866 protein-coding genes, 2 tRNA genes, 3 pseudogenes and 3 riboswitches (2 of these 874 only partly in view) are annotated in these 898,838 nt (G+C 63.7%); of the genes and pseudogenes, 456 read left to right on the top strand and 415 right to left on the bottom strand.

Annotated elements, in window-relative coordinates:
• Nucleotides 1-180 carry the final stretch of a hypothetical protein gene (locus tag ACEN42_RS20785; RefSeq protein WP_371881282.1) on the top strand. Its footprint begins 1,125 nt before the window's first position, so the window shows 180 of its 1,305 coding nt (coding positions 1,126-1,305); its start codon lies beyond the left edge, outside the window; it ends in the stop codon at nt 178-180.
• A 318-nt stretch (nt 181-498) separates the two neighbouring features.
• Here ACEN42_RS20785 and ACEN42_RS20780 read toward each other — a convergent pair whose 3' ends face one another.
• The 3 genes from ACEN42_RS20780 to gabT all read right to left on the bottom strand — a co-directional run bounded on the left by ACEN42_RS20780 (nt 499) and on the right by gabT (nt 5,378).
• Nucleotides 499-1,662, bottom strand: coding sequence for a metallophosphoesterase (locus ACEN42_RS20780; RefSeq protein ID WP_371881281.1), 1,164 nt, complete (start codon nt 1,660-1,662; stop codon nt 499-501).
• Between the two features lie 190 nt (nt 1,663-1,852).
• The gene (locus ACEN42_RS20775) at nt 1,853-3,313 is read right to left on the bottom strand and encodes an NAD-dependent succinate-semialdehyde dehydrogenase (protein WP_371881280.1); all 1,461 of its coding nucleotides are present in this window, start codon (nt 3,311-3,313) and stop codon (nt 1,853-1,855) included.
• A gap of 724 nt (nt 3,314-4,037) precedes the next feature.
• Nucleotides 4,038-5,378: a 4-aminobutyrate--2-oxoglutarate transaminase gene (gene gabT / locus ACEN42_RS20770; protein WP_371881279.1), complete on the bottom strand. Its 1,341-nt coding sequence runs from the start codon at nt 5,376-5,378 to the stop codon at nt 4,038-4,040.
• A gap of 85 nt (nt 5,379-5,463) precedes the next feature.
• Between gabT and ACEN42_RS20765 the strand changes: the two genes are divergently transcribed.
• Complete coding sequence (locus ACEN42_RS20765; protein WP_371881278.1) at nt 5,464-6,951, top strand: PLP-dependent aminotransferase family protein; 1,488 nt, start codon at nt 5,464-5,466, stop codon at nt 6,949-6,951.
• 170 nt (nt 6,952-7,121) lie between these two features.
• Here the strand turns inward: ACEN42_RS20765 and ACEN42_RS20760 are convergent, their stop codons facing one another.
• Nucleotides 7,122-7,574, bottom strand: a complete 453-nt coding sequence (locus ACEN42_RS20760; RefSeq protein WP_238214635.1) for a TIGR02594 family protein — start codon at nt 7,572-7,574, stop codon at nt 7,122-7,124.
• A gap of 426 nt (nt 7,575-8,000) precedes the next feature.
• Between ACEN42_RS20760 and ACEN42_RS20755 the strand changes: the two genes are divergently transcribed.
• A complete protein-coding gene (locus tag ACEN42_RS20755; RefSeq protein WP_371881277.1) occupies nt 8,001-8,543 on the top strand; it encodes a cysteine hydrolase family protein in 543 nt (180 codons plus the stop codon).
• A gap of 239 nt (nt 8,544-8,782) precedes the next feature.
• Nucleotides 8,783-9,976: a M20 aminoacylase family protein gene (locus ACEN42_RS20750; protein WP_371881276.1), complete on the top strand. Its 1,194-nt coding sequence runs from the start codon at nt 8,783-8,785 to the stop codon at nt 9,974-9,976.
• A 9-nt stretch (nt 9,977-9,985) separates the two neighbouring features.
• On the opposite strand, the gene ACEN42_RS20745 is transcribed toward ACEN42_RS20750, so the two are convergent.
• From ACEN42_RS20745 to ACEN42_RS20725, 5 genes are all read right to left on the bottom strand, one after another.
• On the bottom strand, nt 9,986-11,527 hold the full coding sequence (locus ACEN42_RS20745; protein ID WP_371882266.1) for a methyl-accepting chemotaxis protein: 1,542 nt from the start codon (nt 11,525-11,527) through the stop codon (nt 9,986-9,988).
• Nucleotides 11,528-11,645: 118 nt separating this feature from the next.
• Nucleotides 11,646-11,807, bottom strand: coding sequence for a hypothetical protein (locus ACEN42_RS20740; protein ID WP_187605169.1), 162 nt, complete (start codon nt 11,805-11,807; stop codon nt 11,646-11,648).
• Nucleotides 11,808-11,833: 26 nt separating this feature from the next.
• On the bottom strand, nt 11,834-12,442 hold the full coding sequence (locus ACEN42_RS20735; RefSeq protein ID WP_371881275.1) for a glycosyltransferase family 9 protein: 609 nt from the start codon (nt 12,440-12,442) through the stop codon (nt 11,834-11,836).
• A gap of 325 nt (nt 12,443-12,767) precedes the next feature.
• Nucleotides 12,768-13,262: a hypothetical protein gene (locus tag ACEN42_RS20730; RefSeq protein WP_187605167.1), complete on the bottom strand. Its 495-nt coding sequence runs from the start codon at nt 13,260-13,262 to the stop codon at nt 12,768-12,770.
• 118 nt (nt 13,263-13,380) lie between these two features.
• The gene (locus ACEN42_RS20725) at nt 13,381-14,880 is read right to left on the bottom strand and encodes a UdgX family uracil-DNA binding protein (protein WP_371881274.1); all 1,500 of its coding nucleotides are present in this window, start codon (nt 14,878-14,880) and stop codon (nt 13,381-13,383) included.
• A 199-nt stretch (nt 14,881-15,079) separates the two neighbouring features.
• On the opposite strand from ACEN42_RS20725, the gene ACEN42_RS20720 reads away from it, so the two are divergent.
• Nucleotides 15,080-15,790 (top strand): glycosyltransferase family 2 protein, encoded by a 711-nt coding sequence (locus ACEN42_RS20720; protein ID WP_371881273.1) that lies wholly within the window; start codon nt 15,080-15,082, stop codon nt 15,788-15,790.
• Between the two features lie 13 nt (nt 15,791-15,803).
• Here ACEN42_RS20720 and ACEN42_RS20715 read toward each other — a convergent pair whose 3' ends face one another.
• From ACEN42_RS20715 to ACEN42_RS20700, 4 genes are all read right to left on the bottom strand, one after another.
• Nucleotides 15,804-16,391, bottom strand: a complete 588-nt coding sequence (locus ACEN42_RS20715; protein WP_371881272.1) for an NTP transferase domain-containing protein — start codon at nt 16,389-16,391, stop codon at nt 15,804-15,806.
• 116 nt (nt 16,392-16,507) lie between these two features.
• Nucleotides 16,508-18,730, bottom strand: a complete 2,223-nt coding sequence (locus ACEN42_RS20710; protein ID WP_371881271.1) for a xanthine dehydrogenase family protein molybdopterin-binding subunit — start codon at nt 18,728-18,730, stop codon at nt 16,508-16,510.
• Entirely contained in the window at nt 18,727-19,716 is a 990-nt protein-coding gene (locus ACEN42_RS20705; RefSeq protein WP_371881270.1) for a xanthine dehydrogenase family protein subunit M, read from the bottom strand. Before ACEN42_RS20705 ends, ACEN42_RS20710 begins: the two co-directional genes overlap by 4 nt.
• 11 nt (nt 19,717-19,727) lie before the next feature.
• Complete coding sequence (locus ACEN42_RS20700; RefSeq protein WP_371881269.1) at nt 19,728-20,420, bottom strand: (2Fe-2S)-binding protein; 693 nt, start codon at nt 20,418-20,420, stop codon at nt 19,728-19,730.
• 423 nt (nt 20,421-20,843) lie between these two features.
• Between ACEN42_RS20700 and ACEN42_RS20695 the strand changes: the two genes are divergently transcribed.
• Nucleotides 20,844-22,736: a tetratricopeptide repeat protein gene (locus ACEN42_RS20695; protein ID WP_371881268.1), complete on the top strand. Its 1,893-nt coding sequence runs from the start codon at nt 20,844-20,846 to the stop codon at nt 22,734-22,736.
• Between the two features lie 25 nt (nt 22,737-22,761).
• Here the strand turns inward: ACEN42_RS20695 and ACEN42_RS20690 are convergent, their stop codons facing one another.
• Nucleotides 22,762-23,277, bottom strand: a complete 516-nt coding sequence (locus tag ACEN42_RS20690) for an isochorismatase family protein (protein WP_371881267.1) — start codon at nt 23,275-23,277, stop codon at nt 22,762-22,764.
• A gap of 4 nt (nt 23,278-23,281) precedes the next feature.
• Nucleotides 23,282-24,604 (bottom strand): inositol monophosphatase, encoded by a 1,323-nt coding sequence (locus ACEN42_RS20685; RefSeq protein WP_250484437.1) that lies wholly within the window; start codon nt 24,602-24,604, stop codon nt 23,282-23,284.
• 62 nt (nt 24,605-24,666) lie between these two features.
• Here ACEN42_RS20685 and ACEN42_RS20680 point away from each other — a divergent pair, with 62 nt between their 5' ends.
• The 7 genes from ACEN42_RS20680 to ACEN42_RS20650 all read left to right on the top strand — a co-directional run bounded on the left by ACEN42_RS20680 (nt 24,667) and on the right by ACEN42_RS20650 (nt 34,239).
• Nucleotides 24,667-25,089, top strand: coding sequence for a GFA family protein (locus tag ACEN42_RS20680; protein ID WP_187605156.1), 423 nt, complete (start codon nt 24,667-24,669; stop codon nt 25,087-25,089).
• A gap of 259 nt (nt 25,090-25,348) precedes the next feature.
• Nucleotides 25,349-26,923: a protease pro-enzyme activation domain-containing protein gene (locus ACEN42_RS20675; RefSeq protein WP_371881266.1), complete on the top strand. Its 1,575-nt coding sequence runs from the start codon at nt 25,349-25,351 to the stop codon at nt 26,921-26,923.
• A gap of 119 nt (nt 26,924-27,042) precedes the next feature.
• A complete protein-coding gene (locus ACEN42_RS20670; protein ID WP_371882265.1) occupies nt 27,043-28,683 on the top strand; it encodes a S10 family peptidase in 1,641 nt (546 codons plus the stop codon).
• 780 nt (nt 28,684-29,463) lie between these two features.
• Entirely contained in the window at nt 29,464-31,590 is a 2,127-nt protein-coding gene (gene katE, locus ACEN42_RS20665) for a catalase HPII (RefSeq protein ID WP_371881265.1), read from the top strand.
• Nucleotides 31,591-31,817: 227 nt separating this feature from the next.
• Entirely contained in the window at nt 31,818-32,351 is a 534-nt protein-coding gene (locus ACEN42_RS20660; RefSeq protein ID WP_371881264.1) for a hypothetical protein, read from the top strand.
• A 240-nt stretch (nt 32,352-32,591) separates the two neighbouring features.
• The gene (locus tag ACEN42_RS20655; RefSeq protein WP_035501600.1) at nt 32,592-32,858 is read left to right on the top strand and encodes a hypothetical protein; all 267 of its coding nucleotides are present in this window, start codon (nt 32,592-32,594) and stop codon (nt 32,856-32,858) included.
• 184 nt (nt 32,859-33,042) lie between these two features.
• A complete protein-coding gene (locus ACEN42_RS20650) occupies nt 33,043-34,239 on the top strand; it encodes a hypothetical protein (RefSeq protein ID WP_371882264.1) in 1,197 nt (398 codons plus the stop codon).
• Nucleotides 34,240-34,254: 15 nt separating this feature from the next.
• Here ACEN42_RS20650 and ACEN42_RS20645 read toward each other — a convergent pair whose 3' ends face one another.
• Both ACEN42_RS20645 and ACEN42_RS20640 read right to left on the bottom strand, forming a co-directional pair.
• Complete coding sequence (locus tag ACEN42_RS20645; protein WP_371881263.1) at nt 34,255-35,139, bottom strand: DMT family transporter; 885 nt, start codon at nt 35,137-35,139, stop codon at nt 34,255-34,257.
• A 94-nt stretch (nt 35,140-35,233) separates the two neighbouring features.
• Complete coding sequence (locus tag ACEN42_RS20640) at nt 35,234-35,419, bottom strand: hypothetical protein (RefSeq protein WP_187605150.1); 186 nt, start codon at nt 35,417-35,419, stop codon at nt 35,234-35,236.
• An 857-nt stretch (nt 35,420-36,276) separates the two neighbouring features.
• Between ACEN42_RS20640 and phnS the strand changes: the two genes are divergently transcribed.
• From phnS to ACEN42_RS20615, 5 genes are all read left to right on the top strand, one after another.
• Nucleotides 36,277-37,350, top strand: a complete 1,074-nt coding sequence (gene phnS, locus ACEN42_RS20635; protein ID WP_371881262.1) for a 2-aminoethylphosphonate ABC transporter substrate-binding protein — start codon at nt 36,277-36,279, stop codon at nt 37,348-37,350.
• A 22-nt stretch (nt 37,351-37,372) separates the two neighbouring features.
• The gene (gene phnT, locus ACEN42_RS20630) at nt 37,373-38,413 is read left to right on the top strand and encodes a 2-aminoethylphosphonate ABC transport system ATP-binding subunit PhnT (protein ID WP_371882263.1); all 1,041 of its coding nucleotides are present in this window, start codon (nt 37,373-37,375) and stop codon (nt 38,411-38,413) included.
• Nucleotides 38,391-39,320 (top strand): 2-aminoethylphosphonate ABC transporter permease subunit, encoded by a 930-nt coding sequence (locus ACEN42_RS20625; RefSeq protein WP_371881261.1) that lies wholly within the window; start codon nt 38,391-38,393, stop codon nt 39,318-39,320. Before phnT ends, ACEN42_RS20625 begins: the two co-directional genes overlap by 23 nt.
• Nucleotide 39,321: 1 nt before the next feature.
• Complete coding sequence (gene phnV / locus ACEN42_RS20620) at nt 39,322-40,134, top strand: 2-aminoethylphosphonate ABC transport system, membrane component PhnV (RefSeq protein WP_371881260.1); 813 nt, start codon at nt 39,322-39,324, stop codon at nt 40,132-40,134.
• 253 nt (nt 40,135-40,387) lie between these two features.
• Nucleotides 40,388-42,841 carry a glycogen/starch/alpha-glucan phosphorylase gene (locus ACEN42_RS20615; RefSeq protein ID WP_035501602.1) on the top strand — a complete coding sequence of 818 codons (2,454 nt, stop codon included), beginning with the start codon at nt 40,388-40,390 and terminating at the stop codon, nt 42,839-42,841.
• An 8-nt stretch (nt 42,842-42,849) separates the two neighbouring features.
• Here the strand turns inward: ACEN42_RS20615 and ACEN42_RS20610 are convergent, their stop codons facing one another.
• Nucleotides 42,850-43,170 (bottom strand): hypothetical protein, encoded by a 321-nt coding sequence (locus ACEN42_RS20610; protein ID WP_238292703.1) that lies wholly within the window; start codon nt 43,168-43,170, stop codon nt 42,850-42,852.
• A gap of 110 nt (nt 43,171-43,280) precedes the next feature.
• Nucleotides 43,281-43,685 carry a DUF6232 family protein gene (locus ACEN42_RS20605; RefSeq protein ID WP_187605145.1) on the bottom strand — a complete coding sequence of 135 codons (405 nt, stop codon included), beginning with the start codon at nt 43,683-43,685 and terminating at the stop codon, nt 43,281-43,283.
• A gap of 217 nt (nt 43,686-43,902) precedes the next feature.
• Here ACEN42_RS20605 and ACEN42_RS20600 point away from each other — a divergent pair, with 217 nt between their 5' ends.
• On the top strand, nt 43,903-44,196 hold the full coding sequence (locus ACEN42_RS20600; RefSeq protein ID WP_035501416.1) for a helix-turn-helix transcriptional regulator: 294 nt from the start codon (nt 43,903-43,905) through the stop codon (nt 44,194-44,196).
• 54 nt (nt 44,197-44,250) lie between these two features.
• On the top strand, nt 44,251-45,312 hold the full coding sequence (locus tag ACEN42_RS20595; protein WP_371881259.1) for an alkene reductase: 1,062 nt from the start codon (nt 44,251-44,253) through the stop codon (nt 45,310-45,312).
• An 81-nt stretch (nt 45,313-45,393) separates the two neighbouring features.
• On the opposite strand, the gene ACEN42_RS20590 is transcribed toward ACEN42_RS20595, so the two are convergent.
• Entirely contained in the window at nt 45,394-46,590 is a 1,197-nt protein-coding gene (locus ACEN42_RS20590; protein WP_187605143.1) for a porin, read from the bottom strand.
• 212 nt (nt 46,591-46,802) lie between these two features.
• On the opposite strand from ACEN42_RS20590, the gene ACEN42_RS20585 reads away from it, so the two are divergent.
• Nucleotides 46,803-47,171: a nuclear transport factor 2 family protein gene (locus ACEN42_RS20585; protein ID WP_371881258.1), complete on the top strand. Its 369-nt coding sequence runs from the start codon at nt 46,803-46,805 to the stop codon at nt 47,169-47,171.
• A gap of 9 nt (nt 47,172-47,180) precedes the next feature.
• Here the strand turns inward: ACEN42_RS20585 and ACEN42_RS20580 are convergent, their stop codons facing one another.
• From ACEN42_RS20580 to ACEN42_RS20570, 3 genes are all read right to left on the bottom strand, one after another.
• Complete coding sequence (locus ACEN42_RS20580; RefSeq protein WP_371881257.1) at nt 47,181-48,296, bottom strand: succinylglutamate desuccinylase/aspartoacylase family protein; 1,116 nt, start codon at nt 48,294-48,296, stop codon at nt 47,181-47,183.
• 195 nt (nt 48,297-48,491) lie between these two features.
• Complete coding sequence (locus ACEN42_RS20575; RefSeq protein WP_238217365.1) at nt 48,492-49,286, bottom strand: ABC transporter substrate-binding protein; 795 nt, start codon at nt 49,284-49,286, stop codon at nt 48,492-48,494.
• A 193-nt stretch (nt 49,287-49,479) separates the two neighbouring features.
• Nucleotides 49,480-51,006, bottom strand: a complete 1,527-nt coding sequence (locus ACEN42_RS20570) for an MDR family MFS transporter (protein ID WP_371881256.1) — start codon at nt 51,004-51,006, stop codon at nt 49,480-49,482.
• Between the two features lie 124 nt (nt 51,007-51,130).
• Between ACEN42_RS20570 and ACEN42_RS20565 the strand changes: the two genes are divergently transcribed.
• Nucleotides 51,131-51,796: a TetR/AcrR family transcriptional regulator gene (locus tag ACEN42_RS20565; RefSeq protein WP_250484453.1), complete on the top strand. Its 666-nt coding sequence runs from the start codon at nt 51,131-51,133 to the stop codon at nt 51,794-51,796.
• Nucleotides 51,797-51,917: 121 nt separating this feature from the next.
• Nucleotides 51,918-52,814, top strand: a complete 897-nt coding sequence (locus ACEN42_RS20560; RefSeq protein ID WP_187605137.1) for a ferritin-like domain-containing protein — start codon at nt 51,918-51,920, stop codon at nt 52,812-52,814.
• Here the strand turns inward: ACEN42_RS20560 and ACEN42_RS20555 are convergent.
• Entirely contained in the window at nt 52,804-53,535 is a 732-nt protein-coding gene (locus tag ACEN42_RS20555; RefSeq protein WP_371881255.1) for a TetR/AcrR family transcriptional regulator, read from the bottom strand. The genes ACEN42_RS20560 and ACEN42_RS20555 overlap by 11 nt on opposite strands.
• A gap of 160 nt (nt 53,536-53,695) precedes the next feature.
• Here ACEN42_RS20555 and ACEN42_RS20550 point away from each other — a divergent pair, with 160 nt between their 5' ends.
• The 3 genes from ACEN42_RS20550 to ACEN42_RS20540 are packed head-to-tail and all read left to right on the top strand — an operon-like array spanning nt 53,696 to nt 58,503.
• Complete coding sequence (locus ACEN42_RS20550; protein ID WP_035501604.1) at nt 53,696-54,877, top strand: isovaleryl-CoA dehydrogenase; 1,182 nt, start codon at nt 53,696-53,698, stop codon at nt 54,875-54,877.
• Between the two features lie 10 nt (nt 54,878-54,887).
• Nucleotides 54,888-56,495, top strand: a complete 1,608-nt coding sequence (locus ACEN42_RS20545) for a carboxyl transferase domain-containing protein (RefSeq protein ID WP_371881254.1) — start codon at nt 54,888-54,890, stop codon at nt 56,493-56,495.
• A 4-nt stretch (nt 56,496-56,499) separates the two neighbouring features.
• A complete protein-coding gene (locus tag ACEN42_RS20540; protein WP_371881253.1) occupies nt 56,500-58,503 on the top strand; it encodes an acetyl/propionyl/methylcrotonyl-CoA carboxylase subunit alpha in 2,004 nt (667 codons plus the stop codon).
• Here the strand turns inward: ACEN42_RS20540 and ACEN42_RS20535 are convergent.
• Entirely contained in the window at nt 58,493-59,020 is a 528-nt protein-coding gene (locus ACEN42_RS20535) for an OmpA family protein (protein WP_371881252.1), read from the bottom strand. The two genes, ACEN42_RS20540 and ACEN42_RS20535, sit on opposite strands and share 11 nt — an antisense overlap.
• Nucleotides 59,021-59,198: 178 nt before the next feature.
• Here ACEN42_RS20535 and ACEN42_RS20530 point away from each other — a divergent pair, with 178 nt between their 5' ends.
• Nucleotides 59,199-60,287: an AI-2E family transporter gene (locus tag ACEN42_RS20530; RefSeq protein WP_371881251.1), complete on the top strand. Its 1,089-nt coding sequence runs from the start codon at nt 59,199-59,201 to the stop codon at nt 60,285-60,287.
• Nucleotides 60,288-60,306: 19 nt separating this feature from the next.
• Here ACEN42_RS20530 and ACEN42_RS20525 read toward each other — a convergent pair whose 3' ends face one another.
• From ACEN42_RS20525 to pcaH, 3 genes are all read right to left on the bottom strand, one after another.
• The gene (locus ACEN42_RS20525; protein ID WP_371881250.1) at nt 60,307-60,612 is read right to left on the bottom strand and encodes a DUF2288 domain-containing protein; all 306 of its coding nucleotides are present in this window, start codon (nt 60,610-60,612) and stop codon (nt 60,307-60,309) included.
• A gap of 89 nt (nt 60,613-60,701) precedes the next feature.
• Complete coding sequence (gene pcaG / locus ACEN42_RS20520; protein ID WP_238217381.1) at nt 60,702-61,310, bottom strand: protocatechuate 3,4-dioxygenase subunit alpha; 609 nt, start codon at nt 61,308-61,310, stop codon at nt 60,702-60,704.
• 6 nt (nt 61,311-61,316) lie between these two features.
• The gene (pcaH, locus tag ACEN42_RS20515; RefSeq protein ID WP_187605129.1) at nt 61,317-62,018 is read right to left on the bottom strand and encodes a protocatechuate 3,4-dioxygenase subunit beta; all 702 of its coding nucleotides are present in this window, start codon (nt 62,016-62,018) and stop codon (nt 61,317-61,319) included.
• Between the two features lie 113 nt (nt 62,019-62,131).
• On the opposite strand from pcaH, the gene pcaQ reads away from it, so the two are divergent.
• On the top strand, nt 62,132-63,070 hold the full coding sequence (pcaQ, locus tag ACEN42_RS20510; protein WP_238292666.1) for a pca operon transcription factor PcaQ: 939 nt from the start codon (nt 62,132-62,134) through the stop codon (nt 63,068-63,070).
• A gap of 210 nt (nt 63,071-63,280) precedes the next feature.
• Nucleotides 63,281-63,649, top strand: coding sequence for a response regulator (locus ACEN42_RS20505; RefSeq protein ID WP_238217385.1), 369 nt, complete (start codon nt 63,281-63,283; stop codon nt 63,647-63,649).
• Nucleotides 63,650-63,656: 7 nt separating this feature from the next.
• Here ACEN42_RS20505 and ACEN42_RS20500 read toward each other — a convergent pair whose 3' ends face one another.
• Nucleotides 63,657-64,370 (bottom strand): 1-acyl-sn-glycerol-3-phosphate acyltransferase, encoded by a 714-nt coding sequence (locus ACEN42_RS20500; RefSeq protein ID WP_371881249.1) that lies wholly within the window; start codon nt 64,368-64,370, stop codon nt 63,657-63,659.
• Nucleotides 64,371-64,529: 159 nt separating this feature from the next.
• Between ACEN42_RS20500 and pip the strand changes: the two genes are divergently transcribed.
• Complete coding sequence (gene pip / locus ACEN42_RS20495) at nt 64,530-65,519, top strand: prolyl aminopeptidase (RefSeq protein WP_371881248.1); 990 nt, start codon at nt 64,530-64,532, stop codon at nt 65,517-65,519.
• A 3-nt stretch (nt 65,520-65,522) separates the two neighbouring features.
• Here pip and ACEN42_RS20490 read toward each other — a convergent pair whose 3' ends face one another.
• On the bottom strand, nt 65,523-66,743 hold the full coding sequence (locus ACEN42_RS20490) for an EAL domain-containing protein (protein WP_371881247.1): 1,221 nt from the start codon (nt 66,741-66,743) through the stop codon (nt 65,523-65,525).
• A gap of 299 nt (nt 66,744-67,042) precedes the next feature.
• Here ACEN42_RS20490 and ACEN42_RS20485 point away from each other — a divergent pair, with 299 nt between their 5' ends.
• The 3 genes from ACEN42_RS20485 to ACEN42_RS20475 all read left to right on the top strand — a co-directional run bounded on the left by ACEN42_RS20485 (nt 67,043) and on the right by ACEN42_RS20475 (nt 71,919).
• On the top strand, nt 67,043-67,465 hold the full coding sequence (locus ACEN42_RS20485) for a hypothetical protein (protein ID WP_035501438.1): 423 nt from the start codon (nt 67,043-67,045) through the stop codon (nt 67,463-67,465).
• Between the two features lie 551 nt (nt 67,466-68,016).
• Nucleotides 68,017-68,793 carry a hypothetical protein gene (locus ACEN42_RS20480; protein ID WP_035501440.1) on the top strand — a complete coding sequence of 259 codons (777 nt, stop codon included), beginning with the start codon at nt 68,017-68,019 and terminating at the stop codon, nt 68,791-68,793.
• A 156-nt stretch (nt 68,794-68,949) separates the two neighbouring features.
• Nucleotides 68,950-71,919 (top strand): putative bifunctional diguanylate cyclase/phosphodiesterase, encoded by a 2,970-nt coding sequence (locus tag ACEN42_RS20475; protein ID WP_371881246.1) that lies wholly within the window; start codon nt 68,950-68,952, stop codon nt 71,917-71,919.
• A 12-nt stretch (nt 71,920-71,931) separates the two neighbouring features.
• Here ACEN42_RS20475 and ACEN42_RS20470 read toward each other — a convergent pair whose 3' ends face one another.
• Nucleotides 71,932-72,141, bottom strand: a complete 210-nt coding sequence (locus ACEN42_RS20470) for a hypothetical protein (RefSeq protein WP_035501443.1) — start codon at nt 72,139-72,141, stop codon at nt 71,932-71,934.
• A gap of 211 nt (nt 72,142-72,352) precedes the next feature.
• Here ACEN42_RS20470 and ACEN42_RS20465 point away from each other — a divergent pair, with 211 nt between their 5' ends.
• The gene (locus ACEN42_RS20465; RefSeq protein WP_371881245.1) at nt 72,353-73,576 is read left to right on the top strand and encodes an ROK family transcriptional regulator; all 1,224 of its coding nucleotides are present in this window, start codon (nt 72,353-72,355) and stop codon (nt 73,574-73,576) included.
• A gap of 2 nt (nt 73,577-73,578) precedes the next feature.
• On the opposite strand, the gene ACEN42_RS20460 is transcribed toward ACEN42_RS20465, so the two are convergent.
• Nucleotides 73,579-74,205, bottom strand: a complete 627-nt coding sequence (locus tag ACEN42_RS20460) for a LysE family translocator (RefSeq protein WP_187605121.1) — start codon at nt 74,203-74,205, stop codon at nt 73,579-73,581.
• 129 nt (nt 74,206-74,334) lie between these two features.
• Here ACEN42_RS20460 and ACEN42_RS20455 point away from each other — a divergent pair, with 129 nt between their 5' ends.
• From ACEN42_RS20455 to hutI, 3 genes are all read left to right on the top strand, one after another.
• Complete coding sequence (locus ACEN42_RS20455) at nt 74,335-74,799, top strand: Lrp/AsnC family transcriptional regulator (RefSeq protein ID WP_371881244.1); 465 nt, start codon at nt 74,335-74,337, stop codon at nt 74,797-74,799.
• Between the two features lie 156 nt (nt 74,800-74,955).
• Nucleotides 74,956-76,629, top strand: a complete 1,674-nt coding sequence (hutU, locus tag ACEN42_RS20450; RefSeq protein WP_371881243.1) for a urocanate hydratase — start codon at nt 74,956-74,958, stop codon at nt 76,627-76,629.
• Nucleotides 76,629-77,849: an imidazolonepropionase gene (gene hutI, locus ACEN42_RS20445; protein ID WP_371881242.1), complete on the top strand. Its 1,221-nt coding sequence runs from the start codon at nt 76,629-76,631 to the stop codon at nt 77,847-77,849. Before hutU ends, hutI begins: the two co-directional genes overlap by 1 nt.
• Nucleotides 77,850-77,914: 65 nt before the next feature.
• Here hutI and ACEN42_RS20440 read toward each other — a convergent pair whose 3' ends face one another.
• Nucleotides 77,915-78,166, bottom strand: coding sequence for a GlsB/YeaQ/YmgE family stress response membrane protein (locus tag ACEN42_RS20440; RefSeq protein WP_035501449.1), 252 nt, complete (start codon nt 78,164-78,166; stop codon nt 77,915-77,917).
• A 205-nt stretch (nt 78,167-78,371) separates the two neighbouring features.
• Here ACEN42_RS20440 and ACEN42_RS20435 point away from each other — a divergent pair, with 205 nt between their 5' ends.
• Complete coding sequence (locus ACEN42_RS20435; RefSeq protein WP_187605117.1) at nt 78,372-78,860, top strand: hypothetical protein; 489 nt, start codon at nt 78,372-78,374, stop codon at nt 78,858-78,860.
• A gap of 99 nt (nt 78,861-78,959) precedes the next feature.
• Here ACEN42_RS20435 and ACEN42_RS20430 read toward each other — a convergent pair whose 3' ends face one another.
• Together ACEN42_RS20430 and ACEN42_RS20425 are read right to left on the bottom strand one after the other, a co-directional pair.
• A complete protein-coding gene (locus ACEN42_RS20430) occupies nt 78,960-80,777 on the bottom strand; it encodes an OmpA family protein (protein WP_371881241.1) in 1,818 nt (605 codons plus the stop codon).
• 139 nt (nt 80,778-80,916) lie between these two features.
• Nucleotides 80,917-81,153, bottom strand: coding sequence for a hypothetical protein (locus ACEN42_RS20425; protein WP_187605115.1), 237 nt, complete (start codon nt 81,151-81,153; stop codon nt 80,917-80,919).
• A gap of 147 nt (nt 81,154-81,300) precedes the next feature.
• On the opposite strand from ACEN42_RS20425, the gene ACEN42_RS20420 reads away from it, so the two are divergent.
• Nucleotides 81,301-81,597: a YciI-like protein gene (locus ACEN42_RS20420; RefSeq protein ID WP_035501610.1), complete on the top strand. Its 297-nt coding sequence runs from the start codon at nt 81,301-81,303 to the stop codon at nt 81,595-81,597.
• Nucleotides 81,598-81,610: 13 nt separating this feature from the next.
• Here ACEN42_RS20420 and ACEN42_RS20415 read toward each other — a convergent pair whose 3' ends face one another.
• Nucleotides 81,611-82,603: a LysR family transcriptional regulator gene (locus ACEN42_RS20415; protein WP_187605113.1), complete on the bottom strand. Its 993-nt coding sequence runs from the start codon at nt 82,601-82,603 to the stop codon at nt 81,611-81,613.
• Between the two features lie 186 nt (nt 82,604-82,789).
• Nucleotides 82,790-84,055, bottom strand: a complete 1,266-nt coding sequence (locus ACEN42_RS20410; RefSeq protein WP_035501458.1) for a mechanosensitive ion channel family protein — start codon at nt 84,053-84,055, stop codon at nt 82,790-82,792.
• A gap of 219 nt (nt 84,056-84,274) precedes the next feature.
• Between ACEN42_RS20410 and ACEN42_RS20405 the strand changes: the two genes are divergently transcribed.
• From ACEN42_RS20405 to ACEN42_RS20325, 17 genes are all read left to right on the top strand, one after another.
• Nucleotides 84,275-85,249 carry a MurR/RpiR family transcriptional regulator gene (locus tag ACEN42_RS20405; protein WP_371881240.1) on the top strand — a complete coding sequence of 325 codons (975 nt, stop codon included), beginning with the start codon at nt 84,275-84,277 and terminating at the stop codon, nt 85,247-85,249.
• Nucleotides 85,246-86,211 (top strand): isoaspartyl peptidase/L-asparaginase family protein, encoded by a 966-nt coding sequence (locus tag ACEN42_RS20400; protein ID WP_371881239.1) that lies wholly within the window; start codon nt 85,246-85,248, stop codon nt 86,209-86,211. Before ACEN42_RS20405 ends, ACEN42_RS20400 begins: the two co-directional genes overlap by 4 nt.
• Nucleotides 86,208-88,112: a dipeptide ABC transporter ATP-binding protein gene (locus tag ACEN42_RS20395; protein ID WP_371881238.1), complete on the top strand. Its 1,905-nt coding sequence runs from the start codon at nt 86,208-86,210 to the stop codon at nt 88,110-88,112. Before ACEN42_RS20400 ends, ACEN42_RS20395 begins: the two co-directional genes overlap by 4 nt.
• 25 nt (nt 88,113-88,137) lie before the next feature.
• The gene (gene gsiB, locus ACEN42_RS20390) at nt 88,138-89,685 is read left to right on the top strand and encodes a glutathione ABC transporter substrate-binding protein GsiB (protein ID WP_187605108.1); all 1,548 of its coding nucleotides are present in this window, start codon (nt 88,138-88,140) and stop codon (nt 89,683-89,685) included.
• Nucleotides 89,686-89,732: 47 nt separating this feature from the next.
• Nucleotides 89,733-90,653, top strand: coding sequence for a glutathione ABC transporter permease GsiC (gene gsiC / locus ACEN42_RS20385; RefSeq protein WP_371881237.1), 921 nt, complete (start codon nt 89,733-89,735; stop codon nt 90,651-90,653).
• A gap of 7 nt (nt 90,654-90,660) precedes the next feature.
• Complete coding sequence (gene gsiD, locus ACEN42_RS20380) at nt 90,661-91,548, top strand: glutathione ABC transporter permease GsiD (RefSeq protein WP_187605106.1); 888 nt, start codon at nt 90,661-90,663, stop codon at nt 91,546-91,548.
• Complete coding sequence (locus tag ACEN42_RS20375; protein ID WP_371881236.1) at nt 91,545-92,564, top strand: P1 family peptidase; 1,020 nt, start codon at nt 91,545-91,547, stop codon at nt 92,562-92,564. The genes gsiD and ACEN42_RS20375 overlap by 4 nt, the downstream gene beginning before the upstream one ends.
• Nucleotides 92,561-93,385, top strand: coding sequence for a M55 family metallopeptidase (locus ACEN42_RS20370; RefSeq protein WP_371881235.1), 825 nt, complete (start codon nt 92,561-92,563; stop codon nt 93,383-93,385). Before ACEN42_RS20375 ends, ACEN42_RS20370 begins: the two co-directional genes overlap by 4 nt.
• 89 nt (nt 93,386-93,474) lie before the next feature.
• Nucleotides 93,475-93,693: a hypothetical protein gene (locus ACEN42_RS20365; RefSeq protein ID WP_250484475.1), complete on the top strand. Its 219-nt coding sequence runs from the start codon at nt 93,475-93,477 to the stop codon at nt 93,691-93,693.
• 32 nt (nt 93,694-93,725) lie between these two features.
• Nucleotides 93,726-94,103: a fluoride efflux transporter CrcB gene (gene crcB / locus ACEN42_RS20360; RefSeq protein WP_035501472.1), complete on the top strand. Its 378-nt coding sequence runs from the start codon at nt 93,726-93,728 to the stop codon at nt 94,101-94,103.
• A 167-nt stretch (nt 94,104-94,270) separates the two neighbouring features.
• The gene (locus tag ACEN42_RS20355) at nt 94,271-94,750 is read left to right on the top strand and encodes a GNAT family N-acetyltransferase (RefSeq protein WP_187605102.1); all 480 of its coding nucleotides are present in this window, start codon (nt 94,271-94,273) and stop codon (nt 94,748-94,750) included.
• A gap of 122 nt (nt 94,751-94,872) precedes the next feature.
• Entirely contained in the window at nt 94,873-96,402 is a 1,530-nt protein-coding gene (hutH, locus tag ACEN42_RS20350; RefSeq protein WP_371881234.1) for a histidine ammonia-lyase, read from the top strand.
• Nucleotides 96,399-97,094, top strand: coding sequence for a histidine utilization repressor (gene hutC / locus ACEN42_RS20345; protein WP_035501480.1), 696 nt, complete (start codon nt 96,399-96,401; stop codon nt 97,092-97,094). Before hutH ends, hutC begins: the two co-directional genes overlap by 4 nt.
• A gap of 5 nt (nt 97,095-97,099) precedes the next feature.
• Nucleotides 97,100-97,669, top strand: a complete 570-nt coding sequence (locus tag ACEN42_RS20340) for a HutD family protein (RefSeq protein ID WP_371881233.1) — start codon at nt 97,100-97,102, stop codon at nt 97,667-97,669.
• Between the two features lie 36 nt (nt 97,670-97,705).
• Nucleotides 97,706-99,085, top strand: a complete 1,380-nt coding sequence (locus ACEN42_RS20335) for a formimidoylglutamate deiminase (protein WP_371881232.1) — start codon at nt 97,706-97,708, stop codon at nt 99,083-99,085.
• A gap of 8 nt (nt 99,086-99,093) precedes the next feature.
• Nucleotides 99,094-99,897 (top strand): N-formylglutamate deformylase, encoded by an 804-nt coding sequence (hutG, locus tag ACEN42_RS20330; RefSeq protein ID WP_371881231.1) that lies wholly within the window; start codon nt 99,094-99,096, stop codon nt 99,895-99,897.
• 325 nt (nt 99,898-100,222) lie between these two features.
• Complete coding sequence (locus ACEN42_RS20325; RefSeq protein WP_371882262.1) at nt 100,223-100,531, top strand: DUF4148 domain-containing protein; 309 nt, start codon at nt 100,223-100,225, stop codon at nt 100,529-100,531.
• A gap of 192 nt (nt 100,532-100,723) precedes the next feature.
• On the opposite strand, the gene ACEN42_RS20320 is transcribed toward ACEN42_RS20325, so the two are convergent.
• Entirely contained in the window at nt 100,724-101,431 is a 708-nt protein-coding gene (locus ACEN42_RS20320; protein WP_238217435.1) for a TetR/AcrR family transcriptional regulator, read from the bottom strand.
• 376 nt (nt 101,432-101,807) lie between these two features.
• On the opposite strand from ACEN42_RS20320, the gene ACEN42_RS20315 reads away from it, so the two are divergent.
• The 8 genes from ACEN42_RS20315 to ACEN42_RS20280 all read left to right on the top strand — a co-directional run bounded on the left by ACEN42_RS20315 (nt 101,808) and on the right by ACEN42_RS20280 (nt 110,973).
• On the top strand, nt 101,808-103,088 hold the full coding sequence (locus tag ACEN42_RS20315; RefSeq protein WP_371881230.1) for a Zn-dependent hydrolase: 1,281 nt from the start codon (nt 101,808-101,810) through the stop codon (nt 103,086-103,088).
• An 88-nt stretch (nt 103,089-103,176) separates the two neighbouring features.
• Nucleotides 103,177-104,511, top strand: a complete 1,335-nt coding sequence (locus tag ACEN42_RS20310; protein ID WP_371881229.1) for an NAD(P)-dependent oxidoreductase — start codon at nt 103,177-103,179, stop codon at nt 104,509-104,511.
• Nucleotides 104,512-104,534: 23 nt separating this feature from the next.
• Complete coding sequence (gene preA / locus ACEN42_RS20305) at nt 104,535-105,821, top strand: NAD-dependent dihydropyrimidine dehydrogenase subunit PreA (RefSeq protein ID WP_371881228.1); 1,287 nt, start codon at nt 104,535-104,537, stop codon at nt 105,819-105,821.
• Between the two features lie 66 nt (nt 105,822-105,887).
• Nucleotides 105,888-107,375 (top strand): NCS1 family nucleobase:cation symporter-1, encoded by a 1,488-nt coding sequence (locus ACEN42_RS20300; protein WP_371881227.1) that lies wholly within the window; start codon nt 105,888-105,890, stop codon nt 107,373-107,375.
• Between the two features lie 687 nt (nt 107,376-108,062).
• Nucleotides 108,063-109,526, top strand: a complete 1,464-nt coding sequence (gene hydA, locus ACEN42_RS20295; protein WP_371881226.1) for a dihydropyrimidinase — start codon at nt 108,063-108,065, stop codon at nt 109,524-109,526.
• 126 nt (nt 109,527-109,652) lie between these two features.
• Nucleotides 109,653-110,417 (top strand): CDP-diacylglycerol diphosphatase, encoded by a 765-nt coding sequence (locus ACEN42_RS20290; protein WP_371881225.1) that lies wholly within the window; start codon nt 109,653-109,655, stop codon nt 110,415-110,417.
• 111 nt (nt 110,418-110,528) lie between these two features.
• Nucleotides 110,529-110,807, top strand: coding sequence for a BrnT family toxin (locus tag ACEN42_RS20285; RefSeq protein ID WP_371881224.1), 279 nt, complete (start codon nt 110,529-110,531; stop codon nt 110,805-110,807).
• The gene (locus tag ACEN42_RS20280; RefSeq protein ID WP_371881223.1) at nt 110,791-110,973 is read left to right on the top strand and encodes a hypothetical protein; all 183 of its coding nucleotides are present in this window, start codon (nt 110,791-110,793) and stop codon (nt 110,971-110,973) included. The genes ACEN42_RS20285 and ACEN42_RS20280 overlap by 17 nt, the downstream gene beginning before the upstream one ends.
• Before the next feature lie 4 nt (nt 110,974-110,977).
• Here the strand turns inward: ACEN42_RS20280 and ACEN42_RS20275 are convergent, their stop codons facing one another.
• The 3 genes from ACEN42_RS20275 to ACEN42_RS20265 all read right to left on the bottom strand — a co-directional run bounded on the left by ACEN42_RS20275 (nt 110,978) and on the right by ACEN42_RS20265 (nt 113,147).
• Nucleotides 110,978-111,310: a hypothetical protein gene (locus ACEN42_RS20275; RefSeq protein WP_371881222.1), complete on the bottom strand. Its 333-nt coding sequence runs from the start codon at nt 111,308-111,310 to the stop codon at nt 110,978-110,980.
• Nucleotides 111,311-111,404: 94 nt separating this feature from the next.
• On the bottom strand, nt 111,405-112,688 hold the full coding sequence (locus ACEN42_RS20270; protein ID WP_187605088.1) for an aspartate carbamoyltransferase: 1,284 nt from the start codon (nt 112,686-112,688) through the stop codon (nt 111,405-111,407).
• Between the two features lie 39 nt (nt 112,689-112,727).
• A complete protein-coding gene (locus ACEN42_RS20265) occupies nt 112,728-113,147 on the bottom strand; it encodes a secondary thiamine-phosphate synthase enzyme YjbQ (RefSeq protein WP_187605087.1) in 420 nt (139 codons plus the stop codon).
• Here ACEN42_RS20265 and ACEN42_RS20260 point away from each other — a divergent pair.
• The 3 genes from ACEN42_RS20260 to ACEN42_RS20250 all read left to right on the top strand — a co-directional run bounded on the left by ACEN42_RS20260 (nt 113,146) and on the right by ACEN42_RS20250 (nt 116,030).
• A complete protein-coding gene (locus tag ACEN42_RS20260; protein WP_371881221.1) occupies nt 113,146-113,757 on the top strand; it encodes a BON domain-containing protein in 612 nt (203 codons plus the stop codon). The genes ACEN42_RS20265 and ACEN42_RS20260 overlap by 2 nt on opposite strands.
• Nucleotides 113,758-113,833: 76 nt before the next feature.
• The gene (locus ACEN42_RS20255) at nt 113,834-115,240 is read left to right on the top strand and encodes a nodulation protein NfeD (RefSeq protein WP_371881220.1); all 1,407 of its coding nucleotides are present in this window, start codon (nt 113,834-113,836) and stop codon (nt 115,238-115,240) included.
• A gap of 25 nt (nt 115,241-115,265) precedes the next feature.
• Nucleotides 115,266-116,030, top strand: coding sequence for a slipin family protein (locus ACEN42_RS20250; RefSeq protein WP_371881219.1), 765 nt, complete (start codon nt 115,266-115,268; stop codon nt 116,028-116,030).
• 688 nt (nt 116,031-116,718) lie between these two features.
• Here the strand turns inward: ACEN42_RS20250 and ACEN42_RS20245 are convergent.
• Entirely contained in the window at nt 116,719-117,255 is a 537-nt protein-coding gene (locus ACEN42_RS20245; protein WP_238217165.1) for a carboxymuconolactone decarboxylase family protein, read from the bottom strand.
• Nucleotides 117,256-117,431: 176 nt separating this feature from the next.
• Here ACEN42_RS20245 and ACEN42_RS20240 point away from each other — a divergent pair, with 176 nt between their 5' ends.
• The 5 genes from ACEN42_RS20240 (at nt 117,432) to ACEN42_RS20220 (ending at nt 123,131) form a co-directional block, all read left to right on the top strand.
• Entirely contained in the window at nt 117,432-118,370 is a 939-nt protein-coding gene (locus ACEN42_RS20240) for a LysR substrate-binding domain-containing protein (protein ID WP_371881218.1), read from the top strand.
• 157 nt (nt 118,371-118,527) lie between these two features.
• Nucleotides 118,528-119,619 (top strand): HlyD family secretion protein, encoded by a 1,092-nt coding sequence (locus ACEN42_RS20235; RefSeq protein WP_187606527.1) that lies wholly within the window; start codon nt 118,528-118,530, stop codon nt 119,617-119,619.
• An 11-nt stretch (nt 119,620-119,630) separates the two neighbouring features.
• On the top strand, nt 119,631-121,205 hold the full coding sequence (locus ACEN42_RS20230) for a DHA2 family efflux MFS transporter permease subunit (protein WP_238217159.1): 1,575 nt from the start codon (nt 119,631-119,633) through the stop codon (nt 121,203-121,205).
• Nucleotides 121,206-121,221: 16 nt separating this feature from the next.
• Nucleotides 121,222-122,685, top strand: a complete 1,464-nt coding sequence (locus ACEN42_RS20225; RefSeq protein WP_371881217.1) for an efflux transporter outer membrane subunit — start codon at nt 121,222-121,224, stop codon at nt 122,683-122,685.
• Nucleotides 122,682-123,131, top strand: a complete 450-nt coding sequence (locus tag ACEN42_RS20220; RefSeq protein WP_187606524.1) for a PaaI family thioesterase — start codon at nt 122,682-122,684, stop codon at nt 123,129-123,131. Before ACEN42_RS20225 ends, ACEN42_RS20220 begins: the two co-directional genes overlap by 4 nt.
• 58 nt (nt 123,132-123,189) lie before the next feature.
• Here ACEN42_RS20220 and ACEN42_RS20215 read toward each other — a convergent pair whose 3' ends face one another.
• The gene (locus ACEN42_RS20215; protein WP_371881216.1) at nt 123,190-124,518 is read right to left on the bottom strand and encodes an aspartate aminotransferase family protein; all 1,329 of its coding nucleotides are present in this window, start codon (nt 124,516-124,518) and stop codon (nt 123,190-123,192) included.
• Between the two features lie 155 nt (nt 124,519-124,673).
• On the opposite strand from ACEN42_RS20215, the gene ACEN42_RS20210 reads away from it, so the two are divergent.
• On the top strand, nt 124,674-126,089 hold the full coding sequence (locus tag ACEN42_RS20210) for a PLP-dependent aminotransferase family protein (RefSeq protein WP_371881215.1): 1,416 nt from the start codon (nt 124,674-124,676) through the stop codon (nt 126,087-126,089).
• Nucleotides 126,090-126,134: 45 nt separating this feature from the next.
• Here ACEN42_RS20210 and ACEN42_RS20205 read toward each other — a convergent pair whose 3' ends face one another.
• The 9 genes from ACEN42_RS20205 to ACEN42_RS20165 form a co-directional block, all read right to left on the bottom strand.
• Nucleotides 126,135-126,395: a hypothetical protein gene (locus ACEN42_RS20205; RefSeq protein ID WP_035501512.1), complete on the bottom strand. Its 261-nt coding sequence runs from the start codon at nt 126,393-126,395 to the stop codon at nt 126,135-126,137.
• A 179-nt stretch (nt 126,396-126,574) separates the two neighbouring features.
• On the bottom strand, nt 126,575-126,850 hold the full coding sequence (locus ACEN42_RS20200) for a hypothetical protein (RefSeq protein WP_371881214.1): 276 nt from the start codon (nt 126,848-126,850) through the stop codon (nt 126,575-126,577).
• 132 nt (nt 126,851-126,982) lie between these two features.
• Nucleotides 126,983-127,606 (bottom strand): H-NS histone family protein, encoded by a 624-nt coding sequence (locus ACEN42_RS20195; protein WP_371881213.1) that lies wholly within the window; start codon nt 127,604-127,606, stop codon nt 126,983-126,985.
• A 75-nt stretch (nt 127,607-127,681) separates the two neighbouring features.
• Nucleotides 127,682-128,470: a class I SAM-dependent methyltransferase gene (locus ACEN42_RS20190; RefSeq protein ID WP_371881212.1), complete on the bottom strand. Its 789-nt coding sequence runs from the start codon at nt 128,468-128,470 to the stop codon at nt 127,682-127,684.
• Nucleotides 128,471-128,475: 5 nt separating this feature from the next.
• Nucleotides 128,476-129,255 (bottom strand): ABC transporter substrate-binding protein, encoded by a 780-nt coding sequence (locus ACEN42_RS20185; protein ID WP_035501518.1) that lies wholly within the window; start codon nt 129,253-129,255, stop codon nt 128,476-128,478.
• Nucleotides 129,256-129,403: 148 nt separating this feature from the next.
• Entirely contained in the window at nt 129,404-129,808 is a 405-nt protein-coding gene (locus ACEN42_RS20180) for an Hsp20/alpha crystallin family protein (RefSeq protein WP_238217144.1), read from the bottom strand.
• A 13-nt stretch (nt 129,809-129,821) separates the two neighbouring features.
• The gene (locus ACEN42_RS20175; RefSeq protein WP_238217142.1) at nt 129,822-130,256 is read right to left on the bottom strand and encodes an Hsp20/alpha crystallin family protein; all 435 of its coding nucleotides are present in this window, start codon (nt 130,254-130,256) and stop codon (nt 129,822-129,824) included.
• A gap of 204 nt (nt 130,257-130,460) precedes the next feature.
• A complete protein-coding gene (locus ACEN42_RS20170) occupies nt 130,461-130,838 on the bottom strand; it encodes a DUF934 domain-containing protein (RefSeq protein ID WP_371881211.1) in 378 nt (125 codons plus the stop codon).
• Nucleotides 130,835-132,592: a nitrite/sulfite reductase gene (locus tag ACEN42_RS20165; RefSeq protein WP_371881210.1), complete on the bottom strand. Its 1,758-nt coding sequence runs from the start codon at nt 132,590-132,592 to the stop codon at nt 130,835-130,837. Before ACEN42_RS20165 ends, ACEN42_RS20170 begins: the two co-directional genes overlap by 4 nt.
• A 213-nt stretch (nt 132,593-132,805) precedes the next feature.
• Between ACEN42_RS20165 and ACEN42_RS20160 the strand changes: the two genes are divergently transcribed.
• Nucleotides 132,806-132,994, top strand: a complete 189-nt coding sequence (locus ACEN42_RS20160; protein ID WP_061116125.1) for a DUF2970 domain-containing protein — start codon at nt 132,806-132,808, stop codon at nt 132,992-132,994.
• A 70-nt stretch (nt 132,995-133,064) separates the two neighbouring features.
• Nucleotides 133,065-134,048, top strand: coding sequence for a 2-dehydropantoate 2-reductase (locus ACEN42_RS20155; RefSeq protein WP_371881209.1), 984 nt, complete (start codon nt 133,065-133,067; stop codon nt 134,046-134,048).
• Nucleotides 134,049-134,068: 20 nt separating this feature from the next.
• Here the strand turns inward: ACEN42_RS20155 and ACEN42_RS20150 are convergent, their stop codons facing one another.
• Nucleotides 134,069-135,274, bottom strand: a complete 1,206-nt coding sequence (locus tag ACEN42_RS20150) for an NAD(P)/FAD-dependent oxidoreductase (RefSeq protein WP_371881208.1) — start codon at nt 135,272-135,274, stop codon at nt 134,069-134,071.
• A 289-nt stretch (nt 135,275-135,563) separates the two neighbouring features.
• Between ACEN42_RS20150 and ACEN42_RS20145 the strand changes: the two genes are divergently transcribed.
• Nucleotides 135,564-135,944: a nucleotide pyrophosphohydrolase gene (locus ACEN42_RS20145; protein WP_238217131.1), complete on the top strand. Its 381-nt coding sequence runs from the start codon at nt 135,564-135,566 to the stop codon at nt 135,942-135,944.
• A gap of 82 nt (nt 135,945-136,026) precedes the next feature.
• Entirely contained in the window at nt 136,027-137,208 is a 1,182-nt protein-coding gene (locus ACEN42_RS20140) for an acyl-CoA dehydrogenase family protein (RefSeq protein ID WP_371881207.1), read from the top strand.
• 11 nt (nt 137,209-137,219) lie between these two features.
• Here ACEN42_RS20140 and ACEN42_RS20135 read toward each other — a convergent pair whose 3' ends face one another.
• Nucleotides 137,220-137,471, bottom strand: a complete 252-nt coding sequence (locus ACEN42_RS20135; RefSeq protein ID WP_187606511.1) for a DUF4148 domain-containing protein — start codon at nt 137,469-137,471, stop codon at nt 137,220-137,222.
• Between the two features lie 238 nt (nt 137,472-137,709).
• Between ACEN42_RS20135 and ACEN42_RS20130 the strand changes: the two genes are divergently transcribed.
• From ACEN42_RS20130 to ACEN42_RS20110, 5 genes are all read left to right on the top strand, one after another.
• Nucleotides 137,710-138,747 (top strand): M14 family zinc carboxypeptidase, encoded by a 1,038-nt coding sequence (locus ACEN42_RS20130; protein ID WP_371881206.1) that lies wholly within the window; start codon nt 137,710-137,712, stop codon nt 138,745-138,747.
• Complete coding sequence (locus tag ACEN42_RS20125) at nt 138,744-139,559, top strand: alpha/beta fold hydrolase (RefSeq protein WP_371881205.1); 816 nt, start codon at nt 138,744-138,746, stop codon at nt 139,557-139,559. Before ACEN42_RS20130 ends, ACEN42_RS20125 begins: the two co-directional genes overlap by 4 nt.
• Entirely contained in the window at nt 139,556-140,062 is a 507-nt protein-coding gene (locus ACEN42_RS20120) for a cupin domain-containing protein (protein ID WP_371881204.1), read from the top strand. The genes ACEN42_RS20125 and ACEN42_RS20120 overlap by 4 nt, the downstream gene beginning before the upstream one ends.
• 290 nt (nt 140,063-140,352) lie before the next feature.
• A complete protein-coding gene (locus tag ACEN42_RS20115; protein ID WP_035501540.1) occupies nt 140,353-140,592 on the top strand; it encodes a hypothetical protein in 240 nt (79 codons plus the stop codon).
• Nucleotides 140,593-140,791: 199 nt separating this feature from the next.
• Nucleotides 140,792-141,622 (top strand): GNAT family N-acetyltransferase, encoded by an 831-nt coding sequence (locus tag ACEN42_RS20110; RefSeq protein ID WP_371882261.1) that lies wholly within the window; start codon nt 140,792-140,794, stop codon nt 141,620-141,622.
• A gap of 17 nt (nt 141,623-141,639) precedes the next feature.
• Here the strand turns inward: ACEN42_RS20110 and ACEN42_RS20105 are convergent, their stop codons facing one another.
• The gene (locus ACEN42_RS20105) at nt 141,640-141,834 is read right to left on the bottom strand and encodes a DUF1059 domain-containing protein (protein ID WP_062253853.1); all 195 of its coding nucleotides are present in this window, start codon (nt 141,832-141,834) and stop codon (nt 141,640-141,642) included.
• A 123-nt stretch (nt 141,835-141,957) separates the two neighbouring features.
• Here ACEN42_RS20105 and nthA point away from each other — a divergent pair, with 123 nt between their 5' ends.
• From nthA to ACEN42_RS20080, 5 genes are read left to right on the top strand one after another with little or no spacing between them, the layout of a single operon-like run.
• Nucleotides 141,958-142,611 (top strand): nitrile hydratase subunit alpha, encoded by a 654-nt coding sequence (gene nthA / locus ACEN42_RS20100; RefSeq protein WP_371881203.1) that lies wholly within the window; start codon nt 141,958-141,960, stop codon nt 142,609-142,611.
• Complete coding sequence (gene nthB / locus ACEN42_RS20095; protein WP_371881202.1) at nt 142,608-143,282, top strand: nitrile hydratase subunit beta; 675 nt, start codon at nt 142,608-142,610, stop codon at nt 143,280-143,282. Before nthA ends, nthB begins: the two co-directional genes overlap by 4 nt.
• A gap of 1 nt (nt 143,283) precedes the next feature.
• A complete protein-coding gene (locus tag ACEN42_RS20090; RefSeq protein ID WP_371881201.1) occupies nt 143,284-144,081 on the top strand; it encodes a nitrile hydratase accessory protein in 798 nt (265 codons plus the stop codon).
• 22 nt (nt 144,082-144,103) lie between these two features.
• Nucleotides 144,104-144,490 (top strand): tautomerase family protein, encoded by a 387-nt coding sequence (locus ACEN42_RS20085; RefSeq protein WP_035501547.1) that lies wholly within the window; start codon nt 144,104-144,106, stop codon nt 144,488-144,490.
• Nucleotides 144,487-145,188, top strand: coding sequence for a 4'-phosphopantetheinyl transferase superfamily protein (locus ACEN42_RS20080; protein WP_371881200.1), 702 nt, complete (start codon nt 144,487-144,489; stop codon nt 145,186-145,188). Before ACEN42_RS20085 ends, ACEN42_RS20080 begins: the two co-directional genes overlap by 4 nt.
• A 16-nt stretch (nt 145,189-145,204) precedes the next feature.
• On the opposite strand, the gene ACEN42_RS20075 is transcribed toward ACEN42_RS20080, so the two are convergent.
• Nucleotides 145,205-145,711 carry a M48 family metallopeptidase gene (locus ACEN42_RS20075; protein WP_187606504.1) on the bottom strand — a complete coding sequence of 169 codons (507 nt, stop codon included), beginning with the start codon at nt 145,709-145,711 and terminating at the stop codon, nt 145,205-145,207.
• Between the two features lie 258 nt (nt 145,712-145,969).
• Here ACEN42_RS20075 and ACEN42_RS20070 point away from each other — a divergent pair, with 258 nt between their 5' ends.
• Both ACEN42_RS20070 and ACEN42_RS20065 read left to right on the top strand, forming a co-directional pair.
• Nucleotides 145,970-146,485, top strand: coding sequence for a metal-dependent hydrolase (locus ACEN42_RS20070; protein ID WP_371881199.1), 516 nt, complete (start codon nt 145,970-145,972; stop codon nt 146,483-146,485).
• Between the two features lie 27 nt (nt 146,486-146,512).
• A complete protein-coding gene (locus ACEN42_RS20065) occupies nt 146,513-147,007 on the top strand; it encodes an LEA type 2 family protein (RefSeq protein WP_035501552.1) in 495 nt (164 codons plus the stop codon).
• On the opposite strand, the gene ACEN42_RS20060 is transcribed toward ACEN42_RS20065, so the two are convergent.
• On the bottom strand, nt 147,004-147,429 hold the full coding sequence (locus ACEN42_RS20060; RefSeq protein ID WP_035501554.1) for a cupin domain-containing protein: 426 nt from the start codon (nt 147,427-147,429) through the stop codon (nt 147,004-147,006). The genes ACEN42_RS20065 and ACEN42_RS20060 overlap by 4 nt on opposite strands.
• Nucleotides 147,430-147,654: 225 nt before the next feature.
• Between ACEN42_RS20060 and ACEN42_RS20055 the strand changes: the two genes are divergently transcribed.
• Nucleotides 147,655-152,520, top strand: a complete 4,866-nt coding sequence (locus tag ACEN42_RS20055; protein WP_371881198.1) for an NAD-glutamate dehydrogenase — start codon at nt 147,655-147,657, stop codon at nt 152,518-152,520.
• Between the two features lie 96 nt (nt 152,521-152,616).
• On the opposite strand, the gene ACEN42_RS20050 is transcribed toward ACEN42_RS20055, so the two are convergent.
• On the bottom strand, nt 152,617-152,934 hold the full coding sequence (locus ACEN42_RS20050) for a hypothetical protein (protein WP_371881197.1): 318 nt from the start codon (nt 152,932-152,934) through the stop codon (nt 152,617-152,619).
• 387 nt (nt 152,935-153,321) lie between these two features.
• Between ACEN42_RS20050 and ACEN42_RS20045 the strand changes: the two genes are divergently transcribed.
• Nucleotides 153,322-154,710 carry an FAD-binding oxidoreductase gene (locus ACEN42_RS20045; protein WP_187606500.1) on the top strand — a complete coding sequence of 463 codons (1,389 nt, stop codon included), beginning with the start codon at nt 153,322-153,324 and terminating at the stop codon, nt 154,708-154,710.
• A 51-nt stretch (nt 154,711-154,761) separates the two neighbouring features.
• On the opposite strand, the gene ACEN42_RS20040 is transcribed toward ACEN42_RS20045, so the two are convergent.
• The 3 genes from ACEN42_RS20040 to ACEN42_RS20030 all read right to left on the bottom strand — a co-directional run bounded on the left by ACEN42_RS20040 (nt 154,762) and on the right by ACEN42_RS20030 (nt 159,100).
• Nucleotides 154,762-155,118, bottom strand: coding sequence for a host attachment protein (locus ACEN42_RS20040; protein WP_187606499.1), 357 nt, complete (start codon nt 155,116-155,118; stop codon nt 154,762-154,764).
• A 123-nt stretch (nt 155,119-155,241) separates the two neighbouring features.
• On the bottom strand, nt 155,242-156,738 hold the full coding sequence (locus ACEN42_RS20035) for an acetyl-CoA hydrolase/transferase family protein (RefSeq protein ID WP_371881196.1): 1,497 nt from the start codon (nt 156,736-156,738) through the stop codon (nt 155,242-155,244).
• A 220-nt stretch (nt 156,739-156,958) separates the two neighbouring features.
• Nucleotides 156,959-159,100, bottom strand: a complete 2,142-nt coding sequence (locus ACEN42_RS20030) for an FUSC family protein (RefSeq protein WP_371881195.1) — start codon at nt 159,098-159,100, stop codon at nt 156,959-156,961.
• A 133-nt stretch (nt 159,101-159,233) separates the two neighbouring features.
• On the opposite strand from ACEN42_RS20030, the gene ACEN42_RS20025 reads away from it, so the two are divergent.
• On the top strand, nt 159,234-160,193 hold the full coding sequence (locus ACEN42_RS20025; protein WP_371881194.1) for a LysR family transcriptional regulator: 960 nt from the start codon (nt 159,234-159,236) through the stop codon (nt 160,191-160,193).
• Between the two features lies 1 nt (nt 160,194).
• Here the strand turns inward: ACEN42_RS20025 and ACEN42_RS20020 are convergent, their stop codons facing one another.
• Nucleotides 160,195-160,878 carry a Fe2+-dependent dioxygenase gene (locus tag ACEN42_RS20020; RefSeq protein WP_187606495.1) on the bottom strand — a complete coding sequence of 228 codons (684 nt, stop codon included), beginning with the start codon at nt 160,876-160,878 and terminating at the stop codon, nt 160,195-160,197.
• Between the two features lie 55 nt (nt 160,879-160,933).
• Entirely contained in the window at nt 160,934-163,186 is a 2,253-nt protein-coding gene (locus ACEN42_RS20015; protein ID WP_371881193.1) for a TonB-dependent siderophore receptor, read from the bottom strand.
• Nucleotides 163,187-163,378: 192 nt separating this feature from the next.
• On the opposite strand from ACEN42_RS20015, the gene ACEN42_RS20010 reads away from it, so the two are divergent.
• Nucleotides 163,379-163,681: a hypothetical protein gene (locus tag ACEN42_RS20010; protein WP_371881192.1), complete on the top strand. Its 303-nt coding sequence runs from the start codon at nt 163,379-163,381 to the stop codon at nt 163,679-163,681.
• Here ACEN42_RS20010 and ACEN42_RS20005 read toward each other — a convergent pair.
• The 9 genes from ACEN42_RS20005 to ACEN42_RS19965 form a co-directional block, all read right to left on the bottom strand.
• Nucleotides 163,645-164,601 carry a LysR family transcriptional regulator gene (locus tag ACEN42_RS20005; RefSeq protein ID WP_371881191.1) on the bottom strand — a complete coding sequence of 319 codons (957 nt, stop codon included), beginning with the start codon at nt 164,599-164,601 and terminating at the stop codon, nt 163,645-163,647. The genes ACEN42_RS20010 and ACEN42_RS20005 overlap by 37 nt on opposite strands.
• Nucleotides 164,602-164,679: 78 nt before the next feature.
• Nucleotides 164,680-169,308 (bottom strand): cellulose synthase subunit BcsC-related outer membrane protein, encoded by a 4,629-nt coding sequence (locus ACEN42_RS20000; RefSeq protein ID WP_371881190.1) that lies wholly within the window; start codon nt 169,306-169,308, stop codon nt 164,680-164,682.
• Nucleotides 169,302-170,444: a cellulose synthase complex periplasmic endoglucanase BcsZ gene (gene bcsZ, locus ACEN42_RS19995; protein WP_371881189.1), complete on the bottom strand. Its 1,143-nt coding sequence runs from the start codon at nt 170,442-170,444 to the stop codon at nt 169,302-169,304. Before bcsZ ends, ACEN42_RS20000 begins: the two co-directional genes overlap by 7 nt.
• A gap of 1 nt (nt 170,445) precedes the next feature.
• Nucleotides 170,446-172,941, bottom strand: coding sequence for a cellulose biosynthesis cyclic di-GMP-binding regulatory protein BcsB (gene bcsB, locus ACEN42_RS19990; protein ID WP_371881188.1), 2,496 nt, complete (start codon nt 172,939-172,941; stop codon nt 170,446-170,448).
• On the bottom strand, nt 172,941-175,157 hold the full coding sequence (bcsA, locus tag ACEN42_RS19985) for a UDP-forming cellulose synthase catalytic subunit (RefSeq protein ID WP_371881187.1): 2,217 nt from the start codon (nt 175,155-175,157) through the stop codon (nt 172,941-172,943). The genes bcsB and bcsA overlap by 1 nt, the downstream gene beginning before the upstream one ends.
• A complete protein-coding gene (gene bcsQ / locus ACEN42_RS19980; RefSeq protein WP_035501571.1) occupies nt 175,154-175,942 on the bottom strand; it encodes a cellulose biosynthesis protein BcsQ in 789 nt (262 codons plus the stop codon). Before bcsQ ends, bcsA begins: the two co-directional genes overlap by 4 nt.
• Nucleotides 175,939-176,694 (bottom strand): cellulose biosynthesis protein BcsP, encoded by a 756-nt coding sequence (gene bcsP / locus ACEN42_RS19975; protein ID WP_371881186.1) that lies wholly within the window; start codon nt 176,692-176,694, stop codon nt 175,939-175,941. Before bcsP ends, bcsQ begins: the two co-directional genes overlap by 4 nt.
• A gap of 122 nt (nt 176,695-176,816) precedes the next feature.
• Nucleotides 176,817-177,272 carry a cellulose biosynthesis protein BcsD gene (bcsD, locus tag ACEN42_RS19970; protein ID WP_187606487.1) on the bottom strand — a complete coding sequence of 152 codons (456 nt, stop codon included), beginning with the start codon at nt 177,270-177,272 and terminating at the stop codon, nt 176,817-176,819.
• 540 nt (nt 177,273-177,812) lie between these two features.
• On the bottom strand, nt 177,813-178,010 hold the full coding sequence (locus ACEN42_RS19965) for a hypothetical protein (protein ID WP_035501573.1): 198 nt from the start codon (nt 178,008-178,010) through the stop codon (nt 177,813-177,815).
• 440 nt (nt 178,011-178,450) lie between these two features.
• Between ACEN42_RS19965 and ACEN42_RS19960 the strand changes: the two genes are divergently transcribed.
• Nucleotides 178,451-179,065: an NAD(P)-dependent oxidoreductase gene (locus ACEN42_RS19960; protein ID WP_371881185.1), complete on the top strand. Its 615-nt coding sequence runs from the start codon at nt 178,451-178,453 to the stop codon at nt 179,063-179,065.
• 59 nt (nt 179,066-179,124) lie between these two features.
• On the opposite strand, the gene ACEN42_RS19955 is transcribed toward ACEN42_RS19960, so the two are convergent.
• The 5 genes from ACEN42_RS19955 to ACEN42_RS19935 all read right to left on the bottom strand — a co-directional run bounded on the left by ACEN42_RS19955 (nt 179,125) and on the right by ACEN42_RS19935 (nt 184,325).
• Nucleotides 179,125-179,592 carry a DUF3331 domain-containing protein gene (locus tag ACEN42_RS19955; RefSeq protein ID WP_238217078.1) on the bottom strand — a complete coding sequence of 156 codons (468 nt, stop codon included), beginning with the start codon at nt 179,590-179,592 and terminating at the stop codon, nt 179,125-179,127.
• 347 nt (nt 179,593-179,939) lie between these two features.
• On the bottom strand, nt 179,940-180,776 hold the full coding sequence (locus ACEN42_RS19950; RefSeq protein WP_035501577.1) for an ABC transporter permease: 837 nt from the start codon (nt 180,774-180,776) through the stop codon (nt 179,940-179,942).
• A 6-nt stretch (nt 180,777-180,782) separates the two neighbouring features.
• Nucleotides 180,783-182,054 (bottom strand): ABC transporter permease, encoded by a 1,272-nt coding sequence (locus ACEN42_RS19945; protein ID WP_371881184.1) that lies wholly within the window; start codon nt 182,052-182,054, stop codon nt 180,783-180,785.
• Between the two features lie 66 nt (nt 182,055-182,120).
• The gene (locus tag ACEN42_RS19940) at nt 182,121-183,155 is read right to left on the bottom strand and encodes an ABC transporter substrate-binding protein (protein WP_035501580.1); all 1,035 of its coding nucleotides are present in this window, start codon (nt 183,153-183,155) and stop codon (nt 182,121-182,123) included.
• Nucleotides 183,156-183,227: 72 nt separating this feature from the next.
• Nucleotides 183,228-184,325 (bottom strand): ABC transporter ATP-binding protein, encoded by a 1,098-nt coding sequence (locus ACEN42_RS19935; RefSeq protein WP_371881183.1) that lies wholly within the window; start codon nt 184,323-184,325, stop codon nt 183,228-183,230.
• Between the two features lie 181 nt (nt 184,326-184,506).
• Between ACEN42_RS19935 and ACEN42_RS19930 the strand changes: the two genes are divergently transcribed.
• On the top strand, nt 184,507-186,033 hold the full coding sequence (locus ACEN42_RS19930) for a PLP-dependent aminotransferase family protein (RefSeq protein ID WP_371881182.1): 1,527 nt from the start codon (nt 184,507-184,509) through the stop codon (nt 186,031-186,033).
• Nucleotides 186,034-186,041: 8 nt separating this feature from the next.
• Here the strand turns inward: ACEN42_RS19930 and ACEN42_RS19925 are convergent, their stop codons facing one another.
• On the bottom strand, nt 186,042-186,626 hold the full coding sequence (locus ACEN42_RS19925) for a TetR/AcrR family transcriptional regulator (RefSeq protein ID WP_371881181.1): 585 nt from the start codon (nt 186,624-186,626) through the stop codon (nt 186,042-186,044).
• 97 nt (nt 186,627-186,723) lie between these two features.
• On the opposite strand from ACEN42_RS19925, the gene ACEN42_RS19920 reads away from it, so the two are divergent.
• Nucleotides 186,724-187,191, top strand: a complete 468-nt coding sequence (locus ACEN42_RS19920; RefSeq protein ID WP_238292494.1) for a nuclear transport factor 2 family protein — start codon at nt 186,724-186,726, stop codon at nt 187,189-187,191.
• Between the two features lie 24 nt (nt 187,192-187,215).
• Here ACEN42_RS19920 and ACEN42_RS19915 read toward each other — a convergent pair whose 3' ends face one another.
• Both ACEN42_RS19915 and ACEN42_RS19910 read right to left on the bottom strand, forming a co-directional pair.
• On the bottom strand, nt 187,216-187,395 hold the full coding sequence (locus ACEN42_RS19915; protein ID WP_035501622.1) for a CsbD family protein: 180 nt from the start codon (nt 187,393-187,395) through the stop codon (nt 187,216-187,218).
• A gap of 72 nt (nt 187,396-187,467) precedes the next feature.
• On the bottom strand, nt 187,468-188,490 hold the full coding sequence (locus tag ACEN42_RS19910; RefSeq protein WP_250484519.1) for a transporter: 1,023 nt from the start codon (nt 188,488-188,490) through the stop codon (nt 187,468-187,470).
• 291 nt (nt 188,491-188,781) lie between these two features.
• Between ACEN42_RS19910 and ACEN42_RS19905 the strand changes: the two genes are divergently transcribed.
• The 3 genes from ACEN42_RS19905 (at nt 188,782) to ACEN42_RS19895 (ending at nt 190,198) form a co-directional block, all read left to right on the top strand.
• Entirely contained in the window at nt 188,782-189,129 is a 348-nt protein-coding gene (locus tag ACEN42_RS19905; protein ID WP_238217063.1) for a hypothetical protein, read from the top strand.
• 62 nt (nt 189,130-189,191) lie between these two features.
• Nucleotides 189,192-189,623 (top strand): response regulator, encoded by a 432-nt coding sequence (locus ACEN42_RS19900; RefSeq protein WP_238217062.1) that lies wholly within the window; start codon nt 189,192-189,194, stop codon nt 189,621-189,623.
• 296 nt (nt 189,624-189,919) lie between these two features.
• A complete protein-coding gene (locus tag ACEN42_RS19895; RefSeq protein ID WP_371881180.1) occupies nt 189,920-190,198 on the top strand; it encodes a hypothetical protein in 279 nt (92 codons plus the stop codon).
• A gap of 109 nt (nt 190,199-190,307) precedes the next feature.
• On the opposite strand, the gene ACEN42_RS19890 is transcribed toward ACEN42_RS19895, so the two are convergent.
• Entirely contained in the window at nt 190,308-191,267 is a 960-nt protein-coding gene (locus tag ACEN42_RS19890; protein ID WP_187606476.1) for a chemotaxis protein, read from the bottom strand.
• Between the two features lie 269 nt (nt 191,268-191,536).
• On the opposite strand from ACEN42_RS19890, the gene ACEN42_RS19885 reads away from it, so the two are divergent.
• The 3 genes from ACEN42_RS19885 (at nt 191,537) to ACEN42_RS19875 (ending at nt 193,923) form a co-directional block, all read left to right on the top strand.
• Entirely contained in the window at nt 191,537-191,977 is a 441-nt protein-coding gene (locus ACEN42_RS19885; protein ID WP_035501590.1) for a CBS domain-containing protein, read from the top strand.
• A 111-nt stretch (nt 191,978-192,088) separates the two neighbouring features.
• Nucleotides 192,089-193,075 (top strand): diacylglycerol kinase family protein, encoded by a 987-nt coding sequence (locus ACEN42_RS19880; protein WP_371881179.1) that lies wholly within the window; start codon nt 192,089-192,091, stop codon nt 193,073-193,075.
• The gene (locus ACEN42_RS19875; RefSeq protein ID WP_371881178.1) at nt 193,072-193,923 is read left to right on the top strand and encodes a metallophosphoesterase; all 852 of its coding nucleotides are present in this window, start codon (nt 193,072-193,074) and stop codon (nt 193,921-193,923) included. The genes ACEN42_RS19880 and ACEN42_RS19875 overlap by 4 nt, the downstream gene beginning before the upstream one ends.
• On the opposite strand, the gene ACEN42_RS19870 is transcribed toward ACEN42_RS19875, so the two are convergent.
• On the bottom strand, nt 193,907-194,302 hold the full coding sequence (locus ACEN42_RS19870; protein WP_238217056.1) for a PPC domain-containing DNA-binding protein: 396 nt from the start codon (nt 194,300-194,302) through the stop codon (nt 193,907-193,909). The two genes, ACEN42_RS19875 and ACEN42_RS19870, sit on opposite strands and share 17 nt — an antisense overlap.
• Before the next feature lie 104 nt (nt 194,303-194,406).
• Here ACEN42_RS19870 and ACEN42_RS19865 point away from each other — a divergent pair, with 104 nt between their 5' ends.
• Together ACEN42_RS19865 and ACEN42_RS19860 are read left to right on the top strand one after the other, a co-directional pair.
• Nucleotides 194,407-194,796: an MAPEG family protein gene (locus ACEN42_RS19865; protein WP_035501595.1), complete on the top strand. Its 390-nt coding sequence runs from the start codon at nt 194,407-194,409 to the stop codon at nt 194,794-194,796.
• 18 nt (nt 194,797-194,814) lie between these two features.
• Entirely contained in the window at nt 194,815-195,489 is a 675-nt protein-coding gene (locus tag ACEN42_RS19860; RefSeq protein WP_371881177.1) for an alpha/beta hydrolase, read from the top strand.
• 629 nt (nt 195,490-196,118) lie between these two features.
• Here ACEN42_RS19860 and ACEN42_RS19855 read toward each other — a convergent pair.
• On the bottom strand, nt 196,119-198,140 hold the full coding sequence (locus ACEN42_RS19855; RefSeq protein WP_371881176.1) for an ATP-binding protein: 2,022 nt from the start codon (nt 198,138-198,140) through the stop codon (nt 196,119-196,121).
• Between the two features lie 259 nt (nt 198,141-198,399).
• Here ACEN42_RS19855 and ACEN42_RS19850 point away from each other — a divergent pair, with 259 nt between their 5' ends.
• The gene (locus ACEN42_RS19850) at nt 198,400-198,546 is read left to right on the top strand and encodes a hypothetical protein (protein WP_187606469.1); all 147 of its coding nucleotides are present in this window, start codon (nt 198,400-198,402) and stop codon (nt 198,544-198,546) included.
• A gap of 177 nt (nt 198,547-198,723) precedes the next feature.
• Here the strand turns inward: ACEN42_RS19850 and ACEN42_RS19845 are convergent, their stop codons facing one another.
• From ACEN42_RS19845 to cobA, 8 genes are all read right to left on the bottom strand, one after another.
• Nucleotides 198,724-201,510, bottom strand: coding sequence for an Hsp70 family protein (locus tag ACEN42_RS19845; RefSeq protein WP_371881175.1), 2,787 nt, complete (start codon nt 201,508-201,510; stop codon nt 198,724-198,726).
• Entirely contained in the window at nt 201,511-203,397 is a 1,887-nt protein-coding gene (locus tag ACEN42_RS19840; RefSeq protein WP_371881174.1) for an Hsp70 family protein, read from the bottom strand.
• On the bottom strand, nt 203,394-203,969 hold the full coding sequence (locus tag ACEN42_RS19835; RefSeq protein WP_371881173.1) for a DUF2760 domain-containing protein: 576 nt from the start codon (nt 203,967-203,969) through the stop codon (nt 203,394-203,396). The genes ACEN42_RS19840 and ACEN42_RS19835 overlap by 4 nt, the downstream gene beginning before the upstream one ends.
• A gap of 304 nt (nt 203,970-204,273) precedes the next feature.
• Nucleotides 204,274-204,759 (bottom strand): adenosine-specific kinase, encoded by a 486-nt coding sequence (locus tag ACEN42_RS19830; protein WP_371881172.1) that lies wholly within the window; start codon nt 204,757-204,759, stop codon nt 204,274-204,276.
• A gap of 701 nt (nt 204,760-205,460) precedes the next feature.
• Entirely contained in the window at nt 205,461-206,606 is a 1,146-nt protein-coding gene (locus ACEN42_RS19825; RefSeq protein WP_371879830.1) for an IS481 family transposase, read from the bottom strand.
• Nucleotides 206,607-206,785: 179 nt separating this feature from the next.
• Nucleotides 206,786-207,916: a CmpA/NrtA family ABC transporter substrate-binding protein gene (locus tag ACEN42_RS19820; RefSeq protein ID WP_371881171.1), complete on the bottom strand. Its 1,131-nt coding sequence runs from the start codon at nt 207,914-207,916 to the stop codon at nt 206,786-206,788.
• A gap of 13 nt (nt 207,917-207,929) precedes the next feature.
• A complete protein-coding gene (locus ACEN42_RS19815; RefSeq protein ID WP_035509819.1) occupies nt 207,930-208,502 on the bottom strand; it encodes an ANTAR domain-containing response regulator in 573 nt (190 codons plus the stop codon).
• Nucleotides 208,503-208,595: 93 nt separating this feature from the next.
• Nucleotides 208,596-209,363, bottom strand: coding sequence for a uroporphyrinogen-III C-methyltransferase (gene cobA, locus ACEN42_RS19810; protein ID WP_371881170.1), 768 nt, complete (start codon nt 209,361-209,363; stop codon nt 208,596-208,598).
• A gap of 602 nt (nt 209,364-209,965) precedes the next feature.
• Between cobA and ACEN42_RS19805 the strand changes: the two genes are divergently transcribed.
• The 10 genes from ACEN42_RS19805 (at nt 209,966) to ACEN42_RS19760 (ending at nt 222,207) form a co-directional block, all read left to right on the top strand.
• On the top strand, nt 209,966-211,291 hold the full coding sequence (locus tag ACEN42_RS19805; RefSeq protein ID WP_187606462.1) for an MFS transporter: 1,326 nt from the start codon (nt 209,966-209,968) through the stop codon (nt 211,289-211,291).
• Between the two features lie 12 nt (nt 211,292-211,303).
• Nucleotides 211,304-213,844: a nitrite reductase large subunit NirB gene (nirB, locus tag ACEN42_RS19800; RefSeq protein WP_371881169.1), complete on the top strand. Its 2,541-nt coding sequence runs from the start codon at nt 211,304-211,306 to the stop codon at nt 213,842-213,844.
• A gap of 17 nt (nt 213,845-213,861) precedes the next feature.
• Entirely contained in the window at nt 213,862-214,206 is a 345-nt protein-coding gene (nirD, locus tag ACEN42_RS19795) for a nitrite reductase small subunit NirD (protein ID WP_035509869.1), read from the top strand.
• Nucleotides 214,203-215,465 (top strand): NAD(P)/FAD-dependent oxidoreductase, encoded by a 1,263-nt coding sequence (locus ACEN42_RS19790; protein ID WP_371881168.1) that lies wholly within the window; start codon nt 214,203-214,205, stop codon nt 215,463-215,465. Before nirD ends, ACEN42_RS19790 begins: the two co-directional genes overlap by 4 nt.
• 661 nt (nt 215,466-216,126) lie before the next feature.
• The gene (locus ACEN42_RS19785) at nt 216,127-218,856 is read left to right on the top strand and encodes a molybdopterin-dependent oxidoreductase (protein ID WP_371881167.1); all 2,730 of its coding nucleotides are present in this window, start codon (nt 216,127-216,129) and stop codon (nt 218,854-218,856) included.
• Nucleotides 218,857-219,148: 292 nt separating this feature from the next.
• The gene (locus tag ACEN42_RS19780) at nt 219,149-219,310 is read left to right on the top strand and encodes a hypothetical protein (protein WP_371881166.1); all 162 of its coding nucleotides are present in this window, start codon (nt 219,149-219,151) and stop codon (nt 219,308-219,310) included.
• A gap of 190 nt (nt 219,311-219,500) precedes the next feature.
• Nucleotides 219,501-219,851: a hypothetical protein gene (locus tag ACEN42_RS19775; protein WP_035509828.1), complete on the top strand. Its 351-nt coding sequence runs from the start codon at nt 219,501-219,503 to the stop codon at nt 219,849-219,851.
• Nucleotides 219,852-219,974: 123 nt separating this feature from the next.
• Entirely contained in the window at nt 219,975-220,322 is a 348-nt protein-coding gene (locus ACEN42_RS19770; RefSeq protein ID WP_035509871.1) for a hypothetical protein, read from the top strand.
• Between the two features lie 143 nt (nt 220,323-220,465).
• Nucleotides 220,466-221,437, top strand: a complete 972-nt coding sequence (locus tag ACEN42_RS19765; RefSeq protein WP_187606457.1) for a hypothetical protein — start codon at nt 220,466-220,468, stop codon at nt 221,435-221,437.
• A 143-nt stretch (nt 221,438-221,580) separates the two neighbouring features.
• A complete protein-coding gene (locus ACEN42_RS19760; RefSeq protein ID WP_371881165.1) occupies nt 221,581-222,207 on the top strand; it encodes a hypothetical protein in 627 nt (208 codons plus the stop codon).
• 10 nt (nt 222,208-222,217) lie between these two features.
• On the opposite strand, the gene ACEN42_RS19755 is transcribed toward ACEN42_RS19760, so the two are convergent.
• The 6 genes from ACEN42_RS19755 to ACEN42_RS19730 all read right to left on the bottom strand — a co-directional run bounded on the left by ACEN42_RS19755 (nt 222,218) and on the right by ACEN42_RS19730 (nt 231,054).
• The gene (locus ACEN42_RS19755; RefSeq protein ID WP_238291984.1) at nt 222,218-223,693 is read right to left on the bottom strand and encodes a heavy metal sensor histidine kinase; all 1,476 of its coding nucleotides are present in this window, start codon (nt 223,691-223,693) and stop codon (nt 222,218-222,220) included.
• Nucleotides 223,690-224,403 carry a heavy metal response regulator transcription factor gene (locus tag ACEN42_RS19750; protein ID WP_035509834.1) on the bottom strand — a complete coding sequence of 238 codons (714 nt, stop codon included), beginning with the start codon at nt 224,401-224,403 and terminating at the stop codon, nt 223,690-223,692. Before ACEN42_RS19750 ends, ACEN42_RS19755 begins: the two co-directional genes overlap by 4 nt.
• Before the next feature lie 96 nt (nt 224,404-224,499).
• The gene (locus tag ACEN42_RS19745; RefSeq protein ID WP_371881164.1) at nt 224,500-225,966 is read right to left on the bottom strand and encodes an efflux transporter outer membrane subunit; all 1,467 of its coding nucleotides are present in this window, start codon (nt 225,964-225,966) and stop codon (nt 224,500-224,502) included.
• A complete protein-coding gene (locus ACEN42_RS19740; protein WP_187606453.1) occupies nt 225,963-227,204 on the bottom strand; it encodes an efflux RND transporter periplasmic adaptor subunit in 1,242 nt (413 codons plus the stop codon). Before ACEN42_RS19740 ends, ACEN42_RS19745 begins: the two co-directional genes overlap by 4 nt.
• A gap of 21 nt (nt 227,205-227,225) precedes the next feature.
• Nucleotides 227,226-230,411 (bottom strand): efflux RND transporter permease subunit, encoded by a 3,186-nt coding sequence (locus tag ACEN42_RS19735; RefSeq protein WP_371881163.1) that lies wholly within the window; start codon nt 230,409-230,411, stop codon nt 227,226-227,228.
• 358 nt (nt 230,412-230,769) lie between these two features.
• Nucleotides 230,770-231,054: a DUF4148 domain-containing protein gene (locus ACEN42_RS19730; RefSeq protein ID WP_187606451.1), complete on the bottom strand. Its 285-nt coding sequence runs from the start codon at nt 231,052-231,054 to the stop codon at nt 230,770-230,772.
• Nucleotides 231,055-231,318: 264 nt separating this feature from the next.
• Here ACEN42_RS19730 and ACEN42_RS19725 point away from each other — a divergent pair, with 264 nt between their 5' ends.
• Complete coding sequence (locus ACEN42_RS19725) at nt 231,319-232,650, top strand: Nramp family divalent metal transporter (protein ID WP_238216784.1); 1,332 nt, start codon at nt 231,319-231,321, stop codon at nt 232,648-232,650.
• Nucleotides 232,651-232,700: 50 nt separating this feature from the next.
• On the opposite strand, the gene ACEN42_RS19720 is transcribed toward ACEN42_RS19725, so the two are convergent.
• The 3 genes from ACEN42_RS19720 to motA form a co-directional block, all read right to left on the bottom strand.
• Nucleotides 232,701-233,468 carry a hypothetical protein gene (locus ACEN42_RS19720; RefSeq protein WP_371881162.1) on the bottom strand — a complete coding sequence of 256 codons (768 nt, stop codon included), beginning with the start codon at nt 233,466-233,468 and terminating at the stop codon, nt 232,701-232,703.
• Nucleotides 233,469-233,648: 180 nt separating this feature from the next.
• Entirely contained in the window at nt 233,649-234,629 is a 981-nt protein-coding gene (gene motB, locus ACEN42_RS19715; RefSeq protein WP_187606449.1) for a flagellar motor protein MotB, read from the bottom strand.
• 18 nt (nt 234,630-234,647) lie between these two features.
• Entirely contained in the window at nt 234,648-235,520 is an 873-nt protein-coding gene (motA, locus tag ACEN42_RS19710) for a flagellar motor stator protein MotA (protein WP_187606448.1), read from the bottom strand.
• Between the two features lie 262 nt (nt 235,521-235,782).
• Here motA and ACEN42_RS19705 point away from each other — a divergent pair, with 262 nt between their 5' ends.
• Both ACEN42_RS19705 and ACEN42_RS19700 read left to right on the top strand, forming a co-directional pair.
• On the top strand, nt 235,783-236,601 hold the full coding sequence (locus tag ACEN42_RS19705; protein ID WP_371881161.1) for a helix-turn-helix domain-containing protein: 819 nt from the start codon (nt 235,783-235,785) through the stop codon (nt 236,599-236,601).
• A 130-nt stretch (nt 236,602-236,731) separates the two neighbouring features.
• Nucleotides 236,732-237,004, top strand: coding sequence for a hypothetical protein (locus ACEN42_RS19700; RefSeq protein ID WP_035509859.1), 273 nt, complete (start codon nt 236,732-236,734; stop codon nt 237,002-237,004).
• A gap of 93 nt (nt 237,005-237,097) precedes the next feature.
• On the opposite strand, the gene ACEN42_RS19695 is transcribed toward ACEN42_RS19700, so the two are convergent.
• The 3 genes from ACEN42_RS19695 to ACEN42_RS19685 all read right to left on the bottom strand — a co-directional run bounded on the left by ACEN42_RS19695 (nt 237,098) and on the right by ACEN42_RS19685 (nt 240,233).
• Nucleotides 237,098-237,265, bottom strand: a complete 168-nt coding sequence (locus tag ACEN42_RS19695) for a hypothetical protein (protein WP_156903131.1) — start codon at nt 237,263-237,265, stop codon at nt 237,098-237,100.
• 89 nt (nt 237,266-237,354) lie between these two features.
• Complete coding sequence (locus ACEN42_RS19690) at nt 237,355-238,818, bottom strand: MFS transporter (protein ID WP_371881160.1); 1,464 nt, start codon at nt 238,816-238,818, stop codon at nt 237,355-237,357.
• 122 nt (nt 238,819-238,940) lie between these two features.
• Entirely contained in the window at nt 238,941-240,233 is a 1,293-nt protein-coding gene (locus ACEN42_RS19685; protein WP_187606445.1) for an MFS transporter, read from the bottom strand.
• Between the two features lie 491 nt (nt 240,234-240,724).
• On the opposite strand from ACEN42_RS19685, the gene ACEN42_RS19680 reads away from it, so the two are divergent.
• Nucleotides 240,725-241,468, top strand: a complete 744-nt coding sequence (locus ACEN42_RS19680; RefSeq protein ID WP_187606444.1) for a response regulator transcription factor — start codon at nt 240,725-240,727, stop codon at nt 241,466-241,468.
• Nucleotides 241,469-241,530: 62 nt separating this feature from the next.
• On the opposite strand, the gene ACEN42_RS19675 is transcribed toward ACEN42_RS19680, so the two are convergent.
• Entirely contained in the window at nt 241,531-242,436 is a 906-nt protein-coding gene (locus tag ACEN42_RS19675) for a dihydrodipicolinate synthase family protein (protein ID WP_371881159.1), read from the bottom strand.
• A 215-nt stretch (nt 242,437-242,651) separates the two neighbouring features.
• Here ACEN42_RS19675 and ACEN42_RS19670 point away from each other — a divergent pair, with 215 nt between their 5' ends.
• The 5 genes from ACEN42_RS19670 to ACEN42_RS19650 all read left to right on the top strand — a co-directional run bounded on the left by ACEN42_RS19670 (nt 242,652) and on the right by ACEN42_RS19650 (nt 247,154).
• A complete protein-coding gene (locus tag ACEN42_RS19670; RefSeq protein WP_371882260.1) occupies nt 242,652-243,596 on the top strand; it encodes a 4-hydroxyproline epimerase in 945 nt (314 codons plus the stop codon).
• Entirely contained in the window at nt 243,593-244,732 is a 1,140-nt protein-coding gene (locus tag ACEN42_RS19665; protein WP_371881158.1) for an NAD(P)/FAD-dependent oxidoreductase, read from the top strand. The genes ACEN42_RS19670 and ACEN42_RS19665 overlap by 4 nt, the downstream gene beginning before the upstream one ends.
• On the top strand, nt 244,725-244,973 hold the full coding sequence (locus ACEN42_RS19660; RefSeq protein WP_371881157.1) for a (2Fe-2S)-binding protein: 249 nt from the start codon (nt 244,725-244,727) through the stop codon (nt 244,971-244,973). The genes ACEN42_RS19665 and ACEN42_RS19660 overlap by 8 nt, the downstream gene beginning before the upstream one ends.
• Complete coding sequence (locus ACEN42_RS19655; RefSeq protein WP_371881156.1) at nt 244,970-246,241, top strand: FAD-dependent oxidoreductase; 1,272 nt, start codon at nt 244,970-244,972, stop codon at nt 246,239-246,241. The genes ACEN42_RS19660 and ACEN42_RS19655 overlap by 4 nt, the downstream gene beginning before the upstream one ends.
• A gap of 109 nt (nt 246,242-246,350) precedes the next feature.
• On the top strand, nt 246,351-247,154 hold the full coding sequence (locus ACEN42_RS19650; protein WP_250484639.1) for an AraC family transcriptional regulator: 804 nt from the start codon (nt 246,351-246,353) through the stop codon (nt 247,152-247,154).
• A 72-nt stretch (nt 247,155-247,226) separates the two neighbouring features.
• On the opposite strand, the gene ACEN42_RS19645 is transcribed toward ACEN42_RS19650, so the two are convergent.
• Nucleotides 247,227-247,538, bottom strand: a complete 312-nt coding sequence (locus ACEN42_RS19645; protein ID WP_374191187.1) for a hypothetical protein — start codon at nt 247,536-247,538, stop codon at nt 247,227-247,229.
• A 34-nt stretch (nt 247,539-247,572) separates the two neighbouring features.
• Here ACEN42_RS19645 and ACEN42_RS19640 point away from each other — a divergent pair, with 34 nt between their 5' ends.
• The gene (locus tag ACEN42_RS19640; protein WP_374191186.1) at nt 247,573-247,905 is read left to right on the top strand and encodes a response regulator; all 333 of its coding nucleotides are present in this window, start codon (nt 247,573-247,575) and stop codon (nt 247,903-247,905) included.
• Between the two features lie 38 nt (nt 247,906-247,943).
• Here the strand turns inward: ACEN42_RS19640 and ACEN42_RS19635 are convergent, their stop codons facing one another.
• Nucleotides 247,944-248,114 (bottom strand): hypothetical protein, encoded by a 171-nt coding sequence (locus ACEN42_RS19635; RefSeq protein WP_187606439.1) that lies wholly within the window; start codon nt 248,112-248,114, stop codon nt 247,944-247,946.
• Nucleotides 248,115-248,263: 149 nt separating this feature from the next.
• Between ACEN42_RS19635 and ACEN42_RS19630 the strand changes: the two genes are divergently transcribed.
• The 3 genes from ACEN42_RS19630 (at nt 248,264) to ACEN42_RS19620 (ending at nt 252,493) form a co-directional block, all read left to right on the top strand.
• The gene (locus tag ACEN42_RS19630) at nt 248,264-248,935 is read left to right on the top strand and encodes a glutathione S-transferase family protein (RefSeq protein WP_187606438.1); all 672 of its coding nucleotides are present in this window, start codon (nt 248,264-248,266) and stop codon (nt 248,933-248,935) included.
• A gap of 78 nt (nt 248,936-249,013) precedes the next feature.
• On the top strand, nt 249,014-250,651 hold the full coding sequence (locus ACEN42_RS19625) for an ATP-binding domain-containing protein (protein WP_238216804.1): 1,638 nt from the start codon (nt 249,014-249,016) through the stop codon (nt 250,649-250,651).
• Between the two features lie 3 nt (nt 250,652-250,654).
• Nucleotides 250,655-252,493, top strand: coding sequence for a hybrid sensor histidine kinase/response regulator (locus ACEN42_RS19620; protein WP_371881155.1), 1,839 nt, complete (start codon nt 250,655-250,657; stop codon nt 252,491-252,493).
• A gap of 17 nt (nt 252,494-252,510) precedes the next feature.
• On the opposite strand, the gene ACEN42_RS19615 is transcribed toward ACEN42_RS19620, so the two are convergent.
• Both ACEN42_RS19615 and ACEN42_RS19610 read right to left on the bottom strand, forming a co-directional pair.
• Nucleotides 252,511-253,365, bottom strand: coding sequence for a helix-turn-helix domain-containing protein (locus ACEN42_RS19615; RefSeq protein ID WP_371881154.1), 855 nt, complete (start codon nt 253,363-253,365; stop codon nt 252,511-252,513).
• Between the two features lie 190 nt (nt 253,366-253,555).
• Nucleotides 253,556-253,825, bottom strand: coding sequence for a hypothetical protein (locus ACEN42_RS19610; protein ID WP_187606435.1), 270 nt, complete (start codon nt 253,823-253,825; stop codon nt 253,556-253,558).
• Nucleotides 253,826-254,330: 505 nt separating this feature from the next.
• On the opposite strand from ACEN42_RS19610, the gene ACEN42_RS19605 reads away from it, so the two are divergent.
• From ACEN42_RS19605 to ACEN42_RS19590, 4 genes are read left to right on the top strand one after another with little or no spacing between them, the layout of a single operon-like run.
• Complete coding sequence (locus tag ACEN42_RS19605; protein ID WP_238216810.1) at nt 254,331-255,092, top strand: SDR family NAD(P)-dependent oxidoreductase; 762 nt, start codon at nt 254,331-254,333, stop codon at nt 255,090-255,092.
• Nucleotides 255,093-255,114: 22 nt separating this feature from the next.
• Nucleotides 255,115-256,437, top strand: coding sequence for an MFS transporter (locus ACEN42_RS19600; RefSeq protein WP_250484549.1), 1,323 nt, complete (start codon nt 255,115-255,117; stop codon nt 256,435-256,437).
• Between the two features lie 30 nt (nt 256,438-256,467).
• A complete protein-coding gene (rhmD, locus tag ACEN42_RS19595) occupies nt 256,468-257,646 on the top strand; it encodes an L-rhamnonate dehydratase (protein WP_371881153.1) in 1,179 nt (392 codons plus the stop codon).
• Nucleotides 257,647-257,658: 12 nt separating this feature from the next.
• Nucleotides 257,659-258,441, top strand: a complete 783-nt coding sequence (locus ACEN42_RS19590) for an SDR family NAD(P)-dependent oxidoreductase (protein WP_250484550.1) — start codon at nt 257,659-257,661, stop codon at nt 258,439-258,441.
• Here ACEN42_RS19590 and ACEN42_RS19585 read toward each other — a convergent pair.
• Nucleotides 258,435-259,391: a LysR family transcriptional regulator gene (locus ACEN42_RS19585; protein WP_222946567.1), complete on the bottom strand. Its 957-nt coding sequence runs from the start codon at nt 259,389-259,391 to the stop codon at nt 258,435-258,437. The genes ACEN42_RS19590 and ACEN42_RS19585 overlap by 7 nt on opposite strands.
• Before the next feature lie 162 nt (nt 259,392-259,553).
• On the opposite strand from ACEN42_RS19585, the gene rhaM reads away from it, so the two are divergent.
• The 6 genes from rhaM to rhaS all read left to right on the top strand — a co-directional run bounded on the left by rhaM (nt 259,554) and on the right by rhaS (nt 265,436).
• Nucleotides 259,554-259,868, top strand: a complete 315-nt coding sequence (gene rhaM, locus ACEN42_RS19580) for an L-rhamnose mutarotase (protein ID WP_371881152.1) — start codon at nt 259,554-259,556, stop codon at nt 259,866-259,868.
• A 31-nt stretch (nt 259,869-259,899) separates the two neighbouring features.
• Nucleotides 259,900-260,784 carry an amidohydrolase gene (locus ACEN42_RS19575; RefSeq protein WP_371881151.1) on the top strand — a complete coding sequence of 295 codons (885 nt, stop codon included), beginning with the start codon at nt 259,900-259,902 and terminating at the stop codon, nt 260,782-260,784.
• 17 nt (nt 260,785-260,801) lie between these two features.
• A complete protein-coding gene (locus ACEN42_RS19570) occupies nt 260,802-262,310 on the top strand; it encodes a sugar ABC transporter ATP-binding protein (protein WP_371882259.1) in 1,509 nt (502 codons plus the stop codon).
• Nucleotides 262,310-263,350: an ABC transporter permease gene (locus ACEN42_RS19565; RefSeq protein ID WP_371882258.1), complete on the top strand. Its 1,041-nt coding sequence runs from the start codon at nt 262,310-262,312 to the stop codon at nt 263,348-263,350. Before ACEN42_RS19570 ends, ACEN42_RS19565 begins: the two co-directional genes overlap by 1 nt.
• Nucleotides 263,343-264,347 carry an ABC transporter permease gene (locus ACEN42_RS19560; RefSeq protein ID WP_371881150.1) on the top strand — a complete coding sequence of 335 codons (1,005 nt, stop codon included), beginning with the start codon at nt 263,343-263,345 and terminating at the stop codon, nt 264,345-264,347. Before ACEN42_RS19565 ends, ACEN42_RS19560 begins: the two co-directional genes overlap by 8 nt.
• 75 nt (nt 264,348-264,422) lie before the next feature.
• Nucleotides 264,423-265,436, top strand: a complete 1,014-nt coding sequence (gene rhaS / locus ACEN42_RS19555) for a rhamnose ABC transporter substrate-binding protein (RefSeq protein WP_250484554.1) — start codon at nt 264,423-264,425, stop codon at nt 265,434-265,436.
• Between the two features lie 707 nt (nt 265,437-266,143).
• Here rhaS and ACEN42_RS19550 read toward each other — a convergent pair.
• Both ACEN42_RS19550 and ACEN42_RS19545 read right to left on the bottom strand, forming a co-directional pair.
• Complete coding sequence (locus tag ACEN42_RS19550; protein WP_238216823.1) at nt 266,144-266,749, bottom strand: copper-binding protein; 606 nt, start codon at nt 266,747-266,749, stop codon at nt 266,144-266,146.
• Nucleotides 266,750-266,801: 52 nt separating this feature from the next.
• Entirely contained in the window at nt 266,802-267,206 is a 405-nt protein-coding gene (locus ACEN42_RS19545; protein WP_222946566.1) for a helix-turn-helix domain-containing protein, read from the bottom strand.
• Between the two features lie 239 nt (nt 267,207-267,445).
• Here ACEN42_RS19545 and ACEN42_RS19540 point away from each other — a divergent pair, with 239 nt between their 5' ends.
• Complete coding sequence (locus tag ACEN42_RS19540) at nt 267,446-267,637, top strand: hypothetical protein (RefSeq protein WP_371881149.1); 192 nt, start codon at nt 267,446-267,448, stop codon at nt 267,635-267,637.
• Between the two features lie 78 nt (nt 267,638-267,715).
• On the opposite strand, the gene ACEN42_RS19535 is transcribed toward ACEN42_RS19540, so the two are convergent.
• The 5 genes from ACEN42_RS19535 to ACEN42_RS19515 all read right to left on the bottom strand — a co-directional run bounded on the left by ACEN42_RS19535 (nt 267,716) and on the right by ACEN42_RS19515 (nt 271,882).
• Nucleotides 267,716-268,045 (bottom strand): H-NS family nucleoid-associated regulatory protein, encoded by a 330-nt coding sequence (locus ACEN42_RS19535; protein WP_035507515.1) that lies wholly within the window; start codon nt 268,043-268,045, stop codon nt 267,716-267,718.
• Between the two features lie 365 nt (nt 268,046-268,410).
• Nucleotides 268,411-268,656 (bottom strand): hypothetical protein, encoded by a 246-nt coding sequence (locus ACEN42_RS19530; protein WP_008353523.1) that lies wholly within the window; start codon nt 268,654-268,656, stop codon nt 268,411-268,413.
• Nucleotides 268,657-268,897: 241 nt separating this feature from the next.
• Complete coding sequence (locus ACEN42_RS19525; RefSeq protein ID WP_371881148.1) at nt 268,898-269,893, bottom strand: LLM class flavin-dependent oxidoreductase; 996 nt, start codon at nt 269,891-269,893, stop codon at nt 268,898-268,900.
• Nucleotides 269,894-270,014: 121 nt separating this feature from the next.
• Nucleotides 270,015-270,827 carry a phosphate/phosphite/phosphonate ABC transporter substrate-binding protein gene (locus ACEN42_RS19520; protein ID WP_371881147.1) on the bottom strand — a complete coding sequence of 271 codons (813 nt, stop codon included), beginning with the start codon at nt 270,825-270,827 and terminating at the stop codon, nt 270,015-270,017.
• Nucleotides 270,828-270,874: 47 nt separating this feature from the next.
• The gene (locus tag ACEN42_RS19515) at nt 270,875-271,882 is read right to left on the bottom strand and encodes a fatty acid desaturase (RefSeq protein ID WP_371881146.1); all 1,008 of its coding nucleotides are present in this window, start codon (nt 271,880-271,882) and stop codon (nt 270,875-270,877) included.
• A gap of 165 nt (nt 271,883-272,047) precedes the next feature.
• Between ACEN42_RS19515 and ACEN42_RS19510 the strand changes: the two genes are divergently transcribed.
• Nucleotides 272,048-273,115, top strand: a complete 1,068-nt coding sequence (locus tag ACEN42_RS19510; protein ID WP_371882257.1) for a HoxN/HupN/NixA family nickel/cobalt transporter — start codon at nt 272,048-272,050, stop codon at nt 273,113-273,115.
• Between the two features lie 83 nt (nt 273,116-273,198).
• Nucleotides 273,199-274,056: a formate/nitrite transporter family protein gene (locus tag ACEN42_RS19505; protein WP_371881145.1), complete on the top strand. Its 858-nt coding sequence runs from the start codon at nt 273,199-273,201 to the stop codon at nt 274,054-274,056.
• 16 nt (nt 274,057-274,072) lie between these two features.
• Here ACEN42_RS19505 and ACEN42_RS19500 read toward each other — a convergent pair whose 3' ends face one another.
• The 6 genes from ACEN42_RS19500 to ACEN42_RS19475 form a co-directional block, all read right to left on the bottom strand.
• Nucleotides 274,073-274,405, bottom strand: coding sequence for a beta-xylosidase (locus ACEN42_RS19500; RefSeq protein WP_371881144.1), 333 nt, complete (start codon nt 274,403-274,405; stop codon nt 274,073-274,075).
• 192 nt (nt 274,406-274,597) lie between these two features.
• Complete coding sequence (locus ACEN42_RS19495; RefSeq protein ID WP_035507493.1) at nt 274,598-274,903, bottom strand: hypothetical protein; 306 nt, start codon at nt 274,901-274,903, stop codon at nt 274,598-274,600.
• Nucleotides 274,904-275,198: 295 nt separating this feature from the next.
• Complete coding sequence (locus ACEN42_RS19490) at nt 275,199-275,489, bottom strand: hypothetical protein (protein WP_371881143.1); 291 nt, start codon at nt 275,487-275,489, stop codon at nt 275,199-275,201.
• Nucleotides 275,490-275,500: 11 nt separating this feature from the next.
• On the bottom strand, nt 275,501-275,866 hold the full coding sequence (locus ACEN42_RS19485) for a hypothetical protein (RefSeq protein WP_187606415.1): 366 nt from the start codon (nt 275,864-275,866) through the stop codon (nt 275,501-275,503).
• Between the two features lie 135 nt (nt 275,867-276,001).
• On the bottom strand, nt 276,002-277,705 hold the full coding sequence (locus ACEN42_RS19480; RefSeq protein ID WP_371882235.1) for a peptidoglycan D,D-transpeptidase FtsI family protein: 1,704 nt from the start codon (nt 277,703-277,705) through the stop codon (nt 276,002-276,004).
• Between the two features lie 48 nt (nt 277,706-277,753).
• Complete coding sequence (locus tag ACEN42_RS19475) at nt 277,754-278,590, bottom strand: arylamine N-acetyltransferase (protein WP_371882234.1); 837 nt, start codon at nt 278,588-278,590, stop codon at nt 277,754-277,756.
• A gap of 207 nt (nt 278,591-278,797) precedes the next feature.
• On the opposite strand from ACEN42_RS19475, the gene zwf reads away from it, so the two are divergent.
• Genes zwf through ACEN42_RS19460 form a run of 3 tightly spaced genes read left to right on the top strand, consistent with a single transcriptional unit; the run spans nt 278,798 to nt 282,098 of the window.
• Nucleotides 278,798-280,363: a glucose-6-phosphate dehydrogenase gene (zwf, locus tag ACEN42_RS19470; RefSeq protein WP_371882233.1), complete on the top strand. Its 1,566-nt coding sequence runs from the start codon at nt 278,798-278,800 to the stop codon at nt 280,361-280,363.
• A gap of 29 nt (nt 280,364-280,392) precedes the next feature.
• Nucleotides 280,393-281,214: an ROK family protein gene (locus ACEN42_RS19465; protein ID WP_371882232.1), complete on the top strand. Its 822-nt coding sequence runs from the start codon at nt 280,393-280,395 to the stop codon at nt 281,212-281,214.
• Nucleotides 281,214-282,098, top strand: coding sequence for an HAD family hydrolase (locus tag ACEN42_RS19460; protein ID WP_371882231.1), 885 nt, complete (start codon nt 281,214-281,216; stop codon nt 282,096-282,098). Before ACEN42_RS19465 ends, ACEN42_RS19460 begins: the two co-directional genes overlap by 1 nt.
• 169 nt (nt 282,099-282,267) lie before the next feature.
• Here ACEN42_RS19460 and infA read toward each other — a convergent pair whose 3' ends face one another.
• The 6 genes from infA to ACEN42_RS19430 all read right to left on the bottom strand — a co-directional run bounded on the left by infA (nt 282,268) and on the right by ACEN42_RS19430 (nt 287,182).
• The gene (gene infA, locus ACEN42_RS19455; protein ID WP_035507474.1) at nt 282,268-282,534 is read right to left on the bottom strand and encodes a translation initiation factor IF-1; all 267 of its coding nucleotides are present in this window, start codon (nt 282,532-282,534) and stop codon (nt 282,268-282,270) included.
• 440 nt (nt 282,535-282,974) lie between these two features.
• Nucleotides 282,975-283,952, bottom strand: a complete 978-nt coding sequence (gene corA, locus ACEN42_RS19450; protein WP_035507469.1) for a magnesium/cobalt transporter CorA — start codon at nt 283,950-283,952, stop codon at nt 282,975-282,977.
• A 171-nt stretch (nt 283,953-284,123) separates the two neighbouring features.
• Nucleotides 284,124-284,558, bottom strand: coding sequence for a polymer-forming cytoskeletal protein (locus tag ACEN42_RS19445; RefSeq protein WP_187606410.1), 435 nt, complete (start codon nt 284,556-284,558; stop codon nt 284,124-284,126).
• A 59-nt stretch (nt 284,559-284,617) separates the two neighbouring features.
• Nucleotides 284,618-284,983, bottom strand: coding sequence for a hypothetical protein (locus ACEN42_RS19440; RefSeq protein WP_187606409.1), 366 nt, complete (start codon nt 284,981-284,983; stop codon nt 284,618-284,620).
• Entirely contained in the window at nt 284,970-285,920 is a 951-nt protein-coding gene (locus ACEN42_RS19435) for a M23 family metallopeptidase (protein ID WP_371882230.1), read from the bottom strand. The genes ACEN42_RS19440 and ACEN42_RS19435 overlap by 14 nt, the downstream gene beginning before the upstream one ends.
• A 287-nt stretch (nt 285,921-286,207) precedes the next feature.
• A complete protein-coding gene (locus ACEN42_RS19430) occupies nt 286,208-287,182 on the bottom strand; it encodes a LysR family transcriptional regulator (RefSeq protein ID WP_187606407.1) in 975 nt (324 codons plus the stop codon).
• A 202-nt stretch (nt 287,183-287,384) separates the two neighbouring features.
• Here ACEN42_RS19430 and ACEN42_RS19425 point away from each other — a divergent pair, with 202 nt between their 5' ends.
• From ACEN42_RS19425 to ACEN42_RS19415, 3 genes are all read left to right on the top strand, one after another.
• Nucleotides 287,385-288,917 carry a CoA-acylating methylmalonate-semialdehyde dehydrogenase gene (locus ACEN42_RS19425; RefSeq protein WP_371882229.1) on the top strand — a complete coding sequence of 511 codons (1,533 nt, stop codon included), beginning with the start codon at nt 287,385-287,387 and terminating at the stop codon, nt 288,915-288,917.
• Nucleotides 288,918-288,932: 15 nt separating this feature from the next.
• On the top strand, nt 288,933-289,829 hold the full coding sequence (gene mmsB / locus ACEN42_RS19420; protein ID WP_371882228.1) for a 3-hydroxyisobutyrate dehydrogenase: 897 nt from the start codon (nt 288,933-288,935) through the stop codon (nt 289,827-289,829).
• Between the two features lie 264 nt (nt 289,830-290,093).
• Nucleotides 290,094-290,450 carry a hypothetical protein gene (locus tag ACEN42_RS19415; protein ID WP_035507454.1) on the top strand — a complete coding sequence of 119 codons (357 nt, stop codon included), beginning with the start codon at nt 290,094-290,096 and terminating at the stop codon, nt 290,448-290,450.
• 76 nt (nt 290,451-290,526) lie between these two features.
• Here the strand turns inward: ACEN42_RS19415 and ACEN42_RS19410 are convergent, their stop codons facing one another.
• The 4 genes from ACEN42_RS19410 to glgC all read right to left on the bottom strand — a co-directional run bounded on the left by ACEN42_RS19410 (nt 290,527) and on the right by glgC (nt 295,649).
• The gene (locus ACEN42_RS19410; RefSeq protein WP_371882227.1) at nt 290,527-291,963 is read right to left on the bottom strand and encodes a dihydrolipoyl dehydrogenase; all 1,437 of its coding nucleotides are present in this window, start codon (nt 291,961-291,963) and stop codon (nt 290,527-290,529) included.
• 29 nt (nt 291,964-291,992) lie between these two features.
• A complete protein-coding gene (locus ACEN42_RS19405) occupies nt 291,993-292,793 on the bottom strand; it encodes an SDR family oxidoreductase (protein ID WP_238291915.1) in 801 nt (266 codons plus the stop codon).
• Nucleotides 292,794-292,856: 63 nt separating this feature from the next.
• On the bottom strand, nt 292,857-294,320 hold the full coding sequence (glgA, locus tag ACEN42_RS19400; protein WP_371882226.1) for a glycogen synthase GlgA: 1,464 nt from the start codon (nt 294,318-294,320) through the stop codon (nt 292,857-292,859).
• A gap of 54 nt (nt 294,321-294,374) precedes the next feature.
• Nucleotides 294,375-295,649 (bottom strand): glucose-1-phosphate adenylyltransferase, encoded by a 1,275-nt coding sequence (glgC, locus tag ACEN42_RS19395; RefSeq protein ID WP_035507443.1) that lies wholly within the window; start codon nt 295,647-295,649, stop codon nt 294,375-294,377.
• 483 nt (nt 295,650-296,132) lie between these two features.
• On the opposite strand from glgC, the gene pdxY reads away from it, so the two are divergent.
• Entirely contained in the window at nt 296,133-297,014 is an 882-nt protein-coding gene (pdxY, locus tag ACEN42_RS19390; RefSeq protein WP_187606401.1) for a pyridoxal kinase PdxY, read from the top strand.
• Here the strand turns inward: pdxY and ACEN42_RS19385 are convergent.
• Nucleotides 297,011-297,817 (bottom strand): IclR family transcriptional regulator, encoded by an 807-nt coding sequence (locus ACEN42_RS19385; RefSeq protein WP_371882225.1) that lies wholly within the window; start codon nt 297,815-297,817, stop codon nt 297,011-297,013. The two genes, pdxY and ACEN42_RS19385, sit on opposite strands and share 4 nt — an antisense overlap.
• Nucleotides 297,814-298,593, bottom strand: a complete 780-nt coding sequence (locus tag ACEN42_RS19380) for an IclR family transcriptional regulator (RefSeq protein ID WP_371882224.1) — start codon at nt 298,591-298,593, stop codon at nt 297,814-297,816. Before ACEN42_RS19380 ends, ACEN42_RS19385 begins: the two co-directional genes overlap by 4 nt.
• 181 nt (nt 298,594-298,774) lie before the next feature.
• On the opposite strand from ACEN42_RS19380, the gene ACEN42_RS19375 reads away from it, so the two are divergent.
• Together ACEN42_RS19375 and ACEN42_RS19370 are read left to right on the top strand one after the other, a co-directional pair.
• Entirely contained in the window at nt 298,775-299,734 is a 960-nt protein-coding gene (locus ACEN42_RS19375; protein ID WP_238216860.1) for an MBL fold metallo-hydrolase, read from the top strand.
• A gap of 106 nt (nt 299,735-299,840) precedes the next feature.
• Complete coding sequence (locus ACEN42_RS19370; protein WP_371882223.1) at nt 299,841-301,190, top strand: MFS transporter; 1,350 nt, start codon at nt 299,841-299,843, stop codon at nt 301,188-301,190.
• Here ACEN42_RS19370 and ACEN42_RS19365 read toward each other — a convergent pair.
• From ACEN42_RS19365 to ACEN42_RS19290, 16 genes are all read right to left on the bottom strand, one after another.
• Nucleotides 301,184-301,666, bottom strand: a complete 483-nt coding sequence (locus ACEN42_RS19365; protein WP_371882222.1) for a hypothetical protein — start codon at nt 301,664-301,666, stop codon at nt 301,184-301,186. The two genes, ACEN42_RS19370 and ACEN42_RS19365, sit on opposite strands and share 7 nt — an antisense overlap.
• 227 nt (nt 301,667-301,893) lie before the next feature.
• Nucleotides 301,894-302,763 carry an alpha/beta fold hydrolase gene (locus tag ACEN42_RS19360; protein WP_371882221.1) on the bottom strand — a complete coding sequence of 290 codons (870 nt, stop codon included), beginning with the start codon at nt 302,761-302,763 and terminating at the stop codon, nt 301,894-301,896.
• A gap of 150 nt (nt 302,764-302,913) precedes the next feature.
• Nucleotides 302,914-304,038: a tyrosine-type recombinase/integrase gene (locus tag ACEN42_RS19355; RefSeq protein WP_371882220.1), complete on the bottom strand. Its 1,125-nt coding sequence runs from the start codon at nt 304,036-304,038 to the stop codon at nt 302,914-302,916.
• Entirely contained in the window at nt 304,019-304,234 is a 216-nt protein-coding gene (locus ACEN42_RS19350) for an excisionase (protein WP_371882219.1), read from the bottom strand. The genes ACEN42_RS19355 and ACEN42_RS19350 overlap by 20 nt, the downstream gene beginning before the upstream one ends.
• Nucleotides 304,235-304,376: 142 nt before the next feature.
• Entirely contained in the window at nt 304,377-304,652 is a 276-nt protein-coding gene (locus tag ACEN42_RS19345; protein ID WP_371882218.1) for a hypothetical protein, read from the bottom strand.
• A complete protein-coding gene (locus ACEN42_RS19340; RefSeq protein ID WP_371882217.1) occupies nt 304,649-305,275 on the bottom strand; it encodes a hypothetical protein in 627 nt (208 codons plus the stop codon). Before ACEN42_RS19340 ends, ACEN42_RS19345 begins: the two co-directional genes overlap by 4 nt.
• Before the next feature lie 129 nt (nt 305,276-305,404).
• Nucleotides 305,405-305,887, bottom strand: coding sequence for a hypothetical protein (locus ACEN42_RS19335; RefSeq protein ID WP_371882216.1), 483 nt, complete (start codon nt 305,885-305,887; stop codon nt 305,405-305,407).
• Nucleotides 305,884-306,897: a DUF3850 domain-containing protein gene (locus ACEN42_RS19330; protein WP_371882215.1), complete on the bottom strand. Its 1,014-nt coding sequence runs from the start codon at nt 306,895-306,897 to the stop codon at nt 305,884-305,886. Before ACEN42_RS19330 ends, ACEN42_RS19335 begins: the two co-directional genes overlap by 4 nt.
• Nucleotides 306,894-307,478, bottom strand: coding sequence for a hypothetical protein (locus ACEN42_RS19325; RefSeq protein WP_371882214.1), 585 nt, complete (start codon nt 307,476-307,478; stop codon nt 306,894-306,896). Before ACEN42_RS19325 ends, ACEN42_RS19330 begins: the two co-directional genes overlap by 4 nt.
• A 132-nt stretch (nt 307,479-307,610) precedes the next feature.
• Nucleotides 307,611-307,841, bottom strand: a complete 231-nt coding sequence (locus ACEN42_RS19320) for a hypothetical protein (protein ID WP_213228120.1) — start codon at nt 307,839-307,841, stop codon at nt 307,611-307,613.
• 10 nt (nt 307,842-307,851) lie between these two features.
• Nucleotides 307,852-308,520, bottom strand: a complete 669-nt coding sequence (locus ACEN42_RS19315) for a hypothetical protein (RefSeq protein ID WP_371882213.1) — start codon at nt 308,518-308,520, stop codon at nt 307,852-307,854.
• A gap of 140 nt (nt 308,521-308,660) precedes the next feature.
• The gene (locus tag ACEN42_RS19310; protein WP_371882212.1) at nt 308,661-308,810 is read right to left on the bottom strand and encodes a hypothetical protein; all 150 of its coding nucleotides are present in this window, start codon (nt 308,808-308,810) and stop codon (nt 308,661-308,663) included.
• 143 nt (nt 308,811-308,953) lie between these two features.
• Nucleotides 308,954-309,118 (bottom strand): hypothetical protein, encoded by a 165-nt coding sequence (locus ACEN42_RS19305; protein WP_371882211.1) that lies wholly within the window; start codon nt 309,116-309,118, stop codon nt 308,954-308,956.
• Entirely contained in the window at nt 309,115-309,282 is a 168-nt protein-coding gene (locus ACEN42_RS19300) for a hypothetical protein (RefSeq protein ID WP_371882210.1), read from the bottom strand. Before ACEN42_RS19300 ends, ACEN42_RS19305 begins: the two co-directional genes overlap by 4 nt.
• A 119-nt stretch (nt 309,283-309,401) precedes the next feature.
• Complete coding sequence (locus ACEN42_RS19295; protein ID WP_371882209.1) at nt 309,402-310,124, bottom strand: exonuclease domain-containing protein; 723 nt, start codon at nt 310,122-310,124, stop codon at nt 309,402-309,404.
• Nucleotides 310,125-310,129: 5 nt separating this feature from the next.
• Nucleotides 310,130-310,900 carry a S24 family peptidase gene (locus ACEN42_RS19290; protein ID WP_371882208.1) on the bottom strand — a complete coding sequence of 257 codons (771 nt, stop codon included), beginning with the start codon at nt 310,898-310,900 and terminating at the stop codon, nt 310,130-310,132.
• 83 nt (nt 310,901-310,983) lie between these two features.
• On the opposite strand from ACEN42_RS19290, the gene ACEN42_RS19285 reads away from it, so the two are divergent.
• The 42 genes and pseudogenes from ACEN42_RS19285 to ACEN42_RS19080 all read left to right on the top strand — a co-directional run bounded on the left by ACEN42_RS19285 (nt 310,984) and on the right by ACEN42_RS19080 (nt 339,498).
• Complete coding sequence (locus tag ACEN42_RS19285; RefSeq protein ID WP_371882207.1) at nt 310,984-311,217, top strand: transcriptional regulator; 234 nt, start codon at nt 310,984-310,986, stop codon at nt 311,215-311,217.
• Nucleotides 311,217-311,432, top strand: a complete 216-nt coding sequence (locus ACEN42_RS19280; protein WP_371882206.1) for a hypothetical protein — start codon at nt 311,217-311,219, stop codon at nt 311,430-311,432. Before ACEN42_RS19285 ends, ACEN42_RS19280 begins: the two co-directional genes overlap by 1 nt.
• 154 nt (nt 311,433-311,586) lie before the next feature.
• Nucleotides 311,587-311,853, top strand: coding sequence for a hypothetical protein (locus tag ACEN42_RS19275; protein WP_106856077.1), 267 nt, complete (start codon nt 311,587-311,589; stop codon nt 311,851-311,853).
• Nucleotides 311,850-312,380: a phage regulatory CII family protein gene (locus tag ACEN42_RS19270; RefSeq protein WP_371882205.1), complete on the top strand. Its 531-nt coding sequence runs from the start codon at nt 311,850-311,852 to the stop codon at nt 312,378-312,380. The genes ACEN42_RS19275 and ACEN42_RS19270 overlap by 4 nt, the downstream gene beginning before the upstream one ends.
• Before the next feature lie 2 nt (nt 312,381-312,382).
• On the top strand, nt 312,383-312,559 hold the full coding sequence (locus tag ACEN42_RS19265) for a hypothetical protein (RefSeq protein WP_371882204.1): 177 nt from the start codon (nt 312,383-312,385) through the stop codon (nt 312,557-312,559).
• An 8-nt stretch (nt 312,560-312,567) separates the two neighbouring features.
• Nucleotides 312,568-313,266 (top strand): phage antirepressor KilAC domain-containing protein, encoded by a 699-nt coding sequence (locus tag ACEN42_RS19260; RefSeq protein WP_371882203.1) that lies wholly within the window; start codon nt 312,568-312,570, stop codon nt 313,264-313,266.
• Nucleotides 313,267-313,273: 7 nt separating this feature from the next.
• Complete coding sequence (locus tag ACEN42_RS19255; RefSeq protein WP_371882202.1) at nt 313,274-314,449, top strand: replication protein; 1,176 nt, start codon at nt 313,274-313,276, stop codon at nt 314,447-314,449.
• 233 nt (nt 314,450-314,682) lie between these two features.
• Nucleotides 314,683-315,021: a DUF1064 domain-containing protein gene (locus ACEN42_RS19250; protein WP_374191197.1), complete on the top strand. Its 339-nt coding sequence runs from the start codon at nt 314,683-314,685 to the stop codon at nt 315,019-315,021.
• A complete protein-coding gene (locus tag ACEN42_RS19245; RefSeq protein WP_371882200.1) occupies nt 315,021-315,428 on the top strand; it encodes a hypothetical protein in 408 nt (135 codons plus the stop codon). Before ACEN42_RS19250 ends, ACEN42_RS19245 begins: the two co-directional genes overlap by 1 nt.
• The gene (locus tag ACEN42_RS19240; protein WP_371882199.1) at nt 315,425-315,796 is read left to right on the top strand and encodes a DUF4406 domain-containing protein; all 372 of its coding nucleotides are present in this window, start codon (nt 315,425-315,427) and stop codon (nt 315,794-315,796) included. Before ACEN42_RS19245 ends, ACEN42_RS19240 begins: the two co-directional genes overlap by 4 nt.
• Nucleotides 315,793-316,056 carry a hypothetical protein gene (locus tag ACEN42_RS19235; protein WP_371882198.1) on the top strand — a complete coding sequence of 88 codons (264 nt, stop codon included), beginning with the start codon at nt 315,793-315,795 and terminating at the stop codon, nt 316,054-316,056. Before ACEN42_RS19240 ends, ACEN42_RS19235 begins: the two co-directional genes overlap by 4 nt.
• A gap of 32 nt (nt 316,057-316,088) precedes the next feature.
• Nucleotides 316,089-316,454 (top strand): annotated as a pseudogene (locus ACEN42_RS19230) (hypothetical protein); the annotation flags it as partial.
• A 547-nt stretch (nt 316,455-317,001) separates the two neighbouring features.
• The gene (locus tag ACEN42_RS19225; RefSeq protein ID WP_371882197.1) at nt 317,002-317,358 is read left to right on the top strand and encodes a phage protein NinX family protein; all 357 of its coding nucleotides are present in this window, start codon (nt 317,002-317,004) and stop codon (nt 317,356-317,358) included.
• 86 nt (nt 317,359-317,444) lie between these two features.
• On the top strand, nt 317,445-317,897 hold the full coding sequence (locus tag ACEN42_RS19220; protein ID WP_371882196.1) for a hypothetical protein: 453 nt from the start codon (nt 317,445-317,447) through the stop codon (nt 317,895-317,897).
• A gap of 217 nt (nt 317,898-318,114) precedes the next feature.
• Nucleotides 318,115-318,240 (top strand): hypothetical protein, encoded by a 126-nt coding sequence (locus ACEN42_RS19215; protein ID WP_371882195.1) that lies wholly within the window; start codon nt 318,115-318,117, stop codon nt 318,238-318,240.
• Nucleotides 318,240-318,605 (top strand): HNH endonuclease, encoded by a 366-nt coding sequence (locus ACEN42_RS19210; RefSeq protein WP_371882194.1) that lies wholly within the window; start codon nt 318,240-318,242, stop codon nt 318,603-318,605. The genes ACEN42_RS19215 and ACEN42_RS19210 overlap by 1 nt, the downstream gene beginning before the upstream one ends.
• Nucleotides 318,606-318,670: 65 nt before the next feature.
• Nucleotides 318,671-319,306, top strand: a complete 636-nt coding sequence (locus tag ACEN42_RS19205) for an HNH endonuclease (RefSeq protein ID WP_371882193.1) — start codon at nt 318,671-318,673, stop codon at nt 319,304-319,306.
• A gap of 152 nt (nt 319,307-319,458) precedes the next feature.
• Nucleotides 319,459-319,938 carry a phage terminase small subunit P27 family gene (locus tag ACEN42_RS19200; RefSeq protein ID WP_371882192.1) on the top strand — a complete coding sequence of 160 codons (480 nt, stop codon included), beginning with the start codon at nt 319,459-319,461 and terminating at the stop codon, nt 319,936-319,938.
• Between the two features lie 6 nt (nt 319,939-319,944).
• On the top strand, nt 319,945-321,645 hold the full coding sequence (locus tag ACEN42_RS19195) for a terminase large subunit (protein ID WP_371882191.1): 1,701 nt from the start codon (nt 319,945-319,947) through the stop codon (nt 321,643-321,645).
• The gene (locus tag ACEN42_RS19190) at nt 321,642-322,934 is read left to right on the top strand and encodes a phage portal protein (RefSeq protein ID WP_371882190.1); all 1,293 of its coding nucleotides are present in this window, start codon (nt 321,642-321,644) and stop codon (nt 322,932-322,934) included. Before ACEN42_RS19195 ends, ACEN42_RS19190 begins: the two co-directional genes overlap by 4 nt.
• The gene (locus ACEN42_RS19185; protein ID WP_371882189.1) at nt 322,900-323,682 is read left to right on the top strand and encodes a head maturation protease, ClpP-related; all 783 of its coding nucleotides are present in this window, start codon (nt 322,900-322,902) and stop codon (nt 323,680-323,682) included. Before ACEN42_RS19190 ends, ACEN42_RS19185 begins: the two co-directional genes overlap by 35 nt.
• Nucleotides 323,683-323,747: 65 nt before the next feature.
• A complete protein-coding gene (locus ACEN42_RS19180; RefSeq protein WP_371882188.1) occupies nt 323,748-324,995 on the top strand; it encodes a phage major capsid protein in 1,248 nt (415 codons plus the stop codon).
• A 66-nt stretch (nt 324,996-325,061) separates the two neighbouring features.
• Complete coding sequence (locus ACEN42_RS19175; RefSeq protein ID WP_371882187.1) at nt 325,062-325,226, top strand: hypothetical protein; 165 nt, start codon at nt 325,062-325,064, stop codon at nt 325,224-325,226.
• Nucleotides 325,227-325,235: 9 nt separating this feature from the next.
• Complete coding sequence (locus ACEN42_RS19170; protein ID WP_371882186.1) at nt 325,236-325,778, top strand: head-tail connector protein; 543 nt, start codon at nt 325,236-325,238, stop codon at nt 325,776-325,778.
• A complete protein-coding gene (locus ACEN42_RS19165; RefSeq protein ID WP_371882185.1) occupies nt 325,778-326,122 on the top strand; it encodes a phage head closure protein in 345 nt (114 codons plus the stop codon). Before ACEN42_RS19170 ends, ACEN42_RS19165 begins: the two co-directional genes overlap by 1 nt.
• Entirely contained in the window at nt 326,119-326,559 is a 441-nt protein-coding gene (locus ACEN42_RS19160; protein ID WP_371882184.1) for a hypothetical protein, read from the top strand. The genes ACEN42_RS19165 and ACEN42_RS19160 overlap by 4 nt, the downstream gene beginning before the upstream one ends.
• Nucleotides 326,556-327,176: a hypothetical protein gene (locus tag ACEN42_RS19155; RefSeq protein ID WP_371882183.1), complete on the top strand. Its 621-nt coding sequence runs from the start codon at nt 326,556-326,558 to the stop codon at nt 327,174-327,176. Before ACEN42_RS19160 ends, ACEN42_RS19155 begins: the two co-directional genes overlap by 4 nt.
• A gap of 9 nt (nt 327,177-327,185) precedes the next feature.
• Nucleotides 327,186-327,371, top strand: a complete 186-nt coding sequence (locus ACEN42_RS19150) for a DUF2635 domain-containing protein (RefSeq protein WP_371882182.1) — start codon at nt 327,186-327,188, stop codon at nt 327,369-327,371.
• Nucleotides 327,368-328,852: a phage tail sheath subtilisin-like domain-containing protein gene (locus ACEN42_RS19145; protein ID WP_371882181.1), complete on the top strand. Its 1,485-nt coding sequence runs from the start codon at nt 327,368-327,370 to the stop codon at nt 328,850-328,852. Before ACEN42_RS19150 ends, ACEN42_RS19145 begins: the two co-directional genes overlap by 4 nt.
• Before the next feature lie 10 nt (nt 328,853-328,862).
• Nucleotides 328,863-329,222: a phage tail tube protein gene (locus ACEN42_RS19140; RefSeq protein WP_053567931.1), complete on the top strand. Its 360-nt coding sequence runs from the start codon at nt 328,863-328,865 to the stop codon at nt 329,220-329,222.
• The gene (locus ACEN42_RS19135; protein ID WP_371882180.1) at nt 329,219-329,512 is read left to right on the top strand and encodes a phage tail assembly protein; all 294 of its coding nucleotides are present in this window, start codon (nt 329,219-329,221) and stop codon (nt 329,510-329,512) included. Before ACEN42_RS19140 ends, ACEN42_RS19135 begins: the two co-directional genes overlap by 4 nt.
• Nucleotides 329,513-329,522: 10 nt before the next feature.
• Nucleotides 329,523-329,717 carry a hypothetical protein gene (locus tag ACEN42_RS19130; RefSeq protein WP_371882179.1) on the top strand — a complete coding sequence of 65 codons (195 nt, stop codon included), beginning with the start codon at nt 329,523-329,525 and terminating at the stop codon, nt 329,715-329,717.
• Nucleotides 329,710-331,425, top strand: coding sequence for a phage tail tape measure protein (locus ACEN42_RS19125; RefSeq protein ID WP_371882178.1), 1,716 nt, complete (start codon nt 329,710-329,712; stop codon nt 331,423-331,425). The genes ACEN42_RS19130 and ACEN42_RS19125 overlap by 8 nt, the downstream gene beginning before the upstream one ends.
• Before the next feature lie 3 nt (nt 331,426-331,428).
• Nucleotides 331,429-332,670: a DNA circularization protein gene (locus ACEN42_RS19120; RefSeq protein ID WP_371882177.1), complete on the top strand. Its 1,242-nt coding sequence runs from the start codon at nt 331,429-331,431 to the stop codon at nt 332,668-332,670.
• The gene (locus tag ACEN42_RS19115) at nt 332,667-333,833 is read left to right on the top strand and encodes a phage baseplate assembly protein (RefSeq protein ID WP_371882176.1); all 1,167 of its coding nucleotides are present in this window, start codon (nt 332,667-332,669) and stop codon (nt 333,831-333,833) included. The genes ACEN42_RS19120 and ACEN42_RS19115 overlap by 4 nt, the downstream gene beginning before the upstream one ends.
• Nucleotides 333,833-334,351 carry a phage baseplate assembly protein V gene (locus ACEN42_RS19110; RefSeq protein ID WP_371882175.1) on the top strand — a complete coding sequence of 173 codons (519 nt, stop codon included), beginning with the start codon at nt 333,833-333,835 and terminating at the stop codon, nt 334,349-334,351. Before ACEN42_RS19115 ends, ACEN42_RS19110 begins: the two co-directional genes overlap by 1 nt.
• A 55-nt stretch (nt 334,352-334,406) precedes the next feature.
• Nucleotides 334,407-334,847 (top strand): phage GP46 family protein, encoded by a 441-nt coding sequence (locus tag ACEN42_RS19105; RefSeq protein WP_371882174.1) that lies wholly within the window; start codon nt 334,407-334,409, stop codon nt 334,845-334,847.
• Nucleotides 334,840-335,892: a baseplate J/gp47 family protein gene (locus ACEN42_RS19100; RefSeq protein ID WP_371882173.1), complete on the top strand. Its 1,053-nt coding sequence runs from the start codon at nt 334,840-334,842 to the stop codon at nt 335,890-335,892. The genes ACEN42_RS19105 and ACEN42_RS19100 overlap by 8 nt, the downstream gene beginning before the upstream one ends.
• Nucleotides 335,883-336,476, top strand: a complete 594-nt coding sequence (locus ACEN42_RS19095; protein ID WP_371882172.1) for a YmfQ family protein — start codon at nt 335,883-335,885, stop codon at nt 336,474-336,476. Before ACEN42_RS19100 ends, ACEN42_RS19095 begins: the two co-directional genes overlap by 10 nt.
• Nucleotides 336,476-337,420, top strand: coding sequence for a hypothetical protein (locus tag ACEN42_RS19090; RefSeq protein WP_371882171.1), 945 nt, complete (start codon nt 336,476-336,478; stop codon nt 337,418-337,420). Before ACEN42_RS19095 ends, ACEN42_RS19090 begins: the two co-directional genes overlap by 1 nt.
• A gap of 3 nt (nt 337,421-337,423) precedes the next feature.
• Nucleotides 337,424-337,804 carry a tail fiber assembly protein gene (locus ACEN42_RS19085; RefSeq protein WP_371882170.1) on the top strand — a complete coding sequence of 127 codons (381 nt, stop codon included), beginning with the start codon at nt 337,424-337,426 and terminating at the stop codon, nt 337,802-337,804.
• 83 nt (nt 337,805-337,887) lie between these two features.
• Nucleotides 337,888-339,498, top strand: coding sequence for a hypothetical protein (locus ACEN42_RS19080; RefSeq protein WP_371882169.1), 1,611 nt, complete (start codon nt 337,888-337,890; stop codon nt 339,496-339,498).
• Nucleotides 339,499-339,576: 78 nt separating this feature from the next.
• Here ACEN42_RS19080 and ACEN42_RS19075 read toward each other — a convergent pair whose 3' ends face one another.
• Nucleotides 339,577-340,407: a class I SAM-dependent methyltransferase gene (locus tag ACEN42_RS19075; protein WP_371882168.1), complete on the bottom strand. Its 831-nt coding sequence runs from the start codon at nt 340,405-340,407 to the stop codon at nt 339,577-339,579.
• 125 nt (nt 340,408-340,532) lie between these two features.
• Here ACEN42_RS19075 and ACEN42_RS19070 point away from each other — a divergent pair, with 125 nt between their 5' ends.
• The 9 genes from ACEN42_RS19070 to ACEN42_RS19030 all read left to right on the top strand — a co-directional run bounded on the left by ACEN42_RS19070 (nt 340,533) and on the right by ACEN42_RS19030 (nt 345,529).
• Nucleotides 340,533-340,952 carry a hypothetical protein gene (locus tag ACEN42_RS19070; protein ID WP_371882167.1) on the top strand — a complete coding sequence of 140 codons (420 nt, stop codon included), beginning with the start codon at nt 340,533-340,535 and terminating at the stop codon, nt 340,950-340,952.
• Nucleotides 340,936-341,499, top strand: a complete 564-nt coding sequence (locus tag ACEN42_RS19065; protein WP_371882166.1) for a hypothetical protein — start codon at nt 340,936-340,938, stop codon at nt 341,497-341,499. Before ACEN42_RS19070 ends, ACEN42_RS19065 begins: the two co-directional genes overlap by 17 nt.
• A gap of 84 nt (nt 341,500-341,583) precedes the next feature.
• Complete coding sequence (locus ACEN42_RS19060; protein WP_371882165.1) at nt 341,584-341,871, top strand: hypothetical protein; 288 nt, start codon at nt 341,584-341,586, stop codon at nt 341,869-341,871.
• Entirely contained in the window at nt 341,843-342,364 is a 522-nt protein-coding gene (locus tag ACEN42_RS19055) for a glycoside hydrolase family protein (protein WP_371882164.1), read from the top strand. The genes ACEN42_RS19060 and ACEN42_RS19055 overlap by 29 nt, the downstream gene beginning before the upstream one ends.
• A gap of 1 nt (nt 342,365) precedes the next feature.
• Nucleotides 342,366-342,662 (top strand): DUF6527 family protein, encoded by a 297-nt coding sequence (locus tag ACEN42_RS19050; RefSeq protein ID WP_371882163.1) that lies wholly within the window; start codon nt 342,366-342,368, stop codon nt 342,660-342,662.
• A complete protein-coding gene (locus ACEN42_RS19045; RefSeq protein ID WP_371882162.1) occupies nt 342,659-343,237 on the top strand; it encodes a lysis system i-spanin subunit Rz in 579 nt (192 codons plus the stop codon). The genes ACEN42_RS19050 and ACEN42_RS19045 overlap by 4 nt, the downstream gene beginning before the upstream one ends.
• 4 nt (nt 343,238-343,241) lie before the next feature.
• Entirely contained in the window at nt 343,242-343,655 is a 414-nt protein-coding gene (locus ACEN42_RS19040; protein WP_371882161.1) for a hypothetical protein, read from the top strand.
• A gap of 21 nt (nt 343,656-343,676) precedes the next feature.
• Nucleotides 343,677-345,227, top strand: coding sequence for a beta strand repeat-containing protein (locus ACEN42_RS19035; protein WP_371882160.1), 1,551 nt, complete (start codon nt 343,677-343,679; stop codon nt 345,225-345,227).
• Nucleotides 345,228-345,244: 17 nt separating this feature from the next.
• Nucleotides 345,245-345,529 carry a hypothetical protein gene (locus ACEN42_RS19030; protein WP_371882159.1) on the top strand — a complete coding sequence of 95 codons (285 nt, stop codon included), beginning with the start codon at nt 345,245-345,247 and terminating at the stop codon, nt 345,527-345,529.
• On the opposite strand, the gene ACEN42_RS19025 is transcribed toward ACEN42_RS19030, so the two are convergent.
• The 5 genes from ACEN42_RS19025 to ACEN42_RS19005 all read right to left on the bottom strand — a co-directional run bounded on the left by ACEN42_RS19025 (nt 345,526) and on the right by ACEN42_RS19005 (nt 350,729).
• Nucleotides 345,526-345,678, bottom strand: a complete 153-nt coding sequence (locus ACEN42_RS19025; RefSeq protein WP_371882158.1) for a hypothetical protein — start codon at nt 345,676-345,678, stop codon at nt 345,526-345,528. The two genes, ACEN42_RS19030 and ACEN42_RS19025, sit on opposite strands and share 4 nt — an antisense overlap.
• Nucleotides 345,679-346,266: 588 nt before the next feature.
• Complete coding sequence (locus tag ACEN42_RS19020) at nt 346,267-346,731, bottom strand: hypothetical protein (RefSeq protein WP_371882157.1); 465 nt, start codon at nt 346,729-346,731, stop codon at nt 346,267-346,269.
• Nucleotides 346,732-347,002: 271 nt separating this feature from the next.
• Nucleotides 347,003-347,830: a shikimate dehydrogenase gene (locus ACEN42_RS19015; protein WP_371882156.1), complete on the bottom strand. Its 828-nt coding sequence runs from the start codon at nt 347,828-347,830 to the stop codon at nt 347,003-347,005.
• A gap of 223 nt (nt 347,831-348,053) precedes the next feature.
• The gene (locus ACEN42_RS19010; RefSeq protein WP_371882155.1) at nt 348,054-349,772 is read right to left on the bottom strand and encodes a SulP family inorganic anion transporter; all 1,719 of its coding nucleotides are present in this window, start codon (nt 349,770-349,772) and stop codon (nt 348,054-348,056) included.
• 69 nt (nt 349,773-349,841) lie between these two features.
• On the bottom strand, nt 349,842-350,729 hold the full coding sequence (locus tag ACEN42_RS19005; protein WP_371882154.1) for an NAD-dependent epimerase/dehydratase family protein: 888 nt from the start codon (nt 350,727-350,729) through the stop codon (nt 349,842-349,844).
• 145 nt (nt 350,730-350,874) lie between these two features.
• Here ACEN42_RS19005 and ACEN42_RS19000 point away from each other — a divergent pair, with 145 nt between their 5' ends.
• From ACEN42_RS19000 to ACEN42_RS18965, 8 genes are all read left to right on the top strand, one after another.
• Entirely contained in the window at nt 350,875-352,671 is a 1,797-nt protein-coding gene (locus ACEN42_RS19000) for an FAD-dependent oxidoreductase (RefSeq protein WP_371882153.1), read from the top strand.
• The gene (locus ACEN42_RS18995; RefSeq protein WP_371882152.1) at nt 352,668-354,404 is read left to right on the top strand and encodes an FAD-dependent oxidoreductase; all 1,737 of its coding nucleotides are present in this window, start codon (nt 352,668-352,670) and stop codon (nt 354,402-354,404) included. The genes ACEN42_RS19000 and ACEN42_RS18995 overlap by 4 nt, the downstream gene beginning before the upstream one ends.
• On the top strand, nt 354,401-355,012 hold the full coding sequence (locus ACEN42_RS18990; RefSeq protein WP_371882151.1) for an NIPSNAP family protein: 612 nt from the start codon (nt 354,401-354,403) through the stop codon (nt 355,010-355,012). The genes ACEN42_RS18995 and ACEN42_RS18990 overlap by 4 nt, the downstream gene beginning before the upstream one ends.
• Nucleotides 355,013-355,024: 12 nt before the next feature.
• Complete coding sequence (locus ACEN42_RS18985; RefSeq protein WP_371882150.1) at nt 355,025-355,849, top strand: sugar phosphate isomerase/epimerase family protein; 825 nt, start codon at nt 355,025-355,027, stop codon at nt 355,847-355,849.
• 72 nt (nt 355,850-355,921) lie between these two features.
• Nucleotides 355,922-356,770 (top strand): IclR family transcriptional regulator, encoded by an 849-nt coding sequence (locus ACEN42_RS18980; RefSeq protein WP_371882149.1) that lies wholly within the window; start codon nt 355,922-355,924, stop codon nt 356,768-356,770.
• Between the two features lie 87 nt (nt 356,771-356,857).
• Entirely contained in the window at nt 356,858-357,055 is a 198-nt protein-coding gene (locus ACEN42_RS18975) for a stability determinant (protein ID WP_371882148.1), read from the top strand.
• Nucleotides 357,055-357,333: a type II toxin-antitoxin system RelE/ParE family toxin gene (locus tag ACEN42_RS18970; protein ID WP_371882147.1), complete on the top strand. Its 279-nt coding sequence runs from the start codon at nt 357,055-357,057 to the stop codon at nt 357,331-357,333. The genes ACEN42_RS18975 and ACEN42_RS18970 overlap by 1 nt, the downstream gene beginning before the upstream one ends.
• Before the next feature lie 115 nt (nt 357,334-357,448).
• Nucleotides 357,449-358,915, top strand: coding sequence for a cytochrome P450 (locus ACEN42_RS18965; protein WP_371882146.1), 1,467 nt, complete (start codon nt 357,449-357,451; stop codon nt 358,913-358,915).
• Between the two features lie 5 nt (nt 358,916-358,920).
• On the opposite strand, the gene ACEN42_RS18960 is transcribed toward ACEN42_RS18965, so the two are convergent.
• Nucleotides 358,921-359,562: a helix-turn-helix domain-containing protein gene (locus tag ACEN42_RS18960; RefSeq protein WP_371882145.1), complete on the bottom strand. Its 642-nt coding sequence runs from the start codon at nt 359,560-359,562 to the stop codon at nt 358,921-358,923.
• Nucleotides 359,563-359,796: 234 nt separating this feature from the next.
• On the opposite strand from ACEN42_RS18960, the gene ACEN42_RS18955 reads away from it, so the two are divergent.
• From ACEN42_RS18955 to ACEN42_RS18935, 5 genes are all read left to right on the top strand, one after another.
• On the top strand, nt 359,797-361,296 hold the full coding sequence (locus ACEN42_RS18955) for an aldehyde dehydrogenase family protein (protein ID WP_371882144.1): 1,500 nt from the start codon (nt 359,797-359,799) through the stop codon (nt 361,294-361,296).
• Nucleotides 361,297-361,303: 7 nt separating this feature from the next.
• Nucleotides 361,304-362,476, top strand: a complete 1,173-nt coding sequence (locus tag ACEN42_RS18950; RefSeq protein WP_250484586.1) for an FAD-binding oxidoreductase — start codon at nt 361,304-361,306, stop codon at nt 362,474-362,476.
• Nucleotides 362,477-362,744: 268 nt separating this feature from the next.
• On the top strand, nt 362,745-362,936 hold the full coding sequence (locus tag ACEN42_RS18945) for a hypothetical protein (RefSeq protein ID WP_035507395.1): 192 nt from the start codon (nt 362,745-362,747) through the stop codon (nt 362,934-362,936).
• A gap of 302 nt (nt 362,937-363,238) precedes the next feature.
• A complete protein-coding gene (locus ACEN42_RS18940; protein WP_371882143.1) occupies nt 363,239-363,625 on the top strand; it encodes a PaaI family thioesterase in 387 nt (128 codons plus the stop codon).
• A gap of 17 nt (nt 363,626-363,642) precedes the next feature.
• Nucleotides 363,643-364,560 (top strand): LysR family transcriptional regulator, encoded by a 918-nt coding sequence (locus ACEN42_RS18935; protein ID WP_238291876.1) that lies wholly within the window; start codon nt 363,643-363,645, stop codon nt 364,558-364,560.
• Between the two features lie 139 nt (nt 364,561-364,699).
• On the opposite strand, the gene ACEN42_RS18930 is transcribed toward ACEN42_RS18935, so the two are convergent.
• Complete coding sequence (locus ACEN42_RS18930; RefSeq protein WP_371882256.1) at nt 364,700-365,866, bottom strand: IS30 family transposase; 1,167 nt, start codon at nt 365,864-365,866, stop codon at nt 364,700-364,702.
• Nucleotides 365,867-366,605: 739 nt separating this feature from the next.
• Between ACEN42_RS18930 and ACEN42_RS18925 the strand changes: the two genes are divergently transcribed.
• From ACEN42_RS18925 to ACEN42_RS18915, 3 genes are read left to right on the top strand one after another with little or no spacing between them, the layout of a single operon-like run.
• Nucleotides 366,606-367,799 carry a CaiB/BaiF CoA transferase family protein gene (locus ACEN42_RS18925; RefSeq protein ID WP_371882142.1) on the top strand — a complete coding sequence of 398 codons (1,194 nt, stop codon included), beginning with the start codon at nt 366,606-366,608 and terminating at the stop codon, nt 367,797-367,799.
• Nucleotides 367,796-368,743: a hydroxymethylglutaryl-CoA lyase gene (locus ACEN42_RS18920; protein WP_371882141.1), complete on the top strand. Its 948-nt coding sequence runs from the start codon at nt 367,796-367,798 to the stop codon at nt 368,741-368,743. The genes ACEN42_RS18925 and ACEN42_RS18920 overlap by 4 nt, the downstream gene beginning before the upstream one ends.
• 32 nt (nt 368,744-368,775) lie before the next feature.
• A complete protein-coding gene (locus tag ACEN42_RS18915; RefSeq protein WP_371882140.1) occupies nt 368,776-370,113 on the top strand; it encodes an MFS transporter in 1,338 nt (445 codons plus the stop codon).
• A gap of 63 nt (nt 370,114-370,176) precedes the next feature.
• On the opposite strand, the gene ACEN42_RS18910 is transcribed toward ACEN42_RS18915, so the two are convergent.
• A complete protein-coding gene (locus ACEN42_RS18910) occupies nt 370,177-371,469 on the bottom strand; it encodes a hypothetical protein (RefSeq protein ID WP_371882139.1) in 1,293 nt (430 codons plus the stop codon).
• Nucleotides 371,470-371,642: 173 nt separating this feature from the next.
• Here ACEN42_RS18910 and ACEN42_RS18905 point away from each other — a divergent pair, with 173 nt between their 5' ends.
• Nucleotides 371,643-376,010: a DEAD/DEAH box helicase gene (locus ACEN42_RS18905; protein WP_371882138.1), complete on the top strand. Its 4,368-nt coding sequence runs from the start codon at nt 371,643-371,645 to the stop codon at nt 376,008-376,010.
• Between the two features lie 36 nt (nt 376,011-376,046).
• Here ACEN42_RS18905 and ACEN42_RS18900 read toward each other — a convergent pair whose 3' ends face one another.
• A complete protein-coding gene (locus ACEN42_RS18900) occupies nt 376,047-376,268 on the bottom strand; it encodes a hypothetical protein (protein ID WP_035501985.1) in 222 nt (73 codons plus the stop codon).
• A gap of 454 nt (nt 376,269-376,722) precedes the next feature.
• Here ACEN42_RS18900 and ACEN42_RS18895 point away from each other — a divergent pair, with 454 nt between their 5' ends.
• Complete coding sequence (locus tag ACEN42_RS18895) at nt 376,723-378,867, top strand: protein kinase domain-containing protein (RefSeq protein WP_371882137.1); 2,145 nt, start codon at nt 376,723-376,725, stop codon at nt 378,865-378,867.
• A 49-nt stretch (nt 378,868-378,916) separates the two neighbouring features.
• Here ACEN42_RS18895 and phaP read toward each other — a convergent pair whose 3' ends face one another.
• Nucleotides 378,917-379,339 (bottom strand): TIGR01841 family phasin, encoded by a 423-nt coding sequence (gene phaP, locus ACEN42_RS18890; protein WP_371882136.1) that lies wholly within the window; start codon nt 379,337-379,339, stop codon nt 378,917-378,919.
• Nucleotides 379,340-379,682: 343 nt separating this feature from the next.
• On the opposite strand from phaP, the gene ACEN42_RS18885 reads away from it, so the two are divergent.
• The gene (locus tag ACEN42_RS18885) at nt 379,683-379,874 is read left to right on the top strand and encodes a DUF2964 family protein (protein ID WP_187606371.1); all 192 of its coding nucleotides are present in this window, start codon (nt 379,683-379,685) and stop codon (nt 379,872-379,874) included.
• 16 nt (nt 379,875-379,890) lie between these two features.
• Here ACEN42_RS18885 and ACEN42_RS18880 read toward each other — a convergent pair whose 3' ends face one another.
• Entirely contained in the window at nt 379,891-380,265 is a 375-nt protein-coding gene (locus ACEN42_RS18880; protein ID WP_238213998.1) for a DUF3564 family protein, read from the bottom strand.
• Between the two features lie 23 nt (nt 380,266-380,288).
• On the opposite strand from ACEN42_RS18880, the gene ACEN42_RS18875 reads away from it, so the two are divergent.
• Nucleotides 380,289-380,435 carry a hypothetical protein gene (locus ACEN42_RS18875; RefSeq protein ID WP_187606369.1) on the top strand — a complete coding sequence of 49 codons (147 nt, stop codon included), beginning with the start codon at nt 380,289-380,291 and terminating at the stop codon, nt 380,433-380,435.
• 383 nt (nt 380,436-380,818) lie between these two features.
• Entirely contained in the window at nt 380,819-381,808 is a 990-nt protein-coding gene (locus ACEN42_RS18870; protein WP_371882135.1) for a zinc-dependent alcohol dehydrogenase family protein, read from the top strand.
• A 24-nt stretch (nt 381,809-381,832) separates the two neighbouring features.
• Here ACEN42_RS18870 and ACEN42_RS18865 read toward each other — a convergent pair whose 3' ends face one another.
• Both ACEN42_RS18865 and ACEN42_RS18860 read right to left on the bottom strand, forming a co-directional pair.
• The gene (locus ACEN42_RS18865) at nt 381,833-382,540 is read right to left on the bottom strand and encodes a helix-turn-helix domain-containing protein (protein WP_371882134.1); all 708 of its coding nucleotides are present in this window, start codon (nt 382,538-382,540) and stop codon (nt 381,833-381,835) included.
• Nucleotides 382,541-382,617: 77 nt separating this feature from the next.
• Nucleotides 382,618-383,271: a glutathione S-transferase family protein gene (locus ACEN42_RS18860; protein ID WP_371882133.1), complete on the bottom strand. Its 654-nt coding sequence runs from the start codon at nt 383,269-383,271 to the stop codon at nt 382,618-382,620.
• A gap of 209 nt (nt 383,272-383,480) precedes the next feature.
• On the opposite strand from ACEN42_RS18860, the gene ACEN42_RS18855 reads away from it, so the two are divergent.
• The gene (locus ACEN42_RS18855; RefSeq protein ID WP_371882132.1) at nt 383,481-384,872 is read left to right on the top strand and encodes a polyhydroxyalkanoate depolymerase; all 1,392 of its coding nucleotides are present in this window, start codon (nt 383,481-383,483) and stop codon (nt 384,870-384,872) included.
• Between the two features lie 3 nt (nt 384,873-384,875).
• Here ACEN42_RS18855 and ACEN42_RS18850 read toward each other — a convergent pair whose 3' ends face one another.
• Genes ACEN42_RS18850 through ACEN42_RS18840 form a run of 3 tightly spaced genes read right to left on the bottom strand, consistent with a single transcriptional unit; the run spans nt 384,876 to nt 387,274 of the window.
• The gene (locus ACEN42_RS18850) at nt 384,876-386,222 is read right to left on the bottom strand and encodes an ATP-binding protein (RefSeq protein WP_238292022.1); all 1,347 of its coding nucleotides are present in this window, start codon (nt 386,220-386,222) and stop codon (nt 384,876-384,878) included.
• Nucleotides 386,223-386,245: 23 nt separating this feature from the next.
• Nucleotides 386,246-386,959 carry a response regulator gene (locus ACEN42_RS18845; protein ID WP_035501976.1) on the bottom strand — a complete coding sequence of 238 codons (714 nt, stop codon included), beginning with the start codon at nt 386,957-386,959 and terminating at the stop codon, nt 386,246-386,248.
• A gap of 12 nt (nt 386,960-386,971) precedes the next feature.
• A complete protein-coding gene (locus ACEN42_RS18840) occupies nt 386,972-387,274 on the bottom strand; it encodes an EF-hand domain-containing protein (RefSeq protein ID WP_187606364.1) in 303 nt (100 codons plus the stop codon).
• Between the two features lie 249 nt (nt 387,275-387,523).
• On the opposite strand from ACEN42_RS18840, the gene ACEN42_RS18835 reads away from it, so the two are divergent.
• From ACEN42_RS18835 to ACEN42_RS18820, 4 genes and pseudogenes are all read left to right on the top strand, one after another.
• Entirely contained in the window at nt 387,524-387,856 is a 333-nt protein-coding gene (locus ACEN42_RS18835; protein ID WP_371882131.1) for a hypothetical protein, read from the top strand.
• A gap of 159 nt (nt 387,857-388,015) precedes the next feature.
• Nucleotides 388,016-388,297: a DUF3303 domain-containing protein gene (locus ACEN42_RS18830; RefSeq protein ID WP_187606629.1), complete on the top strand. Its 282-nt coding sequence runs from the start codon at nt 388,016-388,018 to the stop codon at nt 388,295-388,297.
• Nucleotides 388,298-388,483: 186 nt separating this feature from the next.
• Nucleotides 388,484-389,320, top strand: coding sequence for a 3-keto-5-aminohexanoate cleavage protein (locus ACEN42_RS18825; RefSeq protein WP_187606362.1), 837 nt, complete (start codon nt 388,484-388,486; stop codon nt 389,318-389,320).
• Nucleotides 389,321-390,101: 781 nt separating this feature from the next.
• Nucleotides 390,102-390,602 (top strand): annotated as a pseudogene (locus ACEN42_RS18820) (ESPR domain-containing protein); the annotation flags it as partial.
• Here the strand turns inward: ACEN42_RS18820 and ACEN42_RS18815 are convergent.
• Nucleotides 390,503-391,600: a hypothetical protein gene (locus ACEN42_RS18815; RefSeq protein WP_371882295.1), complete on the bottom strand. Its 1,098-nt coding sequence runs from the start codon at nt 391,598-391,600 to the stop codon at nt 390,503-390,505. The pseudogene ACEN42_RS18820 and the gene ACEN42_RS18815 sit on opposite strands and share 100 nt — an antisense overlap.
• On the opposite strand from ACEN42_RS18815, the gene ACEN42_RS18810 reads away from it, so the two are divergent.
• The 7 genes from ACEN42_RS18810 (at nt 391,575) to ACEN42_RS18780 (ending at nt 400,123) form a co-directional block, all read left to right on the top strand.
• Nucleotides 391,575-393,602 (top strand): YadA family autotransporter adhesin, encoded by a 2,028-nt coding sequence (locus ACEN42_RS18810; RefSeq protein WP_371882255.1) that lies wholly within the window; start codon nt 391,575-391,577, stop codon nt 393,600-393,602. The genes ACEN42_RS18815 and ACEN42_RS18810 overlap by 26 nt on opposite strands.
• Before the next feature lie 157 nt (nt 393,603-393,759).
• On the top strand, nt 393,760-394,452 hold the full coding sequence (locus ACEN42_RS18805; RefSeq protein ID WP_371882130.1) for a FadR/GntR family transcriptional regulator: 693 nt from the start codon (nt 393,760-393,762) through the stop codon (nt 394,450-394,452).
• Between the two features lie 642 nt (nt 394,453-395,094).
• Complete coding sequence (locus tag ACEN42_RS18800) at nt 395,095-396,198, top strand: ABC transporter substrate-binding protein (protein WP_371882254.1); 1,104 nt, start codon at nt 395,095-395,097, stop codon at nt 396,196-396,198.
• 81 nt (nt 396,199-396,279) lie between these two features.
• The gene (locus tag ACEN42_RS18795) at nt 396,280-397,356 is read left to right on the top strand and encodes an ABC transporter ATP-binding protein (protein ID WP_238291844.1); all 1,077 of its coding nucleotides are present in this window, start codon (nt 396,280-396,282) and stop codon (nt 397,354-397,356) included.
• On the top strand, nt 397,353-398,219 hold the full coding sequence (locus tag ACEN42_RS18790; protein WP_035501965.1) for an ABC transporter permease: 867 nt from the start codon (nt 397,353-397,355) through the stop codon (nt 398,217-398,219). Before ACEN42_RS18795 ends, ACEN42_RS18790 begins: the two co-directional genes overlap by 4 nt.
• On the top strand, nt 398,219-399,136 hold the full coding sequence (locus tag ACEN42_RS18785) for an ABC transporter permease (protein WP_187606358.1): 918 nt from the start codon (nt 398,219-398,221) through the stop codon (nt 399,134-399,136). Before ACEN42_RS18790 ends, ACEN42_RS18785 begins: the two co-directional genes overlap by 1 nt.
• Nucleotides 399,137-399,187: 51 nt before the next feature.
• A complete protein-coding gene (locus ACEN42_RS18780) occupies nt 399,188-400,123 on the top strand; it encodes an aldose epimerase (protein ID WP_371882129.1) in 936 nt (311 codons plus the stop codon).
• 120 nt (nt 400,124-400,243) lie between these two features.
• Here ACEN42_RS18780 and ACEN42_RS18775 read toward each other — a convergent pair whose 3' ends face one another.
• Nucleotides 400,244-400,696 (bottom strand): response regulator transcription factor, encoded by a 453-nt coding sequence (locus tag ACEN42_RS18775; RefSeq protein WP_035502017.1) that lies wholly within the window; start codon nt 400,694-400,696, stop codon nt 400,244-400,246.
• Nucleotides 400,697-400,892: 196 nt separating this feature from the next.
• Between ACEN42_RS18775 and ACEN42_RS18770 the strand changes: the two genes are divergently transcribed.
• Nucleotides 400,893-401,588, top strand: a complete 696-nt coding sequence (locus ACEN42_RS18770; RefSeq protein WP_035501961.1) for a response regulator transcription factor — start codon at nt 400,893-400,895, stop codon at nt 401,586-401,588.
• A 160-nt stretch (nt 401,589-401,748) separates the two neighbouring features.
• Entirely contained in the window at nt 401,749-402,267 is a 519-nt protein-coding gene (locus ACEN42_RS18765; RefSeq protein WP_371882128.1) for a hypothetical protein, read from the top strand.
• A 16-nt stretch (nt 402,268-402,283) separates the two neighbouring features.
• Here ACEN42_RS18765 and ACEN42_RS18760 read toward each other — a convergent pair whose 3' ends face one another.
• Complete coding sequence (locus ACEN42_RS18760) at nt 402,284-402,595, bottom strand: hypothetical protein (protein ID WP_238291840.1); 312 nt, start codon at nt 402,593-402,595, stop codon at nt 402,284-402,286.
• 447 nt (nt 402,596-403,042) lie between these two features.
• Between ACEN42_RS18760 and mprF the strand changes: the two genes are divergently transcribed.
• Complete coding sequence (mprF, locus tag ACEN42_RS18755) at nt 403,043-405,637, top strand: bifunctional lysylphosphatidylglycerol flippase/synthetase MprF (RefSeq protein WP_371882127.1); 2,595 nt, start codon at nt 403,043-403,045, stop codon at nt 405,635-405,637.
• Entirely contained in the window at nt 405,634-406,926 is a 1,293-nt protein-coding gene (locus ACEN42_RS18750) for a virulence factor family protein (protein ID WP_371882126.1), read from the top strand. The genes mprF and ACEN42_RS18750 overlap by 4 nt, the downstream gene beginning before the upstream one ends.
• Nucleotides 406,927-407,021: 95 nt before the next feature.
• On the opposite strand, the gene ACEN42_RS18745 is transcribed toward ACEN42_RS18750, so the two are convergent.
• Together ACEN42_RS18745 and ACEN42_RS18740 are read right to left on the bottom strand one after the other, a co-directional pair.
• Nucleotides 407,022-407,531, bottom strand: coding sequence for a DUF1993 family protein (locus ACEN42_RS18745; RefSeq protein ID WP_371882125.1), 510 nt, complete (start codon nt 407,529-407,531; stop codon nt 407,022-407,024).
• A 93-nt stretch (nt 407,532-407,624) separates the two neighbouring features.
• Nucleotides 407,625-407,801, bottom strand: coding sequence for an oxidoreductase-like domain-containing protein (locus tag ACEN42_RS18740; RefSeq protein WP_371882124.1), 177 nt, complete (start codon nt 407,799-407,801; stop codon nt 407,625-407,627).
• A 140-nt stretch (nt 407,802-407,941) separates the two neighbouring features.
• Here ACEN42_RS18740 and ACEN42_RS18735 point away from each other — a divergent pair, with 140 nt between their 5' ends.
• From ACEN42_RS18735 to ACEN42_RS18725, 3 genes are all read left to right on the top strand, one after another.
• Complete coding sequence (locus ACEN42_RS18735; RefSeq protein ID WP_371882123.1) at nt 407,942-410,419, top strand: penicillin acylase family protein; 2,478 nt, start codon at nt 407,942-407,944, stop codon at nt 410,417-410,419.
• A 96-nt stretch (nt 410,420-410,515) separates the two neighbouring features.
• Nucleotides 410,516-411,985 carry a M20 family metallopeptidase gene (locus tag ACEN42_RS18730; protein ID WP_371882122.1) on the top strand — a complete coding sequence of 490 codons (1,470 nt, stop codon included), beginning with the start codon at nt 410,516-410,518 and terminating at the stop codon, nt 411,983-411,985.
• Between the two features lie 179 nt (nt 411,986-412,164).
• Complete coding sequence (locus tag ACEN42_RS18725) at nt 412,165-413,274, top strand: malate/lactate/ureidoglycolate dehydrogenase (protein WP_371882121.1); 1,110 nt, start codon at nt 412,165-412,167, stop codon at nt 413,272-413,274.
• Nucleotides 413,275-413,338: 64 nt separating this feature from the next.
• Here the strand turns inward: ACEN42_RS18725 and ACEN42_RS18720 are convergent, their stop codons facing one another.
• A complete protein-coding gene (locus tag ACEN42_RS18720; RefSeq protein ID WP_371882120.1) occupies nt 413,339-414,235 on the bottom strand; it encodes an NAD-dependent epimerase/dehydratase family protein in 897 nt (298 codons plus the stop codon).
• A 141-nt stretch (nt 414,236-414,376) separates the two neighbouring features.
• On the opposite strand from ACEN42_RS18720, the gene ACEN42_RS18715 reads away from it, so the two are divergent.
• The gene (locus tag ACEN42_RS18715) at nt 414,377-414,769 is read left to right on the top strand and encodes a RidA family protein (protein ID WP_238213967.1); all 393 of its coding nucleotides are present in this window, start codon (nt 414,377-414,379) and stop codon (nt 414,767-414,769) included.
• Between the two features lie 3 nt (nt 414,770-414,772).
• Here ACEN42_RS18715 and ACEN42_RS18710 read toward each other — a convergent pair whose 3' ends face one another.
• Both ACEN42_RS18710 and ACEN42_RS18705 read right to left on the bottom strand, forming a co-directional pair.
• A complete protein-coding gene (locus ACEN42_RS18710) occupies nt 414,773-416,470 on the bottom strand; it encodes an acid phosphatase (RefSeq protein ID WP_371882119.1) in 1,698 nt (565 codons plus the stop codon).
• A gap of 256 nt (nt 416,471-416,726) precedes the next feature.
• A complete protein-coding gene (locus ACEN42_RS18705) occupies nt 416,727-417,521 on the bottom strand; it encodes a sulfite exporter TauE/SafE family protein (RefSeq protein ID WP_371882118.1) in 795 nt (264 codons plus the stop codon).
• A 179-nt stretch (nt 417,522-417,700) separates the two neighbouring features.
• Between ACEN42_RS18705 and ACEN42_RS18700 the strand changes: the two genes are divergently transcribed.
• Nucleotides 417,701-419,956, top strand: coding sequence for an amylo-alpha-1,6-glucosidase (locus ACEN42_RS18700; protein WP_371882117.1), 2,256 nt, complete (start codon nt 417,701-417,703; stop codon nt 419,954-419,956).
• A 48-nt stretch (nt 419,957-420,004) separates the two neighbouring features.
• Here the strand turns inward: ACEN42_RS18700 and ACEN42_RS18695 are convergent, their stop codons facing one another.
• Together ACEN42_RS18695 and ACEN42_RS18690 are read right to left on the bottom strand one after the other, a co-directional pair.
• A complete protein-coding gene (locus ACEN42_RS18695) occupies nt 420,005-421,186 on the bottom strand; it encodes a 4-hydroxybenzoate 3-monooxygenase (protein WP_371882116.1) in 1,182 nt (393 codons plus the stop codon).
• A 194-nt stretch (nt 421,187-421,380) separates the two neighbouring features.
• Complete coding sequence (locus tag ACEN42_RS18690; protein ID WP_371882115.1) at nt 421,381-422,433, bottom strand: aldo/keto reductase; 1,053 nt, start codon at nt 422,431-422,433, stop codon at nt 421,381-421,383.
• 217 nt (nt 422,434-422,650) lie between these two features.
• Here ACEN42_RS18690 and ACEN42_RS18685 point away from each other — a divergent pair, with 217 nt between their 5' ends.
• The 5 genes from ACEN42_RS18685 to ACEN42_RS18665 all read left to right on the top strand — a co-directional run bounded on the left by ACEN42_RS18685 (nt 422,651) and on the right by ACEN42_RS18665 (nt 425,815).
• Entirely contained in the window at nt 422,651-423,649 is a 999-nt protein-coding gene (locus ACEN42_RS18685; RefSeq protein ID WP_187606340.1) for an AraC family transcriptional regulator, read from the top strand.
• A gap of 187 nt (nt 423,650-423,836) precedes the next feature.
• A complete protein-coding gene (locus ACEN42_RS18680; protein ID WP_187606339.1) occupies nt 423,837-424,217 on the top strand; it encodes a hypothetical protein in 381 nt (126 codons plus the stop codon).
• A gap of 98 nt (nt 424,218-424,315) precedes the next feature.
• A complete protein-coding gene (locus tag ACEN42_RS18675; protein WP_187606338.1) occupies nt 424,316-424,456 on the top strand; it encodes a hypothetical protein in 141 nt (46 codons plus the stop codon).
• Between the two features lie 46 nt (nt 424,457-424,502).
• Entirely contained in the window at nt 424,503-425,027 is a 525-nt protein-coding gene (locus ACEN42_RS18670) for an RNA polymerase sigma factor (protein ID WP_187606337.1), read from the top strand.
• On the top strand, nt 425,024-425,815 hold the full coding sequence (locus ACEN42_RS18665; RefSeq protein ID WP_371882114.1) for an anti-sigma factor: 792 nt from the start codon (nt 425,024-425,026) through the stop codon (nt 425,813-425,815). Before ACEN42_RS18670 ends, ACEN42_RS18665 begins: the two co-directional genes overlap by 4 nt.
• Before the next feature lie 67 nt (nt 425,816-425,882).
• Here ACEN42_RS18665 and ACEN42_RS18660 read toward each other — a convergent pair whose 3' ends face one another.
• A complete protein-coding gene (locus ACEN42_RS18660; protein ID WP_187606628.1) occupies nt 425,883-426,101 on the bottom strand; it encodes a hypothetical protein in 219 nt (72 codons plus the stop codon).
• 408 nt (nt 426,102-426,509) lie between these two features.
• Between ACEN42_RS18660 and ACEN42_RS18655 the strand changes: the two genes are divergently transcribed.
• Nucleotides 426,510-427,034 (top strand): Rrf2 family transcriptional regulator, encoded by a 525-nt coding sequence (locus tag ACEN42_RS18655; protein ID WP_187606335.1) that lies wholly within the window; start codon nt 426,510-426,512, stop codon nt 427,032-427,034.
• A gap of 12 nt (nt 427,035-427,046) precedes the next feature.
• On the opposite strand, the gene ACEN42_RS18650 is transcribed toward ACEN42_RS18655, so the two are convergent.
• A complete protein-coding gene (locus ACEN42_RS18650) occupies nt 427,047-427,469 on the bottom strand; it encodes a BspC domain-containing protein (protein WP_187606334.1) in 423 nt (140 codons plus the stop codon).
• Nucleotides 427,470-427,686: 217 nt separating this feature from the next.
• Here ACEN42_RS18650 and ACEN42_RS18645 point away from each other — a divergent pair, with 217 nt between their 5' ends.
• The 8 genes from ACEN42_RS18645 (at nt 427,687) to ACEN42_RS18610 (ending at nt 438,255) form a co-directional block, all read left to right on the top strand.
• Nucleotides 427,687-428,247 carry a putative glycolipid-binding domain-containing protein gene (locus ACEN42_RS18645; protein WP_371882113.1) on the top strand — a complete coding sequence of 187 codons (561 nt, stop codon included), beginning with the start codon at nt 427,687-427,689 and terminating at the stop codon, nt 428,245-428,247.
• A 40-nt stretch (nt 428,248-428,287) separates the two neighbouring features.
• Nucleotides 428,288-429,334 (top strand): selenide, water dikinase SelD, encoded by a 1,047-nt coding sequence (selD, locus tag ACEN42_RS18640; protein WP_371882112.1) that lies wholly within the window; start codon nt 428,288-428,290, stop codon nt 429,332-429,334.
• An 18-nt stretch (nt 429,335-429,352) separates the two neighbouring features.
• Nucleotides 429,353-430,279, top strand: a complete 927-nt coding sequence (locus tag ACEN42_RS18635) for a cation diffusion facilitator family transporter (RefSeq protein ID WP_371882111.1) — start codon at nt 429,353-429,355, stop codon at nt 430,277-430,279.
• Between the two features lie 163 nt (nt 430,280-430,442).
• On the top strand, nt 430,443-433,004 hold the full coding sequence (locus ACEN42_RS18630; protein ID WP_371882110.1) for a mechanosensitive ion channel domain-containing protein: 2,562 nt from the start codon (nt 430,443-430,445) through the stop codon (nt 433,002-433,004).
• A gap of 149 nt (nt 433,005-433,153) precedes the next feature.
• Nucleotides 433,154-434,179, top strand: coding sequence for a purine nucleoside permease (locus tag ACEN42_RS18625; RefSeq protein WP_371882253.1), 1,026 nt, complete (start codon nt 433,154-433,156; stop codon nt 434,177-434,179).
• Nucleotides 434,180-434,707: 528 nt separating this feature from the next.
• Complete coding sequence (gene flhD, locus ACEN42_RS18620; protein ID WP_014250878.1) at nt 434,708-435,025, top strand: flagellar transcriptional regulator FlhD; 318 nt, start codon at nt 434,708-434,710, stop codon at nt 435,023-435,025.
• Nucleotides 435,026-435,043: 18 nt separating this feature from the next.
• Nucleotides 435,044-435,706, top strand: coding sequence for a flagellar transcriptional regulator FlhC (gene flhC, locus ACEN42_RS18615; RefSeq protein ID WP_035501929.1), 663 nt, complete (start codon nt 435,044-435,046; stop codon nt 435,704-435,706).
• 161 nt (nt 435,707-435,867) lie between these two features.
• Nucleotides 435,868-438,255 carry a DNA polymerase II gene (locus tag ACEN42_RS18610; RefSeq protein WP_371882109.1) on the top strand — a complete coding sequence of 796 codons (2,388 nt, stop codon included), beginning with the start codon at nt 435,868-435,870 and terminating at the stop codon, nt 438,253-438,255.
• 1 nt (nt 438,256) lies between these two features.
• Here the strand turns inward: ACEN42_RS18610 and ACEN42_RS18605 are convergent, their stop codons facing one another.
• On the bottom strand, nt 438,257-439,216 hold the full coding sequence (locus ACEN42_RS18605) for a hypothetical protein (protein ID WP_371882108.1): 960 nt from the start codon (nt 439,214-439,216) through the stop codon (nt 438,257-438,259).
• Nucleotides 439,217-439,514: 298 nt separating this feature from the next.
• On the opposite strand from ACEN42_RS18605, the gene ACEN42_RS18600 reads away from it, so the two are divergent.
• The 3 genes from ACEN42_RS18600 to ACEN42_RS18590 all read left to right on the top strand — a co-directional run bounded on the left by ACEN42_RS18600 (nt 439,515) and on the right by ACEN42_RS18590 (nt 441,780).
• Nucleotides 439,515-439,754, top strand: coding sequence for a hypothetical protein (locus ACEN42_RS18600; protein ID WP_371882107.1), 240 nt, complete (start codon nt 439,515-439,517; stop codon nt 439,752-439,754).
• Nucleotides 439,751-440,173 carry a DUF3574 domain-containing protein gene (locus ACEN42_RS18595; protein WP_238213946.1) on the top strand — a complete coding sequence of 141 codons (423 nt, stop codon included), beginning with the start codon at nt 439,751-439,753 and terminating at the stop codon, nt 440,171-440,173. The genes ACEN42_RS18600 and ACEN42_RS18595 overlap by 4 nt, the downstream gene beginning before the upstream one ends.
• 302 nt (nt 440,174-440,475) lie before the next feature.
• Nucleotides 440,476-441,780 (top strand): hypothetical protein, encoded by a 1,305-nt coding sequence (locus ACEN42_RS18590; RefSeq protein WP_371882106.1) that lies wholly within the window; start codon nt 440,476-440,478, stop codon nt 441,778-441,780.
• An 8-nt stretch (nt 441,781-441,788) separates the two neighbouring features.
• On the opposite strand, the gene ACEN42_RS18585 is transcribed toward ACEN42_RS18590, so the two are convergent.
• Both ACEN42_RS18585 and ACEN42_RS18580 read right to left on the bottom strand, forming a co-directional pair.
• Entirely contained in the window at nt 441,789-442,199 is a 411-nt protein-coding gene (locus ACEN42_RS18585; RefSeq protein WP_238291804.1) for an HPF/RaiA family ribosome-associated protein, read from the bottom strand.
• 94 nt (nt 442,200-442,293) lie between these two features.
• Complete coding sequence (locus ACEN42_RS18580; protein ID WP_371882105.1) at nt 442,294-443,175, bottom strand: LysR substrate-binding domain-containing protein; 882 nt, start codon at nt 443,173-443,175, stop codon at nt 442,294-442,296.
• A gap of 143 nt (nt 443,176-443,318) precedes the next feature.
• On the opposite strand from ACEN42_RS18580, the gene ACEN42_RS18575 reads away from it, so the two are divergent.
• Together ACEN42_RS18575 and ACEN42_RS18570 are read left to right on the top strand one after the other, a co-directional pair.
• A complete protein-coding gene (locus ACEN42_RS18575; protein ID WP_035501920.1) occupies nt 443,319-444,107 on the top strand; it encodes a TerC family protein in 789 nt (262 codons plus the stop codon).
• A 389-nt stretch (nt 444,108-444,496) separates the two neighbouring features.
• Nucleotides 444,497-446,026, top strand: a complete 1,530-nt coding sequence (locus tag ACEN42_RS18570) for a hypothetical protein (protein WP_371882104.1) — start codon at nt 444,497-444,499, stop codon at nt 446,024-446,026.
• Nucleotides 446,027-446,029: 3 nt separating this feature from the next.
• On the opposite strand, the gene ACEN42_RS18565 is transcribed toward ACEN42_RS18570, so the two are convergent.
• Nucleotides 446,030-447,640 carry a Na+/H+ antiporter gene (locus ACEN42_RS18565; protein WP_371882103.1) on the bottom strand — a complete coding sequence of 537 codons (1,611 nt, stop codon included), beginning with the start codon at nt 447,638-447,640 and terminating at the stop codon, nt 446,030-446,032.
• A gap of 137 nt (nt 447,641-447,777) precedes the next feature.
• On the opposite strand from ACEN42_RS18565, the gene ACEN42_RS18560 reads away from it, so the two are divergent.
• The 7 genes from ACEN42_RS18560 (at nt 447,778) to ACEN42_RS18530 (ending at nt 452,831) form a co-directional block, all read left to right on the top strand.
• Nucleotides 447,778-448,002, top strand: a complete 225-nt coding sequence (locus ACEN42_RS18560) for a hypothetical protein (protein WP_371882102.1) — start codon at nt 447,778-447,780, stop codon at nt 448,000-448,002.
• A 111-nt stretch (nt 448,003-448,113) separates the two neighbouring features.
• The gene (locus tag ACEN42_RS18555; protein ID WP_371882101.1) at nt 448,114-449,964 is read left to right on the top strand and encodes a glycoside hydrolase family 15 protein; all 1,851 of its coding nucleotides are present in this window, start codon (nt 448,114-448,116) and stop codon (nt 449,962-449,964) included.
• A gap of 54 nt (nt 449,965-450,018) precedes the next feature.
• Nucleotides 450,019-450,648, top strand: coding sequence for a dihydroxyacetone kinase subunit DhaL (gene dhaL / locus ACEN42_RS18550; protein WP_371882100.1), 630 nt, complete (start codon nt 450,019-450,021; stop codon nt 450,646-450,648).
• 21 nt (nt 450,649-450,669) lie between these two features.
• Nucleotides 450,670-451,659 (top strand): dihydroxyacetone kinase subunit DhaK, encoded by a 990-nt coding sequence (gene dhaK, locus ACEN42_RS18545; protein ID WP_371882099.1) that lies wholly within the window; start codon nt 450,670-450,672, stop codon nt 451,657-451,659.
• A gap of 315 nt (nt 451,660-451,974) precedes the next feature.
• Nucleotides 451,975-452,223 carry a DUF1488 domain-containing protein gene (locus tag ACEN42_RS18540; RefSeq protein ID WP_187606315.1) on the top strand — a complete coding sequence of 83 codons (249 nt, stop codon included), beginning with the start codon at nt 451,975-451,977 and terminating at the stop codon, nt 452,221-452,223.
• A gap of 61 nt (nt 452,224-452,284) precedes the next feature.
• Nucleotides 452,285-452,521, top strand: a complete 237-nt coding sequence (locus tag ACEN42_RS18535) for a hypothetical protein (RefSeq protein WP_187606314.1) — start codon at nt 452,285-452,287, stop codon at nt 452,519-452,521.
• Nucleotides 452,522-452,754: 233 nt separating this feature from the next.
• Nucleotides 452,755-452,831 (top strand) — tRNA-Val (locus ACEN42_RS18530).
• 77 nt (nt 452,832-452,908) lie between these two features.
• Here ACEN42_RS18530 and ACEN42_RS18525 read toward each other — a convergent pair.
• The 4 genes from ACEN42_RS18525 to ACEN42_RS18510 form a co-directional block, all read right to left on the bottom strand.
• The gene (locus tag ACEN42_RS18525; RefSeq protein ID WP_187606313.1) at nt 452,909-453,127 is read right to left on the bottom strand and encodes a hypothetical protein; all 219 of its coding nucleotides are present in this window, start codon (nt 453,125-453,127) and stop codon (nt 452,909-452,911) included.
• 94 nt (nt 453,128-453,221) lie between these two features.
• Entirely contained in the window at nt 453,222-454,562 is a 1,341-nt protein-coding gene (locus ACEN42_RS18520; RefSeq protein WP_371882098.1) for a DUF3100 domain-containing protein, read from the bottom strand.
• Nucleotides 454,563-454,620: 58 nt separating this feature from the next.
• A complete protein-coding gene (locus tag ACEN42_RS18515; RefSeq protein WP_371882097.1) occupies nt 454,621-456,132 on the bottom strand; it encodes an aldehyde dehydrogenase in 1,512 nt (503 codons plus the stop codon).
• A 14-nt stretch (nt 456,133-456,146) separates the two neighbouring features.
• Entirely contained in the window at nt 456,147-457,076 is a 930-nt protein-coding gene (locus ACEN42_RS18510) for an NAD(P)-dependent oxidoreductase (protein WP_371882096.1), read from the bottom strand.
• A 75-nt stretch (nt 457,077-457,151) separates the two neighbouring features.
• Here ACEN42_RS18510 and ACEN42_RS18505 point away from each other — a divergent pair, with 75 nt between their 5' ends.
• A complete protein-coding gene (locus tag ACEN42_RS18505; RefSeq protein ID WP_187606309.1) occupies nt 457,152-458,060 on the top strand; it encodes a LysR family transcriptional regulator in 909 nt (302 codons plus the stop codon).
• 141 nt (nt 458,061-458,201) lie between these two features.
• Nucleotides 458,202-458,600: a deaminase gene (locus ACEN42_RS18500; protein WP_371882095.1), complete on the top strand. Its 399-nt coding sequence runs from the start codon at nt 458,202-458,204 to the stop codon at nt 458,598-458,600.
• On the opposite strand, the gene ACEN42_RS18495 is transcribed toward ACEN42_RS18500, so the two are convergent.
• From ACEN42_RS18495 to ACEN42_RS18445, 11 genes are all read right to left on the bottom strand, one after another.
• Nucleotides 458,594-459,334, bottom strand: coding sequence for a DUF429 domain-containing protein (locus ACEN42_RS18495; protein WP_371882094.1), 741 nt, complete (start codon nt 459,332-459,334; stop codon nt 458,594-458,596). The two genes, ACEN42_RS18500 and ACEN42_RS18495, sit on opposite strands and share 7 nt — an antisense overlap.
• Nucleotides 459,335-459,363: 29 nt before the next feature.
• Nucleotides 459,364-460,269 carry a catechol 1,2-dioxygenase gene (gene catA, locus ACEN42_RS18490; RefSeq protein ID WP_371882093.1) on the bottom strand — a complete coding sequence of 302 codons (906 nt, stop codon included), beginning with the start codon at nt 460,267-460,269 and terminating at the stop codon, nt 459,364-459,366.
• 219 nt (nt 460,270-460,488) lie between these two features.
• On the bottom strand, nt 460,489-461,703 hold the full coding sequence (locus ACEN42_RS18485) for a porin (RefSeq protein ID WP_371882092.1): 1,215 nt from the start codon (nt 461,701-461,703) through the stop codon (nt 460,489-460,491).
• Nucleotides 461,704-461,713: 10 nt separating this feature from the next.
• On the bottom strand, nt 461,714-463,219 hold the full coding sequence (locus ACEN42_RS18480) for an aldehyde dehydrogenase family protein (protein ID WP_187606304.1): 1,506 nt from the start codon (nt 463,217-463,219) through the stop codon (nt 461,714-461,716).
• A gap of 11 nt (nt 463,220-463,230) precedes the next feature.
• Entirely contained in the window at nt 463,231-463,695 is a 465-nt protein-coding gene (locus ACEN42_RS18475; RefSeq protein WP_238213929.1) for a cytochrome c, read from the bottom strand.
• A complete protein-coding gene (locus tag ACEN42_RS18470; RefSeq protein WP_035501899.1) occupies nt 463,692-464,177 on the bottom strand; it encodes a cytochrome c in 486 nt (161 codons plus the stop codon). The genes ACEN42_RS18475 and ACEN42_RS18470 overlap by 4 nt, the downstream gene beginning before the upstream one ends.
• A complete protein-coding gene (locus ACEN42_RS18465; protein ID WP_035501898.1) occupies nt 464,174-464,695 on the bottom strand; it encodes a methylamine dehydrogenase light chain in 522 nt (173 codons plus the stop codon). Before ACEN42_RS18465 ends, ACEN42_RS18470 begins: the two co-directional genes overlap by 4 nt.
• A gap of 39 nt (nt 464,696-464,734) precedes the next feature.
• Nucleotides 464,735-465,379, bottom strand: a complete 645-nt coding sequence (gene mauD / locus ACEN42_RS18460; RefSeq protein WP_035501896.1) for a methylamine dehydrogenase accessory protein MauD — start codon at nt 465,377-465,379, stop codon at nt 464,735-464,737.
• On the bottom strand, nt 465,376-465,933 hold the full coding sequence (locus ACEN42_RS18455) for a MauE/DoxX family redox-associated membrane protein (RefSeq protein WP_371882091.1): 558 nt from the start codon (nt 465,931-465,933) through the stop codon (nt 465,376-465,378). Before ACEN42_RS18455 ends, mauD begins: the two co-directional genes overlap by 4 nt.
• Before the next feature lie 9 nt (nt 465,934-465,942).
• Nucleotides 465,943-467,073: an amine dehydrogenase large subunit gene (locus ACEN42_RS18450; protein ID WP_371882090.1), complete on the bottom strand. Its 1,131-nt coding sequence runs from the start codon at nt 467,071-467,073 to the stop codon at nt 465,943-465,945.
• Nucleotides 467,074-467,336: 263 nt separating this feature from the next.
• Entirely contained in the window at nt 467,337-468,278 is a 942-nt protein-coding gene (locus ACEN42_RS18445; RefSeq protein WP_371882089.1) for a helix-turn-helix domain-containing protein, read from the bottom strand.
• Between the two features lie 437 nt (nt 468,279-468,715).
• Between ACEN42_RS18445 and ACEN42_RS18440 the strand changes: the two genes are divergently transcribed.
• From ACEN42_RS18440 to ACEN42_RS18430, 3 genes are all read left to right on the top strand, one after another.
• Complete coding sequence (locus ACEN42_RS18440) at nt 468,716-470,023, top strand: MFS transporter (protein WP_371882088.1); 1,308 nt, start codon at nt 468,716-468,718, stop codon at nt 470,021-470,023.
• A gap of 102 nt (nt 470,024-470,125) precedes the next feature.
• On the top strand, nt 470,126-471,535 hold the full coding sequence (locus tag ACEN42_RS18435; RefSeq protein WP_371882087.1) for a spinster family MFS transporter: 1,410 nt from the start codon (nt 470,126-470,128) through the stop codon (nt 471,533-471,535).
• Between the two features lie 110 nt (nt 471,536-471,645).
• Entirely contained in the window at nt 471,646-472,614 is a 969-nt protein-coding gene (locus ACEN42_RS18430; RefSeq protein WP_371882086.1) for a 2Fe-2S iron-sulfur cluster-binding protein, read from the top strand.
• A gap of 2 nt (nt 472,615-472,616) precedes the next feature.
• On the opposite strand, the gene ACEN42_RS18425 is transcribed toward ACEN42_RS18430, so the two are convergent.
• The gene (locus tag ACEN42_RS18425; RefSeq protein WP_187606295.1) at nt 472,617-473,537 is read right to left on the bottom strand and encodes a LysR family transcriptional regulator; all 921 of its coding nucleotides are present in this window, start codon (nt 473,535-473,537) and stop codon (nt 472,617-472,619) included.
• A gap of 157 nt (nt 473,538-473,694) precedes the next feature.
• Between ACEN42_RS18425 and ACEN42_RS18420 the strand changes: the two genes are divergently transcribed.
• Both ACEN42_RS18420 and ACEN42_RS18415 read left to right on the top strand, forming a co-directional pair.
• Entirely contained in the window at nt 473,695-474,978 is a 1,284-nt protein-coding gene (locus tag ACEN42_RS18420) for a Rieske 2Fe-2S domain-containing protein (protein ID WP_371882085.1), read from the top strand.
• A complete protein-coding gene (locus tag ACEN42_RS18415) occupies nt 474,975-475,475 on the top strand; it encodes an aromatic-ring-hydroxylating dioxygenase subunit beta (RefSeq protein WP_187606294.1) in 501 nt (166 codons plus the stop codon). The genes ACEN42_RS18420 and ACEN42_RS18415 overlap by 4 nt, the downstream gene beginning before the upstream one ends.
• 50 nt (nt 475,476-475,525) lie before the next feature.
• Here ACEN42_RS18415 and ACEN42_RS18410 read toward each other — a convergent pair whose 3' ends face one another.
• Complete coding sequence (locus ACEN42_RS18410) at nt 475,526-476,992, bottom strand: ATP-binding protein (protein WP_371882084.1); 1,467 nt, start codon at nt 476,990-476,992, stop codon at nt 475,526-475,528.
• Nucleotides 476,993-477,179: 187 nt separating this feature from the next.
• Between ACEN42_RS18410 and ACEN42_RS18405 the strand changes: the two genes are divergently transcribed.
• From ACEN42_RS18405 to ACEN42_RS18385, 5 genes are read left to right on the top strand one after another with little or no spacing between them, the layout of a single operon-like run.
• The gene (locus ACEN42_RS18405; RefSeq protein WP_371882083.1) at nt 477,180-478,355 is read left to right on the top strand and encodes an acyl-CoA dehydrogenase family protein; all 1,176 of its coding nucleotides are present in this window, start codon (nt 477,180-477,182) and stop codon (nt 478,353-478,355) included.
• 36 nt (nt 478,356-478,391) lie between these two features.
• Nucleotides 478,392-478,769 carry a hypothetical protein gene (locus ACEN42_RS18400; RefSeq protein ID WP_238213915.1) on the top strand — a complete coding sequence of 126 codons (378 nt, stop codon included), beginning with the start codon at nt 478,392-478,394 and terminating at the stop codon, nt 478,767-478,769.
• 4 nt (nt 478,770-478,773) lie between these two features.
• The gene (locus ACEN42_RS18395; RefSeq protein ID WP_371882082.1) at nt 478,774-479,292 is read left to right on the top strand and encodes a nuclear transport factor 2 family protein; all 519 of its coding nucleotides are present in this window, start codon (nt 478,774-478,776) and stop codon (nt 479,290-479,292) included.
• Complete coding sequence (locus ACEN42_RS18390; RefSeq protein ID WP_371882081.1) at nt 479,289-480,425, top strand: amidase; 1,137 nt, start codon at nt 479,289-479,291, stop codon at nt 480,423-480,425. Before ACEN42_RS18395 ends, ACEN42_RS18390 begins: the two co-directional genes overlap by 4 nt.
• Before the next feature lie 12 nt (nt 480,426-480,437).
• A complete protein-coding gene (locus tag ACEN42_RS18385; RefSeq protein ID WP_371882080.1) occupies nt 480,438-481,181 on the top strand; it encodes an SDR family NAD(P)-dependent oxidoreductase in 744 nt (247 codons plus the stop codon).
• A gap of 8 nt (nt 481,182-481,189) precedes the next feature.
• Here the strand turns inward: ACEN42_RS18385 and ACEN42_RS18380 are convergent, their stop codons facing one another.
• Entirely contained in the window at nt 481,190-481,822 is a 633-nt protein-coding gene (locus tag ACEN42_RS18380; protein WP_371882079.1) for a response regulator transcription factor, read from the bottom strand.
• Between the two features lie 292 nt (nt 481,823-482,114).
• Here ACEN42_RS18380 and hpaC point away from each other — a divergent pair, with 292 nt between their 5' ends.
• A complete protein-coding gene (hpaC, locus tag ACEN42_RS18375) occupies nt 482,115-482,651 on the top strand; it encodes a 4-hydroxyphenylacetate 3-monooxygenase, reductase component (protein ID WP_035501867.1) in 537 nt (178 codons plus the stop codon).
• Between the two features lie 21 nt (nt 482,652-482,672).
• Here the strand turns inward: hpaC and uraD are convergent, their stop codons facing one another.
• Both uraD and ACEN42_RS18365 read right to left on the bottom strand, forming a co-directional pair.
• Nucleotides 482,673-483,206 carry a 2-oxo-4-hydroxy-4-carboxy-5-ureidoimidazoline decarboxylase gene (gene uraD / locus ACEN42_RS18370; RefSeq protein ID WP_371882078.1) on the bottom strand — a complete coding sequence of 178 codons (534 nt, stop codon included), beginning with the start codon at nt 483,204-483,206 and terminating at the stop codon, nt 482,673-482,675.
• 110 nt (nt 483,207-483,316) lie between these two features.
• Nucleotides 483,317-484,264, bottom strand: coding sequence for a LysR family transcriptional regulator (locus tag ACEN42_RS18365; RefSeq protein WP_187606285.1), 948 nt, complete (start codon nt 484,262-484,264; stop codon nt 483,317-483,319).
• A gap of 288 nt (nt 484,265-484,552) precedes the next feature.
• On the opposite strand from ACEN42_RS18365, the gene ACEN42_RS18360 reads away from it, so the two are divergent.
• The 4 genes from ACEN42_RS18360 (at nt 484,553) to ACEN42_RS18345 (ending at nt 487,828) form a co-directional block, all read left to right on the top strand.
• Entirely contained in the window at nt 484,553-485,893 is a 1,341-nt protein-coding gene (locus ACEN42_RS18360; protein ID WP_187606284.1) for an MFS transporter, read from the top strand.
• 1 nt (nt 485,894) lies between these two features.
• A complete protein-coding gene (locus ACEN42_RS18355; protein ID WP_371882077.1) occupies nt 485,895-486,419 on the top strand; it encodes a hydroxyisourate hydrolase in 525 nt (174 codons plus the stop codon).
• Between the two features lie 42 nt (nt 486,420-486,461).
• Nucleotides 486,462-486,800 (top strand): hydroxyisourate hydrolase, encoded by a 339-nt coding sequence (uraH, locus tag ACEN42_RS18350; protein WP_035501861.1) that lies wholly within the window; start codon nt 486,462-486,464, stop codon nt 486,798-486,800.
• Between the two features lie 95 nt (nt 486,801-486,895).
• Nucleotides 486,896-487,828 (top strand): LysR substrate-binding domain-containing protein, encoded by a 933-nt coding sequence (locus ACEN42_RS18345; RefSeq protein ID WP_374191195.1) that lies wholly within the window; start codon nt 486,896-486,898, stop codon nt 487,826-487,828.
• Between the two features lie 48 nt (nt 487,829-487,876).
• Here ACEN42_RS18345 and ACEN42_RS18340 read toward each other — a convergent pair whose 3' ends face one another.
• From ACEN42_RS18340 to ACEN42_RS18325, 4 genes are read right to left on the bottom strand one after another with little or no spacing between them, the layout of a single operon-like run.
• A complete protein-coding gene (locus ACEN42_RS18340; RefSeq protein ID WP_371882075.1) occupies nt 487,877-488,842 on the bottom strand; it encodes an NAD(P)H-dependent flavin oxidoreductase in 966 nt (321 codons plus the stop codon).
• Between the two features lie 3 nt (nt 488,843-488,845).
• A complete protein-coding gene (locus ACEN42_RS18335; protein WP_371882074.1) occupies nt 488,846-489,433 on the bottom strand; it encodes a cytochrome b in 588 nt (195 codons plus the stop codon).
• 18 nt (nt 489,434-489,451) lie between these two features.
• Nucleotides 489,452-491,125: a cation acetate symporter gene (locus tag ACEN42_RS18330; protein ID WP_371882073.1), complete on the bottom strand. Its 1,674-nt coding sequence runs from the start codon at nt 491,123-491,125 to the stop codon at nt 489,452-489,454.
• Nucleotides 491,122-491,433, bottom strand: a complete 312-nt coding sequence (locus ACEN42_RS18325) for a DUF485 domain-containing protein (RefSeq protein WP_187606278.1) — start codon at nt 491,431-491,433, stop codon at nt 491,122-491,124. Before ACEN42_RS18325 ends, ACEN42_RS18330 begins: the two co-directional genes overlap by 4 nt.
• Before the next feature lie 115 nt (nt 491,434-491,548).
• Here ACEN42_RS18325 and ACEN42_RS18320 point away from each other — a divergent pair, with 115 nt between their 5' ends.
• Together ACEN42_RS18320 and ACEN42_RS18315 are read left to right on the top strand one after the other, a co-directional pair.
• Nucleotides 491,549-491,686 carry a hypothetical protein gene (locus tag ACEN42_RS18320; RefSeq protein WP_371882072.1) on the top strand — a complete coding sequence of 46 codons (138 nt, stop codon included), beginning with the start codon at nt 491,549-491,551 and terminating at the stop codon, nt 491,684-491,686.
• A 189-nt stretch (nt 491,687-491,875) separates the two neighbouring features.
• Complete coding sequence (locus ACEN42_RS18315; RefSeq protein WP_371882071.1) at nt 491,876-492,373, top strand: H-NS family nucleoid-associated regulatory protein; 498 nt, start codon at nt 491,876-491,878, stop codon at nt 492,371-492,373.
• Between the two features lie 64 nt (nt 492,374-492,437).
• On the opposite strand, the gene ACEN42_RS18310 is transcribed toward ACEN42_RS18315, so the two are convergent.
• Nucleotides 492,438-492,839 (bottom strand): VOC family protein, encoded by a 402-nt coding sequence (locus ACEN42_RS18310; protein ID WP_250484674.1) that lies wholly within the window; start codon nt 492,837-492,839, stop codon nt 492,438-492,440.
• 160 nt (nt 492,840-492,999) lie between these two features.
• On the opposite strand from ACEN42_RS18310, the gene ACEN42_RS18305 reads away from it, so the two are divergent.
• Entirely contained in the window at nt 493,000-494,436 is a 1,437-nt protein-coding gene (locus ACEN42_RS18305) for an aldehyde dehydrogenase family protein (RefSeq protein WP_371882070.1), read from the top strand.
• 48 nt (nt 494,437-494,484) lie between these two features.
• On the opposite strand, the gene ACEN42_RS18300 is transcribed toward ACEN42_RS18305, so the two are convergent.
• The 4 genes from ACEN42_RS18300 to ACEN42_RS18285 all read right to left on the bottom strand — a co-directional run bounded on the left by ACEN42_RS18300 (nt 494,485) and on the right by ACEN42_RS18285 (nt 499,693).
• Nucleotides 494,485-494,910: an organic hydroperoxide resistance protein gene (locus ACEN42_RS18300; RefSeq protein WP_035501996.1), complete on the bottom strand. Its 426-nt coding sequence runs from the start codon at nt 494,908-494,910 to the stop codon at nt 494,485-494,487.
• Between the two features lie 164 nt (nt 494,911-495,074).
• The gene (locus tag ACEN42_RS18295) at nt 495,075-496,880 is read right to left on the bottom strand and encodes an alpha/beta fold hydrolase (protein ID WP_371882069.1); all 1,806 of its coding nucleotides are present in this window, start codon (nt 496,878-496,880) and stop codon (nt 495,075-495,077) included.
• A gap of 203 nt (nt 496,881-497,083) precedes the next feature.
• A complete protein-coding gene (locus ACEN42_RS18290) occupies nt 497,084-498,082 on the bottom strand; it encodes a 2Fe-2S iron-sulfur cluster-binding protein (RefSeq protein WP_371882068.1) in 999 nt (332 codons plus the stop codon).
• A gap of 66 nt (nt 498,083-498,148) precedes the next feature.
• Complete coding sequence (locus ACEN42_RS18285; protein WP_238213893.1) at nt 498,149-499,693, bottom strand: Rieske 2Fe-2S domain-containing protein; 1,545 nt, start codon at nt 499,691-499,693, stop codon at nt 498,149-498,151.
• A 222-nt stretch (nt 499,694-499,915) separates the two neighbouring features.
• Between ACEN42_RS18285 and ACEN42_RS18280 the strand changes: the two genes are divergently transcribed.
• The gene (locus ACEN42_RS18280) at nt 499,916-500,608 is read left to right on the top strand and encodes a GntR family transcriptional regulator (RefSeq protein ID WP_371882067.1); all 693 of its coding nucleotides are present in this window, start codon (nt 499,916-499,918) and stop codon (nt 500,606-500,608) included.
• 53 nt (nt 500,609-500,661) lie between these two features.
• Here the strand turns inward: ACEN42_RS18280 and ACEN42_RS18275 are convergent, their stop codons facing one another.
• Nucleotides 500,662-501,975 carry an MFS transporter gene (locus ACEN42_RS18275; RefSeq protein ID WP_187606269.1) on the bottom strand — a complete coding sequence of 438 codons (1,314 nt, stop codon included), beginning with the start codon at nt 501,973-501,975 and terminating at the stop codon, nt 500,662-500,664.
• A 120-nt stretch (nt 501,976-502,095) separates the two neighbouring features.
• On the opposite strand from ACEN42_RS18275, the gene ACEN42_RS18270 reads away from it, so the two are divergent.
• Complete coding sequence (locus tag ACEN42_RS18270; RefSeq protein WP_371882066.1) at nt 502,096-503,007, top strand: LysR substrate-binding domain-containing protein; 912 nt, start codon at nt 502,096-502,098, stop codon at nt 503,005-503,007.
• A gap of 6 nt (nt 503,008-503,013) precedes the next feature.
• On the opposite strand, the gene ACEN42_RS18265 is transcribed toward ACEN42_RS18270, so the two are convergent.
• The 3 genes from ACEN42_RS18265 to ACEN42_RS18255 all read right to left on the bottom strand — a co-directional run bounded on the left by ACEN42_RS18265 (nt 503,014) and on the right by ACEN42_RS18255 (nt 506,646).
• Entirely contained in the window at nt 503,014-503,409 is a 396-nt protein-coding gene (locus ACEN42_RS18265) for a hypothetical protein (RefSeq protein WP_238291648.1), read from the bottom strand.
• A gap of 973 nt (nt 503,410-504,382) precedes the next feature.
• Entirely contained in the window at nt 504,383-505,918 is a 1,536-nt protein-coding gene (locus ACEN42_RS18260) for an ATP-binding protein (protein WP_371882065.1), read from the bottom strand.
• A complete protein-coding gene (locus ACEN42_RS18255; protein WP_371882064.1) occupies nt 505,915-506,646 on the bottom strand; it encodes a response regulator transcription factor in 732 nt (243 codons plus the stop codon). Before ACEN42_RS18255 ends, ACEN42_RS18260 begins: the two co-directional genes overlap by 4 nt.
• Before the next feature lie 174 nt (nt 506,647-506,820).
• On the opposite strand from ACEN42_RS18255, the gene msrB reads away from it, so the two are divergent.
• From msrB to msrA, 3 genes are read left to right on the top strand one after another with little or no spacing between them, the layout of a single operon-like run.
• Nucleotides 506,821-507,336 (top strand): peptide-methionine (R)-S-oxide reductase MsrB, encoded by a 516-nt coding sequence (gene msrB / locus ACEN42_RS18250; protein WP_371882063.1) that lies wholly within the window; start codon nt 506,821-506,823, stop codon nt 507,334-507,336.
• Nucleotides 507,337-507,376: 40 nt separating this feature from the next.
• Nucleotides 507,377-509,185, top strand: a complete 1,809-nt coding sequence (locus tag ACEN42_RS18245) for a cytochrome c biogenesis protein DipZ (protein WP_371882062.1) — start codon at nt 507,377-507,379, stop codon at nt 509,183-509,185.
• A 23-nt stretch (nt 509,186-509,208) separates the two neighbouring features.
• Nucleotides 509,209-509,922 carry a peptide-methionine (S)-S-oxide reductase MsrA gene (gene msrA / locus ACEN42_RS18240; protein ID WP_371882061.1) on the top strand — a complete coding sequence of 238 codons (714 nt, stop codon included), beginning with the start codon at nt 509,209-509,211 and terminating at the stop codon, nt 509,920-509,922.
• On the opposite strand, the gene ACEN42_RS18235 is transcribed toward msrA, so the two are convergent.
• A complete protein-coding gene (locus ACEN42_RS18235; protein ID WP_371882060.1) occupies nt 509,886-511,013 on the bottom strand; it encodes an aminotransferase class I/II-fold pyridoxal phosphate-dependent enzyme in 1,128 nt (375 codons plus the stop codon). The two genes, msrA and ACEN42_RS18235, sit on opposite strands and share 37 nt — an antisense overlap.
• Nucleotides 511,014-511,107: 94 nt before the next feature.
• On the opposite strand from ACEN42_RS18235, the gene ACEN42_RS18230 reads away from it, so the two are divergent.
• Nucleotides 511,108-512,001 carry a LysR family transcriptional regulator ArgP gene (locus ACEN42_RS18230; RefSeq protein ID WP_371882059.1) on the top strand — a complete coding sequence of 298 codons (894 nt, stop codon included), beginning with the start codon at nt 511,108-511,110 and terminating at the stop codon, nt 511,999-512,001.
• Between the two features lie 3 nt (nt 512,002-512,004).
• Here ACEN42_RS18230 and ACEN42_RS18225 read toward each other — a convergent pair whose 3' ends face one another.
• From ACEN42_RS18225 to ACEN42_RS18215, 3 genes are all read right to left on the bottom strand, one after another.
• On the bottom strand, nt 512,005-512,382 hold the full coding sequence (locus ACEN42_RS18225; RefSeq protein WP_371882058.1) for a DUF427 domain-containing protein: 378 nt from the start codon (nt 512,380-512,382) through the stop codon (nt 512,005-512,007).
• 93 nt (nt 512,383-512,475) lie between these two features.
• Nucleotides 512,476-512,790: a DUF4148 domain-containing protein gene (locus ACEN42_RS18220; RefSeq protein WP_371882057.1), complete on the bottom strand. Its 315-nt coding sequence runs from the start codon at nt 512,788-512,790 to the stop codon at nt 512,476-512,478.
• Nucleotides 512,791-512,896: 106 nt separating this feature from the next.
• Nucleotides 512,897-513,790, bottom strand: a complete 894-nt coding sequence (locus tag ACEN42_RS18215; protein WP_371882056.1) for a ketopantoate reductase family protein — start codon at nt 513,788-513,790, stop codon at nt 512,897-512,899.
• Nucleotides 513,791-514,266: 476 nt separating this feature from the next.
• Here ACEN42_RS18215 and ACEN42_RS18210 point away from each other — a divergent pair, with 476 nt between their 5' ends.
• Nucleotides 514,267-514,977 (top strand): FadR/GntR family transcriptional regulator, encoded by a 711-nt coding sequence (locus ACEN42_RS18210; protein WP_035501832.1) that lies wholly within the window; start codon nt 514,267-514,269, stop codon nt 514,975-514,977.
• A 211-nt stretch (nt 514,978-515,188) separates the two neighbouring features.
• Nucleotides 515,189-515,662 (top strand): bacterioferritin, encoded by a 474-nt coding sequence (locus ACEN42_RS18205; RefSeq protein WP_371882055.1) that lies wholly within the window; start codon nt 515,189-515,191, stop codon nt 515,660-515,662.
• Between the two features lie 60 nt (nt 515,663-515,722).
• Here ACEN42_RS18205 and ACEN42_RS18200 read toward each other — a convergent pair whose 3' ends face one another.
• Nucleotides 515,723-516,379, bottom strand: a complete 657-nt coding sequence (locus ACEN42_RS18200) for a peroxiredoxin (protein ID WP_035501829.1) — start codon at nt 516,377-516,379, stop codon at nt 515,723-515,725.
• Nucleotides 516,380-516,822: 443 nt separating this feature from the next.
• Here ACEN42_RS18200 and ACEN42_RS18195 point away from each other — a divergent pair, with 443 nt between their 5' ends.
• Nucleotides 516,823-518,331 carry an amino acid permease gene (locus tag ACEN42_RS18195; protein WP_238214014.1) on the top strand — a complete coding sequence of 503 codons (1,509 nt, stop codon included), beginning with the start codon at nt 516,823-516,825 and terminating at the stop codon, nt 518,329-518,331.
• Nucleotides 518,332-518,367: 36 nt separating this feature from the next.
• On the opposite strand, the gene ACEN42_RS18190 is transcribed toward ACEN42_RS18195, so the two are convergent.
• From ACEN42_RS18190 to ACEN42_RS18150, 9 genes are all read right to left on the bottom strand, one after another.
• Complete coding sequence (locus ACEN42_RS18190; RefSeq protein WP_371882054.1) at nt 518,368-520,368, bottom strand: acyl CoA:acetate/3-ketoacid CoA transferase; 2,001 nt, start codon at nt 520,366-520,368, stop codon at nt 518,368-518,370.
• A 96-nt stretch (nt 520,369-520,464) separates the two neighbouring features.
• Nucleotides 520,465-522,390 (bottom strand): potassium transporter Kup, encoded by a 1,926-nt coding sequence (locus tag ACEN42_RS18185; protein ID WP_238213869.1) that lies wholly within the window; start codon nt 522,388-522,390, stop codon nt 520,465-520,467.
• A gap of 138 nt (nt 522,391-522,528) precedes the next feature.
• Nucleotides 522,529-523,365 carry a shikimate dehydrogenase gene (locus ACEN42_RS18180; protein ID WP_371882053.1) on the bottom strand — a complete coding sequence of 279 codons (837 nt, stop codon included), beginning with the start codon at nt 523,363-523,365 and terminating at the stop codon, nt 522,529-522,531.
• Between the two features lie 99 nt (nt 523,366-523,464).
• The gene (locus ACEN42_RS18175; RefSeq protein WP_187606253.1) at nt 523,465-524,199 is read right to left on the bottom strand and encodes an ABC transporter ATP-binding protein; all 735 of its coding nucleotides are present in this window, start codon (nt 524,197-524,199) and stop codon (nt 523,465-523,467) included.
• Between the two features lie 691 nt (nt 524,200-524,890).
• Nucleotides 524,891-526,834 (bottom strand): ABC transporter permease subunit, encoded by a 1,944-nt coding sequence (locus ACEN42_RS18170; protein ID WP_035501821.1) that lies wholly within the window; start codon nt 526,832-526,834, stop codon nt 524,891-524,893.
• 10 nt (nt 526,835-526,844) lie between these two features.
• Nucleotides 526,845-527,717: a branched-chain amino acid ABC transporter permease gene (locus tag ACEN42_RS18165; RefSeq protein WP_035501820.1), complete on the bottom strand. Its 873-nt coding sequence runs from the start codon at nt 527,715-527,717 to the stop codon at nt 526,845-526,847.
• Nucleotides 527,718-528,394: 677 nt separating this feature from the next.
• Complete coding sequence (locus ACEN42_RS18160) at nt 528,395-529,606, bottom strand: ABC transporter substrate-binding protein (RefSeq protein ID WP_371882252.1); 1,212 nt, start codon at nt 529,604-529,606, stop codon at nt 528,395-528,397.
• A 397-nt stretch (nt 529,607-530,003) separates the two neighbouring features.
• On the bottom strand, nt 530,004-530,744 hold the full coding sequence (locus ACEN42_RS18155) for an anti-sigma factor (RefSeq protein ID WP_371882052.1): 741 nt from the start codon (nt 530,742-530,744) through the stop codon (nt 530,004-530,006).
• Entirely contained in the window at nt 530,734-531,405 is a 672-nt protein-coding gene (locus ACEN42_RS18150; protein WP_187606250.1) for an RNA polymerase sigma factor, read from the bottom strand. Before ACEN42_RS18150 ends, ACEN42_RS18155 begins: the two co-directional genes overlap by 11 nt.
• A gap of 308 nt (nt 531,406-531,713) precedes the next feature.
• On the opposite strand from ACEN42_RS18150, the gene ACEN42_RS18145 reads away from it, so the two are divergent.
• On the top strand, nt 531,714-532,703 hold the full coding sequence (locus ACEN42_RS18145; RefSeq protein WP_371882051.1) for a metallophosphoesterase: 990 nt from the start codon (nt 531,714-531,716) through the stop codon (nt 532,701-532,703).
• The gene (locus tag ACEN42_RS18140; protein ID WP_238213863.1) at nt 532,700-533,113 is read left to right on the top strand and encodes a cupredoxin family copper-binding protein; all 414 of its coding nucleotides are present in this window, start codon (nt 532,700-532,702) and stop codon (nt 533,111-533,113) included. Before ACEN42_RS18145 ends, ACEN42_RS18140 begins: the two co-directional genes overlap by 4 nt.
• A gap of 33 nt (nt 533,114-533,146) precedes the next feature.
• Here ACEN42_RS18140 and ACEN42_RS18135 read toward each other — a convergent pair whose 3' ends face one another.
• The 3 genes from ACEN42_RS18135 to ACEN42_RS18125 all read right to left on the bottom strand — a co-directional run bounded on the left by ACEN42_RS18135 (nt 533,147) and on the right by ACEN42_RS18125 (nt 535,217).
• On the bottom strand, nt 533,147-534,241 hold the full coding sequence (locus tag ACEN42_RS18135) for a 4-hydroxyphenylpyruvate dioxygenase family protein (protein ID WP_371882050.1): 1,095 nt from the start codon (nt 534,239-534,241) through the stop codon (nt 533,147-533,149).
• Nucleotides 534,242-534,430: 189 nt separating this feature from the next.
• Nucleotides 534,431-534,679, bottom strand: a complete 249-nt coding sequence (locus tag ACEN42_RS18130) for a hypothetical protein (RefSeq protein ID WP_035511103.1) — start codon at nt 534,677-534,679, stop codon at nt 534,431-534,433.
• Between the two features lie 37 nt (nt 534,680-534,716).
• Nucleotides 534,717-535,217, bottom strand: coding sequence for a lecithin retinol acyltransferase family protein (locus ACEN42_RS18125; protein ID WP_187606246.1), 501 nt, complete (start codon nt 535,215-535,217; stop codon nt 534,717-534,719).
• Between the two features lie 445 nt (nt 535,218-535,662).
• On the opposite strand from ACEN42_RS18125, the gene ACEN42_RS18120 reads away from it, so the two are divergent.
• Together ACEN42_RS18120 and ACEN42_RS18115 are read left to right on the top strand one after the other, a co-directional pair.
• Complete coding sequence (locus ACEN42_RS18120) at nt 535,663-535,992, top strand: hypothetical protein (RefSeq protein ID WP_187606245.1); 330 nt, start codon at nt 535,663-535,665, stop codon at nt 535,990-535,992.
• A gap of 105 nt (nt 535,993-536,097) precedes the next feature.
• Nucleotides 536,098-536,868: a PP2C family serine/threonine-protein phosphatase gene (locus ACEN42_RS18115; protein ID WP_371882049.1), complete on the top strand. Its 771-nt coding sequence runs from the start codon at nt 536,098-536,100 to the stop codon at nt 536,866-536,868.
• 16 nt (nt 536,869-536,884) lie between these two features.
• Here the strand turns inward: ACEN42_RS18115 and ACEN42_RS18110 are convergent, their stop codons facing one another.
• From ACEN42_RS18110 to ACEN42_RS18070, 9 genes are all read right to left on the bottom strand, one after another.
• Nucleotides 536,885-538,198, bottom strand: a complete 1,314-nt coding sequence (locus ACEN42_RS18110; RefSeq protein WP_238213860.1) for a sigma-54-dependent Fis family transcriptional regulator — start codon at nt 538,196-538,198, stop codon at nt 536,885-536,887.
• Nucleotides 538,195-541,254, bottom strand: coding sequence for a peptidase domain-containing ABC transporter (locus ACEN42_RS18105; protein ID WP_035511112.1), 3,060 nt, complete (start codon nt 541,252-541,254; stop codon nt 538,195-538,197). Before ACEN42_RS18105 ends, ACEN42_RS18110 begins: the two co-directional genes overlap by 4 nt.
• Nucleotides 541,255-541,276: 22 nt before the next feature.
• Nucleotides 541,277-542,029, bottom strand: coding sequence for a peptidylprolyl isomerase (locus tag ACEN42_RS18100; protein WP_238213859.1), 753 nt, complete (start codon nt 542,027-542,029; stop codon nt 541,277-541,279).
• A gap of 73 nt (nt 542,030-542,102) precedes the next feature.
• Nucleotides 542,103-543,476, bottom strand: a complete 1,374-nt coding sequence (locus tag ACEN42_RS18095; RefSeq protein ID WP_035511116.1) for an HlyD family efflux transporter periplasmic adaptor subunit — start codon at nt 543,474-543,476, stop codon at nt 542,103-542,105.
• The gene (locus ACEN42_RS18090) at nt 543,454-545,979 is read right to left on the bottom strand and encodes an FHA domain-containing protein (protein WP_371882048.1); all 2,526 of its coding nucleotides are present in this window, start codon (nt 545,977-545,979) and stop codon (nt 543,454-543,456) included. Before ACEN42_RS18090 ends, ACEN42_RS18095 begins: the two co-directional genes overlap by 23 nt.
• Nucleotides 545,980-546,228: 249 nt before the next feature.
• The gene (locus ACEN42_RS18085) at nt 546,229-547,650 is read right to left on the bottom strand and encodes an efflux transporter outer membrane subunit (RefSeq protein ID WP_371882251.1); all 1,422 of its coding nucleotides are present in this window, start codon (nt 547,648-547,650) and stop codon (nt 546,229-546,231) included.
• A gap of 338 nt (nt 547,651-547,988) precedes the next feature.
• Nucleotides 547,989-548,288, bottom strand: coding sequence for a hypothetical protein (locus ACEN42_RS18080; protein WP_035511118.1), 300 nt, complete (start codon nt 548,286-548,288; stop codon nt 547,989-547,991).
• 338 nt (nt 548,289-548,626) lie between these two features.
• Nucleotides 548,627-549,085 (bottom strand): DUF4399 domain-containing protein, encoded by a 459-nt coding sequence (locus ACEN42_RS18075; RefSeq protein ID WP_187606237.1) that lies wholly within the window; start codon nt 549,083-549,085, stop codon nt 548,627-548,629.
• A gap of 39 nt (nt 549,086-549,124) precedes the next feature.
• Complete coding sequence (locus ACEN42_RS18070) at nt 549,125-549,565, bottom strand: DUF4399 domain-containing protein (protein WP_035511122.1); 441 nt, start codon at nt 549,563-549,565, stop codon at nt 549,125-549,127.
• A 340-nt stretch (nt 549,566-549,905) separates the two neighbouring features.
• Here ACEN42_RS18070 and ACEN42_RS18065 point away from each other — a divergent pair, with 340 nt between their 5' ends.
• Nucleotides 549,906-551,858, top strand: coding sequence for an SUMF1/EgtB/PvdO family nonheme iron enzyme (locus tag ACEN42_RS18065; RefSeq protein WP_371882047.1), 1,953 nt, complete (start codon nt 549,906-549,908; stop codon nt 551,856-551,858).
• Between the two features lie 3 nt (nt 551,859-551,861).
• Here the strand turns inward: ACEN42_RS18065 and ACEN42_RS18060 are convergent, their stop codons facing one another.
• Entirely contained in the window at nt 551,862-553,733 is a 1,872-nt protein-coding gene (locus ACEN42_RS18060) for a DUF3857 domain-containing transglutaminase family protein (protein ID WP_371882046.1), read from the bottom strand.
• Nucleotides 553,734-553,928: 195 nt separating this feature from the next.
• Between ACEN42_RS18060 and ACEN42_RS18055 the strand changes: the two genes are divergently transcribed.
• The 4 genes from ACEN42_RS18055 to ACEN42_RS18040 all read left to right on the top strand — a co-directional run bounded on the left by ACEN42_RS18055 (nt 553,929) and on the right by ACEN42_RS18040 (nt 558,548).
• Complete coding sequence (locus ACEN42_RS18055) at nt 553,929-555,083, top strand: HPP family protein (protein ID WP_371882045.1); 1,155 nt, start codon at nt 553,929-553,931, stop codon at nt 555,081-555,083.
• A 25-nt stretch (nt 555,084-555,108) separates the two neighbouring features.
• Nucleotides 555,109-555,519, top strand: coding sequence for a MarR family winged helix-turn-helix transcriptional regulator (locus ACEN42_RS18050; protein WP_035503580.1), 411 nt, complete (start codon nt 555,109-555,111; stop codon nt 555,517-555,519).
• 19 nt (nt 555,520-555,538) lie between these two features.
• Nucleotides 555,539-557,308 (top strand): chloride channel protein, encoded by a 1,770-nt coding sequence (locus ACEN42_RS18045; protein WP_371882044.1) that lies wholly within the window; start codon nt 555,539-555,541, stop codon nt 557,306-557,308.
• Nucleotides 557,309-557,579: 271 nt separating this feature from the next.
• Nucleotides 557,580-558,548, top strand: coding sequence for a glycosyltransferase family 2 protein (locus tag ACEN42_RS18040; protein WP_371882043.1), 969 nt, complete (start codon nt 557,580-557,582; stop codon nt 558,546-558,548).
• A 20-nt stretch (nt 558,549-558,568) separates the two neighbouring features.
• Here the strand turns inward: ACEN42_RS18040 and ACEN42_RS18035 are convergent, their stop codons facing one another.
• A complete protein-coding gene (locus tag ACEN42_RS18035; RefSeq protein WP_371882042.1) occupies nt 558,569-559,825 on the bottom strand; it encodes a glycosyltransferase family 9 protein in 1,257 nt (418 codons plus the stop codon).
• A gap of 226 nt (nt 559,826-560,051) precedes the next feature.
• Here ACEN42_RS18035 and ACEN42_RS18030 point away from each other — a divergent pair, with 226 nt between their 5' ends.
• From ACEN42_RS18030 to ACEN42_RS18010, 5 genes are all read left to right on the top strand, one after another.
• Nucleotides 560,052-560,966, top strand: a complete 915-nt coding sequence (locus ACEN42_RS18030) for an aldo/keto reductase (protein WP_371882041.1) — start codon at nt 560,052-560,054, stop codon at nt 560,964-560,966.
• A gap of 10 nt (nt 560,967-560,976) precedes the next feature.
• Nucleotides 560,977-561,399 (top strand): DUF1810 domain-containing protein, encoded by a 423-nt coding sequence (locus ACEN42_RS18025; RefSeq protein ID WP_371882040.1) that lies wholly within the window; start codon nt 560,977-560,979, stop codon nt 561,397-561,399.
• A 55-nt stretch (nt 561,400-561,454) separates the two neighbouring features.
• Nucleotides 561,455-561,670, top strand: coding sequence for a DUF2945 domain-containing protein (locus ACEN42_RS18020; RefSeq protein WP_035503587.1), 216 nt, complete (start codon nt 561,455-561,457; stop codon nt 561,668-561,670).
• Between the two features lie 169 nt (nt 561,671-561,839).
• Entirely contained in the window at nt 561,840-562,277 is a 438-nt protein-coding gene (locus tag ACEN42_RS18015) for a PRC-barrel domain-containing protein (protein ID WP_035503589.1), read from the top strand.
• A gap of 59 nt (nt 562,278-562,336) precedes the next feature.
• On the top strand, nt 562,337-563,332 hold the full coding sequence (locus tag ACEN42_RS18010; protein ID WP_371882039.1) for an MDR family oxidoreductase: 996 nt from the start codon (nt 562,337-562,339) through the stop codon (nt 563,330-563,332).
• A gap of 7 nt (nt 563,333-563,339) precedes the next feature.
• Here the strand turns inward: ACEN42_RS18010 and ACEN42_RS18005 are convergent, their stop codons facing one another.
• Entirely contained in the window at nt 563,340-565,028 is a 1,689-nt protein-coding gene (locus ACEN42_RS18005) for a methyl-accepting chemotaxis protein (RefSeq protein ID WP_371882038.1), read from the bottom strand.
• 206 nt (nt 565,029-565,234) lie between these two features.
• On the opposite strand from ACEN42_RS18005, the gene ACEN42_RS18000 reads away from it, so the two are divergent.
• Nucleotides 565,235-566,491, top strand: a complete 1,257-nt coding sequence (locus tag ACEN42_RS18000; RefSeq protein ID WP_371882037.1) for an aminotransferase class V-fold PLP-dependent enzyme — start codon at nt 565,235-565,237, stop codon at nt 566,489-566,491.
• A 3-nt stretch (nt 566,492-566,494) separates the two neighbouring features.
• Here ACEN42_RS18000 and ACEN42_RS17995 read toward each other — a convergent pair whose 3' ends face one another.
• Nucleotides 566,495-567,373, bottom strand: coding sequence for an NAD-dependent protein deacetylase (locus ACEN42_RS17995; RefSeq protein ID WP_371882250.1), 879 nt, complete (start codon nt 567,371-567,373; stop codon nt 566,495-566,497).
• Nucleotides 567,374-567,507: 134 nt separating this feature from the next.
• Between ACEN42_RS17995 and ACEN42_RS17990 the strand changes: the two genes are divergently transcribed.
• On the top strand, nt 567,508-568,518 hold the full coding sequence (locus ACEN42_RS17990; RefSeq protein WP_371882036.1) for a zinc-binding alcohol dehydrogenase family protein: 1,011 nt from the start codon (nt 567,508-567,510) through the stop codon (nt 568,516-568,518).
• A gap of 8 nt (nt 568,519-568,526) precedes the next feature.
• On the opposite strand, the gene ACEN42_RS17985 is transcribed toward ACEN42_RS17990, so the two are convergent.
• From ACEN42_RS17985 to ACEN42_RS17975, 3 genes are all read right to left on the bottom strand, one after another.
• Nucleotides 568,527-568,925 (bottom strand): GFA family protein, encoded by a 399-nt coding sequence (locus ACEN42_RS17985; protein WP_371882035.1) that lies wholly within the window; start codon nt 568,923-568,925, stop codon nt 568,527-568,529.
• 16 nt (nt 568,926-568,941) lie between these two features.
• The gene (locus ACEN42_RS17980; protein WP_035503603.1) at nt 568,942-569,502 is read right to left on the bottom strand and encodes a hypothetical protein; all 561 of its coding nucleotides are present in this window, start codon (nt 569,500-569,502) and stop codon (nt 568,942-568,944) included.
• Between the two features lie 203 nt (nt 569,503-569,705).
• Nucleotides 569,706-570,323, bottom strand: a complete 618-nt coding sequence (locus ACEN42_RS17975) for an OmpW family protein (RefSeq protein ID WP_371882249.1) — start codon at nt 570,321-570,323, stop codon at nt 569,706-569,708.
• A 229-nt stretch (nt 570,324-570,552) separates the two neighbouring features.
• On the opposite strand from ACEN42_RS17975, the gene ACEN42_RS17970 reads away from it, so the two are divergent.
• Nucleotides 570,553-570,846 (top strand): hypothetical protein, encoded by a 294-nt coding sequence (locus ACEN42_RS17970; protein WP_371882034.1) that lies wholly within the window; start codon nt 570,553-570,555, stop codon nt 570,844-570,846.
• 2 nt (nt 570,847-570,848) lie between these two features.
• Here ACEN42_RS17970 and ACEN42_RS17965 read toward each other — a convergent pair whose 3' ends face one another.
• The gene (locus ACEN42_RS17965) at nt 570,849-571,373 is read right to left on the bottom strand and encodes a hypothetical protein (protein WP_238291411.1); all 525 of its coding nucleotides are present in this window, start codon (nt 571,371-571,373) and stop codon (nt 570,849-570,851) included.
• Nucleotides 571,374-571,511: 138 nt separating this feature from the next.
• Nucleotides 571,512-572,480 (bottom strand): GlxA family transcriptional regulator, encoded by a 969-nt coding sequence (locus ACEN42_RS17960; protein WP_371882033.1) that lies wholly within the window; start codon nt 572,478-572,480, stop codon nt 571,512-571,514.
• Between the two features lie 186 nt (nt 572,481-572,666).
• On the opposite strand from ACEN42_RS17960, the gene ACEN42_RS17955 reads away from it, so the two are divergent.
• Entirely contained in the window at nt 572,667-573,356 is a 690-nt protein-coding gene (locus ACEN42_RS17955; protein ID WP_187606222.1) for an HD domain-containing protein, read from the top strand.
• A gap of 1 nt (nt 573,357) precedes the next feature.
• On the opposite strand, the gene ACEN42_RS17950 is transcribed toward ACEN42_RS17955, so the two are convergent.
• The 9 genes from ACEN42_RS17950 to norR all read right to left on the bottom strand — a co-directional run bounded on the left by ACEN42_RS17950 (nt 573,358) and on the right by norR (nt 582,989).
• Nucleotides 573,358-574,062, bottom strand: coding sequence for an extensin family protein (locus ACEN42_RS17950; RefSeq protein ID WP_374191196.1), 705 nt, complete (start codon nt 574,060-574,062; stop codon nt 573,358-573,360).
• Nucleotides 574,063-574,064: 2 nt separating this feature from the next.
• Entirely contained in the window at nt 574,065-575,120 is a 1,056-nt protein-coding gene (locus tag ACEN42_RS17945) for an NAD(P)/FAD-dependent oxidoreductase (RefSeq protein ID WP_371882031.1), read from the bottom strand.
• A 751-nt stretch (nt 575,121-575,871) separates the two neighbouring features.
• Nucleotides 575,872-576,675, bottom strand: a complete 804-nt coding sequence (locus tag ACEN42_RS17940) for a cytochrome c (protein ID WP_371882030.1) — start codon at nt 576,673-576,675, stop codon at nt 575,872-575,874.
• Entirely contained in the window at nt 576,672-578,297 is a 1,626-nt protein-coding gene (locus ACEN42_RS17935) for a cbb3-type cytochrome c oxidase subunit I (RefSeq protein WP_250484724.1), read from the bottom strand. The genes ACEN42_RS17940 and ACEN42_RS17935 overlap by 4 nt, the downstream gene beginning before the upstream one ends.
• The gene (locus ACEN42_RS17930; protein ID WP_061161765.1) at nt 578,287-578,853 is read right to left on the bottom strand and encodes a cupredoxin domain-containing protein; all 567 of its coding nucleotides are present in this window, start codon (nt 578,851-578,853) and stop codon (nt 578,287-578,289) included. The genes ACEN42_RS17935 and ACEN42_RS17930 overlap by 11 nt, the downstream gene beginning before the upstream one ends.
• A 27-nt stretch (nt 578,854-578,880) precedes the next feature.
• On the bottom strand, nt 578,881-579,051 hold the full coding sequence (locus tag ACEN42_RS17925) for a hypothetical protein (RefSeq protein WP_187606217.1): 171 nt from the start codon (nt 579,049-579,051) through the stop codon (nt 578,881-578,883).
• A 14-nt stretch (nt 579,052-579,065) separates the two neighbouring features.
• Nucleotides 579,066-580,328: a cytochrome c gene (locus ACEN42_RS17920; RefSeq protein ID WP_371882029.1), complete on the bottom strand. Its 1,263-nt coding sequence runs from the start codon at nt 580,326-580,328 to the stop codon at nt 579,066-579,068.
• A 12-nt stretch (nt 580,329-580,340) separates the two neighbouring features.
• The gene (locus ACEN42_RS17915; protein WP_371882248.1) at nt 580,341-580,952 is read right to left on the bottom strand and encodes a cytochrome c; all 612 of its coding nucleotides are present in this window, start codon (nt 580,950-580,952) and stop codon (nt 580,341-580,343) included.
• A 435-nt stretch (nt 580,953-581,387) separates the two neighbouring features.
• Nucleotides 581,388-582,989, bottom strand: a complete 1,602-nt coding sequence (gene norR / locus ACEN42_RS17910; protein WP_371882028.1) for a nitric oxide reductase transcriptional regulator NorR — start codon at nt 582,987-582,989, stop codon at nt 581,388-581,390.
• Between the two features lie 126 nt (nt 582,990-583,115).
• Between norR and hmpA the strand changes: the two genes are divergently transcribed.
• From hmpA to ACEN42_RS17875, 7 genes are all read left to right on the top strand, one after another.
• Nucleotides 583,116-584,297, top strand: a complete 1,182-nt coding sequence (gene hmpA, locus ACEN42_RS17905; protein ID WP_371882027.1) for an NO-inducible flavohemoprotein — start codon at nt 583,116-583,118, stop codon at nt 584,295-584,297.
• A gap of 205 nt (nt 584,298-584,502) precedes the next feature.
• A complete protein-coding gene (locus ACEN42_RS17900) occupies nt 584,503-584,940 on the top strand; it encodes a carboxymuconolactone decarboxylase family protein (RefSeq protein WP_187606213.1) in 438 nt (145 codons plus the stop codon).
• Between the two features lie 10 nt (nt 584,941-584,950).
• On the top strand, nt 584,951-585,361 hold the full coding sequence (locus ACEN42_RS17895) for a cupin domain-containing protein (protein WP_035503615.1): 411 nt from the start codon (nt 584,951-584,953) through the stop codon (nt 585,359-585,361).
• A gap of 16 nt (nt 585,362-585,377) precedes the next feature.
• Entirely contained in the window at nt 585,378-586,322 is a 945-nt protein-coding gene (tehA, locus tag ACEN42_RS17890) for a dicarboxylate transporter/tellurite-resistance protein TehA (protein WP_371882026.1), read from the top strand.
• Between the two features lie 7 nt (nt 586,323-586,329).
• A complete protein-coding gene (locus ACEN42_RS17885) occupies nt 586,330-587,559 on the top strand; it encodes an NnrS family protein (protein ID WP_371882025.1) in 1,230 nt (409 codons plus the stop codon).
• A gap of 75 nt (nt 587,560-587,634) precedes the next feature.
• Nucleotides 587,635-587,778, top strand: a complete 144-nt coding sequence (locus tag ACEN42_RS17880; RefSeq protein ID WP_371882024.1) for a hypothetical protein — start codon at nt 587,635-587,637, stop codon at nt 587,776-587,778.
• A gap of 158 nt (nt 587,779-587,936) precedes the next feature.
• Nucleotides 587,937-588,113, top strand: coding sequence for a hypothetical protein (locus tag ACEN42_RS17875; protein ID WP_371882023.1), 177 nt, complete (start codon nt 587,937-587,939; stop codon nt 588,111-588,113).
• A 221-nt stretch (nt 588,114-588,334) separates the two neighbouring features.
• Here ACEN42_RS17875 and oxlT read toward each other — a convergent pair whose 3' ends face one another.
• The 7 genes from oxlT to ACEN42_RS17840 form a co-directional block, all read right to left on the bottom strand.
• Nucleotides 588,335-589,648, bottom strand: coding sequence for an oxalate/formate MFS antiporter (oxlT, locus tag ACEN42_RS17870; RefSeq protein ID WP_238213820.1), 1,314 nt, complete (start codon nt 589,646-589,648; stop codon nt 588,335-588,337).
• Between the two features lie 343 nt (nt 589,649-589,991).
• Nucleotides 589,992-591,353 (bottom strand): OprD family outer membrane porin, encoded by a 1,362-nt coding sequence (locus tag ACEN42_RS17865; protein WP_371882247.1) that lies wholly within the window; start codon nt 591,351-591,353, stop codon nt 589,992-589,994.
• Between the two features lie 277 nt (nt 591,354-591,630).
• Nucleotides 591,631-592,614, bottom strand: coding sequence for a murein tripeptide/oligopeptide ABC transporter ATP binding protein OppF (oppF, locus tag ACEN42_RS17860; RefSeq protein ID WP_371882022.1), 984 nt, complete (start codon nt 592,612-592,614; stop codon nt 591,631-591,633).
• A complete protein-coding gene (locus ACEN42_RS17855) occupies nt 592,607-593,593 on the bottom strand; it encodes an ABC transporter ATP-binding protein (protein WP_371882021.1) in 987 nt (328 codons plus the stop codon). The genes oppF and ACEN42_RS17855 overlap by 8 nt, the downstream gene beginning before the upstream one ends.
• A gap of 3 nt (nt 593,594-593,596) precedes the next feature.
• Nucleotides 593,597-594,487: an ABC transporter permease subunit gene (locus ACEN42_RS17850; protein WP_051626933.1), complete on the bottom strand. Its 891-nt coding sequence runs from the start codon at nt 594,485-594,487 to the stop codon at nt 593,597-593,599.
• A 10-nt stretch (nt 594,488-594,497) separates the two neighbouring features.
• Nucleotides 594,498-595,418: an oligopeptide ABC transporter permease OppB gene (oppB, locus tag ACEN42_RS17845; protein WP_371882020.1), complete on the bottom strand. Its 921-nt coding sequence runs from the start codon at nt 595,416-595,418 to the stop codon at nt 594,498-594,500.
• Nucleotides 595,419-595,437: 19 nt separating this feature from the next.
• The gene (locus ACEN42_RS17840) at nt 595,438-597,075 is read right to left on the bottom strand and encodes a peptide ABC transporter substrate-binding protein (protein WP_371882019.1); all 1,638 of its coding nucleotides are present in this window, start codon (nt 597,073-597,075) and stop codon (nt 595,438-595,440) included.
• Between the two features lie 433 nt (nt 597,076-597,508).
• Here ACEN42_RS17840 and ACEN42_RS17835 point away from each other — a divergent pair, with 433 nt between their 5' ends.
• Nucleotides 597,509-598,450 carry a LysR substrate-binding domain-containing protein gene (locus ACEN42_RS17835; RefSeq protein WP_187606202.1) on the top strand — a complete coding sequence of 314 codons (942 nt, stop codon included), beginning with the start codon at nt 597,509-597,511 and terminating at the stop codon, nt 598,448-598,450.
• Nucleotides 598,451-598,465: 15 nt separating this feature from the next.
• Here the strand turns inward: ACEN42_RS17835 and ACEN42_RS17830 are convergent, their stop codons facing one another.
• Nucleotides 598,466-598,933: a VOC family protein gene (locus ACEN42_RS17830; protein WP_238213809.1), complete on the bottom strand. Its 468-nt coding sequence runs from the start codon at nt 598,931-598,933 to the stop codon at nt 598,466-598,468.
• Nucleotides 598,934-599,139: 206 nt separating this feature from the next.
• Here ACEN42_RS17830 and ACEN42_RS17825 point away from each other — a divergent pair, with 206 nt between their 5' ends.
• The 3 genes from ACEN42_RS17825 (at nt 599,140) to ACEN42_RS17815 (ending at nt 603,447) form a co-directional block, all read left to right on the top strand.
• Nucleotides 599,140-599,901: an SDR family NAD(P)-dependent oxidoreductase gene (locus ACEN42_RS17825; RefSeq protein ID WP_371882018.1), complete on the top strand. Its 762-nt coding sequence runs from the start codon at nt 599,140-599,142 to the stop codon at nt 599,899-599,901.
• Between the two features lie 139 nt (nt 599,902-600,040).
• The gene (gene ggt / locus ACEN42_RS17820; RefSeq protein ID WP_371882246.1) at nt 600,041-601,708 is read left to right on the top strand and encodes a gamma-glutamyltransferase; all 1,668 of its coding nucleotides are present in this window, start codon (nt 600,041-600,043) and stop codon (nt 601,706-601,708) included.
• A gap of 332 nt (nt 601,709-602,040) precedes the next feature.
• Entirely contained in the window at nt 602,041-603,447 is a 1,407-nt protein-coding gene (locus ACEN42_RS17815; RefSeq protein WP_371882017.1) for an NCS2 family permease, read from the top strand.
• A 74-nt stretch (nt 603,448-603,521) separates the two neighbouring features.
• Here ACEN42_RS17815 and ACEN42_RS17810 read toward each other — a convergent pair whose 3' ends face one another.
• From ACEN42_RS17810 to ACEN42_RS17765, 10 genes are all read right to left on the bottom strand, one after another.
• Nucleotides 603,522-603,959: an SRPBCC family protein gene (locus tag ACEN42_RS17810; protein ID WP_238291249.1), complete on the bottom strand. Its 438-nt coding sequence runs from the start codon at nt 603,957-603,959 to the stop codon at nt 603,522-603,524.
• Nucleotides 603,952-604,275, bottom strand: a complete 324-nt coding sequence (locus tag ACEN42_RS17805; protein WP_187606197.1) for a helix-turn-helix transcriptional regulator — start codon at nt 604,273-604,275, stop codon at nt 603,952-603,954. Before ACEN42_RS17805 ends, ACEN42_RS17810 begins: the two co-directional genes overlap by 8 nt.
• 141 nt (nt 604,276-604,416) lie before the next feature.
• Nucleotides 604,417-604,566, bottom strand: coding sequence for a hypothetical protein (locus tag ACEN42_RS17800; RefSeq protein ID WP_371882016.1), 150 nt, complete (start codon nt 604,564-604,566; stop codon nt 604,417-604,419).
• 108 nt (nt 604,567-604,674) lie between these two features.
• Nucleotides 604,675-605,142 carry an RbsD/FucU family protein gene (locus ACEN42_RS17795; RefSeq protein ID WP_035503632.1) on the bottom strand — a complete coding sequence of 156 codons (468 nt, stop codon included), beginning with the start codon at nt 605,140-605,142 and terminating at the stop codon, nt 604,675-604,677.
• A gap of 60 nt (nt 605,143-605,202) precedes the next feature.
• Complete coding sequence (locus tag ACEN42_RS17790) at nt 605,203-606,324, bottom strand: succinylglutamate desuccinylase/aspartoacylase family protein (RefSeq protein ID WP_371882245.1); 1,122 nt, start codon at nt 606,322-606,324, stop codon at nt 605,203-605,205.
• Nucleotides 606,325-606,397: 73 nt separating this feature from the next.
• Nucleotides 606,398-607,186 carry an ABC transporter substrate-binding protein gene (locus ACEN42_RS17785; RefSeq protein WP_371882015.1) on the bottom strand — a complete coding sequence of 263 codons (789 nt, stop codon included), beginning with the start codon at nt 607,184-607,186 and terminating at the stop codon, nt 606,398-606,400.
• Nucleotides 607,187-607,288: 102 nt separating this feature from the next.
• The gene (locus tag ACEN42_RS17780; RefSeq protein WP_187606193.1) at nt 607,289-608,383 is read right to left on the bottom strand and encodes a calcium:proton antiporter; all 1,095 of its coding nucleotides are present in this window, start codon (nt 608,381-608,383) and stop codon (nt 607,289-607,291) included.
• Between the two features lie 282 nt (nt 608,384-608,665).
• The gene (locus ACEN42_RS17775; RefSeq protein ID WP_187606192.1) at nt 608,666-609,982 is read right to left on the bottom strand and encodes an MFS transporter; all 1,317 of its coding nucleotides are present in this window, start codon (nt 609,980-609,982) and stop codon (nt 608,666-608,668) included.
• A 34-nt stretch (nt 609,983-610,016) separates the two neighbouring features.
• Nucleotides 610,017-610,760 (bottom strand): SDR family oxidoreductase, encoded by a 744-nt coding sequence (locus tag ACEN42_RS17770; RefSeq protein ID WP_371882014.1) that lies wholly within the window; start codon nt 610,758-610,760, stop codon nt 610,017-610,019.
• On the bottom strand, nt 610,757-611,602 hold the full coding sequence (locus ACEN42_RS17765; RefSeq protein ID WP_309884829.1) for a fumarylacetoacetate hydrolase family protein: 846 nt from the start codon (nt 611,600-611,602) through the stop codon (nt 610,757-610,759). Before ACEN42_RS17765 ends, ACEN42_RS17770 begins: the two co-directional genes overlap by 4 nt.
• Nucleotides 611,603-611,734: 132 nt before the next feature.
• Between ACEN42_RS17765 and ACEN42_RS17760 the strand changes: the two genes are divergently transcribed.
• On the top strand, nt 611,735-612,673 hold the full coding sequence (locus ACEN42_RS17760; RefSeq protein ID WP_371882013.1) for a LysR family transcriptional regulator: 939 nt from the start codon (nt 611,735-611,737) through the stop codon (nt 612,671-612,673).
• Between the two features lie 39 nt (nt 612,674-612,712).
• Here ACEN42_RS17760 and ACEN42_RS17755 read toward each other — a convergent pair whose 3' ends face one another.
• Nucleotides 612,713-613,144 carry an OsmC family protein gene (locus tag ACEN42_RS17755; RefSeq protein ID WP_035503645.1) on the bottom strand — a complete coding sequence of 144 codons (432 nt, stop codon included), beginning with the start codon at nt 613,142-613,144 and terminating at the stop codon, nt 612,713-612,715.
• 289 nt (nt 613,145-613,433) lie between these two features.
• Here ACEN42_RS17755 and ACEN42_RS17750 point away from each other — a divergent pair, with 289 nt between their 5' ends.
• Together ACEN42_RS17750 and ACEN42_RS17745 are read left to right on the top strand one after the other, a co-directional pair.
• Entirely contained in the window at nt 613,434-614,774 is a 1,341-nt protein-coding gene (locus tag ACEN42_RS17750; RefSeq protein WP_371882012.1) for an NAD(P)/FAD-dependent oxidoreductase, read from the top strand.
• A 65-nt stretch (nt 614,775-614,839) separates the two neighbouring features.
• Nucleotides 614,840-615,493, top strand: coding sequence for a DsbA family protein (locus ACEN42_RS17745; RefSeq protein WP_187606187.1), 654 nt, complete (start codon nt 614,840-614,842; stop codon nt 615,491-615,493).
• 29 nt (nt 615,494-615,522) lie between these two features.
• On the opposite strand, the gene ACEN42_RS17740 is transcribed toward ACEN42_RS17745, so the two are convergent.
• The gene (locus ACEN42_RS17740) at nt 615,523-616,425 is read right to left on the bottom strand and encodes a flagellar brake protein (RefSeq protein ID WP_371882011.1); all 903 of its coding nucleotides are present in this window, start codon (nt 616,423-616,425) and stop codon (nt 615,523-615,525) included.
• 197 nt (nt 616,426-616,622) lie between these two features.
• Entirely contained in the window at nt 616,623-617,495 is an 873-nt protein-coding gene (locus tag ACEN42_RS17735; RefSeq protein WP_371882010.1) for a neutral zinc metallopeptidase, read from the bottom strand.
• A gap of 350 nt (nt 617,496-617,845) precedes the next feature.
• On the opposite strand from ACEN42_RS17735, the gene ACEN42_RS17730 reads away from it, so the two are divergent.
• From ACEN42_RS17730 to ACEN42_RS17720, 3 genes are read left to right on the top strand one after another with little or no spacing between them, the layout of a single operon-like run.
• Nucleotides 617,846-619,243, top strand: coding sequence for a cytochrome ubiquinol oxidase subunit I (locus ACEN42_RS17730; RefSeq protein WP_371882009.1), 1,398 nt, complete (start codon nt 617,846-617,848; stop codon nt 619,241-619,243).
• A gap of 4 nt (nt 619,244-619,247) precedes the next feature.
• Nucleotides 619,248-620,249, top strand: coding sequence for a cytochrome d ubiquinol oxidase subunit II (cydB, locus tag ACEN42_RS17725; RefSeq protein WP_371882008.1), 1,002 nt, complete (start codon nt 619,248-619,250; stop codon nt 620,247-620,249).
• Complete coding sequence (locus ACEN42_RS17720) at nt 620,227-620,364, top strand: hypothetical protein (RefSeq protein WP_371882007.1); 138 nt, start codon at nt 620,227-620,229, stop codon at nt 620,362-620,364. The genes cydB and ACEN42_RS17720 overlap by 23 nt, the downstream gene beginning before the upstream one ends.
• An 18-nt stretch (nt 620,365-620,382) precedes the next feature.
• Here the strand turns inward: ACEN42_RS17720 and ACEN42_RS17715 are convergent, their stop codons facing one another.
• Both ACEN42_RS17715 and mnmH read right to left on the bottom strand, forming a co-directional pair.
• Nucleotides 620,383-621,432: a permease gene (locus ACEN42_RS17715; RefSeq protein WP_371882006.1), complete on the bottom strand. Its 1,050-nt coding sequence runs from the start codon at nt 621,430-621,432 to the stop codon at nt 620,383-620,385.
• 30 nt (nt 621,433-621,462) lie between these two features.
• Complete coding sequence (gene mnmH, locus ACEN42_RS17710) at nt 621,463-622,530, bottom strand: tRNA 2-selenouridine(34) synthase MnmH (protein WP_371882005.1); 1,068 nt, start codon at nt 622,528-622,530, stop codon at nt 621,463-621,465.
• A gap of 140 nt (nt 622,531-622,670) precedes the next feature.
• Here mnmH and ACEN42_RS17705 point away from each other — a divergent pair, with 140 nt between their 5' ends.
• Nucleotides 622,671-624,047, top strand: a complete 1,377-nt coding sequence (locus ACEN42_RS17705; protein WP_371882244.1) for an ethanolamine ammonia-lyase subunit EutB — start codon at nt 622,671-622,673, stop codon at nt 624,045-624,047.
• Nucleotides 624,044-624,814, top strand: coding sequence for an ethanolamine ammonia-lyase subunit EutC (gene eutC / locus ACEN42_RS17700; protein WP_371882004.1), 771 nt, complete (start codon nt 624,044-624,046; stop codon nt 624,812-624,814). Before ACEN42_RS17705 ends, eutC begins: the two co-directional genes overlap by 4 nt.
• A gap of 660 nt (nt 624,815-625,474) precedes the next feature.
• On the opposite strand, the gene ACEN42_RS17695 is transcribed toward eutC, so the two are convergent.
• From ACEN42_RS17695 to ACEN42_RS17685, 3 genes are all read right to left on the bottom strand, one after another.
• Nucleotides 625,475-627,337: a sigma-54-dependent Fis family transcriptional regulator gene (locus tag ACEN42_RS17695; RefSeq protein WP_371882003.1), complete on the bottom strand. Its 1,863-nt coding sequence runs from the start codon at nt 627,335-627,337 to the stop codon at nt 625,475-625,477.
• A gap of 118 nt (nt 627,338-627,455) precedes the next feature.
• Entirely contained in the window at nt 627,456-627,629 is a 174-nt protein-coding gene (locus tag ACEN42_RS17690; protein WP_035503665.1) for a DUF1328 domain-containing protein, read from the bottom strand.
• Between the two features lie 142 nt (nt 627,630-627,771).
• On the bottom strand, nt 627,772-628,926 hold the full coding sequence (locus ACEN42_RS17685; protein ID WP_371882002.1) for an OpgC domain-containing protein: 1,155 nt from the start codon (nt 628,924-628,926) through the stop codon (nt 627,772-627,774).
• Nucleotides 628,927-629,212: 286 nt separating this feature from the next.
• On the opposite strand from ACEN42_RS17685, the gene ACEN42_RS17680 reads away from it, so the two are divergent.
• Nucleotides 629,213-629,977 (top strand): TerC family protein, encoded by a 765-nt coding sequence (locus ACEN42_RS17680; RefSeq protein WP_187606176.1) that lies wholly within the window; start codon nt 629,213-629,215, stop codon nt 629,975-629,977.
• Nucleotides 629,978-630,082: 105 nt separating this feature from the next.
• Here ACEN42_RS17680 and ACEN42_RS17675 read toward each other — a convergent pair whose 3' ends face one another.
• From ACEN42_RS17675 to cbiE, 5 genes are all read right to left on the bottom strand, one after another.
• Nucleotides 630,083-632,050: an alkyl/aryl-sulfatase gene (locus ACEN42_RS17675; RefSeq protein WP_374191194.1), complete on the bottom strand. Its 1,968-nt coding sequence runs from the start codon at nt 632,048-632,050 to the stop codon at nt 630,083-630,085.
• Nucleotides 632,051-632,372: 322 nt separating this feature from the next.
• Nucleotides 632,373-632,777, bottom strand: coding sequence for a DUF4186 domain-containing protein (locus ACEN42_RS17670; RefSeq protein ID WP_238295257.1), 405 nt, complete (start codon nt 632,775-632,777; stop codon nt 632,373-632,375).
• Nucleotides 632,778-632,784: 7 nt separating this feature from the next.
• Entirely contained in the window at nt 632,785-633,510 is a 726-nt protein-coding gene (gene cobM / locus ACEN42_RS17665; protein ID WP_371882001.1) for a precorrin-4 C(11)-methyltransferase, read from the bottom strand.
• Entirely contained in the window at nt 633,507-634,277 is a 771-nt protein-coding gene (locus tag ACEN42_RS17660) for a cobalt-precorrin-6A reductase (RefSeq protein WP_371882000.1), read from the bottom strand. The genes cobM and ACEN42_RS17660 overlap by 4 nt, the downstream gene beginning before the upstream one ends.
• 6 nt (nt 634,278-634,283) lie before the next feature.
• On the bottom strand, nt 634,284-635,495 hold the full coding sequence (gene cbiE, locus ACEN42_RS17655; RefSeq protein WP_371881999.1) for a precorrin-6y C5,15-methyltransferase (decarboxylating) subunit CbiE: 1,212 nt from the start codon (nt 635,493-635,495) through the stop codon (nt 634,284-634,286).
• A gap of 76 nt (nt 635,496-635,571) precedes the next feature.
• Nucleotides 635,572-635,761, top strand: a riboswitch (cobalamin riboswitch).
• A 63-nt stretch (nt 635,762-635,824) separates the two neighbouring features.
• On the opposite strand from cbiE, the gene cobG reads away from it, so the two are divergent.
• Genes cobG through cobJ form a run of 4 tightly spaced genes read left to right on the top strand, consistent with a single transcriptional unit; the run spans nt 635,825 to nt 640,077 of the window.
• Nucleotides 635,825-637,093: a precorrin-3B synthase gene (gene cobG, locus ACEN42_RS17650; RefSeq protein ID WP_371881998.1), complete on the top strand. Its 1,269-nt coding sequence runs from the start codon at nt 635,825-635,827 to the stop codon at nt 637,091-637,093.
• Nucleotides 637,086-637,712: a precorrin-8X methylmutase gene (locus ACEN42_RS17645; protein ID WP_371881997.1), complete on the top strand. Its 627-nt coding sequence runs from the start codon at nt 637,086-637,088 to the stop codon at nt 637,710-637,712. Before cobG ends, ACEN42_RS17645 begins: the two co-directional genes overlap by 8 nt.
• Nucleotides 637,709-638,437, top strand: a complete 729-nt coding sequence (locus tag ACEN42_RS17640) for a precorrin-2 C(20)-methyltransferase (RefSeq protein WP_238295252.1) — start codon at nt 637,709-637,711, stop codon at nt 638,435-638,437. The genes ACEN42_RS17645 and ACEN42_RS17640 overlap by 4 nt, the downstream gene beginning before the upstream one ends.
• A gap of 8 nt (nt 638,438-638,445) precedes the next feature.
• Nucleotides 638,446-640,077, top strand: a complete 1,632-nt coding sequence (gene cobJ / locus ACEN42_RS17635; RefSeq protein WP_374191193.1) for a precorrin-3B C(17)-methyltransferase — start codon at nt 638,446-638,448, stop codon at nt 640,075-640,077.
• On the opposite strand, the gene ACEN42_RS17630 is transcribed toward cobJ, so the two are convergent.
• The 4 genes from ACEN42_RS17630 to cobW all read right to left on the bottom strand — a co-directional run bounded on the left by ACEN42_RS17630 (nt 640,053) and on the right by cobW (nt 646,620).
• Nucleotides 640,053-640,613: a VWA domain-containing protein gene (locus ACEN42_RS17630; protein ID WP_371882242.1), complete on the bottom strand. Its 561-nt coding sequence runs from the start codon at nt 640,611-640,613 to the stop codon at nt 640,053-640,055. The two genes, cobJ and ACEN42_RS17630, sit on opposite strands and share 25 nt — an antisense overlap.
• A 146-nt stretch (nt 640,614-640,759) precedes the next feature.
• A complete protein-coding gene (locus tag ACEN42_RS17625; RefSeq protein ID WP_371881995.1) occupies nt 640,760-641,755 on the bottom strand; it encodes an ATP-binding protein in 996 nt (331 codons plus the stop codon).
• Nucleotides 641,752-645,528 carry a cobaltochelatase subunit CobN gene (gene cobN, locus ACEN42_RS17620; protein WP_371881994.1) on the bottom strand — a complete coding sequence of 1,259 codons (3,777 nt, stop codon included), beginning with the start codon at nt 645,526-645,528 and terminating at the stop codon, nt 641,752-641,754. The genes ACEN42_RS17625 and cobN overlap by 4 nt, the downstream gene beginning before the upstream one ends.
• 6 nt (nt 645,529-645,534) lie before the next feature.
• The gene (gene cobW / locus ACEN42_RS17615) at nt 645,535-646,620 is read right to left on the bottom strand and encodes a cobalamin biosynthesis protein CobW (RefSeq protein ID WP_250484844.1); all 1,086 of its coding nucleotides are present in this window, start codon (nt 646,618-646,620) and stop codon (nt 645,535-645,537) included.
• A 119-nt stretch (nt 646,621-646,739) separates the two neighbouring features.
• Nucleotides 646,740-646,996, bottom strand: a riboswitch (cobalamin riboswitch).
• An 89-nt stretch (nt 646,997-647,085) separates the two neighbouring features.
• On the opposite strand from cobW, the gene ACEN42_RS17610 reads away from it, so the two are divergent.
• The 5 genes from ACEN42_RS17610 (at nt 647,086) to ACEN42_RS17590 (ending at nt 649,949) form a co-directional block, all read left to right on the top strand.
• The gene (locus ACEN42_RS17610) at nt 647,086-647,511 is read left to right on the top strand and encodes a cobalamin biosynthesis protein (RefSeq protein WP_371881993.1); all 426 of its coding nucleotides are present in this window, start codon (nt 647,086-647,088) and stop codon (nt 647,509-647,511) included.
• A complete protein-coding gene (locus ACEN42_RS17605) occupies nt 647,486-647,686 on the top strand; it encodes a hypothetical protein (protein ID WP_309884852.1) in 201 nt (66 codons plus the stop codon). The genes ACEN42_RS17610 and ACEN42_RS17605 overlap by 26 nt, the downstream gene beginning before the upstream one ends.
• A 117-nt stretch (nt 647,687-647,803) precedes the next feature.
• The gene (gene cobO / locus ACEN42_RS17600) at nt 647,804-648,406 is read left to right on the top strand and encodes a cob(I)yrinic acid a,c-diamide adenosyltransferase (RefSeq protein WP_187606162.1); all 603 of its coding nucleotides are present in this window, start codon (nt 647,804-647,806) and stop codon (nt 648,404-648,406) included.
• A 5-nt stretch (nt 648,407-648,411) separates the two neighbouring features.
• Nucleotides 648,412-649,710, top strand: a complete 1,299-nt coding sequence (locus ACEN42_RS17595) for a cobyrinate a,c-diamide synthase (RefSeq protein ID WP_371881992.1) — start codon at nt 648,412-648,414, stop codon at nt 649,708-649,710.
• Nucleotides 649,707-649,949 carry a DUF1289 domain-containing protein gene (locus tag ACEN42_RS17590; RefSeq protein WP_371881991.1) on the top strand — a complete coding sequence of 81 codons (243 nt, stop codon included), beginning with the start codon at nt 649,707-649,709 and terminating at the stop codon, nt 649,947-649,949. The genes ACEN42_RS17595 and ACEN42_RS17590 overlap by 4 nt, the downstream gene beginning before the upstream one ends.
• A 27-nt stretch (nt 649,950-649,976) precedes the next feature.
• Here ACEN42_RS17590 and ACEN42_RS17585 read toward each other — a convergent pair whose 3' ends face one another.
• Both ACEN42_RS17585 and ACEN42_RS17580 read right to left on the bottom strand, forming a co-directional pair.
• Nucleotides 649,977-650,768 (bottom strand): CbtA family protein, encoded by a 792-nt coding sequence (locus tag ACEN42_RS17585; RefSeq protein ID WP_371881990.1) that lies wholly within the window; start codon nt 650,766-650,768, stop codon nt 649,977-649,979.
• A 9-nt stretch (nt 650,769-650,777) separates the two neighbouring features.
• Nucleotides 650,778-651,011, bottom strand: coding sequence for a CbtB-domain containing protein (locus tag ACEN42_RS17580; RefSeq protein ID WP_035503688.1), 234 nt, complete (start codon nt 651,009-651,011; stop codon nt 650,778-650,780).
• A gap of 28 nt (nt 651,012-651,039) precedes the next feature.
• A riboswitch (cobalamin riboswitch) is annotated at nt 651,040-651,166 on the bottom strand.
• Between the two features lie 47 nt (nt 651,167-651,213).
• Here ACEN42_RS17580 and ACEN42_RS17575 point away from each other — a divergent pair.
• The 3 genes from ACEN42_RS17575 to ACEN42_RS17565 all read left to right on the top strand — a co-directional run bounded on the left by ACEN42_RS17575 (nt 651,214) and on the right by ACEN42_RS17565 (nt 652,597).
• Entirely contained in the window at nt 651,214-651,789 is a 576-nt protein-coding gene (locus ACEN42_RS17575) for a histidine phosphatase family protein (RefSeq protein WP_371881989.1), read from the top strand.
• 79 nt (nt 651,790-651,868) lie between these two features.
• On the top strand, nt 651,869-652,240 hold the full coding sequence (locus ACEN42_RS17570; RefSeq protein WP_371881988.1) for a DUF1428 domain-containing protein: 372 nt from the start codon (nt 651,869-651,871) through the stop codon (nt 652,238-652,240).
• Nucleotides 652,241-652,282: 42 nt separating this feature from the next.
• Nucleotides 652,283-652,597 carry an antibiotic biosynthesis monooxygenase gene (locus tag ACEN42_RS17565; RefSeq protein WP_035503695.1) on the top strand — a complete coding sequence of 105 codons (315 nt, stop codon included), beginning with the start codon at nt 652,283-652,285 and terminating at the stop codon, nt 652,595-652,597.
• Between the two features lie 109 nt (nt 652,598-652,706).
• Here ACEN42_RS17565 and ACEN42_RS17560 read toward each other — a convergent pair whose 3' ends face one another.
• Both ACEN42_RS17560 and lhpI read right to left on the bottom strand, forming a co-directional pair.
• A complete protein-coding gene (locus tag ACEN42_RS17560; protein WP_035503697.1) occupies nt 652,707-653,018 on the bottom strand; it encodes a hypothetical protein in 312 nt (103 codons plus the stop codon).
• 115 nt (nt 653,019-653,133) lie between these two features.
• The gene (gene lhpI / locus ACEN42_RS17555) at nt 653,134-654,063 is read right to left on the bottom strand and encodes a bifunctional Delta(1)-pyrroline-2-carboxylate/Delta(1)-piperideine-2-carboxylate reductase (RefSeq protein ID WP_371881987.1); all 930 of its coding nucleotides are present in this window, start codon (nt 654,061-654,063) and stop codon (nt 653,134-653,136) included.
• Between the two features lie 255 nt (nt 654,064-654,318).
• On the opposite strand from lhpI, the gene ppk2 reads away from it, so the two are divergent.
• The gene (gene ppk2, locus ACEN42_RS17550; RefSeq protein ID WP_035503701.1) at nt 654,319-655,215 is read left to right on the top strand and encodes a polyphosphate kinase 2; all 897 of its coding nucleotides are present in this window, start codon (nt 654,319-654,321) and stop codon (nt 655,213-655,215) included.
• A 21-nt stretch (nt 655,216-655,236) separates the two neighbouring features.
• Here ppk2 and ACEN42_RS17545 read toward each other — a convergent pair whose 3' ends face one another.
• The 5 genes from ACEN42_RS17545 to ACEN42_RS17525 all read right to left on the bottom strand — a co-directional run bounded on the left by ACEN42_RS17545 (nt 655,237) and on the right by ACEN42_RS17525 (nt 662,475).
• Nucleotides 655,237-655,461, bottom strand: a complete 225-nt coding sequence (locus ACEN42_RS17545; RefSeq protein WP_371881986.1) for a hypothetical protein — start codon at nt 655,459-655,461, stop codon at nt 655,237-655,239.
• Between the two features lie 174 nt (nt 655,462-655,635).
• Nucleotides 655,636-657,135: an efflux transporter outer membrane subunit gene (locus ACEN42_RS17540; RefSeq protein ID WP_374191192.1), complete on the bottom strand. Its 1,500-nt coding sequence runs from the start codon at nt 657,133-657,135 to the stop codon at nt 655,636-655,638.
• 5 nt (nt 657,136-657,140) lie between these two features.
• Nucleotides 657,141-660,341, bottom strand: a complete 3,201-nt coding sequence (locus ACEN42_RS17535) for an efflux RND transporter permease subunit (protein ID WP_371881984.1) — start codon at nt 660,339-660,341, stop codon at nt 657,141-657,143.
• Nucleotides 660,342-660,372: 31 nt separating this feature from the next.
• Entirely contained in the window at nt 660,373-661,575 is a 1,203-nt protein-coding gene (locus ACEN42_RS17530) for an efflux RND transporter periplasmic adaptor subunit (RefSeq protein ID WP_187606152.1), read from the bottom strand.
• A gap of 81 nt (nt 661,576-661,656) precedes the next feature.
• Entirely contained in the window at nt 661,657-662,475 is an 819-nt protein-coding gene (locus ACEN42_RS17525) for an alpha/beta hydrolase (protein ID WP_035503710.1), read from the bottom strand.
• A 219-nt stretch (nt 662,476-662,694) separates the two neighbouring features.
• Between ACEN42_RS17525 and ACEN42_RS17520 the strand changes: the two genes are divergently transcribed.
• The 4 genes from ACEN42_RS17520 to ACEN42_RS17505 all read left to right on the top strand — a co-directional run bounded on the left by ACEN42_RS17520 (nt 662,695) and on the right by ACEN42_RS17505 (nt 665,000).
• Nucleotides 662,695-663,705, top strand: a complete 1,011-nt coding sequence (locus ACEN42_RS17520; protein WP_371881983.1) for a LysR family transcriptional regulator — start codon at nt 662,695-662,697, stop codon at nt 663,703-663,705.
• Between the two features lie 21 nt (nt 663,706-663,726).
• On the top strand, nt 663,727-664,257 hold the full coding sequence (locus ACEN42_RS17515) for a GNAT family N-acetyltransferase (RefSeq protein WP_371881982.1): 531 nt from the start codon (nt 663,727-663,729) through the stop codon (nt 664,255-664,257).
• 188 nt (nt 664,258-664,445) lie between these two features.
• Entirely contained in the window at nt 664,446-664,817 is a 372-nt protein-coding gene (locus ACEN42_RS17510) for a DUF4148 domain-containing protein (protein WP_035503716.1), read from the top strand.
• Nucleotides 664,818-664,850: 33 nt separating this feature from the next.
• Entirely contained in the window at nt 664,851-665,000 is a 150-nt protein-coding gene (locus ACEN42_RS17505) for a hypothetical protein (protein WP_371881981.1), read from the top strand.
• A 49-nt stretch (nt 665,001-665,049) separates the two neighbouring features.
• Here ACEN42_RS17505 and ACEN42_RS17500 read toward each other — a convergent pair whose 3' ends face one another.
• The gene (locus tag ACEN42_RS17500; protein ID WP_371881980.1) at nt 665,050-667,572 is read right to left on the bottom strand and encodes an adenosylcobalamin-dependent ribonucleoside-diphosphate reductase; all 2,523 of its coding nucleotides are present in this window, start codon (nt 667,570-667,572) and stop codon (nt 665,050-665,052) included.
• A 172-nt stretch (nt 667,573-667,744) separates the two neighbouring features.
• Between ACEN42_RS17500 and mobB the strand changes: the two genes are divergently transcribed.
• Complete coding sequence (mobB, locus tag ACEN42_RS17495) at nt 667,745-668,287, top strand: molybdopterin-guanine dinucleotide biosynthesis protein B (RefSeq protein WP_371881979.1); 543 nt, start codon at nt 667,745-667,747, stop codon at nt 668,285-668,287.
• Here the strand turns inward: mobB and ACEN42_RS17490 are convergent.
• The 4 genes from ACEN42_RS17490 to ACEN42_RS17475 form a co-directional block, all read right to left on the bottom strand.
• Nucleotides 668,266-668,475: a DUF2783 domain-containing protein gene (locus ACEN42_RS17490; protein WP_035503765.1), complete on the bottom strand. Its 210-nt coding sequence runs from the start codon at nt 668,473-668,475 to the stop codon at nt 668,266-668,268. The two genes, mobB and ACEN42_RS17490, sit on opposite strands and share 22 nt — an antisense overlap.
• Entirely contained in the window at nt 668,475-670,154 is a 1,680-nt protein-coding gene (locus tag ACEN42_RS17485; protein ID WP_371881978.1) for an FAD-dependent oxidoreductase, read from the bottom strand. The genes ACEN42_RS17490 and ACEN42_RS17485 overlap by 1 nt, the downstream gene beginning before the upstream one ends.
• 858 nt (nt 670,155-671,012) lie before the next feature.
• Nucleotides 671,013-671,795 (bottom strand): IclR family transcriptional regulator, encoded by a 783-nt coding sequence (locus tag ACEN42_RS17480; RefSeq protein WP_371881977.1) that lies wholly within the window; start codon nt 671,793-671,795, stop codon nt 671,013-671,015.
• Nucleotides 671,796-671,850: 55 nt separating this feature from the next.
• Nucleotides 671,851-672,360 carry a cupin domain-containing protein gene (locus tag ACEN42_RS17475; RefSeq protein WP_371881976.1) on the bottom strand — a complete coding sequence of 170 codons (510 nt, stop codon included), beginning with the start codon at nt 672,358-672,360 and terminating at the stop codon, nt 671,851-671,853.
• A gap of 89 nt (nt 672,361-672,449) precedes the next feature.
• On the opposite strand from ACEN42_RS17475, the gene ACEN42_RS17470 reads away from it, so the two are divergent.
• Together ACEN42_RS17470 and ACEN42_RS17465 are read left to right on the top strand one after the other, a co-directional pair.
• A complete protein-coding gene (locus ACEN42_RS17470; protein ID WP_371881975.1) occupies nt 672,450-673,187 on the top strand; it encodes an ABC transporter substrate-binding protein in 738 nt (245 codons plus the stop codon).
• A gap of 10 nt (nt 673,188-673,197) precedes the next feature.
• Complete coding sequence (locus tag ACEN42_RS17465; protein ID WP_371881974.1) at nt 673,198-673,620, top strand: GNAT family N-acetyltransferase; 423 nt, start codon at nt 673,198-673,200, stop codon at nt 673,618-673,620.
• A 57-nt stretch (nt 673,621-673,677) separates the two neighbouring features.
• On the opposite strand, the gene ACEN42_RS17460 is transcribed toward ACEN42_RS17465, so the two are convergent.
• The gene (locus tag ACEN42_RS17460) at nt 673,678-674,367 is read right to left on the bottom strand and encodes a DJ-1/PfpI family protein (protein WP_371881973.1); all 690 of its coding nucleotides are present in this window, start codon (nt 674,365-674,367) and stop codon (nt 673,678-673,680) included.
• A 57-nt stretch (nt 674,368-674,424) separates the two neighbouring features.
• Between ACEN42_RS17460 and ACEN42_RS17455 the strand changes: the two are divergent.
• The 4 genes and pseudogenes from ACEN42_RS17455 (at nt 674,425) to pqqA (ending at nt 679,241) form a co-directional block, all read left to right on the top strand.
• Nucleotides 674,425-675,481, top strand: a pseudogene (locus ACEN42_RS17455) (GlxA family transcriptional regulator).
• Between the two features lie 175 nt (nt 675,482-675,656).
• Nucleotides 675,657-678,578 carry an EAL domain-containing protein gene (locus ACEN42_RS17450; RefSeq protein WP_371881972.1) on the top strand — a complete coding sequence of 974 codons (2,922 nt, stop codon included), beginning with the start codon at nt 675,657-675,659 and terminating at the stop codon, nt 678,576-678,578.
• A gap of 81 nt (nt 678,579-678,659) precedes the next feature.
• Complete coding sequence (locus ACEN42_RS17445) at nt 678,660-678,893, top strand: DUF2795 domain-containing protein (RefSeq protein ID WP_371881971.1); 234 nt, start codon at nt 678,660-678,662, stop codon at nt 678,891-678,893.
• Between the two features lie 273 nt (nt 678,894-679,166).
• On the top strand, nt 679,167-679,241 hold the full coding sequence (gene pqqA, locus ACEN42_RS17440; protein WP_008353049.1) for a pyrroloquinoline quinone precursor peptide PqqA: 75 nt from the start codon (nt 679,167-679,169) through the stop codon (nt 679,239-679,241).
• Between the two features lie 62 nt (nt 679,242-679,303).
• Here the strand turns inward: pqqA and ACEN42_RS17435 are convergent, their stop codons facing one another.
• From ACEN42_RS17435 to ACEN42_RS17395, 9 genes are all read right to left on the bottom strand, one after another.
• Nucleotides 679,304-679,537 carry a hypothetical protein gene (locus tag ACEN42_RS17435; protein ID WP_371881970.1) on the bottom strand — a complete coding sequence of 78 codons (234 nt, stop codon included), beginning with the start codon at nt 679,535-679,537 and terminating at the stop codon, nt 679,304-679,306.
• Between the two features lie 117 nt (nt 679,538-679,654).
• Complete coding sequence (locus ACEN42_RS17430) at nt 679,655-681,073, bottom strand: aspartate aminotransferase family protein (protein ID WP_371881969.1); 1,419 nt, start codon at nt 681,071-681,073, stop codon at nt 679,655-679,657.
• Nucleotides 681,074-681,119: 46 nt separating this feature from the next.
• The gene (locus ACEN42_RS17425) at nt 681,120-682,598 is read right to left on the bottom strand and encodes an NAD-dependent succinate-semialdehyde dehydrogenase (protein ID WP_371881968.1); all 1,479 of its coding nucleotides are present in this window, start codon (nt 682,596-682,598) and stop codon (nt 681,120-681,122) included.
• Nucleotides 682,599-683,399: 801 nt separating this feature from the next.
• Nucleotides 683,400-683,882, bottom strand: a complete 483-nt coding sequence (locus ACEN42_RS17420; RefSeq protein ID WP_187607897.1) for an Lrp/AsnC family transcriptional regulator — start codon at nt 683,880-683,882, stop codon at nt 683,400-683,402.
• Between the two features lies 1 nt (nt 683,883).
• Nucleotides 683,884-684,906, bottom strand: coding sequence for a N(2)-acetyl-L-2,4-diaminobutanoate deacetylase DoeB (gene doeB, locus ACEN42_RS17415; RefSeq protein WP_371881967.1), 1,023 nt, complete (start codon nt 684,904-684,906; stop codon nt 683,884-683,886).
• Between the two features lie 4 nt (nt 684,907-684,910).
• Nucleotides 684,911-686,137: an ectoine hydrolase DoeA gene (gene doeA / locus ACEN42_RS17410; RefSeq protein ID WP_371881966.1), complete on the bottom strand. Its 1,227-nt coding sequence runs from the start codon at nt 686,135-686,137 to the stop codon at nt 684,911-684,913.
• An 11-nt stretch (nt 686,138-686,148) separates the two neighbouring features.
• A complete protein-coding gene (locus tag ACEN42_RS17405) occupies nt 686,149-687,153 on the bottom strand; it encodes a cyclodeaminase (RefSeq protein WP_371881965.1) in 1,005 nt (334 codons plus the stop codon).
• Between the two features lie 4 nt (nt 687,154-687,157).
• Nucleotides 687,158-688,123 (bottom strand): hydroxyectoine utilization dehydratase EutB, encoded by a 966-nt coding sequence (gene eutB, locus ACEN42_RS17400; protein WP_035505986.1) that lies wholly within the window; start codon nt 688,121-688,123, stop codon nt 687,158-687,160.
• A gap of 81 nt (nt 688,124-688,204) precedes the next feature.
• A complete protein-coding gene (locus ACEN42_RS17395) occupies nt 688,205-689,602 on the bottom strand; it encodes a PLP-dependent aminotransferase family protein (RefSeq protein ID WP_187607901.1) in 1,398 nt (465 codons plus the stop codon).
• A 233-nt stretch (nt 689,603-689,835) separates the two neighbouring features.
• Here ACEN42_RS17395 and ehuB point away from each other — a divergent pair, with 233 nt between their 5' ends.
• The 7 genes from ehuB (at nt 689,836) to ACEN42_RS17360 (ending at nt 695,641) form a co-directional block, all read left to right on the top strand.
• Entirely contained in the window at nt 689,836-690,690 is an 855-nt protein-coding gene (gene ehuB / locus ACEN42_RS17390) for an ectoine/hydroxyectoine ABC transporter substrate-binding protein EhuB (protein WP_371881964.1), read from the top strand.
• 50 nt (nt 690,691-690,740) lie between these two features.
• Nucleotides 690,741-691,424: an ectoine/hydroxyectoine ABC transporter permease subunit EhuC gene (gene ehuC, locus ACEN42_RS17385; protein ID WP_187607903.1), complete on the top strand. Its 684-nt coding sequence runs from the start codon at nt 690,741-690,743 to the stop codon at nt 691,422-691,424.
• Nucleotides 691,421-692,089 (top strand): ectoine/hydroxyectoine ABC transporter permease subunit EhuD, encoded by a 669-nt coding sequence (ehuD, locus tag ACEN42_RS17380; RefSeq protein ID WP_371881963.1) that lies wholly within the window; start codon nt 691,421-691,423, stop codon nt 692,087-692,089. Before ehuC ends, ehuD begins: the two co-directional genes overlap by 4 nt.
• Nucleotides 692,090-692,162: 73 nt before the next feature.
• Complete coding sequence (ehuA, locus tag ACEN42_RS17375) at nt 692,163-692,987, top strand: ectoine/hydroxyectoine ABC transporter ATP-binding protein EhuA (protein WP_284509054.1); 825 nt, start codon at nt 692,163-692,165, stop codon at nt 692,985-692,987.
• Nucleotides 692,988-693,063: 76 nt separating this feature from the next.
• Nucleotides 693,064-694,623, top strand: coding sequence for an FAD-dependent oxidoreductase (locus ACEN42_RS17370; protein ID WP_371881962.1), 1,560 nt, complete (start codon nt 693,064-693,066; stop codon nt 694,621-694,623).
• A 10-nt stretch (nt 694,624-694,633) separates the two neighbouring features.
• Nucleotides 694,634-695,257: a UdgX family uracil-DNA binding protein gene (locus tag ACEN42_RS17365; protein WP_371881961.1), complete on the top strand. Its 624-nt coding sequence runs from the start codon at nt 694,634-694,636 to the stop codon at nt 695,255-695,257.
• A 9-nt stretch (nt 695,258-695,266) separates the two neighbouring features.
• Nucleotides 695,267-695,641, top strand: coding sequence for a DUF3175 domain-containing protein (locus ACEN42_RS17360; protein WP_187607906.1), 375 nt, complete (start codon nt 695,267-695,269; stop codon nt 695,639-695,641).
• A 67-nt stretch (nt 695,642-695,708) separates the two neighbouring features.
• On the opposite strand, the gene ACEN42_RS17355 is transcribed toward ACEN42_RS17360, so the two are convergent.
• Entirely contained in the window at nt 695,709-695,891 is a 183-nt protein-coding gene (locus ACEN42_RS17355) for a hypothetical protein (RefSeq protein ID WP_238213377.1), read from the bottom strand.
• 244 nt (nt 695,892-696,135) lie between these two features.
• Here ACEN42_RS17355 and ACEN42_RS17350 point away from each other — a divergent pair, with 244 nt between their 5' ends.
• From ACEN42_RS17350 to ACEN42_RS17340, 3 genes are read left to right on the top strand one after another with little or no spacing between them, the layout of a single operon-like run.
• On the top strand, nt 696,136-696,303 hold the full coding sequence (locus ACEN42_RS17350) for a hypothetical protein (protein WP_238213376.1): 168 nt from the start codon (nt 696,136-696,138) through the stop codon (nt 696,301-696,303).
• A 51-nt stretch (nt 696,304-696,354) separates the two neighbouring features.
• Nucleotides 696,355-697,641, top strand: a complete 1,287-nt coding sequence (locus ACEN42_RS17345; protein ID WP_371882241.1) for a sorbosone dehydrogenase family protein — start codon at nt 696,355-696,357, stop codon at nt 697,639-697,641.
• Entirely contained in the window at nt 697,642-698,103 is a 462-nt protein-coding gene (locus ACEN42_RS17340) for a hypothetical protein (RefSeq protein WP_371881960.1), read from the top strand.
• 6 nt (nt 698,104-698,109) lie between these two features.
• Here the strand turns inward: ACEN42_RS17340 and ACEN42_RS17335 are convergent, their stop codons facing one another.
• The 3 genes from ACEN42_RS17335 to ACEN42_RS17325 form a co-directional block, all read right to left on the bottom strand.
• A complete protein-coding gene (locus tag ACEN42_RS17335) occupies nt 698,110-700,305 on the bottom strand; it encodes a hybrid sensor histidine kinase/response regulator (protein WP_238295218.1) in 2,196 nt (731 codons plus the stop codon).
• A gap of 86 nt (nt 700,306-700,391) precedes the next feature.
• Nucleotides 700,392-701,249 carry an ammonia-dependent NAD(+) synthetase gene (gene nadE, locus ACEN42_RS17330; protein ID WP_371881959.1) on the bottom strand — a complete coding sequence of 286 codons (858 nt, stop codon included), beginning with the start codon at nt 701,247-701,249 and terminating at the stop codon, nt 700,392-700,394.
• 59 nt (nt 701,250-701,308) lie between these two features.
• Nucleotides 701,309-702,511, bottom strand: a complete 1,203-nt coding sequence (locus ACEN42_RS17325; RefSeq protein WP_371881958.1) for an ammonium transporter — start codon at nt 702,509-702,511, stop codon at nt 701,309-701,311.
• A 292-nt stretch (nt 702,512-702,803) separates the two neighbouring features.
• Here ACEN42_RS17325 and ACEN42_RS17320 point away from each other — a divergent pair, with 292 nt between their 5' ends.
• Both ACEN42_RS17320 and ACEN42_RS17315 read left to right on the top strand, forming a co-directional pair.
• Complete coding sequence (locus ACEN42_RS17320; RefSeq protein ID WP_371881957.1) at nt 702,804-703,610, top strand: crotonase/enoyl-CoA hydratase family protein; 807 nt, start codon at nt 702,804-702,806, stop codon at nt 703,608-703,610.
• On the top strand, nt 703,607-704,257 hold the full coding sequence (locus ACEN42_RS17315) for a phosphoribosyltransferase (RefSeq protein ID WP_238213368.1): 651 nt from the start codon (nt 703,607-703,609) through the stop codon (nt 704,255-704,257). The genes ACEN42_RS17320 and ACEN42_RS17315 overlap by 4 nt, the downstream gene beginning before the upstream one ends.
• Here the strand turns inward: ACEN42_RS17315 and mdeB are convergent.
• On the bottom strand, nt 704,254-706,965 hold the full coding sequence (gene mdeB, locus ACEN42_RS17310; RefSeq protein WP_371881956.1) for an alpha-ketoglutarate dehydrogenase: 2,712 nt from the start codon (nt 706,963-706,965) through the stop codon (nt 704,254-704,256). The genes ACEN42_RS17315 and mdeB overlap by 4 nt on opposite strands.
• A 138-nt stretch (nt 706,966-707,103) precedes the next feature.
• Between mdeB and ACEN42_RS17305 the strand changes: the two genes are divergently transcribed.
• From ACEN42_RS17305 to ACEN42_RS17295, 3 genes are all read left to right on the top strand, one after another.
• Nucleotides 707,104-707,634: an Lrp/AsnC family transcriptional regulator gene (locus ACEN42_RS17305; protein WP_371881955.1), complete on the top strand. Its 531-nt coding sequence runs from the start codon at nt 707,104-707,106 to the stop codon at nt 707,632-707,634.
• Between the two features lie 159 nt (nt 707,635-707,793).
• The gene (locus ACEN42_RS17300) at nt 707,794-708,606 is read left to right on the top strand and encodes a mechanosensitive ion channel family protein (protein WP_187607915.1); all 813 of its coding nucleotides are present in this window, start codon (nt 707,794-707,796) and stop codon (nt 708,604-708,606) included.
• An 81-nt stretch (nt 708,607-708,687) separates the two neighbouring features.
• A complete protein-coding gene (locus ACEN42_RS17295; protein ID WP_187607916.1) occupies nt 708,688-708,852 on the top strand; it encodes an FmdB family zinc ribbon protein in 165 nt (54 codons plus the stop codon).
• A 9-nt stretch (nt 708,853-708,861) separates the two neighbouring features.
• Here ACEN42_RS17295 and ACEN42_RS17290 read toward each other — a convergent pair whose 3' ends face one another.
• The 3 genes from ACEN42_RS17290 to ACEN42_RS17280 all read right to left on the bottom strand — a co-directional run bounded on the left by ACEN42_RS17290 (nt 708,862) and on the right by ACEN42_RS17280 (nt 711,435).
• Complete coding sequence (locus tag ACEN42_RS17290) at nt 708,862-709,764, bottom strand: LysR family transcriptional regulator (protein ID WP_238295213.1); 903 nt, start codon at nt 709,762-709,764, stop codon at nt 708,862-708,864.
• 191 nt (nt 709,765-709,955) lie between these two features.
• A complete protein-coding gene (locus ACEN42_RS17285) occupies nt 709,956-710,639 on the bottom strand; it encodes an isoprenylcysteine carboxylmethyltransferase family protein (protein WP_371881954.1) in 684 nt (227 codons plus the stop codon).
• Between the two features lie 31 nt (nt 710,640-710,670).
• Nucleotides 710,671-711,435 carry a ParA family protein gene (locus ACEN42_RS17280; RefSeq protein WP_187608054.1) on the bottom strand — a complete coding sequence of 255 codons (765 nt, stop codon included), beginning with the start codon at nt 711,433-711,435 and terminating at the stop codon, nt 710,671-710,673.
• Nucleotides 711,436-712,016: 581 nt separating this feature from the next.
• On the opposite strand from ACEN42_RS17280, the gene ACEN42_RS17275 reads away from it, so the two are divergent.
• The gene (locus ACEN42_RS17275; protein WP_371881953.1) at nt 712,017-712,187 is read left to right on the top strand and encodes a hypothetical protein; all 171 of its coding nucleotides are present in this window, start codon (nt 712,017-712,019) and stop codon (nt 712,185-712,187) included.
• On the opposite strand, the gene ACEN42_RS17270 is transcribed toward ACEN42_RS17275, so the two are convergent.
• From ACEN42_RS17270 to ACEN42_RS17245, 6 genes are all read right to left on the bottom strand, one after another.
• Nucleotides 712,165-712,674 carry a hypothetical protein gene (locus ACEN42_RS17270; protein WP_035506030.1) on the bottom strand — a complete coding sequence of 170 codons (510 nt, stop codon included), beginning with the start codon at nt 712,672-712,674 and terminating at the stop codon, nt 712,165-712,167. The genes ACEN42_RS17275 and ACEN42_RS17270 overlap by 23 nt on opposite strands.
• An 87-nt stretch (nt 712,675-712,761) precedes the next feature.
• Nucleotides 712,762-713,889 (bottom strand): ABC transporter ATP-binding protein, encoded by a 1,128-nt coding sequence (locus ACEN42_RS17265; protein ID WP_374191191.1) that lies wholly within the window; start codon nt 713,887-713,889, stop codon nt 712,762-712,764.
• Nucleotides 713,886-714,923 (bottom strand): carbohydrate ABC transporter permease, encoded by a 1,038-nt coding sequence (locus ACEN42_RS17260; protein ID WP_371881951.1) that lies wholly within the window; start codon nt 714,921-714,923, stop codon nt 713,886-713,888. The genes ACEN42_RS17265 and ACEN42_RS17260 overlap by 4 nt, the downstream gene beginning before the upstream one ends.
• Nucleotides 714,923-716,071: a carbohydrate ABC transporter permease gene (locus ACEN42_RS17255; RefSeq protein WP_371881950.1), complete on the bottom strand. Its 1,149-nt coding sequence runs from the start codon at nt 716,069-716,071 to the stop codon at nt 714,923-714,925. Before ACEN42_RS17255 ends, ACEN42_RS17260 begins: the two co-directional genes overlap by 1 nt.
• 54 nt (nt 716,072-716,125) lie before the next feature.
• A complete protein-coding gene (locus tag ACEN42_RS17250; RefSeq protein ID WP_238213359.1) occupies nt 716,126-717,604 on the bottom strand; it encodes an extracellular solute-binding protein in 1,479 nt (492 codons plus the stop codon).
• A 52-nt stretch (nt 717,605-717,656) separates the two neighbouring features.
• Nucleotides 717,657-718,385, bottom strand: coding sequence for a GntR family transcriptional regulator (locus ACEN42_RS17245; RefSeq protein ID WP_371881949.1), 729 nt, complete (start codon nt 718,383-718,385; stop codon nt 717,657-717,659).
• 160 nt (nt 718,386-718,545) lie between these two features.
• Here ACEN42_RS17245 and ACEN42_RS17240 point away from each other — a divergent pair, with 160 nt between their 5' ends.
• The 3 genes from ACEN42_RS17240 to ACEN42_RS17230 are packed head-to-tail and all read left to right on the top strand — an operon-like array spanning nt 718,546 to nt 721,799.
• Nucleotides 718,546-719,844 (top strand): L-fuconate dehydratase, encoded by a 1,299-nt coding sequence (locus tag ACEN42_RS17240; protein ID WP_371881948.1) that lies wholly within the window; start codon nt 718,546-718,548, stop codon nt 719,842-719,844.
• On the top strand, nt 719,832-720,707 hold the full coding sequence (locus ACEN42_RS17235) for a phosphorylase (RefSeq protein WP_371881947.1): 876 nt from the start codon (nt 719,832-719,834) through the stop codon (nt 720,705-720,707). The genes ACEN42_RS17240 and ACEN42_RS17235 overlap by 13 nt, the downstream gene beginning before the upstream one ends.
• A 54-nt stretch (nt 720,708-720,761) precedes the next feature.
• Complete coding sequence (locus ACEN42_RS17230; protein ID WP_371881946.1) at nt 720,762-721,799, top strand: S1C family serine protease; 1,038 nt, start codon at nt 720,762-720,764, stop codon at nt 721,797-721,799.
• Nucleotides 721,800-721,862: 63 nt separating this feature from the next.
• On the opposite strand, the gene ACEN42_RS17225 is transcribed toward ACEN42_RS17230, so the two are convergent.
• Nucleotides 721,863-722,153, bottom strand: coding sequence for a hypothetical protein (locus tag ACEN42_RS17225; protein ID WP_035506045.1), 291 nt, complete (start codon nt 722,151-722,153; stop codon nt 721,863-721,865).
• 285 nt (nt 722,154-722,438) lie between these two features.
• Here ACEN42_RS17225 and ACEN42_RS17220 point away from each other — a divergent pair, with 285 nt between their 5' ends.
• A complete protein-coding gene (locus tag ACEN42_RS17220; protein ID WP_187607923.1) occupies nt 722,439-722,612 on the top strand; it encodes a hypothetical protein in 174 nt (57 codons plus the stop codon).
• A gap of 52 nt (nt 722,613-722,664) precedes the next feature.
• Here ACEN42_RS17220 and ACEN42_RS17215 read toward each other — a convergent pair whose 3' ends face one another.
• Complete coding sequence (locus ACEN42_RS17215) at nt 722,665-723,003, bottom strand: hypothetical protein (RefSeq protein WP_238213349.1); 339 nt, start codon at nt 723,001-723,003, stop codon at nt 722,665-722,667.
• A 293-nt stretch (nt 723,004-723,296) separates the two neighbouring features.
• On the opposite strand from ACEN42_RS17215, the gene ACEN42_RS17210 reads away from it, so the two are divergent.
• Nucleotides 723,297-723,728, top strand: a complete 432-nt coding sequence (locus ACEN42_RS17210) for a hypothetical protein (RefSeq protein ID WP_371881945.1) — start codon at nt 723,297-723,299, stop codon at nt 723,726-723,728.
• An 11-nt stretch (nt 723,729-723,739) separates the two neighbouring features.
• Here ACEN42_RS17210 and ACEN42_RS17205 read toward each other — a convergent pair whose 3' ends face one another.
• The 5 genes from ACEN42_RS17205 to ACEN42_RS17185 all read right to left on the bottom strand — a co-directional run bounded on the left by ACEN42_RS17205 (nt 723,740) and on the right by ACEN42_RS17185 (nt 729,330).
• A complete protein-coding gene (locus tag ACEN42_RS17205; protein WP_187607926.1) occupies nt 723,740-723,946 on the bottom strand; it encodes a hypothetical protein in 207 nt (68 codons plus the stop codon).
• Between the two features lie 120 nt (nt 723,947-724,066).
• Entirely contained in the window at nt 724,067-725,089 is a 1,023-nt protein-coding gene (locus ACEN42_RS17200) for a fimbrial protein (protein ID WP_371881944.1), read from the bottom strand.
• 23 nt (nt 725,090-725,112) lie between these two features.
• Complete coding sequence (locus ACEN42_RS17195) at nt 725,113-727,719, bottom strand: fimbria/pilus outer membrane usher protein (RefSeq protein WP_371881943.1); 2,607 nt, start codon at nt 727,717-727,719, stop codon at nt 725,113-725,115.
• A 218-nt stretch (nt 727,720-727,937) separates the two neighbouring features.
• Nucleotides 727,938-728,684, bottom strand: a complete 747-nt coding sequence (locus tag ACEN42_RS17190) for a fimbria/pilus periplasmic chaperone (RefSeq protein ID WP_371881942.1) — start codon at nt 728,682-728,684, stop codon at nt 727,938-727,940.
• 76 nt (nt 728,685-728,760) lie between these two features.
• A complete protein-coding gene (locus ACEN42_RS17185; RefSeq protein WP_187607930.1) occupies nt 728,761-729,330 on the bottom strand; it encodes a fimbrial protein in 570 nt (189 codons plus the stop codon).
• 503 nt (nt 729,331-729,833) lie between these two features.
• Here ACEN42_RS17185 and ACEN42_RS17180 point away from each other — a divergent pair.
• On the top strand, nt 729,834-730,772 hold the full coding sequence (locus ACEN42_RS17180) for a DMT family transporter (protein ID WP_187607931.1): 939 nt from the start codon (nt 729,834-729,836) through the stop codon (nt 730,770-730,772).
• Between the two features lie 36 nt (nt 730,773-730,808).
• Here ACEN42_RS17180 and ACEN42_RS17175 read toward each other — a convergent pair whose 3' ends face one another.
• Complete coding sequence (locus ACEN42_RS17175) at nt 730,809-731,024, bottom strand: XRE family transcriptional regulator (protein WP_371881941.1); 216 nt, start codon at nt 731,022-731,024, stop codon at nt 730,809-730,811.
• Between the two features lie 626 nt (nt 731,025-731,650).
• Between ACEN42_RS17175 and ACEN42_RS17170 the strand changes: the two genes are divergently transcribed.
• Nucleotides 731,651-732,217 carry a phasin family protein gene (locus ACEN42_RS17170; RefSeq protein WP_371881940.1) on the top strand — a complete coding sequence of 189 codons (567 nt, stop codon included), beginning with the start codon at nt 731,651-731,653 and terminating at the stop codon, nt 732,215-732,217.
• A 56-nt stretch (nt 732,218-732,273) separates the two neighbouring features.
• Here ACEN42_RS17170 and ACEN42_RS17165 read toward each other — a convergent pair whose 3' ends face one another.
• Genes ACEN42_RS17165 through ACEN42_RS17150 form a run of 4 tightly spaced genes read right to left on the bottom strand, consistent with a single transcriptional unit; the run spans nt 732,274 to nt 734,770 of the window.
• The gene (locus ACEN42_RS17165; RefSeq protein ID WP_371881939.1) at nt 732,274-732,642 is read right to left on the bottom strand and encodes a DOPA 4,5-dioxygenase family protein; all 369 of its coding nucleotides are present in this window, start codon (nt 732,640-732,642) and stop codon (nt 732,274-732,276) included.
• 54 nt (nt 732,643-732,696) lie between these two features.
• Entirely contained in the window at nt 732,697-733,068 is a 372-nt protein-coding gene (locus ACEN42_RS17160; RefSeq protein ID WP_371881938.1) for a hypothetical protein, read from the bottom strand.
• Nucleotides 733,065-734,645, bottom strand: coding sequence for an FAD-binding oxidoreductase (locus tag ACEN42_RS17155; RefSeq protein ID WP_371881937.1), 1,581 nt, complete (start codon nt 734,643-734,645; stop codon nt 733,065-733,067). The genes ACEN42_RS17160 and ACEN42_RS17155 overlap by 4 nt, the downstream gene beginning before the upstream one ends.
• The gene (locus ACEN42_RS17150; protein WP_255504025.1) at nt 734,642-734,770 is read right to left on the bottom strand and encodes a hypothetical protein; all 129 of its coding nucleotides are present in this window, start codon (nt 734,768-734,770) and stop codon (nt 734,642-734,644) included. The genes ACEN42_RS17155 and ACEN42_RS17150 overlap by 4 nt, the downstream gene beginning before the upstream one ends.
• A 134-nt stretch (nt 734,771-734,904) precedes the next feature.
• Here ACEN42_RS17150 and ACEN42_RS17145 point away from each other — a divergent pair, with 134 nt between their 5' ends.
• The 4 genes from ACEN42_RS17145 (at nt 734,905) to ACEN42_RS17130 (ending at nt 740,121) form a co-directional block, all read left to right on the top strand.
• Nucleotides 734,905-736,314 carry a PLP-dependent aminotransferase family protein gene (locus tag ACEN42_RS17145; RefSeq protein ID WP_371881936.1) on the top strand — a complete coding sequence of 470 codons (1,410 nt, stop codon included), beginning with the start codon at nt 734,905-734,907 and terminating at the stop codon, nt 736,312-736,314.
• A 42-nt stretch (nt 736,315-736,356) separates the two neighbouring features.
• The gene (locus ACEN42_RS17140; protein ID WP_371881935.1) at nt 736,357-738,678 is read left to right on the top strand and encodes an ATP-dependent DNA helicase; all 2,322 of its coding nucleotides are present in this window, start codon (nt 736,357-736,359) and stop codon (nt 738,676-738,678) included.
• Nucleotides 738,679-738,798: 120 nt separating this feature from the next.
• Nucleotides 738,799-739,293 carry a hemerythrin domain-containing protein gene (locus tag ACEN42_RS17135; protein WP_371881934.1) on the top strand — a complete coding sequence of 165 codons (495 nt, stop codon included), beginning with the start codon at nt 738,799-738,801 and terminating at the stop codon, nt 739,291-739,293.
• Between the two features lie 93 nt (nt 739,294-739,386).
• Entirely contained in the window at nt 739,387-740,121 is a 735-nt protein-coding gene (locus ACEN42_RS17130) for a 2OG-Fe(II) oxygenase (RefSeq protein ID WP_371881933.1), read from the top strand.
• A 9-nt stretch (nt 740,122-740,130) separates the two neighbouring features.
• Here the strand turns inward: ACEN42_RS17130 and ribA are convergent, their stop codons facing one another.
• Nucleotides 740,131-740,799: a GTP cyclohydrolase II gene (gene ribA, locus ACEN42_RS17125; protein WP_238213335.1), complete on the bottom strand. Its 669-nt coding sequence runs from the start codon at nt 740,797-740,799 to the stop codon at nt 740,131-740,133.
• Between the two features lie 171 nt (nt 740,800-740,970).
• Nucleotides 740,971-741,666: an NADPH-dependent F420 reductase gene (locus ACEN42_RS17120; protein ID WP_371881932.1), complete on the bottom strand. Its 696-nt coding sequence runs from the start codon at nt 741,664-741,666 to the stop codon at nt 740,971-740,973.
• 217 nt (nt 741,667-741,883) lie between these two features.
• Between ACEN42_RS17120 and ahpC the strand changes: the two genes are divergently transcribed.
• Together ahpC and ahpF are read left to right on the top strand one after the other, a co-directional pair.
• Entirely contained in the window at nt 741,884-742,447 is a 564-nt protein-coding gene (ahpC, locus tag ACEN42_RS17115) for an alkyl hydroperoxide reductase subunit C (RefSeq protein WP_371881931.1), read from the top strand.
• A 145-nt stretch (nt 742,448-742,592) separates the two neighbouring features.
• On the top strand, nt 742,593-744,179 hold the full coding sequence (gene ahpF / locus ACEN42_RS17110; protein ID WP_371881930.1) for an alkyl hydroperoxide reductase subunit F: 1,587 nt from the start codon (nt 742,593-742,595) through the stop codon (nt 744,177-744,179).
• Between the two features lie 62 nt (nt 744,180-744,241).
• Here ahpF and ACEN42_RS17105 read toward each other — a convergent pair whose 3' ends face one another.
• Together ACEN42_RS17105 and ACEN42_RS17100 are read right to left on the bottom strand one after the other, a co-directional pair.
• Nucleotides 744,242-745,471 carry a sensor histidine kinase gene (locus ACEN42_RS17105; protein WP_371881929.1) on the bottom strand — a complete coding sequence of 410 codons (1,230 nt, stop codon included), beginning with the start codon at nt 745,469-745,471 and terminating at the stop codon, nt 744,242-744,244.
• A 191-nt stretch (nt 745,472-745,662) separates the two neighbouring features.
• Complete coding sequence (locus tag ACEN42_RS17100) at nt 745,663-746,556, bottom strand: LysR family transcriptional regulator (protein WP_187607942.1); 894 nt, start codon at nt 746,554-746,556, stop codon at nt 745,663-745,665.
• Between the two features lie 103 nt (nt 746,557-746,659).
• Here ACEN42_RS17100 and tam point away from each other — a divergent pair, with 103 nt between their 5' ends.
• The gene (gene tam / locus ACEN42_RS17095; RefSeq protein ID WP_371881928.1) at nt 746,660-747,439 is read left to right on the top strand and encodes a trans-aconitate 2-methyltransferase; all 780 of its coding nucleotides are present in this window, start codon (nt 746,660-746,662) and stop codon (nt 747,437-747,439) included.
• Between the two features lie 3 nt (nt 747,440-747,442).
• On the opposite strand, the gene ACEN42_RS17090 is transcribed toward tam, so the two are convergent.
• Entirely contained in the window at nt 747,443-748,378 is a 936-nt protein-coding gene (locus ACEN42_RS17090) for a LysR family transcriptional regulator (protein WP_238293217.1), read from the bottom strand.
• A 158-nt stretch (nt 748,379-748,536) separates the two neighbouring features.
• Here ACEN42_RS17090 and ACEN42_RS17085 point away from each other — a divergent pair, with 158 nt between their 5' ends.
• From ACEN42_RS17085 to ACEN42_RS17075, 3 genes are all read left to right on the top strand, one after another.
• Nucleotides 748,537-750,120: an aldehyde dehydrogenase (NADP(+)) gene (locus tag ACEN42_RS17085; RefSeq protein WP_371881927.1), complete on the top strand. Its 1,584-nt coding sequence runs from the start codon at nt 748,537-748,539 to the stop codon at nt 750,118-750,120.
• Nucleotides 750,121-750,804: 684 nt separating this feature from the next.
• Complete coding sequence (locus ACEN42_RS17080; RefSeq protein ID WP_371881926.1) at nt 750,805-752,757, top strand: zinc ribbon domain-containing protein; 1,953 nt, start codon at nt 750,805-750,807, stop codon at nt 752,755-752,757.
• A gap of 184 nt (nt 752,758-752,941) precedes the next feature.
• The gene (locus ACEN42_RS17075; RefSeq protein WP_081818274.1) at nt 752,942-754,081 is read left to right on the top strand and encodes a TAXI family TRAP transporter solute-binding subunit; all 1,140 of its coding nucleotides are present in this window, start codon (nt 752,942-752,944) and stop codon (nt 754,079-754,081) included.
• 10 nt (nt 754,082-754,091) lie between these two features.
• On the opposite strand, the gene ACEN42_RS17070 is transcribed toward ACEN42_RS17075, so the two are convergent.
• Genes ACEN42_RS17070 through ACEN42_RS17050 form a run of 5 tightly spaced genes read right to left on the bottom strand, consistent with a single transcriptional unit; the run spans nt 754,092 to nt 757,907 of the window.
• Complete coding sequence (locus ACEN42_RS17070; protein WP_371881925.1) at nt 754,092-755,543, bottom strand: PLP-dependent aminotransferase family protein; 1,452 nt, start codon at nt 755,541-755,543, stop codon at nt 754,092-754,094.
• A 21-nt stretch (nt 755,544-755,564) separates the two neighbouring features.
• Nucleotides 755,565-755,930 (bottom strand): type II toxin-antitoxin system VapC family toxin, encoded by a 366-nt coding sequence (locus ACEN42_RS17065; protein WP_371881924.1) that lies wholly within the window; start codon nt 755,928-755,930, stop codon nt 755,565-755,567.
• Entirely contained in the window at nt 755,924-756,142 is a 219-nt protein-coding gene (locus ACEN42_RS17060; RefSeq protein WP_187607949.1) for a ribbon-helix-helix protein, CopG family, read from the bottom strand. The genes ACEN42_RS17065 and ACEN42_RS17060 overlap by 7 nt, the downstream gene beginning before the upstream one ends.
• A 50-nt stretch (nt 756,143-756,192) precedes the next feature.
• On the bottom strand, nt 756,193-756,459 hold the full coding sequence (locus tag ACEN42_RS17055; protein WP_035506134.1) for a helix-turn-helix domain-containing protein: 267 nt from the start codon (nt 756,457-756,459) through the stop codon (nt 756,193-756,195).
• A complete protein-coding gene (locus ACEN42_RS17050) occupies nt 756,456-757,907 on the bottom strand; it encodes a PLP-dependent aminotransferase family protein (RefSeq protein WP_371881923.1) in 1,452 nt (483 codons plus the stop codon). The genes ACEN42_RS17055 and ACEN42_RS17050 overlap by 4 nt, the downstream gene beginning before the upstream one ends.
• Nucleotides 757,908-758,056: 149 nt before the next feature.
• On the opposite strand from ACEN42_RS17050, the gene ACEN42_RS17045 reads away from it, so the two are divergent.
• Nucleotides 758,057-760,369: an FdhF/YdeP family oxidoreductase gene (locus tag ACEN42_RS17045; protein WP_371881922.1), complete on the top strand. Its 2,313-nt coding sequence runs from the start codon at nt 758,057-758,059 to the stop codon at nt 760,367-760,369.
• Nucleotides 760,359-760,649, top strand: a complete 291-nt coding sequence (locus tag ACEN42_RS17040) for a hypothetical protein (RefSeq protein WP_371881921.1) — start codon at nt 760,359-760,361, stop codon at nt 760,647-760,649. Before ACEN42_RS17045 ends, ACEN42_RS17040 begins: the two co-directional genes overlap by 11 nt.
• Before the next feature lie 188 nt (nt 760,650-760,837).
• Here ACEN42_RS17040 and ACEN42_RS17035 read toward each other — a convergent pair whose 3' ends face one another.
• The 7 genes from ACEN42_RS17035 to ACEN42_RS17005 all read right to left on the bottom strand — a co-directional run bounded on the left by ACEN42_RS17035 (nt 760,838) and on the right by ACEN42_RS17005 (nt 775,364).
• On the bottom strand, nt 760,838-763,576 hold the full coding sequence (locus tag ACEN42_RS17035; RefSeq protein ID WP_371881920.1) for an MGH1-like glycoside hydrolase domain-containing protein: 2,739 nt from the start codon (nt 763,574-763,576) through the stop codon (nt 760,838-760,840).
• A gap of 85 nt (nt 763,577-763,661) precedes the next feature.
• Nucleotides 763,662-765,584, bottom strand: a complete 1,923-nt coding sequence (locus ACEN42_RS17030) for an amylo-alpha-1,6-glucosidase (RefSeq protein WP_371881919.1) — start codon at nt 765,582-765,584, stop codon at nt 763,662-763,664.
• Entirely contained in the window at nt 765,581-766,060 is a 480-nt protein-coding gene (locus ACEN42_RS17025) for a nuclear transport factor 2 family protein (RefSeq protein WP_371881918.1), read from the bottom strand. The genes ACEN42_RS17030 and ACEN42_RS17025 overlap by 4 nt, the downstream gene beginning before the upstream one ends.
• 721 nt (nt 766,061-766,781) lie before the next feature.
• A complete protein-coding gene (locus tag ACEN42_RS17020) occupies nt 766,782-768,062 on the bottom strand; it encodes a DUF445 domain-containing protein (protein ID WP_371881917.1) in 1,281 nt (426 codons plus the stop codon).
• 11 nt (nt 768,063-768,073) lie between these two features.
• Entirely contained in the window at nt 768,074-768,493 is a 420-nt protein-coding gene (locus tag ACEN42_RS17015; RefSeq protein ID WP_371881916.1) for an ACT domain-containing protein, read from the bottom strand.
• The gene (gene uvrA / locus ACEN42_RS17010; protein ID WP_371881915.1) at nt 768,483-774,296 is read right to left on the bottom strand and encodes an excinuclease ABC subunit UvrA; all 5,814 of its coding nucleotides are present in this window, start codon (nt 774,294-774,296) and stop codon (nt 768,483-768,485) included. Before uvrA ends, ACEN42_RS17015 begins: the two co-directional genes overlap by 11 nt.
• Nucleotides 774,297-774,473: 177 nt before the next feature.
• Nucleotides 774,474-775,364 carry an alpha/beta fold hydrolase gene (locus tag ACEN42_RS17005; protein ID WP_371881914.1) on the bottom strand — a complete coding sequence of 297 codons (891 nt, stop codon included), beginning with the start codon at nt 775,362-775,364 and terminating at the stop codon, nt 774,474-774,476.
• A 147-nt stretch (nt 775,365-775,511) separates the two neighbouring features.
• Between ACEN42_RS17005 and ACEN42_RS17000 the strand changes: the two genes are divergently transcribed.
• The gene (locus ACEN42_RS17000; protein WP_371881913.1) at nt 775,512-776,336 is read left to right on the top strand and encodes a class I SAM-dependent methyltransferase; all 825 of its coding nucleotides are present in this window, start codon (nt 775,512-775,514) and stop codon (nt 776,334-776,336) included.
• A 7-nt stretch (nt 776,337-776,343) separates the two neighbouring features.
• Here the strand turns inward: ACEN42_RS17000 and ACEN42_RS16995 are convergent, their stop codons facing one another.
• The gene (locus ACEN42_RS16995) at nt 776,344-777,471 is read right to left on the bottom strand and encodes a succinylglutamate desuccinylase/aspartoacylase family protein (protein ID WP_371881912.1); all 1,128 of its coding nucleotides are present in this window, start codon (nt 777,469-777,471) and stop codon (nt 776,344-776,346) included.
• A gap of 10 nt (nt 777,472-777,481) precedes the next feature.
• Nucleotides 777,482-778,252 (bottom strand): transporter substrate-binding domain-containing protein, encoded by a 771-nt coding sequence (locus tag ACEN42_RS16990; RefSeq protein ID WP_238213311.1) that lies wholly within the window; start codon nt 778,250-778,252, stop codon nt 777,482-777,484.
• A gap of 115 nt (nt 778,253-778,367) precedes the next feature.
• Here ACEN42_RS16990 and ACEN42_RS16985 point away from each other — a divergent pair, with 115 nt between their 5' ends.
• A complete protein-coding gene (locus tag ACEN42_RS16985; protein WP_371881911.1) occupies nt 778,368-779,291 on the top strand; it encodes a LysR family transcriptional regulator in 924 nt (307 codons plus the stop codon).
• On the opposite strand, the gene ACEN42_RS16980 is transcribed toward ACEN42_RS16985, so the two are convergent.
• Nucleotides 779,276-779,770, bottom strand: a complete 495-nt coding sequence (locus tag ACEN42_RS16980; RefSeq protein ID WP_371881910.1) for a DUF6496 domain-containing protein — start codon at nt 779,768-779,770, stop codon at nt 779,276-779,278. The two genes, ACEN42_RS16985 and ACEN42_RS16980, sit on opposite strands and share 16 nt — an antisense overlap.
• Before the next feature lie 355 nt (nt 779,771-780,125).
• On the opposite strand from ACEN42_RS16980, the gene ACEN42_RS16975 reads away from it, so the two are divergent.
• The 14 genes from ACEN42_RS16975 to ACEN42_RS16910 all read left to right on the top strand — a co-directional run bounded on the left by ACEN42_RS16975 (nt 780,126) and on the right by ACEN42_RS16910 (nt 793,547).
• Nucleotides 780,126-780,305, top strand: coding sequence for a Flp family type IVb pilin (locus ACEN42_RS16975; RefSeq protein ID WP_250484932.1), 180 nt, complete (start codon nt 780,126-780,128; stop codon nt 780,303-780,305).
• Nucleotides 780,306-780,376: 71 nt separating this feature from the next.
• Entirely contained in the window at nt 780,377-780,886 is a 510-nt protein-coding gene (locus tag ACEN42_RS16970; protein WP_051627256.1) for a prepilin peptidase, read from the top strand.
• Between the two features lie 10 nt (nt 780,887-780,896).
• Nucleotides 780,897-781,847: a Flp pilus assembly protein CpaB gene (cpaB, locus tag ACEN42_RS16965; protein ID WP_250484933.1), complete on the top strand. Its 951-nt coding sequence runs from the start codon at nt 780,897-780,899 to the stop codon at nt 781,845-781,847.
• Between the two features lie 169 nt (nt 781,848-782,016).
• Nucleotides 782,017-783,417: a type II and III secretion system protein family protein gene (locus ACEN42_RS16960; RefSeq protein ID WP_371882240.1), complete on the top strand. Its 1,401-nt coding sequence runs from the start codon at nt 782,017-782,019 to the stop codon at nt 783,415-783,417.
• 7 nt (nt 783,418-783,424) lie between these two features.
• On the top strand, nt 783,425-783,799 hold the full coding sequence (locus tag ACEN42_RS16955) for a CpaD family pilus assembly lipoprotein (protein WP_081818351.1): 375 nt from the start codon (nt 783,425-783,427) through the stop codon (nt 783,797-783,799).
• 37 nt (nt 783,800-783,836) lie between these two features.
• Nucleotides 783,837-785,054, top strand: a complete 1,218-nt coding sequence (locus ACEN42_RS16950) for an AAA family ATPase (protein ID WP_187607968.1) — start codon at nt 783,837-783,839, stop codon at nt 785,052-785,054.
• Nucleotides 785,054-786,451 carry a CpaF family protein gene (locus tag ACEN42_RS16945; RefSeq protein ID WP_238293256.1) on the top strand — a complete coding sequence of 466 codons (1,398 nt, stop codon included), beginning with the start codon at nt 785,054-785,056 and terminating at the stop codon, nt 786,449-786,451. Before ACEN42_RS16950 ends, ACEN42_RS16945 begins: the two co-directional genes overlap by 1 nt.
• Complete coding sequence (locus tag ACEN42_RS16940) at nt 786,448-787,422, top strand: type II secretion system F family protein (protein WP_238293258.1); 975 nt, start codon at nt 786,448-786,450, stop codon at nt 787,420-787,422. Before ACEN42_RS16945 ends, ACEN42_RS16940 begins: the two co-directional genes overlap by 4 nt.
• Complete coding sequence (locus ACEN42_RS16935) at nt 787,419-788,378, top strand: type II secretion system F family protein (protein WP_371881909.1); 960 nt, start codon at nt 787,419-787,421, stop codon at nt 788,376-788,378. The genes ACEN42_RS16940 and ACEN42_RS16935 overlap by 4 nt, the downstream gene beginning before the upstream one ends.
• Nucleotides 788,375-789,274, top strand: coding sequence for a lipopolysaccharide assembly protein LapB (locus ACEN42_RS16930; RefSeq protein WP_238213301.1), 900 nt, complete (start codon nt 788,375-788,377; stop codon nt 789,272-789,274). Before ACEN42_RS16935 ends, ACEN42_RS16930 begins: the two co-directional genes overlap by 4 nt.
• The gene (locus tag ACEN42_RS16925) at nt 789,271-789,777 is read left to right on the top strand and encodes a TadE/TadG family type IV pilus assembly protein (protein ID WP_187607973.1); all 507 of its coding nucleotides are present in this window, start codon (nt 789,271-789,273) and stop codon (nt 789,775-789,777) included. Before ACEN42_RS16930 ends, ACEN42_RS16925 begins: the two co-directional genes overlap by 4 nt.
• Nucleotides 789,774-790,433 carry a TadE/TadG family type IV pilus assembly protein gene (locus tag ACEN42_RS16920; RefSeq protein WP_250484938.1) on the top strand — a complete coding sequence of 220 codons (660 nt, stop codon included), beginning with the start codon at nt 789,774-789,776 and terminating at the stop codon, nt 790,431-790,433. The genes ACEN42_RS16925 and ACEN42_RS16920 overlap by 4 nt, the downstream gene beginning before the upstream one ends.
• 55 nt (nt 790,434-790,488) lie before the next feature.
• On the top strand, nt 790,489-792,297 hold the full coding sequence (locus ACEN42_RS16915) for a VWA domain-containing protein (protein ID WP_371881908.1): 1,809 nt from the start codon (nt 790,489-790,491) through the stop codon (nt 792,295-792,297).
• Nucleotides 792,298-792,974: 677 nt separating this feature from the next.
• On the top strand, nt 792,975-793,547 hold the full coding sequence (locus ACEN42_RS16910) for a DNA-3-methyladenine glycosylase (RefSeq protein ID WP_250484940.1): 573 nt from the start codon (nt 792,975-792,977) through the stop codon (nt 793,545-793,547).
• Between the two features lie 4 nt (nt 793,548-793,551).
• Here the strand turns inward: ACEN42_RS16910 and ACEN42_RS16905 are convergent, their stop codons facing one another.
• From ACEN42_RS16905 to ACEN42_RS16890, 4 genes are read right to left on the bottom strand one after another with little or no spacing between them, the layout of a single operon-like run.
• Nucleotides 793,552-794,742, bottom strand: coding sequence for an ABC transporter substrate-binding protein (locus ACEN42_RS16905; protein WP_371881907.1), 1,191 nt, complete (start codon nt 794,740-794,742; stop codon nt 793,552-793,554).
• Between the two features lie 34 nt (nt 794,743-794,776).
• Complete coding sequence (locus tag ACEN42_RS16900; RefSeq protein WP_371882239.1) at nt 794,777-795,490, bottom strand: ABC transporter ATP-binding protein; 714 nt, start codon at nt 795,488-795,490, stop codon at nt 794,777-794,779.
• The gene (locus ACEN42_RS16895) at nt 795,481-796,254 is read right to left on the bottom strand and encodes an ABC transporter ATP-binding protein (RefSeq protein ID WP_371881906.1); all 774 of its coding nucleotides are present in this window, start codon (nt 796,252-796,254) and stop codon (nt 795,481-795,483) included. Before ACEN42_RS16895 ends, ACEN42_RS16900 begins: the two co-directional genes overlap by 10 nt.
• Nucleotides 796,251-798,131 carry an ABC transporter permease gene (locus ACEN42_RS16890; RefSeq protein WP_371881905.1) on the bottom strand — a complete coding sequence of 627 codons (1,881 nt, stop codon included), beginning with the start codon at nt 798,129-798,131 and terminating at the stop codon, nt 796,251-796,253. Before ACEN42_RS16890 ends, ACEN42_RS16895 begins: the two co-directional genes overlap by 4 nt.
• A gap of 538 nt (nt 798,132-798,669) precedes the next feature.
• Here ACEN42_RS16890 and ACEN42_RS16885 point away from each other — a divergent pair.
• Entirely contained in the window at nt 798,670-800,004 is a 1,335-nt protein-coding gene (locus ACEN42_RS16885; protein ID WP_035507325.1) for a glutamine synthetase family protein, read from the top strand.
• 14 nt (nt 800,005-800,018) lie between these two features.
• Nucleotides 800,019-801,395 carry an aspartate aminotransferase family protein gene (locus tag ACEN42_RS16880; RefSeq protein ID WP_371881904.1) on the top strand — a complete coding sequence of 459 codons (1,377 nt, stop codon included), beginning with the start codon at nt 800,019-800,021 and terminating at the stop codon, nt 801,393-801,395.
• Here the strand turns inward: ACEN42_RS16880 and ACEN42_RS16875 are convergent.
• A complete protein-coding gene (locus tag ACEN42_RS16875) occupies nt 801,379-802,275 on the bottom strand; it encodes a LysR substrate-binding domain-containing protein (protein WP_371881903.1) in 897 nt (298 codons plus the stop codon). The genes ACEN42_RS16880 and ACEN42_RS16875 overlap by 17 nt on opposite strands.
• A 68-nt stretch (nt 802,276-802,343) precedes the next feature.
• Nucleotides 802,344-803,297 (bottom strand): 2-hydroxyacid dehydrogenase, encoded by a 954-nt coding sequence (locus ACEN42_RS16870; RefSeq protein ID WP_371881902.1) that lies wholly within the window; start codon nt 803,295-803,297, stop codon nt 802,344-802,346.
• A gap of 307 nt (nt 803,298-803,604) precedes the next feature.
• Here ACEN42_RS16870 and ACEN42_RS16865 point away from each other — a divergent pair, with 307 nt between their 5' ends.
• Nucleotides 803,605-804,993 carry an MFS transporter gene (locus tag ACEN42_RS16865; RefSeq protein ID WP_371881901.1) on the top strand — a complete coding sequence of 463 codons (1,389 nt, stop codon included), beginning with the start codon at nt 803,605-803,607 and terminating at the stop codon, nt 804,991-804,993.
• A gap of 134 nt (nt 804,994-805,127) precedes the next feature.
• Nucleotides 805,128-805,550: a nuclear transport factor 2 family protein gene (locus tag ACEN42_RS16860; protein ID WP_371881900.1), complete on the top strand. Its 423-nt coding sequence runs from the start codon at nt 805,128-805,130 to the stop codon at nt 805,548-805,550.
• Between the two features lie 25 nt (nt 805,551-805,575).
• Here ACEN42_RS16860 and ACEN42_RS16855 read toward each other — a convergent pair whose 3' ends face one another.
• A complete protein-coding gene (locus ACEN42_RS16855; RefSeq protein ID WP_371881899.1) occupies nt 805,576-806,211 on the bottom strand; it encodes a TetR/AcrR family transcriptional regulator in 636 nt (211 codons plus the stop codon).
• 167 nt (nt 806,212-806,378) lie between these two features.
• On the opposite strand from ACEN42_RS16855, the gene ACEN42_RS16850 reads away from it, so the two are divergent.
• The 4 genes from ACEN42_RS16850 to folE all read left to right on the top strand — a co-directional run bounded on the left by ACEN42_RS16850 (nt 806,379) and on the right by folE (nt 808,283).
• A complete protein-coding gene (locus ACEN42_RS16850; protein ID WP_371881898.1) occupies nt 806,379-806,810 on the top strand; it encodes an SgcJ/EcaC family oxidoreductase in 432 nt (143 codons plus the stop codon).
• Nucleotides 806,811-806,825: 15 nt separating this feature from the next.
• Nucleotides 806,826-807,269: a VOC family protein gene (locus tag ACEN42_RS16845; protein WP_035507307.1), complete on the top strand. Its 444-nt coding sequence runs from the start codon at nt 806,826-806,828 to the stop codon at nt 807,267-807,269.
• Between the two features lie 77 nt (nt 807,270-807,346).
• Nucleotides 807,347-807,550: a hypothetical protein gene (locus tag ACEN42_RS16840; RefSeq protein WP_035507304.1), complete on the top strand. Its 204-nt coding sequence runs from the start codon at nt 807,347-807,349 to the stop codon at nt 807,548-807,550.
• An 82-nt stretch (nt 807,551-807,632) separates the two neighbouring features.
• Nucleotides 807,633-808,283, top strand: a complete 651-nt coding sequence (folE, locus tag ACEN42_RS16835; protein ID WP_371881897.1) for a GTP cyclohydrolase I FolE — start codon at nt 807,633-807,635, stop codon at nt 808,281-808,283.
• Between the two features lie 57 nt (nt 808,284-808,340).
• Here the strand turns inward: folE and epsC are convergent, their stop codons facing one another.
• Both epsC and ACEN42_RS16825 read right to left on the bottom strand, forming a co-directional pair.
• On the bottom strand, nt 808,341-809,342 hold the full coding sequence (gene epsC, locus ACEN42_RS16830) for a serine O-acetyltransferase EpsC (protein WP_371881896.1): 1,002 nt from the start codon (nt 809,340-809,342) through the stop codon (nt 808,341-808,343).
• A 126-nt stretch (nt 809,343-809,468) separates the two neighbouring features.
• Nucleotides 809,469-809,702, bottom strand: a complete 234-nt coding sequence (locus tag ACEN42_RS16825; RefSeq protein WP_371881895.1) for a hypothetical protein — start codon at nt 809,700-809,702, stop codon at nt 809,469-809,471.
• 283 nt (nt 809,703-809,985) lie between these two features.
• On the opposite strand from ACEN42_RS16825, the gene ACEN42_RS16820 reads away from it, so the two are divergent.
• Nucleotides 809,986-810,609: a DUF3005 domain-containing protein gene (locus ACEN42_RS16820; protein WP_371881894.1), complete on the top strand. Its 624-nt coding sequence runs from the start codon at nt 809,986-809,988 to the stop codon at nt 810,607-810,609.
• Nucleotides 810,610-810,675: 66 nt separating this feature from the next.
• Here the strand turns inward: ACEN42_RS16820 and ACEN42_RS16815 are convergent, their stop codons facing one another.
• Nucleotides 810,676-810,837: a hypothetical protein gene (locus ACEN42_RS16815; protein WP_187607986.1), complete on the bottom strand. Its 162-nt coding sequence runs from the start codon at nt 810,835-810,837 to the stop codon at nt 810,676-810,678.
• A gap of 169 nt (nt 810,838-811,006) precedes the next feature.
• Between ACEN42_RS16815 and ACEN42_RS16810 the strand changes: the two genes are divergently transcribed.
• The 3 genes from ACEN42_RS16810 to ACEN42_RS16800 all read left to right on the top strand — a co-directional run bounded on the left by ACEN42_RS16810 (nt 811,007) and on the right by ACEN42_RS16800 (nt 812,674).
• Nucleotides 811,007-811,462, top strand: a complete 456-nt coding sequence (locus tag ACEN42_RS16810; protein WP_187607987.1) for a hypothetical protein — start codon at nt 811,007-811,009, stop codon at nt 811,460-811,462.
• 100 nt (nt 811,463-811,562) lie between these two features.
• On the top strand, nt 811,563-812,165 hold the full coding sequence (locus ACEN42_RS16805) for a short chain dehydrogenase (protein ID WP_371882238.1): 603 nt from the start codon (nt 811,563-811,565) through the stop codon (nt 812,163-812,165).
• Nucleotides 812,166-812,248: 83 nt separating this feature from the next.
• The gene (locus ACEN42_RS16800) at nt 812,249-812,674 is read left to right on the top strand and encodes a GNAT family N-acetyltransferase (RefSeq protein WP_238213283.1); all 426 of its coding nucleotides are present in this window, start codon (nt 812,249-812,251) and stop codon (nt 812,672-812,674) included.
• On the opposite strand, the gene ACEN42_RS16795 is transcribed toward ACEN42_RS16800, so the two are convergent.
• The 3 genes from ACEN42_RS16795 to ACEN42_RS16785 form a co-directional block, all read right to left on the bottom strand.
• On the bottom strand, nt 812,671-813,609 hold the full coding sequence (locus ACEN42_RS16795) for an SMP-30/gluconolactonase/LRE family protein (RefSeq protein ID WP_250484957.1): 939 nt from the start codon (nt 813,607-813,609) through the stop codon (nt 812,671-812,673). The two genes, ACEN42_RS16800 and ACEN42_RS16795, sit on opposite strands and share 4 nt — an antisense overlap.
• Before the next feature lie 56 nt (nt 813,610-813,665).
• Nucleotides 813,666-815,240, bottom strand: a complete 1,575-nt coding sequence (locus ACEN42_RS16790; protein WP_371881893.1) for an aldehyde dehydrogenase (NADP(+)) — start codon at nt 815,238-815,240, stop codon at nt 813,666-813,668.
• A 169-nt stretch (nt 815,241-815,409) separates the two neighbouring features.
• Nucleotides 815,410-816,939, bottom strand: coding sequence for an MFS transporter (locus ACEN42_RS16785; RefSeq protein ID WP_238213279.1), 1,530 nt, complete (start codon nt 816,937-816,939; stop codon nt 815,410-815,412).
• A 269-nt stretch (nt 816,940-817,208) separates the two neighbouring features.
• Between ACEN42_RS16785 and ACEN42_RS16780 the strand changes: the two genes are divergently transcribed.
• The 3 genes from ACEN42_RS16780 (at nt 817,209) to ACEN42_RS16770 (ending at nt 819,978) form a co-directional block, all read left to right on the top strand.
• Nucleotides 817,209-817,682, top strand: coding sequence for a universal stress protein (locus ACEN42_RS16780; RefSeq protein WP_238213278.1), 474 nt, complete (start codon nt 817,209-817,211; stop codon nt 817,680-817,682).
• A 106-nt stretch (nt 817,683-817,788) separates the two neighbouring features.
• Nucleotides 817,789-818,508 carry a helix-turn-helix domain-containing protein gene (locus ACEN42_RS16775; RefSeq protein ID WP_187607993.1) on the top strand — a complete coding sequence of 240 codons (720 nt, stop codon included), beginning with the start codon at nt 817,789-817,791 and terminating at the stop codon, nt 818,506-818,508.
• A 168-nt stretch (nt 818,509-818,676) separates the two neighbouring features.
• Entirely contained in the window at nt 818,677-819,978 is a 1,302-nt protein-coding gene (locus tag ACEN42_RS16770; protein WP_371881892.1) for an SUMF1/EgtB/PvdO family nonheme iron enzyme, read from the top strand.
• A 77-nt stretch (nt 819,979-820,055) separates the two neighbouring features.
• On the opposite strand, the gene ACEN42_RS16765 is transcribed toward ACEN42_RS16770, so the two are convergent.
• Together ACEN42_RS16765 and ACEN42_RS16760 are read right to left on the bottom strand one after the other, a co-directional pair.
• Complete coding sequence (locus ACEN42_RS16765) at nt 820,056-822,266, bottom strand: TonB-dependent receptor (RefSeq protein ID WP_371881891.1); 2,211 nt, start codon at nt 822,264-822,266, stop codon at nt 820,056-820,058.
• 255 nt (nt 822,267-822,521) lie between these two features.
• Nucleotides 822,522-823,745, bottom strand: coding sequence for a PepSY-associated TM helix domain-containing protein (locus tag ACEN42_RS16760; RefSeq protein WP_371881890.1), 1,224 nt, complete (start codon nt 823,743-823,745; stop codon nt 822,522-822,524).
• Nucleotides 823,746-824,106: 361 nt separating this feature from the next.
• On the opposite strand from ACEN42_RS16760, the gene ACEN42_RS16755 reads away from it, so the two are divergent.
• Nucleotides 824,107-825,030, top strand: coding sequence for a sterol desaturase family protein (locus ACEN42_RS16755; protein WP_371881889.1), 924 nt, complete (start codon nt 824,107-824,109; stop codon nt 825,028-825,030).
• Between the two features lie 64 nt (nt 825,031-825,094).
• Here ACEN42_RS16755 and ACEN42_RS16750 read toward each other — a convergent pair whose 3' ends face one another.
• Nucleotides 825,095-826,672 carry an MFS transporter gene (locus ACEN42_RS16750; protein WP_371881888.1) on the bottom strand — a complete coding sequence of 526 codons (1,578 nt, stop codon included), beginning with the start codon at nt 826,670-826,672 and terminating at the stop codon, nt 825,095-825,097.
• 691 nt (nt 826,673-827,363) lie between these two features.
• Between ACEN42_RS16750 and ACEN42_RS16745 the strand changes: the two genes are divergently transcribed.
• Entirely contained in the window at nt 827,364-827,990 is a 627-nt protein-coding gene (locus ACEN42_RS16745) for a superoxide dismutase (protein ID WP_371882237.1), read from the top strand.
• An 89-nt stretch (nt 827,991-828,079) separates the two neighbouring features.
• Complete coding sequence (locus ACEN42_RS16740) at nt 828,080-828,823, top strand: hypothetical protein (protein WP_371881887.1); 744 nt, start codon at nt 828,080-828,082, stop codon at nt 828,821-828,823.
• 36 nt (nt 828,824-828,859) lie between these two features.
• Here the strand turns inward: ACEN42_RS16740 and ACEN42_RS16735 are convergent, their stop codons facing one another.
• Together ACEN42_RS16735 and ACEN42_RS16730 are read right to left on the bottom strand one after the other, a co-directional pair.
• The gene (locus tag ACEN42_RS16735) at nt 828,860-830,038 is read right to left on the bottom strand and encodes a porin (protein ID WP_187608002.1); all 1,179 of its coding nucleotides are present in this window, start codon (nt 830,036-830,038) and stop codon (nt 828,860-828,862) included.
• Nucleotides 830,039-830,156: 118 nt separating this feature from the next.
• A complete protein-coding gene (locus ACEN42_RS16730; RefSeq protein ID WP_250484972.1) occupies nt 830,157-830,603 on the bottom strand; it encodes a hypothetical protein in 447 nt (148 codons plus the stop codon).
• 325 nt (nt 830,604-830,928) lie between these two features.
• Between ACEN42_RS16730 and ACEN42_RS16725 the strand changes: the two genes are divergently transcribed.
• On the top strand, nt 830,929-833,325 hold the full coding sequence (locus tag ACEN42_RS16725; RefSeq protein ID WP_371881886.1) for a phosphoketolase: 2,397 nt from the start codon (nt 830,929-830,931) through the stop codon (nt 833,323-833,325).
• Here the strand turns inward: ACEN42_RS16725 and ACEN42_RS16720 are convergent, their stop codons facing one another.
• Both ACEN42_RS16720 and ACEN42_RS16715 read right to left on the bottom strand, forming a co-directional pair.
• Nucleotides 833,326-835,677, bottom strand: coding sequence for a mechanosensitive ion channel family protein (locus ACEN42_RS16720; protein WP_371881885.1), 2,352 nt, complete (start codon nt 835,675-835,677; stop codon nt 833,326-833,328).
• 153 nt (nt 835,678-835,830) lie between these two features.
• Complete coding sequence (locus tag ACEN42_RS16715; RefSeq protein ID WP_035507271.1) at nt 835,831-836,451, bottom strand: TetR/AcrR family transcriptional regulator; 621 nt, start codon at nt 836,449-836,451, stop codon at nt 835,831-835,833.
• 283 nt (nt 836,452-836,734) lie between these two features.
• On the opposite strand from ACEN42_RS16715, the gene ACEN42_RS16710 reads away from it, so the two are divergent.
• From ACEN42_RS16710 to arsH, 6 genes are all read left to right on the top strand, one after another.
• Complete coding sequence (locus ACEN42_RS16710) at nt 836,735-837,835, top strand: efflux RND transporter periplasmic adaptor subunit (protein WP_371882236.1); 1,101 nt, start codon at nt 836,735-836,737, stop codon at nt 837,833-837,835.
• Nucleotides 837,832-840,954 (top strand): efflux RND transporter permease subunit, encoded by a 3,123-nt coding sequence (locus ACEN42_RS16705; protein WP_371881884.1) that lies wholly within the window; start codon nt 837,832-837,834, stop codon nt 840,952-840,954. The genes ACEN42_RS16710 and ACEN42_RS16705 overlap by 4 nt, the downstream gene beginning before the upstream one ends.
• Nucleotides 840,951-842,417, top strand: a complete 1,467-nt coding sequence (locus ACEN42_RS16700) for an efflux transporter outer membrane subunit (protein WP_371881883.1) — start codon at nt 840,951-840,953, stop codon at nt 842,415-842,417. Before ACEN42_RS16705 ends, ACEN42_RS16700 begins: the two co-directional genes overlap by 4 nt.
• Before the next feature lie 76 nt (nt 842,418-842,493).
• Nucleotides 842,494-842,814, top strand: coding sequence for a helix-turn-helix transcriptional regulator (locus tag ACEN42_RS16695; protein ID WP_238293325.1), 321 nt, complete (start codon nt 842,494-842,496; stop codon nt 842,812-842,814).
• Nucleotides 842,811-843,872, top strand: a complete 1,062-nt coding sequence (gene arsB, locus ACEN42_RS16690; protein ID WP_371881882.1) for an ACR3 family arsenite efflux transporter — start codon at nt 842,811-842,813, stop codon at nt 843,870-843,872. The genes ACEN42_RS16695 and arsB overlap by 4 nt, the downstream gene beginning before the upstream one ends.
• A gap of 15 nt (nt 843,873-843,887) precedes the next feature.
• Complete coding sequence (gene arsH / locus ACEN42_RS16685) at nt 843,888-844,649, top strand: arsenical resistance protein ArsH (protein ID WP_371881881.1); 762 nt, start codon at nt 843,888-843,890, stop codon at nt 844,647-844,649.
• Between the two features lie 38 nt (nt 844,650-844,687).
• Here the strand turns inward: arsH and ACEN42_RS16680 are convergent, their stop codons facing one another.
• The 3 genes from ACEN42_RS16680 to ACEN42_RS16670 form a co-directional block, all read right to left on the bottom strand.
• Nucleotides 844,688-845,983, bottom strand: coding sequence for a chloride channel protein (locus tag ACEN42_RS16680; RefSeq protein WP_371881880.1), 1,296 nt, complete (start codon nt 845,981-845,983; stop codon nt 844,688-844,690).
• 131 nt (nt 845,984-846,114) lie between these two features.
• Nucleotides 846,115-847,116, bottom strand: coding sequence for a sulfate ABC transporter substrate-binding protein (locus ACEN42_RS16675; protein WP_371881879.1), 1,002 nt, complete (start codon nt 847,114-847,116; stop codon nt 846,115-846,117).
• A 92-nt stretch (nt 847,117-847,208) separates the two neighbouring features.
• Nucleotides 847,209-847,823, bottom strand: coding sequence for an alpha/beta hydrolase (locus ACEN42_RS16670; protein ID WP_187608012.1), 615 nt, complete (start codon nt 847,821-847,823; stop codon nt 847,209-847,211).
• A 156-nt stretch (nt 847,824-847,979) separates the two neighbouring features.
• Here ACEN42_RS16670 and ACEN42_RS16665 point away from each other — a divergent pair, with 156 nt between their 5' ends.
• The 6 genes from ACEN42_RS16665 to ACEN42_RS16640 all read left to right on the top strand — a co-directional run bounded on the left by ACEN42_RS16665 (nt 847,980) and on the right by ACEN42_RS16640 (nt 854,312).
• The gene (locus ACEN42_RS16665; protein WP_371881878.1) at nt 847,980-848,786 is read left to right on the top strand and encodes a GntR family transcriptional regulator; all 807 of its coding nucleotides are present in this window, start codon (nt 847,980-847,982) and stop codon (nt 848,784-848,786) included.
• 68 nt (nt 848,787-848,854) lie between these two features.
• A complete protein-coding gene (locus ACEN42_RS16660) occupies nt 848,855-850,591 on the top strand; it encodes a fumarate reductase/succinate dehydrogenase flavoprotein subunit (protein ID WP_371881877.1) in 1,737 nt (578 codons plus the stop codon).
• Nucleotides 850,592-850,602: 11 nt separating this feature from the next.
• Nucleotides 850,603-850,848 (top strand): ferredoxin family protein, encoded by a 246-nt coding sequence (locus tag ACEN42_RS16655; protein WP_035507254.1) that lies wholly within the window; start codon nt 850,603-850,605, stop codon nt 850,846-850,848.
• A 13-nt stretch (nt 850,849-850,861) separates the two neighbouring features.
• On the top strand, nt 850,862-851,833 hold the full coding sequence (locus tag ACEN42_RS16650) for a HEAT repeat domain-containing protein (RefSeq protein WP_371881876.1): 972 nt from the start codon (nt 850,862-850,864) through the stop codon (nt 851,831-851,833).
• A gap of 122 nt (nt 851,834-851,955) precedes the next feature.
• Nucleotides 851,956-853,851, top strand: a complete 1,896-nt coding sequence (locus ACEN42_RS16645; protein WP_371881875.1) for an FAD-binding monooxygenase — start codon at nt 851,956-851,958, stop codon at nt 853,849-853,851.
• A gap of 20 nt (nt 853,852-853,871) precedes the next feature.
• Nucleotides 853,872-854,312, top strand: a complete 441-nt coding sequence (locus tag ACEN42_RS16640) for a MarR family transcriptional regulator (protein ID WP_309884993.1) — start codon at nt 853,872-853,874, stop codon at nt 854,310-854,312.
• A 9-nt stretch (nt 854,313-854,321) separates the two neighbouring features.
• On the opposite strand, the gene hfq is transcribed toward ACEN42_RS16640, so the two are convergent.
• Together hfq and ACEN42_RS16630 are read right to left on the bottom strand one after the other, a co-directional pair.
• A complete protein-coding gene (gene hfq, locus ACEN42_RS16635; RefSeq protein WP_051627102.1) occupies nt 854,322-854,630 on the bottom strand; it encodes an RNA chaperone Hfq in 309 nt (102 codons plus the stop codon).
• Between the two features lie 260 nt (nt 854,631-854,890).
• Nucleotides 854,891-855,775, bottom strand: coding sequence for a LysR family transcriptional regulator (locus tag ACEN42_RS16630; protein ID WP_238213248.1), 885 nt, complete (start codon nt 855,773-855,775; stop codon nt 854,891-854,893).
• Between the two features lie 204 nt (nt 855,776-855,979).
• On the opposite strand from ACEN42_RS16630, the gene ACEN42_RS16625 reads away from it, so the two are divergent.
• The 3 genes from ACEN42_RS16625 to ACEN42_RS16615 are packed head-to-tail and all read left to right on the top strand — an operon-like array spanning nt 855,980 to nt 857,916.
• A complete protein-coding gene (locus tag ACEN42_RS16625; protein ID WP_371881874.1) occupies nt 855,980-856,726 on the top strand; it encodes an SDR family NAD(P)-dependent oxidoreductase in 747 nt (248 codons plus the stop codon).
• A gap of 38 nt (nt 856,727-856,764) precedes the next feature.
• Nucleotides 856,765-857,163, top strand: a complete 399-nt coding sequence (locus tag ACEN42_RS16620) for a DUF427 domain-containing protein (RefSeq protein ID WP_371881873.1) — start codon at nt 856,765-856,767, stop codon at nt 857,161-857,163.
• 9 nt (nt 857,164-857,172) lie between these two features.
• On the top strand, nt 857,173-857,916 hold the full coding sequence (locus ACEN42_RS16615) for an SDR family NAD(P)-dependent oxidoreductase (RefSeq protein WP_371881872.1): 744 nt from the start codon (nt 857,173-857,175) through the stop codon (nt 857,914-857,916).
• A 23-nt stretch (nt 857,917-857,939) separates the two neighbouring features.
• Here ACEN42_RS16615 and ACEN42_RS16610 read toward each other — a convergent pair.
• From ACEN42_RS16610 to fdhE, 6 genes are all read right to left on the bottom strand, one after another.
• Nucleotides 857,940-858,035 (bottom strand) — tRNA-Sec (locus tag ACEN42_RS16610).
• A 50-nt stretch (nt 858,036-858,085) separates the two neighbouring features.
• The gene (locus tag ACEN42_RS16605) at nt 858,086-858,715 is read right to left on the bottom strand and encodes a DedA family protein (RefSeq protein ID WP_371881871.1); all 630 of its coding nucleotides are present in this window, start codon (nt 858,713-858,715) and stop codon (nt 858,086-858,088) included.
• Between the two features lie 40 nt (nt 858,716-858,755).
• Complete coding sequence (locus ACEN42_RS16600) at nt 858,756-860,759, bottom strand: VTT domain-containing protein (protein ID WP_371881870.1); 2,004 nt, start codon at nt 860,757-860,759, stop codon at nt 858,756-858,758.
• A 35-nt stretch (nt 860,760-860,794) separates the two neighbouring features.
• A complete protein-coding gene (gene selB / locus ACEN42_RS16595) occupies nt 860,795-862,702 on the bottom strand; it encodes a selenocysteine-specific translation elongation factor (RefSeq protein ID WP_371881869.1) in 1,908 nt (635 codons plus the stop codon).
• Nucleotides 862,699-864,135 (bottom strand): L-seryl-tRNA(Sec) selenium transferase, encoded by a 1,437-nt coding sequence (gene selA, locus ACEN42_RS16590; protein ID WP_371881868.1) that lies wholly within the window; start codon nt 864,133-864,135, stop codon nt 862,699-862,701. Before selA ends, selB begins: the two co-directional genes overlap by 4 nt.
• Nucleotides 864,132-865,106, bottom strand: a complete 975-nt coding sequence (gene fdhE, locus ACEN42_RS16585) for a formate dehydrogenase accessory protein FdhE (protein ID WP_371881867.1) — start codon at nt 865,104-865,106, stop codon at nt 864,132-864,134. Before fdhE ends, selA begins: the two co-directional genes overlap by 4 nt.
• A 188-nt stretch (nt 865,107-865,294) precedes the next feature.
• On the opposite strand from fdhE, the gene ACEN42_RS16580 reads away from it, so the two are divergent.
• Together ACEN42_RS16580 and ACEN42_RS16575 are read left to right on the top strand one after the other, a co-directional pair.
• Nucleotides 865,295-865,546 carry an AbrB/MazE/SpoVT family DNA-binding domain-containing protein gene (locus ACEN42_RS16580; RefSeq protein ID WP_371881866.1) on the top strand — a complete coding sequence of 84 codons (252 nt, stop codon included), beginning with the start codon at nt 865,295-865,297 and terminating at the stop codon, nt 865,544-865,546.
• The gene (locus ACEN42_RS16575) at nt 865,540-865,890 is read left to right on the top strand and encodes a type II toxin-antitoxin system ChpB family toxin (protein ID WP_035509273.1); all 351 of its coding nucleotides are present in this window, start codon (nt 865,540-865,542) and stop codon (nt 865,888-865,890) included. Before ACEN42_RS16580 ends, ACEN42_RS16575 begins: the two co-directional genes overlap by 7 nt.
• A 10-nt stretch (nt 865,891-865,900) precedes the next feature.
• Here the strand turns inward: ACEN42_RS16575 and ACEN42_RS16570 are convergent, their stop codons facing one another.
• From ACEN42_RS16570 to fdnG, 3 genes are read right to left on the bottom strand one after another with little or no spacing between them, the layout of a single operon-like run.
• Nucleotides 865,901-866,551, bottom strand: a complete 651-nt coding sequence (locus ACEN42_RS16570; RefSeq protein WP_035509275.1) for a formate dehydrogenase subunit gamma — start codon at nt 866,549-866,551, stop codon at nt 865,901-865,903.
• Nucleotides 866,538-867,482 (bottom strand): formate dehydrogenase subunit beta, encoded by a 945-nt coding sequence (gene fdxH / locus ACEN42_RS16565; RefSeq protein WP_238293365.1) that lies wholly within the window; start codon nt 867,480-867,482, stop codon nt 866,538-866,540. Before fdxH ends, ACEN42_RS16570 begins: the two co-directional genes overlap by 14 nt.
• 11 nt (nt 867,483-867,493) lie before the next feature.
• Nucleotides 867,494-870,562 (bottom strand): formate dehydrogenase-N subunit alpha, encoded by a 3,069-nt coding sequence (fdnG, locus tag ACEN42_RS16560; protein WP_238213238.1) that lies wholly within the window; start codon nt 870,560-870,562, stop codon nt 867,494-867,496.
• Nucleotides 870,563-870,788: 226 nt separating this feature from the next.
• Between fdnG and ACEN42_RS16555 the strand changes: the two genes are divergently transcribed.
• Nucleotides 870,789-872,132 (top strand): YhjD/YihY/BrkB family envelope integrity protein, encoded by a 1,344-nt coding sequence (locus ACEN42_RS16555; RefSeq protein WP_371881865.1) that lies wholly within the window; start codon nt 870,789-870,791, stop codon nt 872,130-872,132.
• A 323-nt stretch (nt 872,133-872,455) separates the two neighbouring features.
• Nucleotides 872,456-873,610, top strand: a complete 1,155-nt coding sequence (locus ACEN42_RS16550; protein WP_371881864.1) for a porin — start codon at nt 872,456-872,458, stop codon at nt 873,608-873,610.
• A gap of 110 nt (nt 873,611-873,720) precedes the next feature.
• Here the strand turns inward: ACEN42_RS16550 and ACEN42_RS16545 are convergent, their stop codons facing one another.
• The 4 genes from ACEN42_RS16545 to ACEN42_RS16530 all read right to left on the bottom strand — a co-directional run bounded on the left by ACEN42_RS16545 (nt 873,721) and on the right by ACEN42_RS16530 (nt 877,835).
• Entirely contained in the window at nt 873,721-874,584 is an 864-nt protein-coding gene (locus ACEN42_RS16545) for a peptidase (RefSeq protein WP_371881863.1), read from the bottom strand.
• A gap of 67 nt (nt 874,585-874,651) precedes the next feature.
• Nucleotides 874,652-875,449: a transglutaminase N-terminal domain-containing protein gene (locus ACEN42_RS16540; protein WP_371881862.1), complete on the bottom strand. Its 798-nt coding sequence runs from the start codon at nt 875,447-875,449 to the stop codon at nt 874,652-874,654.
• A 3-nt stretch (nt 875,450-875,452) separates the two neighbouring features.
• The gene (locus ACEN42_RS16535) at nt 875,453-876,406 is read right to left on the bottom strand and encodes an alpha-E domain-containing protein (protein ID WP_187608030.1); all 954 of its coding nucleotides are present in this window, start codon (nt 876,404-876,406) and stop codon (nt 875,453-875,455) included.
• 22 nt (nt 876,407-876,428) lie between these two features.
• Nucleotides 876,429-877,835, bottom strand: a complete 1,407-nt coding sequence (locus ACEN42_RS16530; RefSeq protein ID WP_035509358.1) for a circularly permuted type 2 ATP-grasp protein — start codon at nt 877,833-877,835, stop codon at nt 876,429-876,431.
• Nucleotides 877,836-877,974: 139 nt separating this feature from the next.
• On the opposite strand from ACEN42_RS16530, the gene ACEN42_RS16525 reads away from it, so the two are divergent.
• Complete coding sequence (locus ACEN42_RS16525) at nt 877,975-879,555, top strand: exonuclease domain-containing protein (protein WP_371881861.1); 1,581 nt, start codon at nt 877,975-877,977, stop codon at nt 879,553-879,555.
• 7 nt (nt 879,556-879,562) lie between these two features.
• On the opposite strand, the gene ACEN42_RS16520 is transcribed toward ACEN42_RS16525, so the two are convergent.
• A complete protein-coding gene (locus tag ACEN42_RS16520) occupies nt 879,563-880,306 on the bottom strand; it encodes an SDR family oxidoreductase (RefSeq protein WP_371881860.1) in 744 nt (247 codons plus the stop codon).
• Nucleotides 880,307-880,421: 115 nt separating this feature from the next.
• Here ACEN42_RS16520 and ACEN42_RS16515 point away from each other — a divergent pair, with 115 nt between their 5' ends.
• The gene (locus ACEN42_RS16515; protein ID WP_371881859.1) at nt 880,422-881,321 is read left to right on the top strand and encodes a LysR family transcriptional regulator; all 900 of its coding nucleotides are present in this window, start codon (nt 880,422-880,424) and stop codon (nt 881,319-881,321) included.
• A gap of 113 nt (nt 881,322-881,434) precedes the next feature.
• Here the strand turns inward: ACEN42_RS16515 and ACEN42_RS16510 are convergent, their stop codons facing one another.
• From ACEN42_RS16510 to ACEN42_RS16500, 3 genes are all read right to left on the bottom strand, one after another.
• On the bottom strand, nt 881,435-881,893 hold the full coding sequence (locus ACEN42_RS16510) for an HU family DNA-binding protein (protein ID WP_187608034.1): 459 nt from the start codon (nt 881,891-881,893) through the stop codon (nt 881,435-881,437).
• Between the two features lie 221 nt (nt 881,894-882,114).
• Nucleotides 882,115-882,840, bottom strand: a complete 726-nt coding sequence (locus tag ACEN42_RS16505; RefSeq protein ID WP_371881858.1) for an endonuclease/exonuclease/phosphatase family protein — start codon at nt 882,838-882,840, stop codon at nt 882,115-882,117.
• Nucleotides 882,837-885,137, bottom strand: a complete 2,301-nt coding sequence (locus tag ACEN42_RS16500) for a VTT domain-containing protein (protein WP_371881857.1) — start codon at nt 885,135-885,137, stop codon at nt 882,837-882,839. The genes ACEN42_RS16505 and ACEN42_RS16500 overlap by 4 nt, the downstream gene beginning before the upstream one ends.
• Before the next feature lie 114 nt (nt 885,138-885,251).
• Here ACEN42_RS16500 and clcA point away from each other — a divergent pair, with 114 nt between their 5' ends.
• The 5 genes from clcA (at nt 885,252) to ACEN42_RS16475 (ending at nt 889,298) form a co-directional block, all read left to right on the top strand.
• Nucleotides 885,252-886,577, top strand: a complete 1,326-nt coding sequence (clcA, locus tag ACEN42_RS16495; RefSeq protein ID WP_371881856.1) for a H(+)/Cl(-) exchange transporter ClcA — start codon at nt 885,252-885,254, stop codon at nt 886,575-886,577.
• 115 nt (nt 886,578-886,692) lie between these two features.
• Nucleotides 886,693-887,721, top strand: a complete 1,029-nt coding sequence (locus tag ACEN42_RS16490) for an aldo/keto reductase (protein ID WP_238213226.1) — start codon at nt 886,693-886,695, stop codon at nt 887,719-887,721.
• 137 nt (nt 887,722-887,858) lie between these two features.
• Nucleotides 887,859-888,473, top strand: coding sequence for a LysE family translocator (locus ACEN42_RS16485; protein ID WP_035509314.1), 615 nt, complete (start codon nt 887,859-887,861; stop codon nt 888,471-888,473).
• A gap of 289 nt (nt 888,474-888,762) precedes the next feature.
• Nucleotides 888,763-888,933, top strand: a complete 171-nt coding sequence (locus tag ACEN42_RS16480) for a hypothetical protein (protein WP_187608039.1) — start codon at nt 888,763-888,765, stop codon at nt 888,931-888,933.
• Between the two features lie 203 nt (nt 888,934-889,136).
• Nucleotides 889,137-889,298 (top strand): DUF1328 family protein, encoded by a 162-nt coding sequence (locus ACEN42_RS16475; protein ID WP_035509367.1) that lies wholly within the window; start codon nt 889,137-889,139, stop codon nt 889,296-889,298.
• 90 nt (nt 889,299-889,388) lie between these two features.
• Here ACEN42_RS16475 and ACEN42_RS16470 read toward each other — a convergent pair whose 3' ends face one another.
• The 8 genes from ACEN42_RS16470 to ACEN42_RS16435 all read right to left on the bottom strand — a co-directional run.
• On the bottom strand, nt 889,389-890,507 hold the full coding sequence (locus tag ACEN42_RS16470) for a diguanylate cyclase (RefSeq protein WP_187608040.1): 1,119 nt from the start codon (nt 890,505-890,507) through the stop codon (nt 889,389-889,391).
• Between the two features lie 45 nt (nt 890,508-890,552).
• The gene (locus ACEN42_RS16465; protein ID WP_371881855.1) at nt 890,553-891,551 is read right to left on the bottom strand and encodes a chemotaxis response regulator protein-glutamate methylesterase; all 999 of its coding nucleotides are present in this window, start codon (nt 891,549-891,551) and stop codon (nt 890,553-890,555) included.
• Nucleotides 891,548-893,812, bottom strand: a complete 2,265-nt coding sequence (locus ACEN42_RS16460) for a hybrid sensor histidine kinase/response regulator (RefSeq protein WP_371881854.1) — start codon at nt 893,810-893,812, stop codon at nt 891,548-891,550. Before ACEN42_RS16460 ends, ACEN42_RS16465 begins: the two co-directional genes overlap by 4 nt.
• Nucleotides 893,809-894,543: a chemotaxis protein CheW gene (locus ACEN42_RS16455; protein WP_371881853.1), complete on the bottom strand. Its 735-nt coding sequence runs from the start codon at nt 894,541-894,543 to the stop codon at nt 893,809-893,811. Before ACEN42_RS16455 ends, ACEN42_RS16460 begins: the two co-directional genes overlap by 4 nt.
• Nucleotides 894,540-895,868, bottom strand: coding sequence for a CheR family methyltransferase (locus ACEN42_RS16450; RefSeq protein ID WP_371881852.1), 1,329 nt, complete (start codon nt 895,866-895,868; stop codon nt 894,540-894,542). Before ACEN42_RS16450 ends, ACEN42_RS16455 begins: the two co-directional genes overlap by 4 nt.
• Complete coding sequence (locus tag ACEN42_RS16445; RefSeq protein WP_371881851.1) at nt 895,865-896,335, bottom strand: chemotaxis protein CheW; 471 nt, start codon at nt 896,333-896,335, stop codon at nt 895,865-895,867. Before ACEN42_RS16445 ends, ACEN42_RS16450 begins: the two co-directional genes overlap by 4 nt.
• 22 nt (nt 896,336-896,357) lie before the next feature.
• On the bottom strand, nt 896,358-897,983 hold the full coding sequence (locus ACEN42_RS16440) for a methyl-accepting chemotaxis protein (protein ID WP_035509330.1): 1,626 nt from the start codon (nt 897,981-897,983) through the stop codon (nt 896,358-896,360).
• Between the two features lie 126 nt (nt 897,984-898,109).
• Nucleotides 898,110-898,838 carry the 3' portion of an MBL fold metallo-hydrolase gene (locus tag ACEN42_RS16435; RefSeq protein WP_371881850.1) on the bottom strand. Its footprint extends 396 nt past the window's final position, so 729 of the gene's 1,125 nt are visible here — the last part of the coding sequence; its start codon lies beyond the right edge, outside the window — the gene reads right to left on this strand; its stop codon occupies nt 898,110-898,112.

The raw sequence follows: 898,838 nt of genomic DNA, 5'->3' as shown, positions 1-898,838 counted from the left end.
ATTCATCGTCTCGTAAATGAATGGGTGGTGGAGGCAAAACTTCAGACATCGAACTTTGTCGGGCTCATGCAGGAACTGGATCAAAGCACACGGCAGCTCACGCACGGCGACGGTGAAGTGAGCCTAGCATTGATGTATGACAACGATGGTGTGGTTCGGGATGCTGCATTCGTCCAGTGAAGAGGTCGAAGCCGCACATCGGCGGCGGATTCAACCGGTCGATGCGATAGCAGTGAACTAGACTAAATCTGACAATGGTGGCTTCTCATGCTGGCGCGCAGTGCCGCAGTGCCGCGGAGGGCGTAGCTCATGGCGGCAATGCGCGGCGCGAACAGCAAGGAGGCTGCCATAACTCAGGAACAAAGGGTCATCCGTGGCAAGATTAGTCCGAATGGCTAGGCTGCTGAGGAGTGCAGGAAACTTTTGGTTGACCGGCCGCAACGGTCAACAAGCGCCGTTCCCGAAAATCCGCGAAGAAGCTTTTTTATCCCGCCGCTGTTATGCAGCAGTCCCCGCCACCAGCCGCACGAGCGTAATCTCCGACGGCGCCCCCAGCCGCTTCGGCGGCCCCCAATACCCCGTACCCCGACTCGTATAAACCCATAGCCCGTTGAACTTCACAAGTCCGGAAACAAACGGCTGCTGCAATCGCACAAAGAAATTCCACGGCAAGAACTGCCCCCCATGCGTGTGTCCCGAAAGCTGTAGCGTAAAACCCGCTTCGGCCGCCGCCGTGGCACTGCGCGGCTGGTGTGCGAGCAGCACGCGCACAGTTGCATCGTCAGGTGCGCCGCTGATCGCCTTCGCGGGATCGCTGCGATGCGCGGGATCGAAACTGCCCGCGCCGTAATCCGTGACGCCCGCGACCACGGCCTGCGCGCCGTCGTGATTCAGCACGACATGCTGATTGAGCAGCACCGTCAGACCCAGACGCCGGAATTCCGCAATCCACTTGTCCGCGCCCGAGTAGTACTCGTGATTCCCGGTCACGAGAAACGTCCCGTGCCGCGCGCTTAGGCCCGCGAGCGGGCGCGTGTGATCGGCGAGATTCGGCACGGTGCCGTCGACGACATCGCCCGTCACGGCGATCAGATCCGGTTCGAGTCCGTTCACAGCCGCGACGATGCGTTCCACATAGTGACGCTTGATCGTCGGTCCGACGTGGATGTCGCTGATCTGCGCGATCGTGAAACCGTCGAGCGCGGCCGGCAGATTGTCGATGGGCACGTCCACACTCACGACCGGCGCGCGCCGCCGCGCATTGTAAAAGCCGATCGCCGAGAAGAGCACGGCCAGGAGCGGCACGACGAGCGCGCTATAGGCGACGAACACCGGCGAGCCGACGGGCACGCCGCGCAGCCAGTCGACGAGATGCACGAAGAACAGAATCACGTCGCGGGCAAAGGTCAATAAAAGCAGCGACGAGAAGAGGCCCAGCGCGGTCAGCCCGAGCCATGCGAGGCGATCCGCGAGCGACTGCGGCTCGATCTGCCGCGCCGCCATGCCGAGCGGAATGACGATGACCGAAACCGCGAGCAGGATCGCCGCCAGCACCTTGAGCGGCAGACCGACGGGCGCGTCCGGGATGAGCCGCACGCCGACATAGATATGAAACAGAACGCCGATGCCGATGAAGCGGAGAAAGAATGCCGAGCGTCGCATAGCGCTCCTGGAGGGATCGAAGAAGCGGCGGGAAGACGGGCGCTGCACGCCCGTGCGGGATATGGAGCCGATTCTAACGGTTCGACGCCGCGCATGCCTTTGACGATTCGGTCTTTCGGCGGACCGCAAACAAAAAAGCCCCGGCACACGAGTGCCGAGGCTTTCCGGATTTCACAGGCGCGACGCGCGGTCAAACCGCCATGCAGAGGTACTTGATGACGACGTAATCGTCGATGCCGTAGTGGGAGCCTTCGCGCCCGAGTCCCGACTGCTTGACGCCGCCGAACGGCGCCACTTCGTTCGAGATCAGGCCGGTGTTGATGCCTACCATGCCGTATTCGAGTGCTTCGGCCACGTGCCAGATGCGGCCGATATCGCGGCTGTAGAAGTACGCCGCGAGACCGAACTCGGTGTCGTTGGCGAGGCGCACTACTTCATCGTCGGACGAGAATTTGAAGATCGGCGCGAGCGGGCCGAAGGTTTCCTCTTTCGCGACTTTCATGTCGGTCGTGACGCCGGTCAGCACGGTCGGCTCGAAGAAACCGTGACCGAGCGCGTGACGCTTGCCGCCCGTGGCGAGCGCGGCGCCTTTCGCGAGCGCATCGTCGATATGCGACTCCACTTTCTGCACGGCCGCTTCGTTGATGAGCGGACCGAGCGCCACGCCGCTCTCAGTGCCGAGCCCGACCTTGAGGCCGCCGACCGCCGCCGCCAGCTTTTGCGCGAAGGCATCGTAGACGCGCTCGTGCACGTAGAAGCGGTTCGTACACACGCAGGTCTGCCCGCTGTTGCGATATTTCGATGCAATCGCGCCTTCCACGGCGGCGTCGAGATCGGCGTCGTCGAACACGATGAACGGTGCGTTGCCGCCGAGTTCCAGCGTCACTTTCTTGACCGTCGGCGCGCTTTGCGCCATCAGCAAGCGGCCCACGCCGGTCGAGCCGGTGAACGAGAGCTTGCGCACGATCGGGTTGCTGGTCATTTCACCGCCGATCGCCTTCGGATCGCCGGTGAGGATGTTGAGCACGCCCTTCGGCAGGCCTGCGCGCTCGGCGAGCACGGCCATCGCGAAGGCGGAGAAGGGCGTCGCTTCGGCGGGCTTCACGACGATCGGACAACCGGCCGCGAGCGCCGGGCCGACCTTGCGGGTGATCATTGCGGCCGGGAAGTTCCACGGCGTGATGGCGGCGCAAACGCCGATCGGTTCCTTCGTCACGACGATGCGTTTGTCGGCGGCGGGCGTCGCGAGCGTATCGCCGGCGACGCGCTTGCCTTCCTCCGCGAACCATTCGATGAACGAGGCAGCGTACGTGATTTCGCCTTTTGCCTCGGCGAGCGGCTTGCCTTGCTCGGTCGTGAGGATGAGCGCGAGATCGTCGGCGTTCGCCATCATCAGGTCGAACCAGCGGCGCAGGATGACGGCGCGTTCTTTTGCGGTCTTCTTGCGCCATGCGGGCCACGCGGCGTTGGCAGCATCGATGGCGCGGCGCGTTTCGTTCGTGCCCATCTTTGGTACTGCGCCGAGGGATGCGCCGTTGGCGGGGTTCGTGACTTCGAAGGTTTCGCCGTTGTCGGATTGTTGCCATTCACCGTCGATGTAGGCGGTGTGACGCAGCAGCGTCGGGTCTTTCAGTTGGTCTTTCAGGCTCATGTCTTTGCTGTTCCTTTTTGGGCTTCGTTGTTGTTGCCGGATCCCGGATTCGCGTCGGTCTATTTGTGTTGCCCCTGTGCGGGGCGGCAGTCACTTTCTTTGCTGCTGCAAAGAAAGTAACCAAAGAAAGCAGCTTCTCATCGCCCGCGGTCACACGCACGTTGGCTATGCTTGCCAGCCGCAGGCGGCACTCGCCTAAGTGTCGCCCTCGAAGGATATACCGGGCTTGGCTCGCGCACGGTCTGACACCTCGCGCCGCTCGCGTCATTGGTTCAGCACCAAATAGCTCCGGCCCGCTACGCGGCCGATGGGTCAATCGGGTTTGCGTGCGCTTCTTCTCGACGGTTTCCCTCGCAAACCCAACGGCAGCGCGTAGCGCTGTGCCGAAGCTATTTCGTGCTGAACCAGCGCGCTGAAACCTCTCGGGCGGCAGACCGTGCGCGAGCCAAGCCCGACTGGGCCTTCGAGGGCGACACTTAGGCGAGTGCCATTTGCGGCTGGCAAGCGTGGCCAAACTGCGTGTGACTGCGGGCGATGAGAAGCTGCTTTCTTTGGTTACTTTCTTTGCAGCAGCAAAGAAAGTGACCCCCGCCCCGGGGAGGGGCAGTGCCAATAGACCACCGCGAAATCAGGATTCCACAAAATCCGAAGCAACAAACAAACGAAAAAATATACACCGCGAGGCACCGGAAGAACCCGCGCCTCGCGCATAAAAAACCAAACCTTAGACCGCAGCGCCGACAGTCTCCGTTAGCACCTCTTCAAGAATCCCGATAGCCTCATCGAAAACCTCTTCCTGAATGGTGAGCGGAAACAGGAACCGAACAACGTTCGAATAAACCCCGCAAACAAGCAGCAACAACCCGCGCTCCAGCGCGCGCGTCTGCACGAGTTTGGCGAAAGCCGCATCCGCATCATGCGAACCGGGCTTGCAGAACTCGACGGCGATCATCGCGCCGGGCCCGCGCACATCGGCGATTTGCGGCACATCGGCCTTGATCGCTTCGAGCTTCGCTTTGAGCTTGTCGCCGAGCACGGTCGCGCGCTCGCAGAGCTTTTCATCGTCGATGATATCGAGCACCGCGTGCGCCGCCGCCACCGCGAGCGGATTGCCCGCATACGTGCCGCCGAGCCCGCCGGGCGCGGCCGCATCCATGATCTCCGCGCGCCCGACGACGCCCGACAGCGGCATGCCGCCCGCGAGCGACTTCGCGATCGTCATCAGATCCGGCACGACGCCATGATGCTCCATCGCGAAGAGCTTGCCGGTACGCGCGAAGCCGGTCTGCACTTCATCGGCGATGAGCAGAATGCCGTGCTCGTCGCAGATCTTGCGCAGGCCGCGCACGAAATCCGCCGGCGCCGCATTGAAACCGCCTTCGCCCTGCACCGGCTCGAAGATGATCGCGGCGACGCGCGTCGCCTCGATATCCGCCTTGAACAGATGCTCGATCGCGCGCAGCGAATCCGCGACCGACACGCCATGCAGCGCATTCGGGAACGGCGCGTGATAGACGTCCGACGGGAACGGCCCGAAGCCGATCTTGTACGGCGCGACCTTGCCGGTGAGCGCCATGCCCATCAGCGTGCGGCCGTGGAAGCCGCCCGTGAAGGCGATCACGCCGGGACGGCCCGTCGCCGCGCGCGCGATCTTCACCGCGTTCTCGACGGCTTCCGCGCCGGTCGTGAAAAACGCCGTCTTCTTCGCGTGCGAACCCGGCGCGCGGGCGCTGATCTTCTCGGCGAGCGACACATACGACTCGTACGGCACGATCTGATACGCGGTGTGCGTGAAGCAGTCGAGCTGCGCGCGGATCGCCTCGACGATCTTCGGATGACGATGCCCCGTGTTGCACACCGCGATGCCCGCCGCGAAATCGATGAAACGACGGCCCTCGACATCCCACAGTTCCGCATTCTCGGCGCGCGCCGCGTAGAAATCGCACATCACGCCCACGCCGCGCGGGGTCGCGGCATTCTTGCGGGCGTGCAGGTCGGCGTTCTTGAGGTTGGTGCTCACAGGGAAATCTCCTTCGCGCGAGGGCGCATGTCGTGGTGGCCGCATCGGCCGACTGAATTTAAAGACGACTATAGTAAGATTTGGCCCTTAAGTTCAGAGCCATTTCAATAAATCTATAGGAGCCAATCTGATGTCCACCCGCGCGAGCGTGCTTTCCGACTGGCTGGCGCAGCGCATCGATCGCTCGAACGGCCAGCCGATCTACCGGCAACTGCATCGGCTCCTGCAGCAGGCGATCTTGACGCGCGAGCTCGCCGCGGGCGCGAAAGTGCCGTCGTCGAGGCTGCTCGCGACCGAACTGGGCGTCGGGCGCAATACCGTGACGCAGGTCTACGAGCAGCTCGCGCTCGAGGGCTACGTTTCGTCGGCGACGGGGCGCGGCACGTTCGTCGCGGACAGCGCGCCCGATGAAATCGTCTTCGACGATGCCCCGCCCGCGGCCATCGTTCCCGCCGATACGCAATCGACGCTTTCCACGCGCGGCGCGCGGCTGATTTCGGGCGCGGGCGTGTCGAAGCGCCAGGGCGGGGCGTTCATGCCGGGCGTGCCGGACGTGTCGCGCTTTCCGTCGCGCGTGTGGAACCGGCTGCACGCGAAATACTGGCGCAAGCCGCTGCCCGATCTGCTCACTTACGCGCCCGGCGGCGGTCACACGGGCTTGCGCCACGCGCTCGCGCACTATCTGCGCACGTCGCGCTCGGTGCGCTGCACGCCGGAGCAGATCGTCGTGACGACGGGCATTCATCAGTCGATCGACCTCGCCGCGCGCCTGCTCGCCGATTCGGGCGATACGATCTGGACCGAAGATCCGTGCTATTGGGGCGTGCGCAGCGTGTTGCAGGTGTCGGGGCTCGATCTGAAGGCGATTCCCGTCGATGCCGAGGGCATCGCGCCGACGCCCGACGACCTCGCGTCGCCGCCGAGGCTGATGCTCGTCACGCCGTCGCACCAGTATCCGCTCGGCATGGTGATGAGCCTCGCGCGCCGCCGCATGCTGCTCGAATACGCGCGCCAGCACCGCTGCTGGATCATCGAGGACGATTACGACAGCGAGTTCCGCTACGGCAGCCGGCCGCTCGCGTCGCTGCAGGGCATGGACCCGGCGGGGCAGGTGATCTATGTCGGGAGCTTTGGCAAGACGCTGTTTCCGGGGCTGCGCATCGGCTATGTCGTCGTGCCGGAAGCGCTCGCGGACAGTTTCGCGACGGCGAGCGCCGAGCTTTATCGCGAAGGACAGCTATTGCAGCAGGCGGTGCTCGCGGAGTTCATCGAACAGGGCCATTTCACTTCGCATATTCGACGGATGCGCGCGCTCTACGGCCAGCGCCGCGATGTGATGCTCGCGACGATTGCCGGGCGCTACGGTAACGCGCTGGCGATCGCCGGCGGCGATGCGGGGCTGCATCTCGTATTGAAGCTGCCTCAGGATGTCGATGATCGCGCGGTTGCTGCTGCGGCGCTCGCGGAGGATATTGTTGTGCGGCCGCTGTCGGGGTACTACGCGCGTCGGCCGGATGCGGAATCGGGATTGCTGATTGGTTATGCGTGCGTGCCGGATGAGGAGATCGGGCCGGCGTTCGGGAAACTTGCGGGGGTGATCGACCGGTTTTTGCGTTGAGAACCGGATGAAACTTGATGAATTGGCTTTTGATTCAACCCATAAATGTTTTCTCGCTGAGTCCCGGGGTACGGCGCTTATCGACCGAGTCGCGGTCAGACGCGCTTGCCTAAACGAGCGCAAAGGACTCTCCCAGTCAGCGCTTTGCTTTTCAATGAATACCGGTGACGTCAGAACGACTGCGGCCATCGATAGCCGAGCACCGTGGCGACTGGGTAGGCTAACTCGCGAACCTCTTCCAATTGGTTTCCGCCAAAGAGATAAATAAACTCATCGTCGCACCGAAGATAGAAACCGACATGTCCCCTCCAGCTTGTGGGATCGTCGCGCGTCAGAACCACAATACAGCCGTAGATCGGGCGTTCAAGCGCGATGCCCCAATCGAGCCATGACCGCGCCAATGCCAATCTCGTACCGCGAACTCCTGCACTTGCCAGGCACCAGTTAATAAATGAGGAACACCAAGCGATTTTGTCGTCGTAACCAGCAAGGTTTGTTTCGTTGTTGTATTCCACTATCCGTGGATTCGTCTCGCCAATCGGGAAACGTCTGACGCCGCGTTCAGCGATCGCCACAGGCATCCAGGCAGGTTCGGCGGCGCCATTTTGGGTATGCGTGATCATTCTTGATGGAGGGTTTCTCGTCTGCGTCCGCGATTGTCGCCAATTCGAGCCACGTTGTCGACCGGCCGTTCCGGGCCGGACAGCGCCCGTCCGCTCGCTCGCCTAGTGCGGTCAGCAGCGGTGATATCCATGATGATTCTCCTTCGAAAGGAAGGAGAACTAGTCTTTGCTCATCGACACGGTCGATGAGCAACCCGAAAGGGGCAGTGCGCTTTCTCGCAAACAGACGTTGACGATCACTGCCCCGTGATGCAAGATCAATGCATGAACTTGAATGCACTTCACACCGCGACCACATCTACGACCACCACCACTGGTGGGTCGTAGGTCATTACGCGCAACAGAACGTATTAGCCGAGGCCCCGCCAGCGATGGACGGGGCCTTTTTGTTTCTCCGTCGTCACTGGCATAACGAGGAGAAACTTCATGCAGCAACCCACTCTTAGGCGCGCCGCCTTATTGATTATCGATATGCAGATCGGCCTTTTTAACGGTCCAGACAGGCCATACGAGGGCGGCCGTGTGCTAGCGAATATCATCCAACTTATCGGGCGAGAACGCAGCGCCAGTGCTCCGATATTCGCCATGCGGCACACAGGACCGAGAGGTACCCCCATCGAACCGGGCAGCCCACATTTTCAGTTGATTCCTCAACTGGAGGTCGATGCGGAGTGTGACGTGATATTCGATAAAACCCGACCCAATTGCTTTCTCGGAACATCGCTTGGAGAACAACTCGCCGATGCAAACGTCAGCGAGTTAATCATAGTCGGGATGAAGACTCAGTATTGCATCGACGCGACCTGTCGAGCCGCGTCCGACATGGGTCTCAGGCCAGTCCTGATCGCGGATGCTCACACCTGCATGGACACGCGTGAATTGCCGGCACGAGCGATCATCGAACATCACAACGCAACCCTGAACGGTGCTTTCGCGAGCTTGGTGAATACCGACGACTTCGCGTTTTGAGTCTGACTTATCGCGAGTCGGAAAATTCGGCTCGCGTACGATTTGTCGGCGATTAACGCATCCACGTCGAACGGCCACAACGGGCCGATTTTCCCCATCCAACAAACGCTCTTCCCGAAAATCCGCGAAGAACCCCAAAAAAACTGGAAACTGCGCCTCATGTGGAGGATCATGTGCGCCATTTTCCCTGTATCCGCATCAAGCGGCGCCGCACGACTTACCTCAGCAAGGGCCTTTCCATGACGACTCCCTCCAACCCCCACTTCACCGTCATCGCCGATCTCTCCGACGACGCGCCCTCGCTGCGCGACATTCGCCACGACATCCACCGTCATCCGGAGCTGTCCTACGAGGAGACGCGCACCGCGGCGCTCGTCGCGGACCGGCTGGAAGAGTGGGGCTGGCAGGTGACGCGCGGTATCGGCGGCACGGGCGTCGTCGGTACGTTGAAAGCGGGCGACGGCGCGAAGAGCATCGGCCTGCGCGCCGACATGGACGCGCTGCCGATCATCGAACAGACCGGCAAGCCCTACGCAAGCGAAACGCACGGCAAGATGCACGCGTGCGGCCACGACGGCCACACGACGATGCTGCTCGGCGCCGCACGTCATCTCGCGCGCACGCGGCGCTTCAACGGCACGGTGCATCTGTATTTTCAGCCGGCGGAAGAGCACGGCGTGCCGAGCGGCGCGCAGAAGATGATCGCGGAAGACCTGTTCGAGCGCTTTCATTGCGACGCCGTGTTCGGCGTGCACAACCATCCCGGCGCGCAGCCCGGCACGTTCCTGTTCCGCAAGGGGCCGTTCATGGCGGCGGGCGATCAGGTGTCGATCGTGATCGAAGGCGTCGGCGGCCACGCGGCGCGGCCGCATCTCTCCGTCGATCCGGTCGTCGTGACGGCGAGCATCGTGATGGCGTTGCAGACGATCGTCGCGCGCAATGTCGATCCGGCGCAGCCCGCTGTCGTCACTGTCGGTTCGATGCACGCCGGCACGGTGAACAACGTCATCCCCAGCCGCGCGACGCTCGAACTCTCGGTGCGCTCGTTCGATCCGAAAGTGCGCGAACTGCTGAAGCGGCGCATCAAGGAACTGATCGAGTCGCAGGCCGCGAGCTACGGCGCGACGGCGACGGTGAAGTATCTGGAAGGTTATCCGGTCGTCGTCAATTCGGACGCGGAAACGGAGTTCGCGATTCAGGTCGCGCGCGAACTGGTCGGCGAACAAAACGTCGTCGCGCACGCTGATCTGCTGATGGGCAGCGAGGATTTCGCGTTCATGCTGCAGCAGCGGCCGGGCTCGTTCCTGCGTCTGGGCAACGGTGCGGGCGAGGACGGCTGCATGGTCCACAACCCGCATTACGATTTCAACGACAAGAATTTGCCGGTCGGCGCGGCGTACTGGGCGCGGCTCGTCGAACGATTCCTCGCGTGATCGAAAGCCTTACGCCGGCAGCCTGAAGCTCCCGATCGCCTCGCGCAGCACATCCACCTGATCCTTCAGCGAATGCGCGGCGGCGGCCGCCTCCTCGACGAGCGCGGCGTTCTGCTGCGTCACCTGATCCATCTCGACGACCGCGCGGTTCACCTGCTCGATGCCCGCGCTCTGCTCGTGCGACGCATGGCTGATCTCGTCGAGAATCTCGTTCACGCGGCGCACCGATTGCACGATCTCGGTCATCGTCGCGCCCGCGTTCGTCACGAGCGATGCGCCTTGCTGCACCGTCTGCGTCGATGTCTCGATGAGCGCCTTGATCTCCTTCGCCGCCGTCGCCGAACGCTGCGCGAGGCTGCGCACTTCGGCCGCCACGACCGCGAAGCCGCGTCCCTGTTCGCCCGCGCGCGCCGCTTCGACGGCCGCATTGAGCGCAAGAATATTCGTCTGGAACGCGATGCCGTCGATCACGCCGATGATGTCGCCTATCTGCTGCGAGCTCGCGGTGATGCGCGTCATCGTGTCGATCACGTCATCGACGACGCCGCTGCCGCGCGTCGCCACATCGGCCGCCTGCTCCGCGAGCCGGGCCGCCTGCGCCGCGCTTTCCGCGTTGTTCTTCACGTTGGCGGTCATCTGGTCCATGCTCGACGCGGTCTGCACGAGCGCCGCCGCCTGTTCCTCGGTGCGCTGCGACAGATCGGTATTGCCCGCCGCGATTTCCGACGCGCCCACGTTGATGTTCTCGGTGCCGTTGCGCACGCGTGAAACCGTCTCGACGAGACCGCGCTGCATCGTGTTGAGCGCGTGCAGGAGACTCGTCGTGTCGTTCGGGTGAATGTCGACGGTGCTCGTCAGGTCGCCACGCGCGATGCGGTGCGCCGCGCCGACCGCCAGTTCCAGCTCGCCGCCCAGATTGCGTTTGATGCTGCGCAGGACGATCAGCATCGCGGCCGTCGCGATGCCGCCGAGCACCGCCGTGATCGCGAGCCAGCGCAGCGCGCTCGCCCAGAATGCGCTCTGCACGTCGTCCATGTACATGCCGGTGACGAGATACCAGTCCCACTGCGCGAAGCGCTGCGCATAGGAGAGCTTGCCGACCGGCTTGTCGCTGCCGGGCTTCGGCCACAGATAGCTGATGAAGCCGCCGCCTTGCTGATCGCCCGCCTTCACGATATCGACGAACAGGCGATTGCCCGCCGGATCGGTATAGGTCGAGAGATCCTTGCCGTTCATGGCGGGCTTGATCGGATGCATCACCATCGTCGGGTGCGAATCGTTGATCGACAGATAGCCGTCCGTGCCGTAACGGATCGCGCCGACCACGTCGAGCGCGCGCTTCTTTGCTTCCTCTTCGGTGAGCGCCTTGTCGGCGGCAAGCGCGGCGTAGTGCGCCGTGACGGCGTACGCCTCGTTGACGAGGGTCTTCAACTGCTCCTTGCGGTCATCGATCATCGACGTCCGGTTTTGCCACGCCCCGATGATCCCGATCGCGATCAGGCCGATCCACAGCACGGCGATCAGCGAGCCGAGCTTCTTGTTCAACGTCATTCTGTTCATGTTGCCCCGTCGCCTCTTTGCGTTGTCTGGTGCGACGGCGCATGCCGCCGCATGCCCGCTTTACGGCAGGCAAAGGCGGCGGATGTAGGGCGGGGAATACCCGTAGCTTTTAGAAACGGCGGATCGGATCCTTGTCGGGCGGCGCGTCGGGATGCTGCGGCTCGTCCGGGCGATGACCCGGCGAAGGCGGCGTGAGCGGATCGGCTTCCGGATCGCGGTTCGGGTCCGCGATGGGATCCGGAACGGGACTGGTCTGCATATCGAATTTCATGATGTTCCCCGCAAGGTGGAGCGGCGCTACACGGACTCGTGCGGCGCCGGCATGTGCAGCGTGAACGGCTCGCCCGGATGCGCGTCGCCGGTGTTCGAGAGCGCGGCACGGGCGCGGGCGACGATCGCGTCGCTGCCGGTGTCGCGCGGGTGCTCGTCGAGCACGATATGCGGCGTGCCGAGCGCGCGCGCCGTGCCGACGGGCGATGACGCGGCGGCGTCGTCGGAGACGAGCAGGCGCGCGTTGGCGATCAGGCGCGGCAGCGCGGCCGGCGCGAGAGCGCCCGCGAGAAAGAGCGCGGCCGTCTGCATCGCGCCGAGGACGCCCGCGGTGCGCTCGGGATCGGGCGCGTCGCCGACGATCGCGATCTGCCAGCCATCGGCGGCAAGCTGGTCGGCGACATCGGCGTAACGTTGCGCGGGCCACACGGGCGCGGCGTGGTGGCTGCCCGGATGAATCAGCACCAGACGCTCGCGCTCGATGCCGTGGAATGCGGCGAGCTCGTCGTAAGCGCCGGCTTCGTCGCGATCGGCGGCGGGCGGCGCGGCGTGTGCGCATGGCGTCGCGCCCGGCTCGTCGGGGACGAGCGCGGTCGCGAGGTCGTCGCTCAACGTCGAAAGGGGATTGGCTCGCATCCTGGCTCCTGCAATTGGCGTGGGCCTCGTTCGATTTCCGCAAATCCGCGGGGGCGGGCGCTTGGCAAGCACCCGCCATGCCCGGGGCCTGTCCGCGCGTCCTGCCTGAGAAGATGCCTGAGAAGCGCGGGCGGCGGACACAGATTGCGTCCGCAACCGTGACAGTTTGATCGCCGGTTGCGGCATCTGTCACGTATTGAAGGAGGCGCAGCGGCGCTCGTCAAGGCGCGAGGTTGGCAGCGTCGATGTAAAAAAGCCGCCGCCTCGCGATGGCGAGGCGGCGGCTTTGTGCTGCTTTCGTGGACTAGCGCGGCGCGCGGGGCGCTCAGGTTTCCGCGTTGCCGTCGTCGGCGGGCAGGGTCTTCGGCGTGAACGCTTCGGCGCGGCGACGGATATGGTCGACTTCGCCGGTCACGAACGTGCGCTGGTCGGCGGCGAGCGCCTGCTGATACGACGTGCCTTCCGGCACGCGATGCAGCAGCGCGCGCAATTCGCCTTGCGTCGTCTGTTCGACGGGTTCGTAGTCGTACAGGCCGAGTTCGAGCTCGGCGCGCTCGTGCAGGATGAACAGGCACGACGCGAACACCGCGACGCCGAGCACTTCCTGCACGCCGAAGCGGAATTCGTGCGGCACCGGCGAGAACGGCAGCCACGCGATGAGCGCGACGCCCGCGAGCGCCACCGCGATGGTCACGTTCAGCAGGATTTGCAGACGCGCGATGATGCGCTCGCGTTCGGTCTTCAGTTGCCCGGCGGTTTTCGGCACGAGCGCGACGAGAGATTGTTGACGGCGGAGTTCTTCGAGCGGGAGAGCGGCCATGGAGTTGTCGTCGGTCCATCGGTGAGCGCCAAAGCGGCGCGACACCGGTATAACGCGCGGCTTACAGGAACGTTGACGGCACTTTCTTCTTGTTTCGCCCTGTTTCTTCCTGTTGCATTTAGCGCGTCCGGCTGGCGACCGGCGTGCGGATGGTCGCGGTGCCGTCCGCGATCTGCCGCGCGAAGACGAGCGCTTCGACGATCGTCCCGAAAACTTCCGCGCGCACCTTGTCGTCGGTAAGGCGCATCAGATACGACGGGTGATACGTCGGCACGATGATGTGCCCCTTGTGCTCGATGGTCTTGCCGAGATATTCGGACAGCGCCGTGCGATGTCCCGTCAGCGCCTTGAGCGCCGTCGCCCCGAGCGCGACGACGACCTTCGGCGCGATGCGTTTCAGCTCTTCCTCCAGCCAGTAGCGGCAGGCCTCGCGTTCGCGCTGCGCGGGCGCGAGATGCGCGCGCTCCTCGCCGTGCGCCTCCCATTTGAAGTGCTTCACCGCGTTCGTCAGATAGAGCGATTCGCGGGCGAGCGCGGCCTCGGCGAGCACTTCGTCGAGCAGCTTGCCCGCCGGACCGACGAACGGCGTGCCTTCACGATCTTCCTGATCGCCCGGCTGCTCGCCGACCAGCATCACGCGCGCATCGGCGGGGCCGACGCCCGGCACGGGTTGCGTCGCGTTGCGCCAGAGCGCACAGCGCCTGCACGCTTCGAGCGACGGCGGTTCCGTCAGCAGCGTGCCCTTGATCGGCTCCAGATCCGTGTTGATGGTCACGTCCATCTCGGGCGGCACGTTGCGCGGATGGCGGTCGCGCCGCGAGTAAGGATCGGCGCGGGAGATCAGCGCGGGATCGGTGCGCGCGTTCGCCGGGCTTTTCCAGTAGCGCACCGGCATATGCGACGCCATTTCGGCGGCGTTTGCCTGCGCGGGCGCGAAAGTGCTCTCGTAGTACGCGAGCCAGAGCGCCTCGATGGCGTCGCCGCTCACCGCCTCGCCGCTCATCGCGGTGTCGCCGAAGTCCATCGGTTTTTCCTCAGGCTCGCTCGTGCGGTCCACGCGCAGCAGCGCGCCGTCCCAGAAGGCGGCGCCGTGCGGCGTGGCGATCATCCACGTGGCGTTGCCCATGCGGGTTGCGAAATGCATCGCGGCATGCTCCAGCAGGTCGTGCTCCGGCTCGAACCAGCTGATGAACTCGGGCGGCCCGAGTGAGGAATCGCGATGCCGGAAGCGCAGCTTGTTGCGCATCTCGCGCTCCTCGGCCTCGACCGATTCGATCATCCGCCGCAGCCGAAGACCGTCCGCGTCATCCGCCGATGCGATCGCGCGATCGCCCTGCGTCCAGCGCCACAGCGCCTTGTAGAGAAACGGCCAGCGATCCGGCGCGCGGTAGCACGCCGCCGTTTCGAGCATGGCGAGGAATTCGCGCGCGACCCTGACCGGCTTCTTCGCGTTGGGATCCACCGAGCCGGGCGCGGGCAGAACGATGGAGCCGAACACCGTGGCCGAGGCATCGGTTTCGCGCCATTGCACGTCCGCGGGCTGCGCGCCCTCCATGAGGAGCGTGCGCGCTTCGGTACGCCAGGAAGCGAACGACGGATCGATGGTGACGCATTTCATCGGCGGGCGGAATCAGAAAAGTACTGTATATCCATACAGTGATTCTAACGACGCCGACTGGCTTCCGGCAACTATTTGGCGACGATCGTGCCCTTTCACGCCCGGTGTGGCGGGCGCTGAATCATGGGAACGGTCATTGCTGAAATTCATCCATCGCGGCGTTCGATTGCCTGCGGACACATACACACACGGAGCCGACATGCTTGCCATCGTCATTCCCGCTCACAACGAAGCCGCGCATATCGGCGCGTGCGTGGCGGCTGCGCGTCGCGCGGCGGATCATCATCAATTGCTCGGCGAGGCGGCGCGCGTAATCGTCGTCGCCGACAGTTGCGCCGACGAAACCGCCGGCATCGCGCGGGCGATGGGCGCGGAGGTGTCGTGCATCGACGCGCGCAACGTCGGCATGGCGCGCGCGCATGGCGCGGAGCGGGCGCTGGCGCTGGGCGCGCGCTGGCTCGCATTCACCGACGCCGACACGACCGTCGCCGAAGACTGGCTCGTGCGCCAGCTCGACTGCTGTGCGGACGCGGTGTGCGGCGTGATCGGCGTGCACGACTGGTCGCCGCATCTCGGCGCGGTGCGCGAACATTTCGGGCGCACCTACACCGACGCGGACGGGCATCGGCATATTCACGGCGCAAATCTGGGCGTGTCGGCGAGGGCGTATGTGCAGGCGGGCGGGTTCGCGCCGCTGGAATCGAGCGAGGACGTGGCGCTCGTCGAGGCGTTGACGGCGATCGGCGCGCACATCGAATGGAGCGCGTCGCCGCGCGTGGTGACGAGCGCGAGGACGGATTTTCGGGCGAAGAAAGGATTCGGCGCGACGCTGCTCGAAGTCGGCAAGCGTTATCTGCCGATTGGCAGCGACGACGCGGATTCGGCGGATTCCGTGGCGATTGCGGCGTGACGGCGGCCGAGCTTCAAACCTGTCCGAGATCGCTCGGCAAATCGACATCGAGCAGCACGTGCTGGTCATCGACCTCGACGACGAACGGCGTGTGCGTCGAAAAGATGCCGCGCGCGCCCGCATCGCCGTCGAGCGCGGCGAGCGCCTCGCGATGCGCCATGCCGAATCCCACCGGATGCCCGCGCTTGCCGCGATAAAACGGCGCGACGAGTTCGGAGCCTTGATCGAGCTGCCGCGCGACGGCTTCATACGTCGAGGCTTCGATCCACGGCATGTCGCCCAGCGCGACGAGCCAGCCATCGGCTTCGGACGTCGCCCGCACGGCCGCAGCGAGCGCCGCGCCCATGCCGCGTTCGGCGTCGGTGCTGAAGATGACGCTGCAACCCGCTTCGTTCAGGACATCGGCAAGCTTTTCGGCGCCCGGCCGGATCACCGCGATCACTTCGGCTGAAACCGCGAGCAGCTTGCGCGCCGACTGGAACACGACGGGCGTGCCGCCGGGCAGCGTGGCGAGCAGCTTGTTGTGGCGTCCGGAGGGATCGAAGCGGGTGCCGAGACCCGCCGCCAGCAGGATGCCGGTCGCGTTCGACGAATAGGTCATCGCAGCTGCTCGCGTGGGAGTTGAATGGGGATTGTGCGGCGCATCGAAGATCGTCGCAAGCATAAAAAAAGCACGCGGCGGTCGTTCAAACGGCCAGCCGCGTGCTTCGTTTCAAGTCACGCCATCGTCGGCGGCAAAACCTTGTCGAGCGTGATCGGCAAATCGCGCACGCGCACACCCGTCGCGTGATACACCGCGTTGCCGAGCGCGCCCGCCACGCCCGTTATCCCGATCTCGCCGATACCCCGCGCGCCGTGCGGATTGATATGCGGATCGGGCTGACCGACGAACGAAATATCCAGCATGCCGATATCCGCGTTCACCGGCACGTGATACTCCGCGAGATTCGCGTTCGTGTAGCGCCCGTAACGCGCATCCATCTCGCTTTTCTCGAAGAGCGCCGAACCGACGCCCCACACGATGCCGCCCATCAACTGGCTGTGCGCGGTTTTCTCGTTGAAGAGCGTGCCGACGTCGTACACCCCGACGATGCGCGGCACGCGAATGATCCCCAGATCGGCATCGACATGCACTTCCGCGAACACCGCGCCGAACGAGTGGAACGCGTACTGCTTTTTCTCGTCGCCGGGGCGCGTCGTCGCGACGGCTTCGATCGCACGGCCGCCGTTGCGCGCGATCACGGCGGCCGCCGGATCGCGCTTGTCCGGATTCGACACGCTCACGACCCAGCCATTGGACACCGTCACGTCCTCGCGCGCGAGACCGGCGACGGGCGATCCGCGATCCGCGAGCGCCATCGCGATGAGCTGATCGCGCGCCTGCATCGACGCCGCGCGCACCGCCGGCGACACGCTCGCCGCCGATTGCGAGCCGCCGGACACCGGCGCTTTCGGCAGCGACGAATCGCCGAGCGCGAAGCGCACGTAATCGAGCGGAAAGCCGAGCGCGTCGGCGGCGACCTGCGTCATGATCGTGTAGGTGCCGGTCCCGAGATCCTGCGTGCCGGAGGCGACCATCGCGGTGCCGTCGGGCAGGATGCGCGCCACCGCCGACGCCTCGCTGCGGTTCGCCGGATACGTCGCCGTGCCGACGCCCCAGCCGACGAGCGTATTGCCCTCGCGCATCGAGCGCGGCGCAGCGTTGCGCCGCGACCAGCCGAACTTCTCCGCGCCGCGCGTGTAGCACTCCATCAGCGCCTTGCTCGACCACGGCTTCTTCTCCTGCGGCTCCATGTTCGCGTAGTTCTTGAGGCGGAACGCGAGCGGGTCCATCTTCAACTGATACGCCATCTCGTCCATCGCCGATTCGAGCGCGAACGAGCCGCTCGTCTCGCCGGGCGCGCGCATGAAAGTCGGCGTGCCGATGTCGAGCTTCACGAGCCTGTGCGACGTCGACTGATGCGGCACCGCGTAGAGCATGCGCGTGACGATCGCCGAGGTTTCGGTCCAGTCCTCGAATGTCGATGTCGTCGATATGACGTCGTGACGCATCCCGGTCATGATGCCGTCGTCGCGGGCGCTGACCTGGATGCGCTGCTCGGTGTACGGGCGGTTGCCGATCATGCCGAACATCTGCGGACGTTCGAGCACGAGCTTGACGGGCCGGCCGGTCTGCTTCGACGCCATCGCCGCCAGCACGACATGCGACCACACCGAGCCCTTGCAGCCGAAGCCGCCGCCGACGAACGGGCAGATCACGCGCACGTTGTCATCGGAGATGCCGAAGAACTTCGCCACCGCGCTGCGCGCGCCGGACACGCCTTGCGTCGCGTCGTAGAGCGTGAGCTTCGGACCGTCCCAGCGGGCGACCGTCGCGTGCGGCTCCATCGGATTGTGATGCTCGTAGGGCGTCGTGTAGACGGCGTCGAGGCGCGTCGGGCCTTGCCGCAAGCCCGCGTCGACGTCGCCGCGCTTCGTCGTGACCGCGCGGCCCATCATCTTCTCCGGCTGATACGCGGATGCCTTCGCGCGTTCGAAATCGGCAGTGGGCATTGCGGCTTCATAGCGCACGTCGACGTAACGCGCGGCGCCCTGCGCGTGCTCCAGCGAATCAGCGACGACGACCGCCACCGGCTCGTTGCTGTAACGCACCTGGTTGGTTTGCAGGAGCGTGAGCTTGCGCACGGCGGGCGGCTGCGCGTCGGGGACGCCGCCGTTGGGCAGACGCATCGCGTTCTGATACGTCATCACGAGCAGCACGCCGGGCATCGATTGCGCGCGGCTCGTGTCGATCGACGCGATGCGGCCGCTCGCGACCGTGCTCGTGACGAGCACCGCGTGCGCGAGCTTGGCGTCGGTGTTGTCGGCCGAATAGCGCGCCTGGCCCGTGACCTTCAGCACGCCGTCGGTGCGATCGAGCGGTTTTCCGATAACAGTCATGCGACACCTCCGGCCTGTTGAAGCGCGCGCACGATCGCACGCTGCGCGAGCGCGACCTTGAACGCGTTGTCGCGCTGCGGCGTCGCGCCCTGCACGGCGAGCGCGGCGGCGGTTTGCAGCGTCGCCTTGTCGAGCGATTTGCCGACGAGCGCCTGTTCGGTCGCTTGCGCGCGCCACGGCTTGTGCGCGACGCCGCCCAACGCGATGCGCGCGCTTTTCACGGTGCCGCCGTCCATCTGCAACGCCGCCGCGACCGACACGAGCGCGAACGCATAGCTCGCGCGGTCGCGCACCTTCAGATATTTCGAGTGATCCGCGAAGAGCGGCGGCGGCAGATCGACCGATGTGATCAGCTCGCCCGCCTGCAAGGTGGTGTCGAGGTCGGGCCTGTCGCCCGGCAGACGATGAAACTCCGCGAACGGAATCGCCCGCTCGCCGTTCGGGCCGGTGACGCGCACGACGGCATCGAGCGCGGCGAGCGCGACGCTCATGTCGGATGGATTCGTCGCGATGCATTGACGGCTCGCGCCGAGGATCGCGTGCATGCGATTGTTCCCGTCGATGGCCGCGCAGCCGCTGCCTGGCGCGCGCTTGTTGCACTGGGGAAAGCCGGTGTCGTAGAAGTACGCGCAGCGCGTGCGCTGCATCAGATTGCCACCGACCGTCGCCATGTTGCGCAATTGCTCCGACGCCCCCGCGAGCAGCGCCTGCGACAAGAGCGGATAGCGCTCGCGCACCCACGCGTGATTCGCGCAATCGCTGTTGCGCACGAGCGCGCCGAGCCGCAGGCCGCCGTCGGGCAGGGCGGTGATGCCGTTGAGCGCATCGATGTGCGTGATATCGACGAGCTTCATCGGCCGCATCACGCCGCCTTTCATGAGATCGAGCAGATTCGTGCCGCCGCCGATGAACATCGCGCCCGGCTGGCTCGCCGCCGAGAGCGCGGCGCCGATGTCGGCGGCGCGCTGATAGGAGATCGCGTCCATGTGCGCCTCCTTTAGGCGTTGCCCGACGCGACGGCTTTCACTGCCGCGACGATGTTCGGATATGCGCCGCAGCGGCAGATGTTGCCGCTCATGCGCTCGCGGATTTCGTCGTCGGAGAGTTGCGCCGGGCGAAAGCGCACGTCGGCGGTGACGGCGCTCGCATCGCCTTTGCGATATTCGTCGATGAGCGCCGTCGCCGAGCACAATTGCCCGGGCGTACAGTAGCCGCACTGAAACGCGTCCTTCTCGATGAACGCGCGCTGGATGGGCGCGAGCGTGTCGCCGTCGGGCGCGAGACCTTCGACGGTCGTGACGGATTCGCCGTCATGCATCACCGCGAGCGTGAGACACGAATTGATGCGCCGTCCCGCCACGATCACCGTGCACGCGCCGCACTGTCCGCGGTCGCAACCTTTCTTCGTGCCGGTGAGATTCGCGTATTCGCGCAGCGCGTCGAGCAGCGTCGTGCGCGCCTCGACCTGCAATTCATACGGATGGCCGTTGATGGTGAGCTTCACGGGCATCATCGGCACGCCGGCGGGCGGCGGCGCTACGGCGGGCGTCGCAGCGCTCTGCTGTTGCGCGTGCGCGAGCGGCGCGGCGCTCACGGCCGCTGCCGCCGCGGCCGACTGGAGGAAACGCCGGCGCGACGGCTTTTGCGCCGCATCGCTGACGTCGTAGGGATGGGTATCGGCTGGGGACATGGGGATCGGTTCTCCTCGCTCGTTCGGAAGGGCGCTGGTCGGGCTCGAATCTTCGTGGGCTTTTGCTCGCGACCGATTGCGACGGATCGGGCGGAGCGCCGATGCTCGAGTTCACGGGCGGCGCGTGAGGCGCGAGCTCGTGAGCGTCCGTCAACTGTAAGGGAACCGAACGTTCGTCGACCCGCAACCGGTGATGTTTAGCAAATCGGATGCCATGCGGCTGCGTTTCGCATCGAATTCCTGCGCTCGTGCATGTCCACGCTGCAACGCGGAGGAGATCGTTTCGCTGACCGATCCGGCGTAGGTCACGCTTTGTGACGTCGGCGCGAGCGCGCGCGGTTCAAAATTGCATGATTTCGCTGTCGCTATCGTCGAAAGCCGATATCGCGGCCCGAAAGCATTCTTTCAATTTTGAAGTCAGTCATGTTTGTCGATACGTATCAACGCGCGGCCCGGCTCTACTCGCTGAATCAGCACGCCGACGCACTGGCCGTCCTGTCGCCGCTGCTCGATCGCCCAAACGCCGATGCCGAGGCGCTCAATCTCGCGGCAGCATGCGCTTACGCGATGAATCGCGCGGATCTGGCGCAGGCGTACTGGCAGCGCGCGGTCGACGGGCATCCGGCGCACGCGGGGGTTCACAACAACCTCGGTAACCTGTACGAGCAACTCAAACGGTTTCCTGAAGCGGAAGCGATGTATCGGCGCGCGATCGATCTGAACGCCGATTCCGCCGAAGCGCACTACAACCTCGGCAATGTGCTGGCGTTGCAAGACCGCATCGTGGACGCGGAGCAGGCGTTGCGCAGGGCGCTCGAACTACGGCCCGATCTCGCTTCGGCACATTACAGCCTGGGCAAGCTGCTGATGAAGCAGGCGCGCGCCGACGAAGCGCAAACGCATTTTCGCCTCGCAATCGAAGCCCGCCCTGACTGGGCCGACGCGCATTTCAATCTGGGCAACGCACTCGCCGCCTTGCAGCGCCGGGACGAAGCCGAGCGCGCCTATCGCGCGGCCATCGAACTGAATCCCCGCCTGACGAGCGCGTATCAGGCACTGGCGGAACTGCTCGAAACGGATGGACGCGAAGCGGACCTCGAGCGCGTGTATCGCCGTCTGGCCGAACAGTTGCCCGAGTTGAGCGCCGCGCATTACAACCTGGGGCAGGTGATCTATCGGATGACGGCCGTCGCCGGGCTCGAACGCATCGACGAGGCCGAAGCGGCGTATCGTCGCGCGATCGAGATTCAGCCGGATTACACGCAGGCATACATCGCGCTCGGCAACCTGCTCAAGGAGCACCCTGGGCGCGCGCACGAGATGCTGACGACGTTTCGGCGCGCCGTGGAAGTCGATCCGAATTCCGCGGAAGCCAGGATCAATCTGGCCGCAGGGCTCTTGCGCGTCGGAGCGTATGCCGAAGCGTGGCCGTTGATGGAATACCGCTACGGCGACGATTCGTCGGGGCGGCGCATCCGCGTGCCTGACTTGCCGTTTGCGCAGTGGCGAGGCGAGCCGCTCGCCGGAAAATCGATGCTCGTTATCCACGAACAGGGATTCGGCGACTCGTTTCAGTTCTGCCGCTATCTGCCGCTGCTGAAGTCGCAAGGGCTCTCGACGCTGTCGGTAGCATGGCCGCAAAAGGACAAACTGCTCGCCTCTGTCGATGGCGTCGACGCCTGTATCAGCGACGATGCATTGCACACTTCGCCGCGGCACGACTACTGGTGTTTCATGATGAGTCTGCCCGCGCTCCTCGAAACCAGGACCATTCCGGACGTCACGCCCTATCTCGCCGCGGATGAAGCGCGCATCGAATACTGGCGCGGCCGGCTGCCCGCGCAGTTGCCGAAGGTGGGGATCGTGGCAATGGCGGAACCGCGTGAGTCATCGTTCGAGGCCCGCCGCTGGGTCGGTGCGCAAGCCTGCATGCCGTTGCTCGGCTTGCCCGGCGTGCGCTTCGTCAATCTGCAAAAGGCGCCTTTCGCGCGCGCGCAAATCGAGACCCTGCCGCCGCATCTGCGGCCCCTCGACCTGATGGACGATGTCGAGGACTTCGCCGATACGGCTGCGATCATCGCTTCGCTCGATCTCGTCATCTCCGTGGATACATCGGTTGCGCATCTCGCGGGCGCGCTCGGCAAGCCGGTGTGGATCCTGCTGCCCTCGAACCCGTGCTGGCGCTGGTTGACCGACGGCGAAGATTGCGCCTGGTATCCGAAAGCGCGCCTGTTCCGGCAGACCAGACCCAACCAATGGGACGATGTGATCGCGCGCGTCGCGGACGCACTCGCCGAGTGGCGCGATCGCAACTAACCGCCTGTCCACGCAAGCGCCGTGATCATTTGATGAGCGCGAGCACGTCCCTGAAGCGTGGATGCGTGAAGCTGCCGAGCCAGCCGAAAATCGCCGTTTCGACGGTCGTCATCCGCGCGCCATCCTGCCGCGCCCGTTCGAGCGCGACGGCGCGATCTTCCACGCGGCGCGATGCGACCGCGTCCGCGACAAACTCCACGCGATAACCGAGCCGCAGCAGCCCGAGCACGGTCAGCAACACGCACACATGCGCCTCCGCGCCGGCGACCCACAACGTCGCGGGCGAGGGCGGCAGTGCGTCGACGAAAGCGGGCGCGAGCGTCGCATCGAACGTGTCCTTCTCGATCACCTTCGCAAGCCGGACATCGCCCAGCAGGGCTTGCGCAGTTCCGCCGAGCCCTTGCGGATTCTGCTCCGTGACGACCACCGGCACCTCCAGCAGATTCGCCGCGCGCAGCAGCGTGCCGACGCGCGCCGTCAGCCGCTCGGCGCCATCCAGATGCGGCAGTAGCCTCGCCTGCATGTCGATGACGACGAGCATGCCGCTACGCCTCGCTCTCCATGATCTGATCGATGAGCCGCGCGTTCTCGCCCGCCGACCCGATGCCCGCGTGCCTGGCCATCGGCACGAAGAAATGTGTGGCGATCGGCAGCTTCGAGCGTTCGAGCCAGTTGGTCAGATGCGCGGCCAGGCGTTTTGCGGGCGTTCTCAGCTCCTCGCGCAGCACGCCGGGCAGTTTCTCGAAGTGACGCATCTCGGTCTGATACGGCTCGGGCGCGACGCACAGCGCGTTGGGCCGGCCATCGACATCGACGGGAAGCCGCTCCAGCGCCTGATGCAGCAGCGCGACGCCCAGTCCCTCGCCGCGCCACGGCTTGCGCACTTCCCACAGGCTGATGTAGATCACGCGATGCGCATTGAACACCTCGATCAGCTTTTCGGGGCCGAGCGCCTCGGTGGCGGCGAGCGCGAGCGAGAGCATCTCGCCCGAGTAGGTATCGAGCGTATAGACGAGATCGGCGCTGCTCGTGAGCGGGGGCACCTTGACGAGTTGCAGCCGCACCGCCGCCGCGACGATGTCGCTGCCCGCTTCGTGGAACACGGCGAACGCGGTGCCGAGACGCTCGTCGTCGACCTGCGGATACTCGTGGCGATAAGTCATCGTGAAGAGAAACGGCCCGATCTTCTCGCGATACGCGAGCGGCCGGTCGACATCGTAATCGTCGACGCCGTCGAGGCCGTAGGGATCGTAGTCGCGTTTCTCGCGCCGCTCGCCGTTTGGCGCGGCCGCGGCGAGCGCCGCGAGCGGGCGGCGCGACTCGGGCACGAGATCTTCCGGCAAACCTTCCCATGTGAGACGCAGGAATTCCCGTCCGCCGCGATAGTGCGTCTCGAAGAGCGAGAGCACCTGCTCGCTCGCGGCCGGATCGAGGATGCGCTGCGCGCAATCGTAGGCGCGGTCGAGGAGTTGATCCGCTTCCGCGGGATCGGGCGCGAGGTGCGGCTCGCTGCCTTGCGGCACGGCGGGCAAGCCTTTTGCGAGACGTTCCCTGTGCGCGAGTTCGAGCCACTCGTCGGCGACGCGTTCGGCGATGAAACCGGCCGCGATGCGATAGCCCGTCAACACGATCGACTGGCCGGTGCGCCCGAGCGGAAACACGTACTCGTCGTTCATGGCGTCCTCGACGGTGACGCCGCGAAAGGTTTCGCGCGGCGCACTTACGTTCGCCGCCGCATCGAAGCGGTCATGCGACAGCACGTGGGCGAGGAGGTCCGACGCGGCGGGACCGAATTCCGATCCGGCGCCGGGAAGCAGCTTCAGCAGGGACAAGGTACGCGTGGTGCCGGTCGTGCTCGATGTGCTCATGAATGCCATCTCCGATCGTGAAGGGTTATCGTAACAAACCGTCGTACTTACGGGAGAGATCGATGAACGTTCAAAACGATGATGAGCGGGCGGCTACGGTTCATGAAGGAGGATGCGCATGCGGCGCGTTCCGTTTTCGCGCGGCGGGCAAGCCGAAGCGCGTCGGGATGTGCCATTGCATGACGTGCCGTCAAGTGCACGGCTCCGCATTCGGAGCTTATGCGATTTACGCGCGCGGCGACGTGATGATGAGCGGCAGCCTTTCGACGTGGCGCAGTTCCGAGCACGGCCGCCGGCATTTTTGCCCGGTGTGCGGCTCCGTCGCCTACATGGAATACACGACGCACGATGAAGTCGATCTGCCGATCGGCGCCTTCGACGAAACTGGCCTCTTCGAGCCGGACTACGAGCTGTGGTGCAAGCATCGCGAGCCGTGGCTGCCGCAGGGCGCGCGTCCGGAGTACGACGAAGAGCGCGCGCACTAGGCGTCATCGATCAAGGAGCTCGCGCAGGCGCGCGAGCCTGAATCCGATAGAGACACCCCTTTGAAGACCGGACAGGTTTTGTCCCGCCGGAACTGCATGCTCTCGTCAACGGTCCGAGCAATTGCATTCGCGCCCAGAAAATAAGACGATAAGTAACGTGCGCTGTGGAAGTTGCCAGCGAGCGCCGAAAGCGTCGAAGCGCGGCAGCGGCAGGATCGAGAACCTTTGAACCTCATGGCCAGCGAGGAGCATCGATACCATGACGAAGCAACCGGTCAGCGGCAGCGACAAGATTCATCCCGAAGGCGCGACATGTGTCGGCGATTGCGATCCCTCCGAGCAGATCGAGGTGATCGTGATGCTGCGGCGCAAGGACGAAGCCGGATTCAAGCAGATGATGTCGCGCATCGACGCCGGCGAGGCGCCCGCGCAAGCCGTTTCGCGCGAAGAATTCGACAAACGTTTCACCGCATCGGCGGAAGACGTCGGGAAGGTGAAGGCCTTCGCCGCGCAATACGGCCTGACGGTCGTGCGCGCCGAAACCGAGACGCGCAGCGTGGTGCTGAAAGGCACCATCGAACAGTTCCAGAAAGCTTTCGACGTCAAGCTCGAACGCTTTCAACATCACAACATCGGCGAATATCGGGGCCGTTCGGGGCCGGTCAAGGTGCCCGACGACATGCACGACATGGTCACCGCCGTGCTCGGCCTCGACAGCAAGCCGCAGGCGCGTCCGCATTTCCGTTTTCGTCCGCCGTTCAAGCCGGCGCGCGGCGCGGCGCCCGCGTCGTTCACGCCGGTCGATCTCGCGCGTCTTTACGATTTCCCCGATGGCGACGGCGCCGGTCAGTGCATCGCGATCATCGAGCTGGGCGGCGGTTATCGCGACACCGATCTCTCCGCGTATTTTTCGAAGCTCGGCGTGAAGGCGCCGAAGGTCGTGGCGATCGGCGTCGACAACGCGAAGAACGCGCCGACGGGCAACCCCAACGGACCCGACGGCGAAGTGACGCTCGACATCGAGATCGCGGGCGCCATCGCGCCGGGCGCGAGCATCGCCGTGTACTTCGCGCTGAACAGCGACGCCGGTTTCGTCGATGCCGTCAATCGCGCGCTGCACGATTCCACCAACAAGCCGTCCGTGATATCGATCAGCTGGGGCGGGCCCGAGTCGAACTGGTCCTCGCAGTCGATCGGCGCGTTCAACGACGTGCTGCAAAGCGCGGCGGCGCTCGGCGTGACGGTCTGCGCGGCATCGGGCGACAGCGGTTCGTCGGACGGCGCCGGCGACGGTTCGGATCATGTCGACTTTCCGGCATCGAGCCCGTATGTGCTCGGCTGCGGCGGCACGAGCCTCGTGGCATCCGGCTCGGGCATCGCGAAGGAAGTCGTGTGGAACGATGGCGACCAGGGCGGGGCGGGCGGCGGCGGCGTCTCGGGCGTGTTCGCGTTGCCGGCGTGGCAGGCGGGTTTGTCGGTCACGCGCAATGGCCAGGCGACGAAGCTCGCGAAGCGCGGCGTGCCGGATGTGTCGGGCGACGCATCGCCGCAAACCGGCTACGAGGTGCTGATCGACGGCGAGGATACGGTCGTCGGCGGCACGAGCGCGGTCGCGCCGCTGTGGGCTGCGCTGATCGCGCGGATCAACGCGATCAACGCGTCGCCGTCGGGCTTCGTCAATCCGAAGCTCTACAAGACGAAGGCGGCGTTCCGCGACATCACGGAAGGCAACAACGGCAGCTTCTCGGCGGCGGCGGGCTGGGACGCATGCACCGGCATGGGCAGCCCCGACGGCGCGAAGATCGCGGCCGCGCTCGTGCCCGCGAAGAGTTGAGGCAAGTGCAAAGGCGTAAGACAGTGAACAACAACCACGACGACGATTCTGGAGCGACGACGATGAACTCCGATCCACTGGCAGCGAGCGACAAACCTACCGGCGCGGAAGAACCGGCCATGACGGCCGCCGCGAAGAAAGCGCCGAAGAAGACCACGACGGCGAAAAAGGACCAGCCGTATTTCGATCCGGTCGCTTACGGCAACGGCCCCGACGACGCGGTCGCGGCCACCGAAGCCGACGAGAACGCGGCCATCACCCATCACAGCGTGACGATCGGCGGCGCGAAGATCGCTTATACGGCGACGGTCGGCCATCTCGTGACGGTCGATCCGAGCAGTTCGAAGCCGAGCGCGAAGATGTTCTATGTCGCGTTCACCAAGGACGGCGCGAAGGAGGAAGCGCGTCCGCTCACGTTCTTCTACAACGGCGGGCCGGGCTCGTCGTCGGTGTTCGTGCTGCTCGGCTCGTTCGCGCCGCGCCGCATCAAGACGGCGATGCCGAGCTTCACGCCGCCCGCGCCGTATCAGATGGAGGACAACCCGGACAGCCTGCTCGATCGCAGCGACCTTATCTTCATCAATCCGGTCGGCACGGGCTATTCGGCCGCCATCGCCCCGAACAAGAACCGCGATTTCTGGGGCGTCGATGAGGACGCGGCTTCGATCGCGCAGTTCATCAAACGCTATCTGACGAAGAACAACCGCTGGAATTCGCCGAAATTTTTATTCGGTGAGTCGTATGGTACGGCGCGCAGTTGCGTGCTCGCGTACCGGCTGCACGAGGACGGCATCGACCTGAACGGCGTCACGCTGCAATCGTCGATTCTCGATTACCGGCAGGCGGGCAATCCGGTCGGCGCGCTGCCGACGGCGGCGGCGGACGCGTGGTATCACAAGAAACTCGGTGTGCATCCGACGCCGACGAATCTTCTGAACTTTGCCGAGGAAGTAGCGGAATTCGCGCGCACGGACTATCTGAACGCGCTGCGCAAGTTTCCGCAAACCGACGACGAGGTGGTCGAGAAGCTGTCCGAATACACGGGCATCGACAAGGCGACGCTGCTCGCGTGGAGCCTCGATATCGCCGCGTACGACAGCCGTGGCAACTCGCTTTTCCTGACCACTTTGCTGAAGTCCAAAGGCGAATCGCTCGGCTCGTACGACGGCCGCGTGACGGCGATCTCGACGGGCATCGCTGGCAAGATCGACCCGAATTCGGGCGGCAACGACCCGACGATGACGGCGGTGAGCGGCGTCTACACGACGATGTGGAACAGCTATCTGAACGAGCAGCTCAAGTTCACGTCGACGTCATCGTTCACTGATCTGAACGACCAGGCGTTCCTCAATTGGGACTTCAAGCATACCGATCCGACGGGCGCGCAGAAGGGCGTGGATTCGAAGGGCAACATCATCCTCTACACGGCGGGCGATCTCGCCGCGGTGATGGCTTTGAATGTCGACTTGAAAGTGCTTTCCGCGAACGGGATGTATGACTTTGTGACGCCCTTTTACCAGACGATCATCGATCTTCAACAGATGCCGCTGATCGATAAGACCGTGCGGCAGAATCTGTCGGCGACGTTTTATCCGTCGGGGCATATGGTTTATCTCGACGGCGGGTCGAGGACGCAGCTCAAGGCCGATCTGGCGAAGATGTATGACGAAGCCACGGCGAATCATGCGGCTCTCGGGCGGATCATTGCTTTGCAGAAGGTTACTGCGGATAAGTTGGGGGCGTTGTCGCCGGTGGGTTGAAGGTTTTTTTTGCCGCGGGCGGGCTTTGGTGGTTGGTCCGCCTGTGGTTTCGCCGGATCCCGTATTCGCGGTGGTCTATTAGCACTGCCCCTGTGCGGGGCGGCAGTCACTTTCTTTGCTGCTGCAAAGAAAGTAACCAAAGAAAGCAGCTCGTTTAAGCCCGCGGTCACACGCAGTTTGGCCATGCTTGCCAGCCGCCGATGGCACTCGCCTAAGTGTCGTCCTCGAAGGCCCAATCGGGCTTGGCTCGCGCACGGTCTGACACATCGCGCCACACAACGAACGGGTTCAGCACAAGATAGCTCCGGCCCGCTTCGCGGCCGATGGGTCAATCGGGTTTGCGTGCGCACGCGTACTTGCAACGCTTCTATCTCACTGCATCCGTGGCTCGTTGGTTTCCCTTGCAGACCCATCGGCAGCGCGCAGCGCTGTGCCGAAGCTATTTGGTGCTGAACCAGTCAGTGAAGCGGCGCGATGTGTCAGACCGTGCGCGAGCCAAGCCCGATGGGGCCTATGAGGACGACACTTAGGCGAGGGCCACGTGCGGCTGGCAAGCATGGCCAACGTGCGTGTGACCGCGGGCGGTGAGAAGCTGTTTCTTTGGTTACTTTCTTTGCAGCAGCAAAGAAAGTGACTGCCGCCCCGCACAGGGGCAGAGCCAATAGACCGACACGAATACGGGACCAACCAACAAAAACCGAAAAAAACCCGAGTAGGAACACCACTTGCGAGCGAGTGAGAGCAAAACCTCACCCAAGATCCCCCGGAGGAGTCCCCACAATGGCAACAAAGAAACAGCCGCCCGCGAGCGGCGTCGCCCGCACGCCGTCGCAAAGCAACACCAACAACAAAGTCGAATCCCTCGAAACCTTCCGCAGCGACGCCACCAACCAGGCCCTGACGACGAACCAGGGCGTCAAGGTCGCCGATAACCAGAACACCTTGCGCGCCGGCGAGCGCGGCCCCTCGCTCCTCGAAGACTTCATCATGCGTGAAAAAATCACGCACTTCGACCACGAGCGCATTCCGGAGCGCATCGTCCATGCCCGCGGATCGGCGGCGCACGGCGTCTTCAAGGTGTACGAATCGCAGGCCGGACTCACCAAGGCCGCGTTTCTGCAAGACCCGTCGAAGGAAACGCCTGTCTATGTGCGCTTCTCGACCGTGCAAGGCTCGCGCGGCTCCGCCGATACCGTGCGCGACGTGCGCGGCTTCGCCGTCAAGTTCTACACGGAAGAAGGCAACTTCGATCTCGTCGGCAACAACATGCCGGTGTTCTTCATCCAGGACGCGATCAAGTTTCCCGATTTCGTCCACGCCGTCAAACCCGAGCCGCATAACGAAATGCCGCAAGGCGGGTCCGCGCACGACACCTTCTGGGATTTCGTCTCGCTTGTGCCCGAGTCCGCGCACATGGTCCTCTGGACGATGTCCGATCGCGCAATCCCACGCAGTCTGCGCACGATGGAAGGCTTCGGCATCCATACCTTCCGCTTCATCGACGCCCAGGGAAAAGGCCGGTTCGTGAAGTTCCACTGGCGCCCGACGATCGGCTCGGCGTCGCTGCTGTGGGATGAAGCGCAGAAGCTCGCAGGCAAGGACGCGGACTTCCATCGCCGGGATTTGTGGGAAGCGATCGACAACGGCGACTATCCCGAGTGGGAGCTCGGCGTGCAGATCGTCGAGGAAGAGGACGAGCACAAGTTCGACTTCGATCTGCTCGATCCCACCAAGATCATCCCCGAAGAACTCGTGCCGCTGAAGATGATCGGCAAGCTCACGCTGAATCGCAATCCGGACAACTTCTTCGCCGAGACCGAGCAGGTCGCGTTCTGTCCGGGGCATATCGTGCCGGGCATCGACTTCACGAACGATCCGCTGCTGCAAGGCCGTCTTTTCTCCTACACCGATACGCAGATCAGCCGGCTCGGCGGTCCGAACTTCCACGAGATTCCGATCAACCGGCCGCTCGCGCCGTTGCATAACGGTCAACGCGACGCGATGCATCGCCAGACGATCGACAAGGGTCAGGCATCCTACGAGCCGAATTCGATCGACGGCGGATGGCCGAAGGAAACCGCCCCGGCCGCGGCGGGCGGCGGCTTCGAGAGTTACACGGAGCGCGTCGAAGGGTCGAAGATCCGCGTGCGCAGCCCGTCGTTCAGGGATCACTATTCGCAGGCGACGCTCTTCTGGAACAGCATGACCGATCCCGAAAAGGATCACATCGTCGGCGCTTATTCGTTCGAACTCTCGAAGGTCGAGCGCAAGCCCATCCGCGAGCGGCAGCTCGGCATACTCGCGAATATCGACGACACGCTCACCGCGCGCGTCGCCGCCAATCTCGGCCTGCCCGCGCCCAAGAAAAACGCGGACGCCGACGAACTCGGCAAGTCGTCGGTGACGGAGTCGCCTGCGCTGTCGATCGTCGCGAAGGCGAAGCCTTCCGTCAAGACGCGCAAGGTCGCGATTCTCGCCGCGCCGGGCGCCGATGCCGCGAGCATCAAGGCCGTGCAGGACGCGCTCAAGGCCGAAGGTGCGCACGCGAAGGTCATCTCGCCGACGCTCGGCTCGCCGGCACAAGGCATCGAAGCGGACGCCACCATTCTCGGCATGCCGTCGATCATGTTCGATGGCGTGATCGTCGCGGGCGGCAAGGACAGCGCGAAGACGCTATCGCAGTCCGGCGACGCGCGTCATTTCGTGCTGGAAGCGTTCAAGCATCTGAAGGCGATCGGTGCGATCGGCGACGGAGAGGACTTGCTCGCGGCCGCGCATTTGCCGAACGGCGAAGAAGGCGTGGCGGTCGGGAGCGATGCAAAGCAGGTGCTGAAGAGCTTCATCGAAGCGATGAGCAAGCATCGCGTATGGTCGCGCGCCCAGAAGGCGGAGTCGGTTCCGGCCTGATACGCGCGCTAATCGCGTTTCGCCGCCTGCGACGGCATGGGCCACCATGCCGTCGCAGGCGCGCTTTCCTGTGTTTCTCCCACATCCGACTCATCGGCATGACGCGCGTTTCGGGGCCGCGATCAACTCCTCGCGTGCAGCGTGCGTTTCGTGTGTTTTAATTGAACCTCCGATCATCTCAAAAAATGCGCGGCGAACCTTGGCCGCGACGGATGGCGCACAGAGGCATGAGTCGAAGGGATACCCGGTTCACCGAGAAAACGAAGCCAGGCGCGGGCCGCACGAGCCGGAGCGCGCGCGTGGCGCTGGCGTGGTGCTGCGCGATGCTCGGGTTGATGCCCGGCACGCCGCACGCCCAGCGCGCCGACTGGCTCGATACGCGCGTCACGCAGGCGACCATCGTCGATACGATCTGCGTGCCCGGTTATGTGGACCGCGTGCTGCCGTCGTTCGAGCTTCAGATGCGCCAGAAGGAGCGGCTCCTGAAGCAACGCAGCATCGATGCGTCGTTCGCGTCGGAATATGCGCTCGATCACCGTATGCCGGTGCTGCTCGGTGGCTCGCCGAATTCGCCCGCGAATCTCGATCTGCGCCGCTGGGAAGGGCGTGCGGGTCAGCGGCGAAAGGAACGGCTCGCCGTCTATCTGAAGCGCTGCGTCTGCACTGGCGACATCACGCTGAAAGATGCGCAGACCGCGATGGTGGGCGACTGGCCCAATCGCTATCCGAATCTTTCCAGCATGACGTGCAGCGGCTTCTGACAACCGATTCCGCCAATTGATTCCAGCCATCCGTCCGATTTAGAACATCTATTGAAAAAGGCGGAATGTCGCAGCACGCGGGTGGCTTACGGTATTAGTATGGAGCTATCTCGAAATTCGCCGTGGAGCTGCCATGATGTTCGCGTATGTGTCCCTTTTCGTCGTCGGCACGCTTGCGGCGCGCGTGATCCTGAAGCAGCGCCCGCAGCCCGTGCGTGTGCGCGCAAGAAGGTGACGCCGATGAACCTGATCGTCTGGAACCTTCCGCAACGCTGCGCCGCGCGCGACGTGCGGCGCTTTCTCGAGCACGAGCTCGGCGGCTATGCGAGCGATATCGAAGTCCACGGCGCGGGCACCGCTCAAGCCTACGCGGTCGCGAGGCTCGCCACCGATGTGCCTTACATCGGCGAGGCGATCGCGCAAAAGCTGTGTCACCAGCGCTTTCTCGACGAACCCTTGCGCGCCCGGGCATCTCCATCGGGTGACGCGTCCATCCGTCTGCATTGATTCCCGTGCGCGCCGCGCGCTGATGGCGCGCCCGGCGCGCCGGAATGAACTTTGCTGAATCTCCTCTGACGAACGTCATGTAGCGGCGAAGCCGGTGCTCGTGCGCACCGGCTTTTTTGTCGATGCGCGCAGACTCGCGCACGCGCCGCTCGTTGTCAGAACGCAAAGCGGATCATTCATATCGATGCAGCAGGCAGGAAAGAACAAGACGCCGTTCGGCGCAAGGATTTTCGTGGGCGCGGCGGCGGGCGCGCTCGTTTCGATGGCGACAGCGGTTCATGCGCAGCCTCAGGCTGCATCGGGCGCATCGGGGACGGTCGCGCAGGGTCGCGTGACGGCGATGCCCGTCGCGCCCACGCCGCCGATGCCCCAAGGCGCGAGCATCCCGCACGTTGCGAGCGCGCCCGAGCGCGCGCTTCCGGCGATGCCGGTGCCGATGCCCGCGCAAGCGTCCTCGGAAGCGTCGGCGGCTGCCGAGGCTTCGGCCGCATCGGCGGCGAGTGCGGCGTCGGCGGCCAGCGCCGCGAGCGCGGCATCCGAAGCGCAGGCGCCTGAAGTGCCCTTGCCCGCGGAGCCGCCCGAACCCAACCTCGCGCAGCGCACCGACATGCCGCCAACGGGCGCCTATGCGATGCGGCAGGACTTCGCGCAGCAGGTCGATCGGCGGCTCACCGTGCCCGTCGCGGATCAGCAAGCCTACAGCCGTCTGCTGCAACATACGCTCGACGAAGACGGCCACGGCGATCTCGCCAACGAGTTCGTCGTGCTGGTCGATCGCAGTGCGAACGTGCAGGCGATCTTCGTCTACTTCCGCGGCAAGGCGGGCGATGCATGGTCGATTATCGGCGCGTCGCCGGTATCGACGGGCCGGCCTGGCACCTACGATCACTTCGTCACGCCGCTCGGGGTCTTCCAGCACGTGCCGGGCAACATGGACTTTCGCGCCGAGGGCACGCTGAACGAGTTCAAGATCCGCGGCTACGGCGCGCGCGACATGCGCATCTACGATCTCGGCTGGGCCGACGGCGAGCGCGGCTGGGGCCGTGGCGGCAAGTCGCCGATGCGCTTCCAGATGCACGCCACCGATCCCGAGAAGCTGGAGCCGCTGCTCGGCATGCGCCACTCGAAGGGCTGTGTGCGCATTCCGTCGACGCTCAACACCTTCTTCGATCATCACGGCATTCTCGATGCGCAATACGAGGCGCGCGCATCCGAAGGCGAGTCGATGTGGGTCCTGAAGGCTACGCGCAAGACGACGCCGTGGGCGGGACACTACCTCGTCGTCGTCGATACGGGCCGGAAGACGCGGCCGGCGTGGTCGCCGGGTCCGGGCAAGGCGGTGCGCGCGCACATCCCGGCGGGCGCGGATACCGTCGACTGAACCGCGCCCGAAGCGCTATTTCGCGCGCGCGAGTAACACGCCCGCGAGCGCGACGCCGAAGCCCGCGAGTTGCACGGCATTGAGCGTCTCGCCGAACGCGAGAAAGCTTTCGAGCGCGGCGAGCGGCGGCGCGAGAAAGAGCAGGGCGGTCGCGCGCGATGCGTCGCCGCGTCGGACCATCCACACGAGCAGTGTCGTCGCGACGCCCGAGAGCATCACGATGCCCCATGCGAGCGAGAGCCACGTCGTCATCGACGCAATGAAGCGATGCTCCCCGAGTGCCATCGCGAGCACGAGCGCGACGATCGCCGCGCCCGCGTTCTGCAGCGCGCTGGCGCTGCGGATATCGGCGCGTGCGAGCGAGGTCTTCTGATACAGCGTGCCCGCGGTGATCGCGACGATGGACAGCAGCGCGATCATCACGACGATCGATTGCGACGGGTGCCCGCCTGCTGCATGTCCGACGTGCGCGCCGCTCGCCGCGATTTTCGGCGCGAGCACGAGCGCGACACCGGCGAGTCCGAGCGCGAGCCCGCTCCATGCGCGCGGCGAGAGCCGTTCGCCGAAGAGCCGCGCGGCGATGGCGGCCGTCAGAAGCGGCTGCAGCGCGCCGAGCAGCGCCATGATGCCCGCGCCGAGTCCTTGCGCGACGGCCCAGTAGCCCGCGCCGAGATAGACCCCTTGCAGCAGCGCGCCGGCGAACAGGTGCCGGCCGATGTCGCGGCCTTTCGGCCAGGGCGCACGCGTGATGGTGGCGATCGCGAGAAACAGGAGCGTCGTGCCGGCGAAGCGCGCGAGCAGATACAGATTCGGATCGACGTAAGGCGTGATCGCCCGTGCGACGATGAAGCCCGTCGACCAGAGAAACACGAAGACGGGAGCGGCGAGAATCGAAACCATGTGAGGCATGCGGCAAGACGAGATGCCGCAGTATGCGATCGATGGCTTGCGGGCGTCTTGTCTAACCGTGCACTCGTCGGTGCGGGCTCGTTACTCATTCGATCGTGAAGGTGTCGAGCGGCTGGTTGGCGCGCGCATCGCCCTCGAAGCGTCGCGATAGTTGCGCGTGCAAGCGCTTGGCTTCGTCGAGCGTGAGATCGATCCAGTAGGGATCGCCGGCTGCGTCGTTCAAGCGCCCAGGAGGGAACTGGATTTCGATTACCACGCCTTTTTTGTACATCTTGATGCCTCGTTTGGAGCTTCTTGCGAAGCGAAACAGTCTAGCGGATGAATGTTCGGGGATTGCTTTCCCTGCGGAAAGAATGCATTGCTTTCGGCATGGTTGGGTTTTTCGCTGGATCCCGGTTTCGTGTCGGTTTATTAGCACTGCCCCTGTGCGGGGCGGCAGTCACTTTCTTTGCTGCTGCAAAGAAAGTAACCAAAGAAAGCAGCTTCTCACCGCCCGCGGTCACACGCAGTTTGGCCATGCTTGCCAGCCCACGGTGGCCCTCGCCTAAGTGTCGCCCCCAAAGGCCCAATCGGGCTTGGCTCGCGCACGGTCTGCCACGTCGTACCGCTTGCCTCACTGGTTCAGCACCAAATGGCTCCAGCCTGCTTCGCGGCCGACGGGTCAATCGGGTCTGCGCGTGCTTTCTTGCTTACAACACCATCTCACTGCATTCGTGGTTTGTTGGTTTCCTTTGCATACCCAACGGCAGCGCGTAGCGCTGTGCCGAAGCCATTTCGCGCTGAACCAGCGCGCTTAGGGTTATGGCTTGTCAGACCGTGCGCGAGCCAAGCCCGAAAGGGCCTGTGAGGGCGACACTTAGGCGAGGGCCACCGCCGGCTGGCAAGCATGGCCCAACTGCGTGTGACCGCGGGCTTAAACGAGCTGCTTTCTTTGGTTACTTTCTTTGCAGCAGCAAAGAAAGTGACCCCCGCCCCGGGGAGGGGCAGTGCCAATAGACCACCACGAAAACAGGATTCCCCGAAAGCCCAGCAAAAAAACCCCTTCACATCGATGTCACAGACCTCTGCAATGCTTGGGGGTTGAAGGTCACCCCGCCCATCCATCACCTCTACAAGAGACACCCAAAAATGACCCGCGATTTCCGCTTCGCGCGCACCGTGCTGCCGGCGTTCGCCGCCGCCTTCACCCTGCTTGCCGCGATGCCCGTCCACGCCGCCGACGCCGTTGTCCTGTACACCGCCGATGGCCTCGAGAATCTCTACAAGGACGTGCTTCCCGCATTCGAAAAGAAGGAAGGCGTGAAGGTCAACATCGTCACGGCGGGCAGCGGTGAAGTGGTGAATCGCGCGACCGTCGAGAAGGATTCGCCCAAGGCCGACGTGCTCGTCACGCTGCCGCCGTTCATCCAGCAGGCGCAGCAAGGCGGCCTCCTGCAACCCTATCAGAGCGTGAACTACAAGAACGTGCCCGCCATCGCCAAGGCGCAGGACGGCGCATGGGCCACGTTCGTCAACAACTACTTCTCGTTCGCGATCAATCCGGAAGTCACGAAGACCGCGCCGAAAACCTTCGCCGATCTGCTGCATCCGAACTACTCCGGCAAGATCGCGTATTCGAATCCGGCGACGGCAGGCGACGGCATGGCCGTCATCATCCTGACCTCGGCGCTGATGGGCGAGGACAAGGCGTTCGACTACCTCAAGTCGCTCGAGCAAAGCGCGAAGTTCCATACGAAGGGCACGGGCTATCTCGACGTGCTGCTCTCGCGTAACGAGATCGCGTTCGCCAACGGCGATCTGCAAATGGACCTCGACGATGCCGCGAACGGCGGTCTCTCGATCAAGCCGCTCTTCCTGTCGCACAAGGCAGGCGAAGCGCCGACCACGTTCCAGTTGCCGTATGCGATCGGCCTCATCAAGAGCGGTCCGAATCAGGCGGCCGGCAAGAAGCTGATCGACTATCTGATGTCGTCGGAGGTGCAGTCGAAAGTGCCCGATATCTACGGCATTCCGGGCCGCACCGACGTGCCGCTCGCCGGCAAGAACGGCGAAGCCGTCAAGCAGGCGATCTCGGGCGTGAAGCTGATTCCCGTCGACTGGAACGAAGTCATGCAGAAGAAGGCGGGCTGGACCGAGCGCTGGAAGACCGAAGTCATCGGCAACACGGGCAAGCAGACCGACGTCGTCAAGCCGAAGTCGTAACGTGAGCGCTCTTCCCAAAGAAATGTCCGGCGTCCACTCGACGCCGGGCGTGCATATCGATCGTCTGACGGTGCGATTCGGTACGCGCACCGTGCTCGACGATCTCTCGCTTCGCATCGGTCGCGGCGAATTTCTCACCGTGCTCGGCCGAAGCGGCTGCGGCAAGACCACGTTGCTGCGCTTCATCGCGGGCTTCGTGAAGGCCGATGCGCTCGCGGGCACGCTCACCGTAGCGGGCCGCGATCTCACGCACGTGCTGCCGCATCAGCGCAATCTCGGGCTGCTGTTCCAGAGCTATGCGCTCTTTCCGCATCTGTCCGTGTTCGACAACGTCGCGTTCGGGCTGCGCGCGCGCAAGCTGAAGGCGGGCGAGGTCGCGAGGCGCGTCGCCGATGCGCTCAAGCTCGTGCAGCTTTCCGATGCCGGTCATGTGATGCCCGCGCAGCTTTCCGGCGGCATGCAGCAGCGCGTCGCGCTGGCGCGTGCGCTCGTCATCGAACCAGATGTGCTGCTGCTCGACGAACCGCTCTCCGCGCTCGATGCCAACCTGCGCGCGTCGGTGCGCAGCGAGTTGAAGGCGTTGCATGAGCGCTTGCCGAATCTGACGATCGTATGCGTGACGCACGATCAGGACGATGCGCTCGTGCTCTCCGATCGCACGCTCCTGATGCGCGATGGCCGCATCGCGCAACTCGGCGCGCCGCGCGAGTTGTACGACGCGCCCAACGATGCCTTCGTCGCGCGCTATCTCGGCGCGGCGAATCTGTTGCCGCCGCGCGTGGTGTATCCCGTCGGCGATGCACGGCACGAGGAGCGCGAACGTCTCGCGTGCATCCGTCCCGAGCGCTTCACGATCGTGCCGCTGGGCGAAGGTCCGTTGCACGGCACCATCGCGTCCGTCGAATGGTATGGCGCGGCGCTTTCCATTACCGTCGCGCTCGATGCGTCGCCCGACGAGCCCGTGCTCGTGACGACGCAACGCGGCCATTCGCGCATGCCCGATAAAGGCACGCGTGTGTCCCTTCGCTTCGAGGCTGACGATGTCGTCCTTGTTCGTTCCTGATAGCGTCGCGCGCAACGAAGGCGGCATCAGCGACGCGGATCTCTCCGCGCAATTCGCCGCGCATGCCGAAGAAGCGAAGCGCCGCGAGCGCAAAGGGCAATGGCATCTGCTCTTCATACTCGTGTTCGTGCTCGGGCCGCTCGTCGTCTATCCGCTCGCGCGGCTCGTGATGCTCAGCGTGACCGGCGCGAACGGTTTCACGCTGCATGCGTACACCGCGTTCTTCGGCAACCCGGAAACGCGCGGCATGATCGGCACGACGCTCGGCATTCTCGCCGCGAGCGCGAGCATCGCTTCGTTGCTCGGCGTCGCGATCGCGTCGATGTTGTTCTTCAGGCCGTTCGCGGGCGCGCGTCTGCTCACGCGCTTCCTCGAATTGTTCGTCGCGTTTCCGTCGTTTCTGGTCGCGTTCACGCTGATCTTTCTCTACGGCTCGCAAGGGTCCGTCAGCATCGGCTTGCAGCGGATCTTTTCGCTCGATGCGACGCCGCTCGATTTCCTCTTCGGCATCGGCGGCGTGATTCTCGCGGAAGTCGTGTTCTATGCGCCGTTCGTCGTCCGGCCGACGCTTGCATCGTATGCGACGCTCGACATGCGGCTCGTCGAAGCGGCGAAAAGTCTCGGCGCCGATGGCTGGATGGTCGCGACGAAGGTCGTGCTGCCGCTCGCATGGCCGGGCATCGCCGCGGGCACGATTCTCTGCTTCCTGCTCACGCTGAACGAGTTCGGCATTCTGCTCGTGCTCGGCAGCGCGCATCTGATCACCTTGCCGATCGCGATCTATAGCGCGGCGACCGTCGATCTCGATCTTCCCACCGCGGCCGCCGGCTCGGTCGTGATGCTGCTGATGTCGCTGTCGCTCTATGCGCTATACAGGCGCGTCAATCGTCGCGCGGGAGGCCGCTGACATGCAGCTTTCGGTTTCGTCGCGATTCACGCCCGGCGCGTTCCTGCGCTTCGCGTTCACGGGCTTCGTCGCGCTCTTGTGCTTCTGGCTGTTTGTGCTGCCCGTGGTCGTCGTCGCCTTGTCGAGCGTCGCGTCGCACTGGTCGGGAACGATCCTGCCGGATGGCTTCAGCACACGCTGGTTCGCGCGGCTTTCATCGAGCGATCTCGATGCGGTGACCACGAGCCTCGAAGTCGGTCTCGGCGTCGCGTTCATCGGCACGGCGCTCGGCTTGTGGCTCGCGCTCGCGCTGGAAGGGCGCGACCGGCGCGGTCTCGGCGCGCTCGTCGATGCCGTCGCGATGATGGGCAGCGGCGTGCCGAGCGTCGTGCTCGGGCTCGCGGTGTTGATCGCGTATCACAAGCGTCCGCTCGATCTGTCCGGATCGGCCGCGATCGTCATATTGGTGCAGCTCGCGCTCGTGCTGCCGTTCTGCTATCGCTGCGCGGCCGCCGCGCTGCGTCCCGAGCTCACAATCCTGCGCGAGGCCGCCGCGAGTCTCGGCGCGCCGCCGCGGATGGTGCTCGCGCGCGTGGTATTGCCGCAACTCGTGCCCGCGATCCGCGCGAGCCTTGCGCTCGGCTTCGCGCTTTCGCTCGGCGAACTGGGCGCGACGCTGACCGTCTATCCGCCCGGTTTCGCGACGGTGCCGATCGTCGTCGTGGGGCAGGTCAATCGCGGCTACTATCTGCCGGCATCGGCGCTCTCGCTGATCCTGCTGGCGGTCTCGCTCGCGGCGCTTCTGCTGATCGCCGCTCGCGCGCCGCGTCGCTGACCGCATCGAAAACATACGGATTCCGAATCAAATTTCGTCCTCTCGACGGGCCCGTGCGGTTGCCGGAAGCAATCCGCGGGCCTCGTCGCGGTTTCGGCGTGTCATACCAAAATAAATAAAACTGGCGTAACCTGCACGTTCAGGCACGTCCGCACCCGCTTGACCGGATCAGCGCGCCAATATGGGGCAACCGGTGTGAACTCCCGTCATGCTTTCGCGGTCGTTGCATATGTCGCAAAAACCGGAGGTTCCGATGACATCCGTCGACCTGGAATTCGACCAGCTCAACAGCACTGTCGATGCGCTCAGGCGCTCCATCTCGAACCGCCTGATGTACGGCGTCGGCAAAGATGCAGTCACCGCGCAGCCGCGCGACTGGCTCCATGCCGCCGAACTGGCGGTGCGCGATCGTCTCGTCGCACGCTGGATGCGCACCACGCGGCTGCAGTACGAGCAGGACGTGAAACGCGTCTACTACCTGTCGATGGAGTTTCTCATCGGCAGAACTTTCAGCAATGCGCTGCTCGCGCTCGGCATCTATGACGAGGTGCGCGACGCGCTGGCCGGTCTCGGCGTCGATCTCGCGACGCTCGAAGACCTGGAGCCGGACGCCGCGCTCGGCAATGGCGGCCTCGGTCGCCTCGCGGCCTGCTTCCTCGATTCGATGGCGACCGTCGGCGTGCCCGGCTTCGGCTACGGCATCCGTTACGAATACGGGATGTTCCGGCAGACGATCGTCGACGGCAATCAGGTCGAGATGCCCGATTACTGGCTGCGCGCGGGCAATCCGTGGGAGTTTCCGCGGCCCGAGGTCGTGTACACCGTGCACTTTGGCGGGCGTACCGTGCAGCACGAAGATCGCACCGACTGGATCGACACCGAGCACGTCAACGCGATGGCCTACGACACGGTCATCCCCGGCTTCGCCACGACGGCGACGAATACGCTGCGCCTGTGGTCCGCGCGCGCGACCGACGAGTTCGACCTGTCCGCGTTCAATCAGGGCGACTATCGCCGCGCGGTGGAGGCGAAGAACACGTCCGAGCATGTGTCGCGGCTGCTGTATCCGGACGACTCGACGCAGGCCGGCCGCGAACTGCGTCTGCGTCAGGAATACTTCTTCGTCTCCGCGACGATGCAGGATCTGATTCGCCGCTATCAGCGCACGCACACGCATTTCGGGCGGCTCGCGGAAAAGGTCGCGGTGCATCTGAACGACACGCACCCGGTCCTCGCGATTCCGGAACTGATGCGTCTCCTCGTCGACAGGCATCATCTGCCGTGGGACAAGGCGTGGAAGCTCATCCAGCAGATGTTCTCCTACACGAACCACACGCTGATGCCCGAAGCGCTCGAAACGTGGGACGTCGAGATGCTCGCGCGTCTGTTGCCGCGGCATCTGGAGATCATCTTCGAGATCAACGCGCAGTTCCTCAAGCAGGTCACCGAAAAGTTCGGGCGCGATGTCGAACTGATCCGCCGTATCTCGCTCGTCGACGAATACGGTCAGCGGCGCGTGCGCATGGCGCATCTCGCGATCGTCGCGAGCCACAAGGTGAACGGCGTATCGAAGCTGCACTCACAACTGATGGTGCAGAACATCTTCTCCGATTTCGCGCGCATGTATCCCGAGCGCTTCACCAACGTGACGAACGGCGTCACGCCGCGACGCTGGCTCGCGCAGGCGAGTCCGTCGCTGTCAGCGCTCATCGACAAGCGGCTCGGGCCGCGCTGGCGCACCGATCTCTTCGAGCTCGGCCGTCTGCGCGAATGGCGCGACGATCCCGAGTTCTGCAAGGCCTTTCACGATGCGAAGTTCGCGAGCAAGCTGCGTCTGGTGGAACGCGCCAAACGCGACGCCAACGCGATCATCAATCCGGAAGCGTTGTTCGACCTGCAGGTGAAGCGCATCCACGAGTACAAGCGGCAACTGCTCAATATCCTGTATGTGATCGTGCGCTACAACCGCATCCGCGAGAATCCGGAGCAGGACTGGACGCCGCGCGTCGTGATGTTCGCGGGCAAGGCGGCGTCCGCGTACAAGATGGCGAAGAACATCATCAAGCTCATCAACGATGTCGCGAAGCGGATCAACGCGGACCCGCTCATCGGCGACCGGCTGAAGGTCGGCTTCATTCCGAACTACGGCGTGAGCGTGGCCGAGCTCATCATTCCGGCGGCCGATCTGTCCGAGCAGATTTCGATGGCCGGCACCGAGGCTTCAGGTACCGGTAACATGAAGCTCGCGCTGAACGGCGCGCTGACCATCGGCACGCTCGATGGCGCGAACATCGAAATCTGCGATGCGGTCGGGCGCGAGAACATCTTCATCTTCGGCAACACCACCGATGAGATCGAGTCGCTGCGCGCTGCGGGTTATCGGCCGCGGCAAATTTACGAGGAGAACGCGGAACTGAAACTCGCGCTCGACCAGATTCGCCTCGGGCATTTCTCGCCGGAAGAGCCGCATCGTTTCTACGACATCTTCCACACGCTCGTGGACTGGGGCGATCACTACATGGTGCTCGCCGACTTCGACAGCTTCGACAAGACGCAGACCGAAGTCGATCTCAAGTTCCGCGACAAGGACGCCTGGACGAAGAGCGCGATCGAGAATGTCGCGGGCATGGGCATCTTCTCGTCGGATCGCACGATCGCGGAGTATGCGCGCGATATCTGGCACGTAGAGCCGCTGCAGGTGACCTGACGACGCGTTCAGTGCCGCGTGACACGGATCACGCGGCCGAGCGTCGCGTTGGGGAAATGCGCGGTGAGCGTGCCGATGACGTCGTTGATGTCTTCGCTGTCGGTCTCGACATAGAGCGTCGTGCAGTCGTGGAGACGGCTCGTCTCGACGACGTACGCCTGCGCGAGCGCACCGAACGCATACGCGAGCACTTCGCGCGCGGGTGACGAGTCCAGCCCGGGAACGGTCAGATCGAACGCGACGCAATGACGCGTTTCGCGGCGGCGCGGCGAGCCGCCGCCGAGCGTATGGGCAAGAATGGTTGAATCGGAGGAGGTGCGGAGGTCCATCGATGTAAGCCGTCCAGCGACGGCTCGTAGTGGCAACGCTTGAACTCTAGCGCCGCGTGCCTAAAGGCCGGGCTAAAGAAACGCGCCGCCGTATAAACGCCGCATCAAATTCACGCTTGCGGTTTGGCGGCCGCGCTCGCCGCATGTTTCGCGACAGCTTCGCCGACGAGCGTCGCCACTTTGTCCGCGAATTCCTGATCCTTCGTGATGAGCACTTCGCGCTCGCCATCGGGCGTCGCGACCATCAGCTGAAAGATCACGTCCTGCGTGATCCACGTGAGATAACCCACCACGATGGTCATCACGCCGAGCACGAGCGCCGGGCCGGAGCCCGTGACGATACCCGCGACGAGCGCGACGAGCCCGATCACCGCGATGATGACGGGCAGCGGCTTCTGACGCGGGATCTTCACGACGCGCGCGGTGCGCAAATCGCGCAGCGGAATCATCTGCCCCGACGCCGACAGGCCGGCGCGCGAGAGCGTGACGCCGCGTTCGTTGAAAGGAGTGTCCATAAGTATTTCGTGTTTTTTGCAGCCGATGGAACCGGGGAGCGTACCAGACCGGGTGTATCGGCGGCAGATTCCTGAAAGCGCGACGGGCGACTTTGGACAATCTTTGGTACTGGCAGATGCCAAGCGATTTGCATATCGGAAAATTACGATATATACTTCGCAACAAGACGATTCGGACAGACTGTACTTGCCATTCGTCAGACGCACGAGCAACGAAATGGACATCGACGCAATTCACAAGGCCCTCGCCAACCCCCTTCGCCGTGAGATTCTCGAATGGCTGAAGGAGCCGGAGCGGCATTTTCCTGCACAGGAACTGCCGCTGTCGCATGGCGTCTGCGCGGGCCAGATCGATGGGCGCTGCGGCATGTCGCAGTCCACCGTTTCGGCGCATCTCGCGACTTTGCACAAAGCCGGACTCGTCACCACGAAGCGCGTTGGACAGTGGGTGTTTTTCAAGCGCGACGAAGCGGTCATTCAGGCGTTCCGCGATTCCATCGGGAATCTCTGAGTCTGCTTGCCGTACGGTGAACGTCTGCTTTCAATTTCATTAGGACACCAATTCATGTCGACACTCTTCGATCCGCTCAAGCTTGGCGCACTCACGCTCAAGAACCGCATCATCATGGCGCCGCTTACGCGTCAGCGCGCAGGCGTCGAGCGCGTGCCTAACGCGCTGATGGCGCAGTACTACGCCGACCGCGCCTCCGCCGGTCTGATTCTGAGCGAGGCGACTTCGGTTACGCCGCAAGGCGTCGGCTATGCGGATACGCCCGGCATCTGGTCCGACGAACAGGTCGAAGGCTGGAAGCTCGTGACGAAGGCCGTGCACGACGCGGGCGGCAAGATCTTCCTGCAACTGTGGCACGTTGGCCGCGTCTCCGACCCTGTGTTCCTGAATGGCGAACTGCCGGTCGCGCCCAGCGCGATCGCGGCGGGCGGCCATGTGAGCCTCGTGCGTCCGCAGCGTCCGTTCGTGACGCCGCGCGCGCTCGAACTCGATGAAATCCCGGGTGTCGTCGCGGCGTTCCGCAAGGGCGCGGAAAATGCGAAGCGCGCGGGCTGCGACGGCGTCGAAGTGCACGGCGCGAACGGCTATCTGCTCGACCAGTTCCTGCAGGACAGCACCAACCAGCGCACCGATGCTTACGGCGGTTCGATCGAGAATCGCGCTCGTCTGCTGCTCGAAATCGTCGATCAATGTATCGATGTCTGGGGCGCGGATCGTGTCGGCGTGCATCTCGCGCCGCGCGCCGATTCGCACACGATGGGCGACAGCGATCGCGCGGCCACGTTCGGTCATGTCGCGCGTGAACTCGGCCGCCGCAAGATCGCGTTTATCGCGGCGCGCGAGCATGAAGCGGCGGACAGCCTCGGGCCGCAACTGAAGAAGGCGTTCGGCGGCGTGTATATCGCCAACGAAGGCTTCTCGAAGGCAAGCGCCGAAGCGATCATCGCGCGCGGCGATGCGGACGCGGTCGCGTGGGGCAAGCCGTTCATCGCGAATGCGGATCTCGTGCGCCGCTTCGAACTCGACGCAAGTCTCAACGAGTGGAATTCGTCGACGTTCTACGCACCCGGCGCGGAAGGCTATACCGATTATCCGTTGCTCGAAACGACGGAATAAGACGCTGCGCAGTGTGCGTCTCGATGTGAAAACAGCGGCCTCGGCCGCTGTTTTGTTTCCTCGACTCGAATAGTCCAGAGCTTAGAACTTGTGGCGGATGCCGACGCGGAACGCGAGCTGGTTGTTCTCGCCCAGACCCGACGTGCCGAAGTAGCTCGACGACGAAGAGCCGATCGACGCCTGATTCTCCACGCCGTTGTTCGAGCCCGACGCCTTCTGATAGACCGCGAGCGCGTACACGTCGGTGCGCTTGCTCAACGCGTAGTCGAAGCTCGCGTCGATCTGGTGCCAGTGGCCCTTGAAGTTGTCGTACAGGTCCATGTAGGTATAGCCGAGACCTGCCGTCATCGCGGACGTGAAGGCGTACTTGCCGCCGATGTCGAACGCATTCAGACGCGAGCTCGAACCGACGATCGGCTCGAAGCGCGTGTTCGTCCACAGGCCGAAGACCGTCGCCGCCCCGAACGCGTAGTTGGCGCCGATGCCGAACGTGCGCAGGTCCTTCGCGTTGTTGGTCGTGCCGGTCGTGTTGATGTTGGCGATCGTCGAGCTGAATGCCGGCGTCGAAGCCGTCGGATAGCGGATGTCCGTGTACGCCGCGCCGATGCCGAACGGGCCGGCCTTGTAGTTCAGGCCGAAGCTGTAGGCGCGCGACGAACCCTGGGTCGTCGTGGTGCCGACCGTCGTGTTGGGCGTGCCCGCGAACGCGCCGGCCGTGTTCGAGAAGCCGTACATCGCGCCGAACGTGAAGCCATAGAAGTTCGCGCTCGAGAACTTGACCGCGTTGTTGATACGGCTCGACGTCAGCTGGTCGAAGTCGTTCATGTGGTACGCGTAGTTGCCCGCGACGGTCTGGCCGCCGATCGAATAGTTCGAGCCGAGGTAGTCGGTGCTGAAGCTGTACTGACGGCCCAAGGTCAGCGAGCCGACGTTGTTCTGCGCGAGACCGACGTAGGCCTGACGGCCGAATTCCGCGCCGCCCTGACCGAGCACGCCCGTGCCGCTGTTGAAGCCATTCTCCAACGTGAAGATCGCCTTCAGGCCGCCGCCGAGATCTTCGGCGCCTCTCAGGCCCCAACGGCTGCCTTGCGCGACGCCGTCGTCATACTTCACGAGGGAATCACCGGCGCGCGTCGGGCTGGTGGAGCTGTTGTTCACATAGCTGATGCCGGCGTCGATGATGCCGTACAAGGTGACGCTGCTTTGCGCGTGGGCGGACGTGGCGGCGAGGGCGGCAAATGCGGCGAGCGCGGCGGTCGCCAAAAGATTCTTCTTCAAAACAAGCTCCGAGAGATGGTTCGCGGTGTGGTTGCTGACAGTGTCTGCGGTGCGTCGCGCTCTGATGGCGCGTGGCTGCGACGGGCGCAAATGTAGCGATCGCCGAAGAAAGAAATGTGACAGTGCTTTCAAACGGCTTGCCGTGTGTCGCGCGTACAACACCGCTGAACGAGCACGGTATGCTTGCGGTTCGATGACACGCGAGCGAAATCATGGACGAGCAAGGAATCCGCGAACTGGAGGAGCGCCTGAAGAAGGCGATGTTGACGTCGGACGTGGACGCGCTCGATGCGCTATTGGCCGACGACCTGAGCTTCGTCGATGCGACCGGCAAGGTGTGGACCAAGGCCGACGATCTGAACGGTCATCGCTACGGCATGCAGCGCATCGAGAAGCTGGATGTGGAAGAGCAGAGCGTGCGCGTGTACGGCGGCTTCGCCGTCACGGTGACGCGGGTGGCGCTGTCCGGAACGTTCGCGGGCGCCCCGTTCGCGGGCAGCTTGCGCTACACGCGAACCTGGGGAGACATTGGCGGCGTGTGGAAGATCGTCGCCGCGCAATGCTGTCTCGCGCCGTTCTGACGCGATCGCTTACGCCGAGAGCAGCGACCCCGTGCGATAAGCCTTCGCGCCCGCGATGCGCGCCACTTCGAGGCCGGCCGTCGCGAAGCGCGTGATATGCCGTGCGTACATCACGCCCGAGGTCGTGCATTTGAGCGTGGTGACGGTGTCGGTGAGCGGATCGACGATATCGGCGATCGGCTGGCCCGCTTCGATGAACGCGCCCACTTCCGCGCGGAACACGAGCACGCCCGACGCGGGCGCCACGATCGGCTCCGCGCCCGCGAGCGGCGTCGCGGGATGCTCGAGCGGCGGCAGTTCCGGCACGGGCGCATCGATCACGCCGCGATGGATCAGGTAGTTGACGATCGCCTGCGCGTCCTTGTCGGCGAACGCGTATGAGACATCGTGCCCGCTGCGCAACTCGACCGTCACCGAGATGCCGCCGTTCGTGATCGGGAAACGCTCGCCGTAACGCTGGCGCAGATCCGACCAGCAAAAGCTGTGGATCTCGTCGAACGGATTGCCGACCGAATTCAGCGCGAGCAGCGAGGCCTTCGCATCGAGATAGCGCGCGAGCGGCTCCACTTCGTCCCAGATTTCGGGGTTGGTGTAGAGGTGCATTGCGGCGTCGAGATCGCAGTGCAGATCGAGCACGACATCGGCGTCGAAGGACAGCTTCTGCAGCGCGAGGCGTTGCGATTCGAGCTCCGTGTGCGGCGTCTGCTCGTCGAGTGCTTCCTTCATCGCGGCGCGCACCGCGAGCGTGTTGGCGCCGGCGTCCTTGCCGAGGCGCGCTTCGATGCGCGGCGCGATCAGCGCGGCGAGATCGTAGAAATTCCGATTGAAATTGTGGCCGCTGTTGGACTCGAAGCGGCCCATCAGCGTGCCGTGCAGATGCTGCGAGAGGCCGATCGGATTCGGCACCGGCACGATCACCACTTCGCCACGCAGCTTGCCCGCCGCCTCGAATTCCGCGAGCTGGCGGCGCAGACGCCACGCGACCAGCATGCCGGGCAGTTCGTCCGCGTGCAGCGAGGACTGGATATAGATCTTCTGGCCGCCGCCGGGGCCGTAATGAAAACTCGTGATGTTGCGGGAAGTGCCGAGCGTCGGCGAGATCAGGGGGTGAGTTCTGGTTTGCATGTTGGTCGCGCGCACGCGAATGCGCAGGTCTTGCCTCTGGGAATTGCCGGGCGCCGCAGTGTCTCCGTCCGTCGGCGTCCTACAGGACGTTCGATCTTAGCCGAAATCGGCGCGCCGGGCGCCCAAAAGGAAAACGGGCTCCGCGCCCTTGAGCGCGAAGCCCGTTCGTCAGCCGGTCGGGCTTGAATGTGAGGCTTAGCCGCCGTACACGTCGAAGTCGAAGTACTTCTTCTCGATCTTCTTGTACGTGCCGTCCTTGATGATGTCGGCGATTGCCTTGTCGATCTTCGCCTTCAGGTCGGTGTCTTCCTTGCGCAGACCGATGCCCGCGCCGTTGCCGAGCGTCTTCGGATCGTCGATGTTCTTGCCGGCGAAGTCGAAGCCCGCGCCGCGCGGCGTCTTCAGAAAGCCGATTTCCGCCTGCACGGCGTCTTGCAGCGCTGCGTCGAGGCGGCCCGAGGTCAGGTCGGCATAGACCTGGTCCTGGTTCTGGTACGGCGTGACCGTCACGCCCTTCGGCGCCCAGTAGGTCTTGGCGTAGGTTTCCTGAATCGTGCCTTGCTCGACGCCGACGTTCTTGCCCTTCAGGCTTTCAGCCGTCGGCAGAATGTTGCTGCCTTTCTTCGCGACGAGGCGAGTCGGCGTGTTGAAGAGCTTGCTCGAGAAAGCGATCTGCTCGGCGCGTTGCGGCGTCATCGACATCGACGAGAGCACGCCGTCGAACTTCTTCGCCTTGAGCGCGGGGATCATGCCGTCGAAATCGTTTTCGACCCACACGCATTTCGCTTTCAGACGCGAGCAGATTTCGTTGCCGAGATCGATGTCGAAACCGACCAGCTTGCCGTCGGAACCCTTCGATTCGAACGGAGGATAGCTTGCGTCGACGCCGAAACGGATCGTCGAATAGTCCTTCGCAAGCGCAGGCGTGACGGCCGTGAGCGACGTGGCGGCGAGGAGGGACATCGTCAGTGCCGCGAGCAGTTTCTTCACTGTTTTAACTCCAAAGGGTGGTCAGTTCAGCCCGGAAGGTCTCGTATCCGGGCGTCCGGCGTGTCGATGAACGCCGGAGCATGGTTATTCCGCGGACCGCGTCCGCTCAGAATCGGCAGAAGATTACCAAGCCAAAATAGTTCGGGGGCTAGTAAAAGCCCCGATAGCCGCGGCTTTAGAGATTTCCCTCGTGTCAGCGCTTCCTGAGTGGATGGTCTTTCAGGAACCACGAGAGCGCGAACGCGACGAGCGCCACGCACGCGGCGACGAGGTAGACCGTGTGCATCGAGCCCGCGAACGCGTGCAGGTAATCGTCGTGCAACGCCGGCGGCAGATGCGCGACCGCCTGCGGTCCGAGCGATTGCGGCAACTCGGTGCCGGGCGGCATCAGCGTTTCGAGACGCGAGCGCAGGCTATTTGAAAAGATCGCGCCGAACGCCGCCACGCCGACCGAGCCGCCGATCGAGCGAAAGAGCGTCGCGCTGGAGGTCGCCACGCCCATCAGCCGGAATTCGACGACGTTCTGCACCGCGAGCACGAGCACCTGCATCACCATGCCGAGCCCGAGGCCGAGCAGCGCCATATAGACGTTCATGAGCGCGAGCGGCGTGTCCAGGTTGAGCGTCGAGAGCAGCAGCATCGCGGCGGAGACGAGCGCCGTGCCCATGATCGGGAAGAATCGATACTTGCCGATCTTGCTGATGATGCGCCCGCTCACGATCGACGACAGCAGCACGCCGCCCATCATCGGCGTGATTTGCAGTCCGGCCTGCGATGGCGTCGAGCCCTTCACGACCTGCAGATAGAGCGGCAGGAACGTGACGGCGCCGAACAGCGCGCAACCGACGATAAAGCCGATCAGCCCCGCCAGCACGAAGGTGCGCTCCTTGAAGAGCGAGAGCGGCATGATCGGCTCGGCGGCGAGGCGTTCCTCGTAGATGAAGCCGCCGATGCACACGAGCCCGAGCAACAGCGTGCCCCAGAGTTGCGGCGAGGTCCACGGCAAGAGCGTGCCGCCTTCGCTCGTGAACAGGATGATGCAGGTCAGCGCCGCGGCGAGAAAACCCGCGCCCATATAGTCGACGCGATGATTTACATGCGCGGTGTGCGGCTTGAACACGAGCTGGATCACGGCGAGCGCGATCAGGCCGAGCGGCAGATTGATGTAGAAGATCCAGCGCCACGAAAGATGCTCGACGAGAAAGCCGCCGAGCAGCGGGCCGACGACGGTCGCGACGCCGTACACGCCACCGAACAGGCCCTGGAAGCGGCCGCGCTCGGCGGGCGGGATGACGTCGGCGATGGCGGCCATCGTGATGACCATGAGCCCGCCGCCGCCGAGTCCTTGCAGCGCACGCAGCGCGATCAACTGCGTCATGTTCTGCGCGATGCCGCAAAGAATGGAGCCGGCGAGAAAGATCAGGATCGATGCCTGAAGCACAATCTTGCGGCCGAACTGATCGCCGAACTTGCCGTAGAGCGGCACAACGATCGTCGAGCTGAGCAAATAGGACGTGACGACCCACGAGAGGTTTTCGAGCCCGCCGAGATCGCCGACGATGGTCGGCAGCGCGGTCGATACGATGGTCTGGTCGAGCGCGCCGAGCAGCATCACGAGCATGAGCGCCGTGAACAGCAGCCCGACAGGCGGTTTCGATGCGATGCCGGTTTCGTCGGACGCTTTCGCGCCCCCGACGGCGGTTTGGTGCAAAGATGTCATGTCGACTGAGCGAATCCGCCGCCGGACGTGTCGCCCGGCGGATCGGATCGATTGCAATTAATTAACGTGAAAGTTAATATAGAGGACGGAAGGAATCTCGTCAAATTCTTATATGGCAAACGATGTGTTGAACACTGGCGCGGGCGCGTCCGCGAGCCCGTCGCCGCGCAAAAAACCCGGGCGCCCGAGCGGCGCGCACGGGGAGCAGGCCCGCGAGCAGTTGCTGGATATCGCGCTTGCGCTGTTCGCGCGGCAGGGCATCGGTGAAACGACGCTCGGTGCGATCGCGCGCGAGGCGGGCGTCACGCCGGCGATGGTTCACTACTACTTCAAGACTCGCGACCAGTTGCTCGACATGCTGATCGACGAGCGTTTCGTGCCGTTGCGCGTCGAACTCGCGCGCGTGTTCAACGATCCGGATTCGGAGCCCGTCGATACCTTGCGCGCTTTCGTGGAAACGCTTGTCGCGACCGTCGACAAATATCCGTGGTTCGCGGCGCTTTGGGTGCGCGAGATGATCAGCGACGGCGGACTTCTGCGTCAGCGCATGGCCGAGCGCTTCGGCGACACGCACAAGGATCGCGGGATCGAGCGCATCGCCGGCTGGCAGAAGGAAGGGAAGCTCAATCCGTCGCTGGAACCGTCGCTCGTGTTCGCGTCGCTGTTTGGACTGACCGTGTTTCCGCTCGCGACGTCGCGCTGGCGCGGGGAAGGAAATCGGACTGTCAGCGCGGAACAGCTCGCGCGGCACGTCGTCGCGCTGTTGATGAACGGGATTCAGCCGTATTGAGCGTGCCGTTCATCGTGCTGGGCGCCACGCACCCGACGAAAAAAGGCGTGTAACGCTGCAAGTTGACATCCTGTATGCCAAAATCCGCAGGACGTACCCAATCGGCGGCCAATATTCGAATATGTCCGATACGCTCAACACAGTCGAAGCAGATCATGCGATGCGCAACTGGACGTACCGGTCGACGGGGCAAATTCCGATCGGTTCGGACCTGCACAAGCGGATGTTCTGCGAGATGCTGCTGACGACGCACAATCCGTACAAGCCCGCCGTCATCGACTGGCCGAAGCTCGACCCTGCGGCGCTGAAGCGCGTGACCTCGCTGCCTATCTGGGATATCGCCGTGCAGACCGAAGGGCGCGCGTCGATTCGCGTCGCGACCTACGCGGGCACCGTCGCGGATCCGCAATTGCGGGAAGCCTTGCGCATGAACGGCGGCGAGGAGGCGCGGCACAAGCTCGTGCTGTCGAAGCTGGTCGAGGCGTACGGCATCACGCTCGCGCCGGAGCCGCCGTATCCCGCGCCCGCCGATCCGCTGCGCGCCTGGATGCTCACCGGCTACAGCGAGTGCATCGACAGTTTCTTCGCGTTCGGGCTGTTCGAGGCGGCGCGCCAATCGGGCTATTTCCCCGAAGAACTCGTCGAGACCTTCGAGCCGGTCATTCAGGAAGAGGCGCGGCACATTCTGTTCTTCGCGAACTGGGTCGCGTGGTATCGGCGCAGCCTGCCGTGGTATCGAAAGCCGTGGTTTCTGGCGAAGATCGCGGGCGTGTGGTTCTCGCTGATCCGCGACCGCATCTCGCTCGCGCGCGGTTTCGACAAGAGCGGTGCCGCGCAGGACATGAATTTTCCGGCGAATGTCGGCGATTCGGTGGCGGGTGATGTATCCGCTCGCTCGTTGATCGAACTGTGTCTCACCGAAAACGATCGCCGCATGGGCGGCTACGACGCGCGGCTCTTGCGTCCGGTCACCGTGCCGAAACTCGCGCGCTTCGCGCTGCGCTTCATCAGGAAATAGGCTTCTCGCGCGCGGCGCTCGTTTCGAAGCGCCGCGACGCTTCCTCCACGTCCTGCCGGAACTGCGCGAGCGCGGCCAGTTGCGCATCCGGCGGCTGCAGCGCCGTCCACAATACTTCCACCAGTTCGTTCGCCGTCGTTTCGATCTGAGTCTGACTCAGACGGCGCTTCGCAAGGGTCGCGTCCCACAGCACGTGTTCCATCGGGCCGAACACGAGCGAGCGCAACAGTCGCAAAGGCATGTCGTTGCGCACATGGCCGAGCGTCTGGCCGCGCGCGAGCACGTCCATCAGTGGCGCGGTGTAACGGCGTTGCAATTCCGTCAACGTATCCGACAGATCGTGCTGTTTACTGCGGCCTTCCGACAGCACCAGCGCGCACAGTCCCGTGCCGTTCATCAGCATCAGCCGCATATGCGTTCTGACGATGAACGCGAACTGCTGGCGCACCGAGCCGTCGCGCGGCAGGCCGGTCTCGAAGGCATCGATGATTTCGTCGTACCAATCGGCGATCACGCGCGCGCACAGTTCGCGCTTGCCGCTGAAATAGCTGAACACGGTCGCTTCCGAAATGCCCGCGCGTTGCGCGATCTCGGCGCTCGTCGCCGCGTCGTAACCTTTCTCGGCGAAGACGTCGCGGCCCGCTTGCAGGATGTCTTTCACGCGCTGCTGCGATTTGACGCCCGTGGGCGTGCGGCGGCTGGTAGTGGTATGCGTGGACATGATGGCAAGCGTGCGAAATAAATGTGAGCGTAGCTCAAAAATCTATTGACGGCTAGGCGATTTGAGCGTGAAATTGCCCCATCCCGTGGATTGTTGCCCTGTGTGAGTGAAACTCAAATTTCAGGGCGCACCGAAAACATCGCATCTGGAGGAGACATTCATGAGCAACGTACCCGGACTGAATTTCGCGCTGGGCGAAGACATCGACATGCTGCGCGATTCGCTCGCCAATTTCGCTGCGAAGGAAATCGCACCGCGCGCGGGCGAAATCGACCATAGCGACCAGTTTCCTATGGATCTCTGGAAAAAATTCGGCGATCTCGGCGTGCTCGGCATGACCGTCTCCGAGGAATACGGCGGCGCGAACATGGGCTACACCGCGCACATGGTCGCGATGGAGGAAATTTCGCGCGCGTCGGCGTCGGTCGGGCTGTCCTATGGCGCGCATTCGAATCTGTGCGTGAACCAGATTCATCGCAATGGCACGGAAGCGCAAAAGCAGAAGTATCTGCCGAAGCTGGTGTCGGGCGAGCATATCGGCGCGCTCGCGATGAGCGAGCCGAACGCAGGCTCGGACGTCGTCAGCATGAAGCTGCGCGCCGAAGAAAAGGGCGATCACTACGTGCTCAACGGCACGAAGATGTGGATCACCAACGGCCCGGACTGCGACACGCTCGTCGTGTACGCGAAGACGGACATCGAAGCCGGTCCGCGCGGCATCACGGCGTTTATCGTCGAGAAGGGCATGAAGGGTTTTTCCGTCGCCCAGAAGCTCGACAAGCTCGGCATGCGCGGCTCGCATACCGGCGAGCTCGTGTTCGAGAACGTCGAAGTGCCGAAAGAGAACATCCTCGGTCAGCTGAATGGCGGCACGAAGGTGCTGATGAGCGGCCTCGACTACGAGCGCGCCGTGCTCGCGGGCGGCCCGACCGGCATCATGCTCGCGTGCATGGACGCGGTCGTGCCGTATATCCACGATCGCAAGCAGTTCGGCCAGGCGATCGGCGAATTCCAGCTCATCCAGGGCAAGGTCGCGGACATGTACTCGACGCTGCAAGCCTGCCGCGCGTATCTCTACGCGGTCGGCCGCCAGCTCGACACGCTCGGCTCGGGCCACGTGCGCCAGGTGCGCAAGGACTGCGCGGGCGTCATCCTCTACACCGCCGAAAAAGCCACGTGGATGGCCGGCGAAGCGATTCAGGTTCTCGGCGGCAACGGCTATATCAATGAGTATCCGGTCGGTAGGCTGTGGCGCGACGCGAAGCTCTATGAAATCGGCGCGGGCACGAGCGAGATCCGCCGCATGCTGATCGGCCGCGAACTGTTCGCCGAGACGATGTGAGGCGCGCGACATGACGATCATCGAATCGAAACTGAATCCGCGCGGCGAGGAATTCCGCACGAACGCGGCTGCGCTCGAAGCGCTCGTCGCGGACCTCAAGGAGAAGGTCGCGAAGATCGCGGAGGGCGGCGGACAGGCCTCGCGCGACCGGCATGTGTCGCGCAACAAGCTGCTGCCGCGCGATCGCATCGCGCAACTGCTCGATCCGGGCACGCCGTTTCTGGAACTGTCGCAACTTGCGGCGTACGGCATGTATGACGACGACGCGCCGGGCGCGGGCATCATCACGGGCATCGGGCGCATCGCGGGACAGGAATGCGTCGTCGTGTGCAATGACGCGACCGTGAAAGGCGGCACGTACTATCCCGTGACCGTGAAGAAGCATCTGCGCGCGCAGGAAATCGCAGAGCAGAACCGTCTGCCGTGCGTGTATCTCGTCGATTCGGGCGGCGCGAACCTGCCGAATCAGGACGACGTGTTCCCCGACCGCGATCACTTCGGCCGCATCTTCTACAACCAGGCGAACATGTCGGCGCAGGGCATCTCGCAGATCGCCGTGGTGATGGGTTCGTGCACGGCGGGCGGCGCGTATGTGCCCGCGATGAGCGACGAATCGATCATCGTCAAGAATCAAGGCACGATCTTTCTGGGCGGCCCGCCGCTCGTGAAGGCCGCGACGGGCGAAGAAGTCAGCGCCGAAGATCTCGGCGGCGGCGATGTGCATACACGTCTGTCGGGCGTCGTCGATCATCTCGCGCAGAACGATGCGCATGCGCTCGGCATCGCGCGCAGCATCGTCGGCAATCTGAATCGCGTGAAGACGCCGACGCTCGCATTGAAAGAGCCGCTGCCGCCGCGTTTCGATCCGCAGAGCGTCTACGGCGTGATTCCCGTCGATACGCGCAAGCCCTTCGACGTGCGCGAAGTGATCGCGCGCATCGTCGACGACTCCGCTTTCGACGAGTTCAAGGCGCGCTACGGCACGACACTCGTGTGCGGCTTCGCGCATATCTGGGGGCATCCGGTCGGCATCGTCGCGAACAACGGCATTCTCTTCAGCGAATCCGCGTTGAAGGGCGCACATTTCATCGAGTTGTGCGCGCAACGCAAGATTCCGCTCGTGTTCCTGCAGAACATCACGGGCTTCATGGTTGGCCGGAAGTACGAGAACGAAGGCATCGCGCGCAACGGCGCGAAGATGGTGACGGCGGTGGCCACGGCGAAGGTGCCGAAGTTCACGGTGATCATCGGCGGCTCGTTCGGCGCGGGCAACTACGGCATGTGCGGCCGCGCGTATTCGCCGCGCTTTCTGTGGATGTGGCCGAACGCGCGCATCTCGGTGATGGGCGGCGAACAGGCCGCGTCGGTGCTCGCGACCGTGCGGCGCGACGGCATCGAGAAGAAGGGCGGCGCGTGGTCGAAGGAAGAAGAAGAGGCGTTCAAGGCGCCGATCCGCGATCAGTACGAGGCGCAGGGGCATCCGTACTACGCGAGCGCGCGTCTGTGGGACGACGGCGTGATCGATCCCGCGCAAACGCGCGACGTGCTGGGCCTCGGCCTGGCGGCGACGATGAACGCTCCCATCGAAGACACGCGCTTCGGCGTATTCCGGATGTAATGCCATGTTCAACAAAATACTGATTGCGAACCGCGGCGAGATCGCCTGCCGTGTCGCGGCGACGGCGAAGCGCCTGAACGTCGGCAGCGTCGCCGTCTATTCCGACGCGGACGCGAAAGCCAAGCACGTCGATGTCTGCGACGAAGCGGTGCATGTCGGCGGCTCGGCTGCATCGGAGAGTTATCTGCGTATCGAGCGTATCGTCGATGCCGCGAAGAAGACCGGCGCGCAGGCGATTCATCCGGGCTACGGCTTTTTGTCGGAGAACGAGGACTTCGCCAATGCGTGCGAGAAGGCGGGGCTCGTCTTCATCGGACCGCCCGTCGATGCGATTCGCGCGATGGGTTCCAAGGCGGCCGCAAAGGCGCTGATGCAATCCGCGTCCGTGCCGCTCGTGCCGGGCTATCACGGCGACGATCAGGACCCTTCGCTGCTTCAGCGCGAAGCGGACCGCATCGGCTATCCGGTGCTGCTGAAAGCGAGCGCGGGCGGCGGCGGCAAGGGCATGCGTGTCGTCGAGAAGAGCGAGGACTTTGCGGCGGCGCTCGCATCGTGCAAGCGCGAGGCGGCGTCGAGCTTCGGCAACGATCGCGTGCTGATCGAAAAGTATCTGCTGCGTCCGCGTCACGTCGAAGTGCAGGTGTTCGCCGACAAGCACGGCAACGCGGTCTATCTGTTCGATCGCGACTGTTCGGTGCAGCGTCGCCATCAAAAGGTGCTGGAGGAAGCGCCCGCGCCGGGTCTGAACGATGAAACCCGCCGCGCGATGGGCGAAGCCGCGGTTGCGGCGGCGCGCGCGGTGGACTACGTCGGCGCGGGCACGGTCGAATTCATCATGACGCAGGACGGCCAGTTCTACTTCATGGAGATGAACACGCGTCTCCAGGTCGAGCATCCGGTGACGGAGATGGTGACCGGGCTCGATCTCGTCGAATGGCAACTGCGCGTGGCGGCGGGCGAGCCTTTGCCGCTGAAGCAGAACGAGCTGAAGGTGCACGGCCACGCGATCGAGGCGCGCATCTACGCAGAAAATCCGTCGCGCGGCTTCCTGCCGTCGACGGGCACGCTCAAGCACGTGCGCATGCCGCACGCGGTGGAGTTTTCGATCGACGGCGACGTGCGCGTGGACAGCGGCGTGCGTCAGGGCGATTCGATCACGCCGTTCTACGATCCGATGATCGCAAAGCTGATCGTGCATGGCCGCGATCGCCGCGATGCATTGGCGCGCATGGCGCGCGCGCTGGCGGAATGCGAGATCGTCGGGTTGTCGACGAACGTCGAGTTCCTGCAACGTATCGTGAAGAGCGAGCCGTTCAGCGCGGGCGATCTCGACACCGGCCTGATCGAGCGTCATCACGATGCGCTCTTCGCGCCCACTCACGTCTCACGCAACAAGGGGCTTGCGCTCGCGTGCGCGGCGCTGCTCACGCGCGAGGGCGGCGAGGCGCATGGCCAGTCGCCGTGGGATGCGCTGTCGCACTGGCGCATGGCGGGCGGCTATAGCCAGGATTTGAACTGGCGCGCGCTCGACACCGACGAAACGCTGAAGGTCGTCTTCACGAAGAACGGCGAAAAGCGTCTCACGCTGAACGATAAAAGCGCGCGCTTCGACTGGTCGCACAGCGGCGCGACGTCATTCGCGGTCCAGCTCGACGATGCGCTGATCAAAGGTCACGTCTTCACCGATGGCGACATCTTCCACGTCTTCCATGAAGGCGCTGCGTTCCAGTTCGAGTGGCAGAACCTTATGGCCCACGCGGGCGACGCCGAGCACGAAGGCCGTCTGACCGCGCCGATGCCGGGCAAGGTGATCGCGGTGCTCGTGGAGACGGGCGCGACGGTCGAGAAGGGCGCGCCGCTGATGGTGATGGAAGCGATGAAGATGGAGCACACGATCGTGGCGCCTTCGTCGGGCAAGATCGGCGAGATTCTGTTCGAAGTCGGCGATCAGGTCGCCGACGGCTCGCAGTTGCTCGTGCTGGAGGTCGAGCAGGCGGCTAGCGCTTGACCTTGGCGGGCGTGCCGAGCAGCGTCTCTTCGCTCTCGGTGCGCACCAGAATCTCCACGCGGCGGTTCAATGCGCGGCCTTGCGCCGTGTCGTTGCTGGCGATCGGCCGCAGCCACGCCATGCCTTTCGTCGCGATACGCTCGGCGGGCACGCCGCGCGCGATCAGCGCTCGCCCGACCGCCTGGGCGCGCGCATCGGAAAGCGTGTGGTTATAAGCGAGCGTGCCCTGGTTGTCGGTGTGGCCTTCGATCAGAATCGGCCGCATGCTGCGCTTCAATACTTGAGCGGCGCGATCGAGCATGGGCGAATAGCCCGCGCGGATGCTCGATTCGTCGGTATCGAAAAGCGGCGCCTCGGGCAGCCGCATCTCCACGCCCCCTTTGACGGGCAGCATCGTGATGCCGGTTTGCGCGTTCAACCGATCTTCATTCGACCGGTTGAGGCCAGTCGAACATCCGGCGAGCCATATCAGCGACAGGCATGCACCAGCCATTGCGCGCCAGGTTTTTTCCTTCATTTGCAAGATCCATCCTTCGATGCCGAGTCTCGATTATAGGGAGCGCGAAACGTGCCTTTTGTAAATAAAGTTGCATGACTGCGCGCATCGAGTGGAATGATTCGTGCGTGATTACAATTCTGGCGAACGATTCATGTTTCGCCACCAATCGAACATCACGAAGAAGGACCATTCACTCATGCCGATCCAACCGCGCAACGACTCGACACCGGACTCATCCGAGCGCACCCGCAAGATGCAGCGCACGGCGTCCGCGGTGCTTTACGCGGTGCTCGTGCTGGTCGCGCTCTATACGGCGCGCACATTCATTCCGGCCGTCGTGTGGGCGAGCGTGATCGCGATCGCGCTATGGCCCGCGTTTGGCTGGCTCGAACGTCGGCCGATGTTCAAGCGGCATCACAATCTGCTCGCGGTCCTGCTGACGGCGGCGATCGGCCTGCTGTTCGTCGTGCCGTTCTTCATCGTCGCGGCGCAGACGGTGAACGAGGCGCGCGACATGATCCACTGGTTCCACGAGGTGTTGCGCACCGGCATTCCGGTGCCCGCGTTCATCGAGCATCTGCCGATGGGCTCGCAACAGGTCGGGCGCTGGTGGCAGGAGAATCTGGCGACACCGCTCGAAGCGTCGCCGGCGGTGAAGAATCTGCACAGTGCGACCGTCGTCGCGATGACGCGGCACTTCGGCGGGCGCGTGGTCCACGGCGTCGTCATCTTCGGCTTCATGCTGATGACGCTCTTCTTCGTGTTCCTGGCGGGCTCGAAGCTCGGCGAACAACTGCTCGCGGGCTCGCGCCGCGCGTTCGGTCCGGATGGCGCCGCGCTCGTGCGGCGCATGGCCGAATCGGTGCGCAGCACGGTGGTGGGGCTCGTCGTCGTGGGGCTGGGCGAGGGCGCGCTGCTCGGAATCGCCTATGCGGTCACGGGCGTGCCGCACGCCACCTTGCTCGGCATGCTGACGGCCGTCGCGGCGATGCTGCCGTTTTGCGCGCCGATCGTGTTTCTCGGTTCGGCGCTGTGGCTGCTCGCGCAGGGCTCGATGGTCGCGGCGATATGCGTCGCCGTGTTCGGGATGATCGTCGTGTTTGTCGCCGAGCACTTCGTGCGGCCGGTGCTGATCGGCGGATCGGCGCGGCTGCCGTTTCTGCTCGTGCTGTTCGGCATTCTCGGCGGCGCGGAAACCTTCGGGCTGATCGGTCTGTTCATCGGCCCGGCGCTGATGACGATTCTCGTCGTACTGTGGACGGACTATGTCCTCGACCGGCGCTAGTACGACTCAGACTCGTGAATCAGCCGCGTTCCTGCACGCATACCCAGGGCGAGGTGACAACCGTCCACAATTCCGGATCGCGCGCGGCGAGATCGGCCGCCGTTTCGGCCTGCATGCGCTCGACCAGCCCGCCTGCGAGCCATCGCGTGACCTGTTGCGTATCGTCGGTGGCGACGGCTTCCGCGACGCTCACGAGATCGAGATCGCGTTTCACCCAGATGAGCTTGCCTTGCGCGAAGAAGCGCTCCAGTTCGGACCAGCCGATCTGGGCGGTTTCACCGAGGAGCTTGACGTAGAGCGGGCTGGGCGTGGGAGCGTCGGACATGGGAGAAAGCGCAGAAAAGACAAAAGGCGACCGACACTATAACGCAGTGCCGGACGCCTTTCGTTTCAAACAACTGCCGCGAGAAAGCTTTACAGGTCGAAGAACACCGTCTCGTTCGGGCCGCGCAGATGAATGTCGAAGCGATAGATCGTGCCCGACGAACCCGGCTTGGCCGATGCGCCCGCCTCGCGCTTCGCGATCAGCGTATGACGGCGCTCGGCCGGCACGCTCTGCAGCACGGCGTCCTTCGCATTGGCTTCGGTTTCGTCCTCGAAGTAGATGCGCGTGTACGTGTGCAGCAGCATGCCTCGCATCAGCACGATGACATCGAGGTGCGGCGCGGAATCGTCGGCGGTTGCGCCCGGCTTCACCGTATCGACGATGAAGCGCAGCTTCGGATCCGTGCCCGTGCCCACGCGGGCGAAGCCGCGGAAGCCCGATTCGCGCGCTTCCTGCGCGCTTTGCACGTAGCGGCCATTTGCATCGGCCTGCGCGACTTCGATCAGCGCGTCGTTGACGGGCTTGCCTTCGGCGTCGAACACGTTGCCGACGACGGCGATATGCTCGCCCGGCACTTCACGATCCGCCGCCGATGCGGTGAAGAGGCTCTTCAGATCGAAGTTGTATTGCTCGGGAACCAGGCCGTAAGCGAAGTACGGTCCGACGGTCTGCGATGGGGTCTGTTTCAGCGTGGTCATGTTCGATTACTCCGTCGGCGTTTGGTCCGGGCCGCGCAGCACGATATCGAATTCGTAGCCGAGCGCGTAGTTTTCCTGCGTCGTGTCGATCGAGAAGGACGACACGAGACGCTTGCGTGCCTGCTCGGGAATGCCCTGATAGATCGGATCGAGGTCGAGCAGCGGATCGCCGGGGAAGTACATCTGCGTGACGAGACGCGAGCCGAAGTATTCGCCGAAGAGCGAGAAATGGATGTGCTGCGGACGCCACGCGTTCGGGTGATTGCCCCACGGGTACGCGCCCGGCTTGATCGTCATGAAGCGATAGCGGCCTTCGTCGTCGGTCAGGCAGCGGCCCGCGCCGAGGAAGTTCGGGTCGAGCGGCGCGTCGTGCTGGTCCGCCTTGTGGACATAGCGGCCCGCGGCGTTCGCCTGCCACACTTCCACGAGCGTGTTGCGCACCGGACGGCCGCCTTCGTCGAGCACGCGTCCCGTCACGATGATGCGCTCGCCGAGCGGTTCGCCGTTTTTCGCGGCGTTGCGGGTGAGGTCGTTGTCGAGCACGCCCAGATCGTCAGCACCGTAGACAGGCACGCGTCGGTTGCGCAGATTTTCCTTCAGCGGAATGAGCGGCAAGCCCGGGCTGCGCAGGATCGACGACTTGTAACCCGGCGACAGATACGCGGGATGGGATTCCCAATCGCGCGGTGTGAGGATGGGGGAGGTCATGTCGACTGTCTCCTGTATTTGGAAGTTGAATAGGATGTTTCTGACGGCTACTTTATAGAACGGCGCAAGTTATGGAAAATGATGTTTCGTGCCATCTTGCATAACGGATCGTCATGGATACCGACTTCACCAACACCCGCGTCAAGTTCAGGCATCTGCAGTGTTTTCTTGCCGTCACGCAGCTCGGGAGCGTGCAGCGCGCCGCCGATAGCCTGTCGATCACGCAGCCCGCGGTTTCCAAAACCATCGGCGAGCTCGAATCCATTCTAGGCGTGCGGCTGTTCGAGCGTGGGCGGCGCGGCGCGGTGCCCACGCGCGAGGGACGGCTTTTCGCGCCGCACGCGAGCGCATGCGTCGCGTCCTTGCGCGAGGGCGTCGACATGCTTCTGCGCGAACGCGGCGACATGCCCGGGACCATCGCGATCGGCATATTGCCGACGGTCGCGCCGGTGCTGCTCTCTCCCGCGCTGATGTCGTTCCGGCAGCAATGGCCGGCGGTGTCGCTGTCCGTCTGGACCGATTCCAACGCGCTTCTGCTGGAGAAGCTGAAGGCGGGCGACGTCGATCTCGTGGTCGGGCGGCTGTCGGAGCCGGAGGCGATGCACGGGCTGTCCTTCGAGCAGATCTATCGCGAGCCGCTCGCGGTGGTCGTGCGCCGCGAACACCCGTTGACGCTCGAAACGCCGCTCACGCCCGCCTTGCTCGCGCGCTTCGTGATCGTCGTGCCGCCGTTCGGCACGTTGATCCGGCAATCGGCTGAAAGCGTGCTGACGGCATTCGGCGCGCATGCGTTGACGGCGCTCGTCGAAACCTTGTCGGTGTCGCTCGGGCGCTCGCTCGCGATGAACAACGACGCCGTGTGGTTCGTGCCCGCCGGCGCGGTCGAGCAGGACATCGCGCTCGGGCTGCTCGCCGCGCTGCCGATGCCCTTCGCCGGCACCGACGAGCCTATCGGCCTGATTCGCCGCAACGATGCCGCGCGCACGCCGGTGGAAGAGACGCTCGTCGATGCGCTGCGTGAAGCCGGCCGCTCACGCGCCGGGAGCAAATGACCGCAGACAACGGGCGGCGCGCAAGTTGCTGAAGCAGCATTTACCGCGCAGGTTTTGCGCGAAAGAAATACTATGACAAAAGCGGCGGGTACGAAGTGACTGCAACAAACGGCGTCGGCGGCGGTCACATCCGAGGTTGTCCGCCGCGTCCGCCGCGTCCGTCGTGACGTCCCGCCCCACACACGCGCCGCACTCGAACATGTTCGCAAGATGAAGACCGTACTGCTCGTCGACGACGACCCCGCCACCATCGAAGCCTGGACCCTCTGCATGCAGGGCGAGGACTGCACTGTCTTGTGCGCGTTCGACGGCAACGGAGCGTTATCGATACTCGGGGAACAGCGGGTGGATATCGTGGTGTCCGACTGGATGATGCCAGGCCTCGGCGGCGCGCTGCTCTGCCAGACGATGAAGAACGACACGGCGCTCGCGCACATTCCTTTCCTGATGATTTCAGGGCATCCGAATCCGCCGGCTTTCGTCAGCTACGACGGATATTTGCGCAAGCCCGTCGACATGGAGACGCTGATTTCCGCGGTCAATCGTTTGTGCGCCGCGAAGAAGCGGCCATTGTATTGAGCGGCAACTAGCGCAGTTCCGCCAGCGCGTCGTCCATCTGCGACTGCGCGAGGCGGTTCAACTCCTGCGGAATCTGGCAATCGAGCGGCAGGCATGGCGTGACGATCACGCGGATATGCCCGCCGCGGTCAGGCCAGCCCTTCGCGGGCCAGACCTTGCCCGCGTCATGCACGACGGGCACGACCGGCACCTTCGTCGCGCACGCGAGCCGCACGCCGCCCGACGCGAGCTTGAGCGGCGCATCGTGCGCGACGCGCGTGCCTTCCGGAAAGATCACCACCGAATCGCCTTTCTCGAGCCGCGCCGCGCACTCGCGTGTCACGGCGGCGTGCGCCTGACGGATCGAGCCGCGGTCGAGACTCACCATGTCGAGGCCGCGCAGCACCCAGCCGAAGAACGGAATGTTCATGAGTTCGTGCTTGAACACGAAACTGATGCGCCGGGGAAAGAGCGCCATGAACGAGAGCGTTTCCCAGGTCGATTCGTGTCGCGACAGAATGATGCACGGCCCGTCGGGCAGATGCTCCAGCCCTTCGATCGAGCACGTGACGCCGGTGATGACGCGCATCATCACGACCACTGCGCGGCACCAGAGCTTCGCGAGCCGGTAACGCCCGTTGCGGCCGACGAACGGAAAGAGCGGCAGGATCAGGATCGACCAGACGATGCCGCTGCCGAGCAGATAGGTTGCAAAGAGCCACTTGACGAAGGTGCGTCGCATCGAATTTCGTGAGATGACAGGTGGATGACGAACATCCGGAATCCGCAAGCATAGCGTATCGAGCGAAACGCGCCGGACGATCATTTCGCGCCATGCGATGTCATCGAAGCGATGCAACAATGGAGCCCGACGAAGCCTATTCAGCAAGGAACAGACGCAATGGACAATCAATCGCCGGTGCAGTTCGACGAAGGCATGCTCGATGTGGGCGACGGTCACGCGATCTACTGGCGCGCGCAGGGCCCGCGCGAGGCGCCCGTGATGCTCGTCGTGCACGGCGGCCCCGGCGGCGCGATGAACGTGAAATGGGCCGAGGTGCTCGAACAGGACAAATGGCGCGTCGTGTTCTTCGATCAGCGCGGCTGCGGCAAGTCCACGCCGTTCGGCAAGCTGGAGGCGAACGGCATCGACGCGCTCGTCGGCGACATGGAAACGCTGCGCGTCGCGTTGAAGATCGAGCAATGGGCGATCTTCGGCGGCTCGTGGGGCACGACGCTCGGTCTCGCATACGGCGTCGCGCATCCGGAGCGCTGCACGGGTTTCCTGCTGCGCGGCATTTTTCTCGCGCGGCGCGAGGATATCGACTGGTTCCTGTGGGACGTTCGACGCGTGTTTCCCGAGGCGCATCGCGCGTTTCTCGATGCGATCGAGGCGGCGTGCGGCAAGCGTCCCACGAATGCGCAGGATATCCTGCGGATGACCGAAGCGCCGCTCGCGCGTTTCGACGAGGCGGGTACGCGGCTCGCGCGCGCGTGGACGCACTACGAGACGACGCTGTCCGTGGTCAACAAGCCGGAAAAGGAACCGGCCGAGGAAGAGAAGCGCCCGAGTGCGGAAGCGAACTCGGCCGCAATCTCGATGGCGCTTCTCGAGCGGCATTACATGGCGAACGAACTGCCGCCGGTGCCGCTATTGCCGCTCGTCGCGCGTATCGCGCATCTGCCTTGCCGGATCGTGCATGGACGCTTCGACATGGTGTGTCCCGCCGATCAGGCATTGGACCTCGCCGCGCGCTGGCCCGGCGCGGAACTGGCCGTCGTGAATGCGGCGGGGCACTGGACCTTCGAGCCGGGCAATCTCGCAGCGCTGCGCGCGGGCGCGGCGGCGCTTGCCGGTGCGATCGCGCAGGCGAAAAGCGCTACCGCCTGACGCTCAGAAGATTGCGGGCGCGGCTTCGGTCAGCTTGCGCCAGTCGAGGTCCGCGCCGATCACGACCGGCTTTGCAGCGTGCTGCGTCGCGATCGTGAGCGTCACGCAAAGCGACGTGCCCGTCACGGAGAGATAAGGCGCGCTCGTGACCACCTGCTGCGGTTTCGCGTGCGCATCGACGAAATACGGGCGATTGTCCCAGCGCCCGGTCGATGGATCCGCGATCGGCGCGAAGCGCTCGCTCGGCGCAATCGCCGCGGCGCCGGCGAGGCCGGGCATGAACTCGCGGCCGCCCCGATCGAGGAAGAAGCAACTGAGCGTGCACGGCAGCGCCAGCAGATCGGCACAGGCGGATTCGGTCGTCGCGCCCGACGCGAAGCGCCGCGCGGCCTGCGTGAGCGCCGCGCGATAGGGCAGCAGAAGCAAGTCGCCCGCGAGGCGCTCGGTGCGCCGCGTCTGGGCGAGCGCGTCGAACACGTCTTCGAAAAGCGGCGTCGCCACGCCGCGTTCGGCGAGTTCCGCCGATGGCATGCCGAACAGATAACCCTGCACGAAATCGACGTTCGAGCGCGCGGCGAGCATCAGATCCTCGCTCGTCTCGATGCCTTCCGCGACCACGAACATGCCCGACTCGTGCAGCAGATCGACGAGCTTCGGCATCAGCGCGTCGCGCATGTGGGGGCTCTTGGTTCGCACGAGACTGCGATCGAGCTTGACGATGTCCGGTCGCAGGGTGATCAGCCGGTCGATGTTGGAATGCCCCGCGCCGAAGTCATCGACGGCGACGAGAAAGCCCTGTGCCCGAAACGCGTGCGTGGCGCGCGAGATGTCCTCGACATCCGTGCCGCCCGACTCCAGCACTTCGATTACCAGCCGCTCGGGCGCGAGTCCCGCTTCGCGCGTTGCGGAGGCGAGCCGCGCGGCATAGCCCGGATCGGTGAAGGTCGCCGGATTGATGTTGAGGAAGAGCCACTGCGCGGCAGGCAGCAGGGGCGCCGCGTTGCGCAGATGCGTGAGGTGACTCATGCGATCGAGCTCGGTCAGCGTGCCCGCGACGATCGCTCGCCCGAAAAGATCGAACGGTCCGACGAGCGCGCCGCCGCCCGCATCGCCGCGCAACAGCGCCTCGTAGCCCACCTCGCGTTGATGCGGCAGGCTGTAGATCGGTTGCAGATGCGTGCGCAGCGCGATGCCGTCGACGACCTCCGTGTGTCGGGTCAGCACGTTCAGGCGCGGGTGGACGGCGTGCGGGAAGCGAGCGCCGGCGGACGAATGCGCAAGGGAGCAGTCAGGTCGATTAACGGCACGGCAGTCACGCGTTTCGGTGGGGATGTGCGCAATATCGGCCGGTCGTGCGCAAACTTGAGCATCGAAGACGTTCGCAGGTCAGGAACGCTTCGGCCGTCTACGGTTTGCTGCAAAGGCCCGCGCGACCTATCTTTGTTGGTGCGATGCTACGATCCGCCTGCAACTTAAGCCGGGCCGCGCCCGTCGAAAGCTGCAACGAACCCCTAGAGAGAGATATGGCGCAACAGAAAACCAATCCCAAACTCGAGCAGGCGCTGACGCGTGGCGATCTCGCGATCCGCCAGGCCAACTCGGGCCGCGCCACCGCCGTGCTGCGCGCGCTCGGCAAGATGATCGTGGAGGCGTCGGCGACGATCGGCGTCGAGGCGCACGTCGTCATTCACGACGGCGACAAGATTTACGATCCGGCCGACGGCGTGTGGCCGCAGCAATTGCTCGTGTCGCTCGATGGTCCGGTCGAAGACAACGATCCGGACGAGATTCGCACGATCACGCTGCTCGCCGATACCCCCGCGACGATTTTCCGCTGCGAATGGCAACGCGCCGACGGGAATATCGGACGACAAGAAGGCCGTCCGCTCGCGATGGTCGCTTTCATTACCGACGTGGATATTCCCTGGCTCGACGAGGACGACTGATTTTTTAATCCGTTTTGGCGGATTCCACACAGTCGACATGATTATGTTGTGATAGCGCGGGCGTTTTTTCGAAAGAGCGCCCGCCTTTTTGTTTCGGCTTTTTCAGCGGCATTAAATCCCCATCCCCGGGTGTTCGGCGTTTCGCACTTTCTGCGAAGAAAAAGTGTAAGCAAACGTTACCAGTTACTCTTTCTAACGTATTTTCCAGCGTTTACGCGATGCTCCACGAGCGTTCTGCGAACGCTATTCTCCTGATTGTCTCTCGCGTCGCCTGGTGGCTGCTCGCCCTCGTTCTTTCACTTTTGATCGGGCTCGCATATTCCTGTACGGCATATGGATATGTGGTTTTCGGCGGCTGCCGGCGACTGCTTTTCGCCGTTTAGAAGCTTTCTTCCACTCCTTTAGCCTGAAATTTGCTGAGAAACAGTGGCAAGCGCGCACCCCGTTATTTGACTTCGTGAGAGGCTCGTTTCGCCCGTGTAAGGAACCACTACAAAACCTCCTCGACACGCGGCACCTTTCCAATCGCCAAGAAAAAATGGGGTTTACAAATGGAACGTCTGAACCTTGCCACCAATGCCGCCGCTAACCAAACCGAATCGGCGGTTCGCCCAACTCTCACGGTCGTACCCGCACTTCAGAAAAGCGAGCGTATGCCGTTTACTATCCGTATCGTCAAAGACGATGCTGGATTGCAGAAAGCCGTGAGCATCAGACGTTCGGCCTATGGGCGGCATCTGCCCGAATTCGCCGACAAGATGACGATCGAGCCTTCGGACTGGGATCGCGGGACGGCTGTCCTACTGGCGGAATCGAAGCTGGACGGCGCGCCGCTCGGCACCATGCGCATTCAGACCAATGCGTACGGTCCGCTCGCCGTCGAGCAGTCGGTGCGTCTGCCCGACCATCTGGCGACGAGCCGCCTCGCGGAAGCGACGCGTCTTGGCGTCGCGGGCGGGATGGTGGGCCGCGTAGTCAAGGTGGCGTTGTGCAAGGCACTGTGGATGTTCTGCGAATTGCACGGGATTGATTACATGGTGATTACGGCGCGTACGCCGCTGGATCGGGAGTATGAGGCGATGCTCTTCAAGGATGTTTTCGGCGTTAATGAATTTCTGCCGATGTCGCATGTGGGCGGCTTGCCGCATCGCGTGCTCGCGAAAGATGTCGCCGCGGCACGTCAGCGCTGGGAAGAAGCCCGTCATCCGCTTTTCAATTACATGGTGCACACGCATCATCCGGATATCGATTTGCATTCTGTAGATTTATCTTTTGACTGGGAACCGGTACGATGCCCGGAAGCCCCGTTGATGGCTTACGGCAGGTGAAAAAGGCACGATCGTATTCAGGAAGGTAAAAGCGAATAACCGGATCGCAAAGCGATCCGGTAGGCCAAAAAGCGGCGGCGCACGGGGTTCTTCGGGCTCCGCCGCTGTCTGCGCCGGCGTATTTCGCGCTGGGCGCAAACGGGGGTTTTTCCAGGTATGGCGTCGGTTATTCCAGCTTCCTTATCGAGATTCAGACGCACGGGCTCGTGGATCGACGACGCGCTGTATGCAGTCGCCGTTTACGCCGTGCCGATTCTGATTTTGCTCGGTACGATCGCGACGCTCTATTTCCTGCCGCGCCAATATGAAACGCGCGGCGCGGTTCCGCTCGCACTTCACGTAGTCGCCGATAAAAGCGGCAACATGACGCCCGCCGATGCGCTTGAAGCGCTTCAAGGCGCGGCGCCCGTTTCCCGTTACAGCACACGTCTCTCCGAAAAGCCGGTCTGGTTCAGTTTTACGACGCCGAGCATGAGCGCGGATTCGTCGACGGTCGTCGAATTGCCGTCCCGTCATGCGCAAACGCTTGCCTGCTGGAACGCGAAAACGCTCGCGCCGCTCGGCCAGGCGGATCGCGAAGGCGTGACTGGCGAAATGCGCGTGGTGAAGGCGGGCTTCTCCATTCAGGTCGGCCGAATCAAGCAGGCCGAAAACGTTCTGTGCCGCGGCACCTTTTCCGGTCCCGCGCAAATCAATGCCTACGCGTGGGAATGGCAGGGACTGCGCAATTCGGCGCTCGACTTTCAGGAAAGTTCGGGGCTGATCGCCGGCGGTTTGCTGACGCTCGCGGTGTTCGTCTTCGTCACGGCGCTCATCAATCACGAATGGACCTACGTGATTTTCGCCGTGTGGCTCGTCGGCAATTTGCGCCTGTGCGCGAACGCGATGGGCTGGGACATGCAATGGCTCGGCCGCGTGCTGCCGGCCGACTTCATGCAGCCGTTGCGGCAATTCACCTTTGCCGCCTATTACCTGCTGACAGCCGCGCTCTTCCAGCAGCTTTTCCGGCGCGAGTTGCGCGTGGTCGGTTATCGCTGGCTGCTGCGCGTGATCCAGTATGTCGGCATCGTGCTGCTCGCGGCCGCGTTCGCGCTGCCATATGCGCTGTTCATTCCGACACTGTGGATCATCGCGGGCTTCGGCATCTGCGTGCTGCTGTTTTTCCTCGCGCGGCTCGTGTGGATGGCGCGCTCGCGTACGGTGCTCTGGTATGTCGCATCGCTCGGCGTGGTGCTGTTCTCGACATTCTCCGAAGTACTCGGCGCGGCCTTCGGGCTGAAGGTGCTCGTCGGCGGCGTGAATACGGTGATGGCCGCGCTGTCGTCGAGCATGATGGCGGCTTTCGCGATCGCCGAGCAGATGCGCGCCGAACGCGATTTCCGCCGCCAGGCGCAGATGGAATTGCGCAATACCTACGAAGTCACGCCGATCGGCCTCTTCACGCTCGATGCCGACGGCCACTTCGTGCGCGCCAATCCCGCGTTGCGCGCGATGCTCGATCTGCAAAAGACCGACTACAAGGTGCGGCACTGGAACGATTACTTCGAGGCGGGCGCGTGGGGCGCGTTGCAGGCGCTGGCGTCGAAGGGCAGCGACGGCGAACTCGAAATGGGCGGCTCGCCCGAGCGCGGCACCGGCGAGCGGCGCTATCTGCTGAAGGCGATCCGCTCGAACGGATGGATCGAAGGCTCGCTGCAGGACACGACGGAGCGCTCGAAGGCCGTCGAGCGGTTGCGCTTTCTCGCGGAGCACGATTCGCTGACCGGCTCGCTGAATCGCCGCGGCGTCGAGAAGGCGATCTCCGCGCAGAGCGAAGAGACGCTGCCGTGGGCGCTGGCCTATGTCGATCTCGACCGCTTCAAGCTCGTCAACGATCTCTTCGGCCATCGCAGCGGCGACGAAGTGCTGCGCCAGGTCGCGGCGCGCACGCGGGCGCACTTCGCGCGCAGCTATCCGGTCGGGCGTATCGGCGGCGACGAGTTCGTCTGCGTGATGCACGACACGTCGATCGAAGACGCCATCGCGCAATGCCGCGAACTCATTTCCATTCTGTCCGACGCGCCGTATCAGGTCGGCAATCGCGCGTTCCAGGTGAAGGCGTCGATCGGTCTCGTCGAATGCTCGCAGGGCGTGCGCGTGCAGGACGCGCTATCCCACGCGGATCGCGCGTGCCGCGAAGCGAAGAAGGTCGCGCATACGCATCTCGTCACGTATCGCAAGGGCGCGGCGGCGTTCGAGGAGCGCGCGGAGGAACTGAAGCTCGTCGAAACGCTCGGGCGCAATCGCCTGCCGCCGGGTCTTTTCCTCGTGATGCAGCCGATCATGTCGCTGTCCGCGCCGACCGAATCGCTCAACTTCGAAGTCCTGCTGCGTATGCGCGCACCCGACGGCGCGACGCTGCCCGCGGGCAAGGTGATCGTCGCGGCGGAGGAATCGGGCAATATCGCGGCGATCGATCGCTGGGTCATTTCGACGCTGCTCGACTGGATCGAGGTGCATCAGCAGCAACTCGGCAACACGCAGTTCATCTGCGTGAATCTCTCGGGCGGCTCGCTGAACGACGAGCAGTTCATGGAGGACATCTTCGCGCTCTTCGCGGCTCATCAGTCGATCGTGCATTACCTGTGTCTGGAGATCACGGAGAGCGTCGCGCTGCACGATCTGGAGAACACGCAGCGCTTCATCGCCCGCGTGCACGACATGGGCGGCAAGATCGCGCTCGACGACTTCGGCGCGGGCTACACGTCGTTCAAATATCTGAAGGCGCTATCCGCCGATGCGCTGAAGATCGACGGCGAGTTCGTGCGCTCGATGTGCGCGCATCCGGCGGATATCGCGATCGTCGAGGCGATCGTCGCGCTCGCGCGCAACCTCGGCATGCGCAGCGTCGCGGAATGGGTCGAGGACGTCGATACCTTGCGCGCGTTGCAGGAGATCGGCGTGGACTACGTGCAGGGCTTCCTGGTCGCGCGGCCGCAGGACAGCTCGGCGATTCTCGCGGCGAGTTCGGCCGCGAGCTTCGTGAAGGATCCGGAAGTGATCAGTTTCGTCGAAGGTCTTTCGGAGCCGGTTCAGGCGACCGTGTTCGACTACGAATGGCACGCGCGCGCCTCGGGCACGCACTGAGCACGGCGCGGCTCAGACCGTCTTCATCTCGCTCAACACCTTCGCCGCCGCAATCGGGATGCGCGTGTCGTCCCATTGCGCGAGCCACTGAATCTCCTTGCGCGTGAAATAGCCGGCGTGATTGCGCAGCGCGAACTGCAGCGAATCGACGATGTGATCGCGAATGATCTGCGGCGCGTTCTCGTCCTTGACGATCGCGTGGAGGGCTTCGAGTGTGCTCATGTGTGTTTGTCGGTGATGACGGTTCCCGTCGAACATAACCGACTAAAAATCGCGACAAAAATCGACCTGCATCGCCGCGCAGTGCAAGGAAAGGCGCTTGCTAAAATCGTCCCGAATGTCTTTACTAAATAAAAACACTGGATTTAATCGAACGGGGACGAACACATGAACGATGTACGGCGCGCCTGCCCGTCCCGAGAGGCCCGGGACGATGTCTGAGCGGCCCGCGCGCAAAGCCTCGGCGCATTCCGTCGGTTCGAATCAGCTCGGCATGCGCCAGTTCAACGAGCGCATCGTGCTGCAGGCGATCCGGCTTCACGGCGCGTTGCCCAAGGCCGATATCGCGCGCATGACGCGCCTGTCGATGCAGACGGTTTCGCTGATCGTCGATCATCTGATCGAAGACGGACTGCTCGCGAAGGAGCCGCGCTCGCGCGTGCGCGGACGCATCGGTCAGCCGTCGGTGCCGATCTCGCTGCGCGCGGACGGCGCGTTTTCCATCGGCGTGAAAGTGGGGCGGCGCAGTCTCGACGTGCTGTCGATGGATTTCGCCGGCAACGTGCGCACGCGCGAGACGCTCGAATATCCGTATCCCGATCCGCATACGCTCTTTCCCGCGCTGGAAGAGCGGCTCGCGCGCGTGGTCGGCGCGCTCGGCGACGGCGCGCGGAAGATTGCGGGAGTCGGCGTTGCGGCGCCGTTGTGGATCGGCGGCTGGCGCGACTTCTTCGACACGCCGCCCGATGCGCTTGCGGCGTGGGACGACATCGACATCCGCGAACGCATCGAAGCGATGACCGCGCTCCCGGTGGAATTCGCGAAGGACACGACGGCCGCGTGCGCCGCCGAGCTCGTGATGGGTCAGGGACGCGGGCTGCGCAACTTCCTGTATGTGTTCATCGGCACGTTCATCGGCGGCGGGCTCGTGATCGACGGCCGCCTGCACGCGGGGCCGGGCGGCAACGCGGGCGCCATCGGCTCATTGCCGCTGATGAAACGCGGCAAGGGGCAACGCGCGGGGCAATTGCTCGATACGGCGTCGGTATATGTGCTGGAGAAGGCGTTCGTCGCGGCGGGCGCGCCGGCCGCCGCCGCGCACGACGAGCGCGCTTGCTCGCCGGCATTGCGCGAGCTATCGGACGCGTGGATGCGTGAGAGCTGTCCCGCGATCGCGACGGGCATCGCAGCGTCGGCCGCGCTGCTCGATCTCGAAGCCGTGGTGATCGACGGCGAGATCGACCGGACCTTGCTGCGCGAGGTCATCGCCCGCACCGATGACGCGCTCGCCGCGTTCGACTGGCAAGGCATGACGCGCCCGCGTCTCGTCGAAGGGCAGATCGGCCCGGACGCCCGCGCGATGGGCGGCGCGATCCTGCCGCTTTATGCGCATTTCGCGCCGAAGCACGAGCTTTTCCTCAAGCCGCTCGAAACCTGAGTTCAGTCCAGCGAGAGCCGCGCGGCGAACGCGAGCAGCGCGGCGGAAAACGTCCAGCGCTGCACGGTCTGCGCTTTCGGATGACGGCGCAGCCAGCCGGAAATCCGCACCGCGCCCGCCGCCAGCGCGAGGTCGAACATGACGCCGACCGCGACCAGCACGACGCCCAGTTCCAGCACTTGCGACCAGACCGGACCGGACTCCGGCCGCACGAATTGCGGCAGCAGCACGGAGCAGAACAGCAGCGCCTTCGGATTGAGAATGCTGCTCAGAATGCCTTTGGCGTAAGCAGAACGTAGCGTGGATGCGGCGGCCTGACCAGGCGTCGCGTCGAGGCCGAATGCGGGCGAGCGGAAAATCTGGATCGCCACATAAGCGAGATACAGGCCGCCCGCGATGCGCACGCCGTCGTAGAGCCACGGCGCGCTGCGCAAGAGCGCGGCGACGCCGAGCGCCGACAGCGTCACGTGCGTCGCCCGCGCGGTGGCGAGCCCGGCGGCCACGGCGAGACCGTGTCGGAAACCGCGCGAGCCGCTCGTCTGAAGCACGAGCGCCATGTCCGGTCCCGGCAGCGCATAAACGACCGCCAGCGCGCCGATGAAAACCCAAAGTAAGTGTGCCGAGACCATGATCCGCTCCTGTTTCGATGGCTACATCGTGCCATTTCGGATGGGGCGTTTTCTGGCCTTTTTTATCAGTTTCTTCTTTTGGTATGTAGTTTTCCACTAAAATTATTTATAAATAAAGAGGAAAGCTTCATGACCGAAATCGACCGAATCGACCGCGCGATGCTTGCCGCGCTACAACAGGACGGACGCATGTCCATCGCGAAACTCGCCGAGCGCGTCGGCCTGAGCGAGACGCCGTGCGCACGCCGGCTCAAGCGCCTCGAAAGCGAGGGATATATCGACGGCTATCGTGCGGTGCTGTCGCGCAAGGCGCTGGAACTGGGCGTCGTCGCCTTCGCGCAGGTGCGCTTCAGCGTGCACGATCGCGCGCTGTCGGACCGCTTCGAACGCGAAATTCAGGGCATTCCACGCATCGTTTCGTGTCACAACATTTCGGGCACGGCGGATTATTTGCTTCAGATCGTCGCGCGCGATCTCGACGAATACGGCGTCTTCATGCGCGACGTCCTGCGCACCTTGCCGGGCGTGACCGCCGTCGAATCGATGCTCTCGTTGCGGGAACTCAAACGCGACGGCGGTTTGCCCGTACCTTGACGATTGTCTATACAAGATTGACACAAGGACGACGCGACGGCTCCGGGATTCCCCTAATACACCCTAAGTTGTATATACAAGAACATGAGAACCATTCGATGCGAGCCGTCGCTCGTGTCCTTCGACTCTCTCTTTTCTTGATGCGCAGGAGCATTCGTGACTTCATCTTCCCGTTTTCGCGACACCGAGATCCGCGCGCCGCGCGGCACGCAACTCAACGCCAAGAGCTGGCTGACCGAAGCGCCGCTGCGCATGCTGATGAACAATCTCGACCCCGAAGTGGCCGAGAATCCGAAGGAACTGGTCGTGTACGGCGGCATCGGACGGGCGGCGCGCGACTGGGCGTGCTACGACAAGATCGTCGAGACGCTGAAACGCCTCGAAGCCGACGAGACGCTGCTCGTCCAGTCGGGCAAGCCGGTCGGCGTGTTCAAGACGCATGAAAACGCGCCGCGTGTCCTCATCGCGAATTCGAATCTCGTGCCGCACTGGGCGAACTGGGAGCACTTCAACGAGCTCGACGCGAAGGGCCTCGCGATGTACGGGCAGATGACCGCCGGCAGCTGGATCTACATTGGCAGCCAGGGAATCGTGCAGGGCACGTATGAGACCTTCGTCGAAGCCGGACGCCAGCATTACGGCGGCGAGCTCAAGGGCCGCTGGGTGCTCACCGCCGGTCTCGGCGGCATGGGCGGCGCGCAACCGCTCGCGGCGACGCTCGCGGGCGCGTGCTCGCTGAATATCGAATGTCAGCAGAGCCGTATCGATTTCCGGCTGAAGACGCGTTACGTCGACGAACAGGCGACCGATCTCGACGACGCCCTCGCGCGCATCCAGCGCTACACGTCGGAAGGCCGCGCGATTTCCATCGCGTTGTGTGCGAACGCGGCGGACGTGCTGCCGGAGCTCGTGCGCCGCGGCGTGCGTCCCGACATGGTCACCGATCAGACGAGCGCGCACGATCCGCTCAACGGCTATCTGCCGAAAGGCTGGACCTGGGCGCAATATCGCGACCGCGCGCAAAGCGATCCGGCGGGCACGGTGAAGGCCGCGAAACAATCGATGGCCGAGCACGTCCGCGCGATGCTCGCGTTTCGCGAACAGGGCGTGCCGACGTTCGACTACGGCAACAATATCCGCCAGATGGCCAAGGAAGAGGGCGTCGAAAACGCGTTCGACTTTCCGGGCTTCGTGCCGGCCTACATTCGTCCGCTCTTTTGCCGCGGCGTCGGGCCGTTCCGCTGGGCCGCGCTCTCGGGCGATCCGGAAGATATCTACAAGACCGACGCAAAAGTGAAGGAGCTCATCGCCGACGACGAGCATCTGCATCGGTGGCTCGACATGGCGCGCGAGCGCATCAGCTTTCAGGGCCTGCCGGCGCGCATCTGCTGGGTCGGGCTCGGCCTGCGCGCGAAGCTCGGCCTCGCGTTCAACGAGATGGTGCGCAACGGCGAGTTGTCGGCGCCGGTCGTGATCGGCCGCGACCATCTCGATTCCGGCTCGGTCGCGAGTCCGAACCGTGAAACCGAAGCGATGCAGGACGGCTCGGACGCGGTGTCCGACTGGCCGCTCCTGAACGCGCTCCTGAACACGGCGAGCGGCGCGACGTGGGTATCGATTCACCACGGCGGCGGCGTCGGCATGGGCTTCTCGCAGCATTCGGGCGTGGTGATCGTGTGCGATGGCAGCCACGAAGCCGATGCACGCATCGCACGCGTGCTGAACAACGATCCGGCGACGGGCGTCATGCGTCACGCCGACGCGGGTTACGACATCGCGATCGAATGCGCGCGCGAACAGGGCCTCGATTTGCCGATGATCACCAAGTGATGAAAAAGCTCTGGCAAAACTGCCACGCCGCAACGATGATCGGAGGCAAGTATTCGATCATCGAAGACGCGGCGATCCTGACCGACGGCGCGCGCATCGAATGGATCGGGCCGCGCGCGGCGGCGCCGGAGATCGGCGACGGCGAGCGTGTCGATCTCGAAGGCGCGTGGGTGACGCCGGGCCTGATCGACTGCCACACGCATCTCGTTTTCGGCGGCGATCGGAGCGGCGAGTTCGAGGAGCGGCTCGAAGGCGTGAGCTACGCGGAGATCGCGGCGCGCGGCGGCGGCATCGCGAGCACCGTGCGCGCGACGCGCGAAGCCGGCGAAGAGACGTTGTTCGAAGCCGCGAAAGGACGCGCGCTCGGCATGATGCGCGAGGGCGTAACGGCGCTCGAAGTGAAATCCGGCTACGGGCTCGATCTCGCCAACGAACGCAAGATGCTCGCCGTGGCGCGACGTCTCGGCGATGCGCTGCCGCTCACCGTGCGCGCGACCTGCCTCGCCGCGCATGCGTTGCCGCCCGAGTACGCGAATCGCGCGGATGACTACATCGCCTATGTCTGCGATGAGATGCTGCCGGCGCTTGTCGAAGAAGGTCTCGTCGATGCCGTCGATGCATTCTGCGAGCACATCGCGTTTTCGACGCAGCAAGTCGAGCGTGTGTTCCGGTGCGCACGCGATCTCGGCGTGCCCGTGAAGCTGCACGCCGAGCAGTTGTCGTCCTTGCATGGATCGTCGCTTGCGGCGCGCTATCGGGCGCTGTCGGCGGATCATCTCGAATACATGACCGAGGACGATGCCATCGCGATGGCGCAGTCCGGCACCGTCGCCGTGCTCTTGCCGGGCGCGTTCTACATGTTGCGCGAAACGCAGTTGCCGCCTATCGATGCGCTGCGGCGGCATCGCGTGCCGATCGCGCTCGCGAGCGATCTGAACCCCGGCACGTCGCCGGCGCTTTCGTTGCGCATGATGCTCAACATGGGATGCACGCTGTTTCGCATGACGCCGGAAGAGGCACTCGCCGGCGTGACGATCCATGCAGCGAGCGCGCTCGGACTGCAATCGACGCACGGATCGCTCGAAGCAGGAAAGGCTGCGGATTTTGTCGCCTGGCGAATCGGCAGGCCTGCCGAGCTTTCGTACTGGCTCGGCGGCTCGTTGCGGAATCGCGTCGTGCGTGGCGGAGCGGAGATCGATTTCGCGCGCATCGCACGATAAACAAAACGCCTCGTCCGGGTTCGGACGAGGCGTTGCGCCAAAAAAAGTAATGGTGAAGCGTGACGTTACGTGCGCTTGCGGATCATTCCCCAGACGACGAGCAGGATGATCGCGCCGATCACCGAGGCGATCCATCCCGCTGGCTGTCCCGGCTGATACCAGCCGAGCGCACGGCCGACGTACCCCGCGATGAGCGAGCCGGCGATGCCAAGGACGATGGTCATGATCCAGCCCATATTATCGTCGCCCGGTTTGAGCGCGCGCGCGATGAGCCCGACGACGAGTCCGACGATCAACGTACCGATGAATGCAAACATGCGGTTGCTCCTTGACAGAGTTTTACGGCTTCTTAATTGCGTTGCCGATGGATTCCGGACGGTCCCGGTACATTCAAAGTAGCACGGCGCAATGCGTTTGGGTATGACACTGGCCGTCTGGCCAATCCTTTGAGCACGAACGATGCTCCGTGCATTGTCCAAGGTAAAATTCGTCGCATTGCCTCATTGCTTGCCTTGCTACGATATGACCGATTCCGAATTTCCCTCCGCCGACGACGCGATCCATGAAGATCGCCTCTGGCGCGACGACGGCTGGACCGCGCGCGTGATCAAGAACGAGGACGACGACGGCTGGGCCGTCGAAATGATTCAGACGGGCGAAGCGGAGCCCGCGCTCGTTGGTCCGTGGACGATGGGCCGTGACAAGAAAAATCCGAAACCTCTCGATGCAAACGCGTTTCGTACGTTGGTCAAGACGGCGTCGGAAGTCTTGCGCCGGCACGAACAGCAGCGTCACGCGATGCTGAACAAGAATGTCACCGTCGATGTGCAGGGCGAGGACATCACCGTCACGCTGGAGATCGTTCCCGATGAGGACGATCCCTACGCCAATCTCAAGGCCTTCGATGCATACGGCGCGCAACTCGCGCACGTGCGTGTGTCGCCGGCATTCAAGCTCAGCAAGGCGAGCGCCGAGCGCTGGGCCGAGAACGATTTCGCGAAGCCGAGCTGAATCGGCTGCATTGCGGCCGCAGCGCGCGCTCAAAGTAAAACGCCGTCACACTTTCGTGCGACGGCGTTGCGGAAAAGATTGCGCGAGTCGGGCCGGCGCTCAGCGTTTCCTGACGACGAACTCGATCCGGCGATTGGCGAAACGTCCGCTCTCGATATCGTTGTCGGCGATCGGATTGGCGTCGCCATAACCCGTGGCCGTGAGCGATTGCGGCGGCACGCCGTTTCGCACCAGGTAGCCACGAACAGCCTCGGCGCGTTCCTTCGATACTTCGAGCTTCGCCGATGCCGCACCTTGTGCATCCGAATAGCCTGCGACTTCGAGATTCACAATCGAACCCTTGGCGGCGCAACTCTTGAGCAATTGCGCCGTCTCGCCGAGCGTGCCGACCGCGCTTTCCGGCACCTGCGCACTCGAGCGAGCAAAGTTGACGACCTGGAGGTCGAGCACCCGCGTCAGCTTGTCGCCGGAGCAAGGCGTGTCAGTGGCGAGCAGGCTCTTCATCGCGCTGCGAAAGGATTGCGTCGCGGTGGCGACCGCGCCGTCGACGTCGAACGCCGCGACCTGGAACATGCCGCCGAGCGTGCCTTTCAGACGATCGGTCCAGCCGAGCTTCCCGTTCGCCGCGGTGCCGCTCAACTCCACTTTCGAGCCGCTGATCTTGGCTTCCGCGCCGGGCACGGCCATGAGCGGGAAGAAATCGTTCAGGCGAGAAAGCCAGGTTGCCGGGCGTGTTTCGGGAACGACGGAAACGTCCGCCGTGTAGGCCTTTCCAAAGCGGGCGGTCAACGTGTCGATCAGATGCTTCTTCTCTGCTTCCGTGCCCACTGTTGCCTCAATCGCCGGGGCGCCCGCTTCGTTGACGCTGAACAGCAACTGCGCGTCTTTCCAAGAAGCGGGCTCGACCGCCGGCGCGGAGGCCGTTTGCGGTGCCGACGCGGTTGTGACAGGCGTGTTCACGGACGTCGCCAGAGGGGCAGTATCGATGGCAGGCGTGGTCGTTAGCGTTGCGGACGAAGCCGGCGTCGACATTTCCGAGACTTGCTGCGTGGCCGGTGCCGCGCTCAGATCGACGCTGCTGCTTTGTGTGAAGCCGCGGTAATAGACCAACGCCAGAACGGCGGCCAAAACGGCGAAGAGCAGCCAGACCCACTTGTTCGAACGTTTCGGCGCGGGCTTGCGCACCGGCGCGCGCATCGGCGGCGGCGCGTGCGGCGTGGCCTTGGAAACCGGCGCGCTTTGCGCGGCGGGAGCGGGCGTCACGACAGGCGCCGGTGCGACTGCCGCTGCTACAGCGACATCGCTATCGGCACGCGATTCGAGGCTCGATGCGACCGTGTCGAGCCGCGGCGTGATGCAACTGGTGAAGCCTTCGGTGTTGCCGACGCCGATAGCCGTCGCGACTGCGTTCGACATCGACGTATTGATTTCGCCGACCTGATCGCGCAGCAGCTTGGGCACCTGTGGCAATCCCCATTGCGCGAGCAGGAAGTGGCGCTTCATGCTGCCGAACAGCACGGCGGCAACGATGCCCGCGAGCGCCGACGTAGCTTGCGTGGGAACGCCTGTTTCGGCCGAAACGGCGTCGCTCAGTGCATCGAGACGCCGGCCTGTCGCGAGCGCGGCGAGCGAATGACCGTTGGCTTCGAGCTGCTTGAGGCCGCCGGTGGTTGTGATCAGCTTGGAGAGTTGATCCGCGATGTGGGCGTTGGTCTCCGGCTGCATGATGACGGAGTACACCGACTGCGAGCCGGGCACGAGCGTCGCCCGGTCCATCAGCGATGCGACCAGGCCGGGCGCGATGCGTAGTGCGAGCTGCCGGACTATCTGACCGGGAATGCCGAATTGTTGCGACAACTGCTCCGCGATGTGTTCCGGGATCGCGGCATTGACCGCCTGGACCAGATTGATGCTCATCGACTGAAATTCCTTTCTACATGAACGCTTGACGCAAGCGCAAAAGTGCAGTGGATTCTATATGCACAGTTATCCTAAAAAAAATCGTGCAACCTTCTTTACGAAAACGGTGCTGCAATGCCACTCCGGTGGCGTTTTCTTAACGTGCGCGCAGGCTCAATTCTGAGAAGAACTTGAGAATGCGCTTGCAGGCGATGCCAAGCCACGACGGCTCGGCGAGTACACGTTCCGCATCCTTCACGGAAAGCGCAACGATCGACAGCATGGAATGGGAGTGGATGAGCGTGCGGTACGACGCATCGAGCGGCGACGTCCACTCGCAGTTGCGGCAATCGTGCTTCGGGCACGCGTTGCAAGGAGGCTGGTTGCGGTTCATTGGCGGAATCCTCTGGGTATCCGCATATGATCTGCGATACGCTATCGTTAAGCGATCAGACCCTTCCGATAGAACTCTTGGTTTCGATCTCGAAAATAGGACAAACTAGTTCGATGAACCCGGCACTGTCCCACTAAGGAGACGGCGATGCACTATTTGTTGATTTACGAACTCTGTTCAGACTATCTGGAGCGCCGCGCGCAATTTCGCGATGCGCATCTCGCCCTTGCGTGGGCGGCGGTCGAGCGGGGCGACATCGTGCTCGCCGGCGCGCTCGATGCACCCGCCGATCGCGCGATGCTGTTGTTTCACAGTAATTCGCCCGCCGCCGCGGAAGATTTCGCGAAAAACGATCCGTACGTGACGAACGGGCTGGTCGATCGCTGGGAAGTGCGCAAGTGGAACACGGTCGTGGGCGCGAACGCAGCCACGCCCGTGCGATAGCGCAACGCAGGAATCAGGCGTCGGCGGTTTCTTCCTCGGGACGATCCCGGCGCGTCGGGCCGCGACGTTGCGCCGAACGATAAAGGCTCGTCAGCGTGTCGTCGATCTGCTGCGTACGTTCGAAGAGCGCCGCGAGCCAGTCGACGAATACCGACACGCGCGGGCTCGCCTGACGGCTCTTGAGAAACGCCACCGACACCTTGAGCGGCGGCGATTTCCATTGCGGCAGCAACTCGCGCAACTGTCCCGAGCGCAGATAGGGCTGCGCCGCGATGCGCAACGGCTGGATCAGCCCGAGGCCTTCGATGCCGCATGCGATGTACGCGTGCTCGTCGGCGACCTGCACGAAGCCGCGCATCTTCATGGTGACCGGCTCGCCGTCGACATCGAAATCGAAATCGGCGGGGCGGCCGCTTTTCTCCGAGATGCAATTGACCGCGACGTGCTGCGCGAGATCATCGAGCGTTTCCGGCATGCCGTGCTTGTCCAGATACGCCGGACTTGCGCACGTCACCTGTTCGAGCATGCCGAGCCGGCGCGCGATCAGACCGGAATCGGGCAGTTCGCCGAGCTGCACGCTGCAATCGACGCCTTCACCGACGAGATCCACATTGCGGTTGCCGATGCCGATCGATAGCTCGATCTGCGGAAAGCGCGCGTGAAACTCCGGCAGCGCGGGCACGACGATCGACGTCGCGACCGTATCCGGCATCTCGACGCGCAGCCGTCCGCGCAGACGTTCCTCGCCCGCGCCGAAACCGGATTCGAGCTCGTCGATATCGGCGAGGATTTGCGCGCAACGCTCGTAATAAGCGGCGCCATCGACGGTGAGATTCAGGCGCCGCGTCGTGCGTGCGAGCAATTGCACGCCGACTAGCGCTTCGAGTTGTTGCACGGTCGTCGAAACACTCGCGCGGGGCATGCCGAGCGACTCGGCTGCACGCGTGAAACTGTTCGTATCGACGACACGCGTGAAGACACGCATGGCATGGACGCGATCGATCACGTTGAGTTTTCCTTTTATGACGATTGAATGGCGATGCGCGGAAAAAACGATCCCGCCGCGGCTATGAAGCTGCGGAAAAAAGGCGCATCGGCGATGGTTAGATCGTAATGACCGGAAGCGTCAACGTGAATACACAAAAGTGGAGGATTCTTGCCTGATCCTTTTTGACGGCGCGAATGCCGCGAATCAGAGAGCCGGCATTTCGCCGCGCAGACGGCCCGTGAAACCCGTCATGTCCGCGCCGGATGGCGCCTGATAGAGGCGCAGGCCCATCTCCGGAAGGATCGACAGCAGATGATCGAATACGTCGCCCTGAATGCGCTCGTATTGCGTCCACGCGGTCGTCGCGGTGAAACAGTAGACCTCGACCGGGATGCCCTGCGATTGCGGTTCCATCATGCGGACCATGATCGCCATATCCTGACGGATTTCCGGATGGCGCTGCAAATAGGCGAGCCCATACGCGCGAAACGTGCCGATATTCGTGAGCCGCCGCCGGTTCGCGGGTTCGTTCGCGAGTTCGCCGAGATTGCGGTTCGCCTGCTCGACTTCCGTCTGCTTCTGCTCCAGATAATCGTGCAGCAGGCGAAAGCGCTTCAGGCGCGCGGTCTCTTCGTCGGTGAGAAAGCGCACGCATTGCGCGTCGATGCGCAAGGTTCGCTTGATGCGCCGCCCGCCCGATTCGAACATGTGCCGATAGTTGCGATAGCTCTCCGAAAAAAGCTTGTAGGTCGGCACGGTGGTCACGGTGTTGTCCCAGTTCTGCACCTTGACCGTATGCAGCGCGATGTCCTTCACGAAGCCATCGGCGGCGGCTTGCGGCATCTCGATCCAGTCGCCGATCCGCAGCATGTCGTTCGATGTGAGCTGCGTGCTCGCGACGAGCGACAGCAACGTGTCCTTGAACACGAGCAGCAGCACGGCGGACAGCGCACCGAGACCGGAGAGCATCCAGAGCGGCGAGCGGTCGATGAGAATCGACAACACGAGCACGCCGCACACCAGCGCGAGCCCCAGCTTGCCGATCTGGATATAGCCTTTGATCGAGCGCGTCTGTGCTTCCTTGCTTTCCGCATAGACGTCCTGCCACGCGGAAAGCGCGCTGCCCGCGGCGAAAAAGATGCAGACCCACGCGCCGGCGTGCGCAACGCGGCCGATGACCGTCGCCCAGTGTCCGATACGCGGCACGTCGTCGATACCGAGCGCGATCGTCGCGAACGGCACCGCGTACCAGAGGCGATGATAGGCGCGGTGCTTGATGAACGCGGCGTCCCACTTCTGATGGCCGGCGAGCACGAGCAGCCGATGCGCGACATACAGCACGATGCGCGCCACCACCCATTGCAGGAACAGCGCGATCAGCGCGAGTGCGACGAGACCCGCAAGCAGTTGCGCCCACGGATGAGCGGCGAGCAGGTGCGGCAGCGGATCGGGAAGGAAGTCGAAATTCATACCGTTCGGTCAGGACTGGAAACGCGTGCGCATGATGGGCCATGGCGACGCGGTGCGCCCCGTATTGTGCATGATGGTGCACGTTCGATGCATCGGAAGCGGCGCGCCTGACCTTCTTATCGAAAACCCGAGTTCGATGAAAATGAATTTTTTTTGCGCGGCTTTTCGAGTAAATATACTTTCATCGCGTTTCATCGCCATGAGAGCGCAGCGCATTCCATGTCCCGTTCACTATCGGTTCGTGCGCCGGCGAGCGCCGACGATCTGATCTCCGCGCGCATCGCCGCGGCCATGCCGACGCTCACGCCGATTCATCGGCGCATGGGGGCGTTCGTGCTGGCGAACCTGTTCCGTTCTGCGACGATGCGCATCGATGAACTGGCGGGCGCCGTCGGCGCATCGGTGGCGACGGCGAACCGGTTCGCGCGGGCGCTCGGCTTCTCGGGCTATCCGGCGTTTCGCGAGGCGCTCGTGCGCGGCTTCGAGGCGACCATCGCGCCCGTCGAGCGCCTGCGCACCGCGCTCGAATCGCCGGCGAGCGGCGCGGAAGTCTTCGATGCATCGCTCGCACAGGCGGCCGCGAATCTGCATCTTGCCCAAACATCCGTCGATGGCGCGAAGGCCGCAGCGATCGTCGACGTGATCCTCGCCGCGCCGCGCATCTTCGTGATCGGCTATGGCGCGAGCGCGTTTCTCGCGGGATTGATGGAGCACGGACTCACGCCGTATTGCGCGAACGTTCAGTCGCTCGTGCTGACGGGCGGACCGTCGCACGCGGCGCGCAAGCTTTTCACGGCGTCGCGCGGCGACGTGCTGATCGCGATCGCGTTCCCGCGCTATGTCGACGACACCATCACGCTGGCGCGGCTCGCGCGCGATCACGGCTTGCGCGTCGTCGCGCTCACGGACAGCGCCGCGTCGCCGCTCGCGCAGGTCGCCGACCTGCTGCTCGCGATTCACGCCGAGCGCAGGCTGGCGGCGAATTGCGACACGGCGGTGCTCGCCGTCATCGAAGCACTCTGCGATGCGGTCGCGCATCGGGCGAAACGCTCGGTCGAGGCGGCATCCGGATTGACCGAATTCGTTTTGCCGTGGCTCGTCGCGCCGTCGATCGCCAAGGGAGCGCAGGCGGTCCACGCAACGCGCCGCACGGCCGCGAAACGACACACTCACACGGAACCGCGCGAAACATGAACGCCACACCAGTCATTGCCATTCACGGCGGCGCGGGCACGCTCCTGCGCCACGCGATGAACGCCGAAACGGAAGGGGGCTATCACACGGCGCTTTCCGACATCCTGAGCGCGGGCGAGCGCATTCTCGCCGCTGGCGGCAGCGCGCTCGACGCCGTCACCGAAGCCGTCCGTCTTCTCGAAGACTGTCCGCTCTTCAACGCGGGCCACGGCGCGGTGTTCACGGCGGCCGGCACGCACGAACTCGACGCCTCCGTGATGGACGGCGCGACGCTCGAAGCCGGCGCGATCAGTTGCGTGACGCGCGTGACGAATCCCGTTCTCGCCGCGCGCCGCGTGCTCGACGTGAGCGACCACGTGATGTTCACGGCAGAGGGCGCGGAAGCGTTCGCGGCGGCACAAGGGCTCGACCTCGTCGATCCTTCGTATTTCTTCACGGAGGCGCGCCATCAGCAATGGCTCAAGGCGCGCGGCACTTCGGGCACGATGCTCGATCACGATGCGATGACGAAGTTCGCCTTCGACAACGATCCCATCGATCCCGACAAGAAGTTCGGCACGGTCGGCGCCGTTGCGCTCGATGCGCACGGTCATCTCGCGGCGGCGACATCGACGGGGGGCATCACCAACAAGCAGGCGGGGCGTGTCGGCGATGCGCCGCTGATCGGCGCGGGCTGCTATGCGAACGACGCGACCTGCGCCGTCTCGACCACCGGCACGGGCGAGATGTTCATCCGCATGCTCGCGGCGTATGACGTATCGGCGCAAATGGAGTATCGCGGCCTGTCGCTGGAAGACGCGGCAAGCGATGTCGTGATGACGAAGCTGCCGCGTATCGCAGGACGCGGCGGGCTCGTCGCCGTCGACGCGAAGGGCAACGTCGCGCTGCCGTTCAACACGGAAGGCATGTATCGCGGCTTTGCACGCGTCGGCGAAGCGCCCGTCACCGCGATCTATCGATGATGCACGCGACCTCGCCCTTGCCCGAAAATCGCGTGATCGACGTGCGCGATCTGTCGGTCTCGTTTCGCTCGCGCTCGCGCACCATCGAAGCCGTGCGCAATATCTCGTTCACCGTGGATCGCGGCGAGACGCTCGCGATCGTCGGCGAATCGGGCTCGGGCAAGTCGGTCACGTCGCTCGCGCTGATGCGTCTCGTCGAACATGGCGGCGGGCGGATCGTCTCGGGCAGCATCGCGTTCAGGCGGCGCAACGGGCAAGTGCTGGATCTCGCGAAAGCGTCGTCCGCGGCGGTGCGCAGCGTGCGCGGCGCGGACATCGCGATGATCTTCCAGGAACCGATGACATCGCTCAATCCGGTGTTCACGGTCGGCGACCAGATTGCGGAAGCCATCGCGCTGCATCAGGGCAAGAGCCATTCGGAGGCGCGCACCGAAGCGCTGCGTCTGCTCGATCTCGTTCGCATTCCCGAATCGAAGCGCGTGTTCGCGCGCTATCCGCAACAGTTGTCGGGCGGCATGCGCCAGCGCGTGATGATCGCGATGGCGCTCTCGTGCAAGCCCGCGCTCTTGATCGCCGACGAGCCGACCACCGCGCTCGACGTCACGATTCAGGCGCAGATCCTGCAACTCGTGCGCGGCTTGCAAGACGAAATGAACATGGGCGTGATCTTCATCACGCACGACATGGGCGTGGTCGCGGAAGTCGCCGATCGCGTGCTCGTGATGTATCGCGGCGAGAAGGTGGAGGAGGCGCATTCGGACACGCTGTTTCATGCGCCGAAACATCCGTACACGAAGGCGTTGCTTGCCGCCGTGCCGACCCTCGGCGCGATGCGCGGCACCGATCGTCCGGCGAAATTCCCGATCCTCGAAGTGGAGCCGGTGGATGTCGCGCCCGACGATGCGAGCGCGTTGCGGCCATCGGAAGCGGTCGAGAAGGAAAGGCAGCCTGCCGTCGATGAGACCATCAGGCCCATTCTGCGCGTGCGCGATCTGGTCACGCGCTTTCCTGTGAAGAGCGGCTTGTTCGGCCGCATGACGGCGTCGGTGCACGCGGTCGAGCGCGTGAGCTTCGATCTGCGTCCGGGCGAAACGCTCGCGCTTGTCGGCGAATCGGGCTGCGGCAAATCGACGACGGGACGTTCGCTGCTACGGCTCGTCGAAAGCCAGAGCGGTTCCATCGAGTTCGACGGACGCGACATCAGCAAGCTCGAAGGCCATGCGCTGCAAACACTGCGGCGCAATATCCAGTTCATCTTTCAGGACCCGTTCGCGTCGCTCAATCCGCGTCTGACGGTCGGCTTCTCCGTGATGGAACCGTTGCTCGTGCACGGCGTCGCGAGCGGCAAGGAAGCGCAGGCGCGGGTCGACTGGCTGCTCGAAAAGGTCGGCTTGCCGCCCGAAGCGGCACAGCGGTATCCGCATGAATTCTCGGGCGGTCAAAGACAGCGCATCGCGATTGCACGCGCGCTCGCGTTGAACCCCAAAGTCGTGATCGCCGATGAATCCGTCTCCGCGCTCGATGTCTCCGTGCGCGCGCAGATCGTCAATCTGATGCTCGATCTGCAGCGCGAACTGGGCGTCGCGTATCTCTTCATCTCGCACGACATGGCGGTGGTGGAACGCGTGAGCCATCGCGTCGCGGTGATGTACCTCGGGCAGATCGTCGAGATCGGACCGCGCGCCGCCGTGTTCGAAGCGCCGCGTCATCCATACACGCGCAAGCTGATGAGCGCGGTGCCGGTCGCCGACCCGTCGCGCAGACACGCGAAACGCATGCTCGCCGCCGACGAGATTCCAAGCCCGATCCGCAAGCTCGGCGATGAGCCGATCGTCGCAAAACTGGTTGCAGTCGGACCAGATCATTTTGTCGCCGAGCATCACGTTGGCGGCGCTTACTAGAAGCACTTCAAAAAGGAGTCCAACGATGCCGTCCTTTCAATTGCGCGCGATGCTCGCAGCAAGCGCGTTCGCCACGCTGACCGCACTCGCGCCCGTCGCGGCGCATGCGCAAAGCACCGCCGTGATGGCGGTCGCTTCGACCTTCACGACGATGGATCCGTACGACGCCAACGACACGCTCTCGCAGGCGGTGGCGAAGTCGTTCTACGAGGGCCTCTTCGGTTTCGACAAGGACATGAAGATTCGCAACGTGCTCGCGACGAGCTACGAGGCGAGCCCCGACGCGAAGGTCTACACGATTCATCTGCGTAAGGACGTGAAGTTCCAGGACGGCACCGATTTCAACGCGGACGCGGTGAAGGCCGTGTTCGACCGCGTGACGAATCCGGACAACAAGCTCAAGCGCTATAACCTCTTCAACAAGATCGACAAGACCGAAGTCGTCGATCCGTACACGGTGAAGATCACGCTGAAGATTCCTTTCTCGGCGTTCATCAACGTGCTCGCGCATCCGTCGGCGGTGATGATCTCGCCAACCGCGCTCAAGAAATACGGCAAGGACATCGCGTTTCATCCGGTCGGCACGGGTCCGTTCGAGTTCGTCGAATGGAAGCAGACCGACGACCTGAAGGTGAAGAAGTTCGCGGGCTACTGGCAGAAGGGCTTGCCGAAGATCGACATGATCGACTGGAAGCCCGTGGTCGATAACAACACGCGCGCCGCGCTCATGCAGACGGGCGAAGCGGACTTCGCGTTCTCGATTCCGTTCGAGCAGGCCGCGACGCTCAAGGCGAGCCCGAAGGTCGATCTGATCGCGGCGCCTTCGATCATTCAGCGCTATGTCAGCATGAACGTGCTGCAAAAGCCCTTCGATAATCCGAAGGTGCGCGAGGCGATGAACTACGCGATCAACAAGGAAGCGCTCGTCAAGGTCGCGTTCGCGGGTTATGCCGTGCCGGCCGAAGGCGTCGTGCCGCCGGGCGTCGACTACGCGGCGAAGCTCGGACCGTGGAAGTACGATCCCGCGAAGGCGCGCGAGCTGCTGAAGGAAGCGGGCTATCCGAACGGCTTCGAAACCGTGCTGTGGTCGGGCTATAACCACACGACGGCGCAGAAGATCATCCAGTTCGTGCAGCAGCAACTCGCGCAGGTCGGCGTGAAGACGACGGTCGAGGCGCTCGAAGCGGGGCAGCGCGTGCAGCGCATCGAGAGCGCGCCCGATCCGAAGACGGCGCCCGTGCGCATGCTCTACATCGGCTGGTCGTCGTCGACAGGCGAAGCGGACTGGGCGCTTTCTCCGCTGCTCGGCGGCACGTCGTTCCCGCCGAAGCTCTTCAACACCGCGTACTACAAGAACGATCAGGTCGATGACGATCTTTCGAAGGCGCTCGCCACGACGGATCGCGGCGAGAAGGCCAAGCTCTACGCCGATGCGCAAAAACGCATCTGGGCCGATGCGCCGTGGATTTTCCTCGTCACGGAAAAGGTCGTGTATGCGCGCAGCAAGCGTCTTTCCGGCGCGTATGTGATGCCCGACGGCTCGTTCAGCTTCGACGAGATCGCGATCAAGTAATCGCTTTCGGCCGGGCGTGATTGCCCGGCCGCATCCGACAAAAACCGATGCTCAACTTCATCGCCAAACGATTGTTAGGTTTGCTGCCGACGCTCTTTATCGTCGCGGTGCTGGTGTTCTTCTTCGTGCACATGCTGCCGGGCGATCCCGCGCGACTCGCGGCGGGCGCGGAAGCCGACGAAGCCACGGTCGCGCTCGTGCGCGCGGACCTCGGCCTCGACAAGCCGCTGCCGCAGCAACTCGTGGGCTTCTTCGGCAAGGTCGTGCATTTCGACTTCGGCATGTCGACGCGCAGCAAGCGGCCCGTGTCGACGGAAATTGCCGAGCGCTTCATGCCTACGCTGTGGCTCACGCTCGCGAGCATGGTCTGGGCGGTGATCTTCGGCATGACGATCGGCATCGTGTCGGCGGTGTGGCGCAATCGCTGGCCGGACCGGCTGGGCATGACGCTCGCGGTATCGGGCATCTCGTTTCCCGCCTTCGCGCTCGGCATGCTGCTGATGGAAATTTTCTCGGTGAAGCTCGGCTGGCTGCCTATCGTCGATGACGGCACATGGAAGGGCTACGTGCTTCCGTCGATCACGCTCGGCGCCGCCGTGGCCGCCGTGATGGCCCGCTTCACGCGCGCGTCGTTCGTCGAAGTGCTCGGCGAGGACTTCGTGCGCACGGCTCGCGCGAAAGGCGTGCACGAACCGATGGTCATCTTGAAGCACTGCCTGCGCAACGCGATGATCCCCGTCGTCACGATGATGGGCCTGCAGTTCGGCTTCCTGCTCGGCGGCTCGATCGTCGTGGAGAAGGTGTTCAACTGGCCGGGCCTCGGGCGCCTGCTCGTCGATGCGGTCGAGATGCGCGACTACCCGGTGATCCAGGCGGAAGTGCTGCTGTTCTCGCTGGAGTTCATCGTGATCAATCTGATCGTGGACGTGCTCTACGCGATCATCAATCCGACCATTCGTTTCAAGTGAGGACGCGATGAGCGTGACAGCCGAAAGCGCGGTGCATGCGCAGGAAATACGCACGCCGTGGACGGAGTTCTGGCGCAAGTTCAGGCAGCAGCACGTCGCGATGATCGCGGCCGTGTTCGTGTTGCTGCTGATCGTGATCGCGGTCATCGCGCCGTATATCGCGCCTTACGATCCCGAGAACTACTTCGACTACGACGCGCTCAACGCCGGTCCATCGGCCGCGCACTGGTTCGGTGTCGATTCCCTGGGGCGCGACATTCTCAGCCGCATCCTGGTGGGCAGTCGCATCTCGTTGTCTGCGGGTCTGCTTTCGGTCGTGCTCGGCGCGGTGATCGGCACGTTCTTCGGTTTGCTCGCGGGCTATTACGAAGGATGGTGGGACCGCATCGTGATGCGCATCGCGGACGTGCTGTTCGCGTTTCCCGGCATCTTGCTCGCGATCGGCGTCGTCGCGATTCTCGGCAACGGCATGGTGAACGTGGTGTGCGCGGTCGCGATCTTCAGCATTCCCGCATTCGCGCGGCTCGTGCGCGGCAATACGCTCGCGCTCAAGCATCTCACGTATATCGAAGCGGCGAAGAGCATCGGCGCGTCGGACTGGACGATACTCGCGCGGCATATCCTGCCGGGCACGATTTCGTCGGTGGTCGTGTACTTCACGATGCGCATCGGCACGTCGATCATCACGGCGGCGAGTCTGTCGTTTCTCGGACTCGGCGCGCAGCCGCCCACGCCCGAGTGGGGCGCGATGCTCAACGAAGCGCGCGCCGACATGGCGATGGCGCCGCACGTCGCGATCTTCCCGAGTCTCGCGATCTTCTTCACCGTGCTCGCGTTCAATCTGCTCGGCGACGGTCTGCGCGACGCGCTCGATCCGAAGCTCGACCGGCCATGACGCACTTCGGTTCGCTCGAAGCGGGGCCGCGCGGCACGATCGCCGATGTCGCGGGCGTGACGGTCGGTCATTGCACGCTCGCTCAGGGCGCGGTGCAAACGGGCGTCACGGTGATTCGTCCACACGATGGCGATGTCTATCGCGACAAGGTGCCGGCGGCCGCGTGCGTGATCAATGGCTTCGGCAAGAGCGTCGGGCTCGTGCAAGTGGACGAACTCGGTGTGCTCGAAACGCCGGTGGCGCTGACCAATACTTTCGGCGTCGGCACGATGGTAAATGCCCAGATTCGCGCTGCGATCGCCGCGAATCCACGTATCGGGCGCGAAGATCCGAGCGTGAATCCGCTCGTGTTCGAATGCAACGATGGCTATCTCAACGACATGCAGGCGCTCGCGATTCACGAAGCGCATTACATGAGCGCGCTCGATGCATGCAGCGTCGATTTCGAACGCGGCGCAGTCGGAGCGGGGCGCGGCATGTCGTGCTTCGAGCTGAAAGGCGGTATCGGCTCGGCATCGCGCGTCGTGCGGATCGACGAGCACGCGTACACGACAGGCGCGCTCGTGCTCGCGAATTTCGGCCGCCTGCCGCAACTCACGATTGCCGGCGATGCGGTCGGAAAGACGCTGCTGGCATCGACGAAAGAAGCGAACGTGACGCCCGAGCAAGGCTCGATCATCATGCTGATCGCAACCGATGCGCCGCTCGACGCGCGTCAGTTGCGCCGCCTCGCGATGCGTTCCGCCGCCGGCCTCGCGCGCACGGGCTCGGTGTACGGTCACGGCAGCGGCGACATCGCGCTGGCTTTCACGACCTCTTATACCGTGCCCTGCGATGCGGGCTTCATCACGATGCCGCCGCTCATCAGCGACGCGCGGCTCGATCCTCTTTTCCAGGCCGCCGCCGACAGCATCGAGCAAGCGATCCTCGATGCGCTCTTCAGCGCGGAGACGGTCGCCGGACGCGATGGCCATCGACGCATATCGCTCAGGGACGCATTGAGAACACGACCATGAAAGTGCTGATCTCGGTGGATATCGAAGGCATCGCGGGCGTGTTCCATCCGGAGCAGACACGCGCGGGCAACCCCGAATACGAGCAGGCGCGCCGCTGGATGACGCGCGAAGCGAATGCGGCTGCGCAAGGCGCGTTCGATGGCGGCGCATCGCAAGTGTGGATCAACGATTCGCACGGCGGCTTTCGCAACCTGATACCCGACCTGCTCGATCCGCGCGCGCGTCTCGTGCTCGGCAAGCCGCGCGCGCTCGGCATGATGGCGGGCCTGGAAGCATCGCCGGAAGTGGTCTTCATGGTCGGCTATCACGCGCGCGCGCAGAGCCGCGGCATCCTCGCGCATACGATCAACAGCGCCGCGTTCGCGCGCGTCACGCTCGACGGCGATGAAGTCGGCGAGGCCGGGCTATACGGCAGGCTCGCCGAGGAACACGGCGCACGCATCGCATTGCTCACAGGCGACGACGTCTTCGGCGCCGAGACGCTGCCCGCATTTCCCGGCGCGCGTTTTCTATGCGTGAAGACCGCGCACGGTTATTCGAGCGGCGTGACCGAAACGCCCGCAGCAGCATGCGACGCGATAAGGCTCGCCGCGCGCGAGACGATCGAAGCGGCCGCGTCGTCGGCCCATGCGAAGCGATCGCCGGTCACCGAACATCGCTGCGAACTGCGCGCACAGACGACCGCATTCGCCGATCTCTTCTGCCAGTGGCCGACGCTCGAACGCATCGATGCAGTGACACTCGCTTTCGATGCGCCCTCCGTCGAACATGTCGTGCGGATACTCAATTGCCTTTCGGCAATGTCCTTCATGATACGGTGAGCGTTTGGACCAACGGCTGCGAGTATCGTTAGAATGGAGCCGTTCGCGTAACTGGCTCTGGTTTTGACGTCTTTTTGCAGACGATGCTCATGCACACGGTGAAGCTCGAACACAATGACGACGAGGTGCTCGACCCCGCCGATCCGCAACTCGTGGTGCGAGGCTCGCTCTTCATCGACGGCCACGATGCCGGATGCTGGGAAGAACGGCGCGACGGCACGTGGGCGGCGCATGTCCGGCACAAGGACGGCTGGATCGTCGAGGCGAGTCGCGGCGCGCTGATCGACCGGCTCGCGCGCGAGGCATAACGCAGTTAATTTCAAATCGATTTCACAAATTCATGTATCTGTCGATCATCGCCGTGGGACTCGGCGGCGGCTTGGGGTCGCTGCTCAGATGGGTCCTCGGCCTGCGCCTGAATGCGATTTTTCCGAATCTTCCGCTCGGCACGTTCGCAGCGAACGTCATCGCGGGCTACATCATCGGCGTGGCTGTTGCCTTTTTCGCGCGCTTTCCGGATATCTCGGTGGAATGGCGGTTGTTCATCATCACCGGGCTGATGGGCGGGCTCTCCACGTTTTCTACCTTCTCGGCCGAAGTGGTCGCGCATTTGCAGCAAGGGCGGCTCGGCTGGGCGCTCGCTGAAATCGCGATCCACGTATGCGCATCGTTGCTGATGACCGCGCTCGGTATCGCGACGGTGGTCGTGGCTTCCTGAAGGACGTTCCTGTAGCGCAATCCGGCCAATCGATTTCCGCGATTTGAACGTTTGCGCCCGCCCGATCCGACTCATTCCTGTACAAGTTTTTTTCCCGCGTTTTCAACGCTTGACCCTCGCTGCCTCGGCAGCGGTTTTTTTATTTTGACAGTAACGAAGGTGATGAAATGCCACGGTTTCCGCTCATCGAAGTCAGACCGTATCATCCGAGCGATCTCGACGGTGTGATCGATTTGTTTCAACGCGCCGTTCGCGAAACGGCATCGGCCGACTACAACGAAGCACAGATCGCAGCGTGGGCGCAAGCCGACCGGGACGAGTGGGAACTCGCACGCCTGAACCGTCCGACGTGGGTCGGGCTCGTCGACGGCGAACTCGCGGGCTTCGCCGATCTCGAGAAAAACGGCCTCATCGACATGATGTTCGTCGATCCGCTGCATCAGCGCAAAAGCGTGGCGACGTCGCTGCTCGCGCGCATCGAAGCCGAAGCCGACGAAATGGGCCTGAACACACTGCACACTTATTCCAGCGTCACCGGGCGGCCGTTCTTCGAATATTGCGGTTTCACGATGCTCCTGGCGCGCGCAATCATCGTGCGCGAGCAACGTTTCGTCCAGTTCGTGATGGAAAAGGTGCTCGAACCGTGAAATCTGTATAGACAAGACGCATCTTTCTTCCGGGAAGATCCTAGTGATATCCCGGATATCCCCTTGTTTCGTCCTTCGAGCCCGTTTAGACTTGAGTCTAACTTGTATAGACAGGACGAACCATGATCACGCTTACGCCCGGAAAACTGACTCTCCCGCAACTGCGCCGCATCGCGCGTGGTTCGGACCCGCTGCAACTCGATCCCGCCAGCTTCGACGCCATCGACGCGAGCGCGCGCGCCGTCGCCGCGATTGCCGCGAAAGGCGATCCGGCCTACGGCATCAATACGGGCTTCGGGCGGCTCGCCAATACGCACATTCCGGCCGATCAGCTGGAACTGCTGCAAAAGAATCTCGTGCTGTCGCATGCGGTAGGCGTTGGCGAGCCGATGTCGCGGCCGGTCGTGCGCCTCCTGATGGCGCTCAAGCTGTCTAGCCTCGGGCGCGGTCATTCGGGCATCCGCCGCGAGGTCATCGACGCGCTTATCACGCTTTTCAACGCCGACGTGCTGCCGATCATCCCGATCAAGGGCTCGGTCGGCGCATCGGGCGATCTCGCGCCGCTCGCGCATATGTCGACGGTGCTGCTCGGCATCGGCGAAGTCATGATTCGCGGCGAGCGCGCGAGTGCGCTCGACGGTCTCGCGGTCGCGGGCTTGAAGCCGCTCACGCTGCAGGCGAAGGAAGGTCTCGCGTTGCTGAACGGCACGCAGGCGTCGGCGGCGCTCGCGCTCTACAACCTCTTCGCGATCGAGGACCTGTTCCGCACCGGACTCGTCGCGGGCGCGCTGTCCGTCGATGCGGCGGCGGGCTCGGTCGTGCCGTTCGATGCGCGCATCCACGAGCTGCGCGGCCATCGCGGGCAGATGGAAGCGGCGGCCGCTTACCGCACGCTGCTGAAGGGCTCGGGCATCAACCTGTCGCACGCCGATTGCGAGAAGGTGCAGGACCCGTACAGCCTGCGCTGCCAGCCGCAGGTGATGGGCGCGTGCCTCGACCAGATGCGCCACGCCGCCGACATCCTGCTGATCGAATCGAATGCCGTCTCCGATAACCCGCTGATCTTCCCCGACACGGGCGAAGTGCTGTCGGGCGGCAATTTCCACGCGGAGCCGGTGGCGTTCGCCGCCGACAACCTCGCGCTCGCCGCCGCCGAAATCGGCGCGCTCGCGGAACGCCGCATCGCGTTGCTGATCGACGCGACGCTCTCGGGCCTGCCGCCGTTCCTCGTTCGCGATGGCGGCGTCAACTCGGGCTTCATGATCGCGCACGTGACGGCCGCCGCGCTCGCATCCGAGAACAAGACGCTCGCGCATCCGGCATCGGTCGATTCGCTGCCGACTTCCGCGAATCAGGAAGACCACGTCTCGATGGCGACGTTCGCCGCGCGTAAGCTCGGCGACATCGCGAGCAACACGGCGAACATTCTCGCGATCGAACTGCTCGCGGCGGCGCAGGGCGTCGATCTGCGCGCGCCGTATCAGACGAGCGCGCCTTTGCTCGAAGTGATGAAGACGCTGCGCGCGCACGTGGCGCATTACGATCTCGATCACTACTTCGCGCCGGACATCGCCGCGATCGCGACGCTCGTGCAGGAAGGCGTCGTCGCGCAGCACAGCCCGCTCGCGTTCGCGTCGGAACAATCTGTATGAACACGCCTGCGTATCAGGAGATCAAGGACTACATTCTCCAGCGCATTCATATCGGCGAATGGAAGGAGGGCGATCAGGTGCCCTCCGAGAACGAGCTCGCACGCGAGTTCAAGGTCGCCCGCATGACGGTGAATCGCGCGGTGCGCGAGTTGACCGCCGAGCAGGTGCTCACGCGCGTGCAGGGCGCGGGCACCTTCGTCGCGCAGCCGAAATACGCGTCGACGCTCGTCGAGATTCGCAGCATCTCCGATGAAATCGTCGCGCGCGGCCACGTGTATAGCGCGCATGTGCTGCATCTGGGCGCATCGATCGTCGACGAGGCGCTCGCCGCCGAAATGCATCTCACGCTGGGCAGCCCGGTGTTTCATTCGCGCGTGCTGCACTTCGAGAACGACGAGCCGGTGCAGATGGAAGAGCGTTACGTGAATCCCAAGCTCGCGCCGGAATACGCGCGCCAGGATTTCACGACGATCACGCCGAACCAGTACCTGATGACGGCCGCGCCGCTGCAGCGCGTCGAATACCGGATCGAGGCGTCGGTGCCGTCGACCGAGATCCGACTCTCGCTCGCGATGGCGGAGCACGAGCCGTGTCTGTTGCTGCATCGGCGCACGTGGTCGCGCGACGCGGTCGCGTCGGTCGCGAATCTCTGGCATCCGGGCGACCGTTATCAATTCACGGGGCACTTCTGAACGCCATGATCATTCGTGCCGATTCGCTCACGCCCAAGCCCTGGAAGAACGGCGGCGGCGTGACGCGCGAGATAGCGGCGGGGCCGCGAGGCACGTCGCTCGATGCGTTCGCGTGGCGTCTGTCGCTGGCGGACGTGGCCTCCGATGGCGCGTTCTCGTGCTTCGCGGGCGTCGATCGCGTGCTCGTGCTGCTCGATGGCGCGGGCATGCGTCTGACTGAAGCGAACGGCGGCGTGCATACGCTCGATGCGCCGCTCGCGATCGCGCGCTTCGCCGGCGAAACGGCGATTCACGCGACGCTGATCGAAGGCCCGACGCGCGATTTCAACGTGATGGTGCGCCGCGATCGCGCCGGCGCGACGGTGGATGTCCGGCGCGGCTCGTATTCGCCCGACGCGCGCCACGATCTGACGTTCATCTTCTGCGTGCGCGGAAGCATCGATATCAAAGCCGATGGCGACACGCGCCATAAGCTCGAAACAGGCGACACGCTGCGTCTCGATCGTGCGGCCGCCTTGCGCTGCGAGGCGTCGGACGACACGACCTGGCTGCACATCGGCATCGACGATTTGTGAGCAGCCGCGCATCGACATAAAAAGGGAGACGGGAACATGAGCGCATTCTTCGCGGACCACGCGCGCCTCGCCGATGGCTGGCGGCGCAACGTGCTGCTCGAATGGAACGACGAAGGCACATTGGTGCGCGTAGCGCCCGACAGCGCGGCGCCCGCGGGCGTCGAGCGGGCGCAAGGGCCGGTCGTGCCCGGCATGCCGAACCTGCACTCGCACGCGTTCCAGCGCGCGATGGCGGGCCTCACCGAATATCGCGCGAGCGTCGCCGACACCTTCTGGAGCTGGCGCGACCTGATGTATCGCTTCGCCGCGCGGATCGGCCCGGAATCGCTCGCGGACATTGCGCACTGGCTCTACATCGAGATGCTGAAAGCGGGCTACACGTCGGTGTGCGAGTTTCATTACGTGCATCACGCGCCCGGCGGCGCGCCTTATGCGAATCGCGCGGAACTTGCCGAGCGCGTCGTCGATGCGGCCGGGCGCGCGGGCATCGGCATCACGATGTTGCCGGTGCTGTACGAGCACAGCGGTTTCAACAAGAGCGCACCGCGCGACGATCAGCGGCGCTTTCTCAACACGCCCGATACGCTGCTCGCGCTCATCGACGAACTTGCCCGCGCGCGGCCCGAAGACGGCATGCGCCGTTATGGCGTCGCGCCGCATTCGCTGCGCGCGGTGTCGGGCGAATCGCTCGCGGCGGTGATCGAAGGGCTCGATGCCCGCTTTCGCCGTGCGCCGGTGCATATCCATATTGCCGAGCAGACCGCCGAAGTGGAGGCGTGCCTCGCGGCGACGGGGCAGCGCCCGGTGCAATGGCTGCTCGAACGCTTCAACGTCGACGAGCGCTGGTGCCTCGTGCATGCGACGCATGTCGACGCGGACGAATGCGCGCGTCTCGCGCAAAGCGGCGCGGTCGCGGGCCTGTGTCTGACGACCGAGGCGAATCTCGGCGATGGCGTCTTTCCGTCGCGCGATTATCTCGATGCGGGCGGACGCATCGGCGTCGGCTCGGATAGTCATGTCGGCGTGGACTGGCGCTCCGAACTGCGTCTGCTCGAATACGGCCAGCGTTTGTGGCGTCAGCAGCGCAACGTGCTCGCGTCGCCGACGCAGAGCCGTCCCGCCGATCGTCTCTTCGATGCCGCGCTCGACGGCGGCGCGCACGCGACCGGACGACCCGTCGGCGCGCTCGCGCAGGGCTTGCGCGCCGACTGGCTCGTGCTCGACGAAACGCATCCGGGCATCGGCGAGCATGCGCCTGAGACCTGGCTTTCGAGTGCTGTCTTCTGCGAACATGGCGATACGCCGATCCGCGATGTGTTCGTCTCCGGCCGCAAGGTGATCGACGCGCGCCGACACGCGCAGGAAGACGAAGCGCTGTTGCGCTATCGCGCCGCGTTGCGCGGCTTGCTCGATTGAGGTCATCCATGAACGAGTCTTCGATTTTCACGCTGGAACGCGGCAGCGCGCCGCTGCTGATTTCGATTCCGCACCGGGGCACGAGCATTCCCTGCGCGCTCGCCGAGGAGATGACGCCCGTCGCGAAACTCACCGAGGATTGCGACTGGCATCTCGAACGGCTATACGCGTTTGCGCGCGAATTGGGTGCGTCGATCCTGACGCCGGAATACGCGCGATATGTCGTCGATCTGAACCGTCCGCCCGACGACGCGAATCTTTATCCCGGCCGCGACACGACGGGGCTGTGTCCGGTCGATACCTTCGACAAGGCGCCGCTCTACAAGCCAGGCCACGAGCCGTCGCGCGAGCAGATCGATGCGCGCCGCGCGATGTACTGGCAGCCTTATCACGATGCGCTCGCGAGCGAACTCGAAGCGCTGCGGAAGTCGCACGGAAGCGTGCTGCTATGGGAAGCACACTCGATTCGTTCGGTCGTGCCGCGTTTCTTCGACGGACGTCTGACCGATTTCAACTTCGGCACGGCGGACGGTGCGTCGGCGGCGCCCGGGCTAGCCGAGCATCTCGCGCGGATCGTCGAGCGCGACGGCCGCTTTTCGACGGTGGCCAACGGCCGCTTCAAGGGCGGCTACATCACGCGGCGCTACGGCCAGCCCGAGAAGGGCGTTCACGCGATTCAACTTGAGCTGACGCAGATCAGCTACATGGAAGAATCGTCGCCGTTCGCTTACGACGAGGCCAAGGCGGAAGATATCCAGCCATTGTTGCGCGAACTCCTCACGACCTCGATGACCTATGCAACGGGCGCGTAGAAGGTGGCACGTGCATGGCGATTGGCTGGCGATGTCGTAATGACGAGCGGTCTTGCAATCGATTACGCGCGGCTTCCAGAGTCAGGCAACGATGCGATTAAATTAATAAAAACAAAGACTTAATTATATTTTCTGAGGCCTCGATGCGCTTCGCCTAGCGAAACGCATTGTTGCGATCCCGACAATTATGTTTCGTGCAAATCGGGGTTTCCCCTAGGGCAACTGCCTCCTACACTTGTGTTCAAGCGAAACGAAATCAGAAACCACTTAAAAAGCTTCCGATTCAGTTTCGATTTCAAAACAAGACTATTGGAGGTTCATCATGATCAAGGCATTCGTTCCCGCACTCGTCATCGCCACCGCTCTGGCCGCTCCGACTTTCGCGTTCGCGCAAAGCAACGGCCCGGTGACCCGCGCTCAAGTGCGCGCGGAACTGGTCCAGCTTGAAAAGGCCGGTTACAACCCGTCGACCGATCGCGTGGACTATCCGCAAAACATTCAGGCCGCAGAAGCGCGTGTGCACGCTGAGAACGGTCGATCGGCTTATGGTCCTTCGGTCGCCGGCACGTCGAATTCCGGCGCCCGCGTGAGCGCACCGATGTCGGGCCGTAACTCGGTCTACTTCGGCAACTGATCGAAACGTAGTAGCAGTGGCAGCAGCAGTGAGTAGTTGTAGCGGTAGATGGTGCAGCAGCAAGCGTTGGCAGTAGGGCAGTATCTTGCGAGAAAAGCAGTAGCGTTACCGCAGTAAGGCAGCAACGCAGTGAAGCAGTAGAGAAGCAAGCAGCAAGTCGAACGCCGGCCGCTATCGAGCGACCGGCGTTTTTTATTGCGCGTTCCGGTTCGCTTCGACGCGCGGCGACACCGCGCCGCATGCGCGAAGCACGAGGCGCACGACTTCCTCCGTTTGCTCGTCGAAGGCCTTGCGCGTGAGCGCGCGCTTGCCCTTCAACGCGCGGATCTGCGCATCGAAATCGGCGTAGTGCTGCGTGATCGCCCAGATCATGAACATGAACGTGTCCGGCTCGACGGGCGCGAGCAGGCCACGCGCGATCCAGCTTTCGATCACGATGACGCGCGTATCGAGCCACGGCTTCACGCGCTCGTTGAGGATGTCCTGCATGTGATGCGCGCCGTGGATGATCTCGCTCGCCCACACCTTCGAGCCGAGCGGCCTGCGTCTCGACAACTCCATCTTCGCGCGCACATAGCCGCCGATCGCTTCGACCGGATCGTCGCTGCATTCGAAGGTGTCCGCCGCGCGATGCCAGTCCTCGAACAAATCTTCCAGCACGCGTCGATACAGCGCGAGCTTCGTCGGGAAGTAGTAATGCAAGTTGGCCTTCGGTAATCCGGCACGCTCGGCGATCATCGCCGTGCTCGCGCCTTCCAGTCCTTTCTCCGCGAAAACTTCTTCGGCGCACGCCAGGAGCTGCGCTTCGTTGCTTTCGCGAATCTGCGCCTTGCGTCGCCGCAAAGGTGGCGCAGCGTGCTCGCGTTCGGTGATGCCGTCAGCCGCGTCGTCGTGTCTCATCGTCGAATTTTTCTGCCGTGTGTGCCGCATCGTGCCTCATTCGCGCCGTTCATGCACGCGGCGCTGCATCGCGTCGAAAATGCCGTCGCGGCCAGTGCCTGTCGATGCTGCATTGCAATGGCACGCTTATCGCTTAGCTTTGCTCCGTGTTTGTCCGCACACGAAAGACGTTGATTTGCTTATTTTAATCGGCTACAACCTGTCCAAGTGGACAGGATTTGGAGAGCGCTCGAAGTACTGAAGAAGCGCGTGGTTTGCATCATTCATCGCATAACAGAAAGCGTGCACCGGGCGCGTGCAGCATCGCACCGCAAACGCCCGGCATGCACGAAACGAAGTCACTCACATACGAAGTCGATCGTAAGGAGCGAGGCGAATGAACGTCGTAACGGATGCAATCAGAGAGGCTGGTCTCGATACGTCCATCATGGTGAATGGTCAGCGTCTCTGGGATAGCCTGATGACGATGGCCAAAATCGGCGCGACACCCAAAGGCGGCGTCTGCCGTCTCGCGCTGACCGATCTCGACAGGGAAGGGCGCGATCTCATCGTCAGTTGGGCGAAGGAGGCGGGCTGCACGGTGAGCATCGATCAGATGGGCAACGTGTTCATGCGCCGCGCCGGGCGCAACCCCGATGCGCTGCCGGTCATGACCGGCTCGCATGCGGATTCGCAGCCCACGGGCGGCCGCTTCGACGGCATCTACGGCGTGCTCGGCGGACTCGAAGTGATCCGCTCGCTCAACGATCGCGGCATCGAGACCGAGCATCCGATCGAAGTCGTCATCTGGACCAACGAGGAAGGTTCGCGCTTCGCGCCCGCGATGGTCGCATCGGGCGTGTTCGCGGGCGTGTTCTCGCTCGATTATGGCCTCTCGCGCAAGGACGTCGACGGCAAGACGATCGGCGAGGAACTGAAGCGCATCGGTTACGCGGGCGATCTGCCGTGCGGCGGCCGCAAGCTGCATGCGGCGTTCGAATTGCATATCGAGCAAGGCCCGATCCTCGAAGCCGAGGACAAGACGATCGGCGTCGTCACCGATGCGCAAGGCCAGCGCTGGTACGAGATTACGCTGACGGGCCAGGAAGCGCACGCGGGCCCGACGCCGATGCCGCGCCGCAAGGATGCGCTGCTCGGCGCATCGCGCGTGGTGGATCTCGTGAACCGCATCGGCCTCGACAATGCGCCGCTCGCCTGCGCGACGGTCGGCATGATGCAGGTGCATCCGAACTCGCGCAACGTGATTCCGGGCCGCGTGTTCTTCACCGTCGATTTCCGTCATCCCGACGATGCCGTGCTCGCACGCATGGACGCCGCGCTGCGCGAAGGTGTCGCGCGAATAGCCGGCGAGATCGGCTTGCAGACCGAACTCGAACAGATCTTCTACTACGAGCCCGTCAGATTCGATGCCGCGTGCGTCGCGTCCGTGCGCGCGGCGGCGCAGCGCTTCGGCTATTCGCATCGCGACATGGTGTCGGGCGCGGGCCACGACGCGTGCTACCTCTCGCAGGTCGCGCCGACGTCGATGGTATTCGTGCCGTGCGTCGACGGCATCAGCCATAACGAAATCGAAGACGCGAGTCAGGAGTGGATCGAGGCGGGCGCGAACGTGCTCCTGCACGCGATGCTCGAGCGCGCTTCGGAACCCGCTTCGTAAAGCAGCGCTCTTTTCGTCTCACGTTCAACGTCGTCCGCGCCATTGCGCGCGGATGACGGGCACTCGTTCGTCCCCACAAGGAACGCGCATGACCATAAAAATGACCGGCGATATCGCGAGCCATCGCCTCACGCAGGAACAGCTCGCATGCGAATTTTCGGACGTCGCGCCGTTGCTCGACGCCACCACCGCGGCTGCCGCCGCGAGCCGCTGCCACTATTGCTACGACGCGCCGTGCGTGCAGGCGTGCCCGACGAGCATCGACATTCCGAGCTTCATCCGCAAGATCGGCAACGACAACCTGAAGGGCGCGGCCGTCGATATCCTCTCGGCCAATCCGCTCGGCGGCATGTGCGCGCGCGTGTGCCCGACCGAGATTCTTTGCGAAGGGAGTTGCGTGCGCAATCATCCGGGCGACGAGCCCGTGAAAATCGGCGCGCTGCAGCGTCACGCTACGGACTGGGCGATGGCCAAAGGCGAGCCGCTTTTCAAACGCGCGCCGGAGACGGGCCGGCGCGTGGCGATCGTCGGCGCGGGACCGGCGGGGCTTGCATGTGCATATCGGCTCGCGCTGGCCGGACATCATGCGGTGATTTTCGATGCGCGCGAGAAGCCGGGCGGCCTGAACGAATACGGCATCGCCGCGTACAAGACGGTCGAGGATTACGCGCAGCGCGAGATCGAATGGCTGTATTCGATCGGCGGTATCGAGATCAAGGCGGGTCATGCGCTCGGCCGTGACTTCACGCTCGACGAATTGCGCAAGCAGTACGACGCGGTGTTCATCGGCTTCGGTCTTGCGGGCGTGCGCGAACTGGCGCTCGAAGGCGAAGCATTGGACGGCGTGATGAACGCGGTGGATTTCATCGAGCAGGTGCGCCAGGCCGACGATCTCGCGACGGTGCCTGTCGGGCGGCGCGTCGTCGTGATCGGCGGCGGCAATACCGCGGTCGATGCCTGCGTGCAAAGCCGGAAGCTCGGCGCGACGAACGTGACGATGGTGTATCGGCGCGGCGTCGAAAACATGAGCGCCACGTGGGCCGAGCGCGAGTTCGCGCAGACCAACGGCGTGAGCATCGTCACGCACGCGAAGCCGGTGCGTCTGATCGGCGACGACGGGCGCGTGACCGGCGTCGAATTCGAACGCGACACGGAGCGCTTCGTCATCGATGCGGACATGGTGCTGAAGGCGATCGGTCAGACGCTCGTGCCCATCGGCATCGATCGCGCGTTGCTGACACTCGACGGCGGACGCATCGTTACCGACGAGAACCGTCAGACGACGCTCGCGAAAGTATGGGCTGGCGGCGACTGCGCGACCCATGAAGGACTCGATCTCACCGTGCAGGCCGTGCAGGACGGCAAGCTCGCGGCGGCGTCCATCGACGCGTCGTTCGAGCTGACTGCGATCAAAGCCGCCTGACCAACATAAGGAGCCGCATAAACATGGCCGATCTGACTTGCAACATCGCCGGCATCACGTCGCCGAATCCTTTCTGGCTCGCATCCGCGCCGCCGACCGACAAGGCTTATAACGTCAATCGCGCGTTCGAAGCGGGCTGGGGCGGCGTCGTGTGGAAGACGCTCGGGCTCGATCCGCACGTTGTCAACGTGAGCTCGCGTTATGGCGCGGTGCAATGGAACGGGCAGCGCATCGCGGGATTGAACAACATCGAGCTGATCACCGACCGTCCGCTCGACGTGAACCTGCGCGAGATCGAACAAGTGAAGCGCGACTGGCCGGACCGCGCGCTGATCGTCTCGCTGATGGTCCCGTGCAATGAGAAGGACTGGAAGTGGATCCTCACGCAGGTGGAGGACACGGGCGCGGATGCGGTCGAACTGAACTTCGGTTGCCCGCATGGCATGAGCGAGCGCGGCATGGGCGCGGCGGTGGGGCAGGTGCCCGAGTATGTCGAGATGGTCACGCGCTGGGTGAAGGAAGGCACGAAGCTCCCCTGTCTCGTGAAGCTCACGCCGAACATCAGCGATATCCGCATGGGCTCGCGCGCCGCGTTCAAGCGCGGCGCGGACGGTGTGTCGCTGATCAACACGATCAACTCGATCGTCGCCGTCGATCTCGACGAGATGGCGCCGATGCCGACCGTCGATGGCAAAGGCACGCACGGCGGCTACTGCGGTCCCGCCGTGAAGCCGATCGCGCTCAACATGGTCGCGGAAATCGCGCGCGATCCGGAGACGCCGAATCTGCCGATCTCGGGCATTGGCGGCATTTCGTCGTGGCGCGATGCGGCGGAATTCATGGTGCTCGGCGCGGGCAGCGTGCAGGTATGCACGGCGGCCATGCATTACGGCTTTCGCATCGTGTCCGATCTCGCCGATGGCCTGTCGAACTGGATGGACGAGAAAGGCTATGCGACGCTCGACGACATTCGCGGCCGCGCCGTGCCCAACGTCACGGACTGGAAGTACCTCAATCTCAAGTACGACATCAAGGCGCGCATCGATCAGGACAAGTGCATCCAGTGCGGGCTGTGCCATATCGCGTGCGAGGATACATCGCATCAGGCGATCCTGAAGGAGAAGGACGGCAAGCGGCATTTCGAGGTGGTCGATTCGGAATGCGTCGGCTGCAATCTGTGCATGCACGTGTGCCCGGTCGAGCAATGCATCACGATGGAACGCGTCGATGCGGGCGAGTACGCGAACTGGACCACGCATCCGAACAATCCCGCTCGCGTCGATGCGGAAGAGCCCGCGAAAGCGGCATGACATGACGTAGCGCTCGTCGCCGTTGAAACCCCATGATCAACCGCACACTCAAACGGAGTGCATCCGATGAATCAGACAGCGCATAACGTCGAGACGAGCAGCCTGTATAACGAGGATCTCGCGCCGACCGGCCCCGCGCAACGTACCTGGAAGTGGTATCACTTCGCGGCGCTGTGGGTCGGCATGGTGATGAATATCGCTTCATACATGCTGGCCGCGGGCCTCACCGATCAGGGCATGTCGCCGTGGCAGGCCGTGTTGACGGTACTGCTCGGCAACCTGATCGTGCTCGTGCCGATGTTGCTGATCGGACATGCGGGCGCGAAGCACGGCATTCCGTATGCGGTGCTCGTGCGTTCGTCGTTCGGCACGCAGGGTGCGAAGCTGCCTGCGTTGCTGCGCGCGATCGTCGCATGTGGATGGTACGGCATTCAGACGTGGCTGGGCGGCAGCGCGATCTATACGCTCGTGAACATTCTCACGGGCAATGCCTTGCATGGCGCGGCGCTTCCGCTCATCGACATCTCGGTGGGGCAGCTCGCGTGTTTTCTCGTGTTCTGGGCGTTGCAGCTCTACTTCATCTGGCATGGCACGGATTCGATCCGCTGGCTCGAAAGCTGGTCCGCGCCGATCAAGGTCGTGATGTGCATTGCGCTCGTCTGGTGGGCGACGAGCAAGGCGGGCGGACTCGGTTCGATGCTCTCGGCGCCGTCGCAGTTCGTCGCGGGCGGCAAGAAGGAAGGGCTTTTCTGGGCGACGTTCTGGCCGGGCCTCACCGCGATGGTCGGCTTCTGGGCGACGCTCGCGCTGAATATCCCCGACTTCACGCGCTTCGCGCGCACGCAGCGCGATCAGATGATCGGGCAGACGATCGGCCTGCCAGTACCGATGGCGCTGCTCTCGGTGATCTCGGTGGTCGTCACGTCAGCGACGGTCGTGATTTACGGCAAGGCGATCTGGGACCCGATCGATCTCACGAGCCGCATGACGGGCATCGGCGTGGGCATTGCGCTCATCATCCTCACGCTCGATACGATGTGCTGCAATCTTGCGGCCAATCTCGTCGGACCGGCGTACGACTTTTCGAGCCTGTGGCCGAAGGGCATTTCGTATCGCGCGGGCGGCATGATTACGGCGACGATCGCCATCGTCATGATGCCGTGGAAGATTCTCGCTACCACGCAGGGGTATATCTTCACGTGGCTCGTCGGGTATTCGGCGCTGCTCGGGCCGGTTGCGGGGATTCTGATGGTGGATTACTTCTTCATACGCGGCACGCGGCTCGATCAGCGCGAGCTCTTCGACGAGGACGGTGAGTATTCGTATAGCAACGGGTGGAACCTGGCGGCGGTGGTGGCGTTGCTTGTCGGCGTGTTGCCGAATCTGCCGGGGTTTTTGCATACGGCGTTCCCGGCTTCCTTTCCGGGAGTGCCAGCGTTCTTTAATACGCTCTATACCTATGCGTGGTTCGTGGGGCTCGTGCTTGCGGCTGTCGTCTATGGATCTTGGATGAAGTTGCGAGGGAGCCCTCGGGCGGGGGTTTTGAGTGCTTGATGTCTTTTTTTATTTCGCCGGATCCCGTTTTCGCGGTGGTCTATTAGCACTGCCCCTATGCGGGGCGGCAGTCACTTTCTTTGCTGCTGCAAAGAAAGTAACCAAAGAAAGCAGCTTCTCATCGCCCGCGGTCACACGCACGTTGGCCATGCTTGCCAGCCGCCGGCGGCACTCGCCTAAGTGTCGCCCCCAAAGGCCCATTCGGGCTTGGCTCGCGCACGGTCTGCCGCCCGAGACGATTCAGCGCGCTGGTTCAGCACGAAAGAGCTTCGGCACAGCGCTGCGCGCTGCCGTTGGGTATGCGAGGGAAACCGTCGAAGAAGAAGCGCGCGCACACCCGATTGACCCGTCGGCCGCGAAGCGGGCTGGAGCTATATGGTGCTGAACCAGTTTGTTGTGCGGTGCGATGAGTCAGACCGTGCGCGGTCCAAGCCGCGCGAGACCTACGAGGGCACTCGCTAAAGCCGGGCCATTAGGCCAATCGCCTGTGCCGCGGCCGGTGTGAAGTGCTTAGGCTGGGGATAGCTGTTTCTTTGGTTACTTTCTTTGCAGCAGCAAAGAAAGTGACCCCCGCCCCGGGGAGGGGCAGAGCCAATAGACCGACACGAACTCAGGATTCCACGAAAGCGAAGCAAGCAAAGCAATGCAAAGCGAAGCGAACGAAACAAAGCCAAGGAGGACACGACAATGCCAACATTAATTCGCGGCGGCACGATCATCGATGCAGACCGCACCTACCGCGCCGACGTGCTCTGCGCAGACCCCCAGTCTGGCGGAACGATCCTCGCCATCGGCACCGATCTCGACGTCCCCGCCGACGCACAAACCGTCGACGCCGGCGGCCAATACGTCATGCCCGGAGGCATCGATCCGCATACGCATATGGAACTGCCCTTCATGGGCACGACCGCAAGCGACGACTTCTACACAGGAACCGCCGCGGGACTCTCAGGCGGCACAACGAGCATCATCGACTTCGTGATTCCGAGCCCGAAGCAACCCCTCATGGACGCATTCAAGGAATGGCGCGGCTGGGCCGAGAAGGCGTCGGCGGATTACGGCTTTCACGTTGCGGTGACATGGTGGGACGAGTCCGTGCACCGCGACATGGGGCTCCTCGTGCACGAACACGGCGTGTCGAGCTTCAAGCACTTCATGGCGTACAAGAACGCGATCATGGCCGACGATGAAGTGCTCGTGAACAGCTTCACACGCTCGCTCGAACTTGGCGCCCTGCCTACCGTGCACGCGGAAAACGGCGAACTCGTGTTCCAGTTGCAGAAGCAACTGCTGGCCAAGGGTTTCAGGGGACCGGAGGCGCACCCGTTGTCGCGTCCGCCCGAAGTGGAGGGCGAGGCCGCGAATCGCGCGATCCGCATCGCGCAGGTGCTCGGCGTGCCGCTCTATATCGTCCACGTTTCGGCGAAGGATGCAGTCGATGTGATCGCCAAGGCGCGCAACGACGGGCTGCGTGTGTTCGGCGAAGTGCTGCCGGGCCATCTTGTGATCGACGAATCGGTGTATCGCGATCCCGACTGGACGCGCGCCGCCGCGCACGTGATGAGCCCGCCGTTTCGCACGAGCGAGCATCGCGAGGCATTGTGGCGCGGCCTACAGTCCGGGCAACTGCACACGACGGCAACCGACCATTGCGTGTTCTGCGCATCACAGAAGGCGATGGGCCGCGAAGACTTCACGCGCATCCCTAACGGCTGCGGCGGCGTGGAGGATCGCATGTCGGTGCTGTGGCATCACGGTGTGAACATGGGGCGTCTGACGCCGAACGAGTTCGTGCGCGTGACGTCCACCAATGCCGCGCAAATCTTCAATCTCTATCCGCGAAAAGGCGCGGTGCAGGTGGGCGCGGACGCGGATCTGGTCGTCTGGGATCCGCAGGCGACACGCACGATCTCGGTGAAGACGCATCATCAGAAGGTCGACTTCAATGTCTTCGAAGGCATGACGGTGCAAGGCGTCGCGACGCACACGCTCACGCGCGGTGCGCTCGCATGGGCGAACGGCGATCTGCGTGCCGAGCGCGGCGCGGGGCAATATCTGAAGCGTCCGCCGAACGCTTCGTACTTCGAGGCGGCGCGCGTCGCGAACAAGCTGAAGGAACCGCATCCGGTGAATCGCGCAGAAACCGCCTGACGCGCGCCCGACGACAAAGCCCCGCGCCCTCGCGACGCGGGGCTTTGTCGCATTCGCAGACGCTTTCACGCGCTTGCAAGCATAATCCGGCAGCCTGTCTATTTTTTGCGCCGCCGAATCATGCCGATGAAAACCACATTCAAACTTCGTCGTCTCGCCGCGCTGTGCGCACTCTGTCTGCCGCTCGCGTGCGCGGCAAATCCGAATGCGCTGTGGGAGATCGTCCACGACTATTGCGAGCCGGCGGCCGAGGGCGCGCACGTGCAGCAGAAATGCGCGGATGTGAATCTCACGGGCGGTTATGCGGTGCTGAAGGATCTCGTCGGCATCGCGCAGTATCTGCTGATTCCGACTGCACGCGTGAGCGGCATCGAAAGTCCCGAACTGCTCGAACCCGATGCGCCGAATTATTTTCGCGACGCGTGGAATGCGCGCGTTTATGTGGATCGCGCGTTGCGCAGAACCTTGCCACGCGATGAAGTTTCGCTTGCGATCAATTCCGCGAGCGGGCGCACGCAGAATCAGTTGCACATTCATATCGATTGCCTAGCATCCGATGTCGCGCAGACGCTGCGAGAAGTGGGGCCGGGCATCGGCACGGAGTGGAAACCGCGGCCGGTGAGACTGCGCGGTCATGTCTACAGCGCGATACGCATCGACGATGCCGATTTGACCCACATCGATCCCTTCAAGCTGCTCGCGCCCTATGCCGCCAGCCGCGGCCAGACGATGGGCGAACAGACACTGCTGCTCGCGGGCGCCGTGCGCAGCGATGGCGCACCGGTGTTCTTTTTGCTCAACGATCACGTTCAGCCGGGCGACTGGGCATCGTCGGAAGAGCTGCAGGATCACTCGTGCGCGCTGGCCAATCGGTCTATAGAAAAGCCTTGAGGTTTTGCGAAAGAATGAAGTGACGCGAATGCTTCGGAGTTCGGATTAAATGACGGTCCGCAAATCAGAACTTTCGTGCCTTGTCACTTCTACTTTTGGGAACCACAATGAATGCTCTTCGACGACATTACTTTTGACCCGTTGAAGGACGCGATCAATCGAATTCAGCACGGGGTGTCGCTCGGTCTTGCGAGAGAGATCGCCTGGGAGGATGTCGTGCTGGAAGTGGACGATCGTCGCGATTATGGAGAGGTTCGTGAGGTGGGCTATGCGCCTATTCGCGGACGTACGTTCTGCGTGGTACTCACGCGGAGAAACGAGACGCGGCGCATTATCAGCCTGCGCCGCGCAAACTATAGAGAGATTAAGCGATATGCAAAAGACGTATAAAGGATTCATTCTTCCCACGCCCGAGGAAGAAGAGGAGATCAACCGAGGTATAGCTTTGGACCCCGACACATGGGAGCTTTCCGACGAAGAATTCAAGCGGTTGAAACCCTACGCCGAATTTATGCGTGAGCATCATCCGGATCTGGTCGAGCGATCGAAAGCATGAGTTGTCAATTCGCGCCGCGCGTATTCACCCGATGCGCAAACACGCGCGGCGCGATTCCCTCGACACGCGCTTCCGGCAGCACGCGTTTCAGCGTGCGCAACGTAAAGGCGAGATCTTCGCTAGCCGTATCGAATTCGAGCCGCAACTCGCAGCCTTCGCGTTGCGCCTGACTCACATAGATGCCAAGCGGCGAATGAAACAGCGCGCGTATCCGTTCCCGCGACGCCTCGCTATCCGGGAAATGCGCCAGCGCCAGAATGCGCACACGCTGACATGCGCCGAACCCTTCATCGTGTAATGTTTTGCGGCTGGCAACCCACGCAAGCGACATATCCATGACCGTTGCTCCATCACGTTTTCCTTGTGTAGAAGCATAGGCCGGCTTTCGTCAACGTCGCGCTAAGAGATAGCGGCAGCGTATAAAAAACGTGTCAATCGAAGCCCTGGAACACGGCATCGTCCGGGCCGATGGAAGCAGGCGATTTCCACGCCGCATCGCGCATCGAATGGCGCACCTGATGCTCGACGCCCAGCAGCACCGCGAAGATCGCCATGCGCACCGCAATGCCGTTGTCGGTCTGGCGGAAAATCGCGAGGCGCGAATCGTGATTCAGATCGGTGGCGAGATCGTTCGCGCCGGGGCGACTGTCGCGCGGCAGCGGATGCATGATGAGCGTATCGCGTCCGCACACATCGTCGACGAGCGCCTGATTGATCTGGAAATCCGGCGTATAGCCTTCGATGGACTCGTCGGCGAAACGCTCTTTCTGAATGCGCGTCGCATACACGACGTCCGCGCCCGCGAGTCCCGCGCGCAGGTCGCTCGTTTGTTCGATCACATGTTCGCCACGCGCGAGCCGCTCGACGATATGCGCCGGCATCTCCAGCGAACGCGGCGACACGAGCGTGAACTTCAGCCCTTTGTAAAGCGAGAGCAGCTTGGCGAGCGAATGCACGGTGCGCCCGTACTTGAGGTCGCCGACCATCGCGATATGCGCGCCATCGACTATCTTCCCGAGTCGCGAAAACTCGCGCTGGATCGTATAGAGATCGAGCAGCGCCTGGCTCGGATGTTCGCCCGGACCGTCGCCGGCATTGATGACGGGGATGTTCGTCGCGCGTGCGAATTCCGCGACCGAGCCTTGCTCGGGATGCCGCACGACGATCGCATCCGCGTAGCCGCTGATGACACGGCTCGTGTCGTAGATCGACTCGCCCTTCGCCATCGACGAGAACGTGAAGCCGGTCGTGTCGCACACCGAGCCGCCGAGGCGCGCGAACGCCGCGCCGAAACTCACGCGGGTGCGCGTGCTGGCCTCGAAGAACAGATTGGCGAGCACCGCGCCTTCGAGCACCCGGGTGATTTTCTTGCGGCGCGCGATGGGCTGCATCATGTCGGCCGTGCGAAACAGCGCTTCGGCGGATTCGCGCGAGAACTGGTCGATCGACAGCAGTTGCGGACGGCCTTCGAATTCGATTGCCTGATATGCGCTTTGCGTATATGCACCCGCTTCCGGCATACCGCCCAGAATCTCGCCGACATAGCGTGCGGCGATTTCCGGCATCGCGCGCGATTCCGGCGATTCGTCCGGCAGCAGCCAGGTGTCGAGTGCGCGCCGGGTCACGCCGATGCGCGCAGCGAAGGCGTCGCGGGTCATGTTCAGGCGCCGCATGGCGTCGCGAAGAATCGTCTGCTGCTGAAGTTCCTGAGTCATCGTCACCGCTCCTGAAATATACGCGGTGCGTATACTAGGTCACTCGCCGATCAGATGCAAGACGAGTTCGCGCTGATGCTGGGCAGTTCGATGCTCGAAAACGTATATTCCCTGCCACGTGCCGAGCACCATGCGGCCCGCTTCGACGGGAATCGAAAGCTGCACGGTGGTGAGCGCGGTGCGCAGGTGCGCGGGCATGTCGTCGGGGCCTTCGGTGTCGTGGACGTAGCGGCCGGGCGCTTCCGGCGCGACCGCCTCGAAATATCGTTCGAGGTCCGCGCGCACGTCGGGATCGGCGTTCTCCTGAATCAGCAGCGATGCCGACGTATGCCGGCAAAACAGCGTCAACAAACCGGTGCGAATGTCCTGAAGATCGATCCAGCGATCGATTTCGCGGGTGACTTCGTGCAGGCCGCGCGAGCCTGTCGCGACCGTCAGATGATGGAGTGCCTGTTTCATGTCGGCCTCGATGCGAGGAATGGGCGGTGCGCCACATCTGGAGTTTACCGGCTTCCCGCGCGCCGGTTCGTTCCGATGCGATGAACTATGCTGTCTGGACGATGCTTCGATGCAGGCGCGCACGATGGTCAGAAGGCTTTCAAAAGGCAAGTTGCTCGCGTTCATCGCCGTGCTGGCGGTGTCATCGCTTACGCTCGGCGCCGACGACGAACGCGAGAATCGCGGCAACGATCCTTTCCTTCACGTATCGAGCGCCATCGCCGATTGCGCCGCGCCGCGCGGCCCGTCCGAAACCGCGCAGGAATGGCTCGACGAAGCGCATTACCGCATCGAACGCGGCAATAGCTGCTGGATTGCGGGCCGCTGCCGTCTGTCGAACAGCTATCTCTACGACAAGGAGATTGCCGAAAGCGTGACGCGCCGCCTGAATTCGCTGAACGCGTCGCTGCAATGGCGCGAGAAGACGAGCCTGTGGCTCACGCTGCAACGCCGCTTCATCTATCTCGACGGCTGCGTGTCGCGCGATTTCGACAAGGCGCGCTTCGTGTCGGCACTCGGCGAGACCGCCGATGTCGAAAAAGTCATCGACCGCACGACGCGGCGGCCGTGATTTCGCAATTGACCTAAGCTAAAAGAGAGACCAAACACGAGGAACCGTCGCGCACGCGCGCGTCAGGTTTTCGCCGATGAGAACGACCCTCGCCGACTGGCTGTGGATTTGCGCACGCTGCGCGCTATTGCTGATGGGGTTTGCACTCACGCCGATGAGCGCGGCCGCCGCCGCGACCGCGCCCGTCGTCGTGATCCCGCTGAAGGGCGCGATCGGTCCGGCGAGCGCGGATTTCGTCGTGCGCTCGCTTGCCCGGGCAGCGGACGAGCACGCGCAACTCGCCGTGCTGGAACTCGATACGCCCGGCGGACTCGATCTCTCGATGCGCTCGATCATCCAGGCGATACTCGCATCGCCGGTGCCGGTGGCCGCGTTCATCGCGCCGAGCGGTGCGCGTGCGGCGAGCGCGGGCACGTATATCACCTACGCGAGCCACATCGCGGCGATGGCGCCGGGCACGAACCTCGGCGCGGCATCGCCGGTGCAGCTCGGCATGGGCGGAGCTGAGCGCGAGCCGGCGGGCACGGGCAAGGCCGCATCGGGCGCGCGCACCGAAGCCTCGGAGCAATCGACCGAAACCCGTAAGCAGATGCAGGACGCCGCCGCCTACATACGCGGCCTCGCGCAACTGCGCGGACGCAACGTGCAGTGGGCGGAACGCGCGGTGCGCGAGGCGGTGGCGCTATCGGCGACGGAAGCGCTGGAGCAGAACGTGATCGACCTCACTGCCAGCGATGTTCCTGACCTGCTCGCGAAACTCGACGGCCGCCATGTCAAAACCGCGAGCGGCGATCGCGTTCTCACGACGAAGCACGCGCCGCTTGTCGTGCTCCAGCCCGACTGGCGCAGCCGTTTTCTCGCGACGATCACGGACCCGAGCGTCGCGCTGATCCTGATGATGATCGGCATGTACGGGCTCTTCTTCGAATTCGCGAATCCGGGCATGGTGCTGCCGGGCGTCGCGGGCGCGATCTGCCTGCTCGTCGGATTGTTTGCTTTGCAACTATTGCCGATCAGTTTCGTCGGACTGGGATTGATCGTGCTCGGTATGGGCTTTCTGGTCGCGGAAATGTTTCTGCCGACGTTCGGTTCGCTCGGCATCGGCGGGATCATCGCGTTCGCGATCGGCGCGCTTATGTTGATCGACACCGACGTGCCGGGCTTCGGCATTCCGATCGGCGTCGTCGTCGGGCTCGCGCTCTTCACGGCGCTATTCGTTTTCACGGTGTCGGGCGTCGCGTTGAAAGCGCGCAAGCGGCCCGTGGTGAGCGGCGCCGAAGCGATGCTCGGCACCATCGGCGTGATGCTGGCGCACGAGTCCGAAAGCGGCTGGGCGCGCGTGCAGGGCGAACGATGGCGCGTGCAGCCGGCCGCGTCGCGAGCGTTGCCGCACGAAGGCGCGCGCGTGCGCGTGATCTCGCGTCACGGCCTGACGTTGACCGTCGAGCCGATCGACGGCGAACGCGAGGCTGGTCATTCCTGAACACATCGACAACGAGGCTTGAAAAATGGGGCTTACTTTCGGTTTCAGCGGCATCCTGATTGCGTTCGTCATTTTCATCGTGGCATCGGCGGTGCGCATCTTCCGCGAGTACGAGCGCGGCGTCGTGTTCATGCTCGGGCGTTTTTGGAAAGTGAAGGGACCGGGGCTCGTGCTGATCATTCCGGTGGTGCAGCAGGTCGTGCGCATGGACTTGCGCACTGTCGTGTTCGACGTGCCGCCGCAGGATGTCATTACGCGCGACAACGTGTCGGTGAAGGTGAATGCGGTCGTGTACTTTCGTGTCGTCGATCCGGAGAAGGCGGTGATCCAGGTCGCGCGCTTTCTCGATGCGACGAGCCAGCTCGCCCAGACCACGCTGCGCGCGATCCTTGGCAAGCACGAGCTCGATGAATTGCTGTCCGAGCGCGAACGCCTCAACGCGGACATTCAGCGCGTGCTCGATTCGCAGACCGACGCGTGGGGCATCAAGGTATCGAACGTCGAGATCAAGGACGTCGATATCAACGAGACGATGATCCGCGCGATCGCCCGTCAGGCGGAGGCGGAGCGCGAGCGGCGCGCGAAGATCATTCATGCGGAAGGGGAGTTGCAGGCCTCTGAGAAGCTTTTGCAGGCGGCGCAGATGCTCGCGCAGGCGCCGCAGGCGATGCAATTGCGTTATCTGCAGACCCTGACGTCGATCGCCGGCGACAAGAATTCGACGATCGTTTTTCCGGTGCCGGTCGATCTTGTTAGTTCGATCATGGAGCGGCTTGGCAGGGGGAGTTAGGGGCGGCCTTTGACTTTGGATCCCGTATTCGCGGTGGTCTATTAGCACTGCCCCTGTGCGGGGCGGCAGTCACTTTCTTTGCTGCTGCAAAGAAAGTAACCAAAGAAAGCAGCTCGCTTAAGCCCGCGGTCACACGCAGTTTGGCCATGCTTGCCAGCCGCCGGTGGCACTCGCCTAAGTGTCGCCCTCGAAGGCCCAGTCGGGCTTGGATCGCGCACGGTCTGACACATCGCACCACAGAACAAACTGGTTCAGCACGAAATAGCTCCGGCCCGCTTCGCGGCCGATCGGTCAATCGGGGGTGCGTGCGCTTCGTTGCTAACGCCACCATCTCAATGCACTGCGTACACCGATGGTTTCCCTTGCAGACCCAGCGGCAGCGCGTAGCGCTGTGCCGAAGCTATTTGGTGCTGAACCAGCATGCCAAAACATTTGGTGCGGCAGACCGTGCGCGAGCCAAGCCCGATTGGGCCTGTGAGGGCGACACTTAGGCGAGGGCCACCGTCGGCTGGCAAGCATGGCCAACGTGCGTGTGACTGCGGGCCTTAAACGAGCTGCTTTCTTTGGTTACTTTCTTTGCAGCAGCAAAGAAAGTGACCCCCGCCCCGGGGAGGGGCAGTGCTAATAGACCGACACGAAAACGGGACCCAGCGAAAACAAGAGTCCCGACCGCCAAACCAGGCGACCCTTAGACGAGCGCCGGAAAATCAATCGTAGTGTCGTTCACGCGATTCACGAGATTCGTGAAGTTGATGACACTCATCGCGAACAGCGTATCGATGACCTGCGCTTCCGAGTAACCCGCTTCGCGCACTTCGCTCAGACGCGCCGCATCGACGGTCCCGCTGGACCCCGCGACATGCCGCACGAACCTCACGAGCGCGTCGCGCTTCACATTGCCGGTCGCTTCACCGGCGCGAATCTGCTGCGTTTCCTTCTGCGAGAGCCCGACCATCTTGCCGACGACGGTATGCGCGGCGGCACAGTAGTCACAACCCACGAGTTCGCTGACGGCGAGCTTGATCGCTTCGACGTCGGCCTTGTCGAGGCTGCTCTTCGCGAGAATCGCATCGCCGTCGAGCGTGGCGCGTAGCGCGGCGGGGCTGTGCGTGCCGATGGTCGCGTAGGCGTTCGGCACGCGGCCGACGGCCTTCTTGATGGCGGCGAACAGATCGGCGGCGGCGCCGGTGGCTTCATTGACGTTGACTTGGGAAAGACGTGACATGGTGTGCTCCTTCGTTCAGTGGTTGGCCATCGCGATGGCATGGGTAGAACTTTAGGCGCATGCGTCTTTCGCGTGAATGCTCGTCCGGCTCGTTAAACCGCGCGATCGTCTCATCGTGCGAGTGCGGCGGCTTCATGCCATGATCGAGGCTCTCTGTACGCGTCACGATCACGCACATGGACTATCTGACGAGCCTGAAGGTGTTTTGCACGGTGGTCGAAGCGAAGAGCTTCGCGCGTGCGGCCGACATACTCGGCCTGTCGCCACCCGTCGTGTCGCGTGCGATCGCGGGGCTCGAAGAACGGCTCGGCAGCCGGCTTTTCAATCGCACGACGCGGCAGATTTCGCTGACCGAGACCGCCGAACGCTTCTTCTCCGACTGCTCGCGCCTGCTCGACGAACTTCAGGCGATGGAAGAGCGCGCCTCCAACCGCGCGAGCGAAGCGACGGGCCTGTTGCGGCTCGTCGCGCACACGACGGTGATGATGAGCCGGTATGCGCCCGTCGTCGCGAGTTTCCGGCGCGCGCATCCGCATGTGCGCCTCGACGTGACGCTGACTGAGCGGCCCATCGATCTCGTCGGCGAAGGTTACGATCTCGCGATCGTGCTGCCCTTCATGCTCTCCACCGATACCGCCGTCACGCGCCTGCTCGAAACCATTCCGCTCGTGCTCGTCGCGAGTCCCGCGTATCTTGCGCAGCGTCCCGCGCCGCGCCATCCGTCCGAACTCGTCGATCACGTGTTCGTGCCAATGTCGCCATCGATCCGCAAGCCCGCGCTCACGTTTCGCATCGGCGGCGAGGAATTGCGCGTGCCGCTCGATCACGACATTTCATCGAACAGCGCGGTGTTCAATCGCGAGATGGTGTTGCAGGGCTTCGGCATCGGCGTATTGCCGACGGCGCTCGTCGCGCAGGAAGTGGCGGCGGGGCGGCTCGTCACGCTGCTCGACGCGTACGAGCGCGTCGATGCCCACATCGAAATCCGGATCGCCTACAGCACGCGCGCGCTCCTGCCGGCCAAGGTGCGCACCTTCGTCGAGCATGCGGTGCGCTTTTGCGCCGACGAAAGCATGCTGTCCCGGCACTCGAAAATCAGCCTTCAGGCCTTGTGACGCAAGGCTTTCCGCGATTCTTTCCGTCAGCGTTATTCACTCGTGCGCGCCGTGACGGTTGACTTGGTGCATATGCACATCTAGTCTTTCGGGCTATGACGGGCAGCGGATTCGCCCTTTCCTTACTTCAGATTGTGCATATGCACTATAACGACAAATGACGACACCTACGACAAATATTCCATCGGTCGCGGCGCCGGCTCTCGCGCGGCCGGCGCGCAAGATTCCCTGGATGCTGCTCGCGCTCGGACTGGTCGGGCTCGCGCTGATCGCCGCGGTGGCCTGGTGGGCGCTCGTGCTGCGCTTCGTGCAAACGACCGACGATGCCTACGTCGGCGGCGATGTGACGGTGCTCGCGCCGAAGGTCAACGGCTTCGTCACCGATGTGCTCGTGCAGGACAACCAGCGCGTGAAGGCGGGCCAGGTGCTGATCCGCCTCGATGCGCGCGACTACGACGCACGCCTCGCGCAAGCCGACGCCGAATTGTCGGGCGCGCGCGCGGCGGTGGTCGAACTACAGGCGAAGGACGCGTTGCAGGCCGCCGTCATCAATCAGCAGCAGGCGGAAGTGCGCGCTTCGTCGGCTGAGCTCACGCGCAGCGGGCAGGATCGGGTGCGCTATCGCGAGCTGGTGAAGGACGACGCCGTGTCGAACCAGATCGTCGAACGCGCGGATGCGGACTATACGAAGGCACAGGCATCGGTGGATCGAAGCGGCGCGTCGCTGGTGGCGGCGAAGCGCCAGTTGAGCGTGATCGAAGCGCAGATCGCGGATGCGCAGGCGCGCGTCGCCACGGCTGAAGCGGCGCGCCGCGTCGCGGAGCTGAATGTCGAGTACACGACGATCCGCTCGCCCGTCGATGGCTATGTCGGCAATCGCACGGCGCGCGTGGGTGTGCTCGCGAACGTCGGCACGTCGCTGCTGACGATCGTGCCGTCGACGGGCCTTTGGGTCGATGCGAACTTCAAGGAAGACCAGTTGAAGAAGATGCGCGCGGGCGATGAAGCGGATGTCGAGCTCGACGCATCCAGCGTGCCGCTGACCGGCCACGTCGAAAGTCTCGCGCCTGCGACCGGCGCAACTTTCAGCGTGCTGCCGGCGGAGAATGCAACCGGCAACTTCACGAAGATCGTGCAGCGCGTGCCGGTGCGCATCCGTCTCGATGTGCCGAAGGGCATGGAATCGGTGCTGCGTCCGGGTCTTTCGGCGACCGTGAAGGTTCATCTCGCCAAGCAGTCGAACGGCTGAGGAGCGCGGCGATGACCCACACCGTTCCCTTCGATCCCGCGAACCAGCCGATAAGACAGCGCGTGCTCGCGTTCGCGCTGATGTGCCTCGGCTTCTTCATGGCGACGCTCGATATCCAGATCGTCGCTTCGTCGCTGAAGGATATCGGCGGCGGATTGTCCGCGAGCCAGGATGAGTTGTCCTGGGTGCAGACGTCCTATCTGATCGCGGAGATTCTCGTCATTCCGATGTCGGGCTGGCTGTCGAAAGTGTTCTCCACGCGCTGGCTTTTCGTTGCATCGGCGGTCGGCTTCACGATCACGAGCATGCTGTGCGGCATGGCGTGGGACATCAACTCGATGATCATCTTTCGCGGCCTGCAAGGCGCGCTCGGCGCCGCGATGATCCCGACCGTGTTCACGACCGCCTTCGTGATCTTCCCCGGCAAGCAGCGCCTGATTGCATCGACGACCATCGGCGCGCTGGCGTCGCTTGCGCCCGCGATCGGTCCCGTGATCGGCGGATGGATCACCGATCAATGGTCGTGGCACTGGCTCTTCTATCTGAACGTCGTGCCGGGCCTCGTCGTCGCGCTGCTCGTGCCGAAATACGTGCATATCGACGAGCCCAATCTTTCGCTGCTGAAGAAGGGCGACTATCTCGGCATCGTGCTGATGTCGGGCTTTCTCGGCTGTCTGGAATATGTGCTCGAGGAAGGGCCGCGCAAGAACTGGTTCGGCGACGACGTGATCATCGTATGTACGTGGATTTCGGCGATCTGCGGTTTCCTGTTTCTCGTGCACGCGTTCACGGCGAAAGACCCCATCGTCGATCTGCGCGCGCTCGCCGTGCGCAACTTCGCGATAGGCAGTGTGCTGTCGTTCGTGACGGGCATCGGCATCTTCGTGTCGGTGTTCCTGACGCCGGTGTTTCTCGCTCGCGTGCGCGGTTTCGATTCGCTCGATACGGGCCTCGCGCTGCTGTCCGTCGGCTGCTTCCAGTTGCTTTCCATCGGCGTATACGGCTTCGCGTCGCGCTTCATCGACATGCGCGTGCTGCTCGCATTCGGGCTGATCTGCTTCGGCGCGGGCTGTTACTTCTATACGCCGCTGACGCACGACTGGGGCTGGCAACAGCTCCTCCTGCCGCAGGCGCTGCGCGGTATCGGCCAGCAATTCGCGGTTCCGCCGATCGTCACGATGGCGCTCGGTTCGCTGCCGCAGTCGCGGCTCAAATCGGCGAGCGGACTCTTCAATCTGATGCGCAATCTCGGCGGCGCGATCGGCATTGCGGTGAGCGCGACGATGCTCAACGATCGCCTCAATCTGCATTACCTGCGCCTGAGCGAAAACGTGACGATCGGCCGGCCCGTCATCGACGATCTGCTCTCGCGCAGCTCCGCGCATCTGTCGTCCGTTGCGGGCGATGCGCTGAATGCGTCGCAGGCGGGACTCGCATCGCTGCATGCGCTCGTGATGCGCGAAGCGCTCGTGCTGACCTTCGCCGATTGCTTCTACGTGCTCGCTCTGTGCTTTCTCTTCGGCTTGATGACGGTGATGTTCGCGAAGCCGATCACGAGCGCGCCGCCTTCCTCCGATGCGCACTGAACCGGATGCTTCGATCATGAAGAAACTATTCGTCGAAATACTTGCGGGCGTGACGGCTCTGACGCTCGCCGCGTGCGCGGTGCAGCCCGAAACGCACGCCGATCTCCCCGCGACCGTAAACGCGACCGCGCCCGCCGACTGGAACGTCGATGTGCCGAAACAGGCTGTCGATCCCACCGCATGGTGGAACCAGTTCAACGATCCGGTCATGCATGAGCTGGTCACGTCGGTGTTGAACGACAACCTCGACGTGCAGGCCGCGGTCGAGCGCGTGAAGCAGGCAGAGGCGATCACGACGCAGCGTCGCGCGGCCTTGCTGCCGCAACTGGACGCGGGCGCGGGCGGATCGTACTCGCGCCAGAACACGCCGCCGCCGCTCGGCTATGTAAAGCAGGCGGGCTTCGGTCTGACGTTGAGCTGGACGCCCGATGTATTCGGCGGCGAGCGCCTGGAACTGCTCGCGTCGCAGGCGCAGCTCGTCGGCCGTGAACATGCCGCGGATCAGGTCAGGCTCGCGCTCGCCGCCGATACTGCCGCCGCGTATGTCGATCTGCGCTGGGCGCAAGCCGAACTGAAGATCCTGCAAGACAACCTGGAGATTCGCGAACGCGCGTTGAAGCTCACGCAACGGCGCCTGCAATACGGTCTGTCGACGAAGCTCGATGTCGCGCGCGCGCAGAATCAGCTTAGCGATCTGCAATCGCGCGTGCCGCGCACGCAGGCGACGATTCAGCATCAGCTGAGCCTGATCGCGGTGTATTCGGGCCGCACGCCGGAATCCATCGACAAGCTGATGCTCGCGAATCCGGGCGCCGCGCCCGTCATTCCCGTGCCCGCGAGCGGCGCGCCGCAGATGCTGCCGTCCGAAGCATTGTTGCGCCGTCCCGATGTGCTCCTCGCGTACGCGAGCGTGCAGCAGCGCGCGGCGGAAGTCGGCGTCGCGCGTGCGGAGCGTTATCCGAAGTTTTCGCTGCGTTTGTCGGATGGCTTGCTCGCATCGTCATATCTCGGTTTGCCGACGCTGACCGACAACCTCTTCTCCGCCGCGCTCAACGCGACGAGCCCGATCTTCAACGCGGGACGCATCACGGCGGATATCGAGCAAAACCAGAGCAAGATGCGCGAATCGGAACTGCGTTTGCGTCAGACGATGCTGGAGGCGCTGAAGGATGTCGAGGACACGCGCAGCGATCTCGTCAGCACGACCGAATCGACCGCGCGCCTGACCGATGCGCTTTCCGCATCCGGCCAGTCGCTCACGCTGTCGACGCAGTTGTACAAGGGCGGCGCGGCCAGCTTTCTCGATGTGCTCGACGCCCAGCAATCGTATCTGCGCGACGCCGATGCGCTGAATCAATCGAAGCGCGAACATGCGCTCGCGGCGGTGGCGCTCTATCGTTCGCTGGGCGGCGGCTGGAGCGTGACCGGCGATGACGACGTGATCAAGACCGCCAGCGATAAAACGGAGACGACGAAATGAGCCTGATCGAAGAAACCGCCGCCGGCCTCGACGGTCTCGCGCAACTGCGCAAGCTGATCGCCAGCGGACGCAAGCCGGGCATTCTGGAGTCGCTGGATTTCGAATTCATCGAAGTGGAAGCGGGCAGGGCGGTGTTCGTGGGCGTACCCGGCGATCACGCGTATAACCCGATCGGCACCGTGCACGGCGGCTATGCGGCGACGCTGCTCGATTCCGCGTGCGGTTGCTCGGTGCATTCATGCCTGACCGCGACGCAGGCCTACACGACGCTCGAATTGAAAGTCGCGTACCACAAGGCGGTCACGCGCGATTCGGGTGTGCTGCGCGCCGAAGGACGCGTGCTGTCGATTGGACGCCGCGCCGCGTTCGCCGAAGCCACGCTCAAGGACGCGCGAGGCAGATTGTTCGCCTCGGCGACATCGACCTTGCTCGTCATGGAGCGGTGAAAGAAAAAGCCCGGTTCCTCATCGCGAGGAACCGGGCTGTCTGCCGCGAGAAAACCGCTTACTTCACGCTTTCCAGCGCCTTCCTCACGGTGCCGAAGATCTGATCGATCTGATCGTCTTCGATGATGAGCGGCGGCGAGAACGCGAGGATATCGCCGGTATAGCGCACGAGCACGCCCGCTTCGAAACACTTGACGAATACTTCATACGCACGCGCGCCCGGCGCGCCTTCGCGCGATTCGAGCTCGATGCCCGCGACGAGTCCGAGATTGCGGATGTCCTTCACGAACGGCGCATCGCGCAGCGCGTGGGCGGCGCTTTCGAACTTCTCGGCCTTCGACGCCGCGCGCTCGAACAGCTTGTCGCGCTGATACAGATCGATGGTCGCGATGGCCGCGGCGGTCGCGACCGGGTGCGCCGAATACGTATAGCCGTGGAACAGCTCGATGGCATTGGCGGCGCCCGCGTTGACGACCGTGTCGTGCACATTGCGATGCGCGGCGACGGCGCCCAGCGGAATGGTCGCGTTGTTGATCGCTTTCGCCATCGTGATGAGGTCGGGCGTCACGCCGAAGTACTCGCTCGCCGTCGCCTTGCCCAGACGCCCGAAACCGGTGATGACTTCATCGAAAATCAGGAGAATGCCGTACTTCGTGCAGATGTCGCGCAGCTTTTGCAGATAGCCTTGCGGCGGCACGAGCACGCCCGTGGAACCGGCGAGCGGCTCGACGATCACGGCGGCGATCGTCGACGGATCGTGCAGCGTGACGATGCGTTCCAGATCCTCCGCGAGATGATCGCCCCATGCGGGCTGGCCCTTCGTGAACGCGTTGCGCGCGAGATCGTGCGTATGCGGCAGATGATCGACCGACGGCAACAGCGCGCCCGAGAACGTCTTGCGATTCGGTGCGATGCCGCCGACCGAAATGCCGCCGAAGCCGACGCCGTGATAGCCGCGCTCGCGGCCGATCAGTCGCGTGCGCTGGCCTTCGCCGCGTGCGCGGTGATAGGCGAGCGCGATCTTCAGCGCCGTATCGACCGACTCCGAGCCCGAGTTCGTGAAGAAGATGCGGTCGAGTCCTTCGGGCATCAGGTTGGCGACCTTGGTCGCGGCTTCGAAGGCGAGCGGGTGGCCCATCTGGAAGGTCGGCGCGAAGTCGAGCGTCGACAGCGCCTTCTGCACCGCGTCCACGATCTCGTCCCGGCAATGGCCCGCGTTCACGCACCAGAGACCGGCGGTGCCGTCGAGCACTTCGCGGCCGTCGGTCGAGCGGTAGTACATGCCCTTCGCGCTTTCGAGCAGGCGCGGCGCGGCCTTGAACTGGCGATTGGCGGTGAACGGCATCCAGAACGACGAAAGGTCGTCGATGACGGGGCGAGCATTCATGGCGGGTCTCCTCCTTGGAAAGAACGGTCTGTGCACTGTATTCCTCGGCAAAATTGCACGGCATAGACAGTTCGATCACTGCGCTGCCAACTGTGCTGGCAAAATGCTGCAAACTGTATTGGCCGATGCGCGATGACCGCGCTATCCTCGAATCCATGATCGAACTCAAGCTGGAGCGCGGCACGCGTCAGGCGCCGACGCTCGTCGAACAACTGGTGCGGGCGTTTTCCTCGGCGATCGAGGAGCAGACCCTGCGCGCGGGCGCGCTCCTGCCGTCGGTGCGGCGTCTCGCCGAGGCGGAAAGTCTCAGCACGTTCACGGTGACGGAAGCCTATGGCAGGCTGGTTTCGATGGGACTCGTCACCGCGCGGCGCGGCTCGGGCTATCGCGTGGCCGCGCGCGGGCGCAGCGAACGCGTGCGGGCGGTCGAGTGGCAGCCGCCGAGCCTCACCGCCACATGGCTTCTGTCCGACGTATTTGCCGATCATTCCGTGCCGATCAAATCCGGCTGCGGCTGGCTGCCGAACGAATGGGTCAACGAGAGCGGCCTTCAGCATGCGTTGCGCGCGGTGAGTCGCGTGCCTTCGGCGCGCATCGCCGATTACGGGCATCCGTATGGCTTCGCGCCGCTGCGCGAGCGGATCGCGGAGCAACTGGACCGTCATGGTCTGCCGGTCGATGCCGCGTCGAACGTGCTCTTGACGGCGGGCGCGACGCAGGCGCTCGATCTCATCGTGCGCACGTTGCTGCGCCCGGGCGATGCGGTCGTCGTCGAAGATCCGGGCTACTGCAATCTGCTGCAGATTCTGCGGCTCTCCGGGCTTCAGGTGCATGGCGTGCCGCGCACCGCGGCGGGCATCGATACGGACGTGTTCGAGCGCATCGTCATCGAGCATGGGCCGAAAGCGGTCTTTCTCAATACGACGCTGCAGAATCCGACGGGCGCGACCTTCGGCATGGCGTCGGCGTTTCGTCTGATGCAGATCGCGGAGCGTCACGGCCTGTGGGTGGTCGAGGACGATGTGAACCGCGAACTCGCGCCGCCCGGCGCGCCCTTGCTCGCGGCGATGGAAGGGCTGAGCCGCGTGATGTACGTCGGCGGCTTTGCGAAGACGATTACGCCGGCACTGCGTTGCGGCTATGTCGTCGCTGAACGCGATGTATTGCGCGAACTGGCGCGCACGAAGATGGCGGTGGGACTGACGTCATCGGAGGCGACGGAGCGCATCGTCGAGAAAGTGCTGACGGAAGGGCGCTACGCGCGGCATGTGGAATTCGTTGTCGATAAGCTGAAAGACGCGCATGCGCTCGTGGAGGATCGCATGGATGCACTCGGCGTCGAGTTGTTTCGTCGTCCGCGTGCGGGCCTGTTCGTGTGGGGCGCGTTGCCGATCGATCCCGCAGAAGGAAGCGCCGTCGCGACACGCGCATTGCAGCACGGCATCTGGCTCGCGCCCGGCTCTTACTTTCGTCCCGACGATGCAGAAAGCGCGTGCTTCAGATTCAACGTCCCTTATTCCGTTGACGATGCGCTGTGGACGTTTCTGGAAAGAACGATCAAAGGCTTTTAAAGCGGACACGACGAATAGAATCGTCGTGTCCGCTTTAATCAAAGCTTATTGCGCCACTTGAGAAGAAGCGGATGCGGAAACCTGTCCGCGCTGAACCTGCGCGGTGCGTTCCGTATTGCCGAAATCACCGCGTCCTTGCGCGGCTTCTTCCGCGGCGAAGGTTTGCGCGCTCACGCCATGCTGCGAGGCAGGCGCACCGACATCAGGACGATAATGCGGCGCCGGCCCATAACCGCTTGCAAATGCCGAACCGGCGAAGAGAGAACTCAATGCAATAGCAAAGCCCACTACGAGTCGCTTGTTCACGAGATTGCTCCGACAAAAATATGAGGAGATGCAGTTATCTGGCAGTGACAACCGCAATCGGAGAAGCGAATCGTTCGCTACGAAACGCACCCGACATGCGAACGGAGTGTAGAAGGACTTGGCCGCGTTTTAATCGCACGAAAAGCCAATTGAGTTTTCGCCGATCTCAAACAATGGGATTACGCGACGGCTTCGCGATGCATTTGCCTGACTCGCGACGCAGCGAGTTGCGCCCGCAAGTGTTCGCAGACATCTTTTCGACGCACGGCATTGAGCGGATCGCACAGACGAATCGTGAGTGTCGATGTCTCTGCGTGCATTACGGGCGGAGCGTCCGCGTCGGATTCGGGCGCTTCCCACAGCACGACGGTGAAGGTGCCGTCGGAGACTTGTACGACGTGAAAGCGCGCAATATCGATCTTCGTCAGTTCGTGCGGTTCGATCGAATGATGCATGGCGTCCTCGACATTCTCTGCATGGGTATCTACGTTCACGCAAGCATCATGCCGAAGCCAAAGATCCTTGCGGGCGCGCGGCAATGGCCGCGCACCCATGTCGATTTTTTCCGTGCTTCCCTGGAAAAAAGGCTAATTCGATGCCGATGCGTCGCCGGTGGTCGTCGATGCCTGAGCGCCTGCATTGCTTTGCTCTGGCACGGTCGCGGCGGTTGGCGCCTCTTTCGCGGTGCGTTTGCGCGGCGCGCTGCGCTTCGCGGCAGGCTTGGCCGCAGTTGCTTTCTTCGCCGCAGTCTTTTTAACCGCAGTCTTTTTAGCCGCGGTCTTCTTGGCCGCAGCTTTCTTGGCGACGGCTTTCTTGGCGGCCGCCTTCGGCTTGACCGCTGTTTCCGCGCTGTCCGCATCGATCAGAAACTTACTGCGATCCTTCACGTTCGCGATCCACGCAGGCGGGCGCGCCCAGCCGCTCCAGGTTTCGCCCGTCTTCGGATTACGGTACTTCGCCGGCAGCTTGCCTTTTTTAGCGAGTTTCGTCATCGCTTGATGACGACCCGCCGGCGCGGGCAGCGCGACCTTCGGCTTCGCAGCGCGTTTGACCTTCTTTCCGTGCTTGTCGATATCCGCCGTCGTGAGGCCGTGCCTTTCCATCATCGCGCGAATATCGTCGAGAACGGCTTGCGCGCGCTTCGCGATCAGTTGCTCGGCCTGCGCCTGCAGTTTCTTCAGCTTCGCCTGCATCTGCTTGAGTGTCGCCATCGCTGTCTCCTCTTTTGTCTTGTCGATTGTCGGCTCGTGCGCGCTGCCCGACTGCGTGCCAACGCGCGCTGATTGCTACTGCCTGATCGCGACGAACGCCGCGGTTTCATAAGGCACGGTGACTTCACGCTTGCCGCTCAACTCGGGCTCACGCTCGATGAGCTTGCGCACCTCATCATCGATCTCGACTCGCGCCGCTTCCGGCAATGACGCGATGAAACTCGTCGAGCGCACGCGATGCACGATCACATCTTCGGGCGAACCCGTATGGCCGAGCGAGAAATGCGTTTCGACGAGCGCGCCGAAGCCTTCATGCGGAAATGCGTGACGCCACGCGCCAGTGTAATAGCGCGGCGCGTCGCCTTCGTATTTATTGACGATGGCGTCGAGCTTCGCGACCCACGGCACGCGCGCATCGCGCAGATTCCACACGAGGCCGAGGCGGCCGCCCGGCTTCAACACGCGATGAATCTCGTCGAGCGCGGCGCGGCTCGCAAACCAGTGAAACGACTGCGCGCACGCGACGGCATCGACCGAGGCATCCTCGAGCGGTATCGATTGCGCGGTGCCCGCGAGCGCCTCGACATCGGGCAGCGTGGCCGCGAGCCTTGCACGCATCGAATCGACCGGCTCGACCGCGATCACGCGCGCGCCCGTCTGCACGAGACGCGGCGTGAACTTGCCCGTGCCCGCGCCGAGATCGACGACGCTCGCGCCGCGTTTCAGCCCGAGCGTACCGGTGAGCCAGCCCGCGAGTTCCGGCGGATAGTCGGGCCGCCCGCGCACGTAGCTATCCGCGTTGGCCGTATAGCCTTGCACGGCTGCGCGATGCACACCGGGTTGATCGTTCGCGGGCTGCGTCATCGTGGTTACTCGCCGTAGATATCGAAGTCGAAGTACTTCTGCTCGATCCGCTTGTAGGTGCCGTCCTTGATCATCGCGGCGATGGCGCCGTCGAGCTTTTCCTTCAGGTCGGTGTCTTCCTTGCGCAAGCCGATTGCGGTGCCGGGCCCGAAGATCGCGCTGTCTTCCAGCGCGCCGCCTGCGAAGCCGTAGGGCTTGCCGCGCGGCGTATCGAGAAAGCCGCGTTCCGCCTGCACGGCATTTTGCAGCGATGCGTCCAGACGGCCGGCGAGCAGGTCCTGATACACCTGATCCTGATCCGCGTAAGAGACGACTTTCACGCCCTTCGCGCCCCAGTGCGCCTTCGCGTAGGTTTCCTGCATCGAGCCTTGCTCGACGCCGACCGTCTTGCCCGCGAGGGAATCGGCCGTCGGCTGGATGCTCGAATCGCGCTTGGCGACGAGGCGCGTGGGTACATGGAAGAGCTTGCTGGAGAACGCGATCTGCTTGACGCGCGCGGGTGTCATCGACATCGTGGAGAGCACGCCGTCGAACTTGCGCGACTTGAGGCCGGGAATCATGCCGTCGAATGCATTCTCGACCCACACGCATTTCGCATTGAGACGCCGGCAGAGTTCATTGCCGACATCGATGTCGAAGCCGACCAGCGTGCCGTCGGGTGCTTTCGATTCGAAAGGCGGATAACTTGCATCGACACCGAAGCGGATAGTCGACCATTCCTTTGCATGCACGCCGATCGATACGGTCAGCATCGAACCCAACAACACCGTCAACAGCCTCTTCACGATAGTCCCTTCTTTGCATGAGTTTATGAGTGTAGGCGACGCGAGCCGCCGCCGACGATTATAGAGGCGTGCATGCAGCGCAAAAAGAAAACGGCCGCGAAAAGATCGCGGCCGTTCGAATCAAAACTTAGGGCGTTGTTTTCGGCGCTCAGCCCGCGCGCACTTCGACGCGGCGCGGACGCGCTTCCTCGCGACGCGGAATCGTGAGCCTGAGCACGCCGTTGGTGAGATTCGCGTCGATCTTCGCGGTGTCGAAGTCGTCGCTCACCGTGAAGGCGCGCGCGAAACGCGGTGCGCGCAATTCGGCATGATGCACACGTACAGCGCCTTGCACGGGCAGTTCCGCTTCGGCTTCGATGGTGAGGCGGGCATCGTGCACCTTCACGTCGAGCTTCTCGCGCGACACGCCGGGCAGATCGGCCCACAGCGTGATGCCGTGGCTATCCTCGACGATATCGACCGCGGGCGTAACCGTTGCACGGCGCACCGTGTCTTCGTTCTTGCGCGCCACTTCGTTCGTGCCTTGCGGGGCGACTTGCGTATTCTCGGTCATGATGTTTTCCCTCTTACTGAATGGTGATCGCGCGCGGCTTCGACGCTTCGCGCTTGCCGATGGTGATGGACAGCGTGCCGTTCTCATAGCGCGCTTCGACCTTGTCGGCGTCGGCGTTCTGCGGCAACTCGATCACGCGGCGGAAGCTGCCGGCAAAGCGTTCTTTCGCATAGGTGCGGGCGCCTTCCACGGTTGCTTGCGCGCGGCGTTCGCCGCTGATGGTGAGCGTGCCCTTGTCGACGGTCACATCGAGCGATGCGGGCTCGACACCCGGCGCGAACGCGACGATATGAATCGCATCATCGGTGCTGCCGATATTCAGGCGAGGGAAAGCATCCGCGCGGCTCGAACGAATGCTGGAAGGAAGATTGCCGAAGAGCGAGGACACCTGCCGTTGCACGCGGTCCAGCTCCGAGAAAACGTCGCCGCCAAAATAAAAGTCACTCATGGTCCAGTCTCCGATAGTGCGGCCCGACGAGGCCGGCAGCAGGAAGTTGAAACGACAGCGCGCTGTGCCGCTGCCCTTGCATCCAAAGTAGGTGCGAAGGCTATCGTTTCAATACCGGAGCGCTATGTTTCCAGTGCTTTTTATTTTCGCGTGGCGGCTCTTGAAAGGCGTCGAAGCGCGCCTATATCCGTCCGAATGCGCGCTTCAGAGGGACGCCAGATCGCCCTGATAGTAGCCCGCGAAACGCGCGAACTGTCGTTCGGCATCCGCGATAGCCACGCCTTCCTTGAGCACCGCGCTCGAAAATCCCGTTCGTTCCATTTGTACGAGTTGATCGATCAACACGTCGCCCGTTGCACGCAAGTCTCCTTCGAAGCCCAGACGTTTGCGCAGCAGATAAGCCTGGCTATAGGCACGGCCATCGGTGAAATGCGGAAAGTGCAGATCGATGCGATCGATATCCTTCAGCCGATCTTTCAGCGATTGAGGATCGTCGTCGTTAGAGAGGATCGCGACGCGATCGCGTGTATCCGCGTCGTGATCTTCGAGCGCGAGAATGCGCATGCGTCGCGTGCCGTTCATGCCGTCACCTCATCGTTCGTCCGGGCTGCATGCGCCGCGGCCTTGAAGGGTTCTGGGCCCACGCGGCGCACCGTATCGATGAAGTGCTCATTGCGCTCGCGCGTGTCGCGATAGGTCGAAAGAATCGCCTCGATCACATCCGGCACTTCGGCCGCGCTGAACGAAGGTCCGATCACCTTGCCGGGTTGCGCCGCGCCGCTCGCCGCGCTGCCGTCCGATCCGCCGAGCGTGATCTGATACCACTCGCGTCCATCCTTGTCGACGCCCAGCACGCCGATATGCCCGCTGTGATGATGCCCGCACGAATTGATGCAGCCGCTGATATGCAGATCGATTTCCCCGATGTCGTCGAGTTCGTCGAGGTCCTGATAGCGCTCGGTGATGGCCTGCGCGATCGGCAGCGAACGGGCATTCGCGAGCGCGCAGAAGTCGCCGCCGGGACACGCGATCATGTCGGTGAGAAGCTGCACGTTCGCACTCGCGAAGCCCGCTTCGCGCGCGGCTTGCCATAACGCGAAGAGCTCGCTTGCACGCACCCACGGCAGCACGACATTCTGCGTATGCGTCACGCGCGCTTCGCCCGCCGAGAAGCGATCGGCGAGATTCGCAACGATGTCGAGCTGGTCCGCGCTCGCGTCGCCCGGCGATTGCAGCAGACGCTTGAACGACAGCGTCACGATGCGCAGCGCGGGGTCTTTATGCGGAGCCACGTTGCGTTGCAGCCAGCGCGCGAAGAGCGGATGGCCGTGCGGGTCGATGTCGTCGAAGGTCTCAGGCGGGACATTCAGCGCAGGCGGCACGAAGGACGCGCTCACGCGGTCGAGTTCCGCTTGCGAGATGAGATGCGGCGCGCCGTCATGCTCGACGATCTGCCGGAACTCTTCGTCGACGTCATCGATATAGCGCTGGCCTTCCGCCTTCATCAGGATCTTGATGCGCGCCTTGTACTTGTTGTCGCGACGGCCGTAACGGTTGTAAACACGCACGATCGCCTCGATGTAGTTCATGATGTGCTGCCACGGCAAAAACTCGCGCATCGGCGTGGCGATCACCGGCGTGCGCCCCATGCCACCGCCCGCGCTCACGCGAAAGCCGAGCTCTCCGCTTTCGTTACGCACGAGTTGCAGACCGACGTCATGCCACGCGGTCGCCGCGCGATCTTCGCTCGCGCCCGTGATCGCAATCTTGAACTTGCGCGGCAGGAACGCGAACTCGGGATGCAGCGTCGTCCATTGCCGCATGATCTCGGCGAAAGGACGCGGATCGGCTACTTCGTCGGGCGCGACGCCCGCGCGTTCATCGCAGGAAATGTTGCGGATGCAATTACCGCTCGTCTGGATACCGTGCATGTTCACGGTGGCGAGCAGATCCATCACGTCCGCGGATTTGTCGAGCGGAATCCAGTTGAATTGAACATTGGTGCGTGTCGTGAAGTGCGCGCAATGCGTCGGCAGACGTCCGGTGCCGAGCTTGCCCTGCGCTTCGCTCGCGACCCGATAGACCTCGGGATCTGGATCGTCGTATTCGCAGGCGATGCGCCCGAGCACCCGCAATTGCGCGCTCGACAGCTCGCCGTAGGGCACGGCCACACGCAACATCGGCGCATGGCGCTGCACATACCAGCCGTTTTGCAGGCGCAGCGGGCGGAACGCATCTTCGCTCAGGCGGCCGTCCTGCCAGCGCTCGAGCTGATCGCGGAACTGCGCGGCGCGGCTCTTTACGAAGGACTTGTCGAACTCGGTGTATTGGTACATGGATGCAGCGGGATGGCGGAAAGAGGGGCCAACGATAGAGCGCGCCGCGGCATTCCGAAAGCAGCAGTTGCGATCGATTCGACGGTAGCAGCCGATATCGCGCGTCATTCTGCTACCGCCGAATACAGCGCAACTGCTGCTGTTTTTCACATCACGCGGCGCGCAACATCGATGCATGAAAGATCGATTCGGACCCATGCAAAGGAGCCGCTCATGGAACTCTTGAAAATGATGCGCATCGTGTTTTGGAGTTTTTTCGGCGTGCGCAAGCGCGCGTCGCACAACGCCGATTTCGCGCATGTGAAGCTGCCGCTGTTGCCGGTCATCGCCGTGATGCTCGCGGGCGCGTTCGGATTGACGCTGCTGACGGTCGCGAAGCTCGCAACGGGCATCGCGCACTGATTGTGCGGCACGCGGGCCGTCCCGCTCTTACAATGGCGAACGGATGATTGCCACGAGCGAGGATCGGACCATGAAAGTTTGCGTATATGGCGCGGGCGCCATCGGCGGATGGATCGGCGTGAAGCTCGCGCAGGCGGGCTGCGATGTCAGCGTGGTCGCACGCGGCGCGACGCTCGAAGCGTTGAAGAAGGAAGGGCTGCGGCTCGTCGAGACCGACGCGGCGCATACCGTGAAGGTCGCGACCAGTGCCGAGCCCGCGGACCTCGGCGCACAGGATCTCGTCATCGTCGCGGTGAAGGCGCCCGCGATGGAATCCGTCGCCGCGCAGATCGCGCCGCTGCTTTCGAGCGACACCACCGTGCTCACCGCGATGAACGGCGTGCCCTGGTGGTTCTGCGACGGCCTTGGCGAGCCTTTCACGGGCAAGCGCCTGTCGTCGGTCGATCCGCACGGCGCGATCGCGGCCGCGATACCCGGCGCGCAGACGGTCGGCTGCGTCGTGCATGCGAGCTGCTTCGTCGAAGCGCCGGGCGTCATCCGGCATCGACAGGGCAAAGGGCTGATCCTCGGGGAAGCGACGGGCGCGCCGACAGCACGCACCGAATCGCTCGTGTCGCTCTTTTCGAAGGCCGGCTTCGACGCCACGCTCTCCCCGCAGATTCAGCGCGATGTCTGGTTCAAGCTGTGGGGCAACATGACGATGAACCCCATCAGCGCGATCACCGGCGCGACCACCGACCGCATCCTGAGCGACGATCTCGTGCGCGGCTTCGTGACGAACGTCATGCTCGAAGCGAAGGAGATCGGTGCGCGCTTCGGCATTCCCATCGAACAGGCCCCGGAAGACCGTCACGCCGTCACGCTCAAGCTCGGCGCGATGAAAACGTCGATGTTGCAGGACGTGGAGGCGGGCAAGGCGGTCGAGCTCGATGCGCTCGTCGCGTCGGTGCGCGAGCTGGGCGCGATGACCGGCGTGCCGACCCCGTTCACCGATGCCCTGCTCGGGCTCGCACGCCTGCACGCGCGCACGCTGGGGCTCTATCCGGCGGCGTGAGCCAGCCTTACGGCACAACCTTACGCCACGACAATTCGCAGCGGGTCCGCGGCCGCGAACGCCTCGGTCCGCTCCGCGCTCGGCGGATAAATCCACTCGGTGTTGATGCGCGTCTTCAGTTGCTTCGCCTGCGCGCCCGACATCTTCACCTCACGCTCCCAGCCTTCCGTATAGACCGCGCCCCACGGACCCAGATCGAGACACGTCACGTATTTCGGCTGGCTGTACGGAATCGGGGCATCGCCCAGCAAATCCGCTGCGACGTTGTGGTCCGCCGAGCGGCCGAGGTTCATCGCGTGCTGACAGGACATCATCGCGTGATTGCCTTCGTCGTCGGTGGCGGCGTAGGCGACATCGCCCGTGGCGTAGACCGTATCGACACCCAGCACGCGCAGATTGCGATCCACATGCAGGCGGCCGAGCGCGTCGCGTTCAGCGGGAATCTGCGCGGTCAGCGCGCTCGCGCGCACGCCGGCGGTCCAGATCACCGTGCTCGCTTCGATGCGCTCGCCGTCTGACGTGCTGAGGCCGTTCGCATCGACCGACGTCACCGCCGCGCCGAGCCGCCACTGCACGCCGAGCGATTCGAGCGCCTCGACGATGACCGGACGCGGACCCGCGCCGAGGTCCGGACCGATTTCCTTGTTGCGTTCGACGATGATGACCCGCACCTTCGCATCCGCGCCGAGCGCAGCGCGCAGCCGCGCCGGCATTTCCGCCGCCGTTTCGATGCCCGTGAAGCCGCCGCCGACGACGACCACCGTATTGCGCGCGGGCGTATCGGGCTGCGTCGCGAGAGCCTTGATGTGCGCTTCGAGCGTGGCGGCCTCATCGACCTGATCGACGCTGAACGCGTGCTGCGCGAGCCCCGGAATCTGCGGGCGGAACAGGCGGCTGCCGGTCGCCAGAACGAGACGGTCGTAGTTCATCGACGACGGCGTGCCGTCCGCGCCGAGCACGTCGACTTCATTGCGCTCGACGTGAATGCGCTCCACCGTACCCTGAATGAACCTGACGCCCGTGGACGCGAAGATGTCCAGCAGCGGCGCCTTCATGCCCGCGGCGTTCTCTTCATACAGACGCGGACGCACGTGCAGATGCGGCTCCGGCGCGATCAGCACGACTTCGATATCCGTCCGGCCGTGCTGATCGATGAGACGCGCGGCGGACAGGGCGCTCCACATGCCGGCGAAGCCGGCTCCGACTACCAGAATGCGCTTGGACATTTCGATGCTCCTTGGAATTCGATATTGGGTCGCTCGACGAACGGTCTTCGTCGTCATCGACTAACTACGATTCTATGAGTCGTAGTTAGTCGATGCAAGAAAATTGTCCTGCGTGTGTCAAATTGTCTCGAATTCGCGGATTTGAACCTGATGTGTGTGAGTTTCCGACACCGAGACACGTTTCTGGGACATATCGAGGCGTAGTTGGATCGACGGAAGCGGCGTAAGGGCCACGGCGTTCCGCTGTCGCGCTAAGCTAAGGCACGCAACGAAACGTCAGAGGAAGACCATGGAGCAGCAGAATCAGCAGGAAGGCGCAAGCGAGCTCGTCCAGATGCGCGACATGCTGCGCGAGTTCGTCCGCGAGCGGGACTGGAGCCGCTTTCATTCGCCGAAGAATCTCGCGGCGGCGCTGTCCGTCGAGGCGAGCGAGTTGCTCGAACCGTTCACATGGCTCGCCACCGGCGAAAAGGCCGAACTCGACGAAGCGAAACTACGCGCGATCCGTCACGAGATGGCCGACGTGCTCGCGTATCTCGTGATGCTCGCGGATTCGCTCGACGTCGATCTGCATCTCGCGCTGATCGAAAAAATGGCGCTGAACCGGTCGAAGTATCCGGCGCACAAAGTGAAAGGCGACGCGCGCAAATACACCGAGTACGACGAGTGAGCATGTACGGGCAAAGCCTCTGGCGCGCGGTGCGTCCGCGCGGTTAAGCTTCGGTTCAGCCTGTTCCCTTAGAGGATTGCCGATGGACTTTTCCCTCTCGCCCGAACTCACCGATCTGCAGGCGCGCGTGCGCGCTTTCATCGCCGAAGAAATCATTCCCTTCGAGCGCGATCCGCGTTGCACGCCGCACGGCCCGAACGAGGCGCTGCGCGCCGAACTGGTCGCGAAAGGGCGCAAGGCGGGGCTGTTGTCGAGTCACGTATCGCCCGAATTCGGTGGCCTCGGCCTGAATCACGTCGCGAAGGCCATCCTGTTCGAAGAAGCGGGCTATTCGCCGCTCGGTCCGGTCGCGCTGAATATCGCCGCGCCCGACGAAGGGAACATGCACCTGCTCGAAGCCATCGCCACGCCGCAGCAAAAGGAGCGCTGGCTGCGTCCGCTCGCGGCGGGCGACATCCGCTCGTGTTTCTGCATGACCGAGCCGTCGCCGGGCGCGGGCGCCGATCCCTCGATGTTGCAGACCATCGCGGCGCAGGACGGCGACGAATACGTGATCGACGGACGCAAATGGTTCATCACCGGCGCGGAGGGCGCGGCGGTCGCGATCATCATGGCGAAATTCGCCGACGGTCCCGCGACGATGTTTCTCGCCGACATGTCGAGCCCGGGCATCGTCATCGAGCGTGCGATGGATTCGCTCGACACGTGTTTTCCTGGCGGCCACGGCGTCGTGCGCTTCGAGGGATTGCGCGTGCCGAAGGAAAACGTATTGGGCGAGCCGGGCGAAGGCTTTCGATATGCGCAAGTGCGGCTCTCGCCCGCGCGTCTCACGCACTGCATGCGCTGGCTCGGCGCCGCGCGGCGCGCGCACGATGTCGCGACGGCATATGCGCGAGAACGTCAGGCGTTCGGCCGCGCATTGGGCGAGCACGAAGGCGTCGGCTTCATGCTCGCGGACAACGAAATGGATTTGCACGTGACGCGTCTCGCCATCTGGCACTGCGCGTGGGTGCTCGATCAGGGCGTGCTCGGCAAGCACGAGTCGAGCATCGCGAAGGTGGTGTCATCGGAGGCGCTGTGGCGCGTCGTCGACCGCTCGGTGCAGGTGCTCGGCGGTCAGGGCGTCACGCATGAAACCGTCGTCGCGCGGATCTTCGCGGACATGCGCGCCTTCCGGATCTACGACGGTCCGTCGGAAGTGCATCGCTGGAGCATCGCGCGGCGCATTCTGCGCGGGCAAAAGCCGCGCGTCGAATCAACCTGACGAATGCCGTCTCACTGCACCGAGGTTTCGCCGCGAGCCTGGCGTTGCGCGATGATGCGGCTCGCGCGCATTGCGTTCTCGGGATAGTTCAGCCAGTCATTCGGATCGTAGCCGACCGAGCGCCAGAGCAGAAATTCCTGCCGGACCTGCGCGCGGGTTTTCGGTGCGTTCGGATCACTGGTTTGCGCCTGCGGTTGCGCGAGCGCGGAGGCCGCGCAGCACAATGCCAGCGCGCCGACGATGAAACGGGGAATGGATGACATGACGAATCCCTCACACCGCATGACACGGCGATTTCATTCTAGGTGACAGAACGAAAACGTGCAGAACCGGTTTTGGTAGCGCACCGTACATTGATTGCGTTTCGCGTGCGCGCCGCGTGATATTCGATATGTCGTGTACCGGTGAAGCGCCCTATACTCGATTTTTTCGGGCGGGGAGTGCCGCGCAACACCGAGCCATAGCCTGAGCCAACGAATACACGACAAAAAGGCCGCCGTCATGAGTACCTCGAGCGTCGCCGTCACCAGCAGTTTCCCGGAGATGGACGAACTGAAGGCGATCCGCATCGCAGGGGGCGCGCGCTTCGCGTGGCGCACGATGGGCGAAGTGCGCGCACGCCATCAATCGTTTCCGATCCTGACCGCATCGATCGGTTCGGACGATCCGCAAGCGCCCGCGATCGGCTTTTTCGGCGGCGTGCATGGGCTCGAATGCATCGGCACGCAGCTCGTGCTCGAATACATGCGCGCGCTGTTGCGCCGTCTCGAATGGGACGACACGCTGCATCATCAATTGCGCGCGATCCGTCTCATCTTCATGCCGATCGTCAATCCCGGCGGGATGTTCGCGCGCACCCGCGCGAATCCGAACGGCGTCGATCTGATGCGCAACGCGCCGCAAAGCGCCGAGGGACGCGTGCCGTTTCTGGCGGGCGGCCAGCGCATCGGGCCGTGGCTGCCGTGGTATCGCGGGCCGGTGGATGGCCGCATGGAAGTGGAAAGCGCAGCGCTGCTTTCGGTCGTCGAGGAGCAACTGATGTCGCGGCCGCTCAGCTTCGCGCTCGATTGTCATTCGGGATTCGGCTGGGACGACAGTATCTGGTTTCCGTACGCGCGCACCGAGCGTCAAATGGCGCATCTGCCGGAAATGTTCCTGCTGAAGACGATGTTCGAGGAATCGTATCCGCATCACGGCTACGCATTCGAGCCGCAGAGCCATCAATATCTGCTGCACGGCGACCTGTGGGACTTCGCGTACGACCGCTCGCGCGCGCCTAACATCTTCCTGCCGATGACGCTCGAACTCGGCTCATGGCGCTGGATCCGCAAGAATCCGATGCAGATGTTCTCGCGTCTCGGCATCTTCAATCCGATCAAGGCGCATCGCACGCGACGCGTGTTGCGGCGTCATCCGAACTTCTTCGATTTCCTTACGCGCGCCGCGTTTTCGTCGCGGCGCTGGCTGCCGAGCGGCGACTTCCGCGAGGACGTGTTGCGGCGCGCGCGCGAGCACTGGCAGCGCACGGGCACGTCATGAGCGACTGGGTGCTCCTGCGCGGTCTCACACGCGAAGCGCGTCACTGGGGCGGGTTCGATGCGGCGCTCGTCGCGCATGGGCTCGTCGAAGAAGGTGAGCGTGTCGTGTGCATCGATTTGCCGGGCAATGGCGTGGAACACGCGCATGCGGCGCCGCATTCCGTCGTCGCGATGATGGACTTCGTGCGCGAGCGCGCCGCGTCGCTGAAGCTGCGCTTTCCATGCCGCGTGCTCGCGATGTCGCTCGGCGCGATGGTCGCGGCCGCGTGGGCCGAACGTCACGCGGGCGAGATCGAGCGGCTCGTGTTGATCAACACCAGCATGCGTCCGTTCGCGCGCCTGCCCGAACGCCTGCGTCCCTCGGCATGGCCGATGCTCGCCCGCATCGCAATGACATGGACACAACCCGAACAATGCGAGGCGATGATTTTCGACCTCACTTGCAACCGCCGCGACTCGCGCGATGCGGACATCGCGCACTGGGCGCAGCTTCGGCGCACGCATGGCGCGAGCGCGGCGAACGCGCTGCGGCAGCTCGCGGCGGCGGCACGTTTTCACGCGGCCCGCGATGCGCCGCGTTGTCCGGTGCTGCTGCTGTCGTCGGCGGCTGACCGGCTCGTCGATCCGGTATGCTCGGCGCGCATCGCGAAGCAATGGCGCGCGCCGCACAGGGTACATCCGTGGGCCGGCCACGATCTGCCGCACGACGATGCCGAGTGGACGTGCAACGCGATCGCCGCGTGGCTCGGCGAGCACGAAAGCACGGGTGACATTCGCGCGACAAGCGTGACTTCGATACTCAGGACACCATGAAAACGCCCATCGTCAATCTCGATACGCTCGATCCTCAACCGCTACCGCCAGAATTCGCGCCGACGGGCGCAGCCGCAGAACGTTACGCGCCGCGCATCGCGCGTATCGGCGGCATGGTCGGCGCGAAGAAGCTCGGCTACAGCCTCATCGTGCTCGAACCGGGCAAGCGCGCGTTCCCGTTTCATCATCATCGCGTGAACGAGGAGATGTTCTTCGTCATCGAAGGCGAGGGCGAAGTGCGGCTCGGCAAGGACACGCATCCGATTCGCGCGGGCGATGTCATCGCCTGTCCGCCGGGCGATGCCGAAACGGCGCATCAAATTGTCAATACGAGCGCGCAGACGCTGCGCTATCTCGCGATCAGCACGATGCAGTCGCCCGAAGTGGTCGAGTATCCGGATACGGGCCGCCAGGCCGTGCTGGTCGTCGATGAACCGGGCGTGAAAGGGCTGCGCGCCGTCTTTCGCGCAAGCGATTCGCTCGGCTACTGGGACGGCGAGTGAATCCTGTGCAGGCATGGCCTTTCGAACGCTTACTGCATGCAACGATCGCGACCTTCGTGCTTATTCTTGTTAATTCTTGTAAAGCGTGTGCGGTTATGGCCACGCATAGGGAAACCTCGTGTTGCAACGCAGCATCGCATTGCGTATGCTGTTCCTGGCGGGTGGCATGAGCCTCTCGCTTCACGCATCGAGAAGCATCGACACGAACAATCAAACGCCGGTACGCACAGAGCGTTTCATCGGGCAGGGCCGGTAAGCATTACGGGCGTCTGCTTGAAGGAGCCGCACATATGGAACAGACCACATCGTCGAAACCGACTCTGCATATCTTCCATCAGGAAGGCGGGTGGCATTGGGGCATCACCGTCGAGCGAGCGGCGGGAGGCGGAATGAAGGTCGTCGCGTATAGCGACGAAGGCTTCGATTCCGAAGAAGCAGCGCGCGAGGACGGCGAGCATGTCCTGCGCTCGGAAGACTGGCGCTCGCGCCAGAGTTTCAGCCGCGGCGAGCGGCGCCAGGGGTACTCCTGACCGGGGCGAACACGTTCGCCTCGTTATCCTTCCGCGGTTCCGCCACTCCCCGTTGTACCCATCCCTCGCTGCATCTTTCCCCTGCATCAGAAACGCGCGACACTGAACGCACCTGCATTTCGACAAGGCGTTTCACATGCCGTCCGTTCCCTGTCCATCCGACGCCGCACCCGACGATCCCCGCTTCGCCATACGCCGCATGACGCCGCGCGATGTCGAAGTCGCGCTCGACTGGGCCGCGACCGAAGGATGGAATCCGGGCCTCGACGACGCCCGCTCTTTCTTCGCCGCCGACTCGCACGGCTTCTTCGTGGGCACGTGGGACGGCGCGCCGGTCGGCTGCATTTCCGCGGTTGCCTACGGCGATGCATTTGGCTTCATCGGCCTGTATATCGTGTGCCCGGAATGGCGCGGCAAGGGCTTCGGCATGCGCCTGTGGAACGAAGGCATGCGCTATCTCGGCGCGCGCAACATCGGGCTCGACGGCGTGCTCGCGCAGCAGCCGAACTATCGGAAATCGGGCTTCGTGCTCGCGTATCGCAACGTGCGCTATGAAGGCGTCGCGTCGGTGGATGCAGATCCTGTCGATGGCGTGACGATCGCCGATGCCTCGGCCGTTCCCTTCGATCGCCTGCTCGGCTACGACACGCGCATGTTCGCCTGCGAGCGCGCCGCGTTCCTGCGCGCGTGGCTGTCGCAACCGCAAAAACACGCGCGCGCACTCGCCGCGCTCGATGGCGACGCGGTGCGCGGCCTCGCCGTGATCCGGCGCTGCGGCACGGGTCACAAGATCGGTCCGCTTTTCGCGGACGATCTCGCGACCGCGCGTGCGCTGTATCGCGCGCTCGTGTCCGTGCTGCCGGGCGAGACCGTGTTTCTCGACGTGCCCGAAAGCAATCCCGCCGCGCTCGCGCTCGCCGTCGAGCACGACATGAAGAGCGTCTTCGAAACGGCGCGCATGTACACGCAGGCGGCCCCGGACGTGCCGCTTGCGAACGTGTTCGGCGTGACGACTTTCGAGCTCGGCTGAAGACCGGCGAACCGCGATCACGCAGGCGGCGCGCCCTCGTGGAAGAAGGTCTTCAGCTGTGAGCGCAACTCGGGCGAATCGGTATGCTGATGCACCGCGACCGCATGCTGCACGGCCGCTTCCATCAGTTCGTCCTCGGTGTCGGCGCAAAGCGCGACGCTGCACTTCACGTCGCTCGGGCATTCGCGGCAATCGATGTACTTGCGTGTCATGGCATCCTCCTCGCATGAGACGCTGATCAAAGTATAGGCGGCGTGCAGGCGGCCGTGCCGACGTTTGCACGCGCGCGCGCACTCCGGTAACGTGTGACGTCTGTGCCACTCGCGAGTCCGCACATGAGCCACGATCATCCTCATCATCACGATAACGATCACGAACACGAAGGCAGCGCGCTGCCGGAGATGGATTTGCGCGTGCGCGCGCTCGAATCGCTGCTGGTCGAGAAGGGCTATATCGATCCGCAGGCGCTCGATGTCTTCGTCGAGACTTACGAACACAAGGTCGGGCCGCGCAACGGCGCGCGCGTGGTCGCGAAGGCGTGGCGCGATCCGGCGTTTCGCGCGTGGCTGCTGGACGACGCCAGCGCCGCCATTGCATCGCTCGGCTACACCGGGCGGCAAGGCGAGCACATGGTCGCGCTCGAGAACACGGAGGACGTACATAACATGGTGGTCTGCACGCTGTGCTCGTGCTATCCGTGGTCCGTGCTCGGGCTGCCGCCCGTGTGGTACAAGTCCGCGCCGTACCGCTCGCGCGCGGTGATCGATCCGCGTGGCGTGCTGAAGGACTTCGGCGTCGCATTGCCTGAACACGTCGAGTTGCGCGTGTGGGATTCGACCGCCGAAGTGCGCTATCTCGTCGTGCCGATGCGTCCCGCCGGCACGGATCATCTCGACGAAGACGCGCTGGCGGACCTCGTCACGCGCGATTCGATGATCGGCACGGGCCTCGCGCTCGCGCCATCGCAGGCAACGGGAGCATCGGCATGAACGCGGCGCACGACATGGGCGGCATGCAGGCGTTCGGGCCCGTCGAAATCGATGCCTGCGACATGCCGGGCGCAGCGCCGTTTCATGCGGAGTGGGAGCGGCGGGTTCTGGCCGTCACGCTCGCGATGGGCGCAACGGGCCAATGGAACATCGACACGTCGCGTGCCGCGCGCGAAAGCCTGCCGCCCGCGCAATATCTCGGCAGCAGCTACTACGAAATCTGGTTCGAGGGTTTGAAGAAGCTCTTGATGGCGAAAGGACTCGCGAGCGCGGATGAAATCGCGAGCGGCCGCTCGCAGACCGCCGCGAAGCCGAACGTGCGCGTGCTGAAGGCGGCGGACGTGAGCGCGGCGCTGTTGCGCGGCGCGCCGGTCGAACGTCCGGCGACATCGCCGGCGCGCTTCGCTGTCGGCGATGAAGTTCGCACGAAGCTGATGAATCCGCCGACGCATACGCGTCTGCCGCGCTATTGCCGGGGCAAGCCCGGTCGCATCGTCGCGGTTCGCGGCACGCATGTGTTCCCCGATGAAAACGCGCTCGGCAACGGCGAACATCCGCACTGGCTCTATACCGTGCGTTTCGATGCGCAAGCGTTGTGGGGAGCGGACACGACCGCGTCGTCCGTGTGCGTCGATTGCTGGGAACCTTATCTCGATGCCGCGCGCGCGTGACATGACCTCGAACGAACCGAAGCTGCATGAGTTGCGCGCCGTCTTGCCCGAACTGCCTTTCGACGAGGCCGGGCCCGTGTTTCGCGCGCCGTGGGAAGCGCAGGCTTTCGCGATGACGCTCGCGCTGTACGAGCGCGGCGTGTTCACGTGGAAGGAGTGGGCGCACGCGTTGAGCGTCGCGATCAGAGACGCGCAGGCGGCGGGCGATCCCGACCACGGCGATACCTACTACACGCACTGGCTGAGCGCGCTCGAACGCCTGACGGCCGAAAAGGGCTGCGTGAGCGAGGAGACGCTCGCGCGCCGGCGCGTCGAATGGGACGAGGCCGCACGCGCCACGCCGCACGGCCAGCCGATCGTTTTGAAGCGCACGCAAGGACTGCCGCCCGCGCCGCTCGCTGCGTATCACGCGGCGATTTATCGGATCGATGCGCAGCCGCGCATCGACATGAAAATCGGCGTCGCGAATGCCGAGGCGGCGTCGTTGCTCGCGCAACACGATGTCGCGAGCGCCGTGTTCGTCACCGCGTTCAATCCGTTCGGTCAGGAGCTCGCGCCCGACGAGAACGCGGCGCGTCAGCGCAAGCTGATCGAGCGCGTCGGGCAGTTAGGCCTGCGCGCGCTGCCGGGCGAGGGCATCGATCCGAAGAACATCTGGCTGGCCGAAGCGAGCCTTCTCGTGCTCGGCGCGACGCACGCCAGCGCCGATGCGCTGATGACCGAATTCGGGCAGAACGCGGTCGTGCATATCGATCGCGCGGGCCTGCCGCAACTGCTGCTGCATCCGGACTATCGCTGAAACCATTCACGAGGAGAGACTCATGCCGCTCGTTCGCATCGATCTGCAGAAAGGCAAGGACAGCGCATATCGCACGGCCATCGGCGACGTGGTGTACGACGCGATGCGCACGACGCTCGACGTGCCCGAGAACGATCGCTTTCAGATCGTCGCCGAGCATGGCGCGACGGATTTCATCGTCGATCGCACGTATCTCGGCATCAGCCGCACCGACGATTGCGTCGTGATCCAGGTCACGCTCAACGAAGGCCGCGACGTCGTGAAGAAAAGCGCGTTCTACAAGGCCGTCGCCGATGGCCTGCACGAACGCCTTAAACTGCGGCGCGAGGACGTGTTCATCAGTCTCGTCGAAGTGAAGAAGGAGAACTGGTCCTTCGGCAACGGCGAGGCACAGTACGCACCCAAATGACGGCAACGACGATTCCCTTCGACATTCAACCGATGCCCCTTCCCGCCGATGCGCCCGCAGACGTGCGCGTGTGGCAGATTCAAATCGATTTCTCCGCGCCGCTCGACAGCGCCGCCTACGCCGCGATGAACGCGAGCGAGCGCGCCCGCGCCGCGCGCTTCCTGCGTCATGCGGATGCCGCGCGTTTTGCCACGCTGCGTTGCGCGCTGCGGCATGTGCTCGCCGCCGATACGGATCGCGATGCCGCGAGTCTCATGCTCGACGCCGACGACCGCGGCAGGCCGTTCCTCGCGGATCCGGACGCGCCCGATTTCAACGTGTCGCATTCGGGTGCGTTCGGTCTGATCGCGGTATCGCGGGAAAGGCGCGTGGGCGTCGATATCGAAGAAGCGCGCGCGACGTTCAAATGGCGCGAACTGGCGCCCGCCGTGCTGGCCGACATGGATCGTCGCGAGATCGAAGGACTTTCCGACGAGCCCGCGCAGAACGCCAGGTTCTTCGACTGCTGGACCGCGAAAGAGGCGGTGCTGAAGGCGCACGGCGTCGGCATCGGCGGCGCGGCGATCACGATGACGAGCTTTTCAGTGCTGCCGCGCAAAGGCGATCGTTATGCGCTCACGCGCGAAGCAGGCGCGTTCGTCGCGGCTTCGCTGGAAGCGCCTTGCGGATACGCAGCCGCGCTCTCCTGGTCATATTGATGCAGCGCAGCGACGCTCACGCCGCCTTGGTACGCGCGAGATCGCGCTGCGTGAGGTAGAGCCGCAAGTCGAATTCGATCTGATGGTAGCCCGGCTGCATCAGCTCGCACAGCCGATAGAACGCCTTGTTGTGATCGCTTTCCTTCAGATGCGCGAGTTCATGCACGACGATCATCCGAAGAAATTCGGGCGCGGTGTCCCTGAAGAGCGACGCGATGCGAATTTCCTTCTTCGCCTTGAGCTTCGCACCCTGGACGCGCGAGATCGCGGTGTGCAGACCTAGCGCGTGACGCAGCACGTCGAGCTTGCTGTCGTAGAAGACCTTGTCGATGGCGGGCGCGACCCGCAGAAATTCCTGCTTCAGGTCCGAGCAATACTGATAGAGCGCGCGGTCGGACTGAACCGCGTGCTTGCTCGGATAGCGCGCGTCGAGATAAGCGCCCAGCTGTTGCTGGGCGATCAGTCGGCGCACCTTGTCCTGTAGCGTGTTCGGGTAGGCGCTCAGGTATTTCAACTGTTGCATGACGGCCGGATGGGTATGGATACGTTCAATGCCTGATGCGCAGGCGGGCGTGGGACGCATCGGCAGCGTCCGCAGCGTGAATTGCGCAGCAATCTAGCAACCATTTTAGTCAACGCCGCGCCGCCTCGCCGCCGTTGTGATCACAAGCGTGTTTCGACGCGCGCAATTCCGTAAGTTTATGTTTCAGCCCGGCTCCGGATGGGCCCGCCGTGCGAACATGCGCGCTCTTCAGGTACGGGCGACAAAGGCAGGTTTTTCATGGCATCGAGCAAGGCGCATCATGCAACCGGATGGGCGGCGGGCATCATCGCGGCGGCGGTCGTGATGCATCCGGCGCGGTTCGCAGACGCTGACATGATGTCGGGCGCGCTGGCGCTGGTGGCGGGCATCGTCGGCGCCACCGCGCCCGACTGGCTCGAAGTCGCCTGGTGGACGCGCGCGCGCAGACTCTGGATCACGCATCGCACGCTCACGCACTGGGGCATCGGCTGGGCCGCGCTCCTTGCGCTTTCGTATCACTTTCTCGGGCGGCATCCGGCGGCGCCCATCGCGTTCGGCTTCGCGTGCGGCGGCCTCATGCATCTCTTCGCGGACTGGCCGAATCCGCTCGGCGTGCCGTGGATCGTCGGGCGTCATTCGCTCAGACTGTGGACGAGCGGGCATTGCGATCTGATCATCGTCGCCGCTTCGTGGGCCGCGGCGCTGTTCGTCGTCGACGATGTCTGGTTTCAACATGCCTACGGGCGCATGCTGCTCAATGCGCTGCATATCTAGCACGACATCGCGAGGAGTCACGTTTCCATGCAACCGAACCCGATGCGCAATCGCTTCCTTCTCTTCTTCGCCGCGTTGCTCGCGATGCTCGCGCTCGACGGCTGCGCGGGCTTCTTCAACCGCGACGCGATGCGCGTGACGGTCGCGGGCATCGAGCCGCTCGAAGGCCAGGGGCTCGAAATGCGCTTCGCCGTGAAGTTGCGCGTGCAGAACCCGAACGATGCACCGATCGACTTCGACGGCGTCGCGCTCGATCTCGACCTCAACGGCCGCGCGTTCGCGAGCGGCGTGAGCGACCAGCGCGGGACCGTGCCGCGTTTCGGCGAGACGGTGGTGTCGGTGCCGGTGACCGTATCGGCGTTCTCGGTCGCGCGCCAGGCGTTCGGCTTCGCGAACGGCGGTACGGTCAGCAAGGTTTCGTATGCGGTGCGCGGCAAGCTCGCGGGCGGCGCATTCGGCGGCGCGCGCTTCGCCGACAGCGGTTATGTCGATCTTCCGGGAATGGGCGCGGCCGGCGACTAGGACGCCGACGCTTCCCGCGGATCGTACGGCACGACGCGATCCGCCTCGTTGGCATCGTTGCGCGCGATCACGGCGCGGGCAGGCTCGGTCGCGCTCAGATTGACCGGCTGATGCGGCACGCCGGGCGGAATGAACACGAAGTCGCCCGGCTCGTTGATGACGGATTCCGCCAGTCCCGGCCCATAGCGCGTCTCGATGCGTCCTTCCAGAATATAGATGCCCGTCTCGTAGCCCACGTGGACATGCGGCTCGCCACGCCCGCCCGGCGGAACGACGACGAGATGCATCGCGAGGCCGCGCGTGCCGGCCGTCGCCGCCGACAAGCCGATGAAATAGGGCAGATGCTGGACCGTGGCGAGCTTCTCCTGCGGCCGCACCGTGACGACCGTTTGCTGCGCTGTCTCTTGCGTGGTGACCTGCATGGCGGCTCCTCCGTCGGTTCGATGCGCCGCTCTCGACGATAGCCGAAAGCCGATGTCGCGCAAAGGTCACGCGGTGAGACTAAGGTACCGGAAATGCGCGCACCGTGTTTGTGCAACCGCACATGCCCGACCCGGGGCCAAAGGCGCGGGCCGGCGCATAATCTCGTTGATTGACTGAAGAGTGTGCCGCAACCGCATCGCAACCGAAAGACTCGGGAGGACACCATGCTGGTCAAGAACGAAGCGCGGGTCGAACAACTCATCAACGATCTTCTGGACTTCGCGCGGGGACGATTGCCGGAACCGACCTTCAAGGTCATCGAACCGCTGCTTCGCTATTACTACGAACAGGTCGATGTCGAGGATATCGCGAGCCGCGATGTCGCCGATCTCTACGGCGCCGCGATGGCGCACTGGCAGACGGCGCAGAAGTTCGTGCCGGGGCGCGAGGTGCTGCGGGTCTATAACCCGAATCTGGAGCAGCACGGCTGGCATTCGGATCACACGGTCGTCGAGATCGTCAACGACGACATGCCGTTTCTTGTCGATTCGGTGACGATGGAGCTCAACCGCCTCGGCCTCGCGCTGCATTCGGCGATTCATCCGGTGTTTCGCGTGTGGCGCGCCGGCAAGGGCGCGCATGCGGGCGAGATCGAGCGCATCGGTCAGGGGCACGCCGAAGCGGGCGACGGCAACTCGGAGCTCGAATCGTTCATCCATTTCGAAGTGGACCGCTGCGGCGACGGCGAGCGTCTCGAAGAAGTGCGCGACAACATCGCGCGCGTGCTGGGCGACGTGCGCGCGGCGGTGGAGGACTGGCCGAAGGTGGTCGAATCGGCGCGCGTCGCGATCGGCGAACTGAAGACGAGCGACACGACGCCCGACGGCATCGAGTCCCGCGCGTTCCTCGAATGGATGGTCGCGGATCATTTCACCTTCCTCGGCTGCCGCGATTACGAGCTCGTCGAGCACGAAGGCGGCCCCGCGCTGCGCGGCGTCGCGGGCTCGGGCCTCGGCATTCTGCGCGAGACGTTGCGCGCGCCGTCTGCGGGCGACGTGACGCCGCTGCCGCCGGGCGCGGCCGCGATCATCGAGGGCGCAGCGCCCATCTTTCTCACGAAGGCCAATTCGCGCGCGACGGTGCATCGGCCGGGCTATCTCGACTATGTCGGCGTGAAGCGCACGTCGCCCGATGGCAAGGTGACCGGCGAGCGGCGCTTTCTCGGCCTCTATACATCGACCGCGTATCTCGTGCCGACTTCCGAAATCCCGATCGTGCGCCGCAAATGCGCGAACATCGTGCGGCGCGCGGGTTTCCTCGAAAAAGGGCATCTGGCGAAGTCGCTCATCTCGGTGCTGGAGCAGTATCCGCGCGACGAGCTTTTTCAGGCCGACGAAGACGTGCTCTTCGATATCGCGATCGGCGTGCTGCGCTTGCAGGAACATCAGCGCACGCGCCTCTTCGTGCGGCGCGACCGCTTCGACCGTTTCGTGTCGTGCCTCGTCTTCGTGCCGCGCGACAAGTTCAACACCGACCTGCGCCGCCGCATCAGCAAGGTATTGATGGAGGCGTTCAACGGCAAGAGCATCGAGTTCACGCCGCTCCTGTCCGAATCGCCGCTCGCGCGGATTCATATCGTCGTGCGTGCCGACCGGGGCGCGATGCCCGAAGTCGATACGCGCGAACTCGAAGCGCGCATCGTGCAGGTGGCGCGCCGCTGGCAGGACGATCTCGCCGATGCGCTCATCGACAGTCACGGCGAGGAGGCGGGCAATCGTCTGCTGCAGCGTTACGCCGATTCGTTCCCCGCCGGTTATCGCGAAGACTATCCGGCGCGCACGGCGGTGCGCGACATCGAACTGATCGAGGCGACGCACACGAGCCCAGGCGGTTTGTCGATGAGCCTGTATCGTCCGATCGAAGCCGGGCGGCGCGCGTTCCGCTTCAAGGTGTATCGCGTCGGCGATCCGATCGCGCTGTCGCATAGCCTGCCGATGCTCGAACATCTCGGCGTGCGCGTCGATGAAGAGCGCCCGTATCTGATCGAGCCGACCGGCGCGCCCAACGCATGGGTCCACGATTTCGGCCTCGAATTGCAGGACGATGTCGAGTTCGATATCGATCGCGTGAAGCCGCTCTTCGAGAACGCGTTCGCGAGCGTGTGGTCGGGCGAGATCGAGAACGACGACTACAACCGCCTCGTGTTGCGTGCGCAGTTCGGCGCGCGCGACGTGACGCTCATGCGCGCGTATGCGAAGTATCTGCGGCAGGTCGGGTCCACGTTCAGCGATGCGTATATCGAGCGCGCGCTGATCGGCAATCCGCCGATCGCGAAGAAACTGCTGCAACTCTTCATGGTGCGCTTCGATCCGGCGCGCGGCGGTTCGGCCGAAGACCGCGAGAAAGCCGCCGAACGCGTGCTCGCCGATATCGAGGCGGCGCTCGATCAGGTGCCGAACCTCGACGAAGACCGCATCCTGCGCCAGTTCCTCGGCGTCATCACGGCGACGGTGCGCACCAACCATTTTCATCGCGATGCGAATGGCCAGGCGCGTCCGTACGTGTCGTTCAAGCTCGATCCGTCGAAGGTGCCGGGCCTGCCCGAGCCCAAGCCGATGTTCGAGATCTGGGTCTATGCGCCGCGTGTGGAAGGCGTGCATTTGCGCGGCGGACGCGTCGCGCGCGGCGGGCTGCGCTGGTCGGACAGACGCGAGGACTTCCGCACCGAAGTGCTCGGCCTCATGAAAGCGCAGATGGTGAAGAACACGGTGATCGTGCCGGTGGGATCGAAAGGCGGCTTCGTCGTGAAGAATCCGCCGCCAGCGACGGACCGCGAAGCGTTTCTCAACGAAGGCGTCGCGTGCTATCAGATGTTCCTGCGCGGCCTGCTCGATGTGACCGACAACCGCACGCCCGACGGCATCGTGCCGCCGCCGGATGTGGTGCGTCATGATCCGGACGATCCGTATCTCGTCGTCGCGGCGGACAAAGGCACGGCTACATTTTCCGACTACGCGAACGCGATCGCGCACGAATACGGCTTCTGGCTCGACGATGCGTTCGCGTCCGGCGGCTCGGTCGGTTACGACCACAAGAAGATGGGCATCACCGCGCGCGGCGCATGGGAATCGGTGAAGCGCCATTTCCGCGAGATGAACTTCGATACGCAGACGACGGATTTCACCGTGGTCGGCGTCGGCGACATGTCCGGCGACGTCTTCGGCAACGGCATGCTGCTGTCGCGCCATATCAGGCTGATCGCGGCGTTCGATCATCGGCATGTGTTTCTCGATCCCGTGCCGGATGCGGCGACGAGCTTCGAGGAACGCGCGCGTCTTTTCGCGCTGCCGCGTTCGAGTTGGGCCGACTACGATGCTTCGCTGATCTCGACGGGCGGCGGCGTCTATCCGCGCACGGCGAAGTCGATTCCGATCTCGCCGCAAGTGCAGGCGGCGCTCGGTATCAGCGCATCGGTGCTCGCGCCGAACGAACTCATTCGCGCGATCCTGCTTGCCGAAGCCGATCTGCTCTACAACGGCGGCGTGGGCACGTATGTGAAGTCGAGCGCGGAGACGCATCTGCAAGTCGGCGATCGGACCAATGACGCCGTGCGCGTGAACGGCGCGGAATTGCGCGTGAAGGTCGTCGCGGAGGGCGGTAATCTCGGCTTCACGCAACTGGGGCGCATCGAGTTCGCGCAGCATGGCGGGCGCATGAACACGGATGCGATCGACAATTCCGCGGGCGTCGATTGCTCGGATCACGAGGTCAACATCAAGATTCTGCTCGGGCTCGTCGTCGCGGATGGCGAGATGACCGAGAAACAACGCAACGCGCTGCTCGCCGAGATGACCGACGAAGTCGGCCTGCTCGTGCTGAAGGACAACTACGCGCAGACGCAGGCGCTGTCAATCGCGAAGCGTCACGAAGCCGAGACGCTCGACGCCGAGGCGCGCATGATGCGCTTTCTCGAACGCGCGGGGCGCTTGAAGCGCAGGATCGAGTTCCTGCCTTCGGACGACGAGATCGCCGAGCGCGCGGCCGCGAAGTCGGGACTGACATCGCCCGAACGCGCGGTGCTGCTCGCCTACGGCAAGATGTGGCTCTACGACGAACTGCTCGATTCGGACGTGCCCGAAGATGCGCTCGTGGCGGACATGCTGCCCGACTATTTCCCGAAGCCCTTGCAGCAGCGCTATAGCGAGACCATGCAGCGGCATCCGCTGAAGCGCGAAATCCTCGCGACGCATCTGACCAATGCGCTCGTCAATCGCGTGGGCTGCACTTTCGTGCATCGGCTGATGGAAGAGACCGATGCATGCCCGAGCGATATCGTGCGCGCGGTGCTGATGGTGCGCGACGTCTTCGATCTCGACGATCTGTGGGGCAGCATCGACCGGCTCGACAATATCGTCGCGGATGAAGTGCAGGCGCGCATGTTCGTCGATGTCGTGCGTCTGCTCGACGACACTTCGCTCTGGTTCCTGCGCCATCTGAAGCACAACGGGTTTGCCGCGCACGAAGCGCGCGGCGTGCTCGCGCGCTGCCGCGAGGCGGCGCACCGGCTCGCGCCGCAACTGCCCGCGCTGCTGCCCGCGCCGCAGCTCGACGCATGGTATGCGCGCCGGCGCGAACTGGAGGATGCGGGCGTCGAGAGCAGCCTCGCGGCGCGCGTCGCGAGCGGCGAAATTGCGACGGCCGTGCTCGACAGCGCGGAAGTGGCGGCGTGCTCGGAGCGCAGTCTCGAACTCGTCGCGAGCGTGTACTTCGGCATCGGCACGCTGCTCGATTATCGCGGTATCGCCGAACGGGCGATGGCGCTGCCGATCGTCACGCACTGGGACCTGCTCGCGCGCGCGGCGGCGCTGGAAGAACTCGCGCGATTGAAGCGCGCGCTGACCGTGAGCGCGCTGGAACAATCGCGCGGCATCGATGCGCCCGATGTGATCGTCGAAAGCTGGCGCGCGAAGCGGCAGGACGCGCTGGATCGTTATACGCGGCTCCTGGCGGAACTGCGGGCGAGCGGCGGGGCGAGTCTGTCGATGTTGCTGGTGGTGGTGCGGGAGATGGCGGTGCTGGAAAGGGCGTAGGCGGGCGCATTGCACGCCTGTCGGTCGCTGTCTCTACGCTGATCCCGCGTGCCGTACGCGACGGCATGCGGGATCATGCGGCATGCCGGATCAGATTCAGTACGGCCGGTTCTTGTCGATATCGCTGTGATACTGGTTGTATGCGTCACGGCCGTTATCGCGCACATGCTGGTCGGGACGAGTGCGCTCGTCCCGGCGCTCGTCGCGGTCCACGTGCCGCTGCTGTTGCTCGTGATTCCAATGACGCTCGTGATGCTCGTGATGATGGGACTTGGCGAAAGCGCCGGTCGACAGGCATGCGATGACCGCAGCGGCGAGAATTTTCTTGTTCATGTGGCCGTTTCCATGGATGAATGAACGGACGAATGTTCCGTTCAGCCGATACAACGTCGGCGTGTCGACGGCGTTGACCATTGAAGCTTCGTTGTAAGGACATTCAACATTTCTTCGCAAATCGCATCGGAGTACATTTCGTCGATAAGGAGTACGTGTTTAATGACGCCCGCGCAAAGTAAGCGCTGAATTCGAAGAGACGTCTCCGAATCCAGATTGTCCGATTCATGCTAGATGGCGTGCGCGAAATCACTGGCGCAGGCCTTTACATCCCGAAAGACAAGGCATTAAATCTACGAGCGGACCCAAGCGTCCGCTTTCGCAATTCATCCCCGTTCTCGTGGTCTCTCCGGTGTGCATCCGATCGACACGCCACGCACGATCCGATGGCGGGTTCCTTGCGCTTTCGCGTACCAACTGGCAGGGTCGGAAACGTCGCAGCGCTTCATTCAGCAGCGAGGTCTCACAATGGTCAATATCTCAGGCGAAGCGATCGACACCCTCAAGGCGTCGGTGAGAGGCAGGATCATCTCACCGGCAGAAACCGACTACGACGAAGCACGCAAGGTCTGGAACGCGACGATCGACAGGCGCCCCGCGCTCATCGTGCGTTGCGCGGGCACCGCCGACGTGATCGCCGCGCTCGCGTTCGCGCGCGACAACGGCCTTCTGGTTTCGATTCGCGGCGGATCGCACAACATCGCGGGCAGCGCAGTCAGCGACGACGCCTTGATGATCGATCTCTCCGCGCTGAAATCCGTGCGCATCGATCCGCAAGCGAAACGCGCGTATGTCGAACCCGGCGCGCTGCTCTCCGACTTCGACCACGAGGCACAGGCATTCGGCCTCGCGACGCCGCTCGGCATCAACTCGACGACGGGCGTCGCGGGTCTCACGCTCGGCGGCGGCTTCGGCTGGATCAGCCGCAAGTTCGGCGTGACGGTCGACAATCTCGTCGCGGCGGAGATCGTCACGGCGGACGGCACATGGCGGCGCGTGAGCGCGGACAGCGATCCCGATCTGTTTTGGGCATTGCGCGGCGGCGGCGGCAACTTCGGCGTCGTGACGCTGTTCGAATACCGGCTGCATGAAGTGGGTCCGCAGATCTACGGCGGGCTCGTCGTGTATCCGCTCGAACAGGCGGACCAAGTGCTGCCGAAGTATCGGGAGTTCGTCGCACAAAGCCCCGACGATTTGACCGTATGGGCCGTGCTGCGTCTTGCGCCGCCGTTGCCGTTCCTGCCCGAAAGCGTTCACGGCAAGCCGGTCGTCGTGATGGCGAGCTGCTATGTCGGGCCGGTCGAAAACGGCGAAAGGGCGCTTGCGCCCGTGCGCAGCTTCGGCACGCCCTACGGCGAGCATCTCGGGGCAATGCCTTTCGCCGCATGGCAGAAGGCGTTCGATCCGCTGCTCACGCCCGGCGAGCGCAACTACTGGAAGTCGCACAACTTCGCGAGTCTGAACGACGAAACGTTCGACATCCTGACGAATGCGGTGAAATCGCTGCCGTCGACGCAATGCGAGGTGTTCATCGGCGCGATGGGCGGACAGACGAACCGCGTTCCCGTCGATGCAACGGCTTACGCGAATCGCGATTCGATCTATACCATCAACATTCACGGCCGCTGGAGCGATGCCGCCGACGACGAGAAGTGCACGAAGTGGGCGCGCGACATGTTCGCCGCGATGACGCCGCACGCCATCGGCAGCGTGTACGTGAATTTCATGACCGGTGAAGAAGGCGAACGCGTGAAGGCGGCGTATGGTCCGAACTACGAGCGGCTCGCCGAAGTGAAGCGGCGCTACGATCCGGACAACGTGTTCCGCAGCAATCAGAACATCACGCCCGCGGCGTGATGCGTGGCGCGCCGTCTCTCCTCGCGGGAAACGGCGCGCTATAAGCGATGTTCAGGGCCGGTCGAGATGACGGCGCATATCGCGCGTGTCCGTGCTCGACACGTCGCTGTTGACTTCCTCGTAGACGAGCTTGAGCGTTTCGCCGCTCAGATGATTTCGTAACAGGCCGAGAAACCGCGGTTCGACCGCGAGGCGCAAGCGATCGAATCGTTGATGCATGCGGCTTTGTTCGAGATATTCGCCGACGGTCTTGGCGAATGTTTCCCGGTCTCTTTCTGCCGTTTCCGTCGCACGCGTAGCCGGGTTCCTGATGTCCTCAACTTGCCGCAAGTCCAGCTTCAATCCTTGCGTCTCGAAGATCCGGGCGCGGCTGGCATCGGCGGCAAGCACCCAGGTGATGGCGGTCATGATGCTCCTCCTGTTCGCCAGCCCAAGCAGGCTCCCGCCATTGTGCGCCTAATCTTCGTGCAGCGGCTTCGTTCTCGCGCGGCATTCGCTTTCGCGGCGCAGCATAACGCGCGCGATTTCGCTTCAAGGCAGCATCGAACCGCTCGCCGCGAAGCGCGTGTGAAACGAAAATGCCTGATCGAGACGATGAGGCGTGTGGCCGCCGAGCGCTGCTGCATCGCGGTAATAGTCGCGTAACAGATCGCGATAGAGCGGGTGCGCGCAGTTCTGAATCACGCTCATCGCGCGTTCGCGCGGCGCGAGACCCGTGAGATTGGCGAGCCCGCGTTCGGTCACGACGATATCGACATCGTGCTCGTTGTGATCGCAATGGGGCACCATCGGCACGATGCTCGAAATGCGTCCGTCCTTCGCGACGGATTTCGTCGCGAACACCGCGTAGGCCGCATTGCGCGCGAAATCGCCCGAGCCGCCGATGCCGTTCATCATGTGCGTGCCGCCGACGTGCGTCGAATTCACGTTGCCGTAGATGTCGGCTTCGAGCGCGGTGTTGATCGCGATGAGGCCGAGACGCCGGATGACTTCGGGATGGTTGCTCACTTCCTGCGGCCGCAGCACGAGCCTGTCGCGATAGCGTTCGATATCGCGGAACACTTTGTCCTGCCGCTCTGCCGACAGCGTGATCGACGCGCCCGATGCGAACGTGGCCTTGTCGGAGTCGAGCAGATCGAAGGTCGAATCCTGCAGCACTTCGGAATAGATCGTTAGCGCTTCGAACGGCGACGCGGCGAATCCCGACAGCACCGCGTTCGCAATCGTGCCGATGCCGGCCTGCAGCGGCGGCAATCGTTTCGGCAGACGGCCGCGCGAGACTTCATGCTGAAAGAACTCGATCAGATGGCCGGCGATCAGCGCGGTGTCTTCATCGGCGGGCAAGACGGTGGACGCGCTGTCCGGCGTGTTTGTGATGACGATGGCGGCGATCTTGTCGAGCGGAATCTCGATGGCCGCCACGCCGATCCTGTCATCCGTGCGCACGATCGGAAGCGGCTCGCGTTGCGGGCGGCGCTCGGGAATCCAGATATCGTGCAGGCCTTCGAGCGCAGTCGGCTGCGCCAGATTGATCTCGACGATCACGCGTTCGGCGAGTATCGCGAAGCTCGCGGAATTGCCGACCGAAGTCGTCGGCACGATGCCGCCCGTCTCCGTGATCGCCGCGGCTTCGATGATCGCGAGGTCGAGCTTGCCGAGACGATTCGCGCGCAGCAACTCGACGGTTTCGGACAGGTGCTGGTCGACGAACATCACGTCGCCACGATTGATCGCGCGTCGCAAGGTCGTATCGACCTGAAACGGCAGGCGGCGCGCGAGCACGCCGGCTTCGGTGAGGATGCGGTCCGTGTCATGTCCGAGCGACGCGCCCGTCATGAGCGTGATGCGCAACGGTTCGTTTTCCTCACGGGCGCGGCGCGCTATTTCGAGCGGCACGGCCTTCGCGTCGCCCGCACGCGTAAAGCCGCTTGCGCCGACGATCATGCCGTCGCGCACGAGTCGGGCCGCTTCGGCGGCCGAGGTGATCTTCCCGCGCAAGGCGGCACAGCGAATGCGGTCTTCGTACATCGACGTCTATCTTCCAGAGCTTCGTTTAACCGAAGGCGATTATAGGTAGCGCGCTTTGTCATCGAAATCGCAAGGTTGAAAGACATTGTTCCAATGCCGCATCACTTTGCGCTCGATCCAATCGGATGCACATACGAGCGTCTGAAACCGTCGTGGAAGTGCGGCAAATAAGCGCGCCGACGATGAATCGACTCCACTATAGGGCGCACGGCGCGGCGAATTAATCGCTTTGCCAGGAAGGCACCTTTTCATACGGAGGAACGAAAGGCGCGTCGGGATCGACGAGCGCGGTGCGAATGAAGTGCAGGCACGCGAGCACGCGTTGCATGTCGTGACGCGCATTGCGCTCGGCGCGCGCGAGTTCGAGCATGCTCTGCGCGATCAGGATCGACGCGACGACCGAACCGATCGCACGGCGCAGCGTCGCGCTGTCCGGCGTGCGAAACAGCACCGCGATATCGCGCAACACGCGCGCGAGCGACGTGCTCCACGCGATGCGCAATGCATCGGGATAGCGCTGTGCATGGAGCGCGCGTGATTCGTTGCGCAGATCGATCATCGCCTGTCCGACTTCGAGCGTGACGAGCATCCACGACAGCGCATGACGATGTTCGCGCGAGCGCCGCGTGAGCAGGCCGCGCAACTGCGACATCAGATCGTGCGTGCCCGAGTGAAAGCGCTCGCCGAGTCCCGCGAGTTTGCCTTCGCACGCGAGCGCGGCCTGCGCGCGCAGTTCGGCGAGCGTCCTGCCAACCAGCCACGGCGTGCGCGGCGGCACGATGACCGCGCACGCGATGGCCGCGGCGAGCATCGCGACGAGCACCGCGAGGCCGTTGTTCAGCAGCAGCGCCGGATCGTAGACGATGCGGTTGTCGGGCGCGGCAAGCAGGCAGAAGAACACGCAGAAGCCGATGCCGTATCCGGCGGTGTCGGCGCGCATCGCGAGGAATGCGCCGGCCGCGAGCGGCGGCGCGAGCATCGCGCACAGGAGCGCGATGCCATCGATCGCGGGGTACACGTGACACAGGTACGTGTATCCCATGAAGATCGCGAGCGCCGCGCCCGCGGCCATCTGCGCGATGAACTTCGACGGCCGCGCCGATGCCGACGACAACGCGCAGGCCAGCGTCGCGCCGATCACCGCGTAACCGCCGCTCGGCCACGCCGTGACGATCCAGAACCACGCGGTCGCGGCGATCACGATGCCGGTGCGCATGAACGTCGCGGCAAGCACGAAGCGGTTGGTCTTCGCTTCGTATCGCGAGGACGCGCGATCTTTCAGACGCTCGCCGTTTGCGATCGATGCATAGCGAATCGTATCGTCGATGAAGCGATACAGAAGCTCCGCCGATGTCGTGAAGTCGAGCTGCGTCGTTTCGTCGGTGTTTGCGAGCTTGCGTTGCGCATCGCGCAGGCGCTTCGGAAGCATCGCCTTGTAGCGTTCCAGATGCACGTTCAGCGATGCGTGTTCGAAGATGCGCGCGAGTTCTTCGAGGAAAGGCACGAGGGCATCGTGTGCGCATTGCGTGTGGTCGTTGGCGCGCAGTCGCTTCATCGACTGATCGAGCGCATGCAGGCGCGAGCACGCGTCCATGAACGCGCTGTTCAGTTGCGCGAGCTTGCCGTTGTGCTGGCGCATCGTCGGCGACTCGTAGGCGGCGAAGCCACGCGTCGCTTCGAAGCCGACGATCTCATCGACGAAATCGGCGAAACGGCGCTCACGAGCGAGGCGCGAGAGACGGCCGCGCAGCACGTCGGCGGCGAATGCGGCGAAGTGCGCCCGACGCGCATCGAGCGAGTGCATGAGCGTCGCGCTGGCATGGCGCGGAAAAACGAGCGCGCTCACCACGCTCGAACACACGATGCCCAGCATCACTTCCGCGCCGCGCGTGAGCGTCGCGATCAGGAGGCCGTTCGGATCGGTGACGGCGGGAATGCCGATCAGCGCGGCCGTATAGCCCGCGAGCACGAAGCCATACCAGCGGAACTGGCGATAACGCACGGCGAGCGCGGTGCACGCTGCGACCCATAGCGTCAGCGCGAGCGCATAGAGTTCGGCCTGCTGCACGAACACGGCGCCCAGCACGAGCGCGGCGAGCATGCCGAGCGCCGTGCCCGCGAAACGATAGACGCTTTTGGCGAGCACCATGCCGGCGAAGGGCTGCATCAGCACGAACGTGGTCGTCATCGCGACGCGCGGCTGCGGCAATTCCAGGCGCATCGCGATGCCCATCGCAATGAACGCGGCAAGCAGCGTCTTCGCGAGATGCAGCCAGACGTGACCGTCGGTGGCGAACCAGTCGCGCGTCGACAAGCGTGCTTCCAGGAACGACATGCGATCCGCCGATATGCCTCTGCTCAAGAAGGCGCCGATTGTAGGCAAGTCGTCTTGCCGGATTAATGCGGGAATCCGGGAACATTCTTTCCTGATTCAACAACAATCGATCGCGCGGAAAGGCGGACAATACCGTCTCCGATGTCATTGCTACGGTTTGATGGATACCCTACAGAACATGCGGGTCTTCGCCCGCGTGATCGAAGCCGGCACCTTCACGGCTGCCGCACAGTCGATGAACTCGACCACAGGCGCGATGTCGCGCGCCGTCTCCGAACTCGAAGCCCATTTGCGCACGCGCCTGATGAACCGCTCGACGCGGCGTCTCGCGCTCACGTCGGCGGGCGAGCGCTATCTGAAGCGCGTGCGGCAGATTCTCGCCGACATCGACGGCGCCGAAGAAGAAGCGAGCTGCGCGCATGAACATCCGTCGGGCACGCTGCGCATGTTCAGCTTCGCGAGCGTCGGGCAGCATTACATCCTGCCCGCCATCGCCCGGTATCGCGCGCTCTATCCCGATGTGAAAGTCGAGCTCACGCTGTCGCAACGCATGCCCGATCTATTCGAGGGCAGCAGTGATGTGGCTGTCGTGTCGGCGAGCGCGTTGTCGGATTCGGAAGTGATCTCGCACAAGCTGGGCGCGACCTTCAGCATTCTGTGCGCATCGCCGGAATATATCCGCGCGCGTGGCGCGCCCGAGGAACCGGCCGATCTCGCGCAGCACGATTGCCTCACCTTGCAGACGCCCGCGTTTCCCGCGCGCGAATGGACGCTCGAAGGGCCCGAGGGCCGCGAGACCTTGCAGATCAGCGGAACGGTGCAGGTGAATATCGCGGAATCGCTCGTGGTCGCGATCCGCGAAGGCATGGGCATCGGCATGTTGCCGCTCTATGCGGCGATCGAAGGCTTGCGCAATGGTTCGCTCGTGCGCGTGTTGCCGCGTCACACGTTGCAGCGCACGAATCTCTTTGCGCTCTATTCGTCGCGCAAGTTCGTCGATGCGAAGACGCGCACGTGGGTGGAGTTTCTGCGCGCGCATCTGCCCGACGTGATCGCGCGCGATGAAGCGTTGCTCGCGGAAGTCGGGCAGACGGCTGCGAACGTTTTGCGCGTCGCGTGACTCACGTCTCGCTCCACATGCGCAACAGGTTGTGATAGCAGCCGACGAGCGAACGCTTCGCAGCTTCGTCGCCGTTGGTCGCGTTCAGGCGCTGGATGGAGTTGTCGAGATCGAAGAGCAGCGCGCGCTGGCCGTCGTCGCGCACGAGGCTTTGCGCCCAGAAGAAGCTCGATACGCGCGCGCCGCGCGTAACGGGCCGCACCTGATGAAGACTCGTCGCGGGGTAGACGATCGCATGGCCCGCGGGCAGCTTCACTTCCTGCACGCCGTACGTGTCTTCGATGATGAGCTCGCCGCCGTCGTACTCCTCGGGCGGCGTGAGAAACAGCGTGACGGATACATCGGTGCGCACGCGTGCGCCATGACCGGGCACGATGCGGATAGCGCCATCGACATGACTGCCGAAATGCATCCCGCCTTCATAGCGATTGAAGAGCGGCGGATACACGCGATTGGGCAGCACCGCGCTGATGAAAAGCGGATGACGTTCGAGCAGGCCGACGATTGCATCGCCCATTTCGAGCGCGATCGGCGAGCCTTCCGCGATCTGCATGTTGCGCTTGACCGGCGCGCCCTGATAGCCCGCGGTCGCGCGGCCATCGACCCACGAGTCGCTGGCTTCGAGTCGCGCGCGCATCGCGGCGGCGTCTTCGGGGCTCAGCACGTTCGGTATCGAGAGGATCATTTTTCTTGCCTTCGCGAACGCGCGCCGCGTAGCACACGGCGCGCTCGCATTTACATCAACGGAAGCGGTAATTCAACGTCGCGATGAACGTGCGGCCAAGACCCGGCACCGCGCGTCCGCCGTCGGACGGAATCAGCGCGTCGTAGTACTTCTTGTCGAACATGTTCTGCACGTTGAACTGGATATCGTAGCGCTTCTGATGATACGCGGCCATCACGTCCCAGCGCACGTAGCCGCCCACCTGGACCAGATTGTTGTTCGCCGCATAGCGCGACGACACATACGACGGCCCGCCGCCGATCTGCCATACCGGCGTGAAGTCATACGTGGTCCACAGCGTGAGCATGTGATGCGGCGTGTTGGCGAGCTGGTTGCCCTGCGTGCCGTCGAAGGCCTGCAGGATCGTGCCGTCCATGTAGGTGTAGCCGCCGAACATCTGCAACTGCTTCGTGATGTGACCCGCCACGCCGAGCTGATAGCCGCGCACGCGGACGTTGCCGTCGAGCGAGTAGCTGCCGTCCGAGGCGAGCGTTCGCGCGTTGGTCTTCTCGATGTTGAAGAGCGATTGCGTGATCGACAGACCGCCGTTCAGCAGATCCCACTTCGAGCCGACTTCATAGGACTTGTTGTGCTCGGGCGGCAGGTTCTGCTGGCCGCTCGTGAGCGTGAGCGCTTCCAGCGACGGATCGAACGACGTGCCGTACGACACGTAGTACGACTGCCAGTCCGTCGGCTGCCACACGACGCCGGTGCGCACGCTCGTGAAGTAGTTCGTCTGCGTCGCGTAGCCCGGCGCGTTGATCGAGTTGTTGATGGCCGCCTCGTAGCGGTCCCAGCGTACGCCGCCGATCCACTTCCAGTGCTCGCCGATCGAGATCGTGTCGTTCAAATAGAGGCCGATGCCGTTCGCGCTCGATTCCGCGAGATTGGTCGCCACCTCGCGATAGTTCGCGGGACGCGGCACGTAGGGCGGATTGACGAGCGGCACGATCGCGAGCGTGTTCGACGGCAGGCCCGGCGTGGTCGCAGTGAAGCTCTGGTTGCTGTACGTTTCGTGGCTCAGATCGACGCCGGCGAGCATGTCGTGCTTCAGGAAGCCGGTCGCGAACTTGCCCTGGACGTCGGTCGAGTTGTAGACCGAGTGATCGTTGATGGTGCGATCCTTGCCTTGCAGACGCACGAACAGCGACGACAGCGGCAGCGTCGTGTAGTTGCCGTTCGAGAGCGCGGGCGATGAGCCGAGCGGTCCCGTCAGCACGGCCGCGGCGTTGGTCGCGCGCGCCTCGGTGCTGTAGTGGCTGAACTGCGTCTGGTTGCGCAGCGTGAACATGTCGTCGAAACGATGCTCCACGCGCGCGTTCACCGTCTGCACGTCCTGGATCGTGCGGTCGTCGGTGAAGCCGTAGAACGTCTTCGTGTCGACGGGCGCGGGGTGGCCGTTCAGCGGCGGAATGCCGTAGTCGGGCTGATCGCGGTTGTGCTGGATCAGCGCGGACAGCGTCACCTGCGTCGGCGTGCCGATACCGAACTTCACTTCGGGCGCGATGCCGAAGTCCTTGTTGATCATCTCGTCGCGCGTCGAGCCGAGCGACTGGCCGAACGCGTTGACGCGGAACGCCGAGGTGTCCGTCATCGGCTGGTTGATGTCGACCGTCGTGCGATAACGGTCATGCGTGCCCGCTTGCAGCGAGACATCGGCGCGCGGCTTCATGTTCGGCTGCTTGCTGACCTGGTTGATCACGCCGCCCGTCGAGCCGCGCCCGAAGTACAGCGACGACGGGCCGTACAGCACGTCGATCGATTCGAGATTGAAGGTGTCGCGATAGTACTGGCCGCGATCGCGGAAACCGTCGAGATAGATGTCCGTACGCGCCGAGAAGCCGCGCAGGTTGATGTTGTTGCCGATCTGGCCGCCTTCGGCCGCGCCGAGCGTGACGCCCGGCACGTTGCGCAGCGCGTCCGAGAACGAGCTCACCGCCTGCGAATTCAGCACCGCCTTCGGCACCACGACCACAGCCTGCGGAATGTCGCGCAGCGCGGTCGGCACCTTCGCCCCGACGCTTGACGTGTCCGGCTGGAAATCGGGCGCGTCGGCCTGGCCCGTTACCTTGACGGCGGGCAGGGCGGCGGTTTCGGGTGAGGTGGTGTCGTTTTGGGCGGGAGCCGCCTGCTGCGCGATTTGCGATGAAGGCGCGTTCTGCGATGCGGCCTGAGCGGACTGCGGTGCGGTCTGGGCGTAAAGCGGCGCTGCCATGGGCGCGACGGCAATAGTAACCAATGCCGCAGCGAGCGGCGTCTTTCTCAACATGTCGTTTCCCCGATGCTTGTTAGTGAAATCCCAATCGGCAGCGAAGCGGGTTTTCGCGTGCCGATGTTTGATCGAACCGAGATCAAAGCGGAGCGGGCGACGTCGTCGAGAAGAACCGGCGGCGGCGCCCTTTAAGCGCCCGTGGATCGCGACGGGCCTCATTGTTTCGGCCTGGCGTTGCGATTCGGTTAAATGCGAATCAGTATCATTACATTTCAAGAAACATTTGGAAAGAAAGACCTGTCGCGTGCAGGCTTTTTTTCCGATTACCGTGACGTCGGCGCAACGAAAAAAAGCGTGAAGATGCGGGGTCTAGGCTTTGCGCGATGGACCGTCGAGGCCCGTGGGACGGGGTTTGGAGCGAAGATGCGCGCCGGCGAGCGCGGCGGCGGATTCAATCCGCAAAGATTGCGGACAAAAAGTGGCGGATTACTTTTTTACCGCGCGCGGACGCAGCGTCAGAACCCGGCGACGCCGGATGTCACGAGCGCGTAAGGCCCGCTCGTCAACTGCTGCCTGAGGAAGTCGATGCACACGCGGATCTTCGCGGAATGCGACGAGCGCGCCGACGTGACTGCCCACACGTCCGCGCGCTGCCGATAAGCGGGCAAGACGGGAACGAGCCTGCCGTCCTGCAGGCTGGCGGCGACATCCCAGATCGAACCCATCACGATGCCGAAGCCTTCCTCGGCCCATTGCCGCACGATGTCGCTGTGGTTCGATGCGATCGGCCCCGTCACCTTCACGCTTTCTTCTTCGCCGTTGGGGCCCGAGAGCCGCCAGACGCCGAAGCGCTGATCGCGTCCGCGAAAAAGCAGGCAGTCGTGGTGCGCGAGTTCGGCGAGCGTCTTCGGCGCGCCGCGCCGTTCGAGATATGCAGGCGCGGCGGCCAGCACGCGAAAGCTTTCGACGATCTTGTGCGCGATCAGATGCGGCTCCAGCACCTCGCCGACGCGAATGTCGATATCGAAGTTGTCGCCGAGGAGATCGACGCGCCGGTCGAGCAGTTCGAGCCAGATTTCGAGGCCCGCATGACGCCGCCTGAGCAAGGTGAGGGCGGGCGACACATGTTCGCGCCCGAGCCGCAGACTCGTGCCGATGCGCAAGAGCCCGCGCGGATCGTCGAGTCCGGCGAAGGCATCGGCCATGCCTTGCACGTCGTCGAGAATCTTTTGCGCCCACTGAAAGGCCGCTTCGCCGTCGCTCGTGATCGACACGCGGCGCGTGGTGCGCATGAACAGCTTGACGCCGAGGCTCGTCTCCAGCATCGCAATGCGCTTGCTGACGTGCGCCGGCGAGATGCCGGTTTCGGTGGCCGCGGCGATGAAGCTCGAACGCCGCGCGACGATGCAGAACAACTGCAGGTCGCGCAGGAACTGGTCGTTGTTCGCGACGAGCGCGCTTTGGGTTTTCATTCGGCTGATCTTGCGGTTGCGCCCGCTTGCGGCAGTGGGCTCAAGCCTAGCCGCAAGCGGAGCGCGCGCGCAAGAACATCAGTTCGACAGCGACAGATACGGCGAGCTGAACGCCTGAGGCGGGAAGACCGGCACCGCGCCGCTCTGACGCGTGAAGCTGTAGCGCACGTACACGGCGGCGAGCCACTCGCGATACTGATACGCGTTGCCGAACGATGCCGTCGCGCCGAACGCGAGTTGCGGCGCGAGCTGGTACTCGCCCGTCGCGCTCAGCGAATACGACACGCCCGTCTTGCTCTGACTCGGATAGACCGCGCCCGCGTCCGGCGGGGTGGAGTTCGCGGCTATCGACTGATACGTCGAGTTCGTCGGGAAATAGTTCGACGCGTCCTGACGATAATGTTGCACGCCGATCGAGCCCTTCAGGTCGTAGGTGAAAAGCCCAGTACGTCCCGCGTATTCGACCGGGAAGTTCAGGATCACGTACTGCTGCGGGCTGAAGTAGCCGCCTTGCCCATACGTGAAGTACGACAGGTTCTTGTCGTAGTGCATGAGCGTGGTGTTCGCGCCGACGGTCAGCGTCTGGTCCGCGTCCTTGAACAGGCGCGTATAGATGCCGCCGCCGCCCTTCACCGCGTTGTTGGTCGCGACCTGCTTGCCGTCCAGGAACTGATACGCCGCGTTCAGGTAGACGCCGCTCGTGCCGTCGTCCCAGCCGAGGTCGGCGCGCGCGCCCGTCGATGTCACGCCGCCCCATTCGAGGTTCGCGCCCTGATCGCGCGTGCCGGCGTAGGAGAGCAGGCTGTCTGTCACCGCGCGGCGGGCGACGGCGAGCGAGTACGACACCTTGTCGCTGATCGCGTTCTGATACTGCAATCCGCCGACGACGTTGGTCTCGCGAAAGCCGAGCGGCGTCGTGCCGACATCGCCCTTGAAGTTGCGATTCTCGTAGCCGACCGAGAGGCCCACGCCCGTCGCCGTCTGCGAGCCGTAGTTGTTGGTCGGCGGATTGGCGCTCGCGCCCCGACCCGATCCGAAGCGCGCGAGGGTGTTCGGCTGGCTGCTCGCGGTGCCGGCATCGAGCGTGACGGGCGTCGCGCGCACGATCACGTGGCCGTTGCCCGCCTTGATGCGGCCTTCGATGGGCGCTTCGATATCGGTCAGGTTGGAAAGGCCGTCCTCGCCGTCGCGGCTGCGGAAGATGAGGCCGCCCGAGACCGTGCTCGCCTGCTCGCGGTTGATCTGCGCGAGTTCTTCCGCGACGCCCGCGGTCTGCGAATTCGCGACCGGAACGGGCGCGCCGCCCGCGCTCATCGTCGCGGCCGCGGCGGCGCGCTGAGCGGGCTGCGTCTGCGACGGATAGTAAGGCTGTGCGTAGCCCGCCGGCGGCTGCGGGATATACGGCTGCTGCGCGTACTGTTGCGGCGGCGCGTAATAAGGCTGCTGGCCGTAGGGCGCCTGCGGGTATTGCTGCTGCTGCGGCGGCGCGCCGTACGCGTAGGGATCGGCGGGACGCTGCGCCGTCGTCTTGCGCGATGACGCCTGCTTCTTCTTCGTCGCGCTGGCTGCCGGCGGCGGCGCGTAGGCGTTCGACTGCGCATCGCGCGCGCCGGGTGACATCGGCCAGGGCGCCGCGTACGGGTCCTGGGCGGCGTACGGCGCCTGCTGCGGATAGGGCTGTTGCTGCTGCGGATAACCTTGCTGCTGCGGATAACCTTGCTGCTGCGGATAACCTTGCTGCTGCGGATAACCTTGCTGCTGCGGATAACCCTGTTGCTGCGGATACGGTTGATACACCGGCGGTTGCTGCTGATACCCCTGCGCCGGATACACCCCCGACGCACCCGCATCCTGTCCCGGATAGGGCTGCAACGGCGCGCCCGATTGCCCCGAGCCGTACGTGTCCGGGCCATATCCACCGCTCTGAGCCGGACGCGGCACGGCGTTGGGCATCGTCGCCGGAGCGGAGGAAGGCGCCACATAAGGCGTCGTATAGGGCGCGGGCTGAGGAGGCGGCAGATAGTTCGGCACGGGCTGCGAATAACTCTGTGGAAGGACCTGACGATAAGACGCGCCCGATGCAAGCGCCGGGTTCGACGCCGTATCGACGGCCGTCTTGCCTTCGAACGGATTGGTGCCGGGCAGCGGATTCGAGCCGATGCGGCTCATCGCGCTTTCCCAGCCCGGCGGAACATTGTCGCGGCCCTGAGCGGACGCGACCTGCACCGGCGTATTGGCGGCGATGAGCGAGCGCTGCAGGAACTGCGCGGCGAGATCGAGCTTGCCTTGCGCGCGATACATCCGGCCGATCGCGGCGAGCACGCCGGGATCGTTCGGCGCGGCCTCATACGCCTGATTCGCGTAGGTCTCGGCCAGCTTGAAATCGCGCACGCCGCTCGCGGCGGACATCGCCGCCGTCTGCAGGCCGATATCCTCGGGACGGCGCGACAGCGCTTTCTGATAGCAGGTAAGCGCATTGCGGTCATCGCCCGCCGACGTGTACATGCGGCCGAGCGCCGCCTGGAGATCGGCGTTGTCGGGCATCGCGGCGAGCCACGGCGAGATCACGTCGTAGGCGGCGGCGAGATCGCCTTGCCTGCGCACGACATCAGCCCGCGCCACGACGATACCCACGTTCAGATTGTTGAAGTCCGCGCGCTGCTGCGTGGTGAGCGGCATCGACTGAAGCCGGCGCATCACGGAGCCGAGTTCGGCGTCCTGCTGCGTCGCCGACAGAATGCCCGCGTATTGCAGCAACAAGCCGGTGTCGTTCGGCGCATTGGCGATCGCGCCGCGCACGAGCGAGAGCGCCCGTGCCGGATCGCCCGCCTTGACATACGCCGACGCCACCGCGCCCATCAGTTCCGCATTGCCCGCCGCCACCGGCTCGGCGCGGCGCAGGATCGCGAAGGCCTGCTGACGCTGGCCCGCGGCGGCGGTGCGCGTCGCGAGTTCGGCTTGCTGCTGCACCCACAGACGATGCTGCAACGCGGTCATCGCCGGCGTGCGCTGCGCGGCGGGGATGCGGTCGAGTTGAGCAAGCCCCGCCGACCAGTCCTGCGTTTCGGCGGAGAGCAGCGCGCTCGCGTAGAGCGCGTCGGTCATGTCGGGATGCGTGGCGAGCAGGCCGTCCATCATGCTGCGCGCATTGCCGACCGCGCCCTGACGCACGTAGATGCGCGCGAGGTCGAGCCGCAGCCACGGATCGTCGGGATTGTTGAGCAGCGCGTCTTCGAAGAGGCTGCGCGCCGCGCCGAGATCGCCACGCGCTTCGGCGGCGCGCGCCTGGGCGGCCTGCGCTTCGCCGCGCAGCTTGTTGATGCCGCCCGCTTTCGCCTGCTGCTCCGTGTTCAGGCGATTGGCGAATTCGAGCGCCTCGTCGCCGCGACCTTGAGCCGCCAGTGCGCCGACGAGCCCGCGGATCGCATCGGGATTGTCGGCCTGACGGCGCAACGCCATGCGATACGCCTGTTCCGCGCCGCGCGGATCGCCGTTCGCGAGCAGCATTTCGCCGAGCAGCACCTGCGCGGTGACATCGGATGGATTGGTCGCGATCGCGCGCTCGAAGAGCGCCTTGGCCTGCGCGATCTGGCCGTTGCTGCGCGCGCCGATCGCATCGCTCGTATAGGTCCAGTATGTCGCGCTCGTGAGCGCGTCTTTCCAGCGCGCCGGATTGCCGGCCCGCGACGCGCGTTCGAGATACGTGCGCGCTTCCGCGAAACGTTCCTGCTTGAGCGCCGCGACGCCCATGCCGCCGAGCGCGTCGGCGTCGTTCGGGTCGCTCGCGAGCACCGACGAGAAACGTGCGCGCGCCGTCACGAGATCGCCGCGATCGAGCGCGGTGAAGCCTTCCGCGACGGTGCGCCCGCGCGCATCGACGGCGGCGCCGGCCTGTGCGCGTTCGCGGGCGGACTTGTCCTGCAGAACCATCGAATCGAAGCGCGCCTTCACGGCGGCGTCATCCGGCGAGACTTGCAGATACGCCTGATAGAGCGGCGCATCCGATGCGCGCGCGCCGAGCCACAGCAGCGCCTGCCGCCAGCTCTTTTTCGCGTCCGCGCCGACGGAGCTATCGCCCGACAGCTTCGCGAGCCGTGCGATGCCGTCGCGCCGCGTCGTATCGCGATACGTCAGATGCTGCGCATAGGCGAGCTGATAGCGTGGATCGTCGGGATTCTGGCGCGCCAGTTGTTCGAGGCCGCGACGCGCTTCGTCCCACCCTTGCGGCGTGGCGGCGAGCGCCTGGTAATACTCCAGTTGAAGCTCGGGCGTCGCGGGCTTGCCTTCGATCGCGCGCTTGTATTCCTGCACCGCCGACGCACTTTGTCCGCTCTGCGCGAGACGCCGCGCGTCGTTGACGGTCTGATCGCGCGAGCTGGTTTCGCCCAGACGCCGGCCGAGTTCGTCGATGTTCGGGTAGTTCGGCGCGACCTGACGCAACTGCGCGAGATACTGCTGCGCGCCGCTGCCGTCCTTGCGGTCGGCGAGCACCATGCCCATGCCGAAGAGCGCATCAGGCTGCTTCGGATTGATGCGCAGCACCTTTTGCCACGCCTGCTCCGCGAGGTCGCCGCGCCGGTGCGCCTGCCAGTACTTGCCCTGATCGATGAGCACGCTCAGCGGATCGGTCGCGGCCTGAGCGAAGGCCATTGCCGGCGCTGCACAGAGCAGCGCCGCGATGACGCGTTTGCGAGTCCGGATCAGCATGCGCTTCTCCAGTTCGGCGCCAGACGGCCGTTTTCATCGAAGCGATAGCGCCCGTCGACGAAACCGCCGCCGAACAGACCGAGCACGCGGTCGTAGTAGACCGGCTCGCGTCCCGCGCCCGGCGGCGCGACCAGCGCTTCGAGATGAGTGCGCGCGAGGCCAAGGCCGCGTTCGTCGTTCAGCGCCTTGAAGTACGGCGCCAGCGCGCCCCAGTACGACAGCGGACCTTCGCCGCTCGCCGCGCCGCTGATGGTCGAAACTTTCTCCGGCGGAAAACCCGTCTGCGCGACGCTTTGGCGCATGCCGCCGAGCGCATCGAGCCACGCACGCGCGAGCGGGTCGCTACTCGACGCCATGCCGGCCCACAGATACACGCGGATCGCGTCGTAGCTGCCGACATCGCCGTTCTTCGGATCGACGACGAACTGGCCATTTTGGTAAGCGGCCCAATCCGGCGCGTAGCCGCGCGGCGACGTGACCCTGATCATCTTCGCGGCGTTTTGCGCGAGCTTCGCCCACGGGCCGTCGGGCATCTCGTGCGCGAGGCCACGCAGGACCGGCAGCGGCAGATAGCTCGGATTCAGGCGCGTGATGTCACCCACGCGAAAGCCTTGCGGCCCCGGCAGGAGCATCGGACCCAGGCCCGGCAGATCGACGATTTCCTGCTTCACGATCTGCGTCGCGAGCGCGTAGGCGAGCTTCGTGTACATCGGCTCCTTCCACAGCCGGCCCGCCTGGAAGAGGTCGTAGGCGATCCACAGGTCCGAATCGGAGGCCGAGTTCGGGTCCATCACGCCGAACGAGCCATCCTGCCTTTTGCCCCATTGCCACGCGGGCAGACGCAGGTTGTTCGCATCGAACTGATTGGCCGACAAATTCGTGCGCGTCCAGCCGAGCAGCCGGTCGAACGTCGCGCGGTCGTTCGCGACGAGCGCGAAGAACATCGCATAGGACTGACCTTCGGACGTGGTCTGCTGCGCGTCGGTGGATCGGTCGACCACGCGGCCATCGGCCTGTACGACGCGCTCGACGAAGAGGCGATACGCGGGCCAGTCGCATTGCTGCGCGGCCTGCGTGCCTGCCGCGGACGCGGCGATGAATGCACCAGCGAAAAACTTGGCGGTGGATACCCGCATATCAGTCCCTCAGGCGCCGTGCGGCGATCGAGCGCAGCGCACGGTAGAACAGGGCGGCGATGATGAGCGCAGCGAGCACGCCGGCAAGCACCAGCAAAAGCGGATGCGACGACAGCGCCCAGCGCATGTAGTGCATCGGCGACAGATGGCCGACGTAATACGCCTCGCCGTTCGACGTGACCGTCACGGTGCGGCCGTGGATCACGGCCATCGCGCCCTGGATGGAAGGCAGCAGGTCGTTGTCGAGCAGGGCGGCGGACAGATCGGCGTCGGACTGGCCGGCCGCGCTGATGAGCGCCACCGCGCTGCGTCCGCTCTTCAGCGGCGATTCGAAGCCGGTCAGGAGCGCGTCGCCGTTGGAGCTCACGAGCGAAAGGTCCGCCCGCGCAGGCGAGCGTTCCGGGCCTTGTTCGCCATGCCACCAGTCGACGAGCTTGAACGCGACATCGGAGAGCTGGAAGGTGCGCGCGTCGCCGTCGCCGGAGAAGGGCATCTGCTTGGACCAGCGCTGCAGGAGCGGCTGACGGCCCGGCGAACCGAGGATCAGCAGATCCTTGTCGGCGAAACGGTCGACATCGTTCGCGCTCGTCACGGTGACGCCCGTCACCGGATAGCCGGTCGACGCGCCCATGCGGCCCATTTCCAGCAGATACAGGCTGTAGTCGGCCGAATTCGGCTCGGTCGGCAGCACGACCGCCGTCTGCGAAAGATCGGCCAGGCGCGTGAACGGAAAGCCGCCGTTCGCGAACGCGGCCAGATCGGGCAGCGCCATGTAGTGCGGGAAGCCGGAAAGATCGATGGTCGAATTCGGATCCACCGCGCCGACGACGTTATCCAGCACGCGCCCCTGGCATTCGCCGGTCTTCGGAATGTCGTAGTAGAAGTGCAGGCGCAACTGCGCGCGCGGCGTGATGAGCAGCGGCGGCAGATAGATTTCGCGGCGCGCGGCGACGGTCTTGTCCGGCAGCACGCGGCTGAAATACTGGCCGAGATCGAACGTCGATGTGGACACCGCCGGAATGCGCAGCGACTGCACGAAGCCGTTGTTCACGCTGATATTGAGCGACGAGCGGTCCGGCGCCGGCCGCACGGTATAGCGATAGCCGAGGTCGACCGGCACGCCCTTCGTTTGCCACATGAAGAGATCGGGCGGCACGCGCAGGTTCACGCGCACGGCGTCGGCATCGTAGCCGTGGGCGGTCAGATCGCGCGCTTCCGCGAGTTCGCCGAAACGCACGGGGCGATCGGTCGGCAGCCAGTTCGGCGCGTCGTACGGGCGGCGCGGCTGCAAGTCGGTGAACTGCGTGATCGTCGCGCTCGTGCCGGACAGCGTGTTCTGGCCGACGCCGAGCGCCTTCGCGGCGGTCTTCAGCTCGTTGTCGTCGCGGCCGAGCACGAGCAGGAGGCGGCCACGCGCGCTCGCATCGCGTTCGACGAGCGCGATGGTCGGACCGGAAACCGGCGGAATATCGACGCCCGCGATCTTCGTATCGCCGGTGGCGAACACCACGGCATTGCCCGACAGCGGCACATTATCGGTCTGCGCCGGAAAAATCGCGCCGCGATAACCCGCGAGCGAGCCGAAGTACGACGCGACCATGCCCGCCGATTCCAGCGCGGCGAGACTCGGCTTGCCCGCGAACACGAACGGCAGTTCGAGGCGGCGCACGTCGCGGCGGTCGAAGAACGGCTGCGGCAGCGCGGCGAGATCGGGCTTGTTCGCGATCGACGCATAGGTGAGATCGAGCGAGCTCGCGTTGCTGACGGTCGCCCAGAGCGTCGAGCTCGACGGGTCTTCACACTGCTGCGTGTAATGACCGATCAGCTGCACGTTGAGGTGATTGAACTCGGTGATGAAGCGCGGATCGATCGCCACGTCGCGCGCGACCAGCACGCCGGCCTGATCGCGCGGCACCGGCAGCGTCGCGGCCACTTCGCCGTTGATGAGCACCTTCAGTTGCGAGATCGAGGGAAGGAGCGACGGCGAATAGCTATAGATCAGATGCAGGATCGCGCCGGTCACGACTTCGTCGCCGCGCACCGAAAACGCGATGCCGTTCTGACCGTCGGTGCCGCGCAGTTGCAGCGGATCGAGCGCGCCGTAATCGGCGAAAGTCAGCGTCTGACGGCGTCCGCCGGGCACGAGCGTGCCGGGATCGGCGGTCGTCGGGATGCGCGAGGTGAGCGGCTTGTCGGGCTTGCCGGAGAACGCGGGAACGGGCATCGCGAGCACCGGCTGCTGGATCGCGGCGGGGTTGTACACCACGGCCGGACTCGGCGCGGGCACGGCGCCGACGCCGGTCGCCTGCTGCGCGGCCGGCGGGACGCTTCCCGATGCAGCGATCGCCGCGGCGGCCGCCGAAGCGATCGGCGCCGCGAATGCGGTTTGCAAGGCCATCAAAACGGCCAGCGCGCGGCCCAGCGGTCTTTCGCAAAAACGCGGCGCGCGCTCGCCCGTTTGTTTTTCAACGCGCAACTTCGACATACCCGTGCCCATTATTGGTCTTTGGTTTTCAGCTTCTTCACATCGACTGGGCGCTTGTTCATCCAGGTACGAAGGTCGCTGTACAAATGCTCGAACAATCCCGCAATGCCGCGCGTGCCCACCAGCAGCACGTGCGACAGTCCGCGCAGCGGCGTATCCGGGCGGCGTCCCTCGGACCAGCCGGTCCAGGCATCCGCGCGCGCGAAAGTGGTCTTGACGAAGTCGTATTCCTGCTCGCGCGTGAGTTGCGAGAAACGCAGGCCGACGCGGCCCGGCTCGGTATAGCCGACGGTCGCCGGGAACGCATATTCCTCGTCGCCGCGAAAAAGGGAGACGGTCACGCGCTCGTGCATCGGCACTTCGAGCTTGCTCGGCAGCGCGACGCCGACGCCGCCTTCCGAGTAGTCGATGGTCTCGCACGCGAGCGTGCGGCCGGTCGAGAACTTGAGCATCACGGGCATCTTCATCGTCACGCGATGCGTCGCGCGCACCTGCTTGCGCTCGCTCGCCGCCGCCACCGACGCGCCGAGAATCAGCATGTTGTAGACCGTCCAGCAGAGGTTGAGGATGGTCGTGTTCACCTCGCTGCGGATATGCCAGTACATGACGATATGCACGACGCCCGCGACGAAGCCGAGCAGGTTCAATAGCAGCAGGAACAGATACGGCCGCGAGATGTACCAGTCGAAGTAATCCTTCGCGATCTGCCCGCCCTTGGCCGTCACGTTGAACTTGCCGAGCTTCGGGTTGATGACCGCGAGCAGCGTCGGCGCCGTGATGTACGACGCGAGCACCGACTCGTACACTTCGGCCCAGAACGAGTGGCGGAAGCTGCGCTGCATGCGCGAATTGGTGATGCTCGCGTGCATCATGTGCGGCAGCGCGAAGGTCGCGATGGTGCTCGCCGCCGCTTCGATCACGTGCGCGCCGAAGAACAGATACGACAGCGGCGCGGTGAGGAAGACGAGGCGCGGCACGCCGTAGAAGAAGTGCAGCATGCCGTTCAGATAGCAAAGCCGCTGGCCGATCTTGAGGCCCTTGCCGGTGAGCGGATTATCGATCCGGAAAATCTGCGTCATGCCGCGCGCCCAGCGGATGCGCTGGCCGATATGCCCCGAGAGGCTCTCGGTCGCGAGACCCGCCGCCTGCGGAATCGCGAGATACGCGGTCGTATAGCCGAGCCGATGCAGCTTGAGCGCGGTATGCGCGTCTTCCGTCACGGTTTCGACCGCGATGCCGCCGATCTCTTCCACCATCGAACGGCGCAGCACCGCGCACGAGCCGCAGAAGAAGGTCGCGTTCCAGAGATCGTTGCCGTCCTGGACGAGGCCGTAGAAGAGCTCGCCTTCGTTCGGCACCTTGCGGAACGTGCCGAGATTGCGCTCGAACGGATCGGGCGAGAAGAAATGGTGCGGCGTCTGCAGCATCGACAGCAGCTTGTCGCGCAGGAACCAGCCGAGGCAGATCTGCAGGAAGGAGCGCGTCGGAATGTGGTCGCAGTCGAAGATCGCGAGGAATTCGCCCTTCGTGATCTTGAGCGCCTCGTTGATGTTGCCGGCCTTCGCGTGACGATTGTGCGTGCGGATCGTCCAGTTGACGCCGACTTCCTCGCAGAACGTCTTGAACTCGGGACGGCGGCCGTCGTCGAGGACGTGGATGGCGAGCTTGTCGGCCGGATAGTCGAGCGCGAGCGCGGCGTAGATCGTCGGCTTCACGACCGAGAGCGGCTCGTTGTAGGTCGGGATGAAGACATCGACGGTCGGCCACTGGCTGCGGTCGGCGGGCAGCGGCAGCGGCTTTCTCTTCAACGGCCACGCGGTCTGGAAGTAGCCGAGCAGAAGCACGAGCGACGCGTAGACTTCAGCCGCGACGAGCAACAGACCCCACGCGGCGTCGAGCGGACGCTCCCAATAAGTCGTCTCGGTGAGACGCCAGAACATGTAGCGGCCCGACGCGACGATCGACAGCATGATCATCACGAGCGTCGCGTACTGGCCTTGCAGCCGGCGAAAACCGAGCGCGCAGACGAAGCAGATCGTCGCGAAGGCGAGCTGCTGACCGAACGCGAGCGGCACCGTGACGACGAAATACAGTGCGAACGCGGCGAAGATCGTGAGGAGGATCACGAGGACGCGGCTACCCCAGATGCCCGCATCGACGAAACGTTCGAGGCGCGAGGTCGCGACGCTGACCTCGGTTTCGGGCGAGGGGATCTTGGTGGAACTCATGCGAGCTTCCTCGACGAAGCAGCCATCGCATCGACGGCCGAGAGGAGCCAGTCGCCGCACGCGCGCAGATCGGCGGCGGCTTGCGAAAGCGGGTCGTAATGAATGAGCGTCGTGTCGCACGCGAGCGACTCGGACACGCCCTCGTCCTGATGGATCACGCCCGGGAACAGCTTCGTGCCGAGCATGTTGCGCAGCACCTTCAGCACGTCCTTGCTCAACTGGCGCGACTGATCGACCTGATTCACGACGTAGCCCTGGCCGCCGAAATCCTGGCGCGGCGCGGCGTAGGCATCGACCATGCGCTCCATGCCGGGGATCGCGGCATAGGACGCGGCATCCGCCAGCACGACGTTCAGCGCGAAGTTCGCCGCCGTCAGCGCGGTGCGCGTGTAGACGGACGAGCCCGGCGGCGTGTCCACGATCACGATATCGCTGGCGTCGAGCGCGAGCGACTGGAGCGAATGGGCGAGCCACGCAGGATCGTTGTCGACGAGCGCCTCGAAGCGGCGGCGATCGTCCTCGATCACCGCGCCGTAGGGCAGCACGGTCACGCCATCGACGCCGTCGAACATCACCGTTTGCCACGGGTCGCCCGCGAGCGTCGCGCGCGAAATGCCGTCGATGCTGTCGAGCGGAATGCCGAAATGCAGGCGCAGCGCGTTCTGCGGATCGAGATCGAGCACGATCACGCGACGGCTGCGCGCGGCGAGCACCGAAGCGAGATTGGCGGCGAGCGTCGTCTTGCCGACGCCGCCCTTCGCGGAAACTACCGTGATGACTTTCATGAGCGTGAGAGGCGGCTTGCGTGACCGGCGTGGCCGGCGCCTGCGTGCTTGTTCGTGGATTCGTCGCCTTGCGGACAGGCGTGGCGCAGGCGCTCGAACACGGCGTCGAGCGAACCTGCCGGCGCGCTCGGGACGGTCTGGGCCGGTTGCCTGAAGAGCTTGCCGAGGATCGACTGCGGCGCGGCGGAGGTCGGTTCGGGCGCGCGCGGCGTCGGGGCGGCGGGCGTCACCGGCGCAACCTGAGCGGGCGCGCGACGCGCCAAAAAGTTCGAGCCGAAGGTGGCGGACGCAGCGGGGCTGGTTTCAGCCACCACGGGCTTCGATTCGACCGGCGGCACGCTTGCTGCGGCCGTGGAAGCCGAATCCGCAATCGTTCCGGTTTCGTTCGACGCCGATTCGCCGGGCGCCGAGAAACGCAACGCGCTCAGCGACTCCGCAGCCGGCGGATTGACGGGCGGAATAGTACGGCGATGCTGCCGCGTAAAGAGCGGCTGCTTGCCACGATGGATCGGCGTCGGCTTTTCGGCGGGCTCGCCGGACGCTGCATCCGGACGCGGCCGCGCGGCGTTCAGCTGCACGTCCCGGCGCGGCGCGATCTCGGGAATCGCCGGCTGTGCGAAGTCGAGCGTGGCGAGCAGCGGCCAGCGGGTGCGCGCCGTCGTGGCCTCGTTCTCTCGTCCGATTTCCTGATAATCGCCTGCATTGCCGCCGAAATGATCGAACAGCTTCTCGATGTCGCGCGAAGTATTCATGATGCCGCTTCCTCGTCGTGCCTATTCTTGCTGCCTGGCCGATGCTGCTTGTTTGGAGCCGCCCTTAGTGGGCGCTCGATGCCGCCGCATCGAGGCGGCGGTCGGATTGCGCTGAAGACGCTTCAGGCCGCGACGCGCGCGAGCCTGAATTCGATAGCCGCGTCGTCGCCGAACTCGCTCGCCTGCCGGATCGCGAGGCCTTGCGCGCCGAGCGCGGCGAGCCACTGCTGATACGCGCCTTCGAGAAACGCGGGCGTCCACGCGAGCGCGCTTTCGCCGAAGGCGGGCAGCGGCGCGCAGTAATGCACGATGCTCAGATAGTCGCGTTCATCGGCAAGCTCGACGAAGCCCCAGTCGGTGTCGCGCCACAACGCGTTGAGCGCGTCGGCGAGCGCCGCTGTCGAATCGCAGGGCGGCAGCGGCCGGGCTTCGGCGAAGCGGCTGCCGACGCGATGCATCAACTGACGCAGTTCGTTGCGCCCGATCTGCGCTTCGAATTCGTCCGCAAGGGCGGCCAGAAGGCCTCGCCATTGCCGGGAAATCTGACTGTCCAACAGGTAATTGAAAATAGCGGCCATGTTTGGGTTCGGCAGGGCGCGAGCCACAGCGCGTTGTTGATCAGTCTTGTTAACGTCTTCGCCGGCCATCCCTTTAACCCGCGAGCATTGATCCGGACGTTTGTCCAGGCGCTATTACACGTCTGAACTTACTTCAATGCGATTGTTTTCGCCAGTGGAAAGACTAGCAGCGGATTTCTTTGTCGGATCGGGCGAACAGGACGCGACAGACGACCCAATTCGGGCGTTCAACGCCGATGGGATGGACGAAATATAGACATCTATACGCCCGTCTCGAAATTTGGGCGCGGCCCGCCCGGCGCGGCGGAGGCGGCAGTGTACCATCTCGTTAATGCACTGGATCGGGGTGTCGGCTCTGATTCGCACCGATTGACTTATGGCGGAATCGCACGAGCGATAGGCTCAGCGAAATGGTTGATTGGTCGTACTAAAACAGCAGCGATTGTTGCTATCTGGCAAGGTCGCGGTTCGCGGCGAATGCCGCGCGAGGGCGAAAAAAAAGCGCCCCGAGTGGGGCGCTTCGCATGAAAACTTGAACGTTCAGGGATTCGCGCGAACCGCGTCTCTGACTGCGTCCATCACGATGCCGTAATTGAGCGGGATGTCCAGCGAATCGGAGTATCCGGGTTCATCACCGGACTCCTTTGAGACTGCGCGAATCGGAATCGGCTCGTAGGCGGTTTCGCCTGCCGGATTGTCGCGTCCTTCGATGGCACCCTGCAATTGCGGATTCTTCACGATTTACTCCTTCCGGTAATGGAGCGGCGAGGAACTGCAATATAAACCAATGTCATGACATTTTGGCGACTTCGATTTGGGAACTCGCTCCGAAACCGCTGTACGCGGCGCGCCGGTAATCGCCGCTATCTTGCGTTTCGAGAGAGTGCGGGGCCTCTAGTGTAACGGCGGCCTGCGTTTCCGAAAGCGCTATTTGAATATGACAACGGTGTGTCGATATTGCGCTGAAGGGCTGGAATCGGCCCGGAAATTGCATGACCGTATGTCCTTACGTATGCTTTTACAAATGACCGTGCGCTAATTGATTCCCCGATTTCGTCTGATGTGGAAACAAACGCTATCAAAAGCGCTTGCCAGGCCACGGTTTATTTTCCTGCAACATAAACCGGTTGATTCAACGGCGCCGGTGCGAACGCCGTAAAAGGAAAGGAGAATGTGGCATGAGCAAAATCGCGATCATCGGGGCGACGGGTAATGTCGGCAGCCGGCTGATGGAGGAGGCGTTGCGGCGCGGACACACGGTCAGCGCGATCGCGCGCGACACGTCCAGCCTTGAAAAGCGGGACCGCGTCAGCGCGCACGACGTCGATGTGCTGAATGCGGACGCAATGGCCGCCGTGCTCGCGGGGCACGACGCGGTGTTCAGCGCGACGCGCTTCGCCACGGTATCGGAAAGCGCGATAGTCGGACCGGTGAAGCGCGCCGGCGTGCAGCGCCTCCTGGTCGTCGGCGGCGCGGGGAGTTTGTACGCGGCGCCCGGTCAGCGCGTGCTCGATCTGCCGGACTTTCCCGAACCGTACAAGCCGGAAGCCACGGCCGGCGCGGCGTTTCTGGATGCGCTACGCCGCGAACGCGATGTGGACTGGACCTTCGTTTCGCCGTCGGCCGAGTTCGTGCCCGGACCGCGCACGCAAAAATTCCGGCTCGGCGTGGACGAATTGCTCGTCGATAACGGCGGGCGAAGCTGGATTTCGTTCGACGACTACGCGATCGCCTTCCTCGACGAATTCCAGAGCGGCGCGCATATCCGCCAACGCATCACGGTCGGATATTGAACGCGCGCGCCGATATAAGCGGCATCGACTGACGATGCCGCTCCATTTCCCGTCGCTCGTCAACCTTGCAGGTCGACTTCCATTTCCTCGGCGTTCTTCGGCATCGCGTCGGCGAGAATCATCGCGGCCGCGTTCTGCGGCTTCGGATCGCGCTGCGACGGCCGATAGACCTGATCGCCACGATGAATCGGCATCCCCGATAGCGAGCAGACGCCTTCCGCCGTCGCGGTCGTGGCGCGCCAGCCCTGATAACCGTAGTGGCACGTACCGGGATCGGACCAGTACACGAGCGCCGTCGCGCTGCTCGGACGCTCGATCACGCGCACGATCGCTTGCGGAAACGGCAGCCGATCGTCCACCTGATGCGGGTGCGTGCGATTCCAGTCGCGCGTCAGACGCTCCAGGAACGCGTTTTCGGCGCGCGCGGATTTCTGGGATGGGGCTGTGCGAGCGATGTCCATCGGCATCGCTTCGAGCAGGTGAACCGTCTGTGACCACGGGTCCGCTCTTTTCGAAAAAGCTGTCATGGCATTGTTCCAGGCTTTGACTCGACCTAGAACGTACGTCATTAAGCACATTCCGATAAATACTGCATCAGTGAATACACTATCCCGTTGCTGCGAATAATCGATCGAACGGAAACCAGGACCCACGCAGCGCCTTAACTGGCGGGCGTTCAAGCGGTTCGTAAGGTCACTCGCAGACCGACGCGGACGGCGTTCTCAGCCGCAATCACCCAGCGCCGCGATGGTTTTGTTCGAGATCCGCGTGAATGGTCAGGCAAGACGCCTGTAAGAGGGGCACGTGGTCCAGGTCAGAGGCTCGACCATAGAACTTCTCAGTCAGTCCGCGATGCTTCCCTGGGACCGCCGCGCTAAGCAATCGCACGCGCCGCCGCACGACCTCGCAACCATTCGAGCGCAAGCAACAGGCTCGTCGAAAACACGATGAGGATCGTCGCGAGCGCGGCGATCGTCGGGCTGATGTTTTCGCGAATGCCGGTGAACATCTGCCGCGGCAGCGTCGTCTGATCGGCGCCGGCGAGAAACAGCGTGACGACGACTTCATCGAACGAAGTGGCGAACGCGAACAGCGCGCCCGAGATCACGCCCGGCGCAATGACCGGCAGCGTCACGCGAAAGAAGGTTTTCAACGGGCTCGCGCCAAGCGACTGACTCGCCCGCACGAGGTTGTAGTTGAAATTCTGCAGCGTCGCGCCGACGGTCGTCACGACGAACGGCACGCCAAGCGCCGCGTGCGCCAGAATCAGCCCGAAATAGGTATTGGCGATGCCGAGCGGCGCGAAGAACAGATACATGCCGACGCCAACGACGATCACCGGCACGATCATCGGCGAAATGAGCACGGCCATGAGCACGCTCTTGCCGAGGAAATTCGCTTTCGTGAGCCCGACCGCCGCAAGCGTGCCGAGGATCGTCGCGACGAGCGTGGCAGACGGCGCAACGATGAAGCTGTTCTTTGCCGCCATGCGCCACTCGTCGGACATGACGAGGTTGTGATACCAGCGCATCGACCAGCCCGGAATCGGGTAGACCAGGAACGTGCTCGACGAAAACGACAGCGGCACGATCGCGAGCACGGGCAGAATCAGATACAGCAGCGTCAGCACGCAAATGATGCGCAACGCAAAATACCAGATGCGTTCGATCGCGGACGTGTGCGGCGCGAACATCGGTTTGGCGAGTTTCATCTTTCTTTACCCCAGGCTCACGTTGGAGCGCGTGAAGCGTCCATAGACCACGTAGAGCAGCAGTGTCGCGGCGAGCAGCAGCGCACCGAGCGCGCATGCCATGCCCCAGTTGATCGTCACGTTGGTGAAGTAGGCGATGTAATAGCTGACCATCTGATCGTTCGGCCCGCCGAGCAGCGCCGGCGTGATGTAGTAACCGATCGCGAGAATGAACACGAGCAGCACGCCCGCGCCGATGCCCGGATAAGTCTGCGGCACGTAGACGCGCCAGAACGCCGCGAACGGATGACTGCCGAGCGAAACGGCTGCGCGCTGATAGGTCGGCGGAACGGACTTCATCACGCTGTAGAGCGGCAGGATCATGAAGGGCAGCAGGATGTGCGTCATCGAGATATAGACGCCCACGCGATTGAAGAGCAGCGAGAGCGGCGAGCCGATCAGCCCGCTGCCGAGCAGCGCTGTGTTCACGAGCCCTTCGCTTTGCAGAAGCACGATCCACGCGGCGACGCGCACCAGCACCGACGTCCAGAACGGAATCAGCACGAGCACCATCACGAGGTTCGCGCGGCGTTCGGGGAGCGTCGAAATCCAGTAGGCGAGCGGATAGCCGAGCAGCAGCGCGAACAGCGTCACGCCCACGCCGATCACGAACGTGCGGCTGAAGACGTTGAGATAGATCGACTGATCCGGGTCCGCATGAACGATATTGCCGAAGCCGTCCTGCTTGTGATCCAGCGACGCGAGGATATAAAACGGCGAATAGCGGCCCGCGTTCTTCGCGATCGCCTGCCAATAGACGGGATCGTTCCAGCGGTCGTCGAGTTCGACGATCTTCGCCTTGATCTGCGCGGCGGGCAGCGGCTTGCCGTCGTCGCCGTTGAGCGGCATTGCGCGCGCGGTTTTCGCGACGAGCGAGCGATAGCCCGGAATTTCGGTGTTCAGACGCCGCGCCAGGGCGCCCATCGAATCGCCTTCCGAGATCGTCGTGAGATCCTGCGCGAGCGCGGCATACGCTTCATCCGATGGCGGCGCCTTGCGGTCCCATTTCGCGAGCGCCGCGCCGGTGTGCGGCAGCGCGTTCGCCACTTCGGGATTTTCGATCGCGCGTGTGAGCAGCGCACCGATCGGCACCACGAAAATCAAAAACAGAAAAATGGCGAGCGGCGCGATGAGCATGAGCGCCATGGCGCGCTTCTTCGCATCGGCGATCTTCAGTTCGCGCTTCAGACGCGCGCTCGATTCGCGCGATTCTTCCGCGGGGATCGTCATGGTGTTCACGCTTGAGTCTCCTTCTTTGCGGTCGCGCTTTCGAAAAGCGCGACCGTCTTTCTGCTTATGACGCGCTTACTTCGACGCCCACGCGGTGAAGCGCTGCTCGAGTTCGTCGCCGTGATCGGTCCAGAACGCCATGTCCTGCAGCACCGCGTTCTTCGCGTTATCCGGCGAGTTCGGCATGTCGGCCTTCGTCTTCGCGTCCAGCGCGGAGATCGCGGCCTTGTTCACCGGACCGTACGCGATATTCTTCGCGTAGACTTCCTGCGGCTTCTGCGACACCGAATACGCGATGAACTGCTGCGCGACGTCCTTGTTCGGCGAGCCCTTCGGAATCGCCCAGTAGTCGAGGTCGTAGATGCTGCCGTTCCACACGACCTTCAGGTTCTTGCCTTCCTTGCGCGCCGCGTCGATGCGGCCGTTATACGCAGTGGACATCACGACATCGCCCGCGACGAGGAACTGCGGCGGCTGTGCGCCGGCCTCCCACCACTGAATGTTCGGCTTGAGTTCGTCGAGCTTCTTGAACGCGCGGTCCGCGCCGGCCTTCGTGCCGAGCACCTTGTAGACGTCCTTCGGCGCGACGCCGTCGGCCATCAGGGCGAATTCGAGGTTGTAGCGCGCGCCCTTGCGCATGCCGCGCTTGCCGGGGAATTTCTTCGTGTCCCAGAAGTCCGCCCAGCCTGCCGGCGCGGACTTCAGCTTGTCGCCGTTGTAGGCGAGCGCCGTCGACCACACGAAGAAGCCGACGCCGCAGGTCTGCGGCGATTCGGGCACGAGGTCCGACTTCTTGCCGATCTTCGACCAGTCGAGCTTTTCATAGAGACCTTCGTCGCAGCCGCGGCCGAGATCGCCCGATTCGACTTCGACCACGTCCCAGTTCACGTGCTTCGCTTCGACCATCGCCTTGACCTTGGCCTGCTCGCCGTTGTATTCGACGGCCGTGACCTTGTTCTTGGACGATTGCTCGAACGGCTGATTGAACGCGACCTTCTGCGCGTCGCCGTTCGCGCCGCCGAAATTGACGACGGTGATTTCCGCCGCCCCCGACGCCGCCGACACGCACGCGAGCGCAGCCGCCATGGAACACAGTGCGAACTTCTTCATGATGGTTTCCTCTCTTCTTCGACTTGGTTTTGTCAGTGGACCTACGTGGGAAGCGCGACGCCCGATCGAGATTCAGGCGAACACACGCAAATGCTTGGGCGCGAATTCGAGCGCGATGGGCGCGCCGGGCGTGAAGCCGTCGAGCGCCGCGGTGCCGAGCGGCACCTTGACGAAGCATTCGTCCTGCTCGCGCACGCCGCAGCGCATGCGGACGTGATCGCCGAAATAGATGAGGCTCTTCGCTTCGCCCGCGAGCGCGTTGATGTTGCCGTTCGCATGGCCGTTGCCCTGCGTGAGTTTCATGCGCTCCGGACGGATACACGCGATGGCCGGCGCGCCCGGTTTCGCATTCGCGACGTTGAGACCGGACAGACGCGTGCCGTCGGCGAGACGGAGATCGCAGAAGTCGCCCTGAATCTCTTCGATGGTGCCGCGCAGCCGGTTGCTGTCGCCGATGAAGTTCGCGACGAACTCGTTGCAGGGCGCTTCATACAGATGATCGACGGTGTCGAGCTGCTGCACGATGCCCTTGTCGAACACCGCGACGCGGTCAGACATCGTGAGCGCTTCGCCCTGATCGTGCGTGACGTAGACGAAGGTGACGCCGAGCTTCTCGTGCAGCGCCTTCAGTTCGATTTGCATGTGCTCGCGCAACTGCTTGTCGAGTGCGCCGAGCGGCTCGTCCATCAGCACGAGCTTGGGCTCGAACACGAGCGCGCGCGCCAGCGCGATACGCTGCTGCTGGCCGCCGGAAAGCTGCGCCGGGTAACGCTTCGCAAAGCTTTCCATGCGCACCATCTTGAGCGCGTTGTTCACGCGATGCGCGCGCTCTTCGGCGGACATCTTGCGCACCGTCAGCGGATATTCGACGTTCTGCTGGACCGACAGATGCGGAAAGAGCGCGTAGTTCTGAAACACCATGCCGATGTCGCGCTTGTGCGGCGGCACCTTGTTGAGCAGCTTGCCGTCGAGCCAGATCTCGCCGCCGGTGGGGAACTCGAAGCCCGCGAGCATCATGAGGCAGGTGGTCTTGCCGGAGCCGGACGGCCCGAGCAGCGTGAGGAATTCGCCCTGATAGATATCGAGATCGAGCGACTTGACGACGAGCGTTTCACCGTCGTAGGTCTTTCGCACGCCGCGAAAGCTGACGATCACCTGATCGGATTTCATCTTCCGTGTCTCCTTCGGAAAACCCTGATACTTCCGACCGCCTCGTTGGACGCCCGGAAATTATTTCCACTACTTGCGATAACTATAGCCCGTTACGGTTCTACAATGGGGAGCCATTTCAATATTCAAAATAGAGCCACTTGAGCGTGTCGGGAAAGTGGTTCCAGGCGGTGACGAATTCATGGATACCATCATCCTGGCCGACTGGCTAAGCGCGCGGCTCGACCGGTCCGCCGCCGAGCCGATGTACCGGCAAGTGCTCGAACTCATGCAGCAGGCCATCCTGACGGGCCAGCTCGCGCCCGGCACGAAGCTGCCGAGTTCGCGCACGCTCGCGATCGATCTCGGCATCGCGCGCAATACCGTGCTGCATGTCTACGATCAGCTCACGGCCGAAGGCTATGTCACGTCGACGACCGGTAGCGGCACCTATGTCGCCGACACCGCGCCGCGCGATGGCGTCGCGGGCAAGGCGAGACAGGCGGAGGAAGCGAAGGCGCCATGCACGATTTCGCGTCGCGGCGAGCGCCTGATCGCGCAGGCAGGCGTGTCGCCGAAGCAGTGGGGCGCGTTCATGCCCGGCGTGCCCGACGTCGCGGAATTTCCGGCGCGCACATGGAGCCGCTTGCAGGCGCGTTTGTGGAAGCGCGCGAGTCCCGAACTGCTCACGTATGCGCCGGGCGGCGGCTATCGGCCGCTGCGGCGCGCGCTGTCGGATTATTTGCGCGTCGCGCGCTCGGTGAAGTGTCAGCCGGACCAGATCATCATCACGACGGGCATTCATCAGTCCATCGATCTCGCCGTGCGCCTGCTCACCGATTTCGGCGATCGCGCGTGGGTCGAGGAACCGTGCTACTGGGGCGTGCGCAGCGTGCTGCAGTCATCGGGACTGACGCTCGTGCCGATTCCCGTCGACGAGGAAGGGCTCAATCCCACCGCGCGCGACATGGCCGACCCGCCGCGCATCGCGCTCGTGACGCCGTCGCATCAATATCCGCTCGGCATGGTGATGAGTCTCGCGCGACGCCGCGCACTGCTGGAGTTCGCGCGTCAGCACAAGGTGTGGATCATCGAGGACGATTACGACAGCGAGTTCCGCTATGGCAGCCGCCCGCTGTCATCGCTGCAGGGGCTCGACGACGCGGGACAGGTGATCTATGTCGGCAGTCTCGGCAAGATGCTTTATCCCGGCTTGCGCATGGGCTATATGGTCGTGCCGGACAACCTCGTCGATTCCTTTCGCACCGGCGTGGCCGAACTCTATCGCGAGGGTCAGCTGATGCAGCAGGCCGTGCTTACCGAGTTCATTCTCGACGGCCATCTGACGTCACACGTGCGCCGTATGCGTGGCCTGTACGGCGAGCGACGCGAGTTGCTGATCAACGCGATCCGCGAGCGCTTCGGCGAAACGCTCTCCGTGCGGGGCGATGAAGCCGGCCTGCACTTCGTGCTCGACTTGCCCGATTCGGCGGATGACCGAATGATCGCCGCCAGCGCGCTGTCAGCCGGTGTGGTGACGCGTCCGCTCGACAACTATTATCTGAACCGGCTCGCGGCGCGAAAGGGCTTGATGCTCGGTTACGCGTGCGTGCCGAACGATCAGATCGCGCCTCATTTCGCGCGGCTCGCGGACGTGGTTGAACAGGCGATAACATCGGTCTCATCGAAGCGGGCTGTCACATCGATCGAAAGCGCGTCGATCAAGTAGCGCGCCGGTTATTGGGCGCTTCGTTGCGCCGCCGCGATCGCTCGCACCACGCGCGCCAGCGCCTTCAATGCATCCGCGGGCGATTCGGCGAATTGCGCGGCAACGATCGCGCCGTCCACCGCCAGGGCGAGCGCTTGCGCATCCGCTTTCGCCGTGCGCGAACCCGGCATCAGCGTGCGGATCGCCGCGGTCATGTCGCGCTTGTGACGCCGCGAGATATCGACCGCCTGCGGCAATGTCGCCCCGACTTCGACGACCGAATTGATGAACGCACAACCGCGATAAGCTTCGCTGCCGAACCATTCGGCCAGCGCGGGCACGAGCGCGCTGAGCGTGCCGCCGTGCCGCGCGAGCGCATCGCGGAACCATGTCATCCAGTTATCGTGGCGAAAATCCAGGAACGCGACGATCAGATCGTCCTTGCTCGGAAAGTAGCGATAGAACGTCTTTTTCGCGACGCCCGACTCGGCGATCACCCGATCGACGCCCGTCGCGCGAATGCCGTCGCGATAGAAGAGATCATGCGCGATATGCAGGATGCGCGCGTCGGGCGCGAGTTCGGAAACATCGATGGAGACAGCAGAAGTATTCATGCAATCGATTGTAGACAGGTTCGTCTACCTGCGCTAGAGTGCGTCGAGTAGACAGACCTGTCTACTCATCTCATCGCTTGATAAACGAGGACTCGCCATGGAATCCAAGCCGCCATTTCCGCCGTTCGATGAAGAATCCGCCAAGCTCAAGGTCCGTCTCGCCGAAGATGCGTGGAATACGCGCGAGCCCGAGCGCGTGTCGCTCGCGTATAGCGTGGATACGCGCTGGCGCAATCGCGCGGAGTTCGCGAACGGGCGCGAGGAAGTGGTCGCTTTCTTGCGCCGCAAATGGGCGCGCGAACTCGACTATCGGCTGATCAAGGAGCTATGGGCGTACAAGGACAATCGCATCGCGGTGCGCTTCGCCTACGAATGGCATGACGATGCGAATAACTGGTATCGCAGTTTCGGCAACGAGAACTGGGAATTCAACGAGGCGGGTCTGATGACGCACCGTCACGCGTCGATCAACGATCTGCCGATCAAGGAAGCGGATCGCAAATATCATTGGCCGCTAGGCCGCCGGCCCGACGATCATCCGAGCCTGAGCGACCTGGGCTTCTGACAGTTTCAGCAGGCAGCGCAGCGGTTATTTCTTGATGCGGCGCACGGCGTCAGCCGCTGCGCCGAGTTTGGCCTGCATCTTTCCCGCCATTTTTTCGGCCGTGCCGCGCATTTGCGTTCCGCGATTTCCTGTGGCCTTGCCGACGGCTTCGCGGACGATGCCTTTCATCTGGCGAGCCGTGCCTTCGATGCGGTTCTTGTCCATCATGTCCTCCAACGTTTCGCGAGGCATGAGCCTCATCGGAGACTTCGCATCGAACGTGCCCGGCCGGCTTCGCTACATGTCGCGGCGGCGGCGGAAGGCCCACCATCCGGCGAGCACGGTAAACGTCGCGACGATCACGACCAGCAGCCAGAAGCCGTGATGATTTTCCGCGAGCGGAATGCCGCCCACGTTCATGCCGAAAAACCCCGCGACGATGTTGATCGGCAGCGCGAGCACCGTGACGAGCGTCAGCGTGAAGAGCGTGCGGTTGCTTTGTTCGCCCATGCGCGTCGCGACTTCTTCCTGCAGAAGCTTGATCCTTTCGACGAGTCCGGCGAGATCGTTGAGCACGAGCGAGAACTCTTCGGTCGCGTCGCGCAGATCCTGAATGTCCTGAGAATGAAGCCAGCGCGGCGGCCGCGCGAGCAGACGGAACACGGAGCCGGGCTCGGGAGCGAGCAGACGCTGCAGCCTCACGAGCACGCGGCGCAGGCCGCCGAGATCGGTGCGGGTCGCGGCGCCGCGCATCGAAAGAAAGCGATCCTCGATGCCGTCGACCTCGACGCTCGTGCGCCGCACGATATGCACGAGCAGATCCGCCTGATCGCGCAGCATGTGGGCGAGCAGTTCGGCGGGCGAGCGGAAGATTTCGCCGCGCCTGACCGACTCGCGCAGCGAATCGACCGAACGCAGGGGCTTGAGGCGCGCCGTGACGAGCAGTTTCTGATGCGTGTAGACCCAGAGCGTCGCGATCTCGGAGGGCGTCAGCTCGAAGTTGAACATCACATCGTTGATGACGGCGAAGAGCGCGCCTTCCTGATGCTCGATGCGCGTCGAGTGCGAACCTTCGTTGAGCGTCTCGAAGAATGCGTCGGGCAGGCCGAGACGTCCGCGCATCCAGCGCTCGCAGGCGCTGTTCGCGAGATCGAAGTGCAGCCAGACGAATTCGCGGGTCGTGTCGTCGCGGGCGAGCCATTCGCTCGCGGCTTCGGCATCGATCGGCTCGCCGGGGTGATCGACATGAAATCGGAAGCCGCAGACGAGGCCGGAGAAGTCGGAACCGTAGGGCGGTCTTTGCAGGGTAGCGGGATTCATGCGGGCATTCGGTTGCATTCTGGGGATGTCGGCGTGTCCGCCGAGGATGCGGGCCTCGACGCTGCGGGCGATGCACGCCGCCACGCGCTAGTGTGCCATCGGTCGCGCCCCGAATCGCGATCGTAACGCGCAAACGCAAGTGAAACGATCGCCACCGGCGCGCTGGTATGTGCAAATATGACTGTCATATTGTCGGCGTATGATCGCGCCACGCAAGACGGGCGCACGCGCGGCGCCACGCATCGAGTCGGCCGCCCGCGCGGCGTCGCGTGCCAACCTGGGGAGAAGGCAGTGGAAGACCGTGACGATCTGGACGGGGCGACGACGCAAACCACGGCGGGCGGGCTCGTCCGTCTCGCGTCGTTGATCGCGGGGCTCGCGCGCGAGGGCGTGATCGATACCCGCTTCGGCGCGAAGCTCATGAAGCGGCTCGACAAGGAAGCGCGACGCGTAACGGGGCCTGGCGCAACGCCGCTGGACGAGGCGGAGCAGGCGGCGCTTTTCGGCGCCCTCGGCGAAGTCGATCTCGCGTTGCGCCAGTGCGACGCGGCATCGCTCGTCGAAGCGAACGCGCGGCTGCGCGAGGACGAAGGGACATCGGGAAAGCGTCGCAAGGGCAAGAAGGACGCCGACGCCTGAACTTCGCGGAGCGCGGGCGCAAGAAATGCTGCAAAGCCGGTATGTGCTTTAGGTAAGTGCCCATGCCCGTCTCCCTGCATTCCCCTCATTGCTCCCTCTGGACGGACCGCAGCGTCGATGTCGACCGCGATCCGTGGCGCATCCTCGTCGTCGATGACAACGCCTACAGCGCCGAAGCGCTGTCGGCTGCGCTCGAATCGGATGGTTTCGACACTCGTTTCGCCCTCTCAGGCGTCGATGCGCTGCATGCGGTCGACGGCTGGGTGCCGCACATCGTCATTCTCGATATCACGATGCCGGAGCACGACGGCTACGCGACCGCGCGCGTGCTTCGCCGGATCGCCCGCACGCGCGATGCGGTGATCATCGCGTTTACGGCGCTGGGCGAGGAAACCGTGCGCATCGAAGGCATGCACTCCGGATTCGATGGTTACTGTCAAAAGGGCAATCCGCCCGCCGCGCTCGTTCGACTGATCGGGCGACTCGTTCACTGAACGAGCGCGTATCGAACCGTCGTTTTCCAAATAATTGTTCCGTCCCTGCCAAACGACGCGCGACGTCCAGTTGCGCTTCAGCGCGCCCAATCCCTTGCCAGACGGTCTTCCACGGGAAATCCGTACGCTCGTGCAGCCAGCGATTGTTGGCGCACAGCGAAAACTGAATTGAAATTTATGGAGATAAAAAAGCGATAGTAGGGGTATACACTGCGCTTCATCGACGTAGCAGACAGTTTCTCGCAAGACCGCTGCGGCGCTTTCTGATTGAACGTCAACCGTCTTTGGAGCTCACCATGAAACGCAATCTCATCGCTACCCTTCTGATCGCCGCTACCGCAACGCTCGCCGCACCCGCTTTCGCAAGCGGCTACGGTCCGGCTCCGTTCTACCGTCCGGCAGTTGGCGCGCCGACGTCGCAACAAGGCCCGAGCGCACAAGCGATCGCCGCTGAAGAAAACGCCAACGGCACGAACACGACCGCTTTCGGCGGCTCGCGTGACACGCTGGCTCAATCGGGCAACCGTTCGGCGCAATCGGGCAACAACCCGCAATCGGTCTTCTTCGGTCACTAATCGAATCGGCTGGCCCGGCTCATCCGCCGGGCGTATCGGCTGAAGGACTGCTTCGGCGCCCGCTGACACAGACTCAAAAGGTTTGTGTTCAGCGGGCGCCGATCGTTTTTCAGGCCGCGTGCGCGAGCGCGCCGCGCATCACATTGGCCAGTTCCGACGCCTCGAACTTCGACACATACGCATTCGCGCCGACCTTGCGCACATGCTGCTCGTTCGCCGATCCCGACAGCGACGAGTGAATCACCACCGGAATGTGCATCAGCCCCGTTTCCGCCTTGATGCGGCGCGTGAGCGTGAAGCCGTCCATCTCCGGCATTTCCAGATCGGTAAGCACGAGCGCGATGTGATCGGCGACCTCGGTGCCTTCCTTCTGCGCTTTCCTGAGCGCGGATTCCAGCACGTCCCACGCTTCCTGGCCGGTCTTGGTCATGACGAAGGGCACGCCCATCGCGGTGAGGCTCTGTTCGATGAGCGCCCGCGCGACGCCTGAATCGTCCGCTGCGAGCACGCGCGCGCCCGGCTTGAGAATGAGCCGCCCGGTGTTCGCCTCGGTGATATCGGTTTCCTGTGACGGGAGCACGTCACGCACGATGCGCTCGACATCGAGCACCTGCGCGAGCCGCGAGCCATCGACGTTGCCGTCGAGCCGCGCGAAGCTCGTCACGGTCTTGCCGCCCGAGTGCGATTCCGCGGACAACACCTGATTCCATTCGAGCCGCACGATATCGTCGACTTCCTCGACCGCGAAACCTTGCGTCGTGCGCGCGAATTCGGTGACGAGCAGGATTTTCGGCCCGTTCTTCGGCCGGCAGCCGGTGATGCGCGCGAGATCGATCACGGGAATGATCTGTCCGCGAATATCCGCGACGCCGAGAATCTCCTCGCTCGATCCGGCGACGGCCGTGATCGTCGGCATCGCGAGAATCTCGCGCACCTTGAATACGTTTATGCCGTAAAGCTCCCGCTGTTCCGAGCCCGGCGCCTCGCCGAGCCTGAACAGAAGCAATTCGAACATGTTGCTGCCCGCGAGCCGCACGCGCTGCTCGATATCCTGTTGTGAACTGCTCACCTCGTTCTCCCTCTAAGCGGTGCATCGCGCCGCGTTGCCGTCGTGTATGTGCCTGTTAGCGGCATCCGACGACGAAACTGAAGCTGAAACAGAACGCGCGCAGAATGAATGGCGCGTCCGACGAGGCGCGAATCGCGGCTATACTTTTTGAATGGTCGGGTTAATGCCTATGAAGGCAATGGCGCGCGAGGCTTTACGCTCCACACAGGCGCATGACAAACCCGTCGCCCAGGCGCAACAACGTTCCCCGCTCATAACGGAGGCGCTCGATGGCAACAGTCGCACAGGTTCTGAATTCGAAACCCGAACAGACGGTCTATACGATTGCCGCAACGGCGTCGGTCTTCGATGCGATCAAGATGATGGCCGACAAGCATATCGGCGCGGTGATCGTGACGGAGGGCGATGAAATCGTCGGCATCATGACCGAGCGCGACTATGCGCGCAAAGTCGTCCTGATGGACCGCGCGTCGAAGCAGACGCCCGTGCGCGACATCATGACGTCGCACGTGCGCTACGTGCGCCCCGACCAGACCACCGACGACTGCATGGCGCTCATGACCGACAAGCGCATGCGCCATCTGCCGGTGATCGACAACGGCAAGCTCGTCGGCATGATCTCCATCGGCGATCTGGTGAAGAACATCATCTCCGAGCAGCAGTTCACCATTCAGCAACTCGAGTACTACATTCGCGGCGAGCACACGTAAGCGTGCGCGGTCCGGCTGTAAGCATTTCGTTATAATCGGCAGGCTCCGCGCGCGAGTGCGGAGTCAGGCTCGCCGTGCGCTTTTCGCGCGGATAACGAAGGAGCGCCGCCGATGACCCCGACAGCCGCATCCGCCGAAAGAGAGAAGACGCTCGCCGCCGACGCGCCGTTCTTCATCGTGATGAACGCGGGCTCGGGCCGCCGTCAGGCCGACGCGACGCGCACCGTGCTGGAGCGCGAACTCGGCGCGGCGGGGCGACGCTTCGAATTGCGCGTCGTCGACGATCCGCGTCGCCTCGCGAGCATCGCGCGCGAAACCGCGGCGGCGGCGTGCGCGCAGGAGGGCGTGCTCGTCGGCGCGGGCGGCGACGGCACGCTCTGCACGGTCGCGCATGCGGCGTACGACGCCGGTTGCCCGTTCGCGGTGCTACCGCGCGGCACGTTCAACTACTTCAGCCGCGACCACGGCATTCCCGCCGACCTCGAGCAATCCACCCAGCTCCTGCTCGATGCGCGCGCCTATCCGGTGCAGGTCGGCTTCGTCAACGGGCGCATGTTTCTCGTCAACGCGAGTCTCGGCCTCTATCCGCGGCTGCTCGAAGATCGCGAAATCTACAAGCGGCAATTCGGCCGCAGCCGGCTGGTCGCGCTGTGGTCGGCGCTTTTCACGATGCTCAAGCCGCATCGGCATCTGCGTTTGCATATCGATCACGAAGGCAGCACGACCGAAATCCGCTCATCGACGCTTTTCGTCGGCAACAACCGGCTGCAGATGGAGCAGATCGGCATGCCGAACGAAGCGCGCGCGCTGGAACAGGGCTTGCTCGTCGCGATTGCGCCGCGCCCGGTGGGGCGGCTCATGCATTTGTGGCTGTCGCTGCATGGCGCGGCGGGGCGTCTGTCGGATTCGGATCATGTCGTGAGCTTCACGTTCGAGCGCATCACGGTGACGCATCCTTCGAAGCGGCGCAGACCGATCAAGATCGCGACGGATGGCGAGATCACGAAACTGCGCATGCCGCTGGAATTCCACGTGTCCGACAAGCCGCTCTTTCTGCTCAAGCCCGAACCGGCGGTGGCCGAAGCGAATCGCTCATGACCTTGCTGTTGCAGATTTCCGATACGCATTTCGGCACCGAGCGGCCCCAGGTCGTCGCGGCGCTGCTGCGTCTCGCCGATGCGCTGTCGCCCGATCTGGTCGTGCTCTCGGGCGATATCACGCAGCGCGCACGCAGGCAGCAGTTCACCGCGGCGCGTGCGTTCGTCGATGCGCTCGGCGCGACGCCGGCGCTCGTCGTCCCCGGCAATCACGACATTCCGCTTTTCAATCCGCTCGCGCGGCTGTGTTACCCGTACGCGAATCATCAGCGCGTATTCGGCGCCGACCTCGAACCGGGCTTCGAATCGCCCGAACTGCTCGTGCTGGGCGTGAACACGACGCGCGCTTACCGTCACAAGAACGGCGAAGTGTCGATGCGGCAGGTCAGACGCGTCGCCGCGCGCCTGGAGGCGGCGAGCGCGGCGCAGTTGCGCGTCGTGGTCACGCATCAGCCGGTGGCCGTCACGCGCGCGCAGGACGAAAAGAACCTGCTGCACGGACGCGAACGCGCGGTGCAGCGCTGGGCGCGCGCGGGCGCGGACCTGATTCTCGGCGGGCATATCCATCTGCCTTACGTGCTGCCGCTGCACGATACTTTCGCGGGTCTGTCGCGGCGCGTGTGGGCGGTGCAGGCGGGCACGGCGCTGTCGCGGCGCACGCGCGGCACGATCGACAATTCGGTGAACGTGATTCGCCACGACGCGCAAGCGTGCGACGGCGGCGCGCGCCAGACCACGGTCGAGCGCTGGGATTACTCGGAGACGGGCGAAGCGTTCGAGATGATCGCGCGCCACGAACTCGCGCTCGACGGCGCGAAGTCCTCGGCCCCGCTCACGTTGCCCGGATGACGAGCTCCGCGAAGCCCGTCGCGGCGTCGTGCTCGCGCGTATAGCGTTCGCCCGGCAGGTTCGCGACGACGATTTCCGCCGTCGTGCGCACGATGCAGCCTGGCGTCACGTGGCCGCCGGACACGCGGCCGTCGGCGTCGGACACGCTCATGTGCAGGTGCGGACCTTGCGCGGACAACGTACCGGCGAGCGTGAGGATTTCGAGGTCGCCGCGCAACTCGGACGCTTCATCGCGGCCCGCGTGACGTAGCCGGGCGACGCTCAGGCTGCCGATTCCCTGCAGCACGAAGGCCGCCGAAAGCCCGTGCGTGCGGAATGCGTGATCGAGCGCGGCGCGCAGGTCATCGCCGGGTGACAGACGAAGGGTCATCGCATGCATGAATGAAAGGCTCCGGGCGGATCGCACTCAAGACTACACGCTCGCGGATCGTGATGGCATCATGAGCGCGACCCGAAGTGGCTATATCTTTCCATGGAGACGCCATGAGTTTCGAACTGACGATGCTGGCCTGGACGCTCGTGCTCGCGCTGGTGCAAGTGTTACTCCCGGCTGTGGTGCGCAATCGCGAAGTCGGCCTCAGATACCAGGCCGGCCCGCGCGATGCCGCCACGCCGCCGCCCGGCAGGCTGTCGGGCCGGCTGATGCGCGCGCAATCGAATTTGTTCGAGACGTTGCCGATTTTCGCCATCGCGGTGCTGATCGTGCACGTGACGGGGCGCGAGAATGCGCTCACCCATTACGGTGCGCTCGCGTATTTCGTCGCGCGCCTGGTTTATGTTCCGCTCTACGTGTCGGGCGTGCCGTTCGTGCGCTCGCTGGTGTGGCTGGTGTCGGTCGTCGGCATCGTGCAGATACTCGTTCCCATCATCTGACGAGAGGAGTGAAGGGCAATGACCGATCAACCTTCGACCATCGAGATCGAAACCGCGCCGAATCCCGAATTCGCCGTCATCCTGATGCATGGCCTGGGCGCCGATGCCAACGACTTCGTGCCGCTCGTGCCCGAATTGCGTCTCGCCGATGCACCCGCCATCCGCTTCGTGTTTCCGAACGCGCCGGAGATTGCCGTCACGGCCAACAATGGCTACGTGATGCGCGCGTGGTACGACATCCTGTCTTTCGAGGGCATCAATCGGCGCGTGGACGAGGCGGGCATCGTGAAATCGGTGGAGCGCGTTCGGGGGCTCGTCGCAGAGCAGAACGCGCGGGGCATTCCGAGCGAGCGCATTTTCATCGCGGGCTTTTCGCAAGGGGGCGCGATGACCTATCAGGCGGGCTTGACGCATCCCGAGAAGCTCGCGGGGCTGATCGTTTTGTCGGGCTACATTCCGTCGGAAGGGCTCATCGATGAATCGTTCAGCGACGCGAATCGCTCGATCTCGATCTTCGCCGCGCATGGGAGTTTCGATGACGTGCTTAATGTGAGTCTCGGCGAGCAGGCGTGTGAATTTGCTCGGGCGCAGGGGTGTCATGTGGATTGGCATGCGTATCCGATGCCGCATTCGGTTTGTATGGAGGAGGTTGAGGCGCTGCGGGGGTGGTTGGGGGCGAGGTTGGTGGGATAGGTTTTTTTTCTTTTCGCCGGATCCCGTATTCGTGTTGGTCTATTAGCGTTGCCCCTGTGCGGGGCGGCACCTACTTTCTTTGCTGCTGCAAAGAAAGTAGGCAAAGAAAGCAGCTTCTCACCGCCCGCAGTCACACGCACGTTGGCCATGCTTGCCAGCCGCCGATGGCCCTCGCCTAAGTGTCGCCCTCGAAGGCCCAATCGGGCTTGGATCGCGCACGGTCTGACGAGCCAGTAGTTTGAGCGCGCTGGTTCAGCATGAAAGAGCTTCGGCACAGCGCTACGCGCTGCCGTTGGGTATGCGAGGGAAACCGTCGAGAAGGAGCGCGCGCCGACCCGATTGACCGGTCGGCCGCGAAGCAGGCTGGAGCCATTTGGTGCTGAACCAGTGACGCAAGCGGTGCGATATGTCAGACCGTGCGCGAGCCAAGCCCGGTTGGTCCTTTGGGGGCGACACTTAGGCGAGTGCCATCGACGGCTGGCAAGCATGGCCAACGTGCGTGTGACCGCGGGCTTAAGCGAGCTGCTTTCTTTGGTTACTTTCTTTGCAGCAGCAAAGAAAGTGACTGCCGCCCCGCACAGGGGCAGTGCTAATAAACCAACGCGAATACGGGATCCGGCGAAAAAAAATCACGATCCCAATCCCACAGCCACAACACATTCCCCAGCAATCAACGCAAGCATCCCACGCCGCAGTTCCGCCGGACTAACCGGCTTAGAGAGCACATCCTGCTCACAGGCAAGCGGCACAATACTCGCCGCCGGCTCCCCAGTCACGACAAGACACGGACAAGGCCGCCCCAACCGCGCCGCCCCGAGCATCGCCACTTCGCGAGCGGTCTTGGCATCGCGCAGCCGAAAATCCGTGATGATGAGATCGGGAAAGCGCTCGATATCGCCCAAGATCGACTGAAACTCCTCGAAGCTCGCAGCGGAGTCATAAAGCACGCCCCATTGCGAAAGCAGCGCTTCGGTGGAGGCCCGCACGAGACCGTCGTCCTCGACGAGCAACACATAGCGCCCCTTGAGCTGCGCCATATCGGCCGCTTCGGAGCGCGCCGGCGCGCGCGCCGATGGCTTGTCGGGCGACGGTCCGCACAGCGGCATTTCGAGCGAGAAGCGCGAGCCGCGCCCTTCGGTCGACTTCAGTTCGATGCGATGCTGGTCGAGCATGGACATCACCGCATTCACGATCGACAGCCCGAGCCCCAGCCCCTTGTCGCGATCCTGCTCGGGATTGTCGACCTGAAAGAACGGCTGGAAGATCGCATCGAAGTAATCGGCCGGAATGCCGATGCCGTTGTCCAGCACGTCGATGCGCGCGCGCGTCGCGGAGCGCACCACGCCGACGATCACCGTCGGCTTCGACGATTTGTTCTGGTCCGCATACTTGATGCCGTTCGACACGAGATTCGCGACCGCCCGCCCGAGCCAGTGCGCGTCGCTGCGTACGCAAACCACGTCTTCCTTCGGCAGCCGCAAGCGCAATTCGACGCCCCGGCTCATCGCGAACGGACGCAACTGCTCGGCGGCTTCCTCGACGATCTGCCGCACATCGAACACGTGATAGCGCGGCACGACGCGGCCCGATTCCAGCCGCGACAGATCCAGCACAGCGTTCAACAGCCGCGCAAGGATCACGGACGAGCGCCCGCATTCGTTGATGAGCCGCTCGGCCTGATCGAATTCGCCGTTTCGAATGGCTTCGGCGGCGGCCTGCAGAAACAGGTTGAGCGCGTGCATCGGCTGGCGCAGGTCGTGGGTCGCGGCGGCGAGGAAGTTGGACTTCTCGCGGCTCGCCGTTTGCGCGGCGATCATCTGCTGCTCGCGCAGCGCGAGCAGCGCATTTGTCTTGTTCTCCTGATCCTTCTTCGAGACTTCGAGCTCGCGATTCTTGCGGCCGAGCGAGACATTGGCGGCGCGCAATTCGTCATTGAGCGACGCGAGCGCGCGCTCCGAGCTATAGCGCTCGCGCGATACGCGCTCGGCGTGCGTGCAGACGCCGTGCCCCACGACCACGACGTTGAACATATAGAACAGCCCGGCGAAGAAATCCTCGGGGTTGAGCAGATGAATGGTGATCTGCAGGACGACGATCGACGCCAGTGTGATGATCCCGGCTGTCAGCGCGACGCGCGAGCGCAGATAGAAAAAGCTGAACTGGAAGAACAGCGCGAGACACAGGCCGATGAAGTGCTGCGTGTAGTTGTAGGGCGCGGGCGTGATCGCCACCATCGCGAGGATCAGGCACAGGAGCCCGTAAACGCCCGTGAGAATGATGCGCTGCGAGCTCGCGTGCGAGCGGAACGCCGGCCGCAGCACCAGAACGCCGACGAAGAACAGCAGCGCGATGCCCGCGAAGCGCAGCGCGAGGATATCGGGCAGGCGCGAGGCGAGCGCCTGATTGCCGCGCGCGAAGCTGAAGTCCCACCAGAGAAAGCACGTCCAGATGGCGAGCGCGAGCAGCGTCGATGCGCGCCGGAACGCGCAGAAGCGCTGGCTGTGGTCTTCGAGAAACTGCGCCTCCAGCGCGGGATCGGAAAACGGCGCCGGTATCGACAGATTGCGCACCAGGCTCGCGCCGGCTTCACGGGCCGCCGCGAGAAGAATTCCTGGATTGCGCACGCCGGCGGCGCGTTGCGGTACGGCCATCTTCGTGCTCGCTTACGGAATCGGGATATCTACTTTAGGCCAATGCGGTCATACAAATACGCCTTTTTTTAGCAATCAGCCGTTATATCCGGAAATTATTGCGTCTTTATGAGGGCGATGGGAAGCAAGGCGGAGGGAGGAAGGAGATCGGCAGGGGTCGGCTTCGGGAGCCGACCGGCGAGCGTCTGATTTGCGCTCGCCGATTCGAAGGACAGCCACATCAAATGCCCCCCGCACGATGACGAGGGCGGAACTTCGGATGGCCGCTCAGCTTTTCGGCTTGGCCTTGGTGGTGCGCTTCGTGACCTGCATTTCCTTCGCGCCTGCTGCCTTCGCGGGCGATGCCTTGCTGCCGGCCGATTTTTTACGGCTCGACATTTCCGTTTCGGCGGGTTGGCTCGCTTGAGCCTTGCGTGGGGATGGCATGCTGACCTCCTTCAGTGCGTGTCCATATCGACACATTGATAACCATAGGATGCGGTCAGCCGGTATTCAAGAGCAGGCGGGCTTCTCGCGCAACACATCGGCGAAAAAACTTCTGAGGACGAAGTATTTCGACGCCGATGCGCCCCGCTTCCGATGCTCAGCGGATCAACTTCAGCCCCGCAGGCAGCGTTTCGCCGAAGACGCGGCCCTCGTCCGCGCGATCGAGTTCGACGGTCTCGCGGACCATCGCGATCCACGCCTGCGCCGCGCCCATCGCTTCGAGGCGTTGCACGACGGCCGCGCGCGCCTCGTCGGGCAGGTCGCGCGAGCGGTCGCCGGTCATGCGCGCGATCTGCACGGCGGCGAACGCGGCGGGATCGATCTTCTTCCAGTCGAGCGCGAGGATCGCATCGAGCCAGACGACGGCGACCTCCGGCGGCACGACGCCGTGCGCACTGCCGTAGAAGGGCGCACGCGCACCGATGCGGCCCAGCGCCCACCAGCTCTGCACGTTCTCCGAAGGCTTTTTCAGGCGCGTGAGCAGCCACTCGCCGGCCTCGATCTTGCGCTCGACCGGCACGCGCTCCAGCGACGCCGCAAGCCGCACCATGTCTTCATAGCCCGCGCGCGCCGCGCCAGCCGCACGGCGATAGCGGCTGGTCCCAGGCGGCTGAAGCACGAAGGCCATGTCGTCGAGCAGCCGCAACTGCGCCGCTTCGGGAAGTCCGCCGGCGGCGCGGCGCCAGAGCGTCCACCATTCGGACCAGATCTGGCTTTCGTTGCTGTACTGGATGCCCTGATCGAAGAGCGTCCACAACTGCTCGACGCGCCATTCGTCGAGCGGATGCCCGAAGCCCGGCCGCATGCAGTAGCCCGTGAGATTGAGCCACAGACGCTCGTGATCGGCGCTGCGGCGGCGCTTCTTCGCGCGCTCGAACAACGCGCCGAAGAGCTCGCGCAAGAGCGCGATGTCCCACGTGTCGCGCGCGCCGAGCGTCTGTTCGAGCTGCGCGCGCAGGCGTTTGACTTCCTTGGGGCCGATGTCGTGCGACTTCGCGCCGAAGGTGCGGTCGATCAGTTCGATGGCTTTGGGCAGCGCCGGATGCGATTCGCTCGCGGCGTCGTCGCTTTGGGGCGCTTCGCGGCGCAACTGGAATTCGAGGAGCCAGCGTTTCGAGGGATCATCGACGGCCGTGCAGTGCATCTCCAGCGTGCCGACCTCCGTGAGCGATGTCGTCAACTGGACCGGCGTCTCGCGCGCCCGGCCGTGGTCGGCGGCGCGCGGATCGATGACCGTCGCGACCGGCGGCAGGCGCACGAAATCGCCCGATGCGGCCGCGAGGTCCGCGAGTGCTCCCGCCTCGTAAGCCGTCTCAGCCACCGACGAAGCCAGGTGAAAGCGCACCGGCGCGCCGAGCGTGAGCGCGAAGGTCCGGTCGGCGAGATGGATCGGCTGGCCTTCCTCCGTGCCGCGCGGCAGGACGCAAACGCCGCGCTTCGCGTTGGCGTCGTCTTCGAGCAGCAGGAAGAAGCTGCGCGCCGAGCCGCCGCCGATCTTCGGCGCATGGCCCGCGCGTGCGAGCGCATAGGCGACCGCGCCTCGTGCGACCGCGACATCGGGATCGCCGTTCGCGAGCACGTTGACCGCTTCGCCCCGCCAGCCGGAAAGCGTATCGGCGATGCGGCGCGCGAGCGGCCCGGCGCGAAACACGCCGCCGTTCAGCAGCAAGGTGTCCGGGATGGCGATCGTGTCGGCGCTCGCGCCGAACGCCTTGCGCGCCTCGCCCGCGTGCTGGCCGAGAAAGGCCGCGATATGCCGCGTGATGGCCGGATCGCTCGCATACGGCAGCCCGAATTCCACGATGCCGCCGCGTGACCGACTGGGGCGATCGCTCGCGGACACTTTCGGAAAGAAGCCTTCGACGATGATCTGCTCGATCTCCTCGCGCGTGACATCCGCCGAACGCGCGCCGCCGACGAGCTTGGCGCCCGCGCCGAGCAGCGTGATCGACGTGGAATCGGGCGCGTTTTCGCCGAGCAACTGTTCTTTCGCGGCGCGGCAGCGCTCGACGAGTTGCGAGAGACGCGCGGCGGACAGGCGTGCATCGCCGCCCGCGAGACGCCGCTCGACGAGATGCGCGAGCGCGAGGTCCATGTTGTCGCCGCCGAGCATCAGATGGTTGCCCACGCCGATGCGCGTGAGCACGGGCTCGCCGTTTTCCATCGCGACCTGGATCAGTGTGAGGTCGGTCGTGCCGCCGCCGACATCGACGATCATCACGAGCCGCGTATCGGCGAGTTCGCCGGCGAGCGTTTCGCGATGATGAAACAGCCAGTCGTAGAACGCGGCCTGCGGCTCTTCCAGCAGCCGCAGCGTTTCGAGTCCCGCCATGCGCGCCGCTTCGAGCGTGAGGGCGCGCGCGCCTTCATCGAACGACGCGGGCACGGTCAGCACCACGTCTTGCGCGTCGAGCGGCGCGTCCGGAAAGCGCTCGTTCCACGCCGCGTGCACGTGCGCCAGATAGCTCGCGCTGGCGATCACCGGCGAGATTTTTTCGACGTCGTCGCCCGCGCCCCACGGGAGAATGGGCGCGAGGCGATCGACCGCCGCATGCGACAACCAGCTCTTCGCGCTCGACACGAGCCGTCCGGGCACCTGCGCGCCGAGCTTCCTCGCGAAAGCGCCGATGACGGCGGGCGCTTCCATCTCGCCCCACGGCAGTTGCAGATCGGCGGATTTGAGTTCGTCGGGCGCGAAGTGATAGCGCAGCGAAGGCAAGAGCGGCCGCGCCGCGACTTCGCCCGCACCAACGAGCTGCTCGATCTCGAACACGCGGATATCGTTCGATCCGGCCGGCGCATATGCGACCACCGTATTGCTCGTCCCCAGATCGATGCCGACGCTGTACCGCGCGCCCGAGACCTTTTTCTTGCGCGCGGACACTTACAGGCCCATGCCCTGATCCGCGCTGACGCCGCCACGCACGTCGAACTCGACTTTCCAGCGCTCGGACGAACCGCGCGGAATCGCTTCGAGTTCGAGCGTGCCCGCCTCGGTCACGCGCGCATGCAGCTTGACGGGCACGACTTCGCCGGGCGTGCGGCCTTCCGGCGGCAGCGATGCCTCGATCTCTTCGAGTTCCTGCAACTCGTCCGGCTGCCAGTATTCGAGCAGCGTGCCGACCTGATCCTGACGCCGCACCGACGAGCCGAAGAAGCGAAAATGCACCGGCTCCCCGACGACGAGCCCGAATTCCTGCGCGGGCAACTCGGCGTCGGTGCCTTCCTCCATGCCGAACGGCGCGACGCACAGCGCCTGCACGGGCGGCTCCAGTCCGGGCACGGCCGGCATCGCCGATTCGACCGCGACGTAGTACGCGCGCGCCGTGCCGCCACGGATGCGCACGCCACGCCCATGCCGCACGTAGCCGTAATAGGCCGCGCCGCGCGCGACCGCGAGATCGAGGTCCGCGCCTTCGAGCAGACGAGCGGCGGGCGCGTTTTCGGCGGCGAGCCATGAATTCAGCGTCGACATCACGCGCTCGACGAGCAGCGGCGACTTGAAGACGCCGCCGTTGAAGAGCACGACGGTCGGATGCAGCAGCGTCGCGCCTTGCGGCGTTTCATGCTGCAAGCCTTCGACTTCGGCGAGTGCGTTGACCTGACGGCCGAGGAAGGCGGCGAGATGGCGCGTGACGGCGGCGTCCTGCGCGTAGGGCAGACCCAGTTGCGTGAGACCGACGCGCGCGCGCGACACGGGCCGCGCCGATGCATCGACTTGCGGGAAGAAGCCTTCGAGCAGGATCTGCGTGAGTTCGGCGCGCGTGAGCTCGGTGCGCAGCGACCCGCCGATCAGCTTCGAGCCGCGGCTCGGCACGACGAGCGGCACGGCTTCGGCGGTCGGATCGGAGAGCAGCGTTTCCTTCGCCGCGCGGCACGCGTAGGTGAGGGCGCGCAACTGCCACGGATCGGGCTGCGTGCCTTGCGACGCGAGCTTGCGCGCGACCGTGTGCGCGAGCGCGAGGTCCATGTTGTCGCCGCCGAGCAGGATGTGCTCGCCGACCGCGACGCGATGCAGTTCGAGATTGCCTTCGCGCTCGACGACCGCGATCAGCGAGAGGTCGGTCGTGCCGCCGCCGACATCGACGACGAGAATCACATCGCCCACCTTGACCTGCTTGCGCCAGCCGCCGGTGGACTTCTGAATCCAGCTATAGAGCGCGGCCTGCGGCTCTTCGAGCAGCGTCATGCGCGAATAGCCGGCAGCGCTGGCGGCTTCGGCGGTGAGTTCGCGCGCGGCGGGATCGAACGACGCGGGAATCGTCACGGTGACGTCCTGCTGATCGAACGGCGCCTCGGGATGCGCGTGATTCCACGCTTCGCGCAAGTGCGTCAGATAGCGCACCGAGCTTTCCATCGGCGACACGCGCTCGACTTCCTCGGGCGCATCGGACGGCAGGATCGCCGCGCGCCGATCGACGCCGGGATGGCACAGCCAGCTTTTGGCGCTGGAGACGAGACGGATCGGCGTGCCCGCGCCGCGGCTTCGCGCCAGCTCGCCGACGATGAACTTGCGCTCCTGCGTCCACGGCAGCGTGAGATCGCCGGGTGCGAGCTCGTTCTCGTGCGGCAGATAGAGGAAAGAGGGCAGCAGATCGCGCTCTTCGGCGGCGCCGGGCGCGGTCAGTTGCGGGATCAAAAGCACGCCCTGCGCGGTCTTTTCGCCGTCGCTCGCGCTCATATCGACGTAGGAGAGCGCGCAATGCGTCGTGCCGAGATCGATGCCGATCGAATAGCGCGCCTTATTTTCGTTGCGGTCGATATCGCTCACAGTTCCACCTCCGCCGGCGCGACGATGCTTGCATCATGGGACGGCGCGAGCTTGGGCAGGCGCGTGTCTTCGACCTTCCAGCCGCGATGGCTCACCTGGCCGCTGAAGGGCGGCTTGCCGACGACATTGCCGGTCAGACGCACGGAGGCCGCATCGAAACCTTCCTGCAGCGTGACACGGCTGCCTTCGGCTTCGGTGCGCACGGGCTTGATCGTGAAGTGTTCGCGCAGCACCGCGCGGCAGCCGTCGTGCACGAGGCGGGCGGCCGCGCCGATATCGCCGTCGCTGTAATTGGCGATGTCCTCTTCGACGAAATCGATGAAGCGCGCATCGCGTTGCAGAAGGCCGAGCAGTTGCAACGCGGCGACGGGACTGGATTCCTTCAGCGCGGACGGCGCGGGTTGAACGGGTGCGGCGGCGGGCTTGGGCGCTTCTGCCGTGAAATCGGGCGCTTCGGGTGCTTCGCGCAGGCGCTGCACGCGGCCTGCGAATGCTGCGTTGCCCAGAACGCCGAAGAAGACGCCGAAGGCAATGCCTATCCTGCCGAAAAAGCCTGGATTCATGTCGGTCATGTGATGCTCCTGTTGGCCGCGCGAGGACGACCCTATCCTCGGGCGGCGCGGGTGGCCGGTGTTCGGTGCCGTGTAGGCGGGGGTGATGCCGGGATGCTGCCGGTGCGCGCGGCGATCTGGCCGCGTCGTTCGCGAAAGCGCGGAAAAGCATGAAAAGCGCTAACGGCGTTTATACCGTATCCCCGTATTTTCCATGATGTCGCGCCCCGGCCGGAAAAAAGCGCGGGCGAGGCGCGCGGCGGCGCGCCTCATTCTCGCGATTTGCGCTGTCAAGTCAAGGCGCGGCGCGGGCTTCGGGCGCGCTTCAGGCCTTGTAGCCGATCTTGCGCAAGAGGTCGTGGCGCCACTTCACGTCCTCGTCGGTTTCGACGCCGAGCGGCGGCAGGCCATCCACCACGCCGACGATCCCGCGTCCCTGATCCGTCTGCGCGACGAGCACCTGCGTCGGATTGGCGGTCGCGCAGAAAATGCGGCAGACCTCCGGCACGGTCTTGACGGTATTGAGCACGTTCACGGGAAAGAAGCCATCGCCGAGCACGATGATGAAGCTGTGCCCCGCGCCGATGTTCTGCGCGTTGCGCGCGGCCATCTCGACGAGATTGTTGTCCGTACCCGATGTGCGCACGAGCCGCTTGCCCGAGGCCTCGCAGAACGCGAGCCCGAAGCGGATGCCCGGCACCGCGCCGACGAGCGCCTCGTGCAGATCCTCGACCGTTTTGATGAAATGCGACTGGCCGAGGATGAAGTTGGTGTCCTCGGGCTTGTCGATGGCGATGGCGAGCAGTTCCATGGGGCGTCTCCGGTGCGCGCTGGAGATTCCATGGTAGGTGCTTTGGGGGCGTTCGATAAGGAACGCTGGTTTGTTGGGATGAGGTTGAAGGATGGCTTTCTCGCCGGATCCCGTATTCGTGTCGGTCTATTAGCACTGCCCCTCCCCGGGGCGGGGGTCACTTTCTTTGCTGCTGCAAAGAAAGTAACCAAAGAAAGCAGCTCTCTCAGGCCCGCGGTCACACGCAGTTTGGCCATGCTTGCCAGCCCGCGGTGGCCCTCGCCTAAGTGTCGCGCTCGAAGGACTTACCGGGCTTGGCTCGCGCACGGTCTGCCGCCCGAGACGATTCAACGCGCTGGTTCAGCACGAAAGAGCTTCGGCACAGCGCTACGCGCTGCCGTTGGGTATGCGAGGGAAACCGTCGAGAAGAAGCGCACGCGCTCCCGCGCCCGATTGACCCATCGGCCGCGAAGCGGGCCGGAGCTGTTTGGTGCTGAACCAGTGACGCGAGCGGCGCGAGGTGTCAGATCGTGCGCGGTCCAAGCCCCGTGAGACCTGCGAGGGCACTCGCTACTGCCGGGCCATCAGCCAATCGCCTGTGCCGCGGCCGGTGTGAAGTGCTTAGGCTGGGGATAGCTGTTTCTTTGGTTACTTTCTTTGCAGCAGTGTATAGACCGGGGACATGGTTGACACTTTCGTCGGGGACATAGTTGACACTTTGATCATCGGGTATCGGGCTGGTTCGGGTCAAACGTCATGAGTCGGTGATGGGCGAAATAGAGGTCGTAGGCATCGGCAATCGTGCTGCTCGGTCGCGCCACGATGTGCAGTCCGTGCAGTGCGCTGGATACGCGCAAACGGTGCTTTCCAAACGTCACCTTGCCGTTCCAGCCCACCAGCAGGACCTGATCATCCGGTCCGTATTCGAGCGGTGGCAGGCGGCTGGGCATCGCCCGCGCACTGGGCCGATAGCGCGAGATCGGCGTCGCCATGCCGATGCCCGCGTGCGGGCGCTCGAAGTTATAGCTTTGCCGCCAGCGGTCGAATTCAGCCTGCACCTGATCGGGCCCGGTGAAGCTGCGGTGATTCAGCACCTCGGCCTTGAGCGAGCGATGAAAGCGCTCGTCCTTGCCGTTGGTCTGCGGGTGATAGGGACGGCTATGGCTCATACGAATACCCAGCCGAATGCATCGGATGGCCAACTCGGTCAATTCGCCAGGCTTGCTCGGCGTGCCCCACGGCGCGCCGTTATCGGCGTTGATCTGTTGCGGCAGCCCGTAACAGGCGAAAGCGTTTCGCAGATGCGTGTACACCGTCTCGGTGTCCTGGCTGCAGCACGCCTGCAGCACGAGGTTGAAGCGCGAATGATCGTCGATCACGGTGAGCGGGTGGCAGCGCCTTTGATCGAGCATGCCGAAGTGGCCCTTGAAATCGATTTGCCATAGCTCGTTCGGCTCGGCGCGCTCGAAACGGGTCCAGGCGGTGGCCGCCTCCGAAGCCTTCTCGCCGATGCATCCATGGCGCTGCAAAATGGCATTGACCGTGCTGTGCGAAGGCACGCCTTGCAGGCCTTGATCCTTCAGGCGCCGGCTGATCTTGTGCGCGCTCCAGGCCGGATGCTGGCTTCGCACCTCGAGCACCCGCGCTTGGAGTTCGTCGCAGGTCCGATTCGGGCTGCTGTGCGGCCGTCGGGAGAGATCGCCCAGCGCCTCGCGGCCCCCGGCCTGATAGCGGTTGACCCACTTGTATCCGGTCTGCCGGCTGATGCCAAAGCGTTGGCACAGCTCGCTGAAAGCAATCTCTTGTTGCAGGGCCAGGGTCACGAATTCAAGGCGAAGTTGCATGGTGTCCTGCGGGTTCCAAGGCATGGTCGGGTCCAGGCATCGAGATGCCCAAAAGTGTCAACCATGTCCCCGCGGATCTGTCAGCTATGTCCCCGGTCTATACACAGCAGCAAAGAAAGTGACTGCCGCCCCGCATAGGGGCAGTGCTAATAAACCAACACGAACACGGGATCCGGCGAAAAAACCTAAATCGCGACCACCCCTTACGCACGCATTTCGAACCCCGCAAGATACCCCGCCGCATCGCGGCCATCCCACACGCGACCATCGCAAAAAGTGGCCGAGCGCCGCTCGTCAGGCAGCGCAATACCCGTCCCCCGCGCCGCGTCGCGATAAAGCGCGGTTTGATTGACGCTCGCCGCGACGCGCCCATCGTCGATATCGGCGTCGAGCAACCCCCAGCGCCGATACTGCGTGATGAACCACACACCATCCGACACACGCGGATAGTTCACCGCGCCGCCATCGAAGAAACGCACCGGCAGCGCGCGCGCATCGCCGCCGTTCGCTGCGGCAAGGCGCGGCTCGATCAGCGCGCGCGGCACGCCGAGCAATTCCGGCGACGCCAGCGCCTCTGCGATCTCGGAACGATGATCGCCCGCATCGAGCCACGCGCACGCGTCGAGCATCGTGCGCACGAGCGCGCGCGCCGTCGCCGGATAGAGCGCCGCAAAATCGCGCCGGCACGCGAGCACCTTCTCCGGATGATCCGGCCAGATCTCGCTCGTGTACGCGATCGTTTTGCCCGCGCCGCCGGCCTCGGCCACCGCATGCCACGGCTCGCCCGCGCAGAAGCCGTCGAGCGCGCCCTCGACGAGCGCATCGGCCATGCGCGGCGGCGGAATCACGACGCTCTGAACATCGCGCAAAGGATGCACGCCGTGCGCCGCGAGCCAGTAGTAGAGCCACATCGCGTGCGTGCCGGTCGGAAACGTCTGCGCGATGACAGGCGGCCGCCCGAGCGACCCCAGCGCTTCCTTCACGCTCGCGCCGCCGCCAATCGCCTCGGCGAGCGGGCGCGACAGCGTGATCGCCTGACCGTTGCGATTGAGGACCATCAGCACCGCCATGTCCGCCTGCGGCCCGCCGATGCCCAGTTGCACGCCATACACGAGCCCATAGAGCGCGTGCGCGGCGTCGATTTCGCCGGAAAGCAGCTTGTCGCGCACGGCGGCCCACGACGGCTGGCGGCACAGCTCGATCGTGATGCCGTGGCGTGCGCCGAGTTCGCGCAATGCCGCGACGGCGAGCGGCGCGGCATCGGAAAGGGCGACGAAGCCGAGCCGCAGATGCGTGCGCTCGGGCGCGGGAGAAGTCGTGTCGGGGGAGTTCATAGGTTCCGTGGCGCTAGAACAGATCGGACAGCGCAATCAGTTGACGCGCGATCTCCGCGACCTTCACGCCCTGATCCATCGCGCGCTTGCGGAGTGCCGCGTAGGCATCGTTTTCGGACATGCCGCGCTTGTCCATCAGGAGACGCTTCGCGCGGTCGATGACCTTGCGCTGCTCCAGTTCGTCCTCGACTTTCGCGAGACGCTGGCGCAACTGCGCTTCATGCGCGAAGCGCGCGAGCGCGACTTCGATGATCGGTGCGAGCCGCTCGGGCGCGAGTCCTTCGACGGAATACGCGGTGACGCCCGCGCCGACCGCCGCGCGAATGAATTGCTGATCCGCGTCGTTGCTGAACATCAGCACGGGACGCGGCGCTGCCTTGTTCATCACGGCGAGCTGTTCGAGCGTATCGCGCGAGGGCGATTCGGTATCGATGATGACGACATCAGGCTTCTGGCTCTCGACGGCCCGGTGCAACGCCGACGGCGCGGCGACTTCGGCGAGCATGTCATAGCCCATGCGTGCGAGTTGCTCGCGCAAATCGCCGATGGGCTTGTCGGTGTCGGTGACGAGAAGAACGCGCAGCATGCGGGCAGCGGAAGAGGTCATGCGAAGAACGGCAACAGCGGCTGATACGACTTTAACGACTTTAGCGCGCCGCCTGCCGTTTGAGAACCTGCTTCACGCGGCATGGGCGAAACCTTTGGCGCTTACTGCATGCGCCGTGAATTCAGCCGCTTCTCCAATCGCACCGCCGATGAGAATCACCGCCGGACTGCCGAGACCGGCGGCCGTGGCTTCGTCGGCGAGACGGTCGAGCGTCGTGACGAGCCGCTTCTCTTGCGACGATCCCGCGTTCTGCACGACAGCGGCGGGCGTGCTCGCGCTCAGCACGTCGAGCAACGATGCCGTGAGACTCGCGATGCGGCTCATGCCCATATAGATCGCGAGCGTGGTGCCGGTGGCAGCGAGCGCGGCCCAGTCGGGCTGACTGTGATCCTGCATGTGCGCGGTGATGAAGGTCACGCCCTGGCAATGATCGCGATGCGTGAGCGAGATGCCGAGTCCCGCCGCCGCCGCGAAACCCGATGACACGCCGTTGACGATATCGACCGGAATATGCGCTTCACGCAATGCGGCGATCTCTTCGCCGGCGCGGCCGAAGAGCAATGCATCGCCGCCCTTCACGCGCACCACATGCAGACCCTTCTTCGCATAACGCTGCATGAGGCGCTGAATGAACGCTTGCGGGGTCGATTTGCATCCGCCGCGCTTGCCGACACGAATCACGCGCGCATGCGGCGCGAGCGTGACGATATCGGCGTTGGCCAGATCGTCGACCAGCAGGATGTCGGCGGCGGCGAGCGCTTTCGCGGCGCGCAGGGTGAGAAGGTCGAGATCGCCGGGGCCTGCGCTTAACAGAGTGACTTTGCCTTTGATGGTGCTCATCGTTGCTTACCTGTTCGGCGAACGTGCGTATATGAGGCGCATCGGCGCGGCAAACGCCGATAGCGTCCGCTCGTGTCGCTGCACGAAGGGACGCCTTTGTCCTTGCTCTTCCGATTCGAGATGCCGCGAACGCCGTTGCCCGCAGTGCCTTTCTCAATGCAATAAGCGGGCCATTGCGTGAAACAGGCACCGGTCCGCGTGCGCCGCACTATGCTCGTGCGCGTTTCGCCAGACGCGGCACCGCTTCGGCGCGAACGTGCTTCGTTCGAACGAACCGGTTGGTACAAAGATTCGTGCACGACTTCGCACGTCACCGGTGCTGCGTCGCACCATCACTGTGCCCGTCTGCATCGAAACATGTCGTGCAGCGCGTGCGCCCCGGCAGTGCATGGGTCTTGCAAAGCCATACACAGCAAGGCTTTCAGGCCGATGCCGCGCGCATGGCATAGCCCTTGCCTTATGTTTCGCCATCGGATCAACGGCGATCCGTCCTGAATACAGCGCCCGGCAGGTGAATACGTGCGGGCTTCGGACAACGGCGTCCCCTGCATCGGCTTCCCGGTCGAATGCGCGGGACGCCTTTCTTTTTTTGCGGAAAGACGATGGACAAAGCCACCCGGATCGATCTCTTCAGCATGCGCAGCGCGCCGATGCGCGCCTTCCATCTCACATGGATGGCGTTCTTCGTGTGCTTCTTCGCCTGGTTCGCATGCGCGCCGTTGATGCCGCTCATCAAGCGCGAATATGGTCTCACGGCCGATCAGGTCGCCAATATCAATATCGCGGCCGTGGCCGTGACGATTCTGGTGCGCCTCGTCGTCGGTCCGATGTGCGATCGCTTCGGGCCGCGCAAGGTGTATAGCGCGCTGCTGCTCGCGGGTTCGGTGCCGGTGCTCGGCGCGGCGTTTTCCACGGGCTACGACAGCTTCCTGTGGTGCCGTCTTGCGATCGGCGCGATCGGCGCGAGCTTCGTCATCACGCAGTACCACACGTCGGTGATGTTCGCGCCGAACGTCGTCGGCACCGCGAACGCGACGACGGCAGGCTGGGGCAATGCAGGCGCGGGCGCGGCGCAGGCGATCATTCCGCTCTTCGTCGCGGCCGCGATCGCGCTCGGCACGGGCGAAGCATCGGCATGGCGCGTCGCGCTGATCGTGCCGGGCATCGCGATGCCGGTGATGGCCTTCTTCTACTGGCGCTATACGCAGGACTGCCCGCAAGGCGATTTCGCGACGCTGCGCCGTGCGGGCATCGCCATCGACGGCGGCAAGAAGGGCGGCTGGCAGAGCTTCGTCACCGCATGCTCGAACTATCGCGTGTGGATGTTGTTCGTGACCTATGGCGCGTGCTTCGGCGTCGAAGTGTTCATCCACAACATGGCGGCGATCTACTACGTCGATCATTTCGATCTCACGCTCGGCCAGGCGGGCATGGCGGCGGGCAGCTTCGGCCTGCTCGCGCTGTTCGCACGCGCGCTCGGCGGCTGGCTTTCCGACAAAGCCGCCGCGAAGAAGGGCCTCGATATCCGCGCGACGTTGCTGTTTGCACTGATCGCGGGCGAAGGCCTCGGTCTCTATGCATTCGCCCATGCGCCGAGCGTCGTGCTCGCGATCGTTTCGATGCTCGTCTTCGGTCTCTTCACGCACATGGCGTGCGGCGCGACTTACGCGCTCGTGCCGTTCATCGATCGCCGCGCGCTCGGTGGCGTGGCCGGCGTGATCGGCGCGGGCGGCAACGTCGGCGCGGTCGCGGCGGGCTTCCTGATGAAAGGACTCGGCAACGCCCAGGCGACGCTCTCGATGCTCGGTGTGGTCGTCGCGGGCACGGCGCTGTGCGCGCTCGCGGTGCGTTTCTCGCCCGAACACAAGGCACGCGAAGCGGCGTTGCGCGAAAGCGCGCTCGCAGCCAACAACGTCATTGCAAACTGAGGAAGGCCCGTCATGAAAATCGTCGTCATCGGCCACGGCATGGTCGGCCACAAGTTCCTCGAATGTCTCGCCGAGAGCGGCAATGAAGCGCTGCACGTGACGGTGCTGTGCGAAGAACCGCGCGCCGCATATGACCGCGTGCATCTGACCGAGTTTTTCACGGGCAAGAGCGCGGATGATCTTTCGCTCATCGAAGCAGGCTTCTTCGAGCGCTCGGGCTACGCGCTGAAGCTGAATGCGCGCGCGGTCGCCATCGATCGCACGGCGCGCACGGTGACGGCTTCGACCGGCGAAGTGCTGCCGTACGACAAGCTCGTGCTCGCGACGGGTTCATACCCGTTCGTGCCGCCGGTCGAGGGCCGGGACCGCGACGGCTGCTTCGTGTATCGCACGATCGAAGATCTCGAAGCGATGCAGTCGTTCGGCGCGCGCTCGAAGACGGGCACGGTGGTCGGCGGCGGTCTGCTCGGTCTCGAAGCGGCGAAGGCGCTGCGCGACATGGGGCTCGAAACGCATGTGATCGAATTCGCGCCGCGTTTGATGGCCGTGCAGGTCGATGACGGCGGCGGCCGCGTCTTGCGCGCGAAGATCGAAGAGCTCGGCGTCACGGTTCATACGGGCAAGAACACGCTCGCGATCGTCGAGGGCGAGGGCGCCGCGAATCGCATGAATTTCGCCGACGAAACGCATCTCGACACCGACATGATCGTGTTCTCCGCGGGCATTCGTCCGCGCGACGACATCGCACGCGCCGCGGGTCTCACGATCGGCGCGCGTGGCGGCATCGTGATCGACGACGCCTGCCGCACGAGCGACGCCGATATCTTCGCCATCGGCGAATGTGCGTTGTGGCAAGGCCAGTTGTTCGGCCTGGTCGCGCCCGGTTACGACATGGCGCGCATCGTCGCGAAGCAGATCATCGGCGAGGAAGCGGCGTTCGCGGGCGCTGACATGAGCACGAAGCTCAAGCTCATGGGTGTCGATGTCGCGAGCATCGGCGATGCGCATGGCAAGACGCCCGGCAGCCGCACGTATCAGTACAGCGACGAGCGCAAGCAGGTCTACAAGAAGATCGTCGTGTCCGACTGCGGCAAGTTTCTGCTTGGTAGCGTGATGGTCGGCGATGCAACCGAATACGGCACGCTCCTGCAGATGATGCTCAACAGGATCGAGCTGCCCGAAGCGCCCGAGTTTCTGATCCTGCCTTCGAGCGATGGCAAGGCGAAGCCCGCACTCGGCGTCGAGGCATTGCCCGATGGCGCGCAGATCTGTTCGTGCAACAACGTCAGCAAGGCGGAAATCTGCGCGGCCGTCTGCGCGGGCGCGACGAGCATCGGCGCGATCAAGTCGTCGTGCAAGGCAGGCGCGTCGTGCGGCGGCTGCGTGCCGCTCGTCACGCAGCTGATGAAGTCGGAGATGAAGCGGCAAGGTCTCGCCGTGAACAATCATCTTTGCGAGCACTTCCCGTACTCGCGTCAGGAGCTGTATCACATCGCGCGTGTGGAAGGGCATCGCACGTTCGGTTCGCTGCTCGCGAAACATGGCAAGGGGCGCGGCTGCGATATCTGCAAGCCGGCGGTCGCGAGCATTCTCGCCTCCTGCTGGAACGAGTTCGTGCTGAAGAAAGAGCACGCGAGCCTGCAGGATTCGAACGATTACTACCTCGCGAACATTCAGCGCGATGGCACGTATAGCGTCGTGCCTCGCATGGCGGGCGGCGAAGTGACGCCCGATGGTTTGATCGCGGTCGGGCAGGTCGCGAAGAAGTACGGTCTCTATACGAAGATCACGGGCGGCCAGCGTGTCGACATGTTCGGCGCGCGCGTCGAGCAATTGCCGTTCATCTGGGAAGAGCTGATCGCGGCGGGCTTCGAATCGGGCCATGCATACGGCAAGGCGCTGCGCACGGTGAAGTCGTGCGTCGGCTCGACGTGGTGTCGCTATGGCGTCGGCGATTCTGTCGGTCTCGCGATCGAACTTGAGAACCGCTACAAGGGCCTGCGCACGCCGCACAAGATCAAGTTCGGCGTATCGGGCTGCACGCGTGAATGCGCCGAGGCGCAAGGCAAGGACGTCGGCGTGATCGCGACGGAAAAGGGCTGGAACCTCTATGTCTGCGGCAACGGCGGCATGAAGCCGCGGCACGCCGAACTCATCGCGTCCGATCTCGATCACGACACGCTCGTGCGTTACATCGACCGCTTCCTGATGTTCTACGTGCGCACGGCGGATCGCCTGCAACGCACGAGCGTGTGGCGCGACAACCTCGAAGGCGGCCTCGATTATCTGATCGACGTGGTGATCAACGACAAGCTCGATATCGCCGACGAACTCGAAGCGGAGATGCAACTCGTCGTCGATACCTACGAGGACGAGTGGAAGAAGGCCGTCACGGACCCGAACACGCGCAAGCGCTTCCGTCACTTCGTCAACAGCGAACAAGGCGATGCGAACGTGACCTTCGTGGAAGAGCGCGGCCAGATCCGTCCCGCGACGGTCGAAGAGCGTAAGTCGAAGTTGAACGATATCCCCGTCGTAGTCGAAACCGTCTGAGCCCTGGAGAAATGATCATGAACGACCGCATCGAACAGGACTGGACCGCCGTTTGTGAACTCGACGATATCGTGCCCGATACGGGCGTCTGTGCGCTCGTGAAGGGCACGCAGGTCGCGGTGTTTCATCTCGCGGGCGAAGAATCGACGCTATACGCGATCGACAACTACGATCCGCATTCGCAGGCCGCGGTGCTCTCGCGCGGCATTGTCGGGAGTCTGGGCGAGCGCATCGTCGTCGCATCGCCGATCTACAAGCAGCACTTCGATCTGCGCACTGGCGAATGCCTCGAAACGCCTGAGCTATCGGTCAGCGCATATCGCGTGAAGGTCGCGGGCGGCAAGGTGTGGGTCGCGGCATGAAGACCGAATATGCGGTTGCGGGCATGGCGTCGTTGCGCGATACCGCGCCGCGCCAGCGGCTCGTCGTCATCGGCAACGGCATGGCGGGGATGCGTACGGTCGAGGAACTGCTGAAAATCGCGCCCGGACTGTACGACATCACCGTGTTCGGCGCCGAGCCTTACGGCAACTACAACCGCATTCTGTTGTCGCCGGTGCTCGCGGGCGAGAAGTCCGTCGACGACATCATTCTCAACACGCGCGAATGGTACGACGCGAACGGCATCACGCTGCATGCGGGCGATGCGGTCGTCGGGATCGATCGCGCGCGGCGCATCGTGCGTTCGCAGAAGGGCGTCGAAGTCCGTTACGACCGCCTGCTGATCGCGACCGGCTCGAAGCCTTTCATCATTCCGGTGCCCGGCTGCGATCTTCCCGGCGTGATCGCGTTTCGGGACATTCAGGATGTCGAAGCGATGCTCGAAGCGGCGCGCGATCATCGACATGCGGTGATTATCGGCGGTGGCCTGCTCGGGCTCGAAGCGGCCAACGGATTGCAGCGGCAGGGCATGTCGGTGACGGTCGTGCATGCGGGCGAGAGCCTGATGGATCGTCAGCTCGATGCAACCGCATCCGCGTTGCTCAGGCGTTCGCTCGAAGCGAAGGGCCTGCGTTTTGCGATGGCCGCGCAGACCACTGAAATCGTCGGCGAGGAACGCGTGCGTGCGGTGCGTTTCGCGGACGGCACGCAGATCGACGCGGACCTCGTCGTGATGACGGCGGGCGTGCGGCCCAACATCGCGCTTGCGAAAGAGGCCGGTTTGCATTGCGAGCGCGCGATCGTCGTCGATGACACATTGCAGACTTTCGATCCGCGCGTTTATGCGGTGGGCGAATGCGTGCAGCATCGCTCGGCGACCTTCGGTCTCGTCGCGCCGATCTGGGATCAGGCGCGCGTGGCGGGGGCGCATCTCGCGGGCGCGGGGCATCGCCGGTATGTGCAGCGCGCGACTGCGACCAAGCTGAAGGTGACGGGCGTCGATTTGTATTCGGCCGGCGATTTCATCGGCGGTGGCGATAGCGAGGATCTTGTGCTGCGTGATCCGCGCCGGGGCGTGTACAAGCGTCTCGTGTTGCAGGCGGGGCGTTTGATCGGTGCAGTGCTTTATGGCGATGTGAAGGACGGTGGGTGGTACTTCGATCTGATTCAGAACCGCGCAGATGTATCGCATCTGCGGGGCAAGCTTCTTTTTGGCAAGGTTCTTTGTGAAGCGGAGTAGAGCGATTCAGGTTTGTCGGCGGATCCCGTTTTGGTGTCGGTCTATTAGCACTGCCCCTGTGCGGGGCGGCAGTCACTTTCTTTGCTGCTGCAAAGAAAGTAACCAAAGAAAGCAGCTCGTTTAAGCCCGCGGTCACACGCACGTTGGCCATGCTTGCCAGCCCGCGTTGGCACTCGCCTAAGTGTCGCCCCCAAAGGACTTACCGGGCTTGGCTCGCGCACGGTCTGATGAGCTAGGACTTTTAGGGCGTTGGTTCAGCACGAATGAGCATCGGCACAGCGCTGCGCGCTGCCGTTGGGTGTGCGAGGGAAACCTTCGAAGAAGAAGCACACGCGCACCCGATTGACCGGTCGGCCGCGAAGCGGGCTGGAGCTATTTGGTGCTGAACCAGTGTGTTGTGTGGTGCGATGTGTCAGACCGTGCGCGGTCCAAGCCCCGCAAGATCTTCGAGGGCACTCGCTACTGCCGGGCCATTAGGCCAATCGCCTGTGCCGCGGCCGGCATGAAGTGCTTAGGCTGGGGATAGCTGTTTCTTTGGTTACTTTCTTTGCAGCAGCAAAGAAAGTGACTGCCGCCCCGCATAGGGGCAGAGCCAATAGACCGACACGAACACGGGATCCGGCGAAAAAAACCGGATAGCCAACCAAGCGAGACGTTGACCATGATCACCATCCCAATTGAACCTGCGTCTGTCAAAACGACGTGTCCATACTGTGGCGTAGGCTGCGGCGTGAAAGCGTCGCCGAAGAACGCGACGGAAGTGACGATTGCAGGCGATGAATCGCATCCGTCGAACTTCGGCCGTCTGTGCGTGAAGGGTTCGGCCCTCGGCGAGACGGTCGGACTAGAAGGGCGCCTGCTCGAACCGAAGCTGCGCGACAGGCACACGGGAACACTTTCCGACGTGTCATGGAACGATGCCCTCGCCACCGTCGCGAGCGGCTTCGCGCGCATCATCGCGGAACATGGTCCCGATGCGGTCGCGTTCTATGTCTCAGGTCAGTTGCTCACCGAGGACTACTACGTCGCCAACAAGCTGATGAAGGGCTACATCGGCAGCGCGAACATCGATACGAATTCGCGGCTGTGCATGTCGTCGTCGGTAGCGGGACACAAGCGCGCATTCGGCGAAGACCTCGTGCCCATGAACTACGAAGACCTCGAACTCGCCGATCTCGTCGTGCTGGTCGGCTCGAACACGGCATGGTGCCATCCGATTCTCTTTCAGCGCATCGTGAAGATGAAGGAGAAGCGACCGGAAATGAAGATCGTCGTGATCGATCCACGCTATACCGCGACCTGCGAAATGGCCGATCTGCATCTGCCTCTCAAGCCCGGCAGCGACGTGCGGCTCTTCAACGGTCTGCTCGCATTCCTCGCGGAACATGGCGCGACCGATGCCGCTTTCGTCGATGCGCATACCCACGGTTTCGATGCCGCGCTCTCCGCTGCAGGGCCCGCCGATCTCGCGCAAACCGCGAAGGACTGCAAGCTCGATCAGCACGACCTGATGGCGTTCTACCGCCTGTTCGCACGCACGGAACGCGTGGTGACCGTCTATTCGCAAGGCGTGAACCAGTCGAGCGCGGGCACCGACAAGGTCAACGGCATCATCAACTGTCATCTGGCGACGGGGCGTATCGGCAAGCCGGGCATGGGGCCGTTTTCCTTCACCGGCCAGCCCAACGCGATGGGCGGCCGCGAAGTCGGCGGCCTCGCGAATACGCTCGCCGCGCATCTCGAGTTCGGCGATCCGCTGCATGGCGAGATCGTGCAGACGTTCTGGAATTCGCCCGCGATTGCGGAGCGCGCGGGATTGAAGGCCGTCGAACTGTTCGATGCAATCGAATCCGGCCGCGTGAAAGCGGTGTGGGTGATGGGCACCAATCCGGTCGTGAGCCTGCCCGACGGCGATCGCGTGAAGCGAGCGCTCGAAAAGTGCGAGCTCGTGGTGAGCTCGGACATCATCGAAAAGACCGATACCAACGCATTCGCCGATGTGCTGCTGCCCGCGCTCGGCTGGGGCGAGAAGGATGGCACCGTGACGAACTCGGAGCGGCGCATCTCGCGCCAGCGCGCGTTCATTCCGGCGCCGGGCAATGCGCGCGCGGACTGGCGCATCATCTGCGACGTCGCAACGCGCATGGGCTTCGAAGGCTTCGGCTTCGCGGGTCCGCATGAGATCTTCGACGAGCACGCGAGGCTCTCGGCGTATCGCAACGATGCGTCGACGGGCGTGCACCGCGCGTTCGACATCGGCGGTCTCACTGGCCTCGATCGCGCGCAATACGATGCGTTGCAGCCTACGCAATGGCCGCTGCGTTCCGTGCAGGAAGGAAGCATTGCGAGGCTATTCGAAACGGGCCGCTTCAGTTACGCGGACGGCCGCGCGCGCTTCGTCCCGACAGCGCCGCGCGATCCCGTCAACGCGCCCGACGAAGACTATCCGCTCGTGCTCAACACCGGCCGCGTGCGCGATCAATGGCACACGATGACGCGCACCGGCCGCTCCGCGAAGCTCGCGGGACACATCAGCGAATCGTTCATCGACATGCATCCGCAAGACGCGCTCGCATGCGGCGTGCGCGAAGGCGAACTGGCGCGCGTGTCGAGCCGCTGGGGTTCCATGATCGCGCGCGTGCAACACGGCGGCGGCATGCCGCGCGGCAGCGTGTTCGTGCCGATTCACTGGAACGATCAGGTCGCCTCGGATGCGCGCGTCGGTGCGGTGGTCAATCCCGTCGTCGATCCCGTATCGGGCGAGCCGGAGTTCAAGCACACGCCGGTCGCGATCGAGAAGTTTCACGTCACGTGGCACGGCTTTTCGCTGTCGCGCGCCGCGCCCGATCTCGACATGGTCACGCACTGGACGCGCGTGCACGGCGCACATCACATGCGCTACGAGATGGCGGGACGCAATCGCTTCGATACGTCGCATGGCGATCATCACGACTGGGCGCGTGCGCTCTTTCATATCGACGATCGGCACGCGGACTGGATCGAATACGAGGACAAGAGCGCGGGCGTGTATCGCGCGGCGCATGTGGTGGATGAGCGCATCGAGAGTTGCGTGTTCATCTCCGAGCGGCCCGATCTGCCCGCTCGCGCATGGCTCGCAACGCTCTTCGAAAAGGACCGGCTCGACGACGAGGACCGCGCGAGTCTTCTGCTCGGCCAGCCGATCGGCAAAGGGGAGGACACCGGGCCGACCGTGTGCTCGTGCTTCGGCGTCGGACGCAATACGATCTGCAATGCGATCCGCGACAAGGGACTGAAAACCGCCGCGGAGATTACGTCGTGCGTGAAGGCGGGCGGCAACTGCGGGTCGTGCGTGCCGGAACTGAAGAAGCTCATCGTCGAGACGGAGATGGCGAGCCTGAGTACGGTCTGACCTTTGCGCGTCTACCTTACAAGCGCGGGCGCAATTCGCCCGTTTGTTTCGTTTTAAAGCCTTCCCAATATACGGGTGAACCCTTGAAAACCCCCGGAAACAGGGCGTTTGCGGGTGTCACCCGGCTCGAATGAGGGGTGGACCACCAAATTTCTCACGAATTGTTACGACGTGAAATGTAATGTTGGTTGCCCCACGCAGCGCCCGCTTCATCTTCCGTAAAGTCACATCAAACGCAGGCAATTGAAAGACCAAAGCCTGAGAAAACATAAGAAGTGATACGGGGATTGCGATGAAGAAGAACGCAAATCAAATCGACCAGGCGGAAGACCAACGCGCCACGATCCGCTCGACGGAAGCCAAAAGCCCGTCGCAAGCACACATCGACCTGTTGCACGAACGACGACTTCCGCTAATGGAAGTCCGCGACGTTCGCGCGTCGCACTGCTCCTGACCGGTTAGCCCGCGCCCCTGGCGCGTCCCATTTCAAACGCTCGCTGATTTTCACGCTGGTTCGCCGAAGTGAAATTCAGGCAGGCGTTTGAAATAGGAATACTAACTAAATGAATTACTCGCTGTGCCCGCTACATACCGGCGTCGATGTAGCTGGAATTGACCGTGCGCCTACACTTGGAGACTTCAACATGCAACGCAAACTGATCGCAGCAGCAGCCGTCCTCTCCCTCGTTTCCGCCGCTGCTTTCGCAACGGGCACGAACTCCAGCTCGAGCTCGACGTCGGGCGGCAACACCGCAGCAGCCGTGTTCGGCTACGGTTCGTTCACCGCAACGAACGCCGGCATCGCCAACGGCAATGCATCGGCACTCGCTGGTCAAGGCTTCGGCGTGACGGGCAACGCGACCAACGCGACGACCGGCCACATCAACACGTCGTCGGCTGGCGGCAAGGGCTTCGGTGGCTCGACGGCAACGGGCACCTCGGGCGCCGACGCTGCTGCGAACGCCTGGAGCAAGCTGGGCGGCGGCTGGCGTTAAGCACGCGGCGACGGAGGGCGGACTTCGCCGCAACGGGGTTCGCTGATCCGCAACCGACGTGCCAGTAGTTCAAACAACAAATAACGAAATCCAATCTTATTTATTCGATAAGGAATGCAAATCATGAAACGCACTCTGATCGCTGCTGCACTGCTCTCGTTCGTCTCCGTCGCCGCGATGGCCACGACCACGAACTCCAGCTCGTCCTCGACCTCGGGCGGCTCGACCTCCGCTTCGGTCTCGGGTTTCGGCCATTTCACCGCCAGCAACTACGGCACGGCCAACGGCAACGCGCAATCGATCGCCGGCAACGCTTTCGGCGTGACGGGCAACGCCACCAACGCCACGACGAGCCACACCAACACGTCGAACGCGGGCGGCTTCGGTCACGGCAACGCACAAGCGGGCGGCACCTCGGGCGCGGACGCAGCGGCCAATGCATGGAGCAAGCTGGGCGGCGGCTGGCGTTAAGCCGGCCTCAGAGCCCAAGGCAGAGGCGGCGTCATGACGAGCGCGTGCTCGCGGAACTCCGCCTTTGCCGAACCCTATAAAAAAACTCTAAGTCGTCCGGGACCGTCATGCGCTGTGAGGTCCCCTTTCTTCCGGAGCACCAAATGAACAAGACCACTTTGCAATTGGCATGCGCGGTTCTGTTTTGCGCCGCACAACTGGCCCACGCCGATACCACGGCCAATTCCTCGTCGGGCTCGGTGTCGGGTTCGACCTCCACGGGCATCGGCCAGGGCGGCGGTTCGAGCCTGAACAACATCGGCACGTCGGCGAACTCGACGGCCAACACCAGTTCCAATTCGTCGTCGGTGGGCGGCCTCGGCGTCGCGACGGCGAGCGGCGGGCGTTCGTCGGCGCAGGGCGGTTCGTCGAACGTGAACATCTCGCTGTCGATGCCGCAGCTCACGAACTCGGGCACGGATGCGAGCGGCACCGACGCGACTAACAAGGCAGCCACGGGCCCCGGTTCGAGCGCCTTCGACACGCGCACGACGGTCGACTACAACCAGAGCTCGTACTCGGTGCGCACGACGCCGTCGATCGCCGCCCCCGCGCTCACGACGACGCTCTCCGACACCTGCATGGGCTCGGCGAGCTTCGGCCTGTCGATCACGGGCTTCGGCGCGACCGGCGGCACGACGCTCGTCGATCAGGCTTGCGTACGCCGTCTCGATGCACGCGAATTCCGCGCAATGGGCCTGACCGATGTCGCGCTCGCACTCCTGTGCCAGAGCGACGCGAACCGCCGCGCAGTCGAAGCGACCGGCCATCTGTGCCCCGGCACGACCACGCCGCTCGCGAAGTCGGGCGCTGACGCAGTGCTGTCGGACGACGAAAAGTATCGCGATCCGCTGATCCGCGAGCGCCTCGGCCTGCCGGTGACCGCCGCGAACAATCCGGAAGTCAACCTCAAGTCGCAGGACGCCGCGAAGCAGGCTCAACCGGCGCCCGCGAAGCAGGTCGCGCAACCGACGCCGGTCGCAGCGCGCGTGTACGATCATTCCGATGGTGCGAACGGCGTCGAAGTCGCGAGCACGCCCATCGGCGAGAAGATCGAAGTCTCGCTGGTGAAGTGAGGAAGCAGCAGGTTCGATGGCAAAGTGGTGCCGTGGAACTGTAGAGACGTGCCTGGGTAGCCAGGCCGTCTCTCCCTTTGAAGGGTTGGCTCTGAAAGACTGGTCCCGGAGAGTCAACCCTCGTTTTCCCGCTGAGGCATGCGATGAAGAGTCACAAGAAAATGGCGGCCATCGCGCTCGCGGCGAGTGCGGCTGTGTCGATGATGCCGTCGAGCGCGCACGCCGATGCCAGCGCCGGCGTGATCTGGGCCGCGAACCCGGCAGGCGTGCAGCCGATGCCCGGTGCGCAGGCGCTCGCGCTCCTGCCTTTGAGCGGCTACGTGCCCTTGCAGAGTTCGGGCGGCAAGTGCCTGCTCGTCGCGCGGCGCGGCACGCAGATCGTCGCGGTTGAATTGTCGCCGCTCACGAACGGCGCGAAAATCGTCGGCTGGAAGCCAAAGGAAATCGACATGAGCACGCTCACGTCGAAGTGGGGTTATACGCCGCCGAAATCATCGGTCGATACGAAGAGCTTCGGCAATCCCGTCACGAACGCGATGTCGGAACAAGGCAAGACCGATACGTCGAAGGGCGGATCGTATGCGCGCGCGAGCAGCTGGGGCAACGGCAACGTCGAAGCCCATAGCAGTGCGATCGCGTCGGCTTCGGGCGAGACCGAAGCTGCCGGGTCCGTGACAGTGAACGGCAAGACGTATCGCAAGTACAGCCATTTCAAGCCGGCGACGGCCGAAGCGCCGGTCGCAGCATCGGACGAATACTTCTGTCAGTGACGCATACGCTTCATGTCGTCGCGGACTTCGTTTCGACGACGGGCGGCACGGGCAAGGCTACTTCCTCCGCGGTCCGGGGTTCATTGCCGAAACGCGCGACGGAGAACGAGAATGTGTTGATGCCGTGCTCGCTCGTCGCCGACACCGTGCCGCGATGCATCTCCGCCACCGCCTTCACGATGGCGAGCCCGAGGCCGTGATTCTCGCGGCTGTTCGTGCGTGAACTCTCCGCGCGATAGAAGCGGTCGAAGAGATGCTCCTTCACGTGCGGCTGGATCAGCTCGCCCGGATTGGCCACCGCGATACGGATGCGCCCATGCTCGCGCATGATCGACACGGAAATGGTCGCGCCCGGCGCGCAATGCTGGATCGCGTTCATCACGAGATTGGACAGCGCGCGTCCGAACAGCGACGTGTTGACGAACGCGCGTGCATCGCCGCTTGCGACCGCGCGAACCTGCGCTTCTTCCAGCGGAATTTCCAGAAACTCGAGCGTCCGGTTGATCTCCGCCGCGAGCGACACTTCGACGAGTCCTGTCGCGCGCTCCCCCTGATCGGCGCGGGCCAGAAACAGCATGTCGTTGATGATCGCGCGCACGCGCTCGAACTCTTCGAGATTCGATTGCAGCGTATGCCGCAATTCATCGATCGAGCGGTCGCGCGTCAACGCCACTTCGGTCTGACCGATGAGGATCGTGACCGGCGTGCGCAGCTCGTGCGCGACATCGGCGTTGAAGGATTCGAGCCGGCCGTATGCGTGATCGAGCCGTTCCAGCGCGCCGTTGAAGGACTTTGCGAGATCGTCCAGCTCCATCGGCAGCGCGCGCGTGTTCAGGCGCTGCGAGCGATTGTTCGGGCTCAGCTTGGATGCATCGCGTGTGAGACGCGCGAGCGGTGCGAGGCCGAGACGCGCGACCGAATAACTCAGCAGCAGCACCGCGACGGTCGATAGCGCCATGAACGCCGCCAGCGCGAGACCGAAGGCGCGCATCGTATGGACGTTCGGCGAGCAATCGATCGCGACGAAGAGTTGCAAGGGCGGACGGTCCGCGTTCGGCGGAATGGTCAGCGTGGTCATCAGCATGTCGTAGGCGCGGCCTTCGGGACGAAAGCGCACATAGCCGCCCATCACGCGTTTGGTGATGTGGCCCGCGGGCGGCGAGCCGTATTCGAAGCGCGGATCGTTGCTGGAGACGGCGAAGAGCGTGGAACCGTCGCGCGGCGTGATGTCGGCGAGCTTCTCCTTCGCGATCTTCCATTTGTCCGGGTTCGATACATGCGTGACGATGAGCCTCGCGACTTCCGCGCGGTTGTCGAGCGAGTCGCGCAGATGCTGCTCCAGTTGCACGCGCAGCACCAGAAAGAGCCCTGAGCCGACGAGCGAAAACACGAACAGCGCGACGAGCGCGAACATCACGGCGAGGCGCCGCGATATGGAGCGCTGCGTGCGCGGTTCGTCCGAAGAGGATGCCCACTGCATGTTCATGATGGTCTCGCGTCTTCCCTTGCATCGCGCGTGTCGCGGGCTTCGCGCACTTCGAGCACGTAGCCCATGCCGCGCACGGTATGCAGCAGTTTCGTGCGGAATGGTCCGTCGAGTTTCGCGCGCAGCCGCTTGATCGCCGTTTCGACGACGTTCGTGTGGCTTTCGAAATCGACTTCCCAGACGAGCTCGGTGATCGCGGTCTTCGAGAGAATGTCACCGTGACGGCGCGCGAGCACGGAGAGCAACTGGAACTCCTTCGCGGTGAGATCGAGCCGCACGCCATCGCGTGTCGCGCGGCGGCCGATCAGATCGACATACAGATCGCCGACGGAAATGAGCGTCGATTCCTGCGCGCGCGTGCGGCGCGCGAGCGCATGCAGACGCTCGACGAGTTCGAGAAACGAGAACGGCTTCGTGAGATAGTCGTCCGCGCCTTCGCGCAGCCCGCGCACACGATCGTTGATGTGATCGCGCGCGGTGAGCATGATGACCGGCGTGGATTTTTGCAGGCGCAGCGCCTTCAGTACCGAGAAGCCGTCGCGTCTTGGCAGCATCACGTCGAGCACGATCACGTCGTAGTCGTATTCGATGGCGAGATGCGTGCCTTCCTCGCCGTCCATCGCGATGTCGACGACCCAGCCTTGCTCGGTCAGCCCCGAGCGCAGGTAATCCACCACTTTGTGTTCGTCTTCGACTATCAGGACTTTCATGCCTGGCACCTGTGCGCGTTCAGTGTGTGTTTACCGTATTGTTCAAATGCCTACTATACGAGTCTCGCGGGCATCTTGCTTACGTTTCGATCGAGGTCAGCGCGCGGGCGGTTTGTCGGCTGCATTCGCCATTTCTTCGCCATCGTGCGCCGCGTCATTCACGTTCCATCCGCCGCCCAGCGCCTTCACGAGCGCCACCGATACGGTGCGCTGCTGCCCGTGAATCTGCACGTCCTGACGCTCGCTCGTGAGTAATTGCTGCTGCGCGGTGATCACATCGAGATAGGCGACGAGGCCGCCCGAATAGCGATCGTTCGCGAGCGAAAGCAAGCGTCGCGCATCTTCGACCGCCGCGTGCGACTGGTTCGCCGCGCCGTCGAGCACCGACAATCCGACGATGCCGTCCTGCACTTGCTGAAACGCGCCGAGCACGGTCTGCCGATAATTCGCGACGGCCGCGACATAGCCCTGATTCGCGAAGTCGACGGCGGCCGAGCGCCGTCCGCCATCGAAGACGACCTGGCTCGCCATCGTCCCGATGGTCCACAAAAGACTCGGCGCGGAGAAGAGGCTCGAGAACGCGGTGCTCTCCCAGCCGACCGTGCCGTTCAACGTGAGGCTCGGAAAGAACGCCGCCTTCGCGACACCGATCTGCGCATTGGCGGCGGCCATCGCGCGCTCGGCGGAGGCGACATCGGGCCTGCGCTGCAACACGTCGCTCGGCACGCCGAGTGGAATCGGCGGAAGCGGGCGCTCGTTCAGCGCGGGCGCAATCGAGAACTGCGGCGCGGGCGTGCCGACGAGCGCGGCGATCGCGTGCTCGAATTGCGCGCGCTGATTCAGAAGCAGTTGCGCCTGCACGCGCGTCTGGTCGAGCAGCGCCTGTTGCTGCAAGACATCGAGGCCGGATACCGCGCCCAGATCGTGTTGCGCCTTCACGTAGTCGAGCGCTTTGTTCTGAAGATCGACGGAGCGGTTCAGCACGTCGATTTCGGCGTCGAGCTCGCGCATCGAGAAGTAGTCGCTCGCGAGATCGGTGGTCAGCACGAGGCGCGCGTTCGCGAGATCGTCGCGCGACTGATCCGCCGACGCACGCGCGCCTTCCACCTCGCGTCGAATGCGGCCGAAGAGATCGACGTCGTAATCGACGGTCGGCGCGAGCTTCAGATCGTTCTGCACGGTCGAGCTGTTCGGCGTCGCGTAGTTGTTGACGGGCCGGTTGCGCGAAATGCGCGAGCGCGACGCGTTCGCGCCGAGATCGATTTCAGGCAACGCGAGCGAGGACGTCTGCGCAAGCGTCGCGCGCGCCTGAGCGTAGTGCGCGCTCGCGGCGGCGACCGTCTGGTTTTGCGCGAGCGCCTGCGTTTCGAGGCCGGTCAGCGTGTCGTCGTCGAATGTCTGCCACCAGCCGAGCGCAAGCGGCGCATGCGAAGGCTCGCCCACGCGCCAGTACGAATCGGTCTTCCATGTCGGCGGCGTTTCGGCCACGGGCCGGCGATAGTCAGGCCCGACCGTGCACGCGGCGAGCATCGAAACGAGCGTGATGCAAAGCGCGGCTTTCATGATGTGGCCTTGTTGCCCGAAGCAGGCTGCTGTTGCTTCTGCTGCGGCGCGATCACGACATGATCGCCATCCGCGACCGAATCGCTCGGGTTGATGATGACCTTGTCCGTCGCGTCGATGCCGCTCTCGATTTCGAGCGATTGCCCGAGATCCTGCGCGATCACGATCTTGTGCAGACGCACGTGCCCGTCGGCATCGACGACCGCGAGACGCGGGCCTTCCGAGCGGAACAGCAACGCATTGCCCGGCACCAGCAGTCGCGCATGCGCGGTTGCTGGCACCGCGACCTGCACATATGCGCCGGGACGCAGGCGGCCATCGGGATTCGGCAGCGTCACTTCGACCTGCAACGAGCGCGTGGGCACGTCGATCGCGCCGGAGATGTGCGTGATCTTGCCGTGAAACTGCTGGCCGGGCAGCTCCGCCTGCGAGACCGTCACGTCCTGTTCGAGCGAAACATTCTGCGCATACGCCTGCGGCAATTGCACGAACACGCGTAACGGATCGGACTGCGCGAGCGCGAAGAGCGCGCGGCTCGTGCCGCTGCCCGCATCGATGAGATCGCCCACATCGACGTTGCGCTGCGTGACGACGCCCGCGAACGGCGCGACGATGCGCTTGAACGATTCGAGCTGGCGCAGGCGCTTCACGTTGGCGTCCGCTGCGGCGAGGTTCGCGACGTCCTGGTTGTAGGTGCTTTGCCGTTCGTCGAGTTCCTGTTGCGACACCGCATCGCGCTGACGCAATTGCTGCCAGCGTTCGAGCGAGCTCTTGGCGAGACCGAGGCTCGATGCCGTCTGATCGCGTTGCGCGACCGCCTGCGCGAGTTCCTGATCGATCTCGGGCGTATCGAGATCGGCGAGCACCTGGCCTTGCTTCACGCGCGCGCCGATATCCACATACCAGTGCAGCAGATAACCCGTTGCGCGCGCATAGATCGGCGATTCGACGAAGCCGCGCAGCGTGCCCGGCAAGGTCGTTTCACCGCCGCCATCGGTTTGCGTCGGCAACACGACGTTCACATACTGCTGCGCGTTCTGTTGCGTGCGCGAGGCGATCGAGCGGCTATGCAGCACGTCGGTGACGACGGTGCGCGCCGCGCCGATCGCGAGCAACGCGAGCACGATGACGAGCGCGATCTTCGCGCGCTTCCATTCGACCTGGCGCGGCGGCAGCGCGGGCCCTTCGTTCGGGTCGCGAGCGGGAATCGCAAGCGATGCGTGGTTCTTTTCGGTCATGTTCGTCGGGATGCTGTGATGTCAGTGTTGGCCGCTGCCGTTTTCATGCTGCGCCGGGCCCTTGCGCGCGGCGCGGCGCGCGAGACGCGCATGGATGCCCGCAAAGACGAGCGGCACGAAAAAGAGCGTGGAAACCGTGGCGAAGAGCAGGCCGCCGATCACGGCGCGGCCGAGCGGCGCGTTTTGCTCCGCGCCCTCGCCGAGACCGAGCGCCATCGGAATCATGCCGATGATCATCGCGAACGCGGTCATCAAGACGGGGCGTATGCGGCTCGCGCCCGCTTCGAGCGCGGCGGTGAGCGGCGGCATGCCGGCGTTCAGACGCTGACGCGCGAACGACACCATCAGAATGCTGTTCGCGGTCGCGACGCCCATCGTCATGATGGCGCCGGTGAGTGCGGGCACGCTCAAATGCGTGCCGGTGAGAAAGAGCATCCAGATGATGCCCGCGAGCGCAGCGGGCAACGCACTCACGATGATGAGCGGATCGACCCACGACTGGAAGTTCACGACGATCAGCAGATACACGAGCACGATCGCCATCGCGACGCCGAGGCCGAGTCCGAAGAACGACGTGCGCATCGTTTCGACCTGGCCGCGCACGACGATCTGGCTGCCGCGCGGAAGCGTCTTGCGCGCTTCATCGACGAGATGATTCACCTGACGCGCGACGCCGCCGAGATCGCGCCCTTCGACGCTCACGAAGAGATCGATCACGGGCCGGATGTTGTAGTGCGTGACCACCGCGAACTGATTCTCGGGCGCGATGCGCACGAGATTGCCGAGCAGTTGCGTCGGGCCGTTGATCGATGCGGACACGGGCGTGCGCAACAGCTCGTCGATCGACGAGATCTGATACTGCGGCGTCTGCACCGCGAGGTTGTACTCGACGCCATTGCGCGAATTGAACCAGAAGCCCGGTGCGGTTTGCGAACTGCCCGACAGCGAAACGAGCACGTTCTGCGCGACGTTGCTCGCGGAGAGATTCAGTTGCTGCAGGCGCGTGCGATCCATCTGCAGGTTGATCGCGGGTTCATCGAGCTTCTGCTGGATGTGCGTATCGACATTGCCGGGAATCATGCGGACCTGCTTCATGAGCTTGCTCGCGACTTCGAAATTCGCCTGCGCGTTCTGCCCTTGAATCTGCACGTCGATGGCGGCTGGCAGACCGAAGTTCAGGATCTGCGTGACGATGTCCGCGGGCTGAAAGAAGAACTCGACGCCAGGAAAGCGGCGCGGCAGCAGCGCACGCAATTCGTCGATGTATTTTTGCGTCGGCGCATGGTCGGGATTGAGCGCGACCTGGATTTCGCCGTCGAGCGTGCCGATGGTTCCTGCGTTGCTGTACGACAGATTGATGCCGCTATAAGGCAGGCCGAGGTTATCGAGTATGGTGGCGAGCTCGTCCTGCGGCACGATCTGGCGCACGACCTTTTCGACTTCATCGGCGAGACGCGCGGTTTCCTCGATGCGCGTGCCGGTCGGCGCACGCATGTGCATGCGGATATCGCCCGCATCGACGCTCGGGAAGAAGTCCTCGCCGAGCACGAACACGAGCGCCGTCGAGAGCAGACAGAAGCCGAGAAAGAGCGTGGCGAACAGGCGCCTTTTCACGAGCAGCGTCGACAAAATGACGATATACGCGCCGCGCATGCGCTCGAAACCGCGATCGAAACGGCGATGCAAACGCATGAAGATATTCGGCTTCGCTTTCGCATCGGGCGCGTGGGCGTGTCCCATCAGAAGCATCGCGAGCGTCGGAACGAGCGTGCGCGACAGAATGTACGACGCGATCATCGCGAACACGACGGCTTCCGCGAGCGGCACGAACAGGAACTTGGCGACGCCGGTGAGAAAGAACATCGGCACGAACACGATGCAGATGCATAGTGTCGAAACGAGCGCGGGCACCGCGATTTCACCCGCGCCTTCGAGAATCGCGTCATGCAGATTCGTGCCCAGATGCAGATGCCGCTCGATGTTCTCGATCGTCACGGTCGCATCGTCGACGAGAATGCCGACTGCGAGCGCGAGGCCGCCCAGCGTCATGATGTTGATGGTCTGCCCGAGCGCATGCAGCACGATCAATGACGAGAGTATCGAGAGCGGAATCGAGATCGCGATGATGCACGTGCTGCGCCAGTTGCCGAGAAAGAGCAGGATCATCGCGGCGGTAAGCGCGGCGGCGATCAGCGCCTCGCGCACCACGCCCTGCACGGCGGCCTTCACGAACACGGACTGATCGAAGAGCGCGCTGATCTTCAGATCCGGCGGCAACGACGCACGCGCTTGCGGCAAGAGGTCCTGCAGCGTGTTGACGATGGAAAGCGTCGACGCGTTGCCGTTCTTCAGCACCGATATCAGCACGCCGCGATGCCCGTCCTGCCGCACGATATTGGTCTGCGGCGAGAAGCCGTCGCGCACGTGCGCGACTTCGCGCAGATAAGTCGTCGCGCCGTTGATGGTGCGCACGGGAATATCGTTCAGACCCGCGACGGTCGCGGGCGAACCGTTCATGTTGATCGTATATTCGCGCGGGCCGATCTTCGCGGTGCCGGTCGGCAGGATCAGGTTCTGCGCGTTGACGGCCTGCACGACATCGGTCGGCGTGAGCCCCTTGGCGAGCAGCGCGCGCGTATCGAGATCGACGGAGATGAGGCGCGTCTTGCCGCCATAGGGATAAGGCACGGCCGCGCCGGGAATCGTCACGAGTTGCGGACGCAGGAAGTTGAGCGCGGTGTCGTTCAGGTCCTGCTCGGACTGCTTCGGGCTGGACAGGCCGAGCTGGATCACCGGAATGCTCGACGCCGAATAGCTGATGACGAGCGGTGGCGTCGCGCCGGGCGGCATCTGCTTCAGTTGCGCCTGCTCGACGGCGACGGTCTGCGCGATCGCGGTCTGGATATTCGCCGTCGGCTGCAGAAAGAGCTTGATGATCGCGATGCCCGGCAGCGATTGCGACTCGATGTGCTCGATGTTGTTCACGGTCGTCGTGAGACTGCGTTCGTTGACCGACGTGATGCGATTGGCCATGTCCTGCGAGGACAGGCCCGTGTAGTTCCAGATGATGCTGACGACGGGAATATCGATTTCGGGAAGCACGTCCACCGGCGTCGTCAAAAGGACGAAGGGCGTCGCCAGCAGAATCATGATGGCCATCACGATGAACGTGTAGGGCCGCTTAAGCGCAACGTTGACTATCCACATTGAGTCGTTCGGAAGATGCTGGGGAAGGGCGCTGCGAAAGAGGCGAGTGCGGCGCGCGAGACGCAATGACGGAACGAGGCGTGCGGTTCGCCATCCGTGTCGCTATGGTAGTGGCCGGGTGCCAACGACAATATGACGTGAATATGGCGCGACTGTCAGATAAGGCGATTTGAAAGCAAGCTTGCGAAAGCGCGCGGTAGGAATGCGTGCTTTCTTTTGAATTGCTTGGGGAGAGCTTTGGGGAATAGCGCGGCTGATGCGCGGGTAACGCTCAGTGTTGAAGTGCAGCGAGACGGCGCGGGATCATTCGCGGTCGATGGGAGCCGCGCGTGTCTCTTCGATGAGAATGTCTGCGTGCTTATTGCGGCGTCTGGCCGAGCGGTGTCGTCGACATCGTGCGTCCGGAAGACGAACTGCCCTCCGTGGAAGCGCCATATGCGCTTTGCGTGCTGACCTTCGCTTCCGCTGCCTGGATGTCGGCGGGATAGAAGGCGTCGCGCTCGGACGGGTTATAGCCGGCTTGCTCGACGCGTTGCAGGTCCTGTCTGACCTGTGCGCGCGTCAGGCCGTCGGACTGTTGTGCGAGCGCGGTCAGCGGTGCGACGGCGAGCGCGATCATGGCGATGCGTGTGACCAGTTTCATGGCGTACTCCTCATGTGCGTGAAGGATGAACGCGGCGTGCGGGTGTGCGATTTGCAGCGTCGGCACGCTTACCGCAGCCACCACTGGATTCTATGTGTAGCACCGTGACGACATGCTGGCGATCAGATGGCGTTATCGTCAGATTGGAGCGCGCGCTGAACACGAGGAAGAAGCATCGAAGGGCTGTCTGAAATCGCATGCGGCCGATGATAGACTCGCCCGCGAGAGCGGTTTGTAAGCCACTTAAAATCAGGAACCGATAAATTGCCTTTCAATCTGCCGACCACAGCCACCGCGCCGTTTTGTCCATCGGAAGTCAAGGGCTCGGTGGCCGTTTCGCCGGGCGCACCGCTCTGGAAAAAGCTTTTGCAATTCGCGGGACCGGGCTTGCTCATTTCCATCGGGTATATGGACCCCGGCAACTGGGCGACGGACATCGAAGCCGGATCGCGTTATGGCTATAACCTGCTCTTCGTGGTCGTGCTGTCGAGTCTCGCGGCGATGGTCCTGCAATGCCTTTCCATGAGGCTCGGCATCGTCACGGGAAAGGATCTCGCGCAGCTATCGCGCGAGCGCTATGCAAAGCCCGTCGCGAATGTGCAATGGATGCTCGCGGAGTTATCGATCATCGCGTGCGATCTCGCGGAAGTGCTCGGCGGTGCGCTCGCGTTTCACTTGCTGTTCGGTGTTTCGCTGATATGGGGCGTGGTGCTCACCGCATTCGATACGCTCATCGTGCTCGGTTTGAAGGGCAAGAACTTTCGCGATCTCGAAGCGATCATGCTCGGGCTGATTGCGACGATCGGCGTGGGTTATGTCGTCGAGCTCGTGCTCGTCAAGCCGCATTGGCCTTCCATCGCCGCAGGGCTCGTGCCTTCGATTCACGCGTTGAGCGAGCGCGAGCCGCTCTATCTCGCGATAGGCATTCTCGGCGCGACCGTGATGCCGCATAACCTGTATCTGCATTCGTCGATCGTGCAGACGCGCGTCGTGAATCGCGATGCGAAGAGCCTTGCTTCGGCGATCCGTTTCTCGCGGCTCGACACCATCGTGTCGCTGGTTCTTGCGCTGCTCATCAATGCGGCGATTCTGATTCTCGCGGCATCGGCGTTCCATGCGACGGGGCATACGCAAGTCACCGAAATCGAGGATGCGTACAAGCTGCTTGCGCCGATTGTCGGAACGGGGCTTGCCGCAGTTCTGTTTGCGGTGACGCTATTCGCTTCGGGACAGAGCTCCACGTTCACCGGAACCATCGCGGGGCAGGTGATCATGGAAGGGTTCCTGAACCTGAAGATTCCCTGCTATCAGCGAAGGTTCATCACGCGGGCGCTGGCGCTCGTGCCGGCGTTGATCGGCGTGTATGTGATGGGGAACGGCGCGGTCGGGAAACTGCTGGTCGCGAGTCAGGTCGTGCTCAGCTTGCAGTTGCCGTTCGCGCTTTATCCATTGATTAGGATGACGAGCGATCGAAGCCTGATGGGGACGTTCGCGAACAAGCCACACATGAAGTTCTTCGCTTGGCTGCTGTTCGTGGTGATCAGCGCGGCGAACATATGGCTCGTCGTGCAGACGGCGACGGAGTGGATCGGTTGATCGGATACGAGCGCCATGCATCGGTCACGTACATGGCGCGCCACCCACCTTTACTGCGCCGACAGATAGAACGCCTGGTCTCGTTGCGGCGTCACGCCGACGATCGTGAGCTGCCCGTTCACGACAGTCGCTTCGACGGACACCGACACGTTGCTGAGAGCACATAACGAGCCCGTGAAATTCAGCGTGCCGTCGAGCAGATGCTTGCCGGTCGAGCGCGGTTTGAAGCTGCCGGTGAACGTGCAGGCGTTCTGTGTGCCCTTGGCCGTGCCATCGGCGGCGACCGTGATCGTCGAGACCGGCGTGACGCCCGTGCCGCTGGTCCACGCGCGCGCGACGTCGCTGATGGCGATCGGCGTGTCGTATGTCGCGTTGTAGTTGCCGTTGAAGCTCGTGGCGGTCGTATCCGGGCTGACGAAGAGGCTCGTCGTCGCCGTGAGCGCGCTCTTCGCGGTGAAGTTGCCGGACAGCGTGCCGGCGCGAATCGCGCCAAGCGTGTGAAAGCCGACAGTCGCCGGATCGGTGAATGCGCCATCCGTTGCCGTCATGATGCCTTCGATCAGCCAGACAAACGAACCGTTCTGCGTATAGATACTGAAGTACTGGCCGGTTTCGAGGACGATGGTCTGTGCCGCAACCGACTGCGACGAATTCACCGAGCCGTACCAGATGCCTTCCGGCAACGCATGGGACGGATTGGGGACGCAGGACTTCGTCAAAGTGCCGAGGTCGGTCTTGCAAGTCTGATCGTCGCCCCCGCCTCCGCAGGCGGCGAGTACGGGCAGGGCGAGCAGCATCAGCTTCGATAAGAGTTTCATAGCGTATTGTTGGTCTTTGTAGTAGGCACGGACTGCGGCTCTCTTTACGGCGCACCGACAAGGGGTTAACGGAACATCGGCGGAAAACTTTAGATGCGCGGACCACGCTGCTGAATGTCGAGTGCAAAGCAAAGCGCCATGCCTTTGCAGGCATGGCGCTTTGACCAGATCCGCGAATCCCTACTTCACCACCGCGACCGGCGCATTCGATTTGGCCGCCACTGCCGACGGAATCGCCGCATCGACAGGCCGCGTCTCATCGACCGTGGTCCGTCCGCCATCGCGGAAGAACGCCTGCTCGGCCGCCTTGTTCAGCACGAGAATACTGATCCGCCGATTCGTAGGCTCATCGACGACATCCTTGTTGAGCGGCAGCACGTCGGCCAGCCCGCGCACCTGCAACACCTTGCTTTCCTTCATGCCGCCCGCGACGAGCGCGCGTCTTGCCGCATTGGCACGCTCACTCGAGAGTTCCCAGTTCGAATAGCCCGCCTGACTGCCCGAATAGGCCACCGCATCCGTATGCCCCGCGATCGACACGCGGTTATCGACATCGTTCAGCGATGCGCCGATGTTGGTCAGGATCGTCGTTACATAACCTTCGATCTTCGAGCTGCCGGAGGCGAACATCGGCCGCTTGAGCGAATCGACGATCTCGATGCGCAGTCCTTCGCTCGTGATCGCGATGCGAATCTGATCCTTGAACGCACGCAACGCGGGCATCTGCTCGATGAGCGCCATCAGCTTCTGCTTGAGCTGCTGCAGCTTCTGCAAGTCTTCCATCGCGACGGCCGCGCGCGCGATCGATTGCGGCACGGGCTGCGCCTGGCTCTTCTTGCCTTCACCCGGACGCGTGCTCGACAAGTCCTTGCCGCCGCCCGTGATGACGCTCGTATGCGCCGACGCGCCGCCATCGTTGCCAAAGAGCGCGGAGAGCGGCGTATTGAAGTACTGCTCGATGCCTTCCTTGTCGTACTTCGAGGTCGAGCCGAGCAGCCACATCAGCAGAAAGAACGCCATCATCGCGGTGACGAAGTCGGCGTAGGCGATCTTCCACGCGCCGCCATGATGTCCGTGGCCGTGCGCCTTCTTCTTGCGCTTCACGACGACGGTAGGCGCGAGCACCGATTGCAGCGGATCGCGTGATGGTTTCTCAGCCATGATGTCTATGCCGTGAAGTTAGGAAGCCGACTTCGGCATCTTGGTTGCGCGCACCGCGTCATCGAGTTCCTTGAAGCTCGGACGGTCGGCGGTGAAGAGCACCTTGCGGCCGAACTCGACGGCGACCGTCGGCGCATAGCCGTTCATCGATGCGAGCAGCACGGACTTCACGCACTGGAACGGCTTCGCTTCGGCCGCGCCCTTGGCGTTGAGCAGATCCGCGAGCGGGCCGATGAAGCCATACGCCAGCAGAATGCCGAGGAAGGTGCCGACGAGCGCACCCGCGATCATCTCGCCGAGCACCGCGGGCGCTGCACCGACCGAACCCATCGTGTGCACGACGCCCATCACCGCCGCGACGATACCGAACGCGGGCAGGCCGTCCGCCATCTTCTGGATCGCATTGGCCGCGACCGCGCTTTCGGTGTGATGCGTCTCGAGTTCCTCGTCCATCAGATCCTGCATTTCGAGCGCGTTGACGTTGCCCGCCGACATCATGCGCAGATAGTCGACGATGAAATCGAGCAGATGATGATCGGCCATCACGTGCTCGTACTTCTGAAAGACCGGGCTGGACTCGGGCGCGTCGACATCGGCTTCGAGCGCCATCATCCCTTCCTTGCGGGCCTTTTGCAGCAGTTCGTAGAGCAGCGCGATCAGCGCGAGATATTTCTCTTTCGAGTAGCCGCCGCCCTTGAAGGCCTTCGGGATGGATTGCAGGGTTTTCTTGAGCGTGGCCGTCGGATTCGATACGACGAACGCGCCGATCGCCGCGCCGAAAATACACAGCAGCTCGAACGGTTGCACGAGGGCGGCGAGGTGGCCGCCGACGCCGATGAAGCTTCCGATCACCGAGCCGATAACCAGGACCCATCCGATGATGACAAACATGTTTTCTCCGCAAATGTCCGGGCGCCGCGAGCCGTGCGTGCTCGGGATTGAGGCGCGCACGGCTCGCGACGCATTGTTTCGCTTGTTGTGGGGCTTATCGGCTTTTAATCACCGGACATTTAGGGTGACGCGCGCAACTTTTTCTGCGCAAATGTTTGCGAAGTAAATCTTACGTTCGTTCGCGATACAGTCTCATGCCGTTCGAGGCGATTACGTCGCGGGTAATGGATCGTGCGCGCGGGCTTCGTCTAACATCGGTCGCATGAACTCGACCCTTGCACACTCCGTCATGCAATCGAGCGTCGGCACGCTGTTGCGCGAATGGCGTCAGCGGCGACGCCTGAGCCAGCTCGACCTCGCCGGCGTCGCGGATGTTTCCACGCGCCATCTGAGCTTCGTCGAATCGGGACGCTCGCTGCCGAGCCGCGAGATGCTCATGCGCCTCGCCGAGCAACTCGACGTGCCGCTGCGCGAGCGCAATACGCTGCTCGTCGCGGCTGGTTATGCGCCGCTGTATCGCGAGCGCGCGCTCGCCGATCCGCAACTCGCCGCCGCGCGCCGCGCTGTCGATCTCGTGTTGAAGGGGCACGAGCCTTATCCCGCGCTCGCCGTCGATCGTCACTGGACGATGGTCGCGGCCAACGCGGCGTTCGCGCCGCTCGTCGCATCGGCGGATCAAGAACTGCTCGCGCCGCCGGTGAACGTGCTGCGCCTTTCGATGCATCCGCAAGGTCTCGCCGATGTCATCGACAACTGGCACGAGTGGCGCGCCCATCTGCTCGCCCGTCTGCGCCGGCAAATCGACGTCTCGGGCGACGCGACGCTCGCCGCGCTCTTCGTGGAACTCGAAGCGTATCCCGCGCCCGAACATGCCGGGCACGCGACGCGAGCGGACACCGATCCGGTCGTCGTGCCGTTGCGCATGCGCACGCAATACGGCGTGCTGTCGTTCTTCAGCACGACGACGGTCTTCGGCACGCCGGTCGATATCACGTTGTCCGAACTCGCGATCGAGGCATTCTTTCCCGCCGACGACGCCACGGCCGCCGTCCTGCGCCAACTCGACGATGCAAGACGTTGAGCTTGCGTCGCCGCCCGCATGCTTACAGAATTGAACCTGGTGCGCATGTGCGAATCAATGAGAAGGCAGGCTGCGTGCCGACCGTGCGCAGCCTGTGTCAGCTTTTGTCCAACCAACGCGGAAGGCAGCGATGATTCAAACATTCGAGCAGGTAATCGGCGGGCAAAACATGCAGTTCTGCGCGAGCATCGCGGAAGGTGGCGGACCGGCGCGGGTCATCATCAGCCGCGCGGATTCGGCGGAGTCGCTCGTGATCGTCGAGGCCGACGGCATCATCGGTGCGATCAAGGCGGAAGTCGAAGCGCCCGATACGCTCGTCGCCGATGCCGTGCGCAAGGCGCAGCAGGAAGCGTTGATCGAGCGCGCGCTGGAAACCGGCACCGTGCAGACGACGAGCCTGTAGCAGCGTTTCAGGCGGGCTTATCAGGAAGAATGCCCGCGCGGCTCATGCGGCCGCGCGGGCATTGCTTTATCAACTCGCCGGTCGTTCAGCAGGTCACATGCGCGGCTCGCCGTTCTTCGGATCGGCGGGCACCATCGGCGTGGCGGAATCCGGGCCATCGGGCATGTCCGGATCGTCGGGGTTCGGCGGGGCGTCCGGATCGAGCAGCTTGTCCGGGTCCGGTTCGAGAGGCTCTTCGGGGGAGCGAGGCATCGTCGACATGGTGATCTCCTGAATCTTCCGTCAATGGATGGATCTTCCAGCGTGCTTTGCCCTGACACTGCAACGTGCGTTCCCGCTGCCGCCCGTCTTCATTCGGCTTCGTCGGAAAGCGCGCCGCACGCGCGTTTCGCGGCTTCCGTCTTCGCGCTCGCCGGATTGCGCACGTGGCGCGCGATCAGCGCGGCGGCCAGCAACAGCGCGACGGAAATCGCCGCCGACCAGCGCACCGCATCGACGATATGTTCCGCGTTCGGCGCGCCGTCGCCGTGCGCCGCGAGCGCGCCGAACGCCGCGACGCCGATCGCGCCCGCCGCCTGCCGCGCGGTATTGAGCACCGCCGATGCCGTGCCGGCGCGCTGCTGGCCGACGGTGCCGAGCAGCGCGGTCGTCATCGCCGGAACCGCGAGGCCCATGCCGGAGGGAATCAGCAGGAACGGCACGAGCAGCGCGGCCGTGGGCGTCGTCGCATTGACGAAGCCGAGCGCCGCGAAGCCCGCGGCATCGAGCAGCGCGCCGGCGATCATCGGGCCACGCGAGCCGAAGCGCGCCACGACGGGGCCGCTCGCGAGGTTCGAGATCAGGAAGCCGCCCGTCAGCGGCAGGAACGCGAGACCGGTCTGCAAAGGCGTATGGCCGAGCACACGCTGCAAATACAGGCTCAAAACAAAGACGATTCCATAATAGGTGAGATTCACGCCGATGCCGAAGACGACGGCCGCGCTGAACGTGCGCTCGGCGAAGAACGAGAGCGGCAGCATCGGCGCGCGGCTTTTTCGTTCGACCGCGATGAACGCGCCGCCCGCCGCCAGCGCGAGCAGAAGTCCGCCAATCACGAGCGGATGCGCCGGTCCGAGCGGACGCAGTTCGATCACCGCGCCGACCAGCGCAGCGAGCGCGACGATCGCGAGCGCCTGGCCGGGCAGGTCGATGCCGCCCGCATGTTCACGGTCTTTCGCGCGCGTTTTCTCGACCCAGACGAGCGTCGCCGCAATGCCTGCCGCGCAGATCGGCAGATTGACCCAGAAGATGCTGCGCCAGCCGAACGCCGCGATCAGCACGCCGCCGACGATCGGCCCCGCCGCGATCGACACCGCGCCCGCCGCGGTCCAAAGTCCGACCGCACGCGCGCGCAGGCGGCGGTCGTGGCCGCATGACGCGTTCAGGAGCGCGAGCGAATTCGGCAGCATCCCCGCGGCGCCGATGCCTTGCAGGGCACGCGCGGCGATCAGCTGGGTCACATCGCGCGAGAACGCGCACGCGAGCGACGCCAGCGCGAAGAGCGCGAGGCCGCCGAGGAACATGCGCCGCGCGCCGAAGCGATCGCCGAGCGAACCCGCCGAGAGCATGAGCGCGGCGAAGGCGAGCGCGTAACTGTCGACGGTCCATTGCAGGCTCGCGACACTCGCTTGCAGGTCGTGACCGATGCTCGCGAGCGCGACATTGACGATCGAGACATCGAGTTGAGAGACGACGAAGCCGACGCTGGTCGCCGTGACCACGAGCATCTGTCGCGCGGACAAATGCGTTTCGGATGAGGAAAGGTTCGAGTTCATGCCTTTAATCGTAAGCGCGTCGCACGTTCGATGTTTCGGCATGGGCTGAAACGTGGAAGTCGAATGAAAAATGGCGCGCCGGGTGAGCGGCGCGCCATTTTCCCAACGACGTCAACGCTGAATCAGCGTGCTTCCCTGATGAAGAACGTCGTCAGCGCGCCGACCGCGCACAGTGCGCCGACGTAGACCGCGGGCGCCATCGGGCTCGATTTCATCATCAGCGAGACGACGATCGGCGTGAGTCCGCCGAACACCGCGTACGCGACGTTGTACGAAAACGAGATGCCAGAGAAGCGGATGGCGGGCGGGAACGCCTTCACCATCACGAACGGAATCGCGCCGATCACGCCGACGAAAAAGCCCGCGAGCGCGTACCACGGCAGCAGCACGGAGGCATCGAGCGCGACCTGCTGGAACATCAGCCAGTACGACACGGCAAGCGCCACGCCGCCGATGAAGATGGTCTTGCCCGCGCCGATGCGACCCGCGATCGCGCCCGCGAGCACGCATCCGATCGTGAGGCACAGCGTCGCCGCACAGTTCGCGACCAGCACCGTCGCCGGCGCGATGTGGAACTGCTTCTGAAGCAAGGTCGGCGTCATCAGAATCACGACGACGATCGCCGCCGACAGCATCCACGTGAGCAGCATCGAAACGATCACCGCGCGGCCGTGGTCGCGCAGCACCGCCTTGAGCGGGATTTCCGCCGCGAGCGACTTGCGCTTCTGCAACTCGGCGAACACCGGCGTTTCGTGCAGCCAGCGGCGCAGGTAGACCGAGCACAGACCGAACAGACCGCCGAGCAGGAACGGCAGACGCCACGCGAAATCGGCGACTTCGGCGGGCGCGAACGACTTGTTGATCGCCGTGGCGATCAGCGAGCCGAGCAGGATGCCCGCCGTCAGACCGGCCGTGAGCGTGCCGCACGCATAGCCGACATGACGGCCCGGCACGTGCTCCGAGACGAACACCCATGCGCCCGGCACCTCGCCGCCGACCGCCGCGCCCTGCATCACGCGAAACAGAAGCAGCAGCACGGGCGCCATCAGGCCGATCGACGCGTAGGTGGGCAACAGGCCCATCAGGAGCGTCGGCACGGACATCAGCAGCACGGAGAGCGTGAACATGCGCTTGCGGCCGAGAAGATCGCCGAAGTGCGCCATGACGATTCCGCCGAGCGGACGCGCGAGGTAACCGGCCGCGAAGATGCCGAAAGTCTGCAATTGACGCAGCCAGTCAGGAATCGTCGGCGGAAAGAACAGTTGGCCGATGACCGGCGCGAAGAACACGAAGATGATGAAGTCGTAGAACTCGAGCGCGCCGCCGAGCGCGGCGAGCGTGAGCGTCTTGTAGTCGCCGCGCGTGAGCGCACGGCCGGCCGCGCGGGGGGCGTCGGACAGAGGTGTTGCCTGCATCGAAAAAAGAACCCGTGAGTGGAAAAGCCACGCGTGATGCGCGGTAGGACGAGGCCTTGCCCTGCGGGAGTGACGACACGCGCCGGGTCGACGCGAAGCGAAGGCGGGCGCGGATTCGAGAGCCGCCGCCCGTCATCCGCGCTGCGCGATGCGACGGAGAGTCGCGGCGCAACTTGCTACGCGACGTCTCGATAAAACGGCGGAAGCGGGAACTTTTGAGCCAGAAGCGGGATGTTACAGGATGAAAACCGGCGCAAAAGAGAAAAGTCGTTCTATTTTCGAGATGGTTGTGCGCATGAGACGCATTGCGGTCGGAGGGATGCGCAGTCACATGCGTTGACAATTCGGATGAGTCCGATGGGAAAGGGGCGTCTCGCTGGCCAGAATGCGCAGCGTGATCAGCCTCGTCTCATCCCGCGACGAGACGTCCGGCGGTGGCCCGCAGTCAGGCACCCGCCCCAATGTCCCTTGGACTCATCAGGTAAGACCTCATGCGCGTCGCCGTTTTGCAAACCGACCCAAGTTATCGAAATCTCATCAGCGATGTCGTCAAACGACTCGGTCACACTTGCGTGACGTTCGGCGACGGCCTCGTGCTATCGAAAGCGCTGTCCCGCTCGACCGTCGATCTGTTGATTCTCGACTGGAATTCCACGGGCCTGTGCGGCCTCGACCTGCTCAAATCCGTGCGCTCGAGCTTCGGCGAACGCGTGCCGGTCATGTTCGCGACGCCCGACGGCGCCGAGCACAACGTGGTCTGCGCACTGACCGCGGGCGCGGACGATTACATCGTGTATCCCATTCGCCCGGGCGAGTTCGGCGCGCGCGTCGAGGCGCTGCTGCGCCGCGCGTATCCCGCGACGTCGAGTGCGTGTCTTGAAGTCGACCCATACCGTTTCGACGCCCGTCAGCAAATCGTGACCGTGCGCGGCAAGCCGGTGCAACTGAGCGGCACGCAATTTCGTCTCGCGCAGCTATTTTTCTCGAACATCGGCCGCGTGCTGTCGCGCGATCATATTTTCGCGATGGTCTGGGGACGCGAATTCCGCGAAACCACGCGCACGATCGACAGCCACGTTTCGCGTCTGCGCCTCGCGCTCGAAATCGAGCCGGTGAACAACTTCCGCTTGCAGCCCGTGTACAAGAGCGGTTATCGCCTGCTGCATCTCTATGACGAAGGCGAAGATTCGGGCGATGACCTCGCCGATCCCGCGCCTGCGCAAATCGCGGCCTGAAGCCGCGATCCACAAAGAAAAATGCCGTCGCGATGACGGCATTTTTTTTCGTTTCGCCTTAATTAAACCGCCGGCAGCGCCGGGCGCGTCTCGATGCTGCGACGAATCAACGCCTCGACTTCCTTGCGCTCCTCGCCCGCGAGCGGCAAACGCGGCGGACGCACAGGCTCCGTGCCCAATCCGACGATCGCCTCGGCCAGTTTGATGTTCTGCACGAGCTTGTGCGACACATCGAGCGCGAGCAGCGGCGCAAACCAGCGATAGATCGCGCGCGCTTCCTCGACACGTCCGGCGCGAATGAGCTTGTAGATGGCCACGGTCTCGCGCGGGAACGCGCAGACGAGGCCCGCCACCCAGCCGTGCGCGCCCATCAGGATCGCTTCCATCGCCAGATTGTCGACGCCGCAGAAAAGCGCGTAGCGATCGCCCGTTTCGTTGATGAGATCGGTGATACGGCGCACGTCGCCGCTCGATTCCTTGATCGCCGCGAATTTCTTGTTTTCGGCGAGCTCGGCGAACATCTTCGGCGTGACATCGACGCCATACGCGAGCGGATTGTTGTAGACCATCAGCGGCAGCGGGCTCGCGTCGGCGACCATGCGGAAATGGTTGAGCGTCTCGCGCCGGTCCGACAGATAGCGCAAGCCCGGCAGCACCATGTAACCGGCCGCGCCGTGGCGCGCGGCGCGCTCGGCCTGGCGGCAGCCGTCGAGCGTGCTGTTCTCCGCGATCGTCAATAGCACCGGCACGCGGCCGCGCGAGGCATCCACGGCGATGTCGAGCACGTCGAGCTTTTCGTCGAGCGATAACGTCGATGCTTCGCCGAGCGATCCGCACACGATGATGCCATCCACGCCGGCTTCGATCTGCGCGTCGATATTCTTCGCGGTCCACGCGCGGTCTATGCTGAAATCGGCGTTGAACTTGGTGGTCACGGCGGGCATCACGCCTTCCCAGATATGCGTCACGGCAGCGCTCCGAAAGTGATTGAACGGTACGCAGTGTAAGCACCGAAAAATCGGGCGTCTTGCGTGTTTCGCGCGCGCCGCGTGCCGATTTCGGCATAGCCGTTTGGCCGCGAAAGCGCCGTACGGGGGGCTTGCCGAGCCGATCCCGTGTTATGCCGATATCGTCATCAAAACGATCCAGCCGCTTCAAGACGCCCATCGCGCGCGTTTCTAGGATAGGCGGCATGAAAACCATCGACATCATCGACTCGCATACGGGCGGCGAACCGACGCGCCTCGTAATCGCGGGCGGCCCGGATCTGGGCGACGGCACCCTCGCGCAACGGCTCGACACCTTCCGCACGCGCTTCGACGACTGGCGCCGCGCCATCGTCACCGAACCGCGCGGCTCGGATGTGATGGTCGGCGCGCTCCTGTGCGAGCCCGACGATCCGGCGGCCGCGGCGGGCGTCATCTTTTTCAACAACGTCGGCTATCTCGGCATGTGCGGGCACGGCACGATCGGACTCGTCGCGTCGCTCGCGCATGCGGGAAAAATCGCGGCGGGGCGGCACCGGATCGATACGCCCGTCGGTCCTGTCGATGCCACGCTCAACGCGAACGGCAGCGTCAGCGTGCGCAACGTGCCGGCGTACCGGCATCGGCGCGCGGTGACGGTCGACGTGCCCGGCCACGGCCCGCTCTCAGGCGACGTCGCGTGGGGCGGCAACTGGTTCTTTCTCGTCGCGGAGCACGGGCGCGAACTCGTGCCGGCGCACATCGCCGGGCTGACCGCGTTCACCGAGGCGATCCGCGATGCGTTGCATGCGCAGGGCATCACCGGCGCCGATGGCGCGTACATCGACCATATCGAGCTGTTCGCGGATTCGCCCGTCACGGGCGTGGACAGCCGCAATTTCGTGTTGTGTCCGGGCAGCGCCTACGATCGCTCGCCGTGCGGCACCGGCACCAGCGCCAAACTCGCGTGCCTCGCGGCGGACGACGCGCTCGCGCCAGGCGAAATCTGGCGTCAGGAGAGCATCATCGGCAGCGTGTTCGAAGGCAGCTATGCGATCGATGGCGACGCGCTCGTCCCCACGATCACCGGTTACGCGCACATCATGGGCGAAGGGCGTCTCGTCTTCGACGAGCGCGATCCGTTCATGCTCGGCATCGCATGAAAGCTGATGTGATCGTCGTCGGCGGCGGAATCGTCGGCGCGGCGTGCGCGGCGGAACTCGCGCTGCGCGGCCTCGCGGTCGAGGTGCTGGAAGCGCGCGGCATCGGCGGCGGGGCGACGGCGGCGGGGATGGGCCACATCGTCGTGATGAACGATTCGCCCGCCGAGTTCGCACTGGCACATGCTTCGCGCGAACTGTGGCTCGCGCTTGGTCCGCAACTGCGTGAGCGCGACGCGTTTTCGCGTTGCGGCACGCTCTGGATCGCCGAAGACGACGAAGAACTCGGCGCCGCCCGCACTATGCGCGATGCATTCGCGACGGCCGGCGTACGTGCTCACATGCTCGATCGAGCCGCGCTGCGCGAATCGGAGCCATCGATAAGCCACGCGATGCAAGGCGGACTCCTGATCGACGACGACGCCATCGTGTACGCGCCCGCGGCGGCGCAATGGCTTCTGATGCGCTCGACGCGCATCCGTGTATCGACCGGCTGCGCGGTTCGCGCCGTCGACGCCGACGATACGCACGCCAGCGTCACGCTCGCGAACGGCGATCGGCGCACGGCCGCTCATGTGGTCATCGCCAATGGGCTCGCAGCGCCGGACTTGATCGCCGACGTGCCGCTCGAAGCGAAGAAAGGGCACCTGCTCATCACCGATCGCTATCCCGGCACGATCCATCATCAGGTGCTGGAACTCGGCTACATCAAGAGCGCGCATCACGCGCGCGGCACGTCGGTCGCGTTCAATGCGCAGCCGCGTCCGACCGGGCAGGTGCTGATCGGCTCGTCGCGCCAGTTCGGCACGCTCGATCCGGCTGTCGAGATCGACGTGCTCGCCGCGATGCTCGCGCGCGCGACGCGCTATCTGCCGGGCATCGGCGCGCTGAACGCGATCCGCGCATGGACGGGCTTTCGCGCCGCTACGCCCGACGGCCTGCCGCTAATCGGCCCCGCGCGTTTTCCGGGCGACCGGCTGTGGCTCGCGGCGGGTCACGAAGGGCTCGGCGTGACGACGTCGCTCGGCACCGCGAAGCTCATCGCCGCGCAGATGCTCGGCGAGCCGGTTCCATTCGATATGCCCGACACGCACGCTTTCTCGCCGCAACGCTTCGCACGAGAGCACGCCGATGGCTGAGCGCGTGCGCGTGGTCATCGACGGCGAGCCGCTCGCCGTGCCCGCTTTCACGACCGTCGCGGCAGCCATCGCGATGCGCGGCGTCGGCGGCACGCGGCGCTCCGTCACCGGCGAGCCGCGCGCCGCGCTATGCGGAATGGGCGTGTGCCACGAATGCCGCGTGACGGTCGATGGCCGCGCGCATGTGCTCGGCTGTCAGACGCTGTGTCGCGACGGCCTTTCCATCGAGACGATGCGATGAACGTCGAGCATGTCGATATCGCGGTCGTCGGCGCGGGGCCGGCGGGTCTGAAGGCGGCGCAGATTGCGGCGCGGGCGGGCGCGCGTGTCGCGCTCATCGACGACAATCCGCGCCCCGGCGGTCAGATCTGGCGGCAAGGACCGACGCTCGCGCCCGCCGCGCAGCTTCGTCAGTGGCTCGATGAAACGCGCACGCATGCGAATCTCATCGTCATGAACGGGACGAAAGTTGCCGCCGCGCCGGAACACAAGCGGCTCCTGCTCGAACGCGACGGCGCGCCGCTCATGCTCGCGTATTCGAAGCTCATCCTCGCAACCGGCGCGCGCGAGCGGCTGCTGCCCTTCGAAGGCTGGACCTTGCCCGGCGTGACGGGCGCGGGCGGTTTGCAGGCGCTCGTCAAGGGCGGGATGCCGGTGCGCGGCGAGCGCATCGTCGTCGCGGGCAGCGGGCCGCTTCTGCTCGCCGCCGCCGATACGGCGCGCCGTCACGGTGCGCATGTCGTCGCGGTGGTCGAACAGGCGTCGTTGGCGCGCGTCGGGCGGTTCGTCGCGTCGCTGGCGCTGACGCCCGGGAAGCTGGCTCAGGCTGTCAGGCTCGGAATCGCGTGCTATCGGACGGGCAGCGTCGTCGCGAGAGCGCACGGAGACGCGCGCGTGGAGGCGGTCACGATCCGCGCGCGCGGGCGCGAAGAGACGCTCGAAGCGGATCGCATCGCGTGCGGATACGGCCTCGTGCCGAACGTGACGCTGGCGCTCGCACTCGGCTGCTCGACGGACGAACGCGACGGCGCGATTCTCGTCGACGATTCGCAGCGCACCTCGCAGGAACACGTCTTCGCGGCGGGCGAGTGCACGGGCATCGGCGGGATGGAACTGGCGAGCGTCGAAGGGGCGATCGCGGCGCATGCGGCGCTCGGCCTCGCCGCCGATGCGCGTCTCGTGCGCGAGCGCGATCGCTGGCGCGCCTTCGCTCGGCGCGTGGCGCACGCGTTCGAGCTCGGCGCCGACGCGCGCGCGCTGCCGTCGCCCGACACCGTGTTGTGTCGCTGCGAAGACGTGTCGATCGCCGACGTCGCCGCGCACGCGAACTGGCGCGACGCGAAATTGCAGACCCGTTGCGGCATGGGGCCGTGTCAGGGCCGCATCTGCGGCGAGGCGGCAGCGATCTATTTCGGATGGCCGCGCACGGCGGCGCGTCCGCCGTTCACGCCGGTGCGCATCGATACGCTGATCGCCGCGCGTGAGAGCACCGAAACCCCCGTTTCATAGTGGGGCCAGCGCGAATTTCGTCCGCGCGTGCGCGCTCCTATAATCGGTTGCCTGACCGATCCGCACGCAACCGACCTCCTCACGCATGACGAGCACGACAGGCCTTCCGATGAACGCAGCGCCCATCGCGCAACCTCCGGCGTCGACGCTCTCCGACATGCTTGCGCATTTCGCGCTGCTCGCGCCGGTGTTCGACGCGATGCCCGACATCGTGTTCTTCGTGAAAGATCGCGAGGCGCGCTACGCGATGGTCAACCGCACGCTCGCACGTCGCTGCGGCCACAAGGACGACAAATCGGCGCTGCTCGGCAAGACCGCGGAGGACGTGTTCCCGCGGCGTTTCGGGCGTATCTACACGGCGCAGGATCAGGCGATCATCGCGCAGGGGCATCAACTGATCGACCAGCTCGAACTGCACCTGTATCCGGGACGCGAGCCCGGCTGGTGCATGACCTGCAAGCAGCCGCTGCATGACACGCAGGGGACGATCGTCGGACTCGCGGGGATCTCGCGCGACTTGCAGGCCGCCGAAGGCACGCATCCCGCCTACAGCCGGCTTGCGGCGGTCGTGCAGCACATCCAGGAAAACTACGTGCAGCCGCTCAACATGCGGCAACTCGCGCAGATGGCGAACATGTCGATCGCGCAACTGGAGCGGTATTTTCACAAGGTCTTCCATCTGACGCCGCGTCAGGTCTTGCTGAAAACCCGTCTCGACGCGGCCACCGCGTTGCTCGTTTCGAACGAAAAGGTCACGGATGTCGCCGCGCTGTGCGGCTACACCGATCACAGCGCCTTTACGCGCCAGTTCAAGGCGACGGTCGGCATCACGCCGAGCGAGTATCGCGCGCTGTTGCAGGCGGGCCCGTCGAGCGCCTCGCGCCCCGATTCCGGCCGCGAGGCAAACGTCTGACGGGAAATCAGGGCACGCTTCGCGCCGAAATTACACGGTCGTGCGTTCGGGCGGCGGCGTGCATCGGCCGAATCAACCGCGTGATGCGGCTTTCGCGCCATCTAATGCAGGTCGGTCCGGAATTTGCTCGGATACGCTCGCGGCGACCGGGCAAATCTTCGCATCGGCGCAGCGCAAAACCGCGAGGCGTTCCGCACCGGCGCACACGCGACACAAATAACGGTGCGTTCGGAATTCCCGCCGCGTTTTCGTGTCAGTCAATGCGCGCAACAGCGCGCGCGGCGGCGAGGTGGAGACCCGTCGCGAGAATTCCGTTTTTTGGGCAGCAGAAAAGAACATCATGAACGAAGTGGCAAGACTGGGGCATATGCGGATCGTCCTCATCGAGGATGATCCAGAGAGCAGGGCATCACTGCAAATGTTGCTGGAAGAAGAAGGTGCGGATGTAATCGCGGTAGCCGACGCCGAAGACGGCGCGCAAGCCGCGATCGAGCATCTTCCCGATGCGGTGATCTGCGATCTCGATTTACCCGAGATGGACGGTTTTTATCTCATCCAGCGTTTGCGGGATCACGAAATACGCGGCAACCTGCCGCCTTCCGTGGCAATCGCGCTGACGGGACACGGCGGCGAAGAGTATCGATTACGCAGCATCGGCGAAGGCTTTCAGCATTTCATGACGAAGCCCGTGCATCCGGACGAACTCGTCGCGTTAATACAGGACGCGGTCGGGGCGCGCGTGGTGATGTGATGACGGATCAGGGCCGCCGCTGACGGCGGCCCCGATTTTTACGACCGGTCGCGGTTGCGCGCCCGCGTCGCACCGGTGATGACGGCGATGCCCAGCATGATGACGGCGACGATCATGATCGTATGCTGCGAGACGTGCATCGCGACGAGCGCCCACGATACGCCTCCGATCAGAATCAGCCAGCCTGCAAGATAGATGATCAGCGTCATCGACTTCTCCTTTTTCGTTGTGTGCTAGAAATCGTTGCGTGGCCTTCATGAAAGGGCCTTATCCTTTCGACGCCCGGGCGCGCATAAGTTCACTGGATGCAAGGGGCGTACCGCGGGCGGCATCGTCGAACATGAACAAGAGCGAGAGCATGCTGACCGTCCACCACCTCAATAATTCCCGCTCGCAGCGCGTGCTGTGGATGCTGGAAGAACTCGGCGTCGAATACGAACTGAAACGCTATCAGCGCGACCCGCGCACGATGCTCGCGCCGCCCGAATTGCGCGCGGTGCATCCGCTCGGCAAATCGCCGGTCGTGACGGACGACGGTCTGACGCTCGCCGAATCGGGCGCGATCATCGAATATCTCGTCGACCGTTATGGCGAAGGCCGTTTCTCGCCGCCGCCCGGAACGTCGCCGGAACGCCTGCGCTACAACTACTGGATGCATTACGCGGAGGGCTCCGCGATGCCGCCGCTCCTGCTCAAGCTCGTCGCGCGGCGGCTGGAGAGCGCGAAGATGCCGTTCTTCGCGAAGCCGATCGCGCGGCGCATCGCGCAGACGATGCAAAGCAGTTTCATCGATCCGCAACTGCGGCTGCACTTCGGCTATATCGACGCCGAGCTCGCGAAATCGCCGTGGTTCGTGGGCGAGACGTTCACCGCCGCCGACGTGCAGATGAGCTTCCCGCTCGAAACCGCGAGCGCGCGCGCCGGCGCGAAGTCGATGCCGCATATCCGCGCGTTTCTGGAGCGCATTCACGCGCGGCCGGCATACCAGCGCGCGCTGGAACGGGGCGGCCGATACGACTACGCCGGTTAGCCATTCGGCCGACTGCCGGCGCGGCGGACGCGTTGCGTACAATGAGTCGCACGCAACCACTCAGCCCAAAGGCGACGCATGGCCCGAATCGTTCCCGACGACTGGAAGAACCTCGAAGCGACCGGCGCGGCGGCGCGCGAACTCGAAACGCTCGCGCTGCTCGAAAAGCTGCCCGACGACTACACGGTCTATCACGGCGTGCACTGGACGCGCGTCAACGAAGGCTTTTCGGTGTTCGGCGAGGCGGATTTCGTCGTCGTCGCGCCGTCGGGGCGCGTGCTGATGATCGAGCAGAAAGCGGGTTTTCTGCGTGAGACCGGGCAAGGTCTCGTGAAGGTCTATCTGCAGAAGGAACGCAACGTCGCCATTCAGCTCGCGCGCACGCTGGAGAACCTGCACCGGCGCTTCACCGCGGCGTTCGGCGCGGGCACGTACCGGATCGAGGAACTGCTATTTTGCCCCGACTACACCGTGAAAAACGCGGCGATCGCGGGCGTCGCGCCCGCGCGGATCGTCGATGCGAGCCGCAAGTCGCAGCTCGCGCGCGTCGTGCTGGACATTCTGCCGCCCGACGAACCGCGCTTCGAATCGGCGGCGCGCATCCATCACTTTCTCGCCGATGAACTCTCGCTCACGCCCGACACCAACGCGCTCGTCGGCGCGGCGAACACGCTCGTCACGCGGCTGTCGGGCGGCCTCGCGACGTGGGCGCGCCGGCTCGAATTCGCGCCGTTCCGGCTGCGCGTGATCGCGACTGCCGGCGCGGGCAAGACGCAGCTCGCCGTGCGCGTGATGCGCGACGCGCTCGCGCAAGGCAAGAGCGTGCTCTACGTTTGCTTCAACCGGCCGCTCGCCGATCATATCCGCGCGATCGCGCCGAAAGAGGCGAAGATCGCGAACTACCATCAGTTGAGCGCGGCGGTCGCGCGCGATGCTGGCAGCCCGCCCGATTTCAGTCAGCCGAACGTCTTTGCGACGCTCGAAGAGCGCTTCGCCGCCGTGCCCGTGCCGGAGCAGTGGAAGACGGACGTGCTGATCGTCGATGAAGGTCAGGACTTTCAGGCGGCGTGGGTCGAGCCGCTCGAGCGCCTGCTCAATCCGGACGGCGCGTGGTGGTGGCTCGAAGATCCGATGCAGAACCTCTATCTGCGCGAGCCGGTGCCGCTGCCGGGCTGGACCATCCTGCGCGAGACCACGAACTATCGCAGCCCGCGCGATCTGCTCGGCTTCATCCGCAAGATCGTCGGGCCGGATGTGCGGCTCGATGCGGGCAGCCCCTTCGACGGCTCGGATGTGAGCGTCTCGACCTACGAGGACGGCCATCCCGAGGAAATCATCGAGGCGACCAAGCGCGCGATCACACATGCGCTCTCGCTCGGCTTTCGCAAGCAGGACATCGCGGTGCTGTCGTTTCGGGGCCGCGAGGGCTCGGCGCTCACCGCCGTCGATCAACTCGGGCCGCACCGGCTGCGCGCTTTCACCGGCACGTACGATCTGTTCGGCAACCCGGAGTATCGCGAGGGCGACGTGCTGCTCGAATCGATCTATCGCTTCAAGGGTCAATCCGCGCCGTGCGTGATCCTGACGGAAGTCGATTTCGAAGCGCTCGACGAGCAGGCCGCGCGCAAGATCTTCGTCGGCGCAACACGGGCGACGATGAAGCTGATCGTGGTCGCATCTGAACGCGCGGCCCGGGCCATCGACGCGTTGCAGTAGCGCATGGCCGTCATCGGTACCGAAACGTCCGTGCGCGCGCCCGCCGCGCGCCCGTGGTTCCGCCGTCTCTGGTATGCGGCGCTGATCGCGCTCGCGGTCGCGCCGCCGATCGGCGCGGTCGGCTACATGCTGTATTCCGGCTTGATCGCGCGCGAGACGCACAGGCTCGTCGTGCCCTACGACGTGTACTGGGACGCCGCGCAGTTCCAGCTCGCCTATGAGCGTTTCGAGAATCAGGTATTGCTCTTCCGCAACGGCATCGATGAAGACGCGGACGGCGTGCGCGCGAGCTATCGGCTGTTGCGCGCGCGGCTCAAACAAGTGTCGGAATCGACGGGACTGTCGGACGGACACGAAGCACTGTTGAACCGGCAGCGCGAAATCCAGCGGCAATTGCAGACCGCGCTCGATTCCATCCAGTCGGATGTCGAAGGGCTGCAGGCCGAGCACCAGCACACGCTGCGCGTGATCGGCGTGCTGCGTCAGAACGCGCCGGCCGTCGCGGAACTGGCGAGCGGACGACGGCTCATGGATGTGGCCGAGCGCGAGGCGATCGTGCGCGACTTCGACGCGAAGCGCCGCTATCTGATCTACGGCGGCATCCTGCTCGGTCTGCTGTCGGCGGCGGCGACGGTGTTGCTGCTGCTGAACGGCTATCGGCGCACGCGCCTCATCGAGCAGCAGCGCGCGGCGCTCACGGCGGAGCATCAGGCGACGCGCGCGGCACGCGAGGCGGGCGTCGCGAAAGACACCTTCCTCGGCATGATCAGCCATGAACTGCGCACGCCGCTGCACGCGATCGTCTCGTCGGTCGAGTTGCTGGGGCTCAATGCGCGCGGCGACGCCGACCGCAAGATCATGCAGCGCCTGGAATCGGGGGCGCGTCATCTCGAAGCGCAGATGCGCGATCTGACCGACTACGCGCGTCTCGGCGCGGGCAAGCTCGAACTGCGGATGTCGGTCTTCGATCCGGAGGAACTGCTCGATTCGATCGTCGATGCGAACACGCCCGCCGCGACCGCGAAGGGGCTGGAATTGCGCGGCGACTATGCCGGCGAGCGCGAACCGATCGAATCCGATCCGCATCGCGTGCGGCAGATCGTGACGAATCTCGTGACCAACGCGATCAAGTACACCGAATCCGGTTCCATCGACGTGCATTTCGCGCGCACCGAGGATCGCCTCGACATTTCCGTGATCGACACGGGCCCGGGCATATCCCGCGAGCAGTTGCCGCTCATTTTTCAGGAGTTCACGCAACTCGATTCATCGAGCACGCGGCGTTTCGACGGCGCGGGAATGGGGCTCGCGGTCGTGCGCGGGCTCGTCGGTTTGCTCGGCGGGAAGATCGAGGTGTCGAGTGAAGTCGGACAAGGCGCCGCGTTTCGCGTGAGCGTGCCGGCGGTCTCGGCGGAGCGGCTGCCCGGAGGCGAGCAGGAAGTCGACGCGCCCGAGTTGCGCAAATCGCGCGTGCTCGTGATCGACGACCACGAGTCGATCCGCGATTCGCTGATCGAGATGCTCACGCATCTTGGCTATTACGCGGTCGCCTTGCCCGACGTCGACAGCGCGCTCGCATGGCTGCGCGCCAACGACGCCGACGTGATCCTCGCGGACCTGCACATGCCCGGCAAGGACGGCTACTCGTTCGCGAACGAATATCGTGCGCGCAGTGCGCCGGGTGCAAGCGTGCCGATCATCGCGGTGAGTGCGTACGCGCCCGAATTGGTGGACCCGAGCGCGGCCGTGCTGTTCTTCGATTATCTGCTGAAGCCGGTGCGCTACGAGGTACTGAAGGGCGCTGTTCACCGCGCGGTGACGGTGCGCCGGCGCGTCGCGTGAGCCTGTGAGCCTGGCCGTCAGCTGCGCATGAGCCGCTTGGAAAGATCGGCGACGAGAATGCCGAGCCGCGCGGGCTTCTCGAAACACGTGACGTCGTAGTCGCGGATAACCTGACTGATCTCCGATTCGCTCGCCTTGCCGGTGGTCAGTTCGCCCGTAAGCACGAAGACCGGCGCGTCCGGGTTGTCCGACGCGCGCACCGCGCGAATCGCGTCCGCCGACGTATGCACGCCGAACAGCCAGTCCATCACGACGGCATCGAACACCTGTGTCTGCAGCGCTTCGAGGAATGGGTCGAGGCCGTAGAAGGCCATCGCCGTGAAACCGGTGGCCTCCAGATAGTCGTGCAGGTTGTCCGCGGAAGCGTGATCGTCGTCCACGACGGCGATGATCGGCTTGTCGGTATCGGGCCGGCGCGGCTGGATTTCGATCTTGTGGACGTCGCACGCTTCATGCAGCAGCACGCCTTCATGCTTCGTGACGACCCAGCGATTGTTGATCTTTTGCGCGATGAAATCCGGACGGCTGCCCGCGTCCAGCGCGTTGCCGACCCACGCCATGCAGGGAATTTCCACCGAACCGAGCTTGAACACGGCGTCGTGCGCGGTGCCTTCGGTTTCGTCGGGGCGCGTATTGATCGAATCGAAGAGCTTGAGCGCGGGCTCGTCGAAGGCATCGGCGACGCGGCGAATCTGCGCGAGCGTCCACGGACTGTTGCCACGCAGCTTGCGATGGCCCTGCGAAAAGCTCAGGTCGAGAATGCGGCACAACTCGGCGGTTTGCTGCCGCTTCCCGATGCCGTGACGGGCCATCAACTCGCGCACGCGCTCCGCGACGGCGAGGGATTCCGAAGAAGACGTTTCAGTGACCATACAGCCAGTCGGATGCGTGAAAGTGGGCCTGCGAGGGGTGGGGTTCGGCGTGGGCCTCATGGCCCGTTCGCAGTCGGTCCGACATTGTAAATGGCGCGGGTCCGCGCACTCAAAATACCTTGGCGGACCGCGTGCAACGTACTGATGTTATTGGATAAATGTCCGCCGTTGCCGTTCGCTGGCGCGCACTTCACGCCAGCGCCGACGCGCGGTCGCGTTTCGGCTTCGATGCCACGGGAATCGAGTCGAGCAGCGTCGAGAGCTGGTTGCGGGCGTCGCGTCCGCTGAATTCGCGCAATGTCGCGAGCAAGGTGCGCCACGGCGCGGGCCAGCGGGTTTCGCGCATGCAATGGCCGTTGGCGTCGGTGATACGAAGGAGGGTGGTGTCGGGAAAGAAAGTCAGGGTGACGGGGATGCCGTCGAGTACGCAGGTTGTAGTGCAGGCTTTCGATGTGAACATGCTTTTTTAGGTTGATTAAGCGTCGGAAATTGACGGTCCGGTTGCGATAGCAACGTGCGTTCCCGGAGTGCGTCCGGCATTGTCGATCGCCGGGATCCAGCAAGCAAGTTCACGAATGTTGAATGGAATATTTCAGATTTTGGCGACAATTGATGTCATTACCGACGATAAACTCGACGCCTCTTTAAATCGGAGGTTGTTGTGTTCGTTGCTGCTCTCTTGATCTTTCCAATAGGCGTCGCGGCGCTTTTTGTACTGGCTCTGATCGCGAAAAAGCGTGCCGAGGCCTCGCGCGCCGCTCAACGTGATCAACTTTTTCCGGTCGAGTCGGACGGAACAGATCGAGAACAGGCATCGGACGAGCCGCCGCGCTAGGCAAGCAGCGCGATCCGCTTTTGCTATCGAACGATCGCCCTTTCGAATTGTTGCGCTATTGGCGCGGGACTATAGTGCCTCTCACGGCATGACAACCCAAAGCGACCAACAACGAAAGGAGACAAAACCCATGAACCGTATCGACCTGGCCAGCCGCGTCGTGATCATCACCGGCGGGGCGCGAGGCATCGGCCTCGCGGTGGCGGAACGCGCGCTGGAATCGGGCGCCGATGTGTCGCTCTGGGATGTCGACGGCGAGCGCCTCGCGCGCACGAGCGCGGAACTCTCGGCGAAGTACAAGGAGCGCAAGGTCAGCGACGCGGTCGTCGAACTGACCGACGAATCGTCCGTCGATGCCGCCGCGAAAAAGACCTTCGCCGCCCACGGCAGGATCGACGTGCTCGTGAACAACGCGGGCATCACCGGTGGCAACGGCACGACCTGGGAACTCGCGCCCGACGTGTGGCGTCGCGTGATCGACGTCAATCTGATCGGCCCATATCTGACGTGCCGCGCCGTCGTGCCTTACATGCTGAAGGCGGGCTACGGACGCATCGTCAATATCGCGTCGATCGCGGGCAAGGAAGGCAACCCGAACGCCTCGCACTACAGCGCGTCGAAGGCCGGGTTGATCGGTCTCACGAAATCGCTCGGCAAGGAACTCGCGGGCAAGAACATCCTCGTGAACGCCGTGACGCCCGCCGCCGCCAAAACCGAAATCTTCGATTCGATGTCGCAGCAGCACATCGACTACATGCTCTCCAAAATCCCGATGAACCGCTTCCTGATGCCGGAGGAAGCCGCGTCGCTGATTCTGTGGCTCTCGTCCGAGGACTGCGCGTTCAGCACCGGCGCGGTGTTCGATCTGTCCGGCGGACGCGCGACGTACTGATTGCGTCTTCGGGAGAATCGCGATGAATCACTCCGCCATAGCGGAAGGCGCCGTCACGTCCCGCGTGATGAAGAGGCTGCTGCCGTTTCTGCTGCTCATGTACGTGCTCGCGTTTCTGGATCGCGCGAATATCGGCTTCGCGCAAAAGGCGCTGCAGCAGGACACCGGCTTGACGAATGCCGCGTTCGCGTTCGGCGCGGGCGTGTTCTTCATCGGCTATGCGATCTTCGAGGTGCCGAGCAATCTGCTCCTGCATCGCGTCGGCGCGAAGCTGTGGATGTGCCGCATCATGGTGACGTGGGGTCTCGTCTCGGCGGCGATGGCCTTCGCGCATAGCGCCACCGCGTTCTATACCTTGCGCTTTCTGCTCGGCGTGGCGGAGGCGGGCTTCTTTCCGGGCATCGTCTATTACCTGACGCGCTGGTTTCCGCAATCGTCGCGGGCGCGTGCGCTCGGCGTGTTCTACTTCGGCGCGCCGCTCGCGTTCATCTTCGGCGCGCCGCTTTCCGGCTTGCTGCTCGATCTGCACGGCGCGTTCGGTTTCAAGGGCTGGCAATGGCTCTTTCTGGTCGAAGGGCTGCTTGCGTCGATTGTCGGCGTATGGGCGTTCTGGTATCTCGACGACGATCCCGCGAAAGCCCGATGGCTCACGCCGGATCAACGCGCGCTGCTCGTCGGCCGCCTGGACGAAGATGCGCGCGCCGCGTCATCGCACGGTCCGCGAAGCGTGCTCGCGTCGCTCGTCGATCCGCGCGTGCTCGTGCTGTGTTGCGTCTATTTCCTGATTCAGGCCGCGGTCTATGGCGTCGTCTTTTATCTGCCGCAACAGGTGTCGGCGCTGCTCGGCACCAAAGTGGGCTTTCGCGTCGGGCTCGTGACGGCGCTTCCGTGGATCGCCGCGGTGATCGTCACGTGGATCGTGCCGCGTTACGCCGATCGCACCGGAAGGCATCGGCCGTGCGCGGTGGCGCTGCTCGCGATGTCGGGCATCGCGATCGCCGTGTCGGGTGTGGCGGCGTCGCCCGTCGTGTCGATCATCGCGCTGTGCTGCGCGGCGAGCGGCTTCATCGCTGCACAGCCGCTCTTCTGGACCTTTCCGACGCGCTATCTGACAGGCGCGGGCGCCGCAGCCGGCATCGCGCTCATCAATTCGCTCGGCGGACTCGGCGGCTTCTTCGCACCGATGGCCCGCACCGCCGCCGAAGCCGCGTTCCATTCGACGAGCGCCGGACTCATGGTGCTGGCGGGCGCGAGCGTGCTCGCGGCGCTCGTCATCGTCGCGCTGGTGCGCGTGCCCGGACGCAGCGAACACGCACCCATACCCGACGCCGCGAACGCGTCCTGAACAACGAAACCACACGTACGGAGCCACATCATGTCCATGCCCACGATCGCCCAGGTGCGCGCCTTCACCGTTCGCGGCGGCGGCGCCGATTATCACGACCAGGGCGCCGATCACTGGATCGACGATCACATCGCCACGCCGATGGCCCGCTATCCCGAGTACCGCAAGAGCCGCCAGTCGTTCGGGCTGAACGTGCTCGGCTCGCTCGTCGTCGAGATCGAGGCGAGCGACGGCACCGTCGGCTTCGCGGTGACGACAGGCGGCGAAATCGGCGCGTTTATCGTCGAGAAACATCTGGCGCGCTTTCTCGAAGGGCAGCGCGTGACCGACATCGAAAAGATGTGGGATCAGATGTACAACGCGACGCTCTACTACGGGCGCAAGGGCATCGTGCTCAACGCGATTTCGGGCGTCGATCTCGCGCTGTGGGATCTGCTCGCGAAGGTGCGCAAGGAGCCGGTGTTCCATCTGCTGGGCGGCCCGGTGCGCGACGAACTGCAGTTCTACGCGACGGGCGCGCGCCCCGATCTCGCGAAGGAGATGGGCTTCATCGGCGGCAAGATGCCCTTGCAGCACGGTCCGGCCGAAGGCGAGGAAGGACTGCACAAGAACATCGCGAAGCTCGCGGACATGCGCGCGAAAGTCGGCGACGATTTCTGGCTGATGTTCGATTGCTGGATGAGCCTCGACCTCAACTACGCGAAGCGCCTCGCGAACGCGGCGCGCGAGCATGGCCTGAAATGGATCGAGGAAGCGCTGCCGCCCGACGACTACTGGGGCTATGCCGAACTGCGCCGTTCGGTGCCGGCCGGCATGATGGTCACGACCGGCGAGCACGAAGCGACGCGCTGGGGCTTTCGCATGCTGTTCGAAATGGGCTGTGCGGATCTCGTGCAGCCGGATGTCGGCTGGTGCGGCGGCATCACCGAACTCATCAAGATTTCGGCGCTCGCGGATGCGCACAACGTGCTCGTCGTGCCGCACGGTTCGTCGGTGTACAGCTATCACTTCGTCGTGACGCGCCACAACTCGCCCTTCGCCGAGTTCCTGATGATGGCCCCCAAAGCCGATCAGGTCGTGCCGATGTTCACGCCCTTGCTGCTCGACGAGCCCGTGCCGGTGAATGGCCGCATGAAGGTGCCGGAGACGCCGGGCTTCGGCGTGCGACTGAATCCTGAATGCAAGCTCGAAAGACCCTATACACACTGAACGAGGCATCTCATGCTGCTGGAAAACAAGGTCGTCGTGGTGACGGGCGGTTCGCGCGGCATCGGCCGTGCGATCGCGCTCGCGAGCGCGCGCGAAGGCGCCGATGTCGCGATCAACTACTGGGGCGACAACGACAGGTCCTATGGCAAGGCATCGGCGGTGGAATCTATCGTCGGCGAGATCGAGGCGCTCGGACGGCGCGCGATCGCCGTCGAAGGCAATGTGGCCGAGCGCGACACGGGCATCGAACTGATCCGGCGCACGGTCGATGCGTTCGGCCACGTCGATGTGCTGTCGAGCAACGCGGGCATCTGCCCGTTTCACGCGTTTCTCGACATGCCTGCATCCGTCTACGAGACGACCGTCGCGGTGAACCTGAACGGCGCGTTCTACGTGACCCAGGCCGCCGCGAACCAGATGAAGACGCAGGGCACGGGCGGCGCGATCGTTGCGACGAGTTCGATCAGCGCGCTCGTCGGCGGCGGCATGCAAACGCACTACACGCCGACGAAAGCGGGCGTCCACTCGCTGATGCAATCCTGCGCGATCGCGCTGGGACCGTATGGCATCCGCTGCAACTCGGTGATGCCGGGCACCATCGCGACGGACCTGAACGCCGACGATCTCTCGGACAAGGACAAGCGCGCGTATATGGAAAAGCGCATTCCGCTAGGGCGACTGGGCGAACCCGATGATGTCGCGCAGTGCGTCGTCTTTCTCGCGTCGGACCGCGCGCGCTATGTGACGGGCGCATCTCTGCTCGTCGATGGCGGCCTCTTCGTCAATCTTCAGTGAGACGAACCCGCCGAGTACTTGCGCAACAACGCGATGAAGTATTCGGCGGGCTCGCTCAGCGTCTCGAACTTGCGGCGCAGCAGCCCGAAACCCGACAGGCTCTTGCCGATCTCGATCGGCAACTCGATCAGCAATTGCGCCCGCAGATAATCGCGCACGACGGACTCCGGCAGCATCGCGACCGCTTCGCTGTTCTGCAGCAACTGCAGCGTCGCGAAGATCGACGCGCATTCGACGATATCGGCGGGCGTCGTCAGCCCGGCGCGGGCGAGTTCGTCCTCGAAGAGGCCGCGTGCGGGACTCGTGATCGGCTGCAAAATCCACGGCCAGCCGACGAGCGTGGCGAGCGTGAGTTCGGTCTTTCCGGCCAGCGGATGCCCCGCGCGCACGACGAGCCGCATCGCCTCGCGTGCGAGCGGCTCGAAGTCGAAATCGTTGTGCTGCAGGGGCGTCGTCAAGCGGCCGAGCGCGAGATCCACTTCGCGGCGATGCAGCAATTGCACGACCTGATCGCTCGTCTCGCCGAGGATGCGCACGTTCAAAAGCGGCCGCTCGGATTTCAGTTCGGTGACGGCCATCGCGAGCACGTCGGGCGCGGCGCCCATGATCGCGCCGACCGTGAGTTGACCGTGGCCGCCGCGGCGTTTGGCGTCGAGATCGTCGGCGAAGCGCGTCAGGTCCGCGAGCGAGCGGCGTGCGTACGCGAGCGCGGCGGTGCCGAGCGACGTCGGCTGCATGCCGCGCGCATTACGCTCGAAGAGCAGAAATCCAAATGCTTCCTCGATATCCGCGAGCATGCGGCTCGCGCTCGGCTGCGCGACGTTGATGGCCTCGGCGGCCTGATGCAGGTTGCGCGCGTCGTCGAGCGCGACCAGAAGCGCGAGGTGCTTGAATTTCAGCCGATTGACCAGCGCATTCGGCGACACAGTTTGGGACACGTTCTGAATCATTCGACAGTCCGCTTTGAACCGCGCGATGATACGCGCAGCGATACGTTTTTGCGATCGGCCAATCCTGCAATCGGATTGTCGTGTTATCGGTCGGCGAATTATAGTCGCAGCACAACGAGTCCCGAACACAGGGATTCACCAATCAAAAGAAGGTGGGCCGCCATGGAGACAGTGGCATTTCGCATGACCCTGAAGCCGGGCATGCGCGAGGAATACGAGAAGCGCCATCGCGAGATCTGGCCGGAACTGGCCGATGCGTTGCGCGACGCGGGCATCCGCGAATACCGGATCTTTCTTGACGAATCGACCGGACATCTCTTCGCCATCCATCAGCGCACGGATACGCACACGACGAACGCGTTGCCGGCGCTCCCCATCATGCGCAAGTGGTGGGACTTCATGGCCGAGTTGATGGAAACACACGCGGATAACTCGCCTGTCGTGACGCCGCTCGTGCCGGTCTTTCATCTTCCCTGAAACGTTCGCCTCTTTCGCGAGGAACGCCATCATGCAGGTCGTCGATCCGCACATTCATTTGTGGGACCTCAAGACGCATCATTACCCCTGGCTCGCGAATCCGCAGACATCGTTCGTCGGCGATGCGCGCGACTTGAAGCATGACTATCTGCTCGCGGATCTGCTGCGCGATGCTGAAGACATCGACGTGCTGAAGCTCGTGCACGTCGATGCGAATCACGATCCCGCCGATCCCGTCGAGGAAACGCGCTGGCTGCAATCGATAGCGGATAAAGACGGCATGCCGGACGGCATCGTCGCGGGCGCGGACTTGTCGGCGGATGACGCTGAGCAAGTGCTCGAAGCACATGCGGCGTTCGCCAATACGCGCGGCATCCGCCAGATTCTCAACGTGCATGACAACAAGCTGTACGACTATGTCGGGCGTCATTACATGCGCGAGCCGCAATGGCGCAAGCATTTCGCGTTGCTCAAGCGCTTCGACATGTCGTTCGATCTGCAGCTTTATCCATCGCAGATGGAAGAGGCCGCGCAACTCGCTCGCGAGCATGCGGACACGCAATTCATCGTCAATCACGCGGGCATGTTCGTGGACCGCAATTCGACGCACGGCTATCGCGCGTGGCGCGAAGGCATGCGCATGCTGGCTGCGTGCCCGAACGTCGCGGTGAAGGTGAGCGGCTTCGCGATGTTCGATCATGACTGGACCATCGAGAGCCTGCGTCCTTACGTGCACGAAACCATCGACACGTTCGGCATCGACCGCGCGATGTTCGCATCGAACTTTCCGGTGGATCGGCTGTTCGGCACGTACACGGCGTTGTGGAACGCGTATGCGCACATTGTCGGCGATGCGAGCGAGAGCGAGAAACAAGCGCTTTTCGTGCGCAACGCAGAACGCATCTATCGCATCTGAGAGGTAACGACATGACGATGCCACGTCTCGAATTGAGACATGCAAGCAAATCGTTCGGCCGCGTGCGCGCGCTCGGCGATGGCAGCCTGCAACTCTTCCCCGGCGAAGTGCACGCGCTCCTCGGCGAAAACGGCGCGGGCAAATCGACGCTGGTGAAACTGCTCGCGGGCGTCTATCAGCCCGATGCGGGCGAACTGCTCGTCGAAGGCATCGCGCGCCGCTTCGCCAATCCCGCCGAAGCGCGCGATGCGGGCATCGCCGTGATCTATCAGGAGCCGACGCTTTTCGCGGACCTGTCGATCGCCGAGAACATTTACATGGGCCGGCAGCCGCGTGACCGTTTCGGCCGCATTCGCTACGACGAGATGCATCGCGAAGTCGATACGTTGCTGTCGTCGCTCGGCGTGAATCTGCGGGCGCAGCGGCTCGTGCGCGGGCTGTCGATCGCGGATCAGCAGGTCGTCGAGATCGCGAAGGCTTTGTCGCTCGATGCGAACGTGCTCATCATGGACGAGCCGACCGCCGCGCTCTCGCTGCCCGAAGTGGAGCGGCTCTTCGCGATCGTGCGTGCATTGCGCGAGCGCGACGTGGCGATTCTCTTCATCACGCATCGTCTCGATGAAGTCTTCGCGCTGACGCAACGCATGACGATCATGCGCGACGGCATGAAGGTCTACGACGCGCTCACGCAGGACATGAACATCGATGCGATCGTCAGCAGAATGGTCGGCCGCGATCTCGACACGTTCTATCCGAAAGCCGATGTCGCGCCCGGCGACGTGCGTCTTTCGGTGCGCAATCTCACGCGCGAAGGCGTGTTCAAGAACGTGTCCTTCGATGTGCGCGCGGGCGAGATCGTCGCGCTGGCGGGGCTCGTCGGCGCGGGACGCAGCGAAGTCGCGCGCGCGATCTTCGGCATCGATCCGGTCGATGGCGGCGAAGTGAAGATCGCGGGCAAAAAGCTCGCGCTGGGACATCCGGCGGCGGCCGTGCGCGCGGGACTCGCGCTCGTGCCGGAGGATCGTCGCGCGCAAGGGCTCGCGCTGGAACTGAGCATCGCGCGCAACGCGTCGTTGACCGTGCTCGGGCGCCTTGTGCGCCACGGACTCATCACCGCGAAAAGCGAATCGATGCTCGCGTCGGACTGGGGCAAGCGGCTTCGCCTCAAGGCGAGCGATCTCGAAGCGCCGGTCGGCACGCTATCGGGCGGCAATCAGCAGAAGGTCGTGCTCGGCAAATGGCTCGCGACCAATCCGAAGGTGCTCATCATCGACGAGCCGACGCGCGGCATCGACGTGGGCGCAAAGGCGGAGGTGTATCGCACGCTTGCGGAACTCGTGAAGGAGGGCATGGCCGTGCTGATGATATCGAGCGAGCTGCCCGAAGTGCTCGGCATGGCCGATCGCGTGCTCGTGATGCACGAAGGCCGCATCAGCGCGGATATCGCTCGCGCCGATGCGAACGAAGAACGCGTGATGAGCGCGGCTTTGGGCGCAACGCCGAACTCACTGGGACGCGCAGCATGATGACACGACACTCTCCCACGCTACCCGCGATGCCGCCATCCGAAACCAAACGCACGAGCCTCGCGGTCTCGATCGCGAAGAGCCGTGAATTGACGCTGTTCATCGTGCTGCTCGTGTTGATCGGCGCGACGGCCGCGGTCAAGCCCGACTTTCTCAATCTGCAGAATCTGCGCGACGTGCTGCTCAACGTGTCGATCATCGGCCTGCTGACGGCAGGCATGACGATCGTGATGCTGATGCGGCATATCGATCTGTCGGTGGCGTCGGTGGTCGGCGTATCGGCATATGCGGTGGGCAGTCTCTTCGTGATGTTCCCGCACATGCCGGTGATCGTCGCGATGTTCGCGGGCATCGGTATCGGGCTTGCGATCGGCGCGGTCAACGGCGCGCTCGTCACGTTCGGACGCGTGCCTTCGCTCGTCGCGACACTTTCCACGCTCTATATCGTGCGCGGCGCGGATTACGCATGGGTCCACGGCGGTCAGATCAACGCGACGAGCCTGCCCGATGCGTTCGCGACCATCGCGACAGGCGCACTTCTCGGCGTGCCGAATCTGGTGCTGATCGCGCTGGCCATGCTGATCGTGTTGTCGGTGTATCTGAAGCAGTATCGCGGCGGACGCGAGCACTATGCGATCGGCTCGAATCCCGAGGCCGCGCGGCTTGCGGGCATACGCGTGGACCGGCGCGTGATGATCGGTTTCCTGCTGTCGGGCGCGATCGCGGGGCTTGCGGGCGTCCTGTGGCTCGCGCGCTTCGGCACCGTCGATGCCAGCACGGCGAAGGGCATCGAACTGCAGGTGGTCGCGGCGGCCGTGGTGGGCAGCGTCGCGATCACGGGCGGTGTCGGGACGATCGCGGGCGCGACGCTCGGCGCGCTCGTGCTCGGCGTCATCAATATCGCGCTGGTGGTGTTGCGCGTGTCGCCGTTTTGGCAGCAGGCGATTCAAGGCGCGCTGATCGTTGCGGCGATCGCGCTCGATACGTTGCTCGCGCGCTCGGTCGCGCGCCGCATGATGAGGAAACGCGATCATGGCTAAACCCGATTCCGCTCTCTCCACGACCAGGCGCCGCCATCTGCAATGGGAAGCGATGCTCGCGATCGTGCTGGTCGTGTCGCTGGTCGGGGGGCGCGTGCTGTCGCCGCTCTTCTTGTCGGCGGCGAATGTCTCGAACATGCTCGCCGACTTCACCGAGATCGCGCTGATCGCGCTGCCGATGACGCTCATCATCGTTGCGGCGGAGATCGATCTGTCGGTGGCGTCCGTGCTCGGCGCATCCAGCGCGCTGATGGGCGTGCTGTGGCACATGGGCTTGCCGATGCCGCTCGTGATCGTCCTCGTGCTTCTGTTCGGCACGCTCGCGGGTCTGCTCAATGGCCTCGTGATCGTGCGCTTCGGTCTGCCATCGCTCGCCGTGACGATCGGCACGCTCGCATTGTTTCGCGGTCTCGCCTACGTGCTGCTCGGCGATCAGGCGATCGCGGATTTTCCCGCGTCGTACACGGCGTTTGGCATCGATACGGTCGGCGACACCTTCCTGCCGATGCCGTTCATTCTGGTGATTGCAGGCGCGATCGTCTTCACGGTCATGCTGCAGGCGACGCCCTTTGGCCGCAGCCTCTTTGCGATCGGCGCGAACCCGACGGCCGCGCAGTTCTCGGGCATCGACGTCGCGAAGACGAAGCTGAAACTCTTCATGATGTCGGGCGCGATCGCGGCGCTCGCGGGCATCGTCTATACGTTGCGCTTCACGAGCGCGCGCGGCGACAACGGCGAGGGCTTCGAGCTTTCCGTGATCGCGGCGGTGCTGTTCGGTGGCGTGAGCATCTTCGGCGGACGCGGCTCGATGATCGGCGTGCTGCTCTCGCTCGTGATCATCGGCGTGTTGCGCAATGCGCTGACGCTCGCGGATGTATCGAGCGAAACGCTCACGATCGTGACGGGCGCGCTGTTGCTCTCGTCGGTGTTGATACCGAATCTCGTCGCGCGCTGGCGGGCGGCGCGCGAAAAGCGTCTCATGGCGCAGACGCTTTGATTCGGTGATGTTGTCCGTTGCGGGTATCCGTTGCAAACCAGCGCAGTCATGCGCAATGACAGGAGACTTTACGACATGAAAAAGCTCATTCGATTCCCGCGCGGCCCGGCGCTCGCGGCGGCGTTGCTGGCCGCGAGCGTCGCGCTGACGGCGAGCGCCGCCGATATCAAGAGCGGTTTGAAGATCGCTTTCCTGCCCAAGCAGATCAACAATCCGTACGAGGTGATCGCCGATGACGGCGGCATGGCGGCGATCAAGGAGATGAAGGGCGACGGCAAGGTGGTGGGGCCGTCGGATGCGGGCGCGTCGTCGCAGGTGAGCTATATCAACACGCTCATTACGCAGCGGCAAAACGCGATCGTGATTGCGGCGAACGATGCGAACGCGGTCGTGCCGTATCTGAAGAAAGCGATGTCGCAGGGCATCAAGGTCGTGACCTTCGATTCCGACACGGCGCCGGATGGCCGGCAGATCTTCGTGAATCAGGCGGATTCGGAAGCGATCGGGCGCGGGCAGATTCAGTTGCTGTCGAAGCTGATCGGCGGCGAGGGCGAGTTCGCGATTCTATCGGCGACGCCCAATGCGACGAATCAGAACACCTGGATCAAATGGATGCAGGAGGAGCTCAAGAAGCCCGAGTATTCGAAGATGAAGCTCGTGAAGATCGCCTACGGTAACGACGACGATCAGAAGTCGTTCGTCGAGACGCAGGGCTTGTTGCAGGCGTATCCGAACCTGAAGGGCATCGTCGCGCCGACATCGGTGGGGATCGCGGCGGCGGCGCGTTATATATCGAGTTCGCCGGCGAAGGGCAAGGTTGTCGTGACGGGCCTGGGCACGCCCAATCAGATGCGCGCGTTCGTGAAGAACGGCACGGTGAAGGCGTTCCAGTTGTGGGACCCGGGTCAATTGGGTTATCTCGCGGCGTTCGCGGCGGCCAATCTCGCATCGGGGACGATTACCGGGAAGGAAGGCGATTCGTTCGAAGCGGGCAAGTTGGGTAAGCGGACGGTGGGCAAGAGCGGGGAAGTGATCCTCGGGCCGCCGACCACGTTCGATGCGGCGAATATCGATAACTTTAATTTTTGAGGATGTGGGTTTCGAGAGGTTGAGAGTGTGATGAAACGCCCTTCGGGGCGTTTCTTTTTTCAGCGGCTGCCGCGTTGTCGATGGGTGGCGGAAAAGCCTTTGTGATCAGCGAGTTGAGGCGATGCTGCAAGGGCCGAATCAGAACCGAGTCGGCTTGCGATGACGACGCGCTGATCGACATATGCCGCGGCCGGTGCCTTACCTGTACCAAAAGCCTAGAAGCGACGAAGCGAACGTTTCCGATGACACAGCGAACGGAGCAATGACCAGCGCTGCCATTACGACGGCACGAATCGGTTTCTTGATTTTTTGCATGTGTTTCTCCTTGACCGACGATTCGCTGAATTACGAACGTCGACGCGTAGACTAGCAAGGAGGTTGTTCGCGGATGGAGCCGAGAATTCCTAAATGTCCTCGAATGTTCTGACCGCCGGACATATAAGTCCAAGGTTTGCAGTCTCTCGCCTTTAATCTTGTTGAACTTATTTTCTAAGGCATCCAGACAAGATGGTTTATCCGGCTTTGCGAGAGGATCCGAACTGGACGTGGGGTGGTGCATCTCCACATTCACACACGAGTCCGCCAGGCGTGGCCGGGGCCGTCCTCCCGGCTTCGCGAACGAGCGCGCGCGAGGTGGCGCCGAGCGCTACGCCCCATGACTTGTCAGTCGACGGATTCGGCGTGAGCCACCCCCGCACCAATGGCCTTCACTTAATCCCCTGCCCACCCCTCAAAACCTGCACCGCCATCGCCGATTCGAACTGCGCGTGCACCGTATCGCCCTTCTTCAAGTCCGCAAGCGACACATCCGGCGCGACTTCAAGCGTCACCGTATGGCTCGGCCCGCGCAAGGTCACGCGTCGGTTCTTCGTATCGACGCGCTCGATCGTCCCGATCACCTCGACGACGCGCGCCTGCGCCATCACGCCGCCCGATGCCGGAATCGCCGCTTCGCTATCGATGCGCTGACGGATCCCGTCGGATTTCACCTTCGCCGCGCGAACGAGCAGCGCGCTGCGATATTCGATGTTCACGATATCGCCCAACTGCAGCTTCTTGACATCGCCGATTTCGGGATTGACCGACACGTCCACGACGCGGCCAGCCGGGCCTTGCAGCGACACGCTGTTGGTCACGGGATCGATGCCGACCACGCGTGCCTGCACGTGCGCGACCGCTGCCGCGCCGCGTGCCGTCGAAGCCGACGCCGCATCCTGAGCCGATGAGTTGCCGATCGCCGCGAAGGCGAGGGCGGCGCAAGTCGCCAGCCGCGTGACGGAGCGGCGCGGCCATTGGCTTGACGAACGAATCATGAGTTCTCTCCTGTGTTCAGTTAGCACTTCGTTGATTGTCGCAAGCAGCGCCTCAGCGGCGCGACTTCGACAACAAATGTCCCAGCCCAAGATTGGTTGCAATCTGCCAGATATAGACGCGCGAGTAACGCACGCCGTAACGCCGTTCGATCAACTCGCGCAGACGCGAATTGGTCCAGGTATCGCTCGCGAAACCATGTTCGCGTGCCGGTCCCTGCAGCGCCGCGGCGATCCAGTCGAGCGCCTCGCGATCGAGCACCGACGCGCGCCCGCCGACACCCATCTTCGCGAGCGCGTCGAGACCGCCTTCCGTGACGATGGCCTTGTAGCGGCGCACCGTCTGCACGGAAAGATGCAACTCCTCGGCCACCGCCTCGACCGACGCGCCATCGAGCAACAAACGCCCGGCCGTCATGCGTCGCACGACGCTCGGCAGTGTGTCGGGGCGAGAGAGCATGGCGCGCGCCGCTCGATCGTTCGGATTACGTGCGATTGCCCGCGACATCGGGCACGACCGTGCGCAGCGCAATCGGCTCTGATGCCCGTCCCTGTGTCCGTCGATGCGCGCGAGCACCAGGTGCATCGCTGCGGCGTCCGTATGCGTTCATGTTTGCCCCCTTGTCGAATGGAGACGGCGGGACTTGATTTGGGCGTGCTTGACGTCGGCCGATGCGCGACTCGTCTTTCTGAGCCGACTTGCAGAGAAGTACCAATAAACGTTTTCAGGCCCGACGGGCAACCATCGGCGAAAATTTTTTGGACTTGATTAATGTCGGCGAATTGCCTATGAAAGCTGCCGATGAGCAGCGAATGCGCGATCGACGACGCAAGACGCGCGGCGCGGCGTGCAATGCCGCGCGCGTGCGTTTCAACGCGTGTTCACTGTGACGTGCAGGCCTCGCCAGCGGGACGGAGGGCGCGCGCGTGCGTCAACCGCTTCTGTCCCGATGAATGACCGACGACTTCTCAAACGCGATAGAACTCGATGTCCTGACCGGCGTGAACCGCGCGCTTGAGCCACTCGGGCATATCGCCGAGGCCGTCCCACGTATCGCCATTCGCGTTTCGGAATATCGGTGCGGCGCCATCCCCGGAGTGCGGGAATAAAGGCAATTGCGGCATCGGCCGTCTTGCCTTGGGCGCGCCATGAGCCCCGTTGGTCTTGGTGAAGGAGGGCGGTGGAGTAACCACCGGCGCTTCGGCCAATGCTTCAGCCAACGCTCTTTCCGTTATGCCGAACTCAGCCATTCGGCTGCGCAAATACGCAATGATGCTGTCTCGCTTTCTTTCGTCCACGGCTTTCCTGATTCAGCTTTTGATTTTCAGAAGACGAACCGAAACCCCGCGCGGACCGGGGCGGTTCGAAGACTCGAATATAAGTGTTTTATGAAGCGTGACGCAGTGCTTGCTCCGCGTCAATTAGTGTATTTACCGCACGCCTATTAATTCGCCGGTGGCTTTGCCTTTAATGCGGGCATTGCCCCGAATGCGAACGTTCGCCCGCCCCGCGCATCGCCGTGACGGACGCGCGAAACGAATGCGCGCGGAAAGTCACGTCGGGGAGCCACGAACCGATGGCGAAGCCCGCGCCGCCATGCAACACGCGCGCGATACCACGCTTAACCCTATTGTATGCTGCTTGCGGCAAGTATTAAAACGTTTTAACGACTGTGTTGTTCCCCCGGTAATTCCGCACCATGCGCGCGAATGGCGGCAATCAGTTCCGCGGGCGTTATTTCATAACGCACTTCGCGGTGAATGCCGGGTTTGCGTTCGTCGATTTCAATCAGCAGTACGGCTTTGCCGTCCGCCGCGGGTTCGAGGCGCAGCGAACGCACTTCCTGTCCGCTGGCATCGTCGTATTCCGTCAGCAGCGTCATGGCGCCCGTTGCGGCGCTTCTCGGCATCGACATTCTTCCTCCCGTCTTGCGACGTCGTTGTTGTTGTTTCACCGCGCCATCGACCGGCGTGCACGAAATTCGGGCGCGCTACATTGGGATTCAGATTGACGAACGAGGCGGACGCGAAAGGCGGCGCGGCCAGCGCTACCCTCCGGTATCTCATTATTGCCTGTCAAAAGTGCGCGCGTCCAGCGGGAGGCGCATGGGAATATTGTGTCCCTTTATTTTATGCCGGCGGCGCGTCCGTTCACGCGCTTTTGCCGATCGCGTCGCGCGCCTGGCTCGCGAGCTCGAACGAACGCAGCCGCGCCTGATGATCGAAAATCTGCGCGGTGATGATCAGTTCGTCCGCCTGCGTCTGGTCGATCACCGAGCGCAGGCCGGCTTCGACATCGGCCGGAGCGCCGACGACCGAGCACGCGAGCGCCTGCTCGACGCCCGCGCGCTCGGCGTCGCTGCACGCCACCGATTCGACGGGCGGCGGCAACTGGCCCGGCGTGCCGCGACGCAGATTGATGAACTGCTGTTGAAGCGACGTGAAGTGAAAGCGTGCTTCGTCGGCGGTATCGGCGGCGAAGACGTTGACGCCGACCATCGCGTAAGGCTTTTGCAGCGTCGCGGACGGGCGGAATTGCTTGCGATAGACCTCGAGCGCGGTCAGCAGGTAGTCCGGCGCGAAATGCGATGCGAAGGCGAACGGCAGCCCCAGCGCGGCCGCCAGTTGCGCCGAGAAGAGGGACGAGCCGAGCAGCCAGATCGGCACATGCAGTCCGGCGCCGGGCACCGCGCGCACGCGCTGGCCTTCGACCGGATCGGCGAAATAGCGTTGCAATTCGACGACGTCGTCAGGGAACGATTCCGCGCTGCCGTGCATATCGCGGCGCAGCGCTCGCGCAGTGGTCTGGTCCGTGCCCGGCGCGCGTCCGAGCCCGAGGTCGATGCGCCCCGGAAACAGCGACGCGAGCGTGCCGAACTGCTCCGCGATCACGAGCGGCGCATGATTCGGCAGCATGATGCCGCCCGAACCGACGCGGATCGTCTTGGTGCCCGCCGCGATATGGCCGATCACGACAGCGGTCGCCGCGCTGGCGATCCCCGTCATGTTGTGATGCTCGGCGAGCCAGTAGCGCAGATAACCCAGGCGCTCGGCGTGGCGGGCGAGATCGAGGGAATGGGCGAAGGCATCGGCCGGTGTCGAGCCGAGCGGAACCGGAGAAAGGTCGAGTAGCGAGAAGGGGATCATTGCGGCTTTCCGAAAGCGTGGCGGATCGCGATGTATCCACACCGCGCCGCAGATCACGCACTAAAAAACCGATTGTGCCGAAACTCCGGAAAACCTGCCGGATCGGGCGGGCGCGTTTCGCTCAGGCGAGGCGCGGATAGCCGCGCGCGATGGCATCGCGTTCGTAGTCGAGAATCGGCGTGTAGTCCGCTTCGCTGCGCCGTACGATGCCTTTGAGCCGCAAGCGGCTGGCGAGCGCGGGATCGCGATCGAGCGCATCGGCGAGTGCTTGAAAAATTGTGTCGATGGAGTCAGGCGGCACGCGCATCGACGAGATGAACGGCAGCGCGCCCGCACTGCCCGTCATGCCGAGCACGCGCATGCCGGCCGTCAGTTCCGGCAGATGCGACTGCGCGAACGCGAACGTCACGCAGTCGATCGCGGCGACATCCGCGCGCTGCTCGACGAGCGTACGCAGCGAGGCCAGATGCGCGCCGGTTTTCGTCACGGAGGCGAAGAAGCGTCCGTCGTGCGCGAACGGGGCGACGGCGTGCCGGAAGAGGTTCATGCCGCTGTTGGAATCGTCGTCGTTATAGGCGGCGCGCAGGCCGCGGCAGCCTTCAATCGATTGCGCCGCGACATGCCCGCCCGCGACGATCACGCTGCGATACGAGCCGTTTTCGCAGCCGGGGACGTCGAAGTCGGGCGCGCCGACGAGCCGCACGCGATTCGCGAGCGCATGCACGAGCGGATAGCCGCAGGTCTGCGAGAGCAGCACATCGTCGCGCAGCCAGAAGGCAGTGAGATCCGGACCGGGATCGACGATATCGAGCGTATCGCCGTGTGCGCTCAGCCAGTCCGCGAGAGGGTCACGAACGTGGGCGAGCAGCGCGCGCCAGTCCGCGGCGAGCGCGGGCGTGACGTTGTACATCGGCAGAGCGGCGAGCCATTGCATCGCGAGCGGAGATCGAATGTCGATGACGGATCGTACAGCGCCGCGCGTCAGCTCGCGAGGCTGGCTGTATCGGCGCTGCGCGCGTCCTGGCGTCGGCCGGCCGGCGATTCCGCAGCGGCGAACGGATGCACCGGTTCCGCCGCCTGCGCGAGCGCATGGCAAATCGCCCATTCACCGTATCCGCGCACGACGAAACCGCCGTTGCTCGCGCGATACGCGTCGCGGCGGCGCGAATAGATCCGGCCGAGCGCGAACCACGGCACGCCGGGCAGATCGTGATGCACGGCGTGATAGTTGTTGTTGAGAAAGAGCAGACGCCACGGCCACGCGGCTTCGTTGACGACCGTACGTTCGCTTTCTTCCTCCGCCGCGCGATGCTCCTGAAACGAGCGCACTGAAGCGAGCGCGAGCGACGCATAACCGACGCCGAACACGAACGCGCGCCACGGAATGCCGCATCGCGTTTCGAGCCAGCTCGCGAGCAGCACGAGCGATGCGAGATGCGCCGCCCAGCTCGCGACGATGCGCCAGCGCCGCTCGACGACGGCCTGCACCGCCTCGCGCCACGATGCCGCGATCGAGAACCACGGCCCGACGAGCATGCGGCCCGCGAAGGTATTGCGCGCGGCGAGCGCGGCGCGCAGCACGGGGCCCGCGCTCGCCCACTGTTCCGGCGTCACGTAATAGCTTTCGGGATCGCGGCCCGGTTCGGTCAGATGCGCGTCGTCGTGATGACGCAGATGCGACTCCCGATAGACCTCGTAGGGAAACCACACCGCGAGCGGAGCGATGCCGAAGAGCATGTTGACGAGCGGCCAGCGCGTCGGATGCCCGTGCATCAGCTCGTGCTGCAGCGACATGTACCAGCACGACAGCACCGCGAGCAGCGCGACGGATGGCACGACGCCGATCGTGCGGGCGTTGAGCGCGACGCCGAACCAGCCGCCGTAGATCGCGACGATCACCGCCCATGTCGGCCATTCGCTGCGCCAGTGCAAGGTTTCGCGTTGGCGCTGGAGTTCCTGGCGTTGGGCGTCGTCGAGATAGCGGGGCATGGCGGACATCGATAAAGGCGAAGTGCCATGCTAGCGGCGCATCCTGTTCGTCCCAACGAAGGAATCCGGCTAAGGATTTCGCGATCGGCGCAATAAGCATTCGATTTTTGGCCATGCATTCGCTCACGGTATGCTTTATTCCTTCGATACCGCATGCGCGCGCATATGACCGAACCGTTCGAGCCCGCTTCCGCGTCCACTCCGGCGCCTCGGAAACTCCCGCGCAAATCCGCGCGTCTCGTCGCCGGCCTGATCGCGTTCAATGTGCTCGCGTGGCTCTGGGCGCTGGTCGCGTTCCGCCACTATCCGCTTCTGCTCGGCACGTCGCTACTCGCGTATTCGCTCGGGCTGCGCCACGCGGTCGATGCCGACCATATCGCCGCCATCGACAACGTCACGCGCAAGCTGATGCAGGAAGGCAAGCGGCCGCTCTTTGCCGGCTTCTTCTTTTCGCTCGGACACTCGACGATCGTCGTCGCGGCCACCGCGTTGATCGCCGCGACCGCGATGGCCGTGCAGGGCCGATTCGCCGAGTTTCGCGAGATCGGCGGGATCATTGGCACGTCGGTGTCGTCGCTGTTCCTGTTCGCGATCGCGGCGATGAACCTCTTCGTGCTGCGCGGCGTGTGGCGCGCGTTCAGGCGCGTGCGGCGCGGCGAATCCTGCCGCGACGAAGACATCGACATGCTCGCGGTCGGCGGCGGGCCGCTCGCGCGCATCGCGCGGCCGCTCTTCAGGCTGATCGGCAAAAGCTGGCACATGTATCCGCTCGGCTTCCTGTTCGGGCTCGGCTTCGACACGGCCACCGAAATCGGCCTGATGGGCATCGCGGCCGCCGAAGCCGCACGCGGCATGCCGGTCTGGTCGATTCTCGTGTTCCCGGTGCTCTTCACGGCCGGCATGTCGCTCATCGATACCGCGGACAGTCTGCTCATGACGGGCGCCTATGGCTGGGCGTTCATGAAGCCGATCCGCAAGCTCTACTACAACCTCACGGTCACGTTGGTGTCGGTGCTGATCGCGGTGCTAGTCGGCGGCATCGAGGCGCTGGGTCTGATCGCGGACCGGCTGCAACTGAAGGGCGGACTGTGGGATGCGAGTGCGACGCTCGCCGAGCACTTCGGGATGCTCGGCTATGGCATCGTCGCAATTTTCGCCGCGTGCTGGCTCGTTTCCGCGCTCATTTACAAGTGGCGCGGCTATGACGCCATCGACGGCACCATCGCCCGTTAGGTCGATGGGCATTCTTCCTGCTTCGTGGATGCGCCAGCCGCTCATCCACCTTCCGTATCGAGCGGCGTTCAGGGAGAACGATCATGAACGAGCCGCAAGCCGGGGCCGACTCGCCGCACCTCGATAGCGCCGAGCAGGAACAGGCCGCCGAACACTCCGCACCGCATCCGCTCGTCATTCATGAGATCGTGCGCGAAGAAGGCGAAGTCGCGATGGAGCGCACCTTCGCCGCGCTGATGTGGTCGGCGCTCGCCGCCGGCCTTTCGATGGGTTTCTCGTTTCTCGTCCAGTCGATTCTCGAAAGCGCGCTGCCGGAGACGGGATGGAGCGGCCTCGTATCGAGCTTCGGCTATACGATCGGCTTCGTCTTCGTCATTCTCGGACGTCAGCAGCTCTTCACGGTGAGCACGCTTACCGCAGTGCTGCCCGTGCTCACGCGACGCGATCTCGTGACCCTGTTCAAGGCGCTGCGTCTCTGGGCGATCGTGCTTTTCTTCAACCTCGTCGGCACGACGATCTTCGCGGCCATCCTGCAGATTCGCGGCGTATTTTCGCCGGAAGTGAGCGAGGCGCTCGCCAAGGTCGCGATGACGCCGCTGTCCGCCGAGTTCGGCGTGACCGTCGTGCGCGGCGTGTTCTCCGGCTGGCTCATCGCGCTGATGGTGTGGCTCCTGCCGAGCGCGCGCTCGGAGCGTCTCCTGACCGTCCTGCTCGTGACGTACACCGTCGCGGTGAGCAAGCTCACGCACGTGATCGCGGGATCGGTCGAAGCGGCCTACGCGGTGATGATCGGCGCGGCCAGCGTCCCGGACTACTTCCTCGTGTTCCTCGTGCCGACGTTCATCGGCAACGTGATCGGCGGCGTGTCGCTCGTCGCGATCGTCAATCATGCGGCGATCGCGCCGGAAATCATGGGCGTGCCGCACAAGCGCGACGACTGAACGCGGGCGCGCTCTCTTACTTGTTGTTGCCCGCGCCCGTACCGTACAGGCCGTTGTCGAAGCCGCCGCTGCCTTCGGTCTTGTGATCCTTGCCCGCGGTCGCGGAGCGGCCCTTCGCGGCATCCTTCGACTGCGGCTTCTGCGATTCATGCATCGCGGTGCCCGACGGAGCCGCGCTCGATGTCGAATCGGACTGCCGGTTGTCCTGGCTGCCGGCGCTGCCGCCGTTCGTGATCTGCGCGACGCCGTACGTGCTGAACGTCGCGATGAAGCTGGCGAGGATCGCGTTCGCGAGCATCGGCCAGGGCCGGCGTGCGCCGCGCGCGCGTTCGTGACGATGAATGGACATGGCAGCTCCCGGCATGATCGAAGGTCTTTCTTTCGAGCATGAACGGTGCCCGGCGTACCGGCGGGACGCGTCCGCGATGCACGCGTGCCGTGAAAAGTCGGGAATTCGCAAAGCCGTTACGCGCCCGGCTCGTCACGAGACGCGGGCGCGAACGAAGGATTCGCGCCGCGGCGCGAGCGGCGAAAGCGGTTGTCAGGCCGCTTTCGCCCAAAGCCTGTTGGTCGACTTCCTGCGGCTGCCGGAGCCGTCGCGCGGGCCGCTGTCGACCGTATCGAGCGCAATGCGCAGCGCCTCGATACGCTGCTTCTGCGCGGGCACGAGCGCATAGCCCTTCAGCACGGCGGTGAGACGCTCGCGCCAGTACTCGACGTTGAGCGTGCCGGATGATTGTTTGTGCATCGTGCGAAGTTGCGCGAGTGCGCGCTCGATGTGTTGAAGCTCGACGTCAGCCATCGCCGAGGGCAAAAGGCTGCCCTTGGTCTCATTCTTCTTCTTCATTTTTTGGTCTTCCTCTCGGCCATACGACGCGTGGTCCCGACATCGGACACGCGCGCCGTTGAGGCACCCCGTTCACCCGCGCATTTTTTTGTAGCGTTGCGGGTGGCCCTTGCTCTTTTCTTCGGTAGACCGATCGTTGCCCGTCTCAGCGGGTTCGATCGTTAACAAAAATGTACGCAACGCGAGCCTGCTGGCTCCGTCTGTCATCGCACATTCATGTGATGGGGATGTGGGGATTTCGATGTTGCGCCGCGCCAGGGCGGCGCGGATCGATCGCGACGGCGGGAAGATGCGCCTATTCGCCGCTCTCGGCGGGCGCTTTCGTCGTGCGCTTGCCGCTGCGGCCGATCTGTTCTTCCATCGCGAGATCGAGCTTGCTCACCCTGCGTGGCTTGCCGGGTTCGCGCGCGTTGACGAACGCGACGAACTCGTCCATCGGCATCGGATCGGAGAGTTTTTTCGAACCTTCGGCCGAGCGCTCGACGAGATAGAAGAGGCCGCCCGGCATCGAGATGGCCGCGTAGCTCGCGTTGCCGCTGCGCGTCTTGAGCCGTTCGACGGCGCTGATGGCTTTGGTCGAGCGCATGATGTGCCTGCTTATTTCTGGGGTTCGTCGTGGGCGGTCGCATCCGCCGGCGCGCATTTCTTGCCCGCGCCTTCGATCCACAGATTCGACGGATGACGCTGCCCCGGATAGAAGCGATACGTGGTCTCGCCGTTGTCGTAACGGACCTTGATCACGTTGGAATCGCCGAACTCCAGCATCACGCCTTGCGGGATGGCCGTCTTCTGATATTTGGCGTCGTGCTTCTTCGCTTCGTCGGCGATGCACTGGACGATGCCGTTCACCTTGTTGTCGGTCGATGATTTCTCGACTTCGGGTTGTCCCGCATCTTCGTTATGAAACTGGGCGCAAGCGGCGAAAAGCACAGGCAACGCGAGCGCCGCGGCGAGTTTTTTCATGGTCTTTCCCGTTTGATCTCTTGGTGCCGAACACGACATTAGAGCACAAGCCCTTTACAGTCCGGTCAGGTTCGCGGGCGCGCCTCGGGGTGCGCATGATCGATGCAGCAAGGCCCGCGCCCGCCTGCGCGCCGCTCAGGCGTCGGGCGGCACGTCGAGCAGCGGCAGCGTGCCGCCGACGATGCCCGAGAACACCGGCCCCGCCACCGTGCCGCCGTAGTAGGTGCCGCCCGTGGGCTCGTCGATCATCACCGCGACGATCACGCGCGGATCGCTCATCGGCGCGATGCCGACGAACGATGCCCGGTACTTGTTCGCCGCATACGAACGCCCGACCTGCTTGCGCGCCGTGCCGGTCTTGCCGCCGACGCGATAGCCTTCGACCGCCGCCGCGCGCCCGGTGCCGTGGTCGCCGGTCGCGTTTTCGAGCATGCTGCGCACGGCCTTCGCGGTGGCGGGCTTCGTCACCTGAAGGGCGTCGCGGCGCGCTTCGCCCTGAATCAGCGTGGCCGGATGGAAGCGTCCATCGCCGGCATAGGCGGTATAGATCTGCGCGATCTGCAGTAGCGAGAGCGACAGGCCGTAGCCATAGGCCATCGTGGCCTGCTCGATCGGCTTCCAGCGCTCGGGCGCGCGCAGGCGGCCGGTCGCCGCGCCAGGGAAGGTCAGTTCGGGCGCGCGGCCGATGCCGTATTCGCGGTACTTGTCCCAGATCGTCTGCGCGGGAATCTGCAGCGCGAGCTTCGTGAGCGCGACGTTGCTGGACATCTGCACTGCCTCGGCCACGGTGATGATGCCGTGATTCGACGTGTCGTGAATCACGTTCGGCCCGAGCTTGAACGTGCCCGGCGCCGTATCGATGCGCGTGTCCGGCCGCACGCGGCCCAGATCGATCGACAGCGCGGCGACGAGCGGCTTGATCGTCGAGCCGGGCTCGAAGGTGTCGGTGAGCGCGCGGTTGCGCAACTGCTCGCCGGTGAGGCGCGAGCGGTCATTCGGATCGAAGCTCGGATAATTGGCGAGCGCGAGCACCTCGCCGTTCCTCGCGTCCAGCACGACGACGCTGCCCGCGCGCGCCTTGTGCTTCGCGATCGCCGCTTTCAGTTGCGAGTGCGCGAGCTGCTGAATGCGCCGGTCGATGGTCAGTTGAATCGTCTCGCCGTTCTGCGGCATGGCCGGCTCGCCGATCTGCGAGACGACGCGGCCGAGGCGGTCGCGAATCACCTCGCGCTGGCCGGCTTCGCCCGTCAGACGCGTATCGGCGGCGAGCTCGACGCCTTCCTGCCCGTGATCCTCGTTATTGGTGAAGCCGACGACGTGCGCCGCCGATTCGCCTTCGGGATAGAAACGCTTCGTGTCCGGCACGAGCGTGATGCCCGCGCGCCCGATGGTCTGGATCCGCTCGGCGGCCTCGGCTTCCACCTGACGCTTGAGCAGCACGAACGCGCGGTTCCCATCGACGCGCCGCTGCAACTCCTTCGGCGGCATGTCGAGCAGGCGCGCGATCTCGTTGCCGTGGTCGCCGTCGAAGAGCTTCGGCGTCGCCCAGACTTCATAGGTGGCGAGGCTCACGGCGAGCATCGCGCCGTTGCGATCGACGATGCGCCCGCGCGTCGCCGAAAGCGCCAGCGTGCGCTGATAGCGCTTCTGGCCTTCGCCGATATAGAACTCGTGGTCGATGACCTGCACCCACAGCGCGCGCCCGGCAAGCGACAGGAACGCCGCCGTGACGCCCATCACGACGAGACGCGAGCGCCACGCGGGCAGCCGGTTCACGAGCATCGTGCTGCGGTGATGCGTCTGGAAATCGCTGCCGCCGCGCGTCTTCTTCTTGAACATCGTGGTCCTGTGATTAAGCTTGGTTGTGCCGGCCGGGGTGTCCGCGCATCAGGGCAGACGGGCGAGCGCGGCGTCGAGACCGGCGTCATCCGGCAGACGAATGCCGAGCTCGTTTTCGAGCACGCGGCGCAGATCGGCGACGCTTTCGAGTTCGCGATGATCGCTGCCTTCGCGTTCGTCGTGCGCCGAGAAGCGCCGGTTGAACAGGCCGAAACGTTTGCCCGGCGCGAGACGCGCGGCCAGCAGGTTGTGCAGGAAAATCGACTGCGGGTACGTGGACACGAAATAGTTGGCCATCTCGTAGTCGGCGTCATACTGCGGGTCGAGGTCGAAGCGATACACGCGCGTCCATGCGCCGTTCACGAGCGCCTGCAGGATATAGGCGGGCGGCTCGCCACCGGCATCGTCGAGGCGGAACGCGCCGTGGGGCGTGATCTGTTCGAGGCCCGTCTGGAGTGCGAGCGGCGCGGACAGCGTCATGCCGCCGAAACCGACGTCGGTGAGGAACGTGCCTTCGTCGAGATCGACGAGCAGAAGCATGTGCGTGCGCGCCGGCATCTCCGGCGCATCCCGGCCCCAGAGGACGCGGCCCGCGAAGCTGCGCACGCGAAAACCCAGCGTCTGCAGTACGCTGCGAAACAGCAGGTTATGCTCGTAGCAGTAACCGCCGCGCCGGCTTTCGACGAGTTTGCGCTGGACCGATTCCAGATCGAGCCGCACCGGACGGCCGATCAGCACGTCGAGGTTTTCGAACGGAATGGTCTGGGGATGGAGCAGATGCAGCGCGCGCAGCGTGTCGAGCGTCGGCGCGGGCCGCGCAGGTCCGGAAAAGCCGATGCGCTCGAAGTAAGCAGCAAGGTCGATGGAAGTGTCGTGTGCGTTCATGTAGTCCAGGCCTCGAGTCGGCTTCGATGTCGCAAGATCGGCGAGCGCAGGCGCCGAGCGCGCATATTTTACGACACGAAAGGTTAAAAATTACAAACTGCATACGTTTTTTGGCGCGCGGGTGCGTAGTGCGTTATCGAAATGAACTGTGCCGTATCGATGAAGGTCTTTCCAGGTTCACGCGCAACTGACAAGGGGCGATACGCCATGCCGAAAGAATCGAACGAAGCGAACCAATCGAACGAAGCGAATCCCGCGAGCCCGGCGAGCGCGACATGCGCCGGCAAGCATCCCGCGCCGCCATGCACGCTCGTAATTTTCGGAGCCGGCGGCGATCTCACCAAGCGGCTCCTGATGCCGTCGCTCTACAATCTGTCCGCCGACAAGCTCCTCGACGACGGCATGGAGATCATCGGGGTGAACCACGGCGAGCGCGAGACGTCCGATTGGCGCGACGAGCTTACGCAGTCGCTGCGCGGTTTCGCCGCCGACAAGGCCGCCACCTTTCACACGTCGCAACTGAACGAAGAGGCATGGAACTGGGTCGTCGGACGGCTCGAGTATTTCCCGGGCGAGTTCGAGGAAGACGAGACCTTCGCGCGGCTCAAGGCGCGGCTCGCGAAAGCGAAGTCCGGCAACATCATGTTCTACCTCGCGGTGGGCGCGCGCTTTTTCCAGCCGATCATCGAGCATCTCGGCGCGGCGGGCCTGCTCGAAGAGAAGGACGGCAACTTCAGGCGGCTCGTCATCGAAAAGCCGTTCGGGACCGATCTGGCGTCCGCAAAGGCGCTCAACGCCTGCATCCTCAAATTCGCGGACGAGTCGCAGGTGTATCGGATCGACCATTTTCTCGGCAAGGACACGGTGCAGAGCATTCTCGCCGTGCGCTTCGCCAACGCGATGTTCGAGCCGATCTGGCGGCGCGAATACATCGACAACGTGCAGATCACGGCGGCGGAGACGATCGGCGTGGAAGGGCGCGGCAAGTTCTACGAGCAGACCGGCGCGTTTCGCGACATGCTGCCGAACCATCTTTTCCAGTTGCTCGGGATGGTGGCAATGGAGCCGCCCAATTCCTTCGATGCCGAATCCGTGCGTGACCGCAAAGCCGAAATTTTCGATGCGATCCGCCCGCTCACGGCGAACGATGTCGTGCTCGGTCAATACGAAGCCGGACCGGCCGGGCCGGGCTACAAGGAAGAGCCGGGCGTCGCGAAGGACAGCAGCACCGAAACCTATGCGGCGGCGCGCGTGTATGTCGAGAACTGGCGCTGGGCGGGCGTGCCTTTCTATCTGCGCACCGGCAAGCGGCTGACCGAGCGGCGCACGGAGATTTCAGTGCAACTGAAAGCCGTGCCGTTCCTGCTGTTCCGCGATACGCCCGTCGATGCGCTCACGCCGAACGTGTTCACGCTGCGTATCGATCCGGCGCACGGCACGACGTTCGACTTCAACGTGAAGGTGCCGGGACCCGTGATGCAGATCGGCAAGGTGCGATCGGCCTTCAACTACGCGGACTTTTTCGCGGAGCGAGCGAACGTCGGCTACGAGACGCTGCTCTACGATTGCATGCTCGGCGATGCCACGCTCTTCCAGCGCGCGGACAGCATCGAGACGGCGTGGGCAGCGGTGGATCGCGTGCTGCATCCGGACAGCCCGCTCGCCGTGCACGGCTACGCGGCGGGCAGCGCGGGACCGGCGGAGTCGGATCAATTGCTGGCGCAGGACGGCCGCACATGGCGCGCGCTGACCGATACGCGCAAGAAGGACTGACCTCATCAACAATCATAAGGACAACGAGCGTGAGCACAGAATCAAGAGCCAAACAGAAAACGCATGTCTCGGCGGACAAACTCGCGATCAAGGCCGAACGGATTCTCGCGATCGATATCGGCGGGACCGGGTTGAAGGCGGCCATCATCTCCGAGGATGGCGAGATGAAGAGCGACCGCGTGCGCGTGGCGACGCCGCATCCGGCGAAGCCCGACGTGGTCGTGGAGACGCTCATCGAACTCATTAAACCGATCGTCGCGGAGCCGCCGACGCATATCTCCATCGGCTTTCCGGGCGTCGTGCGCGAGAACGTCGTGCTGACCGCGCCGAATCTCGGCACGCCGGCCTGGCGTGGCGTACCCCTCGCGCAACTGATTTCCGAGCGCCTGGGCGGCATGCCCGCGCGCATGATCAACGATGCCGAAATGCAGGGACTCGCGGCGATCGAAGGGCGCGGCATCGAGATGGTGTTGACGCTCGGCACCGGTGCGGGCACCGCGCTCTTTCGCGACGGCGAATTGATGCCGCATCTCGAACTCGCGCATCATCCGGTCGCGAAGGACAAGACCTACGACGAATACATCGGCAACGCGGCGCGCGAGAAGGCGGGCAAGAAACGCTGGAGCCGGCGTGTGGAGAAGATCATCGGCATTCTTGCGACGCTCGTGAACTACGACAAGCTCTGGATCGGCGGCGGCAACGCGGCGCACATCAAGTTCAAGCTGCCGGATAACGTGGCGATCGTGTCGAACGCGGCGGGCATCGAAGGCGGCGCGCGGCTGTGGCATCCGCGCTCGGTGCGCGAGACGCGGCAGTTGCCGCATTTCAACCAGCGCGAAGGGGCGCACTGATGAACGCTCAAGGCAAGTACGGCCTGCACAGCGCGACCGGCGACGGAGCCGCGGCCTTCGAGGCGCTCGCCCGCGCGGAACTCGTCGTCACCGATTGCGACGGCACGCTGCTCTACACCGACAAGGCGCTCGGCCAGCCCGCGAAGGACGCGGTGCGCCGTCTGCGCGAAGCTGGCGTGCGCTTCACGGTGGCCAGCAGCCGCCCGGGCAAGGGCATGCGGCATATCGTGGAGGCGCTTTCTGTCGATATGCCTTATGCGTCGTACAACGGCGGCAGTCTCGTCAGGCCAGGCACGTGGGAGGTGCTGTCGTCGCACAAATTGCCGCGCGATGTCGTGCAGACCACGCTCGAAGCGCTCGCCGCCGCGAACGTGGACGCGTGGGTGTTCATCGACGATGCGTGGTATCTGACCAATCCCGAAGGCACGTACGTGCCGCTCGAAACGCGCACGGTCGGCTATGAGGGCGTGCGCGTGACGCGCTTCGACGATATCGATCTCGACGCGGTCGACAAGATCGTCGGCTCGACTGCCGATACGGCGCTGCTCGCGCGCGTGGAAAGCGATTTGCAGCGGCAACTGGAAGGTCGCGGTCATGCGGCGCGCTCGCAGACCTACTATCTCGACGTCACGAGCCTCGCGGCGAACAAGGGCACCGCGGTGCGCGAACTTGCGCAAATCGCGGGCGTGCCGCTGGAACGCGTGGCCGTGCTCGGCGACATGGGCAACGACGTGGCGATGTTCGAAATTGCGGGTATATCGATCGCGATGGGGCAGGCATCCGACACCGTGCAGCGTCAGGCGAGCCTGGTGTCGAAGAGCAACGACGAGGATGGCTTCGCGATCGGCATCGACGCGCTGCTGGCGGCGCGCGGTGCGGCGTGAGGTATTGCGGGCGGGAAAGGGGGCATCGACGCGTCGCGCAGCCTTGAACGGCCAGGCGCGGGGCATGCGGCCGCGTCGAAGTACAGGTGATCCGCGGGTTGGTTCAGAAGCGTGCGCTGCGGATCAGGCTCACGCTGGCTGCGGATGAATCAGATGAGGCGGTCAGGCATCAACGACGGCGCATCGGCGCACGCGGGCCGCCGCCGCTGGCGCGCTCGTCCTTGTGACGGAAGTTGATGCGGCCCTTCGTCAGGTCGTACACCGACAGTTCCAGCGTCACGCGGTCGCCGGCTAGAATACGGATGTGATTCTTGCGCATGCGGCCCGAGGCGTACGCGCCCACGACGACGCCGTTGTCCAGCGTGACGCGATAGCGGCTGTCGGGAAGCACTTCGTCAACGATGCCGTCGAGTTCGATGAGTTCTTCTTTCGCCATATGGGGCTCCTGTGATGATTAGTAATGGGTGCATCTGCGAATCCTACGCCGATGAAGCGTCGAGCGCCGCTGCCCGCAGGCTGCGGCGCTACGAAACGTTAGATTCGATGCAAAGCGTGGCCTGGCACGTCCGGCACGATCAAACGTGCGATCGGATCGCGCCGCGTCTCTATTTCAGGCTCGTTGTGAGCTTGACGGCATAGGCCGGACGACAGGGCGAACCGCGGAGGCGGCGCGCCGTGGCCGGCATGACCGGGACGGCGACATCGGCGAACAGCAAGGCCGACGTGCGGTTGATACGAAAAGCGGTGAAAATGTGACGTGCGTTCACGTCATATGCGGTCGATGGGCCTGTTTGCAAGCCCACTCCACATTCTCGCGCAAATCGCTTGATTAGACAATGAATTTCGCCTGAAGGTTCCTTGAAAGACGCTTTCTCGCTACAGCCAGCCCGCCTTCTTGAAGCGCCAGTAAAGCACGAGATCGACGATCAGCATAACCGCGAGACAGGTCGGATAGCCGTAGATCCAGTCGAGCTCCGGAATCGATTTGAAGTTCATGCCGTAGATGCCGGCGATCATCGTCGGCACCGCGAAGAGGGCCGCGAAGGAGCCGAGGCGCTTGGTCACTTCGCTTTCCGCGAGCGCGATCAGGCCGAGATTCACCTGAATCGCCGTGACGATCATTTCACGACGCCCTTCGATCGTCTTCACGATGCGCAGCAGGTGGTCGTACACGTCGCGGAAATATTCCTGCATGCCCGAACACACGCCCGGCGATCGCCCGCCATACAGTTTGCTGACGGCTTCGAGCAGCGGCGCCGTGTGATGCTGAAGGATCGTCATGCGCCGCTTCAAAGAGTAAAGATCCTCGATGATCTCGCGCGATTCCACCGAGCCTTTCTGTTCGAAGATGCGCTCTTCCACTTCGTCGACTTCCGCGCCGAGCGTTTCCAGCACAGGAAAGTATCGATCGACGACGGCATCGAGCAGCGCGTACATCACGAAGGCCGGCCCGTGCTTGAGCAGATGCGGCTCGCGCTCGCAGCGCTTGCGCACTTCCTGAAAGCCTTGCGTCGTGCGATTGCGCACCGAGAGCACATAGTTCCTGCCGACGAACACGTTCATCTCGCCGACGAGCACCTCGCCTTCTTCATCGAACTCGACGGTATGGAAGACCGCGAACAGCGAGTCGCCGTATTCCTCGATCTTCGGCCGCTGATGACCATGCTGCGCATCTTCGACCGCCAGTTCATGCAGACCGAACTGGTGTGTCATATGCGCGAGTTCGCCGGGACCGGGCTCCTTCAATGCAACCCAAATGAAAGAGTCGGGCATATCGCGATAGGCGTTGATATCGTCGATATTGACGTCCGCGAGTTTCCGGCCGTTCTGATAAGCCGCGCAATTGACCAGCATGGGGCGCCCTTTATAGTTATTTCGATGTCACCGGCCACGCGTCGATGGGCGCTCGAAGTCGCGTGATGATTCGCGTGGGGCGCGAGCGCGTGGCCTCCATCCATCGAATCTTAGCTGGACATGCGCACTGTTGCCAACGAGCGTCGATCGTGCGGCGCTCGTTTCCCGCCATCAAGTCGTGCTGAAGTCGACGGCGTATTCGGTCGGCGACGGCAGCGTCGGAACATGCGCGGACTGCGAATCGAGCTTGGTCAGCTTGCCCTCGACGGTCGCGCCGATATCCATGCGCAACTGCTGATAGTAGATGTTGCCCAGCACGCGCGCGTTGGACTGAAGTTCGACGAAATGCGCGACGGTGACATCGCCCGTCACGCAGCCATTGATGATGACATCGTAGGCGCTCACATTGCCGCGAATCGCGCCCTGATCGCTCACGACGAGCAGCGTCTCTTCGCCTGGCCGGCCGCTCACGTTGCCTGTCACCTGACCGTCCATGCGCAGGCCCTCGCTGAACTCGAGATCGCCGGAGATGTGAACGTTATGCGCGACGAGCGTCGCGAGCTTGGCCATCTTGACGCCGGTGGAATCCTTCTTGGATGAAAACATGTCGAGTCCTTGCGATGCGGTAAGGGGTTACACGAAAGCGAGCGTGCGAGACGTGCGGCTCAATCGGGCTTGTGCTGTTTCTTGAGGAAAACGAGGTCGGTCTGCAGGCGCTGAATCTCGGCCGTGCCGTCCGCTACGCGCTGTTCCAGCGCCGCACGGGTCGCCGCTTCCTGCTCGAGCGCGAGTTGCGCATGCGCGAGCTGATCGCGCAACGTCTGCTCGGAGGCGGGCGGCGCGCAGAGCGCGTCGAGCTTGTGCGCGTCCTCGTTCGAACGCTTGAGCGCGAAGCCCGCGGCAGCGAGCGCGGCCATCGCGCAGATGGCCGCGATCAAGCCTAGCCAGATGCCCGCGCCGCGCTTGGGCGTGAGCGAATAGGACTGGCGAGTCAGTTGCAGCGACGGCCGCTTCGAATCAACTTTGCGCATTCGGCTTGCGCCTGAAGAGCGCGAGAAAGGGTGAGGGATTGATCTGCGCGCCGTCGACGATCACTTCGAAATGCAGATGCGGGCCCGTGGAGCGTCCGGTCGAGCCGACTTCCGCGATCTCCTGTCCGGGCATCACATAGTCGCCGGCTTTCACGAGGACGCGGGAGGCATGTCCATAGCGCGTCATCGTGCCGTCGCCGTGTCGGATATCGACCGCATTGCCGTAGCCGTTGCGCTCTCCGGCCTGCACGACGCGTCCGCCCGCGCTCGCCAGGATCGGCGTGCCGGTCGGCGCGACGAGATCGACGCCCGGATGAAAGCTCAGATGTCCGGTGAACGGATCCAGACGATTGCCGTAAGGCGAGCCGCTGCGCGCGCCGGGCGCCGGTTCGCGGCCGGGAAACGCCATGTACGCGGCATAGTGCGCGAGCGTCTGCGTCTGCAACTGCGAGACTTGGTCGTTCACGCAATCGATGATGCGTTGCGTGCTTTTCAGACGCTGCCGCGGCGCGCCCGTCGTCGCGTGGCCGGTATCGCAAAGGCGTGGGGGGAGCGCCGGGCCGCCGGCGCCGTCGAGCGACGATGCCGGTTCCTCGCTGTCCGGCAGCGGCGGCACGTCGTGCACGCCGGACGTGCCGCCCGTGCCGTGCGCGGCCTTCAGATGCGCGTCGAACTCGTGCAGCTCGTTCACTTCCGCGGACAGCCCTTCGACGCGCGGCGCGAGTTCGATCAGCGCGGCATTGATGCGGCCGAGCTCTTCGATTTCGTACGAGCGGCGCGACGTCAACGCCCGCTCTTCGCCGAGATGGCTGCGGCCGAACATCGTGCCGATGGCGATGCCGAGCGCGAGCGCGGCGATCAGAAGCGTGATCGCGCCGATGATGGCGATGGCGCGCGCCGTCCGTGCCTCGACGAAGCGGATGCGCTGGCGGGACATGGTTCGCCGCGACCAGATGACGAAAGCCATCAGCGCGCGGAGCGGCCAGTATGGCCGGCGGAAAAAGGACTAAGGAAAATCACGGGGATGGAGTGCGCCGCGCTCTCCACGGCAAAACGATAAGACTGGGCGCCGATTATGCACGACCCTGTGTGCACAGGCGATGTTTTAAACAGGATATCGAAGCAAAATTACACGAATTCATCGGGTCAAATTTTGTGACGCGCGATCGGGCATCGACGGATAACACGTTCGATCCGATCTCGCTGTCATAAAACGTGATTCGATCAGGATGACTTGACATCGACCCACGCCATCTGCGTGCCGTCGCCCATCAGGAATCCGCGGTTCGCTTCGGCCGCCGCGCGCAGATAGTCCCAGACGGCCGTGATGCGCTTCAGCTTGCGCAGGTCCTCGCGGCAGGACAGGAAGAAAGCGCGCGTCACGACGATCTCGTCCGGCAGCACCGGCACGAAGCGTGGATCGGCGGAGGTCATGAAGCACGGCAGGATCGCGAGCGCGCGGCCCTGCAGCGCCGCGAAGTATTGCGCGATCGCGCTCGTGCTGCGCCAGCGCGACACCGCGCCCGGCACCGCGCGTTCGAGATACAGCAGTTCGTAACTGAAGGCGAGATCGTCGATATAGCTCGCGAAGCGATGATGTCGCAAATCCTCGCTCGAGCGGATCGGCCCGTGCGCGTCCAGATACTCGGCGGTCGCGTAGAGCTTGAGCCGGTATTCGCAGAGCTTCGTATAGACGTACTGGCCCTGCTCGGGGCGCTCGAGCGTCACGGCGATATCCGCCTCGCGCTTGGACAGGCTCACGAAATGCGGCACCGGCAACAGGTCGATGGAAATGTTCGGATGCGCGTCCTGGAAGCGCGCGAGCTGCGGCGCGAGAAAAAAGCAGCCGAAACCTTCCGTCGAGCCGACGCGTACATGTCCCGACAGCGCGTGGCCCGTATTGGCGATCTGCTCGGTGGCGGACTGCACCGTCGTCTCGATCGAATCGACGAAGCCGAGCAGGCGCTGGCCCTCCGCGGTCAGAATGAATCCGCCGCTACGCGACTTGTCGAACAGGAGGGTGCCGAGCGCGTCTTCGAGCGCGCGCACGCGCCGCGCGACCGTCGTGTAATCGACGCCCAGGCGCTTTGCCGCGCCGCTCGCGCGCTGCGTGCGGGCGACTTCGAGGAAGAAGCGCAGATCGTCCCAGTTCAGGCGGGCGAGGTCGAACTTGGCGGTTTGCATGGCGTTTTTTTGCATATCGATCGGGTGTTTTTATGGTGCCATGATGGACTTTTGCATAACTATACTCAAGGAAACGACCGTGCAGCAGTGCAGGCCGATTTCTTATAAACGGAGACGACATGCCATTCCCTTCGGCGCCGCACCGGCGTCCTGTCCGCGCGTCTTCGCCGCTCATCCCAACCCCCGCGTTTGCAACTTTCCAGACAAGGAGTGACTCGTGAATATCGCTGCTGAACATCCGGCGCAGAATACGTCCGTCCGTACGGCCAAGCTGCTGATCGACGGCCAGTTCGTCGATTCGAAGACGACCGAGTGGCGCGACATCGTCAATCCCGCGACACAGGAGGTGGTCGGCCGCGTGCCCTTCGCGACGATGGACGAGGTGAACGCCGCCGTTGCCGCCGCGCACAAGGCGTTTCAGACGTGGCGCACGACGCCGCTCGGCGCGCGCATGCGTCTGATGCTGAAGTTCCAGGATCTCGTGCGCCAGAACCAGAAGCGCATCGCGCAGACGCTCACGGCCGAGCAGGGCAAGACGCTGGCCGATGCCGAGGGCGACATCTTCCGCGGTCTCGAAGTCGTCGAACATGCGTGCTCGATCAGCACGCTGCAGCAAGGCGAATTCTCCGAGAACGTCGCGGGCGGCGTCGATACCTACACGCTGCGCCAGCCGATCGGCGTCTGCGCGGGCATCACGCCGTTCAACTTTCCCGCGATGATCCCGCTGTGGATGTTCCCGATGGCGATCGTCTGCGGCAACACCTTCGTGCTGAAGCCGTCGGAACAGGACCCGCTTTCGACGATGGAGCTCGTCGAGCTCGCGATCGAAGCAGGCGTGCCGCCGGGCGTGCTCAACGTCGTGCATGGCGGCAAGGAAGTCGTGGACGCGATCTGCACGCATCCCGACATCAAGGCGATCTCGTTCGTCGGTTCGACGGCCGTCGGCACGCATGTCTACAACCTCGGGAGCCAGCACGGCAAGCGCGTGCAGTCGATGATGGGCGCGAAGAATCACGCCGTCGTGCTGCCCGACGCGAACAAGGAACAGACGCTCAACGCGCTCGCGGGCGCGGGCTTCGGCGCGGCGGGCCAGCGCTGCATGGCGACGTCGGTGGCGGTGTTCGTCGGGGCGTCGAAGGAGTGGGTGCCGGAGCTCGTCGAACGCGCGAGGACGCTCAAGGTCAATGCGGGCATCGAACCGAATACGGATGTCGGCCCGGTCGTCTCGAAAACGGCGAAGGAGCGCATTCTCGGCCTGATCGGCCGCGGCGTGGAAGAGGGCGCGACGCTCGCGCTCGATGGCCGCGGTATCGATGTGAAGGGCTACGAGAACGGCAATTTCATCGGCCCGACGATCTTCACGAACGTCGATACGGACATGTCGATCTACAAGACCGAGATCTTCGGCCCGGTGCTGTGCGTGGTCGAGGCCGACACGCTCGATGACGCGATCGCGCTCGTCAATCGCAATCCGATGGGCAACGGCGTGGGTCTCTTCACGCAGAGCGGAGCTGCGGCGCGCAAGTTCCAGAGCGAGATCGATATCGGCCAGGTGGGCATCAACATTCCGATTCCGGTGCCGGTGCCCGCGTTCAGCTTCACGGGCTCGCGCGGTTCGAAACTGGGCGATCTCGGGCCGTACGGCAAGCAGGTCGTGCAGTTCTACACCCAGACCAAGACGGTCACCTCGCGCTGGTTCGACGACGCCACGGTGAACGACGGCGTCAACACGACCATCTCGCTGAGATAAGAAAAGGAGACGGCGATGAAAATAGGCTTTATCGGCCTCGGGCACATGGGCGGCCCGATGGCCGCCAATCTCCTCAAAGCGGGTCACGCGGTAACGGCGTTCGATCTCGTGCCCGATGCGCTGGACGCGGCGAAAGCGGCGGGCGCGACGCTGGCCGCTTCGCCGCGCGCGGCCGCCGAAGGCGCGGAAGTCGTCATCACGATGCTTCCCGCAGCGCAGCATGTGAAGTCGGTCTATCTCGGCGATGACGGCGTGCTTGCGGGTGTTGCGAAGGGCGTGCCGCTCGTCGACAGCAGCACGATCGATCCGGCCACCGCGAAGCTCATCGGCCAAGCGGCGGCGAAGCAGGGCAATCCGTTCGCCGATGCACCGGTTTCCGGCGGCGTCGTCGGCGCACAGGCGGGTACGCTGACCTTCATGGTCGGCGCCGACGAAGCGCTCTTCGAAACGCTGCGCCCCATGCTCTCAGGCATGGGCAAGAACATGGTGCGCTGCGGCGAAACGGGCACCGGTCAGATCGCCAAGATATGCAATAACCTGCTGCTAGGGATTTCCATGATCGGCGTCGCGGAAGCGATGAAGCTGGGCGAAACCCTCGGCATCGATCCGACGAAACTGGCGAGCATCGTCAATACATCGACCGGGCGTTGCTGGAGTTCGGATACGTGTAATCCCTATCCGGGAATCGTCGAAACGGCACCCGCTTCGCGCGGATATTCGGGCGGCTTTGGCGCGGATCTGATGCTGAAGGATCTGGGCCTTGCCGTCGATGCGGCGCGTAGCGCAAGGCAGCCCGTTTTCATGGGCGCGCTGGCACAACAGTTGTATCAGTCGATGAGCCAGCAGGGACTCGGCGGACTCGATTTTTCAGGCATTATCAAGCTATACGCCAAGCAACAAAACGGCCAATAAGCGATCAAACGAGTTATGGGTTCGGTGCGCACGCGCGTGCCGAATTCAAGGGTCTAAATAACAACGTTGTTCAGTTGCACTGCACAATGCATCGTGTAATCCCTTACTGGGTGTGATCATCGGGAATACGATGATTCGCTTTCCCGAAAATTGTCCTATTCTGAAAGCACGACGCCCGTCTGCCGTTCGGTCAGAACGCTCCGGTTGCGCCACGGTGCAGGTAGAACGCCCGTCGTTTTCGGGCAATCAGATGAGGAGTACGCGATGCAAGTAACACGTCACTTAAATATGGAACTGCGGCACGCCACGGTGCCGACTTATGTAGCCAGCTATTTCTTTCCGTTGCTGCTATTGGCATACGAAGCCTGGCGAGTGGGTTCTTGGGTCGCGGTAAACGGCTTCAACTTCATGAACTTCAACTCGATGGGTTATGAGTTCGCGTTGATGATCGCCGTGTTCTGTATGCAGGTCATCGTGGAAATCGCGTTCCTCGCGGGCGCCGTTCTGACGAAGCACAAGGATGTCGGCCACCGGCTGGCGAATTTGTCGCTGGGTCTCTTCTGTTCGCTAGTGGTGCTGGGTTTCGATCTTGCACTGCAATATGGTTTGAGCGGAAGCTGATCGCTGACGGCTCTCTTGCATGATTCGAAAGAAGAAACGCCGGCTCTCCGCAGCCGGCGTTTGTTTTTTGGCGCGCCTAGCAACCTGCCGCGCTCGGTAAGGTCGGCGGTGCCTCCGAACGCTCTTCATAGCATTTTCTGTCCGCATCCTTCAGCGCGCTGCGCAGGCCTTCTTCCACCACCGGATGATAGAAAGGCAGCTTGAGCGCTTCATCGAGCGTCAACTCAAGTTGCAGCGCCCACGCGAGCAGATGCCCCAGATGCTCCATCGCCGGGCCGCAGCCTTGCGCGCCGCGAAGCTTGCCGGTTTTCGCGTCGGCGTAGACGTGCAGCAAGCCGCGATTTTGCCGCATCACGCGGCTTCTGCCCTGAGTCTCGAACGATACCTCGCCGGTCACCGTCATCTGCTTGTCGAGCTCGACGTACGATGCGCCGACGCTTACCGCCTGCGGCTCGCTGAACACGATCGAGAAGGGCACCTTGCGCTTGACCGCCTGCACGTCCGGGAAGCGCGCGGCGTTGTCGCCGGCGAGCTTGCCTTCGTCGGCGGCGTCGTGGAGCCAGGGACGCGTGCCGTCGCAATCGCCCGCGATGAAGACGGAACTCGTGCCGCATTGCATCGTGGTTTCGTCGAACAGCGGCACGCCTTTTTCGTTCAGTTCGATGCCCGCGTTTTCGAGCGCGAGCGGCGCGAGATTCGGTCTGCGGCCCGTCGCTGCGAGCACCAGATCGACGCGCTCGACGTGGCTCGCGCCATCCGGCGAGGTGAAGCGCAGCGTGGGCACGCCGTCTTCGACCGACATCTTTTCGAACTTCGCGTCGGGATCGAAATGGAACTCGTCGGCGAGCGCGGCGGCGAGCGCATCGCGCACGGGTTTGTCGGTGAGCCCTGCAACGCGGCCGCCCTTGCCGAACATGAGGATATCGACATCGAGACGCGCGAGCGTCTGTCCGAGCTCCAGCGCGATCGGTCCCGCGCCGAACACCGCGATGCGCTTCGGCAGCGTGCGCAGCTCGAAAAGATCGTCGCTCGTGATGAGCTTGTCGCCGAACACCCTCAGTTCCTCGGGCACGCTCGGCGTCGCGCCCGTCGCGATCACGACGCTCTTCGCCTCCACGCGCGTGCCGTCACCGACGACGAGCCGCGTCGGCGCTTCGAAGCGCGCCTCGCCGTGCAGCACGATGCCGCCGGGCAGCGCGTCGGTTTCTTCGAGCACGCTCTTGACGAAGTAATCGCGCTCGCGCCGCACGTAGTCGAGCACATGCGCGTAGTCCGCTTCGAGCGCATGCGTGCCTTCGATGCCGCGCGCGGCCAGCGAACGCGCATCGTGCAATCCATTCGCCGCCGCGAGCAGCAGCTTCGACGGCATGCAGCCGACGCGCGCGCAGGTCGTGCCGAACTCGCCGCCCTCGATCAGCACCGCGTTCGCGCCCGCGAGCCGCGCCGCGCGCAACGCGGCCATGCCCGCAGTGCCTGCGCCGATCACGGCGACGTCAACCTTGATTTCGTTCATTGCGTCCCCGTGTTTTTGTCGATGCGATATCAGCCGTTATCCGCGAATCCGGGATAGAGCGTCATGCCGCCATCGACGAAAAGCGTCGTGCCGACGACGTAATCGCTGTCATCGGACGCGAGCCAGACCGCCGCGCGGCCGATATCCTCCACTTCCCCGACTCGCCCGTACGGAATCAACGTCAGCAGCTTGTCGAGCTTCTCCTGCGTGTCCCATGCGTCCTTGTTGATCGGCGTGCGGATTGCGCCGGGCGCGATGCCGTTCACGCGAATACGCTGCGGCGCGACTTCCTGCGCGATGGTTTTCATCATCATCTGGATGCCGCCTTTGGACGCCGCGTAGTTCACGTGTCCGGCCCACGGAATGACCTCGTGAACCGAGCTCATGCAGATGATCTTTCCGAGCGCCTTCGACACGTCGCGCATGCCGCGCCGCTCGAATATGCGCACGGCGCGTTGCGCGGTCAGGAATTGTCCCGTGAGGTTCGTTTCGATGACCGTGTTCCAGTCGGCGAGCGTGAGCGCGGAAAACTTCGCGTCCTTCTGCAGCCCGGAATTCGCAACGACGATATCGATAGTCCCGAAGCGCTTCACGACGGCATCGAACATCGCGTCGATCTGGGTTTCGTCGGATACATCCGCGCCGACGGCGAACGCTTCGCCGCCTTTCGCCGTGATCGCGGCGGCGAGTTCTTCGGCCGGTTCCGCGTGCGAGTGATAGTTGATGGCGACGTGCGCGCCCGCGTCGGCGAGCGCGGTGGCGACGCCCGCGCCGATGCCCGAACTCGCGCCCGTCACGAGCGCTATCTGGCCTGCGAGGGGTTTGTGCATGTGCAGTTCCGTGATGGTCAGTCGTTCCTCGGCAGCAAGGCGTGCGCCCACGGAAGGAAGGCTTCAGCGACTCTTCAATTCCTCATACACGTCGGCGTATTTCAGCGCGGCCGCTTCCCAGCTGAAGCTCTGGCCCATCGCGCGCTTGACGACGGCCTTCCAGTCCGTGCGCCGCGCCTTCAGTGCGAACGCGCGCCGGATCGCGCCGACGATGCCCGCGCGATCGAAGGTATCGAAGACGAAGCCGGTCGCGAGGTCGTCGGCGAGATTTTCCAGCGAACTGTCGACGACGGTGTCGGCAAGCCCGCCCACACGATGCACGAGCGGCAGCGAGCCGTAGGCGAGCGCGTAGAGCTGCGTGAGGCCGCACGGCTCGAAGCGCGACGGCACCATCACCACATCGCTGCCCGCGATGATCGAATGCGAGAGCGTCTCGTCGAAACCCAGCTCGATCGCGACCGCGCCCGGATGCGCCGCCGCCGCGTTCTTCATGCCGGTTTCGAGCGCCGGATCGCCCGTGCCGAGCACCGCCAGCTGGCCGCCGCGCTGGACGATATCGGGCACGGCCGAGAGCAATAGATCGAGCCCTTTCTGCTCGGTGAGCCGGCTGACGACGCCGAAGAGCAGGGCGTCGTCATCGCGCGCGAGTCCCATGCGTTCCTGCAGCGCCGCCTTGCACTTCGATTTCGCCGATGGCTTCGACGCGGTGTACTTCGCCGCGATGGATTCATCGACCGACGGGCTCCAGATCGAATAATCGACGCCGTTCAGGATGCCGGTGATGTCGTAGGTGCGGGTCTGCAGCAAGCCGTGCAGCCCGGCGCCGTGCGCCTGCGTCTGTATTTCGCGCGCGTAGGTCGGGCTCACCGTCGTGATGCGGTCCGCGTAGTAGAGACCCGCCTTCAGGAACGAGACGTGGCCGTAGAACTCCACGCCGTCCACCGCGTAAAAGTCGGCGGGCAACTGGAGCGCCCCGAATTCCGACGCGGCGAACGTGCCCTGGTACGCGAGGTTGTGCACGGTCATCACGCTCGCGACCCTGGCCGCGCCGTCGCGCTCGAATGCGCGCAGATACGCGGGCGCGAGTCCCGCGTGCCAGTCGTGCGCGTGGACGATATGCGGCTTCCACGCCGGATCGGCGCCCGTCGCGATGCGCGCCGCCGCCCAGCCGAGCAGCGCGAAGCGGCGGTCATTGTCGGCATATGAGCGATGCGCGGCATCGAGATACGGATTGCCCGGGCGATCGTAGAACTGATCTGCGCGCACGACGTACACCGCGACGCCGTGCGGTTGCAGCACGCCACGTTCGAGCCGCACGTTGCCCGCGCCGAACGCGGCGCCCAGATCGGCGACCGGCTGAAGGTCCTCGAGGCCCGCGAGCACGGCGGGAAAGCCCGGCAGCACGACGCGCGCATCCGTGCCCAGTTGCGACTGCGCGGGCGGCAGCGCGCCGACTACATCGGCGAGGCCGCCGGTTTTCAACAGTGGAAACATTTCTGCTGCGGCATGCAGCACGCATACGGTCATCGGCGCTCCCGTCGAATGGATTCGTGTTGTCGTGGTCGTCCGGCGCGCCGGCGCCTAACTTTGCGGCAGCCGCGCCAGTGCGTCGCGCGTGATGAGCGTGACACCCGACTCCGTACGGAAGAAGCGCGCGGCGTCGTCGTCCGGGTCCTCGCCGACCACGAGACCTTCGGGCACCGTGCAACCGCGATCGATCACGACGCGCTGCAATCTGCAACTCGGCCCGATGGTCACCTGAGGCAACAAGACTGCCTCATTGATGTTACAGAACGAGTGCACCCGCACCGCCGACGAAAACACCGACTTCGACACCTGCGATCCCGAAATCACGCAGCCGCCGCATACGAGCAGATTCGTGATCGCGCCTTGCTGGCCGTTCAGGTCGCGCACGAACTTGCCGGGCGGCAACTGTTCCTGGTTGGTCCAGATCGGCCAGTTGCGGTCGTAGAGATCGAGTTCGGGGATGGTCGAGGCGAGATCGAGGTTCGCCGACCAGTAGGCGTCCACCGTGCCGACATCGCGCCAGTAGGCCGGCGCCTCGGGATCGGTGCTCGACGTGACGCACGACATGCCGAACGGATGCGCGATCGCCTTGCCGGTCGTGACGACGCGCGGAATGATGTCCTTGCCGAAGTCGTGATCCGTGTTCGACGTCTCGATGTTCTCCTGCAGCATGTCGTAGAGATATTTCGCGCTGAACACGTAGATGCCCATGCTCGCGAGCGCGATATCCGGCTTGCCCGGCATCGCGGGCGGATCGGCGGGCTTTTCTAGGAAGTCCGTGACGCGGCGGTTCTCGTCGACGTGCATCACGCCGAACGCGACGGCGTCCATGCGCGGCACCTCGATGCAGCCGACCGTGCAGTCCGCGCCGCTCTCCACATGGTCGAGCACCATGCGCGTGTAATCCATCTTGTAGATGTGATCGCCCGCCAGCACGATGACGAATTCCGGCCCGATCGAACGGACGATATCGAGGTTCTGATAGACGGCGTCGGCAGTGCCGCGATACCAGCTCGAATCGACGCGCTGCTGCGCCGGCCAGATATCGATGAACTCGTTGAACTCGCCGCGCAGGAAACCCCAGCCGCGCTGGAGGTGCCGGATGAGCGAATGGGCCTTGTATTGCGTGACGACGGCGATGCGGCGGATGCCGGAATTGAGGCAGTTGGACAACGCGAAATCGACGATGCGGTACTTGCCGCCGAAGTGGACGGCCGGCTTCACGCGCTTGTCGGTGAGCGGGCCGAGGCGGGTGCCGCGCCCGCCGGCGAGAACGATTGCGAGGGTCGACTTTTGCAAATCGGTGCGATTCTTAGACAGCGTCTCCATGCCAGCCTCCTGATTTGACCTGCGACTATTGATGTCTTGCCGTGTGTTCGTCCTCGTGTGCTTTCGCTGTTGCGTCGATGAGCATTATCCGGCGCGCATTCGACTCCGTGTGCTGAACTCGCTCGTTTTTTTCGCGTTGATGCACCGCCGATGCAATCGGATCGATCGAGCAAGCGGCGTGCCGAACGGCGCACGGGCGTGCTGCGCGGCCTCTTCGGGCGATGATGGTGTTGCAGCCGCGCGACCTTTTGGGCTTCTGATCGATCGGATCGCTTGATAAAACGCGTGTTGGCAATTTATATCGAACGGGCCATGCCGCAGTGCGTCGAGGCACGGCACAATACGAAGATCGAGTTGCCTGCGCACGCCCGCAGACGGCGTCCACGGGCGCTCTTCGTAAAGTCGCTGTTGCGCTGCGCCGCACGACCATCGGCGCGACAAACGTTTCACCAGTCCGGACACGATCAATCGGGAAAGCAGAACATGAACAACGTCCTGAGCATTCAATCGCATGTGGTGTTCGGCCATGCGGGCAACAGCGCCGCGGTTTTCCCGATGCGGCGTCTGGGCGTCAACGTCTGGCCGCTCAACACCGTGCAGTTCTCCAATCACACGCAGTATGGCCGCTGGACCGGCAGCGCGTTCGACGCCGACGAGCTTCAGAACGTGATCGAAGGCATCGGCGCGATCGGCGTGCTCGCGCGCTGCAACGCGGTGCTGTCCGGCTATCTCGGCGCGCCGGAGCAGGCTCGCGCAGTGGTCGAAATCGTGAAGATGGTGAAGGCCGTGAACCCGCGCGCGCTCTATTTTTGCGATCCGGTCATGGGTCAGACGGGCGGCTGCACGGTCGCGCCGGGCATCGAGGATTTCCTCGTCACGACCATGCCCGAAATCGCCGATGCGATCATCCCCAATCACGTCGAGCTGGAAAAGCTCGTCGGGCGCACCATCGAAACGGTGGAAGAAGCGGTCGACGCGTGCCGCGACGTGATCGCGCGCGGCCCGCGCATCGTGATGGTGAAGCATCTGCTCGATCGCAACAGCCGCGCCGACACCTTCAACATGCTCGCCGTGTCGCCGTCCGAAGCGTGGTTCGCGCAGCGCCCGCTCTATCCGTTCGCGCGGCAGCCGGTAGGCGTCGGCGATCTGACGAGCGCGGTGTTCGTCGCGCGCACCCTGCAGGGCGATTCGCTGCGCACGGCGCTGGAGCACACGCTTGCGGCGGTGAATGCCGTCGTCAAGGCGACTTACGATGCAGGGCGCTACGAGCTGGAAATCGTCGCGTCGCAGGATGAGATCGCGAAGCCGACCGATCGTTTTCCCGCGATCCGCGTCACCGGCACGGAGCGAGCCAGGGGCCGCTAGGTCGCCCGGCCGTTCGCTTCCATCAGGCCGAAACGCCACGACAGACGCCGCGTCGCGGCAAGAAGGGCGCGTGCCAGCGGGCCGTCCGCAGTGCTGTCGAAGCCGCCCGACGAGCCGATCAACGCAATCACGAGGCACACGCTGCCGGTGTGATCGAAAACCGGCGCGGCCAGCGCATGGATGCCGGGCACCGGCACACCGAGCGCCGTTTCGAGGCCGCGTTCCCTGATACCGTCCAGCCGCGCGCGATACGCGGTATCCAGTCCCGCATCCGGCGCCGAACCCGCCAAGCGGATGTGATCCTGTTCCATCAACGATGCAAGCATGTCCGCCGGCAGATGCGCGGCGTAGACGCGCCCGATCGCCGTGTTGACGAGCGACATCGCCGTGCCGACTCTCAAGCTGACATGCTGTGGCCGCGCCGATTCTTCCAGCCGGATCACGGTCGGGCCGAGCGGGCCGAGCGCGGCGGCGGCAACGGTCATCGACGTGCTCGCGGCGAGCGCGACGATTTCGCTTTCCGCGTCGCGGATCGGCGAAAGACGTTGCAGCGCGATGAGCCCGAGCTCGCGGCTCAACCGGCCCGCGTGGAACAGCCCGGCGTCGTCGCGCGCGAGCAGGCCGACCTTCACCAGACTCACCAGATGAGCGAACGCTTTCGCGGGCGGCATGCCGGCCGCGGCGGCCAGATCGCGCAGCGTGAGCGGCTGGCCTGCCGCAACCAATGCGCGCAACAGATCGCCGGTCGCGTCGAGTGCGTTGATGCCGCGCTGCGGCTTGATGTCTTCGTCGAACGTCGTCATGAAAGCAATCCGGTGATATCGCGAGCCGCGTCTTTCAATGCGTGTGCCAGCGGGCCGTCCCAATCGACATCGCACAGACCGGTCGGCCCGATCGCGGTCAGCGCAAGCTGCATCCGCTGCGCGCCGTCGAATACCGGCACGCTCATGCTGCTGACGCCCGGACTCGGCGCATCGACGCCGCGCTCGATGCCGCGCGCCCGTATCTCACCGATGCGCGCGCTCATCTCCGGCGCGTCGGCTTCGGCCTGATGCGCGAGCATCGCGGCGATGCGGGCATCTTCGTCGAAAGCGCGGAAGACGCGTCCGGTCGCCGTCGCGGAAAGCGACATCACCGTGCCGACGTGCAAATTGACATGCAACGGATAGCCGCCGCGCTCGTAACGCACGATGGTCGGCCCTTGCGGCCCGGCGACGCTGACCGCGACGCTCATGCCGGTTGCGAGCGCCAGTGCCGGAACGCGCGACGCGGCCGCGCGATACGCCGGCTGATGTTCCAGATTCAATAGACCGAGACGCAGCGAAAGCGGACCCGGCTCGTAGTTGCCGGTGAGCGCGTCGCGCTTGACGAGCCCGAGACGCGTGAGACTCACGAGATAGGTATGCGCCTGCGCGGTCGAGAGCCCGGCGGCTTCGGCCAGCGCGCTCAACGCGAGCGGCTCGCGTCGTGCGGCGAGCGCATCGAGCAGACGCGCGCCGACTTCGACGCTCTGAACGCCGCGCTGTTTTTTCTCTTCGCCGGCTTCGGCGTCAGGCGTGGCATGAGTGGGACGAACCAAGAGCACTCCGCGATCGATAAAAGTGAACGAATGGCAGATGTTAGCCGAGCAGGAATCATCCGATAACGCGATTCGGTATTTACCCTTGATTTGCAAATAACAAGAGTACTTGCTGTTGACAAAGATCATCGCCACGACGATCATCCATTCATCCCCACGAGAATGGAATCGAGACACGATCATGGCAAAAGCATTCGCATCGCAGGCCGATCTGGAAGAGAAGAAGGTCACTTTCACGCAGCTTTCCGAGAACGCCTACGCGTACACGGCTGAGGGCGATCCGAACTCGGGCGTGATCATCGGTGACGACGGCGTTCTGATCGTCGATACGACCGCCACGCCGGCGATGGCGCAGGACCTCATCGCGAAGATCCGCAGCGTCACCGACAAGCCGATCAAATACGTCGTGCTGTCGCATTACCACGCGGTGCGTGTGCTCGGCGCGTCGGCGTATTTCGCGGAAGGCGCAGAGCAGGTCATCGCGAGCCGCGGCACGTATGAAATGATCGTTGAGCGCGGCGAGCAGGACATGAAGTCGGAAATCGAGCGCTTTCCGCGTCTGTTCGCCGGCGTCGAGACGGTGCCCGGCCTCACGTGGCCGACGCTCGTCTTCGAGAAGGAAATCACGTTGTTCCTCGGCAAGCTCGAAGTGAAGATCGCCCATCTCGGCGCGGGCCATACGAAGGGCGACACGGTCGTCTGGCTGCCGTCGCAGAAGGTGCTGTTTTCGGGCGATCTGGTCGAGTACGACGCCGCCTGTTATTGCGGCGACGCGCAACTCGAAGAATGGCCCACGACGCTCGAAGCGTTGCGCGCGCTGAAGGCGGACAAGCTCGTGCCGGGCCGCGGTCCCGCGCTGCTGTCGCCGGCGGAAGTCGACAAGGGCCTCGACTACACGAAGGATTTCGTCACGACGCTGCTGCAGGCGGGCCGCGAAGCCGTCGCCGAGAAGCTCGATCTGAAGGGCTCGATGGCGCTCACCCGCCGCGCGATGGACCCCAAGTTCGGCCACGTCTTCATCTACGAACACTGCCTGCCGTTCGACGTGTCGCGCGCCTATGACGAGGCGAGCGGCATCAAGCATCCGCGCATCTGGACGGCTCAGCGCGACAAGGATATGTGGGCCGCGCTGCAGGACTGACGGTCATCCCTCGCGGCGCGTACTAAAAACGCGCCGCTCTTCTTTCTGTTCAGGCAAAAAGGCGCGCTCAAGACGCCGGCCTTCTCACGCCCATCTGGAGCGAGACATGTCGAAGTCGATCAGCACGGCGGCGCTCAGCCCGAGTTCCGTCGCGGAAATACACGCCCTGTCGGACGATGCGCTGTTTCGCAAAATCGCGTGGCGCATCATTCCGTTTTTGTTTCTGTGCTACGTGGTGTCGTTTCTGGACCGTATCAATATCGGCTTCGCGCAGTTGCAGATGAAGCACGATCTCGGTTTCTCCGATGCGATGTACGGCCTCGGCGCCGCCGTGTTCTACGTCGGCTACGTGCTTTTCGAAGTGCCGAGCAACCTGCTGCTCGCGAAGTTCGGCGCACGCCGCACGTTCACGCGGATCATGCTGCTGTGGGGCGCGGCATCGGTCGGCATGATGTTCGTCGCGACCCCCGGGCATTTCTATCTGCTGCGCTTTCTCCTCGGCGTGTTCGAGGCGGGCTTCTTTCCGGGCATCGTGCTGTATCTGACCTACTGGTTTCCGGCGAAGCGGCGCGCCGGCGTGATGTCGGTGTTTTTCGCGGGCGTCGCGGTGGCGGGCGTGTTCGGCGGACTGGTGTCCGGCTGGATCATGCGCGACATGGCGGGCGTGATGGGCCTGCACGGCTGGCAATGGATGTTCGCGATCGAGGGCGCGCCCGCGGTGCTGCTCGGCCTCGTCGCCTTGCGACTCCTGGTGGACACGCCGCGCGATGCGCACTGGCTCACGCAAGGGGAACAGGAGCGCCTGGCCGCGCTGTGCCCGCAAACGAACGCCAGCGCCGATGCGCACGACCGTCGCGGCCTGCTCGACGCGCTGCGCAACCCGCGCCTCTATCTCTTCGCGTTCATCTATTTTTCGCTGACGTGCGCATCGCTGACGCTGAGCTTCTGGATGCCGCTGATGATCCGCGATTTCGGCATTACCGATGTGCTGTCCGTCAGCCTCTACACCGTCGTGCCGAACGCGATCGGCGCGGTGGGACTGATTCTGATCGCGCGCCATTCGGATCGCGTCGCTGAGCGGCGCAAGCATTTTGCGTGCTGCACGATCGGCGGCGGCATCGCGCTCGCGGCGCTCACGCTGCACTTTCCGAGCTTTCCGCTGATGCTCGCGATTCTCTCGCTCGCCGCGACCCTGATTTTCGCCGCGCTGCCGATTTTCTGGGCCGTGCCCGCGAGCCATCTGCCGGGCAAGAGCGCGGCGGCGGGCATCGCGGTCATCAGCAGTATCGGTATCACGAGCGGCATCGTGAGTCCGTGGGTGATCGGCCAGATCCGCACCGTGACGGGCAGCATGGATCTCGCCGTGCATCTGCTTTCGCTGTTGCTCTTCGCGAGCGGCGCCGCGCTGCTGTTCGGGCTGCGCGGCGACCGGTCCTCAACGCAAAGCGCTTACTGAGGCGCGGCGGCGGCCGCCATTGCCTTGAAGTTTTCGGGTGTGGCGAAAGCGAGATATTCGGCCTGCATCTCGGGCGTGAGGAATTCGAGCATCGTCGAGTTTTCAATCCAGAATTCGATCACGTGGAAGAAGTTGTCGCCGCGCGTGCAGCGCACCGCGCGCCAGCCTTCGCGCTCGCCGATCGCGAGGACGTCTTCCGCGCTCAGCTTCGTCGCGATCGCCATGTGGAACGCGCTGTACTGCGGACGCTTCAAAGTATTGGCGCCGTAGCTGACGCTTTCCTCGTGGCCGCCGCCCGGCGTGATGACCTGGTCGCTCGGATAGACCTCGATGATGCTGCCGCGATCGTCGCCGGCCACCGCCATCCACGCGTCGGGAAACGGCGAGAAGGGCGCGGCGAAGCCGTCCCACAGTTCGGCAAGCACGTGCGCGACGTGCTTCGGATCGTTGGCGGGAATGGATGCGTGGAAGATCATCGCGGTGAACTCCGATGGAGGTGGGCAGGACTGCGCGGCGATGCTTTCATGTCGCGCGCTGTGATGTCAATCCGCAGTGCTACGGTGTGCCGGGATTCTTCCAGAGTCTATTGTTATGAGTGTTTTCAAACGCGTCAGGACTCAGCGCTTATCCGACAAACGCTGATGGAAAAGCGGATCGACTTCCGGCGCGACGGTGGTATTAAGCCACTACCACAGACCGCGGTTCACAACGCCGACGCAAACGCCCCGATATCCGCAGTCAGCCGCGCCGCATCGCTCAGAAAAACGCCGTGCGGCGCGCCTTCGTAGACGACGAGCCGCGCATTCGGAATCAGGTGCGCCGTGCGTTGCGAGGTCAGTTCGAGCGGATTCGACACGTCGTGGTCGCCCTGCACGATGAGCGTCGGCACGTCGATATCGCGCAGCTCGTCGCGGAAATCGCCGCTGCTTACCGTTTCGTTGCACGCGAAAAGCGCCTGATGCGACGTGCGCAACGCCATTTCCCGGATCCAGTCGATCATCGCCTGCGATGCGCCCGGCCCGGCGAACGGCCGCGCATTGTCTGCGAGCCACTTTGGATAGTCCGTCATCAAGTCGTGCTGGAAGGCGTCGACGTATGCGCGGTCGATGCCATCCGGATTGTCCGGCGTCTTCGTCAGCATCGGCAATGTCGATGCGACCAACGCGAGCCGTGCGACGCGCGCGCTGCCGTGACGCGTCAGATAGCGGACCGCTTCCGCGCCGCCCATCGAATAGCCGACCAGCGTGACGTTCGAAAGATCGAGCGCGTTCATGACGGCGGCGAGATCGTCCGCGAGCGTGTCGTAGTCGTAGCCGGTGCCCGGATCGCTGGAGCGGCCGTGGCCGCGCCTGTCGTAGGCGATGCAGCGAAAGCCCTGACGCGCGAGCGGCAGCATCTGGTACGCCCACATGTCGCCCGGCAGCGAATAGCTGGGGACGAACAGGATGGTCTTGCCGTTGCCGTGTGTAGCTTCGGGCTGCCAGTCACGATAGAAAAGCTCGACGCCGCCGCTCGTCGCGACGTAATTCGGGCGGGCGATTTCGGCGTGAACTCGATAATGATTCGCGGGCATGTCCGTCTCCTTGTCGATGATCAGTGTGATTGCATCGTCGCAGGAGGAGATGGGCCGGGCAATTACGTCGAAGGTAAAGCAAAAACTCCCGAGCGCCTTGCCCATAAAGGCTCCGTCTAGAATCGTCTATTATTCGTCTAGAATTATTCTTTAACCGGCGAGCTTTACTTCCACCCATTCGGCCCCGCGAACGTCTCGATAAAGCGCTGTCATGCTGGCCGACTTGTGGCCGAGGATGGCCTGCGCGAACTCTGGGCTGTACTGATCGCTGTAGAGTCGCGCGGCGAGGCTTCGAATCTCGTGGAATGACGCTGGGCTCTTGCCAGCTTCCCAGACGAGGCCCTCTGTCGCATCGCGCGCTTTCGCGAACTGCCGCGTCACTTCCTGCACCTCGACCTCGTGACCTGCCTTGCGCGCGCCGCGCGGCGACGTGTAATGCAGCAGCCATTTCGATACGGCCGCATCTCGGCAACGCTTCACGACGTCGTCCAGCGATAGATCGACCGCATCGATGCGCACGGCGATAGGAATGCGAAGGCGCACCTTCCCCCTGGACTTCCTCTGTTCGACGAACAGAAAGCCGTCCTTCACGTCACTGAACATCATGCGGGTAACGTCTTCGCGGCGCTGTCCGGACAGCAGGGCAACTTCCATGCTTCGCGCGATCCACGGCTGCATGCCGAGCGCGGTTTGATGGATCCGGTTGAATTGATCCAGCGTCAAGCGCGACCTCTCGACTTCGATGTCCGGCACTCGCGTGACGGCGACAGGATTCTTGCCCGTCTCGATGAGACCCTTCGTCTCGGCAACGTTCATCATGTCGAGCAAGGTCTTCCGGATCAACTTCGCCATGTTCGGGCCGCGCTCTTCAGTCGCGTCGTCGACGAACTGAGCGACCTCACGGGTGCTGATCGACCGAAGATGCTTCTCTATGAATGGTGCCGTTCGCACGGCGCGCAGGCCCGCGCGCACCGTGCGCATCGTGCTGACGGTCGGCTTGCGAGTTTCCTCGTAGATCGCCTCGTACTCTTCCGACCATACCTGAAGCGTTTTCTCGTCGGGCGCAGTGATACGCTGAACGAGCGACACATAGCCGCGGCTTTTCTCCAGCTCGGCGTTCGCGGCGCGCGCTTCTCCGAATGCTTTCGCCTGGTCGCGGCCAATGCCGTAGTCTTGCTGCGTATCGGGGTTTCTGTAGTAGAAGTATCCGGCGCCGTTCTGGTATAGATTTTCCGGCCAGTGCCGGCGCTTTGCTTCACGACGCCTTGCGGCCATTCCCGAATCTCCGTTGCATCTCGCCAGCGTCGTCAAAGTAGACGGCGGTCGGCTCGACAAAATATTTGGTGCCGCACTTTATCGGCTGGGGAACGATTCGGCCATTCTTTCGCCAGTTGAGCAGGGTGTTCCGGTGAGGCTTCTCGGCTCCGAACAAGGTTTCGGCCCACTGGTCAAGAGAAACTAGTTTCGCCATTCTGGCTCTCCAGATACGCGCGTGATGTGCGCAGAAAATCTTCGATGTTGCTGGTCACTTCAAAAAAGCTCCGCGATCAGGTACGCAATCCCCGCAACAGCGGGAACGGCGAGGCAGGCCCAATCGAGCGCGGTGAGTTTTCTCACGCTCCCTCCTTCTTCATTGCCGCGTCGATCGCCTCGCGCGCCGATTCGTAGAATTCGCGTTTGCCCGACATGACGCCCTGGCTGCCGTGAAGCTGGCACGTCTCGCCGTACCACTGCACGACTGCGCCAGTGCGGACCATGAAGTCGAGGCGGGCGGCATCCGGAGCACGTCTCGCGCCTTCGCACCAAGCATCCTGAATCGATGCTCCACCTTTCTCGTGGAACCACTCGTCGCAGGCGTTGCGCTCGTTCGTTTCTTCTTCGCGGGTCACGCTCCCTCCTTCCCGTCTGCGCATCTCTGCGCGGCGATGGCGGCGTCGATGGCGGCTGTAACATCGCGCCCGCCACGAAACTCCCGGCCCACGTTGAACACGGCGACGCTTTTCCCGTCATCAGCATCCGGCTCGCTCGGCATCCAGTCGAAGTCATAGCCAGTGAAACGCTCCTTCAGCCACTGATACCGCGCCGCATTCGCATGCACATCTGCGGTGATCGCAGGACCGTCCGCATCCCGGCTGTCAGCGCTCGGGGCGATGGGAGCGGCGTATCGCAGAAAGAGGTTCAGCATGATCTCTTGCTGTGCGTCGCTCATTGCGAAGCCAACGTCGCGCGAGAAGTCGCGGACGAACCAGCGCGCGCGATCTCGCACGGTGCCGTCCGTCTGCCCCTCACTCGACAGGTGCGCGAAATTCCTAATCATCACTGCACCGTGCGGGTCGCCAACATCTTCGAAATAGTTCGCCAACTCGCGCTGAAAGTCGCGGACCTCGTGACGCACCTGCCCCTCACTCTCGCTTGCTGCGAGAAGGGCACGCGCGAACGAGATGAGGAAATCGCCCTTAATGGTGTCGTGCCATACGCTCGGCACCAAGTTCAAGATTTGTTCATTGGTCATTCGTCCCATCCTTGGTCGTCTTCTTGCCATGCGTCCATAAACTCTTTGAAGTCGGCGAAGGGTACATAGTCCGACTTCATATACGTACAGTGATTTTTGTAGGCGATATACGCCAGAAAACAATCGACGCTACTCATGTTTGCTTCCGAGAAGTTCGCGCAAGCATTCGGCATCTGCCACACCTTGGCGTTCGTAGTACAGCACCACGTTTTCAAGAGCGGCTCTTTGTTCAAACGTAAGGAGACGCCCGACTTTGCGCCCTTCCTCAAAAGCCATTTCGATCGCCCCCGCCGCATCGGCTACCGAAGGCGCGATAGCGGCTTCGTTGAATGAATGCTGGTACTTCTCCAGCAGGTCAGCCCATTCATCCGGATAGTCTTCAGGCATAAGCGATTGAAGGCGCTCATACAGGGCTTTACCGTTGCCCGCGACAGCGCCGCGCATCAGCGGCGTGTTGGCGTTCTGTTCCTGTTTCCGGTAGAGCGTGGCGTTTGCGATGCCGTACCTTTGCGCTGTCGCAAGATCGTGCTCCGATACCCATGCCGCCGGTTGTGCCGCTGTGTCGATGATGTCTGGCTCACGATAGAAGCGATTATTCGATTGGTCACTCATTTGTTGATCTCCTTTGTGATGTCGGCATCGGCTACCGAAGGCGCGGGAGGGGCGGCGATAGCGGCGTAGAGCGACTTGCCGATCAGATCAACCCAATGCACATGCCATCCGATCAGCGGACCATACTCATCGGTGCCGTTGATCTTTGCGACCGCTTGCCACTCACTCGCCCACGCCGCATCGGCTACCGAACTAGATTTCCGGCAATTGCTCAGCTTTTCACACGGACCCAATCCGCTGCACATGCACTTCGCATCGGCTACCGAAGGCGCGGGAGGGGCGGCGAAGACGAGAGCACGAAAGTTCTTGAACCTGTTGCGGTCGTGCGGATGCCACGTTTCGGGGTCTTTGTGCGTCAGAAACGGGTTGCCGTGCTGGTTCTCGTACTGCCACGCCACCGGCTTCGCCCCCGCTGTGTCGGCGATGCTCCGAACCACCTCAGCGCAATCGGCGCACGCTCTGTTGTAAGCCTGATCCGGCCTCGGGTCAGTCTCGTGATCGACTTCGATCTGCTTCGATAGGCAGGCTTGCGCGTACCGTTCCGCTGTGTCGGCGATGCTCGCGGCTTTCCATTGGTACGCGCGTTCTCCATCCACATACCCGCGCTTGTACCCGCGATCAAACTCACTTTCGGCGGCCTTCATCGTCTCCGGCACTTGTTCGATGTTGAAGCTCTCGCAGTCGTTGCATCGGAAAACCGGCGCTGTGTCGGCGATACTCGCGGAGAGGGAGGCAAGCGACATGACAACCATGCTGCGCGGGAGGCCGTAGCCGCGCTGGATGTGCGTCACAACGCGCTCAGCCGTGCGGCCGGTATATTCGAGCGGGCGACCCTCTGAGAACATTTCGCCGCGGCTGTAGCGCGTCTCGCGCAGCACGAGCGTATCGCCGACCTTAAAGCCCCTGTCGTCGTAGCGAATCTCGTGCGTTTTCTCACCGCTCAGGATCGCGGCGAACGGTTCGTGGTCAGTTTTCAGTTCGTGTACGTATGTGGTCATGATGTGTCTCAATATGGCGGGTGGGCGGCGATGTCCTGCTCGGCAATGTGGCAGAAGATTCCGCAGCTAATATCCGGCTCTGCTTCGTAATCGCCAGCACTGGGCGGCAACTCCCGAAGAGATACGCGCTTCGTCTCGCCGTCGACGCTGATCTTGCATACCGTTCTGCCGAGCGTTTCCTCGACGCGCGCCATGCGCTCGAACGTCTCCGGGAAGTCGACTCGGATCTTGTTCCAGTAGCCGGCACCGCCTTTCACGCAGCCGATGCAGTTGTTGTTGCGGTATCCAAGCGAATACATCGCAGGGAGTTCGATTTCGGCATTGCGCAGCATTGCGAGGCAGTCGCCTTTCGTAAGCTGGCGGTCGATCAGCGGAACCCACAGGTCGACGTCGTTGTTCGCATCGATGAACCGGTCTACGCGGTCTTGTTCTTCCATTGTGTAGCCGAACACCTGACGATCGCCGGGACGCTCGAAGGACTGGCGAACTCGCTTTTTCAGGCGAAGCGAGCAGGGCGCACCGCCGGGACCAACGAGATAACCGAGCTTGAAAATCTCGTAGATGCTCGCGCTGTACTTCTCAGCGCGCAGCACGACGATCTCCTGACCGAACCAAGCCTCGCAATCCTTCAGGAATCTCCGTCTTGGCGGCAACCGCCGAGTGCGGCAGGCCTGTCTGAGCAATGCGTCCGTGGTTCGTCCACGGTCCCGGCGTGTGTTTCGTGCTCACGGCAGCGTCCTCCCGGTGACGTCCTGCACGTACTTGCGCATCAATTCGACGGCCTGGCTTTCCTTGCCGAAATAGAAGGCGTAGAAGATCTTGTCGAGGGATTCGTCAGCGTCGTCGCCGTTTTCCAGATGTGCGACCGGCTTGCCGCGCATCGTCAGCTCCTTGATCAGATCATCGGTGCCGAAGTCGTCCAACTGGACGTCGACATCCACGTTCACGTAGGGCATGTCGTTCTCCTTAAACCGGGTGGAAATCGGGCGGGGTGTCGTCGACGGTCGCGACAGCGCGCGCCGCGTCGTACTGGCGGATCGCCCAGGCGATGGCGTACAGGTTCCAGATGAAATGGAAGTCGTACTCTTCGCAGCGCCATTCCCAGCAGTCGTCGAACAGGTGCGGGAATTCCGGATCTTCGAAGCGGCTCAGGAGCAGGAATGCGCCGCTCCGATCGCCATCGGAGACATAATCAAGAACGTCTCGCTGAATGTCATACCAGAGGGATGCGCGGCGCTCGTCGGTGATTGCGCGAGTCTCGAAGTAATCGTCAACGTGACTGCGCACGCGTGCCTCGAATGTCTCGGATGAGAAGCGCCTTGCCTCCCCCTTCCCATACCCGTCGCAGTTCACCGCCTGGAGCTTCTCGCACCAGTAGCTAGGGTTGATGTACAGCTTCGTTGGATCCTTGCACTTCTCGCGAAAGAACTCGAACATGTCCATCAGACGCGAGAAAACGTAGGTGCCGCAGTCGCCGCGAATGCACAGCGCGCCGGGCCACGTGAGGATCTCGAACCAGTAGCAGCTCGTGCCCGGCTTCTGGAACGAGATGTGACGATCGGTGCCATCGTCGCGATGAATTGTCATCTGGTGCTCGGCGATGTCGCGCTCGAATTGCTCTTGCGTGCAGGTCATGGTTTCCTCTTTGTCATTCGAATCTGAGTTGATGACGCTGCAAGCCTGTCGCCCTTATCGGGTGGCCCATCACGGCCAGGCGGCGCGACGTCATCAAGTCAGACGGCCGGATTACGCGCCGGCGCGCGGTTGGTTGGAATTCAGTGCGCAGCCGGCCAGCGGATGCGCTTCTTGCGCTGCTCGATCTCGTCGAAGTGACGCCTGGCGCGGAGATCTGCGCCGCGCACGAGCGCGATTGCGGCAACCATAGTCACGATGAACAGAAGGACTACTATCTGATACGCATTCATGGTGAGCCTTTCCGGGACCAGTTATCAGATGCAGCGCGTATGCGCGCAGCGTTCCATTTGAGCGTTGCGGAGGGCGCTTTCCGAGTCCAGCGCTACGAATGCCGCGCCGACGATGAGAATCACGGCCCAAATCTTCAGGAGAGTCATTGCCAGAGAGCCTTTGCGGGCACTGCCACGCAGAGGAACCAGCCACATGCGATCGCGAGGCCGCATAGACCGGCGACGCCTACTGCCTTGATGATCGTGCCCGCATCCTGCAAGCGCTCGACGTCGCGCAGCAGGCTGTTGTCGTTGAATGCGCGGTTCATGCCGTCGCCACTCCCATGAATTCATCAAATTGCAGATCGCTCATGTCGGTGCAATCGATCCATCCGACTGCTACGAGCTGCGCGACTGCGCTCGGGTGATGCCATTCGCCTTTGGCGCGAGAGGGAGAAACGAGAAACCGAAAACCAATCTGGGCTAGCGTCATCTTCATCTCCCGCACCGGTCGTCGAGTGCATGGAGAGGATATTACCCGTGGGTAAAATAAAGATCAATACCCTTGGGTAAAAATATTTTCCCGTTGAAAGACGGCGCTAGTTTTAGTTGTTACTTTTTGGAGATCGCGACTAAGAGGAGGACGAGGGCGACGAGAATGCCAAGGGCAATCTGTGCTCGCTTGCTGAGCGCAAATGTGCGCGAACCGGTGCGTGCCGGTGTACGCGCGGGCTGCGCAGGCTGGAAGACGAAATCGTCTTTCGCCAACGCCGCGCCGAGGAAGGTTCGGGACCGATCAGTTTTGCCGGTGCGTCGGGAAAGGGCATCGAGAAGCGCGCGGCAATCGTCGAGCGCATTGTGAGGATCTGGCCGGGCGATGCCAAAGTGCGCGCAGATCGTGTCGAGCTTCTCATTTGCAACCGGCACGAAGTCGGACCACCAGATCTGGCGCACGGAGCAGCGCCAGCGTTTCTGCGCGAGCTCGGGAAAGAGTTTGGAAAGCATTCGCGCGTCGAAAGCGCAGTGGTGCGCGATGACGAAATCTGAGCGCGCAAACATGGACCGTAGTCGGCCCGCGTCGAGATCAGACCCGCGGAGCGTCGCGAGCGTAAGCCCGTGAACGGCTGCCGCCTGCGCATTGATCGCCACCTTGGGCTCTCGCGTTCCGTAGTAGGCGTCCACCTCACGCAACACCTTGCCTTTCGGCATCTCGACTTCGGCGAGCACCACGCCGACGCTGACTGGCTCGTCGTGCTCAGCTAGGCCCGTCGTTTCGGTGTCGACGATGGCGACGACGATCGTCTCGGGAATGATCGGTTTCGGTGCGGTGCTCACGGGACTTAGTAGCGGACGACCTTCGTTTTCACAACGCCACACACCGTCGCGTTGCCATTCACTTGGATGATGCGGTTCGGCCACTCAGGGTTGAGGGCGCGCAGGTACTTCTTTCCGTCTTCGACGATGAGCTGCTTGAAGGTCGCCTCGGCGCTGTCGTCTAGGCGAACGATCACAAGGGCACCGCTTTCGGCGTGGCTCTGTGGCTCGACCAGCACGAGGTCGTTCTCATTGAAAGACGGCTCTCCGGCTGGGTTGTACATGCTGACCCCGCGAACACGCAGGTAGTAAGCATTTTTTGAGGTGGGGATTGGGGAGAGAAGCCACTCTTCTGCGTCACCAACTGCGAAATTATCCACGACCGACTCCCAGGCGCCGGCCTGTACCCAAGAGATGAGGGGAAGTCTTCCGCGAATCTCGGGGCCAGGCTCTACATTACGATCGTGTAGGCTACTCTCTCCCGCAAACGCTTGGCTAGTGAATAAGTCCCCTTTTTGGCCTTTTTTCGGAGGATTGATTTCTCCTACGCTTTGTAGTATTTGCGTAAGAGGAATGTCGGAATCGAACGATCCCGGCTTCCAATCGAACGCCTTCTCGATCTGCTCGACCATGTCTTCGCCGATCCGTTTCCGTCCGTCCCGCCCCTCGGGCCAAAGCATCCGACTGACGTAGGAGTCGGACTTTCCTATTCGCTTTGCCAACGACGATGCGGCGCCGCCGCACAAGCGGTCGCGCACCTCTATCAACCGAAGGCGTCTCTTCTCGAATTTATCCATCACGCGATTTCAGCGGAATATTACTCTCAGGTAAATTCCCTACGGGTATTGACATGTCCTTTACCCACGGGTAAAGTAACGACATGGACAAGCTACGCACATACCTCAATTCGAAGACTCCCGAGAAGCAAGATGAGTTTGCTCGTCGCTGCGGCACGACCCTCGGTTATCTGCGCAAGGCAATCAGTGCCGAGCAGCAGTTCGATGTGCAGCTCTGCATCAACATCGAAGTCGAGAGCGGCGGCGCGGTGCGCTGTGAAGACCTTCGGCCGCGAGTCACTTGGGCGAAGTTGCGTGGCACGGCGGAGGCTGCCTGATGGCTCGGGTCCTGACTCTTGAAGAGATGACGGAACGGATCGGGTCTACGGCGCCACTCACAGCAGCCGAGCAGAAGGAGATCCGCGCTATGGCGCTGTCCATGATCGAGAAAGGGTGTACGGAAGAGCAGGTTCGCGATGCGATGAATAAAGCGGCCCTGCTGTACCGGGAACTAAAAGTGGTGTCAGCAGGGCCAGCAAAAGCAACGAAGTAAGTGCCGCCTGTCCTTCTTCTGCCGGCTTCAACCGGTCTGATTGAGGACTGCTAACGCTAGATTGGCCCGTAACGCAGTAGCACGACTTCATTGCAACACCCCGTTTTATTGGTATTAGAGCCGCCGAAGCGGCCATTGATGCGAGGCCCGACGAGTGGACAAGCGAATAGGTGACGGCATGGCACGAGGGAGAACTGGGTTCTCAAGTCCGCTGGGAAAGCTGACGGCGGAAGTGAGAACCAAGGTCGACGAGGACACCCGGGATGAGCTGGAGCGGATTGCGACAGACGCTGGAATGGGGATTTCAGAGTTCGTCCGCGAGCTCGTGCTCATCCGGGTGTATGGCCGGGATCACGTAGCCAGATTACACAAAGCGCGGCTTTCGCTCGTCGCCGGTGTAGGGATGGAAGAGGTCGATTGAGTCCACAGAAGTTCCCGTTGTTTTGTTTTGTTGATGCAACTGTATCGGTAACAACCCTTAGCAAATACGTTCGTTCGGAGATTCAAGTGAACATTCTCGACACCCTTCACGCCGTTGCGCACGCCTACAAAGGCGGTTGTGAGTCTCTTGCGCCGCGGCTCGGCATGTCGGCGGCAGTCCTTCGCAGCAAGGTCAATCCGAACACCGAGACGCACCAGGCGACGCTGATGAACGCCGTGCAGATTACGGAAATGGCCGACGACGACCGCGTGCTGGAAGCGTGGGCCCGCGAGCGCGGCTATGCGCTGGTGAAGATGCCCGTCGTCGAGAACTGCTCGGATGCCGCGATCGTTGAATTGATGGGCGAAGCGTGGGCCACGCACGGCGAAGTCGGCCGCGAGATCTGCAAGACGCTTGAGGACGGCCGCGTCAAGTCCGACGAGGTTGATCGCGTGGAGCGAAGCATGTTCAAGCACGCCCAAGTCCTCTTCACTGTATGCGGTCGCCTGCGCGGCATGGTGGGGTAAGCATGTACATCCCCGCCTTCCCCAACCTCATCACGACGGGTCGTTTCTTCGACGGCCCGCTCACCGCCGAATACCAAGAACGCAAGGTCGCGGCTGAAGAGCCGAAGGTCTGCATCGGATGCGGCGCACCGCAACGCTCCGACGGCTCTCTGCCGTGCGGTCACGACAACGACCTGTGAGGTCATCCATGAACGAATTGACGATGCCGGGCGCGCCGATGATGTCGAGCCGCGAGATTGCCGAGTTGCTCGAATCGCGTCACGACAACGTGAAGCGGACCATCGAGAATTTGGCACATCAAGGCGTGATTCAACTTCCTCAGACTGAGGAAGTTAAAAACCATCTCGGGCAGCGCGTGGTCGAGTATCGCGTGGGCAAGCGAGACAGCTATGTGATCGTCGCGCAGCTCTCGCCGCAGTTCACGGCTCGTCTCGTTGATCGCTGGCAGCAGTTGGAGCAGCAGGCAGCGGCCGGCGCGTTCGCCATCCCGCAGACCATGTCCGAAGCGCTGCGTCTGGCGGCGGATCTCGCGGAAGATCGTGACCGCTTGCAGAAAGAGGTCGCCGCTGCGGCGCCGAAGGTCGAAGCGCTCAATCGTTTGACGCTCGCGCAGGGCGCGATGTGCATCACGGATGCCGCAAAGAACTTGCAGGAACAGCCGAAGCGCGTGTTCGAGTGGATGCAATCGAACGGCTGGATCTATCGCCGCCCCGGCGGCGCGACGTGGACCGCCTATCAGGACAAGCTGCAGCGGGGCGTGCTCGAACACAAGATCACGACCGTCCATCGCAATGACGGGTCGGAAAAGGTCACCACGCAGGTTCTCGTGACCGCCAAGGGCCTCACCGAGATCGCGCAGAAGATGCGCGGCGCGGATCTGCACTGAGACGGCAATGGCACTCGCTGACGTCATCCACATGCCCGAGCAGCGCGCCGTCCAGGTCGAGGATGGATTCACGCGCATTGCTCACGGCATCCTCGAAGCGCTCGCGCTCGCGGACCTTGGCAAGCGCCACTACAAGGTGCTGATGGTCCTGTTGCGCCAGACGTACGGCTACAACAAGAAGGCCGATGAGATCAGCCTGACGCAGTTCCAAGGTAAGACTGGCGTGCTTCCGCAGCACGTGTCGCAAACGATCTCTGATCTGGTCGAGATGCGCGTCGTGCTGAAGACGCCAGGCAAGCACGCTGCCTGCCTATCGATCAATAAGTCGTTCGGACAGTGGTCTGGCAAGGCGAAAGTCGACGTTGATGTGCTTTGGGGTTCCCAAAACAGGAATAGCAGTATTCCTGAAACAGGAGATGAGGGTTCCCAAAACGGGAATGGTGCTATTCCCGAAACAGGCAATACAAAAGACAACTCCAAAAGAAAAGACCAAAAGACAACTCCAAAAGAAAACCTTTCGCGCTCGCTTCGCGAACGCTTTGAGATTTTCTGGGCGGCGTACCCGCGTAAGAAATCGAAGGCCAAGGCTGAGAAAGCCTTCGCCAAGCTCAATCCGGACGAGCAGCTCATGACGGCCCTGATGGCCGGATTGGAGCAGGCCATGACTTCGGAGCAGTGGGCGAACCCGCAGTTCATCCCGTACGCCGCTTCATGGCTGAACGCTGGCGGATGGATGGACGAGATTCAGAGCGCGTACAGCGATGCCGAACTTGCCGTGATCCGAGCCTTCAATGAGGCGCTCGGGGAGCGAGTCGGCACTGTGGACGAGGTGGCATTCGTCGAGGCGCGCGCCGGCGCAATCCGGGCGTTCCTCGGCAAGCTCGCGGCCGATCCGGAGGCGTGGAAGCGCTATTTCCCGGCCGTGCGCGACAAGGTAGAACTGCCGCCGCACGCGGGATTCGACTACCTCATCAGCCCGAAAGGCTACGGCGATGTGCGCGGCCGCATGGCGATCAAGCGCAATCCGGACGGAACGCGCGTGCACGCCGAAGACTGGGACAAGTCCGCCAGCGGCATCAAGGCCAAGGCGAAGGAAATGGGCATCGCATTCGACGACGAGGAGCCGGTTCCGGCTATCGCCGCGCGGGTGCGGGCTGCAATCGAAAAGCAGGAGGAACAGTGAAGCGCTCCGCACCCTGGCCGATGCACGTCGCGGCCGGCACGAAGAACGTCGGCACGGCGACCGTGCGCGAGGAACGCGGCATTCCCGGCTACGCGCAGAAGAAGCTCGGCGAGATCCACGGCGCGAAGCCGAACAGCGGATTCGACGACATCGCCTCGTGCGCTGAGCCGGTCGTATCGCTCGCTCCGGCGGCGCGCAAGACGGCGGCACCGCGCGAGGCAGCGAAGACGGCACTGCATGCGCTCGGGCGGCTGCGCGACGGTGAGCAGAACGCGACCGAGCGCCGCTACGAAGCGCACCTCGAACAGCAGAAGCAGGCCGGCGAGATCCTCTGGTACCTGTTCGAGGGAATCAAGCTGAAGCTCGCTCCGAAGACGTTCCTGACCGTCGACTACGCGGTGATGTCGTCGAGCGGCCAACTGGAAATGCACGACGTGAAGGGCGCGCGCGCGATTTTCAGCGACGACGCGAAAGTGAAGATGAAGGTGGCGGCGGACAAGTATCCGTTCGTGTTCAAGGTGGCGTTCCCGAAGAAGCGCGGCGCCGGTGGATGGGAAGTGGAGGAAATCTGATGCGATGCACTGAAAACTACGCGCGGCAGGACCTGAGCAAGCGCGCGCCGAAGAAGCGAACCCCGAAGCCGATGCCGCTTAATCAGCGCCTAGTGCTCGAAGCCCTGAAACGCCGGCGGCACGCGACGCTGCGCGCTGTCGTCGAAGACCTTCAGGTATCCCGCGACATCCTGAAGAACGTCTTCGTCGCGCTCGAAGCGCATGGATACGTCGAGCGAGTCGGGAAGAGCCGCCAGTCCATCGGCGGGCAGCCCCCGGTCGTGTATCGCTGGTCTGGCAAATCGTTTCCATCGTCCGCAGAGCTGAGCCAGCGCAGCAGGGAGATTTCGGTGCCGACCTCGCCGTCTCTCGCGGCGTTGGTCGCCGGCATGCAGGCCATGTGCCGCGTCGGGAGGATTGCAGCATGAAGCGCGTCTATCTGGCGGGCCCGATGAGCGGCTATCCCGACCTGAACTTCCCGGCATTCCACGCCGAGGCGGCGCGCCTGCGCGCGATGGGTTTCGAGATCGTCAATCCGGCAGAGATCGACGTCGGCCCGAACCCGACGTGGCTCAAGGCCATGCGAGCTGACATCAAACTCCTCGTCGACTGCGATGGCATCGCACTGTTGCCTGGCTGGGAGCAGTCGGACGGCGCGAACGTCGAGCACACGCTCGCTCGCGGGCTCGGTCTGCGCGTGATGCAGGCCCGGCACATCGTCGGCCTGGCTGGCGACATGCCGGTCATATCGCAGGACGCCGTTATTGAGCTGCTCGACGAAGCGGAGGCCGCGTGAGCAAGCGCACGCCGATTCAGCGCCTGAAGGCGGCCGGAAACATGTTCGCTGAAGAACCGGACAACGTCTCTGGCTACTGGCGCGATTACTTCATCTGGGTCACGAAAGATAAGGCGACTGACGATTGGTATCTCCGCGTCAATCATCCGGACGGCTGCTATCTGGTCGACGGCTGGTGGAAAGACAGCGCAGGCTGCTCGGCAGCGGACGCCGTTGCTCGTGCCTTCAAAGGTGCCTGTCTTCTGGAGGGCGAGCAGTGAAGCGCCACAAGCCGCTCGTGAGCAAGACGCCGATGAAGCGCTCGCCGTTCAAGACGGCCGATCGCGCGACGTCGCTGCGCCGCTCGGCGATAAAGACGCGCGTGAAGAAGCTGACGATCGCAGAGGGCTCCAAGTATCTGGCGGCGTGCGCGGGCGAGCCGTGCTACCTGCGCGTGCTCGGCGTATGCATCGGCCGCTGCACGGTCGTGCCATGCCATTCGAATCAATCGCGTCACGGGAAAGGCATGGGCATCAAGGCGAAGCACGAATTCACGGTGCCCGGCTGCCAGGCGTGCCACGCATGGATCGATCAGGGCTCGGCGGCGCGCGAATGGAAGTTTCGAGTGTGGGACTTGGCATATGCGCGCTGGATGCCCGTGCGCGCTCGAAAGATGGGTTTGAAGGAGGAAGAGGGTGCGGTGCTTGATTCGAATTCCGACGCATACGGGCTGGCGCACGCCGCGCGGCCGCAACGGGAAGCGGTACGCGATGGAGCGGTTCCAACTGACGCAGATGCTCGAAACGAGCGTGTATCGGCTGGCACTTCCGGGAGTACAGAGCGCGACGAGACCGTTTGTCTGGGTTGATGCATGGATTCCCGAGAATCGGCGCGCAGGGATACCGATTCTCGACGATGCGTGGATTGAACCAGGCGTGTACCGAACGCGGGCGTACGTAGAAGACAACCCAAAAACTTTGGCGCCGTTCCTCGCGAGCGGCATGGCAGAGATAGACCTACGAGAGATAACAACATGAACTTGCTTCCCGACAACTTCGATCCGTACTTCGCCGTAATGGGCGTAAAGCGCCGCGACTGGTCCGCTCCTGTTCAGCCCTCGAAGGTGACCAAATGACGCCCGACGCACAAGCCATCGTCTTCGTGTTCGTGTGGGCCGGAATCTGTTTCATGGGGTTGTCGGCCTACGCTCAGAGCCGGTGGCTGCAATGAACGTCGCTCAACTCTCGGGCGCATGGCTGGACTACTGGACGGCTCGCGCCGAAGGCCTGCAGGCCGAAGTGAAGCGCGCATGCGGCATGGACTGGTGCCAAGTCGATGTGCATTCCGTCGGCTACATCCAGTATCAGCCGTCCGACAACTGGCACATTGCCGCGCCGATCGCTGAGCGTCAGCGCTATGTGACCTACCCGCGCGTGCGCGAGGACGGCAAGCTCGAATGGCTCGCCGAATCGCAGATGAACCCGGACTTCTACGGGATCATGGTCGACGAATCGCCGAAAGTCGCGATCTGCAGGCTGAGGGTCGCGGAAGCGTTCGGATATGAGGTCGAGCAGCGTGAGTAAACGGACAAATGTCTTAAGAAACAATTGTTTAGCTTAGACGAATGAAGTAGAATGTAGTGGTCCTAAATATGGAATGGGGAAATAGGATGGATCATGATCAGAGCGAGCAGATTGAAGATTTGCTCCGCGAGTGGCACCGTTGGCAAGACGGCTATCGCCCGGCGCTCGGCACGCCGAGATGCGATCCTACATGCCGCGACTACCGAAGCAGCGATAGGTATCTAACAGCACGAGAGAAGGCTGAGCTAGCTGACGCACGGGCGTGGAAGATGCGCTCCGAGCAGGTCGATGTGTGTGTCGATGCTCTGTCATGGCAGCAGCGCGCGGCCATTCACGCGAGCATGCGCAACAAAGAATGCGGGCACAGTGTCTGGAGCACCGGGCGGGCTGGCGATCGGCACGAGACGTATCAGGAGGCGAAAGAGGCGCTACTGCCGATGCTCACGAGGCGCGGCCTGATCAAGGTGGCTCCGGTGGTGCCGCTGGAAATGGCGGTATCAATTTCTGCTTGTAAACCGCGTGAAGCTTGGGTATATTGACGCCGTGGTGCTAGAGCTGACTCTAGCCGAAATAGAACCCGCCTCGCGAAAGCCGGCGGGTTTTTTGCGTTCTGATCCGCGCTCACTGCTCAGGGCTGGAACCCGGCGTCACATACGGGGCAGCGAGCGCGGATGAGAGCGCATCCCGTTCCGCTCGCCTGTGCGAATCCCCATTCCCGGAAGCTGCGGCTGTGTTCTCACCCTATCTGGACGAACCATGTTCGACGTCGACGACGTGTTCGAAGGCATCAGCATTTGGCTGAACATGTGGGCTCGTGCCGCATGGATCTTTTCCCGCGCGCTCGATGACACGTCTGGTCTGTTCGCGCGAGGCGACGACTGATGCCTGCTCGACCGAAGAGGCCTTGCAAGCATCGAGGATGCGGCGCTCTGGTTTCGGGCAACGACAACTATTGCGAGAAGCACCAGGGCGACGAGGTGAAGTGGAAGCCCGACGCCGTGCGCGGCAATCGTCATGCGCGTGGATACGGCAATCAATGGCAGCGTCTCAGAGAGATTGTGCTGCGAAGGGATTCAGGAATCTGCCGGTGCGCGGAGTGTCGCCGCCTCGGGCGCGTAAGAGTCGCGACTGAGGTCGACCACGTGATAGCCAAAGCTCACGGCGGCACAGACGATCTGTCAAACCTGAGTGCGATCAATCGCGATTGCCACAAAGCAAAGACCGCACGAGAAAGACTTAAGAAATGACGAAGCCCGGTAAGCGTTGACGCGCTACCGGGCTTCTTGCCATTGGAAACTGTCTGGAGTTCCCCGTGACTGAGAGCAATTGTATATGCACCGTGGAAGGGTGCGGGAAGCGCTCGCGCAGTGCCAGCGCAAAATATTGCGAGATGCACTACTACCGGCTGCGGCGTAATGGTCGTTTGCAGTTGCTGCCGCGCGTTGTGCCTCCGCGCCTCACCGCACACACAGCTGGCTATCAGCTTCTGTATGCGCCGCATCATAGCTTGGCCGGCGGCCAGCCTCGGGTGTACGAGCATCGGGCGGTCTACCATGCGCATCACGGCGAAGGACCGTTCGACTGCCATTGGTGCGCCAAGCGCGTCACGTGGGCAGACATGCACGTCGACCATCTCAATGCGATTGTTGATGACAACCGCATCGACAACCTGGTTGCATCTTGCCCGGCATGCAATGTGAAGCGCGGCCTCGACAAGATGCGCCGCACGTGCAAGCAACGCGGTCGGTTGCTGTCTAGCCGAGGAATGACGATGTGCCTAGCTGATTGGTCTAGGTATCTGGGCATCAGCAGGGCAGCCATCGAGGCGAGGCTGAAGAAGGGTTGGTCCGTGCATGACGCGCTGATGCCGCGCCTCGGTAGATCGGGGCCGCGGAGCAAGACGCGGTCGAGCGTTGGCATTATCGACTTCGCCGCCCCGGGGGCCTGAAAAGTCTGGCGCGGAAGGCCTTGGGACCGTCCGCCCAGCCGAATTTTCACAACCGCGAAAAATGAAATTCGGGTTTCGCCGGCCGGAGGTTCGGCGGCGAGTAAAAGTTACAACGCCAAACCGGCGGAAAATCGCCGCAAACGGAGAGAAAAATGGCCGGAGTTCCGGGCCGCTCCGGACGCCGCGCCAAGCCCACGGCCAAAAAGGAATTGGCCGGCAATCCGGGCAAGCGAGCACTCAATAAGGACGAACCTGACTTTGGGTTGGTCGAGAACATCGATGCGCCTGAGTGGATCGTCGCCGAGGCGCGCGACATGTGGGAGCGGGTCGTGCCGCTTCTGTGTTCGCAGAAGATCCTGCAGATGACCGATCTGCATATCGTCGAGTTGTTCTGCTCGGCCTACGGCAATTGGCGCGTCGCGCAGGCGGACCTCGTGCGCAACGGCCCTGTCGTGCTCGGCGCGCAGGGCGGCCCGACGAAGAACCCGGCCGCGACGGTGGTGAAAGAGTCCGCGTCGCAGATTGCGACGTTCGGCGCGATGCTCGGACTGGACCCGTCGAGCCGACAGCGCCTAATGGGCGGCGGCAAGAAGAAGACCGACAACCCTTTCGGTGCGCTGCTCGGCAGCTAAACCCTCATGGCAACAACGTATCCGCGCGTGGAGCAAGGGCTCCAGTTCGCGCGCGACGTCGTGCGCGGCAAGCGGCCGGCGGGCCGGCTCGTGCTGCTCGCTTGCCAGCGGCATCTCGACGACCTCGCGGCGAGCCGCAAGAAAGATTACCGGTGGAAGTTCGACGCGGTCGCGGCTGAGAAGAAGCTCGCGCTGATCGAACTCATGCCGCACACGAAGGGCGAGTGGGCGTTCAAGCGCCAGCTCGTCACGCTTGAGCCGTGGCAGAAATTCGGCTTGATGTGCACCTTCGGGTGGGTGAACAAGCGCACCGGCAAGCGCCGGTTCCGCGAAAGCTACTGGGAAGTGCCCCGCAAGAACGGCAAGTCGGTGATCGCCGCTGGTGTCGGCATCGGCATGTTCGTGCTCGACGACGAGTTCGGCGCCGAGGTATATGCGGGCGCGACGACCGAGAAACAGGCGTGGGAAGTGTTCCGGCCCGCGCGGCTGATGGTGAAGCGCTCGCCGCTTCTCATTGAGGCCGCCGGCATTGAGGTGAACGCCTCTAACCTGAACAAGCCGGAAGACGGCAGCCGCTTCGAGCCGCTGATCGGCAATCCCGGTGATGGTTCCTCGCCGTCGTGTGCGATTGTCGACGAGTATCACGAGCACGACAGTTCTGCGCTGTACGAGACGATGCTAACCGGCATGGGCGCGCGTCGCCAGCCGCTGATGTTCATCATCACGACGGCCGGCGCGAACATCGAGGGGCCGTGCTATGACAAGCGGCGCCAGACGATAGAAATGCTCGAGGGCACGGTGCCCGACGACGAGCTATTCGGCTGGATCTGGACCATCGACGAAGGCGACGATTGGACCGACCCGCGCGTGTTGGCGAAGGCCAACCCGAACATCGGCATCTCGGTCTATCAGGAGTATCTGGAGAGCCAGCAGCAACGCGCGATCAAGTCGGCGCGCTTCACGAACACGTTCAAGACGAAGCATTTGAACGTCTGGACGTCGGCGAAGGCGGGCTACTTCAACCTTGAAGACTGGAAGAACTGCGCTGATCCGACGCTCACGATCGAGCAATTCGAAGGGCAGTCGTGCGTACTGGGCCTCGACCTCGCGCGAAAGCTCGATATGAACAGTATGGCGCGGCTCTTCTGGCGCGACATCGACGGACGGCAGCACTACTACAGCGTAGCGCCGCGCTTCTGGGTGCCCGAGGATACGGTCAACAATTCCGAGAATCGGCGCATGGCTGAGCGGTTTCAGGCGTGGGTCAATAGCGGGCACTTGCGCGCGACGGACGGTGCGGAGATCGACTATCGCGAGATCCTCGAGGAAGCGAAAGACGCCAACAAGCTGTGCCCCGTCGAAGAGGTTCCGCTCGATCCTCACGGTGCGACGAACCTTTCGCACCAGCTCGACGACGAGGGGCTGACGCCAGTCACGATCACGCAGAACTACACGAACATGTCGGACCCGATGAAGGAGCTTGAGGCGGCGATCACGTCCGGGCGGTTCCATCACGACGGAAACCCGATCATGACCTGGTGTATCGGCAACGTGGTCGGCAAGCACCTGCCGGGCAACGACGACATCGTGCGCCCGATTAAGCAGGGCGACGACAACAAGATTGACGGAGCGGTCTCGCTGATCATGGCGATCGGCCGCGTATTGAACAAACAACCTGAAGCGGACCCGGAAATCATCGCCCTATGACTCAGCCCTGGTACAACGAGCAGCGCGTGCGCACGCCGGGATCGGTGATCCTGACGTCGTGGCGTGCGGAGCGGGAAGCCGCTCGCGCTCAGGGGCCGGCGAACTCGGTGCCCGTTTCCGGCATCACGCCGGGCACCGAAGCCTATGCATGGCTGACAGGACGCGTCGGCGCAGGCCGCGCGATCAGCGAGCGCAGCGCAATGAGCGTGTCCGCCGTCTACGCGTGCGTGTCGCTCATCGGCGGCGCGCTGGCAAGCCTGACGCTGGAAACGTATCAGACGGACGGCGACAGCCGGAAGAAATATCGTCCGCCGCTCTGGTGGTTGCTCAATGAGCAGATGCATCCGGCGTGGTCGGCGCCCGTCGGCTGGGAGTTCGGCGCGCAGTCTCTGCTGCTCGAAGGCGATCTGTTCATGCGCATCCACCGCGTGTCGCCTTATTCGCCGGACGTGAAGTGGCTGGAGCCGATGCATCCGCTGTGCGTGGACGTGATTCGCGCGTCTCCTGAGCGTCGCGCGTACCTGTTCTCGACGCCTGAAGGCGTGATCGCGCTCGACCAGGACGACGTGATTCACGTTCCGGGACCGGGCTTCAACGGTCTACGCGGCCTCTCGCAGATCCGTCACGTGCTGCGGCAGCCGGCATCGATCGCGCTGGCCGGCGGCGAGCAGGCAGAGACGATGATCGATCAGGGCTTGCGTCCCGATCTCGTGCTCAAGTCCGGCGACAAGCTGAACGGCGAGCAGATCGATAAGCTGCGCGGCCAGTGGGCTGAGCGCTACTCCGGCGCGAAGAACACGACGGCTCCGGTTGTCCTGCCAAACGGCATGGACGTGAAGGAGATCAGCATCTCGCCGCAGGATGCGCAGCTTCTGGACAACCGGAAGTTCAGCATCGAGGACGTCGCGCGGATCTTCGGCGTTCCGCCGTTCATGATCGGGCAGACCGACAAGACGACGAGCTGGGGCAGCGGTGTCGAGCAGATGGGTATCGGCTTCGTGAAGTACACGTTGCAGCGCCATCTGGTCAAGATTGAGCAGGAATTCAATCGGAAGCTATTCAAGACGGCCAGAAACTTCGTCGAGTTCAACGCGGCGACGCTCGAGCGCGGCGACTTCAAGACGCGCAACGATGGCTATCGAGTTGGTCTCGGTCGCGCCGGTGAGCCGGGCTGGCTGACGGTCAATGAGGTTCGCCGCATGGAAAACCTGCCGCCTGTAGATGGCGGCGACACGCTAAACACCGGGGCAACGAATGCGCCAGAACCGAATCCTCCAGCTGCTGAATGAGAACCGACAGGCGCCGCGGCGCTTCGGCATCGAGGCCAGCACCGAGGGCGACGAAGTCACGCTGTATCTGTATGACGTGATCGTCTCCGACGATTACTGGGGCGGCGTCTCAGCGACTTCCTTCGTGAAGGAACTGGCCGGCATCACCGCGGGGACAATCCATCTGCGCATCAACTCGCCGGGCGGCGACGTCTTCGGCGCGCGTGCGATGGAGGCCGCGATTCGCGGTCACTCGGCGCGCGTGGTTGCGCACATCGACGGGCTCGCGGCGAGCGCGGCGAGCTTCCTCGCGATGGCGGCCGACGAGATCGAGATCGCGGAAGGTGGGTTCTTCATGATCCACAAGGCGTGGACGATCGGCGTCGGGAATGCCGACGACATGCGCGGCCAGGCGGATCTGCTCGACAAGATCGACTCGTCGTTGGTGAACACGTACGCGAAGCGCACCGGCAAGGATGCCGAGGAAATCGCTGGGTGGATGGCCGCCGAGACGTGGTTCAACTCGGAAGAGGCGCTCTCGAATGGCTTCGCCGATCGCGTCGCGCAACCGGCAGAAAAGGCGCAAGCGTCGGCGTGGAACCTCGGCGCCTATGCGAACCCGCCGGCACCCGGTGCGCCGCGCGCGAACGTCGAGCCGCCTGCAACGCCGCCGGTCGTGAACGAGCCCGAAACGCCGCTCGAACCTCCGCGCGTCGCGCCCGATTTTGCGGCTATGAAACGTCGATTGGACCTTCAGCAACGAATCTGACGCGCTCCCGCGTTCGATACAAGCCGCCCGTGAGGCGGCTTTTTTCATTCTCAACAGGAGAGGATATGAGCATCCAGCAACTGCGGGAGCGCCGTGACGCACTCGCGAAGAACATCGCCAACCTGATGGAAAACCATCAAGGCGATAAGTGGGGCGCGGATCAGGACAAGGCCTATGCCGATGGCATGGCCGAACTCGACCGCGTCAACGCCGAGATCAAGCGGAACGAAGACTACCTGCAGAAGATCGCCGCGAACGCGCTCAACGGCAACACGGAAGGGCTGGTGAATCAGTTCACCCGCACGCCGGGCGCCCACGGCGACGAGTCGCGCGCGCTGCGCGCATACCTGAGCGGCGGCATGAACGCGCTGGCGCAGGAAGACCTCGCACGCCTGCAGGCTCGTCAAGCGGTCGGCGACATCCGGAACGCGATGTCCACGACGACGCCGGGCGAAGGCGGCTACACGGTGGCGACCGAGTACTTCCGCCAGCTCACGCAGGCGATGAAGGCATTTGGCGGCATTCGCTCGGTGGCGACCACGCTGCAGACCGGCACCGGTGCGCAGATGAACTTCCCGACGGCGGATGCCACGGCAGAGCAGGGCGAAATCGTCGGCCAGAATGCAGCCGTGACCGCGCTCGACACGACGTTCGGCAACAAGACGCTCGACGTGTACAAATATTCGTCGAAGAAGATCGCGCTGCCGTTCGAGCTGATTCAGGACAGCATGTTCGACCTGGAAGGCTACATTCAGGCGCTGCTCGCGCTGCGTATCGGTCGCATCACCGCTGCCCACTTCACGACCGGCACGGGCTCGGGTCAGCCGACGGGTCTGGTCACGGCCGCGACGGTTGGCAAGACGGGCACGACGGGCCAGACGACCACCATCATCTATGACGACCTGATCGACCTCGAACACAGCGTCGATCCGATCTATCGCGCGAACGCGGGATACCTGATGGCGGACTCGTCGCTCAAGGTGCTGCGCAAGATCAAGGACACGCAAGGCCGTCCGATCTTCGTGCCGGGCTACGAGCAAGGCAATCCCGGCGGCGCGCCGGATCGTCTGCTCGGTCGTCCGATCACGATCGCGCAGGAAATGCCCGCGATGGCCGCGAACGCGAAGTCGATCGCATTCGGCGACTTCAGCAAGTACATCGTGCGCGAGGTGATGGATCTCACGATGTTCCGTATGACCGACTCGGCGTTCACGCTGAACGGCCAGGTGGGCTTCGTGGCGTTCAACCGCCAAGGCGGCAACCTGATCGACGTAGGCGGCGCGGTCAAGCTGTATCAGAACTCGGCGACCTAAGCCAGGTTGATCGCGCAGAGCGGCCCGCGTGGGCCGCTCTCTTTCCAATGAACTGAGGATCGCATCATGGCAGAAGCCAAAACCACGAAGGTTCGCGTGCTGGTCGCGTGCGAGCACGGCGAGCCGAACGACGTTGTTGCGCTCGACGCCGACACGCTGAAGGCAGCGAAGGCCGCGGGCGTCATCGACGACGAAGCCGCCGCAGTGAAGTACGCCGAATCGCTCAAATAAGGAGCCGCTGTGCAACTGTTCGTCACCGTTCCGCCGTCCACCGAGGCAATCAGTCTCGAAGAGGCGAAGCTGCATCTGCGCGTCGACGGCGCCGACGATGACGACGAGATCTCCGGCTTCATCGTCGCGGCGCGCGAGACTGCAGAGAAGGAACTCCAGCGCCCACTGTTGCTGCAAACCTGCGAATCGCGCGGCGATGCCTTCCCGTGCGGGAAGCTGCGCCTCTGGAAGGACGTCACCGAGGTGACGAGCGTCGCCTATAAGGACGACACCGGAGCGCTAGCGACACTGGCGGCGGATCAGTACCGGCTCATGTCCGGCGCATTCCTGATGCCGGTGAGCACGTGGCCGCGCGGCACGGACGTCGTTGTGACGTTCAAGTGCGGCGCGTTCGATGTGAGCAACATGCCGAAGTCCATCGTCGCGTGGATGAAGATTCAGATCGGCGGACTCTATGAGAATCGCGAGGCCTCGACGACAAACCAGCGCTTTCAAGCGCCGGGCCGCTTCATCGAAGGGCTGATCGAGCGATACGCATCGCCGGAGTTGTGATGGCGACCGACATCAACGAGTTCGACAAGCGCGTCACGGTGCGGCGCTGGCTGGACGTACCCGATTCCGGATTCGGGATCGAGCAGACGTTCGACGACGGCATGCGCATCTGGGCGAAGGTCGAGCCCGTCTCGAGCGGAATCTTCTTCGGCTCGAAGCAGCTTGAGCAGTCCGTGACGCATCGATTCACGGTGCGACGGTCGAGCCAAGTCACAGAGTCGTCTGTCACTGCGGAGCACGTCGTCGAATACCGCGGCGAGCGCTATCGCGTGAAGCGCACGATCGCGCTTGAAGGTCGACGTGATCGCGTTGCAATCGATGCGGAATTGCTGGGTGCGATATGAGCGACGGCGTCGAAGTCCACGTCGGGTGGACAGGGCATTCCAGGATCGACTTCGACAAGAAGAAGATCCGCAAGGTGATGCGCGCGCGCGGGCGCGACATCCAGAAGGAGGCGCGGCGACTCGTCGCGCGGCGTGCGGTGTCCGAGCCTGGCGAATATCCGGGCCGTGACAGCGGCACCTTGTGGCGCAGCATCAAATCGAAGGTGAGCCGGTCGGGCTTCCTCGTACGGATCGCGCCGCAGAAGACGCCTGAGATGGGCAAGGATTTTTACCCCGCGTTCCTCTGGTATGGCGTGCGTCGCACGGCGGGCGAAGAGGGGAGTGGGTGGCGCATTGAACCGCGCAAGAACTATATGACCGAGGCGCTCGACAAGCGGCGCGAGGTTTCGGAAAACGCAATCAAGGCTGCGCTGAAAGACGCGCTGATCCCGCGATGAATCTCGAAGCAGTTATCGAACATCTCCGTGCGCGCGCGCCGATCTTCGCGCAGCGCGTCGCGGGCGCGGCGCAGTTCAAGATTCTTCCGGAGGCCGCAAACCTCCCGGTGCCGGCCGCGTACGTCGTGCCGCTCGACGAGAATCCGGACCAGCAGCAGAGCAGCAACAGCTATCGGCAGACGGTCGAGGATTCGTTCGCCGTGGTCGTCGTGCTGAGCAACGTCGCGGACGAGCGCGGGCAAGGCGCGATCACGAGCGTTCACGACATCCGAAAGATTCTCTTTCAGACGTTGGTCGGCTGGGAGCCGGGCGAGGATTACGACCAGATCGAATATGACGGCGGGTCGTTGCTGCAGATGGATCGCGCGCGGCTCTATTACCAATTCGAATTCAAGGCTCTCTACGACATCGCGTACGAGGACACGTGGAAGTGGGTGCGTGACAACGAACTGCCGACGCTCAACGGCCTGAACGTGAAAGTCGACGCGATCGATCCCGCAGACCCGAACCATCCGCAAGAAGATTTTCCAGACGACCCGAACGCCTACGAAGGCGGTTCTCCCGGGCCGGACGGCCGCGCCGAAACAGGCGCAAACATCGACCTCCCGCAAACATAGGAGCAACCCATGCGTATCAAACCGGTATCCGGTCGGCAAGTGCCCGACCCGGAGAAGGGGGGCTATTTGCCCGAAGAAGGCCGAGAGGTCGAGCCGAATGTCTACTGGCTGCGCCGCATCGAAGACGGCGACGTGACCGAAGTGACCGCCGATGACGGCGAACCGCAACCCGTGAAGAAAGGGACCAAACAATGAGCGTGCCATTCCAAAGCGTTCCGGCCAACAATCGAGTCCCGTTCTTCTATGCGGAGTTCGACAACAGCCAGGCTGGCTATTTCTCGCAGTCGCTTCGCACGCTGCTGATCGGCCAGAAGTTGGCCGCCGGCACCGGCGTCGCGAACGTTCCGCAGCTCGTGTCGCGAACCGATCAAGCCAAGACGCTGTTCGGCGTTGGCTCGATGCTCGCGCGCATGCACGCGAAGTATCGCGAGGGCGACACGTCCGGCGAAGTATGGTGTATCGCGCTAGATGATCCGGGCGCAGGCGTTGCCGCGACGGGCTCGTTCGCCATCACCGGCACTGCGACTGCGGCGGGCACGCTGAGCGCATATATCGGCGCGGAACGCGTGCAGGTCGCTGTTGCTGCGGCCGACACTGCGGCGACGCTCGCGACCGCGCTTGCGGCGGCGATCAATGCGAATACCGACCTGCCCGTGACGGCGGCCGCATCGACTGGCACGGTGGCGTTGACCGCGCGGCACAAGGGCGCGCTTGGCAACGACCTGCTGCTGCAGATGAACATGCAGGGCGCCGCCGGCAACGAATCGACGCCGGCGGGCCTGTCTGTCTCCGTCACGGCGATGAACGGCGGCACCGCGACGCCGTCGCTGACGTCCGCGATCGCGGCGATGGGCGACGACGAATACGACTTCATCATCCAGCCGTACGCGGACACGACGACGCTCGACCTGTTCCGCACGGCGATGAACGACACGACCGGCCGGTGGGCGTGGAACCGGCAGATCTACGGCCACGTGTACAGCGCGCTTCGGGGCACGTTCTCGGCGCTTCAGGCGGCCGGCGTCGCGCGCAATGACCAGCACATGACGGTCGCTGACATGTCGACGCTGCTGCCGAATCCCGTCTGGGAATACGCGGCCGCGTTCGGCGCGCGCAATGCGGTGTTCATCGCAGCGGACCCGGCGCGGCCGACGCAGACCGGCGAACTGACCGGCATCACGGCGGCACCGGCGAGCAACCGCTTCATACAGACCGAGCGTCAGACGCTGCTTAATTCGGGCATCGCGACGAGCTACGTGTCGGGCGGCGTCGTGCGTATCGAGCGTGCGATCACGACTTACCAGAAGAACCTCTGGGGGCAGACTGACCCGTCGTATCTCGACAGCGAGACGATGCACCAGCTTGCGGCGATCATCCGCCGCCTGCGCAGCGTGATCACGACGAAGTACCCGCGTCACAAGCTGGCCGATGACGGCACGCGCTTCGGCGCCGGTGCCGCCATCGTGACGCCGAGCGTGATCCGCGGCGAGCTCGCATCGGTGTATGCGCAGATGGAAGACGAAGGTCTGGTCGAAAACGCCAAGGCATTCGCCGAAAACCTGATCGTTGAGCGCAATGCCGACGACCCGAACCGGCTCGACGTTCTGTTCCCGCCGGATCTCGTCAACCAGTTGCGCGTCTTCGCCGTCCTGGCGCAGTTCCGCCTTCAGTATTAAGGAGTAGCACATGGGTAAGCGCGTAGCAGGGATGTGCTTCGTGAAGGTCGACGGTGAGCAGCTCGAAGTGAAGGGCAGCCTCGAAGCGACCATCGGCGAAGTCGTGCGCGAGACGGTGTCGAGCACGAAGGGCGCGGTCGGCTTCAAGGAGACGAACCGCGTTCCGTCCGTGAAGGTAACGGCGATCTTCATGCCTGATTTCCCGATCGACACGCTGATCAACGGCACCGACATGACGATCACGTCGGAGTTCGCCAATGGCAAGGTGCACACGCTCTCGGGCGCGTACCTGGTCGGTGAGCCGACGGCAAAGGGTGAGGACGGTGAAGTCGACCTCGAATTCGAAGGAACGAAGGGAATCTGGCAATGATTGTCACACTCAGCAAGCCGATCTCGGCGCACGGCGAGGAAACGCAGGAACTTGACCTGCGCGACCCGACCGCGAAAGACGTGATGGAACTCGGCTATCCCTACCTCGTCGTGCAGAGCGACGACGGGCAGGGTGTCGAGCTCCGTCCGAAGGTCGTCGCGCGCTACGTCGTGCGCCTCGCGAAAATCCCGATGTCGTCGGTCGAGCAACTGGCGATCGCGGATCTCTCGGCGCTGCAAGCTCACGTGATGGGCTTCTTCGGTCAGGACGCGGCCGCCGTCGGCGCGTAAGCGAGGGGCCGTGGAAGAAGACGAACTGGCTGCCGAGGCACTGGCTGCGCGCCAGACCGAGGCGTTCGAGCAGCGCGTCTTCGACCTGGCGTATTTCTGGAAGATCAGCCCCGCTGAGGTGATGGCGCTCTCGCTCACCGACTTCAATCGATACGAGCGAAACGCGCTGCGCATCGCTGAACAACAGACACCGGACGATGGCTGATTCCTTCCAACTGAAAGCGATTCTGAGCGCCGTCGACAAGATCTCGCCGACGCTTCAGAAAGTGCGCACGGGCATCAATGCCACGCACAAGACGTTTCGAGATCTCGGCGGAGCAAGCCGCGGGCTGCTCGGCAGCATCGGATTGCCTGCCGCGATCAGCTTCGGCGCGATAGGCTTCGCCGCGCTGCATGCTGCGCAGGGTGCGCTCGAATACGCCGGCGCGCTGCAAGACGCATCAGACAAGACAGGCGTCGCAATCGGACCGCTGCAGTCGCTGCAGACGGTATTCGAAGCGAGCGGCGTGTCGAGTGAGGACTTCATCGAGTCCGTCACGAAGCTGAACAAGGGGCTTGCGGAAGCCGGTGCGGGAAAAGACGCGAGTCTTCTCGGCCTGCTCACGAAGCTGCGCATTCCCCTGCGCGACGCGAAAGGGCAGATCCGCAGCGTCGAATCGGTGCTGCCGCAGTTGGCTGACGCGCTCGCGAAGAACGAGAATCCGGCGGTGCGCACGCGCATTGCGATGGAACTGTTCGGCAAGGCCGGCGCGAAGATGATCGCCACGCTGAAAAACGGCGGCAAGGCGCTGATCGACGCACAAGAGGACGCAAAACGTCTCGGTGCTGTGCTGTCGGACGAGGCGACGGGCAAGCTTGACGACCTCGGCGACAGCTTCGGCCTGATCTCTCGGCAGATCAAGGTGCAACTGGCCGCCGCGTTCGCCGTCGCAGCGCCTTCGGTGATGGCTGCCGTAAAGGCGGTTTCAGAATGGATCGGTGCCAACAAGGAACTGCTGCAGCAGAAGATCGGCGGATACATCGAGCGGATCGCGAAGGCCTTTCAGGGCTGGGTCGAGTCGGGCGGGTTCGAGAAATTGGGATCGGCGATCGTCAAGGTGGTCGATGGCATTGACCACTTCATCACGTCGGTCGGCGGCCTGCGAAATGTGCTGATGGGTATCGGCGCGATCATGCTCATCGGCCCGGTGTCGTCGGGCGTGCAGTTGGCAGCGGTGTTCCTGCGCATCGGGACATATGTGCTGCCGTTCCTCGGCACCGCGCTGCTGATGGTGGGACGCGCATTGTTTGTGCTGAACCGTGCATTCCTCGTGAACCCGATTGTTGCGGCAGTTGCAGCAATTGCCGAAGTGGCATACCTGATCTATGACAACTGGGGGACCATTGGCCCTTGGATGGCAAAGCTCTGGGAAGGGGTGAAGACGGCTGTCGTATTCGCGTTCGACGTCATCAAGGCGGTGCTTCTCAACTTCACGCCGCTCGGTTTGATCGTGAAGAACTGGGAGCCGATCGTCACCTACTTCTCCGGCCTCTGGGGCCGCGTGAAGGGTTTCATCGATCCAATCCTCAATGCCGGTCGGACCGTGCTCGGCGCTATCGGTGGATTTTTCTCTGGCCCGGAACCGTCTCCGGCGCGAGCCGGCGCGAATGTGCTTCAGCAGACGGCGCCGCCGGCTGCATCGCAGGTGCCGGCCGCTTCAGGCGTGCCGCCGCAGCGGCTTGTCACGCCGCAGACGCGCGGGCCGCTCGCGAACGTGCTGACAGGGCAGCCGGGACAGACGAAGCTGAACGGCGAACTCGTCGTGCGATTTCAGGATGCCCCGCCGGGCACACGCGTCGATCCGGGCACGAGCAATCAGCCGGGTTTGTCGATCAACCCTGACGTTGGATACCGCAGTCAACTGGCGTTCTGATAAATGGCCTGGAAAGACAAACTTCAGCCGGCGACGTTCCGGGGCGTGCCGTTCGAGGTGGAATCCGACGACGGCAGCTTCGGACGGCGCACGCAGGTGCACGAGTATCCCCAGCGGGACAAGCCGTACGCTGAGGATCTCGGTCGCGCCACGCGCGAGATCAACGTCACGGCGTTCCTGATCGGCGCAGACTACCTCGATGCGCGCGACAAGCTGCTCGAGGCGCTGGAGACGGCAGGCCCGGGCACGCTCGTGCATCCGTGGTATGGCGAGCTCAAGGTATCGCTGAAAGATCCGGCGCGCATGTCGCACAGCATCGCGAACGGCGGCATGTGCACGGTGCAGCTTTCGTTCGTCGAAGCTGGCGAGCTCGCTTTCCCGAGCGCGGGCAACTCGCTGGGCGCGAAGTCGCTCGAAGCGGCCGACAGGCTGCAAGACGCCGGCTCGTTCGACTACGTCGAGAAATTCGACGTGAACGGCAAGCCGTCTGCTGTCTTCGACGACGCGGTGAAGACGTTCAATGATGGGCTGGATCTGATCGACAACGCGACGTCGAATATCAAGTCGATCCTCGATCATCCGATGCAGTTCTTGAAAGACAACGCGCGCACGCTCATCCCCGATGCGCTGACGATGGCGGACACGGTTTTCAACCTTTTCAAGCGCGGTGAGTCCGTCGTCGACACTGTCACTTCGATGTTTGGCGGCGGCGGTGCGAGCGCGCGAAACGGAGACGTGGTGTCTGCGCTGACAAGCCTAAGCCGCACATTCAGCGATCGCGCCGCGACCGCCGATGCCGTGGTGAAGAGCGCGGAGACGACGACGGTCAGTCCGAGCCGCGTGCAAGCCGCAACGAACGCGGTGGCACTGAATCATCTGTTTAGCCAGTCGATGCTCGTGCAGGCCGTCGGCATGACTACGACGATGGATATGCCGATCTACGACGACGCGGTGAAGATTCGCAACGACGTGACGGCCGCGCTCGATAACGAGAGCTTGAGCGTCTCGGACCCCGTGTACGTGGTGCTGCAGGACACGCGCGCGGCGGTGCATGCCGATGTGACGGGGCGGCTCTCGCAAAGCGCACGACTGAAGACCATTACGCCGCGCGCGATCATGCCGGCGCTCGTGACGGCCTACGACCAGTTCGAGGACGTCGCGCGCGAGGGTGAGATCGTCGACCTCAACAAGATTCGTCGGCCTGGCTTCGTGCCGGTTGAGCCGATCAAGGTGCTTTCGGTATGACCGATGACAAGAACGCCGTGCGCTTGCTGGTGAACGGCAATGAGTACGGCGGCTGGAAGTCGGTCGAAATCACGGCAGGCATCGAGCGTCAGGTGCGCGAGTTCGAGCTGAGCGTCACTGACCGCTGGCCCGGGCAGACGGACATCCCGCGGCGCATCCGTCCGGGTGATGGGTGCGAGGTCTTCATCGGCAAGGATCGCGTGCTGACGGGTTACGTCGACGCGACGCCGATCCGATACGACGGGCAGAGCCTCACGGTCGGCGTGAAGGGGCGCAGCAAGACGGCCGATCTCGTCGATTGCTCGGCGGTGAATAAGCCGGGAAGCTGGGCGGGCGCGAAGGTCGAGCGCATCGCGGCGGATCTCGCAGGCGTGTACGGCATCAAGGTCGTCACGCAGATGGACACCGGCGCCGCGCTCGCACACGCGATCGACCAGGGCGAATCGGTTTTCGAGTCGATCGACCGGATGCTGAAGCTGCGGCAGTTGCTCGCGACGGACGACGCGCTCGGGCAGCTCGTCTTCATCGACGTCGGCACTGCGGGCACGGCGAAGACGGCGCTGAAGCTCGGCGAGAACATCATGTCGGCGGAAGCTGGGCTCGACTACAAGGACGTCTACACCGAATACATCTGCAAGGGGCAGCGCTCCGGCACGGATGACGATTTCGGCGAGACGGTCGCGAGCGAGTTCGCGGATCTGACGGACACGAGCGTTCTGAAGCGGCATCGCGTGCTCGTGAAGAAATCAAGCGGCCAGTGCGACGGCGGGACGGCCGCGCAACGCGTTCGATACGAGCAGGCGCACCGCAAGGCGAAGGCGCTGGAAACGACGTACACGGTTGCAGGCTGGCGGCAGGCGGACGGATCGCTGTGGCTGCACAACCAACTCGTGCGCGTGATAGATCCGGTGATCGGTTTCGACGATGAGTTCGTCGTCGCCGAGGTGACGTATTCGCTGAGCGATCAGGGCATGCTCTGCCGTCTGCAGGTCGGTCCGAAGGACGGCTACGTCAACAGTCCGGCGAAGAAAGACGGGAAGAAGAAGGGCAAGGGCGGCGAGGGTGGCGATTGGAAGGACGTCGTTCCCGCCGACAGCAAGGCGCCGAAGGTCAATAACGCGGTCGTCAAGTCGAAGGACGGCTGGAAGGACGTGAAACGCTAATGGACGCACGAGACATTGCGAAGCTAACTGCGCCGTTCGCGCGGCGCATCCAGAACATGCTCGCGCGCGGCACTGTCGCGCTCGCGAATGCGTCGACGAAGATGCAGTCGCTGCAGTTGAATTTGCTGGCGGATGAGACGGCTGACAACGTCGAGCATTTCGAGCCGTACGGCTTTACGAGCCGGCCGCGTGCGGGTGCCGAGGCGGTTGCCGTGTTCCTCGATGGCGATCGTTCGCACGGCATCACGGTCGTGGTCGCGGACCGCCGCTACAGATTGACCGGCCTCGAAGAAGGCGACGTCGCGCTGCACGACGACAAGGGACAGTCCATCGTGCTGGGCGCTGATGGCATCACCATCACCGGCAACGTGAAGGTGATCGGCACGCTGTACGCGACCGAGGGCATTAACGGTGGGGACGGCGTGACGATTACGGGCGACGCGCACATCACCGGCGACGCGATCATCGGCGGGAAGTCGTTCCTCGGACACAAGAACGGCGGTTACTCGTTGGATTGACCGCCGCAACGATTGAGAGTCGGCCGCCTTCGGGCGGCTTTTTTTTGGGGCGCTCATGCCTAGTTACGCGCAGGACGTGCCGCTCTTTATCGACGGCGTCGAATCATCGCTGCTTGCCGAGACGAACCCGCTCGTGCGCGCCGTGATCATGTCGCTCTTCACTTGGCGCCGCGCGGAACCGGACGACCCGATCGACGACACGAAGTGGGGCTGGTGGGGCGACAACGTCTCGGACGTCGAGAACGATCAGATCGGATCGCGGCTCTGGCTACTCGCGCGCGAGAAGTTGACGCAGAGCACGCTGAACCGTGCAGAGCAGTATTCGAAGGAAGCGCTTGCGCACCTCATCGATGACGGCGTCGCGACGCGCGTCACTGTAGCCGCCGAGCGAATCAGCAACGACGGGCTGGGTTTGACCGTCACGGTTTATCGAGTGGACGCCGCTGCGACGACGCTGCGGTTCTCTAACGTCTGGAGTCTGATCAACAATGTTTAACCGCCCGGCGCTCACCGATATTGTCGCGCGCACGCGCGGCGACCTGCTCACGCGTTTGAGCCAGGACGAACTGCTGCGCCGCTCGGATGCCGAGGTGCTCGCGCGCGTGCTGGCCGGCGCTTCGCACGAAATTCACGGCTATCTCGACTGGATCGCGCGGCAAGTTATCTACGACACCGCTGACGATGAGGTCCTGATCCGCTGGGCTTCGATCTGGGGTGTCCAGCGGAAAGCCGCCGCGGCGGCGAGCGGCAACGTACTCCTGACCGGCACCGCAGGCATTGTCATCGACGCCGACACGCTGCTGAAGCGGGCAGATGGCGTCGAATTCTCCGTGACCGCCGACACGACGCTAGGCGCGACAGACACCGCAGTTCCAGTGGAGGCTGTGGATGCCGGCGCGGCTGGAAACACGGTCGCCGGCACTGCGCTTACGCTGCTGAATCCGATCAGTGGCGTCCAGTCCGTCGGTTCCGTCGACTCGGCAGGGATCACGAACGGCTCCGACATCGAAACGATTCCGAGCCTGCGCGCGCGGTTCCTCGCTCGCATTCAGCAGCCCCCGGCGGGCGGTGCGCAGGCGGATTACGAACGATGGGCACTCGAAGTGCCGGGCGTCACGCGGGCATGGGTCTATCCGAAGGAAATGGGCGCGGGCACGGTGACGGTGCGATTCGTACGGGACAACGATGCGTCCATCATTCCGGACGCGGCAGAGGTTCAGACGGTGCAGGATTACATCGACGATTCGACCCGCAAGCCTGTCACTGCTGACGTGTACGTCGTCGCGCCGGTCGCCGTGCCGCTGAATTTCACGATTCAACTCACGCCCGCAACGGCGACGGTGAAAGCCGCTGTGGAAGCCGAGTTGCGCGACCTGCTGCTGCGCGAGGCCGCGCCGGGCGTCACGCTGCTCATCAGCCACATCCGCGAGGCGATCAGCACGGCGGCTGGCGAGACAGATAACGTGCTGGTGTCGCCGACAACCAATCAGGTGTACACGACGGGTCAGATGCCTGTTTTTGGGAGCATCACATGGGCCTGACGGCTGCCGACTATCTCGAACTCTGCCAAAACCTGACGCCGTACGGCCCGGCGTGGCCGCGCGAGCCCGATGCGTTCGTTACTCGGCTGCTCGACGCATGGGCGCAGGAGTTTGCGCGGATTGAGGCGCGCATCGATGCGCTGATCGAAGAAGCAGATCCGCGCACGGCGATCGAACTGCTGGCTGACTGGGAGCGCAACTACGGTCTGCCCGACGAGTGCTATCCGGAGGCGGCGACCATCGCGGAGCGTCGCGGCCGCTTGTTGCAGAAGATTGCATTCGAAGGCGGGCAGTCGAAGCAGTTCTTCATCGACTTCGTGGCGGCGCTCGGGTATCCGGACGCCACTATTACCGAATACAAGCCGTTTAAAGCAAACAGCAAATGCAACGCGCCCCTGAATCAGGGCGGATGGCGTTACGCCTGGCGGATCAGCGTTCCGTCCGCGTCGACGGCCGTCCGCTTCAAAGCGAACAGTCGCGCGAATGAACCTTTGACGAGTTTTGGCGATCCGGGGCTCGCCTGCATTCTCGCGAAGTACGCGCCCGCACACACAGTTCTTTACATCGGATACGGAGAGGCCTGATGCGCCGAATTTCCACTGCAACACGCGTCGTCGACAAGTTCGGCGCGGGCAAAGATGGCTTCACGAACGGCAACGCGGTCGGCGGCATTGCCGCAACGGATCTAGAGGACGTCTGGTTCGACCACGTTCAGGAAGAAATCGCGAACGTGGTTGAAGGAGCGGGTCTGACGCTCGATGCGTCGAACCGCGCGCAACTTCTGGCGGCCATTCAGACGCTCGGCGGCGACGGACAGTGCCGGCTGACATACACCAGCGCGACCGTCGTCACGCTGCTTCCCGAAAACGGGAATGCGCTCCGAATCGGCGGCTCAAAGTACACGGTTCCGTCGGCAGGCGTGACGCTGTCGAATTCCGGACTTTCTGCATCGACGTTGTATTGGGTCTATGCGATTGTGTCCGCCGGTGCGATCGCTCTTCAGGCATCGACGACCGGGTTCACGAGGCAGAGCGATGGCCGGTATACGATGACCGGCAATGCGTCTGCGCGGCTCGTTGGCGCTGTGTACACGAATGCCAGCAGCCAATTCGTTTCGAGCGGCACGAATCAGAACGTCGTCAGTTTCTTCAATCGGCGCGCGCTCCCGTTCAACCTGGGCGGCGCAGGCGGAACGACGACTTCCACAACGCTGACTCCCGTGAACTCCGGAACGGTGTCCTGTATTTCGTTCGGCCTTGATTCCACGGCGGTTCAGTTCCTCGTCAACGGCTATTCGTCTGTCTCGGCAGGAAGCTGGGCGTCGGGCATCTTGGTTGACGGGGCATCAGGCGCTTCCACTCAGGGCCTGGCAACTAGCGCTGCGGCCGCGCAGATCAATAACAATCCGTCGATGTTCAGCGGCTATCTCTCGGCGGGTTATCACACGCTCGCGGGCTCGGTGAACGTCAACACTGGCGGCGGCAGCATCACCGTTACCGGCTCGATGATCGGCCAAACTTGGGGTTAATCAATGACTCAGAAAGGTATCGGCCCGTCCTTTGCAGACGAACTCGCGGCAGCCGGCTTATCGGGCTTGCCATTCTCCTGGACGTCAGATGGCGATTTCACGTATTCCGAATCGATGACCGCAGACCAGATTGCACAAGTCCAAGCGGTCTACGATGCCCACGACCCCACGAAAGGATCCATTTACGCCAACACCGCAACGCGGGACGCATTGCTGGCCGCTGCAGCAGTCGCCATTGCCCCGCTGCAAGATGCGGTCGATCTCGATATTGCAACTGATGGGGAAGTTGCGTTTCTGAAGCAATGGAAGCAATACCGAGTTGCGGTGAATCGAGTTGATCTCACACAAGCTGCGATCTCCTGGCCGAGCGTTCCGGCGGGTTAAGCGTCCGACGATGTCGCCCGCTCGATCAATAGGCGCTCTTCATTTATGCGATGATTGCGCCTTTCTGAAAACTCGAACGGACGATGAAACGCTTTTTTTGTCGCTGGGCGCCGGGGATCCCTTTCCTGATTGCCTCGGTTGTGCTCGCTATGTGGGTGCAACGATATGGTCCCCACTGGCCCTCTCGGGATGGATTTCTCTATTTCGAGAAATACGATGCGTTGGTGGATGGCAAACTCAGCGTCGCGAAATTTCTTTCTCTGAAAGACAATGAGCATCCGATTGCATTCCAGATAGCTCTCGCATCCCTTTTTCTGAAAGCGTTCCCGGGCAGCGTATGGTCGTTGATGGTTGCTAACGCCGTCTTCCTCTGGGGATCGGCCATCATTTTGTACGCGGCTGTCGTATCCTCGATTACCGACCAGACGCGGCGGGTAATGCTGGCTGTCCTTGTCTGCGCCGCGATCTTGATTGGGTCGCAAGCCGGTTCTCTCCTGTGGGAATTCCAGCTTTGGTTTTACTGCACTCTGCTTCTTCTGGCACTCAACATCCTTTTAGTTGAGCGACGTGGGCTGAAGCTCTATCCGGTGGTCTTTCTTTGCTGCCTGCTCGCTTCGGGTAACGAAGCGCAGGGGACTTTCCTGTGGCTAGTCAGCGGGCTGCATGTTTTCCACACCGCGTCGAAAAGAGACAGTCTGACGGTGCGGCGAGTAGGGTGCGCCATATTAATTGCACATGTCGCTGCTTTTCTATCCCTGATGTGGGTTTTACTGCACGGGCATTACGGCGGCTCCCCCGATCATCGCGTCGCTGTAAGCGTCGTTGATCGCATTGTTTATGGAATAGCTCTTGTTGGAGGCGGGTCCGGCGTACAGAATCCATCGTTCTCGTTTGTCTTTGGCCTGCTGTCGATGGCAACATGGGCAATCGGCACAGCGTTTGCCGTCAGACATCGTTTTTCGAGCGCGATTTACAGAGTCGCCTTTCTAACTACGGGCCTAAGTCTGCTTTGGATGGCGGCGTTCGCCATAGGACGCGCATCGTTCGGGATTGAATGGGCGTTTGGCGAATTCCACGCCTCCCAAATGATGATTCCTTTCTACGCAGGGATCGGTATGTACGCCGTCGCTATCACGAACGAAGCCGGCGTCGGCCCGCGAGTCGCCGCGGCGTGCTTGTCCGCTGTATGCGTAGCACCTGTTTTTACGGGGATTCACTTTGCACTGGATTATTCCAGGTTCATGAAATTGAATTCGCTTCTCGCTGCGGCGGCAGAGTGCACGGATTCGGGATCGACCATCGAATTCAAGACGAGAATTAGCGGACTGGGCAATATGCGGAAACTGTATTCGTCTGTTGTCGAGAGGCACCGCGACGATCTCTGTTCGGGTCAGAAGCAACTGAATTCAGGAGCGCAACTGCTTGCTCCTCCCGGGCTCTTTCAGCAGCTATCCAGCGGCGACATTGCGACCGGCGAGGCGCTGCATGATCTGTGGCTTTTATATTTGGAGCGCCAGGACGTGCGGGAGGCATTCCCGATCACTGATTCGACGACACCCAGACGACTTTTACGCTGGGCCTCGGGGGAAGCGGCTAGCGGAAGCACTGCAGGGCAAGGGATATTCGTTCGTCATGCGGACGCGCTGCAGCGGGCGTGGGGACTGGTTAGGTCAGACGTCGAGCAAAACCGGTGATTCGATGTCTGTAGTCACAGCAAGCCGCCTTCGGGCGGCTTTTCCATGGCCTTGAAGCGCAAGAGGGTGTTTTTGAGCCTAACGCGGCTTTCGAAGGAGGAGAACGACCTGCTCGGTTGTTAGCGCTTCGCGGTCGTATGCGTCAAGTAATTCCCCGGGAATCTCGTGCTCAGTCTTGGTCCGGTAGTCGCGGACCACTTCGAAGCCGGCCGACTCAGCTAGGCGGCGAAGATACGGCGCAGTGACTCGGTTGAGCGTTTCGTATGTTTCCCAAAGTGCCGCGCGCTCGGCCGAGGTGTCTGCTTCCAGGGGGATGTAGACGGCCCATTCGTTTCTTACCTTTGCTTCGGTTTTAGGGGCGTCGAATAGCTTCGTTCTAAATTCATTGGCTTGCATCGTCAGATGCGCCCAAGGCTCCCGGAGCCACGGCATCATGTGCGACCCGTTCGGAGAATAGTAAAGCGGGTCGATCTGAAGAAAGAAGTGTCCGCCGGGGTTGAGTGCTTCAAAAATCGATGCCATCGCGGGGCGCAGCAGTTCCTGCGAAACATGCTCGAAAACCGACCAACTGTAGATAACGTCGAATGTGCCGAACACGGTCAGCGGTGAACCTGGAGCTATCTTGCGGAGATAAAGATTCGCCGGAAGTTCCGTGATGCCAAGTTGCGCTTGCGCCAACGGCAAACACTGCTCAAACACGTCAAGGATTTCCACGCCGATGACGCGCTGAGCTTCTTTGCGAATTGCGATGCCGAGCGCCGCTGTTCCCTCTCCGCACCCGAATTCAAGAACGTCTTTTTTGTAAAGTCCTCCGCTCTCCGATAGCCAATCGGAAATGATGTCTGGAAGGCTGCCAAATTTGGTTCTGTACAGCGGATCGCTGATTCCCTGAAGCATTGTGTCGGTCACGACGCGGTCCTTGTCATTTGTAGCGGGTCAGGGGCGATATTTTACCCTTTGCTCAATTAAACCTGCTTCAGGCCGCGTTCCAGCGGCTCTTTTTTATGCCCTTGCGGCTCAAGAGGAAATGCCAGATGTCGGAGTTCTGGAACGAGGGCGTTAAGTCGATCGTGACTGCTCTCGGGAGCGTGGGCACTTTTTGGGTCGGCGGCCGCATGTGGCGGCAGATCGATCGCAGGCGACAGGCCGAGAGCGAGGGCGACGCCAACATCGTCAAGGCGGACTCCGCCGCTCAGGTGGAGGCAATCGCGAGATTCGAACGGCTCGCCACGTTGGCTGAAGAGCGCGCGGGACGCGCCGAGGCCCGCGAGCTCCTCGCAGTGCAGCGTGCTGACCGCGCCGAAGAACTCATGCGCGCTGCAGAGCAACGAGCCGACGCGGCTGACCGACGCGCGCAGCGCGCGGAGGCCGAAGTCCTCGAACTGAAAACTCGGATCGAACGTCTTGAACGTGCGATCGAAAACCGGAGGGAGTCAGATGTCTCGCGTTCGTGACTGGCGATGGTGGGTTGTGGGCGCGTGTCTCATCGGGGGCTTGATCGGTGTCGCCGCGGTCGGATTCTTTATCGGTCAATGGGGAATGTCGGTCGAGCGAGCGAACTGGCAGGCGGAGCGCTCTGCCTATCTCGCTCGATTCCCGAAAGTGAGGGAAGAGACGCGCGAAGCCTGCACGCGCGAGTTCGCTGGCCGCATCGAGGGGCTGCAGAAGCTCAACGAGCGCAGCGAGCAGGCGCTTGCGGATCTGAAAGCGCAGATGGCCGACACGCACGAGCTCGCGGCGTACACGCTGCGCTTTCTCGGCGATCGCGCGAAGCTGACCGATGCGCGGCAGGCGGCGATGCTCAAGCAGACGCGTGCAGCTGCCGTCGCGGCTGTCGCGGCCGCGAAGAAAACCGAAGTCGTCGAGCAGAAGGTATCCGTCGCGACCGCGAGCGCTGCTGAAGCGGCGAGCACGGCGAAGGCGACCGAGAAGAAGCTCGACTCGGCAACGCATCCGACGGCGGTCGTGCCATCGACGCCATGGGCCGGAAGCAGACGATGATCCGATCGCTATCGATATATCGATAACGGAAACAGTTACCCGATACACCCGGCCGCGCGCCGGGTTTTTCTTTTCAGAGGCCCTATGAACCTCAAGCTTCGCCTGGTCGATGACGCGGCCAAGGTGCACACGTACTCGTCGACGATCATCGCGGCAGCGCTCGGCGCTGTTTCCGCCGCTTCGCCTTTCATCGAGGCGGCATGGACGGGCATGCCCGATGAAGTGAAGTCGCTCCTGCCGGATAGCTGGCGGCTCGCGATTGCAATCACGGTCGGCTGCCTCGCAATCATCGCCGCGCGCTACACGACGACGGCTCCTAAAACGACCACGACCGAGGCGACGGATGGCGACGCAAGCGCAGCAGCCGAGTAAGCGGCCCGGCAAGAAGACGCTCGCCGCGACGATCGGCGCCACCGCGGCCGCCGCGCTCGTCGCGCTGACGGCATCGCAGGAGGGAGTTTCGCTGAAGCCGTACAACGATCGTCTAGCGAACAACATCCAGACCGTCTGCTTCGGCGAGACGAACGTCGAGATGCGCGCGTACACGTTGCCCGAGTGCAAATCGATGCTCGGCGACAGCCTTGCGGGCTACGCGGCGGCCGTGCGCGACATCACGCCGGGCTTCGATGCGCTGACGGACGGGCAGAAGATTGCCGTCGTGGATCTTGCCTACAACATCGGCGTGCCGAACTACAAAGGCTCGACGCTGCGCAAGCGCTACATCGCGCGCGATTTTCCGGGCGCATGCAGCGAGTTCATCAAGTGGCGCTTCGTCGCCGGCAAGGATTGCGCGATCGCTGCGAACCGCTGCGGCGGAATCGTGACGCGTCGCCAGCTCGAGGCGCAGGCCTGCCGAGGAAAATGATATGGCGAAAATCCAAATCACCCAGAACGGCGATGCGCTTTTCGATTGTCCTGGCTGCGGCATGCTTCACGTCGTCTATCTAAAGACGCCCGGCAGGCCACATTGGACATTCAGCGGCGACGTCGACCGTCCGACGTTCTCGCCGTCGATCGCGGTGCACTGGACCGAGCATCCGCGCACGAATCCGGTGAATAAGGTCTGCCATTCGTTCGTGACTGACGGCCAGATCCAGTTCTGCGGCGACAGTACGCACGAACTCGCTGGACAGACGGTCGATCTTCCGGAGATGGAATCGTGAGCCCATACCTCATCACAGGAATCATCGCGGGCGCACTCGGCATCGCGATCGGCGGCGCCGCCCTCCATACCGTCGACGCCACGAAGCTCTCTACCGAGCAGGCCGCTCACGCACGCGACAACGAGATCAACGCGCAGAAGCTTCAGGCCGTTTCCGATGCGGCCGCGAGCGCGGCGCGCGCGTCGATCGCGAAGCAAAACGACGCAGCCGCGCAACTCGCTCAGCTCGACGACAAGCTCAACCAGGAGAAAGCCTCTCATGATGCCGACAATGCGAAGAATCGCGCTGCTATCGCTGATGGCGCTCGCCGGCTGCGCGTCGCAGTCGCCAACTTCACCCCCGCAAGCGGTGGCAACGCCACAGATTCAGGCGCAAGCGCCGGCAGCGTGGGCGATGGTGCCGGTGGCACAGCCGAGCTATCACCTGCGTTTGGATCAGCTCTTTTCGGCATCGTCGACGACGCCGACGGCGACGCCCGCGCAAAAGCCGACTACCTCCAGCATTACGTCTGCATTCTCCAGCAACAAGGAGTGATCGCGGGCGCCTGCAATCTCACGATTACCGCAAAGGATTGACCTCATGGCATCGAATCTTAAATACTCAGCTTCGCTGAAGAACGGTCAGCAAGATCAAATCACTGCGAAGGTCGGCACGAGCGGCGCGTATGACATTTACGACGGCTCGCAACCGACGAACCCCGATACGGCCGTGACGACGCAGAACCTGCTCGCGACGCTCAACTGCAGCGCGACTTTCGCTGCGGCGGCATCAGGCGGCGTGCTCACCGCGAACGCGATCAGCAATGGCACCGGCACCGCAGCGGCAGGCGCAGGTAAAACGGCGTCGTGGTATCGCCTGCGCACATCGGGCGGCACCGCCGTCGTAGACGGCAGTGTCGGCACGAGCGGATGCGATCTGAATCTGACGAGCACGACAATCGCGCAGGGCCAGACCGTCAGCGTCTCGTCGAGCACCTACACGAACGGCCAGTAATCGGCCGCACAGGCGGCCGCAATGGGCACTCTCACCGGTTCGAACACGGTTCTAGCAGGCACCGAGACATTCAACCTCTCGTCGCCGGCCCAGACCGACTGGATTCAGTTTCCGCAGTCCGCGACGTCCGTCAATCGAAAGTCGGGCGGCGGCTCGACAATCGGTTTGCCGACCACGATCGGCCCGGGTGTCACGTTCACGGGCTATACCGACGGCCCGAAGATGACGTGGACGGACGGTACGCCGACCGCGTCTGCCACCGCGCTCGCGGGCGGCATTTATGCCGACAACACGACCGCGACCGGGCAGGGCATTCAGATCGTTCTGCCCGCGGACACGACGTCGCGGACACTGACGATCTACTGGGCGGCATATTCGAGTGCATGCACGCTGACCGCGACGCTCTCGGACGGCAGCGCGACCGCCTACACTGTCTCGCCTGGCACGACTGGCAGCGGCAACCAGAAGTTTTACGCCACGACGATCACTTGGGCGGCGAACTCGGCCTCTCAGACGCTGACGATCAAAACGACGATCACGACGAATGTCGGCTCGTCGTTCAACGTCATGCTGCACGCTATCAAGTATCTGGGCAGCGCACCGGCCGCAATCACTGGGACCGCAGCGGGCACGAACACATCGAGCGGATCGGCGTCGGGCGGCGTGAGCACGTCTGGCACGGCGGCCGCGACGCAGGCAGGAGGCGGCGCGATCGCATCGGGCAGCGTCAGCACGAGCGGCACCGCGGCGGCGACGCAGGCGAAGGGCGCGGGCTCGGCGGGCGGCAACGTCTCGACCGCTGGCACGGCGAGCGCCACGCAAGCGCCAGGCGCGAGCGCGTCATCGGGCGGCGTCTCGCTGTCGGGCGCGGCCGCTTCGACTAACTCGGGCAGCGCGGCTGCAAGCGGCACGGTATCGATGAGCGGCACCGCTGCCGGCGCGCAGCAGCCGAACAACGCGGTCGCGAGCGGGCAGCTCGGCGCGGCTCCCATCTCGGGCGTGGCGGCATCGACGAATCGGGGCACGGCGAGCGCAACAGGATCAATCAGCGTCTCGGGCAGCGCTTCATCGACGCAGACAGCGAATACCGGCGGGGCGTCAGGGCAGATAGGCACACCGCCGATCAGCGGCGCGGCAGCCGCGACGGAAGCGACGAACTTCGGCGCAGCGGGCGGTGCCGTGAGCGTCGGCGGAAGCGCGGCGGCTGCGCAGTTGCGTCAAGGTGCAGATGCGAGCGGGGCGGTGACATCGGCGGGCAGCGCGGCTAGCACGCAGGCAACTGGTATCGCCGAAGCGGCAGGCGCCGTCCTAGATGCAATTATTGGAAGCGCAGCGGCAACCCAAGCGCCGTGTGTTGGCAGCGCGGTCGGGCAAGGAGGGATAGTTGGCGTTCCGATTCCGGTTCGCCATTCGATTGCGTCTGAGTCGCGGATTGTCAGGGTCGCGCGCGAGACGCGGGCCGCTGCTTTCGACGCCGATCATCGGTCTATCAGGATCGCGGCGGAAGGGCGGACGAGCGCGATTGAGGCAGAAAGCCGCAGAACCGCTGTGCGAGTCGAGCAGCCGGCATAACATCTTTGGAGCATTTGATGGCGTTCCCTTACGTTCCTTCATTTATTAAGGATCCGCAGGCTGTTCTCGACTTCAACTGGGATTGGTCAGCCTGGCTGGGTCAAAGCGAAACGATCGTCGACAAGACTGTGACGCCTGCCGCAGGCATCACGGTCGACTCGTCGAGCATCAGCGGCAAGGTGGTCGCAGCGTGGATCTCAGGCGGCACCGCGGGCACTGCATATGTCGTGGCCTGCACGATCACGACGTCGGCCGGGCGCACAGAGACGCGGCGACTTCAGATCGTCGTCCAGTTGCGCTAGTCCTGCGGCGGCTCGTACTCGTCGTCGTATTCGTTGACGACGCAATGGCAGTCGCCGCACATCCATCTGTTCTGCACATCGCCGACCGCCGGCTGAAACTCGTCGTGCGCGAGCCGCCTCGCGCAAAGCGGGCACCACATCGCCGTCATCGCCATTTCCTCTTCTCTTGCGGCTCCGCATCGTCGGCGCCAATCGCACGCGTCCAGAACGCACATCCATTCTGCGGCATCGCCGTCACCTGACGTCCTCCGCCGCGCACGCATAGCGCGTGAAATCCGCCGGATATATCTCCGCCCCAATGCTCGCATTTGCGGCAGTGGTGCGCGCCGAGTTCTGACTGAAAGAGAGCCATCGCAGCATCTCCAAAGGTGCCGTCTAGAACCCCATTGTAAGCCGTTGATTTTATATGTGAGTCATTGTGCATTTATGGGCCTATGACACAGGCCTATTAAAAGCATCAAGTCCATGATTCACATAGGATTTCTTATAAATCCGCGTTTTACGTCGAAGGTAATAGGCCGCATGCAAAAAAACGCCGCCTGGAGAGGCGGCGGGAGTGCATCCGTGTGGGGGCTCGATATTCCGAGGGCGGACGCATGAGGAGGTGGGGCAACCCAGTATGGCAAAGCCCTGCACGAAACACAATCGCGGCCGCGAATTACTGCGTTTCAGGATCGATCGCGCGGATCGTTCGATATGCGAAGGAATCGATTGGATCGTTGCGATTCGCGATGCTGTCAGCAGGCATCCGCGCTCGTCAACCTCGGATAGCCGGGCTGGCTGGAATCGATCGTCGTCACGCACGCGCCTTCGTTGAGTTCGAGCGTGCTGTCGACGTCGCGCTTCGAGCCGTCGTTCATCTGCACGCTATATCGGTACACCTTCGCGGTCTGTTGCGGCGCCTTCTCGAACAGGCTCGTCAGATCGAAGCTCAGTCCGGCCCCGCCGCCCACGCCATTCCAGCCATTTCCGCCGATGCCACCGGCACCCACGCCGACCGATGGGCCCGAAGACGGCGCCGCGCCCGTCGACACGGTCGTCAGATATTGCTTGCCGACGATGCGCCCGGTCGCGAGCTTGCTGTCCGCCGGCAGCGGCGCCGATGCCCCCGGCCCGGTCGCGCACGCGGCGAGCGTGGCGAATGCGACGGCCGCGAAGCACGCACGCGCCGCGCGTCGAATTCCTTTTCGATTCAATTTCATTCCAGCCTCTTGCGTGCGCCTGCACGCGTTTCATTGGCCCTCGAAGCGAGCGCGCGAGTCTTATGGGAAACGCGCGCTTGCGCCGGCGTGTCCGAACGTCGCGCAAAAAAACGCCGCCCGGCGAGGGCGGCGCTTGTCTGCGATTCGCTTCGAAACCAGCAGGCCGGTGCGCATCGCGAGGGACGCGATGCGCGGCCGGAATGTTGAACGAATGCGCGCCGCGATTGAACCAGAATGCTCTGATTCCTTGCGCGGCGAATGTTGTGCGTCGTCAGTCTTTCAACAGATACGCGACGATCGCATCGCACACGCGGCCGAACATCTGCGTGCCGGTGACGGTCGTGCAGCCGCGCGCGCGAGCAGCTTCGATGAAGGGCGTGTGCGGCGGTTTCGTCACCACGTCGCCGACGAAAGTCGTTGGCGGCAGGCGCGAGACGTCGATCGGCAGCGCATCGCCGGGACGCATGCCCGCCGGCGACGCGTTCACGATGAGGTCGTAGCTTTCGGCGGGCGCATCGTCGGCGACGCTCACCGCGCCACGGCCCAGCGCGGCGAGCCGCGAGGCGAGGGCGCTCGTGCGCTCGGCGTCGAAATCGCGGATCGCGAGCGACGCAACGCCCGCATCGACGAGCGCGTGGCCGATCGCCGAGCCCGCGCCGCCCGCGCCGATCAGCAGCGCGCGTTTGGCCTTCGGCTCGCAGCCCGCGTCCCGCAACGCGGCGACCATGCCGATGCCATCCGATGCGCCGCCGTGCCAGGTGCCGTCGGCGTTGCGCTTGAGCATGTTGACCGCGCCGAGAAACGCGCCTTCGTCCGTCAGCGACTTGCAATGCGCCGTCGCGCTGAACTTGTGCGGGACGGTGATGATGACGCCGTCGCAGTTCTGCAAGGGCGCGATGCCCGCGAAGAATGCGTCGAGATCGCCGGGCGCGACGTGCGCCGGAATCACGATCGCGTCGCGGCCCGCCGCTCTCAGCGCCGCCGTCACGCCGGACGGCGAGCGCACCTGCGCGATCGGATCGCCGACGATGAAATAGACGCGCGTCGCGCCGCTCAAGCCCGCATCGAGCGATGCGGAAAAGGAAGTGTCCTGCGCCATGCCTTGCCTGCCTCCTGAATCGTGATCGAAATCTGTGGTTGCCCGTTGTGTGAATAGTAGTTGAATATGGAATAGCATTCAACAAAATCGTGTTTGCTAGTTTAAGCAACTAACGGTCAGTCATTCACACCTCCATGAGACTGGACGAGCACTGCGAGGTCGAACGCGAATCGTTGCGGCTTCTGCCCTGCATCGATCCGCGCCAAAACGAGCCCGTCACGCCTCACAACGCATCAGGCACATGCGCGCCCGAATTCACGCCGGCCGCTGCGAGCGCCTCGTGCAGCGTGTCGAACACGTTCGACGCTCCGAGCACCGGCGTAAGCCCGTGCCGATCCATGTCGTTGCGCAGAAACCGGTTCACGCGGCCGAAGATCACCGCGACGCCGCGCGCCCTCAGCGTTTCGATCAGTTCGCCGATCGTGCGGGCCGCCGAGTAGTCGAGGTCGGTGATCGCGCCGGCATCGACGACGAGATGACGCAATCCGTCGGACGCCGTATCGACGAGCTTCGTCACTTCCGACGCGAAAAAATGATCGTTCGCGTAGAACAGATCCGCGCCGAAGCGGTAGACGATCAGTTGCGGCGTGGTCATCGCGCCGGGTTTCGTCGGCATGAACTGCCAGGGTTTGCCGGGCGCGACGGGCGTGAGCACCATCGTGTGCGGGTGATAGCTGTGGCGCACATGCCGCATCAGCGAGAGCGCGACCGCGAGCAGAATGCCGTGCTCGACGCCCGCCAGCACCACCGCGGCCGCCGTGATGAGCGCGAGCGCGAATTCGCCCGGACTTTCGGCGCGGATGTCCTTCAGGCTCTGCACGTTGACGAGGCCGATGGCGATCGTGAACACGATGGCCGCCAGCACGCAATGCGGCAGATAGCGCAGATAGCCGCTCAGAAACAGCAGCACGACGGCGACGACCGCCGCGAAAACGAGCTGTCCGAACTGGCTGCGCGTGCCGGCGCGCTCGGCCATCGCGGTCTGCGTCGGGCTGCCGTTGACGACGAACGTGCCGCTCAGCGACGCCGCCGCGTTCGCCGCGGCGAGGCCGAGAATGTCGCTGTTGGTATCGACATCCTCGTGATACTGCTGCGCGAACACGCGCGCGGCGGCTGCGCTCTGCGCGATGATCATCACGAAGCACGACGCCGCGACGGGCACGATATCGAGACATTGCTGCCACGTGACCTGAGGAAAGCGGATCGGGGGCAAGCCGCCGTCGATGGGACCGAGCACCGAAATGCCGCGCGCCGCGAAGTCGAAGAACTTGCTCGCGACGATGCTGCCGATCACCGCGACGAGCGGTATCGGCAGACGAGGCGCGAAGCGCTTGCTGCCCAGGATGGCGACGATCACGACGAGCGCGAGCAGGAGCGTCGGCCCGTGCGCGTGCATGACATGCCCGATCACGTAGACGAGTTGCGCGAGGCTGCGCGAGGACGGATACGGCACGGTCATGCCGAAGAGGTCGCCGAGCATCGCGATCGACACCTGCACGCCGACGCCCGCGAGAAAGCCCGTCAGCACGGTGCGCGACAGAAAATCCGCGAGAAAGCCGAGCTTGAAGAGGCGCGCGAGCAGCAGGAGCGCGGCGGTCTGCAGCGCGACCATGCCCGCGAGCGCGACGTATTCCGGACTGCCCGCGGCGGCCATCGACGAGAGCCGGCTCGCGAAGATCGTTGCCGTCGCGGAGTCGGCGGCCACCACGAGATGCCGCGATGCGCCGAAGAGCGCGAACGCGAAGAGCGGCAGGAACGCTGTGTAGAGGCCCGTCACCGCGGGCATGCCGGCGATGCGCGCATAGCCGAGCACCTGCGGAATATCCATCGATGCGAGCGAAATGCCGGCGAGCGCGTCGCGTAATGCGGCGGCGCGGTTGATCGGCAGGATGCCTTTGAGCAGCTTCGTACTTGCCGGGGTCGTTCGGGTCGTGTCTTGCATGCCTGGCACCGTGATCCTGAAGTAGCGAATCGTGCCCCAAGGAACTGGCGGTGCCAAGGCCTGCTTTCTCTACCGGTAGAACGCCACGGTTTGCCGCAATCCGTCGATGAGCGGCGTCTTCGAGAGGCCGGGGAGCATTCGCGCGAGCGCGGGATCGTCGGGAAAGGATGTCGCGATGGGCAAGGGCGCGCCCGCCGCGTCGATGCGCGCGTCTGGCGCGATCTGCGTAAGGGTCGCGATCACGCTTTGCATCGGCGTGATATCGCCCGCGAGCGTGAACGCGTGCGCGCCCTCGAACGTGTGGGTGAGCGCGCGTTCGTAGGCGGCGGCGACGTCGTCGGCGTAGACGAGGCCCGTCGCGCCGGTGAAGGGAATCGTGTACGGCTCGCCGCGCGCGGCCGCACGGCAGGCGAGGCTCGGACCCGCGCTCGATCCCGTCTCGCGCCCCGCGCCGTAGACGACGAGCGGCCGGAATCCGATGCTCGCGATCCCGTGATCGTGCCAGTACGCGCGCGCCGAGCCTTCGCACGCGAGCTTGAACGCGCCGTAATGCGTCGTGGGGAACGGCGTCGCGCCGTCGTCGGGGCCGAAAACGCCCGCGCTGCTCGCATACAGCACCGAGCGCAAGCCGCACGCGATGGCCGCGTCGAACACGTTGAGCGTGCCGATCAGATTGATGCGCGCGCCGCGCACCGGATCGGCGGCGCAAGCGGGCGTGAGCACGCCGGCGAGATGGATGACGGCGTCGCAGCCTTCCAGCGCTCCCGCGACATCGCCCGCGTCTCCGATATCGCCGATCTGCCATTGCACGTCATCGGCGCGTTCGGGCGCGAGCGCGCGCAGGAGCCGCGCGTCCTCGCGCACGTCGAAAGCACGCACGTTCATGTCGCGGGCGAGCAGCCGGCGCATTACCCACGCCGCCAGAAAACCGCTCCCGCCTGTCACCAGCACTCGCATATCGTTCCTCCGTTCGTCTCAAAAAAGAACTTGGCTTCATCCGCGTTTCTGGAATAGTATTCCATTATCAAAGCGAGTTCTACTGAAAACACGTGTTGCGGATCGTCGGATGGAACGACGATTCGCAGCGCGACGGAGCGGACGAATGGTGGAGACACTGAACAATCTGGAACCGAACGAAACGTTCGATGTAATCGTGGTCGGCGCTGGCGGCGCGGGCATGTCGGCGGCGCTCGTCGCGGCCATCGACGGCGCGCGTGTGCTGCTCGTCGAAAGCACGGAATACGTGGGCGGCACGACGGCCTTCTCGGCAGGAACGACGTGGATTCCCGCGTCGATGCACGCGGCGAGCGTCAATCGCGACGATACATCCGCGAACGCCGAAGGCTTTCTGAATCGCGCGGTCGGCGAGCGCAGCAGCGTCGCGATGCGCCGCGCGTTTCTCGATGCCGGCCCGAAAGCCGTCGCGCATATCGAAGCGAACTCCGACGTGAAATATCGCGCGCGCCCGTTTCATCCGGATTATTTGTCCGAAATCGAAGGCTCGACGCTGCGCGGACGCGCGCTCGAGCCGCTGCCCTTCGACGGCCGCAAGCTCGGCCGCGCGTTTTCGCTGATCCGTCCGCCGATTCCCGAATTCACCGTGCTCGGCGGCATGATGGTCGATCGCGACGACGTCGGTCATCTGCTCAACATGACGAAGTCGTTCGCGTCGTTCGGACACGCGGCGAAGCTGCTCGCGCGTCACGCGCGCGACCGTATGAGCGCGCCGCGCGGCACGCGGCTCGTGATGGGCAACGCGTTGATCGGAAGATTGCTGCATTCGTTGCTTCAGCGCGGCGTCACGGTGCTGACGAACACGAAGGTCGATGCGTTGGAGAGCGGCCCGAACGGTATCGAAGCCGTGACGCTGAGTCATGTCAACGAGCGGCGTCGCGTGAACGTGAAGGGCGGCGTGATTCTCGCGAGCGGCGGCTTCAACCGTCATCCGACGCGTCGCGGGGAGATGTTGCCGGGCGCCGATCCGTCGTGGTGCCCCGGCGCGCCCGGCCACACCGGCAGCGCGCAGGATCTCGCGCTGGCCGTGGGCGCGCGCTTCGGCGAGAGCGCGTTGTCGAACGCGTTCTGGGCGCCGGTTTCCGTGCGCAAGCGCGCTGACGGCACGGCCGCCGTGTTCCCGCACTTCATCATGGATCGCGGCAAGCCGGGCATGATCACCGTCGACAAGACCGGCAAGCGCTTCCTCAACGAAAACACGTCGTATCACCTGTTCGGCATCGCGATGCAGAAAGCGAACGAAAAGACGCCTTCGGTGCCCGCGTATCTCGTCACGGACTCCGAAGGATTGCGCAAGTACGGACTCGGCATGGTGCGCCCGGGCGGCAAAGGACTCGCGCCGTTTCTCGCCGATGGCTATTTGGTCGAGGGCAAATCGCTCGACGAACTGGCGACGAAGCTCGGCATCGACAAGACAGGTCTCGCCGATAGCGTCGCGCGCATGAATCGCTATGCGCAGACCGGCATCGATGAGGATTTTCAGCGCGGCACGACGGATTATCAGAACGCCAATGGCGACGCCAACTGGAACGGCCCGAACAAGTGCCTCGGTCCGATCGGCCAGGCGCCGTTCTATGCGGTGCGGCTCTATCCCGGCGATATCGGCGCGGCGACCGGCCTCGTCACCGACACGCACGCGCGTGTGCTCGATCGCGACAATCGGCCGATCGGCGGCCTCTACGCGTGCGGCAACGACATGCAATCGGTGATGGGCGGCGTCTATCCCGGCCCCGGCATCACGCTCGGTCCGGGTCTCGCGTTCGGCTATCTGGCGGCGCGGCATGCGGTGGCGCGCGGCAAGGCATCGCACGCGGCGTTGACGGACGCGCGCGATGAAGCCCTCACGTTGCCCGTCGAACTTCAATCGCCCGCACACGCCAAATGAAGCTCGAACCGATTCTCGAATGCGACGTCCTCGTGCTGGGTTCCGGCGCGGGCGGTTTGTCGACCGCCGTCACCGCGGCGACGCAGGGCCTTTCCGTGCTCGTCTGCGAAAAGGAAGACGTGTTCGGCGGCACGACCGCGTGGTCGGGCGGCTGGATGTGGATTCCGCGCAATCCGCTCGCGACGCGCGCGGGCATCGTCGAAGATGAAAGCGTGCCGCGCACGTATCTGAAGAACGAGCTCGGCGCGCAGTTCGACGCCGCGAAGGCCGACGCGCTCATCGAGCACGGGCCGCGCATGATCGAATTCTTCGAGCGCAATACGTCGATGCGCTTCATCGACGGCAATCGCATTCCCGATTTCCACACGACGCAAGGCGCGGCCACGGGCGGGCGCTCGGTCTGCGCAATGCCGTTCGACGGGCGCGAGCTCGGTCCGCTGATCGACAAGCTTCGGCCGCCGCTGGCCGAAGTGACGATCAAGGGCATGGCGATCGCGTCGGGGCAAGACCTCGCGCATTTCCTGAACGCGACGCGCAGCGCGAAATCCGCGTGGCATGTGACGAAGCGCTTCGCCGCGTTCGCGTGGCACATGCTGCGCTATCGCCGTTCGATGCATCTCGTGAACGGCAATGCGCTCGTCGCGCGCCTGTTGAAGTCGGCGGCGGATCGCGGTGTCGATCTTCGCACCGGCGCGCGCGCGGTGTCGCTCATGCGCGAGGAGAACCGCGTGACGGGCGCGCGCGTCGAGATCGACGGCGTGATGCATGAAGTGCGCGCGCGGCGCGGCGTCGTGCTCGCGTGCGGCGGTTATCCGCACGACGCGAAGCGTCAGGCCGAGACGTTTCCGTATGCGCCGCACTGGTCGGCGGCGCCGAAGAGCAATACCGGCGATGGCATTCGTATCGGCGAAGCGGCCGGCGCGCATTTCGATGCGTCGCTCGAAGCGCCCGCCGCGTGGGCGCCGGTTTCGCTCGTGCCGAAAAGCAAGGGCGATGCCGCCGCGTTTCCGCATCTGATCGAGCGCGCGAAGCCGGGCGTGATCGCGGTGACGCGCGCGGGCAGGCGCTTCACGAACGAGGCCTCGTCGTACTACGACTTCATCTCCGCGCTGATCGGCACGACGGCGCCGGGCGAGGAAGCATGCGCGTGGCTCGTCTGCGATCATCGGTTTCAGCGCAGATATGGCCTCGGTTTCGCGAAGCCGTTTCCGTTTCCCCTCGGCCCGTATGAGCGCTCGGGTTATCTGAAATCCGCGCCGACGCTCGAAGCGCTGGCGCAGCAATGCGGCATCGATGCGCGCGGCCTCGCCGATACCGTCGCCACGTACAACGGCTACGCGAAAGACGGCTTCGATCCGCAATTCCACAAGGGTTCGACGCCGTACAACCGCGTGCAGGGCGATGCATCGCACACGCCGAATCCGTGTCTCGCGCCGATCGCCGACGGTCCGTTTCACGCGGTGAAGCTGGTGCCGGGCAGCCTCGGCACCTTTGCCGGACTCTCGACGGATGCGCGCTCGCGCGTGCTCGACGAAGCGCGGGCGCCGATTCGCGGCCTCTACGCGATCGGCAACGACGCCGCGAGCATGATGGGCGGCCACTATCCCGCGGGCGGCATCACGCTCGGACCCGCGATGACGTTCGGCTATCTCGCGGGTCTCGAACTCGCCGAACCGGCCCGCGTCGACATCACGAATCTCTCCAACTTTAAACAGGCAAGGACTCTGCAATGACTCTGTACGACACAGTCACGTTGACGGTGAAGACCGGCGCGAACGCGCAAGTCTTCGAGAACATCAAGGCGAGCGGCGATGCAGCCGGCTCGAAGCTGCTCGGCTGCTGGTATTCGGATATCGGCGCGCTCGGCAAGGTCATGGTGCTGCGCGGCTTCGAATCGGAGGTCGCATTGATCAAGGAGCGCCAGCGCCTGCTGCTCGAAGGCAATCCGTTCGGCTGCGGCGAATTCATCACCGATGTCGAAGTGAGCAGCTACGCGCTCTTTCCGTTTCTGCCGCCGATCGAGCCCGCGGTACACGGCGGCATCTACGAGATGCGCGTCTACGGCACGAAGCTCGCGAGCCTGCAACATACGATCGATGCATGGAAGAACGCCGTGCCGGAGCGCACGACGCGCTCGCCGCTCATCGGCGCGATGTACGCGCTGGATGGCACCGTGCCGCGCTTTCTCAACATCTGGCCGTACAAGAGTGTCGACGAGCGCTCGCGCATTCGTGCGGAAGCCGTGAAGGACGGCATCTGGCCGCCGAAGGGCGGACCGGCCCATCTGACGACGATGGAATCGACCATCTACATGCCCGCGCCGTTCTCGCCGCTGCGCTAACCGGAGACATCGATGTCACGACGCAAGCTGTCTTTGTCCGCGCTGACGGTCCTCGAACTGACGCCGCCGCAGATGGTCGAGTGCGCGGCGCAGGCGGGCTACGATTTCGTCGGCCTGCGGCTCTTGCCGGCGACCGATACCGAGGTGCGCCATGAGATCGTCGGCGCGACGCCGTTGCGGCGCGAAACGCTCGCGGCTTTGAAAGACACGGGAATCGGCGTGCTCGATGCCGAAATCCTGCGCCTCAAGCCCGATACGAACGTCGCCGATTACGAGCCGATGCTCGAAACCGCCGCGGCGCTGGGGGCGCGCTACGTGCTCGTCGCGGGCAACGATCCCGATGAGGCGCGCACCGCCGACCGGCTCGCGGCGCTTTGCGATCTCGCGAAACCGTATGGCTTGTCCCCATCGCTCGAACCGATGCCCTGGACCGACGCGAAGGACATCGTGCAGGGCGCGCGGATCGTGAGGGCGGCAGCGCGCGCGAACACGGGCTTGATCGTCGATCCGATTCATTTCGACCGCGCGGGATCGTCGACGAAAACGCTGCGCGAATTGCCGCGCGAATGGTTCGGCTACGTGCAGTTCTGCGATGCGCCCGCCGAGCGTCCGGCCGATCTCGACACGCTGCTTTATCAGGCGCGCGCCGAGCGCATGATTCCGGGCGAGGGCGGGATCGATCTCGCGGGCATCCTGCGCGCGTTGCCGGATGGATTGCCGCTCTCCATCGAAGTGCCGATGAACGAATGGGCGAAGACCGCGAACGCGCTGACTCGCGCGAAGCGTCTGCGTGAGGCGACGCTCGCCGTGCTTCAGGAGACCTACGCCGAACATTGATGCGTGCCGGTTGAATTCCGAGGTGGAATCGTGTTCTACTCATGCCGCATCGGAACTTCGAGAGACTGAAAGATGGCAGGAAATCTTGAGCGGGCGTTGTCGATCATCGAGTTGCTGGCGAAAAACGGCGGGCGGATGCAGCTCGCCGCCATCGCCGATACGCTCAACATTCCGCGCAGCGGCACGCACCGCCTGCTCGCGATGCTGATCGACGAAGGCTATGTCCGGCAGGACGAGGATCACGGCGAGTACATGCTCGCGCTGAAGCTCGTGTCGCTCGCGCTCATCTATCTGTCGACCGGCGGCGTGCTCGATGTGTCGCAGCCGGTGCTCGACCGGCTCGCGGCGCAGTCGGGCGAACTGGCGCGCCTCGGCGTGGTCGAGGGCGATCACATCACGTTCGTCGGCAAGGCGCAGGGCGCGAAGTCCGGGCTGCGCTACGACCCCGACATGGGCAGCCAGCCGCCGCTGCATTGCACGGCGAGCGGCCAGGCGTGGCTGTCGTCGCTCACGGACGAGGAAGCGCTCGAACTCGTGTCGAAGCAGGGCGGCCTGGGCAAGCCGGGCGCGGGCGGTCCGAAGGCGCCGAAGACGATTGCGCAATTTCTCGCGGACCTGCAGGCGGCCCGCGAGCGCGGCTATGGGATCGCGAGCGAGACGTACGAAGCCGGCATGACGTCGATGGCCGCGCCGATTCATCATCCGGTGACCGGTGTGGTCGTCGGGGTCGTGAGTCTCGCCGGGCCGACGAGCCGTTTGCTCGACGCACGGTTGAAGGAGCTTGCGCCGGCGCTGCTGGAAGCGGCATCGGACATGGGCGCGGCGACGTTGAGTTCGCCTTATTTCAAGCGGCCGGTGGTGAAGACGGAGGAAGCGGTTGCGGTGGGGAAGGTGAAAAGGAAGAACGTGAACACGATTTGATGCCACACGCAATCGGCCAGATGGACGAGGTGACGGGCGGGAAACGCCTGCGTTATCATCGTTTTCACTATGAAACGAGAATTTGAAATGCCTACTCCACTCGATCCGATCGTCTCCGAATTCGCCACTGTCGAGGAAGCGGAAGCTTATGACCTGTGGTTTCGGGAGAAAATTCAGGCCGCACGCGATAACCCCGGTCCGCTTATTCCCCACGATGAGGCTATGGCGCGCATTCGCAACAAGCTCCAGGCCAAGATCCGAGAGCACGAGAATAGGCGAAAGTAATGCTGCCTATTCGTTGGACCACGAAAGCGCTCGACAACCTCGAAGAACTGACCGAACACATCGCAGAAGACAGCCTATGGGCGGCCGTCGACATATTCGAGCTGATTCAAAACTGTGTCATCCCCGCCTCAACTCATCCTTACCTCTTCCGTCCGGGGCGCGTCGCGGGAACGCGGGAGATCGTCGCCCATCCCAACTACATCGTCGTGTATGAAATCGTCGATGGGTGGATTCAGGTCATGGGTGTAGTCCATGCGCGCCGGCACTATCCGAGATAACGCCCTGAGATTCGATTTCGTTGCGCCATGATTTTCGACGCAACGAAATCAGGAATCGCGCTGACTTCCCGCTCCTGCACTATCCTCCACAGATCAAGCCCACACGAGGCCGATCATGAACGCGGCGCCCATCACCACGTCCCTGCGTGAAATCGATGACCTGCCGTCGCCGCGGGGCCTGCCGCTCCTGGGCAACCTGCATCAGTTGCCGCCCGCCACGCACCATCTGACGCTCGAACGCTGGGCTGCCGAACTCGGCACGCCTTACGTGTTCCGCTTCGGTACGACACCCGTCACGGTCTGGAACGACATCGAACTGTCCCACGCCGTGATGCGCGAGCGGCCGCATCGCTACCGCCGCTATGCGCCCATCGAAAATATCCTGAAGGAATTCGGCTGCAACGGGCTTTTCTCGATCGAGGGCGCGGCCTGGGAGCCGCAGCGCCGTCTCGTGATGCAGGCGCTGTCGATTCCGCACATCAAGGCGTTTTACCCCACGCTCGCCGCGATCACCGAGCGGTTGCGGCGGCGCTGGGAAGCCGCGGCGCGCGAGGGGCGCGTGGTCGACATGACCGACGATCTGAAGCGCTTCACGGTCGATGTCACGAGCGCGCTCGCATTCGGCGAAGATCCGAACACGCTGGAAAACGAGCGCGTGCTGATCCAGGAGCAACTGGCGATGCTGCTGCCGATGCTGATGGCGCGCGTGAACGCGCCCTTCGCCTACTGGCACTACGTGAAGTTCCCGCGCGACCGCAAGTTCGATGAAGCGCTGATCGACGTGCATCGTCACATCCGCGAACTGATGGCGAGAGCACGCGCCCGCATGCGCGAGGAAGCGGCGGCCGAAGCGTGCGCGACGCCGCTCGGCGACACGGCCCACGCGCCGCGCAATCTGCTCGAAGCGATGCTCGCCCTGCGCGATGCGCCCGACTCCGGCATCACCGACGACGAAGTCGCCGCCAACGTGCTGACGATGCTCGTCGCGGGCGAGGAGACGACGGCGACGTCGATCGCATGGGCGCTGCTCTTTCTCGGCTCCGACGATGCGTTGCAGGCGCGCGTCGCCGCATCCGCGCGGGGCGTGCTGGGCGACTCGGCGGTGTGCCCGAGCTATGGCGCGATGCGCGAACTCGACCTGTGCGAGGCGGTGTGCACGGAAGCGAGCCGTCTGCATCCGGTCGCGCCGTATCTGTCGTTCGAACCGCTCGAGGAAGTGCGGCTGCAAGGGGTGCGCTTGCCCGCGGGCACGAAGATGTTCATGCTCAACCGTCCCGCGATGATGGATCCGAACAACTACGCCGATCCCAGGCAGTATGACCCCGACCGATGGCTGCACGACCATCGGCATGAAAGCGCATCAGAGCGCGGCGCGCATGAACCGCGCGCCTATCTGCAATTCGGCGCAGGGCCGCGCGTGTGTCCGGGGCGGCATCTGGCGGCGGTGGAGATGCGCCTCGTCGTGTCAATGCTGACCGCGAACTTCACCGCCCGGCTCGCCACGAATCCCGCCGATATCCGCGAAATCTGCACGTTCACCGCAGTCCCGAGCGCAATGCCGATGCGTCTCGCCCTGCGATAACGGCGTCAGCCCGCGTCCACCGCGTCGGCGGCGGCGGACGATGGCGCCGGTACGCCGCCGCCTGTCGCCATCCACAGCACTTCGGCGTCTTCCTCGCTCGTCGATATGGCCGCGTGGCCGGTGCGGCTGTCGAAGTAGATGCTGTCGCCGGCATTCAGATGCGTCGGCGCGTAGAGTTCGGAGTAGAGGCACACGCTGCCGCTCATCACGTAGAGAAATTCCTCGCCTTCGTGACGGCCCCAGTCGTCGAATGCATCGAGCGTATGCGCCGAGATGCGGATGCGAAACGGCAGCATCGCCTTATGCGCGAGCTCGGTTGCGAGCAATTCCATCTGATAGCCGCGATACGCGTGGCGCTGCCCCTCGTCGCGGCGCGTGAGCGCGCGCCGGCCGCTTGCGTTCGGCGCGGGCGCCGTGCCGAACAGTTCGGCAAGGTCGATCTGCAGCCCGCGCACGATTTTCTGGAGCACATCGAAAGTCGGCGACATCAAGCCGTTTTCGATTTTCGACAGCGCCGACCGCGATACGCCGCAAAGCCGGCTCGCGGTTTCGAGCGTCAGATCATGCGCGAGCCGTGCGTGCTTCACCCGGCGTCCGAGATCGGATGCGGATTGTTCGGGCGAATTTTTCGTGCTGGGGCTAGGCATAGGAGAATCGTTTTGTTTCCGATCATAACATCGCGCGAGCGCCGCCAGAATGCTGAGCGACGCCGCGAAACAACCCGAATCTACCGCCGCAAAAGGCCGCCCGCATTGGTGACAACCCCAATATTGTCCGCTGTTGTGAGCGACGGCGGCAGCGCGTATAGTGGCCGGACTTACGAAAGTTTCTTATCAGAAACTTCGATCTGAAGAACGCACCGCTTCAAAAGGACTCCCATCGTGAACGCACAATCGATTCTTTCCGACCTCGGCATCGCGAGCCTCGTCACCGATGGCGACATCGCCGTGACTTCACCGATCACGGGCGAAGTCATCGGCCGGGTGAAGCAGAGCACCACCGCCGACGTCGATGCCGCGCTCGGCGCCGCGCGCACCGCGTTCGCCGCGTGGCGCAACGTGCCCGCACCGCGACGCGGCGAGCTCGTGCGTCTGCTCGGCAATCGCCTGCGCGAGAAAAAGGAGGCGCTCGGCCGCCTGGTGTCGCTCGAAGCGGGCAAGATTCTTCAGGAAGGCTTGGGCGAGGTGCAGGAAATGATCGACATCTGCGATTTCGCCGTCGGGCTCTCGCGCCAGTTGTACGGCCTGACGATCGCATCCGAGCGTCCCGGCCATCGGATGGCGGAGACGTGGCATCCGTTCGGCGTGTGCACGATCATCTCGGCGTTCAATTTTCCGGTCGCGGTGTGGTCGTGGAACGCGGCGCTTGCGCTCGTGTGCGGCAATGCGGTCGTGTGGAAGCCGTCGGAGAAGACGCCGCTCACCGCGCTCGCCGTCGATCGCATTCTGCGCGACGCCATCGAGGAATTCGGCTCCGCGCCGGCGGGCCTCGCGTCGGTGATCATCGGCGGACGCGAAGTCGGCGCGGCGCTCGTCGCGGACAAGCGTTCCGATATCGTCAGCGCGACGGGCAGCACGGAAATGGGCCGCAAGGTCGGCGTCGCGGTGGCGGAGCGCTTCGGCCGCTCGATTCTCGAACTGGGCGGGAACAACGCGGGCATCGTCTCGCAGACCGCCAATCGCGATCTCGCGCTGCGCGGCATCCTGTTCTCGGCGGTCGGCACGGCGGGACAGCGCTGCACGTCGCTGCGACGTCTTTTCGTGCATGACAGCATCTACGACGAAACCGTCGCGCGCCTGAAAGATCTCTACGCGAAGGTGCCGGTCGGCAATCCGCTGGAGCCGGGCGTGCTGATGGGCCCGCTCATCGACGCGCAGGCATTCGCGCGCATGCAGGACGCGCTGGAGCAGGCGAAGGGCGAGGGCGGCAAGGTGTCTGGCGGCGAGCGCGTCACCGTGAAGGGCCAGGAAAACGGCTACTACGTGCGCCCGGCGCTCGTCGAAATGCCGTCGCAAACGGATGTCGTGCTGAAGGAAACCTTCGCGCCGATCCTCTACGTGATGCGCTATTCCGACTTCGATGAAGCCATCGCCGCGAACAACGCCGCCGCGCATGGCCTGTCGTCGTGCGCGTTCACGACCGATCTGCGCGAGGCCGAGCGCTTCCTGTCAGCATCGGGCAGCGATTGCGGTATCGCCAACGTGAACATCGGGCCGAGCGGCGCGGAGATCGGCGGCGCATTCGGCGGCGAGAAGGAAACCGGCGGCGGCCGCGAATCGGGCTCGGATGCGTGGAAGGCCTACATGCGCCGCGCGACCAACACGATCAACTACTCGTCGGAATTGCCGCTCGCGCAGGGCATCGACTTCAATCTGAGCTGAGGGCGATGTGAGTTCAAGCGTTGTCATCGTGGGCGGCGGGGTGATCGGCAGTTCGGTCGCGTACTTCCTGCGCGCATCGGACCCGACGGTGCAGGTGACGGTGATCGAGCGTGATCCGACTTACGCGCGCTCGTCGTCGGCGCTGTCGGCGGCATCGATCCGGCAGCAGTTCTCGACGCCGCTTTCGGTGCGCATGTCGCTCTTCGGCATCGACTTCCTGCGCTCGATCGGCGAACGGCTCGAAGTGAACGGCGAACGTCCGTCGATCGATCTGCACGAAGGCGGCTATCTCTTTCTCGCGACGCCGGCGGGCGCGGCGACGCTGCGCGAGAACCACGCGCTGCAACGCGAACTCGGCGCGGACATCAGCCTGCTCGATCCTGCGCAACTGCATGCGCGCTTTCCGTGGCTCAATACGGACGATCTCGCCGCGGGCGCGTTCGGCGAAAGCGGCGAAGGCTGGTTCGATGGCTACGGACTCGTGCAGGCGCTGCGGCGCAAGGCGCAGTCGCTCGGCGCGCGCTATGTGACGACGGAAGTCGTCGGCATCGAACGCGAAGGACGGCGCGCGAGCACCGTGCGCGCGGCCAACGGCGAAACGTATCCGTGCGATGTCGTCGTCAATGCGGCGGGCGCGTGGTCGCGCGCGATCGCGGCCATGCTCGGCATCGACATTCCAGTGTACGCGCGCCGGCGCAGCATCTTCAACGTGTCGTCGCCGGCGAAGCTCGAACGCGCGCCGTTGCTGATCGATCCGACCGGCGTCTATTTCCGTCCGGAAGGGCGCACGTATATCTGCGGCACGTCGCCCTCGGCGGACAACGATCCCGACGACCTGCCGCTCGACGAAGTCGATCACGCGCTCTTCGACGATGTGATCTGGCCGACGCTCGCGCATCGCGTGCCGGAATTCGAGGCGTTGCGGGTGGAGCGTTGCTGGTCCGGCTATTACGAATACAACGTGCTCGATCAGAACGCGATCATCGGTTTCCACCCGGATCTCGAGAATTGCATTTTCGCGAACGGATTCAGCGGCCACGGTCTGCAACAAGGCCCGGCAACGGGACGCGGCGTGAGCGAACTGATTTTGCGCGGACGTTACGAGACGCTCGATTTATCGCCGCTGGACTGGACACGCGTGCTCGAAGGCCGGCCGATCATCGAAAAGAATGTCGTATAACTGATAGATGACCTGGAAACGCCGCTTTCCATAACGGATCATTTAAGTCTGCCCGGTCTTTTGCACCGGGCATTTTTTTAGCTACAGAATAGACAGGCGGGTAGAAAACTGGCCGGGATGCGTTTCGAACGGGCATTCTTATCATCATCGTCACGCTTGCGTGCGAAGTCCATCAACGTAATCCACTAGGGCCACAGGCTTTCGATAAGCGCATTCTGGAACGATCGAGACGCTTTTTTCTTCGCGCTTCACAGAAAGGAGACAAAACATGGAAGCGAATACGAGCGCGCATTTCTATGCCTGGATCGACGACGGCGAACTGCCGCCGGACACGAGCGTTACTGTGTCGCATCGTTCCAGTCAGGTATCCGCGGCACCGGAATATGTCGCCGAAATTTGCGGACGTTTCGCAAAGACGGAAGAGGAAAAAAATTCCTGCGTGATTCGTGGTTATAACTGACGACTTAATGCGAGTGTTGCGCGCGTGACACGGTTTTTCACGGCGCACATAAAAGCGCATGAAAATGCGCATGGCGCTATTCATGAATAAGCTTCATGAAACGCATAATGCCGGTTTAATCAAGCCGGCGTGGTGATTCTTGTGTGCGTTGTCAAACGGAAATAATCGTCGATTTGTAAATAGAACCCGCCGCGTGCGGGTTTTTTCATGCACTGAGCATTCTGCAAGGCGTTCGCTCCGTTCGGCAGCCTGCGCCCGGCGATGGCACAATCGCTCGCAAACGCACGCAATCAGGAGCAGAAGTGGCGAATCTGGATCTGGACAATCCGTTTCTCGAAGCGCTCGGCGCGACCCTCACCGAATGGCGCGCGGGCTATGCCGAATTCACGATGCCGATCCAGGCGGGACATCTGAACCGGCAGCGCATCCTGCAGGGCGGCGCGATCGCCACGCTGCTCGACGCGGCGTGCGGCTACGCAGGCCTTTTCACGACGGGCGATGCGCCCGTGCACGGCTTCACGCTCTCGCTCACCGTGAACTATCTCGATCGCGGCATCGGCGACAAGGTCGTCGCGAAAGGCTTTCTCGAGCGGCAGGGACGCTCCGTGTACTTCGCGCGCGGCGAGGCGTGGGTCGACGATCGCGTGATGATCGCGAGCGCGCAAGGCACGTTCAAATACGCCCGCTGATTCCGGCACGTCCGCCGATGGCTACCCGAAATCTCCTCCGACGCCTCGATCTCACGACGCTGCAGCTCTTTCTCGCGGTATTCGAGGAGGGTACGCTCACGCGCGCGGCCGAGCGCGAGGCGATCGCGGTGTCGGCGGCGAGCAAGCGGCTGCTCGAACTGGAGCAGGCCGTTGGCGCCGTGCTGTTCGAGCGCAAGGCGCGCGGCATGCAACTGACGCCCGCGGGCGAAACGCTGCTTCATCACGCGCGGCGTGTGTTGCGCGATGTCGAGAACATCGGCATCGAACTCGCCGAGCATGCGAGCGGCGTGCGCGGCTATGTGCGGATGATGGCGAACCTTTCCGCGATCGTCGAATTCCTGCCGGAGGATTTGCGCGCGTTTTCGTCCGTGCACGACCAGATCAAGATCGATCTCGAAGAGCGGCCGAGCGGCGGTATCGTGGAGGGCGTGGCGGACAGTCTCGTCGATCTCGGTATCTGTTCCGGCGATGCCGACACGCGCGGGCTCGAAAGCGCGCATTACCGTCACGATCGGCTGGCGCTCGTCATGCCGGGCGATCATCCGCTGGCGCAGCGCGAGAGCGTCGCGTTCGCTGAGACGCTGGATTTCGATCACATCGGCCTGCATTCGGCGAGCTCCATCAATATGCGCACGCATCTCGCGGCGCGACAGGCGGGGCGTGCGCTGCGGCTGCGCATCCATGTGCCCGGCTTCGATGCCGTGTGCCGCATGGTGCAGGCCGGCATGGGCGTGGGCGTGCTGCCGTTGCAGGTGTTCGAAGCGATGGGCCGTCAGCTCGGACTTGCGGCCGTGCCGCTCGATGACGAATGGGCCGCGCGTAGCCTCGTGATCGTCGTGCGGGATTCGGACGCGCTCTCGCCTGTGAGTCGGTTGCTGTTCGAGCATTTGCGGACCGTCGAAGCGCGGGGGTAGGGGTTGTTGTTGGGACTTTTGCTGGTTGTTTTTGTTGGATCCTGTTTTCTTAGTGGTCTATTAGCACTGCCCCTCCCCGGGGCGGGGGTCACTTTCTTTGCTGCTGCAAAGAAAGTAACCAAAGAAAGCAGCGGCGGATTCAACCGGTCAACGCAACACCCAATGTTTCCGCTAGCTTTTCAGCGGGGGTCGTAAATTGCAATGTCTTGCGCGGCCTATCGTTTAAACGTTTAGCAATCTTGTTCAATTCGGCTTGCGAGTAGCCGTCAACCGGAACTCCCTTGGGAAAGTACTGACGCAGCAGTCCGCTCGTGTTCTCATTGCTCCCTCTTTGCCAAGGGCTGCGAGGATCGCAGAAATATACCTGGACATCGGTGGCGATCGAAAAGGCCGTGTGACTTGCCATCTCCGTGCCGCGATCCCAGGTGATCGATCGGCGCAACTCCCGTGGCAGCTTGTTCACCTGTTTGATCAGCGCCGAGACCACGCTCTCAGTGTCCTTGCCCGCTACCTTTATCAGCATCGTATAACGCGAATGCCTCTCCACCAGCGTGGCAATGTAGGTATTGTTCGAGCCCGCCAGCAGGTCGCCCTCCCAATGCCCCGGCACGGCGCGGTCCTCTGCCTGCGCGGGCCGCTCGCTGATCGAGACTGCCCCGACGATACCGCCTCGGCCTTGCCCGCTCGATGACGCGCTTTTCGAACGCCGCATCGTCTGATGGCTACGCAGATGGGCCACCAACTCTTTTTTCAGCACGCCGCGAGCTTGGATGAACAAGCTTCGATAAATTGTTTCGTGCGACAGGTGCATGTCCTCGTTCACTCGGAAGGCGCGCTTGAGCCAGCCGGCGATTTGCGCAGGCGACCATTCTAAGCGCAGCTTGCTGGCGACCAATCGCCGCAAACGAGCATTTCCCGCCAACGCGCATTGCTTGGGCCGCAGCGCACGCTTCCAGGCGGTTGCATCGGCCTCGTGCGCCCGATACTTGAGCACCCCGCCATTGCGCTGCACCTCGCGACTGATCGTCGAGGCAGCCCTTTGCAAGCGCTGCGCAATCTGCCGTATCGACTCCCCCGCGCTCAGACCGCGAGAGATCTCTTCACGCTCGCGCAGCGCCAGCACGCGAGTACTGCGACTGCGCGCTCGCGGAACAATCCCGCCATGTTGACTGACCACCCGATGAATCGAGCTGACGTCGCGTTGCAGTCCGCGCGCGATCTCGCTTAGCGACTCACCTTCGCTCCATCGCCGCCAAATCTGTTGCCTGTCCTCGCTGTTCAACCACGGCTTTCTCTGTCGTTTTATTCGCCTTTTTCCTCTGATCCTTATTGGAACAGAGGTGTTGCACCGACCGGTTGAATACGCCGCTCGTTTCAGCCCGCGGTCACACGTAGTTTGGCCATGCTTGCCAGCTGGCGGCGGCACTCGCCTAAGTGTCGCCCCCAAAGGCCCAATCGGGCTTGGCTCGCGCACGGTCTGCCGCGCTAGTTGTTTTAGGGCACTGGTTCAGCACGAAAGAGCTTCGGCACAGCGCTACGCGCTGCCGTTGGGTATGCAAGGGAAACCATCGGTGTACGCGGCGCATTGAGATAACGGCATTAGCAAAAAAGCCCGCACCGACCCGATTGACCGGTCGGCCGCGAAGCGGGGCGGAGCCATTTGGTGCTGAACCAATGACGCAAGCGACGCGATACGGCAGACCGTGCGCGAGCCAAGCCCGGTAAGTCCTTCGAGGGCGACACTTAGGCGAGTGCCGCCTGCGGCTGGCAAGCATAGCCAACGTGCGTGTGACCGCGGGCCTGAACGAGCTGCTTTCTTTGGTTACTTTCTTTGCAGCAGCAAAGAAAGTGACCCCCGCCCCGGGGAGGGGCAGTGCTGATAGACCGACGCGCCAACGGGATCCGGCGAAAAACCGAACGTCTCCGAACCACACCCCCACCGACCGTTCGCATTCCACGAACGATCCTTGCCGAAATGCGGTTGGACGCCCACGAGCGTTCGCCAATAAGCTTGTCTCCACAGTACAAATCAGGAGACAGGCACCATGAGCGGACCCCTTCAAGGCATTCGCGTCATCGAAATCGGCACGCTGATCGCAGCGCCTTTCGCGGCGCGCATGCTGGCCGAGTTCGGCGCGGAAGTCATCAAGATCGAAGCGCCAAACAGCGGCGATCCCCTTCGCAAATGGCGAAAACTCCACGAGGGCACGTCGCTCTGGTGGTATCTGCAATCGCGCAACAAGAAATCGGTGTGCGTGAATCTCAAGTCGCCCGAAGGCGCGGACGTCATCAAGCGGCTGGCCGTGGATGCCGACGTCGTCATCGAAAACATGCGTCCTGGCGCGCTCGAAAAGCTCGGCCTCGGCTGGGACGTGCTGCACGCGATCAATCCCAAGCTCACGATGGTCCGCATCTCCGGCTACGGCCAGACGGGCCCGTATCGCGATCGGCCGGGCTTCGGCGCGATCGGCGAAGCGATGGGCGGCATCCGTTACACGACGGGCGACGCCGAAGGCCTGCCGGCGCGCGTCGGCGTGAGCCTCGGCGATTCGCTCGCGTCGCTGCATGGCGTGATCGGCGCGCTGATGTCGGTGCTGCGCGTGAAGACCGGTCAGGGCGATGGACAAGTTGTCGATGTCTCGCTCGTCGAAAGCGTTTTCAACCTGATGGAAAGCCTCGTCCCCGAATACGACCTGCTCGGCCATGTGCGCGAGCGCAGCGGCGGAGCGTTGCCGGGCATCGCGCCGTCGAACACGTATCGCACGGAAGATGGCGGCTTCGTCGTGATCGCGGGTAACAGCGATCCGATCTACCGGCGCCTGATGAACGTGATCGGCCGCCCCGATCTCGCCGACGATCCCGCGCTCGCCCACAACGATGGCCGCGTGAAGCAAAGCGCGATGCTCGACGAAGCGATCACCGCCTGGACCTCGCATCACTCCATGGACGACGTGCTCGCGACGCTCGAACGCGAAGAAGTGCCGTCGGGCCGCATCTACTCGGTCGCGGACATCGTCGACGATGCGCACTATCGAGCGCGCGACATGCTCTTGCAGGCGGACTTGCCGGGCGGCGCATCGGTGAAGATGCCCGGCATCGTGCCGAAGCTCTCCGACACGCCGGGCGAAGTGCGCTGGCAAGGTCCGGCGCTCGGTGAGCACACGCAATCGGTGCTGGAATCGCTCGGCTTTCACGCCGATGAAGTGCAGCGGCTGCGCGCCGAAGGAGCGGTTCAATGAATCATGCATACAAAGAACCACTGATCGTTCAGGAAGTCGCGCCGCGCGACGGCTTGCAGATCGAAAAGCAATGGGTCGAGACCGAAGACAAGATCGCGCTGATCGACGGACTGTCGGCGTGCGGATTCACGCGTATCGAAGCGGGCTCGTTCGTGTCGCCCAAGGCGATTCCCGCGCTGCGCGACGGCGACGCGGTGTTCGACGGCATCCGGCGCGAGGCGGGCGTGATCTATGTCGCGCTCGTGCCGAACGTGAAGGGCGCGGAACGCGCGCTCGCCGCCCGCGCCGATGAACTCAATCTCGTGATGTCCGCGAGCCAGACGCACAACCGCGCGAACATGCGCATGAGCTGCGAGTCGTCTCTGGCCGGGTTCGGCGATGTCGTGCGGCTCGTCGAGGGCGCTGCTTCGAAGGCCTCATTGAACGCCACCGTGGCCACCGCGTTCGGCTGCCCGTTCGAAGGGCGCATCGACGAGGATCGCGTCGTGTCGATCGTGCGGACCTATCGGGAAATGGGCATCGCCGGCATCACGCTCGCCGACACGACCGGCATGGCGAATCCGCGCCAGGTCGCGCGGCTCGTTACGCGAGTGCTCGAAGACGTGCCTGCCGCGGACCTGACGCTGCACTTTCACAACACGCGCGGTCTCGGCCTCGCCAACGTCCTCGCCGCCTACGACGCCGGCGCGCGCCGTTTCGATGCCGCGCTCGGCGGCCTCGGCGGCTGTCCGTTCGCGCCGGGCGCATCGGGAAACATCTGCACCGAAGACCTCGTGAACATGTGCGAGGAGATGGGCATTCCGACAGGCGTCGATCTGCAAAAGCTGATCGCGCTGTCGCGCACATTGCCCGCGCTCGTTGGACACGAGGTATCGGGACAAGTCGCGAAGGCGGGACGCAATTGCGATCTGCATCCGGTGCCCGAGTACGTGCGGGCCATCTGATTCAAAAGACCAGAACAACATTGGAGACAATCATGAGCGATCTGAGCGTAAGCGCGGCGGACAAGCCGCAAACAACCGAAAACACCGCGGACATCATCCGCAAGGTGGCATGGCGGCTGATGCCGCTCATCATGCTGTGTTATCTCTTCGCGTTCTTCGACCGCATCAACATCAGCTTCGCGAAGTTTCAGCTACAAAGCACGCTCGGTTTCTCCGATACGGCTTACGGCCTCGGCGCGAGTCTTTTCGTGATCGGCTACGTGCTGTTCGAAGTGCCGAGCAACATGCTGCTCTACAAGGTCGGCGCGCGACGCTGGATCGCGCGCATCATGATCTCGTGGGGCATCGCGACCGCGCTGATGGTGTTCGTGCAGACGGAGTGGCAGTTCTACGGATTGCGCTTCATCATTGGCGCGATGGAAGCGGGCTTCGCGCCGGGCGTGCTGTACTACCTGACGCTGTGGTTTCCGGCGAGCTATCGCGGGCGCATCACGTCGCTGCTGTTTCTCGCGTCGGCGTTTTCGGGGCTGGTGGGCGCGCCGCTTTCGGGTCTCGTGCTCGGTCATATGAACGGCGTGTTCGGCATTGCCGGCTGGCACTGGCTGTTCCTGTTGGGCGGCCTGCCTTGCGTGCTGCTCGGCGTGCTCGTGCTGAAGGTGCTGAAAGATCGCATCGATGACGCCGCGTGGCTCACGAGCGCGGAGAAGACCTATCTGAAGAGTCAGATTTCGACGCAAAGCCAGCATACCGACACCGGCCATTCCCTGTTCGGCGCGATCAAGACGCCTGGCTTCCTGATGCTCGGCCTGATCTACTTCCTGATTCAGATCGCGTCGTATGGCCTGAATTTCTGGGCGCCGCACCTGATTCGCGCGGCGGGCACGCAGAATCCGACGATCATCGGTCTCCTGACGGCGGTACCGTACATCTGCGGCGCGATCTGCATGGTCGTGGTCGGCCGCATGTCGGATCGCTCGGGCGAGCGTCGCAAGTTCGTGGCGATCCTGCTCGTGATGGCGGCGATCGGCTTCTTCGCGGCGGGCATCTTCGACAAGCAGACGACGCTCCTCATCGCCGCGTTGGGCGTGATGGGCGCGGGCGTGATCGCTTCGATCCCGGCATTCTGGGCGCTGCCGCCGAAGCTTCTGACCGGCGCGGGCGCGGCGGGCGGCATCGCACTGATCAATACGCTGGGGCAGCTCGGCGGCATCGTGAGCCCGGTAATGGTCGGCCGCATCCGCGACACGATGGGCAGCACGACGCCCGCGCTGTACGCGATCGGCGCGATGAGCGTGGTGTGCGCGCTGTTGCTGCTGTTCGGCTTGCCGCAATCGCTCAGGCAGCGCGATCATTCGGAGCGCAAGGCCTGACGCAGCGCCTGCCTCGAATATGAAAACGCCCGGCGCAACGTTGCTCGTTCGCCGGGCGTTTTGTCATTCCATCGCGGCGAGACGCAGGTCGTGGTCCATCAGAAGCGCCCGGTTGTCATTCCACATACCGATATAGTGGACCATGAAGCTGTCCGGACGCCGATAGATCCACGGCGTGTTGATGTCGATGAAAGACGACACGTGCAAATCCGGCCGCTCCTCCAACGTCTGTACGAATCGACTCTGATCGCCCATGCTCGCGTAGACGTCGGACTTGTCTTCCAGTTTCGCGCACTCATCTATCACGCGTGCCAGGGCGTCGTAGTTTTGCTGATTGCGCTGAAAGCCCATGATGCCGGAGTTGAAGGCCCACGTTCCCGCATCGCGCGCAAGCACGATGTCGCGTCCGTGCGTGAAGGGTTCGAGCCGCTGGTTCATGTCGTTGATGAGCACGTCGGCGTCGAGCCAGAACACCCATTGATGATCCGGCAGGTACTCGCGCAGCAGCGCGGCCTTGAACCAGTTGCCGGAAGTCTTGCCGTCGTTCAGTTGCGCCGGGATGTCGCGATGGACGTAGAGCGTGTAGCCGTGACGCTCGCAGTAGCGCGTGAAGTTCGTCTCCGCGATGCGCCCGTAGTTCGCGACATTCGGCGTATAGAGCGCGACGAGCGCAATCGGCCGGTTTGGCTGGACAACGCTGTGCGCCGACGCTTCGCGCACGCCGGTGTCGGCGAGCGTCATATAGGGCACGCCGCGCACGCGGCACTCGTTGATGTGCTCGATGAGCGCCGTGCGAAAGCGGCGATGCTGCTTCTCATCGCGAACGCTGATGGAGAACACCTTCCACTTGGCCCAGATGCTGTCGAGGTTGGGCGCTGCCGGGAGGACGAAGTGCACATCATCGCCAATGCGATGCTGGAACGGGCATGCGGTGAACGCGTGCAGCAACCCGGCCTCGCGTTCCGGCAGCACGACCCCGAAACGGCAGCGCTCGACGAGATCCGCGACCTTCTCGCGGACCGCCTGGGTGTTACGGAACATGAGGACGTCGGTTTGCGGCAGTTCGGAATCAACGCAAACGATGAGCCAGTCGCGGCCCGCCATCATCTCGGGCAGCGGCATCGAGCGCAGGATGGCGGCGTTCTCGCTCAGCAGCAGCACGATTTCGTTGGATTGGGCCTGTGCGAGATGGCGCAGAAGCGTTTCGTACTTATAGAGCCAGCGGGCGTGATCGCTGCTGCCGGACAGTTCGGATAAGTCGATCTCGACGTGGCGATAGCCGTGCTCGCGCGCATAGTGGCGATGGTTGACGAGCGTCGCGGGCGCGTGGTCGAAAAGAAGGCTGATGACGATCATGGAAGCTGTGAGCGAATGGGAAATTGCGCTTCGGCGCACGAGGTGGCGCCGCGTTAAGAGCCGCTCGGTTGAGCGAACCGTCTAGCTTCGCCCGAAGACCGATTTGTCCGGATGGGAACTATCCGAAAACCGCACGCAGTACGCCATTTTTCAAGCACTCATAGAATGTCCGAATGATCCGAAAATCCGCTTCAGAGGCAGACGCCTTGCAAGGCTTCCATCCGGCCGTCGCCGGCTGGTTCCGCTCGCGTTTCCCCGCGCCGACCGCCGCGCAGGCGCGCGCGTGGCCGCTCGTCCACGCGCGCCGTTCGACGCTCGTCGCCGCGCCGACGGGCTCGGGCAAGACGCTCACGGCCTTTCTCGCCGCCATCGACGAACTCGTGCGTGACGGCGTCGCGCTCGGCGGGGCGCTGCCCGATGAGACGCGCGTCGTGTACGTGTCGCCGCTGAAGGCGCTGTCGAACGATATTCATGTGAATCTGGAGGAGCCGCTCGCGGGCATCGCACAGACGCTGCGAGAAGCGGGCGTGGCCGCGCCCGAGATGCGCGCGGCCGTGCGCACCGGCGACACGACGCAGCAGGAGCGCAACGCGCTCAAGAAGCGTCCGCCGCATATTCTCGTGACGACGCCCGAGTCGCTCTACGTGCTGCTTTCGTCCGATTCGGGCCGCGCGATGCTTTCGACCGCGCGCACGGTGATCGTCGACGAAATCCATGCGGTCGCGGGCAGCAAGCGCGGCTCGCACCTGAGCCTGTCGCTCGCGCGGCTCGACGCGCTGTGCGAGGACGCGGGCGGCGAGCGTCCGGTGCGCGTCGGTTTGTCGGCGACGCAAAAGCCGATCGAACTCGTCGCGAAGTTTCTCGTCGGCGCAAACGAGCCGTGCGAGATCGTCGATGTGGGCCACGTCCGTGCGCGCGATCTCGCGCTCGATATCCCGCCGATGCCGCTCGAAGCGATCATGTCGAACGATATGTGGGAGCGCGTCTACGACCGCCTCGCGGAACTCGCCGGACAGCATCGCACGACGCTCGTCTTCGTCAACACGCGCCGCATGGCCGAGCGCGCCGCGCGGCATCTGACCGAGCGACTCGGCAAGGAAGCGGTCGCGGCGCATCACGGCAGCCTCGCGCGGGAACATCGGCTGGACGCGGAACAGCGGTTGAAGCGCGGCGAGTTGCGGGTGCTGATCGCGACGGCGTCGCTGGAACTGGGCATCGATATCGGCGATGTCGATCTCGTCTGCCAGATCGGCTCGCCGGGGTCGATCGGCGCGTTCCTGCAGCGCGTCGGGCGTTCGGGGCATCACGTCGGCGGCGTGCCGAAAGGGCGGCTTTTTCCGACCTCGCGCGACGATCTGATCGAATGCGCGGCGCTCGTCGATTGCGTGCGGCGCGGCGAACTCGACGCGCTGACGATTCCGCGCGCGCCGCTCGACGTGCTCGCGCAGCAGATCACCGCCGAAGTCGCGTGCCGGGAGTGGGGCGAAGACGAACTTTTCGAGCGCATCACGCGTGCATATCCGTACGCGACGCTCGACCGCGCGCATTACGAAGCCGTGCTGCGCACGCTCGCGGAGGGCTATACCGGGCGGCAGGGCGTGCGCGCGGCTTACGTGCATCGCGATGCCGTCTCGCGCACGCTGCGCGGCCGGCGCGGCGGCAAGCTGACGGCGGTGACCTCGGGCGGCGCCATTCCCGACAACGCCGACTTCTCCGTGATCCTCGAACCGCAGGGCTTGCAGATCGGCACGGTGAACGAGGATTTCGCCGTCGAGAGCCTCGCGGGCGACATCTTCCAGCTCGGCAATACGTCGTACCGGATCATGCGCGTGGAAGGCGGGCGCGTGCGCGTGGAGAATGCCAACGGCCAGCCGCCGAACATCCCGTTCTGGCTGGGCGAGGCGCCGGGGCGCAGCGACGAGCTTTCGCACGCGATTTCCCGTCTGCGCGCGGACATCGACGCGCGGCTCGATGACGGCGTGGATTCCACGGTTGCCTGGCTCGCGCGGGAAAGCGGCATCGGAGACGAACCGGCGCGGCAGATCGTCGATTATCTGGCGCGCTCGCGTGCCGCGCTCAGCGTGCTCCCGACGCAGGACACGCTCGTCATGGAGCGTTTCTTCGACGAATCCGGCGGCACGCAGCTCGTCATCCACACGCCGTTCGGCAGCCGCGTGAATCGCGCGTGGGGTCTCGCGCTGCGCAAACGCTTTTGCCGCACGTTCAACTTCGAATTGCAGGCGGCGGCGACCGAAGACGCGATCGTGCTGTCGTTGACGGGTAGCCACAGCTTCGCGCTCGACGAAGTGTGGCGCTATCTGAAATCGGCGACGGCGGAACACGTGCTGATCCAGGCGCTGCTCGACGCGCCGCTATTCGGCGTGCGCTGGCGCTGGAACGCGACCAATTCGCTCGCGCTGCCGCGCTACACCGGCGGGCGCAAGGTCGCGCCGCAACTGCAGCGCATGAAAAGCGAGGACCTGCTCGCGGCCGTGTTTCCGGATCAGGTCGCGTGCGCGGAGAACATCGCGGGCGAGCGCGACGTGCCGGCGCATCCGCTCGTCGAGCAGACCATCGACGATTGCCTGCACGACGCGATGGACAGCGACGCGTGGCTCGCGCTACTACGGCGCATCGAAACGGGCGAGGTGCGGCTCGTCACCCGCGAACTGCCCGCACCGTCGCCGCTCGCCGCCGAGATTCTGTCGGCGCGTCCGTACGCTTTTCTCGACGATGCGCCGATCGAGGAACGCCGCACGCAGGCCGTGCTCGCGCGCCGCTGGACCGATCCGCGCTCGGCGGACGACCTCGGCGCGCTCGATCCCGAGGCGATCGCGAGCGTGCGCGACGAAGCGTGGCCCGATGTCACGAGCGCCGACGAAATGCACGAGGCGCTGACGACGCTCGCCTGCATCGCCGAGACTGAAGCGCAACGCAACCCGCAATGGCCCGCGTGGCTCGACGCGCTGGCTCGCTCCGGCCGCGCGACGCGCTTGCGGATCGCGGAGCACGACGCGTTGTGGACGCCCGTCGAGCGTCTCGCGTGCGTGCGCTCGGTCTATGAGCACGCGCCGATGCATCCCGCGCTGCACCCGCCGCCCGGTTTCGACGACGCGTGGGCGCCCGACGATGCGCTCGTCGAGATCGTGCGCGCACGATTGTCGGGATTCGGACCGCTGACGGTGCCGGAGATCGCGCGTCCGCTCGCGCTGCCCGCATCGGCGATCGCGCTCGCATTGACGCGGCTCGAAGCGCAGGGCTACGTGATGCGCGGACGATTCACGCCGGGCGCGCAAGCCGAGGAATGGTGCGAGCGCCATCTGCTCGCGCGGATTCATCGCTATACGGTGCGGCGGCTGCGTCGCGAGATCGAGCCGGTCGAGCGCCAGGATTTCATGCGCTTTCTGCTCGAATGGCAGCGCGTCGCGCCCGAAGCGCACGGCGAGGGCCGCGATGCGCTGGGCGCCGTGCTGGAGCAGCTCGAAGGATTCGAGGCGCCCGCCGTCGCGTGGGAGGATGAAATTCTGCCGGCGCGCATCGCCGATTATTCCGGGATGTGGCTCGACGACCTTTGCCGCGCGGGCAAGCTCGTGTGGACGCGCCCGGCGGGCCGTTCGCGCGCGTCGGGCGGCCCGGTGCGCGGCACGCCGATCGTGCTGCTGCCGCGCCGTCACCTCGATGCGTGGAACGGGCTCATGCGCCCCGACGAAGCGCCGCAGCTTTCGTCGCGCGCCGAACGCGTGTTCGATGCGCTGAAGGCCCACGGCGCGATGTTCTTCGACGAGCTTCTCAGCGACGTGCGCCTCTTGCGCACCGAGCTCGAAGACGCGCTCGGCGAACTCGTCGCGCTCGGGCTCGTCAACGCCGACAGCTTCGCGGGCCTGCGCGCGCTGCTTGCGCCCGCGGCGAAGCGCAACGCGTTCGCGCGTCGTCCGAGGCGCGGAGGCCTCTTCATCGGCGGAATGGACGATGCCGGCCGCTGGGCGCTCCTGCGCCGCGCGAAGCCCGACGATGCGCGCGAGGAAGGCGATATCGAGCACGTCGCGCTGACGCTGTTGCGGCGCTATGGCGTCGTGTTCTGGCGGCTTCTGGAGCGCGAGGCGCAATGGCTGCCGCCGTGGCGCGACTTGCTGCGTGTCTATCACCGGCTGGAAGCGCGTGGCGAGATTCGTGGCGGGCGCTTCGTCGCCGGGCTGGCGGGCGAGCAGTTCGCGCTGCCCGACGCGGTGCCGCTCCTGCGCGACATGCGCAAGCGGCCGAAGGACGGCGCGTTCGTCGCGCTATCGGCGGTCGATCCGCTCAACCTTGTCGGCACCTTGCTGCCGGGCGAGAAGGTGCCGGCGCTCGCGGGCAATCGTGTGCTGTATCTCGACGGCCTGCCGGTCGGCGCGGTGGTCGCCGGCAAGACGCGCTATTTCGGCGATGTGGAGGGAGAAGGGCGCGAGCGCGTGCGTCTCGCGCTCGTCAAGCGCTCGGTGCGTTCGCTGGGTACGTCGTTCGGAAGCGGGATGACGGGCACCGGCATGCCGGTGCGCCATTGAAGCAGCGAGGGATGCGATCCCTCGCTATTGCCGACGTCACTTCTTCGTGACGATCTTGGTCGTGAACGGCCCGGTTTGCGCGGCCGGCACGTCCTTTACCGGCACGCCCGGATAATCGACGACACGATTCGTGTTCGACGCCGGTCGGATGCGAAACGACGCCCGCGAGCCCTCACGCGCGCCGCCGACGATCGTATGCATCGCCTGCCTGTCGAGTTCGACGCTGTCGGCGAGATCTCTGATTTTGAGGACGGCCATGGATGTTTCCTCCAGAATGGGGAGTCGTAGTCGAGTATAGACAATCCGCCCTGCCGCGCCGGACCGACTCCACGATCCGCGCGCCATACTTCGGTCGGCAAACGCCGATGGCGGCGAAAGGCGCATGCCTTCTGCCGCAAGGACGTTCGCTAATATCATTGCGAAAGCCGTGCCAAGACGCGGTGCAAACCCGGATAAATCGCGCAAGGCCATGATTTGCCAGCGTTTTATCCGATGTCGCCCATAATCGGAACAATGATGCGGCGCGCGATCTGCCGCCGCCGCGCCGACACTCGCCACCGATGTGTCGGTCTCCGAACGACATGTGCGCGATGCCGCTCATGATCGAAAACGCCATTTGCGAAAGCGTCATGTGAAGGCTAGTATCGAACGAGCACCGGGGTTTTGTTACTACAAGTAGTTTCGATCGATGGAGACGCATCGCGACGCACAGATGACAAGTTTTGCGCAAGCGATTCGTACTTTTCGGGGCGACGGCGGGTCGCGCGACGAGTTCTTCGCGGGAGTGGACGGCGCATTGGCGACCGAGCAGACTCCGGCGAAGCGGCTCATGGAAATCCTCGACGAGGAGCATGCGGCGCGACCGCTGCCTCCCGACATCTATGCGGCCATCCGCCGCCGCATCGAGCATACGGGGCGCATGCGTCCGGAAGCCGATTCCCCCACGGGCCCCGCGAGCCGCGACGAGACGCGTCTGCAAACCTCACCCGGCTTTGCGCCGCCGCAGTCACGTGATCCGAGCAGCGGCACCGGCAGCCAGGCGACGCAGGTGATGGTCGATCACGATCAGCAGATGAAAGGCGTCGGCGACACGCTCAACAGCCGCTTCGTGCTGGAGGAATGTCTCGGCATCGGCGGGATGGGCACCGTGTACAAGGCGCTCGATCTGCGCAAGCTCGAAGCGTCGGATCGGCGGCCGTACGTCGCGATCAAGGTGCTCAATCTCCAGTTCCGCGGCAATCCGAAATCGCTGATCGCGCTCCAGCGCGAGGCGCGCAAGGCGCAACAACTCGCGCACCGGAACATCGTCACTGTTTACGATTTCGACCGCGACGGCCAGATCGTCTATCTGACGATGGAATATCTCTCCGGCCAGCCGCTGTCCCGATTGCTTCGGAACCCGAATTTCAAGGGCATGCCGTTCTCCGAGGTCTTTCCGATCTTCAAAGGCATGGCCAACGCGCTCGCCTACGCGCACGAACGCGGGTTCGTCCACTGCGATTTCAAGCCGCCCAACGTGTTTCTGACGGACACGTCGGAAGTGAAGGTGATCGATTTCGGCATTTCGCGCGTCATTCAACGGCCCGAGGAAGAAACCGAAGCGACCGTGTTCGATCCCGGCAGTCTCGGCGCGATGACACCCGCGTACGCGAGCCCGGAGATGATGGAGCATCGCGAACCCGATCCGCGCGACGACATCTACGCGCTCGGCTGCATCACGTATGAATTGCTGACGGGCAAACATCCGTTCGACCGCGTGCCCGCGCTGCAGGCGAGGAGCGCGGGCATGAAGCCGCAGCGCCCCGAGCATCTCGGCAACAGACAGTGGAAAGCGTTGAAGGCCGCGCTCGCGTTCGAGCGCGAGGCACGCACACCGACCGTCGCGCAATTCCTCGAAGAGATCGCCGAGGAGCACGCCGCGCCGGCCACGGGCCGCAAGCAGAAAAAGGGCGGCGCGCCGAAGCTCGCGATCGGCGCGGCGGCGGTCGTGGCGGCACTGATCGCCGGGGCCGGTTATTACTTCTACGACCAGTCGGGACGCGGCGAGGAAAGCGCTCGCGAAACGCCGTCGCGACCATCGGAAGGAAGCGCCACGGGCGCGGTCACCACGCACGCGCCCGAAAACGCGGCGCCGGCTTCCGCGGTGGCGATCACGCCCGCAGCGCCGCCGACACCCATTCCCGAACTCACGATGGCAGCGGTCACGCCCGTGCTCGCGAGCGTGCCGTGTTCGGCGCTCGTCGCGTCGGTGCACGATCAGACCGTCGACGTGCAGGGCTTCGTGTCGCAGAAGTTCGGCCTCGCGCGCCTGAAGGAAACGCTCGGCCGCGTGCCGGGCGTGAAGACCACGAACTTCGGTGTGCAGCAGGTCGCCGATGACAAGTGCGATCTGCTCAAGGTGTACGGCCCGTTCTGGACGGCCAACCGGCAGTCGGGCAGGCCCGCGTCGGTGCACACGCGTTCGCGCGCGACGCGTCTCATCGAAGGCGATCCGCTGATCATCGATCTGATGACGCCGGCGTTCGAGTCTTACGTCAACGTCGATTACTTCATGCTCGACGGCAGCGTCGTGCATCTGCTGCCCAACACGCGCTCGCGCGACAACCAGGCGCCGGCGAACTACACGGCGACCATCGGCACGATGGGCGACTGGGTCGTGGGCAAGCCATTCGGCTCGGAGATGATCGTGCTGACGGTCACGCCCGCGCCGCTCTTCGATTCGGCGCGCCCCGACAGCGAGGCGAAGCCCGAATATCTGCGTGCGGTCGAGAAACGCCTTTCCGCGCTGACGGGCAAGTACGGCCGCGACCGCGTGGCCGTCGATATTTTTCAGATCACGACGCAGGGAAAGAAATAAGGCCGGCTCTCCGTTAACGGACGCCGGCCTGGTAAAAGACGCGCGAGGCTTAACTCTTGGGCTTCTCGATAGACGCCTTCAGTTCTTTCAGCGCGTCTTCCATACGCTTGCTGACGAGCGCATAGGCTTCCGCCTGAGTCTGCTGAGTGGTGCGCGCGATGTCCTGCATGTCGGCGAGCGCGTTGTGCAGCGCGCGTTGCACGACTTCATTGGCGTTGAACGGGGGTTGCGTCGACGTATTGGCGAATTGCTTTGCGATGCTTTCCAGATCGCTCAAGGTGCGCCGCAGAATCTCGACTTGCTTGTCGCGCAGCGCTTCCATGCCGCCGAATGCGACGCGGTTGGTCGCCGCGAGCGCTTCCACATCCTTGCGCCGCGATTCCATGATCGCGGTGACGTCGAACCCCGGAAGCTGGTACTGCTGGAACATGGCGGCAAACTGGCTGAACGGGTCACTGAAATTTTGATTCATCGTGCCTCCCCAGGGTTCTGTCGGTCGAATGCGAGCCATTCTTGCGGGCAAAGGCGAGGATGACCCGGGCAGCATGCGCCGTGCGCGCGAAATCATGCCAACGCGCGACGAGCACCTGATACTACCAATATAAGCGCCGGAAATGGGGCAAGGGAAAACACCAGAACGAGCGATCGTTATCGCCGGGGGCGTTCCGGTGAAGCAAGTTGATGCAGGTCAACGCATGCCGCGCCGCGCAAACGACCATGAAATCATGCCGGCGCGATATCGGCATAAAACCCGATGTGGCCGCGTACCGCGACCACGCGAGCGGCCAGCGCCGTCCGATGCTCGGGAGAACATCATGATCAATGGTGAAGGGCGCATCGTCGCGGCCTTGGGCGCCGTGTTCGTGACGCTGGGCGGCATCCATGCTTCGTTGCGCGGCCTGCTCTTCGACGAAACGGCCGTGATGTATTACGGCGTGCTCGCGATTCTCATCGGGGCTGCGTCGTTCGTCGTGATGCTCACACCGTTTCCGAGCGACGAGCCCTGACGTTCCCGCACTTCGATCAGATTCCCTCCTCGCCGGCGAAGACGCCGTGTTCCGCCTTGATCTGTTCGCGGTCGATGCACTGCACGTGCCAGCGTCCGGTGCTCTTCGTCGCCGTGCCGTCGGCATACCACAGCACGCGTCCGGCGAGGCCTTCGCACGGGCCGTCGGGTGCGTCGACGTCGAGGCGTTCCAGCACGCAGATCGGGTCGCCGACTTGCTGGCCGCAGATCATCGTGCCGTTCGAACCTGAGCGCAAGCCTCCCCAGTCCGGCACTTCGACCGCCTGGTGGCCCTCGCGCGACCAGCGTCGTGTTTCCTTGTCGAGCCACAGGATGGCGTAGGCCGCCGATTGAGCGCCTTCGAAGCCATCCAGCTTGACCGTGATACGCATGTCATCCTCCATGAAACGATTCGATGGACGAGACGCTCAGCACTTTCGCACTGGCCATGAGCGTCGTCGATGAATGGCGGCTTGCGCCGCGCGTATTGTTAAGGCGTTACTGCGCGGCCCAAACGGACCGCGATGACAGGTTCGAACTGCGCGCGGCGGATAAGTTTTAACGCCGCGCATGTAATGGGTTCCATCGCCGATGCGACCTTGAAATGCGCCGCACTGCAACAGCGATGACAGTCGAACCGATAAAGCAAGACCGATGCCGAAATGCCGCTTCGCTTCTGAACTACATGGCTTTAGTTTAGTACGACAATCTGACGCTTCCGAGACAAGCATCGGAGGCACATTGCCGCATGCACGCGCGATCGACGGTCGATGAATGCGGCGCATCATCGTGCGATGTCACGTTACATCGACGCTCGCTGGTCGTGCATACGTGCACCACGCCGGCTTCGCGCGCCCCACGGCATTGCCGACGCGCACGATATGTCGATCCACTCGCAACGCAAGGCGCTGCGCTGCAATATCGAAAAATTCAGGAGACGTACTTATGCGTGCAATGGTTTTCGACGGCAACGCTCCAGTTCTGCAAATGCTCGATGTACCCGATCCCACGCCGCGCGCGGGCGAACTGCTGATCGACGTTTGTGCGTGCGGCGTGTGTCGCACGGATCTGCATGTGGTCGACGGCGAGCTAACTCATCCGAAGCGGCCGGTGATTCCGGGACACGAGATCGTGGGAACGGTCGCGCAACTCGGCGCTGGCGTGACGGACTTCGCGCCCGGCGATCGCTTGGGCGTGCCGTGGCTCGGTCACACATGCGGGCACTGCCGCTACTGCGCGGCGGGCCGCGAGAATCTGTGCGATACGCCCGGCTTCACGGGCTATACGATCGACGGCGGCTATGCGGAACGTGTCGTCGCCGATGCGCGCTATTGCCTGCACCTGCCGCAGCGTTATTCGGATGTCGAAGCGGCGCCGCTCCTGTGCGCGGGACTTATCGGCTATCGCACGCTCGCGATGGCGGGCGATGCGAAGCGCATCGGCATCTATGGCTTCGGCGCGGCCGCGCATATCGTCGCGCAGGTGGCGAACCATGAGGGGCGTTCGGTCTATGCGTTTACGCGTCCAGGCGATACCGCCGCGCAACGGCTCGCGCTCGATCTGAAGGCGCATTGGGCGGGCGGCAGCGACGAGACGCCGCCCGACGAACTCGACGCCGCGCTCATCTTCGCGCCGGCCGGCGCGCTCGTGCCCGCCGCGCTCAAGGCAGTGGCGAAGGGCGGCGCCGTGGTGTGCGGCGGCATCCACATGAGCGACATTCCTTCGTTTCCGTACGAACTGCTGTGGGGCGAGCGCCGTGTCATGTCCGTGGCGAACCTCACGCGGGAGGACGGGCGCGCGTTCATGGACATCGCCGGGCAGTTTCATCTCGATCTGCACACGACGCCTTATCCGCTCGACGAGGCGAATCGCGCGCTCGCCGACCTTCGCGAAGGCAGGCTCACGGGCGCGGCCGTGCTCACGGTGCGCGCGTAGATCGCATAAAGCGACGAACGTTCGTCAGTGATGTTCGAGCATCGTGCGATCCACGATGCGCACCTGCCGTCCATTGAGCCCGATCGCGCCTTCGCGTTGCAGCTTCGAAAGCGTGCGGCTCACGGTTTCCAGCTCCAGGCCCAGATAGCTGCCGATATCCGCGCGGGTCATCGGCAGGATCAGTTCGTTCGCCTGTTCGCCGACGGACGAGGCGCGCGCGTCGAGTCGTTCCGAGAAATCGAGCAGGAAGGCGGCGACGCGCTCGCGTGCCGGCATCGTGCCGAGCATCAGCGCGAGCCGCGAGGCGCGCACGATTTCCGCGCTCATGATCGCGAGCAGTTCGTGCTGCATCGCCGCGTACTCGCGGCACAAGGGTTCGAGTATGCCGACCGGCATGATGCGCACGACGCTCGATTCGAGCGCGATGGCGTCGCTCTCGTGCCGGCCTGTGCACACGCCGTCGAGGCCGAGCGTTTCGTCCGCGAAGTGGAAACCCGTGACCTGCGTGTGCGGGGCGCTGTCGTCGTTGGTGCTGGGAAAGGTCGCGACGGTCTTGAAGCATCCGCTTTGCACCGTATAGACGCTGCGTAGCGGCTCGCCCATGCAGTAAAGCGCGTCGCCGCGCTCGACGGTGCGCGTCGGGAACGGAATGGCGTTGGCGTCGGAGAAGCGGACGTGCAGCGTCGGCGCGGCGCGCCTGGCCGAGATGCCTGGATCGATTGACGGTTCCATGACGGATTTCCTCCCACAGACCCAGTATGGTTCACGAACGAAGGAAAGGAAAACCCGCGCGTCGGCGCTGGGGCGTTTCAGAATTCGATATCCAGCTCGTCGATCTCTTCGGCTTCCTGTTGCGCATCCGCAATCCACTGGCGCATTTCCGGCATCGCGAGAATGCGCTCGCCATACGTGACGATATCGGGGTCGAGCTTCACGTCGTAGGTGACGAAGCGCGTGACGACCGGCGCGAACATCGCATCCGCGCACGAGCGTTCGCCGAACAGATACGGGCCGCCGTATTGCGCGAGGCACTCGTGCCAGATGGTCACGATGCGCTCCACATCGGTCTGCGCGCGCGCCCACACCTTGAAGCCGGGAAAGTGCGCCTTGAGATTCATCGGCAGGGCGGAACGCAACGCGGCGAAGCCCGAATGCATCTCGCCGCAGATCGACCGGCAATGCGCGCGCTCGGCACGTTCCTTCGGCAGCAGTCCGGCATCGGGACATACTTCGTTCAGATATTCCGCAATCGCGAGCGTGTCCCAGACTTTGATGCCATCATGAAAGAGACAGGGCACGAGAATCGATGGCGAGAGCAGCAGGAGTTCGGCGCGCGCGCCGGGATCGTCGGCGGGCATCACGACTTCATCGAACGGCAGCCCGCTGAACTTCGTGAGCAGCCAGCCGCGCAGCGACCAGGACGAATAGTTCTTGCTGCTGATGGTGAGCGTGGCGTTCGCCATGAGCGTCTCCTCGGACGTCGTGCACCAGGACGGATCGAGCTTGGTGCGTGTTGGCACCGAAAGGCGGCAAAACGCGCTCGTGAATGGTATCAGTGCAAAGGGTATGCCAATTGTTCAGTCGGGTGAGCCGCCGCCTCGGTCGACTGGCATAGCTATTGCCTTATTTCGACGCTCCATATCGACGCATGCGCCGCCCGCGTGCAAGAGAGATGAATCCCTTTGCTTACGCGGGCTATCAGGCCTGGTCCGATTCGATGCTGCCCATGCGCCACGCCGCTGCGCTCGTCGAGGGCGCGCTGCGTGTCTGGAAAGAGATCGGCGCGACGCCGCAGGGCCGCGGCCTCGCGGCGATCTGCGAACTGATTGAGCTGTCCGGGCTCACGCATACTCGCCCGGCGTTCGATATCGCGGAAGTGAACGTCGATGGCAAGCCGATGCGCGTCGTGGAAGAGGTCGCGGCGCGCACGCCGTTCTGTGACCTGCTGCATTTCCGCAAGGGCGATTTGTCCGTCGCGCAGCCGCGCGTGCTCGTCATCGCGCCGATGTCCGGCCACTTCGCGACCCTGCTGCGCGGCACCGTGCGCACGATGCTCGCGGACCACGACGTCTATATCACCGACTGGCGCAACCCACGCGACGTCTCGCTGATGCACGGCCGTTTCGGTTTCGACGAATACGTGCACCACCTCATCGACTTCATCGAAACCATCGGGCCGGGGACGCATCTGCTCGCGGTGTGTCAGCCGACCGTCGCGGCGCTGTCGGCGGTCGCGCTGATGGCCGAGGACCGGCATCCCGCCGAGCCGGCGAGCATGACGCTGATGGCCGGTCCGATCGACACGCGCGTGAATCCGACGCGCGTGAACGAGCTCGCGAAAAGCAAACCGATCGAATGGTTCGAGCGCAACCTGATCGGCATGGTGCCGTTCGGCTTCGCGGGCGCGATGCGGCGCGTCTATCCGGGCTTCGTACAGCTGGGCGCGTTCATGTCGATGAACCTCCCGCGTCACCTCGAATCGTTCGAGGAGATGCACTATCAGCGCGCGAAGGGCGACCCCGCGCAGGCGGACGCGATCCGCGTTTTCTACGAGGAATACTTCGCGACGATGGACCTCACCGCGGAGTTCTATCTGGAAACCGTCGATACCATCTTTCAGCGGCACGCGCTGCCGTTGAAGCAGCTCGAAGTGCGCGGCCGCAAGGTCGATCCGTCGGCGATCCGGCGCACCGCGCTCTTCACTGTCGAAGGCGAGCGCGACGACATCTGCGCGGTCGGTCAGACGCTCGCCGCGCAGGATCTGTGCGACAAGCTGCGGCCTTACCTGAAGGCGCATCACGTGCAGACGGGCGTCGGGCACTACGGCGTGTTCAACGGCAAGCGCTGGGAGCGGCAGATTTATCCGCGCATCCGCGCGTTGATCCACGATAACGAGCCGAGTCCGGCCGGCGTCAACGCGCGTGCGCAGCCAATGGTCCCGTTGCAGGCGATCGCGCCGCTCGCGCGCGAATCGACGGTCGTCGAGGAACAGGCGCAGGCGGCGCAGCAGGGCGGCGGCAAGCAGGCGATCGCCGATCCCGACGACGCTCACGCAACCGAATAAGCGCTAGCTCGCCGCCACGCCCGAAAGCGGCAGCACGATGCGCGCTTCCGCGCCGCCGCCTTCTCGCGCGCGCAATTCGAGCGTGCCGCCGTGCAGCCGCGCGATGCGCTCGACGATCGCGAGACCCAGCCCCGTGCCTTTCGGCTGGCCTTCGCCGCCGCCGCGTTTGAACGGCTGCTTGAGTGCTTCCGGATCCTGTCCGCCGAGTCCCTTGCCGCGATCCGCGATCACGACGCAGGCGGCCTTCGCCTGCGTGTCCGTCCACGTGCGCACTTCCAGCCCGACGACGCCGTACAGCACCGCGTTCTGCATCAGGTTCATGAGTATGCGCATCATGCTGATGGGGCGGAACGGGAACGGTTCGATAGCACCGAGATCGAGCGCGAACTCGTGCCCCAGTCCCGCAAAATCGGCTGCGAGATTGGCGACGAGCGCGTTGAGATCGCCGACGATGGGCGTCTCCTTCGCGCCGCTGCCCGCGTAATCCATGAACTGCTGAAGAATCGTGTCGATGGTGTCGAGATAGCCCTCCGCCGATGCCGCGAACGACGCGTCCTTTGAAGGAACGGAGGACATCGCCATGGCGAGGCGCAGCTTGGTCATCGGCGTGCGGATGTCGTGCGAGATGCCCGCGAGCATCAGTGCGCGCGTGGCTTCGGCTTCCTTCAGCGCCGCCGTCATGCGATTGAACGCGCCGCTCACCTGCGCGATTTCGGTCGGGCCGTCCGTCGGCAGGACGCCGGGCTCGCCGCCCGCTGAAACGAGCCGCGCGGCATCGGCGAGATGCGCGAGCGGGCGATTCAGGTGACGCTGGATCACATAGGCCGTCGCGAACGCGAGCGCGCCGAGTCCGAGCGAAAGAAGGAGGGCGGTCACGAGGCCGTCGTCGTGCGCGGCTTCCGGCACCGGCAGTGCAAGCCAGCGCGGCTCGCCCGACAGATGCGCGCGGATCCACAATCGTTGCTGGCCGTCGTCGGCCGTGTCGCTGCCTTGCCAGCGCACAAGCATGTCGGCGGGCAGATGCCGCCGCAAGCTCTCGACGAACGTCTGGCGCTGATATGTTTGATAGAAGCGCAGGCGCGATCCCGGCGCAGTTTCGTGCGCGCCGGCGGGCAGTTCGGCGTGGATGTCGAGATGCGCGGCGACGGTTTGCGCGGCGTCGGGCGGCGTCGTTTTCAGGAGCGTGTCCAGCGTGACGATATAGCTCGCGAACGTCGCGGCCGCGCGCTCGATGCGCGGCGTCTGGATGAAGTGCAGCAGCACCGCGATCGCGCATACCTGGCTCACCGCGACGAGCGCGACGAGCAGCAGGATATTGCGCGCGAAGAGCGAGCGCGGCACGAACGACACCGGGCGTACGCGAGGCGCGGCGCTCACGATTCGATTTCGGCGAGCAGCATGTAGCCGACGCCCCAGACGGTCTTGATGAAGCGCGGCTTGCCCGAGTCTTCCTCGATGATCTGACGCAGCCGCAGCACCTGCACGTCGATGCTGCGATCGAGCGCATCGTGATCGCGGCCGCGCGTGCGTGCGATGAGGTTGTCGCGGCTCACCGCGCGGTTCGGCGACGAGCCGAGCGCGTGAAGCAACTGCATCTGCGCGGAATGCATTTCGAACGGCTCGCCGTTGCGATAGAGCTTCTGCTTGGCGAGATCGAGACGGAATTCGCCGAAGCGGACGACCTGCTGCGTGTGCGTCGGATCGCCGGCGGCGATTTTCTGGCGGCGCAGCAACGCGCGCACGCGAGCGACCAGTTCCTGCGGCAGGAAGGGCTTGGCGAGGTAATCGTCGGCGCCGGTTTCGAGGCCGATCACCTTGTCGACGGGATCTCCCTTGGCCGTGAGCATGAGGATGGGCAGCGTCTGGCCTTCGGCGCGCAGGCGCTTGCAGACCGAGAGGCCGTCTTCAGGCTCCATCATCCAGTCGAGCACGAGCAGGTCGAAAGGCTCGCGCTGAAGGTAGCGGTCGAGCCGCTTGCCATTTTCGACGACGCGCACCTCGAAACCTTGCGAACTCAGAAAACGCTGCAGCATGTTGCGCAACTCGGCTTCGTCGTCGAGCACGATGATCTTCGGCAGGATTTCCATGGACGCTCCGGATCAGCGTTGCGCGGCGTGCTCGCGCATGAAGGCTTCGATTTGCGGCAGCGTCACGTAGCCGTTCTTCTGCGTGTCGATCTGGTCGAAGTGCTTGGCCACCATCGGCATGCCCGCCGACGCCTGCGCGCGAGTGAGCTTGCCGTCGTGCGTCGTGTTGGCGCTCGAGAAGCGGGTCTGCAACTGCCCGAGCGCGTGCTCGACGCGCGGGCTCGCGCCCATCGGCTGAGTGGCGGTTTGCGCGAACGCGCCGCCCGATGTGGCGCACGCCGCGCATGCGGCAAGGATGACAAGAAATTTTCGCATGGCTCTCTCCCTGGTCCGGGTACGAATGAACGTCGACGGTGATGTCATTCTATTGAGCCGCGCGGCGAACGCAATCTCGTGAATGCTACGAATCATGTCGCCGGATTGCACGCGAGATTGCATCGACATGCGGCGACACAAGTTAGGGCTCACGGTTCGGGCGACGCTTCGCTATCGTTCTCATCGCCGGCAGATGTGTTTCGTTCACGCTGCCGAAATCCATGACTCACGATGCATGAGGACTTCACCATGAACATCCGTTTGCTCAGCGTTTCCGCCGTTGCCGCCATCAGCCTGACCTGCGCGGAATCCGCGTTGGCCGGAACGAGCGTGCAGGTTTCCTATGTCGCGCCCGCCGTCGTCTATGCACCGCCGCCGCGTCCCGTGTATTACTACGCGCCGCCGCCGAGGCCGACTTATTACTATGTGCCCGCGCGCACCGTGGTCGTCGCGCCCGTGGCGGTCGCCGTGCCGCCGCCGCCGAGGCCCGTCGTCGTCGTGTCGCCTTACGCGGTCGCGCCGGCCGTCAGGATCACCTATGCGCAGCCGGTGCTCGCGGCGCCGGTCGTCGTCGTGCATTGACCGCAATGCGCATCGATCGCGACGAGCAGCGATGCATTGCACGGCTGGCTCGACCGCCGCCTCCTATACTGGATGAACCGCGTCGGGCCCGATGTGCCGATGCGGCGGCGACCCGGCGCATCGCGCCGTTTCATGGCGTTCCAACAGGAGGATCGAGCCATGCTATTCATCGTCAACTGGACTGCGCAGCCCGAGGTCGAACGACAGGCGGCCGAACGATTCCTGCAAACACGCGGTGCGCCGCCCGACGGCATCAGGCTGCTGGGACGCTGGCATGCGATCGGTTCCATCTGGGGCGTCGCCGTATGCGAATGCGACGAAATCGACCCGCTCGCGCGCTGGGCGCATGAATGGGCCGATCTGTTCATGTTCGACATCAAACCGGCGATCACCGACGAGCAGGTCGGAAAAATGCTCGCGGAACACGCGGAGCGGCAATAGAGGAAAAGCGCGCCGATTCTTCGTACGAACGGCGACTCCGCGAGGACCGGCGCGTTAGGGTTTGTTTGGCTTGCAGCGGAACGCACGATGCCTCATCATTACAAACGTACTAGTTAGTTCAAATTTGAGCGCCGTTCGCGATCCCCGCATTGTTGCCGCAAGGATGGCGCCGTCAAGGAGCGAAGCGTGACCCAATCCCCTACGAAAGAACCCTGCGTGATATCGGTGGCGATCACCGGCTCGGTGCCGCGCAAGAAGGACAATCCCGCGGTGCCGATCACGATCGCCGAGCAGATCGAGAGCACGCACGAGGCGTATGAAGCGGGCGCGACACTCGTGCACCTGCATGTGCGCGACGAAGACGAACGCTCGAGCTCCGACCGGCATCGGTTCGCCGAATTGCAGGAGGGCATTCGCAAGCATTGTCCGGACATCATCATCCAGTTCTCGACGGGCGGTCGCGGACGCTCGTTCGAACAACGCGGTGCGATGCTCGACCTGAAGCCCGACATGGCGTCGCTCGCGACGGGCTCGGTCAACTTTCCGACGATCGTGTATGAGAATCCGCCCGATTTCGTGCGCTCGCTCGCGCAGATGATGCTCGATCACAACGTGAAGCCCGAGATCGAGATTTTCGATCTGGCGATGCTCTATAGCACTGTCGATCTCGTGAATCAGGGCTTGCTGAAGCCGCCCGTTCACGTGCAGTTCGTGCTCGGCGTGAAGAATGCCTTGCCCGCGCGGCTCGAGATTCTCGAGTTCGAAGTCGAGCAGTTGAAGAAGCATTTGCCTGATGCGACGTGGACGGCCGCGGGCATTGGGCGTCATCAGCTCGAAGTGAATCACTGGACGTTGCAGTTGGGCGGGCATTGTCGGACGGGGCTGGAAGACAACGTGCGCTGGGACAAGGACACGCTCGCGAAGAGCAATGCGCAACTGGTGAGTCGCGTGGCGTCGCTGTGTGCGGAGTATGGAAGGCCGGTGGCGACGGCGAAGGAAGCGCGCGAGTTGTTGTCGATTTGAGTGTTGTCGGAGCGGGTCGAGGCGCGCCGTCGGGAAACCGCGGCGCGCTTTTTGTTTGTGGTGTGCGAGGGATGCGCATCACGCTTTCTTTGCTTCTCCAGGTTCATTGGCGACGAAGTGCCCAGCCGCGCGCCTGCTTCCTGCCGATGGTCGACGCAGATTTCTCCGCGGCGATCTTCTGCTCAATGGCTCCGACAGATTGACGGACGGTGTCGAGGGCTGGACCTCGTGAGCACAACGAAGCCGAGGGCAGAGGCGAATTTTGTCTCGGCGCTTATCGCTCTCAATTCCCGACTTGTTTCAGCCGGTTTTTCAATCGCTCGCGAATTTGATCTGTCTGTCATTGGCAATCAATTAGTTTAATTAGCTGACTAGAATCAGTTAATAGAAATTTCGAAGCGCTATTTACGGTTAAAGAGGTTTTTCGATGGCGCGCGTAAATCGCCTGTGAAGTTGCGATTTTTAGGCATCCAGCGGCGATTTTCGGAATATATCAATTGAAAATTTCGATAGGAACGCCAAGAATTGCGTGAATTCGCCTGGACCGGGTGGCGTCAGTGATTCCCTATTCTGGTTTATAAGATCAGTACAACGAATCAAAAAATCTGACCAACGCCATTGAATGCTCTTTTATTTCGATTGTCGGCGCGATCCGACGCAATCGAAACCCGAGCAATGACGCGCTATTTCTTTTTACCTGTCCTGGCGAGCAGGCGTCTAACGCCGAGTCACAAATTTGAGCGATTGAATCTACGAGGTTTTTGAGTGAAAGACATATAAAGTGGTATGGAGCCAGGCGTGTCAAAAGTGGGTTGTCGTTCCTGAACTCGCTCGAACCAGGGGAAAGAGCACGAAGCGATCGGTGGTTGTGGCCGCTTCCGCGATGGCCACGATTGCGGGCGGGTCTGCGCACGCGGCGGATGCGAGTAGCTACATGAATGGCGTCTTCGATTCGAGCGGGCTTTCGAATTGTTTCTCATCGACGGCTAGCGGTCCGCAGAACGGCGCAGGTTGTGACAGCGGCGGCAAGACTGGTGTAGGGTTTGTCGCGTTCGATCAAGCCGCCTTGGCCGGCGCTTATGCACTCGCCCCAGACTCCAATACGCTTCTTTTTGGCACCGCGGGGGCCGACCAGCTCGCCATCGTCACGGATCCCATCGCTGGAACGACCACGATCAATGCCTATGCGCCGATCAACATGAACCGGAACAAGATCACGGGCGTGGCGGCGGGAATGTTGAGTAATGGTAGCTTCGACGCGGTCAACGGCACCCAGCTATTCGGGGTGTCCAGTTCGATGTCCGCGGGCCTGAGCACTGCGGCAAGCAGAGTGACTTCGCTATCGACGGGCCTGAGCACAGTGAATTTAAATCTCGATTCATTGTCGACATCGACTTCGACGGGCTTGAGCACGGTGACCTCGGGCGTCGCTTCGCTTTCCACCGGCCTCAGCACGGTGACCTCCGGTGTGAGCTCACTGTCCACAGGCCTCAGTACGGTGGCTTCGGGCCTCACCTCGCTGTCGGCATCGAGCTCGACGGGGCTAAGTACAGTTACCTCGGGTGTCACTTCGCTTTCCACCGGCCTCAGTACGGTGACCTCCGGTGTGAGCTCACTGTCCACAGGCCTCAGTACGGTGACTTCGGGCCTCAACTCGCTGTCGACATCGACCTCGACAGGTCTGAGTACGGTGACCTCGGGTGTCACTTCGCTTTCCACCGGCCTCAGTACGGTGACTTCCGACGTGAGTTCGCTCTCGACGGGCATGAGCACGATCACGTCTAACGTGAGCTCGCTTTCCACCGGCCTCAGTACGGTGACTTCAGACGTGAGTTCGCTCTCGACGGGCATGAGCACGATAACCTCCAACGTGAGCTCGCTGTCCACAGGTCTCAGTACAGTGACTTCCGATGTGAGTTCGCTCTCGACGGGCATGAGCACGATCACGTCCAACGTGAGCTCGCTGTCCACAGGTCTCAGCACGGTAGCGTCGGGCCTCGACACGCTATCGACATCGACTTCGACAGGTTTGAGCACGGTGACGTCGGGCCTCGATTCGCTGTCGACATCGACCTCGACGGGTTTGAGCACGGTAACGTCGAACGTCGCCTCGCTGTCGACCGGCCTCAGCACGGTAACTTCCGGCATCACATCTCTGTCGACGGGCATCGACACGCTGTCCGCGTCCACGTCCACGGCGGTGACATCACTGTCAACCGGCATCGATTCGCTTTCGATTTCGACTTCGAGCGCAGTGGGCTCGCTGTCGACGGGCGTCAATTCTCTGTCGGTCGCGTTGAACAACACCGTCCAATACGACGATCCGGATCACAAGAGCGTGACGCTCGGCACGCCTGGCACGCCTGTCACGCTCAAGAACGTCGCGCCTGGGGCGGTAAACGAAAATAGCGTCGAAGCGATCAACGGCTCGCAACTCTTCGCCACCGCGCAAAGCGCCGCCGACGCGCTGGGCGGCGGATCATCCGTGGACACCGACGGCAAGATCACCAAGCCGACCTACACGTTCACCGACAACTCGACATTCAACAACGTCGGCGACGCGCTAACGAATCTCGACGGCCGCGTAACGCAGAACACATCGGACATCAGCATCATCAACACGACGCTGAGCACCATCAACAATGGCGGTGGCATCAAGTACTTCCACACCAATTCGACCCTGGCGGATTCGTCCGCGTCCGGCGTCAACGCGGTGGCAATCGGCGGCGGTGCGATCGCATCCGCGAACAACGCCGTCGCGCTCGGCTCCGGTTCGCGTGCGGATCGTGCCGACACTGTCTCCGTTGGTGCAGAAGGCGCGGAACGCCAGATCACGAACGTCGCAACGGGTACGAAAGACACCGATGCAGTCAACGTTTCTCAATTGAATTCGAAGATCGCGAGCAGTGTCGCGAACACCGTGACCTACGACGATTCGACACACAGCAAGATCACGCTGCATGCTCAGGATCCTGACGCTCAGGTGACAATCGACAACGTGGCTAACGGAAAGGTCAACGCCGAGAGCCACGAAGCGATCAACGGTTCGCAGCTATTCGCGACCGCACAAAGCGCCGCGGACGCACTGGGTGGCGGAGCAAGCGTGGACGGGGACGGCAAGATCACCAAGCCGACCTACAAGTTCACGGACAACTCGAAATTCGACAACGTCGGGGACGCACTGACAAATCTGGATGGACGCACTGCCCAGAATTCGACCGACATCGACACGATCAACAACACGCTGAACAACATCACGACAGGCGGCGGCATCAAGTACTTCCACGCCAATTCCACGCTGCCGGATTCGTCCGCGACGGGCGCGGACTCGGTGGCGATCGGGGGCGCTGCGTCGGCGTCGGCGGCCAACTCGGTGGCATTGGGCGCGAACTCGGTGGCGAATCGTCCGAATACCGTCTCGGTCGGCGCGACAGGCGCGGAACGCCAGATCACGAACGTCGCGGCCGGCACGGCGGATACGGACGCAGTCAATGTGTCTCAGTTGAAGCGGGCGGGCCTGATCGATGGCGACGGCTCGACGAAGGCCGCCGTCACCTATGACGCGGGTGCGGATGGCAAACCCGACTACACGAGCATTACGCTCGGCAATAGCACCAACGCAACGACGATTCACAACGTCGCGGAAGGTATGGCCGGCACGGATGCCGTGAACGTGAACCAGATGAACGCCGCGCTCGACCGCGTGACGAACATTGCCGAAAGTGGTGGCAATACCTTGTTTGCCGCCGATGGCAATCGCGCCACCGAGGTCGCCAGCGCCACCGGCACGCATGCTACGGCCATGGGCGCGAACGCGAACGCGAGTGCGGACAATTCGGTCGCGCTCGGTGCGAATTCGGTGGCCGACCGGGCGAACACGGTGTCAGTCGGATCGGCAGGCAACGAACGCCAGATTACGAACGTTGCCAACGGCGAGCAGCAAACCGATGCGGTCAACGTCCGGCAATTGAATCTGGCATCGGCGCAGGCGCAAAGCTACACCGATTCGCGCATCGCCGGCGTGCAGAGCCAGATCAACAATGTCGCCAGCACGGCATACGGTGGTATCGCCGCGGCGATGGCCGCAGCGGGATTGCCGCAGCCGACCGCTCCGGGCAGAACCATGGTATCGATCGCGGGCGCGCGTTACGCGAGCGCATCCGGTGCGGCGATCGGCGTCTCGTACGTGACGCAGGACGATCGATGGGTCGTGAAGGCTTCGGGCAATACCAGCAGTTCCGGCAACGTCGGGTTTACGATCGGCGCAGGCCATCAGTGGTAAGCGTCTGACGTAACACCGGAGCAATCGAAGTCGGTCGACGCAGCCACTGCGTCGACCGACTTTTTTATTGCTCGCGCTTGATCTCTACGCGTGACCCCACGCGAAAAATCTGCCTTACAATCGGTCTCCCACCCTGACAAGCACGACAAGCGCGAACATGAACGAGCGTAAGTCATCCGGACTCGCCGACCGAATCTACAGCGACATCCTCAACAGCATCGTGGAAGGCGAGTTCAAGGAGGGCGACCGGCTTCTCACGGAGCATGCGCTCGCTGAACGGTTCGCAACCTCTCGACCGACCGTCCGCGAAGCGCTCGCGCGATTGCGCGCGGACGGGATTATCGTGACGCGGCGCGGCTCGGGAACGATCGTCGGACGTCGTCCCGATCCGGATGTGCGCCGATTCGCTCCGCTCGAAACGCTATCCGACATCCGCCGCTGCTACGAATTTCGGATCGTGACGGAGTCCGGCGCGGCGGAATTCGCCGCCATCAAGGCCGACGAAGACGGCCTTCGCGCGATTCAGGATGCATGGGATCGGCTTGAGCGCATCGTCGAGACGCAGCAGGGCATCGGCGCAAAAGACGATTTCGCGTTCCATCTCGCGGTCGCGCGCGCATCGAAGAACCAGTTCTTCATTACCGCGTTGGCGTTCATCGAGGAACAGGTCGAAGTCAGCATGAACCTGTCGCGCAATCTGTCGTTCGTGAAAACGCTCGAGCGCCAGCGTCTCGTCCAGCGTGAACATCTCGAAGTCCTCGAAGCGATCCGCGCACGCGATCCCGCCCAAGCCGGGAAAGCGATGAAGGCGCATCTTCAAAACGCGCTCGACCGGATATTCGGCGACTAGCCACTGCTGCAGTTGTCACACAACCTTGGGTCAGGCGGGCAAAAACTCTCTCGCTTACGGGTAAGTTGTTTGACAACTTTAGGTGACTGCTGCTCCGCCATTTAGTTGGTCGCCGTGGAACATCGCGCTCTGCGTCCTGGCAGCAGGCGAATCCGATCCGCTTTGCCCCCAACGTTGAACATCCGGCGCCGATTCAACCCGAAGGAAAGACGCGATAACTCCTCAGGAAACAACAGTTAAATCCCGGTTAAAAAGATAGGAAACAACTGCTCGGGGTATCTCCCAACATAGCTTGCAAACCGCTATCGCCAGAGGAAAAACCGCCTTCCCATTGTTTCGGTAACAGCCTCGCGGGAACCAATTTGCTTGACATCCTATGACCCCGTTAGCTATTTTTCAGCATCCGGTCGCCATGAGGACGCACGCGTACAGAGACACGCTACATTCAAGGTGCCAGCAAGCGGCGCACAGACGAATCAGAACGAAGCACAAACAGGCCGGCGATCGACGAAATCGAAGAATTCGACCGGACCTTTTCCCGACCACCGGTTGCGAGAGAAGTGAGGAGACAAAATGGCTTTCAAGGCAGGACTGTCAGTGAAACTGGCGGCGGTTTGCGTCGCCGTCAGCGCGGCTTTCGGCATGAGCGCGGCATACGCGGCCGATCCCGTATCGATCAACATCGTCGACGTTGCGGGCAATCTGCAACTGACGCAAAAGGGCTTCGAGGCGTTCAAGGCCAAGTATCCCGATCTGGTTTCCAGCATCACCTTCACGAACGCGCCCGCGCCGCAACTGCCGGGCAAGATCAAGGCGATGCAGGCGGCGGGCCGCTCTGACATCGACCTCGTCGTGACCGGCACCGACGCGCTCGCGGCCGGCATCCAGCAAGGCCTGTGGGAGAAACTGCTTCCCGATAACGCGAAGGCGTTCCCCGGCGTGCTCGACAAGTACGCGCCCGGCCCGCGCAAGATGCAGGACATCGCGCAGGGCTATGGTCTCGAAGTGACCTATATGCCGGCGGGTCCGCTGCTCGAATACAACCCGGCCAAGGTCACCGACGTTCCGAAGACGCCGGATCAACTGCTCGCGTGGTGCAAGGCGCATCCGAACAAGCTGATCTATGCGCGCCCGGCGAACTCCGGCCCGGGCCGCACCTTCCTGATGGGCCTGCCGTATGTGCTCGGCGACAAGGACCCGATGGACCCGATCAACGGCTGGGACAAGACCTGGGCATTCCTCAAGCAACTGAACGACTGCATTCCGTACTATCCGGGCGGAACCTCGGCCGTCATGAAGGAACTGGGCGAGGGCACGCGCGACATGACGGTCACGGTGACGGGCTGGGACATCAACCCGCGCGCGCTCGGCATCGTGCCGGCGGAATTCAAGGTGGCCGCGTTCGACAACATGACCTGGGTGAACGACGCCCACTACATGGTGATCCCGAAGGGCGTGCCGAAGGAAAAGCTCGACGTGCTCTACAAGCTGATGAACTTCATGCTCGAGCCGGCGCAGCAGGCGCTGACCTATGACGATGGCTACTTCTATCCGGGCCCGGCAGTGAAGGATGTGCCGCTCTCGATGGCGCCCGCGAAGAGTCAGGAAGTCATCCAGAAGTTCGGCCGGCCCGAGTACGCGAAGCTGCTCGCCGACCGTCCGCACGTGCTTCCGCTCAATGCGCAGGCGATGGTCGCGGCCTTCCAGAAATGGGATCGCGAAGTCGGCGCGGCGAAGACGAAGTAACTCGGCGTAACGCGGTAATGAGACGGCGACGCTCCCGTCAGGGCGCGTCGCCGCTTGTACAAAAAAGCGCAGGAAATTGTCATGAAGCACACTTTTGAGCAGTTGCGCCTCGACTCGGTCTCGCGCAGTTTCACCAACGCGGAAGGGCAGCAGCTCGCGGCATTGAAGGGACTCGATCTGAATATCCAGCGCGGTGAGTTCATCGCGCTGCTCGGGCCATCGGGCTGCGGCAAGTCGACCGCGCTGAACTGCATCGCCGGATTGCAGCCGTTGACGGGCGGCGGCATCTGGCTCGACGACAAACGAATCGACGTGCTGCCGCCCGAAAAGCGCGGCTTCGGCATGGTCTTTCAGAACTACGCGCTGTTTCCGCATATGTCGGTGCTGGATAACGTCGGCTTCGGCCTGAAGATGCGCGGCATGCCGAAGGCGGAAGCAACGAAGCGCGCGAAAGCCGCTTTGCAGCTCGTGCAACTGATCGGCCACGACGCCAAGCTTCCCGGTCAGCTCTCGGGCGGCCAGCAGCAGCGCGTGGCAATTGCGCGCGCGATCGTCATCGAGCCGCCGCTCGTTCTGATGGACGAGCCGCTCTCGAACCTGGACACCAAGCTGCGCATCGAGATGCGCGCCGAAATTCGCCGCATCCACGGCAAGCTGGAGCGCGCGACCATCTATGTGACGCACGATCAGGACGAAGCGCTGTCGATGGCCGATCGCATCGTCGTGATGAAAGAGGGCGTCGTCCAGCAGGTGGCCGCGCCGAAGGAAGTCTATTCGCGGCCGAAGAACCTGCACGTCGCGCGCTTCATGGGTTTCCGCAATGTCGTGCAGGCAACGCTCGAAGGCACGCAGGGCGAAGCCGTCGCGGTGAACGCGAGCGGCGTGCGCCTGCTCGGCACGCCGATGGAAGGCTTCGATAGCAAGCGCGTGGCCGTCGCGCTGCGTCCCGAAGACATGGAACGCGCGGCGCCCGGCGCCGAGAACGCGTTCGATGCGCACGTCGAAGTCGTCGAATATGGCGGGCGCGATTCGCTCATCATCGTCAATACGGCGTTCGGCAAGCTCTGGGCGCGCATCGCGGGCGAATGCAGCGAAGGCGAGCGCATCTCGCTGCGCGTCGTGCCTTCGAAAACGCTCGTGTATGGAGAGGAAAAATGATCGCGCTTCCCGCGCAGCCACGCGATCCGAAGGGCTGGCTCGTCACGCCGGCGCTCTTCTTCATCATCGCGCTGTTCATCTATCCGTTCGCCTACGGGCTGATGCTGTCGTTCAGTCCGATGAACGGCGGCAGCGTCTGGGCGAACTACATCACGTTCTTCACCGATTCGTCGATGTGGCCGACGATCGTCGTCACGCTGAAGCTCGCCGTGCCCGCGACGATCATCAACGTAGGCGTGTCGGTGCCGGTGGCCTTCGCGTTGCGCCGCACGTCGCCGTGGCAGAAGTTCGTCACGACGCTGCTCGTCGTGCCGGTGACGCTCGGCACCGTGCTGATCGCCGACGGCATGCTGACGTACTTCAGCCCGAACGGCTGGTTTCCGCAGGCATTGCAGGCGCTGCATCTCTACGGCGATGAAGTGCGGCTCACGCACAACTACTGGGGCGTGCTGATTTCGCTGATCGTGTCGGGCTTTCCGTTCGCGTTTCTGCTGACGCTGTCGTATGTGACCGGCATCGACCCGACGCTCGCGCGCGCCGCCGCGACGCTCGGCGCGAGCCCGTGGCAACAGTTCCGTCAGATCTATCTGCCGCTGCTGCTGCCCGGCCTCACGATGACCGCCTGTCTCTCGTTCGTGCAGGCGTTTTCGGTGTTTCCGTCGGCGGTGCTGCTCGGTGCGCCCGCCGGTCCGACGCGCGTGATCTCGATCGCAGCTTCGGAAGCCGCGTTCGAAAACTACGACTACGCGCTCGCATCGACGATCGCGATCGTGATGGGCTTCGTGCAGTTGCTCGTCGTGGGCGGCATGCTCGGCGCGCGTCGCTTCTTCTATACGGGTCCGGTGACGGGAGGCAAGGGATAATGACGACCGATAACCGCGCGGCGTCCGGCTGGCAGGCCGGCGCGCTGACCGAAACCACGAACGGCACCGGCAAGCACATGAAACAGCAAGTGAGCCTGCGCGACAGGCTATGGAAGTTCTTCGTCTGGGCGACGATGGGCTTCTTCCTCGTCAACGTGCTGCTGCTGATCGCGACCGTCGCCGTGAACTCGGTGGCGACGCGCTGGTTCGGCACGCTGTTGCCGCAGGGCTTCACGCTGCACTGGTACGCGCAGGCATGGAGCGACTTCCAGCTTTCGAGCGTGCTCCTCGTGACGCTCGAAGTGGTGGGCGCGGTGGTGCTGCTGTCCATCGTGCTGGGCGTGCCGGCCGCGTATGCGCTCGCTCGCGTGCAGTTCCCCGGCAAGCGCTTCGCGATGCTCGTGTTCCTGCTGCCGCTGATGGTGCCGCCCGTGACCTATGGCATCCCGATGGCGACGGTCATGTACAAGTTCCATCTCGCGGGCACGCTGACCGGCGTGATCCTCGCGAATCTGGTGCCTGCGCTGCCGTTCGTCATTCTCGTGATGACGCCGTTCATCGAGCAGATCGATCCGAATCTCGAATCGGCCGCGCGCATCTTCGGCGCGAACACGTTCCGCTACTTCCGCTACGTGCTGCTGCCTTTGCTCGTGCCCGGCATGCTGGCGGCCGGCCTGCTCGTGCTGGTGCGCACCATCGGCATGTTCGAGCTGACGTTCTTCACCGCCGGGCCGACGACTCAGACGCTCGTCGTCGCGCTCTATTACGCCGTGTTCTCGACAGGCGTGCGCGCGCCGCAGTCCATCGACGCAATGGCGATGATCTATATGGCCATCACGATGGTCTGGGTGCTGATCGCGCTGCAGTTCGTGAGCCCGACGCAGCTCGTGTCGCGCGTGAAGGAGCAGAAGCAGTGATGTTCTACCCGCGCGCCTACGCGCGGGTTCTTTTCAATTCGAAGCCGTGTCGTGACGAAATTTCGTGAAGTCGTACCTTTGGACGCCGCGCCGCGCCTGAGCATTTCGAGCGGGCCGCATGTCATCGAGATCGCGCCGGCGGCGGGCGGGCGCATCACTCGGTTCGCCACGCAAGGCGCGCGCGGGTTGCAGGACTGGCTCGTGCCGGTGACAGCCGCCAGTTGGCCGTGCGATGCATGGCCCAAGGGCGGCAGTTATCCGCTCGTGCCGTTTTCCAATCGCGTGCGCGATGCGCGGTTTGCCGCGCCGGACGGTTCCATCGTCGAGATCGCGACGTTTCCCGGCATGGCGCACGCGCTGCATGGTTTCGGCCAGTTCGCGGCATGGAGCGTCGAGCTTCAGGAGGCGGATTGCGTCGTGTTGCGTTACGTGCACGGCGAGGGCGAGCATGGCTGGCCGTGGGCATTCGAGGCCGTGCAGTTGATCGAAGCGAATGCAGAAGGCGTGCGGCTGTCGATGCGGATCGCGAACCGGTCGTCCAGCCCGATGCCCGTCGGCCTCGGTTTTCATCCTTACTTCGGCGCGCACGAAGCCGAACTTCATGCGACGACGCACTGGCGTCACGAAGCGGAGATCGCGATCGAGCCGACGGCCGAGCCGCCCGCGCATCGGCATGTGCGGGAAACGGAGGGCTACACGCGTTATCTGAGCGGCTGGGACGGCCGCGCCACGCTGCGTTACGCGGATGGCCGCACGCTCGAACTGAAAGCCGGCGACACGCTGAACCACGTCGTCGTGCATTGTCCGGCGGGCGCGGGTTATCTGTGCGTCGAACCGGTGTCGCACGTGAGCGACGGCTTCAACCTCGCGGCGCAAGGATTGCCCGGGACGGGCATCGCGGTCATCGAGCCAGGTAGTGAAATACGGGCGTCGCTCGTGATGGCAGCCGGCGCGATCCCGGCCCCGTACGACGGCGGCGGCGCCTGACGCGCGCCTCGACACCGGCGCGTTCGCGAACCGGGGGACAGCGCGACGCATTCGCCGGCAACGTCCCCCCGGCGACGAGGCATGCATCCCTGTTCATGGCGGCACCTCCAGATATGCGTATCAGCGCGTGAGCGGCATGGAAAAGAACGATTCCACGAGATCGACGATGCGCCAGGTCGCGCAAGGCCGGCGGCAGTGGGCGTCGAAACCGGCTTCCTTGAGCGTCTGAACCGGATCGGCCGGCCACACGTTGCTCATCGCGACGAGGAGCCGCCCGGTGACGTCGGCGTCCATGCGCAGCGTGCGCAGAAAGACGTAGCCGGAATCGTTGTCGAGGCGCGTATCGAGCAGCAGCGCCTGCGGCTGCCAGCTGTGCACCAGCGCGCGCACGGATTTCAGATCCTGCGAATGGATGACCTGCAAGCCTTTGAGCCGAAGTTGCACGGCGAGGGAATCGCCGATCGACTTGTCCTTGTGGGCGATCAGCACACGGCGCGATGCGTCTCCGGCGCGGGCCCGCTTGATACGCCACAACGCGAATTCGCGTTCGTTGTCGGCCAGACGGCTTGACATCTCATCCTCCATTCTCGTATTGCATTACGTGGTTGAATCGACTGCGACCAGTGTCGACGGAACGTGCCGGTCGCTAAACCCGGCACGGGAGGGGGATGCGGGGAATTTTGGGGGACTGCCGAATGTATCCCTGCGAAAGGGGGGTGGAAGTCGCACAGGGCGCGCGTAATATCGGAACCGTTCTCGGAGCGTCGCAATGGAAAATGGCTATTTCAAAACAGTGTTGCTAGTAGAGGACGAAGGGCTCACCAGGAGCGCCATGAAAAGCCTCATCCTGGCGAACGAGCCTTTGCTCGAGATCGACGAAGCCGACGGGTTCGAGCAGGCGAAAGCCAAGCTTTCCGCCAATACCTACGATCTGATGTTCCTCGACTACCACTTGCGCGGCAACGCCACAGGCATGGACCTGCTCAACTGGATTCGCGAGGAAGAGCGCGAGATCCAGACGATCATGCTTTCCGCGCAGGACGACCGCGACACCGTGCTCGAATGCATCAAGAACGGCGCGTGCGGCTTCATCTCGAAGGGCAGCGAGCAGGGCGCGGGCGTGTTCCGCGAAGCGCTGAAAACCATCCTCAACGGGCGCGTCTATCTGCCGAACACGGTGCTCGGCAAGGGCGGCCACAGCCCGAAGCCGGTTTCGCCGCACGCGGGCGTGACGGTCGAATCGCTCGATCTGCCGCCTCGCCTGACCGAGACGCTGCGCTATTTGCTGCAGGGGCTGTCGAACAAGGCCATCGCGCGCAAGATGAATATCAGCGAAAACACCGCCAAGGAATATTCGAGCGATCTGCTCGCGCGCTTTCATGTAACGCGGCGAACGTTCCTGATCGTCGAGATGGCGCGGCGCGGGATCGAAATGCCGATGAGCAATACGTCGTCGGCATCCTGAGCCGTCAGATTCACCTTCTTTTCGACGCGGGCTGCCCGAAAGGCGCCCGCGTCGTCGCATCTGCGCTGTGTTTTTTCATCGTTCCGAGGAATGCGCCCGAGGATGGTAAGGTATAGCCCGGACTATATTTGAGATGGAGTCAGCGTAGGTGATTCGCAGGATGACGTTCATAAAAATGCAAGGCGCCGGCACGGCCATCGCGGTGACAGCGGCGCTGCTTCTCGGCGCATGCGCGCCGCTTCCGCAGCAGAACGACACCGACGCAGCCGCGGCCGCGTCGGCGGCATCGGCCGCGCAAGCGGCTCAAGTTCCGGTCAAGCCAGCACCGCGGGCGCCGCCGGGCGAGCGGCGCATCATGGTCGGCTCCGCGAACGGCTACCATCTGATGCTCAAGACGACTCCCCCATCGCAAGTCTGCGACGATGGCGCATTCGCCGACGGCGTGCGCTACGGCTACGCGCTGACCTGGAACCGCCTCGTCAGCGAGGACGTGCGCAATGGCGGCAAGGCGAGGCGCAAATTCGACGGATCGACGGTCCATTCCCTCGACGATCAGTACAAGATCCAGTGGGACGGCAAGGAACGCGTCAACGCGTGCGCATCGGACGGTTATCTGATCGGACGCGTCGTCGGGACGCATCTGGCCGGCGTCGACATGCGCAACGGCAAGCCTTCCTGATCGAGAAAACGGGGGCTCAATCGCACGTGTGCGTCGCCGTGACGTAGCGGCCGGCCGCTGCGACGTCCCCGTAGAGCGTGTAGCCCGTGCCGTTCGCGGACGCCTGCGCGATCACCAACACCACCGACTGACTCGTCATGCCGCCGCTGGGCACGGAAACGGCCAGCGTATCGGAGCTCGGCGAGTATTCGCGCACACGCGGCGCGATCGGCGTCCATTTTTCCTTCACGCATCGGATGAAGTCGTAGGGCTTGTACTGCGACGTGCCGGACCCGAAGGGCACGGTCTTGAGCAGGGCGTCGTCGGTCGCAACGCACGCGCTCAACATTGAAGCGCCGATTGCGGCAAACAAGATTGCGATGTTTTTTCTCATGATTCCGATGCCTTTTTTTGTAGTATCCGCTTAAGCTAGCGTCCCGTGCTCGTTCGACGCCAGCAAGCCTCGTGGCCGTCGATCCTACCCGCTCTCCTGACAAACCGTAAAGCGCGCGTGATCGGTCATTCGTGCCGGTTTAGCCGTCCGGAAAACCGCGTCAGATCTGATTGCAGGCTTTCGATCCGTAGTTTTCCCAATATTAGTCAAGTCGGGTCAACCGCCGCCGTTATATAGGCGTTTCATGCCTTAAAGCCTTTTGTATGGCGCGAGCGCGGGCGGCGGGAGCCGAAATGGCGCTCTCCGACCGCGTGTGGTGCGCGGGTCCCGATAAACCGTGTTGTACCGTTGCCATCGATCGCTTGCGGCCGGTGTGCAGCGGTTGCCAGTTTGATAGAACGCATGTCTCGCACAAAGTTGCTTGCCCGGCTTCGCGCCATTGCCCCGACCGGACGTTCGTCCGGCGGCATCGATCTTCAGCGGTTCGCCGCGCCCGTGCTCACGGTCGTCATCTGCGTGCTGCTGCTGGTGGTCTTCCAGCATCTTTCGCGCTCGGTCGATTACAAGTCGGTGATCCACTCGCTGCGTCTGATGACGCCGCAAGCCTGGATGGCCGCGCTGTTCGCGACCGCGCTCAGCTTCGCCGCGCTCGTCGGGCGCGACGCGGTCGGGCTGCGTCACATCGGCGTCGCGGTGCCGCGTTCCCTGCTGTGGGTCGGCGCGACGGTCGGCTCGGCGCTCGGCAACGTGACGGGCTTCGGCGCCCTGACAGGCGGCGCCGTGCGCTGCCGCGTGTACGGCGCGGCCGAGGTCACGCCGGCGCAGGTCGGCCGACTGACGATTTTCACGAGCGTCACGCTGGCGCTGTCCCTCGCTTTCATGGCCGCCGCCGGCATGCTGTTCGGCGCGGGCACGCTCTCGGGCATGATGCACGTGCCGCCGGCCGTGCTGCGCGTGACCGGCGCGGCGCTTCTCGCCTTGTTCGTGGCGATGGTCATCGTCTGCCGCGCCGCGCCGCGCACGCTGCGTTCGCGCTGGACGTGGCTTTCGTTCACCGTGCCGGCGCGCCGCGATTTCGTCGCGCAGGCCGCGCTCGCCGTCGTCGATGTGCTCGGCGCCGGACTCGCGCTCTGGGCGCTCCTGCCGAACCCGCAAGTCGGTTTCGGCGAATTCATGACGGTTTTCTCGGCGGCTATGTTGCTCGGCATGATCGGCCATACGCCGGGCGGCGTCGGCGTGTTCGAGGCGGCGATGGTGTTCGCGCTCGGCAACAGCGCCCAGACGCCGGACGTGCTCGCCGCGTTGCTCGCGTATCGCGCGATCTATTTCGGCCTTCCGCTGATCCTTTCCGCCGGCGTGATGGCCGCGTTCGAAGGCCGCGCTCTGAAGGGCCGCTTCGGTCTGCTGAGCCCGCGTCACGTGTCGCAGCTCGCGCCGTTGTTCCTTTCGATCGTCACGTTCGCGGCGGGCTCGATGCTCGTCATCTCGGGCGCGACGCCCGCGTTCAAGATGCGCATCGCGCTGCTGCAAACCATCGTCCCGCTGTGGGTGCTGGAAAGCTCGCAATTGCTCGGCTCCGTGCTCGGCGTGCTGCTGCTCTTCGTCGCGCGCGGCCTGATGCGCCGGCTCGACGCCGCCTGGTGGCTCGCGCTGGCGCTGGCGGTCGCGAACCTCGCACTGTCGCTCGCAAAGGGTCTCGCGTTCGTCGAAGTCGGCGTGCTCGCGTTTCTCGTCGTGCTGCTCGTCCTGACGCGCGAGCGCTTCAATCGCCGCTCGTCGCTCTTCGCCGAGCGCTTCACCGCGACGTGGCTGATTTCGATCGGCGTCGTGATGGCGTTCGCCGTGTGGATCATGCTCTTCGCCTTCCGCGACGTGCCGTACAGCGGCGACCTCTGGTGGCAGTTCGCCTTCGACGAGCGGGCCCCGCGTGCGCTGCGCGCGACGCTCGCGGCGGCGGTGTTCGCGTCGGCATTCGGCGTGTGGCAACTGCTGCGTCCGGCGGCGGGCCGCTTCGTGAAACCCGCGCCGCAGGATCTCGCCGATGCCGCGCGCATCTTCCGCGCGCAGGAACGCAGCGACGCCGGCCTCGCGATGATGGGCGACAAGAGCTTCCTCTTCTCCGAGTCGCGCGAAGCATTTCTGATGTACGCGAAGCATGGCCGCACGTGGGCCGCGCTTCACGATCCGGTCGGTCCGCGCCGCGAGTGGGCGGAACTGATCCGCAAATTCGTCGAGCTCGCACATGCGCACAACGGCCGCGCGGCGTTCTATCAGGTCCGCGCCGATGCGCTGCCGCTCTATCTCGACGCCGGCCTCACGCTGATGAAGCTCGGCGAGGAAGCGCACGTCGCGCTTTCCGAATTCGATCTGAAGGGCTCGCACCGGTCGCATCTGCGCTATGCGTTGAAGCGCGGCGAGCGCGATGGCTTCGATACGGAAGTCATCGGGCCGGAGCACATCGCCGAAAGCATGCCGATGCTGCGCGCGATCTCCGACGACTGGCTCGAAAGCCGCTCCGCGCGCGAGAAGAGCTTCTCGGTCGCGGCGTTCAACGAGGAATATCTGGCGGCGCAGTCGGTGCTGCTCGTGCGCCAGCAGGGCGAGCCGGTCGCGTTCGTCACCTTCATGACCACCGATATGAACACCGAAGCGACCGTCGGCGTGATGCGCCATGTGTCGGCCGCGTCGCCTTACGCGATGGAGTATCTCTTCACCAAGCTCGCGCTGCATCTGAAGGAAGCGGGATTCAAGTCGCTGTCGCTTGGTATTGCGCCGCTGTCGGGCATGGAGCCTACGCCGCTGGCATCGCACTGGCATCGACTCGCGGGGCTCGTCTGGCGTTTCGGCGGCCGTTTCTACAACTTCCGCGGACTGCGCGGTTTCAAGAGCAAGTTCCAGCCGCGCTGGGAGCCGCGTTATCTGGCGGCGTCCGGTTCGGTCGGCGTATTTTTCACTTTGGCGGATCTTTCGCTCCTCGCGGGCGGTTGGCGTTCATGAAATTCCTTTGCAAGAAAGCGGCGGCGCTCGTGGTGGCCGCTGTCTGTGGTGTGTCGTTGTTCAATGCGGCGCATGCTGCCGAATCGATTTCCGGCGGACGTTACGGCCAGGTGACGCTCACGAAGCCCACCGGCGGCATGACCGGATTCGTCGTGCTGTTCTCCGAGAAAAGCGGCTGGACGCCGGCCGATCAGGAAGCCGCCGATGCGCTCGCCGCCAAGGGCGCGATGGTGATCGGCGTCGATACGCCCCGTTACGCCGCGCGACTCGCGGCCGACAAGACCGAGAAGTCCTGCCATAACCTCGTCGGCGATGCGGAGAACATGAGCCATCAGCTCGAACGCACCGTGCAGTCGAATCATTATTTCTCGCCGATTCTGGTCGGCACGGGCCAGGGCGCGACCGTCGCGGAAAGCTCGCTGAAGCAGGCGCCCGACAACACCGTCGCGGGCGCCGTGTCGCTCGCGGCGGATACGCAACTCGACGCGCGCTTCAAACCGTGCCCGCCGGACCCGACCATCATCCACGCGAAGGGTTTGCCGGGCTTCATGCAGCGCACCGCGCTGCAACCGGGTCAGACGAAGGCCGCCGCGCTCGTCGCGATGACGGCGCCGCGTCTGAAGAAAATCGAGCCCGCGACCGACAGTGACGTCTCCGATCTCCCGCTGATCGAACTGCGCGCCGCGCAACCGACCGATCTGCTCGCGATCGTCATTTCCGGCGACGGCGGCTGGCGCGATCTCGACAAGACGATGGCGCTCGCGCTGCAACGCGATGGCGTGTCGGTGATCGGCATCGACTCGCTGCGCTACTTCTGGAGCGAGAAGACGCCGCAGCAGACGGCCAATGACATCGCACGCGTGATCCGCGCTTATAACGCGCGCTGGCATACGAGCCATGTGGCGCTCGTCGGCTATTCGTTCGGCGCGGACGTGATGCCGTTCGCGTACAACCGTCTGCCGGACGCGGTGCGCGAGCAGGTGTCATATATCTCGCTGATGGGATTCTCGCCCGACGCGGATTTTCAGATCCGCGTCACGGGCTGGCTCGGCATGCACGCGAGCGAAAAGGCGCTCAAGGTGCGGCCGGAATTCAACAAGCTGCCGCCGTCGATGGTGCAATGCATTTACGGCGAGAAGGAAGAGGACACGCTCTGCCCGCAACTGACGAAGACCGGCATCGAAGTGGTGAAGCTGCCGGGCGATCATCACTTCGGCGGTGACTACGACGCGCTCGCGCGTCGAATTCTCGCGGGCTGGCGCAAGCAGATCGCGGCGCGGCAAGGATAGTTCTCACACACGTCTTCACCTGGCCGCTCGATCGTCCGATCGAGCGGCTTGTCAAACGCCACGTTCACTCAACGTGCGCGACCCGCATCACAACCTCATTTGAGCGGTCCGAGAAAATCTCGCTTGCCGATCGGCGCGCCGAGGTGGCGCAGGATGTCGTGCGTCGTAACGACGTGAAAATAGAAGTTCGGCAGTCCGAAGCCGAACAGATAATCGTCGCCCGAAAACGACGGTGAAAAGTCCGGAAACTTCAACGTAACGGTGCGGGTCTCGCAGCCGGCAAACGAAGCCTTGTCGATGCTCTTCAGGAACGCGATCGTCTTCTCGATGCGCGCCTGCAGCGTCGGAAAACTGTCTTCGTCGTCCTCGAGGCGCGGCGCTTCGACGCCGGAAAGACGCGCCGCCGACAGCTTCGCCGTATCGCTCGCGCGCTGGATCTGGGCGGCGAGCGGCAGCATGTCGGGGGCGAGGCGCGCGTTGATCACGTCGGCGTGGGCGAGGCCTTTTTCATCGGCGAAGGCGGCGCCTTTCTTCAGCAGATCCGCGCATACCTCGAGTCCGCGGATGAAGACGGGAATCGATGCGCGATACATCGTGAGAGACATGGAATTGTGCTCCTTGAGTTCTGGTTTCTACAGCGACAGGGGACACAAGCATAGCGCCGCGCACATTTGCCTGCTCGAACCGGCCGGAACGATTCACTGTGCGGCACGCCGCGCTTCCCACGCGCGCAGTTCCGCCTCATAGCGCTCCAGCTCCTGTTGATACATGTCGAAGACGCACGGACTGCAACCGCTCTGGCAGCAGTCTTCCGGCAGCGGACGCTCGGGCGGCACCGGGCGCGGATCATCGGGGTGAATGGACGGATCATTCATCGCTTCATTGTGCATCGGCAACGCCTGACGGACGCGAGCGGCTACACTTTGGCGGCGAATCGCGCTGCCCGCAATGCGATACTGCGCGCGGGGCGTCGATGCGCCCGTCATCACGTCGATCGGACCGGGGGACTCACGCGATGAATCACTTCGTCAGCCTTGCGATCTCCGGCGCGCTTCTGAGCGCGTTGCTGGCCGGCTGCGTCGTGCCGCCGGAAACGTCGGTCGGGCCCGGCCAGACAAGTCCGGTCGCGCAGAGCAACTGGAGCGCCGAGATCCGCCGCACGCAGGACGGCATTCCGCATATCCGCGCCGCCGATTGGGGCAGTCTCGGCTTCGGATTCGGCTACGCGCAGGCGCAGGACAATCTGTGCACGCTCGCGGACGGCTTCGTCACATATCGCGGCGAGCGATCGGCGTGGTTCGGTCCGGATGCGCGCCCGCCATCCACCGCGACCTTCGGCCAGCCGCGCAATATCGACGCGGATTTCTTCTTTCGTCAGGTCGGCGATCACGCGGCCGTCGAGCGTTCCCGTCAGGCGCAGCCCGCCGAACTGCGCAATCTGATCGACGGTTTCGCGAACGGCTACAACCGCTATCTCGCCGATCTGAACGCCGGCAACTTTCCGAACGCGCACGCGGCGTGCCGTGGCAAGCCGTGGGTCGACAAGATCAGCGCGGACGATATCTACCTGCGCCTGATCGCGGCCAATCTCGCGAGCGGCTCGGCGCGCTTCGTGACGCCAATCGCGATGGCGCATCCACCGAAGCCGGCCACGACGGCGCCGCGCAGCGACACCGACTCGCCCGACGCATCGGACACCGCGCAAACGGCGCTCGAATCGTTGCGCTTTTCCATCGGCGAGAATCCGGGCATCGGCAGCAACGCGCTCGCGTTCGGCGCGCCGATCACGCGCGACAAACGCAGCATTCTGTTCGGCAATCCGCACTGGTTCTGGCGCGGCCCCGACCGTTTCTATCAGGCGCAACTGACGATTCCCGGCCAGTTGAACGTGGCGGGCGTGTCGTTTCTCGGCGTGCCGCTGATCGTGCTCGGCTTCAACGAGAACATTGCGTGGACGCACACGGTGTCGAGCGCGCGGCGCTTCGGCATATTCCAGTTGACGCTCGATCCCGCCGATCCGACGCGTTATCTCGTCGATGGCCAGAGCGAAGCGATGACGCCCGTGCCGCTCACCGTGCGCTCGCGCCGCGCCGACGGCACCTACGAATCGGTGTCGCGCACGCTGTACAGGACGCGCTTCGGCCCGGTCGTCGATCTGTCGCCGATGGCGCAAGGACTCGGCTGGAGCGCGCAGCGCGCGTATGCGCTCGCGGACGTGAACATCGACAACACGCGCTCTTTCCAGAACTTCTTCGCGTGGAATCAGGCGCGCTCGCTCGCCGATTTCATGACGATCCAGAAGCGCTACGCCGCGATGCCGTGGGCGAACACCTTCGCGATCGGGCGCGGCGACGACCGTGTCTGGTTCGCCGACATCGGTCCGATCCCGAACGTGCCCGACGCGCTCGCGGAATCGTGCACGACGCCGGCCGGCCGCGCGTTCGCGGCTCGCGTGCCGGGCGTGCCGTTTCTCGACGGCTCGAAGAGCGCGTGCGCATGGCGCGTCGATCCGGCGAGCGTGCAGCCGGGCACGCTGAGCGTCGAACAACTGCCGAACGCGACGCGTGGCGACTACGTCGGCAATTTCAACGACAGCTACTGGCTCACCAATGCGAATGCGCCGATGTCGGGCTATCCGCGCATCGCGGGCGCGACCGGCGTCGAGCAGTCGCTGCGCACGCGTTACGGGCATCTGCTCGCCGCGCGCCTGCAACGCGAGCGCGGCGGCGTGACACGCGAGGCGCTCGAATCGGCCGTGCTGGAGACGAACTCGATGTCCGAGCGGCTTTTCCGCAAGCCGCTGCTCGACGTGGTCTGCACGGTCAACGAAGCCGTCGGCCCCCTGCACGAGGCTTGCGAGGTCCTGCGCAACTGGAATGGCACCGCGGATATCGATGCGCGCGGCGCGAACCTCTGGGACGAGTTCTGGCTGCGCGCGACGCGTATCGCGCCGGAGCGCCTGTACGAGTCGGGCTTCGATCCGAACAAACCGCTCGCGACGCCGGCAGGCTTCAATGCCGACAACCCCGCGGTGCTCCAGGACTTGCGCCAGGCGCTGGGAGGCGCGGCGCTCGCGCTAAAGCTGAACGGCTTCGCCCTCGATTCGCGGCGCGGCGACATTCTCTACACGACGCGTAACGGCGCGCGCGTGCCGCTTTACGGCGGCTGCGACGAGGAAGGCTACTTCACGATCGTCTGCGCGCGTCGTCCGCTCGATTCGAAGGGTTATCCGATGGATGTCAGCGGCCAGGGCGACAGCTACGTGCAGGTCGTGACCTTCGGCGAGAACGGCGTGGAAGCCGACACCATGCTCTCGCACGCCGAATCCGACGATCCGGCCTCGCCGCACTCGGGCGACGCCACGCGCGCGTTTGCGGCGAAGCGCTGGTTGCGCTTCCCGTTTTCCGATCAGGCGATCGATTCCGATCCGGCTGCATCGCGCGTCGTCGTTTCGGGAACGCGCGATGGCGCAGCGGGCGCGCCCGCGCGCTAAAAAATCACGCAAAAGGGGCATATACGCGCCGCGGCCGCGCCAGCCAAGGGCAAAACGCGTCTATCATTGTAGTTTGTCTCGAATGGAAACACGGTCATGACTATCGGCGAAAGCACGCAACACGACGAAACAGTACGGCTCGATTCCGCCGCGCTGCGCGAGTTCGTGGAGCGCAAATGGAACGACGAAATCGTGCCCGCGCTGACCGACTACATCGCCGTGCCCGCAAAGAGCCCGATGTTCGACAGCGACTGGGCGCGCCACGGCTTCATCGAGCGCGTGGTCACGGATGCGGTCGACTGGATCAAGACGCAACCGGTGAAAGGTCTGACGGTCGAAATCGTGCGCCTGCCCGGGCGCACGCCGGTCATTTTCTTCGAAACGCCCGCCACGCGTAGCGGCAGCAACGAAACGGTCGTGCTCTACGGCCATCTGGACAAGCAGCCGGAGTTCGAAGGCTGGCGCAGCGACCTCGGTCCGTGGACGCCGAAGCTCGAAGACGACAAGCTCTACGGCCGCGGCGGCGCCGACGACGGCTACGCCACCTACGCCAGCATCACCGCGCTCGCGGCGCTGGATGCGCAGGGCGTCGAGCGGCCGCGCTGCGTGGGCATCATCGAGACGTGTGAGGAATCGGGCAGCTACGATCTCCTGCCTTACATCGACGCGTTGCGCGACCGGCTCGGCGATGTCGGCCTCGTGATCTGTCTCGATTCCGGCGCGGGCAACTACGACCAACTGTGGCTTACCACGTCGCTGCGCGGTCTCGTCTCGGGCGATCTCGAAGTGCAGGTGCTGGACGAGGGCATTCACTCGGGTGGCTACGGCGGCATCGCGCCGTCGACGTTCCGTATCATGCGGCAACTGTTCGAGCGTCTCGAAGATTCGGGCACCGGCAATCTGTTGCCGGAAGGCTTTCACTGTCCGATCCCGATGCTGCGTCGGCGCGAAGCCGAAATGACCGCGCGCATCCTCGGTGACGATGTCTGGAAGAAGCTGCCGTGGAGCTGCGGCGCGGACGGCGGCAGCGTTCTGCCGACCACCACCGATCCTCGCGAAGCGCTCCTCAATTCCACATGGCGTCCGTCGCTCACGGTGACGGGCGCGTCGGGCCTGCCGCCGCTCGCGGATGCGGGCAACGTGCTCGCGCCGCGCACGGCGTTCAAGTTGTCGCTGCGTTTGCCGGCGCTCGTCGACGCGGATAAGGCAGTCGTGAAGTTGCAGCGCCTGCTCGAAATGGATCCGCCGTACAACGCCAAGGTGACGTTCAAGCCTGAAGCGGGCGCCGCGACGGGCTGGAATGCGCCGGACCTCGCGCCTTGGCTGCGTTCGTCGCTGAACGAGGCATCGAAACGTCACTTCGGCGCGGATGTCGCTTACATCGGGCAGGGCGGCACGATTCCGCTGATGAATACGCTGAAGGAAGGATTTCCGCGTTCGCAGTTCATGGTGTGCGGCGTGCTCGGCCCGAAATCGAACGCGCACGGTCCGAACGAATTCCTCCACGTTCCTTATGCGAAGAAGCTGACGGCGTCGGTCGCGGAAGTGATTGCGGCGGCGCCCTGAGCTTCGGTCGCCGGTCGAAGTCATGGAAAGCCCGGTTCGCCCGGGCTTTTTTGCGCGCCTTTTCAGCGATTTTGTAAAAACAAACTGGTAAGGCCAGTTGATCGTCTGTAAAGTGATAGGCCCGCGCGTGCTTCGAAAATCGAACGCGCGAGCCATTAACTACGGAGACGAGTGCCGCAATGAATGCATCCCCCACGTCCACCCCTTCCGCCACCGAACAGCGCATCGCCGCCGACACGCTGCACGCCTATGTCCGCGCGATCTGGGAATCAGCCGGCAGCGCGCCGCGCGAGGCGGAACTGGTCGCGGATCACCTCGTGATGTCGAATCTGTCGGGTCACGATTCGCACGGCGTGGGAATGATCCCGCGCTACGTCGCGTCGCTCGGCGAGGGCCAGTTGAAGCTCAACACGCACGCGGAAATCGTGCGCGATGCCGGCGCGGTGCTGACCATCGACGGCCGCAAGGGCTTCGGGCAAGTGGTCGCCTACGAAGCGATGGAGCATGGCATCGAGCGCGCGAAAAAGCTCGGCGTGTGCGCGGTGGGCTTGCGCAATGCGCATCACATCGGGCGCATCGGCCATTGGGCGGAGCAGTGCGCGAAGGCGGGGCTCGTGTCGTTCCATTTCGTGAACGTCGCGGGCGATCCGCTGGTCGCGCCCTTCGGCGGCATCGACCGGCGTTTCGGCACGAATCCGTTCTGCGCCGCCTATCCGCGCGACGGCAAAAGCCCGCTCGTGCTCGACTTCGCGACGGCCGGCATCGCTTACGGCAAGACGCGCGTCGCGTACAACAAGGGCGTGAAGGTCGCGCCGGGCATGCTGCTCGATCACGAAGGCAAACCGACGATCGAGCCGAAGGTGATGCACGAAGAGCCGTTCGGCTCGCTGACGGCGTTCGGGCTGCACAAGGGATCGGGCCTCGCCGCGCTGTGCGAGATCTTCGGCGGGGCGCTCTCGGGCGGCTATACGACGCACGAGGAGACGCTCGAGAAGTCGAGCGCGATCATCAACTGCATGACCTCGGTGATCGTCGATCCGAACGCCTTCGATGCGCCCGCCGCGCAGGCCGAAGCCGAAGCATTCCTCGAATGGATGAAGGCCTCGCCGCGCGCCGAGGGCATCGACGCGATCTACGCGCCGGGCGAGCCGGAAGAAGCGCGTCGCGCGGATCGCACGGCGAACGGCATCGCGATCGATCCGACGACGTGGAAGCAGATCCGCGATTCGGCAACGAAATCGGGCATGCCGGACGTGGAAATCGAGAAGTTTGCGGCTGCGCTGAAGTAAGGCCTGAAGTCACCTGCGCGGCAAATTGGTCAAGCCAGTTTGCCGCGCGACTCGCGATGCGCGATCAGCGGACCATGTCCTTTTCGATCCATTCGATGACGGACGTGCGCTTCGGCTGCCAGCCGAGCACCTCGCGCGTGCGCTTGCTGCGCACGCGGCTGTTCGAGCCGAGACCGTACGACGCCATTTCATAGCCCCATTCCTCGATCGCTTCCTCGAGCGGCCAGTCTTCCGGACCGCGCAGATCGAGCGCGCGCGCCATCGCGGTGGTCATGTCGCGAAACTGCGCTTCGCCACTTTCGACGAAGTAAAACGTGCCCGCCGGCGATTTTTCGAGCGCCAGACGGTAGATATCGACGACATCGTCGATATGCACGTTCGACCAGATGTTCAGACCGCGCCCAACGTGACGCACGATGCCGCTCTTCTTCGCCTGACGCTCCAGCCGCGGCAACTGCACGCTCGTCGCATTCGGCACGGCGCCGTGGCCGTAGATCAGCGTGTTGCAGAGCACGGCCGAGCGCACGCCGCGTTTGGCGGCATCGAGCACGAGCGTGTCGATCGCCACGCGCGGCGCTTTGTCGGGCGTCGGTGCGGGCAGGTCGTCCTCGGAGTAGATTTTGTCCGATGCCTCGCCGCCCGACGCATCGCCGACGATGCTCGATCCGCTCGTATGCAGGAACGGCTTGTTCGTGCCTTCGAGCGCGCCGATCAGCGTCTCGACCGCGGCGCGATGATCGCTGCTCGCCGCGTTGATGACCGCATCGGCGGCACGCGCTTCGGTGGCCAGCAAGTCCGTGTCATCCAGACTGCCGATCACCGGTTCGATATTCAGGCGCTTCAGGTCGTCGACCTGTTCCGCGCGCCGGATGAGCCCGCGCACGCGATGACCGTCACGCGCGAGTCCCGCCGCGATCGAGCCGCCGATAAAGCCGCCCGCGCCAGTAATGAAGATGTTCATGTCCGTGCTCCGTTGATGTTCAAACTACGATGAGCACAGTATGAGCCGCTTCGACTTTCGCAAAAACGGTGATAGTCTCAAATGAAACTTGACTCAAAATCAACAATCCACTGACTGCGTTTCCCTACACCTGAACCGACGATGCCACCGATCGAAACCATCAACGCTCCCGGTCTGCCGATTCCGGCGGGACATTACAGCCACGCGACACGCGCCGGCAATCTCGTCTGCGTGTCCGGCCAGTTGCCGATCCGTCCGGACGGCACGCATACCGGCGACCTGCCGTTCGAAGAGCAGGCCGAGCAGACCCTGTCCAATCTGCGCACCGTGCTCGAAGCGGCGGGCGCGAGTCTCGCGGACTGCATCGAAGTGACCGTGTATCTCGTCGGCGTCGAACACTGGAAGGCGTTCAACGAGATCTACGCGCGCCACTTCGGCGCGTGGAAGCCGGCGCGCGCCGTCGTGCCGGTCGGCGCGCTTCACTATGGCTATTTGCTGGAGATCTCCGCGCGCGCCTGGATCGAGCGCGGCTAGCCGTTACGCGAGGTCCAGCGGTTTCGTCAGGTCGCCGAGCGGCGTCTGGCCGTTCGCGGCGAACGCGCGATCCCGCGCGGCCACGCCGTCGAGCGGCGGCAGATCGTGTACGCGCGAGATGAAGCGCAGGATCGAGTTCGTGTCGTACACGGTGTGATCGACGTAGCCCTTCTTCGCGAACGGCGAGATCACGAGCGCCGGAATGCGCGAGCCCGGTCCCCAGCGATCGCCCTTCGGCGGCGAGACGTGGTCCCACCAGCCGCCGTTCTCGTCGACGGTGACGATCACCACCGTGTTGTCCCACTGCGGTCCGCGGCGGATGTGCTCGATCACGTTCGAGATATGGCGGTCGCCCGACGCGACGTCCGCATAGCCCGCATGCATGTTGAGATTGCCTTGCGGCTTGTAGAACGTGACGGCGGGCAACCGGCCCGCGTCGATGTCGGCGAGCAGCTTGTTCGTGGATGGATCGTCGCCCAGGCCCGCGTCGCGCAGATGCTGCACGCGCGCCGCGCTGCCCGGTGCGTAGTTCGCGAAGTAATTGAACGGCTGATGGTGATACTGGAAGTCCGGGACCATGTCGGTATCGCGATGCTCCAGCGCGTATTGCCATGCGCCGCTGTACCACGCCCAATCGATATTCTTGTCCGACAGACGGTCGCCGATGGTCGCGTAAGTCTGCGGCGGTAGCACGAGCGCGTTCGACCGGTCCGCGTAACGCGGATCGCCGCCCTGCGGAGGCGGCACATTGCTCGGCTGATAGGGCGGAAACATGGTGTTGACCGCGTAACCGTCGGCGGTGAGCGCGCCGTCGCGCACGAATTTCGGCGGGCCTTCGAGCGCAGATTTCGGTGAATCCGGCGCAAGTTTCAGACGCGAGCCCGTGGGATCGTCGCCTTCGATGACCGCGAGCAGCTTGGCGGTCGGACTGCCTTTGGCATCCGGGTAGAAGGGCGCCTGCGCGGAAATCAGGAAAATATGGTTCAGCCATGAGCCGCCGAACGCCGACATGAAGAAGTTGTCGCAGAGCGTGTACTGCTGCGCGAGTCCCCACAGCCTCAGCGTGTCAGGCGAGTTCTGGTAGTGGCCCATCACGAGACCGCCCGAGTCGCCCCACGCCGCGAACTGATTATTACGGCCGGCATTGATCTGCATCTGGTTCTGATAGAACCGGTGCACCAGATCCCGCGTGATGACCGAATTGGGAAGCGGCGCCCCGCTCGCGTCCATGATCTGGAAAGGCGCGTTGCTCAGATCCGTGATCTGCTGCTCGGTGATCGCAAAGCGCTTGCCGCCCACTTCCTGTGCCTGCGGCACGAGCCCGCCCCAGATTTTCGGCAGCGTCGGCATGGGCGTGAGGCCGTCGCGATCGAGTTGCGTGTAATGCGATGCGGGCACCGCCGAGAGCGGGTATTGCACGCCCGGATAGTTGCCGTAGAGATTCGTGAAGCTGCGATTCTCAGCGTAAATCACGACGATGTGCTGAACCTTCGCTGCGAGCGTGCGGTCGAGTGCAACATCGGCTGCGGTTTTGGGGGTGGTCGGCTTGTTTTCGAACAGATTGCATCCGCCGAGCGACAGCCCTGCGAGACCCACCCCCGCCGCGAGCAGCCGCCGCCGCGCGGGGTCCGCCGGTGCGTCGCCGGCCGGGGTGTCAATGCTGGAGGGAAGCTCATGCTGCGGATGGTCCTTCTCATTCATCGCCTGACTCCTCGTGAACATGCCGCGCACGTCCGATGACGCGCGCCTGCATTATCGACGCCGAAAGATGACGCGCCCATTACCCGGCGCCCCGACTTTGCCGCGTTGCTACGCGCGGCTCAACTGAGTGGGGATGATGCCGTATCGCCCCGCCGTGCGAAACCCGGCCGAACGGCATAGGCAAAAAACAGCAATGTCGTGCGAATCGGCCTATGTCTTTCAGCCGACTGGAAAGCGTGAACGAGCGTGACTAACATCAACTGAATACGAGCTTTGCTCCGACAAGAACGAGCGTCGCGGCGAGCACGTGGCGCAGCAGCGCTTCCGGCGCCCTGGAGGACAGCATGCTGCCGATGGCAATGCCTGGAATCGAACCCACGAGGAGCGAGGCGAGCAGGTTCCAGTCGACCGAGCCGAGCATCCAGTGGCCAGCGCCGGCAATCAAGGTGAGCGGCACGGCGTGCGCCACGTCGGAGCCGACTATGCGCACCGTCGCGAGACGCGGATACAACAGGAGCAGCACGGTCACGCCGATCGCGCCCGCGCCCACGGACGTGATCGAAACCAGCACGCCGAGAATCGCGCCGGTGAAGACCGTGCACGCGGCGGTGCGCACAGGGTGTTCGGGGCGGCCATGTCCTTTCTTGTACGCGAAGCGCGCGAGTTGCGGCCGAAAGACCAGCGAAATAGCGGTGATGAGGAGCGCCGTGCCAAGTATCAACTGGATGAGCCGCGCGGTGCCGGGCGATGCAATGCCGTGCGAGTGCAGGAAAAACAGTGTGATGGCCGCCGCCGGCACGCTGCCCGCCGCGAGACGGCCGGTAATGCGCCAGTCGACCGAGCCCTTGATGCCGTGCACGAGCGTACCGGCGGTCTTGGTCGCGGCCGCGTACAGCAGATCGGTGCCGACTGCGGTCGCCGGGTGGATGCCGAACAGCAGGACGAGCAGCGGCGTCATCAGAGAGCCGCCGCCCACGCCCGTCAGGCCAACCAGGAAGCCCACCGCCAGCCCTGAGGCAGAATAAAGTAAGTCGATATTCGGAAATGACATTGCGCGCGGAGAACCCGTCAGGCGTGGTTGGGTCGAAAAACCGTCGATGATAGCGGGTAAGTGGCTCACTTGCTGCACGAGAGCACTGCTCGGCCGAGCGATTGCGTCATCCCGGGAGCTTCGAGCGCGTTCCCCGAGCGGCTCAGAAAAACCCTTCAGATTACTTTCAGGAAGGTGCAATGAATACACAGGAACAGTCGCAAGAGCAGCAACGACAGCAACAACAAGCGCAGGAGTCGCAGCCGCGACTCGCGGACGAAGCGTTCATCCCCACCGAGCATGCCAACATGCCGAGCGAACGCCAGTTCGTCCTGAAATCCGGCAACACATTCGCCGTCTACGATGCGAACGGCGACATTCGCGGTGGCGACGACGGCCTCTTCGTCAACGACACGCGGGTGCTCTCGGAACTCGTGCTGACGTTCGGCGGGCGCGCGCCGTCGCTGCTTTCCGGGAGTGTATCGAGCGATAACGCCGTATTCACGGCGCATCTGACCAATCGTCCGCTGCCACCGATCGGCGGGGCCCATACGCCGGAGGGCGTGATCCACGTCGAGCGCAAGCGTGTGCTCTCGGGACACGTGCTGCACGAGAGCATCGTGCTGACGAACTACGGCACGGAGCCGTCCACCGTGCCGCTTTCGATCTCCTTCGCGGCGGATTTTCTCGATATGTTCGAGGTGCGCGGCGCGAAACGCGGCAAGCGCGGCACTTTGCGTGCGCCCGCGATCGAGAACGGCGAAGTCGTGTTGCGGTATGTCGGCCTAGACGAAGTGGAGCGCACCGCGCGCATCCAGTTCACGCCCGCGCCGGACGTGCTGTCGCCCACGCGCGCCGATTACGCGTTGCATATTCAGTCGGAAACTGCGATCTCCGTATATCTGTCGGTGACGGCAGTGACGCACGCGCTCTCTGACGCCAGCGAGGAGAGCAAGCGCAACGCCGCTGAAGCCGCCGAATGCGCGCCCGAATCGGGGCGTCCGGCGATCCGGGAGGCGCTCGTCGAAGCGCATCGCCGCATGCGTGACAGACGCCGCGCGAGCGCGCGCGTGCGTTCGAGCAATCCGCTTTTCAGCGAATGGATCGACCGTTCGCTCGCCGATCTCGGCCTGCTCACCACCGATCTCGAAACCGGCCCTTATCCATACGCGGGCATTCCGTGGTTCTCGACGGCATTCGGCCGCGACGCGATCATCACGTCGCTGCAAATGCTCTGGCTGCATCCGACGCTCGCGCGCGGTGTGCTGCGCTTCCTCGCCGCTCATCAGGCACGCGAGGACTCGGCGTTCCGCGATGCCGAAATCGGCAAGATCATGCACGAGACGCGCAAGAGCGAGATGGCCGCGACCGGCGAGGTGCCGTTCGCGCTGTATTACGGTGGCGTGGACAGCACGCCGCTCTTCATCGTGCTGGCGGGCGCCTATGCCGAACGCACCGGCGACAGCGCGCTGATCGACGAAATCTGGCCGTCGTTGCAGCTCGCGGCGCAATGGGTCGCTCGCCATTGCGACAAGAATCCGCACGGCCTGCTCGACTATCAGCGCGCATCGGAACACGGTCTCGCGAATCAGGGCTGGAAGGACAGTCAGGATTCGGTGTTCCACGCGGACGGGAAATTTCCGGTCGGTCCGATCTCGCTCGTCGAAGTGCAGGGTTATGCGTCGACGGCTTTCTCCACGATGGCGCGCCTCGCCCGCGAGCGCGGCGAAGACGAAAGTGCATCCGACTACGAGCGCCGTGCGCGTCACATTCGCGAGCGCGTCGAGGAAATGTACTGGATGCCGGAGATGGACTTCTACGGCATCGCGCTCGACGGCAAGGGAGAGTTGTGCCGCGTGCTGTCGTCGAATGCGGGGCATCTGCTTGCATTCGATCTCGTCGAACGCAAGCGCGGCGAGGCCGTCGCGCGGCAGCTCGAATCCACGCTCTTTCATACCGGCTGGGGCGTGCGCACGCTGGCGGCGGGGCAACCGCGCTTCAATCCGATGTCGTATCACAACGGCTCCGTATGGCCGCACGACACCGCATTGTGCGCACGCGGTCTCGCGCGTTACGGCGACCGTAGCGCGGCCGTGGGGCTGCTTCAATCGTTGTTCGAAGCCGCGGTCACTTTCGACATGCGTCTGCCGGAGCTGTTCTGCGGATTCACGCGTCAGCGCGGCGAACGGCCGATTGCGTATCCGGTCGCGTGTCTGCCTCAAGCGTGGGCGGCGGGCGCGCCTTTCATGGTTCTGGAAGCGTGTCTAGGCGTGACCGTCGATGCCGTCAACGATGAAGTGCGCATCGACAGGCCGGCGTTGCCCGAAGGCATCGACTGGCTGGAAATCGGCGATCTGCGCCTCGGCGACAAGACCGCGACGATCACGTTCCGGCGCGTCGGCGGGCAGGTGATTCCGTCGGTGGAAGGGGATGTGCGAGTGGTTGCGGTGCTTTGATGCGGTGAGCGCACAGCGCCACGGTGGCGCTGTGCGTGTGATGCGCGCTTAAACGGCCACGCTGCCGACGTAGTTCTCGGCAAGCGCGGTCGCGGCCGCGCGGGACGTCGTCACGTGTTCCAGTTCGGCCACCTGCAGACGCTGCTCGAAAGGCGACGTGTCGTCGAGCTTGTGCAGCATGCGCGTCATCCACCACGAGAAATGCTCGGCGCGCCAGACGCGCTTCAGCGCCGTCTCGGTGTAGCGCGCAAGCTTCTCGGTGCCGCCTTCCTTGTAGAAGTCGTCGAGCGCGGCGTTCAGCACGCGCACGTCCGACACCGCGAGATTCAGGCCCTTCGCGCCAGTCGGCGGCACGATGTGCGCGGCGTCGCCCGCGAGGAAGAGCTTGCCCGACTGCATCGGCGTGGACACGAAACTGCGCATGCCGACGATGTTCTTCTGGAAGATCTTGCCTTCGGTGATCTGCCAGCCATCGGCGCTATCGACGCGTGCGTGCAGTTCGGCCCAGATGCGGTCGTCGGACCAGGCATCGACCGTGTCCTTCGGATCGCACTGGAAGTACATGCGTTGCACGCCCGGCGAGCGCGTGCTGATGAGAGCGAAGCCGCGATCGTGGCGTGCGTAGATGAGCTCGTCGGAGGAGGGCGGCGCTTCGACCAGAATGCCGAACCAGCCGAACGGATAGATGCGCTGATAGTCCTGCCGGACCGCCTCGGGAATCGACTGGCGCGCCACGCCCTGCGAGCCGTCGCAGCCGATGATGAAGTCGCATTCCAGCTCTTCGTCCCGGCCTTCATGCTGATACTTGATGCGCGGCTTGCGATCGCTGGCTTCCTGAAAGTCGTGCAGCGACACGTTCGATACGTTGAACTTCAACGCACCGTTCGCCGCGAGTCGGGCCGCGACCAGATCCTTGATGACTTCGTGCTGTGCATAGACCGTGATCGAATGCCCGGTCAGCTCCGTCAGCGCGATACGGCGGCGCTGACCTTCGAACGCGAGTTCGAAACCATGATGCAGCGCGCCTTCGGCCTGCATGCGCGCGCCGAGACCCGCCTGATTGAGCGTGTCCATCGTGCCTTGTTCGAGCACGCCGGCGCGAATCGTCGATTCGATAGCGTTCTGGCTGCGCGCTTCGAGCACGACGGATTCGATGCCGCGCAGATGCAGCAGATGAGAGAGAAGAAGCCCGGCGGGGCCCGCGCCGATGATGCCGACCTGAGTACGCATGTTGTCTCCGTGAGGCAGTGGTGATGTTGTGCGTACAGTGTCGGCAGAGCGGCCTTATGCCGCAACGCGATACGGAGGATACGGTCTATCTAATTTTGAGATAAAGGCCCGAAAATGGCCTGAAAACGTGTGAACTGCGGGTAAGTCCCTACGGCGTGCGGACGGCAACCAGGCCGCCCGCACATTATTCAGCGTTACTCCGCCGACTCTTCCTTCAACTGATTGCGCCGATATTCGCCCTGCCGGGTGAGCATCCAGCCCGGATATTCCGCGGGCAAGTGGCTAACTTCGTCGAGTGCCGCGAGCTCGTCCTCATTAAGCCGGACTTTGGTGGCCGCGATATTGTCGTCGAGCTGCTCGATGCGTTTCGCGCCGATGATCACGCTCGACACCACCTTCTGATGCAGCAGCCACGCGAGCGCGATCTGCGCGACCGACACGCCCTTGGCCTCGGCCATGCGCCGCATCACGTCGACGCAGTCATACGCGCGCTCGACATTGACCGGCGGGAAGTCGAACTTGGTGCGCCGGCTGCCTTCTTCCTTCGCGCCATCGCGCGTGAATTTGCCCGAAAGCAGGCCGCCCGCGAGCGGACTCCACACCATCAATCCGACGCTTTCGCTCTGCAGCAGCGGCACGATTTCGCGTTCGAGATCGCGGCCCGCGATCGTGTAATACGCCTGCAGCGATTCGAAGCGCGCGAGCCCGAGCCGCTCCGAGATGCCGAGCGCCTTCATGATTTGCCACGCAGCCCAGTTCGACACGCCGATATAGCGCACATGCCCGTGCTGCACGAGGTTGTCGAGCGCGCGCAGCGTTTCCTCGATCGGCGTCGCCGGATCGAATCCGTGAATCTGGTACAGGTCGACGTGATCCAGTTGCAAGCGCTTCAGGCTGGCCTTCACGCCGTCGATGATGTGATAGCGCGACGCGCCGCGCGAATTCGTGCCCTTCGTTCCGGTTTCGCCGAGGATTTTCGTCGCGACGACGACATTTTCGCGCGGCACCTTTAGATTCTTCAGCTCCTGACCGGTGATGATTTCCGACTGGCCGTCGGCGTAGACGTCGGCGGTATCGATGAAATTGATGCCCGCGTCGAGCGAGCGGCCGATCAGCTTGTCCGCGTCCGCCTGTTGCAACTGGCCGATGTTGTCCCAGATCCCGCCCGTCCCGCCGCCGAAGGTCATCGTGCCCAAGCACAGTTCAGAGACGAAAAGACCGGTATTGCCGAATTTCCTGTAGCGCATGGTTGCTCCCGATTGACTGGAAAGGCGCGGCATCGCTCGACCCGAGCGAACGATCCGGCCGGCAATGCAGTATCGTCCCGGCGCGCGGCGGCTCCATAGCCTGATCCTGTTCAATCCTTGCCTGTTCCTGCAAACGCTGGGGTGGGCCGCGAGCAATCCCGCGCCCGCGCGAGTAAGCTAGTCAGACTTCCTCTCATCCGAAAATCGTCCTTTAATCATGGCTCTGAACGACACGCCCGGCCTCGCCGGAAAAGACAGTCACGACCAGGCAAAGGAAATACGCCACGACGGCGCGCCCGATCCGGGGCTGGATCAGGCGCGGCTCGATCTCGTCGCGCTGCTCGACCGCTTCACCGCCGGTTGCGAAGGCTCGGTCGAAACGCCGGTGCCGGGGCTCGCGCTGCATCGGATCATGAATCCGGGCGGGCCGAAGCACGGCATCCAGACGCCCGCGCTCGCGCTGATCGCGCAGGGCAGCAAGCGTCTCATGGTCGGCGACGAAGTCTATATCTACGATCCGATGCACTACCTGGTGTCGTCGGTGGATCTGCCCGTGTGCGGACAGGTGTCGGTTGCGAGCGAGTCGGAGCCGTATCTCGGCATGCGGCTCGAACTCGATGTGGAGGAAATCACGTCGCTGATCCAGGACGAGAACCTGCCGCCCGCGATGTCGGCCGACGCGTCGCGCGGTCTCTACGTGAACCGCCTCGGCAACTCGATGCTCGACGCCGTGCTGCGGCTCCTGCGCCTCGTCGATACGCCCGAGGACGTGCCGATCCTGGCGCCGCTCGTGAAGCGCGAGATTCTCTATCGGCTGCTGATGAACGGCTCGGGCGCGCGCCTGCGTCAGATCGCGCTGCAGGACAGCCAGACGCAGCGCATCGCGAAGGCCATCCAGTTGCTGCGCCAGCATTTCGACCAGCCATTGCGCGTCGAGGATATCGCGCGCGACGTGCACATGAGCGTGTCGTCGCTGCATCATCATTTCAAGGCTGTCACCGCGATGAGCCCGCTGCAATATCAGAAGCAGTTGCGGCTTCAGGAGGCGCGCCGCCTGATGATGCTCGATATCGTCGATGCCGCCACGGCCGCGCATCGCGTGGGCTATGAAAGCGCTTCGCAGTTCAGCCGCGAATACAGCCGGCTCTTCGGCGCACCGCCGTTGCGTGACACCCGCCGCTGGCGCGACGCGACCGCCGCCGCGGTCGGCGCCTGAACGCGGTTTTCACGATCCCGGCGACGAAATTTCGATGAACCTCTGGCAAGGCGCGCGCGAATGGTCTTGAATGGATTGCCGACTGGCGATGCGACGGCGCTGCCGCATCGATTTATTTCATCGTCCGCGGAATAGTGCAGCGCTTCCGAACGTTCTACGGATACTTCTACAAAAAAGGAAAGATGAAATGAAGAAGCGCATCCAGATGTTCGCCGCTGCCGCAACAGTCGCCACCGCTTTCGCTTCACTTGCTTCATCCGCCTATGCTGCGGCGCCGAAAGAAGCGAACGGCATGTTCGTCGATGAAAACGGCATGACGCTCTATACCTTCGACAAGGACACCAAAGGCGGCGCGAGCGCCTGCACCGGCGGCTGCGCGCAGGCGTGGCCGGCGGCGATGGCGACCGACGCCGACAAGGCGAGCGGCAAATGGACCATGGAAGCCGCCGACGGCGGCAAGCAGTGGGCCTACGACGGCAAGCGCGTCTATCGCTTCGCGAAGGACACGAAGCCCGGCGACAAGAACGGGGATAATTTCCGCGATGTCTGGCACGTCGTGAAGCCCTGAGCTTCTTCGGACGCGCAGTCTGAAAGACACATCGCGAGAGGCGGGTTCGCGGAATAAATCGGCGGGCCCGCCGGTCTATGAAATCAAGGGTAACGATCATGAAACGAACGATCGGAGTGACGGCGCTCCTGATCGCGCTCGGTCTCGCACTCGGCGCGGCGGGTTGTGCGAGCGGCACGCAAAGTGCGCCGAATTCGTCGGGCGCGCCGAGCGGGCCGGCCGGAGGAGGCAGCTACTGATGTCGAACGCCTCTCACGGTTGCGTCAGGCACGCGGGCGTACGGCCTTGAGCTTCGAGAGCGATCTTCTCGCGCTGCTGCCGCAGTTGCGCCGATACGCGCGCGCGCTGACGGGCGACCGCGCCTGGGCCGACGATCTCGTGCAGGACGCGACCGAGCGTGCGCTCAATCGCGCCAAATCGTTCCATCAAGGCACGAACCTGCGCGCGTGGCTGTTCACGATCATGCGCAACCTGTATATCGACCAGTTGCGCGGGCGGCGCGATATCGCCGTCGACGATGAAACCGCGCCCTGGCGGCAGATGGCCGCGCCGCGCGGCGAAGTCGATGGCCTCGTGCTGCGCGACGTGCAGCGCGCGCTTTATTGTCTGCCGGTCGAGCAGCGTGAAGTGATGCTGCTCGTGTGCGTCGAGGAAATGAGTTATCAGGAGGCATCCGTGGTGTTGAACGTGCCGACCGGAACCGTGATGTCGCGCTTGTCGAGAGCGCGGGAGCATATGCGCGTTCTGCTCGGCGAAGAACCCGGCCGCAAGACGTCGCCGTCGTCACTGAAAGTGGTGAGCCGATCATGACCAGCCAAGACCGTCCGTTCGAAGGCGGCGACCGTATGGGTCCCCCCAAACCCGATCGCGATCTGCAGGCGCTCTCCGCCTTCATCGACGACGAACTGCACGGCGATGAACGCGACGCCGTCGCTGAACACATCGCGAGCGATCCCGCGAGCGAGGCCACCGTTGCCGCTTATCGCGCGCAGGACAATGCGCTGCGCGCGCTCTTCGCCGATCAGAGCGAGCCGCAAGTCGTACGCTTGCGGCCGCGCGCGCGCGAGCGTTATCTGATCGCGGCGTGCTTTCTGGTCGTCGGTGTTGCGTGCGGATTCCTGATGCACATGCTCCTGCCCGCGATCGGTGAGAGTCCGCGTTTCGCGGAGCGCGCGGATATCGCCTACGCCGTGTACGCGCCCGAGCAGCGGCACGCGGTGGAGGTGGCGGCGTCGCAGCAGGATCATCTCGTGACGTGGCTGTCGAAGCGGCTGAATCGCGCGGTGACGATTCCGTCGCTGGCCGAATACGGCTTTCAGCTCGTGGGCGGCCGCCTGTTGCCCGACGAGGAAGGCCCGGCCGCGCAGTTCATGTATCAGAACGCAGCCGGCGAGCGGCTCACGCTCTACATGACGACGGCGACGATCCGGCGCAACGACAGCAAGATCAGAACGCTCAAGGACGGGCAGCGCACGACGTTCTATTGGGCGTGGGGCCGCGTGGGCTATGCGCTCTCGGGTCAGATCGGCCAGGAAAAGCTGCAGGCGATCGCGTACGACACCTGCAAGGAGCTGGGCGGCGATCCGAAGAACTGGTGAACCGGCGATCAAAAGAGAAGGCCGCAGCGATCGATTTCGCTGCGGCCTTTTTCACGCGTCAAACGGCTTAATAGTAACGATGCGGCGGCGGCGCGACATGATGATGGCGCTCCCATTCCTGGCGCTGCCAGTAACGATGACCGTCCCAGTAACGCTCGCCGTGCCAGCCGACCGATACACGATGCGGCGGATTGTGATGCATGTCGGCGGAGGCGACATTAGTGAGACCCATGCCGAGTGCGGCAGCCAGGGAAGCGATAAGCAGGCTCTTCTTCGTCTTGTTCATCATGATGTTGGCTCCTTGATCGTTTGCTTGCAGTCGAAACCGCGAGTCAGGAGGTAGCAGTTTCGTAGTAGTTCAGTGCGTGTTGCGCGAGGGTCAATCGCGGTAGTAATCGTGATGATGGTGATACCCGCCACCGTCCGGCACGACGATGCAGCCCGAGAGCGCGCTACTCAACAACACGCCCAGCGCTGCAAGGATCGCTAGCTTCTTCATTGGTTTCTCCCTGTGAATCCATGGAAACCAATTTAGCGGTTCGCAAAATGACAAGCCGTGTTCGTTTGTAAGCAAACGTGTAATCTGAAATATTTGCGACGGGTGGCTGTAAAGGCATGGCCTCGGGCGTCTCGGCGTTGCATGCGGACGCACGACGCGTTATCCTGAACTCCGATTCAGAATGTCGGAGTGAATATGTCTCACATCAGCACGGGCGTCGAGTACGCGCTGCACTGCATGCTCTATCTCGCGGAACCGCCGCACGGCGTGCGTGAGGCGAGCGTGCGCGATCTCGCGGAATTGCAGGGCGTGCCCGCGGAGTACGTCGCGAAGCTCTTCACGAAGCTGCACAAGGCGGGACTCGTCGTCGCGACGGAAGGTGCGCGCGGCGGCTTTGCGCTTGCGCGCCCGTCGAGCGAAATCAGCGTGCTCGATGTCGTCGACGCGATCGACGGCGACAAGCCGCTTTTCGATTGCAGGGAGATTCGCGCGCGCTGCGCGGTGTTCGGCGACGACGCGCCGCCCTGGGCGACGAGCGGCGTGTGCGCCGTCCACGCGGTGATGAAGAACGCGGAGAAGCGCATGCGTGAGGCGCTCGCGGCGGATCGGTTAGCGGATCTCGCGGGCCGCGTGCATGCCAAAGCGCCGCGGACGTTCGGGCCGCAAGTCGTCAAGTGGCTCGACGAGCGCACCAGCCAGCGGCGCGCGGCGAAAAGCTAAAGCCGAGCGAACTCAGCGAACGATCTTCGGCTTCATGTTCGGCGTGAGTGAAACGCCGACCACGCGACCATCGCGCACACCGCAACGGCTGTCCATGCGCGTCCATTGCGCCTTGCCGCGCGCCTTCGCGAACGCGCGCATCACGATGACCTTGTCGACCGGAATCGGGTCGCCGACACTGAAGATCGGAGTATCGTCGTCGATTGTCGCCGAGAGCACGCGGCGGTCGGGCACGATGAGCGTGTCGTACTTCGGCGCGTTCTCCACCCAGCGGTCGAATGCGGCGACACATTGCGCGACGGCGTCGGGTACGTGGAGCTTCGTCAGATACGAATAATCTTCGGGCAGGTCCGGCGTTTCCTGCGCCTGGACGAGCTGAAACATCGACGCCGACAGCGCGAGCGCGAGCAATGCGGGAGCGAGAATGGTCTTCATGCGATGGGCGATGGAAAGGGGCGTTCGGGCAGAGCGCGGATCGCGTGAACGGCGCTGTGAGTGCGATGCGCGCGCCTGCGCAGGAATGGCGCGGAGTATACCGTGTGAAGTTTTGTGACGTCGAGCGTATCGCGCATTTCGAATGCTGATCGAAAGCATTGCGCGGCGCGTTGTATCCTTCGATGGGGACGAACACAACACACCGAAGAGGTACGCGATGAAAGCAGCGCGGTGGTCGCAACAGGACGGCACAGGGCTCGAGCATCTCGTTCTGAACGAGGCGCAGGATGGCATCGTGATCGAGAGCGCCGTCGTGGGCGAGGACGAGACGCATGCCTTCGGCCTCGTCTATCGCATCGAATGCGATGCGCGCTGGCAGGTTACGCGTCTCGCACTGAAGCTCGCGGGCGGCGCAGCGCTCGATCTGCATCGCAGAGACGGCAACAACGGTGACGCGCATGTGTGGACCGACGCAAACGGCGAGGCGCAAGAGCTGCTTCACGGCTGCATCGACGTGGACATCACCGCGACACCGTTCACCAATACGCTGCCGATTCGTCGTCTGCAACTCGCGCGCGGCGAGCGCCGCGTGATCCGCGTCGTCTACGTGCGCGTGCCGGAGTTGAGCGTGAGCGCGGTCGAGCAGGCGTACACGTGCCTCGAGCCGAATCATCGCTATCGTTACGAAGGGCTCGACACGGGCTTCACGGCCGATATCACCGTCGACGAAAGCGGCCTCGTGCTCGACTATCCCGGACTCTACAAGCGCGTCGCGTAATAATGCGGTTCATTGCTTGACCTGATCCGAGATCCGAACGATGAACGATACAACTTCACCCCGTCTCACGAGCCTTTCCCACGGCGGCGGCTGCGGCTGCAAGATCGCGCCCGGCGTGCTGGCCGACCTGCTCAAACGCGCCACGCCGCTGCCGGCGTTTCCCAACCTGCTCGTCGGCAACGACACCGCCGACGATGCCGCCGTCTACAAGCTCAACGACGAGCAGGCGATCGTCGCGACGACGGACTTCTTCATGCCGATCGTCGACGATCCGTTCGACTTCGGCCGCATTGCCGCGACCAACGCGCTCTCCGATGTCTACGCGATGGGCGGCAAGCCGATTCTCGCGCTCGCGCTCGTCGGCATGCCGATCAACGTGTTGCCGCATGAAGTCATCGCGCAAGTGCTGAAAGGCGGCGAAGCGGTCTGCGCGGAAGCGGGCATTCCGGTCGCGGGCGGCCATTCGATCGATTCCGTCGAGCCGATCTACGGACTCGCCGCGCTCGGCATCGTGCATCCGTCGCGCGTGAAGCGCAACGCGGCCGCGCGCGCGGCCGACGTCCTCGTGCTCGGCAAGCCGCTCGGCGTCGGCGTGCTGTCGGCCGCGCTGAAGAAAGACAAGCTCGATGCCGCCGGCTACAAGGCGATGATCGACGCGACGACCAAGCTCAACCGTCCCGGCGCCGATCTCGCGCAACTCGACGGCGTCCATGCGCTCACCGACGTCACCGGCTTCGGCCTGCTCGGTCACACGCTCGAACTCGCACGCGGCGCGAAGCTCACGGCGCGCATCCGTTACGCCGACCTGCCGTGGTTGCCGCAGGTGCGCGAGTTCGTGCGCGCGGGCATTTTCACGGGCGCGTCGGGCCGCAACTGGAACGCATACGGCGGTGAAATCACGTTGAACATCGAAGGCGATGAGGCCCGCACCTTGCTCACCGATCCGCAGACCTCGGGCGGCCTGCTCGTGTCGTGCGCGCCGGACGCGGTGAACGACGTGCTCGCGATTTTCCGCGCGGACGGCTTCGACGATGCAACGGTCATCGGTGAAATGGTGGACGGCGCGGGCCGCGTCGACGTGATCTGAACCAATAAAAAAGAACGCATGAAGGAAGAATCCCCGAAAGCCATTTTCTACGCGCTTGCCGCGAACTTCGGCATCGCCGTCTGCAAGTTCGGCGCGGCGGCCTTTACCGGCTCCGGCGCGATGTTCGCCGAAGCCATCCATTCCACCGCCGATTGCGGCAATCAGTTGCTGCTTCTCTTCGGCCTGAAGCGCGCGCAGGCGCCCGCGAATGCGCTGCATCCGCTGGGCTCGGGGCGCGAGATCTATTTCTACGCGCTGATCGTCGCGCTGCTGCTGTTCTTCGTCGGCGGCGTATTTTCGGTGTACGAGGGCGCGCATCGGCTGATGCATCACGAGCCGTTGTCGAATCCGATCGTCGCGCTCGTGATTCTCGGCATCTCGGTCGTGCTCGAAGCGTTCTCGCTCGCGGGCGCGATACGCGAAATCCGCAGGGGCGCGCCCGACAAGACCTTATGGAGATGGTTCCGCGAGACGCGCGAATCGGAACTGCTCGTTGTAGCGGGCGAGGATGTCGCGGCGCTGCTCGGCCTCGCCATCGCGTTCGCCGCCGTGCTCATGACAATGCTCACCGGCAATCCGGCCTACGACGCCGCCGGTTCCATCGGCGTCGGCGTGCTGCTGATGATCATCGCGTTTCTCGTCGCGCGCGAAGTGAAGTCGATGATCGTCGGCGAATCCGCGAGCCCGGAAGTGCGCAAGGCGATCGACGCGCACTTGCGCGCGCGTCCCGAGATCACGCGCATCATCAGCCTCATCACGCTGCAATGGGGCAAGCATGTCGTCGTCGCGGTGCAGGCCGAGATGATCGACTACGCGAGCGGCCGCGCGATGATCGATGCGATCAACATCATCGAGGACGATCTGCAACATGCATTTCCGCAAGTGCGCTGGGTGTTCTTCGAACCCGATATCGCACGCGATCGCGGCGAGCCGGCGGCGTTGTAAGGTCACGAAGGGCACAAGGGGCACGACGGGGCAGGAGCGCCGCGTGCTACCGAAAAAAGGGTCGCTCAGGACCGCTTCTGCCGTATCGACGGCACCGCGTTAACATACGTGGTGCGCGTCGTCCGCATCGAGTCCCTGACATTTCGTGATCTTCATCCGACCCATGCGCAAATTGCTCCTAGCAGTACTGCTCGTCGTCGTGTCGAGCGTTCTTCCGATCTTTTCCCAATCATCCTTCGCCGCTGCCGATTCCGCGCAGCACGCGTCGCAAGCGGGCGTCGCGCTGACGCCCCAGCAGGCGCGCGATGCGCTCTCGGTGCTCAACGATCCCGCGCGCCGCTCGCAGGTTGCTGATACGCTGCGCGCCATCGCTGCGGCAGGCGCGCTGGCCGCGCCCGCAAGCGCGCCGCAGTCCGCATCGGCGGCGGCCGCGGCGCCGGCATCGGGCGCATCGAGCGTGCTGGCCCATTCGCTGACCGCGAACGGGCTCGCATCGCAACTGTCGCGGCAGGCAGGGCACTGGCTCGTGCAGATCGGCGCGGGCCTGCGGCATTCGACCGTGGCGCTGCTCGATTTCGGCTCCGTCGTTTCGTGGTGGCGCGACCGGACCTCGAGCGCGGATGCGCGTGCGCTCGTCGGCCATGTCGTGTGGACCGTGCTGGCGTCGCTCGTTCCCGCGCTATTGCTCGAATTCCTGTGCCTGCGCCTGCTGAAGCGACCGCGCGCGCGGATCGCGGCACGCGGCGTCGCCGATGCCGAGGAGCAGGATCCCGACCTCGTGCGCGAACAGCGCGCGGCCGAGCGTGCGGAAGATGCCGCGGCGCGCAGCGGCGACGAGACCGCCATGCATCTCGCCGAGCGCAAGGCCGATACGGCGCGCGGCCAGCGTCACGCCGCGCGTCACTGGACGCTGTTGCAGCGTCTGCCGAGCGCGCTTCTGTACGGCTTTCTTTCGCTGGTTCCGCTCGTCGTCTTCATCGGTGTCGTCACGTTGCTCATGTCGATCTTCATCGACGACAACACGCCCGAAGCGCGCGTCGCGGGATCGCTCATCGACGTCTATCTGGTCTGCCGCGCGATCGTGATCGTGAGCGGATTTTTCATCGCGCCGCGTGCGCCCGGGCTGCGCCTCATCCAGATTCGCGATTTCTATGCGATCTATCTGCATCGCTGGGTGCAGCGCATCGTATGCACCGCGGGCGCCGGTATTGCGCTCGCCAATGCCGCCGAGCCGCTCGGTCTGTCCGGCGATGCGCGCATCGCGATCCTGAAGATCGTTCTGCTGATCGTGCATCTGATGATCGCGTTCGTGATCTTCCAGAGCCGCACGTCGGTGGCCGAGCGTATCCGCGAGCAGGCGCGGACGAATCGTTCGGTGAGGCTCTTCGGCAACTGGGTCGCCGATGTATGGGCGGGCGTCGCGATCTTCTTCGTGATCGCGCTGTGGTTCGTGTGGGCGCTCGACGTGCAGAACGGCTATCGAACGCTGTTTCATCTGGGCGGCGTGTCGTTGCTCGTGCTGGTCGGCGCGCGTGTGCTGGCGATCGTCGCGTTCGGCGCGCTCGGCCGCGTTTTTCATCACGGCGACGAGGACGATCTCACGACCGATTCGATCGTGCGCCGCCGCGCCTATCGCTACTACCCGGCGTTGCGGCGTATCGTGCAGGCGCTGATTTCGGTCGTCACGGTGGTCGCGCTCCTCGAAGTGTGGCACGTGAACATCCTGCATTTCTTCACTTCGGGCGGCGTCGGCAACCGGCTCGCGTCGGCGCTTCTCACGATCGTGGTCGCGGCCGTGTTCGCCGTGCTGGTGTGGGAGGCGGCGAACATCGTCGTCGAGCAGCGGCTCGAACAATGGACCGCGAGCGGCGAGCGTCTGCGGGCCGCGCGCCTGCGCACGCTGCTGCCGATGATGCGCTCCGGCCTCTTCATCGTGATCGCGATGGTCGTCGTTTTGACTGGCCTCTCCGAGATCGGCGTGAACACGGCGCCGCTGCTCGCGAGCGCGAGCATCTTCGGCGTGGCGCTCGGCTTCGGCTCGCAAAAGCTCGTGCAGGATCTCATCACCGGCATCTTCCTGCTGATGGAAAACGCGATGCAAGTCGGCGACTGGGTGACGCTCGCGGGTGTATCGGGCACGGTCGAGTATCTGTCGATCCGCACGGTGCGCATGCGCGGCGGCGACGGCTCGCTCTACACGGTGCCGTTCAGCTCGGTATCGACGGTGAACAACACGAATCGCGGCATCGGCAATGCAGCCGTGCGCGTATCGATCGCGCTGGGCCAGGATGTCGATCGCGCGATCTCCACGCTGAAGGAAATCGGCGCGGCGCTGCGCGAGGACGAAGCCTTCCGCGACGGCATTCTCTCCGACTTCAGCTTCTGGGGCGTCGATGCCGTCGACGGTTCGACCGTCACGCTCGCCGGCCAGATCCAGTGCCGCGACAGCGCGCGCTGGCCGGTGCAGCGCGAGTTCAACCGGCGCATTCTCAACGAGTTCACGGCGCGCGGCATCGAGATCGCGAATCCGCAGCGCAACTTCGTGATCGTCAACGGCGGGAATGCGGAAGGCACTCCGGAAGGCGTTCAGGATGCGGAAGAAGCGGGCGCGGATCAGCGCGGCGAGCCTTCGAAGGCCGCGCAGCATCCGACGAGCGAGGCGGCGGGCTCGGCGAACGTCGCGTCGAATGCGCCGCCGCCGCGGACCTCGCAAAGCGGCACCTGATCCTATAATCGTTCGGCCCTGAATCGCGCCCTCTGACGGGCGCGATTTTTTTCGAAGGTCGAACTTTTACGAGGATCACGCCTGCCATGAGAGTCGCCGCATCGGAATCGAAAAAAACATCGAACAGACTGGGGCGCGCGGTCGTCGCCATGACGATCGCCGCCGGTGCATCGGGCCTCGCGGGGTGCGCATCCGCGCCGCGCGCGTCCGATAGCGCGAGCAGCGTGCGCGCGGTCAAGGTCATGATCGTCACGATGTTCGCGCCCGAAGGCAAAGTGTGGCTCGACAAGCTCGGCCCGTGGGACGCGATCAAGGTGGCCGGACTGTCGCCGGACTACGCCGACGTACATTGCAATCGCGACGATGTGTGCGTCGTCACGACCGGCATGGGCCACACCAACGCGGCCGCGTCGATGATGGCGCTCGCGTTCTCCGACCGCTTCGACTTGCGCAACACGTACTTTCTGATCGCGGGCATCGCGGGCATCGATCCGGCGCAGGGCACGGTCGGCTCGGCGGCGTGGGCCAAGTATCTCGTCGATTTCGGCCCGCAATGGGAACTCGACGCGCGCGAGAAGCCGGCCCGCTGGCCGAACGGATTCATCGGCATCAACACGAAGGGGCCGAACGACAAGCCGGCGCCCGACTATCGCACGGAAGTCTTCGCGCTCAACGCGACGCTCGCCGACACGGCCTACGCGATCTCGCGCAACGTCGCGCTCTCCGACAGCGACCAGGCCAAAGCCGCGCGCAAAAAATTCAACTACGCGCCGGCGAACCGGCCGCCACGCGTGATCCAGTGCGACACGCTCGCGGGCGATACGTGGTGGTCGGGCAAATACATCGGCGAGCGGGCGCGCGCATGGACGCGGCTTCTGACCGACGGGCGCGGCGTGTACTGCACGACGCAACAGGAGGACAACGCGACCTACGAGGCGCTCAAGCGTGCGGCGAGCGTGCAGCGGGTGGATTTGTCGCGCGTGGCCGTGCTGCGCGCCGGTTCCGATTTCGATCGCCCCTACAAGGGCCAGCCGGCCGTCGACAATCTGCTCAATTACGCGGAGCAGGGCGGCTTTGCGCCGGCCGTCGAAAATCTGTACCGGACCGGTAATCCTCTGGTGCAGGAGGTTGTTACACATTGGGACGCGTGGAGTAAAGGTGTCCCGCAACGGTAACAAGCGACGTTACAAAACCGGGTAACACCGGCCGTAACATCAACGTAACAAGGTATAGGTAACTATTACTCAGTCGTGGAGGGATCGGTAAAGATTGTTTTGATGGTTATTTTTCGGGTTTTTCATCAGAGGAATAATCCCAAAAATAGCTGTCACGGACGTCAACCGATTCCCGCAATCCCCCGTTATTGCTGGCGGCAGGTAATTATTCCGACTAAAACCAAGCCGCCCCGATTAAGCGCCATAAACATAAGAAGAATAGACCGTGCGCGGTAAATTCGGCTGAAATTGCCAGACCGAAAAAATTACCGATCGAAAGTGTTGTTTGCAACAAAATATTATTGAGACACCCTTGCTTTAGATTCAGACCGTACTTAGAATCCGTCTCACAGTGGTTGTTACAAGATGTAACGCACTGAAACAAAGATTACGCAGGACGTAGCCGGGCAGAACGAGTCCGGTGAGGCACAAAAAAGATATCGGCAAAAAGCCGGCGGGAAATTCGGGGATTTACTGGAAGTTGCAACCATGAACGGTCGCGAAACGCTGGAATCGATCCGGGAAATCAACTTGTCTTACATCATGCTCGCGCAGCGTCTGTTGCGCGAGGACCGGGCCATCGGCATGTTCCGGCTCGGTCTGTCGGCGGAACTCGCCGATCTGCTGTCGGGCCTCACGCTCGCTCAGGTCGTCAAGCTCGCGTCGTCGGATAACCTGCTTTGCGCATTCCGCTTCAACGACCACACGATGCTGTCGGCCTTGACGCAACCCGCGAAGAACGCGGACATCGCGCCGACGCACGCGGCAATCCTGCTGGCTGGCCAGCCGGCCGAACAGTTCGCTTAAGTGATGACGGAGCGAGCCATGCTGAAGAAGAGCCTCACCGAAGACGCCCAGGAAGTGTTCCGCGCCATCGCGCTGATCGAGCTCGGCGCGCGCATGCAAGTGCTGGAGAGCGAACTCACGCTCTCGCGCGATCGCATGATCCGCCTCTATCGCGAAGTGAAGGGCGTATCGCCGCCCAAGGGCATGCTGCCGTTCTCGGCCGACTGGTACATGACGTGGCTCGCCAATATCCACGCATCGCTTTTCTATAACACCTATACGTTCCTGAAGAACGAAGCTGGCTGTTCGCATCTCGATGCGTTGACCAAAGGGTATCGGCTGTACCTCGAGCACTGTAACCATAGCGGTGCCGAGGCGGTACTCGACCTTACGCGGGCCTGGACTCTTGTGCGCTTCTTCGACGCGGGCATGCTGCAGATGACACCTTGCTGCCGCTGCACCGGGAAGTTCGTCGCACACAAGCATGATTTGCAGAACAACGTGGTGTGCGGGGCCTGCCAGCCGCCGTCACGCGCGGGGAAGACCAAGAAAGCGGCGGCCGCCCGACAGGCCAGTCAAGAAGCCGCGCTGGAGGTAGTGATGTCGAAGAACGAAGTGCCGGAGCATGCGGAGCACACGGCACTCGGTAACGTAGCGGCGTTGCAGCCGCAACGGGCAAGCCTGGTCGCACAGGCTGCTTAGGCGGTAGCGGCCGCCGGCCATCCTCCGGGGACTGTCCGCGAGGATGGTGGATGACCGGCTTGCCGCTACCGTGTTTTACTTTTTTCTTTTCCCGAATTCCCGAGCCCGGCGCATCTCGATGTGCCGGGCTCTTTTGTTTTCCGCCCAAGTAAAATGCTTCGATGGCACGCGCTCTCGAAGATATCGGCTTGGCTTCCGCACAACAGGGTTTTCTGCTGACTCGTCACTGGCGCGACACCGCGGCCGGGACGGAAGTCGATTTCTGGCTCGCCACCGACGACGGCCCGAAAAAAATCCGCATCGCGTTGCAGACGAGCGTCGCGTTCGTTCGCGCGGAAGATCGCGCGAAGGCCGAGCCGATCGTCGCCGGCGTGCGGGACGCGTATCTGCGCGAGCTGCCGCTCAGGGATTTTCGCCAGAAGCCCGTGCTCGGCCTCTATTGCCCGCAATATCGCCAGTTGCTCGCGCTCGAAAAGAACCTGCGAAGCGCGGGCGTCGATGTCTTCGAAGCCGATATCCGTCCGCATGAGCGCTATCTGATGGAGCGCTTCATCACGGCGCCGGTGTCGTTCGATGGCGTCGCGGGCGACGGTTACATTTCCAGCGAACTGAAGCCCGCGCCGGATTACCGGCCATCGCTGAAAGTCGTGTCGCTCGATATCGAAACGAGCGCGAAAGGCGATCTCTATTCGATCGCGCTCGAAGGCTGCGGCGCGCGTCAGGTCTATATGCTCGGTTCGCCGAATGGCGCAGAAGAGCAGACCGGTTTCGCGCTCGATTATTGCGAAAGCCGCGCCGACATGCTGCGTCGTTTCAACGCGTGGATCGCGCACTACGATCCGGACGCGATCATCGGCTGGAATGTCGTGCAGTTCGACCTGCGCATCCTCCAGCGACACGCCGACGACTACGGCGTGCCCCTCACGCTCGGCCGCGACGGCAGCGCGGTCGAATGGCGCGAGCATGGCATGAAGCGCAATCACTTCTTCATCTCGATCGCAGGAAGGCTCGTGATCGACGGCATCGAGGCGCTGCGCTCCGCGACGTGGAACTTTCCGTCGTTCAGCCTGGAATACGTCGCGCAGTCGCTGCTGGGCGAAGGCAAGGCGATCGACAGTCCCTATGCGCGCATGGACGAGATCGAGCGGCGTTTTCAGGAAGACAAGCCCGCGCTCGCCCGTTACAACCTGAACGACTGCGAACTCGTCACGAAAGTCTTCGAGAAGACCGAACTGCTGTCGTTTCTGCTCGAACGTGCGACCGTCACCGGATTGCAGGCCGATCGCAGCGGCGGATCGGTTGCGGCGTTCACGCATCTTTATATGCCGCGGATGCATCGGCTCGGCTATGTCGCGCCGAATCTCGGCGACGTGCCCGAGGAAGCGAGCCCCGGCGGCTTCGTGATGGACTCGCGCCCCGGCCTCTACGATTCCGTGCTGGTGCTCGACTACAAGAGCCTGTATCCGTCGATCATCCGTACGTTTCTGATCGATCCGGCCGGGCTCGCGCAAGGCATGGCCACGTCGGACGATGCCCAAACCGTGCCGGGGTTTCGCGGCGCCCGCTTTTCACGCGACACGCACTGCCTGCCCGCGATCGTCGCGCAAGTGTGGGAAGGACGCGAGGCGGCGAAGCGCCAGCACAACAAGCCGCTGTCGCAGGCACTGAAGATCATCATGAACTCGTTCTACGGCGTGCTGGGATCGAGCGGCTGTCGCTTCTTCGATCCGCGTCTCGCGTCGTCGATCACGATGCGCGGTCATGAAATCATGCATCGCACGCGCGAGCTGATCGAAGCGCGCGGATACAGCGTGATCTACGGCGACACCGATTCGACCTTCGTGTGGCTGCGGCGCGCGCGCGATGAAGAAGACGCTTCGCGCATCGGACGCGCGCTCGTCGCGCATGTGAACGAATACTGGCGCGAGCATCTGCGCGAGACGTTCAAACTCGACAGCGCACTCGAACTGCAATTCGAAACGCATTTCAAACGCTTCCTGATGCCGACGATTCGCGGCACGGAAGAGGGCAGCAAGAAACGTTACGCAGGACTGACGACGCGCGCGGACGGCAGCGAGGAAATCATCTACAAGGGGCTCGAAACGGTGCGCACGGACTGGACGCCGCTCGCCCAGCGCTTCCAGCGCGAGCTCTATATGCGCGTCTTCAAGGGCGAGACGTATGAGGCGTATGTGCGCGATTACGTCGGCAGCACGCGGCGCGGTGAACTCGACGAACTGCTCGTGTATCGCAAGCGGCTGCGGCGCACGCTCGGCGACTATCAGCGCAACGTGCCGCCGCACGTGCGCGCCGCGCGCATCGCCGATGAATACAACGCGCGGGCTGGCCGCCCGCTGCAATATCAGAACGGCGGCTGGATCAGCTATGTGATGACGACGGCCGGTCCCGAACCGGTGGAAGCGCGGCACGCGCCGATCGATTACGAGCACTACGTGAGCAAGCAGCTTCAGCCGGTCGCGGACGGCATCCTGCCGTTCCTGCGCGACGACTTCACCGCGCTGATGTCAGGCCAGAAAGAGCTGTTCTAGGCTAAAAACGCACGCCGAAACCCGCCTCGATGATGTCCGCATCGCGGTCATAACGCGTGACCATGCGGTTCCACGTCACGCGCGCGAGCCATCGATTCGTGAGCCGGTAACTCGCCGATACCGAAACAAGGCCCGAGAAGCGGCCATCGCCGGTACGGTTTTGCGGGAGATCGTCGTTTTGCGTGATCGACAGATACGGTCCCGCGCCGACGCCGAGCGTGAGTTTGTCGTCGAAGAACGCGCGTGTCGCCCAAATCTGAGCGGCGAGGCCATCGCGACGCGACTGCACATGCCCGCCTTCATGCAGATACGATGCGGTGAAATCGATGTAATGCCACAGTCCGCGCCGATATTCGATGCTTTCCGCCAGATTCGTTTCAGAGTCGAGGCTGTTCAGGATTGTCGTGCCGAGCATCACGGTGACTTCGTTGTTCGTGACGTTCGTCGTGCGCGGCACGGGGCGCGCGCGCGATCCGCGTCCTTCGGGCGCGTCGAGCTGATAGCCGATGCCGAAGAGCAGCGCGGTCGTGTCTGGGCCGCCGAACGCCTGCACGCGATTGAGCTTCATCTCCGCGATCCAGCGGTTATCGAAGTAATACGCGGCGCGCAGCGTGAACATGCCGCCCCAGCCGTGCGTGTTCGAATATTCGCCGCCGGCCTGCGCCTGGCTGGTATCGAAATAGCGATACGGACCTGCGCCCGCCGACAATTCCAGCCGGTCGTTCCAGAGCGGCAGGCGTCCCCAGATCTGCACGGACTGCCCGTCACGATGATGATCGGGGATATGGCCTTCGTTCAGCCACGAAAAACTCCAGGCGGCATAGCGCCCGAGTCCTTCGCGATAGTTGGCTTCCCAGGAATAGGTGTTCTGGCTGCTGCTTTTGAGCGGGCCGGCGAGGAAGGAAAATTCCTGGGCGTGCGCCGCTTTTGTCGCGATGGCGAGTGCCGCGCAGGCGATCATCCACGCGGTGGTTCGGCAAGGTCGAGCTTTCCTGGAGGGTGTCATCGGCGAAGTCGGATTCGCAAGTCCGGCATCTTTCATATGGGCCTGTTCGAGCAGGATACAGACATAAGAAGATTCACGCAGAAATCTGAGTCATTCCTATTTACGCCGAGGCCGGAGTCAAACGTTTGCGCGCTTGCCGCGACGGACAATCGCTCGGCCTACGTTCGCAGCCACTCACACGCGGGGTTACGTCTTTCGTCCAGCTTGCGTAGATTGATTTCATTCCAGTGAAATCGAGCAAGCGAGGTCAGTGATGGACTCCACTCCAATCGAATATCGAGGCTGTGAGCTTTCGGTCATCGTCCGGCACGTGTCCGGCCAATTCGCGGCGACGCTCTTGATCGAGCGGCCCGGCGGCGTGCGGCGCGCGATCGGACCGCTTCGCGCGTTTCCAACGGCGCAGGCCGCCGCGAATTACGCGATCGAATGCGGCAAGGCGGAACTCGACGGCCGCCTGACGGGCCGCGAGCCGCGCGTCGCGGTATCGGGTTGAAGGCGTCGCGCCTGGGATTTGGAACGATCGCGCTGCTGATGCTCGCGCCGCTTCTTTCGTCCTGTACGACGCTGATTCACGAAACGTGCGCGACGGGCGAGCAGCGCGTCGTGAACGACCTCGTCTATTTCGGCACCGCAAAGCCGGTGGATTTCGTCACGCCCGCGGAATTCGACGACTTCCTGCGCACTGAAGTCACGCCGCGCTTCCCGCAAGGCTTCACCACATGGCGCGCGAGCGGGCAATGGCGCGCGGCGGATGGCTCGATGGTGCATGAACCAACCTGGGTGCTGAGCCTCGCCCATCCCGACGACGCAGCGAGCGACAAGGCCATCGGCGAAATTCGCGAACACTATCGCGCGCGCTTCGAGCAGGAATCGACGCTGCGCGTGCGGCACACGGCCTGCGCGTCTTTCTAGTCCGGTTTCGCGCCACGCGGCACCTCTGCGTTTCCGCAAAAACTTCTCAAAATCGGCCGATTCCTAGCGTCGACCGTCGTGGCTGCATCAATAATTTACAAATCCACGGACGAGGCCCGATATGCTCCGACGCTTCATGCGGGCGGACGGTCTGCATGCTTTTCGCCGATTTCCATCTTTTCGATTGTCAAACCGCTATGGTGACTCTGGTCAGCTATTTCTCCGATCGCAACGCAACGTCATCGCGCGACAACCACGATGAGTATCGTCGCCGTATGAATGTGAGGCATCGCTTCGAGGCAATGTCGAGCTGCGTCGATTCGATCGAGTTGCGCACGCTCTACAAGTTCCAGCTCGTGAGCGACATGTTGCGGGAAACCGAAGAGGGTGAACTGGTCATCTTCGCGACTGAAAACGCGCTGTTCGTCCGCTTTCACGACTTCGAACCGATCATGGCCGGCCGCGACGTGCTCCTGACCAAAGGACATTTCGGCGTCAACACCGAAATGTTCGTGCTGAGAAACACTGAAGAGAACCGGCGCATCGCGCGAGGATTCGCGGCGCGATGCCGCCAATACTACGATTACGGCGATTTCGTCACCGAGGAAGCTTTGCTCGACGATCTGCCGACCGTGCCCGACTGGGATGATCTGAACGGCGTGGTGCCGATCGCATCGATGTGGTCGAGCCAGCATCCGGATTTGCGCGGCAGGGAAGTCATTGCCGTTTCGCTCGTCTATACGCCGCGTCTTTACAGCAAGTGCGGCCCGCTGTGGCGCGCGATGTTCGCACGTCATCTGAACGCGTGCCACGCGTCGGGCGAACTGCGCGTGTTCGACAGCGCGGCGCCGCTGTCGAACGATTCGAACGAGCCGCTTTCCGTGTATCAGCCGGGGCGCTCCATCGCGGTCGTGATGCTCTACACGCCGAACATCGCGAGCTATGCGCGTTACGGCGAAGGGAGTCTGCGCGCCTATTGCGAGCGGCATGGCTATACGCTGTATGTGCATCGCGACGTGCCGCCAGACTTCGGGCGCGACGCTTGTGGCAACTGGGCCAAGCCGTTCCTGCTCCAGAAGTATCTGCCGCAGCACGACTGGGTCTTCTGGATGGACGCGGACATCATCGCGATGAATCAGACGGTGAAGCTCGAGAAGTTCATCGAAGGACGCGAGCGCGTACTGACCGCGGACATTTGCGGCTGGCGTTTCAACTCGGGCGTGATGGGCTTTCGCAACACGGAACAAAACGCCCGTGCACTCGATGACGTGCTCGCGAAGGTGCGTGAGATCGAGGACGTCAAATACACGTTCTCGAGTCAGGGCGACCAGTTCGTCTTTATGGAGCAACTGATCGCGCACGGCCTGTGCCCCGACATGGACTCGCCCGAACTCGTGAGTTTCAGGGAGCTCAACACGCCGTGGTACTACGCGGACCCGAGCACGTTCCTGTGCCATTTCCACGGCCTGAGCACCGAGATGCGGACCTTGTATATGTCGATGAGCGCCGTGCCGGACGGCGGTTTCGAGGCCATCGAACGAGAAGCGCCGCGCGCGGCTTACGGCGCCACGCCGCGCACGCAAATCCTGATTCGCACGCCCGCCTGATGTTCGGCTTACGCGCCAGCCATCTTCCGCATGAGACGCGCGCGCGGGTCCACCGCTTCCTGTAGCGCCGGCTCCGGCGCGAGATCCCATGCAAAGCCGCGTGCACGGACGCGGCGCGTCGGCTTGGCGTTCTGACGCCGGCGCACCAGCGAGCGCACGGCGCGAGCGAGCGCGAGGTCGATTGCTCCGCGCCAGTCGCGCGCGATCGACGTCGCCACGACCTTGTTTTCCCGATTCAACTGCACTTCCACCTGACAGCGCTTATCGACGCCGCCGCGCGGCCCGTTGATGTCGGACAAGCTGACAGTCGCCTTCGAGATCAGCCATGCTAAGCGTCGAAAGACGAATTCGCTGCGCGCCTTCGCGAGTTCGTGCATCGCAATGGCTTCGGGATCGCGGGACTTGAACAGGACTTTCATTGACGCCTCCTCGTTGAACATGGGATCAGCGTAAGGCGCGAGCGCGTTGCGAAAAAGCAGAAGGAACGGAACAGGAACTTCGAAAAAACCGAAGTTACGTTCCCGCGCGCGCAAGCACTTGCTGCGTCAACGGATGATGCCGCCCGCGCCGCGAAATGATCGCGTGGACTTCCTCCTTCACGTCGGGCGAGCGGCCGAGCCAGCGCAGTCCGCGCAACAGCGGCGCATCGCCCGCGCCGAATTCCGCGAGCGGAAACACGCCCAGGCCGCGCGCGCCGAACACCGCCATCAATGCACTATCTTCAAACTCGCCGACGATGCGCGGTGCGATGCCCTGCGCCTCCAGCCAGCGATCGAGCCGCGCGCGCAGTGACGAGTGGCCAGTCGGCAGAAGAATGGGCAACGAGGCGAGACTCTCCGGGAAATGATCGATCGCGCTCTTGCGCACGATGGAAGCCGGCCCGTACCAATCGACCGGCGACGCGATGAGGCGCTCGCTCGTAAGCCGCAGATTGTGATTGTGCGGCGCGGGATGGCTCGCGAGCACCAGATCCAGCCGGTGCAGCGCCAGTTCGGCGAGCAGTTCGTCCGTTTCGCCTTCGTGACAGAGCAAGCGCAGCGAGGGATTGGCGAGCACCGGCGAAAGCAGCGCATGCGCGGCGAGCTTCGAGATGCCGTCCGACAGCCCGACGGCGAGACGCGCGAGCGTACCGCTCGCCGCTTCCCGCACTTCATCCTGGATCATCTGCCCGAGCTGAAAGATTTCCTCGGCGCGCGCGAATGCAGCCTGTCCCGCTTCGGTCATGGTGACGCCGCGTCCGGCCGGTTTGAGCAGTTGATGCCCGAGCGATTTTTCCAGCTCGCGCACTTGCGCGCTGATGGTCTGCACGGCCATGTCGAGCCGCTCCGCCGCGCGTGCGAACCCGCCTTCCTTCACGACGACCCAGTAGTAATGCAAATGTCGATAGTTGAGCATGCGTCGCGCGTCCTCGCAGTTCCGGTAATGATCCAATACTTCGAAAAACCCGAAGTTTGATTTCGATTATCGCTGATTTTTTCGATTGCGAAAAACGACGATCATGGCGCGATACATCCAGTCAATCGAACCTTCCCTCGCTCATGGAATATCTACTCTCGCTCGCCGCCGATCCCGCCGTGTGGGCCGCACTCGTCACGCTGATCGTGATGGAAGTCGTGCTCGGCATCGACAATCTCGTCTTCATTTCGATACTCAGCAACAAACTGCCCGTCGCCCAACGTGCGCGCACGCAGCGCATCGGCATCATGCTTGCGCTCGTGATGCGGCTCGCGCTGCTCGGCACGGTCGCGTGGATCGCGCAACTGACCACGCCGGTCTTCTCCGTGTTCGATCATGCGTTCTCGTGGCGCGACCTCATCCTGCTCGCGGGCGGTCTGTTCCTCGTCTGGAAGGCGACCAAGGAGATGCACCATCACGTCGGAAAGAACCACGACGAGGCCGCCGGTGTCGCGTCGAGTCTCGGCAGCATCACGGCGTGGTCGGCGATCGGCCAGATCCTGCTGCTCGACCTCGTGTTTTCCGTCGACAGCATCATTACAGCGGTCGGGATGACCGAGCATCTGCCGATCATGTTCATCGCCGTCATTTTCGCGGTCGCGACAATGCTGTTCGCCGCTCAACCGCTCTCGCGCTTCATCGAGCGTAATCCGACAGTCGTGACGCTCGCGCTCTCGTTCCTGCTCGTGATCGCGATGACGCTGATCGCCGAAGGTTTCGGAACGCACGTGCCGAAGGGATACATCTATGCGGCGATGGGCTTCGCGGGATTCGTCGAAGGCCTGAATCTGCTTGCGCGGCGCGTGAAGGGCAAGCGGGACGCGAATGTGCAGACGGAAAACCGCGCGCGTCTGGATGGCGTGTCCGGATGACCTTCGAACGGGGCGCGCGGCGCTTATCCACAGCTTTGGTGCACAAGGCTGTGGACAAACGGGGGAGCCGCGCGCTATCAGCCTGATGTGGCTGAAGAAATCCGTAATGCTCCCGCGATGAAACGATCATCCGCGCAGCTTCGACCCGACTGTGCGCCGGCTCGCAGTTCACGCACGTCCGATCGGGAATTCCGCTTGCTTCTCGCACGGCAAGTGACTACGTTATGCGATAGCGAACGCCTGATTTCTTTCGGTTCCCGAAATATCCACCGATGAAATTGCGCTTCGCGCACCGCGATCAATCGTCGGCAGAAAAGAAACGATAAGACAAGAACAACGGTCGCCCCGATTGATCAGACGCCTCGGAATGCAGGCCACAGGAGGGACGAATGAGCCCGCATTGGGAGATCGGCACGGCGAGCGTCGGGTTCGAGCCCATCGCGCCGCAAGCGCTCGCATCCGTCGCGCGCATCGATCCATATATCGTGTGGGCCAACGCAACGCATTATCGCGACCTCGGCGGCACGCCGCGCGGCCGCGTGCCGATCGCCATCGAGATGAAGCAGGGCGGCGATACCGCGCGGCAATTCGCGCAGACCATCGAGCGTAACGGCTGGCAGGAGTGGATCTGGATGTCGGCGCTCTATCGCGATCCGCCCGCCGCGCTGGAGGCGACGCGCTTTTGCACCGCTCACGTTACGCGCGAGTTCTACGCGCATCTGAACACCGACCTCGCGGGCAAGTTCGAACGCTTCACGGAAGCGCTCGTGATCACGTCGCATGTCGATGCGGCCGTGGAACAGGTAGCAGCCGAGCATGCGCCGATGCGTGAAGGGCTTGGTAACGCGATCGTCGGCGTATGCGATGAAGAGATCGCGTTCACGCACGCGCGTTTCTCCGAGGACGCCACCGGCACGCGCACACGCTTTCAATGCTTCTGGAATCAGAACGACGCGGCCGAACCGGCAGCCGGTCTCGGCTACGGAAGCGAGCTGCTCAAACATCAGATGGACGCGATGCTGAACGATGCGCGTCTTCATGCCGAGACGGCGCAGACGGCCGGCGGCGCACGTGTCTACGGCTTCGCGCATGACGGCCCGGCCGCCGCCGAGCTTGCGGGGCGCTATCCTTCGCGCGCGTTGCGGCGCGCCGCTTCCGCAGACGACGACGGCAGCCACGACGCGCCCCTGCCCATGATCGGCGTGAAGCTCAAGAGACGCTGCCGCACGATGCGCGACGCGTTCGGCCCCTGTCCCGATGCCGAAGTGCTCGACGCCGTCCGCTACGTCGTGCAGCGCGCGCAGGACATCGGCGGGGCGGGCTGTCATGCGCTCGTCAGCCTGAACGCCGGAAATGTCGCGTGGCAGCAGGACGGGAGTTCGCTCATCGAAAGCGCGCTCGACGAATTGATGGACACCGGCGCGTGCTCCGTCGTGCTTCCATCGGGCAACGTCGATCTGTCGCACTGCCGTGGGGCGCTGACGATCGCGGATCGCGCGGAGTCGGCGTTGCGCTGGCCCGTGCGCGCGCATTCCGCATCGCCGAGTCTCGCGGAGATCTGGTGTTCGAGCGATGCGGGCGCGCCCGCCGTCGACGTGCAGATTGTGCCGCCCGAGGGCATCGCGAGTGCGTGGCTCACGCTCGGCGATATCGGCACATACACGCGTGGCGGCGATGCGATCTGCACCGTCGTGCATCTCGGCCGGGGCGCGCGCGGCGAAGGACACATGATCCTCGTCGCGCTCGCGCCGACCGCCGCACGCAGCGGCATGCGCCGCGCGGAGGCGGGCGAGTGGCTGATTCGCCTGAGAAACAACGCGTCCGCGACGGTCACCGCCTATGCGTGGATGCAGTGCGACGAATCGGTCGACGAGACGCCGCTCGTCGTTCCGTCGCATTCGCGCGATGACGGCAAGTAGCGCTCAACCGCGCGAATGGAGCGCGATGATCTCCTGAAGATCGAGGTCGTGCTCAAGCGAGTGCAGAAGCTCGTCGTGAATCTCGCCCGCACGATGCATGCGCAGCAACTCCGCGCGCCCGGCCGCGATCGCGGCGAGCACGACGTCGTAATGCGCGTGGCGCGCGTCGGTCGGGAATTCCTCCATGTCCTCGAAGCGTCTGGTAAGCCCCGCGCGATACGAGTATTGCTCCAAGAGACGCGGATGGATCACATTGCCGTCCGCGTCGTGCACGAGCGGCTGAATCGCCTCCAGTTGCGCGGACTCCAGGCGCGCCCATGCCTGCGGCTCGGTGAGATGTCGCGATGAGCGCTCGTGGCCGCGCGTCAGCGAAAGCAGGGCGATGAGCGGGCCGATCGTCGCGCCCTGCAGCAGCACCGTGACGAGGATCACCGCGAAGCCGGCGAACAGGATGAGATCGCGGCCCGGCATCGTTTCGGGCAAGGAGAGCGCAACCGCGAGCGTCACCACGCCGCGCATGCCGGCCCAGCTCACGACGGTGGCCGCGCGCCAGTCGGGAACGGCGGCGCCGGCTTCGGGGCCGTTCCCGCGCTTGCGTCCGGAGACTGTCCACGCGATCCATTTCACCGCCTCGGCGCCGAACACCCACACGAAGCGCGACAGGATCACGACGGCGATCACCGCGGCAGTCGCGGGCCCGAGCAGCGAGAAAGCATCGCCGACGCCGCCGAGCCGCACCGCGATGCCCCGCAGCGACAAGCCGATCAGCACGAAGACGAGCGCTTCCAGCACGAACACGACGACCTGCCAGAAAGCCGTGCCGCGCATGCGCTGCGCCGCCGTGAACACTTCGTGCTGATGCCAGCCGACGACCATGCCGCACGTGACCGTCGCGATGACGCTCGACACGCCCAGTTCTTCGCCCGCGATATAGCTGACCCACGACGTCAACATCGACGTGGTGATGACGAGGTAATCGTCCTCGAGCGCGCGCATGATTTTGACGGCGATGAAGCCCGCAATTATCCCGACCACGACGCCGCCGATCGCCAGTCCCGCGAAGCTCGCGACGGCGCGCGGCGCGCTGAACACGCCGCTCATCGCGGCGACGAGCGCGAAGCGAAACAGCACGAGGCCCGCGGCATCGTTGAGCAGGCTTTCGCCTTCGAGCAGCACCATCAGACGACGCGGCAGCGCGACGCGTTCGAGCACGGCCTTGGCGGCGACGGCATCGGGCGGCGAGACGACCGCGCCGAGCGCGAAACACGCGGCCCACGGCAGCTCGGGCACGACGAGATGCACCGCGATGCCGACGACGAGCGTCGTGAACGCCACCGCGCCAATCGCGAGCAGCAGGATGCCGCTCAGATTGCGCTTGAAGTCGTCCCACACGAAAAAGTACGCGCCGTACATCAAAAGCGGCGGCAGGAACACGATGAGCACGAGTTCGGGATCGAGCTCGATATGCGGCAGGCCCGGCACGAACGCCATCGCGACGCCGCCGACGAGCAATGCAGCAGCGGGCGGCAAGCGCAAGCGCTTGGCGAGCACTTCGAGCGCGATGATCGCGATCAGCGAGACGAGCACCAGATTGAATGCCGTGGCGGCGTGCATGAATTGTCCTCGGGTTGTGCGGTGAGTTCTTGCGCTGAAATGCGCGGCGGCCCACGCAGATGCCGCGCATCGCGCTGCTACGATCGACGCGGGGCCGGGCCGCGAGCCGGGGACATCGTATCTGAAAGGAAGGGAAAATGAGACGAAAGTCGTCAGGCGTGGCGGTGGCGGCGGTGCTGGTGGGCGTCGCCGTGGCAGCCGTGCTTTATATCGCGAGCCTCGGCAGGTCTCGTCACGCCGATGCGCCCGTGCCGACGCCCTCGGCGCTCGCCGCACAGGACGGCGCGGCGAGCGCGGCGGGTTTCGGGAACGCGCCGAAACAACCCGAAACCGTGCAGGGCGATCGAACCGCCGCGCGCTGACACGCGGCGTCCAGTCTTTGTCGCAGGTATCGGAACCTGTCGCGCGCGACAGGAATATGCCTTGCTCGCCGTCTGACGATGCCAATGGAGGCACGCCGGGAGCAAATCGCGATGGGACACCATCCAGAGCAGGTTCCAGCCGCCGCGCTGCCCGTCGACGGGCGCGGCATGATCGGCAACATGAAGACGGCGGCGCTCGTGTCGCTGTGCGGCGCGATCGACTTCATGTGCTTTCCCCGCATCGACTCGCCGACGCTCTTCGCCGGGCTGCTCGATAGCGAACGCGGCGGCGCTTTTTCGATCACGCCGCGCACGCCTCATGCGAACCGCCGCGCCAACGTCAAGCAGATGTATCTGCCCGAAACGAATGTGCTCCTCACGCGTTTCATGACCGACGAAGGCGTGTGCGAACTGCTCGATCTGATGCCGGTCGCATCGACTGCAGCCCGCGCCGATGAAGTGCCGAACTGCGTGCTGCGCGTCGTGCGGCTCGTGTACGGGCGCATGACGCTCGACGTGCGCTGCGATCCACGTTTCGACTACGCGCGCGCGACGCACACGGCGCAGGCGGTGGAGAAGGGCGTCGATTTCATTCGCGCGGATGGCTCGCCGCCCGTGCGCCTGATCGCGAACGTGCCGCTCACGATCGACGGGCAAAGCGCCTGCGCGACGCTGGATTTCGAGGCGGGCGACTGCGCGTGCTTCGCGCTCGGCGACGCGCAAGGGCTCGCCGATATCGAAGCGAATCACGATGCGATCCTCTCCGACACCATCGATTACTGGAAGGCGTGGTCGTCGCGCTCGACGTATCGCGGGCGCTATCGCGAAGTCGTGCTGCGCTCGGCGCTGACGCTCAAGCTCCTGAGTTCGGAAGAATTCGGCGCGATCGTCGCCGCGCCGACTTTCGGCCTGCCCGAGGCGCAGGACGGCTCGCGCCGCTGGGATTACCGCTTCACCTGGATACGCGACGCCGCGTTCTCCGTGTACGCCTTGCTGCGGCTCGGCTACACCGGCGAGGCGGAACGCTTCATGAAATGGATCGCCGAGCGCAGCCGCGATTGCAGCCTGCACGGCCAGTTGCGCGTGATGTATTCGGTCGATGGCGCCGACGCGCTCGCGGAAAGCCCATTGACGAGCCTCGTGGGCGACATGCCGGGAAACGTGGTGGTCGGCAACGAGGCGCGCGATCAGATGCAGCTCGATGTCTACGGCGCGCTGCTCGATTCGGTCTACCTCTACAACAAGTACGGCGCGGCCATTTCCTACGATGGCTGGCGGCACGTGACGCGCACGGTCGATTATGTCGTCGAGCACTGGCGCGAGGCCGACAACGGCATCTGGGAGTTCCGCAACGGCACGCGCGCGCTTCTGCATTCGCGTCTGATGTGCTGGGTGACGCTGGACCGTGCGTTGCGGCTCGCCGAGAAGCGTTCGCTGCCCGCGCCGCTCGCGAACTGGTTCAAGACGCGCGACGAGATCCATCGCGACATCCACGAACAGTTCTGGAACGACGACATCAGGAGTTTCGTGCAGACGCCGGGCTCGGCCACTCTCGACGCGTCCGCGCTGATGATGCCCCTCGTGCGCTTCATCGGCCCGAAGGATCCGCGCTGGATCGGCACGCTCGATGCGATCGGTCGCGACTTGCGTGTCGATCCGCTGATCTTCCGCTATACGCGCGGCTCGACGCTCGACGGCCTGCCCGGCACGGAAGGCGGCTTCTCCGCCTGCTCGTTCTGGTATGCGGAGGCGCTCGCGCGCGCGGGACGCGTGGACGAAGGGCGGCTCGTCTTCGAGAAGATGCTGGCGTATGCGAATCATGTCGGCCTTTTCTCGGAGGAAGTGGCGACGAGCGGCGAGGCGCTCGGCAATTTTCCGCAGGCGCTCACGCATCTCGCGCTCATCAGCGCGGCGTACCAACTGGACCGGAATCTCGACCGCGTGCATGTTCCCTGGACCTGATCGATCTGCGTGTATCCTTTCAGCTCACTCTGAGCATGAACGGAGGACAGTCCGATGAACGGCAAGACGGTCATGGCGTGCATCGACGCGGCGCATGCGTCGCTCAAGGAACATGCCGACGAAATCGCCTCGCTCGATCAGGCGATCGGCGACGGCGATCACATCATCAACCTGCTGCGCGGCATGGATGCGCTCACCGGCATGCGCGCGCAGATCGAAGCCGAAGCCTTCGCGCCCGCGCTCAAGCTCGCGGCGACGAAAGTGCTGTCGACGGTCGGCGGCTCGTCCGGGCCGCTCTTCTTCTCGATGCTGACCGGCATGGCGAAAACATCCACCGACGATGCCGGCGTCGCCGGTTTCGCGCGCGCGTTCGCGGCGGGCGTCGAAGCCGTCGGTCAGCGCGGCAAGACGGGCACCGGCAGCAAGACGATGATGGACGTGCTGATTCCCGTCGCCGAACGCTTCACCGCAATGGCCGATGCGCTCGCTTCGAAGCAGGACGTGCTGAAGGAACTGCCGCCCATCGCGGAAGAAAACATGCTTGCGACGCGCGACATGCTCGCCACGAAGGGGCGCGCGTCGTTTCTCGGCGAGCGTTCGCGCGGCCATATCGATCCGGGCGCGCGATCGAGCCAGTTCATGATCGAAGCCGTCTGCGCGCGGCTTGCGCAAGGCGACGCCTGAACACAAAAAGGAGCAGGGGACATGAAGAAATTCATCAATCGCGTCGATGACTATCTGACCGAGAGTCTCGCGGGTTTCGCCGCGGCGCATGCGGACCTCGTGACGGTCAGCTTCGATCCGCTCTACATCGTGCGCAAGGCGCCGAAGCCGGGCAAGGTCGCGATCGTCTCGGGCGGCGGATCGGGTCATGAGCCGTTGCATGGCGGCTTCGTCGGGCACGGCATGCTCGATGCCGCGTGCCCCGGACAGGTCTTTACATCGCCTACGCCCGATCAGATGATGGCCGCGGCCCAGGCGGCGGACACAGGCGCGGGCGTACTGTTCATCGTGAAGAATTATTCAGGCGACCTGATGAACTTCGAGATGGCGTCAGAGCTGTGCGAGATATCGAACGCGTCGGTGCTCGTCAACGACGATGTCGCCGTCGAGAACTCCAGCTTCACGACAGGACGGCGCGGTGTCGCGGGCACGGTGATCGTCGAGAAGCTCGTCGGCAGCTTCGCGGAAGCCGGCGCCGATCTGCAGGCCTGCCGGACGTTCGGCGAACGCGTGACGGCGCGGATCGCATCGATGGGCGTGGCGTTTTCGAGCTGCACGGTGCCCGCCGCAGGCAGGCCGACCTTCACGCTCGGCGACGATGAAATCGAGATCGGCGTGGGCATTCACGGCGAGCCGGGACGCAGACGCGCGAAGTTCGAGACGGCGAACGCGATTGCGGATGAATTGCTCGCGGCGATCGTCGATGACCTGAAGCCCGCGGCGGATGCGCCGTTGCTTCTGCTTGTCAATGGCCTGGGCGGCACGCCGTTGTCGGAACTCTATCTGCTGTACAACTCGGCGCGGACCTGGCTCGATGGGCGCGGGTTGAGCGTAGCGCGCTCTCACGTGGGCGCGCTGACGACATCGCTGGAAATGGCGGGAGCGTCGATTACGCTCTGCGCACTCGATGACGAGATGATGAGACATTGGGACAGTCCGGTGCATACGGCGGGATTGCGTTGGGGAATGTGAGCATCGATAGCGTGGCGTGGTCATCGGACGTCGTAATAAAAGGAGTTCGCGCGGCGGGAAGGGTATATAGTGAGCAGGCCGGTCTCACTACGTGGACCGGTCTTTCAGAGGTAGTCATGCGATTAGATATAAAGAAGGCAGTCCCTCTCGCGGCAAATGAGAGTGCTTACAACCGGGAGCGTCAGGCCCGGCTTCTCACGCTCAAAACCGAAGACGCCAACCGGGCGGACCAGAGGCGCATCAGCTATGCGCTCATCGATTCAACCGCAAGCAAGTGGCGATTTCCGCCAACGCCATAAGAGGCCGAGGCTGACTATGGCGCTTCATTTTCCGAATCCGAGCCGAAGCTACGATGCCGCCAGGCATTGCGTGTTTTTCTGGGGTTACGACGACTCGCGGGAAATCACGTTCGAGGTCGGCGGCGCAACGCTCAAAGGCCTGCAACCGGCGCTCGGGTCCGATGAACGGTCGTTTCTCGTGGCATTCGACGAGTTCCGCGAAAAGCTGCTCGAAATCGCGCAAAAGCGATACGTTCGCGGCCCGCAGAATCGATATTCGATTTGATGAGGCTTCGGTCCCGCCTGGCCGCTGACGGCTGCGCAAACCGATCAAGGTATTGTCTTTCATGCAGCGAGTGATCGAGTATCGCGGGTTCGAGATTCACGTCGAATTGACGCCAGCCGATGAAGACACGTTCAACGTGATTTTCCAGATCAAAGGCGGCACCAACCTCGGCGTACTGGGCGCGCGAGGAGGCCGCATACCGCTGCGCAACGGGCCGTTCACGGAGCGATGGGCGTACCTGGTTGCCGAGATTGCCGGACAAGCAGCGATCGACGTGCTGCTTGGGCCGGATGAGTGATTCCAGTTTTTTTGCGCTTGGCTCAGAGCACGAACTTAGGAACCCTTATCATAAATTCAAAAGTTCGCTAATTTATGTTATGTCAAATAAACAACGCGCTGATCAGTCATCCATAATCTCCAAGGGACACCGACATCGGACTATCGAGGGAGCCCCCCCAAACCCCCGATCAAAAAATTTCGCCCAAAAACCCCCACAACGCGAAAGTTTCCCCTATAATTCGCGGCTTCCGTAGGCTCGTAGCTCAGCTGGTTAGAGCACCACCTTGACATGGTGGGGGTCGTTGGTTCGAGTCCAATCGAGCCTACCAGCGACATTCAAACGCACCGCGGCGATCTTTATCGCCGTGGTGCGTTTTCATTTCCGCGACCGCACTTCGGCGGCGCATCAGTCCCAGCAATTGCGGAACGCCACCGCGACGATCACCGGCACGGTAAGCACGAGCGGAATGGCGAAATACGGGATCTCGAGATGGACGATCCACGTATAGATCAGCCACGCGACACCCAGCGCCAGCGTGGCGATGCCGATGAGCGCCGTCAGCACATTGAGCATGCGAGGCGACATCGGCTTGCGGGAAGTTTCTTTGCCCGAGGGAGTATCCATGGCGGCGGGCGCATTCGAGCGCGAGAGAAGTACATCTCGATTTTATACCGCCCTGCCCGCCACCGTAGATCGTTTCCAGGCTTTCAAACCGGCTTCAGATATGGAAGAGCTGGGCCACCAGCGCCGCGCCCAGGAACGTCCCCGCGTTCGCGACGAACGACACCAGCACGATGCGCCAGCCGAGCCTTCTGAACGCCGGAATGTCCTTCGCGATCGACAATCCCGCGAAGGTCAGCATCGGCGTCGTCACGCCGAGGAAGTCGTTCTGCGCGCTCGCCGCAGCGATCTGAGCACCCCACGGGCACCACGGCGATGTCAGGAACATCGCGACGATCGATACCCAGCACACAGCCGGAATCTTGTGCCCGGTCGCCCGCGCGATCGCGTCGCCGACGATCGTCGCGAGCACCATCACCGCCATGCCGGGCAAACCTTGCAGCGGCGTCGTGCCGTGCGTGATCCAGTCGGCGACGAGCGCCATCAGCGCGGTCGCGCCCCACGCGAGCATCTTGCCGCCGTAGCCGAGGTGAGGCGCCTCGGTCTGTACGTCGCCCAGTTTCGGCGCCGATGAAGCCGTCTCGCCCGCGCTCGACGCTCGGGTCTTGCGGCCGATGAGCGGCTCCAGCAGCCGATAGCCCCATATGGCCATCGGCAGCGAGATGAAGAGCGTGAAGTACGTGCCGATGGTCGTTGTGATCAGATTGCTCGCCGCCGCGAACGTGAGCACGGCTTTCGCCGTCTCCGGGTCCTGCTGCGCGGCGATCGCGCCCGACGCCGCCGCCATCATGCTGCCCGAGCCGACGCCCGAACCCATTGCGAGCGCGAGCGGATGAAAGATGTGCAGGCTCGCGACGAAGCCCGCGAAGATCGCGATGAATACCGCGCCGAACACCGTGCCCGTCAGATATTCCGCGAGCACACCGCGACCTTCGGCGGAATCCATCCCGTATTTTTCGCCGATGATCGCGAGGCTCGGTTCGCGCCCGACCGAAAACGTCGCGCCGATCGCCTCGCGCTTGATGCCGAGCAGAAGCGCGAGCGGCAATCCGAGCAGGATCGTGCCGACGAAGTGGCCGAGTTCCTGAAACGCGAGCGCCCATCCCGCCGCGGCAAGCTTCGGCAATGCGCTGCCGACCAGGAGGCCAAGCTTCGCGACGAACAGCAGGAGCGCGGGCTGCAGAATCGCGGCGGCGTAGAACTGGCTGCGCACGTCGAGCCGCGCCGGGCTTTTCCAGCGCTCGGAGACGAGACCGAGCGCGGCGCCGAGCAAGAGCGCCCAGATCATCGGGAGCAGAATGACCTTGCCCGGGCCGATCCTGAACGTGAACGACCCGATGAACTCCGCGATCAACAGAATGACCGCCGCATAGAAAAAGAGCTTCGCGGTTCTGAGGCCGCTTCCTTCCGCGCGATCCGCGCTCAACGTGCTTTGCATTCCCTTCTCCCCTTGATTGCCCGGACGCCGCGTCATGGCGACGCCCGGGCGTTTTTGATCATAGATAGCCGAACGTCGTGGCCGGATCCTTTGCCGTTTCGACCCACACGCTCTTGGTCTGCGTGTACTCGTAAAGCGCCTCGACGCCGCTGGATCGTCCGTAGCCGCTCAGACCATAACCGCCGAATGGCGACGCGACGTTGATCGTCTTGTAGCCGTTCACCCAGAACGTGCCCGCGTCGACCTGGCTTGCGACGCGCAGCGAACGCGCGACGTCGTTGGTCCATACCGCGCCCGCGAGACCGAAGTCGGTGTCGTTGGCGATCGCGACGGCTTGCTCTTCCGTGTCGAACGGAATCGCCGCGACCACGGGCCCGAAGATTTCCGTGCGCGCGACGTCCATGTCGTTGGTCACGCCGGCGAGCACGGTCGGCGCGACATAGTAGCCCGCATCCGAGCGCTCGGCCGTGCCGGCCGCGAGCGTCGCGCCATCGGCGATGCCCTTGCCGATCATCGACATCACGTGATCGTACTGCCTGCGATTATTGATCGGGCCGACTTCGGTCGCATCGTCGAGCGGCGCGCCGACTCTGATCTTTTTAGCGCCCGCGGCGACCATCGCGACGAATTCGTCGTAGACGGAGCGTTGCACCAGCAAGCGCGAACCCGCGACGCAGCTTTGCCCCGCGCCCGCGAAAATCGCCGCCTGCGCGGTCAGCGCGGCGCGCTTGAGATCCGCATCGGCGAAGATGATATTGGCCGACTTGCCGCCCAGTTCCAGCACGCAAGGCAGCACGCGTTTCGCCGCGCTTTCGGCGATGCGCGCGCCCGTCGCCGGCGAGCCGACGAACACGACTTTCTTCACCGCCTTGTGCGCGATCGCCGCTTGCGCGACCGTCTGCCCGAGTCCCGCGAGCACATTGATGAGACCCTTCGGCGCACCGCCGCGCTCCGCCAGCAGGCCGATCACGATCGATGTGAACGGCGTGAGCTCCGACGGCTTGAGCAGCACCGCATTGCCCATCGAGATGGCGGGCGCGACCTGCCAGCCGCACGTGAAGACGGGCGCGTTCCACGGCGTGATCTGCAGCACCGTGCCTGCCGGCTCGCGGCGCGTGTAGTTCAGATGCGAAGTCGGCACGGGAATGACGTCGCCATAGAACTTGTCGGCCCAGCCGCCGTAGTACTCGAACATCTCGGCGACCTTCGCAACTTCGCCACGGCAATCGCGGATCGGCTTGCCCGAGCCGAGCGATTCCAGCCGTGCGATCTGTTCCGCTTCCTTGCGAATCTCGCGCGCGATCTCGAACATCACGCGGCCGCGCGCCGCATGGGTGAGCGCCCACCACTGCTTTTGCGCACGCGTGGCCGAGGCCGCCGCCTGTTCGACCACGGCCGCGCCGCCGTCCTTATACGCGAGACTCGGCTTGCCGGTAGCGGCGTCGTAAAGCTGGATGGTTTCGCCCGCGCCTTCGATCAGTTCGCCACCGACATACGAGCCGATCGTCTTCGCGTCCGGAAAGAAATGTTTGAATGCCGCGAGAAGCTGTTCTGCTGCGTCGTATTCCATTTTTTTCTGTTCCCTTACTTCGATTCGATGAACTGCACGATGCGATTGAAATCCTCCGCGTCGCCGATGCTCGCCTCGCTCGCCTCCCACAGGCGCCCCGCTTCCTTCGCGATGGGCGCATTCTCGTGGACGCCATCGAGCAAGGCCATCGCGAGACGCACGTCCTTGCGCATGAGTTTCATCGTGAAGCCCGAGTCGAACTTGCCGTTGAAGATCCACGTCGGATAGTTGGTGAGCGTCGCGCTGTTGCGGCCCGAGCCGCCGTTGAGCGCCTCGACGAGCTTTTCCGGATCGACGCCCGACGCTTTCGCCGCACGCACCGCCTCGCTCGCCGCGAGCAGATGCACGCCCGTCAGCATGTTGTTGATGATCTTCGTCACATGACCCGCGCCGACCGGCCCGACATGCACGCGCTTCGCGCTGATCACCGCGAGGATCGGTTCGACCGCGGCGACGTCCGCTTCCGAGCCGCCGAGGACCATCGTCATCGTGGCGGTCGCTGCGCCTTTCGGGCCGCCGCTCACGGGGCCATCGACGAAACCGATCCCGCATTCCGCGAGCGCGGCCGCGACCTTCTTCGTGCTGGCCGGATCGGCGGTGGTCGTATCGACGACGATCAGCCCGGCTTTCCCGTTCGATGCGACGCCGTCCTTCCCGAGCACGACTTCCTCGACGATCGCCGATGTCGGCAGCGACAGTATCAGCACGTCGACCTCGCTCGCGATGGCCGCAATCGACGTGCGCGCCTCGATGCCGTCAGGTTGCAGCGCCTCCGCCACGCCTTGCGCGGCATCGAAACCGAGCACGCGATACCCGCCGCGTCTGGCCGAGCGCGCCATGCCGCGTCCCATGTTTCCCAGACCGATCACACCTACCGTCTTCATCAGCAAATTCTCCTTCTCATGCGCGCCGTGCTTCGGGCAGCCGGTCCGCGTTCCTGTCATCTTCGGTCGTGAAAGCCGTACAATCAATCAACGCCAATATTGGAAGTGTTCTGATTTTTAGAACACTCGATTCCGATGACCGATAACCTCACCGACAGCCGCATCGTCTATTTCTTCGAGGCCGTGCGCTGCGGGACCATCCGCGCGGCGGCCGACTATCTCAACGTCGCGCCGTCGGCGGTCAGCCGGCAAATCGGCCTGCTGGAAAAGGAACTGGACGCGGCGCTCGTCGAACGGCACGCGCGCGGCGTGAAGACGACCGAGGCGGGGCAATGCGTGATCGAATACTTTCGCGAGCAGCTCGCGCATCGCGACGATCTGCTCTCGCGTCTTCAGGCGTTGCGCGGATTGCGCACGGGCCAGGTGAATATCGTGCTCGGCGAAGGCTTCGTATCCGATCTTCTGTCGGGGCCGATGCAGCAGTTCTGCAAGCAATACACGGGCATCAAGGTGAACCTCGATCTCGGCGGCACCAACGATGTGATCCGCAAGATCTCCGAGGACGAAGGCGAGATCGGCCTCGTCTATAACCCGCCGCAGGAACCGAAGCTCGTATCGCGCGCGATCAAGCGACAGCCGATGATGGCGATCGTCGGCCCGAACTTTCCGCGCAAGGAGCGCAAGTCGATGAACGTGCAGGAACTCGCGCAGCATCCGCTCGCAGTGACGCATGCGTCATACGGCACGCGGCAGATGCTGCAGGCTGTGGAGTATGCGGAGAAGCTGAAGCTCGATCCGGTCGTGACGACGAACTCCATTGCCATTCTGAAGCAGTTCGTCAAGTCGGGGCTCGGCATCACCGTGCTGCCCGCGTTTGCCGTGACGAGCGAGATGGAAGCCGGCGATCTCTTTGCGATCGACATCACGCACCCGATTCTCGCCGATGCCGAAGCCCATCTTGTCACGCGCGCCGGACGCAGGCTATCGGTTGCGTCGAACAGGATGCTGCAACTCATGACCGCGCAGATGCGGGCGTTTCGCTAGTCCGTTAGCATCGTGATCGTGCAGTCAAACAAGGAGGACACGGCATGATCGACGATACAGACAAGAAGCATCTGATCCGCTGCATCGAACTGGCGCAAGAGGCGCCCGTCCCTTGCGACGAGCATCGAGCCTTTCGGCTCGATGCTCGTCGCAAGGGACGGGCGCGTGCTTTTCGAAGACCGCAATCGGGTGCGCGGCGGCGATCAGACGCGGCACCCGGAATTCGAAATTGCGAAATGGGCGGCGCAGAACGTGCCCGAAGCCGAACGCAAGCACGCGGTCGTGTACACGTCCGGCGAGCATTGCCCGATGTGCGCGGCGGCCCATGCGTGGGTCGGGCTGGGGCGCATCGTCTATGCGGCATCGACGGAACAGTTCACGCGCTGGCGTGCCGAACTCGGCGCGAAGCCGGGGCGCGTGCGTGCGCTGGCGATTCAGGAAGTTATCGAAGATACCGTCGTCGATGGTCCCGTCGATGAATTCGCCGAACGCATCAAGGCGCTTCACGTGGCGCACTATCGAAAGGCGGGCGCTCAGTAGTAGATCGTCATGGGTATGCCCGCCGCATCGGTTTGAATCTCTTCGGGCAGATGGAATGCTTTACCCGATGCGATGCGGCGCGCGCTCCACAGCACGGCAAAGGCATCGAGCACGTCGTCTCGGGAAGCCTGCGCGGGATTGCGCGCGGCGAGCGCCGCATCGACTGCACTGCCGAAGCACTGCACGAGCAACGCGTGACGTAGCGCAAACCCCGGCGCGTGCGCCTTGCTTTCGTGCAGACCGTGCGCCGGGCCGCCCTGCTCCATTCGCAAGTGCATGAAGCTCAGTTCGGGATGCACTTCGAATACGCGCGCCGCTGCGCCAGCACGCGTGCGCAGCACGTCATCGACTTCAGCGATCTTGCCGCGAATATGGAAAGCCTGAATGGAAATGCGCTTTCCCGATGCGGCGTGGTTGATGTCGCACGCTTCGCGATAGTTCGATGCGGCCAGTGCTGCGCGTGTCGGTGGAGAAAATACCGAGCTTCCGCGAGGACGCCCGAGCAGCTTGCGGGCGAGCGTGTCGCATGCGCGGGCGCCATTCGCGGCCAGTCCAATTGGAATATCGACGGCCACGATTGCATGCGCCCGCTCCCATTCGAGCAGGTCATCGAAGCGGCCGACGACGTTCGTGGTGATGACCCCGCTACGTCCGCATTGCCTTGCGACGAACCAGCCCGCCTTGCAGCCATCGACGCCCAATAGATCGGCATCTGTATCGAGCTCGTTGTTCATGCGGCAATGGTATCAACGATCGCGGATGCTCACGCCGCGCGCACGCGCTCCACTTCCGTGCCGGGCACGTCGTCGCGTTCACTGCACAGCGTGAAGTCGAAGTCGATGAGCGCGAAGCGCCCTTCCACACCGTACGGCTTGCCTTCCGCCCCTTCGGCTTTTTTCACTTCGGGCACGAGTCCGTCGCGCGTCGCGAACGCGAAGTCGTCCCACAGATACGGATCGCCGTCGATATTGATCTGCGTCGTCAGCTTGCGATAACCCGGCGCCGACACGAAGAAGTGAATATGCGCCGGACGATGACCGTGCCGGCCGAGTTGATCGAGCAATTGCTGTGTCTTTCCGCCGGGCGGCACGCTATAGCCGACCGGCACGACGCTCGTGAATGCGTATTGGCCGTCGCCATCGGTGCGAATCGAGCGGCGCAGGTTGAACGCGGACTGCGACTTGTCGAAGTACGAGTAATTGCCGAGACGATTCGCGTGCCACACTTCGACCAATGCATTCGCGAGCGGGGCGCCGTCCTGCGTCAATACACGGCCACGCATCACCAGCGTTTCGCCGAGGCTCGTGCCATCGTCGAGTCGCGCATGGCCGAGCGATTCCGGCGCGCCCGACACATAGAGCGGCCCTTCGATGGTGCGCGGCGTGCCGCCTTCGAGACCGGCCTTCGCTTCCTTTTCGTCGAGACGCGCATCGAGAAAATGCTCGAAGCCGAGACCCGCGGCGATCAGGCCGAACTCGCCGCTTTGTCCCGTTTCGCCGAGATAGTTCAGCGCGGCCCAGAACTCGCCCGGAGTGACGTCGAGGTCTTCGATCGTGTAGAAAAGATCGCGCACGATGCGGTTCACGATTGCTTTCGTGCGTGCGTTGCCTTCGTTCGTGGCGCTGTCGTTGATCTTTTTCAGCAGCGCGTCGATGGTTGCCCTGTTCATTTTCGATGTCTCCGTGAGTCGGTATGTGTGGGGATGTTTCGATGATCGATGCATTGCGATGGACGCTCGCAACGAAATTAAACGACACGCATATATCGGTCAAATCAGTCATATAAGCCGATGCGCATCCATAAGATTGATCGGTCGAACCAACACGCAAACGAAAAAAACCCGGCGGGGAATCATTCCAGCCGGGTCAACGCACGCCCTCGGAAATACTTAGAAGTTATGCCGTATGCCCACCGTCACGGACAGTTGCCGGTCGCTGTTCGAGTTGGGCAGATTGGGAATCTGCGCGTAATTCGCCGGGCCGCCCGTCGCGGGATCGATGCCGAGTCCCGCTCCTACCGCCTTCTGCATGATCGCGACACCATAGAGCGCGGTGCGCTTCGAAAGCGAGTAATTCGCGCCGAGGTTCACCTGATGAAAGCGCGTCGATGAACCGCCGTCGGGTTTCGCATTGTTATAGATGTAGGCGAGACCCAGTTGCAGGAACGGCGTGGCCGCGTAAGTCAGATTCACTTCGCCGATATCGAATGCGATGTCACGGCCTTGCGGATTGGCGCTATCCGCGAAGAACTGGCTATGCTCAAGGCGAGTATGCGTATAGGTCAACGCGATGGTCGCAGGCCCGATCGCATACGATGCGCCCGCGCCATACGCTTTGAGCGCTTCCGCATTCTGCAACTGACAATACAGCGCCGACGGATTCGAGCAGGCGAAATCACCGATATATCCGTTCGTACCGCCCAAAGCCGCATCGAGCGGATTACGCAGGTTCAGATAGCCCGCGCTGATGGAAACGGGCAAACGCGTATAAGCCGCCGCGACGGAATAGCCGCGCCGTTGTGCGAAATCGCCGGCCACACCGCCGAGGCTATACGTGCCACCTAACGAGAAACCGTTCCAGTCCGGGCTCGTGTACTTGATCGAGTTGTTGAAGTTGAACGCTTCGTTCAGGTTGTCGACGTCGCCGATGTGCGAGCCGTAGAGCGTCGCCCATGAATTGCTCGACACGTAAAGCCCGAGAAAGTCGGAATACGAATCGTACTGGCGTCCGAGCGACAACGTACCGAATTGCTCATGCGCCAGTCCCACCCAGGCCTGACGGTTGAACAGCGCCCCGCCCTGCACCAAGCCACCCGTTCCCGTATAGAAGCTGTTCTCCACGTTGAACTTCGCTTGCAAGCCGCCGCCCAGATCTTCGACCCCGAGCAAGCCGAAGCGCGAAGGCACGAGATTGCCGCCCGAGAATGCGAAGTTATGCCCCGAGCTGACGCTGCCGTCCGCGTTGGTAACTTGCTGATTGGTCGTGTAGGTCAGCCCGGCATCGACGGTGCCGTACAGCGTCACCGTGCCTTGCGCGGATGCGCTCGCGCACACGGCGAGCGCCGCCGTCGAAACAAGCTGCCGCGCGATCGTTTTAGTTGTCATGCGAGCGTCCTCACGCGTAGTTGATCAGCACCGACTTGGTTTCGGTGTACATGTCGATCACCGCGCGTCCGAGCTCGCGCCCGAAACCCGATTGCTTGAAGCCGCCGAAAGGCATCGCGTTGTCGAGGAGCGAATGACAATTGACCCACACCGTGCCCGCCTTGATGCGCGGCACGAGCTTGTGAATGGCGGAGAGATTGTTCGACCAGATGCTCGCGCCGAGGCCATACGGTGTGTCGTTCGCTTTCGCGACGACGCTGTCGATATCGCTGAACGGCATCGCGACGAGCACCGGCCCGAAGATCTCTTCGCGCACGACCTTCATCGAATGATCCGTATCGACGAGCACGGTCGGCTTCACGAAGAAACCCGCGCCTTCCTTGCGCGCACCGCCCGCGATCGCACGCGCGCCTTCATCGCGTCCCGCTTCGATATAACCCAGCACGCGATCCATCTGCCGCGCCGACACGAGCGGACCGATCTGCGTCGATGCATCGAGGCCCGGACCCATCGGCAAGGATTGAGCGATGGCGGCGACGCGTTCCATCACGCGATCGAATACCTTATCGTGCACATAGACGCGCGAACCCGCGGTGCAGACTTGTCCCGAGTTGAAGAAGATCGCATTGGCGACGCCTTCGGCGGCTTTGTCGATATCGACATCGGGCAGCACGATCACCGGCGACTTGCCGCCGAGTTCGAGCGACATGCGCGTCATGTTATCGAGCGCCGCGTGACCGATTGCCTTGCCGGTCGGCGTCGAACCCGTGAACGCGATCTTGTCGATGCCGGGATGACGCGCGAGCGCCGCGCCCGCCGTGCGGCCGAGGCCCGTGACGACATTCACGACGCCCTTCTCGATGCCCGCCTCTTCGATCAGCATCGCGAGGCGCAATGCGGAAAGCGGCGTGTCTTCAGCGGGTTTCAGCACGACGGTGCAACCCGTCGCGAGCGCGGGCGCGAGCTTCCACGAAGCCATCAGCAACGGGAAATTCCACGGAATGATCGCGCCGACCACACCCACCGCTTCCTTGCGCGTGTAGCCGAAGAAATCGTTCGACGGGCTATACGGAATCGATGCTTCGATGGTGTTGCCTTCGATCTTCGTCGCCCAGCCGGCCATATAGCGAAAGCATTGCGCGGCCATCGACACATCGAGACCTTGCGCCACTGTCACCGGCTTGCCGTTGTCGAGCGATTCGATTTCCGCGAGCTCGCGCGCATTCGCTTCGATCAGATCGGCGACGCGCAGCAAGAGGCGTTCGCGATCGGTCGGCTTCATGCGCGACCACGCGGAGTCGTCGAATGCGCGGCGCGCGGCGAGCACCGCTCGATCCACATCGGTTTCGTCGGCGCTCGGCACGCGGGCGAGCAGTTCGCCATCGGCGGGATTGATCACGTCGAGTGTCGCGCCGCTTGCGCTTTCCACCCACGCGCCGTCGATCAACATTTTCTTTGCCGATGCGACGAACGCGCGCGTCGAATCGAGCATCGCGAGATGCTGGCTGTTATTCATCAAGGTGTCTCCTAGTAGTGTTCGGGGACGGCGTCGACGCCGTTCTCCTGCAATTCCTTCACGAGCTTCATGCGTGTGCGCGCGACATCGGTGAGCGCGGGACGACGATGCGCCGCGATTTCTTCCGCCGTATAGGGCTTGAACGATGCGGGCCGCGATTGCTCGTTCATCGTCGCGAGCAGCCAGTTCAGGACGTTCGCGAGCTCGGCATCGTTCAATGCGGAATTGGCCGCGCCCGGCACACGCATCACGAACTGACGGCCCTCGGGCATCGAGACAAAGTGACCGAGCGAGTTGCGCAACGCGGGCACTTTGCCGGGGATGCCGGAGCCATCGGCGGTATGACATCCCATGCAATTGAGGACCCAGTCCTGACGCGCGCGCGGCGCGTCGTACTCCTCCGCCAGCGCCTGCGGTGCGGCCGCCATGAAGAGCGCGGGAAGCGCTGCAGCCACGAGGACCGCGCGCGGCTTCATAGCCCGAGGCCCTTCACGACCGCATCGCGACGCTGATGCACGGCGGTCTGATCGAGCGGCCCCGCGCGCCATGCCTTGACCTCGGCGACGTCGAAGGGCTTGGCTGAACCATGCTCCGCGTTCAGATCGAACACGACGTAGTTCAGCACGTCGGCGATCTCTTCATCGGAGAGCGATGCGAAGCTCGGCATCTTGAAGTTGTAGCTCTTCTCCTTGACCTTGATTGGACCGAACATGCCATAGAGCACGGTGTGCCCTAATTGGGAACGGCCATCGGGCGAGCCCGCATATTTGCCCGGATACTCGACGAGCGGCGGCGCGAGTCCGTCCATGCCCTTGCCGCCCGCCTGATGGCAGACGGCGCACTTGCCGTCGAATGTCGATTTGCCGCCGGGATAATGCACCGTTTGCGCGAATGCCTGAGGCGCAAGACTCATCGCGCCGGCGGCGAGCGCCGCCATCAAAACACTTGCCGTCTTCATTGCGTTGCCGCTCCCAACAGTACCGATACCGAGCAGTGGTAATTCGAATTGCCGTTCGCCATGCACCAGTTGATATCGTTATTGAGCGACAGCTTGTAGAGCGGCTTCTCGCGTTCATTGCGATTGCAGAAGCAACGCCCGCAGCTCGTCTTGCCGCAGCAGTCGTTGTAGGACACGATGTAATCCGAGCCGTCGTGCGGATTGCGGCATGTGCCGATCCACGTGATCGGCGACGGCGTCGTGCCCGGCGGGCAACTGCTCGACGTGCCACCGCAGCAACTGCAAAGCCAGCCGTCGATCGCGCAATACTTCCAGTAGTCGCAGCTCGTCGGATCGTCGCTTGCCGATGCGCCCGGCTTCTTCGGCTCCGTCGCATACGCGGTCCGATCCACCGGCAGCAGCGGCACCATCGCCGAGCCGACCAGCACCTTGCCGAGCTTCGCCATCGCACTGCGCCGCGAGCTGCGCTGCGCGACGCCGCGCGCCTTATGTTCGAAGAATGAATCCAGCCATTTCATGGACGCTCACCTGTAGGAATGAATGATTTATTGGCGTCTTCAGGCGTGCTGCCCGACTTGACCTTCATGATCGTGATGCGCGTGATCGTCATGCTTGCCGTGCACGAACTCCTGCAGCGAAGCGACACCGCGTTCCTTCGCTTCGAACAGGCTTTCCAGATGCTCACGCGTATTCACGAGACCCTTCGCACGGACCTTGCCTTCTTCGTCGAGCAACACGGCATAAGGCAGCTTGCCGATCTGATAGGAAAGGCCGAGTTCCTGCGACAGCACATACGGGTATTGCGAAAGACCGGTCTTGCGATAGAAGGCTGAGTGCTCGTCGAATTCGCCATCGCTTGCGAGCACGATGTCCGTATTGCCTTCGCGTGCCTGGATCGACGGCAGCAAGGGCAGCAGCTTCTTGCACACGGGGCACGTCGGCGAAAGGAAGAACACCAGCGTGTTGCGCTTCGAGTTCGACAGGCCGCCGACCTTCACCGCGCGGCCGGCGATATCGCCCAGTTCGAACACCGGTGCGATGGCGCCGACTGCCGGGCCCTTGTCGATCATGAGTGCGCCCGCGGGCATCATGCGTTCATAGAGAATGCCGACTTGGCGAACGAGTGCGAGACAGATCGCGCCGAGCGCGAGCAAAGCGGCCCACGACAGTGCGGCCGAAATCATCAGGGCGGTTTGCATCATGAATTCCTCAGAGAATCGAGCTTGGGAAGATTGACCAGCAGCACGTCGAGCGTGAACCACGCGGCGACGGCGAATAACGTGCAGGCGCCTGCGCTCAGGTAGTCGAAGCCGATGAGCGCGCGAGCAGTAGGAGGTACGAGCGCGGCGGCCGCGAGCGCGGCCAGCATCAGGGCGCGCGATACATGCCACCAGCCGATGGACTTGGGCGCGCGTTCCGTGGCGCGTGCCGCGATGAAGCCCGAGCAGCCGCAATCGATATCGGTATGACCACGCAGCACGTTGATCGCGAGCGCCGCGCCGAAGAGCGTGAACAACGCGATCAGCACGAGGGCGCTGACCGTGCGCGCATCGGCGAACAAGAGGCCGATTGCGCCCGCGGTTTCCAGCGCGGGAAACGCGAACGACAAAGGCGTCAGCGCGAACGACGGCAGCAACGCGAACGCTTCGAGCGACGCGCGAAAGCGCGCCGGCTCGCGCCACTTCGGCGCGGCGCTCGCGAGCGCGATGATCGTCGCGGACGCGATGCACACCATGAGAATGACGGGATCGATCATCGCGTCACCTCAGGGATTGAGCAGCAGTGTCGACGTCGTGCCGAGCTGCTTTTCGACGTGCTGGCGCTTGCCGGTCGCCGCGTCGATCAGGACGAGATCGGAGGTCGGCGTAAGGCCGTAGAAGAGCGGCTTGTCGTCGGTGCTGACTTGAATCGAGAGCAGCGGGTCGATCTTCTGCTTCGCGAGATCCCAGCGCGCCACGCGCTTCTTGCTCTCGGTGTCGTAGACCCAGATCTCGGTGCCCGGATCCTTGTGCGAGCCGTCCGCGCCCTTGTGCATCGCGACGTAAAGGCGATGAGTGGCCGTGCTCAGCGCGGTCTGCTGCAAACCGCCCGGACGCCAGCCTGCCTTGCGTTCCTGATCGCTCAGCAAGGACCACGATGTGCCGAACACAGGTGCATCGCCGGAGAAGTCGGCGGTGCGCACATTGCCGTGGAAGGTCGTGAACACGTACTTGTTGCCGTCGCGTACGGCGTTGACGAACGCAGGATCATGATCGACATCGATGAACGCGTCGGAGAGCTTGCGGCTCGCTTCCTTGCCCGTGGCATCGAGCCTGACGGTGAGCGCCTTGCCGCTTTCGCACAGCGCCGAGAAGCGGTCGTTGCCGCTCGGATACGCGAGCACGCAGCCATCGGTATCGATCTCGCCGAGCACCTTCTTCGCGGCCGTATCGATGACCGTTACCGAGGTCGACGGCGTGATGTTCGACACATACAGGCGGCTGCCGTCTTCCGAAAGATTCGTGAGGTAAGGCGTCGGCACGGTCTGGCCGTGCTTGGCCGGGATCACGATTTCACCGGTCACGTCGAGTGTCGTGTTATCGATGATCTCGACCACATCCGTACGCGCGCCGTGACTGCCGCGCGCGAAGTACGTCGTCGCGACATAGCTAGTCTTGTGATCGGGCGAGATCGTGAAACCCGGAGCGAAGCCAGCGTCGATCTCGCCGACGAAGCGTTTCGTGTCGCCGTCGAACACATGAACCCGCGCATCGGTCATGCTCGCGAACGAGACATCCGTCACGAACACGCGATGCGGGCTATACGGCGGCACCTTCGCCACCGTCAGTTCTTCCGGCTTTTCGGCCGCGCCCGCGTGCGACTGACACGCAAGCAATCCATAGAATAAGGCCCCCATGGCGGTGGCCAGCCGTCTCAGCTTCATCTGTGCTCCTCCTTAGTTATCGTCGAATTGACTCTAAAGACGACAATAAAAAAGAGCACTTCGTAACCGGCAGCGCGTGCGTGCCGAAATGGAGCATTCGAAAGGGAGCCGACAGAGACGCGCGCAATGCGCGTGTTCAGGCGGCTTGCAAAGCCGACTTCGAAAAGAGAAATGCCGATTGCAAACCGCGGCAATGCGGCCTGCAATCGGCATGGAGGGAATGCGTTAGTGCTGAATCAGCGAGTGCGCAGCGTTTGAGAGGGAAGTTCGCCGAACAGGCTTTTGTAATCGCTTGCGAAGTGGCCGAGATTGGAAAATCCCCAGCGCATCGCGGCTTCGCGCACCGGAATTTCGTTTGGCGATGTCGTCGTCAGGAGCCGTCTCACTTGCGCAAGACGCACGGCGCGCAGATAACTCACCGGATTCATCTGCGTGACCGATTGAAAGCTGTTCTGAATGGTGCGCCGGCTCACACGCAGTTTCTCGCACAGATCCAGCACCGAGATCGGCTGCTCGGGACGCGCAAGCACCAGTTCATGCGCGCGACGTACGACATCGGCGCGGCACGCATAAGTGAGCCGGTCCTCGCGCGTGGGCACATGAAACGTCAGCAGATCCAGAATGCTTTCTGTCACGGTGTGCGTGAATCGCTGCGCGCCATCGTCCGATGAAAACGGATCGGAGTGCGCGAGCACCGTTTCGACCGCCGCGATGATGCGCTTTCCCGCGCGCGCGCCGGCCGCGCCGGGGATGCTCAGCACGTGCCGGTTGAGAATTTCGTCCTGGACATCGATGCCCGCCGCATCCGCTGCCGACGCGAGCAGACACATATCGACGGCCACGCCGAGCATCGACATGTCGGGTGGCGAATGCAACAGGAATTCCTTGTTGCCAGGCGCGACGACGAGCGCGTTTTCGTCGACACGCACGCCCTGAAACGAAAATGGTGCGCCGCCGCCGAGCACGAGTCCGAACGTGACGAATCCCGCCGGCAGTTGCCCGCGTTGAACGATACGAACGTTCGCGGATTCCTGAAAGACCTGCACGCCCGCCACCGAAACCTGCTTGACCGTGCTGCGAAACGCGCCTTCGCCCACCTGGTCGTAACGCTGTTCCCAGCCTGTCAGCGCATGCGCGTGGCGGTCGGCGTCCTCGAAGGTTTCATAGTTGGCGTACATCCCTCCTCCTGCTACTTGCGTCGGCATCGATGCGACTGCTTTTAGGTTCTCGATTTTTTTGGCGTCAAGCTTTTTAATTGTTCTCGCTTGTTGCTTGTTGCGCAATTCTGAGAATGCACGATTGAAAAACGGGCGCGCGCGTGCGTAGGCGCACGCGCGCTTAGTGCGCACTTCAGAGATTACTTTAGAACTCGCGCCGGATGCCCGCGTGCACGGTGGATTGCGTGAACAGAAGTCTGCGCTCACCCGTCCGGCGCGGCAAATCAGTCAAAAGCGCATTCATCGATAAAGCCCGCTGATGCGGTTTCATATTTGCCGCACTGATAGCCGACGCCCTTTTCGGCGAATTTGACCTAGATATCCGTCACATCGACACTGCCTGCGAAACGAAGCCTTTCGAAAGCATCGACGCCTCCTCATTCCCCAAGCGAGCCCCTATGTCTTCCGTTCACTCCCAGGCTTCAGCGGACCGCCCCGCCGCAACGCAGGATCGCGCGCTCAGCCGGATCGTCGTCGCTTCCGTCGCGGGCAATGCGATGGAGTGGTACGACTTCTTCGTCTACGGCACGGCCGCCGCGCTCGTGTTCGGCCAGTTGTTCTTTCCCGCGAATGCGGACCCGCTCGTCGGAACGCTCGGCGCATTCGCCGCGTTCGCGATGGGGTTCGTCGCACGACCGCTCGGCGGCATCGTGTTCGGGCATATCGGCGATCGATATGGACGGCGCGCGTCGCTCGTCTGGACGCTGCTCATCATGGGCTTCGCGACCTTCGGCATCGGCTTGTTGCCCACCTATGATCGTGTGGGGCTATGGGCCCCTGCCGCGCTCGTCGCGCTGCGGCTGCTGCAAGGGGTTGCTTCAGGCGGCGAATGGGGCGGCGGCGTGTTGATGATCAGCGAGAGCGCACCGCCCGAAAAGCGCGGCTATTACGCGGCGTGGAGCCAGCTCGGCGTGGGCGGCGGCTTCGTGCTTTCATCGGGCGCATTTCTCGCCGTACAGGCATTGCCGCACGATCAGTTCATCTCATGGGGCTGGCGTCTGCCCTTTCTCGCGAGCCTTCTGATCTTCGCGCTCGGCGTATATATCCGGCATAACCTGCCCGAGAGCCGCGACTTCGAAAACGCGGATCGTGCGGGCAAGACTTCTCACATGCCGGTTATCGAAGTCATCAAACGCCATCCGAAGGAAATCCTGATGGCGATGGGATTGCGTGTGGCCGAGAATGGCGGCGCCTATATCTTTCTAGCCTTCTCGCTCGTCTACGGCAAATATGCGGGCATCGACAATTGGACGATGCTCACCGGCGTGATGATCGCGATGATCGTCGAAATGGTGGCGATGCTTCTGTGGGGCAAGCTCTCCGATCGCATCGGCCGCAAGCCGGTGTACATGATCGGCGCGGTGTCGCTCGCATTCATGGCCTTCCCCTTCTTCTGGCTGCTCAATACGCATTCGACGCCGCTGATCTGGCTCGCGCTCGTGCTCGGCACGGCGGTATGTCATGGCGCGATGATCGGCACGCTGCCTTCGCTCGTCGGCGAGCTCTTCAGTACCGAAGTGCGCTACTCGGGCGTCGCGCTTGGCCATGAGGTCGCGTCGATTTTCGCGGGCGGGCTTTCTCCGCTCATCGCCACGGCGCTGCTCGCGCGCTATCACGCGTCCTGGCCGGTCTCCGTTTTCCTTATCGCGCTCGCACTCGTCACCGTCATCACGTTGAAGTACACGCACGAGACGCGCGCCAGATAACCCGAGCTTTTCCTTTCGTTCCATTCGTTTGCCATTCGCGCGGCGCTTGCCCGCGCGAATGCCTGCGCACGCCCAGAGACCCGCATTCATCGGAGACACACGATGCATTCCCCAAACACCATGAAACCAAAAGGCAAGCGCCATACATACGAATGGTATGTCGTCGTGATCTGCATGCTGGCGTATGTTTTCTCGTTCATCGACCGCCAGGTGCTCGCGCTCATGATCGAGCCGATCAAGCGCGATCTGCATCTCACCGACACGCAATTCAGCCTCCTGCATGGATTCGCGTTCTCGCTCTTCTATGCGGCGATGGGCATGCCGATCGCCTATCTCGCCGATCGTTTCGCGCGTCCGCGCATCATCGCGGCGGGCATCGCGCTGTGGAGCGTCGCAACGGCGACGTGCGGGCTCAGTCAGAGCTTCGTGCATATGTTCGCTTCGCGCATGAGCGTAGGCGTGGGCGAAGCCGCGCTCTCGCCCGGCACGTACTCGATGATCGCGGATTACTTTCCCAAGGAGAAGATCGGCCGCGCGATCGGCATTTATTCGCTCGGCTCGTTCATTGGCGGCGGCATCGCGTTTCTTGTCGGCGGATATGTGATTGCACTGCTCAAGCACGCGAGCGTGTTCACGTTGCCGCTCATCGGCGAATTGCGCGCGTGGCAGTTGACGTTCTTTATCGTCGGATTACCCGGTCTCCTCGTCGCGTTCGTTTTCATGCTCACGGTGCGTGATCCCGCGCGCAAGGGGCTCGCGCAAGACGGCGCGGGCAAGGTCAAACGCGTCGCGATGGGCGATGCGCTGCGTTTCATCGCGAGCCATCGCAAGACGTTCTTCTGTCATTACATCGGCTTCTCGTTCTATGCGATGGGTCTCTATTGCCTGATGGGCTGGACGCCCGCGTTCTATATGCGCCGTTTCGGCCTCACGCCTGTAGAAACAGGTTATATGCTCGGCATCGTGATGCTGGTTGCCAATACGACGGGCGTGTTCTGCGGCGGCTGGCTCAATGACTGGCTGCTGCGCCGCGGCCGCAGCGATGCGCCGATGCGCGCGGCATGGATCGGCGCGGCCTGCATGCTGGTTCCGGCTATCGCATTCACGCAGACGACGAGCCTCAACGCGTCGCTCGCATGGCTCGTCGCGGCGATGTTCTTCGCGTCATTCCCGCTACCGACCTCCGCCGCCGCCATGCAGGCGCTCGCGCCCAATCAGATGCGCGCGCAGATTTCAGCGATGTTCCTGCTCGTGTCGAATCTGATCGGACTGGGTCTCGGGACCACGCTCGTCGCGCTCATCACCGACAAGGTGTTCGGCTCGCCACTGGCGGTCGGCGATTCTATGGCCATCATCAACGCCGTGGCGATCGTGCTGGCCGCCGTGCTGCTCCATGCCGGATGCAGGCAGTATCGCGCGAGTCTCGATCGTGAAGCGCGCGAAGCCCGTGTCACGATCGCCGAAGAACAAGCGCCAGAGAAAATGCCGGCGGGCGCGGCGACGACGGCCTGAAGATATCCGCCGAATTGATGTGACCTGCGCTTTTTAATCTATTTTGCTTATCCGACGAGGGACGTTACGCTCGATGCATCGTCCCCTCGACACACTGGAAAGGCAGCATCATGCAAGCTCAAACCTTCAAAGTTCGCGTCGACGCGTTGCGCGAAGAAGCTCACGGCGTGCGTTCGTTCAGCATCTCGCGCCTCGACGGCATGCCCTTCGATGCCTACGAGCCCGGCGCGCATATCGATGTCACGAGTCCATCCGGCATCACGCGCCAGTACTCGCTGTGCGGCGATCCGGCTTGTCGCGATTCGCATGTCTTCGCGGTGAAGAAGGAGGAACAATCGCGCGGCGGCTCGCGTTCGTTGCATGACGAAGTCGACATCGGCAGCGAGTTGTCAGTCGGCGCGCCGCGCAATCTGTTCCGCCTCGAAGAAAGCGCGAGCGAACATATCCTGATCGGCGCGGGCATCGGCATTACGCCTCTGCTTTCGATGGCGTATCGTCTCGTCGCGATCGGTGCGCCCTTCACGCTGCACTACTTCGCGCGCAGCGACACGCATGCGGCATTCTTGCCGCTCCTCGCGCGCGCGCCGTTCGACGGACATGTCAGGCTGCATTTCGGTGTCGAACGCGAAGTGCTCGCCGATGAACTCGATGCCTGTATCGGCGACGCCGATAAGGATGCGCACGTCTATACATGCGGCCCCGCGCCATTCATGGACGTGGTGGTCGATACTGCGCAAAAGCGCTTGCCCGCCGGTGCCATTCATCTCGAACGCTTCAAGGCCGAGCCGCAAGCCGCGACGGATGAATCGCTCGATACCTTCGATGTCCAACTCGCGAGCACCGGACAAACCGTGCGTGTTGATGCAGCCACGTCCATCGTCGATGCGCTTGCGTCGATCGGCATCGAGGTCGATACCTCATGCGGCGAAGGCGTCTGCGGAACTTGCATGGTCGATGTCGTGAGCGGCGAGCCCGAGCATCGCGATCATTGTCTGAGCAAGGCGGAGCGCGCGAGCAACAGCGTGATCTGCTGCTGTGTGTCGCGCTCACGCTCACCGGTTCTCGTGCTCGACCTCTGAACTCATAGCTTCTCGAAGCCCGCGAGGATGTCGGTCATCAGGCCGCGCATCCACGCGATGCCTTCGTCCTCGTGAAAGTGCTCGTGCCAGTGCATGGTCACGGCCGCCTTCGGCAATTGAACCGGCAACGCATAGATCCTGAACGCCTCGTTGCGATTGAGGATATGCGCGAGCCGCTCGGGCAATGTCGCGAACAGATCGGTCACCGCGAGCACGCCGGGAACGGCCACGAAATGCGGCAACGCAAGCGCGATATTGCGCCCGACACCTTGCGCTCGCAACGCGTCGTCGAGCGCGTGATGACTATGTTCTAGCGATCGCACCTGCACATGGGACGCCGCGAGAAACTGATCGAGATTCAATGTCTCTCCTGCGGGCAGGCCTTCGCGCTTTCTCGTCATACACACATAAGCTTCCTCGAAAAGCAGCGCGTGACGCGTGCGCGGCAAGAGCGATGGCAGATTGCCGATCGCGAAGTCGAGCCGGCTCGAACGCAATGCTTCCTCGATATCCTCCACAGGCAAAGGCTCGACCAGCAGCTTCACGCGCGGCGCGGCTTCGTGCAGCGCCTGGCAGATCGCGGGCAAGTACGCCATTTCTCCCGCGTCCGAAAGCGACAGGCGAAACGTGCGACTGCTCGTGGACGCATCGAAACGCTCGGCGAAGCGCAAGGCTTCGCGCACGGTATCGAGCGCACGTCCGACGATCTCCGCGAGTTCCAGCGCGACGGGCGTCGGCTGCATGCCGGCGCGCGTGCGGATGAAGAGCGTGTCATCGAAAAGCGTGCGCAGTCGGCCCAGCGAATAGCTCACCGCGGGCTGCGAGAGCGCGAGCCGCTCGCCTGCTTTGGTGAGGCTGCGCTCTTCCACGATCGCCTGAAAGACGCGCAACAAGTTGAGATCGACATGGTCGAGGGAATTCATCGGCAACTCTCAAGATATCGGCCGGATTTATCCAGCACCCGTTTTTTAATCGATTTGACGCATGATCTTCGCAAAGCGAGACTGATGTCAACGAGAGGATGTGCCGATCTTCATCGCCATCCTCGTTAGCCGATCAACCTCACCCCAAATCGAACCGATGAGTACGCCGACAACCCAAATCATCGACACGAGCGCGCTCGGCCGCCGTGCGCAAGCCGACCGCATCGCGCCTTCGCTCTACTACGATCCCGATCTTTTCGAGGCCGAACTCGAACGCATTTTCTATAAGACGTGGATCTGGGTCGCGCATGAAAGCGAATTGCCGAAACCCGGCGATTTCGTCACGACGACCATCGGTCGCCAGCCCGTGATCGTCGTGCGCGACAAGACCGGCGCGGTGCATGTGCTGCAAAACCGCTGCCGTCATCGCGGCGCGACCGTTTGTGAAGAACACAAGGGCAACGCGAAGGGCTTCACGTGTCCGTATCACAGCTGGTCTTATGCGCTCGACGGCACGCTGCGTGCCCTGCCCTACGGCGACGGGTATGAAGGCGTCTGCGAGAAAGGCGATCTGCCGCTCAAGAAATTGCGCGTCGGGATTTATCAGGGCTTGATCTTCGCGAGCTTCAACGAAGCTATCGAACCGCTCGAAGACTTTCTGGGCGGTGCAAAGCCCTGGATCGATCTTTTCATGAAGCAAGGCGCGGGTTATCCGATCAAGGCCAACGGCGAGCATAAGTTCAAGTTCAAGGGTAACTGGAAAATCCAGCTCGAAAACACGACCGATCTTTATCACTTTCCCGTCGTGCATAAATCGTGGATGAAATCCATCGACGACGAAACCGCCGCGGCCATCACGAGTTTCATGACGAGCGAAGACGCGTTCTGCCGCTCGCTCGGCAACGGCCATAGCCTCGCCGTGCTGGTGCCCGAAATCGTCGATCTCGACAAGGATGACGGCGCACCCTTGCCGGAACGCTTCAACGATCTGGCCGCAACCCTCGCGGAGAAACATACGCCCGAAGAAGTGCGCCGTATCGTGCGCTCGCTGATGGGCGTCGGCTTCAATCTGAATCTGTTTCCGAACCTCGCGCTGTCGATGGCGTTCTTCCGTGTGCTGCGGCCCATTTCCGCCGACGAAACGGAAATTCGCCACGTCGCACTCGCGATGGACGGCGGACCGGAAGAAGCGAATCGCGTGCGCCTGCGCATTCACGAACACTTCCAGGGTCCGTTCGGTTTCGGCAGCCCCGACGACGCCGAAGCATGGGAACGCGTGCAGCGCGGCTCGCACGCGGGGCCCGATGTGCCGATCCTCGTCAATCGCGGCCTGAACCGCGAAACGACCGCACCGAACGGAGAAAAGACCGCGCATGCCACCGACGAAACCGGCATGCGTGAAGCCTACAAACAATGGCGCGCAATGATGGAGCAGGCATGATGGACGATCGCAACGCACTCTTCTCTCAACGGACCTTCGCGCGCGCGATCGAATTCATCTGGCGTGAAGCCGAACTGCTGGATCGGCGCGACTATCACGCGTGGCTCGATCTGTGGGACGAGAAAGGCTTCTATGTGGTGCCGATCGATCCGAACGCGACCGACTTCGCCGCCACCCTGAACTACGCCTACGACGATCAGCACATGCGCGAACTGCGCGTGCAGCGCATGACGTCGGGTTATTCGGCGTCCGCATCCGACGCGGCTCGAACGGTGCGCACCGTATCGCGCTTCACGTTGTCGAGCGATAGCGCCGATGTCGTCGAAGTGAAGTCGTCGCAAGTCATCGTCGCGTACAAGCGCGGCGTGTCGACGATCTTCGCCGCCGATCTCACGCACAAGATCAGCATGGCGAGCGGCGAGCCGAAGCTCCTCGAAAAGGTGATCCGCCTGATCGATTCGACCGAAGCGCTGAGCGCGATCGGCTTCCTGCTTTGAGCGCGGCGCACGCATCGATGCATACGCGCCGATGCGTGCCTGCCCGTCGATCATGCGCGATGAGACAGGGGCAGCGCGAAGCGGCATTCGAGGCCGCCGCCTGCTGCGCGTTGCGCCCAGATACGGCCGTCGTGCCGCGACACGATGCTTTTGCACAACGACAAACCAATGCCATTGCCGCCCGCCTTCGACGAAGAGAAGCCGTCGAACAGGCGTTCGAGTGCATCGTCGGGCACGCCCGGTCCGTTGTCGATCACATGAAGTTCGGCCGCGTCACCGTTCATCGATGTGGCGAGCGTGACAATATCCGTCGACGATTTCGCGGCGCTCAATGCTTCGATGGCGTTGAACGCGAGATTGAGGATCACCTGACCGATGAGCACGCGTTCGCACCGTACCGGCAACGGCTCGCTCCATTGCTCGATCCTGAGCGTCACGCCCTCGTCTCGCGCGCGCAATTGAATGAAGTACGCGGCATCCGCGAGCACGTCGCGAAGATCCGCCTGTGCTTCGACAGGCTCTCGCTTCACGATGAACTCACGCACACTCTTGATGATATGCGCCGCGTGCTCGGCCTGGCGATCCGCTGCGCGCAGACCCCAGATCGCGCTATCGATGGAATCGGGCTGAGCGAGCCGCTGAATCGCGCCTTCGATGAAATTGCGCACAGCGGCGAGCGGCTGGCTCAATTCATGCGCGATCGCCGTCGCCATCTCGCCCATTGCGTTGTTTCGTCCCGCGTATTCGAGCATGCGCGCTTCGTTGCGGCGCGCGTCCTCGATTGCGACTTCATCGGTGATATCGCGGAAATGCACCAGCGTGCCGTCCTCGATATCGATTCGCCTGCACGTGATGCGCAGCCATCGCTTCGCGCCGTCGCGACGCGTGATCGCATAGCGTTGCGCGGGCGTCGATTGTTGCCGCGTCGCGCTACGCAACTGCGCGATCAGCCGGTCGCGATCTTCCCTCGTGCAGTAGTCGAGCGCGACGCCCAGCGGTGCATCGCTCGCGACACCCAGCACGCGCCGTCCCGATTCGCTGATGAAGCTCACTTTGCCGCGCGGCGTGAGCACCGCGACGCCCTCGCCCAGATCCTGCATGTACTCGCGCAGCCGCGTTTCATAGCGGCGCAGTTTCTGGCGCATCGCTTCTTCCGCGCTGATATCGCGAAACTGCACCATCGCCACCGCGCGCCCGGCAAGCGGCACATAAGTCGCGATAGCCTCGGACAGCATGTCGACGCCCGCGCGCGAGCGATAACACCATTCATAACTTTGCGGGCCTTCGGTGATCGAGCGGTCCATCGCATTCACCGCGATTTCACGACGATATCTGATGTCGTCGCGAGTCATGTCGTGCGCCTTGAGCGGCAGCAGTTCCTCGACCGAAAAGCCGAGCGCGACACACGCCGCACGATTCGCCCAGACGATGGCCTTCGTCTTCGCATCGTGAAGAAGCACGCATTGCGTCAAGGCGTCGAGCAGCCGGCGGAAATCGTCTTCGGCGGGAAAGTTCATAGCGAGGTGCGGGGAAAAGACAGTACCAGCACAAACCATAGCATCGGCGCGCCCCGGGCGTCGCTAAAGATTTCTTTAGAAGACCGGGGTGCTTCACTGAATCGCACGCTCGCCTTCCCAATTGCTTCGGTCTTTTTGCGTTTCTAGACTGGTATCAATGCAAAACGAACGAAAAGGAGACTTACCCATGTCAGCTTCCGCGACTGCCTTCGCTATCCGCGACGATCTGTCGAATCAAACCGATGCCATCACGCTCGACGACGTGATCGCCGAAATCGCCCAGCGCCGCGACGAATTCGACCGGCTGTCGCACGTGCCGCGCGATGTCATCGAACAACTCAAGCGCGTGGGCATCTATCGTGCCGCGACGCCGAAGCGCTTCGGCGGCGATGCACGCGCGCCCGGCGAATTCCTGGAGATGATCGAGCGCATCGCGGTCGCCGACGGCTCCGCCGCGTGGGTCGCGAGCTTCGGTTCAGCGAATCTCTATCTCGCCGCGTTGCCGGTCGCGACGCAGGCCGCGATCTATGCGGATGGTCCCGATCAGGTCTTTGCGGGCGGGCTTTTTCCGGTGCAGAACGCACAACCCGCACCGGGCGGCTATCGCGTGAACGGCACGTGGAAGTTCGCGAGCGGCTGCAAGGGCGCGGACTGGCTCGGTGTCGGCATTGGCACCGGCAAACCGGGCGAAGCGCCGGGCAAGCCGCGCACCGCCGTGTTTCGCCCCGAGCAGGTGGAGATCGTCGAGAACTGGAACGTCGTCGGCATGCAGGGCACCGGCAGTCACGACTTGCGCGTGACGGATCAGTTCGTCGCCGAAGACTGGACCTTCGTGCGCGGCGGCGTATCGACAATCGATGAACCGCTCTATCGATATCCGACCATCGCGTATGCGGCGCAAGTGCTCGCCGTCGTGAACCTCGGTCTCGCACGCGCCGCTCTCGATGTCGCCAATCATATGGCGGGCGGCCGCAAGACGACAACCGGCGCGCCGCAACTCGCCGATCGCGCCTATTACCGTATCGAACTTGCAAAAGCGGAAGCGCAATTGCGCTCAGCGCGCGCGTTCTTCTACGAATCGACCGACAGCGTATGGCAGTCGATTCTCGCGGGCAATGAAGTCTCTCCGGAACAGGTCAGCCTGTTGCGCCTGGCCGCAACGCAGATCGCGCGTGAAGGCGCGGACGTAGTGAGTCGTGCGTATCGCCTGGGCGGCACGATGGCGATTTATCGCACGCATCCATTGCAACGCCTGATGCGCGACGCGATGGTCGTCACGCAACACGCATTCCTCGGCGAAGGCAACTACGACGGCGCGGGCGCGGTGTTCGTCGGCGTGCCGCCGATTCCCGGCTATCTCTGATCCATTTTCATCGCATAACAAGAGGAGTAACGCTTCATGACCGATAACCGAAACCTGCCTTTGCGCGTGCTGTTCTGCTGCGGCGTAACCCAGAACTTTTTCGACTTGCCGCGCGAACAGATTGGAGAAGTATGGCAAGCCTACGGCAAGATGTTATCCGCCATCGAGGCTATGGAGAACGTGCGTGTGCTGGGCGTGATGGATGACGACCGCCTGGTCGTCGGACAGTCCGATGGCGCGCCGTGGACGTTTTACATCATGGCCGATGTCGCCGACTTCGATACGGCTGTCGCCGTGTGCAATCTCTATCGCACGACGCCCGTCGGCGATTACAACCTGTGGCGCTATGGAAAGATCGAGGCGCGCGTGGGACGTGCATTGACGGTGCCGCCGGCCACAGCCAATAACGCGTGAAGCCATGACGCAAGCCAACACCGACGCATTGCTCAAGCGCCTTGCAGCGCTGGAGGCGCAGAACGCAGTGCGCAAGACCATCGCGCGCTATATGGCGCTATGCGATGTGCCTTGCGCACCGCTCGAAGGCGAAGCGCTCGCCGCGCTCTTCACCGATGACGCCGTGTGGGAAGGCATCGGACCGCAGTATGCGAAGAAGTTCGGGCGTCTGCAAGGACGAACTGCGATCGTCGAAATGCTGCAACGTTATCTGCCGCCGACGCCGCATTTCGCCAGCAATGTGCACTTTCTGACGTCCGAGCATATCGAGGTTATGGGCGATATCGTCAAGGGACGATGGATCATGCTGCAGGCATCCGCTTACGTCGATGCAAAGGCCGAGCTTGTTTCCGCGCGGCTGGAAATCGATTTCGCGCCATCTTCACGCGATGAAAACAACGCGTGGCTGATTCGCCATTTCCGCACGGAGCGTCTCTTCGACGCGCCCTGGCAAGTGAATCCACGCAAGGAGACGCACGCATGAGCGCATTCATCAGCGAATTCGATCTGTGCTTGCACGACAATGCCGATGCACCGACCATCGCGATCAAGGACAGCATCGACATAGCGGGATATCCGACCACGGCCGCAAGCCGCGCGCTCGCCGATGCACCCGCCGCCACCGAATATGCAGAAGTCGTGCAGCGTCTGCTCGATGCGGGCTGGCGCATCAAGGGCAAAGCCAACATGCACGAGCTTGCATTCGGCATGACCGGTATCAACGACTTCACGGGCACGCCGCAGAATCCTCAGGACGCGACGCGGATTCCCGGCGGGTCGTCGAGCGGTTCGGCTTCGGCTGTCGGACTCGGGCTCGTCGATGCCGCACTGGGCACCGATACGGGCGGTTCGGTGCGCGGCCCCGCGGCATGCTGCGGCGTGACCGGATTGAAGCCAACCTTCGGTCGGGTGTCGCGTCGCGGCGTGGCGCCAGTAGAAACCACACTCGATTGCGTAGGCCCCTTCGCGCGCGACATGCGCGTGCTGATCGATGCAATGACTGCAATCGATCCTTCGTTCGATACGGGCATCGCGCGAAGGGATGCATCGAAGGCGCGTATCGGCATCGTTGCCGTCGATGCGGATGCGAGTATCCGCAAAGCGGTCGAGCACGCCGTGCGTCGAGCGGGATTCGCATCACGCGGCATCGAACTGGCGTCGATGGCCGATGCTTTTTCCGCCGGTCTCGCGGTCATCAACGCGGAAACGTGGAAGGCATTCGGTCATCTCGTCGAGACCGGCAAGCTCGGCGCGGATCTCGACGCGCGTTTGCGTCTTGCATCGAAAACCACGCCGGCCGATCTCGAAGCGGCGGAGAACGTGAGGCGCGTCTTCACGGCGGCCGTGGATCGCGCGCTCGAAGATGTCGATGTGCTCGTGCTCCCCACGCTGCCCACGTTTCCGATCACGCTCGAAGCCGCGCGCGCGGGAACGCCGGTGATCGCAATGTCGTCGTTGATCAGGCCGTTCAATCTGAGCGGGCATCCTGCGTTGAGCCTTCCTCTTCCGGTCGAAGGTTCATCGCTCAAGGCCGGCTTGCAGATCGTCGGGCGCAAGGGCGCGGACGAAAAGGTATGCGCGGTCGCCGCGCATGTCGAAGCCGCGCTCGCTCAATAAAGGAACTCAAACATGTCGAACAGAATTGCGCTCATCACGGGCGCCGCGCGTGGCCTCGGCGCCGCGGTTGCGCGCCGCTTTCATGCCGCGGGCTACAAGGTTGCACTCGCCGATATCGCCATCGAAGCAACCCGGTCTCTCGCAGTAGAGTTGAGCGCCGATCAAAGCAGCGCATTCGCACTCGAACTCGACGTCACATCGAAAGCGGACTTCGAACGCGCGCGTGACGCCGTGCACGAACGCTGGGGACGTATCGATGTGCTCATCAACAATGCGGGCGCATCGAAGGTCGTGCCCGTCATGGAGATCACCGCCGAGCAGTTCGATCAGGTCATCGACGTGAATCTGCGCAGCGTACTCTTCGGGTGTCAGGTATTGGGCCGCTATTTCGCGGATCGTGGCGCGGGACGCATCGTTAATATCGCGTCGCTTGCGGGACAGAACGGCGGCTCGGCGACCGGCGCGCACTATGCGGCCGCAAAAGGCGGCGCGATCACGCTGACCAAGGTATTCGCACGCGATCTCGCCGCGCATGGTGTGACCGTGAACGCAATCTCACCCGGCCCGCTCGATCTGGCTATCGTCCATGAGAGCGTGCCTGCCGACAAGCTCGATAAGGTTATCGCTGGCATTCCGGTGGGACGTCTGGGCTCGGCGGATTACATTGCCGACGTTGCCGTGCTGCTTGCATCACCCGACGCGTATTTCGCCAACGGCGCATGCTGGGACGTGAACGGCGGCCTGTACATGCGTTAGCGCGCGTATCAGGCGGGTTCGTCGCCGGGCGGGCTCCATACTTCGAGCACGTCACGCACGAGCGCGGCGATGGATGCCGCGCCCAGCTTGTCCTTGATGCTCGCGCGATGCACGTCGACGGTCTTGACGCTGATCGACAGATCGGCGGCGATGCGCTTGCTCGCCTTGCCTTCGATCACGCCGCGCAACACTTCTTTCTCGCGCGCGGTCAGCGACTCGACACGCTCGCGCAGTTCGCGCTGACGCTGATCTTTCGCATGGCGCTGCGTCGCGAGCTTCATGGCGCGCTGCACGCGATCGAGCATTTGCTGCGAGTTATAGGGCTTCTCGACGAAATCGATCGCGCCATGCTGAAGCGCGCGCACCGACATCGGGATATCGCCGTGACCGCTCACGAAGATGATCGGCAAAGTCGCGCCGCGACGGTTGAGCTCGGCCTGCACGTCGAAACCGCTCGTCTCGGGCATGCGCACATCGAGCACGAGGCACGCGGGGCGGCTCACGTCGAAGGCACGCAGAAATTCCGCGGCGTTGGCGAATCCTTCCGACTTCACGCCGACCGATTCGAGCAGCCACGCGAGCGAGGTGCGCATGCCGTTGTCGTCGTCGACGATATACACCACGGGAGCAAGAGAATTCATTGCGATGGCTCTTTCGATGCGGGCTTCAGGGACCGTGCGCGCCGGGGGATTCGGCTGTCTCGTCGCAAGGTCTCGTTTTATTGGAACAGCCATGATAACCAGCCGAAATGCGCCGCGAAAGTCCATTCTTTACTTCGATGACACGCGATAGGTAAAAGCTTTAGTGCGTTCGGTAACCACGCAGGGCATGTCGGCGGCTCGTGCCGATGTTCTTTGTGCGGTTCAGCGCGTACGCTTGATTCACGGTTTGCTATACACAACGTTAAACATGAAACGAACTGGAGACGCTCCTATGTCCGCGCTGCCCCGCCCCGACTTCACCGATATCGATCAGGTGCGCAAGCAGTTTCGCCAGGCCATGGCCCATCTCGGCGCTGCGGTGAATGTCATCACCACCACGGGCACGCATGGCCGCTGCGGCATCACGGCAAGCGCCGTGTGCTCGGTCACGGATGCGCCGCCGACTTTGCTCGTCTGCATCAACCGGTCGAGCGCGATGCATGCCGCGTTCGTGAACAATCGCAACGTGTGCGTGAACGTGTTGCCGGGTCATCTCGAACAGATCGCGCGACACTTCGCCGGCCTCACGCAACTCTCGATGGAAGAACGTTTCTCGTTGCCGGTATGGGACGAAGGCGTGAACGGCGTGCCGGTATTGCGCGATGCGCTGGCGAGCCTGCAGGGCACCATCGTCGAGGCGAAGGAAGTAGGATCGCACTCGGTAATGTTCGTCGAAGCGACCGCGATCCGCGTGCGCGACGATGGCGACAGCCTGATTTATTTCGATCGCAACTTTCATCGCGTGCCGCGCGTGTGCGCCACGCAATGAAAAGTTATCGCCGTTGCGGCGTTAAATGATTGCAGGCAGCGCGCAGAGACGCGCGTTGAGGCGCGCACGCGTGATCGACGCGATCTGCGCCAGCGCCTCATCCAGTTCCTGCTGCGTGCTGCGCCCGATACGCCGCTCCAGCGCGCTGAAAATGCCTTCGCGCGTGTAGTGCCGCACGCAGATGATGAACGGAAACCCGTGCCGCTCTAGATAGGCGGCATTGAGACGATCGAGGGATGCTTCCTGCTCGGACGACATCGCATCGAGTCCGGCGCTCTTTTGCTCGGCATCGGAATCCGCCGTCATGGTTCCCGCACGAATGTTCGCGCCGGACAACAACGGGTGCAGGTTCAAAAATGCGCGCTGGCTCTTGTCGTCCATCCTGCGGATAACATTCATCATCGCGTCGTGCAATGCCGTGGCCGAGGCGAATGGACGCGCGCTCCACGCGCCCTCCGCTGCCTGCGGGAAATGTTCGAACACGCTCGCGAAGGCGCCGACGAAGGTCGCGTGATCGAACGCATTGACCGGTTCGAGATTGATCGACTGTGACATGAACGGCTCTCCTATAGGGCGTCGATGGCGATTCGTGCCGAGTATAGGAAGCGCGCGATCGGGCGGCGAGACACCCGATCCTATTGACCGCATAACAGAACGCGATAGCGCTAAGCGCGATTCATGTCGCGCAGCGCGCGCAACTCCTGCGCGGCCGCCGTCAGCATGCCGCGCAACCACACGTGCGAAGCCGAACGATGTCGCGACGGATGCCATAGCTGATAAAACCGCATGAATGGAAATTCGATCGGCGCATCGAGCACGGCGAGCGGCAGATGCTGCGCATGATAGTTGGCGAAGTGCCGGCCGGTCGTGAGAATCAGATCAGTGCCCGGAATCAGGCTCGGCGCGAGATTGAAGTACGGGCAACTCACGCGGTTGTCGCGATGCACGCGCATGGTGCTGAGCCCGGTATCGACGACGCCGCGCTGATCGCGCGAATACGGCGTCGGGACGATATGCGACGCGCTCAGATAGTCCTGGGCATCGAACTTGCCTGATTGCGCATGGACGCTGTCGCGGGCAACAACGCATACGACCTCGTCTTCGAGCAGCACCGACAAATGCAGATGCTCCGGAGGATTGGGCCAGTTGCCGATGACGATATCCGGCGAGCCTTCCGATAGCCCCTGTTCATAGTTGAATGCGGCCGAGAGCGGCACCGCGACGAGGCGCGCATGTGGTGCAGCGCGCCTGAATTCGCGCACGACATGCGCGAAAAAGGGCGGCGCCAGATAGTCGGGCATGCCCACGGTAAAGCTTTGCTCGGTGGTCGCCGGATCGAAATGATCGTCCGATACGAGCAGGTTATCGAGCGCGCTCAATGCAGCCTGCGCGCTCTGCGCCAGTTGAATGGCGCGCTCGGTCGGCACCATCACGTTCTTTTCGCGCGTGAGCAACGGGTCGTTGAAGATCGCGCGCAGCCGCTTGAGCGCAGAGCTGATAGCCGGCTGCGACTGGTTCATACGAATGGCCGTGCGCGACACACTGCGCTCGCCGATCAGCGTGCACAGCACGCGCAGCAGATAGGTATCGAATGGATCGTCGGTGCGATTCATGGTGAGTTCCGTGTCTCGATGGTTCGCGTCGCCGCGGCGTTATTCTGCCAGCCGGCGTCGCGGGAACCGCTTCATGCAAGCCTCGCTAGGGTAATCCATAGGTACGAAAAAGCGCTGCGAAAAACGGCGCGGAGCCGCACCACACAAGGCTTTTCAGCCCATATACGCGTTGCTATGGGGCTTATTGGCCCGTCCCCCGTTACCGATTTTTTGGCCGTTTCTATACTTGCTTCCAACCGAACGCACGACCTTGTCCGTGCGCCGCAAACCGACTGGAAAGGAGAAACCATGTCGCTCATCAAACAGGAGATGCCGGTTTTCGCGAGCGAGGCCGAAAGCGCCGAAGCGAGCGTCTATCGCAAGGTCTCATGGCGGCTCTTGCCGTTTCTCGGCGTACTGTGGGTGCTGGCGTGGCTGGATCGCGTGAACATCGGCTTCGCCAAGCTGCAGATGCTGGACTCGCTGCATTTCAGCGAAGCGGTATATGGCCTCGGCGCGGGCATATTCTTTATCGGCTACTTTTTGTTCGAAGTGCCGTCGAACATGCTCTTGCAGAAGATCGGCGCAAAAAAGACGATCATGCGCATCACGATCTGCTGGGGCATCATCTGCATGTTGCAGACGCAGGTCAACACGCCCACGCAGTTCTATATCCTGCGCTTCCTGCTCGGCGCTTTCGAAGCGGGCTTCTATCCGGGCGTCATTCTTTATCTCACGTATTGGTATCCGTCGCAGCGGCGGGCGCGGGCCTTCGGCACGTTCATGTCGGCATCGGCGATCGCGGGCGTGCTCGGCGGTCCGCTCGCCGGCTGGATCATGACGTCGATGGGCGGCGTGCACGGCATGCACGGCTGGCAATGGCTCTTCATCATCGAAGGTATTCCGTCGGTGCTCGCCGGTGTGTTCGCCTACTTCTACATGACCGACAAGCCCGAAGAGGCAGGCTGGCTCACCGCCGATGAAAAGCGTGTCGTGCTCGACGCCCTGCAACGCGACAACGCCGCGATGGGCGAGCGTGGCCACGACTGGCGCTCGCTCTTCACGAATCGCAAGGTATGGCTGATGATCGCGATCTTCTTCTGCCTGCTCTGCGCGAATTCGACGCTCACCTTCTGGATTCCGACCGTCATCAAGGATGTGGGCGTGGGCACGCCGATGGCCGTCGGCTGGATCGCGGCGCTTGCCTATCTGTGCGGCGCGGCCGGCATGATCATCAACGGTGCGCACTCGGACCGCAGCAATGAAGTGCGCTGGCACTTCAGCGGCGCGGCGATCGTCGGTGGCGTATCGATGGCCTTGCTCGCCGTGCTGATGGGCTTCGACAAGATATCGCCGGTTATCGCGTTGCTGGCCATGACGGCATCGCTGATCGGCACGATGAGCGCGATCCCCGTGTTCTGGCAATTGCCCAACCGCTATCTGGCCGGCAGCGCGGCGGCGATCGGCGTGGCGCTCATCAACTCCGTCTCCAATCTCGCGGGTTTCGGCGCGCCCTATGTGATGGGACTCGTCAAGAACGCGACGGGCAAGTTGACGACCGGTCTCTATCTCGTGGCCGTCATCGAAGTGCTGGCCGCGGTGCTCGTGATCATCGGCATCCGCAAGCTCGGCAACAAACAAGAGGCCTGACATGCGCGATAAAGACTCTTCCCCGGCTTTCGATGTGAGCCGCCGCCGCTTTGCCCTGCAATCGGTCGCGTTGGGCGGCAGCATGTTGATGGCGAAGACCGCTCTTGCCGCCGATGCCCCGACGTCGCCCGCACCGAACCAGACGACGGGTCCGGTGCAACAGGATGGCCTGAGCCCGCGCCTCACGATGCACGGCCTCGACACGTGGCACGGCACGCCCGCCGCGGGCATGCGCGTGGACTTGTTCGCGATCGAAGACGGGCGCTCGAAGCTTCTGCAGACGATCACGCTCGCAGCGAGCGGCCGCAGCGAACCGCCGCTCTTGATCGGCGACACCTATCGCGCGGGCACGTATGAGCTCTTGCTGCATGCGGACGAATACTTCGCCGCGCGCAAAGCGAATCTGCCGCAGCCGATGTTTCTCTCGAAGATCCCGCTGCGCTTTCGCATCATCGATATCAATCAGCGCATTCACCTGCCGGTGTTATTCGGACCGTGGAGTTATAACTACTACCGCGGCAGTTGAACAAAGCGCAAAACGAAACGCGAGATCAGGAGAAGACACATCATGGCCGCAGGCATCACCACCCATGTACTCGACGTCGCGCTCGGCCAGCCCGCTGCCGGCATGCAGATCGAATTGTTCGACGTAGCCACCCAGCCGCCGACGCTGCTCGCGCGCACGCGCACCAATCGTGACGGGCGCACGGATTCACCGATCCTGCCTGCCGCACAAGCGCGTGCAGGCGATTTCGAACTGCGCTTCTGGGTAGCCGACTACTTCAAGACGCCCGATGTATTCGCGGATGTCGTGCCGGTGCGTTTCACGCTTTCCGATGCGGCGCAGCACTATCACGTGCCGCTGCTATGTTCGCCGTGGAGTTTCGGCACCTATCGCGGAAGCTGAATCGCAGCGCGTGGATTGCTTTACACGCCACCTATCATCGATCAGAATGGAAGCGCTGATGCTTCATCATTCGTGATGATTAAGGGGGCGTATCGATGGAACTGCGACACTTGAAAATCTTTTGCGCCGTGGCTGAGACCGGCAGCTTCACCGCGGCGGCAGGGAAAGTGCACAATGTTCAGTCGAATGTCACGATGCGCATCAAGGAACTGGAAAGCGAACTCGGCCAGCAATTGTTCGTGCGTTCGAAAGGCGGCGTCATGCTCACGTCCGCCGGGCACACGTTTCTCGGCTATGCGCGGCGTGTATTGCAACTGATGGACGAAAGCCGCAGCGCGATGCTCGACGCCACCACACCGAAGGGGCCGCTGCGGCTCGGCTCGATGGAAACCACCGCGGCTATTCGCTTGCCGAAAGTGCTCGCCAAATATCACAAGAAGTATCCGCAAGTTCAGCTTTCGCTCATTACCGGCACGACGAGCGAGCTCATTAAAGCGGTGGAGAATCATCGGCTCGATGGCGCTTTCGTCGGCGGCTTTCATCAGAACGCCGCGTTGCATCAGGAAGAAGTCTTTCGCGAAGAACTCGCGTTGCTGAGCAGCGTCCAGTTCCGTTCGCTGGATCAGCTTGTCGAAGCGATGTCGCGGCAAACGGTGCTCGTGTTCAGAACCGGCTGCTTTTATCGTTCGACGCTCGAACAATGGTTTTATCAGTCGGGCCTCATTCCGGGACAGGTCATGGAATTGGGCACGCTCGACGGAATCATGTCCTGTGTCGCGGCGGGAATGGGCATCACGCTTTTGCCGAAGGCAGTGGTCGAACGGCATGGCAGCCGGCGCTCCGTTCGATGCCACGAATTGCCATCCGCATTCGCCAATGTGACCACCGTCTTTATTCGCAATCAGGATGCGGTGGTGACGCCTGCTTTATCGGCATTGCTCGCGCTAACGCATGAGCAGTTCAGCAACGGATCTCAGGCATCGAATGTCGAATCCGAGCTTTCGCTCGCGGATAACGCAAGCCTATGAGCGAGAATGACCGCGCCCGAATTGCATCGTGGGCGCAGTCACGTTCGATCATGCGTAACGTAGCTGCAATGCTTCCTCGGGCTCGAACATCAGACCCTCGGCAAGTTCGGCCACACGCTCCGCAGCCGGCATGACACGATCGATCTTGCCCACACCCTGCCCCGCATAGAGCGATAACTTCCGCGCCATTTTCGGCTTGTCGATGACACGTGCGCCGCCGCCGATGAATCGCAGCAGATTCCATCTGTCCCGGTTCGGCATAACCCGGTGCGGCGTGCCGTATTTCCAGCCGAACGAATAGCCGGTGCGGTATTCGGTATCGTCGACGGTCGCTTCGATGATCTTCTGCTTGTAAAGCGGATGCGCGTTGGATTCTTCGCAGGCCACGAACGCCGTGCCGACCAGCACGCCCGACGCGCCCATGCTCATCACTGTCTCAACGTCGTTTCTATTCGTGATGCCGCCGGCGGCCAGCACGGGAATGTCTCCCGCTATCGAAAGTATTCCCGGCAACAAGGACAACAACCCAATCGTCCCGCGATTCAGATGCCCGCCGCTTTCGCTGCCCTGCGCGGTCACGATATCCGCGCCATTGGCGATGGCGCTGCGCGCCAGTTCGACCGAACCGACCTGAACCATCACGATCATCCCCGCGTCTTTCGCGCGCTGGATCATATCCGGATAACTTTCCGCATAAAAGAGCGAAAGCATCTTCGGCTTTTCTTCCAGCACAACCTGAAATTGCGCCTCGAATACATCCGGTCCGCCGAACGAGGGCACGAGATTCACACCGAATGGCTTATCCGTGAGGGCTCTCGTTTCGTTGATCCAGCGGCGCAGTGCGAGCGGCGGCAGCCTCAGCCCGCCTATCGTGCCCATGCCGCCGGCGTTTGCAACTGAAGCGACGAGCGCGGGACCGGAGATCGCCGCCATGCCCGCGAGGAAGATCGGATATCTGACGCCGCAAAGCGCGGCAATTCCGTTCGCCTGTCCTTTTCGATTGATTGCAGTCATGGTTCAAAGCTCCACATGCTTGCCAAGCATTCGTTTGAGGGAATCGTTTTTCAACACGAAATGATTTTTGAAAGCACCGAACATATGAAGGGCGAGCCCGCACAGGAATGCGCCCGCGCCGATATCGAAGAGCACGCTGAAAACATGCGCGGCGGCTGCATGCGGGCTCATGAGCGGCGGCACGGTGAATCCGCCCGGTAACCCGATCGGCACGCCCGCGCTCGATTTCCCGAGCCACGCGGCGATTGGCAGCAGCACCATCGCCAAAGCCAGCGCGACGGCAACCGAGCGGCTCGCGATCACTTCCACGGGATTGGGCGTGCCGACGGGCAACGGATGCCACGACGTGATGCGCGCCCAGAACCGATAGACCGATAGCGGAAACAACAGCGTCCCGCACAGATTGACGAATTGCGCGGACTCGCTTGCAGGCTCGACCAGCCCGACGATTTTCGATGCGATGATCGACAGCACGAGCAATGCGATCATCCAGTGAAGCGCGATCGTGATCGGCGAAAACCCGAGGCCGTTATCTCTGAACTTGAAACGTATCGGTTGTGCCGATGTGACATCTTGCTGAACGTGGCTCATGGCAACTCCTTTCGAGGATCAATGACTCACCGCGCCCGACGCGCCGATTCCGGTTTGAGCACGAACGAACTGGTCGTGAAATCTTTGTCGTTCTTCGTTGGCCTGCGCACGGCGGTCCGTGACCGAGCCCAGCCACATGAAAAAGAACGCGATGCTCATCGAAATGATCGCCGGGTAGTCGTAAGGGAAGACCGGCGCCGCGTGCCCCAGCACCTTGACCCACACGGCGGGCGATAACACGACGAGCGAAATCGCACTCACGAGCCCGGCGATTCCGCCGATCAGCGCGCCACGCGTGGTCAGTCCTTTCCAGTAGATAGCAAGCGTCAGCACAGGGAAATTGACGGAAGCCGCGATGCTGAACGTCAGGGCGACGAGAAACGCCACGTTCTGATCCTTGAAGGCCATGCCAAGCACAATGGCGACGAATGCAATGCCTATCGACGCCACGCGCGAAACGCGCTTTTCGCTTTCCGGGGTGGCCTGGTTCTTCTTATAGACCATTGCATAGAGATCGTGAGAGATCGCGGACGTGCCCGCCATCGTGAGGCCGGCGACGACTGCGAGAATCGTCGCGAATGCGACGGCGGATAGAAAGCCGAGTGCCGGATCGCCGCCGAGCGCCTTCGCGAGATGCATCACGGGCATGTTGGAACCGCCGATCAGTTTCCCGCCGACGACACCGCCCTCATAGAAGAGCGGATTGCGTCCGACGATCGCGATCGACGCCACGCCGAGCAACGCGACCACGAGAAAGAAATAGCCGATGAAGCCCGTCGCGACGAATACCGACTTGCGCGCCTCCTTCGCATCGCGCACGGTAAAGAAGCGCATGAGGATATGAGGCAATCCCGACGTGCCGAATACGAGACCGACCGACAACGAAAGCATGGCGAACGGATCGGCGACGAGCTTGCTCGGCAGCATGATGCCGATGCCGTTCTTGTGCGTTTTGATCGCCTGCTCGAACATCGTATCGAGCGAGAAACCAAATTGCCGAAGCGCCAGGAATGCAAGCAATGTCGCGCCAAAGATCATCAGCACAGCCTTGATGATCTGGACCCACGTCGTCGCCACCATGCCGCCGAACGTGACATAGATAGCCATCAACGCACCGACGATCACGATCGCCTGGTCATAACTTAGGCCGAAAAGAAGTTGAATGAGCTGCCCTGCCCCGACCATCTGAACCACGAGATAGAAACAGACGACGGTGAGTGAGCCGAATGCTGTCATCGTCCGGATTCTTCGCTGATCGAGGCGGAATGACGCGATGTCGGCGATGGTGACCTGCCCGAGATTTCTGATCCTTTCCGCGAACAGAAACATCAAGAGCGGCCATGCGACGAAGAAGCTCACCGCGTAAATCATGCCGTCATAGCCGTTGAAGAAAATCATGCTCGTGAGACCGAGCAGTGCCGCCGCCGACATGTAATCGCCCGCAAGCGCGAGACCGTTCTGAAAGCCGGTGATCGTTCCTCCGGCGTTATAGAAATCCTTCATGGAACGCGTCTTCGATGCAGACCAGCACGTTATAGCGAGCGTTGCAACGACGAAAACGAGAAACATTGAAATTGCCGTGAAATTGAGCGGCTGCCTTTGCACGTGACCGATCGTTTCGGGTGCGGCGAGAGCGGATTGCGTGGCGCATGCGCTCAGCAAGCCTATGCCCTTGGGGACGCGACGATTCATTGCGCGCCTCCGTTCAGGATCTCGTTGGTGAGCGCGTCGAATTCTCCGTTCGCGCGATGGATGTAAAGACCCGTGAGGAGCCACGTTCCTGCAATGAGCAATACGCCGATCGTCCAGCCGGTCGTGATGACGCTCGCGCCAAACATCTTTGCCGAGAGCAGTTTCGGCGCGAACCCGGCCACCAGAACGAAGGCGTAGTAAGGCACCAGCGTGCCGAGCGTCAGGCGCGCAACGAATCTGCGGCGACGGGAAACGAGCCGTTTAAAGGCGGGCGTCAGCCAGAGTTCCTGGCTGGAAAGCGAGGTCATCACAGTGTCTCCTATCTTCAGAACGTTATGTCGCATGTCCGGCGGATACCGGGTGCGTTTTTCTGCTGTTATCGACAAGATAGGTGCCGGGCATGCTCATGTAAAATGATGATTGATGATCTCACGCATCACTTCTGATGAAGTCCGCCGGTTTGACAGGATCGCAGACGAACCGAGTGACCTGTTGATCATTGCGATCGTTTGCTCGATCCTCGGCATTGCACTCAAAGAACTCGAAGGGCTGGCGCTTTAAAGAAAGGTATTGAAAGCAGCTTTGTGATTTCTTGACTGGAAAGCAATGAAATTCGCAATGTGTGTCGCGCCACTTATCCCCTAAAGCGCGTTTGGCGAATCTGATTTGCCATGTATTAACACGAATCTCCTCTAGCGCGTCGCGCATGTACGTGGCATAGTTCAAATAACAATCTATTAGAGGTAAATCATGTCAACGCTAGAAAGTATTCAGGCACGTATCGAAGCACTTCAAGCGAAAGCCGATGCGCTCGTCGCCAGAGAATCCGAAAGCGTACTGCGAAAGATTCATGAATTGATGTCGAGCCACGGATTGACCATCTCGGACATCGAAAAGTATTCGGGTACTCGCAAGAAACCAGGTCGATCGCCCGCGGCAAAAAAGCAAAGCACCGTTGCTTATCAGGATCCGAAAACCGGCGCGACCTGGAGCGGCCGTGGACGCGCACCCGGCTGGATCGCCAATGCCAAGGACCGCAGCAAGTTCGCGGTGGGCGCGAGTGCGCCAGCAAAGAAGGCTAAAGGAAAGGCGCAAGCTACGGCCAAGCGCAACGGAAAGGGTCAACCGCGCGGTCCTCAACCCGCGCTTTATCGCGATCCGCAATCAGGCGCAACGTGGAGCGGTCGCGGGCGCGCACCCGCATGGCTCGCGTCCATCGAAGACCGCACGCCATTTTTGATCGCCTGACAGTGAATCCGCAAACGGCGGAGTTCGTTGACGACTCCGCCGTTCGCTTGCAGTCGTGTCTGATTCAAGCGCGGGGATCGAAATCGAATTCGATCCGAATACCGCCCGGTTCGTAAATCATCATATGGCGTTTCGGCCCTGCTCCTAGCTGTTCCGGCGCGAATTCAACCGTCACGCCAGGCCACGCCGACACGCGTTCGAGAATTGTCGCGAGCGCGGCTTCATCCGCTGCGCGCAACGCCAGATGATGAAGCCCGATATTCTTTCGCCGGTCGAATGCTATCGGCGCCGCTTCGTCTTTCACCTGCCATAGCGTAACCAGCAACTTTCCGTCCGATACGAACACGGCCGGATAGTCAGGCCGCTCGCCGGCGATCTGCCAGCCGAGACATTGAACGAAGAAGTCTCGCGTCGCGTCGAGATTACGCACGGTGAGTCCTACGTGATCGATTCCAGATGTCAGCATCGTTTCCTCCGCATGTCGGACATGTGAAGCGTGACGGCACGCTTCGTTCGATTCCGTTCGCATGCTATCTCATTCCGCAGAACCTGCTCGCCTGCACGTACTGCATTTAAGCGGTAATCTGACTGATATATCGACAACGCGTCCCGACAGGAGAGCGTTCATGCTGAAGTCAACTTACCCGTATTACCTCGCCAACGAGCCGGTTGCCGCCAATACCGATCTGGCGGTGACCGACAAGTTCAGCGGTGAAGTCGCGACGCGCGTCGCGCTCGCCGATGCAGAAGCCATCGACAAGGCGATCGGCCTCGCAGTCGCCGCGATGCCCGAGATGCGCGCCTTTCCTCCGTTCAAACGACAGGCCGTACTGGAGCATTGCGTGAAGCGCTTTCGCGAGCGAGCCGATGAAATGGCGATGGCCTTGTGCATCGAAGCCGGCAAGCCTATCAACGATTCGCGCGGCGAAGTCACGCGTCTCATCGATACGTTCAAAGTCGCGGCGGAAGAGTCGGTTCGCATCGACGGGGAAATACTGAATCTGGAAATCTCGCCGCGCGCCAAGGGTTATCACGGCTATGTAAAACGCGTGCCGATTGGCCCTTGTTCCTTCATTTCGCCTTTCAATTTTCCTTTGAATCTTGCCGCGCACAAGGTCGCGCCTGCGATCGCCGCCGGCGTACCGTTCGTCATGAAGCCCGCGAGCCGCACGCCTATCGGTGCGTTGATCATCGCTGAAGTGCTCGCGGAAACGGATCTTCCCAAAGGCGCATTTTCGATACTGCCGGCCCATCGCGACGGCGCCGATTTGTTTACGACCGACGAGCGCTTCAAGCTCCTCTCCTTTACCGGTTCGCCCGCGGTAGGCTGGGATCTGAAGGCTAAAGCAGGCAAGAAGAAAGTCATTCTGGAACTCGGCGGAAATGCCGCCGCGATCGTCGATAGCGATCAGGGCGGCAAGCTCGACTATGTCGTCGACCGGCTCGCGTTCGGCGCTTTTTATCAATCCGGGCAAAGCTGCATTGGGGTGCAGCGAATTCTGGTGCACGCGTCGCTATACGAGGCGTTGCGTGAACGGCTGATCGTGAAAACAAAGTCGCTCAGAATGGGTGATCCCAAGGACGAGAAAACCTTCGTCGGACCGATGATTTCCGAGTCGGAATCGAAGCGGCTCGCCGGCTGGATGGAAAGCGCGGTGGCGGCAGGCGCGAAAATCATCGCGGGCGGCAAGGTGGAAGGCGCGATGTTCGAAGCGACGCTTCTGGAAAATGTCGGACGAGATTCGGATCTTTATCGCAAGGAAGCGTTCGGGCCTGTTGCGATCCTCGAAAAGTTCGATGATTTCAAGGACGCACTCAATACCGTCAACGACAGCGATTTTGGCTTGCAGGCGGGCATTTTTACGGATTCGCTCGCGCATGCGCACGAGGCCTGGGACTCGCTCGAAGTTGGCGGCGTCGTGATCAACGATGTGCCTTCTTTCCGTGTCGATAACATGCCTTATGGCGGCGTGAAAGATTCGGGCCTCGGCCGGGAAGGCATTCGCTATGCGATCGAGGACATGACCGAAACGCGACTGATGGTAATGCGCGAAACATGGTGACCTGCGTTCGAGCGTCCGTTCAGAAGAACGCTCGAACGCGCGATATGCTTATGCCAGCGTCAATTTGACATCGATGTTATTGCGCGTCGCGTTCGAATAAGGACACACGATGTGTGCCTTGTCGACCAGCGCCTGCGCCTCGCTGCGATCCATGCCCGGCAGCGAGATCTTCAGTTCGACTTCGATGCCGAAGCCGTTCGGGATTTGTCCAATTCCCACGCTGCCGTCTACCGCCACGTCTTTCGGCAGCGTGATCTTGTCGCGCGCGGCGACAAACTTGATCGCGCCAATGAAACACGCGCTATAACCCGCGGCGAAGAGTTGCTCGGGATTCGTGCCATCGCCGCCGCCGCCGCCGAGTTCTTTCGGCGTCGTCAGCCTGAGATCCAGATTGCTTTCGGGCACGGTTGCGCGGCCATCGCGTCCGCCGGTGACATGAGCATGCGCACGGTATAGAACCTTTTCAATCGACATCGCCAGACTCCTGTGCATTGTGTTGAGCGGCTCGCGCGACGCCATTGCGCCGTTCGAACGCCGCTGACATGGATTCCCGATGGGACACTGCCCGCGAAGGGGCGGGTTCCAGTATCGAAGGATACCCAAGACGGGGCGAACTCGCTGACGCGCAGTGCCGCGAATCACAGCACGACGGGTTCCCTGCGCGGGAGAGCCGGATCGGCGACGGGTGAATTCGATTCCTTCGCGATGCGCTCGCACAGCGCGACGACCTGCGTCGAACCGGCGGTCATGAAGAGCGAATGATCGAGATTCGGATATACGATCATGCGGACCGATGGATAACGCGACAGTCGCGCGCCCTGCTTGCCGAAGTGCGCGGCAATCAAATCCATGCCCGCATCGTAGGCGCCATAGACGAACACCGCCTTCACGCCTTTCGCATCGAGCGCGCGCATGACCGCACCGGGCTCGGTCGCGAGTTCGGGCGGCGTCTGGCTCAGGCGATCGAGCCTCAGAACATCGACGATACGTGAACGCACGCGCGTCATCGCATAGCCGAGCATAAAGCGCAGTACGCGCGTCAATTGCTTTTCGCCGCGCAGGATAGCTTTCCATTTCTGCGGATCGAGCATGGAGAACGCATAACCCGCCATCGAATTGCGCGTCGACTGACGCAGGCCATCGGGCGTGATGTCCGCTGGCCGCTTGAACGTCGGCAAATTCACCGTGACGACACCGTTGATCGCTTTTTCGACGACCGCCGCCTTGAGCGCGTGATATGCGCCGGAGCAGACGCCGAACGCGAAGATCGACTTATAGCCTTGCCGCGCGAGCCAGCGTGCCGCGGCCGCGGTGTCGTCGGTGGCGATCTGGTTGTAGATGCGCCCGAATACCGTATCCGATTGCACCTCGCCGGGCGCGGCCGGGCTATCGCCGCGACCGCGCGCATCGAAACGCAGCGATGCCACGCCGCGTCGTGCAAGCTCGCGCGCAATGCGTACCGATAACCTGCTATCGCCCACACGCGCGCTCGCCGATGTATTCGCGATCAGATAGACCGCCCCGCGCGACGAGCCCGTGCGCGGCTCGCACAAGATGCCGAAAAGCCCTTCGTCGCCGATACGCACCGGACGTTCGATCGCCTCGGGCGTGTCGATCCGCAGCGCAGGCCAGCCATCGGCATCGACCGTGGAAGCCGCTTGCGAAAGCGGCGCAGCGCTGCCCGCGATCCACGCAACGATCTCGGCGAAAGCGGCGCGCGGCAATGCGTTGAAGGCGGTTTCCTGAATGAATCCGGTCAAGTCCTCGAACGGGCGGGCCTCCGCTTCGACGCCCTTGTCAGCGAGGGCGTCGCGCAACGGATCCTTGCCGCCGGTCTTGACGTTCATGATCAAGGCACGACGTGCAGGCGCCGATGTTGCGCCGTTCAGACTCGCGACGAGATCGATCGCCTTCAGCGAGTCGGCGAACGCCTTGTTATAGACCTGGCCAAGCACGTTGAGGGATACATCGTCTTGCTGCATTTCGCGCAAAGGCGGTGCAAGCAATTCGAGCCATGTCTTGCGCACGATGCCCAGCTCGCGCATATATACGCGGCCGCTCGCAACGGGCGCGAGCAGCACGAGTTCGTCGACGGGATGTCGCAATGCCGCAGCAAGCGCGAATGCCGCGCCGACGCGAAAACCGCACAACGTAATATGTTCGATGCCCGCGGACGTCCTGAACCAGTCGACCGCCGCGTTGATATCTTCCACCGACGATTCGAATTGATCGGGTGCGAGATCGGCGCCCGCCGAATCGCCCGTGCCTCGGTAGTCGAAGCGCAACACCCAGATGCCGCGCGCGGCCAATGCGTCCGCGAGATGGCGCATGCCGCTGTATGTCCATACGTATTCGTGGCCATACGTGTTGCAGAGCACCACGCCACGTGTGCCACTTCCCGGATGCAGCCATCCGAGGCGGTTCCCGAATACAACCGGTCTCATTCGATCTCATCCTCGTGTCGAGGTATCGAGACGATTATATTAAGCGGCTCCTGCGTAACGCTGTCTGGCAGGGCGAATATGTGCAAACGAACTATGTCTTGGCGCGAAAGGCATAGCCTGTGTTTGCTGCCGCTCATTGCGCTTCAAAAGATTTGCCGGCATGAGGTCGAGTTGACCGACTTCGTCTCGGTCCATTCAGTTGATCAGAGATCGAGAACGAGCAGCTTGCTCGTCGCACGCGATACACATGCGGTGAGAAATTCGGCCTTCTCTTCGTCGCTCATGATGCAGTCGTTGTGCTCGACCTCGCCCTGCAGATAGCGCACCTTGCACGTTCCACACAGGCCTGCGCAGCATGACGTCTCCATCGCCACGCCCGCCCCGGCCAGCGCTTCGGCAATGCTCTCGTCTTTTGTGACTTCGATCTCCTGTCCCGTACTCGCGATACGCACGATGAAGCTATCGCTTGCATCGTTGGCGGCCTGCTCGCCGGGAGCGCGTTCAGGCGCTTTGAAGTGTTCGAAGTGCACGGTGCCCGTCGGCCAATGCTGCGCCGCATCCGCGCACGCTTTCATGAAGCCGCCCGGACCGCAGTAGTAGACGTGTTCGCCTTCGCGCGGGGTGTTCAGCAGATCGCGGATATCGAGACCCGCCGAAGGATCGCCGCCATCGAAGTGAAAATGCAGGCGTCCACTCGCGCGCATCGGCTCGAATTCCTCGGCAAACGCGGCGCTGCGCGCATCTTTCGCGCAGTAGTGCATTTCGTAATCGATACCCGCGTCGTCGAGTTCATGCGCCATCGCCTTCAATGGCGTGACGCCGATGCCGCCCGCTATCAACAACACGCGGCGCGCGCCGTCGACGAGATGAAAGTTATTGCGAGGCCGGCTCACGCGCACGATATGCTGCACGCGCAATTGATCATGAAGCGCCTTCGATCCGCCGCGTCCGCGCTCATCGCGCAATACTGCAATCACATAGCGATGTCGTTCACGCGGCGCATTGCTGATCGAATACTGCCGCACGACGCCGTCCGCGAGATGAATGTCGATATGCGCGCCCGCCGTGAAAGACGGCAATTGCGCGCCTTCAGGATCGACGAGTTCATATGAATTGATGCCCCGGCCTTCGAACCGGACCTGACGCACGAGCAGTTTCAAAGTGTGCTCATGCGCATCAGTTGAGATGGGTTGTGTCGACATGATCGTATTTCCTCGAATCGATGATCCGGCATCGCGAGCGCGCCATGCGCCCGCGCGTTGCCCGCGTTATTGCTTCATCGATTGCTCGAGTTCCTCGAAGCGCTCGCGTACGAATGCGGCGCGCGCCTCGCCCTTGAACTGCTCGCTTTCCGCGAGGATCGCGACGATCTGCTTCGTCACCTTGCGGCGGCGCACCACTTCTTCCTCGACGGTTTCGCCTTCGGGAATCTCGAACACATTGCCGGAGCAGAAGCTGTTCGGCGCGCCCGCGTTCTCGCGAAACCATTCCGCGAAATTTTGCGCGGATGCGGCCGGGTTCGAGCCGCGCAATGCATCGCGCAGCATCTTGCGAAACACGAAGACACCGGCATCGAATTTCGTCGGATTTTCCAGTGCATGCACCGCGATCGGCCGCTGACTGATGATCGCCTCGTAGTCGCCGGGCGCGTACTGGGCCTGCTTGTAGTTCGCGCGCTCGCGATGATTCGACGGAATCGGCACGATGTCCTCGATCGTGTGATCGCCGAAGCGCTCGGGACGGCGCATCGCGACCTGGCCGTCGAGAAAGTCGATCGATTCGTAACCCACCAGTTCCTTCTTGCCGACGCCGCGCGTATCGATGCCCGGACCCATCACGCGCCAGCCGATCATCTTGCTGTTTTCATCGTCGACAGGAACCGTCCAGCGAATGATATGGAAGCGGCTGAAGAGCTTTTTCTTCGAGCCGTCTTCCGACGTATAAGCGTGCAGGCTCAGATTCGGCAGCACCTGATGCTGAACGCGAATGAACAAACGGTCCTTGTTGACGCGGCGCGCACCCGCGCACGCGAGGCTGCGGCCTTGCTGGACCGGCTGAAAGTGCATGTCGGGTGCCACTTCCATCGACGCTGCGCCGACTTCATCGAATGTCGTGCCCTGGAATTGCCCTTTCACCACGTTCTTTGCGGCATGTAATGCGGTCGGATGAAAGTTATCGGCGGCGTTGTCCTGTACTTGCAGCCAGTTGCAATGCTGAAAGTTGCTATAGGGCACGAGCTCGTCGCCGGGCATCACCGTGTAATCGCCTTCCCACTCGGGAAACGGCGGCTCGTTCTCCGGCGGCCCCATATATGCGAACACGAGACCGTGCCGCTCGACCGCCTTATACGCGCCCTGACGAATGGAACACGCGTATTTTTCGGCCTCCTTCTCCTCGCCTTTCGGAAAAGGCACATGCAGGCATGCGCCGTCCACGTCGAACACCATGCCGTGATAGCAGCACATGATGCCGCGCTCCTGAATCGCGCCGTATTCGAGCGACGCCCCGCGATGCGCGCAATGCGCATGCAGCAGGCCGACGCGCCCGCTGCCGTCGCGGAACGCCACCAGTTCTTCGTTGAGGATCTTGAGAAAGCGCGGTGTGTCGGTCAGTTCGATCGACATGCAGACCGGATGCCAGAAGGCGCGCATGTACTCGCCCATCGGCGTGCCCGGTCCGGTTTCCGTCAGTTCCGGATCGTGGCCCGGCACCTTGTTCACGTAGTAACCGCCATACGGCACCAGCTTCTTGACTGTCGCGGCCGGGCCGCCGCTGCTCTTCTGTCCTTCCAGCTTGTCCGATTTGATGGTCATGGGAGATCCTGTTTCGAGTGGGGTTGAATGAATTGATGCCTGAGTCCCGTATTTCGGTTACAGAACTCCGAACTCTGTATACAAAGATTAGCGACGCGAAGCAGCCTTGTCTCTATGGGTAAACCTGAATGCGATCACGTGCTGCAACGATGCGCGTTGACGCGCCGCACTGGCGCGCTGTAACCTTGCCGTATTCTGTATCCAGAAATTACGGCCGATATCATGCCCGCCAAACTTCTCAAGCTTCAGGCTCGCACCGACTACGTAGACGAGGTCTATAAGGTCCTGCTCGACGCCATCAGCTCCGGTTCGCTCGCGCCCGGCACGCGCATCACGCAGGAAGAGATCGCCGAGCAGCTCGCCGTCTCGCGTTCCCCCGTTCTTCAGGCGCTGCGTCTTTTAAAGAAAGACGGCCTCGTCGTCGATGCACCCGGGCGCGGTCTGCTCGTGACCCCGCTCGATCCCGCGTGGATCAGTCATCTCTATGAGATTCGCGGCGCACTCGATTCGCTCGCCGCGCGTCTTGCCGCCGAACGCGGTGCGAAGATCGACAAATCGATCATCGCCAACGGCCGGCGCGCGTCGAAGAGCGACGACGTGAAAGCGATGATCGACGCCGACATGGCCTTCCACAACGCGATCTATACGGCGTCGGGCAATCCTTTGATCGCCGAGACCGCGCAGACGCACTGGGTCCATCTGCGCCGCGTGATGGGCGCCGTGCTGCAGGCTTCGGGACAACGCAAATCGATCTGGGACGAGCACGCGGCCATCGCGACCGCCATCTCCGAAGGCGACGGACAACGCGCCGCCGAACTCACCGATCTGCATACCGCGAACGCGCGCAAGAATCTCGTCGAACGGCTTGGCCTCGTGCTGAGCGAACAGCGCGACCGGGAAGCGGGCGCCACGTGATGACAGACCAACGGCCCCGCTTTCACGGAGCCGTCCTTCCCTGCGCGCGTTCTTCAATCGTTGCGGCGGCGGCTGTTCACGAGCGCGGCCGGCACAGCGAACACGAGCAGACTGCCGATCACGCAGCTCGCCGCGAGACCCAGCACGCCGCTGCCGGTCGAGCCCGAATGCGTTTGAATCACGCCGATGACCCACGGACTCACGACGCCCGAGATGCTGCCGACGGAATTCGCGAGCGCCAGGCCCGCAGCCGCCGCGCCGCCGCTGAGAATCGCGGGAGGCAGGACCCAAAACTGCGAGATGGTCGTGACGACGCCCATCGTCGCGAGCGTGAGGCCGATCATGCCGAAGAGCGTCGAGTGCGCATAGACCACGCTCAGATACAGTCCGATCGCCCCGACGAAACCCGCGCCCGCCAGATGCCAGCGGCGCTCGCCATGTTTGTCGGAGCTATGGCCGACCGCGAGCATCGCAATCGCGCCCGCTGCATAGGGAATCGCCGCGAGCAAGCCGATATTGAGCGGATCGGTGACGCCGCTCGCCTTCACGAGCGTCGGCAGCCAGAAGCTCACGCCATAGAGGCCCATCGTGAAGAAGAAGTAAGTCACGGAGAGCAACAGCACCTTCGGATGCAGCAGGCCGTCGCGCACGGAATGCAGCGCATGGGCGGGCTTTTCGTCGCGCAGATTGGCTTCGAGCATGGCCTTTTGCGAATCGCTGAGCCACTTCGCATCGGCCACCTTGTCGTCGAGATAGAAGTACGCCACCACGCCGAAGATCGCTGTCGGAATGCCTTCGAGCAGGAAGAGCCATTGCCACCCCGCTATGCCGTGCGCGCCGCTCATATGCGTCATGATCCAGCCCGACAGCGGACCGCCGACCACGCCGGACATCGGAATGCCTGTCATGAAAAGTGCCGTGACCTTGCTTCTGCGCGACGCGGGAAACCAGTACGTGAGATAAAGCAGGATCGCGGGAATGAAGCCCGCCTCGGCAACGCCGAGCAGAAAACGCATGATATAGAAGCTCGTCGGCGTGGTGACGAACATCATGCCCGCCGAGATGACGCCCCATGTCACCATGATGCGCGCGATCCAGCGCCGCGCGCCCACGCGCAACAGAATAAGATTGCTCGGCACTTCGAACAGCAGATAACCGACGAAGAACACGCCCGCGCCCGCGCCATAGACGGCCTCGCTGAAATGCAGGTCGTTGAGCATCTGCAGCTTGGCAAAGCTCACGTTGATGCGATCGAGATACGCGCAGAGATAACACACGAAAAGAAATGGCAGCAGACGCCATGTCACCTTCGCATACGTGGACGACTCGTCGCCCGTCAGATACGCAACCGGACTGTGGGAACTCATGCTCTGTCTCCTGGTTATGTGATGCGTCTTGATCGCTCACATGTTCGTCACCTCGCACCCGAAAGACAAACGATGCCTGTTCATAGAACCATGACGAGGGCTCATGCATAAGGTGTTTCCATGAGGCGCATCCCTAACTTCGTCCTCCTACGCGCGTTCGAAGCCGCCGCGCGGCTCGAAAGCTTCACGCTTGCCGCAAGCGAGCTTCATCTCACGCAATCGGCGATCAGCCATCAGGTGAAGGAACTCGAACAGTATTTCGGCAGGCCGCTTTTTCATCGGCGCAACCGGCGTGTGGAGACGACATCCGAAGGCCGGCGCCTGCATGAGAGCCTCGGACGTGTGTTCGATGTGATCGAAGCCGCATGCGCCGAAGTGACGCTCGATCCGCTCGCGCAAGTGCTCGCCGTTCACTGCGCGCCGAGCTTCGCGGTGAAATGGCTCGGGCCGCGTCTGCCTGAATTCATACAGATGCATCCGAACGTGACGATCCGTTTGTCATCGGATGCGGAGCCCGCCGATCTCGCCCGCGCGCGTGAGGTCGATGTCGCCATCTCGTATGGCTTTGCGCATGATCGCCCCGGTGTCGTCTCGCGCGCGTTGGGCACGGAGCGCATCATCCCGATGTGTTCGCCTTCGCTGTTGAAGGACGACGTGCCGGCCGCGGAACAGATCGCGAGGATGACGCTGATCGACTCGCAATTGAGCCGCGTGACATGGCCGGGATGGTTCGCGCTCAACGGCCTCGAAATGCCGCGCGGGCCGCGCCCTTCGTTCGACCGTGCGGCGCTCGCGATATCGGCGGCGGTGGATGGCATGGGCGTCGCGCTGGAAACGACGCGCCTCGCCGAGCGCGAGCTTGCGCGCGGCGATCTGATCGAGCTCGGCGCGGGTGTGTTCGCGCCGCTCGCCAAGGAGACGCACTTTCTTTCCTATCGCGTCAAGGAACGCGAAGTCGAGAAAGTGAAATGCTTCTGCGACTGGGTGCTGGCGCAGGCCGGCCTCGGAAAAGCGGACGAGGCCGAAGCATGATTCCGGCTACGCCGCCTGCCTGGCCCTTTCCTCCTCCACGGTACGTGCATGGGCATACACGCGATCGCGTTCGCGCGCGACGAGCGTACGCTTGCGCGCGAGGGTCTGCCGTTGATATTTCGGATCGCCCATCTGCATCACATATTCCCCATGACGATAACGCAGATAGCGCTGGAAGAACTCCGCGCCCGGCAGGCCGTTGTCGAGCGCCATGAGCACGCCGTAGTCGAGATTGCTTACATCGCCGAGCGTCTTGATCGCCGATTCGAGCGCGGCATAGCGCTGGGGCAAAGGCACGCTCTTGTCGCATTGCGCATGAAAACGCTGATAGGTCAGCACGTGCCCGTGCGATGCACAACGCCATAACGCTTTCGCAAGCCGTTGACTGAGTTCCGTTTCCACATGTCCTCCCGCATTGTGCGCGGATCGTATGCGTGCGACATTCCACCGTCACTAAAAATCGATGACGGTAACCGGTTGCCTGGAAATCACCTGCGACGCCAAGAGATATGCGCGACGCTCGCCACTGCGCGACGTCGCTTCGTGTGCATCTTTATAAATGTGTTGCACGACGCAGCTACGCTAAAGCACACTGTCTTTGAAACTTCGGCTAAATTCGTTTTATAAAACGAAGCGTTTTATTTCCCGCGCTAAAAGAAACAGCGCAAGTAGCCAAGAATGCGAAATACGTTAAACGTCGATGCTTATCAGATATTGAGCAATGCACTGCGACGTCCCGCACGAGGCCACACGGCGGCCTGCGCAGCAGTGGACTGACGAAATACACTGGTACGGGCAATACAATAGCAAGCGCCAATCTTGGGCGCTTTACTCATAATTGGCCTCGATGGGCCCTATTGAATCCCACGCCACAGCGCCGTACTTTTGACCGAAAGCTCACGTGGCGGCTGTGACCCGATTACATGCTAGCAAACATATTGCGGGAAACCAAGGAAAGTTTCCGCATGGAAGAACGCCGCGCTTTTTCACGTGGCTGTCATTCGGCGTAGTTTCGAGCCTGGCGTATTCGCAATGCGGCGGCAAGCAACGCTAAAGAAACGATTAAGCCGCTTTAGTGAACGCACTTAAGCGAATGCGCAACGATTGTCTTGTCTTGCCTGGCTCCCGGATGCACGACCCCACGCAAGGCACAGTCCTTAAGACTGGTTTAAGGCTATGAGCCTAAAACGTCTCACATGACGCCGACAGCATTGCGGTTCGATACCGCTGCCTTGCAGCCCGCTGCGAATCGGCTTTCACTCGAACGTCCACGCGGATGGTCAGACCGGGCAACGCCGCACGCGCATTCCAACGGCGCGATCAGGCGCAGGCGATGACCATCCCATTCAGCCCGGCAGGAATGTCGGGCTTTTTTTTATCCGCGCCATCCGTGAGCGTGCGGCGCGCCGTCGCCGGTCTGCGCGACCGCGGCGGGCAAGTCGAAGCGAAACGTCGTGCCCGCACCTTCCGTATCGATCATGCGAATCTGGCTGCCGTGCAGTTGCAGCATGCGTTGCACGATGAGCAAGCCGAGCCCGCCACGATGCGCGCCACCTGAAGCGAACGGACGCTGGAACAACGCTTCCCGCATTGCGGGCGGAATGCCTGTGCCTGTGTCGCTGACCGTGACTTCGACGCGACCGGCATGCTCGCGCCCATGTGCCAGCGTCACGTCCACCGTGCCTTGCGCGGGCGTGTGACGAATCGCGTTGTCGAGCAGATTCGTGAGCACGCGTTCAATCATGCCGAGATCCGCCACGACGCTCGGCAAGCGCGGCGCGATCTGCGCATTCAGGTGCACGCCTCGTGACTGCGCGGACAACTCGAACTTCTCGAAGACGTCCTGCACGAGATCGGTCAGCGAGAACGGCTCGGCTTCCGGCGCGACCATGCCGTGTTCGAGCTTCGCGAGCTCGAACAACGACTGCGCGAGATGACCGACCTTCGCGCTCTGTGCAAGCGCGATCGACAGATAACGGCGCCGGTCGGTATCGGGAAGCGTGTCCGATTTGAGCGACAGCGTTTCCAGATAGCCATGCAGCGACGACAGCGGCGTGCGCAGATCATGCGAGATATTCGCGACCATCTCGCGACGCTCGCGATCCTGTCGTCCAAGCGCGCGCCATTGCTCGCCGATGCGCTCGGCCATCTGCGCAAACGCGCTTTCGAGCACGACGATCTCGTCGCGTTCGTTCTCGCGCACGTCGGCTGCGCTCGCTCGCTGCATCGACGGCAATGGCGGTTCTGTGGGCGCGCCGCGCGCGTCGAATTTGCGCATCGCTTCGGTGAGCCGTCGCAGCGGCCGCGTGACGAGCCCGAACGCGACCACGCCCGCGACGAGCCCGAGCAAGGTGACAAGGCCCATCGATGCGAGCGTGGTGCGCAGCACCGCGCTCGCCGATGCCTTCGCCGCGAGTGCGTCATGCTCCTCGCCGAGCAGCACCACATAGACATAACCGAACGGCGGTTTGCCGGGCGCGGCGAGCGGCGCGGCGCTGAACACCTTGCGCTTGTCGTCGCTGCGCGGATCGTCGCCCAGGATCGGCAACGGAGCGCCATCGAGAAATTGACGCACCGGCGCGAGATCGACGCGATCGCGCTTCACGTGCCCAGGCGGCGCATCGTCTGCGCGCACGCGGCCCGTGTCATCGAGCAGATAGACCTCGACGCTCGGATTCACCACCATCAGCTGACTGAAGAGACGGCGCACGGTGGGCGCGTCGAAATCGTTCACATCGGCGAGCGCGCCGTCATGGGCGATGTGCGCCGCGAGCCCGCGCGAGAGGCTCTGGATGACCTCCTTCTCGCGCAGATCGCTCGCGCGGATCTGCAGCCACGCCGACGCGCCACAGCACGCGAGCAGCAGCACGCAAAACACCGCGAAGAGCCGTTGAGACAGCGTGAGCTTCACGGCGCGGCGTCCTTGCCTTCGGGCGACGACGCCGCGAGCTTGTAGCCGTGGCCCCATACCGTGAGAATGCGCTTCGGATCGGCGGCATCCTTCTCCACTTTCGCGCGCAGCCGGTTGATGTGCGTGTTGACGGTGTGCTCGTAGCCTTCATGCCGATAGCCCCACACCGCATTGAGCAGATCCATGCGCGAGAACACCTTGCCCGGATGACGCGCGAAGTGATACAGCAGGTCGAATTCGCGCGGCGTGAGCTCGATGCGCGCGCCATCGACCCATGCTTCGCGCGCGAGCGGATCGATCGCGATGCCCGCGACCTCGATGCACCCCGTGTCGAGCCGCGAGTCCTTCGCCACCGCATCGACGCGCCGCAGCAACGCCTTCACGCGCGCGATGAGTTCGAGCACCGAGAACGGCTTCGCGAGATAGTCGTCCGCGCCGAGTTCGAGACCGAGTATGCGATGCACCTCGCTCGAACGCGCGCTCGTGATGATGATCGGCGTGTAGCGCGTCATCGCCCGCGCGCGGCGGCAGATTTCGAGGCCATCGACGCCGGGCAGCATCAGATCGAGAATCAGCGCGTCCCAGCCGCCCTGCTCCAGCAGGCGCAAGCCTTCGGCGCCATCGGCGCTATGCACGACTTCGTAGCGCTCGTCGCGCAGGTTGAGACTCAGCACATCGGCGATATGCATGTCGTCTTCGACGATCAGAATGCGTTTCGGATGATCCATGAGCGAGTGTCGGATGATGCTCGCCCTATCCATAGAAGAAATGGACGGGCGTCTGTGCCATTGTGCAGAAAAGCGCGCGCCGAAGTATCACATTTAATTTAACTTTCGGTGAGGACTCGGGGATGCGCGCGCGACTACGATGCAGGCATTCCACTCGAAAACGAGGCACGCATCATGCAAACCCGCCGCCGCTTTCTCCTGACGGGCACCGCGGCCGCCGCCGCCGCGTTCGCGCTGGGCGGACGCCTGCGCGCGCTTGCGGCCGGTTCCGGGCCGCAAGCGCCGTCGCAGGAACGCTTCGAAATCGTCCATAGCGAGGACGAATGGCGCCGCCTGCTGAATCCGGTGCAGTTCGACGTGTTGCGGCGCGAGGGCACCGAGCGGCCGTACACCAGCCCGCTGAACGACGAGCATCGCGCGGGCACGTTCGGTTGCGCGGGCTGCCAGCTGGCGCTGTTCTCGTCGAGCACCAAGTTCGACAGTCACACGGGTTGGCCGAGCTTCTGGGCGCCGCTCGATCATGCGGTCGCGACGCGCATCGACGGCTCGTTCGGCGTCGAGCGCACGGAAGTGCATTGCCGGCGCTGCGGCGGCCATCTGGGCCACGTTTTCGACGACGGACCGAAGCCCACGGGCCTGCGCTACTGCATGAACGGCGTCGCGATGAATTTCATGCCGGGCGCGGCCTGAACCGCGTTCACACCACGATCAACCTCGACCCGACATCATCATGTTGCTTATCGTCCTTGCCTATCTCGGCGGCGCGCTGACGATTCTCAGTCCGTGCATCCTGCCCGTGCTTCCTTTCGTGTTCTCGCGCGCGGACCAGCCGTTCGTGAAGAGCGGCCTGCCTCTGCTCGCGGGCATGGGCCTGACGTTCGCCGTGGTCGCGACGCTCGCGGCCGTGGGCGGCGGCTGGGTCACGCAGGCCAATCAATACGGCCGCTGGGCCGCGATCGTCCTGCTCGCGGTGTTCGGCCTCACGCTGCTCCTGCCGAGCGTCGCCGAGCGCGTGATGCATCCGCTCGTCAGCGCGGGCAATCGCCTTACCGCCTTCGCGCAGCGCGGCGACGGCAAGCCGAGCTTTGGCGGATCGTTCGTGCTGGGCATCGCGACGGGCCTGCTGTGGGCGCCGTGCGCGGGCCCGATCCTGGGCCTCGTGCTGACGGGCGCTGCGCTCAACGGCGCGAGCGCCGGCACCACGCTGCTGCTGCTCGCCTACGCGGCCGGTGCGGCGACCTCGCTTGCGGTAGCGCTGCTGATCGGCGGACGCGTGTTCGCCGCGATGAAGCGCTCGCTGGGCGCGGGCGAATGGGTGCGGCGCGGCATCGGCGCGGCGATGCTGCTCGGCGTCGTCGCGATCGCGCTCGGACTCGACACCGGCGTGCTCGCTCGCGTATCGACGGTGGCGACCTCCGGTATCGAACAACAACTCGTCGACAAGCTCTCGAATAAAAACAATGGCGCGATGATGATGTCCGCGAAGCCCGCGAACAATGGCGCGATGATGCGCGCGAGCACCGAGCCGCCGAAGTCGGCCAACCCCGCGCCATTGCCCGTCGAAGGCACGCTTCCGTCGCTCGACGGCGCAGTGCAATGGCTCAACTCGCCGCCGCTCACGAAGGAAGCGTTGCGTGGCAAGGTCGTGCTCGTCGATGTATGGACGTACTCGTGCATCAACTGTCTGCGCACGCTGCCGTATGTGAAGACCTGGGCGCAGAAGTACCGCGATCAGGGACTCGTCGTGATCGGCGTGCACGCGCCGGAGTTCGCATTCGAGCGTAACGTCGACAACGTGAAGCAGGCGATTCACGATCTCGGCATCGACTATCCTGTCGCCATCGACAATAACTTTGCGATCTGGCGCGCGCTGAACAATCAATACTGGCCGGCGCACTATTTCATCGATGCGCAGGGCAATATCCGCTATCACCACTTCGGCGAAGGCGACTATGCGCACTCCGAGCATGTGATCCAGCAACTGCTCGCCGAAGCGGGCCACGGCGCTGCGCCTTCCATGTCGATGACGTCGAAGAGCGGCGACGATGCCATCGGCGAAGGCGCGATGATGCAGGCCGACAACACGGACATGCGTTCGCCGGAGACATATATCGGCTACGAGCGCGCGGAGCAGTTCATGTCGCCGGGCGGCGAAACGCGCGATCGCCTCCACGACTATGCCGCGCCGAAAGCGCTCGACGTCAATGACTGGGGACTCGCGGGTCCGTGGAAAGTGGGCGCGGAACATGCGACGCTCGAAGGCACGAAGGGCCGCATCGTCTATCGCTTTCATGCGCGCGACCTGCATCTCGTGCTCGGACCGTCGAAGGACGGCAAGCCTGTGCGCTTTCGCGTGAGCATCGATGGTGCAGCGCCGGGCGCTTCACACGGCAGCGACGTGCAGGCCGACGGAAGCGGCACCGTGACCGAACAGCGGCTTTATCAACTCGTGCGTCAGACGGGCACCGTCGCGGATCGCACGTTCACGATCGAATTTCTCGACCCCGGGGTCGAAGCGTACGCGTTCACGTTCGGTTGAACGAGACTCATCGAGGAGCAAAGATGTTCAAGACCACCAGCAAAACGTTCAAGGCCGCGAGCGTGGCCGTGCTGTTCGCGGGCGCGTTCGCATTGCAGCGCGTCGCGCATTCGAGCGAGGCCGCCGTGAAGATTCCGCCGCCCGCGCACGACGAAACCGCGGGCGCGGTGCATACGGAAACCGCCGTGTTCGCGGGCGGTTGCTTCTGGGGCGTGCAAGGCGTGTTTCAGCACGTGCGCGGCGTGAAGGAAGTGATGTCGGGTTATGCGGGCGGCGCGGCCGACACCGCGCAATACGATCGCGTCAGCGAAGGCGACACGGGTCACGCGGAATCGGTGCGCATCACCTACGATCCGGCGCAGGTCTCTTATGGCAAGCTCTTGCAGATCTTCTTCTCCGTCGCACACAACCCGACGGAGCTGAACTATCAAGGCCCGGATCACGGCACGCAATATCGTTCGGCGGTATTTCCGACGAATGCGGCGCAGCGCGAGATCGCCGATGCGTATATCGCGCAACTCGACAAGGCCCACGTGTACAGCGGCAAGATCGTCACGAAGGTCGAGGACTACAAGGGCTTTTATCCGGCCGAAGGCTATCACCAGAACTACCTGACGGAGCATCCGGAAAGCCCGTATATCGCGATCAACGATCTGCCGAAAGTCGCGAATCTGAAACAGATGTATCCGGCCGCGTATCGTCAGGATGCGGTGCTCGTGGCGGTCGCTTCCAGATAAGCATCGAGAAGCCCGACGACCTCGGGCATGTTGCGTCGGCCGAAACCCAGCCGCACATGCGCGTCGCCGTGATCGATGAGCGTCGAAGGCAGTAGCAGCACGCCGGTGCGTTCGAGCAGTTCGGCACAGAACTGTACGGCGTGCCCGCGTTTCAGACGCACGAAGCCGATGGTGCCCGCGCGCGGACGATGCCATTCGAAGCGATCCGCGTGACGTGCGAAGAAATCGTCGAGCACGCGCAGATTGGCGCGCACGATCGACACATTGCGTTCGATAAGCGCATCGGTATGGCGCACCGCGATCGCCGAGAGATACTCGCTCGGCGCGCTATTGCTGATGGTGAGATAGTCCTTGAACGTACTCATGCGTTCGAGCACCTGCGCGCTCTTCGTCGCGATCCAGCCGAGGCGAAGCCCCGCGAGCCCATGCGTCTTCGAAAGCGCGCCGAGCGAAATCGCGCGCTCGTACACATCGCACGCAGCGGGCAGGCGATCGGCGGGATCGTGCTCCAGACCGCGATACACCTCGTCGCTGAAGAGCCACAGCCCATGCTTGCGCGCGAACGCGACGATCGCATCGAACATCTCGCGCGACGGCAGATAGCCGGTCGGATTGTGCGGCGCGCAGATCACGAGCGCGCGCGTGGCGGGTGTGACGAGCTTGTCGAGTTCCTCAGGATCGAGCGTCCAGCCCGCCTCCTCGCGCGCTTTCCATGGCGACACGCTCACGCCCATCGCCTCGGCCACCGAATAGTGCGACTGATAGCCCGGCATATGCACGATCATGTGATCGCCCGGCGCGAGCATCGTGCGCATGAACGAATAGATGGCTTCCTGCGCGCCTGTGTGCACGATGATGTCGTCCGCGTCGATGTGCTCGTACAGCGTCGCGAGCTCGCGTCGCAGCGCAGGCGCGCCGGGATACTCGGTATAGCCGAGCCACGTATCGCGCAAGCCGTCGATCGCACCGGGTTCGTACGCGAGCAATTCGCCGATCGACATCGATTCGGGATCGGAACTGCATAGCAAGTGGCGCGCGGTGAATTCATGTCGCGCGAAATAACGTTCGAGTTTGAAGGGATTCGGTTGCATGGCGTCGCTTGATCGGGATCGAAGAAAGCCGTAGTCTGCGCTTTGAACGTGCATTCAAACAGCTAAACTTTCTAATTTCGATTAAGGAACGCTAATGCTCGACTACGCTCTGCTCGATGCGTTGCTCGCCGTCGTGCGCACGGGATCTTTCGAGCGCGCGGCGCGCGATCTCAACGTCACGCCGTCAGCGGTGTCGCAGCGTGTGAAACTGCTGGAAGAGCGCGTCGGCAGCCTGCTCGTCAAGCGCGGTCAGCCGTGCGAGGCGACGGCTTCGGGCGCGCTGCTGTGTCGCCATACCGAACGGGTGCAATTGCTCGAGGCGGAACTCGGCGGACGCATGCCGGCCTTGCCGGGCGCGCCGAGCGAGCGGCGCGCGAAGCTGCGGATCGCGGTGAACGACGACAGCATGAGCACCTGGTTCATCGACGCGGCGGCGGACTTCTGTATCGAGCGCGAACTGATGCTGGATCTCGTCGTTGACGATCAGGATCACACCGCGCAACGCATTCGCGAAGGCGACGTGCAAGGCGCCATCACCACGCAGGCCGAACCCGTACCTGGCTGGCGCTCGGTGAAACTCGGGCGCACGCGATATCGCGCCGTGTGCTCGCCCGCGTTTTTCGCGCGTTATTTCGCTGACGGACTGACACGTGACGCGCTGCGTCGAGCGCCATGCGTCAACTTCAACGAGAAGGATGAATTGCAGAAACGCTTCGTCAAGCGTGTAAGCCGCGCGGATATCGAGCCGCCCGCGCATGTCGTGCCGCATGGCGAAGGCTTCGTGCGCGCATGCACGTCCGGGCTTGCGTGGGGTATGTGTCCGCAACGGCTCGTCGCGGCGCAACTCGACAGCGGCGCGCTCGTGGAAGTGTCGCCCGGCGCGCGCCTGGATGTTGACCTCTACTGGCAGAGCTGGCGTCTGTCGGTCGGCTGGCTCGACGACTTCAGCGCGATGCTCAAGCACCGCGCCAAAACCTTGCTCGATTGAGTGTCAGGCGTCGCGCGTTTCGAATGAATCGACGCGATCTCTATAAAACGCCAGATGATCCTTTATCGATGCAACCGCGTCGTATGGCGTCTCATAGGACCACACTGCATTGGCGGCTTTTTGTCCACCCGACGGGATGCTGTAATAGCTGCATTCGCCTTTGTAAGGGCAGTATGTCGTGTGCGACGTGCGTTCGAGTTTTGTCATGTCCACGTCTTCGCGCGGGACATAGAGCACCTCCTGATACGATGCCTCGCGCAAGGATAGCGCCCTGGTCGTATCGACGATGACATGCGCGCCCGCCTTCACGATCACGTGCAACGGACTGGGTTGGACCGTGATCGGATGATCGGGGCCGGGAATCTTGACGGCTTTATCCATGAGTGTCTTCCTGCGCATGAACGCGATAGGGCGAATGGAAGAACCGATGGTAGCGCCGTTGCGCCGAACGCGCACAACCCGGCCGCGTCATCATCAACGGCCAAAATAAACTGGCTTTGTGCTGTCGTCATTCAGGGGCGGCATCATGTTGCGCGTGCCTGAAGCCGATCTGCCCGCCGCTGTCCCGCCGTATGCACCGTTCTGGCGCGATACGCGGCTCTCGGCGGCCTGAATATCCGATGGATACGAAGTCTGGTCCGAGCGCGACGGATCATAGCCGGCGGCTTCAACCTGCCGCAGATCCTGCTTCACCTGATCGCGCGTAAGCGACGAATCGGTTTGCGCGAAAGAGAGCGCCGGCGCCACCACTACAGCGGCGACGGCCACGGCCTTGACGAACGATTTCATGGTGAACCTCCGGTGTGTTGGGCTACGCACGGTGTTTTCTGTGCGTGCTGCATAACTCAGCATCGGCCGTGCCCGACCTTGCCCTCACACACCTTCGAATCGTGCGCTACGAGGCCTTGCTTTCGATCGCCTTGACGAGCGCATGCAGCAGGCGGTTCGCGGGCGTCGGGATGCCGAGCGCTTCGCCTCGCCGTACGATCAGCCCGTTCAGATGATCGATCTCGCTCGTCTTGCCGCGCGCCACGTCCTGCGCCGTCGACGAGTACTGGTTCTGCATCGTTTCGGCGATGCGGCGCACGGCGGCATCGACGTCGCCGGGAATGATCACGTTGTCGGCCTTCGCGACCGCGAGACATTCGTCGACGACATCGCGCATCGAGCGCGTGATGCCCTCGCCCTGCACGAGCTTTCCGTACGGCAACTGCGTGATCGCGGACAGCGCGTTATACGCGCAATTCAGCACGAGCTTGGCCCACAGCGCGCCGCGCACGTTGTCGGAAATCTCGGTCGGCACGCCCGCCTCGACGAAGGCGCGCGCGACCTCCTCGCTTTTCGTCGACGGCTCGATCACGAGCTCGCCGCGCCCGTTGTGTTTGACGTGCCCCGGCCCCGCCATCCCGGTCGCGACATACACGACCGCGGCCGCCGCTTCCTGCGGCAGCAACTCGCGCAGGCGTTCGGCATTCTCCACGCCGTTCTGCAGCGAGAGCAGCAACGCATCGGGTTCGAGATGCGGCGCGAGCGCCTTTGCAGCGTTCTCGGTATCGGTGGATTTCACGCAGAAGAGCACGAGTTGCGCGCCCTTCACCGCGCTCGCGTCGGTGCTCGCGGCCACGCGCACGCGCTCGTCGAAATGCTGCGTGTCGAGGCGCAGGCCATCGCGTTCGATCGCTTCGACATGCTGCTGCCGCGCGATCAACACGACCTCGTGACCCGCGCGCGCGAGCATGCCGCCGTAGTAACAACCGACCGCGCCCGCACCCATGACGGCGACTTTCATGTTTCGTTTCCTCGTTGGTTCGTTGCGTTGCTATGGCTCGCAAAAATAACACATGGCTGCCGCATCGGCCGTTGTGTTCGATGCTTCGCATAACCGACGACGCGCAAACGCTTGCGCATTTCTGGCGATTCGCGCCGTGTTGCGCGCCCGCGCGATTTTGTGGGCGGACGCACGATAGTCAGTCGAATTAGCGGTGCACCATATTGTTAAAACAGGCCACGCAGAGATACGCTTCTTTCAGCGGATCGACGATGCTGTCCAAACAATGCCGACCGCTGCGGGGTATGCGGCTCAAACCGCATCGATAGCTGAATCCGGGGACCAAATACACGGCGTGCCGGGGGGGAAGCGCTGCGCGCGAAAGTTCGCCCGCGCGGTGCACCGACACGCCGTGAACTTAGACAAGCGCTGGCTCTGCCACTCGGCGACGAGTAGCGAGAAGCCACAGGCGTGGGCGTTATCACGAGAACAAAAACATGAATCATGGCTATGAAGCATCGCTCGTCAAACGCGTGGTGAACCAGCTCGTAGCGGGCATCGTGAGCGGCGAATACCAGGACAACGTGCTGCCGCCACAAGTCATCCTCTCGAAGCAGCACGGCGTGAGCCGGACCATCATGCGCGAGGCGCTGAGCATTCTCATCTCGCGCCGCATGCTCGACGTGCGACCCAAGACGGGCACACGCATCAAGCCCGCGCGGGAATGGCTCATCATGGATCCCGAGGTCGCCGAGTGGCGCATGCGCGCGCTGCATGACCCGGACTGCATACGCAGGCTGATCGAGTTCCGCGCGCTCGTCGATCCGCCCGCCGCCGCGCTCGCCGCGACGCGCGCGAACCGGCATCAGCGCATCGCCATCAATGCGGCCTACCAGCGGCTTTTGCACGCGAGCCCGTCCGAACCCCTTCAGTCCGCCGCGGAAGAGGCGCTACAGGCCGCTATCGTCGATGCAAGCGGCGACGAAGTGCTGCGCCAGATGGGCAGCGTCGTGCGCGTCGGCATCCGGACGATGAAGGCAGCCTTGCGCGCGCAGCCGCATGCGCTGCCGCGCGTGCCCGACTCGCAGCTCGGCGATTACGGCCGGCTCGTGCGGGCCATCGAAACCGCCGATGGAGACGGCGCGCGCACGGCCATGTCGCAGGTGCTGGCGCGCACGGCTGCGCTCTGGATCGAAGAAATCGCCTGAACGCAGGGTTTCCGCCTTACCGGTGCCGCGGCCGCAGGGCCGCCTGCATCGCCTCCATAGCCGTTCCGGGCGCATATCTTGCGCGCCTCCAGCCGCAGTTTCGCCTCGCATGCGCCGTCCGCGTGACTACAATGAGTGATGCCGCGGCATGCGACGAATCATGGCCTCTCCGTCCTGCGGAGCGCCTGGCGTTGGAAAAACGGAGGCAAGAATGGCAGAGCTCGAAAAGGAAAAGGTCGTCGGCGTCCTGAACAGGATTCTCGAATCCGAACTGGCGGGCGTCGTGCGCTACACGCACTATTCGTTTCTCGTGTTCGGCTTCGGACGCATTCCCATCGTGTCGTGGCTGCGCGCGCAGGCCGATGAATCGCTCGTGCATGCGCATCAGGCCGGCGAATGGATCACGACGCTCGGCGCCTATCCATCGCTTGCAATCGGCCCGCTGCTCGACAATCACACCTTCGACATCGCGACGATCCTGCGCGAATCGCTGCAGGCGGAAAACGTCGCGCTCGGTCTTTATCGCGACTTGCTGAAGCTCGTCGAGGGCCGCTCCGTCGCGCTCGAAGAATACGCGCGGCAGATGATCGAAACCGAGGAGATGCACGCGGGCGAAGTGGACAAGATGCTGCGCAAGCCGGGCGAAGTCGAAACGTCGCCCGAACGCCGCACGGGACACAACTGAGTGGAAATAAAAACGCCGGCCCGCGTGTGCGGCCGGCGTTCGATTTCAGTTGCGCGTGCGTTACTTCGGCTGCGCCACCGTGCGCAGATACGGCTTGAGCGTCTTGAAGCCGTCCGGATACTTCTTCTTCGCGTCGTCATCCGATACGGACGTGGGGATGATGACGTCCTCGCCCGGTTTCCAGTTCACCGGCGTCGCGACCGTGTGCTTCGCGTTCAGTTGCAGCGCGTCGAGCAGGCGCAGCACTTCGTCGAAGTTGCGGCCCGCGCTCATCGGATACGTGAACGTGGCCTTCACCTTCTTGTCCGGACCGACGATGAACACGGCGCGGATCGTCGCGTTGTCGGCTGCCGTGCGCGGATTCGCGCCGCTCGCGTTCGGGTGAATCATGTCGTAGAGCTTCGCGACGTTCAGATCCGCGTCGCCGATCATCGGATAGTTGACCGCGGTGCCCTGCGTCTCCTCGATATCCTTGGCCCATTGCGAGTGATTCGTCACCGGATCGATCGAGAGTCCGATCACCTTCGTGCCGCGCTTGTCGAACTCGGGCTTGAGCTTGGCCATGTAGCCGAGCTCGGTCGTGCAGACGGGCGTGAAGTCCTTCGGATGCGAGAACAGGATCGCCCATTTGTCGCCGATCCACTCGTGAAAGCGAATCGTGCCTTCGGTCGTCTCCGCCGTGAAATCGGGGGCTTCATCACCAATGCGTATAGCCATATCAAATTCTCCACGTGAGGAAAGTCCGGTGAACGTTCCGCAAGCAACAGGAACGGATTCCGGGTTGAAAATCGCAACTGTGCAACTGATTATAGTGCGCCGCGCATCCGTGCTTTATGCCGTCCGCGTATGTCCTTGACCGTTGTGGGGTCTTGCGCCGCGCCAGCGCAGCCACGACCGGCGCCGGCGCGGCACGTTTCCTGCTGCAAGCCGCTCGCCGTGCACGAACATACTCGCAAAACGCGTCGTTGCACGCGCATCGCTCAGCAGCGCTCGAATTCCCCGGCAAAATCTGCTATCACGAAACGGCAATACGTCAGAACGAACGTGCAGGTGTGAAGCAAGCGGCGTGTGCATCATCCCGCACTTGAACGGGCGACAGACTTCGCCGCGCCACCGGGCGCGGCCTCGCTGCCGCCGCACAGGAGGCGATCGTGACCGTCATGCAAAGAAAGTCCGTTGCTACGCTGCAAAGCGAAGCGGAAGAAACCGAGGAAGTGCTTCAGGAACACGGCGGCCACACGCTGAAACGTTCGCTTACTGCGCTCGATGTCGTGTTGCTCGGCATAGGCTGCATCATCGGCGCGGGGATTTTCGTGCTGACGGGCCACGCGGCCGCGACCAACGCCGGGCCCGCGATCATCCTGTCCTTCGTGCTGGGTGCGGTCGTCTGCGCGCTCGCGGGACTGTGTTATGCCGAAATGGCGTCCACGGTGCCGGTTTCCGGCAGCGCCTACACGTATGCCTATGCGACGATGGGCGAGCTGATCGCGTGGCTCATCGGCTGGGATCTGATCCTCGAATACGCGGTCGGCGCGACGACGGTCGCCATCGGCTGGTCCGGTTATGTCGTGAGCTTTCTGCATTCGCTCGGCATCGACATACCCGAGCAGCTTGCGAAAGCGCCCTTCGCTTACGATCCCGGTCACGGCTGGAGCCACGTCGGCGCGATACTCAACGTGCCCGCGATGGTGATCGTCGGGCTCATCACGATGCTGCTCGTGATCGGCATACGCGAGTCGGCGCGCGTGAACAGCTTCATCGTCATCATCAAGGTGCTGATCGTGATCGCGTTCATCGCCGCGGGCATCGCGTTCGTGGACAGGAGCCACTGGGTCACCGCGCAAAACCCGACAGGCGCGTTCATTCCGCCGAACACCGGAGAATCGGGCGTGTTCGGCATGAGCGGCGTGCTGCGCGGCGCGGCGGTCGTGTTCTTTGCCTATATCGGCTTCGATTCGGTGTCGTGCGTCGCGCAGGAGACGCGCAACCCGAAACGCGACATGCCGATCGGCCTGCTCGGCTCGCTCACCATTTGCACGATCCTCTACGTGCTCGTGTCGTATGTGCTGACGGGCATCGTGTCGTATGACAAGCTCAACGTGGCCGATCCGATCGCAGTCGGCGTCGATGCGATCGGCATGCGCTGGCTCTCGCCCATCGTCAAGCTGGGCGCGATCTTCGGCCTCACGTCGGTGATTCTCGTGCTGCTGCTGTCGCAGCCGCGCATCTTCTATTCGATGGCGAGAGACGGCCTCCTGCCGCCGTTCGCATCGAAGATTCACCCGCGCTTTCAGACGCCCTACATCACGACGATCATCACCGGCATCATCGTGATGATCCTGGCGGGGCTTTTGCCGATCGGACTCGTCGGCGAGCTGGTGAGCATCGGCACGCTGTTCGCGTTCATGGTCGTGTGCATCGGCGTGCTGGTGCTGCGCATCACGCAGCCGAATCTGGAGCGCGCGTTCAAGACACCCGCGGTGTATGTCGTCGCTCCGCTCGGCGCGCTGTCCTCGCTCTTCCTGATGTCCGGACTGCCCGCCGATACGTGGATACGCCTCATCGTATGGATGGCGATCGGCGTCGTCATCTACTTCGGCTATGGCATACGCCACAGCAGGCTGCGCAATCAGCGGGAGACTGCGCCGAAGCACACCGCGCGTGGATAACATGCAATGCAATGGGCCGCTCGACGCGGCCCATTGTCATTCGGACGCGCGTTTCGATTCGTGTTCGCGCGCTTCTTCAGGGCTTTCGTAGATATACGGCGCGACGCCGCGGCGCTTCAATGCATCGCCGAGTTTGAGGCGCAGGAAGCTGCTCGTCGTATAGCGCGTCACACGGTCGTAAAGGCCATCGACGAGCTTCGTCACCATCTCCGAATAGGCGTCGAGCATGTCGGGCCGAATCGAAAAGTTATCGTAATTCACGATCGCGTGCGGCTTCGTCCTCATGGCCGCCAATTGCTTTTCGACTTCGACGCGTATCGCTTCGACATCGCTCAGGCTCTTTACTTCATGGCCTTCGAAGTTGATGAAGAAGAGATTCTTTTCCGGGTCGTAGCTGAAGCGTTCCGACAGATCGAGCCTGAGCAGCACATTGCGCAGACCCATCGGCGCATCGCGGAAAATGCGTTCGTCCATCAGACGCGGCGGCGTATCCATGATCGGCCTGAAGCCCATTTGCCCGACGATATCCCGTTCGATATCGATACCGGGCGCGACTTCCGTGAGCGCGAGGCCCTTGTCCGTGAGTTCGAACACGCAGCGCTCGGTGATATAGAGCACGGTCTGCCCGCGCTCGGCGGCATAACGGCCGCTGAACGTACGATGCTCGACCGCATCGACGAACTTGCGGCAATCGCCTTCGCGGCGAATCCTGAGCTTGCCGTCGCCGATAGCGACATCCAGCTTGCCCGCGTTGAACGTGCCCACGAACACCACTTTCTTCGCCGCCTGGCTGATGTTGATGAAGCCGCCCGCGCCGGCCAGCTTCGGCCCGAACTTGCTCACGTTGAGATTACCGTCGGCGTCCGCCTGCGCGAGACCGAGGAACGCGATATCGAGGCCGCCGCCATCGTAGAAATCGAACTGATAGGGCTGATCGATAATCGCCTGCGTATTCGTGGCCGCGCCGAAGTTGAGGCCGCCCGCCGGAATGCCGCCGATCACGCCGGGCTCGGTCGTCATCGTGAAGAGGTCGATCACCTGCTCCTCGTTCGCGACGCTCGCGATGCCTTCCGGCATGCCGATGCCGAGATTGACGACGCTGTTGGCCATCAGCTCGAAGGCGGCGCGCCGCGCGATGATCTTGCGTTCCGTGAGCGCCATCGGCGGCACCGAACTCGCGGCCACGCGCAGCTCGCTCGAAAATGCCGCGCTGTATTGCTCGCCGAAGGTCTGCCAGTGATTGTCGGACTTCGCGACCACGACGCAATCGACCATCACGCCGGGAATCTTCACGTGACGCGAATTGAGCGTGTTCGACTCCGCGAGCCGCTCGACCTGCGCGATCACGATGCCGCCCGAATTGCGCGCGGCCATCGCGATGGACAGCGCTTCGAGCGTCAGCGCTTCCTTTTCCATCGTGATGTTGCCGTTCAGATCGGCGGTCGTGCCGCGCACGATCGCGACATCGATCGGAAAGGTCTTGTAGTACAGATAGTCCGTGCCGTCGATAGGCATGAGCCGCACGAGATCGTCGGTCGTGCGCGCATTGAGCTTGCCGCCGCCGTTGCGCGGATCGACGAAGGTGCCGAGGCCGACCGTCGAGAGCTGCCCGGGCCGATGCGCGGCGATATCGCGAAAGAGTTGCGAGATCACGCCTTGCGGCAGGTTGTACGCTTCGACGCGGTTCTCGATCGCCATCTTCTGCAGGCCCGGCACGAGTCCCCAGTGACCACCTATCACGCGTTTGATCAGGCCTTCATGCGCCAGGTGATTGAGGCCTTTCGAGCGGCCGTCGCCCTGACCCGCGGCGTAGACCAGCGTGAGATCCGCGATCGGATCGCTGCCTTCGACGAAGCGTTCCTCGAGCGCGATCGCCACTTCCTCCGCGAAGCCGATGCCGACGAAACCGCTCGTCGCGAGCGTATCGCCCGAGCGGATCAGGCGCACCGCCTCGCGCGCGGAAACGATCTTGCCGCGCTCGACGAGGCGCGCGGTAGAGGGGAACGGATGGCGGGTCGGCGGGCTGCTGGCGGTCATGGCGTCTCCTGTGTGCCGCATATCTTGTATTGAGTCTCGCGCAATCCGCGGCCGCCCGCTTGCGCCGGATGCACGCAAATCAGCCGATTTGCGCCGTCATATTTCGACCCGCGCGCCGAGCTCGATCACGCGATCGGCCGGTAATCGCAAATAGGCCGCTACGTTGCCCACATTGTGCAGCATGATCGCGAAGAGGCGTTCGCGCCATAGGGCCATGCCGGTGCCCGGCGTCGGCACCACAGTTGCACGCGAAAGGAAATACGAAATCGTCGCGCGATCGAACTTGAGCCCCGAAGAGCGGCACTTTTCGAGCGCGGCAGGCAGGTCCACTTCGTCCTTGAAACCATAGTTCACGGTCACCTGAAAACAGCCGTTGCCGAGCGTCTCGATACATACGCGGCGCGCCTCCTCGACCCACGGCACCGGCTCCGTCGTAACCGTCAGAAACACCGTATGTTCGTGCAGCACGCGGTTATGCATGAGGTTGTTCAGCAACGAATGCGGCACGCCGCTGGGATCGTTCGACATGAATATCGCGGTGCCTTCCACGCGTGCGGGCGCGCGTGCGATGAGGCTATTAAGGAAGGGCTTGAGCGGCGTCGCGCCGGCGCGCACGCGAGCCTCCTGGATCATCATTTGCGCGCCGCGTCCCCACGTCGCCATGACGGTGAACATCACGAGACCGATAGCGACCGGGAACCAGCCGCCCTCCGCGATCTTCAGGCAATTCGCCGAGAAGAACATCGCGTCGATAACGAAGAAGAAGGCAGTCGCGACAAGGCACAGCGCCCAGTTGTAGTGCCACGCGTAGCGGATCACGAAGAACGTCAGCACCGTCGTGATGAGCATCGTGCCGGTGACGGCGATGCCGTATGCGGAACCGAGCGCAGTCGACGAGCCGAAGCCCAGCACGGCCGCGACCACCGCGAGCAGGAGCGTCCAGTTGATGCCCGGCACATAGATCTGCCCGATCTCCTTCGCCGACGTGTACACGACGCTCATGCGCGGCAGGAAGCCGAGTTGCATCGCCTGCTTGGTCATCGAATAGGTGCCGGAGATGACGGCCTGCGATGCGATGACCGTCGCGATGGTCGAGAGCACGACCATCGGATAGAGCATCCATGACGGAAAGAGCCGGTAGAACGGATTCTGCAAAGCGCCCGGGTCCGTGATCAGCAGCGCGCCCTGTCCGAGATAGTTGAGCGCGAGCGCGGGAAAGACGACGGCGAACCATGTGAGGCGGATCGGCCGCGAGCCGAAGTGGCCCATGTCGGCATAAAGCGCTTCGGCGCCCGTGAGCGAAAGCACGACCGCACCGAGGGCGACGAACGCGAGCCAGCGATGATGCAGGCAGAATGCGAGCCCTTCGAGCGGATTGAGCGCCACGAGAATATGCGGTGCATCCTTGATGTTCACAACACCCGACACCGCCAGTATCGCGAACCACAGCACCATCACCGGCCCGAACACCGCGCCGATGCCCGATGTGCCGTGCTTCTGCATCACGAAGAGCGCGATCAGCGCGACGAGCGTCACGGGCACGACATAGGGCTGCAGCCCCGGCGCGGCCACTTCGAGCCCTTCCACCGCGCTCAGCACGGAAATGGCCGGCGTGATGACGCCATCGCCGTAAAAGAGCGCGGCGCCCATCACGCCGATGAGCAAGAGCACGTGCTTCAACCGCTTCTTCGATTCGACCGATGACGCCGCGAGCGCGAGCAGCGCCATGATGCCGCCTTCGCCATGATTGTTGGCGCGCAGGATCAGCGTCACGTATTTGAGCGAGACGATGATCGTGAGCGACCAGAAGATGAGCGACACGATGCCGATCACGTTCGCGGGCTGCAATGGCAGGCCGCCTGCGGGATCGAAGACGGTCTTGAGCGTATAGAGCGGACTCGTGCCGATGTCGCCGTAGACGACGCCGAGCGCCGCGAGCGAGAGCCCCATCAATGCCGGGTGGCCGTGCGGCTCGGGCGCGTGCTTGTCGTCGGCCGGAACGCCGGGTGCAGTCGATCCCATGATTCCTCCCTTCCTTTTTCCGGGCCGCCGCGTGGGACGGCCTATTTGTCAGAGGATGAGCGTCTGCGTTGCTGTGTCGATCAAGGCTATGCGATCAAAGTATAGGAACGAAGCGCGGTTATGTCCGCGCAAGCTTCCTTACGCATATTTGATCTGCGCGACCGCGCGCAAGTCATCGGCGGTGGCGGTGCCGTAGCCGAAGAACTCCAGATACGCCGGAATCATTTCGAAAAGCATGTCCGTGCCGACCTGCACGGCGCAGCCCTTGTCCTTGGCTGCGCGCAGGAGTGGCGTGTACTCCGATTTCATCACGACTTCGCTGACGAACGTGCCCGGCGCGATGCGGTCGATATCGAACGGCAAGGGGTCTGTTTCCTTCATGCCGAGCGGTGTCGCGTTCACGATCACGTCGAAGCCGGCGGGATCTTTCGTGTCCGTTCTTACGACGAGCTTGGGATAGTGCTCGCGCAGGCGCGACGCGAGCCCTTCGACGGAAGCCGTGTTGGTATCGAAGATCGCGAGCTCCGCGACGCCTGCCGCCGCGAGCGATGCCGCGATCGGCGAACCGACGCCGCCGCTGCCGAGCACGAGCACGCTCGTGCCCGCGAGCTTGCGGCCCTTGCGTTCGACGCCGCGCACGAAGCCCGCGCCATCGAACTGATCGCCGACGAGCGTGCCGTCAGGGCGTTTGAGGATCGCGTTGCAGGCCCCGGCGATGCGCGCGGTCGGGCTGACTTCATCCATCAGGCCGACGGTCGTGATCTTGTGCGGCATGGTGACGAGCGCGCCGCGAATGTTGGTCAGCTTGAAAAGATGCGGCAGGAACGCGACGTAATCCTCGGGTTTGACGCCCATCGGCACGACGACGGCGTCGATGTTCTGTTTGTCGAACCAGGGGTTGTAGATCATCGGCGCCTTGAACGCTTCGGTCGGGTAGCCGAGGTGGGCAATCAGAGTGGTCTTGCCGCTGATCATGGCAGCTCCTTGTGAGGATGTCGCGTGCGCATGTTTGCGCGCGCCCGTCACCATGATAGTTCGGCTTCGCTTGCCGCAGTGCGGCAATTGTTCGAGGTGTCAGTGACTCGCGCCGAGATACGCGGCCTTAACCGATGGATCGTTGCGCAGCTGCTCGGCCGGACCGTGTGTCGCGACGCGGCCGTTCTCCAGCACATAGCCGTAGTCCGCGACGTTGAGCGCGGCGGCGGCGAACTGCTCGACGAGCAGCATCGTGACGCCATCGGCTTTCAGGCGCTCGATGATGCGGAATACTTCGTCGACGAGAATGGGCGCGAGGCCCATCGATGGTTCGTCGAGCAGCACGAGGTCCGGGTTGAGCATGATGGCGCGCGCCATCGCGAGCATTTGCTGCTCGCCACCCGATAGCGTGCCTGCGAGCTGATTGCGGCGCTCTTTCAATCGCGGAAACAGATCGATCGCGCGTTCGAGATCGGCGTTGACGTCGCCTTTCGGACGCGACCATGTCAGACGCGGGAATGCGCCGAGGAGCAGATTGTCGGTGACGGACATGGTCGCGAAGACGCGACGCCCCTCGGGGGAATGCGCGAGCCCGAGACGCGCGATCTTGTGCGACTCAAGCGAGTCGATGCGCTTTGTGTTGCTGCCGACGCCCATCGTGATTTCGCCTTCCGTCGGTTTGATCATGCCGGAGATCGCGCGCATGGTTGTGGTCTTGCCTGCGCCGTTGGAGCCTATCAGGGTGACTACCTTCGCCTTGGGCACGTCGAGCGAAATGCCGTGGAGGACTTTGACTTTGCCGTAGCCGGCGTGGAGGTTTTTTATCGTCAGCATTTTGGGGTTTTTCGCTTTAGGCTATTTGTCGTGGAATCCTGATTTCGTGTCGGTCTATTGGCTCTGCCCCTGTGCGGGGCGGCAGTCACTTTCTTTGCTGCTGCAAAGAAAGTAACCAAAGAAACAGCTATCCCCAGCCTAAGCACTTCACACCGGCCGCGGCACAGGCGATTGGCCTAATGGCCCGGCTGTAGCGAGTGCCCTCACAAAACTCTCGCGGCTTGGACCGCGCACGGTCCGACTCATCGCACCACACAACACACTGGCTCAGCACCAAATAGCTCCGGCCCGCTTCGCGGCCGACCGGGTCAATCGGGTGCGCGTGGGCTTCTTTGCTGATGCCTCCAACTCAATGCACCGCACATGTATTCCGTTGGTTTCCCTTGTAGACCCAGCGGCAGCGCGTAGCGCTGTGCCGAAGCTATTTGGTGCTGAACCAGCGCGCTAAAACAACTAGCGCGTCAGACCGTGCGCGATCCAAACCCGGTTAGTCCTTCGAGGGCGACACTTAGGCGAGTGCCACCGACGGCTGGCAAGCATGGCCAAACTGCGTGTGACCTCGGGCCTGAACGAGCTGCTTTCTTTGGTTACTTTCTTTGCAGCAGCAAAGAAAGTAACTGCCGCCCCGCATAGGGGCAGTGCTAATAGACCACCGCGAATCCGGGATCCGGCGAAGCAAAAAACCCCCAAATCAAGCAACCTGGGCAGCCTGCCCACCCAAATAAGCCTCGATAACTTTCTCATTAGCCTGAATCTCCGAAGGCTTCCCCTCGGCGATCTTCTGCCCGAAATCCAGCACCGAAACGGTATCGCAAACACTCATGACGACATCCATATGATGCTCGATCAGAACGAGCGTAATCCCATGATTGCGCACCTTGCGAATGATCGCGACGAGTTCGCGAATATCCGGCGCGGTCAACCCCGCCGCTGGTTCATCGAGCAAAAGCAATTGCGGATCGAGCGCCAGAGCACGCGCGATCTCAAGCAGACGCTGCTTGCCGTAAGGTAAATTACGCGCTTCCTCCGCAGCGACATTCTCCAGCCCCACAAAGCGCAGCATGTTGAACGCACGCTCACGCGCCGCACGTTCCTCACGTCGATATCGCGGACTCATCACGCCGACATCCGCGAAGTTCGACTCGAACGTGTGATGCAAGCCGACGAGCACATTCTCCAGCGCCGTCATCTCGCCAAAGAGCTGCACGTTCTGAAACGTCCGCGCAATGCCCGACAGCGCGATCTTCGATGACGTCCGCCCCGCGAGCGACTGCCCTTCGTATTCGATCGCACCCGCCGTCGGCACATAGATGCCCGTCAGCACGTTCATCATCGTGCTCTTGCCCGAGCCGTTCGGACCAATGAGGCCGTGGATCGTGCCGCGCTTCACCGTCAGGTTCACGTCGTTCAACGCCTTCAGGCCGCTGAACTGCATCAGCACGCCGCGCACGTCGAGGATCGTATCCGCGCCCTGCGTGCCGACCGCCGCCACCGCATCGTCCTGGCGCGTCTGGGTCGCGAGTTCATCGGTATCGACCTTCGTCACACGCACGCGCCCAAGGTTCAGCGTCTTGCGCACGAAGCCGACGATACCGTCCTGCAGGTAATACACGACGAGCAGGATCATCAGACCGAAGATGGTGAGGCGCCAGTCGGTCAGCGCTTCGATCCAGAACGAGAACACCGCGAGGCCCGCCGTGCCGATGACCGGCACCGCCACGCGCTGCAGCGTCGTGGTCTTGCGCACGAGCGCGAGCACCGCGCCCGCGACGACGACAACCGCCAGCGCCGTCGCGACGACGCGAAAGTTTGCGATATCGTCGAGCAGCTTCGGCAACATCACGATGACCGTCGAGCCGATGATCGCGCCCGTGCGCGTCTTGCGTCCGCCCATGATGATCGCGAGCAGGAACAGGATAGTGAGTTCGAAGTTATACGTGTTCGGCGAAATGTACTGCTCGGAATACGAATAGAGACAGCCCGCAAGTCCCGCGAAGCCCGCGCTGATCACGAACGCATAGACCTTGTAGCGATACACCGACACGCCCATGCAATCCGATGCGATCGGGCTATCGCGCAACGCCTCGAACGCGCGCCCGAGGTGCGACTTCAGCACGCGATGCACGACGATCAACGACACGACGAGCAATGCCGCGACGAGCCAGTAGTACTGCACTTCGTCGAGCCGGTGACCCGCGAACATCGGCTTCGGGATCTTGAGGCCCATCGGTCCGTTCGTCAGGAAATCCATCTCGTTGATAAGGATCTGGATGATCGTGCCGAACGCGAGCGTCACCATCGCGAGATACGGGCCGGACACGCGCAGCGCGGGCAACGCGAGGATCGCGCCGAAGCCGGCCGTCACCAGAATCGAAAGCGGCGCCGTCACATAGAACGGCATGCCGAGCTTCATGAACAGCACGCCCGCCGTGTATGCGCCCACGCCGAACAGACCCGCATGACCGAGCGACACCTGGCCGGTATAACCCACCACGATATCGAGCCCGAACAAAAGGATCGCGTAAATCATGATGGTTTCGACGAGGTGGATGTAATACGGATTGCCCGACACCACCGGAAAAATCGCGAGCACGGCAAGTCCGGCGATCGCCGCAATCCAGTTCTTTGCTTTCATCGTCGCCGCCTCAGACTTTCTTGATCGCCATCTTGCCGAAGAGACCTGCGGGCTTGACCGCGAGCACGATCAAGAGCAGCACGAGTCCCGGCACGTCCTTGTAGCCGGTGGAAATATAGAATCCGGTCGTCGTCTCCGCGATGCCGAGAATCATCCCGCCGACGATGATGCCCATGCCGCTCGACAAGCCGCCGATGATCGCGACGGCGAAGGCCTTGAGGCCCAGCACCGCGCCCATCGTCGCGCCCGTCAATGTGAGCGGCGCGATCAAAACCCCTGCAAATGCAGCGGTCAGCGATGAAAGCGCATACGAGAACGTGATGACGAGCCCGGTGTTGATGCCCATGAGCGACGCTGCATCGCGATCGTTCGCGGTCGCGACCACGGCCTTGCCGAAGATCGTCTTGCGGTTGAAGAACTCGACCGCGAGCATCATCACGAGCGCGCCGCCGACGACGAGCAGTTCCATCGGCAGCACGTTTGCGCCGAACACCTTGAGCGGCGCTTCGGGCAGCGGCGACGGGAAGCGCAGATCGTCGCGGCCCCATACGTTTTCCGCGACGTTCTTGAAGATGATGCCGAGCGCGATCGTCGACATGATCCAGCCGAATTCGGACTTGATTTTGATGGCGGGCCGCACGCCGATGCGCTCGACGAACGCGCCTTGCATCAGGCCGAAGAGGCATACGAGCGGAATCATCAGCCAGTAGTTGACGCCTGCGGAGACGAGCGTCAGGCCGACGAGCGCGCCGAGCATCAGAGCATCGCCCTGACCGAAGTTCAATGTGCCCGATGTGGCGAAGGTGAGCTGATAGCCGAATGCGATCACGGCGTAGATCATGCCGAGGGCTATGCCGCTGTAGATGAGTTGCAGAAGGATCATCGCGGGGGGTTTTTGGGCGGTTGGGGTTGGTGCGTTTATGCTTTCGTGGAATCCTGATTTCTTGTCGGTCTATTGGCTCTGCCCCTCCCCGGGGCGGGGGTCACTTTCTTTGCTGCTGCAAAGAAAGTAACCAAAGAAACAGCTATCCCCAGCCTAAGCACTTCACGCCGGCCGCGGCACAGGCGATTGGCCTAATGGCCCGGCAGTAGCGAGTGCCCTCACAAGCAGACAAGAGCTTGGACCGCGCACGGTCTGACTCATCGCACCACACAACACACTGGTTCAGCACCAAATAGCTCCGGCCCGCTTCGCGGCCGACCGGTCAATCGGGTGCGCGCGCGCTTCTTCTTCGGTTTCCCTCGCATACCCAACGGCAGCGCGTAGCGCTGTGCCGAAGCTATTTGGCGCTGAACCAGCGCCTTAAAACATTCGGTGCGGCAGACCGTGCGCGAGCCAAGCCCGAGTGGGCCTGTGGGGGCGACACTTAGGCGAGTGCCACCGACGGCTGGCAAGCATGGCCAAACTGCGTGTGACCGCGGGCGGTGAGAAGCTGCTTTCTTTGGTTACTTTCTTTGCAGCAGCAAAGAAAGTGACCCCCGCCCCGGGGAGGGGCAGTGCCAATAGACCGACACGAAATCAGGATTCCACCGGCAAAGCCCCTAAAAAAAACAGCAACGTCAATTAGAAGCAGTAGTAGCCTGCTTGCTACGCAAAGTCCCGCCGCCTTTCTTGTCGGCGTCATACGCATAGATCACGCGCCCGCTCTTCACCTCGCCAATCACCGGCACATTAGGCGAAATCGCTTCATGATCGCCCTTGGAGAAAGGCTTGTCGTAGACCATCACCACGCCTTCGACCTTCGTGTTCAGGCCTTCGAGCGCTTCCTTCACCTTAGGACCATCCGTCGTGCCGGCCTGCTTGATCGCCGCCGCAAGCAGATACACCGAGTCATAACCTTGCGCCGCCGATACCGGCGAATCGATGCGATCGTTCTTCGGCTTGAATTCCTTCAGGTACGCATCGATGAAGGCCTTGCGCTTCGGCGTATTCGCTTCCTGAATGAAGGTCTGCGGCATGCGCGCGCCTTCGCCGTTCGCGCCGGCATTGTCGATATAGTTCGCCATCGAAAGCGTCCAGCTGCCAATCAACGGCACCTTCCAGCCGAGCTTCGACATGCCGTTCGCAATCTGCGCGAGCTCAGGCCCGATGCCGTACGTCAGCACCGCTTCGGCGCCCGCTTCTTTCGCCTTCAGCAACTGGGCCGTCATGTCGACGTCCTTGATGTTGAACTTTTCGACAGCCACAGGCTTCACGCCCTTCGCGGCCAGCGCCTTCTCCAGATCTTCGCGGCCAAGCTGACCATAGTTCGTCGAATCAGCGAGAATCGCGACCTTCTTGAAGCCACGCTTCGTCACCGCTTCCTCGACGATCATCGGCGCCTGGATGCGGTCGGCGGCCGCGTTGCGGAACACGTAGTTATCGGGCTGATCGTCGAATTGCTTCGTCACCACCGTGCCGGTCGCGACATTGTTGAAGACGGGAATCTTCGCTTCCTGGAAGAAGCGCTGCGACGCGAGCGCCACACCCGTATTGATATAGCCGACGACCGCGACGACCTTCTCCTTGTTGATGAGCTCCTGCGCGATCTGCACGCCGCGCTCGTTCTTCGCCTCGTCATCGCGTTCGACGAGCACGATCTGTCGGCCAAGCACACCGCCGGACTTGTTGATCTCCGCCGTGGCGAGACGAACGCCGTCGCGCATGCTGACACCCATGGATGACGAACCGCCCGTAAACGGACCATCGACGCCGATCTTGATCGGGTCCGCCGCGTGCGCCATCGAGAAAACGCCGAACGCGAGCGTGCTCGCGATGAGCTTCATCTTCATACCCATGTGTGTCTCCATCGCCTGATCGTTTTTTGAAAGTCCCATGCCTCGCGCGAAAAGCCTGCAACGCTTTTTAAATGCATTGCGCGTTATCGATTACATGGGCTGTGAGCGAGTGTAGAAAAATGTAAGGATATGACCATATTCGGACATACCCGAAGAGCACGAGCGTTAGCCCACACCTGACGCATCGTAAGGGTGCACGGCATGGAATAAGCGCTAAAGAAGCATTGCGCGGACAGGATTTGGACAGCATCCCGAAGCGTTTTTTTAGCTTCGGGAAAGCCAAGGGACAGCGGGTATACGCGTAAGGACGCGCAAAAAAACGCGCGGCGTCCCCGGAGGATCACCGCGCGCAACCTTGCGCACTCTCAGGTTCTTTCAGCGAATAAGAGCTTTAGCGCGGTGCGCCGGTTTCGATCGCGTGAGCGAACTGGCGCAGCACCGCGCCCGATGCATCGGTGACGGCCCAGAAGGTCATGCCGTCATGATTCCAGCGCGCGAGTGCGTAGCCATCGTCGGACTGTGTGACGACCGGTGAGAACTCCTTGTCGTTCGCATCGCTCTTTACGTCGCCTTTGCGCTCGGGAAACACGTACACGTCGATCGGATGCTTCAGGTAGCGATACACCACCACCGCCACCGGCCGATGATCGATGTAATCCAGCCGCCCGCCGACCAGCGCGAAGCTCGGTCCCGCCGGATCGATCACCGGCGGCGCATAGTCGATGCGGCCGTTGAACCACGGCTTCACCGTGTGCTTGTCGCTGGAGAGCACGTCGATCGGACGGTCCGACATCAGCGCGCGCACATGGCTCGACACGATCTCCTGCGCGATCGGCGACGCGCCCGCCACGCCCGTCATGAGCGGCGCGGCTTGGAACCACAGCATCGCGCCGAGCACGAACGCGGAGAGCGTCGCGCCCGCGAACGCGCCGCCGAAGAACGGCCAGGGCGCCGAGAACAGGTTGCTCCAGCCGCGCTTAGCCGAGCGCTCCGGCAAGCGCGTGCGGGCGTCCCGTTCGGCTTCCTCTCGCACACGCGCCAGCACTTGCGCCCGCAGATGCACGGGTGCGCGCTGATAGAGCGAACCATCGGTGAGCCTCGTATCGAGCGAGGCGGTGTCGTTATTTTCCATTTCCCGACTCCTCTGAATGTCCCGGTCCGGCACGGCGCACGAGCCGCACGCTCGGCTTGTCCTGCCCGCCCTGGGCCGCGCGAACCGCCCCCGCCAGCATTTTGCGGCCGCGCGCGAGCCGCGACATCACCGTGCCGATCGGCACGCCCGTCACGGATGCGACTTCCTTGTAACTCATGTCTTCCAGCTCACGTAACACCAGCACCTCGCGAAAGGCGATCGGCAGCGCCTCCAGCGCGCGATGCACCAGATGAACTTCGTCGCGGCGCACGGCGAGCGTCTCCGGATCGGCCGCGCCTTCCTCCGACCAGCCCGGCAACGCCTCGTCGCCGCCCAGTTCCTCGTCGTAGGGCGTCGCGTCCGCGAGTTGCACGCGCCGCCGCCATTCCGTGAACCACGTATTGCGCACGATCGCGAGCAGCCATGCCCGCGCGTTCGCTTCCTCGCCGCCCTCGAATCCGCCGAAAAAACGGAACGCGCGCAGATACGCTTCCTGCACGACATCGTCGGCGTCGGTCGCACTGCCCGACAGCCAGCGCGCGAGGTTGTACGCGGCGTCCAGGTGCGGCATCACCGTCGCCTCGAAGCGCGCGTGCACCGCCTCGGCGCCCGCCTGGCCGCGGCGCCCGGACTTGTCTTCTTTCGACCTGCTTGGCCACATCGCGCGGGTCTCCTTTCGACAACCACGTTCGGAAAACATCGTTCGGGCGCGACCGGCATCGCTTTCTCGCGCCTTCCCCTCCGTTACTCCCCTCGCGGACGGTTTATTCCCGTTTGCAGCAGCGACTCAAAAAAATATAGCGGGAATATCCCGCCGTCTTCACCGGTTCGATGGACGGATGCCCAAGCGACCTCGCCCGAACGAAGCGTACGTCGCCGGCCTCGCGCCCATGCATCGAGCCGCCGTGGGCGCGATTTTGCCGATTCGAATGACAAGAACCGCGGCCGCAATCATCAGAGGACCCCATCATGAAACCCGACCCGACCGCACTGCCGCCCGCGCAGGAACGCGACGAACTCGACGAGCACGGCAAGCGCCGCCGCACCGCCCTCTCCTGCATGGCCTGGGCGGGCGCCGGCGTCATCTGGACCGTGAGCGGCGGCGTGCCCGTCTCGCGCCTGATTTCGTCGGCGAAAGCTGCCGAGAAGACGAGTTCGTTCAGCTTCGTGCAGATCAGCGACAGCCATATCGGCTTCAACAAGGATCCGAACACCGAGCCGACGAGCACGCTCGAAGAGGCGGTCACGCGCGTGAGCACGATGAAGACGCGCCCCGCCTTCATGATCCACACGGGTGACATCACGCACATGTCGAAGCCCGGCCAGTTCGACACCGCCACGCAGATCATCAACAAGGCGGGCATGGACGTGCATTACGTTCCCGGCGAGCACGACGTGCTGGTCGAGGACGGCAATCCCTTCTTCGAGCGTTTTTCCGGGCAGTACGGCAAGGACAGCACGCGCCACTGGTACAGCTTCGATCAGGGCGGCGTGCATTTCATCGGCCTCACCAATGTGATCGATCTGAAGGGCGGCGGCCTCGGCTTTCTCGGCGATGCGCAACTCGCGTGGCTCAAGGCCGATCTGCAGGGCAAATCGAGCAGCACGCCGATCGTCGTGTTCGCGCACATCCCGCTGTGGGCGCTGTATCCGCAATGGGGCTGGGGCACCGACGACAGCGCGCAGGCGCTCGCGCTGCTCAAGCGCTTCGGCTCGGTGACGGTATTGAATGGCCACGTGCATCAGGTGGCGCAAAAAGTGGAGGGAGAGATGCGTTTCTATTCGGCGATGTCGACAGCGTTTCCGCAACCCGCGCCGGGCGCGCCGTCCGGGCCCGGACCGATGAAGGTGCCCGCGGAGCAGTTGCGTACGATGCTCGGCTTGCGCGAAGTCACGCATATCGCGGGGCGCTCGCAACTGGCCATCACCGACACGGCGCTCGCCGCCGCGCAGTCATGAACGCCGCCATGATCGCGAGCTATGTCTCGCCTGCCAATCTCCGTCCGCTCGCCGGCAAGTTCCTGCGCAAGGCCGCGTTCGCGCTCGTCGTGAAGGGCGTCATCAGCGCCGCGATTCCGTCGGCCTGTGCGCAGGAGCCCGCGCAACAGGTCGCGGCGGCCAACATGCCGACCATCTCCATCGACAACTTCGCGTTCAGCCAGCCGGCCCTCACCGTGCCGGTGGGCACGAAGGTGACGTGGGTGAATCACGACGACATGCTGCACACCGTCGCGGATGAAGGAAAGAGCTTCAAGTCCGATCCGCTAGACAGCGGCGAGAGCTTCTCGCATGTGTTCGACAAGCCGGGCACGTACAAGTACTTCTGCTCGCTGCACCCGCACATGACGGGGACGATCGTCGTGCAATGAGCGCCGCCCGGCGTGGCGCATGCGTTTGGCTTGTCAGCCCCGCGCCTTCGCGATCGCGGCGAGATTGCCTTCGCCGAATCCGTGATGCCCGCGCCGCTCGACGATTTCGAAGAACATGTCGCCGGGCTGGCGCTCGACGAAGGTCTGCAGGAAAAGCTGCGGCGTGCCGTCGGGGAGAATCTCGCCATCGACGAGAATGCCGCGCGTGCGCATCTCGTCGATGTCGAGGCCGTGGCCGGGAAGCCGCTCGTCGATCTCGTCGTAGTAGCGCGGCGGCGGCTGCAGGAAGCGCACGCCGCGCGCCATCAGGGCATCGACGGAAGCGAAGATATCGGCCGATGCGAGCGCGATATGCTGCACGCCCTCGCCTTCGTGATCGGGCAGATACTGCTGCATCAGGTCCGTGCGATAGGTGCCTTCCTCATAGACCGGGATGCGGATCGAGCCGCACGGCGACAGCGTGACGGCGGAATCCTGCGACACATGCCAGTCCGGGTGCACCTGATGAATCTCCGAGAAGTGCAGGACTTCGCGGTAGAAATCGAGCCATTCCTGGATGCGGCCCGCGCCGACGGTCTGCGTGAAATGATCCACTTCCAGCAGGCCGGTGCTTTTTGGTTCTGCGCTGGCGCTGGCGATTGGACGAAAGTCGATGTCGTAGATCGACGTCTCGCCGCTGTTCTTGCCCGGCCAGTGATCGACGAAGTAAATATGCGAATCGCCGATGCCCTGAATCGCCGGAATCGCGAGTTCGTTCGGGCCGATCTTTTCGCCTTCGAAATCCCACGCGCCGTATTCGAGCGCGCGCTCGTGGGCGACCTGCGCATCGAGCACGCGAATGCCGATCGCGGCGATGCCCACGCCATGCGACTCCGCGAAGCGCGAGGCGAACGAATCCGGCTCGGCGTTCAGCAGAAAATTCATGCTGCCCTGCCGGAAAAGCGTCACGGCCTTGCTGACATGCTGCGCGATGGCAACGAAGCCGAGCGTCTCGAACAGCCTGGCGAGGCCCGCGGGATCGGGACTGGAAAACTCGACGAACTCCAGCCCCGCGATGCCGAGCGGATTGTCGCCGAGGGTCGAATCGGGCGTCGCGCGGGCGGAGGAAGAAGAGTCGGGCTGGGTCATCGGCAATACCTCGAAAATGTACGATCTGGTTCACGGACGCAAAACTACCACGACCTGCCGCATCCGTGCGACCCGGCGGCTTCGTCGAATGGCCGCCTGGGTGCGCCTAGAGTAGCGGCAGCGGGATTGCCGTGTCAAAGCCGGGGCAGCCCGACGCGCCCCGGCCCATCGTACGCATTCAGTATGCGCTCAGGCGGCGAGACGCTGCGCGCTCATCGACGGGCGCTTCGCCTGCGGGGGAAACACGTTCCAGGTGCCGTCGTCATGGCGGAAGAAGATGATCGCGAGCGGGCCGCCCGGATGCTCTGCCTCGATGCAAACATAGCGCGCGCCGGTGACATGCGAGCGGCACAGACGCACGACACGTGCCGGACGCGCGGGTGTCGGGGCGAGCCATTTGTCGACGGCCCAGTGCAGCGAATTTTCGATGGTTTGCATGATGGTCTCCTCGGAATCGATCGGCAAGGCGTGCGGTTCAGGCTGCGAGCGCCGCGTTCATGCGGCGGCGGCGTTCGGCGGCGACATAGGCGCGAAAAAGTCCCGACACGGCGCGAAGCGCGGCGCGCGGATGCACGAAGCACGCTTGCACCTGACGGCTGCGGGCGCGGCCGTCGAGGCACCACGTGACGAAGTGCTCGCAGTTGTTGGTCAGCAGGTGGTATTGGTCTTCGCCGAGGCGGCTGCGTGCGCGGCCCACCGCTTCCATGCCGACGAACTTCGCGGCCGGGTTCTGACGGATCGTGACTTCGTGGCCGGCGGCGAATTGTTCGACGGAGACTTCCTCCACCGGGCCGCGATGCAGCGACTTCGCGAAGCCGGCATAGTGGATGACCATGCCGTTGCCCGCGTAGATGCCGTGGTGTTCGTAGCCCGAGCGGCGCGTGATGAGTTCGGTGCCGAGCGCCGGTTCGTCGTCGAGCGAGAAACCGCAAGCGGCTTGCTGGTCGATCAGTCCGGTTTGTTGGTTCGTTGACATGGCTGGCTCCGATTTTTCTTTGCTTGGCGCCATGTGTTCGTTTGGCGCCGGGTTGCCATGTCATTTGCATCTTCCTTGCCAGCTTCTCTAAGTCACTGATTTTTTTGAATTAACCATAATTCGCGAGCGATTCTCAACGACCTTGTGTTCTGGATCGGCCAACAGTTTCGAGGGATGTTTGTTGGGCTGCGTGCGTCAGGACACGCACGTTCGTGGCAGAAGCCCGCGAGCGTGGGCCGCGCCTGCGTGTGTTGGTTGGTCGCTGCTGCGCCAACAGCGCTTGTTGGCGGCGACCCAACGGATGCCTTTACGCGCGCTTCGGCCGGTTTCGCCGGAACGCCGTCCCACGCGGCACGCGCGGAAAAACGCTAAAGAGCGTGTGCGTCGGCATGAGCCTTGCATTGACTCCTGCGTCCTGCTCACAGGCCCATCCCGGAGAAACGACATGTGCGCCATCACCGTCACCGATCTTGAATACGACCGCGAGCTGGATCACGCGGCGATGTCGGCCATCAGCGGCGGCGGCGGTGCGCCCTGGGTGTACGGCTGGATCACGCCGTATGTCGATCGCCCGTCGGGCGGCGGCGTTGGGGGAAGCGCCGTGGTGAACCTCATCGATGTCACCAACAATGTCTACGAGGTCACCAACAACATCACCAACATCTCGGTCGGCCAGATGGTCAATCAGTTTCAGAACGTCGCGGTCAGCAACACGGGGAACGGCGCGACGCTCACGGTCAACCCGAGCTCGGTGGCGGGGAATCGCGCGGGTTGAACGGTGCAGATCAAGATTCGCTTCGGGCGCGCGTTGGTACACAATGAGCGGGACCGTCCGCGACGCGCGCCCGACGCCGCGCCACCCAGGATTCCGGAGGTTGCCGTGACCTTCAACACCGAATATCGATGGACTTCCGCCGCCCGCACCGACACCGGCTGCGTGCGGCAGATCAACGAGGACGCGCTGCTCGATGCCCCCGAGCGCGGCCTATGGGCCGTCGCGGATGGCATGGGCGGACACGCGGTCGGCGATCTGGCGAGCCGGATGGTGATCGAGAGCCTGGCCCGGGTATCGGCGTCGAACGACCTGTCGGGCGTGATCGCGGATGCGCGCACGCGGCTTCTCGATGTGAACGATCAGTTGCGCGCGGAGGCGGCGCGGCGGATGGTATCGCGCATCGGCAGCACGGTGGTGCTGCTCGCGGCGCGCGATGGCGCATGCGGCTATGTGTGGGCCGGCGACAGCCGCATCTATCTGTTCCGTCAGGGACGCCTCGTGCAGCTCACGCGCGATCACAGCCATGTCGAGGAGCTGAAGGCGCGCGGCCAGCTAACGGCGGAAGAAGCGCTGCATCATCCGGCGCAGCATCTGATCACGCGTGCGGTCGGCGCGCTCGACGTGCTCGAACTCGACGAAAACACGCTCGCCTTGCACGATGGCGATACGTTTCTGCTGTGCAGCGATGGCTTGTCGAACGAGGTGAGCGAGACGGAGATTATGAACGAGCTTGCGCCCGGCAATTGCGATATGGCAGCGCAAAGGCTGCTGGAGATCGCACTGGCGCGCGGCGGGCGCGACAATATATCGGTTGTCGTCGCGCATGTGGAGGATTTGATGGCGCCGGACAAGACGCAGGTGAATCCGTCGATTTAGGGGCGCTGGGGGCGCGTCAGCCCCCCGCCTCCTTGTTCTTCTGCGCCGCCGCCCGAAACTCCTTCGAATGCAGCCCGTGCTTCTTCAAAAGCATCTGCAGATGCGACCGGTTCATCTCATACCGCCTCGCAAGCTCGGCGACCGTCCCGCCGGTTTCCTGCAACCCGCGTTCGAGAAACGCGCGCTCCGCCTCATCGCTCGCGACGCGCTTCGCTTCCGCCAGCGAACTCGCCGTCGCGATGCCGTTGCCGCTCGCGGCCGGCCCGCCCATCGCCAGCGAGAGCGATGATTTAGGCCGGATATCGACCGGCAGATGTTCGATATCGGCCATATCGCCCGCAAGACACGCGACCCGATACAGCACGTTCCTCAACTCGCGGATATTGCCGGGATAGTCGTAGTTGCGCAGGAAATCGCGCAGCCTCGGCGACAGCTTCACCGGCCTGCGCTTCAGGGTCGCGGCGGCTTCATCGCCGAAATAGGCGAGCAACAGCGGAATCTCGTCGCGCCGCTCGCGCAACGCCGGCAGCGTCAGATGAATCACGCTCAGCCGATAGAACAGGTCCTCGCGAAAGCGCCCTTCTTCACAGAACTTGCGCAAGTTGCGATTCGTCGCCGCGACGATGCGCGTATCCACCGCGATCGGCTCATCCGAGCCCACGCGCTGAATCTCGTGCGCTTCGAGCACACGCAGCAGCTTCACCTGTCCCGACAAAGGCAGCTCGCCGATCTCATCCAGAAAGATCGTGCCTGTATGCGCGCTTTCGAATTTGCCCTTACGATCGTTCGACGCGCCCGTGAACGCGCCCTTGCGATGACCGAATAATTCGGACTCCAGCAGATTGTCCGGAATCGCGCCGCAGTTCACCGAGATATACGGCTTGTCCGCGCGCGAGCCGTTCGCGTGAATGACCTTCGCCATCAGTTCCTTGCCGGTGCCGCTCTCGCCGTCGATCAGCACGGGCAGGTCCGTCGGCGCGGCCTTTTCCGCGATCTCCAGCGCTTCCAGCAGCTTCGGGTTATCGCCGAACGTGCCTTCGAACACGAAGCTGCGTTCGATCAGCGCCTGACGCCGCGCGCCCGGCGGCAGGTCGCGCTTCGGCTCCGCGGCGGCAGCCTGCACGAAACGCTCCTTGTGCGACAGTTGCATCACTTCATCGCGCAAAGTGCTCGCCTGCCGCAGCAGCTTTTCGATTTCGGGCCGTTCGAGACGTGAGGTCCATCTGAGCGTCGAGCGCAGAATCTCGATCTTCTCGATGAGCCCCGCATACGAAATCGCCGATGATGCGGGCGCGCTTGCATCGCTTTCCGGTTGGTCGAGTATTTTCATGCTGCGCTCAGTTGCTTTTGCACGAGTTGGTAGTACATGCCTTTTCTCGCGACGAGTTCGTCGTGCTTGCCCTGCTCGACGATGCCGCCTTCGTACAGCACGAGAATCTTGTCGGCGCGCATGATCGTCGACAGCCGGTGCGCGATGATCACCGCCGTGCGTCCCTTCAGGATCTCCTGCATGTTGCCGAGAATATTGCTTTCCGATTGCGTGTCGAGCGCGGACGTGGCTTCATCGAACACGAGCAGACGCGGGTCGTGATACAGCGCGCGCGCAATGCATAGCCGCTGGATCTGTCCGCCCGAAAGCCCCACGCCGCGCTCACCGACCACCTGCTCATAACCGAGCGGCATCTTCACGATGAACGCGTGCGCATCAGCCATCTTCGCGACTTCCTCGATGCGCCGTCTGTCGGGCGCTTCGTCGCCGCTCGCGATGTTATCGGCGATCGTCCCCGAGAACAGCAGATTGCTCTGCATCACATAGCCGATCTGCGCGCGAAAGAAGCCTTTGTCGACGACGTTGATATCGTAGCCATCCACCGTCATCTTGCCCTCGCTCGGCGCATAGAAACCGACGAGCAGTTTCGCGAGCGTCGTCTTGCCCGAACCGCTGCGCCCGACGATCGCGATCAGTTCGCCCGGCTTCACATCGAAGCTGATGTTTTCCAGCACGTAGGGCGCGTCGCCGTCGCCATAACGGAAGTACACGCCGTTGAAGCTGATGTCGCCCTGCAGGTCCGGCAGCATCACGCGCTGCTGCATGTCTTCGGGTTTCTGCTCAGGCTCGATGTCGAGCACGTCGCCTAGGCGCTCCATCGCGACGCCCGCGTCGTTCAAGAGACTCCACAGGTTGATGAGACCCATCAGCGGCGCAAGCACGCTGCCCATGTAGGCGTTGAACGCGATCAGTTGCCCGATCGTCAGTTCGCGCGCAAGCACGAGATTCGCGCCGACCCATAGCACGCCGATGGTCGTCGCCGCATTCAGCAACTGGCTGCACAGGCCCACCGCGATATTGAAGCGCTGCGACTTGTACTGCACTTCGAGCGACTTCGCGTACTTCTTCTCCCACTTCAGGCGCACGGGCCGCTCGATGCCCATGCCCTTCACCGTCTCGACGCCGCCGAGCGCTTCCATCAGATACGAGCGCGCATCCGTTCCCGCGGAAAACGTCTCGCGCGCATTCTGCTTAATGCGCGGCGTCGCGACGACCGTGAGCACCATCATCGGGATCACGAACGCGATCAGCAGCAACGTGAGCTTCACGTTGTAGAGAAACATGATCGTGAAGTAGATGAAGATCATCAGCAGGTTCAGCACGGTCGATACCGTCGATTCCGTGAGGAACGCGCGGATCGTGTGATTCTCCTGAAAGCGCGCGAACACGTCGCCGGTCTTGCGCTTCGCGAAGAAGCCGAACGGCAGCGAGAACGTATGTTTGAAGAACTGCGACATCATCGCGAAGTCCATGTTGCGGACCATGAAGTTCGCAAGGTACGCGCGTATCGTCGTCATCAACTGCGTGAACAGGCTCGCGATGACGAGGCCGCCGATCAGCACGTGCAGCAGGCTCACGTTCTGATGCACGATCACGCCGTCAAGAATGTTTTGGATGATGAGCGGCGGAATCACGCCCAGCACCTGAATCACGAAGGTCGCGAGAAAGAGATGCAGCAGGATCTTCTTGTAGGGCTTCAGATAGCCGACGAAACGCAGCCACGGCGAGCGCGACACGGCTTTCTGCGTGAGATCCTGCCCCGCCGTGAACAGCAGGCACGTGCCGCTCCAGCCGCGCTCGAACTCGCCGACCGTCATCTTCCTGAAACCGATCGCCGGGTCCGCAACCCACACGTTCTCGCTCGACACGCCGTAGACGATGATGTAGTGATAACCCTCCCAGTGCGCGATGAACGGCATCTCGAAGCCGCGCAGCGATTCGAACGTGCACTGCACGCCGCGCGTCGTGAAGCCGAGCGATTCGCCCGCGCGCGCGAGTGAATCGAGCGTCGCGCCCGAGGTCGTCACATTGGCGAGCTCGCGCAGCTTGCCGAGCGTCATGTTGATGCCGTAGTGGCGGCAGATCATCGCGAGACAGGCCGCGCCGCAATCCATTTCCTCGGCCTGCTCGACCCACGCGAAGCGCTTGATCACGCGCTCGCCAAGCTCGGGTTTCGTGTGCAGATCGAGCATCGCGGGCAGCTTGCGGCGCTCGGCGAGCTTCTTCTGGCGCTGCAATTCGCGCTCGGTGAAGCGGATGCGTTCTTCGAGCACTTCGCGCAGCTTCACGTTGCGCTCGATGATGAAATGCACCGTCTTCTCGGGGATCACGAGCAGGCGCGTATCCGCGCTCGCGATGGCGGAAGCCATCTGCTCCTGGCGCATCACGCAGGCCTTCTCGCCGAAGATCTCGCCGGGGCCGAGCGTCGCGAGCACATGCTTTTCGCCGCCTTCTTCGCGCACGATGCGCACTTCGCCCTGCCGCACGACATAGAGACGCCGGTCGTCGCGCGATTCCTGCTTGAGAATCTCCTTGCCCTCGCCGACGCGCTTCACGCCGACACTGCGCACGCATTCTTCGAGTTCCGCCTTGTCGAGCTTGCCGCGCAGATCGAAGAGCTTCGCGACGAAGCCGCCCGCCGAATTGATCGCGACGTAGCTCGTCACGAACGCGAGCGCGGCGGGATTCTTCGCGATCACCGGATCGATCGCGATGCGCGGGATATACAGCAACTCGGTCTTGCCGGAGGAGCGCACCGACGACTCGTGCCGGTAGTCGCGCAGCATCGCGATATCGGCGAAGGTCTCGCGCTCCTTCTTGACCCCCATGCTGATTTCCTTGCCGTGCTCCTCGGTGAAGATGCGCACGGAGCCCGCCTTCACGATATAGAGCCCGTCGGCCGCATCGCCCGCATTGCACACGGTCTCGCCGAAGCCGAAGCGGCGCGACTCGGCATTTGCCGCCAGGTGTTCGATCTCCTCGCGCGTGAATGGCGAAAGAATCTCGACCGACGAAAGAAAGTCGGCGGGCGAATCAAGGCTCGATGGAGCGTCCATGTTCTATCGCGTTCCCCGTCGGTCAGCGTGCTTCGATGACATGCTCCTGCGCGCGCGTCAGCATCCAGTCTTCGCGCAGCAGGCGGCGGATTTCCGCGGACACGTCTTCGTCGAGCTTCGCGGGATACTTCGCCGTCACCGCGAAAATTTCATACGACGCGCCATCGGCGGAAATGAATGGTCCGAGCAGATCGCCGACTTCCGCGTTGAACACTTTCGCCTCGACCTCCGGCTTCATCTGTCCGCGCATCACCCGGCCGATCACGCCGCCTTCGTTGCGCGTATCGGCAAGCGAATGCTCGCGCGCCATCTCGGCGAAGCTGTCGGGATCGTCGTTGAGATAGGAGATCATCTCCTTCGCGCTGCCCTCGGTATCGAGCAGGATGTGACTGACTTCGATGCTGTCGAACTTCGGCGAGTTGAGCTGGAAGTACTCTTCGATCTCGCGCTCGGTTCCGACCTTGTCGAGCATCTTTTCCTGATAGAGCGTGTCGGTGATATAGACCTCGAACTCGTCGAGACTCACGTGCAGCGCATCGAGATAGTTGTTCATGTCCGCCGCGCGATGCAGCCCGCGAATGCGGCGGAACTGATCGGCGCGGTTCTGGATTTCTTCGTCGCTCACGGCGACGCCCGATTTCTTCGCCGCACGCACGGTCAGCTTGTCGCGCACGAGTTGCTCGATAAGTCCGTCGAACTGGCCGTTCAGTTTCAATAACCTGATGAATTCGCCGACGTCGACCACTTCGTCGTCGATACGCACAATCGCCGTCATCTCGTTCTCCGTTCGGTTCTATGTTGAATTGCGCATCATGTCCGCGTTGCGGTGCTCGTGTAACCCCCCATCCTTATCCCGCCACATTACGGAACGGGTCGAGCCCGAGGTCGATCAGGCGCCGCTCGCGCACCACGATTTCAGCGGTCGCCGTCATGCCGTAGCGCAGCGGATACTTCGTGTCCGCGACCTGATAGGAATCGCGATCGAGCGTCACGCGTCCTTCATAGACGGGTTGCTTGGTCGTCGGGCTCGGCTTGGTCGCGGGCGAGATGAACGCGAGCGTGCCTTCGATCACACCGTAGCGCTGATAAGGAAACGCGTTGAACTTGAGCTTCACGCGTTGCCCTTCGCGCAGGAACGCGCGGTCGTGCTCGGCGATCTCGATCTTCAGCACCGGCTTCGCATTCGCCGGCGCGATGCCGCCGAGCGGCGTGTTCGCCTGAATCTTGTCGCCGGGCTGCGTCGATGTCACATCGGTGACCACGCCCGATACCGGCGCGAGAATCAGCAGGAAATTATCCTTGTCGATGTTTTCGAACTTGATGCGCGCGGCCGCATCCGCGACGAGGCGCGCCGTCTGTAGCTGCAGACGCAGCTTGTCTTCGGTGCTCGCGACTTCGCGCATCGCGGCTTCGTATTGCAGCCGCAGACTCGTCGCTTCCTGACCGCTCGTTTCGAGTTGACGCTTCGCCTGCGTGAAATCGTGGCTCAGCCGAAAGTCGAGTTCCGCGAGCCGCGATTGCTCCACGCGATACGCGCCGTCCGCTTCCAGATAGGCATTGCGTTTCGCATCGACCTGCGTTTCGGCCACGCCGCCGCCGCCCGGCAGCGCGAGCAGACGTTGAAAGCGGTCGTACTCCACCTTCGCCGCATCGCGCGCGCGGCGTGCGTTTTCCAGCGTGCTGCGCGCTTCCTGCAACTGCGCCTTCTGGCCTTCCGCGAGCTTGCTCGTGCCTTCGGCCACACGCTGCTGATGCTGGTGTTCCTCCACGTCCATCTGATCCTTGAGCGCGGCGATCTTGCGCTCCATCAGCAGCTTCTTCTCCGGGAACTGCTTCCATTCGCGCTCGGCGTCGTCGAGCTTCAGTTGCGCTTCGAGCGCGTTGCTGGCGGCCTCGATCGCGCCGCGTGCGTTCAGGCGCGCGACGACATCGTCCTTGCGCACGGGCTGCCCTTCGGCGATATAGAGATCGGCCAGCTCGCCATCGATCGGCGTATAGAAGCGCCGCACTTCCGATTCCGGCGCGAGCGTGCCCTGGGCGCTGACCATCACGTCCGCATGGCCGACGAACGACCACACGAGCGCCGACGCGACGAGCGCCACCATCGCGTAGACGAGCCCTTTTGTGAGCCCGAGCGGCTCGGCCGTGAGAATCGCGATGCCTTCGGCACCGTGTTCTCCGAGCGCCTCCGACAACGGCTTAAGGTGTGTGTCTCTCTTCACTGCTCGTGCCTCCGCCGATCAGACTCAGCTTGGTATTGAGAAGTCCCGGTTCGAGCACCATGCGCAGGTCCTGCAGCGAGCGTCGCTGCAAATCCGCTTCGGTGTCGATCTCATTGGCGAGCGCGGTCCACTTCGCCGTCGCGCTGTCCGCCTTCACCTGCCTGAAGATGCGCATGCCGCGCGTGGCCGCATCCTGCGCGTCCGACAAAAGCCGCGCCTGCGTCCTGAACGTATCCGACACGCCCGATTCGAGCCGCTGCGACCCGCCGATGCCGCCATTGGTCCGATACTGCTGCCAGAGCGTTTGCGCCTGCGTCATCAGCGTCTGCGCCCGCGCGGTCGCCTTGTCTTTCAGCGATGCGACGTCGGGCGCGACGGCCTTCGCATAGAAAGTGTCGCTATCGAGATCGAGCGTTTCGTAGAACGACAGCAACGCTTCTTCATAGCCCTTCGAGCCGCGCGCCTTTTGCAGATCGGCGAACTGCGCGGCCACGGCCTTCTTGTGCGCAAGCTCCTTCTGCACGGTAGGCGACCATGAACCTTGCGGCAGCTTTTGCAGCGCGTCGATCGCCTGCGCGCTCTGGCCGCGGCTCCATGCCTCGGCGACCGTCGCGTATTGCGCGAGCACGTCGGCGGGTGGCAACTGGCTCGTGCGCATCTGGCCGAATTTTTCCTGAAACGGCGGCGTCGAGAAATTCGCCTTGCTCACCGATCCCGCGAGCGGCGCGAGGCTCCCGGCGCTGAGGCTGCGCCGCAGGCCCGCATAGCTGTCGAGATCGGCGCGCACGCGATCGAGGCCCGCGAGACGCGGATACTTGTCCGCGTATTCCTTGAGCGTCGCGCCGATGGCGTCGGGATCGTCCTGTCCCAGACTCTTGACGATGCTCGCATTGAGCCTTTCGATGGCTGCGAGATACACCGAATCGTCGCTTTGCAGCTTGCGCAGATGGCTCAGCGCGAGCGCGTACGGATCGCGAAACTCGGGCACGTAGCCCGCGATGCGGTCGAGATCGCGCTGATGGCCCGCCGCGTCCGCTTCCCAGTGCTTCAGGATCGCACCGATACGCGGCTCGTCGGCATACATGCGGATCGGCGCTTCGGCGCCGCCGCGGCCCATCACGAAGCTTTCCAGCTTGCCGATCCACTGTAGTTCGTCGATGAGCGAATGCACGTCGGCGTTGTGCTCGGCGAGCGTTCTCATCTGCGCGATGATCGCGTCCGCGCTCGCGAAATCGCCCTTCTTCAACGCGGCGAGCCAGCGCGGCACGTTCGACTTGAGCACGGCTTCGGTGTTCATCGACGCGAACTGCGCGTCTTTCGGATGCGTCTTCAGATAGTCGTTCGAAACGCGCGCGGCCTCGCCGAACTCGCCGTGCGCCATCAGCGATTTGGCCTGACGCTCGGGCGAGCCGATGAAGTAGAGCGCCGCGCCGCCCGCGAGGAGCGCGGCCAGCACGCATCCGACGATGATGCGCGTGCGACGCGCGGCGCGTTGATCGTCGCTTGCGAGCGCACGATGCAGTTCGGCCACGAAGAGCGCGAACTTGCTGCGCTTCGCGGCGCGCGTGTCGTGACGGCTTTCGTCGGCGGGCTTGGGCTGCGCTTCCTCGTTGACTTCGTCCTCGCGCGCGGCGGCCTGATCGACGCAGAAGATATCCAGGAACGAATGCGCCGAGCCGACGAAGGTCGTCTTGTCGCTGTCGTGCTCGTCGTCGTGAGCCTGCGCCTCCACCTGCGCGACCATTTCCGTGAGCGTCGATTCGCTCTCTTCGCCGTGCAGATGCACCGTGTACGCGAAGTGCGTGCCGCCAAACGCGACGGTGTCGCCATTCTTCAGCTCGACCGCCGACGCGCCGAGCCGCTCGCCGTTCACGAAGGTGCCGTTGGTGCTGCCGAGATCCTCGACGAACGGCGCGCCGCCCTTGATGAACACATGCGCATGCCGCCGCGACACGTAGTTGACCTGATGCGGATACTGCTCGCGATAGCGCGAAAACGTCTCGTCGGTCTTGCTGACGAGAAACGGAAACTGCGCGAGTTCGACGGGATGAAGACCGAGATCGTCGCGCTGCGGCGTGAGCGTGATGCCGATCGGCTTCGGCGCGTTGATGCGTCGCGTGCGCGGCGCGAACTGCACGCGATACGACAGCCGGCTGCCGAACGAGATGATGTCGCCGCTTCGCACGCGCGCGGGCGTATCGCGCACGGGCGTGCCGTTCACCGCGGTGCCGTTCTTGCTCGCGAGATCGGCAATATAGACGAAACCATGCTCGATGAAAATGCGCGCGTGACGGCGCGAGAGTTGCGCGACGGCTTCGGGCGGGCTCGTGTCGAACGGCGCTTCGGCGCGGCCGATCGCGAATAGATTTTCGTCGATGCGGATTTCCGTCAGCCTGTCCGCCAGCTCGCCGGCAAGCTCGGGATGCGGCATGGGCTTCAGAATGACGTCGAACGCCTCGCCCACGCTCGGCGGTTGTTCCGCCACGGAAAAGCCTTGAGCCATGTCCATGTCACGAGGTACGTCCAGCCGCTGCCGCCGACGCGCCAGAGGAATGCCCGGCAACGTCGGGCGCATGGACAGGTTGGACCGCGCCGTTATTGAAGTCATTCGTAACCGGCGGCTGTTGAGAGTTTAAGTCCTGCATCGTCGTAGTCAATCGTGCGGCACCGGTTCGTCACGCAAATGGCCATCGATATGGAACGATCGTTAGTAATTCATATGAATGCGCTCCGTCGATATTAATGGAGCGCTTCACTTCGTCGTTTCCTTGCTCGCGCTTTGCACATCGACCATCGGCCAGCCGCCGCCGAGCGCTTTGTAGAGCGTCACGGTGTCGGACAGAATCTGCTGATGGTTCGCGAGCAGCGCGAGTTGCGCCGCGAGCAGCGTGCGCTCCGTCTCGAACACCTGGAGTTGCGAGATCACGCCCTCTTTCAGTTGCGCGTCGATCTGCGCGGCGACCACCGTTAGCTGATCGACTTCCTGCTGCAACTCGACGCGCTGCTTCGTGTGCGAATCGAGATTGACGAGCGCGTTCTCCACTTCCTCGAACGCGTTCATCACCGTGCTGCGATATTGCTGTTCGGCGACCGCCGTCTGCGCTTCGGTTGTCTTCACGTGGGCGCGCACGGCCGGATCGAGAATCGGGATATTGATGCTCGGCACGAAGCTCAACGTGAACATCTTCAGCAGATCGGTGAGCTGAAAACTCGCCGAGCCGGCCCGTCCGGTCAGGTTGATGGTCGGCAGTTGCGCAAGCTTCGCCTGCCCGACGAGGTCGTAGGCTTCGAGCACGCGATACTCGGCCGCGATCAGATCGGGACGGCGCGCGAGCAACTGCGACGGCAGGCCGCCTGGCACCGGCGGAATCTGCACGCGCTTTTGCAGCTTGCCGTCGGGCATCCTGAATTCGCCCGCGGGCACGCCGATCAGCGTCGAGAGCGCGTTGTTCGCGAGATCGCGCGAGCGGCGCAGTTCCAGCAGCTCGCGCGTCAGACGATTGAGTTCCGCGCGCTGCGTGAGCACCTGCGTCTTCGGCACGAGACCGTTCTTCTGCATGCCTTCGAAGATCGTCAGGATCTGCTGGTTCGTCGTGATGGTCTGCTGCTGCTGGGCGATCTGATCGTCGAACTGGAGAATCTGGAAGTAGGTCGTCGAAACCAGCGAGACGAGTTCGAGATAGCCCGCGCGCCAGTCAGCTTCGGTCGCGCGGAATTCGGCTTTCTGGGCCTGCACGCCCTTCTCGACCGAACCCCAGATGTCGATATCCCAGCTCACCTGTGTCGCCAGGTTGTACTGTTTCGAGAACTGCTGGCCGGTCGTCTTCTCGAAGCTCGCGCCAGCGCCCAGATCCATCGACGGCAACGCGCCCGCGCGTGCCTCGCCGATCTGCGCGCCCGCCACCTGAATGCGCGCGGCCAGCACCTTGATGTCGAAGTTGCCGCTGATTGCCTTCTCGACCAGCGCGTCCAGCGTCGGGTCGTGGAACTGCTTCCACCAGTCGGGCTGGATCGTGTCGGATGCGGCGACCTTCGCTGCGTCGATCTTCGTGAAGGCTGTCTTCTCCGGCGTGTCGGGCCGCTGATACGTCGGCACCTTCACGTCGATGCAGCCGGACAGCAACGCGGCGGCAATCAGCCCCGGCAGCACGGCCCACTCGCGCCTGATGGTCACGCGCAACGATGGCAACAAGGCTCGCACGATCTCGCTCCCGGTGAACGCGCACCGACGGTCGGTTTGAAGGGTGAGAAGCGCGGTGCCGGCCGTTGTGTTCTTCAAGTAAATCACACGGCGCGCCGCGACTCCATACGGGTAAAGTCACGTGGCGCGCGCGTGCTCTGTGGCACGTCGCGCATTTCGTGACGCGGTCCGGCAGGATGCGACCCCGGCCGATCCGCAGCGCCCGATGTCGCGGGCGGTGTTACAGCAGAGCTCCCCATGCCCCGCCTTTACTGCTGACTGCTTGAATGCTTACTGCATCGGCATTCGATTCATTCCTCGCGACAATCTCTTCACGCGAGATTGCCCGCCACGCCGAAGTTGACGTTGGCGATGTTCTTCGCTTCCTGCGTCGGCGCAACCGTCGATTGCGACTTGAGCGCTTCGGCAAACGCGATGTTGCTGCCGTTCTGGTTGAACGTGGTCTGTGTCTGATTGATGATCTGCTGCGGGTTGAACGGCATCGAGAGCGTCGCCCCGTTCATCGAGATATAGCCGGGGAACAAGGTCGCATAGCCGCCACGGACCGCGGACATCGCGCGGCTGTCGAGTTCTGCTGTGACGGGAAGGTCCTTGATGGTCAGCGTCTTCATTTCCGCTCTCCTTGGGTGCGCGTCGCGCATTCGGTGGTGGCTTCGAGCAACTTGTCGCTCGCGACCATATAATGCATAGGGTGTGCCAACCATGCCGCGTATCGGCCGCCTTTCGCTGGATTCGTTGCTGCGCAAGGCTTTCATCGATTCGCGTTGCCTCTTCATATCGGCCATCGTGATGCTGTCTGTCCGACACTTCCGTGTTGCACTGTCGGTTCACGAGCGACACCTCATCCGGAGCGAGGACGAACGTTTCCCTCCGCGATACGCGCGCGGAATCGAAGTCGATGGGAAAAACCGGGAAAGGCGCCGCTCAGTGCGTCACGCGGCGCCCGGATTCATTTGACGTAGATCGTGATCTTCTTGGAATAGATGGGCGGGTTATGCGGTATGTGCTTGTCATCGCCCATCAGAAGCTGAATCGTGTGCTTGCCCGGCGGAAGCTCGAGCATGGTTTCGGTTTCACCGGCGCCGTAGTGCAGATGATTGCGATCCGATGGAATCTCCTGATCCATCGGCGGCAAGTCAACGTCGATCAGCAAATGATGATGCCCCGTGTTTGGAAACTTCACGCCGCGCGGCGCGACGCCCATGTAGCGCAGCCCGAACCAGACCTTGAAGGGCTTGCCCGCGGGCAAGGTCTGGCCGTCGTTCGGATAGCCGATGTACGCATAGGCGTTGGCGGGCGCGGGCGTCGGCCCGGCGAACGCGCACGGCGCGGCGATCGCCGTCGCGAGCGTGACGGCGACGAGGAGCGAACGCGAGAACGCGAGCGCGTCAGCGGATCGTTTTTTCATGTCATGTGCCCTCGGCAAGTGCACCGCTCATTTCACAGCTCATTTCACGGTGATCGTGATCTTCTTCGAATACACCGGCGGATCGTGCGGAACGTGGTTGTAGTCGCCCATCAGCAACTGCAACGTGTGTTTGCCCGGCGGCAGTTCGAGGCGCGCATCGGTTTCGCCCGCACCGTAGTGCAGATGATTGCGATCGGACGGAATCTCCTGATCGAGCGGCGGCAGATCCGCATCGACCAGCAGATGGTGATGCCCCACGTTCGGCAGATCGACGCCCTTCGGACAGATGCCCATGTTGCGCAGGCCCATGCGCACCCAGAGCTTGCCGCCCGAAATCACGGCGCCGTCGGGCGGCCAGATGATGTACGCCTCGGCGTTCGGGGGCGCTGGCGTGCGCGCACGCGCGGCGGCGGAGAACGACGAATCGGCGGCCAGAGCGGCCAGGGAAGCCAGCGCGCCAAGCACGGTTCTTCTCAGCATGTTATGCACGCCTCTCTCGTTGAAAGGCCTCGCGGATGGGCCAGGGAATCGTGCCTTGCACGCGCGAACGCTCGTGCTCGGCGCGAGTTGCGGGTTGCGTGATGCACCGTCGTTGGCTTTTAGATTAGGACGTAACGTTTAAAAAAGATACGTGCAGAGGCGTGCGAGCCGGCCCTCATCACGGATACCTCCCTTCAGGGGATTAAGCGCTGCGTGAGCGCGTGCTATCGTTGTTGGTGCTGGACCCACAGAGGGCGCGGACCTCGCCCCAAAGCCTCGGCATCGAGCGCGAATGCAACGCGATGCCCTCCACTCAAAGCCGGACGGACAGGGTGTGAATATGTGGCGAACTCTTCTTATCGCGGGCGTGTTGCTGATGATCGGCCTGCCGCCCGCGCAAGCGAATGCGGCTTCGGTCGCAGCGCTGTCTTCTCCTTCGATCGCGACGGCCGCACACGCGCCCAGACATCTCGCGCTCGTGATCGGCAATGCAGACTATGTCGATCACCCGCTCGCAAGCGCATCGCGCGATGCCGATGACATGACCGCGGCACTCGACGCACTCGGCTTCGACGTGACGCAGCGCACGAATCTCGATGAAGCCGCGATGCGGCAGGCTCTCGATGCATTCGCCACGAGGCTCGGCCCGAACGATACGGCGCTCGTCTATTTCGCCGGCCACGGATTGCAGGCGGGCGGCGATGCGTTGCTCGTGCCGCTCGACGCCCGCGAGCAGCGGCCCGCGACGCTCGTGCGCGACACGCTCTCCGCAAAAGACATCGTCGAACGCATGACGCGCGCGCGGCCGGACGCGGCGAACATCGTCGTGCTCGACATGTGCCTCACCGATCCCTTCGAAAAAACGAACGCGCGGACGTGGACGCTGCCGCCGCGCACGCTCGTCGCGTATGCGGCCGCGCCTGGAGATGCCGCCGCGGAAGGCGAACGCAACGGGCGATATACCGCGGCGCTGCTGCGCGCGCTGGGCGCAGATGCATCGGTGACGCCATCGACTTTCGCGGTGGCGGCCTTCGATGTCGCGCGGACATCGCGCGGCGCGCAGCGGCCGTGGATCGCATCGACGCTCGATGCGGGCTTTGCGATCGCCGATGCATCGACGAACATGCGCGTCGCGGACGCGAACGCCATCCATCCTGCCGATTCCGCCAGCGCCGTGCGCACGCGCGGCATCCTTCCGAAGGACAGCAACGAGCAGTACGAACTGACGTTCTGGGAATCGATCAAAGACAGCACCTATCCGAGCGATTACGAGGCGTATCTGAAGGCGTATCCGAATGGCCGTTTCGCCGCGCTCGCGAAGGCGCGCATCGATCGTCTGCACGCGGCGGGCAATGCGAAACCGGCGGCATCGGCACCGGCCGCGCCGCCGGCTGCGACCGCGACGCCTGCCGCACCGGCGCCCAAGCCGCCGCCGTCCGCGCCGGCCGCCGCAACCACTACCGCGCCGGAAAAGCCGCGCCCGAGCGTGCCGGCCGCACCCGCCGCCGCCGCGGTGACCGCGCCGCCCGCCGCCATCACCACCAAACCCGCGGCGAAAACGGCAAGCGGCGGCGAGATCAAGGATTGCCCGACGTGCCCTGTCCTGATTCCGCTCTCATCAGGCAGCTTCACGATGGGCAGCAACAACGACGATCCCGCCGAGAAGCCGCCGCATCGGGTATCGATCGGGCGTGCGTTCGCCATCGGCAAATACGAAGTCACGGTCGAGCAATGGAACGCCTGCGTCGATGCGGGCGCGTGCACGCGCGTCGCGGCGGAAGGCGAAACGGCCACGCCGCCCGGCAATGCGCCGATGCGCAACGTGAGCTGGGACGACGCGCAGGTCTACGTCAAATGGCTGAGCAAGGTGGGCGGCAAGGCGTATCGTCTGCCGACGGAAGCGGAGTGGGAATACGCCGCGCGCGGCGGCACGCAGTCCACCTACTGGTGGGGCGATCAGATGAAGAAAGGCACGGCCGACTGCAAGGATTGCGGCGATCCGTACAAGCCCGACGCGCCGACGCCCGTCGGATCGTTCGCGGCGAATCCCTATGGCCTGTACGACATGAACGGCAGCGTCTGGGAATGGGTCGCCGACTGCTGGCATAGCTCGTACAAGAGCGCGCCCGTCGATGGCCGCGCATGGGACGATCCCTCGTGCTCCGTGCGCGTAATTCGCGGCGGCTCGTGGCGCGAAGGCGCGTCCTACATGCAGTCGGCGACGCGCTTCAAATACAGTTCGAGCGTGCGCCAGTCGCAGAACGGCTTTCGCGTCGCGCGGGACATGGAGTGAGCTTCATCGGCCCGCGGCCTTCACGATGATCTGCGCCTGCGCATCCCGCTCGATCGTCTTGAGCGCGGGCAGCGCCGCGCGGAAATCGTCGGGCGTGCAGACCTGCCTGCCGAAGCGCGCTTCCAGCGTGCGCGAAATCTGCACGACATTGGTCGACGGATCGAAGAGATAGCGCGAGCGGTAGCGAAAGAAATCGCTCGTCAGATCCTGATCGACGGGCACCTCGGCTACGCGCATCGTCTTCGGCAGCGAGATCTGCGAGACCTCGTCGAACGTCCCGCCGATGCACAGATACGGCTGCGTGCGCGTGCGCTCGGCGAGCCAGTTGCGCGTCGCCGTCGCGATGCCGCCCGAGAGGCTCGAAAGCGCGGGCAGCGCCGTCGTGCCGGTCGGCCAGACGACATCGTCGAGCGTGCCGCGCAGCGTCGTCGCGAACGGGCCGCCGCTTGCATCGACATCGCTCGTCGTCAGCGCGCCCGCGCCGCGCAAATTCGTGAAGCGTAACCGGTCCGCCGCGATCTGATCGCGCCGCTGCGCATTCGCGAGCCGCAGGTTCATCCGTTCGATCTCCGCGCTCCATCCCGCATCCTCCACCCAGTAGGCGAAGCTCGCCTCGCCTTGCGGCGCGACCTCGATCTGCAGACGCGCCGTGCGCGCGAGCGGCTGGGTCGCGGGCGTGCGGGCGAGCGCGCCGGTGTTCACGAGCAGCGCGGGACGATCCATGTCGGCCAGCGGCAGAAAGCCGAACTCGACGCTCGACGCCGTGCTGTCCGCATACAGGTTCAGATCGGGCAGCCACGTGACGATGTGATTGATCGCGCCCGATCCGTATCCCGGCACCGACGGCAGCGTATAGACCGAGCCGAGGCCGATCAGCGCGGGCTCGTTGCGAATACCGACGGCATCGAGCAGCGCGCCGTAGAGCGCGACGTGATCCTTGCAATCGCCGTAGCGGTTCGCGAGCACGTCGGTCACGCGATGCGGCACGGCGGGACTCTGGCCGATGAACATCGCGACATAGCGGATCGAGTGGCGCACCCAGTCGTAGAGTGTTTTGGCTTTGGCGCGGTCGTCGGCGTCGTGGCTCGTGAGCGATTGCGCGAGCGCGCGGATGGCGGGATCGCTCGCGCCCGGATCGGCGGCCGCTTCGCGATAGCTCCTCGCGAAGCTCGCGTAATCGGGAAAGGTCGTGACCATCAGGCGATCACCGTACTGCGCATAGCCCACCGAGCCGCTTTCGATGCGCGCGATACGATCGCGCCGGTAGACGAACGCATAACGCGTGCGGCCGTTTTCCGTGACGGGCGGCTCGGCGACGTAACCGCGCGCGTCGGCATAAAGCGGCTTGTCCGCCGGCAGATCGAAGACGAGCCGCTGCTGGAGCACGGGCCTCGGCCCCGGATCGACGTAATAGTTGAACTGCCCCGGAATCACCGCCGCCGCCTGGCTCTTGCGAGAACGCAGATGCACCGTCGAGCCGATGCCCACCGCCGGGAAGATCACGGCGCGCAGTTTCGCGTCCTGAAACGTCGGCGCGCCCGCCGAGCGCGGTTCCTGGATGTCGCGAATCTGATCGGGCGTGACGTCGTGGCGCGCACCGTTCGCATCGACCGAATAGGCCTCGACGATATCCACCTTCGACACGCTCTTGTCGTACCAGACGTAGCGCTGCGCGATCTCGTCGACGCCCGCCGACGTGTTCGCGCGCAGCACGGCATCATCGTCTTCGGTCAGCGAGCCATCGGCGGCGACGACGAACTCGTGAACATCGCTGACGACGGTCGAAGGATCGTCGTCCGTCGCGGCAAGGGCGCACGACCACGCGCACATGCCAACGATGACGCACGCCAGATCGGGAATGAAGCGACGAAACATGTGAGAGCCCGCGCCGCAGGGAGAAAACTTATCGTACAGGAGGACGCGCACGCCCGTTTCCCGCGACGAATCGCGACATGCGACAATTTGTATCATGTTGGGATATAATTTTCGGATCGTCGCACGCTTGCACTCGCGCCACCGATCCGGCCGGCCAGTGTGACCCTCCACTGACTCTTCCGGAACGCTGAAAAAGTGTCGCGTAACGTATTGCTTCGCTGGCTGCAAGGCTTTCTCCCCGCTCCTGTCACGCTGCGCTGGACCGAGCGGCTGCGCGGCGGTCTGGGCGCGCTGATCGGCATCGCGCTGACGGGCGGCCTCGCGCATCTCCTCGTCGGCGACGCAGCGGCCATTCCGTTTCTCATCGCGCCGATGGGCGCCTCCGCCGTGCTGCTCTTCGCCGTTCCCGCGAGTCCGCTCGCGCAGCCGTGGTCGATCATCGGCGGCAACCTCGTGTCGGCGACGGTCGGCGTCGCCTGCGCGATGCTCATCCACGATCCCGTCGATGCCGCCGCGCTCGCCGTCTGTCTCGCCATCTGCGCGATGTTCGCGCTGCGCTGCGTGCATCCGCCTTCGGGCGCGGTCGCGCTGACCGCCGTGCTCGGCGGACCGTCGATTCATGCGCTCGGCTTCGGCTTCGTGTTCGCGCCGGTGGCGATCCAGTCGGCGGCGCTGCTTTCGTCGGCGATCGTGTTTCATGCGCTGACGGGCCATCGCTATCCGCACGGCCACGCCGCGCCGAAACCCGCGAACGCGCCGCCCGACGCCGCCTCGTTCACGCGCGCCGATCTCGAAGCCGTGCTGTCGCGGCGCAGCGAAATGCTCGACGTCGATCCGGACGATCTCGAAGCGCTCCTGCGCGAGACGCAGTTGCAGGCCTACGCGCGCCGTTTCACGGAATTCACCTGCGCGGACATCATGTCGCGCGCGATCGTGTCGGTGACGCCCGATACGAGCGCGCAGGCGGCGCTCGCGCTCATCGACCGGCATCAGGTGAAGGCGCTGCCGGTGATCGACGCAACGCGCCGCGTGTGCGGCATCGTCACGCGCGCGGACCTGGCGCCGGTGGGCCGCGGCGGCATCGTCGAGGGCATGAAGCGCGCGATCGAGCGGCTCATGCGCGGCCCGTCGACGACGCCGCCGCTCGTCGCCTCGCTGATGACGACGGACGTGCGCACCGTGAAGACCGGCACCGCGATCGCCGAACTGGTGCCGATGTTCGCGCACTTCGGGCACCACCACATTCCGGTGGTCGGTACGCACGATGAGCTAGCCGGAATGATCACGGAAACCGACCTGATCTCCGGGCTCTATCGGCAATCTTTCTTGGGCGAGCGCAAGAGCGCCTGAACCCCCTCGCGCTGACTGGAATCCGATGAAAACCCCTCGCACGCTCGACAAGCCGGACTTCGAACAGTTATCCGAATTCCGCTATCAGATGCGCCGCTTCGAACGCTTCTCCGAACAAGCCGCACAGAGCGAAGGCATCACGCCGCTGCAGTATCTGCTGCTTCTGCACATCAAGGGCTATCCGGGCCGCGACTGGGCGACGGTCGGCGAACTCGCGGAGCGGCTGCAATCGCATCATCACGGCGTCGTGGCGCTCGTCACGCGCTGCGAGGCAGCCGGGCTCGTGCGCCGTGCGCCGAGCGACGAGGATCGCCGCCAGGTCCGGGTGCATCTCGAAGCGCGCGGCGAAGACGTGCTCGAACGGCTCGCCGCGCTGCATCGCGCGGAGCTGAAGTCGCTCGAAGGCGCGTTCCGCGTGCCGAGCATCGATCTCTGAATTTCCTGGAGCACTGATCATGGACCATCACAAGCGCGACTTTTCGGTCAACGACCGGCTGCTCAGGATCTGCGGGCTCGCCGCGATCATCGGCGGTGTCGCCACGCTCGCGGCGGTCGTGCTTCTCGGGCTCATCCATCTCTTCACGAACCTGTTTTTCTTCGGCACGTTCTCGATCGAGGACCGTTCTCCCGCGCTCAACACGCTCGGACCCTGGGTGATCGTGATTCCGGTGATCGGCGGATTGATCGTCGGGATGATGGCGCGCTTCGGCTCGGAGAAAATTCGCGGCCACGGCATCCCCGAGGCCATCGAGGCGATTCTCTTCGGCAAGAGCCGCATGTCGCCGAAAGTGGCGATTCTGAAGCCGCTGTCGTCGGGCATCGTGATCGGCAGCGGCGGGCCGTTCGGCGCCGAAGGCCCGATCATCATGACGGGCGGCGCGCTCGGCTCGCTGATCGCGCAATGCATCGACGTGACGGCCGCCGAGCGCAAGACGCTGCTCGTCGCGGGCGCGGCGGCGGGCATGACCGCCGTGTTCGGCACGCCGGTCGCGGCGGTGCTGCTCGCGGTCGAACTGCTGCTCTTCGAATGGCGGCCGCGCAGTTTTCTGCCGGTCGCGCTCGCGTGCGCCGTCGCGGGCTTCGCGCGCGCGTCGGTGTTCGGCACGGGCGCGCTCTTTCCGCTCGAAACGCAGCCGCCGCAGATGATTTCGCTGCTTTCGTGCCTCGTGGCCGGCCTGCTGTCGGGCGCGCTGGCGTCGGGGTTGTCGGCGGCGCTCTACAAGCTGGAGGACGTGTTCGGCAAATTGCCGATCCACTGGATGTGGTGGCCCGCGATCGGCGCGGTGTTCGTCGGCATCGGCGGATATATCGAGCCGCGCGCGCTCGGCGTCGGCTATGACGTGATCGGCGACCTGCTGCATCAGCACATCGCGATTCGCGTGGCGCTGTCGATTCTCGCCGTGAAGGCGATCATCTGGGTCGTCGCGCTTGCCTCGGGCACATCGGGCGGCGTGCTCGCGCCGCTCCTGATGCTCGGCGCGGGCCTGGGCACCGCGCTCGGCGCGATCCTCCCCGGCCACGACGCCGCGCTCTGGCCGCTCGTGTGCATGGCCGCGACGCTCGGCGCGACGCTGGGCGCGCCGCTCACCGCGATCGTCTTCGCGTTCGGCCTCACGCACGATGCGAACGCGCTCCTGCCGCTGCTCGCCGCGACGCTCGTTGCGCACGGCTTCGCGACCGTCGTGATGAAACGCTCGATCATGACCGAGAAGATCGCGCGGCGCGGCTATCACATCTATCGCGAATACGGCGTGGATCCGCTGGAGCGCCATCACGTCGATGAAGTCATGACGCGCGACGTGCTGACGATCGACGCCGCCGCGCCTCTCACCGACGTGCTCGCGCGGCACTTCGGGCCGCATCAGGTGCATCGCGCGTATCCGGTCGTGCGTGACGGCGTGCTCGTCGGGATGCTGGATCGAGGGGCGCTCGGAACGTTGAACGAAGCGCAGACGGGTATGAGCATCGGTGAGGCATTGCAGCGGCTTCAGCCCGCTGCGCCGGTCTTCGCGCTGCCGGGAGAACCGTGCCGGCTTGCCGCGACGCGCCTCGCCGTGAACGAACTGGAACGCCTGCCGGTGGTCGCGGACAAGCAGTCGCTGCGGCTCGTCGGCATCGTGTCGCGCAGCGATCTCGTCAAGCCCGCGCGCGCGCACTTCGACGAGGAGCATCGGCGCGAGCGATTCAGGGGTTTTCGGCGGACGGCGGTGCTACGGAAGCACTGAGGTCGGCGTGCGGAACGGAAAACGGCTGCGCCCAGTGTCGCAGCTCAGTCCGGCGATGGAGACGCACCTTCAATCCATCGCCGGATAAACGTGAATATCTGTCATAACTCGGGCTTGAATTGCCATCTGCTAAGATCCCCGATTCTTTTTCGATTTCGATCGTTTAATTAGTTTTATTAAAATTTATCATTTTTAATACTTTTTAACACGCAAATCAATTAAGCATGCCTAAGTATGCTCGATGAAATAACTCAATAACAGGTTCTCAGCAGTGACCTCACCCCGAGTTTCAGTAGTTATCCCCGCCTACAACGCCGGTGCGTTCATTGAGCAAGCCGTCAATTCGGTCCTCGCACAGACTTTTCAAGACTTCGAAGTAATCATAGTATCCGACGGTTCGACCGATAATACGGTGCGCGTCCTGAATCGCTACGAAAGAGATTCCCGCGTTCGCGTCATTACCCTGAACTCAAATTCAGGAGAGTCCATCGCGACCAATATCGCGATTACTGCTGCACGCGGAGAGTACATCGCGCGACTCGACGCCGACGATATTGCCCTGCCCGACAGACTGCTCTATCAAGTCGATGTGCTCGATAACAATTCTTGGGTGACCGTCACCGGCGCACAGGTGGACACGTTGGATGAGTCGACCGGAATCAGGGCACCGTTGAAATGGACAGCACGCTCGGACGCAGACATCAAAAGCGCATTGCTCGACGGCGGCTACCATTTCATCACGTCCACAACCATGTGGCGTCGGGCCTGGTTTCTCGAGCGAAACATCTGGTGGAATGCGTCATTGCCTTCCGGTCGCGATCATCGTTTCTGGATCGACGCGATGCTGGCCGGAGCGGGCTTTGCAAATCTCGATCGTGTGCTTGCCGTGTACCGGTGGCACGCGACTAACATCAGCCATGACGTCGAGTCCGTTCTCGCCTCAGGCCGAGCAAATCGCGACTTGGTGGTACGGTCGTTCTTCCCGCAACTCTCGCGACGCGAAGCGATGAATCTAGCCCCATTGCTCGAAACGCAATACTGGGGCACGAATCATCTCACCGACGTCGACTCGCTTCGACGCGCCGTCGAGACGCTGGAGCGAATGCGGCCCATGCGCGAATCCATTTACGGCGAGAATCGTGCGCTCTTGTCCGAATACATCGATCGATGGTTCGATATCGCGAGCAGACGTATCGCCGAACTCGCGAGCGTCACAGTTCGCCCCGCGCACTTCGGATGACGAACATCGGAGGGAGCCGCTCAGGGGGAGCCCGCGGACGCCTGCGTTGAGAAAGCACTGAGGTCGGCGTGCATGTCGGCGAGCGGCCCGGTCCAGTTGCCGAGTTCGGTCTGTCGATAAAGACGCATCGACGGATACCACGGCGTGAACCGCTGACAGTCGAGCCAGCGCGCATCGCAGGTCTGGGACAGCAGCACCCACACCGGGCGATTCAGCGCACCGGCGAGATGCCCCGAGCCCGTATCGATGGTGATGAGCAGATCGAGCTTTTCGAGCACGCGGGCGGTGTCGCCGAAGGTCGAGAGATGCGGCGCCATGTCGGTCACGTCGTAACGGTGCATGACGGCGCGTTCTTCGCCGCTGATCTCGCCCACCTGCAGCGAGTAGAAACGGCAGGCGCGGTTCGACAGCACCGATTCGAGGCGGCTGAGCGGAATCGATCGATACGGCTCCTGACGCACGCCGCTCGCGCTTTTCCATATCAGACCGATTTTCGGGCGCTTCGTGTCGGCGCTCAGCAGCGCGCTTGCCTCGTCGGACAACACCGTGGCCGGATCGATGGCGATGCGCGCCCCCGGATTCTCCGCCGGAAAATACGGCGAGCGCTGATAGCGCGCGTAGAGACTGAAGCCGAAGGTAAAGCGATCGCAGCGCTCGAGTCCGATCGCGCGCTGCTCCTCCGTCGCCAACAACAGCGGCACCACGTCGCTATGCCGGAAAATCTCGTTCCATCCCGGGAAATACTCCACGACGACTTCCCGCGCACCGTCGCGAAGCAGCAGATCGACGTAGCGCGAGAACTGTACGAAGTCCCCAAAGCCGCCCTCGTAGTGGACGTAAATTTGCATGCCCGCGACGGGTTCGTCCATGCCGAGGAGCTTCTCCGGCGGTGTGGCCTGCCACACGGGATGATCTCCCAGAATGAGGCTATGGAAGGCTTCCGCGTACGCCCGGCCGCGAATCATGCGGTGTCGCTCGTTCGCCAGGTGAAACTTGCCGAGGATGAATTGCACGATCGCGAGCTCTTCGCTCATGATGTAGCGATCGCGCTGAGACAGCGACTCGTCGGCCAAAGCGCGTTCCAGATGCTTTTCGGCTTCGGCGTGCAGCCCAGCGAAGCTCAGGTCGATACCGAGCTGGCCGATATGGCAGCCGGGATCGTCAGACGCCGACAACTTCGCCGCGAGGGCTTGCGCCTCTCTGGCGCGGCCGGCTAGCCGAAGCCCGCGGATCAGTTCCAGCGGCTCCATGTGTTGCAGGTCGTTGGGATGGGTCATGATGTTGAGCTGAGATCGCCGGTGACGGCCGGTTATGCTAATTCTTCGTAGCGTCCGAACCGCAAAAATGCGTAACTTCAAGGTAGGCGCAGCGGCTCCGGGATGGAAACGAAGTTGCGTCATCGTGCGTTTCCGGAAGCGAAAAAATCGAACGGACCACCGTCGGCCAGAAACTCGCGACAATGCCCTTTCACCCGCCGAATCGCGCGACCCGCGCGCGCCGCCCATGACCACCCGCCGCGACTTTCTCCACTTCACCGCCGCCGCGCTCGTCGCCCGCGCAGCGCAGACAGCCCAAGCCGCCGAACCGCCCGCCCAACTCATGCACAAGCGTCCCATCCCCTCGACCGGCGAGCCTTTGCCCATCGTCGGCTGCGGCACCTGGCGCACCTTCGACGTCGGCGATGACGCAGCCCGCCGTCGCGAACTCGCCGAAGTTCTGCGCGTGCTTTTCGCGGCAGGCGGCTCGGTGATCGATTCATCGCCGATGTACGGTTCCTCCGAAGCCGTCGCGGGCGCGCTGCTCGCGCAATCGCACACGCGCGACAAGGCGTTCATCGCCACCAAGGTCTGGACCGACGGACGCGAGGCCGGCATCGCGCAGATGGAGCAGTCGATGCGACTGTGGCAGACCGATCGCATCGACCTCATGCAGATTCACAACCTGCTCGACTGGCGCACGCATCTCGCCACGCTGCGCGACTGGAAAGCCGCCGGCAAGATCCGCTATATCGGCGTCACGCACTACACGTCCGGCGCGTTCCCGCAGGTCGAAGCGGTGCTGCGTACGGAGCGCATCGATTTCGTGCAGATCAACTACGCCGCCAACGACCGCGACGCCGAAGCGCGCCTCCTGCCGCTCGCCGCCGAGCGCGGCGTCGCGGTGATCGTCAATCAGCCGTTCGGCGGCGGGTCGCTGCTCGCGAGCCTGCGCAACCGGCCCTTGCCCGCCTTCGCACAGGAACTCGGCTGCGCGTCGTGGGCACAGCTCCTGCTCAAATTCGTGCTGGGCAACGCCGCCGTGACCTGCGTGATTCCCGGCACGGGACGGCCCGAATACATGATCGACAACGCGCGCGCGGGCATCGGCATCTATCCCGACGCGGCGATGAGACAGCGCATCGCCGACGCCGTCGCTTAAGGAGGAAACCATGAGCGATCCCTACGATCTTCAGCGTTTCGTCGACGCACAGGAAAGCGTCATCGACGACGTGCGCGCGGAGCTTTCCGCCGGCCGCAAGCGCACGCACTGGATGTGGTTCGTGTTCCCGCAGATCGCCGGCCTCGGGCACAGCGCGATGGCGCAGCACTATGCGATTTCATCGCGCGACGAAGCCCGGGCGTATCTCGCGCATCCGGTGCTGGGCACGCGGCTCGTCGAACTGACGCGCATCGTCAATGGCGTGCAGGGGCGCAGCGTCAGCGACATCTTCGGCTATCCGGACGACATGAAATTTCATTCGTCGATGACCCTTTTCGCGCGCACGGCCGACGACGCCGAAGTCTTCAACGAAGCACTGCGCCGCTATTTCGAAGGCCGCGCCGACGAAGCCACGCTTTCGCGTCTTCAATGACGGGCATGGCGGTTGCGTCTCCTGAAACGTCCACATTCTTCAGGAGGCGCGCGCCATGAGCAGGTCCTTCAAGCTGCACGATCACGTCCGCTGGAACACGCCGCAAGGCGAGACGACCGGGCATATCGTGCGCATCGTCACCGAACGCACGACGCTCGACGGTCATACCGTCAACGCGTCGCGCGACGATCCGCACTTCGAAGTCGAAAGCGACAAGAGCGGCAAACGCGCGGTGCACAAAGCCGACGCGCTCACGCGTCTGACGCACTGAATCCGCTAACGCCATGCGCCGCACGTTCGCACTAATGCAGTGCGCGCGGCGCAACCCGGCACCGTTCCTGCAGAAACCACGATTAACGTTCAAACTTCTACCGCGCTGGAAGCTTGAATCGCGCATTTCCATTGAACCGGTTTGCCCAATCCTTTGAGGAATCGAACCAATGAAATCGAAACTCGTGGCACTGCTCGTTGCATCGTCGGCACTCGGCCTGACTTCCACGGCATCGTTTGCCCAGGTCGCGGGCGCTCAACCGCTCGGCGTATCGGTCGAGGTATCGACGGCCATCATCGATGGCTGGAGCGTCAAAAAATCCATCCTCAACAAGCCCGTCGTGAACGATCAGGGGCAACGCGTCGGCGTGATCAATGACATCATCGTCGCGCCGGACAAGTCCGTTTCGTTCGCGATCATCGCGGCGAACAAGTTCCTCGGCGTGGCGCGCCACGATGTCGCGATTCCCATCGAGCAACTCGACGTGAAAAACGGCCAGTTCGTGCTCGCGGGCGCAACCAAGGACGCGATCAAGGCGCTGCCCGAGTTCCAGTACAACAAGGTGAAGCCGACGCCGAAGCCGCGCGCGGAATTCGAGCATCATTAAGCTTGACCGGAGGCGGCCGCGCGCCGCCTCTTTTGCCTGACCTCAACCGGAAACCGCCGATGTTCAAAGCCCTCATGCTCGACAAACAGGACGACCGCACGGTCGCGTCCATTCAGTCGATCGACGAATCGCGCCTGGCTTCGTCCGTCGATGGCGGCGACGTGCTCGTGCGCGTCGAGTTCTCCACGCTCAACTACAAGGACGGTCTCGCGATCACCGGCCGAGTGCCGGTCGTGCGCACCTGGCCGATGGTGCCGGGCATCGACTTCGCGGGTGTCGTCGAAACGAGTTCGCATCCGGACTACCAACCCGGCGACAAGGTCGTGATGAACGGCTGGGGCGCGGGCGAAACGCACTGGGGCGGGCTCGCGCAGAAAGCCCGCGTGCCGGGCGATCATCTGATTGCGCTGCCCGCGAACATCACGACGCGCCAGGCGATGGCCATCGGCACCGCCGGCTATACCGCGATGTTGTGCGCGCAGGCACTGGAAAAGCACGGCGTCGGCCCGAAAGACGGCGACGTGCTCGTGACCGGCGCGAACGGCGGCGTCGGCAGCTTTGCCATCGCGATTCTGGCTAAGCGCGGCTTTCGCGTGATCGCGTCGACGGGCCGTCCCGAGGAAGCCGAGCGGCTGCGCGAGCTGGGCGCGGCGGATATCGTCGAACGCGCGACGCTTTCGGAGCCCGGCAAGCCGTTGCAGAAGGAACGCTGGGCGGCGGCCGTCGATTGCGTCGGCAGTCATACGCTCGCGAACGTCTGCGCGAGCTTGCGCTACGGCGGCGCGGTCGCGGCGTGCGGGCTCGCGCAAGGCATGGATCTGCCCGCGTCGGTCGCGCCGTTCATCCTGCGCGGCGTCGCTCTGCTGGGCGTGGACAGCGTCTATGTGCCGCGCGAGCGGCGCATCGCGGCATGGAAGGCGATCGCCGATGAAGTGCCGGTCGCGACCATCGAAAGCGTCGCGACCGCCATTCCTCTGGCCGACGCGCCCGACGTCGCCGCGCGCCTGCTGCGCGGCGAAGTGAAGGGGCGCGTGATCGTCGATGTGAACGCCTGAGCCGGCGTCAGAAGGCGCTCCAGCCGTCGGCGCTTACGGGCTTCGCGGCTGCCACCTGAGCCACGCGAGGCGCGGGCTTCTTCGCGACCGGCGCACGCGTGACGCTCGGCGCGGCCCGCATGAACGTCGGCGTTTGCGCTTCTACCGTGAAGAACGCCACAGCCTCGTTGAGCCTGCGTCCCTGCTCTTCCAGCGACGATGCAGCCGCCGCCGCTTCCTCAACGAGCGCCGCGTTCTGCTGCGTGACTTCGTCCATCTGCGTGATGGCCTGATTCACCTGCTCGATGCCGCGTCCCTGCTCCGCCGACGCCGCCGCGATCTCCTGCATGATGTCCGTCACGCGCGCGACGGCCTGCGTCACTTCGGCCATCGTCGTGCCCGCTTCGCCTGCCAGCATGGAGCCGTCGCGCACCTTGGCGGTGGAATCCGTGATCAGTTCCTTGATCTCCTTGGCCGCCGTCGACGAGCGCTGAGCCAGGCTGCGCACTTCGCTCGCGACGACCGCGAAGCCGCGGCCCTGCTCGCCCGCCCGCGCCGCTTCCACGGCCGCGTTGAGCGCGAGAATATTGGTCTGGAACGCGATGCCTTCGATGATCCCCGTGATCTCCGCGATCTTGCCCGAGCTGTCGCTGATGCCGTTCATCGTCTCGACCACGCGGCCGACGACATCGCTGCCCTTCTTCGCGATATCCGATGCGTTCGACGCGAGCGAACTCGCCTGCTGCGCGTTCTCGGCGTTCTGACGCACGGTGGACGTGAGTTCTTCCATGCTCGCCGCCGTTTCCTGCAAGGACGCGGCCTGTTCTTCGGTGCGCTGGCTCAGATCGGTGTTGCCGGTGGCGAGCTCCTTCGCCGCGCCGCCGACCGCGCCGCTGCTTTCGCGCACGCGGCCCACGGTTTCGGTGAGACGCGCGTTCATCGTTGCGAGCGCACGCAGCAGGTCGCCGGTTTCGTCCTTCGTTTCGGCGACGATATGGCTCGTCAGATCGCCGCGCGCCACCGTCTGCGCGATGCCGACCGCCTCGCCGATCGGCGTCGTGATCGAGCGCGTGATCGCCATGCCCGCAGCGACCGCGAAGAGCGCCGCCGCCGTGCACAGCGCGATCAGCACGTTGCGCTGCATCTCGTAGCTGGCTGCGTCTGCGCGCACGATTTCCTCGCGGCGCGAGGCGGTGTAGGTCGCGTAATCGTCGGTGGCCTTCACCAGTTGCGCGAGCAACGGGCGGCATTCGTCGTCCATCTTCTGGATTGCCTCGTCACGCTTGCCCGCGAGCGCGAGTCCGACGATATTCGTCGCGACCGGCCCGTATAAGCCCTCCACACGTCCCATCTCGGCGACGAGGCTCTTCGCCTTCTCGCTGGTATCGGTCGCGGCGGCGATCATGTCGTTGAGTTGCTTCAGACGCGCCTGCACGTCGTCGTGCGCGCGCAGGACATCGGCTTTCTCGAGATCGAGGTCGGACTGCTTCGTGACGAGCACGAGATTGCGCGCGGCGATCGCGCGGCGGTCGACCGCCGTGCGGATCTGACTGGCCACATCGGCTCGCGCGTTGATACCGTTCACATAGTGCGCGAAGCCGTCCGTCGCGACGGACAGCGCGCGCAGTGACATGCCCGCCACAAGCACGACCAGTACAGCCAGAATACCGAATCCAGCGACCAACTTATTTTTGATCGTGATGTTCTTGAGGTTCATGTTTTGGGTTCTCTCAGGGTCCGTTCAAGGGGACATACGGCGTCATTTCAACGCTCTTCCTGCTGATTACGGCCCGCCAAAATTGCTCTGAAGGGCAAAAGATGCAAATAGTCTGCACTTTGTCCAAGTTAAACCGGTAATTCCGTTACGATGCATCACGTCATCTTGAGTAAATATTGCCTTTTCTTCACGGAACATTCAGAACGATGCCCGACATCCTCGACTACCGCACACCCGAATTCGAAGCCGCGCTCGCTGCGCTCCCATCCACGCCGGCAGCCGGCCTCGCCACCGACGAAAATTACTGGAACGCGGTGCGCGGACTGTGGCGCCAATCGGATGCGCTGATCAATCTGGAGAACGGCTTCTGGGGTGCGATGACCGAGCCGGTCAAGGCGATGTTCCATCACTGGACCGAGCGCGTGAACTACGAGACAACGCTGCTGATCCGTCCGCATCTGATGACGCTGTATCAGGGCTTGCGCGAGCGCGTCGCGAAGGAAATGGGCTGTGCGGTCGAGGAAATCGAGCTGACACGCAATGCGACCGAAGCGCTGCTCGCGCTCATCAGCGGCTACAACCGCCTGGCGCCCGGCGACACCGTGCTCTACAGCGATCTCGACTACCCCTGCGGCAAGGACGCGATGGAATGGCTGCGCGAGCGGCGCGGCGTCACGCCCGTGCGCATCACGATGCCCGAGCCGGCCACGCGCGAAGCCGTTCTCGAAACCTACGCGAAGGCCTTGAGCGCGCACCCGCGCACGCGGCTCGTGCTGCTCTCGCATGTGTGCTTCGCGACGGGTCTCGTGCTGCCGGTCGCGGACATATCGGCGATGGCGAAGGAAGCGGGCGCGGACGCGATCGTCGATGCGGCGCATTCGTGGGGGCAGCTCGATTTCGACGTGCCCGACCTGAACGCACCGTTCGCCGCGCTGAATCTGCACAAGTGGATCGGCGCGCCGCTCGGCTGCGGCGCGATCTATATCCGTAAGGGACACGTCGCATCGATCGATCCGTATTTCGGCGACCGCACCTGGCCCGCCGACGATATCCGCGCGCGCGTGCACACCGGCTCGCCGAACTTCGCCGCGTGGTTCACGCTGCCCGCGGCGCTGGATGTGCATCGGGCGATCGGCTCGAAGGCGAAGGAAGCGCGCTTGCGTGCCTTGCGCGATGCCTGGGCGAAACCCGCGCGCGCGCTGCCCGGCGTGCAGATCATGACGCCGGATGATCCGTCGATGACTGCCGGCATCACTGCCTTCCGGCTGCACGGACGCGCGACGAAAGCAGGCTGCGATGCGATCGTCGCCGCGCTGCGCGAGCGCTTCGGCGTGTTCACGGTGACGCGCCCCGGTCCCGACGCGGGCGAAGTCGTGCGCGTGACGCCCGCCCTGTTCTCGCGCATGTCGGACGCCGAGCGCCTGCTCGAAGGCATCGAAGCGCTTTCGCGCGAATCGAAGTAACCGCTAGCCCGCCACCGGCCGCGCATCGAGGCGCTCGATCAATCGTTCGAGCGCCTCCGAGCACGGCGCTTCGACTTTGAGCGCGAGAAGCGCATCGGCGCGCGTCTTGCCGATGTTGATCGCGGCGATCGGCTTGCCGCTCTTCGCGGCCCACTCGCAAAAGCGATAGCCCGAGTACACCATCAGCGACGAGCCGACGACGAGCATCGCGTCGGCGGCTTCGAGCGAGCGCGCCGCATCGTCGACAAGCGCGCGCGGCACGCTCTCGCCGAAGAACACCACGTCGGGCTTGAGCACGCCGCCGCAGCGTGTGCAGCCGGGTACATCGAACGATGCGAAGTCGAGATCCTCGATATGCGCGTCGCCGTCCGGCACCGCAGGCGCCGTGTGGCCGACGAAATCCGGATTCGCCGCTTCGAGCATGCGCTGAACCGCCGCGCGCGTATGCCGCTCGCCGCATTCGATGCAGCGCACCCGCCCGATATTGCCGTGCAACTCGATCACATCGGGATTGCCCGCACGAATGTGCAGCCCATCGACATTTTGCGTGACGAGCCGATGCACCCGCGAGCGCGCATCAAGCGCCCGCAGCGCGTGATGCGCGGCGTTCGGCTGCGCGTTATGCACGACCGGCCAGCCGATGAGACTGCGCGCCCAATAGCGGCGCCGCGCGTAATCGGAGCCGAGAAAATCTTTCAGCAATATCGGCGCGCGGCCCGTGCGCTGGCCTTCGCGGTCGCGATAACAGGGAATGCCCGACTCAGTACTGATGCCCGCTCCCGACAGCACGAAAAGCCGCGGATGCCGCTCGACGAATTCATGAAGCTGCTGCACGTGCCGTCCTTTTTGCGTGTTTTGCGGGATTCGCTCTGGTGGAAATATAAGGCGAAACCGCACACGCCGCTGGCCGCGATTCTGGCCTTACCACTTTTTAGATAACGAAATTGGCTTGACCAAATCGACGGGCATCGTTAGATTGTCGGACGCCCACTCCAAAGACACCACGAGACAAAAGCATGCTGACCGTCATCTGCGAAACGCCCGGAACCCTGAAAGCCGAACAGCGCGAGAAGCCGCGGCGCGGCGAGAACGAAGTGCTGCTGCGCGTGAAGCGCGTCGGCGTGTGCGGCACCGACCTGCACATCTTCACCGGCAATCAGCCCTATCTCTCGTATCCGCGTGTGATGGGCCACGAGTTGTCCGGCGTGATCGAGGAAGCGGACCCGGCGAGCGGCCTGAAGGCCGGCGACACCGTCTACGTGATGCCTTATCTGTCGTGCGGCGAGTGCATCGCGTGCCGTCAGGGCAAGACCAACTGCTGCGTGAACATCCAGGTGCTCGGCGTGCATCGCGACGGCGCGTTCACCGAATACCTGAATCTGCCCGCGCAATTCGTCCACAAGGCCGAGGGCGTCACGCTCGATCAGGCCGCGATGATCGAATTCCTCGCGATCGGCGCGCACGCCGTGCGCCGCGCGGACGTGAAGCCGGGTCAGCGCGTGCTGGTCGTCGGCACGGGTCCGATCGGCATGGCGGCCATCACGTTCGCGCGTCTGCGCGGCGCGAACGTGACCGCGCTCGACACGCGCGAAGATCGCCTCGCGTTCTGCAAGCGCGAGCTGAAAGTGGACGCCACCGTGCAGATCGGCGAGCACGACAAGGAAGCGCTATCGGCGCTCACGAACGGCGAATTCTTCGATGTGGTCTTCGACGCGACCGGCAATTCGCGCGCGATGGAACGCGGCTTCGAGTTCATCGCGCACGGCGGGAAGTACGTGCTGGTGTCGATCGTGCCGGATCGCATCTCGTTCGCCGATCCCGAGTTCCACAAGCGCGAGGCGACGCTGCTCGCGAGCCGCAACGCGACGCCCGAAGACTTCGAGACCGTGCTCGCGGCGATGCGCAAGGGCGAAGTGCCCACCGATGCGCTCAACACGCATCGCCTGACGTTGAGCGATGTGCCCGAGCAATTCTCGTCGCTGCTCGATCCGAAGGCGGGCGTCGTGAAGGCGATCGTCGAGTGCTGATGGTTTGATCAGGGCGCGCCGCGTGCAAAGCGCGGCCGTCCCTGCGCGTCGTGCCAGGGCTCGGCGCTCTTGCACCAGATTTCGTATTGCGGCGGATAAAGGCCGGTCTCGTCGAAGATGCCGGTCGGCACTTCGATCTCATCGACGCCATCGAACGCCAGATAGACCGGCGAGCCACACGACGAGCAGTGATGGCGTTTGCCTGTCGTCGAACTTTCCCATGCCACCGTGTCGCCCGTGACCTGAAACGCGTCGCGCGGAAAGATCGCATAGACGCCGAACGGCGCGCCGTGAATGCGCCGGCACGTCATGCAGTGGCACAGATTCACTTCCTTCGGTTCGCCCAGCACACGCACGCGCACCGCGCCGCATGCGCATCCGCCTTCGTGGATCGGCTGGGCATTCATGCGGCGCTGCGAGGGTTCATCGCGTGAAGTAGCCGCGATTCTGCATGCACTCGCTGTACGCGCGCCAGTAGCGCGTCATCGGCGGTTCGGGCGGCGGCAGCGGCGGCATCTTCATGTCGCCGCCGTAGATCGCATCCGATGCGCCGGACGCGCCAGCCGCCATCGATGCGGGCACCGCAGGCATGCCGGGCATCGGACCGGACGCGCCGGGCAGCCCGGAAGCACCCGAGACTCTCCCCGGCGGCAAGCTCGATGCCGCGATCGCCGCCGAAGCGCCCGATGCCGGCGCGGCAGCGGAAGCCGCGAGCGCGCCCGACGCGCCCGCCGGCAAAGGCGGTTCGAGCGGACGCGGCGGCGTCAGCACGCGCGTTTCGCGCTGGGCGTCGCGTGGCGGCGTCTGTGGCTCGCGCGCGACGTTCACCTTGGTCGTCTGATTGGCATAACCGTAGCAGGCGGCGTTATCGACCGATTGCTGCCACGCGCTCTGGCTGCGTCCGGGCAGGGCGAGCGGCTGTTGCGCGGCAGCGGCGCCACACGCCGCGAGCAGAGCGATTCCCGCGTAAGTGGAAGGTCTCATTGGCTTGCAGTTCCCCGATGCGGTTTTATTAGTCGTTGCAGCTCACGCACCGTTCGCGCATGCGCGAGCGGCGCGAGTCTGCGCCGGGCCTGCTGCAAAGGATACCGCGACCGCGAAACCGTCCACGCCAGAAGCACCGGTATCTTCCGCCAATTTCCAGACGGAACGCGGGGCGGCGCACACTCGCCGGGAAAACGCGCGCGTCAGAACTTCATGCCGACGCCGATACCCACGACCCACGGATCGATCTTGAGCGAGCCGAGATCGGCGCCGTCCGCCGACGCGCTCGTGCGCATCCAGATCTTCTTCAGGTCCGCATTGACGAAGAGATTCTTCGCGACCTGCACATCGACGCCCGCCTGCAGCGCGGGGCCGAAGCTGCTGTGTCTGATCGACACCGGCGTGTCGCCCGCCTTCAGCTTGTCGTTATAGAAAACCGTGTAGTTCACCCCCGCGCCGACATACGGACGCACACGGCCCGCGTGATTGAAGTGATATTGCAGGAGCAGCGTCGGCGGCAACACGTTCACGCCGCCAAGCCCGCCGATATTCGACGTCACCTGATGCCGCGATGTGGCAAGAATCAGTTCGACGCCGATCTCGTCGCGGATCATGTAGGTGAAATCGAGTTCGGGCACGATCGCGTTGTTCACATCGACACCGAGCGTGCCGAGTGCGCCGCCCGCGTGCACATCCGGCTGGATGCTGATCGCGCGCAGGCGCACCAGAATGTCGCCCGCGTGAATGCCGCTCATCGAATCGCTCGACGGTGCGTCGCCCGCCGCGTGCGCCCCGCCCGCGAACAAGGACGCGCATGCCATCACCATTGCCCCGAAGACTTTCTTCATTTCTATCTTTCCCACGTTAAATACGGGGATTCTCGCGGGCGGGCGCGCACGCGCCATTGACCGGGCTCAACGCATAAGCACGCGCGCACAGCCAACGGCGACAAGGCTTGAGCAAAGACAATCGTGCGGTCGAACGCCGCAAGCGGCGGGTCCGCACTTTGCTAGATCAAGGGAAAGTACAAGGGATAAACGGAGGCAGCAGATGAGACCCACGATCGACACACTCGGGCGCATGACGGGGATTCTGCTCGGCGGCACGCTGGCCGTCGTGGCGAGCGCTCAGCAAGCGCCGCAAAAACCGAAACAGCTCCAATACGACAGCACGCCCGCGTATCAGGAGAAAAACGTCACGCCGCCTGCGACTGCGGCCGCGAACGCGAGCGATGCGCTCAAGACACGTCCGGGCAAGACGTCATCCGGCAAGGGCGCCGCGCCCGACCGGCCGAACGGAATCGGCTTCGATGCGGGCGCAAGCGGCATGGGCAAGAAGCAATAAGGTTACGCGTCGGCGGGCTTGTCGGGCCACGGCCATGTCGAATAGCGCGATGGCTTCTCGGACTTGGCCTTGCCCTTCTGCTTCTGAGGAGCGGGTGCGGAAGCGGGAACGGGAGCCGGAGTACTCGCCGCGTGCGCCGGCTCCGCGCTCTCCGCAATCTCTGGCAACGCCTCGCCGAACCACGGCACTTCCTTGCGACGCTCTTCCACGTACGCATCCCAGCCCTTCGCGTTGTCCGCGAAGAGATCGTGCTTCACGGTGTTGGCGAGCAGCGGGCGGTTGAGCGTTTCGTCGAGGAGTGCCTTCGGCCACACGAAGAACGCGCCCGATGCACGGCGGATGAAATCGCGCGGCGCCGTCTTCGGGTCGATGAAGCCGAGCAGCGTGAAGCCTGCAAGCGCCTCGTTGCCCTTCACCGCTTCGCCGATGCTCGCGTATTCGTCGGCGCATTGGCTCAGGCAAAACACCGACTCAAGCACGTCGCCGAGGTGCAGCAGCAACGCGCGTCGTTCGTAGGGATCTTGCATGGCGGTCTCATGTTTCGTCATTCGCTGTTCCGATATGTCGAGGGTGGATTCTGCGGCGCGCGCACAGTGCCGCACATGCCGCGTTCATCATGAATTTTAACGAACTCGGCGTGACACGTCGGCGCGCGATCACGCGAGTCACTTCGTGAAGCGTGTGCGAAAACTCAGCCGATAGTCGTTCGGCGACACGCCGAGCCGCCGCGTGAACACGAGCCGCATGCGATCCGCCGTGCCGAAGCCGCAATCGTAGGCGACGGTTTTGAGCGGCGTGTCGCTACTTTCGAGCACATTGCGGGCCGCGTCTACACGCGCGCGTTCGACGAACTCATGCGGCGTCATCTGCGCGAGCTGCACGAAGGCGCGCGCGAAGTTGCGCTCGCTCATGCCGGCGACGCTCGCCAGTTGCGCGACCGACAGCCGCTCGCCGATATGCTCCATCACATAGGCCTGCACTTTCGCGACCGGCGATGTTTCGTCGGCGGGCGCGCTCAGATACGGGCTGAATTGCGACTGGCCGCCGCGCCGCTGCGCGAACACGACGAGGCGCTTCGCGACCGCGAGCGCGACCTGTGCGCCGTGATCTTCGGCGACGAGCGCGAGCGCGACATCGATGCCCGCCGTCACGCCCGCCGACGTGACGAGCCTGCCGTCGCGCATATAGATGCGATCCAGCTCGACGCGTGCGCGCGGAAAACGCTCCGCGAGGCGCGGTGCGTCCTGCCAGTGCGTGGTCACATCGCGGTCATCGAGCAGGCCCGCGTGTCCGAGCGCGAACGCGCCCGTGCAGATCGAGCCGTAGCGCTCGCAGTGCGAGGCGACATCGGCGAGCCAGGTGATCAGACCGGGATCGGGATCATCGACGGGAAGCGCCGGGCCGCCCGCGACGAGCGCGGTGCCGTAGCGCCGGTCCGCTTCGTCGAAAGACAGATCCGCGACGAGCCGCGTGCCGTTCGATGCGCGCACGATGCGCTCTTCCGGACCGACGAGCGTGATCTCATACGCGCTCGATGGCTCGATGAAGCCGTTCGCTTCCGCGAACACATCGACGGGACCGGCCACATCGAGCGCCTGCACGCCCTGGAAGATTGCGATCGCAACTGTACGCATCGAATGGAAGGTCCGTGATGAGTGCGCATGGCAGAAGACGGCGTGCGCCTGGCAGGCTTCGACGCGTCGTTTCGATTGAGACGTGAAGGCGTTTTGACGAGACTAAAGGCATCCGACGCGCTGCGCGATTTTAACAACGCACAGGCATTCGCGTCTTCGATCGACCCCTATCACGGAGCCATACTCATGAGCGAAATCATCGCAGGCATCAGGATTCCCGACAGCCAGATGGCGCGCGAAGCCACGCAACTCGTGCGCGATACCGAGCCCGATCTGCTCTACAACCATTCGCGTCGCGTGTTCCTGTTCGGCGCGCTCGCGGGCGAACGCAAGCAACTGAAATACGATCCCGAACTGCTCTATATCGGCGCGATGTTTCATGACATGGGACTGACCGAAGCGTACAGCAGCGCGCATGATCGCTTCGAAGTCGACGGCGCGAACGCCGCGCGCGATTTCCTGCGTCAGCATGGCATCGGCGAATACGAGATCGAGCAGGTGTGGGACGCGATCGCGCTGCATACGACGCCCGGCATTCCGCAGTACAAGAAGCCGGTGGTCGCGCTCGTCACGGCGGGCGTCGAGATGGACGTGCTCGGTCTCGCCTACGACGAGTTCAGCGCGGACCAGCGGCGTCTCGTGGTCGCCGCGCATCCACGCGAGACGAACTTCAAGGAAGGCATCATCGATGCATTCGCCAAAGGCACGATCGGCAAGCCCGAATCGACCTTCGGCAACGTCAAGGCCGATGTGCTCGCGTTGAAGGACCCGAACTACCGGCGGCTGAATTTCTGCAGCATCATCCTCGGTTCGGCATGGAACGACCAGCCGCACGATCACGCGACGTGCCGCGATCCCGCGCATCGTCACGCGTAATTCAGCGGCAGATGCGATACGGTCCCATGTCGACGTGAAAGTGCGTCTCGTGCAGCGCGTTGTAATCGGGACCTAACGTGGTCGCGAATGCGTGGCACGCGCCTTCGTGAACGCGGCGCAGAAACTGTCCGTCGGGCGAGGCCGCATCGTCCCAGCGTGCGAGCGTGATGCGGCGTCCGTCATCCAGCACGAAGCCCGTGAGATCGATGGCGTTCGCGCTCGCATGCTGGCTCAGCGCGGCGTCCTGCTGATGATTCACGTTGCGGCACGCATAGCTCCCGACATGCTCGATGCGCGCGACGCGCTCGCCGTAGATATCGAGCGCGGCGGGCTGAAGATACTGATGTTCGAAATATGCGATGCCGAGCGCGAGCGGACACGTCGCGAGAAACGGCGAACTGAAACGCAGGTCTTCAGTCTGCGTGACGCGCACCACGTCTTCGAGCGCACAACCGCCCTGCCCCGTTGCATCGGCCATCTCGCGATACACGAGACCGGAGCGCGCGAGCGCGGCGTCGCAGAGTTGCGTGTCGTGCATCGTGCGCCATAACCTGAAGCGCGTGAGCGGACCTTGCGGCGCGCGCACATCGAGCGGTGCGAAGGGATCGTAGCGCTCGGGCAACACGATGCGCTTTGAATAGATCGCGTAGCCGAACATCGCCGCGCCGGCGAGCGACACCAGCAGCAGCCACGCGACGATGCGCACGATCACGCGTCGTCGGTGGCATGCGCGGCGTTCACGCGCTCGGCGAGTTTTGCGTCGTAACTCGAATGCACGTGCACGCGCTTTTTCTCGGGATACGCATACGAATAGGCCTTGCGCAACGCGAGCGACGCTTCATGAAAGCCCGACAGAATGAGCTTTTGCTTGTTCGGATAGTTGGCGATATCGCCGACCGCGAAAATACCTGGCCGCGAGGATTCATAGTTCGACGTATCCACTTCGATGCGTCCGCCGCGCACATCGAGATTCCACGTGGCGATCGGCCCGAGTTCCGACACGAGACCGTAGAGCGCGACGATCTTGTCCACGGCGATATCGGTCGAGCCTTCCACCTGTTTGATGCGCACACCGCGCAGCGTGTTATCGGGCGCATCGAGCGATTCGATCATGCCGACGACGAATTCCATCTCGCCTGCTTCGACTGCGCGCTTCATGGTCGCGACCGAGTTCGCCGCCGCCGAAAAGCCGTTACGCCGATGCACGAGCGTGAGTTTCTTCGCGATGCCTTTCAACGCGAGCGCCCAGTCGAGCGCCGAATCGCCGCCGCCCGCGACGATGACCGCCTTGTCCGTGAAATCCGCTGCGCGCGAGACGCTGTAGTGCACGTCCTTGCCTTCGAGCGCGGCGGCTTCGGGCAATTGCAGCCGCTGCGGCACGAACGCGCCGTTGCCCGCGGCGATCAGGATCGCGGCGCAATCGAACGTCATGCCGCGTTCGGTCGTCACCGTCCAGCGATGATCGTCCTCGCGCTGCGTGACGGACTGCACGCGCTGGTCGAGATGAATGGGGACGTCGAAGGGGCGAATTTGCTCCAGCAGGCGATCGACGAGCTCGCGGGCGGTGCAGGAAGGGATCGCGGGGATGTCGTAGATCGGTTTGTCGGGATAGAGCTCGATGCATTGCCCGCCGATGCGGCCGAGCGTATCGACGATCTGGCATGTGAGACCGATCACGCCTGCCTCGAAGGCGGCGAATAGGCCTACCGGGCCTGCGCCTATGATCAATACGTCGGTTTTTATCGCTTCGCTTTGAGGGTCCATTTCGGGTTTGCTTTCCTTGGCTTTGCTGATATTTTCAGCATTCTTCGGGCCACGATACAGAAAGCGTTTCGTTCGGGCAATGAAGTCCCTGTTTGCTTAGCGGCGATTGTTTTTTCGGGGAAGCCTGGTTTCGTGTCGGTCTATTGGCACTGCCCCTCCCCGGGGCGGGGGTCACTTTCTTTGCTGCTGCAAAGAAAGTAACCAAAGAAAGCAGCTCGTTCAGGCCCGCGGTCACACGCACGTTAGCCATGCTTGCCAGCCGCCAATGGCACTCGCCTAAGTGTCGCCCCCAAAGGCCCAATCGGGCTTGGCTCGCGCACGGTCTGACGCCCGAGACGATTCAGCGCGCTGGTTCAGCACGAAAGAGCTTCGGCACAGCGCTGCGCGCTGCCGTAGGGTATGCGAGGGAAACCGTCGGAGAAGAAGCGTACGCGAACCCGATTGACCCGTCGGCCGCGAAGCGGGCCGGAGCCATTTGGTGCTGAACCAGTGACGCAAGCGGCGCGATGTGTCAGACCGTGCGCGAGCCAAGCCCGAGTGGGCCTTCGAGGACGACACTTAGGCGAGTGCCACTTCCGGCTGGCAAGCATGGCCAAACTGCGTGTGACCGTGGGCTTAAACGAGCTGCTTTCTTTGGTTACTTTCTTTGCAGCAGCAAAGAAAGTGACCCCCGCCCCGGGGAGGGGCAGTGCTAGTAGACCACCGCGAATTCAGGATTCCCTAGAAGCACAAGCAATCGCCCCCAAACCCCTCACTTCGCATTCAACTCCCTCGCGTAATACATCGCCGCAGCATCGATCTCCTCGGCAGTCATGTTGCGCGCAACATTGCGCATGACCCCATCGATATCATTCGTCCGAGTGCCGTTAGCGAACGCAACCAACTGCGACTTGGTATAAGCCGCCGGCAAGCCATCGAGCCAGGGGCTGCCCGCCTTGCTATCGATGCCTCCATGACACACCGCACATGGCACGACATTGCGCATCGGCGCCCCATGCGCGACGATCGACGGCGCGAGCGCCTCGCTCACCTTGCGTTGCGCAGGCGGCCGCGGCAGGCTCGCGTAGTAAGCCGCGAGATCGCGCATGTCCTGATCGCTCAGATTCATGGCCATCGGCGACATCACCGCGCTATTACGTGCGCCCTTCTGAAAATCGATCAACTGCTTGTAAATCACCGACGCATATTGCCCCGCGAGATTCGGCGAATTCGCGTCGCTCATGCCGCGCTCGCCGTGGCACATCGTGCACCGCAAGGCGAGCGTCGCGCCGCGCCCGACCGAATTCGCACTCACGTTGACGAGCAATTGCGGCGTGACCTCGACGCTCGTGAGCTTCACCTTCGGCTCGACGGCCGTGCCGCCCTCATACCAGTCGCGCGGCACGCCCGCCGCGCTGCAGATCGCATTCCAGATGCCGGTGAACGGCGCGTCGCGATGCACCGAGGGCAGCCATACGAAACCGATCAGCGCCGACACCACCGCAATGGCGATCGTCCCCAACACGCTGACTGCGAACCAGCGGTTGCGGAATGTGAAGAGGCGTTCGTCGCTCATCGCTGCGCTCCGATCGGCACCGCAGGCACCGCCGTGTCCGAACGCGCGAGCAACTGCGCGATCGGATAGCCGTAGTTGACGAGCGTCAGCCCGATCATCAGCACGAGCCACAGCGCGAAACTGTTCAACGCGACGGGAAGCGTGCGCGGCTCATGCACCGCGCGGCTGAAGCGGAATTCCTCGATCGCCGTCTGCGGCGCGCGATGCGCCTTGATCAGCACGATGAAAAACAGCACCGCCGACACGACCAGAATCAGCCCGCCCAGCACCGAGATCACCACCGAGAGCGCTTGCGCGGCAATCGCCGGATCGCTGTAGTCGTAGAACGCCATGCGTCGCGGCATCCCCAGAATGCCGACGAAATGCCACGGGAACGTGAGCACGATCATGCCGATGAACCACAGCCACAACTGCCAGCGCATCAGCCTCACGCTCTGCAGCGCGCGGCCCGTCAGATGCGGCCACAGATCGTAGGCGATCACGAAGTACATGATGACGATCGCCCCGCCGAAGATCAGATGGAAATGGCCCGTCACCCACTGCGTGTTGTGGATCGTCGAGTCGAGCTGATAGCTCATGTTGATGAGCCCGCCCGCGCCGCCGAAACCGAGCATCACGAAGGAGAACGCGACGGCCAGCATCATCGGGTTGTCCCACGGCAGCGCCTTGATCCAGCCGAGCGGCCCGCGTCCGCCGCGCAGCCGCGCCGCAATCTCCACCGATGCGCTGATCGTGAACACGGTCAGCAGCGTCGGTACGGCGACGAGCGCGGTGAACACCGAATGCATGAACTTGAAACCCGAGCCCACTTGCGGATCGGCGAAAAGGTGATGAATGCCGATGGGCATCGACACGACGAGAAACAGGATGAACGAGATGCGCGCCATCGAATCGCTGTAGAGACGGCCGCCGATCGCGCGCGGAATGATCGTGTAGTACGCGATGTACGCGGGCATCAGCCAGAAGTAGACGATCGCGTGCAGCGTCCACGAGAAGAACACGCGCGCGAGGCCCGCGTCGATGGTCGACTTCCAGCCGATGGCCACGGGCAGGATCATGAACAGCACTTCGATCGCCGCGCCCACCGCCGTCCAGCCCCACAGATACGCGCCGGCCACGGTCGCGAACATCGCGAGCGGCACCGGCTTGCCGCGGTTCTCGCGCTTCCACGACGCGAGGTTCACCGACATCAGCGCGACCCACACCCACGAGCCGACCACCACGAACACGACGCCCACGTAATAGAACACGTTGCCGATCATCGGCGGATAGAAGGTGTAGAGCACCGACGCGAGGCCCATCGCGACGGGCACCGTCGCCGTCACCGCCCCGACCGCGACGAGCCAGAAGCCGAGCCACGCCCAGCGCAGCCCGACGAGCGGGCGCTTGAGCGCAAGTTCGCTGACCGCGTAGCCGAAGCCCATCGCGATGAGCGTCGGAAACGCATAGCCCATCACGGTGCCGTGCTCCGTCACCGAGCGATAGTAGAGCTCGGGATTCTGCAGCCACGGATGCAGCGGGCTGCGCACGAGCATCTGCCACGCGCCGAGCAAAAGCGCGACGCCGAAGGCGCCGAACGCCAGCCAGAAATGCGCGAGTACGAGGCGCTTGCTATTGAACACAGGACACTCTCCGCGAATTGGCCGGCATCTTGTCGGCCATCTGCATGAATTCGGCGCGGTCCACCACCTTCACGTGCGCCCACATGTTCTGATGCCCCGTGCCGCAGTACTCGTGGCACGGCATCAGATGCTCGCCGGGCTTGTCGAAAGTCGTCTTGAACGTCGAGACATAGCCCGGCTCCAGCATCGAATTGATATTCGTGTCAGTGATCAGAAAGCCATGCACGACATCCGAACTCGTCGCGCGGAAAGTCACCGGCACGCCCGCCGGCACAACAAGGCACTGCGGCGTGAACGAGTACTGCTGCGCGACGATGCGCACCGTCACCGAGCCGTCCGTCTCGGGCGCGCTGCCGAGGTTGCTTTCGATGAATTCACCCGATACGTGCAGCGTTTCGGGACGAATCGTCTCGACGCGCGACGGCGGCATCATCGCCCAGTGCAAGCCGGTGTAGACGACCATGCCGACCAGCACGACGACGATCGCGAGAACGAGAATCGCCCAGCGCCGTTCGACCCGTTCGGCGACATCGTGCGAGCTTGGATTGATGGCCATATGCGATGCCTTAATGAACCTTGCGAATCATTGAATCACGCCACGCGGCAGGAACACGGCGAAGTAGAAGACGAACCAGAGGCCGATCACGATCGCGGTCGAGATGCCCGCGAGCGCAATCGCGCCCGATGGGCCGCGCTTCACGATTTCGTCGAGCGCCGCGTCCTGTTTCGCGATTTCATTCGGGTCTTCGGTCATGGTGTCGTCGATGCTCAGTAAAGTGGCGCCGAACGCAGCTCGTTCACTTCCTTCACGGTGACCGGCGCGCCGTGGTTGCCCCACGCGGTGCGGATATACGTGACCACCGCCGCGACCTCGACATCCGAGAGCGACTGCGCGAACGGCGGCATGCCGTAGGGCTTCGGGTTCTTGAAGGTGCCGGGCGGATAACCGCCGTTCAGCACCATGCGGATGGGGTTCACGGCCGAGTTCATCTCGATCGACTGATTGTTCGCGAGCGGCGGGAAATCGGGCGGCTTGCCCTGGCCCTGCGCGGCGTGGCATTCGGCGCATTGCGCGTCGTAGATCTTCTTGCCGAGCGGCGAGAGGCTCGTCTTTTCCTCGGCGACCGCCTGGCTCGGCGGCGCAGATTTGTCGCCGGAACGCGCGGGCAGCGCCTTCAGATAGACGGCCATCGCGCGCACGTCTTCCTCGGTCAGGTATTGCAGGCTGTCGTAGACGACTTCGGCCATCGGCCCGTAGACCGCGCCGCGATTCGACACGCCCGCATGCAGAAGACCGACGATGTCGTCGAGGCTCCAGTCGCCGAGCCCCGCTTCCTTGTTCGACGTGAGCGAGGGCGCGTACCAGTTCTGAATCGGGATCAGGCCGCCTTCGAACGCCTTCGACTTCACGTTGCCGCCGAGCGCGTTGATGGCCGTATGGCACATCGAGCAATGTCCCAGACCTTCCACCAGATAGGCGCCGCGATTCCATTCCACCGATTGCGACGCATCGGGTTTATACACGCCTTCCCTGAAGAAAAGCGAACGCCACCCGAGCAGCAGCTCACGATGATTGAACGGAAACCGCAGCTCGTGCGGCCGGTTCGGCTGATGCACCGCCGGCGTGGACATCAGGAATGCGTAGATCGCATCGGAATCGGCGCGCGTGACGTTTGTATACGACGTGAAGGGCATCGCCGGATAGAGCAGCGAGCCGTCGCGCGACTTGCCCGTGTGCATCATCGTGTAGAACTCTTCGGCGGTCCATTTGCCGATGCCCGTGTCCTTGTCCGACGAGATGTTGGGCGTATAGAGCGTGCCGAAGGGCGTGTCCATCGGGCGGCCGCCGCCGAATGTCTTGCCCGCGGGCAGCGTATGACACGCGATGCAGTCGCCCGCGCGCGCGCGATATTCGCCGCGCTTGACGGTGGCCGCGTCCGCGCCTTGCGCCACAGCGTGTTCGATCGGCGCGGCGCACGCCGCCAGGAAGACCGCGACGGTCAGCGCTCGGAAATGTCGAAATCGGAGCACGTCGGGTCCTCGTTAGTTATGGACGCTGCCGCACGCGAGCGGCATCTTGAACGAGCCGGCAGCGACCGGCACCGGGTCCGACGGCGCGGGCAGCGACGCGAGATACGCCGCGATCGCGGTGATGTCGCGGTCGTTCAGCAGCTTTGCGACCTGCCCCATGCAATCCGGCGCGACGGTCGAGCGCGTGCCGTAACGCCACGCGCCGAGTTGCGCGCTGATGTAGTCGGCATGCAGGCCGAGAAGGCCGGGGATCGCGGGCTCCATGCCCGTCATCGACGCGCCGTGGCAGCTCAGGCAGGCGGGCACCTTGCGCGACGCATCGCCTTTCGTGACGAGCGTCTTGCCGAGATCGAGCGTCTTCGCATCGACCCTGACGGGCGCGGGCGGCGCGAACGGCGGGCGCTCGCTCGCGAAGTAATCGGCGATCTGCTTCAGGTACGCGTCGGGCAGATACGCGAGCAGGTAGTTCATCGGCGGATACTTGCGCCGGCCGTCGCGGAACGCGAGGAGCTGGTTGTACAGATAACCGGCGGGCTTGCCGGACAGACGCGGGAAATAGTCGTTGTCGGTGCCCTCGCCGTGCGCGCCGTGACAGGCCGCACAGCCCATCACGCGGGCCTGCATGGTATCGGGCGCGCGTTCGAGTGCCGCGTCCGCCGCGAACGCGCCGAAGCTGAAAAACGCGAAAAGCGCGGATAAAAAGAAACCGCAGAGCTTTGCCACGTTTCGCACGTAACCCCCGTTGTCGATTTGCCGTGTTCGAGTTGCCGGACGTGTGAGGCGTGCATCCGACGCGGTTCTTCAGGGCGCTGCGATGTTCTTGGTGCCGATGGGTTGCGCTTGGCTTTTCTGATCTTAGAAGAGACAGCCCGTTTTTCCCAGCTTGGCGATTGTCTCAATGCACAACGCCGACGCGCTTGACACAACTCAATGTTTTTTGCGTTTGAACAATGAAACGCATTTTTTTGAGACAGTAAATTGCTTGAGTCCAATCGGCGGAGGTTTGCGGATCGCGGCTTTGAATGATCGGAGCGATCATTTCAAGATACGCGATGCCGTTCACTTGAGGCCGAGACGCCTGGCGAGCCGATTGAGATTCGCGCGATCCAGACCGAGCTCGCGCGCCGCCGACGCCCAGTTCTGGTTGTGACGCTTCAGCGCATCGAGGACGAGCGAGCGCTCGTAGGTCGTCACCGCGTCGCGGAAATCCGTGCCCGGCGCGGGCAATGGCGACGCCTGCGCCGGCGGCGCGCTGTCCGCGGCCATCACGCCGTCGCCGTTGAGCATCAGATCGGCGGCGGTGAGCGTGAGGATGCGCGGACGTTCCCGATGCGCCGCCAGCGCCTTCAACGCGCTGCGCCCGATCAGATGCTCCAGCTCGCGCACGTTGCCGGGCCAGCGATACGCGAGCAGCGCGGCCTGCGCGTCGGCGGAAAGGCGCAGGCTGAGCAGCCCGAGGCGCGAGCGATTCTCTTCGAGAAAGTAGCCCGCGAGCAGCAGGACATCGCGTCCGCGCTCGCGCAACGGCGGCACCACGAGCGGATACACCGACAAGCGATGATAGAAATCCGCCCGAAAGCGCCCTTCGCGCACTTCTTCGGCGAGATCGCGATTCGTTGCGGCGATGAGCCGCACATCGACCTTGTGCTCGTTGTCCGAACCGATGCGCTGCAACTGCCCGTTCTGCAGCACGCGCAAAAGTTTCGCCTGGACGGGCAGCGGCAATTCGCCCACTTCGTCGAGAAAGAGCGTGCCGCCGTCCGCGAGCTCGAACTTGCCGCGCCGGTCCGACGACGCCCCCGAGAAAGCGCCGCGCACGTGCCCGAACAACTCGCTCTCGACGAGCGTATCCGGCAGCGCCGCGCAATTCAGACTGACGAGCGGCTTGTCGGCGCGCGGCGACAGCGCGTGGATCTCGCTCGCGACGAGTTCCTTGCCGACGCCCGTCTCGCCGGCGATGAGCACGGTCAGTTCGCTCGACGCGACGATCGCGATTTCCTCCAGCAAGCGGTTATGCGGCCCGCTGCTGCCGATCATTTCGCGCCGCCGCGGCCCGCTCGCCTGCCGGTAAACCTCCGCGCGCTGACGCTCGGCCTCACCTCGTTTCGCGAGCGTATCGATGCGCTCGGCCACGCGCACGGTCGCCGCCGCGAGACTGAGAAATGCCTGCAGCGATGCCATGTCGATGTTGTCGAAGCGCGCCGGATCGAGCGCGTCGAGCGTCAGCAGGCCCCAGGCGCGCCCATTGATGAGGAGCGGGCAACCGAGGCAGTCGTGCACTTCGAGATGGCCGCTCACGCCCTTGACGAGGCCGTCGTAGGGATCGGGAAGATCGGAGCTGGCGGCGAAGCGCGTCGGCGCCTCCTGCGCGAGGATGCGCGCGAATCGCGGATGTTCGCTCACGCGAAAGCGCCGGCCGAGCGTATCGCTCGACAAACCGTCGATGGCGAGCGGCACCAGCGTGTCGCCGTCGAGCCGCAGCAGCGCGGTGGCGTCGCCCGGGAAGAGCGCGCGCAGCGTGTGCAGCAAGCGGCGGTAGCGCTCGGTCTCGGGCATCTCGCTCGACAGGTCCTCGATCAGCGGAACGAGCGCATCGAGCAGCACCCGCGAAGTCATTGCGACTACTTCTGTAGTCTTTTGGACTAGAGTCGAATCGACCATGAATGCCAATAAGCAATTGATTTAGCTACGATTCTACTCTGGCACGGTTCGTGTATGAGAAATATCCGAAGAATTTCGATGCGGAAGCGCCCGCTTCCGCCTTTCATCACAACGAGGAACCGAAGAATGCTGTCAGCCGAACACCGTGCCATCGTCAAGGCAACCGTCCCTCTTCTGGAAAGCGGCGGCGAGGCGCTCACCACGCATTTCTACAACAAGATGCTCACCGAATACCCCGAAGTGCGGCCGATGTTCAATCAGGCGCACCAGGCAAGCGGCGCGCAGCAACGCGCGCTCGCCAACGGCGTGCTGATGTACGCGCGCCATATCGACGAACTGGAGAAGCTCGGCGGCCTCGTCGGCCAGATCATCAACAAGCACGTCGCGCTGAACATCCTGCCGGAGCATTATCCGATCGTCGGAAGCTGCCTGCTCAAGTCGATCCGCGAAGTGCTCGGCGAGGAAATCGCCACCGACGCCGTCATCGAGGCATGGGCCGCCGCGTACGGGCAACTCGCCGATCTGCTGATCGGGCTCGAGGAAGGCATCTACAGCGAGCGCGAAAACGCGCCGGGCGGATGGCGCGGCACGCGACGTTTCGTCGTCGCCCGCAAGGAACAGGAAAGCGACGAAATCACGTCGTTCTATCTCGTGCCCGAAGACGGCGGCGCGCTGCTCGACTTCCATCCGGGTCAGTACATCGGTCTGCGCGTGCTGGTCGACGGCGACGAACTGCGCCGCAACTATTCGCTCTCGGCCGCGCCGAACGGCCGCGAATATCGCATCAGCGTGAAGCGCGAGCCGAACGGCAAGGTGTCGAACTTTCTGCACGAAAACGTTCGGCAGAACGACGTGCTCGATCTCTTTCCGCCCGCCGGCGACTTCAAGCTCGCACAGGGCGAAAAGCCGCTCGTGCTGATCAGCGGCGGTGTCGGCATCACGCCGACGCTCGCGATGCTGCAAGCCGCGCTCGAAACCAAGCGCCCAGTGCACTTCATCCACTCGGCGCGGCACGGCGGCGTGCATGCGTTCCGCGCGGCCATCGAGGAACTGGCGGCGCGTCATCCGCAGCTCAAGCGCTTCTACTGCTACGAGCACAAGCGCGACGGCGATCATGAAGCGCACGGCATCGGTTTCGTCGACGAAAAGCTGCTCGACACGTGGCTGCCGAAGAACCGCGATGTCGATGCGTATTTCCTCGGCCCGAAGGCGTTCATGAAGGCGGTGAAGAAGCATCTGAAGACGCTCGGCGTGCCCGAGGCGCAGAGCCGTTACGAGTTCTTCGGCCCCGCCGCGGCGCTCGACTGATTGCGCGCGTGAGGCTGCGTCCATCGACCCGCGGCATATTGGGCCGCGGGTTTTTTTGCGCCCTCACATCATCGGAAAGCGGCCGTTTAGTGGTCACCTGAAATTCCAGAAAATCGGTCATTTCAAAAAGCCACCCGGAAGCCTAATCTTCTCTTGCCGCGCCGCTTTGGCGCACTTTCCAAACCCAAGCAAAGAGGATACTTCAATGGAACCCCGTCTCGACTTCTACAAAGCCAGCCCCGCCGCGATCAAGGCGCTCGTCGGCGTCGAAGAGCGTATCGCCAAGTCGGCGCTCGAAAAATCGCTGACCGAACTGGTGCGCCTGCGCGCATCGCAGATCAACGGCTGTGCGTTCTGCGTCGACATGCACACGACCGATGCGCGCAAGGGCGGCGAAACGGATCGGCGTCTCGCGACGGTGGTCGTGTGGCGCGAGACGCCGTTCTTCACCGATCGCGAACGCGCCGCGCTCGCCTGGACCGAAGCGCTCACGCTGGTGTCGCACGACCACGTGCCCGACAGCGTGTGGGAAGCCGTGAAGCCGCACTTCAGCGACGAGGAAATCGTCGACCTGACGCTGCTCATTTCCGCGATCAACAGCTGGAACCGCTTCGCTATCGCGTTCCGCAAGACCCCTGCTTGAGGACATCGACATGAGCATGCGCAAGTCTTTGGTTCTGGCGGCCGCGCTGATGATCGGCGCGGCGCATGCCGGCGCGCACGACACCACGGGTGCGGAGGTCGTCGCGCCGGTGATGAAGCAGGCCATTCCCGAGGCAGCCGGCAAGAACGTGCTGATGGCGACCGTCTCCTACAAGCCGGGACAGGCGTCGGAAGCGCATATGCATCCGGGGTCGATCTTCGCTTACGTGCTCGAAGGCCATGTGACCTCGCAGCTCGAAGGCTCGGCTGCGAAGACGTACGGTCCTGGCGAATCGTGGTACGAACCACCGGGCGCGCATCACATCGTGTCGAAGAATGCGAGCGCGACGAAACCGGCGAAGCTGCTCGTGTTCGCGATCGTCGGCGAGAACGATCCGGTCAAGCAGCCGATTCCGCACTGACCGGGGCGATGACATCGTGAACCGTCCGCGCGTCCCCGCTTCGCTCTTCAGCATCGTGCTCGGCCTGTCCGGGCTCGGGCAATCGTGGCGCGTCGCGGTGCGACTGTGGCACGCGCCGGCGGTCGCAGGCGAAGCGGTGCTCGCCGCCGCGACGCTCGTCTGGGGCGCGCTCGTGCTCGCGTACGGCGCGCATGCGCTGCGCGATCCGGCGCGCGTCGCCGATGAATTCGCGCATCCGGTCGGCGGCGCGACGCCCGCGCTCATCGGCATTTCGACGTTCCTCATCGCGCAGGCGGTGCTGCCGTATTCGCGGCCGCTCGCCTGGCTTCTGACGATCGCGGGCATCGCCTGGCATCTCGCGTTCGCCGTGTGGCATACGGGCAGGTTGTGGCAAGGCGGCCGCGAAATCGCCGATACCGCGCCGACGATCTATCTGCCGACCGTCGCCGGCAACTTCACCGGCGCGGCGGCGCTCGGCGCACTCGGCGCCGCCGACTGGGCGTGGCTGCTGCTCGGCGCGGGCGTCTTCTCGTGGCTCGCGCTCGAACCGCTCGTGATCCGCAGGCTGTGGCATCGCGAGCCGATGCCGGTCGCGGAACGCCCGCTCGTCGGCATCCAGTTCGCACCGCCGGTCGTGTGCGCGGCGGCCGTGCTGGCCGTCGAACCGGCTTCGACGGATCGCTGGCTCGTGATGCTGCTCGGCTACGGGCTTTTTCAGTTGCTCGTCGGCTTGCGGCTGAAATCGTGGCTCGGCGCGCAGCCGTTCGCGTATTCGTGGTGGGCGTACAGCTTCGGCGTGGCATCGGGGACGCTCGCATGCGTGAAGCTCGCGCTCGCCGGCGTGCCCGTGGCGCATGCGCTCGCATTGCCGATGTTCGTCGGCGCGAATCTTTTCATCGGATATTTGTGCGTGCGCTCGCTCGCGTGCCTGGCGCTCGCGCGCACGACGGTTTCATCGTGAGGACGTCATGAAGATCGCAGAACCCAACACCGTTTTCGTCGCGGCGCCGCTTAGGCGCGATCCCAATCATCGGCGGCGCGTCGCGCTGCTCGATCTCGGCTTCCGGCCGTTCTATCTGTGCGGCGCGGCGTTCGGTGCGCTCGCGTTGACGGTGTGGCTGCTCGTGCTGTCGGGCGTGCCGCTATACGGCGGCTATCTGCTGCGCGCAGACCCGATCGGCTGGCACGCGCACGAAATGGTGTTCGGCTTCGCGGCGGCGATCATCGTCGGTTTTCTGCTGACGGCCGTGCGCGCATGGACCGGACGCGACACGGCGAAAGGCGCGACGCTCGCCGCGCTCGCGCTGCTGTGGCTCGCGGGGCGCGTGCTCGTGTGGAGCGGCCCCGCGCTGCCGGCCGCGATCGTCGATAGCGCGTTCCTGCCCGTCGCCGCCCTCCTCTTGCTGCGCGTGCTCGTGAAGGCGGGCAACCGGCGCAACTATTTTCTCGCCGTCGTGCTGCTCGGGTTCGGCGCGCTGAACGCCGCGTTTCATGGCTTTGCATTCGACGCACGCGCCGATCTCTCGATGCGCGCCGTGTATGCGTCGGCGGGCATCGTCGTGTTGCTCGTCAGCGTGATCGGCGGACGCGTGATCCCGATGTTCACCGCCAACGCGATTCCCGGCTTCGTCGCGGGTCGCTGGCGCATCGTCGAGTCGACGCTCGCGCCGCTCACGCTCGCCGCGTTCTTCGCGGATGCCTTCGCGCTCGATGCCGCGATCGTCGCGCCGCTCGCCTTGCTGGCGTGCGCCGTGCACCTCGCGCGCATGATCGGCTGGCGCTCGTACGCGGTGCGCGGACGGCCGATTCTCGCGATCCTGCATCTCGCCTACGCATGGCTGCCGCTCGGCTTCGCGCTGCTCGCGCTTTCGGCGTTCGGATGGACGCGCGTGCCCCATAGCCTCGCGATGCATGCGTTCGCGGCCGGCGCGATCGGCGGTGCGATCATCGCGATGATCACGCGCACCGCGCGCGGGCATACGGGACGTCCGCTCGTCGCGGACAAGCGCGATGTCGCGTGCTATGCGCTCGTGATGGCGGCGGGCGCGCTGCGCGTGCTCGGGCCGCTCTGCGTGCCTGCCTGGCATTCGACGTGGATCTTCGCTGCGGGCATCTGCTGGGTGCTCGCGTTCGCGCTCTATGTCGCGGCTTATGCGGCGCCGCTCTGGAAGCCGCGCGCGGATGGCAAGCCGGGTTGAATCGGCGACATTGTTTGACATCGGGATACGGCGGTTCCGCGAGAATCGCGTTCCGTTCTCCGTTCCGATGTCACCATGAAGCACCTTCGTTTTCTTTGCGCCGCGGCGACGCTCATCGCCGCTTCATTCACGCTTTCCGGCTGCGGCCTTTTCGGCTGCAGCGGCTTTGCTACCAATGGCGGCGGTTTCGGCGGCTGCAGCGTCGGCACCCGCTTCTGATTCGCCGCCCCTCCACATGCGGGGCTCGCATCGTCTATCTCCTGAATAATCGCGGTCTCCCCGCGCGAGCCGGGTTTGCCTGCTTGCCCTTCGCGACGACACTACGTTCATTGGGCAACCGTCGGCGATATCCGAAGCCGGCATCGACTGGAGACAGCATGAACGCTCACGCAAGTCTGGTTCTTCTCGCTCTCGTGTCGCCGGCGTGCGCGCTGGCATTCCGGGCGTGGGTCGCCAGCATCGACACACGCGTGCCGCGCCTCGCGTATTGCGCCGCGCTTCGAGGCGTGTCGAATCCGCGGCGTCATCTGCTTTCGTTTCGCGCGTCGCCGTAGTCCGCGACGGCGCCGAACGCCCATCCTGCTGCCGCGGGATCGCTCGAATCACGGGGATAAGAGAGCGAGGAGACCACCTGCCGGCGGCAAGACAAAAGCGCATCCGCAACGCGGCGTCACACGCCGCACATCAGTCGCAAGCCGCGGAAAGCGCGAGCTCGATAACTAGAAAACGGGCGACACGCCGGGTCGCCCGTCCAGCCGGCATCACGGCTCCGCCATCATTCCTTCACTGTCGTGTACGACATGTCCAGCGACGCGGCACGCGCATGTTTCTGCGAATGTGCGTTACGCATCGGCTTCAGCACGAAGAGCGCGAGCAGCGCCGACAGCGCCGCCATGCCCGCCGCGAGCATGAACACGGCGTGCCAGCTTCCCGTCATCGACGTGATGACGCTCGAGAACGGGACGAGCAACGCCGCCGTGCCCTTCGCCGTGTAGAGCAGACCCGCGTTGGTCGCCGCGAATTTCGGACCGAAGGTATCGCCGCACGTCGCCGGGAACAGGCTGTAGATTTCGCCCCACGCGAAGAACACGATGCCGGTCAGCACGACGAACGCCACCGGATCGTGCCCGTACTTCGACAGCGCGACGATGCCCACCGCTTCGATCGCGAACGCCATGAACATCGTGTTTTCCCGCCCGATCCGATCCGATACCCAGCCGAAGAACGGTCGCGTCAGGCCGTTGAGCACGCGGTCGATGGTGAGCGCGAAGGTCAGCGCGGGCAGCGTCAGACCGAGTATCGACACGGGCGAATCGTGCAGCCCGAAGTCCTTCGCGATCGGGCCGAGCTGCGCCGTCGCCATGAGGCCGCCTGCGGCCATCATCACGAACATCAGGTACATGACCCAGAAGATCGGCGATGCCAGCACCTGTTTCGGGCTCGCGTTGTAGACGGCCGCCTTCACCGCGCTCTTCACCGACGCGATCATCTGCGCGGGCGGCGCATAGAGCGCCATGCCGAGCAGGAACACGATGAGCCCCTGCCCGAGACCGAACCAGAGGAACGTCGCTTCATAGCCGCTCGACTTGATCATGTGCGCGATCGGCACGACGGTCGCAGCCGAGCCCATCCCGAAGCCGGCGGCCGTGATGCCCGCGGCCAGTCCGCGCCGCGCCGGGAACCACTTGAGCGCGTTGCCGACACACGTGCCGTACACCGCGCCCGCGCCGACCCCGCCGACAGCCGCGGCGAAGTACAAAAGCGGCAGCGACGATGCCACCGAGTTGAGCGCCCACGCGATCGCGCACAGGAGGCCGCCGCCGACCACGACGGGACGCGGCCCGTACTTGTCGACGAGATAGCCTTCCACCGGCACGAGCCATGTCTCCGTCACGACGAAAATCGTGAACGCCACCTGAATGGCCGCGCGGCCCCAGTGGTACTTCTCGTCGATCGGGTTGACGAAGAGCGTCCAGCCATACTGCATGTTCGCGATCATCGCCATGCAAATCACGCCGAAAACCAACTGCACCCACGGCGACGCCAGGCGCGACGCCTTTTCATCGCGGCCCATCTGGTTCATTCCCATGCCTGTCTCCTTGGCAAATTGCCTTGTGTACTTGGACGTCGAACGACGCCTCCCGCGACGCGGTGCATGCTACGCCGCATATACACAGTATGTGATATATCAAGTAAGTCAAGCGAAAGAAATGACGGGGTTTTCACTTAGGAAGTCGCACTTCGTAAGCGCATGAAAGCTGCAGTGAACGCGGATTGAACAGACGAAAAAAAGCCCGGCAGAGACAGGCCTGCCGGGCGATGAGCGTGGCGAGACATGGCAATCCGCAGCACGCACCTTCTTTATAAATGAAAGTTAAACGTAATGTAAAGGGGTATTTTTGTATGGTTGATGTTTTACGCGTTCGACAGTCTTAGAACACGTTCACGGGCACGTTGACCATCAGGCGATACACATCGCTGGTGGGGTCCGGATAGTAGGAGCTATTGCGGTGATGATGCATGTAGTAGAACTTGACCGATGTGTTCTTGAACTTGCCGTCAGGGATCGTGTAGCTCGGGATCACGCCGATTTCGTAATGCGTGCCCTGCAGTGGCTGGCCATTCCCAACGCTGCCGCCCGACCAGTAGTTACCCGCTTGCGCCGAGCCGCCGTTGGCCATCGCGCTGCCATCGGCATCCCAGCCATACGCACCCCACATCGTGAACTTGAGACCCGGTACGCCGTACTCCTTCATGTTGAGCGAGTACGACAGGCTCAGCGATTTTTCATGCGGCTGGTTGTAGTCCACATCGAGCGAGTTCGACAGATAATCGTCCGCCGACTGGCCCATGTAGTCGAAGGTCTGATCGCTCACGATCTGCTGGAACGCGACCTGCACCGTATGCGCGCCGTGCGTGCCGGCAAGCGCCAGCGAATATGCGTTGTTGTTGATCGAGCCTTGCCGCTTGTCGCCGATCGCGCCCGTGTAGTAGTAGTTCAACGAGCCCGTCCAGCGGACACTTTTCGGATCGCCGATGCTCTGCGTCGCCGTCAGGTAGTACTGCTGCCACACGTTGTTCGCGACGCTGCCGTAGAGCGAAACCGCGGTATCGTCGCCGTGCGTCCAGTCGCCGCCGAAGTACGTGAATTGCGAGACATGCGTGCCACCGTATTCCGTCGTGAGACCGGTAACAGTCGTCATGCCGCGCGCGAGCACGCCGTCCACCGTGCCTGCCTTCAGCGTGAGGTTCTTGATCTCATCGCTCGCAAGCGAGAAGCCGCGGTAGGTCGGCGGCAATGCGCGGTTGTCGTGCGGCACGAGGAACGGATTGTCGAACAGTTGCTGACCGTATTTGAGCACGGTGTTCGACACGCGCGCCTTCACATCCCACACGCCCGGATAGGCCCATGCCAACTGATTCGACCCGCCGCCGTCCGTGCCGACGTGAACGCGATTGCCCGCCCCCACGCCGCCGTTCAGCTTGAACGCGCCGAAGAGCGACACGTCGCCGCCCAGCCCGATCAGCCCTTTCGTATAGCCCGATTCGAACACCGCCTGCGCGCCCAGAACCCACGCGTCCTTCTTGCCCGCGCCCTTGAATTCGTCATGTTCGGTAAAGGAGCGCATCAGCACGTTGAAGTGCGAATCCTCGATGAAGCCTTTCGATTTCGCCTGGCTGCTCACCGGCGCATCCGCCCCGGTGTTGGGCGGCGAATCCGGCGGCGCTTCGGTGTGACGCGAAGGCGGCTCAGTATCGGTTTCATCGGCATGCGCGGCAACCGCGGCGGCCATGAAACCGCTGAACAACAAAATCGATAGCGCGAGTGAGTGTTTTTGTTTTTTCACGAAAAAAGTCTCCACTTATATTGATTCAACTGCTAACGGCTTGATCAAAACTAAGGATTGCAAAACGCCTCGCCCGACGACGCAAAAAAGCGTCGAGGCGTACAGGCGGATGAGCAAACGAAGCAAGGGATGAGCGGCGCATGGCCGCCCGGTTATCGGACGTTATTTATTGCGGGTGTCTTCCTCGGATATCGTTGGTTTTCTAATTGGCGCGAGTCGCCATTCAAGCAAACAGGCACGCCGCCGATGAGTCGGCCCCGAGCGCGCGCAAGGCAGGCACTTCCTGCGAGCAACGTGCCTGCGCCATCGGGCATCGTGTATGGAACACGCAGCCCGAAGGCGGATCGATCGGGCTCGGAATGTCGCCGGACAGAATCTGCACGGTCTTGGCGCGCTCGACCGCCGGATCGGGCACCGGCACCGCCGACAACAGCGCGCGCGTGTACGGATGGCGCGGCGTGTCGTAGAGCGCGTGCTTATCAGCGAGTTCCATCACGCGGCCGAGGTACATCACCATCACGCGATCGGAGATGTGGCGCACCACGGCGAGATCGTGCGCGATGAAGATCAGCGCGAGCTTCATCTCTCTTTGCAGCGACTTGAGCAGATTCACGATCTGCGCCTGAATCGACACATCGAGCGCCGACACCGGTTCATCGCAGATGACGAGCTTCGGCTCGACGATCAGCGCGCGCGCAATGCCGATACGCTGACACTGCCCGCCCGAGAATTCGTGCGGATAGCGGTTGATCATCTGCTCGCGCAGGCCGACCTTCGCCATCATCGCGCGCACGCGTACGTCGATTTCCTGCTTGTCCATGCCGGGCCGATGCTCGACGAGCGGCTCCGCGATGATCTGTCCGACCGTCATGCGCGGATCGAGCGACGCGAGCGGATCCTGAAAGATCATCTGCACGTCGCCGCGCACGCGATGCCATTCGCGCGCCGATGCGCCCGAGAGCGTCGCGCCCATCCATACGATGTCGCCAGCGGTCGCGGGAATGAGGTTCAGGATCGCGCGCGACAAGGTGGACTTGCCGCAGCCCGATTCGCCGACGACGCCGAGCGTCTCGCCCGCCTTCAGCTCGAAGCTCACGCCGTCGACGGCCTTCAGCGTGCGGCGCGGCGCCCACGGCAGGCGGTTCTTCGGCTTCACCTGAAAATGCACGCGCATGTCGCGCACGGAGAGAATCGTCGCGTCAGACATGGCTCGCTTCCTTTGTGACTTGATGAACCGGACGATGACAGGCCCGAAGCCAGCCAGTTTCGACGGCCTTCAGCGCGGGCGCATCGACGGCGCATTCGTCGCTGGCATCCGCGCAGCGCTCGTGGAACGGACAGCCCGCCGGCGGATGCGCCATATTCGGCGGATTGCCCGGAATGCCGGTCAGTTCACCGCCAGCGTGATCGAGACGCGGCAGCGCGCGCAACAGGCCGATGGTGTACGGATGCGAAGGCTTCGCGAACAGCGTGGCGGCATCGCACTGCTCCATCACGCGGCCGCCGTACATCACCATTACTTTTTCGCATAGCCCGGCGACCACGCCGAGATCGTGCGTGATCAACACGATCGACGTGCCGAAGTCGTGTTGCAGGTTACGCAGCAATTGCAGGATCTGCGCCTGCACGGTGACGTCGAGCGCGGTGGTCGGCTCGTCGGCGAACAGCACTTCGGGCTCGCACAGCAAGGCCATCGCGATCATCACGCGCTGGCGCATGCCGCCCGACATTTCGTGCGGATACTGCCCGATGCGATGCGCCGCCTCCGGAATGCGCACGGCTTCGAGCATCGAGATCGCGCGCTTCTTCGCTTCGCGGCGCGTGACGTTCTTGTGCAGTTCCAGCACTTCGGTCATCTGCCGCTCGATCGTGAGATACGGATTGAGCGAGCTCATCGGGTCCTGGAAGATCATCGAAAGACGATTGCCGCGGATGCGGTTCATCGCGCGATCCGACATGCCGATGAGATTTTCGCCGCGATACATCGCACGTCCGCGCGCGCGCCCGTTCGATGCGAGGAGGCCCAGCATCGCGAGCACGCTCTGACTCTTGCCCGAGCCCGATTCGCCGACAATGCCGAGCGTCTCGCCCTCTTCCAGCGTGAAGTTCACGCCGTTCACGGCGCGCACGTTCGCGTCGTGCGTGCTGAATTCGACCTGCAGATCATTGACTTCGAGTAGCGGCATGGCTCACCTGTCCTTCGGATCGAGCGCGTCGCGCAGCCCGTCGCCGACAAAGTTGATGCAGTAAAGCGTGATCGACAACAACGCCGCCGGGAACAGCAGAATCCACGGCGACGACTCCATCACGCCGACGCCGTCCTGGATCAGCACGCCCCAGCTCGTCATCGGTTCCTGCACGCCGAGTCCGAGGAACGACAGCACCGATTCCGTGAGGATGACGGCGGGCACGGTGACGGTCGTATAGATCGCGACGATGCCGAGCAGATTCGGCACCACATGCCGCGCGATGATGCGCCGCGTCGGCACGCCGATCGCGCGCGCCGCCTCGACATACTCCTTCGAGCGGATCGAGAGCGTCTGGCCGCGCACGACGCGCGCCATGTCCATCCACGAAAAGATCGTGATGGTGATGACGACGAGATAGAACTCGCGGCCGAGCAGCGTCACCATCAGGATCGCGATGAGCAGATACGGAATGGCGTACATCATGTCGACGATGCGCATCATCGCGTTGTCGATGCGTCCGCCGACGAAGCCCGCGATCGCGCCCCACACGATGCCGAGCGTGACCGACGTGAGCGTCGCGAGCGCGCCGATCATCAGCGAGACGCGGCCGCCGATCAGGCAGCGCACGAGCAGATCACGGCCGGTGTCGTCGGTGCCGAAGAGATGCCAGTTCGCGAGCGTGGGCGCGACGCTCGTCGCGTTCCAGTCGGTGGAGTCGAATTCGTTCGGCAGGAGCCACGGCCCGACGATGCACGCGAGCGTGATCAGAACGAGCAGGATCAGGCTCACGACGGCGGCCTTGTTGCGCAGGAAACGCGCGCGCGCGTCCTGCCACGGGCTGCGGCCCGCGACCGCCTTTTCGAGCATGGGTGCAAGAGAAGCAGATTTCATCGCGCGCCCTTCAATAACGGATCTTCGGGTCGAGCCACGCATACGCGAGATCGACCAGCAAATTGAGCAGCACCGCCACCACCGTGACCAGCACGACGAGGCCGAGCACGAGCGTGTAATCGCGATTGGCTGCGCCGTTCACGATCAGCTTGCCGATGCCCGGCAGCGAGAACACCGATTCCGTGACGACCGCCGCCGTGATCGATGAAATGGCGAGCGGCCCGATCACCGATACGACCGGAATCAGCGTCGGCTTCAATGCATGACGCAGGACGACGGTGCGCATCGGCAATCCTTTGGCGCGGGCGGTGCGGATGTAGTTCGTGTTCAGCACTTCGATCAGGCTCGCACGCGTCACGCGGCCGACCGTCGCAACGTTGATCATCGCGAGCAGCGCGACGGGCAGCGCCATGTAGCGCAACTGGAAGTCGTTCCAGCCGCCTGCTGGCAGCCACTTCAGCAGGATCGCGAAGACGAGGATCAGCACCGGCCCGAGCACGAACGACGGGAACGCATTGCCCGCGTTGCTGACGAGCATGAGCGCGTAGTCCGCGATGCTGTTGCGACGCAGCGCCGCCACGACGCCCAGCGCGACGCCGATCACGATGGCGAGGAGCATCGACACGCCCCCGATCGTCAGCGACACCGGCAGCGCCCGCAGCACGAGGTCGTTCACGCTCCAGTCGGCATAGCGGAACGATGCGCCGAGATCGCCGTGCAGAAGACCGTCGAGATAGAACAGATACTGCTTCCACAACGGCTCGCCGAGGTGGTACTTCGCCTGCAGGTTCGCGAGCACTTCGGCGGATACCTTGCGCTCGCCGTCGAACGGGCCGCCCGGCGTCGCATGCAAGAGCAGATAGCAGACCGTCACGACGATCAGGAGCGTCGGCAGCGTGAGCAGCACGCGCCGCAATGTGTAGGACCACATGAGCGATTTCTCCTGTGCGTCAGTGCTTGACGATGTAGAGATCCTTGCTACCGTAATGATCCATCGGATTCTTCAGCGAATAGCCGCCGACATAGCTCTTCACGAGACGCGGCAAGCCGTATTGCAGCAGCGGCAGCATCGGGTAGTCGTCCATCACGATCTTTGCCGCCTGCGTCTGCAACTGCGTGCGCTTCGCGCGATCCGTGGTTGCGGCCGCTTCCTTGATGAGCGCGTCGGCCTTCGGGCTGCAACTGAAGTTGTCGTTCTGCTCCGACTTGCACTGCACGAGCGTGAGGAAGGTCGTTGCGTCGTTGTAGTCGGCCACCCAGCCATTGCGCGCGATCTGATAGTCGCCGCCATGGCGCTTCTTCAGCAGCACCTTGAATTCCATCGACTCGATGTCCATCGTGAGGCCGAGCTTCGTCTTCCATTCCGATGCGACGAAGATCGCCATCTTCTTGTTGTAGTCGCTCGTGTTCATCGCGAAACTCAGCTTCGTGCCCGGCTTCACGCCCGCCTGTTCCAGCAATTTCTTCGCTTCCTCGACGCGCTTCGCCATCGGCCACGTCGACCATTCGTAGTTCGATACTTCCGCGCCGCTCACGCCCTTCGGCAGCAGGCCGTACAGCGGCGTCTGGCCGTCGGCGGTCACGCGCTGCGCGAGCAGATCGCGGTCGATGACCATCGAGAGCGCCTTGCGCACGCGCACGTCCTTCAGCAGCGGATCGCGATTATTGAAGCTGTAATAGCGCGTGCCGAGAATCAGCGAGTTGCGGATGTCCTTCGGGAATTGCTGGCTGTACTTTGCGTACGTGCCCGTCGGCAACTGATACGTCATGTCGTTCTCGCCGGACTGGAACAGCTTGACGTCCGTGTTCTCGTCTTCGACCGGCAGATAGGTGACCTGCGTCAGTTGAACGTTCGTCTTGTCCCAGTAGTTCGAATTCTTCGTCAGCACGAGCTTGCTGTTGACCTGCCAGTCCTTGAGCTGAAAGGCGCCGTTGCTGACGAGATTGCCCGGCTTCGTCCAGTCCTTGCCGAATTTCTCGACCGTGGCGCGATGGACCGGCCCGAGATTCGGATTCGACATCAGTTCGGGCAGGAACGGCACGAGACCGTCGGTCTTGACTTCGATGGTGTTCGCATCGACGGCGCGCACGCCGAGCGCGCTCGCCGGCTTCTTGCCCGCGACGATATCAGCGCCGTTCAGCAGGAACGGGCCGAACACGTTCGCATACGACGACGCCGTTTTCGGATCGACGAAGCGCTGGCAGCCGTAGACGAAATCGTTTGCGGTGACGGGATCGCCATTGGACCAGCGGGCGTTCTTGCGCAGATGGAAGATCCAGGTCGTCGAGTCCTTCTGTTCCCATTTTTCCGCGACGCCCGGCACCACCTTTCCGTCCGAATCCGTGGCGGTCAGGCTTTCGAACAGGTCACGCGAGACGTTGGCCGCGACCACGGTTTCGACCAGCGCCGGATCGAGCGTCTCGACCTCGGAGCCGTTGTTGCGCACGAGTTCCTGCTTCGCGGCGAGCGCGACGCCTGACGGCACGATGGCGGCCGTCGCGTTGAGTGCGGAAAGCGCGAGCAGCGCTGCGGCGGCAGTGAGCTTCGTGCGCTGGACCGATACGTGGTGAACGGAAAAGAACGTCATGGGGAATCCTCTTTTGTCTCGATTGTCGATCTTTGCTTTCGATTTACTTGCACAGATTCGGAGTCCTACATGCATCGGTTTGTTTATCGCAAATTGAATAAACAAATCGATCTCGAACCCGGCAAATTTAACGAAAAGCTTTCTTGTTTCTGTCGCGTCGCTGCGGCGATTGCACGCACGCATTGCGCGTCGGGCGAATGATTCTTACGCGGACGCTTTCATTCGCGCTTCAGGCTGGCGGCGAGTATTTCGCATCAATAAGACGGATGCCACTCACATGTGCTTATAGACACTAAATTTTTCGAATAGTCGTTCAATTTGTTGGATCGGCGCACTTTGCGACTTTCGGCGCACGAATAGGGCTAAGGCAGCAAGTGCTTGTTTCCTATAAGATTGCGTCGCCGTTAACAGCCGCTTCAATGCCGTCCGAAAGATGATCCGTTTTCGCCAGATCGAGGCTTTTCGCAGTCTCATCATGACCGGCACCAGTGTCGGCGCAGCAAAAAAACTCCACGTGACGCAACCCGCGATCAGCCGATTGATCGCCGATCTCGAAGCCGATCTCGGTTTCAGCCTGTTTTCGCGCGTCGGCGGCCGTCTGAATCCGACGACCGCCGGCCTGCGCTTCTACAAGTCCGTCGAAGAGAACTTTCTCGGGCTGGAGCGTCTGAAGCAGGTCGCCGCGATGATCCGCGAGGAAGCGTCCGATGGCCTCACGGTCGCGTGCATGCCCGTGCTCGCGACAACGCTTCTGCCGCCCGTGCTCGCCGATTTCACCGAGCGGCATCCCGGCGTGCCGATCAAGGTCGATTCGGTGAAGGTGCCCGAAGTGCTCGTGAACCTGCAGAACCATAAGGCCGATATCGCGCTGAGCCTCGCGTTTCCGGCGGTCGCGGGCATCGAGGTGGAAACGTTGCTCAAGGCGCGCGCTTCCTGCGCGATGCCTGCCACGCACAAGCTCGCAAAAAAGAAGATCGTGCGACCGTCCGACTTGCGCGGCGAGCAGCTGATCGGCTGGCTGCCGAATTCACGGCAGCCCTACGACGCGGAACAATCGCTGATTTCATCCACCGAGGACCGGCCGCGCTATACGGTCTTCACCGACACGGCCCACACCCGCTATGCGATGGTCGCTGGCGGTCTCGGCATATCGATCGTGGAACCGTTCGCGGCGAAGGTCTGGCGCGCGCATGGCGTCGTCGTGCGGCCGTTCGAGACCGACATCGAGTACGAATACGTGCTGTCGTATCCGAGCAGCGGAATCCGCTCGGATCTCGTCGCGTCGTTCCGGGATTCGGTGAAGCGCATCGCCGAGCATTATTCGTTCGATGCCCCGGAAGATGCGTTGGACGCCGTGCCTTTGAACGCGGACTGACGCGCCGCGCGTAGCTCAGCCGCCGAACAGTTTCCTCGCGCGTTCGCGCATCTGCTCGGCGGAGACATCCTCGATGTGGGTGGCAACCCACCACACATGCCCGAACGGATCGCGCAGCTTACCGCCGCGGTCGCCGTAGAACTGGTCTTCGACCGGGCGCAGGATCGTCGCGCCTTCGTCGGCGGCGCGTTGCGCGACCGCGTCGACGTCCGTCACGTAGAGATGCAGCATCACGGGCGTGCCGCCGACCGAAAGCGGCCCCACGGTCCCGTAATCGGGAAACTCGTCGCAAAGATAGATGACGTTGCCGCCGATCGACAACTCCGCGTGACCGATGCGTCCGTCCGGCTGCTCGATCCTGAACGTTTCCGTCGCGCCGAACACTTTCGTATAGAAGTCGATGGCGCTAGCGCAGCCCGCCACCGCCATGTACGGAATCACGCCGCGACGGTCCTGCGGAATCGGTTCGACTTGCGAGGTCATGTCAGTCTCCTGAGATATCGCGGACGCCCTGCCCGCGTCCCCTTCGACACGTATGCTCCACCGATGGTGCCCGGCCTTGATCCGGCCCCGCGTCTCGGGCATGCTGTCGGCCAATTCCGGCGGCTTCGCCGCGAACGCGCATTCGCGCTTCGCTTCATACTCTCGCTTGTCGCAGTCGCTTCAAATCCAATCAACACGGAGCACTCATGCACGATCTGAAAAACAAATCGATCCTCATTACCGGCGCGAGCACGGGCATCGGCGCGGCGGCGGCGCGGGCTTTCGCGCAATACGGCGCGAATGTCGCGGTGCACTACAACAGTTCGAAGGACAAGGCCGAGGAAGTCGCGAAGGACGTGCGCGCGCTCGGCGTCACGGCGATCACGGTCGGCGCGGACGTGCGCGACTCGAAGGCGATCGACGCCGCCGTCGCGCAGGTCGTCGATACCTTCGGCAAGATCGACGTGCTCATCAACAACGCGGGCAGCCTCGTGAAGCGCGAGCCGATCGCATCCGCGAGCGACGAGCTCTTCGACGAGATCATGCACATCAACGCGCGCTCGGTGGTCGCGTTCACGCGCGCGGCGCTGCCGTCGCTGCGCTCGGGCGGCGGCGGCTCGATCATCAACGTGACGTCCGTGGCGGCGCGCAACGGCGGCGGCCCCGGCGCGCTGCTCTACGCGGCATCGAAAGGCTTCGTCAGCACGATCACGAAGGGCATGGCGAAGGAACTGATGGCGGATCGCATCCGCGTGAACGCGGTGGCGCCCGGCGTGATTCAGACGCCGTTCCAGGAACGCTTCACGACGCCCGAGCAACTCGAATCGTTCCGCAAGTCGATCCCGATGGGCTTCATCGGCGAGCCCGACGATTGCAGCGGCGCGTTCCTCTATCTCGCGTCCGAGGCGATGTCGCGCTATGTGACGGGGCAGATCATCGACGTGAACGGCGGCCAACTGATGCCCTGATCGTTGCATCGCGGCGCTCGTGGTATATAAAGCGTCTAGTCTTTCGTCGCACGTAATAAAGGAGATACAGGAGATGCTTTTGAAAAAAGAACCGCGCATCCGGTCCCTCGCGCTCGGCGCCATCGTCGCGTCGGCGCTCATGACGGCGGGATTCGTCGAGACCGCGCCGGCCTATGCGAAAACCGCCGATGCTCAGCCGGCCGTGCTGAACGCCTCGGCGGTCGCCGTCGCGGACAAGTACGCCGCCGACACAGCCGAGCAGATCTTCAAGCAAGGCGGCAATGCGGTCGACGCGGCCGTCGCGATCGCCTTCACGCTCGCCGTCACGTATCCGGAGGCGGGCAATATCGGCGGCGGCGGCTTCATGACGCTCTACGTCGATCATCGCCCGTACTTCCTCGACTATCGCGAGCGCGCGCCGCTTTCGGCCACGCGCAACATGTACCTCGACGACAAGGGCGAAGTCATCAAGGGCATGAGTCTCTACGGACATCGCGCGGTCGGTGTGCCGGGCACGGTCGACGGCATGTGGGAGGCGCAGAAACGCTTCGGCAAGCTGAAGTGGAAGCAGGTGCTCGCGCCGGCCATCAAGTACGCGCAGGACGGCTTCGAAGTCGACGATCAACTGGTCAAGCGCCGCGACGACGCCTCGAAGGAATTCGCCGGCAAGACCAACTTCGACCTGTACTTCGGCGGCATGAAGGCGGGCCAGGTGTTCAAGCAGCCCGACCTCGCGATGACGCTGCAGCGCATCGCCGACAAAGGCGCGAAAGGCTTCTACGAAGGCGAAACCGCCAATCTGATCGCCAAGTCGATGGAAGGCCACGGCCTCATCACCACGCGCGACCTGAAGGACTACAAGGCCGTGTGGCGTCAGCCGATCACCGCGAGCTGGAACGGCTATCGCGTGATCACCGCGCCGCCTCCGAGCTCGGGCGGCGTCGGCCTCGTGCAGTTGCTGAAGATGAAGGCCGATATCAAGGACAAGTTCCAGGACGTGCCGCTCGATTCCGCGCAGTACATTCACCTCGTGGCCGAAATCGAGAAGCGCGTCTTCGCGGACCGCGCGCAATATCTCGGCGATCCCGATTTCTACAAGGTGCCGGTCGCGCAGCTCATCAACGACGATTACATCCTGAAGCGCGCGCAGGAAGTGAATCCCGACACGCCTTCGGACACGAAGAGCGTGCAACCGGGGCTCGGCACGTCGATGCCCGAGAAAGCGGAGACGACGCACTTCTCGGTCGTCGACAAGTGGGGCAACGCGGTATCGAACACGTACACGATCAACGGCTACTTCGGCTCGGGCGTGATCGCGGAAGGCACGGGCATCGTGCTCAACGACGAAATGGACGACTTCGCGTCGAAGCCGGGCGTGCCGAACATGTTCGGCGTCGTCGGCAGCGATGCGAACTCCATCGCGCCGAAGAAACGCCCGCTCTCGTCGATGACGCCGACCATCCTCACGAAGGACGACAAGGTCGCGATGGTGATCGGCACGCCAGGCGGATCGCGCATCTTCACGTCGATCTTCCAGGTCATCACGAACGTGTACGACTTCAACATGCCGCTCGCCGACGCCGTGGGCGCGACGCGTTTCCATCATCAGCTGCTGCCGCCGAACACGATCTTTCAGGAGCCGTACCATCAGCTCGATGCCGACGTGATCAAGCAGCTCGAAGATAAAGGCTACAAGTTCACGATGCAGGGCTTCAACGGCGACATTCAGGCGATCCGCATCGACGGCGACAAGCCCGAACCGATGTCCGACCCGCGCGGACGCGGCGTATCGCGCGTCATCCGGTAATGCGCCGCACAACGGCGAGCAAGTAAAATAGCGGCCCGGACCGGACTAGCGTTTGCCCTAGTCCGGCACCTCGCCGGTCTTGCCGAAGCCCCGCCCCATGCGGGTTTCACGGCATATAAGCCCCTCGGCATGACCGGCATGTTTTTCATGGGATTGGACCCCGCGTTCTGTTCCCCTAGTCTCTGTCCTGACCGAGTGCAGCCGTAAGTGCACGTCACTCGGCATCATCCAGAACTACATACGAGACGACCCTGACGATGGCCCCGCAGTGACCGCGTGCAGTGAGCGCGGTGCACGGTTGCCGTTTCAGCGTGCTGATAAAGGAGCAGCTCATGATGGAATCCCCCGCCCAGCAGCTTGGCGACATCGATATCACCTCCACCGAACGAGAAGAAAGCGGTCAGGCCGAAAGCGGCGGCTTTCTCGATCGCTACTTCGGCATTTCGCAAACCGGCAGCACGGAAAAGCGCGAGATCGTCGCGGGCGTGACGACCTTCCTCGCGATGGTCTATTCCGTGTTCGTCGTGCCGGGCATGCTCGGCAAGGCAGGCTTCGACACGAGCGCGGTGTTCGTCGCCGTGTGTCTCACCACGGCATTCGGCTCGCTCCTGATGGGCGTCTGGGCGCGCCTGCCGATCGCGATCGGCTGCGCGATTTCGCTAACCGCGTTCACGGCCTTCGGCCTCGTGCTCGGCAAGGGCCTCACACCGGCCATCGCGCTCGGCGCGGTGTTCCTGATGGGCATCGTGTTCACGGCGATCTCCGTCACCGGCGTGCGCTCGTGGATCCTGCGCAATCTGCCGACGGGCGTCGCGCACGGCACGGGCATCGGCATCGGCCTGTTTCTGCTGCTGATCGCGTCGAACGATGTCGGCCTGATCGTCAAGAATCCCGCGCCCGGCATGCCGGTGTCGCTCGGGCACATCACGGCCTTTCCGGTGCTGATGTCGGTTCTGGGCCTGGCCGCGATCTTCGGTCTGGAGCGCCGGCGCGTGCCGGGCGGCATCCTGCTCGTCGTCGTCGGTCTGTCGGCAATCGGCCTGATCTTCGATCCGTCCGTGCGCTTTCACGGCATCTTCGCGCTGCCGTCGCTGTCGGCGCCGGGCCATGCTTCGCTCATCGGCGCGATGGACATCAAGGGCGCGCTGTCGATGGCCGTGCTGCCGAGCGTGCTGGCGCTCGTGATGACCGCCGTGTTCGACGCGACCGGCACGATCCGCGCCGTCGCCGGCCAGGCGGGCCAGATCGACAAGAACGGCCGCATCATCAACGGCGGCCGCGCGCTGACCGCCGATTCGCTGAGCTCGATCTTCTCCGCGTGCTTCGGCGGCGCGCCGGCGGCGGCGTATATCGAATCGTCGGTAGGTGTCGCGGCGGGCGCGAAGACGGGCCTCGCGGCCGCGGTCGTCGGCGTGTTGTTCCTGGTGGTGATGTTCCTCTCGCCGCTCGCCGCGCTCGTGCCTTCCTACGCGACGGCGCCCGCGCTGATGTACGTCGGTCTGCTGATGCTCGGCAATGTCAGTAAGCTGCATTTCGACGATACCGTCGACACGATGTCCGGCCTCGTCTGCGCGGTGTATATCGTGCTGTCTGCCAACATCGTGACGGGCATCATGCTCGGCTTCACCACGCTCGTGATCGGCCGTATCGTCGCGGGCGAATGGCGCAAGCTGAATGTCGGCACGGTGGCGATCGCGATCGTGCTCGCCGTGTTCTATCTCGGCGGCTGGGCGATCTGATCGCTGCTTGCAGCGCCTGAAAATGCAGACGGCGCGCTGTCCGGAAGGACAGCGCGCCGTTTTTCATGGCCGCGCTATTTCGTCACCAGCGCGACCGCGCCGGTTTCCAGCAACGACTTGAGATTCGACAGAATCTTCGGCCATCCGCCCGACACGGCCTCGATGAACGGCTTGCTGTCGCTCACATGCGTGACGGTGAGTCTGACCGCTTCGCCCTGCTGCTCCAGTTCGTAAGTGCAGCGCGAATATCCCGCGTCTTTCAGATCCTCGCGAAACTCGTTGCGCCATTTCAGCACGAGGCGTTTGCCCGGCTCGGCTTCGAGCACTTCACCCGCATCCGCGACGCGCCCGTCGGAGAACAGCATCTTCCATGACGAGCCGGCCTGCCAGTCGGATTCCTGATGCATCCCGAACCAGTATTTCTTCACGAATTCCGGCGTCGTGAGGGCTTCCCATAGCTTCTCGGGCGTCGTGCGGATGTACGTCACATACACAAACGTGTCGCTACTCATGATCGTCTCCTTCAAGCGTGCGTTTGAGGTCGGACAAAGCGTCCAGACGCGGACGCTCGAACTTGCTGATCCAGCGTTGCGCGATCTCATGGATCGGCACCGGATTGAGGAAATGACGCTTCTCGCGGCCGTGACGCTGCGTCGACACGAGATTCGCCGCCTCGAGTATCGCGAGATGCTTCGACACGGCCTGACGCGTCATGCGAAGGCCATCGCACAGCTCACCGAGCGTCGGCCCGTTGGTTTCGCGAAGGCGGTCGAGCAGTTGTCTGCGGCTGGCGTCCGCGAGCGCGCGAAAAACCGAATCGTCATCCATGAACGCATTATGCAACCATTTGGTTGCATGTCAAGCAGCTCGATTCGATGAAAGCCGCAGCGCAAATGCGACAACGCCCCGGAAGCCTTTCGCTTCCGGGGCGTTGCCGATACTCCTGACCGGGATGCTGTCGCGCGCGGCTTACTTGCGGCGATACGATTCGACGAGAATCTCGCAGTTTTGGAGGTGCAGGTGCAGCGCACGATTCCACTCGCGACGCACCGCAGCCTTCGACGCGCGCAGCCAGGAACCGAACGAAACGAGCAGGGATTGTTGAGCTGTGGTTTTCATGAGCGGCTCTCAGGGTAAGTAGCTAAGGGATAACCATGACTATAGGCCTTTTACGCTGCATTGCAACATCTTCTCAAAAAAGCAACAGGGTAATCCCTAGCCCTGCGGTCAATTTTGCTGCGGCGCGTCCGGCGCCAGTTGCACGCCCTTTTTGAAGATGAAGCAGCCGTAGCCGCGCGTTTCGCCCGTCGCGATCACGCAATACGCCTTCTTCGCACGCTCGTAAAACGCGAAACGCTCGACCGATGCGAACGGCACCGCGCGACCTTCGGCAGCATCGATCTCGCGCTGGGCTTCGTGTTGCACGGCGGGCAGCGCGGCCGCATCGCCGACGACTTCCATGCGCTCGGCAGGATGATCGACGAACGTATCCAGCGGCATCACCGACAGCACCGCCCGCACCGCGCGCGGCGCGCCGACGCCATCGAGCCGCAGCACGCGGCCGAGCACCGTCTGACGCGCGACGGAATCGGCGGGAAAGTTGGCGTCGCAGATCACGACTTCGTCGCCGTGGCCCATCGCGCAGAGCGCGTGCAGGATATCGGGGTTGAGCAGCGGATCGATGTTCTTCAGCATGTTTTCTTGTTCTCCATGACGTAAGGCCGGTTTCGAATCCATGGTAACCGCGCAGCGCCGCTAGGGTACGAGCAAGTCGCCCTGCCGCGCCGCGTCTTTGCCCGCGATGCGCGCGACCAGCATTCCCGCCGTCGCGAAACGTGTCCAGTGCCGCGCGTACAGCACGCCTTCGGTCTGCGCGACGAGCGGCACGAGCCGGTCATCGAGCGGATCGAGCACGTCGGCGATGACGTCGCCCGCGCGCACCGTCTCGCCGATCTCCCGTCGATGCAGAATCACGCCCGACACCGGCGCGTGCACGTATTCGCATCCGGCGAGCGGCGTCGCGGGGTGGCGCAGCGGCGGCGGCTCCGGCGCTGCGCCCGCGATCATGCCGATATGCGTCAGGTAATCGACGATCGCCTGAGCATCGCACGCGGCCATGTCGTGCGACACGTCGCGCACGCCGCGCAATTCGAGCGTGACGGACTTCGTCGCCATCGGAATCGGAAAGCGGCCTTCGAATGCGCCGCGCAGATAGCGCCACGCCGCCGTGCACGCCTCGTCGAAGGGCTCGCCGCCCGACACGTCCGCGAGCAGTTGCGCCTCGCTGCCGAGATAGCGCGCGAGCGGCTCGATCGCGGGCCACGCGTCGGGCGTCGTATAAAGGTGCGCGACGGCTTCCCAGTCGCAATGAAGATCGATGACGAGATCCGCATCGCACGCGAGCTTCATCAGTTCGAGCCGCTGCGACTCCAGTTCGGTCGCGGGTTTGCGCGTAGCGAGCGCGTCGGAAAGCGCTGCGCGGATGAGGCGCGCGTTGTGCGCTTCGTCATCGCCGAGGCGGTCTTTCAGTTGCAGCGCCAGCTCGGGCCCGATCTCGGGAAAGCGCCGGTTGAAGTCCTGACCCGAGCCCATCTCGAAGCGGCCCATCTGCGCGCCGAACCAGTGCTGATTCAGGCCCGCCGGATTCGCGACCGGCACGAGCACGACGCGCGCGCGCAGACGCCCCGTCGCTTCCAGTTCGGCGAAGCGCCGCTTCAAATACCACGCGACGACCATGCCGGGTAATTCGTCCGCGTGCAGCGACGCCTGGATATAAACGGTGGGCGAATCGCCGTTTTGCGGGCCGAACCGGTAGCTCGTGATCGCCCGCCCGGTGCCGAGCGACGCACCGACGAGCGGATGGTGATGAATCTGCATCTTCGAAAATCTCTCGTCGAAAAGAAAAGGCACCGCGAGCGATGCCTTTTCGGTCGAGTACATCGAACGGCGCTTACTGGATCGAGATATCCGTCTCGAAGTACTTCGCCATGATGCGCTTGAACGTGCCGTTCTTTTTGATCTCGACAAACGCGCTGTTCAGGCCGTTCTGCAGATCGGCGTCGCCCTTGCGCAGGCCGATGGCCGTGCCCGGACCGATGAGCGCCTTGTCTTCCACGATCGGACCGACGAGCGCGAACGGCTTGCCCTGCGGCTTCTTCAGAAAGCCGATGGCGGCTTGCGCGGCGTCGGTGAACATCGCGTCGATGCGGCCCGCAACGAGATCGGCCTCGACCTGTTCCTCATCGGCGTAAGGCACGACCGTCACGCCCTGCGGCTCCCATTTAACCTTCGCGTAACGCTCCTGCACCGTGCCCTGCTCCACGCCGACGCGCTTGCCCTTCAGCGCCTGAGGCGTCGGCAGGATGCCGGAACCCGCGCGCGCGACGAGTTGCGCGTGGGTGTCGTAAAGCGGCTCGGTGAAGTCGATCTGCTTCAGGCGCTCTTCGGTGATGCCCATGTCGGACAGCACGGCGTCGAACTTGCGGGCCTTCAGGCCGGGAATCATGCCGTCGAAATTGTTTTCGACCCACACGCACTTGACCTTCATCTGCGCGCAGAGCGCATTGCCGAGGTCGATGTCGAAGCCGGCGAGCTTGCCGTCGGCCTGCTTGGATTCGAACGGAGGATAGGAGGGATCGACGGCGAAGCGGATTTGCGTGATCTCTTTGGCGTGCGCCGAGAACGAAACGGCGGCGAGTGCGGCAAGCATCGCGAGCGATGCGGACTTCTTGAATGACATGTTTTCCTTCGGGACTTTCGATGAGACGGCGAAACATCGCGCGCAGACGCGCGAAAAACCGTGAATGGTATCAAACGCCCACGGTTCGCCGCGCGACGCCCATCAAGGCACGACCGAAAGAAACAGGAAAGCCGCGAATATCACGAGATGCACGACGCCTTGCAAAACGGTCGAGCGCCCTGTGCCGAGCGTGATGACGGACACGATCAGCGTGAGCGCCAGCATGACGATTTCCTTGGGCGCGAGCCCGAGCGAAATGGGCTGGCCCATGAAGATCGACACGACCGCGACCGTCGGAATCGTCAGGCCGATGCTCGCGAGCGCCGAGCCGAGCGCGAGATTCAGGCTCGTCTGCAGCCGGTTCAGGCGCGCCGCACGCACGGCGGCGAGACCTTCGGGCAGCAACACGAGCGCGGCGATCACGACGCCGACCACGGCTTCCGGCGCGCCCGCCGCCGCGACGCCCGCCTCGACCGCCGGCGACAGGAGCTTCGCGAGCCCGACCACCGACACGAGCGACAGCATCAGAAACCCGAGCGCGAGCCACGCCTCGCCGTTGCTGGGTGGGGGCGCGTGCGGCGCTTCATCTTCGTCGGGCGTGTTGGCGGCGATCGGCGGAGTGAACGGCAGGAAGTAATCGCGATGGCGGATCGTCTGCACGAACACGAACGTCACGTACAGCACGAGCGAGATCACACCGACGAAAATCAGTTGCGATGTCGAAAGCGCGGGACCGACGACGGTGCTCGTGAAGTTCGGCAAAACGAGCGTGAGCACGGAAAGCGCACAGAGAATCGCGAGCGCGGCGGCCGCGCCTTGCAGTTGAAAGTCCTGCACGTGATGCCGCAAGCCGCCGATCAGGAGACACAGGCCGACGATCCCGCAACCGCAGATCATGATCGCCGCGAACACGGTATCGCGCGGCAGTCCGGCCTTTTCGGGGCCGCCGGAAAGCATCACCGAGACGATCAGCGCGACCTCGATCACCGTGACCGCGATCGCGAGCACGAGCGTGCCGAACGGCTCGCCGACGCGGTGCGCCACCACTTCCGCGTGATGCACGGCGGCGAACACCGCGAACGCGAGCGCGATTGCCGCGAGCACGATCATCGCGGTGTTGTGGATGAACGCGGCGCCGGCCAGCACGACGAGCGCGAGAATCGGGGTGGCGAGGGTCCAGTCCAGCTTGAATTTCATCGGCGCTCCGGGCGGATCGGGTGAATGGGATCGTCGGCTCATGCGATGTAACCGCAAGGTCTGCAAAAACGCGCCGAATGAATCGGACCCGCTCGGGCGCCGCGCGTGCGGAGAGATTACCGTGACAAAGGGCCGCAGACCATCGGCATGATAGCGAAAACGCGGCGTCGCGCGTTCGCCCGCGTGCGTGGACGCGAGCGCGTGATGGTCGGAGCGTAGTGGCTCAGGCGGCTGGTTGCACGCAAGGCCGCTCGAAGGAACGGCCCCGCGCGCCGGATGCGGTCACTCGCCGCCGCTTTCCCGGAAGTAGAGACGGCGCGGCAAACCCCATACGATCAGCATCGCGCCGAGCAGGCACGCGAACGCGATCGCATAGAGGCCGGGCGTCGCGCTGCCCGTCATCGTCTTCACCTTGCCGACCATGTACGGGCTGATGATGCCGCCGAACTGCCCCACCGAATTGATCAGCGCGATGCCGCTCGCCGCCGCGATGCCGGTGAGAAAGCGCGTCGGCAGAATCCAGAAGAGCCCGAGCGACGTGATGATGCCGGTCGCCGCGATCGTGAGGCCGATCACGAGCATCACGGTATTGCCCGGAAAGAAGCCGCACAGCACATAGCCGATGGTGCCCGCGAGCGCGCAGGCGCCGAGGTGCCAGCGCCGTTCGCCGGTGCGGTCCGAGTGTCTGCCGATCAGAATCATGCCGATGCCCGCGACCGCGTAAGGCAGCATCGAAATCAGGCCGATTTTGAACGGATCGCTCGTGCCCGCCGTCTTGACGAGCTGCGGCATCCAGAAGACGAGACCGTAGATGCCCATTGCGAGGAACAGATAGATGAGCGCCATCACGAGCGTGACGGGCTCGCTGAACGCGGCCTTCAGCGAATGCACTTCGCCGACTTTCGGATCGCGCGCGAGTTGCGCCTTGAGCGCGCGCTTTTCGTCGGCATCGAGCCATTTCGCGTGATCGACGTCGTCATCGACGAAAGCGAGCACGACGAAGCCGAGCAGCACCGACGGAATGCCTTCGAGCAGAAAGAGCCATTGCCAGCCGGGCATGCCGTTGAGACCGTCGCAGAACTTCATGATCGCGCCCGACAGCGGACTGCCGATGATCCCGCACAGCGCGATCGACGCCATGAAGAACGAATTGATGCGCCCGCGCCGCGACGAAGGAAACCACTTCGTGAAGAAATACAGCGCGCCCGGCACGAAGCCCGCTTCGAGCGCGCCGATCAGAAAGCGCAGCACGTAGAACCAGGTTTCGGTATGGACGAACATCATGCACGCCGACGCGATGCCCCACGTGATCATGATGCGCGCAATCCAGCGCTTCGCCCCGACGCGATGCAGGACGATATTGCTCGGCACCTCGAACAGAAAATAGCCGACGAAGAACACGCTCGCGCCGAAGCCGTACATCGCGTCGGAGAAACCGAGTTCGCTTTGCATCTGCAGCTTCGCGAAGCTGATGTTGATGCGGTCGAGATACGAGAACACGAAGCATGCGACGAAGAGCGGCACGAAACGCCAGAACACCTTGCGGTAAATCTGGGCGTCATCGTGCGCGACGTCGCGCGGGGCGGCGATGGAATCCACGTTGTCTCCTTGTATTTTTCTGGATGCAGCGATGTCAGTAAGTGGCGCGTCCTCCGGACAAATCGAACACCGCGCCCGTCGTGAACGAGTTCTCGGAGGACGCCAGGAACGCGACCATCGCCGCGATCTCCTTCACCTCGACAAAGCGCCCGCGCGGAATCTTCGACAACATGTAGTCGATGTGCTCCTGCTTCATCTGATCGAAAATCTTCGTGCGCGCGGCGGCCGGCGTCACGGCGTTCACCGCGATATCGAGCCCTGCCGTTTCCTTGCCGAGGCTCTTCGTTAATGCGATCACGCCCGCCTTCGCCGCGCTGTACGCCGATGCGTTCGGGTTGCCTTCCTTGCCCGCGATCGACGCGATATTGACAATGCGTCCATAGCCGCGCGCGATCATCGTCCTGACGATCGCCTGATTGACGTGGAACGCGGCGTTCAGATCGACGTCGATCACGCGCAACCATTCTTCCGGCGCGTAGTCCGCGACCGTCGCGTTCGCGCCCGCGATGCCCGCGCTGTGCACGAGAACGTCGATTTGCCCGAAGCCTTCCTGCGTGCGCGACGTGGCCTTGGCGACCGCTTCGCGATCCGTCAGATCGACGAGCACGGTTTGCACGTCGCCCAGACGAGCGCGCGCCTCGGACAACGCGCCTTCATCGCGATCCCACAGCGCGACGCGCGCGCCGCCTTCGAGCAGACGCTCCGCCACCGCGTAACCGATGCCCTGCGCGCCGCCCGTCACCACGGCCGCGCGGCTCGTAAAGTCGTACCGATTCATGCGTCCACCGTCCGTTGCCGTTGTTCGCCGAGTCCCTCGATGCCGAGGCGCATGGTCTGCCCCGCGCGCAGATAGACCGCTTCCGGCTTCTGTCCCATGCCGACGCCCGGCGGCGTGCCCGTCGAGATGACATCGCCCGGTTGCAGGCTCATGAAGCGCGAAAGATAGGCGACGATTTCGCCGACCTTGAAGATCATCGTGGCGGTGTTGCCGTTCTGATAGCGCTTGCCGTCGACTTCGAGCCAGAGCGGCAGCTTGTGCGGATCGGGCACTTCATCGGTGGTGACGAGCCACGGTCCGATCGGGCCGAACGTGTCGCAGCCCTTGCCCTTGTCCCAGGTGCCGCCGCGCTCGATCTGATATTCGCGCTCGGACACGTCGTTGATCACGCAATAACCGGCGACGTGGCTCATCGCATCGGCTTCGTCGATGTACGCGCCGCCCTTGCCGATCACGACGCCGAGTTCCACTTCCCAATCCGTCTTCTTCGAGCCGCGCGGAATGCGCACGTCGTCGTTCGGGCCGACGACCGCCGACAGCCACTTGTTGAACACGACCGGCTCGGAAGGCACGGGCAGGTTCGATTCCGCCGCGTGATCGGCGTAGTTCAGCCCGATGCAGATGAACTTGCCGATGCGCCCGACGCACGGCCCGATACGCTCGGACGAAGGCACGAGCGGCAGCGTCGACGGATCGAGTTTCGCGAGGCGCGCGAGCGATTCGGGCAGGAGCGCGTCGCCGGCAATATCGCCGATCACGCCGGACAAATCGCGGATCGCGCCGCTGGAATCGAGAACGCCGGGTTTTTCCCGGCCGGGCGCGCCGTATCGAAGCAGCTTCATGAGTCGTTGTTTCCTTGACGGTTGAGCAGAAGCCCACAATGTAGATAAGCCGCACGCGCCTGAATAATGAAAGCTGCTGCCGAGGCGATAACTTTCCGTTATCTTCTCGTAGTCCCCTAGCCGCTCTCAGCCATGCTGCCGAATGCCGATTCCATCGCCGCGCGCCTGCGGCTCAAGCAACTGCGCCTCTTGATCGCGCTCGACGATCACGGTTCGCTGCATCGCGCCGCCGACGAAATGGCGCTCACGCAGCCGGGCGCGACGAAGTCGCTGCGCGAGATCGAAGCCACGCTGGGCGCGACGCTCTTCACGCGTTCGGCGCAAGGCATCCAGCCCAACGAACTCGGGCGTTGCGTGATCCGCTATGCGCGCCTGATTCACATGGACGTCGCGCATTTGCGCGAGGAAATGGCGGGGATTCTGCAAGGCACGGGCGGGCGGCTCGCGATCGGCGCGATTACGGGCGCGGTGTCGGGCGTGCTCGTCGATGCCCTCGCGCGCCTGCGCGAGCGCCAGCCGGCGCTGACCGTTGAAGTGGTCGAAGACACGAGCGCCCGGCTTCTGGCGCTGCTCGATCAGGGACGGCTGGATGTCGCGATCTGCCGGGCGAGCGTCGCGCGCCAGCCGGATCAATATCACTACGTCGAATTGCGCGATGAGCCGCTCGCGATCGTCGCGGGCGTCGAGCATGCGCTCGTCGATGCGCCGCGTGTCGAACTGAGCGAACTCGCATCCAGCCGATGGATCGTCTATCCGGCCATCATGCCGATCCGCAGCGTCTACGAGCGCGAGTTCAAGGAAGCCGGCCTGCCGCTGCCCGTGCATCCGATCGAGACGGCATCGACCATCACGACAGTTTTGTTGCTGCAACGCGACCCCACGCTCGTCGCGATGATGCCGCTCGACATGGCGAGCTTTCTCGCTGAACACGGACTCGCGAGGCGGCTCGCAATCGCGGTGCGTTCGCGCACGGAGCCGTATGGCGTCGTGACAAGAAAAGGCGTGCCGTTGCCCGCGCCTGCGCGGCTCATCATCGAGGAACTGACGCGCGAAAAAAACGCGGACGGATGATGTGCCCGTCCGCGTCTTCCTGCCCGACTGCCTGATCGATTACTGAACGAGCTCGGCGTTCAACGTGATCTTCGCGTTGCCCGCGAAGAGCTTCGACACCGGACAGCCTTCTTTAGCGGCCTGCGCGGCCTTGTCGAACGCGGCTTTATCTGCGCCGGGAATCTTCGCCTTCAGATCGAGCTGGCACGCGGTGATCGTGAAGCCCTCGCCGTCCTTTTCCAGCGTCACCGTCGATTTCGTTTCGAGGCTTTCGGCCTTCATGCCGGCCATCTCCAGTTGCAGCGAGAGCGCCATCGTGAAGCAGCCCGCATGCGCCGCGCCGATCAGTTCTTCCGGATTCGTGCCCGGACCTTCCTCGAAGCGCGATTTGAAGCCGTATGGCGCTTCGTTGAGCACGCCGGTTTGCGTCGAGATGAAACCCTTGCCGTCCTTGATGCCGCCGCTCCATTTTGCCGATGCTGTCTTTTGCACGAAAGTTCTCCAGAGATGAAGTGGAACTGCGATGACCGGCGCCGCGCGACGTCGGCGCACGTGTGATGCACGTCTTAATGAGCCGCATGCGCCGTGCCCGGCTTCGGCCGAGCGGTTATGTCGAGCGCGTCGTTGTTCATCGTAGCGGATCGCGCGTGCGGGCGCAGGGAGGCTGCGAAACCGGCTTATGCCGTTCGGGTTATACCGATTCGTATGGTCAAAAACAATCGATTCACTTAGCATCCTGTGACCCGCGAAATTCATCGAAAGGCCGTAAGGCGCACATCACATGGGTCCACCAACCGAACGCATTCCCGAAGACCGCACGCTTCCCGATCACGTCGATGTCGTCATCGTGGGCGGTGGAATCATCGGCATCAGCACCGCGCGTGCGCTCGTCAACAAAGGCCTGTCGGTCGCCGTATGCGAAAAGGGATACGTCGCGGGCGAACAGTCGAGCCGCAACTGGGGCTGGTGCCGCGCGACGCATCGCGACTTGCGCGAACTCGAACTGAGTCTCAGGAGCCTCGCGCTTTGGCGACGCATCGATGCCGAACTCGGCATCGACACAGGTTTTCGCGAATGCGGCATCCTCTACGCCGCCGACGATGCGAAAGCGCTCGCCGATCACGAAGCATGGCTCGCGCGCGCCGTGGCGCTCGTGGGCCGCGACGCGCTCGATTCGCGCATCGTCTCGGCCGATGAAACCGGCACGTTGATGTCGGGCACCGCGCGACGCTTCGCGGGCGGCATCTACACACCGAGCGACGGCCGCGCCGAGCCGCAACGCGCCGTGCCCGCGATGGCCGCCGCGCTGCGCGAACGCGGCGTGAAAGTGCTGACGCCTTGCGCGGTGCGCGGCATCGAGACGAGCGGCGGCGCGATCAGCGGCGTCGTCACCGAGTACGGACGCATCGGCTGTGCGAGCGTGGTCGTCGCGGGTGGCGCGTGGACGCGCTATTTCGCCGGCAGCATCGGCGTCGATGTGCCGCAACTCATGGTGCGCTCGTCGGTGATGCGCACGTCGCCGCTGGAAAACGGCCCCGAAGTGAGCGCGTGCAATCAGGACATGGGCTACCGTAAGCGTCTCGACGGCGGCTACACCATCGCCAATGCCTTTCATAGCTATCACGACATCACGCCGGACAGCTTTCGCCTGCTCGCCAGATTCCTGCCCGCGCTGAAAAGTCAGCTCGGCTCGATCAAGCTGGGACTGAATGCGCGCTTTTTCGAGGAACTGCGCCGGCCGCGCCGCTGGCCGCTCGATCGGCCGACCGTCTTCGAGAGCCAGCGCACGCTCGATCCCGCGCCCGTCGAGTCCTTCAACGAAGCCGCGCTCACGGAGTTCCGCAAGCTCTTTCCGGCGCTTGCCGGATTGCGCATCGAACAGGCGTGGGCCGGTTATATCGACGTGACGCCCGATGCCGTGCCGGTCATTTCCGGCGTGGATGAGCGGCCCGGCCTCTTCATCGCGACGGGTTTCTCGGGGCACGGCTTCGGTATCGGGCCGGCGGCGGGCAAGCTGATGGCGGACCTCGTCGCGAACGACGCACCGCTCGTCGATCCACGTGCGTTTCGCCTGTCACGGTTTTTCGATGGCAGCAAGATCGAGATCGACGGCGGCTTCTGATCGGTCGCACATGCGCGCGCCGCCCGTCGGCACGCGATAACATACCGGTTTTGCTTGAGGCTTACATGGCATCCACGTCTGTTCTTTATATCGACGTCTGGTCTGACTTCGTGTGTCCGTTCTGCTACCTCGAGACGCCCGTGCTCGATCAGTTCCGCAACGCGTACGGCGACGCGGTCGAGATTCGTTGGCACGCGTTCGAGCTGCGCCCCGAGCCCACGCCGCTGGTCGATCCCAACGACGAGAAGCTCGTCGAAATCTGGGAAAACTCGGTCCGCCCGCTCGCGGAAGAACGCGGCGTGTTGATGCGCATGCCGCCGGTCACGCCGCGCAGCCGCAAGGCCTTCGAGACGGCCATGTTCGCGCGCGAATCGGGCCGCTACGATGTCGTGCATCGGGCGATCTTCAAGGCGTATTTCGAGGAAGGCATCGACATCGGCGATACGGACTCGCTGCTCGATATCGCGGCGACCTGCGGCGTCGATCCGGAGTTGCTCGAAGAGGCGCTCGATGACGGCACCTACACCGATCTCGTGATCGAAGACGAAGATTTCGCGAAGAAGCTGGGCGTGGGCGGCGTGCCGTTTGCGGTGCTGTCGCGCGATCCCGCGCCCGGTCAGGAAGCGCCGCCGCCGATCGCGCTGCGTGGCGCCGCGCCGATCGAGCATTTCGAAGCAGCCGTCGGGCGTCTCTTTCCGGACGGTTTTCCGGGCGTCTGAACCGCCTCGGAACTGGCCGTCGCGCAGTCCTAGCTGTGCTCGGCCATGAACGATTTCAACGCGATACGCTGCGACGGCTCCAGCGATTCAAATTCGAGCCCGTAAGCCGCACTGCCATCGACCGGATCGATCGAGCCGACGTGGCGCACGATCGCGATGGTGTCGATCTTCACATCGACGCCATCGGTCTTGAACTGAAACGCGAGTTGCAGACGATCGCCCACGTGCGCGGCCGGATTCGCGACGGTCAACGACATCCCGTAAGGGCTGATGTCGCTAACACGGCCCAGTTGCCGGCCGGCTTGCGGCTCGCCATCGGCGACGAAGTGCGCGGCGAGCCGCGTCGGCATACGCGCGAACTTGCGCGTGCGCAGCCTGCGGATCGCGCCCGGCGCCGACAGCACCGCGTAGTTGAACGGCTCACGACAGGTGGCATCGACGGTACAGGCAAAGCGGAACACGCCCCGCCCCGTGAGCGCGACCAGATCGACCTGCTCGCCGAGCGTCAGGTCGAGCGGATCGAATCCCGCCATCAATGGCTGCGTCACGAATAGCGAGCGCTCTCCGTTGCGGCGCGGCGTCGAGAAACCGATCACGCGACTCGCATACATCGCGGAGCCCGTGCCGCCGGTGCCACGCAAGCCGACCCGCGCGCCGATGGTAAGACCGATGTCCTCCAGCGTCAGCGGCCCGTCCGTGGCGGCATCCGCGTCGGCCGCGCTCGGCGCAGGCTCCCGCATCGCACGGTGCGGCTCGAAATGCCGGAACATGAATTCGAGCGACTGGGCATCCGGCACGACGGCGCCCGCGTCGAAGAGCAACGCGCCATCGGCGGCGACGATCGGCCACTCCAGACGGGCGTTAAGCGGAATCTCGGAAGCTTGGAGGCGAACCAGCAACTGGCGCGCGTCTTCGACGGTTTCTTCGGTCATCTCATCGGACGATTCTTAAGTATTTCCCGCAATCGTCATGCTTGCCGGGTTCGCCGTCAAGTGCTGAATGGCAACTTTTACGTTAGCGCACTTATATTTTTGACGCGACGTGGACTTCCTACCGCCCAGCGACGCGTCAGGTTTATGCGCATAAAAGTTTTTATGAGATAACGCTTTTAGCGAACTGCGCTCTCCGATCAGAGCGCGCGCGCCGAAAACGTGTCGCACTGGCCGACATCGCCCGACGACATGCCGCGCCGCAGCCAGCGCTGTCGTTGCTCGCTCGTGCCGTGCGTGAATGCCTCGGGCACGACACGCCCTTGCGACTGCTGTTGCAGACGGTCATCGCCGATCGCGGCGGCCGCGTTCAGCCCTTGCTCGAAATCGCCCGGTTCGATCAGCTTCGCGTTGTCGCGTTGCGCGACGGCGGCCCAGACACCCGCGAAGCAGTCCGCCTGCAACTCGACGCGCACCGACAGCGCATTCGCCTGTTCGCGCGTCATCCGCGAACGCGCCTGATCGACCTTGCCCATGATGCCGAGCACGTTCTGCACGTGATGCCCGACTTCATGCGCGATCACGTAGGCCTGCGCGAAGTCGCCGCTCGCGCCGAAGCGATCGCGCAACTCGCGATAGAACGACAGATCGATATAGACCTTGCGATCGCCGGGACAGTAGAACGGCCCCATCGCCGTCTGTCCCGTGCCGCACGCGGTCTGCGTGGCGCCCGAGAACATGACGAGCTTCGGCGTCGGATAGTCCTGATTGAACTGCGCCCGGAAGATGTGCTGCCACGTCTGTTCTGTATTGCCGAGCACGCGGCGCACGAACACGGCGCCGGGGTCGGTTGCGGGTTGCGCGTTGCGCGGCGCGGCCTGCTGTTGCGGCGCGTTGCCCTGCAACACCTGCGCGCCGTTGATGATCGTCATCGGATTGATGCCGAAGAAATACGAGGCCGCGAGCGCCACGATGATCGTCCCGATACCGAGCGACCCGCCGCCGACCCGAAAGCCGCCTCCACCGCGCCGGTCTTCCACGTTCTGACTTTCTGGCTGGTCGTCGAGGCGCATGATCCTTCTCCTTCTACCCGCGCGGTGCGCGTGGTCAAAAACATTATGGTACCCGCGCCCATCGCACGTCTCGTGCCATTACAACGTAAAAGATCTTTCCCGGCGGTTCATCGCGCGGATGCAATCAGTGCGGTCGATTGTCGCGAAGACGCGTGCGCGTTCTTGCCGCACCGCATCATCCGGGCATCTCAAAATAGCCAATGAATCAACCTCGTAGCGCCGCCAAACCCTTGCCACTGCGGCATTTGCGCGCAATGCAGATTCACTGACGCAGCGCAACACTTTCTCGAAATGGCGCTAAGCTCCGCCCCGTTACACGTCTGGGTGTGAACTTCAAGGCACAAGTCATCATGCATTCGACTCCCGAAGCACTCGATCTGGCGCGGATCCAGTTCGCGTTCACCGTCTCTTTCCACATCATCTTTCCGGCGCTTTCCATCGGACTCGCGAGCTTCATCGCGGTGCTCGAGGGCGCCTGGCTCAAAACCGGCAAGCCGGTCTACAAGGAGTTGTGTCTCTTCTGGTCGAAGGTCTTTGCTGTCGCATTCGGCATGGGCGTCGTGTCGGGCGTCGTCATGGCGTACGAATTCGGCACCAACTGGGGCGGCTTTTCGAGTTTCGCCGGTCCCATCACCGGGCCGCTGCTCACGTACGAAGTGATGACCGCGTTCTTCCTCGAAGCGGGCTTCCTCGGCATCATGCTGTTCGGCTGGAACAAGGTCGGTCCGAAGGCACACTTCGGCGCGACGCTGATGGTCGCCATCGGCACGATCATCTCGACGTTCTGGATTCTCGCGTCCAACAGCTGGATGCAGACGCCGCAGGGCTTTCGCATCGAAGGCGATCATGTCGTGCCGGTGGACTGGTGGGCGATCATTTTCAACCCGTCGTTTCCGTACCGGCTCGCGCATATGGCGATCGCGGCGTTCATCGTCGCGGCGCTCGTCGTCGCCGCGACCGGCGCGTGGCATCTGCTGAAAGGCCGGCGCGACCCCGCCATCAAGAAGATGTTTTCGATGTCGCTCTGGCTGCTGCTCGCCTTGACGCCGATTCAGGCGCTCGTCGGCGATGCGCACGGCCTGAACACGCGCGAGCATCAACCGGCGAAGATCGCGGCGATCGAAGGCATCTGGGAAACCGAGAAAGGCGGCACCGCGCTCAATCTCTTCGGCATTCCCGACATGGAAGCCGAAACTACTAAGTACGCCGTATCGATTCCGCATCTCGGCAGCCTGATCCTCACGCATAGCTGGGACGGCGAAATCCGCGGCCTGAAGGAGTTTCCGAAGGAAGATCGCCCGAACTCGACGCTCGTGTTCTGGAGCTTTCGCGTGATGGCGGGTCTCGGCGTGCTGATGATCGTGATGTCGATCGCCGCGTGGTGGCTGCATCGCAAGCGCAGGCTGTTCGATGCGCGCTGGTTCCATCGCTTTGCACTGGCGATGGGCCCGACCGGATTCATCACGCTGCTCGCGGGCTGGGTCACGACCGAAGCCGGGCGCCAGCCGTGGGTCGTGTACGGCGTGATGCGCACGGCCGATGCCGTATCGCCCGTCACCGCGCAGCAAGTCGGCGTGTCGCTGCTCGCGTTCGTGATCGTCTACACGATCGTGTTCGGCACCGGCATCTACTACTTGCTGAAACTTCTGCGTCACGGTCCCGCGTTGCCGGGCTCGCCCGCGCAACCGTCCGACGGCAGCGCGCGAGCTCCGCTCAGCCTGCCGCAACAGTCCATCGAGGGAGCATAAGAATATGGACCTCACACTCGCCTGGGCCGCGATCATCGCGTTGGGCCTATTCCTCTACGTCGTGCTCGACGGCTTCGACCTCGGCATCGGCATACTCTTTCCGTTCTTTCCCGACCAGCATGATCGCGACGTGATGATGAACACCGTCGCGCCCGTCTGGGACGGCAACGAGACGTGGCTCGTGCTCGGCGGCGCGGGCCTCTTCGCCGCCTTCCCGATGGTCTACTCGACCGTGCTTTCCGCGCTCTATCTGCCGCTCGTGCTGATGCTCGTGTGTCTGATCTTCCGCGGCGTGTCGTTCGAGATCCGCGCGAAGGCGCAGCGCACGAAGCCGATGTGGGACCTCGCGTTCATCGGCGGATCGGCGGGCGCGACGTTCTTCCAGGGCGTGGCGCTCGGCGCGTTCCTCGGCGGCATTCCCGTCGCCGATGGCCGTTTCGCCGGCGATCCTTTCGGCTGGTTCTCGCCCTTCTCGATCTTCACGGGCGGCGCGCTCGTCGTCACCTATGCGCTGCTCGGCGCGTGCTGGCTGATCGCGAAGACCGAAGGCGATCTGCAGCGGCGGATGTATCGCGTGGTATGGCCGCTGACCGTTCTGCAGCTCGCGACGATCGCGGTAGTCAGCATCTGGACGCCGCTGCAGGATGCGGGCATCGCGTCGCGCTGGTTCGATTCGCCGCTGTTCTATCGCCTGCTGCCGGTGCCGATGCTCGTCGCGGCGTGCGCGTGGGCGATGCGCCGCTCGATTCAGTCGCGTCACGAGAAACGTCCGTTCGCGATGGCGCTCGGCTTCGTGCTGCTCGGCTACGCGGGACTCGTCGCGAGCATTTCACCGCACGAGATTTTCCCCGGCGTGTCGCTCTGGGACGCGGCCTCGCCCCGTTCGAGCCAGCTCTTCACGATCGTCGGCGCGGCGGTGATTCTGCCTGTGATCGTCGCTTATACGACGTTCGGCTATTGGGTCTTCAGAGGAAAGGTGCGTCATGGCGAACATCACTACCACTGAGCGCGCGCGCAAGATTTTCTGGTTCGTCGCGTTGTGGGTAGCGGGCGTCGGCGGCACGATGCTGCTCGCGCTGCCGTTCAAGTTGCTGATCAGGGCGGGAGCCGCGATTCATTGATGCGCGACGCCCACGCGCTCAGAACCACGCCGCCGCGATCAGCCCACTCACGATTCCGAACATGACGACTGCGACCGCAACGAAGGCCAGCACACGCGGCGCGAACGAGCGCGCGAGCATCGCGAGCGACGGCACGCTGACGGGCGGCAGCGTCATCAGCAGCGCACCGGCCGGTCCCGTCGCCATGCCGAGCGACAGCATCGCCTGAATGATGGGCACCTCGCCCGCCGTAGGAATCACGAAGAGCGTGCCCGCGACGGCAAATACGACGATCCACAGCAGGCCGTTGCCGATATCCGGCCCGATATGCGGAAACAGCCACGCGCGCGCGGCCCCGAGCAGCAGCACGAGCACGATGTACTCCGGCACGAGCCGCAGGGTCATGCGGCCGAGGATCTTGATCCAGCGCGAGAACGCGGAACCGGGTTCATCGTCTTCGATCAGCTTCGCGAGCGTCTGACGCGACGCCGCCGCCTGCGCCGGCGTGACCATGCGATTCACCGCGTAGCCCAGGCCGAACACCATCAGAACGCCGAGCACGAGGCGCAGGCCGGTCCATTGCCAGCCGAGCACGAAGCCCATGAAAACCAGCGCGGCCGGATTGAGCACCGTGTTGCCGAGCCAGAACGCCACGGCCGAACCCGGCGCCGCTTCACGCGCACGCAAGCCCGCGACGACCGGCGCCGCGCAGCATGTGCACATCATGCCCGGCAAGGACATCAGGCCGCCATTCACGACGCTGCCGAAGTTGTGCTCGCCGAGCGCGCGCGCGACCCAGCGCGGCGGAATCAGCGCCTGCACGGCGGAGCCGAGCAGAAGGCCGAGTACCATCGCCTGCCAGATTGCCTTGCCATAGGCGATCGCGTAATCGAGCGCGGCTTGCCACGAAGGCTCCGGCGCGCTGGCGGCCGTGCCCATCAGAATGGACTTGCCGATCGAATGCTGGCTCGCCGCGACGAACGCGCGGTTGTAGTACGGAAACCATTTCACGTAGAAGAGGCCAACGACGGCGATCAGCAAAAACACCATCCAGCCGAGGGCGACGCGCGGTTGTCGGAGCGTGGTCATAACTTTTTTGTTTCGTGGGGTGAAAATCGGTCAGCCGAGAGCGGGCATCGTCTCGGCAAGCTGTGCGAGCAGGGCTTTCGCCTGATCGATGCTGTCGGCGTCGTTCGGACGAAACAGCACGTGCGCCGCGTGCGGCAATTCAGTATAGAGCGCCTGATTGCTGCGCCGGTAGGCGGGATCGTAATGATGGTCGATCAGTTCTGCAAAGAGCACGGCGCGTGCGTTCTCATCGATCAGCCGATGCCAGTGCGCCACGCGCTCGCGGCTATGCAGCGCGACGAGCTTCGATAACTGCGCCTTGAAGAACGCGGGATCGTCGAAGAGATGCCCGTAGTCCTGCAACAGAAATGCGATGCGGTCTTCGCGGCGCGCTTCCACCTGCACGCACGACGCGATATGCAGATTGGCGAGCACGGCATCGGGCATCGTGATCGCGCCGATGCGCCGCCCTTCCGCCTCGACGAACACCGGTTTCGCCGGATCGAAACCGGAAAGCGCCTGCACGAGCGCAGAATCGAATGCTTTTTGCGATGGCTGCGGACACCCCGGCAGCGCGCCGAGCAGCGATCCGCGATGCGCCGCGAGCGCTTCCAGATCGAGCGTCTGCGCGCCCGCCGCGTCGAGCGCTTTAAGGAGCCGCGTCTTGCCGCTGCCCGTATGCCCGATCAGCGCGATATAACGAAAGCGTCCCGGCAGCGCGACGAGCCGCTCGATCACGTCGCGCCGGTAGCTTTTGTAGCCGCCGTCGAGTTGCCGCGCCTGCCAGCCGATCATGTTGAACCACGTCGTCATCGAGCCCGAGCGTTTTCCGCCGCGCCAGCAATAGATGAGCGGCCGCCAGTTGCGCGGCTTGCCGGCGAAGATCGTGTCGAGATGCATCGCGATGTTGCGCGCGACCATCGCGGCGCCGACGCGCGTCGCCTCGAACGGCGACACCTGCTTGTACATCGTCCCGACGATCACGCGCTCCTCGTTGCTGAGCACGGGCGCGTTGATCGCGCCGGGAATGCGATCCTCGGCGAATTCGAGCGGCGTGCGGACGTCGACGATTTCGTCGAAATCGCTCAGACGATCGATGGGAACGAGCAGGTTTTTCACGGGTTGCGGGCGGAGACTGGCTGAATCAAGCGAAAAATTATCGCATGCGGACGGATTTCGGCCTCGCGGCGCATTTTGGAGCGCGGCGCGGCGCGCGCGAAGCGGCTAAAGTGCATCAATCGATCCATCCGGGGGAAGCGATGAGCTATCACGAGACGATCGGCGCGCGCCGTTACCGCTTCGACGATCTGAAGACGCTGCTCGCGCGCGCGAGCCCGCGCCGCTCCGGCGACGAGCTCGCGGGCATCGCGGCGGCGACGGAGGAAGAGCGCGTCGCCGCGAAAATGGCGCTCGCGCAGGTGCCGCTCGCGGCGTTTCTCGACGAGCCGCTTATCCCTTACGAGGACGACGAAGTCACGCGACTCATCATCGATACGCATTCGCGCGAGGCCTTCGTGCCGATCGCGCATCTGACGGTCGGCGAATTCCGCGAGTGGCTGCTCGCCGACAGCACCGATACCGCCGCGCTCGAAAGCATCACGATGGGCGTCACGCCCGAAATGGCCGCGGCCGTTTCCAAGCTGATGCGCAACCAGGATCTGATTCTCGCCGCGCGCAAGCGGCCGGTCGTCACGCGGTTTCGCACGACCATCGGCTTGCCCGGGCATCTGTCGGTGCGTCTGCAGCCGAATCATCCGACCGACGATCCGAAGGGGATTGCCGCATCCATGCTCGACGGCCTCTTTTACGGCTGCGGCGATGCCGTCATCGGCGTGAATCCCGCTTCCGATTCGCCCGCCGCCATCGGCAAGCTGCTCGCGATGATGGACGACTTCCGCCAGCGCTACGACGTGCCGATGCAGTCGTGCATCCTCACGCACGTCACCAACACGCTCGCGGCGATCGAACAAGGCGCGCCTGTCGATCTCGTCTTTCAGTCGGTCGCGGGCACCGAGCGGGCGAACGCGAGCTTCGGCGTGTCGCTCGCGCTGCTGGAGGAAGCGCACGACGCGGCGTTGTCGCTCGAGCGCGGCACCGTTGGCGATAACGTCATGTACTTCGAGACGGGACAAGGCAGCGCGTTGTCGGCGAACGCGCATCATGGCGTCGATCAGCAGACGTGCGAAGCGCGCGCATACGCGGTCGCGCGGCGCTTCAGACCGCTCTTGACGAACACGGTGGTCGGCTTTATCGGTCCGGAATATCTTTACGATGGCCGGCAGATCATTCGCGCGGGACTCGAAGATCACTTCTGCGGCAAGCTGCTCGGCGTGCCGATGGGCTGCGACGTCTGCTACACCAACCACGCCGAAGCCGATCAGGACGACATGGACACGCTTCTCACGCTGCTCGGCGTGGCGAATGTCAACTTCATCATGGGCGTACCGGGCGCGGACGATGTCATGCTCAATTATCAGAGCACGTCGTTTCATGACGCGCTCTATATCCGCCGCGTGCTGAATCTGAAGCGCGCGCCGGAATTCGAAGCGTGGCTCGCGAAGATGCGCGTCACCGATGGTCAGGGCTCGCTGCTCTCGACGTCCTCGCAACCTTTGCTCGAATGGATCGACTCATGACGAACGCCGATGTCTGGGAGACGCTGCGGCGCTTCACCAACGCGCGCATCGCGCTCGGCCGCGCGGGCAGCAGCCTGCCGACCGCGCCCCTGCTCGCGTTCGAACTCGCGCATGCCCAGGCGCGCGACGCGGTGCATCAGCCGCTCGATACCACCGCGCTCGGAGAGACATTGCGTGCCGCCGGTTTCGACACGCTCGACGTGCAGAGCGCCGCGCCGGATCGGGATCGTTATCTGCGTCGGCCGGATCTCGGACGGGTGCTCGACGATGCGAGCGTTGCGCGCCTGACCGCGCGAGCCGCCGCAACCGGCGATGCGCCCGAACTCGTTTTCGTCGCCGCCGATGGCTTGTCGGCTTTTGCCGCGCAACGTCACGTTGCACCGTTGCTCGCGCATCTGCGCGGGAATCTCGACGGCTGGAAGGTGGCGCCCGTCGTGATCGCGACGCAGGCGCGCGTCGCGCTGGGCGATCGCATCGGGGAGCTTTTAAGGGCGACGATCGTCGTCGTGATGATCGGCGAGCGGCCGGGGCTCAGTTCGCCCGATAGCCTCGGGCTCTACGTGACCTACGCGCCGCGCGCTGGCCGTCACGATGCGGAGCGCAACTGTATCTCGAACGTGCGGCCGGAAGGGCTCGATTACGCGAACGCGGCGTTCAAGCTGATGTGGTTGCTGAATGAAGCGCGCAGGGTGAAGGTCACTGGTGTTGGTCTCAAGGATCGTAGTGGGGCGTTGCCTGCGGCGGATTATGGAGTGCTTGGAGGGTAGGGTTTTTTTCGCCGGATCCCGTTTTCGCGGTGGTTTATTAGCTCTGCCCCTCCCCGGGGCGGGGGTCACTTTCTTTGCTGCTGCAAAGAAAGTAACCAAAGAAAGCAGCTCGTTTAAGCCCGCGGTCACACGCAGTTTGGCCATGCTTGCCAGTCGTCGATGGCACTCGCCTAAGTGTCGCCCCCAAAGGCCCCATCGGGCTTGGCTCGCGCACGGTCTGACGCCCGAGAGGTTTCAGCGCGCTGGTTCAGCACGAAAGAGTTCCGGCACAGCGCTGCGCGCTGCCGTTGGATATGCGAGGGAAACCTTCGAAGAAGAAGCACACGCGCACCCGATTGGCCGGTCGGCCGCGAAGCGGGCCGGAGCTATTTGGTGCTGAGCCAGTGTGTTGTGTGGCGCGATGAATCAGACCGTGCGCGGTCCAAGCCCTTGTCTGCTTGTGGGGGCACTCGCTATTGCCGGGCCATTAGGCCAATCGCCTGTGCCGCGGCCGGTGTGAAGTGCTTAGGCTGGGGATAGCTGTTTCTTTGGTTACTTTCTTTGCAGCAGCAAAGAAAGTGACTGCCGCCCCGCACAGGGGCAATGCTAATAAACCAACACGAAAACGGGATCCGGCGAGGCAAACCCCCAACACCTCCAGCAAGCGCGCTAAACCCGTAATCAAACCCGCAACTTGCGATACAACGTCGTACGCGATATGCCCAGAGCCCGCGCCGTCGCCGACACATTACCGCCATGCGCCTTAAGCGCCGCAGCCACGGCACTAGCTTCGATATCCACAAGCCGCGCACCGCTCTCGGGCAGCGATACATCGTCGATCTGAACCCGTTCCCCGAACTCATCGAGAAAATCATGCGGCAAATGCTCGACGCCGATCCGCGTATCGTGATCGTCGAGCATGGCCGACGCGGTGCGCAGCACATTGCTCAACTGCCGAAAGTTGCCCGGCCACGGATGACGCGCGAAGAGCGCGAGCACATCGTCATCGATGCCCACGATGCGGCCAGCAAACCGCTCCTGACGCAGCATCTTGTCGACGACCTCACGCAGGTCCGTGCGCTCGGCGAGCGGCGGCAGCGTCACCGAAAGGCCATTGATGCGGTAATACAGGTCCTCGCGAAACGTCCCTTGCGCGACGCACTCCCGCAGCTTGCGATTGCTCGCGCAAACGAGCGTGAAATCGACCGGCACCGCGCGCGCCGCGCCAAGCGGCTCGACGACGCGTTCCTGCAACACACGCAGCAAGCGGCTTTGCATCGCAAGCGGCATATCGCCGATCTCATCGAGGAAAAGCGTGCCGCCATTCGCCTGCATGATCTTGCCGGTCGCGCCGCGCTTCGATGCGCCCGTGAACGCGCCCTGCGCATAGCCGAACAGTTCCGATTCGATCAGCGTCTCCGGCAACGACGCACAGTTCACCGCGACGAATGGCCCCGCGCGACGCGGCGAATCGCTGTGAATCGCGCGCGCGAGCATCTCCTTGCCCGCGCCCGTTTCCCCGCCGATCAGAATGGCGATGTTCTTGCCGATGACCTTGCGCACGCGCGCGACGATGTCGTTCATCTGCGCATCGCCGGTGCAGAGATCGGCGAGGCTCGATCCGGCTTGCTCGCGCACGGCGATCGCGGTCGCCGGGTGCGCCACATTCGACGCCGGACGCGCATGAAATTCGACGCTCGCGAACACGACGACGCCGCTGTGCAGTTCGAGCCGGCACGGTGCTTCACCCGCGCACGCAATGAGCGCGTCGGCACGCTCGCCGAACAGCGCTTCGAGCGTCTGCGAACGCAGACGCCCCAGTTCGAGCCCGAGCTGGAATTGCGCGCTGCGGTTCGCGCACAAGAGACGGCCGTCGAGATCGAATACGGCGAGGCCTTCCATCAACGTGCCGATAAACTCCGGCCGGCTATGAAAACGGATGCGCAGCCCGTCGCCGAACGCGCTCGCGATCAGGCGGTTCTCGATCATCTGCCCGGACATCTTCACAAGCGCCATCGTGTGCTGGTGATAGCCGCGACGGTCGCCGGTGACATCGAGCACGCCGGAGAGATTGCCGTGCGGATCGAGGATCGGCACGCTCGAGCACGAGAGGAAATGATTGGCGCGCAAGTAGTGCTGGTCGCCATGCACGGTGACGGCGGTGCGCTCGGCGATCGTCGTGCCGATCGCGTTGGTGCCCTGATGCGCTTCGCTCCACAACGCACCCGCCCGCAGCGCGACTTTTTCGGCGCGGGCGAGGAAATCGTCGTCGCCGAGCGAATGGAGGATGAGACCGCTCGCGTCCGTCAGCGCGATCATGCTGTGCGTGTTGGCGATCTGCGCGTACAGCGTTTCCATCACCGGCAGCGCGTGCGCGAAAAGCGCGCGGCTTTCACCGAGCTTGACGGCGAGTTCCGCGCCCGACAGCACGGCGTAATCCGGGCGCATCGTCTCGAACAGGCCGAACGTGGCCGATCGCTCATGCGAATGACGGATGACGTCGTGTTGCGCAGGCTGCAAGGCCGCGCCGATGGCATGCTGCATCGCCCTCTCCTTTTCGGTTCACTGTCGCCAGCGTGTCGTCTCGCGGCAATGTAACACTGTCGCGGCGCGCGGGTCGATCCGAGGAAGCACGCGGATGGCCCCGCGGCGGTTCCCAGCGCTACAGCACGAGCGAGCCTGCCGTGATCGCGATGACGAGGAACACGACGAACAGGATCAGGAAGATGAAGAAGCAGATCTTGGCGATGCCCGCTGCGCCGGATGACACGCGGGTAAAGCCGAAGAGGCCGGCGACGACGGAAATGATCGCGAACAGAATGGCAAGCTTGAGCATGACGGGTCCGGTAATTGTTTAGCCGACCTGTGCCTGCAAGGCGCGTGCCGCGACAATTAAAAGTGGCGGCTGCCTAAGACCGTTAGTTGCGAAATTAGCGTAATAAAAAACGGGCAGCGAACTGCCCGCTTCCGAAAGCGTCTTAGCGTCCCTGATTGTCGGCGGCTGCCGCGACAGTCGCGCGTGCCGCAGCAGGCACGGCCGCCGGTGAAGGTTGACGCGTGCCGAGCCAGGTCGAAACCCGCCGATGCGCATGCGGCACCGCGAGCAGCGCGCCGATCGCGATGGCATCGGCGGCAAGCCCGGCGGGTACGTTGACAAGGCCGTCGGTCAGCGTGAACAGGATCGAATCGACGACGAGCGAAATCACCGTGCCCGCGACGAACGACACCATGCCGTCACGTCCCAGCGCGCCGACCCACGGCAGGCGATGCGCCACGGCCTTGACGACGCCATAGCGCGCCAGATTTGCGGCGATCCACGCGATGGCGAGGAAATTGATTACGCGGGGTCCCGCCAGATCGCGCTTGAAGGCGCTATCCAGAACAGGCGGCAGAACGAGCAGCTTGTAGTACGCCATGCCCGCGATCAACGCGACCGCGCCCGCGCTCACGATCCAGCCGAAGCGGTTCGCGCTGACTCGCTCGTAAACCGGCTGGCAGCGCGCCAGCACGCCGAGCACGAACATCAACTGCCACGCGGCGGGATTGAAGTCCCAGAGGTTGTCATCGACGGAGGGCATGAATTCGCCGATCTCCGACGCAAACGCCCACAGCGCCAGGCTCAGGCCGAGCAGCAGCCAGGGCTTGCTGCGCGCGAGCGGCAGCATGAGCGGCACGGCGAGCGCGAACAGCGCGTACATCGGCAGCACGGCGGCAAGATACGGCTGGCGTTCGAACGTGAGAATCTGCGTGATCGACGAAAGCGGCTGCGACGTCATACGGTCGAGGTCGTGCAGCGCGAGATTCGGCGCGTGACCAAAAAAGGGCCGCAGCAGAAAGGATGCCGCGAGCATCAGCGCGGCGGTGACGAGGAACGCGCGATAAAGCTCGAACGCGCGTTTGAGAAAGCGCACTCGCGCGGCGCTTTCGGAGCGGCGGGCCGCGAGCGACACATACGCCGTCGCCGTGGCGAAGCCGCCGAGGAACACGAAGACTTCGGCGGCGTCGTTCAGCGCAAACGAATGAAGCGTGAAGCGCGACACCATGCTCCCGCCGATATGATCGACGACGATGATAAGCAGCACCAGTCCCCGGAAGAAGTCCAGCTCGACGAGACGTTGTGATTTTCCCTGCATGCGGATTCGGTTCGGTGTCCTGTGGCGACAGGAGGTTGGACGGCGGCCACGGACGCGCGGCACGAAAGCATAGGAGTTTACCCGTAATGCGGCAGCGCATCATCAGATCAAGCGCAAATAAACGTGTAATTTCCGGTATTTGTGACCGATATGCCGATGCCGACTTCACGATGCGCAGCATGTGCCCATCCGAGGATTCGATTCGCATGAAGTTTTCAAGTTCCTTTCATTATCCACGGCGATCAGGCTAATATCTCGCCCTCTCCTGTCGAATCATTCCCGGACCATGGACTATCTCGTCGCCCTCATCACCGATCCCGCCGCCTGGGCCGCGCTCGCAACACTCGTCGTCATGGAAGTCGTGCTCGGCATCGACAACCTGATCTTCATTTCCATCCTGACCAACAAGCTGCCCCCGGCGCACCGGGAGCGCACGCAGCGCATCGGCATCGCGCTCGCGCTCATCATGCGGCTCGGGCTGCTCGGCACGGTCGCGCTGATCGTGCGCCTCACGACGCCCATCTTCGAAGCATTCGGCCACGGCTTCTCATGGCGCGATCTGATCCTGATCGCGGGCGGCGTGTTTCTCGTGTGGAAGGCGACGACCGAGATCCGCCATCACGTCACGCACGACGCCGACGGCTCTGCCGGCGCCGAATCAGGCAAGTCGCTGACGCCGCTATCGGCGATCGGACAGATTCTGCTGCTCGATCTCGTGTTTTCCATCGACAGCATCGTGACGGCGGTCGGCATGACCGAGCACATTCCGATCATGTTCGTCGCGGTGATCGCCGCCGTGACCGTGATGCTGTTTGCGGCAGGCCCGCTGTCGCGCTTCATCGAGCGCAATCCGACGATCGTGATGCTCGCGCTCGGCTTCCTGCTCGTGATCGGGATGACGCTGATCGCCGAAGGATTCGGCACGCATGTGCCGAAGGGCTACATTTACGCGGCGATGGCGTTCTCGGCGCTGGTCGAGGGGCTGAACATGCTGGCGCGGCGCGCGAAGGGGCGAAAGGCAAGCGCGGCAAGTGTTTCTGGCAAGCACTGAGCGGCAATGAAGACCGTTCGACGCGTGGCTTTTTTACGCGTCGAACGGTCGCTCATGCGGCATGACCTCGATCCTTGAACAACCCGTGATTCACGTACGGCTTGCTCAAGGCTCGGCGATCGTGAACCAGAAGTCGAACTTGTCGAAATTGCCCAGCATGTCCTTGAACTTCGCCTTGTCTCCGTCGATGGTCACGTCGCCGCTGTCCGTGAGATTGCCCAGCTTGAGTTTGCCGAGCGCGATGTCATCCAGTGTCGAGCGATTCAGCGTGACGGTGCCATCCGCTTTATCCAGTTGCTTGTCCTTGCTGTAATTCATTACGCCGTTCTTTACCGTCAGGACATACTGCGCCTTGATGTCCGGGAATTTCAGGTTGTACACGTAAGACTTGTCACCGACTCTCGGTCCGTTCAGATGAATGGCGAGAAAGTCGAGGAACATATCCGTGGTCATTCCACGGATGATGTCGGGGGAACTGGTATTGGGCGTCGCCATTTTCTTGACGCCGCCGCGCAGTTCTTGCGCCCCGGACAGATAGAAGTTGCGCGCCGGACCCGATTCCGCCTGATAACCCAATTGCTCCAGCGCGTCCGCTTCGATATTGCGTGCCGCCTGATTCTTCGGCTGCGCGAACACCACTTTGTTCGCCACCGTCGCCGCCCACCGATAGTCGCCTTTGGCATATGCCGCCTTGGCCGTCGCAATCATTTTGTCCGCGCCGACCATCTCAACATATCGTTTCGCTTCTTCGACAGGCGGTAACGGATTGAAGTCGGCCGGATTGCCGTCCCAGAATCCCAGATAAAGCTGATACGTAGCGCGTACGTTATGTTTCAGATCGCCATAGTAGCCGCGGTTATAAAACTCTTTCGCCAGACTATCCGGCAACACGAACTGCTCGGCGATCTCGTTCATCGTCAGGCCTTGATTGGCCATGCGCAGCGTTTGATCGTTGATGTATTTGTACAGGTCGCGTTGCTTTTCCAGATGTTCGACAACGCGGCCGTTACCCCATTGCGGCCAATGACGACTGCCGAATGAAACCGTCGCGTCGCCGCCCCATAAGTCGATTGTCTGATCCAGCGTACTCGACCATTTCTGTGCGCTGCGCACCTTTGCACCGCGCAAGGTCAGGATGTTGTGGAGCGTGTGATTCGCATCCTCGGCGAGACAGATCGCCTTGAATTGCGGGAAGTAAAACAACATCTCGGCCGGCGCTTCGGTGCCGGGCGCCATCTGGAATACGACATCGATGCCGTCGACCGTCAGTTTTTCACCTGTCTTGTCGATAATCTTGGTCGGCTCGAACAGGGTAATCGTCCCGGCCGCCGTGGTCAGCCCAAGGCCGCCGCCGACATTGCCTTCCGGGTCCTTCGGCAACAGATTGCCGTACATGTACGACGCGCGCCGGCTCATCACGTTGCCGGCGAACACGTTTTCGCTTACCGCCTCTTCCATGAAGCCATCCGGCGCAATCACCGGCACTTTGCCGGCGCGCGCATCCTTCTCATCCACGATCGCCCGAATACCCGCGAAGTGATCGACGTGAGAGTGCGTGAAAATCACCGCGCTGACCGGCAGATTCTCGACCTTGCTATTGATCAGGTCGAGAGCGGCTTTTGCGGTTTCCGTCGACGTGAGCGGATCGATCACGACCCAGCCCGTCTTGCCGCGAATGAATGTCATGTTGGCAAGATCGATATTGCGCACTTGATAGATGCCATCGACCACCTTGAACAGACCGCGAATCGCGAGCAGTTGCGATTGCCTCCAGAGGCTCGGATTCACCGACGCGGGAGCAGGCCCGCTTTGCTTCAGAAAATCATATTGCGAGAGATCGATAACCGTGTTGCCGGCGCTCCCCTTGACGACCGGATTCGGAAGATCGGCGATGAACCCGTGGCGAGCATCATCGAAATCCTGCGTATTCGAAAACGGCAAATAATCCGCTATTGCCTGATTGGCCTTTCGAGTCGCATCGGTGGCAGGATTCGGCGCCGCGTTACCGATGCCAATGCAGCAGGCCAGAGTCAGAACGGCACAAGCAATTTCCTTACGAGATAGTCCAGACATGCGTTTATCTCCGGTCGTGAAGCTCAGCGGAAACGTATCCGACGCCTCAATGGGAAAACTGACTGATTCGCCTTCATTGCCGCAGCAATCGAATCGGACCCAATGCTGAGAGGAAAGCGCGATGGATACCTTCAGCCACGAAGTTGATAATCGCGATTCGAGTTGACGGACATTCGGCTGCGGATCAGTCCATGCCAACGATGACAAGCGATATCACAAAATTGCGTGGCAGTTCAGTTTCGCGCTCGCGTGCGCGGGCATGTGGACGACCTTTATCGCGGCAGCTTTGACGGCGAAGGACCGGGCGCGCTAAAAAAACGCTTCAGAAAGGCAATTCCCGCTGCGGATTGTCGGTTGCGGCGGCATTCGCGGCCGGCAGCGGTTGCGCGCGCAGCCAGCGCGCGATCGCATCGACGACATGTTGCCGCTCGGCATCGTCGAGCGCCTTGCCTGCCGCAATGCCGTGCCATTTGGCCAGACACGAACGGCAGCACGTCGCCGTCGCGTGTTGCGCGATGAACACCGGATGCCCGCGAAACGGCGTCTGCTTGCCGTCGTTCAAGGGCGATGGCGGCGCGAGCCGCTTGCCGATCAGTTCATGCGCCTGCGCGATCACCGTATCGACGCCCTTCTCCCGCAGATATTTCCCCTCGCGTACGCCGAGCGCGAAGCGCCGCCGGAATGCCGATTTCGCGAGCGCATCGAACACGGTGTCGAGGTCGCGCATCGTGTGATCAGTCCTTCGCGTAGAGCGTCGAATCCGCGAAGCCATCGGCGGCCAGCACGCGGCCGACGATGATCATCGCCGTGCGCTCCATGCCCGCCGCGCGCACTTTCGACGCAATCTCCGCGAGCGTTCCCTCGATGCGCGTCTCGTCCGGCCAGCTCGCGCGAAACACGACCGCCACCGGGCAATCCGCGCCGTAGTGCGGCACCAGATCCGCGACGATGCGCTCGATATGCCGCACGCCGAGATGAATCGCCAGCGTCGCGCGATGACGCGCGAGATCGGCGAGGCTTTCTCCTTCCGGCATCGATGTTTTCGTCGCGTAGCGCGTGAGGATGACCGTCTGCGAGATGCCCGGCAACGTCAGTTCCCGCTTCAGCGCCGCCGCCGATGCCGCCGTCGCCGTCACGCCCGGCACGACTTCGTAGGGAATCGCGAGCGCGTCGAGCCTGCGGATCTGCTCGCCGATCGCGCCGTAGAGCGACGGATCGCCCGAATGCACGCGCGCCACGTCCTGCCCGTTCGCGTGCGCGTCCTGCAAAAGCGCGACGATGGCGTCGAGATCGAGCTCGGCCGTGTCGATGCACTTCGTCGCGCGATGTCCGTCGAGCACGGCCTTCGGCACGAGCGAGCCGGCATACAGAATCACGGGACACGCGCGGATGAGCCGCTGTCCCTTGACGGTGATGAGTTCGGGATCGCCCGGTCCGGCGCCGATGAAATAGATCGTCATGTTTCGGATTGATGGATTCGGTCAAGCCAGTTCAGTAGTGCATCGCGCGCGCTCGCGGCATCGTCGAACGTTGTGTCCGCGTACGGCAGCGACGGCCGCGTGAGCATCACGACCGGCAGGCCGCGTTCGCGCGCCACCGCGAGCTTCGCTTCGGTCGCGCGCCCGCCGCTGTTCTTGCTAACGATAACGTCGATGCCCGCCGCATCGAACAACGCGCGCTCGCCTTCGAGATGAAACGGCCCGCGGGCATCGATGATCCTCGCGCGTTCATTGCCCGCGTGCGCTTCGAGACAGCGGATCGTCCAGTATTGCGACGCAGGAATCTCATGCAGATGCGTAAGCGCCTCGCGCCCGAGCGTGAAAAGCGGCCGGTGAAACGATTCGATACGTGCGATGATTTCGCGCCAGTCCGCCGCATCGCGCCAGCCGTCGCCCGGCTGCGGCTGCCACGCGGGACGGCGCACCGCCCAGAGCGGCACGTCCGCGACCGCACAGGCGTCGTGCGCGTGCCGGCTCATTTGCGCGGCATACGGATGCGTCGCATCGACGACGAGCGCGATGTTCTCCGCGTACAGAAAGCGGACGAGCCCGTCGATGCCGCCGAAGCCGCCGACGCGCACCGCGCACGCCAGATCGCCCGGCACGCGCCCGAGGCCCGCGAGACTGTAGACATGCGCGGGCGGCAGCGCGCGCGCGATCGCGAGCGCGTCGCCGGTGCCGCCGAGCAGCAGCACGCGCTTCGTGTTTCCCGGCGCTTCTTCACGCATGACGCATCACGGTTTGCTGGCGTGCAACAGCGTGATCGGCAGCGCCTGACGCCACGTATCGAAGCTGCCGAGCGGCTCCGCCTGAGCGACGCCAATGCGCGTCAGCTCGCCGCCGTGCCGCGCGCGCCATTCGACGAGCGCGGCCTCGCTTTGCAGCGTCACCGCGTTGGCGACGAGCCGCCCGCCCTGACGCAGACGCGCCCAGCATGCATCGAGCACGCCCGGCACGGTCAATCCTCCGCCGATGAAGACGGCATCGGGCGCGCTCAGGCCGTCGAGCGCGGCGGGCGCTTCGCCTTTCACGAGTTGCAGCGCGGGCACGCCGAGCGCGTCGCGATTGTGCTCGATGAGGCGCTGCCGGCTTTCGTTCGATTCGATCGCGATCGCGCGGCACGCGCCATGCGCGCGCATCCATTCGATGCCGATCGAGCCGCAGCCCGCGCCGACGTCCCACAAGAGTTCGCCCGGCTGCGGCGCGAGCCGAGCGAGCGTCACGGCGCGCACGTCGCGCTTGGTGAGCTGGCCGTCGTGACGATAGGCGTCGTCGGGCAAACCCGGCGTGAGCGGCGGCCCGGCGTGTCCGGCGTGCGTGCGGCATTCGATCGCGACGAGATTGAGCGCGGCGACGAGCGGCTCGCGCCAGTCGTCGGCACGCTCGTCGATACGTCGCTCATTGTTGCCGCCGAGATGCTCGAACACGGTCATGCGGCTCGCGCCGAAGCCATGCGCGGTCAGGAGCGCGGCAACGGCGGCGGGCGTCGCGCCGTCCGCGCTCAAGACGAGCAGGCGCACGCCGCGATGCAGGCTCGCGAGCAGCGACGCGACGCGCCGCCCGACGAGCGACACGCACACGGCGTCCTGCAGCGCCCAGCGCAAGCGCGCCGCCGCGAGCGACAGCGACGACGGCGCGGGAATGACGCGCATCTCGCCGTTGGCGACTTCACGCGCGAGCGTCGCGCCGACGCCGAAGCACATCGGATCGCCGCTCGCGAGCACACATATGCGGGTCTTGCCGTCGCCGCGTCCGGCGAGCACGGCGTCGAGCGAAAAGGGTTTCGGCCACGGCACGCGGCTCGCGGCGATGCGCGCCGGCAGGAACGCGAGATGGCGCTCGCCGCCGTGAATCGACTGGGCGTCGAGCAGCGCGCGGCGCGCGACGCGGGACAGCCCGTGCCAGCCGTCTTCACCGATCCCCACTACGGTCAGCCAGTTCGACATGCGCCGCCTCCTTCACGTGATTCGTAATGCGCTTCAGGATGCTGCCCCGAAGCGCCTGGATGGTCGATAAAAGCGGGCATAATACAGGTCCGTCGGTGCCCGGGGTCGAAGAGACCCAGGGCCTAAGAGGGAACACAGAAAACTGTGGCTGCCCCCGCAATTGTACGCAGCGAGTCCGCGCTCCACTGCCACTGGTTTTTACCGGGAAGGCCGGCGCGAATGAAGACCTGCCAGCCAAGAGACCTGCCGACTCATCGCATTCGCGCGACGCTGACCGGGCGGGGTGTACCGGTTCGCTCATTACGCGCGAAGCCCAACGGGTCACGCTTTTGACTTCATTGAACCGCTCATCGCTCAACGCCGCGCCGCGCGCATCCGCGTGCCCGGGCCTGATGCGCATCGTGCCCGCGCGCGACGGCGGGCTCGCGCGCCTGCGGCTCGCGGGCGGCGTGTTGAGCGCGCACGCGGCGCGGGCCGTCGCGCGGGCGGCGCGTGACTGCGGCTCGGGCGTGATCGAGGTGACCAATCGCGCGAATCTCCAGTTGCGCGGCATCCGCGACGATGCCCACGCCGCGCTGATCGGTATCGCGCTCGATGCGGGCCTCGGTCCGTCGGCGTCGGGCGGCGACGACATCCGCAACGTGATGCTCAGTCCGCTCGCAAGCGACGACACGCGTGCGCTCGCCACACAAATCATCGACGCGATGCAGGCCGACGCGTCGCTGCATGCGCTGTCGCCCAAATTCGCGCTGCAACTCGATGGCGGCGAGCGCCTCGCGATGCTCGATCATCCGCACGACCTGTGGCTCTCTGCAATCGACGATGGCGCGCGCTACGCATTCGGCTTCGCGGGAACGCTGCGGCAGTGTCCGCTCGGCGCGATTCATCGCAGCGACATGGTGACGTTCGTGTCCGGCGTGCTGCGCAGGTTTCTCGCGCTGGCCGCGCCTGACGAACATCGTATGCGCGATCTGCTCGCGCGTGTCGGCATCGCGCGCTTTCTCGAAGCATTCGATTTCGATGCAGCCGTTCAGCACTGGCGACGCCCACCCGCCGATGCATCCCTGCGCCTCGGCGCCCACGCGGAACCGTATCGCGCGACGTGGTACGCGGGCGCGCAAACGCCCCTCGGTCGTCTCGACGCGGCCACGCTCGAAGCCCTCGCCGATATCGCCGACACGCACGCCGAAGGCCTTCTCGCGATGACGCCGTGGCAAAGCGTGCTGATACCGGGCATCGCCGCGCATGACGCGCAAGACGTGTTGCGACGCCTACACGCGCTCGGCCTCGCGACCGAACCGCGCGATCCGCTCGCGCGCCTCATCGCATGCGCGGGCTCGGAAGGCTGTGCGAAAAGCCACGCCGATACCAAAGCCGACGCGCATCGCCTCGCTTCGCTTCTGCCCTCGCATGATGAAAGCGAGGTGCACTTGAGCGGCTGCGAGCGCTCGTGCGCGGCGGCGCATCCGGTCCCGGTGACGCTCTATGCAGTCGCGCCGGGACGATATGACCTGCATCGCGGCGAACGAATCGTCGCGAGCAACCTGACCATCGAAGAGGCGGCCGAACGGCTCGCCCGGAGCCATGCCGATGCTTGACTACATCCGCGACGGCGCGGAGATTTATCGCCAGTCCTTTGCGACGATCCGTGCCGAAGCCGACCTCGCCGCCATTCCCGCCGATCTGGAAAAGCTCGCGGTGCGCCTGATCCATGCGTGCGGCATGGTCGATATCGTGAGCGATCTGCGCTTTTCTTCCGGCGCGGGCATCGCCGGCCGGCACGCGCTCGCGGCAGGCGCGCCGATCCTGTGCGATGCGCGCATGGTCGCGGAAGGCATCACGCGCGCGCGGCTGCCCGCCGATAACCGTGTCGTCTGCACCTTGAACGAACCATCGATTCCCGAACGCGCCCGCGCGATGAACAACACGCGCTCGGCCGCCGCGCTCGAACTGTGGCTGCCGCATCTCGAAGGCGCGATCGTCGCGATCGGCAATGCGCCGACCGCGCTCTTTCATCTGCTCGACATGCTCGATGCCGGCGCACCGAAACCTGCGCTCATCCTCGGCTTTCCGGTCGGCTTCATCGGCGCGGCGGAATCCAAGGCGATGCTCGCCGCCGATAGCCGCGGCGTGCCCTTCGTCGCCCTGCTCGGCCGGCGCGGCGGCAGCGCGATGGCGGCGGCGGCAGTGAACGCACTTGCTTCGGAGACCGAATGATGCGCGGCCGTCTCTATGGACTGGGCGTCGGTCCGGGCGATCCGGAGCTCATCACGCTGAAGGCGCTGCGCTTGCTCAAGGCCGCGCCGGTGGTCGCTTATTTCGTCGCGAAGGGCAAGAAGGGCAATGCGTTCGGCATCATCGAATCGCATCTCGACGACACGCAGACGCGGCTGCCGCTCGTCTATCCGGTGACGACCGAAGCGCTCGAACCGCCGCTCTGCTACGAGACGATCATCAGCGCGTTCTACGACGAAGCCGCGCTCACGATCTCCGGACATCTCGAAGCCGGGCGCGACGTCGCGGTGATCTGCGAAGGCGATCCGTTCTTTTACGGCTCGTACATGTATCTGCACGACCGTCTCGCTGCACGCTTCGATGCGCATGTCGTGCCGGGCGTGTGCTCGATGCTCGGCGGCGTCGCGGTGCTGGGCGTGCCGCTCGTGTATCGCAATCAGAGTCTGTCGGTGCTGTCGGGCGTATTGCCCGAAGACGATCTGAAGCGCCGTCTCGAAGCGGCGGATGCGGCTGTCATCATGAAGCTCGGCCGCAACTTCGAGAAAGTGCGGCGCGTGCTCGGCGAGCTCGGTCTCGATGAACGCGCGCTCTATGTCGAGCGCGCGACGATGGCGAATCAGCGCATCGTGCCGCTCGATGAAGTCGATCCGATGGCCTCGCCGTATTTCTCGCTGCTCGTCGTGCCGGGGAAAAAATGGCGCGCGTGAGTGCTTCCATGCCGATGGCGATTGTCATCCTCGGTGCGGGCGCGCTCGATACGGCGCGGCGCATTCAGGCGAACTTCGAACAAGCGCGCATTCATGGCCTCGCCAGCCGCGTGAATGCGGACATCGCGTATGACGATTTCGGCGCGCACGTGCGCGCGTTGTATGCGTCGGGCACGCCGATCGTCGCGCTGTCCTCGGCGGGCATTGTGATTCGCGCGCTCGCGTCATCTCTTGCCGACAAGGTCGCCGAACCGCCCGTGCTCGCCATTGCGCAGGATGGCAGCGCGGTCGTGCCGCTGCTCGGCGGGATGAGCGGCGTGAACGTGCTGGCGCGCGAGATCGGCGATGCGCTCGGCATCGCGCCCGCGATCACGACGAGCGGCGAGTTGCGCTTCGGTCAATGTCTGCTCGCGCCGCCCGAAGGTTATGCGCTCGCGGATATCGAGCAGGGCAAGCGCTTCGTGTCGGATTTGCTCGCGGGCGAAACCACGCGCATCGAGGGCCACGCGCCCTGGCTCGACGATGCCGACCTGCCCCGCTCAGGCGATGCACGTCTTGCCGTGCGCATCACGCCGCTCGCCGCGCACGACGAAGACAGTCTCGTGATTCATCCGCGCTGCGTGCTCGCGTGGATCGAACATCTATCTTCCGATGACGATGATGCCGCCGAACGCATACGTGCCGCGATGCGCGCGCAGGCGTTATCGCCGCTTGCGCTCGCGGCGTTGGCAGCGCCTGCGCATTACATGACATCGCGATCGCTCGAAGACGCCGCGCGTGCGCTGAACGTACCGCTGCGCTTTTGCGATGCCGCGCCGTTCGACGCCGATACGCAAGGCATCGCATTGCACGTAAGCGATTCGCCCGTCGATGCGCAATCGATCGGCCGTGTGCGCGGCGCGCTGACCGTGATCGGGCTCGGCCCCGGCAGCGCGGAACTGATGACGCCGGCCGCGCGCGCCGCGCTCGTCGCCGCGCAAGACGTGCTCGGCTACGAAACCTATGTGCGCATGGCCGGGCCGTTTCGCGATGGTCAGCGCGTACACATGACCGACAACCGCGAGGAACTGCAGCGCGCGCGTCACGCCTTCGAACTGGCGAGCGAAGGACGGCGCGTGGTCGTCGTATCCTCGGGCGATCCGGGCGTGTTCGCGATGTCCGCCGCCGTGCTCGAAGCGCTCGACGAAGGGCGCGCGGCGCATCCCGAATGGAGCGCTGTGAAGCTCGCGATCGTGCCGGGCGTATCGGCATCGCTCGCGACGGCCGCGCGTGCCGGCGCGCCGCTCGGCCACGATTTTTGCGTGCTGTCGCTGTCGGATAACCTGAAGCCGTGGGACGTGATCGAGAAACGCATCGCACATGCGGGCGAGGCCGATCTCGTGATGGCGTTCTATAACCCGCTGTCGAAAGCGCGGCCGTGGCAGTTCGACCGTGCGATCGAGATCGTGAAGCGCTATCGCGATCCGCACACGCCCGTCGTTCTGGGAAGAGACATCGGGCGACCGGCTGAAGCGTTGCGCATCGTCACGCTGGGCGAACTGAAAAGCGAACACGTCGATATGCGTACGATGGTGATCGTAGGTTCATCGACGACGCGTGTGGTGGGAGACTGGGTTTATACGCCGCGATGGTATGAGTGATCGCCGCCTTCGCTCAGCGCATCGGCGGTGATGTATCGCGCGCCCCAATCGAGGGCGAGCGCCTTGCCGCGTCCGGCTCGAATCGAACCCTCTTCGAAATCCACGACGACGATCTCATCGGCCGACGCGGGCGCTTGCGGGTTCTCGTTCGTGCGCCCGTCGGTCAGCACCCACAACCAGCGCCGTTGCGACGGCCTGTGCCTGGCCGCGCGTTCGAGCACCGTGGCGGCGCTCGATAACCCGAGCGCGAGCGGCGTGCCGCCACCGCCGCCGATCGGCGCGATCCAGTTCTCATTGAACCAATGCGCCGCGCCCGGCTGACGTCGCACTTCAGCGCGTCCGCCGCCGAAACACACGAGCGCGGTCTTCGCGCGTTCGCGATAGGCCCGATCGAACAACGCAACGAGCATCCCCTTCGCGCGCGCGAGCCGCTCGCCCGCGAGCATCGAACCGGAGCAATCGAGCAGAAAGCAATGCAGCACCGCGCCCTCGCCCTGCGTGCGCCGATAGCGAAGATGCCGGGCATCGAGACGCATCGAGCGCTTCGCGCGCAGCGTCGATATCCAGTCGATCGACGCGCTCTCTTCACCCTCGCGCGCAACGTAGCGGCCTTTCGTGCGCGATTCGTTCCATCGAAGGCGATGCCCCACGTCGAAGGCATCCGCGTCGCGCCTTCGATGGTTCAGGCTTTTTTTGCGGTGAGCGGCCTCACTTGCTTGACCTTCGCGATGCCCGTCGGCTCCGGCGGCATCGCGCCCCAGTCCGATTCGCCCGAGCCTGCATCGCGCGGCGTGGATTCACGCGCGGCGGGTTCACGCGAAGGCGATTCGGTCTCTCGCCGTCGATGCTTCAGCACCGCATCGGCGACACGCTCGACATGCGTCACCGTCACGTTCGCCGCGCCTTCCAGTGCAGCGAGCGCCCGCGCCGCGCGCAGCATCACGATATCGGCGCGCAAGCCATCGACATGCGCGTCGATGCAAAGCTCGCTCACGCGCGCATGAACCGCATCGTCGAAATCGAATGACGAAAGCGCCGCGCGCGCCGCATGAATGCACTGGCCCAGCGACGTCTGTTCGCTTGCATGACGCGCGCGAAATGCTTCGGGATCCGTATCGAATGCGAGCCGGGACTTCACGATGCGCTGCCGCACGCCTGCATCGAAACAATTGCTCATCTCCACGGCGAGACCGAAACGATCGAGCAACTGCGGACGCAACTCGCCCTCTTCCGGATTCATCGTGCCGATAAGCACGAAGCGCGCGTCATGCCGATGCGAAATGCCATCGCGCTCGATGATGTTCACGCCGCTCGCCGCGACATCGAGCAATTGATCGACGAGCGGATTCGGCAGAAGATTCACTTCATCGACATAAAGCACGCCGAGATGCGCCTTCGCGATCAGGCCCGGAGAAAACTTCACGCCGCCATCGCGCAAGGCGCTTTGAATGTCGAGCGTGCCGATCAGTTGTTCCTCGCTCGCCCCGAGCGGCAAGGTCACGAGCTTTCCCTCGGGCAACAGCTCCGCGAGTGCGCGCGCCGCCGTGGACTTCGCCGTGCCGCGTGGCCCGCTGACGAGCACGCCGCCGATCGATGGATCGACTGCCGCGAGCAAAAGCGCTTGCTGCAAGGGCGCTTGCGCAACGAGCGCGGTAAAGGGGAAAGTGTTCTGGTTCAATGTTGTCGGCCCTCGATGCACTGTTCGACATCGAGCAGATGCCGTTCGACCTGCTCGCGATAGCCCGCGGGTTCTTGCCACAGGCCGCGCTGCATCGCTTCGATCAGGCGCTCGCAGATCGATTGCAGCGCGTGCGGATTGTGTTGTGTGATGAACTCGCGCGTCTCGGCGTCGTTCACGTATGCATCGGTGACGAGCGCATATTGATGGTCCGACACGACACGCGCCGTAGCGTCATAGCCGAAAAGATAATCGACGGTGGCGGCGAGTTCGGACGCGCCCTTGTAGCCGTGCCGCTTGACGCCATCGATCCACTTCGGATTGACGACGCGTGAACGCACCACACGCGCGATCTCTTCGTTCAGCGTGCGCACGCGCGGCGCGGCGGGATTGCTGTGATCGGCGTTATACGCCTGCGGCTGCACGCCCGACAGATAACGCACGGCCGCGATCATGCCGCCCTGAAACTGGTGATAGTCGTTCGAATCGAGCAGATCGTGTTCGCGATTGTCCTGATTCTGCAGCACGACATCGAGCGTCGAAAGCCGCGTGCCGAAGCTCGCACGCGCTTCGACGCCATCGCCCGTTTGCGAGTAGGCGTAACCGCCCGTGCTTTGATAGGCAGCGGAAAGATCGGCATCGGACTGCCATTGTCTTGCGTCGATCAGCTCCTGCAAGCCCGCGCCGTATGCGCCTGGCTTCGTGCTGAACACGCGCCAGCCCGCGCGCTGCCGCGCCTCCTTCGCTTCGATGCCGCGCGCGATCAGTTCGTCGCGTTCGCGCAGGATGCGTGCGCGGATCGGGTTGATATCGGCGGGTTCGTCGTCGAGTTCGGCGACGGCCTGCACGGCCGCATCGAAGAGATGGATGAGGTTCGCGAAGGCATCGCGGAAAAAGCCCGACACGCGCAGCGTCACGTCGATGCGCGGCCGGTTGAAGATCGATATCGGCAGGATCTCGAAGTCGGTCACGCGATGACTGCCCGCCGCCCACTTCGGCCGCACGCCGATGAGCGCGAACGCCTGCGCGATGTCGTCGCCACCGGTGCGCATCGTCGCCGTGCCCCACACGGACAAGCCGATGGCGCGCGGAAAATCGCCGTGGTCCTGCACATGACGTTCGACCAGTGCATTCGCCGACTTGAGTCCGAGCGACCAGGCCGCCTGCGTCGGCAATGCGCGTGTATCGACGGAATAGAAATTACGGCCCGTGGGCAGCACGTCGGGCCTGCCGCGCGACGGCGAACCGCTCGGACCCGGCGGCACGAAACGCCCTTCGAGGCCGCGCTTCAATTGCAAAAGCTCTTGCGGGCCACATGCATCCAGGCGGGCGAGCACATCGCCGCGAAGACGTTCGAGCACGAGCGATGCATGCGGACCGGGCGCGGCGGCATCGTCGTCGGACAAAAGTTGCATCGCTAACGCTTCGAGGCGCTCGCGCGTATCGCCCTGATGACGCCACGGCGCATCGCTGACTTCGACGAGCGCACGTGGACACGGCCCGTTCCACGGCGCAGCCCAGTCGGCATCGAGCGGATCGAACTCGGCGGGCAGTTGCAGATCGCGCGCGATCGCCGTGATGAGGCCCGCGTTCGCGCCCTGCCCGTCGCCGATCGGAAAACGGCCGAGCGCGAGCAGCGTGTCGCGGCGCTGCACGCCTTGCGGCGAAACGCCGAACACGTGCAGGCCATCGCGAATCTGCGCTTCCTTCAGCTCGCAGAGATACGCGTCGGCGCGCGTGAGCAAAGCATCTTCGCCTACGGCATCGCGCGGCGCATCGAGACCGAGCTCTTCGTGCAGCCTGTTCTCGACGATGTTCGCGAGGATCGACCGGCGCAACAGCTTCGCGCGCCGCGCATCGACCATCAGTGCTTCGTAGTATTCGTCGACCTGACGCTCGAGATCCTGCAACGGCCCGTAGTTCTCGGCGCGCGTGAGCGGCGGCATCAGATGATCGATGATGACGGCCTGCGCGCGACGCTTCGCCTGGCTGCCTTCGCCCGGATCGTTGACGATGAACGGATAGAGATGCGGCATCGGTCCGAGAATCGCATCGGGCCAGCACGACGATGACAACGCGACGCTCTTGCCCGGCAGCCATTCGAGGTTGCCGTGCTTGCCGACATGCACGATCGCATCCATCTGAAAGCGCAGACGCAACCAGACATAGAACGCGAGATACGAATGCGGCGGAACGAGTTCGGCATCGTGATAGCTCGCGTAATCGTGGCGTTTGCGCGAGCGCGAAGGCTGTATGCCGATGAAGACTTCGCCGCAACGATAACCCGCGATCATGAAGCGGCCGCGTCTTACCGTGGGATCGTCTTCGGGCGCGCCCCAGGTCTTTTCCAGCGCGGCGCGCGCATCGGCGGGCAGCGTGCGGTATGCGTCGAGATAGTCGTCGAGCGCGAGACTCTGCAGCGCGGGACGCAAGTCGCGCACGATGGGATCGTTGGTCACGCCTTCGGTCAGCGCGGCGATGAGCGCGTCGCCGTTCGCGGGAATGTCGCCCACGCGATAGCCTTCGCGCGCGAGCATCGACAGAATGCAGATGGCCGATGCGGGCGTGTCGAGTCCCACGCCGTTGCCGATGCGCCCTTCGTTCGCCGGATAGTTCGCGAGCACGAGCGCGATGCGCTTCTGCGCATTCGGCGTATGACGCAGCCTGCACCAGCGGCGGCTCAGTTCCGCGACGAAGCGCACGCGCTCAACGTCGGCCTGATAGCGCACCACGTCCACTTGCGTGTGCTTGCAGTAATACGCGAGGCCCTTGAAGCTGATCGCGCGCGTGATGATGCGGCCATCGACTTCGGGCAGCGCGACATGCATCGCGACATCGCGCGAGTTCAGCCCGTGATTGTCCTTTTGCCAGTCGTCGCGATTGCCGCCGCTCAGAATGACTTGCAGCACGGGCGCATCGCCCGCGACTTCGAATACTTCGTCTTCGCCTATCACGCTCGCCGCGAAAGCCGTCGTATTCAATACGAGCGATGCGCGATGCTCCGCGCATAAACGGTCCACGACTTCGCGGCTCACGCTCTCTTTCAGCGACGAGATCGCGATCGGCAACGGATTCATGCCTTCCTTTTCGAGCGCTTCGATGAGCGCATCGAACACGGCGGTATTGCCCGACTGCAAATGCGCGCGATAAAAAAGAATGGCGGCAACGGGCGCGCCTTTGGTCCAGCGTGCCTGCCAGTCTTCGATCGTCGCGATATCGCGCTCGGGATGATAGATCGCGACGGCAGGCAGCGGGCTCGGCGGCTGCGGCTCGCGTCCGAAGCCGAACGCGTGATGCGCGATCGTGCGCAGGAATTCTTCCGCGTTGCGCGCGCCGCCTTCACGCAGATAGCGCGACAGCTCGCGGCAAAACCGGGCATCCGCCGTGCTTTTGCCGATGAGATTCGGGTCCTCGGTGAGATCGCCCGAAAACATCGCGAGCATCTGTTGCTCTTGTTTCGCGAGCGCGACGAGCCGTTCGATGCCGTAAGGCCAGTACGATTCGCCGCCAAGGTGATCGACGATAACGACCTTCGCGTGACGCAATACATCGTCGATATAGAAATCGACCGACGCGGGTTGACGCAGAAACGATTGATTCGCGAGCCGCACTTCGGGAAAGCCCGCTTCCAGACGCGGAAACACGCTCGCGAGCAACGCGAGCGTCGTGTCGGCGGAACTGAGCACCACGATCGGCGCGCGTGTCTGATCGATGCGCATGACGCCTTGCGCATCGTCGACGAAGCCTCCCGGTGTCGTGCGGAGCAGATGCATGGCTGTTTATGCCTGCACGGCAGCGCTTGCGAGCGCCGCGTCGAATGCGCGTTGCAGCGTGTCGCGATCGAGGTCTTCGCCGATCAGCACGAAACGGCTTTGCGTCGTCGCTTCACCGGCTTGCCAGCGGCGATCGAAATAGCTGTCGAAACGACGCCCGACGCCTTGCACGACGAGCCGCATCGCCGCGCCCGGCAACGCGGCGAAACCCTTCACGCGATAGATCGTGTGATGCTCGACGAGCGCATGCAATGCCGCGATGGCCTGCTCGCGCGATTCCACCTTGCCGTGAACGACGAACGAATCGAACTCGTCGTGATGATGATCCGCGTGGCCTTCATCGTCGGGCGAGCCGTGATGATCGTGGCGCAGATGAATCGTCTCTTCCGACGCCGCTTCGAGACCGAGCAGCGTATGCACATCGAGCTTGCCCATTTGCGCGGGCACGATCTTCACTTCGCGCGGAATCTCGGGACGCACGAGCGCCTCGACTTTTTGCAGCGCTGCATCGTCCATGAGGTCGGTCTTGTTCACGATGACGAGATCCGCCGACGCGAGCTGATCCTCGAACAACTCGTGCAGCGGCGATTCGTGATCGAGATTCGGATCGGCCTTGCGCTGCGCATCGACGGCGACGGGATTCGCCGCGAACTGGCCGCTCGCGGCCGCGGGGCCATCGACCACGGTGACGACCGCATCGACCGTGAACGCATTCTTGATCGACGGCCAGTTGAACGCCTGCACGAGCGGCTTAGGCAACGCGAGACCCGATGTTTCGATCAGCACGTGATCGATGCTTTCGCGCCGCTCGACGAGCTGCTCCATCACCGGATAGAACTCTTCCTGCACGGTGCAGCACAGGCAACCGTTCGCGAGTTCATACAGATTACGATCTTTGGAGCCGGCTTCGTCGTCGCAGCCGATGCCGCAGCCCTTCAGGATTTCCCCGTCGATGCCGAGCTCGCCGAACTCGTTGACGATCACCGCGATGCGCTTTCCTTGCGCGTTGGACAGGATATGCCGCATCAGCGTGGTCTTGCCGCTGCCGAGAAAGCCGGTCACGACCGTGACGGGGATCTTGCGGGTTTGCATCGTAGCTCCGTGGCTTCAGGTGCGTGCGCTTCGTGTCGCGCAATGCGTGTCAACGCCGCGGGATGGAATGGGAAACACACGCTTGATGGATCATGGGCCGCGCCGCATCCCCGCGACAGCGATCCCTGTGAAAGTCTGGCCGGTATCCGGGCTGACGATTGCGCCGCTTCGCCTTCCCGCGCGTAAATACGCGCAGTGGCCTCGAAGCCGGCTTCCCGTTCATGCGATGAAACATCGCGCGCACGGGGAATCGTTTACCGTTGCGGGGGCAGCGCAGGTTGACGTCCGCTCGATCGGTCGAAGGAACGCGCCCTGCTTCCCGTTTAACTGCGCGCGAGAGAATCCGCGCGCGAGCACCAAAACTGCGTGAAAGTCTAGGCCCGGCGGGCGCGAGCGTCAAGAAATGACGCGGCGCGCGCGGTGTCATAATGCTGGCCCGCGCGGCGCGCTTTCGTTGAATCGCACATGGAATCCGTCATTGCTCGCATGAATGCGTCCGCCGTTATGCGGCTCGCGGTCGGTATCGGCTGCAGGCGAGGCACGAGCGCCGATGTGATCGAACGCGCGGTGCGTGTCGCGCTGGGAGCGCATCGATTCGATGAGATCGCGATCGTCGCGAGCATCGATGCGAAAAGGGATGAAGCCGGCTTGCTCGCGTTCTGCGAGCGTCACGGCCTGCCGCTGCGCTTCTATAGCGCCGATGAAATCGCGCATGCGCCACGCACCGCGATCTCACATCATGCAGCGAAGCATCTGAACGTCGATGGCGTATGCGAGCCCTGCGCGCTGCTTGCGGGCAACGCGCGCACGCTCATCGTGCCAAAGACGATCGATTGCGGCGTAACCGTCGCGATCGCAGCGGCGCATGAAACCGGTGCGAACGGAACATGAATACCGGCTTCGTCGCCATCCGCGGGCCTTTGGTTTCGGCGAGCGGCTTCGCGACAACGGGCCTGAACTTGTCGCGGCAGAGCCAGACGAGAACGATGAGCGCCACGAGTTCCAGATAGAGATAGAGCGCGTCCATTTTTCTGCTCCTGAAGTCGGTGAGTGCGTGAGTGCATGATGCCCACCGTCTGTTAGCGCAGAATTAAGCCGCGAACGCAGCCGCCACCTGATGTACGATACGGCCGTCTTTCGTCATGCAAAGACCCGCCGCAATCCCGTTCACACTGGAGTCGATGTGAAAACCGATACCGAATCGCATCTGCGCATGACCCAACGTCGCAAGGAAGGTCACGAGAAAAAGCAGGCCGCCGCCGATCACGAAAAAGGCCTCTTGATCGTGAATACCGGCAACGGCAAGGGCAAGACCACGGCGGCGTTCGGCATGGCCGTGCGCGTGCTCGGTCATGGCATGAAGCTCGGCGTCGTGCAGTTCATCAAGGGCGCGCTGCATACGTCCGAGCGCGATTTCCTCGGCGCGATCGCTCATTGCGATTTCGTCACGATGGGCGACGGCTATACCTGGAACACGCAGAACCGCGAAGCCGACATGGCCACCGCGCGCAAAGGCTGGAACGAGGCGCGGCGCATGATCGAAAGCGGCGAGTATCGGATGGTCGTGCTCGATGAACTGAACACCGTGCTCAAGTACGAATATCTGCCGCTCGATGAAGTGCTCGACGTGCTGAAGGCGCGCCCCGCGATGCTGCATGTGGTCGTGACGGGCCGTCACGCGCCCGATGCCTTGATCGAACTCGCCGACCTCGTCACCGAGATGCGGCTCGTGAAGCACCCCTATCGCGAGCAGGGCGTGAAGGCGCAACGCGGCGTCGAGTTCTGAACGCGATGCCCGACTGCCCCGCTCTTTTCATCGGCGCAAGCGCGTCGCATCAAGGCAAGACCACGGTGACGGCCGCGCTCGCGCGTCATCACACGCGCCGCGGCCTGAACGTGCGCGTCTTCAAGACCGGCCCGGACTTTCTCGATCCGATGATCCTCGAACGCGCATGCGGCGCGCCCGTCTATTCGCTGCATCTGTCGATGGTCGGGCTCGATGCGTGCCGCGCATTGCTTGCACAAGCCGCGCGCGAGGCCGATCTCATCCTCATCGAAGGCGTGATGGGTCTTTTCGACGGCACGCCCAGCAGCGCCGATCTCGCCGCCGCGTTCAACGTGCCCGTGCTCGCGGTGATCGGCGCGCACGGCATGGCGCAGACCTTCGGCGCGATCGCGTTCGGGCTCGCGCGCTATCGCGCGGACGTGCCGTTTCACGGCGTGCTCGCGAATCGCGTCGCGTCGCCGCGTCATGCGCAGATGCTGTCGGAGACCATTCCAGAGGGGCTGCACTATTGCGGCCATCTGTCGAACGAGGACGATATCGCGCTGCCCGAGCGTCATCTCGGCCTCACGCAGCCGGAAGAAATCGCGGGCCTCGACGCGCGGCTCGATCGCGCCGCCGATGCGATCGCGCAAACCGCGCTCGCGGAACTGCCGCCGTCCGTTCATTTCGACGAAGCGAGCCCTCCCGCGCCTCCGCGTCTGCTCGACGGGATGCATATCGCGATTGCGCGCGATGCCGCGTTCTCGTTCGTCTATCCGGCAAATGTCGATCTGCTCGTCGCGATGGGCGCGCGCATCAGCACGTTCTCGCCGCTGGCCGACGAACCCGCACCCCACGACGCCGACGCGCTCTATCTTCCCGGCGGTTATCCCGAGCTGCATGCGGCGACGCTCGCAGTGAATGCGCGCACGCGCGAATCGATCGGCGGGCACGTCGCGAAAGAGAGGCCGGTCGTCGCGGAATGCGGCGGCATGCTGTATCTGCTCGACACGCTGACGGACATCGAAGGCACGCGGCACACGATGCTCGGCATTCTTCCCGGCGATGCCGCGATGCAACGCAAGCTGTCGCGCCTCGCGATGCAGCGCATCGACACGATGCACGGCGCAATGACGGGCCACACGTTCCATTACTCGACGCTGCACACGCCGATGCAGGCCGTCCTCGAAGCGAAGCACGCGACGACGGGCACATCGGGCGAAGCGCTCTATCGGCACGGTCCGGTGACGGCCACCTACATGCACGCTTACTGGCCGTCGAATCCGGCCGCTGCCGCCGCGCTCTTTCGCGGCGAATCACTATGACGACCACGCAAGACATCCGCACGCCGCTCGATCTCGCATTCACGATCGAGCGCGCCAAGACACAGGAACCGATCGGCTCGCCATGCACCGACGTATGCAAGCTCGATCCCGAAACGGGCTTATGCCTCGGCTGCTTCAGAAGCCGCGAAGAGATCAAGACCTTCAGATCGATGGACGATGCCGCGAAGCTCGATCTGTTCGACGCGTTGCTCGCGCGGCGTGCGGCGCGCGCGAAGTGAGCCGTGTGATCGAGCCGGATAAGCCGGTCAAGCCGCGGCCATTCTCCTGACGGCCGGCCGTTCCAGCTCACGCGCGGCGAGTGCGCCGAACACGAGACCGAGCGTCGTCCAGATCAGCGCCTGAATGCCGATCGCGGCCAGCCGGAAATTCCACAGCAGCGAGGCCGAGAAATCGGCGGGCACTTCATCGATGCGCGGCAGCGCGACCTGCGCCACCACGATCACGACGATATACGCGGCCGCGGCGATGAGCGTCGCGTTCCAGCCGTCATGTTGCGCCGCCATGCGCCGCCGCAGCCACACGGCGAACACGGCCGCCGCGATGGAAATCGCCACCATGCCGAAGAAAAGCGCCGTACGCGGCCCGATGGTTTCGGCATTGCCGACCGCCGGCGGATTGGGCGGATACTTGAGGAACGGCACGATGGCGATGCTCACGAAGCCGAACAACGCCAGCAGCGCCGACGTGCCGCGCGCTCGCAACGCGCCGAGCCGCCCGTAGGCGAACGCGAACACGAGCGAGAAAAGACCGCCCAGCGCGGTGCCGAACACCGCGACGCCCGTCAGGAGGCCGAGGCCCGCTTGCGTATCGCGTGAGACGAGCTCCTCGTCGCCGTGATCGTGCGAATGCGCGGCGCCTGTCGCGGCGTCGGCGTGTTCATGTTCGTGCTCATGCGCGGCTTGCGCATGCTCGTGCTGTTCCTCGAACGCGATGGCGCGCGCCACCGACGGCTCGCCGAACGTACGCGCGAAGCCGAAGCCGATCAGGCCCGCGACCAGCCCCGCGATCATGCCGCGTATCAGCAAAGTCCGAATCATGACGCGTCCTCAGTGGCACGGAAAGCCGAGCAGATGCCGGCCGTCGTGAACGAATTCGTGGACGTACATGCCCGAGAAAATCGACGTTGCGCCCTGCTCCGCGCCGACGAAATAAATGGCGATCAGCAAAAGAAGGCCGATGAAAACGGCCCACGGCAGCACTTCGCGCACCGGAATGGGCACGGGTGCGTCGAGCGACGGGGAAACCGGAGCGGAAAAGACCGGCGTGTTGGAAGCATTCATGATGGTTCTCCAGGGAAAAGCGCGTCCCGATTGACGAAGAGCTTGCAGCGGGGTCTGACTCGCGGCGCAACGCTTTCACGCTGACGAACGCATACAGTGGCGCGACCGTGCCGGGTTTGCACCGGCTTCCTCGCACTGCAAGCTTGCCATTCTATGATGATCGGCGGCAAAGTAAAACGATTCCGAATAGCCCTGACGCCCCTTGGAACTCATTCTGTTGTGTCACGCGGCCACGCGCGCGATGAAAACCGGCCACTTTCCCAACGGCGACGAGCTCGCCGAACATGACGCGCGCTCGCGGCTCGCACCGCTCTTCGTGGGGCCGCAAGACCATGCGCGCGTGATTTCGGGCCCAGCGCCCGTAGCACGCCAGACGGCAAAGTGGATCGCGGATGCATTCGATATCGTTCCCGCATTCGACGACATCGACTATGGCCGCTGGCGCGGGCAATCGATACGCGAGACCGGCGAACGCGAGCCGGAGCACGTCGCCGCGTGGCTCGCCGATCCGCAGGCGCGCGGGCATGGCGGCGAGAGCATCGCCATGCTCGCGGTGCGCGTCGCGCAGGGGCTGGAGTTCATCGATGGCCTGAATGCGTGCGAGCGCTGCATCGTCGTCACGCATGCGATCGTCGTGAAAGTGGCGCTCGCGCATGCGCTCGGCATGCCGCTCGAATCCGTCTACGGGATGAACTTCGCGCCGCTCTCGTCGACGGTGCTCAAGCGCGCATCGGCCGCCGATGCATGGACTGCCGAATTGCCCTATCAGCCGGCCTGAACTTCGTTGCTTACGAATCGCTCAAACGAGCAGCGCATCGCATGCGCGTTCCACTTCCGAACCGATTCAGGAGACTCAGATGGCGCATTACGTGGATGGATTCGTCGTACCCGTGCCGCTCGACAAGATCGACGCCTACCGCACAATGGCCGAAGCCGCCGGCAAGATCTGGATGGAGCATGGCGCGCTGCAATTCGTGGAAACCATCGCCGACGACGTCAAGCCCGGCAAGCTCACGTCGTTTCCGCAGAGCGTGCAACAGAAGGAAGGCGAGACCGTCGTGTTCTCGTATATCGTCTACGAGTCGCGCGAGCAGCGCGACAGCGTCAATGCGAAAGTGATGGAAGACCCGCGCCTCAAGGCGATGATGGAGTCCGGCGAGCCGCCGTTCGACCCTCAGCGCATGTTCTTCGGCGGCTTCACGACGCTCGTCGAACTGGAGCGCGGCTGATCGTTTTGATTTTTGACTCTACGGTTAAGGAAACGCATCGACATGTATATCGCCATGAACCGCTTCAAGATCGTGCCCGGCGCCGAGACGGATTTCGAACGCCTCTGGACCAGTCGCGACACGCATCTCAAGGACGTGCCGGGTTTCGTCGAGTTTCATCTGCTCAAGGGCCCGGTGAAGGACGATCACGTCCTGTATTCGAGCCACACGATCTGGGCGAATCAGGCGGCTTTCGAGGACTGGACGCGCTCGGACGCGTTTCGCGCGGCGCATCGCAATGCCGGCGGCGAGACACGCCAGCTTTATCTCGGACATCCGGAGTTCGAAGGCTTCGAAGTGATTCAGACCGTCAAATGACAAGCCGACGCGCGCGCTCGAACGATCGCGCGTTTTTCGGCGAGCACGCGCGTTTTACAAGCGTGTGAAAAAAGCGCGCTTCGGACTCGTCGTTTTATCGGACCTTTTTTCAGGCCTTTGCGCCGCGCGCCATGCGCTGCAACGTCGATGAATCGATCGCCGCCGCGCAGATACGCACCGCTTCTTTCAGCGTGCGCGGCCGGCCCTCGCCGAACTGCGATTCGAGCATCGCGACGGCGCGCACACGCTCGTCGCTGCCGAGTTTTTCGCCTGTTGCAAGCTCCAGCACGGAGATGAAGTAAGCCGCAGGGGGCGAGGCGCTCGCGTGCGGAAGCGCCTTTCGGTTTGCGCCCGCACCTTCGCCACCGTCGTCGTGCGCCGGAATCCATGGGTGCCACTTGCTGTCGTATCGACTTTTCATGGGTCAGTTCGCTGGCTCGATTGCTTTGGCGCATGGCCTGCGCCGTTTATCTCGTGACGCCGTTGCGCCTCTATCATTAAGCAAACCGTCAGCAAGTACCGTTCCAACCGAACTTTCAGGGCGCGCCGTTTTCCTCCGACAAATCCGCGCGCGCGACGCGACACGTCGCGAGATCCCACGCCGCGCAGCCGACCGATTTGAACGCCACGGGACGCTTGGCCTTTTTCGGAGCGGCGAGCGCTTCGGCGAGCGCATGCACCGCGTTCCAGTCGACGCCCGCGAGAATGAAGTCGCCCGCTTCGTGACGCGCGCCCGCGAGGTCATCGACATAAAGCTCGCTCGCGTGGACGGTCGCGGCGGCGATCTCGGCGGCATCGGCGGTGAAGGCGCCCACGCCGATCACGAGCCGCCCCGCACGCGCGGGCATCGTGTAGACGGGCGTCTTGCTCGTGGTCGCGGCGATGACGACATCGATCGAATCGGGGATCGCGGCGTCGTCGAGCGCGGCGAGACTGCCCGAAGCCGACGCGTGCGCGGCGCAAAACTCGCGGGCGCGTCCGGGACGCGAGCCCTGCACGCGAATGCTCGCATCCGGATAAACGGCGGCGAGCGCCTCGACGTGATACGCCGCCTGCTTGCCCGTGCCGATCACGAGCACTTCGCGCGGCGCGGCGGCATGAAGCGCGCGGATCGCGAGCATCGACACCGACGCCGTGCGCCGCCCCGTCACCGTGGGACCGTCGAGCATGAATTGCGGCACGCCCGTCGCGGCGTCGTATGCGGTGACCTGACCGTGAATCGTCGGCAGGCCGCGCGCGCCATTGCCGGCGCACACGTTCACGAGCTTGTGCATCGCGATATCGGCGGCGCTCGCGGGCATCGACAGCATGACGCCGCCCTCGATCGGCACGACCATGCGCTCCGGACTCACGATGCGGCCGGCCGCGTAATCGAGCATCGTCGCGGCGAGCGTGTCCACGAGCCGGTCATAAGGCACGAGGCGCGCGGTTTGGGCTTCGTCGAAACTCTGGATCGTTGCGGTCATCGTGTTCGCTCGCTGTGGATGTTGAGGTGCGGTTGAATGTGCCATCGGCATGCCATCGAAATGCCGGAACATTCTAACGGCGCGCGGCGCCTTGTCACAAAGCGGCCAACCGGATTTGAGCCCGCGCGTGCCGCTTTCTACAATGCCTGAATCGGCCGTTGTCATACGACTGCCATCGAATAGCGTCATAATCGCGCCGCCCGCGCCGACCGGTCATCCCGACGACGGCAGCCCAAGAACGCCACGGAGCCCTTCATGAATCAGACGGAAAAACAGCGCCGCTTCCATGCCGACATCATCGACAGCTATGACGAAGAGTTCGAGATGGAGGTGGATGATCGCTTCCTGGACGGCGAATCGACCTTCTCGGAAGAAGAGCGGGTCTTGCGCAAGACCTATTTCCGCGAGCTGTTCCGTCTGCAGGGCGAACTCGTGAAGCTGCAGGACTGGGTCGTGAACAAGGGGCATCGTCTCGTCGTGCTGTTCGAGGGACGCGATGCGGCGGGCAAAGGCGGCGCGATCAAGCGCATCACGCAGCGGCTGAATCCGCGCGTGTGCCGCGTGGCGGCGCTCCCCGCACCGAACAATCGCGAACGCACGCAGTGGTATTTCCAGCGTTATGTCTCGCACTTGCCCGCGGCGGGCGAAATCGTGCTGTTCGATCGAAGCTGGTACAACCGCGCGGGCGTCGAGCGCGTGATGAACTTCTGCACCGACGAAGAGTATGAGGAATTTTTCCGCTCGGTTCCCGAATTCGAGAAGATGCTGGTGCGCAGTGGCATCCAGATCGTCAAGTACTGGTTCTCGATCACCGACGACGAACAGGAAGTGCGCTTCGAGGCGCGTATCGAAGATCCGCTCAAGCAGTGGAAGCTGAGCCCGATGGATCTGGAAAGCCGCCGCCGCTGGGAGGCGTACACGGCGGCCAAGGAAGTCATGCTTCAGCGCACGCACATTCCGGAAGCGCCGTGGTGGGTCGTGCAGGCCGTCGACAAGAAGCGTGCGCGCCTGAACTGCATTCATCACCTGTTGAGCCAGGTGCCGTATCACGAGATCGAACATCAGCCTATCGAACTGCCCGATCGCGTGTTCAATCCCGATTATCTGCGCCAGCCCGTGCCGGATGAAATGTACGTTCCCGAGATCTATTGAAGTTCGACGACGCGGCGCGGGTCAGCAGCAGTTGTTGCACGGGACATGCTTCACGGCGACATTGCTGCGCTGACGCGCCACGGTGTGGCGCAGCGCGAACTGATATGCGTGCTGCGAACCCTTGAGCATCATCACGAACACCACCTGCGCGAGATTGAAGTCGAGCGTGACCATCAGGCGCGTCAACAGCAGCAGTGGCAGCACCACCGCCGGCTGATACAGTTGTTTTGCGATCAAGTCTTTCATCTTCGGCTCCCTATCCCATGAATAGAATTTTAAGGATTGGAGCCCTGCGGATAAACGCTCGGAAGGTGAAGACATATGTTCCGTGAGACGAACAATCGGGGCGGTCTCTTCGATCTGTCTTTTCAGCGGGCGCATTAACGAAATGGCCCTGCGCGGTGCAGGGCCATGTTCACATCACTTCTGAGCGAGACTCGGCTCAGGCACCGGCGTAGGCTTCGCATCGCCCCAGCCGCCGCCCAACGCGCGGATCAGATTGACCGTCGATACCGCCTGCGTGCCCCGCAACTGCACCGACGCGCGCTGCGTCTGCAGCACGGTGCGCTCCGCGTCGATTACGTCGAGGTAGTTCACCGCGCCTTCAGTGTACTGCGTGCGCGAAAGCTGCGCCGCGCGCACCGATGCTTTCACGGCATCGTCCTGAGTCGCCGTCTGGTCTTCGAGGATGCGCAGATCCGAAAGGTTGTCCTCCACCTCGCGGAACGCGACGAGCACCTGCTGACGATAGCTCGCGACGTCCTCTTCATACACCGCACGCGCATTCGCGAGATTGCCCTTGCGACGGCCGCCATCGAAGATCGGGATGTTCAGCGCCGTGCCCGCGAACGGCCCGAGCAGGAACGTGCGGCTCGACCACTTGAAGAGATCGCCGAGCGTCGCGGATTCGAAGCCGCCCGAGCCCGTCAGCGTCAGCGACGGGAAGAACGCCGCCTTCGCCACGCCGATACGCGAATTCGCCGCCGCCATCGCGCGTTCCGCCGACGCGACATCCGGACGACGTTCAAGCAGCGCCGATGGCAGCCCCGGCGGCACGCGCACCGTCACCGGCTTGAGCGGGTTCGCGGCCACCGAGAACTCGGCGGGCGCCTTGCCGAGCAGCACGGCGAGACTATGTTCCGATGCCGCGCGCAGACGTTGCACCGTCATCGCATCCGAGCGCGCCGTCGCGAGTTCCGACTTGGCGCGCGCAACGTCGAGTTCGCTGATATCGCCTTCGGTATAGCGGCGCTGCACGAGCTTCAGCGCTTCCTCGCGCAACTGCACGGTGCGCGTGAAGACATCCGTCTCGGCATCGAGTTCGCGCAGATTGAAGTAGTTCTGCGCGACATCCGCCTGCAACGCGAGCTGCACGGAGCGGAACAAGGCCTCGCTCTGCTCCGTGTCCGCGTTCGCGGCCCGCACCGAGTCCGCCACGCGGCCGAACAGATCCACTTCATACGACGCGCTCGCCTGCGCGCGCCACAGCGTCTGCGCGGGCACGTTGCCATCGGCAGGCAGGAATTGCGATGCCGGCGAGAACTTCTCTCGCGTCGGGCCGAAGCCCGCATCGAGCGTCGGGAAGAGGCCTGCGCGCGCCGTCTGGTTGATCGCGCGCGCTTCCTTCACGCGCGCCGCTGCCGCCTTCAGGTTCTGGTTCGCGTCCTGCGCCTGCTTTTCCAGATCGTTGAGCGCGGCGTCGTCGAAGATCGTCCACCATTCGCCGCGCATCATCTCTTCCGAAGGCTGCGCCGTCTTCCACGTGCCCGCTTCCGATGCGTCGAGCGTCTTCTGCGGCGTTTCCTTGTACGCGGACGGCGCGTTGACGTCGGGCTTCTCGTAAGTGGGCGCGAGCGAGCAGCCCGCCACCAGCAACAGCGTGGCCATCAGACTCGATAAAACATGTAGCTTACTCATCATCGACCTCATTGCGCCTCGTAGGAGGCACCGATACCGCGCATCTGCGGATGCGAGCCGTGCTTGTCCGTCACGTGCTCGGTGCGGGAGAGCTTGCGCAGGATCACGTAGAACACCGGCGTCAGCATCAGACCGAAGAGCGTCACACCCAGCATGCCGAAGAACACCGCAATGCCCATTGCGTGGCGCATCTCCGAGCCCGCGCCCGTCGACAGCACGAGCGGCACCACACCCATGATGAACGCGATGGACGTCATCAGGATCGGGCGCAGACGCAGCCGGCTTGCCTCGATCGCGGCCTGCACGATGGAGCGGCCCTGCATCTCCAGCTCGCGTGCGAACTCGACGATCAGGATCGCGTTCTTCGCCGACAAGCCCACCAGCACCATCAAACCGATCTGCGTGAAGATGTTGTTGTCGCCATCGGTGAGCCATACGCCGAGCAGCGCGGACAGAATGCTCATCGGCACGATCATGATCACCGCGAGCGGCAGCGTCAGGCTTTCATACAGCGCGGCGAGCACGAGGAACACGAGCAGCACGCTGATCGGGAACACCCACAGCGCCGCGTTGCCCGCGAGGATCTGCTGATACGTGAGATCGGTCCATTCGAACTTGATCCCGCGCGGCAGCACTTCCGCCGCGATGCGTTCCGCCGCAGCCTGCGCCTGCCCCGACGAATAACCCGGAGCCGGCCCGCCGTTGATATCCGCGGCGGTGTAGCCGTTGTAGCGCACGACCATTTCGGGGCCATACGTCGGCGTCACCTTCACGAGCGACGACAAAGGCACCATGTCGCCATTCGCGTTGCGCGTCTTCAGCAAGCCGATGTCTTCCGGATTCGCACGGAACGGCGCATCCGCCTGCACGCGCACCTGATACACGCGTCCGAAGCGATTGAAGTCGTTCACGTAGAGCGAGCCGAGATACACCTGCATCGTGTCGAACACGTCGGTCACGGATACGCCCAGTTGCTTCGCCTTCACGCGATCCAGATCGACATTCAACTGCGGCACGTTGATCTGATAGCTGGAGAACGTAGGTCCGAGTTCGGGCGTCTGCGATGCGCGCTTGATGAACGCCTGGGTCGCATCGGCGAGTGCCGCATAGCCGAGCGCGCCACGATCCTCGAGCTGCATCTTGAAGCCGCCGAGCGTGCCGAGACCGAGGACCGGCGGCGGCGGAAACACGGCGATGAACGAGCCCTTGATGCCCGCGTACTTCTGATTCAGCGCGCCCGCGATGGCATTCGCGGACAGCGCCTTGTCATGCACGCGCTCCTTGAAGGGCTTCAACGTGACGAACACGATGCCCGCGCTCGACGAGTTGGTGAAGCCGTTCACCGACAAGCCCGGAAACTCCACCGCGCTTTCCACGCCCGGCTGCTTGAGCGCGATATCCGACATCTGACGGATCACGCCTTCGGTGCGATCGAGCGATGCGCCGTTCGGCAATTGCGCGAAGCTGATCAGATACTCCTTGTCCTGCGCGGGCACGAAACCGCCCGGCACGACCTTGCCCATCAGCACGGCGCCGGCGAGCAGCACGGCATACACGGCCATCATCACTGCCTTGCGATTGATGACGCTCTTCACGCCCTTGCCGTACGCATCCGAGCCGCGATGGAACACCTTGTTGAAGCCGCGGAAGAAGCCGCCGAACACGCGGTCCATGCCTCGCGTGAGCCAGTCCTTCGGCTCGTCGTGGCCCTTCAGCAGCATCGCCGCGAGTGCGGGCGACAGCGTCAGCGAGTTGAACGCGGAGATCACCGTCGAGATGGCGATGGTCATCGCGAACTGCTTGTAGAACTGGCCCGTGAGACCCGACATGAACGCGAGCGGCACGAACACGGCGACCAGCGTCAGCGCAATCGCGATGATCGGCCCGCTCACCTCTCGCATCGCCTGATACGTCGCGTCTCTCGCCGATAACCCCGACTCGATGTTGCGCTCCACGTTTTCGACGACCACGATCGCATCGTCGACGACGATACCGATTGCAAGCACCATCCCGAACAATGACAACGCGTTGATCGAGAAGCCGAACGCGAGCAACAGCGAGAACGTACCGACGATCGATACCGGCACCGCGAGCAACGGAATGATCGACGCGCGCCATGTTTGCAGGAACACGATCACCACGAGCACCACCAGCGCGATCGCTTCCGCGAGCGTGTGGATCACCGCTTCGATACTCGAACGCACGAACTGCGTCGGGTCATAGACGATCTGATATTCGAGGCCCGCCGGCATGTCGGCCTTCAGCTCCTTCATCGTCTTGCGGACTTCGTCGGAGATTTGCAGCGAGTTCGCGCCCGGCTGCTGATTGATTGCGATCGCAACCGCCGACTTGTTGTCGAGCAACGAGCGCAAGCCATATTCCGATGCGGCGAGTTCGACGCGCGCCACATCGGAGAGATGCGTCACTGCGCCATCCGGCGACGTCTTCAGCACGATGTCGCGGAACTCCGACTCGCTCGTGAGACGGCCGCGCGCATTCACGTTCAGTTGCAGCGGCACGTTGGGCAGCGTCGGCGAACCGCCGATCACGCCGGCCGCGACCTGCACGTTCTGCTCGCGGATCGCGTTGACGACATCGGTCGCCGTCATGCCGCGCTGCGCGACCTTCTGCGGATCCAGCCATACGCGCATCGAGTAATCGCCCGAGCCCCACAACTGCACTTCGCCCACGCCGGCGATGCGTTCGAGCCGGTCCTTCACGTTGATCAGCGCATAGTTGCGCAGATACGTCATGTCGTAACGTCCGTTGGGCGAGTTCAGGTGAACCACCATCGTCAGCGTCGGCGAGGATTTGATCGTCGTCACGCCGAGACGCTGCACGTCCTGCGGCAGACGCGGCAAAGCCTGGTTCACGCGGTTCTGCACGAGCTGCGTGTTCTTGTCCGGATCGGTGCCGAGCTTGAACGTGACCGTGGTCGTGAGGTTGCCGTCGCTATTGGCCTGCGACTGCATGTAGAGCATGTCCTCGACGCCGTTGATCTGCTCTTCCAGCGGCGAGGCCACGGTCTCCGCGATCACCTTCGGGTTCGCGCCGGGATACTGCGCATGCACGACGACCGAAGGCGGCACGACTTCCGGATACTCGGAGATCGGCAGCTTGAACATCGCGATGATGCCCGCGAGCAGCACGACCACCGATAGCACGCCCGCGAAGATCGGACGGTCGATGAAAAATTTGGATATGTTCATGACGGATTCTGTCTGTTGCGGATGACGCGCATCACTGCGTGGATGCCGTCTTCACGGCGGGCGCGGGTGCAGCGCCGCTATCGTTCATCGCGACGTTGTTGGCCTTGATCACATCGTTGGGACGCACGCGCTGCAGGCCATTGACGACGATGCGCTCTCCCGGCTGCAGGCCCTTCGAAATGACACGCAATCCTTCATGCGTCTGACCGATCGTCACCTCGCGGTACTGCACGCGGTTGTCCTTGTCGACGACCATCACGTACTTCTTGTCCTGATCGGTGCCGATGGCTTCGTCTTCCACGAGCACGGCCGGGTGCGGCGTGCCGCCGCCCACTTTCACGCGCGCATAGAGACCCGGCACGAGCGTGCCGTCCGGGTTGTTGAAACGTGCGCGCACGCGGATCGTGCCCGAGGTCGTATCGAGCCGGTTATCGACGGAATCGACGACACCCTCGCGCGAATAGCCGTCCTCGTTCGCGAGACCGAGCGACACCGGCACCGCGCTGCCCGCATCGCGGCCGAGATAACGCAAGTACGTCTGTTCATCGACATCGAACGATGCGTAGATCGGCGACACGGACACGAGCGTCGTCAGCAACGGCGCATTCGCACCCGTCGACACGATGTTGCCCACCGTGAGCTCCGCGCGCGACACGCGTCCCGCGACCGGTGCGACGATATGCGTGTAAGTGAGATTGATCTTCGCGGTTTCGAGCGCAGCCTGCGCGGCCTTCAGGTTCGCGACGGCCTCGCGCGCGGCGTTCTGCTTCTCGTCGTAGTCGCGCTTGGCGATCGCGTTATCGGCGAGCAGCCGTTCCGCGCGCGCCGCATCCGTCGACGTGTAGCCGTTGCGCGCCTGCGCTGCCGCGAGCTGCGCCTGCGCGCGATCCACTTCGGCTTCATACGGACGCGGGTCGATCGTGAAGAGCGCATCGCCCTTCTTCACGAGCTGGCCGTCCTTGAAATGCACCGCGACGATCGTGCCCGGCACGAGCGGGCGAATGTCGACGTGATCGACCGCTTCGAGACGGCCCGAATAGCTCTGCCAGTCGGTGATGGTCTTCGACACCACGGCCGCGACATCCACTTCCGTTGCGGTCGGACTGTGGGCGGCGGCTTTGGCTTCGTTCATCGCTGAGTCGCCGTGACCGCGCCAGGCGGTGTATCCGCCCGCGCCAACGATGATCAGCGTCGCGCCTAGCGCGGCGTAGATGCGTTTGCGAGTGAAAGACATGGTGAGAGGCTCCGGTTGATTTGAGATTGTTGTTGTGTGGTGCGTGCGTGGCGTGCCGTTTCTTGCGCTTAACTTCAGCGCTTACTTCGCGCGCGCCAGCCGTTTTCTGAAGAACACGACGACGTCGGCGAGCGCATCGGGATGCGCGGCGAGCGCCTGATGCGAGGTCTTGCCATGACGCGTCACTTCGGTCGGCACGCCCGCGGCGATCAGTTCGCCCGCGTATTTTTCCGCTTCGATATGCAGCAGATCGTGCTCGGCGCTCGCGATGATGGCGGGAGGCAGGCCACCGAGACGGCGCGATTCGAGCGGCGCGGCATACGGATGCAGGCGTTGCGAAGGATTCGGCAGATAAGCGCGATACCACTGCGCGCATTCGCACGCTTCGAAATCGGGGCACAGCACTTTGCGTTCGTCGGCGAGGCGCGTCATGCTCGGATCGAGCAGCGGTGCGAGCAGCGCTTGCGCGGACATGCGAATATCGCCACGATCACGTGCGATGGCGGCGACGCAGGTCGCGAGATTGCCGCCCGCGTCGTGACCGGCAACGCCGATACGCTGCGGGTCCGCACGCTGCGCGCGGGCATTCGCAACGGCCCATTGCGCCGCGCGATAACCGTCTTCGGGCGCGGCGGGGAACGGAAACTTCGGCGCGAGCGAATAGCCGACCGATACGACCCACGCGGGCGTATCGCGGGCAATGGTCGCAGCGGCGGTGTCCGCGTCATCGAGTCCGCCGCGAATAAAACCGCCGCCGTGGAAGTAAAGAACGATGGGCAGCACCGTGCCATCCGATGCGGGACGATAGCTGCGCAGCGTGATCGGCTGCGCGTGTCCCATGATGTGCACATCTTCGATGCACAAACGGGGGCTCGACTCCAGATCCAACAGTGATGCCATGGTTATTCTCGGTGCATGGCCCGTGCTGCAAGGCCTTCACGCATGAGTTGCGATGCTGCGAATTCTGGAGTCCGCGCCTTTTTTAATAAATGCCTATAATCCGGCAACACAATTCGGTCGCACCGAACAATCGTGGTTATCCCTTGCGATTGTTTATCCGGCTATTTTTTTAGCGCTCGCTTAAATAGTTGCGACGCTAAGTAAAGAAGGTGAGAGAACATGGATCGGCTACAAGCAATGCAGGTCTTCACCCGCGTCGTCGACACCAACAGCTTTTCGCGCGCAGCGGACACGCTCAATCTGCCGCGCGCCTCAGTCACGACGATCATCCAGAATCTGGAAGCGCATCTGAACGTGCGCCTGCTCCAGCGCACGACGCGCAGGCTCAATCCCACGCCCGACGGCGCCGCGTATTACGAGCGCTGCGTGCGCATCCTCGCGGATATCGAGGAAGCGGAAGGCTCGTTCTCGAACAATGGCAAGGGCCCGCACGGCAAGCTGCGCGTGGATATGCCGGGCGCGATCGGGCGGCTCATCGTGATGCCGCAGCTATGCGATTTCCATACGCGTTACCCGGATATCGAACTCATGATGGGCTTCGGCGACAAACCGGTCGATCTCATCCAGGAAGGCGTCGACTGCGTGATTCGGGTGGGCACGCTGCAGGATTCGAGTCTCGTCGCGCGCCGCATCGGCGTGTTTCAGGGCGTGACGGTGGCGGCCCCGCAATATCTCGAACGCAACGGCACGCCGAAAACGATCGAGGATTTGCAGAATCACACGGCGGTGAATTATTTTTCGAGCCGCACCGGGCGCGTCATGGATATGGACTTCGTCATCGACGATGAGACCATCGAAGTGAAGATGCGCGGCATGATCGCGGTGAACGACGCCGAAGCGTATCTGAGTTGCGGGCTGAAGGGCGTCGGCATCATTCAGGTGCCGCGCTTCATGGCGTTGCCGCATCTGCGCGCGGGCGAGCTCGTCGAAGTGCTGCCGCAATGGAATCCGCTGCCGATGCCTATTTCCGCGGTATATCCGCATAACCGGCATCTGTCGCCGAAGGTGCGCGTGTTCGTCGACTGGGCAGCCGAGTTGTTCGAACGCTGCCCGCTTCTGCAAGGCCAGAAGGATGCGGAAGAACGCTGCCTGCCGACGAGCACGGCATCGCCCACGATCGTGCGGCATGGCACGCCGGAGGTTGCGGGCACAGAGGATGTCATTGCATAGCGGCTTTGCACAAGACCAACGATGAACGACAACATCACCGTGCGCCGCGTCGGCGCGAACGAAGCATCGGGGTATGTGGAAGCGCTGGCGGGCGTGCTGATCGATTGCGTCGAAGGGGGCGCGTCGATCAGTTTCATGCTGCCGATCTCGCGTGCGACAGCTATCGAATTCTGGACACGCGTGATGCACGGCATCGCGCGTGACGAACGCATCCTGCTCGTTGCGGAGAACGCCGAAGGGCATGTATTGGGCACGGTGCAGATCGTCACCGATCAGCCCGAGAATCAGCCGCATCGCGCGGATGTCGCGAAGATGCTCGTCGCGCGTCGGGCACGGCGACGCGGCATTGCACAGCGTCTGTTGATCGCCGCCGACGAAGCGGCGCGCGCCGCGGGCAAGTCGGTTCTCGTGCTCGATACCGTTACCGGCGGCGATGCCGAGCGCCTCTATGAACGCGCGGGATGGCAGCGTGTGGGCGTCGTGCCGAACTATGCATTGATGCCCGACGGCACGTTTTGCGGCACGACTTTCTTCCATAAGCAACTCGCTTAGCGGCGCGCAAACGCCCGCCCCACAAGCCTCCACGCGATTATTCGCCGAAATCGATAAATCTATTCGCTGATACGGCATTTATCCCCCTCTGCCACGCGACTACATTCATCCCTAACGCAGCGTGCTCATCCGCCAATTGCAATCCGCATTTGCCCGCACGCAGCATCGGAATGAAAGGAGTCGCAAGCATGAAGCAGCTCATCACGGGGTTCTCTCTCGCAGCCATTTCCGCCGTCGTCACGACAACCGCGTTCGCGGAAGGCGGTCAGGGCATCGGCCGGGCAGGCACGTATCAGGTTCAGACGCAAACGCAAGCGACTTCGAGCGATACGCCGAAGACGCGCGCACAAGTTCGCGCCGAACTCGTGGCCGCCTATTCGAACGGTTCTCTGCCCGCATTGAACCGCAATTCGTATCCGGAACGCAGCATGTGGGGCGATGCCGTCGCCGCTCAAAGCGAGCAACGCGCACGCGATGCGGCGCAGGCGGAAGCGCGCAACCGTGAGATCGTCGAGTATGCCAACGGCTCGGCAACGCAAGGCAACGTAACGGCGCGCTGATCACGCCGTCAGAAGAAGATTCAAGAGGTCATCATGTTTGAAAACACATCACTCGATCAGTTCTCGCTTCTCGACGAACTTCCTGCACTGACGCCGGTATGGCATCCGTTCAAGCAACACGCCGCGCATACTTCAACGGTTGTGCAAGAGACGAAGCAAGAGAGCACTGAACGCTCGCACTGAGCGTGACATGAAAGGCGCGGACAAAAGCCCGCGCCTTTTTTTCTTCAACTCAACCGCACGCCCCGATTTCGCCGCATGCCGTGCAGAAGTCGCAGCCATCCTTGCGGATCACTGCATTGGCACCACACGTCGCGCATTTCCGGCCGTGCATCAGGGGAAGGCTATGCGGATCGATCTCGCTTCGCGCGATACCCTCGGATACCTCTTCGCGTTCATCGGCTACAGCTACCGGATGCGGCGCGCCATCGGCACGCTTGCGCGCAAGCACGCGCGACGGTACCTGGTTTCCTTCTGCGTCGAGAAAACCGCGGCGATAAAGAATCTGCTGGATCGCATACGCTAGCGCCGCGACTTCCGAATCGTGCCAGCGCGGACTGCGATGTCCGTCGAGCCGTTCGACGTCGCCGAGACGCACTTGCCCGCGATCCCACGACACCTTGCGCATGTCCTGCAACGTGCGCGCCGCGAAACCGCCGCGCGCGGCGAGCGACAGCGAACGCATCGTCGCCGTGATCCATTGCTGTGATTCGTCGCGCTGCCCCGTGGGAATGAAGAACTCGATGGGCCGCTCGATCGTCACATCCTCGCCGCCGATTCGCCCGGTCACTTCGATGAACGACACCGCGAGATAAAGCGACTTCTTTCCCGCCTGCGTCAGATACTCGACCTTCTCGATGATGCCGGGCAACTCCCCTCTCGGCCGATGATCGATCGCAATGCGCAACGGATCGAGATCGAGCTCGGGGTCCGGTGAATCGCTCGGCGTTTCGGCGGGCGTGACGGAAAGCACCGCGCCCAGGGTCTCGTTGGGCCGGTATGTCGCGAGCCCCTTCAATCCGCGCCGCCATGCTTCGAAATAAAGATCCTGAAACTTGTCGAACGGATAATCGGCGGGCACGTTCACGGTCTTCGAAATCGACGTATCGACGAACGGTTGCACCGCGGCCATCATCTCCATGTGATCGTGCGCGGACATCTCCAGTGCGCTGACGAAGTACTCGGGCAGCGCGTTCACGTCGCCGCCCATCTCGCGATAAAGCCGATACGCATGATCTTCGACGGGGAAGGTCTGACGCGTGCCATCTGCCATGCGCTTCGTGCGTTGATAGGTCCACGAGAACGCCGGCTCGATGCCATTCGATGCGTTGTCCGCGAACGCGAGGCTCACGGTGCCCGTCGGCGCTATCGACAGCAGATGACTGTTGCGGATGCCGTGCTCGCGTATCGCGCTCTTGATGTCATCGGGCAGGCGGGAGGCAAACGTGCCCTCTTCCAGATAACGCTTCGCATCGAACAGCGGAAACTTGCCGCGCTCTTTCGCGAGCTCGACCGATGCGCGATACGCCTCGTCACGCATCGTGCGCGCGACGCGCGTAGCGAAGTCGCGCCCTTCCTGCGCGTCATAGCGCAGGCCGAGCATCACGAGCGTATCGCCGAGGCCGGTGAAGCCCACGCCGATGCGCCGTTTCGCGGCCGCCTCGCGCGCCTGCTCCTCGAGCGGCCAGAGCGTGACGTCGAGCACGTCGTCGAGAAAGCGCACTTGCGTGCGCGTCGTGCGCGCGAGTGCGTCCCAGTCGAAGGACGGTGCGCCGCCGCGCATCTGCGCGAACGGATCGTGCACGAAGCGCGTGAGATTGAGCGGGCCGAGATTGCAGCAGCCGTATGCGGGCAGCGGTTGTTCGCCGCACGGATTGGTCGCGCGGATCGATTCGACCGCGCGCAGATTGTTATCGTCGTTCATGCGCGACATGAACACGACACCCGGCTCGGCGACATCGTAGGTCGAGCGCATGATCGTGTTCCATACTTCGCGCGCGCGCACTTCGCGATAGACCCAAAGACTGTCCTCGCGCTGATGCATGTCCTCGGCCGCGCGCTGCGCCGGTGAAGGCTCGGCCTTATGCACGAGTTGCCAGGTGGCGTCATCGGCGACGGCCTGCATGAACTCGTCGGTCACCGCGACCGACACATTGAAATTGTTCCAGCGCCCTTTCGTATGTTTTGCCGCGATGAATTCGAGCAGGTCGGGATGCGAGCAATCGAGAATGCCCATTTGCGCGCCGCGCCGCGAGCCCGCGCTCTCGACCGTGCGGCACGATGCATCGAACACGTCCATGTAGCTGCATGGACCCGATGCCGCCGATCCCGTCGAATGCACGCGTGCGCCGCGCGGACGGATCGCGGAAAAGTTATAGCCGACGCCGCCGCCGCGACGCATCGTCTCGGCGGCCTGCAGCAATGCGACGTAGATGCCCGGCAAACCGTTGGCATCGACGCTCTGTATCGCGTCGCCCACCGGCTGCACGAAGCAATTGATGAGCGTCGCGTCGATGCCCGCGCCGGCCGCGCTCATGATGCGTCCGGCGCCGAGCGCGCCGCGTTTGAAGTTATCGACGAACTCCGCTTCGATCTTCGCGCGCGCCTCTTTCGGCTCGGCAAGTGCGACACCGCGCGCCACGCGGCGATAGATATCCTCGACGCGCGTCTCGTCGCCCTTGGCATATTTTTCGAGCATCACGTCGATGGAGAACTGTTGCGGTGCGAGAGCGGTGCTGGGATTGTCTTCTGCCATGTCGGAGATCCTTTGATTGCTGCGCCTCGCGCGATGGGGTCGGAAAAGCGATGCGCGCGCAGGCGTGAAGTGCCGCAAAGGCAATGCCCGACGATAGCGCGAATTCTCCGCGCTCGCCATCGACCCGTTAAACTCGTCTGATCGAAACCAAAGCAATCAGCCGACCATACGCATGAACTCGCGTCATCCGCCGCTCTTCGGCATTTCGGGCCGCTCGGGCCAGGGCAAGACCACATTGATCGAAGCGCTGTTGCCGTGGCTGCGCGCTCGCGGCATCACGGTCAACGTCATCAAGCACAGTCATCACTCGATCGAACTGGAGCCGCCGGGCAAGGACAGTGCGCGCTTTCGTCGCGCGGGCGCAGGGGAAGTGCTGATCGCGTCGCCCTACCGGTATGCGATCGTGCGTGAGTTGAACGGCGACGCGGAGCCGCCGCTTGCCGCGCTGGCTGCGCGCCTGTCGCACGCGGACCTCGTGATCGTCGAAGGATTCGCGCGTGAAGCGATGCCGCGGCTCGAAGTCGTGCGGCCATCGGCGGGCCGCGATCCGCTCTACAGGACCGATGTGGAGATCGTTGCAATTGCAACCGACGATGCCGACGCGATCGAGTCGAGCTTGCCGATGCTCGATCTGAACGACGTCGCGAGCATCGGCACGTTCATCTGCGAACGCGTGGGCATCGTGCTGAAGGATCAGCTCGCGGCGAGACCGTGACGCGCCATCGCCAGCGCTTCCTTCAATACATCGTTATCGCCGATGTGATTCGCGAGCAGCAGCACGAGCTTTGCGTTGAGCATCTGGCTCGCTTCGTCGGAGAGTCCATTGTGCGTATCGATGAGGCGCTCGTAGAACGCATCGTGATCCGCGATATTCAGTTCGAGATTGAGCTTCATACGATTCATCATCCGTTGCAGGTTGCACGTTTTACCGCGGCCGTAACCGATGCGGCATCGAAGGCGCGCCAGCGCGCACACACGTGTTGATCGGGACGCAGCAGATAGAACGTGCCGGGCCGTGCATCGAAGCGATGCGCGACCATGCCTTCCATATCCTCGATCACGGTGACGCCCGGCACGCTGCAGGTCATGCCTCGCGGCACGACGATCAGCGCGCGCACGGGCAACGGCGCGTTCGCTAACGCGGCGAGGCTTTGCGCGCAGACATCGGGGCCGTGACCGAGTCCGCAGAAATAGATGCCTGTGAACGCGCCGCCGTGGGTCTGAGGCAAGAGCCACGCATCGCGGTCATCGACGCGCACGGGCGCATCCCCGCACGGTGCGCCGGGAATCATCGCGCTATCGAAGGTGTCGCCGTTTGCATCGGGCGTGTTGAGCGGCGAGTCGCGCAGCACCGCCGGCACCGAAAGACGTCCGCTGTTCGCCATGCGCCGCGCGAAGGCGCAATCCTTCGCGAGATTGAGCGTCGCGTCGCGAAAGAGGCGTGATACTGCGCTCTTCGGCGTGATGAAGTCGGTGGCGCGCGTCGAGTTGAGGATGTTTTCGTCGGCGGCGTATTCGCGTTCCGATGCGTAGGTGTCGAGCAGCGTGTGCGGTGCATCGCCGTTCACGACGAGCTTCAGCTTCCACGCGAGATTGTCCGCGTCCTGCACGCCGCTGTTCGCACCGCGCGCCCCGAACGGCGACACGCCATGCGCCGAATCGCCCGCGAAAATGATGCGCCCATGCCTGAAGCTATCCATGCGCAGGCACGAGAACGTGTACACGCTCACCCATTCCAGTTCGAATTCAGCGTCTTCGCCGAGCAGCGCCTTCACGCGCGGAATCACACGCTCGGGCTCTTTCTCCGCGACGGGGTCCGCGTCCCAGCCGAGCTGAAAATCGATGCGCCATACGTTATCCGGCTGACGATGCAGCAGCACCGATTGATTCCGATGAAACGGCGGATCGAACCAGAACCAGCGCTCGGTCGGAAACGGCGCCTTCATCTTCACGTCGGCGATAAGGAAGCGGTCCTTGAACGTGCGGCCGTGGCTGTCGAGACCGAGGTTCTTGCGCATCGGGCTGCGGGCGCCATCGGCGGCCACGACGTACTGCGCTTTGAGCGCATACGTGCCGTCGGGCGTGTCGACCTGCAATTCGACGTGATCTTCATGCTGCGTCACGCCGGTCACGTTGCTCTTCCAGCGTGTTTGCAGGTGCTCGAGCTCCATCGCGCGTTCGGCGAGAAAGCCTTCGACGTAATACTGCTGCAGGTTGATGAACGCGGGCCGCGAATGCCCTGTTTCCGGCAGGAGATTGAACGTGTAGACGAGGTCGTCATGCAGAAAGACCTTGCCGACATTCCAGCTCACGCCCTTCTCTATCATTCTGTCGCCGCAGCCGAGGCGATCGAAGATTTCCAGCGTGCGCTTGGCGAAGCAGATGGCGCGCGAGCCGGTCGAGACCGTGTCGTCGTTGTCGAGCAGCACGGTGCGCACGCCTTGCTGCGCGAGTTCGATCGCCGTTGCAAGACCGACGGGGCCCGCGCCGATCACGGCGACGGGATATGGCGATGACACGGGCGCATCGTGCTCGGGTGCGCGCTCGTAGTCGAAACGCAGACTGGCGTAGTTCACGGACATTCGATCGTCTCCATCGTCGGGCCTTTTGTCGTCTTTGCAAGACGCGTTCAGCTCGGGTGCGAATCGCTTCGCTCTGGGTTAGTTGTTTATCATTGTACAAGTTGTTTTATATTGTTGAATTTAGGTTTACCCGTAGGTTGGTTCCGTTTTGCGGGGTTGGGGTGGGGGGCGCCGGATCCCGGTTTCGTGTCGGTTTATTAGCACTGCCCCTGTGCGGGGCGGCAGTCATTTTCTTTGCTGCTGCAAAGAAAGTAACCAAAGAAAGCAGCTCGTTTAAGCCCGCGGTCACACGCACGTTGGCCACGCTTGCCAGCCGTCAATGGCACTCGCCTAAGTGTCGCCCTCACAGGCCCCATCGGGCTTGGCTCGCGCACGGTCTGCCGCGCTAGAAGTTTGAGCGCGCTGGTTCAGCACCAAATAGCTTCGGCACAGCGCTACGCGCTGCCGTCGGGTATGCAAGGGAAACAAGCGGAATATATGTGCAGCGCGTTGAGATGGTGGCGTTAGCACGAAAGTACGCGCGAACCCGATTGACCCATCGGCCGCGAAGCGGGCCGGAGCTATTTCGTGCTGAACCAGTTTGTTCTGTGGTGCGATGAGTCAGACCGTGCGCGAGCCAAGCCCGATTGGGCCTATGGGGGCGACACTTAGGCGAGGGCCACCGCGGGCTGGCAAGCATAGCCAACGTGCGTGTGACCGCGGGCGGTGAGAAGCTGCTTTCTTTGGTTACTTTCTTTGCAGCAGCAAAGAAAGTGACCCCCGCCCCGGGGAGGGGCAGTGCTAATAGACCACCGCGAAACCGGGATCCGGCGAAACAAACCCACCACACCCACGGTCGCTTTCGAAATTCGCCAAAAATCAGACCGCAACAAACCCCAACATCTTCGACACGCGCAGCGCACACGCGTGCAGCGCCCTCGCGATGCCCCCATCCCAGGCACCATCGAACGACCCACTCGGTCCAATCGCCGTAATCGCAAGCACGATATTGCGCGTGTGATCGAACACCGGCGCGCTGATCGCGCTAATCCCGGCGACCGGTTCGTCGATCGCTCTCGCGATGCCATGCTCACGCACTTCGCCGAGCATTGCGTCGATCTGCGCGCGCGTATAGTCCCGACGCCCGGCACCGATCTGCAACGCGCCCGCGCGCTCGATCGCGACGAGCGCATCGACCGTCATCGGCGGCAGATAAGCGGCGAATGCGCGGCCCGTCGCGGTCTGCAACAGCGACATCACCGTGCCCGTGCGCATCGTCACGTGGATCGGCACGCTCGCCTGCTGAATATGCACGATGGTCGGTCCATAGCTGCCCGCGCTCGCGAGCGCGACCGTATGCTCGATGCCCGGCGTCATGTTCCCCACTTCCGCAATCGCGAGACGCACCGGATCGACGCGCTGCAGGCTGATCAGCCCCATTTGCAACGCGAACGGCCCGAGCTCGTATCGACCCGTCGCGGCGTCCTGCTGAATCAGCCCGAGATTGCCGTACGACACGAGATACGGATGCGCCTTCGCCGACGGCATGCCCGCCTTCCTGGCGAGATCGCCGAGCAGCATCGGCCCGCCATGATCAACCAGCGCACGCAAGAGCGCGCCCCCGACTTCGATCGATTGAATCCCCCGGCGCACTCCGCTCATGCCTGACCTTGTGTCGTTGTCGATGATGCGCGCGATGATAACCGCACTCGCATCGTCATGGTTTGGGGCCGAGCCGGGCGATCAGTTCGCGATGTTGCGGATAACGTGCTTCCAGCGTGCCCCGCGCCGCGAGTTCGAACTCGCTGAACTCGAAGCCCGGCGCGACCGTGCAGCCGACGAGCGCCGCGCCCTCTTCATCGCGACACTCGGCCGCGAACCAGTCGCCCGCTTTGACGACCGCCTGAAACACCGTATCCGCATGTTCGAGCGCGTTGCCGAGACGATGCGTGACGAGCGTGCCGTTCGCATCGAGCACATGCACGTCGATGGGATCGCCTGCATAAAAATGCCAGACTTCGTCGGAGCGGATGCGATGCCATGCGGAATGCGCGCCGTCGCATAACAGGAAGTAGATCGCGGTCGACGCCGAACGCAATTCGCCTTCGTTTTCGCGCGTGACGTTGCCGCTCGCGCGATACGTCTCGCGAAAGAATCCGCCTTCGGGATGCGGTTCGAGCTTCAGGCGCGCGATCAATTCCCGGCTGTCGATGCGTGTGCGTTGCATGTCGTTCCTTTGCCAGAGCGGTTGCGGTTCGCGTATTCTGCATCGGATTGCTCGTGTGGCCACTTCCCTTCATTCAATCGACTCACACCATGACTCTTTCCTCTTCCTTGCTGAATGCCTTCGTGCCGACGGGCACGCTGCGCGCATCGATCAATCTCGGCAATCCGATTCTCGCGCACCGGACCGGCAGCGGCGAGCCGGGCGGCGTATCGGTGGATATCGCGCGCGAGCTCGCATCGCGGCTTGGGGTACCCGTCGCGTTCACGTCGTTCGACCGCGCCGCGGAGTCGGTCGAAACCGTCACGAACGGAGGCGCCGACATCGGCTTCTTCGCGATCGATCCGCTGCGCGGCGCGGGCATCGCGTTCACCGCGCCTTACGTGCTGATCGAAGGCTGCTATCTCGTGCGCGATGCGTCGCCGCTCACGCGCAACGAAGACGTCGATCGAGAAGGCAACCGCATCATGGTCGGCAAGGGCAGCGCATACGATCTCTTTCTCACGCGCGAGATCAAGCATGCGCAGATCGTGCGCACGGCGTTGTCGCAAACGGTGGTCGAAGAGTTTCTGCGCGATAACCTCGAAGTCGCGGCAGGCGTGAAGCAGCAACTCGAAGCCGATGCGGCGCGCACGCCCGGCCTGCGTCTTCTCGACGGACGTTTCATGGTGATCCAGCAGGCGATGGGCTTGTCGAAGACGCGCGGTGACGAAGCCGCGCGCTATCTGAGCGAATTCGTCGAGGATGTGAAACTCTCGGGCTTCGTCGCCGAGGCGCTCTCGCGGCACGGCATCAAGGGCGCATCGGTTGCACCGGCCGCGCAGAGCTGAGCGACGCGATATGAGCGCGGACGTCACGCTCGCGGTGACCGACTGGATCGACGCGACCTTCGAGCAGGACGTCGCGGGCGGCCTCGCCGCATTCAATCGCGCGCGACTCGGGCCGAGCCAGCAGCGCGATCTAGCCGTGTCGCTGTACCGCGATGACGATTTCCTCGGCGGGCTCGCGGGCTACACCGCGTGGGGCTGGCTCTTCGTGAAATGGCTGTGGATACGCGAGGACGCGCGCGGCGCCGGACTCGGCGCACGCGCGCTCGAAGCCGCCGAAAACGAGGCGAAAAAACGCGGCTGCCGCGCCGCGTGGCTCGACACGGTCAACCCCGCGGCGCGCGCACTCTATGCGCGCCGCGGTTACGAGACCTTCGGCGAACTCGCCGATTTTCACGCCGGCCAGACACGTTATTTCATGCAGAAGCGGTTTTGATCGTTTTGCGTTTTGCATTACGCATGCATTGAACCATCTTGCATGATGCGTTTTGCATTACGCATTCAATTTCAGGCGCTCCGCCACGCGCGCCGTGACCGCGCCACGCTGCGCCAGCGATGGCGCGCACCGTTCGCGCACATCGCTGACGACTTCCGCGGGCGCGTGCGCCGGATCGCCCGAATCGAACGGCGGCGCGGGCGCGTATTCCATCTGCAGTTGAATCGCCTGCGCCTCGTGTTCGCCGACGAGTTCCGCCGCGAGCGTCAACGCGAAATCGATCCCCGCCGTAATGCCGCCGCCGGTAAACACGTTGCCGTCGCGCACCACACGTCCGTGCACCGGCGTGGCGCCCAGTTCCGCGAGCAGTTCGTGATACGCCCAGTGCGTCGTCGCGCGTTTGCCGCGCAACAGGCCGGCCGCGCCGAGCACGAGCGAACCGGTGCAAACCGACGTGACGTATCGCGCACTCGCCGCCTGCTTGCGAAGGAACGCGAGCGTCGCCTCGTCCTCCATCAGGTCACCAACGCCCGATCCGCCCGGCACGCACAACACGTCGAGCGCGGGGCAATCGGCGTAGGTCGCGTCGGGGGTCAGAATCATGCCGGCGCTCGATCTCACCGGTTCGCCCGTCTTTGCGACGAGATGCACCTTCACGTCGGGCATGGACGCGAAAACGTCGTAGGGGCCGGTCATGTCGAGTTGCTGCACGCGCGGGAACAGCAACAGGCCGATATGTAGCGTCATCGTCTTCTCCTTGGTCGATTGTATGCAGTAGACGAACCGATGCTACGCCGCTACGCTATGGCGAAGTTGACACAGAACCCACGTTTTCCGCCAATTCCTCCGGGAGACCGTTATGCCGACCGACGCCCCACGCACCATCGACGTGCTCGCCTTCCCTGACGTGCAGTTGCTCGATGTCGCCGGTCCCTTGCAGGTGTTCGCGTCGGCGAACGATTTGGCGGCGGCAGCGGGCTTGCCGCCGCCGTATCGTCCGCGCGTCGTATCGCGAAGCGGCACGGTCAACGCGTCGGCGGGCCTGGGGCTCGTCGGCGACGTGTTGCCCGACGCGAACGAAGCGTGCGACACGCTGATCGTCGCGGGCGGATGGGGCGTGCACAGAGCGGTGCATGACCGCGAACTGGTCGACTGGGTGCGCGCGCGCTCGACGCACGCGCGGCGCACCGCGTCGGTCTGCACCGGCGCGTTTCTGCTCGCGGCGGCGGGCCTTTTGAACGCGCGCCGCGCGGTCACGCACTGGACGCGCTGCGCGGAACTCGCCACGCGCTTTCCGTCGGTCCATGTCGAGCCGGATCCGATCTTCATCCGCGACGGCGACGTGTGGACGTCTGCCGGCGTCACGGCGGGCATCGATCTGTCGCTCGCGCTCGTCGAGGACGATCTCGGGCGCGCGCTCGCGCTCGACGTCGCGCGCCAGCTCGTCGTGTTCCTGAAGCGCCCCGGCGGGCAGGCGCAGTTCAGCGCGGCGCTGTCGCTTCAGAAATCGGGCGAACGATTCGGCGAGTTACACGCGTGGATCGCCGAAAACCTGGCGGCGGATTTGTCGGTCGGCGTGCTGGCCGCGCGCGTCGGCATGAGCGAGCGCAGCTTCGTGCGCCATTACCGCGCGCAGACTGGCACGACGCCCGCCCGTTCGATCGAGCACATGCGCCTCGAAGCGGCGCGGCGGCTGCTCGGCGATACGGCGCTGCCTGTGAAGCGTGTCGCCGCGCGCTGCGGCTTCGGCACCGAGGAAACCATGCGCCGTGGTTTTCTGCGTTCGCTCGGCGTTTCGCCACAGGCTTATCGCGAGAGATTTACCGGGCACGACCGCGCCGACGCCGCACATCCGGCATGAATGCCCATATTGTTTCGTCGCCCCGGCTTTTTTTGTCCCGCGCACTCAAGCCTGTATGCTCGCTGCCGTTACCCCATTTAGAACGTTTGCTTGAGACGCGCGCCCGGGGCCGCGTGCGCACGCAGTCGCTGAACGAGAACCGCCCGCCGTGGCGACAATATGGCCTGGAGCGCCGATGAGTGTGTTTCCCGCGTACGACGCTCAGGTTGCCCGCGCAACCGCGGTCAAACCTGCAGCCGCGACGGCGACCGACGACAAGGTCTTCGCCCGCGTCGCGCCATCGATCGACGCCTTGCTGCGCGAGGCCGCCGCGACGGGCTGCCCGCAGCAATGGGCGTGGTATCGCGCGGGCGAGCAATTGCATCTGGAGCGGCGCGGCGATGCACCGCCGCCCCACGCGCAGGCATGGCCGCATGACATCGCGGAAGAACGTCTCGCGGACCTATGCGCGACGCAGGGCTGGCATGCGTGGCCAACCGGGCGCGGCGAAAGCGCACTCGGCTGGCTGCTCGCGCCTGTCACGCATCGCGACGACGCGCATCTCGCCGAACTCGCGCGCACGCTCGGCGAGCGCGTGCAGGCCGATGTTCTCGCGCGCGCGCAACTCACGCAGCGCGTGCTCTATGAAATCGCTTATCTCGCGAGCTCCGTGCCCGAGCGCGCCGATTTTCTGCGCGGCGTACACGAACGGCTCGGCACGCTCATCGACGCAGAGAACTTCTATCTCGCGCTCTACGATCGCAAGACGGGCCGGGTCACGTATCCGTATTACGTCGATGTGATCGATACCGATGTCGTCGCGGCAGAGAACTACGACATCCTGAATCCGGCGCATCTATCGATGACCGGTCAGGTGCTCACGAGCGCGCAACCGCTTTTCATCACCGCCGCCGATATCTGCGCGGCCGAGCGCGCGGGCCGTTTCTATTGCATCGGCGATCGCCCCGAGTTCTGGATGGGCGCGCCGCTCAAGAACGCCAGCGACGAAGTGTTCGGCATGCTGGCGATGCAGGTCTACGACGTGTCGCGCATCTACACCGCCGAGGACCGTGCGCTCTTTCTCGTCGTCGCGCGCCATGTGGCGATGGCGCTCGACCGTATCCTGCACCGCGCCGATCTCGAAGAGCAGGTCGCGCGGCGCACCTCCGAATTGTCGAAGCTCAACGCGGCGCTGCGTCATGGCATCGCGGAGCGCGAGCGTTCCGAGCACTTGCAGGCAGCGCTGTATCAGATCGCCGAATTGTCCAGCCGTCCGGGCGACACGATGGAGTTCTTTCGCAGCCTGCACGGCATCGTCGGCGAGCTGCTCTATGCGCGCAACTTCTATATCGCGCTCTTCGAAACGAAGACGGGCGAAGTGTCGTTCCCGTATTACGTCGATGAGATCGTGCAGGAGCGCCCCGCACCGCGACGCAATCAGCGCGGCCTCACGGAATACGTGATTCACGAGCGGCGCGCGCGGCTCATCGATCATTCGGAAGCATTGCGTCTCATCGAAGAAGGCGCGTTCGAGATCGAGCACAGCGAAGTGCGCCTGCGCTCGTGGCTCGGCATTCCGCTCTTCGATGGCGACGTCGTGCGAGGCGTGCTCGCCGTGCAAAGCTATTCGCCGCTGGTGCGCTATTCGTTGCGCGATCAGGAATTGCTGACCTTCGTATCGCGCCATATCGACACTGCGCTCTCGCGCCGTCGCGACGCCGAAGCGCTGCATGCCGCGAACCTCGAACTCGAAGCACGCGTGCAGGCCCGCACGCGCGAACTCGACGATGTCAACGCGCGCCTCCTCTACGAGAACTCGCACGATGCATTGACGGGCCTGCCCAATCGCAGCCATCTGATGCAGAGGTTGCGTTGCGCATGGCGTGACTATCAGACGCGCGACGAACAGCTTTCGGTGATGTTCATCGACCTCGATCGATTCAAGGTCGTCAACGACAGTCTCGGCCATCACTTCGGCGACATGCTGCTCGTGCAGGCCGCCGCACGTCTGCGCGATTGTCTGCGCTCGACGGATTTGCTCGCGCGTCTGGGCGGCGATGAATTCGCCGTGCTTTCGCCGAATGCGCACGTGCGCGATGCGGTATCGATTGCGAAGCGCATTCTTGCCGCGTTCGATCTGCCGTTTCATATCGAAGAGCATGTGGTGTTTTCGTCGTGCAGCATCGGCATCGTGAGTGCCGACAGTCAGTTCCATACCGAGCCCGCCGACCTGTTGCGCGATGCCGATACCGCGATGTATCGCGTGAAGAACGCGGGCCGCGACAGCTTCGTCGTGTTCAATCAGGAACTGCGACGCCAGGTGTCGGACCAGGTGGAACGCGAGGGCGCGCTGCGCAATGCGATCAAGCGCGACGACGAACTGCTGCCCTACTTTCAGCCTATCGTCGATGTGAAGAGTGGCGAAGTCGTCGCGCTCGAAGCATTGATACGCTGGCGTCAGCCCGATGGACGCCTCGTCGGGCCGGGCGAGTTTCTTCCTTCGGTCGAAGGCTTGAGACTCATCGGCAGGCTCGATCTCTACATGCTCGAGCGCGTTGCGGCGATTCTCTCCAATGCGCATTTTGCGCACTGGCCGCCGGTGCATGTGAATTGCTCCAGCTATAGCATGACGCGCCCTGAATTCGCCGATGACGTGCTCGCGCTATTGCGACGTTATCGCGTGTCGCCGTCGCGCGTATGTCTCGAGTTGACGGAAGGCGCGCTCGTCGCCGAACCAGCGCTCGCGCGTCGCACGATGCAGCGCCTCGCGGACAACGGCATGTCCGTGGTGCTCGATGATTTCGGTGCCGGCTTCTCGTCGCTCAGCTATGTGCACCAGTATCAATTCACAGGTTTGAAGATCGACAAGTCTTTCATTCTCGAACTGACCGAAAGTCCGCGCAGCCGGGCGATCGTGCGGGCCATCGTGCGCATGGCCGAATCGCTCGATCTGACGCTCGTCGCGGAAGGCGTCGAGGATGCAGCTACGCTTGCGGTGCTGCGCGACATGGGCGCGGCGCAAGCGCAGGGCTATTTCTTCGACAAGCCGCTGCCGCTCGACGCACTCACGCGCGCATCGCTCGCGCCGCGTTCGACGACGGCAAGCGCGGCGCTATAAGCCGCTTATAAGCCTCCAGACGCGACGGGTACGCGCGTTGCTGATTCGTAAGCGTTATCGTCGAATCGAAAGGAGGCGTAAATGGCACAGCATCCCGCGCATTCGCAGAATCATCGACATCCGGATGAACCGCCGCCGGAAGAGATCGCACGCGCACTCAAGGGCGCCGATTATCCGATGGGCAAGGAAAAGCTCATGGCCCTGGCAAAAAGCAATGGCGCGGACGGCGAAGTCATCGCCGTGCTCGACAAGATGACCAATCGTCATTTCGACAGCGCGGACGCGGTGATGCGCGAGGCAATGCGTACGGGCTGATCTCGCACGAGTTTTGAACGGATATCGCGATGCGGCATTATTATCGGAGCAATACCGTCTGTATAGGGTAATCCCTTGTACAGAATCGATCGATGGCAGACGCTATAGATAAATTAAATGAACGCCGGTGCAATTTCTAATCGTGCATCATGAGTTATCGCGCTAGGATGAAAGAGCGTCGATTTAGGATGCGCGGCTTTGCACGGCGCCCGCAGCAGATGAACCGCGCAATGGCCCGGCATCCGTCTGGCCAATCAAGCACAAGGAGGCTCTATGAAGTGGGAAACCCCGAGTTTCACCGATATGCGCTTCGGCTTCGAAATCACGATGTACATAGCCACCCGCTAATCGGAAATGACAAAACGGCCATAAAAGTGGCCGTTTTGTTTTTTGGGGCTATCGGAAGATCTCTATTTGCGTTGCAGCGGTTCCATATGCTTATTCGCTGGACGCGGAAGCTCCGCATCCTGTGCATCGAAACCTCCCTTTCCCGCGACCTCCGGTTCATTGCCCGATCCATAGGGCACTTCCGCCGTCTGATGCGGATGCTGATCCAGCCGCCGATTCTCCGGTTCGATTTCCGCAGCATTCGGATTAGGCGCCGAATGCGGTTGCTGATGGCGCTTCTCTTCACTATCGCTCATCGTAGGTCTCCTTTCGATCTGGCCGAAAGCTAAGCAGCAACGCGCGTACCACTTCGTGCCAAATAAAAAGGCCCGCATCTTTTGCGGGCCCTCGTTACCACCACAGTTGCAAAAAGCTCAGATCGCCTGCGTCGTGAGCGCCGAGCCGATTACCTCGTTCGCCACCACATCCACGGCCTGCTTCACGATACCGACGATTTCGTCCACTTCGGCGCGCGTCGTGACGAGCGGCGGCGCGAAGCCGAGGATATCGCCATGCGGCATCGCGCGCGCGATCACGCCGCGTTCCAGCGCTGCCGCCGATACCTTCGGGCCGACCTTCAGCGCCGCATCGAACGGCGTGCGCGCGTCCTTGTCGGCCATGAATTCGAGCGCCGCGAGCATGCCCGCGCCGCGCACTTCACCGACGAGCGGATGCGCATCGAAAGCCGTGTGCAATTGCTGCTGCAAATACGCGCCGACATCGGCGGCATTCTGCGTGAGGTTCTCACGTTCGAGGATATCCAGATTGGCGATCGCAGCGGCCGCGCAAATCGGATGTCCCGAATAGGTCCAGCCGTGACCCATCGGCCCGAATTCCTGCGAACCCTTTTCGATAACATCCCACACCTTCTCGCCGACGATCACGCCCGACAGCGGCGCATACGCGCTCGTCAGCCCCTTCGCGACGGTGATAAGGTCCGGCTTGATGCCGAAGTGCTGCGCGCCCATCTTCGAGCCGAGACGGCCGAAACCGCACACGACTTCATCGGAGATCAGGAGGATGTCGTGCTTCCTGAGCACGTCCTGGATCGCTTCCCAGTAGCCTTGCGGCGGCGCGATGATGCCGCCCGTGCCCATCACCGGTTCGGCGATGAATGCGGCGATCGTATCCGCGCCTTCTTTCGCGATCAGCTTTTCCAGTTCTTCCACGCAATACGCGGTGAATTGCGCTTCGCTCATGCCGGCCGGCGCCTTGCGATACCAGTGCGGGCAAACCGTGTGTTTCACGCGTTCGATCGGCAGATCGAAGTTCTGATGAAAGCTCGGCAATCCGGTAAGGCTGCCCGTCACGATGCCCGACCCGTGATAGCCGCGCTCGCGCGAAATGATCTTCTTCTTGTTCGGACGGCCGACCACATTGTTGTAGTACCAGACGATCTTGATCTGCGTTTCGTTCGCATCCGATCCCGACATGCCGTAGTACACCTTCTTCATGCCTTCGGGCGACCAGTCGATGATGCGCGAGGACAATTCGATGATCGTATCCGTCGAGTGGCCGACATACGTGTGGTAATACGCGAGCTTTTTCGCCTGCTCATAGATCGCTTCCGCGACTTCGGTGCGGCCATAGCCGATGTTCACGCAATAGAGACCCGCGAATGCATCGATATAACTTTTGCCCTGATGATCCTGAATGCGGATGCCCTTCGCGCCCGTGACGATCTTGCCGGGCAGCGCGCCGCTGGCGTGATCGTGCGCGTGAGTCGATGGGTGCATGAAATGCGCGCGGTCTTCGGCGAACAGTTGATCGAGCGATTGATTTTGCTGGGTCATATGCTTCTCCTTGATTCGATGATGCGTGTCTTTGAGGATGTTTCTTTCAGGCCGCGCTCGTGAGCGGCAGGCCGAGATTGCCGAGGCAAAAGTATTTCGTTTCGACGAAGGGCTCGAAACCTTCCGCGCCGCCTTCGCGGCCGAGACCCGATGCCTTCATGCCGCCGAACGGAATCGGTGCGCCGGTGAACTTCACGCCGTTGACCGACACCATCGCGAAGTCGAGCCGGCGCACGAGCTGGAAGATCGTGTCGATGCGATTCGCGCAGACGTAGGCGGCGAGGCCGTACTCCGTGTCGTTCGCGCGCGTGATGGCTTCGTCGAGCGTATCGAACGGGGAAATCGCGGAGATCGGCGCGAAGTTCTCTTCGTCGTAAATGCGCATGCCTGGTTTGGCATCGGCGACGACGGTCGGTTCATAAAACCAGCCGCCGAGCGCATGCGCGTTGCCGCCCACGGTGATGCGCGCGCCCTGCGCTTTCGCATCCTCGACGCGTGCGACGGTCGCATCGAATGCGGCCTGATGCATGAGCGGGCCCACATCGACATTCGCTTCGAATGCGGTCCCTACTTTCAGCTTTTTTACCGCTGCCGTATAGCGTTCGACGAATTGTTCATAAAGCGGACGCGCGACGAGAATGCGGTTTGCAGCGCAGCAATCCTGACCCGACGTTTGAAACTTCGCGCCCACTGCGACGCGCACGGCCTGTTCCAGGTCCGCATCTTCCGTCACGATGAAAGGCGCATTGCCGCCCAGTTCCAGCGCGAGCTTCTTGATGCCCGCCTGCGCCGCTGTCCTGGCCACGAGACCGCCGACGCGCGTCGAACCCGTGAAGCTCACGGCGCGCACACGTGTATCGCTGACGAGCGTTTCCATCGCCATTTGCGGTTCGCCGATGACGACGTTGAACACGCCCGGCGGGAAGCCGGCTTCTTCGGCGAGTTGCGCGAGCGCGATCGCGGAGAACGGCGTTTCGTGCGCGGGTTTCACGACGACGGTACAGCCCGCTGCAATGGCGGCGGCGGCTTTGCGCGTGATCATCGCGACCGGAAAGTTCCACGGCGTGATGAGCGCGGCGACACCGACCGGCTCCATCACCGTGCCGAGATGCGCGCCGTCGATATGCGTGGGAATGGTGCGGCCCGTCAGACGCTTGGCTTCGTTCGCGAACCATTCGACGAAACTCGCCGCGTATGCAATCTCGCCTTTGGATTCGGCGAGCGGCTTGCCCTGTTCGAGAGACAGAATGCCCGCGAGGTCGGACTGATGACGCATGATGAGTTCATGCCAGCGCAAGAGCAGCGCGCTGCGCTTTTGTTGCGGCATCCAGCGCCAGGACTGGAATGAGCGATCGGCAGCGTCGATTGCGTCTTTGATTTGCGATTGCTCGAGCATCGGGACGTGGCCGATAACTTTTTGATCCGCGGGATTGGTTACCGCGATCGATGCGGCGCTTTCGCTATGAACCCAACGGCCGTCGATGTAACACAGCGATTTGAATAGAACGGGATGGCCCAGCAGCATGTTTGTCTCCTTGCTCACAGCGTGCGTTTCGCTTGATTGATTCGATGCGTCTAGTTTATGGGGCTTGCGGTTGGTCGTTTTTTTGTTATCGCTGGGGCAGGTTGGTGTTTTTTCTGTTTGGGGTTGTGGTTCTTAAGGTTTCTCGGCTTTCGTGGAATCCTGTGTTCGTGTCGGTCTATTAGCACTGCCCCTCCCCGGGGCGGGGGTCACTTTCTTTGCTGCTGCAAAGAAAGTAACCAAAGAAAGCAGCTTCTCATCGCCCGCGGTCACACGCACGTTAGCCGCGCTTGCCAGCCCGCGGTGGCACTCGCCTAAGTGTCGCCCTCGAAGGACTAACCGGGTTTGGATCGCGCACGGTCTGCCGCGCTAGACGTTTTAGCGCGCTGGTTCAGCACCAAATAGCTTCGGCACAGCGCTTCGCGCTGCCGCTGGGTATGCGGAGGAAACCATCGAAGAAGAAGCGCGCGCAAACCCGATTGACCCATCGGCCGCGAAGCGGGCCGGAGCTATTTGGTGCTGAACCAGCGCGCTTAAACATTTGGTGCGTCAGACCGTGCGCGGTCCAAGCCCTTGTCTGCTTGTGGGGGCACTCGCTACTGCCGGGCCATTAGGCCAATCGCCTGTGCCGCGGCCGGTGTGAAGTGCTTAGGCTGGGGAACGCTGTTTCTTTGGTTACTTTCTTTGCAGCAGCAAAGAAAGTGACCCCCGCCCCGGGGAGGGGCAGTGCTAATAGACCAACACGAAATCAGGATTCCCCGAAAGCAAAAGCGAAAGCAAAAACAAAAGCGAGAGCAAAAAAGATCACACCAAATCATCAACCCCATCTGGCGGGCCACCCGCCACATCCTTGACGACTTTAGTAACGATATAAGTGAAATACCTCTCGATCCCCAACTCCTCGACGAGCAAAGAATCGATGAACCGCTGATAGTGATCGATATCCCGCGCCACGACATGCAGCACATAATCCACGCCACCCCCGGTGGCAAAACATTGCACGATCTCGGGAGCAGAACAAACACGTTCCTCGAAACGCCGCATATCCTGCGCGGTATGACGCGAAAGCGTCACCTCGACAACGATACGGCTGCCCTTAAAAGCAGCCGTCCAGTCGATATCCGCGCGATAACCCTTGATGAGTCCGCTGTCTTCGAGTTTCTTCACGCGCTCCCATGCGGGTGAGATCGACAGATTGACCTCATCCGCCAGGCGCGATTTCGTAATGCGGCCATCCCGCGCAAGAATGCGCAGGATGGCCAGATCGTAGCGGTCGAGCTTGATCAAATTACACGCTCACAGCAATGTTGCGTTCGACGATATCGGCGACTACAGCCACGGTATCACCCGTTTGTACAAGACCCGGAAAATGCCGCGCCGCCAGCAAGCCATCACGCTTCGCGCGATATTCGACCGGCGCCGCGCCCGTGCGCGTGATGTCATAGACCCGCGCGAGCACGTCGTTCACTTTCACCATGTCGCCGAGATCGCGGCACATTTCGAGCAGGCCCGTATGCTCGCTCGTCGTGTAGCAGGAACCGTCCGGCATGTCGAGCAGCGTCGTCGTGCGCGCCTCGCCGCGCGTCACTCCTTTTTCGATGATGCCAGCATACGCGAGAAAGCCATGCACGCCACGCTCCGCGACCGCGACGCTCTTCGCAGTCGACGAGCCGCCGCCGCCCAGTTCCGTCGATACGAACACCTTGCCCGCTTCCTCCGCCGCGCTGTCATAGAGACCGATGCTATCGAGCTCCAGCATGCGCATCGAGTACGGCGCGCCGAACGCGCGCATCGCGGCTTCGCAACGCGATTGCTGCGTCGCGTCGTTCAGCACGTGAATCGCCGCGAACGGCAGGAAGTCGAGCGTGCGGCCGCCCGCGTGGATATCGAGCACGTAATCCGCAAGCGGCAACAGATGACGCTGAAAGTAATCCGCGATCTTCTCCGTCACCGTGCCGTCCGGCTTGCCGGGGAAGCTGCGATTCAGGTTGCCCGCATCGATCGGCGAGGTGCGCGAGCCCGCACAAAACGCGGGGTAGTTCATGAACGGCACGATGATCACGCGGCCGTTCACGTCGCTTGCCTTCAGTGTCGATGCGAGCTTCGCCAGCGCGATCGGCCCTTCGTACTCGTCGCCATGATTGCCGCCCGTGAGCAGCGCCGTCGGTCCGTCGCCGCGCTTGATCACGGTGACCGGAATCATCACGGCGCCCCACGCGGAGTCGTTGCGCGAGTACGGCAGCTTCAGGAAGCCGTGCTGTTCTCCATCGGCGTCGAAGTCGACGGTCGGACTGATCGGTGACGCGCGCATCGTGCTACTCCTTCACGAACAATTTGCGAGGCGTGTTGCAGAAGGTCTCGACGCCGGTATCCGTAATCAGGATGCTCTCCGTGATTTCGAGGCCCCAGTCGTCGAGCCACAGGCCCGGCATGAAGTGGAACGTCATGCCGGGTTCGAGGACAGTCTTGTCCCCCGGACGCAAACTCATCGTGCGCTCGCCCCAGTCGGGCGGATAGCTCGCGCCGATCGGATAGCCGCAGCGGCTGTCCTTCTCGATGCCGAACTTGCGCAGCACCGCGAAGAACGCATTGGCGATGTCCTCGGTCCTGTTGCCCGGCTTCGCCATCGCGAGACCCGCTTCGATGCCTTCGACAACCGCTTTCTCGCCTTCGATGAAATGCTGCGGCGGCTTGCCGAGATACACCGTGCGCGAGAGCGGGCAGTGATAACGCCTGAAACAACCGGCGATTTCGAAGAACGTGCCCGCGTTCGCGGTGAATGCCGAGTCGTCCCATGTGAGATGCGGCGCGGCGGCATCGGAACCGGTCGGCAACAGCGGCACGATCGCCGGATAGTCGCCGCCATAACCATCCGCGCCCGTAATGCCCGCCTCGTAAATCTGCGCGACGAGGTCGCTCTTCTTCATGCCCGGCTCGACCTTGTCGAGAATACGCGCATGCATCTTCTCGACGATGCGCGCCGCAACGCGCATGTATTCGATCTCGCGCGGCGACTTCACCGCGCGCTGCCAGTTCACGAGCGCGGTGGCATCCACGAACTTCGCGTCCGGCAGATGCTGCGTCAACGACGCATACGCCTTCGCGCTGAAGTAGTAGTTGTCCATCTCGACGCCGATGCGCTTCTTGTCCCAGCCGCGCGCCGCGATCACTTCGCTCGACAGGTAATCCATCGGATGGCGCACCGACGACTGCACATAGTGATCCGGATAGCCGACGATGTTGTCGTGCGACATGAACACCGTGCGCTTTGCTCCGTTCGCGTCCTGGCCGCGGCCGTACCAGACCGGCTCGCCTTCCATCGCGAGCAGCACGCATTGATGCACGTAGAACGACCAGCCATCGTAGCCGGTGAGCCATGCCATGTTGGTCGGGTCGGTCACGATCATCAGATCGATGCCCGCCTTCTCCATCGCACGCCGCGTCTTCGCGATGCGCGCGTCGTACTCGCTGCGCTCGAACGGCAGGCGTACCACGGGCGCCCCTCGTTCATCCGCTTTCTTCTGTTGCATGATTTCGGACATCGTCCCCTCTATCAAGCGGTCACATCGTTGTGGAAAATGGTTCCTGCATGACTCGCGCGCGCACGCTGAATGGCGAGCGTTGCGATCGCGGTGTCCTGTGCGCCGGTGCCGGTGAGATCGCACACGGTGATTTCGTCATCGTGCGCACGGCCCTGCGCCTTCTGCGCGATGACTTCGCCGAGTTCGGCAAATGAAGCATCGGCAGCGATCACGCCTCTTTCGATCGCATGATGCAGTTCGCCCAGCACGCGCACTTGCTGCAAGCGGTCGCATACATAGCGCGCTTTCGCAAACACGTCCGGCGCGATTTCGTTCTTGTGCTCGGCATCCGATCCCATCGCCGTGATATGCAGGCCGGGATGCAGATCGCGCGCGTGAATCAAAGGCTCGCGGCTCGGCGTCGTCGTGATGGCGATGTCCGCATGCTTGAGCGCCTCATTGACGCTGCCTGCGACATCGCACGGCAAGCCTTCGCAGTCACGCGCGAATCGATGCGCGCTTTCGGCATCGCGCGCCCATACGGTGACATGCTCGATATCGCGCACGAGCCGCAACGCCTTCAGTTGCAGACGCGCCTGCTCGCCCGCGCCGATGATCGCCACGCGCTTCGCATCCTTGCGCGCGAGCCAGCGTGATGCGACAGCACCCGCCGCAGCGGTGCGCACCGCGGTGAGATAACCGTTGTCGAGCAACACGGCCTCGGTGAGACCCGTGCGCGCCGACAGCACCAGCATCAGACCGTTCAGGCTCGGCAAACCGAGCGACGGATTGTTGAAGAAGCCCGGGCTCACCTTGATCGCGAAGCTCGGAAAGCGCGGCAAATAAGCGGTTTTCACATCGACTTCGCCCGCGTGCTCGGGAATGTCGAGACGCAAGATCGGCGGCATCGCAACGGCTTCTGTCGCGAGCGATCTGAACGCGGCTTCGACTTGTTCGATCGCGTCGAGGTCGAGCGGCACGAGCTTGCGCAATTGCGCCTGCCCGAGCAGCACGGTGGAGGTATCGATGTTGGACATGGGTTCAGGCCGCTCCGATCAGGCGACGATGTGTTTCGATATCGATGTTGCTGCCGCTCACGACGATGACGATGGGTCCGTCCTGCACGGCGATCGCGCCATCGAGCAGCGCGGCGATGCCCACCGCCGCCGCGCCTTCGACGACGAGCCGCTCTTCGCGATACGCATGCACGATGCCGCGCGCGATCGACACTTCATCGAGCAGCACGATGTCGTCGATGAGATCGCGCGTCATGGAGAACGTATGCCGGTTATCCAGGCCGATGCCGCCGCCGAGCGAATCGGCGAGCGTCTCGAGTTCATCGACGAAGACCGGCTTGCCCGCCGCGAGACTCGCGTGCATCGCGGCGCCGCGTTGCATGGAGACGCCGATCAGCTTCACGTCGGCGCGAATGTTCTTTGCAGCGAATGCGATGCCGCTGAAGAGCCCTCCGCCCGACAAGGGCACGACGATGCTCTCCGTATCCGGCAGCGCTTCGAGAATTTCGAGGCCGATGGTGGCCTGTCCCGCGATCACGCGTTCATCGTCGAAAGGCGGCACGAACGCATAGCCTTCCTCACGCACGAGACGTTGCGCTTCCCTCTGCGCATCGTCCTGACTCTTGCCCTCGATGACGACGCGCGCGCCGAGCGCGGCCACGGCATCGACCTTGTTCTTGGGCACGAGCGACGACATGCACACCGCCGCTTCGATGCCGAGCGCGCGAGCCGCGTGCGCGACCGCGCGGCCATGATTGCCCGTCGATGCCGTGACGACACGCGTGCAGCCTTGTTCCGCGATCTGCGCGAGTGCATTCGTCGCGCCGCGCAACTTGAAGCTGCCCGTGGGTTGCAGCGTTTCGAGCTTGAGATGAACCGGCACGCCCGCGAGGCGCGAGAGCGACAACGAATGAACCAGCGGCGTGACGAGCGCGCGGCCTTCGATGCGCTGGCGGGCGCGGTAGACATCGGCGAGCGTGAGTGCGGACATAAGTGACTGAGCTGCGAGTTCGGGTATCGATGCAACCCAGTCTAATGTCCTAAAAAATCGTTTTCGATTGTCCTAGTTCATTTAGTTGAAGTCATGTACGTGCGGGAACTGGCCGAAGACTTCGCGCATGGTTTCGACAGCCGTGCGGAACGTGCTCTCGCCGACTTCCGCGCCCACGCACAGCCGCACTGCATTGGGCCGGTCCGCGCCGCGCACGAGAAACGGATCGGGCGACGTCACCGCGATATTGCGATTGCGCAGTTCGCGCGTGATGCGCTCCGCTTCCCATTCGTCGGGCACGCGCAACCAGACGGATAGCGCGTTCGGATGACTGCCGAGCACATATTCGCCGAGCACTTCGCGCACGACGCTCTGACGCGCCGCAAGCCGTTCGCGCTGAATCTGCACGAGACGCTGCGCCGTGCCGTCCATGATCCAGCGCGCGCTGACTTCCGCGATCGGCGACGTCGCCATCCAGCAGCTCACGCGCAACACGCTTTCAGCACGCAATGCGAGCCGCCGCGGCACCGTCATGAAACCGGTACGCAGACCGCTCAGCACCGACTTGGTCATGCTCGTGCAATAGAACGCGAGTTCGGGAATCAGGCTCGCGATGGGCGTCTGCGTTTTGGCGGGCAATGCGCCGTAGACATCGTCCTCGATCACATACACGCCGTAGCGCTCCGCGATGCGCGCAATCGCGCGGCGGCGCGAATCGGTCATCATCGCGACCGTGGGATTGTTCAGTGTCGGCGTGCAGACGAGCGCGCTCACACGCTCGCTGTCGCAGACTTCCTCGAAGTGCTCCGGGCGAATGCCGTGCTCGTCGATCTCAAGACCCTTGAGCGTAAACCCCAGCACGTTTGCCGAGCCGATCACGCCGTGATCCGTGAGGCTTTCGCACAGCACCGTATCGCCCGGCCCGACGATGCTCGCCAGCGCCAGAAAGATGCTGTGCGCGACGCCATTGGTGACGAGCAGCGTCTCCACCTTCGCGGGCATGTTGAGCGACGCGAGCCATTCGACGCCCGCCTGACGATGGCTGTCGAAGCCCGCAATCGGCCTGAATGCGCGAATCCACGGCTGATCCTCGATGGTGGACAGCGTCGCGCAGACCTTGCGCCACATCGCGTCGTGCTCGGGCGTATGCACGATGCGCGCGATGGAAAAATCGACCACCGAGCGCTCGGCGGTGTCGAGCATGTAGTTGGACATCGTTTCGGTCACGCGCGCGCTGACGAAGCTGCCGCGCCCGACTTCGCAACGAATCAGCCCTTGCCGTTCGAGTTCCTTGTACGCGTTGGTGACGGTCTGCACGCTGATCGCGAGATCCGCCGCGACTTCGCGTTGCGGCGGCAAGCGTTCGCCCGATGCGAGCGCGCCGCTTTCTATGTCGGCGGCCATCGCCTTGACGAGCCGCTTGTATTTGGACTGCACGCCCTGCACCGTGCGCACGGCGTCGCGCCATCGTTCATTCACTTGCTGCTCCTCACATGCCTCGTTCCATGCGCAATAGTGGCGCAAAAGCGCGCATGAAAATAATTGTCCTAGAGCAATCGGAACAAATATATGGCTTTGTATTCTGCGTCGGTGGCTGCGCTGCGAGTCGCTTCAAAGCCCTGCGGAATAAGGGTTTTCTCTGTGTCTCGCGCGTTCGCGCCATTGGATTGCCTACTCGACCACGCTTGAAGAACCATCACAACGGGAACGATATGAACACGAAGCGACTGTCTGTCATGCTGGCAGCGGCGTGCGTCGCGGCAGCGAGCCTTGCCGCCTACACCACGAGCGCGAGCGCGGAAACCACGTTGCAGCGCATCCAGCGCACCGGCGAGGTGCGTATCGGCTATGCGAACGAAACGCCCTTCGCCTACACGACGCCCGATGGCACCGTGACCGGCGAATCGCCCGAGATCGCGAAGAAAGTGTTCGCCAAGCTCGGCGTGAAGAAGGTCGATGCAGTGCTGACCGAATGGGGCGCATTGATTCCGGGCCTGAAGGCCGGGCGCTTTGACGTGATCGCGGCGGGCATGTACATCACGCCGGAACGCTGCAAGCAGGTGGCCTTCGCCGATCCGCAATACCAGATTCCCGACACGCTGCTGACGATGAAGGGCAATCCGAAGGCCCTGCACAGCTATGCCGATGTCGCGAAGCAACCGGACACGAAACTTGCTGTGATGGCAGGGACGGCCGAACTGGGCTATGCGCGCCAGGCCGGTATCAAGGACGACCAGATCCTGCAGGTTCCGGACACCACCGCGCAATTGCAGGCCGTGCGCGCGCGCCGCGCCGATGCAGCGGTCGGCACCGCATTGACGATGAAAGGTCTCGCCGAAAAGGGCGGCCCGCAGGTCGAAGCGATCAGCCAGTTCAACGACGATCCGAAGCACACCGGTTACGGCGCGCTCGCGTTTCGCCCCGAAGACACGGACCTGCGCGATGCCGTCAACAAGGAACTGCATCAGTGGCTCGGCACCGACGATCACCTGAAAACGGTCAAACCCTTCGGCTTCGACAAGACCAACGTGACGACCAAGAAAGCGCCGGAGCTGTGCGCCGGTTGAACATCGTCGTATAGCGACGCGCAGCGTTCATCAATTTGCGAGGAACCGTCATGAGTGACCTCAATGAGCTTCTGCCCCTGATGATGAAGGGCACGCTCGTCACGATCCAGATCGCCGTCATCAGCATCCTGCTCGCGATCGTCATGGCGGGTGTCGCGACGGCGTTGCGCGCCGCGCCTTACCGCGCCGTGCGCTGGGCCGGCAACGTGTATGTCGAGGTGTTTCGCGGCACGTCGCTGCTGGTGCAACTTTTCTGGCTCTTCTTCGTGCTGCCGCTGCCGCCCTTCAACGTGCAACTGACGCCGTTCACGGTTGCGATCGTCGGTCTGGGATTGCACTACGGCGCGTATGGCTCCGAGATCCTGCGCGGCGCGCTTCGCTCCGTGCCCGGCGGCCAGTATGAAGCGGCGCTTGCGCTGAACATGCCCGCCGCCGCGCGGTTGCGCCGTATCGTGCTGCCGCAGGCGATGATCAACGCGCTGCCGCCCGCGACCAACCTGATGATCGAGCTTCTGAAGGGCACGTCGCTCGTCTCGCTGATCACGCTCTCGGACCTCACGTTCCGCGCGCGCCAGCTCGACGAGGCGACCTTCAAGACGGCGGAAGTCTTCGGTCTCACGCTGCTGATCTACTTCGTGCTTGCGCAGGTGATCGTCGCCGTCATGCGCGTGTTCGAGCGGCGCGTGAGCAGTCATGTCGCCATTCGCCGCACTGTTCCGAGGGCTGCATCATGACATCGCTGGGTCAACTCTTCGATGTGAAATACGCGCTGCATATCCTGCCCGAGCTGGCGCGCGCGGCGATTTACACGATCGGCATCACGCTCGTCGGTTTCGCGATTGCGCTCGTGCTCGGCCTCGTGCTCGCGATCATGCGGCGCAGCGATTTCGCGCCGCTCGCGAAGACGACCGCGTTCTTCATCGAGTTCATTCGCAGCACGCCGCTCCTGATTCAGGTGTACGTGCTCTTCTATGTCGCGCCGCTCTATGGCTTCACGATGTCCGCGCTGCTGGCGGGCACGCTCGGCATCGCGGTGCACTATGCGTGCTATGTCTCCGAGGTGTATCGCGCGGGACTGAACGGCGTCGCGCGCGGACAGTGGGAAGCATCGTGCGCGCTGTCGCTTTCGCCGTGGCGCACTTATACCGGCGTGGTTCTGCCGCAGGCGATTCGCCCGGTGATTCCCGCGCTCGGCAACTATCTCGTCGCGATGTTCAAGGACACGCCGGTGCTCTCCGCGATCACGGTCGTCGAACTGATGCAGCAGGCGAAGAACATCGGTTCCGAGACGTTCCGCTATCTCGAGCCGATCACCATGACCGGGATCTTCTTTCTTCTCATCAGCGTGACGTTCGCTTCGGGCGTGCGTCATCTCGAACGGCGCGTGAGGCTGCCATGATGGTTCAGCCTCGCGTATCGACCACTCAGACCCCGCTGGACGGCGCACGGTAATGCAACTCCAGGAGCAGCAGATGAAACGAGACCTCGACCCGGCGCTGGGTGCAGCGGCCGATGCCAGCGCGAACACGCCGATGGTGCGCTTTCGCAATGTCACCAAGCGCTATGGCGCGCTCACCGTGCTCGACGGCCTCGATCTCGATGTCGCCCGCAACGAGAAGGTGGCGATCATCGGGCCGAGCGGCTCGGGCAAGTCCACGCTCTTGCGTGTGCTGATGACGCTCGACCCGCTCACCGATGGCGTCATCGACGTGGACGGCGAACCGCTCACGCATGAGATGCGCGGCGGCAAACTCGTGCCCGCATCGCCGCGACATGTTCGCCAGGTGCGCAGCAAGATCGGCATGGTGTTTCAGAGCTTCAATCTGTTTCCGCACATGAGCGCGCTCGCGAACGTCATCGAAGCGCCGATGAGCGTGGCCGGGTTGTCGAAGAAGGAAGCAACCGAGCGCGGGCGCGACCTGCTTTCGATGGTCGGCCTATCCGAAAAGTGCAATCACTATCCGTCGCAGTTGTCGGGCGGACAGCAGCAGCGTGTCGCCATTGCGCGCGCGCTCGCGATGCGTCCGAAAATCATGCTGTTCGATGAAGTGACGTCCGCGCTCGATCCGGAATTGTGCGGCGAGGTGCTCACCGTGATTCGACGGCTCGGCGCAGAGCACAACCTCACGATGCTGATGGTCACGCACCAGATGGGTTTCGCCAAGGACTTCGCCGATCGCGTGTGCTTCTTCTCGCAAGGCAAGATCATTGAGCAGGCGCCGCCGCAGCAGTTCTTCTCCGCGCCGCAACATGAGCGCACGCGCCAGTTTCTACGAGCGGTGACCGAAGCGCTTTAAACAGGCGCTTTTTCGCGGTCCGATAATTGCTTCGCGCTCTTCGCATGGCCTGATGCTTCAGCCAACGGAGAGTGCGATGTCCCCCACCCTGCATAAAGTCGCGCGTTTCGCGGATCTTTCCGCCGAGCGCGGCACACGCGTGTGCGTCAAAGGCGGCGACGACGCGAAGGAAATCCCGATCCTGCTCGTGCGCGATGGCGACGACGTGCGCGCCTACACCGCCGAATGTCCTCACGCGGGCGGCCCGCTCGATGAAGGCGCGATCTGCAACGGCCGTATCGTTTGTCCCTGGCACAAGGGCACGTTCGAAGTGCGCGACGGCAGTCTCGTCGAACCGCCGCCGCTGAAGGCATTGACGCGCTACGAAGCGACGATCACGGACGGCGACGTGTACGTGTCCGCGCAGCCCATCGACAGCGGCGAAGCGTCGAAGAAGCAGACGAACGCGAGCCGGACCATGCTCATCGTCGGCGCGGGCGCAGCGGGCGCGGCCGCATGTTCGGCGTTGCGCGAAGCGGGCTTCGACGGACGCATCGTGCTTGCGGGCGACGATGCGCGCGAGCCCTACGATCGCACGTCGCTCAGCAAGTTCACGCTTGCAGGCGACATGCCGCCCGATGATGTCCCTCCCCTGCTCGACGACGATTTCTTCGCGAAGCACGACATCGAACGCATCGAATCGCAGGCCGTTCATCTCGATCCGAAGGAGAAGCGCGCCGAACTCGCGAACGGACAGAAGGTCGATTATGAAGCCGCGCTCGTGTGCACCGGCGGCGTTCCGAAGCCGCTCGATATTCCCGGCGCGAAACTCGAACACGTGCATCTGCTGCGCACGCGCGAAGATGCGCGCGCGATTCTCGCGTCGCTCGAGGGATGCAAGCACGTAGTGATCGTCGGGGCGAGTTTCATCGGGCTCGAAGTGGCTTCGTGTTTGCGGAAGCGCGAGATCGACGTAACGGTCGTCGCGCCGGGCAAGGCGCCGTTCGCGAAACAGTTCGGCGAACGTATCGGCGAGATGTTCAGGACGCTGCACGAGAAGAACGGCGTGACGTTTCATATGAATGCGCGCATTAGCGAATTCGCAGGCGAGAACGCCGTCAGCGAAGTGATCCTCGATTCAGGCGGGAAGATCGCGGCCGATGTCGTGATCGCGGGCACGGGCGTCGAACCGGCGACATCGTTTCTGTCGGGCCTCGCGCTCGCCGATGATGGGTCCGTCAACGTCGATGCAACGATGCTAGCCACGCCCGCGCTATACGCCGCTGGCGATATCGCGCGCTTTCCTCTGCCGCGCTCGGATCAAAGTGTGCGGATCGAGCACTGGCGCGTTGCACAGCAGCATGCGCGTGTCGCCGCCTATAACATGGCCGGCAGCACACGCGAGTATGTCGGCGTGCCCTACTTCTGGACGTATCACTACGAGAAGACTTTCGACTATCTCGGGCATGTCGAAAAACCGGACGACATCGAGATCGATGGCGATCTCGACGCGCAGCATTTCATCGCCTATCTGCTGAAGGATGGACGCGTCGGCGCGGTCATCGCATGCGAACACGACGTCGCCGTGTGCCGTCTCGCCGAAGCGATGCGCGAGCCGCTCACGCTGGAGGACGCGCGGCGCATCGCAAGCGAATGAGCGAGCAGACATGGCCACGAAACAGCCTGGCGTCGAACCGGACCAGACTCCGGAATCGCTGGACGAATGCCGCCGCTGCGCACTCTGGGAACATGCGACGCAGGCGGTGCCCGGCAAAGGTCCGCGTCACGCGCCGATGATGATCGTCGGCGAGCAGCCCGGCGATCAGGAGGATTTGCAGGGCAAGCCGTTCGTCGGGCCAGCGGGCGCGATGCTCGATCGCGCGCTCGAAGAGGCCGGCGTCGCACGCAAGGAGGTGTACGTGACGAATGCCGTGAAGCACTTCAAATGGGAACCACGCGGCAAGCGACGTCTGCACAAGACGCCCGCGCAACGCGAGATCGACGCGTGTCACTACTGGCTCGATCGCGAGACGGGCGATATCGCACCGAAGGTGATCGTCGCGCTCGGCTCGACCGCGCTCAAGTCCGTGCTGCGCGATTCGAAAGCGACATTGCAGGCGTCGATGGGGCATGCAATCGAACACGAAGGCCATGCGATCGTCGCGACTTATCATCCGTCGTTCGCGTTGCGGGCGCCCGATCCCGGCACGCGCGAACGCGCCTACAAGGCAATCGTCGATGCGTTGCGCGAGGCGCATCGGCTTGTTACGCATCATCGTAAAGCGCGTTGAGGTGAGGCTATGGCAACGACTACATCGAAGAAGAAAACTGGCGGCGGCAAGCGGCCCAGCACACGGCAAAGACATTCGCTTGCGAGCGCTCGAAAGAAGCCGGAGCGCGCCTCGCATCGCTGGTCGCATCACGTGATGGAAACGAGCGACGCGATGGATATCCAGCGCGATATCTTCAAGACGGGCAATGCGCAGGAAATCGCCGACTCGCTCAAGCGCTCATCGACACGCAGCACGCGGCGCAAAGGCTCGCCGTTTCAATCGGCGATGTCGATGCTCAATTTCTATATCAATCGCGCGGGACGCAATCTGCCGAAGTCGCGCAAGAGCACACTCGAACGCGCGAAGAAACGCTTGCGCGAAGCATTCGGACGCAAGCCTTGAATACGAGCGCGCGCGGCCTCGTCAAAACGAAGCCGCGCGCGTTGCTTCCTGCCACTTCTAACAACCATCAGGGTTGACGCTGGCCGCCCTTATGCTGCGGCAACGGCTGGTTCTGTTGCCGCTGACCGGACTGATGGTCTTGTTGCGGCTGCCCCGGTGACCTTTCCTGCTGGCCGTGTTGCCGCTGCGACGGATTCGATTGATTCGGCGTCGACGGCTGGTTGCCCATCTGCTTTTGATTTCCGCTCATGAAACCCTCCTGGCTATGTCATCGCGCCTTGAAACGCTCGATGACGTTGCAGTGGTGAAAGCCACGGCTCGCGCCGCATTATGGTCCGAGCATCATGCGTACCAGACGACACAGCCGCCTGTGCACGCGCGTGCCACGACGCCATGAACGCCGCGCGCCTGCAAAAACTGCCAGTTCAATGGAAACCCTTGCAAGGAACGTCGCTTGCTCCCTTCTTCCAGGAAAACAACCCAAGGAGACGGCGATGGCCCAGGAACCCCCTCTCAATCCCGGCGATGAAGCCGAGCCCGGCGCGCCAGGCACAGGCGAAGACATTTGTCCGGACTGCAACGGCTCGGGCAAGCTCGATGGCGCCGACTGCAAGACTTGCGGCGGCACCGGCAAGGTCACGCAAGGCATCGGCGGCGGCTGACCCATCAGGAGCGCAAGTTTGAAAACGCAAATAAAGCAACTCACGCGAGCAATGGCGCTTGCCTTGCTGCTCGCGAGCGTCGCGGCCATCGCCGATGACTACGCGCAGGGCTTCGGTCCGAATCCCACGCTGCCCGCGCCGCGCAAGTCGCTGATGCCCACTGTCAACATCGCCCCCGCCAGACCTTGGGCGCAAGGACAAAAGCCCATCGCGCCCGCAGGCTTCGACGTGACCGCTTTCGGCGCGGGGCTTACTCATCCGCGCTGGATCGCGACGCTGCCCAACGGCGATGTGCTCGTCGCCGAAAGCAACGCACCCGCGCAGCACGATGAAAACGCCGGCATCAAGGGCTTCGTGATGAAGAAGGTCCAGAAACGCGCGGGCGCCGCGGTGGAGAGCCCGGACCGCATCATGCTTCTGCGCGATGCCGATGGCGATGGCGTCGCCGAGACGCGCACCGTGTTCATCGACAAGCTGCATTCTCCGTTCGGCATGGCGCTCGTCGGCGATGACCTCTACGTCGCGGATACCGACGCGATCCTGCGCTTCAAGTACGAAAACGGCGCGACGCAGATCGCGACGCCCGGCGAAAAGTTCATCGACCTGCCCGCCGGCGATATCAATCATCACTGGACCAAGAACATCATCGCGAGCCGCGACGGCAAGAAGCTCTATGTGACGGTCGGTTCCAACAGCAATGCCGCGGAGAACGGTATCGACGCCGAGAATGGCCGCGCAGCGATCATGGAAGTCGATATCGAATCGAAACAATCGCGTCTGTTCGCAACGGGCTTGCGCAATCCGAACGGGATGTCGTGGCAACCGCAAAGCGGCGCGCTCTGGACCGTGGTGAACGAGCGCGACGAACTCGGCGACGACCTCGTGCCGGACTATCTGACCTCGGTAAAGGATGGCGCGTTCTATGGATGGCCGTACAGCTATTACGGCCAGCATGTCGATGACCGCGTGAAGCCGCAGCGCGCGGATCTCGTTCAATCGGCGATCGCGCCCGACTATGCGCTGGGCGCGCACACCGCATCGCTCGGACTCACGTTTTACGACGGCAAGGCGTTCCCGGAGCATTACCGCAACGGTGCCTTCATCGGTCAGCATGGCTCGTGGAATCGCAAGCCGAGGAGCGGCTATAAGGTCGTCTTCGTGCCGTTCGAGGACGGCAAGCCTGCGGGTCCGCCCGAAGATATCCTGACGGGCTTTCTGTCGTCGGATGGCCACGCGCTCGGGCGGCCCGTCGGCGTCGCGGTGGACAGCAAAGGCGCGTTGCTCGTCGCCGATGACGTCGGCAACACGGTGTGGCGGGTCGCGCCCGCCGCGAAGTAAATGGCCGCGAAGAAGCCGAATCGCGCCGCAAAGAGCCTGTTCGCGCTCGCGGAAAGGCAGATCGTCGGCCTGTACGATGCGGGCGTGATGTCGCCCGCCGTATTGCATCACGTCGTCGCGGCGTATGCGGATAGCGGCATCGACTGGAATGAGGACAGCGCGTTGAAGACCGTGGATGGACATACGGTGCATGAGGCCGTCGTGCTCGTCATGATGCCGGGACGTGCGCTCAAGAACGCACGGAAAGACTTCATGTCGGTGGTCGCGCATCTCGCGGGCGGCGAATCGCCCGCGGACGACGAAGCAACGCAAGCCGAGGACGACGAAGACCTGCTCAGTCAACTTGGCGGGAATACGAGCTCGAAGACGCCCAGGAAGAGCACGCAGGCAGCGCAGCCGAAGCGCGCGGCGTTCAATCCGCTCGTCGGCGCGCGTGCCGTGCAGGGACGCGACAAGCGCTGATCGCGATCAACGCCGCACGCCCGGCGCGATCAGATCGAGCAGATCGTCCATATTGAAAGGCTTCGCGAGGATCGGCACGCCGAGGTGCTTCGCGCGCTCCAGTTCATCGGCATAGCCTGTCATCAGCACGAGTTTTTGCGAGGGACGGCGCTTGACGATCTCCTCGGCCAGATCGATGCCGTTCATGCGGCCGGGCATCTGCACATCGGACAGCACCAGATCGAATGCATGGCCTTCGCTCAATAGCGCGAACGCGGCATCGGCGCTCTCCTCGTGATGCACCGTGCAGCCGAACATTTCGAGCACCGCTGTCACGCCCGCCGCGACATCCGCGTTGTCCTCCACCAGCAGCACCGACTTGCCGCGCAGCGGCTCATCCTGGTCGTCCGTCGCGGGCACGAGCGACAGCGTCGCGAGATCGGACGGCATACCGGCTTTCGATGCCTCGGGCACCGGACCATCATGACGCGGCAGATAGAGCCGGACGGTGGTGCCCGCGCCCGTCACGCTCGCGATGCGCGCGGCGCCGCCCGCCTGCTCGCACGCCGCGAGCACTTGCGTCAGACCGAGACCGGTGCCCGCGCCGCGCTGCTTCATCGTGAAAAGCGGTTCGAATGCGCGCCGCTGAACCTGCTCGGTCATGCCTTCGCCGTTGTCGGTGATCGAAACGAGCACGTAATCGCCATCGGGAATATTCGTTTCCGCGCCGCGCATCGGCGCATTCTGGCAACGGATCAGCATGCGCCCGCCATCCGGCATCGCATCGTTCGCATTCACTGCGATATTCACGAGCGCGAGTTCCAGCTCGACCGGATCGGCCATCACCTTCCACAGACCGGGCGACAGCTCCAGCGTTACCGTGACGGACGGATCCATCGACTTCTTCACGAGATCGAGGACGCTTCTCAACCAGTTGGCCGGATCGATCAACTCCTGTTTGAGCGGCTGTTTGCGCGCGACGCTCATGAGCCGGCGCGCGAGCGACTTGGCGCCGGCGGTGGCGCGCTCCACCGCGAGCACTTCGCTCTCGACGTCGTTGAAGCGCTTGCGCCGCGCGAGCTCCATGTTCGATCCGACCACCATCAGCAGATTGTTGAAGTCGTGCGCGACGTTGGCGACGAGATTGCCGAGCGCGCCCGTGCGCCGCAATTGCCGGCTCGACGCTTCGTTGGAAAGCCGCGTTGCGACTTCGGCCTGCCAGTGCTCCCATGCGGCCTGTTCGGCATCGAGCCGGCGAATCGAAAACGCGATCAGCAGCCACACCGCGATGCACGGCATCAGCGCGATCGCCACGACGAACGCGAGGTTGTCGCGCCAGCGCGTCTCGACGGCGGACGTCGCATAACCGGTCGATACATAGAGCGGCGCGTCGCCCACGCGCCTGAAGGCGAGCAGCCGCTCGACTTGATCGATGCCCGAACGCATGCGCGTGCTGCCGTACAGTTCGTTGTTGCGAAACTCGCTGGTAAAGGGCGTGTTCGTCGCAGGTTCCGTGCTGTCCGCGCTCTCCGGAAAGCGCGCAAGGATATTGCCGTCACGACGATACAGTTCGATGACGAGCGCGCGATCGCCCGCCGCGAGTTCGCGATAGAAGTCGGTGAAAAAGTCGCGCTTCAACGCGATCGACACGACGCCGAGAAACTGTCCGTTGCGACCGATGCGGCCTCTCGTCGTCGTGAACACATCGGAACGCGCCACCTTGCCGAGCAACGGCAGCGAGAAGTACGTGACGGGCGCGACCGCGCGCGCGGACTGAAAATCATCGCGCTCCGCAATCGACACGGCAGGCGCCGGATACCAGCGGCTATTCGCGAGCAGCGCGCCTTTTACGCCGAAAACTGAAATTGCGGCGATCTGCGCGAGCGTGCCGCTCATGTCGTCGAGCGTGCGATGCAGTCCTACCTCGCGACGTTTGATGGAGGCATCGTCGCTGTCGCCGAGCAGATCGACGATGCGCGTCTCCAGTTGCCGATTCAGGTCGATCACCTTCAGCGCGTGCTCGTCCGCGATGCGCGTGAGGCGCCCGGTCAGTTCCTGTGCTTCCGCAAAGCGGCGCTGATGATCGTGGTAACCGTAAATGCAAAGGCTCGCGAGCGGAATCACGACCGACGCGCAGAGCGCAAGCAGCAGCATCTTTCGCATCGACGCGAAATTGCGAGCGGGCAGCGGCAAATCGAATGTCGCGGTCTCGGTGGAGTCCAACGTTGCGTCTCCGAGAAATCGACCGGTACCCAATACATCGTACCCGGCGTGCGCCGGAAAGCGACATCAACTATGAAATTTGCCGTTCAGCAAAGCGCCTGCATGCGCCAGTCGTCATCGGGTGTGATCGGCAACGCGCGCTTGTGATGCGTCGCGTCATGGAAGCGGTAAATGGTCGCGTAGACCATATCGGAAACCGGCTTGCCTTCGAGGAAATCGTCGATGTCCTCGTAGCTTATGCCGTAGCTGTCTTCATCGGGCTTCATCGGCGTGAGGGTTTCGAGGTCGGCGGTCGGCACCTTTGCGTATATCTCGTTGCCCGCGCCGAGCGCTTCAGCGAGCGCGCGCACGCGGCGCTTGTTCAGGCCGTAGAGCGGCAGCACGTCCGCGCCGCCATCGCCGAACTTGGTGAAGAAGCCCATCAGCGATTCGGCCGCGTGGTCCGTGCCGATCACGACGCCCGCGTGCGCGGCGGCCACCGCGTATTGCGCGATCATCCGCTGGCGCGCCTTGATGTTGCCGAGCACGAAGTCCTCGTGCCGCTCGTCGCGATACAGCAGGCCCGATGACGCGAGCGATTCGCGCATCGCGTCGGCGGCAGGCTTCACGTTGACGGTGAGCGTTTCGTCGGGTTGGATGAATGCGAGCGCGCGTTGCGCATCGGCTTCGTCGCGCTGCTCGCCGTAGGGAAGACGCATCGCGATGAAGCGCGCATCGACATGACGCGCCCGCAGGCGCTCGACGGCGAGTTGTGCGAGACGACCCGCCGTCGACGAATCCACGCCGCCGCTGATGCCGAGCACATAGGTGCTGAGTTTCTGCGCTTCGAGATAGTCGGCCAGAAACGCGATGCGGCGTTCGCGTTCGGCGTCGAGATCGAAGACCGGCGCGACCTTCAGTTCCTCGATGATGCCGCGCTGGCGTGAGGCGTGATCGTTCGGCATCGTGTGCTCGCTTGGGCTGATGAACTCGTAACGCTACAGCAAAGCGCGAGTCTGTGGCGTCAGCCCGCCATTTCCCGGTCCGGCGTGGCCGAAATGCGATGGATCGCGAGATCGGCGCCGTTGAATTCCTCCTCGCGATCGAGCCGCAAGCCGACCGTCAACTTGATCGCGCCATAGACCGCCGCGCCGCCCGCGAGCGCGAGGGCCACCGCGCCGACCGTGCCGATGACCTGCGACCACATCGACACGCCGCCGATGCCGCCGAACACCCTCTGCCCGAAGATGCCCGCAGCGATGCCGCCCCACGCGCCGCACATGCCGTGCAGCGGCCACACGCCGAGCACGTCGTCGATACGCCAGCGGTTTTGCACACACGTGAACATCTGCACGAACAGCACGCCCGCGACCGCGCCGACGATCAGCGCGCCGAGCGGATGCATGAGGTCCGAGCCCGCGCACACCGCGACGAGACCCGCGAGCGGCCCGTTGTAGGTGAAGCCCGGATCGTTGCGTCCGGCGACCCACGCGGCGAGCGTGCCGCCGACCATCGCCATCAGCGAGTTCACCGCGACGAGGCCGCTGATCTTGTCGACCGTCTGCGCGCTCATCACGTTGAAGCCGAACCAGCCGACCGCCAGCACCCACGCGCCCAGCGCGAGAAACGGAATGCTCGACGGCGGATGCGCGGCGATACGTCCATCCTTGTGATAACGCCCGTGGCGCGGCCCGAGCAGCAGCACCGCCGGCAGCGCGACCCAGCCGCCGAACGCATGGACGACGACGGAGCCCGCGAAGTCGTGGAACGGCGCGCCGAATGCCTGCGTCAGCCAGCCCTGAATGCCGAAGCGCTCGTTCCACGCCACGCCTTCGAGCAACGGATAGATGAAGCCGACGATCACGCAGGTCGCGAACAGTTGCGGATTGAACTTCGAGCGCTCGGCGATGCCGCCCGACACGATCGCCGGAATCGCCGCCGCGAAGGTCAGCAGAAAGAAGAAGCGCACGAGCGCATAGCCGTTGTGCTCGGCGAGGATATCGGCGCTGTGCATGAACTGCACGCCATACGCGATGTTGTAGCCGATGAAGAAGTACGCGAGCGTCGATACCGCGAAGTCCACGAGAATCTTCACGAGCGCGTTCACCTGATTCTCGCGGCGCACCGTGCCGAGTTCGAGAAAGGCGAAGCCCGCATGCATCGCGAGCACCATCGCGGCGCCCAGCAGCAGGAAAAGAGTGTTGGTTCCGGATTGAAGTGCCTGCATGTGTCGAGCGGTCGGGTCTGAAGGAGGCGCTAATTTTGCAAGTTCCGGGCCAAGTTGGCGCAGAAAGCATCGAAACGGTGCGCGGGCGTGAATCGGCGCGGTAACGCATGGTGCAACGTGCGCCGCGAAGGTTCGTATCGTTTCGCTCGATGTTGGTGCAATGCCCCGTCGTGTCGCATGACATGCACCGGACGCGGGCCAAAAATTTCACTTTTGCAAGTATTCGACGCGGCGCACCGACGCGTCGCGCGGCGAGTATCCTGAAGTCTGCATCGCGCAAAAGGAGGCGTCGATGTCCGTCGAATATCTGGGCGAGCACGTGCGCATGGAACCGCACGCGCTCGATCCGCGTGTCGTCACGGTCGTGCTCGATCGCGCGCAACGGCGCAACGCGGTGGATCGCGAGATCGCTGATGCGCTGCGCGAAGCGTTCGAGCGCTTCGACGCCGACGACGCGTTGTCGGTCGCCGTGCTGTGGGGCGCGGGCGGCACGTTCTGCGCGGGCGCGGACCTCTCCGCGCTCGACGACGACACGCGCCGCAACGAGATCCATCCCGACGGCAGCGGCCCCGGCCCGATGGGACCGACGCGCCTCGCGCTGAACAAGCCCGTGATCGCGGCGATCGCGGGACATGCGGTCGCGGGCGGGCTCGAACTCGCGGCGTGGTGCGATATGCGCGTCGTCGAGGAACACGCGGTGCTCGGCGTGTTCTGCAGGCGCGTGGGCGTCCCGCTCATCGACGGCGGCACGATACGCCTGCCGCGGCTCATCGGCATGTCGCGCGCGCTGGATCTGATCCTCACCGGGCGCGCGGTCGATGCGCACGAGGCGCTCGCCATCGGCCTCGCGAATCGCATCGCGCCGCAAGGCGAAGCGCGCAGCGTGGCGGAAGCGCTCGCGTGCGAACTGGCCGCGCTGCCGCAAGCCGCGTTGCGCGCCGACCTGCGCTCGGTGCACGAGAACGCGTTCGACGCCGACATCGCCCGGGCATTGCAGCGTGAAGGCGCGAACGGATATCGCTCGATATTCGATGAAGGTCTCGACGGTGCGACGCGTTTTCTTTCGCGCGCGTCGAGCCCGAAAGGACAGGCGACATGAACTCAGTGTTCGAGAATCGCAGAGCGGCGGGCCGCGAGCTCGCGCAGCATCTCAGCGCTTATGCGGGCCGCAACGATGTCACCGTGCTCGCGCTGCCGCGCGGCGGCGTGCCCGTCGCGTATGAAGTGGCGTGCGCACTCGGCGCGCGGCTCGACGTGCTCGTCGTGCGCAAGCTGGGCGTGCCGGTTCAGCCCGAGCTCGCGATGGGCGCGATCGCATCCGGCGATGCGTTCTATCTCGACGAGCGCATCGTGCAGTACGCGGGCGTCGCGAAGGACGATCTCGAACGCGTGATCGCGAAGGAGCGCGCCGAACTCGCCCGCCGCGAGAAGCTGTATCGCGGCTCGCTGCCGCCGCTCGATGTCGAGGGCCGCGTCGCGATCGTCGTCGATGACGGCATGGCGACCGGCGCGACCATGAAGGCCGCGGCGATGTCGCTGCGTCACGCGCATCCGTCGAAGATCGTCGCGGCGCTGCCGGTCGCGCCGCTCGATTCCGAAGCGCGCGTGGAAGAAGTCGTCGACGAATTCGTCTGCGTGATGCGCCCGCGCCATTACTTCGGCGTCGGGCAGTTCTATATCGACTTCGATCAGACAAGCGACGACGAAGTGCGCGAACTGCTCGACGCGGCGCGCAAGGCCGCCTAGCGCATCCAGGGCGCGTCGTGCGCTTCGTGCGTCTTGCCGTATTTCTCGCGGGCGGCCTGCAACATCGTTTTCTCGATAACACCTTCGTCCACGAGCGATTTCAACGCGGCAATCACGATCGACACGCGATCCACTTCGAAGAACGCACGCAACGATTGACGCGTATCGCTGCGGCCGAAGCCATCGGTGCCGAGCGTGACGTAGCGGCTCGGCACATACGCGCGAATGAGTTCCGGCACCGCGCGCACGTAATCGGTCGCGGCGATCACGGGACCGCGCGAGCCTTCGAGCGCACGCGTGACGAACGGCACGTTCGCATCGTCGTCATGCAGGCGCGCGAGACGCTCGCATGACGCGCCATCGCGATGCAATTCCGTGAAGCTCGTCACGCTCCACACGGCGGCGCCGATGTTCCAGTCTTCCATGAGCATCGTGCGCGCGACGATGGCTTCGTTGAGAATCGCGCCGGAGCCGAGCAACTGCACCTGGGCGTCGGGCGCATCGCCGCCGATGCGATAGATGCCGCGCAGAATGCCTTCGCGCGTGTGCGCATCGAGCGAATTGCCGGGCGCGGACGGCTGCGCATAATTCTCGTTGGTCACCGTGACGTAGTAGAACACGTCGTTCTGGCGCTCCATCATGTCCTTCATGCCTTCATCGACGATCGCGGCGACTTCGTACGCGAACGCGGGATCGTAGGCGCGGCAGTTCGGAATCGTCGATGCGGCGAGATGGCTCGTGCCGTCCTGATGCTGCAAGCCTTCGCCGCCGAGCGTCGTGCGCCCCGCCGTCGCGCCGATGAGAAAGCCGCGCGAACGCTGGTCCGCCGCCGCGAAAATCAGATCGCCGATGCGCTGAAAGCCGAACATCGAGTAGTAGATGTAGAACGGCAGCATCGGCAGATCGTGCACGCTGTACGATGTCGCCGCCGCGATCCACGACGACACCGCGCCCGCCTCCGAGATGCCCTCTTCGAGAATCTGCCCGCGCGTGTCCTCGCGGTAATAGAGCATCGAGCCCATGTCCTCCGGCTCGTACAACTGGCCGAGCGGCGAATAGATGCCTATCTGCCTGAAGAGGTTCGCCATGCCGAACGTGCGCGCCTCGTCCGCGACCACGGGCACGACGCGCGGGCCGAGCGTCTTGTCCTTCAGCAGGCTGCCGAGCATGCGCACGAAGGCCATCGTCGTCGACATCTCCTTGCCGGATGCGTCGAGGGCGAATTGCCCCCACGAATCGAGCGCGGGCGGCGTGATGCCTTGCGACGCCTTCGCGCGACGGCGCGGCAGATAGCCGCCCAAAGCCGCACGACGCTCATGCAGATAGCGCATCTCGGGCGCGTTATCCGCGGGTTTGTAGAACCTGACCTGCTCGACGTCTTCATCGGAAAGCGGCAGGCGGAAGCGATCGCGGAACTGCTTGAGATCGTCGAGATCGAGCTTCTTCTGCTGATGCGTCGTCATGCGGCCCTGTCCGACCGTGCCCATGCCGAAGCCTTTCATCGTCTTGGCGAGAATCACGGTCGGCTGGCCCTTGTGCGAAAGCGCTTTCGCGTAGGCAGCATGCAGCTTGCGCACATCGTGGCCGCCACGGCGCAAGCGGTCGATATCTTCATCCGACATATGCGCGACGAGCGCCGCGAGTTCCGGATTCTGGCCGAAGAAGCGCTCACGGTTATAGCGGCCGTCGTTGGCCGAGAAGGTCTGGAATTGGCCATCGACGGTATGCGCGAAGGCGCGCAGCAACGCGTTCGTGCGATCGCGCGCGAACAGCGCATCCCAGTCCGATCCCCACAGCACCTTGATCACGTTCCAGCCCGCGCCGGTGAACTGCGCTTCGAGTTCATCGACGATGCGTCCGTTGCTGCGCACGGGACCGTCGAGCCGCTGCAGATTGCAATTGATGACGAACACGAGGTTATCGAGCTGTTCGCGCGCCGCGAGCGACAACGCGCCGATCGATTCGGGCTCGTCCATTTCGCCGTCGCCGAAGAAGCCCCACACCTTGCGCCCTTCCGTGCGCTGCAGATTGCGGTTCTGCAAATAGCGCATGAAGCGCGCTTGATAAATCGAGTTGATCGGACCGATGCCCATCGAGCCCGTCGGGAATTGCCAGAAGTCGGGCATGAGCCACGGATGCGGATACGAGCACAAACCCGGTCCGGCGATCTCGCGCCGATAGTGCTTCAGATGTTCTTCGCCGAGAAAGCCTTCGAGATACGCGCGCGCATACACGCCCGGCGACGAATGCGGCTGGAAGTAGACGAGGTCGCCGCCATTGTTTGCATCGGCGGCTTTGAAGAAGTGATTGAAGCCGACTTCGAACAGATCCGCCGCCGACGCATAGCTCGCGATATGGCCGCCCAGTTCGCCGTACGCGCGGTTCGCACGCACGACCATCGCGAGCGCGTTCCAGCGCAGCACGGCGGCGAGCCTTTCCTCGATGTCGAGATTGCCGGGATAAGGCGGCTGCTGCGACACGGGAATCGTGTTCGCGTAGGGTGTCGCTCGCGCCCGCGCCGATTCGACGCCCACCGACAACGCGTGCTCCGCGAGCCTGTCGAAGATATATTGCGCGCGGTCCCGTCCGACATGCGCGACGACGGCATCGAGCGCCTCCAGCCATTCGGCGGTTTCGCCGGGATCGGTGTCCTCGCGTCCCTTGGCGATGGAAAGAAGCTGGTTGGTTCCGCTCGATAAGTCGGTCATGGCGCGACTCCGCTGTGGCTGAAGGATGATCCAAGCATATCCATTGATGCGCAGAATGTGCGTCTCATTTGGCTGGCGCCGCGGTTTGCGGTAGTGTGTTTATTCTTCGAAAACGCCAGAAACCGGAATGTTTCGACTATGACGGCAAATACCAAGAAGCGCCTCGACCGCACCGACATCGGCATATTGAATCAGCTTCAGCAAAACGCGCGCATCACAAATTCGGAGCTTGCGCGCGCGGTGAACCTCTCGCCGACGCCCTGCTTCAATCGTGTGCGCGCACTGGAAAAAGCGGGGCTCTTCAAGCAGCACGTCACGCTGCTCAACCCTGAGGCGCTGGGCCTTTCCATCAACGTCTTTATCCAGGTCAGTCTGGAAAAGCAGATCAAGGACGCGCTCGCGCGCTTCGAGCAGGCGATCAGCGAGCGTCCCGAAGTGATGGAGTGTTATCTGATGACAGGCGATGCGGATTACCTGTTGCGCGTCGTACTGCCCGATGTCGCCGCGCTGGAGCGCTTCATCCTGGAGCGGCTCACGAAAATGCCGGGCGTCTCCAACATTCGTTCGAGCTTCGCGCTCAAACAGGTGCGCTACAAGACCGCGCTGCCTTTGCCCGCATCCGGACTAACCCTGCCCGATCAGAACGCAGACGAAGCAGAATGGACATGACGCTCGCGCGACCCGCGGGCAATGCTTCCGGTCGAACTTAACTGCTCCTGTAATTCTTGCGATGACGCGGTGCGTCGCCTATAACTCGTGTGGCCCATGCGGCATGTTTTCCCGGCTTGACGTGTTCCTCTGACAAAGCTTCACGCACGCGAGAACGACATGAACCTCGATACCGTACGTGTTTTCATCATGACGCGCGGCGTCGATTTCGCGATCATGGTCGCCGGCGCGATTGCGCTCTGGATCATCGGCCGCTGGCTCATCAACCTCGTCACGGGCACGATGCGCAAGCTGCTCTCGCGTAACGGCCGTGTGGATCCGACACTCGCGCATTATCTCGGCTCGATCGTCGGCGTCATTCTCAATCTGCTGCTCGTCCTCGCGATTCTGCAGATCTTTGGCGTTCAGACCACGTCTTTCGCGGCGCTGCTCGCGGGTCTCGGTCTCGCCATCGGCACCGCGTGGGGCGGGCTGCTCGCGCACTTCGCCGCGGGCATATTCATGCAGGTGCTGCGGCCGTTCAAAGTGGGCGATTTCGTGACCGCGGGCGGCGTGACCGGCACCGTCACCGAACTCGGCCTCTTCGGCACGACGATCACGACGCCGGACAACGTCGCCGCGATCATCGGAAACAACAAGATCTTTTCCGACATCATCTGGAATTTCAGCTTGCTGCCGCATCGGCGTGTCGAACTGACGGCGAAGATCGCCAATGGCGTCGATCCGCTCGATGCCATCGCGCGGCTGAAGGAAGCCGTCGCGAAGATCCCGAATGTCGCGACCACGCCGCCGCCGGATGTGGAAGTGCTGTCCTTCACGCCCGAAGGCCCGCTGTTGTGCGTGCGGCCCTATACCAATACCAACGACTACTGGCAGGTCTATTTCGATACCAATCGCGCGATCATCGAGACATTCAAGCAAGCCGGCTATCCGACGCCGGAAACGCCGCTCGTGCGCCGCGTCCTGAACTGATTTTCATGCGCCATTGCTGAACTAGAATGGGTGGAACCGGCGCCGCTCGCGCCGGATCACCGCGCGCGCGCGGAGGATGCCATGCCGACTTATCAGTACCGTTGTCAGGATTGCGGCGAGAACTTCGAGCACGCGGAGCATATGGCCGAGCATGCAACGGTGCAGCTCAAATGTCCGAAGTGCGGCAGCGAGAAAATCGCGCACGCGCCCGCGCCGTTCGTCGCGAAGACCACGAAGAAAAGCTGATCTTTACCTTTACGCCGCGCGGAACCGCACCTCGTGTGACGGCAGGCCGCCCAGACGCTGCGCGACGTGATCGATGAACGCGCGCAGACGCGGCGCTTCGTGACGGCTCGGCGGCCACAGAATCTGGAACACGCCTTCGGTGCGCATATGCGCGCCGAGCACCGCGCGCAACAGACCGCCTTCCAGCGCGCTCTTCGCGACGAAATCCGGCACGCACGCGAGGCCCAGGCCGGAGATGCAGGCGGCAAGCACCGCTTCCATGTCGTTGAACGTGAGCGTCGCGTGCGGATCGATGGCGAAGGTGTGATCGTCGCGTGCGAAGCGCCAGGGTTCGGGCCGGCCGCTCGCCGGAGAGCGGAAGCGGATGCACGCGTGGCCTTCGAGATCGGTGGGCGTCATCGGCTCGCCGTGTCCCGCGAAATAGGCGGGTGAGCCGACCACCACCGGCCCGTACTGCGCGAGCGGCCGCGCAAGCAATTGCGAATCGGCGAGGCGGCCCGTGCGGATCACGGCGTCATAACCTTCCTGCGTGATATCGACCACGCGGTCGCTGAAATCGATGTCCAGTTCGATATCCGGAAAACGCCGCCTGAATTCCGGCACGAGCGGCATCAAAAGCCGGCTGCCGAGCGACGGCGCGGCGATCCGTAACCGTCCGCGCGGCGAAGAGGTCGAATGGAACAGCTCGCTCTCCGCTTCTTCGAGATCGGCGAGCATGCGCTTGCAGCGCGCGAAGAAGCGCGCGCCTTCGTGCGTGAGACCGATCCTGCGCGTCGTGCGATTGAGCAGTTGCACGCCGAGCTTCGCTTCGAGGCGCATCACGCTCTTGCCCACCGCCGACGCCGACAGCCCGAGCGCGCGCCCCGCCGCCACGAAACTGCCCGACTCCGCCGCGCGCACGAACGCGACCATGCCGGAGAGACTTTCTGTCGAGGGAGACGCCCCGGGGGAATTCCCGGCAAGAGACCCGTGCGGAGCCTGCGATGGAACGGTCGTCATATTGTTCATGATCTGGCGGGAAATGAGGCGCGACGGAATGCGCCTGTCTCCTGCATGAACGTTCACGACGCCGATTTATTCCCGCAATTTCGTATCGCGCGCGCTTACCAGACGAAGGGCACGAGCCGATAGCGCACGCGTTGCGCATATTGGGCATAGCCTTCGAGATGCGCGACGAGTTCGCGCTCTTCCATCACCGTGCGCCAGACGATCCCCGCGAGCAGCAGCACGGAGAACACGAGGCCCCACCACGAGCCGAGCACGAGCGCGCTCGCCGGAATCATGATGCAGGCGGCCGCATAAAGCGGATGACGCACGATTGCATACGGCCCGCTCGATATGACGCGATGCCCGCGCTCCTTTTGAATCTTCACGACGGGCGCGAGAAACGTGTTCGCGAGAAACACGCGCGCGACGAGCCAGAACGACATGGCGACGAGCGCCGCGCCGACCGATGCGAGCCAGAGCGGCATGACGGACCAGCGAAAGCGCACGGCGTCGAGGCCCATCAGCACGAGCCATGCGCACCACAGCACGCCCATCGCGACGAGAAAGAGCTTGTCCCATAGCGGCTGATCGGGCTGCATCGGCGAGCGCATGCGTTCGGCGAGCAATGCCGGATCGCGCTGCGCGATGAGCACGGTGACGACGCCGCCACCGGCGAACATCAGGAACATCCACGCCCAGCCCGCGCCCCATTCGAGCGTACCCGCCGCGCCGAACAGCAGCGCGACGAACACCGCTGCTTCGACGATGACTGCAATCGCAACTTTCGATGCGAGCGGCATGGCGTGATGGCGCGTTGGCGTTCCGTGCGCCTCAGCCGTTCAGTTCCTCGTGCAGCGCGACATATTCCTGCGCGAGCTTGTGACGAGGTTCGAGGTAGATCATCGGGCGAGCGTGCTGATGGCTCTCGCGAATTTTCACGGAGAGCGACAGATGCGAATTGAGCACGGGCAGATCTTCCTTGCGCAGTTCGTCGACGAGTTGCTGCGGCAGGCTCGCGCGCGGCTGAAACTGATTGATGACGATCCCTTCGACGCTCAGGTCCGGATTGTGATCGTGGCGGATTTCCTGCACGTTATCGAGCACGGAATAGAGCGCGCGACGCGAGAAGTCGTCGCAATCGAACGGGATCAGGCAGCGCTCGACCGCGATGAGCGCCGAGCGCGTGAAGAAGTTCAGCGCGGGGGGCGTGTCGATATATACGGCGTCGTATTGCTGCATACCCTTTAGCGCGTCGCGCAGCTTGTAGATCTTGTATCGCGATTCGAGCTTGCTTTGCAGCGCTTCGAGAGTCGGATGCGACGGTACGATGTCGAGATTCTCGAAAGGCGTCGAATGAATGAAAGATTCGAACGCCGGTTCGCGAAAGCTATAACTCAATGCGGATTCGAAGAAGCTCGCGAGATTCGGCTGGGCGTCGCGGGATTCGGCGCCGAGCAGGTACTGGCTCGCGTTGCCTTGCGGATCGAGGTCGATCACCAGGGTGCGCAGGCCGCGCGAGGCGCTGATCGCGGCGAGATTGCAGACGATGGTGGACTTGCCTACGCCACCCTTTTGATTGAAGACCACACGGCGCATCGGGTTATTCATCCTCGGTTTATGAACGCTCGGTTTTTTTAAGGCGTTCTGGGTGGGTCGCGATTCGGCTCCCGAGGTGTGATCTTAGCGCATTGGTTTTTGTTTTTTTGCCGGATCCCGGATTCGTGTCGGCCTATTTGTGTTGCCCCTGTGCGGGGCGGCAGTCACTTTCTTTGCTGCTGCAAAGAAAGTAACCAAAGAAAGCAGCTCGCTTAGGCCCGCGGTCACACGCACGTTGGCCACGCTTGCCAGCCGCCCGTGGCACTCGCCTAAGTGTCGCCCTCGAGGGACTTACCGGGCTTGGATCGCGCACGGTCTGTCGCCCGAGACGTTTAAGCGCGCTGGTTCAGCACGAAATAGCTTCGGCACAGCGCTTCGCGCTCCCGCTGGGTATGCGAGGGAAACCATCGAAGAAGAAGCGCACGCAAACCCGATTGACCCATCGGCCGCGTAGCGGGCCGGAGCCATTTGGTGCTGAACCAATAACGCACGCGATGCGACGCGACAGACCGTGCGCGAGCCAAGCCCGATTGGGCCTTCGAGGGCGACACTTAGGCGAGTGCCACCGGCGGCTGGCAAGCATGGCCAACGTGCGTGTGACCGCGGGCGGTGAGAAGCTGCTTTCTTTGGTTACTTTCTTTGCAGCAGCAAAGAAAGTGACTGCCGCCCCGCACAGGGGCAACGCTAATAGACCAACAACAAACCGGGATCCGGCAAAAAACAAAACCATCAAGGAAAAGCCGGAATCGTAGGATCGGCCCCCTCGACATCGGCCTCCGGATGATGACTCTTCACCAGCGCTTCGATCTCCTCGACCCGATCCTTCGGCACATCGACCATCATCAGCAACTCGCCTTCTTCGATCGCGTGCTCGAAGCGCCGCAATCGCGTATTCGGAATACCCACTCCGATCATCGTCGCGGCCCACGCGCCGAACCCCATGCTCGCGAGCGTCATGCAGACAACCGCGCCGCCGGCTATCGTCAAACCCGCGGGTGGAAACGCCATCGCCACGAGCCCCGCGAGCACGCCCGTCACGCCGCCGGCAGCCGTTCCCCGCGCCAGTGCGGGCAAGAGATCGCTGCGTTGAACGAGTGTCGCCTGCGGCAAATCCTCCAGCGGTTCATGAGGCCGCGCGAGCACATGCATATGCCGCCATTCGATTCGCTTCAGCAGCAGTTCGTCGATGATCCCCTTTGCGCTCGCCACGTTCGGGAGCAGAAAATAGATGCGCCTCATGTCGCACCTCCATATCGGATCGTTATAAATCCAATATAGACCACACGCACGGGAACGCTTCGCGGCACGCCTGAAGGCTTACGTTTTTCAAACGGTCGAGCGAATGCGCGCGCCGCTCTCATCGAAGAAATAGATGCGCTCGCGATTCACGCGCACCCCTGCGCCCCCGCCGATCTCGCCCGCAAAAGTATTCGGCACCTTCACGACCACCTGCTGCTCACCGACGTTCATCGTGACGAGCGAATGATCGCCGATCAGTTCGACCGAATAGATGCGCCCCTGCAATTCGCCATCACCTTGCGCCACGAGCGAACATTCCTCAGGACGCACGCCGAGCACGGCCCGGCCCTCGTGACGAGCCGAGGTGTCGAGCGAGATGCCGGGCGCATCGAAGCGTCCTTGCGCGAGCGTGCCGCGCAGAAAATTCATCGGCGGCGAACCGATGAAGCCCGCGACGAACAGATTCGCCGGGTCCGAATAGATGCGCGCGGGCGTATCGAGTTGCTGCAGCGCGCCCTTGTCGAGGACGGCCACGCGATGCGCGAGCGTCATCGCTTCGATCTGGTCGTGCGTCACATAAATCGTCGTGATGCCGAGTTCGTGCTGCATGTGCTTCAACTCGGCGCGCATGTGGCCGCGCAGCTTGGCATCGAGATTGGAAAGCGGCTCGTCCATCAGGAACGCCGCAGGCCGGCGCACGATCGCGCGCGCGAGCGCCACACGCTGACGCTGTCCACCGGACAACTGTCGCGGAAAGCGCGACAGCAACGGCTCCAGTTGCACGCTCGCGGCCACTTCGCGCACGGCGGCTTCGATCTCGGCCTTCGGGCGCTTTCGCACGATGAGCGGATACGCGATGTTCTCGAACACGGTCTTGTGCGGATAGAGCGCATACGACTGGAACACCATCGCCACATCGCGATCGCGCGGCAACTGATGCGTGACATCGGTATCGCCGACGAACACCGCGCCTTCCGTCGCCGATTCGAGTCCCGCGACGATGCGCAGCGCCGTCGTCTTGCCGCAACCCGATTCGCCGAGCAGCACGAGAAATTCGCCCGCCTGCACGTCGAGCGACAAATCGCTCAGCACGCGCGTATCGCCGAACGTCTTGCCGACGTTTCTCAACGACACGCTCTTCGACTGGCGCGCCGCCGCGATCTTCGTCAGGCGGGCGTCGTCGACCTTCACCGCCTCGCTATCCATGACCGTCATCCTTTCACGGCTCCCACGAGAATGCCCCGCACGATGAAGCGCTGCAGCGTGAGCGTCAGCAGCATCACCGGCAGGATCATGATGAGTATCAGCACCGACATGTTCCACCATTGCGGTCCGCGCGTCGCGTTCTGCGCGGCGACGAGCAAGGGCATCGTCTGCGCGTTCGCTGTCGTCAGAAAGAGCGCGAAAAGGTACTCGTTCCACGAGAGGATCAGCACGAGCAGACCCGTTGCGACGAGACCCGGCGCGACGAGCGGCAGCACGATGCCGAAGAGTATCGAGAAGCGCGTCGCGCCGTCTATCTGCGCGCTCTCTTCGATCTCGCGCGGGACGCCATCGAAGAAATCGAACATCAGCCACACGACGATCGGCAGGTTCGCCGTCGCATAGGTGATGATGAGCGCGAGATGCGTGTCGAGCAAACCGACGTCCCTGAAGGTGAGATAGATCGGGATCACCGTGACGACGGGCGGCAATATGCGCTGCGATACGACCCAGAAAAGAATGTCGTCGTTGCTCAGATGCCTGCGCGCGCGCCGCACGATCGGGCGCAACAGCAAGAGGAACAGCGCGAGCGCGACGGCGAGCGCGATGCGCAGATCGACATGTCCCCACGCGACCGCCGCGATCAGCAGCGCGATCAGCACGATGCCGAAACCCACCGCCGCAACCGGCGGCCGATACTCGATGCGCGCGAGTGCATACGCGGCCATCGAGCCGAGAAAGACCGAAGCCGCCGTGCCGCATGTCGCGACGATCAGCGAGTTCATATAAGGCCGATACGTGTCCGGCCCGAGATCGACGAAGATGTAATGCCACGCGTCGAGATGCGGCTCGAAGTCGACGAAGGGAATGTAGAGCGGTCCCGTCGATACATCCACCGGCAGCTTGAACGACGTTATCGCCATCCAGTAAAGCGGAAACAGCACGACGAGCGACCAGAACCCGAGCAACAGATACGCGATCGCCTTGCCGCCGATGGGCAGCTCATCCAGACGCGCGGGCACGAACCAGCGGTTGAACGCGTTCATCACTGATCTCCCCGCGCGCGCCGCACGACGAACTGGAAGAACGACACGCATGCGATCGTCGAGACGAAGAACAGCATGTACGCCACCGCCGAAGCGCCGCCGAGATTCAGCGCGCGCCATTCGATGAACGCGTGCAGCGTCATCGATTCGGTCGCGATGCCGGGGCCGCCATTCGTCAGCACGTTCGGCAAGTCGACGATCTTGAACGCCTCGATCAGCCGGATCAGTACCGCGCTCGCCGCAACCGGCGCGATGGACGGCCACGTGACATCGCGGAACACGCGCCACGCCGATGCGCCATCGAGTTGCGCCGCTTCGATCTGCTCGCGCGAGGTGCCTTCGAGCGCGGCGAGCATCACGAGGAACATGAAGGGCACCCATTGCCATGTATCGCCGATCACGACGACGAGCCGCGCAAGCCACGGGTCCGCCGCCCACGAAATCTGGCCGAGGCCGAACCACGACCATACCGGCGCGAGCGGCCCGATGGACGTATCGGCCATCATGCGGAACATATAAGCGATGCCGACGGGCGTCACCATCAGCGGCAGGAAGAAGAGGAGCCGGAAGAAGCGCCCGCCCCTGAGCGGCAGCGTGCACAGATAGGCAAGCCCGAGGCCGACGAGAAATTGCAGCGCGACGCCGAGCACGACATAGAAGATCGTCACCATCAGGCTGCCGAGCGCGCCGCCGCCGCCGAGCGTGTTCGCCGCGAGCCACACGAGCGCGAGAAACGCGGCCGCGCTGATCGATCGGCCGAGCGTGCCCATGATCGAGCGCCCGTCGCTCCTTAGATAGCGATAGAACCAGTAGATCACCGCGAGCACGGCGACCACGATAGTCGCAATGCTGACGATTCCCGGCGCGCGAAACACGCCGGTGAAGTGATATTGCTGGCTGCCGGAAAAGAGCCGCACGTAGTTGCGCAGGCCCGTGAAGGTCAGTTGATAGCCGCCCTCCCCGAGTTCGAAACGCGTGAGCGAAAGATAGGCCGACGCCACGAGCGGAAAGATCGAGAACGCGAGAATCAGCAGCACCGTAGGCAACACGAATACGAAGGGCGCCTGCCGGTCGAGCCAGTTGGCGACGCGCGCGCGCGAGCCTCGCTCGTTCGCGACCACGGACGATGCGTGGGACGGCGTATTCATCGAATCTCCATTGCGACGCGGGCGCGTCGGGAATGAACGCGCCCGCCTTCTTCGTCACTTCGCGCCGATCGACGCCTTGTATGCGCGCAACTGCGTGTCCTTGCCGAGATCGTCGGTGATTTCGCCCCAGCCGCTATCGATGGCTTTCATCGTGGCATCCGCATCGATTTCGCCAGCAACGAAGCGCGCGACCGCCGTATCGAGCACGACCTGTTCATAGCGCTGGTTCTGCGGAATGCGCAGGTCGATGATCATGTTCGGGCTTTGCAGGCTCTGCTGGATCGCGCCGAGATACGACTTGGCGGCCGCGTCGCTCATGCCCGCCTTCTTCCACGCCGACATGTCCGTGAATTGCGAACGCCGATACGGATTGAAGCCCGATGCGCCGATCGTCACATCGACGTTCGATTGCGCCGGCTGGCTCATGAACGAGAGAAACGCATAAGCGGCGTCCTTCACCTTCGGCTTCGCCTTCGCATTGATGCCGCCCGACCAGCCGCCGAAGGCCGCGAACGGTGCGTGATTCACGCCGTCGATCGCATAAGGACACCGGGTCTTGTCGCACGGCACGAGCTTGCCCGTGTCGCGATCGACCACCTTGCGCGAGCCGGGCAGAATCACCGCCCCCACTTTGTCGATCACCTTCGACTGCTTCGGATCGATCGCCAGCACGCCGACATCGCCCCAGTCGAGCGTCAATGCGCAATGGCCGGAGATGAACGCGCTGCGCGTGTCGCCGACATCGAGATTGATTTCGTTGGGCGGTCCGTACGTGGTCGATTCCTTGTAGACGCGCAACGCTTCCTTGAAGCCGTCGTTGTTCACGAGCGCCTTGAAGTTGCGCGGATCGAAAAACGCGCCTTGCGCCGTGCCCTTCGATTGCAGGTAACCGCCCGCGATCGAGATGATCGCCCAATACGCCTGCGCGTTACGCTTCTTGGAAATGCACGAACCCGCGACCGGCTTGCCGTCGCCGCCGAACGCCTTGCCGTTCGCGGCCTTTGCGATATCGAGGTAATCGTCCCAGGTTTTCGGCGGCTGCTTGCCGAGTTGCTGAAGGATATCCGTGCGGTAGTAGACCATCTGGAAGTCGCCATCGAGCGCGACGAGATAGGTCTTGCCGTTGTACTTCTGCGAGAAATCGACGAAGAACGGCATCACGTCGTCTTCCTTCAACGCCGTGTCTTTGGCGACACGCTGCGTCAGGTCTTCGAGGAAGGCGCCCTTCGTGTAATCGACCATCCATTGCGGCGCGAAAACCGCCGCATCGACGGAGTTCGTGCCCGACGCCCAGTCCGTCAACAGCTTCTGATAAAGGTCAGAGAACGGCACCGTCAGCACATTCACCTTCGCGCCCGTGAGCTTCTCGAACTCGGGCGCGCGGCGTTGCAGCGGCTCGGCGATCTGCGGACCGACGAAAGTCATCACGTTGACGGTCACGCCCTTGAAGTCCTCGGCCGCGATCGCCGGCGAAGCGGCGAGACATGCGGCCGCGAGCGCGGTCACGGCGCCCATTTGCTTGAACAGGTTCATTGTGTCTCCTCCATTGCGGTTGACCACATGTATCACTCGTCTTTCTTGTCTCCTACTCCCTGAACAGGTCCGGTCTTTCAGCGGAAAAGCGCCGCAGCTCCGCGACGACTTCATCCAGGTGATCGTGCATCGCGCGCGCGGCGGCATCGCCATCGCGTTCGCGGATCGCATCGGCGATACGTCTGTGCTCGGCGAGCGTATGCGCGTGACGCTCGGGACTCGCCATCAGACGGCGCGCGCGATCGAGCGCATTGCGCGATGCAGCGACGATTTCCTTCACGCGTGGCAAGTTGATTGCATCGAGAAGCAATTCATGGAACGCGAGATCGAGCAGATGAAACTCGCGGTGCAGACCTTGCTGCACTGCGTCGGTTTCGCGTTCGAGGTTCGCATCGAGCGCATCGAGCGTGGCTGCATCGCACGCAACGGCAAGCGTGCGCACGGTCTCCACTTCGAGCGCGCTGCGGATGAACAGATGCTGACGTATATCGTGCATGACGATGGGCATGACGCGTGTGCCGCGCTGCGGCAAGACTTCGACGAGCCCCACGGTTGCGAGCTTGGCCAGCGCGGACGAGACCGGAAAGCGCGATACGCCCATGCGCTCGCACACCGCGAGCTTGTCGATCATCATGCCGGGCTCCATCGCCAGATTGACGATGGCCGCGCGCAGCGCCTCCTCGACGGCGTCGGTGAGGCTGCCGCGCTCCGAACCGTGCAAGCGGGGCAATGCGCGGTAAGGGTCGGCGGCAAGACTGTTTTCATTCGTCGATGAGCTCACGCCGCCCTTGATTTCGCACTAACATGCTAGCAGGCTAGGAGGTGCAACACGGGTTGTCAATGTCCATTGCGCCCGTGCGTTGCAGCATATTCGTGCCTTTATAAAGGCCTCCGTTCGAACCCTGAGCATCGCCGTCACGCCACCATCTGAGGAGATGAATATGACCAGCATCACGAAGCTCTCCGTGCGCGATATCCGCTTTCCCACTTCGCGTTCGCTCGACGGCTCGGACGCGATGAACGCCGCGCCCGACTATTCCGCCGCCTACGTGATCCTCGAAACCGATGCGCCCGGACTCGCGGGTCATGGCCTCACGTTCACGATCGGACGCGGCACCGAAGTCGTCGTCGCGGCGGTCGAGGCGCTGGCGCCGCTCGTCGTCGGCAGGAGCATCGAAGATATCGCCGCGGACATGGGCGGCTTCTGGCGCGCGTTCACATCCGATAGTCAATTGCGCTGGATCGGCCCGGAGAAAGGCGTGATCCATCTCGCGACGGCTGCCGTCGTCAATGCCGTGTGGGATCTCTGGGCGAAGAGCGAGAAGAAGCCCGTGTGGAAACTGCTCGTCGATATGAGTCCGGAGCAGCTCGTGCGCTGTCTCGACTTCCGCTATGTGACCGATGCGATCACGCCATCGGAAGCGCTGGCCTTATTGAAGCGCATTCATGGAACACGCGGCGAACGGGAAAAGGAAATGCTCGCTCAGGGCTTTCCCGCGTACACGACATCCGCGGGCTGGCTAGGTTACGACGACGACAAGATTCGCCGGCTCGCGCGTGAGGGCGTAGCAGCCGGCTGGACGCATTTCAAGCAGAAGGTCGGCGGCAATCTCGACGAAGATATGCGGCGCGCGCGCATTTTGCGCGAGGAAATCGGCCCCGGGCGCAAGCTGATGATGGACGCGAACCAGGTCTGGGAAGTCGATGAAGCGATCGCGAACATGCGCCGTCTCGCGGAGTTCGATCCGTGGTGGATCGAAGAGCCCACGAACCCTGATGACGTGCTCGGCCACGCCGCGATCCGCAGGCGCCTTGCACCGATGATCGGCGTCGCGACCGGCGAGCATTGCCAGAACCGTGTGATCTTCAAGCAGTTGCTGCAAGCGGAAGCGATCGATTTCTGTCAGATCGATAGCTGCCGGCTCGGCGGTCTCAACGAAGTGCTCGTCGTGCTGCTGATGGCCGCGAAGTTCGGCGTGCCGGTGTGTCCGCATGCGGGCGGTGTCGGCTTGTGCGAGTATGTGCAGCATATTTCGCTGTTCGATTACATCTGCGTGTCGGGCTCGCTCGATCGTCGCGTGCTCGAATACGTCGATCATCTGCACGAGCATTTTCTCGATCCCGTCGTCATCGAAAACGGGCGCTATATGCCGCCGCAGGCGCCCGGCTACAGCATCGAGATGCACGCGGCATCGCTCGATCGATACGAGTTCGGCAAAGGAGAAGCATGGCGCGAATGAACGCCCCTTCGTGGCAGGACGTCGTCACGCAAACGGAACGCGCGCTCGCGTGCGGCGCGCTGCGTTCCTTCGACACGGTGCAAAGCGTGATCGAAGATGGCGGCGTACCGTTTCTCGTGCGGCAAGCGGCGAACCTCGCGCGCAAGGAGGAAGCGTCGAAGCTCGCGGCGAAGGCCACGGCGGACGCCGCGAGCGCATGGCGCGATCCGTTTTCTCCCTGCGAGGAAGCGCTGCGCGTGGGCGATATCGGCGAGCGGCACTTTCTTTTGCTCAACAAGTTCAACGTGCTCGCGCATCATCTGCTGATCGTGACGACGGATTTCGAGCCGCAGGAATCGCTCATCGGCGAGGATGACTTCGCGGCGCTCTTCGCTTGCCTCGAACGCTTCGATGGGCTCGGCTTCTATAACGGCGGCACAGTCGCCGGATCGAGCCAGCCGCACAAGCATCTGCAGATCGTGCCGCTGCCGCTCGATGGTCACGCCTTGCCCATCGAACCGTTCATCGACGCCGCGCGCACGAGCGGCATTTTTCGCGCACCGCAACTCGCGTTCGCGCACGCGGCCACATGGCTCGACAACGATGATCCCGCGAACGCCCACGCAATCTATCTGCAACTGCTGGACGCGATCGGCGTGCAGCCGCTCGACGTCGCGGGCGTCGCGCATCAGAGCAGGCCTTACAACCTGCTCGTCACGCGCCGCTGGATGCTCGCGGTGCCGCGCGGGGTCTCGCACGTCGAAGGCGTCGCGGTGAATGCGCTCGGCTTCGCCGGCTCGCTCTTCGTGCGCGACGCCGCACAGCGCGACGTCGTCGAATCGCTCGGGCCGATGAAGCTGCTCGCAAACGCAACCATCTCTTGAAATCGGCGGCGGCGACCCGCATGTCGGCTTCCAGACATCTGGAGTTCTAGGAACATGGGAAGCCGGCCTCAATTCATCGACGATCTTGCGCGCGGGGCGCAGGACGCCGCGCCCTCCGCCCCGCTCGGCAATATCGACGATTCAGCCCTGCTCGACGCCTATTCGCGCACGGTCATCGGCGCACTCGAGCGCGTGCAGCAAGCCGTAGTGTTCATCGCAGTCGAGCGCCAGGTCGCCGATCCGCGCGGCACGCGCCGCAATGTCGGCGGCACGGGCTCGGGATTCATCTTCACGCCGGACGGCTATCTGCTGACCAATAGCCATGTCGTGCACGGCGCGACGCATATCGTGGTCACGCTCGCGGACGGCGCGCGCTTCGATGCCGACCTCGTCGGCGACGATCCCGCGAGCGATCTCGCGGTGCTGCGCATCGGCTCGGCGGAGCCGCTGCCGCATGTCGAGCTCGGCGATTCGGGCAGCCTGCGCGTCGGGCAGATCGCGATCGCGGTGGGCAATCCGCTCGGGCTCGCGCAGACCGTGACGACAGGCGTTGTGTCCGCGCTCGGCCGCTCGCTGCGATCGACCTCGGGGCGCATGATCTACGACGTCATCCAGACCGACGCCGCGCTCAATCCTGGCAATTCGGGCGGGCCGCTCATCAATTCGGCGGGGCAAGTGATCGGCGTGAACACCGCGATCATTTCCGGCGCGCAGGCCATTTCCTTCGCCACCGCGATCGACACGGCCAAGTGGGTCATCATGCAGATCTTCGCGTATGGGCGCGTGCGGCGTGCGTATATCGGCGTGGCGGGTACGACTACGCCGATCTCGCGGCGCGTGCAGCGCTTCTTCGAACTCGCATTTGCGAGCGGCGTCCATGTGATGGAGATCGTGAAAGGCAGTCCGGCCGCGCTCGGCGGTTTGCGCACGGGCGATCGTATCGTCGCGGTGGATGGCATCGCCGTCGATAGTGTCGATGGCTTGCAGCGCACGCTGGATGCATCGCGTATCGACAAGCCCGTGAAGATCGCGGTGCTGCGCGGCACGCAGAAGCTCGATATCGACGTGACGCCCGTCGAGCAAACGGGTTGACGCTGCGGCGGCGCATGTCGATCGTCCGATCGTCACACGCGCCGCCACGCACGTCGCTTCGCTTCATTTTCTGCTGCCGGTCTCCCGCGCCGGTTCTCCCGCGTGCCCCGTATCTCGTTCGTGCGCATCGGCGAAAACTTCCGCCAGGCGCTCGCGCAACGCGGCCGCATCGCGCCGCAGCGGCTCGTTCGTCGATGCGACGATCAACGCATCGATGCGCCGCTGCCAGTACTCCGGCCGCATGACCGCATACCGTTTCGGTTCGCCGCGCTCCGTCGCCGCGACGCGCTCCAGTTCCGCGATCATCCGCCCGATGTGCGCGAGCTCCTCGTGCGCTTGTTGATCGGCGCTCACAGGCTTCTCCTCCCTCGTCCCGCGTCTCGGTTCCCGCGCGGGTTCACACATGCTAAACGGCACAGTCGAACGGTTTATTCCAGCGGTGAAAGCAAACGAGACCTAAGCACATACCCGGGTCCGCGCTTTGCGCTATCTGTCATGTCTTGACGGCTATGTGCGCTAACAGCCGGTCGCGCGTGCGCGGCTCCGGCTTAATGTGAAAGCAGCAGGCAGCGTTCGCGCGCACGGGCCGCCCCGTCGAACGATCCTGCCCTGTCGGGGAAGGTCCTAAAAAGGATTGCCATGACCACGCACAAGAAAAACCAGACGGCTCCGCGCCGCGAAGCATTCCGTTGCACCGGCGCGCAACTCGACGCCTTATTGCGCTTCGCCGAGGAACGCAAGCTCGACGATCAACCGCTGCATATCGTCGTCGCTGAATACTGGCGCTATCAGGCGCACGCGAAGGCGGCCTGATCGTTCGCACTTCTCGCGGGTTTCGACGCATCGCCCATGCGGGCCGAGGGCGTCATTGTCCCGATAGCACGCGCTGCTTGAGCACCCAGATCGCGGTGGGCACCGCGTAATAACCGCTGACGTTGCCGGTGACGAGTTTGCCCGTCACCTGGATGCGCGCGTTTTCCGTGGGTGTTGCATCGATGATCTGCACCGCCGACACGTTCGACTGCTGCCGCGCGTTCTGGCCCGTGCTCGCGCTCAGCACGCAGATCGGGCCCGACAGCGAAAGCACCCACGCGGGCTTCGCGGACGCATCCCCTTCATGCGCGGCCTGGCGCGTCGCCGTGCCTTCGAGCGTGACGACATCGCCGTCGTTGTAGCAAGGCGCCGCCGCTGCGGAGCCTGCCATCAGTACAAGTACCCAAGCACAGGCTTTCGCAATCATTCGAACCTCGCGAAGAGCGCGTTGCGTGACGCGCGGATCCGGGAAAGAAGCTCAGCTACTTTAGGTGATAGCCGTTGGGGTCGCAACCTGCGGGAAACGGCTCATTGACACTCATCTTTCAAAACCATCATGCGGGAACGCCCGTTGCTGGAGATCATCTGACGAATCGAACAGCGCGGAAGCGAATCGAAGACCGCGCAGGATGACATCAGTTGCTTGGTTCGAGGAAACGATGCGGGCCGAGAGAGGGGGCGACGATGAATCAGGTCATAGTTGGGGTGTTCGGATGCTATCGCGACGGACATGACGCGCTTCGCGCATTGCAGCTCGCAGGCCTGCGACGCGACGATGCGCATCTTTACCGGGCAGGACGCGGCGAAATCGACATCGATGCGCTGCTGCCACCCACGCACGACGAAGACGATGCCGAGTACGTTGCGCACGGCGAGCATCAGGGCGTGATCGGCGCGCGCAACCGCTACGTGCCGCATGAGCCGCTACAGCAACCGCAGACGCCGTCAGTCAGCGACGACGCCGCGCCGCAACGCACCTTGCTCGTCATCCGTATCTCCGACGACATCAAACCAGGCGCCATCGGCGAAGTGCTGCACGAGCATGGCGCGATCGCCGTAAAGGACGCGAGCGGGCACTGGCGTTTCTCGCCGTTCAGGAATCCGGCAGGCGTTTGAGCGTGCGCATTTCAATGCATGCCGGGATGCGGCTTGCGGACAACCGGTCCGATCTCCGGTTCGGCACGCTCGTCCTCTTCGGATGTCCCGACGGACGACGTTTCGTTGGCGAGGTCGCGCACTTCCTGAGCTGCCGCCGCAGCACGCAGGTTTCGGCAATGCGCCGAATGACGGAATGTCGCGAGCATGCGTACGACTTCGCGAGTTCTCGTTCTCATTGTTGCCTCCGTTGAAGCAGTTCAGAAACTACTTTAAGTGTAGGCGTCGGAGCGAGGTTGGCAAGGCTTTCGTGTGAAACAAACAAGTCCGGTTCCGATGCTTTCCCGACGAATGTCGCGCTACTGATACGACATCGTGAAGGTTGCCTTGCCGTGAACGCTTCCCGGGATGAGCGTGCCTGACGTGCGAACGTAGCGCGCCGTGAGCGGAATCTGCATGGCGCCGCCGCTTGCCGTGCCCGCCGTCCACTGATTCGTGTTGCCCGCAACCGCCGAATCTGCGCCGAACGCCACGGGAGTCGTTCCATTCAGGATTTGCAGGCCTATTCCGGCAGCCGATGATTCGGGAGCCAGGCTCAAGGTGGTAGACCGGTTCTGTGGACTGACGACGTCCGACAGCGTCACGGCAACCTTGACGCCCGCAGCGCAGTTCAGACCGAGCGACACGGTCGTATCGCCCGAAGTGGCGCCGGGCGCGACCAGATCCTTGCTCAACCCCTTCGGAAGCGCAAAGTCGAGGCTCGGCGTGGTCACGCTACATGTGTTGCTCGTCATCGCCACGCTGCCAGTGAGGTACTGTGTCGCCGTCACGGTCGTCATGCAACTGCCCGTGAACGTCACTGTCGCGGAAGGCCACGTTGCAACGGCGCCACTGCCGACCGGCCCCGTTACCACCAGATCGGCCCGCATGTAGTGCGCCGTACTTCCGTTCGGCTGTGTCAGCGTCTGCGACACCGGCACCGATACCCATGAGCCGCCCCATCCGCTCGTGATGTAAAAGTGCACGCCGATGCCCGGGACGCTCGTCTGATAGACATTCGTGCTTCCCGGAACGAGCGTGCCGCTCACCGTCACATTCTTCTGCACATCGCAGGTGAAGCCGGTGGCGGCAAGGCCCCCGTTGCCCGCTGCCGTATTCAGAATGCTGCCGACGGGTGCATCGCGCGACGCTGACAGGGTGGCGGGAAAGCTCAGGACAGGCATGGAACCGGCGGTCGGAAATGTCAAGGTGCCTGCCACTGCCTGGAGACACGACGCAGCGAGCGCGAGGATCGCGCATGTTTTCGCTGCTTCGCCTTTCGAAATGATCCTGCACATCGCGCCCGAAGCGTTGGGCGTGCGGTCCTTGCGAAGCGTGTTCATCCATTCGCCTAAGCTCATCTCGATCACCATCGGTCTTGAGAACCCGCGTCGCCGGCTGACGCAGCAATGAATGCATGCGAAGCCACGCAATGCGACTCCACCGACACATACCCCGCAGTCAACTTATTGCTTTTCGTGGGCAACGCATACGCGATGCTGCATTGCTCTCTCGCCCCGTTGCCCCACTTGACGACGAGCGTGCCCTTCTCCTCGACGCCACGCGCGAAAATGCGGCTGTCCTGCGCAACGACGCCCACCACATGACCCGCGCCATCGGACACTTCCGCGCCGAACGGCAGCGCATCGCCGCCGAGGCGCGGTGCGCGGATCAGCGCGGCGCGTCCCGTTACCGTCTTGTACTTGAGCATGACGATCGAACCGGAACGCGGCGCCACCTGTTCGGACGTCGACTGAAGTTCCGTATCGAGCGAACTGCCCTTCGGATCGATGTCCACGTTATTCATGCTGTAGGGCGTGAGATAAGGCACGACCGCGTAACCGTGCGAATCGATCTTCACGCCGGTCGCGCTCGACACGCTGGCGCCCTCCGCGCCCTTCGCCTCGACGATGCCGAAAGTATCGCCAACCGTCTGCGAGAACGTCACGCCGCCCGGATGCGCGACGATCGATCCGCTCACGCCCGCCGACACCTGCGATGAGCCCGGCCCGCCGCTTGCCGACGCGCTGACCTGCGCACGCGGCGCGCGCCACGCGCCGCTCACGCCCGCGTTCGAATCGATGGCGGTGCCCGGCTGCTGCCCCAGCGAACCATACGCGTTGTACGAGTACTGATTGCGTTCCCCCGCCGATCCACCGATGTTCGCCTGCATGTTCGTCGCGCCGCCGCCCGTGTTCAGACTCGTCGTGAGTTGCGGCGCATGACGTGAATGACCAAGCGGAATGGTCGTGCTCACCATCAACCGATTCGACATGGCGCCGTCCGAGTTCTGCGTGCGGTCCGCAGTCACACTATAGGTGCCGTATTTGAAACGGTTCGAATAACCCGCCTGAAAAAACGTGTCGTTTCCCGGACGGTTCCAGTAGCTTTGCGACGAGACCGTCGCAAACACCGATCCTTGATTGCCGAGCCGCTGATCGATGGTCAGTTGCACGCGGCCGCGATTGCGATCGGCCGGATTGCCGCCGTCTCGCGCGGCGTCGCGCACGCGGGCGGCATCGGCGAAGGAAAGATAGCTGCTGTCGGAATAACGATATGCGCCGAGCGTGAGGTTGGTGCCGGTCGGATCGACGAATTTGGCATAGCCGATATGCAGGCTCTTGCCCTGCATCGCGTGTTTGCCCGGAACCTGCGTGCGCGCGACCGTGATATCGCTCGCAAATGCACCGTACTTCGTATTGAGCGCGGCGCCGGCATTCACGGCGGCATAGCCCTCCGATGCGATCGCGCCGCCATAGAGCGTGACCAGATTCGTCAGGCCGCGCTGCAGCGTGAATTGCGCGAAGCCGGGCTTCGTGCCGAGCGAATCGTCGCGGAGTTGTCCCGCCGTGACCGCGAAGCGCGTCGTGCCCGGACGCAGCGATTGCGCAACCGATGCATACGGCACCGTGAAGCGCTTTGCGCGTCCGTCGGCTTCCATGACGGTGACATCGAGATTGCCGCCCGAACCCGTTGCATAGAGATCGCGGATTTCGAACGGGCCGGGCGTCACGCCCGTTTCGTAGATGATCTGCCCGTTCTGACGCACAGTCACGAGCGCGTTCGAATCCGCCGTGCCACGCACGACGGGCGCGAAACCGCGCAACGACTCCGGCAGCATGCGATCGTCCGTGGCGATCTGCGCACCGCGAAACGCCACGGAGTCGAACACGTCGCCGGTCGTCTGCACGTCGCCGATCACGGCTTGCGCGCGCAAGCGGGTTAGGTCGTGCTGGACGTAGGTCGCGATGTTGTCGAACTGCGTTGCCTGCCCAGTCGATGTAGTCAGCGACGACTGATGACGCAGGTTCCATCCACCGACGTTCACGCCCGCGTTGAGCCCCAGATAATTCTGCGTCGATTGCTCGCCGCCCGCCCGCGTCCGATAGGTGTTCGCGTTGTAACTCAGGAAGCCCGCATTCACGCCGCGATCCCACAACTCCGGCGACACGTATCCGCGCGCCGATGCGCGCATGTAACGCTGCGGAATGGAAAGCGCCAGTTTCTGCTCGCTGAAATCGAAGTCGATTGAGGCTTCCGGCACGAGCGCGCGCAAGTCGATGCAGGCGTCGGCCGGCGTCTCATCCTTTTGCCCGCGCTCGGCCGCGAGTCGGGCGAGATCGAGGCCCGCGCTTTCGAGCATCTTGCGCGTGAGACACGGCATCGCGTTGCCGCCTTCGTCCACCGCCACGAAACGCACTTCGTCACGCGCGACGCGATTGTCGTTGACGACGATATCGACCGCGTAGACTCCCGGTGACACGACGTTGCCGCGTGAAAATCGCTTTGCATCGAAATCGCCTTTCGAATCCACGCGCAGGAACGTGGTGTCGAACTCGACCACGCCGGGCGCTTCGCTGGCGAGCGCCCGCTCCGTGCTCGCAAAGGCTGCCGTTGCGAAGGTCATCAGGACCAGCGCCGCCGTGCGGCTCAATTCGAGGGTAGAAAGCGATTGATGACGATGGGACTTCATATCTCAGCGGTTTCGGTTTCTCGGATATCGAAGGATCGATGTCCAACAAACCGATGCTATTTTTTATCGAGATAGAAGTACCTAGGACGAGTTCGAATTTTGAGATAGGTGAACGGTCTGTTTCAAAAAACCGTCGGCACGATTGAACTCGCGCGCTCGATTATTTCGAGACGAGAAACGCAATATGCGTGAAGACGCGGCGGATCGCTTGGGCGGCGCTACTGTCCGATGGTGGCGTCGCCCTCGATGGGACCGCCGTAATCGCTGATCGCGATGAAACGAATCTTTCCGCTGGTGACGCCGCTCATCTGCGGCACAGGGATGATTTGCGTGGAACGTGGCGCGACCATGCCGCCCATTTCGTTCTTGTAGGTGCGTCCATTGGATGAAACGGAAATTTCGCTGAACGAAACGTGATACGCACTCGGATTCGACACGGAGAGCGCCAGGCCCGCGCCCTGAGGCGCCGGCACGACGCGCCATTCGAGTGTTTTCGGTGCTTCGTCCGGGCTGCCCACGAGGCGCGGCGGCCGCACGAAGACCTTGATCCGCGTGCGATAGGCCATTTGCAGCGTATTGGTATTGGCATCGCCCTTGGCGTCGACCTTGGGCGGAACGTCGAGCACGTTGAGCCAGAACACCGACTCGCGATCTTGCGGCAAGGCGCCGCCGCCATACATCAGGCGCAAAGTCTGCGATTTGCTCGGGTCCATGCGGAAAATCGGCGGCGTGATGACGAAGGGCGTCTTGATATCGCCGGGCTTCGCGTCCGCGTTGCCATCGTCCATCCATACCTGCACGAGCGCCGGCGTGCGGCTATCGTTGTTCAGCTTCACGCTGACTTCCCGCTGATCGAGCGGATAGATCACGCGCGTGCCGCTTATCGTGACGCTGGCATGCGCGGCGACGGCGAACAGAACCGTGAGTATTGTCGATATCGCAATCAACCACTTCGCTATTTTCATTACCGCTACCTGAATGTCCCGTCGTGCGCAGACGCCGAGCCGGACCATGCCTCATCGGGACGGTCCGGCGCGCTCATTACTGATATTGCAACGTGTATTGCACCGTGGTGTTGACGCTGCCCGCGGTTGCTTTGCCCGTTGCGTAATACTGGGCGAAATAGTTCAGCATGGCGGCGCCGCCCGAGATGGCTGCGCCGTTCGTGGCCAGGTCGTTGTTCTGGTTGGTGAGGATATTGATAGGCTGCATTTTGGCGTTTAGCAAGCGAACCTGCACGTTGCCCGCCGGCGATGCCGACGCCTGGTTCACCAGATTGCCGCTGGTCTGATCGACCGTCGGACCGTTTTCGAAACGCGCGACGGCTTTCGTCGCCGCGCCGCCGCAACCGGTCAGCGCGAGCTTGATGTCGCCGAGACTCGACGTGCCGGCCGTCGTGCCCGCGGCCGGCAGCGAGCCCGAGTCCACGTTCGGCAGCGTCGCCGTGACGTTGGCCGGCGCCCCGGTCGCGACACCGTTGATCGAGCACGTCGTGTCCGAAAGCGCGCCGTTGATGGTGATGGTGCCGTCGGCGGCGTGCGCGTTCATCGACATCAAAGCGACGACGCTCATGGAAACGAAGGCGGCAGCCAGGGTAATGCGCTTTTGCATGTAATGCTCCAGAAAACTCGTGATGAATGACTTCGGACTGATTCGGCGCGTATGGCTGAGCTTGCATGCCATGTCGCATCGGAGAACGCGTTGCGCTTTCATCCAGCGTGATGCCTGGTGGCTGGCTGTCGCGGCGATCTGCGTTGAAATGAATAGTAAAAAAGTGAGCCTAAGAAAGCTCTAATCCAAATCTCAAATTGAGATGGGCGTTCTTTAGGAGGCGAATGCCGAAGTGGACGGATCGAAGCGCTTTTCCTGTATTAGTCCGATGATTGACCGCCCTCGCCCGCGCCGAATCCCAATTTGTCCGAACCGTCTAGTACATTTCCTGTATCGTGACCTGAGCACAACAAGGCGGAAAAGAACTTTACTGTCGCCTTGCCAGCGCCCGGCGATGCCGGGAGAATCGAAGCAACGGTCTGAGAGCCGTTCCTTCATATATGCCGTCAGCAGAAACGCCGGGCAACGGTTCGCTGCGCGTGGCGGCGAATCACGAGAACTCGATGGCAACCGCAGAGGGCAAGACGCGATACCGCATTGATACCGATAACACCGGCGCCGGAATCGCCATCATGATTCTGACGACCGCGACCTTCGCGGCAAGCGATTCCACCGTCAAGCTGATCGGCACCGCGGTCCCTCTACTGGCGCTACTCTGGGTACGCTATCTCTTTCAGATGATCGTGATGGGCGTCTGGCAGGTGCGGCGCCGCGCATTCGGTCTCTTTCGTTCGGGCAGCGTCAAGCTGCAGATCGTGCGGGCGGTGCTGCTGCTCAGTAATTCCGCATGCACGTTCGCGGGCTTGCGGCATCTGCCGCTGCCGGTTTCGACTTCCCTCGCGATGCTCGCGCCGCTCATTTCCACGCTGCTCGCCGCGCTCGTGCTCAAGGACGAAGTGCCGCGCAGCAAATGGGCGATGGTCGTACTCGGCTTCATCGGCATGTTGCTCGTCGTGCGGCCGGGCGGCAGCCAGTTCAGCTGGACCGTGATCTTTCCGATCGGCGCGGCGACGACATTCGCGTGCTTTCAGGTGGTGTCGAGCCATCTCACGCGCGTCGACGATGCAATCACGACCAACTTCCTCACGGCGCTCGTCGCCACAATCCTGCTGTGCGTGCTCGTCTGGATGGATCAGGCGGAAACCTTGCCCGCGGTCGCGCAGGTGCGGATCGGGAGCTGGCTGCTCGTCGTCTTCATGGCGACGATGGCGACGCTCGGGCACGGACTCATGCTTCAGGCGCTCAAGCGCGCCCCGCTTTCCGTGCTGACGCCGTTTGCCTATGGCCAACTCGCGTTCGCGGCGCTCTTCAGCTGGCTGCTGTTCGGACAGGTGCCGGACCTCTGGATGGCAATCGGCATGTGCGTGATCGCCGCGAGCGGCATCGGCACCGTGCTCCTGCACGGACGCAAGACGGCACCGGCCGTATCGACGGAAGTCTGACGCTCAGGGGAAACGCGAGAGCCGAAGCGGACGCAGTCAGTTGGCAGTGTGCGCTTGCTGCGCCTGGCCCGTGCAGAGCCAGTGCGGATCGATGTCGAGCGCCCGCGCGATTCGGCTGAATGCCGCGAACGGCGGGACCGTGATGCCCCGACGCCAGAATTGCACGTCGTGCTCGCTCACATCGAGCCAGCCGGCGGCTTTGGCGGAACTGACGTTTGCCTTCTGCAAGGCGCGGTCGAGTCGTGCGGCCATGGCGCGCCGCAAGGTGTTGTCTTCGTGACTACGTTCAAGGTGGCCAAGGGTTTGGGAATGTCGCCCCATTTTCTTCAATTCTCTCGATTTATATCTTTATGCCGTTCAGCGCCGGCTCATTCGCGCGAGGTGAATCCTACGGATTCACGATGACGAGGCAGTGACAGAAATACCGGTAAAGACCGTGTTCGCCGAATGCCCCGATGCGCGTGTTGCAGTGCGAGATTCTTCCAATTACCACACCAATGCGTCAAGTGGGGAAACAACGCATTCGGTAAGTTTGGGCTTAGGTGTTTACGCGGGTGCGGCCTTCCCCACTTAGCGGACAGAGCTAAACCGCCGCGTATCTTCACCGTCCGACTGGTCGGATTTTTCCGCGTACTGGAATACTGTCGAAAAGCAAATGGTCGTTCGGATTATGTGATGTGTGATCAGACCGCTTGCTTTTAATGAGCCTGCTCATTTACTTATCGCGAGCCGCGATTTTTGAATAATGGGCGACATGGTTTAAAGTCAAGCGGGGAAAACGTAATTGACACTCCACATCGTTCCCTTAGAATAGACCAATCGCTGCACTGCACAAATTCATCGCGTATTCAATTGGCAACTTCCATATGGAGTCGAGCATGAGCAGTTTTACGCCGGAAAATGTAATCGCGTCACAGAAGGCGGGCGTCGACACGACTTTTGGTCTCGCCACACAGGTTGTCGGGGGTTTCGAAAAGCTGGTCGATCTGAACGTGCGCACGGCCAGGACGGCGCTCGACGAACATCAGGCGCTGCTCGCCAAGACGTTCTCCGTGCGCGATCCGCAGGAATTCTTCGCGCTCCAGAACCAGCATCTGCAAAACAGCGCGCAACGCGTGCAGGCGTACTGGACGAGCATCAACGAGATCACGACGGGTGTGCGCGGCGGGTACATCGAAGCGGCGCAGGATCAGATCGAAAAGTCGCAGCGTAACGCGCAGGCATTCTTGGAAAGCCTCGTGAGCAACGCGCCTGTCGGCAGCGAAGCCGTCGTGACGGCGTGGAAAACCGCGATCGACGCCGCGACCCAATCGGCGAATTCGGCATACGAAGCCGCCAAAAAAGCTGCGAAGCAAGTGGTCGAAACTGCGCAGAACGACGCCACCGTCGCGACCCAGACGGCCGTGCGCGCCGTATCGTCGAAAACGGCAAGCGCGAAGAAGTAATTTCGCGGGATATCGGTAAGCAAGGCGGACGCGTTCCGCCTTTTTCTTTTTGAGCGTCAGCCGCCCAGACTCTTCAGCACGAGTTCATGCGATCGGCCAATCCAGACGGCTGAATCGCGATGGTCGACGAGCGCGTCGCCGGTATTCGGATGCATGAAGACATCGAGCGCGTCGTGATTGAGCGTGAGCCAGGCGAGCATCGGTGCGAGCAGGTCGCCGCCGAATCCCAATTGAAACGACCACATCGGATGCGGTCCGACCGGACGTTCATGAAAGCGTCCCAGGCGCAATGCGCCGCTTTGCAACTCCATTGCAAAACGTTGCTCGATCACGAGCCGAAGCTGCCATGCGGCGTCGCGGCTCACGGCATCGAAATAGATGTGCGCATGCCAGTCGGCGATCGTGCGGGTGTCCGTGGCGTTCATCGTTTCATCCGTGCGCGGCAATATTGAGACACGCTTCATTCTACCGAACCGCTTTCAGCCATGTTCGAGCGTCCAGAGCACGGCGTCGTCGACGAATGCGCGATGTTGTGTCGCCCGCATGCCGATGCCCGCGCCGAGCTGCGACAACACGAACGCGTCGGCGAAGCGCGTCAGTCCGCCGATCGCATGCGACGACGACATCGCTTCTTTCGATAATCGCTCGATCCACAGCCAGCCCGCATCGCCGGAAAGCGACTCGACGCGCGCGCTCGCGAGACGTGCTCGCCGCAACAGCACGCGGCTTTGGGGCAACGCTGCATCGATGACCCAGGTTCGCGTCGATGCCCGCGCCGCCGCGCCAACGGAAATCCACGGCAATCCGGACGCCCCCGCCGCAATGAGAAACGCGCGCCGCGTCGTGCTCATCGCCCTTCTCCTTCCGCTGCATCCGGACGCTTCGCCGGCCAGATACCCTGCTTGCCCGGCGACAGAATTCCGTTCGGATCGAGCGCCGCCTTGATCGTGCCGGAGAGACGCATCAGCGCGTGATCGTTGAAGTCGTATTGCGCGGCGGCCAGATCCATATACGAAAGATGCGTCCGATATTGCCCATAACCCGCCGCGCCCGCATCGCGGATCAGCGCTTCGATCAGCGCGCCGGCGTCGCGCGATTGTTTCGGATCGTCGCGATCGAAAATCGCCGCGAAGATGTGATGCATCGCGCGCTGGCCCGCCGTGAAACCGCCGTAATAGTCGAAGCCGAATTGCGCCGCGCGCTCGCGCACCATGCGCGCCTGCTTCACGGCGTCGCGTCCGATGGGCGGGCAAATCGGCGAGAAATCGATATGCGCGCCCGAGCCGCCGCGCCAGTTCAGCAAATTGAATGCTTCGAGCCCCGGAATGCCGACTTGCGCGCGATCGCCGCCGCCTTCGGGCTCGACGGATGCATCGCGATACGGCATCTCGAAGAGCGTCGCGCCCGCGATCGGCTTGAAACGCGCATGCACGATATCGCGCCGCGCGTTGACGAGCGACGGCGGCCCATACAGACAGAAGCGCAGATTCCAGCGCCCGATGCCGATCTTGCGCGCCATCACGTCGATGGCGTCGTCGGGCATCGCGCCTTTGCCGTCGTACCAGGTCTTTCGCGTCGATACGCCCGCCGCCCAGCGCACCGCGCTTTCGATGACCGCGTTGCTTTGAATCGTGCCATCCATTCTGAGCGGACGCAGCGTATCGACGACGCGCTCGAGATCGTCCTCGCGTCCGAACGCGTAGCGGCAAATCATGTAGCCCTCGGGCGCGGGCATGAGCCAGATGCCGAGCTTCGTGACGACGCCGAAGTTCGACTGCATGAACATGTCGTCGTAAGACGGCCCGAAGCCGCCTTTGAAAACCTGCCAGTCACGGCTCGACGCCATCGCGCCCATGCCGGTGCGCACGACATCGCCGTTTGCAAGCACGACCTCCATGCCGCACTGATGCGCCGCGTGGTCGCCGTAAGGCGTCGTGCCGTAGCCGCGTTCGAGCGTGTTGCCGATCACGCTGCCCCAGCCCGCCGCGGGCGGATCGAGCCAGAACTTCCGTGGCGTGCCGAGCGCGCGATGCAGGTCGTAGTACGTCACGCCCGGCTCGACCAGCGCGAAGCCGAGCGTCTCGTCGATCTCGATGATGCGGTTCATCCGCCGCAAGTCGAGCACGACACAGCCGCTCATGCGTGGCGCTGCGCCGCCGTAAGCGAAGTTGCGTCCCGTCGATACGGTCCAGAGCGGCACGCGATATCGATTCGCCACCGCCAGCGCCGCGCGCACGCCTTCGACATCTTTCGGCAACACGACGGCGGACGGCGCATGCGCGAGCGCGTCGCCGGGCGCGAATGGATCGAGATACGAAGCGGTATCGTTCGACAGCACCGCATCGCTGCCGAGCGCCGCCGCGAAGGCCGCGAGCGCCGCTCGAAACTGCGCCGCCGACAGTCCCGGCGGCAGCGTCTGCGCGGTCAATATCCGCCGCTGCTGCCGCTGCCGGATGTCGTGCCCGACGATGTCGAACTGCCGTCGGTCTGACATCCCGCGAGCAGACCGGCGAGCAAGGCGAGCATGACTGTTGCGATTCTGGCGAGCTTCATGAAAGCACCTCCGAAAGGTTTGAAAAGCCGGGCGCGGCGATTAAGCCGCTTGCTCATTAAACGCACGGCGACGCGTGGATATTCCTTCGCGAACCCGTATGAGACAATTTCGCGCCCCCTCTCCCAAGCACGCGATGAAGCGCTACCAAGCCCTTGCCGACACGATGGCCGCCGAGATTCGCGCGGGCCGCTTGCCTGTCGGCACGCGCCTGCCATCGGTGCGGCATCTGACGACGCAATACGGTGTTGGTCAGTCGACCGTCTTTCGCGCATATTACCTGCTCGAAGAATGGGGCTTGATTCGCGCGCGCGAACGTTCCGGCTACTTCGTCGCGCCCGGCGCGAAAGTGGCGACGCAGACAGCCTCGCCCACGCCGATCGCGGAGCCTGCGGCCATCGACGTGAGCAGTCTCGTCTTCTCCGTGCTCGATGCGGTCAAGCGTCCGGATGTCGTGCCGCTCGGCTCCGCGTTTCCATCGCCGACACTGTTTCCGCTGGCGCGTCTCGCGAAGTCGCTCGCGCACGCGGCGCGCATGCTCGATCCGTGGAGCACGGTCGTCGACATGCCGCCGGGCAACGAGCAATTGCGGCGGCAGATCGCGCTGCGTTACATCGGCATGGGCATCGCGCAGCCGGTCGAGGAACTCATCGTCACGAACGGCGCGATGGAAGCACTCACGTTGAGCCTCATGGCCGTCACGAAACCGGGCGATGTCGTCGCGATCGAATCGCCGTGCTTCTACGCGGCGTTGCAGGCGGTCGAGCATCTCGGCCTGCGGGCGGTCGAGATTTCCGTCGATCCGCACGCAGGACTCGATCTCGACGTGCTCGCCGAAGCGCTCGTCAAGCATCCGGTGCGTGCGTGCTGGTTCATGACCAACTTTCAGAATCCGACGGGCGTAACGCTTTCCATCGAGAAGAAACGCGCGCTCGTCGATTTGCTCGCGAAGCATGACGTGCCGCTCATCGAGGACGATGTCTACGGCGAACTGCATTTCGCGGCAGATCGTCCGCCGCCCGCGAAAGCCTTCGATACCAAAGGGCTCGTGATGCATTGCACATCGCTGTCGAAGACGCTCGCGCCGGGTTACCGGCTCGGCTGGGTCGCGGCGGGCCGTTTCGCGGACGCGATCCGGCGGCTCAAGCTGATGACGAGCATCTCGACCAGCATCCCCATTCAGGCGGGCATCGCCGATTATCTCCAGCACGGCGGCTTCGACAAGCACCTGCGCAAGCTGCGCGGCGCGCTTCTCACGCAGCGCGGCGCGATGGAACACGCCATTGCGCGCTGGCTGCCGCCGGACGTCGGATTCGTGCAGCCGGACGGCGGCTATTTCCTGTGGCTTCAATTGCCCGAACATGTCGATGCGATGCAGTTGCACAGGCGCGGGCTCGAACACGGCATCAACGTGACGCCGGGGCCGATCTTCTCCGCGCGTCACGCGTTCGGCAATTACGTGCGCATCAACTTCGGTCATCCGTGGTCGCCGCAGGTCGAAAGCGCGATGAAAACGCTCGGTGAACTGCTGCGCGCGGAGTCGTAGAAGGCGCTTTGACGCCGATGCCTGCGTGCTAGACTGCTGTACATGCATACAGTATCCGAGCCTGCCTACACCGTCGCCGTGCGCGCGCTGTGCGAGTTCACCGCGAAACAGGGCGATCTCGATCTGCGCTTCACGCCGACGCCGAGCGCGCAGGAAGGCGTCGCGGGCCACGTCACGGTGACGAGCCGGCGGCCGGCCGGATATCAGAAGGAAATCTCGCTGTCGGAAACGTATGGGCCGCTGTGCGTGCGCGGCCGCGCCGATGGCTACGATCCCGCGCTCAACCGTCTCGAAGAGATCAAGACGCATCGCGGCAAGCTCGAATCGATGCCGCAGAATCATCGTCATCTGCATTGGGCGCAGGCGCGCGTGTATGCGCATCTGATGTGCCGCAAGCTCGGGCTCGATGCCATCGAGATCGCGCTCGTGTATTTCGATATCGCCGATCAGACCGAGAGCGTGCTCATCGAGACGCAGACGGCCGAAGCGCTCGCCGCGCATTTCGAAACGCAGTGCGAGCGCTTCATCGCGTGGGCGCGGCAGGAGATGCAGCACGCCGCCGCGCGCGATGACGCGCTGAAAGCGCTCGCCTTCCCTCACGCGGATTTCCGGCCCGGCCAGCGCGCGCTCGCGGAAGCGGTGTATCGCTCGGCGGTGTCCGGCCGATGTCTCGCGGCGCAGGCGCCGACCGGCATCGGCAAAACGGTCGGCACGCTCTTTCCGCTGCTGAAGGCGTGGCCGGGCCAGCGGCTCGACAAGATCTTCTTTCTCACGGCGAAGAGCGCGGGACGGCAGCTCGCGCTCGATGCGCTGACGACGCTCGCCGCCGAACGGTTGCGCGTCGTCGAACTCGTGGCGCGCGACAAGGCGTGTGAATATCCCGATCGCGCGTGTCACGGAGAATCGTGTCCGCTTGCGCGGGGCTTCTACGATCGCCTCGCCGGGGCGCGCGCCGACGCGCTCGAATGCGCGCAACTCGATCGCGCGTCGATCGCCGAGGTCGCGCGGCGGCATGAAGTCTGTCCGTATTATCTGAGCCAGGAACTGTCGCGCTGGAGCGACGTGATCGTCGGCGACTACAACTATTACTTCGATACGAGCGCCATGCTCTTCGCACTCGCGGAGGCGAACCGATGGCGCGTGTCGGTGCTCGTCGACGAAGCGCATAACCTCGTCGAACGGGCGCGCGGCATGTATTCCGCGACGCTCGGTCAGGCCGCCTTCAACGCGATGCGACGCGGCGCGCCGCCCGTGCTGAAACAGGCGCTCGGGCGCGTCGGGCGATGCTTGCGCGAACTCACGCGCGAACAGGCAGCGGCGAACATCGACTATGCGGCGCATACGGAAACGCCCGCGCGCCTGCTGACGGCGCTCGCGCAAGCCGTCTCGCTGATGACCGAAACGCTCGGCGAACAACCCGACGTCTTCACGCCCGAAACCTTGCGCTTCTATTTCGATGCCATGCATTTCACGCGCATCGCGGAACGCTTCGGTTCGCATTCGATCTTCGACATCACACTCGGCCGAATGAGTTCGAACGCCGGGAAGCGCAATGCCGTGCTCTGCCTGCGCAACGTGATTCCCGCGCCGCATCTCGCGCCGCGTTTTGCGCGCGCCCACAGCGTCGCGCTTTTTTCCGCGACGCTCACGCCCGCGCATTTTTACGCCGATACGCTCGGCCTGCCGGAGTCGAGCGTGCGCGTCGATGTCGAATCGCCCTTTTCCGCCGAACAGCTCGACGTGCGGGCCATCGCGGATCTTTCGACGCGCTATCGCGACCGCAAGCGCTCCGTCGACCGCATCGCCGATCTCATCGCCGCGCAGTTCGAAAGCGCCGAGGGCAATTACCTGAGCTTCTTCAGCAGCTTCGAGTATCTGGCGCAAGTCGCGGCGGCGCTCGCGGCCCGTCATCCGTCGATTCCATGCTGGCAGCAGTCCCGCGCGATGAGCGAAGCGGCGCAACGCGAGTTCCTCGCGCGTTTCGTCGCCGACGGGCGCGGCGTCGGCTTCGCGGTGCTGGGCGGCGCGTTCGGCGAAGCGATCGATCTGCCCGGCTCGCGGCTCATCGGCGCGTTCGTTGCAACGCTCGGTCTGCCGCAACTCAATCCCGTCAACCAGGAAATGAAAGCGCGCATGCACGAGGCGTTCGGCGAGGGTTACGCGTACACGTATCTTTTTCCCGGCGTGCAGAAAGTCGTGCAGGCGGCCGGGCGTGTGATCCGCGGGCCGCTCGATCGCGGCGTGCTCTATCTGATCGACGACCGCTTCGCGCGCGCGGAAGTGCGGCGTCTCCTGCCCGCGTGGTGGCAGGTGAAAGTGATGCGGCAACGCGACCTGGCTGAATCGGGAAGACCGACTATTTAGACGCGCGCGACGCCGCCGTTAACTGGTCAATCGCGGGCATTCAACTTGCTGCTCCCGGGCGCCTCAGGGACACGAAGATGCCCCTACAGGGCCGAGAGAGCCCACTAATGGAGAACCCACATGTCTGCCGCTCATACCCCGCGACCCATTGATGCGCTCGACATGCTCGAAGCCGATCACCGCGCCATCGAACAGCTTTTCGATGCCTTCGAACGCGCGGAACGCAACGATTTCGAGCGCAAGAACGCGCTCGTTCAGCGCGCGTGCGAGTTGCTGACGATCCACGCGATCGTCGAGGAAGAAATGCTGTATCCCGTCGCCCAGAAAATGCTGGCCGAAGACCAGCGCATCGACGTGGACGAAGCCTACGTCGAGCATTTTCTCGTGAAGACGCTGATCGAAAGGTTCGCGAACCTGAAGGCCGGCGACGATGGTTTCGACGCGACCTTCAAGGTGCTCAAGGAGAACACGACGCATCACATCGAGGAAGAGGAAACCACGCTGTTTCCGGAAGTGCGCAGGACGCAGATGGACCTCGTCGCGATCGGCGCGAAGATGGCCGCGCGCAAGGCCGTGCTGAAGGAGCGCATCGCAGAGAGCGCGATGGCGCACTGATGCGCGGCGCGAATTGCACAGCAAGACCCGGAGTGCGTGCGACGCGCGCGTAGCGCACACTGCAGGCAACTTATGCACATCCGGAGAAATGACATGAAGGTGCTCGAACGCGCGACGTCGGAGGATATCGGCGAACGGATCGACGCGCTCGACTGGGCCGATCTCGAAGCGCAACTCGACAGCTACGGCTGCGCCACGGCGCCCGCGCTCTTTTCGCGCGACGAATGCGAAGCGCTGGCCGCGTTGTACGATCGCGACGGCATCTTTCGCAGCCGCGTCGTGATGGAGCGCCACGGCTTCGGGCGCGGCGAGTACAAGTACTTCGCATATCCACTGCCCGAAACGCTCGAAGGCGCGCGGCGTGCGGTCTATCCGCATCTCGCGCCGATCGCCAATCGCTGGAATGAGGTAATGCGCATCGAGACGCGTTATCCGCGCGAGCACGCGGCGTTCATCGAGCGCTGCCATCGCGCGGGGCAGACACGGCCGACGCCGCTCCTGCTACGTTACGTGCCCGGCGATTTCAACTGCCTGCATCAGGATCTCTACGGCGAGCATGTCTTTCCGATCCAGATGGCGATTCTGCTTTCCGCGCCCGGCCGCGATTTCACCGGCGGCGAGTTCGTGATGACGGAGCAGCGTCCGAGAATGCAATCGCGCGTGGAAGCGGTGCCCCTCTCACAAGGCGATGCGGTTTTCTTCGCCGTGCATCATCGGCCGGTGCAGGGCACGCGCGGGCCGTATCGGGTGAACATGAAGCACGGCGTAAGCCGCCTCAGGTCGGGGCGGCGGCATATGCTCGGCGTGATCTTTCACGACGCGCAGTGAGCGCGCGGCTTATTCGTTTTCGTCGAAGTAATGCCCGAAACGCGCCTGCTTCGTCTTGATGTAGCGCTCGTTTTCCTCGCGCATCGGGATGGCGAGCGCGACGCGTTCGCACACGGGAATATCGTGCTTGAGCAGCGTGTCGAACTTCGACGGATTGTTGCTCATGAGGCGCACCGACTTCACGTTCATCGAACGCAGGATCGCGGCGGCGGAGTCGTATTCGCGGGCGTCGTCGGGCAGGCCGAGATGCAGGTTCGCATCGACGGTATCGAGCCCCTGCTCCTGCAGCGCGTACGCGCGAATCTTGTTCGCGAGGCCGATGCCGCGCCCTTCATGCCCGCGCAGATACAGCAGAATCCCGCGATCCTCCGCCGCGATATAGCGCAGCGCCAGATCGAGCTGCTCGCCGCAATCGCAGCGGTATGAGCCGAACACGTCACCGGTCACACATTCGGAATGCAGCCGCGTCAGCACCGATTCTCCGTTGCTCACGTCGCCCATCACGAAGGCGATGTGCTCGACATCCGTGTGCTTCACGCGATAGACGTACGAATCGAAGGTGCCGTAGCGGGTCGGAATGGTGGCCGTCGCCACGAGTTCGACATCCGCGCACTCGTCGCACTCGCCGAAGCGGTGTTGTGGGTCCTGCAAGTCCTGCGGGGGAGAAGCGGTTTTCATAGATCAATCAGCGAGTCCACGGCGCCGGACGTCGGCCGATGGATCATGCACCATCGCGCCAGCCCGGTTAGTCATGGTAAAGCCCATCGGGAAAGTTTGCAGATTGTCGCACGGCACGCGTCCCTTTCTGCGTTTTTCCGTACGGGCGTTCCGCTCATCGGCAGCCTTCTCTTACGCCGGATTCTCGAAAGTGCCCGGACTCCTGTCCGTCGCGCGCCACTCGGGCTTGCGCACCGGATCGGCCTTTTGCAGCCCCGCGCGCACGCCGGCAGCGTCGAAATCGCCGGTATAGACGGGCGTCGCGGGCTGCTGCCGCCATGAATCGTCGATAGCGCCCGCATCGACGGGATCGAAGCCGATTTCATCGACGAGCTTCATCACGACGGCTTTCGCCTTGGCGTCGTCGCCCGCGACCGGCAGCGCGATACGTCCCGGCGTGCCCGCCGGCTTGCCGTGATTGCGCAGATGGTCCGCGTAAATATTGTTGAACGCCTTCACGACCGGCCGTCCGATCTGCTGCTCGACCCAGCGGCTTTCCGTCGCGCCCTTCTCGATGCCGTCGATACGCCCGTCGCGCTGCTGCGGATAGTAGTTGCCCGTGTCGATCACGACGACGCCCGCCGCAACGCCCGCGAACAGGTCCTTGGGCAGATTCGGCACTTTCGCCTCGGGAATCGTCACCACGACGACGTCCGCGTCCTTCACCGCGTCCCGCGCCTCGACGGCCGTTGCACCGGTTTCGCGCTCGACGTCCGCGAGCGATGCGGGCCCGCGCGAATTGGCGATGCGCACCTCATGGCCGTTTTCGCCGAACCGCAGCGCAAGCACGGACCCGATATTCCCGGCGCCGATAATTCCGATCTTCATACTGCCTCCTTGAAATAAACGCGAAAGCAACGACGTGCTTTCAAAGGAACCTCTGAGAGGCGCGCGCAATCACAGTGCCTCATGCGGGAAAACGCCAAATATCGGTACGATAGCCCTGCGCTATCCCGACAATAAAATCAATCCACTTCTCGGATACGATAGCTTTCCTGTATAGTTCACTTACTTCTTCAACACCACTCCAAAAGGAACCTGGTAAATGCCTATCATCAACAGCCAAGTCAAGCCGTTCAAAGCAACCGCCTACCACAATGGCGATTTCGTGACCGTCACCGATGAAAGCCTGAAGGGCAAGTGGTCGGTGTTCGTGTTCTACCCGGCCGACTTCACGTTCGTGTGCCCGACGGAACTGGGCGACCTGGCTGACCGCTACGAAGAATTCAAGAAGCTCGGCGTGGAAATCTACTCGGTCTCGACCGACACGCATTTCACGCACAAGGCATGGCACGACACGTCGGACACGATCCAGAAGATCCCGTATCCGATGGTTGCCGATCCGACGCTCGCGATCTCGCGCACTTTCGACGTGCTGATCGAAGAAGAAGGCCTGGCGCTGCGCGGCACGTTCGTGATCAACCCGGAAGGCGAGATCAAGCTGTGCGAAGTGCACGACAACGGCATCGGCCGTGACGCCGGCGAACTGCTGCGCAAGGTTCAGGCTGCTCAGTACATCGCGAAGAACCCGGGTCAAGTGTGCCCCGCCAAGTGGACGCCGGGCGCTGAAACGCTGACTCCGTCGCTCGACCTGATCGGCAAGATCTAAGCCTCGTTTCCACGAGCGCTGTATCGAGCTTGCCGCGGTTCAGCGGCAGGCTCACCCCAGAAAACGCCTTCGTCCGGCGCTGCGATCATCGCAGCGGCGCGGCGAGGCGCGTCTGCGACACCCCAGTCAAGGAACGGACATCGCCATGCTCGACGCCAATCTCAAGAACCAGTTAAAAGCGTATTTGGAAAAAGTCACCCGGCCGATCGAACTCGTCGCCTTCCTCGACGACGGCGACAAATCGCGCGAGCTGAAAAGCCTGCTCGACGAGATCGCCTCGCTGTCTCACCAGATCAGCGTCGTCGAGAAAGAGGACGCCAGCGTGCGTCGTCCGTCCTTCACCATCGGCGAGGCGGGCAAGACCGCGGGCATCCAATTCGCCGGCATCCCGATGGGCCATGAATTCACGTCGCTCGTGCTGGCGCTGTTGCAGGCGGGCGGCCATCCGATCAAGCTCGACGACGCCACCATCGAGCAGATTCGCAATCTCGACGGCGATTTCGCGTTCGAGACGTATTTCTCGCTGTCGTGCCAGAACTGCCCGGAAGTCGTGCAGGCGCTGAACGTGATGGCGATCATCAACCCGCGCATCAAACACGTCGCGATCGACGGCGCGTTGTTCCAGCAGGAAGTGGACGAACGCCAGGTGATGTCCGTGCCGATGATGTTCATCAACGGCGAGAGCTTCGGCTCGGGCCGCATGGGCGTGAAGGAAATTCTCGCGAAGCTGGACACGGGCGCATCGGCGCGCGCGGCTAAGGAACTCGAAAACAAGCCCGTGTTCGACACGCTGATCGTCGGCGGTGGTCCTGCCGGCGCGGCGGCGGCGATCTACTCGGCGCGCAAGGGCATCGCGACGGGCGTCGTCGCGGAGCGCTTCGGCGGTCAGGTGCTCGACACGATGGCGATCGAAAACTTCGTCTCCGTGAAGGAAACCGAAGGACCTCAGTTCGCGACCGCGCTCGAACAGCACGTGAAAAGCTATGAAGTCGACGTGATGGACGTGCAGCGCGCCGAAAAGCTCGTGCCGGGCCGCATCAACGAGATCCATCTGGCGAGCGGCGCGGTGCTGAAGGCGAAGACGGTGATCCTGTCGACCGGCGCGCGCTGGCGCGAAATCGATGTGCCGGGCGAGCGTGAGTATCGCGGCCGCGGCGTGGCGTACTGCCCGCATTGCGACGGCCCGCTCTTCAAGGGCAAGCGCGTCGCGGTGATCGGCGGCGGCAATTCGGGCGTCGAGGCGGCGATCGATCTCGCGAACCTCGTCTCGGCGGTCACGCTGATCGAGTTCGGCAACGAGCTGCGCGCCGATGCGGTGCTTCAGAAAAAGCTGCGCAGCCTGAAAAACGTGACCATCGTCACACAGGGGCAGACGACCGAAATCACCGGCGACGGCAAGAAAGTGAACGGCATCACGTACACGGACCGCGCGACCGGCGCGAGCCATCATGTCGAGCTGGAAGGCGTGTTCGTGCAGATCGGCCTCGTGCCGAACACCGAATGGCTGAAGGGCACGGTGGAGCTGTCGAAGCACGGCGAGATCGTCGTCGATGCGAAGGGCGCGACCTCGCTGCCGGGCGTGTTTGCCGCCGGCGACGTGACCACGGTGCCGTACAAGCAGATCGTGATCGCGGCCGGCGAAGGCGCGAAGGCATCGCTGTCGGCGTTCGATCATCTGATCCGCGCGTCGGTGGAAGACGAGGCAGTGGTCGAAGAAGAAGCGGCAGCCTGAGCGTAGCGCGGGCGTCGTAGTGACCGGAAGGCGGACGGGGCGACCCGTTCGCCTTTTTTGTTTTATTTCGCTTCCGCCGGCTTCGGCTTGAGCACGAGCGGAAACGTCACCTCGAATACGCTGCCGTGCCCTTTCGACGACTGGAACCGCAACTCCCCGTCCAGCGTGCGCGACAATTCCTTGACAATCGCGAGCCCGAGCCCCGCGCCGGGGATATCGTCGGCGGCGGCGCGCTCGAACTCCTCGAACACGCGCTCCTGATCCGCCACGCCGATGCCCACGCCCGTGTCCGCGACGCGCAGCTTCCAGCATTCGTCCGGCGCCGCCGCGATCGCCAGCACGATCTCGCCCGACGACGTGTACTTGATCGCATTTGTCAGCAGATTCAGCGCGACCTGCTTCACCTTGAGCCGGTTCGATGTGACCGTGCCGAGCACCGGATCGAACTGGCCGATGAGCTTGAGCCCCTTCGCCTCGGTCGTCACGCGGCACGCCTGCATCAGTTCGTCGAAGAGGCCGACGAGATCGAACGGCTCGATCGTGAGCAAGGAATCGTCGCCGAGCACTTTCGAATACTCGACCATTTCGTCGACGAGCGTCGCCATGTCGGCGACCTGCCGGTTCGCGAGACCGAGCGCCGCGTCGCGCTTCGCGGGCGAGCGCGTGGCGAGTTGCAGCGCCGTCGAGAACACGTTCAGGAAGTTGCGCAGATCGTGCGCGACGCGACGCGCGATCTGCATGCGCGTTTCATATAGATCGCCGATGAGTTTTTGCCGCAGCGTCAGCTCGTAGTTCGCGCGCTCCAGCATGCCGGTGTATTCGTCGATCTTGCGATCGCGCTCGCCGATCGCCTCGCGTATCGACGCGAGCGTGACGAAGCTCACCACCTCGTCGGTCATGAGGCGCGCGTGCTCCTCGTCCGCGCGCGAAAAATCTTCGTGCGTGCTGGCGTACTCGCCGATCGCGAGCAGCAGCACCTGACGAAACAGATCGAGCTCGCGCACGAGTTCATCGACACGATAACCCTGCTGCCAGCGCCATTGACCGTGCTGGCGCGCGTCGCGCTCGATCGCGCCTTCCTGGTCGCGCAGGTTGCGCGATTCCAGCACGATGCAGATTTCCTCAAAGATGCTCGGCAGATGATCCGCGAGCTGACGATAGGTGAGTTGATCGGAATGTTCGACTTCCTGATCGCCGAACACGAGCTTCATCCATCGCTCGGTGAGCGCGGGTTGTTGCTCGCGCAGCGCGGCCACGAGACCCTTCAAGCCGCCGACTGACGTGTCGCTCATCTGCGAGTTCCTGATAGCTTGAGGCGCCGGAGGGCGGCGCGCGTGGTGATCGTGATATGCAGTCGAAAGCATTTCCCATGTCGCCGGAGCCGACCGCGAATGCTTCGCCAGTATAGGCGCGATGCCCGCGCCGATGGTGCATATCCGAGTTTTCCCTTCCACTTTGCGACGCACCGGATTCAGTATTCCATTCAGATGCCGCCGACTGGTTTCGCGAGCATGGCGTAGAGCGCCTGCGCCGCCGGCGACAACGACGCCGAGCGGCGCGTCACGAGCACGAGCGAGCGCGTGACCGTCGGCTCGACGAGTTCGATCGCCCGCACCGTCGGGTACGCGTCCTTCTGAATCGCGAGCGCCGGCACAACCGCCGCGCCGACGCGCTGCGCCACGAGCCCGAGCGCCGTGGAGCTGCGCTGAACCTCGTAGAACGAATGCAGTTCGATGCCGCTGCCTTCCAGCGCGGCGTCGATCAATGCGCGGTTACCGCTCACGTCGCCCGCGAGAATGAGCGGATAGTCCGCCAGCGCCCGCCACGCGATCCGCTTGCGCCGCGCGAGCGGATGATCGCGATGGCACACGACCACGTAGCTATCCTCGACGAGCGGCTCGGTGTGCAACTCCGGATGATGCTCGCCCGCGATCTTGATGCCGAACTCCACTTCACGATGCAGCACCGCCTGCGCGACCGCCGACGACGCGTGATCCAGAATCCGGACGCGGTTATGCGGATAGCGCGCCGAATACGCCTGCAACACGCGCGGCAGATACTGCACGCCGACGGTCGGCACGCACGCGATCGACACGTCGCCACGTTGCGCCATGCCCGTCTCCCGAATCTCCATCAGCGCGGCCGACAGTTCCGCGAGCAGACGCCGCGCTTGCGGCAGGAACGTGCGCCCCGTTTCGGTGAGATTCATCGAGCGCGTGGTGCGCTCGATGAGCGGCACGCCGAGAAAATCCTCCAGCTTTTGCAGACGCTGGGTGATCGCCGTCTGCGTGATATTGAGGCGCTCGGCCGCGCCCCTGAAGCTTCCCTGATCGGCGATGGCGACGAACGCCTGCACGCCCAGCGTGTCGATTTTCATAAGAAAAACCAAATAATCCGCAGCATAAGTTCATTTTACGCTGGGCGCGGGCGCGTTCAGAATCGCTGCTGTCCCCTGACATACACATCGAATGGAGCCCGACATGACGACATCATCGGCCGACTGGCAAGCCCGCCAGTACACACTCTTCGAAGCGGAGCGCACGCGTCCGGTGCGCGATCTGTTGAACGCGACACAAGCACAGACCGCGCGCACGGCGGTGGATCTCGGCTGCGGCCCCGGCAACTCGACCGAAACGCTGATCGCCTACGCGCCCGACGCGCGCATCATCGGCGTGGACAATTCGCAAGACATGATCGATTCGGCGAGGAAGCGCCTGCCGGACGTCGACTTCCAACTCGGCGATATTTCCGCGTGGCCGGGCGAAGGCCCGTTCGATCTGATCCTCGCGAACGCGTCGCTGCAGTGGGTGCCCGATCACGAGACGCTGTTTCCATCGCTCGTCGGCAAGCTTTCGAAGGGCGGCCGGCTCGCCGTGCAGATGCCGGACAATCTCGACGAGCCCGCGCACCGGCTGATGCGCGAAACCGCCGCCGACGGTCCGTGGCGCGACAAGCTCAAAGGCGTGGAGCGCACCGAGCGCTACAGCGCCGACGCGTATTACTCGCTGCTCAAGCCGCATTGCGCGCGTGTCGACGTGTGGCGCACCACGTACCATCATCCGCTCGATGGCGGCGTCGATGCGGTCATCGAATGGTTCAAGGGAAGCGGGCTGCGGCCGTTCCTCGCGAAGCTCGACGAGCAGGAAACGACCGCTTTCCTCGAACGCTATCGCGCCGGGCTGCAAGCGGCCTACACGGTGCTCGGCGACGGCACGGTGCTGCTGCCCTTCCCGCGCATCTTCATCGTCGCGACGCGCTGAATCTCAATGCGGCCGGCTCTGTTCGCGCAGCATCTGCACGAACTGGCGCGCGGCCGGCGACAGTTCCCCGCCCTTGCGCGTGACGATGCCGTACGTCTGCGACTTCGATTTCATGCGCACCGGCAGGATGCGCAGCATGCCGTGACGCTCGAAAACCTTCGCGACGCTCGCCGGCAGGATGGACACCAGTTCCGGGCTTTCCTGCAGCAGCGTCACCGTCATGAGCGGCGAGGCGGTGGAAATCGGATTGGCCGGCATCGGCAGGCCGGCGAGATCGAGTTCGCGTTCGAGCAGCGCGCTCATCGGCATGTAGCTCGGATAGGTGACCCAGCGATAGCGCGCGAGGTCCGCGAAACCGACTTTCTGTTCGCCCGTGCGTTCGTGGCCGTGCCCGACGACGATGCAAAGCGGTTCGTCCGCCAGCGGCTGATAGTGATATTTCGACGGCTGATCCGACACGCTCGACCTGCCGATCACGAGATCGACGCGGCCGTCGTCGAGCATCGGCAACATGCGCGCGCTCGTATCCTCGACGATTTCGATGGCCAGATCCGGATGCCTGGCGTGCATTTCATTGACGATCGGCGCGACGACGCCCGGCACCGCGCCCATGATTGTGCCGACCGTCAGACGTCCGCCCGTGCCCGCGCGAATCTGTGCGACTTCCTGGCACAGCGCGTTCAGATCGGCGGCCAGCACGCGCGCATAGCGCACCACGCAGCGGCCGAACGGATTCGGAATCAGCCCGCTCTTCGCGCGCTCGAATAGCGGCGCTTCCAGCATCGATTCGAGTTCGGCGAGTGCCTTGCTCGCGGCGGATTGCGTCATCGCCATCGCGCTCGACGCCTTGTGCAGCGATTTGTGGTCGTCCAGCGCGATCAGCAACTGCAACTGCTTCATGCGCAGCCGCGACATCAATACTTCCAGCGTATTCTTCATCCGTCGGCCTGCGGGAAAGCGTGGGGTGATTCCAAAAAGCGATCAAGCGATGGAAAGGTTTCACTATACAGGTGCACGCGCGAAGCCGTATAGTCGGGCATGAGACAGTCATCGTACAACTGACTGCCACGAATCACTCCAAGCAAGGACGAGACAACATGCAACTCACTGGCAACCTGCTGATCGGTCAGGAATCGGTCTTCGGCTCGAACGGCTCGATCAAGGCCGTCAACGCATCGACGGGCGCGGCCATCGAACCGGCTTTCGGCGGCGCGACGCTGGCCGATCTCGACCGCGCGTGCGCCCTCGCGTGGACCGCGTTCGACGTCTATCGCGAAACCGCGCCGGAAGCCCGCGCGAAGTTTCTCGACACGATCGCGCAAAATATCCTCGATATCGGCGACGATCTGATCGAGCGCTGCATGATCGAAAGCGGCCTGCCGCGCGCGCGCCTCGAAGGCGAGCGCGGCCGCACGGTCGGCCAGTTGCGCATGTTCGCCGACGTCGTTCGCAACGGCGACTTCCTCGGCGTGCGCATCGATCCGGCGCAGCCCGAGCGCAAGCCGCTGCCGCGCGTCGATCTGCGCCTGCGCCACATCGGCGTCGGCCCGGTCGCCGTGTTCGGCGCGAGCAACTTCCCGCTCGCATTCTCGGTCGCCGGCGGCGATACGGCGTCGGCGCTCGCAGCCGGCTGCCCGGTCATCGTGAAGGCGCACTCGGCGCATCCAGGCACGGCGGAGCTGGTCGGCCGCGCGGTGCAGAAGGCGGTCAAGGACTGCGGCATGCCCGAGGGTACGTTCTCGCTCCTGTTCGACAGCGGCCGTGAAGTCGGCCAGGGTCTGGTCAAGGACAATCGCATCAAGGCCGCCGGCTTCACCGGCTCGCGCGGCGGCGGCGTGGCGCTGATGAAACTCGCGGCGGCACGCACCGAGCCGATTCCCGTCTACGCGGAAATGAGCAGCATCAACCCGGTTCTGCTGTTCCCGGCGGCGCTCGCGAACCGCGGCGAAGCCATCGCCAAGGCCTTCGTGGGCTCGCTCGTGCTCGGCGCGGGCCAGTTCTGCACGAACCCAGGTCTGGTGCTCGCCGTCGACGGTCCCGATCTCGACAAGTTCATCGCAGCGGCATCGGCGGCGCTGTCGGAAACCGCCGCGCAGACGATGCTCACGCCGGGCATCTGCAAGACGTATCAGGGCGCCGTCGAGCGCGCGGGCGAGCATGCGGGCGTGACGACCGCCGCACGCGGCGTCGAGGCGAAGGGCGAGAATCAGGGCCGCTCGGCCTTGTTCGTCACCACCGCCGACGCGTTCCGCAAGAGCCACGAACTGCAGGAAGAAATCTTCGGCGCGTCGTCGCTCGTCGTGCGTTGCCCGGATCTCCCGACCATGCTGGATCTGGTCGAATCGCTGGAAGGCCAGTTGACCTCGGCGCTGCACATCGACGAAGCGGATTACGCCGATGCCAAACGCGTCCTGCCCGCGCTCGAACGCCGCACCGGCCGCCTGCTGGTGAACGGCTTCGGCACGGGCGTGGAAGTCGGCCACGCGATGGTCCACGGCGGCCCGTTCCCGTCGACGGCGGATGGCCGCTCGACCTCGGTCGGCAGCCTCGCGATCAACCGCTTCCTGCGTCCGGTGAGCTATCAGGATCTGCCTGACGCGCTCCTGCCCGACGCATTGAAGACGGACAATCCGCTCGGCCTGAACCGCCGTATCGACGGCAAGCTGCAACTGGCCGAATAAGGCTTCCGCCTACGGTCGGACTGACGAGGGCCGCGGCGCGAATTTCGCGTCGCGGCCCTCGCCGTTTGGGGACAATGCCGGCTGATCGGACGATGCTTCGGATGCCTGATCAATCTTCGATCGACATCCGGCGATCCGGCCAATCCGTGTTTCCGCGTCCGCCGTGGGCACGAAACAACGTTTTGCCAGGCGTGCGAATCGCTTTGGCATCAGTGGGTTATCCGGCGATCGCGCGCCCTTGTCGTTTAACGGCTAAGGATTGGCGGTTCAAAACCGCCGGCGCGATCCCAAAATGTCAGAAATTATCGTGAGCGAGAGAAGCGAGGCGCGCGGCGTGCCGATTCGAAGTGGTACGCGCGTCGATCCGACGCTTTCACATCGACATCAGGGCCAATGTGCGGAACTCCGGTCCGTACGCCATCAGCCATACGACGCGCGGCGCAATGGTGTAGTCGCTTAAGTTTCGCGGCCCGGAAATAGGTGCGAAAGGCAATTGACGTCCGATAGTGGTTGAACCATAGTCGGAATGTCGTTTCCCGCCGGCGCGCATGGCGCGCGGGGAGAGAATACGAAGGATTGCTGTTGCGGGACTGCGTTCCTGCGTACAGGCGCGACGACCCGGCGCGCATTGGCGGCCACGCGATTTTGGCAACCTCACGCACATGTCCTTCGAGGGGCTCCAGCATGACCACGCGTCTGACGTTTCCCGCATCCATGTTCTCCGTCGTCTGCCAGCGGTGCGGCAGCACGGTGCGCAAAAACGCCGACAGTTGCCCCAATTGCGGCGCCGATCGCAACGCCGCGTTCGGCCAGCAGCGCGAAGCCGCATCGGGCAAGCCGCGCACGAACGTTTTCGAAGAAGCGGGCGCGCCGCTCGCATCGGCGGCGGCTTCGGCATCGACTTCTTCCGCCGCGCTCGGCACGGACGGCGCCGAGCGCGTCGAGCCGGGCATGCGCTCGCGCTGGACCGAGCGCGCGAGCGAGCGCATCGCGCAGAAAGCGGCGGAATATCGCGCGCGCCGCGCCGAAGAATCCGCGCGTAACGCCTATGCCGAATCCGGCAACGATCCCGACGCCCTGCCCGGCTCGGAGCGCTGGAACACGAAGAAGACGGTCATCGCGGGCGCATGCGGGCTCGTGCTGCTGCTCGGCGCGATGTTCTATTACCAGCTCGGCGATTCCGATGGCGGTGGCGGCACGCCTTCCGCCGATCACAGCGTCTCGGGCGCGATCGATTCCAAGGTCGGTTCGCTCATGCGCGGCGCAACGACGGACGCTCCGGCCGTCGCCGAACGTCGCGTCCCGGCGGACACGCGCGTGCCCGGCGGCGATACGCTGCAAGGCGTGCGCACCGCTCTGGATCAGCACGACCTCGCCACCGCCCGCGCGCGGCTCAGAGTCCTTCCGGCGCAGCAGCAGGCGCGCGCGGACTACGAAAGCCTGAAAGACGAACTGCTCAAGCGCGAATCGCAACGCGACGCCGCGCTGCAACTCGCGCGCGCCTGCGAGCGGACTTCCGCATGGGCCTGCGTGCAGCAGAATGCGGGCGAGGCGCTCGCGCTCGACGGCAGCAACATGGAATCCCAGGCCATGCTCGAACGCGTGGTCTCGCATGCGGGCTGGCTCGCGCCGACGGCAGCGGCGGCGCTCGCCAAGAAGGTTCCGGGCACGGCGCCTCCGACGGCTGCGCCCAATACGCCCGACGCGACGAACACGGCAGCCGCCACGCAGCCAAAACCGGCCGCCGCGATGCCCTCGCCGCTTCCCGCGCAGGCAAACGTTGCAGCGGTCGCGCCGGCCACGAAGCCGAACACCATCGCGCAGAAACCCGCCGCCGACCGGCGTGTTGCACAACGCAGCGCCGCCGCACGCCACGCCGAGGACGACGCCGCGTACGAAGCGCGTGAGGAGAAAATCGCGCGTGCTCAGGCGGCGACCGCCGCGATCACCGCGACGACCGTCGCACCGCCCGCCGCGCCCGCCGCGCCCACCGTCGCCACGACGATGACGAAGCCCGCGCCCGCCGCACCAGCGCCCACGCAGGCCACGGCGGCCGCGCCTTCGCAGCCGGCGGCGAAAGCGGCTCCCGCGCCCGTCACGCAGGCGGCGCGCACGCCCTACTATCTCGGCGACGAAGACGCGCAGCCTTCCGCGGCGGCCAACAACAACACGCGCCCCGCCAATCCGCGCGCGCCCTACTATCTCGGCGATGAGCCGCCGCAGCAGGCCGCTCGCCCGGCGAATCCGCGCGGCGCGTATTACCTCGGCGAAGATCCCCCGCAACCGTCGGCGCCAGCCACGCGGGCCGCTGTGCCGCGTCCGCCGCAACCCGGCAACCAGAGCAGCGCGCTGCCGCCATCCACGGCGACGACGCAGGCCGCCGTGCCGCGCCCGCCCGCGGCGCAACCGGTCGCCCAGACTGCCGCCGCGCAGCGCGTCGCGCCGGTCGTGAGTCAGCCCGTCGCGCAGACGAACGCACCGGCGCGAAGCACGCAGGCGAGCGCCGGCGCGTCGCCCCAGTTCGCCAATATGCCGGCGGGTTCACACCTGGACTCCGACAAGTCCGAGGAGCTCGAACGCGCCATCAAGCAATACGGCTGGAGCGGCGGCGATCCGGCTTCGAAGCCGTCGCGCTGAGCAGAAAAGCAAAAGCAGAAGAACACACCGAGACAACAACGACGCACGGCAAGCACGCGCCACGCGCCTTCGCGTTGAGCCGCATGTGAGTGACCGGGCATGAGCGAATTGCGCGCTTTGCGGACTCTTTCCGCGTCGCGCGAGTTTCAAAAGTACCCGTCCAACTCCGATTAAAGGGTCAATCATGTTCACCACAAAAAGCATGCGCAACGCCGCACGGGGTGCGCTGGCGCTCCTTGCCATCGCCGGGCTGATCGGCGCGGGATCGAGCTTCGCCGCCGATCCGATCCCCTACAAGATCACGACGGGGCAGGAACGGGGCACGTATATCCAGATCGGCCAGGACTTGTCGAAGTACGTGGCCGAACCGGCGGGCATCGAGCTGGAAGTGCTGCCGTCGAAGGGCTCGGCGGAAAACGTGCAACGCATGCGCTACGAGCCCGGCGTGAAGTTCGCGCTGGTGCAGTCGGACGTGTATCAGGCATACATGGACATGGCGACCTCGGGCAACGCGGACGCGGGCAAGATCATCAAGCCGTTGCGGCTCATCATGCCGCTCTACGACGAGGAAATTTACTTCGTCACGCGCGCCGACTCGCCGATGAAGTTCATCCACGAAATCAAAGGCAAGAACATCAGCGTCGGGCCGATCGGCAGCGGCACGGCGCAATCGGCGGAGACGCTGTATCGGCTGATGTTCGGCGAGCCGATCGCCGAAGCGAACGAGCAGCATCTGAACAACGAAGATTCGCTCGCGCGGCTGATCGTGGGCAAGATCGATGTGGCGGTGATCGTCGCGGGCCAGCCGGCGAAGCTCTTCCAGGACATGAATCCCGAGCTCTTGAAGCAGATCAAGCTGCTGCGCCTCGACTCCAGCGCGCAGGAAACCGCGCGCGCGAAGCAGACCTACTTCCCGGCGACGATCCGCACGTCGAGCTATCCGAACTGGATTCAGGAAGATACGCCGACGCTCACCGTGAAGGCGTTCCTCGTGACCTATGACTACGGTTTGCGCGGCACGGTCGGCGCGCTGTCGAAATTCGCGGATTCGCTGTGCACGAACTTCGACACGCTGCAGGCCAACGGTCATCCGAAGTGGAAACAGGTGCACCTCGAACTGCCGCCGCTCACGCGTGGCTGGAAGTACTATCCGCCGATGGAAAAGCACCTGCGCGCGTGCATTGCGCAACGCACGGCGGCGGCCGAGCAGTCGCAGACTCCGGCGCGCAAGGTCGCGGCGCGCGACGCTGATGCGGCCGCGCAGAAACCCAAGAAGGCGAGTTGCACCGCGCAGGAAAAGCTCTTGCTGCTGTGCGATCAGTGATACCGCGATGCTAGCGGGCGAGCGTCGGCATGAGCGCGGCGAGCCGCTTCATGCCGCGTTCGATCGCCGCGGCGCTCGTTCCGCCGTAGCCGAACAGCACGCCTTGCTGCGCCGGCTCGCCCGCGTAGAACGCGCGGATTCCGTACAGTCCGACCGATACCGCGCGCGCCGCCGCGACCACGTCGTTCTCGTGCAATGACCCAACAAGCCGCGCGACGAGATGGATGCCCGCCGTCGATGGCAGCGGCTCGAACCAAGGCGCGAGCTCGCCTCTCAATCGCTCGATCAGAATCGCGCGGCGTTCCGCATAAGCCTTGTGCATGCGGCGCAGATGCTTCGCGTATTCGCCGTCGAGCATGAACGCGCCGAGCGCCGTTTGCGTCAGCATGCAACTGTGCCAGTCGCAGGTCTGCTTCGCATTCCAGATCGGCTCCGACAAGGTCACGGGCGGCACGACATAACCGAGCCGCAGATCGGGAAAAAGCGTTTTCGAGAAGGTGCCGACATACGCGACGAGCCCCGCGCGATCCAGACTCTTCAGCGATTCCACCGATCTGCCTTCGAAGCGGAATTCGCCGTCGTAATCATCCTCGACGATGACCGCGCCGCGCTTCGCGGCCCATTCGAGCAATTCGATGCGCCTCTCGAGGCTCATCGGCATGCCGAGCGGAAACTGGTGCGACGGCGTCACGTAGACGAGGCGGGTATTGCGCGGCAGCTTTTGCACGACGATGCCTTCGCCATCGACCGGCACATGCGCGATGCGTGCGCCGAGCGCCGCGAACAGCGCGCGGGCGGGCGGATAGCCCGGCTCCTCGATCGCGACGACATCGCCCGGCTGGATCGTGACGCGCGCGAGCAGATCGAGCGCCTGCTGCGCGCCCTGCGTCACGATCACGTCCTGCCAGTTGCACACGACCGCGCGGCTGAACCCGAGATAACGCGCGATGCCGAGCCGCAATTCCTGCTCGCCGCCCGGATCACGATAGCCCGCGAAGCCGTCGGTCGCGCGCGCCTGCGTGCGCAATGCCTGATTGAGACAGCGCCGCCACGCATCGTAGGGAAACAGCGTCTTGTCGGTCACGCCACCTTTGAAATCGCAGTCGAGCGTTTCGTGGGCGGGCGGCATCGGCATCGCCATGCGCTTGGGCATCTTGCGCCAGATGCCGGTCGCACGGGCGCGGGCCGAGACGGGTTCGGCCTGCGCGGACGGGAGCCGCGTGAGGCCTTCGGCGACGAACGTGCCGTCGCCCGCGCGCGTGTGCAGATAGCCCTCGGCGATGAGCCGCTCGAAGACATCAAGCGTGGTCTTGCGCGAGACCCCGAGCTGCGCGGCGAGATCGCGCGTGGACGGCAGCCGCGCGTTCGCGGCGAGCCGGCCTTCGACGATGCCCGCGCGCAACTGGCCGTAGATCTGGCCGGTGAGATCGCGACGGCCGTGCAGGGTGATGTGGATGTCCAAGGGCGGTAGCGACCGGCGCGACTAAAGTTGATAGGGCATCCGGACGCCTGGATCGTCGGGCGGGAAGTCCTTCGAGTTTCGTGAAACCAGAAGTGCATTCACCGATTGCGCCGACGCCCACACGATGGCGTCCGGCAGCTTGATGCGCGACTTCTTGCGAATCCCGATGGCGAGGTTGGCGACGGCAGTATCGAGCGGTACGAGATCAAAGGTCGCGAGCCACGCTCGAAGCGACGATTCGTTGTCCGGCGTGGCGCCCACGAGGACCTCCATCAACGTGATGATGCTGATCGAACGCTCTTCATAACGCTCGATCTCGATCCTTGCGGCAGCGATGCCCAGCAGGTAATCGATCAGGATGTTCGTGTCGAAAAGCGCTCTTACCATTCTTCGCGCAGCTCCCGCTGATACTGCAATCCATCGATCTTTCGCTCTTCCCACAAGCCAAACACGTCGACGGCAGGACGGCGCTTCTTGCTGGCGACATAAGCGCTGATCGCGTCCCGGATGATGGCGGCGCGCGGGCGTTGCTGCGCTTCGCCAATCGCCGCAAGCTCGTCTATCTGCTCGTCAGGCAGGTCGATCAAAATCCGTCCCATCTTGTCCTCGCTATACGATATACATATCGTATATCAGTTTAGTTCATTTTTCAGCTTTCCGTGTCCCCGAAGACCGATTGACACAAATTCACGCCCTCCTCCGTCAACCACGCGCTGCCCGTCCCCTCCTCGCTCATCTGCATCTCGACCAGCCCGCCGTCCGTAAGCCCGGTCAATTGCCGCCTCAATGCGCTCATCGGCAAACCGGCCTGTTTGGCGAGCTTGGCGAGCGACCACGCGCGCCCCGGCGTTTCCGTCCGCGCGCGCCACAACTGCGCCAGCACGGCGACGAGCGCCGGATCGATGTCATCGCTCATGCGCGTTCTCCCATATTCGTGTCCTTGCTCGCACGCGCGCCGATCTCCCCGACGAGCTCGCCCAGCCGCTGCAAGGCGGTCTCGCTCTGCGCAGTCCACGGATAACTGTAGTTGAGCCGGATGAAGTGGCTGAAGGCATTGCGCGTCGAGAACATATAGCCAGGCCCGACCGTGATGCCGCAGTCGAGCGCCGCGCGATACAGCAGCATCGAATCGACGCGCTCCGGCAATTCGACCCACAGCACATAGCCGCCCTGCGGCGCGGAAGTCCGCGTGCCGGGCGGAAAGAAGCGCTCGACCATCGCGCTCATGATGCGCGACTGCTGCCGATACAGCCTGCGCACGCGCCGCAGATGCCGGTCGTAGCCGTCCTGCCGCAAATAATCCGCGATCGCGACCTGCGGCACGGAGGGCGTCGTCAGCGTGTTGAGGAACTTGAGTTTCTCGACCTGCGCGCGATACCGCCCCGGCATCGCCCAGCCGATTCGATACGACGCCGTCAGGCTCTTCGAAAACGACGCGCAATGCAGCACGAGTCCTTTCGTGTCGAAGTTCTTGAGCGTCGACGGGCGCGCATCGCCGTAATAGAGCTCGTGATAGACATCGTTTTCGATGACCGGAATCTCGTGCTCCGACAGCAGATCGACCAGTTGGCGCTTACGCTCGTCGGGCATCTGGAAGCCGAGCGGATTCTGGAAGTTGGGCATCACCATGCACGCGGCGACCTTCCCGCGCGCAATGATCTGCGACAGCGCCTCGATGTCGATGCCCTCGGCCGGATGCGTCGGCACTTCGATCGCGCGCATGCCGAGGCGCTCAATCGCGTGCAGCATCGCGTAGTAAGTCGGCGATTCGACCGCCACCGTGTCGCCCGGCTTCGCGACGGCCTGCAGGCTCAGGTTGATCGCCTCCGTCGCGCCGACGGTGATGACGATCTCGTCCGGATCGACCGGCACGCCGTTTTCCGCATAACGCCGCGCGATCTGGCGGATCAGTTCCGGATTGCCCGGCGGCAGATCGTCGATGAGATTCCAGCTCGCATGCCGTCGCGCAATCGCGTTCGCGTACTGGTTGATGCGTCGCCACGGAAACGGCCCGGGATCGGGATACGGCGAGCCGAACGGCACGGCGTCGTGCGCGCCGATGCTGCGCAGGGTCGAGAGTACGAGCCGGCTGACATCGACTTCCGACGCCGTCGCGATCACGCGCTTCGGCCGACTCTGCGCCGCGCCCGCCTGCGGCTTCGCGCGCACGAAATAGCCGGATTGCGGGCGCGTCTCCAGAATGCCGCGGCTTTCCAGGATCGCGTAGGCGTGCAGCACGGTCTTGATGCTCACGCCATGCTGCTGGCTCGCCTGCCGCACGGACGCGATCTTCTCGCCCGGCGCGAACACGCCGCGGCGCACGGATTCCTCGATTTCATCGGCGAGCTTTTCGTAGAGCTTCAACGCGCTGGCCCCTTTCGTTTCGACGTGATTGCAGTCTATGTCAAAACGTCGCAACTGTACTCCTCCGATTTCATATTTTCTGTGCGCCGCGTTCGATTCGGGACACAGTAATCTTGGTCCCATCGCATGCTTTATCGAAGACAAACGCCATGAAGAAGCCGGAACCACGCATCGAACCGTACACGCACCCCGCCGCGGGCTGGGGCGCGCTGAAGCAGGTCGCCATCAATCTCGTCAAGGAGAAGGTGGCGGGCGGGAATTATCGGACGCTCTTCAAGCAGAATCAGCCCGACGGTTTCGACTGCCCCGGCTGTGCGTGGCCGGACCGCGAGCACGGCTCGACCTTCGAATTCTGCGAGAACGGCGTCAAGGCCGTCGCCGCCGAAGCGACCAGCAAGCGCGTGACGCCGGCGTTCTTCGAAGAGCACACGGTCACCTCGTTGATGACGCAAACCGACTACGAACTGGAGCAGCACGGCCGGCTCACGGACCCCCTCGTCTACGATGCGAAGCGCGATCGTTACGTGCCGATCGAATGGGACCACGCGTTCGAACTGATCGCCGCGCATCTGAAAAAGCTCGACAATCCGGACCGCGCCGCCTTCTACACGTCAGGCCGCGCGAGCAATGAAGCCGCGTTTCTGTATCAACTGTTCGTGCGCATGTACGGCACCAACAATTTCCCCGATTGCTCGAACATGTGCCACGAAGCGACGAGCCGCGGCTTGCCGCATACCGTAGGCATCGGCAAGGGCACGGTCACGCTCGACGACTTCGAGCACGCCGACACGCTCCTGCTCTTCGGCCAGAATCCGGCGACGAATCATCCGCGCATGCTCGGCGAGTTGCGCGACTGCGCGAAACGCGGCGCGACCATCGTGTCGATCAACCCGCTGAAAGAACGCGGCCTCGAACGCTTCGCAAGCCCGCAGCACACGCTCGACATGCTTTCGCCGAAGGGCGTGAAGATCAGCTCGGTGTTCATTCGCCCGAAAGTCAGCGGCGACTTTGCGCTCATCAAGGGCGTTGCGAAACGCGTGATCGAACTGGACGACGAGGCGTGCGCGAACGGCGGCGAGCGCGTGCTCGATGTCGATTTCATCGCGCAGCACACGGTCGGCTTCGACGCTTTCGCCGACGACCTGCGCGCCGAAAGCTGGGACGCGATCATCGCAGAATCCGGCGTGGAGATGGACGACGTGCTCAAACTCGCCGATATCTACGCGAAAGGCCGCGCCGTCATCTCGACGTGGGGCATGGGCCTCACGCAGCACAAGAACTCCGTGCCGACGATTCAACTGCTCTCGAACCTGATGATGATGCGCGGCAATATCGGCCGGCGCGGCGCGGGGCTGTGCCCGGTGCGCGGCCATTCGAACGTGCAGGGCGATCGCACCGTGGGCATCGAGGAGAAGCCGACGCAGGAATTTCTGGACCGGCTCGGCGCCGCCTACGATTTCGAGCCGCCGCGCGAGCACGGCTACGACGTCGTCGAGACTATTCACGCGATGCTCGAAGGCAAGGTGAAGGTGTTCATCGGACTGGGCGGCAATTTCTCCATCGCGACGCCCGACACGCCGCGCACCTGGGAAGCGATGCGCTCGTGCGATCTCACCGTGCACATCACGACCAAGCTCAACCGCAGCCATCTCGTGCACGGCCGCGACGCGCTCATTCTGCCGACGCTCGGCCGCACCGAAATCGATCTTCAGAACGGCGTGCCGCAAGGCGTGAGCGTCGAGGATTCGATGAGCATGGTGCACATCTCGTACGGCATGAACAAGCCGGCCTCGCAGAATCTGCTGTCCGAAGTGGCGATCGTCGCGCGCATGGCGCATGCGACGCTCGGTTCATCGAAGGTCGACTGGCGGGCGCATGCCGGCGACTATGCATTGATCCGCGACGGCATCGAGAAAGTGCTCGATGGCTTCGAACGCTACAACGAACGTCTGAAGCAGCCCGGCGGCTTTCATCTGGGCGTGGCCTCGCGGGACCGCGTGTGGAAGACGCCGAGCGGCAAGGCGCAGTTCATCGTGCACGAGATCGCGTTCGATACACCGATTCACCGTGCGCGCGCGCTGTACGGCGAACGCCTGATGACGCTCATGACCACGCGCTCGCACGATCAGTACAACACGACAATCTACGGCCTCGACGACCGGTATCGCGGCGTCTACGGACAACGGCACGTGCTGTTCGCCAACCGCGACGATATCGATATGCTCGGCTTCGAGCCGGGCGAGCTCGTGGATATCACGAGCGTGTGGGACGACGGCGTGGAGCGCCGTGTGAACGGCTTCAAGCTCGTTGAATACGACATTCCGCGCGGCTGCCTCGGTGCGTACTATCCGGAGACCAACCCGCTCGTGCCGTTGTCATCGGTTGCGGATGGCGCCGGTACGCCGACGTCGAAGTCCATTCCCGTGTTGTTGACATCGTCCAGTCAGGCCATTGCTGCCTGAAGCTGCTCGCCGCCGACATGTTGCAAAGCGCGTAGAGACGCGCCTTCTCTCGCTGGCGGATGCGGCGTTCGAGTGCGGCTGCGCCGCTGAACCGGCGATCGATGAATCCGCCCAGCATGGCGAGGATCGCGACCCACGCGATCCATCCGGCGGCGAAGCTGTCGAATTTGTCGCTGAACCATGCGCCGCCCAGCATGGCGGCGGCGAACACCAGCATGACCAGGGTGAGCGGCGGACAATACTCGTGTTCGACATGGGTATTGCGGCTTCCCATGCCTAACTGATAGCCGCTCAGCGAATACGCCCCGAGGGAGTGATTCATTCTGTCCTCCGAACTGTCATCGATCTGTAAGTGCACAAATCTACGCAGTCGAGGAGAGGGGCAACACCAGATTATTCCGAATATCGGTTTCGGCGTTTCACGATTGACTTTTCCGAAAACGCCGAAACCGGGCGGCGCGCTCTTTACTATTTAGCCCCGGCGAACTCCTGAATATCGGCATCGGCTTCGCCGGCGAGCGGCACGACGCCGGACGGTCCCGTCGCATGCGGCTGCAACAGCAGCGCGACCAGTCCGCTCCAGCCCGTCTGATGCGATGCGCCCACGCCGCGCCCATTGTCGCCGTGGAAATACTCGTGAAACAGAACGAGATCGCGTGAGCGCGGATCGGCCTGAAGCAGCGGATACGCGGCCATCACCGGACGTTCGCCGTTCTTGTCGAGCAGAAAGAGCGTCGTCACGCGGCGCGCGAGTTCGTCGGCGATCTGCGCGAGCGAGAACTTCTGCCCCGAGCCAGTCGGATATTCGACGCGGAAATCGTCGCCGTAATAGCGATGAAACTCGTGGATCGATTCGATCAGCAGATAGTTCACCGGCATCCACACCGGTCCGCGCCAGTTCGAATTGCCGCCGAACACGCGCGAGTCCGATTCCGCCGGCAGATAGCGGATGCTGAAGCTCTCGCTGTTGTGATAGAAGACGAACGGATTATCGAGATGCACGCGTGAGAGCGCGCGCACGCCGTGATCGGAGAGAAATTCGGTTTCGTCGAGCATGCGCCGGAGCAACGCCTTCATGCGATGCCCGCGCAGCAGCGACAGCAGCACGCTGTTGCCCTGCCCCGCGACGTTCCAGCGCGACACGAGTCGCGCGAGGTCGGTGCGATGCTCGAGGAACCAGTGCAGGCGCTCGCGCAACTCCGGCAGCGAGCGATACACTTTCGGCTCCAGCACGTGCACGGCGAAAAGCGGGATCAGTCCGACGATCGAGCGGATGCGCATCGGCACGTTCGAGCCGTCGGGCAAGCGCAGCTTGTCATAGAAGAACTCGTCCTCGCTATCCCAGAGACCGGTGTCGCAATTGTCCTCGCAGCTCACCGCCTCCGCGATATACAGGAAGTGCTCGAAGAACTTCACGGCGATATCGACGAACACCTTGTTCGCATACGCGAGCTCCAGCGCGATGCGCATCAGGTCGAGCGCGTACGCGGCCATCCACGCGGTGCCGTCGGCCTGATCGATGTGGCCGCCCGTCGGCAGCGGCGACGAGCGATCGAAAATGCCCACGTTGTCCAGCCCGAGGAAGCCGCCCTGGAAGACGTTCTTGCCGTCGGCGTCCTTGCGGTTGACCCACCAGGAGAAGTTCAGCAGCAGCTTGTGGAACACGAGCTCCAGGAAGTCGCGGTCGCCCTTTCCGGTGATCGCACGGTCGATCTCGTAGACGCGCCACGTCGCCCATGCATGCACGGGCGGATTCGCATCGCTGAAAGCCCATTCGTAGGCGGGCAACTGGCCGTTCGGATGCTGATAGCGGTCCTTCACGAGCAAAAGCAACTGGCGTTTCGCGAATTCCGGATCGATCAGCGCGAACGCGGCGGCATGAAAAGCGAGATCCCACGACGCGTACCACGGGTACTCCCACTTGTCCGGCATCGACACGATGTCCGCGTTGCACAGATGCCGCCAGTCGACGTTGCGCCCCGAGCGCCGCTGCTTCGGCGGGTTCGGTTGCAGCGGATCGCCATCGAGCCAGCGCTGCACGTCGAACTGGTAGTACTGCTTCGACCACAGCATGCCCGCGAGCGCCTGGCGCTGCACGAGCCGCTGATCGGCATCCGCGATATCGTGTTGCAGCGCGCCGTAGAACTCGTCCGCTTCCGCGATGCGGCGCTCGAAGAGCCCGTCGACGTCGAGCGGCACGGCGTCCGGCGCGGACTCGGGCCGCCAGCGCATGTACACCACGGCCTTGCCGTGCGGCTCCAGTTTCAGATGCGCGTGCGCCGCGGCGCGCGTGCCCTCGTCGCGGCGAACGGCGTTTTCGTCGCCTTGCAGGATGTAGTCGTTGAAGCCGTCCTTGAACGGTCCCGCGCCTTCCATGTGAAAGAGACGCCTGACGTTGGTCTCGTTTTCGCAGAAGAGCCATTCGATGCCGCCGGCATCCGGCGACCATGCGGTGACGACCATCGGCTCGTGATTGCCCTGTTGCGCGAGCACGTAGGTGCCCTCGCCCTGCACCGTCTCCACTTTCAGCGACGGCTTCACCGGCGCCGGCTTCCACGACCACGTATTGCGCGCCCAGATCTGCGGCAGCGCGTCGAGCGTGGCCCACACGTCGCCGCGATTCTCGATCGTCACGCGCATCACGATGTCGTCGGCGGTGTGCTTCGCGTATTCCACCTGCACGTCGAAGTAGCGCTCGTCGTCGAAGACGCCGGTATCGAGCACTTCGTACTCGGGCATGTCGGCGCCGCGCCGCGCGTTTTCATCGACGAGATCGGCGTACGGAAACGCCGCATGCGGATACTTGTAGAGCATGCGCATGTAGGAATGTGTCGGCGTGCCGTCGATGTAGAAGTACAGTTCCTTCACGTCCTCGCCGTGATTGCCCTCCTGGTTCGTCAGACCGAAGAGCCGCTCCTTGATGATCGGATCGCAGCCGTTCCAGAGCGCGAGCGAGACGCACCAGTTGAGCTTGTCGTCGCCGAAGCCGGCGAGACCGTCCTCGCCCCAGCGATACGTGCGGCTGCGCGCATGATCGTGCGGAAAGTACTCCCACGCGGTGCCGAATTCGCTGTAGTCCTCGCGCACCGTGCCCCACTGGCGCTCGCTCAGATACGGCCCCCAGCGCTGCCAGCGCGAGCAATCCTTCGAATGGAGCCTGGAGCCCTCGACGGTATCGAGCTGGTTGACGGGGCGCGATTTCGGCATGGGGCTCTCCTCGTTGGCGGCGTGCAAAACTGCGGGCAAGACACGTAATTTAGCGCGTTTCGATGGCGGCACGCGCGCCGTGCGCCTACGGTGCGCCGAGCAGTTTTTCGATACGCAGGAGTTCCGCGAGCGACCACGCCTGGAACGGCGTGCCGCCGGGCGCGTGAGGCGCGTCGCCATCGGCGACTTCGCTGATGTGATCGAGGCCGTAATGGTCCAGATGCGCGTAAAGCGGCGCGAGAAAGCGCTCGCGCGCGCCCGCCACGCCGTGCATGCGCACCCACGCTTCCACGAACGGACCGATCAGCCATGGCCACACCGTACCCTGGTGATACGCGCCGTCGCGCTCCAGCACACCGCCCGCATAGAGCGCCTTGTAGGCCGGATCGGACGGCGCGAGCGTGCGCAGGCCGAGCGGCGTGAGAAGCTCCGTCTCGACTTGCGCGACGACCGCGCGGGCGATATCGCCATCGACGAGCGGAAACGGCAGCCCGCCGACCGCGAAGATCTGATTCGGACGAATCGAGCGATCGACCTTGCCAGGCTCGTGATCGACGTCGACGACATCGAAGAGCGTATGCGTGCCGGGATCGACGAAACGCGCGGCGAACGACACCAGCGCCTGATCGCGCAACGCCTGCCAGTGCGGATTCCACGCACTGGCGATAGAGAGCGCGTTGATCCACAGCGCCTGCACCTCGACCGGCTTGCCGATGCGCGGCGTCACGACCCAGTCGCCCGCCTTCGCGTCCATCCACGTGAGTTGCACGCCGGGCGTGCCCGCGCGCAGCAGGCCGTCCGTATCGGCGGCGATGTTGAAGCGCGTGCCGGACGAATAGCCCTGAAGGATCGCATCGGCGGCGCTCTGCAGACGGCTCGTCGTGGCGGCGTGGGCGTAGCCGGTCGCCAGAAAGTCGTGCACGGCGACGACGAACCACAGCGATGCATCGACCGAGTTGTACTCCGGCAGACCGCCGCTGTCCGGGAAGCGGTTCGGCACCATGCCTTCGGAGATCGTGTCGGCCCATTCGAGCAGGATCGATTCCGCTTCCCGATGCCGGCCGGATGCGAGCAGGAGGCCGCGCATCGAGATGAAGGTGTCGCGGCCCCAGTCGGTGAACCATGGAAAGCCCGCGATGATCGTGCGCCCGACGTTGCGATTCACGACATACGCATCGGCCGAGCGTGCGAGCCGCGAGCCGAACGCCGCGCGGCGCGCCGTCTCCCGCGATGCCAGACGCGACGCATGCGCGAGTGCGCTGTCTTCGAACGGCTTGTCGTGGCCCACGTGCGCGTGCAGGATCATCACGGCTTCGCTGCGCGTGAAATCGAAGGAGAAGGTGAACACGCCGGGCGTGGCGAGGTCTTCGGTGAAATCGAGTCCGCGTTCTCGCTCGCGCGCATAGCAGAAATTGCGATACCAGTCGGGCGCGTGCTCGTAGGCGCCGTTCGACGTTACGCAGATCGCGGGCAGATCGCCATACGGCTGCCATTGCACGCGCTCGCCTTCGAGCGTGGCATCGAATGACAGCGCCGGATTCTCGTGATGCAGCGCGTGATAATCGCGGCCGGAAAGTAGCGGACGCACTTCGAGTTTCGCCGCTATCGATGCCCCTTCGAGACGCCAGCGCAGCACGGTTTCGCGGCTTTCCTTCGCGACGAATATTTCCGCGACGATGATCGTGTCGTTGCCGATCGCGTATCGCCATGTCGGCCAGGGTTCGGTATCGAAGGACGACAGGCTCGCGGATGCGTCGGGATAGAGCACATCGGGCGCGTAGCGTTGCATCGTCAGCGGGAAGCGTTTGCCGTCCAGTTCGAGCCATGCTTCGATGCCGTTGACGAGCACGACGCGGCCCGCGGGCGGCTGCGTCGCGGCGAGTAGCAGCGCGTGATAGCGCCGCGTGCGCATCGTGCCGACGGTGCCGGATGCAAAGCCGCCGTTGGCATCGGCTTCGAGCCATTCGTCTTCGAGATTGCTTGCGTCGGGGCGGTCGATCCGGGTCATGGCGTCGATGCCTTTTGACGATAGTCCCTGAGCGCCTTGCGCGCCTTCCCCTGGATCGCGCGCTGCATCTGCGGCGTCCAGCCGAATAGCCAGCCGCTCACGCCGAGCGCCTGACGGCTCCAGCGCCAGAGATCGAAGACATCGGTTTGTTCGACGATGAAGCCGTCGCGGATCGCGAAGCGCGAGTCGATTTCGTTGACGACGCTGTGGCCCGTCGCCGAATACGTGTAGCGCGCGATGGCTTTCGCGCTTGCCGTCTGGCCGGTCGATGCGATGTTGTCGTAGGTGAGCGTGAAGTCGGCGGCGCGGCCGAGGAGCATGCGCCACATATCGCCGGCTTCCTTGCCCCGCAGCACGCCGAAGGCGGGGTCCTGGAACTGGATGCCGGGGGCGTAGCAGGCGGACATCGCTTCGGCATCGCGGTTCTGGAACGCTGTGTAGAAGCGTTCGATCAGGTCGGTGTTGGCGTTGGGCATTGGTTTTTTTGCGCTTTCGCTCGGCGGTGGGGGGTTGCTTGTTTGTCCTCTTTGCGCTTGGTCGTGGAATCCTGGTTTCGTGGTGGTCTATTGGCACTGCCCCTCCCCGGGGCGGGGGTCACTTTCTTTGCTGCTGCAAAGAAAGTAACCAAAGAAAGCAGCTTCTCACCGCCCGCGGTCACACGCAGTTTGGCCATGCTTGCCAGCCGCACGTGGCACTCGCCTTAAGTGTCGCCCCCAAAGGCCCAATCGGGCTTGGATCGCGCACGATCCGCCGAACTAGTTTTCTAACTTTTTGGGTTCAGCAATCATACATCCGGCACAGCGCTACGCGCTGCCGTTGGGTATGCGAGGGAAACCAACGGACGACATGTGCAGTGCATTGATGGCGATGTCAGCACGAAAGCACGCGCGGACCCGATTGACCCATCGGCAGCGAAGCGGGCCGGAGCCATTTGGTGCTGAACCAATAACGCAAGCGATGCGATGCGGCAGACCGTGCGCGAGCCAAGCCCGATTGGGCCTGTGAGGGCGACACTTAGGCGAGTGCCACATGCGGCTGGCAAGCATGGCCAAACTGCGTGTGACCGCGGGCTTAAACGAGCTGCTTTCTTTGGTTACTTTCTTTGCAGCAGCAAAGAAAGTGACTGCCGCCCCGCACGGGGGCAGTGCTAATAGACCACCGCGATAACGGGATCCGGCGAACCCAAAACCAAACCCGTCACCCCACCCAAACCATCACGGCGTGAATCAAAATCCCCACCGCTCCCCCCACCAGCGTCCCATTCACCCGAATAAACTGCAAATCCCGCCCGATATTGAGCTCGACGTCCCTCACAAGAGTCGCGTCATCCCACTGCTTGACCGTCGCGGCAATATGCTTCGCGATCCCATCCCGCAACTCCGGCGCCAGCGCCTTCAACGCATCGCGCATATGCTCGTTGATCGAATCGCGCAACGCCGGATCACTGCCGAGCGCTTCGGCAAACCCTCCCGCCATCGCCACGACCTTCGCGTGCAGCGCCGAATCCGGCCGCTTGATATCCGCATCGAGCCACGCGATGAACTCGTCCCACAGCCCGTTCACATAACCGCGCAGTTCAGGCCGCTCGAGCCATTCACGCTTGTGCTCGTCGATGCGCGCCTTGAACGAAGGATCCGTCTTCAGCCGCCCGACGAATCGCTCCACGGCCGCATCGAAAGCCTTGCGGCGCTCGTGCTCCGGATCGCTGCTCACGTCGTGCAGCCATTGATTCGCGCCGCGCACCAGACCCGCCGCGAACTTGTTGCCGAGATCCTCCGCGTTCAGTCCGACGAAACCCAGCATGCCGATGAGCTTCGGATACTCTTCGCCCGCCACCGCGACGATGCGCGTCGCCAGCATCTCCTGCACCTCGGGCTTGTCGAGCCACGCGGCCATCTGCTTCAGACCTTCATCGAGCAACAGTTGATGCCGACGGTCGGAGGTCAGCGTCGACAGCACGCTGCCCGCCGCGCTCGCGAGATCGAATGAATCGGCGCGACGGCGCAGCGTGTCGTAGAGCATCGTCTTGACGCGTTCATCGTCGACGAAAGACAGCAACTGGCCGACCGCCGTCACCGCCTTCTTGCCGAGCAGCTCCGAATTCTTCGGCTCCGCGAGCCACGTCGACAGACGGCTCGCCGGATCGAACGCGTTCACCCGCGCGACGAGCGCATCGGTGCCGAGAAAACGGTCCCGCACGAATACGGCCAGGTTGTCCGCGACGCGCGCCTTGTTCGCCGGCAGGATCGCCGTGTGCGGAATTGGCACGCCGAGCGGATGGCGAAACAACGCGACGACCGCGAACCAGTCCGCGAGCGCGCCGACCATCGCGGCTTCCGCGAACGACGATACCCATGCCCATACGCCCGCATCGTGCTGGCTTTTCGCGAGCGCGAACAGGCAACCCGCCGCGACGAGCAACGCGGCGGCGAACCATTTCATTCTTTTCAGCGCGACGGCTTTGTCCTGCGTTTCCATCTATGTCGATTTCATGGTTTTGGTGAGGCCGAAAGCTTACCAGCAGTGCGCTGCAAATCCCGCAGGACATCGACGGCCCGCTCGCCATCATCGACGGGAACGAAGATGTGATCGTGGTACGCCGCTGCGATCACATTGCAACTGATATTCGCGTCGCCGAGCGCACGCGCGAATGCCGCCGTCAGACCGACCGCGTTCAGATCCGAATGCACGGTCAGCGTGATCCACGCCGCGCGAAACAGCGGCGCGATGCCCGCCGCCTGCGCCGCGCGCTCCTCCATCACGACCGTCAATCCTTCGCGCTCGCGAAACGTCGCGACGATGCCCCCGCCGCTCGTCACCGCATCGTGCGGCAACGAGGCGAACACGTAGACGCCCGCTTGAAGCTCGGGTTGCATCGATGCGATCAGCGTATCGAGATCACGCAGCATTCTCGGCCTCGCGTGTGCGTCCCAGAACCGGCCGCAGCGCCGCGCCCGTGTGGCTGCGCGGATGCGTCGCGAGCGTGTCCGGGTCCGCCGCCGCGACGATCGTGCCGCCATTCACGCCGCCTTCCGGCCCGAGATCGAGCACCCAGTCGGCTTCGGCGATCACATCGAGATCGTGCTCGATGACGATCACGCTATGCCCGCCATCCACCAGCCGATGCAGCACGCGGATCAGCTTCGCGACGTCCGCCATGTGAAGCCCGACGGTCGGTTCATCCAGCACGTAAAGCGTATGCGGCGGCTTCTGGCCGCGCCGCGTGATGTCGTCGCGCACTTTCGACAACTCGGTGACGAGCTTGATGCGTTGCGCCTCGCCGCCCGACAGCGTCGGCGAAGGCTGGCCGAGCGTCAGATAACCGAGGCCGACATCGCGCAGCAATTGCAACGGATGCGCGATGCTCTGCATCGACGCGAAGAATTCGACGGCCTCGTCGATCTCCATCGTCAGCACTTCGCCGATGTTCTTGCCGCGCCAGGTCACCGCGAGCGTCTCCGGATTGAAGCGCTGTCCGTGGCAGACGTCGCACGGCACCTTCACGTCGGGCAGGAAGCTCATTGCGATGGTGCGCACGCCCTGGCCTTCGCACGCCGGGCAGCGCCCTTCGCCCGTGTTGAACGAGAAGCGCGACGGCGTATAGCCGCGCGCGCGGGCTTCGAGCGTATCGGCGAACAGCTTGCGGATCGTGTCCCACATGCCGATGTAGGTCGCCGGACACGAGCGCGGCGTCTTGCCGATCGGCGTCTGATCGACTTCAAGCACGCGGTCGATCGCCTCGAAACCGGTCACGCCACGGCAACCCTGCCACGCGTGCGCGACATCGAACTTCGGACGCGGCGCCTCGCGCGCGAGCACGCTGGCGCGCGATCGCGTGACGGGTGCATCGGACTGCGCCGCCTTGCGCGCGCGCCGCACCGCGGGCGACGACAGCACCGAGCGGCCGACCGCATCGAGCAGATTGGTCATCAGCACGTCGCGCGCGAGCGTCGACTTGCCCGAGCCCGACACGCCCGTGATCGCGACGAGGCGATTCAGCGGCATGCTCGCCGTCACGTTGCGCAGGTTGTGCAGCGTCGCGCCTTCGACCGTGAGCCATTGTTCGGGCGTCGCCGGACGCTTCGCGGTCCCGGCACGCACTTCGCGGCGCGGCTGCAACGGATGCACGATCGGGTTCGCGAGGAACTGGCCCGTCAGCGACGCCTCGTGCGCCGCGAGATCCGTCACGGTGCCTTGCGCGACCACCGTGCCGCCGCGCTTGCCCGCGCCCGGCCCGATATCGATGATGTGATCCGCGCGGCGAATCGTGTCCTCGTCATGCTCGACGACGACGAGCGTATTGCCCTTGTCGTTCAGCTTCTTCAGCGCTGAAAGCAGGATGAGGTTGTCGCGCGGATGCAGACCGATGGTCGGCTCATCGAGCACATAGCACACGCCTTGCAGATTGCTGCCGAGCTGCGCGGCGAGGCGAATGCGTTGCGCTTCGCCGCCGGAAAGAGTCGGCGCGGCGCGATCGAGGCTCAGATAGCCGAGCCCGACTTCTTCGAGAAACTGCAGACGGCCTTCGATTTCGCTGATCACGTCGCGCGCGATATCCGCATCGCGGCCTGTCAGCTTCAACGCGGCGATCCACTCGCGCGTATCGCTCACGGTCCAGCGTCCGACTTCCGTGATCGGATAATCGCCGAAGGTCACGGCGCGCGCGACCTCGTTCAGACGCGTGCCTTCGCAGTCCGGGCACGGCTGATCGACGATATCGTCCGGTTCCTGATCCACCGAGCCGATGCTCTGCTCGCGCCCGCGATCGTCCTGCGCGAACAAGGTGTCATCGAATGCGGCGCGCTGTTCGCGCGTGAGCTTCACGCCCGTGCCGACGCATGTATTGCACCAGCCGTGCTTGCTGTTGTACGAGAACATGCGCGGATCGAGTTCGGGATAGCTCGTGCCGCACACAGGGCACGCGCGCTTCGTCGAGAACACGCGGGTTTCTTCTTTGCCGCGACGCGCGCCGTCCTGCCACGAGCCATGCAGATCGTCGAGCGGCGCGCACAGATGCATCACGCCCTTGCCGATCTCCAACGTTTCGTCGAGCAGGCGGCGCAGATCGGCCTCGTTGTCCGCCGATACGACGAGATCCGCCACCGGCAATTCGATCGTATGTTCGCGGAATCGATCGAGCTTCGGCCACGGACTCACCGGCAGGAATTCGCCGTCCACGCGCAGATGCGTGTTGCCGCGCGCCTTCGCCCATTTCGCGAGATCGGTGTACACGCCTTTGCGGTTCACGACGAGCGGCGCGAGCAGCCCGACATGCTGCCCCTTGAAATCGCGCATGATCTGCGCGGCGATCGATTCCGAGCTTTGCGACTGCACCGGCGTGCCGTCGTGGATGCAATGCTGGATGCCGAGCTTCACGTACAGGAGACGCAGGAAGTGCCAGACTTCCGATGTCGTCGCCACCGTGGACTTGCGCCCGCCGCGCGACAGACGCTGCTCGATCGCGACGGTCGGCGGAATGCCGTAGACGGCATCGACTTCGGGACGGCCCGCGGGCTGCACGATGGAACGCGCATACGCATTCAGCGATTCGAGGTAACGCCGCTGGCCTTCGTGAAAGAGGATGTCGAACGCGAGCGTCGATTTGCCCGAGCCGGACACGCCCGTCACGACGTTGAACTTGTTATGCGGGATATCGACATCGAGCGACTTCAGATTGTGCTCGCGCGCGTTGACGATGCGCACGACGTCCTCGCCCTGCAATGCGCGCCGCGCGCTCGCGACTTCCGCCGCGAGTTGCAGCGGCACGCCCGCGCGCTTTTCCGCCGCGCCGGGCGCCATCGCTTCTTCGTATTCGATCAATGCGCGGCCCGTATGCGACTGCTCGCAAGCGGCCACGTCATCGGGCGTGCCGACGCACACGACCTGTCCGCCGCCATCCCCGCCTTCGGGACCGAGATCGATGATCCAGTCGGCCGCGCGAATCACATCGAGGTTATGTTCGATGACGATCAGCGAATGCCCGCGCTCCAGCAGTCGGCGCAGCGCCTGCATCAGCTTGGCGATGTCGTCGAAATGCAGACCGGTGGTCGGCTCGTCGAACATGAAAAGGCGGCTTTCGCTTGTTTTGGCTTGCGATGTTTCAGCGAGGAAACCCGCGAGCTTCAGACGCTGCGCCTCGCCGCCTGAAAGCGTCGGCACGGGCTGGCCGAGCTTCACGTATTCGAGACCCACATCGACGATCGGCTGCAGCACGCGCAGCACTTCCTTGTCGTTTGCGAAGAGCGCGACGGCTTCGCTGACCGTCAGTTCGAGCACATCGGCGACGCTCAATTGACGATCGCCGCGCTCGATCTTCACTTCGAGAACTTCAGCGCGATAACGCCTTCCGTCGCAATCCGGGCAGCGCAGATAAACGTCGCTCAGGAACTGCATTTCCACGTGCTCGAAGCCCGAGCCGCCGCATGTCGGGCAGCGTCCGTCGCCCGAGTTGAAGCTGAACATGCTCGCGCTATAACCGCGCTGCAAAGCGAGCGGCGCCTTCGCGTAGAGCTTGCGGATTTCATCGAACGCGCCGACATAGCTCGCCGGATTCGAGCGCGCCGTGCGCCCGATCGGCGACTGGTCGACGAACACGACATCGCTCAGATCCTCCGCGCCCTTCAATGCGCGAAACGCGCCGGGCGTTTCCGTCGCCTTGCCGAAATGGCGCATCAGTGCGGGCGCGAGCACGTCCTGAATCAACGTCGATTTGCCCGAGCCGGAAACGCCTGTCACGCAGACGAGACGTTGCAGCGGAATATCGACCGTCACGTCCTGCAGGTTGTGATCGCTCGCGCCTTCGAGCGTGAGACGCGGCGTGTTCGCATCGACGACGCGCCGGTTCCAGTTCGACGCATGCGCGACATGTTTGCGGCCGCCGAGATACGCGCCGGTCAGGGTGTCGGTGCCTTGAATGTCGTCGGGTGCGCCGTCGTAGACGATCTGCCCGCCGCGCTCGCCCGGTCCCGGTCCCATGTCGATGAGACGATCCGCCGCGAGCATCACTGAGGGATCATGCTCCACGACGACGAGCGTATTGCCCGCGTCGCGCAGCCGGTGCATCGCCTCGACGATGCGGTTCAGATCGCGCGGATGCAGGCCGATGCTCGGTTCATCGAGCACGAAGAGCGTGTTCACGAGCGACGTGCCGAGCGCGGTCGTCAGGTTGATGCGCTGCACTTCGCCACCGGACAGCGTGCGGCTCTGGCGATCGAGCGTCAGATAACCGAGGCCGACATCGCAGAGATATTTCAGACGCGTGCGCACTTCCGCGTGCAGCAGCTTGAGCGCTTCGTCGAGCAAGGTCGAAGGCAGCGTCAGCGAATCGAAGAAGCGGCGGATGCGCTCGATCGGCATCAGCATCAGATCGTGGACCGTGAGACCCGGCAGCGCTTCGAGTTGCGCGCGCGTCCAATCGACGCCTTCCGGCATCAAGCGATTCGACGGCGGCAACACCGCGTCGGCCTGCTCCTTCGTGCCGAGACGCCACAGCAGCGACTCGGTTTTCAGGCGCGCGCCGGCGCAAACCGGGCACGTCGTATAGCTGCGATATTTCGACAGCAGCACGCGGATATGCATCTTGTACGCCTTCGACTCCAGATAGTCGAAGAAGCGCTGCACGCCGTACCACTGGTTCTGCCACTTGCCGGTCCAGTCGGGCGAGCCCTTGATGACCCAGTCGCGCTCTTCCTGCGTGAGATCCTTCCAGGGCACGCCGAGCCGGATGCCCGCCTTCGTGCCGTACTTCACGAGATCGTCCTGGTTCTCTTTCCACGCGGGCGTCTGCAACGTCTTGACCGCGCCTTCGCGCAGCGTCTTCTTGTCGTCCGGGATCACGAGCCCGTAATCGACGCCGATCACGCGGCCGAACCCGCGGCACGTTTCGCACGCGCCGTAGGCCGAATTGAACGAGAACAGCGCCGGCTGCGGGTCCGCGTAGCGCAGATCGCTTTCCGGGCTGTGCAGACCGGTGGAGAAGCGCCAGATTTCCGGCTCCGCGTCCTCCTTCAGCACGTAGACATCGACGCGGCCGGTGCCGCGCAGCAACGCGCTTTCGATCGCCTCCAGCGCACGCGAGCGCTCCGTGTTCTGCAGGCGAAAGCGATCCGCGACGACATCGAGCATCTGCCGCGCGCCGGATTCCGTCTGGATATGGCGCTTGGCCTGCACGCGCGTATAGCCGCTCGCGGATAGCCATTGCGCGACTTCCTCGTCGCTCGCGGTATCGGGCAGTTCGACGGGAAACGTGATCGCGAGACGCGGATCGTCGGCGCGCGTGCGTTCGAGCAGCTCCGCGTAGATCGTTTCGGGCGTGTCGTGGCGCACGCGCTGCGACGTCTTCTTGTCGAAGAGCTCGGCGGCGCGCGCGTAGAACAGCTTCAGGTGATCGTTCAGCTCGGTCATCGTGCCGACTGTCGAACGCGAGCTGCGCACCGGATTCGTCTGGTCGATGGCGATGGCGGGCGGCACGCCGTCCACGCGATCGACCTGCGGGCGGTCCATCCGGTCGAGAAACTGGCGCGCATACGCGCTGAAGGTCTCGACGTAGCGGCGCTGGCCTTCCGCGTAGAGCGTATCGAACACGAGGCTCGACTTGCCCGAACCGGATGGCCCCGTCACGACCGTCATCTGGCCGGTGTGCAGGTCGAGATCGAGATTCTTGAGGTTGTGCTGACGTGCGCCGCGAATGCGGATTGCGTTGTTCGATGCCAATTTTTCAACCGGTTCAATAGGTTAGGCGGCTCTCTGAAAGCCTTGGGCGAGCTTGCACGAGTGTTCGGAAGTGCGTGGCCGCCATAGCGAACAGTACTGTACACGCATACAGTGTTTGTCGCCAAACGTGTCAGAGGTGTCCGCTTCGGTGCGCAAGACGCTCGCCTGATCGGCGGCTCACTTCAGATGCGCGATGACGGCATCCGCGACGGCGTCCGGCGCCTCGCGCAGCGGAAAATGCCCCGCGCCGTCGATGACCACGCGCCGGTATCCCGCCGGAAAATACTTGTCCTGCCCTTCCGAGCTCGCCGGTTCGTCGCAGGAATCCGCGCCGCCCTGGATCATCAACGCGGGCACGCCGATGCGTTCGATCGTCGCGAGCCGCGCATACAGTTCGGCGAGCGCCGGATCGGACGGCTGGTCGCCGCGCCAGCGACGTCGGTATGCGTTCAGTGTGATCGGCACCCAGTCGGGATTTTCGAAGGCGCGCGCGGTCGCCGCAAATTCGGCTTCGTCGAACCAGCCGGACGGCGACCATGTTTCCCACTGGATGCGCGCAAAGCCTTTGGGATCGGCGGCGACGGCATCCGGGCCGCCATCGAGCGACATGAACCATTGATACCAGAAGCGCCGCGCCTGCGAGAAATCCGGCAATTCGAAGACGCCGCGCGGCTGATAGGCGAGCGCGAGCGCGGCCATGCGGCGCACGCGATCCGGAAACAGCGCGGAGATCGTGTACGCGGCGCGCGCGCCCCAGTCGTGACCGACGACATCGAATTGCGCGATGCCGAGCGCATCGGCGAGATCGACGGCATCGTTCGCGAGCGCGACGCCCGAGCCGTCGCGCACGGTGTCATCGCGCAAGAAGCGCGTGCCGCCCGCGCCGCGCAACTCCGGGACGATGCTGCGATAGCCGGCTTCGTTGAGCCGCGCGGCGACCGCGTTCCATGCGCGCGCCGCATCGGGCCAGCCGTGGATCAGGAGAACGATGGGACCATCGGCAGGACCGGAATCGGCGTAGGCGATATCGAGCGTCGGCGTGCGGGCGTGGCGTGCGAAGTCCAGCATGGCGAGACTCCTGCTTGAGGAAAAAGCCATTCTAAAGCGAGTCGCGTACGTGAGTCGCGGGCCGGATTCAAGGGTGCGACAACAACGGACTACGGTGTTGAAAGGCCTGTCCCGTGTGTCAAATTTTCGTTCGTGATACGAAGTGCTATGATCGAAATTTATGTCGGAGTTCGACCCTTGGTTAAAGGAATGTTTTCCGTCTCTCCCGCTGCACGATGCAAGTGCTGCGACGGTCCAAGTGCGCTGTGCGGAGTGGTCGACTTGTCACGCGGCGGCGCCGACCACGCCGCAGGAAAGAAAGTCGATCCGTACTCGGGCGTGCCCATTTACTACTATCGATGCGAGCATTGCGGCTTCACCTTCACCTCCGCTTTCGACGAATGGACATCGGCGCAATTCAGCGAACATATCTATAACGCCGACTACGTAAGGCAAGATCCGGATTACGTCTTCGCCCGCCCGGACGAGAACGCCCGGACCATCGCCGAGAAATTTTCCGCGTTGGCGAAAATGAAAATTCTGGACTATGGCTCAGGATCGGGCGTGCTGGAACAGCAACTGCGCCTGCGCGATTTCCATGACGTGCGCTCTTACGATCCCTTCCACAGCAGCTCGGACCCGAATGTTCTGCAAGAACAATTCCGTGTCGTTTTCGCGTTCGAAGTATTCGAGCACAGCGTCGATCCTCGTCAATTGATGCAGACACTTGCCGCCTTGCTCGACGACGATGGCGCCATGCTCGTAAGCACCCTCTTTGTACCCGACAATACTGCATCCGAAGGCATCGATAAATGGTGGTACTGCATGCCTCGCAACGGCCATGTCTCGTTCTTTACGCCGACATCGTTGTCTCTGCTGGCGTCGCAGTACGGATTGAAGGCGGCCTCGTTCAACAGCGGCTTTCATCTTCTGTTTCGATCGGAGAAACCCGACTGGGCGAAGCCGTATGAATTCATGACTTCGCCGGACTAAAAGCGTCTCACGCCCCGATCAGCACCCCGCTTCTCACCGCCTTCTCCCCCGTCACCCGTCCCATCGGCGCGCCCGCGTACACGAATCGGATCGCGCGACGCATGTAAAACACGCCATCGTTGCTCGTGGTGACCGTGGTGACTGCATCGGTAATCGGATCGACGATATCGAACACCGGATCGCCCGCTTTCAAAATCGCGCCCACCTTCGCCCGATACACGACGATCCCGCTCACCGGCGCGCTCAACTGCTGGCTGCCCGCGAGCGGCGTCGCGGCTTGCGCGAGCGGCGGCGCGTCCTTCTCGTCGCCATCGATCACGCCGCGCGCGATCAGATAATCGACGATGGCATCGGCATCATGCGCGGCGGTCTCGTAATCGACGTCACGCTGCCCGCGATGCTCGATCGTCGCCGCGATATTCGGCGCGCCGAGCGGCGTATCGTCGCCGAGCCGTTCGCGCAGTTCGTGCCACAGCAGCGCATGAACCTCGTCGAACGACTGCCCGCCGGAATCCGTCGCCAGCAGCACGCCGTTTGCGCCGAGATGGCGCGCGAGCGGCTCGATCGCGGGCCAGCTCGCGGGGCTCGTGTAGATGTGCATCGTCGCTTCGAGCGAGCAATGCAAGTCGAGCACGATATCGGCTCGCGAAGCCAGCGTGAGCAGCGTGAGCCGCAGCGATTCGAACTCGTTCTTCGCGGTCATTTCGCCGAGCAGCTCGACGAGCGCGCCGCGCAGAAGGCGCGCGTTGTGCGCGGCATCGGCGGACGAGAAGCGCGCGCCCACGCGCTCGATCAGCGCGGCAGCGGACGGCATCGGAAAGTTGCGGTTGAAGTTGTGGCCGCTGTTCGCCTCGAAGCGCCCGAGAAACTGCCCGAGCACGTGCTGCGACAGGCCGATCGGATTCGCCACCGGCACGAGCACGATCTCACCGCGCACGCGGCCTTCGGCGTCGAGCGCGGCGAGCCGCTTCTTGAGCGTCCATGCGGTGAGCATCGCGGGCGTTTCGTCGGCATGCAGCGAAGCCTGTATGTAGACGGTCTCGCCGTCGCGCCCGGCGTCGCCGAAATGAAAGCTGACGAGTTCGCGCGACGTGCCGAGCGTCGTCGAGACGAGTGAATGGCGTTTCGTTTGCATCGAAGAATCCTTAGTCGCCGTACACGTCGAAGTCGAAATACTTGCGCGCGATCTTCTGATACGTGCCGTCGGCGCGCATGTCGTTCACGGCCTTGTCGATCTTCGCCTTGAGCGCGGTGTCGTCCTGGCGCAGGCCCATGCCGACGCCGTGATCGCCCATCGAAAGCGGCTCGCCGACGAACGCGAAGCCCGCCCCGTGCGGCGTCTTCAGGAAGCCGTGCTCCGCTTCCACCGAGCCGAGCAGCGCGGCGTCGATACGCCCCGCGGTCAGGTCGTTGAGCACGCCTTCCATGCTCTGATACGACACCACCTCGACGCCGCCCGGCTGCCAGTTCTTCAGCGCGTAGGTTTCGAACTGGCTGCCGCTCTGCACGCCGACGCGCTTGCCGCGCAAGCCCTGCGCGCTCGCGGTGAGCGGCGTGCCCTGCTTCGCGATCAGGCGCGAGCGGAACTGAAAGAGCTTGGTGGAAAACGCGATCTGCTTCATGCGTTTGTCGGTGATCGCCATCGACGACATGATTCCGTCGATCTTGCGTGCCTGCAGCGCGGGAATCATCCCCGAGAATTCGAGCTCGACCCATTGGCAGCGCATCGCGATGCGACGGCAGATTTCATCGCCGAGATCGACGTCGAAGCCCGCGACGTGGCCATCGGGCGTCTTCACGTCCATCGGCGGATAGCCGGGATCGATGCCGAGGCGCAGGGCGTCGGCGTCTTTCGCGTGAACCGGTGCCGCCGCGACGAGCGCCGCGGCCAGGAAAAGTGAGCTGAGTCTGAACATGAACGCGGTGTCTCCCGATTAGTGCCACCGATAGTACGGCCGCAAAACGCTCGCAAAAAGAGGCGTTTTGCTTATCATGATCACTTTTCGAGATCACCCGACGGAGACGCCGAGCGTGGATTTGACTCTAACGCAGTTGCGCATGTTCGTGGCCGTCGCCGAGGCGGGCAGCGTGCGCGCGGCCGCGCGGCGGCTCGATGTCGCGCAAAGCGGCATCACGCAGCAGTTGCAGAAGCTCGAAACGCTGGCGGGCGGGCCGCTTTTCGAGCGCGACGTGCGCGGCGCTCGCCTGACGCCGGTCGGCGAGCGCTTGCGCCTGCGCGCCGATTTGATTCTCGGCGAGTGCAGAAAGACCGAAGAAGAGATGCGCCAGTTGCGCGGCGAGCTGACGGGGCGCGTCGCGCTCGGGCTCGCCGCCGAAGCGACGATGCGCCTCTTCCCCGCATTGCTCGAAAGCTATCGCGAGCGCTGCCCGCTCATCGACATGCATTTGACGAGTGCGACCTCACGCATGTTGACGTCGTGGGTTCGTAACGGCAGCCTCGATTTCGCGCTCGCGCTGATCGCGCCCGATGCCGACATCCACGACATGGACACCGCGCCGCTCTTCGATACCGAAGTCGCGGTGATCGCGCGGCGCGGTCATCCGCTCGGGCGCTCGCACGCGCTTCGCGACTTGCAGGACGCCGAGTGGGTCAGCACGCGGCAGCGCGGCGGCGGTGCGCTTGGCAACAAGCTGTCGGCGCTTTTCGAGCAGGCGAAGCTCGGGGCGCCACGTATCGCCGCAACGACGGAAGCCGTGTTCGACACGCTGCACTGCATCGCATCGAGCGATTACATCGGGCTCGAGCCCGCGAGCCTCGCCGGGCATCCGTTCTTTCGCGAGCATGTCGAGATCGTGCCGATCGCCGAACGCGCCGCGAGGACACCGGTGTGTCTGGTACGGCGCGCGGGCGTGCCGCTCACGCCCGCGGCGCAGGAACTCGCGACGATGGCCGTCTCGTTTGCGCGGATGCTCCCGGCTCAGCGCGACGCGTGACGCGTGCGCGAGCCCTTCGCTGCGTTGGCGCGACGCGTCGCCCAGCCCTTCTTCGCGGCGGCTGACCGATCCGCCGCCGAGCGCCGGCTCGAAGCCGCATGCGACTGACGCGACAGCGCCTTGTGCGAAGCGGCCTTGGTGCTTTCGCGCTTGAGCGCGCGTGTCGACGCGGCCGAGCGCTTCGCCTTCGATTCGGTGCCGGGGCTCTTCTTCGTGCGATGCGAAGCCTTCGTGTCCTGCGCGGCCTTCTTGCGCGTGGCCTCGGACGTCGTGCCCTTCTTGGGCGCCTTCATCTTCACGCCTGAGCGGCGCGCTTCGGACAGCCCGATCGCGATGGCCTGTTTCGCCGACTTCGCGCCGTGCTTGCCTTCGCGAATGTGATTGATCTGCTCCTTCACGAACGCACCCGCCTGCGTGCTCGCGGACTTGCCTGCGCGCTTCGCTTTCGATGCGCGCTCGAGGGTTTTCTGTTCGGGCATGTCGGACCTCCGTATGAAGTGGACTTGCCCCCGGCGGGCGAGCAACGTGCGTGCCCGCATCCTCGCCTGCAAACGTTTGCCTTCTTATCTGGCATGCCGGGCAAACGCATACACATCCGAAAGACGGCGCTTTCGGCGAACCCCTTCGACCTCGTGATTATTTCTCAAATCGGTTAAAGCCCGTCAAGGCGTTGCCGTTAACGCGCTTATCCATACCACCCGGGTCGATTCAATTCGAGGCCTGTTTGGCCCTTGTGTTCTTGCGTTTGGCCTGGGCGGCCGTGGATGTGATCCAAAACGGTAAGCACTTCCCGCTGGCACTGCAAACCCAACTCTCACCCATCAAGGAAGCAACATGCAAAAACTTCTGAAAGCCTTCGTGCGCGACGAACGTGGCGTCAGCGCCATGGAATACGCGATTCTCGCGGGCATCGTCGTGGTCGCGCTCGTGGCCGTCGGCTCCGCTTTCAGCACCAACATGACGGGCATCTTTTCGAATCTGACCGACAAAGTGAAGGCCGCCGCGGGCAACTAAGCAGTCGCGCCCCAGGTCCGGGCCTTCACACGCCCGGACCTCGATCTGACCCAACCCGATTCGAGCCCATCGTGACCGTACTGTCTCTCGTCATTCGTCTTGTCGTGCTGGGCGCCTTGCTCTGGCTCGCGATCACCGACGTGCGCACCCGACGTCTGCCGACGAGCATCGTCCTCACGATCGGCGCACTCTTTTTCGTCGATGCGCTCATCGCCGGCATGCCGCTCGACGATGTCATCTCGCATCTGCTGCTTGCCGTCGTCGTGTTTCTGGCCTGCGCCGTCCTGTTCGCCGCGCGCATGCTCGGCGGTGGCGACGCCAAGCTCGCTTCCGTCATCTTTCTGTGGGTGGGATTCGGCCTTTCGCTCGCCACGCTGACGCTCGTCTCGGTGATCGGGACCGTGGTGTCGCTCGTGAGTCTCGCCACCCGCAACATGAATCCCTCTCAGCGCTTCGTGCCGCTGCGCGCGCTCGCGATGTTCTCCGCGGCGCGCGGCGTTCCGTACGGCGTGGCGCTCGCCTTCGGCGGCGGTTTCGTCATCGTGCTGCCTGCCCTGCTGCACCTCATCTCGACGCAATAGGACGGTCTCCATGTCCAACATCATCAAATTCGCCGTGCTGCTGGTCGGCGCACTTCTGATTGCGCTGATCGTGCGCGTCGTCCTTGCGAGCGCTTCTCACACCGCGAAGCCCGCCGTGACGAGCGAGAAGGTGCTGGTCAGCGCCGCCAATCTGCCGCAAGGCTTGCTGCTGCGCGACGAGGATCTCGCCTGGAAGGCGATCCCCAAGACGGAGATGCCCGCCAACGCCATCGTCGCGGGCGTCGCGAGCGCGCCCGACCTGAAGGGCGCGCTGCTGCGCCATCCGGTCGCGGCCGGCGCTGTCCTCGTTTCCGACGATGTCTTTCTGCCGAGCGCCCCGGGCTTTCTCGCGGCGACGCTCAAGCCCGACATGCGCGCGGTCTCGGTCGCCGTTGACGATGTGTCCGGCAACGCCGGCCTGATCCAGCCGGGCGACTATGTCGACCTGCTGCTCACCCAGCAAATGGACCGGCGCACCGAATCGCCGGATCTCGCGGTATCGAGCGAAACGGTGGTCGAGCATGTGCGCGTACTCGCCGTCGGCTCGGAAATCAAGCGGCCGAAAAACGATGGCGACAACGACGTCGCCGTGGCCCGCGCCCGCACCGTGACGCTCGAAGTCACGCCGCGCATGGGCGAAGTCGTCGCGGTCGCGGCGCGGCTCGGCAGCCTGTCGCTCGCGCTGCGCAGCTTCGCGACGGTCAGCCGCGACCCGGCGGCGCCCGCGGGGGCGTCGGCGCCCGAGCGCAAGCCCATCTGGGCCGGCGACATCTCCCGCGCCGTGCGCGATCTGCCGCGCACGCGCCCCGTTCAGTCGGGCGCACCGAGCGCCGCGCCGGCCATGCCGCGCACCGTGACCATCTACCGCGGCTCCGAGAAGTCGGATACGTCGAGCGTTGCCCAGGCGGGCGGTTCGGGCCAGGGCGTCCCGCCGCTGCCCTCCGTGCCCGCGGAGCGTTGACACCGTGCCCCCGTTCGAAAGCGTGCCATCGCCAGGATTCACATTCATGAAAACGCAGTTCAGTTCGAGTCGCACCGCGCGCCGCGCAGATAGAGCGTCGATCGCTCCGGTTCTGGCGTGCGCGGCGCTCGTCGCGTGCGCCGCCGCGCATGCCGCGCAGCCGGCCAAGATGCCGCCCTACGCCGGCGCGGCCTCGCCCGTGCGGACCGCGAACGTCGCGCGCCCCGGCATGACGGACGCGATGGCGCCAGCCGGTGCGCAAGGCGCGCTCGTACTCGACGCGGGCAAGGGCACGATGTTGCAACTGAATGAAAACGTCGTGTCGGTCTTCGTTGCCGATCCCGCCGTGGCCGACGTGCATGTGCCCTCGCCCAAGGCTGTTTTCGTGCTCGGCAAGAAAACCGGCACGACGACGCTCTACGTGCTCGGCGCCAACAACCGGCCGCTCGTGCAGCGCACGATCGTCGTCTCGCGCGACATGATCACCTTGCGCGCCATGCTCGCCGCGCGCTTTCCGAACACGAACGTGCAGGTCGCGACGGGACAGGGCTCGCTGATGCTGAGCGGGCAGGCGTCGAACTCGGCGGATGCCGACGCCATCGTTCAGGCGGTGACGCCCTTTCTCGCCGAGAAGGAAGTGCTGGTCAACCGCATGACGATCGACCGTCCGCTGCAGGTGCAGTTGCGCGTGCGCATCACCGAAGTGGATCGCAACATCACGCAACAGCTCGGCATCAACTGGCAGGCGATGGGCAACGCGGTCGGCAACTTCTATGGCGGCATCTTCAGCGGCCGTCCGATCTACAACCTGAGCCAGCCGATCACCGGCGCCAACGGCGCCGTGAGCTATCCGGTCAATCTGCCGACCAACAACGCCTACTCGATTCTCGGCGCCTTCAAGACGAACAACGTGGACATCCGCGCGCTCGTCGACGCGCTGAATCAGGAAGGCCTGCTGACGGTGCTCGCGGAGCCGAATCTCGTCGCGCTGTCGGGCCAGACGGCGAGCTTTCTCGCAGGCGGCGAGTTCCCGATTCCCGTCTCGCAGACCAACGGCGCGATCACCGTCGAGTTCAAGCAGTTCGGCGTCAAGCTCGATTTCACGCCGACCGTGCTCACGGATCGGCGCATCAGCCTGAAGGTGCGCCCGGAAGTCAGCCAGATCGACACGACCGCGAGCGTGACCACCGGCGGCGTCACCGTGCCGGGGCTTTCCGTTCGCCGAGCGGATACGACCGTCGAGCTAGCGAGCGGCCAGAGTTTCGCGATCGGCGGGCTGCTGCAGAGCAATACCAGCGACGTCGTTTCGCAGGTGCCGGGCCTGGGCTCGATTCCGGTGCTCGGCAAGCTGTTCTCGTCGACGAACTACCAGAACAACAAGACCGAGCTCGTGATCATGGTCACGCCGTATCTCGTCGAGCCGACCGATCCATCGAAACTGCGCACGCCGCTCGATTCGCTGATCTCGCCGTCGAGCGATGTCGAATACAGCTTCCGGCGCCAGAACGGCGGAGCGCCGGCACAGGCCGGACAACCGCGTCTCGTCGGCGCGGCCGGCTACGTCTATTGAGCCCGTCATGAAACACACACGACTGCTTTCGCTTCTTCTCGCCGGCACGTTCGCCGTCGCCGCCGCGGGCTGCTTCAAGCCGCCGCGCAACATGCCGAACGAAACGGTGATCGGCTACGACGGCGCTTCGGCCGTGCCGCCCGATTGCGACAGCCTCGCCCGGCCATCGCTGCTGACGGACGCCGGCATCCGCCGCCCGAGCATGCAATGGGGCTGCGCGACCTATACGAATCTGGCCGCCCAGCTCGCGCGCCCGGAAGACGCCGTGCATCCGCAGACGCTCGGGCCGGCGAACGCGGCGGTGGCGGCGAGCGCGGTGCGGCGCTACGAGACCGGCCGCGTGATCCCGCTCGACAAATCGACCTCGCGCGACAGCAAGTGATGCGACGCACTACAGCCAGAAGCACACAAGGCCAGCCATGAGCACAGAGTTCTCCTTCTCGAAGACCAAGTCCGGCACGCGCAACGCGGATTTCATCGCCTTCGTGTCCGATCGCAAGACCGAGCAGATCGTGAAGAGCTTCGTGCTCGAACAGGCGATGCCGCACGCGCATATCGTCGTGGGCAACGTCGACGACGCGATCGCGTATCTCGCCCGCGTCGACCGCTCGCCGCTCTTCCTGCTGGTCGATCTGCAGGACTCTGTGATGCCGCTGTCCGACCTCGGCCGCCTCGCCGAAGTGTGCGAGCCATCGGTGCAGGTGGTGGCGCTCGGCGAGCGCAACGACGTCGGCCTGTTCCGCAGCCTGCTCAAGATCGGCGTGCGCGATTACCTCGTCAAGCCGATCACGGTCGAACTGCTCAAGCGCACGGTCAATGTCTCCGAGGGCAAGGTGAGCCCGGTGATGCTTGCGCGCGCCGGCAAGACGATTGCCTTCACGGGCTCGCGCGGCGGCGTCGGGGTGACCACGCTCGCGCTCAACGTCGCCCGCCATCTGTCGGAAGACACGCACCGGCGCGTCGCCTACGTCGATCTGAATCTATACGGCGGCGCGGCCAACTCCATGCTCGGCCTGCAGAGCAACAACGGGCTCATCGACGTGCTGCAGAACGTGCATCGTCTCGATCCGCAATACGTGGAGCGCACGCTCGTCGCCAAGGGCACCCGGCTCTACATGCTGTCGGCGGAACACGACTACGGCGCCGCGCGTCCGTTCGGCCCGGGCGCATTGCCGCGCGTGCTCGAACTTCTGTGCGACAGCTTCCACTACGTGATCCTGGACATCGGCACGGTGACGGACCCGCTCGCGCAGGAAGCCTTCGATCACGCCGCGCGCGTCTATGTGGTCGCGGACCGCTCGGTGCATTCGACGCGCGAGACGATCCGCCTCCTGCGTCATATCGAGGACCGCGACAACAATCCGCCGACCTCGCTGCTGCTGAACAACCCGAATGCCGTGACGAGCGGCAAGGTGCAGGCGAACGACTTCATGACGGCGATCGGCCGCAACGTTCTGTACGAAATTCCGTTCGAGGCGAAGTCGCTCGCGACCGCCGAGAACCTCGGCGAAGCGCCCCGGGAAAAAGGGGCGAACGGCTTCAATCAGATGATCACGCGCATTGGCGGTGACCTCACCGGCCAGCAGATGAACGCCGAGCGCTCGTTCTTCCAGAAGCTCCGGCTCAGGAGAGGCTGATGTTCGGACAGAAGCAGGTTCCCCGCCCCGAGCCCGATCCGGATGCGCCGCCCGGCGCCGAAGCCGCGCAGGTCGCCGAGGCGCCGCCTCCGGTCGCGCCGCTCGCGCGCCCGCACGCGTCGGAGGGCGGTGAAGTGCTGGTGCGCTCGGACCTCTTCCGGGTGATCCGCAACGGCGTGTTCGCGGCGATGAACGCCTCGGCCGCCGTCGGCAAGACACGCGAGCAGATGAAGCCGGGCGTCGAGCAGCTCGTGCTCGACGTGGCGGAGCGCGAGCGGCTGAACATCACGCTCGCGGAGCAGGGGCAGATCGTCGGCGAGTTGCTGAACGACATGTTCGGGCTCGGTCCGATCGAACCGCTGCTCGCCGACGACACCATCACCGACGTGCTCGTCAACGGACCCGATCAGGTATGGGTCGAGCGCCACGGCCGGCTCGAACTCACCAACTGCAAGTTCCGCGACAACACGCACGTGACCAACGTCGCGCAGCGTATCGCGGCGGGCGTCGGACGGCGTGTCGACGAAAGCAGTCCGATGGTCGATGCGCGTCTCGCCGACGGCAGTCGCGTGAACGTCGTGCTGCCGCCGCTCGCGATTCACGGCGCATCGATCTCGATTCGTAAATTCTCGAAGCGCAACATCACGCTGCATCGCATGTCGCAGCAGGGCAACATGTCGGGCGCGATGGCCACCGTGCTCAAGCTCGCGAGCACGTGCCGGCTGAACGTGATCGTCTCGGGCGGCACGGGCTCGGGCAAGACGACGCTGCTCAATGCGCTGTCGCACTTCATCGGGCACGGCGAGCGCACCGTGACGATCGAGGATGCGGCCGAGTTGCAACTCGTGCAGCCGCACGTCGTCAGCCTGGAAACGCGCCCCGAGAATGCCGAAGGACTCGGCGCCGTCACGCAGCGCGATCTCGTGCGCAACGCGCTGCGGATGCGCCCGGACCGCATCATTCTCGGCGAAACGCGCGGCTCCGAAGCCTTCGACGTGCTGCAGGCGATGAACACGGGCCACGACGGCTCGATGACCACCATCCACGCGAACACGCCGCGCGACGGCATCACGCGTCTGGAGTCGATGGTGATGATGGCGAACGGCAATCTGCCGCTCCTGTCGATCCGCCGGCAGATCGCGAGCGCGGTGCACATGATCGTGCAGATCGAGCGCATGCGCGACGGCATGCGGCGCGTCACGCGCATCACCGAACTGGTGGGCATGGAAGGCGAAGTCATCATCACGCAGGATCTGTTCACGTTCCGCTACGACGCGAGCGCCTACAGCGAGGAAGTGAAAGGCGTGTTCGAGACGGGCGCCGTGCGCCCGGCCTTCGCGGCGCGCGCCGCGTATTACGGTCTCGAAGATGCGCTGCTGGAGGCGATGCGGCCATGAGCAACGTCGACCTGATCACGTTCGGCACCTTCGCAGTCGCCTTGCTGCTCGGCGTCATGCTGCTCGTGGTGCAGGACATGCGCCGCCAGCGCCCCGACGCGCGCATCCAGGCGCGCGTGCAGGCCGCCTTTCCCGCGGCCGGTTCGGTTGGGCGCGAGACGCGCCATGAAGACTCCGACCTCTTCACCTTCAGCCGCAACGACAACATCTTCAGCCGCTGGTTCGCGCCGAAGATCGCCCGCCTCAAGACGGTGGCCGGCGCAAGCGGATTGCGCGCGGTGATCATCACGGCGGTGCTCGCCGAAGTCCTCGCGCTCGCGATGTCGAAGCTGCTGCCGCTGCCCGCGTTCGCGACGCCGGCGCTCCTCGTCGGCCTGCCGGTGCTCGGCGCCATGCAGGCGTACCGGTTTCTCGTCGAACGTTTCAAGCGCCGCTTTCTGGATGGCTTTCCCGATCTCATCGACCTGATCGTGCGCGCCGTGCGCGCGGGCGTCCCGGTGACGCACGTGATGGGCGTCGCGTCAGCCGAATGCGCCGAGCCGCTCAAGAGCGAATTCCAGTTGATGGGCGACGGACTCAAGGTGGGTCTCGACCTGGAAGAAGTGCTCGCCACCGCGGTCACGCGCATCGGCATCGCGGATTTCTCCTTCTTCTGCGTGTGCCTGCTGCTGCAGCGCGAGACCGGCGGGCAGCTCGGCGAGACGCTGGAAAATCTCGCGGGCATCGTGCGCAGACGCCGCGAGATCCGTCAAAAAACCAAGGCCCTCACGGGCGAGGCGCGCATCACGACCAAGATTCTCGCATCGGTGCCCTTCTTCATTCTGGGCAGCATGTTCATGCTCAACCGCGCGTACCTGATGGTGCTGTTCAACACGTCGGGCGGACAGAAAGTGCTGACCTGCGCCGCGATTTCGCTCTCGATGGGACTGTTCATCGTTCACAAGATGTCGAAACTGGATACCGCGCGATGAGTCAGGACAACATCGAAACACTCATCAACCTGCTGATGCTGCTTGCGCTCGTCGTCGCGATCTTCATCTGGTGGGCGACCAAACATGGCGGGGTCCGCGGACGCATCGCCGAGCGCACGCGGCAGGCCGCCGTCGTGCAGCGCAATGAAACCGCGCTCGCCGAAGAAGACGACGACGAAGGCTCCATGGCGCGCTTCACGCACCGTCTCGCGCGCCTGGGCGACCGGTTGCCGCTCTTCGATGCCAAATACCGCGCGAAGCTGCGCACACAGATGGTCCGCAGCGGTTATCGCAGCCAGTCGGCGGTATCCGTGCTGCTCGCGATCAAGTTCGTCGTCGGACTCATCTGCGCCGCGTTCGCCGTGATGCTCGGCTCGCACATTCCCATGGTCGGCGGTTATCCGGCGGTGCGCGGCGCCATGATGCTGCTGGTCTTCGTGGTCGGCATGATCCTGCCGGAATACGTGCTCGCCTTCTTCGCGGCGCGGCGGCGCAAGGCTATGGCGTCGTGCCTGCCCGATGCGCTCGATCTGCTCGTCATCTGCACGAACGCGGGCAACAGCCTCGGCGTGTCGATCCGGCGCGTGGCCGACGAACTGAAGACCATCTGCCCGCCGCTTTCCGGCGAATTCTCGCTGACCGCCGACGAACTGAAGCTGTCCGGCGACAGCACGCGCGCGCTACAGGCGCTCGCCGAGCGCATCGATCTGCCGTCGATCCGCGCGCTGATCGCCACGCTCACGCAATCGATGCGCTATGGCACGCCGATCACGCAGGCGCTGCGCACGCTGTCGCATACCGAACGGCTTGCACACATCGTGTCGCTCGAAGAAAAGGCGGCCAAGCTCGCACCCAAGATGGCCGTGCCGATGATGCTCTTCATTCTTCCCGCGGTGATGCTGATCGCCGCAGGGCCGGCCGTCATTCAACTCATCAGCGTCTTTGCAAAAAAATGAAGACCACACAGATCCCACTTCCCGGCATGCGCCGTCTCGGCCTCGCGGCCTGTTGTGCGACGCTCGTGGTCGCACTCGGCGCATGTACGACGACCACCCGCCAGAGCGTCGACAGCCGCCCCGTCATGCGCAATTCCGCGCCGAGCACGATGAGCGAGCTGCGCATCGCCGACACGGCGCTCGATTCGGGCAATGTCGAACTCGCCACCTCGCTCTACGAAAAAGCCGTGCAGGCCGACCCGCATTCGGTCGCGGGCCTGACGGGACTCGGCAACACGCTCTACGCCGTCGGCGACTTCACGCGCGCGGGCGTCTACTACGCGCGCGCCAGCAAGACCGACGCGAGCGCGACCGCACCGCTCATCGGACTCGCGCGCGTCGCGATGCGCCAGCGCCGCTTCGATGACGCCATCGTGACCTACCGGCGTCTGCTCGCATTGACGCCCGACGAGCCGCTCGCCTCGGCCGGGCTCGGCGCGGCGCTCGACATGAACGGCGATCACAAGGGCGCGCAGGCCGTGCTGCGCCAGGCGCTCAGGAAGAATGTCGGCGATCCGCTGCTCTCCGTGAATCTCGGATTGTCGCTGACGCTCTCCGGCGATCCGCGCGAAGGCGCGAACGTGCTGCTCGACGTGACGCGCTTTCCCGCCGCGCCGCCGCAGGCGCGCCAGGATCTCGCCCTCGCGTACGGGCTGCTCGGCAACCGCGAGGCGGCCGCCGAAATCCTGTCGCGCGATCTGCCGAAGGCATCGGTCGAAGACAATCTCCGTTACTACGACATTCAGCGCGAACTGATGTCCCGGCGCACGGCACCGGCAGCGGCCGTTTCGTCCGCGCAGCCCGCGGCGCCGTCCGCGATCCCGACCGCCCTGGTGCAGACGACGCGCCTCAAATGAAAGCCTCCGCGCGCCGCCTCCGACTGCCAGCCGTCGCCACGCGAATCCTGCGCGACGAGCGCGGCATCGCGTCGATCGAATTCGCGTTTGTCGCGGTCTTCGCGATCATCCTCTTCCTCGGCACGGTCGAGATCGCGCTGGAGATGATCGCCGATGCATCGGTGCAGGCCGCCGCGCAGGCGGCGTCGCGCGTGGGCCTGACGACGACCGCGCCGAGCACGGGCAGCCGGGTGCAGGAGGCGCAGACGATCGTCCAGTCGATCCTCGGCGGATGGAAAAACGTCAGCGGGACCATCACGGTCACCGAACTGAACTACGGCAACTACGGCTACGGCAATGTCGCCAGTTCGACCTACACGCCGACACAGGACATGGGCGGATACGGCGATGTCGTCGCCTACAACATCCAGCTCAAGATGCCCGGCATCACCGGCATCCCGAAGCTGTTCGGCGTCAACGAGCTGACCTTCGAGCGTAATTTCATCGTGCAGAACGAAAAATGATGACGAACAGCGAAACGGTGCGATCGATCTGCCGAAAGCTCAACCGCATGCTGCGCTCGGATCGCGGCAGCGTGTCCATCGAGTTCGTCCTCATCGTGCCGATGATGATGATCGTGCTGCTCGGCTTCACCGAGGTCTACATGTACATGCGCGCGGTCAGCGCCGTCGATCGCACGGCCTTCACGCTCGCCAATACCATCGGTCAGATGACCTCGATCATCGCCGACAACAACGACACCACCGATGCGAACAGCTATGCGTCGCTGTGGCGGGACGCCGCGCTGCTCGCCGCACCGTATCAGTTGCAGGCGAACGGCATGGTGTACGTGACCTTCCTGTGCGATCCGGATTCCAGCAGCAAATGCAAGGACATGGATAACTCCATGACGGCGGTCACGCCGAAGATTCGCTGGACGGCGTCTCCGACTTCATGGACCAACAGCAAGAGTACCGGCATGGCATCGAAGATTTCGAGCACGAGTCCGTTGCCCGCTTCGTGGCCTTTTCGCACGGGGGATTCGGCGATCATCGTGGAAGTATTTTTGTCGTACAACCCGTTCACCATGACCTCCAATTTAATCTCGGGGCTGCCGGGTCAGCAGACCGTGTACCGCCGCGTGTATGTGCGGCCGCGTGCGCCGAGAGCGTTCTACTGACGCTCGCGGGATCACGGACGCGCACATGGAAATCAAACGGAAAGGGTTCAGATTCATGACGATTTCGTCGACGCTCCGCTCATGCAGCCGGCTGCCGAAAAGCGCAGAGGGCAGCGTCGCGATGATGTTCGCGATGTGCGCGAGCATCATGATCGGGTCCATGTGCGTGTCGCTCGACTCGATCGACTATGTGATGACGCAGGGCCGCATGCAGATGGCGCTCGATGCCGCCACGCTGTCGGCGGGCGTCGATCTCCAGCGCTACGGCAACACGCCGACCGGCACCAGCCTCGCGAACTGGCAGAAGGACGCGCGCGCGTACTACGATGCCAACAGTCCTTCCGGCGTGCTGGGCTTCGCCATGCCTGACGCGAGCTTCAGCGCGAGCGTATCGGGCGCACCCGCCACCGGGCAGACCATTCATCTGTCGGCGTCGGGATCGCTGCCCCTGCTCGCGCCGAAGGTTTTCAGCAACACATCGGGTAGCGGCTCCGGCACGGGCTCTGGCGGCGGCGGGACATCGCCGGATACGTCGACGGTATCGGCGAACAACACCGCCCTGCGGCTGCCGCAGAGCACGCTCGAACTCGTGATGGTGCTCGACAATACGGGTTCGATGAAAGACCCCGCGAACGGCGTGTCCGGTCCGACCAAGATGAGCGGCCTGCAGGCCGCGGCCAACTCGTTGATCGGCGATCTGCTGCCGAGCGGAAGTACCTCCGCCAGCAAGAACTTCATCGGGCTGGTGCCGTTCGCGAGCACCGTCAACACGACGGGCGCGCTGCCATCCGGCGGAAGCTGGCTCAGCGCGACGCTGCCGACCTACAACACCAGCAACGTGACGACGGGCGCGTGGAACGGCTGCGTGATCGAGCCGCGCACCAACAACAATCTCTCGCCCGAAGCCTACTCGCCAGGCGACCCGCGCAAGTTCCAGCGCTACTACTACAACGTGCCGCCGAGCAAGCTGAAGGTGGTCACGTATAGCTCGTCGAGCCGGTATAACTCGTGCAATACGTCGGGCAGTTCGTCGTCGACTGTGTCGAACGTGCCGTTCACTATCGGCTCGTCGGGCTCGGCGAACAAGTGCAATAGCCCGAGCGGCGGCACGGGCACGGGCATCGGCACCCAGTTCGACGAGACCAACACGACGGGGCAGAACCTGACGCAGAATTCGGGCTGCCTCGCCACTTCGATGACCTTTCTCTCGCAGAACGCCACCACGCTCACCACGGCCGTCAACAAGATGACGCCATCGGGCTCGACGATCATTCCGGTCGGGCTCCTGTGGGGCTGGCGCATGCTGGAGCCGACGTGGTCGCAGAACCTCGCGGGCACGAAGAACGGCTGGACTTCAACCGACCCGAGCCTGCCAAAGCCCACCGATGGCTCCGTGCAGAACCTGCAACGCGTGATGATCGTGCTCACCGATGGCCTGAATCAGATCGGCGCGGCGGGCTCCATTCCCAACACGCTGTATTTCAACGGCCTGTCGGGCGTGGGGAACAACAGCCTGTCGGCGCCGACGGTGATCCGGGCCAATGGCAACAAGATGACGGACGGGCTCACGGACTCGTCGGAGCTGCATGGCGGCAGTCCCATCGACACTTCGAGCGGCAACAATGCGGGCTACCCGGACGATGCCAACACCTACCAGTTGGCGATCTGCTCGGCGATCAAGGCGGCGGGTATCACGATCTATTCGATCACGTTCGGCGCATCGGCGTCGAGCTCGACTGCGCAGACCACGATGCAGAACTGCGCGAGTCCGGGTAACTATTATCACGCGCCCGATAACACCACGCTCGATAATATCTTTCAGCAGATCGCTGGTAATTTGGGGGTGCTGCGGCTTACGAAGTGACACGCTGGCGTTTGGGCTTTTTCTTTTCGCTGGATCCCGGTTTCGTGTCGGTCTATTTGCACTGCCCCTGTGCGGGGCGGCAGTCACTTTCTTTGCTGCTGCAAAGAAAGTAACCAAAGAAAGCAGCTTTCCCCAGCCTAAGCACTTCACACCGGCCGCGGCACAGGCGATTGGCCTAATGGCCCGGCAGTAGCGAGTGCCCTCGAAGGTCTCGCGGGGCTTGGACCGCGCACGGTCTGACAAGCTAGAACGTTTAGCGCGCTGGTTCAGCACCAAATAGCTCCGGCACAGCGCTACGCGCTGCCGTGGGGTATGCGAGGGAAACCATCGAGGAAGAACCACACGCAAACCCGATTGACCGGTCGGCCGCGTAGCGGGCTGGAGCTATCTGGTGCTGAACCAGTTTGTTCTGTGGTGCGATGTGTCAGACCGTGCGCGAGCCAAGCCCGATGGGGCCTGTGAGGGCGACACTTAGGCGAGGGCCACCGGCGGCTGGCAAGCATGGCTAAACTGCGTGTGACCGCGGGCGGTGAGAAGCTGCTTTCTTTGGTTACTTTCTTTGCAGCAGCAAAGAAAGTGACTGCCGCCCCGCACAGGGGCAGTGCTAATAGACCGACACGAATACGGGATCCGGCAACAAACCAAATCCACCCTCACCCGCGGCTAAAATACCGCTTGTGAACAAGAAGCCCAAACCCATCGACTTCAGAGCCTCGTCCGAGATCGTCGCGCAACGCCTCATCGGCGCGATCGTGACCGTCGACGGTGTCGGCGGCCGTATAGTCGAAACGGAAGCCTATGACCGCGTGGACCCCGCCTCGCATAGCTTCTCCGGACCAACGCCGCGCAACGCGGTCATGTTCGGGCCGCCCGCCTACGCCTATGTCTACCGTTCCTATGGCATTCACTGGTGCCTGAACTTCGTGTGCCGCGAGGCCGGCCACGGCGCCGGTGTGCTGATTCGCGCGATCGAGCCGCTCGTCGGCATCGACGTGATGCGCGAGCGTCGTGGACTGGAGCCGATCAGACTTCTATGCTCCGGACCGGGCCGTGCCGCCCAGGCGCTCGGCATCACGCACAGAAACAACGGCATGTCGCTGCTCGAAGCACCGTTTCATATCGAGCCGCCCGAGGAAGACTTCCCTATCGTGCACGGCCCGCGCATCGGCATCACCAAGGCGATCGACGTGCCCTGGCGCTTCGGGCTTGCCGGTTCGAAGTTCGTCAGCAAGCCCTTCCCCAAAGCGTGACGCGTCATTCCGCCGGACGCAGCTTCTTCACTTCTTCATCCGATGGCTGCACGCTCGCGCCATCGACATAACGGAACGATGTCATCACGCCCTTGCCGTCCTTCTGGCCCGTCACGCCGACATACGCGCCCATCGTCGATTGATTGTCCTGCTTGCGATAGGTGATCGGGCCGAACGGCGTATCGACCGGCAAGCCCTTGAATGCGGCGGCGAGCTTGTCGGCGTCGGGCGAGCCGGCTTTCTTCAGGCCGTTGGCGATCGACATCATCGCCGTATAGCCGACGACCGAGCCCAGGCGCGGATAGTCGTGGTACTTCGCCTCATACGCGGCGACGAATTTCCTGTTCGCCGGCGTATCGATCGAATACCACGGATAGCCCGTGACGATCCAGCCGACCGGCGCTTCCTTGCCGAGCGGATCGAGATAATCCGGCTCGCCCGTCAGAAGCGACACGACCGCGCGATCCTTGAAGAGTCCGCGCGTGTTGCCTTCGCGCACGAACTTGCCGAGGTCCGCGCTGAACAGCACGTTGAAGATGGCGTCGGGCTTCGCATCGGCGAGCGCCTGCGTCACCGCACCCGCATCGACGTTGCCGAGCGGCGTCGCCTGCTCCGCGACGAATTCGACATCCGGTTGCGCCGCCTTCAGCAAGCGCTTGAACGTGGCCACCGCCGACTGGCCATATTCGTAGTTCGGATAGACGAGCGCCCAGCGCTTCTTTTTGAGCTTCGCGGCCTCGGGCACGAGCATCGCGACCTGCATGTACGTCGATGGGCGCAGACGATAGGTGTACTTGTTGCCGTCCTGCCAGACGATCTTGTCGGTGAGCGGCTCGGCAGCCAGGAAGAAGATGCGCCTTTGCTTCGCATAGTCCGCAAGCGCCAGGCCCGTGTTCGACAGATAACCGCCGAACAACAGCTTCACCTGCTCGCGTGCGACGAGTTCCTGCGCGACGCGAACGGTATCGCCGGGATTGCCGTTGTCGTCGCGCGAGACGACTTCGAGCTTGTTGCCATCGATGCCGCCCGCCGCGTTGATCTCATCGAGCGCGAGATTCCAGCCGTTCTTGTACGGCAGAAGAAATGCAGGTTGTGCCTTATAGCTATTGATCTCGCCGATCTTGATGGTATCGGCATGCGCGGCGAATGCGAGACTCGCCGCAATGGCGGCGATGGTAAAGCGCAGTGGCGTCATCGGGTTTTGTCCTCTCTGTTTGGATTCGATTCGTTCATACGCCAAGGAATTCGCGGCGCGCGGCATCGTCGCGTGCGAATGCGTTCATCGCGCCTTCATGGCGTATCTGGCCTTTCTCCAGCACATACACGCGGTCGCTCACGAGTTCCGCGAAGTGCAGGTTCTGTTCCGACAGAAGAATCGCGAGTCCTTCGCGCTTCAATTCGAGAATCATATCGGCCATCTGTTCGACGATCACCGGCGCGACGCCTTCCGATGGCTCGTCGAGCAGCACGAGGCGCGGATTGCCCATCAATGTGCGCGATACGGTGAGCATCTGCTGCTCGCCGCCACTCATGCGGCTCGCGCGGCGCTCGCGCATTTCGCCGAGATTCGGGAACACGCGAAAGAGCTTGTCGGGCGTCCATAGCGGCGCGTTCTCACGCGGCGGCTGGCGGCCCGTGTCGAGATTCTCCATGACGGTGAGATCGCCGAATACGCGGCGATCTTCCGGCACATAGCCCAAACCCCTGCGCGCGACGCGATACGGCGCCATGCCCGCGATGTTCTCGCCCATGAACGACACAGTGCCCGATGTTCGCGGCAAGAGTCCCATCACCGCTTTCATCGTCGTGGATTTACCCGCGCCGTTGCGGCCCATCAACGCGACCACTTCACCGCGGCCGACTTCGAAGCCGACGTCGAACAGGATCTGCGCGCGGCCATAGAACGCATTCAGCGCTTCGACTTTAAGAAGCGTCATGTCGATGCTCCCGCGCGCGGCGCGAACGATGCGCCCGTGCCGAGATAGACCTCGCGCACGCGTGCATCGTTGCGGATGGCTTCGGCGTCGCCCTGTGCGATGAGGCGGCCACGCGCAAGCACGATGAGCGTGTCCGCATGCGAGAACACCACGTCCATGCTGTGCTCCGTGAACAGCACGCCGATGTCGCGCTCTTTCGCGAGACGCGCGGTAAGCGCCATCAGTTCATTGCGTTCCTGCGGCGCCATGCCCGCGGTCGGTTCGTCCATCAACAAAAGCTTTGGATGATTCGCCAGCGCGATAGCCAGTTCGACACGCTTCACGTCGCCGTATGCGAGCACCGCGCAACTGCGCCGCGCATGCGCCGTCATGCCGACGAGATCGAGCAAGGCCATCGCTTCATCTTCCCTGAACGACGCGGCGCGCCCGAAAAGACTGTAGATGCGTCGTTCGCGCGAGAGCAACGCCATCTGCACGTTTTCGAGCACGGTCATCGAATTGAAGGTCGCGGCGATCTGGAACGTGCGGCCCACGCCCCTGCGCCAGATATCGCGTGGACGCATGCCCGCGATGTCGTGGCCGTCGAAGCGGATCGCGCCCGCGCCCGGTTTGAGCTGGCCGTTGATCATGTTGAAGCACGTCGATTTGCCCGCGCCGTTCGGGCCGATCAGCGCGAGCAACTGTCCTCGTTCGAGATCGAACGACACGTCGTCGACGGCCTGCACGCCATCGAATGACTTCGACAGATGCGCGATCGAAAGCAGCGTCATTGCGCCTCCCGGAAGAAGCGATCGCGCACGAAGCCCGCGATGCCTTGCGGAAACGCGATGACGAGCACGAGAATCGCGGCGCCGAGCAGCGCTTGCCAATAGTCGGTCTGACGCGCGACGGTATCCTGCAGCCACGTGAACACGCTCGCGCCGACGATAGGACCGGCGAGCGTCTGGATACCGCCGAGCAGGACCATCACGAGGCCATCGACGGAACGGCCCACGCTGATCGCTTCGGGCGAGATGTTGCCCTTCGAGAAGGCATACAGCGAGCCCGCGAGTCCGCATACGAGCGCGGCGACGACGAACGCGGCCCATTGCACGCGCGCGACATCGATGCCGATCGCTTCGGCGCGCAAGGGGGAATCGCGACCTGCGCGCATCGCGAGGCCGAGCGGCGAGAAGAGCATGCGGCGCAGCAGCCAGACGCCGATCACCGCGAACACGAGTGTGAGGTAGTAGAACGCGACAGGCGATGCAAGCCACGGCGACGGCCAGATACCCAGTATGCCGTTGCTTCCGCCCGTCACGGCATCCCATTGAAAGACGACGGACCAGACGATCTGCGCGAACGCGAGCGTGAGCATCGCCAGATAGACGCCCGACAGGCGCACGCAAAACCAGCCGAACACGATCGCGCCGATGCCCGCGATGAGCGGACCGAGCACGAGCGCGGCTTCCATCGGCAGCGCGAATACTTTGAGGAACAACGCCGCGCCGTATGCGCCGAGCCCGAAGTAAGCCGCGTGGCCGAACGAATGCATGCCGCCCGGTCCCATGATGAAGTGCAGGCTTGCCGCGAACAGCACCGCGATCATGATCTCGACGAACAGCACGGGCATGTACGGGAACGCATCGGCGGCGAGCGGCGCGAGCGCAAGCGCGATTCCCGCGACAGCCGCGGCGATCTTCATGTTGCGCGTGGCGGGACGCAAAGGCCGGTCGGCGGGCGCGGCCGAACGTGCGATCGCCTGCGCACGGCCGAAGAGTCCCCACGGACGCAGCACGAGCACGACGGCCATCACGACAAACTCCGCGACGAGCGTGAATTTCGACAACGAAAAGTCGATGCCTGCGATCGACACATGCCCGATGCCGATGCACATCGCCTTGATCTCCGCGATCAATAGCGCAGCGACGAACGCGCCCGGAATCGAACCCATGCCGCCCACCACGACGACAACGAATGCATTGCCGATGGTTTCGATATCCAGCGACAGATTCGCCGACATGCGCGGCACCTGAAGCGCGCCGCCGAGCCCCGCGAGCAACGCGCCCACGAAGAACACGCCGGTGAAGAGCCACGCCTGATTGACGCCGAGCGCGCCGAGCATCTCACGATCCGCGCTCGCCGCGCGCACGAGCGTGCCCCAGCGCGTGCGCGTGAGCGCATACCAGAGCGCGAGCAGCACGAGCGGCCCGATGACGATCAACGCGAGATCGTAAGCGGGCAACGCATGGCCGAGCATCTGCACGGCGCCTTCCAGATGCGGCGCACGCGGGCCGAACAAATCCTCCGGTCCCCACACATAGAGCGCCGCGTCGCGAATGATCAGGACCAGCGCGAACGTGGCCAGCAGATGAAACAGCTCGGGCGCGCGATAGATGCGCCTCAGCACGCTCACTTCGATCAACGCGCCGATTGCACCGACGACGAGCGCCGCGCCGATCATCGACGCCCAGAAGCCCGCGACGCTCTCGCCGAAGCGGCTCGTGAGGCTATACGCGACATACACGCCGAGCATATAGAGCGAGCCATGCGCGAAGTTGACGATGCGCGTGACGCCGAAGATCAGCGACAGACCCGACGCGACGAGAAAGAGCGCGCAGGCGTCGGCGAGGCCGTTGACGAGTTGGACGAGCAGGTTGGCGAGCATCGGGCTCAGTGAAGGTATCGGCTGAAAGAGCCGACATTATCGATGAATTGAGCAACATGCTCCCTGCCCGCCGAAATGACCACGGCGCGCGGCCGCTGGAAAAAACGTATTGACGGCGTTTATGGCTTGTATATGCTCATTGAAGGGCAATTGTCGGTATCCGCAATCGCTCTGCCAATCCACTCGCCAAACGAGTCTTATCGTGAGAGTCCAAAGCCCTCTGGCACGTCGGAGCCGCGGCTCCTGCGCCGATCGCTGCGGCAAGTTTCCCGATCGCCGCTTCCATTCGGTTCTGACCGTCCTCTCCCGCCGCTGCGTGCGGCGTCGCAACGCCATTTCCGCGCGCGCGTTCATCGCCGTGCATTGCGTCGGTGCGGCTTCGCTGCTGCCGTAGCGCCTCTTCCGTTTTCCCTTTCCTGACTGACTGGTCCGCGCGCGTGCGTCCGCACGCGTGAATGCGCGCGCCTTTCTTCTTTGCGCCTTCGATGCATCGCGAAGGCCGTGGAAGCATGCGCGCCTTTAAAACACGAGAACGAAAATGGAACGCATCGACGAATTCCTTCGCAAACATCACATCACCGAAGTTGAAGCAATCATTCCCGACATGGCGGGCACCGCGCGCGGCAAGATCATTCCGCGCAGCAAGTTCGAGTCGGGCGAATCGATGCGCCTGCCGCAAGCCGTGATGATCCAGACGGTCACGGGCGACTATCCCGTCGATGGCAGCTTCACCGGCGTCACCGATCCCGACATGGTCTGCGTCCCCGATCCCGCGACGATCCGCCTGATTCCGTGGGCCACCGATCCCACGGCGCAGGTCATCCACGATTGCGTGCATTTCGACGGCACGCCCGTCGCGATTTCGCCGCGGCGCGTGTTGCGGCAAGTGCTGCAGAAGTTCGCCGCGAAGGGCTGGCGTCCTGTCGTCGGACCCGAGCTGGAGTTCTTTCTCGTCGATATGAATCGCGATCCCGATCTCCCCTTGCAGCCGCCCGTCGGCAGAACCGGGCGCGCGGAAACGGGACGACAGGCATATTCGATCGATGCAGTGAACGAGTTCGATCCGCTCTTCGAAGACATCTACGAGTACTGCGAGGTGCAGGAGCTCGAAGTGGATACGCTGATTCACGAAGTCGGCGCTGCGCAGATGGAAATCAACTTCATGCATGGCGACGCGCTCAATCTCGCGGACCGCGTGTTTCTCTTCAAGCGCACGGTGCGCGAGGCGGCGCTGCGCCACAAGATGTACGCGACCTTCATGGCGAAGCCGATGGAGAACGAGCCGGGATCGGCGATGCACGTTCATCAGAGCGTCATCGATGAAGAGACCGGCCGCAATCTCTTCACGAATCGCGACGGCGAACCGACAGGCCTGTTCCATAGCTACATTGCGGGCCTGCAGAAATATACGCCCGCGTTGATGCCGATCTTCGCGCCGTACATCAATTCGTATCGCAGGCTATCGCGCTTCATGGCCGCGCCGATCAACGTGCAATGGGGCTACGACAACCGCACCGTGGGCTTTCGCGTGCCGCATGCGTCGCCGCAGGCGCGGCGCATCGAGAATCGCATACCGGGCGTGGACTGCAATCCCTATCTCGCGATCGCGGCGACGCTGGCCGCGGGTTATCTCGGCATGACGCAGCATCTGGAGCCGACCGAGCCGCTCGCGAGCGATGGCTATCGCCAGCCTTATCAGTTGCCGCGCAATCTCGATGAAGGTCTCACGCTGATGGGTGCATGCGAGCCGCTTGCCGACATGTTCGGCGAGAAATTCGTGCGCGCCTATCTCGCGCTGAAGGAAACCGAATACGAAGCGTTCTTCCGCGTGATCAGCTCATGGGAACGCAAACATCTTCTGCTGCACGTTTAAAGGGAGACGACGACATGAACGATCGATTCGATTCGACGGCGCAATACCGCGCGCTCGATGCCGCGCATCATCTGCATCCTTTCTCCGATATGGGCGCGCTCAATCGCGCGGGCAGCCGCGTGATCGTGAAGGCCGAGGGTGTGTATCTGCAGGACTCGGAGGGCAATCGCATCATCGACGGCATGGCGGGATTGTGGTGCGTGAACGTCGGCTATGGACGCCGCGAACTCGCCGATGCCGCGTTGAAGCAGATGCACGACCTGCCCTTTTACAACACCTTCTTCAAGACGACGCATCCGCCGGTGATCGAATTGTCCGCGCTGCTCGCGGAGATCGCGCCCGCGAAGTTCAATCGCTTTCTCTATTGCAACAGCGGCTCGGAAGCCAACGATACGGCGTTACGCGCGGGGCATCGATATTGGGCCGTGCAAGGCCGGCCGGCGAAGCGTTATGTCATCGCCCGCACGAATGCGTATCACGGTTCGACCATCGCAGGCGCGACGCTCGGCGGCATGAGCTACATGCACGAGCAGATGCCATCGAAGATCGAGCATGTCGTGCATATCGATCAGCCGTATTGGTTCGGCGAAGGCGGCGCGATGGATGCGGAAGCATTCGGCCTCGCGCGTGCGCGTCAGCTCGAAGAAAAGATCGTCGAGCTGGGCGCTGAAAACGTCGCGGCGTTCATCGGCGAGCCGTTCCAGGGCGCGGGCGGCGTCATCTTTCCGCCATCGAGCTATTGGCCGGAAATCGAACGCATCTGCCGCAAGCATGATGTGCTGCTCATTGCCGATGAAGTGATCGGCGGGTTCGGGCGCACCGGCGAATGGTTCGCGCACGAGCACTTCGGTTTCGAGCCTGATGTCATCACGATGGCCAAAGGGCTCACAAGCGGCTATGTGCCGATGGGCGCGGTCGCGTTATCGGATCGCATCGCGGATGCGATCGTGAATGGCGGCGAGTTCAATCACGGATTCACGTATTCGGGGCATCCGGTAGCGGCCGCGGTTGCGGTGGCCAATCTGAAGCTGTTGAGGGACGAAGGCATCGTCGCACGCGTCAAGCACGATGCAGGTCCGTATTTCCAGAAGCGTTTGCGTGATGCGCTGGGCGATCATCCTATCGTCGGCGAGATTGCGGGCGCGGGGCTCGTCGCGGGCATTCAGCTTGCCGAAGATCGTGCAACGAGGAAGCGCTTCCCGAACGGCGACGATATCGGCACAATTTGCCGCGACTTTTGTTTCGCGGGCAATCTCGTGATGCGCGCGAGTCACGATCGCATGTTGTTGTCGCCGCCGCTCGTCGTCACGCATGACGAGATAGACGAGATCGTCGACAAGGCCAAAGCGGCCATCGACGCAACCGCGCATCAGATCAGGAACGCCGCTTAGCGAAGTATTCCGCCACCATGTGCCTGAAGGCCGTGACGGCGGGATTGTCCTGATCGGAACGCCATGCCATGCTCATTTCGGCCTGCACGGTATTGCCGGCGATATCCCGGAACTCGACATTGTCGTAATGAAATCGCCGCGATGACGCCGGCAGGATCGAAACGCCGAGCCCCGCGCGAACGAGCGACAGAATGGTCGGCGTCTGATCGATGTATTGCGTGAAGTGAGGCTTCACTTCATCGGCGACGAGCATGCTCACGATGCGATCGTGGAAGTATTTGCCGTGCGTCGGCGAGTGCATGATGAACGCCTGCTCGTGCAACTGCGCAAGTTCGAGTCGATCGAAGCCGCACAGCGCGTGTCCTGCCGGCAGCGCGACGATCATCGGCTCGCGATCGACGAGAAGGAACTCCACTTTCTGCCGCGACGGCAGCGGCCGCATGAAGCCGAGATCGATTGCGTTCGCCTCGAAAGCTTCGATCTGCGCGACGGAAATCATTTCGAGCAATACGACATCGATATCCGGCAAATCGTGCTTCGCCGCGACGAGCAATTCGGGTATCAGCTCATAACCTGCAGCGCCCGTGAAGCCGATGCGCACGCGCCCTGTCTTGCCCTTGTTCGCGCGCCGCACCGTGCTTTCGGCCTGCTCGGCCAGATTGAGCAGGCGCGCCGCATCCGCGAGAAACACGCGCCCTTCGGTGGTCAGCCTGACCGTGCGGCCGACGCGCTCGAACAGCTTCACGCCCAGATTCTCTTCGAGCAGATGAATCTGCCTGGAAAGCGGCGGCTGCGTCATGTTGAGCAAAGCGGCCGCGCGCCTAAAGTTCAGCTCCGTCGCGGCCGCAACGGAGCAACGCACTTGTCCGAGATCGAGCATTCGTAATCGACGTTGAAGTGATAGCCGATCATTATATGTTCGCCCCGGACGGATTTTATGCGCGTGCGTCAGGTCGTGAGACTGCCTTCCGGACGCTGACCCGCGAGACCCTGCGCGAGACTCGCGAGCACCATCTCGCCCATCGCCGTACGCGATTCCACCGTCGCGCTCGCGCGATGCGCCTGCAGCACGACGCGATCCATATCGAACAATTCGGCCGGCACGTTCGGTTCATCGACGAACACATCGAGGCCCGCGCCCGCGATCGCGCCACGCGACAGCGCTTCGACGAGATCGCTTTCCACCACGAGCTTGCCGCGCGCGATGTTGATGAGATAACCGTCCTTGCCCAATGCATCGAGCACGGCGGCATTTACGATGCCTTTGGCCTTATCGGCCGCGGCGGCGAGCACGAGAATGTCGCTTTCGCGCGCGAGCGAAAGCAGATCCGGCACGAAGCGATAATCGACATCGTTCATCTGGCGCATATCGGTATAGGCAATCGGGCAGTTGAACGCGGCTGCGCGCTGCGCGATCGCGCGGCCCACTTTACCGAGACCCACGATCCCCACACGCTTGCCGCTGAAACGGCGCGACAGCGGAATCGCGCTCGGGCTCGGGTTCTTCACCCATTGGCCCGTCTTCACGAAATCGTTGCCGGGGCAAATCTCGCGCAGCGCGGTCAGGATCAAACCGATCGCGAGATCGGCGACATCCTCGGTCAACGCGCCGAACGTGCCCGTCACCGGAAGGCCGCGCGAGCGTGCGAATTCGAGATCGACGGCATCGGTGCCGACGCCGTTCACAGCGACCACCTGCAACGCGGGCAAGCGCTCGATGAGATCGTTCGAGATGCCTGTATGCCCGCCGGTAATCACGCCGCGAATCGATGCGCCGTGCTCGCGGATATACGCGTCCTTATCCTCTTGTTCGAAGAGGCGATGCATCGTGTAGAGCGCATCCAGCTTGTCGTTGATGGCGGGTACGAGGATCGGGTTCAATTGCAGAATGCTCGGCTTCAATTCGCGTGCTCCGTGGTGTTCGTTTCCGATGTGGAGCGGATGATGTCTGCTTTTGCCGAAGGCGTCCAATCCCAAAAGGCTATCAATTGATCCACGAATCGATCGATTCAATCCGGGAATCAGGTAATAGCAATAAAAGATTGGACGCTATTGCGCACCCTATCCACAATTCGAAGCATCAGAAGGCATATCGACAATAAAGCCTTGAAAATGAAATCGGAGACAACAGCGTGAGCCTGCGCCCTACCCGCATTGCATCGATTCGCCTCCTTCAAGTCGCAGCGCAAGCAGGACGGGAGGCATCGTGATGAACAACGCCGACGGCATCATTGCTCCTTCGAAGGCCGAACCTGTCGCGGAGAAACGCACGAAGCACCGCTGGGTCGTGATGGGACTGATCTTCTGCATCTGGGCGATCGCGTGTGCGGATCGCGCCAACTTCGGCATCGCGTTGCCGTATCTGAAGAAGGAATATCACATCACCAACACGCAAGCCGGTCTGATCGTGAGCCTGTTCTCGTTTGCGTATGGCTTCGTGCAGATTCCCGTCGGACTGCTTTTTAAGCGGCTCAGCGACAGGACCACTGGCTTGCTGTTCTCGGTCTTCATGATCCTCACTTCCGTGTTCACGGGATTGATGGGCACCACGTCGTCGGTCATTCTGCTGATGACGTATCGCGTAGGGCTCGGTTTATCGGAAGGGCCGCTCGGCATCGGCTGCACGAACGTCATCAATCGCTGGTTTCCCGCGAAGGAAAAAGGCACGGCCACGGGCTTGTGGATCGCGGCATCGAAACTCGGACCGCTGATCGTGCCTTCGGTATGCATCATCGTGATTCAGTTGTGGGGATGGCGCGAGATCTTCTATGTGTTCGCGGTGCCGGGCATTCTGCTCGCGGTGGTGTGGATGTTCTTCGTCACCAATTCGCCGGGCGAGAACCGCTTTTGCTCGCCCGCCGAACGCCGCTATGTCGCCGATGAAACGACCGTCGGCGGCAACGACGGCAAGTCGCTGTCCCGCGCGCACATGACGCCGATGCCCCGGCTCGACGCGATCAATCGCACGAAGCGCGTGCCGCAGCTCGAAACGATTCGTCAGGTGTTCGGCTCGTGGAATATCTTCGGCATCGCGCTCGGTTATGGCTGCATGATCGGCATCAGCAATATCTTTATCTCGTGGATTCCCACTTATCTCGTCACGGTGAAGGGCTTTGCTTCGGTAAAGATGGGCTTTCTCGCATCGGCGCCGTTCATCGGCGCGGTGACGGGCAACATGCTCGGCGGCATCATCTCGGACCGCCTGCTCGGCGGCCGCCGCAAGCCGATGATGATGCTCGGCGCACTCGGCACGATGATCATGACCTTCCTGCTCATCGATGCACCCGACAGCGTCGCGTACCTCGGCGCAGCGCTGATGCTGGCGGGCCTCATGCTCGGCATCGGCTTCGCGGGTTACTCCGCATATCCGATGGGCCTCGCGACCAAAGCCACGTATCCGACGGCCTTCGGCATCGTGAACTCGCTGGGTCAGATCGGTGGCGCGTGCGCGCCGCTGGCGGTCGGCATGCTGCTCGACAGCTATAGCTGGACCGCGGTCTTCCTGTACATGGTCGGAACGGCGGCGCTGTGCCTGTTGCTGCTCTTCAGCGTGGTCGAACCGATAGCCGATGAGACCCGGCCGGCGAAGTCGAAATAAGCAGGTGAATCGCGCCGCCCGATGCGGCGCGTTTCTTTTTCAGCGAACGCAAAATTCATCGTTTCACGAAAGCCTCTCCTCATTCGCGCGCGACCCCGGCATAGTGACAGCTTCATCGAAACCGGGAGGTCAGCGTGACCAGATTAAACGAAGCCGTACAGTCGGCACAACAGATCGAAGCAGTGCTGAAGGCATGGGCCAAAGCCGCGGCAACGAAAGACGCGCGCAACATGAGGCCGTTCTACGCGGACGATGTTGTCGTGTTCGATATCTTTCCACCGATCGCTCACCAGGGCGCCGAGGGGCATTGCGCCGTCTGGCAAGGCTGGTTCGACAAGCTCGATGGACCGATTTCGTTCGAACTCGAGAACGCCGTCATGCAGGTGAACGGCGATCTCGGCACGGTGTTCTGCGTCACCCGGATCAATACCGGGCAAACGCATGATCTCGTCAGAACCACGCTGGTCCTGTCGAAGATCGACGAAGACTGGCTGATCAGTCACGTCCATACTTCGGTGCCGCTTCCCGTGGAACTGGTGCCTTCGGTAACGCACTGAAGCCACGTCCCGCGCGACACATGCTTCAAAGCCCGCTTTCGACCATATCGAGCAGGCGCCCGGCAAGCGGCTCGATCTGCGCGCGCTTCAACCCCTGCAACGGGCCTTCGATCACGAGCAGCGCGAAGCCATGCACGGCGCTCCACGCGAGATATTCCGCTTCTGGCCTGCGCGTCGCTTCGAGCGCGCCCGCGTCCACCATCTCGTCCAGGGCGCGACTGAGCAACTCAAACGGATCGAGTCCGCTCGGCCCCGCGCCATACGTCCCGTCATGCTCTGCCCATTCCGCTTGCGGCGCCACGAAGGCCGTGCGGAAGAGCCCCGTTTCCGTCTGCGCAAAGCGCAGATAACCTGTTCCGATAGCCCGCAATCCCGCGCGTGCCGCATCGGCGCGGCGACGCTTTTTTGGGCGCGCCGCCAGTTCCTCTTCCATCGCCTGCGCAACGAACGACAGCGCCGCAGAGCGCACCGCCGATAGCAATTCCTGACGGCTCTCGAAGTGACGATAGGCCGCATTCGGAACGACGCCCGCGCGACGTGTCGCCTCGCGCAGCACGATTGCACCCGGCCCGCCTTCGCGCGCCAGCTCGATGCCCGCATCGATCAGCGCGCGTCGCAAATCCCCATGCCGGTAGGTGCTGCGCGGCTTGCCATTTGTCATTTTGATTCGTCGGGCTTTCCATATGTGGACACTGTCCATTATCTCTGCTACTTTTTGTGGACGGTGTACACAACGCAAAAAATAATTCCGTGTCGGTGCTTGCCGTTGCTTTGTCACGACGCGGCGGCATCGTGTGCAATGCGGACCATCATACGAAGGAGGCAGCCATGACAAACCAGAACGATCGTGCGCATGCGAATGAAGATGTCGCGCGTATTCGCGAACTGATCGAAGCGTGGCGGCAGGCCGTGCTCGCGAAAGACGTCGATGCGCTCGCCAGCCATTACGCGCCGGATGTCGTCGTGTTCGATGTCGTGCCGCCCGCGTCTATTCGAGGCGTCGAGCACTATCGCGAGAACTGGCGGCGCTGGTTCGACAGCATGAAAGGCCCGCTCGCGTTCGAGATGCGGGAAGTGGAAGTCGCCGCGAGCGGCGATCTGGCTTATGCGCACACCGTCAACCGCGTCGCCGTGGGCGAGCAGGAAGACATCGTGCGCGCCACCGTGTGCTTCAGGAAGATCGACGGCGACTGGCGTGTCGTGCATGAACACGCATCGGTGCCGCTCGTGATGGACATGGACCCTGACGAGAAGTCATAAACCCAAGGAGCAGACATGCAAGTGCAACCCTATTTGTTTTTCGAAGGCCGCTGCGAAGAGGCGATCACGTTCTATCGCGAGAATCTGGGCGCGCAAGTCGTCATGATGATGCGCTACAGCGAAAACCCGGAAGCCGGCAAGGCTGAAACGGCCAGCGGCTGCGGCATCCCGCCGGGATCGGAAAACAAGATCATGCACTCGGCCTTCACCGTCGGCGATTCCATGCTGATGGGTTCCGACGGCATGTGCAGCGGCAAGCCGGAGTTCAAGGGCGTATCGCTCTCGCTCACGGTCGACGACGAACAGCAGGCGGAAAAATACTTCAACGCGCTCGCCAACGGCGGGCAGGTGCAGATGCCGCTGACGCAAACTTTTTTCGCCAAGCGCTTCGGCATGGTGGCCGACAAGTTCGGCATTTCGTGGATGGTGCTCGGCGGCGTCGAAGGCAAGCCGGCGTGATCTTGCAGTACGTCCAATCGCCGCCTGGAACGCGTCTTGCGCGCCTTTCATCGCATCAATTCGAAAGGAGCCGCGACATGAGCAATTACGCCGGACGTTCTCAGGAAGACCGCATCGCGCAGCGCAAGGGCAAGCAGCAAACCTCGCAGGAACAGCCGGGCGGGCCGATGGCCGAGCCCGGCACGCAACCCGACAAGGATCACAGCAGCGGCCAGTTGTCAGAGGAAGGCAAGCAGGCATGGCGCACGGGCTCGGGCATCGATGGCGGCGGAAAAACCTGACACGCATATCGATCTTCGGAAACGTGGAACAATGGCGGGGTGCCATATGCACTAATTGCATCTTGACTGACAGGAGCTTTCGATGAGCGCCCCGCGCAAAAACCATCTTTCAGGCTCGGACATGCCCGCTGACACAGCCGATCGTCCGACCCGCGAGGAAGCCGAAGCCGCCGTGCGTGTTCTGTTGCGCTGGGCCGGCGACGACCCGAAGCGCGAAGGTCTGCTCGATACACCGGGCCGTGTCGTGCGTGCATATGAAGAGTTCTTTGCGGGCTATACGCAAAATCCGCACGAAATCCTCGCGCGCACGTTCTCTGAAGTGCAAGGCTATGACGAGATGATCGTCCTCAAGGACATTCGTTTCGAAAGCTATTGCGAACATCATATGGTGCCGATCATCGGCCGCGCGCATGTCGCGTATCTTCCGAACAAGCGCGTCGTCGGCATTTCGAAGCTCGCGCGTCTCGTCGATGCTTTCGCCAAGCGTCTGCAGATTCAGGAGAAGATGACCGCGCAGATCGCGGATACGCTGAACGAGGTGCTGCAGCCGCTCGGCGTCGGCGTCATTCTCGAAGCCTCGCATCAATGTATGTCGACGCGCGGCGTGCACAAGGCGGGCGTCTCGATGGTCACGTCGCGCATGCTCGGTTCGTTCCGCGACGATCCATCGACGCGCCGCGAATTTCTTTCCATCGTCAGCGATCAGAACGCGTTCAGCGTGTCGAACACGTAACGGCTATCGCCAACACGCGCACGTAAAAAAAAAGGGCCTCGCGGCCCTTTCGTCGTTTCATGCGCCGAATCCGTTGCCCGGCGCATCGGGCCCGCTGCCCTCGCGTATCTTGCCCTGCGACACGTTGCTGCCCGGCGGCACGCTATGCGTGAGCCACACATTGCCGCCGATGACCGAACCTTTGCCGATGGTCACGCGGCCAAGAATGGTTGCGCCCGCGTAGATCACGACATCGTCCTCGACGACCGGATGCCGCGCGTTGCCTTTGACGAGCGAGCCATCGCTCATCGAAGGAAAGCTCTTCGCGCCGAGCGTCACGGCCTGATAGACGCGCACATGCTGGCCGATCACCGCGGTCTCGCCGATCACCACGCCCGTGCCGTGATCGATGAAGAAACTCGGCCCGATGGTCGCGCCCGGATGGATGTCGATGCCCGTCAATGAATGCGCGATCTCGTTGATGAAGCGCGCGAGCAGCGGCACGCCGAGCTTGTGCAATGCGTGCGCGAGACGGTGATGCGTCATCGCCCAGATGCCCGGATAGCACAGCAGAATCTCGGTGATGTGCTGCGCGGCCGGATCGCCCGTGAACGCGGCCTGAATATCGCTGACCAGCAACGCGCGAATCTGCGGCAACTGCGAGCCGAATTCACGCGCGATCGCGAAGGCATGCGCGGAAAGCTCGGCATCGCTCGTATCGCGATGCTCGGGCAGGAAGCGCAGCGCACGGCGAATCTGTTCGTGCAGCAGACGCAAGTTGCTTTCGAGCGTCTGGCCGACGTAGTAATCGACGCTTTCGTCGGTCAGATCGGGCGCGCCGTAATGCGTGGGAAAAAGCGCCGAGCGCAAGCCGTTGACGATTTTGACGATCGCGTCGCGTGAAGGCAGTTCGCGTATGCCGAGCGGATGCCGTGTGCGATGCAGTTCTTCGCGCGACTGGCGCAAGTCCGCGACGATCTGCGCGAGGCCCCACTCGTGAGGCGTGTCGCGTGCGGTGTCGCGGGATGTTTCGATGGGCGGTAGGGTGCCGGGCGTGGGCGTGTTCTGCATGTCGGCCATGAAGCAAGAGAAACGGCCGCCGCGCTCGTGCACGACGGATGAAACATCAAGGGTAACCCGTTTTGGAGAAGCCTGCCGCCCGGCGGCCCGCGCGCCGGTGGTCCCGCTGTTTCATCCGGACATCGCTCACACTGTCACGTTGCTTGCGTCGATCCAGCGCACGGCCCAGTCGCGCGCGTGCGCGATGGCATCGGCCTCGCTGCGAAATCGCAGGTCCGATGGGAAGAAGCGGTTCGCGACGAGTTCGCCATCGCTCGATCGCGAGATCACCACATACGGCTGATAGCTGCCATCTCCGGCCCGGGCGGGCGCGCAGTTTAGAAGGTAGCCTCGATGTGAGAAGGCTGCATCGTGTTGCATGAGTCACCTGTGTGAAAGTGCCCTGCTCGTTCGAATCGCATTGCTCTTCTTCGACGGCAGCGAGACGCGCCCTCCTGATTGCTCGCATCTCTTTCTGTTGCGCTTTGCCGCCGACAGGTTCCAAATAATACTTGCAGGAAATCGGCTTGGGGTCGAAAAAAAAGCCTGAAATTTTGGGTATCCGATAAGGCGCCCTCCGGCAAGGCTCGCGGTTCCGTCGCCAAATAGCCGGAACGAGTCTTGCGTGCGGGCTTGGTCAATTCAGGTCCAACGGAGCAATGCGATGAGCAACGATGAATCGAACCAGACGCAGCAGACGCAGGACAAGCAGAAGGATCAGATCGCCGCTAGCCCGATCAAAACGCCCGCCGCGGAAACGGCTCACGTGAAGATGAGCGACGCGATGAAGGTCGCATCGGGTGGCGAAGCGCATGCGAGCGCAGGCGCTGCCGTGAAAGCGGAAACCACGAAGGAAGGCATGCATGTCGGTCCGCAGGGTCTTTATGAAAAGCCGCCGCGCGGTGTCGATGTCGCCAACGACGACGGACCCGATGACACCGTCGATGCCGACGCGAAGAGCATCCACGCGCGGCGCGAGGCGGAGATGCTCGCACGCGAGCCGGACTCGGTCATCAACTCGAATGCGACGCCGGTGAACTACGTGCCCGAACCGGGCGACGGCCTCGGTGGCTTCGACAGCCGTCCTGGACGCAATGGCGTCCTGCTTGCGCTCGAACGCGGCTATCGCCTGATCGATCGCGGCATGGTCGCGCCGACGGTGCCCGAGGTCGAAGACAAGTTCCGCTTCGAAGGCCGTGATCCGCATGGCCACACCTTGCGCGGACGCAAGCACTATGCGCTCAATCACATGCGGCCTTCGCGGCTGTTCGAACTCGAGCGTGGCTGAAGACGCAGTTCCTTCATAAGCAAAGAGCCGCATGGAATATGCGGCTCTTTCTGCCTTCAGTTGCGTTCAGCGCTCCTGCTTTTTGTTTTTCTCTTCATCATCGGATTCGATGCGCGTCACGCCGCCCGTCGCGGGCGGATCGCTTGCGGGAAAAGTGTCTTCGACAGCCTTGTCCAGATCGTCTTCGTCACGTTCCGAATGAGGACGTTGTTCCTTTACGTTGTTCATCGCGCTCTCCTGTGGTCGTTAAGTCGTCAATATGATGGGAAGCAATACGTGTTCCCCGGAGCAGGCACGGCGTATGCGCAGTGAGACGGCCAACGAAGCACCGCATCGCAGCAAATGCGATCCCGGCCAACAAGACGACCGCCCGGAATCGACCAAGGGGAAAGACCAGATGACGACGATTCACGCCTACGACGCCTGTCCGCCGGAATCCGAGGAACCGGCGCAGCTTCAGACGACGACCCGCCACACCGTTACGCCCGAGCAGCGCTTCACATCCGCGATCGCGTGCCTCGGCGCGGCCTACGCGCTCTCCTGGGCGGAGTTCGCGCTGACGCTCGCGATCGGCCTTCCCGGCGATGCGTCGAGCCATCCGCTCGCGGCATCGGTCGCTTCGCGCGTGCTGGTCGGCTTGCTGTACGTGTGCGTCGCGTCGCGGCTGCAATGGGCGCGCTGGCTCGCTGTCGCGCTCGGTTTCGCTTCGGTCGCGCTCGTGGCGCCCACGCTCGCGCTGCAATGGCATGTATTCCCGGCGGCCGCGTTCGTGAGCGGCGCGGGACTCGTCTGCAAGTTCGCGGCATCGCTCTATCTTCTTTCGCCGATGCCCGCGCGCCTCGCCACTCGATAGCCATTCGAAACCGCCGCTTTGCAATCCTTGAAGCGGACGCGCCTTTTTCGCGCGTCCGCTCGCTCGCACAATGCAAAGTTCATCAACCGTTGCGAGCTCAATCATGAAAATCGCTGTCATCGGTGCAACCGGCACGGTCGGCCGGGCGATCGCCGCCGAACTCAAAGCCCGTCACGAAGTCTTCGAAATCGGTGCGACGCGCGGTGCGCATCGCGTCGATCTGCTCGATCTCGCCAGCATCAAACGGCTCTTCGATGAAATCGGCCGTGTCGATGCAATCGTCGCGGCAGCCGGTCACGTGCATTTCGGCCCGCTGGTGAAGATGACGCCCGAGCAGTTCCGCCTCGGTCTCAACGACAAGCTGATGGGCCAGGTCAATCTCGTGCTCACCGCGCGAGATTATGTGAACGACGGCGGCTCGTTCACGCTGACGAGCGGCATCGTCGGCGCGGCGCCGATCCGCGAAGGCGCGAGTGCGGCGGCCGTCAACGGCGCGATCGAAGGTTTCGTGCGCGGCGCGGCGATCGAACTGCCGCGCGGCCTGCGCATCAACGTCGTCAGCCCGACGATGCTCGAAGAAGCCCGCGAAAGCTTCGGTCCGTATTTCCGCGGCTTCGAGGCGGCGAGCGGCGCGCGCGTGGCGCTGGCGTACAGCCGCAGCGTCGAGGGCGCGGAGACCGGACGCATCTACAACGTGCACTGACACTGACAGGCGCGAAGTGTGCATGGAGCACGGCGCGTCGATCGCTTATGCTCGGCGCTTCATGAAGATCATGGAGCGATGCGATGCAGTGGACCCGGGACGACTATCGGCTCAGCACGGACATCGATGAATTCGACTTCGATGTCGTGCACCGCTATCTGAGCGAAGTGGCGTATTGGTCGCCGGGCATCGCGCGCGAGAAGGTCGAGCGCGCCGCGCGCCATTCGCTCGCGTTCGGTCTCTTTCGCGGCAGCGCGCAGATCGGCTATGCGCGCATGATCACCGACACCACGACCTTCGCCTATCTTGCCGATGTCTTCGTCCTGCCCGAGCATCAGGGCGCGGGCCTCGGCAAATGGATGATGCAATGCGTGATGGCGCATCCCGACCTGCAAGGGTTGCGCCGCATGATGCTAGTCACATCCGACGCGCACGGACTCTACGCGCGCCACGGATTCGCCGCGAGCAGGCATCCCGAACGCATCATGGAGAAGATCGCGAAGGCCTAGCCGCCTTTGACGCCCTGCGTGTTGACGTAAAGCGAATAGAGCCCGTGGCTCGCCGCCATGAACAGGCGATTCCGATGCCGCCCGCCGAAGCACACGTTCGCGCAGCGCTCCGGCAAATCGATATGACCGATCGCCTCGCCTTGCGCGGTGAACACGCGCACGCCGTCGAGTTCCGCGTCGCCCATGCCCCAGCCGCACCACAGGTTGCCGTGAATGTCGACGCGAAAGCCATCGGGGGTGCCGGCTTCCGCATCGATCAGAGCACGCGGCTCGCCGAGTCTGCGGCCGCCGTCGAGCACGTCGAACGCATAGATCTTGCGCGGTATCGCACGCGATTCGACCACGTACAGCACCGATTCGTCCGGCGAGAACGCGAGGCCGTTCGGGCCGATGAAGGCATCGATCATCATCGTGATTTCGCCGCTTTGGCCATCGACGCGATACACGCACGGCTTGAGTTGCGCTTCGTTTTTCTCGCCTTCGTAGAAGCCGTCGATACCGAAGGTCGGATCGGTGAACCAGATCGAGCCGTCCGACTTCACGACGACATCGTTCGGCGAATTGAACGGCTTGCCGTCGTAGCTGTCCGCGATCACGGTGATGGAGCCGTCGTATTCGGTGCGCGTCACGCGCCGCGCCAGATGCTCGCAGGTGACGAGCCGCCCTTCGCGGTCGCGCGTGTTGCCGTTCGCGTTGTTCGACGGCTTGCGAAACACGCCGACTTGACCGCTCTCCTCGTCCCATCGCAGGATGCGGTTGTTCGGGATATCGCTCCAGAGCAGATAGCGGCCGTCGCCGAACCAGACCGGCCCTTCGGACCAGCGCGCGCCCTGATAAAGACATTCCACCGACGCCGATGCGATGCGCAATGCGTTGAAACGCGGGTCCAGCACACGCACGGCGGGGTCGGGGTAACGGCGCGAGTCGCTTGTCATGTGAGCTTATCTCCTTTGATGGGTTTTCTGAAAGCGCATTCTATTCACCACACGGATCAATTCGGCCCAAGTTGCCCGTCCCGCAATCTCCAGAGCAACAGCGGATTGTCGTCCGCGAGCGCCTGCGGCAACAGCGCCGCCGGCAGATCCTGATAACACACCGGCCGCAGGAACCGCTCGATCGCCATCGCGCCGACCGACGTCGAGCGGCTGTCGGAGGTCGCCGGATAAGGCCCGCCGTGCACCATCGCGTAAGAAACCTCGACGCCCGTCGGAAAGCCGTTCGCGAGAATCCGCCCGGCCTTGCGTTCGAGCACCGGCAAGAGCCGTCGCGCGAGTTCGACGTCGTCCTTCTCCATCAGGAGCGTCGCGGTCAGCTGACCTTCGAGACTGCGCGCGACGAGAATCATCTCGTCCTCGTCGCCGCACACGACGATCACCGAAGTCGGCCCGAAAATCTCTTCCGCCAGTTTCGGCTTCGCGAGAAATTCCTCCGCGCTCACGCGATACAACGCCGGCAGCGCGCCGCTCGACGCCTCGCTCTTCTCGCCCGTTGCGATGCGCTTCGCGGCCGCATCGCGATGCTTGACGCCGTCCTGATACGCCGCCGCGATGCCCGCCGTCAGCATCGTCTGCGTGCCCTTCTTTTCGAGCGCTGTCGCGGCGTTGTCGATGAAGTCATCGAGATCCGAATCCGCGAGGCCGATCACGAGGCCCGGATTCGTGCAGAACTGGCCGACGCCCAGCGTGACCGAATCGATATACGACGCCGCCAGCGTGTCGCCGCGCGCCGCCAGCGCGCCCGGCAGCGCGAACACCGGGTTGATGCTGCTCATCTCGGCGAAAACCGGGATCGGCACGGGCCGCTTCGCCGCGATATCGACGAGCGCCAGTCCGCCGCGCCGCGAGCCGGTGAAGCCGACCGCCTGAATCGCCGGATGCGCGACGAGCGCCTCGCCGATCGCATTGCCCGCGCCGACGACGAGCGAAAACGTGCCCTCGGGCAAGCCGCTGTCCGCGACCGCCTTCTGCACCGCGCGCCCGACGAGCTCGGAGGTGCCCAGATGCGCCGGATGCGATTTCACGACGACGGGACACCCCGCCGCGAACGCCGACGCGGCATCGCCGCCCGCCACCGAAAACGCCAGCGGAAAATTGCTCGCGCCGAACACCGCGACCGGCCCGACGGGAATCTTTTGCAAACGCAGGTCGGAGCGCGGCAGCGGCTTTCTGTCCGGCTGCGCGGAATCGAGCGTGGCCGCGAGCCATCGGCCCTCGCGCACGAGCGACGCGAACAGGCGCAATTGCCCGACCGTGCGGGCGCGCTCGCCTTCGAGACGCGCCTTCGGCAGCGCGGATTCGGCCATCGCGCGCTCGATCAGCGTGTCGCCGAGCGCGATGATGTTGTCCGCGATCGCTTCGAGAAACTGCGCGCGCGTTTCGAGCGGCGCGTGACGATAGTCGTCGAAAGCGGCTTCGGCGAGCTCACACGCACGCGCGACTTCCGCCGCGCCGCCGCCGCCGAACGCGGGCTCGAGATCGGCATTGCGCGCGGGGTCGAACGCGCGGAGCGTGGCGTCGGTGCCCCGCACGGCCGATGCGCCGATCAGCATCTCTCCGGTGATCTTCATGTCAGCTCCTCATCTCTGTTGGCGGTGGGCGGCAGACGCGTCGTGCGGCCGCCCGCTAAAGCGAGTGACCCGCGGCCCGCGCAAGCGTTCCGCGCGAGGCATAGAAAACCGGTCCGTCCGGCGACGCAGAAACTATAGGCGCGACCAACCACATATCAAAGATTGCGCTTCAGGACTTCGCCACCGGCGTCGCGTGCTTTTTGAACGTGATGTGCGCGATGCGCCGCACCAGAAGCGCCGCCACGAGCGCGGCGACGGCCGTCAGCATCACGCCGATGTGGATCGACTGCACGAGCGCGTCGCGGGCGGCGTCGAGGAGCGCGGGCGCATCGAGGCCGGCTGCGTTCAATCCGGCGAGGATGCGTTCGCGCAACGCTTCGTCGACGAGAATGCGCGGATCGGCGAGGCGCGGCAGCCATTGCGCCGACGCCGACGCGCCCAGCACGCTGACCGTGCGCTCCACGACGCTCGCGTAGTGATGCGCGACGATCGTCCCGACGATGCTCGTGCCCATCATCCCGCCGACCATGCGCGTCGATTGCAGCAGCGCCGTCGTGATGCCGAAGCGCTCGCGGCCCGCGATCTCCTGCCCGAAGATGTTCATGTTGTTCAGGATGAAGCCCAGGCCGATGCCGGTCGCGGCCATCGGCAATTCGATCCACAGATGCGGCGTCGATTCACGCGCGAACGCCAGCGCGACCGACGCGAACAGCAACAGCGTGAAGCCGATCGAGAGAATGTTCACCGGCTTGCGCATATGAATGACGATGCGCGTATTGATGAAGCTGCCGAGCGCGATGCACGCGGCGATCGGCGTCGCGAGCAGACCGGCGGCCTGCGGCGAAAGGCCGAAGCCGCCTTGCAGCAGGAGCGGCGCGAAGAAGATCAGCGAGAACATTACGAAGCCCGCCAGGAACGACAGCGTGAACAGCGTGTTGAGCTGCGCGTCGCGGAAGATGTCGAGCGGGATGATCGGATGCGTCGCGCGCCGCTCGCAGATTAGGAGCGCCACGGCGCACACCGCCACGCCGGCGCCGAGCGCGATATTGGCCGTCGTGAGACCGTCCTTCGGCAACGCCTCGATCAGCGCCTGGAAGCCGCCGAGCACCAGCGCGACGAGCGCCGCGCCCGTCCAGTCGATCTTCACGTCGCCCGCGCGCGGCCGGTGCAGATTCGGCAGATGCGCCCAGATGAAGTACAGCGCCGCCGCGCCGACCGGCAGATTCACGAGAAAGGTCGAGCGCCAGCCCCAGTGCTGACTCATCCAGCCGCCGAGCGACGGCCCCGCCGCCGTGCCGATGCCATAGGCCGCCGCGAGCACCACCTGCCAGCGCACGCGGGTGCGCGGATCGGGGAACAGATCGGGAATCGACGCGAACGCGGTGCCGACCATCATCCCGCCGCCGATGCCTTGCAGCCCGCGCGCGAGCACGAGGAACAACATGCTGGGCGCGAGCCCGCACAGCACCGACGCAATCGTGAACGTGATCACCGCCGCGAGCACGAAGCGCTTGCGTCCGAAGTAGTCGCCGAGACGCCCGAACACCGGCACCGTGACGACCGACGCGAGCAGATAGGCGCTCGCGATCCACGCGTAGAACTCGAAGCCGTGCAGCTCCGCGACGATCGACGGCAGCGCGGTGCTGACCACCGTCTGATCGAGTGCGACGAGCATGTTGACGAGGCCGATGCCAAGCATCGCGTAGAGCGCGGTTCTGAACGGTAAGGCGGATGGCGTTGGAGTCACGGTCGGGCGGGCGGCTTGCGAAGTGCTAAAAAGAGATCGCGCCCACGGATTTTTAAGCAGGCGCTGATGTCGAAGAACCACGAATTGTACGGCCTGCCTTGCGCGATATCGACTTATCGCAAAAAAGCGGCGCGGCGGTGCGAGCCCCGCGCTCTATGATGCAAAGGCATGAAAGACAGCGCGTGCCGTGCGCCAATCGATCGTTCCATGGGGAAACCGTCATGTTCAAACGCATTTTCGTCGCCATCGACGGCAGCCGGACTTCCGAGCGTGCTTTCGCGGCCGCGCTCGATCTCGCCGTCACGCATCAGGCGATCGTGCAGCCGTATTACGTCGTAGAAGCCGGACCGATGTATTTCGACGTGCCCGGCTACGATCCGTCCTCGCTGCATACGAGTCTGATGGAGCAAGGCGCGTCGCTTGCGCGCGAAGCCGCCGATCAGATGAAGGCGCGCGGCGTGACCGGCGAAGTCGTGACGGTCGAGGCGACCGCAAGCGACGATGTCGCGACGCTCATCACCCAAGCGGCAAACGCCTTCAATGCCGATCTGCTCATCATGGGCACGCATGGCCGCAAAGGCTTTCAGCGCCTGATTCTCGGCAGCGTCGCGGAGCGATGTCTTCGTCAGGCGACATTGCCGGTGTTGCTGATTCCATCGGCGGCGAGCGAGCTACACGAAAAAGCAACCACATAAGGTAAAAAAGTTTGACGGATATCCCGGCCGCGTCAATTTTTCACGTAGCCGGGCTGGAGGCCTATGGGACAATCGTTTTGTCATTCATCAACAAAACGAAGCCCAAATGACCGCCTTGTCCGACACTTCCCGCGCGCGGCGCAATTCGGCGCATTGCTCGACCTGTGCGATGCGGCATCTCTGCATGCCCGAAGGCCTCTGCGCCAACGACATTGCCAAGCTGGAGAACATCATCTCCGTGACGCGCAAGGTCAGGCGCGGCGACGCGCTCTTTCGCGCCGGCGACCGCTTCGATTCCCTGTTCGCCGTGCGTTCCGGGTCGATCAAGACAGTCATCACGCACGACGGCGGCCGCGAACAGGTTACGGGATTGCTGCTCGCGGGCGACGCGCTCGGCTTCGAAGGCATCGAGGAAGGCGAGCACACGTGCGCCGCGATCGCGCTGGAAGACAGTTCGGTCTGCGTCGTGCCCTATTCGCTCTTCGAGCGCATGTGCCGCGAAACCGACGCGCTGCAACGGCGCCTGCATCGCATGATGAGCCACGCCGTGAATCGCGAGGCGAATCACGTCGTGCGGCTCGGCATGTTGCGGGCGGACGAGCGCGTCGCGCGGCTCTTGCTCGACCTGTCGTCGCGGCTGGCCAAGCGCGGGTATGCATCGTCGGAATTCACGCTGCGCATGACGCGCGACGACATGGGCAGCTATCTCGGCATGACGCTCGAAACGGTCAGCCGCACGCTGTCGCGTTTCGACAAGGCGGGCTTCATCGAGACGCACGGCAAGTTCATCCGAATTCGCGACTTCGACGCCCTGCGCGCCGTCTGACGGAACATCGCCCGGCATTATTGCGCGTGCGGAAATAATCGCCATTCATATTTCGGTTGGCACGCGGTTCGCTACGGTTTAGTCTCTTTTGTTCGGCGAAATGCGGCGCTCCGGCGCCCCTTTCGGTCGAATGCGAAGCCAACTGGCCAGCCACGGAGATTGGGCGACATGAACCGCGAACCTTCCCTGCGTCATCCGCTGCTCGAGCGCCTCGCCGAGGCGCGCCGCGTGACCGACGAACTCTTCGACGTCGTCAGGCCCGAGCACCTCTACGACAGGCCGATCGCCGAGCGCCATCGCATCGTCTTCTATGTCGGGCATCTAGAAGCCTTCGACCGCAATCTGCTCGATCAGCGGCTCTTCGACCTGCCGAGCCCGAATCCCGCCTACGACCAGCTTTTCGCGTTCGGCATCGATCCGGTGGACGGCGGATTGCCGACCGATCAGCCGTCCGACTGGCCGACGCTCGACGAAGTGCGCGCGTACCGCGACACGGTCCGCGCCGAGATCGACGCACAATTCGATCCGATCAAGATCGCCGCCGAGCCGATTTCCGCCGGCGAATCGCCGACGCAATTGCTCGAAGTCGCGATCGAACATCGGCTGATGCATGCCGAAACGCTCGCGTACATGCTGCATCAATTGCCGGTCGATAGAAAAATTGCACCATCCAACGCACGTTCGGAGCGGACCTCCGATCGCGAACTTGCGCACGAGACCGTGCGCGTGCCGGCCGGCAGCGTGACGCTCGGTCTGACGCGCGAAAGCGGCCGGTTTGGCTGGGACAACGAGTTCGGCGAAGAATGCATCGACGTGCCCGCGTTCGAGATCGACCGCCATATGGTGACCAACGGCGATTATGTGCGTTTCATCGATGCGGGCGGCTACTGGAATCGCGACTACTGGGATGCCGCCGACTGGGCGTGGAAGGAGGAGCAGCGCATCGCGCATCCGGCCTTCTGGATTCCCGCCGATACCGACGATGCGCAGGACGCATGGAAGCTGCGCACGATGTTCGATGAAATCGCGCTGCCGCCCGACTGGCCCGTCTACGTGAGCCACGCCGAAGCGAAGGCGTATGCGCGCTGGTCCGGCAAGTCGCTGCCGACAGAAGCGCAGTGGCAGCGCGCGGCGCTCGGCACGCCTCCCGTGGTCAAGGGCAATTTCGATTTCCGCCGATGGGACCCGTCGCCGGTGCAGGCGCATCCGGAGAATCGAAGCGAGTTCGGCGTCGAAGGACAATTCGGCAACGGGTGGGAATGGACATCGACCGAGTTCGGGCCGCTGCAAGGCTTCGAGCCGTTTCCGTTCTATCTCGGCTACTCGGCGAATTTCTTCGACGGCAAGCACTTCGTGATCAAAGGCGGCTCGCCGCGCACCGCCGCGTGCATGTTGCGGCCGAGTTTCCGCAACTGGTTTCAGGCGCACTATCAGTACGTTTATGCCGGCTTCCGGTGCGTGAAGAACTGAGCGGCCGATCGCCCCAAAAAGAAACGCCGCGCGTTCTCACGAACGCGCGGCGTTTTTCATCGCGTTGACGAAAACGGTCAGAAGTCCGTCGTCATCGACAGCAGCACCGTGCGCGGCGCGCCCTGCGTCAGATAACCGCCGATCGTCGATGCCCAGTACGACTTGTTCGCCACGTTGAGCACGCTCGCGCGGAACGTCGTCGGCTTGCCGAACAGCACGGTCGCGTAACGTGCGCCGAGGTCGAAGCGGTCCCATGCGGGAATCGCCAGCGTGTTCGTCACGTTCAGATACTGCGAGCCCGTGTGGATCCAGCGCGCGGTCAGCGTGAGGCCGTTCAGCACCGGCACGTCGTATTCGGCGTTGACGTTGAACATCATCGTCGGCACGCCGATCGGCTTGTTGCCGTCGGTCGAGGCCGTGCCCGTATCGTACTGCGTCGCGTGAATGTAGGTCGCGCCCGCAATCAGGCGCACGCCGTGCACCGGCTCGCCGTAGATCGACGCCTCCAGCCCGCGATGCCGCTGCGTGCCGTCCGCGACAAAAATGTTCGAGCTGTTCACGAAGGTCAGCGGCTTCTCGATCTGGAAAGCCGCGAACGACGCGCCGTACTGGCCGTTGTCATACTTCGCGCCTACTTCCCATTGCTTCGACTTCGCCGGCGGAAGCTGCAAGCCGAAGTTCGCCGCGGTGTTGGGCGCCGAATCGCCGATGGTCAGCGCCTCGCTGTGATTCGCGAAGAGCGCGACGTCCTGCATCGGCTTGACGACGAGACCGAAGACCGGCGTCGTGATCGAATCGTTGTATGCCTGCGTCTGCACGCCGGCGTAGCTGTAGCCGTTCGTCAGCAGCTCCTGGTGACGCGCGCCGATCGTGAACAGCACGCGATCGTTCAGGAAGCCGAGCGTGTCCGAGATCGACACGCTGCGCATCAGGTTGAGCGTCACCGTCTGCGGATCGGACAAGTTGCCGCCCGTCAGGACCGTCGCCGGGAAAGGCACTTGCGGCGTGTCGTAGATGCTCGTCGGGAACGAGTTGCTGAACGTGAACGCCGACTTCGAATCGACGCGCACGATCGACGCGCCCGCCGTCACGAAATGCGATACCGGCCCGGTGTTGAAGTGGCCGCGCACGCCCGCTTCGGCGGAAGTGCCGTCTTCCTTGTGCGGCACGCCGAGGCGCGTCGCGGTGGTCGTGCCGTTCGCCTGGATGCTCGGCGACGAATATTCGCCGTGCTCGTCGGTGTGGCGCGCGCCGCCCGTGATGTAGGCCGTCCAGCCAGGCAGGAAATCGTACTCGGCGCGCAGAATGCCGACCGTGTCCTCGATCGAACTGAAGCTCCACGTCTGCGCGTAGTTGTAGGTCGCCGACGGCGGCTCCGGAATGAAGCTCGCGAAGTCGTTGACGGTCGGGCGGCCGCCGTTGATGCGCTGACGCTGATACAGGAAATCGCCGTAGAGACGCAGCTTGTCGCCGCGCCAGTCGAGCGAGACGGCCGTGGTGTTATCGCGGCGATGCTCGCCATCGACGCTCGTTTCGCCGTCGTGATTCGCCTGGTTCACGCGGATGCCGAACTGCCCTTCGCTGCCGAAACGCCGGCCGATATCGATATGCGCGCCGAGCTCGCCCGACGCCGTGCCTTCCAGCGTCACGCGCGTGAGCGGCTTGTCGTCCGCGCGCTTCAGTTGCAGGTTGAGGCCGCCGCCCACCGCTGAGCCGTTCGGCGACGCGCCGTTCAGAAACGCATTCGCGCCCTTGAACAGATCGACGCGCTCGATCGCATCGGTTGCGACGAGCTGGCGCGGCGTGATGCCGTACAGGCCGTTCAGCGAGACGTCGTCGCCCTGCAACTGGAAGCCGCGGATGATGTAGGTCTCCGCGAAGTTGCCGAAAGCGTAAGCAGTCCGAACGGATGGATCGTTCGCGAGCACATCGGCGATGGTGCGCGCCTGCTGGTCTTCGATCAGCTTCGACGTGTAGGTCGTCATGCTGAACGGCACGTCGAGCATTTTCTGCTGGCCGAGCACGCCGAAATCGGCGCCGCGCGCGACCTGGCCGCCCGCGAAGGTCGGCGCGAGATCGCCCGGCAACGGCTCTTTCGACGCCTGCACCTTGACGGCCGGCAGCGCGCTGTCCTGCGGCGCGGCAGCGGCGTTGTCGTTGCCGGTGTTGGCCGATTGCGCGTGAGCCGACAGGGAAAAGACCATCGCGACGGCCGCGACGATGGCGGCGCGATGCGTCAGAGTCTTCGCAGGCGCGGCCCGCGAGATTTGAATACGAGAAACGGACATGGATTCGGAAACGACGATGTTGATCGGTCTTCCGTCCCGGGGCGCTAAAGGGAATCCGGGCGGCGTTGTTCTGAGTCGAAGACCGGTCGCGAGAGAACGCGTGACGGGCGAGACGATTTATGCGCGGATTATAGTGTAAATAATAGTCGTTATCATTCAACAAATGATGTATTTGCACGAACGCAACATTCGCCCCGTCGCGACGAATTTTGTCGAGTTTTATTCCAGATAGCGACGCGGATGTCCGCGGATTCGTCAGAAGGATAGCGAGCTTCCGCGCGCCGCGCGCGCACTCGCGACGGCCGCCGAATGACGGCGCGCGGCTCGCTTCCTGAACCAGATGATGAGGCCCGTCGCGCTGAGCATCGCGACCGCGACGCCCACCGCGCTCACGAGAATGCGCCCGCCAAGCCCGACGATCCGCCCCGAGTGCAACGGAAACTGAGCCTGCATGAAGATATCGCCAGCCGAGCCGCGGCCCGGAATCGACGAGCCCGCGAGCGCGCCCGTCTGCGCGTTGTAGTAGAGCCAGGCGTTGCCGAGACCCACATCGCCGTGATCGCGGCCGGGCGCGAAGAAGCCGACGCCGTAGGCCTTGAACATCGGCGCGTAGTAGAGCGCGCCCATCGGCTCGGTGAGGTTTTCGCGCTTCGCGTCGCGCGCGGCCATCGCCAGAATCTGTTCGCGCGTGGCGGGCGCCTTGCCCGGCGGACCGGCGCGCACGAGTTCCGCGTTGTCGAGAAACGATGGCGAGAGCTTCGAGAACATCGAAACGACCGGGCGCATCACGGGCTCGGCGAGGTTCATCGAAATCGATGTGAGCGCCATCACGAGCAGCAAGCCCCAGATCCACACGCCGCCGGAGCGATGCAGATCGAACGTGAGCGCATAGCCGCCGCGCTTCACGCGAAACGCGAAGGACTTACGCCATGCCTTCACGCTCGGGAACGACAGGATCAGCGCGATACCGCTGTCGAAGAACCACAGGATCCCGACGATGCCGATCAGCCATGTGCCGATATCGAAACCCCCGACGATCGGCAGATGCAGTGTGTAGTGCAGCTTGTAGAGGAACGGCATCAGGTCGATGCGCGCGAGCGACAACGCGCCCCACATGCGCTGCGCCTGCACCTGGCCGGTCGCCGGATCGACCGCGATCTGGTTGTACGCCACGTCGTACGGCGCGTTGGTCGCCGGGTTCGTGCGCGGCATCACCATCATCTGCGCGGTGTGCCCCGGCTCGAAACCGAGCGGCATATACGTCACTTCGACGCGCGGATCCGAGGCCTCGACGCGTCGCGCGAGTTCGAGCGGCGGCAGCGCGGGACCGTCGGTGCGGGCGTGGAAGAAGGCCGGATTGAGGAGCGCATCGATTTCGTGATCCCACGCGATGATCGCGCCGGTGAGACCCGAGACGAACAGAAAGAGCGCGGTCGCGACGCCGAGCCAGCGATGCAGGCGAACCAGAATCGGTCTCATGCCCGCGAATACTCGGAGCGGCGTTCGGGCGCGACGGCAATCATTTCTTATGATGCGATGTAAATAGGAATTGTTCGCAATTATATCGATGCTCGATTGTGCGCACAAGGTTCTCGTAAGCTGCTTACGACGGCAAGCGCTCACGATGCGACGCTCAATAGCCGTGCGCAGACACAGGCATGGCTCAAGTTGGCCGGCTAGCCGACATCCCCTGAAACAACTCGCACAAAACCCCCGCCCCTTACGCCACAAGGCTTTGCGGGCGGTCCATGACATTCCATGAAATAGTTTGTGCGTGGTTTTTAACCGGGCCGATCGCCACAATGGGTTCATTCGCAACCACCCACCAAGGCGAACCATCATGGAACTGGAACTGCTCGGGAAAATCTCGCTGTACGCGATGGGCATCGTTCTCACCGCGTCGCTGATCGAAGCCATCGTCCTGCACTTCAAGCACAAGGGCACCGACCGTGCCTTCGACTGGCACGAGACCTGGATCTCGCTCGCCGACCTCATCGGCCGCAAGCTGCTCACGTTCGTGCCGATCTCGCTCGCGACGCCTGTTTTCAACTTCGCGTGGGAGCATCGCATCCACACGGTCACGACGAACACCGCGCTCACGCTCTTCCTGCTCTTCATCGGACAGGAGTTCTGCTACTACTGGTATCACCGCGCGTCGCACACGATCCGCTTCTTCTGGGCGAATCACGCGGTCCATCACTCGCCGAACCAGCTGACGCTGTCGTCCGCGTTTCGTCTCGGCTGGCTGACCAAGATCGCCGGATCGGCCATCTTCTTCACTCCGCTCGTGTGGTTCGGCGTGAAGCCTGATGTGGTGCTCGCGGTCGTGTCGATCAACCTGCTCTATCAGTTCTGGCTGCACGCAACGTGGATTCCGAAGCTCGGCTGGCTCGAATATGTGTTCAACACGCCGTCGGCGCATCGTGTGCACCATGCATCGAACGCGGCCTATCTCGATGCGAACTTCGGCGGCGTGCTGGTCATCTTCGATCGCCTGTTCGGCACCTACGTCGAAGAGCGCGCCGATGAGCCCTGTGTCTACGGTCTGACGACGCCGGTGACCTCGCATAACCCGATCGTCGTCGAAATGCAGCACTGGGTCAGTCTCGGGAAGGACATGTTCAACGCGAAGAGCGTGTCGGATGCGATCAGCTTCCTGCTGCGTCCTCCGGGCTGGCTGCCGGACGGCGAAGGTCAGACGACCGAAGCATTGCAAAAGCGCGCCAAGTCGATCGAACAACAACCGGCCCACGTCGGCCACTAAAAAGCGCAGCGAAAGACGTAGCTTCGAATCCCGATGACTGGCTCACGCCGGCATCGGGATTTTTTTATTTCTTGCGACGGATGGTCGCCGCCGCGATGCCCGCCGCAGCAAGGGCGCACGCGGCGGACAACGCGGCGACCGCGCGCAGGGCATCGGCAATCGAATCGGCTTGTGCGCGGGCGAGCGGCGTCGATGGCGCGATGGCGGTTGCATCGGCATCGAGCACGCGCATGCTCTGATGCGGCAAGTGCAATCGATCGAGCCGCGCCGACAACGCCGCGTCGTGCGACCACACGAACACGATGCCCAGCACCGCGATCGCCAGCAGGCTCGCCACGCGCGCGACCGCGTTGTTGATGCCGGACGCGATGCCCGCGCGATCGCTTCCCACCGATGCCATCACGGTCGTCGTCAGCGGCGCGACGGTGATCGTCATGCCGAGCCCGAGCACGACGAGCGCGGGCAGAAAGCCCGCCCAATAGCTGCCCGCGACGAACGGCAGCGCGAGCATCGCAAAGCCGAGACCGGCGACGCACGGCCCGACGATCAGCAACGCGCGCGCGCCGAAGCGGCTCGTCAAACCGCCCGTGAAACGCGACAGCAAGCCGATGATGAGCGGCATCGGCAGCACCGCCGCGCCCGCTTCGGTCGCGCTGAAACCATACGCGCGTATCAACGTGAACGGCAGGAAGAACAGCACGCCGCCGAGCCCGAAGTACAGCAGCAACGTGACGAGATTGGCGCCGCTGAAATCGCGCGAGCGGAAGATATCGAGCGGGACCATCGGATCGCGGGATTTCGCTTCGATCGCGACGAATGCGGCGAGCAGCGCCACGCCCGTGACGATCATGCCGAGCACGAGCGGATCGGCGAAACCGCGCGACGGCGCTTCGGTGAGACCGTAGGTCAGCGCCGCGAGTCCCGACGCCGCGCTCGCGGCGCCCGCCCAGTCGAGCGTCTGCGGCGCATCGGCGTTGTGGCTGTCGGGTACGGACGCGACCGCCAGCGCGATCGTCGCGGCCGCGAGCGGCAGATTGAGGAAGAAGATCGCGCGCCAGGAAAATGCATCGACGAGCCAGCCGCCCGCCGCCGGCCCGACCGACGACGTGATCGCGCCGACACCCGCCCACGTGCCGATCGCGCGTCCGCGTTCCTCGCCCTCGAACACCGCGCCGATGATCGCGAGGCTGCCCGGCACGAGCAGCGCCGCGCCGACGCCCTGCCACGCGCGCGCCGCGATCAGCCAGCTCGTACTCGGCGCGAAGCCGCACGCCGCCGACGCCACCGTGAACAGCGCGATGCCCGCGATGAACACCTTGCGCCGTCCGAGCTTGTCTCCCATCGAACCGCCGACCAGCACGAGCGCGCCGAGAAACAGCAGATACGCGTCGACGACCCATTGCATCGCCGCGATGCTCGCGCCGAGTTCGCTCTGGATCGACGGCAGCGCGACATTGACCACCGAGCCGTCGATGAACGCCATGCTCGAACCGAGGATCGTCGCCGCCAGGGCGAGGCGCTTGCGCCGGCACGGCTCGGCGACGCCGACGGGCTGGGCGCGGATGACGAGTTCGTCGCAGGGACTCGCCTGCGCGGCGACGGCGTGCGCGCGTTGCTGGCTATCGAGATGTCGGCTGGCCAATGTCGCTTCCCTCTCTCATCGACGAAATGCCTAAGTAGAGGCCAATCACGTCCGCATGTCCACGCCGACGACGTGGTTGGCAAGCTCAAATGATAATGGTTATCATTAATCAACCCGAGTACGCAGGCATCCGGTCGACGCAAAGGGCGAAGGAACAGGAGCCCTCGCCATGCATCAGCAGATTGCGGATTTTGCCGCGGACAAGCCGGTTTCGGACACGCCGAGCCTGTCGTTATGGGAAGCCGCGATGCGGCAAGCCGTAAAAGCCGAGCGTGACGGGCAAACCGCGCCGGCGCTCGGCAATTACGAAAGGGCGCTCGCGATCGCGCAATGCCTGATCGACGCGCCGCCCGCCGGACGCGCCGACGATTGTCTCGCCGCGCTCGTCGTCTCGCATCTCAATCTCGCCGATCTTCGCGTCGCTCAAGGCGACCCGAACGCGGCCGCCCCGGTTCTCTGCCGCGCACATCAAGCGTTGATCGCGCTGTCTCTCGACGCCGCGCGGCCCGCGTCGCTGCGGCAGGCCGCGTTGCGCCACAGCCGCGAAACGTATGTCGCGCTGATCCGCCACATCGCGCGGCACGGGCGCATCCGCTCATTACCCGCGCAATCGCCGATGCCGACGCCGCGCTTCATGGCGCGAGCCCGGCGCGGCACTGATCCCGTCCACCGATCCGAAAGGAGAATCACGATGCCTTATACCCTGCCTCCCCTGCCCTACGCCTTCGACGCGCTGGAGCCGCACATCGATGCGCGCACGATGGAAGTTCATCACACGAAGCATCATCAGACTTACGTGAACAATCTGAATGCGGCGCTGGAGAAATCGGATCATCGGGATGTGGCCGTCGAGACGCTCATCGCGCAGATCGACGCGCTGCCCGAAGCGCTCCGCCTGCCAGTGCGCAACAACGGCGGCGGCCACGCGAACCACAGCCTCTTCTGGACGATCATGTCGCCCGACGGCGGCGGCAAGCCGGAAGGCGAACTGGCCGATGCGATCGACAAGGACCTCGGCGGCTTCGACGCCTTCAAGGAAGCCTTCACCAAAGCCGCGCTCACGCGCTTCGGCAGCGGCTGGGCGTGGCTCAACGTCGACAGGCAGGGCAAGCTCGCGATCGAAAGCACCGGCAATCAGGACAGTCCGCTGATGAAAGGCATCGCGTCGGGCAATACGCCGATTCTCGGCCTCGATGTCTGGGAACACGCGTACTACCTGAAGTACGAGAACCGCAGGCCGGAGTACATCGCGGCGTTCTACAACGTGATCGACTGGCCGGAAGTGTCGCGACGCTATGCCGAGGCGCGCGGCGAATAGGCGATAGGTTCATCGGCGGCGGCTGAAGTCACGCGCACTTCGGTCGAGCGAGTTAAGCTAGGCACTTCCGCTCGCATCGAGATGACGCCATGAAGTCAGCAGACGCAGTTGCGCAAAGCCGATGGCTCGCCGACGCGCGCGAGGAAATCGCCGCGGCGCTTCGAACTTCCGACGAAACGTGGCTCCACGACATGAGCATGCGCTGGGGATGCCGTCTCGCGATGCTCGTCGCCGATTTCGGCGTGCGCGTCATGCTGCACGAAGAAGGCATTGTTATGAAGTTGGAGCCGCCGTCGGATAGCAACGGCGCGCTTCTCGATTTCGACGAAGACAAACCGGATGCCCTCGCCCGCGCGGCCTGGATCAAGCTGTCGAAATTCGAAGAGCACGCGACCGCCGTTCTCGAAGCGAGCGCGCTCATTCAGGGCGACGCGCAATGCAATGCCTGCAACGAAACCATTCTGGCATGGCGTCAGATGCTCATCGCCGCGACCGAATGGCCGCGAGAGGAAGCCGACCCGTACATCAGTCACGCATGCCGGCCCATCTTGAAGCGGTTCATGAACCTCGCATCGTGCGCGACGGGCGGGAATCAGTTCGAGCTCGCACGCGAAGGCGACTACGAAGAAGCGTGGCGCGAATTCGAAAACTTCTGCACCGACGAACGCGCTGTGCCCGTGACCGGATGGGGACGCAAATACCGGCATCGGCACGATGTTCAAGCCGAACACGCACCGCCGACGATTCCGCTCCCATACGCGATCGACACAGGCGTTCGGCCCACTCCGGATCGTCTGCTCACGCGCCCTCAGGCTACGACTCGCGCGGCCTGAAGAAGCTCGACGATGCCGCGCAGCCGGGTGCGACGCTCAAAAGCGATGCCGCAAGCCGACCGTGGCTTCGACCTGGTTGCTCGTGGACGACGGCGCCGTGAGGCCGTTGATCCACGCGACGCCCAGTGGCGAATTGCTGCCCGCGCTCACGCCTTGCCATACGCCCTGAACATAGACATCGGTGCGCCGCGAGAAGCTGTAGCCGGCCATCGCACTGACCTGGTTCCAGTGCGGATTGCCCGCACCCGCGAGGCCGCCCGCGCGTGAATACGTGTACGCCGCCGAGAGTTCGACCGCCGGCGTCAACGCGTAACGCAGATTTCCTTCGAAGTTCTGAACGTGCGTGCTCAAACCGGTCTGGAACAACTGCGTCAGATTGGTTTGCGTGTAGACGATGCCCGCCACCGCCGGCCCGAACGCGTAATTCACGCCCGCGCCCCAGGTCTGCTGACGGCTCGACAGTGCGCCAAGCGGGACCGGCTGCGTCGTGAGCACGCCGAGCAGCGAGGAACCCGTGGTATCGGTGACGGCGCCGTTCGCGTTGAGTTGTCCCGGCGTCGCGGCGTCGCTGTTGAGCTGCAGGAATCCGGCGCCGAAGTTGAGCGGTCCCCACAGATACGAAATGCCGAGGCTGTATGCGCGATTGTTCGAAAAACCGGCGGCCTGATTGGAGAAACCGTATAACGCGCCGAGCTTGAATCCCGCGAAATCCGGGCTCTGATACTTCACGGCGTTATTGATCTGGAATGAATCGTTGAGGTTATCGATATCGAATGGATGCGCGAAATGCGTGCCGCCATATTGCGTGCCCGTCAATGAAAGCGGCGCGACGAAATCCACCATGTCGTCGGTCTGACGGCCGAACGTGAGCACGCCGTAATCGCGGCTCGACAAACCAACATATGCCTGGCGATTGAAGATACGGTTGCTCGATGTGTACTGGCCGTCGTTCAGATTGAAGCCGCTTTCCAGATTGAAGATGGCTTTCAATCCGGCGCCCAGATCTTCCGCGCCGCGCAAGCCCCATCGGCTGTACTGGACCGGGCCGCTCTTCAGTTCCCAGTTGCTGTGCCCGCTGCCGGTCGTGTTGATCTGGCTGTTCGAATAGGTGATGCCGGCGTCGATGAGACCGTAGAGCGTGACGCTGCTTTGCGCCTGGGCCGTGCCGGCAAGCGTGAGCATCGTCGTCGCGCCGGTTATAAGCAACTTGTTCATTTGCCTGGGCTCCATCGATGTCGGGAAAATACACGCTCCGCTTCACCAACTTTAAGCGACCGAATCGGCAACCTGCAACCTCAAATTTTTGCTCGTGATCGTAAAGCCACGCTGACGCTCAGAAATCGTGGCGCACGGAAAAAGTCATGGCTTTTTCGTGCTCGTGATTCACGCCGAGTTGCGGATTGGCGGAGAAATGCCAGTCGTCGTCAGGCGTGATGTCGTCGCGTGGACGCACCGGAACGGGGACCGAAGTCGGCGAAGGCGGCAGCGGCGAAACCCGGGCGAGTTGACTCAGATCAGGATGCACGTTTCTGTCGTATTTCGACAACGCAACGGCGTCAAGCGCGTCCAGCGTACCTTTGAAAAGATATCGCGGATGACGAGGCCCGGCGGACGCACGTGCGTCCGCGGTCGAAATGATAGCCGGATAGGGAAAGAACAGAACACTCGCCGCCACTCGCTGAATAGGATTCAAACGAGTTTGCTCACTGGCTGACGCAAAGTTGCCGACTAGAAAAGCCACGATGCCGGCGACCCAATATCTTCGGATATGGCGTGTCATCGAATGCCCGCGAAACGCTACGGTGATAAGAAAGCCCCCGCGTTCTTAAATCATTTTAATTCATTTGACGGCGCATTGTCTGTCAATGACGCCATCGAAGAAATAATGTCTCGCGGATGACACGGAAACGAAGCTTTCGCGAATCGCGCCGGATCATGCAGCGAATCGAAATAACTTCGTCCGATTCGCACGACTCGTTTCACAAGTGCTCGCGCAGCAACTATCTTGAAGAGCGTCCCGCGATCCGCGTACGCGTTTTCCAAAATCACATCGCTCGCGCGCATGAGCGATTGCCGATGAACCTTCACCGAAAGGAGCCTTTGTAATGAGCAAGCACTCCAGGAATGGCACGTCGCAATCTTCCGCGCTCGAAGGCGACGAACTTCGCCTCGTCGATGCATGGTGGCGCGCGTGTAACTATCTCTCGGCGGGCATGATCTTTCTCACGGAGAATCCGCTGCTGCGCGAGCCGCTGAAATCCGAGCACGTGAAGCACCGCCTGCTCGGACACTGGGGCGCGAGCCCGGCGCTGTCGTTCGTGTGGGCGCATCTGAATCGCGTCATCAGGCGCGAAGACATCGACGTGATCTTCATGGCCGGCCCCGGTCACGGCGCGCCGGGCGTGCTCGGCCCCGCCTATCTCGAAGGCACGTACGCCGAGGTCTATCCGGACAAGAGCGAAGACGCCGAGGGCATGCAGAAGTTCTTCAAGCAGTTTTCCTTTCCCGGACACATCGGCTCGCATGTGACGCCCGAAACGCCGGGATCGATTCATGAAGGCGGCGAACTGGGCTATAGCCTGTCCCATGCATATGGCGCCGCGCTCGACAACCCCGACCTGATCGTCGCGTGCGTCGTCGGCGACGGTGAAGCGGAAACCGGCCCGCTCGCGACGGCGTGGCATTCGAACAAGTTCATCAATCCCGCGCGCGACGGCGCCGTGCTGCCGATCCTGAACCTGAACGGCTACAAGATCGCCAATCCGACGATCCTCGCGCGCATCAGTCATCAGGAACTGGAGGCGCTGTTCGTCGGCTACGGGTATCGGCCGTATTTCGTGGAAGGATCGGACCATGCGGAGATGCACAAGAAGATGGCGGAAACGCTCGATGCCGCCATCGCCGAAATCCACGCGATAAGGGAGAAGGCGCGCAAGGATAAGCACGTCGAGCGGCCGCGCTGGCCGATGATCGTACTGCGCACGCCGAAGGGCTGGACCGGTCCCAAGGAGATCAACGGCCACAAGGTCGAAGGATCGTGGCGCGCGCATCAGGTGCCGTTCTCGGACGTGCATAGCAACCCCGCGAATCTCGCGGTGCTCGAACGCTGGATGCAGAGCTACAAGCCCGAAGAACTGTTCGACGAAACCGGCCGCCTGCGCGAAGAAATCAGGGCGATCGCACCCAAGGGCACGCGGCGCATGAGCGCGAATCCGCATGCGAACGGCGGCGTGCTGCGCAAGGAACTCAAGCTGCACGATTTCCGCGACTATGCCGTCGATGTCGGACAGGCCGGGAAGATTCTCTATGAGAACACGCGTCCGCTCGGCGCTTTTCTGCGCGACGTCATGCGTTGCAACATGCACACGTTCCGCGTGTTCGGCCCCGACGAAACGGCATCGAACCGCCTTCAGGCAATCTATGAAGTCAGCAAGAAAGTCTGGATGGCTGATCTTCTTCCCGAAGACGAGGACGGCGGCGAGCTGTCGCGCGACGGTCGCGTGATGGAGATGCTTTCGGAGCACACGCTGCTCGGCTGGCTCGAAGGTTATCTGCTTTCAGGGCGGCACGGCTTCTTCCACACCTACGAAGCCTTCGCGCATGTCATCGATTCGATGTTCAACCAGCATGCGAAATGGCTCGATATCTGCAAGAACCATGTGCCGTGGCGCGCATCGGTTTCCTCGGAAACCATCTTGCTCTCGTCCACCGTATGGCGGCAGGACCACAACGGCTTCTCGCATCAGGACCCGGGCTTCATCGATCTCGTCACGAACAAGAGCCCTTCCGTCACGCGCGTGTATCTCCCGCCCGATGCGAACACGTTGCTCGTCGTGGCCGATCAATGCCTGCGCTCGACCGATTGCATCAACATCATCGTCGCGGACAAGCAGAAGCATTTGCAGTTCGCGACCATCGACGAAGCGATCGTGCATTGCGCCAAAGGCATCGGCGTGTGGCGGCGCGCGAGCACCGATGAAGGCGAAGAGCCCGACGTCGTCCTCGCTTCCTGCGGCGATGTCGCGACGCAGGAAGCACTGGCCGCAGCCGCGATTCTGCGCGAGCGTCTGCCCGAACTGAAGCTGCGCTTCGTGAACGTGGTCGATCTCTTCAAGATGCAGCCCGACACCGAGCATCCGCACGGATCGAGCCCACGTGAATTCGATAGCCTCTTCACGCTCGACAAGCCCGTGATCTTCAACTTTCACGGTTATCCGTGGCTGATTCACAAGCTCTCGTATCGCTTCCACAATCACGAGAATCTGCACGTGCGCGGCTATAAGGAAAAAGGCAACATCAACACGCCGCTCGAACTCGCGATTCTCAATCAGGTCGATCGCTTCAATCTCGTGATCGACGTGCTCGACCGCGTGCCCCGCTTGCAGGCACGGACCGCGCATTTAAGGGAAGACATGAAGAACGCGATCATCCGTCACCTCGAATACGCGCATACGCACGGCACCGACAAACCGGAAATCGCGGAATGGGTATGGCCGTTCTGATCAGGGCGATTCCTTGAGCACACGGAGTTCCGGCTGCGCGGCGCCGTCCGCCGCATGCCGGGCCTCCGCCTGCGCGCGCTCATCGGGGCGTGCGCGTGCGTCGCGATCCAGCGGCGACGCATTAAGCTGCATCTGCGGCAACATCATCTCGATGCCGGCTTCGTCCATCTTGAGTTTGAGCCTCGCGTTGAACGCGCGCGCCACGCTCCATTGCTGTAACGGGCGCGTCTTGATCTGCCCTTTCACCACAATGCAGTTCGCTTCGAAGCGATCGAGGCCGAACACTTCGACCGGCGCGAGTATCTCGTTGCGAAAGCGAAAGTCACTGCTCAGATCGGCGCTGACTTCCACGATCATGCGCGTGATGTCGTCCAGTTTCGAGGAGAACGGCACGCGCACTTCGAACACCGCATTGGCGAAATCGCGCGACAGGTTCTTCACGATCTTGATCTGCGAGAACGGAATGGTGTGAACCGCGCCCTGTCCATCGCGCAGACGAACGGTGCGGATCGTGAGATCCATCACGGTGCCCGCGTGTCCGTCGATATCGATCCAGTCGCCGACCGAGATCGTCTCCTCGACGATGATGAAGAGTCCCGTGATCAGATCGGTGACGAGCGACTTCGCGCCGAAACCGACCGCGAGACCGATCACGCCCGCGCCGGCGAGCAGCGGCGTCAGATTGATGCCGAGACTCGCCGCCGCGACGATGGCCGCGAGGCTCGCGACCGTCACGAAGATCGCGTTGCGCACGAGCGGCAGCATCGTGCGTGCGCGCACGCCGGGACTGAGCGCCTTGTTGCGCGAGCTGTTCGGGCCGAGCGCTTCGAGGATGATGGTATCGATGACGATCCAGATGAACCACGCGCCGAACACCGTCGCGACCACCGCGATCAGAGCGTGCCTGAAGCCGGGTGTCATCGCGCTGTGCTTGATGAGCCGCGCGATCGGTCCGCTCCAGAGTTCCAGTTCGAAACGCAGATAGGCGAGCCAGATCAGCAGCACGACGAGCGTGCAGCCGAAGTGCAGAAGCCGCGTCAGATGCGGCGCGCGGCGGCGCGCACGCGTGTCGCGCCGGCGTGTCAGATGCAGCAGCAGCGCGGAAGCGAACAGCGTGAGCACGAGCAGCGCCGCGCTCAGCAGCGATGGACGCAGCACGTCCCCTTCCGCACCGCGCCCGTCGATGATCGCGACGACCGACGCCACCGCGATCAGCAGTATCGGGATATGCCATAGCGACGCGAGGATATCGAGCGCTTCCGTCGCGAACTGATGATCGCGCCTGCGCGAATACGGACGATTGCGAATCAGATGCGTGATGGGCCGCCGGTAAGCGAGCGCGAAATAGCCGGAGAGCAACGCCGCGGCGAGACTGGCGAAGATCGACACGATGCCCGCGAGATTCGGACCGAGCTGGCGCGTGACGTCGGCGTTGGCGGTGGCATCGCCGAGCGCGCCGCATGCGCCGATCGCGAAGAGCGGCCAGGGCGTGCGCGCAAGCAGTTGCTGCACGGCGACGCGGCGATGCGCCGTGCTGAACACCGAGAACACGATCAGGCAGATTGCCGAGAAGATCGAACCCGCGACAATCGCATAAGCGATGACGAGCCCGAGCGTGCGGCCGAGCATATCGGGCATCGTGCGCACGAAGACCAGCACTGCGATGAATGCGACGAGCCAGGGCCCGGTCTGCCGCACGGCGAAGGCGAGCAGTTGGACCGATGACGGATTCGGCGCCAACGTGACCGCCTTGCCATAGCGCGCGAAAATGTGCCGCTGAACGCGGATCAGCACGAACGCGCACAGTCCCCAGACCGCGAGCGTCGCGCCCATGCCGGCGACGATGCGCCCGGACGACTCGCCTCGTTCGCCCGTGACGACGGCCTGCAGTTCGCTTGCGGCGGCGGCCGAGCGCGCGCTCCAGACACGCACCGGCGTGAGGCTATCGCCCAGATTCGTTTCGACCGACGCGATGCCCGATGCGATCGCGCCGAGCAGATCGGCATTCGCAGGCTTGGGTGTGGGCGTGGCCGGAACGGCTTTCTGCGTCGCGTCGCGCAGCACTTTCAGTTGGGCGACGAACGCGCTGCGTTGCGCATCGTTGTCGAGCGTGCCGATGAGACTGTTCAGCGAACGCACCATTTCCGCCTGACTCGCGGGCGACGGCGCGGAAGCGGCAGGCGCTTCGGAGGCCGGAGGCGAGATGAACTTTTGCATCGCGGCGGGAAAAGGCGCGGCCATCACGGACGACACCCACGCCGCACATCCAATGAAGATGCCGAGCGTGATCATCCACGCGCGAGCGTCAGTCAGGACGTGCCCCACTTCGATGCGTCGCCTGAATGCGCCCATGGAGATTCCCTCCAGCGTGACATCCCCGTTTCGCGAGATTGCAAACGAACTCGAAACACCACGAGCGCGGCCTCGCCGGCTCTCGCGCAAAGAGTAGCTTATCGGCCAGATGCGTGCCACCGGCAATGCGGATCGCCGGCGATGAAACGCCGCTTAGTCGGCGGCGCTCAGCACGACACGCCTGAAGAACTGTGCGAGCACGTCCTCGGCGAATTGCGCCGGCACCGATTGCGGGTCGGACGAATAGAAGAACTGCACGCCGTCGCACAGCGCGATGAGGCCAAGCGCCATCTGTTCCGGCGGCATCGTGAGCGGCGTGCCCACGCGCTCGGAGAATGCCCTGATGTAGTCGGTCGTGGTCTGCCGCAGCTCGCGCATCAACGCATTGAAGCTCGCGCGGAATTTCGCGTCGCGGCTCGCGTGCAGCTTCGCTTCGACCCACAGCAGAAAGCACGCGTTGTTCTGGTAACACTCGCTGTAATACTGCAGCACGCGCGCTTCCATGTCGGCGCGCGAGGCCTGGCCATCTTCGAAGAGCGTGGAGAGGCGCTGCATGATGGTGTCGTGATCGCGCTTGAGCACTTCGAGCAGCAACTCGGCCTTGCTCGAAAAATTCGAATAGAACGCGCCGCGCGTGTAGCCCGCGTCGGCGGCCACATCCTCGACGCTCGATGCGCCGAATCCCTTCTGGGTGAAAACCGCCTGGGCAGCGTCGAGCAGGCGCTGACGCGTCTGGTCACGGCTCTGCTCGCGGGTGAGACGTACAGGTTTCATGCGCAAAGTGTAGCATCGCGCGGCTTACAAATCCGGCTTTGCATTCAGATACATGTGTGTATTAGAATTCATTTCGTATTCGCGTCCGGGTCGTCGAAACCCTTGCCGGACGGGGTTGTCAGGTCGACACATTGATCTGCCCCGCTTTCGCTCGTTTCTCGAAATTGCCCGCCGGGTCACCTTTTTCCTTGCTTCGCCCATGAGCCGCGCGCAGTCGTTGCGAGGTGCGCGGCACCATGCCCTTGCGGGCGCCGAGGTTCTTGTGAAGCTCTTCCACTCAGCCATGTCGGTCGTGGCGCGCGCGGCATTCGTTCCGATCGTCTGTGTAACGCTCGTCGCCTGCAAGCGGCATGAGGCGCCCGCACCCGCGCCGCGTCCGGTCGTCGCCGTCGCCGCACAAGCGGACGGACACGCGAGCGCATCCAGCCTGCCCGGACAGATTCAGTCGCGTTATTCGACGCCGCTTTCCTTTCGCATCAACGGCAAGATTCTCGAGCGGCGCGTGCGCCTCGGCGACAGCGTGAAGGCAGGGCAAGTCGTCGCCCGGCTCGATCCCGCCGATGCCGAGAAGAACAATGCGAGCGCCCGTGCGCAGCTCGACGCCGCCGAGCATCAGCTCGTGTATGCGAAGCAGCAGCTCGACCGCGATCGCGCGCAGGCCGCGGAAAATCTCATCGCGCCCGCGCAACTCGAACAGACGCAGAACGCTTACGCGTCCGCGCTCGCGCAGCGCAATCAGGCGCAGCAGCAGGCGGGACTGTCCGCCGATCAGTTGCGCTACGCAACACTCACCGCCGATCACGCGGGCGTCATCACCGCCGAGCAGGCCGACACCGGCCAGAACGTGACTTCGGGCCAGGCCGTCTATACGCTCGCCTGGAGCGGCGATATCGACGTGACCTGCGACGTGCCCGAAGCCGCGCTCGGCGCGTTCGCCGTGGGCAAGGAAGCGAGCGTGAAGCTCGCGGCATTGCCGGGGCGGACCTTCAAGGCGCGCGTGCGCGAGCTCTCGCCCGCCGCCGATACCCAGAGCCGCACCTGGCGCGCGAAGCTCACGCTCGAAGCGCCGACGCCCGACGTGCGCCTCGGCATGACGGCGGACATCGCGTTCGCCGCGCCGAATGGCACGAAGGGCGCGTTCACCATTCCATCGACGGCGCTGTTTCACGACAACGGCCATCCCGCCGTGTGGATCGTCAAGCAGCCGGGCGATGCGCTCGAACTGAGGCGCGTCGAAGTCGCGCGCTACGGCGAGCGCACGGTGACGCTCGCGAGCGGCATCGAAGCGGGCGAGCGCATCGTGTGGCAAGGCGTGCATACGGTGTCCGCGGGCGAGAAAGTGCGCGTCGTTGCGCCGCTGCATCCCGAGGACTTCGCGTCATGAGCGACATTCGCGAAGACGACAACGCGCATCGCCACGAAGAAGGCCGCTTCAATCTCTCGGCATGGGCGTTGCGGCATCGCGCGCTCGTCGTGTTTCTCATCGCGATGTCGACGATCTTCGGCATCCTCGCCTACACGCGGCTCGCGCAATCGGAAGATCCGCCCTTCACCTTCCGCGTGATGGTCATTCGCACGTTCTGGCCGGGCGCGACCGCGCGTCAGGTGCAGGAGGAAGTGACGGACCGCATCGCGCGCAAGCTGCAGGAAACGCCGTACACGGATTTCATGCGCAGCTATTCGCGCCCCGGCGAGTCGCTCATCTTCTTTCAGATGAAGGACTCCGCGCCCGCGAAGGACGTGCCGGAGGAGTGGTATCAGATCCGCAAGAAAGTGGGCGATATCGCCGCGACCTTGCCGCCCGGTGCGCAAGGCCCGTTCTTCAACGATGAATTCGGCGACGTCTACACCAACATCTACGCGCTCGAAGGCGACGGCTTCTCCCCCGCGCAACTGCACGATTACGCCGATGCCTTGCGCACGGTTCTGCTGCGCGTACCGGGCGTCGCGAAGGTCGATTACTTCGGCGACCAGGAAGAGCGCATCTATGTCGAGATTCCCAATACGACGCTCACGCGCCTGAACATCTCGCCGCAGCAGATCGCGCAGGCCATCGACGGACAGAACGCCGTCTCGACCGCTGGCGTTTTGACGACGCCCAACGATCGCGTGTTCGTGCGCCCGAGCGGGCAGTTCACGAGCGTGGACGCGCTCGCCGATACGCTCGTCACCGTGAACGGCCGCTCGTTCCGTCTCGGCGACATCGCGACGATCAAGCGCGGCTACATCGATCCGCCCGCCACGCAGATGCGCTCGGCGGGCACGCCCGTGCTCGGCATTGGCGTCACGATGCAGCCGGGCGAAGACGTCGTGCGTCTCGGCAAGGCGCTCGACGAATCGATGATCAAGCTGCGCGCGCAACTGCCCGCGGGACTGAAGCTCACCGAAGTCTCCAGCATGCCGCACGCGGTCTCGCATTCGGTGGACGACTTTCTCGAAGCAGTCGCCGAAGCGGTCGTCATCGTGCTGATCGTGAGTCTCGTGTCGCTGGGCGTGCGCACCGGCATGGTGGTCGTGATCTCGATTCCCATCGTGCTCGCCGTCACCGCGCTCTTCATGTATCTGTTCGATATCGGCCTGCACAAGGTATCGCTCGGCACGCTGATTCTCGCGCTGGGGCTTCTCGTCGACGACGCGATCATCGCCGTCGAGATGATGGCCGTGAAGCTCGAACAGGGCTGGAGCCGCGCGCGCGCCGCCGCGTTCGCCTACACGAGCACCGCGTTCCCGATGCTGACCGGCACGCTCGTGACCGTCGCGGGTTTTCTGCCGATCGCGCTCGCGAAATCGAGCACCGGCGAATACACGCGATCGATCTTCGAAGTGTCGGCGATCGCGCTGATCGCATCGTGGCTCGCGGCGGTCGTGCTGATTCCGTTGCTCGGCTACAAGCTGCTGCCCGAACGGAAAAAAGAAGCGCATCTGCCCGACGATCACGAACACGACATCTACGACACGAAGTTCTACGGACGCCTGCGCCGCTGGGTCGGCTGGTGCGTGAAGCGGCGCTTCGTCGTGCTCGCGATCACGGTCGTGCTCTTCGTCATCGCGATGGCCGGCTTCACGCTCGTGCCGCAACAGTTCTTCCCGAGTTCGGATCGCCCCGAACTGCTGATCGACGTGAGACTGCAGGAAGGCGCATCGTTCGAAGCGACCTTGCGCGAAGCGAAGCGGCTCGAAGAAGCGCTGAAGGGCCGCGAGGAAATCGATCATGTCGTGAGCTTCGTCGGCACCGGCGCGCCGCGTTTCTATCTGCCGCTCGATCAGCAGTTGCCGACGCCGAACTTCGCGCAGTTCGTCGTCACCGCGAAGTCGGTCGAAGCGCGCGAAGCGCTGGCGCGCTGGCTCGATCCGATGCTGCGCGAGCGCTTCCCTGCCATACGCACGCGTTTGTCGCGTCTGGAGAACGGGCCGCCTGTCGGTTATCCGGTGCAGTTCCGCGTGAGCGGCGACGATATCGGCACGGTGCGTCACGTCGCCGAGCAGGTCGCCGCCGACATGCGCGCCGACTCGCGCACGACCAACGTGCAGTTCGACTGGGACGAGCCTTCCGAGCGTTCGGTGCGCTTCGAGATCGATCAGCAGAAGGCGCGCGATGCGGGCGTCTCGTCGCAGGATATCGCGAGCTTTCTCGCGATGACGCTGACCGGCACCACGGTCACGCAGTATCGCGAGCGCGACAAGCTCATCAGCGTCGATTTGCGTGCGCCGCGTGCGGAGCGCGTCGATCCCGCGCGGCTCGCGACGCTCGCGATGCCGACGCCGCACGGACCGGTGCCGCTCTCCGCGCTGGGAAGCGTCGTCGATACGCTCGAATACGGCGTGATCTGGGAACGCGACCGCCAGCCGACCATCACCGTGCAGTCGGACGTGAAGGGCGACGCGCAGGGCATCGACGTGACCCAGGCCATCGACAAGAAGCTCGACGAGATTCGCCGTGCGTTGCCGGTCGGCTATCGCATCGAAGTGGGCGGACCGGTCGAGGAAAGCGGCAAGGGCCAGGCGTCGATCAATGCGCAGATTCCAGTAATGGTGATCGTCGTGCTGACGCTTCTGATGATCCAGTTGCAGAGCTTCTCGCGCGTGATGATGGTCGTGCTCACCGCGCCGCTCGGGCTGATCGGCGTGGTCGTGACGCTGCTCGCGTTCGGCAAGCCGTTCGGCTTCGTCGCGATGCTCGGCGTGATCGCGATGTTCGGCATCATCATGCGCAACTCGGTGATTCTCGTCGATCAGATCGAGCAGGACATCGCATCCGGACACAAGCGTTTCGATGCGATCATCGGCGCGACGGTGCGGCGTTTCAGACCCATCACGCTGACGGCCGCGGCCGCCGTGCTCGCGCTGATTCCGCTTCTGCGCAGCAACTTCTTCGGCCCGATGGCGACCGCGCTGATGGGCGGCATCACGAGCGCGACCGTGCTCACCCTCTTCTATCTGCCCGCGCTCTACGCCGCGTGGTTTCGCGTGAAGCTCGACGAACGCGAAGGAGCATCGTCATGAATCGCCGGCTTTTGATGACCGTGGCGTGCCTTGCGCTCGGCGCATGCGCGTTCGGTCCCGATGGCAAGCCGCCCGCGATGCCGCAGCCCGCGCATTACGGCGCGCAGCCGCAGGCGGAGGCGAGCGTCACGGCCGAAGGCGCGTCGCAACGCTTCGTCGCGGACGCGGCGCCCGTGCCCGAATGGTGGAACCTGTATCGCTCGGATACGTTGAATGCGTTCGTCGATGAAGGCTTGCGCGCGAGCCCGAATCTCGCGGCGGCGGACAAGAGTCTCGTCGCCGCGCGCGAACAGTTGCGCGCGCAGGTCGGTTCGTCGCTGCTGCCGCAGATCGATGCAGGCGGCCAGGCGACGCGGCAACGCGGCTTAGGCATTCCCCAGGGCGGCCCGCCGACCGTGCTCTACAACCTTTTCGTCGGCCAGATTCAGGCGCAATACACGTTCGATCTCTTCGGCGCGGCGCGTTTTGCGAATGCGGCGCTCGCCGCGCAGGTCGATCAACAGGCCTTTCAGCTCGATGCCGCACGGCGCGCGCTCGCGGCCAACATCGTGACGGGCGCGATCGGCGCGGCGGCACTGCATGCGCAGATCGACGTGACCGAACGCCTCGTCGCGCTCGCCAACGACGACGCGCACGACGCACAGCGCCGCTATGCGCTCGGCTCCCTGTCGCGCGCCGACATGCTCAGCGCGCAGCAGAACGCCGCGTCGCTCGCAGCGCAATTGCCGGGCTTGCGCGCGCAATGGCTCGCGACGCGTCACGCGCTCGCGGTGTTGCTCGGACGCACGCCCGATCAGGCGCCCGACGATCTCGATCTCGCGAGCCTCGCCGTGCCCTCCGATGTGCCGGTCGTCATGCCATCGGCGTTGTTGCAGACACGTCCCGACATTCAGGCCGCCGACGCCGCATTGAAGGCGGCCGCCGCGCAGGTCGGCGTCGCGACCGCGCAGTTGTTTCCGAGCCTGTCGATATCCGCTTCGATGGGCAAAGGCGGCTTCGACTGGCCGACCGCGCTGTCGGGCGCGGGCGCGTTGTGGAGCGTGGGCGCATCGCTGTCGCAGCCGATCTTTCATGGCGGCGCGCTGCTCGCGGAACGCCGCGCGGCCATCGCCACGTATGACGCCGCCGTCGCGCAGTACAAGCAGACCGTGCTCTCGGCGTTTCAGAACGTCGCGAATACGCTGGCGTCGCTCGAAACCGACAGCGAAGCGCTCGCCTTCGCCGACAGCGCGAGCAACGCCGCACGCGATGCATCGGCGGATGCGGCGGCGCGCGTGCGGCTCGGCGCGATCCCGCCGCGCGCCGCGCGCGGCAGCGAACAGCAGTACCTCAACGCACGCCTCACGACGATCCACGCGAGCAGCGCGCGCCTGAGCGACACCGCCGCGTTGTTTCAGGCGATGGGCTCGCCCATTGCGTCGGGTTCGAGCGTCGCGCGAGCCGATAGCGGGACGCACAAGTAGCGCCACGTCCATTCGCAACCCAGGGTTATTTCGATATTTGTTGAAATGTCGAAATTCATCGGTTATGGTTGCGGGCATGGACTCGAACCTCGTCGTACGCGCGCTCGGCGCGCTCGCTCATGAATCGCGCCTCGCGATCTTCAGAACCCTGGTGGTCGCCGGACCCGACGGCATCGCCGCCGGCGAAATCGCGCAGCAAGTCGGCCTCGCGCCGTCGAGCCTGTCGTTTCATCTCAAGGACCTCTCGCACGCCGGGCTCGTGAGTTCGCGGCAAGACGGCCGCTTCGTCTTCTACTCGGCCGACTTCGACGCCATGACCGATCTCATCGGCTTTCTGACGGAAAACTGCTGCGCGGGCGCGCCTTGCGCGGCGAGCGGCCGGTCTGACTGCAAATGAGCACGACGAACGCCGCGCGCGATAAGGCCACGCCGGCCATCGGCTTTTTCGAGCGTTACCTGACGGTCTGGGTGATGCTGTGCATCGTGACCGGCATCGGTCTGGGGCAGGTCTTTGCCCCGCTCTTTCACGCGATCGGCCGCATGGAGATCGCGCACGTCAACCTGCCCGTGGGCGTGCTGATCTGGGTGATGATCATTCCGATGCTCATCCGGATAGATTTCTCCGCGCTCGCGCAGGTCGGTCGTCACTGGCGCGGCATCGGCGTGACCTTGTTCGTGAACTGGCTCGTCAAGCCGTTTTCGATGGCCCTGCTCGGCTGGATTTTCGTGCGTCACGCATTCGCCGGCTGGCTGCCTGCCGATCAGCTCGACAGCTACATCGCGGGTCTGATTCTGCTCGCGGCCGCGCCCTGCACGGCGATGGTCTTCGTGTGGTCGCAACTGTGCAAGGGCGATCCGTACTTCACGCTCTCGCAGGTCGCGCTCAATGACGCGATCATGATCGTCGCGTTCGCTCCGCTGGTGGCGTTGTTGCTCGGGCTATCGTCGATCTCGGTGCCGTGGGCGACGCTGCTCGTCTCGGTCGGGCTATACATCATCGTTCCCGTCATGCTCGCCCAATGGCTGCGCAGGCAACTGATGGCGCGCGGCGAAGCCTTCTTCAAACACACGCTCGCCCGGCTGGGTCCGTGGTCGATCTCCGCGCTGCTCGCGACGCTCGTGCTGCTGTTCGGCTTTCAGGGCGAAGCGATCGTGCGCGAGCCGCTCGTCATTGCGATGCTCGCGGTGCCGATCCTGATCCAGGTGTTCTTCAATTCGGGCCTTGCGTACTTGCTGAATCGCCGTCTGGGCGTCGCGCACTGCATCGCCGGTCCGTCGAGCCTGATCGGGGCGAGCAATTTCTTCGAGCTTGCCGTCGCCACCGCGATCAGCCTGTTCGGCTTTCATTCGGGCGCGGCGCTCGCGACGGTCGTCGGCGTGCTCATCGAAGTGCCGGTCATGCTGCTGGTGGTCGGCGTCGTCAATCGCTCGCAACGCTGGTATCAATCCGCCTGACCGTTCACTACACACATGCTTCCGAATCTCCCAAACTTGAGCGCCGGGCACATCGACATTCCCGACAGCGACAAGCTCCAGCCGCGCTCGCTCCGCGCGCATGCCCCGCGAATCCTCTTGTTATACGGCTCGTTGCGCCCGACTTCCTATAGCCGCTTTCTGACGCTGGAAGCCGAGCGGCTGCTGCAATTGTTCGGCGCCGAAACACGCGTGTTCGATCCACACGGCCTGCCCGTGGTCGACAGCGTGCCCGCCGAGCATCCGAAAGTGGCCGAACTGCGCGCGCTCTCGGAGTGGTCGGAGGGACAGGTCTGGTGCAGCCCCGAGCGTCACGGCACGCTCACGTCCGTGTTCAAGAACCAGATCGACTGGCTGCCGCTCGAATCCGCCGGTGTCCGTCCGACGCAGGGCCGCACGCTCGCGGTCATGCAGGTGTGCGGCGGATCGCAGTCCTTCAACGCCGTGAATGCGCTTCGCCTGCTCGGCCGCTGGATGCGCATGGTGACGATCCCCAACCAGTCGTCTGTCGCCAAAGCCTGGCAGGAGTTCGACGAGAACGGCCGGATGAAACCCTCGCCCTATTACGACCGGGTCGTCGATGTGATGGAAGAACTCGTCAAATTCACGCTGCTCGTGCGCGATCGGTCCGACTACCTCACGAGCCGCTACAGCGAGCGCAAGGAAGCGCGGCCGGAACAGGCGAGTGCGCTGGCCGCGGCCGCCATGAATCACGAAGCCAGCGCCGATGAGGACACCGACGAGAGCGAGGCGCAGTGATCGAATGACCGGTCGCGGTCATCGCGATGTTCACGCGCTCAGTCGGGAAGACGCTGCAGAGTTTGCTCGGACGCAGTTGCCGGCTCCTCGATGCGAGCCTGCGCGAGCACGCGATAGGTGAGCGTCGCGCCCGTCATCGCCAGCGCGGTGGGAATCAGGAAGTCGTGATTGAAGCGCGTGAACTCGATCATCAGCACCAGCGCGGTCAGCGGCATCTGCATCGACGCGCCCAGAAACGCCGCCGCGCCGACGACCGCGAATGCACCCGGCGGCGTGCCCGGCCAGAAGCCGTTCCACACGCTGCCGAGCACGACGCCGAGCAATGCGCCGTTCGCGAGGCCCGGCGTGAGCAGGCCGCCCTGCGCGCCGGCGCGCAACGAAGTCACGACGATCGTCACTCTCAGCGCCAGCAGCACGCCGGCGAGCGCGAAGTTCACGGAATCGTCGAACGAAAGACCCGCCGGGCCTTTGCCGTTGCCCGCGAGTTGCGGGAAATAGATGACGAGCACGCCGATCATCGCGAAGTTCAGGATCGACAAGAGCGGCAGCATGCGCCCGCGCGGCGCCTTCTTGCGCGCGGCGCTCGTGAGCTTCACGAAGAGCCGCGCGGCCGCGCCGAAGACGGGCCCCATGACGATGGCCCATACGATGAGTTGCGCGTTGAGCGTGAAGGCGGGCAGGCGATATTGCTGCGCGTCGCCGAGTCCGATCCACGCGACGATCGCGCCGATCGCCGAGGTGGCGAAGGCCGCCGCGATGATCGTCGCGTCGAACGTGCACAGCAGCACTTCGAGCACGAAGACCGCGCCGCCGAGCGGCACGTTATAGACCGCGGCGAGCCCCGCGCCCGCGCCGCACGCGACCATGACGCGCGCTTGCGCCGGCGTGAGGCCCGCATAGTGCGCGAGCCATCCCGCCCACAAGGAACCGATCTCGCGCGGCGCGACTTCGCGTCCGAGCGGCGAACCCATCGCCACGGTGACGATCTGCAGAAGCGTATGCGCGAGCGTGGTGGCGGGCGGCATGCGCGGATCGTCGGCGTCGATGGCCTGGCGGATGCTGACGAGCGGTTTGCCGAAGCGATACACGCACCACCAGCCGGCGCCCGCGACTACGCCGCACAGCGTCAGCACGATGAAGCGGCGTGCCGGCGGCGCGGCCGAAATGCCGATGAGGAAGCTTTCGCCGCCGGTCAGCTCATCGAGGCTATAGCCGAACGCGACGTGCTGGATCGCGTGCAGCAGGAGCGCCAGCGACATGCCGCCGAGCCCCGCGCCCAGGCCGACGAGCGCGGTGACGACGATGAGCTTCACGGCTGGTGTCGATGACGGCATCGCGCTCACCTTGACGGTAAAGGCATAGCGTAGCGCGGGGCAAACGCGCGCATCTTCGCGGGATGGATCGAATTATAGATACGCACGGAGGTGTTTCGCATCCCGCCGCTATGGTCAGACCGAAGCCCGCGTCAGTTCTTGTCCGCCACGACCTGATCGAACGTGCCGCCATCGGCGAAATGCGTCTGCTGCGCTTTTTGCCAGCTTCCGAACATCTGCTCGACTGTGAAGGTCTTCAGCGGCCGGAACTCGCCCGCATGCTTCGCGAGCACGTCCGCGTTGCGCGGCCGCAGATGATGCTGCGCGATGATCTCCTGCGCCGCGGGCGTGTACAGGAAGTCGAGATACGCCTGGGCTTCCTTGCGCGTGCCGCGCTTGTCCACCACCTTGTCGACGATCGATACCGGCGGCTCCGCGAGCAGACTCACCGACGGGTACACCGCTTCGAAATCCTTCGCGCCCGGCCCTGCGCTCATCAGGCCGACTTCGTTCTCGAACGTGACGAGCACGTCGCCGATGCCGCGCTGCGTGAACGTCGTCGTCGCGCCGCGACCGCCCGTATCGAGCACGGGCACGTTTTTGAAGATGGCTTTCTCGAAGTCTTGCACCTGCGCGTCGGTTGCGCCCTGCTGCTTCTTGTAGCCCCACGCCGCGAGATACGCGTAGCGCCCGTTGCCCGATGTCTTCGGATTCGCGATCACCGCCTGCACGCCGGGCCGCGCCAGATCGTTCCAGTCCTTGATGTTCTTCGGATTGCCCTTGTGGACGAGAAAGACCATCGTCGTCGTGTAGGGCGCGCTGGCATCGGGCAGACGGTTGCGCCAGTTGGCGGGCACGAGCTGGCCGCGCTCGGCGAGCAGGTCGATGTCGTTGGGCTGATTCATCGTCACGACATCGGCCTGCAGCCCCTGCGTCACCGACAACGCCTGCGCGCTCGATGCGCCATGCGACTGCCGCACCGATACCGTCTCGCCGGTCTTCTTCTTGTAGTCCGCGACGAAGGCCGCGTCGATGTCCTTGTAGAGCTCGCGCGTCACGTCGTAGGACACGTTGAGCAGCGTCGTGTCCGCCTGCGCGACGCTTGCCGCGATGCCGAGCGCAACGGTGATGACCAGCTTGTTATAGACCGCCATTTTTTCTCCAGAGACAGGGTTCGAACCACGCCAACGAACAAAGGCCGCCCGAAGGCGGCCATGCATCCTACACACATCCTCGCGCCGCGGTATCAGCCGTACGCGCGCGCTTCCTCTTCTTCGTATTCGGGCGATGCACGCCGCGCGAGCGTTTCGACGAAATGCTTCGCGAGCGGCCACGGCCCGAATCCCGCCGATGTATTGATATGCCCCGCATCGCCGAGATTCACGAACGCGCTGTTCCAGCGCTGCGCGAGCGCACGCGCATCGTCGAGCGGCATCCACGGATCGGTCTCGCTGCCGACGACGAGCGACAGCGTATCGAGACGGCGCGCGGTGAATGCGCCCGCGAAACGGAACTTGGCCGGGCTCGCGGGAGCGACGAACAGCACGCCCTTCACGTTTGCGGCATGCGCCTGAAACGCGCCCGCGTGCGACAGCGCGTGGGCCGTCGCGAGACATCCGAAGCTATGCGCCGCGATGACGACAGGCCCGTCGATGCTCGCGAGCACGTCGCGAACGGCGTCGCTCCAGATGGCGAGATTCGGCGTGTTCCAGTCGCGCTGCTCGACGCGCCGCGCCCCGGGCGTCTCGCGCTCGAGCCAGCTCTGCCAGTGCGCATCCTCGCTGCCGTGCAATCCGGGCACGGTCACGAGCGTGACCGGCAAGCTCGACGTTCCTGCGTCCCGCGCGCTGCGCTCATTCATCTTCGGTCCTCGCTCGACTCGAACTAACCAGGCTCCATTCTCTGGCAGCGCGCGGATGCGGCTAACCAATATTTCGTCATTTGTTTATGGCGATGCAGCCGGAACCCGCCGCTATAATCGCAACTCGCAGCAGCCGCCTCCTGCCTTCCATCGCTCATGTCCACCCGTCGCCCTTCCATCTCGCCCGAATCGCACGTTCCGCTCTACACGCAGATCAAGGACGTGCTGCGCACCGGCATTCTCGATGGCCGCTATCCGCCGATGAGCCGCATGCCCTCGGAAAGCGAACTGATGACGATGTTCGACGTGAGCCGCATCACGATCCGTCAGGCGCTCGGCGATCTGCAAAAGGAAGGGCTGATCTTCAAGGTGCACGGCAAAGGCTCGTTCGTGTCGCAGCCGAAGACGTTCCAGAACGTGACATCGTTGCAGGGTTTCGCGGAGGCGATGTCGGAGAGCGGACACGAGATCATCAACCGCGTCGTGCAATTGCGCTTCGTGCCCGCGCCCGCGGAAGTCGCGGCGCAACTCGGTCTCGCCGAAGGCAACGGCGTCGCGGAGATTCATCGTGTGCGCCTGCTCAATCGCTCGCCCGTTTCGTACGAAGTGACGTTTCTGCCCGAAGCCCTCGGCAAACGCCTTAAACGCGCGGAACTCGCGACGCGCGATATCTTCCTGATGCTGGAAAACGACTGCGCCGTGCCGCTCGGTCACGCCGATCTCGCAATCGATGCGATCGCAGCCGCGCCGGATATCGCGGATGCGCTCGACGTGAAGAAAGGCGCGCCGCTCCTGCGTATCGAGCGCCTCACGCACGATGCCGACGGCAAGCCCATCGACTTCGAATACCTCTATTTCCGCGGCGATACGTTTCAATACCGGCTGCGCATCGATCGCGAACGGTCGGCCGCAAGCGTGCCGCGCGTTATTCGAAACAGGCAGAAGCAAAGCAAAAACAATTGATTCCCTCGCGGTTCGCGTGCTTCTAGAATCTGGTCCTAACTTGTCATAACAAGTAACGATTCCAGATCATGCAAACCCACGAACTCGAATACGACATCGTCGTCGTTGGCGGCGGCACGGCCGGCCCGATGGCCGCCATCAAGGCGAAGCAGCGCGACCCGAGCTTGCGCGTGCTGCTCATCGACAAGGCGCACGTGAAGCGCAGCGGCGCGATCTCGATGGGCATGGACGGTCTGAACAACGCCATCATTCCCGGCCACGCGACGCCCGAGCAGTACACGAAGGAAATCACCGTGGCGAACGACGGCATCGTCAATCAGGCCACGATCTACGCCTATGCGCGCCACAGCTTCACGACGATCGAGGAACTCGACCGCTGGGGCGTGAAGTTCGAAAAGGATCACACCGGCGACTATGCCGTGCGCAAGGTGCATCACATGGGCGCTTACGTGCTGCCGATGCCCGAAGGCCACGATGTCAAGAAGGTGCTCTACCGCCAGTTGAAACGTGCGCGTGTGGAGATCACGAATCGTATCGTGGCGACGCGCCTGCTGAACGGCCCGAACGGCGAGATCGCGGGCGTGATGGGCTTCGATTGCCGCAGCGCCGATTTCTACGTGATTCGCGCGAAAGCCGTGATTCTCTGCTGCGGCGCGGCCGGACGACTGGGACTGCCCGCATCGGGCTACCTGATGGGCACCTACGAGAACCCGACCAATGCCGGCGACGGATACGCGATGGCATATCACGCGGGCGCGGAACTCGCGAACCTCGAATGCTTCCAGATCAATCCGCTCATCAAGGATTACAACGGCCCGGCCTGCGCGTATGTGACCGGCCCGCTCGGCGGCTATACGGCGAACGGCAAGGGCGAGCGCTTCATCGAATGCGATTACTGGAGCGGGCAGATGATGTGGGAGTTCTATCAGGAACTCCAGAGCGGCAACGGCCCGGTGTTCCTGAAGCTCGACCATCTCGCGGAAGAAACGATTCAGACGATCGAGACGATCCTGCACACCAACGAGCGGCCGAGCCGCGGACGCTTTCATGCGCGACGCGGCAACGACTATCGCACGCGCATGATCGAGATGCATATCTCGGAGATCGGCCTTTGCAGCGGGCACAGCGCATCGGGCGTATGGGTCGACGAGCACGCGCGCACCTCCGTGCAAGGACTTTACGCCGCGGGCGACATGGCGGCCGTGCCGCACAACTACATGCTCGGCGCGTTCACCTACGGCTGGTTCGCGGGCGAAGACGCGGCCGCGCATGTCGCGGGCCGCGCATCGCCGGCGCTCGATGCATCGCAGATCGAGCGCGAACGCAATCGCATATTCGCGCCGCTGTCGCGCACGCATGGCCTGCCGCCATCGCAGGTCGAGTACAAGCTGCGCCGGTTCGTCAACGACTATCTGCAGCCGCCGAAGGTCACGCGGCGCATGGAAATCGGCCTGCAACGTTTCGCCGAAATTCGCGAGGACGTGGAGCAGCTCGCCGCCGCCGATCCGCATGAACTGATGCGCGCCGCCGAAGTCGCCGCGATTCTCGATTGCGCCGAAATGGCCGCGCGCGCATCGCTCTTTCGCACCGAGAGCCGCTGGGGTCTTTATCACCATCGCGTCGACTATCCCGAGCGCAACGATGCCGAATGGTTCTGCCACGCGCATCTGAAGAAGGATGCAACGGGACGCATGACGTCGTTCAAGAAACCCGTGGAACCGTATGTGGTTCCCGTCGACGAGTCCGAGCGCGGCGCGTATTCGCGTCTGCGTGTGGCTCGCACGTCGCAGCCGGTCGCTGCATAGGAGAGAAAGAAATGGCCCTCGTGCCCCGCGAAGCGCGTATGCGCTCGAGCCTTCCCGTGATGATCGACGAAGACAAGTGCATCGCCGACAAGGGCTGCACGGTCTGCATCGACGTCTGTCCGATGGACCTGCTCGCGATCGATCCCGAAACCGGCAAGGCATTCATGAAGTTCGACGAATGCTGGTACTGCATGCCCTGCGAGCGCGATTGTCCGACCAATGCCGTGCATGTCGACATTCCGTATCTTCTTCGATGACGAGAGTTGCCTCATGACGGTTACCAACATCCTCTTCGATCGCCTCGCGCATGACGACGCCGCCGTGCGCCGTCTCGCCGTGATCGAAGCCGCCGATCTCGAAGACGAAACGTGGCTGCCCTTTCTCGCCCATGCCTTGCGTCACGATGCGAATGCCGATGTGCGTCGCACGGCCGCGCAACGTCTCGGCGCGTGGGATACGAACGAAGCCGTCGATGCGCTGTGCGCCGCGCTCACCGATAGCGACGCGGGCACGCGCGAAGCGGCAGCCGAAAGCCTTACCGCGCTGAAGGATCCCGCCGTGGGCGAACGCCTGCTGCCGCATCTCGCCGATACCGATGCCGATGCGTTCAAGCGCGCGGCGCTGCTGCGCGCGCTGCGCGAATTGCGCTTGCCGGAGGCGGCCGCGCCTGCATTGACGGCGTTATCGGATGCGTCGCCGCTCGTGAGGCGTGAAGCTGTCGGCGTCCTCGGATGGCTGCGTCATACGCATGCGCTGGAGCGATTGACGCAGCTCGCGCACAACGATACATCCGCCGATGTGCGGCACGCCGCCGTCGGCGCACTCGGATTCGCCACGGACGATAGCGTGCTCGCCACGTTGACGCACGCGCTGTCGGATGAAGCATGGCGCGTGCGGGAAGAAGCCGCCGCGACGCTCGGCAAGCTGCGTCTCGTTGCCGCCCGCGATGCGCTCGAACGCGCGCTCGCCGACGAATACTGGCAGGTCACGCTACAAGCCGCGCGCACGCTCGGACGTTTGCGCGATGTCGCAAGCACGCACGCGGTATCGGCGTTGCTGACTTTCCCGATCAGCAACGTGCGCAAGGAAGCCGCGCTCGCGCTCGGCGAACTCGGCAATGCCGATGCGCTGGCCGTGCTCGAAGCCGCGCTCGGTGATGGCGATCCGGAAGTGCGCAAGGCCGTGCGTATCGCGATTGCGCAGATCGGCGAGCGGATCGCCTCGCATCGCGTCAGTGGCTGATCATCCACGGACGCGCACCCTCATCAGGGTAAACATCCATCACAAAAGCATTTTCAAATAGTTGGTGTACGGAGTATATTTCTCATCACACACAGACGTGCTGAGGAATGGAGGAAGACACCATGCAATTTCATCTGAACGGTTTCCGCGTCGGCGATCCCACGATCGAACCGGCGGCCGAGGGCGCGCCGCGCGTCGAGATGCCCGAGACAGTCGACGTGCTCATTGTTGGAAGCGGTCCTGCGGGACTCGTGCTGGCGGCGCAACTGTCGCAATTTCCGTCGATCAGGACGCGCATCGTCGAACGTCGCGGCGGTCCGTTGCTGATGGGACAGGCGGATGGCGTCGCGTGCCGCACCGTCGAGATGTTCAATGCATTCGGACTCAGCGATCGCCTTTTGCGCGAGGCCTATTGGGTCAACGAGACAGTCTTCTGGAGGCCCGACGCGCATGATCGCGATGCAATCAAGCGTACCGGTCGTGTTCAGGATACCGAAACAGGCATGTCCGAGTTTCCGCACGTGATCGTCAACCAGGCGCGTGTGCAGGACTATCTCCTCGATGTGATGCGTCGCTCGCCCGAGCGGATCGAGCCGGATTACGATCTCGAAGCCATCGACATTCAACGCGACGATGCTCACGAATTTCCGGTGCGCGTCACGTTGCGCCGCACCGATGCAGCGCGGCTCGGCGAGCAGGTGACGGTGCGTGCGCGTTATGTCGTCGGTTGCGATGGCGCCCGCAGCGCCGTGCGCACGGCCATCGGACAAACGCTGCGCGGCGATGCGGCCAACCATGCGTGGGGCGTCATGGATGCGCTCGCCGTCACCGACTTCCCGGACATCCGGCTGAAGGCGGCGATCCAGTCCGCGAGCAAGGGCAATCTGCTCATCATTCCGCGCGAAGGCGGCTATCTGGTTCGCTTCTATGTCGATCTCGGCGAGGTCACGCCGGAGAACCGTGACGGCATCAAGCAGATTTCCGTCGATCGCATCATCGAAACGGCGCAGCACATCCTGCATCCGTATTCGCTCGACGTGAAAGAAGTCGCGTGGTTCTCTGTCTACGAAGTGGGCCAGCGTCTGACCGACCGCTTCGACGATGCGCTCATGGCCGATGGAACAACTCGCGATCCGCGCGTGTTCATCGCAGGCGACGCCTGCCACACGCATAGCGCGAAAGCCGGCCAGGGCATGAACGTATCGATGCAGGACGGCTTCAATCTCGGCTGGAAACTCGGCGCGGTCTTGCAGGGCCGCAGTGACGCGGACTTGTTGCGCACGTATTCGGATGAGCGTCAGCCCATCGCGAAGGCGTTGATCGATTTCGACAAGGAATGGTCCGCGATGATGGCCGCGCCGCCGAAGGATCCGAATCGGCCGGAAGCGGGCGGCGTCGATCCTGCGGAGCTTCAGGCGTATTTCGTACGTGCGGGCCGATATACGGCCGGCCTCGCGACGCATTACCGGCCCGGCGTGCTGACGGGCGAAACGACGCATCAGGCGCTCGCCGAAGGCTTCGTGATCGGGACGCGCTTTCACTCGTCGCCGGTGGTTCGTATCGCGGATGCAAAGCCCGCCCATCTCGGACACGCGGCCCGCGCCGATGGCCGCTGGCGTCTGTACGCGTTCTCGGATGCGAAAGGCACCGCGCTCGATGCACTCTGCCAGCATCTCGCCACGTCGCCCGATTCCGTCTTGCGGCGCGTCACGCCAGAGAATGCCGACATCGACAGCGTGCTCGATTTCCGCGCGGTGCTGCAGCGGCCTCATCGCGATGTGCGTGTCGAAGACCTGCCTGCGCTTCTGCTTCCGCGCAAGGGACGCTACGGTCTCATTGACTACGAGAAGGCATTTACGAACGACGCAGCGACTGATATCTTCGGCGAGCGCGCCGTCGATCGCGAACGGGGCGCACTCGTGGTGGTCCGTCCGGATCAATACGTCGCCCACGTTCTTCCGCTCGATGCCTACGAGGAACTGGCCGCGTTCTTCCGGCCGATATTCCGCACGCACTAACCCACTCCGACACTGCGAAATTGCCGATCAATAAAAACGAGCCCGAAGTGCGCCCGACATTCACGGGCAGCCTCGTGCGCCGCGCCCAGCAGCGCCACGTGGCGGTGTGGCTCAGCGAAGTCTCCGCCGAAATCACGAGCGTCCAGTACGCGGCGCTCGAGATCCTGCACAGGACGCCCGGCGTCAACCAGCGGCAACTCGGCGATGAACTCGACGTGGACCGTTCGACCATCGCCGATCTGGTCGCGCGGATGGTCCGCAACGGCCTCGTCGAGCGCTCCGACGATCCCGTCGACAAGCGCAGTTATGTGCTCTTTCTCACGGCGGCCGGCAAGAAGCAACTGGCCGCGTTGCGCCCGCGTGTCGAAGAGGTCGAGCGCATCCTCACGACGAGGTTGACCGCGCGGGAAAGCGCGGAGTTGCGGCGGCTGCTTTCAGCGTTACTGCCGCCGCGCGAGTGACACGGGCACTTACTGCGGTCCGCGAGTCCGATTCGGTCTGCCGCCAGCGCCGGGACGCGTTGAATTGTCACGCGGGCCGGATTTGTCGTGAAAATTCGGCCGGCCGGCCGGGCCGTGATCCTCGCAGATCGTCGAGATCGCGTGTTTGAAAAGCACCTGCGATCCACTGGTCGAGTTGAGGTAGACCATGTAGGTATCGAACGACTGAATATGGCCGGTCAGCTTGATTCCGTTGACCAGAAAGATCGCGACGCGTTTGCGCTCTTTCCTGAGTGCGTTCAGAAAATCGCCTTGAATACCGGGAAGACTATTGGACATTGATGATCCATGTTGAACCGTACAAGGACCGTTGGCCGACGTATTTCTCCGTCAGCGGAGCCTGCGTCCCTGTCCAGTATGTATTTGCTCGATGAGCCATTATCGCCTTTCCGGCGCGGCCGTCACCGAAAAAGAAAAGTCCCGTGGTGCAACGATGTGTTCAACCACGCGAACCACCGACCGCCTGGAAATTTTATTCTCACAATCAGCCATTTTATACGCACTTTTCCCTTAAGCCGCGGCGCTCCGGCGCGGGTCGCTCAGTTTGCGGCGGTCAGTTCATCCGCTCTGGATAAAAACATTTTCAGCACCGGCGATGCATTCGAACGGCTGTAGCCGAGCGCAAGATCGACGGTGGGCGCTTCGCCTTCCAGCGGCCGGCTCACTACCGACCACGGCAGCAGATTGTTCGCGTACTCGGGCATCAGCGAAACCCCGCGCGTCGATGCGACGAGCGACATGGCCATCGCGAGATTGTCGACGCCATGCTCGGGCTTCGGATCGATGCCGTTTTCCCGCAAATATTGCGCGACGACGTCGTGCAGGACACGCGCCTTGTTCGACGCCATGACGAAGGTCTCGCCCCGCAAATCCGACGGCCCGATGGCGCTTTTCGCCGTCAGCCTGTGATCGCTCGGCATCAGCACGACGAGTTTCTCGCGATGGATCACGTGATATTCGAGGTCCAGCCCCGGCTCCCTGCGCACGAACGCAAGGTCGAGCTTGCCGCGCGCCACGGCGTCGGCGAGATCGGGCGAGTAGCCGCTCGATACCGTCACGTCGATGTTCGGCAACTCGTCGCGCAATACCTGCATCGCGCGAGGCAGCCACGTCATTTCCTGCCCGGTCAGAAAGCCGAGTGCGAACACCTGTTTGGCGGGGCTCGCTGCGCGGCGCGCCGCCTCGACGGCCGCGTCGACCTGGGCCAGCGCGAGCCGTGCATGGTCGAGAAACGCCTTGCCGGATGCCGTCAGCTCGACGCCGCGCGCACTGCGGCTGAATAGTTCCGCCCGCACTTCGTCCTCGAGATCGCGAATCTGCCGGCTGAGCGATGGCTGCGACGTGAACAGCCGCTGCTCGGCGGCGACCGTGAGGCTGCCCGTTTCCGCGACGGCAACGAAATAACGCAGATGGCGCAGCTCCATCGTCCCTCCTGTTCTGTCCAATTCGCGGGCCATGCTTTCGAGGCATACCCGCCAGCCTACAAAGTCTTTTTTCTTTGCGCAAGCGAGGGCTAGATTGCTCATCAGCAGTCGCATTCGGCGCTGTCGATTTCAGCAAAGCGGTTCTTCAGCCATACGCCGAAGTTATCGCCCTCTATCCCTTCATGCGAAGAAAGGAGTCTCGTCATGAATGACCTCAATGGAAAAACCGCGCTCGTCACGGGCGCATCCCGTGGCATCGGCCGCGCCATCGCGCTCGCGCTGGGCCGCGCCGGTGCACGCGTGCTCGTGCATTACAGCAGCAACGAGGCGGCCGCCGATTCGACCGTCGCTGAAATCATCGCGAGCGGCGGACACGCGCAGAAAGTCGCCGCCGATCTGCGCAGCGCCGACGGTCCGCATACGCTCGCCAGTCAGGTGCGCGCCGTGGTCGGTGGACGGCTGGACGTGCTCGTCGCGAACGCGGGCATCGCGAAAGCCGCGAGCATCGAAGATACGACGGTCGAAGACTTCGACGCGCTCTTCGCCGTCAACGTACGCGCGCCGTTCTTTCTCGTGCAGCAGCTTCTGCCGATGCTGACCGACGGCAGCAGCGTCGTGCTGCTTTCGTCGCTGGCGTCGCGCGCGTCGGTCGGCGAGCTGGCCGCGTACGCAGCGACGAAGGGCGCGGTCGATACGCTCGTGCGGCACTTCGCGTCCGCGCTCGGCGAGCGTGGCGTGCGGGTGAACGCCGTCGCGCCCGGCGTCGTCGCGACCGACATGTCGAGCTTCGCAAGCACCGACGAAGGCCGCGACTACACGCTGAGCCTTCAGGCGCTGAAGCGCATTGCGCAACCTGAGGACATCGCCGGCGCGGTGAGCTTCCTCGCGTCCGACAAGGCGCGCTGGATCACAGGCGATACGCTGCGTGTCGACGGCGGATCGAAACTCTAAGTATTATTCGTTATCCGAACTAATTCAGGAGCCTCACCATGTCCACAACTACCATCACGAACACGGCGCGAACCGTGAAGATTCCCGGACCCGATCATCCGATCACGATCGAGCGCAATACTTCGCGCGTCGTGGTTACCATCGCGGGGCGCATCGTCGCCGATACGCGCGATGCGCTGACGCTGCGCGAAGCGCATTATCCGCCTGTGTTCTACATCCCGAGAAAGGATGTCGATATGGCCCAGCTCGAACGCACGGACCACGCGACCTACTGCCCGTACAAGGGCGATGCCGCGTACTTTTCGATCGCCTCGGGAGGCGAGCGCGCCGTCAATGCGGTCTGGACTTACGAAGCGCCCTATCCCGCGGTCGAGCCGATCCGCGAGCACCTCGCGTTCTACACCGATCGCGTCGATTCGATCGAAGAACATGCATAAGGAACCGGCATGAACGACCAGAAAGTAGTACTCGTCACCGGCGCGTTGAGTGGCATCGGCCGCGCGAGCGCGCTCGCCTTCGCGCGCTCGAACGCCAACGTCGTGATTTCGGGCCGGCGCGTGGACGAAGGTCACGCGCTCGCCGACACGCTGCGCTCGCTCGGCGCGCAAGCGGAGTTCATCGAGGCCGATGTGCGTATCGAAGAGGACGTGCAGGCGCTCGTCGATTATGCGGTCGCGCGCTTCGGAAGCCTGGATATCGCGGTGAACGCGGCGGGCATCGAAGGCGAGTCGATGCCCATCGTCGAGCAGACGGCCGCGCGCTACGCAGCCGTGTTCGAGACGAACGTGCTCGGCACCTTGCTCGCGATGAAGCATGAGTTGCGCGTGATGTCGGCGCAACGCGGCGGCAGCATCGTCAACGTGTCCTCGACGATGGGCGCGCGCGGCGCGGCGGGCGCATCGCTCTACGTCGCGAGCAAGCACGCAGTCGAAGGGCTGACGAAGTCCGGGGCGCTGGAAGCCGCCGCTTTCGGCGTGCGCGTCAACGCCGTCGCGCCCGGACCCGTGCAAACGCCGATGCTCGACCGGCTCACGCAGACACCGGAGCGCAAGGCCGCGTTTCTCGACACGGTGCCGCTCAGGCGCGCGGGCACCCCGGAGGAAATCGCCGATGCGATCGTGTATGTGGCGTCGGCCAGTTTCATGACGGGGGAAGTGCTGCGCGTGAACGGTGGCCGAACGGCGGCATGACGCGGCTTCTCAAGAAGACCAACTGGCGGAAGGCAGCCAGAGTCGAACTGACCAGAGAGTGTCTGACACCCCCTACCGGGTTTGAAGCCCGGCCGCACCACCGGATACGGATGCCTTCCCTGACCCACGGCGAGAATCCGTCCGGGCGTCCGATTATAACGGCGCGTCGTCACCCGCCGCTATCGTCGGGATGCGGGTGCGCACGCGGCTGTCTCCGCCGCATCAATCGATAAATGCAATACAGCAACGCCGCCGCCACGAGCACATCCACGACCGTCGCGCCATGCGATTCGAGCGCGAGCACGGCGAGATGCAATTGATGCTCGAAAAGCGCGCCGCCCAAGAGCCAGAACGACGCCCACGCGACGATTCCCGCCGTATCCCAGAAGAAGAACGCGAGCACCGCGATCTGCGTCGTGCCCATCAGCGGCGGCGTGACGAGCCCGAGCCCAGGCACGAACTTCGATACCGCGACGATCGGCGCGCCGTGCCGCTCGAACAACTCGCCCGTCGTGCGCATGCCGCTATCGACCGCATACGATCGTCTCGACAGCGCCGCGACGAGCCGCCGCCCGTAGATGCGCCCCGCCGAGAACCACACGCTGTCGCCGAGCAGTGCGCCGCACAGCGCGGCGAACAGCACGTGCCCGAAGGACAATCGTCCGCTCGCCACGGCCGAGCCCGCGAACACGAGCAACGGCGCGGAGGGCAGCGGCACGCCAAGACGCGTCAAGAGGACATTCGCGAACACGGCCGCGCTGCCCCATTGCACGATCGCCGACGGCGGAATCTGGATCAATCGGCACCTCTCGATGACCTGCGACGCATCAATCGAAACCTCATTCGGACCTCGACTCGACGAGCATCACCGGCACGCTTCCACATCCCGCACTACTCGCAATTTCGATGCCGCGCCAAGGCGATGCCTCGCCCTGATCGAAGGCCATCGGATCGACGCGCCGGTCCGGTCTCAGCACGTTGAACGGCCACGACGGACGCCGCAGGCGCTCGTGCACGACCGAACCGAGCCAGATCGGCGCAGGCGGCGCGCCCGCGCCCTGCCGCACTTCGTAATGCGTCGGCCAGAAGCGCAGCACATCGCGCTCGTCCGCGCCACGGGACGAGCGCGCGAACACGAGCTTCGACGGCTCGCCGTTATTCAGGCGCGGCAACGCGGGCAATTCGATCGCGGGCGCATTCGGCAACACCACCGACATCACGCTCTTCAAGCTTACATGCGATACCTCCGTCCAGCCGCGCGACATCAACTGCGCGCGAATCTGCTCGGGCGTCGCCGCCCATTGCACGGTGATCGGCTCGCGACGATCGCCCTCCATGTTCGCCCGATAGCACGAAAACGTGCGCCACACGGTATCGGTCCACTGTATCGGCGTGATGACGACGGTCGAAGGCGCGGCGCTGTGCGCCTCCGTGTCGTCGCTCAGTTGCAGCGCGACGCTCGCGCAGATCACGGCCAGCACGGCGATCGGCATCAGGGGCCGCGGTTTCGGCTTGCCGGGGTTGCGCCATACGGCCGTGAGCGCGATCAGAAAGACCCACGCGGCCGCGAGCGCCGCGCTGCCGAGCGCATCGGAGATGGTGAAACGGCCGAAATACAGCCCCGCGAGGCCGACCGCCGTGACGATGGCCGATGTCGCCGTCGCGATGAATACGCCCGTCAGCAGGCCCACGCGCCGCAGCAGCAAAAACGCGAGAAAGCCGTAGATCACGACGGTCGCCGCCACATGGCTGCTCGGGAAGCTGTGCTCCGTCGGCGCGAAGGAAACCGGCACCGGCTCGTGCGCGGTGAAGCGGATCGCCGCGACGAGCAACTGCGAAAACGCCACCGCGACGACCCAGTATGCGACCGTGCGCCAGCGCCGCTCGAAGCTCATCCATACGATGACCATCGCGCCGAGCGCGAGCAGCGTTTGCGTGCTGCCGAGGGTCGCCGCGCCGTCGAGGATCGAATCGGCCCAGGTCGAGCGGAACGATTGCAGCAGCCGATAGATCGACACATCGACCTGCACGATCGATGCGCCGCGCGCGACATTCGCGAGCACCGAGAAAAAGAGGATCGCGGAGGCGAGCAGCAGCACCGAGATCGTCACGATGAGGCCGGTCGCCGGATTGCCCGGATCGAGCGCGCGCGACACGAGCCGCGCCGGCAGGCCGTCGCCCGTCTGCGCCCACGCGAGCAGCGCCTCGCGCGACGCGATGGTCCAGCGCATCGCGTGCGACACGATCAGCCGCGTGAGATTGAACACGATCCAGCAGAGCGCGGTGACGATGATGAGGATCACGACGAGCCGGATCGACACCGCGCCCGCCAGCTCGATCGACGCGCCGAACACGACGCCCGGCAGGATATGCGTCGGCGCCCAGATGAGCGCGCTCAGAATGTTGACGACGAGGAACCGCGCGGGCGTCATGCCCGCGACGCCCGCGACGACGGGCACGACGGCGCGCATCGGCGCAACGAAGCGCGCGAGCACGACGCTCTTCGCGCCGTGCGCATCGAAATATTTTTTGCCGGCGACGAGCGCGCCCGGATGCGCGCGAAACGGCCACATCTGCGCGATCCTGTCCGCATAGTGCTGGCCGAACCAGAAACTCGCGGCGTCGCCGGCGATGGCGCCCGCGATCGCGCAGACGAATACCCAGCCGAGATTCAGCGCGCCCGCGCCGACGAGCGCACCGGCGATGAACATCGCGGTGCTGCCCGGCACGAAGGTGCCGATGAACGCGACCGATTCGAGAAACGACGCGAGCAGCACCACCGCGAGCGCCCACTCCGGGTGGCCCGACAAGAGGTGCAACAGCTTGAAGTAGGAATGCTCCATCGTGATCGACAGGCGAATGCGCTAATGCGCAATCGTCAGACGGACTCTTGCCAGCGGCTATCGCCGCGCAACAGGTGAAGGTCGCGGTGGAATCGAGTGTACCCAACCCGGTCGAAGAACTCCAAAATCTGTATCGCGCGTTTGCGGCCGAGCGCACTCGCATCGCGGAAAGCGGCCGCGCCGATCGCGCCGCCCTGCGTTTGCGCCTGCTGTGCGACGAGTTCCGCCAGCGCGCCGATCGACGCGCGGCAGTAGAACAGATCGCGCACGACCTGATACACGTCGCCGCGCCGTGCGAGCTTTTTGAGGAGCCTGCGCATCTCGTCCTCGCCGATGCCGTGCGCGCGGGCGAGATCGCGCACCCACGGCGGCTCGAAACGCCCTTCTTCGAGCGATGCGAGCACCGCGCGCGCCAGCGTTTCTTCCCGTTCGTCGAGCGTCACCGAGTGCGATGGCAGATGCAGCCACGGCCCGCTTCTCGCAATCGATCCGCTCGTCACCGCATCGTCGACGAGCGCGCGCCACAGCGCATCGGGCGCGAGCGGCGCGGCCATGCGGCGCAGGCGTGCGGCGTCGGGGCCCTGTTCATCGGGAAAGCGTTCGTGGAATGCGGCGAGCGCATCGATGAGACGCGCTTTCATGGCGTCCCAATGGCGCGCTGCAATGTAAAGCGTGTCCTCGTGCGTGGAAACGGCGCGCAGGCCTTCCGGCGATATCGATCGTCCGCGCAGATGCTCGATCAGCGAGCGCGACAAGCCATACGGCGCTTCTTCGAAGAGCGCATCGACGCGGCCCGTGTCCAGCATCGCGACGAGCGCATCGAGCCATGCGCGGCGTTGCGGCGTGCGGCGCTTGCGGGCGGGCGCGAACGGATCGAGCACGCGGCCGCCGCCGACCGTCCGGTTCGCCTGCGCATTGCGCACGATGAAGCGGTCGCCGGGCAGCGCGCAAACGGCTTGATCGAAGACGAGCTGCACGCGCGCGGTGTGCCCCGATGCCAGCGTGTCGGCTTCGAGCAGCGCGACATGCGCGACGCGATGCGTCGTGCCGAGATGCACATGCAAGGGCGCCCAATGCGTGAGCGTGAGCTGCGCGTCCGCGAGCAAGGTCAGTTCGACGTCGAGCCGTTCGGATGCTCGCGCGAGCCGCGTATCGACGATCCAGTCGCCACGCGCGAGCGCATCCTTGTCGATGCCCGCGAGATTGAGCGCGCAGCGCTCGCCTGCTCCACCCGTCTGCGCCGCGCGGTTCTGCGCGTGAATGCTGCGCACGCGCACGGGCGCACCGGACGGTTCGCGCGGCGCGAGCGCCAGCATGTCGCCGACGTTCGCGCGGCCCGCGAAGACCGTGCCCGTCGCGATCGTGCCTTGTCCCGTCAACGTGAACACGCGATCGACCGCGAGCCGGAAAAAGCCGTCGTCGCGACGCGTGCGCCAGTGCGCGGCGGCATCGCGAAGATGCGCGTCCAGTTCGGCGACGCCTGCATCGCCGGCTCTGGTTGCATCGGTGTCGAACAACGGTGCGCCGCGCAACGGGCCGTCCGCGAGCAGCGCTTCGATTTGCGCATGCACCTCGCGCACGCGCGATGCCTCCACGCGATCGCATTTGGTCACCGCGACCGCGCCGCGCGTCACGCCGAGCAGTTCGAGTATCGCGAGATGCTCGCGTGTTTGCGGCATCACGCCATCGTCGGCGGCGATCACGAGCAAGGCGAAGTCGATGCCGCACGCGCCCGCCGCCATCGTGTGCACGAGCTTCTCGTGTCCGGGCACGTCGATGAAGCCGAGCACGCCGCCGTCGTTCAAAGGCACGTACGCGTAACCCAGTTCGATCGAGATGCCGCGCGCCTTCTCTTCCTTCAGCCGATCGGTGTCCACGCCCGACAACGCGCGCACGAGCGTGGTCTTGCCGTGGTCGATATGCCCCGCCGTGCCGACGATCATTCGCGTGCTTCCAGTTGCGCGACGAACGCGGCTTCATCGGCTTCTTCGAGACAGCGCAGATCGAGCCGCAATGCGCCGTCCGCGATGCGCCCGAGCACCGGCCGCGGCAAGTCGCGCAGCCGCTTCTCGATGCGGTTGAGCGCGCCGCCCGGACGCTTGCCGCTCGCGAGGCGCACCGCGAGCCCGTAGCTCGGCAACACATCGACGGGCAACGCGCCGCTGCCGATCTGGCTGAACATCGGTTCGGCGCCGACCGTGAACTCGCCGCCGACAAAAGCCTGCAGCGCAGGCTCGATGCGCTCGGCCGCGAGCCTCATGGCATCGGCGGGGCGCGTGAGCAGGCGCAAGGTCGTGAGACGTTCGGCCAGCGTTTCGGGCGCGCGATACAGGCGCAACACCGCTTCGAGCGCCGCGAGCGTCAGCTTGCCGACGCGCAACGCGCGCTTCAGCGGATGCTTCTTGATCTTCGCGATGAGCTCGCGCCGCCCGACGATCAGCCCCGCCTGCGGGCCGCCGAGAAGCTTGTCGCCGCTGAAGGTGACGAGATCCGCGCCCGCCGCGACGGTCTCGCGCACCGTCGCCTCGCGCGGCAAGCCCCATTGCGCGAGATCGACGAGCGTGCCGCTGCCGAGATCCATCGCGACGGGCAGCCCGCGCGCTTTCGCGAGCGGCGCGAGTTCCGCGAGCGTCACTTCCTTCGTGAAGCCGCTCACCGCGTAGTTGCTGCAATGGACCTTCATCAGCAGCGCGGTTTTCGCGTTGATCGCTTCGTCGTAGTCTTTCAGATGCGTGCGATTCGTCGTGCCGACCTCGCGCAGCTTCGCGCCCGCGCGGCTCATGATGTCGGGGATGCGAAACGCGCCGCCGATCTCGACGAGCTCGCCGCGCGACACGATCACTTCCTTGCGCGATGCGAGCGCGGACAGCGTGAGCAGCACGGCCGCCGCGTTGTTGTTCACGACCGTCGCGGCTTCGGCGCCCGTCAGCTCGCAGATCAGGCCGTTGATGAGATCGTCGCGATCGCCGCGCGCGCCCGTGTCGAGATCGAATTCGAGATTCGCGGGCCGCGTGAGAATCTCGGCCACCGCCCGCACCGCCTCGTCGGGCAGGAGCGCGCGGCCGAGGTTCGTATGCAGCACCGTGCCCGTCAGATTGAAGACGCTGCGTACGTTGCTGCGCGCGCGCTTCGCGAGCCGCGCATCGACCGTGCGCGCGAGTTGCGCATCGCTCAGGGCATCGACGGATGCGCGGCCTGCCTGCGCATCGGCGCGCCATGCATCGAGCGTTTCGCGCAACGCGGCGAGCGTCTGCGTGCGCCCGTATGCGGCGATCACCGCCTCGAATTCCGCCGACGCCAGCACGCGCTCGACCGATGGCACGCGGGCCATCAATGCGCGCAGTTCGCCGCCCTCGCCGCCTTTGACGTCGCTCATCGATCGTCTTCCGAATGTTCGGGCCACAGCCACGGATGCGGCGACGCGCGCCGATAGCCGGCTTCGCCCATCAAGAGGTCGAGCGTGAGGCTCGCAAGATCGTCGGCATACGGCTCGAAATCATAGGCCTTCTCCTGATAGCCGATCTTGCGATACGTGCCGCATTCGTCGCACGACTCCGCCTTGAGCGGCGCGCCCTTCGCCCTCGCGGATTTCTCGCTTTCGGGTTCGTCGCCGGTGCCCATCACGTGATACGCGATGCCCTTGGTCGAATCGCAGTTCGTGCATTTGGCGCGGACCACGTGAAGCTCCGTCGCGCAGAGGCCGCATTGCGCGTAGCGATAGCCGTCGTACACACCGCCGACGCGCACGATGCTCGCCACCGGCACCGAACCGCAGACGGGACATACGCCGGGCGTGTCCAGATACGGCACGTCGTTCATGTCGATGCGGCTCGCGAGATCGGTCCACACGACTTGCAGCGCGGCCGCGATGAAGGGCGCCGCGGCCGGATCGATCTCGGCGAAGCGCAGCGCGAGGATCGCGTCGGCGTGACTGTCGAGCGTGGCGGCGTCCAGCGCGCGCAGGCGGCCGACGAGTTGCGTGAGCGCGGGTGTCAGCGCGCCCGCGGCCTCGATGCTGTCGAGCAGCATGAAGAGCACGTCGCGCCACGCGGGATCGCGCGCATCGCTAAGCGCGGGGACGATCGGCATCGAATGGCGCTGGTTCAGTTCGATCGATGCGCGCGAAGGCATCGGCGCATTGAAGCTCGTGAGCACGCGCTGCTGGGCATCGGCGAGCGCGGCCATCAGGCGCAGATAACCGGCGATGGGATTGCTCGCGTCGGCGAGTTGCAGAAGACGCGCGGCGCGCGCGGCGAATATCGTTGCGCGCTCCGGCATGCGCAAGCGCGGAATCGCCGATGGATCGAGCGATTCGATTCGCGCGGCTTCGACTATGCGTTGGACCACGGAAGGTTTCCTCGCGGAGTTCTGATTCTGGTTGCTCGACGCTCCATCCAAGGATATCAGCTTGTTCGAAGGAGCAGACTGACCGAATTGCCTGCTCCCGGTCAGCCAATGTATCTACAATGAAGATACATTGGCGTTGACCGCCGAGGCCAACGTATCTACAATGGAGATACATCTCGGAGATTGAAATGGAACTCTCGATTCAAAAATGGGGCAACAGCGCGGCGGTCCGGCTTCCTGCGACGTTGCTCGACCAGGTTCATCTCTCGTTGGGCGACAGGTTGACCGTGGAAGTTCGCCCCGAGGGCATCGTGCTTGCGCCGGCGCGTCCCAGATATTCGCTCGAGGATCTGGTTGCGCAATGCGACCCGAAGGCGCCGCTTCCCGAAGATCTGGCTGCCTGGAACGACACTAAACCGGTGGGACGTGAAGCATGGTAAGACGTGTCAAGTTCGAGCGCGGCGACATAGTGCGGGTGAATCTGAATCCGGCCCTGGGACATGAACAACAGGGAGACTTCCGGCCTGCACTCGTGCTTTCGCCTGCCGTGTTCAACGCGATGGGCGTCGCGCTCGTCGCGCCCATTACGCAAGGCGGCAACTTCGCGCGTTTCGCCGGATTCGCGGTCCCTCTGTCGGGCTCGGGAACGGAAACGCAGGGAGTTGCGCTCGTCAACATGATCCGCACACTCGACCTTGAAGCCCGCGGCGCGCGGAAGATCGAACGCGCCCCGGCCGAAGTCATCAACGATGCACTCGCGCGTCTTCAAACCATTCTCGACTGAATCCCGGCCTCTACTTCCCGATCACATCCCTGAACCACCGCGGATGATGCTTCCTCGCCCATCCATACGTGACCGTGCCGCGCGTCATCGCGCCGATCGACCCTTTCACCCACAGCGCGGCGTAGATATGCACGATGATCGACACGATCAGCACGAACGCCGTCGCCGCATGCACGACCGACGCGATGCGGATCACCGTGATCGGAAAATAGAACGCGAAGTACGCGCGCCATATCACGATCCCGCTCAGCAGCAGCAGCACGAGGCTCGCGACCATCACGAAGAACAGCAGCTTCTGTCCCGCATTGTATTTGCCGATTTCCGGCAGACGATCCTCGCGATTGGTGAGCACGTCGTTCATCTGCTTCATCCACTGGATGTCGTTCCTGTCCAGATAGTTGTGATGCCAGAAGCGCAGCGCGAGGATCAGGAACGAGATGAACATCACGCAGCCGACGAACGGATGCAGAATCCGCGTCCACTGCCCCCCGCCGAAAATCGCATACAGCCATGACATCGACGGATGGAACATCGCGAGCCCGGAAAGCGCGAGCAGCACGAACGTGATCGCGGTGATCCAGTGGTTCGTGCGTTCGTTCGGCGTATAGCGCACGATCAGACGATGGCCCTTCACGTCACGCAGTTCGCTATCGTGTTTCATCTTCGCGCTCCTGTCCGCCTTCCCGCCGACGCCGCACCTCTTCCGCTTCGCGATGCGCTTCCAGTTCGTCTTCCTCGCTGACTTCGTTCGGGCCGATGCGCGTGTAATGGAAGAAGCCCGCGAGCGCCGCCAGCGCGATGCCCGCCATCGCGAGCGGCTTCGTCACGCCCTTCCAGATCGACACGAGCGGGCTGATGTGCGGATCCTTCGCAAGCCCGTGATACAGCTCCGGCTGATCGGCGTGATGCAGCACGTACATCACATGCGTGCCGCCCACGCCCGCCGGATCGTATAGTCCCGCGTTCGCGAAGCCGCGCTCCTTCAGGTCTTCGATACGCTCCGCCGCCTGCGCCTGCATGTCCACCTTGGTGCCGAACATGATCGCGCCGGTCGGACACGTCTTCACGCACGCGGGTTCCTGCCCGACCGCGACGCGGTCCGAACACAACGTGCACTTGTACACGCGATGATCTTCCTTCGAGAGCCGCGGAATGTTGAACGGACAGCCGGTGATGCAGTACCCGCAACCGATGCAGTTCTCCTCGTGAAAATCCACGATGCCGTTCGTGTACTGCACGATCGCGCCCGGCGACGGACACGCCTTCAGACAGCCCGGATCCTCGCAATGCATGCAGCCGTCCTTGCGGATCAGCCATTCGAGGTCGCCCTTCGGATTCTCGTATTCGGTGAAGCGCATCACCGTCCACGAATGCTCCGTGAGGTCGCGCGGGTTGTCGTAGACGCCGGTCGTGTGACCGATGTCGTCGCGCAGGTCGTTCCACTCCATGCAGGCCGTCTGACACGCCTTGCAGCCGATGCACTTCGACACGTCGATGAGCTTCGCCACCGTCCCCGTGACCGGCTCGCGCACCTGCGTCTGCGGCACGGTCGTCGCCGAGAGTCGCTTGATATCGAGCGATTGCAGAGCCATCTCGTTCCCCCTTATGCCTTCTCGACCTTCACGAGAAACGACTTGAACTCCGGTGTCTGCGAGTTTCCGTCGCCCACGGAAGGCGTGAGAGTGTTGACGAGATAGCCCGGCTGCGCGAGGCCCTTGAAGCCCCAGTGCAACGGCAGGCCGACGGTGTGCACCTTCTTGCCCTCCACGGTCAGCGGCTTGATGCGCTTTGTGACGAGCGCCACCGCGACGATATGCCCGCGATTGCTCGACACCTTCACGCGATCTCCCGCGACGACGCCCACTTCCTTCGCATGCTCCTCGCCGATCTCCACGAACTGCTGCGGCTGCACGATCGCGTTCAGGCGCGCGTGCTTGGTCCAGTAGTGGAAGTGCTCGGTGAGCCGGTAGGTGGTCGCGGTGTCCGGGAACTTGTCGGCGGTGCCGAACGCGGCGCGATCGTCGGCGAATACGCGCGCGGCCGGATTGCTCGTCACGGCCTTGTTGTCCGGGAAGAACGGGTTGTAGCCGAGCGGCGTTTCGAACGGTTCGTAATGCGCGGGGAACGGCCCTTCGTTCATGCCGTCGCGCGCGAAGAAACGCGCGACGCCTTCCGGGTTCATGATGAACGGGCTCATGCCCTTGTCCGGCGGCTCGTCGACCTTGAAGTCGGGGATGTCCGGTCCCGTCCACGCGCGTCCGTTCCACGCGACGAGCTTTCTCGACGGATCGAACGGCTTGCCGTTCACATCGCACGATGCGCGGTTGTACAGCACGCGGCGATTCGCCGGCCACGCCCACGCCCAGCCGAGCGTCTGGCCGATGCCCGTCGGGTCCGAGTTGTCGCGCCGGCCCATCTGGTTGCCCGCCTGGGTCCACGAGCCGCAGAAGATCCAGCAGCCGCTCGCGGTCGAGCCGTCGTCGCGCAGTTGCGCGAAGCTCGCCAACTGCTCGCCGCGTTTCGCGAGCACTTTCGTCTGATCGGCGGGATCGGTGACGTCGGCGAGCGCGCGGCCGTTGAACTCCATCGCCATCTCTTCGGGCGTCGGGCTCTCCGGGTCCGCATACGGCCACGTCATCTTCAGGATCGGATCGGGATACTTGCCGCCTTTCTCCTGATAAGCCTTGCGCATGCGCAGCCACAGGCCCGACATGATCTCCAGGTCGCTCTTCGCCTCGCCGGGGGGCGTCGTGCCCTGCCAGTGCCATTGCAGCACCCGCGACGAGCTCACGAGCGAGCCGCGCTCTTCCGCGAAACAGCTCGTCGGCAGACGGAAGACTTCAGTCTGGATCTTCGACGCATCGACATCGTTGAATTCGCCGTGGTTCTTCCAGAACTCCGACGTTTCCGTCGCGAGCGGGTCCATGATGACGAGCCACTTCAGCTTCGACAGGCCCAGCCCGATCTTCGCCTTGTTCGGCGCCGCCGCGAGCGGATTGAAGCCCTGGCAGATATAGCCGTTCATCTTGCCCGCGGCCATCAGCTCGAAGACCTGCAGCATGTCGTAGGACTTGTCGAGCTTCGGCAGGTAGTCGAAGCCGAAGTTGTTTTCTGCCGTCGCGTTGTCGCCCCACCACGATTTCATGAAGCTCACGTGAAACGCACGATAGTTCTTCCAGTAGCTCAGCTGATTCGGCCGCAGCGGCTGCGCCGCGCGCTTCTTGATGAACTCCTCGTAGTCCTGTTCGCCTTCCATCGGCAAGGTCATGTAGCCGGGCAGCAGGTTCGACATCAGGCCGAGGTCCGTCAAGCCCTGAATGTTCGAATGCCCGCGCAGCGCGTTCATGCCGCCGCCCGCGATGCCGATGTTGCCGAGCAGAAGCTGCACCATCGCGCCCGTGCGGATCATCTGCGCGCCGACCGAGTGATGCGTCCAGCCGAGCGCATAGAGGATCGTGCCCGCGCGATTCGGCGCGGCGGTCGTCGCGAGCATCTCGCAGACCTTGAGGAACTTGTCGGTCGGCGTGCCGCAGACTTTCGTCACCATCTCGGGCGTGTAGGCGGCGTAGTGCTGCTTGAGCAGGTTGTAGACGCAGCGCGGATGCTGCAACGTCGGGTCGGTCTTGACGTAGCCGTCCTCGCCGCGCTCGTAGTCCCAGCTCGATTTGTCGTACTTGCGCTTTTCGGCGTCGTAGCCGGAGAACAGGCCGTCCTTGAACGCGAAGTCCTCGCGCACGATGAACGACATGTCCGTGTAATTCTTCACGTACTCGTGCTGGATCTTGTCGTTCGTGAGCAGATAGTTGATGACGCCGCCCAGGAACGCGATGTCCGTGCCGGTGCGAATCGGCGCGTAGAAATCCGCGACCGATGCCGTGCGCGTGAAGCGCGGATCCACGACGATGAGCCGCGCACGCCGATGCGCCTTCGCCTCGGTCACCCATTTGAAGCCGCACGGGTGTGCCTCGGCCGCATTGCCGCCCATCACGAGAATCAGGTCCGTGTTCTTGATGTCGACCCAATGGTTCGTCATCGCTCCACGGCCAAACGTCGGGGCAAGACCTGCCACCGTCGGGCCATGTCAGACACGCGCCTGATTGTCGAATGCGAGCATCCCCCAGCTGCGCACGGTCTTGTGCGTCAGATAGCCGACCTCGTTGCTCGCAGCCGACGCCGCGAGAAAGCCCGAGGTCAGCCAGCGATTGACCTTCTTGCCGTCGGGCGTCGTCTCGACGAAGTTCGCATCGCGATCTTCCTTGAGCAGCACGGCGATGCGGTCGAGCGCCTCTTCCCACGAGATGCGTTTCCACTCGTTCGACCCCGGCGCGCGATGCTCGGGATACGACAGCCGGCTCGGGCTATGAATGAAGTCGATGAGCGAGGCGCCTTTCGGGCAGAGCGTGCCGCGATTGACCGGATGATCCGGATCGCCTTCGATATGGATGATGCTGGCCTTTGCATTCTTGGCGTTGTCGCCGAGGCCGTACATCAGGATGCCGCACCCGACCGAGCAGTACGGGCAGGTATTGCGCGTTTCCGTGGTGCGCGACAGTTTGTACTGCCGGACTTCGGCAAGCGCGGGTGCCGGAGAGAAGCCCATTGCCACCAGGCTCGAACCGGCCAGCGTGCTCGCGGAGACCTTCAGGAACTGTCGCCGTGACATCTGGAGCATGATTGCCCTCGACGCGTCGTAAAGTGGGTTTCTAAAGTATATGGTGACCGATTACATCTCGCAGACGCGTTGACACGGTGTTTGCACCAATGCGCCCGTTCGCCGACACAAACTTCGCTCGTTTAGCAAATCGCAGGCCCGCTTGCGCATGTTCTGGAATGGAACGTGCTCGAACGGATGAACGTCGCCGGGCATCCGCGCTCCATCATCGAATCGAGAGGTCGTCATGAGTTCCGTGTCCACGCAGAAGATCGAAGCGGTCGTGAAAAAAGATGCTTCCTGGGTGCTCGGTGCGCTCAAGCAGTTCTCGGAAAACCGCTGCGCCGCGATGGCCGCGAGCATCGCCTTCTACTCGGCGTTCTCGCTCGCGCCCACGCTTGTCATGGTGATCGCCGTCGCGGGCTGGGTGTTCGGGCCGGAAGCCGCGCGCGGGCAGCTCTTTCATCAGGTGAACGGACTCCTCGGCGATCAGGCCGCCTCCGGCGTGCAGAGCATCGTGGAGAACGCGCATCGCAGCGGCGGGACCGGCATTGCCGCGATCATTTCGTTCATGCTGCTGGCGGTCGGCGCGTCGGCGACGTTTTCATCGCTCAATACGGCGCTCAATATCGTCTGGCCGATGACGGGCGATCAGCGTTCCAGCGTCATGGCGATGGTGCGCGTGCGGCTCGTGTCGTTCGGGCTCGTGCTCGGCGTCGCGTTTCTGCTGATCGTTTCGCTCGTACTCGATACCGCGATTCAGGCGGTCGGCATGTGGCTGTGGGCGAATTCGCCGTTCGTGATCGTCGGCGATGTCGTGCAGCTCGCCGTCGGCCTCGCGATTCTCACGGTCGCGTTCGGCGCACTGCTCAAGTTCTTGCCCGATGCGCCGGTGGAATGGCGCGATGCGCTCGTCGGCGGGCTCGTCGCTGCTTTGCTGTTCTCGGCGGGCAAGAAGCTGTTCGCGCTGTATCTGACGCACGCGGGCACCGCGAGCGCGTTCGGCGCGGCGGGATCGCTCGCGGTGCTGCTGATGTGGCTGTACTTCTCCGCCGCCGTGCTCCTGCTCGGCGCGGAGTTTTCGGCGGCGCGCGCGCGTCTGCATGATCCGCGCGGCGCGTGGGGACAGCAGAACAATGGCCATGTACCTCCAGGAAGCCGCGCGAAGATCGGCTCGATGCTCGCCGCATCGACGCGCTCCGCGACGCCGCTTGCCGCTGGCGCGTCGACGGACGCGCCCATCACGCCGGCGAGCGCTCGCATGGACGCGCCCGTCCCGGTGAGCGCGCGACGTGCGATCGGCGCCCGCGCGCAGCATGCGCAGCAACTGACAGGACAGGCGCGCAAGAAGGTGTCCGCCGTGGCGCGGGCGCTGGAGTTGTCGCGCAAGCTGGCGCGGGCGGAATCGACCGCGACTCGCGTCACCGCGCTCGCGATGGTCGGCGCCGGCCGCAAGGCGTCGAATGCCAACGCGGCGGTGCGGCGGCATCCGTGGCGCGCGGTGCTTTTCGCGGCGAGCGCGGGAATGGCGGTTGCGCTTTTGTCCCGGCGCGATTCCGCACGTGAAGACGCATCGGACTTTCGAAACTGACTTTCACGCGCTGCAACACGGCTGTCCATCCAATCCGAAAAATCAGCCGTCGAGAAAGCGGTTTGTTATTTGAATCGAGCGTAATCGAATATCGGCGCTAAAAATCCCGATTCGAATGTCCGATTGCGCGCGGAACTTTTCCAAGACACGCCTGTCTCCCAAAATTCGTTTTTAGACTGCCGGAAAAACCTTTACAGGCGGGCGTCAGACCCGAGTGTGTGTTTTTCGAGACAGTCAATATTTTTTCGTTTCTTAAGTTACGAAACGTTGCGTTATTCTCTGCGCCGGCAACAACGATTTTAATCATTCGCGTGGAGAATTCGATGAAACGAATCGCACTGACGTCCCTCTCGCTGGCGCTCCTCGGCGCAGCAGGTGCGGCGCAAGCACAAAGCAGCGTCACGCTCTATGGCGTGATCGATACCGGTCTCGCTTACGTGAGCCACGCCAACGAAAACGGCGACCATCTGTTCGGCATGGTCAACGGCACGCTCTCCGGCCCGCGTTGGGGCTTGAAGGGTCAGGAAGACCTGGGTGGCGGCCTGAAGGCAATCTTCCAGTTGGAAAGCGGCTTCGATCCGGGCACGGGCCAGTCGAACCAGAACGGTCGCCTGTTCGGCCGTCAAGCGTTCGTCGGTTTGAGCGGCAACCAGTGGGGTACGGTCACGTTGGGTCGTCAGTATGACCCGTCCGTCGACATGGTTCAGGGCCTCACGGGCGACAACTACTGGGGCGCTGCAGTCGCAACGCCGGGCGACGTCGACAACTACGACAACAGCCTGCGCGTGAACAACGCCGTCAAGTACGTTTCGCCGGTGTTCGGTGGCTTCCAGTTCGAAGGCATCTACGGCTTCAGCAACCTGGCGGGCACGACCGGCCAGGGCCAGACCTGGGGCGGTGCGGCAACGTACGGCAACGGTCCGTTCTCGATCGCGGCCAGCTACCTGTACGTGAACAACCCGTCGGCGAACCGCGCGGCCGGCTGGAACAGCCCGTCGTCGGACTCGCTGTTCAACACGGTCATCAACGCCGGCTACGACACGGCCCACGCGATCGGTATCGCGCGCGGTGCAGGCCAGTACGTGTTCGGCCCGTTCACGGTCGGCGCTTCGTACAGCTTCGCGCAGTACAAGAACGACGGCAACTCGACGTTCACGGAACAAGAGAAGTTCAACGTGGCCAACACGTACCTGAACTTCCAGCTGACGCCGGCAACGCTGCTCGGTCTGGGCTACACGTACACGCACGCAAGCGGCGATACGTCGGCGAACTACCACCAGGTCACGATCGGCGCGGACTACTCGCTGTCGAAGCGCACCGACGTCTACGCTGTCGGCGCCTATCAGCACGCGAGCGGCACGCAGCGCAACGCGGACGGCACGACGCAAGAAGCGCAAGCCTCGATCAGCGACTTCGGTTTCGCCAGCGGCCGCAGCCACCAGGAACTGGTGCTCATCGGTCTGCGCCACAAGTTCTAAGAACAACCGACTGGCGCGGCACGCAAGTGCCGCGCCGGGAGGACCGCAGTACCCTCGAACAGCCATCGGTTTTCCGATGGCTGTTTTTTTTCGTGCTCGCGATTGTTACGTCAGAGCTGCGGCGCGTTGCCCTTTTCGACGTCTTCCGCGAGTGTCTGCGCAGGCGCGCCCGGACACGGCAGGTCACCGATGACGAGCCGCGGAACCGTGCTGCGCGTTTCGCGGGGGCGCAGCGGGACGTTGTCGAGCTCGGTCCAGGAAGGGTTCGGAATCTCGCCGAAGAGCTGCCTCAGACGCTCGCCCCACGTCTTGTTGATCATCTGGTAATAGGCGCTGTTGTTGTCGAGCGTGGCGAAGCGCGTGACGCGCAGCGAGTCCTTTTCATAGACCAGCAGATCGAGCGGCAGACCGACCGAAAGATTCGAGCGCAGTGTTGAATCCATCGAAATGAGCGCGCATTTCGCGGCTTCGTCGAGCGGCGATGCCGGCGTGATGACGCGATCGATGATCGGCTTGCCGTACTTCGATTCGCCGATCTGAAAATACGGCGACACGCGCGTCGATTCGATGAAATTACCCGCCGCATAGATCATGAAAAGACGCGGGGGCTGGCCGCAAATCTGTCCGCCGAGGATGAAGCTGCAATTGAAGTCGACGCTGAACTCCGCGAGCGACAGCGCGTCGCGCCGATGCACCTCCCGCACCGCATCGCCGACGATACGCGCCGCTTCCGCCATCGTCGGCGCGCTGTAGAGCGTGGGTGCGCCGGGGTCGGTCGGTTCCGCGAGCAGATGCGTCACGGCCTGGGTCAGCGCGAGATTGCCCGCCGCGAGCAAAACGATCACGCGCTCGCCCGGTTGTTCGAAAACAACCATCTTGCGCGCGGCGCTCACGTGGTCCACGCCGGCGTTGGTGCGCGTGTCGGACAGGAACACGAGTCCCTCCTCCACGCACATGCCCACGCAATAAGTCATGTCAATCGATCCTGAAACAAGCAAACCCTCATTGTACTGAGCGCGAACGCGCGTCGCATCCCTCCCGTTACTGATCCCACAGCGTGTCGATACCGACGTGCACCGAGAGCGTCTCCTCCTTGCCGCCCACACGCGAGCCGCGCATCGGCGCTGCCGCCTCGTGGTCCCGCGCCACCGCGAGCCGGCAGTGGCGCTCGCCCGCGAACGCGCCCTGGGTCGCATCCACCGATATCCAGCCGTGTTCCACCCAGACATCGGTCCATGCGTGCATCGTCACGGCCTCGTCCGCGCCGGCGTCGAAATAGCCGCTCACGCAGCGCGCGGGCACGCCTCGCGCGCGGCAGCACGCGAGCAGCAGATGCGCGATATCGCGCGCGTCGCCTAAGCCGCTCGCGATCGCCAGCGCGGCCGTGCCCGCGGCATACGCCGGCTCGCTGCGATACAGCACGCGCTCGCCGATGCGCTCCGCCAGCGAGACGAGCGACGCGGGCGTATCGAGCGACGGCACGCTGTGCGCGAGCGCGCGGATCGCGGCATCGGGCATCGTGAGCGGCGTCGCGCAGGTGAAATGCTCGAGCGGAATCGGCCCGGCTTCGTCGAAGAGACGGCCATCGGGCAGCGCTTCCGTCGCGACTTCGCCCGTCACGCTCACGTGAATCTCGCTGTGCGGCTTCGTCAGCACGAGCGTGTGCAGCGCGTTGCCATAGGCGTCGCGCGCCGCATCGAGCTTGCCCGGCGCTTCGACATGCCAGTGCCGCACGATCTGCGAAGCGCCGCTCGCCGGGCTCACGCGAAACTGCCGGATCGAATACGTCACGGGCGTGGCGTAGTGGTAGCGGATGTCGTGGCGTATGGTCAGCAGCATGATTCACGCAATCTGCAACATGAGGAAGGTGTGCATCACTTGCAGGCCGAGTTCATCGACGCGCTTCAGGAACTGCGTGAGCCACGCGTGCACGCCCGTCTCCAGAATCAGCCGGATGTCGGAGTACAGCACGTCCGCGCGCAGCTTGCCCGCGAAGCGCTCGCAATCCTTCGACGCATCCGTGCGCAGCTTCGCGAGCGTATCGCAGACGCCATCGAGCGAGGCGAGCAGCGAGCGCGGCATCTGCTCGTTGAGAATCAGCAGTTCGACGACGCGCGCCGGCGTCACGACATCGCGATACACCTTGCGATATATCTCCAGCGCCGACACCGAACTGAGGATCGACGTCCAGTAATAGAAGTCTTCGAGCTGGCGCGCCGCCTCGCGCGAGTTGGGCGTCGCATCGGCGAAGCGCACATCGAGAATGCGCGCCGTGTTGTCCGCGCGTTCGAGATAGGCGCCGAGCTGCATGAAGAAGAACGCGTCGTCGCGCAGCGCGGTGCCCTGCATCACGCCGCGGCACAGATTGGAGCGGTACTTGACCCATTCGAACAGCGCGTCCGGGCCCGTTTCGAGTTCCCTGTTCGCAAGCCGCTGATTGAATTCGAGCCACGTGAAGTTGATCGTCTCCCAGCCTTCCGTCGTGAGCGTGCCGCGCACCGCCCGCGCGTTCTCGCGCGTCGCCTGGAGGCAGGAGAGGATGCTCGACGGATTGCGCGCATCGGCGACCATGAAATGCAGCATGTCGTCGCGCGAGGACGATCCCGGATGACGCTCGTCGAACATCTCCTCAAGCTCGGATATCTTCAGCACCGAGCGTTGCCCGCGCGCCTCCTGTTCGGGCGTTTGCGGCAGGAGCGCGCCTTCCATGTCGATGTCGAGCATGCGCGCGGTATTCTCCGCGCGTTCCATGTAGCGCGCCATCCAGAACAGGTGATCGGCAGTGCGGCTCAGCATGAGGTCATGTGCGGTAAGTGAGTCAATCGACCATCCAGGTATCTTTCGTCCCGCCGCCTTGCGACGAATTGACGACGAGCGAGCCTTCCCGCAGCGCGACGCGCGTGAGGCCGCCCGCGCACATCGACACTTCGCGGCCGGAGAGCACGAACGGCCGCAAGTCGATATGACGCGGCGCGATGCCCGCATCCACGAAGGTCGGGCACGCGGAGAGCGCGAGCGTCGGCTGGGCGATATAGCCTTCGGGCCGCGCCAGCAACAGCGCGCGAAACGCTTCGATCTCGTCCTTCGTCGATGCCGGCCCGACGAGCATGCCGTAGCCGCCCGCGCCGTGCACTTCCTTCACGACGAGCTCCGCCAGATGCGCGAGCGTGTACGCGAGATCGTCCGGCTTGCGGCACTGATAGGTGGGCACATTGTTGAGGATCGGTTTCTCGCCGAGATAGAACTCGATCATGTCGGGCACGAACGGATAGATCGATTTGTCGTCGGCGATGCCGGTGCCCATCGCGTTCGCGAGCGTCACGCGGCCCGCGCGATACGACGTCAGCAAGCCCGGAATGCCGAGCGCCGAATCCGCACGGAACGCGAGCGGATCGAGAAAGTCGTCGTCCACGCGGCGATAGATCACGTCGACGCGGCGCGGCCCGTGCGTCGTGCGCATGAAGACGTAGTTGTCGTCGACGAAGAGATCCTTGCCTTCGACGAGCTCCACGCCCATCTGCTGCGCGAGGAACGTGTGCTCGAAATACGCCGAGTTGTACATGCCGGGCGTCAGCACGACGACGGCCGGGTCGTCGACACCTTCGGGCGCGATCGAACGCAGGGTCTCCAGCAACAGATCGGGATAATGCGCGACCGGCGCGACGCGGTTCTGCACGAACAGTTCGGGGAAGAGCCGCATCATCATCTTGCGGTTTTCGAGCATGTACGAAACGCCCGAGGGCACGCGCAGATTGTCTTCGAGCACATAGAACTCGCCCGCGCCACCCGCGCGCACGACATCGACGCCCGCGATATGCGCGTACACGTCGAGCGGCACGTCCACGCCCTGCATCTCCGGCCGATACTGCGCGTTCGTATAGACCTGCTCCGCGGGAATGCGCCCGGCAAGCACGATATCGCCGTTGTGATAGACGTCGTGCAGAAAGAGATTGAGCGCCTGCACGCGCTGCCGCAAACCGGCTTCGAGCACGCGCCATTCGTCGCCGGGAATGATGCGCGGAATCATGTCGAAGGGAATCAGCCGCTCGGTGCCGGACAGGTCGCCGTTCACCGCGAACGTGATGCCGACGCGCCGGAACAGCACGTCCGCCTCCGCCCGCTTGCGCGCGATCGTCTCGGGGCTCTGCATTGCGAGCCAGCGCGAAAACCGTGCGTAGTGACGGCGCACGGAGTCGTCCTGACGCATTTCATCGTAGATCTGCATCATTGCGTCCTTCGCGTTGTTTCAGCGGCTTTTTCGCAGTATCGAACGAAAGCACTTCGCGCGTGCGAATTTTTTAACGTGCCGCAATGGTGCATGCCCGTTTGCGCTAGACTCGGCGTTCATGCTCAACGTTTCACCCATGTCCGACACGCTCGAAGAAGAAACCGACTCCCTCGCCGATGCCCTGCTCGCGGGACTCGCGCGCCCGATCGTGTTCGTCGATCTGGAAACCACGGGCTCGAACGCAACCGAGGATCGCATCACCGAGATCGGCGTGGTGGAAGCGAGCACGGCGGGCATCGAGCGCTGGAGCGTGCTCGTCGATCCGGGCGTGCCGGTGCCGCCTTTCATCTCGCGCCTGACCGGCATCGAAGATTCGATGCTGCGCGGCCAGCCGAGCTTCGAATCGCTCGCGCCCGCGCTCGCCGAACGTCTTCATGGCAAGCTCTTCGTCGCGCACAACGCGCGCTTCGATTACGGCTTTCTCAAGAACGAGTTCCGGCGCGCGGGCATCGCGTTTCGCGCGGATACGCTGTGCACGGTGCGGCTCTCGCGCGCGCTCTTTCCATCGGTGGAGCGGCATGGTCTCGATGCGCTCATCGCGCGCCTGAATCTCGCGCCCGAAGGACGCCATCGCGCGCTCGCCGATGCCGATCTCCTATGGCAGTTCTGGCAGAAGATTCACGCGCTCTATTCGCAGGATCTCGTCGATGCCGCCATCAAAACGCTGGTGCGGCGCGCGAGCTTGCCCGCCGCGCTGCCCGAAGGCGCGCTCGATGCGTTGCCATCGACGCCCGGCGTCTATCTCTTTCACGGCGACCAAGACGTGCCGCTCTATGTCGGCAAGAGCATCAACGTGAAACAGCGCGTCGCGGCCCATTTTTCGGGCGATCACAGGCTTCAGAAGGACTTGTCGATCTCGCAGGCCATCCGTCGCATCGAATGCCGGGAGACGGTCGGGGAACTCGGCGCGCTGCTGCTCGAAGCGAAGCTCGTGAAGGCATTGAAGCCGACGCACAATCGCCTGCTGAAGGGCGCGTCGGGCACGTGCGCATGGAAGTGGCTGCCGGGCGCGAGCGCACCGGCGCTCGTGAAGGCGAACCGGCGCGATCTGTCGCGCGAGGATCATCTATTCGGCGTGTTCGCATCGCGCGCGAAGGCGCTTGCGTTCATGCGCCGTGTCGCCGACGAACACACGCTCTGTCACGCGACGCTCGGACTCGAAAAAGCGCCGCTGTCCCTTGGCCGCGGCTGCTTCGGCTATCAGGTGAAACGCTGCCTCGGATCGTGTGCGGGAGCGGAAGCGCTCGCGGATCACGCGACCCGCGCGCTTGCCGCGCTCGATCATGCGCGCCTCGTGAAATGGCCGCATGAAGGGCCGATCGCCATTGCCGAGCGCGACGAACAAACCGGCCGCGAGGCATGGCACGTGATCGATCGATGGAGCTATATCGGCACATGCGCGACGCGTGCCGACATCGCGCCGCTGCTCGCCGATGCACCCGATCTGCGTCCTTTCGATTCCGACGTGTACAGCCTGATCGCGAAACGTCTCGCGTCAGGACAGCTCGCGTGGATCGCCTGCGATGCGCGGCCGGCGTTTCATCTCGTCGTGCAGGACGCGCCTGTGCGCGCGGTCGCCGCAACCATCACACAGCAGACGAAACGCGCGACGAAACCCCGCGCCATCGCCATCGATCAGTTCGCGCTGATGTTCTAGGCGCGGCTCACGCGATGCCGCCGTTCGCGCGCAGCACCTGTCCGTTGACCCAGCCCGCATCCGGCCCGACGAGAAACGCGACCACCGACGCGATATCGTCCGGCTGACCGAGTCTTTCCAGCGGCGGCATCTTCGAGAACGTGGCGATCTGTTCGTCGGTCTTGCCGTCGAGAAAGAGCGACGTCGCTACCGGCCCCGGCGCAACCGCGTTCACCGTGATGCCGCGTCCGCGCAACTCCTTCGCGAATACATGCGTGAACGATTCGATCGCGGCCTTCGTCGCGTTATAGATCGCGTAACCAGGCATGTTGAGCGCGAGCGTCGTGCTCGAGAAATTGACGATGCGTCCGCCGCCGTTCATGCGCGCCGCCGCTTCGCGGAGCGTGTTGAAGGTGCCACGCACGTTGATATCGAAGGTCTGCTCGTAGAGCGCGTCACTCGTGTCGGCGAGCGGCACGGTCTTGAGCACGCCCGCGTTATTGATCAGCGCATCGATCTTGCCGAGTTCCGCTTCGACGGTCTCGAACATGCGGTGCACGTCGTCGGCGTTGGCGACATCCGCCTTCACCGCGATCGATGCGCTTCCCGCTTCGCGCAATTCGGCGACGAGCGCATCCGCTTCCTTCGCGCTCGACGCATAGTTCACCGCGACCGCGAAGCCGTCGCGCGCGAGACGCCGCGCGATCTGTGCGCCGATGCCGCGCGATGCACCCGTGACGACGGCCACGCGCTTCGTATTGATCTGACTCATGATGTGCTCCTCAAGGAAAGCTGTTCGATGGGAAGCATGATGAATCATTCCGTTTCCGCGATCATCGCGTGTGGCTTAGTATCATCGTTCCAGTTGCTTCAACAATCTCGAACTCATGGATCGATTCCAGGAAATGCAGGTCTTCGTGCGCATCGCGGAGCGGCACAGCTTCACGCAGGCCGCCGACGATCTGCAGATACCGCGCGCCACCGTCACCAATCTGATGAAGCGCATGGAAGAGCGGCTCGGCGCGCGCCTGCTCGAACGCACGACGCGCACCGTGCGTCTCACGCATGACGGCGAGGAACATTATCGGCGTTGCGTGCGTCTGATCGCGGATCTTGAGGAAGCGGAAGGCTCGTTCCGACATACTGCGCCGAAGGGTCTGTTGCGCGTGAACCTGCAAGGCACGCTCGCGCGGCACTTCATCATGCCGGGACTGCCCGCGTTTCTCGAACGGCATGCGCAGATCGAACTGCATATCGGCGAGGACGACAGGCTCGTCGATCTCGTGCGCGAAGGTGTGGATTGCGTGCTGCGCGCGGGCACGTTGCAGGATTCGTCGATGATCGGCCGGCGCGTTGCGCTGCTCGAACAGGTGACCGTCGCGAGTCCCGCGTATCTCGCGCGTGAAGGCGTGCCGCATGATCTCGAAGCGCTGGCGTCGCATCGCGCGGTGAACTTCGTATCGAGCGCGACGGGCCGCGTGCTGCCGCTGGAATTCACGGTCGATGAGCGTATCGAGACCATCGAACTGCGTGCGGCGATTTCGGTGTCGGGCGTCGAACTCTATACGCAAGCGGCGATCGCAGGGCTCGGCATCGTGCAGGTGCCGCGCTATCACATCGACGATGCGCTCGCCGATGGCCGTCTGCAAGTCGTGCTTCCCGACCTTCCGCCTCCGCCCATGCCCGTCTCCGTGCTCTATCCGCAGAACCGTCAGCTCTCCGCACGCGTACGGGTTTTCGCGGACTGGTTGAGCGAGGTCTTCGCGCCATTCAACGTGCGCAGCTGATCGAAACGCACAAGCAAAAGAGGCCAGCATCCCACTGAAGGGAAGCTGGCCTCTTTTTCATCGAGCTTCGATTTCACCAACGAAACCAAAGCCGCAACGCAGGCTAGAGAAACTTAAGCCGCTGCGTCCTTCAGCTTCTTCAACGCGCGCGCCTTGATGCGAACGCTTGCCGGCTTGGCCGGGAACCAGCGCTCTGCGCCCGTGAACGGGTCCTTGCCGAAGCGCTTCTTCTTCGCCGGCACGGATTGCGCGGAGATCTTCAGCAGGCCCGACAGCGTGAATTCGCCGGCGCCCTTCTTGTGGATCGAACCGAGAATGGTGTCTTCCAGCGCGACCAGCACGGCCTTCACAGCCTTGAGATCGACAGCGGCGCGATCTGCGAGATGCGTCGCGAGCGATGCCTTCGTGAACGTATCCTTGATCGGCGAGGGAGCGCCCGTGGTCTTCTTCGCGGCTACTTTCTTCGCGGCAACCTTCGGTGCTGCAGCTTTCTTCGCCGGTGCGGCGGCGGTCTTCGCCGTGGCCTTCTTGGCCGGGGCCTTCTTTGCAGCGGTTTTAGCGGAAGTCGGCATGTTTCTCCTACCTGTTTTTTGGTCAGTGATATTCGAATACGTTCGCACCGATGCGTTCGTATCACGCCGGATTCTACATAGGCCAAGCGAGTTCGTGCGAGTCTTTTGCGCTTTTATATCGTTTTTATAGGGGTTTTTCGTGGTGTCGCGCTGACACGCGAGCCATGAAGGCATCCTTGGCGATGTTCTTCGCTGCGTTTACATCGAACACGTCATGCGTTTTAACCCTGCATGGACGATGCAAACGCGCGATGCGCGATGTGAGCGATGAGCGGATAGTGATCGGAAGCGACGCGCGACAGCCGTGTGCGATGCACGTCGACACGCATGAGACGCTCGCCGGGATGCACCCAGATGCGATCGAGCGCGAAGAGCGGATAGCGCGTCGGAAAGGTGCGCAACGCGCTCGCGCGATGAAAGTGCGTGACGAGCCGTCGCAACGTGCGGCCATAGACGAACCACTCGTTGAGATCGCCGAGCAGGATCACGGGCAGCGCGGGCGTATCGAAGTTTTGCAACACTCGCTCCACTTGTGCACGCCGCTCGCTCGATGCAAGACCGAGATGCGTCGCGACGACGCGCCACAGTTCGCCGCCGCAATCGATGTCGGCATCGAGTGCGCCGCGCGGCTCGCGGCTTCTGAACGACAGATCGAGCGTGCGCACCGCGCGCACCGGATAGCGCGTGAGCACCGCGTTGCCGTAACGGCGCTCGGGCGTATCGAGCGTCGGGCCCGCGACCGCGTGAAGGTTCGTCATGCGTTGCAGCACGTCGAGCACATCGGGCGAGCCGCTGCCGCCGAGCGGCACTTCCTGCAGCGCGAAGATGTCGGCATCGATCTCCGCGAGCACTGCGCCGATGCGCTCGGGCGAGAACTTCCCGTCGATGCCTATCGCGCCATGCAGGTTGTATGTCGCGATACGCAGCTCTCCACGCATCGACGTCATGAGTTGACCTCGTCGGGCCGCTCGTTTCTCGTCGATGCGCGCGCCGCCGCATCGCGCGGCATCGTGCCGTTCTCGCGCAGCTCGCTCGCGCGCCGGGCTTCGTCGCTTGCGCGCGGCTTGTCGGCATCGCCCGGCGCGCCTTCGTGGGCTTCCTTCTGATCCGCGCGGCCGAGAAAGCGTTGCAGCAGCAGCGACACGCCGATCAACACCGCGCCGATGCCGATCAGCACCGCGAACGAGCCGATCGTCGGCCGATGCAGCGAAGCGACGAGCTGATGCGCGAACGCGACCGTCAGAAGGATGCCGGGACCCATGCCGAGCATCGTGCCGATCATGAAGTCGCGCATGCGGATATGCGATGCGCCCGCGACCAGATTGACGATCGCAAACGGCGCGACCGGCAGCAGCCGCAACACGACCACCGCGACGATGCCGCGCTTCGCGACGCGCTCGGACAGCCGGTTCACGCGCGCGCCCGCGAGCTTGCGCACCGCATCGCGGCCGAGCCAGTTGCCGAGCGAATAGGAAATGGCCGCCGCGATCGTCGTACCGAGGAACGCGTAAGCGCCGCCCCATGACGCGCCGAAGACGAGGCCCGTCGCCGCGATGAGCAGCGTGATCGGCACCGACATGACCGCCGCGACGACGTAACAGACGACGATCCACAACGGCGCGAGCGGCAGCGAGTCTATATGGCGCGTTGCGCTCGTGAGCGACTTCAGGTTCGCGTAGTCGCCGAGCGGCGTCCAGTGCCACAGCGCCGCCACCACCACGATCATCAGCGCGAACACGCCGAGCAGCGCGAAGCGTCCGATGAGCGGGCGCGTCTTCTCCGCGGGCACGAACTGATCGACGAGTTCGTCGGCGGCGATCGGCGTTTCGGGATCGATCAGCGCTTCGGGCGGAATCAGCTGATCGAGTTCCGTCGACACTTGCGGGTCGAGTGGCACCAGCGTGCGATGCTCGTCGCGATCGCGCAGCAGCGCCTGGATCGCGGCGTTCATGCCGCCGCGTGCGTCGCGCTCGCGCACGACATCCGCGACCTCGCAGCCGAGATGCTCCGCGAGCAGCGTGTCGCGCATCGTCGCGATCGCGCGGCGGATGCGCGCATCGGCGCCCGCGTCGATCGACACGTTGCACTCGCTGTCGAGCACCATCGAACGATTGTTCAGGTTGGCCGAGCCGACGATCAGCAATTCATCGTCGACGATCATCAGCTTGCTGTGCACGTTGACGATTTCGTCGCCGAGATTCGGCACGCTCGGGCACAGCAACCGGTAGCGGCCATGCGTATCGGCGCGCCTGAGCAGCGTGTGCAGACGCGCGCGCAGCACGCCCATCGTCACTTCCTGCAGCCAGCCGCTCTGATTGCGCGGCACGACGATGGCGAGATCGGGGCCGTCCTCGCGCGCGAGCGAATCGGCGAGCGCAGCGCCGACCGTGCCGGATGTGAAGTACTGGTTCTCGATATAGATGCTGCGCCGCGCCCGCGCGATGGCGTCGAGATACTGCGTGCGAATCTGCTGCACCGGCGCGCGGCCGAGATAGTCGGGCTCGGTGAGCGAGATGGCGATATCGACATCATCGAGATCGACGCGTCGCGAAGGCGGCCACGGGTCTTGCTGAAAGGCCGCGCGATGCGCGCGGATCGCGAGACGCTTGTCGCATGCGCGCGCCCATCGTTCGCGTGCTAGCAGGCCGATCTCGCGTGCGGCGTCGCCGTCGAACATCGTGTGGACGTCGTGGAACGGCTGATAGGCCGCGCCGTTCGCATCGCGGCGCAGCGGCTCGTCGGGCGCGTGCGCGGTCGTATCCCAGCGCGAGCGCGTGAGATCGAGACCGCCGACGAATGCGAGACGATCGTCGATCACGACGATCTTCTGATGTTGCGAGCCGCCGAGCGGATGCTTGCCATCCATCTGGAACGCGATGCGCCGGTTCGTGCGCCAGCCCATCTTGTAGACCGGCAGCCACTCGCGCTCGAATGCATAGAGCATCGCGAAATCCCACGCGAGAATGTAGATGCGCAGGCGTCGCTTGTCGCCCGTGATCGCGTGCAGAAAATCGCCGAGCGCTTCGGGATAACCATCGTCCGCGCCTTCGGGCGTGAGCTTCATGCGGCTGTCGATGTCCCAGCCGAGGATGAACACGGTGCGTTCCGCGCGCGTGAGCGCCTCGCGCAGCACGCGGAAATAATCCGCGCCGTCGATGAGCAAGCTGAAGCGCTCTGCATGACGCACGCTCGCGCAATTGCGTCCTGGCTGGAAAAACGGCTCGTCGTGATTGGCTTGACTCATGTGCTCTCGACAGCACTCCGCGTCGAAATAACTTTCGTTTTGCAAGCACCATGCCCGCCGCGCCGCGCGGTGATACGCTTCGTTGCATTTGCCGATTCCGGAGCGAGCTGCCCGATGAACGACAACGAAGTCAACAATCAGGACGACGAGCACGCGGGACTCGTCGCGCTCGCGGCGGCATCGGTCGTCGTGGGCGCGGTGACGGGCGCGATCGGCGTGCTCTTTCGCTTCGCGCTCGAAGGTGCCGATACATGGCGCAACGCGTTCGTCGCGTGGGCTCACGCGGGACACGACTGGGCGTTCGTGCTCGTCGTGCTTGCGGCGACGGCGGCCGCCGCGCTCGCCGCGTGGCTCGTCGCGCGCTTCGCGCCGATGGCGAGCGGCAGCGGCATTCCGCATGTCGAAGCGGTGCTGCACGGCAGATTGCCGCCCGCGCCGCTCGTGCTCATTCCGATCAAGTTCGTGGGCGGCGTGCTCGCCATCGGCGCGGGGCTCGCGCTCGGCCGCGAAGGGCCGACAGTGCAGATGGGCGCATCGATCGCGCATGCCATCGGCACGTTCTTCAGGCGCAACGTCGTCGATTGCCGCGTGCTGCTCGCGGCCGGCGCGGGCGCGGGGCTCGCGACCGCGTTCAATGCGCCGATCGCGGGCGCCGTGTTCGTGCTCGAAGAACTCACGCGCCGCTTCGATGCGCGCACGGCGGTCGCGGCGCTCGGCGCATCGGCGAGCGCGATCGCGATGGCGCGTCTTCTGCATGGCGACTTCCCCGACTTCCATCTCCCGGCGCAACCGTTTCCCGGCTTCGAGATGACCGGCGCGCATCTGTTGCTCGGCGCGTTGCTGGGTCTGCTCGGCGCGGCGTATAGCCGGCTCATCGTCTGGACGCTCGACATCGCCGACTCTTTCGGGCCGTCCGGATCGGTGAAACACGCGACGATGCGCGCGGCGATGGTCGGCGCGGCGGTCGGCCTGCTCGCCTGGTTTGCGCCGGATCTCGCCGGTGGCGGCGATGCGCTGACCGAACGCGCGCTCCTCGGCAGCGGCACGCTCGCGGGCGTCGCCGCGATGTTCGCGTTGCGCTTCTTGCTCGGCCCGGTGTCGTACGCGGCGGGCGCGCCCGGCGGCATCTTCGCGCCGATGCTCGCGCTCGGTGCGCAGATGGGCCTCCTGTTCGGCCGCGTGTGTCTCGACTGGTTCCCCGGTATGGCGCCCGCAACCGGCGACACGGGCACGTTCGCGGTGGTCGGCATGGCGGCGTTCTTCGTCGCGGTGGTGCGTGCGCCGGTCACGGGCATCGTGCTCGTCACCGAGATGACGGCGAGCTTCACCCTGCTCCTGCCGATGCTCACCGCCTGCTTCACCGCGATGGTCGTGCCGATGCTCCTGCGCGTGCCGCCGATCTACGATTCGCTCGGCGACCGGGCGGCCGAAAGGCGCTAGCGCCTGCGTCCTGCATGCGCGAAGCCGTTGCGGTAGTCTCGTCGATGGACGTTCGTTGCGCCGCGCTTCATGCACGAAGCGCGACGCCCACCGGCTTCATCCACGAGGACACGCAATGGAATATCGACATCTCGGTGCTTCGGGCTTCAGGGTTCCCGTATTGAGCTTCGGCACCGGCACTTTCGGCGGCAAGGGCGAATTCTTTCAGGCATGGGGCGAGACCGACGTGAGCGAGGCGCGCAAGCTCGTCGACATCTGCCTCGATGCGGGCGTCACGATGTTCGACACCGCCGACATCTACTCGCGCGGTTCATCGGAATCGATACTCGGCGAAGCGCTCAAGGGCCGCCGCGACAAGGTCATCATCTCGACCAAGGCCACGTTCCGCTTCGACGAAGACGACCCGAACGCCGTCGGATCGTCGCGCTTTCATCTCATTCAGGCCGTGAACGCGGCGCTTCAGCGCCTGCAAACGGATTACATCGACATCTTTCAGTTGCACGGCTTCGATGCGAAAACGCCCGTCGAAGAGACGCTTTCCACACTCGACGATCTCGTGCGCGCGGGCAAGATCCGCTATACGGGCGTGTCGAATTTCTCGGGCTGGCATCTGCAGAAATCGCTCGATGTGGCGGACCGCTACGGCTATCCGCGCTATGTCGCCAATCAGACGTACTACTCGCTCATCGGCCGCGATTACGAATGGGAGCTGATGCCGCTCGGGATCGATCAGGGCGTCGGCGCGGTGGTGTGGAGTCCGCTCGGCTGGGGACGTCTCACCGGCAAGATTCGGCGCGGCCAGCCGCTGCCTGAGACGAGCCGCCTGCACAAGACCGCCGACATGGGGCCGCCGGTGCCGGACGAGTATCTGTATCGCGTCATCGATGCGCTCGACGCCATCGCCGAGGAAACCGGCAAGACGGTGCCGCAGATCGCGCTCAACTGGCTGCTGCAGCGTCCGACGGTGGCGACGGTGCTCATCGGCGCGCGCAACGAGGAGCAACTGCGGCAGAACCTGGGCGCGGTCGGTTGGAATCTGACCGCGGAGCAGGTGAAGAAGCTCGATGAGGCAAGCACGGTCAAGCCTGCGTATCCGTACTGGCATCAGCAAGGGTTCGCGGAACGCAATCCGTTCCCGGTTTAAGCGTGACGAACGCGTGGCGGGCCGGCCCGCCACGGTCGGCATCCGTACCGGGAGGCTTCTCCGAATCTGTATCGGTACTGTACCGGTTAGCTCCCGTACACTTGGCGCCATCGAATCTGCAATTACCGGAGCGCGCCATGCCCACCGAACTCCTGAATGCCCTGCCCGCCGCCGCGCTGTTCGCGCTGGTGACGACGATCACGCCCGGTCCCAACAACACGATGCTGCTCGCCTCGGGCGTCAATTTCGGCCTGAAGCGCACGGTGCCGCACGTGCTCGGCATCAGCGCGGGCATGGCGATTCTCATGATCGCGGTCGGGCTCGGGCTGGCGCAGGCGTTCGAGCGTCTGCCGTTCCTCTATACCGTGCTGGAAGCGGCGAGCGTCGCGTATCTGCTGTATCTGGCGTGGAAGATCGGCACGTCGTCGTCGGTGCAGATGCGCGATGGCCAGGCGCGCCCGATGCGCTTTCACGAAGCGATCGCGTTCCAGTGGATCAATCCCAAAGCGTGGATGATGGTGCTCACCGCCGCGACGACCATCCACTTGCACGCGAGCCTCTCGCTGAACGCGGCGCTGATGGCGCTGGTGCTGGTCGTGATCGGGCTGCCGTGCATCACGATGTGGGCGGCGTTCGGCATGTCGCTGCGGCGTTTTCTCGCGAATCCGCGCTGGCTGCGCATCTTCAACATCACGATGGCCGTGTTGCTCGTGCTGTCGCTGTATCCGATCGTCGCTCATTTCTTCGATTGATGCGTGAGGCGAAACGCGCGCTGCATCAAAAGCGCGCGCCCTCTTTGCCTCGAACGCCGGTCCGGTGCATACTGACCTTACGCGCCGGCACGCAAAATCTGCCGTCCCGCTTGCAAGTTTGGGACTGCGTTTCTTTCTCGCCAGCATCGTCTGTCCACTTGGCCGCTCGAACGATCCTTAAGCGATCCTTTAAGGCGGCGTTTTCAGCCCGGCGCGTACATGCCTTGCTAGTCCGTTGGTTCGCGCCGAATCGTCGGCGCGGCTTTGAAATCTGTTCAAGGAGTACGCCATGTCTGGAGCCAATCGCCCATCCGGTCCCGCCACGCGCAAATCCCTCGACCTGGCCGATCAGATCGAACGCGATGAACTGGAGAACAACCTGCCGGATGCGCTCAACAGCGTCGACGACGAAGACGATCTCGACGATGATTCCGACTCCGGTCGCACCCAAGGCCGTTAGCCTCGACAGCCGGGCCTATCGCGCCGATTGAGACGCGATCCGCAACGCCGCAATGTCTTCGGTCATTGCGGCGTTTTTGCATCGTGCGCGCGCTGGGCACGCCCGTTGCTTTGAACGATGCGCGGCAAAATCCGATGAGCGAAAGCGGCGGCATCGTCCCGCCTGCGAATCAACCGGTCAACCGATCTCCAAGGGAGGGCTTCATGCTCCGTTACGCTGTCATCTTCTTCATCATCGCGATCATCGCGGCCTTCTTCGGCTTCGGCGGCATCGCCACGGGCGCGGCAGAAATCGCCAAGATCCTGTTCTTCATCTTCATCGTGATCTTTCTGGCGACCTTGTTGCTCGGCGTGTTCAGGCGATGAGGCTGTCCACTTAGCAGGCTCGACAAACGAGAACGCGCGGCCCCTGTTCGAGGCCGCGCGTTCTTTTTGCCCGTTAAAAACCGCCGCAAATCAAGTAATGATCACCCGATTCTTCCCGTCCCGCTTCGCCCGATAGAGCGCGAGATCGGCCGCTTCGACGAGTTGCTTCGACGCATCGTCGTACGTGGCCATCTGCGTCGCGCCGCCGACGCTGATCGTCACACGCCCGCTCGACGAACCGGTATGCGGCACATCGAGCGCCTCGACCGCGATGCGTATTTTCTCGCCGAGCAGCCGCAATCCCGGCGCCGACGACGACAGCAGCACCACCGCGAACTCTTCGCCGCCGAAACGCGCGGCAAGATCGGTGGGGCTATTGAGGCTCGTCTCGATCGTATGCGCGACGAGCTTCAGCACATCGTCGCCGGCGACGTGCCCATAGGTATCGTTGTAGGACTTGAAGTTATCGACATCGATCATCAGGAAACCGATGGCCGCATGCTCGCGCGCCGCACGCCGCCATTCGGCATTCAGATAATCATCGAGACGGCGGCGATTCGACAAACCCGTCAGCCCGTCCGAATGCGTCAGCCGCTGCAATTCCAGATTCGTTTCGAGCAGCTTCTGCTGCGACTGACGCAGCGCGCGATACGCCTCGTCGCGCTGCAACAAGTTCTGATACGAACGCGAGTGATAGCGCACGCGCGCGACGAGCTCGATCGTATCGGGCAGCTTCACGAGGTAATCGTTCGCACCCGCCGCGAACGCCGCGCTCTTGATGCGCGGCTCTTCCTTCGTCGAAAGCACGATGATCGGAATATCGCGCGTCGCGGGATGCTCGCGGTACTGACGCACGAGCGTCAGACCATCGACGCCGGGCATCACGAGGTCTTGCAGAATCACGGTCGGCCGCGTTTCCTGCGCGGTGCGCAGCGCCTCTTCCGGATTCGCGCAGTAGTGCAGATCGACGTTCGCCTCTTCCGCGAGCGCGCGGCGCAGCGCCTCCGCGATGATCGCCTGATCGTCCACGAGCAGGACCATCACCGGCAACTCGGCGGCGGGCGGCGCGTTCAATGCGGCCGCCAGCAGATCGGACACGGCGCGCTCGTCCGCCATCGCACGCGAGCCCGCGCGCTCGATGCTCGCCGCCGCTGCCGACGCGGCCCGTCTCGCGCGCTCGGCCAGCGGATCGGGATGAGGAAGTTTCATGAACGTGTCCTTTATTGAGTGCTTATCGGTTGGTTCGTTGCGAAATCAGTCGAATGCCGTGGCGATCGCGCCGGCGATGCGCGGCAGCGGCAGGATCGACACCGCCGCATTGAGCGCGGCCGCGGCCTTAGGCATGCCGTACACCGCGCTCGTCGCCTCGTCCTGCGCGATCGTGTGATAGCCCTTCGCGCGCATCGCCTTCAGGCCGATCGCGCCATCGCGTCCCATGCCCGTCAGCAGCACGCCGATCGCACGTCCGGTCCAGCGCTCGGTCACGCTCTGAAAGAACACGTCGACGGAAGGCCGGTAAGGCAGTTGCTCGGGATGCGCGGTGTAGCCGAGCCGCGTGGCATCGGCGAAATGGAGATGATCGTTGGTCGCGGCGAGCAGCACTTCGCCCAGCACGGGTTTGTCGCCTTCGCGCGCGACACGCACGGGCAACGCCGATTGCGCATCGAGCCACTGCGCCATGCCTTCCGCGAACGCGCGATCCACGTGCTGCACGATGACGGTGGCCGCCGCGAAGTCCTTCGGCAACGCGCCGAGCAGCGTCGCGAGCGCGGCCGGGCCGCCCGCCGATGCGCCTATCGCGACGAGCCGCGCATTGCTTTTCGGCAGGCTCATCGTGCCAGCGGACGATGCACTGGACGACGCGAGCCGCGCGCCGATCTGGTCGATCTTCGCGATCAATGCCGCCGCGCCGCGACGCGCATCGGCGCCGGCGAGCGCGGGTGTATCGACGGCATCGAGCGCGCCCGCGCCCATCGCTTCATACACGCGCCATGCGTTCGCGCCGACATCCACGGTGACGACGAGAATCGCGCACGGCGAGCGCGCCATGATGGTCCGCGACGCCTGCACGCCATCGACGTTCGGCATCACGAGATCCATCAGCACGACATCGGGCGTGTGCGCCGCGCAATAGTCGATCGCCTGCTGACCATCGTGCGCGACCCACGCGATTTCGAAGTCGGGCCGCGCTGCCAGCGCGCGCCGCAGCGCTTCCACAGCGAGCGAAACGTCGTTGACGATGCCGATTTTCATGATTTCGCCTCGCCGATGAGATCGCGCACGGCGTCGATGAGCGCCTGATCGTGGAAACTGCCTTTCGCGAGGTAGTAGTCCGCGCCGGCATCGAGGCCGCGCTGACGGTCTTCCGCGCGATCCTTGTACGACACGATCATCACCGGCAGGCCGGAGAGTTGCGCATCGCGCTTGATGAGCGTGACGAGCTCGATGCCGTCGAGACGCGGCATGTCGATATCGGTGATGACGAGATCGAAGCGCTCGCCGCGCACCGCGTTCCAGCCGTCCATGCCATCGACCGCCACCGACACGTCGTAGCCGCGCGACGCGAGCAGCTTGCGTTCGAGCTCGCGCACGGTGAGCGAATCGTCGACGACGAGCACGCGCTTCGCGCTCATCACGGCCGCGCGCGCCGCGCCCGCGCCCACGCGCCCGAGCTCGCCGCTGCCGACGAGTTTTTCGACCGAGCGCAGCCAGTCGTCGAGATCGGCGATGAGCAGCGGATCGCCGTTTTCCATCAGCGCGCCCGCCGCGATGTTGCGCACCTTGCCGAGCCGCTTGTCGAGCGGTTGCACGACGAGCATGCGTTCGCCGAGAAAGCGGTCGATGACGATGCCGTAGCTCGCCGCGCCCTGCCCGATCACGACGACGTTGAGCGCATCGCTCGCCGCTTCGAATGCGGCGGTCTGCAGAATCTGATGCGCGGTGACGAGTCCGACGCGCTTGCCGTCGAACGAAAAGTGCTGCTGGCCTTCGAGCGTGTCGATGGCGCTCGCGGGCAGCACCAGCGTGCGCGCGACATGCGCGAGCGGCAGGCCGTAAGGCTCGCCCGCGACCTCGACGATCAGGCTGCGGATCACCGAGAGCGTGAGCGGCAATTGCAACGTGAAGCGCGTGCCCGCGGCTGCTTCCTGCGTCACGCGCACGCTGCCGCGCACTTGCCGCACGACGTCCTGCACGGCATCGAGACCGACGCCGCGCCCGGAGACATCGGTGACGGCATCGCGCATCGAGAAGCCGGGCAGGAACAGGAATTCGAGCAGCTCGGCTTCGGTGAGACGATGCGCGGTGTCCTCGTTCGCCAGATTCTTGCGCACGACGGCGCGGCGCAGTGCATCGAGATCGACGCCCGCGCCGTCATCCGACACGCTGATGAAAAGCGAACCCGCGCTATGGCGCGCTTCGAGCGTGATCGTGCCGGTTTCGGGCTTGCCGAGCGCGCGCCGCAACGATGCTTCCTCGATGCCGTGATCGACCGCGTTGCGCAACAAATGACCGAGCGGCGCGTCGAGCAGATCGAGAATGTCGCGATCCACCTGCGTCGTTTCGCCCGCGATGACGAGGCGCACGTCCTTGCCGAGCCCGCGCGCGACATCGCGGACCATGCGCGCGAAGCCGCCGGTCGCATCGACGAAAGGACGCATGCGGCACGCGAGCGCTTCGTCGTAGATCTGTTGCGCGAGATGCGTCGAACGGCGATCGAAGTTTTCCAGTTCCGCGAGACGCTCGCTCAATTGCCGATGCGCTTCGGCCGTCAAACGCCGCACTTCGTCGAGCGCGGCGTGCGCGCGCGCATCGAGTTGTGTCGCGTTCGTTTCGGTGAGGGTTTCGTGCAAACGTTCGAGCGCGCGGCTCGCATCGTGCTGGATGCGCTTCACGCGCAGCATCGATTGCGAAAACGGCTTCAGCCAGCGCGATTCGACGAGCGATTCCCCCGAGTGGCTCAACAGGCGATCGAGCGTGTCGGCGCGCATGCGCAACATGCGGGCTTCGTTCGTGCGCGAAGGCGCGAGAACCGGTTCGGGCGTTTCGTCGAGCGTGAGTTCTTCCGAGAGACCCGCCGCAATGTATTTCGAAAGCGGCGCTTCGGCCACTTCAGCGCCTTCGAGACGCGCATTGAGCGCATCGACGAATGCATCCACGTCGCGTTCGAGCGCCGTTTGCGCATCGATGTCGCGCGCCTCGCCGATCTGCACGATCAGATCGACGCCACGCAGCAACATGTCGATATGGCCTGCATCGAGCGCGACGCGCCCGTCCTGCGCGGCGACGAAGCAATCTTCCATCACATGCGCGAGCGTCACGCCGACCGGCACGCCGACCACGCGCGCCGCGCCCTTCAGCGAATGCGCGGCGCGCATGCACGCTTCGAGCGTGACCGGATCGCGCGGTGCGCGTTCGAGCGCGATGAGGCCATCGGAAAGAATCTGCGCCTGCCCGCGCGCTTCTTCCTGAAAGAGTTCGAGCAACGACGACCGGCCCGGATCGATGCTCGTCATGTGAGGCTCCGGTTCATGCTGTCGATAAGACGATCAGCGTCGAGCAGGCCGACGGTCGAGTCCTTGAACGCAGCGACCGCGTGCGCATGCGACGACAGGCGCTGCGCGAGCGTCGCGGGCACGGGCTGAAGCTCTGCGCTCGTGAAACGGTGCACGCCGTCGACGGCATCGACGGGAAACGCGATCGGACCTTCATGATCGCCGTTCGCGCGATGATCGCGGCCTTGCGCGCGCTGAATCACGAGCAGACGGCCGAGTTCGCGCGCATCGAGGGCCTGGTTGTGCGATGCATCTTTCACGACGCGTTCTTCGATATCGAAGAGCCGTGCAAGCGATGCGCACACGATCAACCGGCCACGCACGTTGACGAGGCCCAGCACCGCGCGATTGCGCCGATGCGGCAGCGAATGCACCGGACGCAATTGCGCGACTTGCGCGCACACGGTCGTCGGCAGCCCGAGCCATTCGCCGCCGATACGAAACACGAGGCACGAAAGCGTGTCCTTCTGGCCGACGCTGCGCGTTTCGTTCGACGACGCCGCGCTCGTCTGCTCGATCGACGTGCGTGCTTCCACGCGATCGAGCACGCGCGATGCCGCTTCATCGTGAACCGGGCAATTCCGGCAATGCACGTGACGTTCGAGCTTCGGACACGATGCATCGCCGCGCACGCCGATGCGGTTCCAGCAATCGTCGATATCGATCGTGATGTTGATGTCGCGGGCGTTCATCGCGTGCTCCCGGTTACGCGCTCGGCGCGCGCGAGCAATCGACGTGCGCCGCTTTCATCGCCGTCGAGCGAAAGGCATGCGGCCAGATGCGTGAGCGCCTCGCGATGCGAGGGTTCGAGATACAGCGCGCGCCGATAGTGACCGCGCGACGCCTGATGCTCGCCACGCGCATCGGCGATCACGCCGAGCAGATAGTACGCATCCGCGTTCGACGGATGCACGCCCAGATACGCATGCGCGGCGTTCGCGGCGGCGTCGAGCTGCCCGGCATCGGCGAGTTCGCGGGCATGTCCGAGGCTGTTCGCAGGCTCGGGCTGAACGCGCGTCTCTTCACGCGGCCTGATAACCGGCGCAGGCGTTGCGCGCACCACGGGCGGCGCGCTGGCCCATGCGGGCAGCACGAACGCGGTCTTCATCGGCGGCGGCGTCTTCACGGGAGGCAGAGCCGGCCACGCGCCATCGAAGACGCTCATACTCTGACGCTCGGCGCGATTGAACGCGAACGCGAGCGGAATGTTCGCGGAACTCATGCCCTCGCGCATCAGCAGACCCGTCTCCGCCGGACCCACGAACAACGTGCCGCCTTGCGCGAGCAGTCCATCGAGCACGCGAAAGACAGCGCATTGTGTGTCGCGGTCGAAGTAGATCAGCACGTTGCGGCACAGAATGAAATCGAAGCGCTCGAACGCGTGCGTATCGAGTTGCAGCAGATTGGCTTGCGAGAAGCGCACGCTTTGCGCAATGGCGGGATCGAGTTGCCAGCCGCCATCGGCTGCGCGGAAATGACGCTCGCGAAACTCGAGCGCGCGTCCGCGAAACGCGTTGCGCCCGTAATGCGCGCGGCGCGCGACGGCGAGCGCGCGTTCGCTCACGTCGATGGCATCGATCGTGAAGCGCTCGGCGGGAATGCCCGCTTCGATCAGCGCCATCGCCACGGTATAGGCTTCCTCGCCGGTCGAGCACGGCGCGCTCAGCACGCGCACCGGCTTCGCGGGCCGCTCGTGCAGGCGCACGCGTGCAAGACGCGCGAGCGCGGCAAAGGCTTCGGGATCGCGAAAGAACCATGTTTCCGGCACGACGACTGCTTCGATCAACTCCTGCATGCGCGCGGCATCCTGCGTGACCGCGCGATAGTAGTCGTCCAGCGTGCCGCTCTGCTCGTCGCGCCACAGGTTGTAACGCTCACGCACCGCGCGCGACACGGAGTTCGCGCCGATCGATTCGGCATCGAGCCCGATCGTGCGATGCAGCAGTTCGATGAAGCGGCCGATGCCGAATGGCTCGCCGTGACCGGCATCGGGAAAAGGTGTCGGTAACGCGCTCATGCGCCGGTCTCCGCGAAGAGCAGCGCCTGCACGTCGTCGGGCAGCAGATGCTCGATGCGCACCCATTGCAGCAGTCCGGCATCGTCGCGCGTGAGCGGTCCGAGATAACGTGCGTGCGGCGTGTCGATGCCCGCATCGCCGAACGAAGCGGCGTCGAACGTGACGGTGCGCGTCGCCTGTTCGAGCAGCAGTCCGAGCCGATGATGCGTGATCACGCCATCCGCGCCGCAACGCGGATACGCGACGAGCGCGAGCCGGGTCGACAACCTTTCCTGCGATGCACGCGAAAGCGCGAGTGCGGCGATATCGATGACGGGCACGCTCGCGCCTTCGTAATCGAGCACGCCCCCGATCCACGCGGGCGCGCCCGGCAACGCCTTCAGCGGCGCGAGCGGCAGCATGCGCTCGATCTGCGCGCTGTCGAGCAGATAGCGGTCGGAACCGAGCGTGAACTGGACGAAGAGCATCGCGGCGCGCCTCAATGGAACGTCAAGCGGCCACCTTGAACCGCGACACGCCCGTGCGCAGGCCGTTCGCGACATGCGTGAGGTCGTCGATCGCCTGCGTCGACTGGCGCAGCGATTCGGCCGTCTGCTGCGCGGCTTCGGACAGTTGCGACAGCGCCTGCGAGATCTGGTCCGCGCCGGTGGCCTGCGTCTGCATGCCTTCGTTGATCATCGAGAAACGCGGCGCCATCGTCTGCACCTGATGGATGATCTGCGAAAGCTGGCCGCCCACTTGCTGCACGTCGAGCATGCCGCGGCGCACTTCCTCGGAAAACTTGTCCATGCCCATCACGCCCGCCGCGACGGCGGACTGGATCTCTTTCACCATCTGCTCGATATCGAACGTGGCGACGGCCGTCTGATCCGCGAGACGGCGAATTTCGGTTGCGACGACCGCGAAGCCGCGCCCATACTCGCCCGCCTTCTCCGCCTCGATCGCCGCGTTCAGCGAGAGCAGATTGGTCTGATCCGCCACCTTGGTGATGGTCGCGACGACCTGGTTGATGTTGCCCGCCTTCTCGTTGAGGATCGCGAGCTTGCCGTTCACCGAACCCGCCGCTTCCATCACGAGGCGCATGGTTTCCTCCATGCGCGTGAGGCCCGCCTGACCCGTGCCCGCGAGCGCCGCCGATTGCTCCGCCACGCCCGACACTTCGTTCATCGTGCGCACGAGATCGCGCGCCGTGGCGAAAATCTCGCGCGAGGTCGCGCCGATTTCGGTCGTCGTCGCGGCGGTTTCGCTCGCGGTCGCCTGCTGCTCGCGCGCGGTCGCGGCGATTTCGGACACCGATGTCGTTACCTGCACGGCCGACTTCTGCGCCTGTCCGACGAGCCCCGTGAGTTCGTCCGTCATGCGATTGAAGCCCGCTTCGAGCGTGCCGAATTCGTCGCGGCGCGCGAGCGCGAGCCGCTGCGTCAGGTCGCCGGTGCGCATCTTGTCGACGACATCGACCATGCGCAGCATCGGCACCGTCAGCGCCTTCATCAGCATGAAGCCGAGCACCGACGCCGCCGCGATCGCAATCAGCATGATGACGATGAGCGTCACTTCCGACTTCTGCACCGAGCCGCGAATGCTTTCCACCGACTTCGCGTTGAAGGTCTCGTTATGATCCACGAGCGCGCGCGTCGCGGTCTGTCCCGCTTCCCATACCGGCGTGAGGCGCGTGTTGAAGGTTGCGGCGGCCGTGTCCTTCGAGCTCGCGAGCTCGCGCAGCGTCTGGTCCTGAACCGGCAGGTAGAGGTCGCGCTGGCGCTTGAAATCGTTGAAGAGGCGGCGGTCTTCGTCCTCGAAGATGGTGGGCACGTAGGTGTCCATCAGCTTGTCGATCGTCGCGCGCGTTTCGGTGAGGCGCTGCGTGTCGCGGCGCGCCTGCTCGGCGTCTTTGTCGATGAACACGAGCCGTTGCGTGATCGTGTAGTTCTCGAACCACGCCGCGCGCAGGTCGTTGGAAAGCGAGAAGCCGAGCATCGAGTCGTCTTCGAGGCTCTTCGCTTCGCGATCGATACCGCCGAGCAGCGTGTACGACAGCGCGGCCATGACGAGCATCAGGAAGAGGATGATGCCAAAGCTCGCCAGAATGCGATGCCGAATGGACAGTTGCTTCACGCGATGAGCCTCATCAAAGGATAAAGACGATTGCCGCGCCGCGCGCAACCGCGAGCCCGCCTCGATAGGGAGGCGTCTCAATTGTAGGATGAATTTACGCGCGTATAGACGCGCTGTCAGGCCGTGTTAACGACCGATTGTGGCCGCGCTTGAATTCGGCGTGTCGAGATGAATCATGTCGCCGTGTTTCAGCACGGTGAACGCGTCTTCGGGGAGGCCGGCGCGGCGCACCGCGTCGGCAAGACGGCGCGGCGGCTCGTCGAGCGGCTCGTCGGTCAGTTCGAACGAACCCCAGTGAATGCCGATCGCCTTCTTCGCGTGGACGTCCTGAAAAATGCGCACGGCTTCCTCGGGATCGACGTGCTGCGCGTGCATGAACCAGCGCGGATCGTAGGCGCCGATCGGAATCAGCGCGAGATCGAAACCGCCGAAACGCGCGCCGATATCGCGGAAATCCGGCGAATAGCCCGTGTCGCCGGCGAAGTAAAACGAGTACGGATGCGCCGCGCCCGCCGGCGTCTTCACGACCCAGCCGCCCCACAGCGTTTCCGCGCGGTCGAACGGCGTGCGCGCCGACCAGTGCTGGCTCGGTACGAACCAGATATCGAGCCCGGCGGCGTGCGTCTCGTCGCTCCAGTCGAGTTCTTCGACGTTCGTCACGCCGATATCGGTCATCCACTGCCGGATGCCGAGCGGCACGAGAAAGCGCGGCGGGCCGCCCGCCTGCCGGTTGAGCGCTTCGATGCTCGGCTTGTCCAGATGATCGTAGTGGTTGTGCGAGATCAGCACGATGTCGATGTGCGGCAACTCATCGAGCGTGAGGCCGGGCGGCGTCTTGCGCTTCGGGCCCGCGAA

The organism is Caballeronia sp. S22 (assembly GCF_964261745.1).
Taxonomy (GTDB): Bacteria; Pseudomonadota; Gammaproteobacteria; order Burkholderiales; family Burkholderiaceae; genus Caballeronia; species Caballeronia jiangsuensis.
The sequence above is the reverse complement of the archived record's forward strand: the minus strand, read 5'-3'. Positions and strand labels throughout refer to the sequence as shown.

What these genes read in the sequence shown, in the direction of transcription:
- ACEN42_RS18130 (WP_035511103.1), bottom strand. Translation starts at nt 534,679, where the DNA reads ATGCAAACCATCGAAAATTCGCTGCACTGGGCCGTCGACAAATGGCTC.
- uraD (WP_371882078.1), bottom strand. Translation starts at nt 483,206, where the DNA reads ATGTCACAGTCGATCAATCTCGAACCGGTCAATGCGTTCGATCACGCG.
- selA (WP_371881868.1), bottom strand. Translation starts at nt 864,135, where the DNA reads ATGAGCGACGTCAAAGGCGGCGAGGGCGGCGAACTGCGCGCATTGATG.
- ACEN42_RS20370 (WP_371881235.1), top strand. Translation starts at nt 92,561, where the DNA reads ATGAAAGTGCTGATCTCGGTGGATATCGAAGGCATCGCGGGCGTGTTC.
- ACEN42_RS18295 (WP_371882069.1), bottom strand. Translation starts at nt 496,880, where the DNA reads ATGAGACCGGTTGTATTCGGGAACCGCCTCGGATGGCTGCATCCGGGA.
- ACEN42_RS19930 (WP_371881182.1), top strand. Translation starts at nt 184,507, where the DNA reads ATGGATACCATCATCCTGGCCGACTGGCTAAGCGCGCGGCTCGACCGG.
- ACEN42_RS19375 (WP_238216860.1), top strand. Translation starts at nt 298,775, where the DNA reads ATGGCAAAAGCATTCGCATCGCAGGCCGATCTGGAAGAGAAGAAGGTC.
- ACEN42_RS18205 (WP_371882055.1), top strand. Translation starts at nt 515,189, where the DNA reads ATGGCAGAGCTCGAAAAGGAAAAGGTCGTCGGCGTCCTGAACAGGATT.
- ACEN42_RS18135 (WP_371882050.1), bottom strand. Translation starts at nt 534,241, where the DNA reads ATGACCCAGCCCGACTCTTCTTCCTCCGCCCGCGCGACGCCCGATTCG.
- ACEN42_RS18410 (WP_371882084.1), bottom strand. Translation starts at nt 476,992, where the DNA reads ATGAACTTTCCCGCCGAAGACGATTTCCGCCGGCTGCTCGACGCCTTG.
- ACEN42_RS19640 (WP_374191186.1), top strand. Translation starts at nt 247,573, where the DNA reads ATGTTGCTGGAAGAAGAAGGTGCGGATGTAATCGCGGTAGCCGACGCC.
- ACEN42_RS17080 (WP_371881926.1), top strand. Translation starts at nt 750,805, where the DNA reads ATGACCACGCGTCTGACGTTTCCCGCATCCATGTTCTCCGTCGTCTGC.
- ACEN42_RS20155 (WP_371881209.1), top strand. Translation starts at nt 133,065, where the DNA reads ATGAAAGTTTGCGTATATGGCGCGGGCGCCATCGGCGGATGGATCGGC.
- ACEN42_RS17075 (WP_081818274.1), top strand. Translation starts at nt 752,942, where the DNA reads ATGTTCACCACAAAAAGCATGCGCAACGCCGCACGGGGTGCGCTGGCG.
- norR (WP_371882028.1), bottom strand. Translation starts at nt 582,989, where the DNA reads ATGGTCGATTCGACTCTAGTCCAAAAGACTACAGAAGTAGTCGCAATG.
- ACEN42_RS18895 (WP_371882137.1), top strand. Translation starts at nt 376,723, where the DNA reads ATGACAAGTTTTGCGCAAGCGATTCGTACTTTTCGGGGCGACGGCGGG.
- ACEN42_RS17580 (WP_035503688.1), bottom strand. Translation starts at nt 651,011, where the DNA reads ATGAATGCTTCCAACACGCCGGTCTTTTCCGCTCCGGTTTCCCCGTCG.
- ACEN42_RS17570 (WP_371881988.1), top strand. Translation starts at nt 651,869, where the DNA reads ATGGCGCATTACGTGGATGGATTCGTCGTACCCGTGCCGCTCGACAAG.
- ACEN42_RS18960 (WP_371882145.1), bottom strand. Translation starts at nt 359,562, where the DNA reads ATGCCTAGCCCCAGCACGAAAAATTCGCCCGAACAATCCGCATCCGAT.
- ACEN42_RS17370 (WP_371881962.1), top strand. Translation starts at nt 693,064, where the DNA reads ATGTCCCCCACCCTGCATAAAGTCGCGCGTTTCGCGGATCTTTCCGCC.
- ACEN42_RS17875 (WP_371882023.1), top strand. Translation starts at nt 587,937, where the DNA reads ATGAACGCTCACGCAAGTCTGGTTCTTCTCGCTCTCGTGTCGCCGGCG.
- ACEN42_RS18245 (WP_371882062.1), top strand. Translation starts at nt 507,377, where the DNA reads ATGTTGCTTATCGTCCTTGCCTATCTCGGCGGCGCGCTGACGATTCTC.
- nadE (WP_371881959.1), bottom strand. Translation starts at nt 701,249, where the DNA reads ATGCCGAACGATCACGCCTCACGCCAGCGCGGCATCATCGAGGAACTG.
- gabT (WP_371881279.1), bottom strand. Translation starts at nt 5,378, where the DNA reads ATGCGGCCACCACGACATGCGCCCTCGCGCGAAGGAGATTTCCCTGTG.
- ACEN42_RS18000 (WP_371882037.1), top strand. Translation starts at nt 565,235, where the DNA reads ATGCCCGACATCCTCGACTACCGCACACCCGAATTCGAAGCCGCGCTC.
- ACEN42_RS18575 (WP_035501920.1), top strand. Translation starts at nt 443,319, where the DNA reads ATGGAATATCTACTCTCGCTCGCCGCCGATCCCGCCGTGTGGGCCGCA.
- ACEN42_RS20270 (WP_187605088.1), bottom strand. Translation starts at nt 112,688, where the DNA reads ATGACTCAGGAACTTCAGCAGCAGACGATTCTTCGCGACGCCATGCGG.
- ACEN42_RS20540 (WP_371881253.1), top strand. Translation starts at nt 56,500, where the DNA reads ATGTTCAACAAAATACTGATTGCGAACCGCGGCGAGATCGCCTGCCGT.
- ACEN42_RS18760 (WP_238291840.1), bottom strand. Translation starts at nt 402,595, where the DNA reads ATGTTGAGCGCGTGCGTTGCGACCGACGACGCCCTGCTCAAGACCGTG.
- ACEN42_RS19505 (WP_371881145.1), top strand. Translation starts at nt 273,199, where the DNA reads ATGAACGAGCCGCAAGCCGGGGCCGACTCGCCGCACCTCGATAGCGCC.
- infA (WP_035507474.1), bottom strand. Translation starts at nt 282,534, where the DNA reads ATGGCGAAAGAAGAACTCATCGAACTCGACGGCATCGTTGACGAAGTG.
- ACEN42_RS18330 (WP_371882073.1), bottom strand. Translation starts at nt 491,125, where the DNA reads ATGAATCGTCGCGTCCCCAAGGGCATAGGCTTGCTGAGCGCATGCGCC.
- ACEN42_RS17425 (WP_371881968.1), bottom strand. Translation starts at nt 682,598, where the DNA reads ATGCTGCTGGGCCATCCCGTTCTATTCAAATCGCTGTGTTACATCGAC.
- ACEN42_RS20160 (WP_061116125.1), top strand. Translation starts at nt 132,806, where the DNA reads ATGGAACTCTTGAAAATGATGCGCATCGTGTTTTGGAGTTTTTTCGGC.
- ACEN42_RS17000 (WP_371881913.1), top strand. Translation starts at nt 775,512, where the DNA reads ATGATCGAAATTTATGTCGGAGTTCGACCCTTGGTTAAAGGAATGTTT.
- ACEN42_RS20280 (WP_371881223.1), top strand. Translation starts at nt 110,791, where the DNA reads ATGCAAAAGACGTATAAAGGATTCATTCTTCCCACGCCCGAGGAAGAA.
- ACEN42_RS18450 (WP_371882090.1), bottom strand. Translation starts at nt 467,073, where the DNA reads ATGGGGGCCTTATTCTATGGATTGCTTGCGTGTCAGTCGCACGCGGGC.
- cobA (WP_371881170.1), bottom strand. Translation starts at nt 209,363, where the DNA reads ATGAGCACCATCAAAGGCAAAGTCACTCTGTTAAGCGCAGGCCCCGGC.
- ACEN42_RS18160 (WP_371882252.1), bottom strand. Translation starts at nt 529,606, where the DNA reads ATGAAGATGAAGCTCATCGCGAGCACGCTCGCGTTCGGCGTTTTCTCG.
- ACEN42_RS18560 (WP_371882102.1), top strand. Translation starts at nt 447,778, where the DNA reads ATGAGACGAAAGTCGTCAGGCGTGGCGGTGGCGGCGGTGCTGGTGGGC.
- pcaH (WP_187605129.1), bottom strand. Translation starts at nt 62,018, where the DNA reads ATGACCTCCCCCATCCTCACACCGCGCGATTGGGAATCCCATCCCGCG.
- ACEN42_RS20375 (WP_371881236.1), top strand. Translation starts at nt 91,545, where the DNA reads ATGACGCACTTCGGTTCGCTCGAAGCGGGGCCGCGCGGCACGATCGCC.
- ACEN42_RS18155 (WP_371882052.1), bottom strand. Translation starts at nt 530,744, where the DNA reads ATGGAAAATAACGACACCGCCTCGCTCGATACGAGGCTCACCGATGGT.
- ACEN42_RS20570 (WP_371881256.1), bottom strand. Translation starts at nt 51,006, where the DNA reads ATGACATCTTTGCACCAAACCGCCGTCGGGGGCGCGAAAGCGTCCGAC.
- ACEN42_RS16840 (WP_035507304.1), top strand. Translation starts at nt 807,347, where the DNA reads ATGAGCAATTACGCCGGACGTTCTCAGGAAGACCGCATCGCGCAGCGC.
- ACEN42_RS17250 (WP_238213359.1), bottom strand. Translation starts at nt 717,604, where the DNA reads ATGAACCTGTTCAAGCAAATGGGCGCCGTGACCGCGCTCGCGGCCGCA.
- ACEN42_RS18885 (WP_187606371.1), top strand. Translation starts at nt 379,683, where the DNA reads ATGATCAATGGTGAAGGGCGCATCGTCGCGGCCTTGGGCGCCGTGTTC.
- ACEN42_RS18925 (WP_371882142.1), top strand. Translation starts at nt 366,606, where the DNA reads ATGAGCGGACCCCTTCAAGGCATTCGCGTCATCGAAATCGGCACGCTG.
- motA (WP_187606448.1), bottom strand. Translation starts at nt 235,520, where the DNA reads ATGTTTGTCATCATCGGATGGGTCCTGGTTATCGGCTCGGTGATCGGA.
- ACEN42_RS17065 (WP_371881924.1), bottom strand. Translation starts at nt 755,930, where the DNA reads ATGGTAAGAGCGCTTTTCGACACGAACATCCTGATCGATTACCTGCTG.
- ACEN42_RS20550 (WP_035501604.1), top strand. Translation starts at nt 53,696, where the DNA reads ATGAGCAACGTACCCGGACTGAATTTCGCGCTGGGCGAAGACATCGAC.
- ACEN42_RS18080 (WP_035511118.1), bottom strand. Translation starts at nt 548,288, where the DNA reads ATGAAGACGCTGACCATCAAGGACCTTCCCGTCACAGCAGAACTCGAC.
- ACEN42_RS20500 (WP_371881249.1), bottom strand. Translation starts at nt 64,370, where the DNA reads ATGCGACGCACCTTCGTCAAGTGGCTCTTTGCAACCTATCTGCTCGGC.
- ACEN42_RS18385 (WP_371882080.1), top strand. Translation starts at nt 480,438, where the DNA reads ATGTCGAACAGAATTGCGCTCATCACGGGCGCCGCGCGTGGCCTCGGC.
- ACEN42_RS17435 (WP_371881970.1), bottom strand. Translation starts at nt 679,537, where the DNA reads ATGAGCGATAGTGAAGAGAAGCGCCATCAGCAACCGCATTCGGCGCCT.
- ACEN42_RS17660 (WP_371882000.1), bottom strand. Translation starts at nt 634,277, where the DNA reads ATGCGTGAAGAAGCGCCGGGAAACACGAAGCGCGTGCTGCTGCTCGGC.
- ACEN42_RS19895 (WP_371881180.1), top strand. Translation starts at nt 189,920, where the DNA reads ATGAAACGCAATCTCATCGCTACCCTTCTGATCGCCGCTACCGCAACG.
- ACEN42_RS16600 (WP_371881870.1), bottom strand. Translation starts at nt 860,759, where the DNA reads ATGGAGCATTCCTACTTCAAGCTGTTGCACCTCTTGTCGGGCCACCCG.
- ACEN42_RS16705 (WP_371881884.1), top strand. Translation starts at nt 837,832, where the DNA reads ATGAGCGACATTCGCGAAGACGACAACGCGCATCGCCACGAAGAAGGC.
- ACEN42_RS20585 (WP_371881258.1), top strand. Translation starts at nt 46,803, where the DNA reads ATGGACGAGCAAGGAATCCGCGAACTGGAGGAGCGCCTGAAGAAGGCG.
- ACEN42_RS18190 (WP_371882054.1), bottom strand. Translation starts at nt 520,368, where the DNA reads ATGACCGCCAGCAGCCCGCCGACCCGCCATCCGTTCCCCTCTACCGCG.
- ACEN42_RS20285 (WP_371881224.1), top strand. Translation starts at nt 110,529, where the DNA reads ATGCTCTTCGACGACATTACTTTTGACCCGTTGAAGGACGCGATCAAT.
- ACEN42_RS17780 (WP_187606193.1), bottom strand. Translation starts at nt 608,383, where the DNA reads ATGAAATTCAAGCTGGACTGGACCCTCGCCACCCCGATTCTCGCGCTC.
- ACEN42_RS17945 (WP_371882031.1), bottom strand. Translation starts at nt 575,120, where the DNA reads ATGGACCCTCAAAGCGAAGCGATAAAAACCGACGTATTGATCATAGGC.
- ACEN42_RS16760 (WP_371881890.1), bottom strand. Translation starts at nt 823,745, where the DNA reads ATGAGACCGATTCTGGTTCGCCTGCATCGCTGGCTCGGCGTCGCGACC.
- ACEN42_RS19590 (WP_250484550.1), top strand. Translation starts at nt 257,659, where the DNA reads ATGCTGCTGGAAAACAAGGTCGTCGTGGTGACGGGCGGTTCGCGCGGC.
- ACEN42_RS19055 (WP_371882164.1), top strand. Translation starts at nt 341,843, where the DNA reads ATGGCGACGCAAGCGCAGCAGCCGAGTAAGCGGCCCGGCAAGAAGACG.
- ACEN42_RS19935 (WP_371881183.1), bottom strand. Translation starts at nt 184,325, where the DNA reads ATGAAATCCGATCAGGTGATCGTCAGCTTTCGCGGCGTGCGAAAGACC.
- ACEN42_RS18710 (WP_371882119.1), bottom strand. Translation starts at nt 416,470, where the DNA reads ATGAATGAGAAGGACCATCCGCAGCATGAGCTTCCCTCCAGCATTGAC.
- ACEN42_RS19365 (WP_371882222.1), bottom strand. Translation starts at nt 301,666, where the DNA reads ATGATCTTCCACGCATCCATTCCCGCCAACGATCCGAAGCACGTCGCG.
- ACEN42_RS20150 (WP_371881208.1), bottom strand. Translation starts at nt 135,274, where the DNA reads ATGTCCAAGCGCATTCTGGTAGTCGGAGCCGGCTTCGCCGGCATGTGG.
- ACEN42_RS19700 (WP_035509859.1), top strand. Translation starts at nt 236,732, where the DNA reads ATGATTCAAACATTCGAGCAGGTAATCGGCGGGCAAAACATGCAGTTC.
- ACEN42_RS17825 (WP_371882018.1), top strand. Translation starts at nt 599,140, where the DNA reads ATGCACGATCTGAAAAACAAATCGATCCTCATTACCGGCGCGAGCACG.
- ACEN42_RS18045 (WP_371882044.1), top strand. Translation starts at nt 555,539, where the DNA reads ATGGACCATCACAAGCGCGACTTTTCGGTCAACGACCGGCTGCTCAGG.
- ACEN42_RS18065 (WP_371882047.1), top strand. Translation starts at nt 549,906, where the DNA reads ATGTGGCGAACTCTTCTTATCGCGGGCGTGTTGCTGATGATCGGCCTG.
- ACEN42_RS18145 (WP_371882051.1), top strand. Translation starts at nt 531,714, where the DNA reads ATGAAACCCGACCCGACCGCACTGCCGCCCGCGCAGGAACGCGACGAA.
- ACEN42_RS18695 (WP_371882116.1), bottom strand. Translation starts at nt 421,186, where the DNA reads ATGCGTACTCAGGTCGGCATCATCGGCGCGGGCCCCGCCGGGCTTCTT.
- ACEN42_RS20460 (WP_187605121.1), bottom strand. Translation starts at nt 74,205, where the DNA reads ATGGTCTCGGCACACTTACTTTGGGTTTTCATCGGCGCGCTGGCGGTC.
- ACEN42_RS20435 (WP_187605117.1), top strand. Translation starts at nt 78,372, where the DNA reads ATGACCGATTCCGAATTTCCCTCCGCCGACGACGCGATCCATGAAGAT.
- ACEN42_RS17745 (WP_187606187.1), top strand. Translation starts at nt 614,840, where the DNA reads ATGGCATCCACGTCTGTTCTTTATATCGACGTCTGGTCTGACTTCGTG.
- ACEN42_RS16540 (WP_371881862.1), bottom strand. Translation starts at nt 875,449, where the DNA reads ATGCTGCTGACCATACGCCACGACATCCGCTACCACTACGCCACGCCC.
- ACEN42_RS19585 (WP_222946567.1), bottom strand. Translation starts at nt 259,391, where the DNA reads ATGATTCAGAACGTGTCCCAAACTGTGTCGCCGAATGCGCTGGTCAAT.
- ACEN42_RS17980 (WP_035503603.1), bottom strand. Translation starts at nt 569,502, where the DNA reads ATGAGACCTTCCACTTACGCGGGAATCGCTCTGCTCGCGGCGTGTGGC.
- ehuB (WP_371881964.1), top strand. Translation starts at nt 689,836, where the DNA reads ATGAACACGAAGCGACTGTCTGTCATGCTGGCAGCGGCGTGCGTCGCG.
- ACEN42_RS18050 (WP_035503580.1), top strand. Translation starts at nt 555,109, where the DNA reads ATGAAAACCCCTCGCACGCTCGACAAGCCGGACTTCGAACAGTTATCC.
- ACEN42_RS18735 (WP_371882123.1), top strand. Translation starts at nt 407,942, where the DNA reads ATGAATCACTTCGTCAGCCTTGCGATCTCCGGCGCGCTTCTGAGCGCG.
- ACEN42_RS17940 (WP_371882030.1), bottom strand. Translation starts at nt 576,675, where the DNA reads ATGAGCGACGAACGCCTCTTCACATTCCGCAACCGCTGGTTCGCAGTC.
- ACEN42_RS17985 (WP_371882035.1), bottom strand. Translation starts at nt 568,925, where the DNA reads ATGAATGCCCAGCCGATCCACGAAGGCGGATGCGCATGCGGCGCGGTG.
- ACEN42_RS17150 (WP_255504025.1), bottom strand. Translation starts at nt 734,770, where the DNA reads ATGAAGCTCGCCAGAATCGCAACAGTCATGCTCGCCTTGCTCGCCGGT.
- ACEN42_RS19215 (WP_371882195.1), top strand. Translation starts at nt 318,115, where the DNA reads ATGTTCGACGTCGACGACGTGTTCGAAGGCATCAGCATTTGGCTGAAC.
- ACEN42_RS18070 (WP_035511122.1), bottom strand. Translation starts at nt 549,565, where the DNA reads ATGCTGAGAAGAACCGTGCTTGGCGCGCTGGCTTCCCTGGCCGCTCTG.
- ACEN42_RS19405 (WP_238291915.1), bottom strand. Translation starts at nt 292,793, where the DNA reads ATGCACAAACCCCTCGCAGGCCAGATAGCGCTCGTGACGGGCGCGAGT.
- ACEN42_RS20080 (WP_371881200.1), top strand. Translation starts at nt 144,487, where the DNA reads ATGACGGCAACGACGATTCCCTTCGACATTCAACCGATGCCCCTTCCC.
- ACEN42_RS18360 (WP_187606284.1), top strand. Translation starts at nt 484,553, where the DNA reads ATGTCGCTCATCAAACAGGAGATGCCGGTTTTCGCGAGCGAGGCCGAA.
- ACEN42_RS17005 (WP_371881914.1), bottom strand. Translation starts at nt 775,364, where the DNA reads ATGCTGGACTTCGCACGCCACGCCCGCACGCCGACGCTCGATATCGCC.
- ACEN42_RS19690 (WP_371881160.1), bottom strand. Translation starts at nt 238,818, where the DNA reads ATGAACTCGAACCTTTCCTCATCCGAAACGCATTTGTCCGCGCGACAG.
- ACEN42_RS19560 (WP_371881150.1), top strand. Translation starts at nt 263,343, where the DNA reads ATGGCTAAACCCGATTCCGCTCTCTCCACGACCAGGCGCCGCCATCTG.
- hutI (WP_371881242.1), top strand. Translation starts at nt 76,629, where the DNA reads ATGAAAAAGCTCTGGCAAAACTGCCACGCCGCAACGATGATCGGAGGC.
- ACEN42_RS19255 (WP_371882202.1), top strand. Translation starts at nt 313,274, where the DNA reads ATGGCACTCGCTGACGTCATCCACATGCCCGAGCAGCGCGCCGTCCAG.
- ACEN42_RS18840 (WP_187606364.1), bottom strand. Translation starts at nt 387,274, where the DNA reads ATGCGAAAATTTCTTGTCATCCTTGCCGCATGCGCGGCGTGCGCCACA.
- ACEN42_RS18225 (WP_371882058.1), bottom strand. Translation starts at nt 512,382, where the DNA reads ATGGATAAAGCCGTCAAGATTCCCGGCCCCGATCATCCGATCACGGTC.
- ACEN42_RS16525 (WP_371881861.1), top strand. Translation starts at nt 877,975, where the DNA reads ATGTCCGACACGCTCGAAGAAGAAACCGACTCCCTCGCCGATGCCCTG.
- ACEN42_RS20045 (WP_187606500.1), top strand. Translation starts at nt 153,322, where the DNA reads ATGGTCAATATCTCAGGCGAAGCGATCGACACCCTCAAGGCGTCGGTG.
- ACEN42_RS18485 (WP_371882092.1), bottom strand. Translation starts at nt 461,703, where the DNA reads ATGACAACTAAAACGATCGCGCGGCAGCTTGTTTCGACGGCGGCGCTC.
- ACEN42_RS18770 (WP_035501961.1), top strand. Translation starts at nt 400,893, where the DNA reads ATGGAAAATGGCTATTTCAAAACAGTGTTGCTAGTAGAGGACGAAGGG.
- ACEN42_RS19110 (WP_371882175.1), top strand. Translation starts at nt 333,833, where the DNA reads ATGGACGCACGAGACATTGCGAAGCTAACTGCGCCGTTCGCGCGGCGC.
- ACEN42_RS20695 (WP_371881268.1), top strand. Translation starts at nt 20,844, where the DNA reads ATGTTTGTCGATACGTATCAACGCGCGGCCCGGCTCTACTCGCTGAAT.
- ACEN42_RS20530 (WP_371881251.1), top strand. Translation starts at nt 59,199, where the DNA reads ATGCCGATCCAACCGCGCAACGACTCGACACCGGACTCATCCGAGCGC.
- ACEN42_RS18945 (WP_035507395.1), top strand. Translation starts at nt 362,745, where the DNA reads ATGGAAGCGAATACGAGCGCGCATTTCTATGCCTGGATCGACGACGGC.
- ACEN42_RS19280 (WP_371882206.1), top strand. Translation starts at nt 311,217, where the DNA reads ATGGCTCGGGTCCTGACTCTTGAAGAGATGACGGAACGGATCGGGTCT.
- ahpF (WP_371881930.1), top strand. Translation starts at nt 742,593, where the DNA reads ATGCTCGACGCCAATCTCAAGAACCAGTTAAAAGCGTATTTGGAAAAA.
- ACEN42_RS19600 (WP_250484549.1), top strand. Translation starts at nt 255,115, where the DNA reads ATGAATCACTCCGCCATAGCGGAAGGCGCCGTCACGTCCCGCGTGATG.
- ACEN42_RS20320 (WP_238217435.1), bottom strand. Translation starts at nt 101,431, where the DNA reads ATGAGACACGACGACGCGGCTGACGGCATCACCGAACGCGAGCACGCT.
- ACEN42_RS17880 (WP_371882024.1), top strand. Translation starts at nt 587,635, where the DNA reads ATGAAGCACCTTCGTTTTCTTTGCGCCGCGGCGACGCTCATCGCCGCT.
- ACEN42_RS17160 (WP_371881938.1), bottom strand. Translation starts at nt 733,068, where the DNA reads ATGAGCACGACGCGGCGCGCGTTTCTCATTGCGGCGGGGGCGTCCGGA.
- ACEN42_RS19645 (WP_374191187.1), bottom strand. Translation starts at nt 247,538, where the DNA reads ATGAGGACGATCCGCATATGCCCCAGTCTTGCCACTTCGTTCATGATG.
- ACEN42_RS17640 (WP_238295252.1), top strand. Translation starts at nt 637,709, where the DNA reads ATGATGCGCGGCCGTCTCTATGGACTGGGCGTCGGTCCGGGCGATCCG.
- ACEN42_RS16515 (WP_371881859.1), top strand. Translation starts at nt 880,422, where the DNA reads ATGGATCGATTCCAGGAAATGCAGGTCTTCGTGCGCATCGCGGAGCGG.
- ACEN42_RS20220 (WP_187606524.1), top strand. Translation starts at nt 122,682, where the DNA reads ATGAGCCTGATCGAAGAAACCGCCGCCGGCCTCGACGGTCTCGCGCAA.
- ACEN42_RS18175 (WP_187606253.1), bottom strand. Translation starts at nt 524,199, where the DNA reads ATGCTGACGATAAAAAACCTCCACGCCGGCTACGGCAAAGTCAAAGTC.
- ACEN42_RS20595 (WP_371881259.1), top strand. Translation starts at nt 44,251, where the DNA reads ATGTCGACACTCTTCGATCCGCTCAAGCTTGGCGCACTCACGCTCAAG.
- ACEN42_RS17100 (WP_187607942.1), bottom strand. Translation starts at nt 746,556, where the DNA reads ATGAAAATCGACACGCTGGGCGTGCAGGCGTTCGTCGCCATCGCCGAT.
- ACEN42_RS19320 (WP_213228120.1), bottom strand. Translation starts at nt 307,841, where the DNA reads ATGCCCTACGTGAACGTGGATGTCGACGTCCAGTTGGACGACTTCGGC.
- ACEN42_RS18535 (WP_187606314.1), top strand. Translation starts at nt 452,285, where the DNA reads ATGCAGCGAGTGATCGAGTATCGCGGGTTCGAGATTCACGTCGAATTG.
- ACEN42_RS17900 (WP_187606213.1), top strand. Translation starts at nt 584,503, where the DNA reads ATGGAACCCCGTCTCGACTTCTACAAAGCCAGCCCCGCCGCGATCAAG.
- ACEN42_RS19870 (WP_238217056.1), bottom strand. Translation starts at nt 194,302, where the DNA reads ATGCATGCGATGACCCTTCGTCTGTCACCCGGCGATGACCTGCGCGCC.
- ACEN42_RS19210 (WP_371882194.1), top strand. Translation starts at nt 318,240, where the DNA reads ATGCCTGCTCGACCGAAGAGGCCTTGCAAGCATCGAGGATGCGGCGCT.
- ACEN42_RS20260 (WP_371881221.1), top strand. Translation starts at nt 113,146, where the DNA reads ATGTCGGCCTCGATGCGAGGAATGGGCGGTGCGCCACATCTGGAGTTT.
- ACEN42_RS17530 (WP_187606152.1), bottom strand. Translation starts at nt 661,575, where the DNA reads ATGTCTTTCACTCGCAAACGCATCTACGCCGCGCTAGGCGCGACGCTG.
- ACEN42_RS18700 (WP_371882117.1), top strand. Translation starts at nt 417,701, where the DNA reads ATGAATACACAGGAACAGTCGCAAGAGCAGCAACGACAGCAACAACAA.
- mdeB (WP_371881956.1), bottom strand. Translation starts at nt 706,965, where the DNA reads ATGACCGACTTATCGAGCGGAACCAACCAGCTTCTTTCCATCGCCAAG.
- glgC (WP_035507443.1), bottom strand. Translation starts at nt 295,649, where the DNA reads ATGGAGACGCTGTCTAAGAATCGCACCGATTTGCAAAAGTCGACCCTC.
- ACEN42_RS16815 (WP_187607986.1), bottom strand. Translation starts at nt 810,837, where the DNA reads ATGAACAACGTAAAGGAACAACGTCCTCATTCGGAACGTGACGAAGAC.
- ACEN42_RS17265 (WP_374191191.1), bottom strand. Translation starts at nt 713,889, where the DNA reads ATGACGGTCATGGATAGCGAGGCGGTGAAGGTCGACGACGCCCGCCTG.
- selD (WP_371882112.1), top strand. Translation starts at nt 428,288, where the DNA reads ATGAACGATACAACTTCACCCCGTCTCACGAGCCTTTCCCACGGCGGC.
- ACEN42_RS18165 (WP_035501820.1), bottom strand. Translation starts at nt 527,717, where the DNA reads ATGATCCTTCTGCAACTCATCTACAGCGGCATAGCCCTCGGCATGATC.
- ACEN42_RS18290 (WP_371882068.1), bottom strand. Translation starts at nt 498,082, where the DNA reads ATGTCGACACAACCCATCTCAACTGATGCGCATGAGCACACTTTGAAA.
- ACEN42_RS17815 (WP_371882017.1), top strand. Translation starts at nt 602,041, where the DNA reads ATGATGGAATCCCCCGCCCAGCAGCTTGGCGACATCGATATCACCTCC.
- ACEN42_RS18475 (WP_238213929.1), bottom strand. Translation starts at nt 463,695, where the DNA reads ATGAAGCCGCGCGCGGTCCTCGTGGCTGCAGCGCTTCCCGCGCTCTTC.
- ACEN42_RS19765 (WP_187606457.1), top strand. Translation starts at nt 220,466, where the DNA reads ATGAACAAGACCACTTTGCAATTGGCATGCGCGGTTCTGTTTTGCGCC.
- ACEN42_RS16995 (WP_371881912.1), bottom strand. Translation starts at nt 777,471, where the DNA reads ATGCAAACGAAACGCCATTCACTCGTCTCGACGACGCTCGGCACGTCG.
- ACEN42_RS19285 (WP_371882207.1), top strand. Translation starts at nt 310,984, where the DNA reads ATGGACAAGCTACGCACATACCTCAATTCGAAGACTCCCGAGAAGCAA.
- ACEN42_RS18500 (WP_371882095.1), top strand. Translation starts at nt 458,202, where the DNA reads ATGCTCGTCGCAAGGGACGGGCGCGTGCTTTTCGAAGACCGCAATCGG.
- uraH (WP_035501861.1), top strand. Translation starts at nt 486,462, where the DNA reads ATGGCCGCAGGCATCACCACCCATGTACTCGACGTCGCGCTCGGCCAG.
- ACEN42_RS18515 (WP_371882097.1), bottom strand. Translation starts at nt 456,132, where the DNA reads ATGGAATACGACGCAGCAGAACAGCTTCTCGCGGCATTCAAACATTTC.
- ACEN42_RS19525 (WP_371881148.1), bottom strand. Translation starts at nt 269,893, where the DNA reads ATGATCCCCTTCTCGCTACTCGACCTTTCTCCGGTTCCGCTCGGCTCG.
- ACEN42_RS17865 (WP_371882247.1), bottom strand. Translation starts at nt 591,353, where the DNA reads ATGGCCGCCGCGGTTGCCGCGCATGCCGATGAAACCGATACTGAGCCG.
- ACEN42_RS18355 (WP_371882077.1), top strand. Translation starts at nt 485,895, where the DNA reads ATGCGCGATAAAGACTCTTCCCCGGCTTTCGATGTGAGCCGCCGCCGC.
- ACEN42_RS19260 (WP_371882203.1), top strand. Translation starts at nt 312,568, where the DNA reads ATGAACGAATTGACGATGCCGGGCGCGCCGATGATGTCGAGCCGCGAG.
- ACEN42_RS16500 (WP_371881857.1), bottom strand. Translation starts at nt 885,137, where the DNA reads ATGAGTCAAGCCAATCACGACGAGCCGTTTTTCCAGCCAGGACGCAAT.
- ACEN42_RS18835 (WP_371882131.1), top strand. Translation starts at nt 387,524, where the DNA reads ATGAACATCCGTTTGCTCAGCGTTTCCGCCGTTGCCGCCATCAGCCTG.
- ACEN42_RS18270 (WP_371882066.1), top strand. Translation starts at nt 502,096, where the DNA reads ATGAGGCGCATCCCTAACTTCGTCCTCCTACGCGCGTTCGAAGCCGCC.
- ACEN42_RS19685 (WP_187606445.1), bottom strand. Translation starts at nt 240,233, where the DNA reads ATGCAGGCAACACCTCTGTCCGACGCCCCCCGCGCGGCCGGCCGTGCG.
- ACEN42_RS17955 (WP_187606222.1), top strand. Translation starts at nt 572,667, where the DNA reads ATGAGCGAAATCATCGCAGGCATCAGGATTCCCGACAGCCAGATGGCG.
- ACEN42_RS19140 (WP_053567931.1), top strand. Translation starts at nt 328,863, where the DNA reads ATGGGTAAGCGCGTAGCAGGGATGTGCTTCGTGAAGGTCGACGGTGAG.
- ACEN42_RS20215 (WP_371881216.1), bottom strand. Translation starts at nt 124,518, where the DNA reads ATGAATGCTCGCCCCGTCATCGACGACCTTTCGTCGTTCTGGATGCCG.
- ACEN42_RS17595 (WP_371881992.1), top strand. Translation starts at nt 648,412, where the DNA reads ATGCCCGACTGCCCCGCTCTTTTCATCGGCGCAAGCGCGTCGCATCAA.
- hutG (WP_371881231.1), top strand. Translation starts at nt 99,094, where the DNA reads ATGAACGAGTCTTCGATTTTCACGCTGGAACGCGGCAGCGCGCCGCTG.
- ACEN42_RS20475 (WP_371881246.1), top strand. Translation starts at nt 68,950, where the DNA reads ATGGCGTCGGTTATTCCAGCTTCCTTATCGAGATTCAGACGCACGGGC.
- ACEN42_RS17340 (WP_371881960.1), top strand. Translation starts at nt 697,642, where the DNA reads ATGGCCGCGAAGAAGCCGAATCGCGCCGCAAAGAGCCTGTTCGCGCTC.
- ggt (WP_371882246.1), top strand. Translation starts at nt 600,041, where the DNA reads ATGACGGCGGGATTCGTCGAGACCGCGCCGGCCTATGCGAAAACCGCC.
- ACEN42_RS17325 (WP_371881958.1), bottom strand. Translation starts at nt 702,511, where the DNA reads ATGCAGGCACTTCAATCCGGAACCAACACTCTTTTCCTGCTGCTGGGC.
- mauD (WP_035501896.1), bottom strand. Translation starts at nt 465,379, where the DNA reads ATGATGCAAACCGCCCTGATGATTTCGGCCGCACTGTCGTGGGCCGCT.
- ACEN42_RS19875 (WP_371881178.1), top strand. Translation starts at nt 193,072, where the DNA reads ATGACCTTGCTGTTGCAGATTTCCGATACGCATTTCGGCACCGAGCGG.
- ACEN42_RS20730 (WP_187605167.1), bottom strand. Translation starts at nt 13,262, where the DNA reads ATGGCCGCTCTCCCGCTCGAAGAACTCCGCCGTCAACAATCTCTCGTC.
- ACEN42_RS20690 (WP_371881267.1), bottom strand. Translation starts at nt 23,277, where the DNA reads ATGCTCGTCGTCATCGACATGCAGGCGAGGCTACTGCCGCATCTGGAT.
- ACEN42_RS17715 (WP_371882006.1), bottom strand. Translation starts at nt 621,432, where the DNA reads ATGACCACGCTCCGACAACCGCGCGTCGCCCTCGGCTGGATGGTGTTT.
- ACEN42_RS20035 (WP_371881196.1), bottom strand. Translation starts at nt 156,738, where the DNA reads ATGTACGAAGACCGCATTCGCTGTGCCGCCTTGCGCGGGAAGATCACC.
- phnS (WP_371881262.1), top strand. Translation starts at nt 36,277, where the DNA reads ATGACCCGCGATTTCCGCTTCGCGCGCACCGTGCTGCCGGCGTTCGCC.
- ACEN42_RS17730 (WP_371882009.1), top strand. Translation starts at nt 617,846, where the DNA reads ATGCATTCGACTCCCGAAGCACTCGATCTGGCGCGGATCCAGTTCGCG.
- hmpA (WP_371882027.1), top strand. Translation starts at nt 583,116, where the DNA reads ATGCTGTCAGCCGAACACCGTGCCATCGTCAAGGCAACCGTCCCTCTT.
- ACEN42_RS19200 (WP_371882192.1), top strand. Translation starts at nt 319,459, where the DNA reads ATGGCCGGAGTTCCGGGCCGCTCCGGACGCCGCGCCAAGCCCACGGCC.
- ACEN42_RS19825 (WP_371879830.1), bottom strand. Translation starts at nt 206,606, where the DNA reads ATGCCTTGGAACCCGCAGGACACCATGCAACTTCGCCTTGAATTCGTG.
- ACEN42_RS20740 (WP_187605169.1), bottom strand. Translation starts at nt 11,807, where the DNA reads ATGAAATTCGATATGCAGACCAGTCCCGTTCCGGATCCCATCGCGGAC.
- ehuD (WP_371881963.1), top strand. Translation starts at nt 691,421, where the DNA reads ATGACATCGCTGGGTCAACTCTTCGATGTGAAATACGCGCTGCATATC.
- ACEN42_RS19060 (WP_371882165.1), top strand. Translation starts at nt 341,584, where the DNA reads ATGAACCTCAAGCTTCGCCTGGTCGATGACGCGGCCAAGGTGCACACG.
- ACEN42_RS20650 (WP_371882264.1), top strand. Translation starts at nt 33,043, where the DNA reads ATGCAGCAGGCAGGAAAGAACAAGACGCCGTTCGGCGCAAGGATTTTC.
- ACEN42_RS19415 (WP_035507454.1), top strand. Translation starts at nt 290,094, where the DNA reads ATGCAAGTAACACGTCACTTAAATATGGAACTGCGGCACGCCACGGTG.
- ACEN42_RS19660 (WP_371881157.1), top strand. Translation starts at nt 244,725, where the DNA reads ATGGCTGAGCGCGTGCGCGTGGTCATCGACGGCGAGCCGCTCGCCGTG.
- pdxY (WP_187606401.1), top strand. Translation starts at nt 296,133, where the DNA reads ATGAACAACGTCCTGAGCATTCAATCGCATGTGGTGTTCGGCCATGCG.
- ACEN42_RS20145 (WP_238217131.1), top strand. Translation starts at nt 135,564, where the DNA reads ATGGAGCAGCAGAATCAGCAGGAAGGCGCAAGCGAGCTCGTCCAGATG.
- ACEN42_RS19520 (WP_371881147.1), bottom strand. Translation starts at nt 270,827, where the DNA reads ATGCAATGGCTCGCCGCTCTGCCGATGTACAACGTCACGCCCGCGCTC.
- ACEN42_RS17765 (WP_309884829.1), bottom strand. Translation starts at nt 611,602, where the DNA reads ATGAAGCTGCTTCGATACGGCGCGCCCGGCCGGGAAAAACCCGGCGTT.
- ACEN42_RS17525 (WP_035503710.1), bottom strand. Translation starts at nt 662,475, where the DNA reads ATGGCATCACTGTTGGATCTGGAGTCGAGCCCCCGTTTGTGCATCGAA.
- ACEN42_RS16845 (WP_035507307.1), top strand. Translation starts at nt 806,826, where the DNA reads ATGCAAGTGCAACCCTATTTGTTTTTCGAAGGCCGCTGCGAAGAGGCG.
- ACEN42_RS18365 (WP_187606285.1), bottom strand. Translation starts at nt 484,264, where the DNA reads ATGAATCGCACCGACGATCCATTCGATACCTATCTGCTGCGCGTGCTG.
- ACEN42_RS20535 (WP_371881252.1), bottom strand. Translation starts at nt 59,020, where the DNA reads ATGAAGGAAAAAACCTGGCGCGCAATGGCTGGTGCATGCCTGTCGCTG.
- ACEN42_RS20105 (WP_062253853.1), bottom strand. Translation starts at nt 141,834, where the DNA reads ATGACACGCAAGTACATCGATTGCCGCGAATGCCCGAGCGACGTGAAG.
- ACEN42_RS18325 (WP_187606278.1), bottom strand. Translation starts at nt 491,433, where the DNA reads ATGACCTCGCTTTCCAGCCAGGAACTCTGGCTGACGCCCGCCTTTAAA.
- motB (WP_187606449.1), bottom strand. Translation starts at nt 234,629, where the DNA reads ATGGCTGAGAAACCATCACGCGATCCGCTGCAATCGGTGCTCGCGCCT.
- hydA (WP_371881226.1), top strand. Translation starts at nt 108,063, where the DNA reads ATGCCAACATTAATTCGCGGCGGCACGATCATCGATGCAGACCGCACC.
- ACEN42_RS19545 (WP_222946566.1), bottom strand. Translation starts at nt 267,206, where the DNA reads ATGCTCTCTCGCCCCGACACACTGCCGAGCGTCGTGCGACGCATGACG.
- ACEN42_RS20265 (WP_187605087.1), bottom strand. Translation starts at nt 113,147, where the DNA reads ATGAAACAGGCACTCCATCATCTGACGGTCGCGACAGGCTCGCGCGGC.
- ACEN42_RS18525 (WP_187606313.1), bottom strand. Translation starts at nt 453,127, where the DNA reads ATGGATACTCCCTCGGGCAAAGAAACTTCCCGCAAGCCGATGTCGCCT.
- nthA (WP_371881203.1), top strand. Translation starts at nt 141,958, where the DNA reads ATGAGCCACGATCATCCTCATCATCACGATAACGATCACGAACACGAA.
- ACEN42_RS18510 (WP_371882096.1), bottom strand. Translation starts at nt 457,076, where the DNA reads ATGACAGGAACGCGGACCGGCTGCCCGAAGCACGGCGCGCATGAGAAG.
- ACEN42_RS20555 (WP_371881255.1), bottom strand. Translation starts at nt 53,535, where the DNA reads ATGTCCACGCATACCACTACCAGCCGCCGCACGCCCACGGGCGTCAAA.
- ACEN42_RS18140 (WP_238213863.1), top strand. Translation starts at nt 532,700, where the DNA reads ATGAACGCCGCCATGATCGCGAGCTATGTCTCGCCTGCCAATCTCCGT.
- ACEN42_RS17275 (WP_371881953.1), top strand. Translation starts at nt 712,017, where the DNA reads ATGGCCAACGTGCGTGTGACCGCGGGCGGTGAGAAGCTGCTTTCTTTG.
- ACEN42_RS19630 (WP_187606438.1), top strand. Translation starts at nt 248,264, where the DNA reads ATGCTGACCGTCCACCACCTCAATAATTCCCGCTCGCAGCGCGTGCTG.
- ACEN42_RS18320 (WP_371882072.1), top strand. Translation starts at nt 491,549, where the DNA reads ATGATCTCACGCATCACTTCTGATGAAGTCCGCCGGTTTGACAGGATC.
- preA (WP_371881228.1), top strand. Translation starts at nt 104,535, where the DNA reads ATGGCCGATCTGACTTGCAACATCGCCGGCATCACGTCGCCGAATCCT.
- ACEN42_RS18915 (WP_371882140.1), top strand. Translation starts at nt 368,776, where the DNA reads ATGAGCGATCTGAGCGTAAGCGCGGCGGACAAGCCGCAAACAACCGAA.
- ACEN42_RS19865 (WP_035501595.1), top strand. Translation starts at nt 194,407, where the DNA reads ATGAGTTTCGAACTGACGATGCTGGCCTGGACGCTCGTGCTCGCGCTG.
- ACEN42_RS16720 (WP_371881885.1), bottom strand. Translation starts at nt 835,677, where the DNA reads ATGGGCGCATTCAGGCGACGCATCGAAGTGGGGCACGTCCTGACTGAC.
- ACEN42_RS17685 (WP_371882002.1), bottom strand. Translation starts at nt 628,926, where the DNA reads ATGCAGGGAAAATCACAACGTCTCGTCGAGCTGGACTTCTTCCGGGGA.
- gsiB (WP_187605108.1), top strand. Translation starts at nt 88,138, where the DNA reads ATGCCGTCCTTTCAATTGCGCGCGATGCTCGCAGCAAGCGCGTTCGCC.
- ACEN42_RS18345 (WP_374191195.1), top strand. Translation starts at nt 486,896, where the DNA reads ATGGAACTGCGACACTTGAAAATCTTTTGCGCCGTGGCTGAGACCGGC.
- ACEN42_RS20680 (WP_187605156.1), top strand. Translation starts at nt 24,667, where the DNA reads ATGAACGTTCAAAACGATGATGAGCGGGCGGCTACGGTTCATGAAGGA.
- ACEN42_RS18120 (WP_187606245.1), top strand. Translation starts at nt 535,663, where the DNA reads ATGTGCGCCATCACCGTCACCGATCTTGAATACGACCGCGAGCTGGAT.
- ACEN42_RS16885 (WP_035507325.1), top strand. Translation starts at nt 798,670, where the DNA reads ATGGAACGCATCGACGAATTCCTTCGCAAACATCACATCACCGAAGTT.
- ACEN42_RS20480 (WP_035501440.1), top strand. Translation starts at nt 68,017, where the DNA reads ATGGAACGTCTGAACCTTGCCACCAATGCCGCCGCTAACCAAACCGAA.
- ACEN42_RS18680 (WP_187606339.1), top strand. Translation starts at nt 423,837, where the DNA reads ATGAAGAAGCGCATCCAGATGTTCGCCGCTGCCGCAACAGTCGCCACC.
- ACEN42_RS19120 (WP_371882177.1), top strand. Translation starts at nt 331,429, where the DNA reads ATGGCCTGGAAAGACAAACTTCAGCCGGCGACGTTCCGGGGCGTGCCG.
- ACEN42_RS18400 (WP_238213915.1), top strand. Translation starts at nt 478,392, where the DNA reads ATGACCGATAACCGAAACCTGCCTTTGCGCGTGCTGTTCTGCTGCGGC.
- ACEN42_RS18675 (WP_187606338.1), top strand. Translation starts at nt 424,316, where the DNA reads ATGAAACGAACGATCGGAGTGACGGCGCTCCTGATCGCGCTCGGTCTC.
- ACEN42_RS19005 (WP_371882154.1), bottom strand. Translation starts at nt 350,729, where the DNA reads ATGCGAGTGCTGGTGACAGGCGGGAGCGGTTTTCTGGCGGCGTGGGTA.
- ACEN42_RS18280 (WP_371882067.1), top strand. Translation starts at nt 499,916, where the DNA reads ATGCCCGCCAAACTTCTCAAGCTTCAGGCTCGCACCGACTACGTAGAC.
- ACEN42_RS18650 (WP_187606334.1), bottom strand. Translation starts at nt 427,469, where the DNA reads ATGAAGACCATTCTCGCTCCCGCATTGCTCGCGCTCGCGCTGTCGGCG.
- ACEN42_RS18860 (WP_371882133.1), bottom strand. Translation starts at nt 383,271, where the DNA reads ATGGCGAACGCCACGCTCACCATCAGCAGCAAGAACTATTCGTCCTGG.
- ACEN42_RS16535 (WP_187608030.1), bottom strand. Translation starts at nt 876,406, where the DNA reads ATGCTGAGCCGCACTGCCGATCACCTGTTCTGGATGGCGCGCTACATG.
- ACEN42_RS17540 (WP_374191192.1), bottom strand. Translation starts at nt 657,135, where the DNA reads ATGATGAGTAAGCTACATGTTTTATCGAGTCTGATGGCCACGCTGTTG.
- ACEN42_RS20180 (WP_238217144.1), bottom strand. Translation starts at nt 129,808, where the DNA reads ATGACCGAGAATACGCAAGTCGCCCCGCAAGGCACGAACGAAGTGGCG.
- ACEN42_RS19085 (WP_371882170.1), top strand. Translation starts at nt 337,424, where the DNA reads ATGACTCAGAAAGGTATCGGCCCGTCCTTTGCAGACGAACTCGCGGCA.
- pcaQ (WP_238292666.1), top strand. Translation starts at nt 62,132, where the DNA reads ATGGATACCGACTTCACCAACACCCGCGTCAAGTTCAGGCATCTGCAG.
- ACEN42_RS19015 (WP_371882156.1), bottom strand. Translation starts at nt 347,830, where the DNA reads ATGGCGCAGGACACTTCCTTTTCCGCATCGCTCGATGCGGGCTTGAGC.
- ACEN42_RS16865 (WP_371881901.1), top strand. Translation starts at nt 803,605, where the DNA reads ATGAACAACGCCGACGGCATCATTGCTCCTTCGAAGGCCGAACCTGTC.
- ACEN42_RS17180 (WP_187607931.1), top strand. Translation starts at nt 729,834, where the DNA reads ATGGCAACCGCAGAGGGCAAGACGCGATACCGCATTGATACCGATAAC.
- ACEN42_RS16960 (WP_371882240.1), top strand. Translation starts at nt 782,017, where the DNA reads ATGCCGCCCTACGCCGGCGCGGCCTCGCCCGTGCGGACCGCGAACGTC.
- ACEN42_RS16700 (WP_371881883.1), top strand. Translation starts at nt 840,951, where the DNA reads ATGAATCGCCGGCTTTTGATGACCGTGGCGTGCCTTGCGCTCGGCGCA.
- ACEN42_RS16465 (WP_371881855.1), bottom strand. Translation starts at nt 891,551, where the DNA reads ATGAAAATCGGCATCGTCAACGACGTTTCGCTCGCTGTGGAAGCGCTG.
- ACEN42_RS19835 (WP_371881173.1), bottom strand. Translation starts at nt 203,969, where the DNA reads ATGACCGACATGAATCCAGGCTTTTTCGGCAGGATAGGCATTGCCTTC.
- ACEN42_RS19020 (WP_371882157.1), bottom strand. Translation starts at nt 346,731, where the DNA reads ATGAAATTGAATCGAAAAGGAATTCGACGCGCGGCGCGTGCGTGCTTC.
- ACEN42_RS17490 (WP_035503765.1), bottom strand. Translation starts at nt 668,475, where the DNA reads ATGAATCGTATGAAGCTCAATCTCGAACTGAATATCGCGGATCACGAT.
- ACEN42_RS19300 (WP_371882210.1), bottom strand. Translation starts at nt 309,282, where the DNA reads ATGACGCTAGCCCAGATTGGTTTTCGGTTTCTCGTTTCTCCCTCTCGC.
- ACEN42_RS18585 (WP_238291804.1), bottom strand. Translation starts at nt 442,199, where the DNA reads ATGAAAGTCCTGTTCAAGTCCCGCGATCCCGAAGCCATTGCGATGCAC.
- ACEN42_RS16470 (WP_187608040.1), bottom strand. Translation starts at nt 890,507, where the DNA reads ATGAAACTTCCTCATCCCGATCCGCTGGCCGAGCGCGCGAGACGGGCC.
- hutC (WP_035501480.1), top strand. Translation starts at nt 96,399, where the DNA reads ATGAACACGCCTGCGTATCAGGAGATCAAGGACTACATTCTCCAGCGC.
- ACEN42_RS16520 (WP_371881860.1), bottom strand. Translation starts at nt 880,306, where the DNA reads ATGAGTCAGATCAATACGAAGCGCGTGGCCGTCGTCACGGGTGCATCG.
- gsiC (WP_371881237.1), top strand. Translation starts at nt 89,733, where the DNA reads ATGCTCAACTTCATCGCCAAACGATTGTTAGGTTTGCTGCCGACGCTC.
- crcB (WP_035501472.1), top strand. Translation starts at nt 93,726, where the DNA reads ATGTATCTGTCGATCATCGCCGTGGGACTCGGCGGCGGCTTGGGGTCG.
- ACEN42_RS18520 (WP_371882098.1), bottom strand. Translation starts at nt 454,562, where the DNA reads ATGCAAAGCACGTTGAGCGCGGATCGCGCGGAAGGAAGCGGCCTCAGA.
- ACEN42_RS17750 (WP_371882012.1), top strand. Translation starts at nt 613,434, where the DNA reads ATGGGTCCACCAACCGAACGCATTCCCGAAGACCGCACGCTTCCCGAT.
- ACEN42_RS18035 (WP_371882042.1), bottom strand. Translation starts at nt 559,825, where the DNA reads ATGACCCATCCCAACGACCTGCAACACATGGAGCCGCTGGAACTGATC.
- ACEN42_RS20225 (WP_371881217.1), top strand. Translation starts at nt 121,222, where the DNA reads ATGAAGAAACTATTCGTCGAAATACTTGCGGGCGTGACGGCTCTGACG.
- oppB (WP_371882020.1), bottom strand. Translation starts at nt 595,418, where the DNA reads ATGTGGTCCTACACATTGCGGCGCGTGCTGCTCACGCTGCCGACGCTC.
- ACEN42_RS18285 (WP_238213893.1), bottom strand. Translation starts at nt 499,693, where the DNA reads ATGACCATCAAATCGGACAAGCTGGAAGGACAGAAGAGCAGCGGCGGC.
- ACEN42_RS18300 (WP_035501996.1), bottom strand. Translation starts at nt 494,910, where the DNA reads ATGTCGATTGAAAAGGTTCTATACCGTGCGCATGCTCATGTCACCGGC.
- hfq (WP_051627102.1), bottom strand. Translation starts at nt 854,630, where the DNA reads ATGTCCAATAGTCTTCCCGGTATTCAAGGCGATTTTCTGAACGCACTC.
- ACEN42_RS17025 (WP_371881918.1), bottom strand. Translation starts at nt 766,060, where the DNA reads ATGCCCAACGCCAACACCGACCTGATCGAACGCTTCTACACAGCGTTC.
- ACEN42_RS20275 (WP_371881222.1), bottom strand. Translation starts at nt 111,310, where the DNA reads ATGGATATGTCGCTTGCGTGGGTTGCCAGCCGCAAAACATTACACGAT.
- ACEN42_RS19625 (WP_238216804.1), top strand. Translation starts at nt 249,014, where the DNA reads ATGGCCCGAATCGTTCCCGACGACTGGAAGAACCTCGAAGCGACCGGC.
- cobW (WP_250484844.1), bottom strand. Translation starts at nt 646,620, where the DNA reads ATGCAAACCCGCAAGATCCCCGTCACGGTCGTGACCGGCTTTCTCGGC.
- ACEN42_RS16625 (WP_371881874.1), top strand. Translation starts at nt 855,980, where the DNA reads ATGAATGACCTCAATGGAAAAACCGCGCTCGTCACGGGCGCATCCCGT.
- ACEN42_RS18435 (WP_371882087.1), top strand. Translation starts at nt 470,126, where the DNA reads ATGCATTCCCCAAACACCATGAAACCAAAAGGCAAGCGCCATACATAC.
- tam (WP_371881928.1), top strand. Translation starts at nt 746,660, where the DNA reads ATGACGACATCATCGGCCGACTGGCAAGCCCGCCAGTACACACTCTTC.
- ACEN42_RS17930 (WP_061161765.1), bottom strand. Translation starts at nt 578,853, where the DNA reads ATGGCCATCAATCCAAGCTCGCACGATGTCGCCGAACGGGTCGAACGG.
- rhaS (WP_250484554.1), top strand. Translation starts at nt 264,423, where the DNA reads ATGAAAAAGCTCATTCGATTCCCGCGCGGCCCGGCGCTCGCGGCGGCG.
- ACEN42_RS20580 (WP_371881257.1), bottom strand. Translation starts at nt 48,296, where the DNA reads ATGCAAACCAGAACTCACCCCCTGATCTCGCCGACGCTCGGCACTTCC.
- pcaG (WP_238217381.1), bottom strand. Translation starts at nt 61,310, where the DNA reads ATGACCACGCTGAAACAGACCCCATCGCAGACCGTCGGACCGTACTTC.
- ACEN42_RS16460 (WP_371881854.1), bottom strand. Translation starts at nt 893,812, where the DNA reads ATGACGAGCATCGATCCGGGCCGGTCGTCGTTGCTCGAACTCTTTCAG.
- ACEN42_RS16905 (WP_371881907.1), bottom strand. Translation starts at nt 794,742, where the DNA reads ATGACGCCACTGCGCTTTACCATCGCCGCCATTGCGGCGAGTCTCGCA.
- ehuA (WP_284509054.1), top strand. Translation starts at nt 692,163, where the DNA reads ATGAAACGAGACCTCGACCCGGCGCTGGGTGCAGCGGCCGATGCCAGC.
- gsiD (WP_187605106.1), top strand. Translation starts at nt 90,661, where the DNA reads ATGAGCGTGACAGCCGAAAGCGCGGTGCATGCGCAGGAAATACGCACG.
- ribA (WP_238213335.1), bottom strand. Translation starts at nt 740,799, where the DNA reads ATGAAAACCGCTTCTCCCCCGCAGGACTTGCAGGACCCACAACACCGC.
- ACEN42_RS16490 (WP_238213226.1), top strand. Translation starts at nt 886,693, where the DNA reads ATGGAATATCGACATCTCGGTGCTTCGGGCTTCAGGGTTCCCGTATTG.
- ACEN42_RS18740 (WP_371882124.1), bottom strand. Translation starts at nt 407,801, where the DNA reads ATGAATGATCCGTCCATTCACCCCGATGATCCGCGCCCGGTGCCGCCC.
- ACEN42_RS16890 (WP_371881905.1), bottom strand. Translation starts at nt 798,131, where the DNA reads ATGCTCGCCAACCTGCTCGTCCAACTCGTCAACGGCCTCGCCGACGCC.
- ACEN42_RS20670 (WP_371882265.1), top strand. Translation starts at nt 27,043, where the DNA reads ATGACGGCCGCCGCGAAGAAAGCGCCGAAGAAGACCACGACGGCGAAA.
- flhD (WP_014250878.1), top strand. Translation starts at nt 434,708, where the DNA reads ATGAACGGTCGCGAAACGCTGGAATCGATCCGGGAAATCAACTTGTCT.
- ACEN42_RS19185 (WP_371882189.1), top strand. Translation starts at nt 322,900, where the DNA reads ATGCGCCAGAACCGAATCCTCCAGCTGCTGAATGAGAACCGACAGGCG.
- ACEN42_RS19510 (WP_371882257.1), top strand. Translation starts at nt 272,048, where the DNA reads ATGACCGAACCGTTCGAGCCCGCTTCCGCGTCCACTCCGGCGCCTCGG.
- ACEN42_RS17925 (WP_187606217.1), bottom strand. Translation starts at nt 579,051, where the DNA reads ATGACCGAAGACCCGAATGAAATCGCGAAACAGGACGCGGCGCTCGAC.
- ACEN42_RS18865 (WP_371882134.1), bottom strand. Translation starts at nt 382,540, where the DNA reads ATGGAACCGTCAATCGATCCAGGCATCTCGGCCAGGCGCGCCGCGCCG.
- ACEN42_RS17045 (WP_371881922.1), top strand. Translation starts at nt 758,057, where the DNA reads ATGAAGAAGCCGGAACCACGCATCGAACCGTACACGCACCCCGCCGCG.
- ACEN42_RS16545 (WP_371881863.1), bottom strand. Translation starts at nt 874,584, where the DNA reads ATGACTTATTGCGTGGGCATGTGCGTGGAGGAGGGACTCGTGTTCCTG.
- ACEN42_RS18425 (WP_187606295.1), bottom strand. Translation starts at nt 473,537, where the DNA reads ATGAATTCCCTCGACCATGTCGATCTCAACTTGTTGCGCGTCTTTCAG.
- ACEN42_RS17465 (WP_371881974.1), top strand. Translation starts at nt 673,198, where the DNA reads ATGAGCGCGGACGTCACGCTCGCGGTGACCGACTGGATCGACGCGACC.
- ACEN42_RS17285 (WP_371881954.1), bottom strand. Translation starts at nt 710,639, where the DNA reads ATGCCGCTCGCATCGAAAGTTGCGATTGCAGTCATCGTCGAAGCAGCG.
- ACEN42_RS16450 (WP_371881852.1), bottom strand. Translation starts at nt 895,868, where the DNA reads ATGAGCGCGTTACCGACACCTTTTCCCGATGCCGGTCACGGCGAGCCA.
- ACEN42_RS17895 (WP_035503615.1), top strand. Translation starts at nt 584,951, where the DNA reads ATGAGCATGCGCAAGTCTTTGGTTCTGGCGGCCGCGCTGATGATCGGC.
- ACEN42_RS19635 (WP_187606439.1), bottom strand. Translation starts at nt 248,114, where the DNA reads ATGACGCTGATCATCTATCTTGCAGGCTGGCTGATTCTGATCGGAGGC.
- ACEN42_RS19150 (WP_371882182.1), top strand. Translation starts at nt 327,186, where the DNA reads ATGCGTATCAAACCGGTATCCGGTCGGCAAGTGCCCGACCCGGAGAAG.
- ACEN42_RS20230 (WP_238217159.1), top strand. Translation starts at nt 119,631, where the DNA reads ATGACCCACACCGTTCCCTTCGATCCCGCGAACCAGCCGATAAGACAG.
- ACEN42_RS18645 (WP_371882113.1), top strand. Translation starts at nt 427,687, where the DNA reads ATGAAAGCAGCGCGGTGGTCGCAACAGGACGGCACAGGGCTCGAGCAT.
- ACEN42_RS16915 (WP_371881908.1), top strand. Translation starts at nt 790,489, where the DNA reads ATGACGATTTCGTCGACGCTCCGCTCATGCAGCCGGCTGCCGAAAAGC.
- ACEN42_RS19910 (WP_250484519.1), bottom strand. Translation starts at nt 188,490, where the DNA reads ATGAATCCCGCTACCCTGCAAAGACCGCCCTACGGTTCCGACTTCTCC.
- ACEN42_RS20290 (WP_371881225.1), top strand. Translation starts at nt 109,653, where the DNA reads ATGAAAACCACATTCAAACTTCGTCGTCTCGCCGCGCTGTGCGCACTC.
- ACEN42_RS20410 (WP_035501458.1), bottom strand. Translation starts at nt 84,055, where the DNA reads ATGAATTTCGACTTCCTTCCCGATCCGCTGCCGCACCTGCTCGCCGCT.
- ACEN42_RS18800 (WP_371882254.1), top strand. Translation starts at nt 395,095, where the DNA reads ATGAGCGCGGCATACGCGGCCGATCCCGTATCGATCAACATCGTCGAC.
- phnV (WP_371881260.1), top strand. Translation starts at nt 39,322, where the DNA reads ATGCAGCTTTCGGTTTCGTCGCGATTCACGCCCGGCGCGTTCCTGCGC.
- ACEN42_RS19620 (WP_371881155.1), top strand. Translation starts at nt 250,655, where the DNA reads ATGGCCGTCATCGGTACCGAAACGTCCGTGCGCGCGCCCGCCGCGCGC.
- ACEN42_RS17840 (WP_371882019.1), bottom strand. Translation starts at nt 597,075, where the DNA reads ATGACGTTCTTTTCCGTTCACCACGTATCGGTCCAGCGCACGAAGCTC.
- corA (WP_035507469.1), bottom strand. Translation starts at nt 283,952, where the DNA reads ATGCTGGTCAATTGCGCGGCTTATCAGAACGGCCGGAAACTCGCGGAC.
- oppF (WP_371882022.1), bottom strand. Translation starts at nt 592,614, where the DNA reads ATGTCTGACGCGACGATTCTCTCCGTGCGCGACATGCGCGTGCATTTT.
- ACEN42_RS18015 (WP_035503589.1), top strand. Translation starts at nt 561,840, where the DNA reads ATGAAATCGAAACTCGTGGCACTGCTCGTTGCATCGTCGGCACTCGGC.
- ACEN42_RS18605 (WP_371882108.1), bottom strand. Translation starts at nt 439,216, where the DNA reads ATGATCGCCTGCGCGGCACTCGCCATCGCGACAAAAGCGGCGCACGCC.
- ACEN42_RS18625 (WP_371882253.1), top strand. Translation starts at nt 433,154, where the DNA reads ATGACGATCGCCGCCGGTGCATCGGGCCTCGCGGGGTGCGCATCCGCG.
- ACEN42_RS18655 (WP_187606335.1), top strand. Translation starts at nt 426,510, where the DNA reads ATGTCTCACATCAGCACGGGCGTCGAGTACGCGCTGCACTGCATGCTC.
- mobB (WP_371881979.1), top strand. Translation starts at nt 667,745, where the DNA reads ATGAACTCGCGTCATCCGCCGCTCTTCGGCATTTCGGGCCGCTCGGGC.
- ACEN42_RS17140 (WP_371881935.1), top strand. Translation starts at nt 736,357, where the DNA reads ATGCATACAGTATCCGAGCCTGCCTACACCGTCGCCGTGCGCGCGCTG.
- ACEN42_RS19495 (WP_035507493.1), bottom strand. Translation starts at nt 274,903, where the DNA reads ATGAAGAAGAAGAATGAGACCAAGGGCAGCCTTTTGCCCTCGGCGATG.
- ACEN42_RS19115 (WP_371882176.1), top strand. Translation starts at nt 332,667, where the DNA reads ATGACCGATGACAAGAACGCCGTGCGCTTGCTGGTGAACGGCAATGAG.
- ACEN42_RS16550 (WP_371881864.1), top strand. Translation starts at nt 872,456, where the DNA reads ATGAAACGAATCGCACTGACGTCCCTCTCGCTGGCGCTCCTCGGCGCA.
- ACEN42_RS18600 (WP_371882107.1), top strand. Translation starts at nt 439,515, where the DNA reads ATGGACTCCACTCCAATCGAATATCGAGGCTGTGAGCTTTCGGTCATC.
- ACEN42_RS17545 (WP_371881986.1), bottom strand. Translation starts at nt 655,461, where the DNA reads ATGAAAGACTTGATCGCAAAACAACTGTATCAGCCGGCGGTGGTGCTG.
- ACEN42_RS17365 (WP_371881961.1), top strand. Translation starts at nt 694,634, where the DNA reads ATGGCCACGAAACAGCCTGGCGTCGAACCGGACCAGACTCCGGAATCG.
- ACEN42_RS19940 (WP_035501580.1), bottom strand. Translation starts at nt 183,155, where the DNA reads ATGAAGAAGTTCGCACTGTGTTCCATGGCGGCTGCGCTCGCGTGCGTG.
- ACEN42_RS20655 (WP_035501600.1), top strand. Translation starts at nt 32,592, where the DNA reads ATGAACCTGATCGTCTGGAACCTTCCGCAACGCTGCGCCGCGCGCGAC.
- ACEN42_RS19830 (WP_371881172.1), bottom strand. Translation starts at nt 204,759, where the DNA reads ATGGAACTGCTCGCCATCGCCATCGACAAGCCCGAGGACACCAACTTC.
- ACEN42_RS16445 (WP_371881851.1), bottom strand. Translation starts at nt 896,335, where the DNA reads ATGCTCTTCGTCCAGTTCACGCTCGGTTCCGACCGCTATCTGCTCGAC.
- ACEN42_RS16945 (WP_238293256.1), top strand. Translation starts at nt 785,054, where the DNA reads ATGTTCGGACAGAAGCAGGTTCCCCGCCCCGAGCCCGATCCGGATGCG.
- ACEN42_RS18125 (WP_187606246.1), bottom strand. Translation starts at nt 535,217, where the DNA reads ATGTCAACGAACCAACAAACCGGACTGATCGACCAGCAAGCCGCTTGC.
- ACEN42_RS18440 (WP_371882088.1), top strand. Translation starts at nt 468,716, where the DNA reads ATGTCTTCCGTTCACTCCCAGGCTTCAGCGGACCGCCCCGCCGCAACG.
- ACEN42_RS19225 (WP_371882197.1), top strand. Translation starts at nt 317,002, where the DNA reads ATGAACGTCGCTCAACTCTCGGGCGCATGGCTGGACTACTGGACGGCT.
- ACEN42_RS16485 (WP_035509314.1), top strand. Translation starts at nt 887,859, where the DNA reads ATGCCCACCGAACTCCTGAATGCCCTGCCCGCCGCCGCGCTGTTCGCG.
- ACEN42_RS20310 (WP_371881229.1), top strand. Translation starts at nt 103,177, where the DNA reads ATGACCATAAAAATGACCGGCGATATCGCGAGCCATCGCCTCACGCAG.
- ACEN42_RS18465 (WP_035501898.1), bottom strand. Translation starts at nt 464,695, where the DNA reads ATGAAATGGCTGGATTCATTCTTCGAACATAAGGCGCGCGGCGTCGCG.
- fdxH (WP_238293365.1), bottom strand. Translation starts at nt 867,482, where the DNA reads ATGGCTCTGCAATCGCTCGATATCAAGCGACTCTCGGCGACGACCGTG.
- ACEN42_RS17735 (WP_371882010.1), bottom strand. Translation starts at nt 617,495, where the DNA reads ATGCGCCTCGACGACCAGCCAGAAAGTCAGAACGTGGAAGACCGGCGC.
- ACEN42_RS19475 (WP_371882234.1), bottom strand. Translation starts at nt 278,590, where the DNA reads ATGAACGCACACGACACTTCCATCGACCTTGCTGCTTACTTCGAGCGC.
- ACEN42_RS18970 (WP_371882147.1), top strand. Translation starts at nt 357,055, where the DNA reads ATGCTGCCTATTCGTTGGACCACGAAAGCGCTCGACAACCTCGAAGAA.
- ACEN42_RS17740 (WP_371882011.1), bottom strand. Translation starts at nt 616,425, where the DNA reads ATGACCGAAGAAACCGTCGAAGACGCGCGCCAGTTGCTGGTTCGCCTC.
- ACEN42_RS19695 (WP_156903131.1), bottom strand. Translation starts at nt 237,265, where the DNA reads ATGTCGACGATGCCTCGCTCCCCCGAAGAGCCTCTCGAACCGGACCCG.
- ACEN42_RS18170 (WP_035501821.1), bottom strand. Translation starts at nt 526,834, where the DNA reads ATGAAAGCAAAGAACTGGATTGCGGCGATCGCCGGACTTGCCGTGCTC.
- ACEN42_RS17300 (WP_187607915.1), top strand. Translation starts at nt 707,794, where the DNA reads ATGAACCTCGATACCGTACGTGTTTTCATCATGACGCGCGGCGTCGAT.
- ACEN42_RS16455 (WP_371881853.1), bottom strand. Translation starts at nt 894,543, where the DNA reads ATGAACGCCCGCGACATCAACATCACGATCGATATCGACGATTGCTGG.
- ACEN42_RS18100 (WP_238213859.1), bottom strand. Translation starts at nt 542,029, where the DNA reads ATGACGGCGATTGTGCGTATCGACGACGAAGTGGTCGACGTCGGCGAA.
- ACEN42_RS19035 (WP_371882160.1), top strand. Translation starts at nt 343,677, where the DNA reads ATGGGCACTCTCACCGGTTCGAACACGGTTCTAGCAGGCACCGAGACA.
- ACEN42_RS17480 (WP_371881977.1), bottom strand. Translation starts at nt 671,795, where the DNA reads ATGAGCGGAGTGCGCCGGGGGATTCAATCGATCGAAGTCGGGGGCGCG.
- ACEN42_RS18210 (WP_035501832.1), top strand. Translation starts at nt 514,267, where the DNA reads ATGAATCATGGCTATGAAGCATCGCTCGTCAAACGCGTGGTGAACCAG.
- ACEN42_RS16785 (WP_238213279.1), bottom strand. Translation starts at nt 816,939, where the DNA reads ATGCTTGGCATCGGCCTCGTCAACATGCTCGTCGCACTCGATCAGACG.
- ACEN42_RS17590 (WP_371881991.1), top strand. Translation starts at nt 649,707, where the DNA reads ATGACGACCACGCAAGACATCCGCACGCCGCTCGATCTCGCATTCACG.
- ACEN42_RS20775 (WP_371881280.1), bottom strand. Translation starts at nt 3,313, where the DNA reads ATGAGCCTGAAAGACCAACTGAAAGACCCGACGCTGCTGCGTCACACC.
- ACEN42_RS17210 (WP_371881945.1), top strand. Translation starts at nt 723,297, where the DNA reads ATGAATCAGGTCATAGTTGGGGTGTTCGGATGCTATCGCGACGGACAT.
- ACEN42_RS20235 (WP_187606527.1), top strand. Translation starts at nt 118,528, where the DNA reads ATGACGACACCTACGACAAATATTCCATCGGTCGCGGCGCCGGCTCTC.
- ACEN42_RS17485 (WP_371881978.1), bottom strand. Translation starts at nt 670,154, where the DNA reads ATGTCCGTGAACTACGCCAGTCTGCGTTTCGACTACGAGCGCGCACCC.
- cobN (WP_371881994.1), bottom strand. Translation starts at nt 645,528, where the DNA reads ATGCATCTGCTCCGCACGACACCGGGAGGCTTCGTCGACGATGCGCAA.
- ACEN42_RS19080 (WP_371882169.1), top strand. Translation starts at nt 337,888, where the DNA reads ATGAAACGCTTTTTTTGTCGCTGGGCGCCGGGGATCCCTTTCCTGATT.
- ACEN42_RS19040 (WP_371882161.1), top strand. Translation starts at nt 343,242, where the DNA reads ATGGCATCGAATCTTAAATACTCAGCTTCGCTGAAGAACGGTCAGCAA.
- ACEN42_RS16665 (WP_371881878.1), top strand. Translation starts at nt 847,980, where the DNA reads ATGTCCACCCGTCGCCCTTCCATCTCGCCCGAATCGCACGTTCCGCTC.
- ACEN42_RS18705 (WP_371882118.1), bottom strand. Translation starts at nt 417,521, where the DNA reads ATGTCATTTCCGAATATCGACTTACTTTATTCTGCCTCAGGGCTGGCG.
- ehuC (WP_187607903.1), top strand. Translation starts at nt 690,741, where the DNA reads ATGAGTGACCTCAATGAGCTTCTGCCCCTGATGATGAAGGGCACGCTC.
- ACEN42_RS18875 (WP_187606369.1), top strand. Translation starts at nt 380,289, where the DNA reads ATGGACGAGACGCTCAGCACTTTCGCACTGGCCATGAGCGTCGTCGAT.
- zwf (WP_371882233.1), top strand. Translation starts at nt 278,798, where the DNA reads ATGCCGAAAGAATCGAACGAAGCGAACCAATCGAACGAAGCGAATCCC.
- ACEN42_RS18255 (WP_371882064.1), bottom strand. Translation starts at nt 506,646, where the DNA reads ATGGATCATCCGAAACGCATTCTGATCGTCGAAGACGACATGCATATC.
- ACEN42_RS16780 (WP_238213278.1), top strand. Translation starts at nt 817,209, where the DNA reads ATGTTCAAACGCATTTTCGTCGCCATCGACGGCAGCCGGACTTCCGAG.
- ACEN42_RS18200 (WP_035501829.1), bottom strand. Translation starts at nt 516,379, where the DNA reads ATGGCTATACGCATTGGTGATGAAGCCCCCGATTTCACGGCGGAGACG.
- bcsZ (WP_371881189.1), bottom strand. Translation starts at nt 170,444, where the DNA reads ATGCGGGTATCCACCGCCAAGTTTTTCGCTGGTGCATTCATCGCCGCG.
- ACEN42_RS18900 (WP_035501985.1), bottom strand. Translation starts at nt 376,268, where the DNA reads ATGGCCGTCCTCAAAATCAGAGATCTCGCCGACAGCGTCGAACTCGAC.
- ACEN42_RS20025 (WP_371881194.1), top strand. Translation starts at nt 159,234, where the DNA reads ATGGATACCCTACAGAACATGCGGGTCTTCGCCCGCGTGATCGAAGCC.
- ACEN42_RS20175 (WP_238217142.1), bottom strand. Translation starts at nt 130,256, where the DNA reads ATGAGTGACTTTTATTTTGGCGGCGACGTTTTCTCGGAGCTGGACCGC.
- ACEN42_RS18420 (WP_371882085.1), top strand. Translation starts at nt 473,695, where the DNA reads ATGAGTACGCCGACAACCCAAATCATCGACACGAGCGCGCTCGGCCGC.
- ACEN42_RS19030 (WP_371882159.1), top strand. Translation starts at nt 345,245, where the DNA reads ATGGCGTTCCCTTACGTTCCTTCATTTATTAAGGATCCGCAGGCTGTT.
- ACEN42_RS16795 (WP_250484957.1), bottom strand. Translation starts at nt 813,609, where the DNA reads ATGACAAGCGACTCGCGCCGTTACCCCGACCCCGCCGTGCGTGTGCTG.
- ACEN42_RS19500 (WP_371881144.1), bottom strand. Translation starts at nt 274,405, where the DNA reads ATGTCCATTCATCGTCACGAACGCGCGCGCGGCGCACGCCGGCCCTGG.
- ACEN42_RS17675 (WP_374191194.1), bottom strand. Translation starts at nt 632,050, where the DNA reads ATGTCTGGACTATCTCGTAAGGAAATTGCTTGTGCCGTTCTGACTCTG.
- ACEN42_RS16975 (WP_250484932.1), top strand. Translation starts at nt 780,126, where the DNA reads ATGCAAAAACTTCTGAAAGCCTTCGTGCGCGACGAACGTGGCGTCAGC.
- ACEN42_RS18315 (WP_371882071.1), top strand. Translation starts at nt 491,876, where the DNA reads ATGTCAACGCTAGAAAGTATTCAGGCACGTATCGAAGCACTTCAAGCG.
- ACEN42_RS17790 (WP_371882245.1), bottom strand. Translation starts at nt 606,324, where the DNA reads ATGCAGATTCATCACCATCCGCTCGTCGGTGCGTCGCTCGGCACCGGG.
- eutC (WP_371882004.1), top strand. Translation starts at nt 624,044, where the DNA reads ATGACGAACGCCGATGTCTGGGAGACGCTGCGGCGCTTCACCAACGCG.
- ACEN42_RS17855 (WP_371882021.1), bottom strand. Translation starts at nt 593,593, where the DNA reads ATGCCGCTACTCGAAGTCAATGATCTGCAGGTCGAATTCAGCACGCAC.
- ACEN42_RS17795 (WP_035503632.1), bottom strand. Translation starts at nt 605,142, where the DNA reads ATGCTGAAGAACATCGATCCGCTGCTCAACCCCGATATCCTGCACGCG.
- ACEN42_RS16725 (WP_371881886.1), top strand. Translation starts at nt 830,929, where the DNA reads ATGAGCAAGCACTCCAGGAATGGCACGTCGCAATCTTCCGCGCTCGAA.
- ACEN42_RS16745 (WP_371882237.1), top strand. Translation starts at nt 827,364, where the DNA reads ATGCCTTATACCCTGCCTCCCCTGCCCTACGCCTTCGACGCGCTGGAG.
- ACEN42_RS19410 (WP_371882227.1), bottom strand. Translation starts at nt 291,963, where the DNA reads ATGAACGAAATCAAGGTTGACGTCGCCGTGATCGGCGCAGGCACTGCG.
- ACEN42_RS17500 (WP_371881980.1), bottom strand. Translation starts at nt 667,572, where the DNA reads ATGGCAGAAGACAATCCCAGCACCGCTCTCGCACCGCAACAGTTCTCC.
- doeB (WP_371881967.1), bottom strand. Translation starts at nt 684,906, where the DNA reads ATGCGCGCGTCACCGATCAGTCCGACCGTCGACTTCGACGCCGATGGA.
- ACEN42_RS19350 (WP_371882219.1), bottom strand. Translation starts at nt 304,234, where the DNA reads ATGGCGAAACTAGTTTCTCTTGACCAGTGGGCCGAAACCTTGTTCGGA.
- ACEN42_RS19615 (WP_371881154.1), bottom strand. Translation starts at nt 253,365, where the DNA reads ATGGTCACTGAAACGTCTTCTTCGGAATCCCTCGCCGTCGCGGAGCGC.
- ACEN42_RS16790 (WP_371881893.1), bottom strand. Translation starts at nt 815,240, where the DNA reads ATGAAGATCACCGGAGAGATGCTGATCGGCGCATCGGCCGTGCGGGGC.
- ACEN42_RS20400 (WP_371881239.1), top strand. Translation starts at nt 85,246, where the DNA reads ATGAACGCCACACCAGTCATTGCCATTCACGGCGGCGCGGGCACGCTC.
- ACEN42_RS19025 (WP_371882158.1), bottom strand. Translation starts at nt 345,678, where the DNA reads ATGACGGCGATGTGGTGCCCGCTTTGCGCGAGGCGGCTCGCGCACGAC.
- ACEN42_RS20455 (WP_371881244.1), top strand. Translation starts at nt 74,335, where the DNA reads ATGACCGAAATCGACCGAATCGACCGCGCGATGCTTGCCGCGCTACAA.
- ACEN42_RS18150 (WP_187606250.1), bottom strand. Translation starts at nt 531,405, where the DNA reads ATGTGGCCAAGCAGGTCGAAAGAAGACAAGTCCGGGCGCCGCGGCCAG.
- ACEN42_RS17215 (WP_238213349.1), bottom strand. Translation starts at nt 723,003, where the DNA reads ATGGCAGGCTCCGCAGCGGCGGCGCCTTGCTACAACGACGGCGATGTC.
- ACEN42_RS18025 (WP_371882040.1), top strand. Translation starts at nt 560,977, where the DNA reads ATGAGCGATCCCTACGATCTTCAGCGTTTCGTCGACGCACAGGAAAGC.
- ACEN42_RS19095 (WP_371882172.1), top strand. Translation starts at nt 335,883, where the DNA reads ATGGGCCTGACGGCTGCCGACTATCTCGAACTCTGCCAAAACCTGACG.
- ACEN42_RS17035 (WP_371881920.1), bottom strand. Translation starts at nt 763,576, where the DNA reads ATGCCGAAATCGCGCCCCGTCAACCAGCTCGATACCGTCGAGGGCTCC.
- hpaC (WP_035501867.1), top strand. Translation starts at nt 482,115, where the DNA reads ATGTCCGCGCTGCCCCGCCCCGACTTCACCGATATCGATCAGGTGCGC.
- ACEN42_RS18470 (WP_035501899.1), bottom strand. Translation starts at nt 464,177, where the DNA reads ATGAAGACGGCAAGTGTTTTGATGGCGGCGCTCGCCGCCGGCGCGATG.
- ACEN42_RS20440 (WP_035501449.1), bottom strand. Translation starts at nt 78,166, where the DNA reads ATGTTTGCATTCATCGGTACGTTGATCGTCGGACTCGTCGTCGGGCTC.
- ACEN42_RS17320 (WP_371881957.1), top strand. Translation starts at nt 702,804, where the DNA reads ATGTCCGTCGAATATCTGGGCGAGCACGTGCGCATGGAACCGCACGCG.
- ACEN42_RS17460 (WP_371881973.1), bottom strand. Translation starts at nt 674,367, where the DNA reads ATGACGCTACATATCGGCCTGTTGCTGTTCCCGCGCGTGCAGCAACTC.
- ACEN42_RS16710 (WP_371882236.1), top strand. Translation starts at nt 836,735, where the DNA reads ATGTCGGTCGTGGCGCGCGCGGCATTCGTTCCGATCGTCTGTGTAACG.
- ACEN42_RS20765 (WP_371881278.1), top strand. Translation starts at nt 5,464, where the DNA reads ATGTCCACCCGCGCGAGCGTGCTTTCCGACTGGCTGGCGCAGCGCATC.
- ACEN42_RS17975 (WP_371882249.1), bottom strand. Translation starts at nt 570,323, where the DNA reads ATGGCATGCGCGTCCTTGTTCGCGGGCGGGGCGCACGCGGCGGGCGAC.
- ACEN42_RS19135 (WP_371882180.1), top strand. Translation starts at nt 329,219, where the DNA reads ATGATTGTCACACTCAGCAAGCCGATCTCGGCGCACGGCGAGGAAACG.
- ACEN42_RS17165 (WP_371881939.1), bottom strand. Translation starts at nt 732,642, where the DNA reads ATGAACGCCACGGACACCCGCACGATCGCCGACTGGCATGCGCACATC.
- ACEN42_RS19160 (WP_371882184.1), top strand. Translation starts at nt 326,119, where the DNA reads ATGAGCGACGGCGTCGAAGTCCACGTCGGGTGGACAGGGCATTCCAGG.
- ACEN42_RS19665 (WP_371881158.1), top strand. Translation starts at nt 243,593, where the DNA reads ATGAAAGCTGATGTGATCGTCGTCGGCGGCGGAATCGTCGGCGCGGCG.
- ACEN42_RS18005 (WP_371882038.1), bottom strand. Translation starts at nt 565,028, where the DNA reads ATGAACCTCAAGAACATCACGATCAAAAATAAGTTGGTCGCTGGATTC.
- ACEN42_RS17830 (WP_238213809.1), bottom strand. Translation starts at nt 598,933, where the DNA reads ATGACCTCGCAAGTCGAACCGATTCCGCAGGACCGTCGCGGCGTGATT.
- ACEN42_RS17610 (WP_371881993.1), top strand. Translation starts at nt 647,086, where the DNA reads ATGGAATCCGTCATTGCTCGCATGAATGCGTCCGCCGTTATGCGGCTC.
- ACEN42_RS20015 (WP_371881193.1), bottom strand. Translation starts at nt 163,186, where the DNA reads ATGTTGAGAAAGACGCCGCTCGCTGCGGCATTGGTTACTATTGCCGTC.
- ACEN42_RS19880 (WP_371881179.1), top strand. Translation starts at nt 192,089, where the DNA reads ATGACCCCGACAGCCGCATCCGCCGAAAGAGAGAAGACGCTCGCCGCC.
- ACEN42_RS17205 (WP_187607926.1), bottom strand. Translation starts at nt 723,946, where the DNA reads ATGAGAACGAGAACTCGCGAAGTCGTACGCATGCTCGCGACATTCCGT.
- ACEN42_RS16630 (WP_238213248.1), bottom strand. Translation starts at nt 855,775, where the DNA reads ATGGAGCTGCGCCATCTGCGTTATTTCGTTGCCGTCGCGGAAACGGGC.
- ACEN42_RS19125 (WP_371882178.1), top strand. Translation starts at nt 329,710, where the DNA reads ATGGCTGATTCCTTCCAACTGAAAGCGATTCTGAGCGCCGTCGACAAG.
- ACEN42_RS18935 (WP_238291876.1), top strand. Translation starts at nt 363,643, where the DNA reads ATGGCTACCCGAAATCTCCTCCGACGCCTCGATCTCACGACGCTGCAG.
- epsC (WP_371881896.1), bottom strand. Translation starts at nt 809,342, where the DNA reads ATGGCCGACATGCAGAACACGCCCACGCCCGGCACCCTACCGCCCATC.
- ACEN42_RS17835 (WP_187606202.1), top strand. Translation starts at nt 597,509, where the DNA reads ATGATCCGTTTTCGCCAGATCGAGGCTTTTCGCAGTCTCATCATGACC.
- ACEN42_RS18880 (WP_238213998.1), bottom strand. Translation starts at nt 380,265, where the DNA reads ATGCGTATCACGGTCAAGCTGGATGGCTTCGAAGGCGCTCAATCGGCG.
- cydB (WP_371882008.1), top strand. Translation starts at nt 619,248, where the DNA reads ATGGACCTCACACTCGCCTGGGCCGCGATCATCGCGTTGGGCCTATTC.
- ACEN42_RS16920 (WP_250484938.1), top strand. Translation starts at nt 789,774, where the DNA reads ATGATGACGAACAGCGAAACGGTGCGATCGATCTGCCGAAAGCTCAAC.
- ACEN42_RS18580 (WP_371882105.1), bottom strand. Translation starts at nt 443,175, where the DNA reads ATGCTCAACTATCGACATTTGCATTACTACTGGGTCGTCGTGAAGGAA.
- ACEN42_RS19655 (WP_371881156.1), top strand. Translation starts at nt 244,970, where the DNA reads ATGAACGTCGAGCATGTCGATATCGCGGTCGTCGGCGCGGGGCCGGCG.
- ACEN42_RS20605 (WP_187605145.1), bottom strand. Translation starts at nt 43,685, where the DNA reads ATGGACACTCCTTTCAACGAACGCGGCGTCACGCTCTCGCGCGCCGGC.
- ACEN42_RS16740 (WP_371881887.1), top strand. Translation starts at nt 828,080, where the DNA reads ATGAAGTCAGCAGACGCAGTTGCGCAAAGCCGATGGCTCGCCGACGCG.
- ACEN42_RS19245 (WP_371882200.1), top strand. Translation starts at nt 315,021, where the DNA reads ATGCGATGCACTGAAAACTACGCGCGGCAGGACCTGAGCAAGCGCGCG.
- ACEN42_RS17185 (WP_187607930.1), bottom strand. Translation starts at nt 729,330, where the DNA reads ATGCAAAAGCGCATTACCCTGGCTGCCGCCTTCGTTTCCATGAGCGTC.
- cobJ (WP_374191193.1), top strand. Translation starts at nt 638,446, where the DNA reads ATGCCGATGGCGATTGTCATCCTCGGTGCGGGCGCGCTCGATACGGCG.
- ACEN42_RS19385 (WP_371882225.1), bottom strand. Translation starts at nt 297,817, where the DNA reads ATGACGACGTTCGACGAAGACATCAAGCCGCAGCGCGGCATCAACGCA.
- ACEN42_RS19105 (WP_371882174.1), top strand. Translation starts at nt 334,407, where the DNA reads ATGCCTAGTTACGCGCAGGACGTGCCGCTCTTTATCGACGGCGTCGAA.
- ACEN42_RS16575 (WP_035509273.1), top strand. Translation starts at nt 865,540, where the DNA reads ATGGTAAGACGTGTCAAGTTCGAGCGCGGCGACATAGTGCGGGTGAAT.
- selB (WP_371881869.1), bottom strand. Translation starts at nt 862,702, where the DNA reads ATGATCGTCGGCACGGCGGGGCATATCGACCACGGCAAGACCACGCTC.
- ACEN42_RS17235 (WP_371881947.1), top strand. Translation starts at nt 719,832, where the DNA reads ATGGCGCGAATGAACGCCCCTTCGTGGCAGGACGTCGTCACGCAAACG.
- phnT (WP_371882263.1), top strand. Translation starts at nt 37,373, where the DNA reads ATGTCCGGCGTCCACTCGACGCCGGGCGTGCATATCGATCGTCTGACG.
- ACEN42_RS20725 (WP_371881274.1), bottom strand. Translation starts at nt 14,880, where the DNA reads ATGAAATGCGTCACCATCGATCCGTCGTTCGCTTCCTGGCGTACCGAA.
- ACEN42_RS18920 (WP_371882141.1), top strand. Translation starts at nt 367,796, where the DNA reads ATGAATCATGCATACAAAGAACCACTGATCGTTCAGGAAGTCGCGCCG.
- ACEN42_RS18380 (WP_371882079.1), bottom strand. Translation starts at nt 481,822, where the DNA reads ATGAATTCTCTTGCTCCCGTGGTGTATATCGTCGACGACGACAACGGC.
- ACEN42_RS17645 (WP_371881997.1), top strand. Translation starts at nt 637,086, where the DNA reads ATGCTTGACTACATCCGCGACGGCGCGGAGATTTATCGCCAGTCCTTT.
- ACEN42_RS16895 (WP_371881906.1), bottom strand. Translation starts at nt 796,254, where the DNA reads ATGACGCTGCTTTCGATCGCGCATCTGTCGAAGTCATTCGATGGCGTG.
- ACEN42_RS18275 (WP_187606269.1), bottom strand. Translation starts at nt 501,975, where the DNA reads ATGAGTTCCCACAGTCCGGTTGCGTATCTGACGGGCGACGAGTCGTCC.
- ACEN42_RS18230 (WP_371882059.1), top strand. Translation starts at nt 511,108, where the DNA reads ATGCTCGACTACGCTCTGCTCGATGCGTTGCTCGCCGTCGTGCGCACG.
- ACEN42_RS19100 (WP_371882173.1), top strand. Translation starts at nt 334,840, where the DNA reads ATGTTTAACCGCCCGGCGCTCACCGATATTGTCGCGCGCACGCGCGGC.
- ACEN42_RS20720 (WP_371881273.1), top strand. Translation starts at nt 15,080, where the DNA reads ATGCTTGCCATCGTCATTCCCGCTCACAACGAAGCCGCGCATATCGGC.
- ACEN42_RS18405 (WP_371882083.1), top strand. Translation starts at nt 477,180, where the DNA reads ATGTCAGCTTCCGCGACTGCCTTCGCTATCCGCGACGATCTGTCGAAT.
- ACEN42_RS19175 (WP_371882187.1), top strand. Translation starts at nt 325,062, where the DNA reads ATGGCAGAAGCCAAAACCACGAAGGTTCGCGTGCTGGTCGCGTGCGAG.
- ACEN42_RS20700 (WP_371881269.1), bottom strand. Translation starts at nt 20,420, where the DNA reads ATGTCCCCAGCCGATACCCATCCCTACGACGTCAGCGATGCGGCGCAA.
- ACEN42_RS17120 (WP_371881932.1), bottom strand. Translation starts at nt 741,666, where the DNA reads ATGAAGATCGGAATTATCGGCGCCGGGAATATCGGGTCCGTGCTTGCG.
- ACEN42_RS20705 (WP_371881270.1), bottom strand. Translation starts at nt 19,716, where the DNA reads ATGGACGCGATCTCCTATCAGCGCGCCGCCGACATCGGCGCCGCGCTC.
- ACEN42_RS17290 (WP_238295213.1), bottom strand. Translation starts at nt 709,764, where the DNA reads ATGGTCGCGTTCGTGCGCGCGGCGGAGTCGGGCAGTTTCGTGGCGGCG.
- ACEN42_RS16775 (WP_187607993.1), top strand. Translation starts at nt 817,789, where the DNA reads ATGACCGCCTTGTCCGACACTTCCCGCGCGCGGCGCAATTCGGCGCAT.
- ACEN42_RS20640 (WP_187605150.1), bottom strand. Translation starts at nt 35,419, where the DNA reads ATGTACAAAAAAGGCGTGGTAATCGAAATCCAGTTCCCTCCTGGGCGC.
- ACEN42_RS20505 (WP_238217385.1), top strand. Translation starts at nt 63,281, where the DNA reads ATGAAGACCGTACTGCTCGTCGACGACGACCCCGCCACCATCGAAGCC.
- ACEN42_RS19145 (WP_371882181.1), top strand. Translation starts at nt 327,368, where the DNA reads ATGAGCGTGCCATTCCAAAGCGTTCCGGCCAACAATCGAGTCCCGTTC.
- bcsB (WP_371881188.1), bottom strand. Translation starts at nt 172,941, where the DNA reads ATGGGCACGGGTATGTCGAAGTTGCGCGTTGAAAAACAAACGGGCGAG.
- ACEN42_RS20600 (WP_035501416.1), top strand. Translation starts at nt 43,903, where the DNA reads ATGGACATCGACGCAATTCACAAGGCCCTCGCCAACCCCCTTCGCCGT.
- ACEN42_RS20715 (WP_371881272.1), bottom strand. Translation starts at nt 16,391, where the DNA reads ATGACCTATTCGTCGAACGCGACCGGCATCCTGCTGGCGGCGGGTCTC.
- ACEN42_RS19705 (WP_371881161.1), top strand. Translation starts at nt 235,783, where the DNA reads ATGAACTCGACCCTTGCACACTCCGTCATGCAATCGAGCGTCGGCACG.
- ACEN42_RS20240 (WP_371881218.1), top strand. Translation starts at nt 117,432, where the DNA reads ATGGACTATCTGACGAGCCTGAAGGTGTTTTGCACGGTGGTCGAAGCG.
- ACEN42_RS19885 (WP_035501590.1), top strand. Translation starts at nt 191,537, where the DNA reads ATGGCAACAGTCGCACAGGTTCTGAATTCGAAACCCGAACAGACGGTC.
- ACEN42_RS17200 (WP_371881944.1), bottom strand. Translation starts at nt 725,089, where the DNA reads ATGAACACGCTTCGCAAGGACCGCACGCCCAACGCTTCGGGCGCGATG.
- ACEN42_RS18570 (WP_371882104.1), top strand. Translation starts at nt 444,497, where the DNA reads ATGAGCCCGCATTGGGAGATCGGCACGGCGAGCGTCGGGTTCGAGCCC.
- ACEN42_RS17560 (WP_035503697.1), bottom strand. Translation starts at nt 653,018, where the DNA reads ATGAAAAGTCGATACGACAGCAAGTGGCACCCATGGATTCCGGCGCAC.
- nthB (WP_371881202.1), top strand. Translation starts at nt 142,608, where the DNA reads ATGAACGCGGCGCACGACATGGGCGGCATGCAGGCGTTCGGGCCCGTC.
- ACEN42_RS20750 (WP_371881276.1), top strand. Translation starts at nt 8,783, where the DNA reads ATGACGACTCCCTCCAACCCCCACTTCACCGTCATCGCCGATCTCTCC.
- ACEN42_RS16855 (WP_371881899.1), bottom strand. Translation starts at nt 806,211, where the DNA reads ATGACAAATGGCAAGCCGCGCAGCACCTACCGGCATGGGGATTTGCGA.
- ACEN42_RS20010 (WP_371881192.1), top strand. Translation starts at nt 163,379, where the DNA reads ATGCGAATCAGTATCATTACATTTCAAGAAACATTTGGAAAGAAAGAC.
- ACEN42_RS19735 (WP_371881163.1), bottom strand. Translation starts at nt 230,411, where the DNA reads ATGTGGATAGTCAACGTTGCGCTTAAGCGGCCCTACACGTTCATCGTG.
- ACEN42_RS18445 (WP_371882089.1), bottom strand. Translation starts at nt 468,278, where the DNA reads ATGTACGCCAACTATGAAACCTTCGAGGACGCCGACCGCCACGCGCAT.
- ACEN42_RS19480 (WP_371882235.1), bottom strand. Translation starts at nt 277,705, where the DNA reads ATGTTCAAGAAGAAGACGCGCGGCGGCAGCGATTTCCAGACGCATCAC.
- ACEN42_RS19050 (WP_371882163.1), top strand. Translation starts at nt 342,366, where the DNA reads ATGGCGAAAATCCAAATCACCCAGAACGGCGATGCGCTTTTCGATTGT.
- ACEN42_RS20250 (WP_371881219.1), top strand. Translation starts at nt 115,266, where the DNA reads ATGGGGCTTACTTTCGGTTTCAGCGGCATCCTGATTGCGTTCGTCATT.
- ACEN42_RS17195 (WP_371881943.1), bottom strand. Translation starts at nt 727,719, where the DNA reads ATGAAGTCCCATCGTCATCAATCGCTTTCTACCCTCGAATTGAGCCGC.
- ACEN42_RS19740 (WP_187606453.1), bottom strand. Translation starts at nt 227,204, where the DNA reads ATGACCGAAAAGAACCACGCATCGCTTGCGATTCCCGCTCGCGACCCG.
- ACEN42_RS18720 (WP_371882120.1), bottom strand. Translation starts at nt 414,235, where the DNA reads ATGAACATCTTCATTACTGGCGCGGGCGGCTTTATCGGCGGCTCGATC.
- ACEN42_RS18540 (WP_187606315.1), top strand. Translation starts at nt 451,975, where the DNA reads ATGGCGCTTCATTTTCCGAATCCGAGCCGAAGCTACGATGCCGCCAGG.
- ACEN42_RS17720 (WP_371882007.1), top strand. Translation starts at nt 620,227, where the DNA reads ATGGCGAACATCACTACCACTGAGCGCGCGCGCAAGATTTTCTGGTTC.
- ACEN42_RS17105 (WP_371881929.1), bottom strand. Translation starts at nt 745,471, where the DNA reads ATGAGCGACACGTCAGTCGGCGGCTTGAAGGGTCTCGTGGCCGCGCTG.
- ACEN42_RS16505 (WP_371881858.1), bottom strand. Translation starts at nt 882,840, where the DNA reads ATGACGTCGATGCGTGGAGAGCTGCGTATCGCGACATACAACCTGCAT.
- ACEN42_RS16620 (WP_371881873.1), top strand. Translation starts at nt 856,765, where the DNA reads ATGTCCACAACTACCATCACGAACACGGCGCGAACCGTGAAGATTCCC.
- ACEN42_RS17705 (WP_371882244.1), top strand. Translation starts at nt 622,671, where the DNA reads ATGAGCTATCACGAGACGATCGGCGCGCGCCGTTACCGCTTCGACGAT.
- ACEN42_RS17085 (WP_371881927.1), top strand. Translation starts at nt 748,537, where the DNA reads ATGCAACTCACTGGCAACCTGCTGATCGGTCAGGAATCGGTCTTCGGC.
- ACEN42_RS20355 (WP_187605102.1), top strand. Translation starts at nt 94,271, where the DNA reads ATGCCACGGTTTCCGCTCATCGAAGTCAGACCGTATCATCCGAGCGAT.
- ACEN42_RS19065 (WP_371882166.1), top strand. Translation starts at nt 340,936, where the DNA reads ATGTCTCGCGTTCGTGACTGGCGATGGTGGGTTGTGGGCGCGTGTCTC.
- ACEN42_RS19515 (WP_371881146.1), bottom strand. Translation starts at nt 271,882, where the DNA reads ATGCCCCGCTATCTCGACGACGCCCAACGCCAGGAACTCCAGCGCCAA.
- ACEN42_RS18390 (WP_371882081.1), top strand. Translation starts at nt 479,289, where the DNA reads ATGAGCGCATTCATCAGCGAATTCGATCTGTGCTTGCACGACAATGCC.
- ACEN42_RS16990 (WP_238213311.1), bottom strand. Translation starts at nt 778,252, where the DNA reads ATGTTCAGACTCAGCTCACTTTTCCTGGCCGCGGCGCTCGTCGCGGCG.
- ACEN42_RS18010 (WP_371882039.1), top strand. Translation starts at nt 562,337, where the DNA reads ATGTTCAAAGCCCTCATGCTCGACAAACAGGACGACCGCACGGTCGCG.
- ACEN42_RS17960 (WP_371882033.1), bottom strand. Translation starts at nt 572,480, where the DNA reads ATGCGTACAGTTGCGATCGCAATCTTCCAGGGCGTGCAGGCGCTCGAT.
- ACEN42_RS17145 (WP_371881936.1), top strand. Translation starts at nt 734,905, where the DNA reads ATGAAGCGCTACCAAGCCCTTGCCGACACGATGGCCGCCGAGATTCGC.
- nirB (WP_371881169.1), top strand. Translation starts at nt 211,304, where the DNA reads ATGAAAATCGTCGTCATCGGCCACGGCATGGTCGGCCACAAGTTCCTC.
- ACEN42_RS17255 (WP_371881950.1), bottom strand. Translation starts at nt 716,071, where the DNA reads ATGAATACGCCGTCCCACGCATCGTCCGTGGTCGCGAACGAGCGAGGC.
- ACEN42_RS18195 (WP_238214014.1), top strand. Translation starts at nt 516,823, where the DNA reads ATGCAAAGAAAGTCCGTTGCTACGCTGCAAAGCGAAGCGGAAGAAACC.
- ACEN42_RS20075 (WP_187606504.1), bottom strand. Translation starts at nt 145,711, where the DNA reads ATGCAACAGTTGAAATACCTGAGCGCCTACCCGAACACGCTACAGGAC.
- ACEN42_RS16735 (WP_187608002.1), bottom strand. Translation starts at nt 830,038, where the DNA reads ATGAACAAGTTGCTTATAACCGGCGCGACGACGATGCTCACGCTTGCC.
- ACEN42_RS19950 (WP_035501577.1), bottom strand. Translation starts at nt 180,776, where the DNA reads ATGAAACTCGCCAAACCGATGTTCGCGCCGCACACGTCCGCGATCGAA.
- ACEN42_RS16850 (WP_371881898.1), top strand. Translation starts at nt 806,379, where the DNA reads ATGACAAACCAGAACGATCGTGCGCATGCGAATGAAGATGTCGCGCGT.
- ACEN42_RS20525 (WP_371881250.1), bottom strand. Translation starts at nt 60,612, where the DNA reads ATGTCCGACGCTCCCACGCCCAGCCCGCTCTACGTCAAGCTCCTCGGT.
- ACEN42_RS17965 (WP_238291411.1), bottom strand. Translation starts at nt 571,373, where the DNA reads ATGCAAGATCCCTACGAACGACGCGCGTTGCTGCTGCACCTCGGCGAC.
- ACEN42_RS16980 (WP_371881910.1), bottom strand. Translation starts at nt 779,770, where the DNA reads ATGCCCGAACAGAAAACCCTCGAGCGCGCATCGAAAGCGAAGCGCGCA.
- ACEN42_RS19900 (WP_238217062.1), top strand. Translation starts at nt 189,192, where the DNA reads ATGCCCGTCTCCCTGCATTCCCCTCATTGCTCCCTCTGGACGGACCGC.
- ACEN42_RS17445 (WP_371881971.1), top strand. Translation starts at nt 678,660, where the DNA reads ATGGCACAGCATCCCGCGCATTCGCAGAATCATCGACATCCGGATGAA.
- ACEN42_RS16670 (WP_187608012.1), bottom strand. Translation starts at nt 847,823, where the DNA reads ATGAATGAGCGCAGCGCGCGGGACGCAGGAACGTCGAGCTTGCCGGTC.
- ACEN42_RS20685 (WP_250484437.1), bottom strand. Translation starts at nt 24,604, where the DNA reads ATGAGCACATCGAGCACGACCGGCACCACGCGTACCTTGTCCCTGCTG.
- ACEN42_RS19490 (WP_371881143.1), bottom strand. Translation starts at nt 275,489, where the DNA reads ATGCGCTCGACCAAAGCCATCAGCGCCGTCGAACGGCTCAAGACGCGC.
- ACEN42_RS16655 (WP_035507254.1), top strand. Translation starts at nt 850,603, where the DNA reads ATGGCCCTCGTGCCCCGCGAAGCGCGTATGCGCTCGAGCCTTCCCGTG.
- ACEN42_RS20610 (WP_238292703.1), bottom strand. Translation starts at nt 43,170, where the DNA reads ATGGACCTCCGCACCTCCTCCGATTCAACCATTCTTGCCCATACGCTC.
- ACEN42_RS19370 (WP_371882223.1), top strand. Translation starts at nt 299,841, where the DNA reads ATGTCGAAGTCGATCAGCACGGCGGCGCTCAGCCCGAGTTCCGTCGCG.
- ACEN42_RS20065 (WP_035501552.1), top strand. Translation starts at nt 146,513, where the DNA reads ATGCAACCGAACCCGATGCGCAATCGCTTCCTTCTCTTCTTCGCCGCG.
- ACEN42_RS20050 (WP_371881197.1), bottom strand. Translation starts at nt 152,934, where the DNA reads ATGGTCAACGCCGTCGACACGCCGACGTTGTATCGGCTGAACGGAACA.
- ACEN42_RS19440 (WP_187606409.1), bottom strand. Translation starts at nt 284,983, where the DNA reads ATGCGCAAAGTTGATTCGAAGCGGCCGTCGCTGCAACTGACTCGCCAG.
- ACEN42_RS19530 (WP_008353523.1), bottom strand. Translation starts at nt 268,656, where the DNA reads ATGCCGAGAAGCGCCGCAACGGGCGCCATGACGCTGCTGACGGAATAC.
- ACEN42_RS20020 (WP_187606495.1), bottom strand. Translation starts at nt 160,878, where the DNA reads ATGATCCTCTCGATACCGAACGTGCTGAGCCCCGAAGACGCCGCCGCG.
- ACEN42_RS20090 (WP_371881201.1), top strand. Translation starts at nt 143,284, where the DNA reads ATGACCTCGAACGAACCGAAGCTGCATGAGTTGCGCGCCGTCTTGCCC.
- ACEN42_RS18730 (WP_371882122.1), top strand. Translation starts at nt 410,516, where the DNA reads ATGACTATCGGCGAAAGCACGCAACACGACGAAACAGTACGGCTCGAT.
- ACEN42_RS19785 (WP_371881167.1), top strand. Translation starts at nt 216,127, where the DNA reads ATGATCACCATCCCAATTGAACCTGCGTCTGTCAAAACGACGTGTCCA.
- ACEN42_RS19680 (WP_187606444.1), top strand. Translation starts at nt 240,725, where the DNA reads ATGCGCGTCGCCGTTTTGCAAACCGACCCAAGTTATCGAAATCTCATC.
- ACEN42_RS17885 (WP_371882025.1), top strand. Translation starts at nt 586,330, where the DNA reads ATGAAGATCGCAGAACCCAACACCGTTTTCGTCGCGGCGCCGCTTAGG.
- ACEN42_RS16695 (WP_238293325.1), top strand. Translation starts at nt 842,494, where the DNA reads ATGGACTCGAACCTCGTCGTACGCGCGCTCGGCGCGCTCGCTCATGAA.
- ACEN42_RS18905 (WP_371882138.1), top strand. Translation starts at nt 371,643, where the DNA reads ATGATCCGAAAATCCGCTTCAGAGGCAGACGCCTTGCAAGGCTTCCAT.
- ACEN42_RS19190 (WP_371882190.1), top strand. Translation starts at nt 321,642, where the DNA reads ATGACTCAGCCCTGGTACAACGAGCAGCGCGTGCGCACGCCGGGATCG.
- ACEN42_RS17190 (WP_371881942.1), bottom strand. Translation starts at nt 728,684, where the DNA reads ATGAAAATAGCGAAGTGGTTGATTGCGATATCGACAATACTCACGGTT.
- ACEN42_RS19755 (WP_238291984.1), bottom strand. Translation starts at nt 223,693, where the DNA reads ATGAACATGCAGTGGGCATCCTCTTCGGACGAACCGCGCACGCAGCGC.
- ACEN42_RS20710 (WP_371881271.1), bottom strand. Translation starts at nt 18,730, where the DNA reads ATGACTGTTATCGGAAAACCGCTCGATCGCACCGACGGCGTGCTGAAG.
- ACEN42_RS18715 (WP_238213967.1), top strand. Translation starts at nt 414,377, where the DNA reads ATGCCACCGATCGAAACCATCAACGCTCCCGGTCTGCCGATTCCGGCG.
- ACEN42_RS18110 (WP_238213860.1), bottom strand. Translation starts at nt 538,198, where the DNA reads ATGAAAATACTCGACCAACCGGAAAGCGATGCAAGCGCGCCCGCATCA.
- ACEN42_RS18335 (WP_371882074.1), bottom strand. Translation starts at nt 489,433, where the DNA reads ATGAGCCACGTTCAGCAAGATGTCACATCGGCACAACCGATACGTTTC.
- ACEN42_RS18830 (WP_187606629.1), top strand. Translation starts at nt 388,016, where the DNA reads ATGCTATTCATCGTCAACTGGACTGCGCAGCCCGAGGTCGAACGACAG.
- ACEN42_RS16820 (WP_371881894.1), top strand. Translation starts at nt 809,986, where the DNA reads ATGAGCAACGATGAATCGAACCAGACGCAGCAGACGCAGGACAAGCAG.
- ACEN42_RS16475 (WP_035509367.1), top strand. Translation starts at nt 889,137, where the DNA reads ATGCTCCGTTACGCTGTCATCTTCTTCATCATCGCGATCATCGCGGCC.
- ACEN42_RS17295 (WP_187607916.1), top strand. Translation starts at nt 708,688, where the DNA reads ATGCCGACTTATCAGTACCGTTGTCAGGATTGCGGCGAGAACTTCGAG.
- bcsP (WP_371881186.1), bottom strand. Translation starts at nt 176,694, where the DNA reads ATGAATACTTCGCGCGACATCGAGAAGCTGTTCGATCATTTCGGCGGC.
- bcsQ (WP_035501571.1), bottom strand. Translation starts at nt 175,942, where the DNA reads ATGAAAGTCATCACGGTAGTTTCCGCGAAGGGCGGCGTCGGCAAGACG.
- eutB (WP_035505986.1), bottom strand. Translation starts at nt 688,123, where the DNA reads ATGTCCGCACTCACGCTCGCCGATGTCTACCGCGCCCGCCAGCGCATC.
- ACEN42_RS19815 (WP_035509819.1), bottom strand. Translation starts at nt 208,502, where the DNA reads ATGCTGCGCGTTCTTCTCGTCACCGACACCGACAAGCCCATCGGCGAT.
- ACEN42_RS17430 (WP_371881969.1), bottom strand. Translation starts at nt 681,073, where the DNA reads ATGACCCAGCAAAATCAATCGCTCGATCAACTGTTCGCCGAAGACCGC.
- ACEN42_RS19265 (WP_371882204.1), top strand. Translation starts at nt 312,383, where the DNA reads ATGTACATCCCCGCCTTCCCCAACCTCATCACGACGGGTCGTTTCTTC.
- ACEN42_RS16800 (WP_238213283.1), top strand. Translation starts at nt 812,249, where the DNA reads ATGCAGTGGACCCGGGACGACTATCGGCTCAGCACGGACATCGATGAA.
- cbiE (WP_371881999.1), bottom strand. Translation starts at nt 635,495, where the DNA reads ATGTCGAACTGGCTGACCGTAGTGGGGATCGGTGAAGACGGCTGGCAC.
- ACEN42_RS19570 (WP_371882259.1), top strand. Translation starts at nt 260,802, where the DNA reads ATGCCACGTCTCGAATTGAGACATGCAAGCAAATCGTTCGGCCGCGTG.
- ACEN42_RS18030 (WP_371882041.1), top strand. Translation starts at nt 560,052, where the DNA reads ATGACCACCCGCCGCGACTTTCTCCACTTCACCGCCGCCGCGCTCGTC.
- ACEN42_RS17090 (WP_238293217.1), bottom strand. Translation starts at nt 748,378, where the DNA reads ATGAAGAATACGCTGGAAGTATTGATGTCGCGGCTGCGCATGAAGCAG.
- ACEN42_RS20395 (WP_371881238.1), top strand. Translation starts at nt 86,208, where the DNA reads ATGATGCACGCGACCTCGCCCTTGCCCGAAAATCGCGTGATCGACGTG.
- ACEN42_RS20245 (WP_238217165.1), bottom strand. Translation starts at nt 117,255, where the DNA reads ATGTCACGTCTTTCCCAAGTCAACGTCAATGAAGCCACCGGCGCCGCC.
- rhmD (WP_371881153.1), top strand. Translation starts at nt 256,468, where the DNA reads ATGTCCATGCCCACGATCGCCCAGGTGCGCGCCTTCACCGTTCGCGGC.
- ACEN42_RS17785 (WP_371882015.1), bottom strand. Translation starts at nt 607,186, where the DNA reads ATGTCATTCAAGAAGTCCGCATCGCTCGCGATGCTTGCCGCACTCGCC.
- ACEN42_RS20430 (WP_371881241.1), bottom strand. Translation starts at nt 80,777, where the DNA reads ATGAGCATCAATCTGGTCCAGGCGGTCAATGCCGCGATCCCGGAACAC.
- ppk2 (WP_035503701.1), top strand. Translation starts at nt 654,319, where the DNA reads ATGAATCAGACGGAAAAACAGCGCCGCTTCCATGCCGACATCATCGAC.
- ACEN42_RS18215 (WP_371882056.1), bottom strand. Translation starts at nt 513,790, where the DNA reads ATGAAAGTCGCCGTCATGGGTGCGGGCGCGGTCGGTTGTTACTACGGC.
- ACEN42_RS16510 (WP_187608034.1), bottom strand. Translation starts at nt 881,893, where the DNA reads ATGCCGACTTCCGCTAAAACCGCTGCAAAGAAGGCCCCGGCCAAGAAG.
- ACEN42_RS19355 (WP_371882220.1), bottom strand. Translation starts at nt 304,038, where the DNA reads ATGGCCGCAAGGCGTCGTGAAGCAAAGCGCCGGCACTGGCCGGAAAAT.
- mmsB (WP_371882228.1), top strand. Translation starts at nt 288,933, where the DNA reads ATGAAAATAGGCTTTATCGGCCTCGGGCACATGGGCGGCCCGATGGCC.
- ACEN42_RS17510 (WP_035503716.1), top strand. Translation starts at nt 664,446, where the DNA reads ATGAAGCAGCTCATCACGGGGTTCTCTCTCGCAGCCATTTCCGCCGTC.
- ACEN42_RS18765 (WP_371882128.1), top strand. Translation starts at nt 401,749, where the DNA reads ATGACGTTCATAAAAATGCAAGGCGCCGGCACGGCCATCGCGGTGACA.
- ACEN42_RS16950 (WP_187607968.1), top strand. Translation starts at nt 783,837, where the DNA reads ATGAGCACAGAGTTCTCCTTCTCGAAGACCAAGTCCGGCACGCGCAAC.
- flhC (WP_035501929.1), top strand. Translation starts at nt 435,044, where the DNA reads ATGCTGAAGAAGAGCCTCACCGAAGACGCCCAGGAAGTGTTCCGCGCC.
- ACEN42_RS20760 (WP_238214635.1), bottom strand. Translation starts at nt 7,574, where the DNA reads ATGATCACGCATACCCAAAATGGCGCCGCCGAACCTGCCTGGATGCCT.
- ACEN42_RS19850 (WP_187606469.1), top strand. Translation starts at nt 198,400, where the DNA reads ATGGCCGCTCAGCTTTTCGGCTTGGCCTTGGTGGTGCGCTTCGTGACC.
- lhpI (WP_371881987.1), bottom strand. Translation starts at nt 654,063, where the DNA reads ATGACCGCAACGATCCAGAGTTTCGACGAAGCCCAAACCGCGCGCCTC.
- katE (WP_371881265.1), top strand. Translation starts at nt 29,464, where the DNA reads ATGGCAACAAAGAAACAGCCGCCCGCGAGCGGCGTCGCCCGCACGCCG.
- ACEN42_RS20085 (WP_035501547.1), top strand. Translation starts at nt 144,104, where the DNA reads ATGCCGCTCGTTCGCATCGATCTGCAGAAAGGCAAGGACAGCGCATAT.
- ACEN42_RS19960 (WP_371881185.1), top strand. Translation starts at nt 178,451, where the DNA reads ATGAGCAAAATCGCGATCATCGGGGCGACGGGTAATGTCGGCAGCCGG.
- ACEN42_RS18395 (WP_371882082.1), top strand. Translation starts at nt 478,774, where the DNA reads ATGACGCAAGCCAACACCGACGCATTGCTCAAGCGCCTTGCAGCGCTG.
- ACEN42_RS19605 (WP_238216810.1), top strand. Translation starts at nt 254,331, where the DNA reads ATGAACCGTATCGACCTGGCCAGCCGCGTCGTGATCATCACCGGCGGG.
- ACEN42_RS20195 (WP_371881213.1), bottom strand. Translation starts at nt 127,606, where the DNA reads ATGGCGACACTCAAGCAGATGCAGGCGAAGCTGAAGAAACTGCAGGCG.
- ACEN42_RS18505 (WP_187606309.1), top strand. Translation starts at nt 457,152, where the DNA reads ATGACCGATAACCTCACCGACAGCCGCATCGTCTATTTCTTCGAGGCC.
- ACEN42_RS19855 (WP_371881176.1), bottom strand. Translation starts at nt 198,140, where the DNA reads ATGGCCGTACCGCAACGCGCCGCCGGCGTGCGCAATCCAGGAATTCTT.
- ACEN42_RS17850 (WP_051626933.1), bottom strand. Translation starts at nt 594,487, where the DNA reads ATGAAATCTGCTTCTCTTGCACCCATGCTCGAAAAGGCGGTCGCGGGC.
- ACEN42_RS20470 (WP_035501443.1), bottom strand. Translation starts at nt 72,141, where the DNA reads ATGAGCACACTCGAAGCCCTCCACGCGATCGTCAAGGACGAGAACGCG.
- nirD (WP_035509869.1), top strand. Translation starts at nt 213,862, where the DNA reads ATGAACGACCGCATCGAACAGGACTGGACCGCCGTTTGTGAACTCGAC.
- ACEN42_RS18985 (WP_371882150.1), top strand. Translation starts at nt 355,025, where the DNA reads ATGTCACGACGCAAGCTGTCTTTGTCCGCGCTGACGGTCCTCGAACTG.
- ACEN42_RS18235 (WP_371882060.1), bottom strand. Translation starts at nt 511,013, where the DNA reads ATGCAACCGAATCCCTTCAAACTCGAACGTTATTTCGCGCGACATGAA.
- ACEN42_RS20210 (WP_371881215.1), top strand. Translation starts at nt 124,674, where the DNA reads ATGATCGAACTCAAGCTGGAGCGCGGCACGCGTCAGGCGCCGACGCTC.
- ACEN42_RS18555 (WP_371882101.1), top strand. Translation starts at nt 448,114, where the DNA reads ATGGGACACCATCCAGAGCAGGTTCCAGCCGCCGCGCTGCCCGTCGAC.
- ACEN42_RS18805 (WP_371882130.1), top strand. Translation starts at nt 393,760, where the DNA reads ATGAACGAGCGTAAGTCATCCGGACTCGCCGACCGAATCTACAGCGAC.
- ACEN42_RS16660 (WP_371881877.1), top strand. Translation starts at nt 848,855, where the DNA reads ATGCAAACCCACGAACTCGAATACGACATCGTCGTCGTTGGCGGCGGC.
- ACEN42_RS18845 (WP_035501976.1), bottom strand. Translation starts at nt 386,959, where the DNA reads ATGGAAATCCTGCCGAAGATCATCGTGCTCGACGACGAAGCCGAGTTG.
- ACEN42_RS19240 (WP_371882199.1), top strand. Translation starts at nt 315,425, where the DNA reads ATGAAGCGCGTCTATCTGGCGGGCCCGATGAGCGGCTATCCCGACCTG.
- ACEN42_RS18855 (WP_371882132.1), top strand. Translation starts at nt 383,481, where the DNA reads ATGAATCCCTTTGCTTACGCGGGCTATCAGGCCTGGTCCGATTCGATG.
- ACEN42_RS18310 (WP_250484674.1), bottom strand. Translation starts at nt 492,839, where the DNA reads ATGCTGACATCTGGAATCGATCACGTAGGACTCACCGTGCGTAATCTC.
- ACEN42_RS19305 (WP_371882211.1), bottom strand. Translation starts at nt 309,118, where the DNA reads ATGAACCGCGCATTCAACGACAACAGCCTGCTGCGCGACGTCGAGCGC.
- ACEN42_RS20255 (WP_371881220.1), top strand. Translation starts at nt 113,834, where the DNA reads ATGAGAACGACCCTCGCCGACTGGCTGTGGATTTGCGCACGCTGCGCG.
- ACEN42_RS17990 (WP_371882036.1), top strand. Translation starts at nt 567,508, where the DNA reads ATGCTGACCGTCATCTGCGAAACGCCCGGAACCCTGAAAGCCGAACAG.
- ACEN42_RS20190 (WP_371881212.1), bottom strand. Translation starts at nt 128,470, where the DNA reads ATGACGCAGCCCGCGAACGATCAACCCGGTGTGCATCGCGCAGCCGTG.
- ACEN42_RS17240 (WP_371881948.1), top strand. Translation starts at nt 718,546, where the DNA reads ATGACCAGCATCACGAAGCTCTCCGTGCGCGATATCCGCTTTCCCACT.
- ACEN42_RS16530 (WP_035509358.1), bottom strand. Translation starts at nt 877,835, where the DNA reads ATGCAGATCTACGATGAAATGCGTCAGGACGACTCCGTGCGCCGTCAC.
- ACEN42_RS19445 (WP_187606410.1), bottom strand. Translation starts at nt 284,558, where the DNA reads ATGTTTTCATCCAAGAAGGATTCCACCGGCGTCAAGATGGCCAAGCTC.
- ACEN42_RS18725 (WP_371882121.1), top strand. Translation starts at nt 412,165, where the DNA reads ATGAATGCATCCCCCACGTCCACCCCTTCCGCCACCGAACAGCGCATC.
- ACEN42_RS16480 (WP_187608039.1), top strand. Translation starts at nt 888,763, where the DNA reads ATGTCTGGAGCCAATCGCCCATCCGGTCCCGCCACGCGCAAATCCCTC.
- mprF (WP_371882127.1), top strand. Translation starts at nt 403,043, where the DNA reads ATGTCTCGCACAAAGTTGCTTGCCCGGCTTCGCGCCATTGCCCCGACC.
- ACEN42_RS18075 (WP_187606237.1), bottom strand. Translation starts at nt 549,085, where the DNA reads ATGAAAAAACGATCCGCTGACGCGCTCGCGTTCTCGCGTTCGCTCCTC.
- ACEN42_RS19565 (WP_371882258.1), top strand. Translation starts at nt 262,310, where the DNA reads ATGACACGACACTCTCCCACGCTACCCGCGATGCCGCCATCCGAAACC.
- ACEN42_RS20140 (WP_371881207.1), top strand. Translation starts at nt 136,027, where the DNA reads ATGGACTTTTCCCTCTCGCCCGAACTCACCGATCTGCAGGCGCGCGTG.
- catA (WP_371882093.1), bottom strand. Translation starts at nt 460,269, where the DNA reads ATGAACAGGGCAACCATCGACGCGCTGCTGAAAAAGATCAACGACAGC.
- ACEN42_RS17585 (WP_371881990.1), bottom strand. Translation starts at nt 650,768, where the DNA reads ATGATTCGGACTTTGCTGATACGCGGCATGATCGCGGGGCTGGTCGCG.
- rhaM (WP_371881152.1), top strand. Translation starts at nt 259,554, where the DNA reads ATGGAGACAGTGGCATTTCGCATGACCCTGAAGCCGGGCATGCGCGAG.
- ACEN42_RS20070 (WP_371881199.1), top strand. Translation starts at nt 145,970, where the DNA reads ATGGCATCGAGCAAGGCGCATCATGCAACCGGATGGGCGGCGGGCATC.
- glgA (WP_371882226.1), bottom strand. Translation starts at nt 294,320, where the DNA reads ATGACCGTATGCGTGCTGCATGCCGCAGCAGAAATGTTTCCACTGTTG.
- ACEN42_RS17175 (WP_371881941.1), bottom strand. Translation starts at nt 731,024, where the DNA reads ATGGCCGCACGACTCGACCGCGCCTTGCAGAAGGCAAACGTCAGTTCC.
- ACEN42_RS18430 (WP_371882086.1), top strand. Translation starts at nt 471,646, where the DNA reads ATGCAAGCTCAAACCTTCAAAGTTCGCGTCGACGCGTTGCGCGAAGAA.
- ACEN42_RS17345 (WP_371882241.1), top strand. Translation starts at nt 696,355, where the DNA reads ATGGCGCTTGCCTTGCTGCTCGCGAGCGTCGCGGCCATCGCCGATGAC.
- ACEN42_RS19730 (WP_187606451.1), bottom strand. Translation starts at nt 231,054, where the DNA reads ATGAAACTGGTCACACGCATCGCCATGATCGCGCTCGCCGTCGCACCG.
- ACEN42_RS19720 (WP_371881162.1), bottom strand. Translation starts at nt 233,468, where the DNA reads ATGAAACTCTTATCGAAGCTGATGCTGCTCGCCCTGCCCGTACTCGCC.
- ACEN42_RS17520 (WP_371881983.1), top strand. Translation starts at nt 662,695, where the DNA reads ATGGATCGGCTACAAGCAATGCAGGTCTTCACCCGCGTCGTCGACACC.
- ACEN42_RS20110 (WP_371882261.1), top strand. Translation starts at nt 140,792, where the DNA reads ATGACGCCGCGCGATGTCGAAGTCGCGCTCGACTGGGCCGCGACCGAA.
- ACEN42_RS18785 (WP_187606358.1), top strand. Translation starts at nt 398,219, where the DNA reads ATGACGACCGATAACCGCGCGGCGTCCGGCTGGCAGGCCGGCGCGCTG.
- ACEN42_RS18690 (WP_371882115.1), bottom strand. Translation starts at nt 422,433, where the DNA reads ATGCGCTACAGGAAATTCGGCAATACCGGTCTTTTCGTCTCTGAACTG.
- folE (WP_371881897.1), top strand. Translation starts at nt 807,633, where the DNA reads ATGAGCGCCCCGCGCAAAAACCATCTTTCAGGCTCGGACATGCCCGCT.
- ACEN42_RS20645 (WP_371881263.1), bottom strand. Translation starts at nt 35,139, where the DNA reads ATGGTTTCGATTCTCGCCGCTCCCGTCTTCGTGTTTCTCTGGTCGACG.
- ACEN42_RS18060 (WP_371882046.1), bottom strand. Translation starts at nt 553,733, where the DNA reads ATGTTTCGTCGCTTCATTCCCGATCTGGCGTGCGTCATCGTTGGCATG.
- ACEN42_RS17515 (WP_371881982.1), top strand. Translation starts at nt 663,727, where the DNA reads ATGAACGACAACATCACCGTGCGCCGCGTCGGCGCGAACGAAGCATCG.
- ACEN42_RS19010 (WP_371882155.1), bottom strand. Translation starts at nt 349,772, where the DNA reads ATGCAAGACACGACCCGAACGACCCCGGCAAGTACGAAGCTGCTCAAA.
- ACEN42_RS19610 (WP_187606435.1), bottom strand. Translation starts at nt 253,825, where the DNA reads ATGTTCACATCGAAAGCCTGCACTACAACCTGCGTACTCGACGGCATC.
- ACEN42_RS17695 (WP_371882003.1), bottom strand. Translation starts at nt 627,337, where the DNA reads ATGCAGCATGCCATCGGCGCGGCCTTGCAGCCTGCGCAACACGACGTC.
- ACEN42_RS20335 (WP_371881232.1), top strand. Translation starts at nt 97,706, where the DNA reads ATGAGCGCATTCTTCGCGGACCACGCGCGCCTCGCCGATGGCTGGCGG.
- ACEN42_RS20735 (WP_371881275.1), bottom strand. Translation starts at nt 12,442, where the DNA reads ATGCGAGCCAATCCCCTTTCGACGTTGAGCGACGACCTCGCGACCGCG.
- ACEN42_RS17800 (WP_371882016.1), bottom strand. Translation starts at nt 604,566, where the DNA reads ATGAAAACCACAGCTCAACAATCCCTGCTCGTTTCGTTCGGTTCCTGG.
- ACEN42_RS20120 (WP_371881204.1), top strand. Translation starts at nt 139,556, where the DNA reads ATGAAAACGCCCATCGTCAATCTCGATACGCTCGATCCTCAACCGCTA.
- ACEN42_RS19460 (WP_371882231.1), top strand. Translation starts at nt 281,214, where the DNA reads ATGAACGCTCAAGGCAAGTACGGCCTGCACAGCGCGACCGGCGACGGA.
- ACEN42_RS20625 (WP_371881261.1), top strand. Translation starts at nt 38,391, where the DNA reads ATGTCGTCCTTGTTCGTTCCTGATAGCGTCGCGCGCAACGAAGGCGGC.
- ACEN42_RS17450 (WP_371881972.1), top strand. Translation starts at nt 675,657, where the DNA reads ATGAGTGTGTTTCCCGCGTACGACGCTCAGGTTGCCCGCGCAACCGCG.
- ACEN42_RS17970 (WP_371882034.1), top strand. Translation starts at nt 570,553, where the DNA reads ATGAGACCCACGATCGACACACTCGGGCGCATGACGGGGATTCTGCTC.
- ACEN42_RS20545 (WP_371881254.1), top strand. Translation starts at nt 54,888, where the DNA reads ATGACGATCATCGAATCGAAACTGAATCCGCGCGGCGAGGAATTCCGC.
- ACEN42_RS18630 (WP_371882110.1), top strand. Translation starts at nt 430,443, where the DNA reads ATGCGCAAATTGCTCCTAGCAGTACTGCTCGTCGTCGTGTCGAGCGTT.
- ACEN42_RS18775 (WP_035502017.1), bottom strand. Translation starts at nt 400,696, where the DNA reads ATGTCAAGCCGTCTGGCCGACAACGAACGCGAATTCGCGTTGTGGCGT.
- ACEN42_RS19290 (WP_371882208.1), bottom strand. Translation starts at nt 310,900, where the DNA reads ATGGATAAATTCGAGAAGAGACGCCTTCGGTTGATAGAGGTGCGCGAC.
- ACEN42_RS17760 (WP_371882013.1), top strand. Translation starts at nt 611,735, where the DNA reads ATGCTGCCGAATGCCGATTCCATCGCCGCGCGCCTGCGGCTCAAGCAA.
- ACEN42_RS19860 (WP_371881177.1), top strand. Translation starts at nt 194,815, where the DNA reads ATGACCGATCAACCTTCGACCATCGAGATCGAAACCGCGCCGAATCCC.
- ACEN42_RS17055 (WP_035506134.1), bottom strand. Translation starts at nt 756,459, where the DNA reads ATGAGCGATGACATCGATCCGGCGCTCGTCGCCGTGCTGGCGCAGTTG.
- ACEN42_RS20745 (WP_371882266.1), bottom strand. Translation starts at nt 11,527, where the DNA reads ATGACGTTGAACAAGAAGCTCGGCTCGCTGATCGCCGTGCTGTGGATC.
- ACEN42_RS19340 (WP_371882217.1), bottom strand. Translation starts at nt 305,275, where the DNA reads ATGACCAATGAACAAATCTTGAACTTGGTGCCGAGCGTATGGCACGAC.
- ACEN42_RS18020 (WP_035503587.1), top strand. Translation starts at nt 561,455, where the DNA reads ATGAGCAGGTCCTTCAAGCTGCACGATCACGTCCGCTGGAACACGCCG.
- ACEN42_RS18635 (WP_371882111.1), top strand. Translation starts at nt 429,353, where the DNA reads ATGAAGGAAGAATCCCCGAAAGCCATTTTCTACGCGCTTGCCGCGAAC.
- ACEN42_RS20420 (WP_035501610.1), top strand. Translation starts at nt 81,301, where the DNA reads ATGCACTATTTGTTGATTTACGAACTCTGTTCAGACTATCTGGAGCGC.
- ACEN42_RS19000 (WP_371882153.1), top strand. Translation starts at nt 350,875, where the DNA reads ATGGTGGAGACACTGAACAATCTGGAACCGAACGAAACGTTCGATGTA.
- ACEN42_RS18340 (WP_371882075.1), bottom strand. Translation starts at nt 488,842, where the DNA reads ATGACTGCAATCAATCGAAAAGGACAGGCGAACGGAATTGCCGCGCTT.
- ACEN42_RS18660 (WP_187606628.1), bottom strand. Translation starts at nt 426,101, where the DNA reads ATGAACAAGACGAAGAAGAGCCTGCTTATCGCTTCCCTGGCTGCCGCA.
- ACEN42_RS18745 (WP_371882125.1), bottom strand. Translation starts at nt 407,531, where the DNA reads ATGTCTCTCACGATGTATCGCGCATCGATTCCCGTCTTCATCCGCGGA.
- hutH (WP_371881234.1), top strand. Translation starts at nt 94,873, where the DNA reads ATGATCACGCTTACGCCCGGAAAACTGACTCTCCCGCAACTGCGCCGC.
- ACEN42_RS19925 (WP_371881181.1), bottom strand. Translation starts at nt 186,626, where the DNA reads ATGAATACTTCTGCTGTCTCCATCGATGTTTCCGAACTCGCGCCCGAC.
- ACEN42_RS16730 (WP_250484972.1), bottom strand. Translation starts at nt 830,603, where the DNA reads ATGACACGCCATATCCGAAGATATTGGGTCGCCGGCATCGTGGCTTTT.
- ACEN42_RS18185 (WP_238213869.1), bottom strand. Translation starts at nt 522,390, where the DNA reads ATGGGATCGACTGCACCCGGCGTTCCGGCCGACGACAAGCACGCGCCC.
- ACEN42_RS20315 (WP_371881230.1), top strand. Translation starts at nt 101,808, where the DNA reads ATGAACGTCGTAACGGATGCAATCAGAGAGGCTGGTCTCGATACGTCC.
- ACEN42_RS18415 (WP_187606294.1), top strand. Translation starts at nt 474,975, where the DNA reads ATGATGGACGATCGCAACGCACTCTTCTCTCAACGGACCTTCGCGCGC.
- ACEN42_RS19775 (WP_035509828.1), top strand. Translation starts at nt 219,501, where the DNA reads ATGCAACGCAAACTGATCGCAGCAGCAGCCGTCCTCTCCCTCGTTTCC.
- ACEN42_RS18590 (WP_371882106.1), top strand. Translation starts at nt 440,476, where the DNA reads ATGTCGAGCTGCGTCGATTCGATCGAGTTGCGCACGCTCTACAAGTTC.
- ACEN42_RS19550 (WP_238216823.1), bottom strand. Translation starts at nt 266,749, where the DNA reads ATGATTCGTTCGTCAAGCCAATGGCCGCGCCGCTCCGTCACGCGGCTG.
- ACEN42_RS19070 (WP_371882167.1), top strand. Translation starts at nt 340,533, where the DNA reads ATGTCGGAGTTCTGGAACGAGGGCGTTAAGTCGATCGTGACTGCTCTC.
- ACEN42_RS20660 (WP_371881264.1), top strand. Translation starts at nt 31,818, where the DNA reads ATGAGTCGAAGGGATACCCGGTTCACCGAGAAAACGAAGCCAGGCGCG.
- ACEN42_RS19780 (WP_371881166.1), top strand. Translation starts at nt 219,149, where the DNA reads ATGAAGAAGAACGCAAATCAAATCGACCAGGCGGAAGACCAACGCGCC.
- ACEN42_RS20365 (WP_250484475.1), top strand. Translation starts at nt 93,475, where the DNA reads ATGCACACGGTGAAGCTCGAACACAATGACGACGAGGTGCTCGACCCC.
- ACEN42_RS20060 (WP_035501554.1), bottom strand. Translation starts at nt 147,429, where the DNA reads ATGCAGGTCACCACGCAAGAGACAGCGCAGCAAACGGTCGTCACGGTG.
- ACEN42_RS18750 (WP_371882126.1), top strand. Translation starts at nt 405,634, where the DNA reads ATGAAATTCCTTTGCAAGAAAGCGGCGGCGCTCGTGGTGGCCGCTGTC.
- ACEN42_RS20300 (WP_371881227.1), top strand. Translation starts at nt 105,888, where the DNA reads ATGAATCAGACAGCGCATAACGTCGAGACGAGCAGCCTGTATAACGAG.
- ACEN42_RS19435 (WP_371882230.1), bottom strand. Translation starts at nt 285,920, where the DNA reads ATGTCCCGCCAGCGCATCCGCTTCGTCGAGGCACGGACGGCGCGCGCC.
- ACEN42_RS20200 (WP_371881214.1), bottom strand. Translation starts at nt 126,850, where the DNA reads ATGCATCATTCGATCGAACCGCACGAACTGACGAAGATCGATATTGCG.
- ACEN42_RS20755 (WP_371881277.1), top strand. Translation starts at nt 8,001, where the DNA reads ATGCAGCAACCCACTCTTAGGCGCGCCGCCTTATTGATTATCGATATG.
- ACEN42_RS20485 (WP_035501438.1), top strand. Translation starts at nt 67,043, where the DNA reads ATGGCGCAACAGAAAACCAATCCCAAACTCGAGCAGGCGCTGACGCGT.
- ACEN42_RS18565 (WP_371882103.1), bottom strand. Translation starts at nt 447,640, where the DNA reads ATGCACGCCGCCACGGCATTCAATCTGGTGCTCGTCTCGCTGATCGCG.
- ACEN42_RS18105 (WP_035511112.1), bottom strand. Translation starts at nt 541,254, where the DNA reads ATGGACGCTCCATCGAGCCTTGATTCGCCCGCCGACTTTCTTTCGTCG.
- ACEN42_RS16940 (WP_238293258.1), top strand. Translation starts at nt 786,448, where the DNA reads ATGAGCAACGTCGACCTGATCACGTTCGGCACCTTCGCAGTCGCCTTG.
- ACEN42_RS16615 (WP_371881872.1), top strand. Translation starts at nt 857,173, where the DNA reads ATGAACGACCAGAAAGTAGTACTCGTCACCGGCGCGTTGAGTGGCATC.
- bcsA (WP_371881187.1), bottom strand. Translation starts at nt 175,157, where the DNA reads ATGAGTTCCACCAAGATCCCCTCGCCCGAAACCGAGGTCAGCGTCGCG.
- ACEN42_RS16925 (WP_187607973.1), top strand. Translation starts at nt 789,271, where the DNA reads ATGAAAGCCTCCGCGCGCCGCCTCCGACTGCCAGCCGTCGCCACGCGA.
- ACEN42_RS16580 (WP_371881866.1), top strand. Translation starts at nt 865,295, where the DNA reads ATGGAACTCTCGATTCAAAAATGGGGCAACAGCGCGGCGGTCCGGCTT.
- ACEN42_RS16570 (WP_035509275.1), bottom strand. Translation starts at nt 866,551, where the DNA reads ATGAAACACGATAGCGAACTGCGTGACGTGAAGGGCCATCGTCTGATC.
- ACEN42_RS17535 (WP_371881984.1), bottom strand. Translation starts at nt 660,341, where the DNA reads ATGAACATATCCAAATTTTTCATCGACCGTCCGATCTTCGCGGGCGTG.
- ACEN42_RS20115 (WP_035501540.1), top strand. Translation starts at nt 140,353, where the DNA reads ATGGAACAGACCACATCGTCGAAACCGACTCTGCATATCTTCCATCAG.
- ACEN42_RS19335 (WP_371882216.1), bottom strand. Translation starts at nt 305,887, where the DNA reads ATGAGTGACCAATCGAATAATCGCTTCTATCGTGAGCCAGACATCATC.
- ACEN42_RS20465 (WP_371881245.1), top strand. Translation starts at nt 72,353, where the DNA reads ATGTCTGAGCGGCCCGCGCGCAAAGCCTCGGCGCATTCCGTCGGTTCG.
- ACEN42_RS20130 (WP_371881206.1), top strand. Translation starts at nt 137,710, where the DNA reads ATGAGTACCTCGAGCGTCGCCGTCACCAGCAGTTTCCCGGAGATGGAC.
- pip (WP_371881248.1), top strand. Translation starts at nt 64,530, where the DNA reads ATGGACAATCAATCGCCGGTGCAGTTCGACGAAGGCATGCTCGATGTG.
- ACEN42_RS17475 (WP_371881976.1), bottom strand. Translation starts at nt 672,360, where the DNA reads ATGCAACGCACACGCATCGACAGCCGGGAATTGATCGCGCGCCTGAAG.
- ACEN42_RS19650 (WP_250484639.1), top strand. Translation starts at nt 246,351, where the DNA reads ATGAACGCAGCGCCCATCGCGCAACCTCCGGCGTCGACGCTCTCCGAC.
- ACEN42_RS17680 (WP_187606176.1), top strand. Translation starts at nt 629,213, where the DNA reads ATGGACTATCTCGTCGCCCTCATCACCGATCCCGCCGCCTGGGCCGCG.
- ACEN42_RS18995 (WP_371882152.1), top strand. Translation starts at nt 352,668, where the DNA reads ATGAAGCTCGAACCGATTCTCGAATGCGACGTCCTCGTGCTGGGTTCC.
- ACEN42_RS19180 (WP_371882188.1), top strand. Translation starts at nt 323,748, where the DNA reads ATGAGCATCCAGCAACTGCGGGAGCGCCGTGACGCACTCGCGAAGAAC.
- ACEN42_RS19090 (WP_371882171.1), top strand. Translation starts at nt 336,476, where the DNA reads ATGCGCCGAATTTCCACTGCAACACGCGTCGTCGACAAGTTCGGCGCG.
- ACEN42_RS17810 (WP_238291249.1), bottom strand. Translation starts at nt 603,959, where the DNA reads ATGAGTAGCGACACGTTTGTGTATGTGACGTACATCCGCACGACGCCC.
- ACEN42_RS19310 (WP_371882212.1), bottom strand. Translation starts at nt 308,810, where the DNA reads ATGAATGCGTATCAGATAGTAGTCCTTCTGTTCATCGTGACTATGGTT.
- dhaL (WP_371882100.1), top strand. Translation starts at nt 450,019, where the DNA reads ATGAACGGCAAGACGGTCATGGCGTGCATCGACGCGGCGCATGCGTCG.
- ACEN42_RS17170 (WP_371881940.1), top strand. Translation starts at nt 731,651, where the DNA reads ATGAGCAGTTTTACGCCGGAAAATGTAATCGCGTCACAGAAGGCGGGC.
- ACEN42_RS19955 (WP_238217078.1), bottom strand. Translation starts at nt 179,592, where the DNA reads ATGACAGCTTTTTCGAAAAGAGCGGACCCGTGGTCACAGACGGTTCAC.
- ACEN42_RS19315 (WP_371882213.1), bottom strand. Translation starts at nt 308,520, where the DNA reads ATGACCTGCACGCAAGAGCAATTCGAGCGCGACATCGCCGAGCACCAG.
- ACEN42_RS17315 (WP_238213368.1), top strand. Translation starts at nt 703,607, where the DNA reads ATGAACTCAGTGTTCGAGAATCGCAGAGCGGCGGGCCGCGAGCTCGCG.
- ACEN42_RS20055 (WP_371881198.1), top strand. Translation starts at nt 147,655, where the DNA reads ATGCTGGTCAAGAACGAAGCGCGGGTCGAACAACTCATCAACGATCTT.
- ACEN42_RS16650 (WP_371881876.1), top strand. Translation starts at nt 850,862, where the DNA reads ATGACGGTTACCAACATCCTCTTCGATCGCCTCGCGCATGACGACGCC.
- ACEN42_RS17270 (WP_035506030.1), bottom strand. Translation starts at nt 712,674, where the DNA reads ATGAGGCGCATCTATTTTCTGCTCCCGAACGTGGCGAGCGCAAAGGGG.
- ACEN42_RS19430 (WP_187606407.1), bottom strand. Translation starts at nt 287,182, where the DNA reads ATGCAAAAAAACGCCATGCAAACCGCCAAGTTCGACCTCGCCCGCCTG.
- ACEN42_RS19155 (WP_371882183.1), top strand. Translation starts at nt 326,556, where the DNA reads ATGAATCTCGAAGCAGTTATCGAACATCTCCGTGCGCGCGCGCCGATC.
- ACEN42_RS20340 (WP_371881233.1), top strand. Translation starts at nt 97,100, where the DNA reads ATGATCATTCGTGCCGATTCGCTCACGCCCAAGCCCTGGAAGAACGGC.
- ACEN42_RS18870 (WP_371882135.1), top strand. Translation starts at nt 380,819, where the DNA reads ATGCGTGCAATGGTTTTCGACGGCAACGCTCCAGTTCTGCAAATGCTC.
- ACEN42_RS17565 (WP_035503695.1), top strand. Translation starts at nt 652,283, where the DNA reads ATGTATATCGCCATGAACCGCTTCAAGATCGTGCCCGGCGCCGAGACG.
- ACEN42_RS17360 (WP_187607906.1), top strand. Translation starts at nt 695,267, where the DNA reads ATGGCAACGACTACATCGAAGAAGAAAACTGGCGGCGGCAAGCGGCCC.
- ACEN42_RS18305 (WP_371882070.1), top strand. Translation starts at nt 493,000, where the DNA reads ATGCTGAAGTCAACTTACCCGTATTACCTCGCCAACGAGCCGGTTGCC.
- ACEN42_RS17470 (WP_371881975.1), top strand. Translation starts at nt 672,450, where the DNA reads ATGACTCTTTCCTCTTCCTTGCTGAATGCCTTCGTGCCGACGGGCACG.
- ACEN42_RS17305 (WP_371881955.1), top strand. Translation starts at nt 707,104, where the DNA reads ATGACGGCAAATACCAAGAAGCGCCTCGACCGCACCGACATCGGCATA.
- ACEN42_RS16555 (WP_371881865.1), top strand. Translation starts at nt 870,789, where the DNA reads ATGAGTTCCGTGTCCACGCAGAAGATCGAAGCGGTCGTGAAAAAAGAT.
- ACEN42_RS16875 (WP_371881903.1), bottom strand. Translation starts at nt 802,275, where the DNA reads ATGCTCGATCTCGGACAAGTGCGTTGCTCCGTTGCGGCCGCGACGGAG.
- ACEN42_RS17605 (WP_309884852.1), top strand. Translation starts at nt 647,486, where the DNA reads ATGAAACCGGTGCGAACGGAACATGAATACCGGCTTCGTCGCCATCCG.
- ACEN42_RS20405 (WP_371881240.1), top strand. Translation starts at nt 84,275, where the DNA reads ATGTCCCGTTCACTATCGGTTCGTGCGCCGGCGAGCGCCGACGATCTG.
- ACEN42_RS16810 (WP_187607987.1), top strand. Translation starts at nt 811,007, where the DNA reads ATGACGACGATTCACGCCTACGACGCCTGTCCGCCGGAATCCGAGGAA.
- doeA (WP_371881966.1), bottom strand. Translation starts at nt 686,137, where the DNA reads ATGTCCGAAATCATGCAACAGAAGAAAGCGGATGAACGAGGGGCGCCC.
- ACEN42_RS17690 (WP_035503665.1), bottom strand. Translation starts at nt 627,629, where the DNA reads ATGCTCAAGCTTGCCATTCTGTTCGCGATCATTTCCGTCGTCGCCGGC.
- ACEN42_RS18090 (WP_371882048.1), bottom strand. Translation starts at nt 545,979, where the DNA reads ATGGCTCAAGGCTTTTCCGTGGCGGAACAACCGCCGAGCGTGGGCGAG.
- ACEN42_RS17915 (WP_371882248.1), bottom strand. Translation starts at nt 580,952, where the DNA reads ATGCAGGCCCGCGTGATGGGCTGTGCGGCCTGTCACGGCGCGCACGGC.
- ACEN42_RS20780 (WP_371881281.1), bottom strand. Translation starts at nt 1,662, where the DNA reads ATGCGACGCTCGGCATTCTTTCTCCGCTTCATCGGCATCGGCGTTCTG.
- ACEN42_RS16645 (WP_371881875.1), top strand. Translation starts at nt 851,956, where the DNA reads ATGCAATTTCATCTGAACGGTTTCCGCGTCGGCGATCCCACGATCGAA.
- ACEN42_RS19920 (WP_238292494.1), top strand. Translation starts at nt 186,724, where the DNA reads ATGGAATCCAAGCCGCCATTTCCGCCGTTCGATGAAGAATCCGCCAAG.
- ACEN42_RS18980 (WP_371882149.1), top strand. Translation starts at nt 355,922, where the DNA reads ATGGCAGGAAATCTTGAGCGGGCGTTGTCGATCATCGAGTTGCTGGCG.
- ACEN42_RS17280 (WP_187608054.1), bottom strand. Translation starts at nt 711,435, where the DNA reads ATGCGCCGTGTGGTCTTCAATCAAAAGGGTGGCGTAGGCAAGTCCACC.
- ACEN42_RS17020 (WP_371881917.1), bottom strand. Translation starts at nt 768,062, where the DNA reads ATGGAAACGCAGGACAAAGCCGTCGCGCTGAAAAGAATGAAATGGTTC.
- ACEN42_RS19360 (WP_371882221.1), bottom strand. Translation starts at nt 302,763, where the DNA reads ATGCCCGCGAATCATTATCGAGTTCACGCCGAAATCGCCCGCCCGAAT.
- ACEN42_RS16825 (WP_371881895.1), bottom strand. Translation starts at nt 809,702, where the DNA reads ATGCAACACGATGCAGCCTTCTCACATCGAGGCTACCTTCTAAACTGC.
- ACEN42_RS18610 (WP_371882109.1), top strand. Translation starts at nt 435,868, where the DNA reads ATGGCACGCGCTCTCGAAGATATCGGCTTGGCTTCCGCACAACAGGGT.
- ACEN42_RS19575 (WP_371881151.1), top strand. Translation starts at nt 259,900, where the DNA reads ATGCAGGTCGTCGATCCGCACATTCATTTGTGGGACCTCAAGACGCAT.
- ACEN42_RS18480 (WP_187606304.1), bottom strand. Translation starts at nt 463,219, where the DNA reads ATGAATAACAGCCAGCATCTCGCGATGCTCGATTCGACGCGCGCGTTC.
- ACEN42_RS20125 (WP_371881205.1), top strand. Translation starts at nt 138,744, where the DNA reads ATGAGCGACTGGGTGCTCCTGCGCGGTCTCACACGCGAAGCGCGTCAC.
- ACEN42_RS17220 (WP_187607923.1), top strand. Translation starts at nt 722,439, where the DNA reads ATGACCACGCACAAGAAAAACCAGACGGCTCCGCGCCGCGAAGCATTC.
- ACEN42_RS20675 (WP_371881266.1), top strand. Translation starts at nt 25,349, where the DNA reads ATGACGAAGCAACCGGTCAGCGGCAGCGACAAGATTCATCCCGAAGGC.
- ACEN42_RS16770 (WP_371881892.1), top strand. Translation starts at nt 818,677, where the DNA reads ATGAACCGCGAACCTTCCCTGCGTCATCCGCTGCTCGAGCGCCTCGCC.
- ACEN42_RS18990 (WP_371882151.1), top strand. Translation starts at nt 354,401, where the DNA reads ATGACTCTGTACGACACAGTCACGTTGACGGTGAAGACCGGCGCGAAC.
- ACEN42_RS16765 (WP_371881891.1), bottom strand. Translation starts at nt 822,266, where the DNA reads ATGTCCGTTTCTCGTATTCAAATCTCGCGGGCCGCGCCTGCGAAGACT.
- ACEN42_RS19220 (WP_371882196.1), top strand. Translation starts at nt 317,445, where the DNA reads ATGGATCATGATCAGAGCGAGCAGATTGAAGATTTGCTCCGCGAGTGG.
- ACEN42_RS17060 (WP_187607949.1), bottom strand. Translation starts at nt 756,142, where the DNA reads ATGGGACGGATTTTGATCGACCTGCCTGACGAGCAGATAGACGAGCTT.
- ACEN42_RS19805 (WP_187606462.1), top strand. Translation starts at nt 209,966, where the DNA reads ATGGACAAAGCCACCCGGATCGATCTCTTCAGCATGCGCAGCGCGCCG.
- ACEN42_RS18665 (WP_371882114.1), top strand. Translation starts at nt 425,024, where the DNA reads ATGACCAGCCAAGACCGTCCGTTCGAAGGCGGCGACCGTATGGGTCCC.
- ACEN42_RS17805 (WP_187606197.1), bottom strand. Translation starts at nt 604,275, where the DNA reads ATGGATGACGATTCGGTTTTTCGCGCGCTCGCGGACGCCAGCCGCAGA.
- ACEN42_RS17405 (WP_371881965.1), bottom strand. Translation starts at nt 687,153, where the DNA reads ATGTCCAACATCGATACCTCCACCGTGCTGCTCGGGCAGGCGCAATTG.
- ACEN42_RS19485 (WP_187606415.1), bottom strand. Translation starts at nt 275,866, where the DNA reads ATGAAAAAACTCGCCGCGGCGCTCGCGTTGCCTGTGCTTTTCGCCGCT.
- phaP (WP_371882136.1), bottom strand. Translation starts at nt 379,339, where the DNA reads ATGAATCAAAATTTCAGTGACCCGTTCAGCCAGTTTGCCGCCATGTTC.
- ACEN42_RS20425 (WP_187605115.1), bottom strand. Translation starts at nt 81,153, where the DNA reads ATGAACCGCAACCAGCCTCCTTGCAACGCGTGCCCGAAGCACGATTGC.
- ACEN42_RS16680 (WP_371881880.1), bottom strand. Translation starts at nt 845,983, where the DNA reads ATGCCGTCATCGACACCAGCCGTGAAGCTCATCGTCGTCACCGCGCTC.
- ACEN42_RS16930 (WP_238213301.1), top strand. Translation starts at nt 788,375, where the DNA reads ATGAAGACCACACAGATCCCACTTCCCGGCATGCGCCGTCTCGGCCTC.
- cpaB (WP_250484933.1), top strand. Translation starts at nt 780,897, where the DNA reads ATGTCCAACATCATCAAATTCGCCGTGCTGCTGGTCGGCGCACTTCTG.
- ACEN42_RS20560 (WP_187605137.1), top strand. Translation starts at nt 51,918, where the DNA reads ATGTCCGATACGCTCAACACAGTCGAAGCAGATCATGCGATGCGCAAC.
- ACEN42_RS17505 (WP_371881981.1), top strand. Translation starts at nt 664,851, where the DNA reads ATGTTTGAAAACACATCACTCGATCAGTTCTCGCTTCTCGACGAACTT.
- ACEN42_RS17015 (WP_371881916.1), bottom strand. Translation starts at nt 768,493, where the DNA reads ATGCTGCGTGATCTCGATACGCTGATCGCATCGATGCAACCCGAGCTT.
- arsH (WP_371881881.1), top strand. Translation starts at nt 843,888, where the DNA reads ATGCTTCCGAATCTCCCAAACTTGAGCGCCGGGCACATCGACATTCCC.
- ACEN42_RS17130 (WP_371881933.1), top strand. Translation starts at nt 739,387, where the DNA reads ATGAAGGTGCTCGAACGCGCGACGTCGGAGGATATCGGCGAACGGATC.
- ACEN42_RS19745 (WP_371881164.1), bottom strand. Translation starts at nt 225,966, where the DNA reads ATGAAAGCCGCGCTTTGCATCACGCTCGTTTCGATGCTCGCCGCGTGC.
- ACEN42_RS19915 (WP_035501622.1), bottom strand. Translation starts at nt 187,395, where the DNA reads ATGGACAAGAACCGCATCGAAGGCACGGCTCGCCAGATGAAAGGCATC.
- ACEN42_RS20135 (WP_187606511.1), bottom strand. Translation starts at nt 137,471, where the DNA reads ATGTCATCCATTCCCCGTTTCATCGTCGGCGCGCTGGCATTGTGCTGC.
- oxlT (WP_238213820.1), bottom strand. Translation starts at nt 589,648, where the DNA reads ATGGGAATGAACCAGATGGGCCGCGATGAAAAGGCGTCGCGCCTGGCG.
- ACEN42_RS17630 (WP_371882242.1), bottom strand. Translation starts at nt 640,613, where the DNA reads ATGCGTCTCGATGCCCGGCATCTTCGCTATCGGCGCACGCAGGGCGAG.
- ACEN42_RS19770 (WP_035509871.1), top strand. Translation starts at nt 219,975, where the DNA reads ATGAAACGCACTCTGATCGCTGCTGCACTGCTCTCGTTCGTCTCCGTC.
- ACEN42_RS16675 (WP_371881879.1), bottom strand. Translation starts at nt 847,116, where the DNA reads ATGGCGGTCTATAACAAGCTGGTCATCACCGTTGCGCTCGGCATCGCG.
- msrA (WP_371882061.1), top strand. Translation starts at nt 509,209, where the DNA reads ATGTTCAAGACCACCAGCAAAACGTTCAAGGCCGCGAGCGTGGCCGTG.
- ACEN42_RS20005 (WP_371881191.1), bottom strand. Translation starts at nt 164,601, where the DNA reads ATGAAAACCCAAAGCGCGCTCGTCGCGAACAACGACCAGTTCCTGCGC.
- ACEN42_RS17770 (WP_371882014.1), bottom strand. Translation starts at nt 610,760, where the DNA reads ATGAATCGGTACGACTTTACGAGCCGCGCGGCCGTGGTGACGGGCGGC.
- msrB (WP_371882063.1), top strand. Translation starts at nt 506,821, where the DNA reads ATGCAAACCCGCCGCCGCTTTCTCCTGACGGGCACCGCGGCCGCCGCC.
- dhaK (WP_371882099.1), top strand. Translation starts at nt 450,670, where the DNA reads ATGAAGAAATTCATCAATCGCGTCGATGACTATCTGACCGAGAGTCTC.
- ACEN42_RS16755 (WP_371881889.1), top strand. Translation starts at nt 824,107, where the DNA reads ATGGAACTGGAACTGCTCGGGAAAATCTCGCTGTACGCGATGGGCATC.
- ACEN42_RS17135 (WP_371881934.1), top strand. Translation starts at nt 738,799, where the DNA reads ATGTCTGCCGCTCATACCCCGCGACCCATTGATGCGCTCGACATGCTC.
- ACEN42_RS19820 (WP_371881171.1), bottom strand. Translation starts at nt 207,916, where the DNA reads ATGAACTCCCCCGACACGACTTCTCCCGCGCCCGAGCGCACGCATCTG.
- ACEN42_RS20170 (WP_371881211.1), bottom strand. Translation starts at nt 130,838, where the DNA reads ATGAACGGCACGCGACGCATGCGCATTCTCGCGCTCGAAGATCACGAC.
- ACEN42_RS17350 (WP_238213376.1), top strand. Translation starts at nt 696,136, where the DNA reads ATGGCCCAGGAACCCCCTCTCAATCCCGGCGATGAAGCCGAGCCCGGC.
- ACEN42_RS17260 (WP_371881951.1), bottom strand. Translation starts at nt 714,923, where the DNA reads ATGAACGCGTTCAACCGCTGGTTCGTGCCCGCGCGTCTGGATGAGCTG.
- ACEN42_RS17030 (WP_371881919.1), bottom strand. Translation starts at nt 765,584, where the DNA reads ATGACCCGGATCGACCGCCCCGACGCAAGCAATCTCGAAGACGAATGG.
- ACEN42_RS19750 (WP_035509834.1), bottom strand. Translation starts at nt 224,403, where the DNA reads ATGAAAGTCCTGATAGTCGAAGACGAACACAAAGTGGTGGATTACCTG.
- ACEN42_RS19165 (WP_371882185.1), top strand. Translation starts at nt 325,778, where the DNA reads ATGGCGACCGACATCAACGAGTTCGACAAGCGCGTCACGGTGCGGCGC.
- ACEN42_RS16715 (WP_035507271.1), bottom strand. Translation starts at nt 836,451, where the DNA reads ATGAAACCTGTACGTCTCACCCGCGAGCAGAGCCGTGACCAGACGCGT.
- ACEN42_RS18180 (WP_371882053.1), bottom strand. Translation starts at nt 523,365, where the DNA reads ATGATCAGCGGCAAGACCACTCTGATTGCCCACCTCGGCTACCCGACC.
- ACEN42_RS18790 (WP_035501965.1), top strand. Translation starts at nt 397,353, where the DNA reads ATGATCGCGCTTCCCGCGCAGCCACGCGATCCGAAGGGCTGGCTCGTC.
- clcA (WP_371881856.1), top strand. Translation starts at nt 885,252, where the DNA reads ATGAACGACAACGAAGTCAACAATCAGGACGACGAGCACGCGGGACTC.
- ACEN42_RS19760 (WP_371881165.1), top strand. Translation starts at nt 221,581, where the DNA reads ATGAAGAGTCACAAGAAAATGGCGGCCATCGCGCTCGCGGCGAGTGCG.
- ACEN42_RS19790 (WP_371881168.1), top strand. Translation starts at nt 214,203, where the DNA reads ATGAAGACCGAATATGCGGTTGCGGGCATGGCGTCGTTGCGCGATACC.
- arsB (WP_371881882.1), top strand. Translation starts at nt 842,811, where the DNA reads ATGAGCACGACGAACGCCGCGCGCGATAAGGCCACGCCGGCCATCGGC.
- ACEN42_RS18495 (WP_371882094.1), bottom strand. Translation starts at nt 459,334, where the DNA reads ATGAACAACGAGCTCGATACAGATGCCGATCTATTGGGCGTCGATGGC.
- ahpC (WP_371881931.1), top strand. Translation starts at nt 741,884, where the DNA reads ATGCCTATCATCAACAGCCAAGTCAAGCCGTTCAAAGCAACCGCCTAC.
- ACEN42_RS20615 (WP_035501602.1), top strand. Translation starts at nt 40,388, where the DNA reads ATGACATCCGTCGACCTGGAATTCGACCAGCTCAACAGCACTGTCGAT.
- ACEN42_RS17670 (WP_238295257.1), bottom strand. Translation starts at nt 632,777, where the DNA reads ATGCGCGACCTCGACACCGTGTTCGATGCGCTCGCGAAATCGGCATTC.
- ACEN42_RS16880 (WP_371881904.1), top strand. Translation starts at nt 800,019, where the DNA reads ATGAACGATCGATTCGATTCGACGGCGCAATACCGCGCGCTCGATGCC.
- ACEN42_RS19195 (WP_371882191.1), top strand. Translation starts at nt 319,945, where the DNA reads ATGGCAACAACGTATCCGCGCGTGGAGCAAGGGCTCCAGTTCGCGCGC.
- bcsD (WP_187606487.1), bottom strand. Translation starts at nt 177,272, where the DNA reads ATGGCCGCTATTTTCAATTACCTGTTGGACAGTCAGATTTCCCGGCAA.
- ACEN42_RS20000 (WP_371881190.1), bottom strand. Translation starts at nt 169,308, where the DNA reads ATGCTGATCCGGACTCGCAAACGCGTCATCGCGGCGCTGCTCTGTGCA.
- cobM (WP_371882001.1), bottom strand. Translation starts at nt 633,510, where the DNA reads ATGACGATCTATTTCATCGGCGCCGGACCGGGCGATCCCGAACTCATC.
- ACEN42_RS20040 (WP_187606499.1), bottom strand. Translation starts at nt 155,118, where the DNA reads ATGACCGCCATCACCTGGGTGCTTGCCGCCGATGCCAGCCGCGCCCGG.
- ACEN42_RS18795 (WP_238291844.1), top strand. Translation starts at nt 396,280, where the DNA reads ATGAAGCACACTTTTGAGCAGTTGCGCCTCGACTCGGTCTCGCGCAGT.
- ACEN42_RS16955 (WP_081818351.1), top strand. Translation starts at nt 783,425, where the DNA reads ATGAAACACACACGACTGCTTTCGCTTCTTCTCGCCGGCACGTTCGCC.
- ACEN42_RS16935 (WP_371881909.1), top strand. Translation starts at nt 787,419, where the DNA reads ATGAGTCAGGACAACATCGAAACACTCATCAACCTGCTGATGCTGCTT.
- ACEN42_RS18685 (WP_187606340.1), top strand. Translation starts at nt 422,651, where the DNA reads ATGGCTCTGAACGACACGCCCGGCCTCGCCGGAAAAGACAGTCACGAC.
- ACEN42_RS17230 (WP_371881946.1), top strand. Translation starts at nt 720,762, where the DNA reads ATGGGAAGCCGGCCTCAATTCATCGACGATCTTGCGCGCGGGGCGCAG.
- ACEN42_RS18965 (WP_371882146.1), top strand. Translation starts at nt 357,449, where the DNA reads ATGAACGCGGCGCCCATCACCACGTCCCTGCGTGAAATCGATGACCTG.
- ACEN42_RS18220 (WP_371882057.1), bottom strand. Translation starts at nt 512,790, where the DNA reads ATGAAATCGTTCGTCAAGGCCGTGGCCGTCGCCGCTGTAGTGGTGGCG.
- ACEN42_RS17355 (WP_238213377.1), bottom strand. Translation starts at nt 695,891, where the DNA reads ATGAGCGGAAATCAAAAGCAGATGGGCAACCAGCCGTCGACGCCGAAT.
- ACEN42_RS18455 (WP_371882091.1), bottom strand. Translation starts at nt 465,933, where the DNA reads ATGATCGATCCCGTCATTCTCATGGTGTGCATCGCGTCCGCGACGATC.
- ACEN42_RS18910 (WP_371882139.1), bottom strand. Translation starts at nt 371,469, where the DNA reads ATGATCGTCATCAGCCTTCTTTTCGACCACGCGCCCGCGACGCTCGTC.
- ACEN42_RS18975 (WP_371882148.1), top strand. Translation starts at nt 356,858, where the DNA reads ATGCCTACTCCACTCGATCCGATCGTCTCCGAATTCGCCACTGTCGAG.
- ACEN42_RS20165 (WP_371881210.1), bottom strand. Translation starts at nt 132,592, where the DNA reads ATGTACCAATACACCGAGTTCGACAAGTCCTTCGTAAAGAGCCGCGCC.